This is a genomic window from Kribbella sp. WER1, assembly GCF_054189145.1.
In genome coordinates, this window is sequence record NZ_CM135186.1 from 671,850 (window position 1) to 1,576,061 (window position 904,212).

General features: G+C 69.6%; 843 protein-coding genes, 9 tRNA genes, 7 pseudogenes and 5 riboswitches (2 of these 864 running past the window's edge). Of the genes and pseudogenes, 321 read left to right on the forward strand and 538 right to left on the reverse strand.

Annotated elements, in window-relative coordinates:
* The 4 genes from ACXJJ3_RS03330 to ACXJJ3_RS03345 form a co-directional block, all read right to left on the reverse strand.
* Positions 1-122, reverse strand: partial view of an IS110 family transposase gene (locus ACXJJ3_RS03330; RefSeq protein WP_458168412.1) — the beginning only. The gene continues 322 nt to the left of window position 1, outside the view; only the first 122 of its 444 coding nucleotides appear in the window; its start codon is at positions 120-122; its stop codon lies beyond the left edge, outside the window.
* 1,370 nt (positions 123-1,492) lie between these two features.
* Entirely contained in the window at positions 1,493-2,371 is an 879-nt protein-coding gene (locus tag ACXJJ3_RS03335) for a helix-turn-helix domain-containing protein (RefSeq protein ID WP_458168413.1), read from the reverse strand.
* Positions 2,343-2,843: a DUF6879 family protein gene (locus tag ACXJJ3_RS03340; protein ID WP_458168414.1), complete on the reverse strand. Its 501-nt coding sequence runs from the start codon at positions 2,841-2,843 to the stop codon at positions 2,343-2,345. The genes ACXJJ3_RS03335 and ACXJJ3_RS03340 overlap by 29 nt, the downstream gene beginning before the upstream one ends.
* Positions 2,844-2,866: 23 nt before the next feature.
* Positions 2,867-3,109 (reverse strand): hypothetical protein, encoded by a 243-nt coding sequence (locus tag ACXJJ3_RS03345; RefSeq protein ID WP_458168415.1) that lies wholly within the window; start codon positions 3,107-3,109, stop codon positions 2,867-2,869.
* Positions 3,110-3,667: 558 nt separating this feature from the next.
* On the opposite strand from ACXJJ3_RS03345, the pseudogene ACXJJ3_RS03350 reads away from it, so the two are divergent.
* Together ACXJJ3_RS03350 and ACXJJ3_RS03355 are read left to right on the forward strand one after the other, a co-directional pair.
* Positions 3,668-3,979, forward strand: a pseudogene (locus ACXJJ3_RS03350) (tyrosine-type recombinase/integrase); the annotation flags it as partial.
* Positions 3,980-4,005: 26 nt separating this feature from the next.
* Positions 4,006-4,821 (forward strand): tyrosine-type recombinase/integrase, encoded by an 816-nt coding sequence (locus ACXJJ3_RS03355; protein WP_458168416.1) that lies wholly within the window; start codon positions 4,006-4,008, stop codon positions 4,819-4,821.
* A gap of 13 nt (positions 4,822-4,834) precedes the next feature.
* Here the strand turns inward: ACXJJ3_RS03355 and ACXJJ3_RS03360 are convergent, their stop codons facing one another.
* Positions 4,835-6,193, reverse strand: a complete 1,359-nt coding sequence (locus ACXJJ3_RS03360) for an acyl-CoA dehydrogenase family protein (protein ID WP_458168417.1) — start codon at positions 6,191-6,193, stop codon at positions 4,835-4,837.
* A gap of 95 nt (positions 6,194-6,288) precedes the next feature.
* Here ACXJJ3_RS03360 and ACXJJ3_RS03365 point away from each other — a divergent pair, with 95 nt between their 5' ends.
* The 4 genes from ACXJJ3_RS03365 to ACXJJ3_RS03380 are packed head-to-tail and all read left to right on the forward strand — an operon-like array spanning position 6,289 to position 10,512.
* Positions 6,289-7,026, forward strand: a complete 738-nt coding sequence (locus ACXJJ3_RS03365) for a TetR/AcrR family transcriptional regulator (protein ID WP_458168419.1) — start codon at positions 6,289-6,291, stop codon at positions 7,024-7,026.
* Positions 7,023-8,300: an acetyl-CoA C-acetyltransferase gene (locus tag ACXJJ3_RS03370; protein WP_458168421.1), complete on the forward strand. Its 1,278-nt coding sequence runs from the start codon at positions 7,023-7,025 to the stop codon at positions 8,298-8,300. The genes ACXJJ3_RS03365 and ACXJJ3_RS03370 overlap by 4 nt, the downstream gene beginning before the upstream one ends.
* 8 nt (positions 8,301-8,308) lie before the next feature.
* On the forward strand, positions 8,309-9,655 hold the full coding sequence (locus ACXJJ3_RS03375; RefSeq protein ID WP_458168422.1) for a 3-oxoacyl-ACP reductase: 1,347 nt from the start codon (positions 8,309-8,311) through the stop codon (positions 9,653-9,655).
* A complete protein-coding gene (locus ACXJJ3_RS03380) occupies positions 9,655-10,512 on the forward strand; it encodes a MaoC family dehydratase (protein WP_458168423.1) in 858 nt (285 codons plus the stop codon). The genes ACXJJ3_RS03375 and ACXJJ3_RS03380 overlap by 1 nt, the downstream gene beginning before the upstream one ends.
* A gap of 44 nt (positions 10,513-10,556) precedes the next feature.
* Here ACXJJ3_RS03380 and thrS (ACXJJ3_RS03385) read toward each other — a convergent pair whose 3' ends face one another.
* The 3 genes from thrS (ACXJJ3_RS03385) to ACXJJ3_RS03395 form a co-directional block, all read right to left on the reverse strand.
* Positions 10,557-11,864, reverse strand: a complete 1,308-nt coding sequence (thrS, locus tag ACXJJ3_RS03385; RefSeq protein ID WP_458168425.1) for a threonine--tRNA ligase — start codon at positions 11,862-11,864, stop codon at positions 10,557-10,559.
* A gap of 89 nt (positions 11,865-11,953) precedes the next feature.
* Complete coding sequence (locus tag ACXJJ3_RS03390; protein WP_458168426.1) at positions 11,954-12,799, reverse strand: acyl-CoA thioesterase; 846 nt, start codon at positions 12,797-12,799, stop codon at positions 11,954-11,956.
* 70 nt (positions 12,800-12,869) lie between these two features.
* On the reverse strand, positions 12,870-13,784 hold the full coding sequence (locus ACXJJ3_RS03395; protein WP_458168427.1) for a proteasome assembly chaperone family protein: 915 nt from the start codon (positions 13,782-13,784) through the stop codon (positions 12,870-12,872).
* Positions 13,785-13,924: 140 nt separating this feature from the next.
* Between ACXJJ3_RS03395 and ACXJJ3_RS03400 the strand changes: the two genes are divergently transcribed.
* Genes ACXJJ3_RS03400 through ACXJJ3_RS03410 form a run of 3 tightly spaced genes read left to right on the forward strand, consistent with a single transcriptional unit; the run spans position 13,925 to position 17,402 of the window.
* Positions 13,925-14,968, forward strand: coding sequence for a hydroxyacid dehydrogenase (locus ACXJJ3_RS03400; RefSeq protein WP_458168428.1), 1,044 nt, complete (start codon positions 13,925-13,927; stop codon positions 14,966-14,968).
* The gene (locus ACXJJ3_RS03405; protein WP_458168429.1) at positions 14,968-16,878 is read left to right on the forward strand and encodes a DUF2264 domain-containing protein; all 1,911 of its coding nucleotides are present in this window, start codon (positions 14,968-14,970) and stop codon (positions 16,876-16,878) included. The genes ACXJJ3_RS03400 and ACXJJ3_RS03405 overlap by 1 nt, the downstream gene beginning before the upstream one ends.
* Positions 16,875-17,402: a ferritin gene (locus ACXJJ3_RS03410; RefSeq protein ID WP_458168430.1), complete on the forward strand. Its 528-nt coding sequence runs from the start codon at positions 16,875-16,877 to the stop codon at positions 17,400-17,402. The genes ACXJJ3_RS03405 and ACXJJ3_RS03410 overlap by 4 nt, the downstream gene beginning before the upstream one ends.
* A gap of 11 nt (positions 17,403-17,413) precedes the next feature.
* Here ACXJJ3_RS03410 and ACXJJ3_RS03415 read toward each other — a convergent pair whose 3' ends face one another.
* Positions 17,414-19,312: a DUF2207 domain-containing protein gene (locus tag ACXJJ3_RS03415; protein WP_458168431.1), complete on the reverse strand. Its 1,899-nt coding sequence runs from the start codon at positions 19,310-19,312 to the stop codon at positions 17,414-17,416.
* Between the two features lie 32 nt (positions 19,313-19,344).
* On the reverse strand, positions 19,345-21,237 hold the full coding sequence (locus ACXJJ3_RS03420) for a DUF2207 domain-containing protein (protein ID WP_458168432.1): 1,893 nt from the start codon (positions 21,235-21,237) through the stop codon (positions 19,345-19,347).
* Between the two features lie 95 nt (positions 21,238-21,332).
* On the opposite strand from ACXJJ3_RS03420, the gene ACXJJ3_RS03425 reads away from it, so the two are divergent.
* Complete coding sequence (locus ACXJJ3_RS03425) at positions 21,333-23,471, forward strand: elongation factor G-like protein EF-G2 (protein WP_458168434.1); 2,139 nt, start codon at positions 21,333-21,335, stop codon at positions 23,469-23,471.
* Here the strand turns inward: ACXJJ3_RS03425 and ACXJJ3_RS03430 are convergent, their stop codons facing one another.
* From ACXJJ3_RS03430 to ACXJJ3_RS03440, 3 genes are read right to left on the reverse strand one after another with little or no spacing between them, the layout of a single operon-like run.
* Positions 23,472-24,722, reverse strand: a complete 1,251-nt coding sequence (locus ACXJJ3_RS03430) for a tetratricopeptide repeat protein (protein ID WP_458168436.1) — start codon at positions 24,720-24,722, stop codon at positions 23,472-23,474.
* The gene (locus tag ACXJJ3_RS03435) at positions 24,719-25,594 is read right to left on the reverse strand and encodes a tetratricopeptide repeat protein (RefSeq protein ID WP_458168437.1); all 876 of its coding nucleotides are present in this window, start codon (positions 25,592-25,594) and stop codon (positions 24,719-24,721) included. Before ACXJJ3_RS03435 ends, ACXJJ3_RS03430 begins: the two co-directional genes overlap by 4 nt.
* Positions 25,591-26,040 carry a hypothetical protein gene (locus ACXJJ3_RS03440; protein WP_458168438.1) on the reverse strand — a complete coding sequence of 150 codons (450 nt, stop codon included), beginning with the start codon at positions 26,038-26,040 and terminating at the stop codon, positions 25,591-25,593. The genes ACXJJ3_RS03435 and ACXJJ3_RS03440 overlap by 4 nt, the downstream gene beginning before the upstream one ends.
* Before the next feature lie 52 nt (positions 26,041-26,092).
* Here ACXJJ3_RS03440 and ACXJJ3_RS03445 point away from each other — a divergent pair, with 52 nt between their 5' ends.
* A complete protein-coding gene (locus tag ACXJJ3_RS03445) occupies positions 26,093-26,500 on the forward strand; it encodes an HIT family protein (RefSeq protein WP_458168439.1) in 408 nt (135 codons plus the stop codon).
* Here ACXJJ3_RS03445 and ACXJJ3_RS03450 read toward each other — a convergent pair.
* The 3 genes from ACXJJ3_RS03450 to pgsA (ACXJJ3_RS03460) are packed head-to-tail and all read right to left on the reverse strand — an operon-like array spanning position 26,493 to position 29,102.
* Positions 26,493-27,590 (reverse strand): glycosyltransferase family 4 protein, encoded by a 1,098-nt coding sequence (locus tag ACXJJ3_RS03450; protein WP_458168440.1) that lies wholly within the window; start codon positions 27,588-27,590, stop codon positions 26,493-26,495. The genes ACXJJ3_RS03445 and ACXJJ3_RS03450 overlap by 8 nt on opposite strands.
* 10 nt (positions 27,591-27,600) lie before the next feature.
* The gene (locus tag ACXJJ3_RS03455) at positions 27,601-28,467 is read right to left on the reverse strand and encodes a phosphatidylinositol mannoside acyltransferase (RefSeq protein ID WP_458168442.1); all 867 of its coding nucleotides are present in this window, start codon (positions 28,465-28,467) and stop codon (positions 27,601-27,603) included.
* On the reverse strand, positions 28,467-29,102 hold the full coding sequence (gene pgsA / locus ACXJJ3_RS03460; protein ID WP_458168443.1) for a phosphatidylinositol phosphate synthase: 636 nt from the start codon (positions 29,100-29,102) through the stop codon (positions 28,467-28,469). Before pgsA (ACXJJ3_RS03460) ends, ACXJJ3_RS03455 begins: the two co-directional genes overlap by 1 nt.
* A 109-nt stretch (positions 29,103-29,211) precedes the next feature.
* Here pgsA (ACXJJ3_RS03460) and ACXJJ3_RS03465 point away from each other — a divergent pair, with 109 nt between their 5' ends.
* The gene (locus ACXJJ3_RS03465) at positions 29,212-30,159 is read left to right on the forward strand and encodes a hypothetical protein (protein WP_458168444.1); all 948 of its coding nucleotides are present in this window, start codon (positions 29,212-29,214) and stop codon (positions 30,157-30,159) included.
* Between the two features lie 60 nt (positions 30,160-30,219).
* Entirely contained in the window at positions 30,220-31,134 is a 915-nt protein-coding gene (locus ACXJJ3_RS03470) for a hypothetical protein (RefSeq protein WP_458168445.1), read from the forward strand.
* Here the strand turns inward: ACXJJ3_RS03470 and ACXJJ3_RS03475 are convergent, their stop codons facing one another.
* Positions 31,135-31,710: an HIT family protein gene (locus ACXJJ3_RS03475; RefSeq protein WP_458168447.1), complete on the reverse strand. Its 576-nt coding sequence runs from the start codon at positions 31,708-31,710 to the stop codon at positions 31,135-31,137.
* 92 nt (positions 31,711-31,802) lie between these two features.
* Here ACXJJ3_RS03475 and ACXJJ3_RS03480 point away from each other — a divergent pair, with 92 nt between their 5' ends.
* Both ACXJJ3_RS03480 and ACXJJ3_RS03485 read left to right on the forward strand, forming a co-directional pair.
* Positions 31,803-32,198 carry a helix-turn-helix domain-containing protein gene (locus ACXJJ3_RS03480; protein ID WP_458168448.1) on the forward strand — a complete coding sequence of 132 codons (396 nt, stop codon included), beginning with the start codon at positions 31,803-31,805 and terminating at the stop codon, positions 32,196-32,198.
* A complete protein-coding gene (locus ACXJJ3_RS03485; protein WP_458168449.1) occupies positions 32,199-32,999 on the forward strand; it encodes an RNA-guided endonuclease InsQ/TnpB family protein in 801 nt (266 codons plus the stop codon). It abuts the gene before it with no gap.
* Between the two features lie 13 nt (positions 33,000-33,012).
* On the opposite strand, the gene thrS (ACXJJ3_RS03490) is transcribed toward ACXJJ3_RS03485, so the two are convergent.
* Positions 33,013-35,037 carry a threonine--tRNA ligase gene (gene thrS / locus ACXJJ3_RS03490; protein WP_458168450.1) on the reverse strand — a complete coding sequence of 675 codons (2,025 nt, stop codon included), beginning with the start codon at positions 35,035-35,037 and terminating at the stop codon, positions 33,013-33,015.
* Positions 35,038-35,134: 97 nt separating this feature from the next.
* On the opposite strand from thrS (ACXJJ3_RS03490), the gene ACXJJ3_RS03495 reads away from it, so the two are divergent.
* Positions 35,135-35,776 carry a DedA family protein gene (locus ACXJJ3_RS03495; RefSeq protein WP_458168451.1) on the forward strand — a complete coding sequence of 214 codons (642 nt, stop codon included), beginning with the start codon at positions 35,135-35,137 and terminating at the stop codon, positions 35,774-35,776.
* 27 nt (positions 35,777-35,803) lie between these two features.
* Positions 35,804-36,727, forward strand: a complete 924-nt coding sequence (locus ACXJJ3_RS03500) for a hypothetical protein (protein WP_458168452.1) — start codon at positions 35,804-35,806, stop codon at positions 36,725-36,727.
* Between the two features lie 6 nt (positions 36,728-36,733).
* Here ACXJJ3_RS03500 and ACXJJ3_RS03505 read toward each other — a convergent pair whose 3' ends face one another.
* From ACXJJ3_RS03505 to ACXJJ3_RS03525, 5 genes are all read right to left on the reverse strand, one after another.
* The gene (locus ACXJJ3_RS03505) at positions 36,734-38,284 is read right to left on the reverse strand and encodes an AAA family ATPase (protein WP_458168453.1); all 1,551 of its coding nucleotides are present in this window, start codon (positions 38,282-38,284) and stop codon (positions 36,734-36,736) included.
* A gap of 204 nt (positions 38,285-38,488) precedes the next feature.
* Complete coding sequence (locus ACXJJ3_RS03510) at positions 38,489-39,142, reverse strand: response regulator (protein WP_458168454.1); 654 nt, start codon at positions 39,140-39,142, stop codon at positions 38,489-38,491.
* The gene (locus ACXJJ3_RS03515; RefSeq protein WP_458168456.1) at positions 39,139-40,686 is read right to left on the reverse strand and encodes a sensor histidine kinase; all 1,548 of its coding nucleotides are present in this window, start codon (positions 40,684-40,686) and stop codon (positions 39,139-39,141) included. Before ACXJJ3_RS03515 ends, ACXJJ3_RS03510 begins: the two co-directional genes overlap by 4 nt.
* A gap of 33 nt (positions 40,687-40,719) precedes the next feature.
* Positions 40,720-42,495, reverse strand: a complete 1,776-nt coding sequence (locus ACXJJ3_RS03520; protein WP_458168457.1) for a hypothetical protein — start codon at positions 42,493-42,495, stop codon at positions 40,720-40,722.
* Positions 42,492-43,574: a GntR family transcriptional regulator gene (locus ACXJJ3_RS03525; RefSeq protein ID WP_458168458.1), complete on the reverse strand. Its 1,083-nt coding sequence runs from the start codon at positions 43,572-43,574 to the stop codon at positions 42,492-42,494. Before ACXJJ3_RS03525 ends, ACXJJ3_RS03520 begins: the two co-directional genes overlap by 4 nt.
* 120 nt (positions 43,575-43,694) lie before the next feature.
* Between ACXJJ3_RS03525 and ACXJJ3_RS03530 the strand changes: the two genes are divergently transcribed.
* Entirely contained in the window at positions 43,695-45,158 is a 1,464-nt protein-coding gene (locus ACXJJ3_RS03530; RefSeq protein WP_458168459.1) for an ArnT family glycosyltransferase, read from the forward strand.
* Here the strand turns inward: ACXJJ3_RS03530 and ACXJJ3_RS03535 are convergent.
* Positions 45,155-46,123: a zinc-binding dehydrogenase gene (locus ACXJJ3_RS03535; RefSeq protein ID WP_458168460.1), complete on the reverse strand. Its 969-nt coding sequence runs from the start codon at positions 46,121-46,123 to the stop codon at positions 45,155-45,157. The genes ACXJJ3_RS03530 and ACXJJ3_RS03535 overlap by 4 nt on opposite strands.
* A 97-nt stretch (positions 46,124-46,220) precedes the next feature.
* On the opposite strand from ACXJJ3_RS03535, the gene ACXJJ3_RS03540 reads away from it, so the two are divergent.
* Positions 46,221-46,718: a GNAT family N-acetyltransferase gene (locus ACXJJ3_RS03540; RefSeq protein WP_458168462.1), complete on the forward strand. Its 498-nt coding sequence runs from the start codon at positions 46,221-46,223 to the stop codon at positions 46,716-46,718.
* A gap of 441 nt (positions 46,719-47,159) precedes the next feature.
* Here the strand turns inward: ACXJJ3_RS03540 and ACXJJ3_RS03545 are convergent.
* The 3 genes from ACXJJ3_RS03545 to ACXJJ3_RS03555 all read right to left on the reverse strand — a co-directional run bounded on the left by ACXJJ3_RS03545 (position 47,160) and on the right by ACXJJ3_RS03555 (position 47,432).
* A tRNA-Val gene (locus tag ACXJJ3_RS03545) sits at positions 47,160-47,231 on the reverse strand.
* 35 nt (positions 47,232-47,266) lie between these two features.
* Positions 47,267-47,337 (reverse strand) — tRNA-Cys (locus tag ACXJJ3_RS03550).
* Between the two features lie 22 nt (positions 47,338-47,359).
* Positions 47,360-47,432 (reverse strand) — tRNA-Gly (locus ACXJJ3_RS03555).
* Positions 47,433-47,608: 176 nt separating this feature from the next.
* Here ACXJJ3_RS03555 and ACXJJ3_RS03560 point away from each other — a divergent pair.
* Positions 47,609-48,427, forward strand: coding sequence for an aminotransferase class IV (locus ACXJJ3_RS03560; RefSeq protein WP_458168463.1), 819 nt, complete (start codon positions 47,609-47,611; stop codon positions 48,425-48,427).
* 111 nt (positions 48,428-48,538) lie between these two features.
* Here ACXJJ3_RS03560 and ACXJJ3_RS03565 read toward each other — a convergent pair whose 3' ends face one another.
* On the reverse strand, positions 48,539-49,105 hold the full coding sequence (locus ACXJJ3_RS03565; RefSeq protein WP_458168464.1) for a CGNR zinc finger domain-containing protein: 567 nt from the start codon (positions 49,103-49,105) through the stop codon (positions 48,539-48,541).
* Positions 49,106-49,226: 121 nt separating this feature from the next.
* On the opposite strand from ACXJJ3_RS03565, the gene ACXJJ3_RS03570 reads away from it, so the two are divergent.
* Positions 49,227-49,298 (forward strand) — tRNA-Val (locus tag ACXJJ3_RS03570).
* 390 nt (positions 49,299-49,688) lie between these two features.
* On the opposite strand, the gene ACXJJ3_RS03575 is transcribed toward ACXJJ3_RS03570, so the two are convergent.
* Genes ACXJJ3_RS03575 through ACXJJ3_RS03585 form a run of 3 tightly spaced genes read right to left on the reverse strand, consistent with a single transcriptional unit; the run spans position 49,689 to position 51,881 of the window.
* The gene (locus ACXJJ3_RS03575; RefSeq protein WP_458168465.1) at positions 49,689-50,390 is read right to left on the reverse strand and encodes a hypothetical protein; all 702 of its coding nucleotides are present in this window, start codon (positions 50,388-50,390) and stop codon (positions 49,689-49,691) included.
* Positions 50,387-50,854 carry a hypothetical protein gene (locus ACXJJ3_RS03580; protein ID WP_458168466.1) on the reverse strand — a complete coding sequence of 156 codons (468 nt, stop codon included), beginning with the start codon at positions 50,852-50,854 and terminating at the stop codon, positions 50,387-50,389. Before ACXJJ3_RS03580 ends, ACXJJ3_RS03575 begins: the two co-directional genes overlap by 4 nt.
* A gap of 31 nt (positions 50,855-50,885) precedes the next feature.
* A complete protein-coding gene (locus ACXJJ3_RS03585; protein WP_458168467.1) occupies positions 50,886-51,881 on the reverse strand; it encodes an SDR family NAD(P)-dependent oxidoreductase in 996 nt (331 codons plus the stop codon).
* Between the two features lie 71 nt (positions 51,882-51,952).
* Between ACXJJ3_RS03585 and ACXJJ3_RS03590 the strand changes: the two genes are divergently transcribed.
* Entirely contained in the window at positions 51,953-52,876 is a 924-nt protein-coding gene (locus ACXJJ3_RS03590) for an AraC family transcriptional regulator (protein WP_458168469.1), read from the forward strand.
* On the opposite strand, the pseudogene ACXJJ3_RS03595 reads toward ACXJJ3_RS03590, so the two are convergent.
* Positions 52,858-53,683: pseudogene (locus ACXJJ3_RS03595) on the reverse strand (aldo/keto reductase). The gene ACXJJ3_RS03590 and the pseudogene ACXJJ3_RS03595 overlap by 19 nt on opposite strands.
* On the opposite strand from ACXJJ3_RS03595, the gene ACXJJ3_RS03600 reads away from it, so the two are divergent.
* Together ACXJJ3_RS03600 and ACXJJ3_RS03605 are read left to right on the forward strand one after the other, a co-directional pair.
* Positions 53,571-54,875, forward strand: coding sequence for a sensor histidine kinase (locus ACXJJ3_RS03600; RefSeq protein WP_458168470.1), 1,305 nt, complete (start codon positions 53,571-53,573; stop codon positions 54,873-54,875). The pseudogene ACXJJ3_RS03595 and the gene ACXJJ3_RS03600 overlap by 113 nt on opposite strands.
* Before the next feature lie 29 nt (positions 54,876-54,904).
* Positions 54,905-55,519 (forward strand): annotated as a pseudogene (locus ACXJJ3_RS03605) (response regulator); the annotation flags it as partial.
* 15 nt (positions 55,520-55,534) lie between these two features.
* Here ACXJJ3_RS03605 and ACXJJ3_RS03610 read toward each other — a convergent pair.
* The gene (locus ACXJJ3_RS03610; protein ID WP_458168471.1) at positions 55,535-56,926 is read right to left on the reverse strand and encodes an alpha/beta hydrolase; all 1,392 of its coding nucleotides are present in this window, start codon (positions 56,924-56,926) and stop codon (positions 55,535-55,537) included.
* Positions 56,927-57,108: 182 nt separating this feature from the next.
* Entirely contained in the window at positions 57,109-57,549 is a 441-nt protein-coding gene (locus tag ACXJJ3_RS03615; RefSeq protein ID WP_458168472.1) for a pyridoxamine 5'-phosphate oxidase family protein, read from the reverse strand.
* 93 nt (positions 57,550-57,642) lie between these two features.
* On the opposite strand from ACXJJ3_RS03615, the gene ACXJJ3_RS03620 reads away from it, so the two are divergent.
* The 5 genes from ACXJJ3_RS03620 to ACXJJ3_RS03640 all read left to right on the forward strand — a co-directional run bounded on the left by ACXJJ3_RS03620 (position 57,643) and on the right by ACXJJ3_RS03640 (position 59,670).
* Complete coding sequence (locus ACXJJ3_RS03620) at positions 57,643-58,515, forward strand: sigma-70 family RNA polymerase sigma factor (protein WP_458168473.1); 873 nt, start codon at positions 57,643-57,645, stop codon at positions 58,513-58,515.
* Between the two features lie 146 nt (positions 58,516-58,661).
* A tRNA-Gly gene (locus tag ACXJJ3_RS03625) sits at positions 58,662-58,734 on the forward strand.
* A 22-nt stretch (positions 58,735-58,756) separates the two neighbouring features.
* Positions 58,757-58,827 (forward strand) — tRNA-Cys (locus ACXJJ3_RS03630).
* Positions 58,828-58,839: 12 nt separating this feature from the next.
* Positions 58,840-58,911: transfer RNA gene (locus tag ACXJJ3_RS03635), tRNA-Val, on the forward strand.
* 81 nt (positions 58,912-58,992) lie between these two features.
* The gene (locus tag ACXJJ3_RS03640) at positions 58,993-59,670 is read left to right on the forward strand and encodes a DUF899 domain-containing protein (RefSeq protein WP_458168474.1); all 678 of its coding nucleotides are present in this window, start codon (positions 58,993-58,995) and stop codon (positions 59,668-59,670) included.
* Here the strand turns inward: ACXJJ3_RS03640 and ACXJJ3_RS03645 are convergent.
* The 4 genes from ACXJJ3_RS03645 to ACXJJ3_RS03660 form a co-directional block, all read right to left on the reverse strand.
* A complete protein-coding gene (locus ACXJJ3_RS03645) occupies positions 59,658-60,452 on the reverse strand; it encodes an EamA family transporter (protein ID WP_458168475.1) in 795 nt (264 codons plus the stop codon). The genes ACXJJ3_RS03640 and ACXJJ3_RS03645 overlap by 13 nt on opposite strands.
* Before the next feature lie 177 nt (positions 60,453-60,629).
* Positions 60,630-61,373 carry an SDR family NAD(P)-dependent oxidoreductase gene (locus ACXJJ3_RS03650; RefSeq protein WP_458168477.1) on the reverse strand — a complete coding sequence of 248 codons (744 nt, stop codon included), beginning with the start codon at positions 61,371-61,373 and terminating at the stop codon, positions 60,630-60,632.
* Positions 61,374-61,404: 31 nt separating this feature from the next.
* Positions 61,405-62,472, reverse strand: coding sequence for a ribosome small subunit-dependent GTPase A (rsgA, locus tag ACXJJ3_RS03655; RefSeq protein ID WP_458168478.1), 1,068 nt, complete (start codon positions 62,470-62,472; stop codon positions 61,405-61,407).
* A gap of 153 nt (positions 62,473-62,625) precedes the next feature.
* Complete coding sequence (locus ACXJJ3_RS03660; protein ID WP_458168479.1) at positions 62,626-63,801, reverse strand: YhjD/YihY/BrkB family envelope integrity protein; 1,176 nt, start codon at positions 63,799-63,801, stop codon at positions 62,626-62,628.
* A 63-nt stretch (positions 63,802-63,864) separates the two neighbouring features.
* On the opposite strand from ACXJJ3_RS03660, the gene ACXJJ3_RS03665 reads away from it, so the two are divergent.
* Positions 63,865-65,520: an acyl-CoA dehydrogenase family protein gene (locus tag ACXJJ3_RS03665; RefSeq protein WP_458168480.1), complete on the forward strand. Its 1,656-nt coding sequence runs from the start codon at positions 63,865-63,867 to the stop codon at positions 65,518-65,520.
* A riboswitch (ZMP/ZTP riboswitch) is annotated at positions 65,519-65,601 on the forward strand. It overlaps the preceding gene by 2 nt.
* A gap of 29 nt (positions 65,602-65,630) precedes the next feature.
* Entirely contained in the window at positions 65,631-67,079 is a 1,449-nt protein-coding gene (locus ACXJJ3_RS03670) for a glycine hydroxymethyltransferase (protein ID WP_458168481.1), read from the forward strand.
* On the opposite strand, the gene ACXJJ3_RS03675 is transcribed toward ACXJJ3_RS03670, so the two are convergent.
* Complete coding sequence (locus ACXJJ3_RS03675) at positions 67,072-68,622, reverse strand: DHA2 family efflux MFS transporter permease subunit (RefSeq protein ID WP_458168482.1); 1,551 nt, start codon at positions 68,620-68,622, stop codon at positions 67,072-67,074. The two genes, ACXJJ3_RS03670 and ACXJJ3_RS03675, sit on opposite strands and share 8 nt — an antisense overlap.
* Before the next feature lie 63 nt (positions 68,623-68,685).
* Here ACXJJ3_RS03675 and ACXJJ3_RS03680 point away from each other — a divergent pair, with 63 nt between their 5' ends.
* Positions 68,686-69,156 (forward strand): GbsR/MarR family transcriptional regulator, encoded by a 471-nt coding sequence (locus ACXJJ3_RS03680; RefSeq protein ID WP_458168484.1) that lies wholly within the window; start codon positions 68,686-68,688, stop codon positions 69,154-69,156.
* The gene (locus ACXJJ3_RS03685) at positions 69,153-70,160 is read left to right on the forward strand and encodes a hypothetical protein (RefSeq protein ID WP_458168485.1); all 1,008 of its coding nucleotides are present in this window, start codon (positions 69,153-69,155) and stop codon (positions 70,158-70,160) included. The genes ACXJJ3_RS03680 and ACXJJ3_RS03685 overlap by 4 nt, the downstream gene beginning before the upstream one ends.
* A 47-nt stretch (positions 70,161-70,207) precedes the next feature.
* On the opposite strand, the gene ACXJJ3_RS03690 is transcribed toward ACXJJ3_RS03685, so the two are convergent.
* The 4 genes from ACXJJ3_RS03690 to ACXJJ3_RS03705 are packed head-to-tail and all read right to left on the reverse strand — an operon-like array spanning position 70,208 to position 73,761.
* The gene (locus ACXJJ3_RS03690; protein ID WP_458168486.1) at positions 70,208-71,401 is read right to left on the reverse strand and encodes an amidase; all 1,194 of its coding nucleotides are present in this window, start codon (positions 71,399-71,401) and stop codon (positions 70,208-70,210) included.
* A complete protein-coding gene (locus ACXJJ3_RS03695; RefSeq protein WP_458168487.1) occupies positions 71,398-71,988 on the reverse strand; it encodes a hypothetical protein in 591 nt (196 codons plus the stop codon). Before ACXJJ3_RS03695 ends, ACXJJ3_RS03690 begins: the two co-directional genes overlap by 4 nt.
* The gene (locus tag ACXJJ3_RS03700) at positions 71,963-73,195 is read right to left on the reverse strand and encodes an MFS transporter (protein WP_458168488.1); all 1,233 of its coding nucleotides are present in this window, start codon (positions 73,193-73,195) and stop codon (positions 71,963-71,965) included. Before ACXJJ3_RS03700 ends, ACXJJ3_RS03695 begins: the two co-directional genes overlap by 26 nt.
* Positions 73,192-73,761 carry a winged helix-turn-helix domain-containing protein gene (locus ACXJJ3_RS03705; RefSeq protein WP_458168489.1) on the reverse strand — a complete coding sequence of 190 codons (570 nt, stop codon included), beginning with the start codon at positions 73,759-73,761 and terminating at the stop codon, positions 73,192-73,194. The genes ACXJJ3_RS03700 and ACXJJ3_RS03705 overlap by 4 nt, the downstream gene beginning before the upstream one ends.
* A gap of 387 nt (positions 73,762-74,148) precedes the next feature.
* On the opposite strand from ACXJJ3_RS03705, the gene ACXJJ3_RS03710 reads away from it, so the two are divergent.
* The 5 genes from ACXJJ3_RS03710 to ACXJJ3_RS03730 all read left to right on the forward strand — a co-directional run bounded on the left by ACXJJ3_RS03710 (position 74,149) and on the right by ACXJJ3_RS03730 (position 79,636).
* A complete protein-coding gene (locus tag ACXJJ3_RS03710) occupies positions 74,149-75,837 on the forward strand; it encodes a nitrite/sulfite reductase (RefSeq protein WP_458168490.1) in 1,689 nt (562 codons plus the stop codon).
* A 142-nt stretch (positions 75,838-75,979) separates the two neighbouring features.
* Positions 75,980-76,663 (forward strand): phosphoadenylyl-sulfate reductase, encoded by a 684-nt coding sequence (locus ACXJJ3_RS03715; protein ID WP_458168492.1) that lies wholly within the window; start codon positions 75,980-75,982, stop codon positions 76,661-76,663.
* The gene (gene cysD / locus ACXJJ3_RS03720) at positions 76,660-77,559 is read left to right on the forward strand and encodes a sulfate adenylyltransferase subunit CysD (RefSeq protein WP_458168493.1); all 900 of its coding nucleotides are present in this window, start codon (positions 76,660-76,662) and stop codon (positions 77,557-77,559) included. Before ACXJJ3_RS03715 ends, cysD begins: the two co-directional genes overlap by 4 nt.
* Positions 77,559-78,845 (forward strand): sulfate adenylyltransferase subunit 1, encoded by a 1,287-nt coding sequence (locus ACXJJ3_RS03725; protein ID WP_458168495.1) that lies wholly within the window; start codon positions 77,559-77,561, stop codon positions 78,843-78,845. Before cysD ends, ACXJJ3_RS03725 begins: the two co-directional genes overlap by 1 nt.
* On the forward strand, positions 78,842-79,636 hold the full coding sequence (locus tag ACXJJ3_RS03730) for a sirohydrochlorin chelatase (protein ID WP_458168496.1): 795 nt from the start codon (positions 78,842-78,844) through the stop codon (positions 79,634-79,636). The genes ACXJJ3_RS03725 and ACXJJ3_RS03730 overlap by 4 nt, the downstream gene beginning before the upstream one ends.
* On the opposite strand, the gene solA is transcribed toward ACXJJ3_RS03730, so the two are convergent.
* Positions 79,633-80,745: an N-methyl-L-tryptophan oxidase gene (solA, locus tag ACXJJ3_RS03735; protein WP_458168498.1), complete on the reverse strand. Its 1,113-nt coding sequence runs from the start codon at positions 80,743-80,745 to the stop codon at positions 79,633-79,635. The genes ACXJJ3_RS03730 and solA overlap by 4 nt on opposite strands.
* 10 nt (positions 80,746-80,755) lie before the next feature.
* Positions 80,756-81,742, reverse strand: a complete 987-nt coding sequence (locus ACXJJ3_RS03740; RefSeq protein WP_458168499.1) for an aldo/keto reductase — start codon at positions 81,740-81,742, stop codon at positions 80,756-80,758.
* Positions 81,743-81,824: 82 nt separating this feature from the next.
* On the opposite strand from ACXJJ3_RS03740, the gene ACXJJ3_RS03745 reads away from it, so the two are divergent.
* Positions 81,825-82,052 carry a ribbon-helix-helix protein, CopG family gene (locus ACXJJ3_RS03745; protein WP_427893652.1) on the forward strand — a complete coding sequence of 76 codons (228 nt, stop codon included), beginning with the start codon at positions 81,825-81,827 and terminating at the stop codon, positions 82,050-82,052.
* Complete coding sequence (locus ACXJJ3_RS03750) at positions 82,052-83,146, forward strand: Clp protease N-terminal domain-containing protein (protein ID WP_458168501.1); 1,095 nt, start codon at positions 82,052-82,054, stop codon at positions 83,144-83,146. Before ACXJJ3_RS03745 ends, ACXJJ3_RS03750 begins: the two co-directional genes overlap by 1 nt.
* Before the next feature lie 2 nt (positions 83,147-83,148).
* Here the strand turns inward: ACXJJ3_RS03750 and ACXJJ3_RS03755 are convergent, their stop codons facing one another.
* Both ACXJJ3_RS03755 and zapE read right to left on the reverse strand, forming a co-directional pair.
* Positions 83,149-84,045, reverse strand: coding sequence for a polyphosphate kinase 2 family protein (locus tag ACXJJ3_RS03755; RefSeq protein WP_458168502.1), 897 nt, complete (start codon positions 84,043-84,045; stop codon positions 83,149-83,151).
* A gap of 36 nt (positions 84,046-84,081) precedes the next feature.
* Positions 84,082-85,092 (reverse strand): cell division protein ZapE, encoded by a 1,011-nt coding sequence (zapE, locus tag ACXJJ3_RS03760; RefSeq protein WP_458168503.1) that lies wholly within the window; start codon positions 85,090-85,092, stop codon positions 84,082-84,084.
* A gap of 41 nt (positions 85,093-85,133) precedes the next feature.
* Between zapE and ACXJJ3_RS03765 the strand changes: the two genes are divergently transcribed.
* Genes ACXJJ3_RS03765 through ACXJJ3_RS03775 form a run of 3 tightly spaced genes read left to right on the forward strand, consistent with a single transcriptional unit; the run spans position 85,134 to position 88,421 of the window.
* Entirely contained in the window at positions 85,134-86,075 is a 942-nt protein-coding gene (locus ACXJJ3_RS03765) for an aldo/keto reductase (protein WP_458168504.1), read from the forward strand.
* Positions 86,072-87,412 carry a GH1 family beta-glucosidase gene (locus tag ACXJJ3_RS03770; protein WP_458168505.1) on the forward strand — a complete coding sequence of 447 codons (1,341 nt, stop codon included), beginning with the start codon at positions 86,072-86,074 and terminating at the stop codon, positions 87,410-87,412. Before ACXJJ3_RS03765 ends, ACXJJ3_RS03770 begins: the two co-directional genes overlap by 4 nt.
* Positions 87,413-87,446: 34 nt before the next feature.
* A complete protein-coding gene (locus ACXJJ3_RS03775; protein WP_458168507.1) occupies positions 87,447-88,421 on the forward strand; it encodes a zinc-binding dehydrogenase in 975 nt (324 codons plus the stop codon).
* A 1-nt stretch (position 88,422) separates the two neighbouring features.
* On the opposite strand, the gene ACXJJ3_RS03780 is transcribed toward ACXJJ3_RS03775, so the two are convergent.
* Genes ACXJJ3_RS03780 through ACXJJ3_RS03795 form a run of 4 tightly spaced genes read right to left on the reverse strand, consistent with a single transcriptional unit; the run spans position 88,423 to position 90,089 of the window.
* The gene (locus ACXJJ3_RS03780; RefSeq protein WP_458168508.1) at positions 88,423-88,755 is read right to left on the reverse strand and encodes a YnfA family protein; all 333 of its coding nucleotides are present in this window, start codon (positions 88,753-88,755) and stop codon (positions 88,423-88,425) included.
* Complete coding sequence (locus tag ACXJJ3_RS03785) at positions 88,752-89,177, reverse strand: MerR family transcriptional regulator (protein ID WP_458168509.1); 426 nt, start codon at positions 89,175-89,177, stop codon at positions 88,752-88,754. The genes ACXJJ3_RS03780 and ACXJJ3_RS03785 overlap by 4 nt, the downstream gene beginning before the upstream one ends.
* Positions 89,174-89,455: a hypothetical protein gene (locus ACXJJ3_RS03790; RefSeq protein WP_458168510.1), complete on the reverse strand. Its 282-nt coding sequence runs from the start codon at positions 89,453-89,455 to the stop codon at positions 89,174-89,176. The genes ACXJJ3_RS03785 and ACXJJ3_RS03790 overlap by 4 nt, the downstream gene beginning before the upstream one ends.
* Before the next feature lie 40 nt (positions 89,456-89,495).
* Positions 89,496-90,089: an FHA domain-containing protein gene (locus ACXJJ3_RS03795; protein ID WP_458168511.1), complete on the reverse strand. Its 594-nt coding sequence runs from the start codon at positions 90,087-90,089 to the stop codon at positions 89,496-89,498.
* 73 nt (positions 90,090-90,162) lie between these two features.
* Between ACXJJ3_RS03795 and ACXJJ3_RS03800 the strand changes: the two genes are divergently transcribed.
* From ACXJJ3_RS03800 to ACXJJ3_RS03810, 3 genes are all read left to right on the forward strand, one after another.
* A complete protein-coding gene (locus ACXJJ3_RS03800; RefSeq protein WP_458168512.1) occupies positions 90,163-91,239 on the forward strand; it encodes an ATP-dependent DNA ligase in 1,077 nt (358 codons plus the stop codon).
* Entirely contained in the window at positions 91,239-91,994 is a 756-nt protein-coding gene (gene uppS / locus ACXJJ3_RS03805; RefSeq protein WP_458168513.1) for a polyprenyl diphosphate synthase, read from the forward strand. The genes ACXJJ3_RS03800 and uppS overlap by 1 nt, the downstream gene beginning before the upstream one ends.
* Before the next feature lie 65 nt (positions 91,995-92,059).
* Entirely contained in the window at positions 92,060-92,572 is a 513-nt protein-coding gene (locus tag ACXJJ3_RS03810; RefSeq protein WP_458168514.1) for a hypothetical protein, read from the forward strand.
* Here ACXJJ3_RS03810 and ACXJJ3_RS03815 read toward each other — a convergent pair.
* Both ACXJJ3_RS03815 and ACXJJ3_RS03820 read right to left on the reverse strand, forming a co-directional pair.
* The gene (locus tag ACXJJ3_RS03815) at positions 92,544-92,720 is read right to left on the reverse strand and encodes a hypothetical protein (RefSeq protein ID WP_458168516.1); all 177 of its coding nucleotides are present in this window, start codon (positions 92,718-92,720) and stop codon (positions 92,544-92,546) included. The genes ACXJJ3_RS03810 and ACXJJ3_RS03815 overlap by 29 nt on opposite strands.
* Entirely contained in the window at positions 92,720-94,594 is a 1,875-nt protein-coding gene (locus ACXJJ3_RS03820) for an ABC transporter ATP-binding protein (RefSeq protein ID WP_458172018.1), read from the reverse strand. Before ACXJJ3_RS03820 ends, ACXJJ3_RS03815 begins: the two co-directional genes overlap by 1 nt.
* Before the next feature lie 140 nt (positions 94,595-94,734).
* On the opposite strand from ACXJJ3_RS03820, the gene ACXJJ3_RS03825 reads away from it, so the two are divergent.
* Genes ACXJJ3_RS03825 through ACXJJ3_RS03835 form a run of 3 tightly spaced genes read left to right on the forward strand, consistent with a single transcriptional unit; the run spans position 94,735 to position 95,944 of the window.
* A complete protein-coding gene (locus ACXJJ3_RS03825; protein ID WP_458168517.1) occupies positions 94,735-95,175 on the forward strand; it encodes an SRPBCC domain-containing protein in 441 nt (146 codons plus the stop codon).
* Positions 95,172-95,498, forward strand: a complete 327-nt coding sequence (locus tag ACXJJ3_RS03830) for an ArsR/SmtB family transcription factor (RefSeq protein ID WP_458168518.1) — start codon at positions 95,172-95,174, stop codon at positions 95,496-95,498. The genes ACXJJ3_RS03825 and ACXJJ3_RS03830 overlap by 4 nt, the downstream gene beginning before the upstream one ends.
* Positions 95,499-95,503: 5 nt before the next feature.
* Positions 95,504-95,944, forward strand: coding sequence for an SRPBCC family protein (locus tag ACXJJ3_RS03835; protein ID WP_458168519.1), 441 nt, complete (start codon positions 95,504-95,506; stop codon positions 95,942-95,944).
* On the opposite strand, the gene ACXJJ3_RS03840 is transcribed toward ACXJJ3_RS03835, so the two are convergent.
* On the reverse strand, positions 95,941-96,714 hold the full coding sequence (locus ACXJJ3_RS03840) for an enoyl-CoA hydratase/isomerase family protein (RefSeq protein ID WP_458168521.1): 774 nt from the start codon (positions 96,712-96,714) through the stop codon (positions 95,941-95,943). The two genes, ACXJJ3_RS03835 and ACXJJ3_RS03840, sit on opposite strands and share 4 nt — an antisense overlap.
* A gap of 109 nt (positions 96,715-96,823) precedes the next feature.
* The gene (locus ACXJJ3_RS03845) at positions 96,824-98,422 is read right to left on the reverse strand and encodes an ABC-F family ATP-binding cassette domain-containing protein (RefSeq protein WP_458168523.1); all 1,599 of its coding nucleotides are present in this window, start codon (positions 98,420-98,422) and stop codon (positions 96,824-96,826) included.
* Positions 98,423-98,648: 226 nt separating this feature from the next.
* Between ACXJJ3_RS03845 and ypfJ the strand changes: the two genes are divergently transcribed.
* The gene (ypfJ, locus tag ACXJJ3_RS03850; protein WP_458168524.1) at positions 98,649-99,554 is read left to right on the forward strand and encodes a KPN_02809 family neutral zinc metallopeptidase; all 906 of its coding nucleotides are present in this window, start codon (positions 98,649-98,651) and stop codon (positions 99,552-99,554) included.
* A 103-nt stretch (positions 99,555-99,657) separates the two neighbouring features.
* Here ypfJ and ACXJJ3_RS03855 read toward each other — a convergent pair whose 3' ends face one another.
* The 13 genes from ACXJJ3_RS03855 to ACXJJ3_RS03915 form a co-directional block, all read right to left on the reverse strand.
* Positions 99,658-102,678 (reverse strand): hypothetical protein, encoded by a 3,021-nt coding sequence (locus tag ACXJJ3_RS03855; RefSeq protein WP_458168525.1) that lies wholly within the window; start codon positions 102,676-102,678, stop codon positions 99,658-99,660.
* Between the two features lie 45 nt (positions 102,679-102,723).
* Positions 102,724-103,656, reverse strand: a complete 933-nt coding sequence (locus ACXJJ3_RS03860) for a hypothetical protein (RefSeq protein WP_458168526.1) — start codon at positions 103,654-103,656, stop codon at positions 102,724-102,726.
* Positions 103,657-103,764: 108 nt separating this feature from the next.
* On the reverse strand, positions 103,765-104,409 hold the full coding sequence (locus ACXJJ3_RS03865; protein ID WP_458168527.1) for a hypothetical protein: 645 nt from the start codon (positions 104,407-104,409) through the stop codon (positions 103,765-103,767).
* Between the two features lie 20 nt (positions 104,410-104,429).
* A complete protein-coding gene (locus ACXJJ3_RS03870) occupies positions 104,430-105,212 on the reverse strand; it encodes a TadE/TadG family type IV pilus assembly protein (RefSeq protein ID WP_458168528.1) in 783 nt (260 codons plus the stop codon).
* A complete protein-coding gene (locus ACXJJ3_RS03875; protein WP_458168530.1) occupies positions 105,199-105,630 on the reverse strand; it encodes a TadE/TadG family type IV pilus assembly protein in 432 nt (143 codons plus the stop codon). Before ACXJJ3_RS03875 ends, ACXJJ3_RS03870 begins: the two co-directional genes overlap by 14 nt.
* An 11-nt stretch (positions 105,631-105,641) precedes the next feature.
* Positions 105,642-106,070, reverse strand: a complete 429-nt coding sequence (locus ACXJJ3_RS03880; RefSeq protein ID WP_458168531.1) for a TadE family protein — start codon at positions 106,068-106,070, stop codon at positions 105,642-105,644.
* 11 nt (positions 106,071-106,081) lie between these two features.
* On the reverse strand, positions 106,082-106,300 hold the full coding sequence (locus ACXJJ3_RS03885; protein ID WP_458168532.1) for a hypothetical protein: 219 nt from the start codon (positions 106,298-106,300) through the stop codon (positions 106,082-106,084).
* 52 nt (positions 106,301-106,352) lie between these two features.
* Positions 106,353-107,273, reverse strand: coding sequence for a type II secretion system F family protein (locus tag ACXJJ3_RS03890; RefSeq protein WP_458168533.1), 921 nt, complete (start codon positions 107,271-107,273; stop codon positions 106,353-106,355).
* A complete protein-coding gene (locus tag ACXJJ3_RS03895) occupies positions 107,270-108,175 on the reverse strand; it encodes a type II secretion system F family protein (protein ID WP_458168534.1) in 906 nt (301 codons plus the stop codon). Before ACXJJ3_RS03895 ends, ACXJJ3_RS03890 begins: the two co-directional genes overlap by 4 nt.
* A 4-nt stretch (positions 108,176-108,179) precedes the next feature.
* On the reverse strand, positions 108,180-109,490 hold the full coding sequence (locus tag ACXJJ3_RS03900; RefSeq protein WP_458168535.1) for a CpaF family protein: 1,311 nt from the start codon (positions 109,488-109,490) through the stop codon (positions 108,180-108,182).
* A complete protein-coding gene (locus ACXJJ3_RS03905) occupies positions 109,487-110,287 on the reverse strand; it encodes a hypothetical protein (RefSeq protein WP_458168536.1) in 801 nt (266 codons plus the stop codon). Before ACXJJ3_RS03905 ends, ACXJJ3_RS03900 begins: the two co-directional genes overlap by 4 nt.
* Positions 110,287-111,024, reverse strand: a complete 738-nt coding sequence (locus ACXJJ3_RS03910) for a hypothetical protein (protein ID WP_458168537.1) — start codon at positions 111,022-111,024, stop codon at positions 110,287-110,289. The genes ACXJJ3_RS03905 and ACXJJ3_RS03910 overlap by 1 nt, the downstream gene beginning before the upstream one ends.
* Positions 111,025-111,088: 64 nt before the next feature.
* The gene (locus tag ACXJJ3_RS03915; protein WP_458168538.1) at positions 111,089-111,568 is read right to left on the reverse strand and encodes a hypothetical protein; all 480 of its coding nucleotides are present in this window, start codon (positions 111,566-111,568) and stop codon (positions 111,089-111,091) included.
* 148 nt (positions 111,569-111,716) lie between these two features.
* Between ACXJJ3_RS03915 and ACXJJ3_RS03920 the strand changes: the two genes are divergently transcribed.
* The 3 genes from ACXJJ3_RS03920 to ACXJJ3_RS03930 are packed head-to-tail and all read left to right on the forward strand — an operon-like array spanning position 111,717 to position 120,031.
* Entirely contained in the window at positions 111,717-118,835 is a 7,119-nt protein-coding gene (locus ACXJJ3_RS03920) for a hypothetical protein (RefSeq protein WP_458168539.1), read from the forward strand.
* 56 nt (positions 118,836-118,891) lie between these two features.
* Positions 118,892-119,410, forward strand: a complete 519-nt coding sequence (locus tag ACXJJ3_RS03925; protein ID WP_458168540.1) for a hypothetical protein — start codon at positions 118,892-118,894, stop codon at positions 119,408-119,410.
* 9 nt (positions 119,411-119,419) lie between these two features.
* Positions 119,420-120,031 (forward strand): hypothetical protein, encoded by a 612-nt coding sequence (locus tag ACXJJ3_RS03930; protein ID WP_458168541.1) that lies wholly within the window; start codon positions 119,420-119,422, stop codon positions 120,029-120,031.
* Here the strand turns inward: ACXJJ3_RS03930 and ACXJJ3_RS03935 are convergent.
* The 11 genes from ACXJJ3_RS03935 to ACXJJ3_RS03985 are packed head-to-tail and all read right to left on the reverse strand — an operon-like array spanning position 120,013 to position 127,846.
* On the reverse strand, positions 120,013-120,636 hold the full coding sequence (locus ACXJJ3_RS03935; RefSeq protein WP_458172019.1) for an acVLRF1 family peptidyl-tRNA hydrolase: 624 nt from the start codon (positions 120,634-120,636) through the stop codon (positions 120,013-120,015). The genes ACXJJ3_RS03930 and ACXJJ3_RS03935 overlap by 19 nt on opposite strands.
* Positions 120,633-121,046, reverse strand: a complete 414-nt coding sequence (locus ACXJJ3_RS03940) for a PIN domain-containing protein (protein WP_458168543.1) — start codon at positions 121,044-121,046, stop codon at positions 120,633-120,635. The genes ACXJJ3_RS03935 and ACXJJ3_RS03940 overlap by 4 nt, the downstream gene beginning before the upstream one ends.
* Positions 121,043-121,270: a FitA-like ribbon-helix-helix domain-containing protein gene (locus ACXJJ3_RS03945; RefSeq protein WP_458168544.1), complete on the reverse strand. Its 228-nt coding sequence runs from the start codon at positions 121,268-121,270 to the stop codon at positions 121,043-121,045. The genes ACXJJ3_RS03940 and ACXJJ3_RS03945 overlap by 4 nt, the downstream gene beginning before the upstream one ends.
* A 57-nt stretch (positions 121,271-121,327) precedes the next feature.
* Positions 121,328-121,711, reverse strand: a complete 384-nt coding sequence (locus ACXJJ3_RS03950) for a metal-sulfur cluster assembly factor (protein ID WP_458168546.1) — start codon at positions 121,709-121,711, stop codon at positions 121,328-121,330.
* On the reverse strand, positions 121,704-122,162 hold the full coding sequence (sufU, locus tag ACXJJ3_RS03955) for a Fe-S cluster assembly sulfur transfer protein SufU (RefSeq protein ID WP_458168548.1): 459 nt from the start codon (positions 122,160-122,162) through the stop codon (positions 121,704-121,706). Before sufU ends, ACXJJ3_RS03950 begins: the two co-directional genes overlap by 8 nt.
* 3 nt (positions 122,163-122,165) lie before the next feature.
* Positions 122,166-123,422, reverse strand: a complete 1,257-nt coding sequence (locus tag ACXJJ3_RS03960) for a cysteine desulfurase (protein ID WP_458168549.1) — start codon at positions 123,420-123,422, stop codon at positions 122,166-122,168.
* On the reverse strand, positions 123,419-124,183 hold the full coding sequence (gene sufC / locus ACXJJ3_RS03965; RefSeq protein WP_458168550.1) for a Fe-S cluster assembly ATPase SufC: 765 nt from the start codon (positions 124,181-124,183) through the stop codon (positions 123,419-123,421). Before sufC ends, ACXJJ3_RS03960 begins: the two co-directional genes overlap by 4 nt.
* A 24-nt stretch (positions 124,184-124,207) precedes the next feature.
* Complete coding sequence (locus ACXJJ3_RS03970) at positions 124,208-124,546, reverse strand: non-heme iron oxygenase ferredoxin subunit (protein WP_131461958.1); 339 nt, start codon at positions 124,544-124,546, stop codon at positions 124,208-124,210.
* Entirely contained in the window at positions 124,543-125,739 is a 1,197-nt protein-coding gene (sufD, locus tag ACXJJ3_RS03975; RefSeq protein ID WP_458168551.1) for a Fe-S cluster assembly protein SufD, read from the reverse strand. Before sufD ends, ACXJJ3_RS03970 begins: the two co-directional genes overlap by 4 nt.
* Entirely contained in the window at positions 125,739-127,151 is a 1,413-nt protein-coding gene (gene sufB / locus ACXJJ3_RS03980; RefSeq protein WP_458168553.1) for a Fe-S cluster assembly protein SufB, read from the reverse strand. Before sufB ends, sufD begins: the two co-directional genes overlap by 1 nt.
* Positions 127,148-127,846 carry a helix-turn-helix transcriptional regulator gene (locus tag ACXJJ3_RS03985; RefSeq protein WP_458168554.1) on the reverse strand — a complete coding sequence of 233 codons (699 nt, stop codon included), beginning with the start codon at positions 127,844-127,846 and terminating at the stop codon, positions 127,148-127,150. Before ACXJJ3_RS03985 ends, sufB begins: the two co-directional genes overlap by 4 nt.
* Positions 127,847-128,215: 369 nt before the next feature.
* Here ACXJJ3_RS03985 and ACXJJ3_RS03990 point away from each other — a divergent pair, with 369 nt between their 5' ends.
* From ACXJJ3_RS03990 to ACXJJ3_RS04000, 3 genes are all read left to right on the forward strand, one after another.
* Positions 128,216-128,935 carry an ABC transporter ATP-binding protein gene (locus ACXJJ3_RS03990; protein ID WP_458168555.1) on the forward strand — a complete coding sequence of 240 codons (720 nt, stop codon included), beginning with the start codon at positions 128,216-128,218 and terminating at the stop codon, positions 128,933-128,935.
* Positions 128,936-129,011: 76 nt separating this feature from the next.
* Complete coding sequence (locus ACXJJ3_RS03995; protein WP_458168557.1) at positions 129,012-129,788, forward strand: ABC transporter permease; 777 nt, start codon at positions 129,012-129,014, stop codon at positions 129,786-129,788.
* Positions 129,789-129,807: 19 nt separating this feature from the next.
* The gene (locus ACXJJ3_RS04000; protein ID WP_458172020.1) at positions 129,808-130,734 is read left to right on the forward strand and encodes a COX15/CtaA family protein; all 927 of its coding nucleotides are present in this window, start codon (positions 129,808-129,810) and stop codon (positions 130,732-130,734) included.
* A 195-nt stretch (positions 130,735-130,929) separates the two neighbouring features.
* Here ACXJJ3_RS04000 and ACXJJ3_RS04005 read toward each other — a convergent pair whose 3' ends face one another.
* Both ACXJJ3_RS04005 and ACXJJ3_RS04010 read right to left on the reverse strand, forming a co-directional pair.
* A complete protein-coding gene (locus ACXJJ3_RS04005) occupies positions 130,930-131,727 on the reverse strand; it encodes an ABC transporter permease (RefSeq protein ID WP_458168558.1) in 798 nt (265 codons plus the stop codon).
* The gene (locus ACXJJ3_RS04010; protein ID WP_458168559.1) at positions 131,724-132,437 is read right to left on the reverse strand and encodes an ABC transporter ATP-binding protein; all 714 of its coding nucleotides are present in this window, start codon (positions 132,435-132,437) and stop codon (positions 131,724-131,726) included. The genes ACXJJ3_RS04005 and ACXJJ3_RS04010 overlap by 4 nt, the downstream gene beginning before the upstream one ends.
* Positions 132,438-132,510: 73 nt before the next feature.
* On the opposite strand from ACXJJ3_RS04010, the gene ACXJJ3_RS04015 reads away from it, so the two are divergent.
* Positions 132,511-133,038, forward strand: a complete 528-nt coding sequence (locus ACXJJ3_RS04015) for a helix-turn-helix domain-containing protein (protein ID WP_458168560.1) — start codon at positions 132,511-132,513, stop codon at positions 133,036-133,038.
* A 3-nt stretch (positions 133,039-133,041) separates the two neighbouring features.
* On the opposite strand, the gene ACXJJ3_RS04020 is transcribed toward ACXJJ3_RS04015, so the two are convergent.
* Positions 133,042-134,133 carry a ScyD/ScyE family protein gene (locus ACXJJ3_RS04020; RefSeq protein ID WP_458168562.1) on the reverse strand — a complete coding sequence of 364 codons (1,092 nt, stop codon included), beginning with the start codon at positions 134,131-134,133 and terminating at the stop codon, positions 133,042-133,044.
* A 172-nt stretch (positions 134,134-134,305) separates the two neighbouring features.
* The gene (locus ACXJJ3_RS04025) at positions 134,306-135,283 is read right to left on the reverse strand and encodes a heme o synthase (RefSeq protein ID WP_458172021.1); all 978 of its coding nucleotides are present in this window, start codon (positions 135,281-135,283) and stop codon (positions 134,306-134,308) included.
* 228 nt (positions 135,284-135,511) lie between these two features.
* On the opposite strand from ACXJJ3_RS04025, the gene tkt reads away from it, so the two are divergent.
* From tkt to ACXJJ3_RS04065, 8 genes are read left to right on the forward strand one after another with little or no spacing between them, the layout of a single operon-like run.
* Complete coding sequence (gene tkt / locus ACXJJ3_RS04030; protein WP_458168563.1) at positions 135,512-137,683, forward strand: transketolase; 2,172 nt, start codon at positions 135,512-135,514, stop codon at positions 137,681-137,683.
* A gap of 29 nt (positions 137,684-137,712) precedes the next feature.
* Entirely contained in the window at positions 137,713-138,822 is a 1,110-nt protein-coding gene (gene tal, locus ACXJJ3_RS04035) for a transaldolase (RefSeq protein WP_458168564.1), read from the forward strand.
* Positions 138,819-140,399: a glucose-6-phosphate isomerase gene (locus ACXJJ3_RS04040; RefSeq protein WP_458168565.1), complete on the forward strand. Its 1,581-nt coding sequence runs from the start codon at positions 138,819-138,821 to the stop codon at positions 140,397-140,399. The genes tal and ACXJJ3_RS04040 overlap by 4 nt, the downstream gene beginning before the upstream one ends.
* Positions 140,400-140,425: 26 nt before the next feature.
* Complete coding sequence (gene zwf / locus ACXJJ3_RS04045; protein ID WP_458168566.1) at positions 140,426-141,976, forward strand: glucose-6-phosphate dehydrogenase; 1,551 nt, start codon at positions 140,426-140,428, stop codon at positions 141,974-141,976.
* Positions 141,973-143,058: a glucose-6-phosphate dehydrogenase assembly protein OpcA gene (locus tag ACXJJ3_RS04050; protein WP_458168567.1), complete on the forward strand. Its 1,086-nt coding sequence runs from the start codon at positions 141,973-141,975 to the stop codon at positions 143,056-143,058. The genes zwf and ACXJJ3_RS04050 overlap by 4 nt, the downstream gene beginning before the upstream one ends.
* Complete coding sequence (pgl, locus tag ACXJJ3_RS04055; RefSeq protein WP_458168568.1) at positions 143,055-143,774, forward strand: 6-phosphogluconolactonase; 720 nt, start codon at positions 143,055-143,057, stop codon at positions 143,772-143,774. The genes ACXJJ3_RS04050 and pgl overlap by 4 nt, the downstream gene beginning before the upstream one ends.
* A gap of 33 nt (positions 143,775-143,807) precedes the next feature.
* A complete protein-coding gene (locus ACXJJ3_RS04060; RefSeq protein WP_458168569.1) occupies positions 143,808-144,620 on the forward strand; it encodes an isocitrate lyase/PEP mutase family protein in 813 nt (270 codons plus the stop codon).
* Positions 144,610-145,131 (forward strand): hypothetical protein, encoded by a 522-nt coding sequence (locus ACXJJ3_RS04065; RefSeq protein WP_458168570.1) that lies wholly within the window; start codon positions 144,610-144,612, stop codon positions 145,129-145,131. The genes ACXJJ3_RS04060 and ACXJJ3_RS04065 overlap by 11 nt, the downstream gene beginning before the upstream one ends.
* Here the strand turns inward: ACXJJ3_RS04065 and ACXJJ3_RS04070 are convergent.
* A complete protein-coding gene (locus ACXJJ3_RS04070) occupies positions 145,096-145,704 on the reverse strand; it encodes an NADPH-dependent F420 reductase (RefSeq protein WP_458168571.1) in 609 nt (202 codons plus the stop codon). The two genes, ACXJJ3_RS04065 and ACXJJ3_RS04070, sit on opposite strands and share 36 nt — an antisense overlap.
* 65 nt (positions 145,705-145,769) lie before the next feature.
* Between ACXJJ3_RS04070 and ACXJJ3_RS04075 the strand changes: the two genes are divergently transcribed.
* Both ACXJJ3_RS04075 and ACXJJ3_RS04080 read left to right on the forward strand, forming a co-directional pair.
* Complete coding sequence (locus tag ACXJJ3_RS04075; protein ID WP_458168572.1) at positions 145,770-146,108, forward strand: winged helix-turn-helix transcriptional regulator; 339 nt, start codon at positions 145,770-145,772, stop codon at positions 146,106-146,108.
* 56 nt (positions 146,109-146,164) lie between these two features.
* Complete coding sequence (locus tag ACXJJ3_RS04080; RefSeq protein WP_458168573.1) at positions 146,165-146,563, forward strand: SRPBCC family protein; 399 nt, start codon at positions 146,165-146,167, stop codon at positions 146,561-146,563.
* Positions 146,564-146,683: 120 nt separating this feature from the next.
* Here ACXJJ3_RS04080 and ACXJJ3_RS04085 read toward each other — a convergent pair whose 3' ends face one another.
* Positions 146,684-148,138: an AAA family ATPase gene (locus ACXJJ3_RS04085; RefSeq protein WP_458168574.1), complete on the reverse strand. Its 1,455-nt coding sequence runs from the start codon at positions 148,136-148,138 to the stop codon at positions 146,684-146,686.
* 70 nt (positions 148,139-148,208) lie between these two features.
* Between ACXJJ3_RS04085 and ACXJJ3_RS04090 the strand changes: the two genes are divergently transcribed.
* Together ACXJJ3_RS04090 and def (ACXJJ3_RS04095) are read left to right on the forward strand one after the other, a co-directional pair.
* The gene (locus ACXJJ3_RS04090; protein ID WP_458168575.1) at positions 148,209-149,024 is read left to right on the forward strand and encodes an LLM class F420-dependent oxidoreductase; all 816 of its coding nucleotides are present in this window, start codon (positions 148,209-148,211) and stop codon (positions 149,022-149,024) included.
* Between the two features lie 51 nt (positions 149,025-149,075).
* Positions 149,076-149,675, forward strand: a complete 600-nt coding sequence (gene def / locus ACXJJ3_RS04095; RefSeq protein WP_458168576.1) for a peptide deformylase — start codon at positions 149,076-149,078, stop codon at positions 149,673-149,675.
* Between the two features lie 5 nt (positions 149,676-149,680).
* Here the strand turns inward: def (ACXJJ3_RS04095) and ACXJJ3_RS04100 are convergent, their stop codons facing one another.
* The 5 genes from ACXJJ3_RS04100 to cobT are packed head-to-tail and all read right to left on the reverse strand — an operon-like array spanning position 149,681 to position 153,896.
* Positions 149,681-150,229, reverse strand: coding sequence for a phosphotransferase-like protein (locus tag ACXJJ3_RS04100; protein WP_458168577.1), 549 nt, complete (start codon positions 150,227-150,229; stop codon positions 149,681-149,683).
* Positions 150,229-150,633 carry a DUF1761 domain-containing protein gene (locus tag ACXJJ3_RS04105; RefSeq protein ID WP_458168578.1) on the reverse strand — a complete coding sequence of 135 codons (405 nt, stop codon included), beginning with the start codon at positions 150,631-150,633 and terminating at the stop codon, positions 150,229-150,231. The genes ACXJJ3_RS04100 and ACXJJ3_RS04105 overlap by 1 nt, the downstream gene beginning before the upstream one ends.
* Positions 150,634-150,661: 28 nt before the next feature.
* Positions 150,662-151,465: a TrmH family RNA methyltransferase gene (locus tag ACXJJ3_RS04110; protein ID WP_458168579.1), complete on the reverse strand. Its 804-nt coding sequence runs from the start codon at positions 151,463-151,465 to the stop codon at positions 150,662-150,664.
* Complete coding sequence (gene cobA / locus ACXJJ3_RS04115) at positions 151,462-152,865, reverse strand: uroporphyrinogen-III C-methyltransferase (protein ID WP_458168580.1); 1,404 nt, start codon at positions 152,863-152,865, stop codon at positions 151,462-151,464. Before cobA ends, ACXJJ3_RS04110 begins: the two co-directional genes overlap by 4 nt.
* Positions 152,862-153,896 carry a nicotinate-nucleotide--dimethylbenzimidazole phosphoribosyltransferase gene (gene cobT / locus ACXJJ3_RS04120; RefSeq protein WP_458168581.1) on the reverse strand — a complete coding sequence of 345 codons (1,035 nt, stop codon included), beginning with the start codon at positions 153,894-153,896 and terminating at the stop codon, positions 152,862-152,864. Before cobT ends, cobA begins: the two co-directional genes overlap by 4 nt.
* 126 nt (positions 153,897-154,022) lie before the next feature.
* On the opposite strand from cobT, the gene ACXJJ3_RS04125 reads away from it, so the two are divergent.
* Positions 154,023-154,553 (forward strand): YbhB/YbcL family Raf kinase inhibitor-like protein, encoded by a 531-nt coding sequence (locus ACXJJ3_RS04125; protein ID WP_458168582.1) that lies wholly within the window; start codon positions 154,023-154,025, stop codon positions 154,551-154,553.
* On the opposite strand, the gene ACXJJ3_RS04130 is transcribed toward ACXJJ3_RS04125, so the two are convergent.
* The 4 genes from ACXJJ3_RS04130 to ACXJJ3_RS04145 form a co-directional block, all read right to left on the reverse strand.
* Positions 154,554-154,922 (reverse strand): YchJ family protein, encoded by a 369-nt coding sequence (locus tag ACXJJ3_RS04130; RefSeq protein ID WP_458168583.1) that lies wholly within the window; start codon positions 154,920-154,922, stop codon positions 154,554-154,556.
* Positions 154,923-154,939: 17 nt separating this feature from the next.
* Positions 154,940-155,905: a DNA glycosylase AlkZ-like family protein gene (locus tag ACXJJ3_RS04135; protein ID WP_458168584.1), complete on the reverse strand. Its 966-nt coding sequence runs from the start codon at positions 155,903-155,905 to the stop codon at positions 154,940-154,942.
* Between the two features lie 44 nt (positions 155,906-155,949).
* Positions 155,950-156,309, reverse strand: a complete 360-nt coding sequence (locus ACXJJ3_RS04140; RefSeq protein WP_458168585.1) for a hypothetical protein — start codon at positions 156,307-156,309, stop codon at positions 155,950-155,952.
* Positions 156,310-156,378: 69 nt separating this feature from the next.
* Positions 156,379-156,846 (reverse strand): hypothetical protein, encoded by a 468-nt coding sequence (locus ACXJJ3_RS04145; RefSeq protein ID WP_458168586.1) that lies wholly within the window; start codon positions 156,844-156,846, stop codon positions 156,379-156,381.
* A 54-nt stretch (positions 156,847-156,900) separates the two neighbouring features.
* Here ACXJJ3_RS04145 and def (ACXJJ3_RS04150) point away from each other — a divergent pair, with 54 nt between their 5' ends.
* Positions 156,901-157,539, forward strand: a complete 639-nt coding sequence (def, locus tag ACXJJ3_RS04150) for a peptide deformylase (RefSeq protein WP_458168587.1) — start codon at positions 156,901-156,903, stop codon at positions 157,537-157,539.
* Entirely contained in the window at positions 157,536-157,748 is a 213-nt protein-coding gene (locus ACXJJ3_RS04155; protein ID WP_458168588.1) for a hypothetical protein, read from the forward strand. The genes def (ACXJJ3_RS04150) and ACXJJ3_RS04155 overlap by 4 nt, the downstream gene beginning before the upstream one ends.
* 290 nt (positions 157,749-158,038) lie before the next feature.
* Here ACXJJ3_RS04155 and ACXJJ3_RS04160 read toward each other — a convergent pair whose 3' ends face one another.
* Complete coding sequence (locus ACXJJ3_RS04160) at positions 158,039-158,383, reverse strand: MerR family transcriptional regulator (RefSeq protein WP_458168589.1); 345 nt, start codon at positions 158,381-158,383, stop codon at positions 158,039-158,041.
* Between the two features lie 73 nt (positions 158,384-158,456).
* Here ACXJJ3_RS04160 and ACXJJ3_RS04165 point away from each other — a divergent pair, with 73 nt between their 5' ends.
* Positions 158,457-158,777: a DMT family transporter gene (locus tag ACXJJ3_RS04165; protein WP_458168590.1), complete on the forward strand. Its 321-nt coding sequence runs from the start codon at positions 158,457-158,459 to the stop codon at positions 158,775-158,777.
* Positions 158,774-159,118: a DMT family transporter gene (locus tag ACXJJ3_RS04170; protein WP_458168591.1), complete on the forward strand. Its 345-nt coding sequence runs from the start codon at positions 158,774-158,776 to the stop codon at positions 159,116-159,118. The genes ACXJJ3_RS04165 and ACXJJ3_RS04170 overlap by 4 nt, the downstream gene beginning before the upstream one ends.
* A 1,469-nt stretch (positions 159,119-160,587) precedes the next feature.
* On the opposite strand, the gene ACXJJ3_RS04175 is transcribed toward ACXJJ3_RS04170, so the two are convergent.
* From ACXJJ3_RS04175 to ACXJJ3_RS04195, 5 genes are all read right to left on the reverse strand, one after another.
* Positions 160,588-161,472, reverse strand: coding sequence for a carbohydrate ABC transporter permease (locus ACXJJ3_RS04175; RefSeq protein ID WP_458168592.1), 885 nt, complete (start codon positions 161,470-161,472; stop codon positions 160,588-160,590).
* Positions 161,472-162,440 (reverse strand): carbohydrate ABC transporter permease, encoded by a 969-nt coding sequence (locus ACXJJ3_RS04180; protein WP_458168593.1) that lies wholly within the window; start codon positions 162,438-162,440, stop codon positions 161,472-161,474. The genes ACXJJ3_RS04175 and ACXJJ3_RS04180 overlap by 1 nt, the downstream gene beginning before the upstream one ends.
* Positions 162,437-163,717, reverse strand: a complete 1,281-nt coding sequence (locus tag ACXJJ3_RS04185) for an ABC transporter substrate-binding protein (RefSeq protein ID WP_458168594.1) — start codon at positions 163,715-163,717, stop codon at positions 162,437-162,439. Before ACXJJ3_RS04185 ends, ACXJJ3_RS04180 begins: the two co-directional genes overlap by 4 nt.
* A 219-nt stretch (positions 163,718-163,936) precedes the next feature.
* Complete coding sequence (locus ACXJJ3_RS04190) at positions 163,937-166,072, reverse strand: 3-hydroxyacyl-CoA dehydrogenase NAD-binding domain-containing protein (RefSeq protein WP_458168595.1); 2,136 nt, start codon at positions 166,070-166,072, stop codon at positions 163,937-163,939.
* On the reverse strand, positions 166,069-167,286 hold the full coding sequence (locus tag ACXJJ3_RS04195; protein ID WP_458168596.1) for an acetyl-CoA C-acetyltransferase: 1,218 nt from the start codon (positions 167,284-167,286) through the stop codon (positions 166,069-166,071). The genes ACXJJ3_RS04190 and ACXJJ3_RS04195 overlap by 4 nt, the downstream gene beginning before the upstream one ends.
* Positions 167,287-167,347: 61 nt before the next feature.
* Between ACXJJ3_RS04195 and ACXJJ3_RS04200 the strand changes: the two genes are divergently transcribed.
* A complete protein-coding gene (locus ACXJJ3_RS04200; protein ID WP_458168597.1) occupies positions 167,348-168,079 on the forward strand; it encodes a MerR family transcriptional regulator in 732 nt (243 codons plus the stop codon).
* On the opposite strand, the gene ACXJJ3_RS04205 is transcribed toward ACXJJ3_RS04200, so the two are convergent.
* The 3 genes from ACXJJ3_RS04205 to ACXJJ3_RS04215 are packed head-to-tail and all read right to left on the reverse strand — an operon-like array spanning position 168,076 to position 169,633.
* Positions 168,076-168,330, reverse strand: a complete 255-nt coding sequence (locus ACXJJ3_RS04205; protein WP_458168598.1) for a DUF6510 family protein — start codon at positions 168,328-168,330, stop codon at positions 168,076-168,078. The two genes, ACXJJ3_RS04200 and ACXJJ3_RS04205, sit on opposite strands and share 4 nt — an antisense overlap.
* Positions 168,327-169,067 carry a ferredoxin reductase gene (locus tag ACXJJ3_RS04210; protein WP_458168599.1) on the reverse strand — a complete coding sequence of 247 codons (741 nt, stop codon included), beginning with the start codon at positions 169,065-169,067 and terminating at the stop codon, positions 168,327-168,329. The genes ACXJJ3_RS04205 and ACXJJ3_RS04210 overlap by 4 nt, the downstream gene beginning before the upstream one ends.
* Positions 169,037-169,633: a sulfite oxidase-like oxidoreductase gene (locus tag ACXJJ3_RS04215; protein WP_458168600.1), complete on the reverse strand. Its 597-nt coding sequence runs from the start codon at positions 169,631-169,633 to the stop codon at positions 169,037-169,039. The genes ACXJJ3_RS04210 and ACXJJ3_RS04215 overlap by 31 nt, the downstream gene beginning before the upstream one ends.
* A 270-nt stretch (positions 169,634-169,903) precedes the next feature.
* On the opposite strand from ACXJJ3_RS04215, the gene ACXJJ3_RS04220 reads away from it, so the two are divergent.
* Positions 169,904-170,623 carry a GAF and ANTAR domain-containing protein gene (locus tag ACXJJ3_RS04220; protein WP_458168601.1) on the forward strand — a complete coding sequence of 240 codons (720 nt, stop codon included), beginning with the start codon at positions 169,904-169,906 and terminating at the stop codon, positions 170,621-170,623.
* A gap of 197 nt (positions 170,624-170,820) precedes the next feature.
* Here ACXJJ3_RS04220 and ACXJJ3_RS04225 read toward each other — a convergent pair whose 3' ends face one another.
* Genes ACXJJ3_RS04225 through ACXJJ3_RS04260 form a run of 8 tightly spaced genes read right to left on the reverse strand, consistent with a single transcriptional unit; the run spans position 170,821 to position 178,761 of the window.
* Positions 170,821-171,963, reverse strand: coding sequence for an acyl-CoA dehydrogenase family protein (locus ACXJJ3_RS04225; RefSeq protein WP_458168602.1), 1,143 nt, complete (start codon positions 171,961-171,963; stop codon positions 170,821-170,823).
* A gap of 13 nt (positions 171,964-171,976) precedes the next feature.
* Positions 171,977-173,113 carry a CaiB/BaiF CoA transferase family protein gene (locus ACXJJ3_RS04230; protein ID WP_458168603.1) on the reverse strand — a complete coding sequence of 379 codons (1,137 nt, stop codon included), beginning with the start codon at positions 173,111-173,113 and terminating at the stop codon, positions 171,977-171,979.
* Positions 173,114-173,147: 34 nt separating this feature from the next.
* Positions 173,148-173,537 (reverse strand): hypothetical protein, encoded by a 390-nt coding sequence (locus tag ACXJJ3_RS04235; protein WP_458168604.1) that lies wholly within the window; start codon positions 173,535-173,537, stop codon positions 173,148-173,150.
* Entirely contained in the window at positions 173,534-174,271 is a 738-nt protein-coding gene (locus ACXJJ3_RS04240) for an SDR family oxidoreductase (RefSeq protein WP_458168605.1), read from the reverse strand. The genes ACXJJ3_RS04235 and ACXJJ3_RS04240 overlap by 4 nt, the downstream gene beginning before the upstream one ends.
* 18 nt (positions 174,272-174,289) lie before the next feature.
* Positions 174,290-175,192, reverse strand: a complete 903-nt coding sequence (gene sigJ / locus ACXJJ3_RS04245) for an RNA polymerase sigma factor SigJ (protein ID WP_458168606.1) — start codon at positions 175,190-175,192, stop codon at positions 174,290-174,292.
* On the reverse strand, positions 175,185-175,748 hold the full coding sequence (locus tag ACXJJ3_RS04250; RefSeq protein WP_458168607.1) for a DinB family protein: 564 nt from the start codon (positions 175,746-175,748) through the stop codon (positions 175,185-175,187). The genes sigJ (ACXJJ3_RS04245) and ACXJJ3_RS04250 overlap by 8 nt, the downstream gene beginning before the upstream one ends.
* Positions 175,745-177,196, reverse strand: coding sequence for a cobyric acid synthase (locus ACXJJ3_RS04255; RefSeq protein WP_458168608.1), 1,452 nt, complete (start codon positions 177,194-177,196; stop codon positions 175,745-175,747). The genes ACXJJ3_RS04250 and ACXJJ3_RS04255 overlap by 4 nt, the downstream gene beginning before the upstream one ends.
* A gap of 32 nt (positions 177,197-177,228) precedes the next feature.
* Positions 177,229-178,761: an MFS transporter gene (locus ACXJJ3_RS04260; RefSeq protein ID WP_458168609.1), complete on the reverse strand. Its 1,533-nt coding sequence runs from the start codon at positions 178,759-178,761 to the stop codon at positions 177,229-177,231.
* 98 nt (positions 178,762-178,859) lie between these two features.
* On the opposite strand from ACXJJ3_RS04260, the gene ACXJJ3_RS04265 reads away from it, so the two are divergent.
* From ACXJJ3_RS04265 to ACXJJ3_RS04285, 5 genes are all read left to right on the forward strand, one after another.
* Complete coding sequence (locus tag ACXJJ3_RS04265; protein ID WP_458168610.1) at positions 178,860-179,159, forward strand: GNAT family N-acetyltransferase; 300 nt, start codon at positions 178,860-178,862, stop codon at positions 179,157-179,159.
* Positions 179,156-179,686 (forward strand): YbaK/EbsC family protein, encoded by a 531-nt coding sequence (locus ACXJJ3_RS04270; RefSeq protein WP_458168611.1) that lies wholly within the window; start codon positions 179,156-179,158, stop codon positions 179,684-179,686. Before ACXJJ3_RS04265 ends, ACXJJ3_RS04270 begins: the two co-directional genes overlap by 4 nt.
* Before the next feature lie 40 nt (positions 179,687-179,726).
* Positions 179,727-182,495, forward strand: coding sequence for a hypothetical protein (locus tag ACXJJ3_RS04275; protein ID WP_458168612.1), 2,769 nt, complete (start codon positions 179,727-179,729; stop codon positions 182,493-182,495).
* 21 nt (positions 182,496-182,516) lie between these two features.
* Complete coding sequence (locus tag ACXJJ3_RS04280; protein ID WP_458168613.1) at positions 182,517-184,076, forward strand: LuxR C-terminal-related transcriptional regulator; 1,560 nt, start codon at positions 182,517-182,519, stop codon at positions 184,074-184,076.
* A gap of 102 nt (positions 184,077-184,178) precedes the next feature.
* A complete protein-coding gene (locus ACXJJ3_RS04285; protein ID WP_458168614.1) occupies positions 184,179-185,252 on the forward strand; it encodes a flavin-containing monooxygenase in 1,074 nt (357 codons plus the stop codon).
* On the opposite strand, the gene ACXJJ3_RS04290 is transcribed toward ACXJJ3_RS04285, so the two are convergent.
* Both ACXJJ3_RS04290 and ACXJJ3_RS04295 read right to left on the reverse strand, forming a co-directional pair.
* Entirely contained in the window at positions 185,239-185,673 is a 435-nt protein-coding gene (locus ACXJJ3_RS04290; protein ID WP_458168615.1) for an organic hydroperoxide resistance protein, read from the reverse strand. The two genes, ACXJJ3_RS04285 and ACXJJ3_RS04290, sit on opposite strands and share 14 nt — an antisense overlap.
* A gap of 14 nt (positions 185,674-185,687) precedes the next feature.
* The gene (locus ACXJJ3_RS04295) at positions 185,688-186,641 is read right to left on the reverse strand and encodes a quinone oxidoreductase family protein (protein WP_458168616.1); all 954 of its coding nucleotides are present in this window, start codon (positions 186,639-186,641) and stop codon (positions 185,688-185,690) included.
* Between the two features lie 50 nt (positions 186,642-186,691).
* Between ACXJJ3_RS04295 and ACXJJ3_RS04300 the strand changes: the two genes are divergently transcribed.
* Positions 186,692-187,354 (forward strand): TetR/AcrR family transcriptional regulator, encoded by a 663-nt coding sequence (locus ACXJJ3_RS04300; RefSeq protein WP_458168617.1) that lies wholly within the window; start codon positions 186,692-186,694, stop codon positions 187,352-187,354.
* Here ACXJJ3_RS04300 and ACXJJ3_RS04305 read toward each other — a convergent pair.
* The 4 genes from ACXJJ3_RS04305 to ACXJJ3_RS04320 all read right to left on the reverse strand — a co-directional run bounded on the left by ACXJJ3_RS04305 (position 187,338) and on the right by ACXJJ3_RS04320 (position 190,849).
* Positions 187,338-188,084, reverse strand: coding sequence for a sulfite exporter TauE/SafE family protein (locus tag ACXJJ3_RS04305; RefSeq protein ID WP_458168618.1), 747 nt, complete (start codon positions 188,082-188,084; stop codon positions 187,338-187,340). The two genes, ACXJJ3_RS04300 and ACXJJ3_RS04305, sit on opposite strands and share 17 nt — an antisense overlap.
* Positions 188,085-188,203: 119 nt before the next feature.
* Entirely contained in the window at positions 188,204-189,394 is a 1,191-nt protein-coding gene (locus ACXJJ3_RS04310) for an SPFH domain-containing protein (RefSeq protein WP_458168619.1), read from the reverse strand.
* A gap of 81 nt (positions 189,395-189,475) precedes the next feature.
* Positions 189,476-189,982: an NfeD family protein gene (locus ACXJJ3_RS04315; protein WP_458168620.1), complete on the reverse strand. Its 507-nt coding sequence runs from the start codon at positions 189,980-189,982 to the stop codon at positions 189,476-189,478.
* 84 nt (positions 189,983-190,066) lie between these two features.
* The gene (locus ACXJJ3_RS04320; RefSeq protein ID WP_458168621.1) at positions 190,067-190,849 is read right to left on the reverse strand and encodes an ABC transporter ATP-binding protein; all 783 of its coding nucleotides are present in this window, start codon (positions 190,847-190,849) and stop codon (positions 190,067-190,069) included.
* 61 nt (positions 190,850-190,910) lie between these two features.
* Between ACXJJ3_RS04320 and ACXJJ3_RS04325 the strand changes: the two genes are divergently transcribed.
* The 7 genes from ACXJJ3_RS04325 (at position 190,911) to cphA (ending at position 200,443) form a co-directional block, all read left to right on the forward strand.
* Positions 190,911-191,645, forward strand: a complete 735-nt coding sequence (locus ACXJJ3_RS04325) for a hypothetical protein (RefSeq protein ID WP_458168622.1) — start codon at positions 190,911-190,913, stop codon at positions 191,643-191,645.
* 266 nt (positions 191,646-191,911) lie between these two features.
* A complete protein-coding gene (gene serB / locus ACXJJ3_RS04330; protein ID WP_458168623.1) occupies positions 191,912-193,129 on the forward strand; it encodes a phosphoserine phosphatase SerB in 1,218 nt (405 codons plus the stop codon).
* Positions 193,130-193,249: 120 nt separating this feature from the next.
* On the forward strand, positions 193,250-194,131 hold the full coding sequence (locus ACXJJ3_RS04335; RefSeq protein WP_458168624.1) for a GNAT family N-acetyltransferase: 882 nt from the start codon (positions 193,250-193,252) through the stop codon (positions 194,129-194,131).
* A gap of 66 nt (positions 194,132-194,197) precedes the next feature.
* On the forward strand, positions 194,198-195,580 hold the full coding sequence (locus ACXJJ3_RS04340; protein ID WP_458168625.1) for a glycoside hydrolase family 16 protein: 1,383 nt from the start codon (positions 194,198-194,200) through the stop codon (positions 195,578-195,580).
* An 18-nt stretch (positions 195,581-195,598) separates the two neighbouring features.
* On the forward strand, positions 195,599-196,582 hold the full coding sequence (locus ACXJJ3_RS04345) for a zinc-binding dehydrogenase (protein ID WP_458168626.1): 984 nt from the start codon (positions 195,599-195,601) through the stop codon (positions 196,580-196,582).
* An 18-nt stretch (positions 196,583-196,600) separates the two neighbouring features.
* Entirely contained in the window at positions 196,601-197,647 is a 1,047-nt protein-coding gene (locus tag ACXJJ3_RS04350; protein WP_458168627.1) for a cyanophycinase, read from the forward strand.
* 6 nt (positions 197,648-197,653) lie between these two features.
* Positions 197,654-200,443 carry a cyanophycin synthetase gene (cphA, locus tag ACXJJ3_RS04355; RefSeq protein ID WP_458168628.1) on the forward strand — a complete coding sequence of 930 codons (2,790 nt, stop codon included), beginning with the start codon at positions 197,654-197,656 and terminating at the stop codon, positions 200,441-200,443.
* Here cphA and ACXJJ3_RS04360 read toward each other — a convergent pair whose 3' ends face one another.
* Genes ACXJJ3_RS04360 through ACXJJ3_RS04380 form a run of 5 tightly spaced genes read right to left on the reverse strand, consistent with a single transcriptional unit; the run spans position 200,444 to position 204,768 of the window.
* Positions 200,444-201,298 (reverse strand): hypothetical protein, encoded by an 855-nt coding sequence (locus ACXJJ3_RS04360; protein ID WP_458168629.1) that lies wholly within the window; start codon positions 201,296-201,298, stop codon positions 200,444-200,446. It abuts the gene before it with no gap.
* A 37-nt stretch (positions 201,299-201,335) separates the two neighbouring features.
* Positions 201,336-203,021: a Mur ligase family protein gene (locus ACXJJ3_RS04365; RefSeq protein WP_458168630.1), complete on the reverse strand. Its 1,686-nt coding sequence runs from the start codon at positions 203,019-203,021 to the stop codon at positions 201,336-201,338.
* Positions 203,021-203,791 (reverse strand): enoyl-ACP reductase FabI, encoded by a 771-nt coding sequence (fabI, locus tag ACXJJ3_RS04370; RefSeq protein WP_458168631.1) that lies wholly within the window; start codon positions 203,789-203,791, stop codon positions 203,021-203,023. The genes ACXJJ3_RS04365 and fabI overlap by 1 nt, the downstream gene beginning before the upstream one ends.
* Positions 203,791-204,495 (reverse strand): 3-oxoacyl-[acyl-carrier-protein] reductase, encoded by a 705-nt coding sequence (fabG, locus tag ACXJJ3_RS04375; protein WP_458168632.1) that lies wholly within the window; start codon positions 204,493-204,495, stop codon positions 203,791-203,793. Before fabG ends, fabI begins: the two co-directional genes overlap by 1 nt.
* 60 nt (positions 204,496-204,555) lie before the next feature.
* The gene (locus tag ACXJJ3_RS04380) at positions 204,556-204,768 is read right to left on the reverse strand and encodes a dodecin (protein ID WP_350863729.1); all 213 of its coding nucleotides are present in this window, start codon (positions 204,766-204,768) and stop codon (positions 204,556-204,558) included.
* A gap of 74 nt (positions 204,769-204,842) precedes the next feature.
* On the opposite strand from ACXJJ3_RS04380, the gene ACXJJ3_RS04385 reads away from it, so the two are divergent.
* On the forward strand, positions 204,843-205,226 hold the full coding sequence (locus tag ACXJJ3_RS04385; protein ID WP_458168633.1) for a DUF3099 domain-containing protein: 384 nt from the start codon (positions 204,843-204,845) through the stop codon (positions 205,224-205,226).
* 177 nt (positions 205,227-205,403) lie between these two features.
* The gene (locus ACXJJ3_RS04390) at positions 205,404-205,607 is read left to right on the forward strand and encodes a hypothetical protein (protein ID WP_458168634.1); all 204 of its coding nucleotides are present in this window, start codon (positions 205,404-205,406) and stop codon (positions 205,605-205,607) included.
* A gap of 57 nt (positions 205,608-205,664) precedes the next feature.
* Here the strand turns inward: ACXJJ3_RS04390 and moaA are convergent, their stop codons facing one another.
* The gene (gene moaA, locus ACXJJ3_RS04395) at positions 205,665-206,684 is read right to left on the reverse strand and encodes a GTP 3',8-cyclase MoaA (protein WP_458168635.1); all 1,020 of its coding nucleotides are present in this window, start codon (positions 206,682-206,684) and stop codon (positions 205,665-205,667) included.
* 57 nt (positions 206,685-206,741) lie between these two features.
* On the opposite strand from moaA, the gene ACXJJ3_RS04400 reads away from it, so the two are divergent.
* From ACXJJ3_RS04400 to ACXJJ3_RS04410, 3 genes are all read left to right on the forward strand, one after another.
* On the forward strand, positions 206,742-207,536 hold the full coding sequence (locus ACXJJ3_RS04400) for an SURF1 family cytochrome oxidase biogenesis protein (protein ID WP_458168636.1): 795 nt from the start codon (positions 206,742-206,744) through the stop codon (positions 207,534-207,536).
* Positions 207,460-209,307 carry a glycoside hydrolase family 15 protein gene (locus tag ACXJJ3_RS04405; protein ID WP_458168637.1) on the forward strand — a complete coding sequence of 616 codons (1,848 nt, stop codon included), beginning with the start codon at positions 207,460-207,462 and terminating at the stop codon, positions 209,305-209,307. The genes ACXJJ3_RS04400 and ACXJJ3_RS04405 overlap by 77 nt, the downstream gene beginning before the upstream one ends.
* A 61-nt stretch (positions 209,308-209,368) precedes the next feature.
* Positions 209,369-210,133: an SDR family oxidoreductase gene (locus tag ACXJJ3_RS04410; protein WP_458168638.1), complete on the forward strand. Its 765-nt coding sequence runs from the start codon at positions 209,369-209,371 to the stop codon at positions 210,131-210,133.
* A 204-nt stretch (positions 210,134-210,337) separates the two neighbouring features.
* On the opposite strand, the gene ACXJJ3_RS04415 is transcribed toward ACXJJ3_RS04410, so the two are convergent.
* On the reverse strand, positions 210,338-210,811 hold the full coding sequence (locus tag ACXJJ3_RS04415) for a carboxymuconolactone decarboxylase family protein (RefSeq protein WP_458168639.1): 474 nt from the start codon (positions 210,809-210,811) through the stop codon (positions 210,338-210,340).
* Between the two features lie 63 nt (positions 210,812-210,874).
* Positions 210,875-211,963, reverse strand: coding sequence for a DNA polymerase domain-containing protein (locus ACXJJ3_RS04420; protein ID WP_458168640.1), 1,089 nt, complete (start codon positions 211,961-211,963; stop codon positions 210,875-210,877).
* A 168-nt stretch (positions 211,964-212,131) separates the two neighbouring features.
* Here ACXJJ3_RS04420 and ACXJJ3_RS04425 point away from each other — a divergent pair, with 168 nt between their 5' ends.
* From ACXJJ3_RS04425 to ACXJJ3_RS04440, 4 genes are all read left to right on the forward strand, one after another.
* Positions 212,132-213,727: a M4 family metallopeptidase gene (locus ACXJJ3_RS04425; protein WP_458168641.1), complete on the forward strand. Its 1,596-nt coding sequence runs from the start codon at positions 212,132-212,134 to the stop codon at positions 213,725-213,727.
* Positions 213,728-213,859: 132 nt separating this feature from the next.
* The gene (locus ACXJJ3_RS04430) at positions 213,860-216,244 is read left to right on the forward strand and encodes a lamin tail domain-containing protein (protein ID WP_458168642.1); all 2,385 of its coding nucleotides are present in this window, start codon (positions 213,860-213,862) and stop codon (positions 216,242-216,244) included.
* A 62-nt stretch (positions 216,245-216,306) separates the two neighbouring features.
* Positions 216,307-216,723, forward strand: a complete 417-nt coding sequence (gene msrB, locus ACXJJ3_RS04435; RefSeq protein WP_458168643.1) for a peptide-methionine (R)-S-oxide reductase MsrB — start codon at positions 216,307-216,309, stop codon at positions 216,721-216,723.
* A 36-nt stretch (positions 216,724-216,759) separates the two neighbouring features.
* The gene (locus ACXJJ3_RS04440) at positions 216,760-218,796 is read left to right on the forward strand and encodes an AAA family ATPase (protein ID WP_458168644.1); all 2,037 of its coding nucleotides are present in this window, start codon (positions 216,760-216,762) and stop codon (positions 218,794-218,796) included.
* Here ACXJJ3_RS04440 and ACXJJ3_RS04445 read toward each other — a convergent pair.
* Genes ACXJJ3_RS04445 through hemE form a run of 5 tightly spaced genes read right to left on the reverse strand, consistent with a single transcriptional unit; the run spans position 218,793 to position 222,785 of the window.
* A complete protein-coding gene (locus ACXJJ3_RS04445; RefSeq protein ID WP_458168645.1) occupies positions 218,793-219,167 on the reverse strand; it encodes a VOC family protein in 375 nt (124 codons plus the stop codon). The genes ACXJJ3_RS04440 and ACXJJ3_RS04445 overlap by 4 nt on opposite strands.
* A complete protein-coding gene (gene hemQ / locus ACXJJ3_RS04450) occupies positions 219,160-219,855 on the reverse strand; it encodes a hydrogen peroxide-dependent heme synthase (protein WP_458168646.1) in 696 nt (231 codons plus the stop codon). Before hemQ ends, ACXJJ3_RS04445 begins: the two co-directional genes overlap by 8 nt.
* Positions 219,852-221,252, reverse strand: coding sequence for a protoporphyrinogen oxidase (gene hemG, locus ACXJJ3_RS04455; RefSeq protein ID WP_458168647.1), 1,401 nt, complete (start codon positions 221,250-221,252; stop codon positions 219,852-219,854). The genes hemQ and hemG overlap by 4 nt, the downstream gene beginning before the upstream one ends.
* A complete protein-coding gene (locus tag ACXJJ3_RS04460) occupies positions 221,249-221,746 on the reverse strand; it encodes a GNAT family N-acetyltransferase (RefSeq protein WP_458168648.1) in 498 nt (165 codons plus the stop codon). Before ACXJJ3_RS04460 ends, hemG begins: the two co-directional genes overlap by 4 nt.
* Positions 221,733-222,785 carry a uroporphyrinogen decarboxylase gene (gene hemE / locus ACXJJ3_RS04465; protein WP_458168649.1) on the reverse strand — a complete coding sequence of 351 codons (1,053 nt, stop codon included), beginning with the start codon at positions 222,783-222,785 and terminating at the stop codon, positions 221,733-221,735. The genes ACXJJ3_RS04460 and hemE overlap by 14 nt, the downstream gene beginning before the upstream one ends.
* 105 nt (positions 222,786-222,890) lie before the next feature.
* On the opposite strand from hemE, the gene ACXJJ3_RS04470 reads away from it, so the two are divergent.
* Together ACXJJ3_RS04470 and ACXJJ3_RS04475 are read left to right on the forward strand one after the other, a co-directional pair.
* Positions 222,891-223,493: a DUF3000 domain-containing protein gene (locus ACXJJ3_RS04470; protein ID WP_458168650.1), complete on the forward strand. Its 603-nt coding sequence runs from the start codon at positions 222,891-222,893 to the stop codon at positions 223,491-223,493.
* The gene (locus tag ACXJJ3_RS04475) at positions 223,490-224,743 is read left to right on the forward strand and encodes a ribonuclease D (protein WP_458168651.1); all 1,254 of its coding nucleotides are present in this window, start codon (positions 223,490-223,492) and stop codon (positions 224,741-224,743) included. The genes ACXJJ3_RS04470 and ACXJJ3_RS04475 overlap by 4 nt, the downstream gene beginning before the upstream one ends.
* Here the strand turns inward: ACXJJ3_RS04475 and ACXJJ3_RS04480 are convergent.
* The 6 genes from ACXJJ3_RS04480 to ACXJJ3_RS04505 all read right to left on the reverse strand — a co-directional run bounded on the left by ACXJJ3_RS04480 (position 224,740) and on the right by ACXJJ3_RS04505 (position 228,966).
* Entirely contained in the window at positions 224,740-225,222 is a 483-nt protein-coding gene (locus ACXJJ3_RS04480; RefSeq protein WP_458168652.1) for a VOC family protein, read from the reverse strand. The genes ACXJJ3_RS04475 and ACXJJ3_RS04480 overlap by 4 nt on opposite strands.
* Positions 225,161-226,477, reverse strand: coding sequence for an MFS transporter (locus tag ACXJJ3_RS04485; RefSeq protein ID WP_458168653.1), 1,317 nt, complete (start codon positions 226,475-226,477; stop codon positions 225,161-225,163). Before ACXJJ3_RS04485 ends, ACXJJ3_RS04480 begins: the two co-directional genes overlap by 62 nt.
* On the reverse strand, positions 226,474-227,064 hold the full coding sequence (locus ACXJJ3_RS04490; protein ID WP_458168654.1) for a winged helix-turn-helix domain-containing protein: 591 nt from the start codon (positions 227,062-227,064) through the stop codon (positions 226,474-226,476). The genes ACXJJ3_RS04485 and ACXJJ3_RS04490 overlap by 4 nt, the downstream gene beginning before the upstream one ends.
* A 101-nt stretch (positions 227,065-227,165) precedes the next feature.
* Positions 227,166-227,654, reverse strand: a complete 489-nt coding sequence (locus ACXJJ3_RS04495; RefSeq protein ID WP_458168655.1) for a glutathione peroxidase — start codon at positions 227,652-227,654, stop codon at positions 227,166-227,168.
* A 2-nt stretch (positions 227,655-227,656) separates the two neighbouring features.
* Complete coding sequence (locus ACXJJ3_RS04500) at positions 227,657-228,301, reverse strand: dienelactone hydrolase family protein (RefSeq protein WP_458168656.1); 645 nt, start codon at positions 228,299-228,301, stop codon at positions 227,657-227,659.
* Positions 228,298-228,966 (reverse strand): hypothetical protein, encoded by a 669-nt coding sequence (locus ACXJJ3_RS04505; RefSeq protein ID WP_458168657.1) that lies wholly within the window; start codon positions 228,964-228,966, stop codon positions 228,298-228,300. Before ACXJJ3_RS04505 ends, ACXJJ3_RS04500 begins: the two co-directional genes overlap by 4 nt.
* Positions 228,967-229,134: 168 nt before the next feature.
* Between ACXJJ3_RS04505 and ACXJJ3_RS04510 the strand changes: the two genes are divergently transcribed.
* Both ACXJJ3_RS04510 and ACXJJ3_RS04515 read left to right on the forward strand, forming a co-directional pair.
* Positions 229,135-230,331 (forward strand): thiolase family protein, encoded by a 1,197-nt coding sequence (locus ACXJJ3_RS04510; RefSeq protein ID WP_458168658.1) that lies wholly within the window; start codon positions 229,135-229,137, stop codon positions 230,329-230,331.
* Positions 230,328-232,436 carry a 3-hydroxyacyl-CoA dehydrogenase NAD-binding domain-containing protein gene (locus ACXJJ3_RS04515; protein ID WP_458168659.1) on the forward strand — a complete coding sequence of 703 codons (2,109 nt, stop codon included), beginning with the start codon at positions 230,328-230,330 and terminating at the stop codon, positions 232,434-232,436. Before ACXJJ3_RS04510 ends, ACXJJ3_RS04515 begins: the two co-directional genes overlap by 4 nt.
* A gap of 785 nt (positions 232,437-233,221) precedes the next feature.
* Here ACXJJ3_RS04515 and ACXJJ3_RS04520 read toward each other — a convergent pair.
* From ACXJJ3_RS04520 to dxs, 4 genes are all read right to left on the reverse strand, one after another.
* Positions 233,222-234,703: an amino acid permease gene (locus tag ACXJJ3_RS04520; RefSeq protein WP_458168660.1), complete on the reverse strand. Its 1,482-nt coding sequence runs from the start codon at positions 234,701-234,703 to the stop codon at positions 233,222-233,224.
* 70 nt (positions 234,704-234,773) lie between these two features.
* A complete protein-coding gene (locus tag ACXJJ3_RS04525) occupies positions 234,774-236,075 on the reverse strand; it encodes a hypothetical protein (protein WP_458168661.1) in 1,302 nt (433 codons plus the stop codon).
* Positions 236,072-237,409, reverse strand: coding sequence for a hypothetical protein (locus tag ACXJJ3_RS04530; protein ID WP_458168662.1), 1,338 nt, complete (start codon positions 237,407-237,409; stop codon positions 236,072-236,074). The genes ACXJJ3_RS04525 and ACXJJ3_RS04530 overlap by 4 nt, the downstream gene beginning before the upstream one ends.
* Positions 237,410-237,418: 9 nt before the next feature.
* Complete coding sequence (gene dxs / locus ACXJJ3_RS04535) at positions 237,419-239,305, reverse strand: 1-deoxy-D-xylulose-5-phosphate synthase (protein WP_458168663.1); 1,887 nt, start codon at positions 239,303-239,305, stop codon at positions 237,419-237,421.
* A 169-nt stretch (positions 239,306-239,474) separates the two neighbouring features.
* Here dxs and ACXJJ3_RS04540 point away from each other — a divergent pair, with 169 nt between their 5' ends.
* Positions 239,475-239,981: a DUF402 domain-containing protein gene (locus tag ACXJJ3_RS04540; RefSeq protein ID WP_458168664.1), complete on the forward strand. Its 507-nt coding sequence runs from the start codon at positions 239,475-239,477 to the stop codon at positions 239,979-239,981.
* An 18-nt stretch (positions 239,982-239,999) separates the two neighbouring features.
* Positions 240,000-240,494, forward strand: a complete 495-nt coding sequence (locus tag ACXJJ3_RS04545) for a DUF402 domain-containing protein (protein ID WP_458168665.1) — start codon at positions 240,000-240,002, stop codon at positions 240,492-240,494.
* Here ACXJJ3_RS04545 and ACXJJ3_RS04550 read toward each other — a convergent pair.
* A complete protein-coding gene (locus tag ACXJJ3_RS04550; protein ID WP_458168666.1) occupies positions 240,491-242,002 on the reverse strand; it encodes a CocE/NonD family hydrolase in 1,512 nt (503 codons plus the stop codon). The genes ACXJJ3_RS04545 and ACXJJ3_RS04550 overlap by 4 nt on opposite strands.
* Positions 242,003-242,134: 132 nt before the next feature.
* Between ACXJJ3_RS04550 and ACXJJ3_RS04555 the strand changes: the two genes are divergently transcribed.
* Positions 242,135-244,042, forward strand: a complete 1,908-nt coding sequence (locus tag ACXJJ3_RS04555) for a Na+/H+ antiporter (RefSeq protein ID WP_458168667.1) — start codon at positions 242,135-242,137, stop codon at positions 244,040-244,042.
* Positions 244,043-244,052: 10 nt separating this feature from the next.
* Positions 244,053-244,469, forward strand: a complete 417-nt coding sequence (locus ACXJJ3_RS04560) for an HIT family protein (protein WP_458168668.1) — start codon at positions 244,053-244,055, stop codon at positions 244,467-244,469.
* Here the strand turns inward: ACXJJ3_RS04560 and ACXJJ3_RS04565 are convergent.
* Both ACXJJ3_RS04565 and ACXJJ3_RS04570 read right to left on the reverse strand, forming a co-directional pair.
* The gene (locus tag ACXJJ3_RS04565) at positions 244,446-244,904 is read right to left on the reverse strand and encodes an N-acetyltransferase family protein (protein ID WP_458168669.1); all 459 of its coding nucleotides are present in this window, start codon (positions 244,902-244,904) and stop codon (positions 244,446-244,448) included. The genes ACXJJ3_RS04560 and ACXJJ3_RS04565 overlap by 24 nt on opposite strands.
* A gap of 112 nt (positions 244,905-245,016) precedes the next feature.
* Positions 245,017-245,574 carry a HEAT repeat domain-containing protein gene (locus ACXJJ3_RS04570; RefSeq protein WP_458168670.1) on the reverse strand — a complete coding sequence of 186 codons (558 nt, stop codon included), beginning with the start codon at positions 245,572-245,574 and terminating at the stop codon, positions 245,017-245,019.
* Positions 245,575-245,644: 70 nt separating this feature from the next.
* On the opposite strand from ACXJJ3_RS04570, the gene ACXJJ3_RS04575 reads away from it, so the two are divergent.
* Positions 245,645-246,697: a hypothetical protein gene (locus ACXJJ3_RS04575; protein ID WP_458168671.1), complete on the forward strand. Its 1,053-nt coding sequence runs from the start codon at positions 245,645-245,647 to the stop codon at positions 246,695-246,697.
* On the opposite strand, the gene ACXJJ3_RS04580 is transcribed toward ACXJJ3_RS04575, so the two are convergent.
* The 6 genes from ACXJJ3_RS04580 to ACXJJ3_RS04605 form a co-directional block, all read right to left on the reverse strand.
* The gene (locus ACXJJ3_RS04580; protein ID WP_458168672.1) at positions 246,694-246,915 is read right to left on the reverse strand and encodes a cold shock domain-containing protein; all 222 of its coding nucleotides are present in this window, start codon (positions 246,913-246,915) and stop codon (positions 246,694-246,696) included. The two genes, ACXJJ3_RS04575 and ACXJJ3_RS04580, sit on opposite strands and share 4 nt — an antisense overlap.
* Positions 246,916-246,931: 16 nt before the next feature.
* Complete coding sequence (gene acnA / locus ACXJJ3_RS04585; RefSeq protein WP_458168673.1) at positions 246,932-249,706, reverse strand: aconitate hydratase AcnA; 2,775 nt, start codon at positions 249,704-249,706, stop codon at positions 246,932-246,934.
* 141 nt (positions 249,707-249,847) lie between these two features.
* On the reverse strand, positions 249,848-250,774 hold the full coding sequence (locus tag ACXJJ3_RS04590; RefSeq protein WP_458168674.1) for an LLM class F420-dependent oxidoreductase: 927 nt from the start codon (positions 250,772-250,774) through the stop codon (positions 249,848-249,850).
* A 10-nt stretch (positions 250,775-250,784) separates the two neighbouring features.
* Entirely contained in the window at positions 250,785-255,113 is a 4,329-nt protein-coding gene (locus ACXJJ3_RS04595) for a hypothetical protein (protein ID WP_458168675.1), read from the reverse strand.
* 64 nt (positions 255,114-255,177) lie between these two features.
* Positions 255,178-256,353 carry a class I SAM-dependent RNA methyltransferase gene (locus ACXJJ3_RS04600; RefSeq protein ID WP_458168676.1) on the reverse strand — a complete coding sequence of 392 codons (1,176 nt, stop codon included), beginning with the start codon at positions 256,351-256,353 and terminating at the stop codon, positions 255,178-255,180.
* Complete coding sequence (locus tag ACXJJ3_RS04605) at positions 256,350-258,377, reverse strand: APC family permease (RefSeq protein ID WP_458168677.1); 2,028 nt, start codon at positions 258,375-258,377, stop codon at positions 256,350-256,352. The genes ACXJJ3_RS04600 and ACXJJ3_RS04605 overlap by 4 nt, the downstream gene beginning before the upstream one ends.
* A 92-nt stretch (positions 258,378-258,469) precedes the next feature.
* Here ACXJJ3_RS04605 and ACXJJ3_RS04610 point away from each other — a divergent pair, with 92 nt between their 5' ends.
* The 3 genes from ACXJJ3_RS04610 to ACXJJ3_RS04620 are packed head-to-tail and all read left to right on the forward strand — an operon-like array spanning position 258,470 to position 260,577.
* Positions 258,470-259,132 (forward strand): potassium channel family protein, encoded by a 663-nt coding sequence (locus ACXJJ3_RS04610; RefSeq protein WP_458168678.1) that lies wholly within the window; start codon positions 258,470-258,472, stop codon positions 259,130-259,132.
* 9 nt (positions 259,133-259,141) lie between these two features.
* Positions 259,142-259,816 (forward strand): potassium channel family protein, encoded by a 675-nt coding sequence (locus ACXJJ3_RS04615; protein WP_427893974.1) that lies wholly within the window; start codon positions 259,142-259,144, stop codon positions 259,814-259,816.
* Positions 259,817-259,833: 17 nt separating this feature from the next.
* Complete coding sequence (locus tag ACXJJ3_RS04620) at positions 259,834-260,577, forward strand: MerR family transcriptional regulator (RefSeq protein WP_458168679.1); 744 nt, start codon at positions 259,834-259,836, stop codon at positions 260,575-260,577.
* A 3-nt stretch (positions 260,578-260,580) separates the two neighbouring features.
* On the opposite strand, the gene ACXJJ3_RS04625 is transcribed toward ACXJJ3_RS04620, so the two are convergent.
* The 4 genes from ACXJJ3_RS04625 to dut form a co-directional block, all read right to left on the reverse strand.
* A complete protein-coding gene (locus ACXJJ3_RS04625) occupies positions 260,581-261,282 on the reverse strand; it encodes a DUF3159 domain-containing protein (protein WP_458168680.1) in 702 nt (233 codons plus the stop codon).
* Positions 261,275-261,664 (reverse strand): OB-fold nucleic acid binding domain-containing protein, encoded by a 390-nt coding sequence (locus tag ACXJJ3_RS04630; RefSeq protein ID WP_141861856.1) that lies wholly within the window; start codon positions 261,662-261,664, stop codon positions 261,275-261,277. The genes ACXJJ3_RS04625 and ACXJJ3_RS04630 overlap by 8 nt, the downstream gene beginning before the upstream one ends.
* Positions 261,665-261,683: 19 nt before the next feature.
* On the reverse strand, positions 261,684-262,322 hold the full coding sequence (locus ACXJJ3_RS04635) for a DUF3710 domain-containing protein (protein ID WP_458168681.1): 639 nt from the start codon (positions 262,320-262,322) through the stop codon (positions 261,684-261,686).
* Positions 262,323-262,454: 132 nt separating this feature from the next.
* On the reverse strand, positions 262,455-262,907 hold the full coding sequence (gene dut / locus ACXJJ3_RS04640; RefSeq protein ID WP_458168682.1) for a dUTP diphosphatase: 453 nt from the start codon (positions 262,905-262,907) through the stop codon (positions 262,455-262,457).
* A 24-nt stretch (positions 262,908-262,931) separates the two neighbouring features.
* On the opposite strand from dut, the gene ACXJJ3_RS04645 reads away from it, so the two are divergent.
* Complete coding sequence (locus ACXJJ3_RS04645; protein ID WP_458168683.1) at positions 262,932-263,384, forward strand: DUF3093 domain-containing protein; 453 nt, start codon at positions 262,932-262,934, stop codon at positions 263,382-263,384.
* Positions 263,385-263,463: 79 nt separating this feature from the next.
* On the forward strand, positions 263,464-263,784 hold the full coding sequence (locus tag ACXJJ3_RS04650; protein WP_458168684.1) for a DUF4235 domain-containing protein: 321 nt from the start codon (positions 263,464-263,466) through the stop codon (positions 263,782-263,784).
* Positions 263,785-263,985: 201 nt separating this feature from the next.
* On the opposite strand, the gene ACXJJ3_RS04655 is transcribed toward ACXJJ3_RS04650, so the two are convergent.
* The 3 genes from ACXJJ3_RS04655 to ACXJJ3_RS04665 all read right to left on the reverse strand — a co-directional run bounded on the left by ACXJJ3_RS04655 (position 263,986) and on the right by ACXJJ3_RS04665 (position 266,445).
* Positions 263,986-264,285: a DUF4193 domain-containing protein gene (locus ACXJJ3_RS04655; protein WP_130379292.1), complete on the reverse strand. Its 300-nt coding sequence runs from the start codon at positions 264,283-264,285 to the stop codon at positions 263,986-263,988.
* A 295-nt stretch (positions 264,286-264,580) separates the two neighbouring features.
* Positions 264,581-265,375, reverse strand: coding sequence for an inositol monophosphatase family protein (locus ACXJJ3_RS04660; protein WP_458168685.1), 795 nt, complete (start codon positions 265,373-265,375; stop codon positions 264,581-264,583).
* Positions 265,372-266,445 (reverse strand): ferrochelatase, encoded by a 1,074-nt coding sequence (locus ACXJJ3_RS04665; protein ID WP_458168686.1) that lies wholly within the window; start codon positions 266,443-266,445, stop codon positions 265,372-265,374. Before ACXJJ3_RS04665 ends, ACXJJ3_RS04660 begins: the two co-directional genes overlap by 4 nt.
* Before the next feature lie 72 nt (positions 266,446-266,517).
* Here ACXJJ3_RS04665 and ACXJJ3_RS04670 point away from each other — a divergent pair, with 72 nt between their 5' ends.
* The 4 genes from ACXJJ3_RS04670 to fdhD are packed head-to-tail and all read left to right on the forward strand — an operon-like array spanning position 266,518 to position 270,276.
* A complete protein-coding gene (locus tag ACXJJ3_RS04670; RefSeq protein WP_458168687.1) occupies positions 266,518-267,693 on the forward strand; it encodes an MFS transporter in 1,176 nt (391 codons plus the stop codon).
* A 34-nt stretch (positions 267,694-267,727) separates the two neighbouring features.
* Complete coding sequence (locus ACXJJ3_RS04675; protein WP_458172023.1) at positions 267,728-268,441, forward strand: MerR family transcriptional regulator; 714 nt, start codon at positions 267,728-267,730, stop codon at positions 268,439-268,441.
* A gap of 24 nt (positions 268,442-268,465) precedes the next feature.
* Positions 268,466-269,446, forward strand: a complete 981-nt coding sequence (locus tag ACXJJ3_RS04680) for a phosphotransferase family protein (RefSeq protein ID WP_458168688.1) — start codon at positions 268,466-268,468, stop codon at positions 269,444-269,446.
* Positions 269,443-270,276, forward strand: a complete 834-nt coding sequence (fdhD, locus tag ACXJJ3_RS04685) for a formate dehydrogenase accessory sulfurtransferase FdhD (RefSeq protein WP_458168689.1) — start codon at positions 269,443-269,445, stop codon at positions 270,274-270,276. The genes ACXJJ3_RS04680 and fdhD overlap by 4 nt, the downstream gene beginning before the upstream one ends.
* Here the strand turns inward: fdhD and ACXJJ3_RS04690 are convergent.
* Positions 270,260-272,989, reverse strand: coding sequence for an AAA family ATPase (locus tag ACXJJ3_RS04690; protein ID WP_458168690.1), 2,730 nt, complete (start codon positions 272,987-272,989; stop codon positions 270,260-270,262). The genes fdhD and ACXJJ3_RS04690 overlap by 17 nt on opposite strands.
* A gap of 11 nt (positions 272,990-273,000) precedes the next feature.
* Positions 273,001-274,122 carry a metallophosphoesterase family protein gene (locus ACXJJ3_RS04695; RefSeq protein WP_458168691.1) on the reverse strand — a complete coding sequence of 374 codons (1,122 nt, stop codon included), beginning with the start codon at positions 274,120-274,122 and terminating at the stop codon, positions 273,001-273,003.
* A gap of 169 nt (positions 274,123-274,291) precedes the next feature.
* Between ACXJJ3_RS04695 and ACXJJ3_RS04700 the strand changes: the two genes are divergently transcribed.
* Positions 274,292-274,843, forward strand: coding sequence for a GNAT family N-acetyltransferase (locus ACXJJ3_RS04700; RefSeq protein ID WP_458168692.1), 552 nt, complete (start codon positions 274,292-274,294; stop codon positions 274,841-274,843).
* A complete protein-coding gene (locus ACXJJ3_RS04705; RefSeq protein ID WP_458168693.1) occupies positions 274,836-275,327 on the forward strand; it encodes a phosphatase domain-containing protein in 492 nt (163 codons plus the stop codon). The genes ACXJJ3_RS04700 and ACXJJ3_RS04705 overlap by 8 nt, the downstream gene beginning before the upstream one ends.
* 4 nt (positions 275,328-275,331) lie before the next feature.
* On the opposite strand, the gene ACXJJ3_RS04710 is transcribed toward ACXJJ3_RS04705, so the two are convergent.
* Genes ACXJJ3_RS04710 through ACXJJ3_RS04730 form a run of 5 tightly spaced genes read right to left on the reverse strand, consistent with a single transcriptional unit; the run spans position 275,332 to position 280,921 of the window.
* Positions 275,332-276,990 (reverse strand): ABC transporter substrate-binding protein, encoded by a 1,659-nt coding sequence (locus tag ACXJJ3_RS04710; RefSeq protein ID WP_458168694.1) that lies wholly within the window; start codon positions 276,988-276,990, stop codon positions 275,332-275,334.
* 23 nt (positions 276,991-277,013) lie between these two features.
* Positions 277,014-277,991, reverse strand: a complete 978-nt coding sequence (locus tag ACXJJ3_RS04715) for an ABC transporter ATP-binding protein (protein WP_458168695.1) — start codon at positions 277,989-277,991, stop codon at positions 277,014-277,016.
* Positions 277,988-279,001 carry an ABC transporter ATP-binding protein gene (locus tag ACXJJ3_RS04720; protein ID WP_458168696.1) on the reverse strand — a complete coding sequence of 338 codons (1,014 nt, stop codon included), beginning with the start codon at positions 278,999-279,001 and terminating at the stop codon, positions 277,988-277,990. The genes ACXJJ3_RS04715 and ACXJJ3_RS04720 overlap by 4 nt, the downstream gene beginning before the upstream one ends.
* Positions 278,994-279,992, reverse strand: a complete 999-nt coding sequence (locus tag ACXJJ3_RS04725; RefSeq protein WP_458168697.1) for an ABC transporter permease — start codon at positions 279,990-279,992, stop codon at positions 278,994-278,996. Before ACXJJ3_RS04725 ends, ACXJJ3_RS04720 begins: the two co-directional genes overlap by 8 nt.
* Entirely contained in the window at positions 279,992-280,921 is a 930-nt protein-coding gene (locus ACXJJ3_RS04730) for an ABC transporter permease (RefSeq protein WP_458168698.1), read from the reverse strand. The genes ACXJJ3_RS04725 and ACXJJ3_RS04730 overlap by 1 nt, the downstream gene beginning before the upstream one ends.
* A 146-nt stretch (positions 280,922-281,067) precedes the next feature.
* On the opposite strand from ACXJJ3_RS04730, the gene ACXJJ3_RS04735 reads away from it, so the two are divergent.
* Genes ACXJJ3_RS04735 through ACXJJ3_RS04750 form a run of 4 tightly spaced genes read left to right on the forward strand, consistent with a single transcriptional unit; the run spans position 281,068 to position 285,530 of the window.
* Positions 281,068-281,919, forward strand: a complete 852-nt coding sequence (locus tag ACXJJ3_RS04735) for an alpha/beta hydrolase (RefSeq protein ID WP_458168699.1) — start codon at positions 281,068-281,070, stop codon at positions 281,917-281,919.
* Entirely contained in the window at positions 281,901-282,611 is a 711-nt protein-coding gene (locus ACXJJ3_RS04740; protein WP_458168700.1) for a nucleotidyltransferase domain-containing protein, read from the forward strand. The genes ACXJJ3_RS04735 and ACXJJ3_RS04740 overlap by 19 nt, the downstream gene beginning before the upstream one ends.
* A gap of 10 nt (positions 282,612-282,621) precedes the next feature.
* Positions 282,622-284,133, forward strand: coding sequence for a TldD/PmbA family protein (locus ACXJJ3_RS04745; protein ID WP_458168701.1), 1,512 nt, complete (start codon positions 282,622-282,624; stop codon positions 284,131-284,133).
* Positions 284,130-285,530 (forward strand): metallopeptidase TldD-related protein, encoded by a 1,401-nt coding sequence (locus ACXJJ3_RS04750; RefSeq protein WP_458168702.1) that lies wholly within the window; start codon positions 284,130-284,132, stop codon positions 285,528-285,530. The genes ACXJJ3_RS04745 and ACXJJ3_RS04750 overlap by 4 nt, the downstream gene beginning before the upstream one ends.
* Before the next feature lie 79 nt (positions 285,531-285,609).
* Here ACXJJ3_RS04750 and ACXJJ3_RS04755 read toward each other — a convergent pair whose 3' ends face one another.
* Both ACXJJ3_RS04755 and ACXJJ3_RS04760 read right to left on the reverse strand, forming a co-directional pair.
* The gene (locus ACXJJ3_RS04755) at positions 285,610-286,032 is read right to left on the reverse strand and encodes a DUF805 domain-containing protein (protein ID WP_458168703.1); all 423 of its coding nucleotides are present in this window, start codon (positions 286,030-286,032) and stop codon (positions 285,610-285,612) included.
* A 119-nt stretch (positions 286,033-286,151) separates the two neighbouring features.
* A complete protein-coding gene (locus tag ACXJJ3_RS04760; protein WP_458168704.1) occupies positions 286,152-286,838 on the reverse strand; it encodes a class I SAM-dependent methyltransferase in 687 nt (228 codons plus the stop codon).
* Positions 286,839-286,946: 108 nt separating this feature from the next.
* Here ACXJJ3_RS04760 and ACXJJ3_RS04765 point away from each other — a divergent pair, with 108 nt between their 5' ends.
* Positions 286,947-288,461: a PfkB family carbohydrate kinase gene (locus tag ACXJJ3_RS04765; protein ID WP_458168705.1), complete on the forward strand. Its 1,515-nt coding sequence runs from the start codon at positions 286,947-286,949 to the stop codon at positions 288,459-288,461.
* Between the two features lie 11 nt (positions 288,462-288,472).
* On the opposite strand, the gene ACXJJ3_RS04770 is transcribed toward ACXJJ3_RS04765, so the two are convergent.
* Positions 288,473-289,267: a Mom family adenine methylcarbamoylation protein gene (locus ACXJJ3_RS04770; RefSeq protein ID WP_458168706.1), complete on the reverse strand. Its 795-nt coding sequence runs from the start codon at positions 289,265-289,267 to the stop codon at positions 288,473-288,475.
* Positions 289,268-289,598: 331 nt separating this feature from the next.
* On the opposite strand from ACXJJ3_RS04770, the gene ACXJJ3_RS04775 reads away from it, so the two are divergent.
* A complete protein-coding gene (locus ACXJJ3_RS04775) occupies positions 289,599-289,745 on the forward strand; it encodes a hypothetical protein (RefSeq protein WP_458168707.1) in 147 nt (48 codons plus the stop codon).
* 17 nt (positions 289,746-289,762) lie between these two features.
* Here ACXJJ3_RS04775 and ACXJJ3_RS04780 read toward each other — a convergent pair whose 3' ends face one another.
* The 6 genes from ACXJJ3_RS04780 to ACXJJ3_RS04805 form a co-directional block, all read right to left on the reverse strand.
* The gene (locus ACXJJ3_RS04780) at positions 289,763-290,257 is read right to left on the reverse strand and encodes a hypothetical protein (RefSeq protein ID WP_458168708.1); all 495 of its coding nucleotides are present in this window, start codon (positions 290,255-290,257) and stop codon (positions 289,763-289,765) included.
* 81 nt (positions 290,258-290,338) lie between these two features.
* Positions 290,339-292,069, reverse strand: a complete 1,731-nt coding sequence (locus tag ACXJJ3_RS04785; protein ID WP_458168709.1) for an IucA/IucC family protein — start codon at positions 292,067-292,069, stop codon at positions 290,339-290,341.
* A complete protein-coding gene (locus ACXJJ3_RS04790) occupies positions 292,066-293,313 on the reverse strand; it encodes a lysine N(6)-hydroxylase/L-ornithine N(5)-oxygenase family protein (RefSeq protein ID WP_458168710.1) in 1,248 nt (415 codons plus the stop codon). Before ACXJJ3_RS04790 ends, ACXJJ3_RS04785 begins: the two co-directional genes overlap by 4 nt.
* Position 293,314: 1 nt before the next feature.
* The gene (locus ACXJJ3_RS04795; RefSeq protein ID WP_458168711.1) at positions 293,315-293,830 is read right to left on the reverse strand and encodes a GNAT family N-acetyltransferase; all 516 of its coding nucleotides are present in this window, start codon (positions 293,828-293,830) and stop codon (positions 293,315-293,317) included.
* Positions 293,827-295,443 carry an IucA/IucC family protein gene (locus ACXJJ3_RS04800; protein ID WP_458168712.1) on the reverse strand — a complete coding sequence of 539 codons (1,617 nt, stop codon included), beginning with the start codon at positions 295,441-295,443 and terminating at the stop codon, positions 293,827-293,829. Before ACXJJ3_RS04800 ends, ACXJJ3_RS04795 begins: the two co-directional genes overlap by 4 nt.
* Positions 295,440-296,906: a pyridoxal phosphate-dependent decarboxylase family protein gene (locus tag ACXJJ3_RS04805; RefSeq protein ID WP_458168713.1), complete on the reverse strand. Its 1,467-nt coding sequence runs from the start codon at positions 296,904-296,906 to the stop codon at positions 295,440-295,442. Before ACXJJ3_RS04805 ends, ACXJJ3_RS04800 begins: the two co-directional genes overlap by 4 nt.
* A 173-nt stretch (positions 296,907-297,079) precedes the next feature.
* On the opposite strand from ACXJJ3_RS04805, the gene ACXJJ3_RS04810 reads away from it, so the two are divergent.
* Positions 297,080-298,378 (forward strand): tetratricopeptide repeat protein, encoded by a 1,299-nt coding sequence (locus tag ACXJJ3_RS04810; protein ID WP_458168714.1) that lies wholly within the window; start codon positions 297,080-297,082, stop codon positions 298,376-298,378.
* Here ACXJJ3_RS04810 and ACXJJ3_RS04815 read toward each other — a convergent pair.
* From ACXJJ3_RS04815 to ACXJJ3_RS04885, 15 genes are all read right to left on the reverse strand, one after another.
* Positions 298,373-300,307: a hypothetical protein gene (locus ACXJJ3_RS04815; protein WP_458168715.1), complete on the reverse strand. Its 1,935-nt coding sequence runs from the start codon at positions 300,305-300,307 to the stop codon at positions 298,373-298,375. The two genes, ACXJJ3_RS04810 and ACXJJ3_RS04815, sit on opposite strands and share 6 nt — an antisense overlap.
* 31 nt (positions 300,308-300,338) lie before the next feature.
* A tRNA-OTHER gene (locus ACXJJ3_RS04820) sits at positions 300,339-300,409 on the reverse strand.
* Positions 300,410-300,465: 56 nt separating this feature from the next.
* Positions 300,466-300,873, reverse strand: coding sequence for a hypothetical protein (locus tag ACXJJ3_RS04825; protein WP_458168716.1), 408 nt, complete (start codon positions 300,871-300,873; stop codon positions 300,466-300,468).
* Positions 300,874-300,924: 51 nt separating this feature from the next.
* Positions 300,925-302,220: a serine hydrolase domain-containing protein gene (locus ACXJJ3_RS04830; protein WP_458168717.1), complete on the reverse strand. Its 1,296-nt coding sequence runs from the start codon at positions 302,218-302,220 to the stop codon at positions 300,925-300,927.
* 171 nt (positions 302,221-302,391) lie between these two features.
* Positions 302,392-305,232, reverse strand: a complete 2,841-nt coding sequence (gene gcvP / locus ACXJJ3_RS04835; RefSeq protein WP_458168718.1) for an aminomethyl-transferring glycine dehydrogenase — start codon at positions 305,230-305,232, stop codon at positions 302,392-302,394.
* Between the two features lie 71 nt (positions 305,233-305,303).
* A riboswitch (glycine riboswitch) is annotated at positions 305,304-305,393 on the reverse strand.
* Between the two features lie 37 nt (positions 305,394-305,430).
* The gene (locus ACXJJ3_RS04840; RefSeq protein ID WP_458168719.1) at positions 305,431-306,312 is read right to left on the reverse strand and encodes a dihydrodipicolinate synthase family protein; all 882 of its coding nucleotides are present in this window, start codon (positions 306,310-306,312) and stop codon (positions 305,431-305,433) included.
* A gap of 14 nt (positions 306,313-306,326) precedes the next feature.
* Positions 306,327-306,953 (reverse strand): MerR family transcriptional regulator, encoded by a 627-nt coding sequence (locus ACXJJ3_RS04845; protein WP_458168720.1) that lies wholly within the window; start codon positions 306,951-306,953, stop codon positions 306,327-306,329.
* 224 nt (positions 306,954-307,177) lie between these two features.
* Positions 307,178-307,672 carry a bifunctional nuclease family protein gene (locus ACXJJ3_RS04850; protein WP_458168721.1) on the reverse strand — a complete coding sequence of 165 codons (495 nt, stop codon included), beginning with the start codon at positions 307,670-307,672 and terminating at the stop codon, positions 307,178-307,180.
* Between the two features lie 27 nt (positions 307,673-307,699).
* The gene (ftsR, locus tag ACXJJ3_RS04855; protein WP_458168722.1) at positions 307,700-308,395 is read right to left on the reverse strand and encodes a transcriptional regulator FtsR; all 696 of its coding nucleotides are present in this window, start codon (positions 308,393-308,395) and stop codon (positions 307,700-307,702) included.
* Complete coding sequence (locus tag ACXJJ3_RS04860; protein ID WP_458168723.1) at positions 308,382-308,927, reverse strand: FHA domain-containing protein; 546 nt, start codon at positions 308,925-308,927, stop codon at positions 308,382-308,384. The genes ftsR and ACXJJ3_RS04860 overlap by 14 nt, the downstream gene beginning before the upstream one ends.
* Positions 308,928-309,066: 139 nt before the next feature.
* A complete protein-coding gene (gene gcvH, locus ACXJJ3_RS04865; RefSeq protein ID WP_458168724.1) occupies positions 309,067-309,450 on the reverse strand; it encodes a glycine cleavage system protein GcvH in 384 nt (127 codons plus the stop codon).
* A 49-nt stretch (positions 309,451-309,499) separates the two neighbouring features.
* Positions 309,500-310,384 carry a DUF881 domain-containing protein gene (locus ACXJJ3_RS04870; protein ID WP_458168725.1) on the reverse strand — a complete coding sequence of 295 codons (885 nt, stop codon included), beginning with the start codon at positions 310,382-310,384 and terminating at the stop codon, positions 309,500-309,502.
* A gap of 2 nt (positions 310,385-310,386) precedes the next feature.
* Positions 310,387-310,719: a small basic family protein gene (locus tag ACXJJ3_RS04875; RefSeq protein WP_132285273.1), complete on the reverse strand. Its 333-nt coding sequence runs from the start codon at positions 310,717-310,719 to the stop codon at positions 310,387-310,389.
* On the reverse strand, positions 310,716-311,582 hold the full coding sequence (locus tag ACXJJ3_RS04880) for a DUF881 domain-containing protein (RefSeq protein ID WP_458168726.1): 867 nt from the start codon (positions 311,580-311,582) through the stop codon (positions 310,716-310,718). The genes ACXJJ3_RS04875 and ACXJJ3_RS04880 overlap by 4 nt, the downstream gene beginning before the upstream one ends.
* A complete protein-coding gene (locus ACXJJ3_RS04885) occupies positions 311,579-312,175 on the reverse strand; it encodes a CDP-alcohol phosphatidyltransferase family protein (RefSeq protein WP_458168727.1) in 597 nt (198 codons plus the stop codon). Before ACXJJ3_RS04885 ends, ACXJJ3_RS04880 begins: the two co-directional genes overlap by 4 nt.
* A 151-nt stretch (positions 312,176-312,326) precedes the next feature.
* Between ACXJJ3_RS04885 and ACXJJ3_RS04890 the strand changes: the two genes are divergently transcribed.
* Both ACXJJ3_RS04890 and ACXJJ3_RS04895 read left to right on the forward strand, forming a co-directional pair.
* Positions 312,327-312,695, forward strand: coding sequence for a YciI family protein (locus ACXJJ3_RS04890; protein ID WP_458168728.1), 369 nt, complete (start codon positions 312,327-312,329; stop codon positions 312,693-312,695).
* Positions 312,695-313,897, forward strand: coding sequence for an RNA polymerase sigma factor (locus ACXJJ3_RS04895; RefSeq protein WP_458168729.1), 1,203 nt, complete (start codon positions 312,695-312,697; stop codon positions 313,895-313,897). The genes ACXJJ3_RS04890 and ACXJJ3_RS04895 overlap by 1 nt, the downstream gene beginning before the upstream one ends.
* Here the strand turns inward: ACXJJ3_RS04895 and ACXJJ3_RS04900 are convergent.
* Genes ACXJJ3_RS04900 through ACXJJ3_RS04910 form a run of 3 tightly spaced genes read right to left on the reverse strand, consistent with a single transcriptional unit; the run spans position 313,866 to position 315,882 of the window.
* The gene (locus ACXJJ3_RS04900; protein WP_458168730.1) at positions 313,866-314,636 is read right to left on the reverse strand and encodes a class I SAM-dependent methyltransferase; all 771 of its coding nucleotides are present in this window, start codon (positions 314,634-314,636) and stop codon (positions 313,866-313,868) included. The genes ACXJJ3_RS04895 and ACXJJ3_RS04900 overlap by 32 nt on opposite strands.
* Positions 314,633-315,499, reverse strand: a complete 867-nt coding sequence (locus ACXJJ3_RS04905) for a hypothetical protein (protein WP_458168731.1) — start codon at positions 315,497-315,499, stop codon at positions 314,633-314,635. Before ACXJJ3_RS04905 ends, ACXJJ3_RS04900 begins: the two co-directional genes overlap by 4 nt.
* Positions 315,496-315,882 (reverse strand): VOC family protein, encoded by a 387-nt coding sequence (locus ACXJJ3_RS04910; protein WP_458168732.1) that lies wholly within the window; start codon positions 315,880-315,882, stop codon positions 315,496-315,498. Before ACXJJ3_RS04910 ends, ACXJJ3_RS04905 begins: the two co-directional genes overlap by 4 nt.
* Positions 315,883-315,939: 57 nt before the next feature.
* On the opposite strand from ACXJJ3_RS04910, the gene ACXJJ3_RS04915 reads away from it, so the two are divergent.
* Positions 315,940-316,551 carry a GNAT family N-acetyltransferase gene (locus ACXJJ3_RS04915; protein WP_458168733.1) on the forward strand — a complete coding sequence of 204 codons (612 nt, stop codon included), beginning with the start codon at positions 315,940-315,942 and terminating at the stop codon, positions 316,549-316,551.
* A gap of 1,397 nt (positions 316,552-317,948) precedes the next feature.
* On the opposite strand, the gene ACXJJ3_RS04920 is transcribed toward ACXJJ3_RS04915, so the two are convergent.
* The 3 genes from ACXJJ3_RS04920 to ACXJJ3_RS04930 form a co-directional block, all read right to left on the reverse strand.
* Positions 317,949-319,784 (reverse strand): DUF222 domain-containing protein, encoded by a 1,836-nt coding sequence (locus ACXJJ3_RS04920; RefSeq protein ID WP_458168734.1) that lies wholly within the window; start codon positions 319,782-319,784, stop codon positions 317,949-317,951.
* Between the two features lie 71 nt (positions 319,785-319,855).
* Positions 319,856-321,439: a DNA polymerase Y family protein gene (locus tag ACXJJ3_RS04925; RefSeq protein ID WP_458168735.1), complete on the reverse strand. Its 1,584-nt coding sequence runs from the start codon at positions 321,437-321,439 to the stop codon at positions 319,856-319,858.
* An 88-nt stretch (positions 321,440-321,527) separates the two neighbouring features.
* Positions 321,528-322,391, reverse strand: coding sequence for a hypothetical protein (locus ACXJJ3_RS04930; RefSeq protein WP_458168736.1), 864 nt, complete (start codon positions 322,389-322,391; stop codon positions 321,528-321,530).
* A 573-nt stretch (positions 322,392-322,964) separates the two neighbouring features.
* Here ACXJJ3_RS04930 and ACXJJ3_RS04935 point away from each other — a divergent pair.
* The 3 genes from ACXJJ3_RS04935 to ACXJJ3_RS04945 are packed head-to-tail and all read left to right on the forward strand — an operon-like array spanning position 322,965 to position 324,681.
* Positions 322,965-323,486 carry a hypothetical protein gene (locus tag ACXJJ3_RS04935; RefSeq protein ID WP_458168737.1) on the forward strand — a complete coding sequence of 174 codons (522 nt, stop codon included), beginning with the start codon at positions 322,965-322,967 and terminating at the stop codon, positions 323,484-323,486.
* 5 nt (positions 323,487-323,491) lie between these two features.
* Positions 323,492-323,956, forward strand: a complete 465-nt coding sequence (locus ACXJJ3_RS04940; protein ID WP_458168738.1) for a PPOX class F420-dependent oxidoreductase — start codon at positions 323,492-323,494, stop codon at positions 323,954-323,956.
* Positions 323,956-324,681 (forward strand): PIG-L deacetylase family protein, encoded by a 726-nt coding sequence (locus ACXJJ3_RS04945; protein WP_458168739.1) that lies wholly within the window; start codon positions 323,956-323,958, stop codon positions 324,679-324,681. The genes ACXJJ3_RS04940 and ACXJJ3_RS04945 overlap by 1 nt, the downstream gene beginning before the upstream one ends.
* On the opposite strand, the gene ACXJJ3_RS04950 is transcribed toward ACXJJ3_RS04945, so the two are convergent.
* From ACXJJ3_RS04950 to ACXJJ3_RS05010, 13 genes are all read right to left on the reverse strand, one after another.
* On the reverse strand, positions 324,647-325,336 hold the full coding sequence (locus ACXJJ3_RS04950) for a GntR family transcriptional regulator (protein ID WP_458168740.1): 690 nt from the start codon (positions 325,334-325,336) through the stop codon (positions 324,647-324,649). The two genes, ACXJJ3_RS04945 and ACXJJ3_RS04950, sit on opposite strands and share 35 nt — an antisense overlap.
* A 103-nt stretch (positions 325,337-325,439) precedes the next feature.
* A complete protein-coding gene (locus ACXJJ3_RS04955; RefSeq protein ID WP_458168741.1) occupies positions 325,440-326,384 on the reverse strand; it encodes an alcohol dehydrogenase catalytic domain-containing protein in 945 nt (314 codons plus the stop codon).
* A gap of 64 nt (positions 326,385-326,448) precedes the next feature.
* A complete protein-coding gene (locus ACXJJ3_RS04960) occupies positions 326,449-327,360 on the reverse strand; it encodes an amidohydrolase family protein (RefSeq protein WP_458168742.1) in 912 nt (303 codons plus the stop codon).
* Between the two features lies 1 nt (position 327,361).
* Positions 327,362-327,751 carry a cupin domain-containing protein gene (locus ACXJJ3_RS04965; RefSeq protein WP_458168743.1) on the reverse strand — a complete coding sequence of 130 codons (390 nt, stop codon included), beginning with the start codon at positions 327,749-327,751 and terminating at the stop codon, positions 327,362-327,364.
* Between the two features lie 115 nt (positions 327,752-327,866).
* Positions 327,867-329,426 carry an FAD-dependent monooxygenase gene (locus ACXJJ3_RS04970; protein WP_458168744.1) on the reverse strand — a complete coding sequence of 520 codons (1,560 nt, stop codon included), beginning with the start codon at positions 329,424-329,426 and terminating at the stop codon, positions 327,867-327,869.
* Between the two features lie 16 nt (positions 329,427-329,442).
* Positions 329,443-330,165: an SDR family NAD(P)-dependent oxidoreductase gene (locus ACXJJ3_RS04975; protein WP_458168745.1), complete on the reverse strand. Its 723-nt coding sequence runs from the start codon at positions 330,163-330,165 to the stop codon at positions 329,443-329,445.
* On the reverse strand, positions 330,162-330,860 hold the full coding sequence (locus tag ACXJJ3_RS04980) for a GntR family transcriptional regulator (RefSeq protein WP_458168746.1): 699 nt from the start codon (positions 330,858-330,860) through the stop codon (positions 330,162-330,164). The genes ACXJJ3_RS04975 and ACXJJ3_RS04980 overlap by 4 nt, the downstream gene beginning before the upstream one ends.
* Positions 330,857-331,690: a fumarylacetoacetate hydrolase family protein gene (locus ACXJJ3_RS04985; RefSeq protein ID WP_458168747.1), complete on the reverse strand. Its 834-nt coding sequence runs from the start codon at positions 331,688-331,690 to the stop codon at positions 330,857-330,859. Before ACXJJ3_RS04985 ends, ACXJJ3_RS04980 begins: the two co-directional genes overlap by 4 nt.
* Before the next feature lie 39 nt (positions 331,691-331,729).
* The gene (locus ACXJJ3_RS04990; RefSeq protein ID WP_458168748.1) at positions 331,730-332,125 is read right to left on the reverse strand and encodes a RidA family protein; all 396 of its coding nucleotides are present in this window, start codon (positions 332,123-332,125) and stop codon (positions 331,730-331,732) included.
* Positions 332,125-333,213: an Ldh family oxidoreductase gene (locus tag ACXJJ3_RS04995; RefSeq protein WP_458168749.1), complete on the reverse strand. Its 1,089-nt coding sequence runs from the start codon at positions 333,211-333,213 to the stop codon at positions 332,125-332,127. Before ACXJJ3_RS04995 ends, ACXJJ3_RS04990 begins: the two co-directional genes overlap by 1 nt.
* Positions 333,214-333,328: 115 nt before the next feature.
* Positions 333,329-334,108, reverse strand: coding sequence for an ABC transporter permease (locus tag ACXJJ3_RS05000; RefSeq protein ID WP_458168750.1), 780 nt, complete (start codon positions 334,106-334,108; stop codon positions 333,329-333,331).
* Positions 334,105-334,908 carry an ABC transporter ATP-binding protein gene (locus tag ACXJJ3_RS05005; protein WP_458168751.1) on the reverse strand — a complete coding sequence of 268 codons (804 nt, stop codon included), beginning with the start codon at positions 334,906-334,908 and terminating at the stop codon, positions 334,105-334,107. The genes ACXJJ3_RS05000 and ACXJJ3_RS05005 overlap by 4 nt, the downstream gene beginning before the upstream one ends.
* Positions 334,909-334,929: 21 nt before the next feature.
* Positions 334,930-335,955, reverse strand: coding sequence for an ABC transporter substrate-binding protein (locus tag ACXJJ3_RS05010; protein WP_458168752.1), 1,026 nt, complete (start codon positions 335,953-335,955; stop codon positions 334,930-334,932).
* A gap of 361 nt (positions 335,956-336,316) precedes the next feature.
* Between ACXJJ3_RS05010 and ACXJJ3_RS05015 the strand changes: the two genes are divergently transcribed.
* Both ACXJJ3_RS05015 and ACXJJ3_RS05020 read left to right on the forward strand, forming a co-directional pair.
* Positions 336,317-337,609 (forward strand): sensor histidine kinase, encoded by a 1,293-nt coding sequence (locus tag ACXJJ3_RS05015; protein ID WP_458168753.1) that lies wholly within the window; start codon positions 336,317-336,319, stop codon positions 337,607-337,609.
* Position 337,610: 1 nt separating this feature from the next.
* Complete coding sequence (locus ACXJJ3_RS05020) at positions 337,611-338,261, forward strand: response regulator (protein WP_458168754.1); 651 nt, start codon at positions 337,611-337,613, stop codon at positions 338,259-338,261.
* Here the strand turns inward: ACXJJ3_RS05020 and ACXJJ3_RS05025 are convergent.
* The gene (locus ACXJJ3_RS05025; protein ID WP_458168755.1) at positions 338,258-338,806 is read right to left on the reverse strand and encodes a MarR family winged helix-turn-helix transcriptional regulator; all 549 of its coding nucleotides are present in this window, start codon (positions 338,804-338,806) and stop codon (positions 338,258-338,260) included. The two genes, ACXJJ3_RS05020 and ACXJJ3_RS05025, sit on opposite strands and share 4 nt — an antisense overlap.
* Before the next feature lie 124 nt (positions 338,807-338,930).
* On the opposite strand from ACXJJ3_RS05025, the gene ACXJJ3_RS05030 reads away from it, so the two are divergent.
* On the forward strand, positions 338,931-339,596 hold the full coding sequence (locus ACXJJ3_RS05030; RefSeq protein ID WP_458168756.1) for an FMN-dependent NADH-azoreductase: 666 nt from the start codon (positions 338,931-338,933) through the stop codon (positions 339,594-339,596).
* Positions 339,597-339,707: 111 nt separating this feature from the next.
* Here the strand turns inward: ACXJJ3_RS05030 and ACXJJ3_RS05035 are convergent, their stop codons facing one another.
* From ACXJJ3_RS05035 to ACXJJ3_RS05095, 13 genes are all read right to left on the reverse strand, one after another.
* Positions 339,708-340,541: a putative RNA methyltransferase gene (locus ACXJJ3_RS05035; RefSeq protein ID WP_458168757.1), complete on the reverse strand. Its 834-nt coding sequence runs from the start codon at positions 340,539-340,541 to the stop codon at positions 339,708-339,710.
* A gap of 5 nt (positions 340,542-340,546) precedes the next feature.
* Positions 340,547-341,386, reverse strand: a complete 840-nt coding sequence (locus ACXJJ3_RS05040) for an ABC transporter permease (RefSeq protein ID WP_458168758.1) — start codon at positions 341,384-341,386, stop codon at positions 340,547-340,549.
* A 22-nt stretch (positions 341,387-341,408) separates the two neighbouring features.
* Positions 341,409-342,344: an ATP-binding cassette domain-containing protein gene (locus ACXJJ3_RS05045; RefSeq protein WP_458168759.1), complete on the reverse strand. Its 936-nt coding sequence runs from the start codon at positions 342,342-342,344 to the stop codon at positions 341,409-341,411.
* A gap of 8 nt (positions 342,345-342,352) precedes the next feature.
* Complete coding sequence (locus ACXJJ3_RS05050) at positions 342,353-343,420, reverse strand: LolA family protein (protein WP_458168760.1); 1,068 nt, start codon at positions 343,418-343,420, stop codon at positions 342,353-342,355.
* Positions 343,421-343,597: 177 nt separating this feature from the next.
* Entirely contained in the window at positions 343,598-344,950 is a 1,353-nt protein-coding gene (gene bluB / locus ACXJJ3_RS05055) for a 5,6-dimethylbenzimidazole synthase (RefSeq protein WP_458168761.1), read from the reverse strand.
* Positions 344,947-346,287 carry a cobyrinate a,c-diamide synthase gene (locus tag ACXJJ3_RS05060; protein WP_458168762.1) on the reverse strand — a complete coding sequence of 447 codons (1,341 nt, stop codon included), beginning with the start codon at positions 346,285-346,287 and terminating at the stop codon, positions 344,947-344,949. Before ACXJJ3_RS05060 ends, bluB begins: the two co-directional genes overlap by 4 nt.
* Positions 346,281-346,895 (reverse strand): cob(I)yrinic acid a,c-diamide adenosyltransferase, encoded by a 615-nt coding sequence (cobO, locus tag ACXJJ3_RS05065; RefSeq protein WP_458168763.1) that lies wholly within the window; start codon positions 346,893-346,895, stop codon positions 346,281-346,283. The genes ACXJJ3_RS05060 and cobO overlap by 7 nt, the downstream gene beginning before the upstream one ends.
* Position 346,896: 1 nt before the next feature.
* Positions 346,897-348,897: a putative cobaltochelatase gene (locus ACXJJ3_RS05070; RefSeq protein WP_458168764.1), complete on the reverse strand. Its 2,001-nt coding sequence runs from the start codon at positions 348,895-348,897 to the stop codon at positions 346,897-346,899.
* A 69-nt stretch (positions 348,898-348,966) separates the two neighbouring features.
* Positions 348,967-349,082: riboswitch (cobalamin riboswitch) on the reverse strand.
* A gap of 150 nt (positions 349,083-349,232) precedes the next feature.
* On the reverse strand, positions 349,233-349,988 hold the full coding sequence (gene surE, locus ACXJJ3_RS05075; RefSeq protein WP_458168765.1) for a 5'/3'-nucleotidase SurE: 756 nt from the start codon (positions 349,986-349,988) through the stop codon (positions 349,233-349,235).
* Between the two features lie 13 nt (positions 349,989-350,001).
* On the reverse strand, positions 350,002-353,709 hold the full coding sequence (gene cobN / locus ACXJJ3_RS05080; RefSeq protein WP_458168766.1) for a cobaltochelatase subunit CobN: 3,708 nt from the start codon (positions 353,707-353,709) through the stop codon (positions 350,002-350,004).
* A gap of 35 nt (positions 353,710-353,744) precedes the next feature.
* Positions 353,745-353,859, reverse strand: a riboswitch (cobalamin riboswitch).
* A gap of 2 nt (positions 353,860-353,861) precedes the next feature.
* A complete protein-coding gene (locus ACXJJ3_RS05085) occupies positions 353,862-354,830 on the reverse strand; it encodes a DUF3500 domain-containing protein (protein ID WP_458168767.1) in 969 nt (322 codons plus the stop codon).
* A complete protein-coding gene (locus ACXJJ3_RS05090; protein ID WP_458168768.1) occupies positions 354,821-355,501 on the reverse strand; it encodes a phosphoglycerate mutase family protein in 681 nt (226 codons plus the stop codon). The genes ACXJJ3_RS05085 and ACXJJ3_RS05090 overlap by 10 nt, the downstream gene beginning before the upstream one ends.
* On the reverse strand, positions 355,492-356,433 hold the full coding sequence (locus ACXJJ3_RS05095) for a cobalamin biosynthesis protein (protein WP_458168769.1): 942 nt from the start codon (positions 356,431-356,433) through the stop codon (positions 355,492-355,494). Before ACXJJ3_RS05095 ends, ACXJJ3_RS05090 begins: the two co-directional genes overlap by 10 nt.
* Positions 356,434-356,476: 43 nt before the next feature.
* On the opposite strand from ACXJJ3_RS05095, the gene ACXJJ3_RS05100 reads away from it, so the two are divergent.
* The 3 genes from ACXJJ3_RS05100 to ACXJJ3_RS05110 are packed head-to-tail and all read left to right on the forward strand — an operon-like array spanning position 356,477 to position 359,228.
* A complete protein-coding gene (locus ACXJJ3_RS05100; RefSeq protein WP_458168770.1) occupies positions 356,477-357,304 on the forward strand; it encodes a serine hydrolase in 828 nt (275 codons plus the stop codon).
* Positions 357,301-358,365, forward strand: coding sequence for a mandelate racemase/muconate lactonizing enzyme family protein (locus ACXJJ3_RS05105; RefSeq protein ID WP_458168771.1), 1,065 nt, complete (start codon positions 357,301-357,303; stop codon positions 358,363-358,365). Before ACXJJ3_RS05100 ends, ACXJJ3_RS05105 begins: the two co-directional genes overlap by 4 nt.
* Complete coding sequence (locus tag ACXJJ3_RS05110) at positions 358,362-359,228, forward strand: C40 family peptidase (protein WP_458168772.1); 867 nt, start codon at positions 358,362-358,364, stop codon at positions 359,226-359,228. Before ACXJJ3_RS05105 ends, ACXJJ3_RS05110 begins: the two co-directional genes overlap by 4 nt.
* 48 nt (positions 359,229-359,276) lie before the next feature.
* On the opposite strand, the gene ACXJJ3_RS05115 is transcribed toward ACXJJ3_RS05110, so the two are convergent.
* The 3 genes from ACXJJ3_RS05115 to ACXJJ3_RS05125 all read right to left on the reverse strand — a co-directional run bounded on the left by ACXJJ3_RS05115 (position 359,277) and on the right by ACXJJ3_RS05125 (position 361,159).
* Positions 359,277-360,281, reverse strand: coding sequence for a TerC family protein (locus ACXJJ3_RS05115; RefSeq protein WP_458168773.1), 1,005 nt, complete (start codon positions 360,279-360,281; stop codon positions 359,277-359,279).
* Between the two features lie 274 nt (positions 360,282-360,555).
* Positions 360,556-360,798, reverse strand: a complete 243-nt coding sequence (locus ACXJJ3_RS05120; protein WP_458168774.1) for an MmcQ/YjbR family DNA-binding protein — start codon at positions 360,796-360,798, stop codon at positions 360,556-360,558.
* The gene (locus tag ACXJJ3_RS05125; RefSeq protein WP_458168775.1) at positions 360,791-361,159 is read right to left on the reverse strand and encodes a VOC family protein; all 369 of its coding nucleotides are present in this window, start codon (positions 361,157-361,159) and stop codon (positions 360,791-360,793) included. Before ACXJJ3_RS05125 ends, ACXJJ3_RS05120 begins: the two co-directional genes overlap by 8 nt.
* A 35-nt stretch (positions 361,160-361,194) precedes the next feature.
* Here ACXJJ3_RS05125 and ACXJJ3_RS05130 point away from each other — a divergent pair, with 35 nt between their 5' ends.
* A complete protein-coding gene (locus ACXJJ3_RS05130; RefSeq protein WP_458168776.1) occupies positions 361,195-362,727 on the forward strand; it encodes an FAD-dependent monooxygenase in 1,533 nt (510 codons plus the stop codon).
* A gap of 27 nt (positions 362,728-362,754) precedes the next feature.
* Entirely contained in the window at positions 362,755-363,360 is a 606-nt protein-coding gene (locus ACXJJ3_RS05135) for a PadR family transcriptional regulator (RefSeq protein ID WP_458168777.1), read from the forward strand.
* A 33-nt stretch (positions 363,361-363,393) separates the two neighbouring features.
* On the opposite strand, the gene uvrB is transcribed toward ACXJJ3_RS05135, so the two are convergent.
* From uvrB to ACXJJ3_RS05175, 8 genes are all read right to left on the reverse strand, one after another.
* The gene (gene uvrB, locus ACXJJ3_RS05140) at positions 363,394-365,499 is read right to left on the reverse strand and encodes an excinuclease ABC subunit UvrB (RefSeq protein WP_458168778.1); all 2,106 of its coding nucleotides are present in this window, start codon (positions 365,497-365,499) and stop codon (positions 363,394-363,396) included.
* A gap of 91 nt (positions 365,500-365,590) precedes the next feature.
* On the reverse strand, positions 365,591-366,349 hold the full coding sequence (locus ACXJJ3_RS05145; protein ID WP_458168779.1) for a hypothetical protein: 759 nt from the start codon (positions 366,347-366,349) through the stop codon (positions 365,591-365,593).
* 25 nt (positions 366,350-366,374) lie between these two features.
* On the reverse strand, positions 366,375-367,286 hold the full coding sequence (locus tag ACXJJ3_RS05150) for a hypothetical protein (protein ID WP_458168780.1): 912 nt from the start codon (positions 367,284-367,286) through the stop codon (positions 366,375-366,377).
* Positions 367,283-368,341 carry a PT domain-containing protein gene (locus ACXJJ3_RS05155; RefSeq protein WP_458168781.1) on the reverse strand — a complete coding sequence of 353 codons (1,059 nt, stop codon included), beginning with the start codon at positions 368,339-368,341 and terminating at the stop codon, positions 367,283-367,285. Before ACXJJ3_RS05155 ends, ACXJJ3_RS05150 begins: the two co-directional genes overlap by 4 nt.
* A complete protein-coding gene (locus ACXJJ3_RS05160; RefSeq protein ID WP_458168782.1) occupies positions 368,338-369,459 on the reverse strand; it encodes a PrsW family glutamic-type intramembrane protease in 1,122 nt (373 codons plus the stop codon). The genes ACXJJ3_RS05155 and ACXJJ3_RS05160 overlap by 4 nt, the downstream gene beginning before the upstream one ends.
* A 201-nt stretch (positions 369,460-369,660) precedes the next feature.
* Positions 369,661-370,278, reverse strand: coding sequence for a dephospho-CoA kinase (gene coaE, locus ACXJJ3_RS05165; RefSeq protein ID WP_458168783.1), 618 nt, complete (start codon positions 370,276-370,278; stop codon positions 369,661-369,663).
* Positions 370,279-370,369: 91 nt separating this feature from the next.
* Entirely contained in the window at positions 370,370-371,848 is a 1,479-nt protein-coding gene (gene rpsA, locus ACXJJ3_RS05170; RefSeq protein ID WP_458168784.1) for a 30S ribosomal protein S1, read from the reverse strand.
* Between the two features lie 262 nt (positions 371,849-372,110).
* Complete coding sequence (locus ACXJJ3_RS05175) at positions 372,111-372,989, reverse strand: phosphotransferase family protein (protein WP_458168785.1); 879 nt, start codon at positions 372,987-372,989, stop codon at positions 372,111-372,113.
* A gap of 82 nt (positions 372,990-373,071) precedes the next feature.
* Between ACXJJ3_RS05175 and ACXJJ3_RS05180 the strand changes: the two genes are divergently transcribed.
* The 3 genes from ACXJJ3_RS05180 (at position 373,072) to ACXJJ3_RS05190 (ending at position 375,698) form a co-directional block, all read left to right on the forward strand.
* Positions 373,072-373,815 (forward strand): MerR family transcriptional regulator, encoded by a 744-nt coding sequence (locus tag ACXJJ3_RS05180; protein WP_458168786.1) that lies wholly within the window; start codon positions 373,072-373,074, stop codon positions 373,813-373,815.
* A gap of 72 nt (positions 373,816-373,887) precedes the next feature.
* On the forward strand, positions 373,888-374,655 hold the full coding sequence (locus ACXJJ3_RS05185) for a class I SAM-dependent methyltransferase (RefSeq protein ID WP_458168787.1): 768 nt from the start codon (positions 373,888-373,890) through the stop codon (positions 374,653-374,655).
* Positions 374,652-375,698 carry an acyltransferase family protein gene (locus ACXJJ3_RS05190; RefSeq protein WP_458168788.1) on the forward strand — a complete coding sequence of 349 codons (1,047 nt, stop codon included), beginning with the start codon at positions 374,652-374,654 and terminating at the stop codon, positions 375,696-375,698. The genes ACXJJ3_RS05185 and ACXJJ3_RS05190 overlap by 4 nt, the downstream gene beginning before the upstream one ends.
* Here ACXJJ3_RS05190 and ACXJJ3_RS05195 read toward each other — a convergent pair.
* A complete protein-coding gene (locus tag ACXJJ3_RS05195; protein WP_458168789.1) occupies positions 375,602-378,295 on the reverse strand; it encodes an alpha-(1->3)-arabinofuranosyltransferase domain-containing protein in 2,694 nt (897 codons plus the stop codon). The genes ACXJJ3_RS05190 and ACXJJ3_RS05195 overlap by 97 nt on opposite strands.
* Positions 378,296-378,389: 94 nt before the next feature.
* Between ACXJJ3_RS05195 and ACXJJ3_RS05200 the strand changes: the two genes are divergently transcribed.
* Entirely contained in the window at positions 378,390-379,646 is a 1,257-nt protein-coding gene (locus ACXJJ3_RS05200) for a polysaccharide biosynthesis protein (protein ID WP_458168790.1), read from the forward strand.
* 1 nt (position 379,647) lies between these two features.
* Here ACXJJ3_RS05200 and ACXJJ3_RS05205 read toward each other — a convergent pair whose 3' ends face one another.
* From ACXJJ3_RS05205 to ACXJJ3_RS05215, 3 genes are read right to left on the reverse strand one after another with little or no spacing between them, the layout of a single operon-like run.
* Positions 379,648-380,622 (reverse strand): ABC transporter permease, encoded by a 975-nt coding sequence (locus ACXJJ3_RS05205; protein ID WP_458168791.1) that lies wholly within the window; start codon positions 380,620-380,622, stop codon positions 379,648-379,650.
* A gap of 4 nt (positions 380,623-380,626) precedes the next feature.
* On the reverse strand, positions 380,627-381,529 hold the full coding sequence (locus ACXJJ3_RS05210; protein ID WP_458168792.1) for a carbohydrate ABC transporter permease: 903 nt from the start codon (positions 381,527-381,529) through the stop codon (positions 380,627-380,629).
* On the reverse strand, positions 381,526-383,277 hold the full coding sequence (locus tag ACXJJ3_RS05215; protein WP_458168793.1) for an extracellular solute-binding protein: 1,752 nt from the start codon (positions 383,275-383,277) through the stop codon (positions 381,526-381,528). The genes ACXJJ3_RS05210 and ACXJJ3_RS05215 overlap by 4 nt, the downstream gene beginning before the upstream one ends.
* A gap of 246 nt (positions 383,278-383,523) precedes the next feature.
* On the opposite strand from ACXJJ3_RS05215, the gene ACXJJ3_RS05220 reads away from it, so the two are divergent.
* Positions 383,524-384,003: an NUDIX hydrolase gene (locus tag ACXJJ3_RS05220; RefSeq protein WP_458168794.1), complete on the forward strand. Its 480-nt coding sequence runs from the start codon at positions 383,524-383,526 to the stop codon at positions 384,001-384,003.
* Here the strand turns inward: ACXJJ3_RS05220 and ACXJJ3_RS05225 are convergent.
* Positions 383,987-384,832: a hypothetical protein gene (locus ACXJJ3_RS05225; RefSeq protein ID WP_458168795.1), complete on the reverse strand. Its 846-nt coding sequence runs from the start codon at positions 384,830-384,832 to the stop codon at positions 383,987-383,989. The two genes, ACXJJ3_RS05220 and ACXJJ3_RS05225, sit on opposite strands and share 17 nt — an antisense overlap.
* 4 nt (positions 384,833-384,836) lie before the next feature.
* Entirely contained in the window at positions 384,837-387,539 is a 2,703-nt protein-coding gene (polA, locus tag ACXJJ3_RS05230) for a DNA polymerase I (RefSeq protein ID WP_458171859.1), read from the reverse strand.
* A 74-nt stretch (positions 387,540-387,613) separates the two neighbouring features.
* On the opposite strand from polA, the gene ACXJJ3_RS05235 reads away from it, so the two are divergent.
* A complete protein-coding gene (locus ACXJJ3_RS05235; RefSeq protein ID WP_458168796.1) occupies positions 387,614-388,030 on the forward strand; it encodes a hotdog fold thioesterase in 417 nt (138 codons plus the stop codon).
* Between the two features lie 36 nt (positions 388,031-388,066).
* Here the strand turns inward: ACXJJ3_RS05235 and ACXJJ3_RS05240 are convergent, their stop codons facing one another.
* Positions 388,067-388,642, reverse strand: a complete 576-nt coding sequence (locus ACXJJ3_RS05240; RefSeq protein ID WP_458168797.1) for an N-acetyltransferase family protein — start codon at positions 388,640-388,642, stop codon at positions 388,067-388,069.
* A gap of 115 nt (positions 388,643-388,757) precedes the next feature.
* Here ACXJJ3_RS05240 and ACXJJ3_RS05245 point away from each other — a divergent pair, with 115 nt between their 5' ends.
* Positions 388,758-389,498 carry a DUF554 domain-containing protein gene (locus tag ACXJJ3_RS05245; RefSeq protein ID WP_458168798.1) on the forward strand — a complete coding sequence of 247 codons (741 nt, stop codon included), beginning with the start codon at positions 388,758-388,760 and terminating at the stop codon, positions 389,496-389,498.
* A gap of 17 nt (positions 389,499-389,515) precedes the next feature.
* On the opposite strand, the gene ACXJJ3_RS05250 is transcribed toward ACXJJ3_RS05245, so the two are convergent.
* From ACXJJ3_RS05250 to ACXJJ3_RS05280, 7 genes are all read right to left on the reverse strand, one after another.
* Positions 389,516-390,232, reverse strand: a complete 717-nt coding sequence (locus tag ACXJJ3_RS05250; protein ID WP_458168799.1) for an ABC transporter ATP-binding protein — start codon at positions 390,230-390,232, stop codon at positions 389,516-389,518.
* Positions 390,232-391,221 carry an ABC transporter ATP-binding protein gene (locus ACXJJ3_RS05255; RefSeq protein ID WP_458168800.1) on the reverse strand — a complete coding sequence of 330 codons (990 nt, stop codon included), beginning with the start codon at positions 391,219-391,221 and terminating at the stop codon, positions 390,232-390,234. The genes ACXJJ3_RS05250 and ACXJJ3_RS05255 overlap by 1 nt, the downstream gene beginning before the upstream one ends.
* Positions 391,218-392,933, reverse strand: a complete 1,716-nt coding sequence (locus tag ACXJJ3_RS05260) for a branched-chain amino acid ABC transporter permease (protein ID WP_458168801.1) — start codon at positions 392,931-392,933, stop codon at positions 391,218-391,220. The genes ACXJJ3_RS05255 and ACXJJ3_RS05260 overlap by 4 nt, the downstream gene beginning before the upstream one ends.
* Positions 392,930-394,246, reverse strand: a complete 1,317-nt coding sequence (locus ACXJJ3_RS05265) for a branched-chain amino acid ABC transporter permease (protein ID WP_458168802.1) — start codon at positions 394,244-394,246, stop codon at positions 392,930-392,932. Before ACXJJ3_RS05265 ends, ACXJJ3_RS05260 begins: the two co-directional genes overlap by 4 nt.
* Positions 394,247-394,330: 84 nt before the next feature.
* The gene (locus tag ACXJJ3_RS05270; protein ID WP_458168803.1) at positions 394,331-395,560 is read right to left on the reverse strand and encodes a branched-chain amino acid ABC transporter substrate-binding protein; all 1,230 of its coding nucleotides are present in this window, start codon (positions 395,558-395,560) and stop codon (positions 394,331-394,333) included.
* 349 nt (positions 395,561-395,909) lie between these two features.
* Entirely contained in the window at positions 395,910-396,497 is a 588-nt protein-coding gene (locus ACXJJ3_RS05275) for an ANTAR domain-containing response regulator (RefSeq protein ID WP_141862072.1), read from the reverse strand.
* A 15-nt stretch (positions 396,498-396,512) separates the two neighbouring features.
* Entirely contained in the window at positions 396,513-397,079 is a 567-nt protein-coding gene (locus ACXJJ3_RS05280; RefSeq protein WP_458168804.1) for a transcriptional regulator, read from the reverse strand.
* Between the two features lie 200 nt (positions 397,080-397,279).
* Here ACXJJ3_RS05280 and ACXJJ3_RS05285 point away from each other — a divergent pair.
* The 3 genes from ACXJJ3_RS05285 (at position 397,280) to ACXJJ3_RS05295 (ending at position 398,083) form a co-directional block, all read left to right on the forward strand.
* Positions 397,280-397,353, forward strand: a tRNA-Leu gene (locus ACXJJ3_RS05285).
* Between the two features lie 35 nt (positions 397,354-397,388).
* Positions 397,389-397,679 (forward strand): helix-turn-helix domain-containing protein, encoded by a 291-nt coding sequence (locus ACXJJ3_RS05290; RefSeq protein WP_458168805.1) that lies wholly within the window; start codon positions 397,389-397,391, stop codon positions 397,677-397,679.
* A gap of 248 nt (positions 397,680-397,927) precedes the next feature.
* Positions 397,928-398,083 carry a hypothetical protein gene (locus ACXJJ3_RS05295; protein ID WP_458168806.1) on the forward strand — a complete coding sequence of 52 codons (156 nt, stop codon included), beginning with the start codon at positions 397,928-397,930 and terminating at the stop codon, positions 398,081-398,083.
* A gap of 331 nt (positions 398,084-398,414) precedes the next feature.
* On the opposite strand, the gene pyk is transcribed toward ACXJJ3_RS05295, so the two are convergent.
* From pyk to gltB, 4 genes are all read right to left on the reverse strand, one after another.
* Positions 398,415-399,866, reverse strand: a complete 1,452-nt coding sequence (gene pyk / locus ACXJJ3_RS05300; RefSeq protein ID WP_458168807.1) for a pyruvate kinase — start codon at positions 399,864-399,866, stop codon at positions 398,415-398,417.
* Positions 399,867-399,965: 99 nt separating this feature from the next.
* Positions 399,966-401,516 (reverse strand): metallophosphoesterase family protein, encoded by a 1,551-nt coding sequence (locus tag ACXJJ3_RS05305; RefSeq protein WP_458168808.1) that lies wholly within the window; start codon positions 401,514-401,516, stop codon positions 399,966-399,968.
* A 74-nt stretch (positions 401,517-401,590) separates the two neighbouring features.
* Positions 401,591-403,057 (reverse strand): glutamate synthase subunit beta, encoded by a 1,467-nt coding sequence (locus tag ACXJJ3_RS05310; protein WP_458168809.1) that lies wholly within the window; start codon positions 403,055-403,057, stop codon positions 401,591-401,593.
* On the reverse strand, positions 403,057-407,580 hold the full coding sequence (gltB, locus tag ACXJJ3_RS05315) for a glutamate synthase large subunit (RefSeq protein WP_458168810.1): 4,524 nt from the start codon (positions 407,578-407,580) through the stop codon (positions 403,057-403,059). The genes ACXJJ3_RS05310 and gltB overlap by 1 nt, the downstream gene beginning before the upstream one ends.
* 241 nt (positions 407,581-407,821) lie before the next feature.
* On the opposite strand from gltB, the gene ACXJJ3_RS05320 reads away from it, so the two are divergent.
* Positions 407,822-408,598, forward strand: a complete 777-nt coding sequence (locus ACXJJ3_RS05320) for a phosphotransferase family protein (protein WP_458168811.1) — start codon at positions 407,822-407,824, stop codon at positions 408,596-408,598.
* On the opposite strand, the gene ACXJJ3_RS05325 is transcribed toward ACXJJ3_RS05320, so the two are convergent.
* Positions 408,535-409,287: a hypothetical protein gene (locus ACXJJ3_RS05325; RefSeq protein WP_458168812.1), complete on the reverse strand. Its 753-nt coding sequence runs from the start codon at positions 409,285-409,287 to the stop codon at positions 408,535-408,537. The two genes, ACXJJ3_RS05320 and ACXJJ3_RS05325, sit on opposite strands and share 64 nt — an antisense overlap.
* A 16-nt stretch (positions 409,288-409,303) precedes the next feature.
* Here ACXJJ3_RS05325 and ACXJJ3_RS05330 point away from each other — a divergent pair, with 16 nt between their 5' ends.
* On the forward strand, positions 409,304-410,326 hold the full coding sequence (locus tag ACXJJ3_RS05330) for a 1-aminocyclopropane-1-carboxylate deaminase (protein ID WP_458168813.1): 1,023 nt from the start codon (positions 409,304-409,306) through the stop codon (positions 410,324-410,326).
* Here ACXJJ3_RS05330 and ACXJJ3_RS05335 read toward each other — a convergent pair.
* The 13 genes from ACXJJ3_RS05335 to hisI form a co-directional block, all read right to left on the reverse strand.
* Positions 410,314-411,525 (reverse strand): competence protein CoiA family protein, encoded by a 1,212-nt coding sequence (locus ACXJJ3_RS05335; protein WP_458168814.1) that lies wholly within the window; start codon positions 411,523-411,525, stop codon positions 410,314-410,316. The genes ACXJJ3_RS05330 and ACXJJ3_RS05335 overlap by 13 nt on opposite strands.
* A 75-nt stretch (positions 411,526-411,600) precedes the next feature.
* The gene (locus ACXJJ3_RS05340; protein ID WP_458168815.1) at positions 411,601-412,269 is read right to left on the reverse strand and encodes a VIT1/CCC1 transporter family protein; all 669 of its coding nucleotides are present in this window, start codon (positions 412,267-412,269) and stop codon (positions 411,601-411,603) included.
* 53 nt (positions 412,270-412,322) lie between these two features.
* Positions 412,323-413,459 carry a prolipoprotein diacylglyceryl transferase gene (gene lgt, locus ACXJJ3_RS05345; RefSeq protein ID WP_458168816.1) on the reverse strand — a complete coding sequence of 379 codons (1,137 nt, stop codon included), beginning with the start codon at positions 413,457-413,459 and terminating at the stop codon, positions 412,323-412,325.
* A 51-nt stretch (positions 413,460-413,510) separates the two neighbouring features.
* Positions 413,511-414,221 carry a thioredoxin domain-containing protein gene (locus ACXJJ3_RS05350; RefSeq protein ID WP_458168817.1) on the reverse strand — a complete coding sequence of 237 codons (711 nt, stop codon included), beginning with the start codon at positions 414,219-414,221 and terminating at the stop codon, positions 413,511-413,513.
* The gene (locus ACXJJ3_RS05355; RefSeq protein WP_458168818.1) at positions 414,218-414,697 is read right to left on the reverse strand and encodes a MauE/DoxX family redox-associated membrane protein; all 480 of its coding nucleotides are present in this window, start codon (positions 414,695-414,697) and stop codon (positions 414,218-414,220) included. Before ACXJJ3_RS05355 ends, ACXJJ3_RS05350 begins: the two co-directional genes overlap by 4 nt.
* The gene (locus ACXJJ3_RS05360; protein WP_458168819.1) at positions 414,694-415,350 is read right to left on the reverse strand and encodes an SCO family protein; all 657 of its coding nucleotides are present in this window, start codon (positions 415,348-415,350) and stop codon (positions 414,694-414,696) included. The genes ACXJJ3_RS05355 and ACXJJ3_RS05360 overlap by 4 nt, the downstream gene beginning before the upstream one ends.
* A 7-nt stretch (positions 415,351-415,357) precedes the next feature.
* Positions 415,358-416,179, reverse strand: coding sequence for a tryptophan synthase subunit alpha (gene trpA / locus ACXJJ3_RS05365; protein ID WP_458168820.1), 822 nt, complete (start codon positions 416,177-416,179; stop codon positions 415,358-415,360).
* On the reverse strand, positions 416,176-417,384 hold the full coding sequence (gene trpB, locus ACXJJ3_RS05370; RefSeq protein WP_458168821.1) for a tryptophan synthase subunit beta: 1,209 nt from the start codon (positions 417,382-417,384) through the stop codon (positions 416,176-416,178). The genes trpA and trpB overlap by 4 nt, the downstream gene beginning before the upstream one ends.
* Before the next feature lie 79 nt (positions 417,385-417,463).
* Positions 417,464-418,270, reverse strand: a complete 807-nt coding sequence (gene trpC, locus ACXJJ3_RS05375) for an indole-3-glycerol phosphate synthase TrpC (RefSeq protein ID WP_458168822.1) — start codon at positions 418,268-418,270, stop codon at positions 417,464-417,466.
* A gap of 13 nt (positions 418,271-418,283) precedes the next feature.
* The gene (locus ACXJJ3_RS05380; RefSeq protein WP_458168823.1) at positions 418,284-418,541 is read right to left on the reverse strand and encodes an HGxxPAAW family protein; all 258 of its coding nucleotides are present in this window, start codon (positions 418,539-418,541) and stop codon (positions 418,284-418,286) included.
* A gap of 54 nt (positions 418,542-418,595) precedes the next feature.
* Positions 418,596-419,126 (reverse strand): Trp biosynthesis-associated membrane protein, encoded by a 531-nt coding sequence (locus ACXJJ3_RS05385; protein ID WP_458168824.1) that lies wholly within the window; start codon positions 419,124-419,126, stop codon positions 418,596-418,598.
* A 7-nt stretch (positions 419,127-419,133) separates the two neighbouring features.
* A complete protein-coding gene (locus tag ACXJJ3_RS05390) occupies positions 419,134-420,624 on the reverse strand; it encodes an anthranilate synthase component I (protein ID WP_458168825.1) in 1,491 nt (496 codons plus the stop codon).
* Positions 420,621-420,950, reverse strand: a complete 330-nt coding sequence (gene hisI / locus ACXJJ3_RS05395) for a phosphoribosyl-AMP cyclohydrolase (protein WP_458168826.1) — start codon at positions 420,948-420,950, stop codon at positions 420,621-420,623. Before hisI ends, ACXJJ3_RS05390 begins: the two co-directional genes overlap by 4 nt.
* Positions 420,951-421,039: 89 nt before the next feature.
* Here hisI and ACXJJ3_RS05400 point away from each other — a divergent pair, with 89 nt between their 5' ends.
* On the forward strand, positions 421,040-422,155 hold the full coding sequence (locus tag ACXJJ3_RS05400; RefSeq protein WP_458168827.1) for a dipeptidase: 1,116 nt from the start codon (positions 421,040-421,042) through the stop codon (positions 422,153-422,155).
* On the opposite strand, the gene ACXJJ3_RS05405 is transcribed toward ACXJJ3_RS05400, so the two are convergent.
* The gene (locus tag ACXJJ3_RS05405; protein WP_458168828.1) at positions 422,152-423,018 is read right to left on the reverse strand and encodes a GNAT family N-acetyltransferase; all 867 of its coding nucleotides are present in this window, start codon (positions 423,016-423,018) and stop codon (positions 422,152-422,154) included. The genes ACXJJ3_RS05400 and ACXJJ3_RS05405 overlap by 4 nt on opposite strands.
* A gap of 239 nt (positions 423,019-423,257) precedes the next feature.
* On the opposite strand from ACXJJ3_RS05405, the gene ACXJJ3_RS05410 reads away from it, so the two are divergent.
* Positions 423,258-424,196, forward strand: a complete 939-nt coding sequence (locus ACXJJ3_RS05410) for a hypothetical protein (RefSeq protein ID WP_458168829.1) — start codon at positions 423,258-423,260, stop codon at positions 424,194-424,196.
* Between the two features lie 125 nt (positions 424,197-424,321).
* On the forward strand, positions 424,322-424,630 hold the full coding sequence (locus ACXJJ3_RS05415; protein ID WP_458168830.1) for a Fe-S cluster assembly protein HesB: 309 nt from the start codon (positions 424,322-424,324) through the stop codon (positions 424,628-424,630).
* A 46-nt stretch (positions 424,631-424,676) separates the two neighbouring features.
* Here the strand turns inward: ACXJJ3_RS05415 and ACXJJ3_RS05420 are convergent, their stop codons facing one another.
* Both ACXJJ3_RS05420 and ACXJJ3_RS05425 read right to left on the reverse strand, forming a co-directional pair.
* Positions 424,677-426,473 (reverse strand): ABC transporter ATP-binding protein, encoded by a 1,797-nt coding sequence (locus tag ACXJJ3_RS05420; protein ID WP_458168831.1) that lies wholly within the window; start codon positions 426,471-426,473, stop codon positions 424,677-424,679.
* Positions 426,474-426,549: 76 nt separating this feature from the next.
* Positions 426,550-428,367: an ABC transporter ATP-binding protein gene (locus ACXJJ3_RS05425; RefSeq protein ID WP_458168832.1), complete on the reverse strand. Its 1,818-nt coding sequence runs from the start codon at positions 428,365-428,367 to the stop codon at positions 426,550-426,552.
* Between the two features lie 93 nt (positions 428,368-428,460).
* Here ACXJJ3_RS05425 and ACXJJ3_RS05430 point away from each other — a divergent pair, with 93 nt between their 5' ends.
* Positions 428,461-429,102 (forward strand): TIGR03085 family metal-binding protein, encoded by a 642-nt coding sequence (locus ACXJJ3_RS05430; RefSeq protein ID WP_458168833.1) that lies wholly within the window; start codon positions 428,461-428,463, stop codon positions 429,100-429,102.
* On the opposite strand, the gene ACXJJ3_RS05435 is transcribed toward ACXJJ3_RS05430, so the two are convergent.
* The 4 genes from ACXJJ3_RS05435 to ACXJJ3_RS05450 form a co-directional block, all read right to left on the reverse strand.
* Positions 429,088-429,681 (reverse strand): DedA family protein, encoded by a 594-nt coding sequence (locus tag ACXJJ3_RS05435; RefSeq protein WP_458168834.1) that lies wholly within the window; start codon positions 429,679-429,681, stop codon positions 429,088-429,090. The two genes, ACXJJ3_RS05430 and ACXJJ3_RS05435, sit on opposite strands and share 15 nt — an antisense overlap.
* Before the next feature lie 76 nt (positions 429,682-429,757).
* Positions 429,758-430,525: an MBL fold metallo-hydrolase gene (locus tag ACXJJ3_RS05440; RefSeq protein WP_458168835.1), complete on the reverse strand. Its 768-nt coding sequence runs from the start codon at positions 430,523-430,525 to the stop codon at positions 429,758-429,760.
* Entirely contained in the window at positions 430,526-432,628 is a 2,103-nt protein-coding gene (locus ACXJJ3_RS05445) for an alkaline phosphatase family protein (RefSeq protein WP_458168836.1), read from the reverse strand. It abuts the gene before it with no gap.
* Positions 432,629-432,694: 66 nt separating this feature from the next.
* Complete coding sequence (locus tag ACXJJ3_RS05450) at positions 432,695-433,990, reverse strand: family 43 glycosylhydrolase (protein WP_458168837.1); 1,296 nt, start codon at positions 433,988-433,990, stop codon at positions 432,695-432,697.
* A gap of 180 nt (positions 433,991-434,170) precedes the next feature.
* On the opposite strand from ACXJJ3_RS05450, the gene dacB reads away from it, so the two are divergent.
* The 3 genes from dacB to ACXJJ3_RS05465 are packed head-to-tail and all read left to right on the forward strand — an operon-like array spanning position 434,171 to position 437,648.
* The gene (dacB, locus tag ACXJJ3_RS05455) at positions 434,171-435,715 is read left to right on the forward strand and encodes a D-alanyl-D-alanine carboxypeptidase/D-alanyl-D-alanine endopeptidase (protein ID WP_458168838.1); all 1,545 of its coding nucleotides are present in this window, start codon (positions 434,171-434,173) and stop codon (positions 435,713-435,715) included.
* A 41-nt stretch (positions 435,716-435,756) separates the two neighbouring features.
* Positions 435,757-436,707: a GNAT family N-acetyltransferase gene (locus ACXJJ3_RS05460; RefSeq protein ID WP_458168839.1), complete on the forward strand. Its 951-nt coding sequence runs from the start codon at positions 435,757-435,759 to the stop codon at positions 436,705-436,707.
* The gene (locus ACXJJ3_RS05465) at positions 436,704-437,648 is read left to right on the forward strand and encodes a GNAT family N-acetyltransferase (protein WP_458168840.1); all 945 of its coding nucleotides are present in this window, start codon (positions 436,704-436,706) and stop codon (positions 437,646-437,648) included. Before ACXJJ3_RS05460 ends, ACXJJ3_RS05465 begins: the two co-directional genes overlap by 4 nt.
* Here the strand turns inward: ACXJJ3_RS05465 and ACXJJ3_RS05470 are convergent.
* Positions 437,593-438,624: an RNA polymerase sigma factor gene (locus ACXJJ3_RS05470; protein WP_458168841.1), complete on the reverse strand. Its 1,032-nt coding sequence runs from the start codon at positions 438,622-438,624 to the stop codon at positions 437,593-437,595. The two genes, ACXJJ3_RS05465 and ACXJJ3_RS05470, sit on opposite strands and share 56 nt — an antisense overlap.
* 75 nt (positions 438,625-438,699) lie before the next feature.
* Between ACXJJ3_RS05470 and ACXJJ3_RS05475 the strand changes: the two genes are divergently transcribed.
* The 3 genes from ACXJJ3_RS05475 to ACXJJ3_RS05485 are packed head-to-tail and all read left to right on the forward strand — an operon-like array spanning position 438,700 to position 441,688.
* Positions 438,700-439,290: an ArsR/SmtB family transcription factor gene (locus ACXJJ3_RS05475; protein WP_458168842.1), complete on the forward strand. Its 591-nt coding sequence runs from the start codon at positions 438,700-438,702 to the stop codon at positions 439,288-439,290.
* Positions 439,290-440,579, forward strand: coding sequence for an MFS transporter (locus tag ACXJJ3_RS05480; protein WP_458168843.1), 1,290 nt, complete (start codon positions 439,290-439,292; stop codon positions 440,577-440,579). The genes ACXJJ3_RS05475 and ACXJJ3_RS05480 overlap by 1 nt, the downstream gene beginning before the upstream one ends.
* Positions 440,576-441,688 carry a mandelate racemase/muconate lactonizing enzyme family protein gene (locus tag ACXJJ3_RS05485; RefSeq protein WP_458168844.1) on the forward strand — a complete coding sequence of 371 codons (1,113 nt, stop codon included), beginning with the start codon at positions 440,576-440,578 and terminating at the stop codon, positions 441,686-441,688. The genes ACXJJ3_RS05480 and ACXJJ3_RS05485 overlap by 4 nt, the downstream gene beginning before the upstream one ends.
* A 46-nt stretch (positions 441,689-441,734) precedes the next feature.
* Here ACXJJ3_RS05485 and ACXJJ3_RS05490 read toward each other — a convergent pair whose 3' ends face one another.
* The 11 genes from ACXJJ3_RS05490 to priA form a co-directional block, all read right to left on the reverse strand.
* Positions 441,735-443,324 (reverse strand): MDR family MFS transporter, encoded by a 1,590-nt coding sequence (locus tag ACXJJ3_RS05490; RefSeq protein ID WP_458168845.1) that lies wholly within the window; start codon positions 443,322-443,324, stop codon positions 441,735-441,737.
* Entirely contained in the window at positions 443,324-443,737 is a 414-nt protein-coding gene (locus ACXJJ3_RS05495) for a MarR family winged helix-turn-helix transcriptional regulator (protein WP_458168846.1), read from the reverse strand. Before ACXJJ3_RS05495 ends, ACXJJ3_RS05490 begins: the two co-directional genes overlap by 1 nt.
* 188 nt (positions 443,738-443,925) lie before the next feature.
* The gene (locus ACXJJ3_RS05500) at positions 443,926-444,381 is read right to left on the reverse strand and encodes a MarR family winged helix-turn-helix transcriptional regulator (protein ID WP_458168847.1); all 456 of its coding nucleotides are present in this window, start codon (positions 444,379-444,381) and stop codon (positions 443,926-443,928) included.
* Entirely contained in the window at positions 444,378-445,139 is a 762-nt protein-coding gene (hisF, locus tag ACXJJ3_RS05505; RefSeq protein ID WP_458168848.1) for an imidazole glycerol phosphate synthase subunit HisF, read from the reverse strand. The genes ACXJJ3_RS05500 and hisF overlap by 4 nt, the downstream gene beginning before the upstream one ends.
* A 20-nt stretch (positions 445,140-445,159) precedes the next feature.
* The gene (locus ACXJJ3_RS05510) at positions 445,160-445,729 is read right to left on the reverse strand and encodes a hypothetical protein (RefSeq protein ID WP_458168849.1); all 570 of its coding nucleotides are present in this window, start codon (positions 445,727-445,729) and stop codon (positions 445,160-445,162) included.
* A gap of 54 nt (positions 445,730-445,783) precedes the next feature.
* A complete protein-coding gene (locus ACXJJ3_RS05515) occupies positions 445,784-446,353 on the reverse strand; it encodes a hypothetical protein (RefSeq protein ID WP_458168850.1) in 570 nt (189 codons plus the stop codon).
* Positions 446,354-446,752: 399 nt separating this feature from the next.
* Positions 446,753-447,685 (reverse strand): lysophospholipid acyltransferase family protein, encoded by a 933-nt coding sequence (locus ACXJJ3_RS05520; protein ID WP_458168851.1) that lies wholly within the window; start codon positions 447,683-447,685, stop codon positions 446,753-446,755.
* The gene (locus ACXJJ3_RS05525; RefSeq protein WP_458168852.1) at positions 447,685-449,238 is read right to left on the reverse strand and encodes a lactate racemase domain-containing protein; all 1,554 of its coding nucleotides are present in this window, start codon (positions 449,236-449,238) and stop codon (positions 447,685-447,687) included. The genes ACXJJ3_RS05520 and ACXJJ3_RS05525 overlap by 1 nt, the downstream gene beginning before the upstream one ends.
* Before the next feature lie 61 nt (positions 449,239-449,299).
* Entirely contained in the window at positions 449,300-450,499 is a 1,200-nt protein-coding gene (locus tag ACXJJ3_RS05530) for a zinc-dependent alcohol dehydrogenase (protein ID WP_458168853.1), read from the reverse strand.
* Positions 450,496-452,784: an HAD-IB family hydrolase gene (locus ACXJJ3_RS05535; RefSeq protein WP_458168854.1), complete on the reverse strand. Its 2,289-nt coding sequence runs from the start codon at positions 452,782-452,784 to the stop codon at positions 450,496-450,498. The genes ACXJJ3_RS05530 and ACXJJ3_RS05535 overlap by 4 nt, the downstream gene beginning before the upstream one ends.
* Positions 452,781-453,518, reverse strand: coding sequence for a bifunctional 1-(5-phosphoribosyl)-5-((5-phosphoribosylamino)methylideneamino)imidazole-4-carboxamide isomerase/phosphoribosylanthranilate isomerase PriA (gene priA, locus ACXJJ3_RS05540; RefSeq protein WP_458168855.1), 738 nt, complete (start codon positions 453,516-453,518; stop codon positions 452,781-452,783). The genes ACXJJ3_RS05535 and priA overlap by 4 nt, the downstream gene beginning before the upstream one ends.
* A gap of 121 nt (positions 453,519-453,639) precedes the next feature.
* On the opposite strand from priA, the gene ACXJJ3_RS05545 reads away from it, so the two are divergent.
* The gene (locus ACXJJ3_RS05545) at positions 453,640-454,752 is read left to right on the forward strand and encodes a cytochrome P450 (protein ID WP_458168856.1); all 1,113 of its coding nucleotides are present in this window, start codon (positions 453,640-453,642) and stop codon (positions 454,750-454,752) included.
* On the opposite strand, the gene ACXJJ3_RS05550 is transcribed toward ACXJJ3_RS05545, so the two are convergent.
* Both ACXJJ3_RS05550 and ACXJJ3_RS05555 read right to left on the reverse strand, forming a co-directional pair.
* Entirely contained in the window at positions 454,736-455,488 is a 753-nt protein-coding gene (locus ACXJJ3_RS05550; RefSeq protein ID WP_458168857.1) for a class I SAM-dependent methyltransferase, read from the reverse strand. The genes ACXJJ3_RS05545 and ACXJJ3_RS05550 overlap by 17 nt on opposite strands.
* Before the next feature lie 23 nt (positions 455,489-455,511).
* Positions 455,512-456,288: a sulfite exporter TauE/SafE family protein gene (locus ACXJJ3_RS05555; RefSeq protein ID WP_458168858.1), complete on the reverse strand. Its 777-nt coding sequence runs from the start codon at positions 456,286-456,288 to the stop codon at positions 455,512-455,514.
* A gap of 90 nt (positions 456,289-456,378) precedes the next feature.
* Here ACXJJ3_RS05555 and ACXJJ3_RS05560 point away from each other — a divergent pair, with 90 nt between their 5' ends.
* A complete protein-coding gene (locus ACXJJ3_RS05560) occupies positions 456,379-456,762 on the forward strand; it encodes a YciI family protein (protein ID WP_458168859.1) in 384 nt (127 codons plus the stop codon).
* The gene (locus ACXJJ3_RS05565; protein WP_458168860.1) at positions 456,759-457,973 is read left to right on the forward strand and encodes an RNA polymerase sigma factor; all 1,215 of its coding nucleotides are present in this window, start codon (positions 456,759-456,761) and stop codon (positions 457,971-457,973) included. The genes ACXJJ3_RS05560 and ACXJJ3_RS05565 overlap by 4 nt, the downstream gene beginning before the upstream one ends.
* On the opposite strand, the gene ACXJJ3_RS05570 is transcribed toward ACXJJ3_RS05565, so the two are convergent.
* The 8 genes from ACXJJ3_RS05570 to ACXJJ3_RS05605 all read right to left on the reverse strand — a co-directional run bounded on the left by ACXJJ3_RS05570 (position 457,960) and on the right by ACXJJ3_RS05605 (position 465,268).
* Positions 457,960-459,357: an FAD-binding oxidoreductase gene (locus ACXJJ3_RS05570; RefSeq protein WP_458168861.1), complete on the reverse strand. Its 1,398-nt coding sequence runs from the start codon at positions 459,355-459,357 to the stop codon at positions 457,960-457,962. The two genes, ACXJJ3_RS05565 and ACXJJ3_RS05570, sit on opposite strands and share 14 nt — an antisense overlap.
* Before the next feature lie 273 nt (positions 459,358-459,630).
* Positions 459,631-461,394: a proline--tRNA ligase gene (locus ACXJJ3_RS05575; protein ID WP_458168862.1), complete on the reverse strand. Its 1,764-nt coding sequence runs from the start codon at positions 461,392-461,394 to the stop codon at positions 459,631-459,633.
* An 88-nt stretch (positions 461,395-461,482) separates the two neighbouring features.
* The gene (locus tag ACXJJ3_RS05580) at positions 461,483-461,839 is read right to left on the reverse strand and encodes a DoxX family protein (RefSeq protein ID WP_458168863.1); all 357 of its coding nucleotides are present in this window, start codon (positions 461,837-461,839) and stop codon (positions 461,483-461,485) included.
* Between the two features lie 10 nt (positions 461,840-461,849).
* Positions 461,850-462,674: a GNAT family N-acetyltransferase gene (locus ACXJJ3_RS05585; protein ID WP_458168864.1), complete on the reverse strand. Its 825-nt coding sequence runs from the start codon at positions 462,672-462,674 to the stop codon at positions 461,850-461,852.
* A 49-nt stretch (positions 462,675-462,723) separates the two neighbouring features.
* On the reverse strand, positions 462,724-463,983 hold the full coding sequence (locus tag ACXJJ3_RS05590) for an MFS transporter (protein WP_458168865.1): 1,260 nt from the start codon (positions 463,981-463,983) through the stop codon (positions 462,724-462,726).
* An 18-nt stretch (positions 463,984-464,001) separates the two neighbouring features.
* Positions 464,002-464,478 carry an N-acetyltransferase family protein gene (locus ACXJJ3_RS05595; RefSeq protein ID WP_458168866.1) on the reverse strand — a complete coding sequence of 159 codons (477 nt, stop codon included), beginning with the start codon at positions 464,476-464,478 and terminating at the stop codon, positions 464,002-464,004.
* On the reverse strand, positions 464,475-465,095 hold the full coding sequence (locus ACXJJ3_RS05600) for a VOC family protein (protein ID WP_458168867.1): 621 nt from the start codon (positions 465,093-465,095) through the stop codon (positions 464,475-464,477). Before ACXJJ3_RS05600 ends, ACXJJ3_RS05595 begins: the two co-directional genes overlap by 4 nt.
* An 8-nt stretch (positions 465,096-465,103) precedes the next feature.
* Positions 465,104-465,268 carry a ribbon-helix-helix domain-containing protein gene (locus ACXJJ3_RS05605; RefSeq protein WP_458168868.1) on the reverse strand — a complete coding sequence of 55 codons (165 nt, stop codon included), beginning with the start codon at positions 465,266-465,268 and terminating at the stop codon, positions 465,104-465,106.
* An 81-nt stretch (positions 465,269-465,349) separates the two neighbouring features.
* On the opposite strand from ACXJJ3_RS05605, the gene ACXJJ3_RS05610 reads away from it, so the two are divergent.
* Entirely contained in the window at positions 465,350-465,727 is a 378-nt protein-coding gene (locus ACXJJ3_RS05610; protein WP_458168869.1) for a nuclear transport factor 2 family protein, read from the forward strand.
* 476 nt (positions 465,728-466,203) lie between these two features.
* Here the strand turns inward: ACXJJ3_RS05610 and trxA are convergent, their stop codons facing one another.
* Complete coding sequence (gene trxA / locus ACXJJ3_RS05615) at positions 466,204-466,539, reverse strand: thioredoxin (protein ID WP_458168870.1); 336 nt, start codon at positions 466,537-466,539, stop codon at positions 466,204-466,206.
* On the reverse strand, positions 466,536-466,901 hold the full coding sequence (locus ACXJJ3_RS05620; RefSeq protein ID WP_458168871.1) for a MerR family transcriptional regulator: 366 nt from the start codon (positions 466,899-466,901) through the stop codon (positions 466,536-466,538). The genes trxA and ACXJJ3_RS05620 overlap by 4 nt, the downstream gene beginning before the upstream one ends.
* 64 nt (positions 466,902-466,965) lie before the next feature.
* On the opposite strand from ACXJJ3_RS05620, the gene ACXJJ3_RS05625 reads away from it, so the two are divergent.
* Positions 466,966-467,469, forward strand: coding sequence for an NUDIX domain-containing protein (locus tag ACXJJ3_RS05625; RefSeq protein ID WP_458168872.1), 504 nt, complete (start codon positions 466,966-466,968; stop codon positions 467,467-467,469).
* Here ACXJJ3_RS05625 and ACXJJ3_RS05630 read toward each other — a convergent pair.
* The 5 genes from ACXJJ3_RS05630 to ACXJJ3_RS05650 are packed head-to-tail and all read right to left on the reverse strand — an operon-like array spanning position 467,450 to position 472,534.
* Positions 467,450-467,998: a nucleosidase gene (locus ACXJJ3_RS05630; protein WP_458168873.1), complete on the reverse strand. Its 549-nt coding sequence runs from the start codon at positions 467,996-467,998 to the stop codon at positions 467,450-467,452. The two genes, ACXJJ3_RS05625 and ACXJJ3_RS05630, sit on opposite strands and share 20 nt — an antisense overlap.
* Positions 467,995-469,149 carry a flavodoxin-dependent (E)-4-hydroxy-3-methylbut-2-enyl-diphosphate synthase gene (ispG, locus tag ACXJJ3_RS05635; protein ID WP_458168874.1) on the reverse strand — a complete coding sequence of 385 codons (1,155 nt, stop codon included), beginning with the start codon at positions 469,147-469,149 and terminating at the stop codon, positions 467,995-467,997. The genes ACXJJ3_RS05630 and ispG overlap by 4 nt, the downstream gene beginning before the upstream one ends.
* A 6-nt stretch (positions 469,150-469,155) precedes the next feature.
* Positions 469,156-470,475, reverse strand: a complete 1,320-nt coding sequence (locus ACXJJ3_RS05640) for a M50 family metallopeptidase (protein WP_458168875.1) — start codon at positions 470,473-470,475, stop codon at positions 469,156-469,158.
* Complete coding sequence (gene dxr, locus ACXJJ3_RS05645) at positions 470,472-471,683, reverse strand: 1-deoxy-D-xylulose-5-phosphate reductoisomerase (protein WP_458168876.1); 1,212 nt, start codon at positions 471,681-471,683, stop codon at positions 470,472-470,474. The genes ACXJJ3_RS05640 and dxr overlap by 4 nt, the downstream gene beginning before the upstream one ends.
* 17 nt (positions 471,684-471,700) lie before the next feature.
* Positions 471,701-472,534 carry an FHA domain-containing protein gene (locus ACXJJ3_RS05650; RefSeq protein WP_458168877.1) on the reverse strand — a complete coding sequence of 278 codons (834 nt, stop codon included), beginning with the start codon at positions 472,532-472,534 and terminating at the stop codon, positions 471,701-471,703.
* A gap of 80 nt (positions 472,535-472,614) precedes the next feature.
* Here ACXJJ3_RS05650 and ACXJJ3_RS05655 point away from each other — a divergent pair, with 80 nt between their 5' ends.
* From ACXJJ3_RS05655 to ACXJJ3_RS05675, 5 genes are read left to right on the forward strand one after another with little or no spacing between them, the layout of a single operon-like run.
* Positions 472,615-473,307, forward strand: a complete 693-nt coding sequence (locus ACXJJ3_RS05655) for a type 1 glutamine amidotransferase (protein WP_458168878.1) — start codon at positions 472,615-472,617, stop codon at positions 473,305-473,307.
* Positions 473,308-473,328: 21 nt separating this feature from the next.
* On the forward strand, positions 473,329-473,904 hold the full coding sequence (locus ACXJJ3_RS05660; protein ID WP_458168879.1) for a DUF1707 domain-containing protein: 576 nt from the start codon (positions 473,329-473,331) through the stop codon (positions 473,902-473,904).
* Positions 473,901-474,377, forward strand: coding sequence for an NUDIX domain-containing protein (locus tag ACXJJ3_RS05665; RefSeq protein WP_458168880.1), 477 nt, complete (start codon positions 473,901-473,903; stop codon positions 474,375-474,377). The genes ACXJJ3_RS05660 and ACXJJ3_RS05665 overlap by 4 nt, the downstream gene beginning before the upstream one ends.
* Positions 474,378-474,432: 55 nt before the next feature.
* The gene (locus ACXJJ3_RS05670; RefSeq protein ID WP_458168881.1) at positions 474,433-475,596 is read left to right on the forward strand and encodes an acyl-CoA dehydrogenase family protein; all 1,164 of its coding nucleotides are present in this window, start codon (positions 474,433-474,435) and stop codon (positions 475,594-475,596) included.
* Between the two features lie 51 nt (positions 475,597-475,647).
* Positions 475,648-476,031 (forward strand): nuclear transport factor 2 family protein, encoded by a 384-nt coding sequence (locus ACXJJ3_RS05675; RefSeq protein ID WP_458168882.1) that lies wholly within the window; start codon positions 475,648-475,650, stop codon positions 476,029-476,031.
* Here the strand turns inward: ACXJJ3_RS05675 and rny are convergent.
* From rny to recA, 6 genes are all read right to left on the reverse strand, one after another.
* Positions 476,012-477,652, reverse strand: coding sequence for a ribonuclease Y (gene rny, locus ACXJJ3_RS05680; protein WP_458168883.1), 1,641 nt, complete (start codon positions 477,650-477,652; stop codon positions 476,012-476,014). The genes ACXJJ3_RS05675 and rny overlap by 20 nt on opposite strands.
* A gap of 594 nt (positions 477,653-478,246) precedes the next feature.
* On the reverse strand, positions 478,247-478,573 hold the full coding sequence (locus ACXJJ3_RS05685; protein ID WP_458168884.1) for an antitoxin: 327 nt from the start codon (positions 478,571-478,573) through the stop codon (positions 478,247-478,249).
* Positions 478,574-478,748: 175 nt separating this feature from the next.
* Positions 478,749-479,141 (reverse strand): MmcQ/YjbR family DNA-binding protein, encoded by a 393-nt coding sequence (locus tag ACXJJ3_RS05690; protein ID WP_458168885.1) that lies wholly within the window; start codon positions 479,139-479,141, stop codon positions 478,749-478,751.
* 124 nt (positions 479,142-479,265) lie between these two features.
* A complete protein-coding gene (locus ACXJJ3_RS05695; protein WP_458168886.1) occupies positions 479,266-479,652 on the reverse strand; it encodes a GNAT family N-acetyltransferase in 387 nt (128 codons plus the stop codon).
* Positions 479,653-480,420: 768 nt separating this feature from the next.
* Positions 480,421-480,942 carry a regulatory protein RecX gene (locus ACXJJ3_RS05700; protein ID WP_458168887.1) on the reverse strand — a complete coding sequence of 174 codons (522 nt, stop codon included), beginning with the start codon at positions 480,940-480,942 and terminating at the stop codon, positions 480,421-480,423.
* A 2,020-nt stretch (positions 480,943-482,962) separates the two neighbouring features.
* Positions 482,963-484,042 (reverse strand): recombinase RecA, encoded by a 1,080-nt coding sequence (gene recA / locus ACXJJ3_RS05705; RefSeq protein WP_344200751.1) that lies wholly within the window; start codon positions 484,040-484,042, stop codon positions 482,963-482,965.
* Positions 484,043-484,398: 356 nt separating this feature from the next.
* Here recA and ACXJJ3_RS05710 point away from each other — a divergent pair, with 356 nt between their 5' ends.
* From ACXJJ3_RS05710 to ACXJJ3_RS05720, 3 genes are read left to right on the forward strand one after another with little or no spacing between them, the layout of a single operon-like run.
* Positions 484,399-485,025, forward strand: a complete 627-nt coding sequence (locus ACXJJ3_RS05710; protein WP_458168888.1) for a glyoxalase superfamily protein — start codon at positions 484,399-484,401, stop codon at positions 485,023-485,025.
* Between the two features lie 35 nt (positions 485,026-485,060).
* Positions 485,061-485,852 (forward strand): hypothetical protein, encoded by a 792-nt coding sequence (locus ACXJJ3_RS05715; RefSeq protein WP_458168889.1) that lies wholly within the window; start codon positions 485,061-485,063, stop codon positions 485,850-485,852.
* Between the two features lie 39 nt (positions 485,853-485,891).
* Positions 485,892-486,452, forward strand: a complete 561-nt coding sequence (locus ACXJJ3_RS05720; protein WP_458168890.1) for a GrpB family protein — start codon at positions 485,892-485,894, stop codon at positions 486,450-486,452.
* Between the two features lie 16 nt (positions 486,453-486,468).
* Here ACXJJ3_RS05720 and ACXJJ3_RS05725 read toward each other — a convergent pair whose 3' ends face one another.
* Both ACXJJ3_RS05725 and ACXJJ3_RS05730 read right to left on the reverse strand, forming a co-directional pair.
* A complete protein-coding gene (locus ACXJJ3_RS05725) occupies positions 486,469-486,663 on the reverse strand; it encodes a DUF3046 domain-containing protein (protein WP_458168891.1) in 195 nt (64 codons plus the stop codon).
* Positions 486,660-487,742 (reverse strand): LppM family (lipo)protein, encoded by a 1,083-nt coding sequence (locus ACXJJ3_RS05730; protein ID WP_458168892.1) that lies wholly within the window; start codon positions 487,740-487,742, stop codon positions 486,660-486,662. The genes ACXJJ3_RS05725 and ACXJJ3_RS05730 overlap by 4 nt, the downstream gene beginning before the upstream one ends.
* A 121-nt stretch (positions 487,743-487,863) precedes the next feature.
* Here ACXJJ3_RS05730 and ACXJJ3_RS05735 point away from each other — a divergent pair, with 121 nt between their 5' ends.
* From ACXJJ3_RS05735 to ACXJJ3_RS05745, 3 genes are all read left to right on the forward strand, one after another.
* Complete coding sequence (locus ACXJJ3_RS05735) at positions 487,864-492,486, forward strand: ATP-dependent helicase (protein WP_458168893.1); 4,623 nt, start codon at positions 487,864-487,866, stop codon at positions 492,484-492,486.
* A gap of 4 nt (positions 492,487-492,490) precedes the next feature.
* A complete protein-coding gene (locus tag ACXJJ3_RS05740) occupies positions 492,491-493,276 on the forward strand; it encodes an Fpg/Nei family DNA glycosylase (protein WP_458168894.1) in 786 nt (261 codons plus the stop codon).
* A 102-nt stretch (positions 493,277-493,378) separates the two neighbouring features.
* Positions 493,379-493,840 (forward strand): DUF4262 domain-containing protein, encoded by a 462-nt coding sequence (locus ACXJJ3_RS05745; RefSeq protein ID WP_458168895.1) that lies wholly within the window; start codon positions 493,379-493,381, stop codon positions 493,838-493,840.
* Positions 493,841-493,848: 8 nt separating this feature from the next.
* On the opposite strand, the gene ACXJJ3_RS05750 is transcribed toward ACXJJ3_RS05745, so the two are convergent.
* Both ACXJJ3_RS05750 and ACXJJ3_RS05755 read right to left on the reverse strand, forming a co-directional pair.
* The gene (locus ACXJJ3_RS05750) at positions 493,849-494,139 is read right to left on the reverse strand and encodes a helix-turn-helix domain-containing protein (protein WP_458168896.1); all 291 of its coding nucleotides are present in this window, start codon (positions 494,137-494,139) and stop codon (positions 493,849-493,851) included.
* A 163-nt stretch (positions 494,140-494,302) separates the two neighbouring features.
* Positions 494,303-494,797, reverse strand: coding sequence for a CinA family protein (locus ACXJJ3_RS05755; RefSeq protein WP_458168897.1), 495 nt, complete (start codon positions 494,795-494,797; stop codon positions 494,303-494,305).
* 112 nt (positions 494,798-494,909) lie between these two features.
* Between ACXJJ3_RS05755 and ACXJJ3_RS05760 the strand changes: the two genes are divergently transcribed.
* Together ACXJJ3_RS05760 and ACXJJ3_RS05765 are read left to right on the forward strand one after the other, a co-directional pair.
* Positions 494,910-495,992 carry a DUF2332 domain-containing protein gene (locus tag ACXJJ3_RS05760; protein WP_458168898.1) on the forward strand — a complete coding sequence of 361 codons (1,083 nt, stop codon included), beginning with the start codon at positions 494,910-494,912 and terminating at the stop codon, positions 495,990-495,992.
* Between the two features lie 50 nt (positions 495,993-496,042).
* Complete coding sequence (locus ACXJJ3_RS05765; RefSeq protein WP_458168899.1) at positions 496,043-496,273, forward strand: hypothetical protein; 231 nt, start codon at positions 496,043-496,045, stop codon at positions 496,271-496,273.
* Positions 496,274-496,564: 291 nt separating this feature from the next.
* On the opposite strand, the gene pgsA (ACXJJ3_RS05770) is transcribed toward ACXJJ3_RS05765, so the two are convergent.
* The 9 genes and pseudogenes from pgsA (ACXJJ3_RS05770) to ACXJJ3_RS05810 all read right to left on the reverse strand — a co-directional run bounded on the left by pgsA (ACXJJ3_RS05770) (position 496,565) and on the right by ACXJJ3_RS05810 (position 507,028).
* Positions 496,565-497,188: a CDP-diacylglycerol--glycerol-3-phosphate 3-phosphatidyltransferase gene (pgsA, locus tag ACXJJ3_RS05770; RefSeq protein ID WP_458168900.1), complete on the reverse strand. Its 624-nt coding sequence runs from the start codon at positions 497,186-497,188 to the stop codon at positions 496,565-496,567.
* Positions 497,185-497,607 (reverse strand): hypothetical protein, encoded by a 423-nt coding sequence (locus ACXJJ3_RS05775; protein WP_458171860.1) that lies wholly within the window; start codon positions 497,605-497,607, stop codon positions 497,185-497,187. The genes pgsA (ACXJJ3_RS05770) and ACXJJ3_RS05775 overlap by 4 nt, the downstream gene beginning before the upstream one ends.
* Positions 497,590-499,335: pseudogene (locus ACXJJ3_RS05780) on the reverse strand (MiaB/RimO family radical SAM methylthiotransferase); the annotation flags it as partial. The pseudogene ACXJJ3_RS05780 and the gene ACXJJ3_RS05775, both read right to left, overlap by 18 nt.
* 97 nt (positions 499,336-499,432) lie before the next feature.
* A complete protein-coding gene (locus ACXJJ3_RS05785; RefSeq protein WP_458168901.1) occupies positions 499,433-500,188 on the reverse strand; it encodes a helix-turn-helix domain-containing protein in 756 nt (251 codons plus the stop codon).
* 109 nt (positions 500,189-500,297) lie between these two features.
* On the reverse strand, positions 500,298-500,864 hold the full coding sequence (locus ACXJJ3_RS05790; protein ID WP_458168902.1) for a hypothetical protein: 567 nt from the start codon (positions 500,862-500,864) through the stop codon (positions 500,298-500,300).
* Positions 500,865-500,867: 3 nt separating this feature from the next.
* On the reverse strand, positions 500,868-503,285 hold the full coding sequence (locus ACXJJ3_RS05795; protein WP_458168903.1) for a DNA translocase FtsK 4TM domain-containing protein: 2,418 nt from the start codon (positions 503,283-503,285) through the stop codon (positions 500,868-500,870).
* A 271-nt stretch (positions 503,286-503,556) separates the two neighbouring features.
* Positions 503,557-504,288 carry a DUF4184 family protein gene (locus tag ACXJJ3_RS05800; protein WP_458171861.1) on the reverse strand — a complete coding sequence of 244 codons (732 nt, stop codon included), beginning with the start codon at positions 504,286-504,288 and terminating at the stop codon, positions 503,557-503,559.
* Between the two features lie 56 nt (positions 504,289-504,344).
* Positions 504,345-506,438, reverse strand: a complete 2,094-nt coding sequence (locus tag ACXJJ3_RS05805) for a DUF6351 family protein (RefSeq protein ID WP_458168904.1) — start codon at positions 506,436-506,438, stop codon at positions 504,345-504,347.
* 74 nt (positions 506,439-506,512) lie between these two features.
* A complete protein-coding gene (locus ACXJJ3_RS05810; RefSeq protein ID WP_458168905.1) occupies positions 506,513-507,028 on the reverse strand; it encodes a DinB family protein in 516 nt (171 codons plus the stop codon).
* A 96-nt stretch (positions 507,029-507,124) separates the two neighbouring features.
* A riboswitch (SAM riboswitch) is annotated at positions 507,125-507,238 on the forward strand.
* Between the two features lie 16 nt (positions 507,239-507,254).
* Here ACXJJ3_RS05810 and ACXJJ3_RS05815 point away from each other — a divergent pair.
* Positions 507,255-508,619 (forward strand): aminotransferase class V-fold PLP-dependent enzyme, encoded by a 1,365-nt coding sequence (locus ACXJJ3_RS05815; RefSeq protein ID WP_458168906.1) that lies wholly within the window; start codon positions 507,255-507,257, stop codon positions 508,617-508,619.
* A gap of 6 nt (positions 508,620-508,625) precedes the next feature.
* On the opposite strand, the gene ACXJJ3_RS05820 is transcribed toward ACXJJ3_RS05815, so the two are convergent.
* Positions 508,626-510,674, reverse strand: a complete 2,049-nt coding sequence (locus ACXJJ3_RS05820; protein WP_458168907.1) for a prolyl oligopeptidase family serine peptidase — start codon at positions 510,672-510,674, stop codon at positions 508,626-508,628.
* An 88-nt stretch (positions 510,675-510,762) separates the two neighbouring features.
* Complete coding sequence (locus ACXJJ3_RS05825) at positions 510,763-512,283, reverse strand: alkaline phosphatase D family protein (protein ID WP_458168908.1); 1,521 nt, start codon at positions 512,281-512,283, stop codon at positions 510,763-510,765.
* Between the two features lie 109 nt (positions 512,284-512,392).
* Here ACXJJ3_RS05825 and ACXJJ3_RS05830 point away from each other — a divergent pair, with 109 nt between their 5' ends.
* Together ACXJJ3_RS05830 and ACXJJ3_RS05835 are read left to right on the forward strand one after the other, a co-directional pair.
* On the forward strand, positions 512,393-513,457 hold the full coding sequence (locus tag ACXJJ3_RS05830; RefSeq protein ID WP_458168909.1) for a fatty acid desaturase family protein: 1,065 nt from the start codon (positions 512,393-512,395) through the stop codon (positions 513,455-513,457).
* A 15-nt stretch (positions 513,458-513,472) separates the two neighbouring features.
* Positions 513,473-514,324, forward strand: coding sequence for a hypothetical protein (locus ACXJJ3_RS05835; protein WP_458168910.1), 852 nt, complete (start codon positions 513,473-513,475; stop codon positions 514,322-514,324).
* Here the strand turns inward: ACXJJ3_RS05835 and ACXJJ3_RS05840 are convergent.
* Genes ACXJJ3_RS05840 through dapA form a run of 3 tightly spaced genes read right to left on the reverse strand, consistent with a single transcriptional unit; the run spans position 514,278 to position 517,952 of the window.
* Positions 514,278-515,309, reverse strand: a complete 1,032-nt coding sequence (locus tag ACXJJ3_RS05840; RefSeq protein WP_458168911.1) for a LacI family DNA-binding transcriptional regulator — start codon at positions 515,307-515,309, stop codon at positions 514,278-514,280. The genes ACXJJ3_RS05835 and ACXJJ3_RS05840 overlap by 47 nt on opposite strands.
* A gap of 37 nt (positions 515,310-515,346) precedes the next feature.
* Complete coding sequence (locus ACXJJ3_RS05845; RefSeq protein WP_458168912.1) at positions 515,347-517,041, reverse strand: ribonuclease J; 1,695 nt, start codon at positions 517,039-517,041, stop codon at positions 515,347-515,349.
* A complete protein-coding gene (gene dapA / locus ACXJJ3_RS05850) occupies positions 517,038-517,952 on the reverse strand; it encodes a 4-hydroxy-tetrahydrodipicolinate synthase (protein WP_458168913.1) in 915 nt (304 codons plus the stop codon). The genes ACXJJ3_RS05845 and dapA overlap by 4 nt, the downstream gene beginning before the upstream one ends.
* Positions 517,953-518,180: 228 nt before the next feature.
* Between dapA and ACXJJ3_RS05855 the strand changes: the two genes are divergently transcribed.
* The gene (locus ACXJJ3_RS05855; protein ID WP_458168914.1) at positions 518,181-518,687 is read left to right on the forward strand and encodes a hypothetical protein; all 507 of its coding nucleotides are present in this window, start codon (positions 518,181-518,183) and stop codon (positions 518,685-518,687) included.
* Here the strand turns inward: ACXJJ3_RS05855 and ACXJJ3_RS05860 are convergent.
* Positions 518,678-519,493 carry a metal-dependent hydrolase gene (locus tag ACXJJ3_RS05860; RefSeq protein WP_458168915.1) on the reverse strand — a complete coding sequence of 272 codons (816 nt, stop codon included), beginning with the start codon at positions 519,491-519,493 and terminating at the stop codon, positions 518,678-518,680. The two genes, ACXJJ3_RS05855 and ACXJJ3_RS05860, sit on opposite strands and share 10 nt — an antisense overlap.
* 223 nt (positions 519,494-519,716) lie before the next feature.
* On the opposite strand from ACXJJ3_RS05860, the gene argG reads away from it, so the two are divergent.
* Positions 519,717-521,150: an argininosuccinate synthase gene (gene argG / locus ACXJJ3_RS05865; RefSeq protein WP_458168916.1), complete on the forward strand. Its 1,434-nt coding sequence runs from the start codon at positions 519,717-519,719 to the stop codon at positions 521,148-521,150.
* Between the two features lie 250 nt (positions 521,151-521,400).
* Here argG and paaE read toward each other — a convergent pair whose 3' ends face one another.
* The 5 genes from paaE to paaA are packed head-to-tail and all read right to left on the reverse strand — an operon-like array spanning position 521,401 to position 524,892.
* Complete coding sequence (paaE, locus tag ACXJJ3_RS05870; protein WP_458168917.1) at positions 521,401-522,486, reverse strand: 1,2-phenylacetyl-CoA epoxidase subunit PaaE; 1,086 nt, start codon at positions 522,484-522,486, stop codon at positions 521,401-521,403.
* 27 nt (positions 522,487-522,513) lie between these two features.
* Entirely contained in the window at positions 522,514-522,981 is a 468-nt protein-coding gene (gene paaD / locus ACXJJ3_RS05875) for a 1,2-phenylacetyl-CoA epoxidase subunit PaaD (protein ID WP_458168918.1), read from the reverse strand.
* Positions 522,975-523,709, reverse strand: a complete 735-nt coding sequence (gene paaC / locus ACXJJ3_RS05880; protein ID WP_458168919.1) for a 1,2-phenylacetyl-CoA epoxidase subunit PaaC — start codon at positions 523,707-523,709, stop codon at positions 522,975-522,977. The genes paaD and paaC overlap by 7 nt, the downstream gene beginning before the upstream one ends.
* The gene (gene paaB, locus ACXJJ3_RS05885) at positions 523,706-523,984 is read right to left on the reverse strand and encodes a 1,2-phenylacetyl-CoA epoxidase subunit PaaB (protein ID WP_458168920.1); all 279 of its coding nucleotides are present in this window, start codon (positions 523,982-523,984) and stop codon (positions 523,706-523,708) included. Before paaB ends, paaC begins: the two co-directional genes overlap by 4 nt.
* A complete protein-coding gene (paaA, locus tag ACXJJ3_RS05890; protein ID WP_458168921.1) occupies positions 523,981-524,892 on the reverse strand; it encodes a 1,2-phenylacetyl-CoA epoxidase subunit PaaA in 912 nt (303 codons plus the stop codon). Before paaA ends, paaB begins: the two co-directional genes overlap by 4 nt.
* 166 nt (positions 524,893-525,058) lie before the next feature.
* Here paaA and ACXJJ3_RS05895 point away from each other — a divergent pair, with 166 nt between their 5' ends.
* The 3 genes from ACXJJ3_RS05895 (at position 525,059) to ACXJJ3_RS05905 (ending at position 528,623) form a co-directional block, all read left to right on the forward strand.
* Positions 525,059-526,243, forward strand: a complete 1,185-nt coding sequence (locus tag ACXJJ3_RS05895; RefSeq protein WP_458168922.1) for a DUF418 domain-containing protein — start codon at positions 525,059-525,061, stop codon at positions 526,241-526,243.
* 18 nt (positions 526,244-526,261) lie between these two features.
* Complete coding sequence (locus ACXJJ3_RS05900) at positions 526,262-526,864, forward strand: N-acetyltransferase family protein (protein WP_458168923.1); 603 nt, start codon at positions 526,262-526,264, stop codon at positions 526,862-526,864.
* 61 nt (positions 526,865-526,925) lie between these two features.
* Complete coding sequence (locus ACXJJ3_RS05905; RefSeq protein ID WP_458168924.1) at positions 526,926-528,623, forward strand: alpha/beta hydrolase; 1,698 nt, start codon at positions 526,926-526,928, stop codon at positions 528,621-528,623.
* 355 nt (positions 528,624-528,978) lie between these two features.
* Here the strand turns inward: ACXJJ3_RS05905 and ACXJJ3_RS05910 are convergent, their stop codons facing one another.
* The 16 genes from ACXJJ3_RS05910 to ACXJJ3_RS05985 all read right to left on the reverse strand — a co-directional run bounded on the left by ACXJJ3_RS05910 (position 528,979) and on the right by ACXJJ3_RS05985 (position 551,075).
* A complete protein-coding gene (locus ACXJJ3_RS05910) occupies positions 528,979-531,444 on the reverse strand; it encodes an ATP-binding protein (RefSeq protein WP_458168925.1) in 2,466 nt (821 codons plus the stop codon).
* Positions 531,445-531,539: 95 nt separating this feature from the next.
* Positions 531,540-531,995, reverse strand: coding sequence for a hypothetical protein (locus ACXJJ3_RS05915; protein WP_458168926.1), 456 nt, complete (start codon positions 531,993-531,995; stop codon positions 531,540-531,542).
* 1 nt (position 531,996) lies between these two features.
* Positions 531,997-532,743 (reverse strand): 4-hydroxy-tetrahydrodipicolinate reductase, encoded by a 747-nt coding sequence (gene dapB, locus ACXJJ3_RS05920; RefSeq protein ID WP_458168927.1) that lies wholly within the window; start codon positions 532,741-532,743, stop codon positions 531,997-531,999.
* Between the two features lie 37 nt (positions 532,744-532,780).
* Positions 532,781-534,577 carry a hypothetical protein gene (locus ACXJJ3_RS05925; RefSeq protein ID WP_458168928.1) on the reverse strand — a complete coding sequence of 599 codons (1,797 nt, stop codon included), beginning with the start codon at positions 534,575-534,577 and terminating at the stop codon, positions 532,781-532,783.
* A 29-nt stretch (positions 534,578-534,606) separates the two neighbouring features.
* Positions 534,607-535,611, reverse strand: a complete 1,005-nt coding sequence (locus ACXJJ3_RS05930; protein WP_458168929.1) for an ABC transporter ATP-binding protein — start codon at positions 535,609-535,611, stop codon at positions 534,607-534,609.
* Positions 535,608-536,609 (reverse strand): ABC transporter ATP-binding protein, encoded by a 1,002-nt coding sequence (locus ACXJJ3_RS05935; RefSeq protein ID WP_458168930.1) that lies wholly within the window; start codon positions 536,607-536,609, stop codon positions 535,608-535,610. Before ACXJJ3_RS05935 ends, ACXJJ3_RS05930 begins: the two co-directional genes overlap by 4 nt.
* 217 nt (positions 536,610-536,826) lie before the next feature.
* Positions 536,827-537,726 carry an ABC transporter permease gene (locus tag ACXJJ3_RS05940; protein WP_458168931.1) on the reverse strand — a complete coding sequence of 300 codons (900 nt, stop codon included), beginning with the start codon at positions 537,724-537,726 and terminating at the stop codon, positions 536,827-536,829.
* Positions 537,719-538,645 carry an ABC transporter permease gene (locus ACXJJ3_RS05945; RefSeq protein ID WP_458168932.1) on the reverse strand — a complete coding sequence of 309 codons (927 nt, stop codon included), beginning with the start codon at positions 538,643-538,645 and terminating at the stop codon, positions 537,719-537,721. The genes ACXJJ3_RS05940 and ACXJJ3_RS05945 overlap by 8 nt, the downstream gene beginning before the upstream one ends.
* A complete protein-coding gene (locus ACXJJ3_RS05950) occupies positions 538,642-540,222 on the reverse strand; it encodes a peptide ABC transporter substrate-binding protein (protein ID WP_458168933.1) in 1,581 nt (526 codons plus the stop codon). The genes ACXJJ3_RS05945 and ACXJJ3_RS05950 overlap by 4 nt, the downstream gene beginning before the upstream one ends.
* Before the next feature lie 283 nt (positions 540,223-540,505).
* A complete protein-coding gene (locus ACXJJ3_RS05955) occupies positions 540,506-542,263 on the reverse strand; it encodes an ABC transporter ATP-binding protein (protein WP_458168934.1) in 1,758 nt (585 codons plus the stop codon).
* Positions 542,260-544,029, reverse strand: a complete 1,770-nt coding sequence (locus ACXJJ3_RS05960) for an ABC transporter ATP-binding protein (RefSeq protein ID WP_458168935.1) — start codon at positions 544,027-544,029, stop codon at positions 542,260-542,262. The genes ACXJJ3_RS05955 and ACXJJ3_RS05960 overlap by 4 nt, the downstream gene beginning before the upstream one ends.
* 42 nt (positions 544,030-544,071) lie before the next feature.
* Complete coding sequence (locus ACXJJ3_RS05965; protein WP_458168936.1) at positions 544,072-545,760, reverse strand: ATP-binding cassette domain-containing protein; 1,689 nt, start codon at positions 545,758-545,760, stop codon at positions 544,072-544,074.
* A 163-nt stretch (positions 545,761-545,923) separates the two neighbouring features.
* Complete coding sequence (locus ACXJJ3_RS05970; RefSeq protein ID WP_458168937.1) at positions 545,924-547,237, reverse strand: M16 family metallopeptidase; 1,314 nt, start codon at positions 547,235-547,237, stop codon at positions 545,924-545,926.
* Positions 547,234-549,441, reverse strand: coding sequence for a polyribonucleotide nucleotidyltransferase (locus tag ACXJJ3_RS05975; protein ID WP_458171862.1), 2,208 nt, complete (start codon positions 549,439-549,441; stop codon positions 547,234-547,236). The genes ACXJJ3_RS05970 and ACXJJ3_RS05975 overlap by 4 nt, the downstream gene beginning before the upstream one ends.
* 272 nt (positions 549,442-549,713) lie before the next feature.
* Positions 549,714-549,986, reverse strand: coding sequence for a 30S ribosomal protein S15 (gene rpsO / locus ACXJJ3_RS05980; RefSeq protein WP_171670133.1), 273 nt, complete (start codon positions 549,984-549,986; stop codon positions 549,714-549,716).
* Between the two features lie 120 nt (positions 549,987-550,106).
* Positions 550,107-551,075, reverse strand: coding sequence for a bifunctional riboflavin kinase/FAD synthetase (locus tag ACXJJ3_RS05985; protein WP_458168938.1), 969 nt, complete (start codon positions 551,073-551,075; stop codon positions 550,107-550,109).
* 129 nt (positions 551,076-551,204) lie between these two features.
* On the opposite strand from ACXJJ3_RS05985, the gene ACXJJ3_RS05990 reads away from it, so the two are divergent.
* The gene (locus ACXJJ3_RS05990; protein ID WP_458168939.1) at positions 551,205-552,212 is read left to right on the forward strand and encodes an SGNH/GDSL hydrolase family protein; all 1,008 of its coding nucleotides are present in this window, start codon (positions 551,205-551,207) and stop codon (positions 552,210-552,212) included.
* Positions 552,213-552,252: 40 nt separating this feature from the next.
* On the opposite strand, the gene ACXJJ3_RS05995 is transcribed toward ACXJJ3_RS05990, so the two are convergent.
* From ACXJJ3_RS05995 to rimP, 10 genes are all read right to left on the reverse strand, one after another.
* A complete protein-coding gene (locus ACXJJ3_RS05995; RefSeq protein WP_458168940.1) occupies positions 552,253-553,149 on the reverse strand; it encodes an NAD-dependent protein deacetylase in 897 nt (298 codons plus the stop codon).
* Positions 553,150-553,196: 47 nt separating this feature from the next.
* Complete coding sequence (locus ACXJJ3_RS06000; RefSeq protein WP_458168941.1) at positions 553,197-554,258, reverse strand: acyltransferase domain-containing protein; 1,062 nt, start codon at positions 554,256-554,258, stop codon at positions 553,197-553,199.
* 114 nt (positions 554,259-554,372) lie between these two features.
* Complete coding sequence (locus ACXJJ3_RS06005) at positions 554,373-554,741, reverse strand: hypothetical protein (protein ID WP_458168942.1); 369 nt, start codon at positions 554,739-554,741, stop codon at positions 554,373-554,375.
* Between the two features lie 21 nt (positions 554,742-554,762).
* Positions 554,763-555,605 carry an LLM class flavin-dependent oxidoreductase gene (locus ACXJJ3_RS06010; protein WP_458168943.1) on the reverse strand — a complete coding sequence of 281 codons (843 nt, stop codon included), beginning with the start codon at positions 555,603-555,605 and terminating at the stop codon, positions 554,763-554,765.
* A gap of 36 nt (positions 555,606-555,641) precedes the next feature.
* Entirely contained in the window at positions 555,642-556,532 is an 891-nt protein-coding gene (gene truB / locus ACXJJ3_RS06015) for a tRNA pseudouridine(55) synthase TruB (protein WP_458168944.1), read from the reverse strand.
* A gap of 1 nt (position 556,533) precedes the next feature.
* Positions 556,534-556,977: a 30S ribosome-binding factor RbfA gene (gene rbfA / locus ACXJJ3_RS06020; RefSeq protein ID WP_458168945.1), complete on the reverse strand. Its 444-nt coding sequence runs from the start codon at positions 556,975-556,977 to the stop codon at positions 556,534-556,536.
* A gap of 98 nt (positions 556,978-557,075) precedes the next feature.
* Positions 557,076-560,336, reverse strand: a complete 3,261-nt coding sequence (gene infB, locus ACXJJ3_RS06025; protein ID WP_458168946.1) for a translation initiation factor IF-2 — start codon at positions 560,334-560,336, stop codon at positions 557,076-557,078.
* A 181-nt stretch (positions 560,337-560,517) separates the two neighbouring features.
* The gene (locus tag ACXJJ3_RS06030; RefSeq protein WP_458168947.1) at positions 560,518-560,802 is read right to left on the reverse strand and encodes a YlxR family protein; all 285 of its coding nucleotides are present in this window, start codon (positions 560,800-560,802) and stop codon (positions 560,518-560,520) included.
* 45 nt (positions 560,803-560,847) lie between these two features.
* Positions 560,848-561,840: a transcription termination factor NusA gene (gene nusA / locus ACXJJ3_RS06035; RefSeq protein ID WP_458168948.1), complete on the reverse strand. Its 993-nt coding sequence runs from the start codon at positions 561,838-561,840 to the stop codon at positions 560,848-560,850.
* Position 561,841: 1 nt separating this feature from the next.
* Positions 561,842-562,369, reverse strand: a complete 528-nt coding sequence (gene rimP, locus ACXJJ3_RS06040; protein ID WP_458168949.1) for a ribosome maturation factor RimP — start codon at positions 562,367-562,369, stop codon at positions 561,842-561,844.
* 149 nt (positions 562,370-562,518) lie between these two features.
* Here rimP and ACXJJ3_RS06045 point away from each other — a divergent pair, with 149 nt between their 5' ends.
* Both ACXJJ3_RS06045 and ACXJJ3_RS06050 read left to right on the forward strand, forming a co-directional pair.
* Complete coding sequence (locus ACXJJ3_RS06045) at positions 562,519-563,079, forward strand: cell division protein FtsK (RefSeq protein WP_458168950.1); 561 nt, start codon at positions 562,519-562,521, stop codon at positions 563,077-563,079.
* A 5-nt stretch (positions 563,080-563,084) separates the two neighbouring features.
* On the forward strand, positions 563,085-563,486 hold the full coding sequence (locus tag ACXJJ3_RS06050; protein WP_458171863.1) for a ferritin-like domain-containing protein: 402 nt from the start codon (positions 563,085-563,087) through the stop codon (positions 563,484-563,486).
* Here the strand turns inward: ACXJJ3_RS06050 and hisH are convergent.
* The 4 genes from hisH to hisD are packed head-to-tail and all read right to left on the reverse strand — an operon-like array spanning position 563,483 to position 567,174.
* Positions 563,483-564,124 (reverse strand): imidazole glycerol phosphate synthase subunit HisH, encoded by a 642-nt coding sequence (gene hisH, locus ACXJJ3_RS06055; RefSeq protein WP_458168951.1) that lies wholly within the window; start codon positions 564,122-564,124, stop codon positions 563,483-563,485. The two genes, ACXJJ3_RS06050 and hisH, sit on opposite strands and share 4 nt — an antisense overlap.
* A gap of 10 nt (positions 564,125-564,134) precedes the next feature.
* The gene (gene hisB / locus ACXJJ3_RS06060) at positions 564,135-564,734 is read right to left on the reverse strand and encodes an imidazoleglycerol-phosphate dehydratase HisB (RefSeq protein WP_458168952.1); all 600 of its coding nucleotides are present in this window, start codon (positions 564,732-564,734) and stop codon (positions 564,135-564,137) included.
* Positions 564,731-565,849, reverse strand: a complete 1,119-nt coding sequence (locus ACXJJ3_RS06065; protein ID WP_458168953.1) for a histidinol-phosphate transaminase — start codon at positions 565,847-565,849, stop codon at positions 564,731-564,733. The genes hisB and ACXJJ3_RS06065 overlap by 4 nt, the downstream gene beginning before the upstream one ends.
* Positions 565,849-567,174: a histidinol dehydrogenase gene (gene hisD / locus ACXJJ3_RS06070; RefSeq protein ID WP_458168954.1), complete on the reverse strand. Its 1,326-nt coding sequence runs from the start codon at positions 567,172-567,174 to the stop codon at positions 565,849-565,851. The genes ACXJJ3_RS06065 and hisD overlap by 1 nt, the downstream gene beginning before the upstream one ends.
* Positions 567,175-567,274: 100 nt before the next feature.
* Here hisD and ACXJJ3_RS06075 point away from each other — a divergent pair, with 100 nt between their 5' ends.
* A complete protein-coding gene (locus tag ACXJJ3_RS06075; RefSeq protein WP_458168955.1) occupies positions 567,275-567,946 on the forward strand; it encodes an LON peptidase substrate-binding domain-containing protein in 672 nt (223 codons plus the stop codon).
* Here the strand turns inward: ACXJJ3_RS06075 and ACXJJ3_RS06080 are convergent.
* Positions 567,926-568,210, reverse strand: coding sequence for a hypothetical protein (locus ACXJJ3_RS06080; protein WP_458168956.1), 285 nt, complete (start codon positions 568,208-568,210; stop codon positions 567,926-567,928). The two genes, ACXJJ3_RS06075 and ACXJJ3_RS06080, sit on opposite strands and share 21 nt — an antisense overlap.
* Before the next feature lie 65 nt (positions 568,211-568,275).
* On the opposite strand from ACXJJ3_RS06080, the gene ACXJJ3_RS06085 reads away from it, so the two are divergent.
* The 3 genes from ACXJJ3_RS06085 to ACXJJ3_RS06095 are packed head-to-tail and all read left to right on the forward strand — an operon-like array spanning position 568,276 to position 569,674.
* Entirely contained in the window at positions 568,276-569,103 is an 828-nt protein-coding gene (locus ACXJJ3_RS06085; protein ID WP_458168957.1) for an SDR family NAD(P)-dependent oxidoreductase, read from the forward strand.
* 24 nt (positions 569,104-569,127) lie between these two features.
* Positions 569,128-569,361 (forward strand): ribbon-helix-helix domain-containing protein, encoded by a 234-nt coding sequence (locus ACXJJ3_RS06090; RefSeq protein ID WP_458168958.1) that lies wholly within the window; start codon positions 569,128-569,130, stop codon positions 569,359-569,361.
* A gap of 10 nt (positions 569,362-569,371) precedes the next feature.
* Complete coding sequence (locus tag ACXJJ3_RS06095; RefSeq protein WP_458168959.1) at positions 569,372-569,674, forward strand: type II toxin-antitoxin system PemK/MazF family toxin; 303 nt, start codon at positions 569,372-569,374, stop codon at positions 569,672-569,674.
* Here the strand turns inward: ACXJJ3_RS06095 and ilvD are convergent.
* Positions 569,671-571,521 carry a dihydroxy-acid dehydratase gene (gene ilvD, locus ACXJJ3_RS06100; protein ID WP_458168960.1) on the reverse strand — a complete coding sequence of 617 codons (1,851 nt, stop codon included), beginning with the start codon at positions 571,519-571,521 and terminating at the stop codon, positions 569,671-569,673. The genes ACXJJ3_RS06095 and ilvD overlap by 4 nt on opposite strands.
* A gap of 121 nt (positions 571,522-571,642) precedes the next feature.
* Between ilvD and ACXJJ3_RS06105 the strand changes: the two genes are divergently transcribed.
* The 4 genes from ACXJJ3_RS06105 (at position 571,643) to ACXJJ3_RS06120 (ending at position 575,443) form a co-directional block, all read left to right on the forward strand.
* Entirely contained in the window at positions 571,643-572,488 is an 846-nt protein-coding gene (locus tag ACXJJ3_RS06105; RefSeq protein WP_458168961.1) for a helix-turn-helix domain-containing protein, read from the forward strand.
* Positions 572,485-572,901, forward strand: coding sequence for a VOC family protein (locus tag ACXJJ3_RS06110; RefSeq protein ID WP_458168962.1), 417 nt, complete (start codon positions 572,485-572,487; stop codon positions 572,899-572,901). The genes ACXJJ3_RS06105 and ACXJJ3_RS06110 overlap by 4 nt, the downstream gene beginning before the upstream one ends.
* 58 nt (positions 572,902-572,959) lie before the next feature.
* Positions 572,960-574,792, forward strand: coding sequence for a DNA helicase RecQ (recQ, locus tag ACXJJ3_RS06115; RefSeq protein ID WP_458168963.1), 1,833 nt, complete (start codon positions 572,960-572,962; stop codon positions 574,790-574,792).
* A 96-nt stretch (positions 574,793-574,888) separates the two neighbouring features.
* On the forward strand, positions 574,889-575,443 hold the full coding sequence (locus ACXJJ3_RS06120) for a dihydrofolate reductase family protein (protein WP_458168964.1): 555 nt from the start codon (positions 574,889-574,891) through the stop codon (positions 575,441-575,443).
* On the opposite strand, the gene ACXJJ3_RS06125 is transcribed toward ACXJJ3_RS06120, so the two are convergent.
* Together ACXJJ3_RS06125 and ACXJJ3_RS06130 are read right to left on the reverse strand one after the other, a co-directional pair.
* Positions 575,432-575,803, reverse strand: coding sequence for a VOC family protein (locus ACXJJ3_RS06125; RefSeq protein ID WP_458168965.1), 372 nt, complete (start codon positions 575,801-575,803; stop codon positions 575,432-575,434). The genes ACXJJ3_RS06120 and ACXJJ3_RS06125 overlap by 12 nt on opposite strands.
* A gap of 27 nt (positions 575,804-575,830) precedes the next feature.
* On the reverse strand, positions 575,831-576,628 hold the full coding sequence (locus tag ACXJJ3_RS06130) for a helix-turn-helix transcriptional regulator (RefSeq protein ID WP_458168966.1): 798 nt from the start codon (positions 576,626-576,628) through the stop codon (positions 575,831-575,833).
* 66 nt (positions 576,629-576,694) lie between these two features.
* Between ACXJJ3_RS06130 and ACXJJ3_RS06135 the strand changes: the two genes are divergently transcribed.
* Both ACXJJ3_RS06135 and ACXJJ3_RS06140 read left to right on the forward strand, forming a co-directional pair.
* The gene (locus tag ACXJJ3_RS06135) at positions 576,695-577,828 is read left to right on the forward strand and encodes an MFS transporter (RefSeq protein ID WP_458168967.1); all 1,134 of its coding nucleotides are present in this window, start codon (positions 576,695-576,697) and stop codon (positions 577,826-577,828) included.
* On the forward strand, positions 577,825-578,529 hold the full coding sequence (locus ACXJJ3_RS06140; RefSeq protein WP_458168968.1) for an alpha/beta fold hydrolase: 705 nt from the start codon (positions 577,825-577,827) through the stop codon (positions 578,527-578,529). The genes ACXJJ3_RS06135 and ACXJJ3_RS06140 overlap by 4 nt, the downstream gene beginning before the upstream one ends.
* Here the strand turns inward: ACXJJ3_RS06140 and ACXJJ3_RS06145 are convergent, their stop codons facing one another.
* The 3 genes from ACXJJ3_RS06145 to dnaE all read right to left on the reverse strand — a co-directional run bounded on the left by ACXJJ3_RS06145 (position 578,530) and on the right by dnaE (position 584,716).
* Positions 578,530-580,476 (reverse strand): DUF3352 domain-containing protein, encoded by a 1,947-nt coding sequence (locus ACXJJ3_RS06145; protein ID WP_458168969.1) that lies wholly within the window; start codon positions 580,474-580,476, stop codon positions 578,530-578,532. It abuts the gene before it with no gap.
* A 47-nt stretch (positions 580,477-580,523) separates the two neighbouring features.
* Positions 580,524-581,054 (reverse strand): hypothetical protein, encoded by a 531-nt coding sequence (locus ACXJJ3_RS06150; protein ID WP_458168970.1) that lies wholly within the window; start codon positions 581,052-581,054, stop codon positions 580,524-580,526.
* A gap of 113 nt (positions 581,055-581,167) precedes the next feature.
* On the reverse strand, positions 581,168-584,716 hold the full coding sequence (gene dnaE / locus ACXJJ3_RS06155) for a DNA polymerase III subunit alpha (RefSeq protein ID WP_458168971.1): 3,549 nt from the start codon (positions 584,714-584,716) through the stop codon (positions 581,168-581,170).
* Between the two features lie 360 nt (positions 584,717-585,076).
* On the opposite strand from dnaE, the gene ACXJJ3_RS06160 reads away from it, so the two are divergent.
* The gene (locus ACXJJ3_RS06160; protein WP_458168972.1) at positions 585,077-585,373 is read left to right on the forward strand and encodes a hypothetical protein; all 297 of its coding nucleotides are present in this window, start codon (positions 585,077-585,079) and stop codon (positions 585,371-585,373) included.
* A 3-nt stretch (positions 585,374-585,376) separates the two neighbouring features.
* On the opposite strand, the gene ACXJJ3_RS06165 is transcribed toward ACXJJ3_RS06160, so the two are convergent.
* From ACXJJ3_RS06165 to ACXJJ3_RS06180, 4 genes are all read right to left on the reverse strand, one after another.
* The gene (locus tag ACXJJ3_RS06165) at positions 585,377-586,303 is read right to left on the reverse strand and encodes an RluA family pseudouridine synthase (RefSeq protein WP_458168973.1); all 927 of its coding nucleotides are present in this window, start codon (positions 586,301-586,303) and stop codon (positions 585,377-585,379) included.
* Positions 586,300-587,316: a signal peptidase II gene (lspA, locus tag ACXJJ3_RS06170; protein WP_458168974.1), complete on the reverse strand. Its 1,017-nt coding sequence runs from the start codon at positions 587,314-587,316 to the stop codon at positions 586,300-586,302. Before lspA ends, ACXJJ3_RS06165 begins: the two co-directional genes overlap by 4 nt.
* Positions 587,289-587,972, reverse strand: a complete 684-nt coding sequence (locus ACXJJ3_RS06175; protein WP_458168975.1) for a TraR/DksA C4-type zinc finger protein — start codon at positions 587,970-587,972, stop codon at positions 587,289-587,291. The genes lspA and ACXJJ3_RS06175 overlap by 28 nt, the downstream gene beginning before the upstream one ends.
* A gap of 187 nt (positions 587,973-588,159) precedes the next feature.
* Entirely contained in the window at positions 588,160-588,435 is a 276-nt protein-coding gene (locus tag ACXJJ3_RS06180; protein WP_458168976.1) for a DUF167 domain-containing protein, read from the reverse strand.
* Positions 588,436-588,715: 280 nt separating this feature from the next.
* On the opposite strand from ACXJJ3_RS06180, the gene ileS reads away from it, so the two are divergent.
* Complete coding sequence (gene ileS / locus ACXJJ3_RS06185) at positions 588,716-591,859, forward strand: isoleucine--tRNA ligase (protein WP_458168977.1); 3,144 nt, start codon at positions 588,716-588,718, stop codon at positions 591,857-591,859.
* A 169-nt stretch (positions 591,860-592,028) separates the two neighbouring features.
* Here the strand turns inward: ileS and ACXJJ3_RS06190 are convergent, their stop codons facing one another.
* The 6 genes from ACXJJ3_RS06190 to ACXJJ3_RS06215 form a co-directional block, all read right to left on the reverse strand.
* Positions 592,029-592,784, reverse strand: coding sequence for a DivIVA domain-containing protein (locus tag ACXJJ3_RS06190; RefSeq protein ID WP_209699510.1), 756 nt, complete (start codon positions 592,782-592,784; stop codon positions 592,029-592,031).
* A 134-nt stretch (positions 592,785-592,918) separates the two neighbouring features.
* Positions 592,919-593,224 (reverse strand): YggT family protein, encoded by a 306-nt coding sequence (locus ACXJJ3_RS06195; protein WP_458168978.1) that lies wholly within the window; start codon positions 593,222-593,224, stop codon positions 592,919-592,921.
* Between the two features lie 50 nt (positions 593,225-593,274).
* Positions 593,275-593,829: a cell division protein SepF gene (locus ACXJJ3_RS06200; protein WP_325036416.1), complete on the reverse strand. Its 555-nt coding sequence runs from the start codon at positions 593,827-593,829 to the stop codon at positions 593,275-593,277.
* A 70-nt stretch (positions 593,830-593,899) separates the two neighbouring features.
* A complete protein-coding gene (locus tag ACXJJ3_RS06205; RefSeq protein WP_458168979.1) occupies positions 593,900-594,610 on the reverse strand; it encodes a YggS family pyridoxal phosphate-dependent enzyme in 711 nt (236 codons plus the stop codon).
* On the reverse strand, positions 594,607-595,335 hold the full coding sequence (gene pgeF, locus ACXJJ3_RS06210; RefSeq protein ID WP_458168980.1) for a peptidoglycan editing factor PgeF: 729 nt from the start codon (positions 595,333-595,335) through the stop codon (positions 594,607-594,609). Before pgeF ends, ACXJJ3_RS06205 begins: the two co-directional genes overlap by 4 nt.
* Before the next feature lie 9 nt (positions 595,336-595,344).
* Positions 595,345-596,265 carry a S41 family peptidase gene (locus ACXJJ3_RS06215; RefSeq protein WP_458168981.1) on the reverse strand — a complete coding sequence of 307 codons (921 nt, stop codon included), beginning with the start codon at positions 596,263-596,265 and terminating at the stop codon, positions 595,345-595,347.
* A 56-nt stretch (positions 596,266-596,321) separates the two neighbouring features.
* Here ACXJJ3_RS06215 and ACXJJ3_RS06220 point away from each other — a divergent pair, with 56 nt between their 5' ends.
* Positions 596,322-596,825, forward strand: a complete 504-nt coding sequence (locus ACXJJ3_RS06220) for an ArsR/SmtB family transcription factor (protein WP_458168982.1) — start codon at positions 596,322-596,324, stop codon at positions 596,823-596,825.
* 557 nt (positions 596,826-597,382) lie between these two features.
* Here ACXJJ3_RS06220 and ftsZ read toward each other — a convergent pair.
* The 13 genes and pseudogenes from ftsZ to mraZ form a co-directional block, all read right to left on the reverse strand.
* Positions 597,383-598,397, reverse strand: a pseudogene (gene ftsZ / locus ACXJJ3_RS06225) (cell division protein FtsZ); the annotation flags it as partial.
* A 159-nt stretch (positions 598,398-598,556) separates the two neighbouring features.
* Entirely contained in the window at positions 598,557-599,297 is a 741-nt protein-coding gene (locus ACXJJ3_RS06230) for a cell division protein FtsQ/DivIB (RefSeq protein WP_458168983.1), read from the reverse strand.
* Positions 599,298-599,315: 18 nt separating this feature from the next.
* Positions 599,316-600,776, reverse strand: coding sequence for a UDP-N-acetylmuramate--L-alanine ligase (murC, locus tag ACXJJ3_RS06235; RefSeq protein WP_458168984.1), 1,461 nt, complete (start codon positions 600,774-600,776; stop codon positions 599,316-599,318).
* On the reverse strand, positions 600,773-601,861 hold the full coding sequence (gene murG / locus ACXJJ3_RS06240; protein WP_458168985.1) for an undecaprenyldiphospho-muramoylpentapeptide beta-N-acetylglucosaminyltransferase: 1,089 nt from the start codon (positions 601,859-601,861) through the stop codon (positions 600,773-600,775). The genes murC and murG overlap by 4 nt, the downstream gene beginning before the upstream one ends.
* A gap of 188 nt (positions 601,862-602,049) precedes the next feature.
* The gene (ftsW, locus tag ACXJJ3_RS06245) at positions 602,050-603,300 is read right to left on the reverse strand and encodes a putative lipid II flippase FtsW (RefSeq protein WP_458168986.1); all 1,251 of its coding nucleotides are present in this window, start codon (positions 603,298-603,300) and stop codon (positions 602,050-602,052) included.
* Between the two features lie 4 nt (positions 603,301-603,304).
* Positions 603,305-604,732, reverse strand: coding sequence for a UDP-N-acetylmuramoyl-L-alanine--D-glutamate ligase (gene murD / locus ACXJJ3_RS06250; protein ID WP_458168987.1), 1,428 nt, complete (start codon positions 604,730-604,732; stop codon positions 603,305-603,307).
* Positions 604,729-605,811, reverse strand: coding sequence for a phospho-N-acetylmuramoyl-pentapeptide-transferase (gene mraY, locus ACXJJ3_RS06255; protein ID WP_458168988.1), 1,083 nt, complete (start codon positions 605,809-605,811; stop codon positions 604,729-604,731). Before mraY ends, murD begins: the two co-directional genes overlap by 4 nt.
* Positions 605,808-607,199: a UDP-N-acetylmuramoyl-tripeptide--D-alanyl-D-alanine ligase gene (locus ACXJJ3_RS06260; protein WP_458168989.1), complete on the reverse strand. Its 1,392-nt coding sequence runs from the start codon at positions 607,197-607,199 to the stop codon at positions 605,808-605,810. Before ACXJJ3_RS06260 ends, mraY begins: the two co-directional genes overlap by 4 nt.
* The gene (locus ACXJJ3_RS06265; protein ID WP_458168990.1) at positions 607,196-608,722 is read right to left on the reverse strand and encodes a UDP-N-acetylmuramoyl-L-alanyl-D-glutamate--2,6-diaminopimelate ligase; all 1,527 of its coding nucleotides are present in this window, start codon (positions 608,720-608,722) and stop codon (positions 607,196-607,198) included. The genes ACXJJ3_RS06260 and ACXJJ3_RS06265 overlap by 4 nt, the downstream gene beginning before the upstream one ends.
* A gap of 233 nt (positions 608,723-608,955) precedes the next feature.
* Positions 608,956-610,869 carry a peptidoglycan D,D-transpeptidase FtsI family protein gene (locus tag ACXJJ3_RS06270; RefSeq protein ID WP_458168991.1) on the reverse strand — a complete coding sequence of 638 codons (1,914 nt, stop codon included), beginning with the start codon at positions 610,867-610,869 and terminating at the stop codon, positions 608,956-608,958.
* A 631-nt stretch (positions 610,870-611,500) separates the two neighbouring features.
* Positions 611,501-612,157: a hypothetical protein gene (locus tag ACXJJ3_RS06275; RefSeq protein WP_458168992.1), complete on the reverse strand. Its 657-nt coding sequence runs from the start codon at positions 612,155-612,157 to the stop codon at positions 611,501-611,503.
* A complete protein-coding gene (gene rsmH / locus ACXJJ3_RS06280) occupies positions 612,157-613,122 on the reverse strand; it encodes a 16S rRNA (cytosine(1402)-N(4))-methyltransferase RsmH (protein WP_458168993.1) in 966 nt (321 codons plus the stop codon). The genes ACXJJ3_RS06275 and rsmH overlap by 1 nt, the downstream gene beginning before the upstream one ends.
* A gap of 243 nt (positions 613,123-613,365) precedes the next feature.
* Complete coding sequence (gene mraZ, locus ACXJJ3_RS06285; protein ID WP_344201077.1) at positions 613,366-613,797, reverse strand: division/cell wall cluster transcriptional repressor MraZ; 432 nt, start codon at positions 613,795-613,797, stop codon at positions 613,366-613,368.
* 586 nt (positions 613,798-614,383) lie between these two features.
* Here mraZ and ACXJJ3_RS06290 point away from each other — a divergent pair.
* From ACXJJ3_RS06290 to ACXJJ3_RS06300, 3 genes are read left to right on the forward strand one after another with little or no spacing between them, the layout of a single operon-like run.
* The gene (locus ACXJJ3_RS06290; RefSeq protein WP_458171864.1) at positions 614,384-615,322 is read left to right on the forward strand and encodes an AAA family ATPase; all 939 of its coding nucleotides are present in this window, start codon (positions 614,384-614,386) and stop codon (positions 615,320-615,322) included.
* A gap of 3 nt (positions 615,323-615,325) precedes the next feature.
* Entirely contained in the window at positions 615,326-616,612 is a 1,287-nt protein-coding gene (locus ACXJJ3_RS06295) for a DUF58 domain-containing protein (RefSeq protein ID WP_458168994.1), read from the forward strand.
* Positions 616,609-618,981, forward strand: a complete 2,373-nt coding sequence (locus tag ACXJJ3_RS06300) for a transglutaminaseTgpA domain-containing protein (RefSeq protein WP_458168995.1) — start codon at positions 616,609-616,611, stop codon at positions 618,979-618,981. Before ACXJJ3_RS06295 ends, ACXJJ3_RS06300 begins: the two co-directional genes overlap by 4 nt.
* Before the next feature lie 115 nt (positions 618,982-619,096).
* Here the strand turns inward: ACXJJ3_RS06300 and ACXJJ3_RS06305 are convergent, their stop codons facing one another.
* The 6 genes from ACXJJ3_RS06305 to ACXJJ3_RS06330 form a co-directional block, all read right to left on the reverse strand.
* Positions 619,097-619,513 (reverse strand): DUF3040 domain-containing protein, encoded by a 417-nt coding sequence (locus ACXJJ3_RS06305; RefSeq protein WP_325037075.1) that lies wholly within the window; start codon positions 619,511-619,513, stop codon positions 619,097-619,099.
* Positions 619,514-619,656: 143 nt separating this feature from the next.
* Entirely contained in the window at positions 619,657-620,403 is a 747-nt protein-coding gene (locus tag ACXJJ3_RS06310; RefSeq protein WP_458168996.1) for a methyltransferase domain-containing protein, read from the reverse strand.
* A 93-nt stretch (positions 620,404-620,496) separates the two neighbouring features.
* Positions 620,497-621,708, reverse strand: coding sequence for a DUF480 domain-containing protein (locus ACXJJ3_RS06315; RefSeq protein WP_458168997.1), 1,212 nt, complete (start codon positions 621,706-621,708; stop codon positions 620,497-620,499).
* 41 nt (positions 621,709-621,749) lie between these two features.
* Positions 621,750-621,998 (reverse strand): hypothetical protein, encoded by a 249-nt coding sequence (locus tag ACXJJ3_RS06320; RefSeq protein WP_458168998.1) that lies wholly within the window; start codon positions 621,996-621,998, stop codon positions 621,750-621,752.
* Between the two features lie 30 nt (positions 621,999-622,028).
* On the reverse strand, positions 622,029-622,499 hold the full coding sequence (locus ACXJJ3_RS06325; protein ID WP_458168999.1) for an SAV_6107 family HEPN domain-containing protein: 471 nt from the start codon (positions 622,497-622,499) through the stop codon (positions 622,029-622,031).
* Positions 622,496-622,891 carry a DUF6504 family protein gene (locus tag ACXJJ3_RS06330; protein WP_458169000.1) on the reverse strand — a complete coding sequence of 132 codons (396 nt, stop codon included), beginning with the start codon at positions 622,889-622,891 and terminating at the stop codon, positions 622,496-622,498. Before ACXJJ3_RS06330 ends, ACXJJ3_RS06325 begins: the two co-directional genes overlap by 4 nt.
* Before the next feature lie 412 nt (positions 622,892-623,303).
* On the opposite strand from ACXJJ3_RS06330, the gene ACXJJ3_RS06335 reads away from it, so the two are divergent.
* Positions 623,304-623,774 (forward strand): YbaK/EbsC family protein, encoded by a 471-nt coding sequence (locus tag ACXJJ3_RS06335; protein ID WP_458169001.1) that lies wholly within the window; start codon positions 623,304-623,306, stop codon positions 623,772-623,774.
* On the opposite strand, the gene ACXJJ3_RS06340 is transcribed toward ACXJJ3_RS06335, so the two are convergent.
* Together ACXJJ3_RS06340 and ACXJJ3_RS06345 are read right to left on the reverse strand one after the other, a co-directional pair.
* A complete protein-coding gene (locus ACXJJ3_RS06340) occupies positions 623,767-624,492 on the reverse strand; it encodes a nucleotidyltransferase domain-containing protein (protein ID WP_458169002.1) in 726 nt (241 codons plus the stop codon). The genes ACXJJ3_RS06335 and ACXJJ3_RS06340 overlap by 8 nt on opposite strands.
* A gap of 10 nt (positions 624,493-624,502) precedes the next feature.
* Entirely contained in the window at positions 624,503-626,425 is a 1,923-nt protein-coding gene (locus ACXJJ3_RS06345; RefSeq protein WP_458169003.1) for an N-acetylmuramoyl-L-alanine amidase, read from the reverse strand.
* A 162-nt stretch (positions 626,426-626,587) separates the two neighbouring features.
* Here ACXJJ3_RS06345 and ACXJJ3_RS06350 point away from each other — a divergent pair, with 162 nt between their 5' ends.
* The 4 genes from ACXJJ3_RS06350 (at position 626,588) to ACXJJ3_RS06365 (ending at position 632,224) form a co-directional block, all read left to right on the forward strand.
* The gene (locus tag ACXJJ3_RS06350) at positions 626,588-627,184 is read left to right on the forward strand and encodes a DUF4126 domain-containing protein (protein ID WP_458169004.1); all 597 of its coding nucleotides are present in this window, start codon (positions 626,588-626,590) and stop codon (positions 627,182-627,184) included.
* Entirely contained in the window at positions 627,177-628,484 is a 1,308-nt protein-coding gene (locus ACXJJ3_RS06355) for a phytoene desaturase family protein (protein WP_458169005.1), read from the forward strand. Before ACXJJ3_RS06350 ends, ACXJJ3_RS06355 begins: the two co-directional genes overlap by 8 nt.
* Positions 628,485-628,617: 133 nt before the next feature.
* Complete coding sequence (locus tag ACXJJ3_RS06360) at positions 628,618-630,780, forward strand: HelD family protein (RefSeq protein ID WP_458169006.1); 2,163 nt, start codon at positions 628,618-628,620, stop codon at positions 630,778-630,780.
* Positions 630,781-630,817: 37 nt separating this feature from the next.
* Positions 630,818-632,224, forward strand: a complete 1,407-nt coding sequence (locus tag ACXJJ3_RS06365) for an alpha/beta hydrolase (RefSeq protein WP_458169007.1) — start codon at positions 630,818-630,820, stop codon at positions 632,222-632,224.
* Here ACXJJ3_RS06365 and ACXJJ3_RS06370 read toward each other — a convergent pair.
* Positions 632,221-632,760: a SixA phosphatase family protein gene (locus ACXJJ3_RS06370; RefSeq protein WP_458169008.1), complete on the reverse strand. Its 540-nt coding sequence runs from the start codon at positions 632,758-632,760 to the stop codon at positions 632,221-632,223. The genes ACXJJ3_RS06365 and ACXJJ3_RS06370 overlap by 4 nt on opposite strands.
* 4 nt (positions 632,761-632,764) lie before the next feature.
* Complete coding sequence (gene metF, locus ACXJJ3_RS06375) at positions 632,765-633,682, reverse strand: methylenetetrahydrofolate reductase [NAD(P)H] (protein WP_458169009.1); 918 nt, start codon at positions 633,680-633,682, stop codon at positions 632,765-632,767.
* Between the two features lie 58 nt (positions 633,683-633,740).
* Here metF and ACXJJ3_RS06380 point away from each other — a divergent pair, with 58 nt between their 5' ends.
* Positions 633,741-634,808 (forward strand): polyprenyl synthetase family protein, encoded by a 1,068-nt coding sequence (locus tag ACXJJ3_RS06380; RefSeq protein WP_458169010.1) that lies wholly within the window; start codon positions 633,741-633,743, stop codon positions 634,806-634,808.
* Between the two features lie 3 nt (positions 634,809-634,811).
* On the opposite strand, the gene ACXJJ3_RS06385 is transcribed toward ACXJJ3_RS06380, so the two are convergent.
* From ACXJJ3_RS06385 to thiE, 4 genes are read right to left on the reverse strand one after another with little or no spacing between them, the layout of a single operon-like run.
* Positions 634,812-635,231 (reverse strand): helix-turn-helix domain-containing protein, encoded by a 420-nt coding sequence (locus ACXJJ3_RS06385; protein WP_458169011.1) that lies wholly within the window; start codon positions 635,229-635,231, stop codon positions 634,812-634,814.
* A 55-nt stretch (positions 635,232-635,286) separates the two neighbouring features.
* The gene (locus ACXJJ3_RS06390; protein ID WP_458169012.1) at positions 635,287-635,703 is read right to left on the reverse strand and encodes a barstar family protein; all 417 of its coding nucleotides are present in this window, start codon (positions 635,701-635,703) and stop codon (positions 635,287-635,289) included.
* Complete coding sequence (locus tag ACXJJ3_RS06395) at positions 635,700-636,131, reverse strand: ribonuclease domain-containing protein (RefSeq protein WP_458169013.1); 432 nt, start codon at positions 636,129-636,131, stop codon at positions 635,700-635,702. The genes ACXJJ3_RS06390 and ACXJJ3_RS06395 overlap by 4 nt, the downstream gene beginning before the upstream one ends.
* Entirely contained in the window at positions 636,128-636,769 is a 642-nt protein-coding gene (gene thiE / locus ACXJJ3_RS06400; protein ID WP_458169014.1) for a thiamine phosphate synthase, read from the reverse strand. The genes ACXJJ3_RS06395 and thiE overlap by 4 nt, the downstream gene beginning before the upstream one ends.
* 43 nt (positions 636,770-636,812) lie before the next feature.
* On the opposite strand from thiE, the gene thiO reads away from it, so the two are divergent.
* The 5 genes from thiO (at position 636,813) to ACXJJ3_RS06425 (ending at position 643,714) form a co-directional block, all read left to right on the forward strand.
* Positions 636,813-637,940 carry a glycine oxidase ThiO gene (gene thiO / locus ACXJJ3_RS06405; RefSeq protein ID WP_458169015.1) on the forward strand — a complete coding sequence of 376 codons (1,128 nt, stop codon included), beginning with the start codon at positions 636,813-636,815 and terminating at the stop codon, positions 637,938-637,940.
* 169 nt (positions 637,941-638,109) lie between these two features.
* Complete coding sequence (locus ACXJJ3_RS06410; protein ID WP_458169016.1) at positions 638,110-639,042, forward strand: lytic transglycosylase; 933 nt, start codon at positions 638,110-638,112, stop codon at positions 639,040-639,042.
* A 73-nt stretch (positions 639,043-639,115) separates the two neighbouring features.
* On the forward strand, positions 639,116-641,086 hold the full coding sequence (gene pknB / locus ACXJJ3_RS06415; protein WP_458169017.1) for a Stk1 family PASTA domain-containing Ser/Thr kinase: 1,971 nt from the start codon (positions 639,116-639,118) through the stop codon (positions 641,084-641,086).
* Between the two features lie 513 nt (positions 641,087-641,599).
* Positions 641,600-642,490, forward strand: a complete 891-nt coding sequence (locus ACXJJ3_RS06420; protein WP_458169018.1) for a DMT family transporter — start codon at positions 641,600-641,602, stop codon at positions 642,488-642,490.
* Between the two features lie 24 nt (positions 642,491-642,514).
* Complete coding sequence (locus tag ACXJJ3_RS06425; protein WP_458169019.1) at positions 642,515-643,714, forward strand: glucoamylase; 1,200 nt, start codon at positions 642,515-642,517, stop codon at positions 643,712-643,714.
* On the opposite strand, the gene ACXJJ3_RS06430 is transcribed toward ACXJJ3_RS06425, so the two are convergent.
* Positions 643,711-644,781 carry a glycoside hydrolase family 172 protein gene (locus tag ACXJJ3_RS06430; RefSeq protein ID WP_458169020.1) on the reverse strand — a complete coding sequence of 357 codons (1,071 nt, stop codon included), beginning with the start codon at positions 644,779-644,781 and terminating at the stop codon, positions 643,711-643,713. The two genes, ACXJJ3_RS06425 and ACXJJ3_RS06430, sit on opposite strands and share 4 nt — an antisense overlap.
* Positions 644,782-644,864: 83 nt before the next feature.
* On the reverse strand, positions 644,865-645,389 hold the full coding sequence (locus ACXJJ3_RS06435) for a hypothetical protein (RefSeq protein ID WP_458169021.1): 525 nt from the start codon (positions 645,387-645,389) through the stop codon (positions 644,865-644,867).
* 61 nt (positions 645,390-645,450) lie between these two features.
* On the opposite strand from ACXJJ3_RS06435, the gene ACXJJ3_RS06440 reads away from it, so the two are divergent.
* Positions 645,451-645,891 carry a VOC family protein gene (locus ACXJJ3_RS06440; RefSeq protein ID WP_458169022.1) on the forward strand — a complete coding sequence of 147 codons (441 nt, stop codon included), beginning with the start codon at positions 645,451-645,453 and terminating at the stop codon, positions 645,889-645,891.
* On the opposite strand, the gene ACXJJ3_RS06445 is transcribed toward ACXJJ3_RS06440, so the two are convergent.
* The 10 genes from ACXJJ3_RS06445 to ACXJJ3_RS06490 form a co-directional block, all read right to left on the reverse strand.
* Complete coding sequence (locus ACXJJ3_RS06445) at positions 645,884-646,996, reverse strand: Gfo/Idh/MocA family protein (protein WP_458169023.1); 1,113 nt, start codon at positions 646,994-646,996, stop codon at positions 645,884-645,886. The genes ACXJJ3_RS06440 and ACXJJ3_RS06445 overlap by 8 nt on opposite strands.
* 55 nt (positions 646,997-647,051) lie before the next feature.
* Positions 647,052-647,720 carry an SAM-dependent methyltransferase gene (locus ACXJJ3_RS06450; RefSeq protein ID WP_458169024.1) on the reverse strand — a complete coding sequence of 223 codons (669 nt, stop codon included), beginning with the start codon at positions 647,718-647,720 and terminating at the stop codon, positions 647,052-647,054.
* A gap of 131 nt (positions 647,721-647,851) precedes the next feature.
* Positions 647,852-648,034 carry a hypothetical protein gene (locus ACXJJ3_RS06455; protein WP_458169025.1) on the reverse strand — a complete coding sequence of 61 codons (183 nt, stop codon included), beginning with the start codon at positions 648,032-648,034 and terminating at the stop codon, positions 647,852-647,854.
* A gap of 490 nt (positions 648,035-648,524) precedes the next feature.
* Positions 648,525-649,238, reverse strand: a complete 714-nt coding sequence (locus ACXJJ3_RS06460) for an alpha/beta fold hydrolase (RefSeq protein ID WP_458169026.1) — start codon at positions 649,236-649,238, stop codon at positions 648,525-648,527.
* Between the two features lie 34 nt (positions 649,239-649,272).
* A complete protein-coding gene (locus ACXJJ3_RS06465; protein ID WP_458169027.1) occupies positions 649,273-649,617 on the reverse strand; it encodes a DUF4288 domain-containing protein in 345 nt (114 codons plus the stop codon).
* A gap of 692 nt (positions 649,618-650,309) precedes the next feature.
* Entirely contained in the window at positions 650,310-651,287 is a 978-nt protein-coding gene (locus tag ACXJJ3_RS06470; RefSeq protein ID WP_458169028.1) for a ribose-phosphate diphosphokinase, read from the reverse strand.
* Between the two features lie 37 nt (positions 651,288-651,324).
* Positions 651,325-652,347, reverse strand: a complete 1,023-nt coding sequence (locus ACXJJ3_RS06475) for a threonine aldolase family protein (RefSeq protein ID WP_458169029.1) — start codon at positions 652,345-652,347, stop codon at positions 651,325-651,327.
* Positions 652,344-653,717 carry a class II 3-deoxy-7-phosphoheptulonate synthase gene (locus ACXJJ3_RS06480; RefSeq protein WP_458169030.1) on the reverse strand — a complete coding sequence of 458 codons (1,374 nt, stop codon included), beginning with the start codon at positions 653,715-653,717 and terminating at the stop codon, positions 652,344-652,346. Before ACXJJ3_RS06480 ends, ACXJJ3_RS06475 begins: the two co-directional genes overlap by 4 nt.
* Before the next feature lie 43 nt (positions 653,718-653,760).
* Positions 653,761-654,153, reverse strand: coding sequence for a DUF2237 family protein (locus ACXJJ3_RS06485; RefSeq protein WP_458169031.1), 393 nt, complete (start codon positions 654,151-654,153; stop codon positions 653,761-653,763).
* Between the two features lie 47 nt (positions 654,154-654,200).
* Positions 654,201-654,965 carry a lysophospholipid acyltransferase family protein gene (locus ACXJJ3_RS06490; RefSeq protein ID WP_458169032.1) on the reverse strand — a complete coding sequence of 255 codons (765 nt, stop codon included), beginning with the start codon at positions 654,963-654,965 and terminating at the stop codon, positions 654,201-654,203.
* Between the two features lie 299 nt (positions 654,966-655,264).
* On the opposite strand from ACXJJ3_RS06490, the gene ACXJJ3_RS06495 reads away from it, so the two are divergent.
* The 4 genes from ACXJJ3_RS06495 to ACXJJ3_RS06510 are packed head-to-tail and all read left to right on the forward strand — an operon-like array spanning position 655,265 to position 658,469.
* On the forward strand, positions 655,265-656,035 hold the full coding sequence (locus ACXJJ3_RS06495) for an alpha/beta hydrolase (protein WP_458169033.1): 771 nt from the start codon (positions 655,265-655,267) through the stop codon (positions 656,033-656,035).
* The gene (locus tag ACXJJ3_RS06500) at positions 656,028-656,744 is read left to right on the forward strand and encodes a hypothetical protein (RefSeq protein WP_458169034.1); all 717 of its coding nucleotides are present in this window, start codon (positions 656,028-656,030) and stop codon (positions 656,742-656,744) included. Before ACXJJ3_RS06495 ends, ACXJJ3_RS06500 begins: the two co-directional genes overlap by 8 nt.
* A 50-nt stretch (positions 656,745-656,794) precedes the next feature.
* Positions 656,795-658,024 (forward strand): ornithine cyclodeaminase, nickel-pincer nucleotide-dependent, encoded by a 1,230-nt coding sequence (locus tag ACXJJ3_RS06505; protein WP_458169035.1) that lies wholly within the window; start codon positions 656,795-656,797, stop codon positions 658,022-658,024.
* A 25-nt stretch (positions 658,025-658,049) separates the two neighbouring features.
* The gene (locus ACXJJ3_RS06510; protein ID WP_458169036.1) at positions 658,050-658,469 is read left to right on the forward strand and encodes a YybH family protein; all 420 of its coding nucleotides are present in this window, start codon (positions 658,050-658,052) and stop codon (positions 658,467-658,469) included.
* Here the strand turns inward: ACXJJ3_RS06510 and ACXJJ3_RS06515 are convergent, their stop codons facing one another.
* Complete coding sequence (locus tag ACXJJ3_RS06515) at positions 658,470-659,426, reverse strand: hypothetical protein (protein WP_458169037.1); 957 nt, start codon at positions 659,424-659,426, stop codon at positions 658,470-658,472.
* Between the two features lie 87 nt (positions 659,427-659,513).
* Between ACXJJ3_RS06515 and ACXJJ3_RS06520 the strand changes: the two genes are divergently transcribed.
* Together ACXJJ3_RS06520 and ACXJJ3_RS06525 are read left to right on the forward strand one after the other, a co-directional pair.
* Entirely contained in the window at positions 659,514-660,263 is a 750-nt protein-coding gene (locus tag ACXJJ3_RS06520; protein ID WP_458169038.1) for an enoyl-CoA hydratase-related protein, read from the forward strand.
* A 40-nt stretch (positions 660,264-660,303) separates the two neighbouring features.
* On the forward strand, positions 660,304-661,029 hold the full coding sequence (locus ACXJJ3_RS06525) for a phytanoyl-CoA dioxygenase family protein (RefSeq protein WP_458169039.1): 726 nt from the start codon (positions 660,304-660,306) through the stop codon (positions 661,027-661,029).
* A 19-nt stretch (positions 661,030-661,048) separates the two neighbouring features.
* Here the strand turns inward: ACXJJ3_RS06525 and ACXJJ3_RS06530 are convergent, their stop codons facing one another.
* The 7 genes from ACXJJ3_RS06530 to ACXJJ3_RS06560 are packed head-to-tail and all read right to left on the reverse strand — an operon-like array spanning position 661,049 to position 666,544.
* Positions 661,049-661,798 carry an endonuclease/exonuclease/phosphatase family protein gene (locus ACXJJ3_RS06530; RefSeq protein ID WP_458169040.1) on the reverse strand — a complete coding sequence of 250 codons (750 nt, stop codon included), beginning with the start codon at positions 661,796-661,798 and terminating at the stop codon, positions 661,049-661,051.
* Complete coding sequence (locus tag ACXJJ3_RS06535) at positions 661,795-662,922, reverse strand: ROK family glucokinase (protein ID WP_458169041.1); 1,128 nt, start codon at positions 662,920-662,922, stop codon at positions 661,795-661,797. The genes ACXJJ3_RS06530 and ACXJJ3_RS06535 overlap by 4 nt, the downstream gene beginning before the upstream one ends.
* 46 nt (positions 662,923-662,968) lie before the next feature.
* Positions 662,969-663,928, reverse strand: a complete 960-nt coding sequence (locus ACXJJ3_RS06540) for an ROK family glucokinase (RefSeq protein WP_458169042.1) — start codon at positions 663,926-663,928, stop codon at positions 662,969-662,971.
* A complete protein-coding gene (locus ACXJJ3_RS06545; RefSeq protein ID WP_458169043.1) occupies positions 663,919-664,323 on the reverse strand; it encodes a hypothetical protein in 405 nt (134 codons plus the stop codon). Before ACXJJ3_RS06545 ends, ACXJJ3_RS06540 begins: the two co-directional genes overlap by 10 nt.
* The gene (locus tag ACXJJ3_RS06550) at positions 664,320-665,636 is read right to left on the reverse strand and encodes an ArsA family ATPase (RefSeq protein WP_458169044.1); all 1,317 of its coding nucleotides are present in this window, start codon (positions 665,634-665,636) and stop codon (positions 664,320-664,322) included. The genes ACXJJ3_RS06545 and ACXJJ3_RS06550 overlap by 4 nt, the downstream gene beginning before the upstream one ends.
* A gap of 4 nt (positions 665,637-665,640) precedes the next feature.
* On the reverse strand, positions 665,641-666,072 hold the full coding sequence (locus ACXJJ3_RS06555) for an SRPBCC family protein (RefSeq protein WP_131462701.1): 432 nt from the start codon (positions 666,070-666,072) through the stop codon (positions 665,641-665,643).
* Between the two features lie 4 nt (positions 666,073-666,076).
* A complete protein-coding gene (locus ACXJJ3_RS06560; RefSeq protein WP_458169045.1) occupies positions 666,077-666,544 on the reverse strand; it encodes a hypothetical protein in 468 nt (155 codons plus the stop codon).
* 105 nt (positions 666,545-666,649) lie between these two features.
* Here ACXJJ3_RS06560 and ACXJJ3_RS06565 point away from each other — a divergent pair, with 105 nt between their 5' ends.
* Entirely contained in the window at positions 666,650-668,437 is a 1,788-nt protein-coding gene (locus ACXJJ3_RS06565; protein WP_458169046.1) for an AMP-dependent synthetase/ligase, read from the forward strand.
* A 693-nt stretch (positions 668,438-669,130) separates the two neighbouring features.
* On the opposite strand, the gene ACXJJ3_RS06570 is transcribed toward ACXJJ3_RS06565, so the two are convergent.
* From ACXJJ3_RS06570 to ACXJJ3_RS06585, 4 genes are all read right to left on the reverse strand, one after another.
* Positions 669,131-669,319, reverse strand: coding sequence for a hypothetical protein (locus ACXJJ3_RS06570; RefSeq protein WP_458169047.1), 189 nt, complete (start codon positions 669,317-669,319; stop codon positions 669,131-669,133).
* 200 nt (positions 669,320-669,519) lie between these two features.
* A complete protein-coding gene (locus ACXJJ3_RS06575; RefSeq protein WP_458169048.1) occupies positions 669,520-670,365 on the reverse strand; it encodes a helix-turn-helix domain-containing protein in 846 nt (281 codons plus the stop codon).
* Complete coding sequence (locus ACXJJ3_RS06580) at positions 670,362-670,865, reverse strand: DUF6879 family protein (protein WP_458169049.1); 504 nt, start codon at positions 670,863-670,865, stop codon at positions 670,362-670,364. Before ACXJJ3_RS06580 ends, ACXJJ3_RS06575 begins: the two co-directional genes overlap by 4 nt.
* A 360-nt stretch (positions 670,866-671,225) precedes the next feature.
* Positions 671,226-671,552 carry a hypothetical protein gene (locus tag ACXJJ3_RS06585; RefSeq protein WP_458169050.1) on the reverse strand — a complete coding sequence of 109 codons (327 nt, stop codon included), beginning with the start codon at positions 671,550-671,552 and terminating at the stop codon, positions 671,226-671,228.
* 105 nt (positions 671,553-671,657) lie between these two features.
* On the opposite strand from ACXJJ3_RS06585, the gene ACXJJ3_RS06590 reads away from it, so the two are divergent.
* From ACXJJ3_RS06590 to ACXJJ3_RS06610, 5 genes are read left to right on the forward strand one after another with little or no spacing between them, the layout of a single operon-like run.
* Positions 671,658-672,560 (forward strand): ABC transporter ATP-binding protein, encoded by a 903-nt coding sequence (locus tag ACXJJ3_RS06590; protein WP_458169051.1) that lies wholly within the window; start codon positions 671,658-671,660, stop codon positions 672,558-672,560.
* The gene (locus ACXJJ3_RS06595; RefSeq protein ID WP_458169052.1) at positions 672,557-673,330 is read left to right on the forward strand and encodes an ABC transporter permease; all 774 of its coding nucleotides are present in this window, start codon (positions 672,557-672,559) and stop codon (positions 673,328-673,330) included. The genes ACXJJ3_RS06590 and ACXJJ3_RS06595 overlap by 4 nt, the downstream gene beginning before the upstream one ends.
* Positions 673,331-673,349: 19 nt before the next feature.
* Positions 673,350-674,582 (forward strand): sensor histidine kinase, encoded by a 1,233-nt coding sequence (locus tag ACXJJ3_RS06600; protein ID WP_458169053.1) that lies wholly within the window; start codon positions 673,350-673,352, stop codon positions 674,580-674,582.
* Positions 674,575-675,207, forward strand: coding sequence for a response regulator (locus ACXJJ3_RS06605; RefSeq protein ID WP_458169054.1), 633 nt, complete (start codon positions 674,575-674,577; stop codon positions 675,205-675,207). Before ACXJJ3_RS06600 ends, ACXJJ3_RS06605 begins: the two co-directional genes overlap by 8 nt.
* A gap of 33 nt (positions 675,208-675,240) precedes the next feature.
* Positions 675,241-675,639 (forward strand): STAS domain-containing protein, encoded by a 399-nt coding sequence (locus ACXJJ3_RS06610; protein WP_458169055.1) that lies wholly within the window; start codon positions 675,241-675,243, stop codon positions 675,637-675,639.
* On the opposite strand, the gene ACXJJ3_RS06615 is transcribed toward ACXJJ3_RS06610, so the two are convergent.
* The 4 genes from ACXJJ3_RS06615 to ACXJJ3_RS06630 are packed head-to-tail and all read right to left on the reverse strand — an operon-like array spanning position 675,640 to position 679,938.
* Complete coding sequence (locus ACXJJ3_RS06615; RefSeq protein WP_458169056.1) at positions 675,640-676,452, reverse strand: carbohydrate ABC transporter permease; 813 nt, start codon at positions 676,450-676,452, stop codon at positions 675,640-675,642.
* Positions 676,449-677,483, reverse strand: a complete 1,035-nt coding sequence (locus ACXJJ3_RS06620) for a carbohydrate ABC transporter permease (protein ID WP_458169057.1) — start codon at positions 677,481-677,483, stop codon at positions 676,449-676,451. The genes ACXJJ3_RS06615 and ACXJJ3_RS06620 overlap by 4 nt, the downstream gene beginning before the upstream one ends.
* Positions 677,480-678,718 (reverse strand): extracellular solute-binding protein, encoded by a 1,239-nt coding sequence (locus tag ACXJJ3_RS06625; protein ID WP_458169058.1) that lies wholly within the window; start codon positions 678,716-678,718, stop codon positions 677,480-677,482. The genes ACXJJ3_RS06620 and ACXJJ3_RS06625 overlap by 4 nt, the downstream gene beginning before the upstream one ends.
* Positions 678,715-679,938 carry a hypothetical protein gene (locus ACXJJ3_RS06630; protein ID WP_458169059.1) on the reverse strand — a complete coding sequence of 408 codons (1,224 nt, stop codon included), beginning with the start codon at positions 679,936-679,938 and terminating at the stop codon, positions 678,715-678,717. Before ACXJJ3_RS06630 ends, ACXJJ3_RS06625 begins: the two co-directional genes overlap by 4 nt.
* A 111-nt stretch (positions 679,939-680,049) precedes the next feature.
* Between ACXJJ3_RS06630 and ACXJJ3_RS06635 the strand changes: the two genes are divergently transcribed.
* Complete coding sequence (locus ACXJJ3_RS06635; RefSeq protein WP_458169060.1) at positions 680,050-681,768, forward strand: glycoside hydrolase family 36 protein; 1,719 nt, start codon at positions 680,050-680,052, stop codon at positions 681,766-681,768.
* A 12-nt stretch (positions 681,769-681,780) separates the two neighbouring features.
* Complete coding sequence (locus tag ACXJJ3_RS06640) at positions 681,781-682,773, forward strand: LacI family DNA-binding transcriptional regulator (RefSeq protein WP_458169061.1); 993 nt, start codon at positions 681,781-681,783, stop codon at positions 682,771-682,773.
* Here the strand turns inward: ACXJJ3_RS06640 and ACXJJ3_RS06645 are convergent.
* Positions 682,762-683,658: a LysR family transcriptional regulator gene (locus ACXJJ3_RS06645; protein ID WP_458169062.1), complete on the reverse strand. Its 897-nt coding sequence runs from the start codon at positions 683,656-683,658 to the stop codon at positions 682,762-682,764. The two genes, ACXJJ3_RS06640 and ACXJJ3_RS06645, sit on opposite strands and share 12 nt — an antisense overlap.
* A gap of 70 nt (positions 683,659-683,728) precedes the next feature.
* On the opposite strand from ACXJJ3_RS06645, the gene ACXJJ3_RS06650 reads away from it, so the two are divergent.
* Positions 683,729-684,469 carry an SDR family oxidoreductase gene (locus tag ACXJJ3_RS06650; RefSeq protein ID WP_458169063.1) on the forward strand — a complete coding sequence of 247 codons (741 nt, stop codon included), beginning with the start codon at positions 683,729-683,731 and terminating at the stop codon, positions 684,467-684,469.
* On the opposite strand, the gene ACXJJ3_RS06655 is transcribed toward ACXJJ3_RS06650, so the two are convergent.
* Positions 684,429-685,631, reverse strand: coding sequence for an MFS transporter (locus ACXJJ3_RS06655; protein WP_458169064.1), 1,203 nt, complete (start codon positions 685,629-685,631; stop codon positions 684,429-684,431). The two genes, ACXJJ3_RS06650 and ACXJJ3_RS06655, sit on opposite strands and share 41 nt — an antisense overlap.
* A gap of 67 nt (positions 685,632-685,698) precedes the next feature.
* On the opposite strand from ACXJJ3_RS06655, the gene ACXJJ3_RS06660 reads away from it, so the two are divergent.
* From ACXJJ3_RS06660 to ACXJJ3_RS06670, 3 genes are read left to right on the forward strand one after another with little or no spacing between them, the layout of a single operon-like run.
* Complete coding sequence (locus ACXJJ3_RS06660) at positions 685,699-686,706, forward strand: DUF5937 family protein (RefSeq protein WP_458169065.1); 1,008 nt, start codon at positions 685,699-685,701, stop codon at positions 686,704-686,706.
* Positions 686,703-687,368, forward strand: a complete 666-nt coding sequence (locus ACXJJ3_RS06665) for a hypothetical protein (RefSeq protein ID WP_458169066.1) — start codon at positions 686,703-686,705, stop codon at positions 687,366-687,368. Before ACXJJ3_RS06660 ends, ACXJJ3_RS06665 begins: the two co-directional genes overlap by 4 nt.
* A 45-nt stretch (positions 687,369-687,413) precedes the next feature.
* A complete protein-coding gene (locus ACXJJ3_RS06670) occupies positions 687,414-688,400 on the forward strand; it encodes an EamA family transporter (RefSeq protein ID WP_458169067.1) in 987 nt (328 codons plus the stop codon).
* Between the two features lie 8 nt (positions 688,401-688,408).
* Here ACXJJ3_RS06670 and ACXJJ3_RS06675 read toward each other — a convergent pair whose 3' ends face one another.
* The 7 genes from ACXJJ3_RS06675 to ACXJJ3_RS06705 all read right to left on the reverse strand — a co-directional run bounded on the left by ACXJJ3_RS06675 (position 688,409) and on the right by ACXJJ3_RS06705 (position 696,701).
* Positions 688,409-689,560 (reverse strand): alanine--tRNA ligase-related protein, encoded by a 1,152-nt coding sequence (locus ACXJJ3_RS06675; RefSeq protein ID WP_458169068.1) that lies wholly within the window; start codon positions 689,558-689,560, stop codon positions 688,409-688,411.
* Positions 689,561-689,754: 194 nt separating this feature from the next.
* On the reverse strand, positions 689,755-690,867 hold the full coding sequence (locus tag ACXJJ3_RS06680) for a glycosyltransferase family 4 protein (RefSeq protein WP_458169069.1): 1,113 nt from the start codon (positions 690,865-690,867) through the stop codon (positions 689,755-689,757).
* Positions 690,864-692,111, reverse strand: coding sequence for a M48 family metallopeptidase (locus tag ACXJJ3_RS06685; protein WP_458169070.1), 1,248 nt, complete (start codon positions 692,109-692,111; stop codon positions 690,864-690,866). Before ACXJJ3_RS06685 ends, ACXJJ3_RS06680 begins: the two co-directional genes overlap by 4 nt.
* Positions 692,104-693,573, reverse strand: a complete 1,470-nt coding sequence (locus ACXJJ3_RS06690; RefSeq protein ID WP_458169071.1) for a hypothetical protein — start codon at positions 693,571-693,573, stop codon at positions 692,104-692,106. Before ACXJJ3_RS06690 ends, ACXJJ3_RS06685 begins: the two co-directional genes overlap by 8 nt.
* 86 nt (positions 693,574-693,659) lie before the next feature.
* A complete protein-coding gene (locus ACXJJ3_RS06695; protein WP_458169072.1) occupies positions 693,660-694,721 on the reverse strand; it encodes an NlpC/P60 family protein in 1,062 nt (353 codons plus the stop codon).
* A 313-nt stretch (positions 694,722-695,034) separates the two neighbouring features.
* Positions 695,035-695,238, reverse strand: coding sequence for a hypothetical protein (locus ACXJJ3_RS06700; RefSeq protein ID WP_458169073.1), 204 nt, complete (start codon positions 695,236-695,238; stop codon positions 695,035-695,037).
* A 155-nt stretch (positions 695,239-695,393) separates the two neighbouring features.
* Complete coding sequence (locus ACXJJ3_RS06705) at positions 695,394-696,701, reverse strand: NYN domain-containing protein (RefSeq protein ID WP_458169074.1); 1,308 nt, start codon at positions 696,699-696,701, stop codon at positions 695,394-695,396.
* A gap of 174 nt (positions 696,702-696,875) precedes the next feature.
* Between ACXJJ3_RS06705 and ACXJJ3_RS06710 the strand changes: the two genes are divergently transcribed.
* Positions 696,876-698,669 carry a DEDD exonuclease domain-containing protein gene (locus ACXJJ3_RS06710; RefSeq protein WP_458169075.1) on the forward strand — a complete coding sequence of 598 codons (1,794 nt, stop codon included), beginning with the start codon at positions 696,876-696,878 and terminating at the stop codon, positions 698,667-698,669.
* A gap of 324 nt (positions 698,670-698,993) precedes the next feature.
* Here the strand turns inward: ACXJJ3_RS06710 and ACXJJ3_RS06715 are convergent, their stop codons facing one another.
* Entirely contained in the window at positions 698,994-699,221 is a 228-nt protein-coding gene (locus tag ACXJJ3_RS06715; RefSeq protein ID WP_458169076.1) for a hypothetical protein, read from the reverse strand.
* Here ACXJJ3_RS06715 and ACXJJ3_RS06720 point away from each other — a divergent pair.
* The 4 genes from ACXJJ3_RS06720 (at position 699,214) to ACXJJ3_RS06735 (ending at position 704,039) form a co-directional block, all read left to right on the forward strand.
* Positions 699,214-699,360 (forward strand): hypothetical protein, encoded by a 147-nt coding sequence (locus ACXJJ3_RS06720; protein ID WP_458169077.1) that lies wholly within the window; start codon positions 699,214-699,216, stop codon positions 699,358-699,360. The two genes, ACXJJ3_RS06715 and ACXJJ3_RS06720, sit on opposite strands and share 8 nt — an antisense overlap.
* Positions 699,361-699,391: 31 nt before the next feature.
* Positions 699,392-699,676, forward strand: coding sequence for an Lrp/AsnC family transcriptional regulator (locus ACXJJ3_RS06725; RefSeq protein ID WP_380198338.1), 285 nt, complete (start codon positions 699,392-699,394; stop codon positions 699,674-699,676).
* Between the two features lie 122 nt (positions 699,677-699,798).
* Positions 699,799-703,455 (forward strand): hypothetical protein, encoded by a 3,657-nt coding sequence (locus ACXJJ3_RS06730; RefSeq protein ID WP_458169078.1) that lies wholly within the window; start codon positions 699,799-699,801, stop codon positions 703,453-703,455.
* A gap of 404 nt (positions 703,456-703,859) precedes the next feature.
* Positions 703,860-704,039, forward strand: coding sequence for a hypothetical protein (locus tag ACXJJ3_RS06735; RefSeq protein ID WP_458169079.1), 180 nt, complete (start codon positions 703,860-703,862; stop codon positions 704,037-704,039).
* Positions 704,040-704,251: 212 nt separating this feature from the next.
* On the opposite strand, the gene ACXJJ3_RS06740 is transcribed toward ACXJJ3_RS06735, so the two are convergent.
* Positions 704,252-704,374, reverse strand: coding sequence for a hypothetical protein (locus ACXJJ3_RS06740; protein ID WP_458169080.1), 123 nt, complete (start codon positions 704,372-704,374; stop codon positions 704,252-704,254).
* Between the two features lie 820 nt (positions 704,375-705,194).
* Here ACXJJ3_RS06740 and ACXJJ3_RS06745 point away from each other — a divergent pair.
* Positions 705,195-705,497 (forward strand): hypothetical protein, encoded by a 303-nt coding sequence (locus ACXJJ3_RS06745; RefSeq protein WP_458169081.1) that lies wholly within the window; start codon positions 705,195-705,197, stop codon positions 705,495-705,497.
* 50 nt (positions 705,498-705,547) lie between these two features.
* Positions 705,548-706,231, forward strand: a complete 684-nt coding sequence (locus ACXJJ3_RS06750; protein ID WP_458169082.1) for a hypothetical protein — start codon at positions 705,548-705,550, stop codon at positions 706,229-706,231.
* A gap of 48 nt (positions 706,232-706,279) precedes the next feature.
* Here the strand turns inward: ACXJJ3_RS06750 and trpD are convergent, their stop codons facing one another.
* Genes trpD through ACXJJ3_RS06765 form a run of 3 tightly spaced genes read right to left on the reverse strand, consistent with a single transcriptional unit; the run spans position 706,280 to position 708,712 of the window.
* A complete protein-coding gene (gene trpD / locus ACXJJ3_RS06755; RefSeq protein WP_458169083.1) occupies positions 706,280-707,323 on the reverse strand; it encodes an anthranilate phosphoribosyltransferase in 1,044 nt (347 codons plus the stop codon).
* A gap of 5 nt (positions 707,324-707,328) precedes the next feature.
* The gene (locus tag ACXJJ3_RS06760) at positions 707,329-707,748 is read right to left on the reverse strand and encodes an Rv3143 family two-component system response regulator (RefSeq protein ID WP_458169084.1); all 420 of its coding nucleotides are present in this window, start codon (positions 707,746-707,748) and stop codon (positions 707,329-707,331) included.
* Positions 707,749-707,794: 46 nt separating this feature from the next.
* Positions 707,795-708,712, reverse strand: coding sequence for a cytochrome c oxidase assembly protein (locus tag ACXJJ3_RS06765; RefSeq protein WP_458169085.1), 918 nt, complete (start codon positions 708,710-708,712; stop codon positions 707,795-707,797).
* Between the two features lie 142 nt (positions 708,713-708,854).
* Here ACXJJ3_RS06765 and ctaE point away from each other — a divergent pair, with 142 nt between their 5' ends.
* Genes ctaE through qcrB form a run of 4 tightly spaced genes read left to right on the forward strand, consistent with a single transcriptional unit; the run spans position 708,855 to position 713,039 of the window.
* Positions 708,855-709,457 (forward strand): aa3-type cytochrome oxidase subunit III, encoded by a 603-nt coding sequence (ctaE, locus tag ACXJJ3_RS06770; RefSeq protein WP_458169086.1) that lies wholly within the window; start codon positions 708,855-708,857, stop codon positions 709,455-709,457.
* Positions 709,454-710,320, forward strand: a complete 867-nt coding sequence (gene qcrC / locus ACXJJ3_RS06775) for a cytochrome bc1 complex diheme cytochrome c subunit (RefSeq protein WP_458169087.1) — start codon at positions 709,454-709,456, stop codon at positions 710,318-710,320. The genes ctaE and qcrC overlap by 4 nt, the downstream gene beginning before the upstream one ends.
* Positions 710,317-711,369 (forward strand): cytochrome bc1 complex Rieske iron-sulfur subunit, encoded by a 1,053-nt coding sequence (gene qcrA / locus ACXJJ3_RS06780; RefSeq protein ID WP_458169088.1) that lies wholly within the window; start codon positions 710,317-710,319, stop codon positions 711,367-711,369. Before qcrC ends, qcrA begins: the two co-directional genes overlap by 4 nt.
* Positions 711,366-713,039: a cytochrome bc1 complex cytochrome b subunit gene (qcrB, locus tag ACXJJ3_RS06785; protein WP_458169089.1), complete on the forward strand. Its 1,674-nt coding sequence runs from the start codon at positions 711,366-711,368 to the stop codon at positions 713,037-713,039. Before qcrA ends, qcrB begins: the two co-directional genes overlap by 4 nt.
* 57 nt (positions 713,040-713,096) lie before the next feature.
* On the opposite strand, the gene ACXJJ3_RS06790 is transcribed toward qcrB, so the two are convergent.
* Positions 713,097-713,561: a MarR family winged helix-turn-helix transcriptional regulator gene (locus ACXJJ3_RS06790; RefSeq protein ID WP_458169090.1), complete on the reverse strand. Its 465-nt coding sequence runs from the start codon at positions 713,559-713,561 to the stop codon at positions 713,097-713,099.
* 41 nt (positions 713,562-713,602) lie between these two features.
* Here ACXJJ3_RS06790 and ACXJJ3_RS06795 point away from each other — a divergent pair, with 41 nt between their 5' ends.
* Positions 713,603-714,424, forward strand: a complete 822-nt coding sequence (locus ACXJJ3_RS06795) for an alpha/beta fold hydrolase (RefSeq protein WP_458169091.1) — start codon at positions 713,603-713,605, stop codon at positions 714,422-714,424.
* Positions 714,425-714,875: 451 nt separating this feature from the next.
* A complete protein-coding gene (locus ACXJJ3_RS06800; protein WP_458169092.1) occupies positions 714,876-715,274 on the forward strand; it encodes a hypothetical protein in 399 nt (132 codons plus the stop codon).
* Between the two features lie 48 nt (positions 715,275-715,322).
* Here ACXJJ3_RS06800 and ACXJJ3_RS06805 read toward each other — a convergent pair whose 3' ends face one another.
* From ACXJJ3_RS06805 to ctaC, 4 genes are all read right to left on the reverse strand, one after another.
* Positions 715,323-716,564, reverse strand: a complete 1,242-nt coding sequence (locus ACXJJ3_RS06805) for an Ig-like domain-containing protein (RefSeq protein ID WP_458169093.1) — start codon at positions 716,562-716,564, stop codon at positions 715,323-715,325.
* Positions 716,565-716,759: 195 nt separating this feature from the next.
* On the reverse strand, positions 716,760-717,155 hold the full coding sequence (locus ACXJJ3_RS06810) for a cytochrome c oxidase subunit 4 (protein WP_458169094.1): 396 nt from the start codon (positions 717,153-717,155) through the stop codon (positions 716,760-716,762).
* A complete protein-coding gene (gene ctaD, locus ACXJJ3_RS06815; RefSeq protein WP_458171865.1) occupies positions 717,152-718,858 on the reverse strand; it encodes an aa3-type cytochrome oxidase subunit I in 1,707 nt (568 codons plus the stop codon). The genes ACXJJ3_RS06810 and ctaD overlap by 4 nt, the downstream gene beginning before the upstream one ends.
* A 71-nt stretch (positions 718,859-718,929) precedes the next feature.
* On the reverse strand, positions 718,930-719,817 hold the full coding sequence (gene ctaC, locus ACXJJ3_RS06820) for an aa3-type cytochrome oxidase subunit II (protein WP_458169095.1): 888 nt from the start codon (positions 719,815-719,817) through the stop codon (positions 718,930-718,932).
* Positions 719,818-719,911: 94 nt separating this feature from the next.
* On the opposite strand from ctaC, the gene ACXJJ3_RS06825 reads away from it, so the two are divergent.
* The 3 genes from ACXJJ3_RS06825 to ACXJJ3_RS06835 are packed head-to-tail and all read left to right on the forward strand — an operon-like array spanning position 719,912 to position 721,825.
* Positions 719,912-721,027 (forward strand): cysteine desulfurase family protein, encoded by a 1,116-nt coding sequence (locus tag ACXJJ3_RS06825; RefSeq protein WP_458169096.1) that lies wholly within the window; start codon positions 719,912-719,914, stop codon positions 721,025-721,027.
* A complete protein-coding gene (locus ACXJJ3_RS06830; RefSeq protein WP_458169097.1) occupies positions 721,024-721,236 on the forward strand; it encodes a sulfurtransferase TusA family protein in 213 nt (70 codons plus the stop codon). Before ACXJJ3_RS06825 ends, ACXJJ3_RS06830 begins: the two co-directional genes overlap by 4 nt.
* A gap of 13 nt (positions 721,237-721,249) precedes the next feature.
* Positions 721,250-721,825: a GNAT family N-acetyltransferase gene (locus tag ACXJJ3_RS06835; protein ID WP_458169098.1), complete on the forward strand. Its 576-nt coding sequence runs from the start codon at positions 721,250-721,252 to the stop codon at positions 721,823-721,825.
* Here the strand turns inward: ACXJJ3_RS06835 and ACXJJ3_RS06840 are convergent.
* Entirely contained in the window at positions 721,788-722,699 is a 912-nt protein-coding gene (locus tag ACXJJ3_RS06840) for a hypothetical protein (protein WP_458169099.1), read from the reverse strand. The two genes, ACXJJ3_RS06835 and ACXJJ3_RS06840, sit on opposite strands and share 38 nt — an antisense overlap.
* Before the next feature lie 40 nt (positions 722,700-722,739).
* On the opposite strand from ACXJJ3_RS06840, the gene ACXJJ3_RS06845 reads away from it, so the two are divergent.
* Positions 722,740-723,462: an SIR2 family NAD-dependent protein deacylase gene (locus ACXJJ3_RS06845; protein WP_458169100.1), complete on the forward strand. Its 723-nt coding sequence runs from the start codon at positions 722,740-722,742 to the stop codon at positions 723,460-723,462.
* Between the two features lie 72 nt (positions 723,463-723,534).
* Complete coding sequence (gene pulA / locus ACXJJ3_RS06850) at positions 723,535-729,177, forward strand: pullulanase-type alpha-1,6-glucosidase (protein WP_458169102.1); 5,643 nt, start codon at positions 723,535-723,537, stop codon at positions 729,175-729,177.
* On the opposite strand, the gene ACXJJ3_RS06855 is transcribed toward pulA, so the two are convergent.
* Positions 729,174-729,542: a DoxX family protein gene (locus tag ACXJJ3_RS06855; RefSeq protein ID WP_458169103.1), complete on the reverse strand. Its 369-nt coding sequence runs from the start codon at positions 729,540-729,542 to the stop codon at positions 729,174-729,176. The two genes, pulA and ACXJJ3_RS06855, sit on opposite strands and share 4 nt — an antisense overlap.
* An 88-nt stretch (positions 729,543-729,630) precedes the next feature.
* Between ACXJJ3_RS06855 and sigJ (ACXJJ3_RS06860) the strand changes: the two genes are divergently transcribed.
* On the forward strand, positions 729,631-730,488 hold the full coding sequence (gene sigJ / locus ACXJJ3_RS06860) for an RNA polymerase sigma factor SigJ (RefSeq protein ID WP_458169104.1): 858 nt from the start codon (positions 729,631-729,633) through the stop codon (positions 730,486-730,488).
* Here the strand turns inward: sigJ (ACXJJ3_RS06860) and ACXJJ3_RS06865 are convergent.
* Positions 730,462-731,358: a diacylglycerol/lipid kinase family protein gene (locus tag ACXJJ3_RS06865; RefSeq protein ID WP_458169105.1), complete on the reverse strand. Its 897-nt coding sequence runs from the start codon at positions 731,356-731,358 to the stop codon at positions 730,462-730,464. The two genes, sigJ (ACXJJ3_RS06860) and ACXJJ3_RS06865, sit on opposite strands and share 27 nt — an antisense overlap.
* 37 nt (positions 731,359-731,395) lie before the next feature.
* Between ACXJJ3_RS06865 and ACXJJ3_RS06870 the strand changes: the two genes are divergently transcribed.
* The 6 genes from ACXJJ3_RS06870 (at position 731,396) to ACXJJ3_RS06895 (ending at position 738,592) form a co-directional block, all read left to right on the forward strand.
* Positions 731,396-732,823, forward strand: coding sequence for a serine hydrolase domain-containing protein (locus tag ACXJJ3_RS06870; protein ID WP_458169106.1), 1,428 nt, complete (start codon positions 731,396-731,398; stop codon positions 732,821-732,823).
* Between the two features lie 47 nt (positions 732,824-732,870).
* The gene (locus ACXJJ3_RS06875) at positions 732,871-733,809 is read left to right on the forward strand and encodes an NAD-dependent epimerase/dehydratase family protein (protein WP_458169107.1); all 939 of its coding nucleotides are present in this window, start codon (positions 732,871-732,873) and stop codon (positions 733,807-733,809) included.
* Between the two features lie 138 nt (positions 733,810-733,947).
* Entirely contained in the window at positions 733,948-735,207 is a 1,260-nt protein-coding gene (locus ACXJJ3_RS06880) for a M20 family metallopeptidase (RefSeq protein ID WP_458169108.1), read from the forward strand.
* 68 nt (positions 735,208-735,275) lie between these two features.
* Positions 735,276-736,409 (forward strand): amidohydrolase family protein, encoded by a 1,134-nt coding sequence (locus ACXJJ3_RS06885; protein WP_458169109.1) that lies wholly within the window; start codon positions 735,276-735,278, stop codon positions 736,407-736,409.
* Between the two features lie 33 nt (positions 736,410-736,442).
* Entirely contained in the window at positions 736,443-737,765 is a 1,323-nt protein-coding gene (locus tag ACXJJ3_RS06890) for an amidase family protein (protein WP_458169110.1), read from the forward strand.
* A 20-nt stretch (positions 737,766-737,785) separates the two neighbouring features.
* Entirely contained in the window at positions 737,786-738,592 is an 807-nt protein-coding gene (locus ACXJJ3_RS06895) for a MerR family transcriptional regulator (protein WP_458169111.1), read from the forward strand.
* Here the strand turns inward: ACXJJ3_RS06895 and ACXJJ3_RS06900 are convergent.
* Genes ACXJJ3_RS06900 through ACXJJ3_RS06910 form a run of 3 tightly spaced genes read right to left on the reverse strand, consistent with a single transcriptional unit; the run spans position 738,579 to position 741,429 of the window.
* On the reverse strand, positions 738,579-739,070 hold the full coding sequence (locus ACXJJ3_RS06900) for a DUF3830 family protein (RefSeq protein WP_458169112.1): 492 nt from the start codon (positions 739,068-739,070) through the stop codon (positions 738,579-738,581). The genes ACXJJ3_RS06895 and ACXJJ3_RS06900 overlap by 14 nt on opposite strands.
* Entirely contained in the window at positions 739,067-740,452 is a 1,386-nt protein-coding gene (locus ACXJJ3_RS06905; protein WP_458169113.1) for an amidase, read from the reverse strand. Before ACXJJ3_RS06905 ends, ACXJJ3_RS06900 begins: the two co-directional genes overlap by 4 nt.
* Positions 740,449-741,429 (reverse strand): D-2-hydroxyacid dehydrogenase, encoded by a 981-nt coding sequence (locus ACXJJ3_RS06910; protein ID WP_458169114.1) that lies wholly within the window; start codon positions 741,427-741,429, stop codon positions 740,449-740,451. Before ACXJJ3_RS06910 ends, ACXJJ3_RS06905 begins: the two co-directional genes overlap by 4 nt.
* A gap of 115 nt (positions 741,430-741,544) precedes the next feature.
* On the opposite strand from ACXJJ3_RS06910, the gene ACXJJ3_RS06915 reads away from it, so the two are divergent.
* Genes ACXJJ3_RS06915 through ACXJJ3_RS06925 form a run of 3 tightly spaced genes read left to right on the forward strand, consistent with a single transcriptional unit; the run spans position 741,545 to position 744,747 of the window.
* Positions 741,545-742,333, forward strand: a complete 789-nt coding sequence (locus ACXJJ3_RS06915; protein WP_458169115.1) for a maleate cis-trans isomerase family protein — start codon at positions 741,545-741,547, stop codon at positions 742,331-742,333.
* A gap of 34 nt (positions 742,334-742,367) precedes the next feature.
* Positions 742,368-743,552 carry a M24 family metallopeptidase gene (locus tag ACXJJ3_RS06920; protein WP_458169116.1) on the forward strand — a complete coding sequence of 395 codons (1,185 nt, stop codon included), beginning with the start codon at positions 742,368-742,370 and terminating at the stop codon, positions 743,550-743,552.
* A gap of 52 nt (positions 743,553-743,604) precedes the next feature.
* Entirely contained in the window at positions 743,605-744,747 is a 1,143-nt protein-coding gene (locus ACXJJ3_RS06925) for an aminotransferase-like domain-containing protein (protein WP_458169117.1), read from the forward strand.
* A gap of 201 nt (positions 744,748-744,948) precedes the next feature.
* On the opposite strand, the gene ACXJJ3_RS06930 is transcribed toward ACXJJ3_RS06925, so the two are convergent.
* Positions 744,949-747,813: an FAD-binding and (Fe-S)-binding domain-containing protein gene (locus ACXJJ3_RS06930; RefSeq protein ID WP_458169118.1), complete on the reverse strand. Its 2,865-nt coding sequence runs from the start codon at positions 747,811-747,813 to the stop codon at positions 744,949-744,951.
* Between the two features lie 93 nt (positions 747,814-747,906).
* Here ACXJJ3_RS06930 and ACXJJ3_RS06935 point away from each other — a divergent pair, with 93 nt between their 5' ends.
* Both ACXJJ3_RS06935 and ACXJJ3_RS06940 read left to right on the forward strand, forming a co-directional pair.
* Complete coding sequence (locus ACXJJ3_RS06935) at positions 747,907-748,635, forward strand: maleate cis-trans isomerase family protein (RefSeq protein WP_458169120.1); 729 nt, start codon at positions 747,907-747,909, stop codon at positions 748,633-748,635.
* Complete coding sequence (locus ACXJJ3_RS06940; protein WP_458169121.1) at positions 748,632-749,288, forward strand: GntR family transcriptional regulator; 657 nt, start codon at positions 748,632-748,634, stop codon at positions 749,286-749,288. The genes ACXJJ3_RS06935 and ACXJJ3_RS06940 overlap by 4 nt, the downstream gene beginning before the upstream one ends.
* A 266-nt stretch (positions 749,289-749,554) precedes the next feature.
* On the opposite strand, the gene ACXJJ3_RS06945 is transcribed toward ACXJJ3_RS06940, so the two are convergent.
* Complete coding sequence (locus ACXJJ3_RS06945) at positions 749,555-751,009, reverse strand: NAD-dependent succinate-semialdehyde dehydrogenase (RefSeq protein ID WP_458169122.1); 1,455 nt, start codon at positions 751,007-751,009, stop codon at positions 749,555-749,557.
* Between the two features lie 76 nt (positions 751,010-751,085).
* On the opposite strand from ACXJJ3_RS06945, the gene ACXJJ3_RS06950 reads away from it, so the two are divergent.
* Positions 751,086-752,339 (forward strand): aspartate aminotransferase family protein, encoded by a 1,254-nt coding sequence (locus tag ACXJJ3_RS06950; protein WP_458169123.1) that lies wholly within the window; start codon positions 751,086-751,088, stop codon positions 752,337-752,339.
* Positions 752,340-752,402: 63 nt separating this feature from the next.
* Here the strand turns inward: ACXJJ3_RS06950 and ACXJJ3_RS06955 are convergent, their stop codons facing one another.
* Positions 752,403-753,800, reverse strand: coding sequence for an MFS transporter (locus tag ACXJJ3_RS06955; RefSeq protein WP_458169124.1), 1,398 nt, complete (start codon positions 753,798-753,800; stop codon positions 752,403-752,405).
* A gap of 266 nt (positions 753,801-754,066) precedes the next feature.
* Complete coding sequence (locus tag ACXJJ3_RS06960) at positions 754,067-754,774, reverse strand: TetR/AcrR family transcriptional regulator (RefSeq protein ID WP_458169125.1); 708 nt, start codon at positions 754,772-754,774, stop codon at positions 754,067-754,069.
* 100 nt (positions 754,775-754,874) lie between these two features.
* Here ACXJJ3_RS06960 and ACXJJ3_RS06965 point away from each other — a divergent pair, with 100 nt between their 5' ends.
* Positions 754,875-756,317: a DHA2 family efflux MFS transporter permease subunit gene (locus tag ACXJJ3_RS06965; protein WP_458169126.1), complete on the forward strand. Its 1,443-nt coding sequence runs from the start codon at positions 754,875-754,877 to the stop codon at positions 756,315-756,317.
* On the opposite strand, the gene ACXJJ3_RS06970 is transcribed toward ACXJJ3_RS06965, so the two are convergent.
* From ACXJJ3_RS06970 to ACXJJ3_RS06995, 6 genes are all read right to left on the reverse strand, one after another.
* A complete protein-coding gene (locus ACXJJ3_RS06970) occupies positions 756,304-757,275 on the reverse strand; it encodes a glycine betaine ABC transporter substrate-binding protein (RefSeq protein ID WP_458169127.1) in 972 nt (323 codons plus the stop codon). The genes ACXJJ3_RS06965 and ACXJJ3_RS06970 overlap by 14 nt on opposite strands.
* Entirely contained in the window at positions 757,272-758,093 is an 822-nt protein-coding gene (locus tag ACXJJ3_RS06975) for an ABC transporter permease (protein ID WP_458169128.1), read from the reverse strand. Before ACXJJ3_RS06975 ends, ACXJJ3_RS06970 begins: the two co-directional genes overlap by 4 nt.
* 40 nt (positions 758,094-758,133) lie before the next feature.
* Positions 758,134-759,300, reverse strand: coding sequence for an ABC transporter ATP-binding protein (locus tag ACXJJ3_RS06980; protein WP_458169129.1), 1,167 nt, complete (start codon positions 759,298-759,300; stop codon positions 758,134-758,136).
* Entirely contained in the window at positions 759,293-759,901 is a 609-nt protein-coding gene (locus ACXJJ3_RS06985) for an ABC transporter permease (RefSeq protein ID WP_458169131.1), read from the reverse strand. The genes ACXJJ3_RS06980 and ACXJJ3_RS06985 overlap by 8 nt, the downstream gene beginning before the upstream one ends.
* 153 nt (positions 759,902-760,054) lie before the next feature.
* Positions 760,055-760,411 (reverse strand): HesB/IscA family protein, encoded by a 357-nt coding sequence (locus tag ACXJJ3_RS06990; protein ID WP_344201431.1) that lies wholly within the window; start codon positions 760,409-760,411, stop codon positions 760,055-760,057.
* A gap of 183 nt (positions 760,412-760,594) precedes the next feature.
* Complete coding sequence (locus tag ACXJJ3_RS06995) at positions 760,595-761,770, reverse strand: glycerate kinase family protein (protein WP_458169132.1); 1,176 nt, start codon at positions 761,768-761,770, stop codon at positions 760,595-760,597.
* Positions 761,771-761,915: 145 nt separating this feature from the next.
* Here ACXJJ3_RS06995 and ACXJJ3_RS07000 point away from each other — a divergent pair, with 145 nt between their 5' ends.
* Genes ACXJJ3_RS07000 through ACXJJ3_RS07010 form a run of 3 tightly spaced genes read left to right on the forward strand, consistent with a single transcriptional unit; the run spans position 761,916 to position 763,685 of the window.
* Positions 761,916-762,311, forward strand: a complete 396-nt coding sequence (locus ACXJJ3_RS07000; protein ID WP_458169134.1) for a VOC family protein — start codon at positions 761,916-761,918, stop codon at positions 762,309-762,311.
* A complete protein-coding gene (gene nfi / locus ACXJJ3_RS07005) occupies positions 762,311-763,177 on the forward strand; it encodes a deoxyribonuclease V (RefSeq protein WP_458169135.1) in 867 nt (288 codons plus the stop codon). Before ACXJJ3_RS07000 ends, nfi begins: the two co-directional genes overlap by 1 nt.
* The gene (locus ACXJJ3_RS07010; protein WP_458169136.1) at positions 763,170-763,685 is read left to right on the forward strand and encodes an NUDIX domain-containing protein; all 516 of its coding nucleotides are present in this window, start codon (positions 763,170-763,172) and stop codon (positions 763,683-763,685) included. The genes nfi and ACXJJ3_RS07010 overlap by 8 nt, the downstream gene beginning before the upstream one ends.
* Here the strand turns inward: ACXJJ3_RS07010 and ACXJJ3_RS07015 are convergent.
* The 8 genes from ACXJJ3_RS07015 to ACXJJ3_RS07050 all read right to left on the reverse strand — a co-directional run bounded on the left by ACXJJ3_RS07015 (position 763,650) and on the right by ACXJJ3_RS07050 (position 771,903).
* The gene (locus ACXJJ3_RS07015; protein ID WP_458169137.1) at positions 763,650-764,342 is read right to left on the reverse strand and encodes an SRPBCC family protein; all 693 of its coding nucleotides are present in this window, start codon (positions 764,340-764,342) and stop codon (positions 763,650-763,652) included. The genes ACXJJ3_RS07010 and ACXJJ3_RS07015 overlap by 36 nt on opposite strands.
* Positions 764,339-765,193 carry an FAD binding domain-containing protein gene (locus ACXJJ3_RS07020; protein WP_458169138.1) on the reverse strand — a complete coding sequence of 285 codons (855 nt, stop codon included), beginning with the start codon at positions 765,191-765,193 and terminating at the stop codon, positions 764,339-764,341. The genes ACXJJ3_RS07015 and ACXJJ3_RS07020 overlap by 4 nt, the downstream gene beginning before the upstream one ends.
* Positions 765,190-767,574 (reverse strand): xanthine dehydrogenase family protein molybdopterin-binding subunit, encoded by a 2,385-nt coding sequence (locus ACXJJ3_RS07025; protein ID WP_458169139.1) that lies wholly within the window; start codon positions 767,572-767,574, stop codon positions 765,190-765,192. The genes ACXJJ3_RS07020 and ACXJJ3_RS07025 overlap by 4 nt, the downstream gene beginning before the upstream one ends.
* Positions 767,571-768,020: a (2Fe-2S)-binding protein gene (locus ACXJJ3_RS07030; RefSeq protein WP_458169140.1), complete on the reverse strand. Its 450-nt coding sequence runs from the start codon at positions 768,018-768,020 to the stop codon at positions 767,571-767,573. Before ACXJJ3_RS07030 ends, ACXJJ3_RS07025 begins: the two co-directional genes overlap by 4 nt.
* A gap of 86 nt (positions 768,021-768,106) precedes the next feature.
* Positions 768,107-769,222, reverse strand: a complete 1,116-nt coding sequence (locus ACXJJ3_RS07035) for an XdhC family protein (protein WP_458169141.1) — start codon at positions 769,220-769,222, stop codon at positions 768,107-768,109.
* Positions 769,215-770,243: a vWA domain-containing protein gene (locus tag ACXJJ3_RS07040; protein ID WP_458169142.1), complete on the reverse strand. Its 1,029-nt coding sequence runs from the start codon at positions 770,241-770,243 to the stop codon at positions 769,215-769,217. Before ACXJJ3_RS07040 ends, ACXJJ3_RS07035 begins: the two co-directional genes overlap by 8 nt.
* 132 nt (positions 770,244-770,375) lie before the next feature.
* Complete coding sequence (locus ACXJJ3_RS07045) at positions 770,376-771,266, reverse strand: AAA family ATPase (RefSeq protein ID WP_458169143.1); 891 nt, start codon at positions 771,264-771,266, stop codon at positions 770,376-770,378.
* Positions 771,267-771,312: 46 nt separating this feature from the next.
* A complete protein-coding gene (locus ACXJJ3_RS07050) occupies positions 771,313-771,903 on the reverse strand; it encodes a nucleotidyltransferase family protein (RefSeq protein WP_458169144.1) in 591 nt (196 codons plus the stop codon).
* A gap of 82 nt (positions 771,904-771,985) precedes the next feature.
* On the opposite strand from ACXJJ3_RS07050, the gene nadA reads away from it, so the two are divergent.
* Positions 771,986-773,167, forward strand: a complete 1,182-nt coding sequence (gene nadA / locus ACXJJ3_RS07055; protein ID WP_458169145.1) for a quinolinate synthase NadA — start codon at positions 771,986-771,988, stop codon at positions 773,165-773,167.
* A gap of 177 nt (positions 773,168-773,344) precedes the next feature.
* Here nadA and ACXJJ3_RS07060 read toward each other — a convergent pair whose 3' ends face one another.
* The 6 genes from ACXJJ3_RS07060 to ACXJJ3_RS07085 form a co-directional block, all read right to left on the reverse strand.
* Positions 773,345-774,286 carry a type IV toxin-antitoxin system AbiEi family antitoxin domain-containing protein gene (locus ACXJJ3_RS07060; protein WP_458169146.1) on the reverse strand — a complete coding sequence of 314 codons (942 nt, stop codon included), beginning with the start codon at positions 774,284-774,286 and terminating at the stop codon, positions 773,345-773,347.
* 210 nt (positions 774,287-774,496) lie between these two features.
* Positions 774,497-775,753 (reverse strand): glycosyltransferase, encoded by a 1,257-nt coding sequence (locus tag ACXJJ3_RS07065; RefSeq protein WP_458169147.1) that lies wholly within the window; start codon positions 775,751-775,753, stop codon positions 774,497-774,499.
* Positions 775,753-776,169 (reverse strand): adenylyltransferase/cytidyltransferase family protein, encoded by a 417-nt coding sequence (locus tag ACXJJ3_RS07070; protein ID WP_458169149.1) that lies wholly within the window; start codon positions 776,167-776,169, stop codon positions 775,753-775,755. Before ACXJJ3_RS07070 ends, ACXJJ3_RS07065 begins: the two co-directional genes overlap by 1 nt.
* Positions 776,166-776,891: a CDP-alcohol phosphatidyltransferase family protein gene (locus ACXJJ3_RS07075; protein ID WP_458169151.1), complete on the reverse strand. Its 726-nt coding sequence runs from the start codon at positions 776,889-776,891 to the stop codon at positions 776,166-776,168. The genes ACXJJ3_RS07070 and ACXJJ3_RS07075 overlap by 4 nt, the downstream gene beginning before the upstream one ends.
* Positions 776,888-777,328 carry an adenylyltransferase/cytidyltransferase family protein gene (locus tag ACXJJ3_RS07080; RefSeq protein WP_458169153.1) on the reverse strand — a complete coding sequence of 147 codons (441 nt, stop codon included), beginning with the start codon at positions 777,326-777,328 and terminating at the stop codon, positions 776,888-776,890. Before ACXJJ3_RS07080 ends, ACXJJ3_RS07075 begins: the two co-directional genes overlap by 4 nt.
* Positions 777,329-777,383: 55 nt before the next feature.
* A complete protein-coding gene (locus ACXJJ3_RS07085) occupies positions 777,384-778,607 on the reverse strand; it encodes a glycosyltransferase (RefSeq protein WP_458169155.1) in 1,224 nt (407 codons plus the stop codon).
* 61 nt (positions 778,608-778,668) lie between these two features.
* Between ACXJJ3_RS07085 and ACXJJ3_RS07090 the strand changes: the two genes are divergently transcribed.
* Positions 778,669-780,390, forward strand: coding sequence for a right-handed parallel beta-helix repeat-containing protein (locus ACXJJ3_RS07090; RefSeq protein ID WP_458169156.1), 1,722 nt, complete (start codon positions 778,669-778,671; stop codon positions 780,388-780,390).
* A 142-nt stretch (positions 780,391-780,532) separates the two neighbouring features.
* The gene (locus ACXJJ3_RS07095; protein WP_458169157.1) at positions 780,533-782,071 is read left to right on the forward strand and encodes a right-handed parallel beta-helix repeat-containing protein; all 1,539 of its coding nucleotides are present in this window, start codon (positions 780,533-780,535) and stop codon (positions 782,069-782,071) included.
* Positions 782,072-782,241: 170 nt separating this feature from the next.
* On the opposite strand, the gene ACXJJ3_RS07100 is transcribed toward ACXJJ3_RS07095, so the two are convergent.
* Together ACXJJ3_RS07100 and ACXJJ3_RS07105 are read right to left on the reverse strand one after the other, a co-directional pair.
* Positions 782,242-782,778: a class IV adenylate cyclase gene (locus ACXJJ3_RS07100; RefSeq protein ID WP_458169158.1), complete on the reverse strand. Its 537-nt coding sequence runs from the start codon at positions 782,776-782,778 to the stop codon at positions 782,242-782,244.
* A 1-nt stretch (position 782,779) separates the two neighbouring features.
* Positions 782,780-783,838, reverse strand: a complete 1,059-nt coding sequence (locus tag ACXJJ3_RS07105; RefSeq protein ID WP_458169159.1) for a radical SAM protein — start codon at positions 783,836-783,838, stop codon at positions 782,780-782,782.
* A 246-nt stretch (positions 783,839-784,084) separates the two neighbouring features.
* Between ACXJJ3_RS07105 and ACXJJ3_RS07110 the strand changes: the two genes are divergently transcribed.
* Genes ACXJJ3_RS07110 through ACXJJ3_RS07120 form a run of 3 tightly spaced genes read left to right on the forward strand, consistent with a single transcriptional unit; the run spans position 784,085 to position 786,150 of the window.
* Entirely contained in the window at positions 784,085-785,029 is a 945-nt protein-coding gene (locus ACXJJ3_RS07110) for a hypothetical protein (RefSeq protein ID WP_458169160.1), read from the forward strand.
* Positions 785,022-785,708, forward strand: a complete 687-nt coding sequence (locus ACXJJ3_RS07115; protein WP_458169161.1) for a RibD family protein — start codon at positions 785,022-785,024, stop codon at positions 785,706-785,708. The genes ACXJJ3_RS07110 and ACXJJ3_RS07115 overlap by 8 nt, the downstream gene beginning before the upstream one ends.
* The gene (locus ACXJJ3_RS07120) at positions 785,701-786,150 is read left to right on the forward strand and encodes a deaminase (RefSeq protein ID WP_458169162.1); all 450 of its coding nucleotides are present in this window, start codon (positions 785,701-785,703) and stop codon (positions 786,148-786,150) included. Before ACXJJ3_RS07115 ends, ACXJJ3_RS07120 begins: the two co-directional genes overlap by 8 nt.
* 28 nt (positions 786,151-786,178) lie before the next feature.
* On the opposite strand, the gene ACXJJ3_RS07125 is transcribed toward ACXJJ3_RS07120, so the two are convergent.
* Genes ACXJJ3_RS07125 through ACXJJ3_RS07150 form a run of 6 tightly spaced genes read right to left on the reverse strand, consistent with a single transcriptional unit; the run spans position 786,179 to position 792,625 of the window.
* Positions 786,179-787,555 (reverse strand): mannitol dehydrogenase family protein, encoded by a 1,377-nt coding sequence (locus ACXJJ3_RS07125; RefSeq protein ID WP_458169163.1) that lies wholly within the window; start codon positions 787,553-787,555, stop codon positions 786,179-786,181.
* Between the two features lie 40 nt (positions 787,556-787,595).
* Complete coding sequence (locus ACXJJ3_RS07130) at positions 787,596-788,429, reverse strand: ABC transporter permease (RefSeq protein ID WP_458169164.1); 834 nt, start codon at positions 788,427-788,429, stop codon at positions 787,596-787,598.
* A gap of 8 nt (positions 788,430-788,437) precedes the next feature.
* Entirely contained in the window at positions 788,438-789,316 is an 879-nt protein-coding gene (locus tag ACXJJ3_RS07135; RefSeq protein WP_458169165.1) for an ABC transporter permease, read from the reverse strand.
* Entirely contained in the window at positions 789,313-790,374 is a 1,062-nt protein-coding gene (locus ACXJJ3_RS07140) for an ABC transporter ATP-binding protein (RefSeq protein ID WP_458169166.1), read from the reverse strand. Before ACXJJ3_RS07140 ends, ACXJJ3_RS07135 begins: the two co-directional genes overlap by 4 nt.
* Positions 790,371-791,579, reverse strand: coding sequence for an ABC transporter substrate-binding protein (locus ACXJJ3_RS07145; RefSeq protein WP_458169167.1), 1,209 nt, complete (start codon positions 791,577-791,579; stop codon positions 790,371-790,373). The genes ACXJJ3_RS07140 and ACXJJ3_RS07145 overlap by 4 nt, the downstream gene beginning before the upstream one ends.
* Before the next feature lie 56 nt (positions 791,580-791,635).
* The gene (locus ACXJJ3_RS07150) at positions 791,636-792,625 is read right to left on the reverse strand and encodes a LacI family DNA-binding transcriptional regulator (protein ID WP_458169168.1); all 990 of its coding nucleotides are present in this window, start codon (positions 792,623-792,625) and stop codon (positions 791,636-791,638) included.
* Between the two features lie 134 nt (positions 792,626-792,759).
* On the opposite strand from ACXJJ3_RS07150, the gene uxaC reads away from it, so the two are divergent.
* Together uxaC and ACXJJ3_RS07160 are read left to right on the forward strand one after the other, a co-directional pair.
* Positions 792,760-794,172, forward strand: coding sequence for a glucuronate isomerase (gene uxaC / locus ACXJJ3_RS07155; RefSeq protein WP_458169169.1), 1,413 nt, complete (start codon positions 792,760-792,762; stop codon positions 794,170-794,172).
* A 29-nt stretch (positions 794,173-794,201) separates the two neighbouring features.
* Positions 794,202-795,713, forward strand: a complete 1,512-nt coding sequence (locus ACXJJ3_RS07160; protein WP_458169170.1) for a right-handed parallel beta-helix repeat-containing protein — start codon at positions 794,202-794,204, stop codon at positions 795,711-795,713.
* Positions 795,714-795,728: 15 nt separating this feature from the next.
* Here the strand turns inward: ACXJJ3_RS07160 and ACXJJ3_RS07165 are convergent, their stop codons facing one another.
* Both ACXJJ3_RS07165 and ACXJJ3_RS07170 read right to left on the reverse strand, forming a co-directional pair.
* Positions 795,729-797,018: an O-antigen ligase family protein gene (locus tag ACXJJ3_RS07165; RefSeq protein ID WP_458169171.1), complete on the reverse strand. Its 1,290-nt coding sequence runs from the start codon at positions 797,016-797,018 to the stop codon at positions 795,729-795,731.
* Positions 797,018-798,622, reverse strand: a complete 1,605-nt coding sequence (locus ACXJJ3_RS07170; RefSeq protein ID WP_458169172.1) for a Wzz/FepE/Etk N-terminal domain-containing protein — start codon at positions 798,620-798,622, stop codon at positions 797,018-797,020. The genes ACXJJ3_RS07165 and ACXJJ3_RS07170 overlap by 1 nt, the downstream gene beginning before the upstream one ends.
* 167 nt (positions 798,623-798,789) lie before the next feature.
* On the opposite strand from ACXJJ3_RS07170, the gene ACXJJ3_RS07175 reads away from it, so the two are divergent.
* Both ACXJJ3_RS07175 and ACXJJ3_RS07180 read left to right on the forward strand, forming a co-directional pair.
* Entirely contained in the window at positions 798,790-801,018 is a 2,229-nt protein-coding gene (locus ACXJJ3_RS07175; RefSeq protein ID WP_458169173.1) for a LamG-like jellyroll fold domain-containing protein, read from the forward strand.
* A 147-nt stretch (positions 801,019-801,165) separates the two neighbouring features.
* Positions 801,166-802,695: a fibronectin type III domain-containing protein gene (locus ACXJJ3_RS07180; RefSeq protein WP_458169174.1), complete on the forward strand. Its 1,530-nt coding sequence runs from the start codon at positions 801,166-801,168 to the stop codon at positions 802,693-802,695.
* On the opposite strand, the gene ACXJJ3_RS07185 is transcribed toward ACXJJ3_RS07180, so the two are convergent.
* From ACXJJ3_RS07185 to ACXJJ3_RS07275, 19 genes are all read right to left on the reverse strand, one after another.
* The gene (locus ACXJJ3_RS07185) at positions 802,692-803,972 is read right to left on the reverse strand and encodes a hypothetical protein (RefSeq protein WP_458169175.1); all 1,281 of its coding nucleotides are present in this window, start codon (positions 803,970-803,972) and stop codon (positions 802,692-802,694) included. The genes ACXJJ3_RS07180 and ACXJJ3_RS07185 overlap by 4 nt on opposite strands.
* A gap of 9 nt (positions 803,973-803,981) precedes the next feature.
* On the reverse strand, positions 803,982-804,728 hold the full coding sequence (locus ACXJJ3_RS07190) for a WecB/TagA/CpsF family glycosyltransferase (RefSeq protein WP_458169176.1): 747 nt from the start codon (positions 804,726-804,728) through the stop codon (positions 803,982-803,984).
* Positions 804,725-805,711 carry a GDP-mannose 4,6-dehydratase gene (gene gmd / locus ACXJJ3_RS07195; protein WP_458169177.1) on the reverse strand — a complete coding sequence of 329 codons (987 nt, stop codon included), beginning with the start codon at positions 805,709-805,711 and terminating at the stop codon, positions 804,725-804,727. The genes ACXJJ3_RS07190 and gmd overlap by 4 nt, the downstream gene beginning before the upstream one ends.
* A complete protein-coding gene (locus tag ACXJJ3_RS07200; protein ID WP_458169178.1) occupies positions 805,708-806,637 on the reverse strand; it encodes a GDP-L-fucose synthase family protein in 930 nt (309 codons plus the stop codon). Before ACXJJ3_RS07200 ends, gmd begins: the two co-directional genes overlap by 4 nt.
* Positions 806,638-808,158: a sugar transferase gene (locus ACXJJ3_RS07205; RefSeq protein ID WP_458169179.1), complete on the reverse strand. Its 1,521-nt coding sequence runs from the start codon at positions 808,156-808,158 to the stop codon at positions 806,638-806,640.
* Positions 808,159-808,319: 161 nt separating this feature from the next.
* Complete coding sequence (locus ACXJJ3_RS07210) at positions 808,320-809,489, reverse strand: glycosyltransferase family 4 protein (protein WP_458169180.1); 1,170 nt, start codon at positions 809,487-809,489, stop codon at positions 808,320-808,322.
* A gap of 13 nt (positions 809,490-809,502) precedes the next feature.
* On the reverse strand, positions 809,503-810,792 hold the full coding sequence (locus ACXJJ3_RS07215; RefSeq protein ID WP_458169181.1) for a hypothetical protein: 1,290 nt from the start codon (positions 810,790-810,792) through the stop codon (positions 809,503-809,505).
* On the reverse strand, positions 810,789-812,015 hold the full coding sequence (locus tag ACXJJ3_RS07220; protein ID WP_458169182.1) for a polysaccharide pyruvyl transferase family protein: 1,227 nt from the start codon (positions 812,013-812,015) through the stop codon (positions 810,789-810,791). Before ACXJJ3_RS07220 ends, ACXJJ3_RS07215 begins: the two co-directional genes overlap by 4 nt.
* A gap of 24 nt (positions 812,016-812,039) precedes the next feature.
* Positions 812,040-812,999 (reverse strand): glycosyltransferase family 2 protein, encoded by a 960-nt coding sequence (locus ACXJJ3_RS07225; RefSeq protein WP_458169183.1) that lies wholly within the window; start codon positions 812,997-812,999, stop codon positions 812,040-812,042.
* Entirely contained in the window at positions 812,996-813,700 is a 705-nt protein-coding gene (locus tag ACXJJ3_RS07230) for a class I SAM-dependent methyltransferase (protein ID WP_458169184.1), read from the reverse strand. The genes ACXJJ3_RS07225 and ACXJJ3_RS07230 overlap by 4 nt, the downstream gene beginning before the upstream one ends.
* Positions 813,701-813,713: 13 nt before the next feature.
* Positions 813,714-815,024 (reverse strand): glutamate-1-semialdehyde 2,1-aminomutase, encoded by a 1,311-nt coding sequence (locus ACXJJ3_RS07235; RefSeq protein WP_458169185.1) that lies wholly within the window; start codon positions 815,022-815,024, stop codon positions 813,714-813,716.
* Entirely contained in the window at positions 815,021-815,569 is a 549-nt protein-coding gene (rfbC, locus tag ACXJJ3_RS07240) for a dTDP-4-dehydrorhamnose 3,5-epimerase (protein ID WP_458169186.1), read from the reverse strand. Before rfbC ends, ACXJJ3_RS07235 begins: the two co-directional genes overlap by 4 nt.
* Before the next feature lie 4 nt (positions 815,570-815,573).
* A complete protein-coding gene (locus ACXJJ3_RS07245) occupies positions 815,574-816,692 on the reverse strand; it encodes a class I SAM-dependent methyltransferase (protein ID WP_458169187.1) in 1,119 nt (372 codons plus the stop codon).
* Positions 816,686-817,336: a PIG-L deacetylase family protein gene (locus ACXJJ3_RS07250; protein ID WP_458169188.1), complete on the reverse strand. Its 651-nt coding sequence runs from the start codon at positions 817,334-817,336 to the stop codon at positions 816,686-816,688. The genes ACXJJ3_RS07245 and ACXJJ3_RS07250 overlap by 7 nt, the downstream gene beginning before the upstream one ends.
* The gene (locus tag ACXJJ3_RS07255; protein ID WP_458169189.1) at positions 817,336-818,136 is read right to left on the reverse strand and encodes a glucose-1-phosphate cytidylyltransferase; all 801 of its coding nucleotides are present in this window, start codon (positions 818,134-818,136) and stop codon (positions 817,336-817,338) included. The genes ACXJJ3_RS07250 and ACXJJ3_RS07255 overlap by 1 nt, the downstream gene beginning before the upstream one ends.
* Before the next feature lie 28 nt (positions 818,137-818,164).
* Entirely contained in the window at positions 818,165-819,385 is a 1,221-nt protein-coding gene (locus ACXJJ3_RS07260) for a methyltransferase domain-containing protein (RefSeq protein ID WP_458169190.1), read from the reverse strand.
* A complete protein-coding gene (locus tag ACXJJ3_RS07265) occupies positions 819,382-820,446 on the reverse strand; it encodes an NAD-dependent epimerase/dehydratase family protein (protein ID WP_458169191.1) in 1,065 nt (354 codons plus the stop codon). The genes ACXJJ3_RS07260 and ACXJJ3_RS07265 overlap by 4 nt, the downstream gene beginning before the upstream one ends.
* A gap of 102 nt (positions 820,447-820,548) precedes the next feature.
* Positions 820,549-821,208: a hypothetical protein gene (locus ACXJJ3_RS07270; RefSeq protein WP_458169192.1), complete on the reverse strand. Its 660-nt coding sequence runs from the start codon at positions 821,206-821,208 to the stop codon at positions 820,549-820,551.
* A complete protein-coding gene (locus tag ACXJJ3_RS07275) occupies positions 821,205-821,543 on the reverse strand; it encodes a hypothetical protein (protein WP_458169193.1) in 339 nt (112 codons plus the stop codon). Before ACXJJ3_RS07275 ends, ACXJJ3_RS07270 begins: the two co-directional genes overlap by 4 nt.
* 166 nt (positions 821,544-821,709) lie before the next feature.
* Here ACXJJ3_RS07275 and ACXJJ3_RS07280 point away from each other — a divergent pair, with 166 nt between their 5' ends.
* The 11 genes from ACXJJ3_RS07280 to ACXJJ3_RS07330 all read left to right on the forward strand — a co-directional run bounded on the left by ACXJJ3_RS07280 (position 821,710) and on the right by ACXJJ3_RS07330 (position 837,578).
* Complete coding sequence (locus ACXJJ3_RS07280; RefSeq protein WP_458169194.1) at positions 821,710-823,032, forward strand: UDP-glucose dehydrogenase family protein; 1,323 nt, start codon at positions 821,710-821,712, stop codon at positions 823,030-823,032.
* Positions 823,029-824,261: a glycosyltransferase family 4 protein gene (locus ACXJJ3_RS07285; protein ID WP_458169195.1), complete on the forward strand. Its 1,233-nt coding sequence runs from the start codon at positions 823,029-823,031 to the stop codon at positions 824,259-824,261. Before ACXJJ3_RS07280 ends, ACXJJ3_RS07285 begins: the two co-directional genes overlap by 4 nt.
* A gap of 1 nt (position 824,262) precedes the next feature.
* On the forward strand, positions 824,263-826,194 hold the full coding sequence (gene asnB, locus ACXJJ3_RS07290; protein ID WP_458169196.1) for an asparagine synthase (glutamine-hydrolyzing): 1,932 nt from the start codon (positions 824,263-824,265) through the stop codon (positions 826,192-826,194).
* 9 nt (positions 826,195-826,203) lie between these two features.
* Positions 826,204-828,357, forward strand: a complete 2,154-nt coding sequence (locus ACXJJ3_RS07295; protein ID WP_458169197.1) for a bi-domain-containing oxidoreductase — start codon at positions 826,204-826,206, stop codon at positions 828,355-828,357.
* Positions 828,354-830,267 carry an alginate lyase family protein gene (locus ACXJJ3_RS07300; protein ID WP_458169198.1) on the forward strand — a complete coding sequence of 638 codons (1,914 nt, stop codon included), beginning with the start codon at positions 828,354-828,356 and terminating at the stop codon, positions 830,265-830,267. The genes ACXJJ3_RS07295 and ACXJJ3_RS07300 overlap by 4 nt, the downstream gene beginning before the upstream one ends.
* A gap of 61 nt (positions 830,268-830,328) precedes the next feature.
* Positions 830,329-831,546: a Wzz/FepE/Etk N-terminal domain-containing protein gene (locus tag ACXJJ3_RS07305; RefSeq protein WP_458169199.1), complete on the forward strand. Its 1,218-nt coding sequence runs from the start codon at positions 830,329-830,331 to the stop codon at positions 831,544-831,546.
* Complete coding sequence (locus ACXJJ3_RS07310; protein ID WP_458169200.1) at positions 831,543-833,165, forward strand: hypothetical protein; 1,623 nt, start codon at positions 831,543-831,545, stop codon at positions 833,163-833,165. The genes ACXJJ3_RS07305 and ACXJJ3_RS07310 overlap by 4 nt, the downstream gene beginning before the upstream one ends.
* Positions 833,162-834,394 carry an O-antigen ligase family protein gene (locus ACXJJ3_RS07315; protein ID WP_458169201.1) on the forward strand — a complete coding sequence of 411 codons (1,233 nt, stop codon included), beginning with the start codon at positions 833,162-833,164 and terminating at the stop codon, positions 834,392-834,394. Before ACXJJ3_RS07310 ends, ACXJJ3_RS07315 begins: the two co-directional genes overlap by 4 nt.
* Complete coding sequence (locus tag ACXJJ3_RS07320; protein WP_458169202.1) at positions 834,391-835,590, forward strand: glycosyltransferase; 1,200 nt, start codon at positions 834,391-834,393, stop codon at positions 835,588-835,590. The genes ACXJJ3_RS07315 and ACXJJ3_RS07320 overlap by 4 nt, the downstream gene beginning before the upstream one ends.
* 33 nt (positions 835,591-835,623) lie before the next feature.
* On the forward strand, positions 835,624-837,237 hold the full coding sequence (locus ACXJJ3_RS07325) for a right-handed parallel beta-helix repeat-containing protein (protein WP_458169203.1): 1,614 nt from the start codon (positions 835,624-835,626) through the stop codon (positions 837,235-837,237).
* Positions 837,238-837,242: 5 nt separating this feature from the next.
* On the forward strand, positions 837,243-837,578 hold the full coding sequence (locus tag ACXJJ3_RS07330) for a hypothetical protein (protein WP_458169204.1): 336 nt from the start codon (positions 837,243-837,245) through the stop codon (positions 837,576-837,578).
* Between the two features lie 26 nt (positions 837,579-837,604).
* Here ACXJJ3_RS07330 and ACXJJ3_RS07335 read toward each other — a convergent pair whose 3' ends face one another.
* From ACXJJ3_RS07335 to ACXJJ3_RS07350, 4 genes are all read right to left on the reverse strand, one after another.
* Positions 837,605-838,150 (reverse strand): RNA polymerase sigma factor, encoded by a 546-nt coding sequence (locus tag ACXJJ3_RS07335; protein ID WP_458169205.1) that lies wholly within the window; start codon positions 838,148-838,150, stop codon positions 837,605-837,607.
* Positions 838,140-839,666: a sugar transferase gene (locus ACXJJ3_RS07340; protein WP_458169206.1), complete on the reverse strand. Its 1,527-nt coding sequence runs from the start codon at positions 839,664-839,666 to the stop codon at positions 838,140-838,142. Before ACXJJ3_RS07340 ends, ACXJJ3_RS07335 begins: the two co-directional genes overlap by 11 nt.
* 280 nt (positions 839,667-839,946) lie before the next feature.
* The gene (gene pspAA / locus ACXJJ3_RS07345; protein ID WP_458169207.1) at positions 839,947-840,222 is read right to left on the reverse strand and encodes a PspA-associated protein PspAA; all 276 of its coding nucleotides are present in this window, start codon (positions 840,220-840,222) and stop codon (positions 839,947-839,949) included.
* On the reverse strand, positions 840,219-841,049 hold the full coding sequence (locus ACXJJ3_RS07350; protein WP_458169208.1) for a PspA/IM30 family protein: 831 nt from the start codon (positions 841,047-841,049) through the stop codon (positions 840,219-840,221). Before ACXJJ3_RS07350 ends, pspAA begins: the two co-directional genes overlap by 4 nt.
* A 165-nt stretch (positions 841,050-841,214) precedes the next feature.
* Between ACXJJ3_RS07350 and ACXJJ3_RS07355 the strand changes: the two genes are divergently transcribed.
* The 16 genes from ACXJJ3_RS07355 (at position 841,215) to ACXJJ3_RS07430 (ending at position 858,487) form a co-directional block, all read left to right on the forward strand.
* The gene (locus ACXJJ3_RS07355) at positions 841,215-841,802 is read left to right on the forward strand and encodes a DUF3043 domain-containing protein (protein WP_458169209.1); all 588 of its coding nucleotides are present in this window, start codon (positions 841,215-841,217) and stop codon (positions 841,800-841,802) included.
* Between the two features lie 39 nt (positions 841,803-841,841).
* Complete coding sequence (locus tag ACXJJ3_RS07360; protein WP_458169210.1) at positions 841,842-842,852, forward strand: aldo/keto reductase family protein; 1,011 nt, start codon at positions 841,842-841,844, stop codon at positions 842,850-842,852.
* Entirely contained in the window at positions 842,849-843,058 is a 210-nt protein-coding gene (locus tag ACXJJ3_RS07365; protein ID WP_458169211.1) for a hypothetical protein, read from the forward strand. Before ACXJJ3_RS07360 ends, ACXJJ3_RS07365 begins: the two co-directional genes overlap by 4 nt.
* Positions 843,059-843,283: 225 nt before the next feature.
* The gene (locus ACXJJ3_RS07370) at positions 843,284-843,988 is read left to right on the forward strand and encodes an SCO2322 family protein (RefSeq protein ID WP_458169212.1); all 705 of its coding nucleotides are present in this window, start codon (positions 843,284-843,286) and stop codon (positions 843,986-843,988) included.
* A gap of 11 nt (positions 843,989-843,999) precedes the next feature.
* Positions 844,000-845,085 carry an energy-coupling factor transporter transmembrane component T gene (locus ACXJJ3_RS07375; protein ID WP_458169213.1) on the forward strand — a complete coding sequence of 362 codons (1,086 nt, stop codon included), beginning with the start codon at positions 844,000-844,002 and terminating at the stop codon, positions 845,083-845,085.
* Entirely contained in the window at positions 845,082-846,689 is a 1,608-nt protein-coding gene (locus ACXJJ3_RS07380) for an ABC transporter ATP-binding protein (protein ID WP_458169214.1), read from the forward strand. The genes ACXJJ3_RS07375 and ACXJJ3_RS07380 overlap by 4 nt, the downstream gene beginning before the upstream one ends.
* Positions 846,686-847,495: an ECF transporter S component gene (locus ACXJJ3_RS07385; protein ID WP_458169215.1), complete on the forward strand. Its 810-nt coding sequence runs from the start codon at positions 846,686-846,688 to the stop codon at positions 847,493-847,495. Before ACXJJ3_RS07380 ends, ACXJJ3_RS07385 begins: the two co-directional genes overlap by 4 nt.
* Positions 847,488-848,015 (forward strand): bifunctional adenosylcobinamide kinase/adenosylcobinamide-phosphate guanylyltransferase, encoded by a 528-nt coding sequence (locus tag ACXJJ3_RS07390; protein WP_458169216.1) that lies wholly within the window; start codon positions 847,488-847,490, stop codon positions 848,013-848,015. The genes ACXJJ3_RS07385 and ACXJJ3_RS07390 overlap by 8 nt, the downstream gene beginning before the upstream one ends.
* Positions 848,016-848,458: 443 nt before the next feature.
* A complete protein-coding gene (locus tag ACXJJ3_RS07395; RefSeq protein WP_458169217.1) occupies positions 848,459-849,214 on the forward strand; it encodes an adenosylcobinamide-GDP ribazoletransferase in 756 nt (251 codons plus the stop codon).
* Between the two features lie 276 nt (positions 849,215-849,490).
* Entirely contained in the window at positions 849,491-850,666 is a 1,176-nt protein-coding gene (locus ACXJJ3_RS07400) for an ROK family transcriptional regulator (protein ID WP_458169218.1), read from the forward strand.
* Positions 850,667-850,746: 80 nt separating this feature from the next.
* Positions 850,747-851,817 carry an ABC transporter substrate-binding protein gene (locus ACXJJ3_RS07405; RefSeq protein ID WP_458169219.1) on the forward strand — a complete coding sequence of 357 codons (1,071 nt, stop codon included), beginning with the start codon at positions 850,747-850,749 and terminating at the stop codon, positions 851,815-851,817.
* 141 nt (positions 851,818-851,958) lie between these two features.
* Complete coding sequence (locus ACXJJ3_RS07410) at positions 851,959-852,768, forward strand: ATP-binding cassette domain-containing protein (RefSeq protein WP_458169220.1); 810 nt, start codon at positions 851,959-851,961, stop codon at positions 852,766-852,768.
* A complete protein-coding gene (locus ACXJJ3_RS07415) occupies positions 852,765-854,057 on the forward strand; it encodes a sugar ABC transporter permease (RefSeq protein ID WP_458169221.1) in 1,293 nt (430 codons plus the stop codon). The genes ACXJJ3_RS07410 and ACXJJ3_RS07415 overlap by 4 nt, the downstream gene beginning before the upstream one ends.
* A 278-nt stretch (positions 854,058-854,335) precedes the next feature.
* Positions 854,336-854,914: a hypothetical protein gene (locus ACXJJ3_RS07420; RefSeq protein ID WP_458169222.1), complete on the forward strand. Its 579-nt coding sequence runs from the start codon at positions 854,336-854,338 to the stop codon at positions 854,912-854,914.
* A gap of 1,777 nt (positions 854,915-856,691) precedes the next feature.
* On the forward strand, positions 856,692-857,291 hold the full coding sequence (locus ACXJJ3_RS07425) for an ATP-binding cassette domain-containing protein (RefSeq protein ID WP_458169223.1): 600 nt from the start codon (positions 856,692-856,694) through the stop codon (positions 857,289-857,291).
* Positions 857,291-858,487, forward strand: coding sequence for a cytochrome P450 (locus ACXJJ3_RS07430; protein ID WP_458169224.1), 1,197 nt, complete (start codon positions 857,291-857,293; stop codon positions 858,485-858,487). Before ACXJJ3_RS07425 ends, ACXJJ3_RS07430 begins: the two co-directional genes overlap by 1 nt.
* A gap of 264 nt (positions 858,488-858,751) precedes the next feature.
* Here ACXJJ3_RS07430 and ACXJJ3_RS07435 read toward each other — a convergent pair.
* From ACXJJ3_RS07435 to ACXJJ3_RS07450, 4 genes and pseudogenes are all read right to left on the reverse strand, one after another.
* A pseudogene (locus ACXJJ3_RS07435) lies at positions 858,752-859,140 on the reverse strand (ISL3 family transposase); the annotation flags it as partial.
* 522 nt (positions 859,141-859,662) lie between these two features.
* Positions 859,663-861,909 carry a non-ribosomal peptide synthetase gene (locus ACXJJ3_RS07440; RefSeq protein ID WP_458169225.1) on the reverse strand — a complete coding sequence of 749 codons (2,247 nt, stop codon included), beginning with the start codon at positions 861,907-861,909 and terminating at the stop codon, positions 859,663-859,665.
* 44 nt (positions 861,910-861,953) lie between these two features.
* Positions 861,954-865,091 carry an amino acid adenylation domain-containing protein gene (locus ACXJJ3_RS07445; RefSeq protein WP_458169226.1) on the reverse strand — a complete coding sequence of 1,046 codons (3,138 nt, stop codon included), beginning with the start codon at positions 865,089-865,091 and terminating at the stop codon, positions 861,954-861,956.
* A gap of 44 nt (positions 865,092-865,135) precedes the next feature.
* Positions 865,136-865,336, reverse strand: coding sequence for an MbtH family protein (locus ACXJJ3_RS07450; protein ID WP_458169227.1), 201 nt, complete (start codon positions 865,334-865,336; stop codon positions 865,136-865,138).
* A 740-nt stretch (positions 865,337-866,076) separates the two neighbouring features.
* On the opposite strand from ACXJJ3_RS07450, the gene ACXJJ3_RS07455 reads away from it, so the two are divergent.
* A complete protein-coding gene (locus ACXJJ3_RS07455; protein ID WP_458169228.1) occupies positions 866,077-866,250 on the forward strand; it encodes a hypothetical protein in 174 nt (57 codons plus the stop codon).
* Positions 866,251-866,828: 578 nt separating this feature from the next.
* On the opposite strand, the gene ACXJJ3_RS07460 is transcribed toward ACXJJ3_RS07455, so the two are convergent.
* From ACXJJ3_RS07460 to gcvT, 7 genes are all read right to left on the reverse strand, one after another.
* Entirely contained in the window at positions 866,829-867,896 is a 1,068-nt protein-coding gene (locus ACXJJ3_RS07460; RefSeq protein ID WP_458169229.1) for an ABC transporter ATP-binding protein, read from the reverse strand.
* A 20-nt stretch (positions 867,897-867,916) separates the two neighbouring features.
* A complete protein-coding gene (locus ACXJJ3_RS07465) occupies positions 867,917-869,041 on the reverse strand; it encodes an ABC transporter ATP-binding protein (protein ID WP_458169230.1) in 1,125 nt (374 codons plus the stop codon).
* A gap of 32 nt (positions 869,042-869,073) precedes the next feature.
* Positions 869,074-870,066 carry an ABC transporter permease gene (locus tag ACXJJ3_RS07470; protein ID WP_458169231.1) on the reverse strand — a complete coding sequence of 331 codons (993 nt, stop codon included), beginning with the start codon at positions 870,064-870,066 and terminating at the stop codon, positions 869,074-869,076.
* Between the two features lie 98 nt (positions 870,067-870,164).
* Complete coding sequence (locus ACXJJ3_RS07475; RefSeq protein WP_458169232.1) at positions 870,165-871,925, reverse strand: ABC transporter substrate-binding protein; 1,761 nt, start codon at positions 871,923-871,925, stop codon at positions 870,165-870,167.
* Positions 871,926-871,966: 41 nt separating this feature from the next.
* Positions 871,967-872,974, reverse strand: coding sequence for an ABC transporter permease (locus ACXJJ3_RS07480; protein WP_458169233.1), 1,008 nt, complete (start codon positions 872,972-872,974; stop codon positions 871,967-871,969).
* 396 nt (positions 872,975-873,370) lie between these two features.
* Positions 873,371-876,214: a BTAD domain-containing putative transcriptional regulator gene (locus tag ACXJJ3_RS07485; RefSeq protein ID WP_458169234.1), complete on the reverse strand. Its 2,844-nt coding sequence runs from the start codon at positions 876,212-876,214 to the stop codon at positions 873,371-873,373.
* Positions 876,215-876,331: 117 nt separating this feature from the next.
* Entirely contained in the window at positions 876,332-877,450 is a 1,119-nt protein-coding gene (gene gcvT, locus ACXJJ3_RS07490; protein ID WP_458169235.1) for a glycine cleavage system aminomethyltransferase GcvT, read from the reverse strand.
* A gap of 98 nt (positions 877,451-877,548) precedes the next feature.
* Between gcvT and ACXJJ3_RS07495 the strand changes: the two genes are divergently transcribed.
* Positions 877,549-879,042 carry a leucyl aminopeptidase gene (locus ACXJJ3_RS07495; RefSeq protein WP_458169236.1) on the forward strand — a complete coding sequence of 498 codons (1,494 nt, stop codon included), beginning with the start codon at positions 877,549-877,551 and terminating at the stop codon, positions 879,040-879,042.
* Here the strand turns inward: ACXJJ3_RS07495 and ACXJJ3_RS07500 are convergent.
* Both ACXJJ3_RS07500 and ACXJJ3_RS07505 read right to left on the reverse strand, forming a co-directional pair.
* Positions 879,036-879,353, reverse strand: coding sequence for a cupin domain-containing protein (locus ACXJJ3_RS07500; RefSeq protein ID WP_458169237.1), 318 nt, complete (start codon positions 879,351-879,353; stop codon positions 879,036-879,038). The two genes, ACXJJ3_RS07495 and ACXJJ3_RS07500, sit on opposite strands and share 7 nt — an antisense overlap.
* Positions 879,354-879,356: 3 nt before the next feature.
* Positions 879,357-880,022 carry a DUF2848 domain-containing protein gene (locus ACXJJ3_RS07505; protein WP_458169238.1) on the reverse strand — a complete coding sequence of 222 codons (666 nt, stop codon included), beginning with the start codon at positions 880,020-880,022 and terminating at the stop codon, positions 879,357-879,359.
* Positions 880,023-880,100: 78 nt separating this feature from the next.
* Here ACXJJ3_RS07505 and ACXJJ3_RS07510 point away from each other — a divergent pair, with 78 nt between their 5' ends.
* Entirely contained in the window at positions 880,101-881,399 is a 1,299-nt protein-coding gene (locus ACXJJ3_RS07510; protein WP_458169239.1) for an MFS transporter, read from the forward strand.
* Here ACXJJ3_RS07510 and ACXJJ3_RS07515 read toward each other — a convergent pair.
* The gene (locus tag ACXJJ3_RS07515; protein WP_458169240.1) at positions 881,386-882,024 is read right to left on the reverse strand and encodes a GntR family transcriptional regulator; all 639 of its coding nucleotides are present in this window, start codon (positions 882,022-882,024) and stop codon (positions 881,386-881,388) included. The two genes, ACXJJ3_RS07510 and ACXJJ3_RS07515, sit on opposite strands and share 14 nt — an antisense overlap.
* 29 nt (positions 882,025-882,053) lie before the next feature.
* Here ACXJJ3_RS07515 and ACXJJ3_RS07520 point away from each other — a divergent pair, with 29 nt between their 5' ends.
* A complete protein-coding gene (locus tag ACXJJ3_RS07520; protein WP_458169241.1) occupies positions 882,054-882,854 on the forward strand; it encodes a nitrilase-related carbon-nitrogen hydrolase in 801 nt (266 codons plus the stop codon).
* 24 nt (positions 882,855-882,878) lie between these two features.
* On the opposite strand, the gene ACXJJ3_RS07525 is transcribed toward ACXJJ3_RS07520, so the two are convergent.
* Entirely contained in the window at positions 882,879-883,196 is a 318-nt protein-coding gene (locus ACXJJ3_RS07525; RefSeq protein ID WP_458169242.1) for a hypothetical protein, read from the reverse strand.
* Between the two features lie 183 nt (positions 883,197-883,379).
* On the opposite strand from ACXJJ3_RS07525, the gene lpdA reads away from it, so the two are divergent.
* The 3 genes from lpdA to ACXJJ3_RS07540 all read left to right on the forward strand — a co-directional run bounded on the left by lpdA (position 883,380) and on the right by ACXJJ3_RS07540 (position 887,761).
* On the forward strand, positions 883,380-884,759 hold the full coding sequence (gene lpdA, locus ACXJJ3_RS07530; protein ID WP_458169243.1) for a dihydrolipoyl dehydrogenase: 1,380 nt from the start codon (positions 883,380-883,382) through the stop codon (positions 884,757-884,759).
* 127 nt (positions 884,760-884,886) lie between these two features.
* The gene (gene sucB / locus ACXJJ3_RS07535) at positions 884,887-886,785 is read left to right on the forward strand and encodes a 2-oxoglutarate dehydrogenase, E2 component, dihydrolipoamide succinyltransferase (protein ID WP_458169244.1); all 1,899 of its coding nucleotides are present in this window, start codon (positions 884,887-884,889) and stop codon (positions 886,783-886,785) included.
* Positions 886,786-886,873: 88 nt separating this feature from the next.
* Entirely contained in the window at positions 886,874-887,761 is an 888-nt protein-coding gene (locus ACXJJ3_RS07540; RefSeq protein ID WP_458169245.1) for a TIGR01777 family oxidoreductase, read from the forward strand.
* A 22-nt stretch (positions 887,762-887,783) separates the two neighbouring features.
* On the opposite strand, the gene ACXJJ3_RS07545 is transcribed toward ACXJJ3_RS07540, so the two are convergent.
* Both ACXJJ3_RS07545 and ACXJJ3_RS07550 read right to left on the reverse strand, forming a co-directional pair.
* Positions 887,784-888,230 carry a hypothetical protein gene (locus ACXJJ3_RS07545; protein WP_458172025.1) on the reverse strand — a complete coding sequence of 149 codons (447 nt, stop codon included), beginning with the start codon at positions 888,228-888,230 and terminating at the stop codon, positions 887,784-887,786.
* Between the two features lie 653 nt (positions 888,231-888,883).
* Positions 888,884-889,015, reverse strand: a complete 132-nt coding sequence (locus tag ACXJJ3_RS07550; protein ID WP_458169246.1) for a hypothetical protein — start codon at positions 889,013-889,015, stop codon at positions 888,884-888,886.
* Between the two features lie 599 nt (positions 889,016-889,614).
* Here ACXJJ3_RS07550 and ACXJJ3_RS07555 point away from each other — a divergent pair.
* Entirely contained in the window at positions 889,615-890,289 is a 675-nt protein-coding gene (locus tag ACXJJ3_RS07555) for a hypothetical protein (protein ID WP_458169247.1), read from the forward strand.
* Positions 890,290-890,324: 35 nt separating this feature from the next.
* Here the strand turns inward: ACXJJ3_RS07555 and ACXJJ3_RS07560 are convergent.
* Positions 890,325-890,780 (reverse strand): annotated as a pseudogene (locus ACXJJ3_RS07560) (protein kinase domain-containing protein); the annotation flags it as partial.
* Between the two features lie 80 nt (positions 890,781-890,860).
* Here ACXJJ3_RS07560 and lipB point away from each other — a divergent pair.
* Positions 890,861-891,577 carry a lipoyl(octanoyl) transferase LipB gene (gene lipB / locus ACXJJ3_RS07565; protein WP_458169248.1) on the forward strand — a complete coding sequence of 239 codons (717 nt, stop codon included), beginning with the start codon at positions 890,861-890,863 and terminating at the stop codon, positions 891,575-891,577.
* Here lipB and ACXJJ3_RS07570 read toward each other — a convergent pair.
* Both ACXJJ3_RS07570 and ACXJJ3_RS07575 read right to left on the reverse strand, forming a co-directional pair.
* Entirely contained in the window at positions 891,559-892,938 is a 1,380-nt protein-coding gene (locus tag ACXJJ3_RS07570) for a sulfatase family protein (RefSeq protein WP_458169249.1), read from the reverse strand. The genes lipB and ACXJJ3_RS07570 overlap by 19 nt on opposite strands.
* 4 nt (positions 892,939-892,942) lie before the next feature.
* Positions 892,943-894,244, reverse strand: coding sequence for a sulfatase-like hydrolase/transferase (locus ACXJJ3_RS07575; protein ID WP_458169250.1), 1,302 nt, complete (start codon positions 894,242-894,244; stop codon positions 892,943-892,945).
* 87 nt (positions 894,245-894,331) lie between these two features.
* On the opposite strand from ACXJJ3_RS07575, the gene ACXJJ3_RS07580 reads away from it, so the two are divergent.
* Entirely contained in the window at positions 894,332-895,810 is a 1,479-nt protein-coding gene (locus tag ACXJJ3_RS07580; RefSeq protein WP_458169251.1) for a hypothetical protein, read from the forward strand.
* Between the two features lie 54 nt (positions 895,811-895,864).
* Here the strand turns inward: ACXJJ3_RS07580 and ACXJJ3_RS07585 are convergent, their stop codons facing one another.
* The 5 genes from ACXJJ3_RS07585 to ACXJJ3_RS07605 all read right to left on the reverse strand — a co-directional run bounded on the left by ACXJJ3_RS07585 (position 895,865) and on the right by ACXJJ3_RS07605 (position 901,213).
* Positions 895,865-896,827: a LysR family transcriptional regulator gene (locus ACXJJ3_RS07585; RefSeq protein WP_458169252.1), complete on the reverse strand. Its 963-nt coding sequence runs from the start codon at positions 896,825-896,827 to the stop codon at positions 895,865-895,867.
* A gap of 109 nt (positions 896,828-896,936) precedes the next feature.
* A complete protein-coding gene (locus ACXJJ3_RS07590; RefSeq protein ID WP_458169253.1) occupies positions 896,937-898,103 on the reverse strand; it encodes an ABC transporter permease in 1,167 nt (388 codons plus the stop codon).
* On the reverse strand, positions 898,100-898,981 hold the full coding sequence (locus ACXJJ3_RS07595) for an ABC transporter ATP-binding protein (RefSeq protein WP_458169254.1): 882 nt from the start codon (positions 898,979-898,981) through the stop codon (positions 898,100-898,102). The genes ACXJJ3_RS07590 and ACXJJ3_RS07595 overlap by 4 nt, the downstream gene beginning before the upstream one ends.
* A 218-nt stretch (positions 898,982-899,199) precedes the next feature.
* Positions 899,200-899,859 (reverse strand): response regulator, encoded by a 660-nt coding sequence (locus ACXJJ3_RS07600; RefSeq protein WP_458171867.1) that lies wholly within the window; start codon positions 899,857-899,859, stop codon positions 899,200-899,202.
* Between the two features lie 4 nt (positions 899,860-899,863).
* The gene (locus ACXJJ3_RS07605; RefSeq protein WP_458169255.1) at positions 899,864-901,213 is read right to left on the reverse strand and encodes a sensor histidine kinase; all 1,350 of its coding nucleotides are present in this window, start codon (positions 901,211-901,213) and stop codon (positions 899,864-899,866) included.
* Positions 901,214-901,269: 56 nt separating this feature from the next.
* On the opposite strand from ACXJJ3_RS07605, the gene lipA reads away from it, so the two are divergent.
* The 3 genes from lipA to ACXJJ3_RS07620 all read left to right on the forward strand — a co-directional run.
* Positions 901,270-902,208 carry a lipoyl synthase gene (lipA, locus tag ACXJJ3_RS07610; protein ID WP_458169256.1) on the forward strand — a complete coding sequence of 313 codons (939 nt, stop codon included), beginning with the start codon at positions 901,270-901,272 and terminating at the stop codon, positions 902,206-902,208.
* A gap of 15 nt (positions 902,209-902,223) precedes the next feature.
* The gene (locus ACXJJ3_RS07615) at positions 902,224-902,919 is read left to right on the forward strand and encodes a DUF4191 domain-containing protein (protein WP_458169257.1); all 696 of its coding nucleotides are present in this window, start codon (positions 902,224-902,226) and stop codon (positions 902,917-902,919) included.
* Positions 902,920-903,032: 113 nt separating this feature from the next.
* On the forward strand, positions 903,033-904,212 hold the 5' portion of the coding sequence (locus tag ACXJJ3_RS07620; protein WP_458169258.1) for a class I SAM-dependent methyltransferase. It continues 101 nt past the right edge of the window; 1,180 of the gene's 1,281 nt are visible here — the first part of the coding sequence; its start codon is at positions 903,033-903,035; the stop codon falls past the right edge of the window.

The following is a 904,212-nucleotide window of genomic DNA, read 5'->3' on the forward strand; positions in this document are numbered from 1 at the left end:
GTCTTGAACGTCCGCGTCACCGACGAACGGCTCCCCTGCCGCCGGCCCGGAACGCGCACGCAAACCGTCACCGACGCCTTACCCGCATCCAAGCCCGCCACCCGTTCGAACAGCACCTCCATCGAGCACCCCTCCGGCCTCAACTCCGACCCGCGACACCCACGGGTACGCGCCGCCCGGAGGAACTTCTGCCAGGACACAGACCCACGTGCTCGCAGCAACAATCCACCGGCACCCGAAGACCCCGCGCCATACACATCTACGGGCTCACCCGCACCAGTGTGCTCCGACGTCGCCGGACGGCACCCACGATTCTCATCCACCGCCGCAGCGACGAAGTCGCAAACCGTTACACTTCTGGCATTCGAGGCGTTTCAGCGATCTGCAACGCGTATTTCGTCACCTTCGCGGGCCGCACGTTGAGCATTTATGGACGACCTACCACCCCCGTTCGGGCAAGATCTGACCGCGCGCCAACACGTCTGCGAGCACTGCGCCGACATCTACATCGCGGCCAGATCTGACCAACGGTTCTGCTCGGATCTGTGCCGCCTCCGCAACTGGCGAAGTCGCAAACGAGTGCGCTCGGCCGAGGAAATCGAAGCCGCAACCGTGTCGGTGCTGCTCGCGGAAGTCGATCGTCTGCAGCGCCAGGTGACCGAACTTCAGCACGCGAACGCGACCCTGCGAGAGGCCTTGGGCCGGGCGCAGACGCGTCTGTTGTCCGCTCGGAGTCCGTACGGCAGATGGTCCTAAGGCGTCACCGGCTGATCCGACTAATGCGCCAGTCCGGTTCGCGCCGAGAGGTGTCAGCGCGAACCGGACCGGCTCAGAACCTCGACATTGATCCGTCAGGAGATGCGAGTGAGGCTCTGGTGGAGGGGCGGGACGGGCGCGGAGTGCTGGGGTCGGTGAGGAGGCAACCCCTCTCAGCACACCCGCCCCGCCTGCTTGTGGATCTCCGAGAGCACGACTTCGACCTGGCCAGCTCGGAGGTGTCGGCGAAGCGCGATTGGGTTTCGTTCGGCGCGAGATGGACCGGGGTGGGCAGAATCAGGACGCCGTCGTCGACGCCCAGGTCGGCCGGATCGGGCACTTCACCTGCGCCGACGCGCGATCCTCAGCGGCCGGCTGCAGCCACCACGGGTCGGTTCAGTCGTCGAGCCACTCGGCTCCGGTAGCGTCGCGGTGGTAGCCCTTGTGGTGGCCGTGGATGCAGGCGCGTCCGGTCATCGGGTTCTCGCCGTCGCAGCGTTCGGCGGACCCTAGTTCCGGCCAGCCGGTCTCATCTCCACGGTGGTTGCTCGGACTCGCTACCCACTCGACGCCAAAGCGATCGGGAACGTCTGCTGGTCTCACGTACGACTCGTTCATGTCGCCCCCGTCGTTCGGATCTGTTGGGCGCAACAAAGTTAGGACGCGAGAGCATCGTCGCGGGGGCAGATTTCTCCGGATTTCTCGGCGTATTCCAGATGACCAGGCCGAGGCGAAATCACGTGCTCGCGCTGTCCGCGTCGGCAGCGAGGTCGGACATGACTCGGCCTATGACCTGCCGCGCGGCGTGGCCGTAGCTGGCCACCGCGGCAAGCTGCTCGAACGCGTCGCTGTACAGCTGGATCTCCTGTGGCTGGCGGAGGTCGAGCGCGGCGCTGAAGGTCTCGACCACCACGCGGCGGTCGTCGTACATCCAGAACCCATGCCACGGTGAGATCGTGTACTCGGTCGTCGCCGCGATGATCCCGAGCCGGACGTTCGGCAGATGAGAGGCGGACGCTAGCCGGTCAAGCTGGCCGAGGAGAACGTCGACCGGGCAGAGACGCAGTCGGAGCGCGGCCTCGGGCATGACGATGTGGAACTGCTTGCCCGGCCGGTAGAGGATCTCCTGCCGGCGCAGACGGGCAGCGACCGCCTCGTCTGCGTCGTTGGGTCCCTCGTGTCGGCGGACCGATTCAACGAACCGCGCACGGGCATACTCCGCGGTCTGCAGTAGTCCCGGTACGACGGTCGCCTCGAAGATCCGGAACAGCCGAGTTCGTTGCTCCCACTCGAGGAGCCGCTCCTGCGCAGGCCGGTGACCGGCGCGCAAGACCTGGCGCCATTCGGCGTACTGCAACTCCAGCGTGTGCAGAGAAGTGAGCAGCGCATCGAGCTCGGCCTCGTGGTCAGTAGCTCGCGCCCACGCACGGAGGTCGTCATCCGTGGGCGTTTGTCGGCCGTTCTCGATCTTGGACACCTTCGAGGGCGGCCAGCCCAGCGACTCCGCGAACTGCCGCCCGGTTGTTCCCGCTGACTGGCGGAGCTGGCGGAGTCGCCTGCCGAGGGCTGTACGCGCCTCGTGGACGCTAACTGCGTCCGATGTATTGGCTGGCAAAGTCGTCCCGTCGTACTGCTCGGTGCCAGGCGGTGTCCCGCCAGTAATTGTGCTGCACGATCTGCGCCGGGTCGCTGATCAGCTCGGTGCCGAGGAACGTGTCGTTGTCGTCGAAGTTCATCCGTACGACGGTTCTCGAATCGAACAACCAATAGTCGTGCTTGGGTACGCCGTCGTTGTCGGCCTGCTCGCGCGGTAGGTAGCGGATGTCCTCGCCGGCTGTGGTGGTGAACTGCGAGCACCACACACCGAAGCGGGTGTAGTCGGTCAAGGGCACGGTCACGACACGAACCCGCGCAAACCGGCGTCCGCTCGCAGTCGCGCCCCGAACCAGGTCGAGCCACTCACCCAGCCAGGCCGGTTCATCCCGATCACCTGCCAGGTACCTCGCGAGTGGTTCGGCCTCGTCGGGCTCGTTGTAGCGGTCACGGACCTCGAGCCGGAACGCGGTGTGCTCGAAGCTGTTGAGCAACTCCCAGAGCGATGGCTCGCTGCTCAGTGGTCTTGCTCCTCGATGTAGCGGAGCGCGTACATCTTCAGTACGTCCTCCGGGATCTCGATCAAGGTCTCGTGGTCCGGGACTGGAGCGACGGCGTTCACATCCGCCAGCACCTCCGGGTCCGTGACCTTCCATCCCTGCGCGATGTAGGTCACCCGATCGGTGCGGTCGGTCGCGAAGAGCGTCGGCGAGTTGCTGGTCTGGGAGTTCGGGTCCTTGCCGAGGAAACGAGCGTGCATCGACAGCCTCCTTGCTCGAAATGTGGAGAAATCTACCTCCTCATGATGATGACGCCGCTCGATCCCCGGCGCAACACTCGTCGGCGAGTGCGAGTGCGAGTGCGGAGGGCGTCGGACCTACGGCCCTGGGGTCAGTCGGACCTGCCGTACGGCGAGCTCCTGGTCGTCGACTAACGCGGGAGCCCCGCGGATCAGGAACTCGCGCGCAGTCGCGGCCGCATGGCTGCCAGCGGCTATCGAGTGCGCCGCTGGGAAAACCGCGCTGCGCTCGGGTGCGACGTGAAGGCGGCGCCTTCCCGCGCGACCGTCCGACAGAAGGCACGCCCCCTCAACCGTTGAGCCGCCGCACATCGGCGACGAGCGGGAGGCGCGGCTATGGCGTATGTGAAGGATCAGTGGACTCGGGCGGTGAGGCGGGCCGACGGCTCGATCGAGCGGGTTCGGACGGTTAAGTGGGGGCGGGGGAAGCGGTGGTTGGCGGGGTGGGTGGATCCGGAGGGGCGGGAGCGGTCTAAGGCGTTCGGGACGAAGACGGCTGCGGAGCGGCATGGGGCTGCGATGGAGACGGATCGGGAGCGCGGGGAGTACATCGATCCGGAGGCTGGGAAGGTTCGGTTTGAGGAGATTGCCGCGAGGTGGCTTGCTTCGCGGGTGGTGGATCCGGCGACAGCGATGAAGTACGAGTCGTCCCTGCGGCTGCATGTCGCGCCCGCGTTTGGGCGGCGGCAGTTGCGGACGATCAAGCCTTCTGAGATTGCGGCTTGGGTGGCGGGGCTGGATGCGCGGTTCGGGGCGTCTACGGCGCGTACGGCGTACCTCGTGTTGCACGGGACGCTGGAGGTCGCCGTCGATGACGAGGCGATCAAACGGAATCCGGCGAAGGCTCGGGGGTCAAGGTGCCGGCGGAGAAGGGCGGGAAGACCACCGCCTGGAGTGATGAGGTTGTGCTCCGGATCGTGGAGGGGCATCCGCCGCAGTACAGGCCGATCGCCTCGATCGGTGCGGCGTGCGGGCTGCGGCAAGGTGAGTTGTTCGGGCTCGCCGAGCAGGACGTCGACTTCGACGAAATGGTGATTCGAGTCCGGAGGCAGGTGAAGAAGCTCGGCAGAGAGTTCGTCTTCGCGCTGCCGAAGAACGACACCGAGCGGACTGTGCCGATGTCAGAAGGTGTAGCCGTGATGCTCACGGAGTACATCGAGAGCACGAAGCCGCGGGCCTACACGTTGCCGTGGGAGAAGGTCGACGGCAAGCCCCACACGGTCAACCTCTTGTTCCGGTGGACTGACGACAAGCACATCCGGGCGCGGACGTACGACGAGCTCGTTTGGAAGCCGGCGCTCTTCCACGCGGGCGCCATACCGGAGCCGACGAAGGACGCGCGGGGCAGGCGGCAGTACTACTCCAGCCGGGAGAATGGGATGCACGCGCTGCGGCACTACTACGCGAGCATCACCCTGGCGGACGGCGTGAACATCAAGGAGCTGGCGCAGTACCTGGGGCACGGCGACCCCGGGTTCACGCTCCGGCTGTACACCCACATGCTGCCCTCATCCCACGAGCGGGCGCGGAAGGCTGTCGACTCGCGGTTGGCTCGGTTGTTTGCGATGGAAGCTCACGGAGCTGTGACGGAGCTGGACGCCGGCCGGTCCCCCACAGCCCATTGGGAACCCGACGGCGGCCAGTCTCTCGATGACCCTGGAATCAGCCTGTGACCTGCGGAAACGTCTACCGGATGCGCATGCCGGAGATGGCTCGGGCGATCACCAGGCGCTGGATTTCGCTGGTGCCTTCGAAGATGGTGTAGATCTTGGCGTCTCGGTGCATGCGTTCTACGGGGTATTCGCGGGTGTAGCCGTTGCCGCCGAGGATTTGGATGGCTTCTTCGGTTGTTTTTACGGCTACTTCGCCGGCTTTGAGTTTGGCCATGGAGCCTTCGCCGTGGCGGTAGTCGGGGGTTTCGCCGCGCATGAGGGCGGCGGACATGTTGGCGGCTCGCCAGACCAGGAGGCGGGCGGCGTCGATTTCCATGGCCATGTCGGCGAGTTTGAAGGCGATGCCCTGGTTGTCGATGATGGGGCGGCCGAACTGTTCGCGGGTTTTGGCGTATTCGAGGGCTACTTCGTAGGCGGCGCGGGCGATGCCGATGGCTTGGGCGCCGACGATGTGGCGGGTCATTTCGAAGGTGGCCATCGAGGCGTTGCGGCCGGCGGGGCGGGCGGCCGCACCGTCAGCCGAGGATGCGGCTTCGCGGGCAGCGGCGGCCTCGCGGGCTCGGGCCAGGCGGGCGTCGAGTTTTTCTTTGCCGCCGAGGACGTTGGCGGCGGGGATGCGGACGTTGTCGAAGAAGACGTCCGCGGTGTGGGAGGCGCGGAGGCCGTGCTTGCGGAGTTTGGTGCCCTGCTGGAGGCCGTGGACTTCGGTGCGGGGTACGACGAACGCGGCCTGGCCCTTGGTGCCGAGTGCGGGGTCGACCGTGGCGACCACGACGTGGATGTCGGCGATGCCGCCGTTCGTGGCCCAGGCCTTCTGGCCGTTGATCACCCATTCGTCGGAGGCGGAGTCGTAGACCGCGCGGGTACGGATCGCGGAGACGTCGGAGCCGGCGCCGGGTTCGGAGGAGCAGAAGGCGGCGACCTGTACGTCGTCGGGCGTGCCGTAGCAGCGGGGCATCCACTGGCTCCACTGCTCCGGCGTACCGTTCGAGAAGATCGCGGAGGAGGCGAGGCCGGTGCCCTTCAGCGACATGCCGATGCCGGCGTCGCCCCAGAAGAGTTCCTCGTGGACCAGCGGCATCAGCAGGCCGGACGGGTCGATGAACAGGTTGATGTTGGCGTCGAGTCCGTACAGGCCGATCTTGGCGGCCTCCTGGATCACCGGCCAGGGGGTCTCCTCGCGCTCGTCCCACTCGGCGGCGGCCGGGCGGATGACGTCGGCGGCGAAGGTGTGGGCCCAGTCGCGGATCTCGCGCTGCTCGTCGTTCAGCTGCAGTGAGAACGGGCTCCAGCCGGGTGTGGACCGCTCGGCGCCGAGCTCACCGGCGAGCGCCATCACGTCGGCGGAGACTGCGGGCTTGGGATCGGTCATGGTCATCAACATCCTCCAGCGGCGGCACTACGATGTTACCGATGAGTGTAACTGTCGTTTGCACCATCAGGTACCACTGTGGCTAAGATCGGTGCATGAGCTCCGCGCTGCTCGCGATCGGACGCCGCCGGACCACGGCGGAGCGTCGGCGCGACCGGGAGCGGGAAATCATCCGCGCCACCCGGGAGATCTTCGACGAGCGCGGCACGATCGACGCCCAGATCGACGATATCGCCAAGCGGGTCGGGATCAACAAGGCGCTGATCTACCGGCACTTCGCCGGCAAGGAGGAGCTGTTCGCGCTCACCCTGGTCGACTACCTCCAGGAGCTCGAGGACAGCCTGCAGGGCAAGGACAGCCCGCGCAGGACCCCGCTCAACCGGCTCAGAGCGCTGAGTGAGACGTTCGTGGACTTCTGTCTCGGCTACCCGGCGTTCACGGACTGCGCGATGAGCCTGCTCCGCCGGACCGGCGAGGAGCTGTTCGGCGAGATCACCGAGCCGGTGATGGTCAAGCTCGGTACGGCGATGGCCGCGCCGCTGGACCGGATCGCCGCGATTCTCGAGGCCGGGCAGCGTACCGGCGTCTTCGCCGAGGTGGACACCGCCTACCTCGCCAACCATCTGTACACGCAGACCCTCGGGTCGTTGCACATGGCAAGGGTCGGTCTGATCGTGTCGGGCCGCCGGCCCGGTCATCCCGTAGTGCATCATGCCGATGTCGGCACCGTCCGGTCGACCGCGATCACCGCGACCCTGGCAACCGCGGTGGGACAGAAAGCCCTGACAACCAAGACCCGTTCCGCGAGAGCCAGAGCAGGAGAGACATCGTGACCGAACCACGCAAGGTGGCCGTGGTCGCCGGCAACCGGATCCCGTTCGCCCGGCAGGACAAGACCTACCGGCACGCCTCGAACTCCGACATGCTCACCGCCGCGCTGAACGGTCTGGTCGACCGGGCCGGTCTCGGCGGCCAGGAAGTCGGCGAGGTGGTTGCCGGCGCGGTCCTCAAGCACGCCCGCGACTGGAACATGGTCCGCGAGGTGGTGCTCGGGTCGAAGCTCGCGCCCACCACCCCGGCGTACGACATCCAGCAGGCCTGCGGCACCGGCCTGGAGGCGGCGATCCTGGTCGGCAACAAGATCGCGCTCGGCCAGATCGACGCGGGCATCGCCGGCGGCGTCGACACCGCCTCGGACGCGCCGCTGGCCGTCAACGACCACCTCCGCAGCGTGCTGCTCGACCTGAACCGCGCGAAGACGTACCCGGACCGCCTCAAGGTGCTCGCCCGGGTCCGGCCGAAGGACGTCGTACCGGAGATCCCGCGGAACGCCGAGCCACGGACCCGGAAGTCGATGGGCGACCACGCCGCGCTGACGGCGCTGGAGTGGGGCATCACCCGCGAGGCGCAGGACGAGCTCGCGTACCGCTCCCACGTCAACCTGGCGAAGGCGTACGACCGCGGCTTCCAGCAGGACCTGATCACGCCGTACCTCGGGCTCGAGAAGGACCAGAACCTCCGCCCGGACACCACGCTGGAGAAGCTCGCGAAGCTGAAGCCCGTCTTCGGCAACGGCGAGACCGCGACGATGACGGCCGGGAACTCGACCCCGCTGACCGACGGCGCGTCGACCGTGCTGCTGTCCACCGACGAGTGGGCCGAGCAGCACGGTCTGCGGCCCCTCGCGTACCTGACGCACTCGCAGACTGCGGCCGTCGACTACGTGAAGGGCGCCGAGGGTCTCCTGATGGCTCCTGCGTATGCGGTGCCAAGAATGCTCCAACGGGCAGGGCTGAGCCTCCAGGACTTCGACTACTACGAGATCCACGAGGCGTTCGCCTCCCAGGTGCTGGCCACGCTGAAGGCATGGGAGGATCCGATCTTCTGCAAGGAACGGCTCGGACTGGACGCTCCGCTCGGCGAGGTGGACCGGGACAAGCTGAACGTGAACGGTGGCTCGCTGGCCGCGGGGCATCCGTTCGCGGCGACCGGCGGGCGGATCGTCGCCGCGCTGGCGAAGCAACTGGACGAGAACGGTGGCGGCCGCGGGCTGATCTCGATCTGCGCCGCGGGTGGCCAGGGTGTCGTCGCCATCCTCGAGAAGTAGGAGCTGAGATGACGGATCGCTACCAGACCTTCACCCGGACGCCGCTCGGCAAGACGCTGGTGAAGAACCTGGGTCTGCCCGACCCGCTGCCGCTGCCGCGCTGGACCGAGGGTGCGCCGGTGATCGACGGGCCGGTCGTCTTCGGCGCGATCGGCGAGTCCGACGCGGGCAAGGCGATCCAGGCCCTGCTGCGCGACATCGGTGCCGGTTTCAGTACGGCGACCGAAGGCGTCGCGTCCAGCGAGATCCGCCCGAAGGCGCTGGTCTTCGACGCGACCGGCGCGACGTCGACCGCGGACCTGTCCAGCCTGCAGCGGTTCTTCTCGCCCGTCATCCGCCAGCTTGCCCCGGCCGGCCGGGTGATCGTGGTCGGCCGGACGCCGGAGCTCGCCGCCAGCACCGACCAGCACGTCGCGCAGCGCGCGCTGGAGGGCTTCACCCGCAGCCTCGGCAAGGAGGTGAAGCGCGGCGCCACGGTCAACCTGGTGTACGTCGCCCCGGACGCGCACGAGCAGCTCGACTCGACGCTCCGCTTCTTCCTCTCCCCCAAGTCGGCGTACGTCGACGGCCAGGTCGCGCGGATCGGTACCGGTCCGCTGGTCAGCAACGATCCGCACCGCCCGCTGGCCGGCCGTACGGCGCTGGTCACCGGAGCGGCCCGTGGGATCGGCGCCGCGATCGCGAACACGCTGGCCCGCGACGGCGCGACCGTGATCGGCGTCGACGTACCGCAGAACGCGGACCCGCTGCGCAAGGTGATCTCGAAGATCGGCGGCACCGAACTGCTCCTCGACGTGACCGCGGTCGACGCCGCGCAGCGGATCGCGGCGCACGCGCAGGAGCAGCACGGCGGCCTCGACGTGGTCGTGCACAACGCCGGCATCACCCGCGACCGGCGGCTGGTGAACATGCGCACCGACGCCTGGGACGCCGTCCTGGACGTGAACCTGCGCGCCCCCGAGCGGATCACCAAGCACCTGGTGGAGTCCGGCGCGCTCCGCGACGGCGGCTCGATTGTCGGCGTGTCGTCGATGGCCGGGATCGCCGGCAACAACGGCCAGACGAACTACGCGACCTCGAAGGCCGGCGTGATCGGTCTGGTCGAGGCGCTCGCGCCGGTACTCGCGGACCGGCAGATCCGGATCAACGCGGTGGCGCCGGGCTTCATCGAGACCGCGATGACCGCGAAGATCCCGTTCGCGATCCGCGAGGTCGGCCGCCGGATGAACTCGCTGCAGCAGGGCGGGCTGCCGATCGACGTGGCCGAGGCGATCGCCTGGTTCGCCGACCCGGCGTCCGCGGGCCTGACCGGCAACGTGGTCCGCGTCTGCGGCCAGAGCCTGCTGGGGGCCTGATGCCGATCCGCCGGTACGACGACTCCCCCGGCCTCGGCTCGCTGTACGCGCGGACCGTGAAGGCGACGTTGCGCCGCGCCGACTACGAGCCGACCGAGGACGGCCTCACGCTCGAGCTGCCGCGGTCGGCGGTCGACCAGGACCACCTGACGGCGTACCGCGAGGTCACCGGGTTCCAGGCCGGCCCGACGCTGCCCCCGACGTACCCGCATGTGCTGGCCTTCCCGCTGCACCTGGACCTGATGTCCGACCCCTCGTTCCCGTACAAGCCGATGGGGATCGTGCACCTGTCCAACACGATCACGCAGCAGCAGCCGATCCCGCTGCACGCGGAACCGTCGATCCGCGTGCACAGTACGCCGGAACGCCCGCACCCGAAGGGCACCGTGTTCGACGTGATCAGCGAGGTCTTCGTCGACCACGAACTGGTCTGGAGCGACCTGACCACGCTGCTCAGCCGCTCTGCCGGGACACCCGACGCCCACGCGGACCTGCTGCCCGACCCGGTGCTGGCCGGGAACGCCTGGTGGGACCTGCGCGGCAACCTCGGCCGCCGGTACGCCGCCGCGTCCGGCGACCGGAACCCGATCCACCTGTTCAAGCTCACCGCGCAGGCGTTCGGGTTCCCGCGCCAGATCGCGCACGGCATGTGGGCCAAGGCCGCCGCGCTCGCCTCCGTCCAGCGCGCCGGCGTGCTGCCGGACGCGTTCACGGTCCGCGTGGACTTCCGGAAGCCGTTGCTGCTCCCGTCGCGGACGCAGTTCGGCTACCAGCAGGACGGCAAGACGCTGGACTTCGCGCTGTACGACGATTCACACGACGTGACGCACCTGATCGGGCAGCTCCAGGAGAGCTGAACCGCCAGGCCATCACAATCACGCTCCACCGCCGGCGCTCACGCTCACACCGCCTCCTCGCCGGCAATTGCGATGGCCTGGGGCTCCGCCTCCCGCCGGATCCGGTCGAGCACCGGCCCGATCGGGGCGGGATCCCAGCGGCGGCCGTCGCGTTCGCGGATCGCCAGCGCGCCGTCGGCCGCCTCGCGGGCCCCGATGACGGCCTGGTACGGCGCCAGCCGGTTCTCCCGGATCCGCGCGCCGAGGCTGCCTTCGTCCGCGTGCGCGACCTCCACCCGGAGCCCGCGGTCCGACGCCCGCCGCGCGACCTGCACGGCGAGCTGTTCCTCGGCGTCCGAGATCGGCAGTACGACGACCTGCACCGGCGCGAGCCACGCCGGGAACGCGCCGCCGTGCACCTCGATCAGCTGCGCCATCGCCCGCTCGATGCTGCCGACGATCGCCCGGTGCACCATCACCGGCCGGTGTTTGTTGCCGTCGGCACCGATGTACTCGAGGCCGAACGCGGCCGGCTGGTGGAAGTCGATCTGGACGGTCGACAGGCTGAACTCGCGACCGGCCGAATCCATCATCTGGATGTCGATCTTCGGCCCGTAGAACGCCGCGTCGCCCGGCGCGTCCTCGTAGTCCACGCCCGCGTCCTTCAGTACGCCGCGGAGCAGTTCGGCCGCCTCCGCCCAGCTCGCCGCGTCCCCGACGTACTTGCTCGCCGGGCTGTTGAACTCCGCGTCCTCGGCCGGCAGCGCGAGCACGTACCGGGAGGCCGCGATGCCCAGGTCGGCGTACGCCTGGTTGATCAGCCGGAGCGCGTCGGCGGCTTCGGCGGCGACCTGGTCGAGGCGGCAGAAGATGTGCGCGTCGTTGAGCTGCATCGCGCGGACCCGGCTGAGTCCGCCGATCGCGCCGGACAGCTCGGCGCGGTACTGGCCGCCGAGTTCGGACATCCGCAGCGGGAGTTCGCGGTAGCTGTGCGATCGGGAGCGGTACATCAGCGCGTGGTGCGGGCAGATGCTCGGTCGGAGGACGAGTTCCTCGCCGCCCATGTCCATCGGCGGGTACATGTCGTCGTGGTACTTCGCCCAGTGGCCGGAGATCTCGTACAGCTCCTTCTTCGCGAGCACCGGCGAGTACACCTGCTGATAGCCGGCTCTGCGTTCCACTTCGGCGATGTAGCTCTCGAGGGCCCGGCGTACGGCGGCTCCGGCCGGCAGCCAGTAGGGCAGGCCCGCGCCGATCAGCGGGTCGGAATCGAACAGGCCGAGCTCGCGGCCGATCTTGCGGTGGTCGTACATGGTGGTCTCCTCATTGAGATGGGGCGAGGGACCACGGGGCACGCAAAAGCCCCGGGGCACTCGCCCCGGGGCTTGGTGTGACAGTCAGCTGTCAGCGCGCCGGGACGGACTCCGGCGTCGTCGTGACTACAGCGCGCTGCGACATGCTCCTAAGTTAGCAGATCCGAATCCAGCCCGACCGGACGAATCAGTCCCTCCTGCGCGACCGACGCGACAAGGCGGCCGTCCACGGTGTACAGCCGCCCGGTGGCGAAGCCGCGCGCGCCGGACGCGGACGGCGACGCCTGGTCGTACAGCAGCCACTCGTCCGCGCGGAACGGGCGGTGGAACCAGAGCGCGTGGTCCAGCGACGCGGGCTGGATCCGGCGGTCGCCGATCACGATGCCGTGCGGCAGCAGGCTGGCGCCGAGCAGCGTGAGGTCGCTGGCGTACGCGAGCACGCAGGCGTGCAGCGCCGGATCGTCGGGCAGCGTCCCGGCGGCCCGGATCCAGAACTGCCGGCCGCTGACCCCCGCCAGCCGGACGTCGAGCGACGCCCACTCGCGGTCCCAGTCCGCCGCGGGCCGCCCGCTCTGCGCCTCCAGGACGGTGGCGAGCCGCGGTGCCTCTTCCGGCGGTACGACGTCGTCCGGCATCGGGTCCTGGTGGTCGAGACCGGGCTCGAGGCGCTGGAACGACGCCGACATGTAGAAGATCGGCTTCCCGTTCTGGGAGGCGACGACGCGGCGGCTGCTGAACGAGCCGCCGTCGCGGGTCGGCTCCGCGCGATACACGATCGGCACCGAGGTGTCGCCGGCGCGCAGGAAGTACCCGTGCAGCGAGTGCACCACCCGCTCCGCGTCGACCGTCCGGCTCGCGGCGGCGAGCGCCTGGCCGAGCACCTGCCCGCCGAACACCCGCTGCATCGAGGTCTGGGGCTGCCGTCCACGGAACAGGTCGACGTCGATCTTCTCCAGGTCGAGCAGCTCGACCAGATCCTCCAACGACTCAGGCATGCCTCATCCTGACAGGCCCAGCCGCAGTACTAGGCGGTACGCGCTGTGGAAACCGTCACGTACGACGCGGTTACTTGTCGTCGTCCCGGTTGAGCTCGGCGAGGAACTGCTCGACCTCGGCGCCGAGCTCGTCGGCCGACGGCGTGGAGTCGGCGAGGAGGCTCTTGCGGCTCAGGGAGCCGGCGGCCGCGTCGTACTGCGTCTCGAGGGCCTTGACGACGGCCGTGGCGTCCTCGGAGGCGTCGACCTGCTCGTCGACCAGGCGGCCGGTGACCGCGGCCTCGTCGAGCAGGGCCTTGCTAGGGAGCAGCAGGCCGGTCGCGGCGGAGATCGCGTGCACGAGCGCCAGCGCCGCGCCCGGGAAGCGGTTCTCGGCCAGGTAGTGCGGGACGTGAACGGCGAAGCCCATCGCGTCCTTGCCGGACTCGCCGAGGCGGACCTGCAGCATCGTGCCGGCGCTCGCGGGCAGCTGCATCTCGCCGTCCCAGATGTTCGACCGGGTGACCAGGTCGGGCCGGGTCGCGTGCGCGGTCAGGCCGAGCGGCCGGGTGTGCGGAACCCCCATCGGGATGCCATGCACGCCGACGGTGAGCGTCACGTTGTAGAGGTCGATCAGCTGCCGGACGGCGCCCGCGAAGCGGTCCCAGTGGTTGTCGGGCTCGACGCCCTCGAGCAGCAAGAAGTCCACGCCCGCGTCGTCGGTCACCAGGTGCAGCGACAGGTGCGGCGGGGTGTAGTCGGTGAACCGGTCCTCGGCGAACGTCACCTCGGGCCGCCGCGCCCGGTAGTCGTGCAGCAGGTCGACGTCGAAGCGCGCCAGCAACCGGTGGTCCAGCACCTCGAGCAGGTGGTCGGCGGTCACCCGGCCGGCCTGGCCGGCGTCCATGAAGCCGTCCAGCGAGTGCACCATGACCTTCGGCGTCGCCGCCGGGCCGGTCGCCACCGACTCGTCGACGATCTCGTAGAGGTCGTCCGGTCGCAGCATCGTCGTCTCCTTCGCATCACCAACAGGCACGTCTATTGTCCCCAACGCCGGGGCGTCGCGGACAAATTCCGGGATCAGCAAACATTCAGGAACCGGACTCGGCGCGACAACCTTGGAAAGCGCTTGCTAGGTTGGTCGTCGTGAGTCGCGAACCGAATCCCGCCCTGACCGTCATGCTGGCGATGAACGACAGCACCCGGGCCCACGTCCTGGTCCCGTCCGTCCGGCAGCGCCTGGACGCCGTCGCCACCGTGCTGCCGGCCGGCCCCGGACAGGGCAGCACCAAGCACTCGCCGGTCCCGGGCTTCCTCGACGACCCCGCCGTCCGCGCGGCGCTCGCGGACGTCGACGTACTGCTCACCGGGTGGGGCTGCCCGCGGATCGGGCCGGAGGTACTGGACGCGGCGCCGAAGCTGCGGGCGATCCTGCACGCGGCGGGCTCGGTGAAGGCGATCGTCGACCCGAGCGCATTCGACCGCGGCATCCAGGTGTCGTCGGCGGCCACCGCGAACGCGCAACCGGTCGCGGAGTTCACCGTCGCGGCGATCGTGATGGCGGGCAAGCGGGCCTTCCGGCTCGCGGCGCAGTACCGGCTGGAGCGGAGCAAGGGCGACGCGCACGGGATGCCGGGCAACTACGGGACCACCGTCGGTCTGCTCGGGGCGTCCCGGATCGCGAAGATGGTCGCCGAGCGGCTGCGCGCGTTCGACCTGCACGTGCTGATCAGCGACCCGTACCTGACCGCCGCCGAGGCTGCCGAGCTGGGCGCGGAGCTGGTCGACAACGACACGCTGTTCCGCCGCAGCGACATCCTGAGCGTGCACGCTCCACTGCTGCCCGAGACCGTCGGCCTCGTCGACGCCCGCCTGCTCGGCCTGCTCAAGGACGGCGCGGCGCTGATCAACACCGCCCGCGGCAAGATCATCGACGCCGACGCACTGCTCGCCGAGTGCTCGTCCGGCCGGATCGACGCGATCCTCGACGTCACCGACCCGGAGCCGCTGGAACCGGACTCGCCGCTGCTCGACCTGCCGAACGTCTTCGTCACCCCGCACGTCGCCGGTGCCGTCGGCAACGAGATCGCCCGGCTCGGCGAACTCGCCGTCGGCGAACTCGAACGCCTCACCGCCGGCCAGCCCCTGCAACACGCCATCAGCCCAGCCGAACTAGGAAGGCTCGCGTAGTGACTCGCTTGATCCTGCCGGACACCGACCGTGAACTGTCGCGCCAGACCGGATGGGTGCGGGCGCACTGGGAAGCGCTCGCCGACCACTTGCTGGACTCGCTCGTCCCGTACTTCTCCCCCGGCGCCTCGCTGGTCGAGCTGCCCGGCCGCCCGAGCCGCTCCGGTACGGCGTCCGACGCGCTCGAAGGGTTCGCTCGGTCGTTCATGCTGGCCGCGTTCCGGATTGCCGGCGTCCAGGGCAAGGGCTGCGAGCAGCTGATCGAGCGGTACGCGCGCGGCGTCGCGAACGGCGCGAACCCGGACCACCCGGAGGCATGGCTGCGGCTCACCCCGCGTTCGCAGCAGATGGTCGAGGCGGCCGCGATCGCGGTGTCGCTGCACGAGACCCGCGCGTGGATCTGGGACCGGCTCGACGACAAGGCGCAGCAGCACGTCGCGGACTGGCTCGGCGGGTTCAACGGGTCCGTGACACACGACAACAACTGGCGGCTGTTCCAGGTCGTCAGCGAGCAGTTCCTCGCCTCCGTCGGCGCGCCGTACCGGCAGGAGGACATCGACGGCGGCCTCGACCGGATCGAGGACTGGTACGTCGGGAACGGCTGGTACTCCGACGGCGACGGGCAGAACTTCGACAACTACATCGGCTGGGCGATGCACCTGTACCCGGGCTTGTGGGCGCGGATGGCCGCCGCGACGCCAGGAGCGCAGTACGAGGACCGGCTGAAGCTCTACAAGGAGCGCATCAGCCTGTTCCTGCAGGACGCGCAGTACTTCGTGGGGAACGACGGCGCGCCGTTGTACCAGGGGCGGTCGCTGACGTACCGGATGGCGGCCGCGGCGCCGTACTGGATGGGGGCGCTGCTCGACTCGACCCCGCTGACGCCGGGTGAGACGCGGCGGCTGTGCTCCGGGATCGCGCGGCACTTCGTGCAGCACGGGGTGCCGGACGAGCGCGGCGTGCTGACACTTGGGTGGTACGACACGTTCCTGCCGACGACGCAGCAGTACTCCGGGCCGGGGTCGCCGTACTGGGCCTCGAAGGGGTTCGTCGGGTTGATCCTGCCGCCGGAGCATCCGGTGTGGTCGGATCCGGAGGACTCGATCCCGTTGGACGACGCGGATCAGCTGAAGGCGATGCCGGAGCCAGGGTGGATCGTGCACGCGAGCCGGCACGACCAGGTGGTGCAGCTGGTCAATCACGGCGCGGATCATGCGCCGGTGGCCGAGCCCGCGGGGGTCGAGCCGTCGGGTGACGCGCACTACAACCGGCTGGCGTACGCGAACCACGCGGGGCCGGACCTGTCCGACCAGGAGCCGGGGATCGACAACCTGATCTCGCTGGTCGGGCCGGACGGTACGGCGAGCGGGCGCGGGCGGATCCGGCGGCTCGGGGTCGACGGACGGACGGCGTCCTCGTGGCACAAGGCATGGCTGGGAGCTGAGGGCCCGTGGCCGATCGAGGTCACGTCGGTCGTGTGGAACGGCTGGGAAATCCGCTGTGCCCTGGTCGAAGGACCGGACGGTGCGACGGTCCGCAGCGGAGGGTTCGCCGTAGCCGGCGACGAGTTGCCGGAGGCAACCGTAGGGGTTCGGACGGGCTCTGCCCGCAACGCGGATGGGCTGTTGTCTGCTGTGGTTGGTTTGTACGGGTATGAGGCTGCTGGTGTGCACCGCGCTGTGGGGGTGAACCCGTTCGGGGCGCACTCCGCGACGCCGTACCTGACGGTTGCGCACCGCGGGGAGCCGCTCGTGCTGGTGAATGCTGTCCTGCTCACCCGGGATGCGCTGCGACCGGAGGCTCTTGCCGAGGGCATCGACGTGCAGGTGGACGGGACCACTGTCCGGCTCGGGCTCCCCGGTGGTAACACCCAGGTGGTCGAGCTGGGACAGAGTAGATTGACGGAATGAGTACGTACGAGAAGCTCCTGCAGGACCAGATCCGGAACGAATTCACGGCGTCGCAGCAGTACGTGGCAGTCGCTGTCTGGTACGACGACCAGGATCTGCCCCAGCTGGCCGCGCACTTCTACAAGCAGTCGCTGGAAGAGCGCAACCACGCGATGATGATGGTCCAGTACCTGCTCGACAAGGACATCCGGCCGGCGATCCCGTCGGTCGGCGAGGTCCAGTCGGACTTCAAGACCGCGATCGAGCCGCTCGAGCTCGCGCTCGCGCAGGAGATCACCGTCACCAAGCAGATCGAGACGCTCGCCCGGACCGCGCGGGACGAGAGCGACTACATCGGCGAGCAGTTCATGCAGTGGTTCCTCAAGGAGCAGGTCGAGGAGGTCGCCGCGATGAAGACGCTGGTCAACGTCGCGAAGCGGGCCGGTGACAACCTGTTCCACCTGGAGGACTTCCTGGCCCGCGAGGTGGTCGGCGACGCCGGCGCCGACCCGACCGCCCCGGCCACCGCCGGCGGCGCGGTCTGACCTACCCGCTCCTACCAGCTCCCACCGCCACCGCCACCGCCGCCACCGCCTGAGGACGACGAGGACGACGAACTGGAGGAGAAGCCGGAGGACGAGCCTCCTCCGGTGGACGGTGACGGGGGTTCGGCGAACGTGCTCGAGACCGTCGTGGAGATGCTCCCGGCGGTCCAGCCGGAGTCGTAGTACGAGCTGGAGCCGGTGTACCAGGACGGCGCCGGGGTAAGCCGGCCGGAGTCGACCAGCTGCTTGCATACCTGCTGCCAGCGGTCCGCCAGGCCCAGCACGATCGCCCACGGCAGGTATTTGCTGAAGATGTCCTCGCCGTCCTCGAACCGCAGCTGGTCCGCCTCGGCCGTGCTCAGGTACTTCCGGAACCCGACGATCTGATCCGTCACCGCGCGACCGAGCGCGTTCCGGCGGCCGCCCCGCTGCTGCAGGATCAGGTCGACGAGCGCGTTCAGTACGGCGAGCACCGGCAGCGCGATCACGATCGCCGGGCCGAGCCACGGCGGCGCGCCGAACTTGATCACGTAGACGATCAGCGAGATCAACCCGACCAGAGCCGCCAGGAACACGCCGCACCCGAGCGGCACCCAGCCGTACCCGGAGGACTCGACCACCGTCGAGCGGTGCGGCAGCCGCGCGTACCACTGCCGGTCCGCGGCCTGTTTCCAGAGCGCGTCGCCCATGCTCTCCGCGGCCCGCTGCGGCCGGGTGTCGCCGATCGCCGGCCGCAGCAGCCGGACCTGCCCGCCGGGTTGCTGCTTCGGGAACAACCCCTTGAGCAGCGCCTTCTCGTGTGGGGCGGTCGCAAGCCGCGCGTCCACGAGGACGGCGGTCTGGGCGTCGTTCTCGCCCTCGATCCGGACGGCGCCGCGCACCGCCAGGTCGATCAGCGTCGCCGCGACCTCGGTGGTGTCGACCTTGCCGTCGACGAGCAGCCCGCCCTCCGCGGCGGTGATCTCCGGCGGCGCGAACGCGACCGGGATCGCCTTCTCCGCGAGGTTGTCCGGTACGGTCCGCGCGGCCAGGCCCGCGGGCGGGACGGTGCCCGGCGGCATCCCGTCGTACCGGAGGTCGCGGCGCCGGCGGACGGTGAGCTTGCCCGCCGCGATCGCGAGGACTGTGAGTACGACGGAGACGATCGCGGCCGGCCAGTTGACGCCGTACCGGGCGAGGAAGCCCGGCGGGTCCACGACGATCGGCGTGTCGTTGCTCACGGCACCGGCTTTGATGCCTACGACAACCGTCAGCTCGGAGCCGCGGACCACGTCGGTCTCCTGCGTGAAGGTCGCCTTGCCGCCGACGATCGTCTTCTCGTCGCAGCTGGCCGTCGAGCCGGACGGGCCTTCGTTGCAGGCGACCTTCGTCACGCCCTGCGGCACGGTCACCGTCACCACGACGTGGTCGAGCGGCGCCTCCCAGCTGTTGCCGGTGGCGTCCCAGTACAGCTCGCTGTGGTCGGCGAAGTGCCGGAGCGCGCCGCGTACGTCGTAGCTGATCCTGTACGTCGCGTCCCGCCCGGAGACCGTCTGGTCCGACGAGCCGATCTTGATCCGCAGGACCTGATTGCGAGCCTTGTTCGACTTGGTCGTGGCCGTGGAGAACTCGGCCGGCGCGTTCGGCGAGGACACCTGGATGTTCGACACGTCGTACCGCTGGTCCTTCGAGCGGTTGTCGACGGACGGCTCGCGGGTCACCAGGTCGCGGAAGATCCCGTGCCGGCCGGAGTCGCCGAAGTGGTACTCGATCGTCTCGGTGACATGCAGTACGCCGTCCGCGGACACGTCGTACGCGATCGCCATCGACGTGACCCGGTCGCCGATCGCGGCCGACGCGGGAACGGCGTACCCGGCCAGCGCGATCGCGACCACGAGCAGACTGACGACAACCCCGAGCGCACGACGCATGCGCGCGACCTTACCGAGAGTGGAGGTCGCGACTACCAACTGCCGCCACCGCCACCACCGCCACCACCGCCGGAGAAGCCGCCGCCGCTGAAGCCGGACGAGCTGCCGCCGCCTCCGCCGGAGCTGGAGGGCGTGGGCGGTGCGGCGAAGCTCTGCGCGACCGTGGAGCCGACGGCGCCGGCGGTCCAGCCGGAGGTGTAGTACGACGGGCCGGAGTACCAGTACGGGTCCTGCGGGATGCGGCCCGCGGCGACGAGCTGCTCGCACACTTTCTGCCAGCGGTCGGCCAGGCCGAAGACGATGGCCCAGGGCAAGTACTTCGAGAAGATGTCCTCGCCCTCCTCGAAGCGCAGCTGCTGTGCCTCCGCGGTGGCCAGGTACTTCTGGAAGCCGGCCACCTGGTCGGTGACCGCCCGGCCCGCCGGGTTCCGTTGCCCACGGCCCCGGATCGCGATCCAGGTGCCTACCGCAACAACCACCGCGACCACCGGGATCACGACGAAGATCGCGCGGCCCGCGCCGCCGGTCACCGCGCTCGCCACCGTGCCCATGATGCCGGCGCCGAACACCCAGATCGCGATCATCGTCATGCACGCGCAGCCGAATCCGCTCTTGAACGGCGAGCCGCCGCCCGCGCGCGGCATCCGCAGGTACCAGTTCCGCGCCTTCACCTGGCCGCGGAGCGCGGTGATCATCGCGTTGTGCGCGTCGCGCATCGTGTTGTCGCCGACCGCGCCGCGCTCCAGCACCACCTCGGAGCCCGGCTGCAGGGTCGGGAACAGGCCGGACATCAGCGCCTGCTCGTGCGGGGCGGTCGCGGCCGCCGGGTTCAGCAGGACCGCCTTGCGGGTCTCGCCGTCGTTGTCGATCCGGACGCCGCCGCGGACCGCCATGTCGATCAGCGTCGCGGCCGTCTCCACCGTGGTCGCCTTCGCGTCGATCAGCAGGCCACCCTCGGCGACCGGGATCTTCGGCGGCGCGAACGCCACCGGGAGCTGGTCCTCGCGGAGGTCGTTCTTGACCGGCTCGGCGTTGGTCCCGTCCGGCGGGAAGGTGCCCGGCGGCATCCCGGCGTACCGCTGGTCCTTGTTGCCGAGTTTCGCGTACAGAGCGGCGATCACCAGGGCGAGCACGGTGACGATGCCGGAACCGATCACCTGCAGCCAGGACAGGCCGTTGCGTTCCATCCAGCTCGGCGGCTTCACGAGGATCGGCGTGTCGTTCTGGACGGCGCCCGCGGTGATGCCGGCGACGATCGTGAGCTGGTCGTCGTTCGTCAGGTTGGTCGCCTCGAAGACGCCCTTCCCGCCGACGACCGTGCTGGACGGGCAGTTCTGCTTCGAGCCGTGCGTACCGGTGAAGCACTCGACCTTCGTGACGCCCTGCGGGACGTCGACGTTGACCTGGACGTTCTCCAGGTCGGCGTCCCAGCCGCTGCCGGTCGCGTCCCAGTACAGCTCGCTGTGGTCGGCGAAGTGCCGGAGCGCGCCGCGGACGTCGTACGTGATCTTGTACGTCGCCTCGGTCCCCGGCACTGTCTCGCTGGCAGACCCGATCTTGATCTGGGTGGTCTCGTACCGTCCGTTGTTGCCCGAGGAGGTCGAGGTGCTGAACTCGTCCGGCGCGTCGGTCGACGAGACCTTGATGTTCGAGACCTGGTACTCCTGGTCCTTCGAGTCGTCGTCGACGTACGGCTCGCGGGTCACCAGGTTCCGGTAGATGCCGTGCCGGCCGGTGGACGCGAACTGGTAGTCGATCGTTTCCGTGACCTGCAGGACGCCGTCCGTGGTGACGGTGTAGTCGATCGTGAAGTTCGTGACCTTGTCGCCGTACTCCGCCGGCGCCGCGCTCGCCGGCACGGCGAATCCCGCCATCGCCAGGACGGCGAACAACGTGCTGATGACGACCCCGAGTGCCCTACGCATACCCGGGACCCTATCGATTCGCGGGGTCCGCGCGGCGAGCGGCACTTGTGCGAAGTGTCCGATAGGGGAATCGTGGGTGGACCAGGAGGAACGTCATGGCAGACAAGACGAACACTTCCCAAGGCCCCGGAGCCGCGCCCGCTGCGGACAGCCCGGCCGCCATCCGCAACGTGGTGCTGGTCGGCCCGTCGGGCGCCGGCAAGACCACCCTCGTCGAGGCCCTGCTGGTGGCCTCCGGAGTCCTGAACAGACCCGGCACCGTCGTCGACGGAACCACCGTGTGCGACTTCGACGACGCCGAGATCCGGCAGCAGCGCTCGGTCGGCCTGTCGCTCGCCTCACTCCCCCACGACGGCGTGAAGGTGAATCTCATCGACACCCCCGGGTACGCCGATTTCGTCGGCGAGCTGCGCGCCGGGCTGCGGGCCGCGGACTGCGCGCTGTTCGTGATCTCGGCCAGCGAGGGCGTCGACGAGCCGACCCGGACCGTCTGGCAGGAGTGCCAGGAGGTCGGGATGCCGCGCGCCGTGGTGATCACCAAGCTCGACCACGCCCGGGCGAACTACCAGAACGCGCTGGCCACCGCGCAGGCCGCGTTCGGCGACAAGGTGCTGCCGCTGTATCTGCCGGCCGGTGACGGGCTGATCGGCCTGCTCACCCAGTCGTACTTCGAGTACGCGGACGGCAGGCGCAGTACGGCCGCGGCGGACCCGGCGTACGCCGGACAGGTCGAGGAACTGCGCGGCACGCTGATCGAGGGCATCATCGAGGAGTCCGAGGACGAGTCGCTGATGGACCGGTACCTGGGTGGCGAGGAGATCGACCAGAAGGTACTGATCGAGGACCTCGAACGGGCGGTCGCCCGCGGCTCGTTCTTCCCGGTGATCCCGGTCTGCAGCGGGTCCGGGATCGGTACCCACGAGCTGCTCGAGGTGATCACCAGCGGGTTCCCGTCGCCGCCCGAGCACACCATCCCGGAGGCCTTCACCCCGCACGGAGTGGCCCGCAAGGGCCTGGTCTGCGCCCCGGACGGGCCACTGCTCGCCGAGGTGGTGAAGACGACGTCCGATCCGTACGTCGGGAGGGTCAGCCTGGTGCGGGTGTTCTCCGGCACCATCAGGCCCGACGCGACGGTTCACGTGTCGGGCCATTTCACGTCGTTCTTCGGCGACCACAACGGGGCCGCGCACGGGCACGAGGACCACGACGAGGACGAGCGGATCGGTACGTTGTCGTTCCCGCTCGGCAAGACCCAGCGCCCGGCCGGCGAGGTGGTCGCCGGCGACCTGTGCGCGATCGGCCGGCTGACCCGCGCGGAGACCGGCGACTCGCTGTCCGACAAGGCCGATCCGCTGCTGCTGAAGCCGTGGACGATGCCGGAGCCGCTGCTGCCGATCGCGGTCCAGGCGCACGCCAAGACCGACGAGGACAAGCTCGGCGTCGGCCTGCAGCGGCTCGCCGCGGAGGACCCGACGCTGCGGATCGAGCAGAACCCGGAGACCCACCAGATCGTGCTGTGGTGCATGGGCGAGGCGCATTCGGACGTCGTCCTGGACGCGCTCGCGAACCGGTACGGCGTGACCGTGGACACCGTCGAGCTCCGGGTTCCGCTGCGGGAGACGTTCGGCGGGTCCGCCAAGGGGCACGGGCGGCATGTGAAGCAGTCCGGCGGGCACGGGCAGTACGCGGTCTGCGACATCGAGGTCGAGCCGCTGCCGGAGGGCTCCGGGTTCGAGTTCGTCGACAAGGTGGTCGGCGGGGCGGTGCCGCGGCAGTTCATCCCGAGCGTGGAGAAGGGCGTCCGGGCGCAGATGGAGAAGGGCGTCGCGGCCGGGTACCCGATGGTCGACATCCGGGTGACGCTCACCGACGGCAAGGCGCACAGCGTCGACTCGTCCGACATGGCGTTCCAGATGGCCGGCGGGCTGGCGCTGCGGGAGGCCGCGGCCGCGTCCCGGGTGTCGATGCTGGAGCCGGTCGACCTGGTGTCGGTGCTGGTCCCGGACGACCTGGTCGGCGCGGTGATGAGCGACCTGTCCGGGCGTCGCGGGCGGCTGCTCGGCACCGACAAGGTCGGCGAGAGCCGGACGCTCGTGAAGGCCGAGGTACCGCAGGTGGAGATCACCCGGTACACGATCGACCTGCGCTCGCTGTCGCACGGCGCGGCGTCGTTCAGCCGCGAGTTCTCCCGCTACGAGGCGATGCCGGAGTCGGCGGTGTCCAAGCTCAAGTGATCACGGTTTGTTGAGGCGGCGGCGTACGTCGCGCGACTTCAGGTACGCCGCCACGTCGTCGTACCGCTCGCTCTGGTTGGCGAACTCGATGTATGAGCGGACCCGGTGCAGCCAGTCGAGCGTCGACGGCTTGACCGCGGTGAGCGCGTCGGTCAGGTGCTGCATGCCGAGCGGCGGCTCGCCACCGGTGGACAGCGCCTCGTCGATCACCTTGTCGACGCCGCGTTCGATCAGCGCCCGCAGGTCCGCGCCGCTGAACATCGGCGTCTGCGCGGCGAGCGCCTTCAGGTCGAGCCCGTCGGCCGGGACGTCCTTCGTGAGTACGCCGAGGATGTCGGCGCGCGCGGGCTCGTCCGGCGGCGGGACGAAGATCACCCGGTCGAACCGTCCCGGCCGGAGCATCGCCTCGTCCACGTCCCACGGGGCGTTGCTGGCCGCCAGCACCAGCAGGCCGTCGTTCTCGGAGCCGATCGCGTCCAGCTCCTGCAGCAGTACGTCGACCAGCCGCCGTGCCTCGGACCCGTCGTGCTTGTGCCGCGCGAAGGCCAGCGCGTCCAGCTCGTCGAGGAACAGTACGCACGGCCCGTTCGCCCGGGCGCGTTCGAACGCCTCGTGCAGGTTCCGCTCGGAGACGCCGAGGTACGGGTCCATCACGTCCTCGATCCGGACGTTGACGAACGGCAGCCCGCACTCCCCCGCGGTCGCCCGCGCCAGCAGCGTCTTGCCGCAGCCGGGCGGGCCGTAGAGCATCACGCCGCCGCCGGACTTCCGCCCGTACTTCTCGTACAGCTCCGGGCGGCTCTGCGGGAGGATCACCATCCGGTGGATCACCCGCTTGATGTCGTCCATGCCACCGACCTGGTCGAAGGTGGTGGTCTCCTTCACCAGCTCCTGCTCGGACGACGCCTCCGCCTCGGGGCCGACCTTGATCCGGACGCCGCTGCGCTCGGCGATCATCCCGTCGACGAGCTGCTGCAGCCGTCCGGTGCCCTCGACGACGCCGCGCTGGCGGGCCGCCTCGAGCAGGTTCCGCAGCAGCGCGAGCCGCCCGTTCGCCGCGGCCAGCTCCCCCACCGGGACGAACTGGTCGTCGGGAAGCCCCTGCTGGTCCAGGAGTACGACGTACTGGTCGAGCGCCTCCTCGGTCGCGCCCGCGCCGCTCAGCGACTCCGCCAGCACCAGCCGCAGCAGCACGTCGTCGGGGTTGGCCTCGACGGCCTTGCGCAGTGCGTCGATCCGGTCGTTGCTCATGATCCCCACTTCCGGTTGAGCCAGCGGCGGACGAGTGGTGGGACGACCCAGGAGTAGACGCAGAACGCGAGCCAGATCATCGCGAACGCGAACGACAGCGGGGCCAGACCGACGGCGCGGAGCCCGTAGATCACCGCGACCGCGCCGACCCAGACGACCAGCGGGTTCAGCCGGGCGAACGGCCGCAGCGGCAGCATCAGCGGGTGGTTGAACAGCTTCGCCTCCCGGGCGGCCGCGCGCAGATCCGGGTCGCCCGGCTGCGCGGCCGCGGCCGAGCGGAGCGAGTCGTACCCGGCACGCGAGTCGCCCGTCAGCATCGACGCCGTCCCGTGCAGGGCGCGGGCGTTCGGGTCTTCCGGGTCGTAGGCGAGCGCCTCGGCGCTGTGCCGGTGCATGTCGCGGTCCTTGCCGAGCGCGAACGCCACCTGCGCCCGGGCCGCCGACACCGCCACGCTCTCCGGCGCGTGTGACGCGGCCCGCTCGACCAGCGCGCCCGCCTTCTCGGCCTGCCCGGCCGCGAGGCACACGTGCGCGTAGCCGATCAGCAGGTCCGGGTCGTTCGGGTCGAGGCTCAGGCCCTGCAGGAACGCCGCCTCCGCCTCGGGCAGCCGGCCCTCCGACCGCAGCGACGACCCGAGCACGTGCAGCATCGCCGGGAACGGCCCGTGCTGCGCCAGTCCGTCCCGCAGTACCTCGATCGCCTCGGCGTTCCGCTCGAGCGCATGCAGGGCCGCGCCGCGGAACAGGTATGCGCGGTAGTCGACAGCCGCGTCGCCGGACAGGCCCTGCAGCTCGTCGAGCACACGCTCCGGGCGGGCGATCCGCAGCCAGTGCGCGGCCATCTGCAGTCGGGATTCAGTTGGATCGTTCACAGGACCACCGTCACCAGAAGGAGAATCAATGCCTCGGCGACCGCGCCACCGATCGTCGCCGCGATCCCCACGCCCCACAGCGAACCGTACTCCGCCCCACGCAACTGGAACGCCCGGTCCATCGGCCGCTGCAGCCGGATCTGCGCCATGCAGCACACCACCGCGACCACCCGGATCCCGACCCGGAGCCCCGACGTGACGCCGGAGTCGGCGTACAGCAGCAGGAACACTGCGACCACCACGAGCAGCCCGACGACCCCGGACAGCAGGATCAGCCGGCGCTTCGCCACGTCCACACCGAGCCGGCCCGCGTTCAGGTACGCGACCACCGTCGATGCGAGCACGCCGCCGAAGAACGCGACGTACGTCTGCGACATCAGCCGCCAGGGCCGCGCCGACATGTCCACGCCGGCGCCGACAGTCGGGCGCAGGAGATCGTCCGGCATCGGGCTCCTAGTACTGGGCAGGTTCGGCTCGCGCAGTGTATAGCCTGTGCGGATGAGCGAGAACTGCATCTTCTGCGGGATCGTGGCCGGAAGCATTCCCTCGACGCGGGTGGCGGAGACGGAGCGGGCGATCGCGTTCATGGACATCGCGCCGGCGACGCCGGGGCATCTGCTGGTGGTTCCGCGGGTGCACTCGACCGACCTGCGGGAGGCCGCGCCCGAGGACCTGACCGCGGCCACACTGCTCGCCCAGTCCCTGGTCGGCCGGGTGATCGACCGCCTCGACGGCGCGACCGGCGCGAACCTGCTGAGCTGTATCGGCGCCGACGCCTGGCAGAGCGTGTTCCACACCCACCTGCACGTGATCCCGCGCTATCCGGACGACCCGATGGTGCTGCCGTGGAAGCCGGAGTCCGGCGACCTGGACGAGATCAAGGCCGTGCACGAGAAGCTCATCTAGCGACCAGCTCGTACACCGACAGCAGCTCCGGGAGCAGCACCGACCAGTCGTAGCGCGGTACGGCGGCCAGGCCCGCGGAGCGGAGCTGCTCGCGTTCCTCGGGACGGCGGAGCAGCCGGAGCGCACGGGCCGCGAGTTCGGCGACGTTGCCCGGCTCGAACAGCTCCCCCAGTGCGCCGCCGTCGAGGACCTGACGGAACGCGGCCAGGTCGCTCGCCAGGACCGGCGCGCCGGCCGCCATCGCCTCCAGCAGCACGATCCCGAAGCTTTCGCCGCCGAGGTGCGGAGCGACGTACACGTCCGTCCCGGCCAGCATGTCCGCGCGCGCCTCGTCGTCGATCGCGCCGAGGAACAGCACGTTGTCCCGGTACCGCGCCGGCAGCGAACGCCGCGCCTCGTCCGCCTGCCCCGACCCGGCGACCAGGATCTTCAGCCGCGGCCGCTCGGCCAGCAGCAGCGGTACGGCGTCCAGCAGCACGCCGAGGCCCTTCCGGTGCTCGTCCAGCCGCCCGAGGAAGGTGACCGTGCCGTCCGCGCCCATCCACTCTGCCCGCGGACTGCCCTTGAAGCGGGCCGTGTAGAGGCCGTTCGGGATCACCACGGCCTCGCCGCCGATGTGCTGCACCATCATCGACCGGGCGTTCTCCGAGACCGCGATCCGCGCGTCGATCTTCTCCAGCGCCGGACGCAGCAGGCTGGACGCGACGCTCATCGCCCGGGACCGTACCTGCCAGGTGTGGAACGTCGCCACGAACGGCCCGTCCGCGGACCACAGCGCGATGATCGAAGCACTCGGCGTGGTCGGCTCGTGGACGTGCACGACGTCGAAGTTCCCGTCGGCGAGCCAGCTCTTCACCCGGGCCGCCGTCCGCGGACCGAACGTCACCCGGGCCACCGACCCGTTGTACGGCACGCCGACCGCGCGGCCGGACGAGACGACGTACGGCGCGGCGTCGTCGGCGTGGTCGACCGGGGCCAGCACCGACACGTCGTGGCCGATCGCGAGCAGCGCCTCGGCGAGGTCCCGGACATGGTTCTGCACCCCGCCGGGCGTGCCCAGCGAGTACGGGCAGACGATGCCGATCCTCACCCTTAGATTGTTACCGGTCGAGGAAGATGCGCTGCAGCATGTGCCAGTCGCTCGGGTGCTCGGCGATACCTTGGGCGAAGGCGTCCGCGCAGCGCTGGGTCATCTCGGCGGCGCTGCCGGGCTCGATCGTGTCGTGGAACGTGATCACCAGGTCGGGACCGTCGTAGTGCAGGGTCGCCGGGATCAGCGGGGCGCCCGTCTTCAGGCTCAGCGCGGCCGGACCGACCGGCATCCGCGACGGGCGGCCGAAGAACGTCACGGGTACGCCGCGCTCGGACAGGTCCCGGTCGGCGACCAGGCAGACGAACCCACCCGCCCGCAGCCGGTCCGCGAGTACGCCGGTCACGTCCTCGTCGCCGCCGGTCAGCGGCAGCACCTCCATGCCGAGCTGCTTGCGGTACGCGATGAAGCGGTCGAACAGCGACTCCGGCTGCAACCGCTCCGCGACCGTCGACACCGGCATCCCGGTCAGCCCGGCCCAGGCGCCCGCGTGGTCGTAGTTCGCCAGGTGCGGCAGCGCGCAGATGACGCCCTGCCCGGCGGCGTACGCGTCCCGCAGCAGCTTCTCGTTCACCGTCCGGACCCGGCCGACGATCTCGTCCGCGGACCACTCCGGCAGCCGGAACGCCTCCTGCCAGTAGCGCAGGTACGAGCGCATCCCGGCCTGCGTCAGCGCGTCCAGCTCGGCGTCGGTGGCGTCCGGGCGGACGGCGGCCAGGTTGCCGCGCAGGCGCCGTACGCCGCGGCCGTTCCGGGCGTAGGTGCGGTCGGCCGCCTTCGTGAACAGCCAGGTCACCGTCCGCTCGGGGAGCCGCCGTACCAGGGTCCAGGCGAGTGCGAACGCCAGGTCGACGGCCCGCTGCCGGGCGGCCTCCATCAGGACTCGAGGTCGTTCTTCGCCGGGTCGGACATGACCTGCTTGCGGACCGAGAGCGAGCGCTGGATCACCGTGATCGTGCTCGCCACCGCGACGTACCAGATCACGATCTCGAGCAGGATCGGCAGGTCGAACAGATCCGAGAAGAACGCCAGGATCAGCGTGAACACCAGCCGGTCGGCGCGCTCGGCCAGACCGCCGCTCGCCTTCAGGCCGAGGCTCTCCGCCTTGGCCCGCGCGTACGACGTGACCGCGCCCATCACCAGCGCCCACAGCGTCACGGCGGCCATCAGCGTGGAGTCGCCGGCCTTCGAGTTCGCGTAGTACATCACGAGGCCGCCGTAGATCGCGCCGTCGGCGATCCGGTCCAGCGTCGAGTCCAGGAACGAGCCCCACTTCGAGGACGTTCCCGAGGTCCGGGCCATGTAGCCGTCGATCAGGTCGGAGAACACGAACAGCGTGATCACCAGGACGCCGATCCACAGCTGCCCGCGCGGGAAGAAGATCAGCGCACCGGCGGACACCCCGATGGTGCCGACGAGCGTGACCATGTCGGCGCTCACACCGAGCTTGAGCAGGAGGGTGGCGATCGGCGTGATCACCTTGGTCCAGAACTGCCGGAATCTGTTAAGCATGGCAGCGCGATCGTAGTTCACCAGGGTCACCGTCCGGTGACGAGGCACGACTTTCGGCCTGCGACCGAGCCTTCGAGGGGCGATGCTGGGGTCTGGAGGAGGTGACCACATGCGACGTCAACTGTCCGGTGCGCTCGTCTTCCTGCTGCTGACCAGCGGTTGCGCGGTCGCCCAGCGCGCCAACGGCACCGCGCCCGCTCCCGTCCAGCCCACCGCCGTCCTCCCGACCGCGGTCGCTCCCCCACAACCCGAGGGCCTCGACGGTACGGCGGGAGCACCTGGACCACAGGTCTGTACGGCGATCACCCGAACCCTCAGCACCCGCCTGGAACACCCCGTCACCGCGAAGCCGAACGCGTGGAACGACGGCGGCCTCCCCTCGATGGACCTGTGCGCGCTGCTCGTCGACGGACGCCCGGTCACGATCGGCGTCAGCGCCCTGCCGAGCCGCCCGGACTCGCTCGTCCGGCTGATGCGCGACGCCGGCGCGGTCGACTCGCTGCCCGAACTCGGACCGGAGGCCCTGATCGGCGAGTCCCGCCTGGTCTTCCACGCCGGCGGCCACGCAGTTCGGGTCACACCCGCCGGCGGCATCGACCTCGGTACGCCGAACGGGATCAACCGCGCCACGGCCGTCGCGATCGCCGAGGCCGCGCGGGACGCCGTACCGCGGAGTCTGCGGGCCGCGCGACAGGTCGACGAGACCTGCCAGCTGTCGAACTCGGCCGCCGAGCGGTTCGTCCGGAAGCAGGTGGAACTGCGGCGCGACTACCGGATCAAGGGCGCGCTGACCTGCATCTGGGGCACCCGCGACGCCACGGTGTCGATCGTCGAGGCCTTCGGCCAGAAGACGATCCCGGAAGCCCAGCAGATCCCGCCACCGGCGTTCGCCCCACTCGGCGACCCGGGCTACTACCTTCCGCAGTCCGCCGAACTCGTCTTCCGCCAGGGCCGCCGCGTCGTCCGGGTCACCGGCCTGACCAACCCGCCGCAGCCGGTCGGCCTCGACGCGCTGACGACGTTGGTCGACCCCATGCTCCCGTTGTTCCTGCGCTGACAACTTTCCGGTCCAGACCGGCATCCAACCATCATCGATCATCAATGGGGGTGGTGGAGAATGCGCAGGTTTCTCGGGTACGGCGGGCTGATGGCCGCCGGAGTACTCACCACGGGACTGCTCACGCCGGGTACGGCGACGGCGGAGCAGAGCGGGACGACGGCGCCGTGCAGGATCTCGGTCGGTTCGGTGACGGCCGCCGGGGATCACCGGATGCAGACGTTCACCGCGACGGCGCCGGTCACGAAGGTCACCGACAAGATCGTCGCGAAGGGCGTCTACCCGCCGGGGCAGGCCAGGCTCAGCTCACAACTCCGGTACGGCATGGGAGAAGGGTCGGAGCTGCACATCGGGAACGCGGTACTGGGCTCCGTCCTGTACAACGTCTCGTACCGGACGCCGGCCGGCGGCGGTGCGCTGCTGGAGAAGTACCTCACGCGGATCGGGCCGGGCTGGCAGAACTACCGCAGCTACGACCTCACCGGGTTCGGGCTGCGGGACACGGCCTGGTCGCTCAACAACAACGGCACCATGGAACGCCGGAGCATCGAGACCGTCGAGGGCCGGCAGTACTACCACTACGACGGCGTACTCGGGAACTTCCCGAGCACCAAGGGGATCGCGCAGATCAGCCAGACGGCGACGTACGACACCTTCCTCATGTCGCGCAGCGACGGGGTGCTGACCACCGTGCGGTTCTCCGCCGTCCGCGGGCAGCCTCTGCGGACGGAGGTGAAGCCGGTCCGTACGTCGACCTGGCAGGTGTTCGAGACCCTGGTCGCGGCGCCGTGCGGGACCGGAACGATCCTGCTCGGCATCGACCGGGACACCGGCAACGGCTACCTGTACTCCGTTGGACACGCCGACGGTCCGGCGACGACCGTCCGGGGCCTCGGCAAGGTGCCCGCGACGTTCAAGGACCCGGTCTACTTCCGGTGGGCCGGGTTCGGCGAACCGCTGCTCGCCGGGGACTGATCACGGCCAGGACTTCGCCAGCAGTGCCCGGGTGTCGGAGAGCAGTTGCGGGAGGACCTTGGTGCCGCCGATCACCGGCATGAAGTTCATGTCGCCGGACCAGCGCGGCACCACGTGCTGGTGCAGGTGGGCGGCGATGCCGGCGCCGGCGATGTCGCCCTGGTTCATGCCGATGTTGAAGCCGTGCGCGCCGGAAACGGTCCGCACGGCCTGCATCGCCTGCCGGGTCAGGGCGGCGACGTCGACAACCTCCTGGTCGGTCAGCTCGGTGTAGTCGGCGACGTGCCGGTAGGGCACGACCATCAGGTGACCCGGGTTGTACGGGTACAGGTTCAGGACGGCGTACGCCGACTCGCCGCGGTGCACGATCAGCGCCTCGGCGTCCGGCAGCCCGGGGAGCCGGCAGAACGGGCAGCCGGACCCGGCCTCCGAACTGGTCGGCTTGTTCTCCCCTTCGATATACGCCATCCGGTGCGGCGTCCACAGCCGCATGAACGCGTCCGGCACCCCGACGCCGTCCTGCGGCAGCAAGCTCTCGGGCTTGTACGGCGACTCCGGCACTTCTGGATCACTCATCTCTCACCTGAGAATCCTCTTCGCCGGGAGATCCTTCGACTGAGCGGCGGGCGGTCGCAGAAACTGTCGGCGGCTGCTGGAACAGTTCCGACATGAGCAAGTTCCGTCTGCGCCCGACACCTGAGCAGGTGGACGCGCTCCTGCTCCAATGCAGACACGCTCGATACGTCTGGAATCTGGCCGTCGAGCAACACGCCTGCTGGACCCCCGACCGCCGATCGGCGCCAGGATACGTTGAACAGGCACGGCAACTGACCGAAGCCCGAGCTGCGTGCGATTGGCTTCGGGCCGGCTCTCAAATGGTTCAACAGCAAGCGCTCCGAGATTTCAGCCAGGCCATGACGAACTATTTTTCCGGCACCCATGGACGTCCGACCTGGCGAAAAGCAGGTGTGCACGAGGGCTTCCGCGTAGTGGCGTTCAAGCCGGCACATCTTCGTCGACTGAGCAAGAGCACCGGAGCCGTGCACGTGCCCAAGGTCGGCTAGGTGAAGTTTCGTTGGAGCAGGCTGCCTCCGGCAGCGAGTTCGTACAGAGTTACGCTCGATAGATCTCACCGCTGGCATGTCGCGTTCGCCGCGATACCCACAGCTGTCCCGGCGCCAGGCAACGGGCGAGTGGTCGGCCTCGATCGCGGAGTAATCGTCACCGCAGCACTCTCTACCGGCGAGCTGCTGAGTACTCCGAGGCCTCGGCCGACCGAGCTGCGTCGCCTCAAGCGTTTGCAGCGGAGACTGTCGCGAGCCAAACCGGGGTCGAGCAGGCGCAGGAGAGTGAAGCTGGGCATTGCGCGGATGCTCGCCCGTCAAGCCGATCGGACCAATGACTGGGTCGAGAAGACGACCACAACGCTCACGCGCAGGTTCGACGTCATCCGGATCGAGGCCCTCCGGGTCCGGCAGATGACGCGATCCGCGCGGGGGACGCTCGCCCGCCCCGGGCAGGGTGTACGCCGAAAAGCGCAGCTCAACCGTGCCATACGTGCGAACTGCTGGGCTAAGTTCGCCCGACGTCTCAGAGACAAAGCTCCCGGTCGAATCGAAGAAGTCCGAGCCGCATTCACCTCGCAGACCTGTCACACATGTGGCCATACCAGCCGCGAGAACCGCAAGAGCCAAGCGGTCTTCCGTTGCACAGCCTGTGGTCACGTGGATCATGCAGATGTGAATGCGGCAAAGAACATCGCGGCAGGGCCTGCCGTGACTGCGCGGGGAGGCAGACCGTCGGGTCAGCCTATGAACCGCGAACCTCACCGCTCGGCCTCCCTGTCCGTGGTGAAACCCGGCTGACGCCGGGTGGATGTCAAACCTGGACGCGCTTCTGGACCGACTCGACGATCTCCGCGACCGCATCCGCGATCGGGACGCCGTTGTGCTGCGAGCCGTCGCGGTACCGGAACGACACCGAGCCGTTCGCCATGTCCTCGTCGCCGGCGATCAGCATGTACGGCACCTTGGACTTCTGCGCGTTCCGGATCTTCTTCTGCATCCGGTCGTCGGACGCGTCGATCTCGACCCGGATGCCCTGCGCCTTCAGCTGCTTGGCGACCTCGAACAGGTAGTCGACATGCCCGTCGGTGATCGGGATACCGATCACCTGGACCGGGGCCAGCCACGGAGGGAAGGCGCCCGCGTAGTGCTCGGTGAGCACCGCGACGAACCGCTCGATCGAGCCGAACAGCGCCCGGTGGATCATCACCGGCCGCTGCCGGGAGCCGTCCGGCGCGGTGTACTCCAGGCCGAACCGCTCCGGCAGGTTGAAGTCCAGCTGGATCGTCGACATCTGCCAGGTCCGGCCGATCGCGTCCTTGGCCTGGACGGAGATCTTCGGGCCGTAGAACGCCGCGCCGCCCGGGTCCGGGACCAGCTCGAGACCGGAGCCCTCTGCAACTTCGCGGAGCGTCTCGGTGGCCTCTTCCCAGACCTCGTCGGAGCCGACGAACTTGTCCGGGTTCTTGGTGGACAGCTCGAGGTAGAAGTCGTCCAGGCCGTAGTCGGCGAGCAGCCCGAGCACGAAGGTCAGCAGGTTCCGCAGCTCGTCGCGCATCTGCTCACGGGTGCAGTAGATGTGCGCGTCGTCCTGGGTGAAACCGCGGGCCCGGGTCATGCCGTGCACGACGCCGGACTTCTCCAGCCGGTACACGGTGCCGAACTCGAACAGCCGCAGCGGCAGCTCCCGGTACGACCGGCCGCGGGCCGCGAAGATCAGGTTGTGCATCGGGCAGTTCATCGGCTTCAGGTAGTAGTCCTGGCCCTGCTTGCGGATCTGCCCGTCCGCGCCGCGCTCCTCGTCCAGGTGCATCGGCGGGTACATGCCGTCGGCGTACCAGTCGAGGTGCCCGGAGGTCTCGAACAGCTGCGCCTTGGTGATGTGCGGCGAGTACACGAACTCGTAGTCGTCCTCGACGTGCCGCTGCCGGGAGTAGTCCTCCATCACCTTGCGCAGCACGCCGCCCTTGGGGTGGAAGACCGCCAGGCCGGAGCCGATCTCGTCCGGGAAGCTGAACAGGTCGAGCTCGGTGCCGAGCTTGCGGTGGTCGCGCTTGGCGGCCTCCTCGAGCCGGGTCAGGTACGCCTTCAGCTCGTCGCGCGACTCCCACGCGGTGCCGTAGATGCGCTGCAGCTGCGGGTTCTTCTCGCTCCCCCGCCAGTACGCCGCGGCCGTCCGCATCAGCTTGAAGTTGCCGAGGTACCCCGTCGCCGGGACGTGCGGGCCACGGCAGAGGTCCTTCCAGGCGACGCTGTCGTCGCGCCGGACGTTGTCGTAGATCGTCAGCTCGCCACCGCCGACCTCGACACTCGCGCCCTCGGCGTCGTCCGCCGCGGATCCCTTGATGCCGATCAGCTCCAGCTTGTACGGCTCGTGGGAAAGCTCCGCCCGGGCGTCGTCGTCGCTGACCACCCGGCGGCTGAACCGCTGCCGCTCCTTGATGATCTGCTGCATCTTCTTCTCGAGCTTGGCCAGGTCCTCGGGCGTGAACGGCGTCTCGACGTCGAAGTCGTAGTAGAACCCGTTCTCCACCGGCGGGCCGATGCCGAGCTTGGCGTCCGGGAACACGTCCTGGACCGCCTGCGCGAGCACGTGCGCGGTCGAGTGCCGGATGATCGCCCGGCCGTCCGCGGAGGCGGCCTTCACCGGCTCGATCCGGTCACCGTCGGCGACCACCCGGGACAGGTCGCGCAGCTCACCGTTGACCCGGGCGGCGATGGCGGAGCGGTCCTGGCCGAAGATCGCGGCGAACAGCTCCCCGATCGTCGTCGTCTCGGTCACACTCCGCTCGGACTCGCCCTCGACACCGACCAGTTGGACCTTCACAGCTTCGTTCACGAAGGAGATGGTATCGACTCACCTGACGAAAGTAGGGGGCGGGACCAGCCGGTCGTCCGATGTGCGGGCAGGCCTCCGATTTCTAGGGTTCGGCGGTATGAGCGACGCCATCCTGCACTTCGCCCAAGAACTGATGTCCTCCTGGTGGATCTACCTCGCGCTGTGGGGATTCGCCGCGCTCGACGGGTTCTTCCCCGCGGTCCCCAGCGAGACGCTGGTGGTCACCGCCGGCGTCTTCGCCGCCGCCACCGGCGAGCCGAACCTGTACGCCGTGATCGCGGTCGCCGCGGTCGGCGCGTTCCTCGGCGACCATGTGTCCTACCTACTCGGCCGTGGCGCCGGCGGACGTCTGCTCGACCGGATCAAGCCTGGCACCAAACGCCACGCCGCCGTCCTGTGGGCGCGCCGCGCCCTGGAGGAACGCGGCGGCCTCGTCCTGGTCGTCGCCCGCTACATCCCCGGTGGCCGCACGGCCGTCACGGTGACGATGGGATCGGTCCGTTACCCACTCCGTCACTTCACCCCGTTCGCCGCACTGGCTGCCGTGAGCTGGGGCGTCTACTGCACGCTCGTCGGCTACATCGGCGGCAAGGCCTTCGAGGACAACCCGCTCAAGGGCGTCGTCCTCGGCATCGGCCTCGCCATGGCCGTCACCCTGATCGTCGAGTTCGTCCGGCACCGCGTGCGCCGCAGGTCTCAACCCGTGGTCGAGCCTGAAGCCGAACTCGCGGATCGCTGACCCCACGGACTGCAAGGCTTTGTGGTCATGCTCGGAACGTCCAGCAGGCCGATTGCCGTCGCCGCTCTCACGGCACTGTTCGTCCTCGCCGTCACTGCCTGCTCGCCGGATCAGGGCCCGCCGCTCGCGGAGTACGTCGTACCGGACACCGCCGGCCAGGCGACGGGTGAGGCGCAAGCGCTGACGGAGACGCTGCGGAAACGTGGGCTGGTGTGCTCGGATCTGTACCCGCGCTCGAAGCCGTTGCTTGTCCGGGACTGCTCACGCACGGACGCGACGCACGACGTACGGGCCGACTTCGCGGCAACCCCCGAGGGCAGGCTCACCTCGGCCTTGTTGGTCGTCGAGTACCGGAACGAACCCGATGCCGGCGCGGAACTCGAGGCGATCGTCGGCGCCTTCGTGGCCGCCGGCTCCGTCGGCGACATCACGGATCTGCTCGACAAGAAAGGTAGCCACTCCAGCTCTTGGGGCGAAGTCACCGTCGTCAGTGCGAAGAGCCCCAACGGCGGAAGGGTGGAGCTGAACCGGAACGGCTGGAAATGGCCGGATCTCCCGGACGCCCACTTGACCGGCACCGCCGAGCAGCTCGCGGCCGCAGCCACCACCGAAGGGTTCGGCTGTTCCGGAGGCGAGCCCGGCGGTTATCTCGAATGCGAGCGCGGGGCGGACCGCCTGAGCGCGGCCGTCGGCGCCGACGGTCTGCACACGATCGAGATCAGCGCCAGTTCCTGGACGGCGGCTCGCGCCGTCCAGGAACACGTCTTCGGTGAGCTGACCGGCGACCAGCAGCTGAAGGGCGACCGGCACCCGCTGGTCACCCAGTGGTTCGCTGCGGGCGAGCCCGTCGGCGCACGCGCCTACGTCGACGGGCTCCAGCTGTGCCAGACCAACTACGGCGACCTCACGGTCTTCAAGATCAACGCGCTGGTGCCGTTCGGGGCGTGCTGATCCCGGTCAGCGGGGAGTATTGAGCGCGATCGTGATCTGCTCGGAGACCTTCGCGGCCAGCTCCAGAGCGGCGCGGCGAGTGGCCGGCTGCAGGGCGGAGTGGTCGAGCGGGCCTTCGGCGGCGATGTGCATGTCGGTCGGGATGTCGATCACCGCGGCCGCCCGGGACTCGAAGTACGGGCGGAGCTGCTTCTCGACGTCCTTGTTCACGTCGCCGGGACCGTTCGAGACCGCGATCACCGCGCGCCGGATCAGCCGCTGCGCCTCGGGGCCCTGGTTGTCGAGCTCCTCCAGCATCTGCACGGCCGCCGCGCAGGACAGGCTCTTCCACTTGATCGGGATGACGAGGGCGTCGGCCGCCTTCATCGCCTCGCGCCAGTTGCTGGAGCCCTCGTTGTTCCCGGTGTCGATCACGAGCACCTTGTAGAACCGGCTCAGCAGCCGGTGCACCTGGTCGAAGTCCTTGGCCTCGATCTGCGCGTACGTCGTGGTCGCCGACGTCAGCACGTCGTACTGACCGGACACCTGGTGCCGCAGGTACGCCGCGACGTCGCCGAGCCGGGCGTCCGGCTGGGTCAGCATCGGCATCGCCTGCAGCATGTCGGTGACCGTGGACCGCGAGTTCGTGTCGTGGGTCCGCAGGTGCATGTTGCCGCGCAGCTCGTTGTTGTCCCACGCCACGACGCCGCCGCCGCGGGCCTGGCCGAGCGCGCCGGACAGCAGCAGCGTGGTCGGCGTCTTGCCGGAGCCGCCCTTCGGGTTCGCGATCACGATCGTCACCGGCCGGCGGAAGGCGGTCGCGGCGGTCGCACGGGCGAGCCGCTCGGAGCGCTCCGTCGTACCGGGCCGCAGCTTCAGCATGCTCCGGACGCCGCGCTCGGCGGGGGCTTCCCGCGGCAGCGGCAGCGCCTGGATCAGGTCGTCGGTCCGGAAGGACAGGTTCTGCGGCGGCTGCTGGGCCTGCTGGCCGGGGATGCCCTGCGGGAAGAAGTGCTGCGCGGCCGGCGAGAGCGGCTGGCCGCCCTGACCCTGCTGAGGGGTCTGTGGCTGGCCTTGGGGCTGGCTCTGCGGCTGGCTCTGAGGTGCCGGCGGGAACTGCTGCGGGGTCTGCTCCTGGCCGGCGGTCTGGAACGAGCCGCCGCCGAACACCGGGGCGTCCTGGTGCGGCGCGGGGTCGTCGGCCGGGGCCTCGGGCTCCGGGTCGGTCTCGTCCTGCGGGTCGGGCTGGCTCCACGACGAGGCGGCGGAATCCGGCACCGGCTGGGTCCAGGACGGCGTGCTCGGTTGCGGCTGGGTCCACGGCGCCGGCTGGTCGACCGGCTGAGCGGTCTGGGCCGACTTGGCCGCCGGTCCGGACCAGGAGTCGCCCGGGAAGTCGTCGGACAGCGCGTCCGGCTGCTTCGCGGTCTCCTCGGCGGTGCCGGTGGTCTCCTCGACGGCCTCGCCGTCGGCCGGGTCCGGCTGGGTCCAGGAGGGGGTCGGCTGCCACATTCTCCGGACCTCGGCCGCCGCCGCTTCCCGGTCCTTGTGCTGTCCGGAGTTGTGCGAGTCGGTCACGACCTGGATCCCCGATTCTGTCAGAGGGGGCGGGTGGCCCCTGGAGCTTCGCTGGGTACGTACTTCGGTGGTCCGGAGGTGAGGTCTCCGGGAGGGTCCACTATCCCACGACCGAGTGTCCTCACCACGTCACCACCCGGAGCCGTTCGATGTCGGTTCCGCAACCAGTATCCAGGCGGGCCAAGAGCATGCGTCCCGGCCCGGTCAGCGGGTGACCAGGCCGGCCTCGTACGCCACGATCGCCGCCTGCACCCGGTTCTTCACGCCGAGCCGCTGCAGGATCGCGCTGACGTACGCCTTCACGGTCCCCTCGACCAGGTACAGCCGGCCCGCGATCTCGGCGTTCGACAGCCCCGCGCCGACCAGTCCGAGCACGTCCAGCTCTCGCGGGCTGAGCGCGCTGACCTGCTCCTTCGCGGCCGCCGCCCGGGTCATCGCGCCGCCGCTCAGCTCCTGGATGATCCGGTGCGCGACCTTCGGCGCGAGGTACGCCGCGCCGTCCGCGACCGCCTTCAGCCCCGCGATCAGCTCCCGCGGGTCACCCGACTTGAGCAGGAACCCGCTGGCCCCGTCGCCGAGCGCCCGCGCGATGTACGCGTCCTCGGAGAACGTGGTCAGGACGACGACCGCCGTCTCGGGCACGGTCCGCCGGATCTCGGCGCCCGCGGCCAGGCCGTCCATCCGCGGCATCCGGATGTCCAGTACGGCGACGTCCGGCCGGTGCCGGCGTACCGCTTCCACCGCCTCGACGCCGTCGGCCGCCTCCGCGACCACCTCGATCTCGTCGTCGGTGCCGAGGATCGCGCGGACCCCGGCCCGCACCATCGCCTCGTCGTCGGCGAGCAGCACCCTGATCATCGATTGCCTTCCGGGGTCGGTGGGACGGATCCGCTCTGCACGACGGCCTTCGCGACCAGCGCGCCGTCGGCGAAGCACAGGCGGTACACGTAGTTGCTGGAGAACGGAGCGGCCGGGCGGTAGTAGTGGCAGCTCCAGCCGGCAGGCGGGACGTAGCCCTGCGCCGGTGGGTCGATCATCTGCATCCGCGGCAGCACCTTCGCGACGTCCTGCTCGGACTGCCCGAGGGTGAGGCCGTCGTACTCCGCCGGTCGCAGGATCGCGCTGTACCCGGCGACCAGGTAGTAGCCGAGGGCAACCGCGCCGACGACGGCACCGAGCAGGACGGGTGCGGCGATCGCGGTGATCAGCCCGCGGCGGGCGCTCCGACGTACCGTTGCCCGTTCGACGGCGGCGGTCGGCGGACCGGGGCGGCCGCCGGCGCGCGGCATGGTGGCGGTGACGTCGAAACCGCCGCCTGGCCGTGGACCTGCGGTCAGCGAACCGCCGGCGAGGCGTACGCGTTCCCGCAGGCCGTCGAGCCCGCGGCCGCCTGACGGCGCAGTACTTGGCCGGTCGGCGCCCGTGTCTGCGACGCGGACTGTCACCTCGTTCTCGTGTGTGGTGACGCTGACCGCCACCATTGCGCCCGGCGCGTGTTTGCTGGCGTTGGTCAGCGACTCCTGGACGACGCGGTGCACTGCACGGTCGACCATTGGTGCGAGTGCGTCGTCCACTTGTTCGATCAGCTCCACCTTGAGACCTGATGCGGCGGCACGGTCCACCAGGGCGCGGACGGTCTCGTCGTGGGGCATGGTTGGAGCGTCTTGGTCCCGCAGTACGCCGACGATGTCGCCCAGGCGCTCCGTGGCGGTGGCGGCCGACTCGCGGAGCTCACCGGCGGCCAGGCGGTGCTTCTCCGGCAGGGATGGGTCCAGCTCCAGTGCTGCCGCACGGAGGGCGATCAGGCTCAGCTCGTGGCCGACGGAGTCGTGCATGTCCTCGGCAATCCGGGAGCGTTCGCGGAGGCGTTCCTGGTCGATCTCCATCTGTTGCTCGCGTTCGATCCGCTCGGCGCGCTCCCAGCCGGCTGTCGCGAGCAGGGCCTGCTGTGCGCGGTAACGGCCGATCAGCCAGGGCAGAACGACGAGTAGGAGGGCCATCAGGAGCGTCAACAGCCACGTCAGGACGGCTTCTGTCGGCTGGCCGAGCACCAACGCCAGTGCGAGCATCCCCAACAACGACAGTATGCACAGCAGGACGAAGTGTTTGAGCTGTGTCTCCCGGCGGCCTGCCAGGTAGCTCAGCAAGCTCACGGCCGGCACCAGTGCGATCTGTACGCCGTTCATCGAACCGAAAGCGACGGCCAGGATGACGATCTCGGTCGAAGCCACGGCTGCCAGCGCCAGCAGCGGCCATCGGCGTCGGGTGGCGACAGCCAGCGCGAGTACGGCGATGCAGCCCGCGCGGAACCAATACGGGTCGTTCCGCGCACCGCTCTCGCCGAGCACGAGGAAGCTCAACGCGGCCCACAGACCCACGTCCCCCAGGAGCCGCCACTTCATGCCGTAGACGCTACACAGTCGCAAGACCGCGCCCTACTGCCGAAAGTCAGCACTCCAGGAAGCCCCTGGCCCCAACAGCACGGTCTGCGGCTCCCCCAGGTCCACCACGAAGGTACGGGACGTGTCGGCAAGGTTCTGCAACGTGAAGCCGTCCTGCTTGTACTCATACCGCAGCTGGTACGCCGCCTGCCGCAACGTCACGCTCCCGTGGTCCACGAGCCGCGGTGCGATCAGCAGGTCCGCCTGCAGCGTCGGCCGGACTCCCAGGTACTCGTGCAGCAGGACCCAGGCGAAGACACACGGGTACTCGTAGTAGTGCGCAGCGCCGTGCCAGGGCTTGTCGTCCATGTAATAGACGTGGCCCATGTCGTACCGCTCGCCCATCACGTAGCTGTCAGCGGCCCCTTGCCGCGCGACCCTGTGCAACTGGTCGCGCAACATGCCGCCGTCCTCGCGCCACGACCAGTACGCCGCGTCCCAGCACCAGTAGCGCCCGGCCGCGCACAGGTCGTACGGGCCGCCGTCGCCGATCTCGTCGGGCGTGTAGTCGGCTATCCGCGCAGCCAGGAACGTCGGGAAGCGCTGGAACTCGTCCAGCTCGCTCCTGACCAGTTCGTGCACTCTCGCGGCCTGCTCGTCGTCGGCAGCGCCGAACATGACGGGTAATACGTTCGCCAACAGGTGGATGTGGTCGTGGGACTTGCCCGAGCGGTCCACCCAGTCGACGAAGCGGCCGTGCTCCGGGTCCCAGTAGCCGAGCGGGAGCGGCTGCTTGAGCGTCTGGGCCAGCTTGCGGGCGAGAGCGTCGTACCGTGCTGCCTGCTCCGTCCGGCCGAGCAGGACCTGCAGTTCCTTGAGCAGCTCGAAGGAGCGGACGGCGAGGGCGGCGGCCATCGTTTCGCGGCCGTCCTTGATCACCTGGTCCTCGTAGTACACGTCCGACCAGAGCCGGCCGAGCGGGTCGATGCAGTCGACGACACAGGACGCGGCGCCTTCGACGTCGTCGATGTGCTCCCGGAGCCAGTCGAGGTCCCTGGTGCGGGCGACGTACAGCCAGATGGACTCCAGTACCTCGACGTTTCCGGTGACCAGGAACATCACGGCGTTCGTCGTACCGTCGAGGCTGTTGCGGCGGACGTGGTACTCGCGGTCTCCGTCGGGCTGTACGGCGCACGGGTCCCGCCAGAGCTGCTGCGGGTCCTCCCGCATCAGCCGCAGCTGCAGCTCGATCATGCGGCGCACGACGCTCTGGTCGACGCTGCTCCCCCACGCGAGCCGGCCCTTGATCTGGAACTCGTGGTCGACGTCCGGGTAGGTCCCGACGTACTTGTCGGCCAGCGTGCTGATTACATAGCCGTCAGGGTCCGGGTAATCGCGAGCCCTGGTGCGCTCGACGACGCAGGGCAGCATCGTGCCCCAGTAGAACCCGGCCAACGCGTCCGCGAGCTCTTCGGCGCCGGGGAAGTCCAGGGTGAACTCGGCGCCCTCGACGTCCGCATGTGGACGCGCTGCGTGCTTCGTGACCGTTGCTGTCTCGGCTGCCACGGTCACTCGGCAGGAGTCGTCGGTCGGAGTGACGGTGATGGCTGCGTCCGCCGTGATCTGCCAGGCCGGTGCGTCGAGGTCTTGCGGGAGCACCCAGGCGGTGCCGGATCCTTGCAGCGTCTCGCCCGTGGTGTCCGAAGGGAGGACGTACTCGCCGTCCAGTACGAAGGCAGGACCGGGCGGGAACACCAGCGTCTGTGCGCCTTTGACAACCCAGCGGCGGTCATCGAGCTGCGCGGAAGCAGCGGGCGGCGACCAGGTCACGCCTGCCTGCTTTCGGCGTCGATCAGCTCGAACGGTACATACGACAGGCTCGGGACCTGCTCTCCCCGAAGCTGCGCGAGCAGGAGGTCGACGGCCTGGCGGCCCATCTCGGTCTGGTTCTGCTTCACGTGCAGGTACGGCGGCCCGCCGATGGAGTCGCCCGGTGAGTCGAAGCAGGCGACGACACGGTCCCCGCCGAGCACCCGGTCGACCATGCGCGCCAGGTTGTACTCGCACGCGAAGTACGCCGTCACTTCCGGCCGGCTGTCGCGGAACGCGCGGATCGTGTCCAGGTCCGCCCGTACGCTCTCCGCGCTCGTCGAACCGGGCAGGGTGCTCCGGAGGTCGGTCAGCTCGTACGGCCGGCCGCGGTCGCCGAACGCCGTACGGAAACCTTCCAGCCGGTCCTCGATGGAGGACGTGTTGACGGGCGGTGGCGACACGAACGCGATGTGCTCATGACCACGGTCCAGCAGCCGGGTGGTCAATGCACGCGCCGCGGCCACGTTGTCGGTCAGTACTGCGGACACCGGAATCCCTGACAGGTGACGGTCCACCAGCACGACCGGGAAGCCGTCCAGCACCTGCCGGAGCAGGCTGGCGTTGTAGAAGTCCCCGTGCACCGGGAACACGATCAGCCCGTCCACGGCGGCCACCAGCGAGTCAACGGCCTTCTCTTCATCGGTCTGACGCCCATGGGTACGCCGTACGACCAAGTGAGCGCCGTACTCCGCGCAGCGCTCCTCGATCGCGTTGAGCAGGTCCAGCCCGTACGCCTCGGACATGTCCGGGACGATCAGCGCGACCGACCGCGCCTCCCGCCGCTGCGCCGGCCGGAGCGGCACGGTCAGATCGGTCAGGTCAGGCAGCCGCCGTACGACGAACGTGCCCTTGCCACGGATCCGCTCCACCAGACCGGCCTCCCGCAGTACCTCCAGGGCACGCTTGGAGGTGATCCGGCTGACATCGAACTGCGCCGCCAACTCCATCTCCGACGGCACCCGGTCCCCCGGCCGGAGCGCGCCACGACGCAGCTGCTCCAGCACATGAGCGCAGATCCGCTCGTACAGCAGTGTCACGAAGTCGCCACCTCACCTGTCCTCTTGACATATCCAATCATCCCGCCAGAACTGTCGGTCGGCGTCCGCACCTCGGTTTCTGGACTGGTCGCGGCCCGCTCGGGCTGAAACGATTCCGCCATGACCCGCCCATCGGTGCCTATCTTCGCGGCGCGGCCCGTCGCCGCCGTCGCGGTCCTCGTCGGCGTCGTACTGACCGCGCTGTCCGGCCGCTACGGCTACCACCGCGACGAGCTCTACTTCCTGGTCGCCGGCCACCACCTCAGCTGGGGGTACGTCGACCAGCCGCCGCTGACGCCGTTCATCGCGCGAGCCTCGACCACGGTCTTCGGCGACACCGTGATGGGCCTGCGGGTGCTGTCGACGCTGAGCAGCGTCGCGACCATCATCGTGATCGCGTTGCTGGCCCGCGAGTTCGGCAGCGGGCGCCGCGGGCAGGTGCTGGCTGCCGTCTGCGCCGCGGTGTCCGGGTTCGTCCTCGGCGTCGGGCACATGGTGTCGACGGCGACGTACGACCTGCTGGCCTGGATGCTGATCGCGCTGTTCGCGGTGAAGCTGCTGCGCACGCGGGACGGCCGCTGGTGGCTGGCCCTCGGGCTCACGGCCGGGATCGCGTTGGAGAACAAGTACCTCGTGGTGCTGCCGATCGGTGCGCTGCTGGTGGCGCTGCTGATCGTCGGGCCCCGCAGCGTCCTTCGCTCCTGGTGGGTGCCGGCCGGCGTCGCCGTCGCGGGCCTCATCGCCTTGCCGAACGTGGTGTGGCAGTTCCAGAACGACTGGCCGCAGCTCAAGGTCGCGGGCGGGATCAGCGCCGACGACGGCACCGAGAACCGGATCATGTTCATCCCGCTGCAGATCCTGCAGCTGTCACCGTTCCTGGTGCCGGTGTGGGTGGCCGGGTTCCGCCGGATCTGGCGATCGTTGCCCTGGGCCCGTGCCGTCGCGCTGGCCTATCCGGTGCTGTGCGTCGCCGTACTCGCCGTCGGCGGGAAGTCGTACTACGCGCTGCCGCTGCTGCTCGTCCTGGTCGCGGCCGGGTCCGAGCCGACGTTGCGCTGGGTCTCCGAACGGCGCCGTTCGGCCGTCGTCACGCTGGTGCTGACCGCGCTGACGTCGGCGCTGTTCACGCTGCCGGTGCTGCCCGCGTCGGCGGCCGACCTCGTCATCCCGGTGAACAAGGAACAGGGCGAGCAGATCGGCTGGCCCGCGTTCACCGACGCCGTGGCTGCCGCCTGGCAGCAGGTGCCGGCCGATCGGCGGTCCACCGCGACGATCGTCACCGGCAACTACGGAGAGGCCGGGGCGCTCGTCCGGTACGGTCCCGCCCGCGGGCTGCCGATGCCGTACTCCGTCCACATGAGCTTCTGGGAATGGGCGCGACCGCCGGAGACCAGCACCGGGCCGGTCCTGCTGGTCGAGCTCGAACGGACGCCGATCTTCGAGAAGTACTTCCGCGACTGCCGGCAGGTCGGCACCGTGCACGGCATCGTGTCGAACGACGAGGACGGGACCGCGCTGGTGCTGTGCGCGGGTCCGGCCGAGCCGTGGTCGAGCTTGTGGCCGAAGATCCGGCAGTTCTACTAGGGCTTCAGCGCCAGCTTGCCGACCGTCGCGCGCGCCTCCAACGCGGCGAGAACCTTCGGGCCGTCGGCCAGGTCGTAGACGGTCGGAGTGCCCGGCGGGTAGACCCCTGCGTCGATCAGCCGCTGCAGTTCTTCGAGCGTCTCGGCGAAGAGCTCCGGCGCCTGCTGGATCGTGGTGGTCAGGTGCTGGCCGATGACGTGCACGGGGTGCTTGAAGTTCAGTTCCCAGTTGCTGATCGACGCCTCGCCACCTGCGGCCCCGATCACGACCACCTTCCCGGTCACCCGCCGCGCGACCTCGACGCTCTCGCGGAACGTCGTACCGGCCGACTCCAGTACGACGTCCACGCCACGGCCGGCGGTCAACCGCAGTACGTCCGCCACGAGATCCTGGCCGTCGAGCACATGATCCGCACCGAGCCGCCGTACGACGTCATGCTTGGCCGCGGAGGCGGCGGCGATAACGGTTGCGCCGTAGTACTTGGCGATCCGCACCGCCGCCTGCCCGACACCACCGGCCGCCGCGTGAATCAGCACGCTGTCCCCTGCCGTCACCCGCCCGAGCGACCGCAACGAGACCAGCGCCGTGGCCCAGTTGAGAACCAGCCCAAGCGCCTCCTCGTCACTCCACCCCTCCGGCACCGCGACAACACCATCCGCCACCATCACCACGTACTCCGCAAACGCCCCCGCCCCCGTGCCAACCACGTGCTCCCCCACCGCCACGCGGGTCACGCCACTCCCCCGCGCAACCACCTCACCCGCAGCCTCAAACCCAGCGATATACGGCACCCGAGGACCACCGTCGTACGTCCCCCGGCTCTGCATCACATCCGCAAAGTTCACTCCCGCAGCCCCCACCCGCACCAAAACCTCCCCCACCCCCACCGCAGGCACCTCCACTTCCACCACCCGAACCCCCGCAGGCCCCACCAACTCCCGCACCTCCAAAGCCCGCACAACCACCCCTCCTCAATTGTTTGACTTCGATCATACATATGTTCGCCCTCCATCGAACATAAATCCGATCGCCGTGGACGCCCCGCACAGCTAACGTCCCCGGATGGAGCTCACCACCCCGAGACTCACCCTCCGCTGGCCGATCGAGTCCGACTTCCAGATGCTCTGCGGACTCTGGACCGACGCCCGGGTAGCCCGCTTCATGGACGACTACGGTCCCCGAACCATCCCCGCCGTCCGGGAATGGCTGACCCGCCACACCAACGCCGCGAGCCAGGACGGCACCCACCTCCAGCTGATCCTCACCCACAACACCACCCCCGTCGGCTGGCTGGGCCTGGGCCAAAGCGACTCCCCCATAGCCGCCTGGAGCTTCGGCTACGCCATCCACCCCACCCACCGCTCCAACGGCTACGCCACCGAGGCCCTAACCGCAGCCCTCAGCTACTGCCACACAAAGCTGTCGATCCCCACCCTCTGGGGCGAATGCCACCCACCCAACACCGCCTCAGCCCACGTAATGCTCACAGCCGGCATGCAAGAACTCCCCCCAACCCCAACAAGCCGCCGCTTCCGCTACAGCCGAACCCACACCGAGTGAGCCGACCACCCCACCCCACGCCGGGCAGACAACCACTCAACCCGACCGGCCCGCGCGGGCGAACCACCCAGCCCGCCCCACACAGGTGAACCGATCGGCCAGCCACATACGCCGGTGAGCACAACCGCCGAACCCAACTCATTCAGCTGAGCCAACCGCCCCGCGCACCCCACGCCGGTGGAGCTACCCGCTCAACCCGACCCACACAGGTGAGCCGACCAACCCCACCCAACCCAAGCCGGGGAGCTAACCGCTCAACCCGACCCGCACAGGTGAGCCGACCACCAAACCCGACCCCAGCCGCCGAGCGGAGCGATGGCGTAGGGGGTGCGGGTGGCGGAGCCCCCGCTCGCGGCGAGCGCAGCGCTGCCGCACAAATGACGAAGGCGACGTGGTCAGCGAAGCAGAACGCTTCGCGACACACGTCGCCTATCGCCTTCGTGGACGATACTGGGATCGAACCAGTGACCTCTTCCGTGTCAGGGAAGCGCGCTACCGCTGCGCCAATCGTCCAAACCGAACACCCAGAAAAAAGACTGAGGTTCTCGAGGTGGAGACGGGATTCGAACCCGTGTACACGGCTTTGCAGGCCGTTGCCTCGCCTCTCGGCCACTCCACCACTGAGAGCCGAACCCTCTCCGAGCGGACGACCGGGTTCGAACCGGCGACCTCAACCTTGGCAAGGTTGCGCTCTACCAACTGAGCTACGTCCGCGCTGCGACCGGGTTTTTGCTTCCCCCGGCGCGAGAAGAACATTAGCCCATCTCCGCCCGAGTTCAAAAACGGGGGTCCCCAGGACGTCGACGTACGGTCATCAACTGCTCACCTTCGCGGGCCTGCGCGGCGCCTGATCACCTGCGCACTAAGGTGTTCCGCGGAAGGAGCACCACATGCGTATCTGGCTCAACGGCGCCCTGCTCGACGACGCGGCGACGGTCTCGCCGCTGGACCACGGGCTGACCACCGGTGACGGCGTCTTCGAGACGATCAAGATCGAGGACGGCAGGCCGTTCGCGGTACGCCGGCACCTGGACCGGCTGGTCCGCTCCGCGGTCGGCCTGGGCCTGCCGACGCCCGACGTACCCGCGATCGAGGCCGGCATCGACGCGGTCGTCGCGGCCGATCCGGGCATCCCGTTCGGCCGCCTGCGGATCACCTACACCGGCGGCGTCTCCCCACTCTCCTCGGACCGCGGCACCGCCGGCCCGACGACCCTGGTCGCGACCCAGGAGATCAAGCGCCCGGCCGCGACGTCCGCGATCGTCACGGTCCCGTGGGTCCGCAACGAGCGCAGCGCGGTCGCCGGCCTGAAGACCACGTCGTACGCCGAGAACGTCCGCGCGCTCGCCTACGCGAAGGAGCGCGGCGGCAGCGAGGCGATCTTCGCGAACACGGTCGGCGACCTGTGCGAGGGCACCGGATCGAACATCTTCTGCGTGTACGACGGCGAGCTGGTCACGCCGACGCTCGCGTCCGGCGCACTGGCCGGGGTGACGCGGGCGCTGGTGCTGGAGTGGTTCGGCGGCGTCGAGCGCGACGTACCGCTGGCGAAGCTGTCCGAGGCCGAGGAGATCTTCCTCACATCGACAACGCGTGACGTCCAGGCGATCCAGCGTGTCGACGACCGCGACCTGCCCGCGCCCGGCGTCGTCACGGCCCAGGTCGCGAAGATCTTCGCGGAGCGATCGGCGCAGGACCTCAACCCGTGAGCTAGGGCCGTACGGCGGTCCGCCAGGCCATCACAATCGCGCAGCTCCCGCTACTCCCCGCGGAGCACAAGCCGGCCGCGCCGATTGTGATGGCGTGGGGATCCGCGACTGCTACTCCCCCGAGGCCTTGCGGCGTTCGCGGTACGCCGCGACGTGCAGGCGGTTGCCGCACGTGCGCGCGTCGCAGTACCGCTTCGAACGGTTCCGGGAGAGGTCGATCAGGGCGTCGTCGCAATCCGGGGCCTCGCAGCGGCGGAGGCGTTCGCGTTCACCCGCCGAGATCACCTGGGCCAGCGCGATCCCGCACTCCACCGTGATCCGGCAGGCCAGCGACGCGCCCGCGCGGGAGTAGTGGATGTGCCACGGATGACCGTCGTGGTTCGTGAGCCGCGGAGTCGACGTACCGCGGGCGATGATCGCGTTGATCATCGTCGCCGCCGACGCGTCGGAATCGGTCGTGAACACGGGCGCGAACAGCGGTCGCAGATCACGGACCTCGGTCAGGTCCTTGTCCGTCAACGAGTCGACCGCGCTGAACTCCCGTTCCTGGACGAACTTCTCCAACTCCTCAAGAGTCTCCAGCGAATCGACCTGGCTGTTCGGTCCGGGCAGGGTGTTGACGAGCCGGACCAGCGTCCCGAGCGCCTGCTCGGTGTCGTGCGAGAAAGTCACAATCACGTCTCCAACGCGACGGGATCTCCGTCCTGACCCAAGAGTAGCCCGGCCCGATTAGATCGGCGCCTCATCATGCGCTATGGTTTCACCCGCAACACCACATCAGAAACACCAGCACCACGCTGGGCGATTGGCGCAGTGGTAGCGCGCTTCGTTCACACCGAAGAGGTCACTGGTTCGAACCCAGTATCGCCCACGACAGTCGATAGGCGACGTGTGTCGCAAAGCGTTTCGCTTTGCTGACCGCGTCGCCTGTCGTCGTTTTGTGCGGCAGCGCTTCGCTCGCCGCGAGCGGGGGCTCCGCCACCCGCACCCCCTTGCGCCTTCGCTTCGCTCGGCGGCTTGGGCTGGGTTTCGCTGTCGGCTCACCAGCTGGGTTGGGTTTCGCTCTCAGCTCACATGTTTGGGTTGGGCTCGGCGCGTCGCTCACCAGCCGAGGTTCGGGGCAGTCCCCGCCGTCAGCACATCAGCTGAAGTTGGGCTCGGCGCGGCACTCACCAGCCGAGGCTGGGATTCGCCGTTGGTTTGCCGGCGCGTGTTGGGGCTGCGGCTCGGGTTGTGTACGACGTTCTCGTGCGTTGGTTGGTTAGGCGGTTGTGTGGTGGGTTGGGGACAGGAGGGGCTTGTCGGGTGGGAGGGCGTCTGCGGGGGCTTCTACTTGGGCTGTGCAGGTTGGGGTGCCGCATTCGCAGTCGAAGGTTAGGGCTGCGGTCGGGTTGCGGGTGCGGGCTTGGGTTGCCAGTTGGGTGTTGCCTTGGCGGATCAGGGATTGGCGGGCGGGGGTGTCGGGGGCGGGGTGGGTGAGGTAGGGGGCGAAGTGTTGTTCTACGGCGGCGAGGGTTTGGGCGACTGATTGGTTGTCTACTTGGATGGCTGTTGCGTTTGTGGCTTCGAGTTGGTCTTGGATCAGTTGCCAGCCCCAGATCATGCCGTCCAGGGGAATGTCGGGGTTTCGGTGGCGGAGTCTGGTGAGTTGTTCGGGTTTGGTGGGCATCAGCCAGAGAGCGTTGGGGCCCGTGCCGGCTACGGCGGGGGTGACGAAGGCGCCTTCCACGATGACGGAGGCTTTGGTGGGGAGCGTCTGCAGGTCTTCGAGGATCATCGGGCGGCGGTCGAAGGTGCCGGGGCCGGTGGTGGGGTCGTGGAGGCCGGCGGCGGCTGCTCGCTCTTCGTGGAGGAAGGCGTGGGCGTCGACGCTGTACCAGACGTAGCCGTGCTTGCGGGCGAACAAACGGCTGATGGTGGTCTTGCCGGAGGCGGCGGGGCCGCCGAGCCACAGGGTTGTCATCGGGCCTCCTCGGGGAAGACGTACGGGAACAGCTCGTCGGGGATCAGGACCGAACGGTTGATGCCAGTCGATTGCCACGCTGCCGGCAGTTCTGGGAAGGGCGTGCGTGGACCATTGCCGAGGTGGCCTTCCAGCGCGAAGGCGACGGGACCGGTCGCCGCGGGGCGGACGTCGGTGCCGGCGCCGTTGAGCAGCTCGACGAGGGCGGCGTACACGTCGTCCGGGAGGCTGCCGTCGACGACATCGCACCAGACCTTGGCCTGACCGCCGGGTTTCAGCCCGACGCCCAGGAACAGCCCGAGCGAGCCGAAGGCCCCGGAATAGTCACTGAAGTACTCCGTGCACGTCCACGTCAAAGTCTTGATGTACGCCGCCAACTCGGCCGTCCCGGACGGCAGGCGTTCCTCGAGTACTGCGTCGGGCTGGTAGAGCCGGGCCGAGCCCAGCTGGAAGTACGCCGTCATGCGCCGGACCATAACCGCCCGTCGGCTCAGCTCAGTGCTTGACGAGTTCCTCGCTCAACGCCCACAGCCGTACGGCGGATTCCGGGTCGACCGCGTGCGGCACCACATCGGACCGGACGTCGGGGTCGCGGAAGTCCGTGTCGCCGACGGTGTCGAGCGGCGACACCTCGTTGTCCTTCAGGTACGTCCCGCCGTGCCCCTCGAGCAGCGGGCTCGTCGCGCCGAACACCGCCGTACTCGCGCCCTGCGCCGCCGTCTTCCGTTCGCGGGCCGGGTCCACGATCTGATTGCCGTCGGCATCGGTCAGGCCCATCGCGTGGTGCGCCTCGGCCGACAGCCACGGCGTCCGGGTCTCCCCCGCCTCCAGGTACGGGCCGAGGCTCGTGGTGATGACGATGCCGGGATGCGCGGCGAACGCGTGGATCCCGTACTGCGACCACCGCCGCTCCAGCTCCACCGCGAACAGCACGTTCGCCGTCTTCGACTGCCCGTACGCGCGCAGCGGGTCGTAGTCGTGGCCGAAATGCGGGTCGTCCCAACGAATGTCGGACAGCCGGTGCCCGCCGGACGTGACGTTCACGATCCGCGCGCCGTGCGCCGCCTGCAGCGCGGGCAGCAGGCCGAGCGTCAGCTGGAAGTGCCCCAGATGGTTCGTCGCGAACTGCGACTCGTACCCGCGGGCGTCCCGGTGCAGCGGGCCCGCCATGATGCCGGCGTTGTTGATCAGGATGTGCAGCGGCTGCCCGGTCGCGAGGTACCGCTCGACGAACGCGTCGATCGACTTCGGGTCGAGCAGGTCCAGCCGGCTCGCGTCCACGCCGTCGACGGCCTCGACCGTGTCGGGGTTGCGGACGGCGACGGTGACGTGGGCGCCGGCCTTGCGCAGTGCGCGGGTCATCTCGAGGCCGAGGCCGCGGTGGCCGCCGGTGACGATCGCGTTCTTGCCGGTCAGGTCGATGCCCTGGAGTACGTCGTCGGCGGTCGAGGCGGCGCTGAATCCGGTACCGATGAGCTGTTGTCTGGTCATGCCTCCACTCTGCGACGGGAGCGGCGTACGATGAATAAGTATCCGTTCATGTTTTCTTCGCGAGAGTACAGATGACCGATCAGTTGTCCGAGGTGTTCGAGCTCGTCGAGGTGCGCGGGCTGGTCTCCGGCGGTTTCGTCGTCCAGGGGCCGTGGGTCTCGCGCGCGACGTTGCAGGAGACGTTCAAGTTCATCGCGATGGTCGGCGGGCGGGCGCGGTTGGTTGCCGACGGGGTCGACGGGCCGATCGAGCTGTTGCCGGGCGACGTCGCGATCCTCAACAACCGCACCCGGCTGGAGCTGTCCGGCGGGTCGGGCGACGGTCCGGTCCGCGAGGTCGTGCCGGTCGAGACCGGGTTCGACCTGATGGACCTCGACTGGGACCGCAACGACATCGTCATCGGCGGCCGCATCGACCTGAACGAGGCCGGGCGGACGCTCCTCGGCGAGGCACTGCCGCCGGTCGCGCACGTGCAGTCCTCCCCCAGCGCCGGCGCGAACCTCCGCGGCAGCCTGCACCGGCTGTTCGCCGAGGTCAGTAGCCGGCGGATCGGCTCGACGTTCGCGATCCGCCAGCACGCGCAGCTGGTCCTGCTCGAGGTCCTCCGCACGTACGTCGAGCAGGCCGAGCTTCCACCGGGCTGGCTGCGGGTACTGACCGACGAACGTCTCCGCCCCGCGCTGACGCTGATGCACTCCCAGCCGGACACCCTCTGGGGCCTCAACGAGCTCGCGCATGCGGCCGCCATGTCGCGTACCGCGTTCGCCGAGCGCTTCCGTGCCGTCGCAGGCATGCCGCCCCGTGCGTACCTGAACCGCTGGCGCATGATGCTCGCCCAACGCGCCCTACGCAACGGCGACGCCAGCGTTGGGTCACTCGCCACCGACCTGGGCTACGCCTCCGAGAGCGCGTTCAGCACGGCGTTCAAACGCGAGGTAGGCGAGTCGCCGCTGCGCTACCGCGTCAACGCCCGCGCTCAGGCCTTGTCCAAGTGAGCCACCAGCTCACCGTCCAGCCGAAGCTCGACCGCAGCGAGCGCCTCCTCCAGTTGGGCCACTGACGACACCCCCACGAGCGGTACGACGCCGTGGTGCAACAGCCACGCGAGTACTACCTGGTTGACGGTCACGCCCAGCTCCCCCGCGACGTGGCGGATCGCCTCGAACCGCATGTACGCCGTGGGATGTGCGTAGCCACGCTGCGCCGAGAAAGGCCGGTCAGGACGTGCGTACGACCCCGTGAGCAGCGGCTGGTACGCCACGAGCGTCACGTCCGGATTCTCCGCCAGGTAGTCGAAGTGCTCGGTTCCTGCATGCTGGAAGTGCGGTGTACCGCGTCGTAGGACTCCTTGCAGCGCGGGCGGATTCGGCCAGAGGTACGTCGAGTGCTGCTGGATCACGGAGTACTGCGCGACCCCCTGTGCGGCCGCTGTCTGCCGAGCACGGTCGAACCGCCAGGTAGCCGTGTTGCTGCAACCGATGCGCTCCACGACCCCGTCTGCCGCCAACTGCCCAAAAGCCGCGACGGTCTTGCAACGGAGTGTCTCCTGGATCGCCTGGCACGGTTGTCCGCGCGCCACACTTCGTGGCGATCACCAGGTCGTCGCGGTCGGAGCGGGTGCGGAGCCAACGCCCGAGTAGTTCCTCGCTCTCCCCGCCGTGGCCGACCCATTGGTTGTAGTTGTTCGACGTGTCGATGAACGTGCCGCCGGCGTCGACGAAGCGGTCCAGGATCGCGGTCGCGGTGGCGGGCGGTGTCGACGTGCCGAAGTTCATCGCTCCCAAGCACAAGTCAGTGACCATGCGTTCCACCTTGCCTTTTCGACCGTGCTCTAGGTCAAGAGGTGCCTATAGTTGCGGCGTGCTGGCTGAGCGGGTCGAGGGGTACTTGCGGTCGCATCGGGTGGCTGTGGACGGCGTGGCTGCTGGTTTGCTTCTTGTGGTGGTCTTTGTCGTCGGGTGGGCGGTGCGGGCGCCTGGGGTGTATTTCGCGTTCTCTGGCTTGCTGGTGGCGCCGTTGGCGGTACGGCGGCGTTGGCCGGCGGTGTGTCTTGCGGCTGTTGCTTTGGTGGGGTTGGTGCAGTGGTTGAGCGTGCGCGACAGCGTTAGCGCGGTGCCTGCTGATGTCGCGGTGCCGATCGCGGTGCATGCGGCTGCGGCGTACGGGCCGGCTTGGCTAGGGCGGGTTGGGCTTGGTGGTGGGCTGGTGGGTGCTGTTTTGGGCGGGCTGGCCTGGCCGCGGTTGTTGGACACTGCGGCGGCGCATTTGGTGATCGGGGCGTTGCTGGCGAGCACCGTGGTCGCTGCTTGGGCTGTTGGGTCGCTTCAGCGGGTACGGCGGGTGCAGGGCGAGCGGGAGCGCGAGTACGCCGTACTCGCGGAGCGCACGCGGATCGCGCGGGAGATGCACGACGTCGTCGCGCACTCCCTGGCCGTCGTCATCGCCCAGGCCGACGGTGGGCGCTATGCCGCCGGCCACCCGCCGACGGACCCGGCGATCACCGCACTCACAACCATCGGCCAGCACGCCCGCCAAGCTCTCGCCGAAACCCGCCAGACCCTCGGTATCCTCCGCTCCGCTAACCAGCCCACCGCGCCGGCGCCTGGGCTGGATGAGCTGGACGGGCTGATCGAGGAGGTTCGGGCCGGTGGTCAGAGTGTTGAGGCGACGATCGGGGCACCGTCGCGCGCGGTGGATCCTGCGCTCGGGCTGGCCGTTTACCGAATCGTCCAGGAAGGGCTCACGAATGTGATGAAGCATGCCGGACCCCAGGCACACGCGGAGGTGACGGTCCGCTGGACGCCGGACCACGTCGAGATCACCGTCGCCGACGATGGGCCGGGCCCGGCTGGGCCGCCGGGCCGCGGGCTGATCGGCGCGGGCGGGTTCGGGTTGGTTGGGATTGGCGAGCGGGTTGCGGTGTACGGCGGGACGGTTGGGCTACGGGCCCGGGACGGAGGTGGGTCGTTGCTTACGGCTACGATTCCGGCGTGATCCGGGTGGTGCTGGCCGAGGACCAGGAGATGGTCCGGGCCGGGCTGCGGATGGTGATCGACTCGCAGGCGGATCTGACCGTTGTCGGCGAGGCGGGTGACGGGCTGGCGGCGGTCGAGCAGGTGCTGCGGTTGCGGCCCGACGTCGTCGTGATGGACGTACGGATGCCGAAGCTCGACGGGATCGCGGCGACCGCGCGGATCGGGCCGGACCCCGCCGTACTGATGCTGACCACCTACGACCTCGACGAGTACGTCCTGGCCGCCGTCCGTGCCGGAGCGAGCGGATTCCTGCTGAAGGACGCGCCGCCTGAGGACATGCTGTCCGCGATCAGAACCGTCCACGCCGGCGACGCCGTACTGGCGGCGTCGACGACCCGGCGGCTGCTGGACCAACTGCTCGCACGGGTCGAGCCGGCCGTGGATCCAGCAGCCGCCGAAGCCGTCGACGGGCTGACCGCACGTGAGCGAGAGGTTCTGGTAGCGATCGCCCGCGGCTGGTCGAACGCAGAAATCGCCGAACGCCTCACCGTGTCGTCAGGAACCGTGAAAACACATGTAAGCAGCGTGCTGTCCAAGCTAGGCCTCCGCGACCGCGTACAAGCGGTCGTCTTCGCCTACGAGGCAGGACTGGTCCGCCCGGGCTTCAAGCAGGACACGTCACGCCGACGGCAGCCGCCCACTCGACAGGTAGTCGTCAGCAACGGCGTCTACGCACGCCGAGGCGCCGTACACGCCGTGCTGGTAGCTGTCCTGCAGCGTGACCATGCGGGAGCCACGAAGCGCGCGGTACATGGCCAACTGGCCGGTGTACGGCAGCACGGGGTCGCCGGAGGCGCTAAGAATGAGCGCCTGGTGGCTGTTGTCGACAACAGTCGGCTGCTCGACCGGTGTGGTCGGCCAGAACGCACATGGGTTGATATCCCGGGCCAGCGGACCGTAGAGCGGCTCAGCAGCCCGATGGCTGACGATGTCGCGGTAATAGGTCTCCGGGTCGCGCGACGTGGTCCGGTCGGCGCACTGGTTCGCGACGTTGGCGCTGAAGCTGAACTCCGGCACCACCTCGGTCAGGTCGTACAGCTGGAAGCGCTGCTCCTGCGCCGGGGTCGGCGTGACCACCTTCCCGGCGGCAGCGTCCCGCAGTACGCGCACCTGCGCGCTGAACTCGGCGTACGACGCGTCGGTGTCGTCAACCGTCAGCAACAGGCCAGGAAGCATGGCCTGCGTCACCTGGTGCGGGCCGACCCGCAAAGGTGTGGCTGCCGCGATCCGGTCGATCGTTGCGAGTACGGCGGACCTGGTTGCGCCCAGGCCGGCGTTGTGACGCGCAGCCCAGCCGGCCCAGTCCGCCAGCGCTGCTGCATCGGCAGGAGCGGTCTCCCGCGTCCAGTTCGGCCCATAGCTGTCCGGAGCGTGCGAGCTGTCCAATACGACCCGGTCCGCGTGCGGCCCGAACAACTGGAGGTACACGGCGCCCAGGTACGTCCCATACGAGACCCCGAAGTACGAGAGCCGCTGCACGCCCAGGCGCGAGCGGACCTGGTCGAGGTCACGGGCGATGTTCCGCGTCGACGCGTACGGCAACAGGTCCTTGTACGGCGCACACCGGGCGGCCAGGTCCCGCGCGATCGCCGTACTCGTCTGGAAGTCCTTCCGGGTCGGGCTGCCGTACTGCACGCTCCGCAGGTACTCGTTGGTCGGATACCCGCACTCCAACGGGGTACTGCGCCCGAAGAATCGCGGGTCGACGCCCACCACGTCGTACTTCGCCGCCAGGGCCGGGTTCTTGTCCAGGAACCATGTGATGCCCTGCCGCGACGCCTCGGGACCGCCCACGTTCACGACGAGCGTGCCCTGCTTGTGCGCGGTGTCCGTAGCGGTCCGCCGAGCGATCGCGAGCGTGATCGATCGCCCGTTGGGGTTGCGGTAGTCCAACGGGACCTGCAGTTCGGCGCACTCCGCGCCGGCCGCGTCCAAACTCGCACCGACCTCGTCGTCCGGACCCGTACTGCAGCCGTGCCACGTGAGCTGCTCGGTAGGTCCGGTCAACACACCGGAAACCATGGACAGTGCGGCAACAACCGTGCCAATGATGCGCATTCTCGCCTCCTGCGTCAGGGAATGACGCCGGAAGCGTAGGTACGACGGACTCCTCGCCTCATCGGTGCAAAGACGGAACTTCGCGCACCGATCTCTGCCGCACGACAGAGACGCGCATCAGTCGCAGGACAGAGTCAGACCAGCCAACGACCGTCCTCCATCAGCACGCGCTCCTTCAGCTCGTTCACCTCACGCCAGGCCTGGATCTTGGCCGGCGTCACCCGGAAGAACGGGTAGTTCGGCAACGGCCGCGGATCGAAGCCGGCCTTCGCCGCGAACGCCGCGCCCTCGGCGTCGGTCGCCTCCGACACCATGACCGTGCCGGTCACGTGGATCACGTCACGTACCGCGCCCAGCGTCAACTGCACTTGCGGGTTCGCCAGGAAGTTCCGGGCCGTCGGATTCGTCCGCGTCGTCGACAGCAGCAACGTCCCGTCGCTCCACAGGAACGACAGCGGCATCAGGTACGGCGCACCGTCGAGCGCCGCCGTCGACACCCAGGCGTCGACGTCCTTGTCCAGGCGGTCCAGGGTGTCCTGCTTGCGGACCGCCGCTGGGCGGGCTGCTGCCGTCATCGCGTACTCCTCTGTCACATGTCGTCCTCGGGCTCCGTCAATCGGGGTGACGGCGCTGGGCCGGACAGTGTGACAGGTGAGAGGTTGGCAGACATGACCGGGGACGACTGGCTGGCGACACGGTTCGAGGAGAACCGCGACCGGCTGCGCGCCGTCGCATACCGGATCCTCGGGTCCGAGCCGGAGGCCGAGGACGCGGTCCAGGAGACCTGGATCCGGCTCAGCCGCAGCGACACCGACGCGATCGACAACCTCGGCGGGTGGCTCACCACGGTCGTCGGGCGGATCTGCCTGGACATGCTGCGGACCCGGCGCGGTCGTCCGGAGCTCCCGGTCGGCGACCACTCCCCCGTGCTCGCGGACGACGGCGTACCGGATCCGGAGCTGGCGGCGATCCAGGCGGACTCGGTCGGGCTCGCGCTGCTCGTCGTCCTCGAAACGCTGTCGCCGGCCGAGCGGCTGGCGTTCGTCCTGCACGACCTGTTCGCCGTACCGTTCGAGGACATCGCGCCGATCATCCGGAAGTCTCCGGCCGCGGCCCGGCAGATCGCGAGCCGCGCACGCCGGCGGGTCCGCGGTACGCCGGAACCGACAGGCGTCGACGTACTGCGGCAGAAGGAAGTCGTGAACGCATTCCTGACCGCGGCGCGAGAGGCGGACTTCACCGCACTGCTCGACGTCCTGGATCCCGAGGTTGTCGTGCGTGGGGACGCGACCGCGGCATCGTACGGGTCCACGATGGCGCCGTTGTCCGGGGCGGCCGAGGTCGCGGAGGCGTTCAGCGGGCGGGCGCGGGCAGCGAAGCTCGTGCTCGTCGACGGAATGCCCGGACTGGTGTGGATGCAGCGCGGCGAACCGGTGATTGTGTTCTCTTTCACGATGGTCGACGGGCGTGTCGCGGTGATCGACCTCCGGGGCGATCCGGAGTACCTCGAAAGCGTCGATCTCGTGACCTTGCGGGCCTGAACCGACGGCGTGGCGAGTGGACAGCGCGGGCGTGAATTGTGCGCCTGCCGATGCATCGTGAAAGCGCGCGGAATCCGGTTTTTGCGGACGCGAAAAGTGCGCTACTGTTCTGCTCTCGCAGGGAGCGGAAACGCTCGAAGCGAAGCGCGGACGTAGCTCAGTTGGTAGAGCGCAACCTTGCCAAGGTTGAGGTCGCCGGTTCGAACCCGGTCGTCCGCTCGGAGAGGGTTCGGCTCTCAGTGGTGGAGTGGCCGAGAGGCGAGGCAACGGCCTGCAAAGCCGTGTACACGGGTTCGAATCCCGTCTCCACCTCGTACAGCGCTTGGACGATTGGCGCAGCGGTAGCGCGCTTCCCTGACACGGAAGAGGTCACTGGTTCGATCCCAGTATCGTCCACGAAAGACAGGCGACGTGCGTCGCGCACTCCGGTGCGCCGACCACGTCGCCTTCGTCGTTCCGAGTCTGGTGGTGAGTGAGATGGACGAGTTCCCGGTCCCGCGGATCGTCGAGCGGGCGGAGTGGGACGACGCCCGGAAAGTTCTGCTGGCGCAGGAGAAGGCGTTGACGCGGATGCGGGATGCCGTCGCGGCGCAGCGTCGGCGGATGCCGGCGGTCGAGGTGAGCGGCGACTACGAGTTCACCGGCCCGGACGGGACGGTCACGCTGCGGGAGCTGTTCGACGGGCGGCCGCAGTTGATCGTGCAGCACTTCATGTTCGGCCCGGAGTGGGACGCGGGGTGCGACGGCTGTTCGATGATGGCCGACTCCATCGGTCCGCTGTCGCACGTGCACGCGCGCCGGACGTCGTTCGTGCTGGTGTCACGCGCGCCGATCGACAAGCTCACCGCATTCCGTGCCCGGATGGGCTGGGACCTGCCGTGGGTGTCCTCCGGCGGTACGACGTTCAACGAGGACTTCGGCGCGACCGTCGACGGCGAGGAACGCCAGGCGATCAGCGTGTTCCTCCGCCACGGGGATCGCGTCGTCCACACCTGGTCGACGTTCGCCCGCGGCGAGGAACCGTTCATGCTCGTCTTCGACCTACTGGACCTCACGCCGTACGGCCGCCAGGAGGCCTGGGAGAACTCGCCACACGGCTGGCCGCAGGACCCGCCGTACGAATGGATGCGGCTCCACGACAGCTATGACCTGTGACGTCTTGCTTGGGCGGTTACGGCCAGCAGAAGTACGGCTGCTCCGGCCAGAGCTAGTGGTGCCAGGTGTTCGTGGAAGATGAGCAGGCCGATCGCTGTGGCTACAACTGGTTCCAGCAGGGCTATTACGGCTGCTGTTGAAGCTGGGAGCGTACGTAGGCCTGCGTAGAACAGCGTGTAGGCCAGGGCGGTGGGGACTAGGCCGAAGTACGCGATCAAGAGCCAGCCGGTCCAGGTAGTGGGCAGTGCGGCGAACGGCGACAGTAATAGGGCTCCGGTTGTGAAGCCTAGGAGTGCTGTTGCCAGCGGGTCCTCGCTGTTGCGGCTCACGAGAGTCGTTAAGGAGTAGCCGGCCGCAGAGGCGACGGCTGCTGCTATGCCTGGCAGGCTTGTGCTGCCGGTGGTGGCGGTCAGTAGGGCCAGGCCGGTGATCGCGATGAAGGTGGCTGAGGTCAAGCGCTCGCGGGCAGCGAGCGTAATGATGACGGGGGCGGCGCCCAGCGCGATGACCGTGGCTATTCCTACGCCAACACGTGGAATGGCGGTGAAGTAGCCGAGTTGGCAGACGGCCAGGCCGACGCCGCTCAGGACATGGCGTGGTCGCACACTGCGTAGAGGTGCTCGGCGTACGAGCACGAGCCAGATGGCTGCCGCGGCGAGGCGCCAGAACGAGGTGGCGAGCGGGGTCAGGCCTGCGTACTGCGACAGCAGGGCGCCGGTAGGGCCGCCGGTTCCCCAAGCGAGGGCCGCCAGGACGACGAAGACGAGAGCACGACGGTGCATCGGATACTCCGGGATGATGTTCGCAACGGGTGGTCGGGGCGTCTGCGAACAGGCCGAAGAAGCTCAGGTCGCGGGACCTGAGCGCAGGGGAAGCCGTCCGCTAAGCGGCGGCCGGCGGGGTGATGATGCGATGCACGGGAGGACCTTAACCAGTCCCCGGGACGGCGGGCGAGCGGTTTACATCCGCAGGTATGAGCCGCCGTTGAAGTCGAGGACGGTGCCGGTGGCGAACTCTGCCTCCGGGGATGCGAGGTACAGGATCGCGGCCGCTACCTCGGACGGGCCGGCGACGCGTTCGAGGGGGCTTTCCAGCCGGCGTCGGTCGTAGCCGTCGCCGGCCAGGTTCACCGCGGCCATGTCGGTGACCGTCCAGCCCGGTGCGATCGCGGTGACGGCGATGCCTTCCGGGCCGAGCGCCCGCGCCAGGGATTGGGTGAACGACACGATCGCCGCCTTCGACGCGCCGTACGCGGGCTGGTTCGGCTCGCCGCGGAACGCGCCGCGGGACGAGACGTTCACGATCCGCCCGCCGCGGGTCATGTGCCGTACGGCGCACCACGTGACGTTGGACGGGCCAACGAGATTCACCGCGAGCGTGTCGGCCCACACCCGCTGCCATTCGGCGTACGTCGTCTCCCGGATCCGATGCGGGTGGTAGACGCCGGCGTTGTTCACGAGTACGTCGATGCTGCCCAGCGCGGTCGCCGCGTCCGAGACCATCGCCTCGATCGCGTCCGGATCCGCGAGGTCCGCCTGGACGGCGAGATGGCCCGACCCGGGCAGCTCCTTCACCAGCTGCGCGGCTGCCTCGCCGGACGAGCTGTAGTGTACCGCCACCCGGTCCCCCGCGGCGGCGAACGCTCGCGCCGTCGCCGCGCCGATCCCCCGCGAAGCCCCTGTCACCAGCACTGATCGGTTCATGCAACCGATCCTTTCATCAAAAGACACAGCATCAAGGACGAGGCTTCCAGTCCCGGCGGTACGACTTCGCCGCCCGGACCCACTCCTTCTTCGCCTCGTTCCGCAGCCGCACGTCCGCACGCCGCGCCATGTACGCCGCCTCGCGCTGCAGCTTCACCCAGCTCTCGTACCGCCGGTACGGCAGCGTGCCGTCCTCGAGCCCCGCCCGTACCGCGCACCCAGGCTCCGACTCGTGCGAGCAGTCCTTGAACTTGCACTGCTCTGCCAGCTCCGTGATGTCCGGGAACGCCGCGGCCAGCCCTTCCCCGCTCTCCTGCAGCCCGATCCCCCGCAGCCCAGGCGTGTCAATCACGACGCCACCAGACGGCAACACGATCAGCTCGCGCCGTACAGACGTATGCCGCCCCTTGCCGTCCTCCCGGATGTCCTGCACGTCCAGCAGTTCCACACCGGCCAGTGCGTTCACCAGCGACGACTTACCCGCACCGCTGGACCCCAGCAGCGCCAGGGTCGCGTTACCGGCCAATAGCTCACGTACGCCGTCCATCCCGGCGCCCGTGCTCGCACTACACACCAGTACGTCGGCCCCGGGCGCAGCAGCGGCCACGTCCTCCGCCAACAGCTCGGCGTCGCTCACGAGGTCCGCTTTGGTCAGTACGACGACCGGCCGCGCGCCGCTCTCCCAGGCGAGCGCCATGAAGCGCTCGATCCGGACGATGTTCGGCTCCGGGACGAGGCCGACGACGATCGCGATCACGTCGACGTTGGACGCGAGCACCTGGCCGCGGGACGACCCGCCGACCTCGGCGCGAACGATCGCGGACCGGCGGGGCAGGACCGATTCGACCGTGATCCGGTCATCCGGCCAGAAGCGCAGTACGACCCAGTCACCGGTGCACGGGCCGGCCTGGGCGTCCGACGCTATGTCGGCGAGCAGTGCTCCGGACCAGCTGGCCCGGACCGGCCCGTCGGTGGTGAAGACCGTCGCCAGGCCTTTGTCGACCCGGGCGACCCGTCCCGGGACCAGGTCCTCGGGGACGTCGTGCAGAGCAGCGGCCGTGGAGCTGTCGAGTCCCAGGGCCTGGAGTGTGGCTGACATGCGGCGAACCTTTCGAAGGGTCCGGCCGCGGGTTTCAGCTCCGCGGACGGACGACAAGGAAGACAACGGGCCGTTCGGCCTGTTCGAAGCTCATGGCGGGTTGCCTCCCTTCGGGTCCTGTGCGGTCCGCCTGGACCGGCTGTCGCGATGCCGTCAGCGTAGGTCGTCGCCGTCCCCCTGCGCACCCGGTTTTCCGACCCGCGCCGGCTCGTCGGACGGCTCCTCGACAGCCTTCTTCTTTTCAGTGGCCTTTTTGCCGATGGCCGCCTTCTTCAGACCCTTGCGTACGGCGGGAGCGATCTTGCGCGGCTCCTCCGCCAACTCCTCAAGCTTGCGCGCCGCCTCGGCCTCCGGACGCTCGTCCGACTCCACCGGCGTCAGCGAGTGGTGCTGCTCCGGCTCCGCCTTCATCACCGGCTCGACCTCGTCCGCGGCGGGCTCCGGCTCGTCCTTCTTCACCTCGGCGACCTGCGCCCGGTGCGGCCACAGCCGGTCCACCACAGCGTTCAGCGCGGCACCGATCAGTACCGCGATCGCGGTCATGTAGAGCCACATCAGTACCGCGATCGGTGCCGCCAGTGGGCCGTAGATCGACGTACCGCCGACCGTGCTCTGCAGGACCCAGCGGAGCACGAAGCTGCCCAGGATCCAGATCGACAGCGCCAGGAACGAGCCCGGCAGGTCCGAGACCCACGGCGTCCGGATCGGGACCGACAGGTGGTACAGGGTGTTCAGGAAGCCCGCGGACAGGATCGTGACGACCGGCCAGTACAGCTGGTTCAGGAAGTCGAGGCGGTGCGGCAACAGTTCGTCGACCGCGCTCGGGCCGGCCAGCACCAGCGGCAGCACGATCACGCCGATCACCAGCGCGGCGCAGTACAGGCTGAACGACAGCGCGCGGGTCCGGACGATGCCGCGCTTGCCGCCCATCCCGTACATGATCGTGATGGTGTCCACGAACACGTTCAGCGCCCGGCTGCCGGACCACAGCGCCAGCACGAAACCGATCGAGATCACGTCCGGCCGGCCGCCGTTCAGCACCTGGTCCAGGGTCGGCGCGATCACGTTCTTGATCGAGTCGTCGGTGAGCGCCCGGGCGGCCAGGTCGACGATCTGCTGCTTGACGTCGTTGATCGTCTCGACCTCGAACCACCGGCTCGCGATGTAACCGAGCGAACCCGCCAGCCCGAAGATCAGCGGCGGCAGCGAGAGGATCGCGAAGAACGCCCCCTCGGCCGCGAGACCGGTGACCCGGTAACGCAAACACACCCCGACCGTCTGGGTGAGCAGCTTCCAGGTCGTCGCGGGGACTTTGCGAACCCATGCCAATGAGAGGGAGCTCCCACCAGTGGGTCCTGCCCCAGAACGTGCCATACCGCTTACCGTACTGACATGGCGGACCCATTCGCGGTAACGAACCAGGCTCCCCCACTGCGGGGCGTGAACTTCTTCACGCGCGACCCGGCGCTCGGTGACGCTCTGCGTCCGTACGCCGCCCTCGCCGGCGACCTGACCGCCGACCCCGGGCTGACCCGGATCGGCGAGCTGGCCGGCTCCGAGGAGGCCCGCGCGCACGCCCTCCCGGCGAACCAGAACCCGCCCGTCCTGCGCACCCACGACCGGTACGGGAACCGGATCGACGAGGTCGACTTCCACCCGTCGTGGCACTGGCTGATGGAGCAGGCCGTCGGGTTCGGGCTGCAGGCCGCGCCGTGGACGAGCGACCAAGCGGCGCCGCACCTGCGCCGGGCGGCCGGGTTCTACCTCTGGTCGCAGGTGGAGCCCGGGCACGGCTGCCCGATCTCGATGTCGTACGCCGCTGTCCCGGCGCTGCGGGCGGACGAGCGGCTCGCGGCGGAGTGGGTACCGCGGCTGGCGTCCACGGAGTACGACGTACGACGGCTGCCGGCCGCGGCGAAGGGCGGCGTACTGGCCGGGATGGGGATGACCGAGAAGCAGGGCGGGTCCGACGTCCGGGCGAACCTGACGACGGCGACGCCGGCCGGGGACGTGTACCAGCTGGACGGGCACAAGTGGTTCTGTTCCGCGCCGCAGGTGGACGTGTTCCTGGTGCTCGCGCAGGCGCCGGACGGGCTGAGCTGCTTCGTCGTACCGCGGGTGCTTGCCGACGGCAATCGGAACCCGTTCGCGCTGCAGCGGCTGAAGGACAAGCTCGGGAACCGGTCGAACGCGTCGTCCGAGGTGGAGTTCCACGGGACGATCGGGTACCGGCTGGGCGAGGAGGGCGCCGGGGTCCGGACGATCATCGAGATGGTCGCGGCCACCCGGCTGGACTGCGTACTCGGGTCGTCCGCCCTCCAGCGGCGGGCGCTCGTGGAGGCCGTCTGGCACACGCGGCATCGGTCGGCGTTCGGCGGACTGCTGGCGGACAAGCCCGCGATGCAGAACGTCCTCGCCGATCTCGCGATCGAGAGCGAAGCCGCGACAGCCCTCGCCATGCGCCTCGCCGCAGCCGTCGACGCATCTCGCGGTGGGGCGGGCGAGCGCCCGCGCAGCGCGGCGGCCGAAGGGGCGTTTCGGCGGATCGGGTTGCCGTTGGCGAAGTTCTGGGTATGTAAGCGGACGCCGTTCATGGTTGCCGAGGCGCTGGAATGCCTCGGCGGGAACGGGTACGTCGAGGAGTCCGGGCTGCCGCTGCTCTACCGGGAGTCGCCGTTGAACTCGATCTGGGAAGGATCAGGCAACGTCAACGCGCTCGACGTACTGCGGGCGCTCCGGCGGCCGGAGTCGCTCGACGCCTGGCTGACGGAGCTGGCGGCCGTGCAGGGTGCGGACCAGCGGCTGGATGCCGCGGTCAACGACGTGTTGCAAGCGCTTGCTGATGTCGACAACGCCGAGGCCGGTGCGCGACGGCTCGCCGCGCTGATGGCCCTGTGTCTGCAGGCTTCGCTGCTGATCCGGCACTCGACGCCGGAGGTCGCGGACGCGTTCGTCGCGTCGCGGCTGGCGGGCGACTGGGGCGGCGTCTTCGGCACGCTCCCACGGACGACGCCGTTCGAGCGGATCCTCGACCGCACGATAGGGTGAGCGGCGTCGCGACTGGCGCGCTGAAGGTGGAGAACCACCGGGGAGCGAAACCCGTCGGCACCGTGCGCCTGGGTGCCTTCGACCCACTGCAAACCGCAGGAGAGACAACGATGACTCAGACCTTCGATGCCGCCGCCGCGTCGGCCGCGTACAACAACGCGCTGCAGGTGATCGCCGCGGTCGAGCCGACCATCGCCGGCGCGATCCGGGCCGAGCTGGCCGACCAGCGCTCCTCGCTGAAGCTGATCGCGAGCGAGAACTACGCCTCCCCCGCCACGCTGCTGACGATGGGCAACTGGCTGTCGGACAAGTACGCCGAAGGCACCGTCGGGCACCGCTTCTACGCCGGCTGCCAGAACGTCGACACCGTCGAGCAGACCGCCGCGGACCACGCGCAGGCGCTGTTCAACGCCCCGCACGCCTATGTCCAGCCGCACTCCGGCATCGACGCGAACCTGGTCGCGTTCTGGGCGATCCTGGCGCAGCGGATCGAGTCTCCGGCGCTCGCCGAGGCCGGCGCGAAGCACGTCAACGACCTGACCGAGGAGGACTGGACCAAGCTCCGCAAGGCGCTCGGCGACCAGAAGATGCTCGGCATGTCGCTGGACGCCGGCGGCCACCTGACGCACGGTTTCCGGCCGAACATCTCCGGCAAGATGTTCAACCAGCACTCGTACGGGACGAACCCCGCGACCGGCCTGCTCGACTACGACGAGGTCGCCCGGGCGGCGCGTGAGTTCAAGCCGCTGATCCTGATCGCCGGCTACTCGGCGTACCCGCGCAAGGTGAACTTCGCGAAGATGCGCGAGATCGCCGACGAGGTCGGCGCGACCCTGATGGTCGACATGGCGCACTTCGCCGGCCTGGTCGCGGGCAAGGTGTTCACCGGCGACTTCGACCCGGTGCCGCACGCGCATGTCACCACCACGACCACGCACAAGTCGCTGCGCGGCCCGCGCGGCGGCATGGTGCTGTGCCAGCCGGAGTACGCCGAGTCCGTCGACCGCGGCTGCCCGATGGTGCTCGGCGGCCCGCTCAGCCAGACGATGGCGGCGAAGGCGGTCGCGCTGGCCGAGGCCCGGCAGCCCGCCTTCAAGGAGTACGCGCAGAACGTCGCGGACAACGCGGTCACGCTCGCCGAGGGCCTGATGAAGCGTGGCGTCAAGCTGGTCACGGACGGTACCGAGAATCACCTCGTCCTGCTCGACGTCTCGTCGTACGGCATCACCGGCCGGCAGGCCGAGTCGGCGCTGCTCGACGCGGGCATCGTGACCAACCGGAACGCCGTACCGCGGGACCCGAACGGCGCCTGGTACACCTCCGGAGTCCGGATCGGTACGCCGGCGCTCACCACGCGTGGGTTCGGCGCCGACGAGTTCGACCGGGTGGCCGAGCTGATCGTCGACGTCCTCTCGTCTACCACCCCGACGACGACGGCCGCGGGCGCTCCGTCGAAGGCGAAGTACGTCCTCGCCGACGGCGTCGCCGACAAGACCCGCGCCGCCTCCGCGGAGATCCTCGACAAGCACCCGCTGTACCCGGGCCTCGAGCTCAGCTGATCACGACCTGCCCGTCCTCGGCCTGCCGGGGGCGGGCAGCCTTTTTCGGCATCAGTACCGCGGCGAGAATCGCGCCGGCGACGGCGATGCCGCCGGAGACCCACATGGTGGTGTTCAGGCTGGTCAGGAACGCGTCCCGCACACTGCTCGCCAGCCCCGCTGACCCGGTCTTGGACGCCACCGCGAGCCCACCGGCCAGGCTCCGCTCCGCCGCGTCCGCCACCTGGGCCGGCAGACCGGTGGTGTCGACGTTCTGCCGGTACACCGAGTTCAGTACCGTTCCGAGCACCGCGACACCGACTGTCCCGCCGACCTGACGGAACGCCTGCAACAGCCCGGACCCGGTACCGGCGCGCTCCGGATCCAGGACCCCGAGCGCGGCGTTCATTGCCTGCGGCATCGAACACCCGAGGCCGAACCCGACCACCACGAACCAGATCGCCGTGTACCCGTACCCGGTGCCGAGGTCGGTGAACGCGCCGAGCACGAACCCGACCGCCATCACCACGAACCCGGCCATCACCACCAGCCGGGTACCGATCCGCGACTCCACCGGCTCGGCCAGCTTCGCGCCGACCGTCATCCCGCCGATGAACGGCAGCAACTTCAGCCCGGTGTGCAATGCGTCGGACCCGTTGATGCCCTGGAAGTACTGCGGCATCGTGAACAGCAACCCGAAGATCGCGAACACCGACACCGTCAGCAGTACGGCGCCGCCGGTGAACACGCGCTCGCGGAACAGCCGCAGCTCGATCAACGGCTCCGGGTTCCGCCGCTGCCAGACCAGGAACCCGCCGATCAGTACGACGGCCAGCCCGAGGAACACGATCGTGACCGCGTCCGACCAGGACGACTCGCCCGCCTTGGTCACGCCGTACACCAAGGTGGCGAGACCGGCGCTGGAAAGCACGATGCCGAGCCAGTCGATCGCCGGACGCCGCGAACTGCGGGTCTCCGGCACCAATAGCGTGACCGCGAGCGCGGCGAGGAACGCGATCGGGACGTTCATCCCGAAGATCCACTGCCAGCCGGCGTGGTCCAGCAGCAGGCCGCCGACGATCGGGCCGAGCGGCATACCGATGCTGTTGGCAACGACGAAGAAGCCGATCGCCTTCTTCCGCTCCTCCTCGGTGCGGAACAGCACGGTGATCAGCGAGAGCGCGACCGGGACGATCATCGCGGCGCCGATCCCGAGGAACGCCCGGGCGGCGATCAGCCCGCCGGCCGAGTCCGCCAGCGCGCAGGCCAGGGACGCGAGCCCGAACAGCGTGAGCGCGATCGCGATGATCTTGCGGCGCCCGTACCGGTCGCCGAGCAGGCCGGCCGGCAGCAGCAACGCGGCGAGCACCAGGTTGTAGCTGTTCGCCATCCACTGCAGCTGGCTGGTGGACGCGTCGAGGTCCTTGGCGAGGGTCGGCAACGCGACGTTGAGCACGGTGGTGTCCAGGCCGAGCACGAGGACGGCGAGACACAACGCGATGAGGACACCGAAGCGGCGGGCGCCGGTGAGCGTCGGCGCTGCGGTGGTGGCGTCTGAGGTCATGAAATTCAAGTTATCAGAAATTTGTGATAGTTGCGATAAATCCGATGACTGTAAGCTTCAACTATGGCGGAAGAACCGAGCCGGGAGGCGGTCAGCCAGTTCGTCGAGCGATTCGCCGGCGTGCTGGCGAACAGCGGCGTACCGACGATGTCGGCTCGGGTGATGGGCGCGATGCTCGTCAGCCCGGACGGGACACTGACCGCGGCCGAGCTCGCCGAGTCCCTGAAGATCAGCCAGCCGGCCGTGTCCGGCGCGGTCCGGCAACTGCTGCAGGTGTCGTTCATCTCCCGCGAGCGGGTGCCCGGGTCCCGCAAGGACCACTACCGGATCCGCGAGGACGTCTTCGCCGCGATCCTCGAGCGCCGCAACCTCGCCCTGGGCGAATGGGAGTCCACCAGCCGCGCCGGCGCGAACCTCTTTCCGGCCGGCAGCCCCGTCGCCGAGCGGCTGACCGAGGCCGCGGACTTCTTCGCGTTCATCCACGCCGACATGGACCAGATGATCAAGGCCTGGCGGGCGGACCGCCACCAGTGAAACCCCTCGGCGGTACGGCGTGGCTCGACAGCGACGAGCGGGTCGCCTGGGAGACGCGGATCATGCGCCGCCGAGTCCCGCTGTACCGCGCCGGGATCGCGGCACTCCGCGCCCTCAACACCCTTACCCGCGGCCGTCCGTCGCTGCGGGTCACCCGCTGGGAACGGGTCGGCCCGCACGGCGCGACGTACGCGATGGACAAGCTCGAGACGATGACCGGCCGGACCGACCATCCGGTCACCTCCCGGAGCGAGCTCCGCGCCCGCACGTCGTTCGCGTCCCGGCTCGCGCGGGCCGTGTCGGCGGACGAATGGCCGCAGATCATCGCCGAGTACGACCGACGCCGACGCGGGGAACGTCCGCAGTACCACTATGTCGGCCACCGACCGCTGAACGCCGCGTCGCACGCGCTGATGGACGAGGCGTGGGTCCGCGGCGAACTCCCGACGGACGAGTTCCGCGCGTGGAACGTCCTGAAACACGAGGACGACGGCGCTTTCTACAGCGAGTTCTTCACGCACGGCAACGCCCGCGGCTACCCCGGCGGCGAAACCAACCCCGGCTTCCGCCGCGGCCGCATCATGTTCGACGTCGCCTGGCGCGACAAGGCCACGCTGCCCCTCGAACGCCAGATCCTCCGCCGCAGCCGCGTCCTCCGCGCCAAGGAACTCGTCAAGTTCCTCCGCACCGAACTCCGCGAGGCCGTCCACCCGCCGGCCCCGACCACCACGACCACCACGACCACCACCGAGAAGCGCCCGGACGTCTACACCCCTGAGGTCGTAGCCGCCCTCGCCGACTTCACGAAGCCCGCCGAATCCCGCTCCCCCACCGCCCGCGGCGAAACCACCCCGAACCCGCACCGCACCGCCGCCATCGAAGCCGCCAACACGGTGGCCAAGGCCCTCCCACCGCCAGCCACCTCACGCACCCCTCCGCAACCCCCGACGACCCGGCCCAAGAACCGTCCCTCCCACACCCCAGACCGCCACCCACAGCGCTGACGGGCGTGGATGCCGCCCAACGGGCTTCGTGTTAGCTGCGGCGCAGGTCACCGCGGCCCTGGACGCGCGACGTGGATCGGAGGTGGGGGCAGGTCTACCTGGAGGTGGTGAGCGAAGGCGAGGGCTGTCGTGTCGGCATCGTGGGGAGCGACTACCTGGGCGCCTACCGGGAGGCCGGAGGCCAAGCCCGCTGGGACGCTGACGGCGGGGTGGCCGGTGACGTTGAAGGTCCAGCACGGGTCGCCGGTGACGATGCTCTGCTCGTGCTGGTCGTAGCCGTGGGCAACGGTCAGCGTGGTGGGGGTGACGAGAACGTCGGCGTCGGTGAAGAGGTCTGCCAGCGCGGTGTTGTTGTGGTCCCGGATCTCGCGGGCGCGCCGTACCTCGGCTGCTGTCACGCCGCGGCCGTTGTCGAGGGCCGAGAGGACCGGCCAGGCTTCGTCGGTCGGCTCGAGGTCCAGCTTGGTGTCGATCAGTTCCACGTCGCAGGCGGCCAGCCGGGCGCGGATCACCTGATCCACTTCCTCGTCGGCCGGATGCGCACCGAGCGTCGAGCAGTACGCGACCCGCCAGGTGCGAGCGCTGGGAGCGGTGGGGACTGGCCAGTGAGGTAGCGCGGTCGGGTCCAGGCGGTGCGGGCCGGTGGTGAGGCTCGTGGCGAGGATGACGTCGTCGAGGTCGGCGCCGACAAGGCCGGCAGTGGTGAGTTGGCCGAAGCCGCGGCCCGTGGGGCGCGGGACACGGCCGTATGTGCCTTTGAAGCCGACGATGCCGCAGAACGAGGCGGGGATCCGCAACGAGCCGCCGCTGTCCCCACCGGTCGCGAGCGGTACGACGCCTGCCGCCACCGCGGCCGCGCCGCCTGCGGTCGAGCCGCCCGGCGAGCGCGTGAGGTCCCACGGGTTGCGCGTGTACTCGCGTCCGTTCCAGCCGAACGTCAACGCCACGGCCCCGCTCCGAGCCCGCGTCGACCAGCCGATCGGGATCGCCCCGGCCGCGGTCAGCCGCTGCAGGATCGGCGACTCCGGCGGCGTCCGCGCCTTCACCAGGAACGGCACCGCGGCCAGCGCCCCCGCCACATCCACCCGCTCCGCCGCCCGCCGTGCTCCGTCGATGTCCAGCCCGTCCAGGAAATGCAGCACCGAGTCCCATCGCAGGGCCGCCCCCAGCGCCTCCTCGACCACGTCCCGCGCCGACACCGTCCCCGCCTGCACCGACTCCGCGATCCCTCGCGCCGTCATTCGGCGACCAGGCAGTAGGAGAACGGGAGGCGGCGGTCGAGCCAGTCCGCGGTGATGGTGATGTGGGTTGTGCCTTCGGTGTACATGGCGAGTTCGCGGTCGGCGCGCCATTCAAGAGTGCGGGTCTTGGCGGGTTGGTCGTCGCCGGCACCTGTGAGACCTTCCAGTACGCCGACCACCAGGCGGGTGGCTGCTTTCGCCGCCAGGCGTACCGGTGGGCCGCTCAGCCATTCGGTACGGCCGAGAAGGTCGGAGTGGCCGGGCTGATGGATCTGCCAGTTCGGGCGGAGGAGGCGGCGGGGTGGGAGGCGGGTGATCGTGCCGAGTTCTGCGCCGGCGGCGTCCTCGACGGTCCACGAGTGGCGCGAGACCTCGACCACCCGGCACAGCGGCCGCGTCAGGTCGGCGTCGAGGTAGAGGGTCCGTTCGGCGCCGACGTACGCGCAGGCGGTGAGCACACGTTCGTCCCTCGGGCCGGACGGTACGCGGATCGCGTTCGGGCCCCACTCGACGCGGTTGCGGGTGCGGGTTGCGGGCCGTTCGACGTTGCCGAGCGTGAACTCATCGACGCTCTCCCAGTCGGGCACGCGCCGAGTCTACGGGCGGCTGCACCCGCAGCGCGGCCCACAGGACGAGCGCCGCGAACAGTACGCCGACCAGCACGCACGCGCCCGCGATCCCCATCCCGGAGACCAACGCCCCGAACCCGGTCATCGCGACCGGCATCAGGGCCTCGTCGGACAGGTTCACGATGCTGTAGCTCCGCCCGAGGTACGACGGATCGACCGACTGCTGGAACGCCGCCGACAGCTGCGCCGACGCGAGGCCCGCCGTACAGCCGATCATCGCCATCGCGACGAACACCGCGAGCCGCGGCACCACCCCGATCATCGCGCACCCGGCAGCCTGGACCACCAGCGCCAGCAACCCGGACCGCGCCAGGTCCGTGGGCTTCCACCGCATCGCCAGCACAGCACCGCCGGCCGCCGCGATCCCGGAGGCCGCCTGGAACCAGCCGTACCAGGCCGAGCCCCACCCCTCGGAGTGCGTCCGCTGAACCAGGCCGACCGCGAGGATCGGCCCGACGCACAGGTTCAGCCCGGAGAACGCGATCACCAACGTCCGCGCCCGTACGTCGCGCCGCAGGTACGCGAACCCGGCCCGCAGATCGGCACGCACCGATCCACCCGACGACGCCGGCTGTGGCAACCGCGGCTTCACCAGGAACGCGAGCGCCACCGCGATCACCCCGAACGACGCCGCGTCGACGACCATCACCGTCACCAGCCCACCGTGCGCGACCAGCAACCCGCCCAACGGCGCCCCGGCGAACGCCGCCAACCGCGTCGCCAACTGCGTCCCCGCCGACAACTTCACCAGGTCCGAAGACTGCACCATCCGCCGCGGCAGCGTCCCGGACGCGGGCGTGTACAACGCGTCGACCGCCCCGAACACCACCGCCACCGAGATCAGCAACGCGAGCGACAACCCCCACACCAGCACCGCCACGGCGGCGACGGCGAGTACGACGATCCGCGCCAGGTTCGCGAGGATCATCGTCCGCCGCCCGTCGAGCCGGTCCGCGAGCGCGCCGCCGTACAGCAGGATGAGCGCCTTCGGCAGCGCGCCGATGCCCATCACCAGTCCCGCCCCGGCCGGGGTGGTCACCTGCGCGGCGCTCCAGGCGAGGCCGACGTACCACGCGGTGTCACCGGCCCACGAGATCGCGGCCGACAGGATCCAGCCGTGCACCCGGCGGTCTCTGCGGAGCGGCGGGAAGACCGGGGCGTTCACGGCCGGGCAGGTACGGCGTGCGCGAAGAAGAACACGCGCTCCGCGTCCTCCCCCTCGGCCGGGTGGTCGCCGTACTCGCGGACCAGGTCCTCGATCCGTTCGCTGAGCTCGACGAGCTGCGACGGCGTCAATGTGAGCCATCTCTCGGTCGCGTACGCCGCCCGTACCCAGGGCTCGTCGAACTCGTACCGGATGTCGAACCACTGCCGCACTTTCCCGACATGATGCGCCAGGTTCACGTCCTCGGCGGAGGCCGCGACGAGCTCCCCCGCCGGGTCGCCCTGGGCGTCCGCGATGGACCACGAGTACTCCGAGGTGTCGCCGAGCTTCCACCAGCGTTCGCGCCGGGTCTTCGCGAGCTCAGGCGCTTCGACGATCACGCCCGCGGACGCGAGAACCTTCAGGTGATGGCTGACGTTGCCGACAAGTTCTCCGGTCGCCGCGGCCAGCCGGGAGGCGGTCGCGGGGCCCTCGACGTGCAGCAGGTCGAGCAGCCGGCGGCGCAGCGGATGGTGCATCGCGGCCAGCACGGACGGGGTCACGGCACGGCGGTTCGGAGGCGTCATGGAGGCCACCGTAGCTTCCGCAAGAACTCTTGCACAAGAGTTCTTGCGGAAGACTCGAACCGCCGAAATCAATCTCCACCAGACTGCTAGACATAGCCACATCGTGAGATCGGGTCTCAGGATGTAGGAATGGGAGTTGATTTGTCAGGCGTTCGCGCTGACGCTTGTGGACATGCTCGCTGCCCTTTCCACCCACCTCGTAGGTCGCATTCATGTCGACCTCGGGCGGATGCGCAGCGCCATCTGTTGTCCTTCGATGTTCTGACAGCCCCCTGATCATTCCCCGATCACCGCTGGGTGCGCACCGCGCGGAACACATCGAACCGACGACGCTTCGATCTCCCCGCCGCTGGTGAGCACCTGTCACGAGGACAAGGACACGCCCCGATGACTGCCGGCGTCACCTCCCCCGCCCGTAAACCGGCCCGCCCCCGCAAGGGCAAGGGCGAAGGCCAGTGGGCACTCGGATACCGCGAGCCGCTGAACAAGAACGAAGAGAACAAGAAGAACGACGACGGCCTGAACGTCCGGGCCCGGATCGAGAACGTCTATGCGCACCGCGGCTTCGACTCGATCGACCCCGCCGACCTGCGCGGCCGGTTCCGCTGGTGGGGCCTCTACACGCAGCGCAAGCCCGGGATCGACGGCGGGAAGACCGCGACCCTGGAGCCGGAAGAGCTGGACGACCGCTACTTCATGATGCGGGTCCGGGTCGAGGGCGGCCAGCTCACGACCGAGCAGCTCAAGGTGATCGCCGAGGTCTCCACCGAGTACGCGCGCGACACCGCGGACATCACCGACCGGCAGAACATCCAGCTGCACTGGATCGCGATCGAGGACGTGCCGAAGATCTGGCAGCGGCTCGAGGCCGTCGGGCTCTACACCACCGAGGCGTGCGGCGACGTACCGCGGGTGGTGATCGCCAGCCCGGTCGCCGGGATCGCGGCGGACGAGATCATCGACCCGACACCGGCCATCACCGAGATCGTCGACAAGTACATCGGCTCGGACGAGTTCTCGAACCTGCCGCGGAAGTTCAAGACCGCGCTGACCGGGCACCCGTCGCACGACGTCGTCCCCGAGGTGAACGACATCGCGTTCGTCGGTGTCGTGCACCCGGAGCACGGCCCGGGCTTCGACCTGTGGGTCGGCGGCGGCCTGTCCACGAACCCGATGCTCGCGCAGCGGCTCGGCACCTGGATCCCGCGCGACGAGGTCGCCGAGGCCTGGTGGGGTGTGACCAGCATCTTCCGCGACTACGGCTACCGCCGGCTGCGGAACCGGGCACGGCTGAAGTTCCTGCTCGCGGACTGGGGCGTCGAGAAGTTCCGTGAGGTGCTGGAGACGAAGTACCTCAAGCGGAAGCTGATCGACGGCCCGGCGCCCGAGGTGCCCGCGATCCAGGGCGACCACATCGGCGTCCATAAGCAGAAGGATGGCAACTACTACGTCGGCGTCGCGCCGGTCGTCGGCCGCGTTTCCGGTACGTCGCTCGCGCAGGTCGCGGACGTCGTCGCGAAGCACGGGTCGGACCGGATCCGGACCACGCCGCAGCAGAAGCTGCTGGTGCTGGACGTCGAGGAGTCCCAGGTCGACTCGCTGGTCGCGGAGCTGGACGCGCTCGGGTTCCAGGCGAACCCGTCGGCGTGGCGGCGGAACACGATGGCCTGCACCGGCATCGAGTTCTGCAAGCTCGCGATCGTCGAGACCAAGGCGAAGGCGGCCCGCTTGATCGAGGAGCTCGAGGAGCGGATCCCCGAGCTCGACGTACCGATCACCGTGAACCTGAACGGCTGCCCGAACTCCTGCGCCCGGATCCAGACCGCGGACATCGGCCTCAAGGGCCAGCTGGTGATGGATGCCGACGGCAACCAGGTGCCCGGGTACCAGGTGCACCTCGGCGGCGGGCTCGGCCTGGACGCCGGCTTCGGCCGGAAGCTCCGCGGTCACAAGGTGACGGCGGACGACCTGACCGACTACGTGGAGCGGGTCACGCAGACGTACCTCAAGGAGCGCACCGAGGGCGAGCGATTCGCCCAGTGGGTCACCCGGGCTGACGAGGAGGCACTGACATGAGTGAGCGTGCTGCGCCTCTCTACTGCCCGTACTGCGGAGACGAGGACCTCAGGCCCTCCGAAGAAGGCCATGGCGCGTGGGAGTGCCGGCCGTGCGCACGGGTGTTCCAGCTGAAGATGATCGGGTTGCGGGTGACGGTGGAATGAGTGACTTGAAGACGCTCGCCGAGGAGGCGAACGAACGGCTGGCCGACGCCACGCCCGTCGAGGTGCTGACCTGGGCGCGGGAGACGTTCGGTGACGAGCTGGTCGTGACCGCCTCGATGGCCGACGGCGCGCTCCCGCACCTGGCGGCGCAGGCCGCGCCGGGTGTCGACGTACTGTTCCTGGACACCGGCTACCACTTCGCCGAGACGATCGGGACCCGGGACGCGGTGGCCGCGACGCTGCCGATCCACCTGGTCAACGCGCTGCCGCGGCAGACCGTCGCCGAGCAGGACGCGGAGTACGGCGAGAAGCTGCACGACCGCGACCCGAACAAGTGCTGCGCGCTCCGCAAGGTCGAGCCGCTGAACCGGTACCTGTCCGGCTACAAGGCGTGGGTCACCGGCATCCGCCGCGAGGAGGCACCGACCCGCGCGAACACTCCGGTCGTCGAGTACGACGAGAAGCGCGACATGGTGAAGCTGAACCCGATCGCGCCGTGGACGCAGGAGGACCTGGACAACTACATCCAGGACAACGGCGTACTGGTGAACCTGCTGCAGTACGACGGCTACCCGTCGATCGGCTGCGAGCCCTGCACGCAACGCGTCGCGCCGGGCGAGGACCCGCGCAGCGGCCGCTGGGCCGGCACCGGCAAGGTGGAATGCGGGTTGCACACATGAGCACAACTGTTACCGAGTTGGACGCTCTGGAGAGCGAATCGATCTTCGTGTTCCGTGAGGTGGCGGCGGAGTTCGAGCGGCCGGTGATCCTGTTCTCCGGTGGCAAGGACTCGATCGTGATGCTGCACCTGGCGCGGAAGGCGTTCGCGCCGGCGGGTGTGCCGTTCACGTTGCTGCACGTCGACACCGGACACAACTTCCCCGAGGTACTCGCGTACCGCGACGCGACCGTCGAGCAGTTGGGCCTGCGGCTCGAGGTCGCGAGCGTGGAGGACTACATCGCGGACGGGCGGCTGCGGGAGCGGACCGACGGGACGCGGAACCAGCTGCAGACGATCCCGTTGCTGGACGCGATCAACCAGCACCGGTTCGACGCGGTGTTCGGCGGCGGCCGGCGTGACGAGGAGCGGGCGCGGGCGAAGGAGCGGATCTTCAGCCTGCGTGACGAGTTCGGCCAGTGGGACCCGCGCAACCAGCGGCCCGAGTTGTGGTCGCTGTACAACGGGCGGCACCGGCCGGGCGAGCACGTGCGGGTGTTCCCGCTGTCGAACTGGACCGAGCTGGACATCTGGCACTACATCGAGCGCGAGCAGATCCCGCTGCCGACGATCTACTACGCGCACGAGCGGGACGTGTTCGAGCGCGACGGCATGTTGCTTGCCGTCGGCCCCTATTCGCAACCGCGCGACGGCGAGACCGTTGGCCGGCGCACCGTCCGCTACCGGACCGTCGGCGACATGTCCTGCACCGGCGCGGTGGCCTCCGTCGCGACGACCGCCGCGGACGTCGTCGTCGAGGTCGCGGCCAGCGAGATCACCGAACGCGGCGCGACCCGCGCCGACGACCGGGCCAGCGAGGCCGCGATGGAAGACCGTAAGCGAGAGGGGTACTTCTGATGAGCACCCTGTTGCGGCTGGCAACAGCCGGCTCTGTGGACGACGGCAAGTCGACCCTGGTCGGGCGGCTGCTGCACGACTGCAAGGCGATCCTCGCCGACCAGATCGCGCACGTGAAAACCGTCTCCGAGGCCCGCGGCGGCGATTTCGACTTCGCACTGCTCACCGACGGCTTGCGCGCCGAACGTGAGCAGGGCATCACGATCGACGTCGCCTACCGGTACTTCGCCACCGACAAGCGCTCGTTCATCCTGGCCGACTGCCCCGGACACGTGCAGTACACCCGCAACACTGTGACCGGCGCCTCGACCGCGGACGTGGTGATCATCCTGGTCGACGCCCGGCACGGCGTCCTCGAGCAGACCCGCCGGCACCTCGCGGTCGCCGGCCTGCTCCGGGTCCCGCACGTCGTCCTCGCGGTGAACAAGATCGACCTGGTCGGCTACGACGAGGCCGTGTTCACCAAGATCGCCAAGGAGGTCAACGACGTCGCCGACCAGCTCGACATCGCCGACGTCCAGGCCATCCCGGTCTCCGCCCTGGTCGGCGACAACGTCGTCGACCACTCCACGCAGACCCCCTGGTACGACGGACCGACCCTGCTGGAGTACCTCGAGAACGCCAACGGCCGCACCGACACCACGCAGCAGCCGCTGCGCTTCCCGGTGCAGTACGTGCTCCGCCCACAGACCGACGACCAGTACCGCGACTACCGCGGCTACACCGGAACCGTTGCCTCCGGCACCGTCACCGTCGGCGACCCGGTCATCGTCCTCCCGGCCGGCCGCCGTACGTCGATCGCCGGCATCGACCGCCCCGTCGTCACCACCACCGGCACCGCGGTCGCCGAACGGCCGTCCGCGATCGCCGGCGAGGCCGTCACGGTCCGGCTCGCCGACGACATCGACGTCGCCCGCGGCTCGGTCATCGTCGCCGCCGACGCCTCCCCCGGCACCCGCCGGGAACTGGCCGCCACCGTCAGCTGGCTGTCCGACCGGCCCCTCACCGTCGGGGCCCGGGTGCTGATCAAGCACACCACCACCACCGCGCAGGCGATCGTCACCAAGATCACCGGCGCGCTGGACCTCGACACCCTCGGCGTCATCGACGCCGCCGAGCTCGCCCTCAACGACATCGGCAAGGTGCAACTCAAGATCGCCGCACCACTCGCCGCCGACCCGTACTCCCGCAACACCATCACCGGATCGTTCCTGCTGATCGACGCCCACGACGGGTGGACACTCGCAGCCGGCATGATCGACGACGAAGAAGGGGAACTGCTGTGACTGCTCCAGCGCTCGTGATCCTCGCCCACGGCAGCCGCGATCCGCGTTCGGCCGCCACCGTCCACGCCCTCGTCAAGTGCCTGCGTGAGATGCGTGCCGACCTGCGGATCGAAGCCTCCTTCCTCGACCACTGCCCGCCGACGCCGTACCAGGTGCTCGGGAAGCTCGCCGCCGAGGGCGTCGAGGAGGTCGTCGTCCTGCCGCTGCTGCTGTCGGCCGCGTACCACGCGCGGATCGACGTACCGGCCGTCATCGACGAGGCGCGCAGCCGGTTCCCGGGGCTACGGGTGACCGCGTCCGACGTCCTCGGGTACGACGACACGCTGCTCGACGTGCTGGACCGCCGGATGCGCGCCGAGCTCAAGGGCGGCCGCGTGCGCGAGCTGGACGCGCTGGTGCTGGCCTGCGCCGGATCGAGCGACTCGCACGCGAACGCCAGCGTCACCCGGCTCGCGCGGCTGTGGGGTCAGCGGCACAAGCTGCCGGTCACCGCCGCGTTCGTGTGCGCCGCGTCGCCGTCGCCGGCCGAGGCCGTCCTGCAGTGGCGGCTCGAGGGCCGCCGCCACGTCGCCGTCGGCTCGCTGTTCCTCGCGCCGGGCGTGCTGCCGGACCGCGCCGAGTCCACGTCCCGCCGGGCCGGCGCCGTCGCGGTGTCCCGCCCGCTGGGCGTCAGCGCCGAGGTCGCCCGCCTGGTCATGCTCCGCTACGGCGTCGCAGGCCTCGACCTGCTGACCCTGGAGCCCGCCCCGCGCCCGATCATCGCCCGCCCCGAGCTGGTGCGTACCGCCTAGAACCTGTGGGGATCGACGAAGGAGGCGTCCGTGTAGGGCGCCTCCTTCGTCGTTTGCTGGGCGACGAGTTCGCCGATACCAGCGCAGTGCTTGAAACCGTGGCCGCTGTCGCCGCCGGCGATCAGCACGCGGTCGTCGTACCGCCCGACCAGGAACTGCCCGTCCAGCGAGTCGGTCACCATGCACGGCATGAGCTTCACCGGCTCGGGATCGAGCTCTGGGAAGTGGTCCGCGATCGCCGCGGACAGTTCGGCGATGTCCTTGCGCGGGTGGATGTAGCGGTCCAGCTCGTCCGGGTCGACGTCCCGGTCGCGCTCCGCGCCGTCCAGGCCGACCTTGACGAGGAAGTCCTCGTCGGACCCGTGTCCCCACAGCCCGCGCCCGTCCCCGAACTCCCAGATGAACGACGGGAAGTTCCGCAACTGGAAGGCCGTCGACGCGGGGTCCTTCGGCTGGAACCAGAACAGCGGCGTACGGCGCGGTGACAGCGACACGTCCGGCACGAGTTTGCTCAGCCACGCGCCGGTGCTGATCACGACCTGCTCCGCGGTGATGCTCGTCGTCGGTGTCCGGACCGTCAGCCCGTCCGCGCCGACCTCGATCGCGGTGACCATCGTGTGCGGATACACGGTCGCGCCGAGCCGTTCGGCCTCCGCGACCTGCGCGCGAACGGTCGGCTCCGCGTAGCAGATGCCCGCGTCCGGATCCCACACCGCGACGTCGTCGGCCGCCAAGTTGTACTGCGGGAACCTCTCGCGCAGCTCGTCATGGGTGAGATCAGCCGGCCGCGCACCGACCGCAGCCCGCGCCCCGGTCACCGGCTGGCTCCCCGGAGCGCCGACGTTCAGCGAGCCGGTCTGCCGGACGTACGTCGCTCCGTTCCGCTCCCCCAGCTCCGTCCACAACGCCAACGACTTCCGCGCGATCGCAGTCAGGCCGGGATGCTCCATACACGCCACCCGGAACAACCGCGTCGTCCCGTGCGAGGAGCCGAACGCGTGCCCGATCCCCTGCTGCTCGATCCCGACGACGTCCACGCCACGAGCGGCCAACCTCCACAAAGCCGCCGACCCGAACGCACCCAACCCGACCACCACGACATCCGCCACACCCGCAACCCTATAGGCCGACCATGGCCATTCCGGCTGGGTTGTAGCGGTTGCCTTGGACACCTACGCGGGCGGCGAGCGTGTTGAGATCTGCCAGCTCGTCGGCGGACAGGGCGAGCTGGGTCGACGCGTTGTTCTCGTCGACGCGTTCGCGTCGGCGCGTGCCCGGGATGGGCACGATCCACGGGTACTGGGCGAGCAACCACGCCAGCGCCACCTGCCCCGGCGTACATCCCTTCGGCTCCGCGAGCGCCCGGACGTAGTTCACCAGCGCCTCGTTCGCCGTCAGGTTGGCCGCCTCGAAGCGCGGGACCCGGTTGCGGATGTCGCCGGCGTCGAACGTGGTCGTCGTACCGACCGTGCCGGTCAGGAATCCCTTGCCCAGCGGGCTGAACGGCACGAAACCGATCCCGAGCTCCGCACACGCGGGCAGCACCTCCGGCTCCGGATCGCGCGTCCACAGCGAGTACTCGCTCTGCACGGCCGTCACCGGATGGACGGCGTGCGCCCGCCGGATCGTCGCCGCCCCCGCCTCGGACAACCCGAAGTGCCGGACCTTGCCGGCCTGGACGAGTTCGGCCACCGCCCCGGCGACGTCCTCGATCGGCACCGCGGGGTCGACCCGGTGCTGGTAGAACAGGTCGATCACGTCGATCCCGAGCCGGCGCAGCGACTCGTCCGCGACCCGGCGGATCTGCTCCGGACGGGAGTTCGTCCCGCGCATCGCGCCGTCCTCGATGTTCCAGCCGAACTTCGTCGCGATCACCACCTGGTCCCGCAGTGGCGCCAGCGCTTCACCGACGAGTTCCTCGTTGACGTACGGCCCGTACACCTCGGCGGTGTCGAAGAACGTGACGCCTTGCTCCACGGCGTACCGGATGACGCCGATCATGTCGTCGCGGTCACCGGGGTTGGGGCCGTAGCTCTGCGACATCCCCATACATCCCAGACCGATCGCCGACACCTGCAGACCTTGACCGAGCGTTCGTGTGTGCATGCCCCCGACGGTAGAGCGGGCGCGGCGGCGGGAGGGAGACACTGCGAGTACCCCTGTCGGCTAGCGTGATATCTTGATATCCATGGCGAAGGACGTGACCAAGAACATCCTGCTGCGGCTCGACCCGGAGCTGGCCGACCGGCTGCAGACGGTGGCGTCGGTGGAGGGACGGTCGGTGTCGGACGTGGCCCGCGAGGCGATCGCCGCGCTGGTGGACCAGCGCCGCCAGGACGCGCAGTTCAGCCAGTTGCTCGAGGAGAACCTGACCCGCCACGAGGAATCGCTGCGCCGGCTGCGCGGAGACGACTGATGCGCCACCTCGGCCGGTACGACGTACTCGCCGTCGCGGCGCGGGTCCTGCGCTGCGCCTCCGACGACGTCGTCCGCCGGTCGAACCTGGACGCGATCGACCAGGTGCTGACCGACGTACGGCGAACCGGCGGGCTGGCGGAGGCGGCCGGCGTACTGCTCGCGGGGCTGGTCCGTGCCCGACCGTTCGACGGGGCGAACCGGGTCGTCGCGGTCGCGGTGGTGCTGCAGTTCGTGTCGATCAACGGGGCCGAGCTCCGGCTGGAGCCGGTCGTCGACGTCGACGAGCTGCTCGACCGGATCACGGCCGGTGCCGCCGACGACGCGGAGGCCGGCGACTTCGTCCGGAGCCGGCTCGAGTACCACCCGGTCGCCGCGGAGGACCTGCAGGACGCTCTGCGGATCGAGCTGCTGCTGTCCGAGGAGTCCCTGGCCTTCGACGTCGAACAAGAGTGGTGGAGGGGAATCCGGATGTACGAACAGTTCAGCCAGGAAGCCCGGCAGGTCATCGTGCTGGCGCAGGAGGAGGCCCGCGGCCTCGACCACGTGTACGTCGGCACGGAGCACCTGCTGCTCGGCGTGATCGTGCAGGGATCGGCCGTCGCGTCGAAGGTGCTGGCCGACCTCGGCATCACCGCACCGGCAGTGCGGGACCTGGTCCTGGAGATCATCGGGCGCGGCAAGAGCGGCGCGGGCACCGCGGCGATCCCGTTCACGCCGCGGGCGAAGGGTACGTTCGAGTTCGCCTGGGGTGAAGCGCGAGCGCGCGGCGCGGAGCAGGTCGGCCCGGAGCACCTGCTGCTCGGCGTCCTGCACGACGCGGACGGTGTCGGCGGCCAGATCCTCACCAAGCTCGCCGAGGACGTCGACGCGGTACGCCGCAAGCTCGAGCAGCGGATGAACTGGCGGCAGCGGTCCGAGGCGGTCGTCGCCGAGGTCGCGGAGGAGCAGACCGCCGAGTGGACGACGTACGGCCGCCGGCACCACCTGACCGCGGAACTCAACGCCGTCCTCGACGAGAACGAACGCCTGCACGAGCAGGTCGCGCGCCTCCGCGACCTGCTCCGGCGCCACGGGATCAACCCGGACGACTGACCTCAGGTCGCGGCCAGGCGCTTCTTCTCCTTCTCGACGTCGAAGTCGGCGGCCGGCCATTCCGGGTTCAGTTCCTTGAGCGTCTCGAGCAGGATCGTGGTGACGGCCCAGTTCCGGTACCACTTGCGGTCGCTCGGGATCACGTACCACGGGGCGTCCGGCGTGCTGCAGCGCTCGATCGCGGCGTGGTACGCGTCCATGTAGTCCGGCCACAGCTGCCGCTCATCGACGTCGCCCGGGTTGTACTTCCAGTGCTTGGTCGGGTCGTCCAGGCGCGCCTCGAGCCGGTTGCGCTGCTCCTCGGGCGAAATGTGCAGGTAGCACTTGACGATCGTGACGCCGCTCGCGGTCAGCTCGGCCTCGAAGTCGTTGATCTGGTCGTAGCGCCGGGTCCACACGTTCGGCGTGACGAGCTCCCGGACCCGGGCGATCAGGACGTCCTCGTAGTGCGACCGGTCGAAGATGCCGATCATGCCGCCGCCCGGCACCGCCTGCCGGATCCGCCACAGGAACCCGCGGCGCTTCTCGGCCGGCGTTGGCGCCTTGAACGAGGTGATCTTCAGGCCCTGCGGGTCCATCAGCCCGGCGCCGTGCCGGATGACGCCACCCTTGCCAGACGTGTCCATCCCCTGCAGCACCAGCAGGACGCTCCGCTCGCCGCCGCTGCGCCCCTCGGCGAACAGCCGCTCCTGCCAGTCCGACACCTCGGCGCCGAGGCTCGCCAGCGCCTCCTTGCCGTCGTCCTTGCCGCCGCTGAACCCGGCCGTCGACCGCGTGTCGTACGTCGTCAGGTCGACCTCACCGGCCGGTACCCGCAACAGCTCCCGCAGTCCGCCGCCGGCTTCCGCCTTCTGGTCCGCTTTCCGGGCCGCCTTGTCGCCCTTCTTCTGCTTCGCCATCCACTCATCCTGCCTCATCGGCCCGCGAGATCGCGGTCACGCAGCGCGGGCCAGCGCAATCAGCCGGGACAGCGCGCGCAGGTACTTCTTCCGGTAGCCGCCCTTGAGCATGTCCTGCGAGAACAGCTCGTCCAGCGGTACGCCGCCCGCGAGCAGCGGCAGGTCACGGTCGTACATCCGGTCCGCGAGGACGACCATCCGGAGCGCGACGTTCTCGTCGGTCAGCGGCCGGATGTCCGTGATCCCCACGGCCTCGACGCCGTCCAGGAGCGCGCCGTACCTGCTCGGGTGCAGCTCCGCGAGGTGGCGGTGCAGGTCGACGAAGTGGTCGCATGACGCGTTCCGGCGGACGGCGGCCTCGTGCTCGACCTTCTCGTCCGGCCAGGGATCGGGCGCCACCGGGAGGCCACGGTGCCGGTAGTCCGGCCCGTCGACCCGGCGGACGTCGAAGCGCGCGGCGAGGCCCTGGATCTCGCGGAGGAAGTCGACCGCCTGGAACCGTCCCTCGCCGAGCTTGTCGGGCAGCGTGTTGGAGGTGGCCGCGAACTGGACGCCGGCGTCGACGAGCTGACCGAGCAGCCGGGAGATCAGCATGGTGTCGCCGGGGTCGTCGAGCTCGAACTCGTCGATGCAGATCAGCCGGTACGACGACAGCTTCTCGACCGCCGTGCGGAGACCGAGGGCGCCGACCAGGTTGGTGAGTTCGACGAACGTGCAGTACATCTTCGGCCCGGCCGCCTCGTGCCAGAGCGACGCGAGCAGGTGGGTCTTGCCGACACCGAAACCGCCGTCGAGGTAGATCCCGGGCCGGTCCGGCGACGCGGGACGGCCGCGGAACCGCGACCAGAACGACGGCTCCGTCCGCGGCTGCGCCAGGTACGACGCCCGCTCCGTCAGCGCCGCGACCGCCTCCGCCTGCGACACCTCGTCCGGATCCGGCCGGTACGTCCCGAACCGGACGTCCGCGAACCGCGGCGGCGGCACGCACTCCGAGAGCAAGCGCTCCGGGCTGACCTCGGGCCGCCGCCCACTCAACCGCACCACCATGGCCGCAACTCTACAAACCCGCCCCGTCTAGGCTCCCGCGCATGACCAACAACTGGCTCCGCCCACTCGGCTCCACCGGGCTCACCGTCTCGGCCGTCTGCGCCGGCGGCAGCGGCATCGCGGGGATGCCCGCCGTCTTCGGCTACGACGTCAGCTCGCAGCAGGCCGTCGACCTGGTACTGCGGGTCTTCGACAGCCCGCTCAGCTGGATCGACACCTCCAACGGGTACGGCGACGGCACCAGCGAGACCCGGATCGGCCAGGCGATCCGCGAGTACGGCGGGCTGCCCGACGGGTTCCTGGTGGCGACCAAGGTGGACGCGAAGGACGGCGACTACTCCGGCGCCCGGGTCCGCGCGAGTGTTGCCGAGAGCAAGGAACGGCTCGGGCTCGACGACCTGCCGCTGGTGTACCTGCACGACCCCGAGGCGCACGACTTCGCCACGATGCGCGACGCCGTCGACACGTTGATGCAACTGCGCGCGGACGGCGAGATCGGGCACGTCGGCCTGGCGGGCGGCGACACCCGGGAGCTGTCGCGGTACCTCGATCTCGGCGGGTTCGAAGTACTGCTGGTCCACAACCGGTGGAGCCTGGTCGACCACTCGGCCGACGCGATCTTCCGGCGGGCGCGCGCCGACGGGATCGCGGTCGTGAACGCGGCCGTCTACGGCGGCGGCATCCTCGCGAACCCGGCCGGCGCGACGAAGTACGCGTACCGCGAGGCGCCGGCGGCCGTCCTCGAGGCCGTGACCGCGATGGACGAGGCCTGCCGGGAGTACGGCGTCGACCTGGCGACCCTCGCGCTCCGGCACTCCGTGGACGATCCTGGAATCACGGGCACGGTCGTCGGGATCACCAAGCCGTCCCGGGTCGACGCGCTGGCCGAGGCGCTCGCGGTCGACCTCCCGGAGCAGCTGCTTAACCGGTTAGGTAATCTGCTCCCGGACAAGCAGTACTGGGTGGAGAAGGAGACGACGTGAGGAACGGCTTCCCGAGCGGGTTCACCTGGGGCGCGGCCACCGCGTCGTACCAGGTCGAGGGGGCGGTGTCGGCGGACGGGCGCGGTCCGAGCATCTGGGACACGTTCGCGAACACCCCGGGCACGATCGCCGACGGCAGCACCGGTGAGATCGCGGACGACCACTACCACCGGTTCGCCGACGACATCCGGTTGCTCGCGGACCTCGGGCTGACGGCGTACCGGTTCTCGATCGCCTGGCCGCGGATCATGCCGACGGGCGCCGTGAACCAGGCCGGGCTGGACTTCTACCGGCGGCTCGCGGAGACCTGTCTGGCGAACGGCGTCACGCCGTACGCGACGCTCTACCACTGGGACCTGCCGCAGCCGCTGGAGGACGCCGGCGGCTGGCTGGTCCGCGACACGGCCGAGCGGTTCCGCGACTACGCGGCCGTCACCCACGACGCGCTCTCGGACGTGGTCAAGCACTGGATGACGCTGAACGAGCCGTGGTGCTCGGCGTTCCTCGGGTACGGGAACGGCGAGCACGCGCCCGGCCGCACCGTGGGCGCCGACGCACTGAAGGCGGTCCACCATCTGCTGCTCGGGCACGGTCTCGCGCTGGACGCGATCCGCGCCGAGGGCGGGACGTACGGCATCGCGCTGAACCCGGCGCCGATCCACGCGGCCACCGACTCCCCTGCCGACCGCGACGCCGCGCGCCGCATCGACGGGCTGCGGAACCGGCTGTTCCTGGAGCCGCTGCTGTCCGGGCAGTACCCGGCGGACGTGCTCGCGGACACCGGCCTGACCGACTGGTTCGCGGTACAGGAGGCCGACCTGCCGCTGATCGGGGCGCCGCTGGACTTCCTCGGCGTGAACTACTACTGCCCGACCACGGTGGCCGCGCCGGAGGGGCCGATCTCGACGTCCGGTCCGAGCACGCAGCCGGGCAGCGAGAACGTCGTCACGGTCGACCCGGGGCTGCCGAAGACCCAGATGGGCTGGTCGATCCAGGCGTCCGGGCTGCGCGACATCCTGGTCGCGATCAACAAGCTCGCCCCGAAGCTGCCGTTGTACGTGACCGAGAACGGGTCGGCGTACCCGGACGAGGTCACCGCCGACGGTCAGGTCGAGGACGACGAGCGGCTCGACTACCTCCGGCAACACGTTGCCGTGTGCAAGGACCTGGTGACCGAGGGGTTCCCGTTGAAGGGGTACTTCGCGTGGTCGCTGCTGGACAACTTCGAGTGGGCGTGGGGCTACAGCCGGCGCTTCGGGATCGTGTACGTCGACTACGCGACGCAGCAACGGATCGTGAAGAAGAGCGGCCGCTGGCTGCAGGAGTTCATCGCTTGACCTCAACCATTGTTGAGGTCTTAGCGTTCCGGGTGTGAAAGCGATCAGACTGCACGCATTCGGCCCGGCGGGGAACCTCCTCTACGAGGAGGTCCCGGACCCGGTGCCGACCGCCGGGACCGTCCTCGTCGACGTCGAGGCCGCCGGGGTCCACCTCGTCGACACCATGATCCGCGCCGGGAGCACCGGCGACAGCCCGATCCCGGTACCGGACCTCCCCACCATCCCCGGCCGCGAGGTCGCCGGCCGGGTGCGGGCGGTCGGACCCGGCACCGACCCGTCCTGGACCGGCAAGCGCGTCGTGGTCCACCTCGGCATGGTCCCCGGCGGGTACGCCGAACGCGCCGTCGCGAAGGCGGAGTCGCTGTACGAACTCCCCGACCACGTCGACGCCGCCCAGGCCGTCGCCGCGATCGGCACCGGCCGCACGACCGCCGGCATCCTCCAGCAGGCCCGCCTGACGATGGAGGACGTCGTACTGATCACGTCCGCGGCCGGCGGCATCGGCAGCTACCTCGTCCAGGCCGCCCGCAACGTCGGCGCCGTCGCCATCGGCCTCGCCGGCGGCCCCGAGAAGACCGAACTGGTCCGCTCCCTCGGCGCGCAGTACGCCATCGACTACCGCAACCCCGACTGGCCCCAACTCCTCAAGGACGCCCTGGACGGCCAGGAGATCACCGTCCTGCTGGACGGCGTCGGCGGCCCCAACGGCCAGCAGGCCTTCGACCTCCTCTCCCCCGGCGCCCGGGCGCACCTCTTCGGCTGGTCCGGCGGCGGCCCCATCGAGTTCTCCCACGAAGACCTGATGGCCCGCAGCCTCACCGTCGGCTGGTCCCTCGGTCCCACGATGGCCAGGGGTCTCCGCGCCTTCGAATCCGCCGCGCTGGAAGAAACCTTCGAGGGCCGATGGCAAGCACTCACCACCACGTTCCCGCTGTCCGACGCCGCCAAGGCCCACAAAGCTCTGGAGACCCGCGGTTCCACCGGCAAGGTGGTGCTGATCCCCTGAGCTACCCGCGCGGTGCGTACATGATCACCGCCACGCCGAGGAGGCAGATGGTGGCGCCGGTGAGGTCGTACCGGTCGGGTTTGAAGTGGTCTACGAGCATGCCCCAGGCTAGGGAGCCGGCGACGAAGATGCCGCCGTAGGCGGCCAGGATGCGGCCGAAGTTGGCGTCGGGCTGGAAGGTGGCGACGAAGCCGTAGGCGCCGAGGGCAACTATTCCGGCGGCGATCCAGAGGACGCCGCGGTGTTCGCGCCAGCCTTGCCAGATCAGCCAGGCGCCGCCGATCTCGGCGATCGCGGCGAGGACGAACAGGACGATCGAGCGGACCACCGTCACCGGGCGAGCTCCGCGAACGGGAGCGGGGCGAACGGGAGCGGGCAGCGCGGGTCGGCGGCGCAGGTTTCGAGGTCGTCGCAGCCGGCGGTGATGCCCGCGCGGAGGGTCTCGGCGATGACCGTCAGGTCGGCGATCTTGGCTTCCACGTCCACCAGTTTCTCCCGGGCGCGGGCCTGGAGTCCGGCTCCCTCGCCGCGGCGGTGCCGGTGTCTCGCGGTGTCGAGCAGTTCGGAGATCTCGGCGAGGGTGAAGCCGAGGCGTTGGGCAGCCTTGATGACGCGCAGCGTGGTGACGGCGTCGGCGGAGTACACCCGGTGGCCGCCGAGGCTGCGGTCTGGTTCGTCGAGCAGTCCGCGGCGTTCGTAGTACCGGAGGGTCTGCAGGTTGACGCCGGCGGCGGCCGCGAGTTCGCCGGATCTCATTGCGGGAAGCCTTCGAGTACGGCGGTATACGCCGGCGGGACGGTGATCCGCAGATGTGTCGCGCCGGTGAGCGTGAACGTGAAGAACGAGCAGCACTCGGACTCGCGGGCGATCAGGTCGGCGGTCGCGGAGAAGGCCGCGGGATCCAGCGTGAGGTCGAGGGTCCGGGCGTCGACGCGGTCCGCGTGCCGCAGGTGGTCGGCGAACAACTGGCCGAACTCGGCGGTCCGCAGCGGCTGCTCGGCGGTCGGCAGGGTACAAGCTTCCGGAACGTCCATGGCTACGACGGTAAACCTGTACCCAAGGACCGGATGCAAGCTACGGCTGCCAGGTCAGCGTGAAACTGACCGCCCCAAAACTGACCCGATCCCCCGGCCGTACCCGCACGGTCGTGGTGATCCGCAGGTCGTTCACGCAGGTCCCGTTCATCGACCCGAGGTCCCGCAGCAACCACCCGTCGCCCATCGCCCGCAACTCGGCATGGAACCGCGACACCGTCACGTCGCCCAACCGCAGCGTCGCCCCAGGCCCGCGCCCCACCCGCACGGTCGGCGAACCGGGCGCCGGCAACGCGAGCGCCGGCGGTGCCTCCGGAACGGGCACCTTCCGGCTCACCGACAGCCGCCCCAGCACGTCCCACCGGGGAACGCGGCGCGAGGGCCGGTCGAGTGTGACCCGCGGGAGCTTCTCGCGCAGATTCCGGGTGATCGTGGTGAAGCGGGACTCCCGGCGCGGCAGGTCACGCAGTACGTCGGCCAGTTCGCCGTTGGTCTGAGCACGCAGTACGACGTTCATCCGGCGGACGAACGTGTCGTGCGAGAGCCGCCCGGAACCCGCGCCGTCGCGGAGGACCGACAGCGCGCGGTCACGCTCCGCGTCCGACGGACGCGTCCCCACCCCGAGCGAACTCATACAGAGCATTGTCCGAGGCAACTCGCGTCCCGTCCACCTGGGAACTGTCACAGGCGTGGGACAGAATGACAGGATGCGACTGCCTGTGATGCCGCCGGTCAAGCCGATGCTCGCCAAGCCGGTCAAGGAGATCCCGCGCGGAGACCTGTCCTACGAGCCGAAGTGGGACGGGTTCCGGTCGATCATCTTCCGCGACGGCGACGAGGTGGAGATCGGCAGCCGGAACGAGAAGCCGATGACGCGGTACTTCCCGGAGCTGGTCGAGGCGGTGAAGGCGAACCTCCCGGAGCGGTGCGCGATCGACGGCGAGATCATCGTGATCGGCGAGTCCGGCGACCGGCTCGACTTCGAGGTCCTGCAGCAGCGCATCCACCCGGCGGCGAGCCGGGTGAACATGCTGTCCGAGAAAACCCCGGCCCGGTTCGTCGCGTTCGACCTGCTCGCGCTCGGTGACGACGACTACACTGAGCGCCCGTTCGCGGAACGCCGTACGGCGCTGCTCGAGGCGCTCGCCGGTGCGAAGGAGCCGATCCACGTCACGCCGGCGACCGCCGACCACGACACGGCCGCGCGGTGGTTCGAGCAGTTCGAAGGCGCCGGCCTCGACGGGCTGATCGCGAAGCCCCTCGACGGCACGTACCAGCCGGACAAGCGGGTGATGTTCAAGATCAAGCCGGAGCGTACGGCGGACTGCGTCGTCGCCGGGTACCGGCTGCACAAGAGCGGCCCGGACCGGATCGGTTCGCTGCTGCTCGGGCTGTACAACGAGGACGGCACACTGGCCAGCGTCGGCGTGATCGGCGCGTTCCCGATGGAGCGCCGCAAGGAGCTGTTCACCGAGTTGCAGTCGCTGGTGACGACGTTCGACGAGCACCCGTGGGCGTGGGCGAAGCAGGAGGAAGGCGTCCGGACGCCGCGGAACGCCGAGGGCTCCCGCTGGCAGGCGGGCAAGGACCTGTCGTTCACGCCGCTGCGCCCGGAGCGGGTGGTCGAGGTGCGGTACGACCACATGGAAGGCATCCGCTTCCGGCACACCGCGCAGTTCGTCCGCTGGCGCCCGGACCGGACGCCGGAGTCCTGCACCTACGAGCAGCTGGAGGAGCCGGTGAAGTTCGACCTCGCCGACGTCCTCTCCAGCGCCCAACGCTGATGCTGTACTCCCTCTACACGCGCCGGCTACGGCGTCAGCTCAAAGGTCTTCCCAAGCCACGGCATGTCGCGATCGTGATGGACGGCAACCGCCGCTGGGCGCGCGGCGCCGGGTACGACGACGTCCGCGTCGGGCACCGGTTCGGGGCGAAGCACCTGGAGCAGTTCCTGCAGTGGTGCGCGGACGCGGGCATCACCTGCGTCACCGCCTGGGTCGCGTCGGCCGACAACATGCGCAAACGCGACTCCGCCGAGGTCGGCTATCTGATGGAGCTGACCGAGAGCGTGCTGGCCGAGCACGTCCGCCGGGACCACCGCTGGCGGCTGCACGTCGCGGGCCAGCTGGATTTGTTGCCCGACTCAACATCCCGGGCACTGAAGGAGGCCGTCGAGCTCAGCCGGGACCGGGACGCCGGCGACCTGACGCTGGCGCTCGGGTACTCCGGGCGGCTCGAGGTGGTGGACGCGGTCCGCGCCGTACTCGACGACGCCGCGGCGGCCGGGCGGACGCTCGAGGACGTCGCCGACACGCTGAGCGAGCAGGAGATCGGGCGGCACCTGTACGTCCCCGGTCTGCCGGACCCGGATCTCGTGATCCGGACCAGCGGCGAGCTACGGATGTCGGACTTCCTGCTCTGGCAGGCAACGGACTCGGAGATCGAGTTCTGCGACCTGTACTGGCCCGCGTTCCGCGAGGTCGACCTGCTGCGCGCGCTCCGAACGTACGGAAGCCGAAGACTGCAACGATTCAGGTGAATACTTTCCCCGCCGTCCGGGGCACTATGGGGCTATACCGACTGGTAAGCACCGGAGGTGGCACGATGTACGACGTCGTACTGCTTGTCGAACAGGAACTGTCCGAGCCCGACGCGAAGCGCGTCGTCGAACTCCATCAGGACATGCCCGAGCCGGTCACGTACCACGTGCTCGTGCCCTGTCACAACGCGGAGGCGGGTGTCGAGGCGTCGATCAGCGCGCTCGGGACCGCGGATCTCTACGGGCCGGGTCTCGCCGGTCAGCGCGAGGATCTCGTCGAGGCGCAACGGGCGATCGACTCCGAGGCCAAGGGCTGCAGCGGCCGCAGCGTCCAACGGCTCCGCGACCTCGGCCAGACCGCCGAGGGCGGCATCTCGCACGACCGGCCGATCGACGCACTGGTCGCGACCGTCCAGCACAGCCACGGCCAGGAGGTCATCATCCTGACCCGGCCACACATCGTCGCCGAGTTCTTCCACCTGGACTGGACCAACTCGGCCCGCCGGCACCTCGGCGTCCCCGTGCTGCACCTGCTGGAGCACGAGTCCGCTAGTGCTGGAGCAGAACCGCGTACGTGAGGCCGGCGGCGAGGCTTGCGATCAGGAGCGACAGGGTGGTCCTGATCGCGCGCTCGCCGGTGCGGCCGTAGTGCCGGCCGTCCTCGGAGTGGTACGCGACCTGGTAGCCGGCGTACCCGGCCGCGAGGACGAGCGCGAGCTTGATCATCAGACACCTGCCGCTGTGCCGGACTCCTTGAACTGGGTGTGGTACAGATCAGCGTACTCGCCGCCGGCCGCGAGCAGCTGCTCGTGCGTGCCGCGCTCGATGACGTTGCCGTGGTCAACGACCAGGATCTGGTCCGCGTTCCGGACCGTCGACAGCCGGTGCGCGATGACCAGCGACGTGCGGCCTTCGAGCGCGGTGTCCAGGGCCCGCTGAACGGCGACCTCGGACTCCGAGTCCAGGTGCGCGGTGGCCTCGTCGAGGACGACGATCTTCGGCGCCTTGAGCAACAACCGGGCGATCGCGAGCCGTTGCCGTTCACCACCGGACAGCCGGTGGCCGCGGTCGCCGACGACGGTGTCGAGCCCGTCGGGCAGCTCGGACACCAGCTCCCAGATCTGCGCCGCCTTCAACGCCGCCACCATCTCGTCCTCGGCAGCGTCCGGCTTGGCGTACAGCAGGTTCGCCCGGATCGTGTCGTGGAACATGTGCGCGTCCTGCGTGACGTACCCGATCGTGTCGTGCAGGGACTGGAGCGTGACCTCGCGTACGTCGTGCCCGCCGATCCGCACCGCTCCGCCGGTCACGTCGTACAGCCGGGCCACGAGGTTGGTGATCGTGGTCTTGCCCGCGCCCGACGGACCCACGAGGGCGATCATCTGGCCGGGCTGAACGACGAAGCTGACGTCCTCGAGCACCTGCGCCGACGCGCGCTTGTCCAGCACCGCGACGGACTCGAGGCTCGCCAGCGAAACCTGGTCGGCGGTCGGGTACGAGAACGCGACATGGTCGAACTCGACGCTCGCCGCGTCGTCGGGCAAGTCGGCGGCGTCGGGCGCGTTCTTGATCATCGGCTCCAGGTCGAGCACCTCGAAGACCCGCTCGAACGACACCAGCGCGGTCATCACGTCGACCCGTACGTTCGACAACGCGGTCAGCGGACCGTACAGCCGGCCCAGCAGCGCGACCAGGGCGAGCAGCGTCCCGACGGTCAGCGTCTGACGGACGGCCAGGTTGCCGCCCACGCCGTACACGAGAGCCGTCGCGAGCGCGGCGACCAGCGTCAGCGCGGTGAAGAACACCCGGCCGAGCATCGCGATCCGGATCCCCAGGTCGCGGACCCGCCCGGCGCGCTCGCCGAAGTCGCGCTCTTCCAGCGCCGGATGGCCGAACAGCGTCACCAGCAGGGCGCCGCCGACGCTGAACCGCTCGGTCATCGCGGACGACATCTCGGCGTTCAGGTTCATCTGCTCGCGGGTCATCGCGGCCAGCCGGCGGCCGAGGATCCGGGCCGGGACCAGGAAGACCGGCAGCAGCAGGATCGCGACCACGGTCAGCTGCCAGCTCAGCGCGAGCATGGCACCGACCACGAGGATCAGGCTGATGATGTTCGAGACCACGCCGGACAGCGTGGTGGTGAAGGCCTGCTGCGCGCCGATCACGTCGTTGTTCAGTCGCGAGACCAGCGCGCCGGTCTGGGTCCGGGTGAAGAACGCGACCGGCATCCGCTGCACATGCGCGAACACCTTGGTCCGCAGGTCGAAGATCAGCCCCTCGCCGATCCGCGCCGAGAACGAGCGCTGGACCAGGCCGAGCACCGCCTCGACGACCGCGAGCCCCGCGACCACCAGCGCGAGCGCGGTGACCAGCCCCGCGTTCCCCTTGGTGATGCCGTCGTCGACGATCTTCTTGAACAGCAGCGGCGACGCGATCACCAGGAACGCCGACCCGATCACCAGTAGCAGGAACGCCGTGATCTGCCACCGGAACGGTCTCGCGAACCGGAGGATCCGCCGGACCGTGCCCTTCGCCAGCTTGCGCCCGACGACGGACGCATCCTGCCGCCGCCAGCCGGCCGCGGCCATCCCGCCCATCATCGACATCCAGCCGCCTCCCTTTTCTCCGCATCATCTCAACAGTCCAGGCCCGGAAACGCTTCCCGCAACCATTGGTTGCGCATTTGCCGGCAGGTGGTCTACAGTCATGAGCAACCAAAGGTTGCGAAAGGATCAGGGGCATGAGCAGGAGCATCGAGCGCGAGATTCGGATCGAAGCCGCGCCGGAGGTGGTCTACGAGGTGATCAGCTCGCCGGATCACCTGCTCGAGTGGTGGCCGGACGAGGCCGACTTCAAGGCAGTACCCGGGGGCAGCGGCACGATCGGGTTCCGGCAGGCCGACGGGACCATGACCGTCGGGCTCACCGTACTGGAGGCCGAGCCGCCGCGCCGGTTCGTGTTCCGCTGGGACTACGACGGCGACACCGCGACACCGCAGAACTCGGTGCTGGTCACCTTCGACCTGGTCCCGGAGGCCGGCGGCACGCTGCTCCGGTTCGCCGAGACCGGGTTCGACGAGGCGGCCAAGTCCGACGAGCTGTTCGCCGACCACACCAGCGGCTGGGACTACTTCCTGCCCCGGATCGCGCCGTACGTCGCCCGGCTGGTCGCGAGGCCGTGATCGACGACGAGCTCTGGTCGGCGATCGGCGACCCGACCCGGCGGCGGATGCTCGACCTGCTGCTCGCGGACGGCGGCGGTACGGCGACCGGGCTCAGCGAACGGCTGCCCGTCACCCGGCAGGCGGTGGCGAAACACCTCGGCGTCCTGGACCGGGCCGGCCTGGTGCACTCCGCGCCGTACGGCCGGGAACGCCGCTACACCGTGGACGAGGCCCGCCTCGCCCACGCCGTCAACCAGCTGTCCGACGTGACCCAGGCCTGGGACCGGCGGCTGCAGCGCATCAAGACGATCGCCGAGGCGATCGAAAGGAAGGAAAGGTAGTTCCGATGAGCGATATCCTGCACCGCGTAGGCATTGTTGCCCCCAGCAAGGATGTGTATGACGCCCTGACCACGATCGACGGGCTGGCCGGGTGGTGGACCGTGGACACCACCGGCGACGTCGACGGCGTGATCGAGTTCCGGTTCGCGAGCGCCGGCGGCGACGGGTTCGACATGTTGGTCCTGGAGACGAGCCCGGAGCTGATCCGCTGGGAGGTCGTTGGCGGCCCCGACGAATGGATCGGCACCCACGTCAGCTTCGCGCTGTCCCGGGCCGACGACTTCACGATCGTGCTGTTCAAGCACGAGGGCTGGCGGGAGCCGGTCGAGTTCATGCACCACTGCAGCACCAAGTGGGCGACGTTCCTGATGAGCCTCAAGCAGTACGTCGAGACCGGCAAGGGCGAACCGGCCCCGAACGACGTCCTCGTGAGCAACTGGCACTAGTTCCCTTGGCCGAACGCGGCGATGAGCTCCTTCAGCCGGCGCTCCTGAGCCTCCCGCTCGGCCCGGAGCTGGTCGTCGTACGAGCGGTCCGCGGCGCCGAGGAGCAACGCCTTGGTCTCGCGGATCGCCCCCGGCAGCGGGCCGAGCACCGCGTCCGACAGGTCCTTGACCGTCGCCTCCAGCTCCTCGGCCGGTACGACGATGTTCGCGAGGCCGAGCTCCTTCGCCTCCGCGGCCTCGACCCAGCGGGTGGTCGCGCAGATCTCCAGCGCCCGGGAGTACCCGACCAGCTCGACGAGCGGCTTCGTACCGCCGAGGTCCGGGACCAGGCCGAGCGACGGCTCACGCATACTGAACCGGGCGTCCGGCGTCACCACCCGCAGGTCGCAGGCGAGCGCGAGCTGGAACCCGGCGCCGACCGCGTGCCCCTGGACGGCCGCGATGCTGACGATCTCCGGCCGCCGCAGCCAGGAGAACCCGGACTGGAAGTGCGCGATCAGCTCCAGCACCTGGTCGGTCGGCTTCGCCCCGAGGTTGAGCAGCGGCTCCTCGCCGAGGTCGTTCTCGCCCATGATCAGCCGCCGGTCGAGTCCCGCCGAGAACGACGGCCCCTCCCCCGCCACGATCACCACGCGGACGTCGTCCGGCAGCGACGTACCGAAGTCCGCCAGCTCGCTCCACATCCGGGGCGTCTGGGCGTTCCGCACCTCGGGCCGATCCAGCACCACCCGGGCCACGGGCCCGTCAACACTCAGTCGCAGACCAGTCATACCGCCGGATATTACTCGGAAGTAGAGGGTGTCCGGGAGATCTGCGCCGTAGCGAGCAGGTGCCCGCCGAGTGCCGCGCAGTAGGCGCAGATCTCCCGGACACCCTCCGTCAGGCAAGCGAGACCAGGTCGGCGTACTCGTTCGTCCACAGGTCCTCGACGCCGTCGGGGAGCAGGACGACGCGTTCGGGTTCCAGGGCCTCGACGGCGCCCTCGTCGTGGGTGACCAGGACGATCGCGCCGGCGTACGAGCGGATCGCGTTCAGCACCTCGGCGCGGGAGGCCGGGTCCAGGTTGTTGGTCGGCTCGTCGAGGAGCAGCACGTTCGCGGCCGAGACAACCAGGGTCGCGAGCGCCAGCCGGGTCTTCTCGCCGCCGGACAGCACACGCGCGGGCTTGTCGGCGTCGTCGCCGGTGAACAGGAACGAGCCGAGCACGCTGCGCGCCTGCGTCTCGTTCAGGTCCGGGGCGGCGGACTTCATGTTCTCCAGCACGGTCCGGTTCACGTCGAGCGTCTCGTGCTCCTGGGCGTAGTACCCCAGCTTGAGGCCGTGGCCGTCGATGATCTCGCCGGTGTCGGCCTTCTCGATCCCGCCGAGGATCCGCAGCAGCGTGGTCTTGCCGGCACCGTTCAGCCCGAGCACGACGACCCGCGAGCCCTTGTCGATCGCCAGGTCGACGTCGGTGAAGATCTCCAGCGAGCCGTACGACTTCGACAGCTCGCGCGCCATCAGCGGCGTCTTGCCGCACGGCGCCGGCGTCGGGAACGCGATCTTCGCGACCCGGTCGGCCTGACGCTCCTCCTCCAGCGAGGACATCAGCCGCTCGGCGCGGCGCAGCATCTGCTGGGCGGCCGCCGCCTTGGTCGCCTTGGCGCGCATCTTGTTCGCCTGGTCGACCAGCTGGGTGGCCTTCTTCTCGGCGTTCGCGCGCTCGCGCTTGCGGCGCCGCTCGTCGGTCTCGCGCTGGTTCAAGTACGCCTTCCAGCCGACGTTGTAGACGTCGATCTCGGCGCGGTTCGCGTCCAGGTGGAAGACCCGGGTGACGGTCTCCTCGAGCAGGTTCACGTCGTGGCTGATCATGATCACGCCGCCGGCGTACGACTTCAGGAAGTCCCGCAGCCAGATGATCGAGTCCGCGTCCAGGTGGTTGGTCGGCTCGTCCAGCAGCAGCGTCTCGGCCTGCGCGAACAGGATCCGGGCCAGCTCGACCCGGCGCCGCTGACCGCCGGACAGCGTCGACAGCGGCTGGCCGAGGACACGGTCCGGCAGGCCGAGGTTCGCCGCGATCCGGGCCGCCTCGGACTCGGCCGCGTACCCGCCGGCCGCGTGCAGGTCGGCCTCGGCGCGCTCGTACCGCCGCATCCCCTTGGCGCGGGTCTTCTCGTCCGCGCTCGCCATCTGCTTCTCGGCGCCGCGCATCCGCCGCACGACCTCGTCCAGCCCGCGGGCGGACAGGATCCGGTCCCGCGCCAGTACGTCGAGGTCGCCGGTGCGCGGGTCCTGCGGCAGGTAGCCGATCTCGCCCGACGAGGTCACCGACCCGGCGGCCGGCAGCCCTTCGCCGGCCAGGATCTTGGTCAACGTGGTCTTGCCGGCCCCGTTACGGCCGACCAGCCCGACCTTGTCCCCCGGGCCGACCCGGAACGACGCGGGCGCCAGCAGCTGCCGGGCACCGACGCGGACCTCGAGATTGGAAACAGTGATCATCGGGGTACGCAGAGGTCCTTACGCTGGGTCGGGCAGGGGTGAGCTGCTGTGGGTCTGTCGCCCGATCCCACGCCGTAGCGAGCAGGTGCTCGGCGGAGCGCCTCGGCTCGCCGGCGTGGAGGGTTCGATGTGGTTTCATCGTGCCCTTCGCGCCGGTGCGGCGAGGCGCCCGCCGAGTGCCGCGCAGTAGGCGTGGGATCGGGCGACAGGCCCTAGTGTATGTGGCGTGAAATTCAATCCGGATGCGGATCTCGACACCAGCGGTGTCGAGGACACCCGCGGTAGTGGCGGCGGGGGTGGTCGCGGCGGCCTGCCCGGCGGGGTGATCCCGGTCGGCGGCGGCATCGGCGGCCTCATCCTGCTCGTCGTGATCCTGCTGCTGAACGGCGGTCTGCCAGGCGGAGGTGGCAGCGACCAGCCGGTCACGCAGAACACGGCGGCAGGCAATCTCGGCTCCTGCAAGAAGGGCACCGACCTACAGTCGAACTCAGACTGCCGGTTCGTCTTCTACCAGAACTCGATCCAGAACTTCTGGGCGAGCGAGCTCCCCCGGCGCGGCAAGAAGTACTCGCCGGCCGCGATGCGCGTCTTCGACGGCTCGGTGAACACCGGCTGCGGCCCGGCGACCAGCGCCGTCGGCCCGTTTTACTGCCCGCCCGACCACCGCGTCTACCTCGACCTCGGGTTCTTCCAGACCCTGAAGACCGACCTCGGCGCGAAGGGCGGCGAGTTCGCCGAGGCGTACGTCATCGCCCACGAGTACGGCCACCACATCCAGAACCTGTACGGCATCCTGGACCGGATCAAGACCCGGAACGGCCCCACCTCGGACTCGGTCCGCTCCGAGCTCCAGGCCGACTGCCTGGCCGGCGTGTGGACCAACCACGCCACCACGGTCCCCGGCGCGAACGGGAAGCCGCTGATCACCGGCCTCACCCAGGACGACATCGAACGCGGCCTGGACGCCGCCGCCTCGGTCGGCGACGACCGCATCCAGCAGAAGACCCAGGGCCAGGTCACCCCCGAGTCCTTCAGCCACGGCACCGCGGCCCAGCGCATGAAGTGGTTCAAAACCGGCCTGACCTCCGGCGACATGAACGCCTGCGACACCTGGTCGGCCCGTTCGCTGTAGGGGCGTTGCCCCCTGAGCTACAGGGTTGCCCCCTCGGATTTTGAATGGGCAACCCTCCAGTTCAGGGGACATCCCCTGAACTGGAGGGTTGTGCGGGTAGGGGCTAGGCGACCTGGGCGGGGCGGTGGTAGCCCGGGAGGAGTTCGTCGACGAGGGCGTCGGTTTCGGCTTCGGGGCCGCGGGGGGCGCCGTGTTTGGTGAGGGCGGCGTACATCTGGCCGGCGACGTTGGTGACGTCGGCGGTGGTGCCGAAGTGGGACGCCAGCCGGAGGGTGGCTCGCCACAGTTCCTCGGAGGCCGGGGAGAAGCTCAGGCCGGTCTGCAGGGCGGTGCGGGCCAGGTTGCCGTCGTTGTGGCTGAGGGACGCCTCGGCGAGCCGCAGGGCGGCGTCGACGACGGCCTCGACCATCCGGCGCTCGATGCCGGACGCGGCGAGCCAGGAGTAGCGGCCGCCGGGCAGGTTCGACCAGGCGGGGCCGTGCACCAGGCTGAGCGCCGTCGAAAGCGCGCCGCGCGGGTCGTCGACCATCGACGCCTGCTTGGCGAGCGTCCGGAACACGTCCCAGTCGACCCGGACCACACTGCGGTTCAGCATCCAGCGGCCGGACTCGTCGGCGTACATCGCGTCCACGCCGACCCAGCGGCGGGTGTGCTCGAGCGCCGAGTCGCGCAGCTCCTGGCTGATGCCGCGCGGCCAGATCGCCCCGGCCAGCACGTTCGGGTGTACGCCGTAGTCCTGGCTGGCCAGGAACGCGACGATCTCGGTCGCGAGCGCCACCCGGCCCTCGTCGATGACACCGCGGGCATCCACCTCGACCGGGCCGAGCAGGTCGACCTCGACCGGAGCCGGCTGGCTCAGGTCGGTGGCGGTGAACTCGTACGCCGGCATGTCCTGCTCCGAGCGGCGCTTGTCCCGCGCATCCGCCTCGGCCGCGTCGAACAGCTGGACGAGGTCCGCGAACTGCTCCGGGTTGATGCTGTGCGCCTCGACCTCGAGGCCCAGCAACCGGCAGACCGCCTGGTTCTTCTCGTCCACGACGAACCGCCACGGCGCGTTCAGTACGTCGCCGACGACGACCACCGAGATGCTCCGCTTGGTGTCCGCGGCGAGCCGGTTCAGCTGCTCCTGCTCCTCCGGCGACGGCGGCGCCGACACGAAGATGATCTCCGCGCCCCACAGCGCCGCGTCCGGGTGCGACATCCGGGCCTCGGCGACCGAGCCGGCGTCGCGCCGCTGGCAGGCCTGGACCTGCGCGTCGGTCCGCCGGACCACCTCGCCCATCGCGTCGTCCAACCGCACCCAGTAGCTCAGCCGGCTCGGCGACAGCGACGACAGGTCGTCACCGAACCCGACCATGCTGATGTGCGCGCCCTCCGACCACAGATTGGTGGCCAGCTCGACGGCCAGCGAACCGACCACGTCGCGGGAGGCGTTCGTGACACCGCCGAACGCGACGATCCCGTTCGCGGTGTCGAGGTCGATCAGGACCGTCGCGCCGTCGGCGTTCTGGCCGACCGTGACCAGCGTCGGGTACGGCGCCGGCGCGTTCACCTCGCCGCTCGGGCCGTACCCGCGGCGCAACGTCCAGCGGGTGCCCTCGGCGATCGCCTGCCACGGGCCGGGCGGGGCGGGCTGCGCCTCGTACGGGTCCAGGACCAGGGTCAGCGCCCGGTCGGTGACCAGCGCGGCGACCACGTTCGGCATCGGGCGCCCGAGCTGGGTCATGTCCGCGCCGAGCTTGCGCAGCGAGTTGTCCACGAACTGCGCGGTCGGTACGTCGGCCGCCAGCCGCAGGTCGATCTCGGTCTGCCGCTGACCGGCCGCCTTCGGGCCCGGGCCCTGCGCCCAGCCGCGGCGGCGCTTCAGCGCGAGCGCCAGGCCGGCCGCGAGCAGCGTCGCGCCGAAGCCGAAGATGCCGGCTTCCTGCAGGCTGATACCGCTGCTGTGCGCCGCGACCGGTGTCGCGACCGGAACCTGCGTACCGCCACCGGCCGGTTCGCCCTGGGTGTTGCTGCCGGTCCCCGGGATGTGCGGCTCGGCCGTCACGTTCGGGCCGCCCGGCTTCACGTTCTTCGCGCCCGGGTCGGTCGTCGAGCTGACGATCCCCAGCGACGACCCCTTCTCCATGCCCTGCTCGGCGTAGCGGCCCGGACGGTTCGTACCGGCCTCGGTCCGGTGCTCGACCGCGGGCTTCGGCTTTGCCGTCGTCTTCGTCTCGGTGGTCTTCGTCCGGGTCTCGGTCGTGGTCGGCCGGGACTCGTTGGTCGTCGTATGGTCGCCGATGCTCACCCGGACCGTGTGCACGCCCGGGCCTTTCGCGTCCGCGGGCAGCCGCACCTGCCAGCCCGGCATGATCAGGTCCGGGTTCGTCAGCCGCCGGCCGTCGGGCTGCAGCTTGTTCTTGTTGAGGTCGTAGATCTCCTTGTAGCGGCGGCCGTCGCCGAGGTGCCGCTCCGCGATGTCCCACAGGCAGTCGTAGTTCCGGCCGTGCGGCGGACGCACCTCGGTGTACTTGATGACCTGACCCTGGTGGTCGTGGTTCGTCCGTACGCCGGTCGTGGTCTTCTTCGCCTGCTGGTTGCTGCCGCTGAGGATCTTGCTGGACGCCTCGGTCTGCCGGAACTGCGACGCCGTCGACTCCTGCGCACTGTGCCGCGAAGTGACCGCCGTCGGGGCGACCGGGCCGCTCGTCGTGACCGCACTCGCCACCGGCAGACTGACGCCCGCGCCGGCCGCGATCAGTACGACGGTGCCGATCAGCCGCCGCGCCAGCGCCTGCGAGCCGCCGCCGAGCGGGACCCGTGGCGACAGGCCGTGGCCGCGGATCTCCGCGACCGCCTCGGCGATCAGGCAGACCACGAAGTGCAGCCAGGCGATCCAGATGAAGAACGCGATGATGCCCAGCACGGTCCGGATGCTCAGCTCGCTGAACAGCATGCTCTTCGAGGGCATGCTGTCCGGCCACGGCGTACCGAAGAACCGCAGCAGCACGTACGGCACCCCGCCGACGATCGCGAGGATCGCGAGCAGCGCGAGGAAGCCCTTCAGCCGGTCCGCGCCCGGACTCGTCGACCGCCGCTGCGGCAACCGCGCCGCGCGCACCGGATCATTCGTCCTTACCATCGCTCCTCCATACCCCCACCGTCAGCCACCACGTCAGCCACCACGTCAGCCACCAATGGCCTCGACTTCCTGCACCGGCAACCGCTGCACCGCATCCACGTTCGCCTGACCGATCGGCTTCCAGCCACCGACGTCCTTGCCGATCCAGTACGACACTTCCCAGGTGATCGTCAGCTTCACCGTGTACATCCCGCCCGGCTGACTCGCGCTGGACTTCGTGTACTTGTGGAAGCACGGGTTGATCTGGTGGAACGGGTCCTTCGTCTGGTCGTACCCGGTCGGGTCGGCCAGTGGCGTCGTCCCGGCCATGCACTTGAACGTCCCGGTGCCGTCACCCGGATCGATCGTCAGCTGGATCACCATGCCGCGCATGGTCAGGTTGTGCCCCGGGCTGAAGTAGCTACTCGTCGTACCGTCGATCTCGTAGACCTCGGAGCTCTCCGGGGTCAGCGTGAAGTACGCCGGCACGTTCACCCGGGGCGTGTACGTCGGCATGATCTGCAGCGCCGGCTCCGGGTAGTTGCTCTGGAACTCGTACCAGAACTGCTTCATGTAGTCCGGGAACGGGCACTGGGCTTCCTCGGCCGCGTCGACCGGCATGTACGCGCGCTCCAGGTGCGCGTTGTCGCCGCCGTTGTACGTGTTCAGGTTGTAGTCCGTGATCGTCACCCGGAGCACCCACTTCTTGCCCTCCGGGGCCTTCGGCAGGTGCACACCGTCCGGGATGTCGAAGTTCCGGCACGGCACGAACGGCCGGCCCGCAAGCCGGTCCTTCCAGGTCGGCGGCGGCGTACCGTCGCCGAGGTACGGCTGTCCCGAGCTGCAGTAGGAGCCGAAGCCGACCGAGTTCACGTACATGCTGCAGACCGAGTTGCCGGTGACGATGGTTTCGGCGGAGGCTGTCGTGGCGGGGACTGCCACCAGTAGTGCGAGAACGGCGCTCAAGGCGAGCAGCGCGCGGCTTACCCGGTTGTGCATCCTCACTCCCCAGACTCGTCTTCCGGCAGATTATCTTCGACCAGGGGCATCATGCCCGTTGCCCGGTGCCCCGTCACCTCTTCGCAACCTGAAATCCGACATTCTGGTCTATGCCGGATAACGGACGTCGGCGCAGTTCACGCCCTTGCTCGTGACCAGGCGGTACGGCAACCAGCCCATCCCGGTCTTCACCATCTCGATCACCTCGGGCGATCCGTGCGGTGCCGCGACGGTCCAGTTCCGTGCCTTCGGGTCCCAGTACTGCGTCTTCTGCGAGCGGCACGTCTGCACCGCCACGGTGCCCTGCGGCGTACTGCGGACGCCGACGACCACGACGCTGCCCGGCGGCTTCATCACCCAGCCGTTGCGCTTGGCGTCGGCGATGCCCTGCGCGACGTCGGCGTAGAAGAACGACGGGAAGCGCTGCTTCAGGATCGTGTCGTCGCGGTCGACGAGCGCCTTGAAGTACAGCGGGTAACTGCTCACGAGGCCTACGACGGCGGGATTCGACGCGAAGTTCCCGGCCTGGACGATCACCTGCTTGGCGGCCGGTGCGGTCGGCTGCGCGCTGGTCGCGGGCGCGGTCGGCGTATCGCTGGTCTGGCTCGGTTGCGCGGACGGCGTACTCGAGGTCGTCGGACCGGAGTCGCCGCCGGCCGGGACCGGGAGGCCGCCGTCGTTCGAGTCCTTGCCGCAGGCACTCAGCAGCAGGACGCCGCAGAGCACCGCGGCCGGGATGGCAAACGTACGCACGAAGAATGATCCTCCGGTATCTAGCGCCCAGTCGGCGGCGGGGTTTTCTTGGGACGGCCGCCGCCGCCCGGCACCGATTTGGTCGTGGTCGGCGTCGTGCTCGGCGTGTCGGACGGGCCCGGCGTCGGCGTGGGCGTCACGTTCGGCTTGCAGGTGCGCGGGAACGGGAACGGCGTCAGGGTCCAGACCGGCGTCGGCGAGCCGACGGTCCAGGTCGGGCACGGTAGGTCGATGGTCGGTGGGACCGCGGTGGTGATCGGGATGTTGCCCGGGCCGTCGGGGGTCGAGTTCACCACGATCGGCGGGATCGTCGGGCTGTCGTCGGCCTTGTCGACGCCCTGCTCGGCGTGCGCCTGGCCGACACCGGAGGCCTTCAGCGACTGCTTGCCGATCAGCCCGAGGAAGGTGGTCTTGTTCAGGATGTCGACCTGGATGTCGACCTCTTTGTCGGTCAGTGTGGTCGGGCCGCACGACGTCACGGTCGGGTCGTTGCTCTGCACCTGGCCGCAGAACCCGGCGATCGCGGTGGCCGCCTTCGTGGTGTCGATCTTCGCCTCGGCCGAGTTCAGCTGGATCGCGGCCGCGCCGACCCGGGCGGCCTCCTGCGCGTACCCGACCGCGCGGGACCGGGCGCCGAGCTGCCGGCCGCCGTCGATCACCAGGCCGGCCAGCGTGAAGATCATCACCGCGAGGATCGCCACCGCGGGGCTCAGCGCGCCGCGGTGCAGCCGCCGGTGCGGGCGCGGCGCGTCGATCCGCAGGAACTCCACGAACCGGGAGCGCGACTGGTCAGGAGCCGGCACCGCGCACCCCCCGGTACGGGTCGAGCGACGACGTGAAGCGCTTGGTGATCTTGGTGTCGCCGCCCAGGCCGAGCAGGCCCAGGTCGCGGTAGTTGATCGTGCACGTGACCTCGACGGACAACGGCGACCCGGCAACGAACCCGGTGGTGATCGAGCCGCTCGCGGACTCCTTGCAGGACTTCACGGCCTGGCTCATCGTCGAGTTCACGGCCTCGTCGACACGCCCCTGCGCCTCCTGCACCGACCGCGACTGACTGGCCCCGCGGGCGCCGTCGCGGGCAGCGCTCTCCAGTAACGACGACGTCTGGAAGTACCGGCCGCAGGCGAGCAGGAACATGAACAGCGCCAGCAGCACGGGCGCCAGGATCACCATCTCCAGCGCCATCGTGCCGCGCTCCCGGCGCCGCCGAAGAAGCATCGTCCGGATCCTCACTTGTCGGCTTGGAACTGCTCGATCGGGCCGGTGGCGGTCCGGCTCACCTTCAGCTTCAGGCCGGGCACCAGCGAGACGGTGTCACCGGTGACGGTGAACGAGACCATGCCTTCCGGGCTGTTGTACGACGGGAACGGTACGGCGGTGTTCTGCAGCGTGGTCCCGCCGAGCTGCTGGGCGTACGACTGGATGTCCGACCGCACCTTCTCCCCCACCGCGTCGGTGTAGAGGGTCGGCTGCACCAGCCGGAGCCGGGACACGCCTTCCTGTGCCGCGTTCAGCGCGACGGACCGTCCGTACAGCCAGAGGGCGGTCTGGATCGAGACGAAGATCAGCGCCAGGATGGCCGGGGCGAGGATGGCCAGCTCGAGTGTGCTGACCCCCCGCTCGGACCGTCTCCGCCGCCTGCCGCGCCCCAGCCGCATCGGTGTAGCCGTCAGCCCTGGTCGATCTCGGACGTGCGCTTGCTGATCACGCGCTTCACCACCACGCCGATCGCCAGCGCGGCCGCGACCAGGATCGCCGAGATGATCGCCCACTCCAGTGCGGAGGCGCCCAGCTCGGACTGGCCCTCGCGTTGGCGGGCGCGCTGTGCCTGCGCCCGCGCCACCGCGTAGCCGGCCATCGCCCGCCAGAACATCAACTCCGAGGTCATCCGCATGCCTTCCGATTCGTGTGAGGCCGAAGCAGGCCCCAGTATGTCAACTTCAACTGCTCAGGATCGCCACGCCGGCCGGGAAGGCCAGGAACAGGAAGAAGGCCGCGATCATCACCAGCTGCGCGACCAGCATGGACTGCGAGCGTTCGCCGGCCTTGCCCTCGACGTCGGCGAGCTCCTTGCGGCGCAGCGACGCCGCCCGGGCGAGCAGCGAGGAACGGATCTTCGCGCCCTCGTCGCCGGCCAGCGCGAGCGCCGAGGCCAGGTCCCGGAGTTCCTCGACGCCGAGGTCCTCGCCGAGCCGGGCCATCGCGTCCCACGGCGTGATGCCGATCAGCCGCGCGTTCGCGAGCGCCTGCCGGATCCGGGCCATCGCCCAGTGCTCGCCGATCGTGGACGCGGTCATCAGCGCCTCCGGCAACCCGCGACCACCGGCCAGGTTCATCGCGACCAGGTCCAGGAAGCTGCCGACCACGTGCCGGAAGTCCCGGCGCCGCTTCTCCGCCTCCTGGCGCAGCGCCAGGTCGGGCAGGAAGAACGCCACCGCCATGAACGCCAGCGTGACGATCGCCGGCGTCGCGCCGGGTGCGGTGAGGCCGATCGCGGAGAACAGGAACAGCACGATCGGGATGAAGATCATCGCGCCGAGCGCGAAGAACACCTTGGTGGCGAGCATCGCGGCGAACGGCTGGTTCATCACCGCGAGGTCCCGGCGGAGCTTGCCGAACGCCCAGCCGCGGGCGTTCGCCTCCAGTTCGAGCCGGCGCCCGAGCGACTCCCGGGCCCGGTCCACGCCGCCCAGGACGCGCTCCCCCGCCGCGCTCGCCGTCGCACCGCCGGAGTAGCCGCCACGCCCGGCGTCGATCCGGGCGATCGTGGACAGCACGTTCGCCCGCGGCTTGATGAACATCCGGACCAGCACGTACACGCCGAGCCCGGCGATCGCGCCGGTGATGAAGGCCCACGTCATCCGTTCACCACCTCCATCCGCTCGTCGCCCGGCCGGTTGATCCCGTGGTCCTTGGCGACGCCGATCAGGAACCGCTCCGGTACCTCGATCTTCGCCAGCCGCCGCAGCCAGAGCAGGCCGAGCGCGTACAGGCCGATCACCACGGCCAGCACGACCTGCCCGATGAAGCTCGTGTACGGCGCCATGTACGTCGGGTTGAACAGCACCAGGCCGGCCGCCATGATCAGCGTGATCGCGACCACCACCTGCACACTGCGCCGGGTGGACCGGCGTTCCGCGGCGACCTTCCGGCGTACGTCGAGCTCCTCGCGGGCCGAGTCCGCCAGCGCGCTCAGCACCTCGCGCAGACCGGGTCCGCGGAGCCGGGCGTTCAGCACCAGGGCCGCGACGATCAGGTCCGCGGACGGGTCGTCGAGGTCGTCGGCGAACCGCATCAGGGCCGACGGCAACGGTTCGCGGATCCGCAGCCGGTCGACCAGCAGGTTCAGGCCCGGCTTGATCGCGGGCGCGGCGTTCACCGCGGTCGCCGGGATCGCCTGTTCCAGGCCGACCGCGCCGGCGATCGTGTCCCGGAGCGCCTCGGTCCAGGTGGCCAGCGCCTCCAGCCGGTCGATCGCGCGCCGTTCCTCGCCGCTGCCGCCGAAGAACCGGTCCGCCATGCCCGCAAGCAGGCCGAGCGCGACCGCGAGCACCAGCCAGCGGGTCACCACCAGCACCAGCAGGCCGACCGCGATACCGGCGCCGAGCCGGATCAGGTTCTTGCGGTTCTCGGCGCTCCGGTTCCGGAACAGCGAGGGGGTCGCGTCCTTCGGCTCGGTCCCGCGGATCGCGACGATCAGCAGCAGGACGGCGCCACCGACCACCGCGCCGCACAGCAGCGCCAGCAAGGTCTCGTTGCTCACGGCATCACGCCCAGGTTCCGTGCACGAGCGGCTGGTACCCGAAGTGCTCGAGCTCATCCATGCACGCGATCGGCGCGTGCGCCGCGGCGCGGCCGTCGGGTCCCGGTGCGAACACCTCGCCGGACAGCACCCGCCCGTCCCAGCCGGTCACCTCGCGGATGCTCTCGACGTACCGGCTGACGCCGCCGCCGCGCTGGTAGTCGTTGTGCCGCCGGACGAACAGCACGAAGTCCAGCGCGCCGGAGATCAGCATCTGGGTGGCGTCCATCGGCAGCCGCTCGCTCGCCTGGATGGCGTACGTGCTGATCCGGTTGAACACCTCCATCGAGCTGTTCGAGTGGATCGTCGACAGCGAGCCGTCGTTGCCCTGGCTCATCGCGTTCAGCATCGTGACGATCTCGTCGCCGAGCACCTCACCGACGATCACCCGGCTGGGGTTCATCCGCAGCGATCGACGGACCAGGTCGGCCATCGTCACCTCGCCGACGCCTTCGGAGTTCGGAAGCCGTTCCTCGAACGCGACCACGTTCGGGTGCAGGTCCTTGAACTCGCCGAGCCCGAGCTCCAGCGACCGCTCGACGGTGATCAGCCGCTCGTGCGGCTGGATCTCGTTGGCCAGCGCCCGCAGCAGCGTGGTCTTCCCGGAGTTCGTCGCGCCCGCGATCATGATGTTCTTGCGGGCCGCGACCGCCGCCCGCAGGAACGAGCCGACGTCGTCGGTCATGGTGCCGTTGGCAACGAGGTCCTTGAGGAACACCCGGCCGAGCCGGGCCCGGCGGATCGACACCGCGGGCCGCGAGGTCACGCCCATCACGGCCGAGAGCCGGGAGCCGTCCGGCAGCCGGAGATCCAGCTGCGGGTTCGCGGAGTCGAACGGGCGGCTGGTCAGCCCCGCGTGCGAGGCCAGCACCTGGATCAGCTCGATCAGCTCGTCGTCGCTCTCGGCCACCGGGCCGGGCGTCTCCTCGCGGCCGTCGCCGTACTGCACGAAGACCTGGTCGCAGCCGTTGATGTCGATGTTCTCGACCTCGGGGTCGTCGATCAGCGGCTGCAGCCGGCCGACCCCGAACAGCGCGGAGTGGATCGCGCCGGCGATCTGCGCGTCGTCGTCCGGCGTCGGCGGCGTCCGGCCCTCGGCCAGCTCGTACCGCGCGTGGTCCTCGAGCACCTGCACGATCAGCGACCGGGCGTACTCCCGCTCGTCCTCCGCGCTCATCGGAGGTACGCCGTTCACCTGGTCGCGACGGCGCTGCTCGTTCAGCCGCTCGGCGACCTGCACCCGCAACCGGCGAACCAGCTCCTGGTCTGCGCTCATCGATAGTCACCTGGCGGGAACGCCGCGTTCGCCATGTCGAAGTCCTGCGGCGGTGGGGACGCGACCAGCGACGCCATCTCCGCGGTGATCACGCTCGCGGACCGGATCAGCTGGGTCTTGTCGAGCCGGCCGTGGCCGCGGCCGTCGAAGAACGCCGCCCCGGCCGGGTCGTAGGCCAGGTGCCAGCGGTGCCGCACCGGCAACGACATCGCGTCCAGGACGGACCAGACCTGCTTCACGCCGTCGCGCTGCTTCGGGTCGGCGACCACGACGACGCCGAGCTGCGCGTCCACGTGGTGCACCAGCGTCGACAGCCGCTCACGCAGATGCGCCACGGACGACCCGGTCGCCGTACACACCATCACCACGAGCCGCGCGGACTGGATCACCGGGAGCTGCGGCGACGACGCGCCGATCCGGCCGCAGTCCGCGAGTACGTCGCTCTGGTGCATCTGGTTGAACGAGATGCCGAGCGGATGCCACAGCCCGCCCATCCCACCGACCTGCTCCGGCGACCGCACACCGATCAGTACGTCGAGACCCCCGTCCAGCTGCTGGCTGTGCGCGAGGATGACCTCGTCGCCCAGGCCCTTCCGGCTCGCGGCGGCCAGGCTGACCAGGCCGCGGTCGGAGTCCAGCGGAGCGCCGGCCGGGCCGGTCATCCGGATCGCCACGTCGCTGCCCGCCGGGTCGCACTCGGCCAGCAGCACCTGCCGCGGCCAGAGCGCACCGAAGACCAGGCTGGCCGTGGTCACGCCCGGGGAGCCCTTCGCGCTCGCCAGCGCCACCAGGGCCATCAGTTCGACCCGCCGCTCGCCACGTCGGTCTTGGTCCCCGGCGCCATCTTCGCCACCGACAGCGTCTTCGCGGCGGCAGCGGCCGCGACCAGGTTCACCTTGGACTGCGGCACCAGGAGGGTCACGTTCAGCGAGCTGTTCGCGCTCGTCTTGCTGTCGGTGATCGCGCCCGCGGTCGACGTCACCGTCGCGGCACCGACCAGCGTCGTCGAGTTCCCGCCGCCGTCGTTGCCGCCGGGCACCCGGACGACCTGCACGATGTCGCCGACGTTCAGTCCGTCGGACGGGGCGTGCCCTGCGTCCAGGCTGACACCGACCAGGGCGCCGTTCTGCGGGATCGGCTGCTGGCCGTCCTTGGTGAAGTTGTCCGGCGTGACGAACTGGTCCTTGTACAGCCAGCTGGTCGTGTACCGGCCGACGTACTTGCCCGCCTGCGACCACGGGACCAGGCCGCCGGTGGCACCGGCGAGGTCGCCGCGGGAGAAGTCCTTGGCCTCGATCTTGTGGCCGGGCGGCAGCGCGTCCGCGGAGATCGCGACGAAGTCGGACCGGTTGCCGCTGTTCAGCGCGATCAGCGCTGACCCGGCGGCACCGAGCAGGATCAGGATGACCGCGAGCGCGGCCAGCGCGGGACGTCGTTCCCGGCCGCTCGGGAGGCGGGTCGAGCCGCCACCCGCCGGTCGGCCCGCAGCCCGGGACCCTTGGGAAGAGGTACGCGTGGAGGACGAGAGACTCACCCGCCTACCGTAATGGCAGCGAGGTACCAATCGCGCCAGCCGCCCGGTGCTGTTCCACGCCTTGTTACCGGGCCGCGACCCGCTGCCGCTCGTGCGGCGTGAGCAGCTGGTTGAACAGTCCGGGACCGCCGTACAACTGGTCTAGATAGGCATACAGCTCGCGCAGGCAGAGGCCGACCTGTCGTTCCCAGGCCGGGCGGGTCTCCATCCACTCGCCCAGCTGCCGTCCGTCGGCCAGCGTGACCGCGGCGTTCACCGGCTGGTCCATCCGGCCGGACGCCGGGTCCCACGCGGTGTCCGGCCCGCGGACGGCCTGGACCGCGGCGGCCAGCTCGTCGAACTGCGCGCCGGTGCAGAACGCCCCGAACCCGTACCGGCCGCGGTCCCGGTCGGTGCCGTGCAGCTCGTCCAGGTACTCGCAGAGGGCGAGGAACAGCTCGATCGCGTCGTACTGCTGGTCGCCTTCCGCGGTCCGCCGCAGCTCCTGGACCATGTAGCGGGCGTCGCTGACCGTCCACTCCGACTCGCCGAACGTCTCCGTCATGCTGCGGATCCTAGGTGGACGGCCGGGCGTAAATCGTTAACAGTTCGGGTAGTACGAGTTGCTGGCGAGTAACCGATTGTTTGCTAGATTCCGGAACCAGAGGGTCCTGGTGACGACTGGTGAGCACCCGGACACTGAACGGGAGGGGGTGATTCGGCTGACCACACCCACGTTGTCCGCCGCAGACGCGACGGTTCGGGCCCGCTGGGCGGTCGGTAGCGCCCTCGGGATCCTGCACCCGTCGGCGGTACCGCTGCGTGACGGCCGGGTCCGGCTGGGCGGCCGCGACGACCTCCTCGACGCCCAGGTACTGCGCTCGCTCGAGCAGCAGCTCACCCGCCGGGCCGCCGACCGGGTCGCCGACGACCGGCTGCTGGCCGAGTCCGTCGCGATCGTCGGCGCCGAGGTCGCCCGTGCCCGCGGCCAGGAACCGGCCCGCGGCGCCACCGACGCCCTCGACCGGTACCTCAGCGGTCCGGCCCTGCGCCCGGCGCAGCGCGCCGAGGCCGAGGCGATGCTGCAGGTCGCGCTGGCGGGCTCCGCGGCGTACGACCCGGAGGCCGCCGAGCGGCTCCGCCGGATGCCCCAGCCCGGAACGGTCGTCCGGACCTCGGAGATCGTCGGTACGTCGGGCCTGATCAGCGTCGACGCGCAGTACCTCGACGCCCGCGCAGCCCGTCGTACGCCGACCTCACACCGTCGTCAGCGTGGGAATGTCGGCGGGCGGCACCGTGCGCCGAAGCGCAGCCGCCGGCAGAGCGCTCCCGGCCGTCGGCTGTGGACGTCGCAGATCCGCGGCACCGGGCTGGCCCGCCGCGAGCGGCCCGCGTCCGAAGGCCCGCTGACCTCCACCCGCGCGCTCGACGTCCTCGGGTCGATGGACCAGGGCGACGTCGCCGCGACCCTCACCGATCGCCTGCAGGCGGACGAACTCGCCGTCCTGCGGATGCCCGGCGTCGACGCACCGCAGTACGTGCGCGTCGAGGTCGGCGACGTCTCGCTCGGCGCCCTCGCGAGCAGTGTGCGGCACGCCGGTACGGCGACCGACCCGCACGTCGTCCAGCTCTCGTCGAAGCTCAGCGACGAGCAGCTCCGGGTGGTCTGGGCGAACCAGGCGTCACAGCTGTCCCAGGACGTCACCGCGTCCCGCGCCGAGCGCCCGCACGGTCTGCTCGGCAAGCTCCGGTCCGCGTTCGGCAGCGAACGCCGCGACCGCCGTATCCAGGCCGACCACGCGAGCTTCCAGCTGCTGCTCAAGGACTGGCACCAGGCGCAGGCCGACGGGCAGCCGGTCACCGACCTGCAGCGCGACCTCGAGGGCCTCGCCCGGGCGATCCGCCGGCACGGCGGCTCGGAGCCGGCCCTGCCCTGGAACGGCGGTGTCGCCGTCGACCCGCAGGCCGCGGCGTTCGGCGTCGAGGCCGGCCGCGCCGTCACGGCCGCGAACGCTGCTCCGAACACGCCGGAACACCTCCGCGGCCAGGTCGTCCAGCAGATCGAGATCCTCCGCGCCGCCGCCGACGACCTCGGCATGGACGCCGCCACCAAGCGGAACAGTGCGCTCGACGCCACCGCCGAGGCCGACCGGAACGAGTCGGAGGCCGAGGACGAGGACGGGCAGCGCGACCGCGGGGCGCCCGAACGCGCCCGCAAGCTCCGGGTCCTGGCCTCCGGCGCCCGCCGCAAGGCAGACCGGCACACGGAGATCGCCGACGGCTACGAGTCGGCCGCCGGCACCGCCCGGCAGGCGCTCGCGGAGTACGAGCAGCTGCTGGCCCAGATCGACGCCGGCGCCTCGCCGGCCCGGATCGCCGAGCTGGCCGGCGTCGCCGAGCGCCAGGTGCTGGCGTACGAACGCAGCCTCGACCGCGCGATGCCGGTCAAGGACCTGTTGATGACCGGTACGCCGGACGGGCAGCCGGTCACGTTGCCGGCCGGCGAGATCAACCGGGTGCTGGCCGCGCACGGGATCGCGCAGCAGCTCCCGACCCGCGGGCCGGCCCCGATGCCGAGTGCGGAGTACCGGCGGCTGCTGTCCCGGGACGGCATGGTGTTCCCGATCGGGCACGACCCGGACGCGGACGTCTCGACGCTCCCCCAGGTCCGGCTCCGGCTGGTGCCGCGCGATCTCACCGAGATCACCAACCGCAACTACGAGATGGCCGAGCAGATGTCCGGCACGCTCGGCGAGGGCGGTACCAGCGTCGGCACCACCGACACGCACTCGACGAGTACGAACTTCGGCCTCAGCCTGCAGCCGTTCATCGCGATGGCCGCCCCCGGTACGCCGCTGCACGCCGCTTCCCAGCTGGTGTCGCCGCGGGTCGACGTGTCCCGGGGCCGCACGCTGGCCGACAGCAGTGGGGCGACCGCGCACTACCAGTCCGGTTGGGTCGACGACAACCGCGGCGAATCGCTGCTGTACGAGTGGTCCGGCACCTGGGAGATCGAGGTCCGGAACTCCCCCACCGAGCCCTGGTCGGCGGTCGAGACCCTGGACGCCGGCCGTCAGCAGACCTGGGTGTCCAGCGCGTACACCGTGCAGCCGCCGAAGGAGACGGTCTCGCTCGACGACCTCGGCCGCGGCCAGGACGTCACCGGCGAGTTCCCGCGGCACGCCGTCACCAGCATCAGTGGTCTGCAGGACGTCACCGACCGCCTGGTCCGCCGCACCCAGCAGCAGTACGGCGGCCTCGACCGGGTCGCGTACGACCACATCTCCGGCCTGATGGTCAACGACTCGCACCGGCTGCTCCGCGAGCTGAGTCAGCCCGGCGGCATCACCCGGCGGATCCCGACCGGCGGCGAGACCGAGTACGACCTGACCTGGGAGATCGAGCCGGTCTGGGCGGACGCGGAGCTGGTCGGCGAATCCAGCGCGGAGATGTGGCAGGAAGAGGTCCTGGTCGACTTCGCCGGCGCGAACGCGAGCCAGACCGCCAGTACGTCGGCCACCGCGACCGCGGGCCTCGCGTTCCCGGGCAAGGCCGACCCGTCGAACCCGCTGGCCGCCGCGGCCGTGCTGAACGACGTCGCCGGTACCGGCGTGAACCTGTCGCCGAACGTGTCGGCCGGCCGCACTGTGTCCCGCTCCGGTGGGCAGAGCGTCAGCATGACCACGATCACCCCGGCCGTGCATCGCAACCAGGGCCCGACCCAGGGCGTGCTCGTCGGCCTGAACGTCCGCGCCACGCTGCGCAAGGTCGGCGACCCGAAGGCCGCGCCGATCGTCGAGACCGACACCTGCAAGGCGCTGCTGCGGGTGCCGGAGAACGACCTGCTCCGGGTCGGCGGCCGCGCCGACAAGGACGCCGTACTGCGCGACGCCGACGGCGCGATCACGTTCGACCCGGACGGCAAGATCCTGCTCCGCGGTGACCCGTCACCGACCACGGATCCGCAGAACGTGCCGCCGTGGATGGGGTTCGGACCGGACCAGCTCCGCGGTGTCGGCAAGGCGCTGCCGCAGAATCTCAAGGGTGCCGAAGCGGCCCAGCTGCAGGCGCTCGACGGACTCCGCAAGCTCGGCCTGGTGCCGCCGAACGGCGCGACCGGCAACGACGACATGCAGAACCGGAACTACCAGCGGATCATCCAGAACATCAACGCCCCGCGGCTCGAGGCCGGTATCAACCAGGCCTGCCAGAGCGGCCTGATCGTGATGCTCGAGGACCGCGGGTTCGCCGGTCAGCCGACCTGGCGGCCGTTCCGGCTGACGGTCACGCAGGACCACGACGAGGCCACCGGTCAGCTGACCACCAAGGGCGCCGGCGTCAGCGAGAGCGAGAACGTCGTACTGCTCGGCATCAGTTCCCGGGCCACCGGGCGGACGTCCGGCCGGTCGAAGGCGCTGCCACTGGCGGCCGGCCTCGGCGGGACCCGTAGCCCGGCGACCGGGGTCAGCGGCCTGATGGGACGCCTCGGTTTCACCGGCACCCGGACGGCCCGCGGCCGGAACTTCAGCTGGACCGGTGGCCGGCGGGTCAACCGGGTCACGCTGAGCGAGTCGACCGAGCCGCTCGACCGGCTCGCGCAGGGCCTGCGGATCCGGTTCGCCGAGATGACCGACAAGGGCGACGCCGAACCGCTCGCCGACGTCCGCGGCAGCATGGAGGTCGCGTACGACAGCTCGATGACCCGCGCGGACACGCCGGTCTACGAGAAGGACCCGAAGGCGCCGCACGACGACGCGGTCCAGCAGGCCTTCCCGGTCGCGGTCGACGCCGGCCGGTACGACCCGGCGACGGAGAAGTACATCGGTCCCGCCGACGTACTGTGCAAGGCGATCCCCGCGCTCAACACCGACTCGACCGCCCTGCCGGGGTTGCACGCGGCGCTCTCCCCGGAGAGCCTGATCGCGAACCGTGAATGGCTGAACGGCGAGTACCGGCTGCCCTTCACCGTGGTCCGCGCCCCGGGCTCCCCGGCGCAGATGCTGCACGGCAAGACGGTGCTGCCGCAGGAGTACCAGATCGTGATCCGCGGCAAGGCGCGCAGCCTGACGCACGTCGCGATGAGCCAGCAGAACACCGTCGACATCAACTTCACGATGAAGGACGTCGGCTCCACCTCCGGTACGTCGTCGTCCGGCGGAGTCGGAGCCAGCGCCGGCGGCGGCCAGGTCGGCGCCGACGGTGTCGGGCACAGCGGCGGCGTGTCGGGGTCCCGCACCGGCGGCCGGTCGCAGTCGACGACAATCAGCGAGACCTCCGGCGACGAGTCGCTGCTGATCAACCCCGGCACCCACCACGAGTTCATCGAGCGGTACGAGATGACCGCGAACATCGTGCACAACGGCCAGGTGATCGGCCAGGTCGAGCTGCCCGACGCCCGCGTCCAGAAGGCCATGGCCGAACGGCGGGCGCTGGAGCTGTACGCCGACCGCAAGCTCGACCTGCCGCTCTGGGTGGTGTCGGACGCCACCGAGCGGTACCTGAACGACAACCTGCCGATCAGCCACCGGACCGCGGCCGCCGTCCTGCAGCGCTACCAGCGGGAGAAGGCCGGGGTGACGACCGGCCTCGCCGCCGAGCACACACCCGACCGGCTGGTCGCGAAGCTCAACCAGCAGAACCGCCGCCCGGCCGCCCAGACCCCGAGCGGTCCGGCCGAGGTCCAGGAGACCACCCGGCAGATCATCGCCCGGTCCGACGAGCGTCGCGAGGTCCACACCTCCGACGCGTACGAGGACAGCCTGGGCGCGTCCGTGGTCGAGGCGGTCACCGTCGGGGACCGGATGTTCGACCCGCGAACGTTGGTGCACCCACAGATCGACGCGCTGGCCCCGGGGCTCCGGACCGCCAGCCTGCAACTGCAGAACGACATCGACGTCGACCTGGACCCGCGCAGCTACCAGGGCCATCTGAACGACATGCTCGGCGCCGGCGGCTTCTCCGGTGCCATCGAGGTCCCGGTGCAGGGGCAGTCCCGGCCGGACGTGCTGATCGTCATGGTCGAGGCGCGGTTCACCGGCCCGCGCACGATCGAGAAGGTGCCGGACAAGCCGGTCGACGAGCAGAACCCGGACGCCGGCACCGAGCCCGACATCCCCGGCGAAGCCGCCGGCGACGTCAACCAGAAGTACGACTACATGTCCGCGGACCGCTCGACCGGGCACACCACGACGTTGACCGGCGGGATCGACGGCAAGGCCGGCCTCGGCGGCGGGACCGACGCGGCCGGCGGGCTGTCCACCGACCAGACCCGGAACAACACCGCGGGCAGCGGCGAGCAGAACACCACGCTCGACCGGCTCGGCCACTTCGACCTGGTCAAGACGCACCGGGCGGCGATCTTCACCACCCGGGTCGTCCGGCTCCGGAACGCCGGTGCGGCCGCGCAGGCGAGCGTCCGCTGGCGGCTCGGCCAGATCGACCCGGCCGACATCACCACGGTCTCCGACTCGAGCTCGGTCCGCGCCGACATGGTCCAGTGGATCCCACGCGGCGACGTGCTGGACGGGCCGCCACCGGCCCGGACGCCGTCGACCGAGCCGGAGCTCGCCGACCACCGGCAGATCGAGCTGCCGGAAGGCGCGGTGACGATCCGGGTCGCCCTGCACGGCCGGGACCGCGAGCGCCGGCACGAGCTGCTCGAGAACCTCACGGCGTACGTCGAACAGCCGGGCGTCCTCGGCAAGGACGGCTCGGCGCCGTACCAGCCGATGCTGCACTCGAACCTGAGCCCGACGGCACTGACGGCCAAGACCGGGCGGCTGGTCGGCCAGGGCATCGACCTGCAGCCGATGACGAAACCCGGCAACGGCAACAAGACCGTCGACGTGCATCTGAAGGCGACCGCGATCGGCTTCGAGCTGGACGGCCCGGAGGTCGAGGGCCAGGCCGGCCGGGTCTGGCGGCGGCAGAAGACGTACCGTTCCTCCAACTCCGGCAACCGGCTGACGCCGCTGACCGCGAACGCCGGGCTCGACAACGGGTTCGTCGGCGCCGGCGGCTCGATCGGCGAGCAGGTCAAGGAGCAGGCGGCCGACGCGAACGGCACCCGGCTGGAGCTCAGCAGGTTCCTGGAGGGTCAGCTGGTCACGGTCCGGATCCCGGTCCGGTACGACGCGACCGTCCGGACGAGCACCGACAACGGCCGCGGCGAACCGGTCACCCGCAGTACCGAGAAGGTCCCCGACCTGGCGCGTGGTGAGCTGTTCGTCCGGATGCTCGGGCACCAGTACCTCGACGTGCTCAAGCAGATGGAACGCGGCGCCACCCTCGACACCGCGCTGGCCGACGCGCAGCTGCGCGCGGAGCCCGAGGACTTCGGGCGGCCGGACCTCGTCGCCGACGAACTGCAACCGGGCAAGTCCGGGCCGGTGAGCCGTCCGTACACGCCGCTGCTCGAGCTGATCCAGCAGGCGAAGGCCGAGGAACGGACCATGGTGCTGCTGGTCAACCAGGCCGACGGGCAGCAGCAGAAGTACCGGGCCACCAAGGACGGCACGCTGGAGTGCGAGGGCGACCCGCGGTTCGGGCCGGCCTTCGAGCGGCTGCACCCGACCGTGGTCCGGATGGCCGAGGGACGCGTCGACCTCCGCGAGCTGCACCACACCGCGCCGCCCGGCAACTTCAACGCGCAGGTCGCCGAGGCGCTGGTCGACAAGGGCGTACCGCGGGACGTGCTGAAGGGGCTGGACTACCAGACCACGGTGCAGCAGATGGCCTACGTGGTCAGCCATTCGGCGCGCACGCACTCGGGCGGCTCGGCCGGCCGGACCATTTCACCAACCGGCCACGGCCCGTCGCTTTCCGGGCCGTGAGCCGATGATGGATACTGCTGGACTTCAGCGGCGAGAGGGGCTTCATGGGATTCTCGGTGGTTCGCACCCGGGACGAGGCACACCTGTACCTCGAGCTGCATCCCTGCCCGGACTGCGGGACTGACGAGGCCCCCTGGCAACAGGCCCTGGTGGACGTCGACGGTGAGATGTCGATCAGCTACGCCGCGGTCTGCCCGGGGTGCGGCGCCGAGCGCGAGTACCTGTTCGGCGTACCGGAGCGGGAGACGCCGGTGCGGGGCTGGCCGACGTTCGGTGGGCCGGAGCCGTCCGACGTGATCGACGCCGGCCAGTGGCTGGAGGTCGCTGAGCGGGTGGTGTCCGCCGTACCGACGGATCCGGACGAGGCGGGCCGTGCGCTCGCGATCGCGCAGGCCGCGGTCGCCGAGGTGATCAAGTTCGTCCCGGAGGGCCTCGACGCCGTACCGGACGAGGAGTTCTGGACGCCGGAAGGACGGGCCGCCCGGGAGCTGGACCCCGGCCGGTTCCGGCTGCACCGGTTGCTGCTGACCCGAGACGCCTACGCCGAGCTGGCACGAGAAGTGGGAGCGAGATAACCGATGCTGATGGCCCGCAGTATCTGGGAGGCCCAGACCTACGTGAGCCTGCGGCTCGCGGAACGCGAACAGCCCCCGGGTGATCAGCCGGCGCTGACGCTCGGCGACGCCCCGCCGATGAAGCTCGGCACCAACCTGGCCGAAGGCCCGGACGCCTGGACCTACCAGTCGCCCGTCGGCGAGATCACGATCCCGTACGTCTCCGAGAAGACGTCGGTGCAGGTCGGCGCGCCGTTCGGCCTCGGCCGGTCCCGGCTGATCGACGCCGCGGAGTGGGTCCAGGTCGCGCGGCTGTACCACGACTGGGCGATCGGCGACATGCTCTACTACGCCGGCGAGCCCGACCCGTTCAGCTTCGACGGCCCGCACACCGAGCGGCGCGGCTACATCCGGCTCGGCTGGGACCTCGCGATCGACGCGATCCTGCAGGCGATGGCGTTCCTGCCCGAGGGCGACCAGGGCGGCGACCAGGTGCCGGACTCCGAGATCTGGTCGCAGTTCGGCGCCCGGGCCAAGGCCGAGGACCCGCACCTGGTCACCCGGGCCCGGCTGGAAGACGACCTGGAGACCTACCGCGGCATCCTCGAGGACTTCCGCAACACCTACGACGCGGTCGACTGACTCAGCTCGATCCGGACGGCGCGGGCGTCCGCCCCGGCCTGCTCGAGGACCTTCTGCTTCGGGTCCGGTACGCCGAGGAACGGCGCCCGCACCAACGGGACGAGCTCCCGCAGCCGCGGGTCCTCCAGTACGGTGTCGACGGCCCGCCGGTCTCCCCCGCAGACCAGTACGTCGAGCTTCGCCGGCGCCAGGATCCGCACCGCCACCTCGGTCGCGGCCGCGAACGCCTCCCGCGCCTGGTTGTCCCGGCGCCGGGCGTACCGCTGCTGCGACCAGCCGCCGGCCTTGGTCGTCCCCTGCACGTGCCGGGCGCCGACCTTCGAGTCCAGAAGGTTGCCGTCGGCAAACACCCCGGCACCGTACCCGCCGCGCCGGACCAGCAGTACGCCGAGCCGCCGGGGTCGCAGTACCTGCGCGACGAGCCCCTCGCGGGTCAACTCCGCAAGGGGCTCGAAGGGCACCGTGACGACGGCGGTCTCGCCGTCCTCGGCCGACACCGTGACGCTCGCCGGCGTCACGTCGTACCGGACCTCACCGTGCCGTTCGCCGAAACCTGTCAGCCACCTGTCCAACCGCTCCGGCGCGACGTGGACGATCCGGCTCATTCGCTCCACGGGTTGACGACCTCGACGCCGAAACCGGCAAAGTGCGCGACGTTCCGGGTCGCGACCGGCGCTCCGCGTGAGAGCGCGATGGCGGCGATCATCCCGTCCTCCAGCGAGGTCGGCTTCCCAGCCGTTGACCGCGTGAGGCGAAGCTGCGCGTGAGCTCTGGCCGCGCTCTCGTCGTAACTCAGTAGACGCTCATGCGCGGAGGCGATCAATCGATCGACAGCCGCCGCCAGCGCCGTCCTGCGCCGTCCCTCCGGGAGCCGAAGGACGCCGTACAACAGTTCGTGAACCGTCACCGAGGTGATCGCAAGCTCCGGACCATTGTCGGCCAGCCATCTGAGCACCGCCTTGTCCGGTTCCTTCCTGAGCGGCTCGGACAAGATGTTCGTGTCAGCAACGATCACGACAGATCGAAGTCCCGAGGCGCGGACCGCTGAGGGAGTTCCAGCTCGTCGCCCCGAAGCTCTTCCGCGGTGTCCAGCCAGTCCTCGACGAAGTTCCGCGGAACCACGGCCGCGTCCAGGATCGCCCGGGCCTCCGCCTCCATCGATCGGTTGTGCTGAGCTGCACGTCGTTTCAGTGCACGCCTGGTCTCCTCAGGCACGTTACGAAGTGTGAGTGTAGCCATCCGCGGCCCCCTTGGTGACTCTGGCGATCTGCTGTCAATGCTAGCAGATTGTCAGAGTCACACGTTGAAGCCGAGGGCACGCAGCTGGTCGCGGCCGTCGTCGGTGATCTTCTCCGGACCCCACGGCGGCATCCAGACCCAGTTGATCCGGAAGTCGTTGACCAGGCCGTCGAGCGCCATCCGGGTCTGGTCCTCGATCACGTCGGTCAGCGGGCAGGCCGCGGACGTCAGCGTCATGTCGATGATCGCCGTACTGCTGTCGTCGACCGTGATCCCGTAGATCAGGCCGAGGTCCACGACGTTGATGCCGAGCTCGGGGTCGACCACGTCCTTGAGCGCCTCGGTGACGTCCTCCACCTTCGCCGGCGCCGTGCCCGGCGCCGCGGCGGCCTCGAGGTCCACCTCGGGCAGCTCGATCTTCTCGTCGGTCTGGTCAGCCATTGCTCACTCCTTGGTCGGCTGCGAGGGCCTGGGCGGTGGCGTCACGCCACGCGGACCAGCCCAGCAGTGCACACTTCACCCGGGCCGGGAACTGCGCGACGCCCGCGAACGCCACACCGTCCTCCAGAACCTCTTCGTCGGGTTCGACATTCCCCCGGCCCTGCATCAGTTCGAGGAACTTCTCGTACGTCGCCATGCCCTCGGCGACCGGCTTGCCGATCACCAGGTCCGACATCACCGACGTCGCCGCCTGGCTGATCGAGCAGCCGACGCTGTCGTGGGTGACCGCCTTCACGACGTCGCCGTCGAGCTCGACCCGGAGCGTGACCTCGTCCCCGCAGGACGGGTTCACGTGGTGCACCTCCACGTCGTACGGCTCCGCGAGACCCGCATGGTGCGGGGCCCGGTAGTGGTCCAGGATGATCTCCTGGTAGAGGCTGTCGAGCTGCATTTATCAGTCCACCTTGAAGAAGCTACGGACGAATCCGAGGCCGTCGACGAGCGCGTCGATCTCCTCGGGAGTCGTGTACAGGTAGAAAGACGCCCTGGTCGACGATTGCATTCCGAACCGCTCGTGCACCGGCCGCGCGCAGTGGTGTCCCGCACGGACGGCGATCCCCCGGGTGTCCAGCACCGTCGACACGTCGTGCGGGTGGACGCCGTCCAGCGCGAAGCTGATCGCGCCGCCGTGGTCGGTGGCGTCGGTCGGGCCGAGCAGCTTCAGGCCGGGAACGGTCTTCAGCCCCTCGAGCGCGTACTCGACGATCGCGTGCTCGTGCGCGGCGATCTTGTCCATCCCGATCCCGGACAGGTAGTCGATCGCGGCACCGAGCCCGACCGCCTGCGCGATCGGCGGCGTACCGGCCTCGAACCGGGCCGGCGGGGCTGCGTACGTCGAGCCGGTCATCCGGACCACCTCGATCATCTCGCCGCCCCCGAGGAACGGCGGCAGCGAGGCGAGCAGGTCGTACCGTCCCCAGAGCACGCCGATGCCGGTCGGGCCGACCACCTTGTGGCCGGTGAAGACCAGCAGGTCGGCGCCGAGCGTGGACACGTCGACCGGGAACTGCGGGACGGCCTGCGAGGCGTCCACGACCACGGTCGCGCCGACGGCATGTGCCTTGGCGGCGACGTCCGCGATCGGGTTGATCGTGCCGAGCGCGTTCGAGACCCAGGTCAGCGAGACGATCTTGGTCCGCTCGGTGAGCAGCTCGTCGACGTTCGACAGGTCCAGCCGGCCGTCCTCGGTGACACCGAACCACTTCAGCGTCGCGCCGGTCCGCTCGCAGGCGAGCTGCCACGGGACAATGTTGCTGTGGTGCTCCATCTCCGAGATCACCACGACGTCGCCCGGCTTCAGCCCGGCGCCGAGCGTGTGCGCGGCCAGGTTGAGCGCCTCGGAGGCGTTCTTGGTGAAGACGATCTCGTCCCGGTTGGTGGCCCCGAGGAACGCGGCCACCTTGTCCCGGCCGCCCTCGTACGCCGCGGTCGCCTCGGCGCCGAGCTGGTGCATGGCGCGGGCCACGTTCGCGTTGTGCTTGAGGTAGTGGTCCTCGATCGCCTGCACGACCTGGCGCGGCTTCTGCGAGGAGTTCGCCGAGTCCAGGTAGACCAGCGGGAACCCGCCTGCCAGCTCACGCGACAGGATCGGGAAGTCCGCCCGGACCGACTGCAGGTCCAGTGGACTGCTGAAAGTCCGGGCGTCGGTCACTTGGACGCGCCTGCCTTCACGAAGCGCTCGTAGCCGTTGGCCTCCAGCTCCTCGGCCAGCTCCGGGCCACCCTCCTCGGCGACGCGGCCGTCGACGAACACGTGCACGAAGTCCGGCTTGATGTAGCGCAGGATCCGCGTGTAGTGGGTGATCAGCAGGATGCCCTTGTCGCCCTGGCCGGCGAACCGGTTGACGCCCTCGGAGACGATCTTCAGCGCGTCGATGTCGAGGCCGGAGTCGGTCTCGTCGAGGATCGCGATCTTCGGGTTCAGCAGCTCCAGCTGGACGATCTCGTGGCGCTTCTTCTCACCACCGGAGAAGCCCTCGTTGACGTTGCGCTGCGCGAACTCAGGGTCCATCTGCAGCTCGGCCAGCGCGGTGTTCACGTCCTTGACCCAGGTCCGCAGCTTCGGGGCCTCGCCGTCGACCGCGGTCTTCGCGGTCCGCAGGAAGTTCGCCACCGAGACGCCCGGCACCTCGACCGGGTACTGCATCGCCAGGAACAGGCCGGCCCGGGCGCGCTCGTCGACGGACATGTCCAGCACGTCCTCGCCGTCCAGCGTCACCGAACCACCGGTGATGTTGTACTTCGGGTGCCCGGCGATCGAGTACGCCAGCGTCGACTTGCCGGAGCCGTTCGGGCCCATGATCGCGTGCGTCTGACCACCGGCGATGGTCAGGTCGACGCCGCGCAGGATCTGCTTCGGTCCGGCCTCGGTGTCGACCGACACCTGCAGGTCGCGAATCTCGAGTGTCGCCATGAGTTTCTCTGTCTCCGGTTCGTTTTACAGGGACTGCTGGTTCAGGGGGTTCTTCACGTCGACGAGTACGTCGTCGCCGTCGAGGCGCACGGGGTAGATCGGCACCGGGTCGTACGCGGGCAAGCTGGTCGGCTCGCCGGTGCGCAGGTCGAAGCGGGACCCGTGCAGCCAGCACTCGATCTCGCACTCGCCGACGTCACCCTCGGACAGCTGGATCTGCGCGTGCGAGCACTCGTCCCGCACCGCGAAGTACTGTCCTTCGCTCTTCACGACCGCGACCTCGACACCGCCGACCTCGACCGGGATCACACCCTCGTCGGGGACGTCGGCCACCGCGCAGGCGCGCTCGAAGGTGTCGCTCACTTGCCTACTACCGCCTTGGCCGACTCGCTCAGCTCGGCGGCCCGGGCGAGCTTCTCCTCGATCACGTCGTGCAGGTGCTCGGAGACCTCGGGGACGCCGATCTTGCCGATGATGTCGTTGAAGAAGCCGGCCACCACCAGGCGCCGGGCGGCGTCCTCGGGGATACCGCGGGCCTGCAGGTAGAACAGCTGCTCGTCGTCGAACCGGCCGGTCGCGGACGCGTGCCCGGCGCCCTCGATCTCGCCGGTCTCGATCTCCAGGTTCGGCACCGAGTCGGCGCGGGCGCCGTCGGTGAGCACCAGGTTCCGGTTCAGCTCGAAGGTGTCGGTGCCCTCGGCCGCGGCCCGGATCAGTACGTCGCCGATCCACACCGAGCGGGCGTTGTCGCCGGCCAGCGCGCCCTTGTAGAGCACGTTGCTCTTGCAGTGCGTCGCCTCGTGGTCGACGAACAGCCGGTGCTCGTGGTGCTGGCCGCCCTCGGCGAAGTACACGCCGACGAGCTCGGCGTCGCCGCCGGGACCGGCGTACCGGACGTTGGTGTTGACGCGGACGACCTTGCCGCCGAGGGTGACCGCGACGTGGTGCAGCCGGGCGTCCCGGCCGACCAGCGCGTCGTGCTGCGCCAGGTGGATCGACTCGTGGTCGGCCTGCTGGATCGCGACCACGCGCAGGTCGGCGCCGTCGCCGACGGAGATCTCGACGTTGCCGCTCAGCTCACCGGCACCGGTGTGGTCGATGATCACGATCGACTTGCTGAACCGGCCGGCGTCGATGATCAGGTGGCTGAACCCGCGGGCGCCGAGGCTCGCGACGTTCACGTGCACCGGCTCGGTCAGCTCGGCCTCGACCGGGATCCGGACCGCGAGCGCCTCGGGCGCCTGGTTCCAGGCCACGGCGGCGGTCCGGTCCTGGGGTGTGCCGACCTTGAGCGCGTCGGCGGCGACCGTCTCGATCACCACACCCTCCGGACCGGAGGCGTCGATCTTCGGCGTCTCGGTGCCGGCCGCGTCCTCGAACAGCGCCTTCAGCTGCTTGACCGGGGTGAAGCGCCACTCCTCCTCGCGCCCGTTCGGCACCGCGAAGTCGGCCACGTCGTACGACGTCGGCCGCTCACTGCGGGCCTGGAGCGGGACGCCCGCGCCGTGGGAGTGTGCCTTGTTGCCGGTGGCAACAAGAGTTTCAGCGGCGGACATCAGCCGACGGCCCCTTCCATCTGCAGCTCGATCAAACGGTTCAGTTCCAGCGCGTACTCCATCGGGAGCTCGCGGGCGATCGGCTCGATGAAGCCGCGGACGATCATCGCCATCGCCTCGTCCTCGGCCATGCCCCGGCTCATCAGGTAGAAGAGCTGGTCGTCGCTGACCTTGGACACGGTCGCCTCGTGCCCCATCGCCACGTCGTCCTCGCGGACGTCGACGTACGGGTAGGTGTCCGAACGGCTGATGGTGTCGACCAGCAGCGCGTCACAGCGCACCGTGGACTTGCTGTGGTGCGAACCCGGCGCCACCTCGACCAGACCGCGGTACGATGTCCGGCCGCCGCCACGGGCCACCGACTTCGACACGATCGAGCTCGAGGTGTACGGCGCGTTGTGCACCATCTTCGACCCGGCGTCCTGGTGCTGGCCCTCGCCCGCGAACGCAACCGACAGGGTCTCGCCCTTGGCGTGCTCGCCCATCAGGTACACGGCCGGGTACTTCATCGTCACCTTGGAGCCGATGTTGCCGTCGATCCACTCCATCGTCGCGCCCTCTTCACAGGTGGCGCGCTTGGTGACCAGGTTGTAGACGTTGTTCGACCAGTTCTGGATCGTCGTGTAGCGGCAGCGGGCGCCCTTCTTCACGATGATCTCGACGACCGCCGAGTGCAGCGAGTCGGACTTGTAGATCGGCGCCGTGCAGCCCTCGACGTAGTGCACGTAGGCACCCTCGTCGACGATGATCAGCGTCCGCTCGAACTGGCCCATGTTCTCGGTGTTGATCCGGAAGTACGCCTGCAGCGGGATGTCCACCTTGACGCCCTTGGGGACGTAGATGAACGAGCCGCCGGACCACACCGCCGTGTTCAGCGAGGCGAACTTGTTGTCGCCGACCGGGATCACGGAGCCGAAGTACTCCTTGAAGAGCTCCGGGTGCTCCTTCAGGCCGGTGTCGGTGTCCAGGAAGATGACGCCCTGCTCCTCCAGGTCCTCGCGGATCTGGTGGTAGACGACCTCGGACTCGTACTGCGCGGCGACGCCGGCGACCAGGCGCTGCTTCTCCGCCTCCGGGATGCCGAGCTTGTCGTAGGTGTTCTTGATGTCCGGCGGCAGCTCCTCCCAGGAGGTGGCCTGCTTCTCGGTCGACCGGACGAAGTACTTGATGTTGTCGAAGTCGATCCCGGACAGGTCGGCACCCCAGGACGGCATCGGCTTGCGGCCGAAGAGCTTCAGGCCCTTCAGGCGCAGCTCGAGCATCCAGTCCGGCTCGTTCTTGAGGGTGGAGATGCCTCTCACCACGTCCTCGCTCAAGCCGCGCTGAGCGACCGCGCCGGCGGCGTCGGAGTCGGACCAGCCGTACTGGTAGTTGCCGAGGCCTTCCAGTTCGGGGTGAGCGGTTTGCGTCATCGTGCAGTCCTCGCAGATTCGCCGTCGGTTACAGGGGCCACAGGGGCAGGGCCCGGGATATGCGTCGTACAGACACCGTCGCCGTGAGCGATGGTGGCCAAACGCTGTACGTGCTTGCCGAGGAGTCTCGAGAACACCTCGGTCTCGGCCTCGCACAGCTGGGGGAACTGCTCGGCCACGTGCGCGACCGGGCAGTGGTGCTGGCAGAGCTGGGCGCCGTGGCCCGCCTCCGCCGTGGAGGCGGCGTACCCGTCGGCCGTCAGGGCCTGCGCGAGCACCTCCGCCTCCTTGCCCTCCGGAGCCTGCGCGAGCAGGTTCCGGTAGCGCTCCTCCACCTCGGCCACCCGGCGCCGGGCGAACTCGGTGACCGCGTCGTCGCCGCCGGCCTCGGCGATGAACCGCATCGCCGTCGCCGCCAGGTCGTCGTACGCCGTGTGGAACGCGTGCCGACCGGTGTCGGTCAGCACGAACACCTTCGCGGGGCGGCCGCGGCCACGGGGGCCGTAGACACGCTCCTCGCGGGACTCCACCAGGCCCTCGTCGAGCAGGTGGTCCAGGTGCCGGCGGACCGCCGCCGGGGTCAGCTCGAGCCGCTCCGCCAGCACCGCGGCGCTGGACGGCCCGTTGGTCAGGATCGAGCGGGCGACCCGGTCCCGGGTGGACTCGTCCCGCGCGCCGGCAGTGCCCTGGGGCACGGCTCGATCGGTCGCAGGAGTTTTCACAACATCAGTGTCGCGTAATTCCCCGGGGCCTTCAAATAAGGCTCACCTAACCGTTCCCGGGCACACGCGGTGCTCAGGCGGCGCTCAGGTAGGAGGCGTGAGCGAGGTCACTCCACCCCCACCCAACCCGAGCGGAGCGAGGGTTCTTCCCAACCCGAGCGGAGCGAGCGTCCTTCCCAACCCCGAGCGGAGCGAGCGTCCTCCCCCCACCCCGAGCGGAGCGAGCGTCCTCCCCCCACCCCGAGCGGAGCGAGCGTCCTCCCCCCACCCCGAGCGGAGCGAGGGTCCTCCTCCCCAACCCCGAGCGGAGCGAGGGTTCTTTTCTTCTCTATGCTGCGGTTTGTGCCAGTCGCGGTGGAGATCGACAAGCTCGTCGTGCGGTACGGCGAGAAGACCGCGGTCGACGGTCTGAGTCTCACCGTAACCGCCGGCACGGTGACGGCCGTGCTCGGCCCGAACGGTGCCGGCAAGACCACGACCGTGGAGACCTGTGAGGGCTTCCGGCGCCCGGAGTCCGGCCGTGTCCGGGTGCTCGGCCTGGACCCGCTCGCCGACCACGACGAGCTGATGCCGAAGATCGGCGTGATGCTCCAGGAGGGCGGCGCCTGGTCCGGCGTCCGGGCCGTCGAGATGCTCCGGTACGTCGCGACGCTGCACACCCACCCGCTCGACGTCCCCGCGCTCGTGGAGCGCCTCGACCTGGGCAGCTGCGGGCGGACGCCGTACCGGAGGCTGTCCGGCGGGCAGAAGCAGCGGCTGTCGTTCGCGCTGGCGATCGTCGGGCGGCCGGAGCTGGCGTTCCTCGACGAGCCGACCACCGGGCTGGACCCGCACGGCCGCCGGGAGATCTGGCAGCTGATCCGCGACCTCCGCGACGACGGCGTCACGGTCGTGCTGACGACGCACGCGATGGACGAGGCCGAACAGCTCTCGGACCAGGTGCACGTCGTCTCGGCGGGCAAGGTGATCGCCTCCGGTACACCGGACTCGCTCACCGAACACCACACCAAGTCCCTCGAGGACGTCTTCCTCGAGCTCACCACACCTAGGCACGAGACGTGAGCGAGCGAAGCGAGGTCACCATCAGGCGCAGTCGACCTCGGCCCTCATCCGCGCCCGGAGCGAAGCGAGGACGTGGATGAGCAAGTACGCACCGCAGCCGGGCAGCGCGCCCTGGGGCCAGAAGGTGCTTGCGCACACCCGGATGGAGTTCAAGCTCCTGGTCCGCAACGGCGAGCAGTTGCTGCTGGCACTGGTCATCCCGCTCGGCGTCCTGCTGCTGCTCGGCGCGACCGGCCTCGGCGACCGGCTGCCGCTCGGCTCCGGCCGGCCGATCGACGAGGCGGTCCCCCGCGTGCTCGCGCTCGCGGTCCTCTCCTCGTCCTTCACCTCACTGGCCATCGCCACCGGCTTCGAGCGCCGGTACGGCGTGATCAAACGCCTCGGCGCCTCCCCGCTCTCCCGCACCGGGCTCCTCGCGGGCAAGATCGGCGCGGTCCTGATCGTCCAGGCGATCCAGCTCGTCATCCTGATGGGCGCCGGCTTCGCCCTCGGCTGGAAACCTGTCGGCGGAGTCGCCGCCGTCGTGGGCGTCATCCTGACCGTCCTCTGCGGTACGGCGGCCTTCGCCTCGCTCGGCCTGCTGATGGCCGGCGTACTCCGGGCGGAGGCGACGCTGGCCGCGGCGAACCTGCTGTACCTGCTGCTGCTGGTCGGCGGCGCGATCATGACGCCGGTCGACGAATACCCGCACGGCATGCAGGCCGTCGTCCGGCTGCTCCCGAGCGCCGCGCTGGCGAGCGGGATCTCGAACTCGACCATCCATGGCGTGATCCCCTGGGCCGCCGCACTGTCGCTGGCGCTGTGGGCCGCGGTGCTCGGATACCTGGTCTCCCGGACGTTCACATGGGACTGAGCTTTAGAGTGTCCCGGTGATGAGCACGGATACCCCGCCCCAGGAGAGCGAGCCGGTCAGCAGGTTCTGGCGCCTGATCCCCGAGCCGAGCCTGGACGTCGTCCGGCGCTGGGGGTGGGCGTCGATCGTGGTGAACATCGGCATCGTGGTGACCGGTGGACTGGTCCGGCTGACCGGGTCCGGCCTGGGCTGCCCGACCTGGCCGTCCTGCACCGACGAGTCGTACGTCCCGCACGCCGCGCTCGGCATCCACGGCGCGATCGAGTTCACCAACCGGATGCTCGGGTTCGTGGTCGCGATCGTCGCGATCCTGACCTGGCTGGTCGTGATGCGGTACCGGCCGATCCGGCGGGATCTGCGCCGACTGGCGACCGCGGCCGCGCTCGGCGTACCGATGCAGGGCGTGATCGGCGGCATCACCGTACTCACCGGCCTGAACCCGTGGATCGTGTCGGCGCACTTCCTGGTCTCGCCGGTGATCATCACGCTGGCGGTGTCGATGATGCGCCGCTCCCGGACCAGCCCGTACCCGCACACTCCCCCGGTGGTCCGCGCGCTCGCCACCGCCGCGGTGGTCGCGGTCTGGCTGACCGTTGCCCTCGGCACCGTGACGACCGGCGCCGGGCCGCACTCCGGCGACCCGCAGACCGGGCGGAACGGGTTCGACCCCGCGCTGGTCAGCCAGCTGCACGCGGACTTCGTGTTCGGCCTGTTCGGCATCACGATCGCGCTGGTGATCGCGACCCGGGTGACCGCGACCTCGCGCACGCTCCGGAAGCTGGCCGCCTGGCTGCTCGCGATCGAGCTGCTACAGGGCGCGGTCGGCTTCACGCAGTACTTCACCGGCCTGCCGTGGGGTGTGGTGCTGGTCCACATGTTCCTGGCCGGCCTGCTGATCGCCCTGGTCACCGCCGTCTACGGCGAACGCGGCACCCCGGCAACCTGAGCCCTCCCCCGGCAGCCGCCCGCCCACCCTGCCCCGCCCCGCGCGACCCGAGGCGCCCGTTTGAGTGGTTAACCTCTGGACTGGCTGGTTGACACCCGGCATGCGGGCGGCAGACGGGCCGGCTTGGAGGTTAACCACTCAAACGGTGGCAACGTCAGCGGCTGGTGGGGCGACCTGGAGGCGGCCTTGTGCTGACTAGGTGAGGTCCCGACGTAGCGGGACTACAGCGGCGGCGGTTGCGCCGATGGCGGCGTACCCGAGCAGGACCAGGGCGGCCAGGACCGGTGGGAGCGGGGTGCCGAGGTGGCTGGAGGTCTGGTCGGCGATCGTGTCGGTGAGGAACGTGAAGCTGGTCAGCGAGGACGTCGCGCCGCCGGGCAGGTACGGGTACAGCCGGTTCACGCCGGGCAGGATCATCAGCACGTACTCGAGGAAGTAGAAGTAGCCGAGGACGATGCCGACGGCAACGAGCTGGTGCCGGGCGAGTGCGCCGACGGCGACCCCGATGACGACGTACACGGCCGCGACCACGGCGAGTTTCGTCAGCAGGAGCAGCAGATCCGCCGGGGCGATCGTCAGCGTGACACCGCGGACCAGGGCGGCGCCGAGCAGCGCGAGACCGGACGTGACGGACGCGATCAGACCGTAGCAGAGGCCGCCGAGGCCGTAGACGACGAGCTTCGCGGACAGCACCCGGCCGCGTCGCGGTGCGGCCAGGAACGTCGTACCGATCGTCCGGTGCCGGTACTCGCTGGTGACCGCGATCGTGCCGAACAGCGCCGGGACGAACAGCAACAGGCCGGTCAGGCCGACCACCATGCCCGCGCCGGCCGGGTTGTCGATACCGGGCATCGGCGGGGTCGCGTTCTCCGGGCCGGTCAGCGCGAGGATGCCGGTCAGCCCGCCGCCGGACGCCACCGCGGCGATCAGCGCCCAGAGCGGCAGCCTGGTCGAGAACAGCCGGGTGAGCTCGCCGCGGATCAGGTTCTTCATGCCGTCAGCTCCTTCGTGGTCAGCGTGAGGAACGCCTCTTCGAGCGTCGTCCCGTGGGCGGTGAAGTCCGCCAGGCCGCCGGACCAGGCGATCCGGCCGCGGTCGATCAGCACCAGGTCGTCGACGCTGTACTGCAGTTCGGTGAGCACGTGGCTGGAGATCAGGACGGTCCGCCCCTCGTCCGCGAGCGACCGCAGGAACGTCCGCAGCCAGACGATGCCGGCCGGATCGAGCCCGTTCGACGGCTCGTCGAGCACCAGTACGCCGGGGTCGCCGAGCAGCGCGGTCGCGAGCGCGAGCCGCTGCCGCATCCCGGTCGAGAACCCGCGGACCTTCCGGCCGGCGTACCCGGTCAGCTCGACGGCCTCGATCACCGCATCGACCCGCGACCGGTCGTGCCCGCTCAGGTCGCACACGGTCCGCAGGTGCGCCCGCGCGCTCGTCGCCGGATGCGCGGCCGCGAGGTCGAGGACGGCACCGACCGTCCCGGTCGGGTCCGGCAGCTCCCGGTACGCCGTGTCACCGAACAACGCGCTGCCCGCGTCCGGGCGGATCAGGCCCAGCAGCATCCGCAGCGTGGTGGACTTCCCCGCCCCGTTCGGCCCGACGAACCCGGTGACCCGGCCGGCGTCAGCGGTGAACGTCACCTCGCGCACCCCGTGCACCGCCCCGAAGGTCTTGCTCAGCCCGGCCACCCGAATCGGCACCATGGCGTCCCCTCTCCGACTATTATCAACCTGAGAGCGATAACATTATCAGACTGATAATGGTCAGGAGACCACCGTGCCGAAGGACTCACCGATCGCGGACGTCGTCATGCACCCGGCCCGGCTGCGGATCATCCAGCAGCTCGGCGGCCGGGAGCTGACCACCACCCAGCTCCGCGCGGCACTGCCCGAGATCACCCAGGCGACGCTCTACCGGCACGTCGCGGCACTGATCGACGCCGGCATCCTCGCCGTGGTGGCCGAGCGCAAGGTCCGCGGCACCACCGAACGCACACTCGCCCTCGGTGAACGGCTCGCGGTCGCCGACCTGAACGAGATCCGGGCGATGGACGCGGCCCAGCTCCGGACCAGTTTCCTGAGCTTCCTCGGCCTGCTCGGCGAGACCTTCGACAAGTTCCTGGCCGCCGAGGACGCAGAGCTGCGCGACTACCTCGGCTTCGGGATGGGCCCGCTGTACGTCGGGGACGGCGACCTGCCCGCGCTGCAGAACCAGCTCAACGACCTACTGGCGCCGTACCGGCAGGAGCGACCCGGTGCTCGCCGGGTCGCTCTCGCCAGCATCCTCATCCCGGAACCGGAGTGACGGCTACCGCACCTGGTAGACCGCGCCCGGCCCGAAGACCGGCGCCGACACGTACAGGTCTCCGCGGCGGCTGAACGCCGCGCCGCCGGGCAGGATCAGCTGCCCCTTGGCCAGCTCGGTCCGATGCCCGCGGGACTGCACGAACAACGCACCGACCTGCGGCTTGCCGGTCAGCTCGAACTGCAGCCAGCTCGCCTTCGCCAGCTCGACCACGGCGAGCTTCCCGTGCGGCCCGCCGGCCAGGTCGACGATCGACGTGTACCCGTCGGCGTACCGCTTGCAGTTACCTTTCGACGGATTCACCGGGTCGCACACCGCGCCCACCGAGCCCGGCCTGATCCGCCAGATCTCCGACGTGCCCGGCGTCGCCGGGAAGCCGCGGAGCTCGCCGACGTACCAGTAGCCGTCCGAGCCGACCGTCACCGAGGTGGCGACCGCTTCGGCCGGGATCGGCGTACCCGCCGGTGGCAGCGGGCTGCCGTCCGGACCCGTGGCGGGCAGGCCGGACGGGACCTTGACCGTGCGGGGCTTGAGCCGCGCGACGGTCTTGATGTGGCCGTTCGGCCAGACCCGGAGCAGGTCGTTGCCAGCGGCATCGGACACCAGGACGGTGCCGTCCGCGAGCGCGGCGACGCCGAACGGGTTCGAGTCCGTCGGGTTGTTCTCCAGGTCGTACGGATCCGGGTCGGTCTTCTGGTACGCCGCAATGTCCGCGACCTTGACGGCCTTGCCCTGCCACAGCCGGTACAACGTGGAACTGCCCGGCACCGGTGGTTGCCCGGGCTCACCGCCCGCCCCGGTCAGCGCGTACGTCACGCCCCGGTTGCTGGTGTCGATCGCCGGCGGGAAGCCGCCGGTGCCCGGCACGGTGGCCAGCTTCCACGTCCGGTGCCCGTCGGTCGCGTACACGGAACCGTCCGTGACGCTGTAGATGACCTGGTTCCGGTACGTCGAGACGCCGCGCGGGCCGTCCAGCCCGGTCGCGACCGGGCGCAGTCTCGAGTGGTTGCCACCGGCGTCGGCCTGTCCCGCGAACAGCAGCGACCCGGTCAGTGCGAGAACCGCGAGCGCGGCCACGCGTGTTCGTACCCCCATGTGTTGCCCCCTGACGCCCTAGGAATCCCTGTCTCCCCAGGCGTGGAATCCCCCTCCACAGACCGGACCATCGCAGCAAAAGATCACGGCGAGGTCAACGGGCGAAGGCCGAAAACCTCAGCTGAAACTCAGCGCGACCCAACAGAAACTCAGCGCAAACTCAGCGCAGAACTCAACGCAGCAGCGGGTCGATCGCGGCCGCGATGAACAGCAGCGCCAGGTAGATGTTCGAGAAGTGGAACAGCCGCATGGGCCGCAGCGCCGCGCCGTCCGCGCCGGTGTGCGCCCGGAGCAGCAGCCGACGGGCCTCGCGGAGGAACACGAAGCCGAGCACGACCGCGGCCAGCGGGTACACGTACCCGGTGTGACCGATCGGCCAGAGCGCGATCGAGGTGGCGACCATGATCACCGAGTAGGCCATGATCTGCCGTGCGGTGGCGACCGGGGTGGCGACCACGGGCAGCATCGGTACGTCGACCGACGCGTAGTCCTCGCGGTACCGCATCGCCAGCGACCAGGTGTGCGGCGGCGTCCAGAAGAACACCACCAGGAACAGCACGACCGGCGTCCAGGCCAGCTTGCCGGTGACCGCGGTCCAGCCGATCAGGGTCGGGAAGCAGCCGGCGATCCCGCCCCAGACGATGTTCTGCACGGTCCGGCGCTTGAGCACCATCGTGTAGCCGAAGACGTAGAACAGGTTCGCCGCCAGCGCCAGGCCGGAGGAGAGCCAGTTCACGAAGAAGCCGAGCTCCAGCGTGGCCAGCACGCCGAGCACGACGCCGAACGTGGTCGCCGAGCGCGGGCTGACCGCGTGCCGCGGCAGCGGGCGGCGCCGGGTCCGGCGCATCTGCTCGTCGATGTCGCGGTCGAACACGCAGTTGATCGTGTTCGCGCTGCCGGAGGCCAGGATGCCGCCGATCAGCGTCGCCACCACGATCTTGAGCCCCGGCACGCCGTCGGCGGCCAGGAACATCACCGGCACCGTGGTCACCAGCAGCAGCTCGATGATGCGCGGCTTGGTCAGACCGACATACGCCTTCACCACGTCGCGCACCGACGGACTCACGGAAGCTGGCGATGCAGCAGGAGCGTCCGGCAGCGGCGTCGGGTACGACGTCGTCGCGGCTGGACGCGGGTCGACGGCGGTCACGAACACCTCGAACAATCTGGGTTGACGCCGGTTGCCCAGCGCTGACGGTTCAGCAGTCTACGACGCCCCGTAGGAGGGTTCGCACACCCCCCTTCGGGAGCCGGGAACAGGCAGTCGAGCTGAACGGTTGACAAACAGTCGAGTGGTACCCAGCGGACGGTCCTGGTCACAGTAGGCTCATCCTGAGTGGGTACCCAGAAGACTTCCATCGAGAGGAGCGCCGCCGGCGTGACGGAGAAGACCAAGCTTGAATGGACCGAGCTCGACCAGCGCGCGGTCGACACCGTACGGGTGCTCGCGATGGACGCGGTCGAGAAGGTCGGGAACGGGCATCCCGGTACGGCGATGAGCCTGGCGCCGGCGGCGTACCTGCTGTTCCAGAAGGTGATGCGGCACAACCCGGCGGACCCGCACTGGGCCGGCCGCGACCGGTTCGTGCTGTCCGCGGGCCACTCCAGCCTGACCCTGTACATCCAGCTGTACCTGGCCGGCTTCGGCCTCGAGCTGGACGACCTGAAGTCGCTGCGGACGTGGGGCAGCAGGACCCCGGGCCACCCGGAGTACCGGCACACGCCGGGCGTCGAGACCACCACCGGCCCGCTCGGCCAGGGTGTCGGCAACGCGGTCGGGATGGCGATGGCAGCCCGCCGCGAGCGCGGCCTGCTGGACCCCGACACGCCGAAGGGCGAGAGCCTGTTCGACCACCAGGTCTACGTGATCGCGTCCGACGGCGACATCGAGGAAGGCGTCGCGTCCGAGGCGTCCTCGCTGGCCGGGCACCAGAAGCTCGGCAACCTGACCGTCATCTACGACGCGAACAAGATCTCGATCGAGGACAACACCGACATCGCGCTGTCCGAGGACGTCGCGGCCCGCTACGCGGCGTACGGCTGGCACGTCCAGGACGTCGACTGGACCAACGGCGGCACGGGCTACGAGGAGAACGTCCAGGCGCTGTACGACGCGCTCGAGGCGGCCAGGGCGGTCACCGACAAGCCGAGCTTCATCCGGCTGCACACGATCATCGGCTGGCCGGCTCCGAACAAGCAGAACACCGGCAAGATCCACGGCTCGGCGCTCGGCGCCGACGAGGTCGCGGCCACCAAGAAGGTGCTCGGCTGGGACCCGGAGCAGACGTTCCAGGTCGCCGACGACGTGATCGCGCACACCCGCAAGGCCCTCGACCGCGGCAAGGCGCTGGAAGCCGAGTGGGACAAGGGTTTCGAGACCTGGAAGGCCGCGAACGGCGAGCGTGCCGGGCTGCTGGCCCGGCTGCAGAAGCGGGAGCTGCCGGCCGGCTGGCAGGACGCGCTGCCGAGCTGGGACGCCGACGCCAAGGGTGTCGCGACCCGCGCCGCGTCCGGTGACGTGCTGTCCAAGCTCGCGCCGGAGTTGCCCGAGCTGTGGGGCGGTTCGGCCGACCTGGCCGGCTCGAACAACACCACCCCGAAGGGCCAGCCGTCCTTCATTCCGGCGGAGTACTCGACCAAGGAGTTCTCCGGCGACGAGTACGGCCGGGTGCTGCACTTCGGTATCCGCGAGCACGCGATGGGCGCGGTCCTCAACGGCATCGCCCTGCACGGCCTGACCCGTCCGTACGGCGGCACCTTCCTGGTCTTCTCCGACTACATGCGCCCGTCGGTGCGGCTCGCCGCACTGATGAAGCTGCCGGTCACGTACGTGTGGACGCACGACTCGATCGGTCTCGGCGAGGACGGTCCGACGCACCAGCCGATCGAGCACCTGTCGGCGCTGCGGGCGATCCCGGGCCTGGACGTCGTCCGCCCCGGTGACGCGAACGAGACGGCCGCCGCGTGGGCGACCATCCTCGAACACACCGACCGCCCGGCCGGCCTGGTGCTGACCCGGCAGAACGTGCCGACCTTCCCGCGCGGCGCCGAGGGTTTCGCGACCACGGAGAACGTGCACAAGGGTGGGTATGTCCTGCTCGACACCGAAGGTACGCCGGACGTGGTGCTGATCGGCACCGGCTCCGAGGTGCAGCTCGCCGTCGAGGCGCGGGCCAAGCTCGCCGAGGAGGGCATCAAGGCCCGCGTGGTCTCGATGGTCTCCCGGGAGTGGTTCGACGAGCAGGACGACGCGTACCGCGAGACCGTCATCCCGGCGGACGTGCGGGCCCGGGTCTCGGTCGAGGCCGGGATCGCGCTCAGCTGGCACGACATCGTCGGCGACTCCGGCCGCTCGGTCAGCCTCGAGCACTACGGCGCCTCCGCGGCGTACCAGACGCTGTACGACGAGTTCGGCATCACCACCGACGCCGTCGTCCAGGCCGCCAAGGACAGCATCGCCGCCGCCGCTCAGATCAGCGGTCCGGGTGTTCCGCCCGGCCGTTCCGCCGCCGGGCCGGTCGGACCGGCCGATTCCCACATGGCCAACTGACACCACATCCGGAAGAAGGCATCGGAACCATGAACGATCGCTTGAAAGCACTCGCCGACGCGGGTGTCTCCATCTGGCTCGACGACCTGTCCCGCGAGCGGCTGACCAGCGGCAGCCTGCAGGCCCTGATCGAGGACAAGCACGTCACCGGCGTGACCACGAACCCGACGATCTTCGCGAAGGCGATCTCGGACGCGGACGCGTACGCCGAGATCATCGGCAAGCTGGCCGCCCAGGGTGTGTCCACCGACGAGGCGATCCGGGTGATCACCACCAGCGACGTCCGCGACGGCGCCGACGTGTTCAAGCCGACGTACGACGACACCGAGGGCCAGGACGGCCGGGTGTCGATCGAGGTCGAGCCGACGCTCGCGCACGACACCGCCGGGACCGTCTCGCAGGCCAAGCAACTGTGGGAGATCGTCGGCCGGGAGAACGTCTTCGTGAAGATCCCGGCCACCAAGGCGGGGCTGCCGGCGATCACCCAGGCGCTGGCCGCCGGGATCAGCATCAACGTCACGCTGATCTTCTCGCTGGAGCGCTACAAGGCGGTCGCGGACGCGTTCCTGACCGGCCTCGAGCAGGCCATCGAGAACGGCCACGACGTCAGCAAGATGGCCAGCGTCGCGTCGTTCTTCGTCAGCCGGGTGGACACCGAGGTGGACAAGCGGCTGGACGCGATCGGCACCGACGAGGCGAAAGCTCTGAAGGGCAAGGCCGCGATCGCCAACGCCCGGCTCGCGTTCCAGGCGTACGAGGAGATCTTCGACACCGACCGCTGGCGCGAGATCGAGACCGCCGGCGCGAAGCCGCAGCGCCCGCTGTGGGCGTCCACGGGCACCAAGGACCCGTCGTACTCCCCCACGCTGTACGTGGACAACCTGGTCACCAAGGGCGTCGTGAACACGATGCCGGAGGCAACCATCAACGCGGCCGCCGAGCACAGCGAGTTCTCCGGTGACACGGTCCGCGGCAACTACGCGGCCGACCAGAAGGTGATCGACGACCTGGAGCGGCTGGGCATCTCGTACGACGAGGTCGTGCAGATCCTCGAGGACGAGGGCGTCGCGAAGTTCGACGCGTCCTGGTCGGAGCTGCAGGACACCGTCACCGCGGCACTCAAGGCGGCCGCCAAGTGACGACTCCGAAGGTAAGCACGCAGAACGGCGACTGGGCCGAGGTCGTCGACAAGCTCGTCGCCGAGAAGATCGCCTCCCGGATCGCCGCCAAGGACGCGACGATCTGGGGCCCGGAGGCCGAGCACGAGGCGTCGATCCGGCTGGGCTGGGTCGACCTGCACGAGACCTCGCGGCCGCTGCTGGCCGAGATCGAGGCGCTGCAGGCCGACCTGCGTGCCGAGGGCCTGGACCGGATCGTGCTGTCCGGCATGGGCGGCTCGTCGCTGGCGCCCGAGGTGATCACCCGGACGGCGGGCGTCGAGCTCGTCGTACTGGACTCCACCGACCCGAGTGTCGTGAAGCGTGCGCTCGACGGTGATCTGTCGAAGACCGTGATCGTGGTGTCCAGCAAGTCCGGCGGGACGGTCGAGACCGACAGCCACCGGCGTACGTTCGCGAAGGCGTTCACCGACGCGGGCATCGACGCCGCGTCGCGGATCGTGGTCGTGACGGACCCGGGGTCGCCGTTCGAGAAGCTGTCGAAGGACGAGGGGTACCGCAAGACGTTCCTCGCCGACCCGAACATCGGCGGCCGGTACAGCGCGCTGACCGCGTTCGGCCTGGTGCCGTCCGGTCTGGCCGGGGCGGACATCGCCGAGCTGCTCGACCAGGCGGCCGAGGCCGCTCCGGCGCTGCAGGCCGACTCGACCGACAACCCGGCGCTCTGGCTGGGCGCCGTACTGGCGGCGAGCGCGGGCCGGGACAAGGCGATCATCACGGCCGACGGGTCCGACATCGTCGGGTTCCCGGACTGGGCCGAGCAGCTGATCGCGGAGAGCACCGGCAAGAACGGCACCGGCGTACTGCCTGTTGCTGTCGAGGTCGGGGCTCCGGAGCTGCGCAGCGACGCGGCCGACCTGACCAACGCGCTCCTTGCGGAGAAGGCGACGAGTGGTGTGCCGACGGCGCTGACGTCGGGGTCGCTCGGCGGGCAGATGCTGCTGTGGGAGACGGCGACGGCGGTCGCGGGCTACCTGCTCGGGATCAACCCGTTCGACCAGCCGGACGTGGAGAGCGCGAAGAAGGCCGCGCGCGGTCTGCTCGACGCGCAGCCAACGCCGGAGGCGGCGGCCTTCACAGAAGGTGCCGTCGAGGTTCGCGGTTCCGTGGGTCTGCTGGACGGTGTCGACTCGCTGCAGGGTGCAGTGGACGCGCTGCTCGGCAAGCTCGGGGACAAGGGCTATGTCGCGGTGATGGCGTACCTCGACTCCGAGCGGGACGCCGACCTGGTCGCGATCCGCCCGGCGGTGGCGTCGACGACGGGCCGCCCGACCACGTTCGGGTGGGGACCGCGGTTCCTGCACTCGACCGGCCAGTACCACAAGGGCGGCCACCCGGAGGGCGTGTACCTGCAGGTCACCGGTGCGCACCCGACCGACGTGGAGATCCCGGACCGGCCGTTCACGTTCGGCACGCTGATCTCGGCGCAGGCCGCCGGTGACGCGAACGTACTGGCGGAGCGCGGGCGTCCGGTGCTGCGGTTGCACCTGACCGACGTCGCTGCCGGCGTACAGCAGCTCCTGTCCCTGTTCAAGTAGCCACGTATCACGGGAGGAACGCGGCCATGACCGCTGAGCTCGACGAGGAGCCGACTGGTCCGGTGAACCCGCTGCGCGATCCGCAGGATCGGCGGCTGCCGAGGATCGCCGGGCCGTGCGGCCTGGTGATCTTCGGCGTCACCGGGGACCTGGCCCGGAAGAAGCTGATGCCGGCGGTCTACGACCTGGCGAACCGGGGGCTGCTGCCCCCGGGATTCGCCCTGGTCGGGTTCGCCCGCCGGGACTACACCAACCAGGACTTCGCCCAGATCGTGCACGACTCGGTGAAGGAGCACGCCCGGACTCCGTTCCGCGAGGAGGTCTGGCAGCAGCTGTCCGAGGGCTTCCGGTTCGTGCCGGGTGACCTGACCGACGACGAGGCGTTCAAGCGGCTGCGGGAGACCGTCGACGAACTGGACGTCACCCGCGGGACCGGCGGGAACCACGCGTTCTACCTGTCGATCCCGCCGGGGCTGTTCCCGGAGGTGGTCCGGCAGCTGTCCGAGCACGGGCTGACCGACGAGAAGCCCGGCTCCTGGCGGCGGGTGGTGATCGAGAAGCCGTTCGGTCACGACCTGAAGAGCGCCCGCGAGCTGAACCACGTCGTCGAGTCGGTGTTCCCGCCCGAAGCGGTCTTCCGGATCGACCACTACCTGGGCAAGGAAACCGTCCAGAACATCCTCGCGCTGCGGTTCGCGAACGCGATGTTCGAGCCGATCTGGAACAGCAACTACGTCGACCACGTCCAGATCACGATGGCCGAGGACATCGGCATCGGCGGCCGCGCCGGGTACTACGACGGCATCGGCGCCGCCCGCGACGTGATCCAGAACCACCTGCTCCAGTTGCTCGCGCTGATCGCGATGGAGGAGCCGGTGAGCTTCGACGCGTGGTCGCTGCGGCAGGAGAAGAAGAAGGTCCTGAACGCCGTCACGCTGCCGGAGCGGCTCGACCTGCACACGGCCCGCGGGCAGTACGCCGCCGGCTGGGCCGGTGGCGTGAAGGTCAAGGGGTACCTGCAGGAGGACGGCATCCCGTCGACGTCGGCGACCGAGACGTTCGCGGCGCTCCGGGTCGACGTCGACACCCGCCGCTGGGCAGGCGTCCCGTTCTACCTGCGGACCGGCAAGCGGCTCGGCCGCCGGGTGACCGAGGTCGCGGTGATGTTCAAGCGCGCGCCGCACCTGCCGTTCACCAAGACCGAGACCGAAGAGCTCGGCCAGAACGCGCTCGTACTGCGGATCCAGCCGGACGAGGGCATCACGGTCCGGTTCGGCGCCAAGGTGCCCGGGACGTCGATGGAGATCCGCGACGTCAACATGGACTTCGCGTACGGCGGCTCGTTCACCGAGTCCTCCCCGGAGGCGTACGAGCGGCTGATCCTCGACGTACTGCTCGGTGATCCGCCGCTGTTCCCGCAGCACACCGAGGTCGAGCTCGGCTGGAAGATCCTCGACCCGGTGCTCGACTACTGGGCCCGGCACGGGAAGCCGGAGCAGTACCCGTCCGGCGACTGGGGCCCGGACTCGGCGCACGAGATGCTCGCCCGTGACGGACGTGCCTGGAGGCGGCCATGATCATCGACCTGACCGACACCACGTCGAGCGAGATCGCCTCGGCGTTGCTGAAGGCCCGCCGGAACGCCGGGTCGCCCGCGATGGGCATGGTCGGCACGATCGTGGTGGTCGTCGACGAGGCGTCCCACCACGACGCGATGAAGGCCGCGAACGAGGCCGGCCGCGAGCATCCCTCGCGGGTGCTGGTCGCGATCCTGCGGCCGGGCAAGGGCGCACCCGGGCTGGACGCCGAAGTCCGCGTGGGTGAAGGAATTCCGGGCGAGGCGGTGCTGCTGCGGCTGCACGGTGAGCTGGCGAAGGTGCCGGAGTCCGTGATCACGCCGCTGCTGCTGCCGGACTCCCCCGTCATCGTGTGGTGGCCGGGCGGCGGTCCGCGGGTTCCGGCCGAGGATCCGCTGGGCAAGCTGGGCCGGCGGCGGGTGACGGACGCGGCGGCGACGCGGCGGGCGTCGGTGGACTACAGCGCGCGGGCCGAGGGGTACGCGCCGGGCGACACCGACTTCGCGTGGACGCGGCTGACGCCGTGGCGGGCGTTGATGGCGGCCGCTCTCGACCAGTACCCGACGCGGGTGACGGGTGCGGAGGTGTCGGCGGCGCGCGGCAATCCGAGCGCGGACCTGATGGCCGCGTGGCTGCAGTCGCGGTTGAAGGTGCCGGTGGAGCAGCGGACGTCGCGCGGTCCGGGTGTGACCGCCGTACGGCTGTTCACGCCGTCGGGGGCGATCGCGCTGACCCGGCCGGACGGCGCGGTGGCGACGTTCAGCGTGCCGGGGCAGCCGGACCGTCCGGTGGCGTTGAAGCGGCGGACGACATCGGAGCTGCTGAGCGAGGAGCTGCGGCGGCTGGATCCGGACGACGTGTACGCGAAGACGCTCGCGTGCATGGTGGAGCGGGACAGCATGCCGGCCGAGAAGAAGAAGGTCGCGGAGACGGCGCGGAAGTCGGCGCCGGTCAAGGCTTCGGCCGCGGCCAAGAAGGTGGTCGCTCAAAAGGCTCCGGCGAAGAAGGCAGCCGCCAAGAAGAGCGTGGCGAAGAAGAGTGTGGCCAAGAAGACCGTTGTGAAGAAGGCTGCGAAGCGATGACTGTGGATCCGGAGCTGGTGATTCATCCCGACGCCGAGGACCTGGCGTTCTCGGTGGCGGGGCGGCTGATCACGGCGCTCGTCGACGCGCAGAGCACCGGCGGCGTCGCGCAGGTTGTGCTGACCGGCGGCCGGGTGGCCGCGAAGGTGTACCAGGCGGTCGCCGAGTCGCCGGCCCGGGTCGAGGTCGACTGGCGGCGGGTCGAGTTCTGGTGGGGCGACGAGCGGTTCCTGCCGGCCGGTGACCCGGAGCGGAACGAGACCCAGGCGCGGGACGCGTTCCTGTCGGCGCTGGACGTCGACCCGGCGCGGGTGCATCCGATGGCGGCCGACACCGGTCAGGGCGCGGAGGCGGCGGCCGCGGCGTACGGCGCCGAGCTCGCGGCGGCCGGTTCGCCGGCGTTCGACGTACTGATGCTCGGGGTCGGTCCGGACGGGCATGTCGCGTCGCTGTTCCCGGGGTACCCGCAGGTCGGGGTGACGGACGCGGACGCGGTCGCTGTGCACGATTCGCCGAAGCCGCCGCCGACCCGGGTGTCGCTGACGCTGCCGGCGCTCGGCCGGGCGCGCGAGGTCTGGTTCGTGGTGTCGGGTGCCGACAAGTCCGAGGCGGTCGCGAAGGCGCTGGCCGACGGCGACGTACCCGCGGCCCGTCCGAAGGGGCGGAACCGCACGCTGTGGCTGCTGGACGAGGCGGCGGCGCGGCAGCTTCGGTGAGCGCCGAACCGTCGCGGTGACAGACTCGGGACCATGACGTTCCGAGACTTGCATGCCGGCCAGTTCGTGATGCCGAACGCGTGGGACGCCGGGAGCGCGGTGCTGCTCGCAGCCGCCGGGTTCCCGGCGATCGCGACGACCAGCGCGGGGATCGCGTTCTCGCTGGCGAAGGGCGACCACATGCTGCCGGACGGCGCGCCGGCGGTGTCGCGGGACGAGATGTTCGCGCGCGTCCGGGAGATCACCGCCGCCGTCGACGTACCGGTGAACGGCGACCTCGAGGACGGGTACGGCGGCACGCCGGAGGCGGTCGCCGACACGATCCGGCTGGCCCGCGAGGCCGGGCTGGCCGGCGGGAACATCGAGGACTTCGACGGCCGCGAGCTGTACGACGAATCCCTCGCGGTGGAACGGATCGCGGCGGCCCGGGAGGCGGCCGGCCCATCGTTCGTGCTGACCGCCCGTACCGACGGCCAACTGCTCCGTACGCCGCCCCCGCTGGCCGACTCGATCGCCCGCGCGAACCGCTTCCGGGCGGCCGGCGCGGACTGCCTGTACGTCCCCGGCGTGAACTCCCTCGACGCGATCCGCACGCTGGTCCAGGAGCTCGACGGCCCGCTGAACGTGGTGATGGGCCTCGGCCCGTCCTCGTCCCTGAACGTCGCCGACCTCCGGGTCGCCGGCGTCGCGCGGATCAGCCTCGGCGGCTCGATCGCCCGCGCCGCGCTCGCGTTCGTCCGCCGGACCGCCGCGGAGGTCGCCACCCACGGCACGATCACCGCCGAGCAGATCCCCCAGGCGGAACTCAACGAGCTCTTTGCGCGATCATCCAAGGATGAGCACTGACCGGACCGTACGGCAGGTCGCGCTGACGCACGCGATCGTCGGGTTCGGCACGTGCCTGTGCCTGCTCGTGTTCTACACCGGGGCGGCGGCCTTCGGCCCGATCAACGACGTCGGCAACGCCTTGCTCGGCCTGCTCAGCTTCGCGCTCGCGTGGATCCTGCGGCCGCGGACCGTGCTCGCCGGATTGGCTGCCGTCGGGGCGCTGCTGACCGTCGTCGGCACGGTCCTCGTCCTCGGCGGCATCACCGGGTTCTTCCTCGCCGGTTTGTGGTCGAGCTTCGGTTTCGCGCTGATCGGCGTCTGGCTGGTCGGCGTCCGGGGGTTGCTGCCCGGGGTGGTGATGCTGCTCGGGTTCGTCGGCGTACCCGGGATCCTGATGGGGCTCGACGACCTGGGCAGCGCACCGGGCTGGACGTTCGCGGCCGGGGCCAGCTGGGCCGGGACCTACCTGCTGTTTCCGGCGTGGAGTCTGCGCCTAGCGCGGCGGGACGGTGCCGAAGGCGGCCGCTAGTGGCGGGAACAGGCCGCGGACGTCTCCCCCGCCGACCCAGATCCCGATCGCCAGCGCGGCGGTTGCCTCCAGCAACTTCGCCCGGACCAGGCCGCCCGCCGGAACCGGCACACACCCGAGATCACGCACCAGCCCCGCGACCACGTCCACGCCGTCGTCCCCACACAGCGGTACGCCGAGCCCGGCCGGCGGATTCCGCCACACGGCGTCAGCCGCGAGGTTGAACCCCTTCACCACGCTCGCGGCGGTCGCCGTACTCACCTGCTCTGCAACACCCTCCTGCGTCAGGGTGAAGTCCCGATGATCCAACGCATTCGTGCAGTCGATCAGCGTCCGCCCACCCGGCACCAGCCGGGCAACCTCCACCGCCACCTCAGCCGGTACCGCGAGCACCTCGACCTCGCCGTACTCCGCTGCCTCCTGCAGCGTCCCGGCCGTCGCGCCGACGCGCTCGGCCACCTCGGCGGCCCGTTCGACGGACCGCCCGCCGATCATCACGTCGTGCCCGGCGCGCACCCAGCCGGCCCCGAGCGCCTCGGCCATCAATCCGTTGCCCAATGTCCCAATTCGCATAGCCCAGACGCTAGACAGTTCGATGCGCACCACCAGGTGCCCAACGGGCGACGCACAATGGACCGGTGGAGCCGAGATTCTTCGCCGACTGCCAGGCGCGGGTGGCCGCCGACCTGATCAGCGGGCGCTGGCCGATGGTCGTCCTGTACTCGCTCGCCCGCGGCCCCGCCCGCCCCGGCGAACTCCGCCGTCAGATCGGCGGCATCAGCCAGAAGGTGCTCACCGAGACGCTCCGCCGCCTCGAGCACAACGGCCTGGTCGAGCGCCGCCGGTACGCCGAGGCGCCGCCGCGCGTCGAGTACTCGCTGACCACCGCGGGCACCGACCTGCTGGTCCCGATCCGCGCGCTCGGCGACTGGGCCGCGGCGTACGCCGACCGGCTCCCGACCGAAAACAAACCGTAAACGCCGCCCGGCATGCTGACGGGGTCAGCCTGATTCCGATCCGGGAGGTACCGATCATGTTCACCCTGCAGCAACTCGTCGACGCCCCACCCACCGAGGTCGTCCGCGCCTTCACCGAGCCCGAGCCGTTCGCCGCCTGGTTCGTCGCGGAGGGCTTCCGGACGCCTGCCGACCGCGTCCGGATCGACGTCCGCTCCGGCGGCCGGATCTCCGCGGTCTTCGTCGGCGACGCCGAGGTGCCGTTCAGCCTGCAGTTCGGCGACCTGGACCTGCCGCATCACCTGGTCCTGCGCTTCGACGAGCCCGCCGAGGAAATCACCGTCGACCTGACCGAACTCCCCGGCCACCGCACCCGCCTCGACTACCACAGCGTCGGCCTCACACCCGAGCAGGAGGCGCCGATCAAGCCCGGCGTCGCGACGATGCTCGACCACCTGGCGGCCTACTTCGGCTGAGGGCGGACCTCCACCACTCAACAACCTCGCCCACGAGCCGGCGAGCACGCGGGGGTCGAGCATGTGAGGAGCCCCGATCACGCAGGTTGGTGAGTGCCCCAGGTCCGCACTCTCAGCCGATCAACCCCTTGTGACCCCCAGGCACAGCGCCGCCCCGAGGCGGCATGCCCGGTTCGGAGCCGTCGGGAGGGGCGTCGTCGCCACCGTCTGAGGGTGCGGTGGCCCGAGGAGGCGGCGGGTGAGGGTGTCTCGGGAGGAGAGGAGGTCGGCGACCGCCGCTCGGAGGTGAGCCGGTCCGGGCGATTCTCCCGCCTCGGCCGCCAGCAGGACGGTCCGCCGTACCAGCTCCTTCATGAACGACGCCGTCGTACCGTCCGTTAGCTCGACGATCTCCTGCACCACCTCGTCCGGCACCTCCAGCCGCGGCCCGTACAACCCCAGCAGGCGAGCCCGACCGGCGGCGTCCGGCAACGGAACCTCGACCGCCATGTCCACCCGCCCCGGCCGCTGCATCAACGCCGGTTCGAGCAGGTCGGCGCGGTTGGTCGTCAGCAGGAACGCGACGTCCGCGTCCTGCGCCAACCCGTCCATCTCGTTCAGCACCTGGAAGAGCAGCGGGTTCTCCATCCCTCGCGAGAAGTCGCGGGCCTCGGCGACCAGGTCGCAGTCCTCGAGGACGACGAGGGCCGGCTGGAGCATCCGGGCCAGCGCGCATGCCTGGGTGATGAAGTGGATGCTCGTCCCGGCCAGCAGGACGACGGTGAAGTCGGGCAACCGCGACAGCAGGTACCGCACGGTGTGCGTCTTCCCGGTCCCCGGTGGCCCGTACAACAGCACACCGCGCCGTAGATGCTGACCGGCCGCCAGCATCCGCTCGCGATGCTCGGCTATCCCGATGACCTCACGCTCGATCCGTTCCAGCACGCCGTCCGGCAGTACGACGTCCTCCCGGGTGATCCCGGGCCGCGGATGCAGCCGGAACGGCCCGACGCCCTGCCCGAACTCGTGCCCCTCGAACGACACCACCTTGCCGCGGAAGATGTTGCGCTCCCGGATCAGCTCCGGCAACGCACCGAGGAACCGTTGCGCCGCGCCCCGGTCCTCGGCAAGCACCTCCAGCTCGACGCTCGCCCGCCCGTGCTGCGGGTTCGCGGCGCGGAGCAGGGCGACGTACCGGTCCGGGCCCTGCGTCCCGAGGTAGATCCCGAACGCGACGCAGTCCTGCTCCTCGTCGACGTCGACCGGTACGCGCTGGTAGTCAACCGCCCCGATCCCGAAGTGGCTGTAGTCCGCCAGCTCCAGCAGTTCCCCGAGCGAGTGGTGACCGCGGTTCGCGCCGGACAGCCCGACTAGGTCGTAGCCGTCGAACCACGCCTCGATCGCGCGCTGCACGTTCGGCAGGTCGTACGACGGATAGGCGGCCGCAACCACCGGTACCTGTTCGGGGTCCACCCCGAGGTGGGCGCGGAGCCGTTCCCGCAGGTTCTCCCGTGCGCTCCGCGGGCCGCCGGCCGCCTGCATCCGCTCCAGGAAGCTCGTGAACAGCCGCGCGAACTCGTCGACGTCGTCGGTCATCCCCGTCGTACCCCCTCCACGTTCCGGTCTATCCGGAGGGTCCTCCGCAATGCCGGATAGGATCTCCACCATGACAGCTTCCGAGTCCACCGACCGGCCGTACGGTGCGTTCCCCGTCCGGATCGGTCTGCAGGTGCAGCCCCAGCACGCGCAGTACGCCGACATCCGGCGGACGGCCGCCGCGGCCGAGGAGATCGGCGTCGACGTCCTGTTCAACTGGGACCACTTCTATCCGCTGAGCGGCGAGCCCGAGGGCCTGCACTTCGAGTGCTGGACCATGCTGGCCGCCTGGGCCGAGGCGACCGAGCGGGTAGAGATCGGCGCCCTGGTGACCTGCAACTCCTACCGCAACCCCGACCTGCTCGCCGACATGGCGCGCACCGTCGACCACATCAGCGACGGCCGGCTGATCTTCGGCATCGGCTCCGGCTGGTTCGAGAAGGACTACGACGAGTACGGCTACGAGTTCGGTACGGCGGGCGGCCGGCTGGACGCGCTCGGTGAGGCGCTGCCGCGGATCGAGCAGCGCTGGGCCAAGCTGAACCCGAAGCCGACCCGGGACATCCCGGTGCTGATCGGCGGCGGCGGCGAGAAGAAGACGCTGAAGCTGGTCGCCCAGCACGCGAACATCTGGCACGGCTTCGGCGACGCCGAGACGATCGCGCACAAGCACGCCGTACTGGACGAGCACTGCAAGACGATCGGCCGCGACCCGGGCGAGATCGAGCGCTCGGTCGGTGTGGGCGACAAGAAGCCGGAGGACGTCGGCAAGCAGCTGCTCGACGTCGGCACCCGGCTGTTCACCGTGCACGCCGGCGGTCCGGACTACGACCTCGGTCCGCTCCGCGACTGGGTCGCGTGGCGTGACGAGGTCAACGCCAAGTAGCACCCGAGCCGGGTGGCTGCTCCGGCAGCCGCCCGGCCTACACTTTCCCGCATGTCTACGTTGCCTGGGAACGGTTCGGTGCGGGCTATCACCCGCTGGGGTGAAGACGTCATGCATCGGGTCAATCAGCCGGTCACCGACTTCGGCGACGAGCTGCAGACGCTGGTCGCGGACATGGTCGCGACGATGAACGCGGCCGAGGGCGTCGGCCTCGCGGCGAACCAGGTCGGCGTCGACCTGCAGCTGTTCGTGTTCGACTGCCCGGACAAGGACGGCAACCACGTCCAGGGCGTCGTCTGCAACCCGAAGCTGGAGCTTCCGGAGGGCAAGGACCGCAACCTCGACGAGGGCGACGAGGGCTGCCTGTCGCTGCCCGGCGCGTTCACCAAGTGCGCCCGCCCCGACTTCGCCAAGGTCACCGGCGTCGACCAGCACAACCAGCCGGTGACGTACGAAGGCGACGGCCTGCTCGCGCGCTGCCTGCAGCACGAGACCGACCACACGCAGGGCATGGTGTTCGGGGACCGGCTCTCCCGCAAGTACCGCAAGCGCCTGTTCGCCGAGGCCGAGGAGTTCGCCCCGGACTACCCGAGCGACTGGCCGCTGTCCCCGATGGTCGACCACGACCAGGAGGAAACCCCCGCCACCTGAGGCGGCTACCAGCGGGCCTTCTCCAGGTCGATCGCGTCGACCGTCTCGGCCGGGGTCTGGTCGGTGGTGTCCAGCCACAGACCCCGCCGCGGGATGTCCGCGAGGCCCGCTTGCAGTGCCCGTACGGCGTCCGCCAGCGACCCGCCCGGCTGCTCCCAGTCGCGGTACGCGTTCCGGCCGCCGCGTTCGATCTCCCGCACGACGATCGACTCCACCGACGGCACGAGGACGACGAGGTACGGCTCGACGTCTCGGAGCCGGGAGAACCAGCGTTCGACGTGTGCGCCGAGCACGATGTCGCTGCAGACGAAGTCGAACCCGGCGTCGGCGTAGTGCTGTGCGATCAGGGTGCTGGCGTCGTACCGCAGCTCCAGCTGGCGGACCGCCGCGGGTGTCGGCTCCGGTGTCATCACCTCGGCGCCCGCGACGACGCCGCGGTAGAACACGTCCCCGTCGAGGGTTGCGGCGGGCGGTCCCATCCGGGCCGCGAGCAACGGTGCGATCGTCGACTTCCCGGCGGCCTGCATTCCGGTGACGAGGACAACTTTCGGCATCAGAGCACTCCGATCACGAGCGACATCGCAACGAACAGCACCAGCTGGTAGCTGCAGTTGATGAGGGTCAGCTTGGCCGGCTTCAGCTCGAACGCGTTGTGCTGGAGCAGGGTGCTCGCCGAGAATCCCAGCCAGGCGACCAGACCGACGAGCAGTGCCGGCCAGACCGAGTCGTTGTCGAACGCCTTCGCTGCCATCGCGCTGCCGAGCGCCAGGCCGACTGCCGTGATGCCGTTCGCGATCAGCAGCTGAATCGTGTTCTTCCGGCTGGCGTTCTTGGACTGTTCCGGGGTGATGCCAGTCAGCTTCCACCAGATGGTCGTGAAGGCCTTGCCGTACCAGATGCCCGCGACGACCATGCCGGCCACGAGCGCGAGTACGGCGCCGACCCAGTTGATGTGCATGGCGGGCAGTGTTCCATGTGATGCAGGTCTAGCGGGTCGCGTAGAAGGCGACCGCTGCCGAGGAAGCGACATTAAGGGAGTTGACGCCGCCGGCCATCGGGATCTTGACGGTGAGGTCGGCCTGGCGGAGGACGGTCGGCTTCAGGCCGTGGCCCTCGGTGCCGAAGATCAGTGCGAGCTTGTCGTCCTTGCGGTCGGCGAGGTCGTCGAGCGTGATCGACTCGTCGGTGAGCGCCATCGCGGCGGCGACGTACCCGTGCTCCTGCAGGAGTTTCAGGTCACCCGGCCAGCTCTGCAGGCGGGTCCACGGGACCTGGAAGACGGTCCCCATCGACACCTTGATCGACCGCCGGTACAGCGGGTCGGCGCAGGTCGGCGTCACCAGCACCAGCCCGACCCCGAGCGCGGCCGCGGCCCGGAAGCCGGCGCCGACGTTGGTATGGTCAACGATCTCGTCGAAGATCGCGATCCGGCGTACGCCGGGCGTCAGCAGCTCCGGCAGCGGTACGGCGGCCTGGCGCTTGTACGACGCGAGCGCGCCGCGGTGCACGTGGAACCCGGTGACCTGCTCGGCCAGCTCCTCCGAGACGACATACACGGGCTTGTCCGGCCACTGCGCGAGCACGTCCTGGAGCGAGTCGAGCCAGCGCGGGGCGAGCAGGAACGACCGCGGCTCGTACCCGGCGCCGGCGGCCCGCCGGATCACCTTGTCGCCCTCGGCGATGAACAGGCCGTGCTCCTCCTCGAGCAGCCGCCGGAGGTTCACCTCCCGCAACTGCACATAGTCCGCCAGCCGCTCGTCACCCGCCTCCACCACCGAAACCAGCGTCACCCCGCCCCCACTCCCCCAGCGCCAGCAGGTCCCGCAGCGCCAGCAGCTCCCGCAGCACCAGCAGGTCCCGCAGCGCCAGCTGCTCCCTCAGGTCCTGCAGCGCCAGCCGCTCCCGCAGGTCCAGCCGCTCCCGCAGCGGCTGGCGACCTGCCCGACCCCGCCGGGCCGGCCATGAGCTGGGCGGCTACGTCGACTACGTTGCCGATGACAACGATCGCCGGAGCGCCGACGCCCTGCTCCTTCATCGCGTCAGCGATACCGGCGAGGTCCGACGTCACCATCTGCTGGCTGGGAAGGGTGCCGTCGGCAATCGCCGCGGCAGGGGTGTCCGCCGGCCGGCCGGCCTCGATCAGCCGCGAGGTGATCGCCGGGAGGTTCTCGACCGCCATCAGCAGCACCAGCGTGCCGTGCAGCTGCGCGAGCGCGTCCCAGTTCACCAGCGAGTCCGGATGCGACGGCGGGATGTGCCCCGATACCACCGTGAACTCGTGCGTCACCCCACGATGCGTGACCGGGATCCCCGACACCGCCGGCACCGAGATCGAGCTGGTGATCCCCGGGACCACCGTCCACGGCACCCCGGCCGCGGCGCAGGCGATCGCCTCCTCGAACCCGCGGCCGAAGACGTACGGATCCCCGCCCTTCAGCCGTACGACGACCTTCCCCTGCCGCCCGCGGTCGACCAGGATCCGGTTGATCTCCTCCTGCTGCGCCGCCCGCCCGCGCGGCAGCTTCGCCGCGTCGAACAGCTCCACGTCCGGGTGCAGCTCGTCCAGCAACTGCTGCGGCGCGAGCCGGTCCGCGACCACCACGTCCGCCTCGGCGAGCAGCCGCCGCCCGCGGACCGTGATCAGGTCCGGATCGCCCGGCCCGCCGCCGACGAGGTACACGCCGGGCCGCCGCCCTGTGTCAGGCCCTGTGTCCCGCCTTGTGTCCCGCGCCGCCAGCTCACCGGTCCGCAGCCCCTCCAGGATCGAGTCCCGGACGGCGGCCGAGCGCCGGTGGTCGCCACCGCCGAGGACGCCGATCGTGATGTTCCCGTGCTGCCCGGACGCGGGCGTCCACGCGGTCGCGCGGGAGCGGTCGTCCGACCGTACGCAGAAGATCCGCCGCTCCTCCGCCTCCGCGGACACCTGGTCGTTGACGGCGTCGTCGTCGGTCGCGACCACGACGTACCAGGCGCCGTCGAGATCACCGGCCTGGTAGCCGCGCTGGATCCAGGTGAGCGACGGGTTGCCGAGCAGGCCCTCGATCGTCGGAGTGATCGACGGCGAGACGAGGTCGATGCGCGCGCCGGACTCGAGCAGCCGGGGCAGCCGCCGCTGGGCGACACCGCCGCCGCCGACGACGACCACGCGCCGCCCGTCGAGCACCAGCCCGGACAGGTACTGATGCGTCACGAACCGATCCCCGCGTCCTCGAAAGTGGCCATCTCCTCGAGCGCCCGCGCCGCGCAGGTCAGGATCGGGTACGCGAGCACCGCGCCGGTCCCCTCGCCGAGCCGCAGGTCCAGGTCGACCAGCGGTTGCAGGCCGAGCTGCTTGAGCGCGACCGCGTGCCCCGGCTCCGCGGACCGGTGACCGGCCACGCAGTAGTCGATGACGGCCGGGTGGAACGCCTGCGCGACCAGCGCGGCGGCGCCCGCGATCACGCCGTCCAGGATCACCGGGACCTTGTTCGCGGCAGCGCCGAGAACGTACCCGGCGAGCGCGGCGTGTTCGAGCCCGCCGTACGCCTGGAGGGCCTTCAACGGCTCCGTCGGCGGTACGTCGTGCCGCGCGAGCGCCTCGCGTACTACTGCCGTCTTGTGCGCGAGCGCCGCGTCGTCGATCCCGGTCCCGCGACCGGTCACCGCGTCGGCGGTGGCACCGGTGAAGGTCGCGATCAGGGCGGCCGAGGCCGTGGTGTTCGCGATGCCCATGTCGCCGGTGAGCAGGCAGCGGTACCCGTCCCGGACCAGCGAGTCCGCGAGGTCGTACCCGACCGCGATCGCCTGCCGTGCCTCGTCCTCGGTCAGCGCGCCGGTCTGGGAGAGGTCGCGGGTCCCCGGGCGGACCTTCGCGTGCACGATGTCCAGCCCGTCGACCGGAGTCGCGACGCCGACGTCGACGACCCGGACGTCGACACCGTTGTTCTTCGCGAACGCGTTCACCGCGGCGCCGCCGGCCGCGAAGTTCGCGAGCATCGCGGCGGTCACCTCCTGCGGCCACGGGGAGACGTTCTGCGCGTGCACGCCGTGGTCGGCCGCGAACACCGTCACGACCGCGGGACCGGGTACGGCGGGGGCGCCGGTCATCCCGGCGAGCTTGACGGACAGCTCCTCGAGGACGCCGAGGGAGCCGGCCGGTTTGGTCAGCCGCGCATGCCGTTCCGCGGCCGCCCGCATCGCCGCCTGATCGGCGGGAGCGATCCGCTCCAGGTACTCGTCCACCAGTCCTCCACTCGTAGCCTCCGGACGATCTTCGCATCCCTCGGCCACCGCCCCCGGCCGGACCAGCAGTCTGTGGACAGTAGTGTCGGATTCACCACACGTCACTCGCTGTTGGAGGGCTCACAGATGTCGCTCGATCGTCCCGTCGCACCGGACCCGTACAAGCTGCTCCCCGAGGTCGGTGCGTTCACCGTCACCAGTACCGACGTCACCGACGGCGAGCCGCTCGCCGACGCACACGCGTTCGGCGGCGCGAACACGTCGCCGCAGCTCAGCTGGTCCGGGTTCCCGGCGGAGACCAAGGCCTTCGTCGTGACCTGCTTCGACCCGGACGCGCCGATCGTGTCCGGCTTCTGGCACTGGGTGCTGGTCAACCTCCCGGCCACGGTCACCGACCTCCCGGCCGGCGCCGGCACCACCGAACGCCTCGACAACGGCGCCTTCCACGTCCGCAACGACTTCGGTGCCAAGGCCTTCGGCGGCGCCGCCCCACCGGCGGGCGACCAGATCCACCGCTACTACTTCGCCGTCCACGCGATCGACGTCGAGGCCCTGGACGTCGACTCCGATGCCACCCCGGCCGTCGTCGGCTTCAACCTCGCCTTCCACACGCTGGCCCGCGCGATCATCACCCCGACGTACCGGATCGCCGAGTAGTCACAGGGCCGCGACGTACACCCACTCCCCGGCTTCCCGCGTGAACGTGCTGTTCTCATGCTGTACGCCGGCGTCGTGGTAGGCGTCGAACTCGACGGTCCCTTCCGTATGGAACGGACTCCCGCCGGTGGTACCAAGAATCTTCAGCCCGGTCCACCGGCGCCCCGGGTCGAAGTCGATACTCGCGGGCCGGGTCGCCAACGCCCAGGTCCGCCGCAGATACGCCGCATCCTGCATCACGAACGCCACATACCGCGACCGCATCAGCTGCTCCGCGGTCGCCGCCGTCGCCTTCTGCTGGTGAAGCGGCCCACAACAATCGTCATACGGCACAGGCTGACCACACGGACAGTTGGGTGAGACAGGCATACTCCGATTGTGGCCGATCAGGTAATGGCGCGGACCACCAGCTCTGGATCTCGCAGCGGCAGGGCCGCGACCTCGGCGTACAGGGCGTCGTACTCGTCGGGTGTGAGTCGCTCCGAGAGCGCTAGATCCACTCGGCCGGCTTTGCGGCCCCAGGCGCCGGCTATTCGGCCGTTGCGGAGGAGGGCGTTGGGGTGGAAGGTGTCGGCGGCCGGGGTCAGGGGGCGGAGGCCGGGGGCGATGAAGCGGGCAGCTCGGTCGCGGCCGAGCAGGCGGAGGTCGGGGGCCGCGAGGAGGCGTAGGCCGGTGGGTGGGGGTGCGTCGTGGAGGTCGGGTTCGGCGGTTCGCAGGATCCAGGCTTGGGCGCCGGCCAGGTCGACCTCGGTCAGTTCGTTGGAGAGCTGGTCCCAGACGGTTCTGGCGTCGGCGGGTGACAGGCCGGACCACCAGGCGAAGACCTTGGGGGTGGTGGGGCCGAAGTACCGGAGGTGGCGGCGGCAGAGTTCGCGGCGGGCCTCGCGTACGTCGATCGTGGGGCGTGGGACCTCGCGGGCGTACAGGGAGGTCGTGTCCCAGCGGAGCGCGATCCGGCCGGTCGCGCAGGCCGCGCGGAGGCCGTGGATGTACGCGCCGCGTCGCTCCTGCCCGGCAAGGACCTCGCAGACGTGGTCGGCCAGGCCGTTGATGTGGCGTACGGCGGCCGGCTCCAGTGGCAGGCGGCCGACGGTGAAGACGCCGAAGTCGCGGGCCGGGAGGACGTACACCGCCTGGCGCGGGCTGTACGTCTGGATCAGGGTCGGGTGCTCCCAGTCGGTCGGGACGCAGTCCTGCATCCGGGCAGCCAGCCCGAGCAGCGCGTCCCGCGGTGCGGTGTCCTGGAGGCCGACGTACGCCGCCTGCTCGTGCGATCCGGGTGGGAGCCGGTCGACCAGGTGGTTCACGGAGAGCCGGTAGGCGACGGCCTGGTCCCGCGTCACGCTTCGCATGCCGACGACCGTACGCAGGAATCACGACATTGGATGGCTTGTTTTCAAGGGAACGCGATCGCCAGCGGGGTGAGGATCGCCAGGGCGAAGATGTTGATGACCAACGCGATCGCCGCGGCCGGCCTCGCACGCCGATGGCGGCCCAGACCGATGAAGGCGAACGCGAGCCCCGGCATCGCCAACAGGACCGTGCCGTATTGACGGACGCCCGTCATCTCCACCGGAGGGAGGAACGGCGCGACCAAGGCGGCAAGACCGAGGAGCAGCCCGAGCAGCCCCAAGGCCGGCGAGCCTGGTTGGGCCGTCGCCGGTGGGCAGACCTGCGCTTGCTGGGCCCGCGCTTGTGCGTAGTCCGGCCAGAGGTGTTGTGGGGCCATGTGCTCGGTCGGTCGGCCGTTCGTCATGGGTGCTCCGCCTTCGTGTCGTACCGTCCACTGCCCTGACGCGACGGCACGCCTCGCGGTTCCGCCGCGCTACTCCTCGTGGAGCGGGAAGGCGCGGATGATCACGGCGGTCGGCGTACCGGAGTCGGCGGCCGGTTCCGAGCCGACGAAGTCGTGCAGGACCCGGTGCAGGCGGGCGCGGAGTTCGGCGAGTTCGCCGTCGGCGAGCGTGACGACCGCGCTGAACGCGAAGTCCTCGTCGTCGGCCGCCTTCGCGGCCAGCCAGCTCGCGTACGCCGTGTCCTCGAGCTCACGGTTCAGCGCCGCCTGCTCGGTCCGCACCCGCCGCCACGGCTTCACCCGGCCCTGCGCGCCCGGGACCGGCTCGATCACGCCGAGCGCCGCCAGCCGGCGCAGGTGAAACGAGCACGAGCCGGTACTCTCCGCCAGCTCGCGCGCGGCGATCGTCGAGGTCGTCGCGCCGTCGCGGTCGATCAGCCGCAGCAGCTCCTCACGCAGCGGGTGCGCGCGGACGACGTCCCGGCGGTTCGTGGTCATGGCGGCATCCTAGCGGCTTTGCAAAGCTCCAACTTTGCATAGTACGGTCTTTGCATGCCGACGTACATCCAAGGGCGGCTGAGTCGTCGCCTGCCCGAGTTGCTGGACGAGGTACGACGGGGCGCGCCGCTGCGGGTCACGGAGTACGGCGAGGAGATCCTGCACCGCCCGTGCCGGCCGGTCACCGAGTTCGGGGCGGCGCGCTGGGGGCGGCTGATCGACGACATGTTCACGACGATGTGGATCGCGGAGGGCTGCGGGCTCGCCGCGAACCAGGTCGACGTCGACGCGCAGCTGTTCGTGTACGACCTGACCGACGAGAACGGCGACCGGCACGTCGGGCACGCGTTCAACCCGCGCGTCGAGACCAGCACGGCGCTGCTCGGTACCCAGGACGGCACGGAGGGCTGCCTGTCGGTGCCCGGCGCGAACGCCGAGCTCGCGCGGCCGGCGCGCGCGGTCCTGCACGCGTACGACGTCGACGGTGCCCCGTTCACCGTCGAGGCGTCCGGGTACTTCGCGCGCTGCCTGATCCACGAGACCCAGCACGTCGCCGGACAGGTGTACGTCGACCACCTGACCCCCACCGCCCGCGCCGACGCACTGGCCAAGTCCGCCGCGAACCGCTCGGACGTGTTCACGCGCCGCTCGACCCGCGAGGACCGGCTGAACGCGCTACTGTCCGTCGGGTGACCGACCCGAAGGAGATCGTCCGCCGCGGCTACGACGTACTCTCCCGCCGGTACGACGACGCGACCGGCGCGGACTCGAAGTACGCCCCGTGGATCGCCGAGCTGACCACCCGCCTGTCGCCGTCCAGCCAGATCCTCGACCTCGGCTGCGGCAGCGGCGTACCCCTCGCCCGCGCCCTCACCACCGCCGGGCATCACGTGCTCGCGTGAGATCGGAGCGCGAGCAGGTACTTCTGCTAGCTCCTATCCGACGACCATCAACTAGTTACCTCTGGAACGGATCGGCGGCTGGCTGCGGCCCGGTGGGTTCTTCTTGTGTACGACGGGAAGCACGGCGTGGACCGGCACCGAGGACGACTGGCTCGGCGGGGGTACCACGATGTGGTGGAGCCACACCGACGCGGCGACGTACCGGCGCTGGCTCACGGACGCCGGGCTGACCGTCGAATCCGAGTCGTTCGTACCGGAGGGCGCCGGCGGGCACGCGCTCTTCTGGGCGTCTAAACGCTGACGTCCTGCCGCAGGGCCTGCAGTACTTCGAGCTCCCGATCGAGCTCGCGCCGCTTCTCCTCCAACCGCTGCACCTCCTGCGCGAGCAGCACCTCGAGTACGCCGGTGCGCTCCTCGGGCGGCGCCTCCAAACACGGCAACAGCTCGCCGATCGTGCTACTGGACAGCCCCGCCGCCAGCAGATGCTGGATCATCACGACCCGCTCGACCATCACCCCGTCGAACTCCCGCCACCCACCGGGCGTCCGACTCGAGCGGATCAGCCCCTGCTCCTCGTAGTACCGCAAGGACCGCGCACTCACGCCAGCCTCGCGCGCAAGCTGTCCGATTCGCATGCGCCCAGTGTTGCATCTGACACCAGTGTGAAGTTGCACGATGAGCCAGTCGCACTTTCTTGAAAGGACTGTCATGCACTGGCTCTACCTAGGCACGTCCGTGGTCTTCGAGATCGCCGTAGCGGTCTCAGCAGGCAAGGCCCAAGGCTTCAAACACCGCGGCTGGACCGCCGCCACCCTCGTCACCGGCGCCCTCGGCACATACTTCCTCAGCCGCGCATTGCTGACCTTCGACGTCGGCGTCGGCTACGCCCTGTGGACGTCGCTCGCCGGCGTCGGCATCACCCTGCTCGGCACGCTCGTCTTCGGCCAGCAACTCACCTGGCGCAAGGCCGTAGGCATCGCCTTGGTCATCGGCGGCGTCGTCGGCCTGCAGTTGACGAGCGCGTCATGAGCACCGCCTGGCTCACACTCCTCCTAGCCGGCACCTTCGAAGTCGGCTACGCCTTGTCAGTCGGCGGCAGCCAAGCCTTCACGGTCTGGCCGTGGTCCGTCGCGGCGGCGATCTTCTTCCTCCTAACGCTCTGGACCCTCAGCCTCGCCCTCCGCACCATCGAAGTAAGCATCGGCTACGCCACCTGGGCCGGCACCGGCAGCACGGGCGCGGCCCTCCTCGGCCCGGTCTTCTTCCACGAAACCCTCACCCTCCCGAAGGCCGCCTGGCTCGCCGTAATCATCACAGGCGTCATCTGGCTTAAGCTCGCCGACCGCCCACCCACGCAAGACCGCGAATAGCCAAGCACCAACCCGCAACCGGCAACCGGCAACCAAGCCCAGCTGACGACCGCCCGCCACCCCAGCCGCGAGCCGTACCCAACCCCAGGCGCGAGCCCAAGGCGCCGTACACCCGTCGAAGCCTGTCCTCAAGCAGACTCCGCACACCTCCCGGTGACCGTGAACAGGAAATGCCATGTCCCCCGCCCCCATTTCCTGTCACCAGTCCGAGCACGTCACCGGACAACCCCCGCCCGAACCGCGAAGCCGCACACGAGCCCACTCGCGACACCCACCGGGGACTGTGAACAGGAAGTGCCGTGTCCCCCGCCCCCACTACATGTCCCCCGCCCCCATTACTTGTCGCCAGTCCCCATCGCTCATCCCCATCCAAGCCCCTCGCAGCACCCGATCCGGTGCCCGAGGCGATCAGCCGAGGACGCGAGTACCGCCGGGCGGGCGCCGACTGCGTCTACCGGATCCTGCCCACCCGGCACCACCGCCACCCGCCGAAGGCGCCAACCAGCCACCCGCCGAGCAGGGGTGTCCGCTCTGCGAGCCCGACGCGCCGCACCTGCAGCCGCCCGACAAACCCGCACGCGCCGCACGCACTGGACGCGCCGGGCAACCATCCGCCGTGAACCGGTGAGCTGTTCCCGCAACAACATGCACGCCACTGAAACACCCGCCCGCCAAAGCACCCCGCGCTCCGACGAAGCACCCCGCGCCGCCGAAGGCGGCCAGCAGGCAGCCGCCGCGAAGCGGCGACGGTCTGCAGTCCCACAAGACCTGCCCGCCGGACCGCCCGCGCTGTCGGGCGCACCCCACACGGGCAAGCACCCCGCCGGCCGGCACCCGCCCGGCACCACCAACCTGCACGCGCCGAAGGCGCCAACCAACCAGCCGCCGCGAAGCGGCGCCCGCTCCCCCGCGAGCACCTGTACTTCGCCGGGACACCCGCATGCCGGAGCAGCTCACGGCGCGCCGGAGGCGCTGGCAGGACAGCCGCCGCGAAGCGGTGTCCTTCGCCCACCACAACATGTACTTCACCGGAGCACCCGCCCGACGAAGCAGTTCGCGCGCCGCCGAAGGCGGCCAACAAACAGCCGCCGCGCAGCGGCGACCTCATCCTCCCCACAACAACATGTACTTCACCGGAGCAGCTGTCCGGCGAAGCAGCTCGCGTGCTGCTGGAGGCGGCCGACAGGCAGCCGCCGCGCAGCGGCGCCCGCTCCCCCGCGAACGCATGTACTCCGCCGGGACACCCGCATGCCGGAGCAGCTCACGGCGCGCCGGAGGCACCGGCACGACAGCCGCCGCGAAGCGGTGTCCTTCTCGCACACGACAACATGTACTTCACCGGAGCAGCTGTCCGGTGAAGCAGCTCGCGTGCTGCTGGAGGCGGCCGACAGGCGGCCTCTTCCCGCGAAGGGGCGTCCGCTCTGGGGGCCCGCATCACCCCCGGCGGGTGCCGGGGGTGTGGACGGGGGTCAGTCTTTGATGCCGGATTGGGTTACGCCTTGGATCAGGTAGCGCTGGAGGAAGGCGAAGATCAGGACCAGCGGGAGGATCGACACGGCGACGGCCATGAAGAGTTCGTGGATGTTGATGGTTTGGGCCGTGATGAACGTCGACATCGCGACCTGGATGGTCCAGGACGACGAGTCCTGGCCGATCACCAGGGGCCACAGGAAGCTGTTCCAGTTGCCGATGAAGGTGATGGCGGCGAGGGCGGCGAAGAACGGCAGGGAGTTCGGTACGACGATCCGCCAGAAGACCCCGAAGTACCCGGCCCCGTCGACCCGGGCCGCTTCCTCCAGCTCCTTGGGGAAGCCGAGGAAGTACTGCCGGAACAGGAACGCCGCGAAGCCGCTGAACAGTGTCGGGATGATCAGACCGCGCAGCGACGACACCCAGCCGAGCGACGAGACGACGATGAACGACGGGATGAAGGTCACCGCGCCGGGGATCATCAGGGTGGCGACGATCGCGTAGAAGATCTTGTCCGCGTGCTTGTACGGGATGCGGGCCAGCCCGTACCCGGCCATCGATGCCAGCAGCAACTGTCCGGCGGTGCCGAGGATGCCGACGACGGCGGAGTTGTAGAGCGCCCGCGCCATCGGGACCGTGGTGTCGTTGAAGAGTTCACCGATGTTGCCCCACTGCAGGTGGGTCGGGAACAGCGTCCACGTCGGCGCGGTGATGTCGGCCTCGGTGGACAGGGCGTTGCGCACGATCAGGTAGAACGGCAGCAGGAACAGCACCACCGCGATGAACAGCGCGATCCAGCGCAGGACGGTGCCGACGCGGCCGAGTGGGGTCTGGGTGAAGCCGATCGGCTTCGGCGTACCGCTCGTACGTTCGGCGTCGGCCATCAGTCGCCCGCCTTTCCGAAGCCGAAGATCCGGCTCTGCAGCAGGGTCACGAGCATGATGATGACGGCCAGGATCAGCGCGCCGGCCGAACCGTGCCCGAGGTCCTGGATGGAGCCGAGCGAGATGCCGTACAGGTAGACGAGCGGCGGCCGCGCGTAGTTCACGTTGCCGATCAGGTTGTAGAACTCGTCGAACGCCTGGTACGCCGCGATCAGGTTCAGGATCAGCACGGCGACCGACGTCGCCCGCAACTGGGGCAGCGTGATGTACCGGAACACCTGCCACCCGGGCTTGGCCCCGTCGACGTACGCGGCTTCGTACAGTGTCGGCGAGATCCGCTGCAGGCCGGCGATGAACAGGATCATGTAGAACCCGAGCTGCAGCCACAGCCGGACCGTGACCAGCGGCAGCCAGTACCACGGCGGGCTGACCGTCGAGAGCCACGCGATGTTGTCGATCCCGAACCAGCCGAGCACCGTGTTCGCGAGACCGAACCGGACGCCGTTGAAGATCGACAGCTTCCAGATCAGGGACGCGACGACGTACGAGCATGCGGTCGGCAGGAAGAACACCGACCGGAAGAACGCCCGCGCGATCTTGACCTGGTTGACCAGCAACGCCAGCACCAGCGAGAGCACGAACGTCAGCGGCACGATGAACACCGCGAAGATCGTGAACGTGCCCAGGCTCGACAGGAAGTTCGGGTCGGTGAGCATGTCGATGTAGTTGCGGAGCCCGACGAACTTCGACGGTGTCGCCGTGTTGTAGGCCTCGAAGAAGCTGAGGACCAGGCTCCAGATGATCGGCAGGTACGAGAAGATCAGCAGCCCGAGCACGAACGGCCCGACGAACACCCAGAACCACAGGGCGTTCCCCTTGATCCCCTTCTGCCGTTTCCGGCCCGTCCGCGTCCCCCGCCGCTCACCGGAGGTGGCGGGGTCCGTGGAGGTCTTGGCTGTTGCGCTCATCCGAACAACCGCTGGAGTTCGTCGTTGACGGTTTTCTCCGCCTTGGCGATCTCGGCGGCTGGGTCGGCTCCCTTCTTGATGATGTTGGTCAGCATGTCGCTGAACGCGGTCCCCATCTTCGGGGTCCAGGCCGGGTCGTCGGTGTGACCGTAGTCCTGGGTCAGCTTCACGGTGTCGGCCGCGACACCGCTCTGCAGCTTGGCGGCCTTCGCGGCGACACTCTTGCGCGGCGGGATGTGGAAGCCGTAGCTCAGCGCCCAGTCCTCCTGGTCCGCGGTCTGGTCGATCCACAGCCACTTCACGAACTTCTTCGCCGCGTCCACGTTGCCGCTCTTCGCGGACACGAACTGCGTCCAGCCGCCGGAGTACACGGCCGGCTTGTTCGACGCGTCGAGGGCCGGGAAGGGGATCACGCCGAGGTCGTCGCCGAGCGCCTTCTGCATACCCGGCACCGCCCACATGCCGATCCACTGCATCGCGCACAGGCCCTGGTTGATCGCGCCCGGGTCGGTCCAGTCGGTCGGCGAGCCGAGCAGGATGCTCTTGCTGGCGTAGAGCTCGTGCAGCTTGCCGAACATCTTGGCCGGGCCGTCACCGGCGAAGCCGGGCTTGTGGTCCTTGGTGAGCCGGTCGCCGCCCGCCGCCCAGAGCGCCGGGCTGCCGAGCGCGAGGCCGCCGTCGTTGCCGACGAACATGCCCTTCACCTTGTTGGTGGTGAGTTCCTTGGACGCCGAGATCAGGTCGTCGATGGTCTCCGGCGGCTTGATGCCGGCCTTGTCGAGCAGCGACTTGCGGTAGTAGATGACCTGCGGGTCGATGATCATCCGGATGCCGTAGATCTTGCCGTCCACGGAGTTCGTGGCCAGGTCGCCCGGGAGGAAGTCGTCCTTGACGTCGGCAATGATGTCGTCGAGCGCGACCACCTGGTTGCTCTTCACCATGCTGATGTTCAGCTGGCTCTCGAAGACGTCGGGGCCCTTGTTCGACAGCAGCCCCGAGGCGAGCTTGCTGCCGTAGTCGCCCGGGGTCCACTGCACGGTGACGTTCGCGTCGGTGTACGACTTCGCGTACTTCAGCGCCGCCTGCTGCGTGCCGGTCTCGCCGTACTGGTGGTACCACTGCGAGAGGCTGGGTTTCGACCCACCACCCCCACCGGACGACGGTCGGCCGGTATTGCCGCCGCAGGCCGCGGTCAACGCGGCGAGCGCAGCGAGTCCGCCGGTCCGCTTCAGCAGATCGCGCCGGGACAATCCGGCGATCGGAACATGAGCAGGCATGAATTCCACCTTCCCGAGAGGGAACGTCGCAGGGGTACGACGCACGGTTCCGAGGTACTTAACGGCGTTAAGCATCTCCGAGTTCTGGCACACGGTACTGCAAGTCAATCGTTGTAGAAGTGCCAGCACAATGTCTCAAAAGCGCGTCCGGCGCAAGACCGGACGCGCTGTTCTTTGTTCGAATGTGTGGAGTTTGCTTGAGTTGATATCGGCTCGTGATCAGCCGAAGATCTCTCCCGCCGCAGCCTTGCGGAGCAGCAGCGCCGGCGGCGCGAACCGTTCGCCGTACGCCGTGGCCAGTTCGCGCGCCCGCTCGGCGAAAACGCTGAGTCCGTACGCGTTCACGTACTGCAACGCCCCGCCGTGCAGCGGCGGGAACCCGATCCCGAAGATCGACCCGATGTTGGCGTCCGGCACCGACCGCAGCACGCCCTCGTCCAGGCACTTCACGGTCTCCAGCGCCATCGCGAACAGCATCCGCTCCTGGACGTCGATCAGCGGTACTTCGGCCCCGGCCGGGAAGTGTTCCCACAGACCGGGCCACAACCGCTTCGGGCCGTCCGCCGGGTAGTCGTAGAACCCGGCGCCCGCGGCCTTCCCGTGGCGGCCGAACTCGTTCACCAGCCGGTCCGCGACCGCCATCCCCGGGTGCTCGTCGAACGCCCCGGCGCTGTCCCCGGCCGCGCGGGCGGCGTCGCGGATCTTCTGCGGCAGCGTCAGCGTCACCTCGTCCAGCATCGCCAGCGGCGGCGCCGGGAACCCGGCCTGGGTCGCGGCCCGCTCGATCATCACCGGGTCGACACCCTCCGCGACCATCGCGGCGCCCTCCATCACGAGCGTGCCGAACACCCGCGAGGTGAAGAACCCGCGGCTGTCGTTGACCACGATCGGCGTCTTCTTGATCTGCCGTACGACGTCGTACGCCTGCGCGATCGCCCGGTCCGAGGTCTTGGCGCCGACGATCAGCTCGACCAGCGGCATCCGGTCCACCGGCGAGAAGAAGTGCATGCCGATGAAGTCATCCGGCCGATCGATGCCGTCGGCGAGCGCGGTGATCGGCAGCGTCGAGGTGTTCGAGCAGAGCAGCGCGTCCGGCTCGACCACGCCGGCGATCTCGGCGAACACCTTCTGCTTCAGCGCGCCGTCCTCGAAGACCGCCTCGATCACCAGGTCGCACCCGGCAAGATCGTTCGGGTCGGCGGTCGGGGTGATCCGGCCGAGGAATGCCTCCACGTCGGCGGCGGTGGTCCGGCCTTTCGCGACCTGCTGTGCCAGGAGTTTCTCAGAATACGCTTTCCCGCGCACGGCATCGGCCAGCGAAACGTCTTTCAGTACGACCTCGATACCGGCCTTCGCGCACACATAGGCGATTCCGGCGCCCATCATCCCGGCCCCGAGTACCCCGGCCTTCCGCGCGCGGTACGCCGGTACGCCGGCCGGCCGTGACCCGCCCGCGTTGATCGACTGCAGGTCGAAGAAGAACGCCTGGATCATGTTCTTCGCGGTCTGCCCGGTGGCCAGCGACACGAAGTACCGGGACTCGATCCGGGAGGCGGTCTCGAAGTCGACCTGGCTGCCTTCGACGGCGGCGCTCATGATCGCCCGCGGTGCCGGGTACGGGGCGCCCTTCAGCTGCTTGCGCAGGTTCGCCGGGAACGCCGGCAGGAACGCGGCCAGCTTCGGCGAGGCCGGCGTACCGCCCGGGATCTTGTAGCCGTCCCGGTCCCACGGCTGCTTGGCGTCGCCGTCGTACGTCGTGATCCACCGCCGGGCGGCGTCCAGCAGCTCGTCGGCGGCGACCACCTCGTCGACGATGCCGACCGACAACGCGTGCGCGGGCTTCATCCGCTGCCCCTGCAGCAGCACCTTCATCAGCGCGTCCTGCAGGCCGAGCATCCGGACGGTCCGGGTCACTCCCCCGCCGCCGGGTAGCAGGCCGAGCGTCACCTCGGGTACGCCGAGCTCGATGCGGTTGTCGTCGGCAACGATCCGGTGATGGCAGGCGAGCGCGATCTCCAGGCCACCACCGAGCGCCGACCCGTTGATCGCGGCAACCACTGGTACGCCGAGGGTCTCCAGCGCACGCAGTTGCCGCTTGACCTCTTCAACCGTGTCGAAGACCTGCGCGGCGTCCGACGGCTGGATCTGCGACAGCTGCCGCAGGTTCCCGCCGGCGAAGAACGTGGACTTCGCCGACGTCACGATCACGCCCTTGAGCAGCGCCTTCTCGGCCACCAGCCGCTCGACGGTCCGGCCCATCGCCTCGACGTAGGCGTCGTTCATCGTGTTGGCGGACGCTGAGGGGTCGTTCAGCGTCAGCGTGACGACACCGGCGTCGTTCTTCCACTCGATCATGCGGCAAGCCTTTCGATGATCGTCGCGACGCCCATGCCGCCGCCGACGCACAAGGTGGCCAGTCCGTACCGGAGCTCGCGGCGCTCCAGCTCGTCCAGCAGGGTTCCGATCAGCATCGCGCCGGTGGCGCCGAGCGGGTGCCCGAGGGCGATCGCGCCGCCGTTCACGTTCACCTTCTCGTGCGGTACGCCGAGGTCCTTCATGAAGTGCAGCACCGCCGCCGCGAACGCCTCGTTCATCTCGAACAGGTCGATGTCCGGCACCTCGAGCCCGGCCCGGGCCAGCGCCTTGCGGGCGGCCGGTGCCGGCCCGGTCAGCATGATCGTCGGGTCCGCACCGCTGACGCCGACCGAGACCACCCGGCCGCGCGGCGCCTGCCCGAGCGCCTCGCCGGCCTTCTCGTTGCCGATCGCGACCAGCGCGGCGCCGTCCACGATCCCGGACGAGTTGCCCGCGTGGTGCACGTGCTCGATCCGCTCGACGGTCAGGTACTTCTCCAGCGCCACCGAGTCGAACCCGCCGTGCTCGCCGATCGCCGCGAACGACAACGGCAGCCCGGCCAGCGTCTCCACCGACGTACCGGGCCGGACCAGCTGGTCGTGGTCGAGGATCCGCAGCCCGTTCCGGTCCACCACCGGTACGACCGAACGCCCGAAGTACCCGTTCGCCCAGGCCTTCGCGGCGCGGGCGTGCGACTCGGCGGCGTACGCGTCGACGTCGGTGCGGGAGAACCCGTCCACGGTCGCGATCAGGTCCGCGCTGATCCCTTGCGGGATGAACCCGGTCTGCAGCGCGGTCTCCGGGTCCATCGCCCAGGCGCCGCCGTCGGACCCCATCTTCACCCGCGACATCGACTCGACGCCGCCGGCCAGGATGAAGTCCTCCCAGCCCGACCGCACCCGCTGCGCGGCCTGGTTGACGGCCTCCAGCCCGGAGGCGCAGAACCGGTTCAGCTGCACGCCGCCGGTGGTCTCGGGGTAGCCGGCCATCAGCACCGCGGTCCGCGCGATGTCCATGCCCTGGTCGCCGATCGGCGTCACCACCCCGAGCACGACGTCGTCGATCGCCGCCGGGTCGAGGCCGGGATGCCGGGTCCGGAGCTCGTCCAGCAGCCCGGTGATCAGCTGGACGGGCTTGACCTCGTGCAGCGCGCCGCTCGGTTTCCCTTTGCCGCGTGGTGTCCGAATCGCGTCGTACAGGAAGGCTTCGGTCATGAGGCGATTGTGACAGTAACGCTGTCATGATGGTCAAGTACGGGCCGTTATGATCTCCGCCATGTCGGAGGTCTCGGGGGACGCCACACTCACGGTGGACGAGCTGTCCACGCGCGTGGGCATGACGGTGCGGACGTTGCGGTTCTACGCCGGGCGGGGCCTGATCCCGCCGCCGATCCGGCGCGGCCGGGTCGGGTACTACGGGCCCGAGCACATCGCGCGGCTCGACCTGGTGCGGGAACTGCAGGCGCACGGGTTCACCCTGCAGGCGATCGAGGGGTACCTGGACCGGATCCCGCCGAACGCCACCCCGCAGGACATCGCGCTGCACCGGACCCTGCTGACGCCGTGGATGCGCGACCTGCCGGAAACCCTCGACCGAGCGGCGCTGGTACGGCGGACCGGGCGCGACCTCAGCGACGACGACATCGAGATGCTGGTCGCACTCGGGGTCGTCGAGCCGACGCCGGACGAGGACGTGTTCCAGGTCGCGACCGCCCATCTCAGCCTGGGTGTCGAACTGCTGGACCTGGACCTCCCGGTCGAGGCGGTGCAGGACGCCGGCCGGATCTTCACCGAGCACGGCCGCGCGATCGCGGAGGAACTGACCGAGGTGTTCCGGACCAAGGTCTGGCCGCACTACCGCGACTCCGGCGGCCCGCCCGAACACATCCAGCAGCTCGTCGAACGCTTCAAGCCCGTGACAATCCAGGGCCTCGTGCTCGCGTACGAGCGCGCCGTCGGCGAGACCCAGCGGGACACGATCCGGCGTACCCAGAACAAGCCGCGCTAGTTCGGTATGCGCAGGTAGGTCAGCCCTCGGAGGTCCAGGTAGGTGTCGTTCGGGGTGGTGACCACGCGCAGCAGCACCGCGTCACAGCCCGGGCAGCGCGCGACGGTCCCGGGCGCGTCGACGTACACGCGGGCCTCCGCGAACACGTTGGTCTGCCCGCAGCCGTTGCACTGGCCGATGGCGGCCGTGAGGTCCACGGCGAACAGTTCGCTCAGTGGTCCCGCCACCACATTGCCGTCGAGATGGCTCATCCGAACCGCTCCGTTCTGACTCGCGCCGGGTCGTGGCCGGCCGCCACCAGCAGATCCGCGACCGTCTCCACGAACGGTGTCGGCCCGCACACGTACGTCGTCGCGCCGTCGCCCGGCCCGAACGCGTAGCGCTCCAGCAGCTCAGCGTCGATCCGCCCGACCCGCGACTCCCCGTCGGGCGCCTCGCGCGTGTAGACGAGATGCACGTCGACGTCGTCCGCCGCGGCCAGTTCCTTGAGGTCGTGGACGTAGATCACCGACTCCGGGCGGCGGACGGAGTACAGCAGCCGCATCGGGGTCGACGTACCGGCTGTTTGTTCTACCCGGGCCTGCAGCATCGCGCGCAGCGGTACGACGCCGGATCCGCCGCCGATCAGCTGGACAGGTCCTTCCTGCTCGGGCTTCCACACGAACCAGCCGCCGACCGGCCCGCGGAGCTCCAGCGGGTCGCCGGTCTTCAAGACGTCGACCAGGTACGGCGACACCTCACCGTCCGGCGCCTCCTCGACGGTCAGCTCGACCGTTGCGCCCGTCCACGCGGAGGCGATCGAGTACGACCGGGACGCCCGGTACCCGTCCTCGGCGGTCAGCCGGACGTCGACGTGCTGCCCCGCGAGATGCCCCGGCCAGTCCGGTACGTCGAGCACGATCGTCCGCGCCGTCGCCGTCTCCCGCCGTACATCTGCCACCGTGGCGATCTGCCACGTCAGTCGCCGGCGTATCGCTGTTCTTTCCATGGGTCTCCGTACTCGTGGTAGCCGGCGGTCTCCCAGAAGCCGAGGTCCTCGGTGTCGGAGAGCACCAGGCCGCGGATCCACTTGGCGCTCTTCCAGAAGTACAGGTGCGGGACCAGCAGCCGGGCCGGGCCGCCGTGCTCGGGGTGCAGCGGCTCGCCGTCGTACTCGTAGGCGATCCAGGACTGCCCGTCGAGCAGGTCGTCGAGCGGCACGTTCGTCGTGTAGCCGCCGTAGCTGTGCGCCATCGCGAAGTCGGCGCCGGTCTCGACGTCGGCGAGCAGCGTGTCCAGCGAGACGCCCTGCCAGCTCGTCCTGAGCTTCGACCACCGGGTGACGCAGTGGATGTCCTTGGTGATCTCCTCGGACGGCAACGCCAGCAGCGCCGCCCAGTCCCACTTGTACTTCTCACCGGTCTCGGTGGTGACCGTGAACTCCCAGTGCTCGGGCAGGATGTGCGGTGTCGGACCCGCCGACAGCACCGGAAACTCGTGCGTCAGGTACTGCCCCGGCGGCAGCTCCGACCCACCCCGCCGCCGTCCGGCGAACCCCGGCGAAACGATCCCCATGGCGGCCCTCCCTCGGTGTGCGAACTCTCCCCGCGCGCAGGACTAGACTGCTACCTCTCGCTGCCCCGGACCTCGGTAGCTCCCTAAGCTGCTACCTGCCCGGGAGGAAGCTCTGATGAGCGATGGTACGGCGCTCGCCCGCCGGTGGACGAGTGAGGATCACCGAAGCGGGTACCGAAACCGAAGGAGCGGCACCGGACCCGATCGCCGTACGACCGTTCGAAGCACGTGTCCCGATGAGCCGGCCGCCCCTCGACCGGAGGATGACTCATGAGCACATCTGACCGGAGAGTGCGGGAGGTCTTCATCGAGCTGTCCGACACGCTCGTCGCGGACTTCGACATCATCGAGTTCCTCGACCGGCTCGGGTCCCGGTGCGGCGAACTGCTCGACGTCTCGGCCTGCGGCATCCTGCTCGTCGACCACCAGGGCGCGCTGAACCTGGTCGCGGCCTCCAGCGAGCAAGTCCGGCTGATCGAACTCGTCCAGCTGCAGAACCTCCAAGGTCCCTGCCTCGACACGTTCAAGACCGGACGTCCAGTGCGGTACGCCGACCTGCGCGACGGCGGGAGCCCGTGGCCGCGGTTCGCGGAGGCGGCCGTCGACGGCGGCTACGTGTCGGTCCAGGCGCTCCCGATGCGGCTGCGGGACACCACCCTCGGCGCGGTGAACCTGTTCAGCCGGCAGACCGGTCCGCTGCCGGAGGAGACCGTCGTACTCGGTCAGGCGCTCGCGGACGCGGCGACGATCGGCATCCTGCACCAGCGGGCGCTGGCGCGCCAGGAAGTCGTGACGGAGCAGCTACAGAACGCACTGAACAGCCGGATCCTGATCGAGCAGGCGAAGGGCTACATCAGCCACAGCCTGGCGATCGGCGTCGACGAGTCGTTCGCCGTCCTGCGGACCTACGCGCGTTCGACCAACAGCCGGCTGACCGACGTCGCCGCGGACGTCGTGCACGGCCGCCTCACGCTCCCCGCTCCCGACTGATTCAGTCGACCGCTTCAAGCGCCTGCGCCCTTTCGGGACGGCATCTGCCGCGGTTACTCTGTGTTGGCCTGTCCAACAAAGCCCCAGACCCTGGCACCGGACGTGCCGCGACCGCAGGGAGGGGTGGGCGTGGCACCACGGCACCTCGGGTCCCGTCGTCTGCCGTGACGACGGGGCCCGATCTTTTCGGGCCGGGGTCAGATCCCGAGGGTTCTGCCGATGATTTCCTTCATGATCTCGGTGGTGCCGCCGTAGATGGTCTGGATCCGGGTATCGAGATATGCCTTCGCGATCGGATACTCGGTCATGAAGCCGTAGCCGCCGTGGAGTTGCAGGCAGCGGTCGACGACCTTCTTCTGGAGTTCGGTGGTCCACCACTTCGCCATCGCGGCCTCGGCGACGGTCAGCGTGCCGGTGTTCAGCTCCTGGATGCAGCGGTCCACGAACACCCGGGCGATCTGTGTCTCGGTGGCGAGTTCGGCGAGCACGAAGCGGCTGTTCTGAAAGGAGCCGATCGGCCGGCCGAACGCCTTCCGGTCCTTCACGTAACGCAGCGTGTCCGCGAGCATGTTCTCGCAGGCCGCTGCCGCGACCACCGCGATCGTCAGCCGCTCCTGAGGCAGCTTCTCCATCAGGTAGACGAAGCCCTTGCCCTCCTCGCCGAGGAGGTTCTCCACCGGCACCCGGACGTCGTCGAAGAACAGCTCCGCGGTGTCCTGCGCCTTCAGCCCGATCTTGTCGAGGTTGCGCCCGCGTTCGAACCCGGGCATGCCCCGTTCGACGACGATCAGCGAGATGCCTTGCGCACCGGCCGACGGGTCGGTCTTCGCGACCACGATCACCAGGTCCGCGAGGATCCCGTTCGAGATGAACGTCTTCTGCCCGTTCAGCACGTAGTGGTCGCCGTCGCGCCGCGCGGTGGTCTGGATCCCCTGCAGGTCGCTGCCGGCGCCGGGCTCGGTCATCGCGATCGCGGTGATCGTCTCGCCGGAACAGAACGCCGGCAGCCAGCGCTTCTTCTGCTCCTCGGTCGCACAGTCGAGCAGGTACGCCGAGTTGATGTCGGTGTGGATCGTGAACCCGACCCCGCTCGCCCGCACCCGGGTCAGCTCCTCGATCAGTACGGCGTTGAACCGGAAGTCCCGCGCGCCGCCCCCGCCGTACTCCTCCGGCATCATGAACCCGAGCAGACCCGCGGAACCGGCGGCCGTCCACAGCTCGCGCGAGACGATGCCGGCCTCCTCCCAGGCGTCGTGGTGCGGGACGATCTCCTTCTCGCAGAACGCCCGGACGGTCTCCCGGAAGGCATCCTGATCGGCGTCGAAGAGCTGACGTTCCACGGGCGGTTTCCTCTCAGTCCTGACGGCGTTCGACCTGTTGGGCGGCGCCGGACTCCAGCAGTGCGTCCACGTCGGTGATCCCCCAGTCGGCCAAGGCTTCCCGGGTGTGCTCCCCCGGCCGCGCGGGCGGCCGGTCCACGCTGGTCGGGGTCCGGTCGAAGCGCGGCGCGGGCGCCGCCTGCCGGACGCCGCCCACGTCCGTAAAGGTGCCGCGGGCAACAAGATGCGGATGGTCGGCGGCCAGCGGCAGGACCGGCGCGACACAGGCGTCCGATCCGTCGAAGACCGCGGTCCACTCGGCCTGCGCGCGTTCCCGGAACTTCGCGGTCAGTACCTTCCGCAGCTCGGGCCACTGCGCCGGATCGTTGCGGTCCGGCGGGTTCAGCCCGAGCTTGTCGATCAGTTCGGCGTAGAACCGCGGCTCGAGCGCCCCGACCGCGACGTACTCGCCGTCCGCGGTCTCGTACACGTCGTAGAACGGTGCGCCGGTGTCGAGCAGGTTCGTCCCGCGCTCCTGCCGCCACGCGCCGGCCGCGAGCGCGCCGAGCAGCATCGTGGTCAGGTGCGCCGACCCGTCCACGATCGCCGCGTCGACCACCTGCCCCTGGCCGCTGCGCTGCGCCTCGTGGAGGGCCGCGAGTACGCCGATGACCAGGTACAGCGAGCCGCCGGCGAAGTCGCCGAGCAGGTTCGCCGGGACCTGCGGCGGACCGCCCGCGCGGCCGATCAGGTGCAGCGCACCGGACACGGCCAGGTAGTCGATGTCGTGCCCAGCGGTCTGCGCGAGCGGTCCGTCCTGGCCCCAGCCGGTCATCCGCCCGTACACCAGCCGCGGGTTCAGTGCGCGGCAGTCCTCCGGCCCGAGCCCGAGCCGCTCGGCGACCCCGGGCCGGAAACCCTCCACCAGTACATCGGCCTGCGCGACCATTCGGCGTACGACGTCCACCGCGGCCGGCTGTTTCAGGTCCAGCGCGGCGCTCCGGCGGCCGCGGTTCACCAGGTCCAGCTCCGGCGGGCCCATCGAGAGCCCGCCGCCGGGCCGGTCGATCCGCAGTACGTCGGCACCGAGCTCGGCGAGCAGCATGCACGCGAACGGCGCGGGGCCGATCCCGGCCAGCTCGACCACCTTCACGCCCTCGAGTGGACCCATACCGGCCATTGTGACAGTTCTACTGTCACAGTCGTCAAGTGAGCTTCCGCACCCCCGCGAGCGCGCTGATCGGAACGAGGGCCATCAGCCCCACACCGACGCCGAGCACAGCCGACCAACCAGGCTCCTCGCCGTTGAGGTGCCCGAGATGGAAGACCATGTGCGGCACGGCGAACGCCAGATAGGCCAGCAACGCGACGGCAGTCAGATACCGGTCGAGCCGGATCGCGGCCGCGGTCAGCACGATGCCCAGGCCGAGCGACGCGGCTCCGAAGTCGTGGAACAGGTGGTCGTTGTACGGCGGATCCCAGTCGACCGTCGGCACCGTGTCGTAGAACGTCTTCGGCAGGAAGGTCAGCCACACGCCCAGGACCAGCTCCAGCGCCGCGAAGACGATCAGCACCGTGCGGACGTACGCCCTCATCGCAGGTACTCCGCGAACGTGATCTTCCCGTACGCCGGTCCGTCGACCGTCGCGTGGCCGGACGCGAACTCGCCGAACGTCCTCCCCGGCAACCGCACCGGCACCACCGCGCGCCGTACCGACCGCGCCCGTTTCCACAGCCGTGCCAGGTCGACCACGGACCGGCGTTCCGGTCCGCCGATGTCCGCGGCGCGGCCGTTCAGCGGCGGCTGTGCGGCGAGTTCGGCGAGCCGGACCGCGACCTCCTCGACCGCGATCGGCTGCAGTGTGACGGCCGGCGCGAGGACGGCGGGGACAAACCGCTGGGAGCTGAGGACCTTGTCGACGAGATCGTGGAACTGGGTCGCGCGCAGCACCGTGTACGGCACGCCCGACTCGGCGACCAGACGCTCGGCCTCGAGCTTGTACCGGTAGTACGGCAAGGGGATCCGGTCGATGCCGGCGATCGACATCACGATCAGGTGCTTGACCCCGGAGGCGGCGGCGAGGAGGTTGCGGGTCTGCTCGACGTCCTTGCGGCCGGCGCTGGTGGCCAGGTGGACGACCACGTCGAAGCCGTCGAAGCCGTCGAAGCCGTCGACGGTGAGTCCTTCTCCGGTGGTGAGGTCGCCGACGACGTGGTCGGGGCCGGGCCTCCGGCTGAGCACCCGGACCTGGTGGTCGAGTGCACGGAGCCGCGCCACGGTAGGTCGACCGAGGGTGCCGGTGCCGCCGGTGACGAGTATCGAGGTCATGCGCTGGTGTCCTTTCAGTCACCAGCCCAGACCGGACAGCCCTCCGATCTGTGACAGCTGCCCGGTCGCGAAGGCCAGTTTGTCCGGATTCATCACGAACTCCACGTGCGTGACGCCGTCCACGCCGACAGCGATGAACGCGATCGCCACCACGCCGTCCGGTCCGGCCGCCACCAGCGCGGGGCCGCCGTTCGCCTCGGTGAGGTACGCCTCGATGCCGCCGCCGAACCGCTGGACCGCGCCCGACAGGTAGCGGGCGACCTTGTCCCGGCCGGTCACGACGTTCCGCGCGGCCGACACCTGGCCGCCGCTGTCGGCGCGCGACACCACGTCCGCGGCCAGGAGCTGCTCCAGTTCCTCGATCTCACCCAGCCGGGCTGCCGCGATGAACCGCTCGACCAGCTTCCGCCAGCCCGCGCGGTCGACCGGCTGTTCACGCCGCGGTTCGGCCGCGAGCTTCTTTCCGGCCCGGGACGCGAGCTGCCGCGCGTTCGCCTCCGACGTACCGATCAGCTCGGCGACGTCGCGGTACCCGTACGCGAACGCCTCGTGCAGGACGTACGCCGCGCGCTCGGCGGGCGTCAGCCGTTCGAGCATCAGCAGCAGCGCGAACGACACCGACTCCCGCTCCGCGACCACCTCGAGCGGGCCGAGCGCGTCGAACTGCCCGGTCAGCACCGGCTCGGGCAGCCACTGACCGACGTACGTCTCGCGCCGGGCGCGGGCCGAGGTGAGCTGCTTGATCGAGAGGTTCGTGACGGTCTTCGCCAGGTACGCCTCCGCATCGCGGACCGCCGTCCGGTCGACGTCCTGCCAGCGCAGCCACGCGTCCTGGACGATCTCCTCGGCGTCGGTCGCGGTCCCGGTCATCCGGTACGCGATCCCGAACAGCCGGCCCCGCACCCGCTCGAAGTCATCCACGCCGGAACGTCTCCGCCGCCCGCTGGATCGTCGTGAAGTACGCCGACCAGCCGGCCTCGTCGAGCATCCCCGCGTCCCGTCCGCCCTGCCCGTCGATCAGCTCCCGGACGATGTCGGCGTGCCCGGCGTGGTGCGCGGTCTCGTCGACCACCCGCACCAGCAACGCGCCGAACGTCGTACCGCGCTCACCTTCGGCCCAGTGCGGCACCTCCGCCGGATGGTCCAGGTCGAGCTCGGCGATCGAGCGGTCGCTGTGCGCACAGGCCTTCCGGTACAGCCCGGTCAGGTACTCCGTCGACTCGTCCGGCCTCGCCCACATGTCGGCGCCGTCCCACACCGAGCCGTCCGCCTGCCACGGCAGCTGCTCCCGCCGCGGGCGGCCGACGCTGGTACCGAGGTAGACGTACTCGATCCCGGTCAGGTGCTTCACCAGGCCGAGCAGGTTCGTACCGGACGGGACCAGCGGCCGACGGCGGTCGTACTCGTCGAGCCCGTCGAGCTTGGCGAGCATCAGCGCGCGGGTGGCCCGGAGGTAGTCCTGCAGCACGGTCTTCACGGCGCTCCTGGGGGTACGAAGGGAACGGACGGCGCGCCGTGCTCGATCAGGTGCAGGAGCGCGGCGGTGTCGGCGTACTCGTCGATCATGTCGGCCAGCCGCTCCAGCCGGTCCTCGCGGAGCCCGGCGAACGAGACCGTGCCGTCGGGCGCGGGTCTGCCGGTCAGCTCGGCGATCTCGCGGAGGAAGTCGTGCCGCGCCGCGTCGTCGTCCAGCAACCCGTGCCAGATCGTCCCCCACACGGCGCCGGCCCGGCACCCGCCCGGGAACGCCGCGGCATCACCGGTCACCTCGACCACCCCGTGGTGGATCTCGTACGCCGTCGGCGCCGGCCGTGCCAGCACCTTCTCCGGTCCGAACACCGTTGCGACGGGCAACAACCCCAGTCCTGGGTGGTCGCCGCCCGTCTCCACCGCCTGCGGATCGGAGACGGACGCTCCGAGCATCTGGTACCCGCCGCAGATCCCCAGCACCGGACGACCGTTGGCGACCCTGGCCTGGACAGCCTCAGCGAGGCCTTGCGCACGGAGCCAGGCGAGGTCGGCGACTGTCGCACGGGAGCCGGGCAGCACGACCAGGTCGGCGTCGCGGACCTCGGCCGGGCTGGTCGTGAAGAACACGCTGTTCGTCGGCTCGGCCGCGAGCGCGTCCAGGTCCGTGAAGTTGCTGATCCGCGGGAACCGCACCACCGCGATCGTCAGCAGCTCCCCCGACGAGGTACGCCGTACCGGAATGTCCAGCGCGTCCTCCGAGTCCAGCCACAGCTCCGGCAGCCACGGCAGGACGCCGTACGTCGACCGGCCGGTGACGCGGGCGAGCATGTCGATCCCGGGCTGCAGCAGCGACACGTCGCCGCGGAACTTGTTCACCAGGAACCCGCCGATCAACGCCTGGTCCGCCGCGTCCAGCAACGCGATCGTCCCGAATATCGACGCGAACACTCCCCCGCGGTCGATGTCGCCGACCACGACCACCGGCGCGCGGGTGTGCTGCGCGAGGCCCATGTTCACGTAGTCGGACTGCCGCAGGTTGATCTCGGTCGGGCTGCCCGCGCCCTCGCTGATCACCACGTCGTACCGGGAGGCGAGGTCGTCGTACGCCGCGAACGCCGCCTTCGCCAGCTCCGCGCGTTCGGTGAGGAAGCCGCGGGCGGACAGCTCGCCCCACGGCTCCCCCATCAGCACCACGTGGCTGCGCCGGTCGCTGCCCGGTTTGAGCAGCACCGGGTTCATCGCGGCCTCGGGTTCGGCGCCCGCGGCAACGGCCTGGATCCACTGCGCGCGGCCGATCTCGGTGCCGTCGGCGCAGACCATCGAGTTGTTCGACATGTTCTGCGCCTTGTAGGGCGCCACCCGGACACCCTGCCGCGCCAGCCACCGGCATAACCCGGTGACGACGGTCGTCTTCCCGGCGTCGGACGTGGTACCGGCGATCAGCAGCGAACCCACCCGCTCATCTTAGAGGGCTCTCAGACGACCTCTTAGGGTTCGGGGTCGCGCCGCCTGTCGGTGCTCGGCATCCGCGGCGTCGGGCCCTGGAACCGGGTGGCACCGCCGGTCGACGACAGCGGCGTGGCGATGTGCTCCAGCGACTTGCCCTCGGCGTCGACGCCGAAGAACCAGGCGATCAGCCCGCCGGCCAGCATCACGGCCGCGCCGACGATGTACCCGACGGTCAGCGGACCGCGCGCCGGGTGGTCGCCGGACCCGATCAGCGACGCGAACAGGAACGGCGCAATCACGCCGCCGGTCAGCTGCGAGATCGCGAAGAAGAACGAGATCGCCTGGCCGCGCAGCTCGATCGGGAAGATCTCGCTCACCGTCAGGTACGCCGACGACGCACCGGCCGACGCGAAGAAGAACACCACGCACCACAACCCGGTCAACGTCGCGGCGTTCAGTACGTCGGCGTTGAACAGCAGCGCCGTGATGAACAGGATCACCGCCGACAGCGCGTACGTGCCGAGAATCATCTTCCGGCGGCCGATCGTGTCGAACAGGTGCCCGAGCAGCAACGGCCCGGCCAGGTTGCCGATCGCGAACGGGAAGAAGTACAGCGCCACGCTGGAGTCGTTCAGGCCGAAGTACGCCTTCAGCACGAGCGCGTAGGTGAAGAAGATCGCGTTGTACAGGAATGCCTGGGTGACCATCATCGAGAAGCCGAGGAACGAGCGGCTCGGGTACTTGCCGATCATCACCCGGGCGATCTCGCGGTACGTCACCGGCGGGTAGTCGACCAGCTCGATCGCCTCGTCGTCGCGGACCTCGCGGAGTTCGCCGCCCTGCCGGCGGACGGTCGCCTCGATGTCGTCGACGGTTCGCTCGGCCTCCTCGACCCGGCCGTGCGTCATCAGCCAGCGCGGGCTCTCCGGGATGTGCCGGCGCAGGTAGATGATGAACAGCCCCAGCACCGGGCCGATCAGGAAGCACAGCCGCCAGCCCCACTCGATCGGGACGATGCTCTTGTCCAGCAGCACCAGCGCGACCACGGACCCGATGAGCGCGCCGCCCCAGTACGTGCCGTTGACGCCGATGTCGACGCGGCCGCGGTACCGGGACGGGATCAGCTCGTCGATCGCGGAGTTGATCGCGGCGTACTCACCGCCGATGCCCATACCGGCGACGAACCGGAAGAACAGCAGCGACCCGAGGCCCCAGGACAGGCCGGCCGCGCCGGAGGCGATCAGGTAGACGAGCAGCGTGACGATGAACAGGCTCCGCCGCCCGAGCCGGTCGGTGAGCCGGCCGAACAACAACGCGCCGACGACTTCGCCGGCCAGGTAGATCGACGCCATCAACCCGACCTCGGAGGTGGTCAGGTGCAGGGTCTGCGGTTCCTTCAGCACGTTGCCGACCAGCGACACGAGCTGGATCTCCAGCCCGTCCAGGATCCAGGAGACCCCGAGGCCGACGACGATCATCCAGTGGAACCGGGTCCACGGCAGCCGGTCCATCCGGGCCGGCACCAGACTCGGTATCGCCCGGCCGTGCTCCAACGCGTGCTCGTTGCTCATCTGTGCTCCTCCCGCTGCTTCCGCTGGAAAGCCCAACAGCCGGTACCCCGGTTGTGACGATGTCAAAACCGTCGGTGAGCATGGCTAGAGTTGCCGGCATGGAGAACGAGATCACCGTCGCCGACGCCAAGGAGCGCAGCCGGTACGAGGCGCACGACGCCGACGGCACCCTGATGGGCTTCGTCGACTACCGCCTGCACCCGGGCGTGATCACCTTCGTGCACGCCGAGACGCTGCCGGAGTTCCGCGGCCGCGGCGTGGCCGGCGCGATCGCCGCCCGGTCCCTCGACGACGCCCGCGCCCTCTGCCTGCAGGTGAAGCCCGCCTGCCCGTTCTACCAGAGCTACCTCGAGGATCACCCCGAGTATGCCGACCTCGTGAAGGAGACCGCGCAGTGACCGCACCCGTGATGGGCAAGCTCGACTGGAAGCCGGCCGCCGACGTGCCCGAGCTGCTCGCGGCGCCGGTGCGGGAGGCGCTCGGCGACCTGCCGGCGTATGCGGCACCGATCGACGCGGAGCTGGCCGACACGGCGGCGTTCTGCGCGGAGTACGACGTACCGATGGCTGCCTCGGCGAACTGCGTGATCATGCTCGGCAAGCGCGCCGGCGAGGAGACGCACGCCGCGGTGCTGGTGCTGGCCACCGACCGCGCCGACGTGAACGGCGTGGTCCGCAAGCACCTCGGCGTCCGGAAGATCTCGTTCGCGGCCCAGGACGACGCGGTCGGCCGCACCGCGATGGAGTACGGCGGGATCACTCCGATCGGCCTCCCCGCCGACTGGCCGGTGCTGGTCGACGAGGCGGTCGTCGCGGCCGGGCTGGTGGTGATCGGCAGCGGGATCCGCGGCTCGAAGGTGCTGATCGACGCGGCCGCACTGGCGAAGTTGCCGACCGCAACCGTCCTGGATCTGGCGCAGCACTGAAGGACGCCGGCTGGACCCGCCGTGACCTACGGTTCCCCGGATGCACAGCACGCCCGGGGTCGCCGAGCTTCCTCCGCCCGCCGACGGTCCTGACCACTTCCTGACGGCGCTGCGGAAGGCCGACTGGTCGACGTTCGATCCCGCTCGGGACCTGCCTGCGCTGCGGACCGCGCTCGCCGAGCTCCAGGTGGAGTACGGCGTGACCGACGCGCACCGGTTCGCGACCGAGCAGCTCCGGTCGGCCGGTGCGGTACTCCGCCATCCCGACGGGCATCTGGTCGAGATCGACGCGCTGGCGCTGAGCCCGTGCGGGCGATACCTCGCGGTCGGGTCGTGGTGCGGCGACGACTACGAGCGCGGCGGCGTACTGCAGGTCTGGGAGCTCTACAGCGGGCGCTGCGTGAACAAGCTGGACGGCATTCCCGGAGGCGTCGGCTGGCCCGGGTACGCGCGCAGCATCCAGTGGTCGCCGGACGGGCAGCGCGTCGCGGTGGCGTTCAACACGAACATGGTCGGCCTGTGGGACCCGTTCGGATCCCACGGCACGGACCCGATCGGCGATGTGTCGGTGACGGACGGCGGATCGCGGCCGCCGGACTTCGCGTTCGCGCCGGACGGGCGGCATGCGTACATCGGGATGCGGGCGCCGCGCGAGGTCCACGGCTGCATCGCCCCGCTCGACCGCAGGAGCTTCTTCTACAACGCGTACGACGAGGACGGCCCGCAGCCGGCCTGGCTGGCCGAGTCGCTGCCGCCGGCCGTGAAGGCCCGCCTCGGCGAGGACGAACTGTTCTTCGAGCAGGTCTTCTGGTCCCGCGACGGATCGCGGATCTACGGGTACAGCCGGCGCAAGTGGGCGGCGTCGATCGACGTCCGCAGCGGCCAGGTCGTGTGGCTCGAAGGCGCCGAGACGCACGGCCAGGCCCCGGCCTGGACCCTGGACGAGCGCATGCTCGCGGTACATCTGGACGGGCGGCTACTGATCGCCGACGCCCTGACCGGTGCGCTGCTGGCCGAACTCCCCGGCCTGCCGGGAGCCCAACTGTGCTGGGGACCCGGTGGCCGGCTGGCGGTGGTCGTGACCGAGCACCACTTCCCGCGCGTGGTCGTGCACGACCCGGACGGCCGCAGCCATCACCTGCGCGTGGCGCCGGCGGAAGCGGACTGGGAACTGCCCGACGTCACCACCTGGTCCTGGTCGCCGGACGGCAAGTTCGCCGCTTGCCTCACCACGGACGGGCAGCTGGAGATCTGGGCGCCGGGCGAATACCCGGAGGCTGTCGAGGTCTTCGACGTACCCGAGGAGACCACCGGGGTGATCTGGGGCGCCGACGAGGTGATCGTCGCGGCCGGCCGGAAGACGCTGCGCTTCGTCGAGTCCGGTACCGGCGACGTGCTCGGCGACTTCCGCTTCCTCCAGGAGCCGTACGCCGAACGTCCGCTCGACCTCGACGGTGACGACATCGGCCTCGACCTCGAGGACGAGGAGCACGGCGATCCGTCGTTCGTACTCGACGAGGACACCTGGGCGGCGGCGTTCGCGCCGGGGCTGGTGATCGCCCCCGACGGCCGGCGCGACGACCTGGACGAAATGCTCTCCTGGGTGGTCGATCGGCGGTACTCGTGGCCGACGTGGTGGGGCGACCTGGAGATCGTCCCGGATGCGGCGACCGCGGCCGCGCGCCTCGGAGCGCCGTACGACGACTACCTGCAGCCGTTCGTCGACGCGCCCGAGCCGGCGCCCGCGGAGACCTGGCCGCCGCCGAACACGGCGACCGTCGAAGACCTGTTCCTGGTGGCGCTCCGGTCGGTCGAGCCGCTGTACGAGGGCTGGGACCACCACGTCTCCGAGAACCTCCGGCATGCTGCCCGGTTGCGGGCCCGGCGCGGCGAGGTACAGGGCGCGCTGGACCTGCTGGCCGCCGTACCGACCCCGTCCGAGCGGCTCCGGGGAACGGCCGACGTCGCGCTGATCCTGGCCGCCTCCGGCCGGTACGACGACGCGCGGGCCGTGTTCACGATCACCGACGCCGAGATCGACGCCGTCCTCGACGACTACACCGTGCCGTTCCTCGCGGCGTCGCTCGGCGGTGCGTACACCGCGCTCGGCGACACCGCCCGGGGTGACGCCTGGTTCGCCCGCGCCCGGGCCGCGATCGAGCCGGAGAACAATCCGGGTGAGCATCGCCTGGCCGTCGCGTGGGCGCTCGTCGAGTGCGGCCGCGTCGAGGAAGCCCGCACCGTCTGGCAGGGCGCGACCACGACCCCGTCGACGTTCTACAGCACGCCGTTCCTCGCGTACCTGGTACGGACCGGACGGGACGACCTCGCCCGGGAAGTGCTCGCCCTCAAGGCGACCTCGGCGACCGACTACGTCTCGTACGCCGAGGACGGCACCCAGACGTACCTCGGGCACTTGGACCAGGGCTGGTTCGACGGGTGGGACGGTGTGGAGGCGCTCGCGGCGCTGCGGCGTCCGGACCTGATCCGGGACTGGGCGCGCGTCTTCGGCGACGGGTATGCGTACGAGGAACTGCTCGCGAAGGCTGCGGCCGGCCGGACTCCGCGGCCGACGCCGGCGGACATCTCCGGACTGGTGGACGAGTACGGAACGCTCCGGAAGACGCCCCGCGCCGGCCGCGAGCATCCGACGCAGCTACTGATCCGGCAGGCCGCCGAATGTCATCACCTCGGCGCGGTGCTGGACCTGATCCAGGCGTTGCCCGAGGACGACTTCAACGGCCGCCCCACCTCGGCGTTCCGGGCGCTCTGGATCACGGCGACCGGAGCAGACGTCGAACCGTGGTGACCGCGAGTAGATTCTGATCCGATGGAGCAGCACGACTGGCCGGCCGAATACGCCGAACTGACGGCGTCCGACCGGCACGTCCCGCTGGCTCCCGCGGACCTCGACCGGCTCGCGGTCGCGGCGTTCGTCCTCGGCCACGACGACGAGGTCGCCCGCTGCCGGGAGCGTGCGTACGAGGGTCATCTGGCGGCCGGCGACCGGCGGCGCGCGGCCCGGACCGCCTTCTGGCTCGGCTTCCATTTGCAGAACCGCGGAGAGGTCGCGCACGCCGTGGGCTGGCGGGCGCGGATCGAGCGGCAGGTCGCCGACGACAGCGCGGAGTTCGCCGCGATGCGGCTGCAGGCGGACGCGGCCGCGCTGATGATGGCCGGCGACGCGGCCGCCGCGCTGCCGATGTTCGAGCAGTCGTCCGGGCTGTCCGCCGATCCGGAGCTGCTGGTGCTCGCGACGCTCGGTCGCGGCCGCTGCCTGGTGATGACCGGCCGTAGCGCCGAAGCGCTCGCCGCCCTCGACGAGGCGATGGTGCACGTGACCGGCGGCCGGATCGGTCCGGAGGTCTCGGGCCTCGCGTACTGCGCGGTCATCGACATCAGCATGCAGATGTACGACGTTCGCCGGGCGCAGGAGTGGACGCGCGCGCTGACCGGCTGGTGCGACGCGCAGTCCGGGCTGGTGCCGTACCGGGGCGCGTGTCTGGTGCACCGGGCCGAGATCCTCCAGCTGCGGGGCGCGTGGGCCGAGGCGGCCGGTGCGGCCGAAGATGCCTGCCGTCGACTGGCCGAAACGCAGGTGGGCGCTCTCGGCGGCGCCTGGTACCGGCTGGCCGAGGTGGAGCGGCAGCGCGGCCGGTACGCCGCTGCGGAACGGGCCTACCAGCAGGCCGCTGCCCACGGCGCCGAGGTACAGCCCGGGTTCGCCAGACTCCGGGCGGCGCAGGGCAACCAGGCCGCCGCCCGCGCCGGGCTGGAGCGAGCCCTGGCCGAACACCCGCAGACCCGCCCGGACCTGCTGGCGGCGCGGGTGGACCTGGCGATCGACGCTTCCGACTATGCGACCGCCCGCGCGGCGGCGACCGAACTCGGGACGCTGGCCGGCAACGACTCGCCGTACCTGCAAGCCGTCGCGGCGTACGCCGAGGGCGCGGTGCTGATCGCGTGCGGCGACCCGCGCCAGGCGATCCCGCCGCTGCGCCGCGCGTGGTCGCTGTGGCAGCAGTTGGAGACGCCGTACGAGGCCGCCCGCACGCGACTCCTGGTGGCGCGGGCCTGCCGGGCGCTCGGCGACGGCGATGCCGCGCAGATGGAGCTCGACAGCGCCCGGGCCGTGTTCGAGCGGCTCGGCGCGGTCGCGGACCTGGCCGCGCTCGACGACCCCCGCCGGGCCGGCGGGCTCAGCCCGCGGGAGCTGGAGGTACTGCGGTTGCTCGCCACCGGCGCCACCAACCGCGGCGTCGCCGACCAGCTGTTCCTCAGCGAGCGGACGGTCGCTCGGCACGTGTCGAACATCTTCGGGAAGCTCGGGGTGTCCAGCCGCGCGGCCGCGACGGCGTACGCCTATTCGCACGGGCTGATGGCTGGGTAGAAATGCCCATACCGCCGCGCCGGTGATGGCGTGGCCGGTCGATGCCGCGGCCGGGTCCGCAGTCCTACGTTGCTGGACAAGCGACGTACCGAGGGGGCTGTGATGGACAGGTTCGGGACTGTGGTGATCGGCGGCGGGCAGGCCGGTCTGGTGATGGGGTACTACCTGCGCCGGCTGGGCGAGAGCTTCGTGATCCTCGAGGCCGACGGGCGGATCGGCGACTCGTGGCGACGGCGGTACGACTCGCTGCGGCTGTTCAGCCGGCCGCGGTACGCGAGCCTGCCGGGGCTGCCGATCCCGGTGCGCGACTGCCCGACCCGCGACGAGATGGCCGACTATCTCGAGCGGTACGCGGCGCACTTCGAGCTGCCGGTGCAGACCGGCGTACGGGTGCTGCGGGTGTCGCGGGACGCGCAGCGCTTCCTCGTCGACACGGACGCCGGCGAGTACTTCGCCGACCGGGTCGTCGTCGCCTCGGGAGCACATGTCGTACCGCGACGGCCGGCGTTCGCGGCCGAGCTCGACCCGTCGATCCGCCAGCTGCATTCGCTGGAGTACCGCAGTCCCGACCAGCTCGCGGACGGCGAGGTCCTGGTCGTTGGCGCGGCCAACTCCGGCACCGACATCGCGCTGGAGGCGGTCAAGACGCATCCGACCCGGCTCGCCGGCCGGCACCCGGGGCAGGTCCCGGTCGACATCGACACCCGCGTCGGACACCTCACCACGCCGATCGTGATGTTCGTCTTCAAGCATGTGCTGACCCGGCGTACGCCGATGGGCCGCAAGGTGATGGCCTCGCTGCAGGGACACGGGATCGGCCTGGTCCGCAACAAGATCGAGCAGGTCGAGGCCGCGGGTGTCGTCCGGCACGGGCGGATCGATTCGGTCCGCGACGGCTACCCGGTGACCGCCGACGGCCGGGTGCTGACCGACGTACGGACGGTCGTGTGGTGCACCGGATCCGGGCCGGACCACAGCTGGCTGGACCTGCCCGCGACGTCGCACACCCGCGGTGTCTCGGACGACGATCCGCGGGTGATGTACCTCGGCACGGAGTTCCAGTTCGCGCTCGCGTCGGCGACGATCCAGGGGCTGGACCGGGACGCGCGGTACCTGGTCCGGCAGATCCGGGACCGCCGCGGCGCAGCGGTCCCGGTGGGGGTCACGCGACCTTGAGGTCGACCTTCAGGTTGCCGCGGGTGGCGTTCGAGTACGGGCAGACCTGGTGCGCCTGGGCGACCAGATCCTCGGCGGCCGCGCGGTCCGCGACACCCGGCAGGCTGACCACCAGCGCGACCTCGAGGCCGTACCCGGCGCCGCCGTTGATCGGGCCGATGCCGACCTCGGCGGTGACCGTCGAGCCCTCGACATCCAGCCGGGCGCGGCGGGCGACCACCTTCAGCGCGCTGTGGAAGCAGGCCGCGTACCCGGCCGCGAACAGCTGCTCCGGGTTCGTGCCGTTGCCGGTGCCGCCCATCTCGACCGGCGGCGCGACAGTGACGTCGAGCTTGCCGTCGTCGGTCGCGACCTTGCCGTCCCGGCCGCCGTCCGCGGTGGCCTTGGCGGTGTACAGAACCTTCTCGACAGCGATCGTCATAGCTGGTTTCTCCTTCAGCGGGTGGGGTCGAGCAGGAGCTTGCCCACGGTACGGCGGGCACGCATGTCTTCATGAGCAGTGGCCACGTCGGACAGCGCGTACTCGCCGCCGACGATCGGGCGCAGGATGCCGCGGGCCGTCAGGTCGAACAGTTCGGCCAGCGGGCCGCCGAGCAGTTGCGGGTTCGCGAAGCAGTCGGCCAGCCAGAAGCCGGCGATCGTCTTCGAGCCCTTCATCAACCGGCTCGGGTCGATCGGCGCGGCCTGCTGCCGGGACGCGGCCCCGAACGTGACCAGCCGGCCGAACCGGCCCAGCGCCGCGAACGACTCGTCGAACGTCGGACCGCCGACCATCTCCAGCACGATGTCGACCGGCTTCCCGCCGTTCGCCTCGAGGATCCGGTCCTTCAGGCCCTCCGGCGTACCGTCGATCGCGGCGTCGGCGCCGAGCTCCAGCACCTGCTTCCGCTTCTCCTCCGACGACGCGGTCGCGATCACGCGCCCGGCGCCCCAGTGCTTCGCGAGCTGCACGGCGAGCGAGCCGACACCGCCCGCACCGGCGTGCACGAGGACCGACTCCCCCGGCTGTAGGTGCGTGGACGTCTTCAGCAGGTGCCACGCGGTCGTGCCTTGCAGCACGAGCGCGAGCGCCTGACCGTCGGTCACACCCTCCGGCACGTCCCACGAGTACGGAGCGGCCGCGACGGCCTGCTCTGCGTACCCGCCCGAACCGACCAGCGCGACGACCCGGCGACCGTCCGCCGTCCGGCCGACGACCTCGCCGCCGGGGATCAGCGGGAGCTCGGTCTTCGACAGATAACTGTTCTCGACCTGGTGGGTGTCCGCGTAGTTGATGCCCGCGCGGTCGACCGTGATCAGCACCTGGCCGCCGCCGGCGACCGGCTCCGGGACATCGCTGATCTTCAGGACCTCGGGTCCGCCGAACTCGGTGATCTGAATAGCTCGCATACACCGTACTATACACTGTACGTTAGGAACGTCGAAGGGAGCTTGGTCACATGGCGCGGACGCCGCGGAACACGCTGAGCGCGGACCTGATCGTGCGGACGGCGCTCAAGCTGATGGAGGCCAAGGGCGCGGACGCGTTCAGCCTGCGCGGAGTCGCGGCCGAGCTGGGCGTCGGCCCGATGGCGCTCTACACCTACTTCCGGAACAAGGACGAGCTGTACGACGCCGTTCGCGACCACCTGATGTCGTTGCTGCCCGCCGTACCGGTGGACGTGCCCTGGCCGGACCAGGTGCGGTCGGTGTGCCGGTCGCTGCGGCTGCTGATGCTCCAACATCCTTGCCTCGCGCAACTACTCGCGGGGCGGCCGCTGACCGGGCACGAGACGGCGCGGGTCGCCGAGGGGCTGCTCGGCGTACTGCGGTCCGCCGGGTTCGAGCCGGAGACGGCGGCGCGGACGCATACGACGCTGTTCACGTACGTGCTCGGGTCGACGTCGTGGGAGATCCAGATGGCCGCGGAACGCCGGGATCCGGAGGCGTGGCGGCGGCTGCGGGCGTCGATGGAGTCGCTGTCGGCGCGCGAGTTCCCGTCGGTCGTCGAGCTGGCGCCGGAGCTGGCCCGGACGACGGGCGGCGACGAGCAGTTCGACTACGGCTTGGACCTGTTGCTGGCCGGGCTCGCCCAGCAGACCAACGTCAGAACAGCATCGTGACGATCGCGATCGCGCCGATGCAGACGATCAGCGCCCGCAAGGCGATCGGAGGCAGCCGGCGGCCGTAGCGGGCGCCGACGAAGCCGCCGATCGTGGAACCGACCGCGATCAGGACCGCGACCAGCCAGTCGATGTCGTGCACGATCACGAACAGGATCGCGGCGACCGTGTTCACGGCCGTCGCGAGGACGTTCTTCAACCCGTTCATCCGCTGCAGGTTCGAGTCCAGGCCGAGGCCGAGGACGGCCATCAGCAGCACGCCCTGCGCGGCACCGAAGTACCCGCCGTAGACACCGGTCGCGAAGACCGCCGGGATCACCCACCAGGCGCCGCGATGCTGGTGCGACGGCGCGCTGATCCACTTCGACAGCCACGGCTGGAACGCGACCAGCAGACACCCCAGCAGGATCAGCACCGGTACGACGGCGTGGAACGCGGAGTCCGGCGTGGTGAGCAGCAGCACTCCCCCGAGGATCCCGCCGATCACCGACGCGGGGACCAGGCGCAGCATCCGGCCACGCTGCCCTTCGAGCTCCCGGCGGTACCCGATCGCGCCGGCCGCCGCACCGGGCGCCAGGCCGACCGTGTTGCTGACGTTCGCCAGCACCGGCGGGATGCCGACGGCCAGCAGGGCGGGGAACGTGAGCAGCGTGCCCGACCCCACCACGGCGTTGATCGTTCCCGCGCCCATCCCCGCCAGCAGGACGAACACCGCCTCGTACCATGTCATCGCTAAGAGACTTTACGCACCTGTCCCGGCACCCGCAGATCTGTCCGGCGGTTGAACAGGCAAGAACCCTCCCGGACCGTGCACTTCAGGTCCAGGAGGGTTCTCGACGGTGTCGTTCGTCAGCGCTGCGGCGGTTCCTGCGCCGGCGGCTGCGCGGCCGGCGGCTGCTGGTCCGGCGTCGCCGTCGGAGTCGGCGGCGGGACAGCCGGCATCGTCGGCGCGGACTGGCTGCGGCTGCTCACGGCCGCGGACTCGGCGGCCGCGATCGCCTCCCGGACGGCGTTGTCGGCCTCGGCGACGGCAGAACCGCCGGCACCCGAACCGGCCGCGGCCGTGTCGAGCTCCGGGACCTGCCCGTTGTCGAGCTGCGGCGCCTCCCAGTTGCCCTCGGCCTGCTGGGCGATCCCGGCCACCTGGCCGACCGCGGAACCGAGACCCTTGAGGGCGTCGCCGATCTCGCTCGGCACGATCCACAGCTTGTTCGCGTCGCCCTGGGCGATCGACGGCAGCATCTGCAGGTACTGGTACGCGAGCAGACCCTGGTCCGGCTTGCCGGCGTGGATCGCGTTGAAGACCGTCGTGATGGCCTGCGCCTCACCTTGGGCCTTCAGGATCCGGGCCTGCCGCTCGGCCTCGGCGCGCAGGATCCGGGACTGCTTGTCACCTTCGGCGGTCAGGATCGCGGACTGCTTCTGACCTTCGGCCGAGAGGACCGCGGACTGCCGCATACCTTCCGCGGTGAGGATCGCGGCGCGCTTGTCGCGGTCCGCACGCATCTGCTTCTCCATCGAGTCCTGGATCGACGGCGGCGGGTCGATCGACCGGAGCTCGACCCGGTTCACCCGGATGCCCCACTTGCCGGTCGCCTCGTCGAGGACGTACCGCAGCTTCTCGTTGATCTCCTCGCGGGAGGTCAGCGTCTGCTCCAGGTCCATGCCACCGATGATGTTCCGCAGCGTGGTCATGGTCAGCTGCTCGATGGCCTGGATGTAGTTGGAGATCTCGTACGTCGCCCGCACCGGGTCGTTGACCTGGAAATAGATGACGGAGTCGATCGACACCATCAGGTTGTCCTCGGTGATGACGCCCTGCGGCGGGAACGCGACCACCTGCTCGCGCATGTCGATGGTGTAGCGGACCTTGTCGACGAACGGGGTCAGCAGGTTCAGGCCCGGCTGCAGGCCGGTCTTGAACTTGCCGAACCGTTCGACGATGCCGACGGTCTGCTGCTGCACCACCCGGACGGATTTCACCAAGGTCACGATCACCACCAGGGCGACCAGTGCCAGGACTATGAGGAACGCGGTCACTCGACCCTCCACTCGAACGCTCGGACGGACAATCTGCCGCCGTACCTCCGACACTACTGCGAGTAGGGGACCACTCAACGCTCAGGACTGCGGCGGGTCCTGCGGTTTCGGGCTCTCCACCTGCGGCAACGGCTCGCTGACCGGATACACGACCGCGGTCGCGCCGTCGATCGACATCACCTCGACCCGGGTACCGGGCGCGATCGTCGAGATCTCGTCGTACGGACGGGCCGTCCACAGCTCGCCGCCGAGCCGGATCGAACCGCCGCCGTCCGGGTGGATCTCCTTCACCACCGTGCCGGTGCGGCCGATCACATGCGCCGAACCGGTCTTCAGCTCCTGCCCGTGATGGATCTTGCGGACGATCATCGGGCGGATCGCACCGAGCATCGCGGCCGCGGTGATCAGGCCGATGACGATCTGCAGCCAGAGCAGCCCCGGGAAGAACGCGGCCACCCCCGCGGCGGTCAGTGCACCGGCGGCCAGCATCAGCAACGTGAAGTCGAGCGACGCCAACTCGGCCAGACCGAGGACGGCGGCGATCGTCAACCACGCCGCCCACATGTTGTCCCGCAGCCAATCCATCATTTCCCAAGCCTATCCAGGTCGGGGGTTTCCGGCAGGGGTTGGACGCGTCACACGCGCTGCCGGATCCGGATCAGAGCGCCCGGATCAGAGCGCACGGGCCGTGTACCGGCCGTCCTCCTGCTTCAGCGTCAGCGCCAGGTCGAAGGTGTCGCTGAGGTTCTCCGCGGTCAGCGCCTGGTCCATCGGACCGGCCGCCACGATCCTGCCCTGCTTGAGCAGCAGCGCGTGTGTGAAGCCCGGCGGGATCTCCTCGACGTGGTGCGTGACCAGCACCATCGCGGGCGCACCGGAGGCGGTCGCGATCGAGCTCAGCGAATGGACCAACTGTTCGCGACCCGTAAGGTCCAGGCCGGCCGCGGGCTCGTCCATCAGCATCAGCTCGGGGTCGGTCATCAGCGCGCGGGCGATCTGCACGCGCTTGCGTTCCCCCTCGGACAGCGTGCCGAACGTGCGGTCCGCCAGGTGCGCGATCCCGAGCTCGGCCAGCAGTGCGCCGGCGCGCTCGTGGTCGAGCTCGTCGTACTCCTCGATCCAGCGGCCGAGGACCGCGTACGACGCCGAGACGACGACGTCGGACACCCGCTCGCTCTTCGGCAGCCGGTCCGCGAGCGCAGCGCTGGTGAGCCCGATCCGCGGCCGCAACTCGAACACGTCGACCGCACCGAGCACCTCGCCGAGCAGTCCGACGACACCGGACGTCGGGTGCACCTGAGCGGCCAGGATCTGCAGCAGCGTGGTCTTGCCGGCGCCGTTCGGCCCGATCACCACCCACCGGTCGGCCTCGTCGATCGTCCAGTCGATCCCGTCGAGCAGACGCGCGTCCCCACGAACGACCGACACCCCGGCCAGCTCCACCACTGCAGTCATGCACAAAACCTAAGGGGTCGCCGTTTTCGGTGTGCTGGTGGGTGGTGGGACACTTACGGGCGTGCTGACCACCTCCGCCTCGGTCCGGTTCACCGTCTGGACGAACGCGATGCTGACCGGCGCCTGCGATCCCGACACCGCCGCGCACCAGATCCTCGGCGACGACGTCGGCCATCACGTCGCAGGCCTCGCCGGGCATCCGGAGCCGACCACGTTGCCGGTCGCGCTGAACCTGTTGCGGGCCGCCGGTACGACGCAGGCGCATCTCGCGCTGCCCGTCCCGGGCGATCCGATCGGGCTGGCCGGGCCGCCCGCGTTCAACGAGGCGGCGCTGGAGACCGGGGAGGCCGTCGTACTCACGGGGCCGGAGATCGGGCTGGTGCCGGCGTACGTCGGGCCGGCCGTGCAGTGGTCGGTGCTGCCGGCGGCTCCGCCGATCGCGGCCGACTTCGGTGAGGCGGACCGCGGGTTGCGGATGGCGCTGATCGACGCCGCCGAGTCGCTGGCGGCACTCGAGGTCGCGAAGTGGAAGCCGGAGGTCGCCGACGCCTTGATCGACATCCGCAAGATCGGCCGCGGCACCGGCGACGACCTGGCCCCCGGCTACGCCCCCCGAGCAGTCAAGACCGCCGCCACCGCCCGCCGATGCCTCGCCATCGCCGACGCCGCCCTCGAAGACGACGGAGCCGCCCTCACCGGCACCGAGGCCGACGCCCGCCGCCAAGCCCTCCTAGAACTAGCAGCAGCCGCCCGCCGAGCCCTGGTAGCAGCCTGCGCGCCACCCACCCACCCCTAACCGCATCTCCCCCACACCCGCACGAGGCGCCCCCCACCCACACCCGCACGAGGTGCGTCCCACCCACACCCGCACGAGGCGCCTCCCACGCACAACCCGCGCGAAGCGCCTCCCACGCACAACCCGCGCGAAGCGCCTCCCACGCACAACCCGCGCGAAGCGCGGTGTCTTTCTAGCTCCGCAGCCCGCGCGAAGCGCGGTTTGTTTGCTTGAGATCTGGACCGGGAGTTGGACTGTCATCTCATTTAGGTAGCGTTTGCCGCGAGATGACTGGACTGGGTGCGGTGGAGACGGCGTCGGCCGAGCGGCCGACGTTGTTGGTGACGTTGACGGGGACGGACCGGCCGGGGCTGACGTCCGCGGTGCTGTCCACGCTTGCGACGCGCGGGCTCGAGGTGATCGACGCCGAGCAGGTCGTACTGCGGGGCCGGCTGGTGCTCGGCGTACTGCTGTCGGCGCCGCGTGACCACAAGGACCTCAAGGAAGAGCTGAAGGCGCTCGCGAACGTCCTCGACGTCGACATCTCGGTGAAGAAGGGCGTCGGCGACAACGAGCCGCGCCGCAAGGGCCGCAGTCAGGTGACCGTGATCGGGCACCCGCTGACCGCGTCGGGGCTCGCCGCGGTGGCCGGCCGGATCGCCGACACCGGCGCGAACATCGACCGGATCAGCCGGATGGCGCGCTACCCGGTGACCGCGATGGAGATCGCCGTCTCCGGTGTCGAACCCGAGGCGCTGCGCACGGTGCTCGCCCAGGAAGGCGTCCGGCAGGGCCTCGACATCGCCGTCCAGGACGGCGGCCTGTACCGCCGGGCGAAACGCCTGATCGTGATGGACGTCGACTCGACCCTCATCCAGGGCGAGGTCATCGAGATGCTCGCCGCGCACGCCGGCCGGCTGGAGGAGGTGGCCGCGGTCACCGAGAAGGCGATGCGCGGCGAACTGGACTTCGCCGACTCGCTCCGGCACCGGGTGGCCGCCCTCGAAGGCCTGCCGGTCGCGGCCCTCGACGAGGTGTACGCCGCGATCGAACTCGCCCCCGGCGCCCGCACCCTGGTCCGGACACTCAAGCGGCTCGGCTACCAGTTCGCGATCGTCAGCGGCGGGTTCAGCCAGATCACCGGCCGGCTCGCCGCGGAGCTCGGCATCGACTACGCGAAGGCGAACGAGCTGGAGCTTGCCGACGGCAAGCTCACCGGCCGGGTGGTCGGGGAGATCGTCGACCGCCCGGGCAAGGCGACGGCGCTCCGCGAGTTCGCGGCCCGCTCCGGTACGCCGCTCAGCCAGACGGTCGCGATCGGTGACGGCGCCAACGATCTCGACATGCTCGCCGCGGCCGGCCTGGGCGTCGCGTTCAACGCCAAGCCCGTGGTCCGCGCCGCCGCCGACACCCACCTCAGCGTCCCGTACCTGGACACGATCCTGTACCTGCTCGGCATCACCCGCGAGGAAGTCGAAAACGCGGACGCCGACAACCCGGCCTAGGGCGTGCCTGGTAATTCCGCGCCGTCGCGAGGAGGTGCCCGGTGCGGCGAGATGCCGTGCCGAGTGCCCCGCAGTAGGCGGGGAATTGCCAGGCACGCCCTGGCTGGCAGGATCCGGGGTATGGAGTTCACGATCCGCCCCGCGACGCTCGACGACGCGCCGGCGATTCACGCGATCATCGCCGCCAACGAGCAGGCCTGGCACGGACAGGTCGAGGCGGGGCCGGACCGTGTCGCCGCCGACCTGCAGCGGCCGCTGATCACGCTCGACCTCGACACCCGCGTCGTCGCGACGCCCGACGGTGAACTGGTCGCCTGGGCCTGGGTGCACGGCGGGCGCCGCTCCCAGGTCGACGTGCATCCGTCGTACGTCGGCCGCGGTCTCGGCACCGAGCTGCTCGACTGGGCCGAGAACCGGGCGCGCGAGCACGAGAGCGACTGGCTCGCGCAGACGGTCGACGACGCGGACACGGCCGGTACGGCGTTGCTCCGGTCGCGCGGGTACGAAGTTCTCGCGACCAACTGGTTGCTCGAACGGCCCGTCGACGGCGAGGCGCCGACGATCCCGGACGGCGTGACGGTCCGGCCGTTCGCGCCGGGTGACGAGCGGGCGGCGCACAAAGTGGTGCAGGACGCCTTCGACGAGTGGCAGCCGCGCCGGCACGGGTACGAGGAGTGGGCCGGAACGAGCATCGAGCGGTCGAGCTTCGACCCGGCGCTGTCGCCGGTCGCGGTCGCGGACGGCGAGATCGTCGGCGTCGTGATCGGCCTGGAACTCCCGGACTCCCCCGACGGGTACGTCGACCAGGTCGCCGTCCGGAAGGACTTCCGCGGCCGCGGCATCGCCCGCACGCTGCTGACCGTCGCCGCGCAGGAGGCCGGGCGCCGAGGCAAGCAGACGCTGACGTTGTGGACGCATTCGGGCACCGGCGCGCTGGCGATGTACCAGCGGCTCGGCATGTCGGTGCGGCGCAGTACGACGGTCTACCGCACGCAGCTGTGACGAGCTGTTGACACCGGGCGATGAGAGCGCTCCCATAGACCTCATCCACCGCCCCTGGAGGTCGACATGCGGATCCGCCCCCTCGCACTCGCCCTGATCGTCCCGCTCCTCGCCGCCGCAGGCCTCGGCACCGGAGGCCTCACCACCGCAGGCCTCGGCGTCGCCGCCGAGGCCACTGTGCCGGCACCGCCGGCCGGCTGGTCGACGGTCTGGAGCGACGACTTCGACGGCCCGAGCGGCAGCCTGCCGTCGAGCACGAACTGGATCATCGACACCGGCCACGGCTACCCGGGCGGCCCCGGGAACTGGGGTACGGGCGAGGTCCAGAACTACACGAACAGCCCGGACAACCTGTCGCTCGACGGCAGCGGCAACCTCAAGATCACCCCGCGCCGGGACGCGGCCGGCAACTGGACGTCCGGCCGGATCGAGTCCCAGCGCGCGAACTTCAAGCCGCCGGCCGGAGGGGTGCTGGCGATCGAGAGCCGGATCCAGATGCCGAACGTCACCGGCGACGCGGCGCTCGGGTACTGGCCCGCGTTCTGGGCGCTCGGCTCGCCGTACCGCGGGAACTACTGGAACTGGCCGGGCATCGGCGAGTTCGACATCATGGAGAACGTCAACGGCATCAACTCGGTCTGGGGCGTGCTGCACTGCGGCGTCAACCCGGGCGGCGCCTGCAACGAGACCACCGGCCTCGGCGCGAACCGCGCCTGCCCCGGGTCGACCTGCCAGTCCGCCTTCCACACGTACCGTTTCGAGTGGGACACGTCCGTCTCACCGAACCAGCTCAGGTGGTACGTCGACGGGCAGCAGTTCCACTCGCTCAGCCAGAGCCAGTTCCCGACCGACACGTGGTCGAACATGACGTCGCACGCCGGGTACTTCGTCCTCCTGAACCTCGCGATCGGCGGCGCGTTCCCGGACGCGCTCAACGGCCCGACGCCGCGCGCCTCCACGGTCCCCGGCAAGCCAATGGTCGTCGACTACGTCGCGGTCTCGACGAAGGGCGGCGGTACGACGACTCCCCCGCCGAGCGCGTCGGCGTACAGCACGCTGCAGGCGGAGTCGTACGGCCAGCAGTCGGGCGTCGGCGTCGAGACCACCACCGACACCGGCGGCGGCCAGAACCTGATGCAGGTCGGCAACGGCGACTGGGCCCTGTACCGCGGCATCGACTTCGGCAGCACGCCCGCGACCCAGTTCGTCGCCCGGGTGGCCTCCGGCGCGGCCGCCGGGGTCAGCGGCCTGGTCGAAGTACGGCTGGACAGCAGATCGAATCCCCCGATCGGCAGCTTCGCGATCGCCAACACCGGCGGCTGGCAGTCCTGGCGGACCGTCCCCGCGAACATCTCCGCGGTCACCGGCACCCACGACGTCTACCTCACCTTCACCAGCGGCCAGCCCGCCGACTTCGTCAACCTGAACTGGTTCACGTTCGGCCACTGACCGACGTACCGTCGAGAAATGCAGGCGCTCACCCGGAGCGGATCGACCGTCGTACTGCGCGAGGTACCGGACCCGGTCCCGCTGTCCCACGAGGCGATCGTCCGGGTGAACACCTTCGCCGTCACGCACCGCGACGTCCTCGACCTCGCCGGCGCCTGGCCGACCGCCGGCATCGCGGAAGAGAACGTCCCCGAAGGCGCGGTCCCCGGCCGCGACTTCGCCGGCACGCTGAAGCAGTACCCGGCCGTCGTCAACCCGACAGCCACGATGGGAGCCGTCCTTGGCGCTCGCGTCGTCGGCATCCTGCCGCGCGGCGCGTGGGCCGAGTACGTCGCCGTCCCGTACACCCGCCTCGCCGGCCTGCCGGACACCGTCGGCGACGTCTTCGGCTCGACCCTGCCAACGCCCGGCCTGGCCGCGCTCCGTGCCCTCGAACTCGGGGGTTTCCTGCTCGGCAAGGAAGTCCTCGTGACCGGCGCACGCGGCGCCGTCGGCCGCCTCGCCTGCCAGTTGGCCAACCTCGCGGGTGCGCATGTGCGGGCGTTCGTACGTCCCGGCGAGCGGAAGCGGCATCCGCTCGCTCCTGTCCCCGGCGCGGAGATCGTCAGCGACAGTCTGGGCAGCCGGCCCGATCTCATCATCGACACCGTCGGCGGCGAGGTCCTCGGCGAGGCGATCGAGACGCTGGAGCCGGGCGGGCTGCTGGTCGCCGTCGCGACGCCTGCAAGGGATCAGCGGATCAGCTTCCGGACCTGGCGGCGGGATCGGTCCGCGGGTGCGCGGATCGTGTTTCTCGACGACTTCGACGAGGTCACCGCGCACGACACGCTGCATGCGGATCTCGTGCGGCTGGTGCGGCTTGTGTCGGAGACCAAGCTCGATCTCGGAGTCGAGGTAGAGCGGCCGTGGCAGGACGCGGCGGAGGTGCTGGACGGGGTGCGGGAGCGGCGGATCCGGGGGCGCGCGGTGCTGCGGGTGCAAATGCGGTCCGAGAGGGTATGAGCACCTACCATTCCGCTTATGTCTGAACTGCAGGGTGGGCCGGGTGCCCTGTTCGCGATCGGTGGCGCCGAGGACAAGCTGAAGAAGCGGACGGTGCTGCAGGAGTTCGTCGAGGCTGCCGGTGGGGCCAAGGCGCGGATCGTCGTGGTGCCTACGGCGTCCGCGCTCGGGCCGGACGTGATCGACGTGTACCGCGCGCTGTTCGCCGCGCTCGGCGCCGAGAGCGTGGTCGGCGTCCGGCCGGAGAACCGGGAGGACGCCGACGATCCGGCGTTCATCGCGCCGTTGAACGACGCGACCGGGATCTTCATGACCGGCGGCAACCAGCTCAAGCTCGCGGGGGTCGTCACGGGTACGGCGTTCGGCCGGGCGGTGACGGCTGCGCACGCGCGCGGGGCCGCGGTCGGTGGTACGTCGGCGGGCGCGAGCATCCTGGCCGAGCACATGATCGCGTTCGGGCGTTCCGGTGCGACCCCGCGGCAGCGGATGAGTCAGCTGTCCGGCGGGCTCGGTCTGGTGCAGGGCGCGATCGTCGACCAGCACTTTGCCCAGCGGAACCGGTACGGCCGGCTGCTGTCCCTGGTGGCGCAGTCCCCGGGGCTGCTCGGGATCGGCGTCGACGAGGACACCGCGGCGGTCGTCCGCGGCACCCACCTGGAGGTCGTCGGCCGCGGCGCCGTGACGATCTTCGACGGCACCCGGATCACCTCGAACGCGCACAACGCCAAGCGTTCCGAGCCGATCCTCGCGTCCGGCGTCGTCCTGCACGTGCTGCCGGCGACGGCGACGTTCGACCTGCAGAACCGGGTGCTGCTGTCGTACGGCCCGCAGCCGCCGGCCGCGGAGATCGCCGAGATGGCGGCCGCCGAGGCGGATCTGCGCAAGCTCGCGAAAGAGATTGCGGCGGAGGGCGTCTCCCCGCGGTACTACGCCGAACGCAAGCGGCGGGCGGGGCGCCGTACCAAGGCTGCTGCGGCCGCCGGGGAGTCCAGACCGGAGGCGACCGAGCCGATCAAGGCCGGCGCCGACCACGAGCTCCCCGACCGCAAGCAACCAGAACAGTGACGCCCCATGACCGACGCAACGCCCTCCCCTGACCTGAAGATCCTCGAGACCCGCGTCTACCGCGGCCCGAACGTCTGGAGCTACGACCCCGCGATCCACCTGGTCGTCGACCTCGGTTCGCTGGAGAAGTTCCCCTCGAACACGATCCCCGGCTTCACCGAGCGGCTGCTCGAGCACCTCCCCCGCCTCGACCAGCACCACTGCTCGCGTGGCCGCCGCGGCGGCTTCATCGAGCGGCTGCACGAGGGCACCTGGCTCGGCCACATCTCCGAGCACGTCGCGCTCCAGCTGCAGCAGGAGGCCGGCCACGACATGCGGCGCGGCAAGACCCGGCAGGTGAAGGGTTCGCCCGGCGTCTACAACATCACCTACGCGTACGCCGACGAGGCGGTCGGCCTGGCCGCGGGCGAACTCGCCGTACGGTTCGTCAACAACCTGGTCGAGCCGGACGATGCGTTCGACTTCACCCAGGAGCTCGAGAAGTTCATCAAGCAGGCCGAGCGGACCGCGTTCGGCCCGTCCACGCAGGCGATCGTGGACGAGGCGGTGTCCCGGGACATCCCCTGGATCCGGCTGAACAAGGCGAGCCTGGTGCAGCTCGGGCAGGGCGTGCACGCGAAGCGGATCCGGGCCACGATGACGTCCGAGACCGGCTCGATCGCGGTCGACGTCGCGAGCGACAAGGACCTCACCACCCGGCTGCTCGCGTCCGCCGGCCTGCCGGTGCCGCGTTCGGAATCCGTCCGGACGGTCGACGAGGCGGTCGCGGTCGCGCAGAAGATCGGCTACCCGGTGGTCTGCAAGCCGCTGGACGGCAACCACGGCCGCGGCGTCTGCCTGAACCTGCTGGACGCCGACGCGCTCCGCGAGGCGTTCCCGATCGCGGCCGAGCAGTCCCGGCGCGGCTGGGTGATCGTGGAGAACTTCGTCACCGGCAAGGACTACCGGTGCCTGATCATCAACGGCCGGATGGAGGCGATCGCCGAGCGGGTGCCCGCGCACGTGGTCGGCGACGGCGTCCACACGGTGGCCGAACTCGTTGACATCACCAACGCCGACCCGCGGCGCGGTGTCGGGCACGAGAAGATCCTCACCCGGATCACGATCAACAACGCGGCCCGGCAGCTGGTCCGCGACCAGGGCTTCGAGCTGGACGACGTACCGCCGGAGGACGTGATGGTGAAGCTCACGCTCACCGGCAACATGTCGACCGGTGGGATCTCCATCGACCGGACCTGGGAGGCGCACCCGGAGAACGTCGAGATCGCCGAGGAGGCGGCCCGGATGATCGGGCTCGACATCGCCGGCATCGACTTCATCTGCCCGGACATCACCCAGCCGGTCCGCGAGACCGGCGGCGCGATCTGCGAGGTGAACGCCGCGCCGGGGTTCCGGATGCACACCAACCCGACGATCGGCGAACCGCAGTACATCGCGAAGCCCGTGGTGGACATGCTGTTCCCGCCCGGCGCGACCAGCCGGATCCCGATCGTCGCGGTGACCGGGACGAACGGCAAGACCACCACCGCGCGGATGATCAGCCACGTCTTCAAGGGTCTCGGCCGCAAGGTCGGGATGACCTCGACGGACGGCATCGTGATCGACGAGCGGCTGGTGATCCGGCAGGATGCGTCCGGCCCGAAGTCGGCGCGGATGGTGCTGCAGAACCCGCGGGTCGACTTCGCGGTGTTCGAGGTGGCGCGCGGCGGGATCCTGCGCGAGGGCCTCGGGTACGAGCGGAACGACGTGGCCGTCGTACTGAACGTGCAGCCCGACCACCTCGGGATGCGCGGGATCGAGACCCTGGAGCAGCTCGCCGACGTGAAGTCGGTGCTGGTCGAGGCGGTGCCGCGGACCGGGTACGCCGTCCTGAACGCCGACGACCCGCTGGTCCGGAAGATGCGCCGCAAGTGCTCGGGCCAGGTCGTCTGGTTCAGCATGGCCGAGCCGGGCAGCGAGGTCCGCGACTACATCGAGGGGCACTGCCGGCGCGGCGGGCGGGCCGTCGTACTGGAGCGCTCGGACCTCGGCGACATGATCGTGGTCAAGCACGGCCGCCGGTCGATGCAGCTCGCCTGGACCCACTTGCTGCCGGCAACGTTCGGCGGGCGGGCGATGATGAACGTGCAGAACGCGATGGCGGCGGCCGCGGCGGCGTTCGCGGCCGGGGCGCCGCTGCACGACATCCGGCAGGGTCTGCGGACCTTCAACACGTCGTACTACCTGTCGCCGGGCCGGTTGAACGAGATCGACGTCGACGGCCGCAGCGTGATCGTGGACTACTGCCACAACGCGCCGGCGATGCGGATGCTCGGCGACTTCGTCGACCGGCTGGGCGAGAGCCTGAACGCGTCGTCGGAGCTCGGCCGGCCGTCCCGGATCGGCGTGGTCGCGACCGCGGGCGACCGGCGCGACGACGACATCCGCGAGCTCGGCGAGGTCGCGGCGCAGCACTTCGACGCGGTCGTGGTCCGCGAGGACGCCCGGTTGCGCGGCCGCAAGCGCGGCGAGTCCGCGGACCTGGTCACGGCCGGCGTCCGGGCCGCGATGGACAACGGCGCCCGCTGCCGTCGGGTGGACGTCGTACTCGACGAGCTGGACGCCGTCCGCTACGCGCTCGACCTGTCGAACCCGGGCGACCTCGTCGTCCTGTGCGTCGACCAGCACCAGTCCGTGCTGGCCGAGCTGGAGTCGGTCTCCCACCTGGCCCAGGCCGGGGCGCGCTCCGGCGACGAGGGCGGCGACCCGGACTTCGTCCAGCCGGACGAAGAGGTCGTCGAGGAAACCGTCAGCTGATCAGGACGCCGGTTGCTGTCGCTTCGGCAGCAGCCGGCGCCGCGGCTCCACCTGGTCGATCCAGTCCAGGTCGTCGGACAGTACGGCGTCGTTCGACCGGTCGGCGTACGGGTCGGGGGGCGGCGCCGCCGGGGGCAGCGCGCGGAGCTTGAGCGCGACCATCGGGATCGCCAGTAGGACGCCGACCACCATCCACGGCCAGTACGCCCGCAGCAGCGGCTCGAACGCCTGGAAGAACGCCTCGGTCGACGCGTCACCGACGGAGTCCATCGGCTTCCCGGTCGACGCGCTGACCAGCCGGACGGCCTCGACGACCGCGAAGCACACCAGGTAGAACCCGGTCAGCGGGATCCACGCGCCGACCGACCGCCAGCCACGCTTCCAGCAGGCGATGTAGAGCAGCAGTGCGAGCCCCGCGCCGACGAGCGCACCGTTCAGCTGCCAGAGCCAGCGCCAGTCGGTCAGCTGCTCGGCCGGGCGCAGCGCGTACCACGCGATCGGCAGCGCCAGCGCGAACGCCGCGACCACCGAACTGCGGGCGCCGAGCGCGCCGAAGAACCCGCCGACGGCGGTTGCCACCAGCAACGTGACCAGCAGCTTCACCTGGTCGAACGGTGTCCCGGTCGCCCACCAGAGGCCCGCGGCAACGACCAGCACCAGCGGTACGGCGATCCGGATCCGCCCGACCAGCAGCCCGGCGAGCACGCCGCCGGCGAATCCACCGAGCACCAGCAGGTCGATCCGGGGCGGCACGAAGTACGTCGTACCCTCCGGCAGCCCTTTCAGGTACGTCGCGGAGAAGCCGCCCACGAACCAGGCGACCACCGCGGCCGGGATCGACCACAGGTAGCGCATCACAAACCCCGTTCCAGCCCTACCTGGGCGGAAGGGCTCAGTGCTGGGCTTTCTCGACCTTGCTCTTCAAGGTCTCCGGTGTGTCGACAGTAGCTCCCTCGGACCGCAACCAGGCGTCAAGACGCGCCCGATCCTGCAGAGACATGACCGCCACCACATCGCCCGGCCGGGCCTGCGCGACCAGCGCCTGCGCCGCTTCCAGCTCGGTCGGGAACGCCGGGACGTCCTCGACGCCCACCGAGGCGGCGCCCTCGCGGAACACCGCTTCGAGCTCCGCCGGCGGCCGTCCGCGCAGGTAATCGCTCTTGTGACCGATCGCGACCCGGTCGGCCGCCCGCGCGCCCATCGCGCCGAGCGCCGCGACCATGTCGTCGGCCCGGTCCCCCGGCGACCCGAGCGCCAGCATCAGCCGGCCGCCCTCGGGTTTGACGCCGTTCATGATCTCGATCAGCGCCTCCAGGCCGGCCTCGTTGTGCGCGAGGTCGATCACCACGGTGAAGTCGCGCAGCGAGTACATGTTCATCCGGCCGGGGTTGTTCTCGTTCGGCGCGAACGTGCTCAGGCCCTCGATCACCGCCGCCCGCGGCAGCCCGAGGCCGAGCGCCGCCGACGCCGCGGCCAGCGTGTTCTCCACGTTGTAGTGCGAGAGCCCGGACAGCGTCATCGGTACGTCGACCACCTTGAGCAGCGGCTCCGGGTCGCGGGCGTTGTCCAGCACCGTGACGAATCCGTCGAGCACGGTCGTCGCCCGGCCGCCCTCGTCCAGCACGGTCCGGATCGACGGCGAGTCAGGGTCCCGGGAGAACACCCAGCACTTGGCCGGCGAACCGAGCCGCATCGCGAACGTCCGCGGGTCGTCGCCGTTCACCACGCACCAGCCACGCGGCCGGGTGATCTGCGTGATCACGGCCTTCACCTCGGCGAGTTGGTCGATGGTGTCGATGCCACCCAGCCCGAGGTGGTCAGCGGTGACGTTGGTGACCACCGAGACGTCGTTGTACGCGACGCCGACGCCGCGGCGCAGGATCCCGCCGCGCGCGGTCTCGACCACCGCGAGCTGGATCCCCGGTTGCGACAGCACCTGCGCGGCGCCGCTCGGGCCGGAGAAGTCGCCGTACTTGATCAGCTCGCCGTCGAAGTACACGCCGTCGGTGCTGCACCAGCCGACGTGCAGCCCGCCGGACCGGCCGATGTGCGCGATCATCCGCGACGTCGTGGTCTTGCCGTTCGTCCCGGTCACCGCGACCACCGGCACCTTGGGCCGCAGCGTCGGCGGCGGGTTCCCCGGCGGCTCGTCCCGGACGCGCTCACCGACGGCCGCGATCAGCTCGCCCAGGTCGTCCGCACCGAAGGCGTCCAGTACCTCGACAATGGCAGCACCGAGCGCCCGCGCCCGGCCCTCGTGCGCCCACGGGAATGCCACCACCAGCCGCCGTACGTCGGACTCCGGGCGCACCCGGACACCGATCCGGCCGATCCCGGCCTCGCGGGCGATCCGCCGGACGATGTGCCCGACGACCCGGATCGCGAACCGCTGCCGGAAGCCGGAGCCGATCCGCCCCGGCCGGGTGCTGCCCAGGCCGATCGCCTGCGCGTAAGCCTTCGCCGCCGGCGCGGGCGCGTCGGCGAGGGTGGTCACGTCCAGCGTCAGCTTGACGGCGGCCCGGCTGAAGTAGAGGTTGGCGCCGTCCAGGACGCGCAGCTCCACCAGGGAAGTTGCCACTACGCTCCCATCGCGTGATAGCCGCCGTCGACGTGCACGATCTCGCCGGTGGTCGAGGGGAAGAAGTCGCTGAGCAGCCCGACGATCGTGCGGCCGGTCGGCTCCAGGTCGGACGGATCCCAGCCCAGCGGAGCGCGGTCCAGCCACGGCTCCTCGAACTTCTCGAAGCCCGGGATCGCCTTCGCGGCCAGGGTCTTCAGCGGACCGGCCGACACCAGGTTGCAGCGGATGCCCTGCGCGCCGAGGTCGCGCGCGAGGTACCGATTCGTCGACTCGAGCGCCGCCTTCGCGACTCCCATCCAGTCGTACCCGGGCCAGGCCACGGTCGCGTCGAAGGTCATCCCGACCACGCTGCCGCCGCGGCTCATCAGCGGCGCGCAGGTGACCGCGAGCGCCTTCAGGCTGTACGCCGAGACGTGCACGGCCTGCGCCACGTCCTCCCACGGCCCGTCGAGGAACTTGCCGCCGAGGATCGTCTCCGGGTTCCCGTACGCGATCGAGTGCACGACGCCGTCCAGGCCGTCCACGTGCTCGCGGATCGCGGCCGGCAGCGCGGCCAGGTGCTCGGCGTTCGTGACGTCGAGCTCCAGCACCGGCGGCTCGACCGGCAGCCGCTTCGCGATCCGCTTGGTGATGCTCAGCGCGCGGCCGAAGTTCGAGATGAGGACGGTGGCGCCCTGCTCCTGCGCGACCTTGGCCGTCGCGAAGCCGATCGACGAGTCGAGGGTGACACCCGCGACCAGGATCCGCTTGCCGTCGAGGATGCCCATCAGTGGCCCATCCCGATGCCGCCGTCGACCGGGATCACCGCGCCGGTGATGTACGCGGCCTCCTCCGAGGACAGCCAGCGGACCGTGTTCGCGATCTCCGAGGTCAGCCCGAACCGCCCGAGCGGGATCTGGCCTAGGTACTGCTTCTGCGTCTCTTCCGGCAGTACGGCGGTCATGTCCGTCTCCACGAAGCCGGGCGCGACCACGTTCGCGGTGATGCCCCGGCTGCCCAGCTCGCGGGCGATCGACCGGGCCATCCCGATCAGGCCGGACTTGCTGGCCGCGTAGTTCACCTGGCCGGGCGAGCCGAGCAGGCCGACCACCGACGAGATGAACACGATCCGGCCCTTGCGCAGCCGCAGCATGCCCTTCGCGGCCCGGCGGGCGACCCGGAACGAACCGGTCAGGTTGGTCTGCACGACCTGGTCCCAGTCCTCGTCGGACATCCGCAGCAGCAGCGTGTCGCGGGTGATGCCGGCGTTCGCGACCAGCACCTCGACCGGGCCCTGCTGCTCCGCGATCGTCTCGAACGCGGCATCCACCTGCGCCTGGTCGGTGATGTCGCACTGCACCGCGAGGAAGCCCTCCGGCGGCGGGCTCGAGTTGTAGGTCACGGCGACCTGGTCACCGGCCTCCTTGAACGCGGTAGCGATCGCCAGACCGATACCCCGGCTGCCTCCGGTCACCAGCACAGACCTGCCCACAAGCCCTCCTCACGTCGTCGGTCGGAGGAACGCTATCCCACTTCGTGCCGGGCTCCGGCCTCAGGAGTCTTCGAGCCGGAAACCGACCTTCATCGTCACCTGGTAGTGGTCGATCTGGTTGTCGGACAGATGGCCGCGGATATCGGTCACCTCGAACCAGTCGAGATGCCGCAGCGTCTCCCCGGCGCGGGTGATCCCGTTGGTGATCGCCTGGTTCAGCCCCTCCTTGGAGGTGCCGACGATCTCCGTGACGCGGTACGTGCGATCGGTCATGACATACCTCTCTCCAGCCTGGCTGCGCCTGGGCGCACGGCGCGGCGTACCGTTGTTCCTGGTGAGGAGGATAGATGTCGAGACGCCATGAGCGGAGCGGCGCGGCGGTCATTTCGGTGACCAGTGCGCAGCCGGGCCATTCCGAGGATCTGGACAGCCGGATCGTGCGGTACGCCTGGATGATGTCGATCCGGGTGGTGTGCTTCATCCTCGCGGTGGTCACCCCGTCGCCCTGGCGCTGGGCCTTCGTGGTCGGCGCGATCGCACTGCCGTACTTCGCGGTGGTGCTGGCGAACGCCCACCGGTCCGCGACCAAGGACGGCGCGACCCCGTTCCTGGCCCCCGGCCGGACCGCGATCGGGGACGGCCGGACGACCGTCGTACCGGCTGCCGACGACCCGATTCAGGACCGCGTTCAGGACCCTGTTCACGACCTTCGTACCGACACCGAAAAGTGATCTGGGCCGGGACTGGAAAACTTGGACTGATTCGTGTCAGAATCTCCCGCGTGCTCTGAAGTGCAGCAGTGGAATTCAGAGACTTGATGCGGCGTCGGACGGCTCCCCCCGTGGCTGTCCGACGTCGCTTCATTTTTGCCACTTATTGATTATTGAGACATCAGGAATACCGGGAATGTGACTGAAGAACCTGCTCCGACCATCTGCTCCGCCAAGGGGTGCGGCAACGCCGCCACCTGGGCGTTGCGCTGGAACAACCCGAAGATCCACACGCCGGACCGGCGGAAGACCTGGCTCGCCTGCGACGAACACAAGGACAGCCTCTCGGACTTCCTGGACCGCCGGTCATTCCTGCGCGAGGTCGAACCATTCAGTGAATGAATGTCGAGCGCACACGCCCGGGACATACCGAAAAAGCATATTTCCGGATTAGGCCGGTCAACCGCCGATGGCTGACATCGGGCGGGACGGCTGCAGGAAGCTCGGGTCGTTGATGCCGTGGCCCGGGAGTTTGCGCAGCATCGCGCGCCGCCAGCGGTCCGCCAGGTCCGCGTCGTCGGCGCCGGACCGCAGCGCGCTCCGCAGATCGGACTCGGTGCGCGCGAACAGGCAGTCGCGGACCTGACCGTCGGCGGTCAGCCGGACCCGGTCGCAGTCCCCGCAGAACGGACGCGTCACCGACGCGATGATGCCGACGGTCTGCGGCCCGCCGTCGACCAGGAACGACTCGGCCGGCGCGCTGCCGCGCTTCGACGCGTCGTCCGGGGTCAGGTGGAACCGGTCGGTGAGCATCCCGAGGATCTCGTCCGCGGTCACCATCGTCTCCCGGTGCCAGCCGTGCTGGGCGTCCAGCGGCATCTGCTCGATGAACCGCAGTTCGTACCCGCGGTCGAGGCAGAACTCCAGCAATTGCGGCGCTTCGGTGTCGTTCACGCCGCGCATCAGGACCGCGTTCACCTTCACCGGCGTCAGGCCGGCGTCCTGCGCGGCCTCGAGTCCCGCGATCACGTCCTTGAGCCGGTCCCGACGGGTGAGCCGCTGGAAGGTGTCGGCGTTCACGGTGTCGAGGCTCACGTTCACCCGGTCCAGACCGGCGTCCTTCAACGCCTGCGCCTGCCGGGCGAGCCCGATCCCGTTGGTGGTCAGGGAGATCTCGGGGCGCGGCGCGAGTTCCGCCGTACGGGCGACGATGCCGACCAGGCCGCGGCGCAGCAGCGGCTCGCCGCCGGTGAAGCGGATCTCCTGCACGCCGAGCCGCGTGACCGCGACCGAGACCAGGCGGACGACCTCGTCGTCGGTGAGCAGCTCGGGCTTGCCGAGCCAGTCCAGGCCCTCCTCGGGCATGCAGTACGTGCAGCGCAGGTTGCACCGGTCCGTGAGCGAGACCCGGAGGTCCGTCGCGACCCGGCCGAAGCGGTCCGCCAGGCCCGTTCGCGTCGCTTCCTGGATCGCTGTCATCCCCCCAGCGTACGTGCCGGGCGTCGGGCATTTCAGGGGATGGCTTAAGTTCGAGACGTGGGTCGTGTGTTGAACATCCGCTGGATCACTGCCGCGCTGGGAGTTCTGGTGCTGGCCGCCGTGTGCGTCGCACTCGGCCGCTGGCAGCTGCACCGGCTCGACGAACGTAAGGCGCGCAACGAGGTGACCAGGTCGAACCTGGCCGCCCGGCCCGCGCCCCTGGACCAGATCGTCGGCCCGCAGGGCGTCGTCGGCGACCAGCACGCCTGGCGTACGGCGGTCGTCACCGGCCACTACGACGCGTCGAAGCAGATCGTCCTCAAGTACCGCAACGTCGAGGACAGACCCGGCTTCGAGATCGTCACGCCGCTGGTGCTGCCCGACGGCAAGGCGGTGCTGGTCGACCGCGGCTTCATCGCCCGGCAGAGCTCGGAGCTGATGCCGTTGAACGTCCCCGCCGTACCGACCGGCGAGGTCACCATCACCGGGCGCCTGCAACGCAGCGAACGCGGCGGCAGCACCACCGGCGGTACGCCGGACGACGGCACCGCGCGGCTGATCAACGGCCCGGACTTCGCGAAGGTCCTCGGGATCAACCTGTACGACGGGTACATCCAGATCACCCAGCAGCAGCCGGCGAACGACCCCTCGTTCGGCGGGTTCCCCGGCCCGGAGATCGACGACGGTCCACACTTCTTCTACGCGCTGCAGTGGTTCTTCTTCGCGCTGCTGGCGATCGGTGGGCTGGTCTACTTCACGAAAACGGGAGGCCGCAGTGACAAGTCGGGAGACGAGTCAGAAGCCGGCGACGCAGTCGAGGAGCCCGCGGCCCACGCCGGAGCGCCGGATTGAGGACTACGCGCTGATCGGTGACCTGCAGACCGCCGCGCTGGTGTCGAAGCAGGGCTCGATCGACTGGCTGTGCTTCCCGCGGTTCGACTCGCCCGCCTGCTTCGCGGCACTGCTCGGCACCGACGACAACGGCCACTGGCGGATCGCGCCGCGGGACGCCGACGCGGTCAGCAGCCGGCACTACCGCGGTGACACGCTCGTCCTGGAGACCGAGTGGTCGACGCCGACCGGTTCGGTCCGGGTGATCGACTTCATGCCGCCCCGGGACGCGGCGCCGGACGTGGTCCGGATCGTCGAGGGCATCCACGGCACGGTCGAGATGCGCTCGGAGCTGAAGCTGCGGTTCGACTACGGTCACGTGGTTCCGTGGGTACGCCGTACCGACGGGCAGATCGACGCGATCGCCGGGCCGGACGCGGTGTCGCTGCGCTCCGACGTGCACCAGTACGGCCGCGATCTCACCACGTACGGCGACTTCCGGGTCGGCAAGGGCGACCGGGCCTGGTTCGTGCTCACCTGGCACCCGTCGCACCACCCGGTCCCGCGCGCGACGGACGCGCTCGCGTCGCTGCAGCCGACCGAGGACTTCTGGACCGACTGGATCGCCCGCAGTACCAGCACCACCGAGCTCAGCGAGGAGGTGACGCGGTCGATCCTGACGCTGAAGGCACTGACGTACGCGCCGTCCGGCGGGATCGTGGCGGCACCGACCACGTCGCTGCCCGAGACGCTCGGCGGCTCCCGCAACTGGGACTACCGGTACTGCTGGTTGCGCGACGCAACGATGACGCTGTCCGCGATGCTGCGCGCCGGGTACACCGACGAGGCCGAGGCCTGGCGGAACTGGCTGCTCCGCGCGATCGCCGGCTCCCCGCAGGACGTGCAGATCATGTACGGCGTGACCGGTGAGCGCCGGCTGACCGAGTTCGAGGCCGGCTGGCTGCCCGGGTACGCCGGGTCCGCGCCGGTACGGATCGGGAACGCGGCCGCCGAACAGCTGCAGATCGACGTGTTCGGCGAGGTGATGGACGTGCTCGCGCTCGCCCGGGAGCACCAGATCGGGGCGATCGAGGAAGCCTGGGAGGTTCAGCGCGGGCTGATGCGGCACCTGGACGACGTCTGGAACCAGCCCGACGAAGGGATCTGGGAGGTCCGCGGCGGCCGCCAGCACTTCACGTACTCGAAGGTGATGGCCTGGGTCGCGTTCGACCGGGCCGCGCGGGCAGTCGAACGGTTCGGGCTGACCGGGCCGGCCAAGGAGTGGCGGGCCCGGGCGGACGAGATCCACAAGGCGGTCTGCGAGCAGGCGTACGACCCGGACCGGAACACGTTCACGCAGGCGTACGGCAGCAAGGCGCTGGACGCCGCCGTACTGCTGATCCCGCAGGTCGGGTTCCTGCCGGCCGACGACCCGCGGGTGGTCGGCACCGTCGACACGGTGCAGCGCGAGCTGGCCGCGGACGGGTTCGTCCGGCGGTACCTGACCGAGCACACCGACGACGGGCTGAGCGGCGACGAGGGTACGTTCCTGATCTGCTCGTTCTGGCTGGCCGACGCGCTGGCGATGGTCGGCCGGGTCGGCGAGGCCCGCGACCTGTACGAGAAGCTGGTTGCCCTGCGCAACGACGTCGGCCTGCTCGCCGAGGAGTACGACGTGAGCTCCGGGCGGATGCTCGGCAACTTCCCGCAGGCCTTCTCACATCTCGGCCTGGTGAACACCGCCTGGCACCTGACCACGGCCGAGTCCCCGCTGCGCCGGTCGGCGTACTAGTTTCTTTGCCGTCGGCCACCGTCGAGGTGCGCGCCGGGATGCGGTGCGGCAGGATGGTGCCGTGGACCTCGGACTGCGCGATCGCACCTACATCGTCACCGGCGCCAGCGCCGGGCTCGGCTTCGCCACCGCGAAGGCCCTTGCCGCCGAAGGCGCCCGGCTGGTGATCTCCAGCCGGAACGAGGAGTCGATCGCGCGGGCCGCCACCGAACTGTCGAAGCTCGGCGGGAACGTGGTCGGGATCCCGGTCGACAACGCCGACCCGGAGAGCGCGGAGCGGCTGGCCGCGACCGCGATCGCCAAGTGGGGCGAGCTGCACGGCGCGCTGATCAGCGTCGGCGGACCGCGCGCCGGGACCGCGCTGGACACCGACGAGGAGGACTGGCGGGCCGCGTTCGACAGCGTGTTCCTCGGCGGCCTGCGGATCGCCCGGGCGGTCGCGCGGGCCGGGGCGGAGGACACCTCGATCGCGTTCGTGCTGTCGTCGTCGGTGAAGTCCCCGATCAACGGGCTGGCGATCTCGAACGGTCTCCGCCCCGGGCTGGCGATGGTCGCGAAGACGCTCGCCGACGAGCTCGGGCCGAACGGCGTCCGGGTGAACGGCCTGATGCCCGGCCGGATCGCCACCGCCCGGCTGCAGGAGCTGGACGGCAAGTCCGGCGACCCGGACGCCGTCCGCCGCGCCTCCGAGAAGACCATCCCGCTGCGCCGGTACGGCACCCCCGACGAGTTCGGCCGGGTCGCCGCCTTCGTCCTCTCCCCCGCCGCCTCCTACCTGACCGGCGCCATCATCCCGATCGACGGCGGAGCCCTCCGCACCATCTGATCCCCACGACCCCCGGCTGTTTGAGTGGTTCACCCCTCAAACGACTCCTTCACCCACCGCCTCCAAGCGGCGAACGCACCGTCCCAGTGGTTCACCACCCAAACGCCCCCTTCACCCACCGCCTCCAAGCGGCGAAGGGACCGTTTCAGTGGTTCAGCACTCAAACGGCGTGGCGAGGGGCGGCGTGGGGTGGGTGGGGTGGGGTCAGCCCCACTGGCCGGGGACGTAGTCGCCGGCGGGTTGCTGGGTGATGATGTTTAGGCGGTTCCAGGTGTTGATGCCGGCGATGGCGGCGACCAGGGCGGCGAGTTGGTCCTCGTCGTAGTACTTCGCCGCGTTCTGCCACACGTCGTCGGGGACTCCCCCGGCGGCGTCCGCGATCCGGGTGCCGGCCTCGGCGAGGGCCAGCGCGGCGCGCTCCTCCTCGGTGAACACGGTCGCCTCGCGCCAGACCGCGACCAGGTTGATCCGGACCGCGGTCTCGCCGTGCTGCGCGGCGTCCTTCGAGTGCATGTCGACGCAGACCGCGCAGCCGTTGATCTGGCTGACCCGCAGTTCGATCAGCTCCAGCGTGCTGAGCGGCACACCGACGTCCATCACACCGCGGGCGCCGGTGTTGATGTGCTTGATGAACTTGCCCAGCACCGGGTTGGTGAACAGGTCCAGACGAGCGTTCATAACAGGTGTCTCCAGACGAGTGAACATGTTGACACCCACCCGACGAGGCAGCCCGCCGAAGTGTCAGTCGGGGATCCGGTTGCCTTGCTCGTCCCAGTGCTCGGCGACCTTCTTGCTCGGCTGCACGCGCGGCGGCTCACCCGGCATCTTCGGGTAGTCGGGCGGGAAGTTCAGCTCGCCGCCGGGCAGCTCCTCCCAGAGCCGCAGCAGCGGATCCAGCGCGTACGCCGTGTCGTCCATGTCCGCCCACGGGTCGCCGTCGGCGAGGTACTCCGGGACCGTGTGCAGGTTGAACGCCCGCGGGTCGTCGACCTCGGCGAGCCGCTCCCACGACATCGGCGTACTGACCGGGGCGCCCGGCCGGGGCCGCAGCGACCAGGCGCCGGCGACGGTCCGGTCGCGCAGGTTCTGGTTGAAGTCCAGGAAGATCGAGGCCTCGCCGCGCTCCTCCTTCCACCACGCGGTGGTGACGCCGTCGTCGCGGCGTTCGAGCTCACGGCCGAGCCCGATCGCGGCGTGCCGGACCTCGTCGAACGACCACTCGGGCCGGATCCGCACGTAGATGTGGATCCCCCGGTTGCCGCTGGTCTTCGGGTACCCGCGGAGCCCCAGCTCCTCCAGCAGCTCCCGCGCTACAGCGGCCACCCGCCGGGCGTCGGCGAACGTCGCCCCCGGTTGCGGGTCGAGGTCGATCCGCAACTCGTCGGGCTGGTCGAGGTCCGTCTTGCGGACCGCCCACGGGTGGAACGTCAGCGTGCCCATCTGGGCGGCCCAGACCGCGGCGGCCGGCTCGGACAGGCAGAGCTCGTCGATCGGGCGGCCGTTCGGCGTCAGCACCCGGCAGGTCTCCAGCCAGTCCGGCGCGCCCTTCGGCAGCCGCTTGGAGTAGAACCCGTCGCCGGTCTGCCGGCCGATCGAGTCCACCGACAGCGTCATCCCCTCGCGCCACCCGCCGGGCCAGCGCTCCAGCGCGACCGGCCGGTCCCCCGAGGCATGCATGAACGCCGGCGCGACGGCCACGAAGTACTCGCAGACCTGCAGCTTGGTGACCTCCGGGGCCCAGTCGGTCGCCTCGTAGACCACCCGCTCCGGACTGGAGACCCGCACCTCGCGCTCCCCCACGGTGAGCATCACCGCCGTGCTCTTCGCCATGACCAGACGCTATCGCCCTGGCCTGACAAATCCGGACAGATTCCGTGGAGCGCACGGGAAAGGCAACTTTTCTCGACCCCTGGCCACCGTAGGTGACTGGGCGGTAACGTTCCAGCACCTCGTTCCTGGGGCGTGAGGCCTCCGGGACACCTGACAAGGAGCGCGAGGATGAACAGATCCGCCCTGTTCGCCGCTGCGACTGCAGTGGCGACCACCACCGCCCTCGGACTGACCAGCGCATCTACTGCCACCGGTGCACCGACGGCAAGCCCTGTCCCGACCCCCGCCGCGGCCGTCGCGAAGGCCAAGGAGGCGATCAGCGGCAACCTGACCGCGCTGCGGGCCACCACGGCCGACGCGTTCGTGGTCAAGGACGTCATCGTCGACAAGGACGGCAGCAGCCACGTGCGGATGGACCGCACGATCGGCGGCCTGCCGGTCCTCGGCGGCGACGTCATCGTCCACGAGACCAAGGACGGCGCCTTCAAGGGCGCCAGCCTGACCCTCACCAAGAGCGCGAACATCGACCGTACGCCGAAGCTCGGCGCCGCCACGGCGACCGCGAAGGCCCTCACCAAGGGCCTGAAGGCCGAAGGCAAACCCAGCCTCGTGATCGAGGCCCGCAAGGGTGCGCCGCGGCTGGCCTACCTGGTCACGACGGCCGGCACCCAGAAGGACGGTACGCCGAGCCGCATCACCACCACGATCGACGCCTTGACCGGCGCGAAGCTGGTCAGCGAGCAGCACATCGAGACCGCGACCGGCGACGGCAAGAGCCTGTACTCCGGGACCGTCCCGGTCGAGACCACCGCGGTGACCGGCGGCTTCACGCTGACCGACGCCACCCGCGGCGGCGGCTGGACCGGCGACGCGAAGAACCAGACGGACTCGATCCTCTGCCAGCTCTTCCAGCTGGGCTGCCCGACGCCGACGAAGTTCACCGACGCCGACAACCACTGGGGCAACGGCACGAACTCGGACCGGACCTCGGCCGCCGTCGACGCGCACTACGGCGCCGCGATGACGTACGACTACTACAAGAACGTCCAGGGCCGGAACGGGATCTTCGGCGATGGCAAGGGCGTCCCGAGCCGCGTGCACTACGGCTCCAACTACGTGAACGCGTTCTGGGACGGCAAGCAGATGACGTACGGCGACGGCGACAACGTCGCTGCCGGTCCGCTCGTCTCGCTCGACGTCGCCGGTCACGAGATGTCCCACGGCGTCACCGAGCACACCGCGAACCTCACGTACTCCGGTGAGTCCGGCGGCCTGAACGAGGCCACCAGCGACATCCTCGGCACGATGGTCGAGTTCTACGCGAACAACCCGTCCGACCCGGGTGACTACTACATCGGCGAGAAGATCATGAAGGACCGCCCCGCATTGCGGTTCATGGACAAACCGAGCAAGGACGGCACGTCGCCGGACTGCTACTCGTCGAGTGTCGGCAACCTGGACGTGCACTACTCGTCGGCAATCGCCAACCACTTCGCGTACCTGCTCGCCGAGGGCTCGGGCGCGAAGACGATCGGCGGCCTGCCGCACAACTCGCCGACCTGCGACGGCTCGACGCTGACCGGCATCGGGCACGACAAGCTCGGCAAGATCTGGTTCCGTGCGCTGACCACGTACATGACCAGCGGTACGACGTACGCGCAGGCCCGGACCGCGACGCTGAACGCGGCCACCGACCTGTACGGCGCGAACAGCGCGGAGAAGGCCGCCGTGGCCGCCGCCTGGACCGCTGTCAGCGTGAACTGATCGACATTCGCCGGTCCTGTCCCACTGGGGCGGGCAGGACCGGCGAATGATCACCCGTGCTTTTCCCCGCCGCACCGGGTGTTCACGTGTTGGACCTTGGAAGGACCAGGTACCGGTGTGAGAATCCGGGCCATGTCTGCCCTGAACGGATCACGGCGCCGCCTCGGCGCTCTCGTGGTCACCTCTAGTCTCGTCCTGGCCGGTGCTGCGACCTTGATCGCCCGGCCCGCCGACGCCGCCTCGACCGATGTGGTCATCACCGAGGTGTACGGCGGTGGCGGCAACAGCGGTGCGCCGTACACCAACGATTTCGTCGAGCTGACCAACAACAGCTCCGCCCCGGTCGACGTGAGCGGCTGGTCGATCCAGTACGCGTCCGCGGCCGGAGCCTCCTGGCAGGTCACGAAGCTGACCGGCAGCATCGCGCCGGGCGCCGTGTACCTGGTCCAGGAAGGTGGCGGCGCCAACGGTCAGCCGCTGCCGACGCCGAACGTGACCGGGACGATCCCGATGTCCGCGACGGCCGGCAAGGTCGCGCTGGTCACCAACCAGACCGCGCTCGCCTGCGGGTCCGCCTGCCACTCCGACCCCGCGGTCCGTGACTACGTCGGCTTCGGGACCGCGAACGACTCCGAGACGACGCCCGCGCCGGGCCTGTCGAACACGACCTCGGCCGCGCGGAAGGACCCCAAGCAGGACACCGACAACAACAGCGCCGACTTCGCCGCCGGCGACCCGTCGCCGGGCACGCTGACCGGCGGCCCGGCCGAGCCGCCAGTGGACGCGAAGATCCACGACATCCAGGGCGCCGCGCACCGCTCGCCGCTGGAAGGCAAGCGGGTCAGCAACGTCACCGGCGTGGTGACCGCGAAGAGCAGCAACGGGTTCTGGTTCCAGGACACCCAGCCGGACGACAACCCGGCCACCAGCGAGGGCATCTTCGTCTTCACCAGCTCGGCGCCGACGGTTGCGGTCGGTGACGCGCTGAACGTCGAGGCCACGGTCGCCGAGTTCCGCCCGGGCGGCTCCGGCGGTACGACGAACCTCACCACCACCGAGCTCACCAACGCCGACGTCACGGTCACCGGGACCGCCGCCGTACCGGCTCCGACGATCGTCGGCCCGGGCGGGCGGGTGCCGCCGTCGACCGTGATCGACGACGACTCCACCGGTGACGTCGAGAAGACCAGTACGGCGTTCGACCCGGCCAACGACGGGCTCGACTTCTGGGAGTCGCTCGAGGGCATGTGGATCGGCATCACGCAGCCGGAGGTCACCGGTCCGACCAGCTCGTACCGTGAGCTGTCGGTGGTGCCGGCCGGTTCGGGTGTCCGGACGGTCCGCGGCGGGATCCTGCTGCAGAAGACCGACTCGAACCCGGAGCGGATCCTGCTGGACGACGTACTGACGCCGATCCCGGACGCGAAGACCGGCGACAAGCTGGCCGGTACCGTCGCGGGTGTCGTCGACTACTCGTTCGGCAACTTCAAGCTGCTGCCGACCACCACGCCGGCCGTGATCGACGGCGGCGTCAAGCGCGAGGTCACCAAGGCGTCGGGCCCGACGCAGCTGTCGGTGGCGACGTTCAACGTGGAGAACCTGGACCCGTCCGACGGTGACGCCAAGTTCGACGGGCTCGCGCAGGCCGTCGTCCACAACCTCGCCTCGCCGGACATCCTGGGGCTCGAGGAGGTCCAGGACAACGACGGCGCGGTCAACTCCGGTACGACGGCGGCCGACAAGACGCTCAACATGCTCGCCGCGGCGATCGTGAAGGCGGGCGGTCCGAAGTACGCCTGGAAGCAGATCGACCCGGTGAACAACGCCGAGGGAGGCGAGCCGGGCGGCAACATCCGGGTGGCGTTCATGTACCGGACCGACAAGCCGCTGAAGTTCGTCGACACGCCCGGCGGCGGCTCGACGACCGCGACCACGATCACCACCGACCACGCGGGGCGCCCGCACCTCAGCTCCTCGCCGGGGCGGGTCGACCCGGCCAACCCGGCCTGGGCCGCGACCCGGGTGCCGCTGGCCGGCGAGTTCACGTGGCACGGGCAGACCGTGTTCGTGGTCGTGAACCACTTCAGCTCCAAGGGCGGCGACGACCCGCTGTGGGGCCGGTTCCAGCCGCCGGTACAGTCCAGCGCGCCGAAGCGGCACCAGCAGGCCGCCGCGGTCCGCGGGTTCGTGGACCAGATCCTGGCCAAGGACAAGGGCGCGAACATCGTCGTCCTCGGTGACCTGAACGACTTCGACTGGTCGCAGACCGCGGACATCCTGGTCGGCTCCGGCAAGACCGCGCTGGTCGACCTGCCGCGGACGCTGCCGCTGAAGGAGCGGTACAGCTACGTGTTCGAGGGCAACAGCCAGATCCTGGACCAGATCCTGGTGTCGCAGAACCTGCGGCCGACCTCGCAGTACGACGTCGTGCACATGAACGCGGAGTTCCCGGACCAGATCTCCGACCACGACCCGCAGGTGGTCAAGCTGACGCCGCTGCCCTCCTGGGTGCGCTAACCGCGGTGTTACGTCGGTCGCCCGGACGGGGTTTTCGTGTCCGGGCGGCCGATACTGGTGTGGTGACAGATGACACCAAGCAGTACGCCGTCCAGAAGTCCGACGCGGAGTGGAAGGCTCAGCTCTCCCCCGCCGAGTTCCATGTCCTGCGCCAGGCCGGCACCGAGCGGCCGTTCGTCGGCGAGTACACCGACACCAAGACGGTCGGGGTGTACAAGTGCCGGGCCTGCGACGCCGAGTTGTTCCGCAGCGAGACCAAGTTCGACTCGCACTGCGGCTGGCCGTCGTTCTTCGCGCCGCTGGCCGAGGACCGGGTCCAGTACATCGAGGACTCCACCCTCGGCATGAAGCGCGTCGAGGTCCGCTGCGCGAACTGCGGCTCGCACCTCGGCCACGTCTTCGAGGGCGAGGGCTACGGCACCCCCACCGATCTTCGCTACTGCATCAACAGCATCAGCCTCACCCTCGACCCGCTGTAGATTGACCCCAACTGGTGTTCCTGGGGAAGGAAATTGGTGGCTGACGAGGTCCGTAGACCGCGGGTTCTTGATGTGCTCTCGGCGGAAGAGCCGTGGGAGGTTCCGTCGGCGTGGACGGAACGCGTCCGGGCCCAGCTGAAGCTCTGGGCGGAGGATCCGGAGGCGTTGCGGCCGCTGCGGCCGGAGGCGTTCCCGGACTTCGTGAAGGGGACGCCGGCCGCGGTCTGGTTCACCCACCAGGTGGCGCCGCTGCTGACCGGATGGATCCCGGTCCTGCACGGTGAGTACGCCGACCTGTCCACCGAGCTCACGCACGACTTCTACCGGCCCGCGTCCCGCCTGGGCGGCAACGGCCACGTGATCTACACCGCGCCGACCGACTGGCACCTGCAGGCGATCGCCGGGGCCCGCGGGTTCCGCGAGCTCGGCCGCAAGCACGCGCTGCTGGTGTCCCGCGACGTCGTCCGGCTGTTCGTCGACGCCCCGCCGATGGCGGCCCGGGCGGAGGCCCTGAGCGCCGCGTTCGACCGAGTGCTGGCCGACCGCGACGTCACCCACCTGCACGTCACCGGCGAGTACGACGAGATCGCGAAGTACTGGCGGACCGACGCGCTGCGGCCCGGCGAGCGGACCCTGCTGCCCGAGCTGGCCGGCCCGACCGCCGCGCTCAAGTACTCGCTGAACTCGATCCGCGACACCCACGCCCGGATGCTGATGGCGATCCCGGACGAGTACGCCGGCGACTTCGCCCAGGTGCTGGCCGAGCTGCTCCTGGCCGCCGGGCTGCGCGGCATCCCGCAGTCCGTGGCGAACATCCTCGGCGACGCGACCATCGACGTCCACAAGGCGCTCGAGGACCTTCGCCCGCGGTTCAACCTGCAGACCTGGCACGGGCACGTGAACCAGTGGATGTCGCGCGCGATCCGCAACGGGCAGTCCCCGCTGGCCCGGTCCTGGGGCGCCGCGGCCGCGCGGGTCGGCATCCACCTGTCCGGCGTACTGGCCAAGCAACCGTGGCCGGAGCCGGAGATCCCCGACCTGACCACGCTGTTCCGGATGCTCGACCGGGAGCGCTGGAGCGCCCTCGAGACCGCCGCGGCGGCCGAGCAGGACAACTCGCTGGCGGCTGCCTGGAGCGGCGTCAAGGACAGCGAGGGCAAGGAGCAGTCCGGCGACAGCAGCTTCGAGGACGGGGAGCTGCCGCCGAAGCCGGTCGACCTGAGCGACAACCCGCTCGCCGAGCTGGACTCGCTGATCGGCCTGGACTCGGTGAAGGACGCCGTCCGCCGGATGGTCGCCGAGGTGAAGACCAACCTGCGCCGCACCGAGCTCGGCCTGCCCAGCCACGAGCGGGCGCGGCACATGGTGTTCGTCGGCAAGCCCGGTACGGCGAAGACGACGATCGCCCGGCTGCTCAGCCGGATCTACCACCAGCTCGGCGTCCTCGAGAAGGGCCATGTGGTCGAGGTCGACCGCTCCGACCTGGTCGGCGCCGCGGTCGGTTCGACGGCACCGATGACCGCGGGCAAGTTCCGCGAGGCGCTCGGCGGCGTGCTGTTCATCGACGAGGCGTACAGCCTGACGCCGGAGAACACGCCCGGCGACTACGGTCTGGAAGCGGTCGCCACGATCCTGAAGATGATGGAAGACCACCGCAACGACTGCATCGTGATCGTCGCCGGGTATCACCGCGAGATGCAGCGCTTCATGGAGTCGAATACCGGTCTGCAGTCCCGGTTCCCGAAGCTGCTGTCGTTCAGCGAGTACGACACCGACCAGCTGGTCCAGATCTTCGAGCTGCAGGCCCGCCAGAAGGGCATGATCTACGGCGAGGAAGTGCTCGACAAGGTCCGCAGCGTGATCCCGCCGGCGCCGCGCGGGCACAGCTTCGGCAACGGTCGTTTCATCCGGAACGTGCTGGAGGAGGCCGTCTCCAACCAGGCCACCCGGCTGTCGGCCAGCGACCCGGACAAGCTCACCGAGCGCGACCTGCGCGAGCTGATCCCGTCCGACGTCCGACCCCCGACGTCAATGCGCGCCGAGGACTACCTCCTCCAGAAACCCGGCACCTAGACCGGGGTGGCGAGGGCTACCGGGTTGCCGTCGGGGTCGGCGAGGTAGGCCTGGCGTTCGCCCCAGGGCATCGTGGCCGGCTCCTGCAGGATCGGGTGGCCGGCCGCGCGAAAGCGTTCCACCTCGGCCTCGACGTCGTCGACGTACACGAACAGCTCGAAGCGTGGCGCCGTACCGACGGTGATGCCGAGCTGGGCCTCCGGCCAGCTCGCGTCGGACAGGCCGAGTGAGGACTCGCCGCGCTCGAGGCCGACGTAGTGCGGGTCGCCCTCGAGCGGGAACTGGTACGTCGGTTCGTAGCCGAGCAGCGTGTAGAACTCGATCGCGCGGCGTACGTCGGTCACGTAGAGGACCGGGAACGCCTTAGACAAGGTTCGCGATCAGGTCGGCGACATCGGTCCGCTTGCCGGTGTAGAACGGCACCTCCTCGCGGGTGTGCCGCCGGGCCGTCGCGGCGCGCAGCTCGCGCATCAGGTCGACGATCCGGTGCAGCTCGTCGGCCTCGAACGCCAGCATCCACTCGTAGTCGCCGAGCGCGAACGCCGCCACCGTGTTCGCCCGGACGTCGGGGAAGCCGCGGGCCATCTTGCCGTGCTCGGCGAGCATCGCCCGGCGCTCCTCGTCGGGCAGCAGGTACCACTCGTAGGACCGGACGAACGGATACACGCAGACGTACGCCCGCGGCTCCTCGTCGGCCAGGAACGCCGGGATGTGGCTCTTGTTGAACTCGGCCGGCCGGTGCAGCGCGAACTGCGACCAGACCGGGACCAGGTGCCGCCCGAGCCGCGACCGGCGCAGCGCGTGGTACGCCTCCTGCAACGCGTCCGAACTCGGCGCATGCCACCAGATCATGAAGTCGGCGTCCGCCCGGAAGCCCTCGACGTCGTAGATCCCGCGGATCACCACGTCGTCGGCCGCGAGCTTGCCGACCAGGTCGTTCAGCTCCGCGGTCAGCTCGTCACGGTCCACGTCGCCGAGCGGGGTCTCGACCTTGAACACCGACCACAGCGTGTAGCGGATGACGTTGTTGAGCTCACGGGCCTTCGGCTTACCAGTCACGACTTCATTGTCTCCAATGCGTTCAGGTGCTCCCGCACCCGGGTGGCCGCCTTGCCACCCGATGCCACACACGCGGGGATCCCGACTCCCCGGTACGCCGCCCCGCAGACCGCCAGGCCGGGGACGCCTTCGACCGCCTGCTGGATCCGGTCGACCCGGTCCAGGTGCCCGACGGCGTACTGCGGAAGCCCGCCGCCCCATCGCGTCACCAGCGACCCGACGACACCGTCCAGCCCGACGGCCTGCCGGAGGTCGGCGGCGGCGAGCCGGACCAGCTCCTCGTCGGAGCGCTGCAGCACGTGCTCCTCGCCGAGCCGGCCGACCGAGGTCCGCAGTACGGCGAGGTCTCCCCCGGCGTCGGCGGACCAGGCCCACTTGGCGTGCGAGTACGTCGCGGCCTTGATCGTGCGGCCCTCGACCGACGGCACCAGGAAGCCCGAGCCGGTCGCCCCGGCGGGCCAGTCGGCCTTGCGGACCGCGAGCGTGACGATCGCCATACTCGCGTACTCGATCGCGGCCAGCTCGGTCGATGCCGCGGGCACCAGTCCGGCGAGCATCCGGGCCGCGGGGGCCGCGGGGACGGCGACGACGATCGCGTCCGCGGTCAGGTACGTCGGGGCCGGCACCGGCCCGGCCTCCAGCTCGAACCCCTCGGCGGTGCGGGTGATCCGGCGTACCGCGAGCTTGGTCCGGATCTGTACGCCGCGCGCGGTCAGGTCCTTCTCGAGCGCGGCGACGACCCGGTTGATGCCGCCGGCAACACCGGCGAACACGGGCTGCCCGGCGCGCTTCTGCCCGAGCTCACGCAGTTCCGCGGTCGCGGCGAGCAGGCTCGGCGCGGTCCGCAGTTTCGCGTACAGGTCCGGGACCGCGGCGGCGAGCGAGATCTCCTCGGCCTTCCCGGCGTACACCCCGCCGAGCAGCGGGTCGACCAGCTTGTCGGTGACGGCGGACCCCATCCGCTCGGCCACGAACCGCCCGATCGCCACGTCCTCGGTCAGCACCGGAGCGGCCAGCTCCGCCTCGCGCGCGGCCTGCTCAGCAGCGGCCTCCCCCAGTACGTCGGTGGTCGCGGAGGGATCCACCGGGACACCCATCACGGTCGGCGGGATCGCCCGGATCCGGTCGCCGATCCACAGCCCGGCCGTGGTGCTGGCCGGATGCACCAGGTCGAGCCCGACCGCCCGGAACAGGTCGACGCCCTCCGGCCGCCGGGCCAGCAACGACTCGGCACCGAGGTCGACCGGTACGCCCTCGACATCGGCACCGGCCAGCTTGCCGCCGAGCCGCGGCGACCCTTCGAGGATCGTGACCTGCGGCGGATTCGGCCCGGTCGCGAGCGCGTGCGCCGCCGCCAGTCCGCTGATCCCGCCACCGACCACCACAACCCGGCTCACAACGCCTCCAAGACGTACTTCTTACCAGGCCCCAGATCCGTGCTCGAGACGCCGGCCTGACGGAACCCGACCCGGGTGAGCACCGCCTGCGACGCCGGATTCCGATCGGAGGCACCCGCGCGCAGCGAGGTCAGCCCGTAGCCGCGAGCCAGCTCGAGCATCGCCCGTACGGCGGCCGTCGCCAGCCCCTGGCCCGCCCGCTTCTCCGCGATCCGGTAGCCCAGCTCGGCCGACCCGTTCTCGAGGTCGATCAGGTTCACCCGGCCGGCCACCGCGCCGTCTTCGTCGACCAGTACGTGGAAGCGGGAGATTCCCGCCTCCTGCTCGGCGAGCAGCGCCGCATGCCGGGCCGGGAAGTCCGCGAAGTACTCGTCGCCGCGGTCCCAGATCCAGGACGCGAAGTACGCCCGGTTCTCCAGCTCGAAGGCGAGGACGGCGGCCTCGTGGTCCGCGCGCAACAGCTCCAGCGAGAGCTTGTGGTCAGGCAGATACATCAGCCGACTGCACATATTTCGTGATCCGCGCCAGCACGTCCGGGTCCGCGTTCGGCGGGACGCCGTGGCCGAGGTTGAAGATGTGGCCGGGTGCGGCCTTGCCCTCGGCAAGGATCCGGTCGATCTCCGGCTCGATCGCCTCCCAGCCCGCGAACAGCAGCGCCGGGTCGAGGTTGCCCTGCACCGGCTTCGGGGTACCGATCCGGCGCACCGCCTCGTCCAGCGGCACCCGCCAGTCGACGCCGACCACGTCCGCGCCGACCGAGCTCATCAGCCCGAGCAGCTCGCCGGTGTTCACGCCGAAGTGCACCCGGGGTACGTCGTACTGCTCGAGCGCGTCGAACACCTTCGCCGAGTGCGGCAGCACGAACCGCTCGTAGTCCCGCGGCGACAGCCCGCCCGCCCACGAGTCGAACACCTGGACCGCCGACGCGCCGGCCTCCACCTGGACCGCCAGGTACGCGATCGCGACGTCGGCCAGCCGGTCCGCGAGCGCGTGCCACAGCTTCGGGTCGCCGTGCATCATCGCCTTGGTCCTCGCGAAGTCCTTGCTCGGCCCGCCCTCGACCAGGTACGACGCGACCGTGAACGGGGCGCCCGCGAACCCGATCAGCGGCGTACCGCCGAGCTCCGACACCAGCTGCTGCACGGCCTCTGTGGTGTACGGCACATCCGCCGGGGTGACCGGCCGGACCCGGCCGACGCCCTCGGCGTCCCGGACCGGCTCCGCCACCACCGGGCCGGTGCCGGGAACGATGTCGACGTCGAAACCGGCCGACTTCAGCGGGGCCACGATGTCGGAGTAGAAGATCGCCGCGTCGACGCCGTAACGGCGGACGGGCTGCAGCGTTATCTCGACGACGAGGTCGGGCAGGGTCAGGGCCTCGAGCATCGTGGTGCCCTCGCGGGCCGCGCGGTACTCGGGCAGCGCCCGTCCGGCCTGCCGCATGAACCACACCGGAGTGTGCGGGGGCCGCTCACCCCGGGCAGCGAGCAGGTAGGCGGAACTGTCCGGCGAGGAGGGTAACGTCGAGGCCACAGACCGATGATCCCACGCGGTCACCGACGCTCCGCGGCCCGGTAGCGCACAGCTACCGGCGCGTCGTCGCACGCGCCGGTGAGTAATCAGTCGTAGGCTGCCGATATGGGTGCCCGCAAGCAGGTCGACGCGCCACCCGCGGAGTTCGCCGAGGCAGTCTCGCAGTTACGAGGTGCCCGGTTCCGGCCCGAGGTTTTCGTCGAGGAGATGCCCGCACCGCAGCGGATCGCACCGCATGCGGCGGCGGTCAGCGCCGACGTGACGGTCGACGGTGACGATGTCGCCACCGGCCGTCTGGTCGTCCTCTACGATCCCGCGGGGAACGACGCCTGGCAGTCGACCTTCCGCTGTGTCGCGTACGTGCGTGCCGCCGTCGAACCGGAGATGGTGACCGACGCGCTGCTCGGCGGCGTGGGCTGGACCTGGCTGATGGAGGCCCTCGCGGACCGCGGTGCCGACTTCCTGGCACCGAGCGGTACCGTGACCAGGGTGGTATCGGAAAGCTTCGGCGGGATGGCCGACGACGACGCGACGGCGGAGATCGAGATCCGTGCGTCCTGGAGTCCTGTGCCCGGACCCGGCGGCCTGGTCGACGTGACCGGGCATGCCGAGGCGTGGGGCGAGGTGCTCTGTACGGCGGCCGGTCTGCCGCCCGTTCCGCCGGGGGTGGTCGCGATGCCGACCCGGCGCGGACAGCGGGGCCGATGAGCCCAGCCGAGACGCAGCCGTCCGCTCAGGACGACCAGACCGCCAGCCTGCCCCTGCTCGAGCTCAGGGACGGGCTGTCCGAGGTGATCGACTCCGGCCCGGCGCTGACCGACGCCGTCGAGGCGTTCCGGTCCGGTTCCGGTCCGGTGGCCGTCGACGCCGAGCGCGCGTCCGGCTACCGGTACTCGCACCGCGCGTACCTGGTCCAGCTGCGCCGGGAAGGCTCCGGCTCCGCGTTGGTCGACCCGATCCCGTTCGGTGACCTGTCCGCGCTCGGTGACGCGATCGTCGACACCGAGTGGATCATCCACGCCGCCAACCAGGACCTGGCCTGCCTGGCCGAGGTCGGGATGGTGCCGCGCAAGGTCTTCGACACCGAACTCGCCGGCCGGCTGCTCGGCTACCCGAAGGTCGGGCTCGCGTCGCTGGTCAGCGAGGTGCTCGGCTACCGGATGCGCAAGGAGCACTCGGCGGCCGACTGGTCCACCCGGCCGCTGCCGGCGCCCTGGCTGGTGTACGCCGCGCTCGACGTCGAGATGCTGATCGAACTGCGGAACGCGATCGAGCAGGAGCTCCGCCGCGCGGGCAAGTGGGAGTGGGCCGAGCAGGAGTTCACCGCGATCCTGGACGCCCCGCCGCGGGAGCCGAAGCCGGACCCGTGGCGCCGTACGTCCGGGATGCACCGGGTCCGGAACCGCCGCAGCCTGGCGGTCGTGCGGGCGCTCTGGGAGGCCCGCGACCAGATCGCGGAGTCCGCGGACATCTCCCCCGGCCGGATCCTGCCGGACGCGGCGATCGTCGAGGCGGCGTCCGCGATGCCGACCGACCGGGAGACGCTGCAGAAGCTGACCGCGTTCAAGGGCCGCGGCGCGCACCGGCACATGCGGACCTGGTGGGAGGCGGTCGACCACGCCCGCAAACTGCCGGAGTCCCAGCTGCCCAAACAGGGCCCGCGGTACGACGGTCCCCCGCCGGCCCGCGCCTGGGCCGACCGCGACCCGGACGCGGCCGCCCGGCTCTCCACGGCCCGTACGGCGGTCGCCGAGATCGCCGAGGCACACCGCCTCCCGACCGAGAACCTGCTCGCCCCCGACACCATCCGCCGGCTCGCCTGGGCACCGCCGCGCGAGGTGACCGTGGACGTGGTCACGGCGTTCCTCCGCGACCACCACGCCCGCCCGTGGCAGATCGCGCTCACCGCCGACGTCCTCACCGACGCGATGACCTCCGAGGCCGCCTCGCTCGACTAGGGCTTGAAGACCGCGCTCTGGACGTACTCCATCGCCTTGACGAACTTCTCGTCGCTCAGCCGTCGGGTCATCTCCTCCGGCGACACGTCCTCGATCCGGGTCTGCAGCCAGTACAGGTTGCCGTACGGGTCGTGGACGCGGGCGACGATGTCGCCCCAGAACAGGTGCGTGGGCTCGGTGACCACCGTCCCGCCCGCGGCGACGGCCTGCTTCAGGGTCGCGTGCACGTCGGGGACGTACAGCCGCAGGAACGCCGGTGTCGGCGTCTCCGTCCAGTCCGGCTTGTCGAACATCATCACCACCGAGTCCCCGATCCGCATCTCGGCGTGCCCGATCTGGCCGTGCTCGTCGACCACCCGGCCGCCGAGGTCCTCGGCGTCGAACGCGGCCGCGAGGAACTCCATCAGCCCCGCGGTGTCACGCCCGATGATCCACGGCGTCACCGTGTGATACCCGTCGGGGATCGGGTGCACTGTCATCTCCTGCTCCTTCGGTTGGGTCGATCACCACCCTAGGAAGCGAAGCGGACAGGTCGTGGCCGCTACTCGCCAGGTCCGCGCGGATCTCGCGGCGCAGCGTGACCAGCGTCTGCAGCGCGCCGAGCAGGATGACCGCCGCGATGATCGCGAAGATCTGCCGGTAACTGAGCAGGCTCACCAGCAGACTGCCCAGCGCCAGCGAGACCGCCTGCGGCGTGGACACGAGTACGTCGACCGCCGTCGACACGCGCCCGATCAGGTGGTTCGGCGAGCGGCGCTGCATCAGCGTGGTGAGGGCCACGAACGTCCACGGCAGCCCGAGCCCACAGATCGCGGCCCCGGCCAGCACCACGAAGATCGTCGGCGCGACGGCACACACGATCGTGGCCGTGGCCAGCACGACCAGCCCGAGGACACAGGTCGCGATCTCGCCCAGCCGCCGGACGGCGCGACTCGCGGTCAGGCCGCCGATCACCGCGCCGACGCCCTGGCAGGTCACGAACACACCGGAGTACGTCGCGGGTTTGCCGAACGCGTCCAGCAGCGCGTAGATCGACGACTCGAAGAACCCGATCACCAGGATCGAGATCGCCATCCCGAGCAGGACGTTCCGCAGTACCCGGTCGCCGACCAGGAACCGGACGCCGCCGAGCAGGTCCTCCCGGAACGTGCTCCGCACCCGGCTCGGCTGCTCGGTGACCTTGATCGTCGCGATCAGCAGCCCGGCGATCACGAACGTGGTCGCGTCGACGACCGCAACCAGCCAGCCGCCCGCGGTCGCGAAGATCGCCGCGCCGACCAGCGGGCCGAACAGCCGGTAGCCCTCCTTGATCGTGGCCAGGCTGGAGTTCGCGTCGACGAGTTGCTCGTCCGGCAGCAGTTCCTTGAGCAGCCCGTTGACGGCCGCGGGCAGGACGACGAACGAGACGCCGTACAGGAACGCGACCACCCAGATCAGCCAGACGTCGCCCGCGTCCCGCACCAGGACGAGCGGGAGTACGGCGGCCGCGCTCGCGAAGTTGCCCCACACCAGGATCGGCTTGCGCGGCAGGCGGTCCACCCAGACACCGAGCAGCGGGGCGCCGAGCGCCGGCAGCACCATGAAGAAGAACGTCAGCCCGGCGAGCGCGTTCGAACCGGTCAGTGTCTTCACCCACATGCTCAGCACGAGCAACATCACCGAGTCGCCGAGCATCGACGTACTCAGACCGCCGAACAGCCGCCCGAACCCGGGCTGCGCGAACAGCTTCCTCATGCCGGATCGACCCCCGGGAAGTACGTCGGTACGCCCCACGTCACGAACTCGCACAGTCGCGAGCCGGCCGGCCGCTGCGCCGGATCGGTCAGCCGCTCCGCATGACGGTCGAGCACGGCGCTGATCGCCTCATTCATCTCCTTGAGCTCGGCTGCCGTCAGCCAGGACACCATCTCGGTGTTGGCCTGCGCCGCACGCCATTCCTCCGGCTCGTCCGGCATGCGCTGCTGGGACTCCCGCAACCGGTCCACCGCACGGCCCATCATCACCTCGGACAGCGCCTGCGCAGCCCGCCGCTCCTCGAGTGACGCCGATCCGTGCTCGTCGTCCCAGCGAAACCCCAGCCCGGGCACCTGCCACGGCCGCTGCCGGCCCTTGCCGCCCTCGGCCTCCACCACGAACCCGTGCTGCGCCAGCTTCCGCAGATGCCACGAGCAGTTCGCCGGCGTCTCGTCCAGCCGCTCGGCCAGCTCGGTCGCCGTCAGCGGTCCGCTGATCGACAGGATCTCGACGATCGCCATCCGCACTGGATGGGCCAGCGCGTTGAGTTCACGGGGGTCGCTCAGGCGGCGATGCGGATTCGGCATGCGTCGAAAGTACTCTTTCGAAACATCTCTTGCAATGCATCACAAGAACATCCCCACCCTCGCTTCGCTCGGGTGGGGACGGGAGTCGTGAAACGGGTGGGTCAGGCCGGCAGTTGGGCCTCGATGGCGGTGACGACCTCGTCGGACTCCGGCTCGGTGCGCGGGCGGAAGCGGGCGGCCACGGTGCCGTCGGTGCCGATCAGGAACTTCTCGAAGTTCCACTGGATGTCACCGGCCTCGCCGGCGGCGTCCGCGGTCTGCGTCAGCTCGGCGTACAGCGGGTGCCGGCCCTCGCCGTTCACCTCGAGCTTGTCCAGCATCGGGAATGTCACGCCGTACGTCGTCGAGCAGAACGTCTCGATCTCCTCGGCCGACCCGGGCTCCTGGCCGCCGAACTGGTTGCACGGAGCGCCGAGCACAGTGAACCCGCGGGACTCGTACGTCTTCTGCAGGTTCTCCAGCCCCTCGTACTGCGGGGTCAGGCCGCACTTCGACGCGACGTTGACGACCAGCACGGCCTTGCCCTTGTACTCCCCGAGCGAGGTCGGCGCACCGGACAGGGTGGTCAGCGGAATGTCGTACAGGCTCATGCTCATCCTTGAGTTGTCGGTAGATGCCGGGCGAGAAAGTCTTCGGTACGCCGCCACGCGAGCGCGGAGGCGTCGGCGTTGTGGAACATCGGCAGCGGGTTGTCGAACGCATGCCCGGCACCGTCGTACCGGTGCACCTCGGCACCGTCCAGCGCCGGCACGATCGCGTCCACGTCGAGGAACGTGTCCGTGTTGCCGAAGTGATGCAGCGCCGGTGCTTCCGGGTGCAGGTCGAGCAGTCGCGGGAGGGCCGAGCCGTAGTAGCTGATCAGCACGTCCGGCGAGGACACGGCCGACACGTTGTACCCCAGACCGCCGCCGAAGCAGAAACCCACGACCCCGATCCCGTTGCCGCGCGCCTTCAGTTGCTCGAGGACCGAGACCGCATCCGCGACTGCGTGGTCCCAGTCGAGCCGCTGGACGATGCCCATCGCCCGTGGCAGCAGGTCCGGCGCGGACTCGTCCAGCTCGGTGTCGTCGAGGCGCCAGTAGATCTCCGGCGCGATCACGTAGTACCCGAGGGCGTGCAGGTCCGCCGCACGCTGCTTGATGTAGTCGGAGACCCCGAAGATCTCCTGTAACAGCAGGATTCCGGGCGCACTGCTGCTGGCGGATCCCCACTCGTGGTACGGAATCTCCAAGGTCACACCGTGAAGCGTACGACCTCCGGTTCAACCGGGACCGGCTTGGGTGCGGGCATCCAGGCCTTCGTCTCGGCGATCGCGTCCAGCAGCAACTGGTAGAGGCGGTCGTCGGGGTTCGGGATGCAGGCCTGCGAGATGCCCTCGACGGCGCAGGAGACCGCGCGTGGCGCCGTCCGGCGGGCGAAGTCGGGGGTCACGCGGCGCGCGCGGGCCGTGAACGACTTGGCCCACTTGGTCGCCTGCGGGACCGCCTGCAGGACGGCGGCCGACTCCGGCAGGATGTCGTCCGGCGGACGGCCGTCGAGCGCGGCCAACTGCCGCTCCCCCACCAGCAGCGCGACGGCCAGGATGTACTGGCGCTCCTGCGAGACGACCGGCAGCGCATGCCGGATGCAGCGGGCGGTGACGAGCGGTACGACGTGCGGATCCTCAGGGGTCAGCCCGATCACGGACGGGATCAGCGGCGCCAGCCGGGAACGTCCCGAGTCGCTGGTGCAGTCGTTCACGTCACGGGCGACACCGGCCAGCAACGGATGCGTACAGGCCGGATGGTCGGACCACGGCTCGCCGGCCAGGTACGACGCGAACTCCATGAAGCAGGCGCCCTTGCGCGGACTGCGGTGTTTCCCCCGGCTCAGGACCGGTACGGCCAGATCAAGATTGTTCATGGAACAACTCCAGTAACGCGGACCTTGACCACCAGCATGCGCCCAAACGCGGCGCATTGCCACGGGTAACGGGTTTGTGAGCCGACGCACAGGCGTGGGTACTTTGGCTGTTCTGTTACTCATGGGTAGCATCGGGGTAGATTTCCCGACCTTCAGAGGAGGGCCCTCGTGCCCCGTGAGATCCGCGATGTCGTGTACGTCGACGGCGTTCGCACCCCGTTCGGCAAGGCCAAGGGCCAGTACGCCGAGACGCGCGCCGACGACCTGGTGATCAAGTGCATCCGGGAGCTGCTGCGGCGGAACCCGGGGCTCCCGCCCGAGCGGGTGGACGAGGTCGCGATCGCAGCCACCACCCAGATCGGCGACCAGGGCCTGACCATCGGCCGGACCGCGGCCCTGCTGGCCGGCCTGCCGAACACCACCCCGGGCTACGCCATCGACCGGATGTGCGCCGGCGCGATGACCGCCGTCACCACCACCGCCGCCGGGATCGCGTTCGGCGCGTACGACGTGGTCGTGGCCGGCGGTGTCGAGCACATGGGCCGGCACCCGATGGGCGAGGGCGTCGACCCGAACCCGCGGATCATCAGCGAGAAGCTGGTCGACACCTCCGCGCTGGTGATGGGCTCGACCGCCGAGAACCTGCACGACCGGTACCCGACCATCACCAAGGAGCGCGCCGACGCGTACGCCGTCGCCTCCCAGGAGAAGGCGGCCAAGGCCTACGCGAACGACCTGATCCAGCCGGACCTGGTACCGATCGCGACCCGCTCCGCGGAGCAGGGCTGGGGCTACGCCACCACCGACGAGCCGATGCGTCCGGGAACCACCTCCGAGGACCTTGCCGGGCTGAAGACGCCGTTCCGCCCGCACGGCCGGGTGACCGCGGGCAACTCCGCCGGCATCAACGACGGCGCCACCGCCTGCGTCCTGACGTCCGCCGAGGCGGCCGCCGAACTCGGGCTGACGCCGAAGATGAAGCTGGTCTCGTACGCGTTCGCAGGCGTCGAGCCGGAGGTGATGGGCGAAGGCCCGATCCCGGCCACCGAGAAGGCGCTGCGGCTCGCCGGGCTGACCATCGACGACATCCAGGCCTTCGAGGTGAACGAGGCGTTCGCCGTCCAGGTGCTGGCGTTCCTCGAGCACTACGGCATCGCCGACGACGACTCCCGGGTCAACCCGTACGGCGGCGCGATCGCGTTCGGGCACCCGCTGGCGTCGTCCGGCGTACGGCTGATGAACCAGCTGGCCAAGCAGTTCGAGCAGCGCCCCGAGGTCCGCTACGGCCTCACCACGATGTGCGTCGGCCTCGGCATGGGCGGGACCGTCATCTGGGAGAACCCCAACTGGGAGGGGCACAAGTGAGTTTGCAGGAACTGATCGACTCGGCGTCGGCGCTGTCGACCGACGAGGTCGTCACGCTGGCGCATTCGCGGGACGTCAAGCTCCCCGGTGACGCAGGTCTGATGGCGCTCATCACGCTCGACAACGGGCACGACCACACCAAGCCGAACACCTTCGGGCCCAAGGGTCTCGGCTCGCTGAACACTGCTCTGGACGCGGCGTTGGCGCGCGACGAGATCGTCGCGATCGGTGTCACCGGCAAGCCGTTCATCCTCGCCGCCGGCGCGGACCTGACCGGCGTACCGAAGCTGACCGACCGGGAGCAGGCGCTGGCGCTCGGCAAGATCGGGCACGGCGTGATGCGGAAGCTCCAGGACGGCGGCAAGCCGTCGTTCGCGTTCGTGAACGGCGTCGCGCTCGGCGGCGGGCTCGAGGTCGCACTGCACGCGACGTACCGGACGGTCTCGGTCGCGGCGGGCATGCTGTCGACGCCGGAGGTCTTCCTCGGGCTGGTCCCGGGCTGGGGCGGCAACTTCCTGCTGCCGAATCTGATCGGCGCGGACAACGCGGTCAAGGTCGTCGTCGAGAACGCGCTGAACCAGAACAAGATGCTCAGCGGGCCGGAGGCCGTGAAGCTCGGCATCGGCGACGTACTGCTGGAGTCGGCCGACTTCCTGGAGCAGTCGCTGCTGTGGGCTTCTCGCGTCCTCACCGGCGCCGTCAAGGTCCAGCGGCCCTCGGTCGACCGCGGGGACGCGTGGGACGCGGCCGTTGCCCGAGGCAAGGCTTTTGCCGACGTCAAGGTCAGCGGTGCGGCGCCGGCGCCGTACCGGGCGCTGGAGCTGATCGCGGCGGCGCGCGACAACGACCGGGACCGCGGATTCGCGGCCGAGGACGAGGCGCTCGCCGACCTGATCATGAGCGAGGAGCTGCGCAGCGGGCTGTACGCGTTCGACCTCGTGAACAAGCGGGCCAAGCGGCCGGCCGGCGCCCCCGACAAGTCGCTCGCGCGACCGGTGTCGAAGGTCGGCGTCGTCGGTGCCGGTCTGATGGCGGGTCAGCTCGCGCTGCTGTTCGCGCGGCGGCTCGAGGTTCCCGTCGTACTCACGGATCTCGACCAGGAGCGTGTCGACCGGGGCGTCGGATACGTGCACGGTGAGATCGACAAGCTGCTCGCGAAGGGCCGGGTCCGCCCGGACAAGGCGAACCAGCTGAAGGCGCTCGTCACCGGGTCGGTGGACAAGGGTGCGTTCGCGGACGCGGACTTCGTGATCGAGGCCGTGTTCGAGGAGCTGCAGCTGAAGAAGGCGATCTTCGCCGACCTGGAGAAGATCGTGCGGCCGGACGCGATCCTGGCGACCAACACGTCGTCGTTGTCGGTGACCGAGATGGCCGCGGACCTCGAGCACCCGGAGCGGGTCGTCGGATTCCACTTCTTCAACCCGGTCGCGATCCTGCCGCTGCTGGAGATCATCCGCGCGGACCGCACCGACGACGAGTCGCTGGCGACGGCGTTCGCGGTCGGCAAAAAGCTGAAGAAGTCGTGCGTGCTGGTGAAGGACGCGCCGGCGTTCGTCGTGAACCGGCTGCTGACCCGCTTCCTCGGGGAGGTCAGCGCGGCGGTCGACGAAGGTACGCCGATCCTCGACGCGGACCGCGCGCTGTCCGCGCTCGGCCTGCCGATGCCGCCGTTCGTCCTCCTGCAGCTCGTCGGCCTGCCGGTCGCGCTGCACGTCGCCGAGACGATGAACCGGGCGTACCCCGAGCGGTACGCCGTCTCCGAGAACCTCGCGAAGGTCGTTGCCGCCGGCAAGAGCTCGTTCTACGTCTGGCCCGAAGGCAAGCCGGTCGTCGACCCGGAGGTCGAGGCACTCGTCACGGTCGGCGACAAGCCGTCCACCGCCGACGAACTCCGCACCCGCGTCCTGACCGCCCTCGCCGAGGAAATCCGGATCATGCTCGATGAAGGCGTCGTCGCCGAGCCCCAGGACATCGACCTCTGCCTGCTACTGGGCGCCGGCTGGCCCTTCCACCTCGGCGGCATCACGCCGTACCTGGACCGCACCGGCATCTCCGAAAAGGTCAACAGCAAACGCTTCCTCCCGCGAGGCGTAGCCGGCCTCTGATGATCCGCTGGGGGTCGATGCGGCGCCGGAAGCCCGCTCCGGCCCCCAGCAACCAGGCCAGAGAAGCTAGAGAGAAGAACACCAAGAAGAGCAAGAACGAAAGACAAAAGAGATTCAGAGGGCTATTCAGAAGTCCCGGCTGAGCGTTCAGGAAAGAGATTAGTGGTGGCTGGGTCTGGCGGTCAGCCGGAGGTATGCCAGCCCTTCACCGTTCAGAGTCTGCGGCGGGAGGGTGCCGACGGACGTCCGCTCTTCGCCGAGTCGTGGCGAACGGCTCGGCACCTGTTCGTCGAGTCGTGGATTGTGGCTGGTTTCTAGCGCCTTTTCTCGCGACTCGGCGAGATTTGCTGGACGCTGGACAGAGCCGCGCGAGTCGGGTGAGGTGCGACTAGCACGACCGGTCTCCCGACCGGCGGCCGCCCGAGACCTGGAGCACATAACACCGAAGCCAGCCACCACTCTAAATCCCTCTTCTTTCCTTGCCTTTCTCTTTGATCTCTCGCTTGAACCAAACTCTGCACTTCTGAATAACCCTCTTAGAGTAGTGGTCGCCTCAGCGATCGACTGCAGGTTCGTCGATACAGCAGCTCCTAGGCGCGATCCTCTCCAACCGCGGGACAAGCTCCGCTGACGACCGTTCCCACCTGGTAGCAGCTCCGCTGACAGCACACCCTTCCCACGCAGGTGCTCACCTGTCAGCTCTTCCCCGGGTAGCTGCTCCACGTACGGCAGCTACCCGGTAGGACCTGCCCTGTCAGCTCTTTCCAGCTGGTCGGTGCTCGGTGTCAGGCCTTCTGGACTTCGCCGGTTTTTTGTTCGATGCCGACGCGGCTCTTGCGGTAGCCGTACAGCGCGTAGATGACGAAGCCGATCACCATCCACACCACGAACCGGATCCAGGTCTCGATCGACAGGTTCAGCATCAGGTAGATGCAGATCAGCGCCGCCAGGATCGGGATCACCGGGCTGCCGGGGACGCGGAACGAGCGCTTGATGTCCGGGCGGCTGCGGCGGAGCAGCGGGACGGCGATCGACACCAGCGTGAACGCGGCCAGCGTGCCGATGTTCACCATTTCCTCGAGCTTCCCGATCGGCGTGACGCCGGCGATGATCGCGACCACGATGCCGATGCCGATCGTCAGACGGTACGGCGTACCCCACTTCGGGTGCGTCTTGCCGAGCTGCTTCGGCATCAGGTGGTCGCGGCTCATCGCGAACACCACGCGGGCCGCGCCGATCATCAGCGTCAGTACGACGGTGGTGAGACCGGCGACCGCACCGGCCGAGATCAGCGTCGCGAAGCCGCCCTTGCCGACCGACTTGAACGCCTCCGCGAGCGCGGCCTCGCCGTTGATGTCGCTGTACTTCACCATGCCGGTGATCACGATGCAGACCAGCACGTACAGCACGGTGCAGATCGCCAGCGAGCCGATGATGCCGCGCGGCAGGTCGCGCTGCGGGTTCTTGGCCTCCTCGGCCGTGGTCGCGACCACGTCGAACCCGATGAACGCGAAGAACACCAGCGACGCGCCGGACACCAGCCCCATGATGCCGAACGTCGACGGCGTGAACCCGAACACCGCCTGGAACAGCGGCGTGGTCACGTCGACGCCACCGCCCGGCGCCGGAACGCTCGGCGGCACGAACGGCGTCAGGTTCGAGCCCTTGATGTAGAACAGGCCGGCGACGATCACGAACAGCACCACGAACAGCTTGATCGCGACCAGCACCAGGTTGACCCGCATCGACTCCTTGATGCCGATGGTCGCCAGTGTCGCCAGCACCAGGACCAGGATCATCGCCAGCACGTTCACGTGACTGTCGGGCCCGATCGAGGACGGCCAGCCCAACCCGATCTGGTCCAGGAACAAGGCGGCGTACGTCGACCAGCCCTGCGACACGACGCTTGCCCCGAGCATCAACTCGAGCAGCAGGTCCCAGCCGATGATCCAGGCGAAGATCTCACCGAGCGAGAAGTACGAGAACGTGTACGCCGAACCGGACACCGGCACGGTCGACGAGAACTCGGCGTAGCACAACGCGGCCAGCGCACAGCAGACCGCGGCGAGAACGAAGGACAGTGCGATCCCCGGGCCGGCGTACAGCTTGGCCGCGCGGCCGGTCAGGGTGAAGATGCCGGCACCGATGATGACACCGATACCGAAGACGGTCAGGTCGATCGCGGTGAGGCGTTTCTTGAGCTGGTACTCCGGCTCGTCCGTGTCGGCGATCGACTGCTCGATCGTCTTCTTCCGCACAAGACTCATCTGCGCCTCCTCGAGGTGGACGGAACCCTTCGAGACTGGACCCTCTCACCGGATGAGGTCAAACCGCCACTCAGCGTTGTGGCCGGTATGTTGTCAGTGACGTCCACAGCGTCGCCTCGGTCAGGCCGGTGCGGTCCTGCAGGATCCGGTCACGCGACGTCTGGTCGACACCGTTGCGCGCCATGTCCTCGTACAGCTCCTCGACCTTCTGCAGCCCGATCTGACGGACGAGGTACCGGACGGCCAGCCAGCTCACGCCGTACACGTCCGCGGAGTTCTGGTAGAAGCCGCTGTCCCCCGGCAGCGAGGCCAGCTGCGGTACGGCGGTGTCGACGACCTCCTGCTCCCACTTGGCGACCTCGCCCGGCCCGCTGATCGCCTCGATCCCCCGCCAGGACACGTATTCCGCCGCGCCCTCGGCCAGCCACAGCGGCTCGTACCCGCCGAGCGCCGCGGTCACCACGTGGGTGGTCTCGTGCGACAGCAGGATCTCGTCGACCTGGTCGCGCTGGTTCGGGTTGACCACGATGTAGCCGCCGGCAACCGATCCGTCGGCGGTGTCCTGCCCTGGCAGCGACGAGAACGTCGCGCCGGTACTGGCCGCGGACTCGATGTCCTCGTCGGCGAACCGGGCGTCCCGGACGTCGGTCTCGTCCAGCGCGATCACCAGCACCGACCCGGTCCATTTCAGCGGCCAGTACGCCGACACCTCGGCGAGGCCCTCGTTCTCCGCCCGGACGATCGCCCGGCCACGCTTCGTGTCGCCCTTCTCGACGATCACCATCACCCGGGGCGCCCGCTGTACCTCGATCCGGCCGAGGTCCCAGGCCTCGCGATGCGCGCCCGGGCCGAGGTCGGCGTCGAGCTCGTTGTCCGCGGTCAACAGCCAGTGCCCGTCCCGGGCGACGAACGTGTAGCCGAGCTCGGTCGTCACCGGCGTGAAGTCGACCTTGGGGATCTGGTACCGCATCAGCACCCGGACCAGGTACGTCGTCCGCCCGTGGGCCTTCAGCGGCGCCGGGTTGAAGCGTTCCTCGGCCTGGCTGTAGCCGATCTCCGCGAAGCCGATCTCCATCAGGTTCGCGAACAGGATCTTCTGCGCGGCGACGAGCTTCTTGTTCAGCGGGTCGACGTCGGCCAGGAACTGCTGCTCGTTGCCGGTCTGCACGGCGCCGGCGCGGCGGACCAGGATGGTGTCGATCGCGACCCGCCGGGCGGCGACGGCCGCGGCGATCCGGGACGGCTTGGACGTCCGTACCGGGGTCGGCAGAGCGGCCCGCGCCCGGAGGTCCTGTTCCCGTTGTTCAACGGTGTAGGCGACGCCGCCGGAGACCAGGAGCACGGCCAGCAGCAGACCCAGCCACCGCCTCATGCTGCTGCGGCTGCTTTCAGGGCACGGAAGAGTCCGGCCTCCGTCATTCCGAGGTGTTCGAGCATGATCCGGTCGCGATCCTTCTGCGTGACGCCGAGCGAAGCGAGCTCACGGTACAGCGTGCCCACCTCGGTCCCGCCGAACCGTGTGAACAGGTAGTCGAGCGCCAGCCAGGACAGCGGGTACGAGCTGTCGGCCTGGTCGAAGAACGTCGCGTCCGCCGGCAGCGCCGCCGCCTTCGCGAGGTACTTCGTCCGGACGTCCTGCCGGTACTGCGGGATCGCCAGCTCCTTCTGCCCGGCCATGGGCAGGAACTCGACGTACGTCGCCGCGCCCTCGACCAGCCAGCGCGGGGCGTACGGCCCGTACGGCGCGGTCGCGACGTGGGTGAACTCGTGCGCCAGCGTCCGGGTGTCGACCTTGCTCCGGTTGTACGGGTTCACCACGACGTACGAGTCGGTCCGCTCCCCCTCGCCGGTGACCTCGCCGGGCAGCGTGCGGTACACGAAGGTCGCCATCGCGAGCGCGTCCTCGGCGTTCTTCGGCTGCGAGTAGTCGGCGCCGCGGACCACTTTGTCGTCGAGCGCGATCACCACGCCGGAACCGTTCCAGCCGCCGGGCCAGTTCTTCGAGACCGCCTGGACCGCGTTCTGCGACATCGTCACGAACTTCGACGCGAGCGCGTCCTGGCCCTGCGCGACGACCACCAGCACCCGCGGTGCGCGCTTCACCAGGACCGGCCCGAAGTCCCAGGCTTCCTCGTGCGAGCCGCGCGGCAGGCGCTTGTCGAGGTCGGAGTCCGACACCAGCATCCAGGCTCCGTTCGGCTGCCGGCTGAACGTGTACCCGAGCATCGCGCGCACCGGCACCAGGTCGATGCCGCGGATCTGGTACTCCATCGCGACCGCGACCAGGTACGTCGACGGGCCGTACTTCTGCGCGATCGTGTCGTCGTACTGCTGGGCGAGCTGCTGGTAGGCGAGCTTGGCGAACCCGAACTGGCGCAGGTTCGCGAACAGCGTGCGCTGCCGGGCCACCAGCTTGGTGTCGGCCGGGTCGACGTCCGCGACGAACTCCTGCTCGTTCCCGGTCAGCACGGCCTGCGCGCGGCGCTGCAGCACCTTGTTCACGGCCGCGGACCGGGCCGCCAGGTCGATCGCCGGCGTACTCGGCCCGGCGTCGGCCGCGTCCTGGTCCTGCTGGCTCGAACGGTGCAGGTACAGCCCGCCGCCGACGGCCGCCGCGATCAGGGCCAGCGACAGCAGGATCGGCCAGCCGCGGGACCGCCGGCGGACGGCGGCATGCCTGCTGTGTCGCCCTCCCCCGTCAGACATGGCGCCTGGCTAAGCGTTCCGGCCGCCGGCCCGGTCCGGCTCGTCGAGGGAGGCGTCGACGTGTTGCGTGAGCTGCTCGGTGATCTCCCGCGCGATCTCCTGCCCGGTGAGCCCGATCTCCTGCAGTACGGCGGCCCGCTTGGCGTGCTCCAGGAACACCTGCGGTACGCCGAAGTCGCGGAACGGCGTACGGACGCCGCCGTCGCGGAGCGCCTGCGCGACCATCGACCCGCAGCCACCGGCCCGGCCGTTGTCCTCGATCGTGACGACCAGCTTGAAGTCGCCGGCCAGCTCGACGAGCTCCGGGGCGACCGGCTTCACCCAGCGCGGGTCGACCACCGTGACGCCGAAGCCGTGCGCCTCGAGGCGCTGCGCGACGTCCATCGCGGTCGCGGCCATCGCGCCGATCCCGACCAGCAGGACGTCCTGGCCGGAACGCTTCAGTACGTCGACGGACCCGACGTGGTCGATCGCCTCGATGTCCGCGAACACCTCGCCCTTCGCGAACCGCAGCGCGGTCGGGACGTCGTCCACGTCGACGGCCTCGTTCAGCAGCTCCTGGAGCCGCTTGCCGTCCCGCGGCGCCGCCAGCCGCAGCCCCGGGACGAGCTGCAGCAGCGACATGTCGTACACGCCGTTGTGGGTCGGGCCGTCGTCGCCGGTGACGCCCGCGCGGTCGAGGATGAACGTGACACCGCACTTGTGCAGCGCGACGTCCATCAGGGTCTGGTCGAAGGCCCGGTTCAGGAACGTCGAGTACAGGCAGACCACCGGGTGCAGGCCGCCGAGCGCCAGCCCGGCCGCGCTCGTCACCGCGTGCTGCTCGGCGATCCCGACGTCGAACGTGCGGCCCGGGAACTCGTCGGCGAACGGCGCCAGGCCGGTCGGGTGCAGCATCGCCGCGGTGATCGCGACGACGTCCGGGCGCCGGTGGCCGATCTTCACCAGCTCGTCGGAGAACACGTCGGTCCAGCCGCGCGGCTTGTTCGCCGGGCGGACCTGGTGCAGGTTGTCCTCCTCGTCCTGCTCGGCAGCCGGGTAGCCGAAGCCCTTCTTGGTGACCGCGTGCACGATCACCGGGCCGCCGAAGGACTTCGCGTTCTTCAGCGCGTCCTCGAGCGCCTGCCGGTCGTGGCCGTCGACGGGGCCGACGTACTTCAGGCCGAGGTCCTCGAACATGCCCTGCGGGGCGAGCATGTCCTTGAGGCCCTTCTTGACCCCGTGCAACACCTCGTACATCGGCGGGCCGACGTACGGCGTCCGGCCGAGGTTCTTCTTGACCAGGTCGAGGATCTTCTCGTACCGCGGGTTGGTGCGCAGGCTGGTCAGGTGGGTCGCCAGGCCGCCGACGGTCGGGCTGTATGAGCGGCCGTTGTCGTTGACGATGATGACCAGGTTCAGGTCCTTGGCGGCGGCGATGTTGTTCAGCGCCTCCCAGGCCATGCCGCCGGTCAGCGCGCCGTCGCCGATCACCGCGACCACGTGCCGGTTCTCGCCACGCAGCCGGTACGCCTTGGCCAGGCCGTCGGCGTACGACAGCGCGGTCGAGGCGTGGCAGTTCTCGACGATGTCGTGCTCGGACTCGGACTGGCTCGGGTACCCGGACAGGCCGCCGGCCTGGCGGAGCGAGCCGAAGTCCTTCGCACGGCCGGTGATCAGCTTGTGCACGTAGGCCTGGTGGCCGATGTCGAAGACCAGCCGGTCCCGCGGGGAGTCGAAGACCCGGTGCATGGCCAGCGTGATCTCGACCATGCCGAGGTTCGGGCCGAGGTGGCCGCCGGTACGGGTCACGGTGTCGACCAGCACGTCCCGGATCTCGGTCGCCAGATCGGTCAGCTGCTGATCCGTCAGCTTCTTGAGGTCGTCCGGACCCTCCACCCTCTCCAGCACGCGCATCGAGCTCCTCCCGCGGGTCGTCCTCGAATGCTTGAGTCTATGCACGCCACGCCCGGAATCCGAACTCGGCGACAGCGGGCCGGCCCGGGCTTGGGCTTTCTCACACTTCAAGACGCTACTCGCGGGTCGCCGGTTCGGACGTGTGCTGCGTCTCACTTAGGGTAACGGTATGGAGATGGTGAGGACGCTGTTCCGGAAGTACGACGGGCAGCCGCACCGCCTGCTGGAGGCGATCCGGCTCGGCGAGGACGAGCACGGGCTCTGGGTCGGCTCGCTGCCGGGCAGCCAGGGCCAGCGCGCGGACGGCCGCTGGCAGACCATCGACCACCACCGCGTCCGGCTGTTCCCGCGCGGCCAGTGGTGGAGCGCCCTGTTCAACGACGTACCGCACCAGACCGCGATCTACTGCGACATCACGATGCCGGCCGAGTTCGGCGTCGACTCGGTCACCGCGGTCGACCTGGACCTCGACATCCGGCTGCTCCGCGACGGCACCGTGCACGTGATGGACGAGGACGAGTTCCACGACCACCAGCTCCGCTACCACTACCCGCCCCAGGTAGTGGCCACCGCCCAGGCCGTCTGCGACCACCTGGCCGCCACCATCACGACTACGGAACCGTTCATGACCGCTTACAAGCCGTACCTGGAGTACCTCCGCTCGCTGACGCCCTGAGCCGGTAGGTTGGCGCTCATGCGCGATGTCCGGGTGGTGTACCGCAAGTACGACGAGAAGCTGCACTGGCACCAGTGGATGCGGTTTCTCGGCGAGGACGAGTACGGGGTGTGGCTGGGGGCGCCGGCCGGGTCGGTGTCGCAGCGCGGAGCCGAGCCCGAGGTGACGCAGGAGCAGGCGCATGTGCAGCTGTTCCCGCGGGACAAGTGGTTCACGGCGATCTTCAACGACGCGCCGCGGTACACCGAGATCTACGCCGACATCACCACGCCGGTCGAGTTCTCCGACGACGTGCTGACGATGATCGACCTCGACCTGGACGTGATCAAGCGCCGCGACGGCACCGTGTTCGTGGACGACGAGGACGAGTTCGCCGAGCACCAGGTGAAGTACTCGTACCCGGCAGACGTGATCGCGACCGCGCAGCAGACCTGCGACTGGCTCGTCCAGGCCGTGTCCACCGAGGAGCCGTTCCTGACGGTGTACAAGACGCACCTGGACAAGATCCGCTAACGCACCTGGTGCACGCTCAGGGTGCCGTTCTTGAGCAGCATCAGGCCCGGGAGCGGTCCGCGCTGGCCGGCATACATGTCGGCGACCGGGGCGACGGTCAGGTAGAGGTTCTGCCCCGCCGGTACGTCGACCGCGACGGCCGGGAGCTCGAACGTACGCCGGACCCCGTGCGCGGCGCGCTGTTCCCGCAGCGGCATCGTGTTGTTCTGGACGACCTTGGCCGTGAGCGGGTTCTTGCCGACGCTCAGCGCGAAGTACGCCGCCGACTGCGGGATGATCGTGTAGACGTTCGCGGTCACGGTCGGCGTACCGGCGATCGTGACCGGGCCCTTCGCGATCGGCAGGTTGACGGGTAGCCCGACGCCGGTCGGGACGACGATCTTGCCGAGCGGGTAGCGCTTGTCCGGCGTCAGGCTCCGTTGCGTGAGGCAACGACCAGCGGCGGTGGACAGGTGGTACGTGCCGAAGCCGCTCAGCCCTTCCTGCTGATGCAGCAGCTTCTCCTGCATGAAGCGGATCGACAGGGCGGCGAAGTTCGGCGAGCCGAGCGCGATCGAGCACGGGTCGCCGGGCGTCGCGTACCCCGGCGGTACGACGGCCGGCAGCGTGTGGCCGCCGTTGTACCCGACGAAGATCGACTTCGCCCGGGCGCGGGCCGTCAGCGCGTGGTCGAAGTTCATCAGGCCCTGGTTGAGGTTGAACAGGTTGTCCGAGATGCCCTGGCCGAACAGCACCGGGATGTCGAGCTTGCGGCCCTGCGCCACGTGCCAGGCCGGGCCGTTGTGCGCGAAGAACGCGTCCAGGTCCCGGCCGGCCTTGCCGCTCGGCCAGGCGCCGGTCGCGATCAGCGCGACGAACGCCTTCGAGACCGCCGGCGGCAGATGCGTACCGCCGCCCGCGAACAGGATCGACAGCCACATCGTCCGGGCGGCCTCCTGCGGTGCGAGGCTCTGCTTCAGGTCCCACCAGGTGATCTCCGGCGCCAGCGCGTCGAACCGGGTCGCGCCACGGTCCCGCAGTTCGGTGAACGCGCCGGCGAACTGGTACCCGCCGCCGTACGACCCGCCGATCGCGCCGATCAGCGGGTCACCGGGGCGTTGCTTCGTCACCCAGTCCAGGCCCGCGACCAGGTCGACGAGCTTCACCACGTCGCGGCCCTCGTAGTCCGGGTTCATCACGTGCGCGACGCCGGTGCTCTGCCCGAAACTCCGCTGGTCGAAGCTCAGTACGCCGAACCCGGCGTCCAGCCACGCCTTGAACGCGGCCGGGTCGGTGGTCCGGCTGCCGCCCCAGCCGTGGCTGTGGAAGACCAGCGGGACGGTGTGCTGCGCGGTCGCATCCGCGGGCCTGAACAGCGTGTAGCAGATCTTCACCGGCGTCGTGGTCCCGGGCTCGGACACCGAATCGACACAGCCGCTGGTCACCGTGGAGTCGGCCGCACGGGCCGGGACCACCGGCGAGAGCAGCAGGGCGACCACACCGACCAGAGCCAGCACACGACGACGCATCAGTCACTCCCAGTGATCGACGGATCCCGCTTCGCACACGCTAGAGGACGCACCAGGCGTTGACCAGATCCCACGCTCAGCCTTCGGCGAACCGATGGCCGGAAACCGTCGCGCCGCTGCGACACTGTGCCCGTGCATATCGCGATCGAGGTCGTGGCCCTCGTCGCCGTCGTCGCGGCCGGCGCCGCGCTGGCGCGGCGGATCGGCCTCTCGGCTCCCCTGCTGCTGGTGGTCATCGGGATCGCCGCGTCGTACCTGCCGTTCATCCCGCGCGTCGAACTGGAGCCCGAGGTCGTGCTGGTCGGCTTCCTGCCGCCGCTGCTGTACTCCGCGGCGATCAAGACCAGCCTGGTCGACTTCTCCAAGCACCGGCGGTCGATCGGTCTGCTGTCGGTCGGCCTGGTCGCGTTCACCGCGCTCGGTGTCGGCGTCGTCACCTGGTGGCTGCTCGGCCGGGTCGCGGCCTCGATCGGGCAGCAGCCGCTGCCGTTCTGGGCGGCGTTCGCGATCGGCGCGGTCGTCGCTCCGCCGGACGCCGTCGCCGCCACCGCGATCGCCAAACGGGTCGGACTGCCGCGCCGGATCGTCACGATCCTCGAAGGCGAGAGCCTGCTGAACGACGCGACCGCGCTGGTCTGCCTGCGGACGGCGGTCGCGGCCGCTGTCGTCGCGCCGACCGTGCTGCACGTCGGCCTGGACTTCCTGCGCGCGGCCGGTGGCGGCGTACTGATCGGGGTCGTGGTGACGCTCGTCCTGGCGAAGATCCGCCGCCGGTTCACCGATCCGGTGCTCGACACCACGCTCAGCCTGACCGCGCCGTTCGTCGCCTACATCGCGGCCGAGAACCACTACGTGCACGCATCCGGAGTACTGGCCGTCGTCGTCACCGGCCTGCTGCTCGGGCACAAGGCGCCGATCATCCAGTCGGCCAAGTCGCGGATGTCGGAGCGGACCAACTGGCGCACGTTCCAGTTCCTGCTGGAGAACACGGTCTTCCTGCTGATCGGCCTGCAGACCCGGTGGATCCTCGACGACCTGAGCGCGAGCCCGCTGCCCGCGTGGCTGATCGCGGCGACCACGATCGCGGTGTTCGTCGCGGTCGTGCTGCTGCGGCCGATCTGGGTGATCCCGACGACGTTCCTGTCCCGCCGGTTCCTCGGGCCGTCGCGACCCGGACCGGTGTCGCGGCGCGCGCTGATCGTGGTGTCCTGGGCCGGGATGCGCGGCGTGGTCACGCTGGCGGCGGTCTTCACGCTGCCGCAGAACACGCCGCACCGCGAAGTACTCGTGTTCATCGCGCTCGCCGTCACCGCCGGCACACTGCTCGTCCAGGGCTCCACGCTGCCCTGGCTGGTACGCCGGTTGCGCCTGCCCGGGCCCGACCCGGCGGAGGACGCGCTGCAGGAGGCCGCCGTACTGCAGGGAGCGCACCGCGCCGCGATCGCCAAGCTCGACGAGCTCGCTCAGCCGACCGATCCGCCCGCCGTTCTCGACGTACTGCGGCAGCGGGGTGAAGCCCGGGCGCAGGCGGCCTGGGAGCGGCTCGGGCGGCCGGAGAGCGAGTACGAGACGCCGAGCGAGGCGTACCGGCGGCTGCGGATCGCGATGCTCGAGGCCGAACGCTCGCACATCCTCAAGGTCCGCGACGCCGGCCTGGTCGCGGACGAAGTACTGCAGCGGGCGCAGAGCGCGCTCGACATCGAGGAGTCGATCCTGGACCGCGACGAGGACGACGACGTCGGCGGCCGCTCCGAGGACCTGCGGCCGAAGGTGCCGCCGGGCGGGGCCTGCGCGCACCTCGAGGAGGCGCCGCTGGTCGTCACGCCGAACACGCCGGACGGCTGCGAGGAGTGCCTGGCGACCGGCGACTCGTGGGTCCACCTGCGGCTGTGCCTGGGCTGCGGGCACGTCGGCTGCTGCGACTCGTCGGTGATGAAGCACGCCAGCAAGCACCACGACGCGACCAAGCACCCGGTGATGCGCAGCTTCGAACCGGGCGAGACGTGGCGCTGGTGCTTCGTGGACGAGAAACTGGGCTAGGTTGATCGGCGTGGCTGACTGCTTGTTCTGTTCAATCATCGCGGGGACGACAGCCGCGCAGATCGTCCTGGACACCCCCGAGGTGGTGGGCTTCCTCGACGTCCGGCCGGTGTTCAAGGGGCACACTTTGCTGGTGCCGCGCACGCATGTGGACACGCTCGTCGAGTTGCCGGACGAGCTGACGGTTCCGCTGTTCGGAGCGGCCCGGTCGGTGGCGGCCGCGGTCCGGACGGCGTTCGACGCGCAGGGGTCGTTCGTTGCCGTGAACAACGTCGTGTCGCAGTCGGTGCCGCATCTGCACGTCCACGTCGTACCGCGGACGAAAGGTGACGGGCTGCGCGGGTTCTTCTGGCCGCGGACGAAGTACGCCGACACGGCCGAGGCCGAGGAGTACGCCGGGAAGCTACGCGCCGCGCTGGCGGACTAGCTCGTACTCGACCTGCGGGAGCGGGTTGCCGTCGCCGAAGTCCCTGGTCTGGGTGGCGCCGGTCTCGGTGAAGCCGCACTTGGCGTAGAACCGGCGGGACTGCGGGGTGTCGCGGAGCGTCCAGAGGTGGACCTTGCCGGTGTCGAGCCGCTGGAGGGTCGCTTCCATCAGGGCGGCCGATACGCCGCTCCCCCAGCCGTCGGGGTGGGTGTAGAAGCTGTAGATCTCGGCGTACCCGGGGCGGGTCTCGGAGGGTTGGGTCCACGACATCGCCAACGGCCGGTCGCCGACGAACCCGAGCATGACCAGCCCGTTCCCGTCCGCGAGCCGCTGGTGCCACCGGGTCAGCCGGCTCTCGACGCCTTCCCGCGCAACCTCCGCGGAGAAGCGCGGCGCATACGCCGCACCCCAGGAAGCAGCATGGATCTCCCCCACCACCGCACCATCAGCCGGCGTCGCCGGCCGAGCGGAGATCGATCCCCTCCGCGGACCGGTCGCGGGTCGATCGGAGACCGCGCGGTCGAGGCCCTCAGCGGGCGTGGCGTGGTCAGCGGATGGGTCGGTCAAGGCGGGTCTCCAGCTTCGTGAGGGCGCGCTCGACGGCGGCACGAACGGTCTGATCGGGGTCGTCCACGAGCGGGCGGATCGCGTCAGCGTGCTCGTACTCCCCCGCGGCCCCGACCGCACGCACAGCGGCCGCCCGGACACGCGGCAGTTCGTGGTCGAGCATCGGGAGCAGGACGTCGACGAGCTGGCCGAGCTCGCGCTGCGCGGTGATCTTCGCGACGTGCTCCTGCACCCGCCAGGCGGGATCGCCCGCGGCGCCGCGCAGTACGTCGACGAGGTCGTCACGCCAGACGTACAGGAACACCCGGGCCGCCCACACCCGGATCCAGTAGTAGTTGACCGGATCAACAGGCTGCTTCCAGCCACCCGGATTCTCGGCCCCGGTGATCGCCACGAGCTTCGGCAAGGCAGCGCCGTACGCCTCCTCGCCGTCGATCTCCCCGCCGAGGAACGCGACGCACCAGTCGATCACGGCGTCCTCGCCGTACTGCGCACACGCGGCCCGGACCACCTCACGCGGAGCGTCCCTCGTCGTCATGCCCTCAGTAAATCGCCTCGCACCGACAACTCCCACAACCACTGACCCTGAGCGTGCCTATCGTGCTGGAATGGCTCGACAGCTCGACCCGACGTCGGACGAGTACCGGCTCGTCGCCGGCCTGATCCGATCCGCGCACCGCATGGTCGGCGCGACCGACAACTCCTGGTGGAACAACCGGGTCGGTGTCCTCCCGAGGCTCAGCCGGACCCGCAGCCAGGTGGACCTGGACGGCACGCTCTCGCTGCACCCGCGGTACGTCGCGGCGCTGCGCCGCAACGGCGCCGACGATGTCCAGGCGTCGCGGGACGCGTCGTACGAGGTGGTCCGCGGGGCCTTACGGCTCGTCGGAGAGGCCGAGGTGACGCCGACGCCGGGCCGGACGCTCGACCAGGCGCTGCCGGCGAACCAGCGCGATCTGGACCAGGCCCTCACCGCGCAGCGCGCCTCGGAGATCACCGAGCGGGCGATGGCCGAGAACGCGATGCCGTACTCCGGTGCGCCGTTCGAGGCGACGACGCATACGGCGGCCGTCCGCGGGCTGGGCGATCGTCTCGGCGAAGCCTGTGGGGTGCCTCGGGACGAGGCCCTCGATCAGCTCATCCGGAGTCCGAAGCACAGCCGGTGGGTGACCGCGATCGCCATGGTCGCGGAGGCCGAGGACCCCGGGCTGCTCGAGGCGATGGAGGCGAACGACGAGGACCTCGATCTGTCGGTGGAGAACCGCGATGCCGGACGCCAGTGGGCGCGGCTCGGTGCGGATCGTGCTGTGATGAGCCCCGGGGCAGACGCGGCGGCCTACCAGATCGGCCGCGACACCGGCGGCCTGCTCACCACCGCGGGGAAGGCAGCAGCCGAGGTCGGCGCAGAAGCACTCGAGGAGTCGACCGAACTCGAAGACCCAGAAGACCTGGAGGAGCTCGAAGGCTCGGCGGAGCCGGAGGGGCTCAAGGGCTTTCCGGGGGTTGAGGGATCGGCTGGGACGGGCTCTGGTGTTCGCGAGCCCAGCCCGGCCGAGGTGCTGGGCGCGCAGGCGCCGCCTGGCACCGCGTCGGGCAGCGGGGTCACCGCGGCCGCCACGACCCATCATGCTGAGCGCGGCGACAAACACCTCGGGCTTTAGGGCTTCACCCAGGAGGCGCGGTAGTCGTAGCCGTCCTGTCCCGGGTGTTCCCAGCGCAACTGGACCGTTGCTCCAGGCGTGAGCGTGCGGTAGCCCTCGGCCTCGATGACCGAGAAGTGTGTCCAGCAGCCGCCGGGCGTGCTGGGGCTGTCGAGGACGCCCCAGCCTTCCTCTTCGAACCAGGTGCGGACGACGGCGTCGTCCGCACCTGTGCTCATGCTCAACCGACTCGTGTCAGCCCGCGATCAGCGACCGCAGCACGTACTGCAGGATGCCACCGTTGCGGTAGTAGTCGGCCTCACCGGGGGTGTCGATCCGGACGACCGCGTCGAACTCCTGCACGCCGCCGTCGGGCGAGGTCGCCTTGACGTGCACCGTGCGCGGGATCGACCCGTCGTTGAGCGCGGTGACGCCGGTGATGTCGAACGTCTCCTCGCCGGTCAGGCCGAGCGACTCCGCGGTCTCACCCTCCGGGTACTGCAGCGGCAGCACGCCCATGCCGATCAGGTTCGACCGGTGGATGCGCTCGAAGGACTCGGTGATGACGGCCTTCGCACCGAGCAGCGCCGTACCCTTGGCGGCCCAGTCGCGGGACGAGCCGGAGCCGTACTCCTTGCCGGCCAGGATCACCAGCGGGGTGTTCTGCTCCGCGTAGGCCTGGGCGGCGTCGTAGATCGTGGTGACCGGCGCGTCGTCCTTGGTGAAGTCGCGGGTGAAGCCGCCCTCGGTGCCCGGCGCGATCTGGTTGCGCAGCCGGATGTTCGCGAACGTACCGCGGATCATCACCTCGTGGTTGCCCCGGCGGGAACCGTACGAGTTGAAGTCCTTCCGGTCCACGCCGTGCTCGGCGAGGTACTTGCCCGCCGGGCTGTCGGCCTTGATCGAACCGGCCGGCGAGATGTGGTCGGTGGTGACCGAGTCGCCGAGCTTCGCCAGCACCCGGGCGCCGGCGATGTCGGTGACCGGCGACGGGTCCTTCGCCATACCGTCGAAGTACGGAGGCTTCCGGACGTACGTCGACTCGGCGTCCCAGGCGAACGTCTTGCCCTCGGGCGTCGGCAGCGACTGCCAGCGCTCGTCACCGGCGAACACGTCCGCGTAGTCCTTCGCGAACATCTCCTTGTTGATCGAGTTCGCGATCGTCGCCTCGACCTCGCCGGCGCTCGGCCAGATGTCCTTCAGGAACACGTCGTTGCCGTCCGTGTCCTTGCCCAGGGCATCGTTCTCGAAGTCGAAGTCCATGGTGCCGGCCAGCGCGTATGCGATCACCAGGGGCGGGGACGCGAGGTAGTTCATCTTCACGTCCGGGTTGATCCGGCCCTCGAAGTTCCGGTTGCCGGACAGCACGCTGACGACCGCGAGGTCCGCCTCCTGGACACCGGCCGAGATCGGCTCGGGCAGCGGGCCGGAGTTGCCGATGCACGTCGTACAGCCGTAGCCGACCAGGTGGAAGCCGAGCTTCTCCAGGTACGGCGTGACGCCGGCCTTCTCGTAGTAGTCGGTGACGACCTTCGACCCGGGCGCGAGCGAGGTCTTCACCCACGGCTTCGACGCCAGGCCCTTGTCGACCGCGTTCTTCGCGAGCAGCGCGGCGGCCAGCATCACCGACGGGTTCGACGTGTTGGTGCAGGAGGTGATGCTCGCGATGACCACGTGGCCGTGGTCGAGCTCGATCTCCTGGCCCTCCAGCGTGACCTTGGTCTTCTTCGACGGGCGGTCCTTGCCCGCGGCAACGGTGTGCGGGTTGTCGTCCGGGTGGCCGTGGCCGTTCGGCGCGTCGCTGGCCGGGAAGCTCCCGGTCTCCGACGGGTCGACGTCCTTCTCCTCGGCCGCGTAGTCCGGCAGCACGCCGCGGAACGACTCCTTGGCCTTGCTCAGCTCGATCCGGTCCTGCGGACGCTTCGGGCCGGCGATCGACGGCACGACCGTCGACAGGTCGAGCTCGAGGTACTCCGAGAACCGCGGCTCGACGTCCGGGTTGTGCCAGAGGCCCTGCTCCTTGGCGTACGCCTCGACCAGCGCGACCTCGTCGTCGCCGCGGCCGGTCAACCGCAGGTAGTCCAGCGTCACGTCGTCGATCGGGAAGATCGCACAGGTGGAGCCGAACTCCGGGCTCATGTTGCCGATCGTGGCGCGGTTCGCCAGCGGCACCGCCGCCACGCCGTCGCCGTAGAACTCGACGAACTTGCCGACCACGCCGTGCTTGCGCAGCATCTGGGTGATCGTCAGCACGACGTCGGTCGCGGTCGCGCCGGCCGGAACCGACCCGGTCAGCTTGAAGCCGACGACCTTCGGGATCAGCATGCTGACCGGCTGGCCCAGCATCGCGGCCTCGGCCTCGATGCCGCCGACGCCCCAGCCGAGCACGCCGAGGCCGTTCACCATCGTGGTGTGGCTGTCGGTGCCGACGCAGGTGTCCGGGTACGCCTGGCCGTTGCGGACCATCACCGTACGGGCCAGGTGCTCGATGTTCACCTGGTGCACGATGCCGGTGCCCGGCGGGACGACCTTGAACTCGTCGAACGCGGTCTGGCCCCAGCGCAGGAACTGGTAACGCTCCTTGTTCCGCCCGTATTCGAACTCGACGTTGCGCTCGAACGCGTCCGGCGTACCGAACACGTCGATGATCACCGAGTGGTCGATGACCAGCTCGGCCGGCGCCAGCGGGTTGATCTTGGTCGGGTCGCCGCCCAGCTCGCCGACCGCCTCGCGCATCGTGGCCAGGTCGACGACACACGGCACGCCGGTGAAGTCCTGCATGATCACCCGCGCCGGGGTGAACTGGATCTCGGTGTCGGGCGCCGCGTTCTGGTCCCAGTTGCCGAGCTTGGTGATGTGCTCGGCGGTGATGTTCGCGCCGTCCTCGGTGCGCAGCAGGTTCTCCAGCAGGACCTTCAGCGAGTACGGCAGTGTGTCCGCACCCTCGATGCCCGCCAACCTGAAGATCTCGTACGACTGCCCGTTGACCTCGAGTGCCCCCTTGGCACCGAAGCTGTCGACGCTCGCCATCAACCTGCTCCTCTGTCCAGTCCGTGTCTACGCCCATCCTGCCGAGCGCTCCGCCCGGCCGCGAGGTCAGGCTCCCCTAACCTCGCGCCGCAAACTCTCTCGACATCAAGATACACGACATCGAGCCAACTTTTCGATCGTTCAGGAGACCTGTGGAAGAACTTCGGAGGCGATCAGGTCGAGATGATCGAGGTCGTGCAGGTCGAGGATCTGGACGTACTGACGGTCCGAACCTGCCGCCGCGAACTGCCCGAGCCGATCCACGACCTGCGCCGGCGTACCGGCGATGTCCTTCTCCGGGTGCGGCTCCCGCCCGATCGCCGCGGCCCGCTGCTTCACCTCGGCGTCGTCCTTGCCGACGATCACCGTGTGCGCGGTGGACAGCGCCAGCGTCTTCGGGTCGCGGCCGTCCGCGTCGCAGGCCGCGCGGACACGCTTGAACAGCGTCGCGGTCTCCTCGACGCTCTTGAACCCGGCGTTGAACTCCGCGGCGTACTTCGCGGCCAGCGCGGGCGTCCGCTTCTTGCCCGCGCCGCCGATGATGATCGGCGGGTGCGGCTGCTGCACCGGCTTCGGCAGCGCCGGCGAATCCGTGATCCGGTAGTGCTCGCCCTGGAACGCGTACTTCTCCCCCACCGGCGTGTCCCACAGCCCGGTGATCAGCTCGAGCTGCTCGGTGAGGATGTCGAAGCGGCCCGGGGTGTCCGGGAAGTCCAGCCCGTACGCCTTGTGCTCGGCCTCGTACCATCCGGCGCCCAGCCCGAGCTCGGCGCGGCCGCCGCTCATCTGGTCGACCTGCGCGACCGAGATCGCCAGTACGCCGGGGTTGCGGAAGGTGGCGGAGCTGACCAGCGTGCCGAGCTTGATCCGCTGGGTCTCACGGGCCAGCCCCGCGAGCGTGACCCACGAGTCGGTCGGCCCCGGAAGCCCGTCCCCGTCGCCCATCACGAGATAGTGGTCGGAACGGAAGAACGCGTCGAACCCGTTCTCCTCCGTCTTGCGCGCGACGGCGAGAAGGTCGTCGTACGACGCGCCCTGCTGAGGTTCGGTGAAGATCCTGAGAAGCATGGCGCCAACGCTATCTCGCGCTGGTGTACAGCTTCTCCAGGTACGACGGCTGCCACTGCGGACCGCGCCCGTACAGCCGGCGCACCAGCCCGTCCACGTCCAGCCGCTCCTCGACCGGGTTGTCCCACCAGTCCGGCACCTGGTCGTACCACCGGTCGATCCGCAGCGTCCGCCCGGCCGCGTCGATCCGCGCGAACAACCACCCACCCTGCTCACCCTGCGCCTCGGTCAGCCACAGATCCCCGAGCAGCTCACTCAACCGGTCCGCCGCGAACTCCGGATCATCCACCTCCGGCGGCTCCAGATCGAACCGGTACGACGGCGCCTTCGGATCCAGCACCTGCACCTGAATCGTGAACCCCGAAGGCACAATCGCCGTCCGGGCCCGGCACCACGCCCGCAGCTCCTCCTCCGCGACCGACCCCTCAGGCCGAGGCCGAGGCCGCTCCACCTCAGCCCGCATAGCCTCCTCGATCGACCCTGCCACCGGCACAACCCGAGGTCCTCCACCCCCCACCAACCCCAACCCCGGCACAACCATCCCAGCCGAAGCCCCCGCCGCAGCCGCCTCAACCGCGCTCGACGCGTGCGGGTCCTGCGCAGCCGGCTCAGCCACGAACGGGCTACCCACAGCAGCGTCCGGCACCTGCCGATCCTGCCCGCCCGCATCGGCCACGAACGGGTCAGCCGCAGCCGCCGAGTACCCGTTCAGCCCCCGCTCGTCACCACCGTCACCGAGCGACCACCGCGGTACATACCCGCCATCCCCCGCCACGTCGTCGTACCCACCGGCCGCACCGTCCTCAACCACCGGCAACGCCCCAGTAGGCGTGTCATCCTCCGAGTCCACTGCCCCCGGCGCACCGAGCCCGCCCTCCGCGTACACATCCCGCGCCCCGGCCCCACCATCCCCCACAAGCCCAGCGCCACCGTACGACCCACCACCCGCATACGCCGCACCGTCCACATCCTCGTACGCCGCGCCGTCGTACCCAGCACGTCCCGCACCGTCGTACCCAGCACGTCCCACGCCTTCGGGCTCAGCACGTCCCGCGCCGTCGGTTTCAGCACGTCCCGCGCCTTCGGTTTCAGCACGTCGTGCGCCGTCGTACCCAACACGTCCCGCGCCTTCGGTCTCAGCATGTCCCGCACCGTCGGACCTAGCACCTTCTGCGCCTTCGTACTCACCAGGTCGCGCGCCGTCGTACGCCCCATCCGCATCGGGGTAGTCAGCCGATCGCGTGCCGTCATACGCAGCAGCTCGCGAACTGTCGTACGAGGCGTCGAGCGCTTCGTCGTGCGACGTGCTGTCGCCGTGGGCAGCTCCGTCTCCGCCCGCATACGCCGCAGCGCCCACATCGCCTGACGCCGCATGTCGCCTGTCACCGAACGGGGCGTTCTCCGCGGCAGGCGCCGGTGCTACCTCGCGCTGGGGGTCGGGAACGCCCTCGAACCGGAGCTCCGAGTGCAGCTCACCCTCCGGCTGCGGTGCGGGATCAGGCTCCGGATCCGGGAACGGCCCCGGCAGAGGCTCCGGCCCGGGCTGCGGGACAGGATCCGGCTCAGGCTCGGGCAACGGCTCCGGCCCAGGCACAGGCTCCGGCCCCGGGACGGGCTCTGGTCCTGGGACGGGCTCTGGTCCTGGGACAGGACCCGGGACAGGGCCCGGACCGGGACCGGGAATGGGCTCTGGGCCCGGGACCGGCTCTGGGCCTGGCCCGGGAATTGGTCCTGGAGCAGGTGCCGGGTCTGGTGCCGGGCCGGGGCCGGGCGTGGGGCCGGGTGCGGGTGGGGTTGGCTCGGGCCATGGGGACGGGTGGGGTTCTGGCTGCGGCCAGGGCTCGGGGTGGGGTTGCGGCCAGGGCTGGGGGTAAGGCTCTACTTGAGATTCAAGCCCGAGCGCGTCGTCGGGTACGCCGGTCCCCTCATCGGACGTGTATGCGTGGACCCGCTCGTCCGGCTCGGGGGCATCTGTCGAGAGCGCAGGTACGGCGGGGATCTCCGCGGTCTGATCGTCCGCGTCCAACTCGCCGTCCGCGGCAGACAGCTGTCCACCGAGGTACGCGCCGTCTTGCGGCTGCCGATCGACGTCAGGCTGCTCGCGGTCCCCGGAGTACTGCCCTGAACGCTCACCGGGCAGCTGTTCCGAGTCCGCGCCGGGCGCAGGAGCGAACGGGGACGGGCCTGTGAACGAAGACAGCTCCTCGTCGCCGGCGCCGGCGAGATCGCCGTCGAGCACTGCCGCGATTTCGGCAGTTGGTGCGTCATCATCCTCGTCCACCTGGGCGTCGGCCGACCTGAACGGCGCCCCCGGAGCGTCGGCGGGTACGGCGGGTGAACCGTTCGCAGAAGCTTCCGCGAACGCCGTCGGCGCGAATGGGGAGCCGGCGGGCGCCTCATCCCCAGCATCGCTGGAGTCAACCGCCGACGAACCGCGAGTAAACGCCGACGGCACCTGCGAAGGGCCGGTCGGCACCTCATCCGCGCGGTCAGTGGGCGCACCGGACGAGGAGGCGCCGGCGAACGCCGGCGGGGCGAACGGAGAGCCGGTGGGTACGTCGTCCGCGGGGTTGGTGGGCACCCGAGGCGACGGAGAACCGGCGAATGCCGACGGGGCGAACGGAGAGCCGGTCGGCACCTCATCCGCGCGGGCAGTGGGCGCACCGGACGAGGGAGCGCCGGCAAACGCCGACGCGGCGAACGGAGAGCCGGTCGGTACGTCGTCCGCGGGGTTGGTCGGCACCCGAGACGACGGAGAACCGGCGAGCGCCGACGGGGCAAACGGAGAGCCGGTCGGCACCTCATCCGCGCGGTCGGTGGACGCATCGGAGGAGCGGGCACCGGCGTACGGGGAGCCGGTCGGTAGCTCGTCTGCGGGCGCGGCGGGCGAGGGGGCTCCGGCGAACGGGGAGTTGGTGGGGGGAGGGGTGTTGGGGGCGGGTGGTGGGGATGCGGGGGTGGATGGGGCCTGCTCGGGGTCGGCTTCTTGCCATTGGCCGTTTACCCAGCGGGGGCCGGTCCATTCGGGGGCGGGGGTGTCGTCGGTGAAGGGGGTGTAGGCGTTGGTGGCTTCCTGGTCGGGCCAGGACGGTTGTTCGGTGGTTTCCCAGTCCTGGTCGGGGGTGGGGGTGGCCGCGGCGGGGGCGTCGGCGAAGAGGCTGTTGTAGAAGTCGTCGCCTTCGTACTGGCCGCCGCCGACTCTCGGCGGCTCGGAGGACGGGAGGGTGTAGCCGGCCTCGGGGTGGGCGTGCCGGATCGGGAGGCCGGCGCTGGGGGTGTCTTCGGGGATGTACGAGCCGGGAGCCGCCGGGTCGAACTGGGTCGGCTCGAACTGGGTCGGCTCGAACTGGGTCGGCTCGAACTGGGTCGGCTCGGCTGGGGACGGTTCGGTGTCGTGTTTGCGGCGGCGGAGCCAGCTCGGCTTCTTCGCCGGTGCCTCCTCGGCAGCCGGACCAGTCGTGGGACCGGCCGGAGCGGCGGTGCGACCGGCGGCCGGTGCCGCCGCGGTGGGGCTCCCGGCAGGCCCGGCGGTGGGGCCGGCTGTGGGACCGGCTGTGGGGAGGGGTTGGCCGGTGAAGGGGCTGATGCCGGGGGGTACGACGTACGACTCCTCGTCGTCCAGCTGCGGGTTCACGGGGGGTTCAACGACCGAGACCTCGGCCGTGTCAGGGGTGGGGGTGAAACTTGCCGATTCTGCAAAGTTCCGGGTGAAGTCCTCCGCGGCGGCCACGCCGGCCGGCAGCTCGGGCTGCACCGGGGAGCGGGGGTCGATCGCGAACTGCGCGAAGAACCACCGCAACGCCTCCTCCGACACCCCGGGCCCGCGCGCGGCCTCGATCAGGGCCACGCCGTGGGGCCGGAGTTCGTCGAGGCCGCCGAGGTAGTCGGCCCATTCGGCGACCCACTCGATCATCTCGTCGGCGGCGGCCTCGTCGGAGGTGATCCATTGGCCGATCGGCGCGAAGCCGTCGTCGACGGGCTGCCAAGGATCGCCCGGGTACGACGCCCGCGCCCAGGTCGCGTTGAACGCGCCGTACACGAATCCGAGGTCGCCCGCGGTCTGCCGCTGGCGCACCTCCGGCTGCCCGATCCAGTCCGGCGAACCGGCGAGCAGGTCCTCGCCGGCCGTCTGGCTGTGCTGCGTGTGGAACCCCCACAGCACGGCCCGCCCGTCCGCGAGCCGGGTCATCCGCAGCACCGACGCGGTCTCGTCCTGATGGTGGTACCCGTCGGCGTCGGCATACCAGCGGCGGTCGAAGCCCGTGGCATGGGCGACCGCGGCGAGTGCGGTCCAGCGGGCGCGCAACTCCTCCGGGTCGTCCAGGTCAACGAGCGGCATCAGGTCTCCAAGCGCATTTGGAATCCAGGCCCAGACGCTACCCGAGCCCTCCCCGACTGGCCACTCAGCTGTCCACAGGCTCGAGTACGGCGACGCACTCGATGTGATGGGTCATCCCGAAGAGGTCGAACGCCCGCAGCGACGCGATCCCGTACCCGAGCCGCGCGAACGTCTTCAGGTCCCGCGCCAGCGCCGCCGGATCGCACGCCACGTACGCCACCCGGCGCGGCCCGAGGGCGGCGACCCGGCGTACGACGTCCTTGCCGGCACCGGTCCGCGGAGGATCGAGTACGACGAGGTCGACATGCTCCAGGCCCTGCCCGGCCGCCGCGTTCAGGACCCGGTCGACGTCGCCGTTCTCGAGCGTGACCCCGTCCAGATCGCGCAGGTTGCGCCGGGCGTTCCGTACTGCGTCCTTGTCGCCCTCAATGGCCAAAACGCCACACCCTGCCTCGGCCAGGAACGCCGCGAACAGCCCGACCCCCGAGTACAGATCAAGAGCCGTCTCACCCGCAGCAGGCTCCAGCCCACTCAGTACGGCGTCCACCAGCATCTCCGGCGCCGCCGGGTGCACCTGCCAGAACCCACCGGCCTCCACCAGGAACCGCCGGTCGCGGACGACCTCGACCAGCCGCTCCCCCGCCTCCTGGTCGGCCAGTACGGCCGTCTTGCCCTCCGACGACACCACGGCCTGCACCGACGACACACCCGGCCACCGCGTGTCCAGTACGTCGGGAGTCCCCGGATGCGCGATCAGGCACCGGTCGATCGGCACCAGGTCGTGCGACCGGTGCGCGTACATCCCGGGCCGTCCGTCCACGACGGCGTACCGCATCCGCGTCCGCCAGCCGAGCCCGTCGTCGCCCGGCGACTCCATCACGACGGTCCGCTCGATTCCGCCGATCCGGCGCAGCGTGTCCGACACGACCGTCGCCTTGAGGCGGCGTTGCTCGACGATATTCGCGTGCTGGAAGTCACAGCCGCCGCACAGCCCCGGCCCGGCATACGGGCACGGCGGCTCGATCCGTTGCGGCGACGGCGTCAGTACCGACACCGCGTCGGCCCGCAGGTACTTCGCGGTCTGTTCGGTGATCCGGGCGTGCACCAGCTCGCCCGGCAGCGCGTGCCGGACGAACACCACCTGCCCCTCGTGCCGGGCGACGCAGTGTCCCCCGTGCGCGACTGGACCTACCTCCAGCTCGACTACCGTCCCGACCAGACTGTCGTTCTCGTCTGTCACCGATCTCCTGTCGCCTTGCGGGCACCGCGCCGTACCTGGCCGGCCACCCGTTCCACCCGGTCCTGCCGCTCCTCGGCCCCCTGCGACGAGAGCAGCTGGTAAGGAACGGACGTAACCATGACACCAGGTGTGAACAAGAGCCGCCCCTTGAGACGCAGTGCGGACTGGTTGTGCAGCAGGTGCTCCCACCAGTGCCCGACGACGTACTCCGGGATGTAGACCATCACCACGTCCCGCGGCGACTGCCGGCGGATGTCGCGGACGTACTGCAGGATCGGCCGGGTGATCTCCCGGTACGGCGAGGCCAGCCGCTTCAGCGGGACCGGGATGCCGCGGCCGTCCCAGTCGGCCTGCAGCGCGTCGGACTCGTCCCGGTCGACGTCGACGGTGACGGCCTCCAGCGTGTACGGGCGGGCCGCCTTCGCGAAGGCCAGCGCCCGCAGCGTCGGCCGGTGCAGCTTGGAGACCAGCACGATCGAGTGCACCCGGGACGGCAGCATCAGCGGCTCGTCGTCCTCGGCGGACATCTGCCGGCGGACCGTCTCGTAGTGCCGGTGGATGCCCTTCATCAGCACGAACAGGCAGGCCATCGCGATGATCGCGATGTACGCGCCGTGGGTGAACTTGGTCAGCAGCACGATCACCAGCACCACGGAGGTCATCGTCAGGCCGACCGTGTTGATGACCCGGGAGCGGTACATGTGCCGGCGCCTCCCCGTGTCCGTCTCGGTCTTCAGGTGCCGCGTCCAGTGCCGGATCATCCCGAACTGGCTGAGCGTGAAGCTGACGAACACGCCGACGATGTACAGCTGGATCAGCTTGGTGACCTGGGCGTCGAACGCGATGATCAGCGCCATCGCGCAGAGCGCCAGCAGCACGATGCCGTTGCTGTACGCGAGCCGGTCGCCGCGGGTGTGCAGCTGGCGCGGCAGGTACCCGTCGCGGGCCAGGATCGAGGCCAGCACCGGGAACCCGTTGAACGCGGTGTTCGCGGCCAGGACCAGGATCAGCATGGTCGCGCCGATCACCACGTAGAAGGCCGGCGGGAAGTTCGAGAACACCGAGTCGCCGATCTGGCCGATCACGGTCTTCTGGGTGTAGCTGTCGCCGACCGGCTGCCCGTCCCGATAGAGCTGGGTGGCCGGGTTCTCGGCGTACCGGAGCTTGATCTTGCTGGCCAGGAACAGGATGCTCATCAGCATCGTGACCGCGATCGTGCCGAGCATCAGCAGCGTGGTCGCGGCGTTGCGGCTCTTCGGCTTCCGGAACGCCGGTACGCCGTTGCTGATCGCCTCGACGCCGGTCAGCGCCGCACAGCCGGACGAGAACGCCCGGGCCAGCAGGAAGACCGCCGCCACCCCGGTGAACAGTTCGCTGCCGGGTTCCGGCCGGACCTCGAAGTCGGCGCTCTCGGCCAGCGGCAGGCTGCCGGCCGCGAGCCGGATCAGCCCCCAGATCGCCATTCCGATGATCGAGAACATGAAGATGTACGTCGGGACCGCGAACACCGCCCCGGACTCCCGGACGCCGCGCAGGTTCATCGCGGTCAGCACGAGCACCAGGCCGACCGCGAGCGGCACCTCGTGCCCCTCCAGGAACGGCAGCGCCGACTTCGCGTTCTGGACGCCGGACGAGATCGACACCGCGACCGTGAGCACGTAGTCGACCATCAGCGCACTGGCCACGGTCAGGCCGGCCGACGGGCCGATGTTGACCGTCGCAACCTCGTAGTCACCGCCGCCGGACGGGTAGGCGTGCACGTTCTGCCGGTACGACGCCACCACGACGAGCATCACGAACGCGACCAGCAGGCCGATCTTCCAGGAGAAGCTGTACGCCGCCAGGCCGGCGATCGACAGCGTCAGGAAGACCTCGTCGGGAGCGTAGGCGACCGACGACAGCGCGTCGCTCGCGAACACCGGAAGGGCGATGCGCTTCGGCAGCAGGGTCTCACCCAGCTGGGTGCTGCGCAGTTTGCGACCGAGCAGCAGCCGTTTGCCGATGTCGCCTAGAGCGGGAGTCACACCGGTGATGTTAGAGGGCTCTCAGTTCCGGTGTAGCGTCTATCCCTGCCGAACGAGCCAGCGGGCCCTTCCGGGCGAGGAGTGATCAGCGAGTGCACGTTGTCATCATGGGCTGCGGCCGGGTCGGGTCGATGCTCGCGCGCGGTCTGGAGAAACGCGGCCACACGGTCGCGATCATCGACCAGTCGGCCGATGCCTTCCGGCGGCTGAGCCCCGCCTTCACCGGCCGGACCATCGTCGGGATGGGTTTCGACCGGGAGATCCTGATCGAGGCCGGGATCGAGGACGCCGAGGCGTTCGCGGCCGTCTCGAACGGCGACAACTCGAACATCCTGGCCGCCCGGGTGGCGCGCGAGACGTTCGGGATCGGGAACGTCGTCGCCCGGATCTACGACCCGGGCCGCGCCGAGGTGTACCAGCGGCTCGGCATCCCCACCGTCGGCACCGTCCGCTGGACCGTCGACCAGATGATGCGCCGGTTGCTCCCGGAGGGCTCCGAGCCCGAATGGCGAGACCCGTCCGGCACCGTCCGGCTCGCCGAGGTGCACGTCCACGCCGACTGGATCGGCCGGGTCGCCCTCGACATCGAGAAGGCCACCGGCGCCCGGGTCGCGTTCCTGACCCGGCTCGGCGAGGGCGTGCTGCCCAAGGCCGACACCGTCATCCAGGAAGGCGACCTGGTCCACGTCGTGATGCTGGAGCGGGACGCCGCGACGATCGAGTCCCAACTCGGCACCAAACCTGAAGAAGCCTGAGGAGCTGTGATGCGGGTCGCCATCGCCGGAGCCGGGAACGTCGGTCGTTCGATCGCCGGCGAACTCCTCGAGAACGGCCACGAAGTACTGCTGATCGACAAGGATCCGCGCGCGATCAAGGCCGAGTCCGTACCGCGGGCCGAATGGCTGCTGGCCGACGCCTGCGAGCTCTCCTCGCTGGAGGAGGCCGCCCTGCAGCGCTGCCAGGTCGCGATCGCCAGCACCGGCGACGACAAGGTCAACCTGGTCGTCTCGCTGCTCGCCAAGACGGAGTTCGGCGTCCCCCGGACCGTTGCCCGGGTCAACCATCCGCGCAACGAGTGGATGTTCAACGAGGCCTGGGGCGTGGACGTCTCGGTGTCCACCCCGCGGATCATGTCCGCGCTGGTCGAGGAAGCCGTCTCGGTCGGCGACCTGGTCCGGCTCTTCACGTTCCGCCAGGGCGATGCGAACCTCGTCGAGCTCACGCTGCCCGAGGACTCCCCCATGATCGGCCAGCGGGTCGGCGACGTCGACTGGCCGCTCGACACGGCCCTGGTGGTCATCCTCCGCGAAGGCCGCGTCCTCCGTCCCGACCCGGAGGGAACCTTGGAGCTGAACGACGAGCTCCTCTTCGTGGCGGCCGACGAGACCGAGGAGCAGTTGGAGGCCATGCTCTCCCCGCACCACCAACGCGGCGAGTAACGCGCCAAGCTGGTGGGATGATCACCATCGGTCAACTGGCGGAGTACGCCGGGGTTTCGATCAGGACGATCCGGGTGTACCACGCCAAGGGGCTGCTCGCGGAGCCGCCGCGGGACGCTTCGGGCTACCGGCGGTACGGCGCTCAGGACCTGCTCGAGGTGGTGAAGATCCGCGCCTTGTCCGAGGCCGGGTTGTCGCTGGCCACGATCGCGCGGATCGCCGCCGGGCCGGAGGACGAGGTCCGGGCGGCGGCCGCGACGGCAGAGGTCGATGTGACGGCCCGGATCGAGCGGCTGGTGGACGTGCGCGCCCGGCTCCAGGCGGTGGCGGGCGGGGTCAACCCGTTCTTGCCGGCGGCCGTACAGGAGCACCTGGGGCGACTCGGAGGGCTCGGGTTCTCGGAGCGGTGGATCGCGATCGAGCGGGACCTGTGGATCCTCGCGTTTGCGACCGATCCGGAGGCGGCGGCCGGGTACTTCGCCGACCAGGCCGAGTCCCAGGAGGATCCGGCGCTCGGGCAGCTGTACCTCGAGTGCGATCGCGCGTTCGACTTGGCGCCGGACGACCCGGCGCTGGCGGACCTCGCCGACCGGATCGTCACGGCGTCGGTGGAGCGGTACAGCAGCGAAGTACTGCGGGAACAGCTCGCCGAGGCGACGCTTCCACAGCTGGTGCAGTCGTCCGTCAACGCGAACTCACCGGCGTGGGAGCGGCTCGACGCACTGATCCGCAGCGGGCTCAGCCGGCGCGTGAACCCGTAAGTACTACGGAGCGGTCGGTGGGCGCTGGGTGGACTGGACCGGCTCTTCCTGCTTCGGCTCGGGGCGGGTGCCGCGGAGCAGGTGCGCGAAGTTGTCCTTGACCTCGTCCCACTTCTCGGCCGGCATCGACGCGCGCAGCACGGCGTACGCCGCCCACAGGGTGACCGCGTAGAACGGCAGGCCCAGGCCGATCTTGGCGATGCCGAGGGCGTTCACGTTGTGCGCGATGTACAGCGGCACCATGATCACCAGCCGGATCGCGACCTGGCTGGCGAAGACGATCGTCACGCGGTTCAGGCCGCGGAACAGGTCCGGGTCCTTGCGCCAGCCGAGCCACGTCTGGGTGATCACGCCGTACAGCAGGCCGAACAGCGGGTACCGGGTCACGATCGTCACGAGGTACAGCAGGCCGTAGCCGGCGTTCAGCAGGATGCCGGGGAGGAACGCGTCCTGGGCCTGGCCGGTGTGGTGCGCGGTCCAGGCGGAGATCAGTACGCCGATGAAACCGGCGATCACGCTGGCGATCGGCTTACGGCGAACCAGCCGGTACAGCGCGACGACGCCGGCGGCCGAGATCGCGACGATCAACGCGAGCTTCAGGTTGTGGTCGCTGAAGCCGTAGACGAGGGTGAACGCGATCCAGGGCAGGCCGACGTCGACCATCATGCCGACCCAGCTGCCGATGCCCTTCGGCGCCTCAGCCATGGGCTTCTTGGGGCCGGAGCTCGTAGCGCGGGTTGAACATCACCCGGTCGCCGTCGACGACGCCGATCCGGCCGGAGGCGATCAGCTCCGAGCCGGCGTGGATGCCGCCGATCTTGCGGCGGCCGAGCCAGATCAGCTTGACCGTGCCGGTTCCGTCGTACAACTCACCCTCCAGTGCCGGTACGCCGCCGCGTGGGCTGAACGTGATCGTGCGCAGTGTCCCGTACAGCGTGACGAGCTCCCGGTCGTGGCAGCCGGTGATCGAGCGCGCACCGCAGTCCTGCGCGAAGTCCTGGAGGACTTCCGCGTCCTGCTGGTCGCGGTCTCCGGCCAGGCCGCGGAAGGCGCGCTTCCACAGCCCCGCGGGTTTGTTGCTGCCCATGACGTCGAGTGTAGTCCGGTCAGGCCTGCTCGGTGTCGTTCGGCTGGGCGCCCTCGGGCAGCCGCAGCGGCAGCGACTCGCGCACCGCCATCGGCTCGTTCCCGCGGACCACGACGACGTTCCGCAGGGTCTCCTCCATCGGCGCGGCCGCGTCCGGCTCGACGGCGGCGCGGCCGAGGACGGTACCGCGGAGCAGCCAGCGCGGGCCGTCGACGCCGATCACCCGCGACGTCTGGCTGAAGACCTGTCCCTCCGGGTCCTCGACCGGGACCACCAGCACCAGCTCGGTACCGAACGGGCCGTCGGTCTCGGTCGCCGTACCACCCATCCGGGCAGCCTCGTCCATGATCTCCTGCCGGACCTCGTCCCAGATGCCACTGGTCTTCGGCGCCGCGAACGCGCGCAGCTCCAGCGCGGAGTCGTCCAGCATCAGCAGCACCGCCTGCACCACACCGCTCTGCTCGTCGACCTGCAGCCCGAGCTCCATGCCCGGCATCCCGGCGACCTTCAGCGCACCCAGGTCGATCCGGTCGTCCGACTCCAGGTCGGCGTCCTCGACCTCGGTCGAGTCGAAGGGGCCCTCGGCGCGGGGGTCCGGGGTCTCCTCGACGGTCTCGCTCGTCTCGGGCTCGTTCTTGCCCTTACGGCGGAAGATCACAGCTGTTGCCTACTTCCTTGGTTTCCTTGGTGTCGATGGTTTCCATGGTTTCCATGGTTTCCATGGTGCTGGTACGGGCGCGGACACCGCGCCGTAGTCTCGCGCATCCGACAGGTCAACGGGTGCACCTGATCAGCGTGTCACATCTCCGAAACCGCCGGTCGACCCGTGTCCCCCGGCGCCGCGGGCGGAGCCGGGCAGGGTGGTCACCTCGACGAACCGGGCCTTCTCCACCTGCTGGATCACCAGCTGGGCGATCCGGTCGCCGCGCCGTACGGTCACCTCCTCGGACGGATCCAGGTTGATCAGGTTGATCTTGATCTCCCCGCGGTACCCGGCGTCCACGGTGCCGGGCGCGTTCACGATCGAGACGCCGTGCTTGAGCGCCAGCCCGGAGCGCGGGTGCACGAACGCGGCGTACCCGTCCTGCAGGGCGATCGCGATGCCGGTGCCGACCAGGCCGCGCTCCCCCGGCTTCAGGGTCAGGTCGGCGGCTGCCACCAGGTCCGCGCCGGCGTCGCCGGGATGCGCGTAGGAGGGCAGCGGAAGGTCGGGGTCGAGTCGCTGGATCAGTACCTCGGTCACGAGAGGCGACCCTATCCTTGTTCCGTGCGTACGTATCGGGAGAGTCTGCGGGTGCCGGTGTCGTGGTGGATCATCGCCGTCGCCACCGTCATCACTTTGTTCGTCATCGTCGCCGTCCCGGCCGGAACCCCGGCCGGCGCGATCGTCGGCGGGCTCGCCGCGGTCCTGCTCCTGGGGCTGTTCCTGCGGTACGGCGGCGCCCGGGTCGAGGTCGACGGGCAGCGGCTGCGCGCCGGGCGGGCCGAGATCGACCGGACGTACCTCGGCGACGTCGAGGCGCTCACCGGGGACGCGGCGCGGAACGCCTTCGGGCGGGACTGCGACCCGAAGGCCTATCTCGTACTGCGCAGCTACCTGCCGGGCGCCGTCCGGGTACAGATCACCGATCCGGGCGACCCGGCGCCGTACTGGCTGATCGCCACGCGGCACCCCGATCGCCTTGCTGCCGCGCTGAGTAGGCACAGCCTGCCGCGCTGAGTAGGCACAGCCTGCCGCGCTGAGTAGGCACAGCGTGGGAAGATCCTGACTGTCAGCAGTCGTACGAGGAGGGTTTGCAGTGGTCGGAGCGAAGATCGGCTGGAAGCTGGTGCAGGCCGCGTTCACGATCGTGGTGGGCCTGGCCGCGAGCAAGGCGGTCAGCACGGCCTGGAAGCTGGGATCCGGCGGCAAGCCGCCGAAGAACGGCCAGGGCGGGTACGCCGAGATCGTCACATGGGCCGCCGTCAGCGCCGGAGCCGCAGCCGCTGCCCGGCTGTTCGCCGAGCGCCGCGCCGCGGCGTACTGGCTGAAGTCCACCGGCTATGCCCCGCCCGGCTATGAGGAAGACGCCGCCGACGGGACGCTGCTGAAGAGCATTGCGAAGAAGAGCGAGGACTAGAACCCGCCTCGCTCGGCGGGGTGGGGTGGCGGCAAGCGCCTCGCCGTGGGTAGGCGTGCCGGCCGGCTGGGGTCGGGCGGCGGCGGGTGTGAAAGCAGCGCAGCGGGACCGTTCCACGGATGTGGAGCGGTCCCGCTCTGTGTTGCAGACGAGAGAGTGCTGGATTGTGGTCTCGCTTCGCTCGACCACGAGGGCTGGCTGTCAGGCTGCGCAGTCGCGGCAGATCAGCTGCCCGTTCTTCGTTTCGGCGAGCTGGCTGCGGTGGTGAACCAGGAAGCAGCTCGAACAGGTGAACTCGTCGGCCTGGCGCGGGAGGACCCGGACCGCCAGCTCCTCGTGGCTCAGGTCCGCGCCGGGCAGCTCGAAGCTCTCCGCGGCCTCGGCCTCGTCCTCGTCGACCTTGCCGGAGTTCTTGTCGTGACGCCGAGTCTTCAGCTCCTCGATCGACTCTTCGGAAGCGTCCTCGTCCGTCTTGCGCGGGGCGTCGTAATCAGTCGCCATGGTGTTTCCCTGCCCTCTTCGTACCCGTGGTGTTGCCTGCTGAGCCCTGAACGGGTGGAGCGGCCGAGAAATTCCGCGTCGGAGCCACCGCGCTGAACTTTCGTCCCCCGAAACCCTTGACAGCCAGGCCGGGATCGGCAATCACCGTTCCCGAGGACGGGATTGTGCCCTATAAAGGTCCGCAATGCACGACTGGGTCCATGGTGTGACCCGCGTGTCGCAACAAATGTCAGTACCGAACACACGAATGCTCGTTAATGCGCGGTACTGCGCAGAAACGAGCACTCAGGAGACTCTAAGCGCGCAACGGGTCGGCGCCGGCCAGGACGTCGTGGAACGGGCCGAACAGCGCCGGACTGGCCGCGATCGACATCTCCGGCGACACCGGCGCCCCGTGCAGCCCGCCGACGGTGGCACCCGCCTCGGACGCGATCAGCGCACCCGCTCCGTAGTCCCACGGGTTCAGCCCGCGCTCGAACACCACGTCCAGCCGGCCGCAGGCGACGTAGCACAGGTCGATCGCGCCGACCCCGATCCGGCGGATGTCGCGGACCTTGGTGATCAGCTGCTGGATCACCTCGGCCTGGACCTGCCGGCGCGCCGGGTCGTACCCGAAGCCGGTCCCGACCAGCGCCTTCGCCAGGTCGGTCTCGCCGGACACCTCGATCGGCTTGCCGTCCGCGAACGCGCCGCCGCCGAGCGTCGCGGTGAACACCTCGCCCTTCGGCGCGTCCACCACCACCCCGGCGACCGTCTTCCCGTCCTGCTCGACCGCGATCGAGACGGCGTACGTCGGGAGGTCGTACAGGTAGTTGACCGTGCCGTCGATCGGGTCGACGACCCAGCGCACGCCGCTGGTACCGACCACGTCGTCGCCCTCCTCGCCGAGGAACGAGTCGTCCGGGCGGGCGGTCAGCACCCGGGCCCGGATCAGCTCCTCGGACTCGCGGTCGACCGCGGTCACCACGTCGGTGATCGTGCTCTTGGTGTCGGCGACCGTGATGTGGCCGCGGCGGCGCTCGACGATCAGCCGGGCCGCCTCCTCCGCCACGTCGACGGCAAGCTTCAGCAACTCTTCCGGGGAGGTCATACAGCAGCTTCCTTAGCGGGAGTGGGTCGGCGCAGCGGCGGGCAGCAGTCGTGGCGGCAGTCGTCCCAGGCCGGGCCGAGGGCGCCGAGGCAGGGCCGGTCCGGCGCTTCGCCGCGCTCGGCGGCGGCCCGCTCGACGACCAGGTCGCGCAGCATCGTGACGAACTTCGGGTCGGTCCCCGGGGTCGCGGCGCGCGCCATCGGCAGCCCGAGCTTCTGCGCGGTCTTCGCGGCCTCGGTGTCGAGGTCGTAGATGACCTCCATGTGGTCGCTCACGAACCCGATCGGTACGACGGCCACGCCGGGCACGCCCTCGGCCGCCAGCACCTCGAGGTGGTCGTTCACGTCCGGCTCCAGCCACGGCACCTGCGGCGGGCCGGACCGCGAGCAGTAGACGAGGTCGGTCCGGCGGAACTGCCCGGTCCGGCGCTCCACCTCCGCGGTGATCGAGGCGGCGACGTCGTTGTGCCAGTCGACGTACCCGTTGCCGTCCGGGCCGCTGGTCGCGTTCATCGCGGTCGGGATCGAATGCGTCACGTACGCGATCGCGGACCCTTCCGGGAGCTTGCTCAGCGCCTCGGCGGTGGATTCGACGAACGACCCGACGAAGCCCGGGTGGTTCGCGTAGTGCCGGAGCTTGTCGATCCGCGGCGCGTCCGGCACCTCGCGGGCCGCGTCCGCCAGGTTCTCCCGGTACTGCCGGCAGCCGGAGTACGACGGGTACGCGGACGTGACGATCACCACGGCCCGGCGGATCCCGTCGGCGGCCATCTCGCGCATCGTGTCGGTCAGGTACGGCGCCCAGTTGCGGTTGCCCCAGTAGATCGGCAGGTCCAGCCCGATCTCGTCGAACGACTCCCGCAGCGCCGCGAGCAGCGCCCGGTTCTGGTCGTTGATCGGGCTCTTGCCGCCGAACGAGTAGTAGTGCTCGCCGACCTCCTTCAGCCGCTCGTCCGGGATCCCGCGGCCGCGGGTCACGTTCTGCAGGAACGGGAGCACGTCCTCGGGTTTCTCGGGACCACCGAAGGAGAGCAGCAGGACAGCGTCGTACGGAGGTGTAGCCGGCGTCATATTCCAAGCTTCTCAGACGCCGATGACCTAAGCTCTTCCCGGTCTCTCATGCTCAAGCCTTATATCCATCTCATGCGCCGCCCCGGCGCCGGTGCGTTCTTCGCGGCCGGCATCCTCGGGCGGATGCCGATCTCGATGATCGGCCTCGGAATCGTCATCCTGATCGCCCAGGAGAGCGGCTCGTACGGTCTGGCCGGCGCGGTGTCCGGCGTCGCCGTGATCGCCGGGGCGCTGACCGGTCCGGTCCAGGGCCGGCTGGTCGACCGGTTCGGCCAGCGCGGGCTGATCCTGATCGGGTCGGTCGCCTGTACGGTCGGCCTGGCCGGGCTGCTGCTCGCCGTCCGGGCCGGCGCGGCCACCTGGGTGCTGTACGTCCTGTCGTTCGTTGCCGGTGGCACCCGTCCGCAGGTCGGGTCGTTCGTCCGGGCGCGCTGGACGCATCTGCTCGGGCGCGGGCGCGCGCTGCAGACCGCGTTCGCGCTCGAGGCGGTCGGTGACGAGGTCGTCTTCATCGTCGGCCCGGTCCTGGTCACCACGCTCTCCACCCAGGCCAGCCCGTACGTCGCCCTGTCCACGGCCGGCGTACTCGGACTGGCCGGTGGGATCTGGCTGGCGATGCTGCGCGCGTCCGACCCGCCCGGCCGCGGCAAGTCGAGCGGCGCCGAGCAGGCACCGCTGCCCTGGCTGTCGATCATGCTGCTCAGCCTGATCGGTCTCGGCCTGGGCGCGACGCTTGGCGGGGCTGAGGTGATCACGGTCGCGTTCACCACCGAGAAGGGCCAGGCGGGACTGGCCGGCGTCGTACTGGCGATCTGGGCCTTCGGGAGCCTGCTGGCCGGGCTCTGGTACGGATCCGTGCACTGGCGCGCGCCGGTCGAACGGCGGCTGCTGCTCGGCACGATCGCGCTCGCGATCACGCTGTCGCCACTCCCCTGGGTCAACAGCATCCCGCTGCTCGGCGTCGTGCTGTTCTGCTGCGGGATGACGATCGCGCCGACGATGGTCGCGGTCACCGCGTGCGTCGAGGAGTGGGTCCCGCCGGAGCGGCTCACCGAGGCGATCACCTGGACCGTCACCGGCATCCTGCTCGGCGTCGCGCCGGGCAACGCGGCCGCCGGGCACGCGGTCGACGTCTGGGGCCCGTCGAACGCGTACTGGGTCCCGTTCGGCGTCGGCATCGCCTGCGCGATCGTCGCGGGCGTCTCGATCACCTTCGCCCGCCCCAAGGAACGGTTCGCCCACAACTAGGCTTGCATCTCCGGTTACGGGAGGTGTTTGGGTGATGGTCATGGACCACTCGATCGGCGCGCTCGCCCGGATCGGCGGTGTCTCGGTGAAGACCGTGCGGCACTACTCGGACCTCGGTCTGCTCCCGTCCCGGCGGACGTCGGCAGGGCACCGCAGGTACGACGAGGACGCCGTCGCCCGGCTGCGCCTGATCCGGACGCTGCGGGCGCTGGACCTCGACCTGCCGACGATCAGCGCCGTACTCCGGAAGGAGCGTTCGCTCGCCGAGGTCGCGGCCACGCACGCGGACGCGCTCGCGATCCAGCTCCGCACGCTGCAACGGCAGCACGCCCTGCTGACGGTCCTGGCCAAGTACCCCGACCTGGAGGACCTTCACCTGATGACCGAGCAATCCGAGCAGGACCGCCGCGCCCTGATCGCCGACTTCCTGGACGCCACCGTCGGCGACACCACCCACGCAATCCGCCAGAACCTCACCCCCGAACTCCCTGACAACCCCACCGCCGCCCAACTGGAGGCCTGGCGCGAACTCAGCACCTTCCTCACCTCGGACGACTTCCGTACGTCGGTACGCCGGATGGCGACCGGCTACCGGGCCCTTGCCGGCGACAATCCCCTCCGGCCCGACCCCGAGTACCGAGCCCGCCTGCGAAAACTCCGCGACACCGAGGCCGGCCCGACCTGGTACCGCTACCAGGAACTACTTGCCACGATCAACGAGTGGGCGCCGCTCCGGGACGCGGGGTAACCGCGCGCCCTATCGTTGATGGGCATGAGCCGCGCCCCGGACGTCGACTATTCCGCCACTTCGGCCCGCCCGGGCTGGGACACGCTCCCGCCCGCCCTGCACGAGGCGCTTGCGGAGGCGCTCGGCAGCCGGATCGCGGACGTCGCGAGGCCGGTGTCGTCCGGCTTCACCGGCGGCTTCGCGGCGCGGGTGGAGCTGGCCGACGGGCGGCGCGTGTTCGTCAAGGCGGCGCCCGACAATCTGCATGCGTACGACGCGTACCAGCGCGAGGCCGAGGTCGTCCCACAGCTGCCGGCCGCGGTGCGCGCGCCGGCCGTCGTCGCGAGCGCGCAGACGGACGGCTGGTTCGCGATGGCGTCCGAGTGGGTGGACGGGCGGATGCCGGGTGCGCCGTGGACGGCGGCCGACTTCGAGTTGGTCACCGCCGCGTGCGAGTCGGCCGCCGGCGCGATGCATCCGAGCCCGCTGGCTGGGCTCGACAGTTTCGCGGACCTGATCGGGGACGACGCCGGCGTACCGGCGCAGGTGCTAGCGGGTGAGCGGGAGCTGCCGTCGGGATTGCCCATATGGGTGCCGGGGATCCTGCCGGAGCTGGTCGAGTTGGTGCAGCTCGCGCCGGAGGCGCTGGCCGGTGACACGGCGTCGCATTCGGACCTGCGCCCGGACAACCTGCTGATCGACGGCGCCGGCAGCTGCTGGACGGTCGACTGGAACTGGCTGACGCTCGGTCCGCGCTGGGTCGACTGGGTCGGGCTGCTCCCGCTCGCGCAGTACCAGGGCATCGACACGTTCGGCGCGCTCACCCGCAGCCCGTTGACAGCCGGCGTACCGGAGGATCACCTGGACTGCTTCGTGGCGGTGATCGCGGCGTACATGATGAAGAACACCGACGCCCCGCCGCCGCCCGGGTGCACGCCGGCGCTGCGCGAGCACCAGCGGCTGTCCGCGTGGACGTTCCTGGACTGGCTCGCCCTCCGACGGGGTTGGCATACCGTAGACGTATGACCAAGGCGCCCACCAGCAGGTTCAAGGTCGAAGTGCTCGACGGCGACCGTACGTCGCGGCGTGAGGACGTCGTCAGCACCGAGGAGCCGCTCGAGCTGCGGCTGGAATGGCCGGGCCGGCCGCCCGAGCCGCTGGTGGTCACGATGCGGACGCCGGGCTCCGACTTCGAGCTGGCCGCCGGGTTCTGCCTGGGCGAGGGGTTCGCGGTCCGCCCGGACGCGATCCGGACCGTTGCCTACTGCACCGATGTCACGCTGACCCGGGAGCAGCAGTTCAACACCGTCACGATCAGCTTCGACGGCCCCCCGGACCGCGAACCACCCCAGCGGTACGGCGTCACGTCGGCCGCCTGCGGTGTGTGCGGGCAGCAGAGCCTCGACGAACTCGCGGAACGCCAGTACGACCCGGTCGACCCCGTCGAGGTCCCGCTGGACGTCGTACGCCGATTGCCCGACCTGCTGCGCGACGGGCAGCCGATGTTCAGCCGGACGGGCGGTCTGCACGCCGCGGGACTGTTCACCGCCGACGGTCGCAAGGTCGTCGTGAAGGAGGACATCGGCCGGCACAACGCGGTCGACAAGGTGGTCGGCTGGACGGTGCTGAACCAGCACACCCGCAAGGGCCTGGTGCTCGCGGTCAGCGGCCGCGCCGGGTACGAGATCGTGCAGAAGGCGGTCGCGGCCGGGCTCGGGATGATCGTCGCGGTCGGCGCCCCGTCCAGCCTCGCCGTCGATCTGGCCCGGCAGTTCGGCATCACACTGGCCGGGTTCGCCCGCGGCGAGCGGTGCGTCGTCTACTCGGCGCCGGAGCGGATCATCCGTCCAGCGTGATGAACGTCGCCTTCGGGACGTACTCGTAGCGGTCCGGCATACAGGTCAGGACGATCACCTGGCCGTGGTCGCCGGCGCGGCCGAGCAGCGCGCCCATGTCGCGCAGCCGGGCCTTGTCCGACCAGCCGAGCGCGTCGTCGAAGATCACCGGCACGCTGCCTTCGCCGGTGCTCACCAGGTGGCTGATCGCGAGCCGGGTGATGATCGCGAGCTGCTCCTGGGCGCCGGTCGACAACGCCTCGACCGGCAGCCGTACGCCGTCGAGCTCGCGCTCCGCGACGGCCAGGTCGTCGTCCAGCCACACCCGGAACGACGGCCCGTACACGCTCCGACCGAGCGCCTCGATCCGGCTCTGCAACGGCTCGGAGTACTTCGTCTGCGCTGCCGCCCGATGCCGGCTCAGCGTCTCGTAGACCCGGCGCGCGGCGTCCGCCCGGCGCAGCAGGCTCTCGTACTCGGCCCGTAGCCCGGCCAGCTCCAGGTCCGCGACGTCACGGCGGGTGGCCAGGCCGTCGCGGCCCGACTGCTCCAGACGGCCTTCCGTCGTACGCAAGGCGTCGCGCAGGCGGTCGCGTTCGTCCTGCAGGCGTTTCGCGACGTCGAGGGCGGCAGCCAGTTCGTCGGCGACCTGGTCCGCGCCCGCTGCGTCGGCCTGCTCCTGAACGGCGGTCAGCTCGTCGAGCACCGCCTCGACCTCGGCGCTCGCCTGGGCCTCCGCCGTACCGACCGCCTCGTCGTCAAGGATCGCCCGCGCTGCGTCGAGCGACTCGAGTGCGGCGGCGAGGCGTTCGGCGGCAAGCTCCGATCGGGCTCTGGCGTTCTGCGCCTCGGAGCGGTCCTCGTCGGCGGCCTTCCGCGCTTGCGCCGCGGCGAACTCCGCGTCGGCGAGCAGCCGCTCCGACTCCCCCAGCGCCTCCCGGGCAGCCTCCAGCGCGCGCTGCGCACCCGCGAGATCGTCCGGGTCGGCCTCCTCCAGCTCGAAGCCGTCGAACAGCGTGTCGTGCGGCGAGGCGAACTCCTCGAACAGCGACATCTGCCCCGGCACACCCTCCACCGCAGGCTGCTTGTCGCCGGCCTCCTCGTCGTCAGTCCCGAGCCGCGCGGTCAGCACCGCGATCCGTTCCCCCGGGTCCCCACCGGCGGTCAGCGACTTCTCGGTGCGGCGCGCCTCGTGCAGCTCGGCCGTCGCCGTGTCCGCCTTCCGCAGCAGCTCCCGCGCCGCGGCGACGTCCTTGACGCCGGCCTTCTTCAGCAGGTCCTTCTCCCGCCGTACGGCGTCGTCGACCCGCGAACGCAGCGTCGCCGCCTCGCCACCGGCCCGCACCGTCACCTCGACCTGCCCCGGTACGCCGACCACCAGCTCGCCGGACACCAGCAGCTCGGCCGACTCGTCGAAGCCGAGGTCCGCCGGTACGTCACCGTCCAGCCCGGTCCCGGACACCTCGACCGGCTCCGCGCCGAGCCGCCGTACGGTCACCTCCGGTACGCCGGCCGCCAGCGCCGCGCGGGCCTCGACCACCGCCGCCCGGGCATCGTCGAGCGCCGCCACCAACGCTTCGTCGACCTTGATCCGGTCGAGGATCGTGCCCGCCGCGGCGATCCGCGCGCGGACGTCGACCAGCTCGGTCTGCTGCCCGATCAACCGGTCCAGCTCCGCCCGGTCCATCAGCTCCGACACCCGGCGCTCCGCGGCCTGCACCTCGGTACGCCGGACGTCCTTGAGCTCCACGACCTCGCCGAGCGCGGCCTCCGCGGCCTGCACCAGCTCGGCCGCCGTCTTCGCGACCAGCTCCGCGTCGGCCCGGCGGGCGGCGTGTTCGGCCTCGAACTTGGTGAACCGCTCGACCTCGTCGAGTAGCCGCTCCCGCTCGAGCCTGGTCCGGGTGTGGTTCTCCAGCCGGGCGCGCGCGGTCTCGGCGCGGGACCTGACCGAGTCGCGGCGGAGCAGGATCTCGTCGGTCGCCTGCTTGCGCATCCGCAGTGCCTCGACGCCGCTCAGGTGCTCGGCCAGCCGGGCCGACACGTCCTCCAGGTCGAGGTTCAGCCGCTCGGCGCGGCGGATGTCGGACTGCACCTCATCCATCGCCTGCAACGCCTGCTTGGCGGCGAGTTCGGCGGCCGCGACCGCCTTCGCGGAGCGGGCGAAGTCACCGGTCGGCTTGCCGCGCGGCGTCCAGTACCGCAGGTACTCGTGCTCCACGGCGCTCACCAGCGGCATCGACGCGCCGTCGACCGGCGTACCGGACTCGGCGGTCACCGCGGTGATCAGCGGCTCCGCGTCCGCTGGTGTTGGCAGCACCAACGACTGACCCTGGCTGACCATCAGCGTCTGCCAGAGCACCGGGTCCACGTTCTCGTGGAACAGCCGCTCGGCCTCGTTATGCGCCTCGCGCCCGGTCCACGACTGGCGGCGGCCGTCGGGCTCCACGATGGTCAGCTCGGTGGAGCGGTTCTTCAGCCAGCGTTTGGCGTACGTCAGCTCGCGGCCGCCGAGGCTCAGCTCGGCCGTCACCTCCGGGCCGACGTCCTGACCGACCGGCTGGATGTCCTTGATCCGGGTCGACTTCGAGTCGTCGGGCAGGTCGAAGATCAGCCCGAACGCCTCCACCAGGCTGGACTTCCCGACCTCGTTGTCGCCGACCACGACGGTGGTGCCGAGCGCGCGGAACCGGACAATACGGTCCTTGACGCCACGGAAGTCCCGTAGCGCCAAGCTGTGTAATCTCATCCCGCGTCCCGCGCCAATCGGTGCATCAGCGAGAGCGCCGCGCCGGCGCCCTCGTCCCCGCCGGCCAGCGCCTGGCGCAGCTCCTCCATCGCGGCCCGGGCCGGTCCGCTCAGCTGCAGCGACTCCAGGTCCGCGGCCTCCGGCGCGGGCCGGACCGTCCAGAACTTCGCCCACCGCTCGACGCTCGCGAACACCTCGCCCTGCGCGTCGATGATGCTGTCCAGCCGGGCCAGCAGCGGCAGCGACAACGAGCCGTCGCCGGCCAGCCGGACGTACGTCCGCTCCTTGTCCGGGAGCTCCGCGAACCAGTCCTCGAGCGCCGTGATCGACTCCTCGTCGAACAGCTCGACGCGGTGGTCGACCATGTGCCAGGCACCGACCCGGACCGGCTCGACCTCGATGGTCTCGCCGATGGTGACCTTCAGGACGTTGCCGGGGTCGTCCTCCTCCGGCGAGGTGACCTCCTGGGTGCCGGAGAACCAGATCCGGTCGGTCACCCGCGTCGTCGAGTGCCGGTCGCCGAGGCCGACGTACTGCAGCCGGCCGTCCGCGACCGCGGCCTCCAGGGCGGTCTGGTCGATCGGCGGCACTTCGGACATCCCGCCGGACAGGCTGGTCAGCTGGCCGTGCGCGAGCAGGATCCGGATCGTGTCCGGGTCGCCTGCCAGCTCGGCGTACGCCGGGGCGGCCGGATCGGAGAGCGGACGCCGGGAACGCCACGGGGCACCGAGCAGCTCGACGCCGGGCAAAATCCGGAACGGTGTCGTTTCGGTCAGGACTGTCACGTGCTCCGGCGCGTGCGCGAGCCACTGGCTCGACGTCCACAGCGAGCCCGGCTCCAGCGCGTCGTGGTTCCCCGGCAGCAGCACGACCGGCACCGGGATCCGCTTCAGCGCCTCACAGGCCCGCAGGATGGTCTGCCGCTCGACCTGGTTGTGCTCGAACACGTCCCCGGTGACGACCACGAACGCCGCCCCGGTCCGCTCCGCGACCGCACCGATCCGCGCGACCGCATCCAGCCGCGACTGACCCCACCGGGCCTGGCCGTCCGGCCCCAGGAACCGGCGCATCATGCCGAGCTGCCAGTCCGAGCTGTGCAGAAACGTGAGCGAGTCCATTGCGGGTAGAACGCTAACCCGACCCACCGACAGTTCGCACCCACAACACACAGAGTCGCCCACACCGCCCACACTCCGGACGCCCATGTGCGTCCTTGAGCACGCATCAACCATCTCGGCGGCCCGGAAATGGTTGGTGGGTGCTCAAGGACGGTGAAAGGGTCGGGGGGTGGAGACGTATCTGGAGACCGGGCGGCTGCGGCTGCGGCGATTCACGCCTGATGACGTCGGTTTGCTGGTGGAGCTGGACGCGGATCCGGAGGTGATGCGGTACCTCGCCGGGGAGCCGACGCCGCGGACCGAGGTCGAGGGCGTCGTACTGCCGGAGATCCTCAAGGTGTACGCCGCGCACCCGCAGCTCGGGACGTTCGCGGCCGAGGACGGCGGCGGGTTCGTCGGGTGGTTCGGGATGCAGCCGACCGCGGATCCGGCCACCGTCGGGGTCGGATACCGGCTGCTGCGGACCGCCTGGGGCAAGGGGTACGCGACCGAGGGGACCAAGGCGCTGATCGCGCACGCGTTCACGGCGCTCGGGATGACGCGCGTCGAGGCGGACACGATGGCGGTCAACCACCGGTCGCGGGCGGTGATGCGCCGCTCGGGTCTGCGGTTCGAGAAGGTGTTCCACGTGCACTTCGACGACCCGCTGCCCGGCACCGAGTTCGGCGAGGTGCTGTACTCCGTCGACCGCGCGACCTGGGAAGCTGGACACCATGGATGATCGCCCGTACGCCGTCCTCGACATCGACGCGACGCTGTCCGACACCAGCAAGCGGATCCACTTCATCGAGGCGAAGCCGAAGGACTGGGACTCGTTCTTCGAGCACGCGAAGGACGACGCGGTGCTCGAGGAAGGTCTCGCGGTCGCGACCACGCTGGCCGTGGACCACGTGATCGTGTACCTGACCGGCCGCCCGGAGCGGACCCGGCGCGTGACCGAGAAGTGGCTGAAGGACAACGGCTTCCCGGACGGCAAGGTGTACATGCGCGGCAACACCGACCGGCGCCCGTCGATGCTGATGAAGCTTGGCCGGCTCAAGCGCCTCGCCGAGCAGCGGCCGGTAGCGGTCCTGGTCGACGACGACCTGAAGGTGATCGCCGCCGCGAAGAAGGCCGGCTACACGGTGATGAGGGCCGACTGGGGACTCGATCCCGAGTCCCAGCCGACCCTCTTCGACGCCCAGGAATCCGAAGGGCGCACCTGACCTGCTACTTGCTGAGCCCGACGATCAGCACGTTCGGGTACGGCGGGTACGGCGGCAGGTAGAAGTTCTGCACCTTCGACCCGTGCAGGAACGCGTTCCGGGCGTACACCAGCGGCACGACCGGCGCGTCCTGCATGATCTGCTTGTCGATCGCGCCCCACATCCCGGCGGCCTTCGAGCGGTCCGACTCGGCCGTCGCGGCGGCGATCGCGGAGTCCACGGCCGGGTTCGAGTAGCGGGAGATGTTGTACCCGCCGTTGCCGATCTCCGAGGACGCGAACAGCGGCTGGATGTTGCCGATCGCGCTCGGGAAGTCCGGCAGCCAGCTGGACACGGTCAGGTCGAAGTCGGCCTTGTTCCCGGTGATCAGGTCGGTCAGCGGGGTGTTGTCCATCGGCTTGATCGTGACGTTGATCCCGGCCCGCTTCAGACCCTGCTGGATCGCCTGCGCGACGGAGACACCGATCACGCCGCTCGACGTGTTGTCGGCGACCAGGACCAGGTTCAGGTTGCTGACACCGGCGGCCTGCAGCATCTGCTTGGCCTTCTCGGGGTCACCGGCCGGCGGCGCCTGGAACAGGTCGAACTTGTTGTACCCGTCCATGCCCGGCGTGATCAGCGTCGACGCGATCTCGCCGCCGTACTCCGGTCCACCGACCGCGACCTGCACCGCCTGCTTGTCGACGGCGTACTGGATCGCCTTGCGGACGGCGGGGTTCGACAGCGCGGGCCGCTTCGTGTTCATCGCCAGGTACGCCAGCGCACCGGACGGCGAGGTGGCGACGCGGGCCTTGACGGCCGGGTTGCCGGTGATCGTCGGGATCAGCGCGGCCGGGACCGAGACACCGGTCGCGGCGGCGAACTTGTCGTCACCGGAGTCCGCAATCAGCCGCTGGTTGACGACGTCGGGCTGCAGGCCCATGTCGGTGACGATCGAGTCCGGCAGACCGGTCCGTGCCTCGTCGGTGGACTTGTCCCAGTTCGGGTTCCGGGTCAGCACGAGCTTCGAGCCGGGCGTGTACGACTGCACCTGGTACGGGCCGCTGGCCATCGGCTTCTCCCCGTAGTGCGCGGGGTCGGTGTCGGCCTTCTTCGGCACCGGCGAGAACGCCGGCATGCTGACGATCCACGGCCAGTCGCCGTACGGCTTGTTGAGCTTGAAGACGATCGTGCTGTCGTCGGGCGTCTCGATCGACGCCAGCTCGCCGCCCTTGTACGGGCCGGTGTACTTGTCGCCGCCGACCAGCAGCGCCTTGTGGTACCCGAGGCCGCCGGACAGCTCCGGCGCGAACGACCGCTCGACGCCGTACTTGATGTCGGCGGCAACGATCGGCGAGCCGTCGGCGTACTTCAGGCCGGACTTCAGCTTGTACGTCCAGGTCTTGCCGCCGTCGCTGACCTGCCCGGTGTCGGTGGCCAGGTCCGGGACCAGCTCGGCCGCCTTGTCCGGCGAGGTCTTCCAGGACGTCAGGCCGCGCAGCACCAGGTGGATCGTGCTGGTGCCGAGGTTCTGGCTCTTGGCCGGGTCGAGGCTGATCTCCTTCGCGGTGCTCAGCACGTGGAAGGTGCCGCCCTGCTCCGCCGCCGCGGTACTGCCACCACTGCTGGTGGACTTGTTGTTGGCGTTGCAGCCAGCCGCTGCCAGCGCCAGCGCGGCTGCCACGGCAACCGCTCGGGATATGTGTTTCATTCGGTCCTCTCAAGGGATGGGGGCTCAGGGAAGTAGCAGGCGGCCCGGTGGTCACCCTCGACGGACTCGAGCACCGGTCGTTTCGTCGCGCAGACGTCCTCGGCCTTGTAACAACGGGTCCGGAACGGGCAGCCGGACGGCGGGTCGATGGGCGTCGGTACGTCGCCGGTCAGCACGATCCGCTCCCGGACCACGCCCGGCTCCGGTACCGGTACGGCCGACAGCAACGCCTTCGTGTACGGATGCGCCGGCGACCGGTACACCTGCGCCGCGGGACCTTCCTCGACGATCGTGCCGAGGTACATCACCGCGATCCGGTCGGCGACCTGCCGTACGACGGCGAGGTCGTGGGCGACCAGCACGTACGACAGGCCGAGTTCGTCGCGCAGGTCCGCGAGCAGGTTCAGCACCTGCGCCTGCACGGAGACGTCGAGCGCGGACACCGGCTCGTCGCAGACCAGCAGGTCCGGTTTCACCGACAGCGCCCGGGCGATCCCGATCCGCTGCCGTTGCCCGCCGGAGAACTCGTGCGGATACCGCTCGAGGTGCTGCTCGGACAGCCCGACCTGCTCGAGCAGTTCGACCAGCTGGGCCCGGGACGGGCGGATGCCCTGCGCGCGGAACGGCGTACTGAGGATGGTGCCGACCGACTGCCGCGGGTTCAGCGAGGCCTGTGGGTCCTGGAAGACCATCTGGATCTGCCGGCGGATCGGGCGCAGCCGGCGGCCCTTGATCCGGGTGACGTCCTTGCCGCCGATCTCCACCCGGCCCGCGGTCGGGTCGAGCAGCCGGGTCGCGACCCGGGCCAGCGTGGACTTGCCGGAGCCGGACTCGCCGACGAGGCCGACGGTCTCGCCCTTGCGGACGACCAGGTTCACGCCGTCGACCGCGCGGACGGCCTGCGCCTTCTGCCACGGCACGCCACGCAAACCGAAGTACTTCTTGACGTCCTTGAGATTCAGCAACTCGGTCACGAGATCACCTCAGGGCGCCGGCCCAAGTGGCATGCGGCTTCGTGATCGCCCTCGCCCGGGCGCGGCGTCAGCTCGGGGCGCTCGGTGATGCAGCGCTCCCCCACCAAATGCGTGTACGCGCAGCGCGGCTGGAACGGGCACCCGGTCGCGATCGACCCGGGTGTCGGCGGCGCCCCCGGGATCGTCGTCAACCGCTCCTTCGGCGGTACGTCGACCCGCGGCATCGCGCCGAGCAACCCGAGGCTGTACGGATGCGCCGCCCGGAAGAACAGGTCCCGGACGGTCCCGCGCTCGGCGGCACGGCCGGCGTACATCACCAGCACGTCGTCGGCGACCTCCGCGACCACGCCGAGGTCGTGCGAGATCAGCACCAGCGCCGTACCGAACTCTTCCTGGACGTCGTCGAGCAGACGCATGATCTGTGCCTGCACGGTCACGTCGAGTGCGGTCGTCGGCTCGTCCGCGATCAGCACTCTCGGGTCGTTCACCAGAGCCATAGCAATCACGACCCGCTGCCGCATTCCCCCGGAGAACTCGTGCGGGTAGCTGTCCGCGCGCCGCGCCGCGTCCGGGATGCCGACCTTGTCGAGCATCTCGACCGCCCGGCGGTGCGCGGCCTTCCTCGAGACGTCGTGGTGCAGCCGGTACGCCTCGGCGACCTGCCAGCCGACCGAGTAGTACGGGTTGAGGGCCGAGAGCGCGTCCTGGAAGACCATCGCGATGTCGTTGCCGCGGATCTTGCGCAGGTCGTCGTTCGGCAGCCCGGTCAGCTCGCGCCCGTCGAGCAGCACCTCGCCGGTGACGCCCGCATTCGACGGCAGCAGGCCCATCACCGCGGCCGAGCTGACACTCTTCCCGGAGCCGGACTCCCCCACAATCGCGAGCGTCTGGCCCGGCGCGACCGCGAAGTCGATGCCGTCCACGGCAGGCACCGGACCGTTCTCGGTCGCGAACGTGACATGCAGGTCGTGAACTTCCAGCAGTGTTTCATTTTTCTGGGGCTCAGCCATGGCTCACCCTCGGGTCGAGCACACCGTGCACTATGTCCACCACCAGGTTCGCGAGGATGATCAGGAACGCCGCAAACAACGTGACGCCGACGACCACGGCCACGTCCAGCTGGCCGACGGCGCTGATCAGCAGGTCGCCGAGACCCTGCATGCTGAACACCTTCTCGGTCAGGATCGCACCGCCGAGCAGGCTGCCCAGGTCGAGGCCGAACAGCGTGATCACCGGCACCAGCACACCGCGCAGACCGTGGGTGAGCACCACCCGCCGCTCGCCGGCGCCCTTCGCGCGGGCCGTGGTGATGTAGTCGAGGTTCAGCTCCTCGATCATCTGTGAGCGGGTCAGCCGGATGTACGACGCCGAATGCAGGATCGCGAGCACGATCCACGGCGTGATCAGGTGCCACGCCCAGTCGACCGGGCTCTCGGTGAGCGGGACGTACCCGCTGACCGGGACCATGTTCAGCCAGAACCCGAACACCAGGATCGCCAGCAACCCGAGCAGGAACGACGGCGTCGAGACCCCGAGCAGCGCGACCCCGACCGCCAGCCGGTCCAGGATCCGGCCCCGGTTCAGCGCGGCGACCACACCGAGCGAGACGCCGAGCACCAGCCACAGGACGGCGGCACCGAGCGCGATCGAGGCGGTGATCGGCAGCCGGTCCAGGATCAGCGTGGTCACCGGACGGCCGAGCGGGAACGAGTACCCGAAGCAGGGCGCGTCGCAGTGCACCGCCGCCGCGCCGTCGCCGAACGTCCGGCCGGCGAAGATGCCCTTCAGGAAGTTCAGGTACTGCTGCAGGGTGCTCTGGTCGAACTGCATGAAGTGCCGCGCCTGCGCCAGCCGGTCCGGCGTACAAGGCTTGCCGCAGGCCAGATGCGCCGGGTCGGCCGGGATCGCGTAGAAGACCAGGTAGACGGCGAGGCTCAGCGCGAGCATCACCAGCAGCGCGGCGAACAGCCGGCGGACGACGAACCACAGGAGGCCGGGCATCAGTTCGTCCTCCGCAGCCGGACGTCGAACGCGTCCCGGACACCGTCGCCGAGCAACGTGAACCCGAGCACCGCGAGGAACAGCATCGCGCCCGGGAACAGCAGGAACCACGGATCCGCGCCGGTGTACACCCAGGCGATCGAGTCCGAGATCGAGCGGCCGAGACTCGGTGTCGGCGGTGGTACGCCGACGCCCAGGAAGGACAGCGCCGCCTCGGCACCGACGTACCCGGGGATGGCCAGCGTGGCGATCACCAGCACCGGGCCGAGCAGGTTCGGCAGCAGCTCGCGGGTGATCACCATCCAGCCGCTCGAGCCGACGCTGCGGGCCGCCTCGACGAACTCGCGGGTGACCAGCGAGCGCGCCTGGTTGCGGATCAGTCGTGCCAGTCCGGCCCAGCCGAAGACGCTCAGGACGCCGATCAGCAGCACCGTCCGCGGCACTTTCGCCGGGACAATGATGCCCAGGGCAATCATGAAGACGAGCTGCGGGAACCCGAACAGGAAGTCCAGCAGCCGGGACACGACCGCGTCGTACCAGCCGCCGAAGTACGCCGCGCTGATCCCGAGCAGGGTGCCGACCACGGTGGTGATCACGGTGACCGTGATCGCGATCACCAGCGACGTCCGGAGCCCGAGCACCACGATCGAGAACAGGTCCCGGCCGGTCAGCGGCTCGACCCCGAACCAGTGCGTCCCGCTCATCCCGCCGGCCGCACCGCGCGGCGCGTTCCCGCGGGCCGGATCGAGCAGGTCGATGTGGTACGTCGTCGCGTCCTGACCGGCCAGCCCGACCAGCAGCGGCGCGGCCGCGGCGACCAGGATCAGCAGCACCACCAGGGCGAACCCGACCCGCGCGCTGCGGTCGCGCCGCGCCCGGCGCATCGCCTGCCGGGTGGGCGATACGGTCCCGGCGACCGAGGAACTCACAAGCACTCCTGACGGGTCAGATGGTGACAGCCGACAAAACCTAGGCCGCATCCTTCCACCAGCGGCTTCCCATCTCGAATCCCGAGAATCTCGGGTTCATAACTCCACATTCGGATAGCTCTTGCCGTCCGGTTACGCTCCGCTGCGTGGACGGCTTCGTGCGGATCGGTGACCGGATCGTGTTCTACAACATCTACGGCACCGAGGGCGGTGTGCCCACGATCTCGTTCGGCGGTTCGCCGAGCACTCGGTGGAAGCGGCCGGACGCCGTCGCCGCCATCGACGAGTCCGGCGTACGGCTGGCGCAGGCGGACCGGCCCGGGTACGGCGGGTCGACGCGGCAGCCCGGGCGGACGGTCGCGTCCGTCGTACCGGATGCGGTCGCGCTGGCGGACGAGCTCGGGTGGGAACGGTTCGCGGTCACCGGCGGATCCGGGGGCGGTCCGCACGCACTGGCCTGCGCGGCGCTGCTGCCGGAGCGCGTCACGCGCTGTGCCGTGATCGGCAGCATCTCACCGCCGATCGTCGACGGTCCGGAGCCGACCGAGGAGGACGAAGCCGCGGATCCGCGCCGCAACCGCACCTCCTGGAAGGCGCTGCACGGCGATCTGCGGCCGGGGATGGAGGAAACCGCCCACGCGATCATGACCGCCGTCGATGCCGGCGGCCCTGAGTTGCCGCCGGATCCCGGCGCCGAACCCGGTCCGCCTGCCCGCGAGGACCCGGCCGCGATGGCCCGGCTCGCCGCGACGTTCGTGACCAGCCACCACGGCTGGGAGGACGACCTGATCGCGTTCGCGAAACCGTGGGGCTTCGACCTCGGCGCCATCCACGTCCCGGTGTCCGTCTGGCACGGCTCCGCCGACGAACGCGCCGGCAAGTACGCCGACCACCTCGCGGCCGCGATCCCGCACGCCGAACGCCGCTACTACGTCGGCGGCCACATCCCGCCGGCAAATGCGTACCGCGAACTGCTCAGGTGGCTGACACTGTCCTGATGGACCTCGCGCGGGAACTCGTACTGAAGCTGTACCCGGACGCCCGGGCCGCCTGGCTCGGCGGCAGTGTGGTGCGAGGCGACGCGAGCCCGACGTCCGACCTGGACATCACGGTCCTGCAGGACGGCCCGGTCCTGCGGAAGTCGATCGAGTACGGCGGCTGGCCGGTCGAGCTGTTCGTCCACACCGAGAAGTCGCTGCGGTACTTCGCCGACAAGGACCAGGACCGCCGGCAGCCGACTCTGATGCGGCTCGTCGGGGAGTCGGTCGTGCTGGTGGACACCGACGGCTCGGGCGCACGCCTGCAAGCGGAGTACCTGGCCGAGGTCGCCGCAGGCCCCAAGCCGTTGTCGGACGACGAACTCAACCTGCTGCGCTACACGATCACCGATCTGCTGGAGGACTTCGCCGGCGCGACCGGCGACGTACGGCTGGCGATCGCGACCTTCCTGTGGCAGGAAGCCGCCCGGCTACTCCTGACCGCCTCCGGCAACTGGTCAGGCACCGGCAAAGGCCTGCTCCGCGAGGTCGCCCGGTACGACGCGTCGCACACCACCGACCATGCCGCAGCGTTGCTGGCCGGGGTACGAGCCGACGACGACCGGCTGGTGACCGCCGTGGAGCGGATCCTGGCCACACACGGAGGCCGCCTGTTCGCCGGCTTCGAGCTGGCCGCTCCGGCCGGTGTATAGGGTCGGGTCCGTGCCTGATATCGACGTAGCATTTCTTGCTCTGCCCCGGCAGGAGCTGGCTGCGGCCGCCCTGCAGCGTGCGCGCGATCTGGGGGCGACGTTCGCCGAGTTCCGGTTGGAGCGGATCCGGTCGGAGTCCATCTCGTTGCGCGACAGTGTGCTGGAGAGCGCCAAGGACGACGAGGACCTCGGCCTGGCGGTGCGGGTGATCCACGACGGGACCTGGGGATTCGCGGCCGGGGTCGCGCTCACCGCGGACGAGGCGGTGCTGCTCGCCGAGCAGGCCGTCAACATGGCGCAGGTGTCGCGCCCGATCAACGCGGAGACGATCGAGCTCGCGGACGAGCCGGTCTACGACGACGTCACCTGGATCTCGTCGTACGAGATCGACCCGTTCAGCGTGCCGCGGGCCGAGAAGGTCGCGCTGCTCACCGACTACAGCGACCGGCTGCTGAAGGCCGACGGTGTCGCGCACGTCGGCGTGCACGTCGCCACGATCCACGAATGCAAGTACTACGCGAACTCCGCCGGGACGTCGTACACCCAGCAGCGGGTCCGGATCGGCCCGAAGATCACCGCGCACGGCGTCGCGGAGGACCGCTTCGACTCGATGTCGTCGACGGCTCCGCCGGCCGGCCGCGGCTGGGAGTACATGACCGGCACCGGCTGGAACTGGGACGAGGAACTGGCGCAGATCCCCGGCTGGCTGGCCGAGAAGCTGGCGGCGCCGAGCGTCGAGGCCGGCACGTACGACGTGGTCATCGACCCGTCCAACCTGTGGCTGACGATCCACGAGTCGATCGGCCACGCCACCGAACTCGACCGCGCGCTCGGGTACGAGGCGAACTACGCGGGCACCAGCTTCGCCACCCTCGACCAGCTCGGCACGCTGAAGTACGGCTCGCCGGTCATGCACGTCACCGGCGACCGCACCGCGGAGAACGGCCTGTCCACGGTCGGGTACGACGACGAGGGTGTCGCCGGGCAGCAGTGGGACCTGGTCAAGGACGGGATCCTGGTCGGCTACCAGGTGGACCGCCGGATGGCGAAGAAGAACGAGGACGTGCTCGGGACGCCGCGCTCCAACGGTTGCGCGTACGCCGACTCGTCCGGCCACATCCCGATCCAGCGGATGGCCAACGTCTCGCTCCAGCCTGCCGCGGACGGCCCCTCCACCGAGGAGCTGATCGGCAAGGTCCGGAACGGGATCTACATCGTCGGCGACAAGTCCTGGTCGATCGACATGCAGCGGTACAACTTCCAGTTCACCGGGCAGCGGTTCTACAAGATCACCGACGGCAAGCTCGACGGACAGCTCCGCGACGTCGCGTACCAGGCGACGACGACCGACTTCTGGGGCTCGATGGAGGCGGTCGGCGGCCCGCAGACGTACGTCCTCGGCGGCGCGCTGAACTGCGGCAAGGCCGAGCCCTCGCAGTCCGGCGCGGTCAGCCACGGCTGCCCGTCGGCGCTGTTCCGCGGAGTACGCATCCTCAACACCACCCAGGAGGCCGGCCGGTGACCGCCGTACAGCTCACCCCGCAGGACACCGTCGAGCGGGGCCTCGCCCTGGCGGCGGCCGAGGGCGCCGACGGCTGCGTCGTACTCGTCGCCGAAACCTCCAGCACCAACCTGCGCTGGGCGAACAACACCCTGACCACGAACGGCGCGATGCGCGGGTCCAGCGTGACCGTGATCGCGACCGTCGGCTCCGGCGAGGGTACGGCGGCCGGCGTCGTCGGCCGGTCGTCCGTCACCGAGGACACGCTCCGCGAGATCGTCTCCGCCGCGATCGCCACCGCGCGCGCCGCCGGGCCGGCCGAGGACGCGCGACCGCTCGTCGACGGGACCGCGTCGGCGGACTGGGCGCTCGAGCCGGAGGAGACCACGGTCGGCGTCTACGAGAAGTTCGCGCCGTCGCTCGGGGAGTCGCTCAAGCAGGCGGCCGCCGCCAAGCGCCGGCTGTACGGGTTCGCGAACCACGAGGTCGTCACGCTGTACGTCGGCTCCTCGACCGGGCTGCGGCTCCGGCAGGCGCTCCCCCGCGGGTACGTGTCCTCGACCGGCAAGAGCGACGCCCACTCGGCCTGGGTCGGTACCGCGACCCAGGACTTCACCGACGTCGACGCGCTCGCGCTGGACGCCGAGCTCACCCGGCGCCTCGGCTGGGCCGGGCGGACCGTGTCGGTCGACGCCGGCCGGCACCCGACGATCCTGCCCCCGGCCGCGGTCGCGGACCTGATGACGTACCTGTTCTGGCAGCTCGACGGCCGGGACGCGTTCGAGGGCCAGACCGTGTTCTCGAAGCCCGGCGGCGGAACCAGGCTCGGCGACACGCTCTCGTCGCAGCCCGTGTCGCTGCACTCGGATCCGGCGCTCGCGGGGCTGGAGGCGTTCGCGTTCGCGGTGGCCCGGTCGTCCGGCGGGTCGTCGAGCGTGTTCGACAACGGGCTCACGCTGACGGCCACGGACTGGATCCGCGGCGGCAAGCTCGAACACCTGATGACCAGCCGCTACACCGCGGACCTGATCGACGTACCGACGGCGACGCCGGACATCGACAACTACGTGCTCACGGTGGACGGCGCGAGCGGGACGACCGACGACCTGGTCGCGGGCCTCGACCACGGGCTGCTGCTGACCTGCCTGTGGTACATCCGGGTCGTCGAGCCGCAGACACTGCTGCTCACCGGGCTGACCCGCGACGGCGTCTACCTGGTCGAGAACGGCGAGGTCACCGGGGCCGTCAACAACTTCCGGTTCAACGAGAGCCCGGTCGACCTGCTGGCCCGCTTCACCGCGGCCGGCGCGACCGTGCCGTCGTTCTCCCGCGAGTGGGGCGACTACTTCTCCCGGACGGCGACCCCGCCGCTGCTGATCCCGGACTACAACATGTCCAGCGTCAGCCAGGCCAACTGATCAGCTGATCGACTGATCGACTGGTCGAACGCAGAACGCCCCGCCGGATGCACCGGCGGGGCGTTTCGTTCGTACTGCGTCAGACCGTCGGGTAACCCGGCTCCGCCGGACCCGCCTGCCCCGGACCGCCGAACCGCTCGCCGGCCTTCGGGTCCGGTCCGTACTGGTTCTGGCCCGCGGTGCCCTCGCCGGCCGCCAGCACGATGAACCAGATCGTCCCGATACACGGCACCAGGTTGATCAGGATCCACCAGCCGGAACGGTTGGTGTCGTGCATCCGCCGGATCGCCACACCGATCGTCGGCAGCAGCACCGCGAGCCCGTAGATGGACTGCAGGATGCCGCTGGTGCCGTTGTTGTAGGTCGTCCCGAGAACCCGGTCGATGATCGACAGGATGATCGAGGCGATGACGCTGAAGAGTACGAACATCCAGTACTCCTTGCGACGGGCGCGCCCGTCGAACACGGCGTACTTCTTGAGGACGTCGATGTACCACTGCATTGCTATCTCCGATGGTCGAAGGTGACACGCGGGTCAGAAGCCTGTCGGAACCTGCGGGGAACGTCAATCCGGCTTTTCGCTTTGGTGATCACACTGCAATCTGACACCTAGAGCCGGCTTCAGCTTTCAGGCGCGGTTTTCGTCATCGTCACGCGCAGCATCAGCCGCTGCCCCTCCTGGTACGGCGCGACCTCGTCGAGGCTCCAGTGCTCGCCGAGCTCGTCGACCAGATCCTTGCCGAAGAAGCGTCCGACGAAGCCGTCGTGCCCCGCCAGCCCGTCCGCCAGCTGCTGCCAGTGCTGCGCACACGGGTCCTCCGCGGACCAGACGGCGTACACGAAAACCCCGCCCGGCCGCAGCACCCGGTGGATCTCACCGACCAGCGACCGCAGCTCCGCGGGCGAGAACGCCATGTTCAGAAGCAGATTCGCGAACACCGCGTTCACCGTCGCGTCGGCCGGCGGCAACGGATCCCGGACGTCGTGCAGCGCCGCCGTCACCCGGTCGTCGAGCCCTTCCCGCTGCGCCGCATGCCGCAACTGGTCGAGCGCCGTCTCGCTGAAGTCGGTCGCGTGCACGCTGAACCCGTGCCTGGCCAGGAAAAGCGCGTCCCGCCCGTGCCCCGCCCCCAGCTCCAGCACGTCCACGATCCCCGCCGCCCCGAACAACTCCACCGCCCGCCGCACCGCGGCCGACGGCTCCGCCCCGTGCAATTCCGGCCGCCGCGCATACGCCGCGTCCCACCGCTCCTGCTGGGCCCTCGCCAGCTCGACGTTCCCGCCATTTCCAGAATTCCCAGTGTGCATTGTGGTGCTCCCCGTGGTCGTCACACCGATCTGGACGATCGACAGACCGCGCCAGCCTACGTCACAACCCGCATAATGGTCCCGTCGGACGGAAGTCGGTGGAGGCGCATGCTGGACGGAAGCGACAAGCAGTCGGAAAAGGTGCGGGTGCTCGCCAACGCACTCGAGAAGCTTCGGACACACGGCGGGCTGACCGCCGACCGCCTCCGCGCGGACCGCACCGGAGTGTCCGCACCGCTGCTGTCCCTGGCCGCGACCCGGCGCTATGCGAACGTGCACGAGCTCGACCTTCCCGACGCCGCGGTCGCGCTGGTCTGCGACTGCGTCCGCGAGGACCTCTACGACTCCCAGCAGATCGTCGCGGACGCCGTCCTCGCCCTCGGCGTACTCGGCCCGAACCTTGCCGGCGCAGGCATCGAAGCGCACGTCACCAGGGCGCTCTACAACCTGGCACTCGGCCGCCGCCGGGAGACGCTGCTGGATCATTGGCATCCGCTGCACGCCGCTCTCGCCGTCGACCCGATCGCGGCCCCGAGCGACCGCTACCTCCGCGGTACGACGGAACTCGCCGTCCTGCGGGAGCTCGCGTACCAGCTCACCCGGCGGGACACGTACTCCGTCGGCGCGAAGAACGTCGCGCGCACCGACGCCGTACCGGTCGCCGACCAGCCGTCGCCGGGCCGGGTCGTGGTGATCGGCGGCGCCGTCATGGACGCCACGTTCCGGACCAAGCATCTGCCGGCGCCGGAGACGTCGATCGAGGCGCTCGGCTTCAGCCTCTTCCCCGGCGGCAAAGGTCTCACCCAGGCCGTGGCGGCGGCCCGCCTCGGCCTGCGGACCTCGCTGATCGCGGCCGTCGCGACCGACCGCTTCGGCGACCAGATCGTCGACTACCTCGAGCAGGAACACGTGGACACGTCGCTCCTGAAGCGGGTGGCCAAGGCCGACACGCCGTTCACCGGGGTCTTCCAGCAACAACTCGGCGACAGCATCGCGGTGAACTGGCGCAACGAGAAGCAGATCCACCTCGACTCCGGCGACGTGTCCCGGCACCGCGACGATCTGCTGGACTGCGACGCGTTGCTGATGACCTTCGAGGTTCCCCGTGACACCCTGGAGGACACGCTCGCGCTCGTGCACGACGGCACCGCGCGCCGTCCGGTCGTGATCGTCACGCCCGGCCAGCCGTACGCCGACGACGAGGTCTCGGCGGACACGCTCGCGCAGATCGACTACCTGATCGCACATGCCTGGGAGCTGGAGTCGTTCGCCCGGCAGGACGTCCCGTTCGACCCGGACTCCGTGGCCCGCACGCTGCTCGCGTACGGCGTCAAAACGCTGTGCCTGCTGATGCGAGGCGGCTGCAACGCGTACTCCCGCCCGATGCGCGACGTACTGCGGATCGCTGCCCCGCCGGCGATCTACAAGGAGTCGTCGGTCGCCCGCGACGCCTTCTGCGCGGCGCTCGCGGCGCAGCTCATCGACACCGAGAACAAGTTCTCCGAGGAGGTCGGCCGCTGGGCGACCGCGGCGATGTCCTGCGCCGCGTCCGACTTCCCGCGCCGCAACTCGCTGCCCACCCGGCGCCGCATCGACGACCTGCTGGAAGGCATCCAGCAGTAGTCAGCACAGGATCAGCGCAGGATGCGGTGTTGCTCAGTGGGCTGCACGACTTCGGTCGCGCCGCGGATCCGGCAGCAGAAGATCAACGAGTCGCTCAGCTCCGCGAAGCTCCGGGTCGCGTTCCGGTCGGCCGCGCACAGTTCGTCGATACTGCGGATGGCCGGGAAGCTCGCGCGCATCTCGCGGATGCTCATGTACTTGCGCTTGTAGTACAGGTACGGCCGGGCCCGGACGGTCATCCACTGCTGCCAGTTCGACGCGAGGTAGCTCGATCCGGTGAACCCTAGGTTCGGGTCGACGGCCGTGGTCAGCAGCTCCACACCGCCGCGCTTCTGGAAGTACTTGCGCACCTGCGCCAACAGGTACGACACCGCGTTCGGTGGTGCGCCGTCGAAGGAGTACACCCGCGACAGGTCCCACACTGATTCCCGCGGTACGCCGAACTGCTGCAGCAGTTGGTCCGCGACCCGCTGCCACTCCAACGGCGAGGCACTACACAGGGTCAACGGCGTACCGGTGTTCTTGTCGACCAGTGCGAAGTTGAGGGATCCGCGCCGGGCGTTGCGCAGGTAGTGCATGCTGCCGAAGACCCGGTCCGCGTCCTCGCCGACCTGCCGGAACTCCAGGTCCGACAGCACGTACTCGCGGCGCGGGATCAGGTCACGCACGGCGCGCTGGTCCTTGCGCAGCCGCGCGGCGTTGCTGACGACAACGGTCACCGCGTCGCGGTAGCTGACCTGGCCGGCGGCATCGGCGTAGCACGGCAGGTGCAAGCGGGTCCGGACCGCGAGCGCGCGCCGGTCCACGCCCCACAGCCGGGCCAGGGCCAGTAGATGTCCGGTGGATTCCGCAGCGCTAATTCGAAAAGCAGCAGCTTTCTGCACGAGTCGGATGCTAGCGGATCGCGGCCACCGCGCGACAACTTTCAAACCTTCATGTTTTGGCGTGTTGGCGGCGACCGGCGTGCCAGTTGGCAGACCTCGGTGCCAACTGGCACTGTGCCGAATTCCACTACCGCCCAAATTGCCTTTGCGCAAAAGCCGTGACGCTTGTTTGGCATCCAATTCACGCATTGTCAGCCGATTGTCGTGCGATGGAATAGAGATGGGAAACTACTCGGCGAGAAGGGGATCTCCGATGCAAATCCTCGCAACCCTGGTCGCGCTCGCGGGCGCGATTCTGGTGACCTCGTTCTGGAAGCAACTACTGACACTGGTCCTGGTGGGCGCAGTCCTGGTGTTCTGTTTCGGGCTCTACAACATCGTCGTTGCGGTGGCCCACTGACCGCGGCCGGGCCAGGCTCAGTGGCCGCTCCCGAACCAGCGGGACATGCCCTGCGACAGCACCTGCGCCCGGCCCCACACCGGATCGGAGCGGAGCTGCCGCGCGGACTGCCTGCTGGTCGCCCGGTACTCGATCGACCGCTCCACAAGGCTGCTGTGCCGGTCACAGACGACGTCGTGATCGGCCAGCAGCTCGAACTGGTCGCAGGTCACGTCGACGATCCAGCGCCCGGGCCAGACCGGCACGCCGATCTCGATCCAGCAGTGGAACTCCAGCGTCCGGCCGTCGACGACGACGTCCCCGACGCAGTACCGGGCCTGGATCCGCAGGTACCACGGCAGCGCGCGGAGCAGCAGCCAGGCGGAACTCACCCCGCACTGACCGGCCGAGGCCGGCAGATCCGGCCGGGCATGGAAGTCCGGGTGCACGGTGGAGTCGGACCACTCCAGTGAGAGCGCCGCGCGGTAGACGTGCAGACGACGGCGGGCGACTGCCAAGGCGGACTGTGGCATGCGCGTCCTCCCCAATTCTCTCGTCCGTCGCGCCCCCGCGCGGCGGTAACAAGTTCACTGGGCATTGTCTGCGCATCCCGATTAGCTTGGCAAGATCGTTTCTAAATACACCGGGCCAACGGTGTGCAGTGGATTCGGAATGGTGCCGGTCACCGGTATCGGTGGACGCGTGTCCAGGTCGGTGTAACCGAGTTTCAGCCGGTATCCGTTCAGCGGATAACGCAGGAAGGTGGCACCGGTCAGTCCGGTCGCAGCCAGCCGGTCGGTGTATTCAGGGTGTTCCTCGGTGTATCGGTGTATCTCCCCGCGGACCAGGCCCCAGAAGGCTTCCTCCGGTAGGTGTTGCTGTGCGGTCAGCGGGTTGAGGACGCCGAGGAGGAGGGCGTCGACGAGGTATTGGCGCAGGACCGGCCAGGGTTTTCTGGGCAGGACGCGGGCGTGCGAGTCGGGTTCGGGGCCGCGGGCAATGATCGGGGTGGTGGAGAGGTTGATGTCGTCGACCAGGTCCTTGATCACCAGGCGGGCCGGGAGGCCTTGGGGGCTGCAGATGACGGCGAGGTTCTCGCCGTGCGGGTTGACGGTGATGCCGTAGTGGTGGAGGAGGTGCAGCAGGGGGCGGAGGAGGGTGCCGACCAGGTGCGCGAGCCAGGTGTGCGGGTCGGTGCCGGCGCGGGTGATCGCGGCCGCGGTGAAGCCGGGGTGCAGGACGGCGGCCAGGGGCCAGACGGTTTCGCCGTCGCGGAGGCGGGGGTCGACGGGGTCGCGCCAGATGACGCCGAGGGTTTCGGTCCACTGGTACGGGATGCCGGGGTGGGTGGACAGTTGCGGGTGCGGGACGGTGACCGAGGCGACCTCGCCGAGGAGTTCGGTGCCGAGGGTGCGGAACACGTCGTCGCGGGACCAGAGGCCACGCAGCCACTGGGTGATCATCGGGGCGGCGAGCGTGCAGTGCTCGGGGAGGCCGCGGTAGACGGAAGTGTTGAGGATCTTCAGCGGCAGCTTGACCTGGTAGCGGTCCGGCCGGCCGATGTTCACCATCGTGCGGATCGACTGCGTGGGCAGGTACTCGTCGGGGCTCTCCCCCAGCACGACGATCTCGCCGGCGGCCAGCTCCCGCGCCCACTGCGTGCGTACGACGTGGTCGAGCTGCCACGGGTGGCACGGCAGCCACACGTACGCGTCCGGGTCGTCCAGCCGGGCGCGGAACGTCGACACGGTCTCCGGGTCGAGCTCGCGAGCGATGACGCCGTGCTCCGAGAGGTCCGGCGTACCGCGGAACTCGGCGAGGCCGCGTCGTACGGCCAGCCAGACCAGGTGCAGCGGAGTACGCGCTTCCGGGGCGTACTGCTCGCTGTCTGCGGCGGAGAAGCCCAGCCGGCCCTTGTTGGCGACCAGGAGCGGGTGTCCGGTCAGATGCCCTTCCACCTGGCTGTGATGCAGTTCCAGCAGCTCAGTCGCGGGTACTGCGGTCTCGGCCATCCGTACGTCGGCCGCGAGCGTGCTGGTGAGCTCCGCGACGTACCCGGCCGCCGTGGACCCGTCCACGCCCAGTACGTCGGCCGCGTCGACGAAGAACTGGATCGGGTCCGTGGCGGGCTCGCTCTCGTCGTTCCCGAGGATCCCGGCGGTGGTACGGCGAATCGACGCAGGATCGACCCGCCAGCTCCCGAAACCACCACGGGTCGCCTCGAACACGTACGACACCGCACCGAACTCCAGGCGATTCTCGACCGGTTCCAGCAACCCCTCCGTGCAGAACTGGGAGATGAGCTTCGCGAGTAGCTCCGACGAGCACTGTGTCCACGTACTCATCCGGGAATCGCAAACGTCGTGTACGCGGTGGTCTTGGGCAGCCGGAACACCTCACGACCGGCAACGCTGTTCAAGATGCCCGCGTTGCGGACCGCACCGATGCCTAGGTCCGGTGCAGCAACGCCGTGACTGTGCAGGTCCGCGTTGGCGACAAAGACGCGCCCGTCCAACGCACCGCGCACACCGTGGTCGCGGTTGATCACCCAGCGACCGGCAGCGTCGTGTTCGAGCTTGTCCTGCAAAGAGTCCATGAACGGCAGCGAGCGGTTCCGGTAGCCCGTCGCAGCCACCACAGCGTCCGTAGTGTGCTGGAACGTCCTCCCGCTGTCAGCGTGCAGCATGGTGAGCTCCAACCCGTCAGCACGCGCTTCAGCCGAAACGACGGCCACACCACACAGGAGCTCAGCCGCCAGATCCCTTGTGTACAAGACGTCGTGGATGTCGTCCAAGGTCTCCGAGGAAATCCCCTTGTAGTGCCGCCACTGCTCCTTCACCAGCCGGTCGCGCGTTGGCTCGTCCAGCGCGTGGAAGTAGTCGACGTACGACGGTGTCGTCATCTCCAGGACCAGCTTGGAGTAGTCCAATGGCGCGAACGACGGCGTACGGGTCAGCCACGACACAGCGGGACCGTCGGCGCGTAGCAGGTCCAACGCGCACTCAGCACCCGACTGACCGGACCCGACCACCGTCACCCGCCCGGCCCGCAGCAGGTCCTCCCGACGGAACAGGTAGTCCGCCGAATGCAGGAACCGCTCAGCAGGCAGCCCAGCCAGGGCCGCAGGTACGAAAGGCTCGGTCCCGACGCCAACCACGAGGTGTCGCGCCTCGAAGTGCTCAGCGGCGTCACCACGCTCCACTGTCAGCTCGAACGCGGACCCGTTCCACTCGGCCGACCGTACGTGATGCCCGAAGTGCAAGGACTCCAACTGCGCCGCGCACCACCGCAGGTACGCCTCGTACTCCCGCCGTGTCGGATGGAACTTCTCCCGTACGTAGAACTGGTAAAGCCGGTCGTTGTCCTTCAAATACGACAGGAACGACAGGTGGTGTGCAGGCTCCACCAGACTGACCAGGTCCGCCAGGAACGACACCTGCAGCATCGCGTCCTCGAACATCAGCCCCCGGTGCCACGTGAACTCCGGCCGGCTGTCCAGCACGGCCAGCCGTACGTCGTCCACGCCGTCCGCCAGCGCGGCGAGCCCGAGGTTGAACGGCCCGCAGCCGATCGCGATCACGTCGTACATCTCATGCCTCCTGCACGGCCCGGGTCCGGACCATCAGTACTGCTGTCTTCTCGGGCAACTGGAGCTCCCCGGACTGGACGAACCCCGCGGCCGCGAACGCGCGGACGGAGGGCGTGTTCTCGACGTCGGGCTCAGCCACCACCCGAGGGCAGCCCGGCTCAGCCCGCAGGACCGTGTCCGCGACCTGCCGGAGCAGCTGCCGCCCAAGACCACGCCCTACCCGGGTGCCGTCGCCGATCGCGACATGCACGCCCCAGTCCTCGTCGTCGTACGGGTAATAGTCGGCGAGCCGGTCGTGCCTGACGCGGTACAGCTCGACGTACGCGAACTCCTCCGCGTCCAGCGTCACCACACACGGCTGGGAGTGCTCCCCCGCCGCCTGCTGCTCGACCTCCTGCGCCCAGCGCTCCACGGACCAGCCCTGGTGCCACCACCGACGTACATGCGGCTGGGCCATCCACAATGCGATCCGCGGCGCGTCGGACGGGACGGCCGGGCGCAGTACGAACGACGTCACCGCAGCGGGTTCGGGATGTCGAGGTACACCGACTGCGCGTCCAACGGGGCGACCACCTCGTCGATGCCGCGCAGCCGGGTCAGCATGTTCGCCTTGCAGGGCAGAGTTTCCGCTTCGAGCCAGCGCCGCGCCAGGCGGTCGCCGTCCGGCCCGGCCGCGTTCAGCAGCGGCAGCGCGTACCGCAGCCGATCGCGGACGACGGACAGCAGCGCGTCCTCGTCGGCGATCCCGTCCGCGGCCAGGCAACCAACGACCGCGAGCGCCTGGTTGTGCAGCAGGTAGTACGTCAGCCGATCGTCGACAATCGGATCGTCGACGACCGCCAGCGTCGAGTCCCGCAGGCCGGTGACCGCGAGCAGCCCGCGCACGTACGACGAGGCGAGGTAGTACCCCTGGTTGTCGCGATACGCGCCGCCCTTGATCCGCCCGGTGCCGTCCAGCCGGACCAGCGTGTTCTGCTGATGCGCCTCCAGCCCGATGCCCGTCTCGGCGTACAGGTGCAGCATCGGCACCAGGACGTTGTCGATGTACGCCGCCGTCCACCCGGCCGGGTCCTCGGCCGCGAACTCGCTCAGCCGGCTGATCCCGCCCGGACGCGGCGCGACCAGCCCGGCCAGGCAGGCGTAACTGTTGACGTCCGCCGGGACCTCCCGGACCGCGACGTCGAGTCCGGTGAGCGTCGGCCCGCCCTCGTCCAGCGCGACCCACGCTGGGTCGCGGACGATGCTGAAGCGCGGATGCGCGGTCGCCGTCCCCGCGTTGTACGCCGAGTCCAGCAGCCGGTTGATCTCGAGTCCGCGGCGCAGTTCGGTCGGCGTCGACTCGCGCCGCGAGTTCGTGATCCGCAGGCCGAGCGACAGCTTCAGCATCACCGGCAAATCCGGGTGGAACACGGTCCGCAGACTCGACGTCGGGTACCACTGCGCGCCGTGCGGCCCGAGCGCCTTCACCCGGCCGGCCGCGATCAGGTCGGCCACCCGCGGACGCTGCAGCACCGCCGCGGCCTGCCACGGGTGGGCCGGGACCAGGACCCGGCCCGGCGACGGGGTGATACCGGCCAGCGCGCCCATCAGCTGCACAGCGTCCAGTCCCTGCAGCGAGGGCGCGCCGGCCACCTGGTCCGACGACACCAGTTCGGCGTCGGCTTCGAACCAGTGCACTGCGAAACGGCCGCCGAGCTCCGGCGAGTACGCCGCCAGCTCGTCGCCGCTCAGTCCGTCCCGGCTCTTCGGCGCGGGGTGGTTCAGGTGCCCGAACAGCAACGCCTGCTCGGTCTCGAGGAAACGCCCGGGCCCGCGTTGGCCGTCGGCCTGCTCCACGAACAGCGCGACGTTCCGTACCGACTCCGCAGTACGCGCCGCCAGGTCGTCGACCTCCCCCGGATCCGCGTCCGCCGACAGCACCCGCACCAGTTCCTCCGGCGCCGGCGGCGCACCGTCCAGCAGTACGTCGGTGAACTGGTGCAACCCGGTCCGCGAGGCGTGCTCGACGCGGGCCGTCACGGTCGACCGCCCGATGTCGATTGTCAACAATCCGACGGTGACCGGCACCGACGACTCCCGCGTGTAGCAGCGCAGGATCGCGTTCAGGTGGGCGGCAACTGCAGTGCTCACGCGGCTCCTTCGCCGGTCAGGACGTCGAGACCGGTGGCGACAACCTGGTCGAGCAGGTCCTCGATGTCCGCCACGGTCGTGTTCGGGTTCAGCAACGTCAGCTTCAGCGTGACCGCTCCCGAGCCGGGCAGCTTGGTCCGGCCGATCAGCACCCGGCCCGACGTCAGCAACCGACGCCGTACCTCACCCTGGAGCTCGTCGGACGCACCGGCGACCCGGAACAGCACCGTCGTCAACGTCACCGGCGCCAGCAGCTCAAGGTTGCTGTCGGCAACAATTCGTACCGCGGCCGCCTGCGCCAGCTCGTGACACGTGTCCAGCATCGCGCCCAGCCCGGCCCGCCCGTACGCCGTCAGCGTGGTCGCGACCTTGACCGCGTCCGGCCGGCGCGTGGTCTGCAGGCTGCGGCCGAGCAGCCCGTCCAGCCCGGAGTCGATGTCGTCCGCCGGGTTCAGGTAGTCCACCGAGCGGTCGAACGCGGCGAACCGGTTCCGGTCCGCCACCAGCAGCACGCTGGTCGCGGCCGGCTGCCAGCCGATCTTGTGCAGGTCGAGCGTCACCGAGTCCGCGAGCGCGACATCCGCGAGCAACGGCGCCAGCTGATCGGAGAACAGCGCCCCGAACCCGTACGCCGCATCCACGTGCAGCCATGCGCCGTACTCCCGGGCCAGCGCGGCGATCGGCGCGATCGGGTCGACCGACCCGAAGTCCGTCGTACCGGCCGTCGCGATCACCGCGACCGGCGTCCGGCCGGGCTTGGCCAGCTCGGCGGCGAGGACGTCGGTCCGCATCCGGAAGTTCTCGTCGGCGGCGATCGTGATCGCGGCCTCCTCACCGAGCCCGAGGGCGGCACAGGCTCGCTGGACGGAGAAGTGGGCGAGTTCGGAGCAGAACACCACCGGCTGGTGGAGACCTTGCAGACCGTTCCGGCGGACGTCGACACCGGCCGCGGCGGCCGCACTGTCGCGGGCGATCAGCACCGCGAGCAGGTTCGAGATCGACCCGCCAGGCGTCAGTACTCCGTCCGCCTGCGGTCCGAAGCCGGCCAGCGTGGCGAGCGCCCGGACCACCCACTGCTCGATCGCGAGCGTCGCCGGGCCGGAGTCGTACGTGTCCAACGAGGCGTTGCTCGCGGACGCCAGCGCATCGGCGTCGACCGCAACCTGCAGGACCGGCGGCTGCAGGTGCGCCGCCGCGTGCGGGTGACTGAGGTCGATCCCGTGCGCGTCGAGCAGCCCCGCGATCAGGTCCAGCGCCGCCGACTCCCCCACGCCCGTCGACGGGACACGCGGTTCACCGAGCACCTCGGCGGCGCGCCGCAGTACCGTTCCCGGCGAGCCGTGCGGCAACGGTCCCCGCTCACGATCCACCACCGTCGAGGCCAACGGCCAACGAGCAGCGAACGGATCGCGGACTAGTGCTGTCGGTGCTGTCACGGCGGTCAGCCGCGCGGGCTGCGACATCCAGTTCTCCCGGGAAGTTGTCGAGTAAGGCAACCCTTACTAAGGCAGCCCTAACTTTTGTCGGGAGTACGCACCGTGTCAACTCACCCACCCGCAGGAGTGGCGATCGTCACCATCCACCCAACGATCCGGCCGGTTGGTGCATCTCACTCGGCAAGGGGAAGGGAGCTGAGATGGTGATCCCGGCGCACAGCGGCCGCAACACACTTCTCCGGCCGTGGGTGATCGCGGTCGGCGAGCTTCTCGTGGTCGGCGGGGTGGTCGGCTGGGCTCTCGGCCTGCCGTTCGGCCAGCCGCTGGTGATCCTCGGCCTCGTGCTGGTGCTGATCGGCATGCAGCCGGGCAAGCCCCGGCTGCAGCGAGCGCTCGGTAGCGCCCACGTCATGATGGGCCGGCGTCTCAAGGGCGAGGACGCAGTGGGCATGGGCCGTACGGCGCTTCGGCACTACCGGAAGTTCGCCGCCAAACATCCGGACCAAGGCCTCCAGACGCTGGCGTGGACGCTGGATTGGCATCGTGAGCAGCTTTCGGAGCTCGGACGATTCGAGGAAGCCGAGCCGATTGCGCGGGAGGCGGTGACGACCTGGCGGGAGGTCGTCACCGCCGACCCGAGTCGCCGGGCGGACCTGTCCAGGTCGCTCAACCACCTGACCGTCACCCTCGGCGCCTTGAAGCGCTACGACGAGCTGATCACGCTCACCGAGGAGGCGATCGTCATCCAGCGCTCCCTGATCGCGACACAGGACGTCGTACTCGCCCTGCATCTCCAGAATCTCGCCCTGGAGCGACGGCGCGCTGAGCAGTGGTCCGCGGCACTACCGGTCTCCCAGGAGGCGGCAGGGCTGTACCGGCGCTTGGTGGCGACCGACCCGGAGCAGCTGGAGAATGCCGCAGACACCGCCCGGGGGCTGGCGGAGACCTTGCGCGAGCTGTACCAGCGGCAGGAGGCGCTGGAGGTGACGAAGGAGTGGGTCGGGTACGAGCGCGCTCTGACTGCCAGGCGGCCAAGTCGCAGACCCGAGCTCGCGGGCGCGCTCAGCCTGCTCGGGAGCCGCCTGGTCAACCTGGACGAGGTCGACGACGGCATCACGCACTGGCACGAAGCTCTCGACGTATGGCGGCGCCTGGCGTCGGAGAGCGACGAGCACCGCTCCGACTACGCGGGGGCTTGCGCGCAGATCGGCCGAAACCTGGGCGTCATAGGTCGATCCGACGAGGCGCTGCCGGTGTTGCGTGAGGGCCTCGGCCTACGGCGTACGCTGGCCGCCGTCGATGCGCGCCAGTACGACGAACTCCTGGACGATCTCGCCCACGCCGCACGGGATACACGCAGGCAGGAGTTCGTCGACGAAGCGGTAGTCGTCGTCCGGGAGCACCTCGGCGCGCTGACGGGCGGTGTGGTTCTGCATGCCGTCGAGCTGCTGCGGGATGCCGGGTTCACCGACGAGGCTGATCGGTTGGAGAGGTCATGAGGCGGCCGGGAAGCGGCGGCCGCCGTTGGGGGTGCGGCCGTCGGGTGTGAATCGGTGCCCGGCGGCGATGTCGAGGAGGCCGGTGACTGCTGGGTCCGGGTGCCGGGCGTGAAGTTTGCTCAACGTCGACATGGGGTCGCAGTAGCTCAGGTAGAAGATTGCCTGGCGCCATGCCGATGCCTGCGGTTGTTCGAGTGCTGCGGCGAACGCGCGTTCGGCCAGTTCGGGGCCGACTTCGTGCAGCCAGTCGGCGAGGTCGAGGGCGTCGATCAGGACGGCGAGGTTGCTCGTGGTGAGGATCTGGCTCTGCTCCAGCGCGGTGCCGTGGGCGGCCGCGGCCCGCCGCATGCAGGCGTCCGCGAAGTCGGAGGTCGTTCGGCGGCGGCGGAGGCGTGACTCGGTGGTCGGCCAGGACGGCGGCAGGTCGTAGTACCTGGCGTAGAACGTGCCGGCGAGGACGCGGCTCGCGACGGCCGCCGCTGCACGCTGCTCCGCCAGGTCGTGCTCGGCCTCCTCCACCAACGGCAGCTGCAGCCCGGCCTGCGCCGCCAGGGCGCCGAACTCGCGGACCAGAGGATTCGGCAATACCGCCTGTGGGAACGCCCCGAGTGCCACGGTCGTTGTCTCGCGCAACGTCTGTACGGCGGCCCGGGTCGCCTGGCTGGACTGGTCGCGGTACGGGACGACGGCGTCGACCCACGGCAGGCCGCCGAAGCGTACCTGCTCCTCGAGATCCCTCAGCAGCAGGCATCGCCGCCGGAAGGCCGCGTACGTCCGGGCGTACACCGACGCCAGCGCCGGGTCCCTGATGTTTGCCGCCAGCAACTGTGCGGTGACCTGCGGAAGTACCTCGGCCAGCACCTCGCCGGAGCCGATCACGCCGCGCTCGACCAGCTCGCCGATCGGCGCCTCGAGCGCGCGCGCCGCCTTCGCCAGCAGGTGGTCCGGGATCGCCACCCCGGACGCCGCCGGTGACTCCGTACAGTCGACGGGGACCGCGATCGGCGCCAGCTCGGGGAGTCCGCCCGTCCGCGGGAACGCGTCGAGCCGCGCGCTCAGTACATGGGCCAGCGTCGCGTACGCCGGTTGCGCCGCCACCGCACGCTGCGTCGTACGCAAGGCCTCGCGGTCCGCGGATCCCGGCGCGCCGTGGGCGCTGATCGTGTTCGCGAGCGCCCGCCGGATCCAGCCGACCGCCCGTCCGTCGAGCGCAGAGCTGTCGTCGGGGCACAGCTCCAGCGCCATCCGCAGCCGGGTGAAGTTGCTCTTCCACGGCCGCGGCCGGTGCAGCTCCGTCGCCAGCTTGTAGTCGTCCATCCACCGCCGGCGCCGCTCCGCCCAGTCGTCCGGCCAGACCCGGCACGGCCAGCCGCCGGTGACGCCGCCGTCTGACAGTTCGGGGAGATCGCCGTCGACCGTGTCGCACCAGAGCGCGACCAGCTGGTCGTACAGCGGGTTCCACACCTGGAGCGTCTCGCGCATCGCGGCGATCCGCGGCCGTACGGTTGCCTGCCGCAACTGGACGCGGACGTCGTCCACCGTGTTCCGGCGTACGACCGCACCTGAAGGCGCCGGGCTGAACGACGGAGTGAACCGCAGCCGGTGCATCAACGGACGCAGCTCCGCCACCAGGTCGAGCGCCGCCGCGTGGTGGTCGTGTTCGAGCAGCCACGCGACCACCAGCAACGCACCCTGCTCCGGTACGTCGATCCGGTAGCAGCCGGTCCGCAACGCCTGCCCGAGCTCCGCGAGGCCCTCGTCGCCCAGGTACCAGAGGTTCAACCGCTCCCGGTCGGACTCCCCCGGCGCCAGCTCGTCGAGCACCCCACGCCACGCGTCCACCCGCACCGCGGCGCGCCGCCGTACCGCTGGGTCATCGGACGCCAGCACCTGCTCCAGCGCGTGCCGCAGCCGAGCCGTGTTCCCCATCCCGAACCCCCGTCCGTCGGACAGCGCTCAGACATGGAGGCAGGATTCGAACCTGCGCCCTCCCGGTAGTAGCCGGGCGATCTACCCCTGATCTACTCCATGCGGTGGATCACACACTACCCTCCGTGAGGAATGCTGGTAAGAACAAACGCCGATCCTCAGGCATCGAGGGCGTTCGTGATCTTGCGGATCATCTCGGTCATCGCGGGGCCGGTGCCGCCGCGCTCGGCCCGGGCGCCGGCGTCAACCGCGGTCAGCACGGTGCTGCGGAAGTCGTCGGCCGCCGCCTGGTCGTGGGCCTTGAGCAGGTGCATCGCCGCGGTCAGCGCCGGGAACACCTGGTCGGCGAGCTCGGCGGTCGTTTTGCCGTCGAGCTTCAGGCCCTTCTGCTTCTCGTCGAGCGCGTGCCCGACCGGTCCGGTCGCGGAGGCCAGCGCGAGCGAGCCCGCGACCGCGATCTTCCCGGCGGACTTGACGCCCGCGGCGACGACGAGCGCGATCGCGCCGTGCGCCGCGACGGCGAGCGTGGTCTTGTCGGTGTCGGTGAGAGTGATGGAGTTCGTCATGCATCCACCCTCACGGGGCGTGCTGACACCGCCCTGACAGCCTCCTGACAGCTAGTCGCGGCCGTACGGCGTCCTGGTCAGGACGAACGTGGCGATGTTCAGGTGGTTGACCGTGTCGCCGTCGCGGACGACGTGCAGCGTTTCACCCGCGAGGTATCCGTCGCGGCCCTGGTAGCGGTCCGGGCCGAGCGGCGAGAGCCGGGTGGTCAGCCCGCCGGACAGCTGCAGGATGCCGCCGCAGACCGAGATCGTCAGCGGCGTGTTGCCCCAGTACCAGTGGCCGAGCAGCTCCGCACCCTGCGCCAGCGGCGGCTCCGGCACCCACTCCTGCGTGACCGGCGGCTCGTACTTCGCCAGGATCCGGATCAGATCCGGCGCCAGCGACGCCACCCGCCCGTACGTCGCGTTGCCGAGCGTGACCGCGCCGACCCGGCGGGCCCGGTCCACGAACAGCCCGGCGAGAAAGCCCGGCATCGACCCGGTGTGCCCGATCAGCAGCTGCGGGTCGTCCGCGATCAGCCGCAACCCGAGCCCGTACGACGCGGTCAGACCCTCGCGCGGATCCGCCGCGACCGGCGTCGCCATCTCCTCGACCGAGTCCCGGCTGAGCACCTCGTGCACCGGGTCGATCCAGAACGCGGCGTACCGCGCCAGGTCCTCGATCGTGCTCCACAACTGCCCCGCCGGCGCCATCGCCCGCGAGTCGTGCGCCGGCTCCGGGTCCAGCTGCCCGCTGAACGGGTTCACCGAGAACCCGTCCGCGGCCGGCGCCTCCGGGAAGTACGTCGTACGCCGCATCTCCAGCGGCCCGAGAACGCGCTGCTGGACCAGCTCCAGCCAGGACGCCCCGCGCAGCCGGGCGACGATCTCGCCGAGCAGCCCGTACCCGAGGTTCGAGTAGTGGTGCCGCCGATCCGCCGGCCCGACCGCGTGCGCGTCACTCATCGCCGCGGTCAGCTCGTCGAACGACACCCCCGGATTCCGCTCCCACCAGGGACCTTCGGGCTCCGCGTTCATCCCGCCGCTGTGCGCCAGCAGCTGCCGGATCGTCAGGTCCCCGAACGCGACCCCCGGCAGGTGCTTGCCCACAGCATCGTTCAACGACAGCAGTCCGTCGTCCCGGCACTGCATGACCAGCACCGCGGTCAACGTCTTGGTGATCGACCCGATCCGGTACTGCACGTCCGCCCCCGGCAACCCACCATCCGCCGTCGCGAACCGCCCCCGGGCCCCCGTCCACACCAACGCCCCGTCCCGCACCACCCCCGCATTCACCGAAGGCAACTTCGACTCCCCCTGCGCCACCGCAACCTCGGCGTACAGGGCTGCGGCGGTATCAGGACGCATCCGCGTCCTCCGCGCAGTCGCGAGCAGGTGCTCGGTGCGGTGCATCGGCGTGCTGGAGTGAAGGGTTCGATGCGGAGCATCGTGCCCTTTGCTCCAGTGCGGCGAGGTGCCGTGCCGAGTGCCGCGCAGCACGCGCGGAGGACGCGGATGCGGCCTTGGGACGCAAGGACATTACTCGAAGGCCTCCGGGGAAGGGCAGGAGCAGATGAGGTTGCGGTCGCCGTAGGCGCCGTCGATGCGGCGGACCGGTGGCCAGTACTTGGAGGTGCGGTCCACCGAGCGGGGGAACGCGGCCTCCTCGCGAGTGTAGGCGTGCTCCCACTTGTCGTTGATCACCGACTCGGCGGTGTGCGGGGCGTTCACCAGCGGGTTGTCGGTGGCCGGCCACTCGTCGGCGGCGACGCGGTCGATCTCGTGCCGGATCGCGATCATCGCGTCGCAAAAACGATCCAGTTCCCCTAGATCTTCAGATTCCGTCGGCTCCACCATCAGCGTGCCGGCCACCGGGAACGACATCGTCGGCGCGTGGAAACCGTAGTCGATCAGCCGCTTCGCGACGTCGTCGACGGAGATGCCGGTCTCCTTGGTCATCGGGCGCAGATCCAGGATGCACTCGTGCGCGACCAGCCCGTTCTCGCCGGTGTAGAGCACCGGGAACGCGCCCTCGAGCCGCTTCGCCACGTAGTTCGCGGTCAGTACGGCGGCCTTGGTCGCCGCGGTCAGGCCCTCCGCACCCATCATCCGGATGTACGCCCACGAGATCGCCAGCACGCCCGCGGAGCCGAACGGCGCCGCGCTGATCGGGCCAACGCCGGACTCCGGGCCGGCCTGGTCGAGCAGCGGGTGGTTCGGCAGGTACGGCGCGAGGTGCGCCGCGACCGCGACCGGGCCGACGCCCGGACCGCCGCCGCCGTGCGGGATGCAGAACGTCTTGTGCAGGTTCAGGTGGCTGACGTCGCCGCCGAACTCGCCCGGCTTCGCGAGCCCGAGCAGGGCGTTCAGGTTGGCGCCGTCGACGTACACCTGGCCGCCGTGGTCGTGGACGACCTGGCAGACCTCGCGGACGCTCTCCTCGTACACGCCGTGCGTGGACGGGTACGTGATCATGATCGCGGCCAGCCGATCGGCGTGCTCGGCGGCCTTCGCGCGCAGGTCGCCGAGGTTGATCGTGCCGTCGTCGTTGCCCTTGACAACGACCACCTTCATGCCGGCCATCACCGCGGAGGCAGCGTTGGTCCCGTGCGCGGACGCGGGGATCAGGCAGACGTTGCGGTCCTCGGAGCCCTGGGCGCGGTGGTACCCACGGATCGCGAGCAGCCCGGCCAGTTCCCCCTGCGAGCCGGCGTTCGGCTGGATCGAGACCTTCGCGTACCCGGTGACCTCGGCCAGCCAGCGCTCCAGCTGCCCGATCAGCTTCACGTAGCCGGCCGCGTCCTCGACCGGCGCGAACGGGTGCAGGTCCGCGAACTCCGGCCAGGTCACCGGCTCCATCTCGGTGGTCGCGTTCAGCTTCATCGTGCAGGACCCGAGCGGGATCATCCCGCGGTCCAGCGCGTAGTCGTAGTCGGACAGCTTGCGCAGGTACCGCAGCATCGCCGTCTCGGACCGGTGCGTGTTGAACACCGGGTGCGTCAGGTACTCCGTGGTCCGCGGTACGGCGACCTCCGCCGCGCCGAGCGTGTCGTCGTACTGGCCGCCGAACGACTGGCAGACCCGGGTCAGCGTGGCGACGTCGGTCTTCTCGTCGCAGGAGATCCCGACGTGGTCGGCGTCGACCAGCCGCAGCCAGATCCCGTTCTGCCGGGCGGCGTCCACCACGTCGGCGGCGCGGCCCGGGACGCGAGCGAGCACGGTGTCGAAGAAGTCGTCGTGCACGACCTCGACACCGTCGGCCCGCAGCGAAGCGGCGAGCTTGCCGGCGTAGGCGTGCACCCGCTCCGCGATCGCGCGCAGACCCTCGGGCCCGTGGTAGACGGCGTACATCGACGCGACGACCGCGAGCAGGACCTGCGCGGTACAGATGTTCGACGTGGCCTTCTCGCGGCGGATGTGCTGCTCCCGCGTCTGCAGCGCCAGCCGGTACGCCGGGGCGCCGTCCGCGTCGACGGACACACCGACCAGGCGGCCGGGCAGCGACCGCTCGAGCCCGGTCCGGACGGACATGAAGCCGGCGTGCGGGCCGCCGTAGAACAGCGGGACGCCGAAGCGCTGGGAGGAACCGATGACGATGTCGGCGCCTGCCTCGCCCGGCGCCTCGAGGACCGTCAGCGCGAGCAGGTCGGACGCAACGGCGACGAGCGTGTCGCGCTCATGGGCCTGGGCGATCAGCGGCTTGAGGTCGCGGACGACGCCGTTCGAGCCCGGGTACTGCACGAGGACGCCGAAGAAGTCGCCCTCGGGCAGACCGTCGGTGGTGTCCGCGACCACGACCTCGATGCCGAGCGCCTCGGCCCGGGTCTTCACGACCGCGATCGTCTGCGCAAAGGTGTCCGCGTCGACCAGGAACCGGTCCGACTTGCTCTTCTTGTTGGAGCGATGCGCGAGCGTCATCGCCTCGGCGGCCGCGGTGCCCTCGTCGAGCAGCGACGCGTTCGCGGTCGGCAGCCCGGTCAGGTCGGAGACCACGGTCTGGAAGTTCAGCAGCGCCTCGAGCCGGCCCTGGGAGATCTCCGGCTGGTACGGCGTGTACGCGGTGTACCAGGCCGGGTTCTCGACCAGGCGGCGGACGATCACCGACGGCGTGAAGGTGCCGTAGTACCCCTGGCCGATCATCGAGGTGGCGATCGTGTTCCGGCCGGCCAGCTGGCGGAGCTCGGTGAGCGCGTCCACCTCGGAGGCGGGTTCGGGCAGCCGCAGCGCCTCGGTGGAGCGGATCGAGGCCGGGACCGCGGCGTCGACGAGCGCGTCGACGTCGTCGTACCCGAGGAGCTGGACCATCCGCGTGATCTCGTCCGGACGCGGTCCGATGTGCCGGTCCGCGAACGTCGCGGACAGCTGAGGGGTGTCGTTCACTAGAGGCTCCGATGCTGACTGTCGCTGCCGGTGGCCTCCCCCTCTGTCACGCGCGAACGCTCCAGAGTCGCCTGTGACACTCGGTCCGTGGGCCTGAGAGGTTCCGGGGAGGAATTGCCCCTTCGGCGCCCGATGACACGGGTCTCTCCCGAGTGCTGTGAACGGCAGTGTCGAGGCTACCAGGAATCCCAGGACAGTTCAGAAGAGTTCGGGCAGCAGGTCCCGGGCGGCAGGCCGCGCGGCCGCGACCTGCTCGGCGGTCGCGGCCTGCATCGGCCAGCGCACGCGGGTCCCGACGTCCGCCCAGCCGCCGACCGCGGCGAGGAACTTGTCGAGCGCGGGGTTCGACAGCCCGGCCTGCTGCAGCGGTACGACGTGCGCCGCGAAGAACTCGGCGATCCGCCGCTCGACGTCCAGGTCGTGTGCGGTCGCGACCGCACCGTTCGGGGAGAGCGCGGCCACGTTCGAGTAGCTGCCGTGCGCGCCGAGTGCCGACATACTCGCCAGGAAATGCCCCGGCACGAAGATCGCCGGCCCCGATCGCAGCGCGGCGTCGAACCACGCTCTGTCACCACCGGCCGTCTTCAGCCCGATCAGACTCGGCACCGCCTCGGCCAGCTCGCAGAGCTGCTCCGGCGTGACAGCTGTCTTCGCATGCGGCGGGTTGTACAACACCAACGGCACGCCGTCCGCCGTCTCACCCACTCGGCGCAGGAAGTCCAGCATCTCGGTGGGGTTCAACGGCAACCAGTCCGGGGCGATCACCTGGATCGCGCCGGGCGCGAGCTTCGCGGCCCGCTCGACCCGCGACAGTTGCACCTGAGCCGACGGATGTGACGCCCCGATCTGGAACGGCTTGCCAACAGCAGCGAGTACGTCGTTCACCCGGTCGAACTCGTCCTCGGTAAGGGTCTGGAACTCCCCCGCCGTCCCGTGCGCATACACGCCGGCCAGCGAAGTCTCACCCAGCACTTGAGCCTGAGACTGCAGGCGGCCCCAGTCGATCGAGTCGTCAGCGTTCAGCGGTAACAACAAAGTCGCCCACACACCGCGGAGCGAATCAGCAGTGAGTGGGCGCACAAGGAAAAGCTATGTCAGCCGGTCATCCGCGCGCGACGCCGGGCGGCGAGTTCGTCGCCGGCGTGACCGCTGTGACCATCAGCGTCCTCGTCGTCGTGGCCGTCGGCCCGCTCGGTCGGCAGCTCGGACAGCGAGCCCTCGACCTCACGCCAGACCCCGCCGAGCGCGATCCCGAACACGCCCTGGCCGCCGGCCAGCAGGTCGATGACCTCGTCGGGCGACGAACACATGTACACCGACGCGCCGTCGCTCATCAGCGTGATCTGCGTCAGGTCGTCGAAGCCGCGCTTGCTCAGGTGCGCGATCGCGGTCCGGATCTGCTGCAGCGAGATCCCGGCGTCCAGCAGCCGCTTGATCACCTTCAGCAACAGCACGTCGCGGAAGCCGTAGAGCCGTTGCGTCCCGGAGCCGGTGGCCGGCCGGACAGACGGCGAGACCAGGCCGGTACGGGCCCAGTAGTCGAGCTGCCGGTACGTGATCCCGGCCGCGGCGCAGGCCGTCGGACCGCGGAATCCGACATCCTCCGGCATCGGCCGCAGGTCGTCGTCGAACAGCAGACCCTGGACGCCGGCAGTAGCGGCTGCCTCGGCGTGCGCGTCGGAAGCCGACTGCGTCAGATCCGTGTCCCCGGTGCGTGTCACGCCTGAGCCTCCCTGGATACCGACTGGAACGAGTCATCTCCGTGGAGTGACAGCACCCCACGACTTCTTCACGGTAAGCCGCCGCCTTAACCGGGTCAACGACAACCGCGTCGAGCCGCGAGCGTGTCGCGACCGTCGTACGAATCGTTACCAAGTCGCTCTTGTCCGGCCCCGCAGCCTCCGGGGGCTGCTCCGCATCCCACCCGGCTTCGGTGCTGAGCTGGTCAGCTTTTGTCGAAGTCCTCCGGGGTCACCTGGTCCAGGAACTCCCGGAACCGCTCGACCTCCTCTTCCTCCTGTACCTCGTCGGTACCGTTGGCCTCACTGTCCGGAACCGGGATCCCGGCCTCAGCCAGGATCTCCTCGGTGCAGAACACCGGCGTCCCGGTCCGCAGCGCGATCGCGATCGAGTCCGACGGCCGCGCCGAGATCTCGGTCTGGTCGTCGAACACCAGGATCGCCTCGAAGATCCCGTCGGTCAGGTTCACGATCCGGACCTGGCTGAGGGTGTGCCCGAGGACGCGGATGGTCTCCGCGAACAGGTCGTGGGTCAGCGGCCGGGGCGGCTCCATGCCCTGCTGGGCGAAAGCGATCGCACTGGCCTCGGCCGCGCCGATCCAGATCGGCAGGTACCGCTCACCTCCGACTTCCCGGAGCAGCACGATCGGCTGACTCGAGGGCATCTCCACCCGGACTCCGACCACGTCGACTTCGCGCACGCCACCAGCCTACTCCGGACGGAAGGGTCAGGGTCGTGGCAGGCGGGACCGGACCAGTGCTGTGTGCAGACGCACAGTGAGCGCCGCCAGTTCAGCGGTCTGGTCGGTGCGCTTCGGACCCGTGACCTGCTCGATCAGGCCGACCTCCCGGTCCGCCGCGGTCCGGAACGCGCGCAGGTGCCGCGGCTCCAGCCCGTACGCCGCCAGCTCGGCCGCGACCTTCGCGATCACGATCGCGTCGCCGGAATAGTGGTTGCCGGTGGCCACCACCAGGCCGTGCCCCTCGAGCTCGTCGAGCAGCCCGGACGGTACGCCGGCCGCGGCCCGCAGCTCCTCGCGGGTCAGCCGGAGTTCGGTGCCGGCGGCATCGAAGTCGTCGGCGACCGGCTGGCCCGGGGTCTGCGGCAGCGCCGTCGGCGCGACCGGCGGACCTGCCGCGGCCGGCTGCAGGCCGCGGTCGATCGCGCCGAGATGTTCCTTGATCACCTTCAGCGGCAGGTACTGGTCCCGTTGCGCGGTCAGCACGTACCGCAGCCGGTCGACGTCCGCGGCACTGAACTTCCGGTAGCCGGACGCCGTCCGGGCCGGCGTCACCAGCCCCTCGGCCTCGAGGAAGCGGATCTTGGAGATCGTGACGTCGGCGAACTCGGCCTGCAGAAGCTGCAGCACCTCACCGATGCCGCGGCTGCCGGCAGACCGCTCAGGCGGCTCAGGCTTGGCCACTGGCGTAGTACACCAGCCGGTACTTGCCGATCTGGACCTCGTCGCCGTTGTTCAGCTGGACCTCGTCGATCCGGTCCCGGTTCACGTACGTACCGTTCAGGCTGCCGACGTCGCGGACCTTCACGCCGTACGCGTCGCGGCGGAACTCGGCGTGCCGCCGGGACACCGTCACGTCGTCGAGGAAGATGTCGCTGTCCGGGTGCCGTCCGGCGGTGACCACGTCGACGTCGAGCAGGAACCGGCTGCCCGCGTTCGGCCCGCGCTGGACGATCAGCAGGGCGGACCCGGCCGGCAGCGCACCGACGGCGGCCTGGTCGTCGGCGGTCAGCGGCTCACCGGTCTGCTCCGGTTCCGGCTCGGCACCGATCGGGGTCAGCATCGCGGTGTCGGTAACACCAGGCTGGCCGGGCTGGACAGGCTGGGACGCCGGAGCTGCCGCCGGGCGGTCCGCGCCAGGCAGCATCGCTCCGCACTGCGAGCAGAACCTGCTGCCCTCGGAGTTCTCGTGCCCGCACTGGTTGCAGAACGGCATGCTGTGATCCTCCCGATCGCCGGCGGTCCGGCGACGTCTTCGATAGACCCCGTATTGACAGTGTGACGTGCTGGAACAAGATGAGGGGACCTCAACCCTCGACCAGCAGTTGAGGTCCGGTAACGCTATCAGTCCGTGGTCAGCCCTGGTCGAGCTGGCCCTGGTACGCGTCGGCGTCCATCAGGGCGGTCACCTCGGCGGCGTCCTCGACGTCGATGTCGAGCAGCCAGCCCTCGCCGTACGGGTCGCTGTTCACCAGGTCCGGCTGGTCGGCGAGCGCCTCGTTGACGGCGGTCACGGTGCCGTTCACCGGGGCGAACAGGTCGCTGACGCTCTTGGTCGACTCCAGCTCCCCACAGGCGTCGCCGGCCCGCACCGTGCTGCCGACCTCGGGCAGCTGCACGTACACGATGTCACCGAGCTGGTCCTGCGCGAAGTCGGTGATGCCGACCCGCACGGGCCCGTTCTCGCCGGCCTTCAGCCACTCGTGCTCGGCCGTGTACTTCAGGTCTTCGGGGTACACCTTCGTTCCTCTTTCACTCAAGTACAGCTACTGATCGGCTACTGCTCGGCTATTTGGTCGGGCTGGGCGCCGGGCGAGCGTAACGATGCTCCTCCGGCGCGTGCAAGGCGGTGATCGACAGGCTGCTCAACTCGTTCACCTCGGCGGTTCCGCCGATCTGCGGACCGGTCACCTCGCTCACCAGGCCGCCCGGGAAGTTGGCCGCCTCGGCCAGGTTGTGGGACTCCCCGATCGCCTCGATGACGTACGGCGAGGTCAGCTTCTGGCCGTCCACCCGGATCCCCGGGGCGTCGTCCACGAAGTCCGTACTGGCCACCACGCGGACCGACCCGTTGATCTGGATCGCCTCGGCACCGGCGTCGCGCAGTTCCTCGATCGCGTCCAGCAGGTTGCTCGAGGTCATCTTGCCCTGCGGGTCGTTCAGCGTGATCCGGACCCCCTGCCCGACCGCGGCCATGGTGCCGGCCAGGATGCCGAGAGTACGGATCTGGGCCTCGGCCTGTTCGCGCGCGGTCTGTGCCTTGTCGGCGCTGGAGGACAGCGTGTTCTTACGCTCCTCCAGGTCGGCGATCTCGCTCTCCAGCCGGCGGGTGTTCTGGCCGAGGCCGTCGAGGATCGCGATCAGGTCCTCGCGGCGGGCGTTCTGGTACCCGTCGTCGGCCCGGTTGACCCGGACCTGGACGACCGCGACACAGCCGACCAGGGCCAGCACGATCGCCACGATCGCCTGCCCGCGGGACGGCTTGAACCCGGCCTTCAGCCGGCGCAGCGCGAGGTTCGGGGTCCGCGGCTTCGCGGCCGGCATCGGCGTCGGCGTCTCGGGAGCCTGCTTCTCCGGAGCCTGCTTCCCGGGGGCGGGCTTCTCGGGAGCCTGCTTCTCGAGGTCCGGCTGCTTGGGGTCCGGGGTCCTGGGGTCGGGGGTGTCGTCGGTCATGGTCAGGCCCGGAAGATGTGCCGGCGGATCGCGGCCATGTTGGTGAAGATCCGGATCCCGAGCACGACGACCACACCGGTCGACAGCTGCGAGCCGACGCCGAGCTGGTCGCCGAGGTACACAATCAGCGCCGCGATCAGCACGTTGGACACGAACGAGACGACGAACACCTTGTCGTCGAAGATCCCGTCCAGGAACGCCCGGAGCGCGCCGAACACCGCGTCCAGCGCGGCCACGACCGCGATCGGCAGGTACGGCTGCGCCCACTCCGGGACGTCGGGGGCGACCAGCAGGCCGACCACGACCCCGATCACCAGGCCGAGTACGGCGATCATCTCGGCCTCACCTTCGCATAGCGCAACGCGATCGTCGCATCGGCCGGGACCAGCAAGGAATCCTCCGTCGTGATCGTGCTGCGGACACCGAAGTTGCTGACCAGGTACTGCACCCACTGCCCTCCGGAACTCTGCGCGAACCGGGCCGGCATCGTCGCGGTGTCGCCGATCGCGAGCACCGTGTACGGCGGGGTCAGCGAACTGTAGTCGACCGTGATCGCACTGCCGGCGCCGCGGATCGCGGTCAGCGCCGTGAGCCGGTGGCCGTTCACCGAGATCGCCTCCGCGCCGGCCGTCCACAACCCGTTGACGAGCTGCTGCAGGTCGACGTCGAGCAGCCGGCCTTCCTTGGCGTCGGCGTTCTTCGCGTCGTCGATGACGGCCTTGATCCCGGGACCGGTGACCGCGATCGCGCCGGTCTGCAGCTCCAGGTCGTCGAGCTTCTGCTGCAGCGCCGCGCCCGTACTGTCGTTGCTCAGCCCGCTGGCCTGCAGGCCGCGGACCTCGTCGGACAGCTGGGACTGGTGGTTGCGCAGATCGGTCAGCCGGTTGTCGGCCTGGTTGATCCGGTCGATCAGTTCCTTGCGCTGCTTCTCCGCCTCGGGCGCGCTGCGGTAGTTCTGCGCGGCGGCGATCGCGAGCAGGAAGCCGAGGACCGCGGCGGCCACCACCAGCAGCACCCGGTGCCGGGACCGGGCCTGGTTGCCGCCCTGTTTCGACCGGGTCTTGGCGGCGACGGCGTACCCCTCGTCGATCGGGTGCGCCATCAGGTTGTTCAGCAGGGACATCGACGCGTCGACGCGCCGCGGAGTCGTCTGCCCAGGAGACTGGGCAGGGGGCTGCTCGGGGGCTTGCTGGGTCACCCGGCCGTGTCCTTGATCGGTTTCACCGTCTGGACCAGGTGCCGCAGCTGGGCGAAGTACAGCGCGCCGGCCCAGTAGTACAGACCGGTCCCCCAGATCGCGAACGCCCAGCCGACCACGCGGGCCAGCAGGTTGAGTGTGCTGTCGCCGTCGCCGAGCAGGAGCAGCGGGAACGCGTACAGCAGGCAGAACGTGGCGGACTTGCCGAGGAAGTGCACCGGCAGCGCGTTGAACCCGCGGCGGTGCAGCGCCGGCAGCGTCAGCGTGAGGAGGACGTCCCGCAGCGGCAGCGCGATCGCCAGCCACCACGGGATGATGTCGCGCAGCGCCAGGCCGAGCACGGTGGCGAAGATGTACAGCCGGTCCGCGACCGGGTCGAGCATCTGGCCGAGCCGGCTGGTCTGGTTCATCCGGCGGGCGATCTGGCCGTCGGCCCAGTCGGTGAACCCGGAGACCGCGAGCACCAGCAGCGCCCAGCCGTCCGCCTTCGGCCCGAGCACCAGCCACAGGAAGAGCGGCACCCCCAGCAACCGCAGGAAGCTGAGCGCGTTCGGGATCGTCCACACCCGGTCGGACACTTCCAAGTCCGGCACGCGACCCCTCCCTCTCTCCACCCTGGATACCCGTCGTAACTCTACTGGGGTGCTTCGACAGGTTTACGCCCGGCCATGCCGGGGGAAGCCCGGCCTTCCTCAAATCGATACAGTCTCAATCGATACCCTTCGTGCTGCTTACGCTGGGCAGATGAAGTTCCTGGTACTGATCTACGGCAACCCGGAGTCCCGCGCGGTCTGGGACTCGTTGACCGACGAGCAGAAGAAGGAAGGCATGGCGGGGTACGCCGCTCTGCACGCCGAGCTCGCCGTCCGTCAGGAGCTCGTCGCGTCGGAGTCGCTCGACGACCCGGCCCTCACCAAGCAGGTGCTGGTGCGCGACGGCAGGCCGCTGACCACCGACGGCCCGTTCGCCGAGGTGAAGGAGCAACTGGCCGGCTTCTACCTGCTGGACTGCGAGTCGATGGACCGCGCGGCCGAGATCGTCGCGAAGATCCCGGAGGCGCCGTTCAGCGTCGTCGAGATCCGCCCGGTGCGTGACCTCGGCGCGTACAGCTGATGCTCGAGGAGCTGCTCCGCGAGCAGGCGCCGCAGGTGCTCGGCGCGCTGGTCCGGCGGTACGGCGACTTCGACGCCTGCGAGGACGCCGTCCAGGAGGCGCTGCTCGCGGCGTCGCTGCAGTGGCCGAGCGACGGCGTACCGGAGAATCCGCGGAGCTGGCTGATCACGGTCGCGTCCCGGCGCCGGATCGAGGTACTGCGCAGCGAGGCGGCCCGGACGCGACGCGAGGAGACGGTGGCGTCGTGGACTCCCCCGGAGCCGGCGTCGGCGGCCGACGACTCGCTGACGCTGTTGATGCTGTGCTGTCATCCGGGACTGACGCCGCAGTCCCAGGTGGCGCTGACGCTGCGGGCGGTCGGCGGGCTGACGACCGGCGAGATCGCCCGTGCGTTTCTGGTGCCGGAGGCAACTATCGGGCAGCGGATCAGCCGGGCGAAGGCGAAGCTCCAGGGCGCCCGGTTCGCGCTGCCGCCGGCGGCCGAGCAGCCCGAGCGGCTGGCCGCCGTACTGCATGTGCTGTATCTGATCTTCAACGAGGGCTACACAGCGTCGTCCGGGCCGTCGCTGCACCGGGTCGAGCTGTCCGCGGAGGCGATCCGGCTGACGCGTCAGCTGCTCGCGCTGCTGCCGGCCGAAGGTGAGGTCGCGGGGCTGCTGGCGTTGATGCTGCTGACGGACGCGCGGCGGCCGGCGCGGACCACGGCGACGGGCGCGTTGGTGCCGTTGCCGGAGCAGGACCGGTCGCTGTGGGACGCGGCGTCGATTGCCGAGGGCACCGAACTGGTCGAGGCGACGCTGCGCTCGGCGCCGGTCGGGCCGTACCAACTGCAGGCGGCGATCGCGGCCGTGCACGACGCGGCCGCGGACGCCGCCGAGACCGACTGGCGGGAGATCCTGATGCTGTACGAACTCCTGGAGTCGACGGCGCCCGGGCCGATGGTGACGCTGAACCGGATCGTCGCGGTCGCGATGGTGCACGGGCCGGACGCCGGGCTGAAGCTGCTGGCCGACGTGGATCCGGCGTTGCGCGACCATCACCGGCTGGCCGCCGTCCGCGCGCACCTGCTCGAACTGGCCGGCGACCACGCGGCCGCGCGGGAGGCGTACGAGCTCGCCGCCCGGTTGACGCAGAGCACGCCCGAACAGGTCTATCTGCTCGGCCGCGCGGCTAGCTCGGGAGCTTCGGGCGACCCCAGCTGAGCTCGGCCTGCACCTTCAGCTCCAGTACGCCGTTCTGGGCGTACGGGCGGACCGCTGCCTCGACGATCGCGTCGAAGTCGGCGGCCTCCTCCGGCGGCATCAGGTCGCGGGCCAGGCTCGACGTCGAGTGGAACTGCTCGACGTAGTCCTCGACGCGCTGGCGGTACACGACCGGCTCGGTGCGCGCCGTACCGTTCACGTCGAGCAGACCGCGCTCCCGGATCGCGTCGACGACGCTGTACTTCGGGTCATGGTTCTGCTTGCGCGAATGCTTCTGGATCGCCTTGATGACACCGTCCCGCCAGGGCATGTCCACCGGCCCGTGCTCGATCACGACCAGCTGCGCCTTCGGCGTCAGGTGCGGAACGATCCGGGCGAACGTCGCCTCCCACGGCATCCAGTGGATGCTCGCGCCGGCGGTCACCAACGCGTACGGGCCGTCGAGGTCGGCGGACTCGATCGGATTCACCTGCCAGCTCAGGTGCGGGTGGTCCCCGCCGGGACGCTGCCGGCCGGTGTCGACCATCGGCTGCGAGAAGTCGATCGCGTCGACGTGATCGACCCGCGGCGCCAGCGGCCGCGCGATCGCGCCCTCACCGGCACCGATGTCGAGCACCCGGCGCGGGGCGTCGGTGATGAGGTCCACGAGCCGGTCGAACACCTCGTCCGGATACGGGGGCCGATGCTGGTACGCCTCCGCTACCGCCTCCTGCTTGAACGTCGCCGCAAGTTCAGTCATGCGTCGGAGCGTAGGCCGGGGCTACCCAACACCGACGCTTTTCTGCTGTCGGCCGACGAGTCCGTGAGCCAGGTGCGCAGTTCTTTCATGGCCCGGTCCGTGGACCATCGGGCGAGCTCGGGCCACTCGTGCTGCTCGCGCAGGTGCTGAATGAACAGCGTTCCGATGTAGTAGCCGATGCGTTGCGGGAAGGGCGAGTCGCCGCTCAGCGTGAGGAACCGGCGGATCACCTCGGCGTCCTCGGACGCGAGGTTCGCGAGGATCTCCCGGCGGGCCACCGCGTCGTGACGCCGGCAGTCGGCGAGCCATTCGTCGTACCCGGGGCCGAACCACAGGTGCTCGGCGAGCGAGTACTCCCCGAAGAGCTCGGCCGTCAGCGCGGTCGCGAACCCCTCGCTGTAGATGTCCTGCCCGAGCGGCCCGTCGTCGGCCCACGGCTGCTCCGGAAGCGGTGCCTGCAGCGCGTGGGCGATCTCGTGCGCGGCGAGGATCCTGGCGGCGCGCTCGTCCGGGATCAGCTCGACCGCCAGGTACAGCGTCCCGTCGGCGACCCAGCCGTTCGACGTCGCGAGCCCGACCATCGCGACACCGTCGACGTCCACCTCGGCGGCGTCGAGCAGCGGTACAACCCGCTCGGCCGCCTGCTCGATCCAGCGGGTGGTATGCGGCGCGTTCGCGCGGATCCGGTCGGCGTACTGCTCGTACGCCGCGAACGCCTTCTCCCGGTGGGCCGGCTGCAGCGTCCGGCCGGACCTGGCCAGATCGTTCAGCACCTCCGGATGCCGGCTGACGTACTCGTCCCAGTCCCCGCTCACCCAGAACTCCAGGAACGCCGGCACGAGGTCCCGGACCGTCACCGTCATTCGTCGCCCCAGACGGTCGCGCGCAGCTCGAACTCCTGAGGGTCGCTGTGGACCGGGATCACGCACAGCAGGTGGCCGCCCGGGGCGCGGAGCGTGTAGCAGCCCTGCCAGTCGGCGACCTGCACCGCACCGAGTCCGGTCAGGCGGGCAACCTCGGCCGGTACGTCGTCGGTCTCGATGTCGAGGTGGTACCGGGCCTCGGCGTCGACGGACTGGATCGCCGTCACGTAGCCGGGGACGGCGTTGTGCAGCGAGACGAACTGAGGCTCGCCCTCGGGCGACGACGTACGGACGCCGAGCGCTTTCGACCAGAACTCCGTGGCCGCAGCCACGTCGTCTTGGTGGGTGTCGATCAGGAACGTGGACACGCGGCTGCGATGCATACGGATCAACCTAGTTCCGGACGGCGGTCGTCCGGTACCGGGTTTACCGTGCTGATCATGCAGGTGATCGAAGAGTCGCAGGTCCACGTCGTACCGGCCAACGAGGCCCCATGGGAGGACCTCCAAGCAGTCCTCGGTACGGCGGACGCCGGGCAGTGCCAATGTCAACGGTTCAAGATCCGCGGGTGGATCTGGCGGGACTCCACCCTCGACGAACGAATGACCCGCCTCCAGAAACAAACCGCCTGCGACACCCCCGACGCCCCGACAACCAGCGGCCTCCTCGCCTACGTCGACGGCGAACCGGCCGGCTGGGCCGCCGTCGAACCACGAACGGCGTACCCGAAACTGCGCAGCTCCCGAGTGCCCTGGCCCGACCGCAACGAAGACAAGGACGACGAGACCGTCTGGTCAGTGACCTGCCTGGTAGTCCGAAAAGCCTTCCGCGGCCGAGGCCTCACCTACCACCTCGCCCGAGCCACCATCCCCCACGCCCGCACCCGCGGCGCCCGGGCCCTGGAGGCCTACCCCATGCTCACCCACCCCGGCAAAACCATCACCTGGGGCGAACTCCACGTAGGCCCCCACCAAGCCTTCGAAGCCGCCGGCTTCCACCAGGTAACCCACCCCACCCTCCGCCGCACCGTAATGCGAATCGACTTCCCCTAACCCCAGCCACAACAACCATCACCCAACTCCCCCAACCCCTCCCGCACCCACCTCCTCCCCTCCCCGCCCTGCCCCCGCCCTGCCCCCGCCCTGCCCCCGCCCTGCCCCGTCTCGCACCCCTCCCGCCCCGTCCTGCACGCCCTGCACCCGCACCCCTCCCGCACCCGTCCCGCACCCCTCCCGCACCCGTCCCGCACCCGTCCCGCACCCGTCCCGTACCCGTCCTGCACCCGTCCCGCACGCCCTACACCCGCGTACCGCCCCAGAACACCACGCCCATGCACGCCTGCCGCGCTCTCCGCCGGCGCCCCTGCCCACGCACCACTCCGAGGCCCTGCCCCACATCTCCCCACACAGCGCTCCTGGTGCACCGCCTGCTCCGTGCGCTCACCCGCACCCTCACACGCAGCACTGCACCACTCCCCGTGCACCACTCCCGCTGTGCCCCTTGCCGCCTCTGTACACCGCCGCCGCGCACCACTCCCGGGGTTCACCGCCACGATGCACACCGCCGCCTACCTGCACCACTGCCCGCACCTCACTCCCCGTCCCCCTGCCCTGTACCTCCCCGACGCACCACTCCAGGTGCACCGCCTGCCCTGCGCACTCACATGCACCACTCCCACGCACCACTCCCACGCACCGCTCCGCGTGCCCCCTGCCCCCGCACCGCCCACGCACCACTCTCGCTGTCCCGCCCCACACCACTCCAGGTGCACCGCCTGCCCTGCGCACTCACATGCACCACTCCCACGCACCACTCCCACGCACCACTCCCCGTGCCCCCTGCCCCCGCACCGCCCACGCACCACTCCCGCTGTCCCGCCCCCACACCACTCCAGGTGCACCGCCTGCCCTGCGCACGCACATGCACCACTCGCATGGCCTCCTGCCCTTCCCCCACCACCGCCTGCGTTTCACCGCTCCTCGCGCGCCCCTCGCCCGGGACCGCTCACCTGCACCGCTCCCGGCGCAGCGCTCACCTGCACCACGCCCGATCCGCTCAGGGCTCATCTCGGCACCGCTGACTGATGCAGCAGGTGTCGGCCGGTGAGCGGGAGGTTGGATCCGCCCGCCCAGGCCAACCCAGCCGACGGCACGACGAAGCAGCAGCGCACGACGCGTGGGACGCGCGGCGGGTGGACGCGTGGGATGTGTGGGACGCGCGGCGGGTGGACGCGTGGGATGTGTGGGACGCGCGGCGGGTGGACGCGTGGGATGTGTGGGACGCGCGGCGGGTGGACGCGTGGGATGTGTGGGACGCGCGGCGGGTGGACGCGTGGGATGTGTGGGACGCGCGGCGGGTGGACGCGGAGCGCAGGAGTCAATCGGCGGGCAGGTCGGACCGCCGATTGACAGGTCGATCGGCGGTTGTCCGGCGGGTCGTCCGGCGGGCCTCAGATTGTCGCGAAGGACGGTGGGCCGATGTCGGCCTCGTCGGCGGAGCTTCTGTCCCAGACCGCGAATCGGGCGGCGTCGGCGTACGTAGCAGCGTCCGCACGCCACCGGCTACGCCGGACGGGAGCGAGGTGGATCGGCACGGGCTGAACTGGCTCGCGCCCGGGAACGTCTGGTGGAGGCGTGGTCTGCGCGTCCGGGGTCTCGTCTAGTACGGGTGGAGCGCCGGTCGCCCGGTGGCCTGCAGGTGGTGGGTCGGCCCAGGTGGGGCGGGCTACGTGGACCTCGCCGTGCGTGATCGTGATCGTCCAGCGGCCGTTGTGCAGGTCGGTGTGATGCCGGCGGCACAGCAGCGCGAGATTGTCGATCGCGGTTTCGCCTCCGTCGAGCCAGGAGACGAGGTGATGCGCATCGCACATGACCGGCGGCGCGCCGCAGACGACGCAGCCGCGATCGCGGGCGTTGAGGGCTCGGCGGATCGCTTTGGTGACCAGGCGCTCGGAACGCCCCACGTCGAGCGGTTCGGAGTTCGAACCCAGCACCAGGGGAATGACGTTCGCGTCACACGCCAACCGCCGGATCGTAGCCGCAGACAGCCCGTCGCCGTAGACAGTACGACCGACCGCGTCCGCCGCAGCTGCCTTCAAGTCCTGCAGGTCGATGGTGACGGTGATGTTCGCTTTCGCGCCGTAGCCAGGCACCCGCTCGCCCCGCCCGGAGCCCACACCCGCCGTACCCCGGGGCGCACTCGACCGGGTAGCCGACAGGTCGCCGACAGCCGCCGCATCCCCGCTAGCCGGTGAGTCGCCGGCAGCCAGCGCGTTGCCCGTACCCGGTGCGTTGCCCGTACCCGGTGCGTTGGCGGTAGCCGGTGTGTTGGCGGTAGCCGGTGTGTTGGCGGTAGCCGGAGTGTTGGCGGTACCCGGTGCGTTGGCGGTACCCGGTGCGTTGCCCGTACCCGGTGCGTTGGCGCTGGCCGGTGTGTTGCGGGTGGCTGGTGGGGTGGCTGTGTTGGTGTCCCAGGCGGTGGCGGCGATGGTTAGGGCGGCTGACAGGGCGTCGGCTTGGCGTTTGTCGCGGGAGCGGGGGTCCGGTTCGCCGTCGGTGGTTTTGTGGGGGCGGGCGCCGACGTGGATGACTGCGCGGAGGAGTTCGGCGTTCTCGTTCGCCAGATAGCCCTTGAACTTCACGCCTCGGTCGGCGGAGGTCAGGGTCAGAGTTTCGCGGGCTGCGGCCTTCTCTTCTTCGGGTGCGGGGCCGTCGGAGTCGAGCAGGTCGCAGACTTCCCGGAGGGCGGAGCGCAGTTCGGCCGGCGGCAGGTGGGCGGCCAGTCCGACGAACTGTTCCTCGACCACATCCAGATCCTCGACCGGCACCCGCGAACGCACCCGCTCCAATTCGGACACGATCACCGCCGCCTGCGCAGTACGCATCAGCCGCACACCCCACCCACCAGCGCCGGTCGCGCCGGTCGCGCCGACCGGGTTGGCCGCGCCACCCGCCCTGTCCGCGCCGTCCGCGTCCGTCGGGGTGGTGTTGGTGGGGAGGGGGATGCCGTTGGTCAGGGCGGTGGTTACGGCGTTGTATTTGGGGAGGGAGCGGGTGAGGCGGACGTCGCGCCAGACTTCGGTGCGGTCTCGGCGGTAGCGTTTGGCGACCAGGTCGACGGCGTCGCGGGCGCCTAGTTCTTCGGCGTATCCGGTGGTCTCGATGCGGGCTATCAGTTGCAGGCGGAGCTCTTCGAGATGGTTGATCTCGGCATCGATCGCGTCGAAGGCAGGCAGGATCTCGGCGTCGCTCAGCGATCCCACTGGTCGCCCGTCGAGAACATCCATGCCCACCACAATACCTTTCACTTCGGATAGTTCAAAGCCAGAATCCCTTATTTTTAAGGGGATTTGATCGGTCAGTCGTACGTTGCCTGGGCGCGCCAGCTGTTCTGGGTGAGGGTGAAGAGCCATGCGCGGGTGTCCGCCGTCTGGAACTGGAAGCGGGCCTGGCGGGACTCGGTGGCCGGGTCCCACCAGCGCTCGGTGGTCAGCCATGGGCCGGCCCACGCGCTGATCGGATGGATCTTGTTGCTGTCGGCAACTTGAACGCCGGTGCCGTGGGACGGGCGCAGCGTGAACGCGGCGGGGGCGCCGGACAGTTCGCCGCGGGCGGTGACCGAGACCAGGGTGCCGTCGGCGGCGAACACCTTCGCGGGGATCGGCTCCGGGAAGATCGTCGTCGGCGCCAGGGTCGGCCAGCGCTTCGGGTCCGCGCCGGTGATCGCGCCCGGCCACGGCTGGTCCGGCGGCCGGGCCGGTACTGCCGGGTCGCCCCACGGCACCAGCGTCTGCCGTTCCGCGAACCCGCGTCCGCCGCCGATCACCACCGACACCACCGCGCCGTGCCCGAGCATGCTCTGCACCCGCGACAACGCCCGGTGGATCCGCTCGTCCGGCCCGCCGCCCCACAGCCCGTCCGCATGCGTGCCGACCGGATCTGCCTGGCCGGGAATCAGCCGCACCCGGATCACCGGTGACGTCAGCTCGCTGGTCGCCGTACCGCTGCCCTGCAGTTGCCAGCGGACCCGGTCGACCACATCGGCCGCGGTGAACCAGCGCGGATGTAGCCACTCCCGTTCGTGGACCCGCCCGGACTCGGTGCCGACCTCGACCCGCAGCGTCGTACACACCAGGCCGAGTTCGGTCAGCCGGACCACCAGTTCGTCGGCGATCGACCGGACCGCGAACGCGACCTGGTCGACCCGGTCCACGGCCGGCTCGAAGTCGAGCGTCCGGGTGAGCTCCGGCGGGATCTCCCGGCCGGTCACCGGGCGGTCGTCGGCGCCGCGCGCGAGTCGGTGCGCGAACGCGCCGTCCGGGCCGAAGCGTGTCAGTACTTCGGTCCTCGACAGCTCTGCGAACGCACCCAGTGACCGCAATCCCAGACGGCGCAGCAGATCGGTGAGCGTCGGCTGCTCGAGCAGGTCGACCGACAGCGGCGCGAGGAACTCCGGCGAACCACCCGGCGGTACTACGTGCACCCGGGTCCGCGTGGAGCTTGCCCGGGCGGCCTGCTCCGCGGCGAACGGGCCGTCTGCGATCCCGATCCGGCTGCCCTGTACGTCGTACGTCTCCAGCCGGTCGAGGAGCTTCTCCGCAGCCGCCTCCTCACCGCCGTAGAACCGCGCCGGGCCGCGCGCCTTCAACGCGCACATCCCCGGGCGGATCACCTGCACGCCGGGCGTGATCGCCTCCAGGCAGGAGATCACCGGATCGAACGCGCGGGCGTCGAGCACCGCGTCGTACTTCAGCACCACCAGCTCCGGACACCGCGACTGCGCATCCCGCGCCCGCTGCCCACGACGCACCCCCTCGGCCCGCGCGGCCGCGGACGTGGCGAGCACCTTGCCCTTCTCCAGCACGGCAATCGGCTCCTCCGGCGCCCGCCCACTCGCCCCCGCAGCCGCCACCACCGGCCAGTCCGGCACCCAAACCACCATCGATCGAGTCAGCCCTTGCCCGCTCATCGCCTACCACCGCACAGCTGCCGACCAGCCGCCATCGAACGGGGCAAGCTCTTTCTGGTCATCAGCCCACCGCCTCGATCTGGTCGGGCCACTCGGCTATGAGGGTTGGCTTTTCTCGTCGCGTGCGACGGGGTTCTGCGTGTTGGGGTGTGCGGGTTGTTTCCGGCCAGTTGGTCGTGGGGGTTTCTGCGGCGGGTTCGACGGGGCGGATCTCGCCGTTCGGGGAGGGGAGCCAGAGGTGGTGTTTGTGGGTGTGGACGGCAGCGCGTTTGCCGGAGACGGTGACGGTTGCCTGGCGGGCGGTGAGGAGGCCTTCTCCCTCGCCGAGGCCGGACCAGGTGCTGCTCTCGATCTCGAAGCGGGCCTCGCTGCCGGGCCAGGAACCGTACGCGATCAGCATCGCGCCGCGGGTCCGTAGCCGGGCTGCCAGACGGGAGGCCTCTCCTGGTGTCACTTCACCCGGTGGGCGTACGACGACGACCGTCAGCGCGTCGACGAGCGCGGCGACTACGCTGAGCCATTCACGGCCAGGGTCCGGTACTAGTACCAGCCGCTCGAGATCTACGCCGAGCCCGCGTGCTGCCTCCGCGCCGAACGACGGCACTCCGACGACACCACACCAGGCTCCGTCCGCGGACGGTCCCGCCATCAACGCCATCACCAGTGCACCGCTCCCCCGCACCGAGTACGCCGAGCCGCCGCGCAGGGCAGCACCCGCGAGCAACTCCCGCACCGCGGGATGCGTCGGCAGGTCCCGCTCCACGCCGGCCGTGTCCAACGCCTGCTGAACCCGCGCAATGTTCGACGCCCGCTGCAACCGCGACGCGTCCGACGCCTGCTGAACCCGCGGCGCGTCCGGCGTCCGCTGGAACCGCGCTACGTCCGACGCCTGCTGAACCCGCGCCGCGTCCGACGTCCGCTGCATACGCGACGCGTCCGATAGCCGCTGGACCCGTGTTGCGTCGGGCGCTTGCAGGACACGCGCTGTGTCCGGTGCGGGTTGCATGCACGCCCTGTCCGGTGCCTGCCGTATCCATGCCCTGTCCGATGCCTGCCGTACTCGTGCGGTGTCTGGTACCTGCTGGGCTCGCGTCGGCGAAAGCATCCGTCGGCCGCCGATCGTGGTGAGCGGCTCCCCCGCGCTGGGATCGGGGTGGTGGATGAGGTCTGGGTCGAAGCTTGCGACGGTTGCCAGCCGGACCGGTTCGTCGGGCAGGTGGTCGTCAGGTGGGGAGTCCTCCGGGACGCAACCGAAGGCGGAGTCGGCGGGTGATTGCTGGTGGGGCTGTTGGGGGTGGTCTGTGATGGCGGTTACATGGTTTGTGGGGCGGGCGGCGGCTTTTTGGGATTTGGCTTGGGCCAGGAGGGCGCGGGCGTGGTCGAGGGGTGTTGCTCGACTCTGTGGTGCCGCGGTCCCCGTCATACACCCATGTTCGAACACCTGTTCGAACAAGTCAATCCGGTCGTCCACAGCTCCGAAGGGCTTTATAGTCCGGGGATGCGACGTGTCGATCACCCTCGGTTCTTGGGTGCTGTGCGGCAGGTCGAGGACAGTATCGATGCTGCCTGGGACAGTTTCCGGGTCGCGGCTGGGGTGACGCCGGAGGATGCGGCGGAGCTGGCTGAGGTTGTGTTGCAGGACACGTCCGAGTTCGACTGGCGGGTGGTGGACGGGGCGTTGAAGCAGCTTGTCTGTCCCGATTGTGGGGCGCAGCTCGGGGCGGGGGTGCTTGGTTGTACGAGTTGCGATCTGGCGAACGGGTTCCGGTTCGCGGCGCGGGAGACGGATCGGCCCGGCGTACCGCCTGGGAACGAGCATGCGATCCGGGTGTCGTCGGCTGTCGCCCGCACCCGTCACCGGTATACGCCGCGGGCTCGCGCGGGCTACGAGCTGCTGTTGCCTGACCTGCTCGAGGGGCACCTGCCCAGTACTGCGCAGGCTCAGCGTGCCAAGCACCAGATCAACCAACTCACCGACGACGAGCTGGAATGCCTCCTCAGCCCGGCGGACTTAGGGTAAGAGGCATGCCTAGGACAATTGCCACCAACACGAAGGTCGAGCTGGACGGGCTGCTGGAGTTCGTTCGGCCGCGGCACCACATGTTGCTGTTGACGACGCGAGCGGACGGGAGCGTGCAGGCGTCGCCGGTGTCCGGCGGGGTGGACGAGCAGGGGCGGATCGTCATCTCGTCGTACCCGGAGCGGGCGAAGAGCACGAATGTGAAGCGGTCCGGTACGGCGAGTGTGGTCGTGCTGTCCGACGAGTGGAACGGCGCCTGGGTGCAGGTGGACGGTCGCGGCGAGGTGATCGAGCTGCCGGACGCGGTGGAGCCGCTGGTCGACTACTTCCGGGCGATCTCCGGTGAGCACCCGGACTGGGACGAGTACCGGGAGGCGATGGTGAAGCAGGGCAAGTGCCTGATCCGGATCACCCCGGAGCGCTGGAGCCCGGTCGCGACGGGCGGTTTCCCCGCCCGGCTGGCCGACTGATGCCTACTGCCCTGGTTGTCCACGCCCATCCCGACGACGAGGTGTTCGCGACCGGCGCGGCCACGTCGGTCCTGAGCGAGCAGGGCTGGAACGTCGTACTGCGGGTCGCCACGGCCGGCATGCACGGCGCGTCCGACCACGTCAGCGCGTCCTGCGAGCTGCTAGGGATCGCCGAGTGGGACTGGCTGGGCCAACAGGACCAGTGGATCGACGACGGCGGCCTCAACAGCGCACGCACCCTGGCAGCTGCCAACCAGGAGGACGTGGTCGCGGCCATCCAAGCAGCCGCCGACAAGCTCCAGCCGGAGCTCATCCTCACTGTGGGCAGTGACGGGCTGACCGGCCACCCGGACCACATCGCCATCTCGCGAGCAGTCCAACGCATCCAGTGCCATGCACTTGGAGCACGCCTCAGAGCGCAAGACGTCCGTGCAGGCGAGCAACTGGTCCAGCAGCTGGCCCCTGGCGAGCAAGTGGGCTCAGGGCACGTCAAAGGCTGCGACCTGCCACTGCAAGAGTTCAGCGGAGCATCAGAGGAGCGCAGACGGCAGGCCTTGGACGCGTACTACGACGGCCTCGGCAGCAAGCCGCTCGCGGAGCTCATCACGACCCACCGCGCCAGCAGCGACGGCCTGCTGCTGCGGGCGGTGTTCGACGCGACCGGCTGGCAGCAGGACCGGTTCGAGGTGCTCACTGCTTCGAGCGACGTTCCATCGTCTCGGTGATGCGCTGCATGGCCCCTTCGAGGTGCTGCCGCAGCGCCGCCTCGGCGCCTTCCTCGTCGTGGGCCAGGCAGGCGTCGAGGATGGCCTGGTGCTCGCGCCGGGTCTGCTCGATCCGGGCCTTGGTCCGCCGGGACCCGAACCGGTAGCGCTCGCTGTTCTGCCAAACCGGCTCGATCGCCCGCGGCAGCCACCGCGAGCCGCCGGCCCGGTAGATCGAGAAGTGGAACTCGGTGTGCGCCTGCCGGGAGGCGATGTTGTCGCCGAGCTTCGACAGCCGGACGTGCTCGGCCAGCGCCTTGCGGGCCGCGGCCGCGTCCGCGTCGGAGAACCGGGTGGCGGCCGCGCGGACCGCCAGCGACTCCAGCGACAGCCGGGTCTGATGGGTGTCGCGCAGGTCCTCCATGGACAGCTCGCGGACCCAGGCGCCCTTGTGCGGGACGATCTCGACCAGCCCGAGCGCGGCCATCCGCCGGAGCCCTTCGCGGATCGGCATCTGGCTCATGTCCAGGCGCTTGGCGAGCTCCTCGAGCCGGAGCGCCGTACCGCTGGGCAGCTCGCCGGACAGAATGAGCTCGTGCAGCTCGGCGGCGGCTTCCTCGGCGAGCGTACGGCGCCCGGTCGGTCCCCCAGGTGTGAGCTCGAGTCGTCGGATCATCAGTAGCGGGCGCCTCTCTCCTGTTCAGCTCTGGAGGTACGGTAGCCGCCGACCGGGTTTCTGGCGCCCTTCGACGGCCGATTGCCCAGCAATCACAAGTGGTCTAGCCCACCGAGAGCCCGGTCAGATCCAGCAGTACCCGGCCCGCAGACCGCTCCAGTACGTCGCTGACCCGGTCCGCCGGGACGACCTCGTAGTCCGCTCGCCACGGTACCGCCGCGATGTCCGCGAGCGCCTGACCGACCGCGTCCGGGGCCAGCGTCGTGCGCTGCAGGTTCACCGGCAGCAGTCGCAGGTCCCGGCCGATCAGCTGGTGCAGGTCGATCGTGGTGAACTCGCCGGCCTTGTACCCGAGTACGGCGATCCGCCCGCCCGGCGACACGTTGCCGAGCACCCCGCCGGTCACCGGGCCGCCCATGGTGTCGACGACCGCGTCGCACCACGGCAGCTCCCGGCCGACCTGTCCCAGCCCGTCAACGCGGACGATCTGGTCGACCAGCGCACCAACGCTGTCCGCGGCGTCGTCCAACGACACCAGCCCGATCACCTTGGCCGCTCCGGCCGCCCGTGCGATCGCGGCACACATCCGCCCGATCAGCCCGGTCACACCGGTGACCAAGACGGTCTCACCCTCCTTTACATCGGCCACCCGGCGTACGGCGGTGTGTGCCGTCAACGCGGGCGTCAGCAACGCCAACGCGGCAGCCGGCTCCAGCGACGACGGCAACGCGTGTACGGCGGCGTTGGGTACGACGGCATACCGCCCCCACACGCCCTGCCGCGTCACGCCGACACCCTCGCCGCGAACCACGACAGTCGCGCCGGCTGCCGCCACGTCCGAGCTCAGCACCACACCGGCGCCTTCCGAGCCCGGAACGAACGGCGTACCCGGTTGTTTGCCCGCCAGCGTCGACCGGTCCACCGGAGTGACCGCGGCCAGCCGCATCTCCACCAACGTCTCACCAGGACCGACGGCCAGCTCGACCTCGTCGGCCTTCAACTGCTCCCCCGGTCCATGACTGTGCAGCACAGTCCCCCGTGTACTCACGCCTCTACCCCGTTCCCCACGATTTGATATCTGATCACAACCACGACCAGACCGTAGAACTGTCTCACTCCGCGGAGACCTCCACAACGAGCGGCCGGGTGAGTACCTCGACCGCCGCGGCCTGCTCCGTCGCCCGCGGACCGGACACCTCGTCGCTGCCCATCGGGAACGGCCAGTCGCTTCCGGCCAGCACCCGCTCGGCACCGAACGTCTTCGTCAGCAGCTCCAGTACGGCGGCGTCGTGCACCAGATCGTCCACGTAGAACCGGCGCAGCGCCTCGGCCACCGGCAGGGACACCGGTTCGATCCCCGGCCGGTCCTGGTCGATCCCGCGCTGCCACCGGCCGGCAACGGCCGCCGTCACACCACCCCCATGACACAGACAGAACCGGATCCCCGGAAACCGCCCCGGCACGTCCGCGAAGACGAGCCAAGCCGCCGCCACTCCGGTTTCGTACGGATTCCCCAACAGGTTCGACAGGTAAAACGAATCAAGCCGCTGGTCGTCACTGGCACCGGGGTGAATCAGCGTGAACGCCCCGACCGCGTCCAGCACCTGCCACACCGGATCCAGCCCCGCATAGCTCGGCGTACCGAGGGCGAAGCCGCTGAACACGCCCTCGCTCGCCAGCCCGGCAGCAATGCGCGGCGCGGACGGATCGAGCAGGGGCAGGTGTGCCAGCACCCGTAGCTGCGGTGTGGCGAGCTCCCGGAGCCCCTGGTTCACCAGCTCGGCCCACTCGGCTCCTGCGTCGTACCGGAACAGAGGCGGGGGTACTGACACCACAGCGCCGTCCAGGTCCTGCTCGGTGACCCAACGCAGCAGGGCTGCCGGGTCAGCGAGCCGCCGGAGCGGCAGGCGGTGTCCGTCGACGACGAGCGAGCCGTTGTCGACGGACAGCCCGAACTCACCGCGATGCGCCGCGGCCAGCACGGTCGGCGGGATCAGGTGGGTGTGGACGTCCCAGCCGGCCATCTCAGCGGGCGTCCTCGTCGTTGTCGTAGAAGTCCGGACGCTCCGGGTAGTGCGGACCGTCGTACACCTCGAGCAGCACCGAGGTCTCCTCGGCCCGTGTCGGCCCGTGCACGACGCCTTTCGGGTTCCAGTAGAAGCTGCCCTTGGTGAGAGTGGTCCCGGTAGGCAGGTACACGTACTTGCCGGACAGGCAGAACATGAACTGGTTCGAGGCGTGCTTGTGCTCCGAAGGGATACCGGAGCCCTTCTCGAAACGCACCAGGGCGATCGACGCCTCGGTCTCCGGATCCCGCCAGAGCATCTTGTGGGACAAGCCGTCCAGCGACTTCTCCACCCACTCCAGGTCGTCCGTCTGCAGCAGGATCTCCCGCAACGGTTCGTCCATGGTCATGGGGCCTCCTGGTCTGGACTGAGGAGCGGCGGGAGCGAAGCGACTAGAGCGACGAGGGAAGACCAGGAGCAACAGCCCCATGGCTCGCGCGCCGGAGGCGCGCATCCAATACAGCTCACGGCACCTCCCGGCCGGTTACGTGCTTGTACAGGTCTTCTGCCACACCGGTACCCATCGGGGCAACAGCGGCGATGTGGCCGTCCGGGCGGATCAGTACGACGCTCTCCGCCGGTACGCCGTACCTGTTGGTGGCCACGCTTCCCGGGTCGAACAGTGCCCGGTCGCGCAGGCCGGAGTCGTGCGGCGCGTCCCAGCGGGACACCGCGTAGTGCTGCAACGCCGGCGACCCGTTCTCGGGGATAGAAGGCCGTCGCCGTACGTCGGTGAAGTACAGCGCCACGAACGAGTCCTTGCAGAGGTCGTGGATCGTCGTACGCCCCGTAGGACTCTGCAGCACCAGGTCCGGCGCCCTGTCGCCCGCACGGACCGCCGGCGGCGCCGCGGACGTGGCCACCATCGACCAGTCGCCCACACCCTCCACGTCGAGCCGTACGCTCAACAACGTCCGGTTGTACGCCGTGGCCCACGCGCCGGTGTTCTCCGTGACAGCACCGCGCTGGAACGACATGTACTTCCGGGCAGCCTCGGCCATCTCGCCCGAGCCCTCGATCGCCACCGGGCGCTGCTCCTGCTCATAGCCGTCCAACAGCGACGGCGAAGCCCAGCCGCGCAGTACCCAGGCCAGCCGCCACGGCAGGTTGGACGCGTCCAGCGCACCCGTGTTCAGCCCGAGCGCCCACATCGGCGTGATCAGGTGCGCGGCGTCGCCCATCAGGAAGACCTTGCGATCCACGGTCCACTGCTCCGCGACCCGGTGGTGCACGTTGTACACGACCGAGCCCATCAGCTCGATCCGGTCCACCTCGCCGATGAACTGCTTCACCTTCACCAGCAGGTCCTCGTCGTCCGGCGCGTCGGCGCCCGGCGTCAGCGGGAACAGGAACCGCCAGTTGTCGGGCTGCCGGATCAGCACCATCCACTCGGACTTGTCCGCGAAGTACGCGAGGTACGGGTAGTCGCGGGCGTTGTCGACGTCCAGGTCCACCACGACGTCGATCAGCATGTACCGCTCGGGCAGGGTCTCCCCTACGACCTTCACGCCGAGCGCGTCCCGGACCCGGGACCGGCCGCCGTCACAGGCCAGCAGGTGCGATGCCTCCAGCTCCTGCGGACCGTCCGGCGTCTCCAGTTGCAGTACGACGCGGTCGTCGCGGATCTCGAACGACGTCATCCGGTGCTGCGTCCGGACCGGCTCGGTCAACGCCGCCGCCAGCAAAGGCTCCATCTTCTGCTGCGGCAGGTTGATCACGAACGGGAACTGGGTGTCGTTGACCAGCTCGGCCAGCTGTACGGAGGCGCGCGGCGTGTTGGTGGCCCGGTCGATGTCGCCGATCTCGTCGATCCGCAGCGCGGCGCCGAGGATCCGGTCGACCGCGCCGTACCGGTTCCAGATCTCCAGCGTCCGGCTGAGCGTCGTACCGGCCTTGGTGTCGGAGGAGAGCGTGGCGTCCTCCTCCAGCAGCACGTACGGGATGCCGTAGTGCTGCAGACCGAGCGCGGTGGTCAGACCGATCGGTCCGGCTCCTACTACGGCGACAGGAAGCTGTTCAGTCACAGATCACTCCAGACCGTCAGAGAAAGCTCTTGAGCTTGGCAAAGGCACGTTCTCGTGTCAGTACCGACCCGGTCATCGCGGCCGCGTCGGAGAGCAGGAACAGCAACGGGCCGACCACGTCTTCGGGGCCGCCGATACCTATGGTGTCCTGCCAGTGCTCCCGGTCCGCACCGACGTTCGCTCCCCGGAACTGCTCGGTGTCGATCACGCCCGGCGAGACCACGTTCACCCGGACCCGGTCCGCGGCCACCTCGCCCGCAAGCGTCTTGGCGAACGCCACCAGCGCCGCCTTGCTCGCCGCGTACGCCGCCGCGCCCGGGTACCCGCTCGACGCCATCCCGGACGTGAAGACCACCACCGAGCCCGCCCGACGCTCGACCATGTGCGGTACGACGGCCTGACACGCCCAGACGACACCGTCCAGGTTTACCTGCAACGTCCTGGTCCATTCGGCTGCGTCCAGCTCCAGCACCGACGACCGAGGCTGTACGGCCGCACCGGCCACCAGCCCGTCGATCCGCCCGTACTGTTCCTGCACACCGGCAACAGCCGCGAAGACCGCCTCCCGGTCCGCCACGTCGACCTCAACAAAAGCCACACCCTCAGGCGGTGCGGTGACGTCCAAGACGACCGCCGTACCGCCTGCAGCGTTCACAGCCTTCGCCAGCGCTGCACCGATGCCCTGGGCGCCGCCGGTGATCAGTACGACCTCACCGGTGGCGTCGAAGCGTGCCTTCATGGCGTGTCCTTCTGCTTCGACGTCATGGTCTCGGTGATCCGCTGGAACGCCCCGGCCAGGTGGCTGCGCAGCGCCTGCTCGGCTGCGTCCGGATCACGCGCCACACACGCGTCCAGGATCGCCTGGTGCTCCTGACGGCTCTTCTCGATCAGGAACGCCGTAGGGCGACTCCCGAACCTATAACGCTCGCTGTTCTGCCACACCGGCTCGATAGCGCGCGGCAACCACTGCGAGCCGCTGGCACGGTAGATCGTGAAGTGGAAGTCCGCATGCGCGTCACGAGCCCCCGCGGAGTCCTCAGCACGCGACAACCGCAAGTGCTCCGCCAGTGCGGCCGCTGCCTTCGACAGGTCCTCTTCCGAGAACCGGGCAGCAGCCGCCCGTACGGCGAGACTCTCCAACGCCAGCCGGGTCTCGTGCGTGTCCCGCAGATCCGACAGCGACAGGTCGCGGACCCACGCGCCGCGGTGCGGGATGATCTCCACCAGCCCCAGCGCCTCCAGCCGGCGCAGCCCTTCACGTACGGGCATCTGGCTCATCTCCAGCCGGCTGGCCAGTTCCACCAGGCGCAACGGCGTACCGCTGGGCAGCTCGCCGGACAGGATCAGCTGGTGCAGCTCGGCAGCCGCGTGCTCGGCGAGCGTACGGCGACCGCCCTTGCCGCCACCGGGCAGCAGCTCCAACGGGCCGCTCATCCGCGGGACACCTTGTTGCGCAGCTCCCCCAGCTTGTCGGAACGGGTGACGACCACGTCGCCCTCCTGCAGGAACACCTGCGGCTCGCGGGCGTTGCCGATGCCGGCCGGCGTACCGGTGAGCAGCAGGTCACCCGGGCGCAGCGTCATCCCGAAGGACAGCTCGCTGATCAGCGTGGCGACGTCGAACGCCATCTGCCGCGTCGACGCGTCCTGCCGTACCTCGCCGTTCACCAGGCACTGCAAGTGGATGTCCTGCGGGTCGCCCAGCTCGTCGGCGGTGACGATCCACGGGCCGAGCGGCATCGTGTCGTCGATGCTCTTGCCCTTCAGCCACTGCCCGCCGTGCGCCCGCTGCAGGTCCCGCTGCGACACGTCGTTCGCGAGCGTGTAGCCCCAGACGTGGTCGAGCGCCTCGTCGGCAGGGATGTTCTTGCCGGTCTTCCCGATCACCAGCGCGACCTCGGCCTCGTAGTCCCACTTGGCGGAGATCGCCGGGTCCCAGGCGATGTCGTCGTACGGGCCGATCACCACGTCCGGGCCCTTGGTGAAGAACGTCGGATGCTTCGGGCGGTCGACGTCCTGGCCCTCGCGCTTGCCCTTGCTCTCCTCGAAGTGGTCCCAGTAGTTCCACCCGGTGCACAGGATGTCCCGCCGAAAACGTCGCAGCGGCGCCCGCAAATCCGCTTCCCGATAAGGGATCTCGCCGACAACAACAGGCTGGGCGCCGATCACCTCGGTCAGATCCGTTGCATCAAGCAACTTTACGGAGTCCTCCGAGAGCACGCCGGGGACAATCGCCCCGGCGTGCTCGACCATCACATATCTCATCTCAGGTCCACTCGACGCCGCGCACAACATCACCCCCGGTCATGAGACCACCGCGATCGCGCTGATCTCGATCAGATAGTCAGGATTGGCGAGCTTGTTGACCTCGACCATGGTCGAAGCCGGCAAGGGTTCCTCGAAGTACTGCGCCCGGATCTCGTGGATCTTGGCGAAGTCCTCCATGTTGCGGACATACACGTCGACCCGGCAGACGTCCGCGAGCGTGCCGCCGGCGGCCTCGACCGCCGCCTTCACGTTCTCGCACACCTGCCTGGTCTGCTCCCGGACGTCCCCGACGCCGGCGATGCTGCCGTCCGGCGTGCGTGCGGTCATCCCGGAGACGAACACCAGCCGCCCGGTCGCCTCGACCGTCGTGGCCTGCGAGAACACCCCGTTCGGGCTCCGCAGCGCAGCGGTGGAAACCTGTGTCTTCGGCATCAGTTCAGTACCCCTCCTGCCGGTACGACGGCGCCGACCGCACGCGCGGCGGCCAGCAGCCCGTCGAGTCCCGACCTCTCGATCAGTACGCCGTTGCGCCGCTGTTGCGCGGCGCGCTCGGCCTCTATCTCCCCCGGCACGTACAGCCGGTTCACGCCGGGCGCGGTCGCGCTCCCCCGGACCCGGGCGGCCAGCCCGGACGACCGGCGCTTGAAGTCCTCGACGCCGCCCATCAGTTCCGGGTCGATCGCCAGGAACAGGTGCGCGCAGTCGTTCGGCCGGTCCGGCTCGCGGTACAGCGGGCGGACCTCGTCGCCCCAGCCGCCGCCGCTGAGGACGCCGGTGAGTACGTCGATCATCAGCGCCAGCCCGAAGCCCTTGTGACCCGCGGCCGGCAGCAGCATGCCCAGGACGGCCTCGTCGGGGTCGGTGGTCGGCGTACCGTCGCGGTCGGTCGCCCAGCTGTCCGGGATCGTCCGCCCGGCCGACGCGGCCAGCCGGATCTTGCCCAGGGCAACGGCGGACAACGCCATGTCCAGCACGATCTCGACACCGGCCGTCGTCGGTACGGCGATCGCCAGCGGATTGTTGCCGACCAGTCGTTCCGCCCCGCCGGGCGCGGGCATCAGCGGGGTCGTGTTCGACATCGCGATACCGATACACCCCGCTTCGCCGGCCTGCATCGCCCAGCGGCTCGCGGCGCCGAAATGGTGGGCGTTGCGGACCGACACGATGCCGATCCCGTACCGCCCGGCGCGCTCGACCGCGTGCGCCATCGCCTGCGGGCTGGACAACTGCCCCATCCCACCGCGGGCGTCGGCCACCATCGCGGCACCGGCGTCGAACAGTACGTCGAGCTCGCGCTCCCGGGTGACCCCGCCGGCGTTCAGCCGTTCGACGTACATCGGGACCAGCATCACGCCGTGCGAGCTGACGCCGCGCAGATCCGCCTCGACCAGCGCCGACGCGATGTCGCCGGCGTCGGCGGACTCGAAGCCGAGCGCGGTGAACACCGCCACCACCGTGGCCTCGAGCCACTCCGGCCGAACCAGGACGCGACGGTCGGCGTCCGACGCCTGCGCGGTCATCGGGCCTCCCGGTCTGGACTGAGGAGCGGAGGGAGCGAAGCGACCGGAGCGACGAGGGAAGACCGGGAGCAAAAGCCCGATGACCCGTCGCGACGGAGTCGCGACATCAGTACCGTCATCGCTTCTCCTTGGCCCACGGGAGCAGGACGTGCTCGAGCAGGGCCAGGCCGTAGAAGAGCAGCACGCTCATCAGGCTGAGCAGGGTGATCGCGGCGAACGCCAGCGTGGTGTCGGCGCTCGCGCCGGACTGCTGGATGACATATCCGAGCCCCTTGGTGGCACCAACGAACTCGGAGATCACCGAACCGATCACCGCGAGCGAGATCGCGACCTTGAACCCGGTGAAGATCTGCGGCATCGCGTACCGCAGCCGGAGCTTGAAGAACTCCTGCGCGCGGCTGGCGTTCAGCGACCGCATCAGCTCGACCAGCTCGGTCGGGGTCGACTTCATCCCCTCCGCGGTCGAGATCACGATCGGGAAGAAGCACAGCAGCAGCACCATGACGACCTTCGGCCACTGCCCGAAGCCCATCCAGATCACCAGCAGCGGCGCCACCGCCACCTTCGGGATCGCGTTCACCATCAGCAGCAGCGGGTACACCAGCCGCTCGAGGATCACCGAGCGCACGATCACCAGCGCGATCGGTACGCCGATCACGATCGCCAGCAGGAAGCCCTCGACGGTCTCCAGCAGCGACGTACCGGTCTCGGACAGCAGCTGCCCGGGCTGCTCGAAGAACTTCTGCACCACGGCGCCGGGCGTCGGCAGCAGGAACGGCTCGATCGCGAACACGATCGTCGCGCCCCACCACAGCCCGATCGCGGCCAGCAGGCCGATGATCGGCAGCAGCACGGCCGCCGCCGGGGAGGTGGTCAGCCAGGACCTGCGCTTCACGATCGCACCTCGTCCACCGGGCGCGCCGGTGTGCCGGCGGCTTCCTTCTCGGCGAGCAGCGCGTGCAGCCGGCCGCTGATCTCCGCGACCTCGGTGAGGTGCGCGTTCTGACCGAGACTGCGTGGCCGCGGGATGCCGATCTCGACGACCTCCCGCATCCGGCCCGGCCGCGGCGTCAGCACGACCACCCGGTCGGCGAGCACGACGGCCTCCTCGATCGAGTGCGTGACGAACACGATCGTGGTGGACAGCTCCATCTTGATCCGCTGCAGCTCCTCGGACAGCTCGGTCCGGGTGAGCGCGTCGAGCGCGGAGAAGGGCTCGTCCATCAGCATCACCTGCGGGTCCCGGATCAGCGACCGGCACAGCGACACCCGTTGCTGCATGCCGCCGGACAGCTCGTGCGGCAACCGCCGTTCGAACCCCTGCAGGCCGACCAGCTCGAGCAGCTCGTGGGCCCGGTTCAGGTACGCCGACTTGGTGCCGGCGCCCTTGTCGATCTCGACCGGCAGCATCACGTTCGACAGCACGGACCGCCACGGCAGCAGCGCCGGCCGCTGGAACATGAACGAGACGTCCCGGCGGGGTCCGGTGACGGGTTCCCCCGCCACCTGGACCGCACCGGACGTCGGCGGCAACAGTCCCGCGATCAGCCGGAGCAGCGTGGACTTGCCACAGCCGGACCGGCCGATCAACGTGACGAACTCGCCGCCGCGAACGTGCAGGTCGATCTCCTCCAGGGCGGTCACCCGGCCCTCACGTCCGTCGAAGACCTGCCCTACACCGTCCAGGCGAATCATCCGGTTCCAGTACTCCTTACGTCAGCTCTTCGGCGCCAGGCTCATCGTGACGATGTCGTCGGGCTTGATCGAGCCCTTGCCGATCGCGCCGGCGTCCTCGAGCTGCGAGATGATCTTCTGCACCCGCTCCTGCGTGACATCGCCGAGCGGTCCGTTGAAGCCGTCCGGCTTCACGTACTTCTTCATGATCTCGAGTTCCTTGGTGGCAACGTCCAGATCGGTGTTCGGCACGTACTTCTTCAGGATCGCGGCCGCCCCGGCCGGGTCGTTCACGGTGTCCTGCAGGCCCTTCAGCAGGGCGTTGGTGAACTTCTTCACCTGGTCCGGGTGGTCCTTGGCCAGGTCCGACCGGGTGATGATCGTGTTCCCGTACAGCTCCGGAAGCTTGTCGCCGTACGGCAGCGTGATGACCTTGCGGTGCTTGCCGTCGGCCTTCGCGATCAGCGGCTCACCGACCACGAACTGGCCGATGCCCTGCACCTTGCCGGACGCCAGCAGGGCCGGCAGCCCGGGCGGCGGCGACGGCAGGAACGTGACCGACTTCGGGTCGATCCCGACCGCCTTGGCATAGACCGGGAACATCACCGTGTTGGTGGAGCCCGGCTGGTCGCCGATGGTCTTGTTCGGCAGGTCCTGCGGGCCGTTGATGCCCAGGCCCTCCAGCGACATGATCGCCGCCATCGACCGCTGGTGGATCATGCCCACCGAGGTGACCGGCAGCTTCTGCTTGGCGAGCGTGATCGCGAACGCGGTGAAGTCACCGATGCCGTAGTCGGCCTGACCGCCGGCCACCAGCTTCATCACGTCGACGGTGCCGCTGCCAGGGCTGATCTTGACGTCGAAACCGGCGTCCTTGAAGTAGCCCTTCTCCAGCGCGACATACGCGTACGCCTCGCGACCGAAGGTGTTGAACGACGTCAGGTAGCTGACTTTCTGCAGACCACCGTCGCCACCGCCCGACGCCTTGTCGTCACCGCCGCCGCACGCACTCACCACGGCGAGCCCCAGGACCGCCATCAGGGCGATGACGGAACGCCTCAACCTCATATCGACCTCTCTCGTCCCGATATTTGATCAAACATCAAATGCAGAAAGGTGGTCAATCGGTCCGCGGGGACTTCACGGGGACTTAACGTCCGTCGCACCGGGTCCTCGCATCCTGCCGGCCACCCGTTCCTGGAGCTCCCCCATGCCTTTCCGTAACCGGACGGGCACCCGCCCCGACCACAGACCGTACCTGCCTCGGCAGCAGATCGCGACGCCCGCGAGGGCCGAACCCGGTGCCATTGCGTCAAATTTGCGTAAACCCTCAACTTCCTGAGTGACCCGCCCCACGTCGGGGCCGATTTTCGCCGTGCTCACTCCGGGGAGGGAGGTGGCGCTCCCCCGGCTTTGACACGATGTCATCGTGAGAACGACGGCGCGGGCGGTCTGGCGGGCGATCGGTTGCCTGTGGCGTCCGTCGACGTACCTGCGCTGGGTCTACCTGTTGCTCGGCGCCGCGCTGGTGCTGGCGTTCATCCTGGTCGACAGCGCGCTCGGTGCCGTGGTCTCCGATCTCGGGCTGCCGAAAGTTGCCACCGGCATCCTCTACGTGGTGCTCGGACTGGTGCCGCCGTTGCTGCTCGGGCTGCTGCCCGCGGTCCGCGAGGTCGAGGGCATCGCGGTCGAGTCGTTGCTCGCGGTGCGCTTCGAGGAACGGCCACTCGGCCCGGCGCGGACCTGGGCGCAGCGTCGCCGGACGACGGCCTGGTTCTGCCTGCACCTGCTGGCCGGCGGCATGATCGGCATTCTCAGCACGATCGTGTTCGGCCTCGGCGCGGTCTGGCTGAGCGCCCCGTTCCGCTCCACCGGCCGGCACGACATCATGCCGGGCCTGTCGTACATCGTGCGCGGCAACTGGACCGATGTGTGGATGCCTGCGGCCGCGATCGGCGGGCTGGCCGGGCTGTTCCTGCTGTCCGCCGCCGTCGGCGCCTTGCTGGCGTACGTCGCGCCGCGCGTGCTCGGCCCGACCGCCGCCGAACGCATCGAGCTGCTCGAGCAACAAACCGCGACGCTTGCCGAGCGCAACCGTCTCGCGCGCGAGCTGCACGACAGTGTCGGACACGCACTCAGTCTGGTCACCATCCAGGCGGCCGCCGCGCGCCGGGTGCTGGCCAGCGACCCGGAGTTCGCCGAGACCGCGCTGGCCGCGATGGAAACGTCCGCGCGGGCCGCGCTCGCGGACCTCGACCACGTCCTCGGGCTGCTCCGCGACGACCGCCGCCCCGGGTCCCGTACGGCGCCCCAGGCAACGCTCAGCGGACTCGGCCGGCTGGTCGAGGCGACCCGGGCGGGCGGGATCACGGTCGAGGTCGAGCACCGCGGCGAGCTGGAGCGGCTGCCCGCGGCGGTCTCCCGGGAGGCGTACCGGATCGTCCAGGAGGGCCTGACCAACGCGATCCGGCACGCAGGCCGCCCGGCCGGCGAACTCACCGTCCAGCTGAGGATCTGCCTGGACGCTTCCGGGCTCGAGCTGATCGTGGCGAACCCGGTCAGCGGCCGGTCCGACCACTCCGGCGGCGGCCGCGGCCTCGCCGGGATCCGTGAAAGAGTCGCCGTACTGCGCGGCACCGTCGACGCCGGACCGGTCAGCCGCCCCGACGGCCCGGGCTGGCAACTGGCCGTCCGGCTGCCGGTGAACGTGACGAAGGGATGACATGAACCTGTCCGTGGTCGTGGTCGACGACGAGCCGCTGATCCGTAGCGGACTGCGTGCGATCATCAACGCCGAGGAGGACCTCACGGTCGTCGGCGAGGCCGGCGACGGCGCCGAGGTGCTGCCGCTGGTCCGCCGTACCGGCGCCGACGTCGTGCTGATGGACGTCCGGATGCCTGCGGTCGACGGCATCCAGGCGACCCGGCTGCTGCTGGACAGCCTCGACCCGGCGCCGCGGGTACTGGTCGTCACCACGTTCGAGAACGACGACTACGTGTACGACGCGCTGCGCGCCGGCGCCTCCGGGTTCCTGCTCAAGCGGACGCCGCCGGACGACATCATCGCGGCGATCCGGACCGTCGCGCGCAGCGAGTCGCTGCTGTTCCCGGAGGCGATCCGCGCGCTGGCGCTCGCGCACGCGGGGGCACCGGCGCCCAGCGGGCTCGACGAGTACCAGCTGACCGAGCGTGAGCAGGAGGTCCTGCGGCTGATGGCGCGCGGGCTGTCGAACGCCGAGATCGCGGCCGAGCTGATCCTCGGCTTGCAGACCGTCAAGACGCACGTCGCGAACGTGCTCTCCAAGCTCAACGCCCGGGACCGGACGCAGGCCGTGATCCGCGCCTACGAATCAGGCTTCGTCCCGCTCCACTAGGTCTGCGCGGGGTCGTCCGCCTCGGCCAGCGTGCAGGCGTTGTGCAGCGGGTCGATCGCGTTCGCCTTCATCGCAAGACGCTGCAGCAGCATCCGGAAGTTGGCGCGCTCGGCGTCGTCGAGGATGCCGAGCACGTGATCCTCGGTCGCGCGCAGCCGCCGCTCGAGGTCGCACATGACCTCGTGGCCCTGCTCGGTCGGCGCGATCAGCCGCGCTCGCCGGTCGGCCGGATCCGGGCGGCGCTGCACCAGGCCGGCCTTCTCCAGGTCGTCCAGCAGGTACGTCATCACGGTCCGGTCGACGCCTAGCTGCGCGGCCAGGTCGAGCTGCCGCTTCGGCCCCTCGGAGCTGGTCATGGCCAGCACCTGATACCCGCGCGGCCCGCCCGGCAGACCCTCCAGGGCCGCCGCGGACGCCTTCGCGTACTGCCGGAAGACCACGCCCAGCGCCCAGCCGAGATCGGCCTCCACGGGCGCACCACCGGCGCTCTGGGGCTCGATCCCGCGCGCTCCGCGGGCGGCGACGTCAGCCGGAGTACTGGACATGCCCCCATCCTACGTGGCGTACGCCACCCGGAATACGATCTGACTTGAATATGTTCTGCTTCACAGATTATCTTCGGAACAGCTCAACCGGAGCTCCCCCTCAACTCGATGGAGACAGACAGATATGAGCACCCTGCTTCGCGTCGACGCCAGCGTCCGGCTGGACGGTTCGGTGTCCCGCGCGCTGGCGGACAGCGCCGAGGCCGCGTGGAAGGCAGAGCACCCCGACGGTGTCGTCGTCCGGCGTGACCTCGGTCAGCACCCGCTCCCGTCGACCCTGTGGCCGACCCTGGTCGCCGGCCAGCTCGGCCAGGAGCCGCCCGCCGACGCCGACCGGCTGCCGCTCGCGGGCGCCCAGGCCGTCGCGGCCGACCTGTCCGCGGAGGTCCGCAACGCCGACGCGATCCTGCTCGCCGTCCCGCTGTACAACTACGGCATCGCCCAGAACCTCAAGTCCTGGATCGACGTCCTGCTGATCGACCGCGACCTGTCCGGCAGCGGTCAGCTGAACGGCCGCCCGGCGATCTTCGCGCTGGCCCGTGGCGGCGGCTACGGCCCCGGTACGCCGAAGCACGGCTGGGACCACGCCACGCCGTACCTCGAGCGCATCTTCGGTGACGTCTTCGGCATGACCATCCGCACCGCCGCCGCGGAACTCACCCTGGCCCCGGTCACGCCGGGCATGGAGGAGCTGATCGACGCCTCCAAGGTCTCCGAGTCCGAGGCCCACGTCGAGGCCGACAAGCACGGCACCGTTGTCGCCCGCGAACTGATCGGCAACGCCGCCTGAGCCGCCCCGGACCTGCACCACTCACCAACCTCATCGCGCCGGCCCCCGCGGGCAGCTGCCGAGCGGGAGTTGCCCGCTCGGCGGGTGGGTGGTGGGTGGTGGAGGTCCGCTTCACCGAGCGACATGCCAGGTCGACAGCGTGACCGACAGCGTGACGAGTGAAGGTTCCGGCAGTACTGCGATGCGCTGGAGCAGTTCGCGGTAGTTCAGGTGCCGGGCGCTCGGGGTCATCAGCACCAGCTGCTCCACGGCCGTGTGGTCGAGCGACATCGTCTCCTCGACCACCTCGTTCCCGACCCGGTCGAACTCCCCCGCCAGCGAATCCTCCAGACGGCGTTCCTTGTCCTCGTCGACACTCACCATCCCGAGGACGTCGACGAGCTCGGCGAGATGCCGCTGGTTCGGGGTGACGACGAGCAGCCGGCCGTCCGGCGCGAGGACACGCGCCATCTCCCCGGCGTTGCGGGGCGCGAACACGTTCAGCATCACCTGCGCGGAGCCGTCGACGAGCGGCAGCTCCCGCCACGCGTCGCACACCACCGACGCGATCCGCGGATCCACCTTCGCGGCCCGGCGGGCGGCGTACTTCGACACGTCCAGCGCGATGCCCCGGCGGCGCTCCGACAGGCCGAGCACGCCGGCCAGGTAGTAGCCCGTACCGGCGCCCACCTCCACGACCAGGTCGTCGTCGCCCAGCCCGGCGGCGAGGATCAGCGCATCCCGGATCGGGGCGTAGTGTCCGGTGCCGAGGAAGACCGTCCGGGCGCCGACCATCGCGGCCGAGTCGCCCTCGATCCCGTTCGACGCCGCGGGCAACAAGTTCAGGTAGCCCTGCTTGGCCAGGTCGTACGCATGCCCGCGCGGGCAGCGCGCCGTCCGCTCCGCCAGCACCAGCGAATCCGCACACACCGGGCAACGCAGGACGGCGACGAGGTCTGGTTCCACAGACACTAAGTTATGTCGCGGCTCGTGATTCTGGCCCAGGCGGCTGCGTAGAAGACGACGACGTACCCGGCCTGCAGGAGCAGGTTGCGGATGATGTCGTGGTAGTACGGCGGATCTCGGAGCAGGTCTGCGAACGACTGCCAGCGGTAGATCAGCAGCCACGGGTGGATCGCACTCAGCTGCGGGATCGCGGTCAGGATGCCGAGGATGACGAACGCCCCGAACGTCGCCGCCATCGCGGCCAGCGGGGTGGAGGTCAGCGACGAGACGAACAGGCCGATCGCGGCGAGGCCGAGCAGCGACAGTGCGATCACCACCGCGATGCCGAGCGCGCGGACCAGCCCGTCGCCGAGTGAGACGGTCGAGCCGGAGAGCAGCAGGACGTCGCCGACCGGGAACAGGATGAAGCCGACGATCAGGCCGGACAGCCAGATCACCATCGTCGCGGCCAGGCAGAAGATGCTCAGCGCGACCATCTTCGCGGCGAGCAGTCTGGAGCGGCCGGCGGGTGCGGTGAGCAGGTTGCGGAGAGTACCGAGGCTGGCCTCGCCGGCCAGGGACTCGCCGGAGACGACGGTGACCGCGGTCGGGAGGAAGAACGGCATCGAGAGGCCGAGGCTGCCGACGATCAGGAAGAGCCCGTTGCCGGCGATCTGCCCGAGGAAACCATCCGTGCCGCCGTCGGTGCCGGAGATCTTGATCGCGATCCCGATCAGCAGCGGTACGGCGGCCAGCACGCCCAGACCCACCTGAGTCCGCGCCCGCCCGAACACCAACCGCAACTCCGACCCGAACAACGCCAAGGTGTGCCGCCCAGCACTCGGCATCGTGCTGGGAACGCTCACTACTTCAGCAGCAGTTACAGGTTCACTCGGCGACATCGAAGCCCTCCCCGGTGAGTGCCACGAAAGCGTCCTCCAGGCTCGGGCGTTCCAGGCCGAAGCCGTGGATGCGAACGTCGGCGGCCACCAGCGCGGCCGCGAACTTCTCGATCGGGAGCTCGCCGGGGTCACCCTCGACGGTCTCCTCGGTAGTCTTCAGGTCCGTCACACCGAGACCCTGCAGGGTGTCCGCCGCCTGGGTGAGATCCGGCGTCCGGACCACCAGCCGCGGTCGGAGCTCGGCGCGCAGATCCGCCACGGTGGACTGCCGCAGCAGCTTCCCCCGGCTCATCACGGCCGCGTGCGTACAGACCTGCTCGACCTCGGCCAGCAGGTGCGTCGACGTGAACACCGTCGTACCGTCACCGGCCAGCTCACGGATCAGATGCCGGACCTCGCGGGTGCCCTGCGGGTCCAGCCCGTTCGTCGGCTCGTCCAGGACCAGCAGCTCCCGCCGCTGCATCAGCGCGACCGCGATCGCCAGCCGCTGCCGCATTCCGAGCGAGTACGCACGGACCTTCTTGCCGGCCGCATTCGACAGACCGACCCGCTCAAGCGCCTCCCCTGCGCGCGCCTTGCGGGTCTTCGGGTCTGCCGTCCGGTCCGCGGCGTCGAAGCGCAGCAGATTCGCCTGACCGGTCCAGAACGGATAGAACGCCGGGCCTTCGACCAGCGCGCCGACCCGGGGCAGCACCCGCAGGTGCGCCTTCGGCATCGACTCGCCGAGCAGCTCGACCGACCCGGACGTGGGGGCGATCAGGCCGAGCAGCATTCGGATCGTGGTGGTCTTCCCCGACCCGTTCGGGCCGAGGAAGCCGAACACGCTACCGGCCGGCACCTCCAGGTCCACCGCGTCCACCGCGACCTGGCCGCTGCGGAACCGTTTGGTCAACCCGTGGGTGACGACCGGCGCGCTCGCCATCTCGCTGCTCAGCGGGGGGCCTTGGCAGCGGCGGCCTGCAGGGTGTCCGGGGTGACCAGACCGGCGAACACCCGGCCGTCGTCGGTGATCAGCACGCTCACCATCTTGCTGGTCAGGATCTTGCCCTTGCCCCACGAGCCCTGCACGGTCGGCGCCTTCGCGAGCAGCTGTGCGAGCTGACCGTTCCCGGTCAGGCCGGCGGTCTGTGCGCCGCCCTTGATCTCCACGACGCTGTCCCAGCCGGTCCCGATCACGGTCGGCTTGGTGGCCGGCGTACCGGACTTGCGGGGAAGGGCCGTGCGCGGCGGCTCGACCTGCTTGGGCGCGATCTGCTTCGGGGTGGCCTTCGAGGGCACCTTCTGGTCGGTGACCTTGACACCCTTCGGCGGGGTGAACGTGAAGGTGCTCGCGGACGGTACGTCGAACGACACCGAGGTGAAGCCCAGCTCGATCGCCGGGTTACCGCCACTGCGCGGCAGCACGGTCACGTCCAGCGGGACCCAGGTCTTCGAGTCGATCGCCAGCGTCACCGAGCCGACCGTGGTCTTGTCGGTCTTCGGCACCAGGCGGAGCTTGTACGCGTCCCGGCCGGCGACCTTCTCGGTCCCGCTGACCTGGACCGTGGTGGTCGGGTCGATCGCCGCCAGGAACTGCTTCGCGACGTCCTGCGGGTTGTAGTTCTGCGGCGCGGTCTTCTCGGGCTTGGCGTTCTGGTGCGCGGGCAGGGTCAGCTTGGTCGCCTCACGCTTGGACGAGTCGTACGCCCAGGCGGACGTGCCGTCGGTCGTCCAGAGCCGCTCGGCCTGGTTGTCGAGCACCGACACCCGGGCCTTGTCCGGGCTCGCGAACGCGACCCGGGCGGTGTGCTGGCCGCTGAGCATGTCGGTGATCTGGCTGCCGGCACTGCCGCGGCCACCCATCCCCGGGATCGCCGGGAGCCCTAGGTCCGCGGTCGAGCTGACCGTGCCGCTGAGGCCGGCCACCTTCGCGGTCTGCACCTTGGTGAGCAGATCCTGCGCGGTGATGCTCGGCAGCTTCGGCGACGCGTCCGCGACCACCGGGCCGAGTGCCCCCACCCCTGCCACCACGGCTACCGCCGTGACTGGAACCAACCATCGTCTGTTGCGCTGCGCTACGCCCATGGATACAGCCTCGCACCGCGTGCCGACGGAACCAAGGCCCCTCCGGGGAGGTTCACCCGAAAGAGTGAGGCCCGTGTACGACCCAGGTAGTACATGAGCCTCAGAAACGTCTCAGCGGGACTGTTTCAGGCCGGAAGCGGCCGCGCCTTCGCTCAGGCCGAGAGCCAGGGCCTTGGCGAGCGGCGAGTCGGTTGCCACCCGTACGTCGAGGTGCCCGGCCCCCTGCAGCGCGAGGTCGCGGGCGAGCTCCACGCCGTACTCCTCGGCCTCGTCGGGGGTGCGGGCGGGGCGCCAGAGTACGCCGAAGTCGTGGTCCGGCCGGGTGGGCCGCAGATCCACCACGAGCGACTCCGGATCCCGCAGGTCGGCCGCGTCGCCGCCGACGATCACCCGGATGCGCTGGCCGGTCGCGGGTACGGCGTTCGGGACGGCCTGCTGGGCGTCGTCGCGGATCGACGTACCGCGGCGGCCCCACGCTTCCTGGTGGACCGCCCAGGACAGCGGGCGGCGGTCGGCCCAGCCGGTGGTGACGAGTTCCGGGGCGGGCGCGAACCGGTCGACGTACCCGACGCAGAGGTAGCCGATCAGCTCGACGTGCGGCGGCAGGCCGAGGACGTCCGCGACCTCCTCCGGCCCGAAGAACGACACCCAGCCGACGCCGAGCCCTTCGGCGCGGGCCGCCAGCCAGAGGTTCTGGATCGCGATCGCCGCCGAGAACCAGGTGGTCCGCGGGTCCGCGTGCCGGCCGAGGACATGCCGGCCGCCGCGGCCCGGGTCGCAGGTCACCGCGATGTTCAGCGGGGCGTCGAGGATCGCCTCGATCTTCAGCCCGTCGAACGCCTGCCGCCGCTGCTCCGGCAGCGACCGGGCGAAGACGTCCCGTTGCCGCGCGGCGAGGTCGTGCACCTTCTGCCGGGTCGCGACGTCCCGGATCAGCAGGAAGTCCCACGGCTGGCTGAGCCCCACGCTCGGCGCGCGATGCGCCGCCTCCAGCACTCTCGTCAGCAGATCCTCCTCGATCGGCACCCCCAGAAATCCCCGGCGCACGTCCCGGCGCTCCGCGATCACCCGATGCACGATCTCCCGTTCCTTCTCCTCATATCCAGGAGCAGGCAGGCGGCCGACAGCCACGGTTGCGTTGGCGGCCTTGGTTTTCGGGACGACCAGCTCGGCGCCGGCTGCCTGGACTGCTGCTTCGGCGACGCTCGGCGTTCCCTTCAGCTCGGCGACCAGGGCGCTCGGGGACGGGACGGGTTGAGTCGCCAGCTCGTCGCTCGTGAAGGTTCGTACTTCGGCGTGCAGGTGGTCGGCCAGTTGGCGCAGGGCGGGTTCGGACTCGCGGCCGGTGAGGGTGACAAGCAGGTGGACCTCGCCGGGCAGGTCGCGTACGGCGGCGTCGACCGCGGCGGCGAGTTCGGCGTACGGCGTACCGGAGCGGAGGCCGACCCCGACGACGAGCCTCATCCCGCGTACGCGCGGGCCGCCGCGACGAGCCGGGCCGGGACGTCCGGGGTGGCGGTCCAGTGCAGGTGCAGGTACGACGCGTGCACGTGCGGGAGCGTGATGCCCTCGACACCGCCGGGGAGATGCCAGGCGGGCCGTACGTCGTCCGCGAGGTGGATCGCGGTGCGGTGGAACTCGTGGCCGCGGACCCGGCGGCCCTCGTCGAAGAACGCGGTCGTGGTGGCGGCGACCGCCGTCCGGTAGCCGAGGGTGAGGCGCGAGGTCATGGTCGCGGTTGCGGGCAGGACGCCGGTCATCTCATGGCCGTCGAGGTCGCGGCAGAGGTACAGGAAGCCGGCGCATTCGGCGACGGTCGGGAGGCCGTTGGTGACCGCGGTTGCTACTTGGTCTCGCAGTGCGGTGTTGGCGGAGAGGGCCTCGGCGTGGAGTTCGGGGAAGCCGCCGCCCAGGTAGAGGGCGGCGGTGGCATCGGGGAGTTTGTCGGTGAGGGGGTCGAAGGTGACGACGTCGGCGCCCGCGGCGGTGAGGAGCTCGGTCGTTTCGGTGTAGTGGAAGGAGAAGACCGGGCCGCCCGCAACAGCAACCACCGGCCGCTTTCCCTCAACTGTGGTGGCTGTTGGGGTCCAGGGCGCTGCTTGCTGGGGTGGGGCAGCGTGGGCTGCGGCTACTACTGCGTCCAGGTCTACGCCTTGGCGGACCAGTTCGGCGGCGGCAGCTACCGCGTTCTCGGCTTGGGTTTGTTGTTCGGCGGCGGGGACGAGGCCGAGGTGGCGGCTCGGGACCGTCAGGCGGGTGTCGCGGCGCAGGACGCCCAGCACCGGTACGCCGGTCGGCGCCACGCCCGCCCGGACTTCGGTCTCGTGGCGGTCCGAGCCGACCTTGTTCAGGATCACGCCGACGATCCGTACTTCGGTGTCGTAGGCAACGAACCCCTGGACGACCGCGCCGACACTGCGACCGGCGGCGGACGCGTCGACCACCAGGACCACCGGTGCCTTCAGGAGTTTCGCGACGTGTGCCGTGGACGAGAAACCTTCCGTCCCGAGCGCCCCGTCGTACAGCCCCATCACACCTTCGACGACCGCGAGGTCCGCGCCGGTCGCGCCGTGCGCGAACAGCGGGGCGACCAGGTCCTCCCCGGACAGCATCGGGTCGAGGTTGCGGCCCGGCCGGCCGGTCGCGACTGCGTGGAAGCCGGGATCGATGTAGTCCGGCCCGACCTTGAACCCGGCGACCGTGTGCCCCGCCTGCCGGAGCGCGGCCATCAGCCCGACCGCGACCGTCGTCTTCCCGGCACCCGAGGACGGCGCCGCCACCACGACCCGCGGGATCACCACTCGATACCCTTCTGGCCCTTCTGGCCCGCGTCCATCGGATGCTTCAGCTTGGTCATCTCGGCGGCGAGGTCCGCGGCCGCGAGCAGTTTCGGATGCGCGTCCCGGCCGGTGATCACGACGTACTGATGCCCGGGCCGCCCGGTCAGCGTCTCGACGACCTCGTCGACGTCGACCCAGCCCCACTTCATCGGGTACGTGAACTCGTCCAGCACGTACAGGTCGTGCGTCTCCGCGGCCAGCCGGCGCTGGATCTCCCGCCAGCCCTCGAGCGCGTCGGCGGCGTGGTCCTCCTCGGTGCCGGCCTTGCGGGACCAGCTCCAGCCCTCGCCCATCTTGTGCCACTCGACCGGCCCGCCCTGCCCGGTCGCCTCATGCACCGCGCCGAGCGCCTTGAACGCGGTCTCCTCGCCGACCTTCCACTTCGCGCTCTTCACGAACTGGAAGACCCCGAGGTTCCAGCCCTGGTTCCAGGCCCGCAGTGCCATCCCGAACGCGGCGGTCGACTTCCCCTTCATCTCGCCGGTGTGCACCATCAGCAGCGGACGGTTGCGGCGCTGCCGGGTGGTCAGGCCGTCGTCCGGTACGGCGGCCGGCCGCCCCTTCGGCATCTCAGGCCACCTTCCGGTCCGTGACCGTCCGGATGAGGTTGCCGGCGGCAACATCCCCGAGGTCGAGGTACTCCGCGCCGAGGTCGGCGGCGAGCTCCGCGGCGAGGCCGAGCCGGACGCCGCGGCGCGGTTCGCAGTCGACCACGACGGTCGCGATCCCGCGCTGTGCGAGCTGCCCGGCGACCTGCCGGGCGCGGGCGAACGCGTTGTCGCCGTGCGTGGCGCGGCCGTCGGTGACGAGCACCAGGAGCGGCCGCCGGCGCGGGTCGCGGATCGCGGCGATCCGCAGTACCTCGGCGGCCTGCAGGAGACCTTCCGCGAGCGGGGTCCGGCCGCCGGTGGGGAGGGATTCGAGGCGCCGTACGGCGGTCTCGACGCTGCCGGTCGGCGGGAGGGCGACGGTCGCGGACTGCGCGGCGAAGGTGACGAGGCCGACGGTGTCGCGGCGCTGGTACGCGTCCAGCAGGAGCGAGACGATCGCGGTCTTCACCTCGCCCATCCGCTTCTTGGTCCCCATCGAGCCGGACGCGTCGACACAGAACAGCACGAGGTTTCCCTCACGCCCCTCACGCACAGCCAGCCGTACGTCGTCCGCCCGCACCACGAGCCCCGGCCCGGTGCGCCCCCGAACCTTCTGGAACGGCGCCGCGCTCCGCACCGTCCCCAGCACATGCGGCCGCCCAGCCTCGCGGCCGACCCGCGCCCGCTCCCCCACAACCCTTCCCACCTCGGTCAAAGCCCGAGACCGCCGCCCGGCCACCCCGGCCCCGGCAGTCTGCACACTCAACAACCGAGCCTTGTACGGCTGAGAGCTCCCGGCAACCTCCCCGCTCGGCGCGGCTCCTCCCCCGTCACGCGCGCCGTCGTCGGACTTACCAACCTGTTCCACTTCAGCTGTTCCAGAGTTGTCGGGCGGTCTCTCCGGGCTCGACCCTCCGCCGGAGCCGTCCGGTCCGTCCGGGTTGTCGTCCGGGTCTTCCGGTGGAGTGCTGTTGTTGATGGCTTCTTCCAGTTGTTCCTGGTCCAGCCCGGGTGCGTCGAACGGGTTCCGGCGGCGGCGGTGTGGGAGGGCCAGTTTGGCGGCGGCGCGGACGTCCTCGACCTCGACGACCGTCCGGCCCGACCACGCCGCATGCGCGACCGCAGTGCGTGCCGTCACCAGGTCCGCACGCATCCCGTCGACGTCGAACGACGCGCAGATCTCCGCGATCTGCCGCAGCGCCGCGTCCGTGAGGATCACCTCGGACAGCAGGTCGCGCGCCTTCACGATCCGTTCGGCCAGCTCCCGCTGCGGCCCGTCGTACCGCGCCACGAACCCGTCCGGATCCGCCTCGTACCCGAGCCGTGCGCGCATCACCTCGACCCGCACCGCCGGATCCCGGCTGGCGACCACGTCCACGGTCAGCCCGAACCGGTCGAGCAGCTGCGGCCGCAGCTCGCCCTCCTCCGGGTTCATCGTGCCGACCAGCACGAACCGCGCCGGATGCGTCACCGACACCCCGTCCCGCTCCACGGTCGCCCGGCCCATCGCGGCAGCATCCAGCAGTACGTCGACCAGGTGGTCGTGCAGCAGGTTGACCTCGTCGACGTACAGCAGCCCGCGGTGCGCGGCCGCGAGCAGCCCCGGCTCGTACGCCGTGACGCCCTCGGCGAGCGCCTTCTCCAGGTGCAGCGACCCGAGCACCCGGTCCTCCGTCGCACCGACCGGCAACTCCACCAAGCGCGCCGCCCGCGACTCCCCGTCCCCGGTATGCGGCCCGTCCGGACACGCCGGATCCGGCCGCGCCGGGTCACACGAGAAGCGGCAGCCCGGTACGACGTCCACCGGCGGCAGGATCTCGGTCAGCGCCCGCACCGCGGTCGACTTCGCCGTACCCTTCTCGCCGCGGATCAGCACCCCGCCGATCGCCGGCGAGATCGCGGCCAGGACCAGCGCGAGCTGAAGCTCGTCCATCCCGACGACCGCGGTGAACGGGAACGAGTTCGGCATTGCAGCCCGCATCGGCGGTGACCCTTTCGTCGAGCGGGTATCCACGCCCGCTACGGCACTGGTACGCCGGGACCGCACGTGCGGGTCCGGCGGACGGCTGCGGATGTCCTGGCTCCCAGAGTCACAACCCTGGTCACAGTGGCGGGACCGCCCCGGATTCGCACCGGTGTTCCTCCACAACCGTCGGCCCGATCATGGCACACCGCGTCGCGGCCGACCGCGACCAGGTTCACATCGTCCGGCGGACCCGCGCCACTCATCAACCGCGGCTCACGCGCGAGTCGGGGCCGCGGCTGAGCGTGGGCCGGTCGGCCCGGTGGCGGTTGGTGAGTGCCTGAGGTCCGCGCCTACCGCGTGAGGCGCTTGGCCAGAGCGGTGGCGGCGGCGTCGTCGGGGACCTCGCGGATGCCGACGATCGGGGTGACGGTGACGAAACCCTCCGCCAGCAGGGCTTCGTCGGTGCCGGGGGCGGCAGCCGTACCCGGGCGTTCGATGGTGACCATCGGCTCGCCGGTCGGCGCCTTGACGCCGACCAGGCGGGTGCGTTTCGGGGTCGCCAGCGAGGCGTGCCGGACACCGGCGAGCTGCTCCAGCGGGCGGTCGGGGACGTTGATCGTGAGCACCGTGCCGGCCGGCTCGGACTCGATCCACCCGAGCGCCTCGCCGGCCACCGTCGCCGCGGTCGGCCAGTGCCCGGGGTCGTCGGAGTCGATGCTGACGGCAACCGCCGACAGGCCCATCCCGGCCGCGGTCAGCGCCGCCGCGACGGTGCCGGAGTGGAAGATCGGTACGCCGATGTTCAGCCCGCGGTTGATCCCGGACAGCACCAGGTCCGGCGGCGGGCCGAACGCGCCGACGCAGGCCAGCGTCACCGCGAGCGCCGGCGTCCCCTCGATGCCGGCGAACGTGACGCCGTGCTCGTCGTCGGACACCGTCCGGATCGGCCGCCCGATCATCCCGGCGCGGGCCGAGCCGACGCCGCTCTCGTCGAGCAGCGGCGCGACCACGAGTACGTCGTACCCGAGTTCGGCGATCGCCGGTGCGAGGGCCCGGATGCCGGGCGCGAGGTAACCGTCGTCATTGGTGATCAGTACCCGTGGCATACCTCAAACCCAATCAGGCCCGGTCCTCGATGTCACCCTCCGTCTCAAGGACTGCGTTCCGCAGCGTCTCCAGCGCCTCGTCGGACGGCTCCGCCCAGAGACCGCGCTGGGCGGCCTCGAGCAGCCGTTCCGCGATCCCGTGCCGCGCCCACGGGTTCGACTTCCGGAAGAACTCGGCCATCTCCGGGTCCGCGACGTACTCGCTGGTCAGCGACTCGTACATCCAGTCGTCCACCACGCCGGCGGTCGCGTCGTACCCGAACAGGTAGTCGACGGTCGCCGCCATCTCGAACGCGCCCTTGTACCCGTGCCGGCGCATCGCGGCCATCCACCGCGGGTTCACCACCCGGGCGCGGAACACCCGCTTGGCCTCCTCCTCCAGCGTCCGCGTCTTGACCTGCGCGGGCACGGCGGAGTCGCCGACGTACGCCTTCGGGTTCGCGCCGGTCAGGTGCCGGACCATCGCGATCATGCCGCCGTGGTACTGGAAGTAGTCGTCGGAGTCCATGATGTCGTGCTCGCGGGTGTCGGCGTTCTTGGCCGCGACCTGGATCCGGGCGTACGCGCGCTCCATCGGGCCGCGGGCCTCGGCGCCGTCGAGGTCCTTGCCGTACGCGTACCCGCCCCAGACGGCGTACACCTCGGCGAGCTCCGCGTCGGTGCGCCAGTTCCGGGCGTCGACCAGCGGCAGCAGACCGGCGCCGTACGAGCCGGGCTTGGAGCCGAACACCCGGGCCGTCGCCTGCCGTACGTCGTTGCCCGCAGCAACGTCCTCGTCGACGTGTGCCTTCAGGTAGTTGCCGTCGGTGTCCTCGTCCAGAGCGGCGACGGTCCGGACCGCCTCGTCCAGCAACGCGACCACGTGCGGGAACGCGTCCCGGAAGAACCCGGAGATCCGGATCGTCACGTCGATCCGCGGCCGGCCGAGCTCCTCGAGCCCGACGACCTCGAAGCTCGTCACCCGGCGCGACGCCTCGTCCCAGACCGGACGGCAGCCGAGCAGCCAGAGCACCTCCGCCAGGTCGTCGCCCTGCGTCCGCATCGCCGACGTACCCCAGATCGTCAGGCCGACCGAACGCGGGTACTCCCCCGTCTCGGCCCGGTGCCGCGCGAGCAGCGAGTCGGCCAGCGCGACGCCGACGTCCCACGCGTTCCGGCTGGGAATCGCCTTCGGGTCGACGGCGTAGAAGTTCCGCCCGGTCGGCAGCACGTTCACGAGTCCCCGGGTCGGCGACCCCGAAGGCCCGGCCTCCACGAACCGCCCGTCCAGCGCCCGCAGTACGTTGGCCAACTCGTCGCCGGTCCGCCCCAGCCGAGGCACAACCTCCGTCGCCGCGAAGGCCAGCGACCGCTCGACCTCAGGGCACGCCCGGGCCAGCACCTCGGCGACGACGACCGGAACCTTCGTCTCGTCCCACCCGAGCGTCTCCATCCCGAGCACGAGCTTCCGCGCCAGCGCCTCCAGCAGGTCGACCCCGTCCGCCGCGCTCACGGCGGGCAGGTCGGCGAGAGCCGCCAGACCGGCAAGCTCGGCCGCCGCCCCCGGGTTCTCCAGCAGCGCGGCCTCGTCCACCCCGAACGCCTCACCCAGCGCGGTCCGCAGCCCGGGGATCGAGTACGACCCACCCCACAGCTGCCGGGCCCGCAGTACCGCGAGCACCAGATTCACCCGCGCCTCGCCGGTCGGCGCGCCGCCGAGGATGTGCAACCCGTCGCGGATCTGCACGTCCTTGATCTCGCACAGATACCCGTCCAGATGCAGCACGAACTCGTCGAAGTCCTCGTCAGACGGCTTGTCGGACGTGTGCAGGTCGTGGTGCAGCTGCGCCGCCTGGATCAGCGTCCAGATCTGCGCCCGCAGCGTCGGTACCTTCTCCGGGTCCAGCGCCGACACCGTCGCGTACTCGTCCAGCAGGTACTCGAGCTTCGCCATGTCGCCGTACGTCTCGGCCCGGGCCATCGGCGGCACCAGGTGGTCGACGACCGTCGCGTGCGCCCGGCGCTTCGCCTGCGTCCCCTCGCCCGGGTCGTTGACGATGAACGGGTACACCATCGGCAGGTTCCCGAGGACCGCGTCCGGCGCGCAGCCGGCCGCCATCCCGATCCCCTTGCCCGGCAGCCATTCCAGCGTCCCGTGCTTGCCCAGGTGGACGACGGCGTGTGCGCCGAAACCGCCCTCGTCCGGGGCGGCCTCCAGCCACCGGTACGCCGCCAGGTAGTGGTGCGACGGCGCCATGTCCGGGTCGTGGTAGATCGCCACCGGGTTCTCTCCGAACCCGCGCGGCGGCTGGATCATCAGTACGACGTTCCCGAACCGCAACGCGGCCAGCGCGATCGCCGGCTCGGCGCCCGAGTGGTCGACGTACAGCTCGCCGGGCGCCCCGCCCCACGCCTCGATCATTGCCGTCTGCAACGATTCCGGCGTACGGCCGAACCACTGCGCATAGGTGGACAGCGGCACCTTCGCGACCGCGTTCTCCAGCTGCTCGTCGGTCAGCCAGTCGACGTCGTGCCCGCCCGCGGCGATCAGCCGGTGGATCAGCCCGTCGGCGCCGTCCGCGCCCTGTAGCTCGCTGAGGTCGAGCCCGCCGAGGTCGTACCCGGCCGCTTCGAGCTGCCCGAGCAGGACGACCGCGGACGCCGGGGTGTCGAGGCCGACCGCGTTCCCGATCCGCGCATGCTTCGTCGGGTACGACGACAGCACCAGCGCGAGCCGCTTCTCGGCCGCCGGCACGTGCCGCAACCGGGCATGCGCGACCGCGATCCCCGCGAGCCGCGCGCACCGCTCCGGGTCCGGGGTGTACCGCGCGAGCCCGTCGGCGTCGTACGACTTGAACGAGAACGGCACCGAGATCAGCCGCCCGTCGAACTCCGGGATCGCGACCTGCGTCGCAGCGTCCAGCGGGCTGATCGCCGCGTCGCTGTCCAGCCACTGCTCGCGCGTCGAGGTCAGCGCGAGGCCCTGGATCAACGGGATGTCGAGCGACGCGAGCGCACCCGCGTCCCACGCGTCGTCCGCCCCGCCGGCGCTCGCGTTCGCCGCCACCGATCCGCCTGCGGCGAGCAGCGTCGTCACGAGTACGTCGCACTTGCGGAGCAGGTCGAACAGGCCCGCGTTCTCGTCGCCGGCCGGGTCGAGCCCGCGCAGCGTCCCGCAGTACACGGGCAAGGGTTGCGCGCCGGCGTCCGCGACCGCCGCGGCCAGGGTGTCGACGAACGCGGTGTTGCCGGAGATCTCGTGCGCCCGGTAGTACACGATGCCGACCACGGGCCGGTCGTCCTCGACGTACGTGCCGCGAAGCCCGTACGTCGGCAGCGCGCGCGGCGGGTCGAACTCGTCGCCGGTCAGCAGCAGCGTGTCGCGGAGGAACCCTGCCAGGTTGCGCAGGTTGTCCGCGCCGCCCTCCCGCAGGTAGGCGAGCGCCTCGGTGACCGCCCCGGCCGGCACGGTCGACAGCGCCATCAACTCAGCGTCCGGCGCCGCCTCCCCGCTGACCACCACCGCGGGCTTCCCGGCCGCCACCACGGCGTCGAGCCCGTCTTCCCAAGCACGCCGGCCACCCAACAGCCGCACCACGACGACATCAGCCGCGTCGAGCAGCGGACCGAGGGCTTCGGCGGCCAGCCGCGCGGGATTGGCGACCGCCCACCCGGCGCCCGCCTCCGCGGCAGCCAGCAGATCGGTGTCAGCAGTAGACAGCAACAGAAGATTGGCAGCCACGACAGCACAGTCCTTCCCGGGATGTCCACGTCCCGACCGGAGGTACGACGGCGGCAGTTCCTGACTCCCCCGAACACACGGGGTCACAGTGGCGGGACCGTCCCGGACTCACACCGGGTTCCTGCTGATGCCGTCGAATGACGCTGCTGACTCTATCTGTGCATCGCGTAGTGGGCGGCGAGCAGGTCGGTGCCCCAGTCGTTGCGGAGGTCGCGCCAGACGGAGTGGATGTGGTTGGCGTTGTCCTGGGTGTTGTCGTACTCCGCGAGGAAGGTGGGGCCGGCGATCGAGTAGTAGTGGCGGTGACCGATGCCGGGGGTTGTCTCGCCGGCCCAGGCGAAGGTCAGGTTGTCGATGCCGTTCTCGGTGATGTCCTGCCAGGTCTGGAGGCCGATCGGGCCGGCGGCGCGGCCGATGTACTGGCCGATCAGCAGGCTGAGGAGCTGGCGTTGCTGTTCGTTCATGTCGCCGTACGGGAGGCCTCGGTGCAGCAGGGACGCGTCGGCCACCGGGTCGTGGCGGGTGAGGATGTCGTCGGGTGCGTCAGGTGAGACCAGCGCGACCTCCAGCTGCCCAGGCTCCAGCGCGTGCAGCAAGTCGAAGCCCAGGTCCTGTTCCGCGGTCAGGAAGCGGCGCCCGGTCTCAGGACCGGTCAGTACCTGCGCCGGGTTCGACCCGATGAACTGTGGCGTGAACGCGATCGCCCCGTCGATCACGGCGACGTGCAGCGCCAGATGGTGTCCGTTGAGGCGCCAGGCCCACGGGCCGGTACCAGCCGGGTCACCGAGCACCCGTAGGAAGAACCGGCCGCCAAGAACCGAGCCCTCCCACTCTCCTGACTCCGGCAGCGCCGGAATGCCGCGCAGAATGACTTCCGCGTCCAGAACCGCCCAGGAATCAGCCGCACCACGTTCACTGCACCCAAGCTCGACCAGCCGCGTCGCCAGCAGTTGCTGAGCCGGTGTGAGCTCCGACAGCGGCAAACCGGCCCGGTCACCCGGCAGGTACGTCCACTCCTTGTGGTCAGGCGTGTCGAACGGCGCCTTGATCTTGTCGAGCTGTGCGGGCGACAGGCTCGCCAGCAGATCGAGTACGGCGTCCCGCGTCTGCGCTACAACCATGCCGATCGCTCCTGTTCCGAGGCTTGATATGTCGTCCATTGTTCGAACGGCCGGTCCAGCTTGTACCGGAAATCGGGCTGGCGCAGCAGGACGCGTGTTTCCGCGTTCCCAGGGTTGCGCAGCGACTCGAAGAACCGTACCGACCAGTGGAACCAGCGCGTGCAGAACAACCGCATGGTGAGCCCGTGCGACACCAGCAGCACGTTCTTCGGCGCGTCCGGCGTCTCGAAGTCGCGGTGCATCGTCTCCAGGAACGTGGACACCCGGTCGTACACGTCCGCACCGGACTCGCCGTGGGTGAAGCGGTAGAAGAAGTGCCCGAATTCGTTCCGCAACTGCTCCTGCTGCTCGATGTCCGCGGTGTCCTGCAGGTTCGCCCAGTCCTGCTCCCGCAACCGCGGTTCCTCCCGCGGCAGGCCGATCAAGTCGTCCAGCCCGAGCGAATCGAGCGTCTGCCGCGTCCGCAGGTACGGCGACACGTAGACGCGCACGGGCTCATTCTGGAACAGCTCACGCAACTCCCGCCCCGTTTTGGCGGCCTGCTCATGCCCCAACGCTGTCAGCGGTACTGCGTGATCCGGCGTCCGCTCGTACACGGTCTTGTCCAGATTCGCCTCAGACTCCCCATGCCGAACCAACACAATCCGCAACGGCCGATGACTCAAGCCCATCTCTTCCCCTTGCTAGGTCGAGTGAGGAGGGCTGCGACGCCAGCGGCCGCTAGGCCTACTCGTCTGGCGAGGTTGGCTGTGCGGCGGATGTCTGGGACAGCGGGTGGTGGGCCGTCGCCGAGTGTGCCGCGGTTTTCGACGTACGTACCGTAGTCGTTGGTGCCGCCCAGTGTGACGCCGAGTGCTCCGGCGAACGCCGCCTCGACCGGACCGGCGTTCGGGCTCGGGTGCTTCGGGGCGTCCCGCCGCCAGATGCGCCGCGTTTCCACCGGCCGGCCGGACACCAGCCCGGTCAACGCCGCGCACACCCGCGCGGGCAGCAGGTTGAGTACGTCGTCCAGCCGCGCCGCCGCCCAGCCGAAGTTCTCGTACTTCGGCGACCGGTACCCGACCATCGCATCCAGCGTGTTCGCCGCGCGGTACGCGAGCAGGCCGGGGATACCGAACACCCCGCCCCACAACAACGGCGCGACACACGCGTCCGAGGTGTTCTCGGCGATCGACTCCACCGTCGCCCGCGCGAGCTCGTCGGCCTCCAGGTCGGTCGCGTCCCGCGCGCACAGGTGGCTGAGCCGATCGCGGGCGCCGGGGATGTCCTTCTCCTCCAGCAACGTCGCCATCGTTTCGGCTTCACGTTCGAGGCTGCGGGCGCCGAGGACGGTCCACGTCGCGGCGGCGGTGACCGCGGTGTGGAGGAGCGGATGCTTGCGGGTGAGTCGCTCGGCGGCAACGCCCAAGACTGTCGTAGTACCGACCAGCAGCGCTGTGTGTACAGCTCCGTTGAGGCGCGAGTCGGCGTACACCCGGCGCTCCAGCGCGGACGCCGTACGGCCGAAGCCGGCGACCGGGTGGTAGCGGCGGGGGTCGCCGAGAAGGCGGTCGGCCGTGAAGCCCAGGAGGAGGCCGAGAGCCCTGGTGTTTGCGCTGGACACCCTGGGAAGTCTGCCAGGTGGGCGGCTGTGATTGGGTGACCGCATGGGAATCGCGGAGCTGCTCTCGCAGGTCGACGGGAGCGGAGAGTTCGGGGTCTGGCTGGGCCGGCTGGACGGCACACCGGTGTTCGTGCACGAGGCGGAGCGGCCGCATTACTCCGCGAGCACGATGAAGCTGCCGGTGGCGATGGCGATGATGCGCAAGGTGGAGGCCGGCGAGCTCGCGCTCGACCAGCCGGTCACCGTGCACAACGACTTCGCGTCCGCGGCCGGCGGCCGGTTCGGGGTGGACCCGGACGAGGACGAGGCGCCCGCGACCTGGTCCCGGATGGGCGAGCAGGTCCCGCTCGGCTGGCTGGCCACCGAGATGATCACCCGCTCCAGCAACCTCGCGACCGACCTCGTCCTCGAGCAGGTCGGCGCCGACGCCGCGCACGCGATCCTCGCCGAGTCGACGCTGGCGTCGTCCCCGGAGCCGGCGTCCGTGATCCGGCGCGGCATCGACGACAGCGCCGCGCAGCGGGCCGGGATCAGCAACCTGATGAGCCCGGCCGGACTCGCCGGCGTCCTCGTTGCGGTGGGCAACCAGGAAGGTCCCTCCGGCGACTACCTGCGCGACCTGCTGGCCGGCAACCAGTGGAACGGCGAGATCCCCGCGAAGCTGCAGGCCGACACCCGGGTCGAGCACAAGAACGGCTGGGACACCCGGATCCGGCACGACGGCGGCATCGTCCGCCCGGCCGACGCGGACCCGTTCGTCCTGGTGGGGTGTACGACGTCCGACCTGCCGGACAGCGAGGCGCAGCAGCTGATCGCGTCGATCGCGCTCGAGGCGTGGAACCACCGGCACGACCTGGGGGCAGTGCGGTGAAGCTCACGACGTACCTGGCATCGGCGCCGCTGCACACGCCGTTCGTCACCGCGCTCCGGACCGCGACCCACGCCGAGTCGCTGCTCGTCGAGATCAGCGACGGCGAGCACAGCGGCTGGGGCGAGGCGCCGCAGGTCTGGAAAGTGACCGGCGACTCGCTCGCCGGTTCGAAGGCGTGCATCGAAGGCCCGATCAGCGCCGCGCTCGACGGGCTCGGCCCGGACGATCTCACCGAGGCGCTCCGCCGGGTGCAGGGCGCCGTGGTCGGCAACTTCGGCGCGAAGGACGCCGTCGACGTCGCGCTGCACGACCTCGCGGCCCGGCGCCGCGGGCAGACGCTGCACGGGTTCCTCGGCTCGGCCGTGGACGTCGTACGGACCGACATGACGCTGTCGGTCGGCGATCCCGGCGCGCTGGCCGACGCCGCGAAGGCGCGGGTCGCGGACGGGTTCGACGTACTCAAGATCAAGGTCGGTACGGACGCCACCGGCGACGTCGAGCGGGTCCGCCGGGTGCGCGACGCGATCGGGCCGGACGTCCGGCTGCGGCTGGACGCGAACCAGGGCTGGACGCGGCGCGACGCGGTCACGGTGATCCGGGCGCTGGAGGACGCCGGCTGCGCGATCGAACTCGTCGAGCAGCCCGTCGCCGCGGCCGACCTCGACGGCATGGCCTGGGTGACCGACCGGGTCGGTACGCCGATCCTCGCCGACGAGTCGGTGTACGGCGTCCGGGACCTGGTCGCGGTGATCCGCCGCGGCGCGGCCGACCTGGTGAACGTGAAGCTGGCCAAGTGCGGCGGGCTGGCCCCCGCGCGGACGCTGCTCGAACTGGCCCGCGAGCACGGGCTCGGCGCGATCGTCGGCTGCATGATGGAGGGCCACGTCGGCGTCGGCGCGGCGGCCGCGCTGGTGTCGGCGTACCCGACGACCGCGGTCAACGACCTGGACGCCGCCTGGTGGCTGCGCGAACCGGCGGTGACCGGCGGGATCCGGTACGAAGGCTCGCTGATCCACCTGCCTTCTGCTCCCGGACTCGGCGTGACAGGCTTGAGGGCATGAAGTTAGCCGCCACCAAGGTCCCGGTCAGCACGGTCTGGACCGCGCCGGACGCGCCACGTGACATCGACGCCCCGGCAACCGCCGAACATCCCGACGTCGCCGCCTGGGCGAAGTCGATGGACACCGAAACCCGCCTCGGCCTGCACGGCCGGACGCTGACCCAGCTGCTGTTCGCCGAGCCCGTCCTCGTGCGGTCCGAACGCGACGGCTGGTCGGAGGTCCTCGCGCCGTGGCAGCCGTCGTCGCAGGACGAACTCGGGTACCCGGGCTGGGTCCCGTCGAGCCACCTGGGCGAGCTGCCGACGGCTGCGTCGGATCCGGTCGCGATCGCCGTACCCACGGCCGAACTGCTGGCCGAGCCCGGCGGGCAGCCGCTGGCGGAGCTGTCGTTCGCGACGGTGCTCGCGTCGGTCGAACACGCGGACGGTCACACGCGGGTCGCCACGCCTGACGGTGGTACCGGGTGGCTGCGGGACGTCGTACTGCGGTCCGTGTCGGAGCCGGCGGACATGGCCGAGCGGTTGCGGCTGGGCGAGCAGTTCCTCGGGCTGGAGTACCTGTGGGGCGGTACGTCGGCGTACGGGCTGGACTGCTCCGGCTTGGTCCACACGGTCAGCCGCGTCCTCGGCCTCCGCACCCCGCGCGACGCCCACGACCAGGCCGCGGACCTCCCCAACATCCCGCTCGACGAGGCGCACCCCGGCGACCTGTATTTCTTTGCCCGCGACAACAAGCCGATCCACCACGTCGGGTTCGTCTCCGCGGCGGGCATGCTGCACGCCTCCGAAACCGGCAAACTCCTGGAGAACGGCCCCCTCACCGACGACCGCCGAGCGACGCTGGTGACCGCGGCCCGTTTCTGAACAGGACATCACCCCGGACCTCCAGCAGGTCCGGGGTGATCGGTCTGTTCAGGACTCTTTCGGGTGGAGCTCCGGCTGGTCGGCCGGGGTCTTCCGGGACTTGGCGAGGCTCGCGGCGGTGGTGATGCCGAGGGTGATGATGATGAAGCCGAGGGAGAACCAGATCGGGATCTCGGGGGCCCAGGTGATGTGGTGGCCGCCGTTGATGAACGGGAGCTCGTTCACGTGCATCGCGTGCAGGACGAGCTTCACGCCGATGAAGGCCAGCACCACCGACAGGCCGAGCGACAGGTACACCAGCCGCTTCAGCAGGTCACCGAGCAGGAAGTACAGCTGACGCAGCCCCATCAGGGCGAACACGTTCGCGGTGAACACCAGGAACGGCTCCTGGGTCAGACCGTAGATCGCCGGGATCGAGTCCAGCGCGAACAGCAGGTCGGTCGTGCCGAGCGCGATGATCACCAGCGCCATCGGGGTGACCAGGCGCTTGCCGTTCTGTACCAGGGTCAGCTTCACGCCGTTGTACTCGTCGGTGGCGTTCAGCCGCTTCTTCGCGAACCGGATGACCGCGTTCTCCTTGAAGTCGTCCTCGTCGTTCTCACCCTGCTTCGCGAGGTGGACCGCCGTGTAGACCAGGAACGCGCCGAAGATGTAGAAGACCCACGAGAACTGGTTGATCGCCGCCGCGCCGACCGCGATGAACACCCCGCGGAACACCAGCGCCAGGATGATGCCGATCAGCAGCGCGGTCTGCTGGTACTGCCGTGGCACCTGGAACCTGGACATGATGATCAGGAAGATGAACAGGTTGTCGACGCTCAGGCTGTACTCGGTCAGCCAGCCGGCGAAGAACTCCCCGGCGTACTGCCCGCCGGAGAACCACCACACGCCGAGCCCGAACACCGCCGCGAGGCCGACGTAGAACGCGATCGCGGTCGCGGACTCGCGGGTGCTCGGCTCGTGCGGCCGGCGGCCGATGATGAAGACGTCGAAGGCCAGCAGCGCGAGCAGCAGGCCGACGGTGATGTACCAGACATAGTCAGCAACGTGCACAGAAATCCTCCGGAGCTCAGACGAAAACATCCACTCCGAAGGTCTCTTCCGCCTCACCGTCCGTAACCGGTGAGACCGGAGGCACCGGGCCCTGGGACGAACCCGGGCCGTGATGACGATGCCGCCGCGAAAGGAATACTCCCCTTCTCTGGCCCCTATTCTGACGGCTCCGCGTCCGAGATTCCAAATCCACACCCCGGGGCGTTGATCACAACCCGGTCAGAACCAGGTCACGGTCCGTGGTGACCGTCCGTTCACCCCACCGCGTCGTACGTCACACCGGTCGCAGGCGACGCGGGAGCTTGGCGACGACGGTGCCGTACGACGAGTCGATCAGCTCGTCGGCCTCCTCCCGGTTCGCGCCACACTTGAGCCCGACCCCGCTCGCGCCGAGGAACGCGAAGATCTTGTCACCGCCCTTCGCGACGGTGTCCCCGTCCCAGGGCTCGTCCGGCCAGGCTCCCGCCTTCGCCAGGCAGTACTCGCGCAGGTCGTCCGCGGTCAGCCGGTCAGGCATGCGTGACGACCTCGACGTTGTTCGAGTCGGGGTCGCGGAGGAAGACGGCGTAGTACCCCGGGTGGTACTCCGGCCACTCCCGCGGCGCATGCAGCACCTCGATCCCGGCCTCCTGCGCCGCCCGGTGCACGGCATCGACGGTCGCCCGGTCCGGGGCACCGAACGCGAGATGGATCTCCCGCTGCGCCCCGCCGGTCGTCTGCTTCCCGAGCCAGAACTTCGGCACCCCATCCGTACCCGACCAGCCGAGCACGTCTCCGAAGTCCATCGTCACCCCGACCCCGAGCGGCCCCAGCACCAACTCATAGAACCGCCGGCTCGCCGCGAGGTCGTCGCACTGCAATGACAAGTGATCGAACACGCTCCCACCCTAGAACCATCAGGTATAGTCATAATATGACTATTATTAGTGAGACTACCGAGGTGCTGGTTGTCGGCGGCGGGCTCGTCGGGCTGGCCACCGCGGTCTTCCTCGGCGAGTTCGGCGTCCGGACGGTCCTGGTCGACCGGCACGCGGGCGCCTCGATCCAGGGCCGCGCACGCGGCATCAACCAGCGGACGATGGAGCTCTACCGGGCCCTCGGACTCGAGGAGGAGATCCGCGCCGCGGGACGGCCGTTCGCGGACGACTGGGGCGTTGCGCGCTGCGAGTCGCTCGCCGGACAGTGGCACTGGCTGTTCGCGGACGACGCTCCGAAGGCGTGGCCGGACCTGAGCCCGTCCGAGTTCTGCCAGGCCGACCAGAGCGCGATCGAGCCGATCCTGATCGCGGCCGGACGCGCCCGCGGCACGTCGTACCGCTTCGGCACCGAACTGGTGTCACTGACCCAGGACGACGAACGGGCGACCGCGGTACTGCGCGACCTCGCGACCGGTGACACGGCGACGGTCGAGGCGCGGTACGTAGTGGCGGCCGACGGACATCGCAGCCCGATCCGCGAGCAGCTGGGCATCGCGCGGACCGGCCCCGGCGTCGTCCAGCACTCGGCGAGCATCGTGTTCCGGGCAGACCTCACACCGTACGTGTCCCGTCGCGCGCTGTTCTGGATCATCGCGAACGACGCGGTCGGTGCCGGACTGGTGACCACCGCGGACCCCGGGCGATGGAGTCTCAACGTCGCCTACGATCCGGCCGCCGGTCAGTCGCTCGAGGACTTCACGACCGAACGGGCGATCGCCGCGGTCCGCGCGGCGGTCGGCGTCCCGGACCTGACGGTGGAGATCGAGGACGTGGCCGGCTGGCAGCAGACGATCGGCCTGGCCGGCCGCTATCGCGACGGCCGGGTCTTCCTGGCCGGCGACGCCGCGCACACCTGGCCGCCCGCCGGTGCGATGGGCGCCAACACCGGCGTCCAGGACGGGCACAACCTGGCCTGGAAGCTGGCCGGGGTACTGCGTGCGTGGGCCGGCGAGAGGCTGCTCGACAGCTACGAGGCGGAGCGCCGGACGGTCGCCGCCGAGCTGTCGGATCTGATCGTGAACAGACAGCTGAAGCGCATCGGCACGACGGTCGAGGACGACACGACCGACGACCAGCTCTGGACGCTCGGCCAGCGCTACCGGTCCGACGCGCTCGCGGGCGCCGACCACACCACGGTCTTCGGCGACACGCTCGACCGCCTGGTCCGCCCAGGTTGCCGCGCGCCGCACGTCTGGGTCGACGACCGGATCTCGACCCACGATCTCTTCGGTCGTGGCTACGTGCTGTTCGCTCCGACGGACCCGCGGCCCTGGCTCGACGCGATCCGCCGAGTGCAGCCGAAGCTGCCTGTGGAGGCGTACCGGATCGGCGCTGGGCCCGCGTGGAGCAGCTACGGACCGGCGCCGCTCGTGAGCCTGATCCGGCCCGACGGCTACGTCGCGTGGACGGGTACCGATCCGGACGACCTCGCCGACGCGGTACCGTCGCTGCTGTCGCTCGACGGGTAGAGCGGGACTCGATGGCAGGATGACGCCATGGCACGAGCGGCGAGCAGCAACCGGCAGACAGCGGACGGCGAGCAGGACGCGGCCGTACGACGCTCGCCGCTCGCGATGGCTGTACTGGTACTGCTGACCGAGCACCCGCAGCACCCGTACGGTCTGCGGCAACGGATCCGGGAGTGGCAGAAGGACCAGGTCGTCAACGTCACCCAGGCGAACGCGATCTACCAGACGATCAGCCGGCTCGAGCGCCACGGGCTGATCGAAGCGGTCGAGACCGCTCGGCAGGAACGCCGGCCGGAGCGCACCCTCTACCTGACCACCGACCGTGGACGGCAGCTGTCCCAGCGATGGGTGCGAGACCTGCTCAGTACGCCGGTCGACGAGTACCCGAGCTTCCCAGCCGCCCTCTCCTTCGCCTCGGCACTCCCGCACGACGACATCGTCGCCGCGCTCACCCAGCGACTGGGAACCGCCGAACGGCAACTCGTCGCCTTCGACGCCGCCACCGCGGAAGGACTGGCCGCGGCCGACCGGCCGCCGACCCTTCTGGACCTGGCGGACCACGAGTACCGGCGAGCGATGGCCGAGGCCGAACTGACCTGGCTCCGCGGATTCCTGGACCGCATCACCGGTTAAGAAGATGGCTGGGCGATGCGGTCCGCGCCGGCGCTACTTCGCGCCGGCGTTGGTCATCTGGCGGAGCTCCTTCTTGAGTTCGGAGATTTCGTCGCGGAAGCGGGCGGCGACCTCGAACTGCAGCTCGGCGGCCGCGTTGTGCATCTGGTCGGTGAGCTGCTGGATCAGGTCGGCGAGGTCGGACGACGGCAGGCCGCCGGCCAGTTCCTTCGCCTTCTCCCCCGCCTTGGCCTTGCCGCCACCCGGGACCGGCGCCTTGCCGCGGGACTGGGTGCGGCCGGACCCGAGCAACTCGGCGGTGTCCGCGTCCTCGCGGGCCAGCATGTCGGTGATGTCGGCAATCTTCTTCCGCAGCGGCTGCGGGTCGACGCCGTGCTCCTCGTTGTACGCGATCTGTTTCGCGCGCCGCCGGTTCGTCTCGTCGATCGCCTGCTCCATCGACGGGGTGATCTTGTCGGCGTACATGAACACCTGGCCGGACACGTTTCGCGCGGCACGGCCGATGGTCTGGATCAGTGATCGGCCGGACCGCAGGAAGCCTTCCTTGTCGGCGTCCAGGATCGCGACCAGCGACACCTCCGGGAGGTCCAGGCCCTCGCGCAGCAGGTTGATGCCGACCAGTACGTCGAACTCGCCCATCCGCAGCTCGCGGAGCAGCTCGACCCGGCGCAGCGTGTCCACCTCGCTGTGCAGGTACCTGGTCCGGATCCCCATCTCCAGCAGGTAGTCGGTGAGGTCCTCGGACATCTTCTTGGTCAGCGTGGTGACCAGCACCCGCTCGTCGCGCTCGACCCGGACCCGGATCTCGTGGATCAGGTCGTCGATCTGCCCCTTGGTCGGCTTCACGATCACCTCGGGGTCGACCAGACCGGTCGGCCGGATGATCTGCTCGACGTACCCGTCGGACTTGTCCTGCTCGTACTGCCCCGGGGTCGCGGACAGGTAGACCGTCTGTCCGATCCGCTCCAGGAACTCCTCCCAGCGCAGCGGCCGGTTGTCCATCGCCGACGGCAGCCGGAACCCGTGCTCGACCAGCGTCCGCTTCCGGGACATGTCGCCCTCGTACATCCCGCCGATCTGCGGGACGGTCACGTGCGACTCGTCGATGACCAGCACGAAGTCCTCGGGGAAGTAGTCCAGCAGACAGTGCGGCGCGGTCCCCGGCTCGCGGCCGTCGGTGTGCCGGGAGTAGTTCTCGATCCCCGAACAGGTGCCGATCTGGCGCATCATCTCGATGTCGTACGTCGTCCGCATCCGCAGCCGCTGCGCCTCCAGCAGCTGCCCGTTGCGCTCGAGCTCCGCGAGCCGCTCCTCCAGCTCCGCCTCGATCGAGGTGATCGCCTTCTCCATCCGCTCCGGCGCGGTCACGTAGTGCGTCGCGGCGCCGATGTAGAGCTCGTCCTCCTCGCTCAGCACCTCGCCGGTCAACGGGTGCAGCGTCATCAGCCGCTCGATCTCGTCGCCGAAGAACTCCACCCGGACGGCGAGCTCCTGGTACACCGGGAACACCTCGAGCGTGTCGCCGCGGACCCGGAACGTGCCGCGGGTGCCGGCCAGGTCGTTGCGCGCGTACTGCACGCCGACCAGCTGGCGGAGCAGGCCGTCGCGGTCCATCTCGGTGCCCACCTTCACGTGGATCATCCGGTTCAGGTACTCGTCGGCGGAGCCGAGGCCGTAGATGCAGGAGACGGTGGCGACCACGACCACGTCGCGGCGGGTGAGCAGCGACCAGGTCGCGGAGTGCCGGAGCCGCTCGACCTCCTCGTTGATCGAGGAGTCCTTCTCGATGTAGGTGTCCGTCTGCGGGACGTACGCCTCGGGCTGGTAGTAGTCGTAGTACGACACGAAGTACTCGACGGCGTTGTCCGGGAAGAACTGGCGCAGCTCGTTCGCGAACTGGGCGGCGAGGGTCTTGTTCGGCTGCAGGATCAGCATCGGGCGCTGGATCCGCTCGGCCAGCCAGGCGATCGTCGCGGTCTTACCGGTACCGGTGGCGCCGAGCAGCACGACGTCCTGCTCGCCGGCGTTCACCCGGCGCTCGAGGTCCGCGATCGCGGCCGGCTGGTCACCCGCCGGCTCGAAGTCCGACACCACCTTCAGCGGGGCGACCATACGCTGGAGATCCGACACCTGTCTCATGCCCACCACCGTACGGCCCACCGCCGACAGTTTCTAAAAACGCACCCGCCTCGCAGCGCTCGGCGGGTGGTTGCAGGCGTGAAACCCCAGGTCAGAAGCTCTTGATGAGACTCGCGTTCATGTACTGGAGCTCGTTGACCCGGCGCTTGTAGACCCGGGTCTCCAGCGCTGCGTCGGTCGCCGTGACGCGCTTGAACTCGTCCTCGTACGCCGTCACGAAGCCCTGCATCGAGACGTGCCGGCCGTCCTTGGCGACCCAGTCACCCGTGTAGGTCAGCGCCCAGCACGCCTTGATGTTCGGGTTCGCCGGCTTGCACTCGGCGCCCTTGCCGATCCGGACGCCCTGCATCCCGTTCGACTCGACGTCGACCAGGTGCTCGGCGAAGCCCTTCGCGTCGTACAGCGTGGTCTGCCGGACCCAGTAGTACCCGTCGATCAGGCCCCGGGCGTTGAACTGCTGCAGGATGTAGTTCTTCCCGGCCTTGGTCTTGTCCCAGTCCGGCAGCCAGCCCTTCGATGGCGTGAACCAGACGCCGTACCCGACCTCGACGCCGACGTCGTTCGGCCCCTTGGAGTCGTTCGGCGTGGGCGTCGGCGACGGCGTGTACATGGTGCCGAGCGGCTCCGGCGACTGCTCCGCCGCGGACTTGCCGTCGTCCTTGCCGGTCACCAGCAGTACGACGCCGACCGCCACCAGCAGCACCGCGACGATCGCCCCGGCCATGATGATCCACGGCATCTTGCTCGACTTCGGCGGGTGACTCGGCCGCGTCGGCCCGGGACCCCAGCCGCCGGCGGGCGGGGCGGGGGCCGGCGGCGGGCCCGGCGGTGGACCGTACTGCTGACTCATAGTTGTTCCTCGCGGTAGTTCTGGATCACAGGCTGTCGATCACGGACTTCTTCATGATCGCGGCGTCCGCCTCGGCCTTCGGGGCGAAGTCGGCGTTGGTCCGGAAGTCCAGCGCGGTGACCACACCGTCCTTGCGCCGGTACGCCTCGACCGAGCCCTTGATCTTCGTCTCGGCACCGTTGTTCGTGAAAGTAGAGGTGTAGTCGATCGCAACGCACTCCACCAAGACGTCCTTGGGGCACGGCAGGTTCCGTACGCTGCCGAGCTGCGCGACCTCGTTGTCGGTCTCGCCCTCGACGATGCCGAGCAGGTACGCGTTCGCGGTCACGTCGCGCTTCTGCCGGACCCAGAAGAACGCCCGGGCGCCGTCGGTCTTGCCCGGCGGGTAGATCGCGAGCTCCTTGCCCGCCGTCTCCTTGGTGTAGACGGTCCAGCCCTGGGCCGGTACCACCGACACCCCGAAGCCCACCGGGATCGCGTTCGACGGCGGCTGGTACGACGACTTCGGAGCCGTCGGCGTACTGGCCGGGGTGGCCGGCGGCGGGTCGGCCTTGTCGTCGCCGCCGGACAACGCGACCAGGACGATCGCGACGATGATCACGACGAGCAGGCCGGCGCCGATCGGGATCAGCAGCGGCGGGACGTTCGGCAGCGGGAAACGCTTCTTCTTCTCCGGCGGCGGGCGGCGCAGCGACGGCGGTCCGACCTTGTCACCCCAGGACGAGGACGTCTGGGTGGCAGGCCCCGGCCCGGGACCGCCCGGGCCGTTGGGTCCGGGCGTGCCGGAGCCGCCCCACGGTGACGGGGGCGGCTGCACCTCGAGGTTCCAGGGCGACGGCGGAAGCTGCTCCTCCGGCTCGTCGCCCCGGCCCTCGTCCGGTCCTGGCTGGTTGACCCAAGGGTTACCGGCAGGACCCTTGTCGCGCTTTCCGCTCACTGACTCTGGACCACCGACTTCAGCATCGCGGTCGAGTCCGGGTCGAGCGTCGCGAGCTTGTCCTTCCGCCCGTACGCCTGCGCGACCGTGATCACGCCGTCGTTGCGCTCGATCACCGCGACGAACCCGACCACCGCGAAGCTGCCGCTCTGCGACGTCGTGACGCCGGAGTACGCCTGCGACATCAGAACCTTCACCGGCGTCTTGTCGTCCGGACCCGGCGTCGCGGTCTTGACCTGCTTGGTCTGCACCGAGGACAGCGACTTGGTGTTGGCCTTGACCACGTCGGACAGGATCGACTGGCTGGACTCGGAGGACTTCGCCGCCGCGACCATGAACAGGCCCTCGCCCTGCTTGACCAGGAACACGCCCTTGTAGCCGTCGAGGCTCTGCCGGACGTAGCCCGGCTGCGGCTTCACGTAGACGCCCTCGGCGACCGCGATGCCTTCGTCCCCGCCGGAGCTCGGCTGGGTCGTCGGGTTCGCGGTCGGCTCGGCGGTGGGCTCACCGGTCGGGTTCGCGGTCGGCTCACCCGTCGGGCCGTCGGTCGGGTTCGCGGTCGGCGCGGACGTCGACGTGGTCGGCGTCGGGTCGGCCGTGTCGTCGTTCCCGCCCTTGAAGACCAGCGCGAGGATCACGCCGATGATCGCGACGAGGGCGAACGCACCGCCGGCGATCAGCAGCGTCTTGCTGTTGCCGCCCCGGCGCGGCGGCTGCTGGCCGCCCCACTGCTGGCCGCCGTACTGCTGCTGGCCCGGGAACCCCTGCTGCTGGTACTGCTGCTGGCCGGGGTAACTCTGCTGCGGCTGCTGCGGCTGCTGAAACTGCTGCTGCCCAGGCTGACCCTGCTGCCCCGGGAACGTCTGCTGCCCCGGCTGCTGCTGGTACTGCCCCGGCTGCTGACCGTACCCCGGCTGTTGCTGATACTGCCCAGGCTGTTGCTGCCCAGGCTGCTGGCCGTACCCAGGCTGCTGCTGTCCCGGCTGCCCGCCGTACGGCTGCTGGCCGCCCTGGCCGCCCTGGCCACCGTACGGCGGCTGCTGCTGGTTGCTCATGCCTGCGTCTCTCCACTCGTCGCAGCGGTCGGTGCGGACACCCCACGGGCGGACTTCGGTACCGAACGCACCGAGTTGCCACAGGCGGAGCAGAAGTCGGACTGCGGGAGCAGCGGCATCTCGCACCGCGAGCAGAATGCCAACTCACCGGACGCGTGGTTGGAACCACCGCGCGCGGCCGACTCCAGCGCCGCCTCCAGGAGGCCCTTGTGGAGCACGGTCCGGACCCGGATGATCAGCGCACCGAGTAGCAGCAGACCCCAGACGATGCCGAGGATCGCCCCGATCGTCGAACCGCGGCCGCCGACGAACCCGAGCAGGTAGACCCCACCCTGGAACAGCGCGTTCACCGCCATCGCCTGCAGCAGGCCGGCCACCCAGCGCGGCGTGAAGCCGTCGTAGCCCTCGCCGAGGCCGGAGAACTCCGCGCCCGCGAGACCGGTCGCCGAGCCGTACACGAGCGGCTTGATGAAGCCGTGCAGCACCACGATCGAGATCCAGGTACCGGCGCTGCTGCCCGGACCGGCGAAGCCGCCGTTGATCCAGCCCCAGTGCAGCACCAGCGTCTCGAAGCACGCGTACCCGACACCGGCGACGACGCCGAACGTGAAGCCGTCCATGAGGTCGTCGTACCGCGGCCGGGAGGCCAGGTAGAGCGGGCCGATCTGCCGGATCAGCTCGGACACCACCGGCACCAGCAGGAGCAGGATCAGCAGGTCCCGGCCAGAAGGCCCGGCGCTGTTGTTGCCGATCGAGTCGAGCGACAGGCCGATCTTGTCCGACCAGATCCAGGTGAACAGCCAGGCCAGCAGTCCGGTCAGCACGAACGCCGCCGCGACCACCGGGATCGGCTCGTCCTCCCAGAGGTTCACGTCGTACAAGTAGATGATGTAGACGATCGGGATGGCGAAGGCCGCGATCATGATCGCCACCGGCAGCGCGCCGAGCGCGGCCGTCACCACGGTCAGCAGCAGGGCGATGCCGAGCGCGACCTTGTAGGTGTACGGCTGTTTGCCGGACCCCTGCGGCATGATCGTCGAGACCAGTTTGAAGGACGCCACCGGCTCGTCGGGCCTGGCGGCGTACGCTTTCTTCCGCTCGGCGTCCCCGGTGCGCATGTCGTTGCCACAGTGGTGGCAGAACGTCGACACCTCGGGGACGTCAGAGCTGCAGCGCGGACAGACCACGCCATCCTCCCAACCTCGGACGTCCGGCCCGGCGCAGGGCGCGCCGGCCGTGTCCGGCCCCGAACGGTTCGGGCCGGACCGGGACAGATTCTCGTACAGGGGGTCCCGGGAGCATCATTTCCCGCGCAGGGGTCACCTTTTCGTGTCCGGACCGTGGCTCAGTCGCTGCTCGAACGTTGCCCAGACCTCGGCCACCCGGCGATCCAGGTCGGCGAGGCTGCCGGAGTTGTCCAGTACGACGTCCGCGGCCGCCAGCCGGTCCTCGCGCGACGCCTGGCTGGCGATCCGCTGCCCGGCCTCCGCGGCGGTCATCCCGCGGTCCGCGGTGAGCCGCTCGACCTGGACCTCGACCGGTACGTCGACCACCAGCACCAGGTCGAACCGGTCCGCCTGGCCGGTCTCGACGAGCAACGGGATGTCGTGGACGACGACCGCGTCCGCCGCCGCGGCCGCCTCGATCTCCGCGGCCCGGGCCCGGACCCGCGGGTGGATGATCGCCTCGAGCGTGCGCCGCGCGGTCTCGTCGCCGAAGACGATCTTCCCGAGCACGGGCCGGTCCAGGTCGCCGTCGGTGGTCAGCACCTTCGGCCCGAACGCCGCGACCACCTCGGCCAGACCGTCCGTACCGCGGGCCACGACCTCCCGCGCCAGCACGTCGGAGTCGATCAGCACGGCTCCCCGGGCGGCCAACCGCGCCGACACCGCACTCTTGCCGGACCCGATGCCCCCGGTCAGTCCCACTCTCAGCACGCCAGCACCCTACTGAGCGCTGCGTCGCCGGACGCACGAGACCCCCGCATCCTGGTGGATGCGGGGGTCTCGAAGGCTACAGCTGAAGCGATCAGCCCTGGCCGGTCAGCTTCTCGCGGAGCGCCTGCAGCGCCTCGTCGGAAGCGAGCGCACCCTCGACGGGAGCGTCGTCCTTCGGGGCAGCGGCCGAGGAGTACGTGGACGCCTCGCCGGCCTCCACGTCGGCCGTCTTGGCCTCCTCGATCTGCTTCTTGTGGGCCTCCCAGCGCGTGTGGGCCTCGGCGTACTGCCGCTCCCACTCCTCACGCTGCGCGTCGAAGCCCTCGAGCCACTCGCCCGTCTCCGGGTCGAAGCCCTCCGGGTAGATGTAGTTGCCCTGGTCGTCGTACGTCGCCGTCATGCCGTAGAGCGTCGGGTCGAAGTCGTCCGAGACCGGGTCCACACCCTCGTTCGCCTGCTTGAGCGACAGCGAGATCCGGCGCCGCTCCAGGTCGATGTCGATGATCTTGACCATGACGTCGTCGTTGACCTGGACGACCTGCTCCGGGATCTCGACGTGCCGCTCGGCCAGCTCGGAGATGTGCACCAGACCCTCGATGCCCTCCTCCACGCGGACGAACGCACCGAACGGAACCAGCTTCGTGACCTTACCCGGCACGATCTGGCCCATCTGGTGGGTCCGGGCGAACTGCTGCCACGGGTCTTCCTGGGTCGCCTTCAGGGACAGCGAGACGCGCTCGCGGTCCATGTCGACGTCCAGCACCTCGACCGTGACCTCCTGGCCGACCTCGACGACCTCGGTCGGGTGGTCGATGTGCTTCCAGGACAGCTCCGACACGTGCACCAGACCGTCGACGCCGCCGAGGTCCACGAACGCACCGAAGTTGACGATCGAGGACACGACGCCCTTGCGGATCTGGCCCTTCTGCAGCTGGGTGAGGAAGTTCATCCGCACCTCGGACTGCGTCTGCTCCAGCCACGCCCGGCGGGACAGGACCACGTTGTTGCGGTTCTTGTCCAGCTCGATGATCTTGGCCTCGATCTCCTGGCCGACGTACGGCTGGAGGTCGCGGACCCGGCGCATCTCGACGAGCGAGGCCGGCAGGAAGCCACGGAGGCCGATGTCCAGGATGAGACCACCCTTGACGACCTCGATGACGGTACCGGTGACGACGCCGTCCTCTTCCTTGATCTTCTCGATCGTGCCCCAGGCCTTCTCGTACTGGGCGCGCTTCTTCGAGAGGATCAGGCGGCCTTCCTTGTCCTCCTTCTGGAGAACGAGGGCCTCGACGTGGTCGCCGACGTTGACGACCTCGTTCGGGTCGACGTCGTGCTTGATCGACAGCTCGCGGGAGGGGATCACGCCTTCGGTCTTGTAACCGATGTCGAGCAGGACCTCGTCCCGGTCGACCTTGACGATGGTGCCCTCGACGATGTCGCCGTCGTTGAAGTACTTGATGGTCTGATCGATCGCCGCGAGGAAGTCTTCCTCCGACCCGATGTCATTGACCGCTACCTGCGGGGTGTTGCGAACTGCGGGGTCGAGGGGAGCCTCGATGCTGGCCGTCATGTGGTGGGTTGCTCCGTGGACTGGTGGTGTCGTGCGGTTGCGCCATGTTCCTTTGGATCGCACCAAACCGCGGGATTGCCAGAAGACGACAGATTCACCACCGAGCTGCTGCGAGTCACGAGCCTGCTCCGTCCGAGGTCGCGCGGGCCCATAGCGCATCTCACAGAATACCGGTCTTGACTCGGACAGCACAACCTGGGGCACCCGGCGTCACCGGCCGCCCGCCGAGGTGTCCCGACGTGCCACTGAACTGCAGCTGATCTCAGCGTACGACGTCATGGACGACGTCGAGGTCCGGCCGGCCGCCGGCCAGCGTGCCCGTGTCCGCCATCCGGGAGACCAGACGGTGCGCGCGGGCCGCGATCTCGTGCTCCGCGGCCCGTCCGGCGAGGTCCAGCAGCGCCCACAGGTCGGCCGCCCGGCCGAGGTCCACCAGCGGCTCCCCCAGCCAGCGGAGTTCGGCCAGTACGGCGCCGGCCAGCACCGGGTCCTCGCAGAATCGCAGCAGGTTGCCGAGGTCGGCGTACGGCGATCCCACGTGCGCGAACTCCCAGTCGACCAGCCCGGTGATCCGCGCGGTGTCCGGGTCGACGAGCAGGTTCTTCGGGTTGAAGTCGCTGTGCACCAGGCAGAACCGGTCCGCACCGCCGGCCAGCAGCTCCTCCGCCTCGTCGATCACGGTCGCGAACCCGTCGGCGAGCCCCAGCCCGAGTCCGGCGACGTACTCCGCCAGGTCGCCCAGCCCGAACGGCTCGACCGTGAGCTCGTCGTCGCGGAACATCCCCGGCCGCAGGAACGGCATCCCGCTCAGCCGCGCCAGCAACTCCCCCAGCTGCCTCCCGACCGTCCGCCGCTGCTCGTCGGCCGCCGTCTCCAGGAACACCTGCAGGTTGACCCCCGGCAGCCGCTCGGTCAGCAGGTACGGCGGCTCCTCGTACGACCCGTCCCGCTTGAGCTCGAGCACTCGCGGCACCGGCAGCAGCCCCCGGACAAGCTCGAGCAACCCCGCGTCGACGGCCGCCCGCCCCGGGTCCTTCGCGTAGAACTTGATGACCGCGTCCTCACCGCCCGCGCTCACCGCGAACGTCTGCCCGCCGTACCCGCCGGCGAGCGGAACCGCCGTACCGCTGAAGTCGCTCATACGCAGATCCTGCCAAATCGGCTTGAAGTTGACGTAGCGGCAATATCTATCGTCGATCAGGTCGAGGGAAAGGAGCAGTCCGATGGCGTGGTCGATCGCCCAGGTGGCCCGGTCCTCCGGCGTCACTTCGCGGACGCTCCGGCACTACCACGCGATCGGTCTGCTGGTTCCGGCGCGGGTCGCCGCCAACGGGCGGCGGTACTACGAGCAGGAGCAGCTGTTGCGGCTGCAGCGGATTCTGTTGCTGCGGGAGCTCGGGCTGAGCCTGGACGTGGTGGGCGAGGTGCTGGCACAGCAGGACGGGCAGGACGTGATCGAGGTGCTGGCCAGGCACAAGGAGTGGCTGGTTCGGGAGCAGCTGCGTCTTGGCCGGCTGGTCCGGACCGTCGACACAACCATCGCCAGATTGAAGGAAGGAGGAGAGATGTCACCGGAGAAGGTGTTCGAAGGGTTCGAACACAACCCGTACGAGGCCGAGGCGCGCGAGCGCTGGGGCGACGCGGCCGTGGACGCGAGCTACGAGCGGATGCGTGGCTGGTCCGATGCGGACGCCGAGAAGGCCCGCACCGGGTACACGCGGGTCCACGAAGGGCTGGCCGCGCTCAAGGCGGAAGGGGTCGCAGTGACCGAGCTGAGCGTGCAGGAGCTGATCCAGCTGCACTACGAGGTCACGTGCCTGTTCTGGACGCCGACACGTGCGGCGTACGAAAGGCTCGGACAGCTGTACGTCGACGACGAACGGTTTCGTCAGAGCATCGGCGACGACGTGGTCGACTACCTGCGTGACGCGATGAAGGTCTACGCCGAGCGCAACCTCGGCAGCTGATCGCGGACCTCGGAGGCTGCAGACTCCGGGGTCCCCTAGGCTTGGGCGGTGGTCGAGCCGCACAGGGTTGAGTTGACGGAAGCGCAGACGTCGCGGGCCAGCCGTACCTATTGGAATGACGTCGCCGAGGAGTACCTCGCGGAGCACGGCGAGTTTCTCGGTGAGGACCGGTTCGTCTGGTCCCCGGAGGGCGTCGACGAGGCGGACGCGCGGTTGCTCGGTCCGGTGCGCGGCAAGCGGGTTCTGGAGGTCGGCTGCGGCGCCGCCCAGTGCGCGCGGTGGCTGGTGGCGCAGGGCGCCGACGTGGCGGCGTTCGACATCTCGATCGAGCAGTTGCGGATCGCGAAGACGCTCGACGAGCGCACCGGTACCACGGTCCGTACGGTCGCCGCGGACGCCGTCGCACTCCCCTATCGTGACGTCGAGTTCGACATCGCCTGCTCGGCGTTCGGCGCGCTCCCGTTCGTCGCCGACGTCGGTACGGCGTTCCGCGAGCTGGCCCGCGTCCTGAAGCCGGGCGGCCTGCTCGTGTTCTCGGTGACGCACCCGTTCCGCTGGACGATGCCGGACGACCCGTCGGCCGCGGGGCTGCGGATCACCCACTCGTACTTCGACCGCACGCCGTACGTCGAGGTCGACGACGCCGGTACGCCGGTGTACGCCGAGCACCACCGCACCACCGGCGACTGGATCCGGGAGCTCACCGGCGCGGGCTTCGTCGTCGACGACCTGCTCGAACCCGAATGGCCGGCCGGTCACGACCTGATCTGGGGCGGCTGGGGCCCGGTCCGCGGCCCGCTCGTCCCGGGGACGGCGATCTGGACGGCCCATAAACCATGAGAGACACGCGTTTCCCGGCAGTCGACGGCCTGCGGGTGATCGCCGCGCTCGCGGTGGTGATCTCCCAGGTCGGCCTGCACACCCACGCGCCGTTCGCCGGAGTGGTGTCGCGACTGGACGTCGGCTGGGCGATCTTCTGCGCACTCTCAGGCTTCCTTTTGTACCGCCCGCACGTGCTGGCCTGGTTCTCGGGCACCCTGCCGCCGTTGACGCTGCCGTACCTCCGCAGCCGAGCCCTGCGCATCCTCCCGCCACTCCTGGTCGCCGTAGTACTGTCCGTCGTCCTCGTCCCGCACCCCGCGACGACCTACCTGCGTTGGGCCGCCCTGACACCGCTCCCGTTCTATCTACTCCTGCCTGGCCTCGGCCGGCTGCTGACCGGGTACGAACGCCCCACGCGGCGCAGTGTCCGCTGGCGGCTGCTCGTGCTGGTCGCCCTGACCGTCCTGGGGCCGGTGTGGATGGCAGCCGTAACAGCCACCGACCACCCGGACGCAGGCCTCTGGCTGCCCGGATACCTCGGCTGGTACGCCGTCGGCATGGGAATGGCGCTCTGGCAGGTCGCCCGCGCCACCGGGCGCCTCGGCCCGTCAACACTTGACACACTGACCAGGGTCCCCGGCACGCTCTGGGGTATCGCCGCCGCACTCCTGCTGGTCGCGGCCACTCCGATCGCCGGCCCGTACGACCACTCGACGCCCACACCGGCGCAGGCGCTGTTCAAGAGCCTGCTCTACACACTGGTCGTCGCTTGTGTGCACTTCCCGGTCCTGACGCCAAGCGCGAGGACCGTCCGCATACTGGGCGGTCGACGCGCACAGATCGGCGCACACCTCTCTTACGGCGTCGTCGTGTACCAGTTCGTCGTGCTAGGACTCCTGCACGGCCCGTTCGCGGTACAGCTGCCTGTGACCTTGTTGGGCGCTGTAGCCCTCGCAGCGATCAGCTATCGCTTTCTGGAGCGGCCTGTCTTGGGAAGGAAGACGCCCGCTGCCAAGACCGAGAGCAAAGCGACCAGCCCGAGCAGCAACGCTGCTCTGTAGGTTCGGTCCGGCATGAAGCGGGCTGTCACGACCTGCTCCTGACCAGCGGGGAGCAGCCAGCCCTGCTGCCAACCGCCGACGCGGATGGGCGTGAGCTTTCGGCCGCTGCCGTCGTACGCCTCCCAGCCTTCGTTGTAGTTCTGCGCCACTACCAGCACCGACTGCTCGTCCGCACCCGGTACCTCGACCGTGAGCTCCGTCGGGTTGGGTCGCCACACGTCGACGCCCTGGATCGGCTGGGCCTGGACTGAACCGAGCCCGGCCTTGGCCAACGTCGCCTCGACCGGCACCAGCCCGCCGTTCGACTGCACCTCGATCTGATGCTGCCCGGAGCGCAGCGGGACCACCGATACCGGTCCGCACAAGCTGTACGGCACCGGTTGCCGCAGGAGCAGCTGCTGCATCGTCGCCGCGACCTGCGTCCGCATCGGTACGCCGTCCACGCGCACCGCCGGCCCATTACCGCAGTACACCGGCACGTGCCGCTTCGGATCGATTGCCTTGCGCAGGTCGTCCGCGCCGAGCACCTCGACCTCGGACACGCCGACCGGGCTGGTCCGGGCGTCCTGGAGCGGCTTGGTCGCGGTGAAGTCGATCTTGACGGTCCGCGTGTGCCGGGTCGGGAACCGGACGTACCCGGCGTCGTCGACGGTGGCGCTCACCGGCTCGCTGTTGTCGAAGTGCACGGTGACGGCAGCGGGCCGCGACCCGTTCAGGTAGGCGTCGGACTGGAATCGCAGCCCGCGCACGTCCTTCGCGGTCGGCAGCGTGAGTGTGAGGCTCGGCTTCGGGTCGTCCGATGCCGCAAGCCAGCCCGTCCCGGTGGACCGATCAACCGCGGCACCCGGCCGGCCTTCCGGCGCGGCGATCGCCCGCGACGACGCGGTCGCGGTCATCGCGCCGGGCACCGAGAGCAGTTGCTCGAGCGTGTCGCCGTCCTTCGTCAACGCGGTCCCGCGCAATTCGTACGACGCGGCCTCCGGGATGTGGATCGCCCGGGACAGCCCGTTCGGCTCGCCGGAGTCCTTCGCCTGGTCCGGGCTGCACAGCGCCCGCGCACCCAGGTGCAGGCAGGCGGAGCGCCCGATCTGCTGGTTCCGGATGACGACGGCATTGGGCACCTGGTCGAGCTGCTGGCCGTCGGCCTCGACCAACGGCAGCCCGTCGACCTTCCCGCGCGCGTCCCCACGCAGTACGGCAGCGCCTTCCCCGCCGAGCGCGGTCACCACCGTCGGTACGTCGTCCGCGCTGCCGCCGACCGCGACCAGCCGGGACCGCGGCACGAGCCGGCCGGGCGTGGTCGCGCCGACGTCGTAGATCTCCACGCTCGGGTACGGTAGCCGGGTCTCGCCGGCCGGACCGAAGTACGCGACCCGCCCGATGCCGGCGTCGGCCAGGCTCTCGTGCAGCGCGAGCGCCGGCGTACCGTCCAGGAGATCGTTGCGCACGACAACGTAACGGATACCGTCCCGGGTCAGCTCCTGCCGCAGCGTCTCGTCGCCGACCCCCGAGTCCACGCGGCGGCGAAGATCGTCGGTGAGCGCGGCCATCGGTCGCTTCACCAGAGCGGCCAGCGGCTCGGTGGAGGTCGACAGGACGACCACACTGCCGGGCGCGGACTGGTCGTCGAGCCACTGTGCTGCCTGTTCCCAGTGCTTCGGGATCGCGGCGAAGGCGCCGGCCGGCTGGGTGAGGACGACCGGTAGCGCAGCAGCCGCGGCGAGGCTGGTCACCAGGATGGGTACGACGCGCCGGTTGATGCCACGCGACACAGACAGCGTGGTCAGCCGCGGCAGGTAGTGCGCTGCGGCCAGGGCGAGCGGTAGGCCTACAACAGCACCCGCCACGGGCACCCAACGCGGCCCCGGCGGCGCAGCACCGTACCTGATCAGCATCAGCAGCGGTACGAGCCACCAGATCGACGCGGCCACGACAAAGGCGAGCCAGACGAGCGTGAGCTTCACCCAGGCTCGCAGTACCAACCACACCGCGGGCAGAACGAGCACAGCCGCGCTCCCGGCCGGGCTGGCGCCGCCGATCAGTGCGAACGCCACCGCGGACCAGCTCGCCCGCCACCAGCCGGAGCGGACACGTGGCGAGACAAGCGGCAGCAGTACCCACGGGGCCATGGCCATCGGCCACACCTCGATCGGGAGCTCACCGAACGCCCGCGGCACCAACGCGTACAAAAGACCGACGGCGAACCGCGTCCAGGGCACGCCGTACTGCAGGACGTTGCAGAGCTTCCAGATACCGAGGAAGGCGACGCAGAGCACCAACGACCACCACAGGCGCTGGACGATCCAGTCCGGCACCGACAGCGCGTCCAGCAACCAGTGGAACGGCCCCATCGGCATCAGGTAGCCGTACGCGTCGCTCTGCAGCTGGCCGAAACCCGTGTGCGGGTCCCACAGGTGCATCGCACGGGAGAGGAAGCCGCCAGGTCCGGCAGTGAGCTCCAGCTTCCGGTCGGGGACGACCAAGCCGGGAGCATGCTGGAAACAGAGGGCGATCAAGGCCAGGCAGCCCAGAACAAGCCGTGCGCGCCACACGACCTGCCCACTACTTCCCGCACTTCCTGCTGTCAGCCTCCCCACCGGCGGGACATTAACGGATCCGGCGGCTCCGCAGTGGCATCGTTGCCGTACCGTGAGGTCCGGCAAATCTCACATCAGACCCGAGGCAGCACGCATGACTTCTGGCACCACCCCGGCGCCGCAACCGCAGGCTCCCCGCAAAAGCTTCCTGCGCAGTGCCACGGTCGTCGCCGTCGCCATGGCGATCATGAACGTGGCGGCGTACGGCTTCACGCTGATCGGGTCCCGGCGGCTGATGCCGGAGCAGTTCGGTGCGATCACCGCGCTGCTCGGCCTGCTGCTGATCGGCAACGTCGCGTCGCTCGGCCTGCAGGCCACCGGCGCCCGGCAGCTCGCCACCCACACCGGGGACGGCGCGGCGACGCTGTCCGACGCGATGCTGAAGGCCGGCCGCCGGTCCGCGCTCGGGCTGACGGTGCTGTGCCTGGTGCTGACGCCGGTGTTCATGTGGCTGCTGCACGTCGACTCGGTGGTCGCGATCCTGCTGCTTGCGCCGACGCTCGGCGGCCTCACGCTGATGGGATCGCAGCTCGGCATCCTCCAGGGCAGCCACCGCTGGACGGAGCTGGCCGCCGTCTACACCGCGGCAGGCATCGGCCGGCTGGTCCTCGGCGGCGGCGCGCTGATCATCCACCCGTCGCTCGACTGGGCGATGGCCGGCCTCGCGGTCGGTGCCGCCGTACCGGCCGTCCTCGGGCAGTTCTTCCTCCGCAACTCGGACGGCGCGACCGGCAAGGACGTGAAGGACGTACTGCGCGAGACCGTGCACGGCACGCACACGCTGCTCGCGTTCTTCGCGCTCGCGAACGCCGACGTACTGTTCGCCCGGTCACTGCTCGACGAGAAGGACAGCGGGTACTACGCCGCCGGGCTGATCATCGCGAAGGCGTGCCTGTTCCTCCCGCAGTTCGTGATCGTGCTGGTGTTCCCGTCGCTGGCCAACTCCCCCGGCGACACGGTCCGGCTCCGGCGGGCGATCTTCGCGGTCGCGGGCCTCGGCGCCTGCGCGGTCGCCGGCACGCTGATCCTGCCCGGGATCGTGGTCGAGGTGATCGGCGGCAAGGCGAAGTACGCCCCGCTCGGCCCGTACACCTGGCTGTTCGCCGTCGCCGGTTCGGCGTACGCCGTTCTCCAGCTCGTCGTGTACGCCGCGATCGCCCAGCAGGAGAAGCGCGCCGCACTGGTGATCTGGCTCGGGCTGGTCGTCCTCGCGGTCGCGGCCGCGATCGTGCTCGGTACCGACACCGCCACCGGCCTGAACGGCGTGAAGGTGCTGGCCGGCATGACCAGCACCTGCGCGCTGCTGCTGTCCGGCGTTCTCGCCACCGGACTGCACCGGCAGTCCAGCTAGCTCACCACAAACTGGACTTGGCGAACCGGCGGGCGAAGGTGTTCGCCAGCACCAGCAACACGAGCCCGATCACCGATCGGAACAGCCCGATCGCGGTCGCGTAGCTGAACTGCGGCACCGCCGACGCCAGACCGATCTTGTACACGTACGTGTCGATCACCTCGGCCACATCCAGGTTCAGGTTGTTCTGCATCAGCAGCACCTTCTCGAACCCGACCGACAGGATCCGACCGACGTCGAGGATCAGCAGGATGACAGCGACCGGCACGATCGCCGGCAGATCGATGTGCCACATCCGCCGCAACCGGGACGCGCCGTCCACGATCGCCGCCTCGTGCAGCTCCGGCGGCACGCTGGTCAGCGCCGCGAGGTAGATGATCGCCGAGAAGCCCATCGTCTGCCACGCACCGGACCAGACGTACAGGTGCCGGAACAGTCCGGAATCGCCCATCAGGTCGACCGGGCCGAACCCGAACAGCCCGAGCAGCTGGTTCGTGACGCCGGTGTTCGGGTTCGTCAGCACGACCAGCAGGCCGACCACGACCACGGTCGAGATGAAGTGCGGCGCGTAGGTGATCAGCTGCGCCGACCGGCTGAACCACTTCTTCCGGACCGTGTTCAGGCAGAGCGCGAGGATGATCGGCAACGGGAACGTCGCGACCAGCTCGTACACGTGCAGGAACACGGTGTTCCGGATCAGCCGCCAGAACTGGTACGAGTCGACGAACCGCTCGAAGTGCTTCAGGCCGACCCATGGGCTGCCCCAGATCCCGGACACCACGTTGTAGTCCTTGAAGGCGATGATCACGCCGTACATCGGCCAGTAGGCGAAGACCGCCAGCCAGATCAGCGGTACCGCGAGCATCGCGTACAACTGCCAGTTCCGGCGCATCCGGAGGCCGAGGCCGACGGTCGGCTTCGCGGTCCGGTCGCGCTTGTGGGCCGCCGCGGTCCGGGCGGCATTCAGGATCGTCATGCGGTCATCCCTTCAGGGAGCCGATCATGGCTCCCTTGACGAAGTGCTTCTGCACGAACGGGTAGACGAGCAGCGGCGGAATCATCCCGATCACGATCAGCGAGTACTTCAGCTGCTGCTGCAGTTCCTTCAGCTGGACGAGCTTGCTGGTGTCCGGCATCTGCGACGGGTCGATCTTCGACTGGATCAGGATCTGCCGGAGGATCACCTGCAGCGGGAACAGGTGCTCGTTGGTCAGGTAGATCAGCGCGTTGAAGAACGAGTTCCACTGCCCGACCGCGTAGAACAGCAGGTTCACCGCGATGATCGGCTTGCTCAGCGGCAGCACGATCCGCCAGAAGAACCCGAAGTCGCTGCAGCCGTCGACCTTGCCGGCCTCCACCAGTTCCTCGGGGATCGTCACCATGAAGTACGTCCGGGTGATGATCACGTTCCAGACCGCGAGCGCGGCCGGCAAGATGATCGCCCATCGGGTGTTCAGCAGCCCGAGCTTGTCCACCACCAGGTACGTCGGGATCAGCCCGCCGCTGAACATCATCGTGAACACGAACGCCGCCATGATCAGGCCCTTGCCCGGAAGGCCCTTCCTGGACAGCGGGTACGCCGCGAGCAGCGTGAGCACCGTCGCGATCACGGCCCCGACGACCGCGTAGTACACCGAGTTGCCGAACCCGCTGACGATCGACTTGTAGTCGAAGACCGCCTTGTACGCGTCGAGGGTGAACCCGACCGGCCACAGCCAGACCTCGCCCGCGGCGACCTTCTTGGTGTCGCTGACCGACGCGCTGACGACGTACACGAGCGGGTAGAGGACGGCGACACAGAACAGCCCGAGCGCGGTGTAGATGCAGGCCGAGACGATCTTGTCCGAGCGGGTGTCCTGGACCGGCGCGGTAGGGCTGCTCATGAGTTGTACGTCTCGTACGCGGCCTGCTGGAGGTCGACGTACGGCTTGACGCCGATCTTCGCGACCCGGTCCTTGTAGTCGTTCCAGGCGCCGTCGTCGTTCGGATCGAGTTGACCGGTGACGAACCGCGACAGCGACTGCGAGACCTCGTTCTTCAGGTTGGTCTTCAGCTCCGCCTCCTGCGCCGCCTGGTCCTGGTCGAGCGTGACCGGCGGGAACTGCATCTCCTGCGGCTGCTTGTACGGGAAGTAGCTGTCCACGGTCTGCTGGTACAGCGGCTTCTCGAACGTCAGGTCCTTCGGGTTCACCTTCTCGCCGAGCCGGAAGTCCTGGGACCGGTACATCGCGTTGTCCTGGCTCCAGCTCAGGTTCTTGCCGGTGTTCCAGGTCGCGTCGAAGCCGTAGATCGCCTGCTTGCCGTTGATCCCGAGCTCGCCCTTCTTCGCCCACGCGAACTTCGGGCCGCCGTACCCGCGCAGGATCGCCTCGAGCTCCATCTGGGCGTCCGCCCACATCACCATCAGCTCCGGCTTCGCGCACTTCTTGGTGATCACGAGCTTGGCCACGTCGACGCCGACGCCGAGGTAGTTCCAGGCGGCGTACCGGACCTTGTTCGGGCCCTCCAGCGGCGGGATCGCCTGGTACTTGCGCCAGCGGGCGTTCGGGTCCTTCTGGTCGATGTCGACGAAGCCGCCCCAGTAGTACGAGCGGGCGCCGCCGATGATCGGCTTGCCCGGGGAGTTCCCGTACCGCTCCATCTGGTCTTGGTCGGCGGTGAACACGTCCTTGTTGATCAGCCCCTCGGCATACAGGCCGTGCAGGTACTTGAGGCCCTCGCGCCACTCGTCCTTGTCGAACGTGACGTCGACCTTGCCGTCGTGGACGACCAGCCACGGGTCGCCCGGGTTGTAGAGGAACGCGTTCATGAAGTAGGAGTCGAGCGCCGCGTCCTTGTAGCCGGCGAACGGGATCGTCTTGCCGTTGCCGCCGAGGTCGGCCTTCTTGAACGCGCGCAGTACCTCGCGGAACTCGTCGGTGGTCTTCGGGACGTCCAGGCCGACCTGCTGCAGCCAGTCGGTGTTCAGGAACGTCCGGCCGTTGCTCGCCCGGCAGTGGTAGCAGTCGTTGATGCTCGGGAACGAGTAGATCTTCTTGTCCGGCGCCTGCACCAGCTTGCGGGTGTCCGGGTAGTCCTTCATCGCCTGCTGCAAGTTCAGCGCGTACCCGCCGATGTGCTGGCCGACGTCGGTGAACAGGCCCTGCTGGCCGTACAGGAACAGCTGCGAGCGGGTGAACTTCACGCCCATGAACGCGTCCGGGATGTCGCCGGCCGCGATCATCGCGTTCACCTTGGTCATGATGTCGTCGTCGGTACCGCCGACCTGGTTCCACTCGATGTGGACGTTGGTCTTCTGTTCCAGCCACTTGGTGAACGCGTTGGTCTTCCAGTCCCCGATCGTGACGTCCTGCGGTACGACGATCTTGAACGTCACCTTCTCAGCCGTCAGCGGCTTCAGCTCGCGGGCGACCGGGCCGACGTACCCCTCCGGGTACTGCACCGTGGCGAGCTTCGGGCCGAGGGTGACGCTCGGGACCACGTCACCGGCGCCCGCGGTCGCGCCGCCCGGGTTGCCACCGCCGCTGCACCCGCTGAGCAGGCCGCCGGTGGCGGTCGCCGCGGTGAGCCCGAGGGCCCCGGTGAGCAAGGACCGGCGGCTCACTTCCGGGCGTGCGTGATCGTTCGACATGGTTCCTCCAAGGCGGCTGGGTCGGAACAAAGACGAAATATCCGATAGCAATATCCAATAGGATCTCGGATCTTGCCCGGGAGAATGACATAGAAAATGAGTTGACGGAAGAGGTCGCCGGGCACTGATCGGGATCGGATGATCACCGTCGGTATCTTGCGCTGTAAGCGTTTACCCCTTGCCCCCTGACGCCCAACTTTCTTGCGTCAAGAAACCCTCTCCTGGCGGGCCGCTAGGGTCGGGAACATGCCGACACCGAAGTTCATCCTGGACCTGCGCGCGAAGATCGGGCACGACCTGCTCTGGCTCACCGGGCTCAGCGCGGTGGTCCTCAACGACCGGGACGAGGTGCTGCTGGTCAAGCGCGCCGACAACGGCCGCTGGAGCCTGATCGGCGGCATCCTGGAGCCGGGCGAGGAGCCCGCGGTCGCGGTCGTCCGCGAGATCCAGGAGGAGACCGCGATCGAGGCCCAGGTCGACCGGCTGCTCAGCATCGAGGCCACTCCCCCGGCCGCCTACCCGAACGGCGACCGGGTCCAGTTCCTCGACCTCAGCTTCCGCTGCCGGCCGCTCGGCGGCGAGGCACGCGTCAACGACGACGAGTCCACCGAGGTCGGCTGGTGGCCGCTCGACGCGCTCCCCGACCTGACGGCCCGCGAACACCTGTGCATCGAGCGGGCCCTCTCCCCCGCCGACCAGCCGGTCTACGTCACCGCCGCAGACTGACCTGGAGGTCGCGTAGCCAGCGCTCGCTGACCGCCGGCTCCCGGACCAGCAGCTCCGCGAGCCGGCGCCGTACCTTCGGCGTCCGCGCGGCCGCGACCAGCTTCACCGCCTCGGCCAGCGCCATCCGCGTCTTCTCGTCCCGGCGCGGGTCCGCCACCTCCGGATCGGTCCAACGGGTCCGGCGGAACGAGGCGGCGGTCTTGTACTGGTAGTCGCCGAAGTACGACCAGAGCCGGGCGTCCAGCGACACGTTCCGGATCGCCGACGCCGGCAGCTCCGCCGCGAACCCGGCGTGCTGCTGCCAGCGCCAGGTGTTCGGGCTGGTCTTCTTCCGGGCCGTGATGCCGACGAACCGCACCTGCCGCCGGATCACGTCCCACTGCGCATGCTCGTCGTCGGCCCACCGGCGCAGCACGGCGTACAGGTTCTCGAACGTCGATCCCTCGTGGACCAGGTCGACGAACACCGTCGGCCGCCCGCGCATCAGCTTGGCCGGCGCGAGCCCGTCCGCGGCCAGGTTCGTCCGGAGCTGCCGCAGCTCACCGCCGGTGAACGCCTGCCCGTCCGACCCGAACAGCGACAACGGCAGCGGATGCAGCCGCGAGCACCACTCCGTGTCCGCCAACGCCCCGCTCAGCAGATCGAACAGGCTGTCCACCGACCGCCCGACGAAGTACAGCTCACCGTCGCCGCACTGCCCCAGCACCCGCGCCGCACAGCGGATCAGGTCGTCGAGGAAGAACAGCTCCCAGATCTGTACGTCGTCGAGCAGCGAGCCGAGGTTGTCCGGCCGGATCAGGTCCCACCGGAACGGCCGGTTCGCCTCCATCAGCTCAGTGCGCGGCCTCGTGCCAGGTGCGGCCGACGCCGACCGAGACGTCCAGCGGGACGGCCATGTCGACGGCGTGGCCCATGTCGTGGCGGACCAGCTCCTCGAGCGCCTCGCGCTCGCCCGGGGCGATCTCGAAGACGAGTTCGTCGTGGACCTGGAGCAGCATCCGCGACTTCAGGCCGGACCCGCGCAGTGACGCGTCGACCTTGAGCATCGCCATCTTGATCACGTCCGCGGCCGAGCCCTGGATCGGCGCGTTCAGCGCCATCCGCTCGGCCATCTCGCGCCGCTGCCGGTTGTCGCTGGTCAGGTCCGGCAGGTACCGCCGGCGGCCCAGGATCGTCTCGGTGTACCCGGTCTTGCCGGCGTCGATCACGATCGACCGCAGGTAGTCCCGGACCCCGCCGAAGCCCTCGAAGTACTCGTCCATCAGGCCCTTGGCCTCGTCGACGCCGATCTTCAGCTGCTGGCTCAAACCGTACGCCGACAGGCCGTAGGCGAGGCCGTAGTTCATCGCCTTGATCTTGGCCCGCTGCTCCTGCGTGACGTCGCCCGGCTCGACCGAGAACACCCGGGACGCGGTCACCGAGTGGAAGTCCATCCCGGAGTTGAACGCGTCGATCAGGCCCTGGTCCTTCGACACGTGCGCCATGATCCGCATCTCGATCTGGCTGTAGTCGGCCGACATCAGCGACTCGTTGCCCTCGCCGACCACGAACGCCTGCCGGATCCGGCGGCCCTCCTCGGTCCGGATCGGGATGTTCTGCAGGTTCGGCTCGGTGGAGCTGAGCCGGCCGGTCGCCGCGATCGTCTGGTTGAACGTGGTGTGGATCCGGCCGTCGCGCGGGCTGATCGTCTTCAGCAGGCCCTCGACGGTCTGCCGCAGCCGGGTCGCGTCCCGGTGCGCCAGCAGGTACGCCAGGAACGGGTGCTCGGTCTTCTCGTACAGCGCCTGCAGCGAGTCCGCGTCCGTGGTGTACCCGGTCTTGGTGCGCTTGGTCTTCGGCATCTGCAGCTCGTCGAACAGCACCACCTGCAGCTGCTTCGGCGACCCGAGGTTGATCTCCTTGCCGATCACCTCGTACGCCGCCGTGGCCGCCTCCCGGACGCCGGTCGCGAACCGCTCCTCGAGCTGCTCCAGGTACGGCCGGTCGACCGCGATCCCGTCCCGCTCCATCGCCGCGATCACCTGGATCAGCGGCAGCTCGACGTCGGCGAGCAGCGCCGTACCGGCCTGCTTCTCGAGCTCGGCGTCCAGCGTGTCGGCGAGGTCAGCGATCGCGCGGGCGCGCAGCATCGTGTGGTCCGCGGCCGGGCCACCCTCGACGTCGTCGAAGCTCAGCTGCCCGTTGTCGGCCTCCTCGTTGCGCAGCTCGCGCTTGAGGTACCGCACGGTCAGGTCGGCGAGGTCGTACGCGCGCTGGTCCGGGCGGACGAGGTACGCGCTCAGCTGCGTGTCGGAGCTCAGCCCGCCGAGCGTCCAGCCGCGCTCCAGGAAGCCGAGCAGCGGACCGTTCACGTCGTGCAGCGCCTTCGGCAGGGCCGGGTCCGCGAGCCAGGCCTTCCAGGCCTCCTCGTCGTCGGCGGTCAGCGCCTCCGGGTCGAACCAGGACGCGGCGCCGGTCGTGTTCGCCAGCGCGAGCCCGGTGATCTGCCCGGTGCCGCCGCCCCAGCTGCCCTGCACCGCGACGCCGACCCGCTCGCCGCCGCTGACGTGTTCCTTCAGCCAGGCCGCCAGCTCGCCGGGCTTCAGCTGCACGCCGTCCAGCTCGAAGCCGTGGTCGACGGTCGCGTCGACCTCCTCGTGCTCGGCCACCAGCCGCTCGCGCAGCACCCGGAACTCCAGGCTGTCGAACAGCGTGTGCACCTTGTCCCGGTCCCAGGCGACCCGGGCCAGGTCGTCCACCGAGACGTCCAGGGTCAGGTCCCGGACCAGTTCGTTGATCTGCCGGTTCCGGATCACGTCGGCGAGGTGCTCGCGCAGCGAGTCGCCGGCCTTGCCCTTGATCTCGTTCACCCGGTCGATCAGGTCGTTCAGCGAACCGAACTGGTTCAGCCACTTGGCAGCCGTCTTCGGGCCGACGCCCGGGACGCCGGGCAGGTTGTCGCTCTGCTCCCCCACCAGCGCGGCGAGGTCGGAGTACATCCGCGGCCCGACGCCGTACTTCTCCTCGATCGCGGCCGGGTCCATCCGGGCGATCTCGGAGACGCCACGCTTCGGGTACAGCACCGTGACGTTCTCGTTGATCAGCTGGAAGGAGTCCCGGTCGCCGCTGCTGATCAGCACCTCGAAGCCCTGCTCGTCGGCCTGCGTCGCGAGCGTGGCCAGGATGTCGTCGGCCTCCCAGCCGTCGACCTCCGTGGTCGGGATCCGGAGCGCCTCCAGCACCTCCTTGACCAGCGAGATCTGGCCCTTGAACTCGTCCGGCGACTTCGACCGGCCGGCCTTGTACTCCGCGTACTGCTCGGTGCGGAAGGTCTTGCGGGACACGTCGAACGCGACGCAGACATGGGTGGGCTGCTCGTCGCGGAGCATGTTGATCAGCATCGAGGTGAACCCGTACACCGCGTTGGTGTGCTGCCCGGTGGTGGTGGAGAAGTTCTCCACCGGGAGCGCGTAGAACGCCCGGTACGCCAGCGAGTGCCCGTCCAGCAGCAGGATCCGCGGTCGCCCGGTGCCCGGGGTCGCGGGGTCCTTGGTCATCGTCGAGGTGTTCGTTTCTGGAGCCACATACCGACTCTAGTGGGTCCCACGGACAGTTCTGACACACTGCTGCCGTGACAGATGAATCGAATCTCGGACCGGGCATGAGCCTGGAGGGCACCCTCCTCCAGACGATGGGAATCGTTGTCAGCGAGGCGACGGCCGACCGGGTGGTCGCGACCATGCCGGTCAAGGGCAACACGCAGCCGTACGGCCTGCTGCACGGCGGCGCGTCCTGCGTCCTGGCCGAAAGCCTCGGCTCGATCGGCTCCGCGCTGCACGCCGCGACGTACGGGAAGGTCGCGGTCGGCGTCGACATCAACGCCACCCACCACCGGGCGGTCCGCGACGGACTCGTCACCGGCGTGGCGACACCGGTCTACCTCGGCCGGACGACGACGTCGTACGAGGTCGTCATCACCGACGACCGGGACAAGCGGGTGTGTACGGCGCGGATCACTTGCCAGCTGATTCAGAGTCCCCGCGAGTAGGTGGCGCGCAGCAGGCGCCGCCTGCTCGCGGGGACTCTAAGGCTCCGCCCGGGAGCTGACCGCGCGACGGGCGAAGGCCGTCCGGCGCGAGGAGAGCAGGGCGAGCAGGTTCGGCGCGTGCTCGGCGGCGAGCCGGCGGCGGACGGTCAGCGTGTTCGCGAACCGCAGTACGCCGGCCTGGCCGAGACCGAGGCGGGCCAGGAACCGGTTCGCCTCGCGGGCGATCGCGGGCGCGACCACGGCCAGGTGCGCGCAGCTCTCATGCTCGGCCCAGGCGACCGCCTCGGCGATCAGCGCCCGGCCGAGACCGTGCCGGCGGGCGGCGTCGGAGACGTGCAGGTACTCGACGGTGACCGTGGTGTCGTCGTGCAGCGGGCTGATCGCGGTCCGGCGCAGGTACGCCATGCCGTGCACCTCGCCGTCCAGCTCGACCACCAACAGCCGGCCGGCCGGATCGCCGAGATGTTTGCTGACGGCAACCTCCGCGGCGGCCGTGGAGGGCGGCGCGGGCAACCGGGACGGCAGCCCGGCGGCGGTGCCGAGCTCGCGCCACAACGTGACCAGGGCACCCGCGTCCCCCGGCTGCGCGTCCCTCACCTCGACGGCTGCCACCACAGCGACCTCCCGGTCCGGTCCACCCCCGAGGTGAACAGACGGGCCGATACGCTCGTCCTCGCGCAACAGTAGGCCCTCGCGAGGCACCTGCAAAGTCGGGTAGGAGACCAGGTTGTTCATCGGAATCGGGACCGTCGTGAACGTCGCGACGGTGCTCGTCGGTTCGGTACTCGGCGTGCTCGTCGGCCACCGGCTCAGTCACCGGACCAGGGACCTGGTCACCGACGCGATCGGGCTGGTCACGCTGCTGATCGCGATCTCGTCGGCGCTCACCGTCGGTGACAAGGCGCTCAGCGACGCGGTCGGTTCCAGCGCGCCGGTGCTGATCGTGCTCGGCGCGATGCTGATCGGCGGGATCATCGGCTCGCTGCTGCGGATCGAGCAGCGGCTGGAGGGGTTCGGCGCCTGGATGCAGCACCGGTTCGACCGCGGTGAGGGCGAGGGCAAGTTCGTCGAAGGGTTCGTGTCCGCGTCGATGGTGTTCTGCGTCGGGCCGCTGACGTTCCTCGGTTCTTTGTCCGACGGCCTGGGGCGCGGCGCGGATCAGCTGTTCCTGAAGGCGGTTCTCGACGGTTTCACCAGCATCGCCTTCGCGGCGTCCTTCGGCTGGGGCGTCGCCGCGTCGGCACTCGTCGTCCTCGTGGTGCAAGGCTCGATGACCGCTGTCGGAGCGTTGCTGGGCGACGTACTGCCGGAGGCTCACGTCACCGCGCTCGGTGCCACCGGCGGCGTGATGCTCATCGGTGTGGCGCTCAGATTGCTGAAAATCAAGCAGGTCGCGGTCGCCGACCTGTTGCCCGCGCTGATCGTCGCCCCGCTGCTGGTCCAGTTGCTGATTGCCATCCGCAACTGAACCAGCAGTGACGAGCGTCAGTCCTCGCCCAGATAGGCCTTCCGGACCGAGTCGTTCACCAGCAGGTCGCGCCCGGTGCCGGACAGCACGATCTTCCCGACCTCGAGCACGTACCCGAAGTCGGCGCGCTTCAGCGCCGCCTGCGCGTTCTGCTCGACCAGCAGGATCGTCGTACCCTGCTTCTGCAGCTCGGTCACCGTGGACATGATCCGCTTCATCATCAGCGGCGACAGGCCCATCGACGGCTCGTCCAGCATCAGCAGCTTCGGCCGGCTCATCATCGCCCGGCCCATCGCCAGCATCTGCTGCTCACCGCCCGAGAACGTCCCGGCCGGCTGCTTGCGCCGCTCCCCGAGGATCGGGAACAGGTCGTACGCCGCCTGCAGATCGGTGCGCACCCCCGCCGGATCCTTGCGGGAGAACGCGCCCAGCATCAGGTTCTCCTCGACCGACAGCCGCGGAAAGATCCGCCGCCCCTCGGGCGAGTGCGCCAGGCCGCGGGTGACGATGTCGTGCGCCGCCACGTGGTCGATCCGCTCGCCGGAGAACCAGACCTCGCCGGACGTCGGCCGGAGCAGCCCCGAGATCGTCTTCAGCGTGGTGGTCTTGCCGGCGCCGTTGGTGCCGATCAGCGACACCACCTGCCCCTGCTCCACGCTGAAGCTGATCTTCTTCACCGCAACGATCTTGCCGTAGGCAACTTCCAGGTCCTTGACCTCGAGCATGGCGGCCATCAGACCTCACCTCCCGGTACGTCGTCCTGCGGCCTGGAGTCGGCCTCGTCGTCGTCCTCGCCGGTGCCGATGTAGGCCTCGATCACCCGCGGGTCGGACTGCACCTCGGCGGGCGTGCCCTCGATCAGGGCCTGGCCCTGGACCAGGCAGAGCACCCGGTCGCAGAGGTTGAAGATGAACCGCATGTCGTGCTCGATCACCACCACCGCGAGACCGGCGTCCCGGATCTTGAAGATCAGGTCGCTGGCCTGCCGGGTCTCCTGCGGGTTCATACCGGCCGTCGGCTCGTCCAGCAGGATGAGCTTCGGGTCGGTGGCCAGCGCCCGGGCGATCTCGAGCCGGCGCTGGTCGCCGTACGGCATGTTCCGGGCCAGGCTCTCGGCGGACTTGCCGAGTCCGACGAAGTCCAGCAGCTCCTGGGCCCGCAGCCGGGTGGCTGCCTCCTCGTGCCGGAACTTCGGCCCGTGGATCACCGACGTGAACGCGCCCGCGCTGGTCCGGCAGTACCGGCCGACCATCACGTTCTCCAGCGCGGTCATGTTCGCGAACAGCCGGATGTTCTGGAACGTCCGCGCCATCCCGGCCCGGACGACCGCCCGCGGCTTCGGCGGCAGCGGCGCCAGCACACCCGGCACCGGCGCGGTCAGGCCGGGGTTCTCCTCGAGCAGCGGCACATCCTCGATCTCGTGGCCGCCGATCGCGTTCCGGCGCAGCACCGGCAGGAACCGCATCGGCTTGCGCTTCTGCGGCGGCGAGGCGGCGAACCGGACCTGGCCGCTGGTCGGCTTGTAGAGGCCGGTCAGGCAGTTGAAGAACGTCGTCTTGCCGGCGCCGTTCGGGCCGATCAGACCGACGATCTCGCCCTGCCGGACGCTCAGGTTGACGTCGTTCACGGCCAGCAGACCGCCGAACCGCATCGTCACACCGGTTGCCTCGAGCACCGTTTCGCCGGTCGCCGCCGGCCGGTCCACGTCCTGCACGGTGGTCATTTCGCCTCCCCGGTGACGAGCTGTTCCTCTTCGGCCACGTCGGCCAGTTCCTCGTCCTCCTCGTGGAACTCCAGCTGCCTTCGTCTGCTCGCGACCAGCCCCTCGGGCCGGAAGCGCATCATCAGCACCAGCAGCAGGCCGAACATCAGCAGCCGGTACTCCTGGAAGAACCGCAGCTTCTCCGGCAGCAGCTTCAGGATCGTTGCGCCCAGCAACACACCGGCGATGGTGCCCATGCCGCCGAGCACGATCGCGGCCAGCAGGAACGCCGACTCGAGGAACTGGTACTGGTCCGGGCTCACCGCGGCGTCCTGGTGGGCCTTGATGGTGCCCGCCAGACCGGCCAGGAAGGCCCCGACCGCGAACGCGAGCAGCTTCAGCCCGAACACGTTCACGCCCATCGCCTCGGCGGCCTTCTCGTCCTCCCGGATCGCCACCCAGCCGCGGCCGATCCGGCTGTTGTTCAGCCGGGCGAAGACCAGGATCACGAATCCGATCAGGACCAGCAGCAGGAAGTAGTAGTTCGAGAAGCGGCCGAGATCGATCCCGGCCACGACATGGCCGTCACCGAAGTTGAACCCGCCGATCTTCAGGTCCGGAATACCCGGTACGCCGTTCGGCCCGTTGGTCAGGTTCGGGCCGTTGTTGCCGTCCAGGTTGCCCATCGAGAACCGGAAGATCTCACCGAAGCCGAGCGTGACGATCGCCAGGTAGTCGCCGGACACCCGCAGCGTCGGCGTACCGATGATGAGTCCCAGGATCATCGAGACACAGGCACCGATCAGCACCACGACCAGGAACGGCGGCTTCCAGTTGACCGTCGCGAACGCCGACTGCGACAGCACCGCGGCCGTGTACGAACCGGCGCCGAGGAACGCGATGTACCCGAGGTCCAGCAGGCCGGCCAGGCCGACCACGATGTTCAGGCCCATCGCGGTGGCGCTGAAGATCAGCACCTGGTTCGCGATCGACATGTTCGCGTCCGACCCGTTCTGGGTGAACGGGAACAGGAACGCGACCACGAACGCGGCCAGCGTCAGCACCCGCTTGCGGCGCTGCGCGACGTGCCCGATCCACGACATCGCCCCGGAGCGGAACAGCGTCACCGCGACGACCGCGACGAACACCAGGCACAGGATGAACGACCAGGCGTCCTCCAGGCCGAGCGCGTACGCCGCGGCGTACAGGATCGAACCCATCAGTACCGCGATCGACAGGATTTCGAACCAGCCCGGCAGCCGCGCCTCGCTCATGTCCCGCAGTTGCCGCAACGGCAGCATCCAGCCGGACGCCGCGAGCAGCAGCGCGCCGATCAGCGAGATCCAACCACCCGGGTTCACGTTGATCAGACCGCCGGCCTGGGTGGTGATCGCGATCACGATCAGCACCATGTAGAGCGCCAGCCCGGTACCGAGCATCCGCAGGCCGAGCGTCGCGTCCAGCCAGGAGCCCAGCTTCAGCAGCGGGCCCTTCTCCGCGAGCAGCAGGACGAGCGACAGCACCGCGCCCAGGATCGCGAGGATCTGCAGGCCGCCCGGATTGAAGTTGAGCGACAGGTTGTTCAGGATCTGGCCGTTGTAGCTCCAGGACAGGAACGAGCCGACGATCACCAGCGCCGCGCCGGCGATCCCCATCGGCCAGGCGATCGGCTTGCCGGGCTTCGCGACCGGAGCCTGCGCCGCCTCGTCCGGAGACGTCTTCACGTCGGTCATGCCCGGTCCACCACCCTCGCGCCGAGCAGGCCCTGCGGCCTGAACACCAGAACCAGAATCAGGATCACGAACGCCCAGACATCCTTCCAGGTACTACCGCCGAACTGACCCGGGATGTACTGCGTGGCCATCGCCTCGACCACGCCGAGCACCAGACCGCCGACGACCGCGCCGTACACGTTGCCGATACCGCCCAGCACCGCGGCGGTGAACGCCTTCAGACCGGCCAGGAAGCCCATCCGGAAGTCGATGTTGTTGTTCTGCAGACCCTGCGAGACACCCGCGATCGCCGCGAGCACCGCACCGAGGGCGAACGCGACCACGATGATCCGGTCCACGTTGATCCCCATCAGCCGGGCGGTGTCCGGGTCCTGCGAGACCGCCTGCATACCGCGGCCGAGCCGGGTCCGGTTGATGAAGAACCACAGCAGTACGGCGCAGACCACGAGCGCCGCGACCGTGAAGATCGCCGACCGCTGGACGGTCACCCCGCCGATCTGCAGCGCCTTGCCGGTCACCACGTCGAGCTGCGGGAACGGGATCCGTGCCTTCGCGCTCGGCCACTCGACCTTGTTGATGAGCTCCTTGAACAGCACCCACCCGAGCTCCGCGGCGACCGCGGCCACCACGGCGCTGACCGCCACGGCGCGGACGTCGACCCGGACCCGGGCGTTCGCCTTCGTGGCCTCGCCGACCGCCATGCCGATCCCCGTACCCACGACCGCACCGCCGACGACGGCCGCCGCGACGTACACCGCGGTCACGTCGGTGCTGATCAGCAGGACGACGATCCAGGCCAGCACGGCACCGGCCGCGCCACCGAGCAGCGGGGCTCGGTCGTACCACTTGCTGACCGGGTTGTCGAGATGCGCGCCGGACTGCCGGCGGCTGACCGCGTAGCCGGCCGCGATCGCGAGCCCGCCGAACACCACAACGGTCCAGCCCGGACGTTCGTAGAACAGCCGGATGAACTCCTGCAGGAACACGGAGATACCGATCGCCGTGATCAGCGGTGCGAGTCGTGGCGCGTTCCGCAGGGGACGGTACGCGACACGCTCCATCAGCACCGCGGTACTGACCGACGCGATCATCGCGCCGACGATCATCACCGGCAGGATCCACACGCTGGTCTGACCGTTGAAGAACAACAGGTACGTCGTCAGCGCGCCGAACGCGCCGATCATGAACACCTCGCCGTGGGCGAAGTTGATGAGCTGCACGATGCCGTACACGACCGTGTATCCGACCGCGATCAGGGCGTACAGCGAGCCCAAGGTCAACCCGTTGACGAGTTGCTGGAAGAACTGGTCCACGTCGACCTCCCATCTGCCTCGGTTGTGACATGCCAGGGGGGTGGGAGGATCACTCCCACCCCCCAGACATGAGGTCGACCCTGCTTACTTGTCCTCGAACGCCTTGGTCTCGACCGTCGTCCACTTGCCGGCGGCAACCTTGTAGACGGTCAGCACCTTCGAAGTGGTGTCGCCGTACTGGTCGAACGCCACCTTCCCGGTGACGCCGTCGAAGGAGACCTTGCTCATGGCATCGACCGTCGCCTGACGCGCGGACTCGACGTCCTTGGCGTCCTTCAGCGAGACCTTCAGCGCGTCGATGATCGCGTTCGCCGCGTCGTAGGAGTAGCCGCCGTACGCCGCGTACGGCTCCTTGAAGCCGGCCGCGTTGTAGTCCGAGACGAACTTCTTCGCCGAGTCCAGCGAGTCCACCGGGGCGCCGACCGAGGTGGCCAGGTCGCCGTCGCTGGTCTTACCGGCCAGCGTGATGTACTTCGGGTCGTAGATGCCGTCGCCGCCCATCAGCGGGACGTTCAGGCCGGCGGCCTTCGCCTGCTGCGACAGCGGGCCGGCCTGCGGGTACTCGCCGCCGTAGTAGATGGCCTGCGGGTTCGACGGCTTGATCGCGGTCAGCGCCGCCTGGTAGTTCGAGTCGTCCGGGTTGATGGTCTGGGCCGCGACGACCTGACCGCCGAGCTTCTTGAACTCCTCGGTGAAGGTGCCGACCAGGCCCTGGCCGTACGCCTTCTTGTCGTGGATCGTGGCGACCTTGGTGATCTTCGCGGTCTCGTACAGGTACCGGGCCGCGAACGGGCCCTGGACCGCGTCCGTGGTGCAGGTCCGGAAGTACGTCGCATACGGCCGCTTCGGGTCGGTCTGCCAGTTCGCGCCCTGGGTCAGGCCCGGGCCGGTGTTGGCCGGCGAGACCTGGACGATCTTCGCCGAGGACAGGACCGGCTGGACCTGCTGGCTGACGCTGGTGTTCAGCGTGCCGACGACGCCGATGACGTCCTTGTCGCTGGACAGCGCGGTGGCCGCGTTCTTGCCCGGGTCCGGCTTCGCCTCGTCGTCCTTCGGCACGACCTCGAGCTTCCAGCCCGGGATCGCGTTGGAGTCGTTGGCCTGCTTCACGGCCAGCTCGACGGAGTGCTGGATACCCAGACCCAGGGCCGACAAGTCTCCGGACAGCGGCGCGATCACGCCGATCTTCGCGGTCTTGGTCGAGCCTCCGGAGCTCCCCCCAGAGTCGTTGCCACTGCGTGAGCCGCAGGCGGTCAGGGCCAACGACGCAACGATCAGCGACGCGCCGACCCGTACTACGGAACGCTGGTGCACTGTTCCTCCAATGTCTGGATAGTCCCAGCAAACCCGGGACTCTCGCGCATTTGCCGCGAGCACCGGCAGGTTAGACCCGGTCATGGTTCCAAGCGAACAGCGCACCGGCTGTGTTGTGAGGTCGTTACCCCGGTAAGCATCGTCCACCCACCTGGATACTGACCCCGCAGGTGTGTCAGTGACGTAGGGTCAGCAGCCGGGTTGCCTCGGTGAGATTCGGGGCCTGTCAATCTGGGCGACCGCCACGGTTCGTCACTTTTGCGCCGCCGGGTTCACCTCACGGTCACGACACGCCGGTATTACGAGCCTCCGACGGCCCGATTGTGCTCACGCCGTCCTCAGGCCGTCCTCAGGCGTCGCCGGCCTCGTTGACCACCAGTTCGGCGACCTGGCGCATCGAGACCCGCTTGTCCATCGCGGTCTTCTGGATCCACCGGAACGAGTCCGGCTCGGACAGCCCGAACTTGGTCTGCAGGATCGACTTCGCCCGGTCCACCAGCTTCCGGGTCTCCAGCCGCTCGGCCAGATCCGCGACCTCCCGCTCCAGCTCCGCGAGCTCGACGTACCGGGAGGCGGCGATCTCGATCGCGGGCAGCAGGTCGGCCTTCGAGAACGGCTTCACCAGGTACGCCATCGCGCCCGCGTCCCGGGCCCGCTCGACCAGCTCCCGCTGCGAGAACGCGGTCAGCATCAGCACGGGCGCGATCCGCTCCCCCGCGATCTTCTCCGCCGCGCTCAACCCGTCCAGCTTCGGCATCTTCACGTCGAGAATCACCAGATCCGGCCGCTGCTCGATCGCCAGCCGAATGGCCTCCTCGCCGTCCCCCGCCTGCCCGACGACGTCGTACCCCTCTTCCGCGAGCATCTCAGCCAGATCCATCCGGATCAGCGCCTCGTCCTCGGCGATCACCACACGCTTAGCAGTCACACCCGACACCCTATCGACCCCAAGTCACGACTTCGGCCCGACAAACAGATCCAACGCCGCAACCGCCTCCCTCCGACTCACCGCGATCGTGTCGTACCGAGACTGCCGCCAAGCGATGCCGAGCAGATCGAGCGCCTCGGTGAGTATGTTCCGGATGTCGCCGGACTTGTTCGAGAACTGATACCGCAGGTAGTGGGACCGCTGCTCACTCCCCGGCCTGCTCGCCCAGTTCGTGACCCTGCACCCGTCCGAGTGGAACAACCCACGGAGCAACTGTTCGGGGTACCGGGCAACAATCTCGCGCTGCCAGTCCTCCAGCTCGATCGTCCGCAGATGCTTCCTCCCCGGCCCGTGCTGCGGAAACACACAAGGCCAGTGCTTCCACCGAGCCTCGATCCGGATCGCCCCGCGGCCACCCCGCAGGCACGGGCCGGCGTTCGGCTTCACCCGCTTGATCGTCTCCGCGATCTCCTGGTTGAGGTCGGAGTACCGCTCGTCGTTGACGATCTGCAGCGTGAAGACCCCGCGCCGCGCCCGCGCGATCGATCCGTCCCCCAGATACCACCCCAACAACAACGCGTACGCCGCCACGTCCGGATCGTCCGCAGCGCCACCCCGTGGATCTGCGCATTCACACGGTCGGGCACGCCGTCGTCGGACATCCGCAACGCGGACTCCACCGTCTCCCGCGACCTGAAGTGAGCCATGAGACATGCTCACGTGAACCACCGACAGTTTTCGGATTGAGCAGGCGGATGGGCTAGGATCTTCAAGCGCGCATCGAGCGCAAAGCCCTGGTATTCCAACCGGCAGAGAAGATGGTCTCAAACACCATACAGTGTGGGTTCGAATCCCACCCAGGGCACAAAAACTGCCGGTGACGCTCGCGAAACTCGGCTCGTGTACGACGAGCGGACGCGGGCGACCGCACTCGCGGCGATCGAGTCCGGCGAGAGTCTGAACTCGGTCAGCAAGCGGCTCGGGATCAGCCGGGCCGCGCTTCGGGAATGGCGAGACCGGCCTGCTCCTCCGGAGCGGGCGCGCGAATGCCCGCGGTGCGGGACGGGCTCCCTCGACGGGCCGGCGTACGTACATCTGCTGGGGCTGTATCTCGGGGACGGCTGCCTGTCGAAGCACCGGCGGGAGGTGTACGCGCTGCGGATCGCGTGTGACGATGCCTACCGCGGCTGATCGACGAGGCGGAGTACGTCGTACGCGCCGTCCAGTACTGGAAGCACTGGCGGTGCCTGTTCCCGCAGCACGGCCCGGGCCGGAAGCATCTCCGCAAGATCGAACTGGAGCGCTGGCAGCAAGACCTAGTTGCCCAGTACCCCGAACTGTTCCTCCGCGGCCTCTTCAACTCCGACGGCTGCCGCGTCGCGAACTGGACCACCCGAACAGTCGCCGGCCACCCCAAACGCTACGAATACCCGCGCTACATGTTCTCGAACGAGTCCCCCGACATCATGCACCTCTGCCAACAAGCCCTCGACCAACTAAACGTCCCCTGGCGAATGCCCCGTCCGAACGTGCTCTCCGTCGCCCGCCACGGAGCCGTCAAGCGCATGGACACGTTCATCGGCCCGAAGGACTAGACAACTTCTTCGACGAGCGAGGACAGACCACGGCTGACCTGCAATAGAACATCCGCCCACCGCATATCTCCGCACCTGTCCCGCTCAGCGCCCGAGGCCTCCCCTGTCGTGCGCCCCGCCGACCGGCACTCGATCGCCTGAGCCAGCAACTTCCCTCAGCCGTCCTTGTTCTTTCTTGTTCTCTGTCCTGCTGCGGCGCTTGACTGCCCGAGCCAGCCACTTCTCTGAAGTTGTCTTTGTTGTTCTTGCTCTTGTTCTTGCCGTGGAAGTGGTTGAGGCGGGCGGTCTGGTGACCGTCCGCCTCAAGTAGTACTTCTGTTGTTGGTCGTTCTTACGGGTTGGGGCTGCGGTATGCCGGGGCTATGCCTTCGATGGCGTCGCCCATGCGGTGGACTCGGAGGGCGTTGGTGGAGCCGGGGATGCTGGGTGGGGAGCCGGCGACGATGACTACCAGGTCGCCCTTTTGGAGGATGCCGAGTTCGAGGAGGCGTTGGTCTACCTGGCGGACCATTTCGTCGGTGTGTTCGACGGTGGGGACGATGTGGGTGGTGATGCCCCACACGACGCTCAGCCAGGAGCTGACCGACGGGACCGGGGTGAACGCGAGCAGCGGGACCTCGGTGCGGTAGCGGGCCAGGCGGAGGGCGGTGTCACCGGACTGGGTGAACGCGATCAGGTACTTCGCGTCCAGCCGCTCGGCCACGTCGGCGGCCGCGCGGGCGATCACGCCGCCCTTGGTCTTCGGCTCCCACTCGATCTCCTGGACGCGGCTGAGGCCGTGTTCCTCGGTGGACTCCACGATCCGGGCCATCGTCTTGACGGTCTCGATCGGGAACCGGCCGACGCTGGTCTCGCCGGACAGCATCACCGCGTCGGCGCCGTCGAGGACGGCGTTCGCGACGTCGGAGGCCTCGGCGCGGGTCGGCCGCGGGGCGGAGATCATCGACTCGAGCATCTGGGTGGCGACGATCACCGGCTTCGCGTTCAGCCGGGCCTGGTCGATGATCAGCTTCTGGACCAGCGGGACCTCTTCGAGCGGGAGCTCCACGCCGAGGTCGCCGCGGGCCACCATGAACCCGTCGAAGGCCTCGACGATCTCGTCCAGGTTGGCGACCGCCTGCGGCTTCTCGATCTTGGCGACGACCGGGAGCCGCAGCCCCTCCTCGTCCATGATCTTGTGCACCAGCTGGATGTCGGCGGCGTCCCGGACGAACGACAGCGCGATCATGTCGGCGGGCAGGTGCAGCGCCCAGCGGAGGTCCTCGGCGTCCTTCTCGGACAGCGCCGGCACGCTCACCGACACGCCCGGCAGGTTGATGCCCTTGTGGTTGGAGACCGGTCCGCCGACGGTGACCCGGCAGATCACGTCGGTCTCGGTGACCTCCTCGGCGACCAGCGCGATCCGGCCGTCGTCGATCAGCAGCTGGTCGCCGGGGTTCACGTCGCCCGGCAGGCCGTCGTACGTCGTCCCGCAGATGGTCTGGTCGCCCGGCACCTCCCGGGTGGTGATCGTGAACCGCTCGCCGTAGGTCAGCGTTGCCTTGCCCTCGGCGAACTCGGCCAGCCGGATCTTCGGGCCCTGCAGGTCGACGAGGATGCCGACGTTGTTCCCGGTCTCCGCAGCGGCGGTTCTGATCCGCTGGTAGATCCGTTCGTGCTCGGCATGGGCACCGTGGCTCAGGTTGAGCCTGGCGACGTCCATACCGGCTTGGACGAGTTCCATGATGCGCTCCGGGGCGGCCGTAGCCGGGCCGAGCGTACAAACGATCTTTGCGCGACGCACGTCACAAAACCCTACTCCTGCAAACCACTGCCCCCGCTGGTCCGCCCCCCTTACTGGCCAGTTAACAACTGGCGAACTCCTCGACGGATCGCTGAATCGTCAAGAGGACAAGGGGGTGTAGGCCCCGACGGTGACGTCGCCGGTGAGCTCGGCGGTGACCGTCTGGAGGCCGACCGGCTCGCCTTTCAGGTACGTGATCAGCGTGACCTCGCCCGGCCGCCGCAGCGTGTACCCGAGCGCGAAGGCGTACGCCGCTCCCCCGGTCGTGCCGTTCGTGTACGTCGTCACCGGCCGCCCGTCGACGACCTTGGTCTCCGGCCCGACCTGCCGGTGCAGGTGCCCGGACAGCAGCAGCGTGGCGCACCCGCGTTCGGCGGTCGCGGCGAACGAGGACGGGTCGTGCACCACCATCGTCGAGATCCGCTTGTCCTCCGGCTGCGCGCAGGCGATGTCGGCGAGCCGCTTGGACTGGTGGTCGACGGTCTCGTCACCGGGCTGGTCCGCGCTGCCGAGGCCGGTCTTGGTCGGGTCGCTGTCGCCGAGGAAGCGGATCCCGTCGACCACGACCGGCTTGCTCTCCAGCACGGTGAAGCCGCTCTTGCGGTACGCCTCCTTGACGTGCCCGCCGGCGTCGTGGTTCCCGGCCACCGCGACGACCTTGAAGTCCTTGAAGTGCTGGCGCAGCGAGTTGATGCTGAACACCTCCCACTCCTGTCCGGAGGAGGTGTCATCGCCGGCGTCGATCAGCAGCTTGGACCCGGCGACCCTGGCGACCTCGGCCGCGAACGGGTCCATCCCGATGTTGTCGTGCCGGTCGTTGACCTGGATCGCGACGGTCTCGTCCTTGCTCGGCTGGTGGATCTTGTCCGCGACCCCGCCGACCTTGTCCTTCAGCTGCCCGTAGAACTGGGTCGACCGCTGGTACGTCTCGACCGCGGTCTTGATCACCCCGACGCCGCCGGTGGTGGAGAACCCGGCCGCCACCTGGACGCCCTGGAGCTGGTCGTCGAGGTCGAGCTGCGGGAGCAGTTGCGCGAGCGAGACCCACTGGGTCGGCGGCGCCTCCACCCGGCGCATCCGGCCGGGCCCGAAGATCGACGCGATCGTGATCAGCATCGCGACCAGGACGACGATCGCGCGGTGCTCGACCCGCCGTTCGTGCCGGTGCACGAGGTGCCACAGCTCGCGGCGCCGTCGTACGCCGATCATCGTCCACAGGGTCGCGATCAGTACGACGACCAGGAAACCGGTGCCTGCTCCGGCCAGCGCGTCGTCGACCGCCATCTCCTGCACGGTCTGCTGGATCTTGGCGATCTCACCCTCGGGCTGGGCGGCGATCAGGGCGTCCCGGTTGATCAGGTCGGTGAGACTCGAGGCGTCCGTCTCCTGGACGTCGATGTAGACGCCGATCCCGAACGGGTCGCTGCTGGCGATCCGGAACCGCGGCAGCACCGCGCCGAGGTCGACGGTCGCGTGCCCGTCGAACGTCGGCGACACGACCGCCGCGTGGGCGCCGATCGTGACCCGCTCGGAGTCGTTCACGAACGCGAACAGCCCGACCACGACCGACGTCGCCACGAAGAGCACGCTCAACGCGGCCCAGGGCGCCATCGCCCGGAGCCGCGCTTTCGTCACCAGCCGCCTGACCACGGTCACCAACCTACCGAGAAGCCCCACTCCGGGTCCGGCACACCGCGCCGGACACCGGGAGTGGGACCCTGATCTCAGACTGCGAGCGGCCGTGCCGTCGGCGGGATCGGGGTAGGTAGCGTCGACGACCCGGTGAGATGGGCGTCCACGCCGCCGGCGCAGGACCGGCCCTCGGCGATCGCCCAGACGATCAGCGACTGACCGCGCCCGGCGTCGCCGCAGGCGAACACACCGTCGACCGAGGTCTGGTAGTGCTTGTCCCGCTTGACGTTGCCGCGCTCGTCGAGCTCGACGCCGAGCTGCTCGAGGAAGCCCTCGCGCTCCGGGCCGAGGAAGCCCATCGCGAGCAGTACGAGCTGCGCCGGGATGGTCCGCTCCGAGCCCTCGACCGGGGTGAACTTCCCGTCCTTGAACTCGACCTCGACCAGGTTCAGCCCGGACACGTTGCCGTCGGCATCGGCCTCGAAGTTCACCGTGGAGACGGCGTACACCCGGTCGCCGCCCTCCTCGTGCGCGGACGCGACCCGGTAGATCATCGGGTACGTCGGCCACGGCTGGTGGCCCGGGCGCTCGTCGGAGGGCCGCGGCATGATCTCCAGCTGGGTCACCGACCGGGCGCCCTGACGGTGCGCCGTACCGAGGCAGTCGGCACCGGTGTCGCCGCCGCCGACGATCACCACGTCCTTGCCGGTCGCAACGATCTGGTCCTCGACGGGCTGCCCGAGCGAGGCCCGGTTCGACTGCGGCAGGTACTCCATCGCCTGGTGGATGCCGCCGTACTCGCGGCCCGGGACCGGCAGGTCGCGCGCGGCGGTGGCGCCGGTCGCGATCACGACGGCGTCGTACCGCTGCTTGAGCTGGCTGCCGGTGACGTCGACGCCGACGTTGACGCCGGAGCGGAAGACCGTGCCCTCTTCCTTCATCTGCTGGATCCGGCGGTCGACCTGTTCCTTTTCCATCTTGAACTCGGGGATGCCGTACCGCAGCAGGCCGCCGGGCTTGTCGGCCCGTTCGTACACGGCGACCGTGTGCCCCGCGCGGGTCAGCTGCTGGGCGGCGGCCAGGCCGGCCGGGCCGGACCCGACGACCGCGATCGTCTTACCGGTCAGCCATTCGGGCGGCTGCGGCTTGACGTCGCCGGTCTCCCAGGCCTTGTCGATGATCGCGACCTCGACGTTCTTGATCGTCACCGGGTCCTGGTTGATGCCGAGCACGCAGGCGGTCTCGCAGGGCGCCGGGCACAGCCGCCCGGTGAACTCCGGGAAGTTGTTGGTCGCGTGCAGCCGCTCGATCGCGCTCGACCAGTCGTCGCGCCAGACCAGGTCGTTCCACTCCGGGATCAGGTTGCCCAGCGGGCAGCCGTTGTGGCAGAACGGGATGCCGCAGTCCATACAGCGGCCGGCCTGCTTGGTGATGATCGGCAGCAGCGCCTTGCCGGGCCCGCCGGGGTAGACCTCTTTCCAGTCCTGCACCCGCTCCGCGACCGGCCGCCGGTCGGCGACCTCGCGGCCGGTGGTCAGGAATCCCTTGGGGTCAGCCATCAGATGGCCTCCATCATCGCTCGCGTGGTCGCGTCCTCGTCCAGGCCGTCGCGCTCGGCGGCCGCCTTGGCCGCCAGCACCCGGGCGTAGTCACGCGGCAGCACTGTGGTGAATCGCGGCGCGGCGGCGGCCCAGTCGGCGAGCAGCTTGGCCGCCCGTTCCGAACCGGTCTCCTCGTGGTGCCGCCGGACCAGGTCCTGCAACAGCTCGGACTCGTCCTCGGTGAGCGGGAGCAGGTCGACCAGCTCCGGGTTCACCAGGGCGCGGTCCAGGTCGAGTACGTGGGCCACGCCGCCCGACATACCCGCCGCGAAGTTCCGGCCGACGGCGCCGAGGACGACGACGCGACCACCGGTCATGTACTCGCAGGCGTGGTCGCCGACCGCTTCGACGACCGCGGTGGCGCCGGAGTTCCGGACGCAGAACCGCTGCCCGGCGCCGCCGCTGATGAACAGTTCGCCGGACGTCGCGCCGTACGCGATCACGTTGCCGGCGATGATCTGGTCAGCGGCGTCGAACCGGGCCCGCCGGTCCGGCCGGATGACCACCCGGCCGCCGGACAGGCCCTTGCCGACGTAGTCGTTGGCGTCACCCTCGAGCCGCAGGGTGACCCCGCGCGGGACGAAGGCGGCGAACGAGTTGCCGGCCGACCCGGTGAAGGTCAGGTCGATCGTCCCGTCCGGGAGGCCGGCGGCCTTGTACCGCTTGGTGATCTCGTGGCCGAGCATGGTGCCGACGGTCCGGTTCACGTTCCGGATCGCGACCTGCGCCCGGACCGGCTCGCCGCTGTCCAGCGCCGGGGCGCAGATCCGGATCAGCTCGTTGTCGAGCGCCTTGTCCAGCCCGTGGTTCTGCTCGACGGTCTGGTGCAGCGCTGCGCCCTCCGGCAGCGCCGGCACGTGCAGGATCGGCGACAGGTCGAGCCCGTCGGCCTTCCAGTGGTCGACCGCACGCTCGATGTCGAGTACTTCGGCGTGCCCGATCGCTTCGTCCAACGTCCGGAAGCCGAGCTCCGCCAGGTACTCGCGGACCTCCTCGGCGATGAACTCGAAGAAGTTCACCACGAACTCCGGCTTGCCGCTGAACCGTTCCCGCAGCACCGGGTTCTGGGTGGCGACGCCGACCGGGCAGGTGTCCAGGTGGCAGACGCGCATCATGATGCAGCCCGACACCACCAGCGGAGCGGTCGCGAAGCCGTACTCCTCGGCGCCGAGCAGCGCCGCGATCACGACGTCCCGGCCGGTCTTCAGCTGGCCGTCGGTCTGGACCACGATCCGGTCCCGCAACCCGTTCAGCAGCAGGGTCTGCTGGGTCTCGGCGAGGCCGAGCTCCCACGGACCGCCCGCGTGCTTCAGCGAGGTCAGCGGCGCCGCGCCGGTACCGCCGTCGTGGCCGGAGATCAGGACGACGTCCGCGTGCGCCTTGGAGACACCCGCGGCGATCGTGCCGACGCCGACCTCGGAGACCAGCTTCACGTGGATCCGCGCCTGCGGGTTCGCGTTCTTCAGGTCGTGGATCAGCTGCGCCAGGTCCTCGATCGAGTAGATGTCGTGGTGCGGCGGCGGCGAGATCAGGCCGACACCCGGGGTCGAGTGCCGGGTGGAGGCCACCCACGGGTACACCTTCGGGCCGGGCAGCTGCCCGCCCTCGCCGGGCTTCGCGCCCTGCGCCATCTTGATCTGGATGTCGTCGGAGTTCGTCAGGTACTCCGCGGTGACGCCGAAGCGCCCGGACGCGACCTGCTTGATCGAGCTCCGCCGGGCCGGGTCGTACAGCCGGTCGGCGTCCTCGCCGCCCTCACCGGTGTTCGACTTGCCGCCGAGCTGGTTCATCGCGATCGCGAGCGTCTGGTGCGCCTCCATGCTGATCGAGCCGTAGCTCATCGCGCCGGTGGAGAACCGCTTGACGATCGCGCTGACCGGCTCGACCTCGTCGATCGGGATCGACCGGCGGCCGGACTTGAACCCGAACAGCCCGCGGAGCGTCATCAGCCGCTCGGACTGCTCGTCGACCCGGGACGTGTACTGCTTGAAGATGTCGTACCGCCCGGTCCGCGTGCTGTGCTGCAGGCGGAACACGGTGTCCGGGTCGAACAGGTGCGGCTCGCCCTCGCGGCGCCACTGGTACTCGCCGCCGATCTCGAGCTTGCGGTGCGCGGGCAGGATCCCGTCGGCCGGGTACGCGCGCAGGTGCCGGCGGCGGACCTCCTCGGCGAGCGTGTCCAGCCCGATCCCGCCGAGCTTGGACGCCGTACCGGTGAAGTACCGGTCGACCAGGTCCGGCGCGAGGCCGTTCGCCTCGAAGATCTGGGCACCCGTGTACGACGCGACGGTCGAGACACCCATCTTCGACATCACCTTGAGGACGCCCTTGCCGAGCGACTTCACGACGTTCCGGATCGCCTGCTCCGGCTCGATCCCGGGCAGGTACGTGCCCTGCCGGCAGAGGTCCTCGACGGACTCCAGCGCCAGGTACGGGTTGATCGCGGCCGCGCCGTACCCCATCAGCAGCGCGACGTGGTGGACCTCGCGGACGTCACCGGCCTCGATCACCAGGCCGACCTGGGTGCGGGTCTTCTCCCGGACCAGGTGGTGGTGCACCGCGGCGGTGAGCAGCAGCGACGGGATCGGCGCGCTGTCCGCGTTCGAGTGCCGGTCGGACAGCACCAGGATCCGGGCGCCGCCCTCGATCGCGGCGCTCGCCTCCGCGCACAGCTCGTCGAGCCGCTGACGAAGGGCATCGCCGCCGCCCTCGACGTCGTACACGCCACGCAGGACCGTGGTGGCCAGGCCGGGCATGTCGCCGTCGAGGTTGATGTGCCGGAGCTTGGCCAGCTCGTCGTTGGTGATCACCGGGAACGGGATCACCACCTGCCGGCAGGACGCCGGGCTCGGGCTGAGCAGGTTCGACTCCGGGCCGAGGCTGGACGACAGCGAGGTCACCAGCTCCTCGCGGATCGCGTCCAGCGGCGGGTTCGTGACCTGCGCGAACAGCTGCGCGAAGTAGTCGAACAGCAGCCGCGGCCGGTCGCTCAGCACCGCGATCGGCGTGTCGGTCCCCATCGAGCCGATCGGCTCCGCCGCGGTCTTCGCCATCGGCGTGAGGATGACCCGCAGCTCCTCCTCGGTGTACCCGAAGACCTGCTGCCGGCGGGTCACCGAGGCGTGGCTGTGGACGACGTGCTCGCGCTCGTGCAGGTCCTCGAAGCGGATCAGTCCGGCGTGCAGCCACTCGTCGTACGGGTTCTCGTTCGCGAGCGCGTTCTTCACCTCGGTGTCGGTGATGATCCGGTGCGCGTCGACGTCGACCAGGAAGATCCGGCCGGGCTCGAGCCGGCCCTTCTCGGTCACGGTCGCCGGGTCGATGTCCAGCACCCCGGCCTCGGACGCCAGGACGACGAGACCGTCGTCGGTCACCCAGTACCGCGAGGGGCGCAGGCCGTTGCGGTCCAGCACCGCGCCGACCTTCGTGCCGTCGGAGAAGACCACCGACGCCGGGCCGTCCCACGGCTCCATCAGCGTCGAGTGGAACTCGTAGAACGCGCGCCGCTTCGGGTCCATCGTGGCGGCGTTCTCCCACGCCTCCGGGATCATCATCAGCATCGCGTGCGGCAGCGAGCGGCCGCCGAGGTGCAGCAACTCGAGGACCTCGTCGAAGGACGCGGAGTCCGAGGCTCCCGGCGTACAGATCGGGTAGAGCTGCTCCAGGTCGCCGGGAATCAGGTCGCTGGCGAGCAGCGCCTCGCGGGCACGCATCCAGTTCCGGTTGCCCTGGACGGTGTTGATCTCACCGTTGTGGGCGATGTACCGGTACGGGTGGGCCAGCGGCCAGGACGGGAACGTGTTCGTCGAGAACCGGCTGTGCACGACGCCGATCGCGGACGCCAGGTCCGGGTCGGTCAGCTCCGGGAAGAACTTGTCCAGCTGGTCGGTGGTCAGCATCCCCTTGTAGGTGATGGTCCGCCCGGACAGCGACGGGAAGTACGTCGCGGTCTCCTTCTCGGCGCGCTTGCGCAGCCGGAAGGCCATCCGCTCCAGCGCCAGGCCGAGCACGCGGCCCGCCTTCGCGGCCACGAACAGCTGCTTGAACGTCGGCATCACCGAGCGCGCGGTCGCACCGAGCAGCTCGGGCGTGGTCGGGATGTCCCGCCAGCCGACGACGCTCAGCTGCTCCTCGGCGGCCAGCTCCTCGATCCGGGCGACCGCCTTCGCGGCGTCGTCCGGATCGGCCGGCAGGAACGCGATACCGGTCGCGTAGCTGTGCGGAGCGGGCAGCTCGAAGTCGCACGCCTTGCGGTAGAACGCGTCCGGCACCTGGATCAGGATGCCGGCGCCGTCGCCGGAGTCGGGCTCGGCGCCGGAGGCACCGCGGTGTTCCAGGTTCCGCAGGGCGGTCAAGGCCTTGGCCACGATGTCGTGGCTCGGTTCACCGGTCAGGGTCGCGACGAAGGCAACACCACAAGCATCATGCTCGTGCCGTCCGTCGTAGAGGCCCTCGCTCGGGAATGGGGGGACACCATACATTCAGGAGCTCCCGTCGTCCTACGGTCAAAAACTGCTGGCCGCGGGACAACACTGGCCCAAGCCGGGAGTCCCGAGACTACCTCATGACGCCCGCCAAATGGACTTCCTGTCCACCGCGCAACGACTTGATGACCCTCAGTAAGCAAGCGCTCACTAGTAGCCTCCTATCTTCCCAGCCAGGCGCCGCCACAACCACCCACGGCACCGGAAATTCACTTGCCGGGACTGATAGGCCGGAACCATGTCCTGGCACCCCTCCCCCGACTGGCAACCGCTCACCGCCGGCACCGGCCAGGCGACCGGCGGCGTCTGGCGGACACCCGGCGGCGAGGTGGTGAAACGCCTGGTCCCCGGCGTGGCCGACCCGCGTCACCACGCGTACTGGGAACGGCAGGCGCTGGTCGCCGAGTCCGGCGTCGTCGACGGTACGCCCGGGGTGCGGGCGCCGGCCTGTCACGGGGTGGAGCGGGACGCGGACGGGATCACGCTACGGATGGCCCACGTCGCGCCGTACGACTGGACTCCCGAGGCGCTGGTGGGGGCGCTGACGCGGTTTGCGGGGTGCCGGGTGGCGGAGCCGGAGTGGGGTGCCCGGAACGTACTCCGGGATCGTCTGCGGCGGGTGGAGGCTCGGGGCGGCTGGGCTGCGCTGGGTGCGTTGGCGACACCGGCGACCGAGGAGCTGTGGGTACGTCGGGAGGCGGCGCTCGACGTACTGGACGGGCTCCCGCGGGTGCCGACACACGGGGATGCGCATCCGGCGAACCTGCTCGGGCGGGACGGGGACGACGTGGTCGCGATCGACTGGGAGCAGTTCGGGATGGGGCCGGCCGGGTTCGACCTGGGCTACCTGATGCTGGCCGCGGACGTGCCGCTGGACGGTCTCGCCGACGACGTGCGGTGCGGGGCCGTGCTGGTGGCGGCGTACACCGGGATCTCGCGGGCGGCCTGGGCTCAGGCGGACCGGTTGGGCAGCGTCGCGTCGATCGTCGACGAGGCAGTCAGCCACGCCTCGTAGAAGGCCTGGTAGTTGGGGAAACGGGTCGTGGTGGCTTCGATCAGCACGTCCGCGACGGGTTGCGGCGGGTCGGGGAGCAGGATCTGGCCGGCGCGGGCCATCACGTACGCCGTGGTGCGGGTGTCGATCGGGGCGCCGAGGACGTGCTCCTCGGGAGCCATGTAGCTGCTGGATCCGAACATCTGGCCCATGTGGTTGCGGGTCGGCCCGCGGTGGTAGAGGTCCAGGTCGATCACCGTGAGGCGGCGGGCCGGGAAGTCGTACAGCATCGACGAGTTGTAGAAGTCGCACTCGACCCAGCCGGCCGCGTCCACCGCGGCGTGCAGGTCGTACAGCGCGTTGAGGGCGGCGAGGATCTCGGCGGTCGGGAGGGCCTGGAAGCGCTCGCGGCTGGTGGGGTCGCCGAGCAGGTCGCCGTCGCGCCATTCGTAGACGAGGTAGGGGCCTTCGGGCGTCTCGAGTACGTCGTGCAGCGTGGGCAGTGCGGGATGCGGGACCGCGGTCGCGAGGTCGGCGGCATTGCGGAGCAGGGCGACCCGGTCGGCGAAGGCCAGGTACGCGTTGGGCGCGGCGGGGTCGCCGGCGGTCTTGACGAAGTACCTCGCCGTCTCGGACTGGACGCCGTACGAGACGTTTCCTGAGTCCACGGGGGCGAAGCGGGTGAAGATGGTTCCCAGCTGAGCGAGCACCTGGAGGATGGTAGCCATGGCATTGAGCGATTTCCCCCGATTTCCGCTGTTGTTCGGTCCGAGCCCGGTGCATCCGCTGGAGCGGCTGTCCGCGCACCTCGGCGGCGCGAAGATCTGGGCGAAGCGCGAGGACTGCAACTCGGGCCTCGCGTACGGCGGGAACAAGACGCGGAAGCTCGAGTACCTGATCCCGGACGCGCTCGCGCAGGGCGCCGACACGCTCGTGTCGATCGGCGGGTACCAGTCGAACCACACCCGCCAGGTCGCCGCCGTCGCCGCGAAGGTCGGGCTGAAGGCCGTGCTGGTCCAGGAGAACTGGGTCGACTGGCCGGACGCGCTCAACGACCGGGTCGGCAACATCCTGCTCAGCCGGATCATGGGTGCCGAGGTCCGGCTCGACCCGGCCGGGTTCGGGATCGGCTTCAAGGACAGCTGGCGGCAGGCCCTCGCGGACGTCGAGGCCCGCGGCGGTACGCCGTACGCGATCCCGGCCGGCGCCTCCGACCACCGGCTCGGCGGGCTCGGGTTCGCCCAGTGGGCCTACGAGGTCGAGCAGCAGGAACGGGAGCTCGGCGTCTTCTTCGACACGATCGTGGTCTGCTCGGTCACCGGCTCCACCCATGCCGGCATGATCGCCGGATTCGCCGGCCAGGACCGCCCGCGCCGGGTCCTCGGCATCGACGCCAGCGCCAAACTCCAGGAGACCCGCGACCAGGTCGAACGGATCGCCCGCAACACCGCCGCCCTGATCGACCTCGGCCGCGACCTCCGCGCCGACGAGATCACCGTCCTGGACGGCTGGGCCGGCGACAAGTACGGCGTACCCGTCCAATCCACCCTCGACGCGATCCGCCTCACCGGGCAACTCGAAGGCATGATCATCGACCCGGTCTACGAAGGAAAGTCCATGGCCGGCCTGATCGACCTGATCCGCACCGGCGACATCCCACCCACCTCCACCGTCCTCTACGCCCACCTCGGCGGCCAGCCCGCCCTGAACGCCTACAGCGCGCTGTTCACCAGCAGTCAGCCGATCTGAAGCTGCGCCTCGGCGCAGACCTTGTGCATCGGGCGAGCGCGCTCGTCCCGCAGATTCGTCAGCCCACCGCACATCGTGCAGGGGCGCGCTTCCACGCTCCAATGCGATGGGTGACTCCAGTCGAGCAGTTCAGGCCGACGGATGGCGCGGGGATCCGGGCCCGGACGCAGGTGCGGGACCGGAACCGGCTCCCCGGTGTCCCGGATCGGCGTCGGCGGCGCGCGGAACCCGGTCTCCTCCCCGTACTTGCAGGATGGGTCGAGCGGCCGCTCCCGGACCTCGGGATCACCCGTCGCGGGCGTGGCCCGTTCAGATTCCTCGGCGTCGTCCGACGTGATCTCGCGGTACCTGGTCACCTCCTCACGAGGAGCCCACAGGTACCGTTCGGGCCGAAATCCGGGGATTCGCTTCAGGTGCAGCTCGCGGTACTCACCGGTGGCAGTGAACTCGACCAACTTGTTGAGGTAGATGTTGCTCGCAGCCACCCATCGGCCATGGAACTTCCCACAGCGGCCGCTCTTCGTCACCGGACATGGCAGGATCGAACTGCTGTCGCATCGCCAGACGTCCAGCCGGTTGACTCCGCCGATGATCTCGAGCGGGTCGCCTGCTGCGATCTCGCGCCATGGCGTCTCCTTGATCCGTGACCACGGCGCTCGGTTGATCAGCTCCGCCTTGTCCGACTTCGTCAGCCACATCGACGTCAGACCGTCGCGTTTCGCGAGCGCGGTACGGCGCTCTACCGCCTGACGTCCGAGCTTCGACATCTGCGGCTCCCATCCGATCCGGATGCCGTTCAGGCCGTCGACGATCACATCCGTACGACGTCGCCCGTCGCCCGACCTGGACTCGATGTCCGCGCCGAACCCGGCAGCCTCCGCGTCCTTGCAGATCCGTTCCTTCAGCGCCTTGTGCTCGTCGCTCTCCGCACGGGTGACCACGTGCTTTCCCGGATTGCGGTGCACGGCGACGAGGCCACCCTCACGCCGCTGGATGTACATGTAGGACGACTTGCCCGCTGCCTCGGCGTTGCACGGAATACCTTGCGCGCTTTGGATGCACTGCAAGAACTCAGGGTCCTGGTCGGCGTCGTCTCCGTAGATCTCGCTCCGCAGATCGGGGTAATCCGGCTGGCCCAGGTCAGGCAACGTGAGGTTCAGCTCGAGGCTGTATCTGGTGCAGAACACGCTGCTCGCCATCTTTCGATGGTAACTACGAGTGTCCGTCTCGCGACGTTCGATGAGTGTCGCGGACGGCTCGCCAAGTGTCCAGGGTCAGCCGAGGCCGGGGCCGACGAGGGTGCCGACGAAGTAGGTGAGGGCGGCGGCTGCGGCGCCGAGGAGGAGTTGGCGGAGGCCGGAGTACCACCAGGAGCGGGTGGTGACGCGGGAGACGACGGCGCCGCAGACGAACAGGGCCGTGAGAGCGAGGACGAGGGACGGGAGGACGTTGGGGGCGCCCAGCAGGTACGGGAGCAGGGGGACGAAGGCGCCCAGGGCGAAGCAGATGAAGGAGGATGCGGCGGCGACGAGCGGGTTCGGGAGGTCGGACGGGTTGATGCCGAGCTCCTCGCGGACGTGTTCCTCGAGGGCCTGGTCAGGGTTCGCGTGGAACTGTTTGGCGACCTTGCCGGCCAGGTCCGGGTCGAGGCCCTTCGCGCGGTAGGTCTCGGCGAGCTCGATCTCCTCGTCGAGCGCGTGCTTCGCGATCTCGCCGCGCTCGACCTCGATCTCGGCGTGCGCGAGTTCGCGCTGCGAGGCGACCGAGGTGTACTCCCCCGCCGCCATCGAGAACGCACCGGCGGCCAGCCCCGCGAGGCCGGCCAGCACGATGAACTTCGAGCCGGAGCTGGTGCCGCCGTCCATGCCGGCGATCAGCGCGAAGTTCGACACCAGCCCGTCCATCGCGCCGAACACAGCCGGCCGCAACCAGCCGCCGGTCACGTCCCGGTGGCTGTGATCGCCCCGGTGCTCCGCAGAAACCTGCGGGAACTCGCTCACTTCAGTCGCGGCCCGGTGTGATGCGTCGGCCCCGGTGTCTCCTCGGCAGCCGGCCCACCGGCCGGCTCCGCCGAGGAGGCCTGGTCGTGAGCACCGGCAGAGGTTGCCCGGTCAGCTCCCCCGGCCGCGGCATCCGCCGCCCGGTCAGCAGTCGACCCGGCAGCCGTCGCGCCGCCAACACTCGCGCCGCCAGCAGTCGCCCCATCGGCAGCCGCGCCGTCGGCGCTCGTGCCGTCGGCGGTCGTGCCGTCGGCGGTCGGGGCTCCGGTGGGCGGAGTGCCCGCTGCGGGGCCCGCGGTGATGGCTTCCTGGCCTGGGCGGAGGCGGGCGCTGAGGATGAAGGCGATGACGGCGAGGACGAACATGATGAGGGCGGTCCACACGTTCAGGCGGAGGCCGAAGATGTGGTTGACCGTGTCGATGCGCAGGTTCTCGATCCAGGCGCGGCCCGCGGTGTAGGCGGCGGCGTACAGGAAGAAGGCGCGGCCGTGGCCGAGCTTGAAGCGACGGTCGGCGAGCAGCACGAGCGCGACCACGCCGAGGTTCCAGACCGCCTCGTACAGGAACGTCGGGTGGAACGTCGCGAAGTCGGCGTACCCCGGCGGGCGGTGGTCCGGCGAGATCTCCAGCCCCCACGGCTTCGTGGTCGGGCGGCCGAACAGCTCCTGGTTGAAGTAGTTGCCGAACCGGCCGAAGATCTGCGCCAGCGCGATCCCGGGCGCCATCGCGTCCGCGACCGCCAGGAACGGCACCTTCGCTCGCCGGCAGGCGATCCACGCCCCAAGCGCGCCGAACCCGACGGCACCCCAGATGCCGAGCCCGCCGTGCCAGATCTTCAGCGCGTCGATCGGGTGCTTGCCGGGACCGAAGTACAGCTCGGCGTCGGTGATCACGTGGTAGATCCGCGCACCGACCAGCCCGAACGGGATCGCCCAGAACATGATGTCGGCGAGCACCGGCGCGGAGCCGCCGCGGGCGACCCAGCGGCGGCGGCCGAGCCAGTACCCGGCGAAGATGCCGGCCAGGATGCACAGCGCGTACGCGCGGATCGGCAGGCCGAGAACGTGCCAGACACCCTGGCTCGGGCTGGGGATGAACGCCGGAACCGTCACGGCAAGACTCAGACTAGACATGGCAAGTGGGAACGCTACTCGACCCGTCCGGGCACGGCCACAAACGCACGGTCACGATGCAGCCTCAGCCACAGCAGCATCCGCGGCCTTCTGCAGGCCCTCGGCGGTCAGATCGTCGGCCGGCAGCTGCTTCCCGTTCAGGTAGACGGTCGGCGTGCCGGTCACACCGCGGTCGTCTGCGGCCTTGCCGACCGACTCCAGCCAGCCCTTGTACGTGTTGTCCTGCAGCGCCTGCTGGTACTTCGCGTCGCCGACGCCGAGCTGCTTGCCGAGCTCGATCAGCTGGTCCGTGGTCCAGGACTTCGTGAAGTCGCCGTACAACTGGTCCGCGAAGCCCAGCGCCTTGCCGTTCGCGGCGGCCGCGGCGAACGCGTTCGCCAGCCGCGGGGAGGCGCTCGGGTTCACGAACTGCAGCGGCCAGTACGTGAGCGTCGCCGTACCGTCCGCGACCAGCTTGTCGATGGTCGCGCCGCTCTCCTTCTCGAAGTCCGCGCAGTGCGGGCAGCGGAAGTCGAGGTACAGGTCGATGTTCACCTTCGCGCCGGCCTTGCCGACCGTGACGCCCTTGCCGGACGTCCCCGGCCCGGTGATGACGGCGGGCTCCGGCCGCCCGGTCGAGGTCACCTCGACCTTGGAGTGGCCGCGGTAGTACTGCACGCCGACGCCGGCGGCCAGAGCCAGCACCAAGATGACGGCCACGACGATGCCTGGTGAGATCCGGCGCTTCGGCTGCTGCGCCAATGGATTCACGGGATTACTCACGACGCGGTGACTCCTTGTGGTGTTTCGGACACGACGGCGAACTTACTGGCCGGGTGGAACCACAGCCAGCCGGCCAGCACCAGCAGGCCGACGTCGCGCAGGATCTCCTGCAGGTACTTCGTTTGTCCCGGCGCGACCTGCCCGCCGCCGCCGAAACAGCCGCAGTCGATCGACAGCCCACGCGCCCAGGCCGAGGCCACCGCGACCACGAACGCCACCAGGAACACCCCGGCGGCGACCGCGGAGGCCCGGACCCCGAAGCCGACGATCAGCAGCAGCCCGATCGCGATCTCCAGGAACGGCAGCCCCCAGCCGACCGGCTGCACCAGCGACGACGGCAGCAGCTCGTACGCCCGGACCGCCTGCGCGGCGGTCTCCGGATCGGTCACCTTCATCGCGCCGGCGACCAGCATCACGCCGCCGAGCAGCAACCGCGCCCCCAGCGAGACCCACCCGAACCAGCCCCGCCGTCTCACTGGTTCTCCTCGACCAGCTTCCCGAAGTCGTGCGCCAGGTCGCCGATCGCGGCGTTCGACAGCCAGATCACGGTTGCCTTGTCGTCCTTCCCGAAGCCGATCACCTGCGCTCCGTGACCGACCTCGTACCCGCCGGACGGCAGCTTCTGCATGCCCTCGACCGGTACGCCGACCGCCTTCGCGATGTCCTTGATCGACGTCAGCGACCCGGTCAGCCCGACGAACGACGGGTCGAACCGGTCCAGGTACTTGCGCATCACCGGCCCGGTGTCGCGGGCCGGGTCCGTGGTGATGAACAGCATCTGGATCTGGTCCTGCACCGACTTGTCCAGCTTGGTGAGCGCGGACGCGACGTCGGCCATCACGGTCGGGCACACGTCCGGGCAGTTCGTGTACCCGAAGAACACCAGCGTGACCGGCTTCTTCGTCGACGTGACCAGGTTGAACGGGTCGCCGTTGGTGTCGGTCAAGGTGGCCGCGGGCATCGAGTACGGCCGGTCCAGGGTGGCACCGCGCAACCCGTTCGGGTCCTGGCTGCTGCGGATGATCGCTCCGCCCGGGTTGTCGGCCTTCTGCTGATTGCCACTGCAGCCCGCGAGGGCGAGCAGAGCCACCGCCGCCAACAGCAGCGCGGCGTTCCTGGTTCGACTCACGGCTCTACTAACGATCGACGGGCGTACGGGGTTCCCGGCGGACGCCCGCGGCCAGGTCCTCCGCGAGCGACCGGACGGCGGCCGGACCGCCGTCGCCGAGCGCCCGGACGAGGGCCGCGCCAACGATCGCCGCGTCCGCGAACGCGGTCACACCGCCCGCCTGCTCGCCGTTCGAGATGCCGAGACCGACGCCGACCGGCAGCCCGGTCGCCGCGTGCGTACGGGCCACCAGCGGCGCGGCCAGGTCGGACGGCTTGTCCCGCGCGCCGGTGACGCCCATCACGGCGGTCGCGTACACGAACCCGCGGCAGGCCGCGGTGGTCATCGCGATCCGCTCGTCGGTCGACGACGGCGACACCAGGAACACCTTGTCCAGGTCGTGCTTGTCCGCCGCGGCGATCCATTCCGCGCCCTCGTCCGGGATCAGGTCGGGCGTGATCAGCCCCGCTCCCCCGACGCCGGCGAAGTCCGCCGCGAACCGGTCCACGCCGTACCGCTCGATCGGGTTCCAGTAGGTCATCACGAGCACCGGGACGTCGGAGTACGCCGCGAGCTTCTCGACCGTGCTGAGCACGTCCCGGGTCCGCAGACCGCCCGCGAGCGCGATCTCGGTGGCCCGCTGGATCGTCACGCCGTCCATCACCGGGTCGCTGTACGGCAGGCCCAGCTCGATCACGTCGGCGCCGCCGTCGACGAGCGCCTTCAGCCCGTCGACCGCGCCGTCGTACGTCGGGTACCCGGCCGGCAGGTAGCCGATGAACGCGCCGCGGCCGGCGTCGTTCGCCTTCCGGATCGCGGCTCCGGCCTTGCCCAGGGCAAGCTCGCTCATTCCCCGGATCCCTTCTCACCCAGGCCGAACCAGGTCGCGGCCGTGTCCATGTCCTTGTCGCCGCGGCCGGACAGGTTCACCAGAATGGTTGCCTCCGGCCCCAATTCGCGAGCGATGCCGAGCGCCCCCGCGACCGCGTGCGCGGACTCGATCGCCGGGATGATGCCCTCGGTCCGCGACAGCAGCTTGAACGCCTCCATCGCCTCGGCGTCCGTGATCGGCCGGTACGTCGCGCGCCCGGTCTCGGCCAGCCACGCGTGCTCCGGGCCGACGCCCGGGTAGTCCAGCCCGGCCGAGATCGAGTGCGACTCGATCGTCTGCCCGTCCTCGTCCTGCAGCAGGAACGACCGCGCACCGTGCAGTACGCCGACCTGCCCGGCCGTGATCGTGGCCGCGTGCCGACCGGTCTCGAACCCGTCGCCGCCCGGCTCGATGCCGTACAGCTTCACGTCCTCGTCCGGGATGAACGCGGTGAACAGGCCGATCGCGTTCGAGCCGCCGCCGACCGACGCGACCGCGGCGTCCGGCAGCTTCCCGGTCAGCGCCAGCGTCTGCTCGCGGGCCTCGTCGCCGATCCCGCGGACGAAGTCGCGGACCATCGCCGGGAACGGGTGCGAACCGGCCGCCGTACCGAGGATGTAGTGCGTCTTGTCGACGCTGGCGACCCAGTCGCGGAGCGCGTCGTTGATCGCGTCCTTCAGCGTCCGGCTGCCGGTCTTGACCGAGATCACCTCGGCTCCGAGCAGCCGCATCCGGGCCACGTTCAGCGCCTGCCGCTCGGTGTCGACCTCGCCCATGTAGACCACGCACTCGAGGCCGAGGTACGCACACGCGGTCGCGGTCGCGACACCGTGCTGACCGGCGCCGGTCTCGGCGATCACCCGCGGCTTGCCCATCCGCTTGGTGAGCAGCGCCTGGCCGATCGCGTTCCGGATCTTGTGCGCGCCGGTGTGGTTGAGGTCCTCGCGCTTCAGCAGGATCCGCGCACCGGCGACGTCCGACAGCCGGGTCGCGTCGTACAGCAGGCTCGGGGCGCCGATGTACTCGCGCAGCATCCGCTCGAACTCACCGGTGAACTCCGGGTCGGCCATGGCCTCGCGCCACGCCTGCGTGAGCTCGTCGAGCGGCGCGATCAGCGCCTCCGGCATGAACCTGCCGCCGAAACGGCCGAAGTGCCCGAACTGGTCGGGCAGCACAGTACTCATCCGACAAAACCTTCCAAGCCCGGCCCAGACGGCACGGGAGAGTTTCTTTCCCGGTGCCGTTTGGACCGGCCCGGATGTACTAGTGCCGCTGCTGGATGGCGGGATGCGATCCGGCGGCGACGAGGTCGGCGACCGAGGCGCGCGGATCGCGGCCGGTCACCAGAGTCTCACCGACGAGGACGACATCGGCCCCGGCGCGCGCGAACTCGATTACATCATGCGGGCCACGGACCCCGGACTCGGCCACCCGGACCAGCTCGGTCGGGATCGTCGGCGCCACCCGGGCGAAGGTGTCCCGGTCGACCTCGAGGGTCTTCAGGTTCCGGTTGTTCACGCCGATGAGCTGGGCGCCGGCGTCCACCGCACGCCGGGTCTCCTCCTCGTCGTGCACCTCGACCAGCGGGCACAGCCCGATCGACTGGGCCCGCTCGATCAGCGAGACCAGCGCCTCCTGCTCGAGCGCGGCCGCGATCAGCAGCACCATGTCGGCGCCGGCCGCCCGGGCCTCCCAGAGCTGGTACGACGAGACCACGAAGTCCTTGCGCAGCACGGGCACGTCCACCCGGCCGCGGACCGCGCGCAGGTCGTCCAGGCTGCCGTTGAACCGGCGCTCCTCGGTGAGCACCGAGATCGCCGCGGCGCCACCGAGCTCGTACTCCCCGGCCAGCGCGGCCGGGTCGGTGATCTCGGCCAGCTCGCCCTTGGACGGGCTGGACCGCTTCACCTCGGCGATCACCGCGATCCCGTCGCCACGGAACACCGGCATCGGGTCCTTGGCGTCCGGCTTGCGCCGGGCCTCTTCCTTGAGGTCGTCCAGGCTGACCCGCGCCTGGCGCTCCGCGAGGTCCGCACGGACCCCGGCGAGAATGTCGTCAAGCACAGTCATGTCCGTCCGCCCTTCAGAGGTGGCCGTCGGTCGGAACCCCGAACCCCAGCAGCTGCAGCACCTTGCCGGCCAGCGCACCGAGCACCGCGATGCCGACGGAGATCCAGAACAGCACCCAGTTCGGCCCGAGCACCATCGCGATGGCGCCGAGCGTGAACGCGACCAGCACGATCGCCACCGCCGTCCACGCCGCGGGGCTGTTGCCGTGCAGATCGTGCGGAGCCTCCTCCTCGATCCGGTCCGCCCCTTGATTCGCCACCGTATTGTTCATCTGGCGCCACTCCTCCTCGTCGTCCCGTCCTATTGTGGCGGTAGCCCTCCGCGATCAGAGAGTCGGGTCCTCCCCGGCGTCGATCGCCTTCCACTGATCAGCCGGTGCGGCGGCCGGATCACGCTCGTACCGCTGCGTAGCGCGCCGCCATCGCTGCGCTGTCACCATGGCCAGCAGACCGGCCGCCACCAGCGCGATGCCGCCCACCAGGGCGAACCACGGCGCCGGCCCGAGCGTCTGCGTCACCTGGTCCGCGACCACATCGCTCAGCTCCGGCCGCAGCCTGCTCAGCTCCGGGCCGTCGGGGCGCACGGTCAAGGCGACGACGACCGCGCCCGCCCCGAGCAACAGCACCAGGGCGCCCAGGACTCTCCGCAGCAGCGTGCCGCCGAGCTTCATGACCACAACGGCCACCACGGCGGCCAGCGCGAAGGTCAGCGGCGCCTTGGTGATCGTGTACCCGTTGAAAACCACGTCTTTGCGCCCGTTGCCCGGGTTGGCCGACACCCAGGTCAGGTAGCCCGACAGGGCGAGCAGGGCGAGCGCCGCGACGGCGAGCAGGTCGACGATCCGCTGGAATCTCATACTTCCCTCATATGTCGCTGAACGTTCCCGCGACCGCGATCGCGTTCAGTACGGCGGCCGCCTTCGTCCGGCACTCCGCGTCCTCGGCGGCCGGGTCCGAGTCCGCGACGATCCCGGCACCGGCCTGGACGTACGCCGTCCCGCCGCGCAGCACCGCGGTCCGGATCGCGATCGCGGTGTCGGCGTCGCCGGCGAAGTCCAGATAGCCGACCACGCCGCCGTACACACCGCGCCGGGTGATCTCGAGCTTGTCGATGATCTCCATCGCCCGCGGCTTCGGCGCCCCGGACAACGTCCCGGCCGGGAACGCCGCGGTGAGCGCGTCGAACGCGGTCCGCCCGGCCGCCAGCTGACCGGTCACGGTGGACTCCAGGTGCATCACGTGGCTGTACCGCCGGACATCCATGAAGTCCACGACCTCGACGGTGCCCGGTGCGCAGACCCGGCCGACGTCGTTGCGGCCGAGGTCCACCAGCATCAGATGCTCGGCGCGTTCCTTGGCGTCCGCGCGCAGCTCCTCCTCCAGCGCGTGGTCCTCCTCCGGCGTCGCGCCGCGCCGCCGGGTGCCGGCGATCGGGTGCAGGATCACCTTGTTCTCGGTGACCTTGACCAGGGCCTCCGGGCTGGAGCCGACGATGTCGAAGCCGTCCAGCCGGACCAGATACATGTACGGACTCGGGTTCGACCGGCGGAGCACCCGGTAGATGTCCAGCGCGGACGCGGTGGTCGGCAGCTCGAACCGCTGCGAGACGACGATCTGGAACGCCTCGCCCGCCCGGATCTCCTCCTTGGCGTGCTCGACGGCCTGCCGGTACTCCGCGCTCGACCGCTGCCGGTGCGGATCCGGCTCGGCCTGCCGGTCGGCGCGCACGACGTACGACGGGGTCGGCCGCGCGAGGTCCCGCTCCATCGCGTCCAGCCGGCGGACGGCGTCCGCGTACGCCTCGTCGACGCGGTCGTCGGAGTCGTCCCAGTTGACCGCGTTCGCGATCAGCCAGATCTCGCCGGTCTCGTGGTCGAGCGCGGCCAGGTCGGTCGCGAACAGGAACGTCAGCTCGGGCAGCCCGAGGTCGTCGGTGGTTGTGTCCGGCAACCGCTCCAGCCGTCGGACGGCGTCGTACCCGAGGAAGCCGACCATGCCGCCGGTCAGCGGCGGCAGGCCCGGCAGCCGCGGGGTGTGCAGGATCTCCAGCGTCTCCCGGAGCGCCCGCAGCGGGTCGCCGGTCTCCGGCAGCCCGACCGGCGGGTTCCCGGTCCAGACGGCCTCGCCGTTGCGCTCGGTCAGCGTCGCGGCCGAGCGGACACCGATGAACGAGTACCGCGACCAGACGCCGCCGTTCTCCGCGGACTCCAGCAGGAACGTGCCCTCGCGCTCGGCGGCCAGCTTGCCGTACACCCCGATCGGGGTCTCCGCGTCGGCCAGCAGCCGGCGGGTGACCGGGATGACCCGGCGGTCCTTCGCGTACTCGCGGAAGGTCTCCAGCTCCGGGACCGTCACGCCGCCACCTCGATCTCGCCGTGCTCGAAGCAGCTGCGGGTGCCGGTGTGGCAGGCCGGGCCTTCCTGGTCGACGAGCACCAGCAGGGTGTCCGCGTCGCAGTCGACGAGGAGCTGCTTGACGTGCTGCCGATGGCCGCTGGTCTCGCCCTTGACCCAGTACTGCTGCCGGCTGCGCGACCAGAACGTGCTGCGTCCGGTCTCCGCGGTACGGCGTACTGCCTCGGCGTTCATCCAGCCCACCATCAGGACCTCGCGCGTGTCGTACTGCTGCACCACCGCCGGGATCAGCCCGGCCGCGTCGAAGGTCAACTCGTCGATGTTCACCCGTCCATTGTCGCTGATCACAAGTCGCGGCCCGACAACGGTGTGCGCCGACGAACTCCGGTGCGTGGATTGCTGACAAGATGGCCGGCATGACGACGAGTGAGGCACGGGTTCAGGCGGTGCTGGCGGACCATCCGGTGATCGACGGGCACAACGACCTGCCGATCGCGTTCTACGAGTTGTGTGGGTACGACCTGGACGCGCACGATCTGGCCGGGTCCGTCCCGCAGCTCAACACCGACCTGCCGCGGCTGCGGACCGGGCACGTCGGCGGCCAGTTCTGGTCGCTGTGGGTGCCCCAGGACGAGCACGCGGTACGCCGGACCTTCGAGCAGCTGGACTTCGTCCGGCAACTGGTGCAGCGGTTCCCCGAGGACCTGCAGCTCGCCGACACCGCCGACGACGTCGAGGCCGCGATCAAGGCCGGCCGGGTCGCGTCGCTGATGGGCATGGAGGGCGGTCACTCGATCGGCGAGTCCCTCGGCGTGCTGCGGGTGATGCGGTCGCTCGGCGTCCGGTACATGACGCTCACGCACAACGACAACGTGTCCTGGGCGGACTCCGCGACCGACGAGCCGGTGCTCGGCGGGATGAACGAGTTCGGCGAGCAGGTGGTCCGCGAGATGAACCGGATCGGCATGCTGGTCGATCTCTCGCACGTCTCCGCAGACACCATGCGGCACGCGCTCCGGGTGACCGACGCGCCGGCGATCTTCAGCCACTCGTCGGCCCGCGCGGTCTGCGACGTACCGCGGAACGCGCCGGACGACGTACTCGAGACGCTGGCCGGGAACGACGGGGTCTGCATGGTGACGTTCGTGCCGATGTTCGTGTCGCAGGCGTATGCGGAGTGGGTGAACGACGCGCAGGCCAAGGCGAAGGAGGCCGGGCTGCACGTGTACGGTCCCGAGCACCGCGCGCAGCTCGAGGAACTGGTCGGCAGGCCGCGGCCGCAGGCCTCGCTCGCGGACGTGGTCGCGCATGTCGAGCACGTCCGCGAGGTGGCCGGCATCGACCACATCGGCGTCGGCGGCGACTACGACGGCTGCCCGGACTTCCCGACCGAACTGCCGGACGTGGCGTCGTACCCGGTGCTGTTCAGCGCGCTGGCCGACCGCGGCTGGAGCGACGACGACCTCGCCAAACTTGCCGGCGGCAACATCCTCCGGGTGCTCCGGGCCGCCGACGACGTCGCGACGGCCTAGGCCTCGCGGTACTGGGCGCGGATCTCGGGCTGGGGCTCGAGGCCCGCGGCCTGGTACGTCGCGACCGCGCCGTCGTTGAAAGCCGGCGTACAGGTGTAGATGCTGGACGCGCCCAGCTCCCGCAGCGCCCGGGCGCAGGCGAGCACGATCGCGGTGCCGTAGCCGCGGCCGCGGTGCAGCCGGTGCACGCCCATCGGCTCGATGTAGCCGGGTTTGCCCGCGCCCGCGGACCAGATCGTCGCGGCCGCCACCGACTCGCCGAGCTGGTTGCGGAGCACCAGGCACTGCGCGTCGGCGTACGGCACGCCGTCGGCCATCGCGAACCAGCGGTCGTTGGTGAACGTGGACCCGTCGAACGACGCCCGCTGCACCCCGGCCCGCTCGTGCGCCTCCTCGGAACCGATCACATCCACCCGGACGCCCGGGTCCGGCACCGGATCGGTCAGGTCACGGCGCAGCGGGATCCACGGGTCGTCCCACTTCCAGCCCTCCTTGGCGAGCAGGTCCTGGGCGAGCGCCGCCATCGGCGTCTCGACGAACACCTTGCCCTCGATCAGCACCCCGGTCGCCGGGTCCGCGACGTCCGCGACGATCCGCTCCGCGAGCTCCTCGTCGCGCTGCGCGTCCGGCGCGATCGCCATCCGCACCCAGTCCGGCTCGTCGAGCATCCCGAGCGCGACGATCTGACCGTCCCGCCGCCAGATCCGGGTCGCCGCCGCGGTCCGCTCGATCCCGAACCGCCAGAACCACCCGAGATCCCCCGGATGCAGCTGCAACGGCACGTCCTCCCGGGTCCACTCCCGCAACACCGCCACCACGGTCTCCAGCTCGCCGGTCCCCGCAGTACTCAACTCGATCGCCATCCCCCGATCCCACACCATCGCACCGACAGTCCGCACATCCGTTATGCCGTCTTTGGGTCTTTGGGCCTCCACCAACCAAAACTCGCGCCGAAATCTGGTTGGTGGGGACCCGAAGACGGGTTGTCCACAGGGGTGGAGCGGCGCGCGGGCGGGGCGGGGAGGATGGGGGGATGGATCGGTTGGATGAGGTGACTTGGGGGCGGGTGCGGGTTGCGGCGCGGGAACCTGTGGCTCGGCATGTGCTTCTTGGGCTTGGGATCGGCGACGCGGATCTTCGTCGGCTGGTACGGCGACGTGACCTCTGGCACCGGCATGGTCACTACATCGACGGGCGGCTCGACGAGAGCCTCGCGGTGATCGCCTGTGCGCAGGCGGCCTATCCGGGCTCGGTCGTGAGCCACTTCAGCGCCGCCCGGCTGGCCGGACTCCCGGTGTGGACCGATCACCGGCGACGGGCCGCGCCGCCGGCCGACGCGAGTTGGCTGACGCGTCCACCGGCCGCCCCGCGCAACCAGCTCCGCGCGGACATCGTCGTACGGCGGGCCGGGCTCGCCACTCCTGACCTGTCGCAGCACGGCCGGCTGCCCGTCACCGGTATCGCGAGGACCGTCGTCGACCTCGCCCGGGAACTGCCGACGTGGGAAGCGGTCGCCACGGTCGACCATGCCTTGCGGAACGGTACGGCGATGTCCGAGCTGCTCGAGGTCTGCGCACGCCAGGAGCACTGGCCCGGGATCAGGTCGGCCCGCGCCACGATCGAGTTCGGGGATCCGATGTCCGAGTCGGTTCTCGAGTCGATCTCGCGGGCGCGGTTCGCGGCGGCGAAATTGCCGGCGCCGGTGCTCCAGGTCCAGTTCTTCGACGGCGTCTGGTGGATGCCCGAACGTGTCGACTTCTTCTGGCCGGACTTTCGGACGGTCGGGGAGGCGGACGGCCTCGCGAAGTACGACGCGGACTCGCCCGAGGAACGGCGGCGGACGATGCGCCGCAGCCACCGGCGCGACCAGCGCCTCGGCGACCGCGGTGTCGAAATTTGCCACTTCGGCTGGGAAGACGTGGTCGATCCACGCTCGGACCTGATCGCGCGTCTCCACGCCGCGTTCGCGCGCGGCACCTCCCGCACCACACCCCCACCCACCTGGCGCGTCACGCCGTCCCCGCTCGCCGACATCGCCTGACCTTGAGCCCCCACCAACCAGAATTCGTGCCGGGAAATGGTTGGTGGGGGCTCAAAGAGGGGGTTTGTGATTTGGGGAGGCGGGCACGGGGCGGGGGCTAGTGACAACCGACGGATGGAGTGGCTGTGCTGACCCTGACTGAGAACGCGACGCTGGTGATCAAGAGCATCACCGGGGTCGAGGGTGCGCCGGACGGAGCCGGGGTGCGGATCTCGCAGGAGAACCCGGCGGATCCGGCGCTCGCGGTGACCACGACCGAGGCTCCGCAGCCGGGAGACCAGGTCGTCGAGGAGGCGGGTGCCCGGGTCTTCCTCGAGCAGAACGCCGCGAACGCCCTCGACGACAAGATCCTGGACGCGGCGGTGGACGACAAGGGCGGAGTGGAGTTCCTGCTGGTCCCGCAGCCGGGGCCGGGGACCGCGCCGACCCCGTGACTGCTGTACCGAAGAACGGGTAGAGCACTACCCGTTCTTCGGTACGTCACACCGCGCTGCGCTGCGCGATCCAGCTGTCGTGCAGCCGGCTGTAGACCCCACCGGCCGCAACCAACTGAGCGTGCGGCCCCCGCTCCACCACAACACCTTCGTCGAACACCAGAACCTCGTCCGCGGCCTCCGCCGTCGACAGCCGGTGCGCGATCGTCACCGACGTACGGCCGGCCATCAGCCGCTCGAGCGCGGCGTTCACCCGGACCTCGGTCCCGGGGTCGACCGCCGACGTCGCCTCGTCCAGCACCAGCAGGTCCGGGTCCGCGATGTTCGCCCGGACCAGCGCGACCAGCTGCCGCTCCCCCGCGGACAGCGACTCCCCGCGCTGACCGACCGGCGAGTCCAGCCCGTCCGGCAGCGACTCCAGCCAGTCCGTCAGCCCCAGCGACTCGAACGCGGCCAGCAGCTCCGCGTCCGTCACCTCCGGCCTGCCGAACCGTACGTTGTCGGCCAGGGACGCGTCGAACAGGTACCCGTCCTGCGGCACCATCACGACCCGCTCCCGCAGCGAGTCGAACGAGATCTCCCGCGCGTCCACCCCGTCCAGCCGGACCGCCCCGGAGGTCGGGTCCATCAGCCGGGTGAGCAGCTTCGCGAACGTCGTCTTGCCGGACCCGGTCTCGCCGACGACCGCGACCCGGCGCCGCGGTTCGATCCGGACGTCGACGTCCCGCAGTACCAGCTCGCCTTCGGGGTACGCGAAGTCGACGTCGGCGAACTCCACCGTGATCGGCCCGCGCTGCTGCCGTACGCCGTCCTCGCCCGGGTCCGCGACGTCGGCCGGGGTCGCGATCACGCCGAGCACCCGCCGCCAGCCCGCGAACGCGCTCTGTGCGTCGGTCAGCACCTGCGTCGCGATCTGCACCGGGTCGGAGAACAGCGCGACCAGGAACATGAACGCGAGCAGCTCCCCCAGCGTCGCCTGCTTGTCCACGCCGAGCAGTACGCCGACGGTCAGTACGCCGGCATTCGCGAGACCCGCGGCCAGGCCGCCGATCGAGAACGTCACACCGGTGATCGCCTGCGCCTTCGTCGCGGTCTTGCGGTAGTCCTCGATCGAGGCGTCGATCCGGCCCTGGGTGCGCTGCTCGATCGCGTACGAGCGGACCACCTGCGCGCCGACCACCGGCTCCGCGATCGCGGACAGCATCTCGCCGACCTTCGCCCGGACCACGCCGTACGCCGCCGACATCGCGCGCTGCAGGTACTTCAGGCTGCCGAACAGCGGCACGAAGCAGATCAGCACGACGAGCGCGAGCTGCCACGAGTAGAAGAACATCACGATCGTCGCGAGGAACATCTGCCCGAGGCTGACCAGGAAGATGAACCCGCCGAACTGCAGGAACTGCGACACCGTGTCGACGTCCGAGGTGACCCGGCTGACCAGTGCGCCGCGGCGCTCGGTGCTCTGGGTCAGCACCGGCAGGTCGTGCACGTGCCGGAACGCCTTGATCCGCATCGTCGCGAGCCCGTGCTCGGAGTTGATCGCGAGCCGGACGGTGGTCAGGTACGACGCGCCCGCAGTCAGGATCACGCCGAGCGCGCAGACCAGGCACATCCAGGCGACGTACGACATGTTCGGGCCCTTCGGTCCGGACAGGCCCTTGTCGATGGTCTGCTGGACCGCGATCGGTACCACGATCCGCCCGGCCGTCATGGTCAGCGCGAGAATCCCGGTCAGCCACCACCCGCGCGCCAGCTCCGGCGAGACCTTCAGACCCTCCTTGAGGGTCTGCATCCCGCCCGCGTTGTCGCCATGGTCGAGACGACTTGCTTCGGCCGCGCTCATCCACGTCCTCGCTTCGCTCCGGGCGTGGATGAGTGCGAGGCGCTGCTCTGTTCGATGGTGAACTCGCTGCGCTCCTTCACAGTGAAACCTCTTCTTCCTCGCGCCGTTCGGCGTCCTTCTCGTACGCGTCCACCAGGTCCCGGTACGCCGGGGTCGACGCCTGCAGCTCGGTGTGCGAGCCGTGCGCCTGGATCCGGCCGTCGTTCAGGAACAGCACCTCGTCGGCGAGCGAGATCGTCGCCTTCCGGTACGCGATCACCAGCACCGTCGTCGCCGATCCCGAGTCGTCCTGGACGGCGGACCGCAGCCCGGCCAGGATCCGGGCCTCGACCTGCGGGTCGACCGCGCTGGTCGCGTCGTCGAGGATCAGCAGCCGCGGCCGCCGGACCAACGCCCGGGCGAGCGCGATCCGCTGCCGCTGCCCGCCGGACAGCGACGTACCGCGCTCGCCGACCTTGGTGTCCAGGCCCTCCGGCAGCGCCTTCACGAAGCCGTCGCCCTGGGCGATCCGGAGCGCGTCCCAGACGTCGTCGTCCGTGTACTCGCCTCCGAGGGTGATGTTCCCGCGGATGGTGTCGTCGAACAGGAACGCCGTCTGGGCGACCAGCGCGACCGATCCGGCCAGCTCGTCGCGGGCCAGCTCGCGCAGGTCGATGCCGTCGACCTTCACCGCGCCCTGCTCCGGGTCGACCAGCCGGGTCAGCAGCGTGGTCAGCGTCGACTTCCCGGACCCGGTCGGCCCGACGACCGCGACCGTCCGGCCAGGCTCGACGGTGAAGTCGACACCGGCGAGTACGTCGCGCTCCGGGAGGTACCCGAACCGGACGCCGGCCACCTGCAGCCGGGCCGCCTTCGCCGACGTCAGCCGCGCCTCGCCGTACTCCATCCCGCCCTCGGCGGTCAGCACCCGCTGCACCCGGTCCCAGCCGACGACCGAACGCGGGAGCTCGCCGAGCACCCAGCCGAGCGCGCGGATCGGGAACCCGATCAGCGTGAACAGGAACGCCACCTGCACCACGTCGCCCGCATCGGCACCGCCGGACTTCACCCGCCCGACGCCGACCAGCAGTACGGCGAGGACACCGAGCCGCGGCAGGCCGTCGATCACCGGGTCGAACATGCCGCGGGCCTTGTTCACCGCGATGTTCGCGTCCCGGAGCGCGTACGTCGGCTCCCGGAAGCGCTCGGTCTCGGCCGCCTCCCGGCCCAGCGTCTTCACCACCAGCGCGCCGTCGAACGACTCGTGCGCCACCTCGGACACGTCGGCGCGGAGCTGCTGCGCGCGGGTCGCGAGCGGCTGCAGGTACCGCTGGAAGATCACGTTCGCGACGAAGACCAGCGGGAACACCAGGCAGCCGACCAGCGCCAGCCAGACGTCCGCGGCGAACATCGCGATGGTCGCGAACACCAGCATCGCGATCACACCGATCGCCATCGGCAGCGGCGCGATCACGAACCAGGTCGACTCCACGTCGGCGTTCGCGTTCGACAGCAACATGCCGGTCGAGTGCTGGTGGTGCCACTCGAGCGGCAGCTTCAGGTACTGCCGGGTGACGCGGCGGCGGTACGTCGCCTGCAGCCGGAACTGCATCACGCCGGCCCCGAGCCGGCGCCCGACGACGCCGATCGCGTTCAGGATCGCGATCCCGATGAACAGCGAGATCAGCGCCGCGATCGCGCCGCCGCTGACGTCACCGCGCTCGAACGCCGGGCGGATCAGGTGGTCGGTGGACCAGCCGAGCGCCCATCCGCCGGCCACGGTCATCGCGCCGTACAGCATGCTGGCGAGCACGGACAGCGCGAAGATGCCCGGCTCCTCCCAGATCGCGACCCGCAGCACGCCGAACCCCCGCCGGGTGACGCTGCCCTTGTCGGGGACTTTCGGGACAGGCAAGACTCACTCCAGGCAGACAGGTGCATACGCGGGACACAGGCATGACAACGATTGACATTCTGCCACCCACTACCGACAACTACGATCGGATATGTGACCGACTACAGCCGGGTAGAACGACTCGCTTTGTGTGACCTGTTCGATGAGGTCGGGCCTGCCGCGCCGACGCTCTGTGAAGGCTGGGACGCCTACGACCTAGCGGTGCATCTGTACGTCCGGGAGGCCGATCCGATGGCTGGGCCTGGCCTGGTGATCTCGGCGTTCGCCGACACCACCGCGCGCCGGATGCAGCGGGTGAAGGACAGATACGGCTTCGCCGAGGTGGTCGACAAGGTGCGGAGCGGGCCGCCGCGGGTGTCGCTGTTCGCGGTGCCGAAGCTCGGCGCGCAGATCAACACCTCGGAGTACTTCATCCATCACGAGGACGTCCGCCGCGCGCAGCCGTCGTACGAGGTCCGGACGCTGCCGGCCGATCAGCAGGAGGGACTGTGGAAGGGCCTCCGGTTGGCGGCGCGGTCGATGGCGCGCAAGTCGCCGACCGGTCTGGTGCTGGCTCGGCCGGACGGTACGTCGGTGGTCGCGAAGCAGCCGACCGCGGACGGTTCGGTGACGGTGACGGGTGAGCCCGCGGAGCTGGTGCTGTTCTGCAGCGGGCGGCAGGCGGTGGCCGACGTACACCTGGACGGCGAGGCGGAGGCGGTGGACCAGCTCCGCCACGCGTCATTCGGTCTTTGACGCGGCCTTCGAGCGGCGGCGGGCGCGCTGGACCAGGCTGCTGACGACGGTGGTCAGGATGACCAACACGATCGCCGCCAGCACGCCCTGCCACGGCTCGTCGAAGAGCGCGTAGCCGAGCAGGCCGATCGCCATGTAGACCGCGGCCCACAGCGACGAGGCGGCCAGGTCGACGATCGCGAACCGCTCCCAGCGGTACCCGGCGAGGCCCGCCGCGAGCAGCACCGGCACCCGGCCGCCGGGGATCAGCCGGGATGTGAGCAGGACGCCGATCTCGTGCTCGGACAGCCGGTCCCGCAGTGTGTCCAGCGACGCGTTGTCGCGCAGCCACCCGATCCGCTTCGCGAGCCGCTCCCCGCCGAAGCGGCAGCCGGCGTACACGATCAGGTCGCCGAGGTACGCACCACCCGCGCCGGCGATCAGCACCCCGACCAGCCCGATCGGATTGCCGTGCGACGCGAGTACGGCGCCCGCCGACACCGCTGCCCCGGTCGGCAGCACAGGCAGCACCGCCCCGATCAGCACCGCCCCGGCCAACGCAACCAAATACCAAAGATCGAACGTGGCGTCCCCGCTCATCGACGTCCTCGCTTCGCTGCGGGCGCCGCTGCGCGGCGAGACCCGCTGTGCTGGACGGTGAACTCGCTTCGCTCGCTCACAGTGCGGGAACCTCGAGCGAGTCACCCGGGTTCAGGACCTCGACCTTCACCGCGGGGTCGACGTCGGTCATCGCGGTCTTGAACCTCTCCCCCGGTGGCAGGAACAGCTCCGGCTTGATCCAGTCGCAGCCGATCGGCCAGAACGTCCCGAAATGTACCGGCACCGCGGTCGTCGCCCCGACCCGCCGCACCGCCTCGGCAGCCCGGACCGGGTCCAGGTGACCAGGTCCGAGCGACGGACCCCAGCCGCCGACGGGCACCAGCGCGAGATCGACCGGCCCGGCCTCGGCCGCGAGACCGTCGTACAGGTCGGTGTCCCCGGCGAACCAGACACTCGGCGAGCTGTCGATCCGGTACCCGACGGCGGGCGCGGAGTACGACGACCACGGCAGCCGGCGGCCGTCGTGATGCGCGGTGACCACGCTGATCTCCAGCGACCCGACCTTCACCTGGTTGCCGGGAGCAACTTCGATGCAGCGGTCCGAGTACAGCGGCCCGCTGTCCGCGTGGATCAGCTTCGCGGCGCCGCGCGGCACCACCAGCGCGGCGTCCGGCGAGATGAACGGCAGCGACGTCAGGTGCAGGTGGTCGGCGTGCAGGTGCGACACCAGGACCGCGTCGCAGTCCCCCGCCCCGGGCAGCGGCACCGGGCCGCGGCGCCGGCGCAGGTGCGCGATCCGCGCGGTCAGCACCGGGTCGGTGAGGAGCCGGGTGCCGTTCGCCTCGATCGTGGCGGTGGCGTGACCCCACCAGGTGACGCGCATTCAGGCCTCTACCTTCGACTCGACCGGTTCCTGCTGGTCCTTGCGCTGCCCCAGCTTCTCCAGCCAGCCGATCAGCACCTCGTGTACCGCATCCGAGCCTACGGGAGGCTCGCCGAGCACCCAGCGGCTCGGGTGCACCAGCACCGCCTCGGTCTGCCAGCCGCCGATCCCGCCGTGGCACCCGACCAGTTCCTCGAACGCCGCCACCTCGTGGGTGTACTCGTCCAGCCGGCTGACCACGACCAGGTCGCCGTTGTGCGGCATCCCGGCCTGCCGGAGCATCGACGCCGCGGCGAGTTCGCCGTACGGCGTCAACGGGTCCTCGCCCTCGATCCGTCCGGAGCGCAGCACGTGCACCCCGGCGGCGCCGATCGCGACCGGGCCCTCGGCGAGCGAGTCGACCACCACGAACCCGATCCCCGGATGCGTCGCGAGGCCCGGGACCAGCTTCGGGTGCAGCAGCTCGATCTCCTCCAGCGGCACCCGGCCGGGCGTGGTCGCGAGGTAGATCAGGGCCAGGTTCCCGGAGGCGGTGACGACCATCTGCTCGTCCGCGGCGACCGGCGGCTCGCAGTCCTTCGGGCCGAGCTCGACCTCGCCGGTCTTCACGTGCAGCGCCTTCCGGGTCATCGACCCGGTGACGCTGCGGCGCATCGAGAGCTCGGTCAGGAACGCGTTCACCGGGCCCCAGCCCTCGGACTTGCCGACCGCCTGGACCGGCTCCTTGGTGGTGTCGACCAGGTCGTCGACCACCTCGGCCAGCGTCCGCCCGTAGCGCTGCAGGAACGTCGAGCCCTGGCTCTGGCCGTGGTCGGACAGTACGACGATCTCGTACGAGTGCGGCAGGATGTCGATGATCCGCTGCAGCGCGCCGAGCACCCGGTCCAGGCCCTCGAGGGTCTGCAGCGACTCGGCGCGGGTCGGCCCGGCGTGGTGCGCGACCTCGTCGTAGTCGACGAAGTCGCAGTAGATCACCGGCGTGCCCTTGACCAGCTCGTCGGTGATCAGCGAGACATTCAGGTCGCGGAGCAGGACGTTGGTGATCGCGCGCAGGAAGATGTACCCGCCGCCGCGCTTGACCCGCGGAACCAGGTGCCGGACGCGTTGCCGGCGGGCCTGGTGCAGCTCCTTGATCACCTCGGCGACGCACAGGATCAGCCCGCGCGCGGCCCCCTGCGGGCTGGAGAAGAACCGGATGTAGCCGCGGCTGCGGCTGTTCGGCAGGGCGGCCTGGCTGAAGACCAGCTCGCACTTCTCGGCGTCGCCGGACCAGTTGTTGCTGATGCTGACGCCGCCGTCCGCGAGCAGCCCGCGCCCGGTCGACATCCGCTTCTCGATCTCCGCCGCGTCCCGGGCCCGGTTGGTGACCATGACCCGGCCGGCCTCCTTCTCGTACCAGCGGAAGGCCGGGATGTGCAGCGAGCCGCCGTGCAGGATGCCCGCCTGACTCGCCGGCGTGGTCGCCGGGACGCCGGTGTGCCAGGTCTGCAACGAGTGGTTGCCGTCCCGGATCCAGCCGCCGAGGTTCGGCAGGTTGCCGGCCAGCACCATCCAGTTCAGCAGCGGGGCGGACAGGCCGTCGATCTGGACGATCAGCATCCCGGTCTTCGGCGCCGGCTGGATCCGCCGCGCGCGCCGGTGCACGACCCGCATCACCTCGGCGACGTACGCGTCGTCACTGCCGGCGTAGGCGACCCAGCCGACGAAGGCGCTGATCGACGACATCACGATCGACACCAGCACCGGCGCCTCGACCCCGCCGTGCAGGTCGACGCCGGGGTCGACGGTGATCCCGAGGTACACCACCGCGAACTGCGACAGCAGCCCGCCGACCAGGACGCCGATCGACCCGATCAGTACCGCGATCCCGGCCAGGATCCAGCGCATGATCACCGAGAACACCGCCAGCAGCACGACCAGCCGGAAGATCGGCAGCCGGCCGTCGCTGCTGATCTGCGGCAGCAGCCAGAACGTCAGCGTCAGCGTGATCAGCGACGCGAGCCCGCCGTACAGCATCGCTCCCAGACCACGTCCGGTACGGCGGAGATCCAGCCATACCGGACGTCGCCGGGTCGTGGAGACCTGTTCCGGTGGTTTCGCCATGCGATAGACAGCCTGCTTCCCCGTCGTACTTGTGCAGTACGAGACTACGGGGTCGCGCCGACGGAACTACTGCACCTCGAGGTAGTCGACCTCCGTGTACAGCGTGCCCTTGGTCAGCCGGATCGTGTTCCAGCCGGCGTTGAGCGTGACGGACACCGAACTCTCGTGCCAGTTGTCCCAGCCCGTGACCGGGTAGCTGACCGAGCCCGCGTTGTTGCCGTTGACAACGAGCCCGTGGCTGGCGGTGGACGCCGAACCGTTGGCGTACCCGACGTACAGCGTGTAACTGCCGGCCACCGGGGCGAACACCGTGTTCTCCACCCACGAGTCGGCGTAGTCGATGTACGCGACCACCTTGCCGTCCGACGCGCCGGCCGCGTTCGCCCGGACCGTGCAGTGGTTGAGCGTCCCGCGCTCAGCTTCGTACCGGACCCGGCTGCCGCGGACCACCGGGTAGTCGTTCGCGTACCCGACGTCGGCGACGTACAGGTGCCGGCCGCCGTTCACCCAGCCGTGCATGAACACCTTGCCGCCGACGAAGTCCGCGCCGCCCGGCCCGCACACGTGGCTGTCGAACGTCGCCGTCGTCATCAACGGCCGGTACGCCGTCGTCCACGGCCCGCTGAGGCTCTTCGAGGTCGCGTACGACGTGAGGTAGTTGCAGTCGTTGTACCCGCCGCCGGAGAAGTAGAGGACGTACTGCGATCCGCGCTGCACCAGGTCGGGTGCCTCGATGATGCCGCTCGACGTCAGCATCGCGGTGTTGCCGCCGACCAGGGTCTGGCCGTTGTTCGCGGTCTTGGTCAGCCAGAGCGTCGACGGCTGGCTGACCGCGTTGCCGTCGTTCTTCCAGACCAGGTAGCGGGTGCCGTCGTTGGCCACGAACGTGTTCGGGTCGATCGCGCCGCCGATGCCGAGCGGGCAGATCAACGGCGCCGTACCGACGGGCTGGAACGGGCCGAGCGGGCTGGTGGCGGTCGCGACGCCGATGCACTGCCGGCCGGACGCCTTGTGCCACGCGGTGTAGGTGAGGGTGTAGGTGCCGTCCGGGTTCGGGTAGACGTCCGGCGCCCAGGTGCGGCCGGGCTGGGCCCAGGCGCTCGACGGGCCGCCGGGCATCGCGTCGCCGCGGATCGTCCACGGGCCGTTCGCGCTCGGCGCGGTGGCCACTGGCACGGTGCCGCGGCTGCCGTTGGTCGCGTACGCGTACCAGGTGCCGTTCTGCTCGAAGACGTCCGGGTCGGGGAAGTTCTCGCCGATGATCTCGCTCGGGAAGACCGCTCCGGCGTCGGCGTGCGCCGGGACGGACAGGAACGTGGCCAAGCTCAGGGCGGCCACCAAGGCCGCCAGAAGTCGTCTCATGGGTGACTCCTCAGGTGGGGGCGGATACCTGCGGATCCACTTTTACATCGATTCACCTGAAACACCACGCCTCAATCACTGGACCCTGAAGATTCCGGGGTGGAGACTCCCGCTAGTTGATTTCCGCCTGGATCAAGGGAGTGTCTCGTGAGTCTTTTACCGAGAGTGTCGGGACGCGGGATGGTGGCCGCCGTGGCCGCGGTCGCCGCCATCACAGGCGCGGCCGGCGGCTTCGTCGGACAGTCGGCCGCGACGCCGGCCGCCGTCCAAGCAACCCCGCTGCAGCAACGCCTCGACGGCCTGCTGAACGACAGCCGGTACGACGGTTCGCAGGTCGCGCTCGTGGTCCGGGACGCGACCACCGGCGAGACGCTGTACGACAAGAACGGCGCCGAGCGGCTGCTGCCCGCGTCGAACACCAAGCTCTTCACCTCGACGGCCGCGATGCACACGCTCGGCCCGTCGTACCGCTTCCACACCGACGTGCTCGCCACCGCACCCGTCCGCGGTGGACAGCTGCTCGGCAACCTCTACCTCAAGGGGTACGGCGACCCGACCGCGCTCGAGTCGGACTACGCCGGCCTCGCGAAGCAGCTCAAGGCGGCCGGTGTCCGGCGGGTCTTCGGCGACCTGATCGCGGACGACACGTACTTCGACCACGTCCGCCTCGGCGACACCTGGTCCTGGGACGACGAACCGTACTACTACAACGCGCAGATCTCCGCGCTGACGCTGGCGCCGAACACCGACTACGACTCCGGTACGGCGATCGTCGAGACCCGTCCGGGTGCCGCCGCCGGCGCTCCGGTGAAGCTCGGCCTGGTGCCCGCGAACGGCGTACTGAAGCTGGTCAACACCGCGACCACCGGCGCGGCCGGCTCCGCGAACACGATCAGCGTCGACCGCGACCACGGCACCAACGTCGTCCGGATCACCGGGTCGATGCCGCTCGGATCGTCCGTCGAGCAGGACTGGGTGACGGTCTGGGAGCCGGAGCTGTACGCCGCCGACGTGTTCCGCCGGGCGCTCGCCGCGCAGGGCATCACGGTCAGCGGTTCGATCAAGAACGCGGCGACCCCGGCCGGTGCCGGTCGGCTTGCCCGGGACGAGTCGATGACGGTCGGCGAACTGCTCACGCCGTTCCTCAAGCTGTCCAACAACATGCACGCCGAGACCCTGGTCAAGACGATGGGCGCGGTCGCAGAAGCCGACGGCAGCTGGCCTGCTGGGCTCGACGTGGTCACGAAGTACGCGAAGACGCTCGGCGTCGACACGAGCCGGATCCGGCTGGCCGACGGCTCGGGCCTGTCGCGGAAGGTCAACGTCACGGCCGACTCGATCACCGATGTACTGATCGGCGCGCAGAAGGAGTCCTGGTGGAAGCAGTGGTACGACGCGCTGCCGATCGCCGGCAACCCGGACCGGTTCGTCGGCGGCACGCTGCGCAGCCGGATGCAGAACACGCCGGCCGCGAACAACCTGCACGGCAAGACCGGCTCGCTCACCGGGGTGACGTCGCTGTCCGGGTACGTCACCGACAAGGACGGCCGGAAGCTCGTGTTCTCGATGATCAGCAACAACTACCTGGACAGCCCGCGCTCGATCGAGGACGCGGTCGGCGTCACGCTGGCGTCGTGGTCAGACAAGGCGCCGCCCGCCGCGGTCGTCGCGCCGCTCAAGGCCGCGCCGAACCTGTGTGAGTCGGAGTGGGACAAGGCCTGTTAATCCGGTCGACAGGTACGGCGGTCATTCCCCACGATGGGCGGATGACCGCCGTACTGCCGGAGAAGTACACCGTCCGACCGCCCGCGAAAGAGGACGCGCAGGCGATCCTCGACCTGGTGTCCGCGTACAACACGTCGGTGATCGGGTTCGCCGACTGGACGCTCGACGATGCGCTGGACGGGCTGACCGACGAGTCCTTCGACGCGGCCCGCGACGGCTGGCTGGTGTTCGAGGGCGATCGGTCGGCCGGGTTCGCGTGGATCTCGGGGAAGGGCGATCGGCGGCAGCTTGACCAGGACGTCGTTGCGGCCGATCCTGAGCTGGAGCGGTGGCTGCTCGATCAGGTCGAGGAGCGGGCGGCGTCGCTGGGGCGGGAGTACGGGCAGACGGTGGTGCAGCTCGACACGGTCGTGTATCAGGTCGATGCGGCGCGGCGGGATCGGCTGGCTGGGTACGGGTACGAGCGCGGGACGGTGTTCCACCGGATGCGGATCGACCACGTCGGGGCGGTTGCTGCGCCGGAGGTTCCCGAGGGGGTGGTGGTTCGGCGCGGGGCGTTCGACGAGGCGAGCCGGCGGGCGGCGCATGCGGTGCTGAATGCGGCTTTCGACGGGCAGTTCGGGTTCACGCCGCGGCCGTTCGAGGAGTGGCAGGCGTCGCAGGAGAACCACTCGGCGTTCGACTGGTCGCAGCTGACCGTGCTGGAGGTGGACGGCGAGGCGGTCGCGATGCTGTCGGCCACCGACCAGTTCGTCGAGGACGAGGACTGCGGGTACGTCGGGCGGCTCGCCGTACTGGAGCAGGCGCGCGGGAAAGGGCTGGCGAAGTTCCTGCTGCGGGACCAGTTCGCGATCGACGCGGCGGCGGGACGGAGCGGGACGATCCTGCACGTCGACACGAACAACCCGACGCCGGCGCTCGGTGTGTACCTGTCGGTCGGGATGCAGGCCGTGCTGGTGATGGAGGTCTGGCGACTCCAGGTCGCGGCATGAGCCTGCCGGCCGGCTACACCTGGCGACCGATGCGCCTGGAGGACGCCGGGCTGATCTCGGAGCAGTCCGCGGCCTACACCTCGGCTCTGCTGGGCTTCGCGAAACACAGCCCTGAAGACGTCGCCAACTACCTCCGCGATCCCGGGACGAACCCGGCGACCGACGGCTGGGTGGCCTTCGGCCCCTCCGGCTTCGCCGGATCAGCCACGGCGGTCCCGATCACCGGCGGCTCACACGTGGTCGTCGACATCCTCAGCACCGAGCCACCCGTCCTCAACTGGCTGCTGCACCAAGCGGAAGCACGCGCAGCTGTCACCTCCGCCATTCTTCGGGTGGGGGTGGTTCGGCAGGATCAACTGCTGCCGGGTGTGCTTGCCGCGCGGGGGTATTCGATCGGGACGTCGGTGTACCGGATGCGGATCGGGTTCGACGGGGCGGTCGCGGAGCCTGCGGTGCCGGACGGGATCGTCGTACGGCGGGGTGCTCCGGACGTGGCCGGACAACGGGCCGCGCACGGCGTACTGATGGAGGCGTTCGCGGAGCAGCCGGGGACGTTGCCGCGGCCGTTCGAGGAGTGGGTGGCGTCGCGGGAGAGCCGGTCGACGTTCGACTGGTCGCAGGTGACCGTGCTCGAGCAGGCCGGCCGGGCGGTCGCGATGACCGAGTGCAACGACAACTTCGTCAGCACCGACAACTGCGGGTACGTCGGACGGATGGCCGTCGTACCGTCCGCCCGCGGGCGCGGCCTCGCGACGTACCTGCTGCGCCACGCCTTCGCCGTCCACGCGGCCGCCGGGCGCTCCGGGACGATCCTGCACGTCGACGCGAACAACCCGACCCCGGCCGTCGCGCTCTACACCGGCGTCGGCCTGCGCCCCGACCTGATCAGCGACATCTGGCAGCGAACGAGCCGGCCTGCCGCCGGCACTCCCGCCCCCTGAGCACGATGCGCTCCCCCTTCGTCCCGGCGTACACCGTGCGGTTGCCGAGCGGGCTCTGCAGATCGACCTGGAGGCTGGTCGGGGCCGGACCGGCGGCCGCGCAGCGGTGCCCGTCGCTCTGGTCCGGGCCGACGTCGTAGCGGTACGCCGCGATCCGCACCGAGCCCGCGTCCTGCGCCAGGATCCGGAGTATCAGGTCCGGCATGCACTGCCCGATCGCCGCGTTGTCCGGCTCGACACCGACGGTCAGCATCGTGAGGTGCCGCGGATCCGGCCGCGCCGACGTCACGGCGATCTCTCCACGCAGCAGGACACGCGTCGGCCCGAGCTCGTACTGCCGTGGAGCCGGTCCGTCGACCACGTACCCCGGTCGTTCGAAGCCGATCGTCGGCTCCGGATCGGCGCTCAGGTTTCCCGGCCGGGTAGCGATTCCGATCCCGATCAGAACAGCGGCAACCCCGACGACTGTGCCGACTGTGCCGAAGACGACGTACTGCCGTGCCCGCCGTTCCTTCAGCCGCCGTTCCAGCCTCTCGAACGGCGGTACGTCGTCCGCAGTCAGCTCCACCGGGGCACCAGCCGGGTGACGCCGCCGCCGAGCCTCGGCCAGGCGAGCCTTCGTCGCGCCGATCCGGAGCTGCAAGTCGTCCGCGATCTGCTCGATCGGCAACTCCAGCACGTCGTGCAGCACGGCGACCGCTCGCTGGTCCGGCGTGAGGCCGGCACGCCTACGTCCGGTGAGCAGGGCGCGCCACTTCCGGCGGCGCACCCGGCGGACCGTGCTGCGGACGGCGTGGGCGCGGACCCAGACCTCCGGGTCGTCGTACCGGGCGATGGCATGCCAGCGCCTGAGCAGCTTGAGGTAGGCGTCCTGGGCGACGGCCTCCGCCTCTGCACGTGACGCACCGATCGCCATCAGGACGCCGACCAGCTCCGGCCACGTCCGCCAGTACAGGTCAACGCCGTCGTTGCCCACGGATCCAGTGTCGCCCCGTCGTCCGAGTCGCGACAGAGCTTGCCGTGCCGAGATCTGAGAGACTACTCTCGAAACATGTCTCTCAGAAATCCGTACGGCGATTTCGAGATCACCGATCCCCAGGCGATGCGCGCGCTCGCCCACCCGGTCCGGCTCGCCGCCCTCAGCTACCTGCAACGCCACGGCCCCGCCACCGCCACCCAGCTGTCGGAACACGTCGGCGCCTCCCCCTCGGTGACGAGCTGGCATCTGCGACATCTCGCGGGCTTCGGACTGGTGAACGACGGACCGCCCCCGAGCGGCTCGGACAAGCGGCAACGCTGGTGGTACGCGGTCGCGGGCGGCTTCCGCTACGAGATGCCGGACACTCCGGACGGCGCCGAGGCCGGCCGGCTGCTGCGGACCGAGATCATGAGCCAGGCCCTGGAGGCGGCCCAGACCTGGCTGACCGACACCGAGCCGAGCCTGGACGCCGAGTGGAGCAGGCGGGCCGGGTCGGCCAACACGTTGCTGGTGATCACCCCGGACGAGGCGGACGCGATCGAGTCCGCGATCGAGCAACTGCTGGCGCCGTACGTCCAGCGCCGTGACGCGGGCGCCGTCCCGCCGGACGCGCGACCGGTCCGGCACCTGCGGATCTCCTTGCCCGAAGCAATGGAATCCTGATGAACGGGCTCGCCGCCACGAGCCTGTGGCGGGACCGGAGGTTCCGCCGGTTCTGGTCCGCGCAGGGCGTGTCCGAGTTCGGCGACCGGATCACCGAGCTCGCGCTGCCGCTGATCGCGGTGACGATGCTGGACGCCTCCCCCACCCAGGTCGGCTTCCTGACCGCCGCGGTCTGGCTGCCGAACATCGCCTCGCTGTTCATCGGCACCTGGGTCGACCACCGCCGCGACAAGCGGCCGCTGATGATCGCCGCGGACCTGACCCGGACGGTGCTGCTGCTCACGCTGCCGGTCGCCTACTGGTCCGGTTTCCTTGCCCTCGGCCACTTGTACGCGATCGCGATCCTGGCCGGTACGGCGCATGTCGTGTTCAACACGGCGAACGCGTCGTTCTTCGTCCGGCTGGTGGACCGCGAGCAGTTCCTGGAGGCGAACAGCAAGCTCTCGGCGACGCGGTCGATCTCGTTCATGGGCGGGCCGGCCGTCGCCGGTCTGCTGGCGCAGTGGCTGACCGCGCCGCTCGCGATCCTCCTCGACGCGTTCACGTTCGTGTTCTCGGCGGTGCAGCTCAGCCGGCTGAAGATCGATCCAGGCCCGGCGGAGGAGTCCGACGAGCCGATCCTGCGCCGGGCGGCGGCCGGGATGCGGTACGTGCTGAAGCATCCGTACATCAGCCGCAGCCTGGGCTGTGCGACCACGGTGAACTTCTTCAACCTGATGAGTACGGCGCTGCTCGTCCTGTTCGCGAGCCGCATCCTCGGGCTGTCCGCGGGGATGATCGGCGTGGCGTTCGGGGTCGGCGCGTCGGGCGGGCTGCTCGGCGCAGTCAGCGCCTCTCCGCTCAGCCGCCGGTTCGGCGCCGGCCCGGTGATCGCGTTCGGTGTCATCGTGTTCCCGACCTCGATCGCGATCGCCGCGCTGGCGAGTGGGCCGCTGTGGGTGAAGGCGGTCGCGCTGGCGGTGGCCGAGTTCGTCGGGGCGTTCGCTGTCATGTGCTTCGACGTACCGCTGAACGCGTTGCAGGCGGTGGTCTGCCACGACAACATGCGCAGCCGGGTAGCAGGCGCCTTCAGCAGCATCAACTACGGCATCAGGCCGCTCGGCGCGGTCGCCGGCGGGTTCCTCGGCACCTGGATCGGCGTCCGGGAAACCCTGCTCGTGTCCGCGGCCGGCGGACTGTTGTCCGTAGTGTGGTTGATCGGCTCACCGATCGTCCGCACCCGCGAACTGACCGGCCTGGAGCCACCCGACCAACTTGTCGCCGAGGCCCTCGAGGACCAGAACCCGTGAAGATCACCGCCATCGAACTGCTCCGCGCCGACCTGCCGCTCGACCCGCCGTTCGACGCGGCCTGGGATCCGGTACCGCGGACCGGGTTCGCCGCCACCCTCGTGAAGGTCAGTACGGACGAGGGCATCGTCGGCTACGGCTCCGGCGACACCATGGACGGGTTCGAGCCGTACGCGCACCTGTTCCTCGGGCAGGACCCGCTGCGGATCGGCCGGCACGTCCGTTCGCTGGAGACGATCTCGTTCCACGGCGGCCGGTACTGGCCGCTCGAGGTGGCGTTGTGGGACCTCATCGGCAAGGCCCTGGACACGCCGGTGGCGACGCTGTTCGGCGGCTGCGAGACGGCGGTCCCGGCGTACGCGTCGACCGGCCGGCTGCTCGGCCGCGAGGAGCGGGTGGAGAGCATCCTGGCGCTGCGGGAGCGCGGGTTCCGGGCGGCGAAGCTCCGGGTCGCGCCGGACGACCTGGAGAACGGGATCGGTACGGTGCTCGCGGTCCGGGAAGCGGTCGGACCGGAGTTCCGGCTGATGGTCGACCTGAACCAGGCGTGGCGGATGGCTGGTGACGTGCGGCGCGCAATGGATCCGCCGCAGGTACGGCGGGTCGCCGAGCGGCTCGCGGAGGCGGACATCTTCTGGCTGGAGGAACCGCTGCCGCTGGACGACGTCCGCGGACTGCGCGCGGTCCGGGAGCAGACCGGCGTCCGAGTGTCCGGCGGGGAGATGGTACGGACGTTCGAGGAGCTGCTGGACCTGGTGGAGCAGGATGCGCTCGACGTCTACCAGCCCGACGTGGTGCTTGCCGCGGGCATGCATCGGGTACGGACGCTCGCCGAGGTGATCCGCCGGAAGAACCGGCTGTTCACACCGCACACGTGGTCGAACGGGATCGGCCTGCTGGCGAACCTGCACGTGACCGCGGGCGTCGGCGGCGGTCCGTACCTCGAATACCCGATCGACCCGCCGACGTGGACCGAGGACCGCCGCGACTTCATGCTCACCGAACCGGTCCTGGTCGGGTCCGACGGGATGTTGCGGGTCCCCGACGCTCCCGGGCTCGGGTTCGAGGTCGACGAGGACCGGCTCCGCGCACTGGCTCCGGCGAACTGAACCGGCGGGGCACTCCTCCTCGGAGTGCCCCGCCGGTTCCGTTTGCTCAGTCCTCGACGAGTTCCTCGACGGGGTCGACCTTGGCGACGGTCTTGCGGAGCGGGACCTCCTTGATGAACACAACTGCGATCAGGCTGACGACCGCACACGCGGCGGCGATCAGGAAGATCCGCGCGGTCGCGTCGCCGTACGACTGGCGGACCAGCTGGGCCAGCTGCGGCGGGAGGTTCTTGACGTCCAGCAGGCTGGTGCCCGAACCGCCTTCCTGCAGCTTGCGCGCCGCCTCGGGACCGTTCGGCCCGGCGAGGACGCCGGCCACGATCAGGGTCTTGACCCGCGCGGCGAGCACCGCGCCGAGGGCCGAGACGCCGACCGCACCGCCGAGGCTGCGGAAGAACGCCACCGTCGCGGACGAGGCGCCGATCTGGGTGACGTCGACGGTGTTCTGGACGGCGAGTACCAGGTTCTGCATCGTCATACCCATGCCCAGGCCCATCGCCAGCATGCCGAGTCCGACGTACCAGTACGGGGTGCTGTGGTCGATGGTGCCGAGGATGACCAGGCCGACGAGCAGCAGGACGCCGCCGGAGACGAGGTACCGCTTCCACTTGCCGTAGCGGGTGATCAGCTGCCCGGAGCCGGCCGAGCCGACGAACGAGCCGAGCATCATCGGGATGGTCAGCAGCCCGGCCTCGGTCGGGCTGTACCCGCGGGCGATCTGGAAGTACTGCCCGAGGAACAGCGCGCTGCCGAACATCGCGACACCGACCGACAGGCTGGCCACGATCGCCAGCGCGGTGGTGCGCTCCCGGACGACCTTCAGCGGGACGAGCGGCTCGGCGACCCGGTTCTCGACGAGGACGGCGAGGAAGCCGACCAGCAGGGTGCCGCCGACGAACAGCGCGGACTGCCAGGACATCCAGGCGAACTTGGTACCGGCGAAGGTGACCCAGAGCAGCGGCAGGCTGGCCGCGATGCTGATCAGGACGGCGCCGAGGTAGTCGATCTGGACCTTCCGCTTGAGCACCGGAAGCCGCAGGTACTTCTGCAGGATCACCAGGCTGACCACGGCCAGCGGGACACAGACGTAGAAGCACCAGCGCCAGCCCAGCCAGGAGGTGTCGACGATGACGCCACCGATCAACGGGCCGCTGACGGTCGCGACCGCCATCACGGCACCCATGTAACCGGAGTACCGGCCCCGCGACCGGGGTGGGATCGCGGCGCCGATGATGGCCTGGGCGAGCGCCATCAGACCGCCCATCGCGAGACCCTGGAGAACCCGGGCTCCGATCAGGAACGGCACGTTGTGGGACAAACCGGCCAGCGCGGACCCGATCACGAAGACCGAGATCGCCAGCTGGACCAGCAGCTTCTTGCTCACCAGGTCCGACAGCTTGCCCCAGATCGGCGTGGACACCGTGGTGGCCAGCAGGCTCGCGGTGAGGACCCACGTGTACTGCGTCTGGGTGCCCTCGAGGTCGGCGATGATCGTCGGCAGGGCATTGCTGACGATCGTCGAGCTCAGCATCGCCGTGAACAGCGCGGCGAGCAGGCCGATCAGGATCTCGAGGATCTCCTTGTGGGTGAGTTCCGGCGCAGTGGGCGTCTGCGACCGGGTCTCGGTGACAGTCATTACTCTCCAGTCTTGGGGCTTTGCCTCACGAGTGTGTTGGCCTCGGTGATCGCGACGGCGACCCGCTGCATCGTTGCGGCGGCCGCTGTCATCGCGTCGTCGTCGAGGTCTGCCAACGCGGTTCTGAGTTGCTGGGTATAGGCGGAGTACATGGCCTCCAGCCGGGCCTTGCCCTCGGCCGACAGACTCACCAGTCCGACCCGGGCATCGGCGGGATCCGGCCGACGGCTCACCAGTCCGTCGGCCTCCAGCGCGGTCAGCTGCCGGCTCACCACCGACGCGTCGACGCCGAGCTTGCCGGCGATCTCGCCGCCGCGCTGCTCACCGTCCTTCATCAGCACCTTCAGCACACTCGCGTCCGACCGGCGCAGTGCGCCGTCGCCGCCGAGGTGCCGGTGCTCGATACAGCGCACGGCCCGAATCAGGGAGCTGACCCCCTCCAACAACTCCTGGGCCGCCGCATCCCGCTCTACCCCGGGGACAAGGGGTTGCTGAGCTAGTTGCATAACCCAACTATATACACGGATAGTTGGTTTCCACAACCATATGCGCAGGATGTGGATGGGTGGTTACTACCTGTTGCCGATCGGTGCGTGGAGCCTCAGCCGAGGTCGGTGTTCAGCCGGCTGAGGAGGCGGCCGAGGTCGGCGAGGTCGGTCGGGTTCCAGCGGTCGAGGATCGCGCGGAACTCGGTCTGGCGCTGGGTGCGCATCGCCTCGTAGCGCTCGGCGCCCGAGGTGGTGAGCCGGAGCAGGCGGGCGCGGCCGTCGTCCGGGTCGCCGACGCGTTCGATCAGGCCGAGGTTCTCCAGCTGGGTGATGCCGCGGCTGACGGTCGACTTGTCGAGGCCGAGGACGTGCGCGACGTCCGAGGCCCGGACGCCGGTGCCCGCGCCGAGCTCGATCTGCGAGATCAGCGCGTAGCCGGCCGCGTCCATGTCCGGGTGCACCCGCCGGGCCAGCCGCAGCGACGCCGACCGGGACCGCCGGAACAACGCCGAGAGCTCCAACTCGATCGCCGCGACGAGTTCCTCCGAGCGCTCCACCTTAGTGCTCACCGGACCACTATCCCGGCGTCCCGGAGGGCCTGCTTCACGGCCGCGATCCGGAAGTCGCCGAAGTGGAACACGCTGGCCGCGAGCACCGCGTCCGCGCCCGCCTGGACCGCCGGCGGGAAGTGCTCCGGCGCCCCCGCTCCCCCGCTGGCGATCAGCGGTACGTCGACGACCGCCCGGACGGCCTTGATCAGCTCCAGGTCGAAGCCCTGCTTGGTGCCGTCGGCGTCCATCGAGTTCAGCAGGATCTCGCCCGCGCCGAGTTCGCAGCCGCGCTGGGCCCATTCGATCGCGTCCAGGCCGGCGGATCGGCGGCCGCCGTGGGTCGTGACCTCGAAACCGCTCGGCTGGTCGGCGGAGCGCCGTACGTCCAGGGACAGCACGAGGACCTGGTTGCCGAAGCGGTGCGCGATCTCGCGGATGACCTCCGGTCGCGCGATCGCGCCGGTATTGATGCCGACCTTGTCGGCGCCTGCCCGGAGCAGACGGTCCACGTCGGCGGCCTCGCGGACACCGCCGCCGACGGTCAGCGGGATGAAGACCTGCTCGGCGGTCCGGCGGACCACGTCGTACGTCGTCTCGCGGGAGCCCGAGGAGGCGGTGATGTCGAGGAAGGTGAGCTCGTCGGCGCCCTCGGCGTCGTACACCTGGGCCATCTCGACCGGGTCGCCCGCGTCGCGCAGGTCGGCGAAGTTGACGCCCTTGACCACGCGGCCGGCGTCGACGTCCAGACAGGGAATCACTCGTACGGCAAGGCTCACGCGGCCAAGCGTAGCGTTGTTCAGAACGACCTCATCAGGCCGACCAGTACGGCGAACGCCGAGAGCGCGACGAAGATCTCGGCCAGGATCGTCAGCTTGCTGCCGCCGTTACGGGGCGCGTCCGGGACCGGCGGCAGGCCGAACTCGTCGGTGACGCGCTGCGGCAGTCGGACGCCGCGGGCGATCGCGGCCCGGAGCGCGTCGGTCAGTACCGGGTCGACCGCGGACGGGACCGGGACCGGGATCGACAGGTCGGTGATGTCGTCGTGGACACTGATCGACACCGAGCCGCCCTTGCTCCGGTCCCAACGGACGGCGGTCACCCGGGTCAGGTCCACCGACTGGCGGCCGATCAGGGTGCCGGCCTCGAGGTAGTGCCCGTTGATCTGGGCGTTCTGCCCGACGTTGCCGACCACCTGAGCGATCACGATCAGACCGATCAGCGCGATCACGAGCGCGACCGACGTCAGCCAGGATCGTCCGACGGTGCGGGCCAGCAGGGCGAGCGCCGCGCCGATGACCAGGACCAGACCGACGGAGAGGCCGAGCCGGGTCAGGCGTGGGATGCGGCGCGGGCGGGTCTCCTCCACGGCCGCAACGTATCGCCGAAGAGGGCTAGCGGGCGGGCCGCGCTGAGAGGGCGCTCAGGATGTGGCGATCAGGCCGAAGACGATGCCGAAGACCAGTACGCCGACGAGGATGCCGGCGAGTACGGCGGGGTTGCTGCCGCCGTTGCGCGGGGCGCCCGGGACCGGTGGGAGGTTGAAGAGGTTGGTGATCCGCTGCGGGACCCGCACGCCGCGGGCGATCGCGTCGCTGAGCGCCTGGGTCAGTGCGGGACGTACCTGGAGCGGGACCGGTACCTGGATCGACACGTCAGTGATGTCGTCGTGCAAGCGGATCCAGATCGCGCCGCCCCTGCTGCGTTCCCAGCGGGTGGTGGTGAGGCGGGTCAGGTCGATGGACTGGCGGCCGATCAGCGTGGCGACGTCGAGGTACGGTCCGTTGATCCGCGGACGCCATCCCATGTTGCCGATCAGCAACGAGATCGCCAGCAGCCCGATCGTCGTCACGACGAGCGCAACCGTGGTCAGGTGGGACCGCGTTCCAGCGCTGACGAGAACCGCGACGGTCGCCGCGACCACCAGCACCAGGCCGGCAGCAATCCCGTACCGCACCACCCGCGAGATCCGCCGCGGCCGCCGTTCATCCACCCGGCAAGGCTATCCAGGCAGCGGTCTACCGACCGACGTGCACCAACTGGCGACAAGCCCCGGGGACCGGCGACAAGACATACCTTGTCGTCAGTCCCCAACACGCAGTCCCGGTGACCGTACCCCGCGTCGCGTCCGGCGTCCCATCACCTTCGGGGGTGGGCGGGCCACCAGCTCCCCCACCCCGGCGATCACCTCCCGCCCCACCACACCTACGGCTGGGCGAGCGGGACACCACCCGCACCCCCGGCGGACACCTTCCACCCCACCACACCTACGGTTGGGTGGGCGGGACACCAACCTCCGGCCCACCCCACCGCCCCCGGCGAGAATCGCTCGCGGCGAGAATCGCTCGCGGGTGGGTGGGTTGGACGTCAAACGGACAGTTGTGGGTGGGAGCTACTTCCAGGCGCGGCGGCGGTTGTCGGTGGATTTCATGGGGCGGGTGGATTCCCAGACGCGGCGCCAGCGGGCGGCGTCGGGGCCGGTTTGGGCGGGAGATGCGCCGATGGCGGCGCGGCGGCGGGAGGCGTACCAGGTGGTGGATTCTTCGTCGAGGAGGGCGGAGACGGCGGCGGCGATGCGGGGGGCGAAGTCGCGGGCGCTTTCGCCTTGGGCGGGGCGGAGCGGGTCGCCGTACCGGACGTGGACAGCGGGGCGGCCGGGGACGGGCCAGCCGCGGCCGCGGGGCATGGCGGCGAAGGAGCCTTTGATGCCGACGGGGATGATCGGTACGTCGTGTTCGACGGCGAGGTACGCCGCCCCCATCCGGAACCGCTGGACCCAGCCGTCGGGTGAGCGGGTGCCTTCGGGGAAGACGACGACGTTCCAGCCGTCGGCGAGCAGGTCGCCGGGGGTGGAGCTCATCTTGCCGCCGCGGCGTTCGATCGGGAACGTGTTGAACACGATCGCCGACCCGGCGGCCCGCCACCACGTGTCGAAGAAGTAGTCCGCGGCGGCGGCGAACGCGGTACGGCGGCGCATCGCGTCCGGCAGCGACAGCAGCAGCAACGGAGTGTCGAGGTGCGAGGAGTGGTTCGCGACGATGATCGCCGGACCGTCCAGCTTGAGCAGCGAGTCGAGTCCGCTGACCTGCGGGCTGACCTCGAAGTTCAGTACGGCGTTCAGCGGCCCCTTCTGGAGCAGGTCGCGGACCGCGATCGCGGCCGGCGTACGGGCCCACCGCGTCGGGAAGACCGAGGTCTCCTTGGGGATCACGTACGGCTCGGCGGACCGCGGGACCTGGGGCCGCCGGCCCCAGCGCCAGCCGCGCGCGACCTGCCGGACGTCGCGCGCGGTGTCGCGGCCGAACTTCACCAGGCTGGTACCCATCAGCGCACGTCCGCGAGCAGGTGCGGCGGGTTGTGCAGGTACGTGATCGACGGCGACCGGCCGACCGAGTGGCTGACCATCTCGAGCGCGTCGGACAGCGTCGACGCGGACCGGAAGCCCATCCGTTCGACGGTCTTGCGGTTGGCGCCGACCCAGACGATGTCGCCGCAGTGGTCGAGCGCGTGCGAGATCCAGTACCACATGTAGAACGGGTGTACGCCGTGGTATGCGTTCGAGGTCCGGTACAGGTGGATGTACCACGGGTCCTCGGCGTACTGCTTCTCGAACTTCGCCTCGATCGTCGCCGGGTCGGTGCTCTCGGCAAGCACTTCCTCGAAGAAGTCGACGTACGACGGGTGGTGCAGCTGGCTGAACTCGTAGTCGACCGGGTGGTACAGGATGACGGCGCCGTCCTTGCGGACGATCGGCTGGCCGAGGTACGAGTTGAAGTAGTAGCCGAGCCCCATGCAGGCGGCGAGGATCGGGTTCATCACCGAGTTGACGTTGTACGGCCCGATGAACGGGACGCCCATGATCGCGACGTCGGCCTGGCCCTGGACCTCGACCCGGTGCTGCCGGTGCACGGCTTCGATGGTCTTCTCGTGGACCGGCTCGATCTTGCCGGCGGTGACGCCGGTCAGGCCGTAGTTGGAGCGGACGTCCTGGAAGATCTTCCGCCGGATCCTGGTCGGGGCGACGTCGAGGCCGCGCTTGGCGGCGAGGTAGGAGCCCTGGTCCTTGATCGACCATTCCCACTCGCGCTTCTGCAGGAACTCCAGCGGCCCGCCGAAGATGTCGTTGTTCAGCGTGGTCTCGATCTGGAAGACCTTGACGTGCTGGGTCAGCACCTCACCCATCCGCCAGGCGGAGTGGTGCATCTTGGAGGCCTTGTGGTCCATGAAGGACCGCGAGTGGATCATCGTGTGGCTGTTGTGGTGGTGCTTCAGCGACTTGTACGACGCCAGCCCGATCGACGTCGACTTGTGCCCGCCGTCCATCGCGACCAGGTTCACGTTGACGTAGACGAGCAGGTCGGACTCGGCGGCCCGCTTGGAGATCTCGACGTCCTCGCCGTGCCGGGTCTGGCCCAGGTGGGTGAGGTTGTCGCGGTCCTCGGCGTCGAAGTTGTAGAGCTTGCCGTCGGGGTAGAACGACCGGAAGACGCGCTCGCCGACGATGTCGCGCAGTTCGTTCGGGGTGAGCCGGCGGTGCAGCGCGTTCGCGGAGATCAGCTCGACGTCGTCGACGCCGGCCTGCGCGGCGAGCTCGAGGACCGCCTCGATGATGCGCTGCCGGATGTCCGGCTTCTTCATCGGCGGCAGCGGGATCGAGATGTCGTCGAACGCGATGGTGAGCCGCATCCCGGCGCGCAGCAGCTCGGGCAGCGGCTCGGACTCGAGCGGGTGCAGCAGCGCGTTCTGGATCGCCTCGTCGACGTCGCGGACGGGCGGCAGTGCCTCCGGCGGGTACACCACCCGGGTGCCCTGCGGGAAACGCTCCAGCAGGAAGCCCTCACCGTTGTGCACGAGCAGGGGCGGAGTACGGTCATCCACCTCAAGGACGAAACCTGGCCGAGACATGTTCAGAACCTCTCTCGTCGTACGTTCAGCGCCCTCATGAGGCCCTCACATCGAATGCGACCTTGACTGTGCCCAGCCGGCCGGCGGAGTGCGCGTGGTCGAGCGCCTCGCGCCAGCGGTAGAGCGGGTAGCGGGCCCCGACGATCCCGTCGAGCGGGGCGCGGCCGGCGAGTTCCAGCGCGGTCTCGAAGGCCGGGCGGCCGTTCGGTTCGTCCCGCGCGGACGCGTAGGTGCCGGTGACCTCGAGTTCGCGGAACCAGACCGGGGACAGGTCGGCGCCGCTGGCCGGCATCCCGGACAGTACGACGCGGCCGCCCGCCTTGGTGACCCGCAGGACGGTGTCTATCGACGCCTTGCTGCCGACCGCGTCGACGGCGACGTCGACGCCGCCGAGCAGGAACTCGGGCGAGCCGAACTCGGGCTTGAGCCGGAACGCGCCGGTGGAGCGCCGGACGCCGCGGAACACCTCGTCGGGTGCGACGACGTCGCTGGCGCCGAACGCGCGGGCGAGTTCCCGCTGCTTGGCGTGTTTGGCGACGACCGTGATCCGTCCGGCCTGCGTCAGTTCGCGGAGCGCGAGCGTCGCGAACAGCCCGACGGCGCCGGCGCCGCTGACGAGCACGGACTGCCCGGCCTGGACGTTGGCCCGCAGTGCGGCGTGCACGGCTCCGGCGAGCGGCTCGACGAGTACGGCGCGTTCGTCGGACATCCCGTCGGGTACGGCGTACAGCTGGCTGCGGTGCGCGACCATGAGGTTGCCCCAGCCGCCGCCGGTGTCCTGGCAGAACCCGGTCTGCAGGCCGGGTGCGACGTGGCCGACTGTGATCCGGTCGCAGCGGTTGGTGTTCCCGGACGCGCAGCCGGCGCACGGCTCGACGCCGCGGGCCGTGCAGGTCAGGACGCTGTCCATGACGACGCGCGTACCCTTCGGCAGGTCTTCGCAGTCGTCGAGGAGTTCGCCGACGATCTCGTGACCGGGGACGAACGGCATCGACACCAGGGCCGAGAAGTACAGCTTGGTGGAACCGGTGACCATGCCGAGGTCGGAGCCGCAGATGCCGGACAGGATCGGGCGGATCCGCGCCCAGCCGTCCCGTTCGGCCTTCGGCTCGTTGATCGTGACCAGCCGCAGCGGCGCGGCCGGGCCGGTGAGCATGCCGGGGATCCGGCCACCGACCGCCTTCGCGGCCAGGAACTTGGCCGGCGACCGGTACATCTCGAGAGCGAGCATCATCGTACGTTCACCCCAGGGAGCTCCAGACGAGAAGAGGTGGACGGGGTCTTCCAGTCGACGATCTGCCAGCGCGATGCCCGGGCGGCCCGGAACAGCGACACGTCCGGCGACACCGCGACCGGGTTGCCGACCGCGGCCAGCATCGGCAGGTCCGAGTGGCTGTCGGCGTAGGCGTAGGACTTGGACAGGTCGATGCCGGTCTGCCGCGCGTGGTGCTTGATCCAGGCGGCCCGGGACTCGCCGACCAGCGGCGGGCCGGACAGGAACCCGGTGCAGCGGCCGCGGTCGTCGACGGCCAGCTCGGCCGCGACGATCTCGTCGAACAACGGCTCCAGCGGCCGGGTCAGCGGCCGGACGGCGCCGGTGATCAGGATCGTCTTGTGCCCGGCGGCGCGGTGTTCGCGGATCCGCCGGACGGCGGCGCCGCTGAGCCGTTCGAGGACGTGCTCGGCGAGGATCTCGTCGACGATCTGGTTGAGTTCCTCGAGGTCCGCCCCGGCGTACCGGCGGTAGATGGTGCGCAGGAACGTGCCGCGGTCCTTGCGTTCGGCGGCGATCAGCTTCGGCAGCTTGCGCAGCATCGCGCCGATCTCACCGGCCCGCTGCGGACCGTCGAGCTCGGGCAGCCGCATCCACAGGTAGGTCTCGATCACGTTCGAGGACAGCAGCGTGCCGTCCATGTCGAACGCCGCGATGACCTTGGATTCGGACGGCTCGACCTTCTTCAGTACGCCGGCCGACTCGGCGAGCGCCTTGTTCCGCTTCTTCCGGACGACGTCGAGCCGGCGCATCGACTCGGTGACGCTCGGGCAGTGCAGCTCCTGCAGGTAGTACTGCCAGTCGACGACCGACGTGTCGCAGGCGAACTTCTCCTTGTCGTCACCCTCGAGCGCGTTGTGCAGGGCGAGGACGTTGTCGTCGATGAACTGCAGCTCGGCCTGCGCGTACTCCGAGTACAGGTCCATGTAGCGGCGCAGGAAGTCCAGCCGGCGCTTCTGTACGTCGAGCTCGCGGGCGTACTTGCGGGTCCGCTCGCCGCGCGGGACCCGGGTGATCACGGCGTCGGCGATCTTGTGCGCGCGTTCGCCGTACCGCAGCATCGTCTCGACCGAGTCGCCGCCGGGGAACTTCCAGACCGGCAGCCGGACCGCGCCGCGCTCGCCGAGGTCGAACGGGTGCTTGGAGAAGTACGCGCGGACGCCGGCGTACAGCTGCTCGAAGGTCAGCGGGTTCCGGGCGCCGGAGCCGATGTGGTAGTACTCCGGCTTGCTCAGCTCGGGCTCGGTCGCCATCACCGCGCAGATCGCGCCGACCACGTGGTCGACCGGGATGATCTCGATCACCGAGTCCGGCGAGGCCGGGAACTCCGGCAGCTCGCCGCGGCCGTAGGCGAGGATCAGCGGCTCGGCCATCTTGAAGCCCTCGATCCAGCCCGGGTGCGGGCTCTGGACCGCGGACTCGATGATGGCCGGCCGGACGATCGAGGTCGGCAGCGTGCCGGAGAACTCCTCGACGACGCGCTCGCCGAGCGCCTTGGTGAACGTGTAGCAGTCGGTCCAGCCAAGGCTGCGGGCGCGCTCGGTGCCGGTCTCGACGAGCCGCTTCGCGACCCACTCGATCCGGCGCCGCTCGGTGTCCGCGGCGGCGGTCAGGTGACCGGCGCGGCGGTGCAGCTTCTCGGACTCCTTGCGGAACTTCGCCAGCATCGGCGCGGACCGGGACTGCTCCTCGATCCGGGCCTTCATCGCCATCCCGGCCTCGGCCTCGGTGCGCCAGTCGACGAGGTGCTCGACCGGGGCCTCCGGGATCGCGCCGCGCCGGCGGCCCGCGGTGTACGCGGTGGAGATGTGGACGTAGTGCACCGGGCGTCCGGTTTCCACGATCCGCTCGAGCAGGCTCTTGGTGCCGAGCACGTTGGTCGTGAACGCCTCGTGGATCGGCGGGTCGAAGCTGACGTCGCCGGCGCAGTGCACGACGATGTCGAGATCCTTCGGCAGCTCCGGTACGTCGGCCAGGTCGCCGTCGATCACGTGGATCCGGGCCGCGGACAGCGCCTCGGCGTCGGCGTACTCGGTGCCTTCGCCGTAGAACGGCTTGAAGATGTCCTTCTTCAGCAGCTGCGCCATCCGGTCGGCGCCGGTCAGCGAGCCCTTCGGGCGGATGATCGCGGCCACCGTGGTGCCCGGCAGCTCACCGATGATCCGGTGCAGCAGCGCCTCACCGACGAAGCCGGTGACGCCGGTGACCAGGACCTTCTTGTCCCGGAGCTTGTCGGCCAGACTCACTTGTCGCCTCCACGCGTGAGTTCGAGTGCCTCGGTCAGGGTGAACGCGCCGGCGTACAGCGCCTTGCCGACGATGACGCCCTCGACGCCGTCCGGGACCAGCGTGCTCAGGGCCTTGAGATCGTCGAGGCTCGAGACGCCGCCGGACGCGACGATCGGCTTGTCGGTGCGCGCGCACAGGTCGCGGTACAGGTCCAGGTTCGGGCCCTGGAGCATGCCGTCCTTGGTGACGTCGGTGACGACGTACCGCTCGCAGCCGGCGGTCTCCAGCCGGGCGAGCACCTCGTACAGGTCGCCGCCTTCCTTGGTCCAGCCGCGGGCGGCCAGCGTCCGGCCCCGGACGTCCAGGCCGATCGCGACCCGGTCGCCGTACTGCTGGATGATCCGGTCGCACCACTCCGGGTCCTCGAGCGCGGCGGTCCCGATGTTTACCCGGCGGGCACCGGTGGCCAGAGCGGCCGCCAGGGACTCGTCGTCGCGGATGCCGCCGGACAGCTCGACCTGGACGTCGAGCTTGCCGGTCACGTCGGCCAGCAGCTCACGGTTGCTGCCGCGGCCGAACGCCGCGTCCAGGTCGACGAGGTGGATCCAGTCCGCCCCCGCCTCCTGCCAGGCCATCGCCGCCGCGAGTGGATCGCCGTACGACGTCTCGCTGCCGGCCTCCCCCTGCACCAGCCGAACCGCCTGCCCGTCCGCCACGTCGACGGCAGGCAGCAGCACCAAATGCTCAGACATGGGCCACACCCTAGAGGGCGTTGCTGAGAGATCCGTAACCCGGAGGCCTCCTGAGTCGTTTGAAATCGATCTGTCTCAGCAATACCAGTGAGGTCAATGGTATTACACATAGGCTGGTCCGGTGGTCACCCTGGAGCAGCTCGAACGCGACCCTCATCCCACCCTCGCCGCGATCCGCCCGATCGGCTGGATCGACGCGCTGAACTCGTGGGTCGTCACCGGGCGCACTCTCGCCGTGCAAGTCCTTCGCGACCCCGCGACCTTCACGGTCGACGACCCCCGCTTCTCCACCGCCCAGGTGGTCGGTCCGTCGATGCTGTCGCTCGACGGTAACCCGCACAAGACGCACCGGGATCCGTTCGAGTCGCCTTTCGGGCTGGCCGAGACTCGTAGACGCTTCGCGGAGCCGGTCCGGCAAACCGTGGACGACCTGATGTCCGCCCTGACCTCACCGGCTGACCTGCGGACCGGCCTGGCGGGTCCGCTGTCCGTTGCCGTGGTCGCCTACTCTCTCGGGCTGCCGCCCGCGTCGGCCCCGACCGTCCTCGACTGGTATTCGGCGATCTCCGACTCCGTGTCGGGGGTGTCCGCCGGGCGACCCGTGACCGACGCGGGAGCGGCCGCGTTCGCGGAGCTGCACAAGCACGTTGCCGCGGGCATCGACGGGCAGGACTCGCTGCTGGCCGTCGCCGCGCACGCGGGGCTCGGCGTGGACGAGGTGGTGGCGAACGCCGCGGTGCTGATGTTCGGCGGCATCGAGACCACCGAGGGCATGATCACCAACGCGCTCTGGTACCTGCTGACCAACCCGTCCCAACTCGAACTGGTGCTGGCCGACCCGACCCTCCTCGCGAACGCCGTCGAGGAATCGCTCCGCCTGGAACCGGCCGCCGCCGTGGTCGACCGCTACGCGACCCGGGACGTCGAGCTCGCCGGCCACCGGATCCGGCGCGGCGACATGGTCACCGTCTCGCTGGCCGGCGCGGGCCGGGACCCGGAGGTGTTCGAGCACCCCGATACGTTCGACGTACGGCGTACCAACGCCCGCCGGCATCTGGCCTTCGCGAGCGGGCCGCACATCTGCCTCGGCATGCACCTGACCCGCCTCGAGACCATCGTCGCGCTCGAAGCGGTCCTGAAGCTCCCGGGTCTGCGCCTGGCGCCGGGCTCTCCCCCGCCGCACGGTCTCGTCTTCCGCAAGCCGTCCGCGCTGAACGTCACCTGGGACGCGTAAGCACCAGCATCGTCGCCGGATGCGCCGGCAGTACCCGTTCCGGATCCTGCTCCGCGTCCGCCGCGAACCGCGCGAACCCGGCGGCGGTCTCCGCCTCCGGCAGCTGCTCGAACGTCGACAACGCCCGCAGACTCAACCGCTCGTACGTCGCCCGCAGCGTCCGCGGGTCCTCCGCCGCGATCCGTACGACGTCCGCGTCCGGCACCAGCCCCGCCTCGACGGCCAGCGCCCGTACCCCGGCCACCGTGCGGTACATCGCCGCGTCGACCGCCGGCGCCGACGGGAAGTACCGGTACCAGAACAGGTCCGGCATCAGGTCGGCGAACTGCGTCCGCAGCAGCGCCACTGCCCCGGGCCGCAGCACCCGCCGGACCTCCCGGAGCCCCTGCAGCGGATCCGTCCAGTGGTGCAGCGTGAGGAACATCAGCACCACGTCGACCGATGCCTCGGGCAACGGAATCGCCTCGGCGCTGCCTTTCAGGTACCGGACCCGCGGCGCCGGCTCGGCCGCCTCGCGCATCCGGTCCGCGGGCTCCACGCCGTACACCTGCCCGCCGAACTCGGCCGCCAGCCCCGGCGTGAACCGGCCCGTACCGCTGCCGAGGTCGAGCACGTCCAACGGCCGCCGGTCCGGCACGTACGCCGCGAACGCCGCCGTCCACCGGGCTACTTCCGCGGGCGAGATCCGCCGGCCCGCGACGTACACGCTGCTCATCCGACCGTCGTAGTCGACCATGCCCGTCAACCTACCCGCGGGCGTCAGGCGAAGAACACGTCGTACGCGAGTCGCAGGATCAGCGCGGAGACCACCACCAGGAAGATCACCCGGACGAACCGGCTGCCGCGGGCGACCGCCGTCCGGGCGCCGAGGAGGCCGCCGAGCATGTTGGCCGCCCCCATGATCAGGCCGAGCCGCCACAGCGGCGCGCCGTGCAGGGCGAACACCAGGATCGCGCCCAGGTTCGTGGCCACGTTGGCGATCTTCGCCTTCGCGCTGGCCTGCAGGAAGTTGTACCCGAGCAGGCCGACCAGCGCGAAGATCAGGAACGACCCGGTCCCCGGCCCGACCGCGCCGTCGTAGAACCCGATCAGTACGCCGACCCCGGCCGCGGCCAGGTAGTGGTCACGGCCGTCGAAGCGCAACGCCGTCCGGGCGCCGAGCGACGGCTTCATCGCGGTGTAGATCGCGACCACGACCAGCAGCACCAGCACGATCGGCTTGAACCAGGACATCGGGATCTTCGTGGCGACCAGCGCACCGCCCGCGGCGCCGAGGCCGGCCAGAATCGCCAACGGCAGCACGGTTCTACGGTCCGGACGCACCTTGACACCGAACGTGACCGCGCTGGTCGTCGTCCCGCACAGCGACGAGATCTTGTTCGTGGACAGGATCTGCGCCGGCGACGCGTTCGGCAGGCCGAGCAGCATCGCGGGCAGCTGCAGCAGCCCGCCGCCACCGACCACCGCGTCGATCCAGCCGGCCGCGAAGGCCGCGAGGACCAGGAACAGCAACGTCAGCAAGGAAACATCGGGCACAGGCGACGATGATCCCGTCAGGGCGTAGGACCGCTCAACCATTACACCGGCCGATGAGAGCTATGACACCCGATCCGGGAGAATGGCCGGGTGAAGTTTCTCCTGCTGATCCACAACAATGCCGAAGCGCTCGAGGGATACACCGAGCAGCAGCTGGTCGAGCTGTCCGGCGGGCGCGAGCACATCGCCCAGCTGGCCCGCGAGCTGATGGGGACGGGCGAGCTGGTGTCGGTCCTCGGGCTCGACGAACCCGGCCAGGGCGTCCAGCTGGTCGCCGGTACGCCGGTGGTCTCGGACCGGCCGCTGCTGGAGACGAAGGAGTACCTCGCCGGCGCGATGGTGCTGAACTGCGCGTCGCAGGAGCGGGCCTTGGAGATCGCGGCGCTGATCCCGCTGGCGCAGTTCCGGCGGGTCGAGTTCCGCCAGATCCGGCTCGATCAGGACGACTTCCTCGCGGAGCTCAACGGCCGGTGACCGACGTAGAGGCTGCGATCCGGGCCGCCGCGCCGCGGGCGCTGGCCGCCTTGGTCCGGCGGTACGACGCGTTCGACCAGTGCGAGGACGCCGTCCAGGAGGCGCTGCTGGAAGCGTTCGTACGGTGGCGGGAGAACGGCGTACCGGAGCAGCCGATCGGGTGGCTGATCAGCGTCGCGACGCGGCGGATGATGGACGGCTGGCGGCGCGACAACGCGCGGCGGCAACGCGAGCTCAACGACTTCCTGCGGGCGGCCGACCCCGACCCGGAGGACTACCACGAGGACACCGACGACACCGTCCGGCTGCTCGTCCTCTGCTGCCATCCGGCGCTCACGCCGGCGTCGCAGATCGCGCTGACGCTGCGGTCGGTCGGCGGCCTCACGACGGCCGAGGTCGCGGCCGCGTTGCTGGTCGGCGAGACGACCGTGGCGCAGCGGATCAGCCGGGCCAAGCGGCAGATCGCCGGCGCGCGGTTCGAACTGCCGACGGCCGAGGAGTACGACGTACGGCTCCGCGCCGTGCTGCAGGTGCTGTACCTGATCTTCAACGAAGGGCACACCGCCAGCGCGGGCGCCGCGTTGCAGCGGGTGGACCTCGCGGACGAGGCGCTCCGGATCACCCGGCTGCTACACCGGTCCGCCGGCGGATCGGGCGAGGTCGCCGGGCTGCTCGCGTTGATGATCCTCACCCACGCCCGCCGCGACGCGCGGACCGGCCCGGGCGGCAGCCTGATCCCGGCGGACCGGCAGGACCGCTCCCGGTGGTACGCCGACGAGATCGCCGAAGGCACGCAGCTGGTCGAGGACGCGCTGCGCTCCGGCACCGTAGGCCCGTACCAGCTCGAGGCCGCGATCGCCGCCGTCCACAGCGAGGCCGACTCGGTCGAGACCACCGACTGGATCCAGATCGCCGGCCTGTACCGGCTCCTCGAACGGGTCGACCCGAGCCCGATGGTGACGCTCGGCGCGGCCGTCGCGGTCGCGATGACCGAAGGCCCGGACGCCGGGATCGCGATCGTCGAACGGCTCGCCGACGACCGGTACCTCGGCGACCACCACCGCCGGCTCTCCGTCCTCGCCCACCTGCAGGAGCTCGCCGGGCGGCCGGACCGGGCGCGCGCCAACTACCTCGCGGCGCTGGAGCGCACCCGGAACGCGGCCGAACAGGACTACCTGCGCGAACGCATCGCCCACCTCATCCGGGCATAGCTCCCGGTCCCACGCCGTCGCGAGCAGGTGCTCGGTGACGGCGGCCGCCGGTCCACTCCGGGCCGGGCGGCACGGTCAGCGGGCCGCGGAACACGTGCCCGGGATCGACGGACTGCTTGAGAGCAGCCAGCCGCTTGCGGTGCGGCTCCGGGAAGCAGGCGGCGAGGTCGGCCTCGGTCGGGTCGGACAGGAAGTTCAGGTACGCACCGTCCGGCTTCAGCGACCGCCACAGCGCGTCGAAGTCCTTCGGCTGCTGCGTGCCTTGCTGCTCGGGTGATCCCAGCAGCACCGAGTTCACCAGGAGCCGCGCATCCCGATGCGCGAACGCGGTACCGTCCGCGGGCATCGCGCCGTACGCACCGCCGAGCGCGCGGATCTCGATCGCCAGCCCCGGGATGCGCGGGCGGGCCGCGAGCAGCTTCTCCGTCAGGTCGTTCGGCCAGGTGTTGTAGAAGCCGTTGCGGATCCGCGGACGCCACTCGGGCGGCATCGCCATGTCGACGAAGACCTCGGCGTACGGGACCTCGGCGACCTTGTCGGTGATCAGCGAGCCGAGATGGCGCAGGGGTTCGAGGGCGTCTACGTCGGTCGTACACACCTGGATCGCGACCGGGACCTGGCGGTCCGCCATCATCGTCGGCGCCAGTTGCAGGCTCGACGTGAGGCCTTCGGGCGCGTCCGCGGCATACTCCGCCCAGCCGTCGAGGACCTGCTGCGCCTGGGTCCACGGGTAGAGCAGCGTGCCGAAGTGGACGGTCGGTCGGCGTACGGCGGCGATGTCGTACGACGTGACCACACCGAGACCGCCCGCGGCGCCGCGGAGGCCCCAGAACAGTTCCGGCTCAGCCGACGCGTCGACCCGGCGTACCACACCGTCGGCCGTCACCACCTCGGCCGCGACCACGTTGTCGATCGCCAGACCGTGCCGGCGCACCATCCAGCCGATCCCGCCGCCGGCCATCAACCCGCCGACACCGACGCTCGCGGTATCACCCGACGAGATCGCCAGCCCGAGCTTGCCGAGCCGCTGCGCGACCTGCCCCCAGGTGGCGCCGGTGCCCACCCGTACGACGTCGTCCGGCAGCACCCGCACGTCGTCCATCGGGCGTACGTCGATCACCACACCACCGTCGCTCGTCCCGATCCCGGCGGCGTGATGCCCGCCGCTGCGGACCGCTACCGCGAGGTCCTGCGTCTCGGCGTACCGCAGCCCCGCGACCACGTCGGCCGGTCCGGTGCACCTGATGATCACCCGCGGCTTCCCCGCATTCATGATCACCCGCCCGGCGTCGGCGTACCCCACGTCCCCGTCGACGAGCACCTCCCCCGCCACGACCGCCCGCAGTTCACCCAGCCCGCCGTGGGCCAGCACAGATTCGTTCATCACCAACTCCATTCCCCGGCGCCCCCTCTGGCGCCACACCCCGGGATCGGAGCCGACCGCCCCACCTCGACATCCCTACCGCACAAACCTCAGGAAACATTCGAGGGGATATCCGTTGGTGTTGGGGGTTCTCCCCTCGCACACCAGCAGATAACCCCCAGCACCAACGGATATCCCCTCCAACACCACCCCAGTTGCTCCATGGAGCGCGGCCCCGCACGGGACGTGGGCCGGCCCCGTTCCCTTGGGGGACGGGGCCGGTGGGGTGCTGGGTCAGCTGCGGACTGCGGTGACGAGGTGGTTGACGACGTCCGCGACCGGGACGTCGGCGCGATCGCCGGAGCGGCGGTCCTTGACCTCGATCGTGCCGTCGGCGAGGCCCTTGCCGACGACGGCGATCGTGGGCACGCCGAGCAGCTCGGCGTCCTTGAACTTGACGCCCGGCGACACCTTCTCGCGGTCGTCGTACAGCACGGTCAGGCCGCGGGACTCCAGCTCGGCGGCGATCTCGGCCGCCTTGTCGAAGACCTCTTTGTCCTTGCCGGTGGCGACCAGGTGGACGTCGGCGGGGGCCAGTTCGCGCGGCCAGATCAGGCCGAGGTCGTCGTGGTTGCCCTCGGCTACGGCGGCCACCGCGCGGGTCACGCCCACGCCGTAGGAACCCATCGTGACTGTGACGAGCTTGCCGTTCTGGTCGAGGACCTTGAGGTCGAGGGCTTCGGCGTACTTGCGGCCGAGCTGGAAGATGTGGCCCATCTCGATGCCGCGCGCGGTCTCGAGCGCGCCCGAGCCGTCCGGTGCCTGGTCGCCGTCGCGGACCTCGGCGGCCTGGATCGTGCCGTCCGCGGTGAAGTCGCGGCCGTGCACCAGGTTGATCACGTGGAAGCCGGGCTTGTCGGCGCCGGTCACCCACGCGGTCCCCTGGCCGACCCGCGGGTCCAGCAGGTACCGGATGCCGGAGGTGTTGTCCGCGCCGAGCACACCGGGACCGATGTACCCCTTCGCCAGCGACGGGTACTTCTCGAAGTCCGCCTCCTCGAAGGCGACGACCTCGGCCGGCTCCACCTGCGCGCCGAGGCGCTTCTCGTCGATCGCGCGGTCGCCGGGGACGCCGATCGCCAGCGGCTCGCGGGTGCCGTCGGGGTTGAGCAGCATCACGAGCACGTTCTTCAGCGTGTCCGCGGCCGTCCACTCGCGCCCGTCGGTGCGCGGGTGCTTCGCGTTCAGCGCGTCGACGAGCGTGTCGATGGTCGGCGTGTCCGGCGTGTCGACGACCTCGGCGGCCGGTACGGCGGACGCGTCCACCGGCGCGGCCTGCGGCACCACAACCGCCTCGACGTTCGCGGCGTACCCGCCCGGCGAGCGGACGAAGGTGTCCTCACCGTTCTCCGCGATCGCCAGGAACTCCTCGGAGCGGGACCCGCCCATCGCGCCGGACATCGCCTGCACGATCACGTAGTCGAAACCGAGCCGGTCGAAGATCTTGATGTACGCCTTGCGGTGCAGCTCGTACGACGCGGCGAGGCCGTCGTCGTCGATGTCGAACGAGTACGAGTCCTTCATCACGAACTCGCGCCCGCGCAGCACCCCGGCCCGCGGCCGCGCCTCGTCGCGGTACTTGTTCTGGATCTGGTAGATCGACAGCGGCAGGTCCTTGTACGACGAGTAGAGGTCCTTCACGACCAGCGTGAACATCTCCTCGTGCGTCGGGCCGAGCAGCATGTCCGCGCCCTTGCGGTCCTTCAGGCGGAACAGGTTCGGCCCGTACTCGGTCCAGCGGCCGGTGGCCTCGTAGGGCTCGCGGGGCAGCAGCGCCGGGAACACCAGCTCCTGGGCGCCGATCGCGTCCATCTCGTCGCGGACGATCCGCTCGACGTTGCGCAGCACCCGCAGGCCGAGCGGCAGCCAGGTGTAGATGCCGGGCGCCGTCCGGCGGATGTAGCCGGCGCGGACGAGCAGCTTGTGGCTCGGGACCTCCGCGTCCGCCGGGTCCTCGCGAAGGGTGCGGAGGAACAACGACGACATACGCAAAATCACGGGAGTCTCCAAGCGTGCAAAGTCGGGTAACAGGACATCAAAGAGAATATCGGTCCGCCGGTACTGCTCGTACCACGTTATCCACAGGTCACTCGCGGGCGGCCTTCAGCGCCCACCGGATCAACGGCACCTGCAGCGGCAGCCGCGCGAAAGCAATCGCTCGGGCGAACGGCGAGGCGTTGCGCAGGTCCGCGGCCATCTGGACGTTCGCCGGGAACACCGCCACCAGCAATCCAGCGCTCGCCAGCCCGGCCAGCCGCCGGGTCCGCGGGTGCAGCAGCCCGGCCGCGCAGGCCAGCTCCGCGACCCCGGACGCGTACACGAGTTCCTTCTTCCGCGGCAGCACCTTCGGCACGATCGCCTCGAACGGCTCGGGCTTGACGAAATGCAGCGCCCCGACCACGCCGAACAGAGCGGCCAGACCCGTCGTACTCCGCGATGCCATGCGTGGGAGCTTAGAACAGGATGGTGGCGAAGGTCTCGACGGTGCGGAACCCGACACGCTCGTACGCCGCCCGCGCCGGCAGGTTGAAGGCGTTCACGTACAGCGTGACCACCGGCGCGATCTGCCGGGCCAGCTCCACCACGGCCGCCATCCCGGGCGCGGCGAGCCCGCGGCCGCGGTACTCCGGATCCACCCAGACGCCCTGGATCTGGCAGACCCCGCTGCCGACCGAGCCGACCTCGGCCTTGAACACCACCCGGCCGTCCTCGATCCGGGCGAACGCCCGCCCGGCGCGGATCAGCTCCGCGACCCGGGACCGGTAGAACGTCCCGTCCGGACCGGTCTGCGGCGGTACGCCGACCTCCTCGGTGTACATCGCCACGCACGCCGGGTACAGGATCGGCAGCTCGACCGGCTCCACCGCACGGACCAGCGGATCCGGCGCGATCGCCGGCGACCCCTCGATCACCATGAACGGCTGGTCGTCGCGCACCTCGCGGGCCGGTCCCCAGTGCGGCTCGAGGATCGTCCACAGCTGGTCGACCGCGCGGGCCGGGCCGAGGATCTGGAAGCAGTTCCGCCCACGGCGCAGCGCGTACGCCGCGAACGCCCGCAGCGCGGCGTCGTCCGCGCCGACCGGGACCATGTTCCCGCCGGCGTGGCAGAGCGCCTCGAGCGCGCCCTTCTCGACGTACCCCCAGACCTCCGCGCCGCGCCGCGGGTCGAGTCCGGACGCCTGCACGAGGCTGTCGACGAAGACGTTGACCACCGGATCGCGGGCGATGACCGCGCGCGCCGCCGCGAGGTCACGAGGACCGAGAACCCTGACACCCACGCGCAGAACCTAGCCGATGTTCAGCAGGTTCGTATGCAACGGGGCCGGGTCAGGCCACCTGCGGCTCCTGCCCGGCGGCGATCCGGCGCAGCGGCGACGTCCACGCGACCAGCACGCCGACGCACCCGAACAGCCCCATCAACACCATCCCGGTGCGCGGCCCGAACGCGTTTCCGAGCAGTCCGCCGAGCACCGATCCGAGCGTCCAGCCGACGCCCCAGGACAGCATCCGGCCGGCGGTGTTGACCCGGCCGAGCAGGTGCTCCGGCGTCACCTGCTGCCGGTACGAGACCGCGTTCACGATCACCAGCACGTACGCCGATCCCCAGACGAGCAGCGCCAGCGCGGCCACGGTCCAGTGCGGCGACAGCGGCGCGAGTACGCCGATCAGCGCCGACGCGGGCAGTGCGTACAGCGTGATCGCGGCCGGAGGCATCCGTTTCAGCAGGCGCGGGAGGCTGAGCGCGGCGATCAGTCCGCCGATCCCCCACGTCCCCCACACCAGCCCGAAGCGGAGTCCCGACGTACCGATGTGCAGGACGCGGTCGCACCACACCACGATCAGCGCCATGAAGCCGCCGCCCGCGAAGGACTGGATGCTGCCGACGATCGTCATCGTCCGGACGCCGGCGTGCCGGACCAGGTACCGCAGGCCGTCGCGGATGTCGTTCAGCACCACCCGCGGACGCAGCGGCGGGCGCCCGTCCCGGGGCTCCGACATCGCCCGGACGATCCCGCGGACCGCGAACGCGGACGCCGCGAAGCTGATCGCGTCCAGCGTCAGCAGGCTGGCCGGATCGAGGACCGCTAGCAGCAGACCGGTGAGCGGCGGGACGAACAGCTCGATCAGGCTGGACGCCGTCCACACCGCCGAGTTCGCCTGCGCGACCCGCGCCCGGCCGACGAGCACCGGCAGCGCGCCGAAGTTCGCGCCGTCGAAGAACGTGTAGACGGCCTGCACGGTGAACGCGACCACCAGCACCTGGACGACCGTCAGTACGCCGAGCAGATGCGCGACCGGGACCGACCCGACGAGGACGGCGTTCACGCAGTCCGCCGTCACCATCACGCGCCGCCGGTTCCAGCGGTCCGCGAGCGCACCGGCGAACAGGCCGGCCAGCAGGTACGGCGCCGACTCGAGCGCGCTGACCACCGCAGTGAGCACGGTCGATCCGCTGAGCCGGTAGACCAGCACCGGGAGCGCGATCGCGGTCACCATCGAGCCGGTGACGGACAGCGCCCGCGCCAGCCAGTACCGCCGGAAGTCCGGATCGTCCCGCAGCCGTTGCGGCGCCCCCGTCGTCGTCATGCCGGGCATCGTGCAACTTCAGGTGCGGTCGAGGTCAAGGCTCAGCCACATCAGGTCGTCGCCGAGTTCGCGGTCCGGGACCCGGCGCGGCGGCTCGAAACCCTGCGATCGGTAGAAGCCGATGGCCTTCTCGTTCGTCACGAGGACGTCGAGCAGGAGCTCCGGCGTACCGGCCGGGAGCGCGTCGATCGCCGCGTCGAGGAGTGCTTTGCCGATCCCCTTGCCCTGGTGGCCGGGCACGACGTACAGCTTCCACATCACCCAGAAGTCGTCCTGCCGGCCGAGGCCGGTCATGCCGACGAGGTCGCCGCCGTCCTCGGCGACCAGCGTGACGCCGTTCGTGATGCCGCGCTCGACGGCCTCGCGGGACCACCACTGGGCGAGGCCGTCGGTGATGAACTCATCCGGGACGAGGCCGGCGTACGCGACCGGCCAGGTCTGCAGGCCGATCGCGCGGACCGCGTCGACGTCCGCGACCTCGGCCCGGCGGATCATCCGTGCACCACGACGAGCTGCCCGTCCGGATCGGTCAGCTCCAGACCGTCGTCGGTGCGGATCCCCTGCACGCGGCTTCGTACCGCGTCGAGGTCCTCGGACGTGGTCAGGTCGAGCCGTACGCCGAACTCCGCGCCCGGGCCGAACCGGACCGTCGCATCGGCGCCCACCGCCGCGAGGAACGTCCGCCACGCGGGCTCGTCGGCCCCACTCAGGTACGGCGTCACCTCCAGGCGCTCGTCCGGCCGTACGTCGTGCAGCTTGTAGCCGTACATGTCCTCGCTGCGCTCGTCGACCCAGATCACCGCGCCGTCCGGGCCGCTGACCGACAGCACCCGCCCGTACGCCTCGTCGAACACCGTCGCGTCGCCGTACCCGGCCTGCTCGAGCCGCTCGACCAGCTCGTCGATCTTCTCCGCCTCGAACGTCAACGACGTCTGCCCCGCCTGCCCGCCGGTGGAACTCGACGCCGCATCGTGCAACGCGACCATGCCGCGCCCCGCCAGCAGGTCCACCCACCCACCCCGCTCGGACTCGATCCGCGGCCGCAGCCCCAGTCCTTCCAGAAACACCCGCATCGCGTCCACGTCATTCGTGAACCGCAACGGCCTGATCATCGCGCCACTCATCCCTCGGCCTCCCCATGGTTGTCGAGATACTCCGCCAACGCCTGCTCGACGAGCGCCGACAAACTCGCCCCGTCGTCGATCGCCTTGTGCTTCACCCGCCGCACCAGCCCGGGCGGCAGATACACGTTGAACTGCACCTTCTTGCCTGCTTCGTCCGCCATGGCTATATTGCTAGCATCCTAGACAGCTACCAGTCAATGCCTAGGGCCGCAGGTGTCCTCGGCGGCGGCCAGAGTGGGGGTATGTCAACGAACGAGGAGCTCTCGGACCTTGAGGATCTGTTGTGGAAGGCGAACCGGGAAGGGGACGGGGCGTTCTACCAGCGGTATCTGCGGGAGGACGCGATCGCGGTGAGCCGGTTCGGCGTGATCGACAAGGCGACCGCCGTGCCGGGCATCACCGCGAACCACAACCCGTACCTGAGGACGGAGCGCACCGGGGAGCGTGTGATCGTGGTGGACGAGCACACGGCGGTCATCACCTACCACGTCGACGTCACGGCGCTTGTCGACGGCAACGAGGTGCAGGCGCCGTCGTACGCGAGCACCGTCTGGACGAACGCCTCCGGTGAGTGGCTGGTCGCATTCCACCAGCAGACGGCGTTGGTGTCCAACGTCTGAAATTCGTTGCAGAGGTTGAAGTGTTAAGGGCTACCAATCCTCAACGTGATCGGCGGTCGCCGCGTCGGCGTGGCCGTGGGCGGTCTTATCGGAAACTTCGAGCCCGATAGCGGCAACTTTGTTCCGCAATGCGCCCGTTCCGTGGCACGCCAGGTGACGGTGGTGGGTGAGGTGCCCCCTGGCGTCACGCGCTGGCCGGCGCAGCTGCACCAGGGGTGTCGCCAGGGCGTGCGACGTGAAGCTCGATAGGACGTGTCCGTCGTCGACCGGGTCCGTGCAGGCTCAGCACCGGTCCGCGGCAGGTGTTGCGAGTGACTATCTCCTGTCGATCTGCACACCGTCTCCGGCCCCGCACGGACGCAGCACCGACCCAGTCCGTCGAGTCGCGCCGATGTGCTCCGCCCCCACCGCCCGAGTGGACTCTGCTCGGAAAGTCCGCTTTCGCTACCGCTATCCCGAACTTCCGACTCAGGACACTAAACGGCGGTCAGTAGCGCGTCGTCGAGTTCCTTCAGGAGCTTGTGCTTCGGGCGGGCGCCGACGACCGACCAGATCAGCTCGCCACGGTGGAAGAGAGCGAGCGTCGGGAGCGCCATCACCCGGTAGTTCGCGGCGATTTGCGGGTTCTCGTCGGAGTTGAGCTTCACCACGGTCAACTTGTCGGCGCGCTCGTCGGCGATCTGCCCGAGCACCGGTGCGATCTGGTGGCACGGCGGGCACCACTGCGCCCAGAAGTCCACCAGCACGGGCTTGTCGGCCCGCAGTACCTCGTCCCGGAAGCTCTTCTGGTCGACACTGCGCAGCTTGCTCATGCTTTCTTCCTCCAACTCTCGGCATCGGACAGGAGATCGGCCAGCCGCTCCCGCAGGTCGGTCAGCTCGGCGATCCGCCGATCTACCTCCGCGATCCGCGTCCGGTACGCCGTCAACGACGCCGGGCACACGTCCGCCCGCGCATTGCCGGCCCGCAGGCACTCGATGAACGGATACGTCTGCTCGGCCGTCAACCCGAGGCTCAGCAACGCCTTCACCTCGCGCACCACGACTACGTCGTCCGCGTCGTACGCCCGGTACCCGTTGGCCTCGCGACGCGGCTTCAGCAACCCTTGCGACTCGTAGTACCGCACGGCCTTGACCGTCACGCCGGCCTCAGCCGCCAGATCACCGATCCGCATCCCGCCTCCTCACACCCCACGCTAAACCTTGCCCCCAGGGTCAAGGTCAAGCCAGCATAGTCCGATGCACCTCGGCACCCTCCGCGCACCGGACCTGTGCCCCGGCCGGACGATCGAACGTACCGCGGTCCGCGGCGTGCTCGCCCGCGGCGACGAGCTGCTACTGCTCGCGTCCCGGCACGGCGACTACAAGTTCCCCGGCGGTGGTGTCGAATCCGGGGAGACCTTCGAGCAGGCGCTCCGCCGGGAGTTCCACGAGGAGTGCGGGTACGCCGGCGTACTCGTCGGTGCCGAACTCGCGACAACCCGCGAGGAGGTGCCCGCGCGCGAAGCGGAGTACGACGTCTTCGCGATGACGTCGTACTACTTCACCTGCTCCGGCGGCGTTCCTGGTCGCGCCCAGTACCTGGAGGCGTACGAGGCCGACCTCGAACTCACGCCCGTCTGGGTGACCGCGGCCGACGCGCTGGCAGCCAACCAGCGCGTGCTGGCGAGTCGGGTCGGGGTGATGCGGTGGTTGGTGCGGGAGATTGCCGTGCTGGAGTGGCTCAGCGGACGTGCGTGCTGATCCACTCCCCCAGTGCCTTGGCGCTGGCGTCGACGAGGGCGGGCCAGTCGAGCGCGGTCTCGTCGGCGGAGTCGGAGACGTGTTTCACGACGCGGACCGGTACGCCGTGGGCCTGGCAGGCGTAGACCACGCCGTACGCCTCCATGTCGACCAGGTGCGCCCGCTCCGCCAGCCGGGCCCGTACTGCGGGATCGGCCACGAACACGTCACCCGAGGCGAGCACCGTGCCGTCGCCGTCCTCGACCTGGAGTTCGTCCCGCGGGTCGAGGCCGATCGCACGGACGGCGTCCGCGTTGACGTCGTGGTTGATCACCGTGCTCGGCAGGAACAACCCCGACAGGCCGTCCCGGAGCGCCCCGGTGGTGCCGACGTTGAGCACCACCAGGTCCTTCGTGTCGCGCTCGGACAGCGCCCGGCTGACCGCGACGGCCGCCGGGGTCTTGCCGACGCCGGTGAGCAGCACGGGGATCCCGTCCGGGACGTACCGCGCCTCACCGGCGATCGCGCTGACAACCAGGTACTGCGTCATCCGCCAACGCTGACGGTGGGTTCGCCGGCCTCCCCGGCCTCGCCCATCTCCTCGGCGATCCGCATCGCCTCTTCGATCAGCGTCTCGACGATCGCCGCCTCGGGCACGGTCTTGATGACCTCGCCCTTCACGAAGATCTGCCCCTTGCCGTTCCCGGAGGCGACGCCGAGGTCGGCCTCGCGGGCCTCACCCGGACCGTTCACGACACACCCCATGACCGCGACCCGGAGCGGCACCTCCATGCCCTCGAGCCCGGCGGTCACCTGCTCGGCGAGCGTGTACACGTCCACCTGCGCACGACCGCACGACGGGCAGGAGACGATCTCGAGCTTGCGTTCCCGCAGGTTCAGCGACTGCAGGATCTGCAGGCCGACCTTGACCTCCTCGACCGGCGGCGCGGACAGCGAGACCCGGATCGTGTCGCCGATGCCCTTGGACAGTAGCGCCCCGAACGCGACCGACGACTTGATCGTGCCCTGGAACGCCGGCCCGGCCTCGGTGACGCCGAGGTGCAGCGGCCAGTCGCCGCGCTCGGCGAGCTGCTCGTAGGCCTGCACCATCACGACCGGGTCGTTGTGCTTGACCGAGATCTTGAAGTCGTGGAAGTCGTGCTCCTCGAACAGCGACGCCTCCCAGACGGCCGACTCGACCAGCGCCTCCGGCGTCGCCTTGCCGTACTTCTCCAGCAGCCGCTTGTCCAGCGAACCGGCGTTCACCCCGATCCGCAGCGACGTCCCGTGGTCCTTCGCGGCCTGCGCGATCTGCTTGACCTGGTCGTCGAACTTGCGGATGTTGCCCGGGTTCACGCGGACCGCGGCGCAGCCCGCCTCGATCGCGGCGAACACGTAGCCCGGCTGGAAGTGGATGTCCGCGATCACCGGGATCTGCGAGTGCTGCGCGATCTCCTTCAGCGCGTCGGCGTCCTCCTGCCGCGGGCAGGCGACCCGGACGATGTCGCAGCCGGCCGCGGTCAGCTCGGCGATCTGCTGCAGCGTCTTGTTGACGTCGTTCGTCGGAGTGGTCGTCATCGACTGCACCGAGACCGGCGCGTCGCCACCGACCAGCACGCTGCCGACCTTGATCTGACGGGTCTTGCGGCGCGGGGCCAGGGTCGGCGGAGGCAGCGCGGGCATGCCCAGGTTGATGCTCATGTGTCCTTATCCGTTGAACAGCTTGATGGGATTCACGATGTCGGCGATGACGAGCAGCACGCCCATCACCACGATCACACTGGCCGCGACGTACGCGATCGGCAGCAGCTTGGCGACGTCGACGTACCCGGGATCCGGCCGGCCGAACAGCTTCGCGAAGCCGCGCCGGATGCCTTCCCAGATCGCGCCGACCATGTGCCCGCCGTCGAGCGGCAGCAACGGGATGAAGTTGAACAGGGCAAGGAAGAGGTTCAGCGAGGCGAGCAGCAGGATCAGCGTCGCGGCCTTGTCACCGAAGCCCAGGTCGCTGGCCGCGATCTCGCCCGCGACCCGGCTCGCGCCGACGACGCTCATCGGGCTGTCCTGGGCGCGTTTGCCGCCGACGATCGACTGCGCGACGCCGACCAGCTTCTCCGGGAACCGGCCGAGGGCCTGCACGGTGCTGACGGTGTAGGTGCCCATCTTGTCCAGCGCGTACCCGACGCTCTGCCGCTCGAGCTTGTTGACCGGCGAGACGCCGAGGAAGCCGACCGAGACGTACTTGTCGGACGCCGGCGAGTCCAGCACCTGGTTGACGATCGTGTTGGTCTTCAGGGTCAGCTGCTGACCGTTGCGCTCGACAACGATCGTGGCGGCCTTGTCGGTGTTCGCCCGGATCAGCGGGGTGAGCTGGTCCCAGCTGCTGATCTGGGTCCCGTTGAACGAGAGGATCTTGTCGCCGACGTGGAACCCGGCGAGCTTCGCGGGCGACTCCTTGTCGCCGTCCTGGCACTTCCGGTTCGGTGTCGCCTGGTTCGCCGGGATCACGCAGTCGGTGACGGTGGAGATCGTCGTCTGCGGCACGCGGTCGCCGTACAGCGTGTAGAGACCGGTGAACAGCACCGCCGCGATCAGTACGTTGACGAGCGGCCCGGACGCCATCACGATCAGCTTCTTCCACCACACCTTCTGGTAGAACAGCCGGCCGTCGTCCTCGGGCGCGATCGTCTCGTACTCCGCGGTGCGCGCGTTCTCCACCATCGACTGGATCGCGCCGGTGTTGGCCTTGCGGACCCGTAATGGCTCAGCCGGGTCCTGTCCGTGTTTGCTCGGCGGCATCATGCCGATGATCCGGACGAAGCCGCCGGCCGGGATCGCCTTGATGCCGTACTCGGTCTCACCGCGCTGTACCGACCACAGGGTGCGTCCGAAGCCGGCGAAGAACTGCGTGACCTTCATCCCGAACGCCTTCGCAGGGAGCATGTGGCCGAGCTCGTGCAGCGCCACGGAGATCAGCACCCCGAGCACGAACACCACGATGCCGAGGATGGTGAGAAGCACGCTCATGCCTGGTGGGTCTCCTGTACTCCGGTGATCTCACGAGCCCGCGTTCGGGCCCACGCGTCCGCCGCCAGCACGTCGTCGACGGACAGTTCCTCATACGAGGGTACGTCGTGACCGGTCACCACCCGGGCGACCGTGTCGACGATCCCGGTGAACGGCAGCCGGCCGTCCCGGAACGCCTGGACGCAGACCTCGTTGGCGGCGTTGTACACGGCCGGAGCGGTACCTCCCCGGGCCCCCGCCTCGCGGGCCAGCCCGACCGACGGGAACTCCGCGTCGTCGACCGGCTGGAACGTCCAGGTACTCGCCTCCGCGAAGCTCCACGGCCGGGTCGCGTCCGGTATCCGGTCGGGCCAGCCGAGCGCGAGCGCGATCGGTACCGTCATCGTCGGGATCCCGACCTGCGCGATGGTGGCGCCGTCGGTGAACTCGACCATCGAGTGGATCGCCTGCTGCCGGTGGATGACCACGTCGATCCGGTCCATCGGGATGCCGAACAGCAGGTGCGCCTCGATCAGCTCCAGGCCCTTGTTGACCAGCGTCGCGGAGTTGATCGTCACGACCGGGCCCATCGCGAAGTTCGGGTGCTCGAGGGCCTGCTCGACCGTGACGTTCGCCAGCTCGCCGCGCGGCCGGCCGAGGAACGGGCCGCCGCTCGCGGTCAGCAGCAGCTTGCGGACCTCGTCCGGCGAGCCGCCGCGCAGGCATTGCGCGATCGCGCTGTGCTCGGAGTCGACGGCAACGATCTGGCCGGGCTTGGCCCGGCGGGTGACGATCGGGCCGCCGATCACCAGCGACTCCTTGTTGGCGAGCGCGAGCGTGTTCCCCGCGTCCAGCGCCGCCAGTGTCGCGTGCAGGCCGACCGATCCGGTGATGCCGTTGAGTACTACGTCACACGGCAGCGCCGCGAGCTCGCTCGACGCGTCCGGCCCGGTGAGGATCTTCGGGATCCGGAACTCGCCCTGCGCGTACCCCTTGCGCTGCGCTTCCGCGTAGAACGCCAGCTGCAGGTCCTGCGCGACCGTTGCCTTCGCCACCGCGACGACCTCGACGCCGAACTCCAGCGCCTGCTCCGCCAGCAGCCCGACGTTGTCCCCGCCGGCGGACAGCGCGAGCACGCGGAAGCGGTCCCGGTTGCGTCCGATCAGCTCGAGCGCCGTGGTACCGATCGAGCCGGTCGAGCCGAGGATGACGACGCTGCGCGGGTTCACAGCGCCATTGTTCCAGGTCAGGACACCAGCAGGCGGAACGGGAGCCCCCCGAGCCGGATCTCGTCGCCATGGCCCACCATTGCGGTCTGGATCGGTACGCCGTTCACCTGCGTCCCATTGGTGGACCCCAGGTCCCGGAGCTCGTAGCCGGTCGCGTCGATGCGCAGCAGCTCGGCGTGGTGCCTGCTGATCTCCTGACGGTCCAGGATGAGGTCACAGTCGGGTGCACGCCCGATACGGACGAGGTCCAGCAGCGGTACGACGTCACCGGTCTGCGTGACCAGTGCAGGCTGTGGACCGGTCTCCAGCGCGGCGGCGATCTCGGCGACGCCCGCGGTTTTGACGGAGAGCGAGACGATCACGTCGTCACCCTTGTCCACGTGCAGGTTGTGCTGAGCGCCGTACCCCTGCAGGAGGTCGCCGTACTCGTCGATGACCACTGCGGACACGTGGTAATAGCCCGGCGGCAGCTGTGCGTACGCCGAGGAACCGAGCGACGTGGTCAGTATTACTGCGTCGTACTCGCGGTGGCTGATGTCCGTGATCGTGATGAGCACCGGGTTGTTCGCCGTGAGGTGTGCTTCGGCGCCCGTGTCGCCCGGGGTGAACTCGACGGTGATCATCGGCGCCGGGCGGATCTCGTCCAGCCCGACCAGCCGCCCGATCACCGGCACTGTCCCCGTCGGGACGGACAGGGGTACGTACTGGCCATGCGAGCGCACCAGCACGTCCAACTGCGGGCGCGACCACCCGTTGCGGCGGGCGAGCAGGTACGCGCTCACCATGCCCTTGCCGAAGACGAAGGCCACGTCTCCGACAACGGCGCGCACGAATCCACTGACTGGCTCCATCGGCACCCCCAGTGCATCAGTATCCAGGAACAGGAACTCCGGTACGCCAGTCGTCGGTGTGCCGTCGTACCGTTGCCCGCGTGACGACCGCCTTGATCATCGAGAACGACGCCGAGAGTGGACCCGGGCTGCTGCTCGACTGGATGGACGCCCGTGGGATCACCCCGGTCGTCGTCCGGGCGTGGGACGGCGAGCCGGTACCCGCGGGCATCGACGGGCATGCGGCGCTGGTCCTGCTCGGCGGCGGGATGCTGCCGGACGAGGACGAGCGGTCGCCCTGGCTGCCGGCCGAACGTGCGTTGCTCCGTGACGCGCACGGGCGGGTGCCTGTGCTCGGCATCTGCCTCGGTGGGCAGATGCTGGCGCACGAGTTCGGCGGAGAGGTCCGTGGGAAGTACGGGCTGCCGGAGAAGGGCGTGACCTCGCTGACGGTGCTCCCGGCCGCGGCAGACGACGTACTGCTGGCCGGGCTTCCTTCTACGGTCTGGGCCGTGGAGAGTCATCAGGACCAGATCACGCGGCTGCCGGAAGAGGCGGTGCTGCTGATGTCGAGTGAGCGCTGCCCGAACCAGATGCTGCGGATCGGGCAGAGTTGGGGCGTGCAGTTCCACCCGGAGGTCACGGCTGCCCGCGTACGCCGGTGGGACCCGGAGCGGCTGCGTTCGCTGGGATTCGACCCTCTGCAACTGGTGGCCGACGCAGATCGGTACGCCGCGGATCTCGACAAGACGTGGTCGACGGTGGTCGGTCGTTTCCTGTCCCTCGTCGGCTGATGCGGCGCTACCTTTGGGTGCATGAGTCTGGAGCAGCCGCCACCCGGTCACCGGGCATCCGACAACGACCGTGAGCGTGCCGCCGCCGTGGTCCAGGAAGCGCACACCGACGGGCGGCTGGACTTCCAGGAACTCGACGAGCGGCTGACCCAGATCTACTCCGCCAAGACCCAACTGGAACTGCGCAACGCGACCGCCGACCTGGTCCCGGTCGCCCACGGCAGCGCCCAGGAACTCACCCTGCGAGCCCGGCACAGCGCCCAGAAACGCGAAGGCGCCTGGACGGTCCCCGAACGCCTCACCGCGATCGCGGAGCATTCCTCGGTCAAGCTCGACTTCACCGACGCGCTGGTCCATTGGGCCGAGGTGCACGTCGACGCCCACGCCGTCCACAGCTCCGTCGTGATGGTCATCCCCGAAGGCTGGAGCGTCGACATCGACCAGGTCGACATGGTCCACAGCAGCGCCAAGAACAAGGCGGTCCAGCCCCGCGCCGGCGGCGTCCGCCTCCGCGTCACCGGCGAAGCCCGGCACGGCAGCATCGTGGTCCGCCACCCCCGCAAACGCCACTGGTGGTGGCCTTGGTACCGCAAGTGAGCTACGAACAGTCGTACGCCGGCACCCTCCGCCGACACGTCGGCACCCAACGCCTCATCACCCCCGGCCCGCGCGCCGTGATCCGCAATGCGGCAGGCGACGTACTCCTCGTCCGCCGCTCCGACGACGACACCTGGGTCATGCCCGCCGGAGGTCTCGAGCTGGGCGAGTCGATCTGGGACGCGCTGGTCCGCGAGGTGCGCGAGGAGACGGGCCTGGTCGTGGAGGCGGCGACTCCGATCGCTCTCTACACGGGTCCGGAGTACTGGTTCACCAACGCGTACGACGGTGAGCACCAGATGTTCGCGGTGGTGTTCCGGGTGGATGGCTGGAGCGGCACGCTGCTCGGCGAGACCGACGAGACCCGCGACGCGCGGTTCTTCCCGCGCGACCAGCTTCCGCCGCTGCGGCCGGTGTACCAGGAGACGCTTGCCGACCTGGACGCGTTCGACGGCACGGTGATTCTGAAGTAGCGCGTGTGGTCTTCCACACCACCCTGTCACCGCTTCCACCGGCTAGCGTGAGCACATGGGTGCTTCTCTGGATCTGGTGGATGTCGACTCGTTGCTGACCGCGGAAGAGGTCGACGTGCGGGCGGCAGCGCGGCGGTTTGCCGACGAGCGGCTGCGGCCGAGCCTCCCGGACTGGTTCGAGACCGCCTCGATCCCCGCGCGGGAGCTCGCGAAAGAGCTCGGCGCCCTCGGCTTCCTCGGCATGCACCTGACCGGTTACGGCTGCGCCGGCCTCGGCCCGGTCGCGTACGGGCTCGCCTGCCTGGAGATCGAGGCGGCCGACTCCGGCATGCGCTCGCTCGTCTCCGTGCAGGGCTCGCTCGCGATGTACGCGATCTGGAAGTACGGCAGCGACGACCAGAAGAACGAGTGGCTCCCGAAGATGTCCGCCGGCGAGGCGATCGGCTGCTTCGGCCTGACCGAGCCCGACTTCGGCTCCAACCCCGGCGGCATGCGCACCAACGCCCGCCGCGACGGTGACGACTGGATCCTGAACGGCTCGAAGATGTGGATCACCAACGGTTCCGTCGCCGACGTCGCCGTCGTGTGGGCAAGGACCGACGACGGCGTCCGCGGCTTCGCCGTACCGACCTCGACGCCCGGCTTCTCCGCCCCCGAGATCAAGCAGAAGATGTCGCTGCGCGCGTCCGTCACCTCCGAGCTGGTGCTCGACGACGTACGTCTCCCGGCCTCCGCGATGTTGCCCGGGGCCCGCGGTCTGTCCGGCCCGCTCGGCTGCCTGAACGAGGCCCGCTTCGGCATCATCTTCGGCGCCATGGGCGCGGCCCGCGACTGCCTGCAGACGGCGGTCGTGTACGCCGGCGAGCGGATCGTGTTCGACAAGCCGCTCACGGCGTACCAGCTGACCCAGGCGAAGCTCGCCGACATGGCCGTCGAACTGAACAAGGGCATCCTGCTCGCCGTCCACCTCGGCCGCCTGAAGGAGAAGGGCACGCTGCGGCCCGAGCAGGTGTCGGTCGGCAAGCTCAACAACGTCCGCGAGGCCATCGCGATCGCCCGCGAGTGCCGCACGATCCTGGCCGCGAACGGGATCAGCGGCAAGTACCCGATCATGCGGCACGCCAACAATCTCGAGTCCGTGCTCACCTACGAAGGCACGTCCGAGGTCCACCAACTGGTGATCGGGCAGGCGCTGACGGGGCAGTCCGCGTTCCGCTGACAAAGACGCTGAGCGATAGGCCGAACCGCCTCTCGGGTGCACCATGACTTCATGGACCGCAACCGCGAGCTCCTCGAACGCCTCTGGCCGGCCGACGGCCGGCTCGCGCTGTCGGCCGAGGCCGAACACGATCTCCGCACGGACGACTACGTGCTGGACATGCCGCAGTCCGGCGAACGCATCGTCGGCCGGGACCTGATGCGCGCCATGCAGCAGGAGTACCCGAACCCGCCGTCGATCCAGATCCTCCGCATCAGCGGCGCCGGCGACCACTTCGTCGTCCTCGGCCGCTCGGACTACGACGGCGACATCTACTACGTCGCGAACGTCGTCGAGTTCCGGGACGGCCGCATCGCCCACGAGACCCGGATCTACGGTGCCCCGTTCGCCCCGCCGCCATGGCGGGCGAAGTACGCTACTTCGCCACCTCGGTAGCCCTGGACTCCCGTACGACGGTGACGCGGATCTGACCGGGATACGTCAGCTCCTCCTCGACCTGCTTGGCGATGTCGCGGGCCATCACCTGCGCCGCGATGTCGTCGACGGCGTCCGGCAGCACCATCACCCGGATCTCCCGGCCGGCCTGCATCGCGAACACCTTCTCGACACCATCGTGGTGCATCGCGATCTCCTCGAGCCGTTCGAGCCGCTGCACGTACGCCTCCAGCGACTCCCGCCGCGCACCGGGCCGCCCGCCGCTGACCGCGTCCGCCGCCTGCGTGAGCACCGCCTCGACGGTTCGCACCTCGACCTCGTTGTGGTGCGCCTCGATGCAGTGCACGACGTCGTCGTTCTCGCCGTACTTCTTCGCCAGCTCGGCGCCGACGATCGCGTGACTGCCCTCGGATTCGTGCGTCAGCGCCTTCCCGATGTCGTGCAGGAACGCCCCGCGCTTGCACAGCTTCGGATCCAGCCCGAGCTCGGCCGCCATCATCGCGGCGATATGCGCCGACTCGACCAGGTGCTTGAGGACGTTCTGCCCGTACGACGTGCGGTACCGCAGCAGGCCCATCGTCCGGACCAGCTCCGGGTGCAGGTCGGTGATGCCGACGTCGGCCATCGCGTCCTCGGCGGCCCGCTCGCACAGCTCCGCGACCTCGCCCTTGCTGCGTTCGTAGATTTCCTCGATCCGGCTCGGATGGATCCGGCCGTCCAGCACCAGCGAGTCCAGCGTCAGCCGCGCGGTCTCCCGGCGTACCGGATCGAAGCACGACAGCAGCACCGCCTCGGGGGTGTCGTCGATGATCAGGTTCACCCCGGTGGTCTGCTCGAACGACCGGATGTTGCGGCCCTCGCGGCCGATGATCCGGCCCTTCATGTCGTCGCTCGGCAGATGCACGACCGACACCACGGACTCGCTCGTCTGCTCGGACGCGAGCCGCTGCACCGCGCCGGTGATGATCTTGCGCGCCTTCGTCTCCCCCTCGTCCAGCGCCAGCCGCTCGATCTCGCGGACGGTCGCGTGCGCATGCCGCTTCGCCTCGTCCTCGATCGCCGCGACCAGCTCGGACTTCGCCTGCTCGGCGGTCAGGTTCGCGACCCCTTCGAGGATCCGCCGGCGCTCGTCCTCCAGGTCCTTGATCTCCTGCCCGCGGCGCGCCAGTTCGGCCAGTTGCGCCGTCAGCTCGGTCTGCCGCTCCTCGATCGCCCGGTGCTGCTCGTCGAGCCGCTCCTCGCGTTCGGTCAGCCGGTGGTCGCGGCGCTCCATCTCGAGGCGCTGCTCGCGCAGGTCGTCCCGGATCGACTGCGCCTCCGCCTCGGCCTCCCGGCGTACGTCGGACGCCCGCTGCTCCGCTTCCCGCCGTACCTCCGACGCCCGGTCCTCCGCCGTACGCCGAACCTCCTCGGCACGCTGCTCCGCCGTCTCCGCGCGGGACCGCAGTACCGCCGCGTCCTCCTCGGCCTGCCGGCGAACCTGCTCCGCCGCGGCCTCGACCTCGTGGTGGGCAGTGGCGGTGTCGACAGCCTTCCGGCGGGAGAGAGTGAGGCCGATCCAGGCCAGCAGTCCGGCGATCAGCAGTCCGATCAGGGCCAGGCCAACCGACATCGCGGTCATCGGCGTCTCCCCTCTCCTTCGAGTCCCGGCACGGGACTGTGGCCATCGGTCGAAGGGAATCCGCAGGTACGGCGGCATCACGGGTACGACTGACCCGCCGGTGGTTCGGCTCGGCTGCGGGTGGTGGGCGCTCTTCCCGATGCTGTACTCACGGTCCGCGAACCTCCGTCCGCCGACACGTTCTGGACAGCAACAGCACCGTCCGTCCCGCTCCCGGGAACGAGGACCTCCGCCCGCCGGCCCATCCAGGCCCTACGCGCGGCACTCCAGCAACACTGCCTATCCGACGGCCCACACCGGCACCGTCGCCCTTCCTTCAGCTCCGTCGAGCGTGATTGCGTTCTAGTCCGGCCGGCCGTGTCACCGGCCCACCGTCTCATGTCCGCCACCGAACCGGTGGATCATCCCTTCCTGATGCCGAGGCTAAGCGCGCCCTACCACCCGGTCAAGACGGACACTCACGCCCCACCCCTCGGATCTCCCACCGGACCACCTCACACCATGGTCTGCTCCCCGGCCGGGTGATCCCGGGGAGTGGCCGACCCGCCCGCGGCTGCGTCCGCCCAGGCGAGTCGGATCACGCTCCTGCCCTGACTAAGCCTTCGGCTCGGACGTGGTCGGATCGGCGCCGGCCGACGGCGCCTCCGGGGATTCCTGCGCGGAACTCGGGGCCTCCGGCTCCGCCTGGGAGGCCTGGGTGGTGGTGTCGGATTCCGCTGGCTGTGCGCTCGCTTCGTCGCCCTGCTGGTCTACGAAGCTGCCGACCTTCTGCTGGACCGCGTCGACCTTGTCCGCGTACTTCCCGCCGGTCTGCTTGTCGATCAGGTCGCCTGCCTTCTCGACCCCGGCCTTGATCTTGTCCGGGTTCTGCTTGACGACATTCCGGAGCCAGTTCTTCGCCTGTTCCTGGAAATCGTTCATTGCACCCTCCGCGGTGTCTGGGGCGGATCGACGGAAAATCACAGCCTACGGACCAGCCCAAATACCGGTCCTACCTCGGATAACACACCGTCACGCCGCACCCGTCAACGCCCCTCGCCGCACCCCGCTCCCCCAACCCCCATAACGCTCCGTAACCCGACCCCGCCCGAACGCTCTAACTCCGCCCCAGGTGAGCCTTCGCGACCGCCGCCGGCGCATGCACCAGCCAAGCGTCCAGCAGCGCCTCCTCCAGTACCCGCTCCGACACCTTGTCGAGCTGAACCAGCACCGCCGCGTACCCGTCGAAATGCGGAATCGTGAAGAACCCGTCCCCCGCCCGCGCCGCGAGCACAGCCTCCTTGTCCGCTAGATCCTCCACCGTCAACGCCAGAATCGGCCCCTCCGGCGGCGTCTCCTCCCCGAACCGCTTCAAGTCAGCCTTACTGAACGGCCGCACCCACGCGTACCCCTTACCCCCGACCGCCCACGTCTGCCGCCCGTACTTAACCGTCTCCTCGGTCTCCGGCAGAAGCCCAACCAGCCGCTCCACGTCCTCCAAACTCACCATCCCCACAAGCTACCCCCGCCCCACCGCCGCCCGCCCCCACAACCACGACCCAACACACCGGACAAACCCCGCCCGCTCATAGAACTCCGCCGCTACCTCCCCCACCGCCGAAACAAACACCACCTCAGCCCCCACACCCCGCCAACCACCCACGACACTCATCCAGCAACGCTGACCCGACCCCAACCCCACGCGACCCCGCCGAAACCACCAACTCCTCAACGGTCCCGTACGGCTCACGCCCGTAATCCACAAACGTCCCCACCACCACCCCGATCACCGCATCCCCCTCAACCGCCACAAACGTCCGCCCCTCCTGCCGAACCACCGGCAACGTCACCCCCTCAACCCCACCCCCATGCAACTCCCCCAACAACCCCCGAATCCCCACCCGATCCCCCTCAACCCCCACCCGAACAACAACCCGCCCATCTCCACTCACCAATCGCCCCTTCCCTCGCTCCTCCTCCACCCCAGCCACACCTCCCGAACGAGCTAGAGCCCCACACATCCAAACAACTGCCCACCAGGTACCCGAACCACCTACCCACCACCCGCCAACCTGTCCCCAACCCCAACCACACCCCGCACCGCATCCACCGCCCCCACCTCCCCGGAGCCCGCCGGACCCAACGCCCACGACTCCCTCCCACACGCAAAAGCCGAGCAACGCACGCCCGTTGCCCCACGCAAGAATCGCCACAACACCCCCGCCGCACGCACCAAGCGAGCGCAGACGCCCCCACACCCACAGTCTGCTTCCGCAGAACGCCGACGCCACCCACGCAGCACCACCTCCGGCACGCCCTCACCGCGTACTGGACCGGGCGCAACACCCTCTCAACCGCATCCGGGCAACCGGGCAACCGGGCAACCGGGCAACCGGCGCAGCATGCGCAGCATGCGCCCAACCTCCTAAGACTGACCGCGACCGACCAAGCGCACCAGACGACGCCATCGTGAAGTCCCACCAACCTCAGGAGCGACTGCAGTCAGCCCCGACGGAGCAGCAGACAACCCAGGCGTGCACGTGAACCGCCACACCGGGACGAGCCTGACCACCGCGACGTTCACGCCCCTCGCCGGCACCACACCTTCGAACTGATCTACCCGCTCGACCGCGCCGAGGAGGCGCACTACGTCCGGGTCCGCGCGGGCGACGTACACCCGCAACGGCAAGCCCTCTCGTCGACACCGATCCCAACGGGCAACACCAATCCCATGGGCGACGGCAATCCTCACAGGCGATCGCGACCACCCGCCAACCCACCGCGACCGACTACTCGGCTTCCAACCCAGACGAGTCCAGCAGCGGGAACTCCTCATGACTAGCATCAAGCTCCTGCTTCACGATGCTCATCGCCATCCCGCCCGGATACCCCTTGCGCGCAAGCATCCCCAGCAGCCGTCGCATCGCCACCTGCCGTTCCAGCGAACGCATCGACCGCAACTTCTTCCGCACCAGCTCCCGAGCCGTCTGCTCCTCCTGCTCGGAATCAAGCTCCTCAAGCGCATCCCGCGCCAACTGGTCATCCACCCCACGCCGCCAAAGCTCCTGCGCCAGCGCGCGCCTCCCCAGCCCGCGCCCACGATGCCGCGACTCCACCCAAGCATTCGCAAACGCCGCATCATCGATCAACCCGACCTCGACAAACCGATCCAGCACCTCATCGGCCACCTCGTCCGGAATCTCCCGATCCGCCAGCACATCAGCCAACTCGGCCCGCGTCCGCGGCTGCCCCGTCAACTTGTCCAGCAAGATCGTCCGAGCCACCGAATACGGATCCGCATCCTGATCCACCCCCGGATCCACCACCCCCGGCTCACCATCCCGCCGCTTCCGCGACCGCCCAAACCCCCCACCCGCACCCCGACGCCGCCGCCCCGAACCCGCCGAAGTCGCCGAAGTCGCCGAAGTCGCCGAAGTCGCCGAAGTCGCCGAAGTACGGTCGCCGCGCGAGCTGGCCTGGTCAATAGATGCCCGACGTGTGGACCCGCTCTGGTCCTCGTCACGCCCACCACGGGACGCACCCCCGGCAGCTGCAGAAGTCTCCGCCCGAGAACGGCGCACACCACCTGAGGTGGACGGACTCCCACCCACCCCGGCCGGGTCGCCCGAATCACCCCACGGGTCAAACAGCGCTCCCGCCGCATCCGACCCCACACCATCCGACACAAGATCATCCGCCGCACCGCGGCGCTGCCCCACAAGGCCTCGCGGACCGATACCCCGCGCACCACGGTCCCGCGCACCACGGTCCTGCACGTCACGGTCCTGCACGTCACGGTCCTGCTCGCGGCGGGTTTGCCGCACGTCAGCCTGGGCCGGCGACGGTTCGCTGTCGTCGCGAGGCGCGTCGGACGAACGCTTGCGGCCGCGGGCCGGCGGTTCAGCGGTGTCGGCACGATCGTCTGGATCCGCCCACGGATCAAACGAAGCAGAATCTGCCAGGCCGGCCTCGGATGTTGCCGACGACCGCTCACGTTCCACCGGCCGCCTGCGCCGACCTGCTCCAGCCGTACCAGGTAGCGCGGCCTCGTTCCCCGACACCGACCCGGTTGTAGCTAAGGGGTCGATCGCCAGCGCGGGCTCGGCCGCAGGCGCAGGCTTAGTTGAAGGCGCGAAGTCGGCCGCCAGCGCGGGTTCCGCCGCAGGCGCAGGCTTAGTTGAAGGCGCGGACCCGGTCGCCAGCTCGGACTCGGCTGCAGGCACGGGTTCGGCTGCAGACGCGGGCTTGGCTGGACGGGTGCGCTTGGTCGCCGACGCAGGCTCGGTCGCAGGCGTGGGCTCAATCGCCGACTCGGGCTCAGCCGCAGACGTCGAGCCAGCCGCAGACGTCGGCTCGGTTGCGAGCGCGCTCGTGGTCGCCGACGTGCTCGCATTCTTAGCCGTCGTCTCGGGTGCACGCGTGGCTTTGGATCTGGGCGCGGGTCGAGGCGGTGGGCTGTGCGCGGGCTCGGCTTCAGCGGAATGAACGTCTGGTGGCGTACCGCGATCGCGGCCGGCGCGCAAGGACGGGGCGGCATCGGTCGGCGTGCGGGATGCGGGGTCCGACTGCGCGGCGAGTGACTCGTCTGCCTGCAGGACGGAGGTCTCGTCGGCGTGCGGGAGGGCTGCGTCATCGGCTGACGACGAAGATGCGTCTTCGGCTGACGACGAAGATGCGTCTTCGGTTAGTGACGAGGGTGTGTGTTCGGTTGGTGACGAGGACGCGTCGTCAATGGGCGAGAACGGTTCGTCGTCGGCGAAGGCGCGGGCTTCGGCCAGGCGGTTGGCAGCCTGGGTCCTGAAGGTTCGGGCTATTTGCTCGTCTTCGTTGCCCCATGGGTCGACAACCTTTGGGGCTGGACCCTTTGTGGTGCGTCGGCTCGCCGGTTGGCCATCGGCTGGTTCCTCGCGCAGCGCCTGAGATGGGGTGTCTCGACGGCTGTCTTGGGAGCTTGTTGGCTCTGAGGGCTCGTCCCAGGGGTCGACCGTACCGATAGTTCGACGGATGGAGCCGGGGCGGCGGCGGGTTGTGGTCGAGTCGGGATCTTCTTCGAACTCGTCGCGGTCCGCACCACGACCGCGTGTGCGCGAGCGGCCCCGGCCATCGTTCGATGCGGGCGTACTGCGTTGCTCGGCTATGCGTCGTGATGTTGTACGTCGGTACGACGGGCCGTCTGCGGGCTGACCCGCAGTGGGTGTCGCGGACTCGCCTTCGGCCAGGAGTTTGCGGGCCAGGGCGAGGCGTTCGTCGTGAGGTAAGGACAGCGCCGCGGGGGCGGCGTCCTCGGCAGCGGTGGGCTGCCGGGGGACGCTGCCGCCCGCGGAGGGTCGATCAGAAGTCGACATCGACCTCGGCCGCGGCCTCGTCGGCCGGCTGGTCCAGGGTCGGACCGATGCCCATCTTCTCCTTGATCTTCTTCTCCAGCTCGTTCGCCAGGTCGGGGTTGTCGCGGAGGAAGTTCCGCGCGTTCTCCCGGCCCTGGCCGAGCTGGTCGCTCTCGTACGTGAACCAGGCGCCGGCCTTGCGGACGAAGCCCTGCTCCACGCCGAGGTCGAGCAGGCTGCCCTCGCGGCTGATGCCCTGGCCGTAGATGATGTCGAACTCAGCCTGCTTGAACGGCGGGGCCACCTTGTTCTTCACGACCTTGACGCGGGTGCGGTTACCGACCACGTCGGTACCGTCCTTGAGCGACTCGATCCGGCGCACGTCCAGCCGCACCGACGCGTAGAACTTCAGCGCGCGACCACCGGTCGTGGTCTCCGGCGAACCGAACATGACGCCGATCTTCTCGCGCAGCTGGTTGATGAAGATCGCCGTCGTCCCGGTGCCGTTGACCGCACCGGTCATCTTCCGCAGCGCCTGGCTCATCAGTCGCGCCTGCAGACCGACGTGGCTGTCGCCCATCTCGCCCTCGATCTCGGCGCGCGGCACCAGCGCGGCCACCGAGTCGATCACGACGATGTCGATCGCGCCGGAGCGGACCAGCATGTCGGCGATCTCCAGGGCCTGCTCACCGGAGTCCGGCTGCGAGACCAGCAGGGCGTCGGTGTCGACGCCGAGCTTCCGCGCGTACTCCGGGTCGAGGGCGTGCTCGGCGTCGATGAAGGCGGCGATCCCGCCGGCCCGCTGAGCGTTCGCCACCGCGTGCAGCGCGACCGTCGTCTTACCGGAGGATTCCGGGCCGTAGATCTCCACCACACGACCGCGCGGCAGACCGCCGATCCCGAGCGCGATGTCGAGCGCGATCGAACCCGTCGGAATGATCTCGATCGGCGCCTTGCCCTGCTCGCCGAGGCGCATGACCGCACCCTTGCCACACTGCCGCTCGATCTGCGTGAGCGCGGTCGCAAGCGCCTTCTCGCGATCGGCCGCCGCACGCTCCGCGCTCGTCGCGCTCGCTGCACTCGCCATGTGACTGCCACCTGACCCATCTGATAATCCAGGGCCGCCGGCCGGCCGCCCGAAGGAACTTTCGTTGTCGCCAGAGAAGGTATTCGTTGCCTCCGACAGTTTTCGTCGCCACTTCGAATCTGTGGACAACTCAGCCGCCCGAGCACCTTCCGGGGACCAAGGTATCCCGAACACGTGTTCGAATCACAACTGACACGCCGAAGCTCGGTCCTAGTGGTTGCAACGGGCACTGCGAGGCCATCCGTCGTGCTAGATTCGTCGGAACGCGCGAACTTAGTCTCTAAGTCCGGGGCGCAACGGCGCGGACGCCGAAAGGGCAAGGCCCACCCACTCCAGATCAACCTAGGAGTGACGTCATGCCCGTACTCGAAACGTACAAGAAGCAGGCCAAGCAACTCTTGCGCTGGCACCGCGACGGCAACTACGCCGTCGGCGGCCGCATCCGTCAGCTGCCGCGATACCGCGATCTGACCGATCACGAATCGCTCGCGCTGAACTTCAAGCTCACAGAAGCGCAGGAGATCATCGCGCTCGAGGCGGGCTACGACAGCTGGGCCGCGCTGCGGGCGGCCGTCGAGGACGCCTCGCCACGCCCGCCCGAGGAACCGAAGCCTGTCCTCCTCGGCGCCGCGCGGCCGGTGCTGTTCGTTCGCGATGTACAGGCGGCCGCCGAGTTCTATCGCGATCGCCTCGGTTTCCGTATCGACTTTCTGCACGGACACCCGCCGTTCTACGGCTCGGTGTCGCGCGACGACGCAACCTTGCACTTGCGGTTCGTGCATGAGCCGGTGCTCACCGCAGACGCCGCGCACGAGGAAGCGCTCATCATGGCCTTCGTCGAAGCTCGCAACATCAAGGAGTTGTACGCCGAGTACCTCGCGACGGACGTCGAGCTGACCCAGAAGCTCACCAAGCAAGCCTGGGGCGGCACGGACTTCATCGTGCGCGACCTGGACGGCAACACGGTCGCCTTCGTGGGCTGAACGTACTGACCCAGCGGATCTCTACCCTTGCGGGCGTGACAGACCGGCCCGACGTACCCGATTCCGCGCTCGTCCTGGCGATCAGCCGGGTCGAGCTCGGGATCGACTACGTCCTCGACGCGCTCCGCACCCAGGACCCGTTCGGCATCCGCAGCTACCTGACCGAGTACTCCGAGCAGGAGAAGCCGAACCTCGCCGAGAAGGGCCTGATCCTCGCGATCGACAGGCTGCTCCAGATGAAGGTCCCGGGGCACGAGGAATGGCCGACACTTCCGCTCGCCAAACGCTGCGACTGGTGGGTCGAGCGCCTCGGCGGATTCGCCGCGATCGTCGCCGGACTCCCCCGGCTCAGCGGTGCAGCGGCGGATCGGCTGCCGATGAAGGACACCCTCGGCGCGGCGGTGCAGGCGATGGTGATCGGCGCGGTCTGCCGTGAGTACGGCGTCGAGGCGCACGCCGACCGTACGGCGGTCATCATCCGGGTGCTGACCGATCGCCCGATCACACCGGACGAGGTGCTCAAGTACGACGACCCGGTGGTCGCGGGCGACGACGTCGCCGAGCAGCTCGGGCTGGACGAGGTGTCGACCGACATGGGCCTGCGCAAGGGCGTCCGGCTGGTCTGGCGGCTCAGCAAGCTGTTCGGCGGGCTCAGCGACGTGTTCGAGGAGCGGCCGCGCGGCAGCCTCGGCGCCCGGTTCATCGGCAAACTCCCGGGCGTCGGTGTCGTCGGCGGGTTCTTCGACGAACGCAAGGGCATCCGGAAGGCGGCGTACGAGGCGGCTGACCTCCTCACCAACAGCACCTTCCGGGTCAAACCACTCTGATCGCTGGGCGGCACACCGCCGTACTGAGATGATCTGCGCATGACTGGGATCGTCATCGTGAGGCCGGACGAGACCTGGCCCGCGCAGTACCAGAAGACGGCGTACGCGATCAGTGGCGTGCTCGGTGAGCTGGCGCAGCGGATCGACCACATCGGGTCCACCTCGGTGCCCGGCCTGCCCGCCAAGGACATCCTCGACATCCAGGTCACGGTCGCCGCCGAACCCGACCTCGACGACGTCGCTGAACGGATGGCCGCCGCGGACTGGGAACTTCGCCCGCCACGGCGCGACCGTCCGGTACCCGGCTTGCCCACCGACGAGGGTCAATGGGTGAAACGCATGCTGGTCGAACCGATGTACCGGCGCCGGGTCAATCTGCACATCCGGGTCGCGGGCCGGGCCAACCAGCGCTACGCGCTCCTGTTCCGCGACTATCTGCGCGCGCACCCAGAGACGGCGAAGGCGTACGGCACCTTCAAGCAGCATGCCGCGACGCTCCGGCTGGAGATCGGCGACTACAGCGACCTCAAGGACCCGGTCTGCGATCTCGTCTACCTGCCGGCAGAAGAATGGGCCGCCCACACCGGCTGGGCCGGCTAGCGGGCGGCGTACTGCGTCAGCGTTCGCTGGGCGGAAGGTTGAGGTGCGCCCACACGGCGCGCCAGACAACCTTGGCGGCCTCACCGTCATCCAGGGCCTCGACGACCGTACGGCCGCCGAGTTCCTGGACCACCTGGGTCTCCGCCCAGGTCCGTGCATACGCGGGACCGAGATGGTGATCCATCCGGGCCCAGAATTCAGTCAGTCTCATGCCTGCCCGTCATTGTCCTTCGGCGGTCCCCAACCACCCTGCTGTCCCTGCTGGGGCCCCGACTGACCACCTTGCTGGCCCCAACCGCCCTGCTGCTGCGGCGGCTGACCGTACTGCTGGCCCTGCGGCGGCTGACCAGGCTGCTGTCCCGGCTGCTGTCCGGGCTGCTGCGGACCCCACTGCCCCTGCTGAGGCTGCCCAGGGTACTGCGGCTGCTGACCACCGTACGGCGCCTGCCCAGGCTGCCCCTGCTGCGGCTGGCCCGGGTACTGCCCCGGCTGGCCACCGTACTGCCCCGGCTGACCCGGGTACTGCCCACCAGGGCCGGGCTGGCCGTACTGCTGCCCTTGGTACTGCCCCGGACCGCCGTACTGCCCCGGCTGCCCAGGCTGTCCCGGATACTGCCCCGGGAACGGCTGGCCGTAGCCTTGCTGTCCCTTGCCCTTACGGCTGCGCAGCACGAAGAACACCGCCGCGCCGATCGCCAGCAGCACAACCACGATGATCAGGATCAGCGCCCAGATCGGGAATCCGCCGCCGGCCTCGGAGGTCAGCGAGATCTTCCCCAGCTTGTCGAGGCTGTCGTACGTCGCCGTCCGGCCGCTGACCTTGGCGCCGTCGTCATGCTCGAGGATCTTGCCCGGCATGGTGATCTTGACGTTGACCTCGGGCTGGCTGCTGCCGGCCGGGAGGTTGCTGCCGACCGACCCGCCGTTCACCGCGACCTTGACCTTGTCGCCGTCCTTGCTGAACCCGATGCCGGACTGGCTGCCGCCGGCCATCTTGTCGAAGGGCACGTTCGAGAACGTGCAGTCCGAGCCGACGTACTTGCTGTCCTCGTAGGACTTGCAAGTGACGCCCTCGGTCGCGGACGACTTGATGCTCTTCTCGATCTCCTGGCGGATCTTGTCCAGGGACTGGCCGCTGGACTGGAGGAGCTGCTTGTCCACACCGATCTTCATGGAGCCCGAGACCGTCTCGTTCGACCCGACCTTGAGGTCGCCGTCGATCTTGACGCACCCGGTCAACCCGATCAGGCAGGCCACGATCACGAGGGCTGCGCGTACGCGGTTCATCATGCGGCCGATCATTCCAGACGAAGGGGACAAGTTGCGCACCGGACGGAAAGCGGCTGCTCACAGCGGGCGACCGGCGCCGAACAGAACCGCTGCGTGAAAACTGTCGGCGACACCCGGCAAGATGGTCGGCGTGAAGAAGACCAGCGCGTTGAGCCGGTTCTCGCCCGCGACGCGGGCGTGGTTCGGCGACGTCTTCGAGGCGGCCACCCCGGCCCAGCTCGAGGCGTGGGACGCCATCACCGCGGGCCGGGATGCGCTGGTGGTCGCCCCGACCGGTTCAGGGAAGACGCTGGCCGCCTTCCTGTGGGCGCTGGACCGGCTGGCCACGACTCCGCCGCCGGACGACCCGAAGCTGCGCTGCCGCGTGCTGTACGTGTCGCCGCTCAAGGCGCTCGCGGTCGACGTCGAGCGCAACCTACGCGCCCCGCTGATCGGCATCCGCGAGACTGCGCGCCGGCTGGGTGAGGCGCCGATCGAGGTCGAGGTCGCGGTGCGCTCCGGGGACACCCCTGCCGCCGAGCGCCGCCGGTTCGCGACCCGGCCCTCCGACGTACTGATCACCACGCCCGAGTCCTTGTTCCTGCTGCTCACCTCGCAAGGTCGCGAGTCGTTGCGGGGTGTCGAGACCGTCATCGTCGACGAGGTGCACGCGGTCGCCGGGACGAAGCGTGGCGCGCACCTGGCGCTGACACTCGAGCGGCTCGACGAGCTGCTGCCCAAGCCGGCCCAGCGGATCGGTCTGTCCGCGACGGTCCGTCCGGTCGAGGAGGTCGCGCGGTTCCTCGGCGGTGAGCGGGCGGTCACGGTCGTGCAGCCCAAGTTCACGAAGCAGTGGGAGCTGAGCGTCGTCGTCCCGGTCGAGGACATGGCCGAGCTGGCCGCGACCGAGGTGGAGTCATCCGGTTCGGCAGCCGGGCCGCAGCAGCATGCCTCGATCTGGCCGCATGTGGAGGAGCAGGTCTTCGACCTGATCAGTCAGCACAGCTCGACGATCGTCTTCTCGAATTCGCGCCGCCTGGCCGAGCGACTGACCGCCCGGCTGAACGAGATCGCCGCCGAGCGTGCCGAGCTGGAGCTGCAAGAGCTTGGTTCGCCGGCGCAACTGATGGCGCAGTCGGGTGGCTCGCTCGCGGCGCCGCCGTTGATCGCCCGCGCTCATCACGGATCGGTCAGCAAGGAGCAGCGGGCGCTGATCGAGGCCGACCTGAAGTCCGGTCGGCTGCCTTGCGTGGTTGCCACCAGCAGCCTCGAGCTGGGCATCGACATGGGCGCCGTGGATCTGGTGATCCAGGTCGAGGCTCCGCCTTCCGTCGCGAGCGGGCTGCAGCGTGTCGGTCGTGCCGGACACCAGGTCGGCGCGGTGTCCCGGGGCGTGCTGTTCCCGAAGTTCCGTGGCGACCTGATCGACACCGCGGTCGTCGTGCAGCGGATGCGGGAGGGCCTGATCGAGAGCCTGCACATCCCGGCGAATCCGCTCGACGTCCTCGCCCAGCAGATCGTGTCGATCGTGTCCCTCGACGCGGTCGACGTCGACGAGCTCTTTGCCCTGGTCCGCCGCTGCGCCCCGTTCGCCACGCTGCCGAGATCGGCGTACGACGGGGTGCTCGACATGCTGTCCGGCCGTTATCCGTCGGACGAGTTCGCGGAGCTGCGGCCGCGGATCGTGTTCGACCGGGTGAGCGGCGAGATCTCCGGCCGCCCTGGCGCCCAGCGGCTGGCGGTGACCAGCGGCGGGACGATTCCGGATCGCGGTCTGTTCGGGGTGTTCCTGGTCGGCGAGTCGACCAATCACCGGGTCGGCGAGCTCGACGAGGAGATGGTGTACGAGTCGCGGGTCGGCGACGTGTTCACGCTCGGTGCGTCGAGCTGGCGGATCGAGGACATCACGCACGACCGGGTGCTGGTCTCCCCCGCTCCGGGTCAGCCCGGCAGGCTGCCGTTCTGGAAGGGCGATGCGGTCGGGCGTCCGGCCGAGCTCGGCGCCGCGACCGGTGCGTTCGTCCGCAAGATGGCGTCGTTGTCGAGCGGCAAGGCGATCGAGCGGGCGCGGACCGCAGGCCTCGACGAGTACGCCGCCAACAACCTTGTGTCGTATCTCGCCGAGCAGCGCGACGCGACCGGCCGGGTTCCGGACGACGTGACGATCGTGGTGGAGCGGTTCCGCGACGAGCTCGGCGACTGGCGGGTCTGCGTGCATTCGCCGTACGGCGGTCAGGTCCACGGTCCGTGGGCGCTGGCGATCGCCGCGCGGCTCCGCGATCGGTACGGGATGGATGCGCAGTCGGTCTCGGGTGACGACGGGATCGTACTGCGATTGCCGGAGACCGACGAGGCGCCACCGGGTGCGGATCTGGTGCTGTTCGATCCGGCGGACATCGAGGATCTGGTGACGACCGAGGTCGGTGGGTCGGCGTTGTTCGCGGCCCGGTTCCGGGAGTGCGCGGCGCGGGCGTTGCTGCTGCCGCGGCGCAATCCGGGACGGCGATCACCCTTGTGGCAGCAGCGGCAGCGGGCGTCGCAACTGCTCAGTGTGGCCAGCAAGTTCGGCTCGTTCCCGATCGTGCTCGAGACGCTGCGCGAGGTCCTCCAGGACGTGTACGACCTGCCCGCGTTGAAGGATCTGCTGACCGGGATCAGCGAGCGCCGGATCTCGGTCGTCGAGGTCGAGACGACCGAAGCGTCGCCGTTCGCCAAGTCCTTGTTGTTCGGTTATGTGGGCGCGTTCATGTACGAGGGCGACAGCCCGCTCGCCGAGAAGCGCGCGGCGGCGCTGGCGCTGGATCAGAGCCTGCTGGCCGAGTTGCTCGGGCGGACCGAGCTGCGGGAGCTGCTCGACGCGGAAGTCGTGCTGCGCACCGAGGCTGAGCTGCAGCGCCTGGCCGAAGACCGCCGGGCGCGGGACGCCGAGGGTTTGTTCGACGTACTGCGGATCGTCGGGCCATTGTCGCTGCCGGAAGCGACGCAGCGCTGCGTCGACGGTTCGGATGCGGAGACGTGGCTGACGTCGCTCGCGGCGGCGCGGCGCGTCGTCCGGGTGCGTATCGCGGGCGAGCACCGATGGGCCGTCGTCGAAGACGTGGCGCGGCTGCGCGACGCTCTCGGCGTACCGCTGCCACCGGGTGTCGCGGAGGCGCATGCCGAGCCGGTCGCGGATCCGCTCGGCGACCTGGTGTCTCGGTACGCGCGGACGCACGGGCCGTTCCGGGCGATCGATCTCGCGACGCATCTCGGGATCGGTGTCGCGGTCGTGAGCGAGGCGTTGCGGCGGCTGGGCGCGGCCGGGCGGGTTGTCGAGGGCGAGTTCCTGCCGGGCGGGATCGCCCTGGAATGGTGCGACAGCGAGGTGCTCCGGCTGCTGCGTCGGCGGTCGCTGGCCGCGTTGCGGAAGGAGGTCGAGCCGGTCGATCCGTCCGCGTTGGCCCGGTTCCTGCCCGCGTGGCAAGGGATCACGAGCAGCCGCGGGCGCGGGTACGACGTACTGCTCGGTGCCGTCGAGCAGCTCGCCGGATGTGCGGTGCCGGCTTCGGCGCTCGAGTCGATCGTGCTGCCTTCGCGGGTTCCGGGGTACCAGCCGTCGATGCTGGACGAGCTGACGGCGACGGGCGAAGTGGTGTGGGCCGGCTCGGGTTCGCTGCCCGGTACGGACGGGTGGGTGTCGCTGCATCTGGCGGACAACTGCGATCTGACCTTGCCTGATCCGGATCCTGCGTTCGAGCTGGGCGACACACATCAGGCGGTGCTGGATGCCTTGTCGGGTGGTGGCGCGTTCTTCTTCCGGCAGTTGAGCGACGTGATTGGATCGACGTCCGGCGTTGTCGACGACGAGGCGCTGGTCAGCGTGCTGTGGGATCTCGTCTGGGCCGGTCATCTCACGAACGACACCTTGACGCCGGTCCGATCACTCGTCAGCGGCGGCCGTGGCAGTCATCGAGCCCGCCGTGCGACGCCACGCGCGCGGCCCGGGCGGCCGATTCGCCCCGGGCGGCCGTCGATGCCGGCGCGGGGCGGACCGCCGACGGCCGGCGGGCGGTGGTCGTTGCTTCCGGCCCGTAGTTCGGACGCGACCCGGCGGGCACATGCCGCGGCCGAGACGCTGCTGGACCGGTACGGCATCGTGACGCGGGGCTCGGTCATCACGGAGCGGACGCCTGGTGGGTTTGCGGCGGTTTACAAGGTGCTGAGCGCGTTCGAGGAGTCGGGGCGGTGCCGGCGCGGGTACTTCGTCGCGGGATTGGGCGCGGCGCAGTTCGCGTTGCCGGGCGCGGTCGACCGACTGCGTGCGCTCGCGGAGCTTCCTACCGTGGAGCCCGAGCGGAGGCCCGGACCACCAGGCCCCCGTGGATCCGGCCGGAGCCGCAAGGACGACGACGTGACCGTGCGGGCCGTCGTCCTCGCCGCCTCTGATCCTGCGAACCCGTACGGCGCGGCATTGCCGTGGCCCGAGCGCGAAAACGCGGGCGGGCATCGCCCGGGACGGAAGGCCGGCGCATTGGTCGTGATGGTCGACGGCCAGCTGATCGTGTACGTCGAACGCGGTGGACGGACCGTGCTGAGTTTCACCGAGGACTCCGATCTGCTGCAGCCCGCCGTCGATGCGTTGGCGCTGTCCATCCGGGACGGTCAGCTGGGCAAGTTGAGCGTGGAGACAGCCGACGGCGAGCAGGTTCGGCACACGGCGTTCGGGGACGCGCTGGCGAAGGCCGGCTTCCACGCGACGCCGCGCGGTCTGCGGCTCCGGGCGTGAAGAGATGCCGGAAGGAGACACGGTCTGGAGGGCGTGCAAACGGCTGAACAAGTTGCTCGCCGGGCAGGAGCTCGTCCGGACGGACTTCCGGGTGCCGTCGCTGGCCACGACCGACCTGAGCGGACGGACCGTTCTGGAGGTCGTCGCGCGCGGCAAGCACATCTTGATGCGGTTGTCCGGCGGGCTGACGCTGCACAGCCACTTCCGGATGGACGGCAGCTGGCATCTCTACCGTCCTGGTGAGCACTGGCGCGGCGGGCCGACACACGAGATCCGCGCCGTGCTCGAGACAGATCCGTGGACCGCCGTCGGGTATCGGCTCCCTGTCCTGGATCTCGTCGCCACCGTTGACGAGGACAGCGTCGTCGGGCATCTCGGGCCGGATCTGCTGTCACCGTCGTTCGACCGCGAGGTGGCGATCGCGAACGTCCAGTCGGACCCCGATCGGACCATCAGCGAGGCCTTGCTCGACCAGCGCAACCTCGCCGGGATCGGCAACTTCTACCGGACCGAGGTCAGCTTCCTGCTCGGCCTGCACCCGTGGTGCCCGGTCGCGAACGTCGACGTACCGGCCGCGGTCGATCTCAGCCGGAAGCTGCTCAAGGCCAACGTACGGAACGGCACGCAGGTGAGTACGGGCGTGGATCGCCCCGGTCAACGCACCTGGGTGTTCGAACGCGCCGGCAAACCGTGCCGCCGATGCGGTACGACGATCCGCACCGCATCCCTCGGCGAACCGACTCGGGAGCGCGTCAGCTACTGGTGCCCGACCTGCCAACCCGAAAGCTGATCCGCCGGCCGAAACTGCCCTGTGGACAACTCCCTCGCGGCGGCAGAACCCGGATACCTTCTCTGACACATCGAACAACTGTTCGATCGAAAGGAGATGGTGATGCGCAACTGCTGCGGCAACATGAGCGGCGACGACTACGCACGGTGGGTCGAGGACAACATCCGGACCTACGGCTGGACGATGACGTACATCCCCGGCGAGGGCAGCCGGAACCCTGGATTCGGGTACACGGTCGGCCTCAGCCAGTACCAGCATCCGGAGATCATCGTCTTCGAGAGCGAGCCCTGTTACGCGTACCTCAGCCTCAAGCCGCTGGCTTGGGCGGTGCTCGAGGGCACCGAGTTCGACGAGGGTGACGACCTGTCGGCGTACTTTCCGCCGCCTCACACGGCCGGGCTGTTGCGGTTCCCCGACTCGGAGATCCACCTGTATCTGGCCAACGCAATGTACCGCCGACCAGGGGATCCTCCCGTGCCCGCGCTCCAGCTTGTTTGGCCGAGCCGGATCGCGCTCATGCAGCCCGTCGGCAACGGGCAAGCTCCCGACCGGGGTGTCCGGTGAGTACCGGGTCAGGCCGCCGAGGCCACGACCTCCGGCTCGATTGTCGGGTGCGCCAGCACGAGCGCCTCTTCGCGGGCCAAGTCTTGGCTCACTTCGGCAAAGACCGTCGACAACGGCACCTCGAGTGCCGTGCAGATCGCCGCCAGCAGCTCGCTGGAGGCTTCCTTCTGACCGCGCTCGACCTCCGACAGGTAGCCGAGGCTGACGCGGGCGTCGGCGGATACCTCGCGCAGAGTGCGCCCCTGGCGCAGCCGCTTACGCCGCAGCACGTCGCCCAGCAGGCCACGAACCAGCACCATGAGGTTTCTCCCTTCCGCCTGTCCAGCCGTGTCTACCCGCACGGTAGCTCGACCGTAGGAACCAACGGTACCTGTTGCTGGGTCACTACCCCTCGCAATGTCCACCTTCGGTGCGCCGCGCAAGTCTGCCTTACCTGTCACCATGCTGGTCCCAACACCTCGATCAGTCGAGTTCTTCCGCCACAACTGCCGCTCCCAGTTCCAGGACGGCCTGGACGCTCCCCTGCCGGACGGCTGTCCGGTCCCCCGACAACTGGAGCTTCCGTACCTGCACCGACCGTGGTCCGGCCGCCGCGACGTACACCGTCCCCGCCTCGATGCCAGCCTGCGGGTCCGGTCCGGCCACACCGGTCGTCGCGAGGCCGTAGTCGGCCTCCAGACGCTCCCGCACACCGCTGGCCAATGCAGCAGCCGTGTCCGGGTGCACCGGCCCCACAGCGGCCAGCAGCTCGTCCGGCACACCGGCAAGCTTGGCCTTCAGGTCGGTCGCGTAAACCACCACGCCACCCCGATACACAGCCGACACCCCCGGCACATCCGTCAGAACCGCACCGACCATCCCACCCGTCAACGACTCAGCCGTGGCCAGCGTCACGCGCCGCTCCAGCAACAGCTCCACCAACCGCCCGACCGCCGCACCGACCCCGTCCTCAGCCACCCGCCACCTCCACGTCGCAACCTGTACCTGTACTCAACACCAGGAGCCGATCCCCGTGCACCAGCGACATCGTCAGCTCGACTCGCGTCGTCGCGTGGCTAGACTCCATGAAATGCCAGGTTCGAGTGGGACCGTGGGAGCCCGAGGGCGCGGGCGAAGGCTCGCCGAGGTCTACCGACGCTTCGGTGAGACCGAGGCAGCGAAGGGCTCGGGCCTCTACGCACACATCGCGACCGCACTGAGCGAGTCCGACAAAGCTCTCCGCGTGATCGAAACAGCCCCACCCCGCAGCCGCCATCCAAGCCTGATCCTCGCCGCCCTGCACGACACAGCCCTCGCCGGCCAGTCCCCCGCCCTCACAGCGACCGATGTCGTATCGGCTGCGGACGTGGCAGCTGAGGTGATGGCTGAGATGGGGGAACTGATACTGCAGAGGGCCGCGGGCCGGAAAGTTCGGAACGACGAGAGCGGTCGGCATGCCCTGCTGTACCCGATGCTTGCCGAGACCGCGCGACGAGTCGGCGCCGGCGCGGTTGGCATCATCGACGTCGGGCGATCGGCCGGGCTCAACCTCGTGATGGACCGGGTCGGCATCACATACGGCAACGGGCAGTCGCTGGGAGATCCAGACTCCGCGGCGCAGGTCTCCGCCTCCGTCGTTGGCGACGGTCGGCTGCCGACGACGGCGATTCCAGACGTCGCAGCTCGGATCGCCGTTGGCGATCAGCTAGTCGATGTGACCAACCCGGACGAGGCGCGGTGGCTGCGCGCTTGTGTACCGCCGGATCAGGTAGAGCGATTGGCACGCCTCGAGGCCGAGCTGGCGCTGGCGGCGGCAGATCCGCCGGAGCTGATGTCAGGCGAGGTACTCGACGTACTACCGGAAGCGATTGCACGGGTACCGGACGGCGTACTGCCTGTGGTGATGACGACCTGGGTGCTCTCCAGCATGAGCCTCGAGGAACGACTGCGCTTCCTGCAGACACTCGACGGGGCGGCGACCCACCGACCGGTGGCATGGGTGTCCGTCGAGGGAGTCGGCGTGGCGCCGGGCATCCCGACATACGGCGACCGACGAGCGTCAGGTCACAGCATCCTCGGCGTCAGCGTGTTCGACCATTCGTCCCTCCACACAACCGCCGTCGGCCGCTGCTGGCTCCGCGGCGAAATGCTCGCTTGGCTCGCCGACACGTAGTGCTTCTCCCCCGCTGACAGCCGGCGAGTAGAACAGGACCCGACGATCACATGCCGGACGGTTTGCCGAGCTCCGACGTGCTCGTAGCAGCCCCGTTGGTCGAGCGGACCGGCGTACGCCCGCACAGCTCGGTCGTCCGACCACCAACGCTCGGCGCTGATCGGCCCGGCGCTGGCCGGCTCGGCGCTGGCTCCGCGCTGATCGGCTCGGCGCTGGCCGGGTCGGCGCTGGTCGGCTCGGCGGATCGTCGGCTCGGCGACGGAGTGCGTCGAAGGGGTTGAGCGGCCCGGTGGCTACCCGCCAGCGGGTACGTCGGGTTGGCTGGAAGCGCGGGATCAGTCGCTCGGTTGCCCAGCGAGGCTGCGGCACCGATCGGCCAGCCGAGCTGAGCAGGCTAGACGCACTTGCCCCGGCTGATCGAGCGGGGCTGTGGGACTCGAACCTACAACCTGCCGGTTAAGCGTCCGCTGCTTTGCAAGTTGGGCTAGAGGCCCTCAGTTGTAAGCCGGCCCAGTGGTTCGTGCCGGCGGGTGACGCGAGGCGGGTGAGGCCAAGCGGTCGGCCGCTGTGGGTTATGGGAGGGGGCGTTTGGCGGCGGCGCGGAGGTGGAGGGCTCGGGAGAGGTAGTCGATGCCGGTGGCGACAGTTACCAGGACGGCGGCCGTCATGATGGCTACGGCGAGCCAGTGGAGGACGGCCAGGTGGTGCCATGGGAGGAGGTAGAGGCCGAGGGCGATTGCCTGAAGGACGGTTTTGAGTTTGCCGCCCCGGCTGGCGGGCATGACGCCGTGGCGGATGACCCAGAAGCGGAGGGCGGTGACGCCCCATTCGCGGACCATGACGAGGATGGTGACCCACCACGGGAGTTCGCCCAGGTAGGAGAGGCCAAGGAAGGCTGCGCCGGTGAGGGCCTTGTCCGCGATCGGGTCGGCGATCTTGCCGAAGTTCGTGACCAGGTTCCAGCGGCGGGCGATGTCGCCGTCGAAGCGGTCCGTGACGATCGCGACCACGAACGCGGCGGTGGCGAGGAGGCGGTCGCCGGTTACGTGGCCGCCGTCGCGGAGCAGGAGCCAGACGAAGAGGGGTACCAGGACCAGCCGGAGCACGGTGAGCGCGTTCGGCAGGTTCCAGGCGCTGGGCGCGTGGAGTTGGCCGCCGGTTGCGCGCGGTGCCGAGTTCGGTGGCGGGTTGGTCACGCGGTCAGGTTAACTGCCGGGCGGGTGTCCGGGGTGCTCACGAGTGCCGCGAACTCGGCGATCAGGTCGACGCCGTCGCTTGCGACCACCTTCGCGGAGACCAGATCTCCTACCCGGATTCCTTCCGGAAGGCCTGTGACCGTGGTGATGCCGTCGACCTCAGGGCCCTGGTGTGCGGCGCGGCCCTCGGCGCTGCGGGATGCGGCGGAGGCGCCGGACGCGGGGGCTGAGGCGTCGGCGTCGGCGGTGGCGTCGGTGTCGGTGTCGGTGTCGGCGGTGGCGTCGGTGTCGGCGGTGGCGTCGGCGTCGGCGGTGGCGTCGGTGTCGGCGGTGGCAGCGTCGGCAGAAACGGCGGCGGTGGCGACGGCGTCGGAGGCGTTGGCGTCGGAGGCGTCTTCGGGGTCGAGGGATTCGAGGATTACCTCGAGGAGTTCGCCGATGCGGGACTCGGCGCGGGAGGAGGTGAGGTCTTCGGCTAGGCGGGTGACTCGGTCGAGGCGGGTGGCGATGGTGTCCTCGTCGAGTTTGCCGTCGTACGTCTCGGCCTCGGTGCCGTCCTCGTCGGAGTAGCCGAAGACGCCGATCGCGTCCAGGCCGGCGCGGGAGAGGAAGTCGCAGAGGATGTCGACGTCCTCGTCGGTCTCGCCGGGGAAGCCGACGATCACATTGCTGCGGATGCCGGCGGTCGGGGCGGCGGCGCGGACCTGGGCGATGAGCTCGAGGAAGCGTTCGGCGTCGCCGAAGCGGCGCATACGGCGCAGGAGCGGGCCGGAGGCATGCTGGAACGAGAGGTCGAAGTACGGGACGACGCCGGGAGTGGCGGTCATCGCGGCGATCAGGGTGGGGCGCATCTCGGCGGGCTGGAGGTAGGAGACGCGGACGCGGGTGATGCCAGGGACCTTGGCGATCTCGCCGACGAGGGTTTCGAGGAGGCGGAGGTCGCCTAGGTCCTTGCCGTACGAGGTGGAGTTCTCGGAGACCAGGAAGAGTTCGCGGACGCCGTTGTCGGCGAGCCATTCGGCCTCGCGGAGTACTTCGGCGGGGCGGCGGGACATGAAGGCGCCGCGGAACATCGGGATGGCGCAGAAGGCGCAGCGGCGGTCACAGCCGGAGGCGAGCTTCAGCGGGGCCATCGGGCCGCCGTCGAGGCGGCGGCGCATGACGCGCGGGCCGCTGGCGGGTGCGGTGGCGAGGTCGGGGGCGTCGATCTTCAGCTCTTCGGGGGCGCCGGTGACGAAGCGGCCCTTGAGTTCCGCGGGGGCCGGCGAGCCGGCGGGGCGGAGAGCGGCGGGGATGTGGTCACCGAGGACGGCTCCGCTGGCGAGTGCTGCCGCACCCGAGGCCGCAGCACGCGCGGTCGCGGCGGAGTCGCCGGAGGTGGCGGTGGCGCGCGAGGTTGCGGTGGTGGCCGAGGTCGCGGGCGGGGCATCTGCGGGCGCCGGGTGGCCGTGCTCGGTGGAGCGCGCGGAGGCGGACGCGGAGGTCTCGTCGGTGGGGGTGGTGGACGTGCTCGTGTGGGTGGTGTCTGCGGGGGTGACGTCTGCCGTGGTCGCACCCGCTGCAGTCGCACCCGTGGCCGTGTCGCTCGTGGCCGTGTCGCTCGTGGCCGTGTCGCTCGTGGCCGTGTCGCTCGTGGCCGTGGCGCTCGTGGCCGTGGGGGTGGTTGTGGCGCCGTGGCCGGGGAGGGGGGTGGTGGGGGCGGAGTGGCGGTCGGCGGGGGCTAGCGGGAGGAGTTTGCGGCGGTCTTGGGGGACGTGGGGCTGGTGTTTGGTGCCGGCCAGGATGGAGCGGAGGCGGGCGGAGATGTCGGTGTAGTCGTCGAAGCTGAGGACGGCGTCGGTTTCGGGGAGGGCTTCGGCGAGTTGTTCGCCGTAGCGCTCGGCGAGGCAGCCGACGGCGACGACCGCCTGGGTGCGGCCGGAGTCCTTGTAGTCGGCGGCGGCCAGGAGGGTGTCGACGGAGTCCTTCTTCGCGGCCTCGACGAAGCCGCAGGTGTTCACCACCACCGTGTCCGCCTCGGCGGCGTCGTCGACGAGGCGGAAACCGCCGGCTTCGAGCCGGCCGGCCAGCTCCTCGGAGTCGACATCGTTGCGGGCACAGCCCAGCGTGACCAGGGCGACGGTGGTGGGTGGCGTAGTCATCCCCACGAGTATGACGCGCCGTGTACGTCCGCACCTAACTCGGCAGCCCCGAAACCCGGCTCGGCGACGCCCGCAGCAGCAGTGGTTACTGGGGTTACTGGGGTTACTGGGTCTTGCTGAGCGTGCCGTTCGGATGCGCGGTGAACTTGGTGAGGTTGGTGGGGACGCGTTTGCCGTTCAGGACGACGATCAGATTGCCCGGGTTGCCTACCTGGACGCGGATGTCGCCGGCGCTGGTGACGGACTGGGCGATGCCGGGGCTGAGCTTGCCCTGGAAGATCTTGCGGTCGGTTCGGTCGCGGACCGTGAGGTAGGTGCCGTCGTTCTTGGCCGTCATGGTCAGCTCGGTCCTGAGGACCGGCGGCTTCGGGGTGTGCGGCTTCTTCGTCGGCTGCACGGTCGGCTGGGGCGTCGGCTTCGGGGTGGGGGTGGTGACAGTCGCCGAGGTGGTTGCGGTCTTGGAGGCGTTGGCCTCGATGTCGCTGGGGAGCGTGAAGAGGCGGACCATCCCCCAGCCCATCAGGATGACCAGGATCGCGCCGACCACGAGGGCCCAGCGCGGGCGGGCCGGGCGGAGGGTCGGGCTCTTGACCGCGGCGCGTTCCTCGCGGCGCGACTTCTCCTCCTCGACGGCGTGTTCGGCGTCGAAGGTGGCAAGCAGCGGGGCCGGGTCGGCCTTCACCACGCGGGCGATCGCCCGGATGTGCCCACGGGCGTAGAAGTTCCCGCCGCACCGGGAGAAGTCGTCGGCCTCCATGGCGATCAGCAACCCGGTTCTGATCCGGGTCGCGGCGCTCAGCTGCTCGATCGTCATGTCGGCCCGCTCGCGGGCCGCCGTGAGCTGGCTGCCGATGCTCACGTCCCCACCGTCCTCTCCTTCTCCGCGCTGCAGGTCATCGGCAAACAGACCGTCGACGTCCCTGTGGACACCATGTCAACGGCCTTGGTACGACGGGGTCACGGGCGAGTCAGAGTTGTTCCCTCACCGGACACCTGGCGTCGGCCAGCATGTGCAGCGCCTGCACCACTTCCCCGTTCGACGGCCGCGCCGTCAACCCGAACGGTATCGCGAGTGACGATCCCGTCAGTCGGCGGTTCGCATCGGTTGTCTTGCGGGTCGAACTCGGCAGTGCACCGAGGATCGGCCCGGGATCCTGCAGATGTACGGCGATCCGCCCGTCGTCGAGCGGATGCCGGCGCTGCAGCACCGTCACCTCTTCGATGTCTTCCCACCGGGTACCCACCCACTCGTTCCGGATGCGCAGCCGGATGCCGACGTCGTCGGCCACCAGCATGTCCCCGACCGTGAGCGCGCGGGCGCACACCACGGCCAGGACGGCGAACGCGGCCGCCACGATCCAGCGCAGGATGCCGGTCGCGCTGGTCGAGCCGGATGCCGCGAAGCCGAGCGCGACCAGTCCGGCGCCGACGGCGAGGCCGCCGTGCACCTTCTGGGAGGCGCGAACGGTGAACGGCGTCGGCGCCGGGTCCCCGTCGAATCGGTCCTGCCTGGGCAGTGCGCTCGCGGCGGTCACGTCTCACTCTCCTCGGAGGGTGCTGATGAAGTCCTCTAGATCGTCGGGTTTGACCAGGACGTCCCTGGCCTTCGAACCTTCGCTGGGGCCGACGACGCCGCGGCTTTCCAGGATGTCCATCAGCCGGCCGGCCTTGGCGAAACCGACGCGGAGCTTACGCTGCAGCATCGACGTGGAGCCGAACTGGGTGGAAACGATCAGTTCGGCCGCCTGCACGACCAGGTCGAGGTCGTCGCCGATCTCGTCGTCCAGGTCCTTGCTCGGGCCCGGCGCCGCGGTGACGTCCTCGCGGTACGTCGGCTGCAGCTGCTCCTTGCAGTGCTCGACGACGACGTGGATCTCGTTCTCGGTGACCCAGGCGCCCTGGATCCGCATCGGCTTGCTCGCGCCCATCGGCAGGAACAGGCCGTCACCCTGACCGACCAGCTTCTCCGCGCCGGGCTGGTCGAGGATGACCCGGCTGTCGGCCAGCGACGAGGTCGCGAACGCCAGCCGGGACGGCACGTTGGCCTTGATCAGACCGGTGACGACGTCCACCGAGGGCCGCTGGGTGGCGAGCACCAGGTGGATACCTGCGGCCCGGGCCAGCTGGGTGATCCGGACGATCGAGTCCTCGACGTCGCGCGGCGCGACCATCATCAGGTCGGCGAGCTCGTCGACGATCACCAGCAGGTACGGGTACGGCGACAGCACGCGCTCGGACCCGGGCGGGGGCTTCACCTTGCCGGCCCGGACCGCCTTGTTGAAGTCGTCGACGTGCCGGAACCCGAACGCGGCGAGGTCGTCGTACCGCATGTCCATCTCGCGGACGACCCACTGCAGCGCCTCGGCGGCCTTCTTGGCGTTGGTGATGATCGGCGTGATCAGGTGCGGGATGCCCTCGTAGTTGTTCAGCTCGACCCGTTTCGGGTCGACGAGGATCATCCGCACCTCGTCGGGCGTGGCCCGCATCAGGATCGAGGTGATCAGCGAGTTCACGAACGACGACTTGCCGGATCCGGTCGCACCGGCGACCAGCAGGTGCGGCATCTTCGCCATGTTCGCGACCACGAAGCCGCCTTCGACGTCCTTGCCGAGGCCGGCCACCATCGGGTGGTGGTCGTTGCGCGCGGTCGCGGACCGGATCACGTCGCCGAGGCTGACGGTCTCCTTGTCGGTGTTCGGGATCTCGATGCCGATCGCGGACTTGCCCGGGATCGGCGACAGGATCCGGACGTCGGCCGACGCCACCGCGTACGCGATGTTCTTCGACAGCGCGGTGACCTTCTCGACCTTGACCGCGGCGCCGAGCTCGACCTCGTACCGGGTGACCGTCGGGCCGCGGGTGTAGCCGGTGACCTGGGCGTCGATGCCGAACTGCTCGAACACCTCGGTGAGCCGGTCGACGACCTGGTCGGACGCCTTGGTCCGGGCCTTGTGCACCGAGCCGGGGCTGAGCATCTGCCCGTCCGGCAGCGTGTACGTGATGTCGCCGGACAGGCTGAGCTGCTCGACGCGCTGCGGTAGCGGGGTGTGCGGCGGCGGCTCGAGCGCCGCCGGGGGCTCCGGGCTCGCCGCGGCCGGCGCCTCGAACACGGGCTCGGAGGGCGGCTCGAAGGCGGGGCTCTCGTCGTACGGCTCTTCCTCGGCCGGCTTGGCCTTCGTCTTGCGGCCGCGCTTCGGCTCGTCCTTCAGGATCGGCGAGTCGTACGGCTTGACCGTCGGGTCGCCGTCCTCTTCCTCGAGCTCGGCCTTCGCGCGGCGCTGCTTGCGGGTCAGCCGGACGGTGTCGTCGGTCGGCGCGGCCTGGACGGACGGCGCGTCCGCGGGCAGCTCGGTGCGGCCCATCAGTACGTCGAACGCCGCCCGGAACCGCAGCGGGATCGCGTACACCGGGGTCCCGGTGACGACCAGTGCGCCGAAGATCGACAGCAGCACCAGCAGCGGCGCGGCGACGTACTGCGTGAGCAGGTCGGACAGGAACGACGAGATGAAGTACCCGATCGCGCCGCCGGCGTCCCGGAGCGGGCCGTCGGCGGGGTTGTTCGGCCGGGGCAGGCCGTTCGCGATGTGGATCAGGCCCAGTACGCCGAGGCAGATCGCCGTCCAGCCGATCACCTGGCGGCCGGCCGGGCCGTTGCGGTCCGGGTGCCGCAGCGTGCGGACCGCGATGACGACCAGCATCAGCGGCAGGGCCCAGCCGAGCATGCCGATGCTGCCGCCGACGACCGTCCGGACGCCGTTGCCGACCGATCCGGGCAGGTCCCACCAGATCGCGGCGGCGACGACCATCGCGAGGCCGATCAGGAACAGCCCGGCGCCGTCGCGGCGGTGCTCCGGTTCCAGGTCGCGGGCGCTGTGACCGATCCCCCGCACCATGCTGCCGAGCAGGTGCGCGATGCCGATCCAGACCTTGATCACTCCACGACCGAGAGCGAGCATGGCGGCCGCGAACGGGCCCGGTCCGCTGTTCTTGGGCGTGCTGGTCCGCGCGGCAGAGGTTCCACCGCGTTTCGAACTCTGCCCACGCTTCTGGGCGCCTGACGGACGGGGGCGTCCACCAGCGGCCGAACGGGCCGTGCTCGGCCGTTTGGCTGCTGACTTCTGCGCCCGCGCCGGGGAAGACGTGCGGGTCGCCATATTCCTCAGGCTACCCCGACTACCCCACGAGTCCCACGTGTCACACGCCGATCACACGGTCCCATCCGTAGCATCACGACGGACGGGCGAGGTGGCGGAGCCGGCCCAGGTGCCACAGGACGACGTACCAGCCGAGGGCGGCCAGGCCGCCGTACACGAGGCCGGAGAGCACCACGCGGACGGCGGTCTCCCCTGCCAGGCCGCCGTCGACCCGGCTGAGCTCGACGACCGCGCCGACCACCGCGAACAGCACGAGCGCTCCGAGTACGACGTACCGCACCCAAGCCGGCAGCTTGTCACGCGCGGTGACCGTGGCAGGGGTACGCCGGTACCAGCGGTACAGCCAGATCGCGAGGATCAGGCAGCCGGCGAGCGTACTCACGTACTGCAGCGGCCGGTTGATGTCGCCGAAGACGCCCGGGTACCGGCGGACGAAGTACCCGTCGCCGTGCGTGAAGGAGTCCCACACGACATGGGTCAACGCGCCGACAACAGCGGACAGCACCGTCCAAAGCAGGACCTTGACCCCAGGAACACGCAACGAAGAGACAGGTAGCCGCGCAGCCAACGCAGGCGGCGCCAGTGCGATCAAAGGCCGCTTTAGGACGACGTTGAACACCAGGACGAGCAGCAACGCCAGCAACGGGTCCAGCCAGAACGCCGACGTGAACTTATGCGTCAGTGTCAGCGTGAAGTTCCCATTGATGTACTGCGTGGCGACCCGGTAGATCGCGCCGACGTACAGCAGGTCGGGTGCCACCGCACCGGCCACCAGCGCCGACGCCACGAAGGGCCGCCGGACCAGCGGAGGACAGCTGCGGGGTGGGCCAGAGTGAAGGGCACACCCCGCAGCCTATTGGGTCAGAACGTCGGCCAACTGCTCGCCAGTGGCTGCTGCCCGACGCCCGGCGCCTTCCAGTTGCAGACACCGTTCGGGAACGTCTGCCGCAGCGTCTTCCACTGCACAGAGGTCAACTTGACCTTGTAGTCGGATTTGTTCAGCGGTTCGAGCCGGCACTTGATGATGTCGTTGGCAACAGCCGCACCGGCAACCTGCCGCGGCGCCGGCCAGGCCGGGTAGAAGGTGTTGCACCTGGTCGTGCCGATCCCGTCCACCTGGGTCTCGACGATCTTCTGGTTCGTCGGGCTCCAGCACGCGTCGGTGAGCGCGGCGGGCTTGTTGCGCATCAGCTTCGCGTGCGGAGAGCCCGGCCCGTGGTCCGCGTCCACCGCGTCCATCCAGCGGTCCAGCGAGGCGAGTGCGTCGGTCAGCACCGGGTTCGTCGTACTGAAGCCGCCCGGGGCGTCGCCTGCCTGGACGAGCATGATCTGGTTGCCGGCGTCACCGTTCGCCTTGCGCAGCCGTTCGCGGAGCGAGAACGAGTGGAAGAGCAGGTGGATGTCGCCGTTCGGCTGCTCGTCCCAGTACTGCCGGTAGTCGATGATCGGCGTACTGGCCAGTCCCCCGCCGCCGTTGATCAGCTGCCCGGTGCGGTACGCCGTACTGATCGCCTGCGGGTCCGCGACGGTACGGGCCGGGACGAAGTTGGCGTCGGTGTCGAAACCGCCGACCGCCTTGTTCAGGTCGAGGAACTGGGCGACCGAGATCTTGCCCGCATTCAGGGCGTCCAGGCCGTACTGGATCCCCACGTTGTCGAGCGGCCGCCGGGCGGCGCCCGTACGAGGGTCCTTGCCCCAGACGTTCACCTGGTGGTCGTAGACGTCGCAGCGGACGCCGGCCGGATTCTTCACCGGGTCGTACCGGTCCGCGACCGGTAGTTGCGCAGGGCAATAGACCCGCGGGTCGATCCGGCGGCCGGCACCAGCCAGGTTCGCGATCGTGCCGACCTTGCCGAAGCCCGCGGCGGCCCGTTTCTGCTCGTCGGTCCAGCCGGTCGCGTTCTGGAAGTAGTGGTCGAGCAGCAGCGCGTCCGTGATCGTGTGCAGCGTCGCGAACCCGACCTCCGGGAACACGCACGACGCCACGATCCCGTCCAGCAGCCCCGGGTAGTCCTCGGCGATCTGGAACACCTGGTACGAGCCGCCGGAGCACCCCCATCCGATGGTCTGACGCGGTACGCCGATCGTCTCCAGGATGTGCTCCCGCGTCATCGACATGGTCTCGGCGGCGAGCACCCCGTTGCAGTTGATCCCGAACACGTTGAGGCTCGACGACGCCACGGCGTACCCCTGCCCGAGCAGTACGTCGTCGTTGATGCCGCCCGTGCCGCTCCCCTGCTGGTACCACCCGCCGGGGCAGCCGCCGCCGAACGTGTAGACCAGCCGGCCGTTCCACCCGCTCGGCGCCTTCACGACGCTCGGCTCACCGCCCGCGGGGTCGTTGAGTACGGCGTACTCGTAGATCGACCGGTTGATGACGCCGGTCTCGACGCGGACGATGTACGGCACCGTGCGGCCGTCGGACGTGGTCGTCGTCGCCAGGTCGGCCGGATGCGTCGCCGGCAGCACCTTGAGCGAGCGGTCGGCCGTGGAGCGGTACAGATAGTCGACGCGGGTCGGGACCGTGCAGTTCGCGTCGGACGGCGGGCCGAGCTTCACCTTGGCGAGCGTGACGAAGTCCGCCGTACCGCAGAAGTACGGCGTCTCGTGCGGGCCGGCCAGGAGCGGCCCGCTGCGTGGGTGGTTCGTGATCACCAGCCGCGACGCGGCGGCGGTCACCGTGTTGGAACCGTTCGTGAGGCCTTGGACGACGCCGATCAGGCGGTCCTGCTGACGGGTGAACGCGCTACTGACGTCCTTCCCGTTCAGCCGGATCTTCAGGTCGTCCAGGTGCCGCCCGGTGATCCCGAGCAGCACGTTGCCGTCGCTCACCATGTCGGCGCGCGGCGTGGACAGGACCTCGATCCGTACGTCGGAGGCCGCACTGGCGGGGGTCACCAGGACGGCGGCGAACATCGCAGTCAGAAGGGCAACGAGGGCGGCTGGTCGCTTCATGTGATGAGTCGATCACAGCAGTTCCGGTGCCGGAAGAGTTCGTGGTAATCGGTTTCCGGCCGGAGTGGACCACTTCAGGCGCCGGTGGTCCCGTCCAGCTGCTCGCGGACCAGGTCGGCGTGCCCGCAGTGCCGCGCGTACTCGCCGATCAGGTGGATGTAGATCATCCGCAGCGTCGACTCGGTCCCGCCGAACGTGAACCGGTCGTCGAGCGAGCGCCCGGCCGCGGCCTCGTCGGACAGCTTCCACTCCGCGATCAGCCCGTCGTACGCCGCCTGCGCCTCGGCCGGGTCGATCCGCTCGAAGTCCGCGTCCTTGCCGAGCTCGGGCGTGAACAGCGGCGCGGCCGGGTCGTCGGCGAAGTGGATCCGGAACCAGATCCGCTCGACCTTCGTGAGGTGCCGGATCAGCCCGAGCAGCGAGAGGTTCGACGGCGGCGAGGGCCGCTCGGCGAGCTGTACAGCGGTCAGCCCGGCGCATTTCATCAGCAAGGTGCTGCGGTAGAAGCCCAGATATCCTTGCAGCAGTTCGCGTTCCGGTGCCGTCAGCGAGCCGTCCGGCCGCTCGACCGCAGGGGCAGTCCAGGTCATCGCCATCCTCACGTCGTCCCACGATGTGTTCACGTATCTCATCACATGAGATACGTACTGGCGGCGAACGTGTCCCGTTCGTTACCGTTCTCGGCAGGTCATGAGTGTCAGCGACAAGCCCCGGCTCGCTGGCCGGCAACCCTCCTCCGCGGTGGGGTGCCCCGGGTGAAGACCAGGCCGTGCGGATACCCCGTTCGGCAAGCGCGGACTTCCTGGGAGCAGATCCATGTCGATCCTGTCGATTCTCGAGCCGGCCGGCAGCACCGCCCCGCGTCCGAGCAGCGCCCGGCGGCTCACCGGCAACATCCCTGCCACCGTCGGCTCGGACCTGCTGGTCCCGCTGGCCGACGGCCGGGTCACCGACTACGCGAACTTCGACCACGGGGCGAGCGCGCCGTGTCTGGAGTCCGTCCGGGCCAGCGTCGAGGCCGCGCTCCCGTCGTACGCCTCGGTGCACCGTGGCAACGGGTACGCCTCACGGATCACCACCCAGTGGTACGAGCGGGCCCGCGCCGAGGTGCACGCCTTCGTCGGCGCCCGGACCGACGACCAGGTGATCTTCACCCGCCAGACCACCGACGCGCTCAACCTCCTCGCACACGCCGTCCCGCAGGACGCGACCGTGATCGTGTTCGAGTCCGAGCACCACGCCGCGCTGCTCCCCTGGCCGGCCGAGCGCACCGTCCGGCTCAAGGCGCCGGCCGGTCAGGCCGAGGCCGTGTCGAACGTCGCCGACGCGCTCCGGCAGGCGCCCGAGGGACCGCGCCTGGTCGTGGTCACCGGCGCCTCGAACGTGACCGGCGAGATCTTCCCGATCGCCGAAATCGCCAAGGTGGCCAAGGCCCACGGCGCCCGGGTCTGCCTGGACGCCGCGCAGCTCGCGCCGCACCGCGTGGTCGACATCGCCGCGCTCGACGTCGACTGGGTCGTGCTGTCCGGCCACAAGCTGTACGCCCCGTACGGCGCCGGCGCCCTGATCGGCCGCTCCGACTGGCTCGACGCCGCCGACCCGTACCTCTACGGCGGCGGCGCGACCCACGCCGTCACCAGCGACACCGTCGTCTGGTCGACCGGCCCGGCGCGCCACGAGGGCGGGTCCCCGAACGTCATCGGCGCGATCGCGCTGGCGAGCGCCTGCGCCGCGCTCACCAGGCACCGCGACGCCATCGAGCAGCACGAGCGCAGCCTGCTGGCCCGGCTGCGGACCGGTCTCGCCCAGATCGAGGGCGTCACGACGTACTCGATCTTCGGCGAGGAGGCGGACCGGGTCGGCACCGTCTGCTTCACGGTCGAGGGCCTGACCTCGACGTTGGTGTCCGCGGCCCTGAGCGCGGAGTACGGCATCGGTGTCCGGGACGGCAAGTTCTGCGCGCACCCGCTGGTCGGTCACCTGCTCGCGAATTCTCCCGAGCACGGTACGGCGGTCCGCGCCAGCCTCGGCCTCGGGACCACCCGGGAGCACGTGGACCGGCTCGTCAACGCCGTCCGCACGCTGGCCACGACCGGCCCGCGCACGGAGTACGCGGAGAGCGCGCACGGCTGTCAGCCGGCCGACGATCCCCGCGACCTCCACGCACCGCGGATCTGGTAGCCCCTCCTACTGCTCAGGAGGTACGAGACCTACATGGTGAGCAGCGAACGCCAGTAGGTCCGCCCACTCCGACGCGACCATCGCGGCAGGCTTACCGAAGCCGTGGCCGGTGTTGACCTCTACGCGAGTCAACACCGGCTGCGGACCGGACTGGGCGTGCTGCACCGCGGCGATGAACTTGTGGCTGTGCAGCGGCACTACGCGGTCGTCGTGATCACCCGTGACCACCAACGTCGCCGGGTACGCCGTACCGTCGCTGACGCGGTGCAGTGGCGAGTAGGCCAGCAGGTCCTCGAACTGCTCCGGGTCGGTCGGCAGGCCGTAGTCGGACGCCCAGGCCGCCCCAACCGTGAACAGGTGGAACCGCAGCATGTCCAGCACGCCCACACCGGGCAGTGCGACCGCGAACAGGTCCGGCCGCTGGGTCATGACCGCGCCGACGAGTAGACCGCCGTTGCTGCGGCCGTGGATCGCCAGCTGCGCCGGTGTGGTCACTCCGGTGTCCCGCAGGTCCTCTGCGACCGCGATGAAGTCGTCGAACACGTTCTGCTTGTTCTTGAGCCGTCCCGCGTCGTGCCACTCGCTCCCGTACTCACCGCCGCCACGGAGGTTCGCGATGACCAGTACGCCGCCGGCCGCGAGCCATGCGGGCCAGCCGGGACGGTAGTCGGCCTGGATCGGGATGCGGAACCCGCCATACCCCCACATGAGGGTCGGGCGCGGCTCGTCGAAGCCCAGGTCCGACCTGCTGATCAGGAAGTACGGGACGGGCCCGTTGCGACGCGTCACGGTGACCTGGGGCGGCGTGTAGCCGTCAGTACCGCGCACCAGCTCCGGCAGCGCCCGTACGTCGCCTGTGCCGGTGTGCACGAGGTACGACAGCGTCGGGTCGGTCGTCGTGGACAGGCCGATGAACAGCTCGTCGTACTTCGGGCCTGCGTTGAAGCCGACCACTCCCCCGCCCGGTACGTCGACAACGCGCGCGTCGGACCCGTCCAGCGCGTACAACGTCAGCACCGACTGGGCGTCGGCCAACGTGAGTGTTGCGAGACCGTCCGCCGTAGCGCGCACCGCCTGCAGCGTGGAGTCGCTTTCCGGGATGAGGTCGGTGAACTCGCCGGCGAGGTCCGACAGCACCACCCGCCCGCGGGGCGCGTCCCGGTCGGTCCGCAGTACCAGATCGTCGCCGGACATCCGGACGAACGCGATCTCGTCGGTGAACTCGTCTACGACCTTCACCGGCTCGCCCAGCCCGTCACCGGTGATCGAGTACACCCAGAGCCGCGTGCTCGGGTCCGTGCCCTCGGTGATGTGCACGACGAGGTACCTGTCGTCGTCGGACACCTCCGGCATCAGGAAGTACCTGTCGTTGCCGGGGAAGCTCAGGACGAGCTCGTCGTCCGACTGCGGCGTACCGACGCGGTGCAGCATCAGCCGGCCGCCGGACAGGGACGTGGTCTCCGTACCTTCGCTCCGCCCGCTGGTCGGGTAATGCAGGTACAGGTACGCCGAGCTGTCCGGGAGCCAGGTCGCCTCGCTGAACTTGGCCTCCGCCACCAGGTCGTCCACGGGCGCACCGGTGGCGATGTCGAGCAGCCGGAACGTCGTCCAGTCGCTACCGCTCTCGTTGATGCCGTACGCGAAGTACTTGCCGTCAGGGCTGACCGTGAACGTCCCCAACGAGTCCGTGCCGTCCGCGGACAGCGTGTTCGGGTCGATCAGCACCCGGCCGCCGGACAGCAGCTCGTCCAGCGATTCGGCCACGTAGATCACGTCCTGCGCCTGCGTGCCGTCGTTCCGGCCGACGAAGTACCAGCCGGACTTCTTCGCGGGCACGCCGGCGCGTGGGCGCGCGAGGATCGCGGCCATCGTGCGCTGGAACCACGCACGCTCCGGGTAGCCCGACAGCTCGGCCTCCGTGAAGGCGTTCTGCCGGGTGACCCAGTCCTGGGTCTCAGGCGAGTCAGGGTCTTCCAGCCAGCGGTAAGGATCGGCGATCTGGTGCCCGTGCAACGTCTCGACCACGTCGTCGCGGCGGCTCTCCGGGTAGGTCATGGCGACCAACTTACGTCGTACTCACCGGCTCCGGTGGGCGGCATCCCGCACAGGCGCCGGAGCCCGGTGAGTACGACGGGCCCGGACCTCAGGCCGGATTGATGTCCTTGCTCCACAGCACCGTGCCGAACAGGTTCCGCAGCGACACCGAGAAGACCCCGGTCCGCGGGTCGATCCGGGTGTGGCCGAAGAACTGGTTACCGCTGGCCGGCGACTGGCTCGGGAAGTCGGCCGCCTTGACGAAGACCGCCTCCGGGCCGAACGTCGGGTCGAGCTGGTTCGGGCCGAAGACGCCCGCGTTGATCGGCCCGGCCACGATCTCCCAGAACGGGTCGAAGTCGGTGAACGCCGCCCGCGCCGGGTCGTAGTGGTGCGCGGCCGCGTAGTGCACGTCCGCGGTCAGCCAGATCGCGTTCCGTACCTTGCGCTTCTTGAACTGGCTCAGCACCCAGGCGATCTCGTGCTCGCGGCCGCCCGGCGCACCCGGCAGCCCGTTCGCGACCGCCTCGATCAGGTCGCCGTCCGGGACCAGCAGGCCGATCGGCATGTCGCTGGCGATCACCTTCCAGGTCGCGCGGGACGCCGCCACCTCACGGACCAGCCAGGCGGCCTGCTCGGCGCCGAGCATCGCGACCGGCCCGGCCGTCGACGGCACCGGGTTCGCGCCGCGGTACGTGCGCATGTCGAGGCAGAACACGTCGAGCAGCGGGCCGTGGCTCACCTTGCGGTAGATCCGGTCCCGGCCCGCGACGTGCTCCATCGGCAGGTACTCCAGGAACGCCTTCTTCGCCCGCGCCGCGAGTACGTCGACGCGCCGCTCGACGTACCGGGAGTCGTCCAGGATCTCGCCCGGGTACCAGTTGTTCAGCGTCTCGTGGTCGTCCCACTGCGCGACCAGCGGTACGTCGGCGTACAGGTCGCGGACGTTGCCGTCGAACAGGTTGTACTTGTACCGGCCGCGGTACTCGGCCAGCGTCTCGGCGACCTTCGAGACCTCCTCGGTCACCACGTTCTTCCAGACGGTGCCGTCGGCAACCTTCAGCTCGGCCTGGATCGGGCCGTCGGCGTAGATGTTGTCGCCGGAGTGCAGGAAGAAGTCAGGCCGGGTGTCGTGCATGGCCTTGTACGCGACCATCCCGCCGAGCTCGGGGTTGATGCCGTACCCCTGGCCGGCGGTGTCGCCGGTGAACACGAACGACACCGGGCGGTTGCGGCCCGGCGTACTGAACGATCCGTCGAGCGTCTCGCCGATCCGGCCGTGCGCGTCCTCGAAACCGATCCGGTAGTCGTAGCGCTGCCCCGCGCGCAGGCCGCGCAACGGCAGCCGGGCGGTGAAGTCGTCTCCTCCGTCGGTCTTCGGCCCGCGGAGGCTGATCGCCCGGTCGAACCGTCCCTGACTGGTCAGCTGCACGACCATCCGGCCGGGCCGGTCGGTGCGCGACCAGACGACCGCCGAGTTCGGCGTGACGTCGGCGCTGGCGATCCCGGAAGGCAGCGCGGCACGGTCCCGGCGGACGAGGTTCGGGGCAGCAGACGCCACACCCGGTACGGCGAGGGACGCGCCGGCGGCGGTAGTGGCGGCGAGGAGCTGGCGGCGGCTCAGTTTCATGACCCGAAGGTGCGCTCCAGGAGTGACCGCCAGGTGACAGCCTGGCTAACTCGACGGCAAATCGCCCAGCAAGGCGGTCCCGCTTGGAACACGATGCCATGATGAGCGCGTGCCAGCGCAGCAGTACGTCAGCCTCTACACCGACCTCCTCCAGACCGTCCGGGACCTCGGTCTGCTCCGGCGGCGGCAGGGCTACTACGTGACCAAGCTGAGCATCGTGCTCGGCGCGTTGCTCGTGATCGTCGCGGGCATGGTGCTGATCGGCAACTCGTGGCACCAGCTCTGGCTCGCCGGCGCGCTCGCGCTCGTGCTGGTGCAGGTCGCGTTCCTCAGCCACGACAGCGCCCATCGGCAGATCTTCGACTCCAACGCCTGGAACGACTGGGCGGCGCGGATCCTGGCCGGCGGCGTCCTCGGGATGAGCGTCAGCTGGTGGCGCACCAAGCACAACAAGCACCACGCCGCCCCGAACCAGGCCGACCGCGACCCCGACGTCCAGCTCAAGGCGGTCGCGTTCACGCCGCAGGCGGTCCTCGACCGCGGCCCGGTCGGCCGCTGGTTCGCCGCCCGGCAGGGCTGGCTGTTCTTCCCGCTGCTCACCCTCGAGGGCGTCGGCCTGCACGCGTCCAGCCTGCGGCATTTGCTCCGCCGGGACGCGACCCGCACCGACCGCTTCGACGCCGCGATCGTCCTGGCCCGGATCACGGCGTACGTCGTCGCGCTGTATCTGCTGCTTCCGCCCGGGAAGGCTACCGCGTTCCTCGGTCTGCAACTGGCGGTGTTCGGGGTCTGTCTCGGCGCCGCGTTCGCGCCGAACCACAAGGGCATGCCGATCGTGCCGGCCGGGACCAGGCTCGACTTCCTCCGCCGGCAGGTGCTGATGTCGCGCAACATCCGCGGCGGCATCCTCACCGACCTCGCGATGGGCGGGCTCAACTACCAGATCGAGCACCATCTGTTCCCGAGCATGCCGCGGCCGTCGCTGCGGCGGGTCCAGCCGATCGTGCGCGAGTACTGCGAACTCCACGGCATCGCGTACGCCGAGGTCGGCCTGTTCACGTCGTACGGGATCGTCGTCAAGTACCTGAACGACGTCGGCCTGCACGCCCGCGACCCGTTCGACTGCCCGCTGGCGGCCGAGCTCAGATCAACCCGTGGGCCGAATCTCGTCTGATCTACGCTAGCCCCCATGTGGTGGGGTCTGGCGGGCGCGTTGGCGGCGGCGGTTGCGTACGGATTGGCGTCGATCCTGCAGGCCTCGGCCGCGGACAGCTCGCGGGACGCCAGCGCCGCGAACGTCGTACTCAAGCCGCGGTTCGTGCTCGGGATGAGCCTCGACGCGGTCGGGTTCGGCGTCCAGGTCGCGGCGCTCCAGGTGCTGCCGCTGTTCGTCGTGCAGTCGGCGCTGGCGGCCAGTCTGGCCGTGACCGCGGTCGCCGCGCGGGTGCTCGGCGTACGGCTCGGACGGCGGGAGTGGCTCGCGGTCGGCGGCGTCTGCGTGGGGCTCGCCTTGCTCGGGCTGTCGGCGGGCAAAGAGGGCAACCCGGCCGTCGGGCATGGTTTCCGGCTGGCTCTGGGCCTTGCCGTCGTGGTGCTCGCGCTGGCGTGGGCGTCGATGCGGCTGGTCCCGCGGCGGCTGCACGGGCCGGCGCTCGGGCTGATCGCCGGCCTCGGGTTCGGGATCGTCGCGATCTCGGCCCGGATCATCCCCAGCCTGGCGCCGCTGCACCTGATCAAGGAACCCGCCGCCTACACAGCGGTCGCCGGTGGTGCGTTGGCGATGCTCTGCTACGCGTCGGCGCTGCAGCGCGGCGGCGTCACGACGGCCACCGCGATGCTGGTCGTCGGCGAGACGGTCTTCCCCGCGCTCGTCGGGCTCCTGCTGCTCGGCGATCACGCGCGGCACGGCTACGCGGTCGTGGCCGGTTGCGGGTTCGTCCTCGCCGTCGCCGCGGCCTTGATGCTGGCCCGGTTCGGCGAACCCGGGCAGGCGGTCAGCGCGCCGGCGGGATCTCCCCCGAGCCGCGAATCGTCAGCTTGACCGGCACCCGCACCGTCCGGCCCGGCCGGTGCGGCTCGGGCAGCCGCTCGGTCATCAGCTGGATCGCGGTCCGCGCCATCACGTCGGCCGACTGCGCGACCGCGGTCAGTCCCGGGCTGAGCAGGTCACCGAGCTGCAGGTCGTCGAACGACACCAGCGCGACCCGGTCCCGTCGGCCGGCCAGACCCCGCAGTACCTCGGCCGTCGTCATGTTGTTTGCCGACAGCAACGCCGTCGCGGGCTCGGCGCGATCCAGCACGGCGGACAGCGTGATGCCGATGCCCTCGGTGGTCGGCTCGGACAGGTGCACCAGGTCCTCGTCGACGTCGATCCGGTGCCGGGCCATCGCCGCCCGGTACGCGACCACGCGCTCGCGGGCGGTGAAGATCCGCTCGTCGTCGCCGAGGTACGCGATCCGCCGGTGGCCCTGCCGGACCAGGTGGTCGATCGCCTGGTCGATCCCGCCCGCGTTGTCGGCGAGGACAGCGTCCGCCTCGATACCGTGCGCCGGCCGGTCGATCGTGACCACGGCCATCCCGGCGTCGACGTGCGGCGCCAGGTAGTCCTGGGTCTCGCCGATCGGCGCCATGATCAGCGCATCGGGGCGCCGGGCAACGAACTCCAGGCAGACGTCCCGCTCCCGCTCCGGATCCTCGTCGGTCAGCCCGATCATCACCACCGAGCCGGACGAGCGGGCCCACAGCTCGACCGCGCGGCCGAGCGAGGCGAAGAACGGGTCGCCGATGTCGCGGATCACCACCGCGATCGTCCCGGTCCGGCCGCGGCGCAGCATCCGGGCCGACTCGTTCGGGGTGTAGTTCAGCTCCTTGATCGCCGCCTGCACCTTGGCGGTCAGCTCCGGGCTGACGTTCGGCTCCTCGTTCACCACCCGGGACACGGTCTTCAACGCGACCCCGGCCCGGGCGGCGACCTCCTTCATCGTGGGCCGGCGCTGGCCCGTCCCGTTCACCCCGCTGCCACTCATCGCCGGCCCACCCTTCGTCTAGTCCGCCCAGACGTTACTAGCTTTCGACGACGACCGGAATGATCATCGGGCGGCGGCGGTGGGTGTCACTGACCCACTTGCCGACCACCCGGCGGATCACCTGCTGCAGCTGGTACATGTCGTCCACGCCGCCGCCGATCGCCTTCTCGATCTCGGCCTCGATCCGCGGCTTCAGGTCGTCGAACACGGTGTCGTCCTCGGCGAACCCGCGGGCCTGGATCTCCGGGCCGGCGGTCAGCTTGCCGGTCACCGAGTCCATCACCGCGATCACCGAGATGAACCCCTCGTCGCCGAGGATCCGGCGGTCCTTCAGCGAGGTCTCGGTGATGTCGCCGACGGTCGAGCCGTCCACGAACACGTACCCGCACTCGACCTTGCCGGCCACCACGGCCTTCCGGTCGATCAGGTCCACCACCACGCCGTCCTCGACCACGACCACGTTCTCCCGCGGTACGCCGGTCTGGATCGCCAGGTCCGCGTTCGCGTGCAGGTGCCGGACCTCGCCGTGCACGGGCATCACGTTCCGCGGCTTCACGATGTTGTAGCAGTACAGCAACTCGCCCGCGCTCGCGTGCCCGGACACGTGCACCAGCGCGTTGCCCTTGTGGATCACGTTCGCACCGTGCCGGATCAGGCCGTTGATCACCCGGTACACCGAGTTCTCGTTGCCCGGGATCAGCGACGACGCCAGTACGACGGTGTCACCCGGCTGCAGGTGGACGACGTTGTGGTCGTTCGCGGCGATCCGGGACAGCGCCGACATCGGCTCGCCCTGCGAACCGGTCGACACCAGCACCACCTGCTCCGGCGGGTAGTCGTCCAGCTCGCGCATGTCGATCAGCGTGTCGCCGGGGACGTTCAGGAACCCGAGGTCGCGGGCGACCCCCATGTTCCGGACCATCGAGCGGCCGACGTACGCGACCTTGCGCTTGTGCTTCACCGCGGCGTCCATCACCTGCTGCACGCGGTGCACGTGGGAGGCGAAACAGGCCACGATGATGCGCTGGTTCTTCGCCTTGGTGAAGACCCGGTCCAGCACCGGCGCGATGTCGCGCTCGTGGGTGGTGAACCCGGGCACCTCGGAGTTGGTGGAGTCGACCATGAACAGGTCGACGCCCTCCTCGCCGAGCCGCGCGAACGCCCGCAGGTCGGTGATCCGGTTGTCCAGCGGCAACTGGTCCATCTTGAAGTCGCCGGTGTGCAGCACGACGCCGGCCGGCGTCTTGATCGCGACTGCGAGCGCGTCCGGGATCGAGTGGTTCACCGCGACGAACTCGCAGACGAACGGCCCGATCTGGAGCTTCTCGCCCTCGACCACGGTCTGCTGCGGCACGTTGCGGTGCCGGTGCTCCTTCAGCTTGCCCTCGAGCAGCGCGAGCGTGAGCTGCGACCCGACGACCGGGATGTCGCCCCGCTCACGCAGCAGGTAGGGCAACCCGCCGATGTGGTCCTCGTGGCCGTGCGTCAGGACGACCGCGACGATGTCGTCCAGCCGGTCCCGGATCGGCTCGAAGTCCGGCAGGATCAGGTCCACGCCGGGCTGGTTCTCGTCCGGGAAGAGTACGCCGCAGTCCACGATCAGCAGCTTGCCGTCGTACTCGAACACGGTCATATTGCGGCCGACCTCGCCGAGGCCGCCGAGCGGGGTGACCCGCAAAGCGCCCGGAGCGAGAGGTCCGGGCGCGTCGAGATCTGGGTGGGGATGGCTCATGCAATCAGTCCTGCCGTCTTGAGGTCAGTGGTGAGCCCGTCGATCTGCTCGGCGGTCGCCTCGACCAGCGGCGCGCGCAGCGTCGCGTGCTCGATGACGCCGGCCAGCTGGAGCGCGGCCTTCACCATGATGGCGCCCTGGGTTCTGGTCATGATCGCCTCGACGGCGGGCACCAGCCGTCGGTCGATCCGTTGTGCAGTGGCGAGGTCGCCGGCCACCACGGCGTCGATCAGCTGCCGGTACTCCCGGCTCGCGACATGGGCTACCACGCTCGCGATCCCGACCGCGCCGATCGCCAGGGAGGCGAGATTCAGCTCGTCGGCACCGCAGTAGTAGAACAGATCGGTGTTCGCCAGCACCTTGGTGGTCCCGGCCAGGTTGCCCTTGGCGTCCTTCACCGCGACGATCCGCGGGTGCTCGGCGAGCGCGATCAGCGTGTCGGTCGTGATCTCCACCCCGGAGCGGGCCGGGATGTCGTACAGCATGTTCGGCAGGCCGGTGGCGTCGGCGACCGCGGTGAAGTGCGCGCGCAGCCCGGCCTGCGGAGGCTTGTTGTAGTACGGCGTGACGACGAGCAGCCCGTCGGCCCCCGCGGCCTCGGCCTGCTTGGCGCACTCGACGGTGTGGGCGGTGTCGTTGGTACCGACCCCGGCGACGAGCTTCGCGCGGCCGCCGACGGCCTCGCGGACCGCCTGGATGATCTGGACCTTCTCCTGGTCCGAGGTGGTGGGCGCCTCACCGGTGGTCCCGTTGAGCACCAGGGCGTCGTTGCCGCCGTCGACGAGGTACGTCGCGACCTTCTGGACGGCGGCCAGGTCGAGGGAGCCGTCGGGCCGGAACGGAGTGATCATCGCGGTCGTCAGACGGCCGAACGGCAACGTCTGCGAGGGCGTGGATGCTGGCGAGGACATAGGCCTCAGATTACCGCTCCCGACCCTGAAGAAATGGGTAGGCCTGGTGGCTGTCCGCTCGGGGGTCCGGGCAGCCACCAGGCTCACTCGTCCTATCGGGCTCACCCCAGTAGTCGTTACAGCTTCCGGCGAAAAAGTCCGGAAAAACTTCTGTGAATACTCTGCGTGTAATTTTGGTTGCTCTCCGTCGAGATTCCGATGGCATTCGGGACCGCTACGCTCTTCCGCGTGTCGACACCTGCTGCCCCTCCCGCCGCCCGGCAGAGCCTGACGATGGTCTGCGCCGCGATCGCCGGCGCGATCCCGATGATCACGCTCGTGCTCTGGTTCGTCCTCGCCGCCGACGGGATCGGGGACTTCCCTGCCGTCTGGGCGCCGATCGCCGTACTGGCCGTCGCGGGCGCGGCGTACGCGTTCTGTGAGCTGGCCGGGTTCCGGACTCCGGCGCTCGAGTACTCCGACCGGCCGGCCGCCGACGTCGAGCGGGCGTCGTGGGCGCGGTTCACCGCGTCGACGTTCACCCGGATCGCGCTGTGCGAGGCGGCGTTCATGGTGTCGGTCGCGCTGGCGTTCGTCGTGCAGAGCTTCTGGGTGGTGCTGATCGGGGCGGTGGCCGCGCTTCCGCTCTTCTTCCTCGAGGCGTGGCCGGGCGAGCGGAACCAGCGCCGGTTCGCGGCGGCGCTGGAGTCCCGCGGGATCCCGTCGTACCTGGTCGGCGGCCGGCTTCAGGACTGACCGGCCAGCCAGACCGACGTCGCGTCGAAGAGGCGCTGCACGACCTCGATACCGCCGGGGAGGAGCAGCACGCCGGCGATCGTGAGGATCGGGACGATCACCGCGTGCTCGAACCAGTGGCCGGTGCTGAAGCGGAGCGGCTTCGGGAGGCGGATCTCGTACCAGGTCTCGCCGCGGATCGGGAGCGGCCAGAGCCACGGGCAGCCGGAACGGGTCAGGCTGTCGCCGAGGCAATGGACGAACATGCCGACCGCCACGGCCGCGCCGATCCAGCCGCCGATCTGGGTGAGGCCCGTTTGTACTGCGTCGGCCGGTCCGACGCCGACGACCGACCAGCCCGCGGCGGCGAGGGCCGCGAGGACGATCCAGTCGCCGAGCGCGTCGGCCGCGAGGACCAGTCCGGTGACGGCGACTGCCAGTACGGCCCACTTGCCGCGGTCACCCAGGCTCGCGGCGAGGAACCCGAGCAACACGGCCGCCACCAGCGTGTGCGTCGCGTGCCGGTGCTTGCCGGTGCCCTCCTCGTCCCGCGGGCCCTTCGTGAGGTTGTAGAGCACGCCGGAGAACGCCCGTACGGCACCCGAAACCAGCCGCGTCACCGGACCCAGCAGCCGGGAGGCGCTCGCACCCGGATGATCCAGGTCGGGCAGCAACGCGTACCCGGCCGTGGCCGCCGCGAACGGCACCACCTCGGCCACCGACGTCAACCCCACCAACGGCGCCACCGCCAACCCGGCACACCACCCCGACAAGGCATGCGACCGCCCCATCATCCCGCGCCTCACTCCCCTCACAGTCCCACCCATCCTCCCCCACAAGCCCCACCAACCCCACCAGCCACGCGGCCACCAGGGTGGCGATCCCCTCAACTGGAGGGTTGCCCCCTGAAAATTCGAGCGGGCAACCCTCCAGCTGAGGGGTTGCCCACCGAGTTGGAGGGTTGGGCGGATGAGCTCAGGTCGGGCTGGGTGTCGAGAGGCGGGGGCGAGGGGCTTTGCATAATCATTCAGGGTGGTGCATACTCTTCCTGTGTCCAAGGTGCTTACTTCTTTGCCGGTCGGTGAGCGGGTCGGGATTGCCTTCTCGGGTGGTCTCGACACGTCGGTTGCGGTTGCGTGGATGCGGGACAAGGGAGCCGTCCCGTGCACGTACACGGCGGATATCGGGCAGTACGACGAGCCCGACATCGCCTCCGTGCCCGAGCGAGCCACGGCGTACGGTGCGGAGATCACCCGGCTGGTCGACTGCCGGGCAGCGCTCGTCGAGGAAGGGCTCGCGGCGCTCGCCTGCGGGGCGTTCCACATCCGCTCCGGCGGCCGGACGTACTTCAACACCACCCCGATCGGCCGCGCCGTGACCGGCACCCTGCTGGTCAAGGCGATGCTCGGCGACAACGTGCAGATCTGGGGCGACGGGTCGACGTTCAAGGGCAACGACATCGAGCGGTTCTACCGCTACGGCCTGCTCGCGAATCCGCAGCTGCGGATCTACAAGCCGTGGCTCGACGCGCAGTTCGTGCACGAGCTCGGCGGCCGGAAGGAGATGTCGGAGTGGCTGGTCGCGCACGGCCTGCCGTACCGCGACTCCACCGAGAAGGCGTACTCCACCGACGCGAACATCTGGGGCGCCACCCACGAGGCGAAGACGCTCGAACACCTCGACACCGGGGTGGAGACCGTCGACCCGATCATGGGCGTGGCGCACTGGGACCCGTCGGTCGTCATCGACACCGAGGACGTCACGATCGGCTTCGACCAGGGCCGGCCGGTGTCGATCAACGGCAAGGAGTTCGGTACGGCGGTCGACCTGGTCCTGGAGGCCAACGCGATCGGCGGCCGGCACGGGCTCGGCATGTCCGACCAGATCGAGAACCGGGTCATCGAGGCGAAGTCGCGCGGCATTTACGAGGCGCCGGGGATGGCGCTGCTGCACGCGGCGTACGAGCGGCTGGTGAACGCGATCCACAACGAGGACACGCTCGCCAGCTACCACACCGAGGGGCGGAAGCTCGGCCGGCTGATGTACGAGGGTCGTTGGCTCGACCCACAGTCGCTGATGCTCCGCGAGTCGCTCCAGCGGTGGGTCGGTACGGCGGTCACCGGCACCGTCACGCTGCGGCTGCGGCGCGGTGAGGACTACTCGATCCTCGACACCACCGGTCCGGCGCTCAGCTACCACCCGGACAAGCTGTCGATGGAGCGGATCGAGGACTCGGCGTTCGGCCCGGTCGACCGGATCGGCCAGCTGACGATGCGGAACCTCGACATCGCCGACTCCCGCGCGAAGCTCGAGCAGTACGCCGGCCTCGGCATGTTCGGCTCCGCGAACGCGGCGCTCGCCTCCTCCACCGACCTGATCGGCGAACTCCCCAAGGGCGGCGCCGAAGCGATCGCCTCCCGCGGCGAGGCCACCGAGGAAGACGAACTCCTCGACCGGGCCGCCATGGAAGCCGGCACCGACTGACGAATTAGCTGACCGGCCGTTAGCCTTCACGGCCGGTCACTCGCTGTGCCCGCGGCCGAGGAGGGGTTCCTCAGCCCTCTCCCCTTCCCGCGGCCTTCCGCGCAGGTGTCCAGCACCGACTGATCTCCTCACCGAGTCCCGACGATCGACTGGGGCCGCCTTCACCGAGTCGTGCCGTTCGGCTCGGGCCGCCTTTACCGAGTCGTGGGATGTGGTCGTGTTTTGGGACCACGTCCCACGACTCGACGGATCAGGCGTCGTAGTCGAGGGTTACGGCGGGGGTGGTGGGGTGGGACTGGCAGGTGAGGACGTAGCCGGCTTGGAGTTCGTCGGGGTCCAGGGCCCAGTTGGTGTCCATGCGGACTTCGCCTTCGAGGACCTTGGCGCGGCAGGTGCCGCAGACGCCGCCCTTGCAGGCGAAGGGGGCGTCGGAGCGTACGGCGAGGGTCGCGTCGAGGACTGCCTTCGAGTGTCGGCCCAGGGAGAACGTGGAACGGCGGCCGTCGAGGATCACGGTTACCTGGGCGGCGTCCTGGTCGGTGATGGCCTCCTCGACGGGGGCTTGCGGGGCCTCGTCGCCGACGTGGAAGAGTTCGGCGTGGACGTGTTCGCGGGCGACACCCTCGGAGAGCAGGAGGTCCTGGGCGCCGACGACCATCGCGTACGGGCCGCACAGGAACCATTCGTCGACGGACCCCAGCGGCAGGATCGTCGCGAACATCCGACGCAGCCGGTCGGTGTCGATCCGGCCGCTGAACAGTTCGGCCTCGGTCGTCTCGCGGGACAGCACGTGGACGAGATGGAAACGCTCGGCGTACCGGTCCTTCAGGTCGGCGAGGTCGTCGGCGAACATCACCGATCCGGCGGTCCGGTTCCCGTACAGCAGCGTGACCCGGCTGTCCGGCTCGACGGACAGAATCGTCGCGACCAGCGACAGGACGGGCGTGATTCCGCTGCCGGCGGCAACGAACGCGTAGTGCTTGGCGTTCGCGGGATCGAGCGTGGTGCCGAACCGGCCGAGCGGGGTCATCACCTCGAGCTGGTCGCCGGGTTTCAGGTCGCGGGCGGCGTACGCCGAGAACTCGCCGCCGGGGATCCGCTTCACGCCGATCCTCAGTACGCCGGACCCGGCGGGCGAGCAGATCGAGTAGCTGCGGCGGACCTCTTCGCCGGTACGGCGGATCGTGAGGTGCTGGCCGGCCGTGAACTCGTACTCGGCGGCCAGCTCCGGCGGCACGGCGAAGGTGATCGCGACCGCGTCGTCGGTGATCGGGTCGACGGCGGCGACCTTCAGGCTGTGGAAGGTGGCGCGGCGGCGCGGGGCGATGGTCGTCATGTCAGATCGCCTTGCTGTGTTTGTTGTTCACAGGGATTTGAAGTGGTCGAAGGGTTCTTTGCAGTCGTTGCAGCGCCAAAGGCTCTTGCAGGACGTGGAGCCGAAGCGGCTGAGCTCCGTCGTGTTCGGCGAGCCACACAACGGGCAGCGGATGCTCAACCGCAGCAGGACAGGCACGGCGTGAGTGGGTGGCGCGATCCCGTAGGCCGTGAGCTTGGCTTTGCCGGATTCGGTCATCCAGTCGGTGGTCCAGGCCGGCGAGAGGACGGTCTCCACCCGGCCGTTGACGTGCAGGGACTGGAGGGTCAGCTCGACCTCGTGGCGGATCAGGTCCATCGCAGGGCAGCCGGAGTACGTCGGAGTGATGGTCACGACGACCTGGTCGGCGTCGTGGTGCAGGCCGCGGAGGACGCCGAGGTCGGCGATCGTGAGGACCGGGATCTCGGGGTCGGTGACCTCGCCGACGGCTTCCAGGATCGCGGCATCGGTCACCATGTCGCACCCGGATGGGATCGCGCGATGTGCTGCAGTTCGGCGAGCAGGTACCCCATGTGCTCGGTATGGCGTCCTTCACGACCACCGCTGTGCTGGTACGACGACGAAGGCCGCTCACAGGTGGACTCGTCGACGACGGCCAGAACCCTTTCGTTCCAGGCGTCCTGCAAACGCGACGGGTCGACGGCGACCGGCAGGCGCTGGACCAAAGGATCCGATGAGAACATCTCAGAGGTGTACGGCCACAACGCGTCCAGAGCGGCCTGCATCCGGCCATGACTCTCGTCGGTGCCGTCACCGAGACGCAGCACCCACTGGGTCGCGTGGTCGACGTGGTACGCGACCTCCTTCACCGCCTTCCCCGCGACCCCCGCCAACGTCTCGTCGGCGCAGGACCGCAGTTCGTCGTACAGCAGCTGCTGGTACGTCGCGAAGTACAGCAGCCGCGCCATCGCGAACGCGAAGTCCCCGTTCGGCAGCTCGCACAGCAGCAGGTTCCGGAACTCGCGCTCGTCCCGGAAGTACGCGAGCTCGTCCTCGGTCCGCCCGGTCAGCGACCCGGCGTACTGCAGCAGCGACCGGGCCTGGCCCAGCTGGTCCAGCCCGATGTTGCCGAGCGCAACGTCTTCCTCGAGCTGCGGCGCTGCCGCGATCCATTCGCCGGTGCGCTGCGCCGCGATCAGCGCGTCGTCACCGAGCCGGAGCGCGTAGTCGGACAGGTCGCTCACAGGTGCTCGACACCTTCCGGGACCTGGTAGAACGTCGGGTGCCGGTAGACCTTGTCGCCGGCCGGGTCGAAGAACTCGTCCTTCTCGTCCGGCGACGACGCGGTGATGTCGGACGCGCGCACGACCCAGATCGACACACCCTCTTGCCGACGTGTGTACACGTCCCGCGCGTTCCGCAATGCCATTGTCGCGTCCGGCGCGTGCAAGCTGCCGACATGCGCGTGCGACAACCCGCGGCGCGAGCGGACGAAGACCTCCCACAGTGGCTCGATCATGCGGCGCGAGCCTCCTTCTTGGCCGCATAAGCAGCAGCCGCCTCCCGAACCCACGCACCGTCCTCGTGCGCCTTCACCCGGCGGGAGAGCCGCTGCTCGTTGCACGGACCGTTGCCCTTGACAACTTCGTACAGCTCCGCGTAGTCCGGCTCGGTGAACCGGTAGTGCCCGTCCTCGTACACCAGCCCGTCGTCCGGGACGCGGAGACCGAGTACGTCGGCCTGCGGAACGGTCATGTCCACGAACCGCTGCCGCAGCTCGTCGTTGCTGTGCCGCTTGATCCCCCACGCCATCGACTGCTCCGAGTGCGTGGACGCCGAGTCCGGCGGGCCGAACATCATCAGCGACGGCCACCACCAGCGGTCCAGCGCGTCCTGCGCCATCGCCTTCTGCCCGGGCGTCCCGTTGCACAGCGTGTGCAGGATCTCGAACCCCTGCCGCTGGTGGAACGACTCCTCCTTGCAGACCCGCACCATCGCCCGCGCGTACGGCCCGTACGAGCAACGGCACAGTGGGACCTGGTTGACGATCGCGGCGCCGTCCACCAGCCAGCCGATCGCGCCGATGTCGGCCCAGGTCAGCGTCGGGTAGTTGAAGATGCTGGAGTACTTCTGCTTCCCGGCGTGCAGCAGGTCGAGCAGGTCCGCGCGGTCCACGCCGAGGGTCTCGGCGGCGGCGTACAGGTAGAGACCGTGGCCGGCCTCGTCCTGCACCTTGGCCATCAGGATCGCCTTGCGGCGCAGCGACGGCGCCCGGCTGATCCAGTTGCCCTCGGGCTGCATGCCGATGATCTCGGAGTGCGCGTGCTGCGCGATCTGCCGGATCAGGGTCTTGCGGTACCCCTCCGGCATCGCGTCCCGCGGCTCGATCCGGCCGTCGGCGTCGATGGTCGCCTGGAAGCTGTCCATACCCCCAGCATATGTGACACTTTTTCTCAGAATCAACAACGAGTGTCACAAAGGTGGTGCTGAACCCACCTCGGGAAGTGGGTTTGCCGCACTGGGGAGCCCGGTCGCGCGGAACCAGGATGGAGTCATTCCGTTCAAGGGCTAAACAGTTTCCCCGGAGGACCCCGTGACCACCACCCTTACTCCTACGGCCGACCACCGCGGCCCGGTCACCGGACGCGAGCGTGCGCTCGCACCGGACCTGATCCGCGGTGCGATGCTGCTGCTGATCGGCCTCGCGAACAGCGCGAACTTCGCGTTCGCCGGCCAGCCCGGCGTGGAGAGCGCGCCGCACGGCTTCGAGCGCATCCTCAACTTCCTCAAGCTGACCTTCGTCGACGCCCGGGCGTACCCGGTGTTCGCGGTGATGTTCGGCTACGGCCTGGTCCAGCTGGCCCGCCGCCAGCAGGCCTCCGGCGCCACCACCTCCGCCGTCCGGCGGATCCTCGTCCGGCGCAACGCCTGGCTGATCGCGTTCGGCGTCGTGCACGCGACCTTGCTGTACTTCGGTGACTTCCTCGGCGCGTACGGCATCGTCGGCATCATCTGCACGCTGTTCCTGATCAACCGCGGCGACAAGTTCCACCGGATCGTGCTCGGCATCTGGGCGTTCATGACCCTCGAGACGCTGTTCGTCGCCGCCAAGGCCATCCTCTCGATCGTCACCAGCTCGGGCCCCGCGCACGCGCTCACCAACTCCCCGAACCCGTCGCTCGGCGCCTCGTCGTACCTCGGCAGCCTGGTCGACCGCCTGCACGAGTACCCGGTACACGCGGCCAGCGTGATCCCGTTCATCATCATCGTCTGGCTCGGCATCTGGGCCGCCCGCAAGCAGCTGCTGGAGAACCCCGCCGCCCACAAGACCCTGCTGACCCGGGTCGCGGCCGGCTGCCTCGGCATCACCTTCGCCGGCGGTCTGCCGCTCGCGCTGATCGGCGCCGGCTGGCTGCACGTCGACCAGGCCGCGGTGGACTCGGCGAGCCTGCTGTCGCACGTGTCCGGGATGTTCGGCGGGCCGGGGTACGTCGCCCTGTTCGGCCTGATCGTGCTGCGGATCCGCAACCGCTCGCTGCCGGTCAGGGCGATCTCCGCGCTGGGTCAGCGCTCGCTGTCGGGCTACCTGTTCCAGTCGGTGTCGTGGATGCTCCTGCTGGCTCCGTTCACGCTGGACCTGCGGTTCGGGAGTACGGCGTACACCGCGGCGCTGGTCGCGATCGGCGTCTGGATCGTGTCGGTGATCGGGGCGTACGCGATGAGCCTCCGGTCGTACCGCGGCCCGGCCGAGACCCTGCTGCGCCGGCTCGTGTACTGACTTGCGAGGATTGCTTTCATGAGTGACTTCGGCGTTCCGGAACCCGCCAACCTCTCCGATCTGTCCGCTGCCGCACCGATCGCCGAGACCAGCGTCCGGCTCGCGTTGCCCGCGGAGGCGAACGAGATCGGCGAGATCCAGGTGGCGGCCTGGCGGGCGTCGTACGCCGGGCTGCTGCCGGCCGAGGTCCTCGCCGATCTGAACCCGGCCCAGTTCGCGGCCCAGTGGCGGGCCGCGCTGCTGGCCCCGGGCGAGGCGCGGAACCGGGTCCTGGTCGCGCTGGCCGACCGGACCCCGGTCGGCTTCGCGGCCATCACCCCGTCCGACGACCCGGACGCGGACCAGCAGCACGACGCGCTGGTCGCCGAGCTGGCGGTGAGCCCCGAGGCGACCCGCGCCGGGCACGGTTCGCGGCTGCTGAACGCGGTCGTCGACACCGCCCGCGCGGACGGCTTCAGCCGGGTGACCGCGTGGGTGAACACGACCGACGACGTCCTGCGCGCCTTCTACACCGAGGCCGGCTGGGCGCCGGACGGCGCGCACCGCGAGCTCGACCTGTACGGCGACGAGTCCGTGCGCATCAAGCAGATCCGGCTGCACACCGACCCCGGCGCGGAGTAGCTCCGGCAGGCATGACAGATTGTCACGGACCGATCACGCGTGGCCATCTGTTGGAGTCTGCATGAAGTACCTCACCCTGGCCGTCGGCCTAGGGCTTTCCGCCGTCACTGTCCTCGTCGTCCCGGGATCGGGGGCGACGGCCTCGATGCAATCCGCCACCGTCGTCGACCGGCCGCATCCGGTGGCGACCAAGTACCTGAAGCAGAAACCCGCCTGGACCAAGTGCGGCGAGGACGACCTCCGCACGTACTGCGCGAAGATCACCGTCCCGCGCGACTGGGCGAACCAGTACGCCGGCAACGACCTGCAGATCGCGGTCAGCAAGGTGGCTCCGGCCAAGGGCACGCCGAGCCGGGTCGTGTTCGGCAACCCGGGCGGACCGGGTGGCGCCGGGCTCGGGATGGCGCCGTACCTCGCGAGTCAGCCGGGGATCGCCAAGGACCACCTCGCGGTCGGGTTCGACCCGCGCGGCACCGGCGGCAGCTCGAACGTCAGCTGTGAGGGTGCGCCCGGGTACACGATGGACGCGCGCGACCGGGATCCGCAGACCCGCGCGCTGGTGAACGCGGCGTCCCAACTCACGCAGCCGTACTGCGACAGCCAGTCCCGCGGCCTGATGCCGTACATCACGACCGCGCAGACCGTGCAGGACATGGACCTGATCCGGCAGCTCCTCGGCTTCGACACGATGGACTACGTCGGGTACTCCGGCGGCACCTGGCTCGGCGCGTACTACCAGACGTACTTCCCCGACCACGTCGGCCGCTTCGTACTGGACTCGAACACCGACTTCACCGGGACCTGGCTGGACACGTTCAGCGGCCAGCCGCAGGCGTTCGAACGCCGGTTCCGCGAGGACTTCGCGCCCTGGGCGGCGAAGTACGACGCCGACCTGCACCTCGGGTCGTCGCCCGGAGCGGTGATCCGGTTGTACGAACGGTTACGGCGCGCGCTCAAGGCGGCGCCGGCGACCGAGGAGTTCCTGGACGGCGCGGTGAAGATCACGTACGACGAGAACGCCCTCGACCAGATGGTCACCGGGGATTTGTACTCGAAGCTGGACTTCCATTCCCTGGCCACCGATCTGCGTTTTCTGACCGGCCTTTCCGCGGCGCAGGCAAAAGGTGGTCCGCGGGCCGCGCAACGACAGGTCGACGCACTCCCGGCGGCCCGTCAGCAGCAGCTCGTCGAACGCGCGCACCGGGCGCCGATCGGGCTCCGGATGCTCGGCGAGGTCGACTCCGAGAACGCGACCTTCACCGCGATCACCTGCAACGACACACCGTGGCCGCAGGGCAGCGAGTACGGCGAACAGCTCGCCGCCCGGCTCGGGCCGCACTACCCGCTGACCGGCTGGACGATGGCCGAGAACCCGTGCTTCTCCTGGAAGCGCCCGAACCTCACAATGCCAACGCCTACGGGCAAAGGCTTGCCCACGACGCTGATGGTGCAGTCGGTCCACGACCCCGCGACGAACTACGGGCTCGCGGTCGCGGCTCACGAGCGGTACGCCGGCTCGCGGCTGGTGACTGTCACGGGTGAGGGCGACCACGGCGTGTACGGCGGCGTGAACCGGTGCGCGGACCGGATCGTCAACGCGTTCCTCAGCACCGGGGTCGCGCCGACGGCGGACGTCAGCTGCCGCGGCGAGGGGATCTTGGCGCCAGGGCCGGAGGTGCCGGGCGCCGAAGCGGTCGAAGGCGCTCCTTTACAAAAGATCGCCGGATTCACGAAAGCCGTTTCCGGATATCTTCGGTAACGAGCGTTTGACATTCTGCGGAATTCGCGACCGGGTGGTCACGGTGGGCGAATTCCGGGGAATGATTTCGTTGTCAGGACATAGTTGTCAGGGAGATGTCAGGGTTGCGTCCCTGTGCGACGCAGCGTGATCACGGCACGCTTGATTCAGCGCGGAGGACCGGGCGTCGACTGGGAGGGCTCGACGACGGCCTACGCCGGACGTGGCTTCGGCCGGCTGTGCGGGTGGGGGGACTGCCGACGACCCGGGGGCAGGGTCGGACAGAACACAGCCGGTCGGGTCACGCATCTCCAGATCCCTCGCGGGGCACCGTCGATCCCCCAGGTCGTGGTGCCTCGCGAGGCTCCAGCACGTTTCACAGCGTGTCTCGGGTCCGATCCTGTGGTCGTGGGCCTGGCGGGTAGCCGTCGGCTACGGCGGCTAACGGGGCGGATCGGCCGGCTGACCAGGCTGTGTGGAGGGTTTGGCGGTCGAGGGAGGATTCGACGGCTGTGCGGGTGGATTCGTAGTCGGGTTGTTCGATGCGCGGTACCGGTGCCTGGATGACCTCGCGGACCTCGTCGGCGGCTCCGAGCAGGAACGCGGCGTACTCGCTCCGCCCACGATGCTGGGCGACCGCGGCCAGTTCCTCGAGCACGCTGGCCGACCGCCACCGGTCCCCCAGATCCCGATGCTCGGCAAGGCTTTCGTCGAGCAGGTGTACGGCGCGCTCGGTCAGCCCACGCCGCCGCTCGACGATCCCGAGCTGGTTCAGCGACCACGCCACCCCCTCGCGGTACCCGAGCTGCTGCGACAACGCGAGACTCTCCTGCAGCAGCTCCTCCGCCTCGACGAGCTCCCCGCCGTACTGCGCGATCGTCCCGAGGCTGATCAGCGACCAGGCGAGCCCTTCGCCGTCCCCGACCACCCGGAAGCTGTCCCGCGCCCGCCGGCACCGCCGGGCCCCGATCTCGAGATCCCCCCGCAACCACGCGACGAACCCGAGGTGGTTGTGCGCCCACGCCATCCCCGCCCGATCGCCGAGGCTCTCGTACAGGTCGTAGCTCTCACAGTGCAGATCCTCCGCCGCGACGTAGTCCCCGCGCTCCCGCGCCACTCCCCCGAGCCGCTGCAGCACCATCGCCGTACCGGCCTTGTCGCCAAGCTCCTTGTACTGCGTCAACGCCAGCTGCAGCCGCTCCGTCGCCGCGTCGTACTCGCACTGCAGGAACGCCAACGTCCCGGACCCGAGGTTCGCCTTCGCCCGCGCGGGCGCGAGGTCCGGCGCATCGCCGAGGCCCAACGCACGCTCGAGCCACTGACTCCCCTCGGCATAATGACCGCGGAGATAGCAGAACAGCCACAACCCACCAGCAAGCCGTAAAGCCTCGGAGACCGCGCCGGTCCGCACCGACCACGCCATCGCGGCCCGCAGGTTCGCCAGCTCGGCCTCCAGCCGGTCCAGCCACTCCCGCTGCTCGGGCCCGCGCAGCCGCCCCTCGGCCTCCTCGGTCAGGCTCAGGTAGTACGTCGCATGCCGCGCGGCCGTCGCGTCGGCATCCCCCGCGGCGTCCAGCCGATCGGCCGCGAACTCCCGGATCACCGCGAGCATGTAGTACCGCGTGACCCCGTCGCGCCGCGCCACCTTGATCAGCGACTTGTCCGCCAGCCGCCCGATCAGGTCGAGCCCTTCGACCCGCGTCCGTACGCCGCTCAGCACCGCCGTCGCCGCCCCGAGCGTCCAGCCGCCCTTGAACACCGACAGCTGCGCGAACATCTCCTGCTCGGCCGATGTGAGCAGCGCATGACTCCACTCGATCGCGCCGTACATCGACTGCTGCCGCGGCGACAGCGTCCGCGATCCGCCGGCCAGGATGCCGAACGACGTCTCCAGCTCGCTCGCCAGCTCCTCGATCGTCATGACGGTCGTCCGCGCCGCCGCCAGCTCGATCGCCAACGGCATGCCTTCGAGCCGGCGCACCACGCGCGCCACCTGGTCGAGCTGCCCGGTCGGGTCGTACCCGCGGGCAGTCGCGCGCTCCACGAACAGCCGTACCGCCTCGGACGACTCCAGGTGGTCCTCGTCGTACGGCAGGCTCAGCGCCGGGACGACGTACACGCTCTCGCCGGCCACGCGCAGCAGCTCCCGGCTGGACAGCAGGATCGACAGGTTCGGGCAGTACTCGAGCAGCGTGGCGCACAGATCCTCGACGGTCGCGAGTACGTGCGAGCAGTTGTCGAGGACGAGCAGGATCGCGCTGCGGCCGATCTGCTCCGCGATGTCGCTCGCGAGCCGGCTCTGCAGACCGATGGCTTCGGCCACCGCCGGTACGACGGCCTCCGGATCGGTGAGCGGCGCGAGCGGAACCCAGCACACCCCGTCCTGGAAGGCGTCCGCGACCTGGCTCGTGACCGCCTGCATCAGCCGGGTCTTCCCGACCCCGCCGGGACCGGTCAGCGTCAGCAACCGGGTGATGCGCTGCCTGAGCAGGCGAGTCGTCGTGGTCAGCTCGGTGCTGCGGCCGACCAGTTCGCTGGTCGGGACCGGCGGCGGACGCAGCGGCATCCGGGCGGTGTCGGTCTCCTGACGGGCCGCGGCGGTGAGCCGCAACCGGTCCTGGTCGCCTAGCCGCAGGGCATCGGCGAGCAGCCGCAACGTCTGCGCCCGCGGCGCACGGCGGCGTCCTCGTTCCAGTGCCGCGATCGCGTCGACGCTCAGACCGGCAAGCTCCGCCAGCCCCTCCTGCGACAGCCCCGCCTCCCGCCGGTGCCGGCGCAGCAGGCCACCGAATCCAGCCCCCTGCACGTCGTCCGAGCCGCGGCGAGACCCGTCTGACGGCACAGGACGGCCCCACCCAGTCTCCGACCTCTACGTGGCGGCTGCCACGTACCCTCCCGAAAATAGCCCGAACCACACCGGGTTGTCAGGCATTCGTCTCAGCTCCCGGCGAGCTTGTCGCCGGCGTGCTGCCCGATCGCCTTCCGCATCGTCTCCCGGGCCCGCCGCCGGTCGCCGGCCGCGTCGTACGCCGTGGACAGCCGGAACCACACCCGCCAGTCGTCCGGCGCCGCTTCTGCCTCCGCCCGGTACCGCCCGAACGCCGCATCCGCGGCGGTACGGTCGATCCGCCCGGACGGCCGCCGCGGCAGGTCGTCGACCGGCAGCCCGCCGGCCGCCTCCAGCTCGCGGGCCAGTACCTCGGTCTGCCGCCCGAACCGGATCTCCCGCCAGACCAGGTACGCGCCGAGCAGCGGGATCACCAGGACGGCGATCCCGAGCACGACGGCGACCGGCTCCCCGGTACCGATCAGCAGCACGCCGCGCCAGCCGATCAGGACGGCGTACACCACAAACACGACCGCCAGCACGAACGCGGTCTGCTTGGCCTTCATCTCAGGACAGGTCCATGAAGTGCTCGAGGCCGACGGTGAGACCCGGCGCGGCGCCGATCCGCCGGACACCGAGCAGGACACCGGCCATGAACGACACCCGGGCCATCGAGTCGTGCCGGATCGTCAGCGTCTCGCCCTCGTCGCCGAACAGCACCTCCTGGTGCGCGATCAGCCCCCGCAGCCGGACGCCGTGCACCCGGATCCCGTCCACGTCCGCACCGCGGGCACCGTCCAGCGCCGTCGTCGTCGCGTCCGGGATCGGCGGCGCCCCGGCCTCCCGGCGCGCCTGCGCAACCAGCTCCGCGGTCCGCCGCGCCGTACCGGACGGGGCGTCGACCTTGTCGGGGTGGTGCAGCTCGATGATCTCGACGGACTCGTAGTACCGCGCGGCCTGGGCGGCGAAGCGCATCATCAGCACGGCGCCGATCGAGAAGTTCGGCGCGATCAGCACCCCGGTCGCCGGCGACTTCGCAAGCTGCTCGCGAAGGGTCGCAAGCCGGGCGTCGTCGAAGCCGGTGGTCCCGACGACCGCGTGGATCCCGTGCTCGATGCACCAGGCCAGGTTGTCCATCACGACCTCGGGCCGCGTGAAGTCGACAACCACCTCGGCCCCGGCCTTCACCAGCTCCTGCAGGTCGTCCCCCTGGTCGAGCTGCGCGACCAGCTCACAGTCGGCAGCCTCCTCGACCGCAAGGCACGTCTGAGCACCCATCCGGCCCTTGGCCCCCAGCACACCGACCTTGATCATCCGCACACACCCTCGTCCCTAGGAGGACACCAGGATCTCATCCGGCCTTCGGCACCCAGACCAGCAGGTCCATGGTCTGCCGCGGCGGCGCCAGCTGCCGGTAGTCGGCGTGGAAGTCCAGACCGCAGGACCGCAGAGCGGTGATGTCCTGGTCGGTGATCGCACGGTTCAGGATGATCAGCGGCGCCGGGACCGGGCGCTTCTTCCGGCAGACCTCCTCGATGCCGGCCACGGTCCGCGCGCGTTCGGTGGGCGCGATCCAGGCCTCGCCGAGCGGACGGCCGCCGAGCATCAGCACCAGCCCGGCCATCTTGTCGAGCGCGAGGATCGGGCGGCCTGGCTTGAGGTACGGGCGGAGGTCCTCGGTGAGCCTGCTGTACGCCTGCTCGTTCTTCGGCGTGAGCCGGAGCCCCTTGAGGGCCGGCTGGGTCGCGGCAGCGGTCAGCTCCGATGTCGGCGGCGAGCGGTACGGGTACTTCGTCAGGCCCGTGAACGCGATGGTCGTGGTCGCGACGAGTGACCCCACGAGTACGACGCCGACGATCGCCCGGGCCGTGACCGGTGTCGCCCAGATCCCCGTGAGTACGGCGATCATCAGCGCGGCCCAGGCGGCGAACGCGTTGAAGCCGATCACGTAGAGCGGGGTGTTCGTGCCGAAGGCCTGCACGAGCGGGAGCAGCAGGAGCAGGACGAGCAGCACCCACGTCCGGGTGTTCTCCCGGCACAGCCGCGAGCATTCGGTCACACCGGCCCGCCAGCCGATCACCGCGCCGGCCGCGGCCACGACGGTCACCAGGACCGCGGCGAGCAGCGTCGGCGGGTACGTCGAGACGTGGACGGTCCCGCCGGCCGCACCGCCGTACCCGATGATGCGCCAGGCCGAGACGGCGAGCCCGAGGACTGCGAGGGCGATCGCGACGCGGCGGACCGCGCGCGGACGTGCGACGACCGCGACGGCGGTGGCTACCAGTAGCAGGCCGTGATACCAGAGTGTGCGCCCGAGGAGGGTGAGGCCGGTCGTCCAGTAGTGGTGCAGGAGTTCCGTCGGCGAGTACGACGTGCCCGCGATGAACCGGTTGACGGTCAGGATCCCCGGCACGGCGACGTTCAGGCGGATCACGATCAAGTGGACGAACAGCACCGCGACCGCGAGACCGACGAGCGCGAAAAGGATGCCGCGGGCAACGGCCCGCCATCCCTGGGCGGCCAGTACGACGATCGCGGCGAGCACGATCAGCCCGATCAGCGCGACCGACGTCCACTTGGCCAGCACCATCGCGCCGATCACCAGACCGGCCACGACCGGTACCCAGAACGGCGCCGGCGTACCGCGGTCGACAGCCGTGGCCATCCACAGCACGCAGGAGATCAGCAGCAGCGCGCCGAGCAGGACGACGTCGTTGTACCCGGGCGACAACGGCAGCCAGGCGTAACAGATCCCACCGGCCGCGAGGATCACCGCCGTACCCGCCGCCTCGAACCACCGCGTCGGCGGGATCGCCGGACGCCGGCCGCGGAGCCAGCGCATGAAGGTGTACCCGAACAGGACGTGGACGACGACCACCGTGCACAGCCGGAACACGCGGAGCCCGGGGATGCTGTACCCGAGCAACTGGAAGACCGGTCCGTACAGGTATTGCACGCCGGTCAGCGCCAGCGGGTTGTTGTGCCACCACCGGTACGAGAGTAGGTAGTAGCCCTCGTCGGTGATGTCGAACCCCTTGCCGGCGGCCAGGGCCGCGGCCACGATCCACCACAGCGCGAGGCCGGTGGCGACCGCGGTCACCCCGGCGAGCAGCACGAAACGTCTGCTTGCCGGGGAAACTATCTTCACGGCCGCAACCCTAGGCCATCACTCCTGCGCTATCCCGCAGCTACGCCTGCGGAGTACTCCGCCTGCGCCTCCTCGGCGAAGTGACAGGAGACTGTTTGGCCGGAGGTGAGTTCGCGGAGTTCGGGGACGTCGGTGCTGCACTTGTCGGTGGCGCGGAGGCAGCGGGTGTGGAAGCGGCAGCCGGTGGGTGGGGAGACTGGTGACGGTGGGTCGCCGGCCAGGACGATGCGTTGCCGGCCTTGGCGGGCCAGGCCGGGTTCGGCTGACAGGAGGGCCTGCGTGTAGGGGTGGGCGGGGACGTCGTACACCTGCTGGTGCTGGCCCAGTTCGGCGACCTTGCCGAGGTACATGACCGCGACCCGGTCCGAGACGTGCCGGACGACGGACAGGTCGTGCGCGACGAAGATGATGCTCAGGCCGAGCTCGCGCTGCAGCCGCATCAACAGGTTCACCACCTGCGCCTGCACGGACAGGTCCAGCGCCGACACCGGCTCGTCGCACAGCAGTACGTCGGGGTTGAGCGCGATCGCGCGGGCGATCCCGATCCGCTGCCGCTGGCCGCCGGAGAACTGGTGCGGGAACTTCGTCTCGTCCTCGGGGCGGAGACCGACCAGTTCGAGCAGTTCGCGGACCCGCTTGCGGATGTCGACGCCCTTCGAGACGTCGGGGTGGACCTGGAGCGGCTCGCCGACGATCTCGCCGACCCGCATCCGTGGGTTCAGGGCGGAGTACGGGTCCTGGAACACGACCTGGACGTTGCGCCGCCACCGCCGCAGTTCACGGCCGCGGAGCTTGCTGACGTCGACGCCGCCGTACGCGATCTGGCCCTCGGTCGGCTTCTCCAGCGCCGCGAGGAGCCGGACCAGCGTCGACTTCCCGCAGCCGGACTCGCCGACGATGCCGAGCGACTCGCCCTTGCGCAGCGTCAGGTCGACGCCGTCGACGGCGCGGACGATGGTCTTGGTCCCGAAGCTCAGCGCCGGGCTGATGTCGTAGTGCTTCACGACATTCGTTGCCACCAGCAACTCGTTCACACGGCCTCCTTCGCGGCGAGGGTCGTACGCCGGATGCACGCCGCGTCCCGGCCGGGGGCGACCGTGAGCAGCGGCGGTACGTCGAGCGCGCAGTCGTCGACCGCGATCGGGCACCGGGGCCGGAACGCGCAGCCGGACGGAATCGCCAACAGCGACGGCGGCGTACCGGGAATGGTCGGCAGCTCGCGGCCCTTCAGGTCGGCCGACGGCATCGACCCGAGCAGGCCCTCGGTGTACGGGTGCACCGGGTTCGCCAGCGCGGCCGACGTCGCGGCCCGCTCGACGACGTGCCCGGCGTACATCACGACCACGTTGTCGGCGACGTCGGAGACCACGCCGAGGTCGTGGGTGATCAGTACGACGCCCATGTCCCGCTCGGCCTGCAGCTCCGCGATCAGTTCCAGGATCTGCGCCTGCACGGTGACGTCGAGCGCCGTCGTGGGTTCGTCGGCGATCAGTACGTCGGGGTCGAGGGCGAGCGCCATCGCCAGCATCACGCGCTGCCGCATCCCGCCGGAGAACTCGTGCGGGTAGTCCCGGACGCGCTTGGCCGCGGCCGGGATCCGGACCCGGTCGAGCATCTCGGCAGCCTTCGCCATCGCGTCCTTCTTGGACATCCCGCGGTGCACGCGGTAGCACTCGGCGATCTGGGTGCCGACCGACTGCACCGGGTTCAGCGCGGACAGCGAGTCCTGGAACACCATCGTGATCCGGTTCCCGACGATCTTGCGCCGTTCCTTCACGCTCATCGCGATCAGGTCCTCGCCGCGGTACTCCGCGGTCCCGGACACGATCCGCCCCGGCGGCATCTCCAGGATCCCGGTCAGCGCCTGGGTCGAGACGCTCTTGCCCGACCCGGACTCCCCCAGGATCGCCAGCGTCTCGCCGGCCCGCACCTGCCAGGACACGCCGTCGACGGCCCGGACGGAGCCCCGCGGCGTGTCGAACTCGACGGTCAGGTTGTCGACCTTGAGCAGTACTTCGCCAGTAGCAGTCATCGGGCCTCCCGGTCTGGACTGAGGAGTGGAGGGAGCCCGGTCCTGGGGCCTCCCGGTCTGGACTGAGGAGCGGAGCGACGAGGGAAGACCGGGAGCAACAGCCCCAGGACCCGCCGCGACGGAGTCGCGGCATTCAGCACAGCGACCGTAACGACGAGGGAAGACCGGGAGGTCAAGCCCGATGACTCACCGAGCCGGAGGCGAGGAATATGGGCAGTCATCGCAGCAACTTCGGGTCGAGGGCGTCCCGGATCGAGTCGCCGATGATCATGAACGAGATCGTCATCGTGGAGATGAAGACCGCCGGCCAGATGAACAGGTGCGGGGTGTCCCGGTACGACGCCGCGACGCCGAACTGCGAGCCCCACGAGATCGACGGCGGTTGCAGGCCGACGCCGAGGAAGGTGAGCGCCGCCTCCAGGCCGACCATGCCGCCGATGCCGAGCGTCGTCATCGCGAGCAGCGGCGCCATCGAGTTCGGGAACACGTGTTTGCGCAGGATCCGCAACGGCGGCACCCCGATCGAGCGGGCCGCCAGCACGTACTCGCGGTTCCGGACCGAGAACACCGTGGCCCGCATCAACCGCATCCCGCCCGGCCAGCTGATCACCAGGATGACGCCGACGATGATCCAGATGCTGCGGTCCTGCACCGAGTTCAGGATCACGATCAGCACCACGATGCCGGGGATCGAGAACAGCACGTCGGCGGTCCGCGAGATCAGCGCGTCGACCGCACCCGGGAAGTACCCGGCCAGCAGGCCGAGCGTCCCGGCCAGCAGGAACGCCCCGAAGCTCGCGCAGATACTGACCAGCACCGACGGGCGGGCGCCGTACACGACGTTCGCGAAGTAGTCGCAGCCCTGGATGTCGAACCCGAACGGGTGCCCCGGCCCGGGGCCCTGCCGGCTCTTGGCGAGCTCGCAGAACCGCGGGTCGACGGACGTGAACAGCTTCGGCACCGCCGCCATCGCGAAGAACAGCAGGAGCAGCAGGCTGCAGACGATGAACTGCGGCTTGCGCAGCAGCGCCCGCAGCAGCTCGCGGTTCGACAGGGTCCGGCCGTCGCCGAGTTCCTGCGCCTCGGCGCCGACGGCCGCGGAGATCTGTTCAGACATTGCGCACCCTCGGGTCCAGGACGCCGTACAGCACGTCGACCAGCAGGTTGATCAGGATGAACGAGATGAACGCGAGCGTGCACAGCAGCACCACCACGCCGCCCTCCTTCAGCTTGACCGCCTGGAACATGAACTGGCCGAGCCCGGGCAGGTTGAAGATGCTCTCGGTGATGATCGCGCCGCCGAACAGCCCGGCCAGGTCCAGGCCGATGAACGTGACGACGGGCAGCAACGCGTTCGGCAGGATGTGCCGCCAGAGCACCCGCTGCTCGCCGAGGCCCTTGGCCCGCGCGGTCTTCACGAAGTCCGCGTTCACGGTCTCCACGATCGAGGTCCGCATCAACCGGCCGAGCCCGGCGAAGCCGAGCACACCAATCACCAGCGCGGGCAGCAGGTACGACCGTGGATAGCCTTCCAGTACGCCGGACACCGGGAACCACTTGAGCCGCACCGCGAACAGGTACTGCGCGGCGAAGTACGCCACCAGACCCGGGATCGCGAGCAGCACGAGTGTTGCCAGCAGCAACGACCGGTCGACCCAGCCGTTCCGCTTGAAGCCCGCATAGATCCCGAAGATCAGCCCGAGCACCCACTGGAACACCAGGCTCATCGTGGCCAGCTTCAGCGTCACCGGGATCCGCAGCCGGAGCTGTTCGCCGATGTCGGCACCGGCGAACGTGGTGCCGAAGTGCCCGGTCAGGATGTCCTTCATGCTCAGCAGGTACTGGACGATGAACGGGTCGTCCAGGTGGTACTGCGCCCGCTTGGCGGCCAGCACCACGGCCGGGATCGGTTTGTCGCCGGCCAGTTCGCGCAGGGGGTCCCCGGGCATCGCGAACACGAGCGCGAAGACCCCCAGCGTGACGATCAGGCCGATCGGGATCGCCGCGAGGATGCGGCGGAGGACGAAACGGATCACTTGAAGGTCGCCCAGAGTGCCGAGACGCCGACGTACTTCGAGACCCGCGGCTGGATCTTCGCCGAGTGCAGGTACGCGTTCGACTTGGTGTACAGCGGGATCAGCGGCATGTCCTCGAGCGCGATGTCCTCGGCCTGCTGGTACAGCTTGATCGCCTTCTCCGGGTCCGGCTCGGCGTCACCCTTGGCCAGGACGGCGTCCAGCGCCGGGTTCGCGTAGTGGGCGAAGTTCGCGTCACCGTTGGACTTGAACATCGGCGTCAGGTAGTCCTCGATCGACGGGTAGTCGTGACCCCAGCCGCTGAACCGCAGGCCGTCGAGCTTGTGCGAGTCGGCCAGCGTGGTGATCTCCGAGCCCTGCTTGCCGGTGTACTTGACCTGCAGGCCGAGGTTCTGCCGGAGCATGTTGCCGATCGCCTCGGCGAAGATCTGCCCGGTCGCCGACGTGGTGTTGTAGTTGATGTTCAGCGGCCCGGAGAAGCCACCGGCCGCGGCCAAGTCGGCCTTCGCCTTCGAGGCGTCGAAGTCGCAGTACTTGCAGGCGTCGGCGCGGTAGCCGGCCATGTCCGGCGCGACCAGGCCCTTGGCCGGCTCGGACAGCCCGACCAGGTCGGCGAAGGCCTTCCGGTCGATCGCCTCCGAGAACGCGTGCCGCAGCTTCGGGTTCTTGAACCGCGCGTCCCAGGCCGGGATCACCAGGTAGTTCGCACCGGAGCTGATGCTGGTCACCCACTGGTCCGGGGCGTCGGTCTTGAAGCTCTTCACCTTGGTCGGCGGGACGTCGACGAAGTCCAGGTTCCCGGCCAGGAACTCGTTGTACGCCGTGTCGCCGTTCGGGATGAACTTGTACGTGATGTTGTCCGCCTGCGGGATCTGCGGACCCTTGTACCCGTCCCACTTGGTGAGCTTGATGTCGTCACCGGCGTTCCAGTCGCCCGCCATCTTGTACGGGCCGTTGCCGATCGGCTTGCGCTTGTACGCGTCCGGGTTCTTCCGGACCTCCTCGGGCAGCGGCGCCAGACCGAGGTACTGCAGCGTCAGCCCGAACTGCGAGAACGGCACCTTGAGCTTCACCGAGAAGGTCAGGTCGTCGATCTGCTTCAGGCCGCTGAGCGTCTTCACCGACGTCGGCTTCGGCGTGGCGCCGTCCGGGGTCGGCGGGTTCATCGCGTCGTAGCCCTCGACCTTGGAGAAGAAGCCGTTGTTCTTCCAGCCGTTCGAGCCCATCGCGGTCATGTTCCAGCTGTCCACGTAGTCCTTCGCGGTCAGCGGCTGGCCGTTCTGGAACGTGTTCCCGGCCTTCAGCTTGATCGTCCAGGTCTGGCTGGTCTTGTCCGGCGTGACCGAGTCGGCCATCACGTTCTGCAGCTTGCCCGTCTCCGGATCGGTCTGCACCAGCGGCGCGAAGATCGCCATCGCGATCCCGATCCCCGGGCTGCCGTTGTCGTTCAGCGGGTTGATGTACTCCAGCGGGTCGGCGACCATCGCGATGGTCTCGCTCTTGGCGCCGGAGCCGCCTCCACTGCTGCTCTTGCCGTCTCCACAGGAGGCGAGCACCAGCGCAAGGCCGAGTGCCACCCCCACAACCCCAGTCAGACGTCGCACGGTCAAACCAACTTCCTCGGCGGGAGGGCCGCTAGGCGGGCGGAACAAGCGTCATGGTGGCTGGTCGAAACTGCGCATGTCAACGTTGTCAGACGCAAAGCGGCGGCGCGTAACGTGAGCGTTACTTTGCCAAGACCTCAGATGACCAGCCCTTGGTTGTGAAGCGAACCCTCACTTAATCAGATCAGTGCGCCAGAGTCATCAGATGACAGCCCGGTTTGTGGCAAACCTCGCCTTTGCGCACAGCTGCGCATTATCAGCGGTAACCGGCCGCTTGCAGACTGTAGAGCTCCGCATACGTTCCGCCGTCCGCAAGCAACTCCGCGTGCGTACCGCGCTCGGTCACCCGGCCGTCCTCGAGGACCACGATCAGGTCCGCGGACCGGACCGTCGAGAACCGGTGCGAGATCAGCAGCGTGATCCGCCCGTCGGCCCGGCCGGCCCGCGCCTCGGCGGCCAGCCGGTCGAACAGGGCGGCCTCGGTCTGCGGGTCCAGCGACGCGCTCGGCTCGTCGAGGATCATCAGCAGCGGTGCCGGCCGGACCAGCGCCCGGGCGATCGCGAGCTTCTGCCACTGCCCGCCGGAGAGCTCGACGCCGTCGGCCCACGACGTACCGAGCTGGGTGTCGAGGCCGTTCGGCAGCTCGTCGACGAACGGCGCGTCGGCCTTGCCGATCGCGGTCCGGACCCGCGCCGGCGGCTCGTCCAGACCGCCGACACCGACCGCCTCACCCACGGTCAGCTGGTACCTGACGAAGTCCTGGAAGCCGGCGCTGATGCGTTGCCGGTACTGCGTGAGGTCGAGCGCGTCCAGGTCGACGCCGTCGACGAGGACCTCGCCGGAGCGCGGGCGGTACATACCGGTGAGCAGCTTCACCAGGGTCGACTTGCCCGCGCCGTTCTCGCCGACGATCGCGACGGTCTTCCCGGCCGGCAGGAACAGGTCCGTCCCGGGCAGCGCGAGCCGGTCGCCGTACCCGAAGGTCACGTTCTTCAGCTCGATCCCGTGCGTGAGCCGGTCCGGCGCCGGCGTCCGGCCCGGCTCGTACCGCGCCTGGTCCGCGAGCCAGAAGTAGTGCTCGGCCGAGGTGCGGACGCGGAGTACGGATCCGGCCAGGTCGAGGATTCGGTTCGCCGCGCTGACGACGGCACCGGCGAGCGCGATCGCCAGCGCCACGTCGCCGGGGGTCACGCGGCCGGCGGTCGCCTCGCGGAGGACGATCAGCAGCGCGCCGACGTACGCGATCGGGAACAGCGACCAGCCGGCCGCGCCGATCAGGACCGACCGGAAGAGCGCCGTGTGGGCGATCCGGTTCGCGTCGCCGGTCGCGCGGGCATGTTCGCGGAGGAGTTCGTCGCCGAGGGACGCGACGTGGATCTCCTGCGCCGACGAGGGCGCGACCGAGACCATGAAGAGCTGCTGGGCGAGGCGGCGGTGCGGGGCCGCCGCCAGCTCGGCACCGCGGCGGAGCTGCTCGGCGCGGCGGCTCAGCCAGAGCGCCGGAAGGGCGACGAGCGGGAGCAGGGCGAGGACGGGTTCGAGGTTCGCGAGCAGGACCGTGCTGATCACCAGCTGCGCGACGACCAGCGGGGCGATGAACGGCAGTGTGACGCTGTCGCCGAGTTCGGACGCCTCACGGCGCAACGACTGCAGGCGGTCGAGGAAGTCGGGCCGTTCGAAGTGCTCGATCCGCGGCGCGCCCGCGGCCAGTCGCAGGACCCGGCGCTCGGCGACGAAGCCGGACCGCTCACGCATCCGGATCGTCGCCCACCGGTAGCCGATCGGGGCGACCAGGACGAGGATCAGCGCGACCGCAACTCCGATGCCACCGGCAACGATCCGCCCTGGTTCGCCGGACACCACGCCGTCCACCAGCGGCCGGACCGCGAGCGCGAACAGCAGCGGGCTGACGAAGCTCGACATCGTGACGGCGGTGTACAGCAGGAACAGGCCCGGCCCGATCTCCCAGCCGAGCCCGATCAGCAGCCGGGCGGTGCTGATCCACGACTTCATGCCGGCTCCTCGAAACGTGCGGCCTGCAGGCGGAACATCCGGGCGTAGCTGCCGTCCAGCGCGAGCAGCGCGTCGTGCGAGCCCTGCTCGATCACCCGGCCGTCGTCGAGCACGACGATCGACGACGCCTGCCGGACCGTCGAGAACCGGTGCGAGATGAGGATCGTCGACAACCCCGCGGTCAGGTCGAGGAAGCGGCGGTACAGCTCGGCCTCCGAGCGGGCGTCGAGGTGCGCGGCCGGTTCGTCCAGGATCAGGACCTTGGCGCCGTGCTGTACGGCGTACAGCGCCCGGGCGAGACCGAGCCGCTGCCACTCCCCGCCCGAGAGCTCGACGCCGCCGTCGAACTCGGTGGAGAGGATCGTGTCCCAGCCGTTCGGCAGCGCGTCGACGACGCTCGTCGCTCCGGCCCGTTCGACGGCCGCGTCCGGTGACCCGTCGGCGCGACCGAAGCGCACGTTGTCGTACGCCGACAGCGGGAGCCGGAGCGGCTGCTGGAAGACGACCGCGAGCCGGCGGCGCCAGTCGTCGACGGCCAGGTCGCTCAGGTCGACGCCATCGACCGTGATCGTCCCGTCGGTCGGTTCGTACAGGCCGCAGAGGAGTTTGACCAGACTCGTCTTGCCGGCGCCGTTCGCTCCGACGATCGCGAGCGACTGTCCCGCGGGGATCGTCAGGTCGAGGTTGCGCAGTACCTGGCGATCGCCGGCCGGGTAGCCGAACGACACGTTGCGGAAGGCGATCGCGCGGGTCGGCAGGCCGGTCGCCGGGGCGGTCCCCCGGTCGGTCGGTACGACGGCGACCGCCTGCAGCGCCTCGTCGTACCGGCGGAGGGTGGCGAGGGCGAGTTCGGTCTGGAGGCCGGTCCAGGACGACTGCTGGATGCCGCCGAGCGCGATCAGGAACGTCTGCACGTACGTCGCGGTCGCGCCCGCGGACAGGCGGCCGGCCGTCGCCTCGCGGACCACCAGCACGATGCCGGTCAGCACGACGACGCCGAGCGCCGCGGTCGCGATCAGCGGGCGGCGGCCAGGGCGGTTCAGGACGCGTTCCATCGTCTGCACCCAGGTCTCGCCGTGCCGCGCGACGACGTACTCCGGGAGGCCGAACAGGCGGATCTCCTTCGCGGCGGGCGGCGTGCTGCCGAGGTCGTCGAAGTACCGCATCCGGCGGGCGGACTCGGTCGCGCCGTAGTGGTGACCGGCCTCGGTCCGGGAGGCGACCTTGTCCTCGTACGCCGCCCAGACGCCGGCGACCAGCAGACCGGCGCCGAGCCACCAGTGGAAACCGCCGAGGATGATGCCCGACGCAACGAGCACCGCCCGTCCGGTCGCCAGCCCGCCGATGGTGCTCACCAGCCGCCCCGGGCGCGCCCAGTCCGCTCGCAGCGTGTCGCGCCCGACCTCGATCAGTTGCGCGGTCGCCGGATCCTCCAGATGGCGCACACCGGCCGGCGCCGCCACCGCCCGCATCAGCTCATGCTGCAGTACGGCGTCGACCCGCTCCCCCAACGCCGTCGCCGACGCCCGCTGCAGCACCCCCGCGAGCCACTGCACCAACAGGCACCCGGCAGCAACGACAGCCCAGGCCACAGCCCGCCCGGACTCACCGTGGACGACCGCCGCGACAACCTGACCGATCGCGACCACGGTCCCCACCGGCGCGGCGGCAGACAGCACGATCGTCGCCGCGCTCGTCACGAACAACCCGCGCCCAGCCCGCCACGCCACCTCGGCGAACCGCAGAATCCCGGAGTCGGACGGCATCTTCCCCACCCTTCCGCACGAACCGGCCAACCTACCAGCGGATTACTCGTTCTGTGCGGCGAAGAGGCGGGCGAAACGGCCTTCGGGGCGGCTGATCAGGTGGTGGTAGGTGCCTTCCTCGACCACCCGGCCGTCGTCGACGACGTAGATCCGGTCCATCTCCCGCAGCGTCCACGCCCGGTGGGAGACCACGATCGTGATCCGGGCGGCGCTGGTACGGCGGAGTTCGGCGAAGATCTCCTGCTCCGCCTCCGCGTCGATCGCCGACGTCGGCTCGTCGAGGATCCAGATGCCCGCGTCCCGCAGCCGGATCCGGGCAAGCGCCAGCCGCTGCCACTGCCCGCCGGAGATCCCCGTACCGCCCCACTGCTGCCCGAGCTGCGTGTCCAGCGGCAGGTCCGCGGCGAACGTCCCCGCCAACGCCCCACGCACCTGCCGGTCCCCCACCTCCTCCGGCGCGCCGAGCGCGACCGCCTCCCGCAGCGTGAACTCGAAGCGCCCGAACTCCTGCACCAGCAGCCCGAAGTGCGCGAGCCGCTCCGCCTCGCCCATCCCGGCCGCGTCCACGCCGTCGATCAGCACCCGCCCACCGTCCGGCCGCAGGCTCCCGACCAGCAGGTTGATCGCGGTCGACTTCCCCGCCCCGTTGACGCCGACCAGCGCCACCAGCTCACCCCGCCGCGCCTCGATCCGTACCCCGCGCAGCGTCGGCTGCACCGCCCCCGGGTACCGGAACGTCACGTTGTCCAAGGCAACAGAATCCACCCGCCGCCGCACCGTACGACGCCCCGCCGCGGGCACGCTGCGCACGAACCGCCGGTAGATCGCCGCCTGCGGTGCGGCCGTCACGATGGTGCCGAACGCGTACCCGCACTGCCGGATCGCATTCAACCCGGAGACCGTCCCCGCGACCGCCGCCACCGCCCCCGCACTCGAACCGCCCAGTGCCATCAGTGTCATCAGGGCCCCGCCGAACAGCAGCACCGTCACGAACGCCGCCCCCAGCTCGTAGAACATCGCCGCCCGCACCATCCGGTCGAGGACCCCGGTCGCGGCGGTCCGGCTCTCCGCGACCAACCCGGCCACCTTCCACCCGGACCCGAGCACCGCCAGCTCGGTCCCCGGGCGCTGCTGGATCAACTGCTCGGTCGCGTACGCCGCCCTGCGCTCGTGCTCCGCGACCCGCGGCCAGCCCGTCGCCTCCATCCGTGAGATCAACGTGAACGCGAGCACCGTCGGCGCCAGCGCGGCGAGCACCAGCAGCCCCGACACCAGGTTGATCGACGCGATCGCCACGCACAGTACGACGGCCGTCGCCGCCGCGCTGAGCACCTGGACCGGCTTCCCGGCCACATCGCTCATCGGATGCGTCGCGGCCTGACTCGCCTCCAGGTCCCGCACCACCGCGGGCTCGGCCAGCCGGCTCGGACTCAGCCGCGCCGCGACCTCCGCGAGCTCCACCCGCAACGCCAGCCGGAGCCGCAACATCATCCGCTGCCCGATCGTGTTCGCCACCTGCGTCAACGGGTACATCGCCCCGACCACAACGGTCAGCCCGAGCAACGGCCCCCAGCGATCCCGCCCTTCGACCAGCTGACGGATCAGCACCACCTGCATACCCGGCAGCACCGCCAGCAGCAACTGCAGAACGGAGTACGTCGCCAGCCGTCCCGGAGTGATCCGGACGGCGTCGGTCAATGAATCACGGACAGCACGGAACGCGTCGAACACGAGGATCCCTTTGCACGCAGGCCGGAGCTGACGCCGGGTCCCCGGCGCCGCTCACGTCGGCCGCAAATTGCGTGTCATCCCAGCAAGCGGGCCCTGCCCGTGCGTCCAGGGATCCAGTAGCAGATCACGATGACGTGTTTCAGGGCACATTACCCCGCGAACGTCAGACCGTGAAGGCGCCGGTGTTCTCGTCGAAGGGGCCCATCACGGTCAGGGCCGGGGCGCCGGCGTACAGCTCGGCGGCCAGGTTCGTGACGTCGTCGAGGGTGACCGCGTCGATGCGGTGCAGGATCTCGTCGACGGTCGGGAGTTCGCCGTACACCAGCTCGGCCTTGGCGATCCGGGTCATCTTGGCGCCGGTGTCCTCCAGGCCCATCACCACCGAGCCGCGCATCTGGCCCTTGCCGCGGAGCAGCTCGTCCGGGGTGATGTTGCCCTGGGCAATCGCCTCGAGCTCGCCGCGGATCACGTCCAGCACCTCGGGGGCCTTCTTCGGCAGACAGCCCGCGTACACGCCGACCATGCCGGAGTCGGCGTACGCCGAGCCGAACGTGAACACCGAGTACGCCAGCCCGCGCTTCTCCCGCACCTCCTGGAACAGCCGCGACGACATCCCGCCGCCGACGATCCCGTGCAGCACGCCGGCGATGTAGCGCCGCTCGTCGCTGCGCACCAGCCCGGGCATCCCGAGCACCAGGTGCGCCTGCTCGACGTCGCGGTGATGCACCTGCACCCCGCCGTACGTCGGCACCCGCCGGGCCGCGCCGCGGCGGACCGCGATCGGCTCGGCCTCGGCCGTCACCCAGTGCCGCTCGAACGCCTTGCGGACCAGGCGGACGACGTCGGCGTGGTCGACGTTGCCGGCCACCGAGACGACGATGTTCGACGGCTTGTAGCGGCGGCGGTACCAGCCGGCCACCTGCTGGCGGGACAGGCCGGCGACCGATTCCGGCGTACCGGTGATCGACCGGCCGAGCGGGGACTTGCCCCACAGCTGCTCGGCGAACAGGTCGTGGATGTGGTCCGACGTCTCGTCGGCGTGCATCGCGATCTCTTCGTCGATGACGTCCCGCTCACTCTCCACGTCGGTGTCGGTGAGCGTCGCGGAGGTGATCATGTCGCAGATGACGTCGACCGCGAGCGGCAGGTCGGTGTCCAGCACCCGCGCGTAGTAGCAGGTGTACTCCTTGCCGGTGAACGCGTTCATCTCGCCGCCGACCGCGTCGATCGCGGCGGAGATCTCGAGCGCGTCGCGGCGCTCGGTGCCCTTGAACAGCAGGTGTTCGAGGAAGTGCGTCGCACCTGCCAGCTGGGCGGGCTCGTCGCGGGAACCGACGCCGACCCAGAGGCCGAAAGTGACCGAGCGGAAGCCCGGTACCGACTGGGAGAGAACCCGGAGCCCGGAGGGCAGGACGGTCCGTTTCACCGGACCGCCCGCCTCCGGGCTCAGCAGGGTACTCGTGATTGCGCGAGTCACTCGGCCGCGGACTCGTCCTTCTTCTCTTCGCCCTCGATGACCGGGATCAACGAGAGCTTGCCGCGGTCGTCGATCTCGGCGATCTCGACCTGCAGCTTCTGGCCGACCGACAGCACGTCCTCGACCGCCTCGACGCGCTTGCCACCGGCCAGCGGACGCAGCTTCGAGATGTGCAGCAGGCCGTCCTTGCCCGGCAGCAGGCTGATGAACGCACCGAAGTTGGTCGTCTTCACGACCGTGCCCAGGTAGCGCTCGCCCTTCTCCGGCATGGTCGGGTTCGCGATCGCGTTGATCGCGGCCCGGGCGGCCTCCGCCGACGGACCGTCGGTGGCGCCGATGTACACCGTGCCGTCGTCCTCGATCGAGATGTCGGCGCCGGTGTCCTCGGTGATCTGGTTGATCATCTTGCCCTTCGGGCCGATGACCTCGCCGATCTTGTCGACCGGGACCTTCACCGAGATGACCCGCGGCGCGAACTCGCTCATCTCACCCGGCGCGTCGATGGCCTTGGCCATCACGTCCAGGATCGTCAGGCGGGCGTCCTTGGCCTGGGTCAGCGCGCCGGCCAGCACGCTCGCCGGGATGCCGTCCAGCTTGGTGTCCAGCTGCAGGGCGGTGACGAAGTCCTTCGTACCGGCGACCTTGAAGTCCATGTCGCCGAACGCGTCCTCCGCGCCCAGGATGTCGGTCAGCGCGACGTACTGCGTCTCGCCGTCGACGTCACCTGAGATCAGACCCATCGCGATACCGGCGACCGGAGCCTTCAGCGGGCAGCCGGCGTTCAGCAGCGCGAGCGTCGAGGCGCAGACCGAACCCATCGAGGTGGAGCCGTTCGAGCCGAGGGCCTCGGAGACCTGACGGATCGCGTACGGGAACTCCTCGCGGCTCGGCAGCACCGGCACCAGGGCCCGCTCGGCCAGCGCGCCGTGACCGATCTCGCGGCGCTTCGGCGAACCCACCCGGCCGGTCTCACCGGTCGAGTACGGCGGGAAGTTGTAGTTGTGCATGTAGCGCTTGCGCGTCTCCGGGGAGAGCGTGTCGAGCTGCTGCTCCATCCGGAGCATGTTCAGCGTGGTGACACCCATGATCTGGGTCTCGCCGCGCTCGAACAGCGCCGAGCCGTGCACCCGCGGGAGCACGCCGATCTGCGCCTTCAGCGGCCGGATGTCGGTCAGCCCGCGGCCGTCGATCCGGACCTTGTCCTTGAGCACACGCTGCCGGACCAGCTTCTTGGTCAGCGAGCGGAAGGCTGCGGACAGCTCCTTCTCGCGGCCCTCGAAGTCGGCGGCCAGCTTCTCCACCGTGGCGGCCTTGACCGCGTCGGTGGCGTCGTCACGCTCGTGCTTGCCGGCGATGGTCAGCGCCTGGGCGAGCTCCTCGCTCGCGGAGGCCTCGACCGCGGCGAACGCGTCGTCGGCGTAGTCCGGGAACAGCGGGAACTCGCCGGTCGGCTTCGCGGCCCGCGCGGCCAGGTCGGCCTGCGCCTCGACCAGGGTCTTGATGAAGCCCTTCGAGGCCTCCAGACCCGCGGCGACGATCTCCTCGGTCGGCGCCTGCACACCGGAGGCGACCTTCTCGAAGGTGCCCGGGGTGGACTCGGCCTCGACCATCATGATCGCGACGTCACCGGTCTCGGTGACCCGGCCCGCGACCACCATGTCGAAGACCGCGTCCTCGAGCTCGGTGTGGGTCGGGAACGCCACCCACTGGCCCTCGATCAGCGCGACGCGGACGCCGCCGATCGGGCCGGAGAACGGCAGGCCGGCGAGCTGCGTCGACATCGACGCGGCGTTGATCGCGAGCACGTCGTACAGCTTGTCCGGGTTCAGCGCCAGGACCGTGATGACGACCTGGATCTCGTTCCGCAGGCCGGACACGAACGACGGCCGCAGCGGGCGGTCGATCAGCCGGCAGGTCAGGATGGCCTCTTCGGACGGCCGGCCCTCGCGACGGAAGAACGAGCCGGGGATCCGGCCCGCGGCGTACATCCGCTCCTCGACGTCCACCGTCAACGGGAAGAAGTCGAACTGGTCCTTGGGCTTCTTGCTGGCCGTGGTGGCCGAGAGCACCATCGTGTCGCCGTCGAGGTACGCCGCGGCGGAGCCGGCGGCCTGCTGGGCCAGACGGCCCGTCTCGAAGCGAATGGTGCGGGTGCCGAAGCTGCCGTTGTCGATGACGGCCTCAGCGAAGTCGGCGCCGTCCATCGGCGCACTTGTGGATCCCGACACGGGATACCCCTCTCTCACAGTGTGACGACTGCGAGGCGCGAGCTTCCGGGGTGCCGGTCTTCGATCGAGGCCCGCGGATCGCCGTTGGCCATCCGAAAGCCACTACCGAGGACCGGTCGTCCTCCCGCCACGCGCTTCGCGTCGCCTCGTTTCGTCTTTCCTACTCGATCTTCAGTTGTCCCGCACGCACCGGCATGCGGATACGCCAAGAGCGGCCACCCGGAATCGGGAGGCCGCTCCTCGCGACGTCATCGGCGCAGACCGAGCCGCTCGATCAGGGACCGGTAGCGGTTGATGTCCTTCTTCGCCAGGTAGTTCAGCAGCCGGCGGCGCTGACCGACGAGCAGCAGCAGGCCACGACGGCTGTGGTGGTCGTGCTTGTGCTCCTTGAGGTGCTCGGTCAGGTGGCTGATCCGGTGGGTCAGCAGCGCGACCTGGACCTCGGGGGATCCGGTGTCACCCTCGGTCAGGGCGTACTCGCCCATGATCTTCTTCTTCGTAGCAGCGTCAACAGCTGACACAGGTATCCTCTCGATTTCCGTTGCGCGGCGCACCGGGGCATTCTCCACCCGAGCACTCTCGATCCGCGGCCGTTCAGACGGCAGCAGCCAGCGTATCAGTCCGTGGACGGGCCGCCCTAATCAGCCCTGATCAGCCCTGAGCAGGCGGCGCGCGCCGTCGACGTCGGCCTTCATCTGGACGAGCAGCTCGTCGATGCTGCCGAACCGGATCTGGGTGCCACGCAGCCGGGCCACGAAGTCGATCGCGACCTTGGCGCCGTACAGCTCGAGGTCGTCGCGGTCCAGCACGTACGACTCCACCCGCCGGTCCAGGCCGTCGAACGTCGGGTTCGTCCCGACGCTGATCGCGGCCGGCAGCCGGTCCGGGTACGCCGGTGCCCCCGGTGCCGGGGTGAGTACGGTCAGCCACCCGGCGTACACGCCGTCCTGCGGGACCGCGGCACCCGGGTCCGCCGGGATGTTCGCGGTCGGGTACCCGAGCTCGCGCCCGCGCTTGTCGCCTTCGACGACCACGCCGGTCACCCGGAGCGGCCGGCCGAGCGCCGCCGCGGCCGCCTCGACGTCACCGTCGGCGAGCTGCTGCCGGATGTACGTCGACGACCAGGGCTGCCGCTCCCCCGCCAGGCCGAGCCCCTCGACCTGGAAGCCGTACTGCGTACCGGCCTGGACGAGCGTGTCCACGTGGCCGGCGGCCTTGTGGCCGAAGCGGAAGTTCTCGCCGACCACGATCGCCTTCGCGTGCAGGGCGTTCACCAGCGTGCGCTCGATGAACTCCTCGGGCGACCAGTTCGAGACGTCCTTGGTGAACGAGAGGATCAGCACCGCGTCCGCCCCGGCGGCCCCGAGCAGCTCGGCACGCTGCTCCGGGTCGCTGAGCATCAGCGGCGCGTGGTCCGGCCGCAGCACCCGCATCGGGTGCGGGTCGAACGTCATCGCGACCACCGGTAGTCCGCCCAGCTCGGCGGCCCGCGCGCGGGCGTGCGCGAGCACCTCCTGGTGACCGCGGTGCACCCCGTCGAAGTTGCCGATCGTGACCACCGTCGGCCCGAGATCCGGGCTCACCTGGTCCAATCCGTGCCAGACACGCATGGCAGCAGGATTCCATGCCCGGAGGCGATTGCTTCAACCAGGTCGCCGATCACCCCTTGTAATCGTGCCGTGACTCAACTTATGGTGGGCCGCGCCCGTTGTGGCACTGCTGAGTCCTGGGGAGGTCCCGTGAAGGTACGCCGTCTCATCGCGGCCTGTGCTGCACTCGCGCTGCTGGGCGGCCTGCCGGTCGCGCAGGCGGCCGCGACGCCGCGCTTCGAGCGGTACGTCGCGCTCGGCGACTCGTACACGGCCGCGCCGTTCGTGCCGCTGCCGGAGGTGCTGTCGCTCGGCTGCTTCCGGTCGTACAACAACTACCCCAAGCAGCTCGCGGCGAAGCTGCACGTCCGGCACCTGACCGACGTGAGCTGCGGCGGCGCCGACACCACGAACATGACGCAGCCGCAGAGCACACTGCTCGGGACCGCGGCGCCGCAGTTCGACGCGCTCACGCCGGACACGGACCTGGTCACGGTCGGGATCGGCGGCAACGACTTCGGCGTCTTCGGCAGCATCATCGACACCTGCCCGGGGCTGCGCGCCTCGGACCCGGCCGGCGCGCCGTGCAAGGCGCACTTCACGGTCAACGGCGTCGACACGCTGCGGCAGAAGATCGCCCAGACGCAGACCCGGATCGCGATCGTCGTCCAGGGCATCAAGGCCCGGTCGCCGAAGGCCGAGATCATCCTGCTCGGCTACCCGAAGATCGCTCCCGAGCACGGCACCTGCCCGACGAAGCTGCCGTTCGCTGACGGTGACTACACCTACCTGTACTCGATCGAGCAGGCGCTGAACACCGCCGTCTCGAACGCGGCCGCCGCCGGCGGGGCGAAGTACGTCGACACCTTCGGGCCGTCGACCGGGCACGACGCCTGCGCGCCGGACGGGCAGGCCTGGATCCAGGGCAAGGACGTCAACGTCCTGCGCGCCTGGAACTACCACCCCCGCTACGAGGGCGAGGCCGGGATGGCGTCGCTCACCTACAAGACGCTGACCGGTCAGCCGGCCGTCGTCACCGCCGCGGAGCAGGCTTCCTGGTCCCGGCAGGCGACGGCGCTGGCGAAGCAGGCGGCTGTGTCACCCCAACAGGCCCGTGTGGCCTCCTTGAACCGCGTACGGACCAGCGCGCAACGCTGACCCTTTCCAATCCGTACCGCGGACTCCGGGCCGGGCCACCTCACGCGTGGCTCGGCCCGGTGGTTTCTGTCAGCAGTTCGGTCAGCGCCTGCCCGAGGGGCAGGTTCACCCGGTACGTCGCGTACGGGTCGCCGCGAGTCAGGCCCTGGTTGATGATCAGCACCGGCGTACCGGCCTTCGCGGCATGCCGGACGAACCGGAAGCCGGACATCACGGTCAGCGACGAGCCGAGGACCAGGACGGCGTTCGCGGCGTCGACCAGGTCGTAGCAGCGCTGCACGCGGCTCCGCGGGACGTTCTCGCCGAAGAACACCACGTCGGGCTTGAGGACGCCGCCGCAGACCGTGCACGGTACGACGGTGAATGTCCGGACGACCTCGTCCGGCAGCTCGACGTCGCCGTCCGGGTTGATCCGGGTCGCCTCGGCGGTGAACGCCTGGTTGGCGGCGCGCAGCCGGCGGTCCAGGATCTCGCGGGCGGACGTCGTACCGCAGTCCAGGCAGATGATCCGGTCGAGGTTGCCGTGCAGCTCGATCACGTCGCGGGCACCGGCGGCCTGGTGCAGGCCGTCGACGTTCTGGGTGATGATCCCGCTCAGCGTGCCGTGGGCCTGGAGGGCGGCGACGGCGCGGTGGCCGTCGTTCGGGTGCGCGCGGGCGATCGTCCGCCAGCCGAGGTGGCTGCGCGCCCAGTACCGCTGCCGCGCGGCCTCGCTGCCGGTGAAGTCGCCGAACGTCATCGGGGTGTGCGTCCGCAGGCTCCCGGTCTCGCCGCGGTAGTCCGGGATCCCGGACTCGGTCGACAGGCCGGCACCGCTCAGTACGACGACTCCCCCGCCGGCCACCACCTCGGCAACCGGCCCCACCTCTGCCGCCCCCGGCTGCAACGCCAGCACCTCGGGCCCCGGGGCCCACTCCAACGTCGGACGAGAACGCACCGCTCCAGCGTACCTAGTGCCCCGGTGCGCCTGGGCCGTGGAGACAGTCAGCGGGGTCTGGGAACAGGCAATAGCTTGTTCCCAGACCCCGCGGGTTGTTCACAGTCCCGACGCAGGAGCGGGAACCAGCCGGTGCGGAACTTCCAGGAGCGGCCGGTGCGGATGTGGTCGACGACGGCGCGTTGCAGAGTCGTTGTGCGTGGCAACGTGGCGAGCTCCGTCAGGGGGCGCTTGAAGAGGAACTCGACGACGGTGGCGCCGTCGTCCTTGTCCGCCTCGGGCAACAGCGTGAAGCGTTGCTGGAAGCGGATGATGTTGGTGTCGGCGGACAGGTAGTCCGTCAGTTGCGGGTCGAGGACCCAGGAGACGCAGGTGGCGAAGCGGTACTGCTCGTCCGGATAGTGCGTGCCGAAGAAGATGCGGGCGCGGTCCAGCGCGGCGTCGACCGACTCGGGAGTGAGCCGTCCTTCCGGGATGTGCAGTCCGAGGACGGGTTCGTCGCGCGCCGGGCCGCCGGGGGCGTCGTACCAGGAGCGTTGGCGTTCGAAGTGCAGGCGGTCGAGGGCGTAGATGGCGCCGCGGAAGTGGTGGGTCACCCAGTTCTGGGTGTGCAGGCCGCCTTCGCCGAACAGTTCCCGGCGGTTCGCCATCTGGGCGCCGAGGACCGCGAGGCTCGGCCACGAGTCGGCGTCGGGAATGCCGCGGTCCGCGTGATAGCGGCGTACGGCGGGGAGGGTGGCCAGGAAGGCCCAGACGTAGAGGAACCGACCGACCGGGCCGGTCACGGGCCCGAGGTCCGGCCAGGGCGGCAACGGCCCCGTGGTTCCGAGGCGCTCGACGAGTTGGTGATGACAACGCTCGAGCAGCCACCACAGCTCAGGATCGCGGACCGGGTCGGGCCGGTTCGCGAGCGTGTCCGAGCGGTCCTCGTCGCTCAGCCCGAGCCGGGCGAGCACTCCGTCCGGGTCCGCTCCCGAGGACCATCCGGTCAGATCGATCGGCGCAGTCGGCGGGCCGAGCTCCGCGAGCACGCCGAGGTCTGCGAGGGCGTCGTCGGCGAGCCCCAGCCGGGCGACGAGCCGGGCCACCTCGGCGTCGGGTTCTGTCATGGTTATTCAACTGCACCCTTCGATATAGCGAAAATAGAATCGCTATCTCGTACATGAAAAGGTAGAGCCGAGCATGGCGGACGGCAAGATCTCAGCCGTTGCCGTTCCCGGCGGCTAGCGGAACGAGCTCCACAGCCTGACACTCGCGAACACCATGCCCACCGCCAGCGCGGTGACCACCGCCTGGCCGATCCGTGCCGAGGTCATCGCATCCTCCGGGTTGACGATGTAGACGGCGTACCCGTTCGCGAGCGCGTCCGTCACCAGCACCGCGGACCCGAGCGCCAGCCCCGCCCGCCGCCGCGCCGCGATCAGCACCGCGCTCGCGGCGTCCAACGCGATCAGCGCGGTGAAGTAACCACCCAGCCACACCGGGAAGTCCGCATAAGCATTCAGCCCGTACGTGATCAGGTCGTAGGCATGTACGGCGGTCCCGTACCCGAAGACCACCACCGCCCCGACCCGCACCGGCCCCTCCCGCACGCGCTCCAGCGTACGGCCAGATCAGTCGACGCGAGGCGGACCGGCGCGCAGGCGGCGTTCGGCGTTCTCGCGGACCACCTTCTGGTCGAGTGACGACCAGTCGGCGTCGATCCACCAGGTGGCGCCTGCCTCGGCCCACGGGCGGACGACGTCCGCGGCCTTGGGGTCGTCGTACCGGGTCGAGCCTTCGGCGGGGATCTCGTACCCGTCCATCGTCAGGCCGTGCTCGGCGCGCTCCTTCCGGATCCACTCGACGCCCTGCGCAACCACCTCCGGCGTCACCTCGCCGTCACCGACGAACGCCGGCAGCCAGCCGTCCTGGAGGGCCGCGCGGCGCATCGACTTCGGCCGCGGCCAGCCGCCGACCACCCAGGTCGGCACCCGCGGCTGCTGCACCGGTGGCGGCGGCGCGGGCGGATTCAGCTCGGCGACCTTGCGGGCGCTGAAGTGCTTCCCCGAGAAGTCGAACGGCTCGTCACGCCACAGGTACGGCAGCATCGCGAGCGACTCGTCCATCAGCTCCGCGCGCACCTTCCGGCCCGGATCCTCCTCGAACAGCCAGAATCGGTCCTCGCCCGTCACCCCGAGCCCGACCGACAGGATCACCCGGCCGTTGCTGAGGTTGTCGACGGTCGAGACCTGCCCGGCGACGTCCCAGGGTTTTCGGCGCGGCAGCGGCGTGAGCATGGTGCCCAGCCGGATCCGCTCCGTCGTCATCGCGGCCGCGCCGAGCAGCACCCAGGCGTCGATCCCCCAGATCGACTCCCAGACGAAGAACCCGTCCCAGCCGTGCTCCTCCGCGACCACGGCCAGCTCGGCCGCGTCCCGCGCATCGCCGTACGCCATCACGAACCCGTATTTCATGCCACCTCACGTTAGGCGACGCCACCGACAGTTTTGTCAGCCGACGAAGACCGCGGTGGGTTTGGCGACCGGGCCGTGCGGTTCGTACAGCGCCAGGAAGGTGCCGTCCGGCGCGAACATCGCGGTCTGCCCGGTCGTCAGTTCCAGCCCCGGCAGCGGCCGGCCGGTGCGGATCGCGTCCGCCTGCACGTCGTCGGCGTCGTACCGCGGGAACGTCCCGGCCGCGACGTCCGCGATCGGCAGCCAGTCGAACGACTCGGCCAGCGACTCCAGCGAATGCGCCACCGACAGGCCGAACGAGCCGACCCGGGTACGCCGGAGCGCGGTCAGGTGGCCGCCGACGCCGAGTTCGGCGCCGAGGTCGCGGGCCAGCGCCCGGATGTACGTCCCGCTCGAGCAGTCCACCGACACGTCGACCGAGATCCCGCCGGCGTCCGGCCGGACGCCGAGCACGTCGTACCGCGAGATCGTGACCGCGCGGGCCTTGAGCTCGACCTCCTCGCCGGCCCGCACCCGGTCGTACGCCCGGCGGCCGTCGACCTTGATCGCGGACACCTTCGACGGCACCTGCGAGATCTCCCCGCGGAACCCGGCGACGGCCGCCGCGATCGCGTCCGCGGTCACCCCGTCGACCGGCGCGGTCGTGACCACCTCGCCCTCGGCGTCGTCGGTGGTCGTGGTAGCGCCGAGCCGGATCGTCGCGTCGTACGACTTGGTGGCCAACTGCAGGTGCCCGAGCAGCCGGGTCGCCCGGTTGATGCCGACGATCAGAACGCCGGTCGCCATCGGGTCCAGCGTCCCGGCGTGCCCGACCTTCCGGGTACCGGCCAGCCGGCGGATCCGGGCGACGACCGTGTGCGAGGTCAGACCGCCCGGCTTGTCGACGACCACGATCCCGTCGGACGCCGACGTGAAATCCAGGCTCAACTCAGTCCTCGTCCTCGTCGGACTCTTCGTCGTGCGGCTTCTTGTACGGGTCGGCGTCGCCGGCCGGCTTCGCGCCCGCGGCAGCCTTGGCCACCTCGGCGTCGGCGATCCGCGCCTTCTCCAGCAGTTCCTCGATCTGCCCGGCATTCTCCGGGACGGCGTCCAGGAAGAACGCCACGCTCGGCGTGTGCCGCAGCCCGAGCGCCTTGCCGACCTCGCTGCGGATCAGGCCGCGCGCCGACTCCAGCGCGGCGGCCGTGTTCGCCCGCGCCTGCTCGTCGCCGTACACCGTGTAGAAGACGCTGGCCTCGCGCAGGTCGCCGGTCAGCCGCGCGTCGGTGACCGTGACGAACCCGAGCCGCGGGTCCTTCACCCGGCGCTCCAGCAGCTCCGCGACGAGCACCTGGATCCGGTCGGCCAGCTGCTTCGCCCTTGCTTCACCCATCAGGGCTCACTCCCTCATTCACGAGCAACGTCCGGAGAGACCGTGGTCTCCCCGGACGCTACTCCTATGGTGACCCGGCGCGGGTCACCACCTGTCTGTCAGCTGCGCGGCTTCTCGCGCAGCTCGAACGCCTCGACGACGTCGCCGATCTTGATGTCGTTGAAGTTGTTGATGGTCAGACCGCACTCGAAGCCCTCGCGGACCTCGGACGCGTCGTCCTTGAACCTCTTCAGCGACGACAGCTCGGTGTTGTCGACGACCACTGCACCGTCCCGGATCAACCGGACCTTGGCGTTCCGCTTGAGCAGGCCGCTGGTCACCCAGCAACCGGCGATGTTGCCCACCTTCGAGGAGCGGAAGATCTCCCGGATCTCGGCCTGGCCGAGGGTGACCTCCTCGTAGATCGGCTTCAGCATGCCCTTCAGGGCCGCCTCGATGTCGTCGATCGCCGAGTAGATGACCGAGTAGTACCGAACATCCACGCCCTCGCGCTCGGCCAGGTCACCGGCCTTGCCCGCCGGCCGCACGTTGAAGCCGATGATGACGGCGTTCGACGCGATGGCCAGGTTGACGTCGTTCTCGTTGATCGCACCGACACCGCGGTCGATGATCCGCAACGACACCTCGTCGCCGACCTCGATCCGGACCAGGGCGTCTTCCAGCGCCTCGACCGAACCGGACACGTCGCCCTTGAGGATCAGCAGCAGCTCCTGGCTCTCGCCCTTCTCCATCGAGGCCATGAAGTCCTCGAGGGTCCGGCGGACGCGACGCTTGGCGTTGGCCGCCGCCCGGGCGCGAGCTTCCCGTTTCTCGGCGATCTGCCGTGCGCGGCGGTCGTCGTCGACGACCAGGAACTTGTCACCCGCTCCTGGCACCGCGGTCAGACCGAGCACCAGGACCGGACGCGACGGAGTCGCCTCGTCGACGTTGTTGCCGTGCTCGTCGAGCATGGCCCGGACCCGGCCGTACGCCGGGCCGACCACCATCGAGTCGCCGACCCGCAGCGTTCCGCGCTGCACCAGCACGGTCGCCACCGGACCACGGCCCTTGTCGAGGTTCGCCTCGATCGCGATGCCCTCGGCGTGCATGTCCGGGTTGGCCCGCAGGTCCAGCGCCGCGTCCGCGGTCAGTACGACGCCCTCGAGCAGGCCGTCGATGTTGATCCGGGACTTGGCCGAGACGTCGACGAACATCGTGTCGCCGCCGTACTCCTCGGGCACCAGGCCGTACTCGGTCAGCTGACCGCGGACCTTGGTCGGGTCCGCCGCCGGGACGTCGATCTTGTTCACCGCGACCACGATCGGGACACCCGCCGCACGGGCGTGGTTCAGCGCCTCGATCGTCTGCGGCATCACGCCGTCGTCGGCCGCGACCACCAGGATCACGATGTCGGTGGCCTGCGCACCACGGGCACGCATGGCGGTGAACGCCTCGTGACCCGGGGTGTCGACGAAGGTGATCGCCCGCTGCTGGCCGTCGACCTCGGTGGTCACCTGGTACGCACCGATGTGCTGGGTGATACCGCCGGCCTCGTCGGCCACGACGTTCGCCATCCGGATCGCGTCCAGCAGCTTGGTCTTACCGTGGTCGACGTGACCCATGACGGTCACCACCGGCGGCCGCGGAGCCAGGTCGCCCTCGCCGCCCTCGTCGTTGCCGAACTCGATGTCGAAGGACTGCAGCAGCTCGCGGTCCTCGTCCTCCGGCGAGACGATCTGGACGTCGTAGTTCAGCTCGGTCCCGAGCAGCTCGAGCGTCTCCTCGTTCACCGACTGGGTCGCGGTCACCATCTCACCGAGGTGGAACAGCACCTGGACCAGCGACGCCGGGTCGACTCCGACCTTTTCGGCGAAGTCCGTCAGCGAGGCACCACGAGGCAGCTTCACGACCTCGCCGTCACCGTGCTTGACGCGGACGCCGCCGACCGCCGGGGCCTGCATGTTGTCGAATTCCTGGCGCTTGGCGCGCTTCGACTTCCGGCCACGACGCGCCGGACCGCCCGGACGCCCGAAGGCACCCTGCGTCCCGCCACGACCCCGGTTGCCCGGACCCGGACGGCCACCGCCGCCACCGGGCGGGCCGCTCGGGCCGCCGCCACCGGGACGGAAGCCGCCGCCACCGCCACCACCGCGCGGACCGGCACCCGGACCGCCGCCCGGACGGCCACCGCCGCCACCGCGGCCGCCACCCGGACCACCGGAGCCGCCACCGGGGCGACCGGTGAAGGTACCGGCCGAGGACTTCGGCATCATCGCCGGGTTCGGACGCGGAGCGCCCGGAACGCCGCCGGACGGACGCGGACGGTCGTTACCGCCGCGCTCGTTGCCGCCACCGCGACCCTGCGGCGGACGCGGAGCCATGCCGGCCGGGCTCGGAGCCCCGCCCTGCCGCTCGTTGCCGCCACCACCCGGGCCGGGGCGCGGTCCACCGCGCTGCATGCCCTGGGTCGAGCTGAACGGGTTGTTGCCCGGACGCGGTGCACCCGGACGCGGACCGCCGCCACCCTGGCCGCCACCCTGGCGGGGCGCACCGGGACGCGGGGCACCCGGACGGGGCGCACCCGGACGCGGACCGGCACCCGGTCCACCCGGACGCGGGCCCGAACCCTGACCACCCGGACGCGGGGACGCACCCGGCGCGGCCGGCCGCGGGCCGGAGCCCTGGCCACCCGGACGCGGGCCGGAACCCTGACCACCCGGGCGCGGAGCCGGGGTGTTGTCGCTCCGACGCGGCGCGGACGGCGCCGCGGTGTCCGCCGTCTTGGCGGCCGGTGCCTCGAAGGCCGGAGCAGCCGGGGACGTCGGCGCGGACTCGGCCGGAGCCTTGGCCGCCGGGGCCGCCGGAGCGGACTCGGCCGGAGCCTTCGGAGCCGGCTGGGCCGGCTTCGGGCCCGGACGCGGGCCGGGCTTGGCGCCCGGCGCCGGCACGGAGCGCACCGGCGCCTCGGCCGCCGGCGTACCGGACGTGGCCGAGGTGGAGGCCGGCGCGGAGTCGGCCGGAGCGGCCGTCTCGGTGCGCGCCTCGACCGGCGCGGGCCGCTCGGCCGGCACCGGACGGTCGGCCGGCGCGGGGCGCTCGGCCGGAGCCTTCGGGGTGGCCGGCTGAGCCGGCTTCGGCGCTGCGGAGGCGACCGGAGCGGTCGCCTGCGGCGCGGCAGACGTACTCGCAGCGGCCTTCTTGGCCGTGCGCTTCTTCGGCGGGTTCTTCTCGAACTCCTCCGCCAGCCGCCGGACGACAGGAGCCTCGATCGTCGAGGATGCCGACCGGACGAACTCGCCCATGTCGTTCAGTCTGGTCAGAACGACCTTGCTGGTAACTCCGAGCTCCTTCGCGAGCTCGTAGACCCGGACCTTTGCCACTACTCTCCCTCTGGTCCGAGCCTGGGCGCGGACCGTTAGTTGACGTACGTGCTCATCGCTTTGCACTCATCGGTAGACACTCATCGAGTGGTCATGAGTCGATGACCCGCCTTCAAGTCGTCACGACGGCACGGTCTGAACCGTCGTGGGCAGCCCGTCGGGCTGCCATTTGTGGTGCTTCTTACTTATCACGCTGCGCGACGTACTCCCGCAGCCCGGTCAGGTCGAGCGGTCCCGGGACCTTGAAGGCCCGTGGGAACGCCTTGCGCCGAACAGCGAGGTCGAAGCACTCGATCGCCGGGTGCAGGTGCGCCCCACGGCCGGGTGCCCGGCGATCGGGATCCGGAAGCACATGTCCTCCGGAAGCCGTCATCCGCAGCAGGTCAGCCGGACCGCACCGCTTCCGGCACCCGATGCAGGTACGCTCCGCAGGCTTGCCTGGGCGCGCGGCTGCAGTCACTGTCACATGATCCTCAGGGTGTGGTTGCGACTCAGTCGACCGACCGAGAAACTAGTCTACCTTCTCGCCTTCCGGAGTCACATCGGTATCCGGCCGGATGTCGATCCGCCACCCGGTGAGCCGGGCCGCGAGGCGGGCGTTCTGCCCTTCCTTGCCGATCGCGAGCGAGAGCTGGTAGTCGGGGACGACGACGCGCGCCGCACGGGCCGCGGCGTCCACCACCTCGACAGACGTAACCTGCGCCGGCGACAGCGCATTCCCGACGAACGTCGCCGGGTCGTCGCTGTGGTCGATGATGTCGATCTTCTCGCCGTGCAGCTCGTGCATGATGTTGCGCACCCGCTGCCCCATCGGCCCGATGCAGGCGCCCTTGCCGTTCACCGACGGGTTCAGCGTCCGGACGGCGATCTTGGTCCGGTGCCCGGCCTCGCGCGCGATCGCGGTGATCTCGACGGTGCCGTCGGCGATCTCCGGAACCTCCAGCGCGAACAGCTTCTTCACCAGGTTCGGGTGCGTCCGGCTGACCGTGATCTGCGGGCCCTTGAAGCCCTTGCGGACGCCGACGACGTACACCCGCAGCCGGGAGCCGTGCTCGTACTGCTCCCCCGGGACCTGCTCCGGCGCCGGCAGCACGGCCTCGATCTTGCCGAGATCGACCATCACCGACCGCGGGTCGCGGCCCTGCTGGACGACGCCGGACACGATGTCGCCCTCCTTGCCGGAGAACTCGCCGTACCGGACCTCGTCCTCGGCGTCGCGCAGGCGCTGCAGGATGATCTGCTTCGCGGTGGTGGCCGCGATCCGGCCGAAGTCGGCGGGGGTGTCGTCGTACTCGCGGGCCACGGTGCCGTCCTCGGCGAGCTCCCGCGCGTACACCGTCACGTGCCCGGTCTTGCGGTCCAGCTCGGCGCGGGCGTGCTGCTGCGCGCCCTCGGTGCGGTGGTACGCGACCAGCAGCGCCTGCTCGATCGCTTCGACGACCACGTCCAGGGAGATGTCCTTCTCCCGTTCCAGCGACCGCAGCACGGCCATGTCGATGTCCATGTCAGTTCTCCTCCACCGTGCCGTCGGCAGGTGTCTCAGTGTCGTTGCCGGCAGCCCGGTTGAACTCGATCTGGACCTTGGCCTTGGCCACGTCGGCGTACGCGACGGTCTGCCGCTTGCCGTCGACGTCCAGCTCGGCCGCCTCGTCCGAGGCAGACTTGATCCGGCCGGTGAGCTTCCCACCTGCGGTCAGCTCGACCTTCACCAGCCGGTCGAGATTGCGCCGCCAGTGCCGGGGCAGGGTGAGCGGCCGGTCGACGCCGGGGCTGGAGACCTCCAGCGTGTACGCGCCCTCGCCCATGATGTCGTCGGCGTCGAGCGCCTTGGAGATCGCCCGGGTGACCTCGGCCACGTCGTCCAGGCTGATCCCGCCGTCCCGGTCGACCAGCACGCGCAGCAACCGGCGGCGGCCGGCCGGCGCGATGTCCGCGGCCTCCAGGTCGCAGCCGAACTGCGCGACGATCGGCTGCAGGAAGTTCTCGAGGCTCGTGGTGTCCGTGTGACCCTTGTGGTCCGGCTTTCGGCTCACAGGTTGACCTGCCTCTCTCCAGTTGTGCACCCGTTGTGTTCCCGGCGGTGCCGAGAGCAGTAGCCCACCTTATCCGCCCGGTGCCCCGATCCCGGTCATCGGCCCGTCCCCGGGCCGATGGTGGGCGTGTCACCAGGTATCGTTCCGGCGTGCCTGAACGTCACCTGAGCCGACGCGCCGTCGTCGCAACCGCCGCCCTCGTTCCCGGCGCGGCCGTGCTGGCCGGCTGCAAGGACGACCCGTCGGCGTCCGGCTCGCAGGGCACCAAGGGCGCCGTGAACGGTACGACGACCACACCCGGCCCGACCACGGAGACGCCGACGGTCGACCCGGCTGTCGTCGCCGCGCTCAGTGCCGCGGCGACCCAGGTGACTCAATTGTCCCAGCTCTACGCAACCGCGAGCCGCAAGTTCCCGGCGCTCCGGGCGCAGCTGGCGGCGGGCGCGAAATACCACGTCAGCCACCTGGCGAAGCTCAAGGAGACCGCGGGCGTGGCGGCGCAGCCGGCCAAGGCCGTGGCGCCGGCGGCCTCGTCGGCGGCCGCGCTGTCCGCGATCGCCAAGCAGGAGAAGGCCGCCGCCACCGCACACGTCGCGGCCGCCGTGAAGCTGTCCGGCGCCCCGGCGCGGTTGCTCGCCGAGATCGCCGCGTCGGAGTCCCAGCTCAGCTCGACCCTCGGTCCGGCCAAGAAGAAGGAGGCGGCATCGTGAACCAGATGGATGCCCTCCAGGCCGCGCTCGCCGGTGAGCACGCGGCGATGTACGGCGTCGGTGTCGCCGGCGGCAAGCTGACCGGCGCCCGGTTCCGTGCGGCGACCGACCTGTTCGGCGCGCACCGCGACAACCGCGACCACCTGAGCGCGCTGATCGTCGCGGCCGGCCAGACCCCGATCGCGGCCGAACCGGCGTACGACCTCCCGCAGGCCGTCACGAACGCCGCCACCGCGGCCGCGCTCATCCTGCTGATCGAGCGCCGGATCGCCGCCGTCTACGGCGACCTCGTCGAGGCCGCCGAGCAGGCACCCGTCCGTTCCTTCGCGATCGACGCCCTGCAAACCGCCGCCGGCAACCAGCTCACCTGGGGCGGCGCCCCGGTCGCCTTTCCCGGCGCGGTCTAGAGGGAGCGGACCCAGTTCTCCAGGAGGGTTGCGCCGGCGTCGCCGGACTTCTCGGGGTGGAACTGGGTCGCGGTCAGCGGGCCGTTCTCGACCGCGGCGACGAACTTGTCGCCGCCGTACGTCGTCCACGTGACCAGCGGGGCAACCGAGGCGCGGGCGTCGTCGAGCTCCCAGGTGCGGACGCCGTACGAGTGCACGAAGTAGAAGCGATCCTTCTCGACGCCGTCGAACAGCGTCGTCCCGGACGGTACGTCGACCGTGTTCCAGCCCATGTGCGGCACCGGCTGGGCGTCCTCGGGCTGCAGCCGCTCGACCGTGCCGGGCCACTGCTCGCAGCCGTCCGTCTCGACGCCGTGCTCGATGCCGCGGGCAAACAGGATCTGCATGCCGACACAGATCCCGAGCACCGGACGGCCGCCGGTCAGCCGGCGATCCACGACGACGTCGCCGCGAACCGCCTTCAGCCCGGTCATACAGGCCTCGAACGCGCCCACGCCCGGCACCAGCAGGCCGTCGGCGTTGCAGGCCGCGTCGAAGTCCGCGGTCACCGTCACGTCGGCGCCGACGCGTTGCAGCGCCCGCTCCCCCGACCTGATGTTGCCGCTGCCGTAGTCCAGCAGGACGACCTTCTTGGTCACAGCGCCGACCTCACAGGGCACCCTTGGTGGACGGGATACCCGGCTGCCGCGGGTCGGTCTCGGCCGCGGCCCGCAGCGCCCGCGCGAACGCCTTGAACTGCGCCTCGACGATGTGGTGCGGGTCGCGGCCGGACAGCACCCGGATGTGGATGCAGATCGCGGCGTTGAACGCCAGCGTCTCGAACACGTGCTGGGTCAGCGATCCGGCGTAGTCGCCGCCGATGATCGCGTACACCTGACCGTCCGGCTCGCCGGTGTGCACGCAGTACGGCCGGCCGGACAGGTCGACCGTGCAGTGCACGAGCGCCTCGTCCAGCGGGACCGTCGCGTCGCCGAACCGGCGGATGCCGCGCTTGTCCCCGAGCGCTTCCTTGAGCGCCTGGCCGATGCCGATCGCGGTGTCCTCGACGGTGTGGTGCGCGTCGATCTCCAGGTCGCCGACCGTGTTCACGTGCAGGTCGAGCAGCGCGTGCTTGGCCAGCGCGTTCAGCATGTGGTCGTAGAAGCCCACACCGGTGGAGATGTCGGCCCGGCCGGTCCCGTCGAGGTCCAGCTCGACCAGGACCTTCGACTCCGACGTCTCCCGGTCGATCCGCGCCGTACGCGTCATGTCAGCCTTCCCGTGTCGGTCTTGAGGATGCGCTCCAGCGAGGCGCGGAACGCCGCCATCTCCTCGCCGGTGCCGATCGAGACCCGGAGCCAGCCGTCCGGCCCGGTCTCGCGGATCAGTACGCCGTCGTCCAGCAACGCCTGCCACACCGCGTGCCGGTCCGCGAACGTCCCGAACAGCACGAAGTTCGCGTCCGAGTCGACCGCGCGCAGGCCCAGCGAACGCAGCCAGTCGACGGTCTCGTCCCGCTCGACCCGGAGCTGCTCGACCCGCCCGAGCAGCTCGTCGGAGTGCCGCAGCGCCGCGCGGGCGGTCGCCTGCGTGACCGCGGACAGGTGGTACGGCAGCCGGACGATCCGCAACGCGTCCACGAACTGCTTGCTCGCGGCAAGGTATCCGACCCGCCCGCCGGCCATCGCGAACGCCTTCGACATCGTCCGGGATACCGCCAGGTTCGGGTACGCCGGCAGCAGCGACACCGCGCTCGGCGTCCCGGCCCGGCGGAACTCGGCGTACGCCTCGTCGACCACCACGACCGACCCGAGCGCCGCGGCCTGCGCGACGATCGCCTCGGTGACGTCGATCGGCAGCGCCGTCCCGGTCGGGTTGTTCGGCGAGGCGAGCAGCACGACCGACGGGCGGTGCCGGGAGATCGCGGCGATCGCCTTGCTCCGGTCCAGCGTGAAGTCCTCGGCCCGGCGACCGGTCACCCACTGCGTGTTGGTGTCACGGGCGTACTCCGGATACATCGAGTACGTCGGCGCGAACGACAGCGCCGTACGGCCCGGGCCGCCGAACGCTTGCAGGATGTGCAGCATCACCTCGTTGGACCCGTTCGCCGCCCACAGCTGCTCCGGCTCGAGCTGCGCACCGGACTCACGGGCCAGGTACGCCGCGAGGTCCGCGCGGAGGCCGAGGAACTCGCGGTCCGGGTACCGGTTCATCCCGCGCGCGGCCTCCGCCACCAAGGCGGCGACGTCCTGCACGGTGTCCTCGCTCGGCGGGTACGGGTTCTCGTTGACGTTGAGCAGCACCGGGACGTCGAGCTGCGGGGCGCCGTACGGCTCGAAGCTCTTCAGCTCGTCCCGGATCGGCAGCCCCTGGAAGCGGCCCATCACCGCTCCCCCGGGAACCGCGCCGACACCGCGGCACCGTGCGCGGGCAGGTCCTCGGCGTGCGCGAGCGCGAGCACGTGACCGGCGACCTCCTGCAGCGCGTCGCGGGTGTAGCTGATCACGTGCACTGCCTTTAGGAAGCTGCGCACGGACAGGCCGGACGAGTGACACGCGCAGCCGGCCGTCGGCAGCACGTGGTTGGAACCCGCGCAGTAGTCACCGAGCGAGACCGGCGACCAGCCGCCGACGAAGATCGCGCCGGCGTTGGTGATCAGCGCGGCGCGCTCCTCGGCGTCGGCGGTCTGGATCTCCAGGTGCTCGGCGGCGTACGCGTCCACGACGGCCGCGCCCTGGTCCAGGTCGTCGACCAGGACGATCGCCGACTGCTGGCCCTGCAATGCTTCGGTGACACGCTCGGCGTGCTTGGTCCGTCCGACCTGCCCGGGCAGCTCGGCCTCGACCGCTGCCGCCAGGGTTTCCGACGGCGTGACCAGGACGCTGGCCGCCATCGGGTCGTGCTCGGCCTGGCTGATCAGGTCCGCGGCGACGTGCGCCGGGTCGGCGGTGTCGTCGGCGAGGATCGCGATCTCGGTCGGGCCGGCCTCGGAGTCGATGCCGACCTCGCCGAGCAGCGCACGCTTGGCGGCAACCACGTAGATGTTGCCCGGGCCGGTGATCAGGTTCACCTTCGGGCAGCCGTCGAAGCCGTACGCGAACCCGGCGATCGCCTGCGCGCCGCCCATCGCATACACCTCCTCGATCCCGAGGAGCGCACACACCGCCAGCACGGTCGGGTGCGGCAGGCCGCCGAACTCCTTCTGTGGTGGGGATGCGACAGCCAGCGACGGGACGCCGGCCACCTGCGCGGGGACGACGTTCATCACGACGCTCGACGCCAGCGGGGCGCGGCCGCCCGGGACGTACAGCCCGACGCGCTGCACCGGCACGAACCGCTGCGTGACCCGGCCACCCGGCGCGGGCTCGGACGCGACGTCCGCGGTGAGCTCGTCCTCGCTGACCTCGCGGACCCGGCGGATCGACTCCTCGAAGGCGCTGCGCACCTGCGGGTCGAGCTCCTCCAGCGCGGTCTTCAGCGCGGCCGCGGGCACCCGGACGTCCTCGACGCGCACATGGTCGAACTTCTCGCCGTACTCCCGGATCGCCGCGAGCCCGCGATGGCGGACGTCAAGGCAGATCGGTCGGACGACGTCGAGGGCAGCCTCGACGTCGAACACGGCTCGGGGGACCAGGGCATTCACATCGGCGGAGAGGTTCTGCAACTCTCCGGCCGCCACTCGGCCCCGCAGGTCGACGCGGCGAATCATGCCGTCAGTCTAGTGGTCACCGCGGCTGCCGCTGACCCGCTATCCACAGGCCGGGCCGGTCCCGCCCTGATCACCGGGGATCGTCCACTAGGCTCGTCGCATGGACTCCCGGCTGCCGCTGCTCACTGTCGACACGGTGATCTTTCCCGGGCTGGTGGTGGCGATTCCGGTGACCGACGTGCAGGGCCGTGCGGTGGTCCGCGACCTGGTCGAGAACGGTGGCGAGCTGGTCTGCGGAGCGCTCGCCGTCCGGGACGGGTACGAGCTCGGCGAGCGGGTCTTCCGCTCGCTGTACGGGACCGGCTGCGCGGCCACGATCTCCGAGGTCGCGGTGGACGCCGACGACGACGGGCCGGTCGAGGTCACGCTGACCGGGAACCGGCGATTCAAGGTGTCCGAGCTGGACGGCAGCGGCGACTACCTGGTCGCGGACGTCGAGTGGCTGGACGACGACCTCGGCGACGACCCGTTGGGCACGGCAACGATCGCGCTCGAGCGGTTCCGCAAGTACGCCGACGCCGTCAGCGAGATCAGCCGCCCCGGCCTGCACCTCGGCGAGCTCCCCGACAACCCGAGCACCCTGTCGTACCTGATGTCCGCCGCGATGAAACTGATGACCCCCGACCGCCAGAAACTCCTCGAGGCCGCGGACGCCACCACCCGCCTCGCCCAGCTCGTCGGCCTCCTCGACAGCGAACTGGCCGCCATCACAGCCATCCCCTCCCTCCCCGCCAGCGACCTGATCACCTGGTCAACCCTCTCCCCCAACTGACCTCAAATCCCCGTCGGGTACGCCGCCAGCCGCCACGGTAACCACCCGTAGCCGCGCGACCGCATCCGGCGACCGGAACAGCCCGGGCTGGGCGTCCACGACGGCGATCTCGCTCCAGTGCAGCGTGTCCTCGATGTCCAGCTCGACGTCGACCGGCTCACCGAGCACCGGCGGTCCGTCACCGCGCCAGCCCATGACGGTTTCGCCCGCATCTGAGGTGAACTGCACCTGGTGGGAGGCGTGGGCAACGGGCAAGATGCGCATGAGGGCGAGCGTACGGCGGAGCGGGCGCTTCGGTTCTTGGGGTGGCCTGGGGAGGAGTCGGGGCGATGTACGTACTGATCACCGGTGGGACGAACGGGATCGGGCTGGCGGGTGCGCGGGAGCTGGCCGCGCGGGGTGCCCGGATCGGGCTGGTGGCGCGGGACCGGGCGAAGGCCGAGCGGGTGGCGGCCGAGCTCGGTGAGGCGGATGTGTTCGAGGCGGACCTGACGTCGCAGGCGTCGATCCGGAAGATGGTCGTCGACGTCACCGGGCGGGCGCCGGCGATCGACGTACTGGTGAACAACGCGGGCGCGATCTTCGGCACGCATCAGCTGTCGCCGGACGGGATCGAGCTGACCTGGGCGCTGAACGTGGTCGCGCCGTACCTGATCACCACCCAGCTCGCCACCCACCTGGCGCCCGGCGCGCGGGTGATCGGGACCGCGTCGGACGAACACGAGAAGGTGAAGCGGATCGACTTCGACGACCTCGGCGGCGAGCGGTACTTCTCCGGGTCGGCCCGGCTGGCCGGCGGTTCGCTGCGCCGGTACGGCGAGACCAAGCTCGCGCTGATCCTGCTGAGCGGCGAGCTGGCGCGGCGGATGCCGACGATCCACACGTACGCGTTCGAGCCGGGCCTGGTCGCGACCGGGTTCAACACGAACAACGGTCGGCTGATGAAGCTGATGATGGCGATGACCAAACCGTTCGCGCGGACCCCGGAGCAGGGCGCGGCGACGCTCGTCTGGCTGGCCACCTCGCCGGGCGTCGCGGACGAGACCGGCCTGTACTACTCCCGCGAACGCCGGACCGACCCGTCTGCCGCCGCGCAGGACCGGCAGGCGGCCGACCGGCTGTGGTCAACCCTGATCGAGCAAACACTACCGAAATGAATCCCACGTCGGTATGGTCGTGGTATGAGCAAACAGATCACCGTCCGGTTGCCGGACGACCTTGTCGACTTCATGGACGAGCTGGTGGCCACCGACAAGGCGACCAGCCGGGCGTCCGTGGTCGCCCGGGCGATGGAACGCGAACGCCGCCGGGAGCTCGCGGCCCGCGACCTGGCCGTGCTGAGCGCACACGGCGGGTACCCCGACCTCGAAGGCCTGGCCCCGGCGGCCGCCGGCACAGTCCTCGAACTCGACTGAGTACGACGTCGTGCGCCCGCTGCACATCGCCCGGCTCGACAAACCACGGCCGGTCGTGGTGCTGACCCGCGAACTCATCCGCCCCCGGCTGACCAACGTCACGGTCGCCCCGATCACCAGCACGATCCGCGGCCTGTCCACCGAGGTGCTGGTCGGCCCGGACAACGGCCTCGACCACGCCAGCGCGATCTCCTGCGACAACATCCAGACCATCCCGAAGTCGCAGCTCGGCCGCCTGATCGGCTACCTGCACCCCGACCAGGAACCCGCCCTGGCCGAGGCCGTCAACATCGCGTTCGACCTGGAGCTCTAGCCGAGCTTCGAGATGTCGCGGACCGCGCCCTTGTCGGCGCTGGTGGCCATCGCGGCGTAGGTCTTCAGGGCGCTGGACACCTTGCGGTCGCGGTTCTTCGGCGCGTACACGCCGTCGAGGGCCGCCTCGCGGGTGGCCAGTTCCTCGTCGGAGACGAGCAGCTCGATCGAGCGGTTCGGGATGTCGATCCGGATCCGGTCGCCGTCCTGGACCAGCGCGATCGTCCCGCCGGACGCCGCCTCGGGCGACACGTGGCCGATCGAGAGTCCCGACGTACCGCCGGAGAAGCGGCCGTCGGTGACCAGCGCGCAGACCTTGCCGAGACCGCGGCCCTTCAGGAACGAGGTCGGGTACAGCATCTCCTGCATGCCCGGGCCGCCCTTCGGGCCCTCGTAGCGGATCACCACGACATCGCCGGGCGTGACCTGCTTGGCGAGGATCTTCTCGACGGCCTCCTCCTGCGACTCGCAGACGACCGCGGGGCCTTCGAAGGTCCAGATCGACTCGTCGACGCCGGCCGTCTTCACGACGCAGCCGTCGACGGCCAGGTTGCCCTTCAGGACGCCGAGACCGCCGTCCTTGGAGTACGCGTGCTCGCGGTCGCGGATGCAGCCGCCGGCCGCGTCGGTGTCCAGCGTCTCCCAGCGCTCGGACTGCGAGAACGCGGTCGCGGACCGCTTGCAGCCCGGCGCCGCGTGCCACAGCTCGACGGCCTCCGGCGACGGCGATCCGCCGCGGACGTCCCAGGTCTTCAGCCAGTCGTCGATCGAGTCGCTGTGCACGGTGTGCACGTTCTCGTTCAGCAGGCCGGCGCGGTGCAGCTCGCCGAGGATCGCCGGGATGCCGCCGGCCCGGTGCACGTCCTCCATGTAGTACGTGCCGCCGGGCGCGACGTTCGGCGCGACCTTGGCCAGGCACGGCACCCGGCGGGACACCGCGTTGATGTCGTCCAGGTCGAAGCCGACCTCGGCCTCCTGCGCGGCGGCCAGCAGATGCAGGATCGTGTTGGTCGATCCGCCCATCGCGATGTCCAGGGCCATCGCGTTGCCGAAGGCCTCCTTGGACGCGATGTTCCGGGGCAGCACGGTGGCGTCGTCGTTGTCGTAGTACCGCTTGGTGATCTCGACGACGGTCTGGCCGGCCTTCTCGTACAGCGCGCGGCGGGCGGTGTGGGTGGCCAGCACCGAGCCGTTGCCGGGCAGCGACAGGCCGATCGCCTCGGTCAGGCAGTTCATCGAGTTCGCGGTGAACATGCCAGAGCAGGAGCCGCAGGTCGGGCAGGCGTTCTCCTCGATCCGCAGGATGTCGGCATCGGAGACGTTCTCGTTGACGGCCTCGGACATCGCGTCGATCAGGTCGAGCTTGCGGACGGTGCCGTCGACCAGCGTCGCCCGGCCGGCCTCCATCGGGCCGCCGGAGACGAACACGGTCGGGATGTTCAGCCGGAGCGCGGCGTTCAGCATGCCGGGGGTGATCTTGTCGCAGTTCGAGATGCAGACCAGCGCGTCCGCGCAGTGCGCCTCGACCATGTACTCGACCGAGTCCGCGATCAGGTCCCGCGACGGCAGGCTGTAGAGCATGCCGCCGTGGCCCATCGCGATCCCGTCGTCGACGGCGATCGTGTTGAACTCGCGGGCGATTCCGCCGGCCGCGTGGATCGCCTCGGAGACGATCCGGCCGACCGGGGCCAGGTGCGTGTGGCCGGGGACGAACTCGGTGAAGCTGTTCGCCACCGCGATGATCGGCTTCCCGAAGTCCTCCCGGGCTACGCCCGAGGCCTGCATGAGCGCGCGGGCGCCCGCCATGTTGCGGCCGTGGGTGACAGTGCGGGACCTCAGAGCAGGCACGACGATCTTCTCCTTACGTGTACGTACCTTCCGATACTGCCACGCTCGTCCGGATGGCGGTACGCCGGTCCCGGATTCTGGAGCCGGTGATTGTGTCCGTGGCGCGGTCTAGCCTGTGCACATGGCCGGCATGGAGCATCAGACGGGTCCGGTCCACGCTGCCCTGCGGCCGTACGTCCACGACCTCATCGGGTACGCGTACCCGGGTGCGGCGCCCGAGCTGCACCGTGGCCTGCCGTCGCGGCACCTGACGCTCGTGATCACCCTCGACGGCCCGCTCGGGGTGGCCTGGCCGGGCCGGCCGGTGCAGACGTACGACGCCGTCGTGGGCGGGCTGCACTCAACCGCCGTCCACGTCGGCGCCACGCCGAGCCGCGCGGGAGTCCAGGTCTCGCTGACGCCTGCCGCCGGGCGCGCCCTGCTCGGGCTGCCACCGGCCGAGCTCGCGTCGCTGAACGTCGGGCTCGACGAGGTGATCGGGCGGCCGGCGCGGGTGCTGACAGAGCAGCTCCGGGAGGCGCCGACCTGGGGCGAGCGGATGGCTCTGGTCGAGCGTCTCTTCCTGGACCACCTGTCCCGCCGGCGGGCTCCGGTCGGCGCGCGGCCGGAGGTCGGCTGGGCCTGGCGCCGGTTGTGCGCGACCGCCGGCTCGATCGGTGTCCAGGAGCTGGCCTCCGAGGTCGGATGGAGCCGGCGGCATCTCACCGACCGGTTCACCTCGGAGTTCGGGCTGGCGCCCAAGGTCGCGGCACGGGTGCTGCGGTTCGAGCGCACCACCCGGCGGCTGCGGGCCGAGCCCCGGCCCCGGCTCGCCGAACTCGCGGCGCTGGCGGGGTACGCGGATCAGGCCCATCTGACCCGGGAGTTCCAGGCGATCGCCGGTTGCTCGCCGCGGCAGTGGATCGCCGAGGAGCTCCCAAACCTTCAAGACGGACCGCCGCCCGCCGGGGCACAGTCGCAGGCATGAACAAGCAACCCATTACCGGCGTCTGGCCGGGACTGCACTACCGCGACGGTCAGGCCGCGCTGCGTTTCCTCACCGAGGGGCTCGGGTTCGACCTGATCGCTTCGTACCCGGGTGTCGCCGAAGGCTCGATCGCGCACGCCGAGCTGGTCTGGCCGGCCGGCGGCGGGATCATGGTCGGTTCGGCCGACGCGAAGGCCGAGCCGGACGAGTTCACCGCGCTGGCGGACCAGGCCTCGTCGGTCTATCTGGTGCACGACGACCCGGACAGTCTGTTCGAACGGGTGCTCGGCGCGGGGGCCACCGTGGTCCAGGGACTGCAGGACACCGACTACGGGTCCCGCGGATTCACGGTGCACGATCCGGAAGGCAACCTCTGGCACATCGGGACCTATGCGGGCGACACCGGCGGGTAATCCACAGGCCGGGCGGCCGGCCGCGCGCCGGCGTCGCGAGATCACTAAACTCGCACGGGTGAGCGATCCCACCGAACTTCCCGACTCCGAAGCCCTTCAGGTCCTCCGGCGGGTGTTCGGGTACGACGCCTTCCGCGGCGAGCAGGCCGACATCATCGACACCGTGGTGGCGGGCGGTGACGCGCTGGTGCTGATGCCGACCGGCGGCGGCAAGTCGCTGTGCTACCAGATCCCGTCGCTGGTGCGGTCCGGGGTCGGCGTGGTGATCTCGCCGCTGATCGCGCTGATGCAGGACCAGGTCGACGCGCTGCAGGCGCTCGGCGTCCGGGCCGGCTTCCTGAACTCCACGCAGGACTTCGAGCAGCGCCGCGAGGTCGAGCAGGCGTTCCTGGCCGGCGAGCTCGACCTGCTGTACCTGGCGCCCGAGCGGTTGCGCGTCGAGGGGACGGTGCGGCTGCTCGACCAGGGCAAGATCGCGCTGTTCGCGATCGACGAGGCGCACTGTGTGTCGCAGTGGGGCCACGACTTCCGGCCGGACTACCTGATGCTGTCCGAGCTGCACGAGCGCTGGCCCGACGTGCCGCGGATCGCGCTGACCGCGACGGCGACCGAGGCCACGCACCGGGAGATCGCGACCCGGCTGAACCTCGGGCAGGCGAAGCACTTCGTCGCGAGCTTCGACCGGCCGAACATCCAGTACCGGATCGTCCCGAAGGACAACCCGCAGCGGCAGCTGCTCGATCTGCTGCGCACCGAGCACGCGGGCGACGCCGGCATCGTGTACTGCCTGTCCCGCAACAGCGTCGAGAAGACCGCGGCCTTCCTCACCCAGAACGGGATCGAGGCGCTGCCGTACCACGCCGGCCTGGACAGCCGGATCCGTGCGCAGAACCAGTCCCGCTTCCTGCGCGAGGACGGACTGGTCGTGGTCGCGACGATCGCGTTCGGGATGGGCATCGACAAGCCGGACGTCCGGTTCGTCGCGCATCTCGATCTGCCGAAGTCGGTCGAGGGCTACTACCAGGAGACCGGCCGCGCGGGCCGGGACGGTCAGCCGTCGACGGCCTGGCTGGCGTACGGCCTGCAGGACGTCGTGCAGCAGCGGAAGATGATCGACACGTCCGAGGGCGACCTCGCGCACCGGCGCCGGCTGGGCGCGCACCTGGACGCGATGCTGGCGTTGTGCGAGACCGTCGAGTGCCGCCGTTCACAGCTGCTGGCGTACTTCGGGCAGCAGGGCGACGCCTGTGGGAACTGCGACACCTGCCTGACGCCGCCCGAGTCCTGGGACGGCACGATCGCGGCGCAGAAGCTGCTCTCGACGGTGTACCGGCTGCAGCACGAGCGCGGGCAGAAGTTCGGCGCCGGGCAGCTCGTCGACATCCTGCTCGGCAAGGAGACCGACAAGGTCAAGCAGTTCCGGCACGATCAGCTCACCGTGTTCGGGATCGGCACCGAGCTGAAGGACACCGAGTGGCGCGGCGTGGTCCGGCAGCTGCTCGCGCTCCGGCTGCTCGCGGTCGAGGGCGATTACGGGACGCTGGTGCTGACCGAGGAGAGCGCCGAGGTGCTCGGCCGCCGGCGCGAGGTGATGATGCGCCGCGAGCCCGAGCGGGTGCGGTCGAAGTCGCGGTCCTCCGGTGCGAAGAAGGCGGCCGTGGACCTGCCGCCGGAGGCCGCGCCGGTCTTCGAGCGGTTGCGCGCGTGGCGCGGTGCGGTCGCCAAGGAGCAGGGCGTCCCGGCGTACGTCATCTTCCACGACGCGACACTGCGCCAGATCGCGACCGAGCAACCGTCGTCGCTGACCGAGCTCGGCACGATCAGCGGCGTCGGCGAGAACAAGCTCGCCAAGTACGGCGACGGCGTCCTGGAGGCACTTGCCGCGGAGTGATGTCGAAACCGGCGCCGGGTGTTCGACGCGTAGCCAGAGGGTGCGGACGGGCCGCGCCCGGTCTGGAGGATGACCATGTGCGCATCGGTGCTTCTGATGTCGGTGTCCGTCGACGGGTACGTCGCGGGACCGAACGACGGGCCGGGCAATCCCGGCGGTGACGAGTTCATGCGGCTGCACGAGTGGTACCTGCAGCCCGACGGCTCGGTCGGCCGACCTGCCGGCGAGGCCGGGTCGGTCTGGGACGCGATGCACTCCACCGGGGCGGTCGTCGCGGGTCGCCGTACGGCGGAGCAGGTCGACTACTACGGCGGCGAGCACCACGGCGTACCGCTGTTCGTGGTGAGCCACGACCCGCCGTCGGTGCCGTACGAGCAGGTGCACTTCGCCCGCGACATCGAGACCGCGATGGCGCAGGCGAAGGAGGCCGCCGGAGACAAGGACGTCCTGGTGCACGGCGCGGTCACGGCGCGGACGGCGTTGCAGGCGGGCGTTCTGGACGAGCTGCAGCTGAGCTACGTCCCGGTGCTGTTCGGCGGCGGCCTGCGGTTGTTCGACGTACTCCCCCGCCGTGTCGAGTTGGAGATCGCCCGCGTGATCGACACCCCGCAGGCGACCCACATCCGCTACCGGGTCACGTCAGAACTGTGAGACGTAGAGGCGGTTGCCGTCCGGGTCGCGGAGGCTGAACATCGGCGGGACGCCCGGCCACTCGAGCAGTTCGTCGGTGTCGACGCCGGTGTCGACGAAGTGCCGGTGGGCGGCCTTCGCGTCCGGGCTGCCCATCCGGATGCCGGTGTCGACGCCGGCCGGGTTGCCGTCGCTCGCGGGCACCAGCGCGATGCTCGCGGCCGATCCGGCGGGTGCGACGACGAGCCAGCGACCGCCGAACTGCGGCAGCGGCACGTCCAACTGGATCTCGAAACCCAGCGTGCCGGTGTAGAACTCCAACGCGTCGTCCTGGTCACGGACCGGTACGCCGACGGTCCGGATCTCGGTGATGTGATTCATGGTGATTGCCTTCCGCTCTGGATGCTGTCACCCGTAGGTAGAAGCCGTGTCCGCGGTTTCGACATCGTTGCGCCCGTAGACCACGAGAAATTGATCCGGCTCGTCCAGGACGGCGACCACCTCGTAGTCCACAGTCAGCCGCCCGAGCGCCGGGTGGTCGAGGTACTTCACCCCGGTCACGTGCCGCCGGACGTCCCGCCGGGACCAGCGGGCCGCGAACTCCGGACTGTCGGCCAGCAGCTTGTCGACCAACGTCCGGAAGCACGGATCGTCGACCAGATGACCGGCGGCCGCGCGGAGATGCGCGACGGTGTCGTCGGCGACCTCGGGCCAGTTCGGGAAGATGGCGCGGGCCTGCGGGTTGCAGAACACGTAGCGCGCGTTGTTCGGCCGCGGGCCGTCGAGACGCCCGGGGAAGAGCAGCGCGGCCTCCTCGTTCCAGGCCAGGACGTCGCCGATCCGGCCGAGGACGAGCGCGGCGGTCGGCGGCTTCAGCAGGTCCATCATCCGGAGCGCGGACCGCGACACCTGCTCGGCCGGCAGCGGCGCGGACTCCCCCGCAAGCGCCCGCAGGTGCCGGGCCTCGTCGGGCGTGAGCTGCAGGATCCGGATCAGCGCCGCGAGCACGCTCCCCGACGGATGCGCGGCGTGGCCCTGCTCGAGGCGGGCGTAGTACCCGACGCTCAGACCCGCCAGCTCGGCGACCTCCTCGCGGCGGAGTCCCGGCGTACGGCGCGGCGGGCCTTCGATCAGGCCCGCGGCCGCCGGGGTCAGGCGCGCCCGTCGCTCCCGCAGGAACGCCCCGAGCTCGTGCTGCCGCTTCATGTATTCCTTCCTGACTGCACCTGACAGGTGTACCCGACCGCGTCCGCCGTCGCCCACGGTAGTCGCATGTCCGTACGTCGTTCCGCGCTGCTTCCGGCAGCGCTGTCGTTCTTTCTCGTCACCCTGAATGCCTCGATGACCACGACGGCCCTGCCCTCGATCGGGCGTGAGCTGCCCGGCGGCGGGCTGGCCTGGGTCTTGACCGGGTACTCGTTGGTGTTCGCGCTCTGCCTGCTGCCGGCCGGCGCGTGGGCGGATCGGGTCGGCGCCGGGCGAGCGTTCGTTGCCGGGGTCGTCGGGTTCGCGCTGACGTCGATCGTGTGCGCCGTTGCCGGAAGCCTCGGCGTACTGCTGGTGGCTCGGGCGTTGCAGGGCGCCGCGGCGGCGGTGGTGTTGCCGGCGGGGCTTGCGCTGGTGAACAGCGCCGTACCTGATCCGGCCGCGCGGGCGACGGCCGTCGGGCGGTGGGCTGCGGCGGGGGCGATCGCGTTGGTGGTCGGGTCGCCGCTCGGCGGGGCGCTCACGTCGGGGCTCGGGTGGCGTACGACGTTTTGGGTGAACGTGCCGATGAGCGTGCTCGTGCTCGCGGTCGGTGGGCGGGGTGCTTCGCGGCCGGCGCCGGCGTCGCTGGCGGGGGTGGTGGCGCTCGCGCGGTCGGCGCCGGTGCTGGTGAGTTCGGTGACCGGGTTCGCGCTGAACTTCGCGTCGTACGGGGCGATCTTCGTGGTCACGCTGTTGATGCAGCAGCAGTTGGGCCGGTCGGCGTGGGAGACGGGGCTGGTGTTCGTGCCGATGACGTTGCTGATCATCCCCGCGAACCTCTACGCGGGACGGCTCGGGGTGGTCGGAGCGTTGCGCGTCGGGCAAGCGCTGATGGGTGTCGGGCTGCTCGGACTGTGCTTCAGCGGTACGTCGGTATGGGAGCTGGCCGCGTGGTTGCTACCGATCGGGGTCGGCGCCGGGCTCGTCGCTCCGAGCGCGACCACGCTGATGCTCGACGGCGTACCCGCCGAACGCGCCGGCCTCGGCTCGGGTCTCCTCAACGCCGCCCGCCAACTCGGGAGCGGCGCCGCTCCCGCCATCTTCGGAGCCCTCCTCGGTGGCACCCGCTTCACCACCGGCTACCGCCTCAGCGTTCTCCTTGCCCTGGTGGTCATCGCCCTCCCCCTCGCCACCCGTACGAAAGCATCAGTCGCATGACCCATGAACACGCGATCGTCGCCCTCCACGGCACGTTCGGCACCGGCCGCACCTTCGCCCGCCTGGCCGACGCCCTCGCCCCCGGCTACCGCCTGCTGGCCCCCGATCTCCGCGGCCGGCCCCAGCCAGGCGGGACTGACTTCAGCCGGGAGGCGTTTGTGGCAGAGGTTGCTGAGCTCATCGAACGGTTGGGGTTGGGGCCGGCGCTGGTGATCGGGCACTCGGCGGGTGGGGTGACGGCGTACCAACTGGCGGCTCGGCGGCCGGAGTTGGTGCGGGCCTTGGTGGTCGAGGATGTGGGCGCGGTACCGGGTGATGCGGTGCTGGACGTGAGCGGCTGGCCGCGGCGGTTTGCTGATCGCGCCGCGGCGGAGCGGTTCTTCGCGGCGACGCCGGCGCCGGAGTACTTCCTGGAAAGCGTCGGCGACGACGGCGCGCTGCTGTTCGACCCCGACGACATGATGGCGGTGCAGCGCGGGAACGCCGGCGACTGGTGGGACGACTGGCTCGCCGTCACCCGGCCGACCTTGTTGCTGCGAGCAACCAACAGCTTCCTGCTCGGTGCCGATCACGCCGCCGAGATGGTACGCCGCCGCCCGGGCACCGAGCTGGTCACGTTCGACGGCACCGGGCACTGGATCCACAGAGAAGCCCCGGACGCCTACGCGAAGGCGGTCCGGGGCTTCTTCGAGAACTGCTGACTACTTCGCGACCACCCGGAGCGTGAACTCGGCCTCGCCGTCACCAGTCGAGCGGGACACGATCCCGGCCGACTTCAGCGCGGCCAGGTCCTTGTTGTCCGACACCCGCGAGCTCAACGAGCCGATCGCGCCGAAGTCGACGTACCCGATCATCACCGCGTTCTTGGTGTCCGGCAGCGCCTGCTTGAAGCCGTCGGTGGAGCCGAGGTTGCCGCCCTGCAGCACCTCGTCCGCGTACTCCTTGCTGGTCGCGGCCACCAGCGTGTCGCTGTTCTTGGCCGTCTCGATCGGGATGTTCGACGACGACCGCTCGCGGAGCAGCGTGGTCAGCTTCTGCACCACCGGCTCGGCCTTCGACGGGTCGGTCTGCATCCGGATCGCGATCTTCGGGCCGTTCGCGGTGTCCTTGTCCATCGCGACCGCGAGGTTCTTGCCGGCCAGCGTCTTGAGGTCGTCCGGCAGCTTCAGCCCGGTCTCCTCGGCGATCCGGTCGATCATCGGCTGCAGGTTCTCGCCGCCGGACTTCTGGATCTGCTGCCAGGCGGTGTCGATCAGCGACTCACCACCGGAGACGGCGATCGCGCCCGCGGTACCGTTCGGCAGCTTGCTGATCAGGTCACCGGCGTCGGCCGACCCGACCTTGACGCTCTTGTCGCCGTGCCCGATCGCCTTCAGCTCGACGTACGACGGGTCGAACCGCAGCGCCACGGCCGCGGTCGCGTCACCGAGACCGGCCAACTGGCTGGACTCGACCTTGCCGCTCATCGACGCGATCGCCTTCACGTCGGCCCAGCCGGACACGAAGCCCTGCTCGCCGAGCTTGTCCATGTCGGCCTTGTACTTGGCGTTCTTGCTCAGCGGGTTGTCCTTGGCGGTGGACACGGCCGCGTCGACGGTCGCCTGGTCCTCGCCGAGGATCATGTAGCCGTCGGTGAACGCCCGGCCCGGCTTCTTGTCCTCGTGCGCGAGCAGCTTGTCCATGCCCTTGGTCGCGGCGTCCTGGTCCTTCACCTGGACGGCGACCACCGGGACCGGCGAGCTCTTGCCCTCGGCCGGCGGCAGCGCGGCGAACCCGGCGCGGTCACCCAGCCACGGCTTGATGTCCTTGTCGTAGTCGACGTCGGCGAGGTCGCTGCCGGCCGACTTCTTGATCTGCTCGAACAGCTTCTGCCGCAGGTCGTCCTGCTCACCGGTGAGGCCGAGGTTGTCCTTCACCGACGGGAACTTCATCATGAACCGGACCGCGTTGACCTTCTGGCCGGCCGACGGGTTCAGGTCGATGCGGGCGTATCCGACCGCGGTGCCCGGCAGGACGTCGGCCGGCTGCTTGCCGCCGCCACCGAGCTTGCCGTAGGCAAAGATGCCGCCGCCGGCGACCACCAGCACCATCGCGAGTGCCGCGATGATCGGGATCAGCTTGCCGCGCTTCTTCTTCGGCTCCGGCTGCCACTGCTGCGGCCCGCCGTACCCCGGGCCCTGCGGCGGCTGCCCGCCGATGTGCATCTGCTCGTACGACCCCTGCGCCTGCCCGTACTGCGAGCCGCCCTGCTGGCCGTACGGCTGCCCCGGCTGCCCGTGCTGCTGGCCGTACTGCGGACCACCCGGCTGCTGGCCGCCGTGCTGCGGACCGCCGTACTGCTGGCCGCCCTGAGCGCCACCGCCCTGGGGACCACCGTGCTGAGGTCCGCCCTGCTGGGGGCCACCGTGCTGAGGTCCGCCCTGCTGCGGCGCGCCGTACTGCGGCCGCTGCTGCTGGGGACCGCTCTGGGGGCCACCCTGCTGCGGGCCGCCGTACGGCCGGCCCTGCTGCGGGTAGCCGTGCTGCCCCGGCTGCTGCGGGCCTGGACGGCCCTGCTGCGGCGGAAAGTTCTGGCCCTGCGGCGGACCGTACTGCGGCTGCTGGCCGCCGGCACCTGGGTACGTCGGTGGCTGGTTCTGGTCGGACATATGCTCCCTCGCTGGCTCCGGTGGCCTCACCGCCGGACCAGCAAAGGTTAGTGGACCGGCGGTGCAGGCTCTGACGCAGCAGGTTGCGAAGTGGTTGCAACAGGCTCCGCGCGCCACGTCGCGGCTGCGATCACCGCACACGCCAACGCCGCCCCCACCAGCCACGAAACCAACGGCGTCCAGGTGTGCAACTCCAGCGGAGCCGGCACCAGATCGCCCACCTTCGCCGCCCGCAACCGGGGGTCCAGCGGGTCGTGCCCAAGCAGCATCCCCACGCCCCACGACACCCCCGACCCGAGGCACGCGCCGAGCGTCACGATCGCCACCGACCACGGACCGTGGTTACGCAGCCACCAGAACAACGCCCCACCGAGCACCACCGCAGCCACGAACCCGATCGCGGTGAACGTCCCGTCCGGCCCGAAGATCCGCGTCATCTGCTCCTCGCCGAGCTCCCCACCGCGCTCGTCCACGGTGTACTGCGCCAACGGCGAGAACTGCTGCCAAGCCCACCCGGCCACCACCCCGGCCACCAGGAACACCACCACCGTCACCACAACCGCCTTGGCCCAAGGCATCCGCGACTCCCCCGCCGGCCCCCCTCCCAAAGGATCGACCGACGAAGGCGCCCCGTACGGCGCAGGCTGAGACGACTCCGGTTGACTCACGTGGACAGTGTGGCGCATCCCCGTCAACTGGCCAGGCAGGAGGGGCCCAGGAGGGCCTTCAGGTCGGCCATCAGGGAGGAGGTCGGGGTTACGCGGAAGCGGTCGCCGATGCGCATGACGGTGGTCTTCTGGCGGGCCTGGAGGCGGAGGTGGACCTCGGTCATGCCGGGGTGGGACTGGAGGATGTCGCGGAGCGAGTCGACGACCGGCTGGGTGCAGCGGTTCACCGGCATGGTGAGGACGACCGGGCCGCTCGGGCCCTCGGTGAGGTCGGGGACGACGACCTCGTCGCCGCTCAGCTCGACGCGGTCCTCGCGGCGGCGGATGCGGCCCTTCATCAAGATGATCGCGTCGTTGCTCAGCAGGTGCGCGTGCAGCTGGTACGCCGAGGAGAACATCATCACCTCGATCGAACCTTCGAGGTCCTCGATGGTGACGATCGCGTAGATGTCGCCGCGCTTGTTCACCTTCCGCTGGACCGCGGTGACCAGGCCGCCGATCGTGACCCGGCTGCCGTCCGGGCGGTCCTCGTCGGCGAGCAGCTGGCCGATCGTGCAGTCCGAGCCGTTGGTGAGCACGTGCTCGACGCCGAACAGCGGGTGGTCGGACACGTACAGCCCGAGCATGTCGCGCTCGTGCGCCAGCTTGGTGGCCTTGTCCCACTCCTCGATCTCCGGGACGGTGACCGTGAGCCGGCTGTTGCCCTCGCCCTCGTCCGCGTCGTCGTCGCCCATCGAGAACAGGTCGAACTGGCCGTGCGCCTCGTTCCGCTTCAGGTCGATGGCCTCGTCGACGGCCTGCTCGTGCACCGCCACGACCGCACGCCGCGCGTGGCCCATCGAGTCGAACGAGCCGGCCTTGGACAGCGACTCGATGACCCGCTTGTTGCAGACCGGCAGCGACACCTTGTCGATGAAGTCGACGAAGTCGGTGAACCGGCCCTTCTCCTCGCGGGCCGCGACGATCTCGGCGACCACGTTCACGCCGACGTTGCGGATCGCGGACAGGCCGAAGCGGATGTCGGTCCCGACCGGGGTGAAGTTCGAGTCGGACTCGTTGACGTCCGGCGGCAGCACCTTGATGCCCATCCGGCGGCACTCGTTCAGGTAGATGGCCATCTTGTCCTTGTCGTCCTTCACCGACGTCAGGACCGCGGCCATGTACTCCGCCGGGTAGTTCGCCTTCATGTACGCGGTCCAGTACGAGACCAGCCCGTACGCCGCGGAGTGCGCCTTGTTGAACGCGTAGTCGGAGAACGGCAGCAGGATGTCCCAGAGCGCCTTGATGGACTCCTCGGAGTACCCGTTCGTCTTCATGCCCTCGGAGAAGCCGACGTACTCCGCGTCGAGCACCTCGCGCTTCTTCTTGCCCATCGCCCGGCGGAGCAGGTCCGCCTTGCCGAGCGAGTAGCCGGCCAGGCGCTGGGCGATCTCCATCACCTGCTCCTGGTACACGATCAGGCCGTAGGTGATACCGAGCACCGGCTCGAGCGGCTCCGCGAGCTCCGGGTGCGGGTAGCTGATCTCCTGCTGGCCGTTCTTGCGCAGGGCGTAGTTGGTGTGGCTGTTCGCACCCATCGGGCCCGGCCGGTACAGCGCCGTACTCGCGGAGATGTCCTCGAAGTTGTCCGGCTTCATCAGCCGCAGCAGCGCCCGCATCGGACCGCCGTCGAACTGGAAGACGCCGAGCGTGTCACCGCGGGCGAGCAGGTCGTACGTCGGCTTGTCGTCGAGGTCCTTGCTGAGCTTGTCCAGGTCGATCTGGATCCCGTGCGCGGCCTCGATGTTCTTGACCGCGTCGTCCATGATCGTCAGGTTCCGCAGGCCCAGGAAGTCCATCTTGACCAGGCCGAGCGTCTCGCAGCTCGGGTAGTCGAACTGGGTGATGACCTGACCGTCCTGGTCGCGACGCATGATCGGGATCAGGTCGATCAGCGGCTCGCTGGACATGATCACGCCGGCCGCATGCACGCCCCACTGGCGCTTCAGGTTCTCCAGGCCGCGGGCGGTGTCGACGATCTTGCGGACATCCTGGTCGCCCTCGTACAGCTGGCGGAACTCGCCGGCCTCGGAGTACCGCTTGTGCTGCGGGTCGAAGATGCCGGACAGCGGCACGTCCTTGCCCATCACCGCGGGCGGCATCGCCTTGGTGATCCGGTCGCCCATCGCGAACGGGTAGTCCAGCACCCGGCCGGCGTCCTTGATCGCTTGCTTCGCCTTGATGGTTCCGTACGTGACGATCATCGCGACCCGGTCGTCGCCGTACTTCTCGGTGACGTACCGGATCACCTCGGGGCGGCGGCGGTCGTCGAAGTCGATGTCGAAGTCGGGCATCGACATCCGCTCCGGGTTCAGGAAGCGCTCGAAGAACAGACCGTGCAGCAGCGGGTCGAGGTCGGTGATCTTCATCGCGTACGCGCACATCGAGCCCGCACCGGAACCACGGCCCGGGCCGACCCGGATGCCGTTCGCCTTCGCCCAGTTGATGAAGTCGGCGACCACCAGGAAGTACCCGGCGTACCCCTTCGAGACGATGACCTCGATCTCGTAGTCGGTGCGCTTGCGGACGTCGTCCGGGACGCCGGCCGGATACCGGTGCAGCAGGCCGGTCTCGACCTCGGCGACGAACCAGGACTCCTCGTTGTGACCCTCCGGGCAGGGGAAGCGCGGCATGAACCGGCCCTCGCCCTCGGTGAAGCTGACATCGCACTGCTCGGCGATCAGCAGCGTGTTGTCACACGCCTCCGGGAACTCCTTCCAGACCTCGCGCATCTCCGCCGCGGTCTTCACGTAGAACTCGTTCGCGTCGAACTTGAACCGGTTGGGGTCGGTCATCGTCGAGCCGGACTGGACACACAGCAGCGCCGCGTGCGCCTGCGAGTCCTCGGGCTTGGTGTAGTGCAGGTCGTTGGTCGCGACCAGCGGCAGGCCGAGGTCCTTGGCCAGCTTCAGCAGGTCCTTCTGGATGTTCCGCTCGATGCCGAGGCCGTGGTCCATCAGCTCGCAGTAGAAGTTCTCCCGGCCGAAGATATCGCGGAACTCCGCGGCCGCCTCGACGGCCTCCTTGTACTGCCCGAGCCGGAGCCGGGTCTGCACCTCGCCGGACGGGCAGCCGGTGGTCGCGATCAGGCCCTGGCCGTAGGTGTTCAGCAGCTCGCGGTCCATCCGGGGCTTGAAGTAGTAGCCCTCGAGGCTGGCCAGCGAGCTCATCTTGAACAGGTTGTGCATGCCGGAGGTGTTCTTCGCCAGCAGCGTCATGTGCGTGTACGCACCCGAGCCGGAGACGTCGTCGCGGCCCGAGTTCGCATCGCCCCACTTGACCCGCTTGCGCTCGGTCCGGTGGGTGTGCGGCGTCAGGTACGCCTCGACGCCGATGATCGGTTTGACGTCGTACTTCTTCGCCGTCTTCCAGAACTCGTACGCCCCGAACACGAACCCGTGGTCGGTGGTCGCGATGGCCGGCTGGCCCATCTCCTGGGCGGTTTTGAACAACTCGTCGATCCGCGCGGCGCCGTCCAGCATCGAGTACTCGGTGTGCACGTGGAGATGCACGAAACTGTCGCTGGACGCCATATCGACGCAGACCTCCCAGGGCGCGATTCAGATGAACCGCTACAGCCTATGCGGGCCCTCGGACAGTTCCGAAAACGGCGCCCCGGGGTGTCCCGGCAGCGCCCGCTATCCGGGCGTGGACCGAACCAGATTCACACCAGTCGCCCGAGAGGCAGCTTCCGGTCACCGGCGCACCGGTAACCGATGGCCCCCTGATCATCGTGAGATGAGCAACCGCGAGGCCGAGCTGTGCTGGTACTGCCGACGACGGTACGCATCACCGGATCACGTCGAAAATGTGCGACTCGTCGGCCCGGAGGCAGAAGCAATCAGGTCGGCCGAGTACTCGATCCTGGCAAGTGCAACCATCACCGTGCCGCGATGCGTCAGCTGTACAACCTCAAGGTGCAGGTTTACGTCGAAGCGCTCCTCACGATCGCGCTGAGCGTGTTCGTCGTGGCTGTCGTGGTGGTCTTCGCCGACCACGACCCGCATACGTTCTGGAACGGCGGCATGACGTCCGCTCTGTGGTTGGCCGGTGCCGGGGCCGTCGCCGGCGGACCGCCGAGGTGCTTCATCACGCTCCGCCGACGCAGGCCGTTGGGCAGCTACCCGCCGATTGCCGAGCTTCTCGCCTGCGGGTGGACGATCAGGAAGATCTGGTTGCTCGACCTCTGACGTCTACTGCGTGTCGACGAGCAGGTCGAGGGCGTGGTCGAGGTCCTCGGGGTACTCCGAGGTGAACTCGACGTACTCGCCCGTGCCCGGGTGGGTGAAGCCGAGGCGCATCGCGTGCAGCCACTGGCGGGACAGGCCGAGGCGCTCGGCGAGCACCGGGTCGGCGCCGTACGTCAGGTCGCCGCAGCACGGGTGGCCGATCGCGGACATGTGCACGCGGATCTGGTGCGTCCGGCCGGTCTCCAGGGTGATCTCCAGGAGGGTCGCGTACCGGAACGCCTCGAGGGTCTCGTAGTGCGTGACGCTCGGCTTCCCGCCGGCCACCACGCCGAACTTGTAGTCGTGGTGCGGATGCCGGTCGATCGGGGCGTCGACCGTACCGGTGAACGGGTCGGGATGCCCCTGGACGAGCGCGTGGTAGATCTTCTTGACCGTACGTTCCTTGAAGGCGCGCTTCAGGACGGTGTAGGCGTACTCCGTCTTCGCGACCACCATCAGGCCGGACGTGCCGACGTCCAGGCGGTGCACGATGCCCTTACGCTCGGCGGCGCCGCTCGTCGAGATGCTGAAGCCGGCGCCCGCGAGATGGCCGATCACCGTCGGGCCGGTCCAGCCGGGCGACGGGTGCGCGGCGACGCCGACGGGTTTGTCCACCACGACGATCTCGTCGTCGTCGTACACGATCCGCAGGTTGTCGACGGTCTCCGGTACGACGGTGACCTCGGACGGCGGCGCGGGGAGCTCGACGTCGAGGAGTACGCCGGCCGCGACCCGGGCGGACTTCGGCGCCGGGGAGCCGTCGACCTGGACCAGGCCGGACTCGATCAGCTCGGCGGCCTTCGTACGGGAGACGCCGAAGAGCCGCGACAGCGCCGCGTCCAGCCGCTCCCCCGCGAGACCGTCGGGCACGATCACGGTGCGAGCGCTCACTTGCGTAGCTCCCGGGTGCCGTCGAGCTTGATGCCGCGCAGAGTCTGGATCACCAGCAGTACGGCGGCCGAGGTGACGGCCATGTCCGCGACGTTGAAGATCGCCCAGTGCGGGGTCTGCAGGAAGTCGACCACATGCCCGTGGAACGGGGACGGCTCGCGGAAGATCCGGTCCAGGATGTTGCCGACCGCGCCGCCGAACAGCAGCCCGAACGCAACCGCCCAGCCGGCCGAACCGAGCTTGCGGGACAGGTAGATGACGCCGACCGCGACGATGATCTGCACGGCGCTGATGTACGGCGTGTAGCCGGCGCCGAGGCTGAAGGCGGCGCCGGAGTTCCGGATCAGGTTGAACTTGAGCAGACTCCCGACCACGTTCACCGGGTCGCCGGGCGTCAGGTGCGCCAAGGCCAGGGCCTTCGTCAGCTGGTCAAGTAACAGCACCACCAGCCCAACCCCGCCAAACACCACAGTCCACTTCCACGACCGATTCCCACCTTCGCCACCTCCGGCGCCATCGGCCGGAGAAGAGGAGGTGGTGGCGGGGCCGTCATCCCCGCCCACGGCCTCGCCGCCGCCGGCGGCGAGGCCGGCCTCAGAAGAGGTGGTGGGAGGGACGGTGGCGGGTGCGCCCTCCGTTGCCGGGTCGTCCGCAGTCGCGGCGGCGGACGTACCGCCGTCGGCGGCAGGCGAGGACGCCGCGCGCTCACCGGAGGCAGCTGCGCAGCTCGCACCTGCGCTCGGGGCCTGCCCGGACGCGGCCGCTCCGCTGCCGGAGGCAGCACCTCTCGCCCCGCCGGATCCGTCAACAGCCGGGCCTCTGGAGGCAGCACCTCTGCTCGCGCCGGGTGCGTCAGCAACTGCGGCGCTGGAGGCGGCGACCGTGACAGGTTCTGCCGGGGTGGGCGACGGAGAACCGGCCGACTTGGGGTCGGCCGGTTCGGGGGTGGCTGCGTCCTCCACCTGAGGGGACGAGGTGGGGTTGTTCAGCGGCGTTCCTGGCGTTCTTTGCATGAGATACACAGTGTCGCACGCGGGAACGCCTGCAACCGACCCTTGCCGATCGCGTTCCCGCAGTTCTCGCAGACGCCGTACGTGCCGTCGTCGATGCGGTTCAGCGCGAACTCGATCTGGTTGAGCATGTCGCGGGCGTTGTTGGCCAGCGTCAGCTCGTGGTAGCGCTCCAGGGTCGTGGAGCCGACGTCGGCCTGGTCGTTGCCGGCGCCGTCGCTGCCGTCCCGGAACAGACCCACGATCTCCTGCTCGGCCTCGTGGATCTCCTCCTTGAGGTGCTCGACCTCACCCTCCAGCTCCGAGCGCAGCTCGGCGAGCTCGGCGGCGGTCCACGGATCCTCGCCCGGCTTCACCTTGAAGCTCTCGGCCGTATGTGCGGCGGACTTCGCCGGCGCCGTCGCCGGGGTCCTGTTCTCGTTGGTCTTCATGGCCACCCTCTTCGTCTGAGCTTTCTTGGCAGGGGTCTTAGCCGCTGTGCTTTTCGCCGCGGTGGTCGGAGAGGACTTCTTCACCGCGGTGGTCTTCTTGGCCGGCGAGGTCTTCGCCGGGCTTTTCCGGGCCGTTGTCTTCTGGACCGGCTCGGCCTTCTTGGCGGCACTCTTCTTGGCCGCGGCAGTGCGTTGGGGGGCGGACTTCTTCCGTGCCGATGTAGCCATGGTCAGCTACCCCCTGCCTTCGTCGGAGACTGGAGCGGACTGGTCGCAAGACAGTAGGACACGTGCCCGGCACGTGCCAGCCTGACTCGCAGACCGTGGACATAAGGTAGTCGGTTCTTCAAGTCCGCTCGATGTTCCGCACATCACAAGCGTGTTGCAGACATCACTGTCCGTAACACTTCCCAGGTCAGCCCAGTAGTCGCTCGAGCCGTTCCCGGATGTCCTTCTCCTCCCCCTCCACCTCGACCAGCTTGTCCCTGCTGGTCGCACCATGCACCAGCCGGACCGCGGACCGCCGTACCGCGAACTCCGCCGCGACCGCCCCCAGGACAGCCTTCGTCGCCTGCCCTTCCACTGCACGGGCCGTCACCGCGACCACCAGCGCCGGTCCGGACGGCCCGTCGTACCGGCCGCCGACCGCTGTCCTGGAAGCCCCCGGCCGGACCCGCAGCAGAATTCTCATGGCCGAATTCTTACCGCACCACCCATTAACGATTCGTAGTCATCTCGTACGACGCCGTACACTGACAACCGCGAACCGCAAGGCACTGATGGGGCCATCACCCCGGAGCCGCCGGAAGAACGGTCCTACAGCGACCTATTAGAACCGGCAGCGTCTCGTAAAGGAAGTGGGTGACCGTACTTAGCGTCACCAAGGAGGGTGGTACCGCGCGGTAGCCGGCACAAGATCGGGTACTTCGTCCCTCGTCCAGCTCAGCAGGACGTGACGAAGGACGCACAACATGGCGGCAAACACCCCCTGGCGGCAGGTGCCGGCCCAGGTCGACTTCCCCGCGCTCGAGCGGGAGGTGCTCACCCTCTGGGACGAGCACGACACCTTCGCCAAGAGCCTCGAACAGTCCGCCGGCGGTACGCCGTGGACGTTCTACGAAGGCCCGCCGACCGCGAACGGGATGCCCGGCACGCACCACATCGAGGCCCGCGTCTTCAAGGACGTGTTCCCGCGCTACCGGACCATGAAGGGCTTCTGGGTCGAGCGCAAGGCCGGCTGGGACTGCCACGGCCTCCCGGTGGAGGTCGCGGTCGAGAAGGAGCTCGGCTTCAACGGCAAGCCGGACATCGAGGCGTACGGGATCGCCGAGTTCAACGCGAAGTGCCGCGAGTCGGTGCTCCGGCACGTGGACGCGTTCCGCGAGCTGACCGTCCGGATGGGCTACTGGGTCGACCTCGAGCACCCGTACAAGACGATGGACCCGGAGTACGTCCAGTCGGTCTGGTGGTCGCTGAAGCAGATCCACGACAAGGGGCTGCTGGTCGAGGACTACCGGATCACGCCGTACTGCCCGCGCTGCGGGACCGGCCTGTCCGACCACGAGCTCGCCCAGGGCTACGAGACGGTCGTCGACCCGTCGGTCTACGTCCGCTTCCCGCTGACCTCGGGCCCGCTGGCCGGCAAGGCGTCGCTGCTGGTCTGGACGACCACCCCGTGGACGCTGGTCTCGAACACGGCCGTCGCCGTGCACCCGGACGTCGAGTACGTCGTCGCGACCGACGGCAACGAGTCGCTCGTGGTCGCCAAGCCGCTGCTGGACCGCCTTGGCGAGGGCTGGACGGTCACCGGTGAGTACGGCGGCCGTGAGATGGAGCGGTGGACGTACCAGCGGCCGTTCGAGCTGGTGCCGTTCGACGAGCCGGCGCACTTCGTCGTGCTCGCGGAGTACGTCACGACCGAGGACGGCACCGGCCTGGTGCACCAGTCCCCCGCGTTCGGTGCGGACGACCTCGCGGTCGGCCGGGCGTACAACCTGCCCGTGGTGAACCCGGTGGACACCACCGGCCACTTCAACGCCGACGTACCGCTCGTCGGCGGGCAGTTCTTCAAGAAGGCCGACGAGGACCTGGTCGCGGACCTGAGGACGCGCGGCCTGCTGTTCAAGCACGTCCCGTACGAGCACCCGTACCCGCACTGCTGGCGCTGCCACACCCCGGTCATGTACTACGCGCTCCCGTCCTGGTACATCCGGACCACCCAGGTCAAGGACGCCCTGCTCCGCGAGAACGAGAAGACCAACTGGTACCCGGACTCGGTGAAGTGGGGCCGGTACGGCGACTGGCTGCGCAACAACATCGACTGGGCCGTCTCCCGCTCCCGCTACTGGGGTACGCCGCTGCCGATCTGGCGCTGCGCCGAGGACCACCAGGTGTGCGTCGGCTCGCTGGCCGAACTCGGCGAGCTGGCCGGCCGGGACCTGAGCGGCACCGACCCGCACCGCCCGTACGTCGACGACATCACGTTCGACTGCCCGACCTGTGGCGCCGAGGCGCACCGGGTCCCCGAGGTGATCGACGCCTGGTACGACTCGGGCTCGATGCCGTTCGCGCAGTGGGGCTACCCGTGGGCGGAGGGCTCGAAGGAGAAGTTCGAGCAGACCTACCCGGCGGACTTCATCTCCGAGGCGATCGACCAGACGCGCGGCTGGTTCTACACGCTGATGGCGATCGGCACGCTGGTGTTCGACGAGTCGTCGTACCGCAACGTCGTCTGCCTCGGGCACATCCTGGCCGAGGACGGCCGGAAGATGTCGAAGCACCTGGGCAACATCCTGGAGCCGATCCCGCTGATGGACGACCACAGCGCGGACGCGGTGCGCTGGTTCATGGCCGCGTCCGGGTCGCCGTGGAAGGCGCGCGGCATCGGGCCGAACGTGCTGAACGAGATCACCCGGAAGGTGCTGATCACCTACTGGAACACGGTCGCGTTCCACGCGCTCTACGCCCGGCTGGCCGACTGGTCGCCCGCCGACGCGCCTGCGGTCGAGGAGCGGTCGGTCCTGGACCGGTGGCTGGTCAGTGAGACGCACCGCCTGGTCCGGGACACCGACGCGGCGTACGAGGCGTACGACACGCAGCGGCTCGGCTCGCTGATCAACTCGTTCGTCGACGTGCTGTCGAACTGGTACGTCCGCCGTTCCCGCCGCCGGTTCTGGGCGGGTGACGCCGGTGCGCTGGCGACGCTGCACGAGACGCTCGAGGTGCTCACCCGGGTGATGGCGCCGTTGATGCCGTTCGTCACCGAGCGGGTCTGGCAGGACGTGTTCCGCCCGGTCACCCCCGGCCTCGCGGAGTCCGTGCACCTGACGAGCTTCCCGACGTACGACGCGACGCTGATCGACGACGTACTGGCGCAGCACGTGTCGATGGCCCGCCGGGTCGTCGAGCTCGGCCGGTCCGCCCGCGCGGAGGCGAAGGTGAAGACCCGGCAGCCGCTGGCCCGGGCGCTGGTCGGATCCGCCGCGATCGCGGACCTGTCCCCGGAGCTGCTCCAGGAGATCGCCGACGAGCTGAACGTCGGAACCGTCGCGCCGCTGTCGTCGGCCGGCGCGGACCTCGTCGAGTTCGCTGCCAAGGGCAACTTCCGGGAGCTCGGCAAGCGGTTCGCCAAGCAGACCCCGGTGGTCGCGGCGGCGATCGCGGCGGCCGATGCCGGTGCGCTGGCGGCCGCGCTGAAGGAGTCCGGGACGGCGACCGTGGTGGTCGACGGCGAGGACGTCCAGGTCGGACCGGCCGACGTACTGGTCTCCGAGCGGCCGAAGGAAGGCTGGTCGGTGGTCAACGAGCAGGGTGAGACCGTTGCCCTCGACCTCGAGGTGACACCGGAGTTGAAGCAGGCCGGACTGGCGCGTGAGGTGGTCCGCACGCTGCAGGAGGCGCGAAAGCGCGCCGGGCTCGAGGTGTCCGACCGGATCAAGGTCTGGCTGACCTCGACCGACGCCGAGCTGTCCGATGCCCTCGGCAAGCACGCGGACGAGATCGCCCGCGAGGTGCTCGCCGTCGAGCTGCACCAGACCCCGCCGGCGGAAGCCGCCGACGTTGCCAGTGGCACCGAAGCGGACCTGCAGCTCAGCTACTGGCTGACCAAGGCCTGATCGATCACGGCTACCGACGGTTGGCTGGCTCCACCAGCCAACTGCCGGTGGAGGCCTGTCCAGCGCGGCGCTGACGTGGAGTCACCGCCGAAGGACCCTGTGTCAGCTGGGCCCGAACATGCAGAAGAGGCGGTGCCGCCGGAAAGCACCGCCCCTTCTGTGGGGTTTTTCAGACGCCGTGGCCGCCGTGCGCCTGCGCGCGGGCCTCGGGACGGAAACCGTTCCGCGGGCTGAGCGTGTCGTCGCCGTTGCCGAGCGCCTTGAGCTGCTCGGTGAAGTACGTCTTCAGGCGGCTGCGGTACTCGCGCTCGTACGCGTGCAGGTCGTCGATCGTGCGCTCGAGCTGGCCCTTCTGCTTCTCCAGGGTGCCGAGCATCTGCGCGCGCCGCTCGGCGATCTCGCCGTCGAGCTTCTCGGCGCGGGCGCGGGCCTCACCGGTCATCCGGTCGGCCTTGCCGCGAGCCTCGTTCTCCAGCCGCTCCGCCTTGGCGCGGGCCTCGCCGATGATCTTGTCGGCGGTGTCCTTCGCCTCCTGGACCAGGTCGTCGGAGTGCTTGGTGGCCATCTCCAGCAGCCGCACCGCGGAGCTGGACGCGTCACCGACCGTGCCGGCCGCCGCGGCCGCTCCGGGAGCAGGCGCCACCACCGGCGGCTTCTCCTCGGGCTTCTCGACCACGACCGGGGGCTTCGGCTGCTGCACGACGGGCGGCAGCGCGGCGGTCTGGTCGACCGGCCGCTGCTGGTCCGCGCCGGCGCGCTGGGCAGCCGCGAGCTTGGCCCGCAGCTCCTCGTTCTCGGCGAGAAGTCGCTCCAGCTCGGCTTCCACCTCGTCGAGGAAGGAGTCGACCTCTGTGACGTCGTAGCCCTCCCGTAGTCGGACGGGCGTGAACTGCTTCGAGCGGACGTCATCCGGCGTCAGCGGCATCTTTCACCTCGTTTGTCTGTGTCTTGGCGGAGTCCCCGTGGTCTCGCCTTGGCGACTCAGTAGATCACGTTATCGCTTCGTTGTCTTAGAACGGAATCCGGGCTCTATCTACCCACTCCTCGTGGTCCTCACCCTTACAACGATCGAAGGGCCGTGGAGTTGATGGCCATCGCGACCGAGACGATCACGAACAGCATCAAGGCGGACAGGTCGAGCCGCACACCACCGGCGCCGATCGGCGGCAGGATCCGCCGCAACGGCTTCAGGAACGGGTCGGTGATCGAGTAGATCAGCTCGAACAGCAGCAGCAGCGGACCCTTCGGGTGCCACTGCGGCGCGAACATCACGATCAGTCCGAGCACGAACCGCGCCACCAGCACCAGGAAGAAGGCGAGCAGCACCCAGTACAGAACGATGAGGACGAGCGCTAGAGCATTCATGTCGACAACGAGTGTAGAAGACGCCGAAAGGGCGGTCGCCAACCAGAGCCTCAGCTCTGGTTGTAGAACCCGTCCGCCGCGATCTTCTCCTTCTCTTCGGCGGCCACCGTGACGTTCGGCGGGCAGACCAGGAACACCTTGGTGGTGATCCGCTCGATCGAGCCACGGCAGCAGAAGATCAGGCCGGCGGCGAAGTCCACGAGCCGCTTCGCGTCGGAGTGATCCATCTCGGTCAGGTTCATGATGACGGGCGTGCCGTCGCGGAAGTGCTCACCGATGACGCGCGCTTCGTTGTAGCTGCGCGGGTGCACGGTGGTGATGCGGGCCAACTCGGTAACCTCCGGGGACGGCGCGACCCCGCGCCGGTCTGGGAACTTGCTGACCGTGGCACCGCTCGGCTCCGGTCGCTCCTCGCGGTGCTCCCGGGTCTCGCGGCTCTCCCGGCCGGCTGCCACCGGCACGGTTTCCTGGGAGTCCCCGTCGACTGCCTCGTCGAACTCTTCGTCGTACTCGTCGTCGTACGTGTCGTCGTACCGAGCGTTGTAGCGCTCCCCGTCCTCGACCAAGCCGAGGTACACACCCATTTTGCGCAGTGCGCCGCTCATGGCCCCTCAGCACCTCGATCCGGTTCGACGACAACAGTGAGTCGGAAGCGAAATCCGCTCGATGTCGACACTAACGCAGCGGAGACCGCGTACCGAGTAATGCGCGCCCGAGCCGAACGTGTGTCGCACCCTGCTTGATCGCGGCGTCCAGATCGCCGGTCATCCCGGCCGAGATCCAGTCCGCGCCGGGATGTTCGGAGCGTAGCCGCGACGCTACGTCGTGCAGTCCCGCAAAGGCTTTTTCTGGTTCCGCACCGAGCGGTGCGACGGCCATCACACCTCCGAGCTGGAGGCCCTCGGCCGCCGCGATCGCCGCGGCGAGTTCCGGTACGTCGGCGGGCGCGACCCCGCCGCGGCTCGCACCGGTCGCCGCGTCCGCGGACCCGTACGCCGCGAGGCTCACCTGGATCAGGCACCGCACCGACTTCTGCTCCGCGACCGCTGCCTTCGACAACGCGTCGACGAGGGCCGGACGGTCGACCGAGTGCACGACCGACGCGTACCGCACGACCGAGCGGGACTTCTTCGACTGCAGCTGCCCGACGAAGTGCCAGGTGAGATCGGGGCATTCCGGCGCCTTCTCCTTCAGCTCCTGCTCGCGGTTCTCGCCGGCGTCGGTGATCCCGAGGTCCGCCAGCGCCCGTACGTCGCTGACTGGGAAGGTTTTGGTGATCGCCACGAGGGTGACCTCGTCGCGGGCCCTCCCGGCCGCCTGACAGGCCTTCTCGATCCGCTCCTGCACGTGTTCGAGATTGGCCCGGAGCTCCTCGGCCCGGGTCATGCCGAAGCCAGCTTGATCAGGCCTGCCATCCGCCCGCTCTCCGGACCTTCGCGACGGTACGAGTACAGGTTCTCCGACTCGATCGTGCAGGCCGTGGCGTCGATCACGTCGACATCCAGTTCGGCCAGCTGCGCGCGGACCCCGGCGGCCACGTCCAGCGCGGGCGTCCCCCAGCTCGTCTCGGAGTACGACGCCGGCACCTGCTCGGCGACCTCGGCGCGCATCTCGTCGGGTACCTCGTAGCACCGGCCGCACGCGTACGGGCCGAGGACCGCGGTGATCCGGCCGGCGCCGAGGGCACGCATCGCGTCGACGGTCGCCGGGACGATGCCGACGTACATGCCCTTGCGGCCGGAGTGGGCGGCGCCGATCACGCCGTCGGCGGACAGCAGCACCGGCAGGCAGTCGGCGGCGCGGACCGCGAGGACGACGTCGGTGCGGGTGGTGACCAGGCCGTCCGCCTTCGGGGACGGGCTCAGCGGCAACTCGTCCTCGGCACGGACGACGTGCACGTCGCGGCCGTGCACCTGATGGAGGACGACGACCTTCTCGACGGGTACGCCGAACTCGGCCGCGACCTGCCGGAAGTTCGCCCGTACGCCGTCCACGTCCGGGCCGGCCGCGGTGCCGAGGTTGAACTCGCCGTACGGCGGTTTGCTGGCGCCGCCGTACCGATCGGTGAACGCGACCCGGGCGGCGGAGAGAACCTCGTCGTAGCCGAACACGAGTGAAGATTACCCAGCCGCGACCCCGACGGCGTGCTCGGCCGCGCGGCGGTACGCCTCGTCGAACGCCTGCTCGGCCGGGACCTCGACGTCAGGAGCGACGCCCGTACCTTCCCAGTTCGTCCCGGAGACCTGGTTGACCGAGCGCGCCACCGGCACCGAGGCCTCGAGCTGTTCGTGCAGCTTGAAGCCGCGGCGCGGGTGCGCACCTCCGGCGGTCCGCTCCCCGACGACGACCCCGCGCTTGAACTGCTGCAGGTTGTACGCCAGTTCCTCGCCGCCCGAGAACGTCGATGCACTGGTCAGCACCCAGATCGGCTTGCTGCCGTCGTACCGCGGACCCGGGACGTACGCCGGTGTCCAGAACTGGCGCGTCGTACCGTCGGCCCGCGTGACCAGGTCCTGCAGGTGGATCGGCTCGGCGGAGTCGAACAGGTAGCCGCAGACGAACGCGACCTGGTCGGGCGATCCGCCGAGGCAACGGCGCAGGTCGAGGATCAGCGCGTCGGTCGACGCCAGCAGCGACAGCGCGGCCGTGACCGCCGTGGCGGCGTGCTCGGGCGGATACAGCAGCGGCCGGATCTCGAGCAGTCCGATATTGCCGTCGAGCCGTTCGACGCGGGCCATGCCGCCGGCGTCGAGGGCGGCCCGGCGGCGCCAGTGCGCCTCCTCCGCCACCGGATCGGTCTCGTCCGGCAGCCCGTCGCGACGGAACACGAGCCGCAGGTGCTTGTCGCGATTGCCCAGTTGGAGGTCGGCGGTGACGCGTTCGGCGAGTGCTTCCGGGGTGCGGAGTTCGTCGTACGCGCCGTCGCCGACCGCTGCCGCGAGCCGGGCCGCGACCTCGGTGCCGACCTCCGGGAAGACGTAGTGCTCGCCGACCAACGCACCCAGGCGGCCGAGGACGGACCTGATCTCTTCGGTTTCCATGGCAGGAGTAGAGCATCCGGATTGACAAAGCGTCAAGAAATCTCGACGCTTGATTCATGGCGGAGATCATCGATCACCTGGAGGTGTCGAGCGCCGCGCAGTTCAAGGCGCTCGGGCATCCGTTGCGGCATCGGCTGCTGTTCGCGCTCGGGCAGGAGGCGGCGACGATCAGCCAGCTGGCGGCCGCGCTCGGGACGGCGAAGGGCAACGTCGCGCATCATCTGGGCGTGCTGCGCGATGCCGGAATGGTGCATGTGGCCGAGACCCGGCAGGTGCGGGGCGGGACCGAGCAGTACTACCGGCGGTCCGTTAGGCGGTTCGGGTTCACCGGTGAGGGCGCGCGGGCGAACAACACCGTCGCGCTGCAGGCGGTCGCGGCCGACCTGGAGACGGCCGACGGCGACCCGCTGTTCACAGTGCGGAACCTGCGATTGACGGCAGCCCAGGCCGAAGAACTCGGCGCGACCCTGAGCGAACTGGTCGACGGGTTGAGCGACGCCGGACCGGACGAGGCGCGGTACGGCGTCGTGGTGTCGGTGTACCGGCCGCGCCAGGCGTGAGCCCGGTTACTTGAGGAAGTCGGGGATGTCGAGGTCTTCCTCGGGCTCCTGCTTCTTCGGCTTCGGGGTCTGCGGGCTGTGCGGCGTGGAGCCGCCCGTCGCGCTGCTCGGGCCGTTGGTCGGCCAGGAGTGCTGGGTCGACGGGGAGGCCGGGGTGTGCGGGGCGTTCCCGGACTGGACCGTGCGTACTCCGTCGCCTGCTTGCGGGCGGGCGGAGTTCGTCGTACCGGTGCGGGGCTCCGTCGGGGCCGGGACCGGGACGGTGTCGTCGGTCTGCGGGGTGGCCGAAGGCGCCGCCTGCGGCTGACCGGACTGCTGGCCCGGGACTGCTTGGTGGGAGGTCGCGCCCGGGGTGGGGTTGGCGGCTTGGTCGAAGCCGCCCTGACCCGCACCCGCCTGACCCGCACCCGCCTGACCAGCACCGGTCTGACCCGCACCGGCCTGGCCTGCGCCCTGCCCGAAGCCGCCCTGACCCGCGCCAGGCTGGCCGAAGCCGCCCTGGTTGGCGGGTGGGGGTGGGGTCTGGGTCGGGTTGGAGACCGTCATCGGCTGCGAGTAGTTCTGGGTGGCCGGGCGGGAGGACTGCGGCCGGGCCTGGTTCATGGCCTGCTCGCGGCGCTTCGGCATCCCGCCGTCGAAGCCGGCCGCGATCACCGTGACCCGGACCTCGTCGCCGAGCGCGTCGTCGATCACCGCGCCGAAGATGATGTTCGCGTCCGAGTGCGCGGACTCCGACACCAGTTGCGCGGCCTCGTTGATCTCGAACAGGCCCAGGTCGGAACCACCCGCGATCGACAGCAGCACGCCGTGCGCACCCTCGATACTTGCCTCCAGCAACGGAGACGAGATGGCCGCCTCGGCGGCCGCGACCGCGCGGTCCTCGCCGCGCGACGAGCCGATGCCCATCAGCGCGGAGCCGGCGTTCGACATGACCGCCTTGACGTCCGCGAAGTCCACGTTGATCAGACCGGGCGTGGTGATCAGGTCGGTGATGCCGGAGACACCCTGCAGCAACACCTGGTCGGCCTGCTTGAACGCGTCCAGTACGGACACGGCGCGGTCGGAGATCGTCAGCAGCCGGTCGTTCGGGATCACGATCAGCGTGTCGACCTCCTCGCGGAGGGTGCTGATGCCGTCCTCGGCCTGGGTCGCGCGGCGCTTGCCCTCGAAGGAGAACGGCCGGGTCACGACACCGATGGTCAGCGCGCCCAGCGACCGGGCGATCCGCGCCACCACGGGCGCGCCGCCGGTGCCGGTGCCGCCGCCCTCGCCGGCCGTGACGAAGACCATGTCGGCGCCCTTGAGCGCCTCCTCGATCTCCTCGGCGTGGTCCTCCGCGGCCTTCTGCCCGATCGCCGGGTTCGCCCCGGCGCCGAGGCCGCGGGTCTCCTCCCGGCCGATGTCGAGCTTGACGTCCGCGTCGCTCATCAGCAACGCCTGGGCGTCGGTGTTGATGGCGATGAACTCAACGCCCTTCAGACCGTGCTCGATCATCCGGTTGACGGCGTTCACGCCGCCTCCGCCGATGCCGACGACCTTGATGAGTGCCAGGTAGTTCTGCGGTGCCGCCACGTCCGCGCCTCTCGCCTCGTTCGTTTCCCGTTGTCCAGCGAAAAGACTGAACCTCAAGTGGATGCTTAGACTTATGTCAACTTTAGATTACGCGGAACGCTACGGGACGCTTCCCGCCAAAGTCCACGCGCCTCGCCGCGCAGTGCCGCGATGTGCCGATCACCGTTTTTCCCCTTTGGTGACAGGGAGATCGGGCGCCGACACGTCGTACACCTTCGCGTCCCGCTTCATCAGTACGCTCAGTACCCCGGCCTTGCGCGCACTGTCATCGGAACTACCCCAAACGACCTTCACCCCGGAGCTCAGGTTGAGGGTGATCGAGTCCGGTGACGTCGCTGTGATGGATCCCACCTGCGCCCGCAAGCTCTCCGGGAGGGCCGCCGACACGGTCACCACCGAGTGCACCGTGACGTCGCGCCGGACCCCGGTGACCTTCGCCTCCGGCAGCCCGGCCGGCCGGTCCGGCACCGTCCGGTACGACGTACCCGTGGCGTCCACCAGCTCGAACCGCGAGCCGTCGGTGACCACCACGACCGGAACCCGTTCGGTGACCACGATCACGATCTTGCGCGGCCACGCCCGGGTCACCTGCGCGTCCGCGACCGCCGGGATGGTCCGCACCCGGTCGGCGATCGCCCGCAGGTCCACCTTCGCCAGCGGGGTGCCGATCGGGGCCGCCGCGGTCTGCTCGATCGTTGCCACCGGCACCGTGTCGGCGCCGCTGATCTTGACCCCGGAGACCGCGAACGCCGAGGAGAAGTAGAACAGCCAGACGATCAGGCCGGCCAGCGCGACCAGCCCACCGCCGATGGCCCAGGGCAACCAGCTGCGCCACCGCACCAGCCGCTGCCGGCGCGCGAAGCGCTGCTGTGCCCGAGCCAGATCGACGCTCTGGCTCATTCGACGTACCTCACGCTTTTACTTCACCACAGGCGCCACGGCCTCCGGCGCAGGCTCGCGGGTGGGGCTGCGTTCGGCCAGCAGACCAACGACTTCCGGGCCGATCAGCGTCACGTCACCGGCCCCGAGCGTGACCACCAGGTCACCCGGCTCGGCCAGGTCCGCGACCAGCTGCGGTACGGCGGACCAGGACGGCTCGAACCGGACCTGGTCCGGCTTCAGCGGCACGTGGTTCGCGATCAGCGCACCGGTGATGCCGGGCTCCGGGTCCTCGCGGGCCGCGAAGATGTCCATCACCACGACCTCGTCGGCCAGCGCCAGCGCCTCGGAGAACTCGGTCGCGAAGATCCGCGTCCGGCTGAACAGGTGCGGCTGGAAGCAGGCGATCACGCGCCCCTCCCCCGCCACCTGGCGGGCCGCGGTCAGGTCCACGGCCAGCTCGGTCGGGTGGTGCGCGTACGAGTCGAACACCCGCACGCCGTCCTCGAGGCCCTTGAACTCGAACCGCCGGCCGGTGCCGGTGAAGGCGGCCAGCCCCTCGGCCAGGTCGGCCGCGGAGAACCCGAGTCCGAGCCCGGCGCTGAGCGCGGCCGACGCGTTCAGCGCGTTGTGCCTGCCGGCCTGCTGCAGGTTCACCACCGGCAGCTTGCGGCCGCGGAGCACCGGCACGAACGACTGCGTCGCCCCGAGCGCGGTGAGCTCGGTCACCCGCAGGTCCGCGTCCTCGGACTCGCCGTACGTCCGGACGTCGATCCCACGGTCCCGCGCGTACGCCGCGAGCTCCCGGGCGCCGGCGTCGTCCTGGCAGATCACCATGAACCCGCCGGGCAGCACCCGGGCGCAGAACTCCTCGAACGCCGCGCGGTAACTGGCCTCGTCGCCGTAGTTGTCCAGGTGGTCCGGCTCGACCGACGTGACGATCGACACCTCGGGCGAGTACGTCAGGAACGACTTGTCCGACTCGTCGGCCTCGGCCACGAACAGGTCGCCGTTGCCGTCGTGGGCGTTCGACCCGGACTCGTTGAGATTCCCACCGATCGCGTACGACGGGTCCGCGCCGCAGTGCTGCAGCGCGACCGTGAGCATCGACGTCGTGGTGGTCTTGCCGTGCGTCCCGGCGACCGCGATCGTCCGGCGGCCGACCATCACCGAGGCCAGCGCGGCGGCCCGCGGCAGGATCGGGATCCCGGCGGCGCGGGCCGCGACCACCTCGGGGTTGGTCTCCCGGATCGCGGTCGACACCACCACGGTGTCGGCGTCCTTCACATGCTCGGCCTCGTGCCCGACCCAGCAGGTCGCGCCGAGTGCCCGCAGCGCGGCCAGTACCTTGCCGTCCTTGGCGTCCGAGCCGGACACCTCGATCCCGCGGGACGCCATGATCCGGGCGATCCCGGACATGCCGGCGCCGCCGATGCCTACGAAGTGCACGCGGCCCAGCTTCTCGGCCGGCAGCAGCGTGTCAGGTGCGGTGACGATCACGACGCAGACCTCACCACATCGAGGATGATGCGCGCCAATCGGTCGTCGGCGTCGGTCCGGATGACCCCGGTCGCAGCGGTGGACATGGCTGTCAGACGCTCGCGGTCGAGCAGAAGTTGCGGCACGTTCCCGCGCACCCAGTCGACGGTCAGGTCGGCGTTGTCGATCAGTACGCCGCCGCCGGCGTCGATCACCGGTTTCGCGTTCAGCCGCTGCTCACCGTTACCGATCGGCAGCGGGACGTAGATCGCCGGCAGCCCGACGCCGGACACCTCGGTCACCGTGTTCGCGCCCGAACGGCAGACCACCAGGTCGGCAGCGGCGTACGCCAGGTCCATCCGGTCGACGTAGTTCAGTACGACGTACGGCAGCGGGCCGGTCTGCCGGACCTCGAGGGTGTTCTTCGGGCCGATCGCGTGCAGCACCTGGATACCGGCCGCCTGCAGGTCCGCGGCCGCGCCGGACACCGACTCGTTGATCCGCTGCGCGCCCTGGGAACCGCCGGTCACGAACAGCGTCGGCGCATCCGGGTGCAGCCCGAAGAACTGCCGCGCCTCTGCCCGCAGCGCGGCCCGGTCCAGCGTCGAGATCGCCCGCCGGATCGGCAGCCCGACGTACTCGGCGTGCGGCAGCTCGGAGCCCGGGAACGACGTCTTCACGTTCTCGGTGCAGTACTTCGCGGCGAACTTGTTCGCGATGCCCGGCACCGCGTTGCCCTCGTGCACGACGATCGGGGTCTTCCGCCGCCAGGCGGCGACGTACGCCGGCGTCGACACGTAGCCGCCGAAGCCGACCAGGACGTCCGCCTTCGCCTCGTCGAGCGCCTTCCGGGCGGCGCTCACCGACGCGAGCATCTTGCCCGGTACGGCGAACAGCGCGGGCGTGGGCTTCCGCGGCAGCGGCACCGGCGGGATCAGCTCCAGCCGGTACCCGGCCTCGGGCACCACCCGGGTCTCCAGGCCGCGCTCGGTCCCGAGCGCGAGGATCTCGATGGTCGGGTCGATCCGGCGCAGAGCGTCCGCCGTGGCGATCAGGGGTGAGGTGTGGCCGGCGCTACCGCCACCGGCCAGAACGATGCTGGGCACAGCTTTCAACGCTCCCGCGGTTCCAGAGGGTGTCTTGAGACTCTGCGCCTACTGCGCGGTGCTCGGCGGGCACAGCGCTGCGTTGGAGGACGGGACACGGAGAAACCCACTCCGTGTCCCGTCCTCCGCCTTGCGCTGCACTCCGCCGAGCACCTGCTCGCTACGGCGCAGAGTCTCAAGACACCCTCTCATTTGTACGTTCGCCGCGAAGACAACCAGCCGAAACGAGGTCGCCGAGTTTCTTTCAGGGCGGCCTGCGCGCCGGGCTCGGCCTTCGCGAAGGACAGCAGCATGCCGATCGCGATCAGCGTCGGCAGCAGTGCGGAACCACCGTACGACAAAAGCGGGAGCGGGATACCCACGATGGGTAGCAGTCCGATCACGGCGCCCAGGTTGACGACCGCCTGCGCCATGATCCAGATCGTGATCCCGGCCGCCGCGTAGCGGACGAACGGCTGGGTGTTCCGGGTCGCGATCCGCACCCCGGCGTAGGCGAGCAGCAGGAACAGCGCGAGCACGGTCAGCGAACCGACCAGGCCGAGCTCCTCGCCGATCACCGAGAAGATGAAGTCGGTGTGCGCCTCGGGCAGGTTGCCCCACTTCTGCCGGCTGTTGCCGATCCCGACGCCCCACCAGCCGCCGGTCGAGAGCGCGTAGAACGAGTGGTACGCCTGCCAGCCGACACCGGACGGGTCGCCGAACGGGTCCAGGAACGACGTGACGCGCTGCATCCGGTACTTCTCCGCGTTCACGAAGTACGTCGCGACCAGCCCGACCACGCCGATCGTCGCGACGAACAGCCGGGTGGGTGCGCCGACGACCCAGATCATGCCGGTCATCACGGCCATCAGGACCAGCGCCGTACCGAGGTCGTGCTGGCCGACGACCAGCGCGATCACCAGGCCGCAGACCGGGACCATCGGGACCAGCAGGTGCTTCCACTGGGTGAGCAGCTTCTCCTTGCGGGCGTACAGGTCCGCGCACCACATCACCATCGCGAGCTTGGCGAACTCGCTCGGCTGGATCTGCAGCGGCCCGCCGAGGCGCAGCCAGTTCGTGTTGCCGTTCACGCCGACGCCGAGGCCCGGGATGAACGTCAGCACCAGCAGGAACGTCGAGCCGAGCAGCGCGATGTACGCGAGCATCCGGAAGTGCCGTGGCGTCATCCGGGACGCGACGTACGCCATCGGGAGGCCGACGGCGACCCAGATCAGCTGCCGGGTGAAGATCGTGTAGCTGCTCCCGTACGCCCGGAACGAGAGCACGCTGGACGCCGACAGCACCATCATCAGCCCGAGCACCAGCAGCAGCCCGGTCGCCCCGAGCACGATGTGGTACGACGTCAGCGGCCGGTCCAGCACGTCCCGGATCGCGGCGATCCACGGCCGCTCGGTGCTGTCCTGCTTCTTCTGATCCGGCTGATCCGCGACCGACGTCACACGATCACCCCAGTCGGCGTACGGCTTCGGCGAAGGCGTCGCCGCGTGCTCCGTAGTTGGCGAACATGTCCCAGGACGCGCAGCCGGGGGCGAGCAGCACGGTGTCACCCACCTGTGCGAGCTTCGCCGCCTCCCCCACCACGGTCTCCATGGCTCCAGTGTCCGTTGACTCGACGACGATCCTCGGCACATCCGGTGCGTGTCGCTCGAGAGCTTCGGCGATCACGGCCTTGTCCTGGCCCAGTAGGACGACGGCACGCAAACTCCTCCGGGCGGCGATCACGAGGTCGTCGAAGGTCGCGCCCTTGGCCTGGCCGCCGGCGATCCAGACCACGTGCTCGTAGGCCAGCAGCGAGGCCTGCGCGGCGTGCGGGTTGGTCGCCTTCGAGTCGTCGACATAGTTGACCCCGGCAACCTCCGCGACGTGCGCGATCCGGTGCTTGTCGGGACGGAAGCCGCGCAGCGCGTCCCGCACCGCGGTCGCCGGTACGCCGAAGGAACGGGCCAGTGCGGCCGCGGCCAGCGCGTTCGCCACGTTGTGCGGCGCGGGCGGGTTGACGTCGTCGATCGTCGCCAGCTCGAGCGCGGACGTCGACCGCTGCTCGATGAACGCCCGGTCGACGAGCAGGTCGTCGACGATGCCGAGCATCGAGAGTCCCGGCGTACCGAGGGTGAAGCCGATCGCGCGGCAGCCCTCGACCACGTCGGCCTCCTCGACCAGGTGCTCGGTGGCCGGGTCCGCGACGTTGTACACGCACGCGACCTGGCAGTTCTCGAAGATCCTGCCCTTGTCCGCGGCATACGCCTCGAGCGAGCCGTGCCAGTCGACGTGGTCCGGCGCGATGTTCAGCACGGCGGCCGAGTGCGCCGACATCGAATGCGTGAAGTGCAGCTGGTACGACGACAGCTCGACCGCGATCACGTCGTACGGCTCGGGGTCCATCACGGCCTCGAGCAGCGGCAGCCCGACGTTGCCCGCGGCAACGGCCCGGTGGCCGGCCGCCTGCAGCATCGCGGTCAGCATCTGCACGGTCGTGGTCTTGCCGTTGGTCCCGGTGATACACAGCCACGGCGCGGCGTTCGCCGGGTCCCGGAGCCGCCAGGCGAGCTCGATCTCGCTCCAGATCGGTACGTCGCGCTCGGCCGCCTGCGCGAGCAGCGGCGCGTGCGGCGGTACGCCGGGAGACGTGACGACGACGTCGACATCCTTCGGCAGCTCCTGCGTACTGCCCGGGCCGAGCATGATCGTGGCGCCGAGCGTCTCCAGGATCTGCGCCTTCTCGCGCAGCGCCTCGGTGTCCCGGTCGTCCAGTACGACGAGGTGCTCGGCGCCCGCCTGGAGCAGTGAGTCGGCGCAGGCGTAGCCCGCCGTACCGAACCCGAGCACGACGAACCGCGTCGTCGCCCAGCCTTCGTCGGTCCGCGTCCTCATCCGGTCACCCACTCCGCGTAGAAGATCCCCAGACCGATCACCACGCACAGCCCCTGGATGATCCAGAAGCGAATCACCACGTTCACCTGCTCCCACCCGAGCATCTCGAAGTGGTGGTGCAGTGGCGTCATCTTGAAGATCCGTTTACCGGTCCCGGTTGCGTGTCTGGTGATCTTGAAGTAGCCGACCTGCAGGATGACCGAGGCAGTGATCGCGACGAACAGCCCGCCGAGGATCAGGACCAGCAGCTCCGTCCGGGTCATCACGGCCAGACCTGCCAGCGCACCGCCGAGTGACAGGGAGCCCGTGTCTCCCATGAAGATCTTGGCCGGAGACGCGTTCCACCAGAGGAACCCGAACAGCGCACCGGTCAGGCATGCCGCGACCACCGCCAGATCACGCGGGTCCCGGACCTCGTAGCACTTGGCGCCGACGCCACGCTCGGTCGCACAGCTCTGGTTGAACTGCCAGATGCAGATCAGCGTGTAGGCGCCGAAGGCCATCATCGAGGCACCGCTCGCCAGACCGTCCAGGCCGTCGGCAAGGTTCACACCGTTCGACATGCCGGCAACCAGGAGCAGGATCCAGATGATGACGAGGATCGCCGGCAGTTGTAGCCATCCGATGTCCCGGATGAACGAGATGAACGGTGAGGCCGGCCGCTGACCGCGCTCGTCAGGGAACTGCATCGCGAGCACAGCGAAGATCACTGCGACCAGCGTCTGGCCGGCCAGTTTCGCCTTGCTGCGCAGACCGAGGCTGCGCTGCCGGAAGATCTTGATGAAGTCGTCCAGAAAGCCGACGGCTCCGGTTCCGGCGAACAGGAACAGGACCAGCAATGCCGATGCCGTCGGTGGAGTCATCGTGAACAGCTTCGCCGCGGAGTACCCAATGATGGTGGCAACGATGAACACGGCGCCGCCCATCGTCGGCGTACCGCGTCTGATCTGGTGCGCGGTCGGCATCTCGTCGCGGATCTCCTGGCCGAAACCACGGCCCGCGAGCCACCTGATGCCCCACCTAGTACCGATAAGGGTCAGCACCATCGAGACGGCGCCGCCGAACAGGATCGAGATCACTGCTGTGCCTCCACCAGGGCGTCTGCGAGGCTGCGGAGTTTGGCCGCCTTCGAGGACTTCACCAGTACGACGTCACCCGCGCGCAACTCGGCGCGCAGCAACTCCAGCGCTTCCGGGATCGTCTCGACGAACACGGACTCGTTGCCCCACGAGCCTTCCAGCGAGGCGCCCAGGTGCATCGGCTTCGCGCCCTCGCCGACCACGACCAGCCGGTTCACGTCCAGCCGGACGGCCAGCCGGCCGATCGCGTCGTGCTCGGTCTGCGAGGTGTCGCCGAGCTCGAGCATCTCGCCGAGCACCGCCCAGGTCCGCGCGCCCCGGGAACGGCCGATCGCGACCAGCGACTTGAGCGCGGCGCGGGTCGAGTCCGGGTTCGCGTTGAACGCGTCGTTGATGATCGTCACGCCGTCGGGCCGCTCGGTCAGCTCCATCCGCGCCGCGGACACCCGCTGCGCGGCGCCGAGCCCGTCGGCGATCTGCTCCGGCGTCAGCCCGACCACCAGCGCGACGGCCGCGGCGGCGAGCGCGTTCGAGACGTAGTGCTCACCGATCAGCTGCAGCTGTACGGCGCCGCTGAAATCGCCGACGTGCAGCGTGAACGCCGGGCGGCCCTCGCCGTCGACCTTCACGTCGGTGGCGCGGACGTCCGCCTCGGGCGCCTCGCCGAAGGTCAGCACCTTCTGCCCGGTCCGGCTCCGCATCGCGGCCACCCGGTGGTCGTCGGCGTTCAGCACCGCCGTACCTCCCGGCCGCACCGCCTCGATCAGCTCACCCTTCGCGATCGCGATGTTGTCCTGGGACCCGAACTCGCCGATGTGCGAGGTGCCGACGTTCAGCACCAGGCCGACCGCCGGCGGCGTGATCCCGCTCAGGTACGTGATGTCGCCGGTGTGCCGGGCCCCCATCTCGGCGACCAGGTACTTCGTGGCCGGTGTCGCCTGCAGCGCGGTCAACGGGTGGCCGAGCTCGTTGTTGAACGAGCCCTCCGGGCACACCGTCTCGCCGTACGGGCGGATCAGCTGGCCGATCAGGTCCTTCGTACTGGTCTTCCCGGTCGAACCGGTCAGCCCGATCACGGTCAGGTCCGGCAGCCGGCTGATCACCAGCCGGGCCAGGTCCCCGAGCGCGCGCTCCGCGTCGTCGACGACGATGCACGGGCTGCCCTCCACCGGGCGGGTGGTCAGCGACACCGTGACGCCGGCCGCGGTCGCCGTACCGACGAAGTCGTGGCCGTCGACGCGCTCGCCGGGCAGCGCGACGAACAGCCCGCCCGGTCCCGCCTCCCGCGAGTCGATCGTGACCGCGCCGTCGACGACTGCCGCGGGATCGACCCCGGCCAGCTCGCCGCGGACGACGTCGGCGATCTCGCCGCACCTGACAGGGATCACCGATCTGCCTCCAACAGCTCACGCACGGTTTCGCGGTCGTCGAACGGGTGGATCACACCGCTCACTTCCTGGCCTGTCTCATGACCCTTCCCGAGAACGACCACGGTGTCACCCGGTCCGGCCAGCCGGATCGCCGCCGCGATCGCCTGCCGGCGGTCCCCGATCTCGTGCAGGTCCACGTCCGGTACGGCGTCCCGGGCGCCCGCCAGCGCGGCGGCGCGGATCGCGGCCGGGTCCTCGCTGCGCGGGTTGTCGTCGGTGACGATCACCACGTCCGCCGCCTTCGCCGCCTCGGCGCCCATCGCGGGCCGCTTCCACGGGTCCCGGTCGCCGCCGCAGCCGACGACCGCGAACAACCGGCCCTTGGTCGCACCGCGCGCAGCCCGCAGCGCCAGCGCGACCGCGTCCGGCGTGTGCGCGTAGTCCACGACCACCGCCAGCCCGTCCTCGCGGGTGAACGTCTCCATCCGCCCCGGCACCGTCGCGGTCCGCAGTCCGGCCGCGACCGCCTCGGCGGGTACGTCGAGCTGCCGCAGCATCGCGGTCGCGAGCAGCGCGTTCGCCACGTTGAAGTCGCCCGGCAGGCCGATCTCGACCGTCAGCGTCTCCCCCGGGCCCCGGATGTCCAGCACGGTCGTGCCGTGCTCGGAGCGGTGCCGGCTTGCGACCGTCCAGTCCGCGTCGCCAGTCGCCGACACCGTGACCAGCGGTACGACAGTCTGCGCGGCGAGCCGGCGCCCGTACTCGTCGTCGATCGTCACGACCGCCACATCACACCGCTCCGGGGTGAACAGCGAGGCCTTCGCCTGGAAGTAGTCCTCGAACGTCTTGTGGAAGTCCAGGTGGTCCTGCGTCAGGTTCAGGAACCCCGCGACCGCGAACCGCGCGCCGTCCACCCGGCCCATCGCCAGCGCGTGGCTCGACACCTCCATCGCGCACCACTCGACGGCCTGCTCGCGCATCACCGCGAACAGCGCCTGCAGGTCGGTCGCCTCCGGAGTCGTCCGGACGCTCTTCACGACCTCGTCCCCAACGCGCGTTTGAATCGTCCCGATCAACGCCGCCGGACCGAGCCGCCGCAGGACCGAGTCCAGCAGGAAGCTCGTCGTGGTCTTGCCGTTGGTGCCGGTCACCCCGATCAGCCGCAGCGCGCTGGTCGGCTCGCCGTAGATCCGGGACGCGACCGCGCCGAGCACGTCCCGCGGCCGGTCGACGACCAGCACCGGAAGACCGGACGCCGCCGCACGCTCCGCGCCGGACGGGTCGGTCAGTACGGCGACAGCGCCCGCCTGGCGGGCGTTCCCGACGTACTCGGCACCGTGCGTGACGGCTCCGGGCAGGGCGGCGTACAGGTCACCGGGAAGGACGGAACGCGAATCGAGGGATACGCCGGTCACGCTCACCGGCGACGGTGCCGGTGCCTGCATGTGGGCGACGTTCGCGAGGTCGGCGAGGCTCACGGGCACGACGTGCCGGGGCCTGATCGCTGCGACCGCGCCGCCGGCGGCGGTAGGGGTGGACACGGGCCCTGAGGCTACCGCCACGGACCCTGTGACTCCTACCTGACCCTGCGTCACCAGGTCCTGTCTGGTGGTCCAGCGCCGTAGCGAGGAAGTGCTCGGCACGGCAGCTCGCCGCGCGGGGGCGAAGGGGTCGATGCGGAGCATCGTTTCCTTTGCACTCGTGCGGCGAGCTGCCGTGCCGAGTGCTCCGCAGTAGGCGCTGGACCACCAGACAGGACCCAACGGCGCGTTCATCACCAGGTGAGCGGGATGTTCGGCTGCGCCGCCCCGCTCGGCGGGACGACGTACTTCTGCAGTGCGTAGCTCATCACGTCTCGGAACACCGGTCCTCCCTGAAAACCTCCGCCCCGGGCACCCACGGGATCGTGCAGTACGACGTACGTAACGAACCGTGGGTTGTCGGCGGGGGCGAATCCGGCGAAAGAAGTCGCCCAGGCGCCGTACTTGCCGGTGCCGGGGACGACCTGCTGCGCCGTACCGGTCTTGCCGGCCACCAGGTAGCCGTCGATCGCGGCCATCGGTGCGGTGCCCTTCTTCGCGGTCACCGACTCCATCATCGTGGTGACCTCCTTCGCGGCGTGCTCGCTCACCACCCGGCGCGACGGCGCGGTCTGGTTCGGGGTCAGGGTGCCGTCGGCCTGGATGAAGTTCTTGACCAGCTTCGGCGGCTCGTACACCCCGCCGTTCGCGACCGCGTTCACCGCGGCGGCCTCCTGCACCGCGTTCACCGACAGGCCCTGGCCGAACGCGACGTTCGACCGGGTGATCTCCGGCCACTCGTCACCCGGCGCCAGCCGGCCGTTCGTCTCGCCGGGGAAGTTCAGCCCGGTCGGCTCGCCGAAGCCGAAGTCGTGCAGGTACTTCACGAACTGCGGGATCGGCATCCGGTGCGACAGCATGATCGTGCCGACGTTCGACGACTTCGCGATGATTCCGGAGACGGTCAGGTTCATCAGGTCGTGCGCCCAGTGGTCCTTGATGATCCGGCGCTGGACGTCGATCGTGCCCGGCACCTTGATCTTCGTGTTCAGGTTGATCAGGCCGGCGTCGGCGAGGGCGGCCATCGTGACCACCTTCTGCACACTGCCCGGCTCGAAGCTGCGCTCCAGGGCGGTGTTGTTCAGGTCCGCCGCGGTGTACGGCTTGTTCGGGTCGAACGACGGGTAGTTCGCGAGCGCAAGCAGGTCACCGGTCTTCACGTCCATCACGACCACCGTGCCGGCGCTCGCCTTGTACTGCTGGACGGCCTGCTGGATCCGCTTCTCGGCGAAGAACTGCAGGTCGGTGTCCAGCGTCAACTGCAGGCCGACACCCGGCTTCGGCTCCTGGACGGTGTGGTTCGCGTTCGGGATCTGGTTGCCCTTGGCATCCACCTCGTAGACGGCCTTGCCGTCCTGGCCGGACAGCTTGTCGTTGTAGCCGTACTCGAGCCCGGACTGGCCCTTGCCGTCCTTGCCGGTGACGCCGACCAGGGTCGCCGCGATGCTGCCGTTCGGGTGGCTGCGGATCGGCTCTTCCTGGGTGTAGAGCCCGCCGAGCACCTTGGCCTGCTGCTCCTGCGGCTTGCCCTTGTTCGCCTTGGTGATCGGCACGTTCGCGGCCTTGATCTCCGCCTGGATCGCGCTCCACGTGGTCGGGCTGACCTGGTGCGCGACGTACGCGAACCGGCCCGTGCCGGACAGCGACTTGACCAGCCCGGCGACCGTCGTACCGGGCAGCTTCGGGGCCAGGATCGCGGCCAGCTGGGACGCGACCGGCTTCGTCTGCTGCGGGTCCGCGGTGATCGCGACGGCATCCTCGGTGACCGCCAGCTCGACGCCGTTCCGGTCCTCGATGGTGCCGCGGTCGGCGTGCAGGATGAACGAGCGCGCGTTCTCCTTGGTCGCTGCGGCCGCGTAGCTGTCCGGGTCGACCCCCTGCAGCAGCACGAGCCGGCCGGCGAACAGCGACAGCACGAAAGCCATCACACCGAACGTCAACCGAAGCCGAAGCGCAGGCCGCCCGAGCCGCAACATCCGCGGCCCCTTCTTCACCTTCCGCGCCTTGGGCCGAGGCTGCGGCCGATTCTGCGGCGGCCGCTTCTTCCCAGCCGCCTTCTTCGCGGCTGCCTTCTTCCCAGCTGCCGTCGTACCAGCCGCCTTCTTCACCGGCCGCTGCGCTCCGCCGACAGCCTTCTTGGCGGCCCCTGCCCGCGAACCACCCGCCACGGACCGGCGCTCACTCCCGCCCCCGTCCGCACCCGCGCGGGACGCGCCTCCGGCGCTCGACCGGCTGTCGCCGGCTGCCTGCGAACGGCGACCAGCTCCGCGCCCGTCCGCCGCACTCCCACGCGAGGCGCCCCCGGCGCCGGCCCGGCCCGCCTTCGATCGGCTGCCGCCGCTGTCGACCGCATTCCCACGGGAGGCGCCCGAGGCGCCGGTTCGGTCAGCCTTCGCACGGCTGTCGCCGCCCGCGGCGGAGCGGCGGGTGCCGCCGTCGTCGGCCGCACCCCCACGGGATGCGCCTGCGGCGCCCGCTCGGTCCGCGGTCGATCGGCGCGTAGCGCCTCGGTCGGTGGGTGACTGCGCGCGGGGGGTGGACTTGTTGGGGGTGGCGCCCTTCTCTTCCTCGGACTTGCGGAGGAGGCGGTCGCGGGTGGACTCGGGGCGCTGGGGGGTGTTGCGGGCACTGTCTGTAGTGGATGGGCGACGGGGCTGAGCCTTGCGGGGTGGATTGCCCCGGCCTGGTTCGGTGCCACGTTTGCGTGGCGGCTCGTTTCCCCGTCGGTCCGTCATCCGATCATCCCCGTGTGGTCGTGGCGGGCTTCGTCGTCGTGGCCGGCGGCTTGGTGCCGGTCGGCGGCTTGGTGGTCGTGGTGGTGTGCGTGTTCGTGGTGGTGCTCGCACGAGTGTTCGTGGTGGTGCTCGTGTGGGTGCCGGCCGTCCCGGTCGGCGGCTTCACCGGTGTCACAGGCTTGACCGGCGTCACCGGCTTGGTGGTGGTTTTGGCGGTCGGCGTCTGCGGGCCGAACATCGCCGTACCGGCACCTGCCTTGCCCTCGGCCGGTACGCCGAGCACGCGCCCGTCGGACAGCCGCAGGAACACCGGGTTCGGGTTCGGCACCATGCCCATCTTCAGCGCCCGGTCGGACAGGTTCTGCGGCGACTCGAGCGCCCGGACCTGCTTCTCCAGCTGCTGCTGCTGATCGCGCAGGTCGTTCGCCTGGCTGTTCAGCTTGGTGATGTCGAACGTGCCGCTCTGCAGCTGCGTGTTGAGCAGCAGCAGTCCGACCAGCCCGGCGGCGAGCAGCGACACCACGAAGATCACGAACGGCATCCGCGGCGGCCGGAACGGCGCGCCGTACACCACCCGCAGCCGTGGCTGCTCCTTCTTCGCGCCTGTGCTGCCAGGGGCCGGCGTGACCCGCGCCTTCTGCGGGCTGAAGACGGTACTCATCAGGCCACCAGTCCCTTCTCCCGGATCCGCTCGGCCGCCCGCACGCGAGCGGAGGCGGCGCGCGGGTTCACCGCGACCTCCTCCTCGGTCGGCCGTTCGGCGCCCCGGGTCAGTAGCTTCAGATACGGTTCGTGCCCGGCCGGGATCACCGGCAGGTCGTCGGGTACGTCGGACTTGGTGCCCGGCGCGAACGCCTGCTTGGTGATCCGGTCCTCGAGCGAGTGGTAGCTCATCACCACGATCCGGCCGTGCAGCGCGAGCGCGTCGAGCGCGGCCGGCAGCGCCCGCCGCAGGACGTCGAGTTCGCCGTTCACCTCGATCCGCAGGGCCTGGAACGTGCGCTTGGCGGGGTGTCCTCCGGTCCGCTTGCCGGCCTGCGGGATCGCGTCCCGGACCAGCTCGGACAGCCGCGCGGTGTTCGTGAACGGCTCGACGGCGCGCTCCCGGACGATCCGGTCCGCGATCCGGCGGGAGAACTTCTCCTCGCCGTACTGGAACAGGATCCGGGCCAGGTCGGCCGCGCTGTAGGTGTTCACGATCTCGGCCGCGGTGATCCCGCGGGTCGGATCCATCCGCATGTCCAGCGGCGCGTCCTGCGCGTACGCGAACCCGCGGTCGGCCTCGTCCAGCTGCATCGACGAGACGCCCAGGTCGAACAGGATGCCGTCGATCGCCGGTACGCCGAGATCCGCGAGCGCCCGCGGCAACTCGTCGTACACCGCGTGCACGAGGGTGAGCCGCTCCTCGTACGGCGCGAGTCGTTCGCCGGCCAGCCGCAGCGCGTTCGGGTCCCGGTCGAAGCCGATCAGCCGGACCTCGGGGAACCGCTGCAGGAACGCCTCCGAGTGCCCGCCGAGGCCGAGGGTGGCGTCGACGACGACGGCGCCGGGACGCGCGAGCGCCGGTGCCAGCAGCGCGACCACGCGCTCCAGCATCACCGGCACATGCCGCTCCGCAGCGTCCATCTCGACCCTTCCCGTCACTGCCCTTGCGCTGTGGGAGCGACCCTGCCCCCGCAGGTCATGTGGTGGTGCGTGGGTAGACAGCACCGTCCGGTCAGATCGCGGGTACGCCTTCCGGGGAAGTACCTGCTCGGTCTTGGCGCCGGGGAAGTGACGCCAACACTCCAGGTCGGAAGTCGGACCCGTGATCTCACCGGACGGTCGGTGTCTCTCGGTCCACACACACTGTTCAGCTGTTGGCCAGCTCTAGAAGATGCCGGGCAGTACTTCCTCGGACAGGTCGGCGAACGCCTGCTCCTGCTCCGCGGAGTACCGGTTCCAGTTCTCCGTGTTCCAGATCTCCACCCGGTTCATCGCCCCGATGACGACGCAGTCGCGATCAAGTGCTGAATAGTCACGCAGCATCGGTGGGATGGTGACCCGGCCCTGCTTGTCCGGCATCTCGTTGGAGGCGCCGGCGAACAACATCCGTAGGTAGTCCCGCGCACCCTTGTTGGTGATCGGAGCCTGCTTCAACTGCTCGGTCAGCTGGACGAACTCACGCTCCGGCCACACGGACAGCGATCGTTCCTGCCCTCGCGTGATCACCAGACCGTCGGCCAGCTCGTCGCGGAACTTCGCCGGCAGGAACAGCCGCCCCTTGTCGTCGAGCTTGGGGAAGTGAGTTCCGAGGAACACGCTCCACCTCCCCGTTGCGGACTCTCCGACTCCAGGCGAGTGCTTTCCACCACTTCAGTTCCACTGCGCTCCACCTTACTCCACTTTCCACCACCGTCAACCAACTTCCGCCCCATTCCGCCCCCGTGGCGCCTGATTCCCCGCCTGATTCACGCCTGATTCACGCTCAGCGCCCGCGTGTCGCTGCCGCCTCAACTGCCGCTCCGGGACCGGCGTGTGGAGCGGTGTGTGGAGCGTGGTGGAGGCGTGTGGTGGGGCGAAGTGGAGTGGGTGGTGGAGCGGAGTGGAGGAACCGGTGGAGGAAAGTGGAGGACGGTCCTGAACCATTGGTCCGGCCGGCTCGTGAACCAGGTACCGGTTCGGAGCGTCGTACGCCCCGCATGCTGCTGGCGCCGCCCGTACGCTTGGAGGACGACTACCGACCCTGAGGGCGTGCGCCGTGACGATCGAACCGCCAACCGACGAAACTCTTGGCCGGACCCCTCCACCGGGTGAGAATGTGTCGGCAGTCAACGAATGGGGAGGCATCGGAGTGAGCACCACCGCGACCAGCTCGCCGCTGGCAGGAGCCGGGGACTTCGACGAGCTGTCCGAGGTGGCGGGCCGCGTCCGCCGCGCCATGGAGCAGGTGATCGAGGGCAAGCCCGACGTGGTCGAGGTCGCCGTCACGGTCCTGCTGGCCGAGGGGCACCTGCTGATCGAGGACGTGCCGGGCGTCGGCAAGACGATGCTGGCCAAGGCGCTGGCGAAGTCGATCGACTGCAGCGTGCGACGGATCCAGTTCACGCCGGACCTGCTGCCGTCGGACATCACCGGTGTCTCGGTCTTCAACCAGGAGATCCGCGACTTCGAGTTCAAGCCCGGCGCGGTGTTCGCGAACATCGTGGTCGGCGACGAAATCAACCGGGCCTCGCCGAAGACGCAGGCCGCGCTGCTGGAGTCGATGGAGGAGCGCCAGGTCACCGTCGACACCACGACGTACGGGCTGGAAGCGCCGTTCATGGTGATCGCGACGCAGAACCCGATCGAAATGGAAGGCACGTACCCGCTGCCGGAGGCCCAGCGCGACCGGTTCATGGCGCGGGTGTCGATGGGCTACCCGGAGCCGGCCGCCGAGCTGCGGATGCTGGACGGGCACGCGGCCGACGACCCGCTGGCGAACCTGCAGCCGGTGACGGACGGCCAGCAGATCCTCCGCCTGGTGAAGACCGTGCAGTCGGTGCACGTGTCGGAGTCGGTGAAGGAGTACGCCGTCGCGCTGGTCGGTGCGACCCGGCGCTCGCAGGAGCTCCGGCTGGGCGCGAGCCCGCGGTCGACGCTGCACCTGGTCCGGGCCGCCCGGGCCGCGGCGGCGCTCGACTCCCGCGAGTTCGTGCTGCCGGACGACATTCAGGAACTGGCGGTGCCGGTGCTCGCGCACCGCGTGCTGCCGGCGGCCGAGGCGCATCTCGGTGGGCGCGGTGCGGCCGACATCATCTCCGGGCTGGTGGCCAGCGTGCCGCTCCCCCGCACCCGTCGGGACTGAGACATGCGGCAGGCACTGCGCGGACTGACCACCCGAGGGCGGGCGTTCGTCGCTGCCGGGATCACCGCGTCGCTGTGCGCGCTCCTGCTCGGCCAGAAGGACCTGCTGCGGGTCGGCATCCTGCTGGCCGCGCTGCCGGTGGTCGCCGCGCTGGTCGTCGGCCGCACGCGTCTGCGGTTGCAGGTACGCCGGAGCCTCGCGCCGGACCAGGTCCCGGTCGGGACCCAGGCGACCGTCGAGCTGACGTTGAGCAACCAGGGCCGGATGCCCGCGGGGCTGCTGCTCCTCGAGGACCGGATTCCTTATGTACTGGGGCACCGGCCGCGGTTCGTCGTCGACCGGGTGAGCCCGAACTGGCGCCGTACGGTCACCTATCCGGTGAAGTCGGACGTCCGCGGGCTGTTCCAGGTCGGGCCGTTGATGCTGACGGTCGCGGATCCGTTCGGGCTGGTGGAGACGAGCCGGACCTTCACCCGCAGCCAGCACCTATTGGTGACGCCGCGCGTCTACAAGCTTCCCGAAGTACGGCTGGGCGCTGACCGGGCCGGATCCGGGGAGAACCGGCCGCGCGCGATCGCGGCCGCGGGCGAGGAGGACGCGACCGTCCGCGAGTACCGCGACGGCGACGACCTGCGCCGGGTGCACTGGCGGTCGACGGCGCGCCGCGGCGAGCTGATGGTGCGCCGCGAGGAGCAGCCGTGGCAGAGCCGGTGCGCGCTGTTCCTGGACGCGCGGATCATCTCGCACCACGGGCACGGACCGTCGTCGAGCCTGGAGTGGGCGGTCAGCGCGGTCGCGTCGATCGGCATCGACCGGCTCCGTCGCGGGTACGTCACCACGATGCTCGGCGGGCCGACCACGCTGTCCGCGATCACCCACCGGACGTCCACCGCGGTCCACCAGCCACTCAACCAGCAGCAGCTGCTGACCGAGTGCGCGACCGTCGAGGAACACAAGTACGCCGAACTCGGCCCGCTGCTGACCGTCGACCGGCACGCGCAGGAGCCGAGCCTGGTGATCGCCGTCGTGGGCGCCTGCAGTACCGATGACGTGATCGCGCTGAACCGGTGGCGGACCAGCCAGGCGACCGGTGTCGCGCTGGTACTGGACGCGGCCAGCTGGGCGGTCGGCGCCGAGGCGACCGAGAAGGCGGCCCGGCTGATCGCGGCCACGGACGCCACCGAGAACGAACTCCGCCGCAACGGCTGGCGTGTCGCCAGGGTCCGCCGCGGCGACCACCTCCCCACAGTGTGGTCCGGGCTGGGCCTCAGAAGTGGACGCATCGCATGACCGGACACGCAAGGATCTCCATCGCCGCTTGGGGCGCGACCGCGCTCGGGTCGTTGGTGCTGACGCCGGTGTTCTCCGGGCCGTTCCTGTTCGTCAGCGCGTTCCTGTGTGCGTTGATCACCGGCGTCGGCGTGCTGCTGCAGCACCTGCGCGTCCCGCGGATCGTCGTACCGATCGTCCAGCTGCTCGTGCTGGCCGAGCTGCTGTCGTTGTTCTTCCTGCACAGCACGATGAAGTTCGGGCTGTTCCCGTGGAAGGCGACGGCGGTCGAGTTCAACTCGCAGCTCGCCGACGCGATGGACTCGATCAACCGGTTCAGCGCTCCGCTGCCGCCGGACCCGCACCTGACCTTGTTCGCGGTGACCGTGATCTCGGTGACCGGGTTCCTGATCCACGTGATCGCGGTCCAGCTCCGGCAGGCCGCGTGGTCCGGGCTGTTGCTGCTGATCATGTACACGGTGCCGGCCGCGACCGTGCACGGCGGGCTGCCGTGGCTGCTGTTCATCCCGCCGGCGATCGGCTACATCGTGCTGCTGTCCTCGGAAGGACGCAGCCGGCTGAGCCGTTGGGGCCGGCGGATCTCCGGCGTCTCGCACCTGGACGCCGCCGAGCCCGTGGAGGCGTCGGCACTCGGCCAGGCCGGCCGCCGGATCGGCCTGACCGTGGTCGCGATCGCGGCGCTGCTGCCAGCATTGCTGCCGTCGCTGCCGGAAGGTGTCATCGGCAACGGTCTGGCCGGCGGTACGTCGGGGAACGGGATCGGCGCGTCGATCTCGTCGACCAACCCGATGCTCGACATGGGCCGCAACCTGAAGCGCGGCGAGAACGTGGTCGCGCTCACCTACAAGGGCGGCCCGTCCGGCGGCAGCTACCTGCGGCTGACCGCGCTCGACCTGTTCGACGGCAACACCTGGCAGATCGCGCCGCGCGGCCAGGAGAACAAGGTCACCGGCAACCTCACTCCCCCGCCCGGTTTCACCGGCGACCTGTCCAAGGTCCCGGTGACCACGATGGACATCAGCGTCACCCGGGATCTCCGCTCGCAGCTCGTCCCGGTGCCATACCCGTTGCAGTCGATCTCGCTGAAGAAGGACTGGAACTACGACTCCGGCGCGCTGGACGTGATGTCCGCGAACGGCGGCATCATCGCGGGCAAGAAGTACAAGCTGACGTCGTACGACATCGAGCCGACGCCGGAGCAGCTGCACGACGCGATCACCACCAGCGCCCCGGACCGGTACACGATGGTCGTCCCGGAGAAGACGCCGGAGCGCATCAAGCAGCTCGCGTACCAGGTGACGGCCGATGCCAAGGACAACAAGTTCGAGGCCGCCGTCCTGCTGCAGGACTGGTTCCGGACCGGCGGCGGGTTCACGTACAGCACGCAGAACGTCAAGGGCAGCGGGATGGCCGCGCTCGAGGACTTCCTGCTGACCAGCAAGTCCGGGTACTGCGAGCAGTTCGCCACCGGGATGGCGCTGATGGCGCGGATCCTCGGTATCCCGGCCCGGGTCGGGATCGGGTTCCTGCCCGGGACGGCCGGCAAGGACGGCGTGTACACGGTCCGGATGCACGACATGCACGCGTGGCCGGAGCTGTACTTCCAGGGCACCGGCTGGGTCCGGTTCGAGCCGACGCCGTCCGCGCGGGTGTCGACCACGCCCGGCTGGACCGTTCCCGCCAACGAGACGACCACGCCGACCACTCCGTCGGCGACCACCGACCCGACGACGCCGGGCGCCAAGCAGACCGGGCCGGCCGACAAGCCGCGGCACGATCCGAACCTGCCGGACCAGACCGGCGCTACCGCGGTCGGGACCGGCAACTGGTTCACCAACGGCGGCGGGCAGGCGATTGCGGCCGGGCTCGGCGTGATCCTGCTGATCTGCATCCCGTGGCTGGTCCGCACCCTCACCCGCCGGCGGCGGTACCTGCGCCCGCCGGGCCGCGCTGCGGCCGAAGGGCTGTGGGCCGAGGTCCGCGACACCGCCCGCGACCTGAACCTGGACTGGTCGGACATCGCGACGCCGCGTCAGTCCGGGCAGTGGCTGGTGTCGAAGCTCCCCGAGGAGACGCATCCGGCGGCCCGCCGGCTCGCCCGCGGTATCGAGGCCCTCCGGTACGCCGGTGACGCGGACCTCGAGCTGGACCTGCGCGCCGAGGCGGCCGCCGTACGGCAGGCGCTGTGGGCGCAGGCACCGGCCCGGCGCCGGTGGCGGGCCAGGTTGCTGCCGCCGTCGTGGCGTTGGTACCTGAGCCGCGGGACGACCGAGGCGTCGGACCTGCTGGACGAGTTCGACCTGCTGCTGGCGCGGCTGCGCTCGGCGCTGCTTCCGAAGCGGTCTACAGCGGGATCACATAGAGGATGAAGCCGCGGTTCTCGGCCACCTGGTCGTAGAGCCGGCTGAACGGATGGCCGTACTGAACGGCCACACCCGGCCCGGAGACGGGCGCGGGTGTGGCCGGAAGGTCAGGCGGGAGCCGTCAGAGGTCTTCCTCGCGGCGGCGACGCCAGCGGTCCTCCATGCGCTCCATGAACGTGCCGGACGAGTCGTGCTTGGTCCGGTGGCGCTTGGTCGGCGGAGGCGGCGGGATGTCGTCGGACTCTCCCGCGTTGCTGATCCGCTTCATACTCAGCGCCGCGACGTACAGACAGGCCACCATCATCACGAAGCCGATGACTCCGATGATGGTGTTGGGCAGGATCGCACCGGTCATCAGCACCGCGATGCCCAGCACGAATCCGACGCCGGCGAGCACTGCCCGGCGCCGGTAGTACAAGCGCACATTGGTCCCACGCATGGCGGAAACGAACTTCGGGTCTTCCGCAGCAAGGGCACGTTCGAGCTGCTCGAACTGGCGCTGCTCTTCTTCCGAGAGGGGCACCGTCGATCCCTCCATGATGAGCGCGATCTCGATAGGCCGCCTCCAGTCTAGGCCGCGCCCGCGTCACACGAAACCCTGACCGCCTGTCCAGCGCGTCACGGTCGCGCAACTGCCGCCGATGTCACCCTCTGTCGCCGGTGCCGACCAACGGGTGGCGGTCAGCGGGTGGCGAGGATGTGCAGCTGGGTGGCGAGCGCGCGGAAGGCCGGGTGCTGGCTCGCGGCCCGCTCCAGCTCGGCCAGCGAGTCGGCGGCACCCGGCTCGGAGTCGACGAACGCGGACGGCACCAGGTCGGCAAACGTCCGGACACCGTGCACCGTGTGCACCATGAACCCGGCGTCGGCCAGCTGCCCGGTGATCCCAGCCTCGTCGAACCGGCGCGGCATCGGGTCGGTGACACCCCAGCGCCCGTCCGGGTCCTGCAACGCGATCCGCGCCTCGGCCAGGTGCCCGGCCAGCGCCCGGGCCAGCACGACGGCGTTGCGCTGCGCAACGAGCAGACTCAGTACGCCGCCCTCCCGCAGGACCGACGCCATCGCCTGCAGCGCCTGCACCGGGTCGTCGACGACCTCGAGAACGCCGTGACACAGGACGGCGTCCGCGGTCGACTCGCCGGTCAGCCCGAGCAGCTCCGCGGCATCACCCTGGACGCCGCGGACGAGTTCGCTGACGCCTTCGTCGCGGGCGCGGCGCTCGAGCGAGGCGAGCGCGTCCGGGCTCGGGTCGACGACCGTCACCCGGTGTCCCTCGACCGCCAGCGGTACGGCGAATCCGCCGGTGCCGCCGCCGAGGTCGACGATGTCCAGGCCGGCGCCCGGATCGGTCCGCTCCCGCGCCGCCAACGCAACGCGCAGCGCCTCGCCGACCAACGCCGTCCGTACGCCGCGTCGCCGCCGCTCCACCATCGACCCTCCCGCCAGATCCTGTCGCGCCACACCCTACTTGCCCGGGGCCCCGGCTCCGTGCACACGCCCCGGACCGGGCCTGACCGCTCTGTGTCAGGACGGGGTGCGAGCCACCAGGTACAACCGATTGGTGGTTTCGGCGTGCGACGCGAGCGGGCCGCGCAGGTACCACTCGATGTCGGTGAGGCCGGCGGATTCGAGCAGCTGGACGATCGCGGCGGGGTTGTGCAGGACGTAGTCGAGGCTGACCTCGTGGCCCAGGAACTCGTCGACGTGACGGACCTCGTCGCCGGCGTGCAACGCGAGTACGAGCAGGCCGCCGGGATCCAGCGGGCGGGTCAGCGCGCCGATCGTCTCCGGGAGCTCCGTGGCGGCCAGGTGGATCAGCGAGTACCACGCGAGCACCGCCGCCCAGCCGGAACTGGCCGGCGGCCGGCCGAGCCGCCGCAGGTCGCCGACCTCGAACCGGAGCCGCGGGAACCGCCGGCGCGCCTCGGCGACCATCTCCGGCGACACGTCGATGCCGGTCGCATCCGCGTCCCGGTCGGCGAGGTACGCCGTCACGTGCCCGGGCCCGGCGCCGACCTCGACGATCGGGCGACCGTCGGCGTCGGCAATCACCCGGTCGAGCAGCCAGCGCTCGAACGGCAGCCCCTCGAGTTCGTCGAGCAGCTCGTCCGCGTACGCCGTCGCGACCGCGTCGTACGCCGACCGGACGCGCTCGTCGCGGGTCGCTGCTCCGTCGGCGATCACCGTGTCGCGGTCGACGGACTCGACGGCGGGTGACGCGTCGCCCTCGGGGACCGGACCGAGCAGATGGATCCAGCGGCGATCGTGCTGACCGGCGCGGCGTTCGAGTTCGCGGACGAGCGGCTCGGGGCGCGCGGCCATCCGTTGCAGGCACGCCTCGACAGCGGCCCGGTCCTCGAACGGGTGCAGCCGCTCGGTGCGGGTCCGCAACTCCCCCGGCGCCTGCCCGCCGCGCAGCAGCAGGACCGTGACCAGCGCCCGCTCGTCCTCCTCGAGGCCGAGCTTCTCGTCGAGGATCTGGTGGTACTTCAACGTCCGGCGGCCGGTGTCGGCCCAGACGATCCGCAACAGTTCACGATCCCGCAGCCCGCGGGCGACCCGCTCGACGGTGCCCTGGTCGTAGTCCACGACCGGCTCGCGATTGCTGGTCTGGTTGCACGCGGTCCGCAACGCGTTCGCCGTCAACGGGTACGACGCCGGCACCGTCAACTGCTTCTCCAGCAAGCTCCCGAGGACCCGCTGCTCCTCGCCATCCAGTACCGGAAGTCCGCTCACCCTGCCGACCCTAGTAGACGACCCGGGCCGCACGGTGGGTGTCAGCCGGGTTGGTAGGTCTCCGGGAGGGTGAGAGGCTCGAACGACGTGCCGTTGCAGGCCGGGCAGAGGGCGTCGTCGGACAGGCCGGAACCGGCGCACCGGGTGCACAGGCCGTCGTGCCACACCTCGCCGGACAGGCCTTGGTGCGGACGCGGGTAGTGCGTATCCGGCAGGTAGCACTCGGCGCCGGTGACGGCGTGGACACGACCGCACAGGTCCTTGCCCAGGCCTCGGGTGGGTTCGCTCACGGTCGGGATCTCCTCAACGACGGGGATGGTTCAGCTCGCCTGCATCCAGGACTGGGTGAGAACGGACTGCGGGTCGGTGGTCGCGGTGAGCACCGGGGTGGTGGACAGCCGCAGGCTGGCTTCCACCTGGGTGTAGAACGTGTCGACCGCGCGGATCAGATCGTCGGCCTCGCGGGTGCTGACGGCGCGCTCCAGCCCGGCCTCGGCGGCCGCGCGCTGGGCGGCACCGGCCGCGAAGAACGTGGCCCACTCGCCGAACTCCGGCGCGACCTCGGCGAGCAGCACCCAGGCGTTGCGCTGCACCCGGCGGCGGCCCGAACGGACCGGGCGGGCGCGCACCGCGAGCACGGCGGCCGCGACCCGGAGCGCCGCGACGTGCGCGCTCGAGTAGCGGATCAGATGGTCGGTGGTCTCGGTCGCCTCGGCCAGCGCGGCCCGGGCACGGAACAGCTCGCGGCTGGCCGCGCCGGCCGCGGCCGGCGACACCGGTGAAACTGTCATCGGTCGGTCACCCTCTCCAGTTGCCAACGACCCGAATGCGGGTCGTGCGCAAGTTCGAACGTCTCCTGCCGCCCCAGCCGGCCACACCCGGCTTCCACCCGGAACACCGTGCGCTCCGGTCCCCATTCCGCGTCCAGCACGCCGACGGCCGCCGAGCAGACCTCCGCGACCGTGGCCGCGTCGATCCGGGCGAGCGTGTCGGTGCGGGCCAGCGGGTCGTGGATGCTGCCGGTGCCGATGACGCCGCGCTCCCACCAGGCGGCGGTCTCGGTCCACTGGGACCGGACCGCGCGGACCCGCCAGAGGCGCCCACGCCAGAGGAACTGGTCGGGGATCTGCGCGCCGTCCACCGGCACCGAGTGCACCTCGACGGCGTCGTCGAACTCCCACATGGTCCATCGCCTCCTGACGATCCAGCGCTTCCCCGGGCCGGCGGCCCGGCGGGTGAGCTCGGGGTGGGGGTCGAGGACCACCCCGGTGCCCGGCCCGCCGGGGCCACCGGATTCCGATGCGGCCGCAACTCCGCACCGGAGTCGTCCAGCTGTCCGGTTCGCCCCGGGCCGGCCTCCCGACGAAGCCGGGTCCGAGGAAATCGAACATCTGTTCGAACACTGGAAGCGTATCGTCGCCTGCCGACAGTCGTCAACGGGAACCGTCGACGGCGCGTCGGGGAGCGGGCGGTGGGCAGCCGTGAGCGCCCGGATGGGGCCGGTGGGTGCGCTCTCGGTGTCCATGCGTTCATCTTGGTGGGTGCCACCGACAGTTTCCGGAAAGTGGCGTGACAGGGGTCCTATGCTCACCAGGGTGAGCAGTCATCCCAATGTGCAGAAGGTGGCCGACGCGCTGCAGGCGGCCGGGGCCACCGCAGAGATCGTGATCCTCGACCAGGCGGTGCCGACCGCGGCGGCCGCGGCGGCCGAGCTCGGCTGTGCGGTCGGCGCGATCGCGAACAGCCTGATCTTCGACGGCGACGGCGCCCCGGTGCTGATCCTCACCTCGGGCGCGCACCGCGTGGACACCGCGAAGGTGGCGGCCGGCCTCGGGATCGGCAAGCTGAAGCGGGCCACCCCGGAGTTCGTCAAGCAGCACACCGGCCAGTCGATCGGCGGCGTCGCCCCGGTCGGGCATCCGGGCCCGGTCCCGACGTACGTCGACACCGCGCTCGCGCAGTACCCGGTGATCTGGGCCGCGGCGGGCATCCCGCACTCCGTCTTCCCGACCAGCTACGACGAGCTGCTGAAGCTCACCGACGGCACGGAGATCGCCGTCAACTGAGGACCGCGGGTACGGCGCTCTTCACGAAGCGCCGGGTCAGCCTGGCGCGGGTGTGCCGCCAGAACGGCCCGACCCGCAGCTCCGACCCGTAGCGGCGCCGGCGGATGTCCTCGACGACGTCCGCGGGCGCCCCGAGCCGGGGCAGGATGTCGAGCGCGGCCCGCTTGGTGATCAGGTCACCGGTGGCCAGCGTGACGTGCGCCCGGGCGATCGTCAGCAGGCTCAGGTCGACCCAGATGTCGGCGTACCAGTTGCTCCGTTTGCGGGTGGCCGGCAGCCAGAACTCGCGCAGGTCCCGGCGGACGAACTCGAACAGCTCGTCGTCGGTCACCGGCGGCAGCAGCTCCGCGGGCGGCGGCCCGAAGAGCGTTCGGTTGCCGATGGCAAGTTCCCGGCGGGTCACCGGCGTCACCGGCCGGTCGAAGTACCGCTGGTGGGCGAACGTCGGATGCCGCACGTTCAGGTCCGCGAGGTCGGTCATGTAGGAGCAGTGCAGCTTGTCGGCCAGCGGGTACGACCGGATCAGCTCCTGGTGTATCTCGGCGACGAAGGGCGGCGGCGGCTCGGACACGACGACGATCGCGTCGAGGTCGCTGCGGCCGACCTGGTAGTCCCCCAGCGCCAGCGATCCGTGCAGCCACACGGCCTTGACGTCGGCGACCGCCCGTACCGACGTGACGAAGCCGTCCAGCAGCGGCTGGACGGCTTCGTCGATCACGTGCGTCAGACTAGACGGCCGGTCGGACGTCCACGTCGGCGGCCCGGACGTACGCCATCCGGTGGCCGAACCAGATCTCGTAGTACTTGTCCTTGCCGAGCACCTGGACGTGGTCCGCCGGCGCCTGGCCGTCGAACGACACGGCCCGGTAGTAGTCGGTCTCGATGCTCAGGTCGGCGACCGGGTAGGCCTGTCCCGCACCGATCGTGTACTGCAGCGGAGTCACCGTCTGGTAAGGGATTCCGGCCGGGTACGCCGACTGCTCCGGGTACGCGCGCCCGTACACCGGCACCGACGTCTTGCCCGCCTTCGGCTTCACGACCAGGCCGGGCTTGGCGAACGCGTCCGGCGCGGACACCGGGCTCTTGAACCAGCCCTTCGCCCCGAGGTACCAGACGGCCACCCAGTCGCCCTGGCGCTCGGCCACGACGTACTGCGATCCGGCTGCCGCCCGCGAACCCATGTCCGACACGTCAGTGGTGCCGTCGGAGCCGTCCTTGTGCAGGCCGATGTCCTTGACCAGCGGGGCGTTGTCGGCCGGCGCCTGGCGCAGGTACACGAAGTTGGTGCCCTGCGGCTTGCACGGCGTACCCGGGGCGTCGCAGTTGTCGACGACCTGGACGTTGCCCGCGAAGCCCGGCTTGATCGTGACGACCGACCCGGCCTTGACCGGCAGCACGGACTTGCCCCAGATCGGCGCGCCGAGCAGGTCGAAGTAGTGCTCCCAGTCCCAGTACGGTCCCGGGTCCCAGTGCATGCCGGACACCGTGGACGGGACCGTGCCCGGCACCTGGTCGTGGCCGATGATGTGCGCCCGGTCGAGCGGGATGTTGTTCTTGACGGCCAGGTAGCGCACCAGCTTGGCGGAGTTGCGGTACAGCGACTCGGTGAACCAGGTCGCGCCCTGCGGCGCGAAGCCCTCGTGCTCGATGCCGATGCTGTGCATGTTCACGTACCAGTTGCCGGCGTGCCAGGCGACGTCCTTGGCCTTCACGTGCTGCCAGGTGTGGCCGTCGGACGAGCGCATCGTGTAGTTCCAGCTGACGTACGTCGGGTCCTGCACCAGGTTCAGCACGCCCTGCCAGGTGCCCTCGGTGTCGTGGATGACGATGTAGTCGATCTTGCCGGTCTTCGGCCGGTTGGCGAGGTCGTGGTTGCCGTAGTCGCCGGCCGTCCCGAACTCGGAGTACGGCGCCGGCAGCCACTCACAGCCGAGGCTCGGCGGGCACTCCACGTTCGACGTGGACGGCTGGACGCCGGCCGGCAGCGAGAGCTTGCCCAGCTGGGCCTTGTCCGGCTTCACCGCGAGCGCCGGCATCACGATCTGCTGGCCGGTGTTCGTGGTCCGGGCGGCGCCCTTGGCCAGGATCGAGTACACGTCGTCGGCGAACCCGGCCGCGCCGACCTTGTCCCCCGCCTCGGCGTACGACGCGACCGCGCCGTACCAGTCGGCGGCGGAGGTGTTCGCGCCGGTCGGCAGCCCGAGCGACTTCTGGTACGACGCCAGCACCGCGGCACCGCCGTCGATGTTCGCGGTCGTGTTCGTGCGCAGCGTGGACTGGTCGACGCCGGTCAGCTCGGACGCCTTCTTCAGCGTCTGCAGCGACTCGGCGGTGGCCACCTTCTGCTTGCCGGACAGGTCGGCGACCTCGGAGGCGCCCAGGCCGGTGAGGTGCATCGGGCCGTAGCCACCGGTGGTACTCGGCGCGCCGGCATGGTCGTCCCACCGCGACTCGGCGTACGAGACGGCCAGCAGCACCGACTCCGGTACGCCGTACTTCGCGGCGGCCGCGCCGTACGCGGACTGGCCGGTGACACCGGGGGTGCCGGGCTGGGACGCCTCGGCCGGTGGACTTCCCAACGACACGCCGACCAGCGCGGTCGGCACAGCTACCGCAGCGAGTGCGGCAAGAATCTTCGGACGACGCAGCATGATGATCTCCTGAACCCGTGGGCGGGGTGCCGGTCACACAGACTGGCAGCCTAGTCACTGTGAGTCGAGGCGACGCGGATGTCAACGGTTAACCAAAACTCACCCCACAGGGTTCGATACTGACGAAATCATGCCGCCCGACGCAGGTTACGGAGTACCGCGATGGAAGCGCTGCCGCTGGCGGTGACGACAGGCTGGGCCAGTGGCGTGAACGCCTATGTCTGCGTGCTGATGCTCGGTCTGCTGGGCCGGTTCGCCGGTGCGGACGAGGTGCCGCACGCACTCACCACGACGCCGGTGCTGATCGCCGCGGGCGTGCTGTTCGCATTCGAGTTCGTGGCCGACAAGATCCCGTACGTCGACTCCGCGTGGGACGCGATCTCGACGGTCATCCGGCCGACCATCGGCGCGATCCTGGCCGCGTTGATGTCCGGCCAGGCGAGCACCCTGCACCAGGCGCTGATTGCGACCACCGGCGGTCTGGTGGCGCTGCTCTCGCACGCGGTGAAGTCGAGTCTGCGGCTGGCGATCAACACCTCCCCCGAGCCGGTCACCAACATCGCCGCCTCGTCGGGAGAGGATGTCGCGGTCGCCGGTGTGGTCTCGCTGGCCGCGTTCCATCCGGAGGCCGCGCTGATCATCGCCGGCGTGCTGCTGATCCTCGGGCTGATCGCGGTGTACTTCGCGTTCAGGCTGATCCGGCGGGGGTATCTCAGGTTCAAGGCGTGGCGAGAGAAACGTAGGAACAGTAGTGGCTGACGTAATTGTGGTCGGGGCCGGTCTGGCCGGTCTGGCGAGTGCCGTGCGGCTGGCGAAGCTCGGCCACCAGGTGACGGTCTGCGAACGCAACGAGCACCTAGGCGGTGTTCTCGGGCGCGTGGAGGCAGACGGCTTCACCTGGGACGCAGGAGCGGCCAGTACGACGCTCCCAGCCGCCCTGCGCGACCTGTTCCGTAAGAGCGGCCGCCCGATCGAGAGCCTCGTCCAACTGGACCCGGTGACCGAGCCGCGCCGCCACCTGTTCGCGGACGGCTCCGTACTCGACCTGCCGGTCAGTGACCGCGGCGCGCAGGAAGAGGCGTGGACCGACCTGGCCGGAGCGCCCACGGCCGCGCAATGGACCAAGCTGGTCGATGCGTACGGCGACACCTGGCAACTGCTGCGCAAGTCCTCGTTGGAGCCGCCGCTCGAGAACAAGCTGCCGATCAAGACCGTCCGCGCCCTCAAGCCCTGGCAGTCGCTGGAGAAGGTCGCCCGGCGCGAGCTGACCGACGACCGCGCCCGGGCGGTACTGCGGCACTTCGCGGCCCAGGGCGGTTCGGACGCGAGCCTGACGCCCGGGTACGTCGGTGTCTGGTCGTACCTGGAGCGGACGTTCGGCCGCTGGACCATTGCCGGCGGTTTCGGCGCGCTGGCCGACGCGTTGGCACAGCGCGCGAGCGAGCGGAAGATCGTCGTACGGACCAGCACCGAGGTCGTCGCGGTCAGCACCAGCAACGGCGCGGTCACCGGCGTACGGCTGTCGGACGGTGAGGAGATCCGCGCGGACGTCGTCGTCAGCGACGTCGACCCGCGGGTGCTGTACGAGTCGATGCTGGACGACCCGGCCGCCAAGAAGGTGCGGAAGCGGATCCTCTCGACCCACCAGGCCCAGGCGGCGTACGTCGTCCATCTGGGGCTGAAGGACCCGGTGCCGGAGCTCCCGTTCGAGACCGTGCTGCACGGTACGCCGACCGTCGTCGTCCGCACAGGTGGTACGGCGCCGGCCGGTCACCAGGCGTGGTCCGTGCTGGTCCACGGCTACCCGACCGACGACGTACTGGACCTCTTGGTCGCCCGTGGCCTGCACGTCCGCGAGAGCGTTGTCTCCCGGCAGACCTCTCCGTCCTGGTGGGCCGGGGTCGCCTGGGAGGGATACAGGACGGCCCGCCGCCGCGCGTCGAACGTGTCCCCGGTGAAGGGCCTGTACTGCGTCGGCGCAGGCGCCCACCCGGGCTCCGGTGTGCCCGCCACCACACTGGGAGCGGCGATTGTCGCGGACGCCATCGGGAAGGCCTGAGACCGCTGTCGGGTTGGACAGAGGAGCCAACTAAGATTGGTTGTTCCTGTGTTCTGAGTCCCGGCGGGAGAGGACCTCGGTGGATCACACCCCCACATCAGCCGATCACGAGACTGTCGAGCGGGCTGAGCTGGTGGCTGAACAGCAACATGTCGACCGGGTCTACGGCCGGGTCGAGGAGGCCGCCCGGTCCGCGTCCCGGATCGCGGTCGAAGGGCATCAGCGCGGCCAGGCGCAGAACGTCGGCCGTGTCCGCGACGAGGAGCAGACCGGCCTCTACGAGCGGGACGTGCTGGTGTTCGCGGCTGCCCGGCGGATCGCCGAGCTGGACGCGGAGCACGAGGGCCTGGTCTTCGGCCGGCTGGACTCCGACCACGGCGACGACCAGCCGGCCGCGGCGACCGCGGCCGACCTCGAGAAGCTGTACGTCGGGCGGATCGGCGTCCGGGACGCGGAGTACGAGCCGCTGGTGATCGACTGGCGGGCGCCCGCGGCCGAGCCGTTCTACCGGGCCACGCCGACCGACCGGCAGAAGGTCGTCCGGCGCCGCGTGCTGCGGAACAAGGGCGCCCGGATCGCGGGCCTCGAGGACGACCTGCTGGCGCCGGAGCGCGCGCCGGAGGACCTGCCGGTGATGGGCGAGGGCGCGCTGATGGCATCGTTGTCCCGGGCCCGCGGGCACACGATGCGGGACATCGTCGCCACCATCCAGGCCGAGCAGGACGAGGCGATCCGGGCCCCTGCCCGGGGCGTCACGGTGATCGGCGGCGGTCCCGGGACCGGCAAGACCGTGGTCGCGCTGCACCGCGCGGCGTACCTGCTGTACAGCGACCGCCGGCGCTTCGAGCGCGGCGGCGTCCTGGTGGTCGGGCCGTCGGCCGCGTTCATGGCCTACATCGAGCGGGTGCTGCCGAGCCTCGGTGAGAACACGGTGTCGCTGCGGGCCGTCGGCGAGCTGGTCGACGGTGTGAAGGCGACTGCCGTCGACAGCGCCGAAGTGGCGGCCGTGAAGGGGTCGCTGCGGATGCGCGGCGTGCTGTCCCGCGCGGCCCGCGACCGGGTGCCGAACGCGCCGACGACGCTGCGGGTGTTCCTCGGCGGCGCGACGGTCGAGCTCGACGCGAACCAGCTCGACAACGTCCGCCGCAACGCGCTCCGGCGTACCGTCCGGAACCGTGCGGCCGCGGAGGCGCGCAAGGGGCTGATCGCGGCGCTGTGGCAGCGGTTCCCGGAGGACCTGCGGAACGGGCCACTGGGCGACCGCGAGGCGTTCGGTGACCGCGTCACCGACACACCGGCGTTCCGGACGTTCTTCAGCCAGTGGTGGCCGGTGCTGACCGCCGAGGCGGTGCTGCGCTGGCTCGGCGACCCGCGCCGCCTGCAGCGCTGGGCCCGCAACGAGCTGACGCCACGGGAAGTCGACGCACTCGCCACGGCGATCCGGACGACCGACGAGTTCACGGTCGCGGACGTGGCGCTGCTGGACGAGCTCGGCACGCTCCTGGGCCGGCCGCCGATCGCGGAGAACACCGACGAGGAGTTCGACTGGCTGGAAGGGCTGACCGACGGCGTCAACGAAGTACTGACCAGCTCCGAGCGGCGGGCCCGGGCCGCGGCCGCGCGCGAGGCGGAGGAGCCGGAGGAGTACGCGCACGTCCTGGTCGACGAGGCGCAGGACCTCTCCCCCATGCAGTGGCGGATGGTCACCCGGCGCGGCCCGCAGGCCAGCTGGACGATCGTCGGCGACCTCGCGCAGAGCTCCTGGCGGGACCCGGCCGAGGCGCAGGCGGCGATGGACTCGATGCTGTCGCACCTGCAACGGCACTCGTTCCGGCTGTCCACCAACTACCGGAACTCCGCGGAGATCTACGCGTTCGCCGGTGAGGTGATCCGGCAGTCGATCCCGGACGCCGACCTGCCGAACGCGGTCCGCAGCACCGGCGTGGAGCCGGAGCATCGGGTCTTCGACGCGGGCAAGGTCGCGGAGGCGGCCGGCGACGCGGCCGCGGAGCTGCTGCAGCTGGTCGAGGGCACCGTCGGAGTGATCGTGCCGCCGGCCCTCCGGCCGGCCGTCGACCCGGTGCTGGCCGAGGTCGGCGATCCACGGGTCGTTGCCGTCAGCCCCTTGGACTCGAAGGGCCTGGAGTACGACGGTGTCGTGGTGGTCGAGCCGGACCGGATCGTCAGCGACACGCTCGGCGGCGTCCGCGCGCTGTACGTCGTGCTGACCCGCGCGACCCAACGGATGATTACCATCAACAGCACTACCCATTGGTTGCCCGCCCGCGACTCCTGACACCCCAGGAAGTAGCGCTTTGACCAAGGTTCTCGGCGTGGCCGTTGCTGTCGTAGCAATGGCCACGCAACTCACCGTGCCCGCTGTCGCCGCGCCGAAGCTCAAGTGGGGTGAGTGCCCACCTGACTCCGGCGCGTTCCGGCAGGTGTCCTGCGCGACCATCAAGGTCCCGCTGGACTACGCGAAGCCGGACGGGAAGCAGATCACGCTGACCATCTCCGGAGTCGGCAGCCTGTCCGCGCCGCACGCGTTGCTGGTCAACCCAGGCGGCCCCGGCGCGCCGGGGATCGGCCTGGAGCAGATGGTGAACGCGGCGCTGCCGGAGAAGGTCGCCGAGCAGTACGCCGTGTTCAGCTTCGACCCGCGCGGCGTCGGAGACAGTACGCCGGTCAGCTGCGGCAACACCAGCAAGCTCGTGAAGCACCCCGCACTCCCCTACAGGCCCGCGAACGCGCAGCAGGAACAGCAGCGCGTCCAGCAGGCCAAGCAGATCGCCCAGCAGTGCGGCCGGTACGGCAAGGACCTGCTGCCGTACATCACCACCGAGAACGCGGCCCGCGACATGGACCGGATCCGGATCGCACTCGGCCGCGACAAGCTCGACTACCTGGGCTATTCGTACGGCACCAAGCTCGGCGCGACGTACGCGACGCTGTTTCCGCAGCACACCGGGCGGATGATCCTGAACAGCGTGGTCGACCCGCTGGTGTCGACGTACAAGACGACGTACGAGCAGGATCCGGCCTTCCAGACGCGGGCCGGCCAGATGTTCGGATGGATCGCGGGGCAGAACAAGACGTATCACCTGGGTACGACGGCCAAGGCGGTCGCGGCGGTGTGGCAGAAGGCGCGGGCCGATCTGGCGAAGAAGCCGGCCGGCGGACGGGCAGGTGCGGCCGAGCTGGACGACATGCTCGCGTCCGCGCTCTACACGGACGATCTGTGGTCGTCGCTCGCCGATGCACTGGTGCAGTACCGGCACGGTGATCCGTCCGGGTTGCTGTCGATCACGGACCAGTTCGCGTTGCAGTCGGTGGATCCGGGGCTGCTCGCGTACAACTGCACGGATCCCGGCTGGCCGCGGAACTGGCACGCGTGGCACTGGGACACCGCGGTCGCGGATCGACGCGCACCGCAGTTCGCCTGGATGAACACGTGGTACAGCGCGCCGTGCGCGTTCTGGCCGGTCGCTCCGGTGAAGCAGACGCCGATCAGGTCCGACGTACCGGTCCTGCTGCTGCAGAGTCGCTACGACCCGGCCACGCCGTTGCTCGGCGCGCGGCGGATGCACGCAGTACTCAGCCGCTCGAAGCTGTTGACGGACAACGGCGGCAACCACGCGTCGTACTTGTTCTCGAACAATCCCTGCGTGGACAGCAAAGCGGAGAAGTACCTGCTGACCGGGCAGCTACCGAACGACGGCGACTGCCCGGCTCCAAATTAGGCGCGCGGTACGACGTACTCGACCAGGTCGGCCTCGTTCGCGCCGAGGTCGGCCCAGTGGGTCGTGAGGTGCAGGATCGCGAGGCCGGTGGTCGGGTACTTCTGGGTGAGCTCGACCCGCTCCGGGCTGGTGCCGTCCAGCGCGAGCTCGTCGGCCAGCCACGGGATGCCCGGCGCGTGCCCGACCACGACCACCGTGCGGGCCTCCGCCGGGGCCTCGTGGACGACGTCCAGCAGCGACTCGGTGTCGGCGTTGTAGACCCGCTTGTCGTACCAGACGTCCTTGGCCGTGACGCCCGCCTCGGCGACCAGCTTCCAGGTCTCCCGGGTGCGCTTCGACGGCGAGCACAGCACCAGGTCCGGCTCGATGCCCTGGGCAACGAGGTGCCGGCCGGCCGCGCTCGCGTCCGCGCGGCCGCGGTCGGCGAGCGGACGTTCGAGGTCCGGCAGGTCCGGCCTGGTCTCCGGCGGCACCGCCTTCGCGTGCCGGAGCAGGACGAGAGTTCGGTCGATCAACAGGTCCGACGGGTCAGCCATTGCGTCAGGATACGACGGCTGGGCGGAGGTTGCGGAAGACCTGTCGTGTTGCCGTCGATCTGTTCAAGGTAATGAAATGAATGCCGGGGGCGCCCCCGGCCAGGAGGCGTTCGCAGAGCTCGGTGGCGATCTCGATACCCACCTGCCGGACTGCCGCCGAGTCGTCCTCGACGGCGTGCAGCCGGTCGGTCACCGACGCGGGCAGCGCCATGCCGGTGAGCTCGGCCATCCGCTGGATCTGCTTGATGTTGGTCACCGGCATGATGCCCGGCAGCACCGGGATGTCGCAGCCGAGCGCCGCCGCCCGGTCGACCAGCCGGAAGTAGCCGTCGGCGCCGAAGAACATCTGGGTGATCGCGTAGTCCGCGCCGGCCTGCGCCTTCGCGGCCAGCACCTGCGCGTCCGCCTCCAGCGACACGGCCTCCGGGTGCTTGTCGGGGAAGGCAGCCACGCCGACGCAGAAGTCGCCGAGCGAACGAATCAGCTCGACCAGCTCGATCGCGTGGTTCAGCCCGTCGGGATGCGCGACCCACGGCTGGTTCGGACCGCCGGGCGGGTCGCCGCGCAGGGCGAGCATGTTCCGGACGCCGGATCCGGCGTACGCGCCGATCACCGAGCGGAGCTCGTCGCGGGAGTGCGCGACGCAGGTCAGGTGCCCGAGCGGGGTCAGCGAGGTGTCCTGGGCGACCCGTTCGGTGACCCGGATGGTGCCGTCCCGGGTGCTGCCGCCGGCGCCGTACGTGATCGAGACGAACGTCGGCCGGAGCTGCTCGATCTCGCGGATCGAACGCCACAGCACCTCCTCCGCCTCGGGCGTCTTCGGCGGGAAGAACTCGAACGAGAAGGACCGCTCCCCGGACGCGAGCAGCTCACGGATCGTCGGCGCACCGCCGGGAAGCGTCGAGGGAAGACCGTTCGCCATGCGCCTCAGGTTACCCGCGGTGAACCCTGCCGTCTGCCCACCGACTACGCTCCGAGACGTGGATGACGTGGACGTTCCGGCCGGGATCCAGCAGGCGTTGAGCGGGTTCCTCGACCGGCAGGAGGAGCGGCTCGCGGCGATCGGGCCGGAGCTGACCGAGCAGGTGCAGGCGGCGCGGGACGCGACCAGTGGCGGGAAGCGGTTGCGGCCGGCGTTCTGCTACTGGGGGTATCGGGCGGCGGGCGGCGATCCGGCGCTCCCGATCCTGCCCGCCGCGGCCAGCCTGGAGATGCTGCACGTCAGCGCGCTCGTGCACGACGACGTGATGGACTCCTCCGACGTACGGCGCGGCGCACCGGCCGCGCACCGGCGGTTCGAGGCGCTGCAGCGCGAGCGCGCCGAGAAGACCGGCCGCGGCGGTGACCCGGTCGGCTTCGGAGTGGGCGCGGCGATCCTGCTCGGCGACCTGTGCCTGATCTGGGCCGACGAACTGCTGCACACGTCCGGCTTCGACGCGGCCGCGCTGGCCCGGGCCGAGCAGTACTTCGACGCCGTCCGCGTCGAGGTCACCGCCGGGCAGTACCTCGACCTGGTCGCGCAGGCGAGCGGCGAGTCCGACATGGACCTCGCGCTGCGGGTGCTGCGGTACAAGTCCGCGTCGTACACGATCGAGCGGCCGCTGCACATCGGCGCCGCGCTGGCCGGTGGCGACGAGCGGCTGATCGCGTCGCTGTCCGGGTACGGGCGTCCGCTCGGCGAGGCGTTCCAGCTCCGCGACGACCTGCTCGGCGTGTTCGGCGACCCGGCGCTGACCGGGAAACCGGCCGGCGACGACCTGCGCGAGGGCAAGCGGACGGTGCTGATCGCGTACGCCGTCGACCACGCGTCGGAGATCCAGCTGACCGAGTTCGACCGGCTGTTCGGGCGGCCGGACCTGGACGACGACGAGATCCAGCTGCTCCGCGAGATCCTCCAGGACTCGCGCGCCGTCCAGGCCTGCGAGGAGCTGATCACCGATCGCACCGAGGACGCCCTCGACGCCCTCGACCGCGCCGCGCTGGCCGACGACACCGCCCGCAAAGCGCTGACAGATCTGGCAATCGCGGCGACCGCCCGCAATCTGTGAAGGCTACTGCCCGGCGAGGAGATTGATCAGGCGGAGCAGGTCGGCGGTGGCCGGTAGCGGTCCGAGGACGATGACCTTGAGTACGCCGCGGTCCTCGTCGTAGATCGTCTCCGTCTTCAGGCCGTCGGACTCCGGCTGGTTGAGCGCGCCGTCGATGTGGGTGCCGATCCGGTCGGCGGTGGCGCGGTCCACGGCGTCGATGCGCACGATGCTCGACGCCTCGACGTGCCGGGCGGACCGGTCCAGGTCGGCGATCGCGGTCGGCGTACCGGTGAACGCCTCCAGGTCCTCGCGGGAGATCCGGTACTGCTTCCCGATCCGGACGGCCTTCAGCCGGCCGTCGCGGACGTAGTTGCGGATCGTCCGGACGTGCAGGCCCAGGCGGTTCGCCACCTGCTCCACCGAGTACAGCTCCTGGGCCATACCTGCAGACTAAGACACTTTCCTTAGAATTCCCTATACAGGGCCGAATACAGCTTCATAGGGTAATTTTCGGCAACTCGCTCAGCAGGTCCGGCGTACTCGCCTCGGCGATCAGGACCCGGAGCTGACCGGAGTTCGTGGTGTCCTCGGTGAAGATCTGCAGCGCGACGTCGACGGTGTCGTGGTCGTGCTCGAGCAGGTTCCGGACACCGGTCCAGAGCACCACCTCGGGCGCGCCGGTGGACCGGTCGCTGAGCGAGTCGGCGAGCGCGTCCCAGTTCCGCCCGAACCAGCGCGGCAGGTCGAACGCGGTCGCGCACAGGTCCAGGAATCCGGCCTTGTCGTGGATCTCCCCGGTGTCGAGCAGCACGAACCCGAACCCGGCGGCGGCAGCCTTCCGCCGGACGTCGTCGGCGCCGGGAGCATCCGGCCACCGGTACACCCCCGGCCGTAGCGCTTTCAGCGACGTCATGACGTACCCCCGTTCTCCGCGATCCGGCGGAACGACTTGTAGTGGTCGTCGGTGTAGTACCGCTCACCGGCGTTCCCGGACACGATCCGGCGGGCGCCGCGGTCCTTCGACCCGGGCGTCTTCACCGTGTACTCGTGGTAGTAGCCGCGGTCGTGCTTGGGCAGGATCTTCTCCAGGTTGCCGAACACGACACCGTCGCGGCTGTACGGGAACGGGCCGCCCTGGTCGACCAGCTTCAGCGTGTCCTGGGCTTCCTTCGGCAGGTCCGCGACGGCGACGTACTTCAGCCCGCTGGTCGGGTCGGTGCCGCCCGACTTGCCGGTCGTGGTCTTCGCGGAGCAGCCGAACAGCGAGGCGGCCAGCGTGATCACCAGCATCGCGATCACCACGACCGCGACGATCCGCGCGGTCTTCTGGTTGTTGATCACCCGCGAAGCCTCCTGCTGAACTCGGCCGCCGCCGCGCCCGGGTCGTCCGCCTCGGTGATCGCGCGGACGACGACCACCCGGGTCGAGCCGGCCTCGACGACCTCGTCGAGCCGCTCCAGGTCGATGCCGCCGATCGCGAACCACGGCTTCGACTGCTTGCGGCCCGCGGCGTACGACACCAGCTCCAGCCCGGCCGCCTGGCGTCCCGGCTTGGTCGGCGTCGCCCAGGTCGGGCCGACGCAGAAGTAGTCCGAGCCGACCTCGTCGACAGCGGCGTTCACCTGGCTGAACGAATGCGTCGAACGCCCGACGATCGGCCCCGGCCCGACGATCGCCCGCGCCGCGTGCACCGGCAGGTCCCGCTGCCCGAGATGCAGTACGTCGGCGCCGGCCGCGAACGCGATGTCCGCACGGTCGTTGACCGCGAGCAGCTTGCCGTGCCGCTTGCAGGCGTCCGCGAACACCTCCAGCGCGGCCAGCTCGTCGGCGGCCTCCATCTCCTTCTGCCGGAGCTGCACGATGTCCACGCCACCGGCCAGCGCGGCGTCCAGGAACTGAGCGAGATCGCCCTGCTTCTCCCGCGCATCCGTGCACAGGTACAGCCGGGCATCCGCGAGACGGTCGGTGTGGTCAGTCACACCCCAAAGCCTGCCATGACCAGCCAGACGTAGGGTTTACGGCATGCCAGACGTAGTGGTGATAGGCGGCGGACTGATCGGGTTGGCCACGGCGTGGCGGCTGGCTGTGGATGGTTTGGACGTCACCGTGTGTGACCCGACGCCGGGCGCGCAGACCTCGAACGTCGCGGCCGGGATGCTGGCGCCGGTCACCGAGGTGGAGTTCGGCGAGGACGAGCTGCTCGCGCTCAACCTGGCCTCGGTCGACGCCTGGCCCACGTTCGCCGCCGAGCTGGAGGAGCTGACCGGGCAACCGGCCGGGCTGTACCAGACCGGCACCCTGTCGGTCGCGTACGACGTGGACGACATGGCAGTGCTCCGCCGGGTCGCGGAGTACCAGCGACGGCTCGGCCTCGAGGTCGAGGACCTGTCCGGCCGGGACGCGCGTCGCCGCGAACCCATGCTCGCCACAGGCGTCTCCGGCGGCGTCTGGGTCCCGGGCGATCACTCCGTCGACAACAGGCAGGCCCTTGCGACGCTGCTGAAGGCGCTCGACCGTTCCGGCGTCCAGCTCGTCCGTCAGCGCGTGACGCGGATCATCACCTCCGGTACGACGGCCACCGGCGTACAGCTCGGCAACGGGGACACCGTCGACGCAGGACAGATCGTCGTGGCGGCGGGGCCGTGGTCGTCGCAGCTGGACGGCGTACCGGAGGAGCTGCGGCCGCCCGTCCGTCCGGTGAAGGGCGAGGTACTGCGGCTGCGCGTCCCCGAGGCGTACCGCCCGGCGTTGCAGCACACCGTGCGCGCGACGGCCCGAGGCTTCTCCGTGTACCTCGTACCGCGGCCCGGCGGCGAGCTTGTCGTCGGCGCGACGAGTACCGAGCTCGGCTACGACACCCGGGTGCTGGCCGGCGGCGTGTTCACCCTGCTCCGCGACGCGCGGACGGTACTGCCCGTCATCGACGAGCTCGAGCTGGTCGAGACGATCGCGGGCCTCCGCCCGGCGACCCCGGACAACGCGCCGGTGCTCGGCCCGTCCGGACTGGATCGGTTGCTCTGGGCAACTGGTCACTACCGGAACGGCGTCCTGCTGACGCCGGTCACCGCACAGGTCGTCGCCGACACCGTCCGCACCGGAATCCTCCCGGAGCTCGCGAAACCCTTCCTGGTCAGCCGGTTCGCGCACTGACCCACGGTTGCCGACAGCAACCGCAATCATTGTGAACGACAACAATGTAGTTCAGCGTTGAATTGTAACCTTTACGTTACAGGCGTAACACTGACCCCATCAGCACCTGTTGTCACATCAGCATCAGCACATAGGGTCAGATGACGTTCACAACGGGGAGTTGGTTGCGATGCGCAACGTTGTTCGGATTCTGACCGGGATCGCGGTACCGGTGCTGACCGCGGCCGTGATCACCGCCGGTTCACCGGGGCTCGGCGCCTACAAGGTGCAGCAGGGTGACACCCTCAGCCACATCGCCGGCCGCTACGGCACCACGGTCAGCAACCTGGTCGCGCTGAACAAGCTCGGCGGCAACGGCAACGCGATCTACGCCGGCGAGGTGCTCAAGGTACCGGCGCAGACCGCAAGCACTCCGGCCAAGCGCTCCCAGCTCGGCCGGGTGACGTACGTCGTGAAGGCCGGCGACACGATCTCCGGGATCGCGAAGCGCTACAACTGCTCGCAGGCGAACCTGCTGGCCGCGAACAAGCTGAAGCCGAGCGACCCGATCTTCGCCGGCAAGTCGCTCCAGGTCCCGGTGAAGATCCGGCCGAAGGCGCGCACCGACAACACGTTCGCCGGCCGCACCTACGCGGACCACATCGTCGCCCAGGCGAACCGCAACCGGGCGATCCTGAAGAAGCGCAAGCAGCCCACCCGCTCGCAGATGCGGTCACTGATCGTGAGCACGTCGAAGCGGTACGGCGTCGACCCGCAGCTCGCGCTCGCCGTCGCGTGGCAGGAGTCCGGCTGGAAGCAGCGCGTGGTCTCCCCCGCGAACGCGATCGGCACCATGCAGGTGATCCCGTCCAGCGGCCGGTTCGCGTCCCGGATCGTCGGCCGCGAGCTCGACCTGCTGAACGCGCACGACAACGTCACGGCGGGCGTCGTCCTGCTCAGCCGGCTGACCGGGGCGGCGCAGCTGAACATCGCGGTGGCCGGCTACTACCAGGGCCTCGGCGGGGTGAAGAAGAACGGCATGTACCCCGACACGAAGGCGTACGTGACCAACGTCCTGCGGATCAAGGCGCAGCTGGAACGCGGGTGGAACCCCCTGCGGTGAGCCTGGCTCGGTAACGCTGAGACGTTATCTACACTCTCTGCAGAACGGTTTGGGGAGAGGCGGCTCACCGCAAGTGACGGACGACGTGGACACGCAGGTCAGCGACCGCCTCGTCGGGCGCGTGCTCGACGGTCGGTACCGCGTGGGCGCGCGCGTCGCCAAGGGCGGGATGGCCACCGTCTACCAGGCCCTGGACATGCGGCTGGACCGGACCGTCGCGGTCAAGGTGATGCACGACGGGCTCGGCGACGACGCCCAGTTCACCCGCCGGTTCGTGGCCGAGGCCCGGGCCGCCGCCCGGCTGTCGAACCCGAACGTGGTCGCGGTCTTCGACCAGGGCGACGACGACGGCACGCTGTTCCTGGCGATGGAGTACGTCCCCGGCCGCACGCTGCGGGACGTGATCCGCGACGAGGCGCCGCTGTCCCCCGCCCGCGCGCTGGACCTGCTGACCCCGATCCTGTCCGCGCTCTCGGCCGCCCACGACGCGGGCATCGTGCACCGCGACATCAAGCCCGAGAACGTGCTGATCTCCGACAAGGGCGCGGTGAAGGTCGCCGACTTCGGCCTGGCCCGCGCGGTCAGCGCCAGCGGCAACACCGCCACCCAGGGCCTGCTGATGGGCACGGTGTCGTACCTCGCGCCCGAGCTGGTCACCGACGGCAGCGCCGACGCCCGGTCGGACGTGTACTCGGCGGGCATCCTGCTGTACGAGATGCTCACCGGCAACAAGCCGCACTCCGGCGACACCCCGATCCAGGTCGCCTACGCGCATGTGCACAACGACGTACCGCCGCCGTCGCTCGAGCAGCCCGGGATTCCGCCGTACGTCGACGCGCTCGTGCAGCGGGCGACCGCCCGGGACCGGGACCTGCGGCCGACCGACGCGCGGGTGTTCAGCCGCCAGGTGCACCGGGTCCGCAGCGCGCTCGACGAGGGGCTGCCGGACGACCCGGAGCTGACCGGCGACCTGACCGTGCCAATCCAGCAGATCCGGCAGGACAGCGGGTACGACGACGGGTACACGCGCGGCGAGCCGATCCCCGGTAGCCAGCCGATCCGGCACGACACGATCGTCGTACCGGTGGACCACGGACGGCCGACGGGTGCGCCCGCGAAGACGCCGCCGGCGGCACCGGCCGGCAAGGCGCAGCCGCGGCGGAGGTCGCGCGGTCCGATCGCGTTGATCGTGATCCTCGCGCTCGCGATCGGCATCGGCACCGCCGCCTGGTACTACGGCATCCACCGCTACACGACCACGCCGTCGCTGGTCGGGATGTCGGTCGCGGCGGCCGAGGCCGAAGCCGGGAAGACCGGGCTGAAGACGAGCCTGGACAACCAGGACTACTCGGAGGACGTCGCCAAGGGCGCCGTGATGCGCACCGACCCGGCGCCGGGCGACCGGATCCGGAAGAACGGTGACATCGGGCTGACCGTCTCGAAGGGGCCCGAGCGGTACCGGGTGCCGCAGCTCGTCGGGCTGCAGCTGGACGCCGCGCAGCAGGCGCTGTCGCCGATCAAGCTGATCACCGGGCAGATCAACGAGCAGTACAGCGAGACCGTCCCGCAGGGGCGGGTGATCGCGATCAGCCCGAAGTTCAACACGGTCGTGAAGCCCGGGACCGCGGTGAACTTCGCGGTCAGCAAGGGCAAACGGCCGATCGCCGTCCCGGACCTGACCGGCAAGTCGTACCGGGACGCGAACAAGGCGCTGAAGAAGCTCGGGTTCGTCGTCACGAAGACCACGCAGTACGACGACAAGGTGCCCGAGGGCGACGTGATCAGCCAGAACCCGAACAACGGCACCCTGTTCGCGAAGGACAAGGTCGCGCTGGTCGTCTCGCTCGGCCCGCCGCTGGTCGAGGTACCGAACGTGAAGAAGAAGACCACCGCGGACGCGCAGCAGATCCTCACCGGGGCCGGCTTCAAGGTCACGGTCCAGAAAGCGCCGTTCAACCTCGGCCTCAACATCGTCGCCGCCCAGACCCCCGGCGCCGGCCAAAAAGTCAAACCCGGCACCACAATCGTGATCACCGTTCTTTGATCCACCCCTCCCCTCTTCTTTGAGGGTTACTCAGAAGCCGCTAGTAGGACTTAAGGAAGAGGGGAGAGAAAGAAGAGAGATTGAGAGTGGTGCTTGGGTTCGGCGTCATGGGCTCCGGGTCTCGGACGGCCACCAGTCCTTCGCCGAGTCGTGGCAAACGGCCCAGACCCCCTGCGGCGAGTCGTGAGAAAAGGCGCCAGAAACCAGCCACAATCCACGACTCGACGAACAGGCGCCGAGCCGTTCGCCACGACTCGGCAAAGAGCGGCATACCTCCGGCTGACCACCAGACCCAGCCACCACTCTCAATCTCGTCTTTTTCTCTGCTCTTGTTCATCAATCTCTTTCCCGAAAGCTCAGCCGGATCTTTCTGAATAGCCCTCTTTTTCTTTCCACCCCTCCTCTCTTCTTTTTCTTCTCACCGTCCCGTTTGCCTTGCAGGCCCCCACCTCCTCTCTTTCTCTTCACCTCCCTCGAAGCCCGTTTTGCCTTGCAGGCAAGCGTTCTGATGAGATGTCAGGCGTGAACCACCCTCGTGTTGCTGTACTGGCTCTGCTGGCTGTTGCAGCCGCCTGGGGATCGACGTTCTTCCTGACCAAGGACCTGCTCACCAGGATGGACGTCGCCGACTACCTGGCGTTGCGGTTCCTGATCGCGTCGGTCGCGCTGATCCTCGTCCACCCGCCCGCGATCGCCCGGCTCAGCCGTCTCGACCGCGGCCGGGCCGTCGCCCTCGGCATCACGTACGGCATCGCCCAACTGGTCCAGACCGAGGGCCTGCGGCACACCTCGGCGAGCGTGTCCGGCTTCGTCACCGGCATGTACGTCGTGTTCACGCCGCTGCTCGGCGCGGTCATCCTGCGGCACAAGATCGGCCGCTGGGCGTGGGTCGCCGTGATCCTCGCCACGGTCGGCCTCGGCGTACTGTCGCTGCGCGGGTTCAGCCTCGGGACCGGCGAGCTGCTCACGCTGGCCTCGGCCGGTCTGTACGCGCTGCACATCATCGGCCTCGGCGCGTGGTCCACGTCCAAGAACGCGTTCGGGCTGTCGGCGTTGCAGATGATCGTGATCACCTGCACGTGCGCGGTCGGCGCGATCCCTGGTGGGTTCTCGGTGCCGTCGACCGGCCGCGACTGGATCAGCGTGGTCTACATGGCGCTGGTCGCCGGTGCGCTCGCGCTGATCGTGCAGACCTGGGCCCAGGCGCACCTGACTCCCACCCGCGCGGCGATCGCGATGACAATGGAGCCGGTGTTCGCGTCGGCGTTCGCGGTGCTGTTCGGTTCGGACAGCCTGACGTGGCGGATGCTGGTCGGCGGCGCGCTGGTGGTGTCGGCGATGTACCTGGTCGAGCTGGCGCCACGACGTAAGTTCGAGGCGGAAGTGCAACATCTGGCGCAGTAGTTCGTTCGGGCAGCGGGAGGTGTGATGCGGGAGAACCGGCCGCGCGACCGGTGGTTCCCGTACGCCGTCATCGCCCTGCTGCTCGCGGTCCTCGCCGGCGGGACGATCAGCAACCTGGTCGAGCACCCGCAGCCGCAGCTGGTCTCCGAGGGTATCCCGCACGCCTCGGTCCGCTCGACGCTGGGCAGTGACCCGTACGACGACCTGGTCCAGCACGCGCTCGCCGACCTCGACGCGCTCACGCTCCCGAACGGCGCGACCCTCGCCGGCGAGAACGGCCCGTGGCGGTACGTGTGGCCGCGGGACGCGTCGTTCGTCGCGGTCGCCCGGTGCGCGATCGGGCAGTACGGCAAGGCGCTCGACGTACTGGCGTGGCTGAATCGTGTCCGGCCCACGAGCGGGCGGTGGGAGGCGCGGTACCAGGAGAACGGCGCGCACGTGAGCGACGGGCGGACGCCGCAGCTCGACGGGTCCGGGTGGGTCGTGTGGGCGACGTGGTTCTGCCGCGCGGGCGACAAGTACTGGGACATGGTGCGCGAGTCGGCCGACCAGATCGTGTCCGAGCTCGGGCCGGACGGCCTGCCGGACCCCTCGCCCGACTACTGGGAGCGCCCCGAGCGGGACGTCACGCTCGGCACCGTCGCGCCGCTGCTGACCGGACTGCGCGCCGCGGTCCGGATCGCCACCGCGCAGCACCACCCGGCCGAGGCAGCGCGCTGGTGGACGGCCGCGGAAAAGTTGTCCGCGGCAACGGATCGGGTGTTCGGCCCGGACTATCCGCGGATCCCGGCGGAGGCCACCAGCTTCGTCGAACCCGGCGTCCAGCCGGCGTCGCTGGAAGGCGGCCGGGACGCGATCGTCACGGTCCTCGGCCCGCCGTTCGCACCGGCCCGTCCGGTGGTCAGTACGGCGATCGACACCGCGTACGACGTACTGACCCAACCGAACGGCGGTGTCACGCCGGGCGAGGACTGGCGGGCGGACGGGGTGTCGTGGACGCCCCAGACCGCCCTGTTCGCCCTGAGCGCGGCCGCCCGCGGCAACCAGGACACCGCGAACGCGCTGCTCACCTGGCTCGACCACCACCGCACCAAGACCGGCGCCCTACCGGAGAAGATCAACCGCGACAACCGACCGGCCGGCGAGGCCCCACTGGCCTGGACCTCGGCCCTGGTCATCCTCACCGTTGCCGCCCTCCACGGGAGGTTACCGATCCCGTCCTAGCAGATCTCCATGGCGTCGTGGCTCGGGGTGGCCGGGCGGTTGGTGCTGGTTTTGCCGGAGTAGAAGAACGCGGTCGACGCGATGTCGTCCTGCAGCGGGAGGTACCGGCCGCCGGAGCGCCAGCCGAGCGCCTGGACGTCGACGCGCAGCCGCTCCTTGAAACGGATCGGGTCGGGCAGGTGGAACCGGTACATGCCGAAGCGCTGCTGGCTCTGGTACTGCCCGTCCGGGCGGATTACCTGCGGCATCCCGAGGTACGGCGTACTGAACTCGGTGTAGCCACCCAGGTGCGGTACGTCGAAGTTCCAGGCGCCGCCGAAGTAGTCCTCGGTCCCCGTCCCGCAGATCGTCGGGAACTCGTCGTCGCCGTCGACGAAGAACTTGACCTCGCCCTCACCCCACCAGCCGCTGCTGTTGACGCCCCACGCGACGTACGTGCCGACGTAGTGCCCCGGGCCTTCCACGCCGTCCAGCAGCGTGTGGACGGTCTTCGCCTCGAGCGGGTTGCTCCGCCGCCACTGCGCGTGCAGGTACGCCGCCTTGTCCGGTACGGCGCCGAGCCAGTAGTCGACCTGGAAGTACACGACCACGGGCTCGTCGTGGGTGTTCTCGATGGTGAGCTTCGCCTGCTGGTTGAACGGCATCTCCCAGTAGCAGTTGAACCCGCCGTTCGGGTTCACCGCAACCGGCAGCGAGTTGACCTGGGCGAACTTGCCCCAGCCCGAGCAGAAGAAGTCGCCGACCGGCGTCTCGACCGCGGGCGCGTCGTCGCCGTCCCAGAAGGCCCGCAGTACCAGTCGCCGCCAGTGGTCGACGTGCGTGGTCAGCCAGATGTGCGTGATGCACCCCGACCCGGCGATGTCCGCGAGCGTCGCGGTCTCCCCCGGCCCGATCTCGATCGACGGCGAGACCTTCCAGCCCTGCCCCAGGTCCCGGGCCGCATGCGCCCCGGTCCCCTCGGTCCGCCGCCCACCCTGACCGGGCTCGCCGGTCGGGTTCTCCGCACTGATGGAGCGCGTCTCGACGTCGGCGAGCGCGCTGATGCCGGTGAGGTTCCCAAGTGTCATAGCGCGACCTTAGGCTGCCCCGGGTCCGCACAGAAATCGATTGCCCATGAAGTGGACCGCGCCGGCGGTCTTCACGATCACGATCAGCAGGACGTGACCTTGGCGGTCAGGCCGGTGAAGGACAGGCAGGCCCACGGGCGACCCTGGTCGCGCTTGGCGCGGACGATCAGCGGGTAGGCGTCCGCGCCGCGGACCTCCGGGGCCTTCTCGGTCGGGAACGAGCCGACCGCTCCGCCGCGCGCCTCGGCGGCCGCCTTCACGTCCGCGACGCCGACCGTACTCCGGTTGGCCTTCTGTGCCGCGGCCTTCGCGTCGGTCGCGACCTGCAGCGCGAACTCGACCTCGGGCGGCTTCGACCACGCCGTCTGCGACACCGGGATGATGAACCCGAACATCGCCAGCCCGACCGCCGTCACGATCTGCCGCAGCCGCCGGGTCTGATCGCTCAGCAGCAACGCCGCACAACCGATCGCCAGAACCGCGGTCAGCCCGCGCAGTACCCAATGCCGGTCGAGGCGACTGTCGACCGCCAGCCCGGCCACCACGGCGATCAGCAGACAAAGCCCGGCCGCACCCAGCGCCCGGACCCGCGGAGACAGAGATTGCATGCCGCAGACAATAGACGCCCTGACGTACGGTGACTGCGCAGACCACCTCGGAGGGAACCAGATGACAGTTCTTCGGATGGACAACGTCGGCATCGTCGTCGACGACCTCGACACCGCGATCGCGTTCTTCGCGGAGCTCGGCCTCGAGCTGGACGGCCGCGACCAGGTCGAGGGCGACTGGGTCGACCGGACCGTCGGGCTCACCAGCGTCCGCTGCGACATCGCGATGCTGCGCACCCCGGACGGGCGCGGCCGGCTGGAGTTGTCGCAGTACCACTCCCCTGAGCTGATCGCCTCGACGCCGCCGAACCCGCCGCACAACACCCTCGGCATGCACCGCGTGATGTTCGCGGTCGACGACATCGACGACACGATCGAGCGGCTGCGCGCACATGGCGGGGAGCCGCTCGACGGGGTCGGCCGGTACGAGGACATCTTCCGGCTCGCCTACCTGCGCGGACCGTCCGGCATCATCATCGCCCTCGCGGAGCAGCTCAGCTGAACGTCGTCGACAGCTCCTGGGTCTGCCCGGTCGCCGCGGCGCGGTACCCCGACTCGATGATGTCGATGACGTGCCGCGCGTGCTCGGCGGTGACGATCGACGGCGTACCGTCGCGGACCCAGTCGACGAGCTGCATGACGTCCTCGTACACGTGCTGCTCCTCGATCTCCCGGTGTACGCCGGTCACGTGCGGGAGCAGCGCCTGGTTCCCGGGGCCGCGCGGCGACAGCTCCGCCGGGTCGCGGCGCGGGAAGTCGAACGGTTCGTCGTTCAGCAGCAGGCCGTCGATCGTTCCCGCCGTACCGTAGTAGGCGCCGCCGAACCCGCCGCGCATCCCGCCCGCGGCCGTCCCGGTCGCGACACAGAACAGGTTGTCGCCGAAGTCGATCAGCAGCACGGTGTTGTCGTCGGCATCGGTCCGCACGTCCCGGCGTACCGGCACACGAACACCGGACATCGCCGTCACACGCTTCGCCGGCCCGAGGATCCCGGTCACCGAGTGCAGCGCATACACGGTCATGTCGTAGACCGGCCCGCCACCGGGTTTGCGGAAGTACCACGACGGGTCGATGTTCGTCAGTACGTCGTTCCCGCCGCGCACCGGCTCGTCCTCGTGGTAGGTCCCGAACGCCGCACCACAACTCACCCACGACAACGTGCCGATCGCCCCCTCCGCGATCAGCTCCCGCGTCCGGACGTGATGCGGCCGCAGCATCTCCCCCGGCGAGGCAACGATCCGCACATCATTGGCCGCCGCCAACTCGATCAACTCGGTCGCCTCGGCCACGGTGAGCGTCATCGTCTTGTTGAAATGCACATGCTTACCCGCCTGCAACGCAAGCTTCCCCTGCGTGTAGTGCAACCCGATCGGCGACGCAATCGTCACCGCGTCGACCTCACCACGCTCGAGCAATTCCTCGTACTCGACAAAACCCCGCCGTACGCCGAACCGCGCCGCCGCAGCCTCCGCCCGCCCCTCCACCGGATCACACACCGCCGCCAATTCCACCCGCCCCACCAGATCCCCCTGGGACAGATGCGGCAACAACCCACGAACCGAAATACTCCCCGCCCCGACAACCCCGATCCGCACGGAATCCGCCATACCCACAATGCTATTCGCGGCGCTCTGTTTCAGCTGGCCTCGCCGCGTGCCTCGGTCAGCTGTTGCGGTGGGCGACGACTCGGGTGAGGCCGAGCGTCCGGCCGGCGTCGGCGTGGAGCATGCGGGCCTCTTCGCGACCGGGTTGGCCGGTGTCGAGGTCGCAGGCTTCGTTCCACTGGAGCCAGTCCTCCCAGCCGTGCGGTAGCCGGTCGGAGACCTCGACCGTGACCAGGCCGGTCTTCTCCCAGTGCCGGCGCCACCAGCCCGGGCTGTGCCAGGCGCAGAAGTCCCACTTCCAGTACTCCGCCAGATGCTCGGGCGGCAGTACGCCGTACTCCTCCTTGGACCCCGGCAGCGCGATCCCGATCTGCCCGCCGGGCTTGACGAAGCGTGAGAAGTACCCGAGGTAGAGGTCGTCCGTACCGAAGTAGTGGTACGCCCCGATGCTGACGGCCGCGTCGAAGAACCCCTCGGCGTACGGCAGCGACCGAGCATCCGAGTAGACCGGATGCACCCGCCCGTCCAGGCCGGCCTCGACCACACGCCGGAGGTTGTCGTCGGGCTTGATCCACAGATCCGTCGCCCAGACCTCGACCCCGAACTCCTTGGCGAGAAAGACCGAACTACAGGCATTCCCACACCCCAGATCAAGCACCCGCATCCCCGGCTCGAGCGACATCACCCCGGCCAGCGCCTCCGCCTGCCAGACCGGGTTGGGCCCCATCGAGGCATCAACCATCCACCGAGCCGAGTACCTGGCCGACCGCGGATACCGCTCGTTTCTCAACAGCTTCGCAAGCTCGTCATCATCCATGCGCCCGCAGTCTGCGCCCACCACCCCACCCGCGCAAACGTTTATTCACAGGACATTCGGAGCGACGCCAGCACCACCCCACCACCTTCAGGCGCCAGCACAATCTCCAACCCCCACTCCCCCGGCGGTACGGCGTACCCCAACTCGGGAACCACCGACGCCGTACCGATCAGCAGCGGGATCGACCGACTGGACCGCGCCTCGACAGCAAACCCCCGCCGCACCAACGGCACCGCCGATTCGTCACAAGCACGTCCGTCCGCGCATCCCACCCGGACCGAATCGTCAACGGAGCAAGGGCTTCCACGTCGAACCCGGCATCAGCCGCCGACCCCCAACGCAGCTCGGGTACCAACACGTTCCTGGGCAACTCGCGCGCCGGATAACGCATCGCACCCGCGTACAACTCAACGAGCTCCGGATACCTCGCCTGCAACCCGGCCGCAATCTCCGTGGCCCAAGCTGCCAACATGATCCGAACCGTCGGCTGCGTCGGCTCACTGTCCGGATCATGCAGCGCCAGCAACGCGCCCGGCTGCTCTGCCATCAGCCGCCGCAACTCGACCCGCAGGCTCTCCCACCCAGCCATAAGGCGACCATAAGCCCGTCCGGCAGAATCCCGGACAAGCGCATCTGGTGGATGACTGCCGGCGCGACCGTCGTCGTGCTCGTCATGACCGCTGCAGGTCGGACTTGCACGACAACTGCGGCACCCTATTCCGCCGTAGGCTGCTGACGCCTCTCGCCTGGTCTTCCAGCGGGCGACGGCAAGGCGTCGAGGACGGCTGCGAGGCTCTGCGGATCGCGCCTGGCGATGTTGTGCCCGACCGGGATCTCGTGCACGCGCCAGGCCGGGTCGTTGTGCAGTCGTTCTGTCAGCTCCAGGAACGGGGTGCCCGTCCAGTCGCCGCCGCTGATGTACGTGCGGCGTAGCGCAGGCCACGCCTTCCCCTCCAGCCTGATGCCCTGGACGAGGCTGGCCAGCGGATGCGCTCGTGCCCGCGGATCCATGCCGTCAGGTACGCCGACCCACCGGCCGTCGGCCCTCGCCCCCGCGACGAACATCTCGCGGAACATGTCCGTGGTCAGCGACCAGCAGGAGTCGCCGTCGTCCGGTACGTACGCGTCGATGTACACCAGGTGCTCGAGCCGATCGCCCAGCCGGTCCGCGACGCCCGCGATGACGAGGCCGGCGTAGCTGTGCCCGCACAACGCAACCGACGTACCGTCAAGCCCTTCGACGATCGCGGTCACCTGATCGATATGCGCCTCGAGATTCGCCGGCCGGTCCACGTCCGCCGGGCCCTCCGACTCGAGACCCGCCAGCGTCACCGCCTCAACCCGATGACCCCGCTGCCGCAGTTCCTCCCCCACCGAGTCGAAGACCCACCCACCCTGCCAACCACCCGGCACCAGCACAAACTCCACCACGCCATCCTATGCAGCCTCCGGACGGGCAACCTCAGGATTTCTGCCGCTCCGTGCCGGTGTCGAAGAAGCGGTCGAGGTACGACGCGGACTTGCGGTTGCTGTCGCGCACCAGGGAGAAGACTTCTGCACCGTCGGACGGGGCGTCCGGGAGACGGTATGCCTGCGCAAGTCCGAGGTACGCATCCGGAGAACCGGCGGTGGTGGACGCATACTCGCGGGCTTCAGCCTCGGCCCGCTCGATTGCATGGTCGAAGGAGCTTGCACGCCACAACGTGACCCGCTCTTCGTACGCCGAGCCGCCGACTCCTGCAGGGACTCCGAACTGGAAGATGCAGCGCACCGCGTACCAGTCGGCATCGTCGTCTCGCGCTGTCATACCCGGCATTTTGCCAGCAGGCCGGCGAGGAGAGCGCGGGAACTGGCTGGTCGGGGCTCAGGTGAAAGCGCGCGCTCCTGCTCGTGGTTGGGAACGTGCGACAACTCCTGCGGGCTGTGAACAGGTAATTGCATGTCGCATGCCACCACGGGGTGTTCACAGTCACCCCGCGAGGCAACTGATATGTGCCCGGACGGGCGGGTCGAGTTCGCGCCACGCGAACACTCACCCCGCTCAGCCTCGCGGAGCACCCGCGGGCTGACAGCCTCCGCCCGTAGCAGGCGGCCACTTACGCACCACGCCTGTATACGCACCACGCCCGCTTGCACACACCCGCTTACACACGCCCCCGCTTACACAGCACGCCTGCTGGTCACGGTGCCAGCGTCACCATTCGTCACCTGCAGCCTCACGAAGGACGCTCGCCTGGCTGTCACCCAGCGAGCGGCAGCTCGCAACTCTCCCGCGGTAGCGGGCTGCTCCCCGGCGACAGCCGGGTGCATGCCGGCGGTAGGCCGGTGGGTGGGTGGGAGCGCGCGTAGCACCTGCGGGAGGGAGTGGAGCGACCGGAGTAGGTGCGCAGCACGCGTGGGGAGATCACGCGCGCTGGTGGATCACACTCGGTAGGTGGCACCTCGGGTGGGTCACAGCCGGTAGGTCACGTCAGTTAGTGGGCGTGGAGCTTGGGTGGGTTAGAAGGGGAGTTTGGGTTGGGGTGGGGCGTGGGTGGGGTCTACGCCGTCGAAGAGGCTGCTGACCGACTCGCCATCGTGGATTCGTTTGATGGCTTGGGCGAACAGGCCTGAGACCGAGGTGGTTTCCAGCTCTGGGAAGCCGGCCGGGCGCGGCACGGTGTCGGTGCTGATGACCTCGGTGATGGAGGGATGCGAGCGGAGGCGCTCGACTGCGGCACCGGCGAAGAGGCCGTGGGTGCAGGCGACGGCGGCTGAGGTGCAGCCGTGGTCTTTGAGGCGGTCGAGGAGTTCGATGATGGAGCCGCCGGTGGCGATTTCGTCGTCGAGGATGATGGCGCGGCGGCCGGCTACCTCGCCGACGATGGCGTCGATGACGACGCGGTCGTCGGCCAGGCGTTGTTTGCTGCCGGCGGCGACCGGGACGCCGAGGAGGCGGGCGAACTGGGTGGCGGTCTTGGCGTTGCCGAGGTCGGGGCTGACGACGACGGTGTCGGACAGGTCGCGGCCGCGGAAGTGGTCGGCGAGTACGCCGATCGCGGTCAGGTGGTCGACAGGGACCGAGAAGAACCCGTGCACCTGCGGCGCGTGCAGCGCCATCGTGAGGACCCGATTGGCGCCGGCGGTGGTGAGCATGTCCGCGACGAGCCGGCCGCCGATGGAGATGCGGGAGGCGTCCTTCTTGTCGGACCGGGCGTACGCGTAGTGCGGGATGACGGCGGTGATCTGGGCTGCCGATGCGCCGCGGGCGGCGTCGATCATCAGCAGCAGCTCCATCAGGTGCTCCTGCGTCGGCGGGACGAGTGGTTGCACGATGTACACGTCTCGTTGCCGGCAGTTCGTCTGCAGTTGGACCTGCAGACAGTCGTTGCTGAAACGGTGGATCTCGACCGGAGACAGCGGTACGCCGAGATCACTACAGATCTGCTCCGCCAACTCGTTGTGGGCACTTCCGCTGAACACGACGATCTCTCGCACGGCTCTCCCCGAATGCTGCGACCCGAACAGCTGAACCCTAACCGATGAGTCGCGCCAGGCTTTCCGCGGCCGTCCGGCAGTCGGCCGCCGACGCGTCGAGGTGCGTGACGATCCGCAGCTGGGTGGCCCCGACACCTCCGACGAGTACGCCGGCGTCGCGGGCGCCGGCGACGACCGACGGCACGGTGTGGCCGGTGCCGGCGAGGTCGACGACGACGATGTTCGTCTCGACCTGCTCGGGCTTCACCGACCCCGGCGCGGCGTCCGCCAGAACCGAAGCGATGGCCCGAGCGTTCGCGTGGTCCTCGGCGAGCCGCTCGACGTTGTGCTCGACGGCGTACATCCCGGCAGCGGCGAGTACGCCGGCCTGGCGCCAGCCGGCGCCGAGGCGCTTCCGCCAGACGCGGGCCTCACGGATCAGCTCGGCCGATCCGACCAGTACCGAGCCGACCGGGGCGCCGAGGCCCTTCGACAGGCAGACGCTCGCGGCGGCGGCCCGGGAGGCGTACGACGCGACGGTACGGCCGGTCGCGACGGCGGCGTTCCACAGCCGGGCGCCGTCGAGGTGCAGCGGGAGCCCGGCCGCGTCGAGCTCGTCGGCGAGGGCGTCGTACGCGTGCTGGATCGACCCGCCGCTGAAGTTGTGCGTGTTCTCGACCGAGACGGCCGACGTGACCACGAAGTACGGGCCGAGGTCGGGCGCGATCAGGGCGCGGATCTGGTCGAGGTCGATCTGTCCGGACGGCGCGGTCCAGGTACGGGTCGTGACACCGCTGGCGGCCGCGTGCGACCCGAGCTCGGCGCGGACGATGTGCGCGCTCGACTCGCACAGCACCTCGCCGCCGCGCGGGACCAGCGCCCGTACGCCGAGCACGTTCGCGAGCGAGCCGGTCACCGTGAACAGGCCGGCCTCGTGCCCGAGCAGGCCGGCGACGTGCTCCTCGAGCGCGTTGACGGTCGGGTCCTCGCCGTACACGTCGTCGCCGACCGGAGCCGACGTCATCGCCGCCAGCATCTGCGCCGACGGGCGGGTGACGGTGTCCGAACGGAGGTCGATCACGCTTGCGCTCCGCGCAGCCGCTCCGCGACCAGGAACGCGAGCTCCAGCGACTGGTGCCGGTTCAGCCGCGGGTCGCAGGCCGTCTCGTACCGGTTCACGAGGTCCTCGGCGACCAGATCCTCACCGCCGCCCAGGCACTCGGTGACGTCGTCGCCGGTGAGCTCCATGTGCACGCCGCCCGGCCAGGTCCCGACCTGCTCGTGGGCGTCGAAGAAGCCCTGCACCTCGTCCATCACGTCGTCGAAGTTGCGGGTCTTGTACCCGTTCGGCGTCTCGAACGTGTTGCCGTGCATCGGGTCGCACACCCACGCGATCGGCGAACCGTGGTCGCGGACGGCCTCGAGCAGCGGCGGCAGCGCCGAGCGGATCTTGCCCGCGCCCATCCGGGTGATGAAGGTGAGCCGCCCCTCGATGCCCTTCGGGTTCAGCTTGTCGATCAGTTCCCGGATGTACTCCGGGGTCGTGGTCGGGCCGATCTTGACGCCGAGCGGGTTCGACAGCGAGGCCAGGAACTCGACGTGCGCGCCGTCCAGCTGCCGGGTCCGCTCCCCCACCCAGAGCAGGTGGCCGGACACGTCGTACGGCTGCTCGGTGCGGGAGTCGATCCGGGTCAGGGCGTGCTCGTACTCGAGGATCAGCGCCTCGTGGGACGCGTAGAAGTCGACGGTCTTGAACTCGTCCGCGGTCGCGCCACAGGCCCGCATGAAGGCCAGCGCCCGCTCGATCTCGGACGCCAGCTGCTCGTAGCGGCGGCCGACCGGCGAGGACTTCACGAAGTCGGTGTTCCAGGCGTGTACCTGGTGCAGGTCGGCGTACCCACCGGTGGTGAACGCGCGGGTCAGGTTCAGCGTCGCGGCGGCCGCGTTGTAGACACCGCGCAGGCGGGCAGGGTCCGGGATCCGGGACTCCGGGGTGAAGTCGAAGCCGTTCACGGCGTCACCGCGGTACGACGGCAGCGTCACGCCGTCCCGGGTCTCCTCGCCGGACGAGCGGGGCTTCGCGTACTGCCCCGCGATCCGGCCGATCTTCACCACCGGGACGCTGGCCGCGTACTGCAGCACGACGGACATCTGCAGCAGCACCCGGAGCTTGGCCCGGATGTTCTCCGCGGTCACGCCCGCGAACGTCTCGGCGCAGTCGCCGCCCTGCAGGATGAACGCCTCGCCGCGGGCAACCGCGCCGATCTTGGTGGTCAGGTCGTCGCACTCACCGGCGAACACCAGCGGCGGCAGCGTCCGGAGCTCGGCGATCACCTGCTCGAGGGCCGCGGAGTCCGGCCAATCCGGCTGCTGCAGGGGCTTCAGGGCCCGCAGCTCGTCCAGCGTCGGAACCCCTGGAACCTGCCCCGTCGTCAACGTCGCGAATTGCATGGAGCCAACTCTAGATGAGGGCATGGAACCGAGCGTGACCGTCTCAGGTCAGCGACCCCGGATCCGGCGGTACGTCGACGGCGTGTTCGCGGAGCGCGGTGAGTGGGACGGTGTCGAGGGTGCGGGCGTGGGTGGAGGCCAGCACTACGGGGGCCGCCGCGCCGTCGTGATACGCCTGCAGCCAGCGCGCCGCGACCACGCACCAGCGGTCGCCCGGTCGAAGACCCGTGAAGCTGTACTCCGGGCGCGGGGTGACCAGGTCGTTCCCGACGGAGGCCTGATGCGTCAGGAACTCCGCCGTCATCACCGCGCAGACGGTGTGGCTGCCGAGGTCCTCGGGTCCGCTCGTGCAACAGCCGTCGCGGTAGAAGCCGGTGACCGGATCGGTCCCGCACTCCTCCAGCGGCTCGCCGAGGACGTTCAGGTCGCTGTCCATGGCGGCAATCCTCGCCGGAAGCGGGGCGGAAACGGGTCAGAAACGGGTCAGCTGGCCTTCGTGTCGCCCAGCCGGACGTGCTCGTCGACGGATTCGCCGGCCTTGATCAGCTCCTTGGCCTTGTCGGCGTACATGTCGACGTACTCCTGGCCGGACAGCCCCATCAGCGCGTACATGATCTCGTCCGTGACCGAGCGCAGTACGAACCGGTCGCGCTCCATGCCCTCGTACCGGGAGAAGTCCATCGGCTCGCCGAACGCGACGCCCGGGCGGACCAGGCGCGGCAGCAGCCGGCCCTTCTCGCGGTAGAACAGCACCGGCTTCATCCGGCCCGCGGGCTGCAGCTTGTGGGTGTCGATCATCGCGACCGGGATCACCGGTACGCCGGCCACGATCGCCATCCGGGCGACACCGGTCTTGCCCTTGTACAGGCGGCCGTCGGGCGAGCGGGTGCCCTCGGGGTAGATCCCGAACAGGCCGCCCTTCTCGAGGATCTCCAGGCCGGTGTTCAGCGCGGCCAGCGAGGCGCGGCCGCCGGAGCGGTCGATCGGGATCTGGCCGACCGAGCGGAAGAAGGTGGCGACCAGCTTGCCCTTCAGGCCGGGGCCGGTGAAGTACTCCGACTTGGCCGGGAAGACGATCTGCCGCGGCACCGAGACCGGCAGGAAGATCGAGTCACAGAACGCCAGGTGGTTGCTGACCAGCAGCGCCGGGCCCTCGGTCGGCACGTGCTCGACCCCGGTCACCTTCGGCCGGAAGAGCAGTTTGACCAGTGGCGCGACAAAGAACCGTCTCAGGAACAGATACAGCATCCGTCTCGACCTCCGTCAACTCGCCCGACACACATCTACCCAGACACGACAACCGCGGCGCGTCAACCGTTCCGGTGCGGACACTACGTTCCAGCTTCCCCCTCAGGCAATGTCACCGCCAGGAATGCGGGTGTTGCTCACCGTGTTGTCACCTGGATGCAGACTGATCGCAGCCTGTTCCTCGTCGAGGCACGGCGCCGCCAGGGGTGCCAGACGTGTCTCGACGAGGAACTTAATGCGACGATTGTCACGCGCCCGGACGGCGCGACGGTGAGGACGTGAACGGCGAGGAGTCGAGCGTGCCAGTGCAAGCCCACGCGGAGGAGTTTCGCAGTCCCGGGACCGGGGGGAACGCCGCCGTCGGCGTGCTGCTGAGTCACGGATTCACCGGGTCGCCGCGCTCGATGCGCCCGTTCGGGGAACACCTGGCCGCCGCCGGGTACGGCGTGGCGGTCCCGCGGCTGCCCGGCCACGGCACCAGCTGGCAGGAGATGAACAAGACCAGCTGGCAGGAGTGGTACGCCGTCCTCGACAACGAGCTCGAGCGGCTCCGCAAGGAGCACGACCAGGTGTTCGTGATCGGCCTGTCGATGGGCGGCTGTCTCACTCTGCGGCTGGCCGAGGAACACGGTACGGACATTTCCGGCGTGGTCCTGGTCAACCCGTCGGTGCAGACCGACGACAAGCGGCTCGCGCTGCTCCCGGTGCTCGCGCGGGTGCTGCCGTCGTTCCCCGGCATCTCGAACGACATCAAGAAACCCGGGGTCGAGGAGGGCGCGTACGACCGGATGCCGCTGCGCGCGCTGCTGTCGCTGTCCCAGCTGTGGAAGGTCACCCGCGCGGATCTGGCGAAGATCACGCAGCCGGTGCTGTTGTTCCGCAGTACTGTCGATCATGTGGTGGAGCCGAGCTCGGGGCGGACGATCCTGTCCTCGATCTCGTCCCGCGATGTGACCGAGACCCTGCTCGAGGACAGCTATCACGTGGCAACCCTGGACAACGACGCACCGCGGATCTTTGCCGACTCCGCGGCCTTCATCAGCCGTTTGACCGGTCGAGACGATGCGTGACAACGGACTGACCGCGACGTCGTACACGTCGCTCGGCGGCATCGACCCGTTGGTCGCCGAGCCGGTGCTGGACGCCCTGAAGGCGGCCGGCATCGCGGCGTACTGCGAGAACCAGAGCGAGGCCCTGAGTGAGGCACGCACACCCGACGAGGCCGAGGAGCCGGTCCGGATCCCGCTCGGGTACGACGAGATCTTCGTCGACGCCGAGGCGGTGGACCGGGCCCGGCCGGTGATCGACCGCAGTACCGAGGACGCGGAGTGGCGGTCGCTCGTCGAGCAGTTCAACAAGCCGTCCGCGCCCGGGCACGATGGCGGCGAGGACCCGGTGCCGCGGTGGCCGGCCAGCGAGGACGTCGACGACAAGTACGAGCCGCTGATCGACGTACCGACCGGGCTGACCGTCGAGGCGGACACGCCGCCGGACGACGAGGACGAGAAGCCGGCCAAGCCCGTCGACGACCCGCACGACCACTTCGTCCCACCGGAGCCGCCGCGCGGCCCGCGGCTGGACTGGGTCAGCCGGCTCGCCTGGCTCGGCCTGCTCGGCGGCCCGCTGCTGCTGATCGCGGCCGCTATCTTCGACTTCGGCACCGGCCGGATCACCACGCTCGCGGTGGTCGGGTTCATCGGCGGCTTCCTCACCCTGGTGCTCCGGATGAAGGACCGCCTACCACCCGGCGGCGGTGGCGACGACGGGGCGGTCGTCTGAGTTAGAGTTCGGATCGTCGGACAATCCGACAGATCCGAGGGAGGTACCCCGTGCAGGTCACCGAGACGGTGGAGATCACCGGCCACCTGATGGACTCCGGGCTGCTGTCCCGCGTCCTCGACGACATCCGCGGGTACGGCGGTGAGTACACGCTGGACAAATTCGACCTCGGGTACGACAAGGACGACCCGTCGACCGTCCGGATGACCGTCGGTGCGGAGGACGAGGAGTCGCTGCAGCGGCTGCTGATGCGGATCCAGACCAAGGGCGCGAACCTCGTCGACCCCGGCACGCCGGAGATCACCGAGGTCACCCGGGACGGCGTGTTCCCGGACGGGTTCTACTCGACCACGAACCTGCCGACCCGGGTGCGGCTCGGCGGCCACTGGGTCGACGTACGGAACCCGGAGATGGACTGCGGCCTGCTCGTCGAGGGCGACACCGTGCGGACCATCCCGATGTCGGACGTGCGGGCCGGGATGAAGATCATCACCAGCGCGCAGGGCGTCCGCGTCACTCCCCCGATCGTGGTGAACACCGAGGACGGCTTCGGGTTCATGGAGTCCGACGTGTCCTCGGAGAAGCCGCAGCGGGTGCTGGTCAAGCAGGTCGCCGACGGGATGCGCGAGGCCAAGGCGAACGGGCAGAAGGTGCTCTGGGTCGGCGGCCCCGGCATCGTGCACACCGGCGCTGCACCGGCCATGGTCGCGATCGTCGAGGCCGGGTACGTCGACATCCTGTTCGCCGGCAATGCGCTCGCGACGCACGACATCGAGTCGTCGCTGTACGGGACGTCGCTGGGCGTCGACCTGGCCCGCGGGCGCGGTGTCGAACACGGGCACGAGCACCACATCCGCGCGATCAACACGATCCGCAAGGCCGGGTCGATCGCGGCCGCCGTGGAGCAGGGGGTGCTGACGTCGGGCGTGATGCACGCGCTGGTCCGGCAGGGCAAGTCGTTCGTGCTGGTCGGGTCGGTGCGCGACGACGGGCCGCTGCCGGACGTGTACACCGACGTACTGGAAGGCCAGCGGGCGATGCGCGCGGAGCTGGACGGCGTCGGGTACTGCCTGATGGCCGCGACCATGCTGCACTCCGTTGCTACCGGCAACATCCTGCCGGCGTCGATCCCGCTGACCTGCGTGGACATCAACCCGGCGACCGTGACCAAGCTCGCCGACCGCGGCTCGTCGCAGGCCCGCGGGATCGTCACCGACGTCGGGCTGTTCGTCGAGCACCTGGCCCGCGAACTGTCGCCGGAGTACGCGGCCGGGAAGTGACCCCGGCGGCGTAGAGGCTTGGAGTATGAACGAGGACTTCGCAACGTTCCTGCGCCGCTTCGAGGAGGCGAACACCGCGTTCGTGAACGGCGACCCGTCGTTGTGGCTGCCGCTGGTGTCGCACAGCGAGCACACCTCGATCTTCGGCGGGTTCGGCGGCCAGGAGGTCGGCTGGTCCGACATCGGGCCGCGCTACGAGTGGGCGTCGGCGCAGTTCCACGACACCGGCAACCCGGTGGAGTTCGAGTACCTGGACACCCACGTCGGGACGGACACGGCGTACACGGTCGCGATCGAGCGCTGCACGGTGCACCACGTCACCCAGGCGGCGCCGGTCCCGCACGTACTGCGCGCGACGATGATCTTCCGGGTCGAGGACGGCGAGTGGAAGATCACCCACCGGCACGCCGACCCGCTGAACCCGAACGCCGCGCCGCCGGCCTGATCAGCGCTGCAGGAACTTGCGGACCGGGTTCTGACCGCCGGTCTTGGCCTTCTCACCGGCGCCGGTCCTGGAGCCGGCGCTCGTGCCGGCGGTGGAGCCGGCAGCAGTGCTTGTGCCGGCCTCGGCACGGGTGGCCGGGCCGCGGTCCAGGCCGATGCTGGCGACGCGCTCCTGCTCGACCGCACTCCGCAGCGCGGTCGCGAAGTCCGCGACCGCCTGCGCCTTCTGCTCGGGCGAGGACGGCTCGGACACCGGGTGCGGCGACAGCCACTGGCTGGCGACGACCAGCGTGCGGTACTGCTGGTCGGTGTCGATGTACCCGCCGTCCTCCGGCAGGACCACCAGGTTCTGGTGTTCCACGACCCCGGTCAGCCCCGCCTGGCACCGGCCGCCCGCGTGGCGTTGGTACGACACGGCGCCGTCGACCGGCCGGGTCTCGCTGGCCCTGCTGATCACGCCGACGACGTCGTGCCCACTGGTCGGCCGGCCGAGGTCGATCGTCTGCCGGGGCGCCTGCTCGTCGAGGACGACCGACGGCACCAGCTCCTTGGTCGGCGGGTCGTCCCGGTCGGCCAGGTAGCGGGCCCGTTCGCGCAGGTCACCGCCGTACTGCTGGATCGACGCGACGACGGTCTCGATGTTCGCGTCGTGCCCCGGGCTGAAGGTCGGGATCGGGCCGGGCAGGTCGTGACTGACGATCACCACCTGCGTGTACGACGTGCCGGGCTCGAGGTACGGCGTGTCGCGGTCGGCGATCACCACCGCCGGGCGTTCCGGGTGCGGCGACTTCCGGCCGACGCCGTACCGCCAGCCGTCGTCGAAGCCCTTGTCCTCGTGGTACTCGTCACCGGACTCCTCGGCGAGCGCCTTGACCGCCGCGATCACCTGCGTGCCGGTAACGTGCCGGCCGAACTTGACCGTCAGCTTGGCGGCTCTGGGGGCGATGTCGTCGAACATGCGGGCTCCTCGCTGGACCGGCAGGTGCCCTCGGATTCTAGTGAGCCGAGGGGTTCGTCCGGCGGCCGTTGGGTGTTGGATGGGCTCATGACCGAACTCGTACAGCTGGCGGTGGCCGATGGCGTCGCGACGATCACGTTGGACTCGGCGCACAACAAGAACGCGTTGTCGCAGCAGTTGACCGGGGAGTTGCTCGAGCACCTGGAGACGGCCGGGGCGGACGACGACGTACGGGTGATCGTGGTCCGGTCGGCGCTGGACGTGTTCTGTTCCGGGGCCGACCTGTCCGAGGCGACGACCGTCGGGATGGGCGTCGGCGCGCAGCGGATGGTCGACGTCCAGCGGGCGATCGTCGCGAACCCGAAGCCGGTCGTGGCGCGGGTCGCCGGGCCGGTCCGCGCGGGCGGGATCGGGATCGTCGCGGCGGCCGACATCAGTGTCGCCGGCGAGAGCGCGACGTTCGCGCTGACCGAGGTACGGCTCGGGCTGGCGGCGGCGACGATCTCGCTGACGGTCCTCCCCCGGCTGACGGACCGCGCGGCGGCGTACACGTTCCTGAGCGGCAACGGCTTCGACGCCCTGGAGGCGTCCCGGCTCGGCCTGCTCACGCTGACCGTCCCCGACGCCGACCTCGACGACGCGCTCGCCACTGTGGTCACGTCCCTGCTGAAGGGCGCGCCGCAAGGTCTCCGGGAGACCAAGAAGCTCCTCAACCGCACGCTGCTGGCCGACATCGACGCTCGCGGCCAGGACCTCGCCGAACTCTCCGCTTCCCTCTTCGCCTCCCCCGCCGCCCAGGAAGCCATGCTCACCTTCCTGAACCGCAAGAAGAAGTAATCCGTTTGCCGGCCGGGGCCGGCGCTGCTGGACTGCCGGCATGCACGTGACCGACGCTCAGCTGGACCAGTTCCGCACCCAGGGGTACGTCGTCGTACCCGACGTCCTCACCGCTGCCCAGGTAGCGGCCGGCCGCCGGGTCGTTGCGGCGATGCTCGAGCGCAACCCGCCCGACGGCGTCGGCGCGCACTTCCTGTGGCCGGAGCTCGACGAGACCCACCCGCTGCTGAGGCTGTACCACGCAGCCGGAGTCGGTGACCTCGCCGCCGAGTTGGTGCGGCCGGATCTCGCCCTGCTGGAGCCGGACCAGGCGCAGGTCGCGACCACGATCCCGCCGTGGTCGCACGTTCCGGGCGGACCGCACGTGGACGGGGTCACACCGTGCCTGCCGGACGGTACGCCGGGGACGTTCACCATGCTCGCCGGTGTCTGGCTGACGTCCCAGGAGAACGTTGACTGCGGCAACCTCTATGTCTGGCCGGGCACCCACCTCGGGTTCGGTGCGTGTCTCGCCGAGCACGGCGCCGACGCCCTCACCAGACTCGACCCGCTGGCCCCGTACCCGGACATCCCGCTCGGCGACCCGGTGCAGGTCACCGGCCCGGTCGGCAGCGTCCTGTTCGCGCACTACCTGCTGGCGCACAACATCGGCGGCCACGTCGGCGACGTACGGCGGGAGACCCTGTACTACCGCCTCCGCACCACAACACACCGGGCTCGCTGGCGGGAAGTCGTCACCGATCCGCTGGTGGAGTTCCGGGGGTGAGGTGCGGATCGCCAGGCCATCACAATTGCTGGTCGGCGGCGCCGTCCCGCGTGGATCGCGTGTGGTGGTGCGATTGTGATGGCCTGGGGGTTCGCTCCACCTCGACCAGCAGTGGCAGATGGTCGGAGGCCGCGACCAGGTCGTCGTGGGTGGCCCGGATCGGGTCGAGGTGGCCGGTCAGGGGTGGGGTGAGCTGGGCGGCGTCGATGCGCTTGTGCGGGTTGGCGGAGTTGAACGTGAACGCGTCGCCGAGATCGGTGAGGCCTTCGTCGGCGAGGCGTTTCCAGATCGGGCCGTCGGGCTCCTCGTTGAGGTCGCCGGTCAGCAGGTACGGCGTATCGAACGAGCGGCAGAGCGTGAGGACCTGCTCGAGTTCGTGCTGCCGGCCACGCGGGTGCAGGCCGAGGTGGCAGACGACCACGGCCAGGCGAGTCGGGCCCAGCTGCAGTACGCCGCCGACCGCGCCGCCGGGCAGCTGGGTGGCGATGAAGTTCAGCCGCCGGCGGACGAACGGGCGCCAGATGCGGCGCGACCGGATTCCCGTCAGGTGGATGCCGTCGGCAACCAGGATCGCGTTCCGGGCGGACGCGGCGACGTACCGCATCCCGAACGTCGCCGCCATCGCCCGGCGTTTGCGGCGGGTACCGAACCAGGTCGGCGCCTCCTGCACCAGCATCACGTCCGGCGCGCACCCCCGAACCACCCGCGCGAGCGCCGTACGGTCGTCACCCCACCGGTGCACGTTGTACGACAGGACCCGCAGGGTCATGCGTCAGGGTCGCCGTTCGCGTCGGCGTGGTGCAGGTCGGCGTCGGCGCGCATTCCGGTACGCCGGGCCGCGGACTTGCGGGCCGCGCGCTCCAGGCGGGTCGACCGGGCCGCGGCCGTCTTCGCCGTCACGGCCGTCGTCTTCACCCGAACCCGCCGCAACCAGGTGGCCTCTTCACGAGCCAGATCCGCCGCGCCGACCATACCCGCCTCCGGACCGAGCACCGCGCGCACGATCCGCGCCTCGGGACGGAAGCCGCGACCGGTCAACGTCCGCTTGAACGCCTCCCGGGCCGGCGCCAGCAGCAGCTCGCCCGCGTCGGACACACCGCCACCGATCACGAACGTCCCGGGGTCCAAGGCGGCGGCGAGGTTCGCGAGGCCGATGCCGAGCCAGCGGCCGACGTCCTCGAGCAGCTCGACCGCGACCGGGTCACCGTCCTTGGCCAGCTCGGTCACCATCGGGCCGTTGATCTTGCGCGGATCGCCCGCGGCCGCCCGCAGCAGGTTGTGCGCGACCGGCGAACCGGACAGCGCGAGCTCGCGCGCCTCCCGGGTGAGCGCGTTGCCGGACGCGTACTGCTCCCAGCAGCCCCGGTTCCCGCACTCGCACCGGTGACCGCCGGGCACCACCTGCATGTGCCCGAACTCGCCAGCGATCCCGAACTTCCCGCGCTGCAGCGCGCCGTCGTTCAGGATCGCGCCGCCGATGCCGGTACCGAGCGTGACGCAGACCAGGTGGCTCTCCCCCTGGCCGCCACCGAACCGCCACTCCGACCAGGCGGCCGCGTTCGCGTCGTTCTCCACCACGACCGGCAGCCCAAGCCGGCGCTCGACCGCGTCCTGCAGCGGCTCGTGCCGCCAGGCGAGGTGCGGCGCGAACAGCACCGACGACCGGGTCCCGTCGACGAACCCGGCGGCCCCGATGCCGACGGCAATCACGTCGTGCCGGGACTCCAGATCATGGACGATGTCCGCGATCGCGTCCTCGGTCTCCTTCGGGTCCGTGGTCGGCGTGTCCCGGCGCAACCGGGCGAGGATGTTGCCCTCCGGGTCGACCACGCCGGCGGCCACTTTGGTGCCGCCGATGTCGATGCCGATCGTCAGAGCTTGTGTCAGAGCCAAGGTTCGACCTTCCTCGCGACCCCCGCCGGACTGTCTCCAGTATCCGTCATCGCGCGGGGGCGGGCTGCCGGGCCAGGTCGGCGGCGCCGATCAGGCCGGCGTCGTTGCCCAGCTCGGCCAGGCCGAAGCTCGCGTGCGGGCGGCTCGACTTGGCCGGCAGGTTCTTCTCGAAGGCCTGCTGCGCGGACTTCATCAACAGGTCCTTCGCGGCGCTGACGCCGCCGCCGATCACGATCTGGCTCGGGTCGAACATCGTCGCCAGGCTGGCCAGTCCTTCGCCGAGCCAGCGGCCGAGGTCCTCGAGCAGCTCGACCGCGCACGGGTCGCCCTTCATCGCCGCCTCGGTGATCATCGGCCCGGTCAGCTCCGCCGGGTCGGTGATCCCGCACACGCTCAGCATCTGCGCGGCCGCGAGCGACCCGGACTCGGCCCGGGCCCGGCCCTCGCGGACCAGCGCCCTACCGGATGCGTACTGCTCCAGGCAGCCGCGGGCACCACAGCCGCACCGGTGCCCACCGGGGACGACGCGCATGTGACCGAGCTCGGCCGCGACCCCGTGCGCGCCGCGCAGCAGCTGGCCGTCGATCACCACGCCGCCGCCGATGCCGGTGCCGACCGTGATGCAGATCATGTGCTCGGCGTCCTTCGCGGCGCCGAACGCGAACTCGCCCCAGGCGGCCGCGTTCGCATCGTTCTCGACCACGACCGGGACCTTCAGCTGCTTCCCGACCCGGGCGCCGAGCGGCTCGTCCCGCCAGGCCAGGTTCGGCGCGAACAGCACGGTCGAACGGTCCGAGGAGACGAAGCCGGCGGCGCCGATCCCGACCGCCTCGACCTCGTGCGTGCCGATCAGTTCGGCGGCCGCGTCGCAGATCGCCGCCGCGATCGCGTCGGTGTCGTCGGCCGGGGTGTCGCGGTGCGTGCGCGCGATGATCGCGCCGTGCTCGTCCACCACGCCGGCCGCGATCTTCGTGCCGCCGATGTCGATGCCGATCGTCAGTCCCATGGTTCGGGGTCCTCACTCACGTCGATCCGGTCCACCCGGGACCGGGTCGGTTCCTGGGCCGGGTGGGCCGGTTCCTCCTCCGGTGGCGAGGTCCGCGACGCTGCGTCCTCCCGCGCCTGCCGGGCCGCGTCCGCGGCGGCCTCCAGCAGCGACCTCAACGAGCCCAGGACGTGCGCGGCCGCGGTGGACAGCTGCTCGACCGTCTCGGGGCTGGTGTTCCGCACCCGATGGATCAGCTGACACACCGGACACCACACACAGTCCGGCCCAAGCTTGTGCTCGTGCTTCTCGTCTTCTTGTTCGGCGTCCGGTGGTGCCTCCGACGCCGCGTTCTGGAGTACGGCGAACAGCTTGGCGGCTTCCTCGGCGACCGAACCGACCGGCTCCTTGCTCACCGGCCTTCCCCGATCGCCGCTTCCCACCGCGCCAGCTGCTCGTGATACTCCGCCGTGAGCCCCTGCGCCAGCTCCTGCGCCGACTCCAACGGGCCGGACCCGCTCGGCACTTCCGACGCCGCCACCCGGGCGGACTCCTTCGGCGCGAACCGCACCTGCAACCGTCCCTCGTCCAGCCGCGCGCCGGCGACCACCCCGCGCGCGAGCGCGGCCGGCAGCGGCAGGACCCGGCGGTACGACCCGACGGTGACAATCAGCTCGTCCCCGTGCCGGGCCAGCTCCAGCTCGTCCGCGGATGCCAGCGGCAACGGCATCGTCAGCGTGTACGTCCGCCCGTCGGTGTCGATGTGCCGGTCCACCCACAGCGAGGTGTCGTCGGTGGCCCGCGAGAACGGGTCGTCCCCGCCGTACATCTCGACCGCGAAGGCCGCCAGTTCCTCGACGCCGACCGGTTCGCAGACGCGGTACGGCGACTCCCAGATCGGCAGCGGCCGGAACGAGTCCGCCACCTCCTCGAGGATCCCGCGCTGCGCCGCGACCCACTGCCGGCGCCAGGTGTCCGCGCCGGCCGCCGGGAACACCCGGTTCGCGACCACGCCGTCCACGCGGTACCCGTACAGCGAGAGCCTGGTCAGCGAACGGCGGGCCTCCGCGACCACGACCGCCTCCGGCGTCAGCACCAGCCGCACCGAGGCGTCCGGGCCGGCCAGCAGCGTCCGGATGTCCGACAGGTCGCTCTGCAGTTTGCGCAGTGCGTCGAACACGTTGTCGTCCGGCACCGGCAGGCTCGATCCGCGACTCAGGAAGGGCCGGAACGTGCGCATCATCTTGCGCTCGGCGTTGAAGATCCGGTCCAGGTACCAGTTCAGGGCCTCGGGCAGGCCGAGCAGCCGCAGCGTCTCCGCGGTCGGCGCGCAGTCGACGACGATCACGTCCCAGCGGCCGGACCGGACGTGGTCGCGCACCTCGAGCAGCGCGAGCACCTCGGCGGCACCGGGCAGCACGGTCAGCTCCTCGGCCTCGATCGGGTCGACGCCGATCATGTGCAGCACCGACCGCAGATAGCTCTGGATGTCGCCCCAGGACCGCTCGAACTTCCGCTGCGCGTCGATCTGCTGGACGAACAGCAGGTCGTCGATCTCGGTCGGCTCCTGGCCCACCTCGGAGTCGAACGCGTCAGACAGCGAGTGCGCGGCGTCCGTGGACAGCACCAGCGTGCGCAGTCCGCGGAGCGCGGCGAGCGTCGCCGTACCGGCAGCGGAGGTCGTCTTGCCTACGCCGCCCTTACCTGTGTAGAGCAGAACCCGGGTCACTGGATTACGACTCGACGCGCTTCTTCAGGCCCTTCAGGGCGGTGTCGATGATGACCTTCTCGGCCTTGCGCTTGAGCATCCCGATCATCGGGATCGCCACGTCCACGGCGAGCCGGTACGTCACCTCTGTCCCCTCCGCACCCAGGTCCCTCAGGACATAAGCGCCGTCCATCCCCTTGACCATCTTGGCCTCGACGAGCGTCCAGGTCACCTCGTTGCGGGACCAGACGTAGGCCAGCGTGTACTCGTCGGAGATCGCCCCCGCGTCGACCTTGAAGCGCACCTTGTTCGGCCGCCCCGCCTCGTCGGTGGACAGCACCTCGGTCTCCCGCATCGAGTCGGCCCACTCCGGGTAGGCCGCGAAGTCCGCGATCACCGCCATGATTTCCTTGGGGGTCGCGTTCACCTGGATGGTCGAGGTGGTCTGTTCCGCCATCGATTCACCTCTTACCTTCGCTGGGACGGGTGCTGCCTGGGACTGCCGGACCCCCCGATGGATCCGCGTCCTCCCCGGAGACTATCGCGGGATCGGATCCGGTACGGCGTTCGCCCGCCGCGCGGCCCGCCTCGACCTCGTCCTTGAACGCCCACAGTCGCTCCCGGTACGTCGCGACGTACCGCTCCTCCAAGCGCGCCGCGGCCCGCCCGCGGACCGGTTCCGCCGGGTCGACGCGCAGGAACCAGTGCACGACCACGCCGTCGCGGACCGCCTCCAGCCACCACTCCGCCGTACCGGTCGCGGCGCCCGTCACGGACCACCGCACACCCTCCAGGCCGCGGCGTTCGGAGGGGGTCAAGGTGAGGTCCGGCCACCACTCGCGCCAGAGGGTGTCCGAACCGAGCCGTTCGGCGACGTAGGCTGGATCAGCAACGACCAGGTCGTCGCAACTGATGTCGAACTGTGGCATGACTAGAACCTAGTTCCGTGGGTCACATAAACCTGGCTACTTACGGGTAGGTGACTGTAGCGTGCGCCGGAAGTCGACAATTCGTGACCGACTGAGGAGACGCGGATGCGTGAGTACACCGTTCCTGCTGTGACAGAACCGCCCACCGGCAGCCTGAGCGACCCGGTGTGGGCGAACGCGTCCTCCCATCCTGACACCGCCGTGTTCAGCCGCCGGACCGGTGCGACCTGGACCGACGTCACCGCCGCGGAGTTCGCGCAACAGGTGGCCGGCGTCGCGAAGGGCCTGATCGCGGCCGGGGTGAAGCCCGGCGAGCGGGTCGCGCTGCTCAGCCCGACGCGGTACGAGTGGACGCTGATCGACTACGCGATCTGGAGCATCGGCGCGGTCACGGTGCCGATCTACGAGACCTCCTCGGCGGCGCAGATCCAGTGGATCCTGACCGACTCCGGGGCCGTCGTCGCGATCGTCGAGAACGCCACCCACGGCGCGGTCGTCGACTCCGCGCGGGCCGAGGCGCCGGCGCTGGGCGAGGTCTGGCAGATCGAGGCCGGTGCCGTCGACCAGCTGACCGCGCTCGGCCAGGACGTCACCGACGCCGAGTTCGACAAGCGCCGTACCGCGGTCACGCCGGCCGATCTCGCGACGCTGATCTACACGTCCGGTACGACGGGACGCCCGAAGGGCTGCAAGATCAGCCACTCGAACTTCATGGACGAGCTCGGCCCGGCGGTGAAGATCCTCGACGGCCTGTTCGACACCACCGGCGCGAGCACGTTGCTGTTCCTGCCGCTGGCGCACGTGTTCGCCCGGATCATCCAGGTCGGCTGCGTGATGAAGCGGGTCAAGGTCGGGCACAGCGCCGACGTGAAGAACCTCGTGGAGGACCTCGGCGCCTTCAAGCCGACGTTCATCCTGAGCGTGCCGCGGGTGTTCGAGAAGGTGTTCAACTCCGCCGCCCAGAAGGCGCACGGGGACGGCAAGGGCAAGATCTTCGACGCCGCCGCCGAGACCGCGATCGCGTACTCGCAGGCGCAGGACAAAGGCGGCGCGGGCCTCGGGCTGAAGGCCAAGCACCTGCTGTTCGACAAGCTCGTCTACAGCAAGCTCCGCGCGGTCCTCGGCGGCCAGGTGCAGTACGCCGTGTCCGGCGGCGCCCCGCTCGGCGACCGGCTCGGCCACTTCTTCCGCGGCATCGGCGTACCGGTCCTGGAGGGGTACGGCCTGACCGAGACCACCGCCGCGGTGTCGGTGAACCTGCCCGACGACATCCGCATCGGTACGGTCGGCCGGCCGCTGCCGGGTGTGACCGTCGGGATCGCGGAGGACGGCGAGCTGCTCTTCAAGGGCGGCCAGGTGATGCAGGGCTACTGGAAGAACGACGAGGCGACCGCGGCCGCGATCGACGAGGACGGCTGGTTCCACACCGGCGACCTCGGCGAATTCGACGTCGACGGCTTCATCCGGATCACCGGCCGCAAGAAGGAGATCCTGGTAACCGCCGGCGGCAAGAACGTCGCCCCCACCCTCCTCGAAGACCAGATCCGGCTGCACCCACTGGTCAGCCAGTGCATGGTCGTCGGCGACGGCAAACCGTTCATCGCCGCCCTGATCACGATCGACCCCGAAACCATCGTCCCGTGGGCCACCGAACGCGGCAAACCCACCGACGTCGCCTCCCTCACCAAGGACCCCGACCTGATCGCCGAAGTCCAAAAAGCCATCGACGACGCCAACGCCTCGGTCTCCCACGCCGAAGCCATCAAGAAGTTCTCCATCCTCCCCATCGACTGGACCCAAGAGTCCGGCGAACTCTCCCTCAAACTCTCCCTCCGCCGCCACATCGTCATGAAGAACCACACCGACGACGTCGAGGCCCTCTACGCCAAGTAGGTAGAGGTAAGAGAATTGAAGAAAGAACAGAGAACAAGAGAAATTTAGAGTGGTGGCCGGCCTGCGCAGTCAGCCGGCAGGTTTGTTTGTGTGACACCGGTGTGGCAGAGACAGATTTTCGAGGTCCGCGAAGGCCGAGCGAGTACCGCCGGCGCCAACCGCCCATAGACCGGTCGCAGCTAGGGGCGGGTTGGGGAGGATTTCCGCCCGGATCGGCAAGAAATACTCCCCACACCGGGTGCGGGTCCGTCGACCCGGCACCCTGAGCCCAACTTCCGACTCAAGCGACCGACATGCCCGGCCGATCTCGCCCCGAGACTTCTGAATAGCCTTCAGAGTAAAAAGAAAAATAGAGTGGGAGTTGAGTGCCTGGCTGGGTCTGGCGGGCCAGTGACAGTCAGCGGTGTAAGCCTCGCGGCTTCTGAATGACCCTCACCGTTGTCGGACTTCTACAACTCGTCCTGGGGTCCATCGTCGGTCGGCGTCGGCACAGGCTCAGTCGGGTAGAGATCGCGCCATAGCCATGTGAGGAACTCTTCATCGGTGTCCCAGTCGTCATACGCGGCAGCGACGTCAATCGCCCCAGGACGCAAACCCTCATGGCGCCCTTCAGCAGTTGGGTGAGGGCGCTACTTCAGGTGGAAGGCAGGGCGGGCACGGACGCAGGGATCAACGTGCCTCGCCCCGCCGGTCTCAGCCGCCGACCTCGGAGTGCAGCCGATCATGCAGGACCCTGAGGTCACGGTTCGGGACGACGTCCGTGGCCTCCCGGAGCAAGTCCCGGAGTTCGATGACGGCCATTCGAACCCCGTCGTTCCAGCCCTCGGAGTAGCCACGGTGCCAAGGTGAGATCCTGTATACGAGTCGCCAGAACTGCTTCATCGGTCGAGCCATTCCGCTCCGGACTCGTCCCGGTGAAAGCCCTGGTGATGGCCGAGGACGCAGGGCTGATCTGTCACCGGGTTCCGCCCGTCACAGTCGATCTCCTGAGCCGACCGCAGGACAGGCCAACCGCGATGCGAGGACGAACCGCTTGTCTCCGTCTGCATGGCCACAGAATCGCCTGCCCGTGGGCATCCGCACTAGACGCTTTCTCGTCCCCGAAAATGCTCGTCGCGGATGGCGCGCAGGAACCTGCGCGCCTCGTCGTCATGCAGGGCTACGTCAGCGAACCGTTCGTGCGTCGCCAGGTACATGGCTATGTCGCGGGGATCACGCGTGCTGATCTCGGAGTGGAACGTCTCAATGACCACGAGCCGCTCGTCGTGCACACTGAAACACGTCATCGGAAGGTCCGGCATCTGCCGGCCCAGCGGCACCACATCGATGCGGACGTTCGGGAGCCGAGACAGCGACAGCAACCGATCCAGTTGGACGGCCATGATCGGCGGCGCACAGATCAGCCAGCGCAAGACGTGTTCGCAGATGACGAAATGAAAGGTCCGCTCGAGGTCGTACAACACGGCCTGTCGCTCCAGCCGGGCCGCGATCACCTTTGCCCGCGTGTCATCCGGAAGAGCGGGCGTTAGCCCGAACACCGCGGACGCGTACTCAGCGGGCTGAAGGAGTCCCGGAATGAGCTGTCCTTGGAACAGACGGAGCGTGGTCGTTCGTGCCTCGATCGCCTGGATGGCCTTCTGATGCTTCCACTGACCGATCCTGCGGATCTCCCGCCACGCGGTCTCCTCGGTGGCAGCGAGCCGTGCAGCCGCAACGAACTCGGCCTTCGCGTCGTCCGAGACGTCGAGAGCAGCCAGGATCAGCTCAGCGTCCTGGGTAGAGGGGAGGACTCTGCCGTTCTCGATCTTCGACAGCTTCGCCGCAGACATCGCAGCCCTGCGAGCAATCGCGTCGCCCGTCTTGCCGGAGGCGACTCTCAATGCTCGCAGGGCTTTGCCGAGGTCCGTACGTCGTTCGTCGTTGGTCAATCCGGCCGGTACTCCTCGACGGGTACGGCGTTCGCCTGCGCGATCTCGCGATAGCGTCGGTACTCCGGCAGCCGGTCAGCCGGCAGCAACTCCGCGCCCTCGAACTTGCCGTCAGGTGTGTAGAACATCCGATACACGTCTGTGTCATCGAAGAGCCAGAAGTCATGGTCTGGCAGACCTGGCACATCCTGATGAGCCCGATCGATGATGCCGATCGATTCGCCGGCCGCGACATTGCCGGGGTAGGCAGCCAGCTCGTACCTGAGGTAGTCGGTCAGCGGAGACCGAAGCACGTGGACCCTGGAGATCGACTTCCCGCGGTCAGTGATCGCACGCACCCAAGGGTTGTCCGCCCACTCCGGAGGCATCGGATCCCCTGCTAGGAACGCTTCGAACTCATCCTTCTCATCGTCGATGTCGTAGACCGAGAGGCATTCGAACCGGAACGCATCTCGCTCGAACGAGTCGAAGAGAGACGCGAAGTCATCACCGACGAGCACGGAAATACGCTTCCAGAACGTCAGCCGGCACGACTACCGCCCCCTCACCCTCAGGCAGGTCAAGCTGAGCCAGCCGTTCAGGCGTCAGTTCGTACCACCCTTGGACGACGTAGTGCGATCCGTCCTCAGTAGCCCACAAGGTCGGGCATTGACCGTTCCTGCATTGCGGGTCACCCGATAGCTTCTTCAGCATCGCCCTAGCCTCCTCGCACAGCGCGACCGGTTGTCAGCCCGATGCTCTCCGTAATCGACTCGCTCGGTCAAGAACCGCGGGCTTTCCAGAACAGGAAACTGGAGGCGGCCACGGAACCGACTCTCTTTCGAGAGAGTCAGCGTTCTTGCCCCTGCGCGAAGTGAGAGTCAGACAACGTCTTCGGACTTGACGAGGTAGGTCTCGAGGTCATCGGTCACCACCAGGTGCTGCGCGGCGGCAATGATCGACTCAACACCAGGTTCGCGAATGATGATTGCGTCGGTCGCGGCGAAGTATGCACCGGAGGCGTTTTCGCCGGTCTGCCTCCATCGCTCCATCAGGCGCCCGACTTCCGCCAAACTCAGGAACGTCGCAGCCCATGATCCGCGATCCGGCGTATCGATCCATCCGTCCACGTTGCAGACCGACTCAGGGGACTCGCCCTCCTCGAGCAGCAGCCGCAGCCGAAACCCGGGTCCGTCGATCGCGAACAACGCATACCTCCGTCGGTAGTACCTCTGGGATCAGCCGATCGGTTGATCGTTGGACGAGCTTGTTGGGTGATGTGGGGGTGGGGGGTGCTCGGCGAGGCTTTGGGTATGGCGATTGTTGAGGTGGACGGTCTGCGGAAGGCGTATGGCGGGCGGGCGGTGGTTGATGATGTCTCGTTCAGTGTGGACGAGGGGGAGATCTTCGGGATTCTCGGGCCCAATGGGGCTGGGAAGACGACCACTGTGGAATGTGTGGAGGGGCTGCGGGTTCCGGATGCGGGGCGGGTTCGGATTGCGGGGCTGGATCCGGTGGCGGATCACGCGGCGGTGACGCAGGTGTTGGGGGCGCAACTGCAGGAGAGTGAGTTGCAGGCGAAGCTCACCGTTCGTGAGGCGCTCGAGTTGTACTCCGCTTTCTATCCGAATCCGGCCGACTGGCGCCCGTTGGCCGAGCAGCTCGGGTTGACCGCGCAGTTGGCGTCGCGGTTCGGGGTGTTGAGTGGTGGGCAGAAGCAGCGGTTGTTCATCGCGCTCGCGTTGATCGGCAACCCGCGGGTCGTCGTGCTCGACGAGTTGACCACCGGGCTCGACCCGCGGGCCCGGCGGGACACGTGGGATGTTGTCGAGGAGATCCGTGCCAGAGGTGTCACGGTGCTGCTGGTCACGCATTTCATGGAGGAGGCGCAGCGGCTGTGTGACCGGATCGCGTTGATCGACAAGGGCCGGATCACCGCGCTCGACACCCCGCAGGGTCTGATCAGCCGGACGGCCGGCGCGACGGTCATCTCGTTCACGCCGTCCGGGCCGCTCGACGACGAGGAGCTGGCGACGTTGCCGGCGCTCGCCTCGGTCGAGGACAAGGGCGGCCGGCTCACACTCGGTGGTTCGGACGAGACCGTGACCGCGTTGCTGTCGCTGCTTGCCCGGAAGCGGATCACCGCGCACCAGTTGCGCGTCACCGACGCCACCCTCGACGACGCCTTCCTCGACCTGACCGGAGCTGCCAAATGACCACCGTCGCGACCACTGCCGCCGTACGGCGTCCTTCGCCGCGGGTCGCCGTCCTCAAGGCCGAGGCGCGGCTGTACGTCCGGGAGTTCGGGACCTTGTTCTGGGTGCTCGGGTTTCCCCCGTTGCTGCTGGTGATCCTCGGGTCGATCCCGAGCTTCCGGCGGGTCGACCACGGGCTCGGCGTCCGGCTGATCGACCTCTACGTACCGGTGCTGGTGCTGGTCGGGCAGATCGTCGTCGGTCTGCAGGCGATGCCACCGATCGTCACCGGGTACCGCGAGCGCGGCATCCTGCGGCGGATGTCCACGACCCCGATCCGGCCGTCCGCCTTGCTGACCGCGCAGATGGCTCTGCACGGCGCGACCGGGCTGGTGTCGGCCCTGCTGTGCTTGACGATCGGGCGCCTCGCGTTCCACGTCCAGCTGCCGCGTCAGCTCGGCGGTTACCTGCTGGCCCTGTTGCTCACGTCCGCCGCGGCGCTGGCGCTCGGTGCGCTCGTGTCGGCGCGCGCCCGGACCGCGCGGATCGCGACGGCGTTCGGTATGGCGGTTTTCTTCCCGAGCCTGTTCTCGGCCGGGCTGTGGCTGCCCGTCCAGTCGATGCCGCACGTACTGCGCGAGATCGTCGTACTGCTGCCGTTCGGTGCGGCGTCGCAGGCGCTCGACCAGGCCGCGGCCGGGCACTGGCCGGCGTGGTCGCACCTCGGGGTGCTGGCCGGCTGGACGGTCGTGGTGTCGGTGACGGCGGCGCGCTGGTTCCGCTGGGAGTAGGTTCGTGCAGACTGGGCAGGTGACGACGGCCGACAGTGAACTCGAGCGGCGCCAGGCGGCGTTCCAGCGCTGGGCGCCGTACTTCCTCCTCGGCCTCGGCACCCTGCTGGCGCTCGCGACGTCGGGGACGCTGACCCCCATGACCCGCGAGCGCGAGGCCGGGTTCGCGCTTGTGGGCGTCGCGCTGGTCATGCAGCTGTGGTGGTCCTGGAGACGCCGCAGCCAGCAGGAGCCGGACGCGGTCTCGGTGACGTTCTTCGCGATCCGCTGGATCATCGCCTGCCTGTTGACGTCGATGAACGGCTTCTTCGCGTTCTACGTCGTCGCCGGGTACTACGACGCCGACGAGATGATCCCGGGCCGGAAGCGGCAGCGGCTCGCGCTGTTCGCGTGCACGCTTCCGATCGCCGGCGCCCAGACCGGCCACTGGCCGCCGCACGGACCGATGTGGGTGGCGTTCGCCGGGCTCGTGATCGCGAACAACGTACTGCTGACCGTCGTGAAGCACTTCACCGAGCAGCAGGAAGCGCGGTCGCAGGCCCGCGCCGACACGATCGAGGAGCTCAAGCAGGCCCACGAGGAGAACGCCGCACTCCAGGCGCAGCTCCTCGTCCAGGCCCGCGAGGCCGGTATCGCGGACGAGCGGCGCCGGCTGGCCGCGGAGATCCACGACACGATCGCGCAGGGCCTGACCGGGATCATCGCCCAGCTGCAGGCGGTCGCGAACACCTCGGACCCGGACGTGATCCAGGACCGCGTCGGGCGCGCGAACGAGCTGGCCCGGCACAGCCTCGGCGAGGCCCGCCGCTCGGTGCAGAACCTGGCCCCGGCCGGCCTGTCGTACGACGGTCTGCCCGAGGCGATGCGCAAGACCGTCGACCAGTGGTCCGAGCGCACCGGCGTACCGGCCGAGTTCACGCTGACCGGTACGCCGCAGCACCTGCACGGCGAGTTCTCCGCGACCCTGCTGCGGATCACCCAGGAGGCGCTCGCGAACGTCTCGAAACACGCTGCCGCGACCCGCGTCGGCGTGACCCTCAGCTTCATGGACGACGAGGTGACGGTGGACATCCGCGACGACGGCAAGGGCTTCGACCCGCTGGATCTCCCGGCGCGGTCGGGCACCGGCGGGTTCGGGCTGGAGGGCATGCGCGCCCGGGCCGAACGGATCGCCGGATCACTCACCGTCGAGGCCGAGCCCGGTTTCGGTACGGCGATCTCCGCTCACGTACCGTTGGTGCTCCATGCCTGACATCACACTGCTCCTCGTCGACGACCACCCCGTCGTCCGGAACGGCCTGCGCGGGATGTTCGAGGCCGCCGACGGCTTCACCGTGCTCGCCGAGGCGCCGGACGGCGTCCGGGCGGTCGAGCTCGCCGCCGAGCTCGAGCCCGATGTGATCCTGATGGACCTGCGGATGCCGGGCGGCGGCGGGCTGGACGCGATCACCGAACTGACCCGGCGCGGCATCCGCTCGAAGGTGCTGGTGCTGACCACCTGGGACACCGACACCGACACGCTGCCCGCGATCGAGGCCGGCGCCACCGGCTACCTGCTCAAGGACGCCCCGCAGGACGAGCTGTTCAACGCGGTTCGCCAGGCGGCGGCCGGCCGGACGGTCCTCTCCCCCGCGGTCGCGTCCCGCCTCGTCACCGCGGTCCGCAACCCGGCGCCCGCCCCGCTCGCCGCCCGCGAACGGCAGGTCCTCGAACTGGTCGCGAAGGGTACGTCGAACCGCGACATCGCCCGCGAGCTGTTCATCAGCGAGGCCACCGTGAAGACCCACCTCAGTCACGTCTTCACCAAGCTCGGGGTCACCGACCGCGCGGCGGCGGTGGCCAAGGGGTACGACCAGGGCATTCTCGGCCGCAACTGACCCGCGAGGGTTGGACCGGGGTACCGGTCCGGTATGAAGGCAACCCCGAAACCACAGGTGGCCCGCTCCGTCCGTCCACCGGCGGACGCGAGCGGGCCCTTCGTCTGCAGCTGGAGCGCGGTCGGTGACTGCGCGGTCGTCCGGGTCGCCGGGGCGATCGACATCGGCACGCTGACCGCGCTGGCCGACGAGCTGCGGCACGTGATCACCACCAAGCTGCCCCGGCTCGTCGTCGACCTCCGCCGGGTCACCCGGATGGAGGCCGCCGCGCTCGATGTCCTGGCCGACGCCCACGATCTGGCCGTCGAGAACGGCGGCTGGCTGCGCACCTCCGGCGCGGGCCAGTGGCTGCCGGACCTGATGCGCCACACCCGGCCCGTCGACCACTACCCGAACCTTGCGGACGCGCTCCCGTCGTACCGGCGTCGTTGATCACTTCCCGCCGGTGAACGTGATGCCGTTGGTGATCTGTTTCTGCGCCACGAAGAAGATCACCAGGCACGGGATCGTGATCAGCACGGACGTTGCCATCAGCAACGGTGTGTCGGTGCCGTTGACCGACTGGAAGCCGGCCAGCGCGAGCGGCAGCGTCTTCCACTGGTCGGAGTTGATGTAGATCGCGGGTCCGAGAAAGTTGTTCCAGTACCCCATGAAGAGCAGGATCGACACCGCGACCACGGCCGGGCGGGCCAGCGGCAGGTACACCAGCAGGAACATCTTGAACCAGCCGCAGCCGTCGACCACCGCGGCGTCGGCGAGCTCGCCCGGCATCCGGGCGAAGAACTGCCGGAACAGGAAGATGTAGAACGGCGACCCGAAGAACGCCGGCAGGATCAGCGGGTACAGCGTGTCGACCATGCCGAGGTTGTTGAACAGCATGAACTGCGGCACCATCGTCACCTCCCCCGGCAGCAGCATCGTCGCCAGCACGACCGCGAACAGGACGCCGGAGAACCGCACCCGCAGCCGCGCGAACGCGAACCCGGCCAGCGAGCACGAGAACACCGTCCCGGCGATCGGGATCAGCGTGGTCAGCACCGAGTTCAGCGCGTACCGCCAGAACGGGAACGATGTCACCGCCCGCGCGTAGTTGTCCCACAGGAACTCGTGCGGTACGACGCTCGCGCCCGCGCTGCCGACCCCCGCGAGCGACCGCAGCGAGGTCGCGATCATCCAGAGGAACGGGTAGACGAACACCACCGAGCCGAGGACGAGCACGACGTACAGCAGGACGGTCTTCTTCATCGCTTCTTGCTCCGCAGCTCGGTCTCGTAGTAGACGGCGAACGCGCTGCCCCGCAGGGTGACCGCGGTCAGCGCGAGGATGACCGCGAACAGGATCCAGGCCAGCGCGGACGCGTAGCCCATCCGGAAGTTCTGGAACGCGTTGTCGTACAGGTAGTAGACGAAGAACAGCAGCGAGTCCTTCGGGCCGCCGTTCGCGATGAAGCCCTGGGTGAAGATCTGCAGCGAGCCGATGATCCCGGTGAGCGCGTTGAACAGGATGATCGGCGACATCTGCGGCAGCGTCACGTGCCAGAACTGCCGGACCGGCCCGGCGCCGTCCAGCGCGGCCGCCTCGTAGAGGTTCGACGGCACGTCCTTCAGGCCGGCCAGGTAGATCACCATCGCGCCGCCGACCGTCCACAGACTCATCAGGATGACTGTCGGCAGCGCCCACGACGCGTCGTTGAACCAGCCCGGTCCCTGGATCCCGAGGTGCCCGAGCACGTCGTTCATCAGCCCGTACTGCGGGTTGAACACCCACAGGAACAGCACCATCTGCGCGACCCCGGAGACCAGCGACGGCAGGTACCAGATCGTCCGGAACCAGCGCATCCCGGGCAGGTCGGTGTTCAGCAGCATCGCGACCAGGAACGCCAGCGCGGTCTGCAGCGGGACGCTGATCACGGCGTACAGCAGTGTCACCTTCAGCGCCTGGGCGACCTTCGGGTCCTGGAACGCCTCCGTGTAGTTGGACAGGCCAACGAACTTCGGCGGCGTGATCAGGTCCCAGGCGGTCAGGCTGACATAGACCGACGACGCCATCGGGCCGACCGTGAACAGGCAGAACCCGATCAGCCACGGCGACACGAACAGCCAGAACGCGATCGTCTTGTCCGCCCGCGGCCACTTCCGCCGCGCCCCGTAGGCCGCCAGTCCGATGACGGCGTACAGGGCGATCAGCAGGAGCAGGAACGGGACCAGCGGTACCAGTGCGTGCGGGACGCCCCAGGACTCCGCGAGGTTCCGGATCCAGCCGACGGTGGGGTTCACTTCTTCAGGGCCTGGGTGCACTTGTCCGCGAGCTGCGGCAGCACCTTCGCGACGTCGTCCTTGCCGGTGCCGAGCGCGGTGTAGCTGGTCATGCCCTTCTCGGCGTCACCGGAGATCTGCGCCTCCTTCGGCACCGACACGTCCACCACGCCGGCCTTGAGCGCGGTCGTGAACGCGGCCAGGTTCCGCGCGACCGGCAGTACCTTCTCCAGGGTCGGCGAGGAGGCCTCGATGATCGGTACGCCGAGCGCCGTACTGCCCTGGATCAGCTGGTCCTGGGCAACCTGCTGCGTACTCGCGAACTCGACGAACTTCTTCGCGGTCTCGAGCTGCTTGCCGCTCGCGTTCTTCGCGATGCCGAGGCCGTCGACCTCCATCGGGAATCCCTTGCCGGGCACCGGGACCAGCGTCCAGCCGGGCTTGCTGATCTTCGCGAAGTCCGCGACCGTCCACGGCCCGAAGTCGCTGAACGTCGCGAGCCGGCCGGCCGCGAACCACTGCGCCTGGTCCTGCCCCTGGATGTCGGTCGACGTCGGCGAGTACTTGTTCTGCTGCATGTCGACGACGTACTGCGCGGTCTTGACGCCGGTCGCGTCCCCGAAGGTGCACGCGGTGGCGTCGGAGTTGTAGTAGCTGCCGCCGGCCGCGGTCAGCCAGCCGCGATACCAGAGGTTGCTCGAGCCGTACACGCGGGTCTTGCCGCTGCCGTGCGAGAGCTTCGCGGAGATCGCCTTGAACTCGTCGAGGGTCAGCGGCGTCGTTGCGCTCGGCAACGGTACGCCGGCGGCCTTGAAGGCGTCGGTGTTGACCGCCATCACCTTCGGCTTGGCGGCGAACGGCATCGCGTAGTACTTGCCCTGGTACTGCATCGCCGACGAGATGTTCGGCTGCACGTACTTGCCCGGGTCGACGGTCTGCTCGGCGAAGCTCGGGGCGAACCCGGCCAGGCTGGTGTTGCTGATCTCCATCACGGTCGACTGGGTACCGGCCGCGATCGACGTCTGCAGCTTCTGCTCGTAGTCGGACTGGATCCAGTTGGTGGTCACCTTGGTGCCGGGGTTGGCCTTCTCGAACGCGGCCGCGATCGCCTTCAGCGAGGCGGCCTCGGAGTTCGTGCCCCAGAAGGAGAACGTGATCTCGGCCTTGTCGTTCGCCGTGTTGGACGCCGGCGCGTTGCCGGTCGCGCAACCGGCGGCCAGCAGGACGGCGACGGCGGCGGGGAGAAGTTTCTTCATGAACGGTCCTTGGGGTGGACGACCCGGGCGGTGCCGCCGGGTGCGAGGGAATGGGTCTCGGAACCGACGGTCACGGCGAGCGGACCCGGTCCGCTCTGCACGGTGACCTCGGTGCGGTGCGTGCCTTCCTGGTGGATCCGGAGGGTCCAGTCGCCGACCGGTAGATTGTCGACAATCAGATTGCCGACCTCGGCGGGGAGCTGCGGCGTGACGTTCAGCGCCGCGTTCGGGGCGTCCGGGCGGAGGCCGAGCAGGCCGGCGGTCAGGTGCTCGACGACCGTGAACGAGATCTCCGGGTAGTCGTCGCGGCTGTCGATCAGGTGCTTCGTCCAGCGCCATGCCGACTCGGCCCGGCCGTGGTCGAAGAGGAACTCCGGCCAGTAGCTGAACGACTCGATGTTGAGTGGTGGGGCGGACTCCATCTGCTCCTCGAGGTAATCCAGGAACCGCTCGGCGCGCTCGCCTGTCCCGCTCAGGCCGAACAACGGGACCAGGGTGTGCGACTCCAGTCCCCAGTCGAAATCGAGTCCGTCCTTGGTGATCCCGCGGGCGAAGTGGTCGCCGTTCCACCAGCCGTCGTACGTCTGCCGGATCTTCTCGGCCTCGGCGTGCCGGCCGAGTTTGCGGAGCGCGGCGTACTGCGCGGCGAGGCCGTCGCCCGCCTGCAGCAGCGGCGCCTCGCGTTCGTTGTACGTCGCCGTACCGAGGAAGATGTCCGCGGTGCCGGCGGCCTCCGGGATGCCGTCGCCGTCGGAGTCGTGCGCGGCGACGAACTCGCCGACGCTGTGCGCGTAGTACGCCGCCAGGTCCGGGTCGTCGATCCAGCGCCGGTCGCCGGTCCAGTCGTACTGTTCCAGCGCCCGGTAGGTCAGGTCGAACACCGCGGGGATCTCCCGGACGAAGTGCTCGTCGTGGTGGTAGTCGAGGCCGGCGATCCGGCCGTCGAAATGGAACGCCCAGAGCGGGTACCACTTCCGCGCCGGGGTCGCCGAACGGGCGAAGTGCCGGAACATCGCGAAGTTCTCCGCGTCCAGGCCGAGCAGGTGCGCGCCGGCCGCCTGATGGCAGACGTCCCGGGAGTAGAACATCGGCCGCGACGGGTAGCCGGCCCAGTACGACGGCAGGTTCCCGGGGCCGGTCCGAACCCAGGCCAGGGCTCGGTCGCGGGCCCAGGCGAAGGCGTCCTCGACATACGGAAGATCGGAGCTGACAACCAGCACGAGCACTCCTAGCAAAAAACGCAAAATCAGATATTAGCGGTAAAACTAGAGATCGGATCTCCTCACGTCAATACCTTCAGCGCAGCGAGTTTTACCGCTATAGTCCAGCGCGTGACGACATTCGAGATCCGCTCTCCCGACGGTCGCACCGTTCGGACGGGGAGCCTGAGCGGGCCCGGCACGCTGACCGCGCGCCCGCCCGCCGAGCCCGGCGTGCAGCGGTACGACGTGGTGGCCGACGGCCCGGTGACGCTGCGCTGGACCTGGCCGGCCGAGGACGCCGTGACCCTGTGGCGGGCCGCCCAGGACTCGCACCGGCAGCTCCCCACCGACTGGGGTTCGCACCGCGAGATCCGCTCCGTCCGCTCGGCCCCGGTCGCGGCGCTCGTCGATGCGCAGAGCTGTAGTTTGTCGACAATCTCCTTGTCGACGAGCGTGCGGGTCTGCGACTTCGCGGTGGGTGTGAACGAGGAGACCGCCGAGCAGCTGATCGAGCTGACCGTCACGGACGTGGAAGGTGCAGGTTTCACGCTGCGGATCGATCTGCGCGCCCAGCACTTCTCCGACGCGCTGCGCGCCGTCACGGCGGAGTGGACCGCGGAGCTGGGTTCTCGGATCGCGGTGGTGCCGGACGTGGCGCGGGAGGCGATGTACTCGACCTGGTACAGCGACCACCAGCACGTCTCGGCCGCGTCCGTGGAGCGGCACGCGCGGGCGGGTACGGCGTACGGGACGAAGGCGGTGATCGTCGACGACGGCTGGCAGACCTCCGACACCCGGCGCGGGTACGCGTACTGCGGCGACTGGGAGCCGACCGGCGAGACGTTTCCGGACATGGCGGCGCACGTCCGGCGGGTGCACGAGCTCGGGCAGCGGTACGTGCTGTGGCTCGCGCCGCCGCTGATCGGCGTGCACTCGAAGGCCTGGACGAGGTTGCAGGACCGGATCCTCGGGTTCGCGGACGCGGACGTCACGGCGGTCCTCGACCCGCGCTACCCCGAGGTTCGCGAGCACCTGCTCGAGTCGTGCATCCGCCCGGTCCGGGACTGGGGTGTCGACGGTCTGAAGATCGACTTCATCGACTCGTGGGCGCGGCTCACCACCCCGGTCGCGCCGGGCATGGACTGCGAGTCCGTGGACGACGGCGTCGAGCGCTTTCTGCAGGCCGTTACCGACGAGCTGCGGACGCTGCGGCCGGATGTGCTGATCGAGTTCCGGCAGGACTACGTCCATCCGCGGCTGTGGCAGTTCGGCACGTTCCTGCGAGCCGGCGACTGTGCGCTGGACCCGGTTGAGAACCGCGTGCGGACCGTCGACTGCCGGCTGCTGGCAGGCGACCGCGCGGTGCACTCGGACATGCTGATGTGGCACCCGGCCGCCTCGGTCGAGAACGTCGCGCAGCAGTTCATCGGCGCGCTGTTCAGTACGGCGCAGGTCTCGATGGAGCTCGACGAGCTGTCGCCGGAACACGAGCGGGTCGTCCGGTACTGGCTCGGCTTCCTGCGTGACCACGCCGACGCCCTGCTGCGCGGCGTACTGCGGCCCTCTCGCCCGGACGCGCGGTACCCGCAGGTCCGGGCGGTCGGCGCCGACGAAACTGTCGTTGCCGTGTTCACCGACCCGGTCGTCCGGGTAGAGGACCCCTGCACGGTCGTGGTCAACGGCGGCGCCGGGCGACGGCTGTACGTCGAGGGTGCGGCCGGCGGACCGGTGGAGCTCGTAGTCTCGGACTGCTCCGGCCACGAGGTGCACCGCACGACCACGACGCCGCCCGAGGTCTGGGTGCTCGACGTACCGGTCGGCGGGGTGGCCCGGATCGCACGAAACTAGGGGGAATCGACGGTGGTGGCACAGAAGCCGCGGCGGACGACGGTCGCGGACGTGGCGCGGCTGGCCGGGGTGTCGGCGATGACGGTGTCGAACGTCCTGAACGCACCGCACCGGGTCGCACCGCCGACCGTGCAGGCCGTGCGCGCCGCGATCGAGGAGCTCGGGTACATCCCGAACCACGCGGCCCGGGCGCTCTCCTCCGGCCGCAGCCAGGTGATCGGACTACCGCTGTACTTCGAGGACGGGGACGGCGACACGGGGCTTGGTGGGTTCCTGCACGGGTTGCTCGGCGGCCTGGTGAAGGCGGCCGCCGTGTCCGGGTACGGCGTCCACGTGACCACGCCGACGGAGGGCGCCACCGAGATCGCGTTGTACGAGAAACTGATCGCGGCGCGGCAGGTGGACGCGATCGTCGTACTGGAGACGATGCCGAACGATCCGCGGATCGAGTTCCTGAGCCGGCGGCGGTTCCCGTTCGTGGCGTTCGGGCAGACGGCGGCGGATCAGCGGCAGTGCTGGGTCGACGTGGACAACGCGACGTCGATGGCGGGGATCGCCGGCCATCTGCTGGCGACCGGGCGGGAGCGGGCCGTGTACCTCGCGACCGACAGCGCGCTGCCGTGGGTGCATCAGCGGCGGGACGGGTTCGTCGAGACGTTCGCGGACACCGAGGTGCGGTCGTTCGGTTCGCTGGAGGCGGTGGCGGAGTACGTCGCGGCCGCGGAGGTGCCGGACGCGTTCGTAGCCGACAACGACGGGTTCGCGGTGGTCGCGATGCGGGCGCTGCAGCGGCGCGGGATCGCGGTCGGTACGGACGTCGCGGTCACCGGGTTCAACGACTTCCCGTTCGCGAGCATGCTGGACACGCCGCTGACCACGGCCCGGATACCGCTTCAGGACATCGCCCGCTCGCTGTTCACCCGAGCCCTGCACGAGATCGCCGGCGACCCGGACGAACCGGGCTGCCTGGTCACGGCTCCGCTGGTGGTCCGCTCAAGCGCCTGACCGGTCGTGGGGCGGTGGTCCGCCGGAGTGCCGGACGGCGGCTTCCACGAACCTGGCGAGGTCGGCCGAGCGGCTGCCGGCCGGCCAGACCACCAGCATCCGGTACGGCTCGACGTCGGCCACCGGGCGGTACACGACGTCCGGCCGGATGTTGCGCTCGGCCATCGACCGGGGCACCAGCGCGACCGCCTGCCCGAACGCGACCACCTCCAGCAGCTGCGACGAGTCCTGCACGACCGGCCCGTCCACCGGATCGTCCGGCCGGGCCGACCAGTAGTTGCGCTCGGCAACGTCCGCCCGGTTCCAGCGCGGCGCCGGGATCCCGGCCAGGTCCTCGGCGTGCAGTACGTCGCGCCCGGCCAGCGCGTGCCCCGCCGGAAGCGCCGCCACCCGCGGCTCGGCGTACAACTCCTCCATCTCGAGTCCCGGGTCGTTGAACGGCCGGCTCACCAGCGCGACGTCGGCCCGTCCGTCGCGCACCATGTCGGCCTGCTCCCCGAACCCGCTCACCACCACGTGCAGGCCGGGCAGCTCGTCCTTCAGCCGTGCGACCAGGACGTGCAGCAGCTCGGTCGCGACACCAGGCTTCGCCGTCACCACGAGGTGTTGTGAGGACTGGCCCGCCCGCTGCGTCCGCCGTACCGCGGAGTCCAACGCGTCAAGCACCGGCCCGGACTCCTTGAACAGCGTCTCCCCCGCCGGCGTCAACGCCAGCCGCGTCCCGGACCGGTCGAACAACCCGACGCCGAGGCGGTGCTCGAGCTGCCGCATCGCCCGCGACAACGGCGGCTGCGCGATCCCCAGCCGCTCGGCGGCGCGGGTGATGTTCAGCTCCTCGGCGACCGCGCGGAAGTACCTCAGCTCACGGATCTCGGGTTCCGGCATACCTCCAGGGTATGGCGGGCCACCCGATCGGTGTTGGCCCGCACCGGCCGGTCCGCGCTGGACTGGTGCCATGAATCAGAACGAAGTCGCCCTGGTCACGGGCGGGAACAAGGGCATCGGCCACGAGATCGTCCGGCAACTCGCGAGCCGCGGGTTCACGGTCTACCTGGGCGCGCGGGACGGCTCCCGCGGTACGGCGGCCGCGGCCGGGCTGACCGGCGACGTACGGTTCGTGCAGCTCGACGTGACCGACGTGGAATCGGTCGCCGCCGCCGCGAAACACGTCGAGGAGGACTCCGGACGCCTGGACGTCCTGGTGAACAACGCCGGCATCGTCGCCGAATGGGGTACCGCGGTCGCGGACATCACCGCCGAGCAGGTACGGACGGCGTACGACGTGAACGTGTTCGGCGTGGTGTCCGCGATCAACGCGTTCGTCCCGCTGCTCCGCCGGTCGCCGAACGCCCGGATCGTCAACCTGTCGAGCGGACTCGGCTCGGTCAACCTGCTGTCGGAGCTCGACGGGCACCTCGCGACGCAGGGCCTGCTCGCGTACAGCTCCTCGAAGGCGGCGCTGAACGCGCTGACGCTCGTCTACGCGAGCGCGCTCCGCGCCGACGGCATCAAGGTCAACGCCGCGACACCGGGCCTCGTCCCCACCGACCTCAACACACAGGCCGCCGTACCGCGCGGAACCCGGACGGTCGCCGACGGCGCCGCCGTACCGGTCGCGCTGGCGACCCTCCCGGCCGACGGCCCGACCGGGGTGTTCAGAGGACCTGGGGCGCTGGACGACGTGGCGCCGTGGTGAGCGCCTGACGGGCGACCAGCAGGGTGACCGTCGTCCCGAGCACAGCGGCCAGCGCGATCGTCAGGTTCGGGGCGATGAACGAGCCGACCACACCGCCGAGCGCGATGCTCACGCCCTGGATCGCCATCAGGCCGCTGGTCTGGATTGTGAACAATCGACCGCGGTGCGCCGGCTCGACGGCGTCCAGGATCAGCGGGTCGATGCCCTGGTTGAACGCGTACCCGGCACCGGAGATCGCGAGCAGGACCGCGGCCACCGGGATCGGCGGCACGGTCAGGAACGCGACCGTCGGCAGCTGGCTCGTGATCAGGAGCGGAACGACGAGCCGTCGCCGCACGGAAGGGGTGAACCGTGCGACGACGAGCTCGCCGAACACACCGCCGACCGCGTATCCGGTGAACAAGGCACCGGCGGCCGCGGCTGCGGTGCCGACCTGGGCGGTGTACGCGACGGCGAGTCCGTCCGGCAGCGACGAGAACGCCGGCGCCACCCAGGTCAGCAGGATCAGATGCCGGAGCCTCACGTTGCCGAACACCAGTTGCAGTCCGGCCCACGAGTCCCGGACCGCGCTCCGGGTCCGCTCCCCCGGCGGCGTGGCGGGGGTCCCGGTACCGATCAGGATTGCCGACAATCCGAATGTCAACACTTCGACGATCAGCAGCGACCGGGCGCCGATCGCCGCGACCGCGATCCCACCGAGCGCGAACCCGGTCAGTACCGCGGTCTGACCGATTGCCCGGAGCAACGACCGCCCGACCGGGAACAGGTCCTGCGGCAACAGGTACGCGAGACTGGCCGCCCGGGCCCCGGCGAAGATCGGCGCGATCATCCCGAGCCCGACCAGCAGCCCGAGCAACCCGGCGACCGGCATCCCCGGCAGCAGCATGGCCAGCACACAGGTCGCGCTCAGTACGTCGCACGTCACCAGGACCCGCCGCGCCGGGAAGCGGTCCGTCATCGACGAGAACAGCACCCCGCTGACGGCGTACGGCAGGAACGAGCACACCAAGACGAGTGCCGACAGCAACGGTGAACCGGTGCGCTGGAAGATCAGGATCGACAACGCGACCTGGGCGCCGACCGTCCCGAGCATGGAGACGGTGTGCGCGGCGTACACGGCACGCATGCCCGGGACGCGGAGTACAGCACGGTAGGACCTCACGCTGCGAGCCTGCGGCAGCGGCCGCCCGCGGGCGTAGAGTTTTGGTTGTGGCCGAAAGTTCTGTCCGATGACGATCCTGCGCTTCACGCAGGCCGACACGCTCCGCTGCCGCTTCGGCGCCTCGCCGTTGTGGGAGACGATGTCGGCCGTCCGGGTCATGCACCAGTCCCACCGCCGCTCCCTGTACGACGACTGGCTGGAGACGAAGCGGGACGCCGTCGCCCGCCTCGACCTGCGCGGGCTGCGCGCCGTCCAGCCCCGGGTCGGGTTCACGCCGGATTTCCTGACCCCACCGCCGAAGGCGTCCCGGGCGAAGTTCGCGACCGAGATCGCCCGGGTCCGCAGTACGCCGCTGGAGAAGGTCCGCGCCGAGCTCGTCCAGTCCCGCGACGAGCTGAAGAACCCGGCCGCGCCCGAGATCGAGAAGATGCTCACCGACCTGCCTGGCACCCGCGAACGGCTCGCGGACGAGATCGAGCGGGCCTGGGAGGCGCTGGTCAAACCGGATTGGCCGTTGATCAGCCGCGTCCTCGAGGACGACATCGCGTACCGCGGCCGGCAGCTCACCGACGGCGGCCTGGCCGGGCTGTTCGACGACCTGCACCCGACGCTCAGCTGGGAGGACGACCGGCTGATCGCCAGCCGGTACCGCTCGGTGGACCGTGACCTGTCCGGGCAGGGTCTGCTGCTCGTGCCCGGGGTCTTCGCCTGGCCGCACCTCGTGATGGTCGTCGACCCGGCGTACCACCCGACGCTCGTCTACCCGGCCCGCGGCGCCGCCCGGCTGTGGTCGGACGCGCCCGCTCCCCCGGATGCGCTGGCCCGGCTGCTCGGCCGTACCCGCGCGACACTGCTCGTCGCCCTCGATCCGCCGGCCACCACGAGCGCCCTCGCCACGCAGTACGACCTCGCGCTCGCGACCGTCGCCGAACACCTCGCCGCCCTGTCCGACGCGGGCCTCGCGACCCGCCGGCGGACCGGGCACCAGGTGCACTACCGGCGGACCGAGGTCGGACAGGCCGTTATCGACGCCTCCGTCGGAGGAGCGGCATCCGGGGTCAGAATGTTGAAGTGAGCAAGCCGACAAAGGTCCGCCGCATCCGGCACACCAGGCGCTGGCCGGCATCGCTGGCGGTGATCTCGGTCCTGATTCTGCAGTTGCTGGTCCCGACCCAGGTGAACGCGTTGCCGCGCTGGCTGATGCCGGCGCTCGGTGCGCTGCTGCTGTTGCCGTTGATCTGGATGAACCCGTTCCACCTGCGCCGCGACGAGCCGTGGCTGCGATCGATCGCGATCACCCTGGTCGCCGTGCTGGTCGCGGTGAACGCGTACTACCTCGCCGGGATGATTTCGGTCCTGGTCAACGGCGACCCCAACCAGGGCAAGGTGCTGGTGAAGAGCGCGCTGCTGATCTGGGTGACGAACGTGGTCGCGTTCGCGGTCTGGCTGTGGGAGGTCGACCGCGGCGGGCCGTTCGCCCGCGCGCCGGAGCACGCCCGGGAGGCCGAGCGCGCCGACCTGCTGTTCCCGCAGATGACCGTCGAGCTGGACGGCTGGAAGTCCTGGATCCCCGGGTTCACCGATTATCTGTACGTCTCGTTCACCAACGCGACCGCATTCAGCCCCACCGACACGATGCCGCTGACCGCCCGGACCAAGGTGCTGATGGGCGTCGAGTCGGCGATCTCGCTCCTCACCGTGGCGGTGGTGGCGGCCCGCGCGGTCAACGTGCTCTGAGATCCCCCTCGACAGGCCTGTAATGGGCGTGAGACCGTTATGCACATGTACAGCACGAAGTCGGTGGGGTTGGGGTTCGCGGTCTTCTCCGCGGTCACGTTCGGCGGGTCCGGACCGTTCGCCAAGGCCTTGATCGAGGCCGGTTTCACGCCGCAGCAGGCGGCCTGGATCCGGATCCTCGGCGCCGCCGCGGTACTCGTACCGCTCGTGCTGGTGTTCCGCGGGCGCGCCGGGCTGCGCGCGGCGCGGGCGTCCTGGAAGGCGCTGGTGCTCTACGGCCTGACCGGGATCGCCGGGTGCCAGACGCTGTTCTTCATCGCCGCGAGCCGGCTGCCGGTGGGCGTGGCGCTGATGCTCGAGTTCTCCGGGCCGGTACTGGTGGTGCTGTGGCTGAAGTTCGGTCAGAAGGCCGCCGTACCGCGGTCGGCCGCGATCGGGGTGAGTATCGCGGTCGTCGGCCTCGCCACCGTGGCGGAGATCTGGTCCGGGTTGCGGATCGACGCGATCGGCCTGCTCGCCGGGCTCGGCGCGGCCGCCTGCCAGGCGACGTACTTCATCCTGATCGACAAGCTGACCGGTGCCGCGGACCCGCTGGTGATGACGGCGGCCGGCAGCGTGGTCGGCGCCGTCGTCCTGACCTTGATCGCGGCACCGTGGGGTACGCCGTGGCACGTGCTCGTGGACACGATCGCGATCGGGCACCGGCACGCGCCCGGATGGGTGATGGCGGCCTGGCTGATCCTGGTGAGCACGGTCGTCGCGTACCTCGCGGGCGCGGCCGCCGTCCAGCGGCTGTCGGCGCCGATCGCCGGCGCGGTCGCGTACCTCGAGGTCGTCGCGGCCTGCGTCTTCGCGCTCGTACTGCTCGGCGAAATGCTGCGGACCAACCAGATCATTGGTGGTGCCATCGTGCTCGTCGGGGCGTTCGTGGCCCAGTCGTCGGTCGGGAAGGTCGCTTCCCCGGAGATCCCGTCCCCGGAGAACCCGGACGACGCTCCCCAGACCGACGCACTGGATCCGGCAGCCATCTAGCACAAGCCTCAACGCAACGAGTCGACGAGCTCGCGGGGCAGGCCGTGGGTCTCGTGCAGGTACTCGTAGTCGGTGTCGTCGAGCGACTTGTGGAACCGCTCGTGGCTGAGGACCTTGCGACCGCGGTCGAGCAGGTTGCTGAACCGGATCTCCTCGTCGATCAGGATCCGCCGGATCAGCGTCACCGTCTCGCCCTGGTGGAAGTGGTTCAGCGTGTGCTCGAACAGCTCCACCGGCACGTCGGACAGCGAGCGCGACTCGTCGTCCTGCCAGAGGATTGTCAACAATCTGCGGATCAGCCGGCGCAGCACGTACCCCCGGCCGGTGTTCGACGGGTGCACGCCGTCGCCGACGATCACGATGCTGGAACGCAGGTGGTCGATCACGATCCGCCGAGATCGCTCGTCCAGCTTCCACAGCCGCGGAATGATCCGCATCCACGGCTCGAACAGCGACGTCTCGTACACCGACGGCTTGTCCTCGAGCAGCATCGTCAGCCGCTCCAGGCCGAGGCCGGTGTCGATGTTCTGCTGCTGCAGTTCCTCCAGCGAGCCGTCGTCGTGGCGCCGGTACCGCATCATCACGTGGTTCCACACCTCGACCCAGCGGTCGTCGGTGGTCGGCGTACCCTCCGGCTCGCCAGTACCGGTCCAGACGAAGATCTCGGAATCCGGGCCGCATGGGCCCGTCGGGCCGTTCGACCACCAGTTGTCGTCGGTGGTGAGCTCGATCGGCAGCCCGAGCTCCTGCCAGGTACGCAGCGACTCCTGGTCGAGCGGCACCTGCTCGTCGCCGCCGAACACGGTCACGTACAGGTTCTTCGGGTCCAGGCCGAAGCCGGTGGTGAGCAGCTCGTACCCCCACCGCAGCGTCTGGCTGCTCCCGTAGTCCCCGAGCGACCACGAGCCGAGCATCTCGAACACGGTCAGGTGCGTGGAGTCCCCGACCTCGTCGAGATCCGTGGTCCGGAGGCATCGCTGCACGCCGGTGAGTCTGCGCCCCAGTGGATGTGGTTCGCCTTCCAGATAAGGCGTGAGCGGATGCATCCCCGAGGTCGTGAAGAGCACCGGATCACCGAGTCGCGGGATGAGCGTGGAACCGGTCGTCGGAACGTGGTCGCGGTCGCTGAAGAAGTCGATGAAAGTCCTGCTGATGTTCATGGTTCTCGTCCTTGTCGATACAGGACCGGAACCAGACCACCGGCTACGGAAACAACAACACCGGCGAACCGTTTCCGGTCGCCGGTGGGAAGTTCAGGATGTCAGGCAGCGGCAGCCGGGGAGCAAGAAGCTCGTACGGCTGCGGCAAGTCGGAACATCCGGTGCATGTCGGCCAGAGTACACGACATCCGCCGTCAGCTGTCCAGCAGTTCTCTCAGTACGGCGCCGGACCGCTCCCAGCCCCACTCCTCCCGGACCCATGCGCGCCCCGCCGCCCCCAGCTCCGCGCGGTGCTCGGCGTTCGTCAGCAATCCGGCGATCCGGACGCCGACGGCCACCGGGTTGTACGGGTCGACCAGGTATCCCGTCGTACCGTGCCGCACCGTGTCCGGCGTACCGCCCGAATCGCCCACGACCACGGGCTTTCCGCACGCGGACGCCTCCAGCGTGACGATGCCCAACGCCTCCGGCTCCAGCCCGAACCGCCGCGTCCGGCACGGCATCGCGAACACGTCCCCCGCGTCGACGTACGGCGGGATCCCGGCCCACGGCACCGGCCCGGTGAACACCACCGCGTCCGCGACCCCGCACCGCTCGGCCAGCGCCTCCAGATGCCGTCGATCCGGCCCGCCACCGACCAGCAGCAGCCGCGCGTCCGGCACCGCCTGCTGCACCCGCGGCCACGCCCGGATCAGCGTGTCCTGCCCCTTCCGCCGGATCAGCCGCGACACGCAGACCACCACCGGTACGCCGACCAGCCCGAGCTCCCGGCGTACGCGCTCACCGCCGACGCCCGGGCGGAACCGCTCCGAGTCCACCCCCGGCGTCAGCCGCCGGATCACCGTTGCCGACGACAACGCCGGCCGGATCTGCTCCTCGCACCATCCCGACACCGTCGTGATCGTGTCGGCCGCGTCCCCGATCTGCCGCAAGGCCTGCCGCGCCCCCGGTACGCCGGCCCACCACGTCTCGTGCCCGTGCGTCATCGCGACGATCCGCCGCGCTCCGGCCGCCCGCAAGGCCGGCCCCATCAGCCCGAGCGGCGCCGCCGCCCCGAACAGCACCCGGTCGGCGCCGTACGAATGCATCAACTCCACGGCCCGCCTCGTGACGCGGGCCGTCGGCAACAACATCGACGTCCGGTCCCGGACCACCGGGAACGGCAGCCGCGCGTCGTACGCCGTGTCGCCCGGCTCCCGCGAGGTGTACACGACGACGTCCGGGACCTGGTCGCACAACGACCGCACGAACGTCTCGATCCCGCCCTGCCGCGGCGGGAAGTCGTTCGTGACGACGAGAACCGTCATCGCTTGGCCAGCGGCGGCACCGTGGAACCGTTCTGCGCGGCCCAGGCGCGGCCCATCGCGATCCGCTCCGGCGGCGTCGGGTGCGTCGCGAACATCCAGTACCGCCAGCGGCTCGGGTCCAGACCGGAGATGTTCCGCACCGCCAGATCGCGCTGCATCGCGACGAAGTCCTCCGGGTCGTTCGTCAGCCGCAGCGAGTGGTAGTCGGCGCGCGCCTCGATCTTCCGGCTGACCAGGTTCTGTACCGGGCTCGCCAGCGTGGTCGCCGCGACCACCAGCGCCACGAACAGCCCGGTCCGGCGCGGATCCGCCATCCGGGCCCCGAGCAACAAGGACAGCAACGTGATCCCGAACGCGGTCCCGAGCACACCGATCAGCGTGCCGTGCAGTACGTCGTCCTCGGCCGCGTGCCCGAGCTCGTGCGCGACGACGAGCCGCACCTGCGCGGGCGGCGTGTCCTTCAGCAGCGTGTCGTACACGACCAGCCGGCGCGTCGACCCGAAGCCCGACACGTACGCGTTCAACGCGGTCGTCCGCTTCGACGCGTCCGCGACCAGCACGTCCTTGACCGGTACGCCGTCCTGCTCCGCGAGCTTGAGGAAATCGTTGCGCAGGGCACCGGCCGGCATCGACGTGAAGTGGTTGAAGCGCGGCTCCACCAGCACCGGGTACGCGAACGACACACCGAGTACCAGCAGCGCAGAAATGATTGCTCCCGGCAACCACCAGCCGCGTTGCCAGCGTTTCGCCAAGGCGATCAGCAGGACCGCGATCACCGCGACGCCGAGGGACGTGAGCAACCAGTTGACGCCGCGGTCCCAGACCCACAGCCGCCAGTTCTGCACCGACAGCCCGTACTTCAGGCTCACCCGCTCCGCGAGTACGTCGGTCGGAACCGTGAGCAGGTTCGTGATCAGGGCGATCCCGGCGACCGTGACCGGTACGGCGAGGAACCACGGGCGGACGCGCAGCGCGTCGTACAACCGGCGGCCCAGCGGGCTGAACCCGATCACCAACGGGACCACGACCGAGATGATCCAGGACGCGGTCGACCACTTCAGGATGTCGTGCCGGAACGCGTTCTGGCGGGCGATCTGCGCACTGGTGAAGTCCAGCGCGGCGTCCGGCTTCGGCAGGTCGATCAGGTGCCACGGGGTGGTGACCGCGATCGTGAAGACCAGCGCGAGCGCGAGCACACCGCCCGTCACGCGCGGCGCCATCGCGCCGCTCGGGCGCTTAGGCACCGGCGAGCCTCTCCAGGTACTTCTGCCACTGCACCACGAACTCGGCCTCGGTCATCCCCAGCACCGACTTGAACGCGTCCGCCAGACCCGACGCACTCCCCGACCGGTCCACGGCGCGGTAGAACGCCACCAGCTTGTCCTGCCCTTCACGCTCCGCGATCAGCCGGCAGGCCAGCCACGCCGACTCGTACGCCTGCGGCAGGTCGGTCGCCGAGGCCGCGAACGCCTCCGGTGTCGGCAGCGTCGTCGGCACCTTCCCGGCCCGGACCGCCTTGAACAGCTCCTTCGCCGCCGAGTCGTCCTGGACGGGAACCGCCGTGAACGCGACATAGTCCGCGAACCCCTCGGCCAGCCACAACGGGACCGGCGAGGCGGTCGCGTTCGACGCGACGTGCGTGGTCTCGTGGGTCAGCACGATCCGGCGGCCCTGCTTGCCGAGCTCTTCGAACAGCTTCGGGTTCGCCACGATCCGCACCGGCGCGTTCGCGGCCGGCTGGTCCAGCTCGGCCATCGTGACCGCGGCGATCTGTGTGTACGTGTTCGGCTGGGCGCCGAGGATGCCCTCCATCTGCGCCTGTTTGGCGGGCAGGTAGACGATCACCTTCTGCCGCCACTTCTTGCCCCACACCTTGGACACCGACTCGACCGCCTTGTCGGCGACCGAGACGTAGCTCTTCACGTCGGTCTCCGGCCCGAGACCGATCACCAGGCTGCGCTTGCCCTTGGCCAGCTCGAGCGGACCGAGCGCCCAGATCGGCCGCCGCTGCCCGGCGGCGAACCGCTCCGAGAACGACGCGGCGTACGTCTTGCCGTCCCGGGTCACGAACGTCACCGGCAGCGTCTCACGGGCCGGCGTCAGGTCGAACCCGGACAGCTGCCAGGACACCTCCACCTGCGCGAGCCACGCCTGCGAGCCGCCGAGCTCGAGCTTCCGGTCCGGGGTCAGGCCGCTCGAGTCGTCGCTCACGTACCGCAACTGGAACGTGCTGATCGGGAGCGTGCTCAGGTTGCCGAAGATCATCCGCGCGCTCGCCTGGAACGCGGTCGCCTGCGGATCGACGGCGTTCAGGAACTCGCTGCGGTTGTCGTTCGTGACCGCGTCGGCCATCTTCTGCAGTACGGCCTCGCCCGCGACCGCCCGCTGCACACCCGCCTGCGCCTGGTCCGTGCTCGGCGTCGAGACAGGCTGGTGCGAGCCGCGCGTGTTCGGGCCGGCGGGCGCGTTGGCGACGTACTGCAGACCGGCGTACCCCGCTCCGGCGACCAGGCAGACGGCGAGCCCGAGCGCGACCTTCTTCAGGATCGGCGCGAACGGCGTACCCCCGGCGCCCGGCTGCCCCGGGTGGTGGTCCGGCTGCTCAGGGTCACCGTCGGACGGGACCACCGGCAGCGGAACCGTGTCGCCGTGCTCGTCGATCACCTCGGCCCCTCGCTGCTCACCTGCCCCAGTCAGGCGGGACACCCGGCCTCCTCCGACAGTACGGCATCACGAAACGTCATCGGCCCCGGGATCCCTCCCGGAGCCGATGAGTATGTCAACGGGGCAGGTCAGCCCGGACGGACTGCCGTGGTGTACGGGTTCTCGTCGAGGGAGGCGATCTCCACGCTCTTGCCCGGGCGCGGCGCGTGCACGATCCGGCCGTTGCCGAGGTAGATGCCGACGTGGCTGATCGGGCTGTAGAAGAACACCAGGTCGCCCGGCATCAGCTCGGACTTGCTGATGTGCCGGCCCTCGCTGGCCTGCGCCTTCGAGGAGTGCGACAGCGAGACGCCGGCCTTGCCCCAGGCGTACATGGTCAGGCCGGAGCAGTCGAAGGAGCTCGGGCCGGCCGCGCCCCACACGTACGGGTCGCCGAGCTGCGCCAGCGCCGCGTTGATCGCGATCGCCGCGCGGCCGCTGGCCGGGATGTTCGGCTGGTTCTTGTCGTCGCTGGTCCGGGTGCTGTCGCGGGTCGGGCGCTGGGCGCGCTGCTTCTCCGCTTCCTTCGCGTTCTCTTCCTGGATTCGCTTCCGGTCGGCCTCGCTGAGCTTGTCGAGGACCTTCTGCGCCTTGTCGAGGTTCGCGTTCAGCTGGTTGACGAAACCGGACTGCTTCGCCTGCACGGCCTGCAGCGCGCCGAGCTCGGTCTGCTCGCTGGCCTGCAGGTCGGTGAGCTTGCCCTGCGCGAGCTGGTAGCGCCGGAGCGCCGAGTTCTGCTGGCCGGCGAACGCCTGGGCGGTCGACGCCTGGCTGAGGAACTGGTCCGGGTTCGTCGACAGCAGCAGCTGCGCGGTCGTCGAGATGCCCGAGGTCTGGTACCCGGCCACCGCGAGGGAGCCGATCTGCCGCTTCACCGAGTCCACCTGCGCCTGCTGCTTGGCGATCCCCGCCTGCAGCGCCTTGACCCGCGCCTTCGAGGCGTCGATCTGGCCGCGCAGGTCGTTCGCCGACTCACCGGCCGTCTCGGCCTGGTGCTGGAGGGCCGCGACCTGCTTCTTCGCGTCCGCCAAGCTGGGCGTGGGGTCGGCGTCCGCCGCTCCCTGGATCAGGATCACGCCCGCAGCGACAGCCGTGCTGGTGATGGCGGCGAGAGCGATTCCCTTGGTGCGGTTGACGCGTCCGATGGACACAGCCCGGTCGGTCCCTTCCTCTGCTCGCGCCGTCCCCGTTGACCACTCCGGCCGCGAACGTCAGGTCCGCGGATCCGCCGGGTCACTCCCTCGGCTTGCCGCTGCCCGGTCGGCCGGAGCGGCCGACACCCTGAGGCAACGAGAGGTAACAGTAGTGACCGTTTCGTGACCAGTGCAATTCGCCCCTCGGGTTTGATCGAAAATTAACGAAGCGGGTTCCCGGCCAAACGGCCGTTTCGCCTTCCGTTACAGGGGTTCCGGGCACGTCCGGAGCAGGGTCAGGCGCGTCATCGTCCTGACAAACACCGGCGTGTCATCCGGTCTGCTCCTCCGGCTTGGCGTCCGGCTCGATGCTGTCCACCGCGTGCACCAGCCGCAGCGGCGGAACCAGCCCCGAGTCGGCCAGCGCGTCCAGGGCGGCCTTCTCGTCGTCGTCGATCCGCAGGCTGCCGGACCGCTCGGCCGACAACCCCAGCACCACGGTGACGACACAGTCCTGGCACCCCGGACCCCTCATCACGCAAGCGTCGCAGTCGATCAGCACAACATCCTCCAAGTGGGGAAGCACCCGGACTTGCATCCGGCTGAGAAGGACGCTAGAGAACCCCACCGACAGTTTCCGTTCAGAACAGCAACCGGGCTTCGCCCGGCAGGTGGGGCGGGGGTCGGTTGCTACGTGCGGGCGATCCGTGAGATCAGGCTGGCCGAGGAGAGGGCGCGGGCGCCGAGTTTGACGATGCTTTCGGCAACTTCGCGGTCGGTGGAGACGACCACCACCGGGCGGCCGGGCGGCTCCGCGCGGACCAGTTGCCGGATCACCTCGTCCGCGATCACCCCGGCCGGGCTGAACCGCACCCGGACGCCGCGCGGCGGGTTCAGCTGCACCGGCCCGGACAGCTCGGCGCCGTCGAACACCACCGTGACCTCGAGGCGACGCTGCGCCACCAACGCCCCGAGCGCGGTCACCAGCCGCTGCCGTTGCGAGTGCAGCGGCGAGTTCGGCCAGGCCGTCTTCGTCACGTTGTACCCGTCGACGATCAGGTGCACCTGCGGCAACGACAGCAGCTCGTCGAACAACGCCGGGTCGTCCTCAGGCGCCGTACGTCCGACCGGGGCCGCCTCAGGCTCGGAGCCGGCCACCGTGTCCGCCGGGCGGAGCTCGCCCCCGGGCGGCAGCGCCAGCTCACGGCGCAGCCCGCTCGCTGCCTCCAGCAACGTGTCCAGCAGCAGCCGGGTCCGTGTCGTCGCCAGCTCGCGTTCCTGTCCCGCCGTACGCCGGGCCGCGTGCTCGACCGCTTCGAGTTCGGTGATCCGGGCGCGGAGCTTCCGCAGCTCGCGGTCGACCTCGGCGCGCGCGGCGTCGACCCGTTCGTCGGCGGTCGCGGCCTCTTTCGTGCGTTGCTCGAGCTCGGTGTGCAGACCGGTGATCCGCTGCCGGGCCTCGTTCAGCTTGCGGCGGAGCGTGACGTTCTCGGCCTTCAGCTCGTTGACCTGATCACGAAGCCGTTCGCGGACCTGACGGGTCTCGGTGCGGGCCTGGTCGAGCTGGTCGGACAGCCGATGGACAGCTTCGGCGTCGGCGCGCGGGTTCTCCACCGGGACCTGCGCGACCGCTGCCAGATGCTGTTCCCAGTCGTCCGGCCGGAGGAGGTACGCAAGCGCCGCGACCTCGACCGGATCGGCGGCCGGGACCGGTACGCCGTCCGCGACCGCGTCGCCGAGCTCCGGGTGCTCACGCCGTACCTCGAACGCGGTCAGCTTCCGGAAGTGGTCGTCGGTCTCCAGGATCGGGCCGAGCACCGACGCCGACAGCTTCGCCCGGCGGGCCGGCGCGAAACTCGCGAACCGGCGCAACGGAGCGGGGATGTCGGTCGCGGGAAGCTGCCCGAGGGCGTGCGCAGCGAGGGTCAGGACGCGTTGCCGGACCGGTTCAGGCAGAGTCGTGGCAGCAGAGCTCGCGGCGGTGCCGGCCTCAGTCACCGGTCCGCAGTCCGGCTGGAACGGCGACCGGGAACGGCCGGTGACGCAGACCACACCGGACGGGCCGCGGGCCCTGATCCAGAGTGATCGCCTGTGTACGCATACCCAGAGCCTAGTCGACTTGCAGGCGTGTCACCTGCGGAATTGTCGGTGGCGGCTCCTAGCGTCATGTCCATGACCAGCCCTGTGCCCGCCATGGACCCGGAATCGTCGCTGCCGATCCGTGGCGTCCAGCACAGTTTCGACGACCTGGGTACGCCGCTGCGCGACATCACGTTCTGCATCGTGGACCTGGAGACCACCGGTAACCCGCCGGGCGAGGGCGGGATCACCGAGATCGGCGCGGTGAAGGTGCGGGCCGGCGAGGTGCTCGGCGAGTTCCAGACGCTGGTCAACCCGTCCGAGCCGATCCCGCCGTTCATCGCCGTGCTGACCGGCATCTCGGACCTGATGGTTGCCTCGTCACCGCGGATCGACTCGGTGCTGCCGGCCTTCCTGGAGTTCGCGCACGGGTGCGTGATGGTCGCCCACAACGCGCCGTTCGACATGGGTTTCCTGAAGCACGAGACCCAGGTGCACGGGTACGACTGGCCCGACTTCGCGGTCGTCGACACCGCGCTGCTGGCGCGCCGCGTGATCACCCCGGACGAGGCGCCGAACTGCAAACTCGGCACGCTCGCCAAGCTGTTCCGGACCACCACCACGCCGAACCACCGGGCGCTGTCCGACGCGCGCGCCACCGTCGACGTGCTGCACGGGCTGTTCGAGCGGGTCGGGTCGTTGGGCGTGCAAACATTGGAGGACCTGCAGACGTTCTCGTCCCGGGTCGCGCCCGCGGTCCGCAAGAAGCGGCACCTGGCCGAGTCGTTGCCGCACGCACCGGGTGTGTACCTGTTCACCGACGACCGCGGCGAGGTGCTGTACGTCGGCAAGTCGAAGGACCTGCGGACCCGGGTCCGGTCGTACTTCACCGCCTCCGAGACCCGGAACCGGATCGGCGAGATGGTCGGCATCGCCACCGCCGTCCGCGGCATCGAGTGCGGTACGCCGCTGGAGGCCGAGGTCCGGGAGCTCCGGCTGATCGCGGAGCACAAGCCGCGGTACAACCGGAAATCCAAGTTCCCCGAGCGGCAGCACTGGCTGAAGGTCACGGTCGAGCCGTTTCCGCGGCTCTCGCTGGTGAAACAGGTCCGCGACGACGACGCCGGGTACCTCGGCCCGTTCAGCTCCCGGAAGACCGCGGAGCGGGCGATGGCCGCGCTGCACGAGGCGTTCCCGATCCGGCAGTGCACCGCGCGGATGTCTCGTAATCCTTCGTTGTCACCGTGCGTGCTGGCCGAGATGGGCCGTTGCGTGGCGCCCTGCGACGGGCGGATCTCCGCGGATTCGTACGGCGAGTTCGTCACCGGGCTGCGGTCCGCGCTGACCGTGGACCCTACACCGGTCGTCGACGCGCTCGACCGGCGGATCGACGTACTGTCCGCGGACGAGCGGTTCGAGGACGCCGCCGTCCACCGGGACCGGTTGAGCGCGTTCGTGCGGAGTTCGGCGCGGATGCAGCGGATGGCGTCGGTGACCGGGTGCGCGGAGATCTGCGCGGCGCGGCGTACCGACGACGGCGGCTGGGAGCTGCACGTGATCCGCCGCGGCCGGCTCGCGGCGGCCGGGTTCAGCCCGCGCGGGACGGATCCGCGGCGGCACCTGGAGATGCTCCGGGCGTCGGCCGAGACGGTGCTGCCCGGGATCGGCCCGGTCGCGACCGCGTCCCCGGAGGAGATCGAGCTGATCCTGCGCTGGCTCGAGCTCCCCGGCGTCCGGCTGGTCGAGATGGACGGCACCTGGACCTGCCCGGTGAGTGGCGCCGGCCGGCACCTCACCCGCCTCGACAACGCCCACAGCGACCTCCACCAGCACCCCACCGAACGCCGTCGCCACATGCGGCCGCTGGGTCCGGCGCGGGTGAGCTAGGTGACCTCCGAGGTCGCCGTGCGGCTGCGGGCGTGGCGGACACGGCGGTGGGTCAACCAGTTGGAGCCGGCCGTGCGCGCGGGCACCACGCAGCGACACAGCAGCTTCATCGAGGGCGGTCGCTCGGTGCCGGGCCGCGAGATGGTCATCCGGCTCGCCGAGTCCCTGCAGGCGCCGCTGCGGGAGCGGTACCAGTTGCTGGTCGCCGGCGGACACGCCCCGAGCCTGGCCGCGATCCGTACGGCGCTGACCGGGATCCTCGACGGGCATCGCCCGAGTCCGGCGGTGGTGGTCGACCGTCGCGGCGACGTGGTGCTTGCGAACTTACGGGTCGTTCGGCGTACTGACGGACGGCGTCGCGCCGTACCTGCTGGAGGGGCCGGTGCCGGTGCCCTGGCTGTTTCCTGCATCCGGACGGGCTGGGATCTCGCCGCGGACGAGCTGATCGCGGAGCTCGTCGCGCTGATCCCGCCCGGCGCCGGGGCCGGAGCACGTCCGGTTCGCCGTACCGCTGCGGCTACGGACAGCGAGCGGGGAGTTGCGGTTGATCACCACGCTGACCCGGTTCGGTACGGCGATCGACGTCACCGTCGCGGAACTGCGGATGGAGGCGTTCCTGCCCGCCGACGAACCGACGGCGCGGACGCTGCGAGGCCTCGACCGCACTATGCTTCAGCGGGTCGAGGCGTGAGAAGTACCAGAGGTAGTAAGGAGAGGACGGCATGGTCACCGCGATCGTGTTCATCAAGGCCGACGTCGCACGGATCCCCGAGGTCGCCGAGGCGGTGGCCGCCATCGACGGCGTCAGCGAGGTGTACTCCGTGACCGGCGGGCTCGACCTGATCGCGCTCGTCCGCGTCGCCCGCCACGACGACCTGGCCACCGTCATCCCTGAGCACGTGAACCGCGTCTCGGGTGTGCTCAGCACCGAGACACACATCGCGTTCCGCGCGTACTCCAGCCACGACCTGGAAGCAGCCTTCAGCCTGGGCGAGGACGGTGTCTGAGGACTGGTCCGTTCCGGTCCGACTGACACGAGCTGAAGTTACGGTGAGCACATGAACGTCTGGGGTCAGTTCGTCGCCGAGCAGGTCCGCGCATGCGCGCCGGCAGTGCAGCGAGGACGCGGATGAGCAACCCACCCGCCGGCTGGTACCCCGACCCCACCGGCCAACCCAAAACCATCCGCTTCTGGAACGGCGAGAAGTGGACCAACCAAACCGACCACGAAGACCAGGCGGAAACCCTGTCCGCCACCGTGCCTGACGAACCGGCCTCGTCGTCGACCCATCAACAGCGGGACGCCGACCAGTCGCCCTCGCCCGAGCCGAACCCGGCCAACGCGGACTCCAACCAGCCCACGTGGTCAGCCGACCAACAGCCGTGGAGCGCCGACCAGTCCAGCTCCCCCGAGCAACCTGCACCGGCACAGGACAACAACCAGTGGCCGAACCAGCAGCCCAACCAGCCGGCCTGGTCCGCCAACCAGCAGCAATGGGGCGCCGACCAATTCACGTCCTACGACCAGCCGGACCAGAACTCCGAGCAAACCCAGATCCAACCCCCAGCGGCACAGGACAACCAGTGGTCGAACCAGCAATCCCCCGACCAGCCGGCTTGGTCCGCCAACCAACAACCCTGGGGCGCCGACCAGTTCACCTCGTACGACCAGCCGGACCCGAACAACGAACAGACCCAGATCCAGCCGTGGTCCGGTCAGGAACAGCCCAATCAGCCCGCGTGGTCCGCCGACCAGCAGCAGTGGGGCGCTGACCAGTTCACGTCGTACGAACAACCCGACGACCCCAACACCCAGCAAACCCAGATCCAACCGCCACAAGACAACAACCAATGGTCGAACCAGCAAACCCCCGACCAGCCGGCTTGGTCCGCCAACCAACAGCCCTGGGGTGCCGACCAGTTCACCTCCTACGACCAGCCCGACCCGAACTCCGAGCAAACCCAGATCCAGCCCTGGTCGGGCGACCAACCCTCCCCCGACGTCGAACAACCCCAGCAACAGCAGTGGTCCGGCCAGCAGTACCCGGCCCACGAGCAAACCCCCCAGCAGCCTTGGTCCGCCGACCAACAGCCCTGGGCCGCTGACCAGTTCACGTCGTACGACGAGCCGCCCACCGACGGCAACCCCCAACAGGCACCCGCCCCTCAGCAACACCCCACACCGGCCCCGGAGCACCCAACCGCCCAGCCGGAGGCAACCCCCCAACCGTCGGCACGTACGTCAGGCCTGCGCTCAGTAGGCACCCCCGACACCCCCGCCCCGCAAGACCCCACCCCCGAATCCGGCTGGTGGCAACCCTCCGCCACCCCCCAACTCTGGGGAACCCCCCAACCCACCAACGACAGCCCCCACCTCCGAGCCGTCTCCCCCGACGAGTACACCCCCGCGGCCAACGCCCACCCCGCCATACACGAGCTCGGCGCACAGCACCCTGCTGACCAGCAGCCCGGCGTACAGCACCTGGACGTCCAGAACCTCGGCGCACAACACCCTGCCGTACACGAGCCCAACCCACAGCACCCTGGTAACCAGCAGCCCGGCGCACAAAGCCCTGGTAACCAGCCCGGCGTACAGCACCTGGACGTCCAGCACCGCAGCGACCAGGAACTGGGCGTACAACGCCCGGGCGACCAGCACCCCGGCGACCAGGAGCACGGCGTACAGCACCCGGCTGTGCAGCGCCCCGGCGACCAGTCCGGCGTACCCACCCCCGAGAACGGTCCCACCCCCGCGGAGCGCGCCCGCGCCACCTGGGGCGCCCCCGTCCTCGCCCCGGCTCCCGCCGAACACTGGACCCAACGCGACCCAGCCGAAGCCGAAGCCATCGAGGCCGCCCTAGCCGGCAACGCGGCCCCCGAGGAACCATCCCCGGAACCCACCACCCCCACCCTCCGCCTCGCCCCAGTCCCGCAACCTGCGGACCCCACGCGGACGGACGCGGCCACCGCAGACATCACTGACGCGCGTTCCACAGCCGACCCATCCAATGCGGACACGGCTACCACGCCCTCCACGGCCGACACAGCCAACGCGGACACGACAACCGGAGCCCCCCGCACCGCCAACGCAGGCCCGGCTACGCCGGACGCTGGCACTGCTGCTGACACGGGCACGGGCACGGGCAACGCGAATACATCAGCAGGTACTACCGGTGCGACGATCGCAGGGGCTGCTCTCGGAGCAGGTGTTGCGGCTGCTGCATCCACCGCGCTACCGGACGCCGCACAGCCAACCGACCCGCCCCAACCGGCTACTCAAACCCCCAACACCACAACGGATCCCACCGCCGCACAAGCAGACGACCAAGCAGCACGCCTGGCAGCGGACGACTCCGAGGCGGCCGTACCGCAGCCCGACTGGGGCAGCCAAGGCGGCGACGAGCAGCCCGACGCGACAAGCGACGTACCGGCCTGGGGCGTCGAAGCCTCCGACGAGGACGACTTAACGACCCCGGAGAAGGCCGGCCCGCTCTGGACCGTCCCCGAGTCGACCGACTCCACCCCGGACCAGCCCGTCCAACTGTGGGGCGACCAGCAGTCCGGCAACCAGAACTGGCCCGACCAGCAGCCCGCGCCCCAAAACTGGTCCCAGCAACCAAACCAAAACCCCCAACAGCCCAACCAGCAGCCGACCCCCGAACAGCAGCCCGTGCAGTCCCAGCAACTCTGGGGCTCGCAGCAGGCCTCGGCGGGTACGGATGCACCGGCTGACAACGGCTGGGGCGTAGGCGACCAGCACGGCGCTCAGGAATCCGGCCCGTGGGGCCAGCAAGCCCAACAGAGCCCCAACGAGCCCTGGAGCAACGGCCAAAGCTGGCCAGTCCAGGAACCGACCAACCAGCAACCCAACAACGGCTGGGGCCCCAACCAACAAAACGGCCAGCAAAACGGCCAGCAATGGGCCAACCAGCAAACCCAGCAGCAGCCACCACAGCAGCAAGCCTGGGGCGACAACGGAAACGAGGCCTGGGGCGGCAAGGCCGACCTGAGCTCCGGCGTCGGCAAGCGCGACACCAAGGGCAAGAGCAAGAAGTCCAAGAGCCCCGGTGGCGGCGGGCCGTTCGGCGGGAAGCTGCCGTTGTTGGTCGGCGGCGGCATCGCGCTGGTACTGCTGATCGTGGCCGCGATCGTCCTGCTCACCAACCACGACGACAAGACCGCGAACCCGGACCCGAGTGGTACGCCGACGCAGAGTACGTCGCCCGGCCCGACCGGCGGCACCACGCCCGGCCAGTCCAAGAACCCGAAGCTGCACGAGGGTGCCGACCGGATCGCGTCGACGGCGATCTCGTTCCCGCGCCGCAAGCCGCCGTGGTCGGACCGGATCCGGCTCGTCCAGCAACTCCAGCACTCGAACGGCCAGCGGATCGTGCTGACCGAGAAGGCCGCGGGTTCGGACGACTGGTCCGCGGACATCTTCGTCGGCGGACTCGGTACCGGCTCCGGCTTCACCGGCGACCCGAAGGCGACCGCGCTGTCGCTGGCGGCGCAGCTGCACGACGGCGGGCTGTACGGCAGCATCCCGGTCACGTTCAAGCCGCTCGCGAACGGCGCGGTGAAACGCTCCGACAAGTCCGGCTGGTTCGTCCAGCAGACCGTGACCACCACGGCCCCGAAGGTGACCGACCGCGTCCTCACCCTGACGGTGGCCGTCTTCGATCTCGGCGACGGCACTGCGGTCGCGTACATCAGCGAGATCCCCACCAACCGCCCAGATCTGAAAACGGCCGCAGACGAGGCCTTTAAGGGAATTCAAGTTGGCTGACAACGACGACCTCAACCACCCCACCGAGGACGGCGCCAGCCCGTACTCCGGAACGCCGGCCGCTGAGGCACGCCCAGGCGACCCCTTGTCCGGCAATAACGGTTCCCTGTCCGGCACCGGGGACTCCCTGTCCGGCACGCCGGTTGCACCTCCTGTCCCGGCGCCCCGCCCCGATCAGCCGGCTCCCGCAGACGCAAGCTCGTCGGACGCTCTGTTCGGCCAGTCCCCCGCCCCGGCCCCGCCGCCCCCGCCGCCAGCCCGCCCCCAACACGCAGCCCCACCCCAGCAACCCACCTGGCCCACCCAACCGCCGGCCAACCAACCGCCTAGCGGCCAACACCTGCGCAACCAGCAGGCAGACGGCGGACCTGCAGGCGGTCAGCAAGCAGACAGCGGACCCGTGGGTGGTCAGCGAGCAGACAGTGGACCTGTGGGTGGTCAGCAAGCAGGCAACCGGCACGTGGGTGGTCAACAAGCCGACAGCTGGCAGCAGCCCGGAGCACAGGCACCTGGCCAGCGGTCGTGGGATCAACAGCAGCCGCCGGGTCAGCAGCCTGGTGCGCCGGCTGACGGACAACCACTAGCTGGCCAGCAGCCGTGGAGCGCTCAGCAGCAGCCGACAGCACAGCAGGCTGACGCTCAGCGTTCAAACGTGCAGCAGCCGACAACGCAGCAGGCTGGCGCTCAACGTTCAGACGTGCAGCGTCCGCCTGCGCAGCACCCGCTTACACAACAGCCGCCGGCACCACAACCGTCCGCACAGCAGCAGTATGCACAGCAGTCATACGCGCAGCAGTCATACGCGCAGCAGCCGCATGCGCAGCAGCCGACTCCCCAGCAGCCGGCGCGCCCGCAGCACGCGGCTCCTCCAGCGGGACCGCAGTACGCCGGTCAGCAGCAGCCACAAGCGGGCCTGCAAGACCAGTCACCCGGCCGGGCGCCGGGTGGACCTACGCGAGACGGACAGTTGCCAAGCGCACCAGCCCACGGCGGGCACGCGCCCGGCGTACCAACCCACAGCGGACCCGGCGTACCAACCCACGGCGCGCCCGCCGCACCAGCCCAAGGTGCGCCCGGTGGGCCGGCTCAAAGCAGGCCCGCTGGGCCAGTGCAAAGCGACCAGGCGCCTGGCGGGCAGGTGTGGCGTGAGCAGCAGGTGCCGCAGCAGCCGGGGCCGCAATCTGGGCAGCCAGGGTCGCCACCAGGGCAGTCAGGGCAGCAGCCATTGCAGTCTGGGCAGCAGTCTGGGCAGCCGCAGGCTGGGTGGCAGGCTCAGGCGATGGGAGCCCAGGCGGGCGGCCAACAGACCGGCCACCCGGGCGGGTCCGGCGCGTCGGCCGGCGGTTCCGATCGGTCCCAGGGCGGGCAGTGGGGCGGGTCGGCTGCGCAGCCGACCGGTTCGCAGCCGGGTGGTTCGTGGTCTGGGCAGTACGGCGGGCAGGACGTGGGAGCTCAGCCGGGGCAGCGGCCTGGTCAGTTCGGTGGTGGGCAGAGCGGACAGCAGGCAGGTGGGCAAGGTGCTCGGAACCCGGGCCAGCACGCAGCGCCGCGAGGCCCGCAGGGTGGTCAGTTCGGTGGTGCGCCGGGCGGACAGCAAGTACCAGGTGCTGAACGAGGTGCGTTTGGCGACGCGATCTCGCAAGCGGCTGGGCCCTACGCGAAGCCGGCATCTGGCGGGCCTGCCGATGGTGGCGGGCAGCCCGCGGGTAGGCAGTCCGCGGGTAGCGGGCAGTCCGCGGGTGCGCATGCGGCTGGGCCGTTGGCTGGGGATGGCGGGCAAGCATTCGGCGCGGGCGCGCAGGGTGCAGGTAGCCATGGTGCGGACGCGGCCGGGCAAGGTGCGTTCGGCGCGAGTCCCCGCGGTACGGGCGCACACGGTGCAGGCACCCACGGCGCGGGTTCGTACGGCGCGGGTTCGTACGGCGCGGGTTCGTACGGCGATCAGTCCGGCGCTGCGCGCGGTGGTGCGGCTGGGGGCGGGTCGGGTGACGTGGGAGCGCATGCGGCCGGCGCTGGCTCCGGGGGTCTGGGTGGTTGGTTGAGTGGGGGGTCTAGTGGGGGTAACGGTCGGGCGCGGGTGATTGGGGCCGTCGTGTTGGTCGTAGTCGCCTTGGCGGCTACCGGGCTGAGTGCGGGGTGGGTCTGGAACAAGGCCGACGCCCTCACCCCGGTCGCCCTCCCGTCGACCGGTAAGCCGCTCGAGACCGTCAACCCGTCGGCCAAGCCGACCAAGACGCAAACGCCGTACGGCAAGGTGATCGGGACCGAGATGGTTGCCTCGAACACCGACACGATGCCGATCATGAGTTCGGCCTGGGGTAACTCCTACGAGCGCACCGGTCTGATGGGTGGCGCGGCGATCTGGCTGACCGTGCACAAGAACTACGACGGCAAGAGCGCGTCCTGGGGCAACTACACGGCGTTCGGGCAGCTGCCGACAGACATCGCGTACAAGAACACACCGGCCGGGCTGAAGGAGGCCGGGATCCAGATCGGGGCCCGGGCGATCACCAGCCTGTACGACAAGAACGCGCAGGTGATGAAGGGCACGCAGCACAAGGCGATCACGGTCAACGGGCATCCGGGCCACGAGATCGTCGCGAAGGTGGTCGTGAAGGTGCCGAAGCTGGCGGAGACGTTCTCGACCGTGATGATCGCGGTGGTCGACCGCGGCGACGGTACCGCGGACGTGTCGATCGCGGACATCGCCGGCTCCACCCCGGCCTGGCAGAACGTCTGGCGGACCAAGGTCAGCCAGATCAAGATCAACAAGTAACGCGAAGGGCCGGCCGGAAACCCCGGCCGGCCCGATGCACACGAGAGATCAGCCGCGCACCTCGGCGCAGGCCGTGATCCACCGGTCCAGCACGTCCTTCGCGGCGCCGGAGTCGAGCGCCTCCGCGGCGCGGTCCATCCCGGTCCGGATCCGTTCGGTGACACTGCCGGCTTCCGGCGTGTACGCCGCCAGGGCCGCGCCGGCGTTCAGCAGTACGACGTCCCGCACCGGCCCGGTTTCGCCCTCGACGAGCGCCCGGACGACCTTCGCGTTGTACGTCGCGTCCGCGCCCTTCAACGCGTCCGCCGACACCGGCTCGATCCCCAGCTCCCGCGGATCCAGCGTCACCGGTCCGTCGACCTCTCCACCGCCGACGCTCCACACCTGGGACGTCGTACGCGTGGTCAGCTCGTCGAGCCCGTCGTCGCCGTGGAACACCAGCGCGTCGATCCCACGTCGCGCGAGTACGCCGGCCATCAGCCCGGCGACCCGTCCGTCTGCGACTCCGACGGCCTGCGCCGACGGGTCGCCCGGGTTGGCGAGCGGGCCGAGCAGGTTGAACGTCGTCGGTACGCCGAGCTCACGCCGCGGTACGGCGGCGTTCCGCAGCGCCGGGTGGAACGCGGACGCGAAGCAGAACGTGATCCCGGCCCGCTCCCCCACCTCGGCCACCTGCGGGCCGCTGAGGTCGAGCGGGATGCCGAGCTCCTCGAGTACGTCGGCGGCACCGCACGCGGACGAGGCCGCCCGGTTGCCGTGCTTGACGACCTTCGCACCGGCGCCGGCCGCGACGATCGCGGACATCGTGCTGATGTTCACCGTGTGGGCCTGGTCACCGCCCGTCCCGACCACGTCCAGCGTCCGGCCGGCCACACTGATCGGGGTCGCGAACTCGCGCATCGTCTGCACGAGACCCTCGACCTCGGTGACCGTCTCGCCCTTGGACCGCAGCGCGATCACGAACCCGGCCAGCTGGGCCGGGGTCGCGGCCCCGGACAGGATCTGTTCCATCGCCCACGCGGTGGCGGCGGCCTCCAGGTCCTCGTGCCGCAGCAGCGGCCCGATGACGTGGGACCAGGTGTAGGCGCCCATCGAGGTCAGGAAGTGATGGCGGGGAGCTCTGCCACCCGCTGCCGGAGCAGGTCCGCGGTGACCTCGGCGAGCTTGATCGGGTCGATCGGGTGCGACACCGCGCCCTCGGCCCGCGACCAGGTCGCCAGCCAGGCGTCCTGCGGCCGGCCGGTGATGACCAGCACCGGCGGGCACTGGAAGATCTCGTCCTTCAGCTGCCGCGCGATCCCGAGGCCACCGGCCGGGACGGCCTCGCCGTCCAGGATGGCCAGGTCGATCTTGCCCTTGTCCATGGTCTTGATCACGGCCGGCTCGGTCGCGCACTCGACGTACTCGAGCTCGGGCAGATCGGCCGTCGGCCGCTTGCCGAGGGCCAGCCGGACGGACTCCCGCGTCGTACGGTCGTCGCTGTAGACCAGGACCCTCAGCGGACGCTCTGAACTCATCGATCCATCCCAAGCTTTGTTCTGAAGAAGACTGGACACCCGAATGCTACCGGGGCACCTGTCCGACCCTGCGAGCCTGTTCCTCCAACCGGTCCAGACGGCGGTCCTCGCGGCGCGCCTCGCGCTGCGACTCGCGCACCCACTGGACGAAAAGTACGGCGAAGAACACCAGCCCGACCAGGTCGCCGGAGCCCCACAGCAGCCCGCCCGCGAGGTACTGGTCGTGCAGCGGCGACGGCGGCCAGGACCGTTCGAAGCTCGTGTACCAGTCCTCGGCGATCAGCGTGTTCGCGCCCATGATCGTGATCCCGAGGAACGCGTGGAACGGCAACGTGAGGAACGTCATCATCAGCCGGAACGGGTAGATCACCCGCCCGGGCACCGGGTCCAGGCCGAGCAGCGGCCAGAAGAACAGCGATCCGACCAGGATGAAGTGCAGGTGCAGCAGATCGTGCAGCACGGTGGACCGCAGCGTCGCGTCGTACCAGCCGCTGAAGTACAGCGCCCATGGGCTCAGTACGAACAGCGTGAACCCGATCAGCGGGAAGCAGATCACCTTCGCGAACCGCGAGTGCAACACGGAGAGCAACCATTTCCGGGGCGGTTGCGGCAGCGTCCGGAGCGCCAGCGTGACCGGAGCGCCGAGTGCCAGCGCGAGCGGCGTCAGCATCGACAGGATCATGTGCTGGACCATGTGCACGCTGATCAGCACGGTGTCGTACGTCCCGAGCGCCGACTGGGTGGCGATCACGGCGCTGCCCAGGCCGACCCCGACGAACGCGAACGTCCGGCCGCGGGACCACTTGTCGCCGCGTTTGCGGAGCTGGTGGACGCCGTACAGGTAAAGCGCCCCGAGCACCACGATCACGCCGAGTAACACCGGTTCGAAGGTCCATGCCGTCAGCAACCGGACCGCGGTCAGCGGCTCGATCCGGTCGCCCGGAGAGGCGTGAAGGGGAAGCACGGATCCACAGTAGGAACAGCTGGTTCACGACATGCACGGGGGTGGTCGTAGCGCTGAACGCAAGGACCGACATAATGACCGCGTGGCCACTGCAACCGCGCTCCCAGCGTCTCGTGAACACGGTCATGCCGACCGTCCCAGCATGGTCAGTGTCGGCACGATCGTCTGGCTCTCGAGCGAACTGATGTTCTTCGCCGCCCTGTTCGCGGCGTACTTCACCATCCGGTCGGTGACGACCGCTGCCGCCGCTCCGGGAACGGAGACCCTCTGGCAGGTCATGACGCACCACCTGAACGTCCCGTTCGCGGCCGTGAACACGACGATCCTGGTGCTGTCGTCCTTCACCTGCCAGTTCGGCGTCTTCGCGGCCGAGCACGGCCGGGTCGGCCGGACCGGCTCGGTGCTGAACGTCCGCGCCTGGGGCATGCGTGAGTGGTTCATCCTCACGTACCTGATGGGCGCGGTCTTCATCGCCGGCCAGGTCACGGAGTACGCCGAGCTGGTGCACGAGGGCATCACGATCTCGGCGAACGCCTACGGCTCGGTGTTCTACCTGGCCACCGGGTTCCACGGTCTGCACGTGACCGGCGGCCTCATCGCTTTCGTGTTCGTCCTGGCCAGGACGTACATGGCTCGTAAGTTCACCCACGAACAGGCCGTCTCGGCGATCGTCGTGTCGTACTACTGGCACTTCGTCGACGTGGTCTGGATCGCCCTGTTCGCGACCATCTACCTGCTCAAATGAGTGAGAAGAGAAATCCCTTGTCACCGGCGCGCTTTCTCTCCGCGCGACGACGGCACCGGTCCGCCGGCCTCGTCGTGCTCCTGTTCGGCCTCCTGGCAGTCGGCTCGGCGTACGCCGCCTTCGCCCCTGACAACGCCGTGGCGGACAACTCGGCCCAGTCGCAGCAGATCGAGGAGGGCAAGAAGCTCTTCGCGGTCGGCTGCTCCAGCTGCCACGGCCTCAACGCCGAGGGCGGCACGAACGGCGGGGGCAAGTTCGCCGCGCCGTCGCTGATCGGCGTCGGAGCGGCCGCGGTCGACTTCCAGGTCGGCACCGGCCGGATGCCCGCCCAGCAGCCGGGTGCGCAGATCCCGCGCAAGACGCCGGCGTACTCGCAGGCCGAGATCGAGGCGCTGGCCGCGTACGTCGCGTCGCTGGCCCCCGGCCCCGCCGTACCGTCCGCGGACTCGTACGACGTGAGCAAGGCCACCGACGAGCAGGTCACCCGGGGCGGCGAGCTGTTCCGCACCAACTGCACCGCGTGCCACAACTTCGCCGGAAGCGGCGGTGCGCTGCCGAACGGCAAGTACGCGCCGTCGCTGATGGGCGTCAGTGAGAAGCACATCTACGAGGCGATGCTGACCGGCCCGCAGCAGATGCCGGTCTTCTCCGACCAGGTCATGCAGCCGCAGGACAAGCAGGACATCATCGCCTACCTGAAGGCGCTGCAGAGCCAGAAGGACCCGGGCGGCTTCGGCCTCGGCCGGCTCGGCCCGGTCTCCGAGGGCCTGTGGGGCTGGGTCGTCGGAATCGGCCTGCTGGTCGGCGTAGCGGTCTGGATCGGCGCCAAGGGCGCCAAGGCCAAGGGAGCGAAGGCCGAATGAGCGACGAGAAGAACCTCCCCGCGAAGGCGGAGGAAGAGCACGGCTCCGCGCTCGAGGTGGCGGAGCCGATCCCGGACCCGGGTCTGGAGCCGCACGAGCCGCGGATCACCGACATCGACCCGAAGGCCGCCGACCGCGTCGAGCGTCAGGTGTCGGCGATGTTCGGCATCGCGACACTGCTGGTGCTGGGCGCCTGCGTGGCGTACTTCGCGATCCCGCGGCACTCGATCCTGGTGTTCGGCCCGCTGTCCGGCAACGCGAACAACATGGTCATCGGCCTGTGCATCGGGCTCGCGCTGTTCCTGATCGGGGCGGGCGCGATCCAGTGGGCCAAGAAGCTGATGGTCGACGAGGAGATCGCCGAGGACCGGCACGCCGCGCACTCGTCGCCGGAGCAGATCGCCGAGATCACCGAGGCGTTCAAGCAGGGCGCCGCGGAGTCCGGCTTCGGCCGCCGCAAGATGATCCGGAACTCGCTGATCGGTGCCCTCGGCGCCCTCGGCCTGCCGGCCATCGTGCTGCTCCGCGACCTCGGCCCGCTGCCCGGCCGCGCGCTGTACAACACGATCTGGGCGAAGGGCATCCGGGTCGTCAACGACGTCACGAACCGCCCGATCATGCCGTCCGACATGGTCGTCGGCCAGCTGGTCAACGGCGCGCCGGCGAACCTGGCGCCGATGCAGGAGGAGGACCCGGTCGCGTACCAGAACGCCCGGGCCAAGGCCGCGGTGATCATGGTCCGGATCAAGCCCAGCGAGATCCGCACCAAGCCCGGCCGGGAGAACTGGGGTATCGACGGGATCCTCTGTTACTCGAAGATCTGCACCCACGTCGGCTGCCCGATCTCGCTGTACGAGCAGACCACGCACCACGTGCTGTGCCCCTGTCACCAGTCGACCTTCGACCTGTCCGACGGGGCCAAGGTCGTCTTCGGCCCTGCAGCCCGGCCGCTTCCTCAGCTACCGTTGGCAGTTGACAGTGAGGGCTACCTGGTAGCGCAGAGCGGCTTCACCGAGCCGGTCGGCCCGAGCTTCTTCGAACGAGGGTGACAACAGTGTCCACAAACACAGAGTTCCCCGGACCGGTCAAATGGTTCGACGATCGCCTCGGCATCGCGAAGATCGGGAAGAAGAACCTACGGAAGATCTTCCCGGACCACTGGTCCTTCATGCTGGGTGAGATCGCGCTCTACAGCTTCATCATCCTGATCCTCACCGGCACGTTCCTGACCTTCTGGTTCAAGCCCTCGATGGCCGAGGTCACGTACAACGGCTCGTACAGCCTGCTCAAGGGCGTACACATGTCGGAGGCGATGGCCTCCACGCTGAACCTCAGCTTCGACATCCGCGGCGGCCTGCTGATCCGGCAGATCCACCACTGGGCGGCCGTGCTGTTCATCGCCGCGATGATGGTGCACCTGCTCCGGATGTTCTTCACCGGCGCGTTCCGCAAGCCGCGCGAGCTGAACTGGCTGATCGGCTTCGGGATGCTGTTCCTCGGCATCATCGAGGGCTTCATCGGCTACGGCCTCCCCGACGACCTGCTGTCCGGTACCGGTCTGCGGATCACCAACGGCATGATCCAGGCGTCCCCCGTGGTCGGCACGTACATGAACTTCTTCATCTTCGGCGGCGAGTTCCCCGGCGGCGACTTCGTCTCCCGGTTCTTCATCGCCCACGTGCTGCTGATCCCGGGCATCATCCTGGCGCTGGTCACGGTCCACCTGTTCCTGGTCGTGTACCACAAACACACGCAGTACGCCGGTCCCGGCCGGACCCAGAAGAACGTGGTCGGCTACCCGCTGTTCCCGGTGTACACGGCCAAGGCCGGCGGCTTCTTCTTCGTGGTCTTCGGCATCACCGCGCTGATGGGTGCGCTGATGCAGATCAACCCGGTCTGGCTGTACGGGCCGTACGACCCGGCCGCGGTGACCGCGGGTTCGCAGCCTGACTGGTACATGGGCTGGCTGGAAGGCTCGGTGCGTATCTTCCCCGGATTCGAGTCGACCTTCTGGGGCATCACGCTGAGCTGGAACCTGATCATCCCGGCGCTGATCGTGCCACCCGCGTTCGTCACACTGGTCGCCCTCTATCCGTTCATCGAGGGGTGGATCACCGGGGACAAGCGCGAGCACCACCTGCTGGACCGGCCGCGGGACGTGCCGACCCGGACGGGTATCGGCGTCGCGTTCATCACCTTCTACGCGATGCTGTGGGTCGGTGGTGGTAACGACCTGCTCGCCACCCACTTCCACATCTCGCTGAACAGCGTGACCTGGTTCCTGCGGTTCGCGGTGATCCTGGGGCCGATCCTGGCCTTCTGGGTGACCCGCCGCTGGGCGATCTCGCTGCAGCGGGCGGATCAGGAGCGGCTGCTGCACGGTCTCGAGACCGGAGTCATCGTGCGTGACGCGGAGGGCAAGTACACCGAGAAGCACCAGCCGATCTCGACGTACGAGGCCTACTCGCTCACCGCGCGGGACCGCGTCGTCCCGCACGAGATCGGCCCGGAGACCGACGACAACGGCGTCCGCGCCCCGCGCCGCGCGCTGCACAAGGCCCGCGCCGCCCTGTCCCGGTTCTACTACGCCGACGCGGTCCAGAAGCCGACCGCTGAGGAGATCGAGGAGGCGCACGAGCACGCTCACGACGCCGACGAGATCCACGAACTGACGGAGGACACGGAGACCTACCGCGAGGTCACCAGCGATCACTCCTGACGCTCAAACAACGAACGGCCCCGGGCACTCGCCCGGGGCCGTTCGTCTTGTCTGGGGTCAGCTGATAGCTGCGGCCATGGCTGTGAGCCAGTGTTTGGTGGACGCCTGCTCTGTAGAGCTCAGTTGGGCGGTGGCGGCTGTCATTCGGTTGAGGAGGGGGCCGAAGAACTGCCAGCCGAGTTCTACCGCGCTGTCGGAGACCTGTAGGTGGGTGCTGCGGCCGTCTGAGCGGCTTCTGACGCGTTCTACGTGCCCTGCGGACTCCAGGCGGTGGATGACGGCTGTAGTCGCCTGAGAGGTCATTCCCAGCTGTTTGGCGAGCCAGCTGGGCGTTGCGCCCACTCCGGCGCGTTCGGCGTCCAGGAGGCGCACCAACGCCCGTACGTCGGTCGCGTGCAATCCCGTCGTACGGGCGAAGTCCGCGATCGCCAGCTCCAGCTTGAGCGCGACGTCCCGCAACCGGTGCACCAACTCCAGCGCAGCGGCCTGCTCGGGGTCCGCCGGCATCACTCCCTCACGCATACCCCGCAATTTACCTCACTCAGTGAGCTATTCTCGGCAGCATGAGCTTCCAGGACGCGTACGACGCACTCCTCGCCCGGTGGAACGTCCCGGTCGAGCAGCTCGAGCTGACCGACGAGTTCGGTACGACGCACATCAACGCGTGCGGTCCCGCGGACGGCCCGCCCGTCGTACTGCTGCCGGGCCACGGCGCCACGTCACCGGTGTGGTTCACCGTGGCACCGGAGCTCGCGAAGGACCACCGGGTGTACGCCGTCGACCTGATCGTCGACGCCGGCCGCAGCGCCAACACCGGACGGAAGCCCCGGACGCCCGGCGACCTGCACAGCTGGCTGACGAACGTGCTCGACGGCCTCGGGATCGGACGAACGGCGCTGTGCGGGCACTCGTACGGCTCCTGGATCGCACTCACGTACGCGATCGCCCAGCCGTACCGGGTCGACCGACTCGCACTGATCGACCCGACCGACTGCTACATCGGCCTGCGGGTCCCCTACGTCCTCCGAGCGCTACCGGCTCTCCTACGCCCCTCACCGGCCCGCAGCGCCTCGTTCCTCCGCTGGGAGACCCAGGGGCTCCCGCTGGACCCTCAAGTCCTGGATCTGGCAGGCCTCGCCGCCGAGCAGCCGTCAACCCCGTTCGTCCGCACCAAACGCCCCACGGACGACCAGCTAGGCACGGTCGCTCCCCTGGTGTTCGTCGCCACCCGCAGCAAGAGCCACAACGCCACCCGCCTGACCCAGCGCATCACCACCCTCAGCCCCGGCGCCATCGTCGTCCCCCTCGACGCCGCGACCCACCACTCGCTCCCATCCCTCCACGCGGACGCCCTCGTGCCCGAACTACAGAAGTACTTCAACTGATCACGCACAGTGACACGCCGCAGTGGGGGCGGTCCAGACCTGAACGGCTGACCATGGGCTCATGGCGAGGTGCACAGGGATCAAACAAAACAGGCGGCGCTGCAGGAATCCGGTCGAGGAAGAGGGCATGCGCTGCTGGCGGCACCGCGCGGCGACCACACGCGGTGTCACCACTCGCAGGCGGAGGAAGTCCGCCAGTACCCGATCGGTCGGTCGACCACGTCCCACGGGCGGGCGGCGGCGCAGTTCGAAGGCTGGCGGCCGACGCTGACGTACACCACGCAAGGCGAGCCGATCGCGAGACCGCTCTTACGGCAGTCTGTCGACTGCGCAGAAACGGCGCGTCGACAGCGCAGCCGAACTCTGTGCAGACGTCGTCACGGACGGCTGGCGAGAGACGGTCGCTGCGCGTGCCGGTGAATATGCCACGTCGGAGACATTCACGAAGCTCGTGCGATCGAGACGCCGACGTCACTGCCATGCGCTCGCCGAGATTGCCAAGTCGATCCTCGCAGCCAAGGATGCAGCCCATGCGCTCGTAGGACGGCTCGGCGGAGGCCTCCTCTCCCTTCTCGGCTTCGGAGGCCTGCCGAGGCGGTTCGCCCGAGAACTGATCGAGCGCATACCGCTGCCCTTCGATACGAAAGCCGTGGCCGCGGCTCGCGGCGTCCAGGTGACCGGAGTTCTGCTGTGCGTTCTCAACGGTGACGATCTCGAACGCTGCCAATGCTTCATCGATCTGGCGCTCGAACAAGCGAAGACTGCCATCAAGAAGATCCTGACGACCGCGCTGGACGACTGGACCCAGCTGGGAGCATTCGCCGCTAGAGACCAAAGCGGCAGCAATTAGAAGCCCCCTTCCCGCCGTGGGCAGGAAGGGGGCTTTGCTCCAGAGGGGTCAGGAGAGGGCGGAGCCGGACTTGTAGGCGGCCCAGGTGGTGTTCCAGTCGGTCCAGCCGTTGCCGGGCTCCATGGTGCGGCTGGTGCCGGTGACGGTGACCGGGTCGCCGGTCAGGGTCTGGTCGAAGAACCACTTGGCGTCCGCGAGGCTCATGCCGACGCAGCCGTGGCTGACGTTGGCACTGCCCTGGCTGCCGGCCGACCACGGGGCGCCGTGGATGAACTCGCCGGAGCTGGTGACGCGCTGCGCCCACTTCACGTCCGGGATGTTGTAGTAGTTCGGGTCTCCGGGCTTGATGCCGACGGTCGCCGCGTCCATCCGCTTGGTGGTGAACTTCTCCATGATCACCTTCACGCCGCTGCGGGTGGTGAACCCGTCCTTGCCGGCGGTGATCGGGATGGTCCGGGCCAGCTTGCCGTTGATCGTGACGGTCATCACATGCTTCTTCACGTCGACATGGCTGACCACCGACTTGCCGATCGTGAACTTGATCGTCCGGCTGCTCGTACCCCAGGTGTTGTTGCCGGCGTTCACGCCCTGGGTATCGACGTTCACCGTCACCTTCGTGCCGGCCGGCCAGTAGTTCTTCGGCCGGTAGTTGACCTGCTTGCTGTTCACCCAGTGCCAGCTGCCATCGAGCGGGACCGAGGTCTTGACCGAGAGCCGCTTCTCGACCGCGGCACGGTCCTTGACCGGGTTGTTCCAGTAGATCTGGACCGGGAACGCGACGCCGACCGTCGAGGTGTTCAGCGGCGAGATCGAGGCCTTCAGGCTCCTCGACGCCTTCAGCGTCTTGAACGTCGAGCTGACCGGCACGGTACCGCCGTCGGTGCCCTCCGCGGAGCCACTCACCGTGTACGACGCGCCCGGCTTGAGCAGGTCGGTCGACGTCCACTGGGTCTTGTCGGCGTTGAAGCTGCCCGCGACCGTGTCGCCGTCGTCGTCCTTCACCGTGACGGCGGTCAGCTTGCCGCCGGTGCTGGTGACCGTGACCGGCTTGTCCGGCTGCACCGACGTGGCGCCCTTGGCCGGCACGAAGGCGATACTCGCGGCCGCGGTGGTCTCCGACGGCGTCGTCGAGTCATCAGGCGTGCTCGAAGCCCCGGGCGTATTGCTCTGCGACGTGGAGGCGCCCGGCGTCGACTGCGCGCCGTTGCCGTTGGCCTTCGTGTCGCTGCACGCCGTACCGACCAGCAGCAGGACGCAGAGTCCCACCACCGCAAGGCCGTGCTTCCTCACCGAACCGCTCACCATTCCCCAGCTCTCCCCTGTTTAGTCAAACCGCGGTAAGGGTAACCTGCCGCGGCGACATTTCCGTGCATCGCGCGCGTCCGTACCGGTACGGACCACAACCCTCCGTACCCACAACACACGTAAGACGCACGAAAACGCCGCCCGGTTCGTTCCCGGACGGCGTTTTCGTACGACTCTCAACTAGTGAGCGTGGTCACCGCGGTAGTACTCGAAGATGAACCCGCTCAGCGTGATGATGCCGATCCCGACGCCGGCGATGAACAGCCACCAGCCGAAGACGATGCCGAGCACGACCACCGACAGCGTCAGCGCGCACCACAGCGGCCACCACGAGTGCGGCGGGAAGAAGCCGAGCTCGCCGGCTCCGTCGACGACCTCCGCCTCCTTGCGGTCCTCCGGACGGGCGTCCATCCGGCGGGCGGTGACGCTCAGGTAGAAGGCCACCAGCAGCGACAGGAAGAACGTCATCACCAGCGCCGTGGTGCCGGTGGGGTCCTCCGACATCAGCCAGTAGATCGGCGTGACGACGACCAGGAACACACTCAGGATCCCGAAGACCCAGGCTTCGACCTTCACGCCTTGTCCTTCCCGTCGGTCTCCGGACCGGACTCGTCGAGCTGCTCGGTCAGGTGGTCGACCCGGCCCTGGTCCTCGCCGGCATCCAGCAGGTTGTCCTTACCGGCACCGTTCGCCGGGTACTCCGCGAGCGCGACCTCGGCGTGGTGCAGGTCGAACGCCGGCGACTCGGACCGGATCCGCGGCAGCGTCACGAAGTTGTGCCGCGGCGGCGGCGAGCTGGTCGCCCACTCGAGCGAACGGCCCCAGCCCCACGGGTCGTCGACGCCGACCGGCTGCTTCTTGCGCGACTTGTAGATGTTGTAGAAGAACGGCAGCATCGACGCGCCCAGGATGAAGGCGCCGACGCTGGAGACCTCGTTCAGCGTGGTGAAGCCTTCGTTCGGGCTGTAGTCGGCGTACCGCCGCGGCATGCCCTCGACGCCCAGCCAGTGCTGCACCAGGAACGTCGTGTGGAAGCCGATGAACAGCAGCCAGAAGTGCAGCTTGCCGAGCTTCTCGTCGAGCATCCGCCCGGTGAACTTCGGCCACCAGAAGTAGAACCCGGCGAACATCGCGAACACCACGGTGCCGAAGACGACGTAGTGGAAGTGCGCGACCACGAAGTACGAGTCGGACAGCTGGTAGTCCAGTGCCGGCGAGGCCAGGATGACGCCGGTCAAACCGCCGAAGAGGAAGGTCGTCAGGAAGCCGACCGACCAGAGCATCGGGGTGTCGAACGACACCGAGCCGCCCCAGATGGTGCCGATCCAGTTGAAGAACTTCACCCCGGTCGGGACCGCGATCAGGAACGTCATGAACGAGAAGAACGGCAGGTTCACCGCGCCGGTGACGAACATGTGGTGCGCCCACACCGCCACCGACAGCACCGCGATACCGAGCGTCGCGCTGACCAGGCCGATGTAGCCGAAGACCGGCTTGCGGCTGAAGACCGGCAGGATCTCGGTGACGATGCCGAAGAACGGCAGCGCGATGATGTACACCTCGGGATGCCCGAAGAACCAGAACAGGTGTTGCCAGAGTATTGGCCCGCCGTTGGCTGCGTCGAAGACATGGGCCCCGAGTGATCGATCCGCCTCCAGCACCAGCAGCGCCGCCGCCAGGATCGGGAACGCGATCAGCACCAGGATCGAGGTGACCAGGATGTTCCAGGTGAAGATCGGCATCCGGAACATCGTCATGCCCGGTGCGCGCATGGTGATGATCGTGGTGATGAAGTTCACCGCGCCGAGGATGGTACCGAGGCCGGCCATCCACAGGCCCATGATCCACAGGTCGCCACCGACGCCGGGCGAACGCACCGCGTTCGACAGCGGCGCATAGGCGAACCAGCCGAAGTCCGCCGCGCCGCCCGGGGTGAAGAACCCGCTGATCGTGATCAGGCCGCCGAACAGGAACAGCCAGTAGCTGAACATGTTCAGCCGCGGGAACGCGACGTCGGGGGCGCCGATCTGCAGCGGCATGATCTCGTTCGCGAAGCCGACGAACAGCGGCGTCGCGAAGAGCAGCAGCATGATCGTGCCGTGCATCGTGAAGAGCTGGTTGTAGACCTCTTCGTTCACGATCTGCAGGCCGGGCTTGGCCAGCTCGGCGCGGATCAGCAGCGCCATCACGCCGCCGATCAGGAAGAACACGAACGACGTGACCAGGTACATGTGCCCGATCAGCTTGTGGTCGGTCGTGGTCAGGTACTTGACCAGCATCTGGCCCTTGCTGCGCCGCCGGGGCAGCGCGGTGGTGCTACCGATGGCGCCGGTGCGCTCGGCGAACTCGGTCACTTCTCGCCCTCCCCTGTACCGGGAATGGTGGTGGCGTCGGCGCCACCGGTGGCGGCTCCGGTCTGGCCCTTGGCGGCCAGGTCCTTCAGGTGCTGGTCGTACTCCGCGCGGGTGACCACCTTGACGCTGAACACCATGCGGCTGTGGTAGAGCCCGCAGAGCTCGGCGCACTTACCGGCGAAGGTGCCGGTCTTGGTCGGGGTCAGCTCGAACTTGTTGGTCCGGCCCGGGATCACGTCGAGCTTGAAGTAGAACGACGGCACCCAGAACGAGTGGATGACGTCCGGCGAGGTCAGGTCGAAGTGGACCGACTCGTTCACCGGCAGCCACAGCGTCGCGGGCTTGTCGAGCGTGCCGGTCTCCCAGACGCCCTGCTGCCCGTCGACGGTGTCCTTGTAGTTGAAGGTCCACTGCCACTGCTGGCCCACCACGTTCACGGTGTGCTGCGGGTTGGCGTCCATCTTCGTCACCGTGTTGCCGTGCTCGACGGTGTAGAAGAAGAGCACACCGATGATCGCGAACGGCGCCAGGGTGTACAGGACTTCGAGCGGCAGGTTGTACCGCACCTGCCGGGGAGCGTCTTCGTTGCGCTTGCGGTACCGCACGCTGACCCAGAGGATCAGGCCCCAGACCATCACGCCGACGATCAGAGCTGCGGTCCAGGCACCGATCCAGAGGCTGCGGATCGCCTCGGTCCGGTCCGATGCGCCCTCGGGCAGACCGAGTCGCTTCCACTGCTCAGTGGTCGCCGACGAACAACCGGTCAGCAGCGTGGTGCCGAGCACCACTGCCGCACCGACCAGCAGGCGTCGCTTCGCCGGACGTGTGGCGCCGGCAGAACCTGCCGGTCGCTCCTCCACTCCGGGCGTGCCGTTCGAACCCACGGGGCGCCTTTCCCTTCCCAAGTGAGACTGACGACCAAACACTACTGGACACCATTCGCGGTCCTGCGCATAGGTAGGGCTTAGCGTTTCCCGTGTGATCGAGCGTACGTATCTGGACGCCGCGTCGGCCGAGCCGCTGCACCCCGCCGCGCGCGAAATGTTGCTGTCGGCAGTCGATTCCGGATGGGCCGATCCGGTGCGCCTGCACCACGAAGGCCGGACCGCGAGACTGCTGCTGGACAACGCCCGCGCGGTGCTCGCGGACGCGGTCGGCGTCCGGCCTGACGAGCTGTACCTGACCACCTCCGGTACGGCAGCGGTCCGGGACGGGCTGACCGCTGTACGGGCCGCCCGGCGCCGGGTGGGTCCGTCGGTCGTGCACAGCGCCGTCGAGCACTCCGCCGTACTGCACACGGCCGGGGAGGACGCGGTCGAGGTCGGCGTGGACCAACTGGGCCGGGTGGACCTGGACGCGCTCTCGGCGGCGGTAAGGCGACCCGGTGTGGCCGTGGCGGCGCTGCAGTCCGCGAACCACGAGGTGGGGACACGTCAACCCGTCGCGGAGGCGGCTGCCGCGTGTGGCGACGTACCGCTGTTTGTTGACGCGTCCGCTTCGATCGGGCACGACGCCGTACCGGACGGGTGGTCGATGCTGGCGGCAAGTGCTCACAAGTGGGGCGGCCCGGCCGGCGTTGGGTTGCTGGCGGTACGGAAGGGTACGCGGATCGCGCCGGCGTGGCCGATGGACGAGCGGGAGGACGGCCTGTCCCCCGGCTTCCCGAACGTCCCGAACGCGTTGGCCGCGGCTGCAGCGTTGCAGGCGAGGCTGGCGGAGGCCGTGGAGCTCGACAAGCAGCACCGGGCCTGGGTGGACGAAGTACGGCACCGTGTGGCCGCCGACGTACCTGACGTGGAGGTAGTAGGTGATCCGGAGGACCGGTTGCCGCACATACTCACGTTCTCGTGTCTCTATGTGGACGGTGAGGCCCTGGTGACCGCCCTGGACGCGGAAGGCTTCGCTGTCTCCAGTGGCTCCGCCTGTACGTCCAGCACGCTGCGGCCGTCGCACGTACTCGCGGCCATGGGCGTGCTGACCCACGGCAACGTCCGGCTCTCCCTGGCGCGCGACACGACACATGAGGACGTATTGCGGTTCTGTTCCGTACTGCCGGGCATCGTGCAGCGCTTACGGGCTGAGGTGGGGATGTGAACGTCGACCTGGACTGCCGGGGCCTGCTCTGCCCACTCCCCGTGATCAAGTTGGCGAAGACCCTGCCGACCGTTGGGGTCGGCGACACCGTCACTGTTCTGGCCGACGACCCAGCCGCGGCCACGGACATCCCGGCCTGGTGCCGGATGCGCTCACAGGAGCTGGTGTCGGCTGCCGAAAACCAGTACGTCGTCCGGCGGGTCAGCTGACACACTGCGCGGCGTGACCGACTTTGCGTACAAGCCGACGCTCACCGGGGACCGGGTGATCCTGCGTCCGATGGACGAGAGCGACTACGAGGCGCTGGCCGCCGCCATGGACGACCCCGAGGTGACCCGCTTCACCGGGAGCCACGCTGTGATCAGCGAGGAACGTGCCCGTGAGTGGATGCGGACCCGCAAGGACCAGACGGACCGCCTGGACCTCACGATCGTCGACAAGGCGTCCGGTGTGGCCGTCGGCGAGGCCGTGCTGAACATGTGGGACCCCGACAACCAGAGCTGCACTTTCCGTATTCTGATCGGCCCAGCCGGCCAGAACCGAGGCCTCGGCACCGAAGCGACTCGGCTGATCGTCGGCTACGGCATCGAGGAGCTGGGCCTGCACCGGATCAGCCTGGGCGTCTACACGTTCAACCCGCGCGCCCAGCGTGCCTACGAGAAGGCCGGCTTCAAGAAGGAGGGCGTACTGCGGGACGCGCTGCTCTGGGACGGCGAATGGGTCGACGAGATCGTGATGTCCGTGCTGGCGACCGAATGGGCTACAACGCCCGAGCCAGCGCCGAGTACGTCGGCTTGAGCTTGCGGACCGTTGCCGCGGCAGCAGTCGCCGAGCCAGCCGTGAGCTCGAACTGAAGGCTGCCGACGAGGCGGGCCTGCGTGTCCAGGATCGCGCTCGCCTCCGGCAGGCCGATCCGGTCCAGCGCCGCCCCGGCGTCGAGCAGCCGGCGGGTACCAACCCGGATCGCGAAGTGCGTCATCAGGCCGTGGATGCCGGGGTCCATACCCTCCTCGAGCATTTCGGCGAAACGCTCGAGTGCTGCGTCGTTGCCGACCGTTCCGGGCGCGACGTCAGCGTCTGGGCGCAGCGAGACCCAGGACTTGGCTGCTGGGACAGATGCGCGCAGGGCCTCCTCGACACCGACCTCCCGGACCTGCTGGAAGCCTGAGCGCATCCCGTAGTTGTGGCGCCGATAGCTGATCGTGTCCGCACGCCAGGCGGCCAGGAACGCGTCCACCGGCAGCATTGCGTACGGAAAGCCCTGCGGGTCGTGGAACAGCACGTCGTCGTCAACAGCCAGCACAACCAGGAAGTGATCCGCCTCGATCGGGTCACCGGCGCCAGGGTGATGCAGGAGCAGTCCCATTTCGACAGGACCGACCAGAACGGGCCCTTCACTCACCGCAGTACGCAGCTGGTCCAGGGCCTCGTCGGCTGACGCTGCACCGGTGCTGGTGCAGGTCCAGCCCAGGAGGTCGATGGCCGCGTCCAGCCCGAGGTCAGGGTCCCAGCCGTACGGGTCGAAGAGCGGTACGCGTCCCGAGATCAGCTGGACGCCGAACGGCGAGCCCGTGAGTACCTCGATGACCGCTGGGGCCGGTGCGTGGTCGCCCAGCGCCATGGCCAGGCTGTTGCTGTAGCAGTACGGTCCAGAACCGATGTAGGTGTGCATGTGTTTGACGATCAGGTCTGCCCTTGTGTCAAGGTCAAGTGTGATCAACGCCGACCGCATCGCCGTATTGACCGGAGCCGGGATCTCGACAGCCTCCGGCATCCCCGACTTCCGCGGGCCCGAGGGCGTGTGGACGAAGAACCCGGCCGCCGAGGCGATGTTCGACATCGACGAGTACGTCGCCAGCCGCGAGGTACGGGTGGCCACCTGGAAGCACAGGCTCGCCGTACCGGCCTGGAAGGTCGAGCCGAACCCGGGCCACCTCGCCCTGGTCGAACTGGAGCGCCAGGGCCGGTTGACCGGGCTGATCACCCAGAACGTCGACGGGCTGCACCAGAAGGCCGGCTCGTCCCCAGAGCTCGTCCACGAACTCCACGGGACCGTCTGGTACGTCGACTGCCTCCAGTGCGACCGGCGGCTCCCAATGGCCGACGTACTCCCCCGGCTGGAGTTCGGGGAGGAAGACCCGGCCTGTGAGGTGTGCGGCGGCATCCTGAAGTCGGCCACGGTCTCTTTCGGCCAGTCACTCGACAGGGCTGTGCTGGACCGAGCCGTCGCGGCTGCCGAAGCAGCAGACGTCTTCTTGGCGATCGGCACGTCTCTGCAGGTCTACCCGGCCGCCGGACTCTGTGACCTCGCTCTGAACTCCGGCAAGCCCTTGATGATCCTCAACGCGCAGCCCACGCCGTACGACGACCAAGCGACCACCGTGCTGCGTACGCCGATCGAGACGACACTCCCGGACCTCGTGACCTTACCGTGACGTTCGAGCCCTCCTCACGGTAAAAGCCGACCGCTACCGTCCCCGGCATCAGACGGCGGGGAGGGGTGCTTGATGCGCGGGTTCAGGCGTTGGACGGCAGGTTTCACCGCGGCCGCGGTGGTAGTACTCGGGCTGGGTACGGCGACACCGGCCCCGGCAGCAGGGCGGGCGATCACGCTCGCCGGGTCGTTGCAGAGCGAGCTGGGCTGTGCGGGTGACTGGGACCCGGGCTGCGACGCGACCAGCCTCGGTACCGGGGCGCCGTACACGAAGGTGTTCGACGTACCGGCGGGGTCGTACGAGTTCAAGGTCGCGGTCAACAAGAGCTGGGACGAGAACTACGGCGCCGGCGGCGTCCTGAACGGCCAGAACATCCCGCTGCGGATCGAAGGCCCGGCCAAGCTGCAGTTCAGCTACGACGACACCAGCCACGTCGTAACGGTCAAGCCGGTCGCCCTGGCTGGTTCCACGGTCACGGCGGCCGACAAGGCGCTCGCGACGCCCAGTCTGAGGCAGGGGCTCACCAAGGAACGCTTCTACTTCCTGATGGCGGACCGGTTCGCGAACGGCGACCCGTCGAACGACACAGGGGGACTCACCGGCGACCGGCTGCAGACAGGGCTCGACCCGACCGACAAGGGCTTCTACCACGGCGGCGACCTGGCCGGTGTGATCCAGAAGCTCGACTACATCAAGTCCTTGGGGACCACGGCGATCTGGCTGACGCCGTCGTTCAAGAACCGCCCCGTGCAGGGCTCGGGCGCCGACGTCAGCGCCGGGTACCACGGGTACTGGATCACCGACTTCACCCGGATCGACCCGCACCTCGGCACCAACGCGGACATGAAGCGGCTGATCGACCTCGCGCACCGCAAGGGCATGAAGGTCTTCTTCGACATCATCACCAACCACACCGCGGACGTGATCGACTACCAGTCCGGCAACCACGGGTACATCCCGAAGTCGGCGGCGCCGTACAAGGATGCCCAGGGCAACGTCTTCGACGACAAGCAGTACGCGGCCGGCGACACGTTCCCGGCGCTGGACCCGAACACGTCGTTCCCGAACGTACCGATCTTCCACAGCAAGGCCGACGAGACCGTGAAGGTGCCGGCCTGGCTGAACGACCCGACGCTGTACCACAACCGCGGTGACTCGACGTTCGCCGGCGAGAGCGCGGAGTACGGCGACTTCTCCGGGCTGGACGACCTGTTCACCGAGCAGCCGAAGGTCCGGGACGGGATGATCGACGTCTACAGGACGTGGGCCGAATTCGGGATCGACGGGTTCCGGATCGACACCGTCAAGCACGTCAACATCGAGTTCTGGCAGAAGTTCTCGCCGGCGATCCTGGCCGCGGCGCGTGGTGCCGGCGCGAAGAACTTCTTCATGTTCGGCGAGGTGTACGACGCGAACCCGCAGTTCATGTCGACGTACACGACCAAGGGCGACCTGCAGGCGACCCTGGACTTCGGGTTCCAGCAGAACGCGGTGGCGTACGCGAAGGGCGACCCTAGTACGAAGCTGCAGGACTTCTACGCGTCCGACGACTACTACACCGATACGGACTCCAACGCGTACGAGCTGCCGACGTTCCTCGGCAACCACGACATGGGACGGGTTGGCACGTTCTTGAAGCAGGGTGGTGCGTCAGGGCAGGAGCTGCTCGCACGGGACGAGTTGGCGCACTCCTTGATGTACCTGACGCGTGGGCAGCCGGTTGTGTACTACGGCGACGAGCAGGGCTTCACGGGTCCTGGTGGCGACAAGGACGCGCGGCAGGACATGTTTGCGACCAAGACCGCCGACTACGCGGACGACGAGGTCGTGGACGGCACAGGTACGACGACGATCGGCAGCAAGGACCGGTACGACGTCAACGCGCCCATGTACAAGCACATCGCCGCGCTGGCGCAGCTCCGGGCGAAGTACCCGGCGCTGTCGGACGGGCGGCAGGTGAACAGGTACTCGTCGAACAGCAACGGGCTGTACGCGTTCAGCCGGCTCGGCAGCGACAACGTCGAGTACCTGGTCGTCGCGAACAACTCCAAGACGGCGGCGTCCGCGACCGTACCGACGTACGGGCCGAACACGTGGCTCAGGCCGGTCTATGGCGGCCCGAAGTCGGTAAAGACCGACCGTGAGGGTCGCGTTGTCGTCAGCCAGGCGCCCCTGTCCGTGACGGTGTACCAGGCGCAGAACAAGGTCCCGCCGCGCGCTAAGGCGCCCAACGTCTACATGAGCTCGCCTGAGCTCGGTGCGACCGTCGGCGGGCGTGCAGAGGTCGCTGCTGCGGTCCCCGAGAACACACCGGCGACCGTGACGTTCGGCTACCGGCCTGTGGGTACGACGGAGTGGAAGCGGCTCGGGTCCGACGACAACGCGCCGTACCGCGTCTTCCAGGACGTCAGCGGGCTCGCCAAGGGGACGTTGCTCGAGTACCGCGCCGTGCTGCGGGACACCTCGGGCAACTACTCGGTGTCCGGCTCGTACGGCGTCGTCGGCGACGCGGCTGCGCCGGGAGGTGGCGGCGGCTCGACCGGGCCTGTCGTACAGCCGAACAACGTGTCCGTGCCGGGTGACCACAACAGCGAGATGGGCTGTGCCGCGGACTGGTCGCCGGACTGCGACCAGGCGCAGCTGAAGCTCGACCCGAAGGACAACGTGTGGAAGGGCACATATACCATCCCTGCCGGGGAGCACGCGTACAAGGCAGCCGTCAACAAGAGCTGGGACGAGAACTACGGGGCCGGTGGTATCGCGAACGGCGCCAACATCTCCTACACGGCGCCCAGCGAGCCCGTGACGTTCTACTACGAGCACGGGCGGCACTACGTCACGTCCAGCGCGGAAGGCCCGATCATCACGGTGCCTGGCTCGTTCCAGACCGCGTTGGGCTGCCCGACCGACTGGGATCCGTCCTGCATGCGACCCTGGTTGACCGACGAGGACGGTGACGGGACCTACACCTGGTCCACCAGCGAGCTGAAGGCGGGCAACTATGAGGCGAAGGTCGCGCACAACCTGTCCTGGGACGAGAGCTACCCGGCACAGAACGTACCGGTGGTTGTGCCGGGCGACGGGCTGGTCACGACGTTCTCGTACGTGCTCGCGACCCACCAGCTCACGGTGACCACGTCCAAGCCAGGCGCGCAGCCGGACCTCGGCCAGGCCAAGGCGTACTGGCTCGACCACAACACGCTCGCCGTACCGGCTGTTGATCACCCGGAGCGCTACCGCTGGCGGCTGCACTGGTCGGACAGCGGTTCGCTCAAGATCGACGCCGACGACATCGGTGGCTCGTCAGCAGCGCTCCGGTACGACCCTGCGCAGGTCAAACCTGGCTATACGACGCTGCGACTCGACCACGCCGACGTACGCAGGATCCTGACTGGGCAGCTCGGCCTGGCGCAGTACGACGACACAGGCCGCCTGCTGGACGCCACCGGCGTACAGATCCCCGGTGTGCTCGACGATGTGTACAGCAGTGCGGTCAACCGCTCCTACGGCGTCACCTGGCAGGGTGGCAAACCCACCTTCACCGTCTGGGCTCCTACAGCGCAGAACGTGCGCCTACTGGTCGGCAACTCGACTGTGCCGATGAACCGCAACTCAGATGGTTCCTGGGCCGTCAGTGGGCCTCGCTCGTGGAAGGACGCTTCGTACCGCTTCGAGGTCACGGTCTATGCGCCTAGCACTGGAAAGGTAGAGAAGAACGTCGTCACGGACCCGTACTCGGTGGCGCTCACCACAGACTCGTCCTACTCGGTGGCCGCCGACTTGAACGACCAGGCAGGCAAGCCGGCGCTCTGGACGAGCACACCGTCACCCAAGCTCGCCCGTGGCATCGACTCCACGATCTACGAGCTGCACGTGCGCGACTTCTCCATCAACGACAACACCGTGCCGGCAGCACACCGCGGTACCTACTTGGCGTTTGCTGACAACGGCAACGGCACCAAGCACCTGCGCTCGCTGGCCGCAGCCGGCCTGAACACGGTGCACCTGCTGCCAACCTTCGACATCGCATCTATCCCCGAGACCAACCAACAGACCCCTGCGTGCGACCTGAAGTCCCTGCCGGCCGACTCCGACCAGCAACAGGCCTGTGTGACCGCCCTCGCCGCTAAGGACGGCTTCAACTGGGGCTACGACCCGTTCCACTGGCTGGCACCGGAGGGCTCATACGCAACGCAGAAGGACGGGCTGCCGCGGGTGGCGGAGTTCCGCACGATGGTAGGAGCACTCCACCAGTCCGGCCTGCGCGTCGTACTGGACCAGGTCTACAACCACACACCCGCCGCCGGGCAGGCCCCGACGTCGGTGCTCGACCGGATCGTGCCCGGGTACTACCAGCGCCTGGACGCGACCGGCAAGGTCGAGAACTCGACGTGCTGCAGCAACATCGCCACCGAGCACGCGATGGCCGAGAAGATCATGGTCGACGGCACGGTGAGCTGGGCGCGCAACTACCACGTGGACGGCTTCCGGTACGACCTGATGGGCCACCACACCAAGGCGAACATGCTCAAGATCCGCGCCGCCCTGGACAAGCTGACGCTCGCGAAGGACGGCGTCGACGGCCGGTCGATCTACCTGTACGGCGAGGGCTGGAACTTCGGCGAGGTCGCGAACGACGCGCTGTTCGTCCAGGCCCGGCAGGGCAACCTCGGCGGCACCGGGATCGGCACGTTCTCGGACCGGCTGCGGGACGCGGTCCGCGGCGGCGGCCCGTTCGACGACGACCCGCGGGTCCAGGGCTTCGGCTCCGGCGCGGCCAGCGACCCGAACGGCGCGGCGGTCAACGGTACGCCGGCCGACCGCGCGAAGCGGCTCGCGCACGACACGGACCTGGTCCAGCTCGGGCTCGCCGGCAACCTCCGGTCGTTCACGTTCCGGTCGGTGGCGTCCGGCGCCGAGGTCCGCGGCGACCAGGTCGACTACAACGGCACCCCCGCCGGGTACGCCGACCAGCCGGACGAGGTGGTGACGTACGTCGATGCCCACGACAACGAAACGCTGTGGGACACGCTGACATACAAGCTGCCGGCCGATCTGCCAATGGCGGACCGGATCCGGATGAACACGTTGTCGCTGGCAACGACCGCGCTGGCGCAGACGCCGTCGTTCTGGCACGCCGGCGCCGACCTGTTGCGGAGCAAGTCGCTGGACCGCAACTCGTACGACTCCGGCGACTGGTTCAACACGCTGGACTGGACCGGCGCGGACAACGGGTTCGGGCACGGGCTGCCGCCGAAGGCCGACAACGAGGCGAAGTGGCCGTTCATGAAGCCGCTGCTCGCCGACCCGGCGCTGAAGCCGTCGGCCGCCGACGTGGCGACGGCGTCCGCGGCCGCGGCCGATCTGCTGAAGTTGCGGTTCTCCTCGCCGCTGTTCCGGCTCGGGTCCGCCGCGCTGATCGACCAGAAGCTGAGCTTCCCGATCAGCGGTACGACGCCCGGCGTGATCACGATGCGCATCGACGACACGGTCGGCCCGGATGCCGACCCGGCGCTGAAGGGCGTCGTGGTCGTGTTCAACTCCACCAAGGCCGCTGTCACGCAGCAGGTCCCGGGGTTGGCCGGGGCCAGCCTCAGCCTCTCCCCCGTCCAGGCGAACGGGTCCGATCCGGTCGTCAAGCAGACCACGTGGACGTCCGGTACGGGTACGGCGACGGTCCCGCCGCGGACTGTCGCCGTACTGGTCCAGCGCTAGAGAGCTGCGAAGCGAGCCGCTGCGACGAAGGCCGCCAATGCCAGGAGGATGGTGTTGGCGGCCGTGGACCGCGGCTCGCGCAGTGACGAGTGGGAGGTCGCGGCGCCGACCATCACGATGCACAGCCCGACGGCGGCGAGTGGGGTGAGGACGCGGGCCTTGTCGGTCAGCCAGGGCGCGAGCAGACCGGCGACGGCCAGCAGCTCGCAGACGGCGACCGCACGGACGAGCGGCATCGGGAACGGGGCGATCCCGGTCTGACCGGTGGCGATCAGGCGTGCGCGGGACATGGTGGCCTTCAGGAGGCCGGAGATCGTGAAGACCACGGCCAGCGCTCCGCTGAAGATCCAGACGATTGTGTTCATGCAGATTGCAGACGATCCTACGATCGTGTCTGTGACAGAGTTGAACACTGTCACAGGAAAGACGAGTCGATCGTCTGAGACAGGTGTGATGGAAGAACTCAGACCGCTGCTGCTGTCGATCGCGTACCGGATGCTCGGAACGTTCGGTGACGCGGAGGACGTCGTGCAGGAGGCGTACCTGCGGCTGCACCGCGAGCCCGAGGTGACCTCGCCGAAGTCGTTCCTCACCACGGTCACCACCCGCCTGGCGATCGACCAGCTCCGGTCGGCGCGGCGCCAACGTGAGCAGTACTTCGGCCCGTGGCTCCCGGAGCCGGCCGTCGACGAGTACGTCGACCTCGCGGACCGGGCGGCGTTGTCCGACTCGCTGTCGACCGCGTTCCTCGTCGTACTCGAACGTCTCTCCCCCGACCAGCGCGCGGTGTTTCTGCTCGGCGACGTGTTCGGCTACTCGTACGACGAACTGGCGGCCATCCTCGGCAAGACCCCGGCGAACTGCCGACAGCTCGCCGTCCGCGCCCGTCGTAGGATTGCCGACAATCGACCGCGCTTCGACCCGTCACCCCGCGAACGCGACGAGCTGCTCCGCCGGTTCGTCGCGGCGGCCGAGGGCGGCGACCTCGACGCCCTGGTCGCGCTCCTGGCCCCGGACGTCACGTTCACCGGCGACGGCGGCGGCAAGGGCGGTTTCCCGCGCCCGGTCCACGGCGCCGCCAACGTCGCGCGGATGCTGATCGGTGCCTTCGGCAAGTTCCGTGAGCTGCGCACGGAACCGGTGCACGTCGGTGGTCAGCCGGCACTCCGGATCCACAACCCCGGCGACCGCACGATCGCGATCTGGTCCTTCGTCGTCGCCGACGGCCGGATCAACGCCGTCCACGGCATCGTCAACCCCGACAAACTGACTCGCGCCCAGCCCTCACGGCACGCGGACGACGAGCGCTGACGGGTCGGCCTCGGCGACGAGGGACCGGCCGTCGGAGATGGTGTCGCCGTCGAGCTGGCGGCGTACCGTCCGGTCGGCGCGCACTTGGATCCGGCGCCCGGTGAACCGTTCGATGTGACGCTCCCGCCACGACGTGATCACCAGCCCGAGCACGAGACGCGGCCAATGGCTGATCCGCCTCGGCGCGAGCACCACGAGATCCACCTGTCCGTCGTCGGGCTCCGCGTCCGGCAGCAACGGGATGTTCGCCTGCAGCGTGCCGACATTGCCGATCACCACGGTCCGCGCGCGCCGACGTACCGGCGGCTGGCCGTCGACCACGATCTCCACGTGCACGAACGGATGGTTCAGGTTCTTCACGGTCGACACGACGTACGCCGCCCACCCGACGCGCTTCTTCAGGTCGTCCGGCGCATCGTCGATGATCGCCGCATCCAGTCCGAGCCCCGCCATCACGACGAACCGGTCGGCCGCGAGCTCGTCGCCCTCGACCCGCACGCTGTCGATCCGTCGTTCCGGACCGTCGAGCAACGCCGTCAACGCCTCCCCCAGTTGCAGCGGAATCCCGAGGTTGCGCGCCAGCAGGTTCCCGGTCCCACCCGGCAGTACGGCGACCGGGATCGCCGTCCCGGCCAGCTCACCGCAGACCACCCGCACGGTCCCGTCACCACCCGCGACCAGTACCAGGTCCACCCGGTCCTCGATCGCCTGCCGCGCCATCGCCACCCCGGCGTCTTCGGCCGTCGTCTCCAGCCACAGCGGTTCCGCGAACCCGCGATCGCCGAGCGCCTTCTCGACCGTGTCGCGGAACGCCTCGCCGTCGACCTTGATCGGGTTGACGATCACCGCTGCCCGCCTGACAGAACTCACCTGATATTTGTCCGTTCCGGGAGATAGCGTGCTGTCGGTGAGCAGACTTCCACGGAGTACGCCAGAAGCCCAGGGCTTGTCCGCCGCCGCGCTCGACAGTTTCGTCGGGGCGCTCGACGCCGGTCAGTCGGAGATCCAGACGGTCATGGTGGTGCGGCACGGACACGTGGTGCTGGAGGACGCGTGGGCGCCGTACCGGCTCGATGACCGCCACCTGCTGTTCTCGCTGTCGAAGAGCTTCACGTCGACGGCGATCGGTCTCGCGGTCGATGCAGGATTGTTGACAATCGACGATCCTGTCATTTCGTTCTTCACCGCGGACGAGCTGCCGGAGACGATCAGCGACAACCTCGCCGCGATGCAGGTCCGGCACCTGCTGACGATGACGACCGGCCATTCGCAGGACACCGTCGAGGCGCTCAGCCGGGACCGCCGGATGGTGCGGATCTTCCTCGGCCTCGAGGTCAAGCACGAGCCCGGCAGCGTGTTCGTCTACAACAGCGGCGCGACGTACATGCTGTCCGCGATCCTGCAGCGCGTCACCGGCGAGCGGCTCCTCGACTACCTCGGGCCGCGGCTGTTCGAGCCGCTCGGCATCACCGAGGCGACCTGGCCGGAGTCGAGGGAAGGCATCACCGTCGGCGGCTGGGGCCTGAGCATCAACACCGAGTCGATCGCCGTGTTCGGCCAGCTGATGCTGCAGAACGGCGTGTGGAACGACGAGCAGCTCGTCCCCGCCGAGTGGTTCGCGGCCGCGACCTCGAAACAGGTCCCGAACGACGACGCGGACAGCCCGGACTGGCGGCAGGGCTACGGCCACCAGTACTGGCGAGGCCGCCACAACACCTATCGGGCCGACGGCGCGTTCGGCCAGTTCTGCATCGTCGTACCGGACCACGACGCGTTCGTCGTCCTCACCTGCGCGTCCCGCACCACGCAGGAGATCCTGGACACGGTCTGGGACTACCTCCTTCCGGCGCTCGAGGGCAAGGACGTCGCGACGGTCGACCGTCCGACGCAGCTGGAGCTCCCGCCGCCGAGCGGTCCGGCGCCGGCCGCCGGTGACGGGCAGACGTACCGGTTCGCCGACGACAACCCGGCGGGCCTCGCCGCGGTCCGGATCGACCCGGACGGTACGGCGACGCTCAGCATCCGCGACATGGGCGATGCCGGCGGCACCCACGACCTGGTCTGCGCGGCCGGCGGCTGGGCGGAACGGACCGCGCCGGGGACGATGCCTGGCAAGCCCGACGACGCGAGCGCCGAGACCGGCGTCCGGGTCGTGACCAGCGCGTACGGCGACGGTGACGCGCTGGTGGCGACGATCCGCTGGGTCGAGACGCCGTTCCTCGCGGCCCTCACCTGCCGGGTCGCGGACGGGGTGATGACGGTCGACGCGAACCTCAACGTGTCGTTCGGGCCGACCGAGTTCACGATCGTTTCGGAGCCGATGTCACAAAGCTGAGCCGCCGCGTGTCCTCCGGGTCGTATTCACTGACGACGGAGGACGACATGAAGGTCTTGGTAGCAGGAGCGACCGGCGGGCTGGGCCGGTCACTGGTACCCCAGCTGGTCGCGGCCGGGCACGAGGTCACCGGGATGATCCGGTCCGAGTCCGGCGCGGCCGGCGTCCGGGCGTTCGGCGCGGACGTCGTACTCGCCGACGGTCTCGACGCGGACGCCGTCCGGGCCGCCGTACTGTCGGTCCGCCCCGAGGTGGTCGTGCACCAGATGACCGCGCTCAAGGGCGGGATCGACTTCAAGCACTTCGACGACAGCTTCGCGCTGACGAACAAGCTGCGGACGTCAGGTGTCGACAATCTGATTGTCGCCGCACAAGCTGCCGGCGTACGACGGTTCGTCGTCCAGTCGTACGCCGGCTGGAACCTGCAGCACGGCGGATCCGCGACCAAGACCGAGGCCGACCCGCTCGACCCGGACCCGGCGCCCGCGCAGCGGCAGACGATGGCCGGCATCAAGCATCTCGAGTCCGCCGTACTGAACGCCGACGGGCTCGAGGGCGTCGCGCTCCGGTACGCGAACTTCTACGGCCCGACCGCCGACCTCGGCAAGGGCGGCTCGATGGTGGAGATGATCCAGAAGCGCCGGCTCCCGGTCATCGGCGACGGCACCGGTGTCTGGTCGTTCATCCACTACGACGACGCGGCCGCGGCGACCGTGAATGCGGTCGAGAGCGACGTCACCGGCGTGTTCCAGATCGCCGACGACGACCCGGCGCAGGCGTCGGTCTGGCTGCCCGAGTTCGCCCGGATCCTCGGCGCGAAGGCGCCTCGGCGGATCCCGTCCTGGATCGGGCGGCTGGCTGTCGGTGATGTCGGCGTGGCCGCGTTTACGGAGATCCGCGGCGCCTCGAACGCGCTCGCCAAGTCGACGTTCGACTGGCAGCCCGGGTACGCGTCGTGGCGCGAAGGCTTCCGCGACGGGCTCTGACTCGGGCGGTGGCGGCCGTGAACAGGTTCCGGTGAGAGGCGACACCCGGCGGGGGCGGTGAACAGGTTATTGCTTGTTCACCGCCCCCATCGGCTGTTCCCGGGCCCGACGGCCGTCGGCGCCCTAAGGTGGGTGGGCATGAGCCTGACGCCCGCTGAACAGAAGGTGCTGGACCGCATCGACGAGGAGCTGCTGGTCCGGATCACCCAGGACCTGCTCCGCGCTCCCGGCCAGAACCCGCCCGGCGAAGAGGCCGCCACGGTGGCCGTCCTCGCCGCGGCGGCGCGCAGCCTCGAGCTGTCCGTCTCGGCCACCCCCGTCGAACCCGGCCGCGACAACCTCACCGTGTCCCTTGCCGGCGGCAACCAACCTGGTCTGCTGTTGCTCGGCCACACGGATGTCGTGCCGGTCGGCGACGGCTGGACGGTCGACCCGTACGGCGGCCTGGTTCGCGACGGGCGGATCTACGGGCGTGGGGCGTCCGACATGAAAGGCGGGCTCGCCGCCGCGCTGGCCGCCCTCGCCGCGCTCCGCGACACCACGCTCAGCGGACCGGTCGACCTCACGGCGGTCGTCGACGAAGAGGAGACCGGTAAGGGGATCCGCGCCCACATAGCTGCGGCCCAGCACGGCCCTGTGGATAACTCCGGCCCGACCGACTCGCCGACGGATAGACTTGAAGCAGATAGGACAGGGCCCGAACGACGCTACGTCGGGTGCGTCACCGCCGAGCCGACCGATCTGCAGACGATCATCGCGGCGCGAGGCGACTCGTACCTGCAGGTCGCGGTCCACGGTCGAGCCTCCCACGCCGGCAACCCGGACGGCGGCGCGAACGCGATCTACGGCGCGGCGGCTGTCGTCGCCGAGATCGAACGCCTGCACGCCGAACTCGCCCAGTCCCCGCACCCCCTGCTCGGCCCGGCGACCTGGAGCGTCGGCCAGATCAACGGCGGTACGGGCGGATCGATCGTCCCGGCCGACTGCGTCGTGGTCGCCGACCGTCGGCTCCTCCCGGGCGAGTCCCCCGCCGAGGTACTCGCCGACCTCGAGGCACGCGTCGCAGCGCTCCACCTGGAGGACCGTGGGCTGACCGTCGAGCTCTCGATGCCGATGGAGATGCCCGCATTCGAGACCCCCGAGGACCACGACCTGGTCCGGGTGACCGAGGCCGCCCGGTTCGACGCCGGCGGTCCGCCGATGCCGCTCGCCGGGTGGACGGCCGCGTGCGACGGCGGGTACATCACCCGCGATCTCGACGTACCGGTGGTTGTCCTCGGCCCTGGTTCGGTCACCACCCAGGCGCACCGCGCGGACGAGTCCGTCGCCGTGGCAGAACTCGTCGTCGCGGCCCGTGCGTACGCGCTGATCGCGCTGCGACTCCTCGGTACGGCGTGACCTCGCACGCCGGCGCAGCGCCGCGGCGTTCTGCAGCACCGCTCCGGCGGCGGGTTCTGCACTCGGGGATGGTGCTGGACGTCGCCTCGGGTGACGTACGTCGCGCGGATGTTCTGATTGTTGACAATCGGATTGCGGACGTCGGGGTCGGGTTGGACGGCGACGACGGGATCGACTGCGCCGGGTCGCTCGTAGTGCCCGGGTTCATCGATTGCCATACGCATGTGTGTTTCGGGCCGGCGGGGATGGATGCGTTGCAGGTACCGCGGTCGGCCCGCGTGTTGTCGGCGGTCCCGGCGTTGCGGACGTTGCTGCGGCTCGGTGTGACCACGGCGCGGGACGCGTGGGGCGCGGACGCGGGCGTTCGGCTTGCGATCGCGAACGGGTGGATCGAGGGACCCGACCTGCAACTGAGCCTGCGGCAGGTCGGTACGACCGGGGCGATCGGTGACCTCTGGGCGCCGCGTACCGGATCGCTCGACTTCTACGACGACCCGTCGCTGCCGGATCCGATCTTCGACGGGGCGGACGCGGGGCGGGCCGTCGTACGGCGGATGGTGCGGGCGGGGGCGGATTGGATCAAGGTGACCGCGACCGGGTCGATGGCGCTCGGGACCGGCGTACACGATGTGCAACTGACGTTCGAGGAACTGTCCGCGGTCGTCGACGAGGCGGCGCGGCGTGGTGGGCGGCGGGTGATGGTGCACGCGCACGGTGCGCGGGCGGCAGAGCTGGCGGCGCGGGCCGGGGCGGCGAGCGTGGAGCACGGGACGTACCTGGACGCTGCCGCGGTCGAGGCGATGGCCGAGAACGGGACGTGGTACGTGCCGACGTTGTCGGTGACGCAGTCCGATCCGGAGCATGCGCCGGAGGGAACAGCCGAGGCGCATCGGGAGTCGGTGCGGCTGGCGATCGAGGCGGATGTGCGGATCGCGATGGGGACGGACAATCCGGTACGCCCGTACTCCGACGCGCTGTGGGAACTGCGACACCTGGCGGCCACCGGTCTGGGAGACGCGGGCGCACTGCGGGCGGCGACGATCGATGCGGCGCGGCTGCTCGGGCTGGCGGACGATCGCGGCGAGATCGCGGTCGGCAAGCGGGCCGATCTGGTGGTGCTGGACGGTACGACGCTCGACTGCGCGGCTGTGGAGGAGCGGATCCGGCGGGTGTTCCGCGACGGGGTCGAGGCCGGGCGTTGACTCTCACACTGTGTCAGATCGTAGACAATCCGCATGTTCACAGCTGGAGAGATCGCGGAACGGATTCGTACAGGCCAGGTGACGTCGCGCGAGGTGACCGAGGAACTGCTCGGCCGGATCGCGGCTGACACCGAGGTCAACGCGGTGGTCGAGGTACGCCGCGATCACGCCCTCGCCGCCGCGGACCGTGCCGACCGCTCAACTCGGCAGGCCGGAGGTCGGCGCGCCACGGTGGGCCCATTGCACGGAGTCCCGGTCACCGTGAAGGAGTGCTTCGACGTTGCCGGCCTGCATACGACGTGGGGCAATCCAGCGTTCGCCGACTACGTTGCCAGCGAGGACGCGGTGGTCGTGGAGCGGCTGCAGCGAGCCGGAGCACACGTTGTCGGCAAGACGAATGTCCACACCATGCTGGCCGACTTCGGGCAGACGGTGAACGAGATCTACGGGCGAACCAACAACCCCGCCGACCTCACCCGTACCCCGGGCGGATCCTCCGGCGGTGCGGCGGCAGCGCTGGCCTCAGGGCTCACCTATCTTGAATACGGCTCCGACCTGGTCGGATCGATCCGGCTGCCCGCGGCGTACTGCGGTGTCTACGGACTGAAGCCCACCAACGGCCTTGTCCCGCAACGCGGATTCCAGGTCCCGGGTACGCCGTACCTCCCGAGCGAGCTGCCCACATTGTCAACAATCGGACCACTCGCCCGTTCCGCCGCGGACCTGCGGATCGCCCTCCACGCCACCGCCGGTCCCGCGGCCCCCTACGCGTATGAGCTCGCCGCACCACGCCACCACGAGCTCAAGGACTACCGCGTCGGCGTCGTCACCGATCACCCGGCGGCACCGGTGACGGCCGACGTCGGCGATGCGTTGTCCGACACGATCGACCGCCTCGCCGCGGCCGGCGCGAAGATTGTCGACGGCTGGCCGGACGGCGTCGACCCGAACGAGCAGGCCGAGGAGTTCGGCCACCAGATCGAGCTGTTCTTCGCACTCCACGGCGGCGAACCGGCCACGATGACCGTCGACGACCTCCTCACCACCGAACGCAACCGCCTCGCCGCCCGAGCGAGCTGGCAGCGGTACTTCGAGAACGTCGACGTGTTCCTGTGCCCGACAAGCTTCACGGTCGCGTTTCCGCACGGTGCAACGACCATCGAGGGACGCCCGTACGAAGCGCAGGCGTTCTGGATCGCACACGCGTCGCTGATCGGCCATCCCGCACTCAGCATGCCGATCGGCCGGACGGCGACCGGACTCCCGACCGCAGCGCAGGTGATCGGCCCCTGGCACGAGGACGACACCGCGATCACCTTCGCCGAACTCCTCGCGAAGCACCTCGAATACCGCTAACGAACTGGTTGACTGTCGACATGTTCGCCATCGGGGAGTTCGCGCGGCACGGCCGGGTATCGGTCCGGATGCTGCGGCATTACGACGCGATCGGGCTGCTCCGGCCGGCGTCCGTCGATCCCGCGACCGGGTACCGCAGCTACGCCGCCGCGCAGCTCGCCGACCTGAACCGGATCGTCGCGCTGAAGGACCTCGGCTTCTCGCTCGATCAGGTCAACAAACTGATTGCAGACAATCTGCAACCGGCCGAGCTCCGCGCGATGCTCACGATGCGCCGCGCTCAGCTCGAGACCACCGTGGCCGAGAGCAACGCTCGTCTCGCCCAGGTCGAGTCGCGGTTGCGCGGTCTGGAGGCGGCGATCCCGGCCGCGGACATCGTCGTCAAGGAACTGCCCGCGGTTCGGCTCGTCGGCCTGACGGCGACGGCGGCGAGCTTCACGCCCGACGACATCACGCCCGTCGTGCATCCGCTCTGCGCGGAACTCAGCCGCCGGTTGCCGCACGCCGACGTACGCCCGGCCGGCCGGCTCACCTGCCTGTACGAGCAGCAGGGCGACGTCGTCGTACAGGCGACCGTTCCCGCCGCGGTCGATGCCGGAGGCAACCTCAACGGACTCGAGGTGATCGATCTCCCCGCGATGCAGGCGGCAACACTCGTCCACCACGGCCCGATCGAGCAGATTCTCCCGTCCTGGCAGGCGCTCGCCCGCTGGCTGGAGGACAACGGCCGACGCGCCGCCGAGCCGGCCCGCGAGCTCTACCTCGAGACCTCGGAGAACCCGGACGACTGGGTCACCGAGCTGCAGCAACCGTTCACAGCCGGCTGAACGACAACGTCTCGCCGCGCGCCCCGCCCATCCACAGGTCCTGGCACGCCGCCGCGAACTCGTCGAGGTTCTCGGTCACGGCTCCGAACACGTTCCCGGGCACCCATCCCTGGTCGCCGTTGATCAGCAGGTTGTTCCGCCCGTAGAAGACAGCAAGGTCGACAATCGCACCGGTCGTCCCGGTCCCGGTGGTGTTCTCGTAGCCGTACGCCGGATTCCCGAGATCGTCGGAGTCGAAGGAGAACCAGCACAGATCCCCCGGAATCGGCGTGATCGTCGTGTTCTCCTTCCCCGGATCGGCCGCGAACCCGGGCAGCAACGTGTAGATCTCGTTCCGCGCGTACTTCCCGTGGAACACCGGCGCCGACAGCGGCAACGCGTCCCACACCGCGGCACAGGTCCGCGGCGCGACGTCGTCGAGCAGCTTCGCCACGCAGCTCACGCCGCGCTTGTCCAGACTGACCGTGATCTGCTTCATCGTGCCTCCAAGCTCGGGGTACGCCGGTGCCAGTCGGTCACGGCCTGGTACGCCTGGCCGACCCGCAGCGTCAGATTGTCGGCATGCCGACGGCAGACAATCTGCAATCCGACAGGCAGCCCGGCCGCCGTGAACCCGCACGGCACCGTCAGCGCCGGCTGCTGGGTGAGGTTGAACGGATACGTGTACGGCGTCCAGTCCGTCCAGTCGGGCGACCCCGATCCGTCCGGCACGTCCTGCCCGACCGGGAACGCGGTGATCGGCAGCGTCGGCGTGACGAGGACGTCGTACTGCTCGTGGAACCGCCCCATCTGGGTGCCGAGCTCCATCCGGACCGCGGTCGCGTCGAGGAAGTCCGAGGCCGTGTACGCGGCGCCCAGCTCGGCGACCCGGCGCAGACCGTCATCAACCCGATTGTCAACAATATGACCAGACAGGACCTTGGCGGCTCCCGACCACCAGAGCACGTTGAACGCGTCGATCGGGTCCGCGAACCCGGGATCGACCGCGGTCACCTCGGCGCCGAGCCCGGCGAGGACGTCGACCGCCGAACGCACCAGCGCCTCGACCTCGGGATCGTTCTGGACGAACCCGAGGTTCGCCGAGAACCCGATCCGCAGCCCGGCCACCCCGTCGTCGATGCCGTCCAGGAACGACCGCGCCGGCGTCGGCATCGCCGACCAGTCCCGCGGGTCGTAGCCGGTCACCACATCGAGCAGCGCCGCCGCGTCCCGCACCGTCCGCGTCATCGGCCCCGCGTGCGACAACGTGCCGAACGCGCTCGGCGGGAACAGCGGGATCAGCCCGTACGTCGGCTTCAACGCGACCGTCCCGGTGAACGCCGCCGGGATCCGCACCGACCCGCCGCCGTCCGTACCGAGCGACCAGACCCCCATCCCGAGCCCGACCGCGGTCGCGGACCCGCCGCTCGAACCACCCGACGTCTTCGTCGGATCCCAGGGGTTCCCGGTCGCGCCGTACGTGAAGGAATCGGTGACGCCCTTCCACGAGTACTCCGGCGTCGTGGTCTTGCCGAGGATGACCGCGCCGGTCTCGCGCAGCCGGGCGACCGACGGCGCGTCCTCGTCCCACGGCCCGGCCGGGTCGATCATCGTGCTGCCGCGCAGCGTCGGCCATCCTTTGGTCCACAACGCGTCCTTCACCGACGTCGGCACGCCGTCGCCGGGTCCGAGCGGCTCGCCGGCGCGCCAGCGGGCCTCCGACTCCTTGGCCGCGGCGAGGGCGCCTTCGGTGTCGACGAAGACGAACGCGTTCACCTGTTCGTCGTACCGCTCGATCGCGTCCAGTGCAGTTTGCGTCGCCTCGACCGGGGACAACGCGCCGGTCCGGTAGCCCTCGACCAACTCGGTTGCTTGAGTCATCGATCTCCTGTCGGAATGTAGCCGAGCTTCTTGTCGACGATGTTCAGCAGCGGTACGCCGGCCAGCCAGCGGGCGAGGTTGTCCGCGAACTGCGCCGCGAGTGTGTCCCGCCAGCCGACCACGTCACCGGACATGTGCGCGGTGACCGTCACGTTCGGGGCCGTCCACAGCGGGTGGTCCGGCGACAGCGGCTCGCGGTCGAACACGTCCAAGGTGGCGGCGACATGCCCGGAGGCCACGGCGTCCAGCAGCGCGCCTTCGTCGACAATCGGGCCGCGGGCAACGTTGACGAGATGCGATCCCGGTCGCATTGCGGCCAGTACGCCGGCATCGACGAGTCCCCGGGTCGCGGCCGTCAACGGCGCCGCGAGCACCACGTGATCGGCCCAGCCGACCTCGGCCCGCAGGTTGCTGCTGGCAACAACCTCGCCGAAGTCCGGGTCGTCCTCACGCGCGACCCGGCCGGCGCCTCGTACCTCCAACCCGGCGGCGTGAAGCAGCCGGGCCGTCGCCCGGCCGATCGCCCCGGTGCCGACGACAAGCGCCTTCGCGCCCAGCAGGCTCCGGGTCTCACGATGCTGCCAACGCCGCTCGCGCTGGAGGTCGAAACTGCGCCGGCTGTCCTTCGCGTGCGCGATCACCGCACCCAGCACGTACTCCGCGATCGGGCGGTCGAACACTCCGTGGGCGTTCGTGACCACGACGGCCGAGTCCCGCAGTTCGTCGAAGAGCAGCGTGTCGACCCCGGCGGCGGTGACGTGGATCCACTCCAGCGATCCGGCGTCCGCCCAGACGTCGCGGACCGCCGTCGAGAAGAAGTCCCAGAGGAGCAGCGCGCGGGCGCCACGCACGGCGGCGCGCAGACCGTCGGCGGCGCAGTACCGGAAGTCGACCGGCAGACCGTCGAGACCCGGCGGACGGTCGGTCGCCCGCTCGCAGAGCACCGCGACAACCGGGCGCTCCACAGAACGTTCCACAGAGCGCTCCACGGGGTGATCCACGGGGCGTTCGACGGGGGCCGGCACAGGTTCGAGGCTAGGAACTCGCTGGTAGGATTGTCAACAATCTGCTCCGGGTCGCACACTGACTCGCATGAGCACGCGTCCCATCACCAACCCGCTGCCCGCGGCGGTCCCACCGCTGCTGCAGACCGGCGTCGGTGTCGTCGCGCCGTACGACTTCGCGCTCGACCGGGAGCTGTGGCGCTGGGTCCCCGACGACGTCACCCTGCACGTCACCCGGACGCCCTACGCGCCGATGGCCGCGACCGTCGAGATGGCCGTCCACATCTCCGATCCGGGGCTGATCGCGCGCACCACCTACAACGTCCTCGCGGTCGCCCCGCTCGCGGTCGCCTACGCCTGTACCTTCGGGAGTTTCGTCGGCGGGCTCAACGGTGAACTCGCGCTCGTGGACGCGATGGTCGGCGCCGGCGCACCGGCCGCGGTGACCACCAGCGGCGCGCTGCTGCTCGCGCTCCGGCGGCTCGGGATCAACCGGATCGCGACGGTCACGCCGTACACGAACGACCTGACCGCGGGCCTGTCCGCGTACCTCGCCGAGGCCGGCATCGAGGTGGTCGCGACGGCCGGGCTCGGGCTGATCGCGCAGATCTGGGCGGTGCCCTACGAGACAACCGTTGAACTCGTGCGAACTGTCGACAATCCTACAGTCGAGGCGATTTTCATCAGCTGCACGAACCTGCCGACGTACGACGTGATCGCTGGTCTCGAGGCAACGCTCGGCAAGCCCGTGCTGACCGCGAACCAGGTCACGATGTGGGCCCTGCTGGAGCTCGCCGGCCGGACCGGCATCGGACCGGGCCAGCACCTGCTGACCGCACGACCGACCGACAACGAGCCACACATGAGCCACATGTGAGCCACACATGAGCCGACCGGGAAGAGGTGAGCCCGTGTCCGACCTGCTGGAGCAGGCGGTCGAGCCTGACGAGTACGCCATCCGCCTGGCCCGGGTGCGCGCCGTCCTGGCCGAACGCAGCCTCGGCGCGCTGGTGGTCAGCGATCCAGCGAACCTCTTCTACTTGACCGGGTACGACGCGTGGTCCTTCTACACGCCGCAGTGCCTGCTGGTCCCGGCCGACGGCGAGGTGCACCTGTTCGCGCGGGCGATGGACGCGGCCGGTGCGTCGTACACCTGCAACCTCCGGGCCGACCAGATCCACGGCTACCCGGAGCACCTGGTGCACCGGCCGGACGTCCACCCGTACGACTGGATCGCCTCCGTCTGCCGCGATCTCGTACCGGCCGGCGCCGACGTCGCGGTCGAGGCGGACGCGCACTACTTCACGCCCCGCGGGTACCTTGCCCTCGGCAACGGGCTGCCCGGCCGCCGGCTGGTCGACTCCGCGGAGCTGGTCAACTGGGTCCGCCTGGTCAAGTCCGAACACGAGCTGCGTCAGCTGCGGATCGCGGGCGGGATCGCCGAACAGGCGATGCGGATCGCCCTCGACCAGCTCCGGCCGGGACTTCGGCAGTGTGACCTGGTCGCCGAGATCCTGGCCGCGCAGGCCACCGGGACGCCGGAGCACGGCGGCGACTATCCGGCGATCGTGCCGATGCTGCCGACCGGCAACGCGGCCGGTACGCCGCACCTGACCTGGACCGACCGCCCGTTCGTCGCCGGCGAGGCGACCACGATCGAACTGGCCGGCGTGTTCGGCCGGTACCACGCCCCGCTCGCCCGGACGACGATGCTCGGCGACCCGCCGCACCGGCTCCGGGAGACCGCGAAGATTGTCGCCGACGGGATGCGCGCCGCATTGTCAACAATCCGACCAGACGTCACCGGCAGCGCCGTACACGCCGCGTTCAACGACGTGATCGCCGCGCACGGCCTGGTGAAGGAATCGCGGATCGGGTACTCGATCGGCATCGGGTACCCGCCGGACTGGGGCGAACGCACCGTCAGCCTGCGCCCCGAGGAGACCACCGTGCTGTCCGCGGGAATGGCGTTCCACGTCATCCTCGGGATGTGGATGGACGGCTGGGGCTACGAGCTGTCCGAGCCCGTGGTGGTGACCGCCGACGGAGTGGAACGACTGACCGATCTGTCCCACGAACTGACGATCAGGAGGTAAGCCCTTGTCAGCACTCCCGTATGCAGCACGCGCGACCGGACTCGTAGGTTCGGTGATCGACTCGAGTACGTCGCTCCTGCACAAGCAGACCCACGACATCGTCCGCTTCGCGATGGGTTCGCCCGCCGCCGAGGCCGTACCGTCGCAGATCCTGTCCGCGATCGCGGCCGACGAACTCGCCCGCCCGGACGCCTACGACTACGCCGCCACCGAAGGCGATCCGCCACTGCACGCCGCGCTGCTGGAGATGCTGCGCGGTACCGGCGACGAGACGACGGCGGACCGCCTCACAGTCACGGCCGGCGGTATGCAGGGCCTCGACCTGTTCTGCAAGATCTTCGTCGACCCGGGCGACCTCGTCGTCGTGGAGTCCCCGACGTACACGAACGGGAGTGCGACGGCGCTGTCGTACGGCGCGGAACTGCTCGAGGTACCGGTGGACGACGACGGGATGATTGTCGACAATCTACCGACGCTGCTGGACGGACGGCGGCCGAAGGCGATCTACACGATCCCCACGTTCCAGAACCCGTCCGGCGCGACCCTCTCGCTCGCTCGGCGGCACCAGCTGCTGGAGCTGGCTCGGTCGTGGGGCTCAATGGTGATCGACGACGACCCGTACGGGCTGCTGCGCTTCGCCGGTGATCCGCTGCCGACGTTGCGGGAACTGGGCGCGGGCGATCCGCTGGTGTTCTCGGTACGGACGTTCTCGAAGATCGTCGCGCCGGGGCTGCGGGTCGGCTGGGTCGACGCGGACCCCGAGCTGCAGCAGTTGCTGATCAATGCGAAGCAGGCGATGGACACGTGCACGAACCTGCCGGCGCAGCGGCTGCTGGCCGGGTTCCTCACCGGCGGGCATCTCGAGGATCACCTGGTGCGGCAGCGCGCGGAGTACCGCTCGCGCCAGGAGGCGATGCATGCCGCGCTGACGGAGCACTTCGGAGACATCGCGCGGTGGACGGATCCGGAGGGCGGCTTCTTCCTCTGGGTGACGCTGGAGAACGGCGTCAACACCGAGGAGCTCTTCGAGATCGCGCTGGCCGAAGGCGTGGCATTCATTCCCGGCCCGGCCTTCTCCCCCAGCGGCCGATTCTCGAACGCGTTCCGGCTCTGCTTCGCGTCGACAACACCCGCCCGCATCCACGAAGGCATCACCCGCCTCCGCCGCGCCACCGACAAACTCGCACCGAGCTGACCAGCGAGCCAGTCACCCGGCCAGACGGTACCCCGGACGGTGTCTTGCACGGGCCGCCGTGCGGTGGTCTCCGGCGGCGGTCCCCGGCGGATCCCGGGCGGGGTTCAGTCGAGAGTTCGGGTCGAACGATCGGACGGTGTCCCGTGCGGTCCCTCGGGTGGCGTCGCGAGCGGATTCCACGGGCGGTGTTCCGAGCGATGCCTAGCGCGGTGCCTCGGGCGGGGTCTCGGGTAGTGCCTTGGCCAGGAGTTCTGCGAGGTGGTGGGCGGTGCGGGGGGTGCCCTGGGCGATCTGTGTTCGGCAGCTGAAGCCGTCGGCGACGACGGATGTTGTCGACGGCAACGAGCGGACGGCGGGCAGCAGAGACCGTTCGCCCACCGCCTTGGACACGTCGTAGTGATCGCGCTCGAAGCCGAAGTTGCCCGCCAAACCGCAACAACCGGGCGCCGCGAGGTCGGCGTCCAGCCCGGCGGCGGCCATCAGCTTGCGGTCGGCATCGAACCCCAGGACCGCGTGCTGGTGGCAGTGCGGCTGAACGAACGCCTCTCCCCCGACCTGCGGCGGCGTCCAGCCGGAGCCGACGAGGAACTCGGAGAACGTCCGAATGTTCGCACTCGCCGTGCCAACAAGAGGATTGTCAACAATCAACGACGGCGCATCATGCCGGAAGGCCGCGATACAGCTCGGTTCGAGGCCGACGATCGGCGTACCGGCGTCGAGATGCTGCGCGAGGACCGCCAACGACCGGTTCAGGACGCGCCGCGCCGTGGTGAGCTGCCCGGTGGAGATCCAGGTGAGCCCACAGCACACAGGCTTGTCAGGCAGCACGACCTCGAAGCCGGCATCCTCGAGTACGGCGACCGCGGCCCGCCCAATCTCCGGCGCCAGGTAGTTCGTGAACGTATCCGGCCACAGCACAACCTTCCGCCCGGCGGCGGTTCCCGGCGTACGCGCCTTGAACCACCGGCTGAAGGACTCCGAGGCGAAACCAGGAACATCCCGCTCGGCAGCGATTCCGCCTAGGCGCTTCGTCAGCGGCAGCGCCGCGAACCGGTTAGCGAGCTTCGGAGCGCGGGAAGCGAGCCGCGACCACAACGGCAGCCACCCCATCGACCAGTGCGAAAGCGGCCGTGCCCACGGCCGGCGCGCGTAGTGATGATGCGTGAACTCGGCCTTGTACGTCGCAATGTCGACGTTCACCGGGCAGTCCGACAAACAGCCCTTGCACGACAGGCACAGATCGAGCCCGTCCCGTACTTCGGTGGATCGCCAGCCGTCCGTGATCAGGTCGCCCTGCAGCATCTCCCACAGCAGGTGCGCCCGCCCGCGGGTGGAGTGCAGCTCCTCGCGCGTCACCTGGTAGCTCGGGCACATCACGCTGCCCGACGTCTGCCGGCATTTCCCGATCCCGACACACCGCCGCTGCGCCTGGGCGAAGTCGTGCCCGTCCTCGGGATAGTCGAAGATTGTCAACAGTTGACGATCCTTCGCCGGACCGTCGTGCCGGATCGCGGCGTCCACCCGGGGTGGGTCGACGATCATCCCCGGATTCAGCACGCCTGCCGGATCCCAGATCCGCTTCAGCTCACCGAACAGCGCGACCCCGTCCGCGCCGTACATCTTCGCCAGCAGCTCACCACGCGCCCGCCCGTCGCCGTGCTCGCCGGACACCGACCCGCCGAGCCCGACCACCAGGTCCGCGGCCTCCTCGACGAACTCCCGGTACGTCGCGATCCCCCGCCGGCTCAGCAGGTCGAAGTCGATCCGCATGTGCATGCAGCCTTCGCCGAAGTGCCCGTACGACGCCCCCGACAACCCGTGCCGCCCGAGCAGTTCGTCGAGCCCGCGCAGGTACGCACCGAGACGCTCCGGCGGTACGGCGGCGTCCTCCCAACCGCCCCACGCCTCCGCCCCGTCCGCGCGCCGGGTCGCGAGACCAGCGGCGTCCGTACGGCAACGCCACAACACCGCCTGCGCCTGCGGATCCGTGACCAGCGAGGCGGTCGCACCCGAGTCGCGCAAGTCCTCCAGCATCGACCGAGCCGCAGCCGCGGCAGACGGCTCGTCCGCGCCGCCGACCTCGACCAGCAGCCACGCCTTGCCGTCCGGCATACCCGCGTGCACCGCGGCCTCACGGACTTCCTTGGGCAGCCGGTCGACCAGCTCGTTGTTGATCGACTCCATCGTCAACGGCGCATGCCGCAGCACGACAGGAACGCAGTCCGCCGAGCTGATCGAGTCCGCGAACCCCAGCACACACAGGACCCTTGCCTTGGGCAACTCAACGAGCTTGACCGTCGCCCGCAGCGTCGCCGCCAGCCCACCCTCGCTCCCGGCCAGCAGACCGGCGAGGTTGTAGTCGCCGAGCAGCCGCTGCAGCGCGTACCCGGAGATCTGCCGCGTGAACTGCCCGAACCGCCGCTCGATCACCAGCGCATGACGATCCGCGAACGCCTGCAGCGCCCGGTGCAGTTCGCCTTCCCGCCCAGGTCGCGCGGCGGCGACGGCCCGATCGGCGGCCGCGTCGACGGTCAGCCGGATCCCGTCGGCGAGTACGAGATCGAGCGATTGCAGATTGTCGGCCGTCGTACCCCAGGCCACCGAGTGGGCGCCACACGCGTTGTTCGCGATCATCCCGCCGAGCGTCGCGCGGCTGGCCGACGACGGATCCGCGCCGAACGCGAGCCCGTGCGGCTTCGCGGCGGCCAGCAGATCGGTCAGGACGACGCCCGGCTCAACCACCGCGGTCCGGGTACTCGCGTCGAGGTCGAGGATCCGGTTGACGTGCCGCGACGCGTCGATCACCACGCCGCCGATCGCGTTGCCGGCCATCGACGTACCGCCGCCGCGGAGGACTGTCGGTGCGCCCGCCGCCGCGGTCAGCGAGACGGCCGCGGCCAGGTCGTCGGCGTCGGCCGGTACGACGACGAGATCGGGGACGGCACGGTAGTTCGAACCGTCCGCGGCGTACAGCGCACGCGTCCGGCGATCGGTGTCGGCAGTGCCCCGGAGCTCTCCACGGAGCGTGGTCAGCAGGCCCTGAACGTCGTACGCAGAGTTATCCACAGGGTGCCGTGCAGCGGGCCCGGACTCCGGACGCTCTGGGGTTAACATTGTCGACAATCTACCCATTCGGTGCACATCAAGCCAGGAGGTCCGATGGTCACGGTAGGGCTGCTCTATCCCGGACACAGTGCCGAGGACGACTACTCCATGCTCGAGGAGCGACTGGGCGGCGCGGTCAAGCTGCCGGTCGTGATCACCTCGGTGGGCGAGGACGCCCATCGCGTGGACGCGCTCCTCGATCTCGGCCGGGCGGAGCGACTCGCCGAAGGCGCCGTGCAGCTCAAGCAGGCGCAACCGGACTCGGTGATGTGGGCGTGCACCTCGGGCAGTTTCGTGTTCGGCCGCGAGGGCGCGAACATCCAGGCGGGTGGTGTCGCGCAGGCGGTCGGCGTCCCGGCGTCGTCCACATCGATCGCGTTCGTGGAGGCCTGTCAGCAGATGGCGATCCACCGGGTCGCGGTCGCCGCGTCGTACCCCGAGGACGTCGCGCAGCACTTCGTCCGGTTCCTGGCCGCGGCCGGGATCGAGGTGGTGTCGATGGGCAGCAGCGGGATCGTCACCGCCGCCGAGGTCGGGACGCTCGAGCCGGAGCAGGTGATCGGTATGGCGAAGGCCGCCAACCACCGCGACGCCGACGCGGTCCTGATCCCGGACACCGCGCTGCACACGCTGGGCATCATCGACGAGTTGGAGATCGCCACCGGCGGTGCGGTGCTGACCGCGAACCAAGTGACGGTCTGGAAGGGCCTCGAGCTCGTCGGCCCGGTGCCGCCGCTGCCGGGTCTGGGAATGCTGTTCGCACAAGGAGAGATTCAGTCGTGACCAGTTATATCGGGCCGCTGGCTCAGGAGTCGACGCCGAGCATCATCGCCGACAAACTGCGCAAGGCCATCGGCCACGGGGAGTTCAAGCCCGGCGCACAGCTCGTCGAGGCCGACCTCGCCCGCAAGCTCGGCGTCAGCCGCGGGCCGCTGCGCGAGGGGATGCAGCGGCTGACCCAGGAGGGGCTGCTGGTCCCGATCCGCAACCGCGGCCTGTTCGTCATCGACATGACGCCGGCCGAGATCCGCGACATCTACTACGCCCGCGAGGCGGTCGAGCGCGCCGCGGCGATGCTGATCCTGCGCGACGGCGACTTCGAGACGGTCGGCCTGGACCTGCACGCGATCGCCGAGCGGATGAAGCCCGTGAAGCACGATCCGGCCGCGGTCGGCGAGATCGACATCGAGTTCCACGAGTTCCTGGTCCGGGCGTCCGGCAGTCCGCGGCTGGTGCGGATGCACCGGACCTCGATCATCGAGACCCGGATGTGCATCCACGCGCTGGAGTCGACGTACACCGCCGACGACAACCGCTACCTCGAGCACCGCCAGATCGCGGCCGCGATCCGCGACTGCGAGATCGAGCGCACCGACGAACTGCTGTCGGACCACATGGAGGACGCCGTCGAGCGCCTCACCAAGAAGCAGAACTGACCGCAGTCCCCAGCCGGGAAGCGGCCGGGGCCCGGCCGAGGCCGCCGCGGCGATCAGCGCCGACGCCGCCGGAGGAATCGGCGCCGAAGCCGTCGTGGAACCGGCGCCGAGACCGGCGCGAGACCGGCGCCGGGCCTGCCGCGGGACCGGAACCGAGGCTGCCGTGAGACCAGCACCGAGGCTGCCGTGAGACGAGCGCCGGGCCTGCCGTGGGACCGGAACCGAGGCTGCCGTGGGATCGGCGCCGAGGCTGACGTGGGATCGGGTCAGGTGGCGATGCCGATGTACTTGGTCTCCAGGAACTCGTCGATCCCGATCGCGCCGCCCTCGCGGCCGAGGCCGGACTGTTTGACCCCGCCGAACGGTGCGGCGGGGTTCGACACCACGCCCTGGTTCAGCCCGACCATCCCGGTCTCGATCGCCTCGGCGACCCGGAGCGCCCGCCGCAGGTCGTTCGTGAACACGTAGGCGACCAGGCCGTACTCCGTGTCGTTGGCGGCCCGCACCACCTCGTCCTCGGTGCGGAACGGCGTCAACGGCGCGACCGGTCCGAAGATCTCCTGGTCCGCCATCGCTGCTTCCCGCGGTACGCCGGTGAGCACCGTCGGCGGGTAGAAGTACCCGTTGCCCGCAGCAACTTCTCCGCCGGTCAGCACGGTGGCGCCGCGGCCGACCGCGTCCGCGACCAGCGCCCGCACCTTCTCGCGACCGGCCTCGTCGATCAGCGGGCCGACGTTCACGTCCGGCTCGGTCCCGCGGCCGACGGTCAGCGCACCCATCCGCTCCGCCAGCCGGCGGCCGAACTCGTCGATCACCGACTCGTGGACGAAGATCCGGTTGGCCGCGGTGCAGGCCTCGCCCATGTTCCGCATCTTCGCCGCGATCGCGCCGGTGACCGCCTCGTCCAGGTCCGCGTCCTCGAACACGATGAACGGGGCGTTTCCGCCGAGTTCGAGCGAGGTCCGCAGTACCTTCTCCGCGCACTGCTCCAGCAGCACCCGGCCGACCCGGGTCGAGCCGGTGAACGACAGCTTCCGCGCCAGGCCGGAACGGATCAGCGGCTCCATCACACCGCCGGCGTCCATCGCGGTGACACAGTTGACGGCGCCCGCCGGGAGGCCTGCCTCGGCCAGGATCCCCATCAGCGCGAGCATCGACAGCGGCGTCTGGTGCGCCGGCTTGATGACACTCGTACAACCGGCCGCGATCGCCGGGCCGAGCTTGCGGGTGCCCATCGCCATCGGAAAGTTCCACGGCGTGATCAGCAGGCACGGGCCGACCGGCTGCTTGGTGATCAGGAATCGCGCGTTGCCGGCCGGCGCGGTCTGGTACCCACCATCGATCCGTAGCGCCTCGCCGGCGAAGTGCCGGAAGAACTCGGCCGCGTACGCGATCTCGCCGCGCGCCTCCGCCAGCGGCTTGCCCATTTCCAGCGTCATCAGCAACGCCAGCTCGTCGGCCCGCTCCATCAACAGCCGGTACGCCGTCATCAGCAGGTCGGACCGTTCCCGGGGCGAGGTCCGGGCGAACTCGGGCTGCGCCGCAACCGCCGCATCCAGTGCCGCGCGGCCGTCGGCGGGCGACGCGTCGGCCACCGCGCACAGCACCTCGCCGGTGGACGGATCGACGACGTCGAACGTCGTGCCGCCCGTGGCGTCGACCCATTTCCCGTCGATGAACAACCGCTTCTCGACGGCCTCGACCACTGTTGACTCGTCCATCTGCACCCCTTCACCGGCCTGAACAGCTGAGGTAGGATTGTCAACAATCTACCATCCTACGGTTGGAGGGACGTCCGTGGCCGAGCTCTCGCAGATCCTGAAACAGGCGACCGGCGTGGTCGCCGCCCGCGGTTCGGGCGTGCAGCTGTTCGACGAGGACGACCGCCGGTACCTGGACTTCACCGCCGGCATCGGCGTCACGTCGACCGGACACTCGCACCCGCGCGTGGTCGCGGCCGCCCAGGAGCAGGTCGGCCGGATCATCCACGCGCAGTACACGACCGTCATGCACCGGCCGCTGCTGACACTGGTCGACCGGCTCGGCGAGGTCCTCCCCCGGCACCTCGACCGGATGTTCTTCGCGAACTCCGGCAGCGAGGCGATCGAGGCGGCACTGCGGCTCACCCGGCAGGCGACCGGGCGGCCGAACGTCATCGTGTTCCACGGCGGCTTCCACGGACGGACCGTTGCCGCGGCGTCGATGACGACGTCCGGCACCAAGTTCCGCTCCGGGTTCAGCCCGTTGATGGCGGGCGTACACGTGTCGCCGTTCCCGGACCCGGGCCACTTCGGCTGGCCGGTCGAGCAGGCGACCGAGTTCGCGCTGAAGCAGCTGGACTACGTACTGCAGACATTGAGTACTCCGGCCGACACCGCCGCGTTCTTCGTCGAGCCCGTGCTCGGTGAAGGCGGCTACGTCCCCGCGAACGAACAGTTCTTCGCCGGACTGCGCGAACGCGCCGACGCGCACGGCATCCTGCTCGTGGTGGACGAAGTACAGACCGGCTTCGGGCGGACCGGGAAGTTCTGGGGCGGCGACCACTTCGGCTCGCACCCGGACGTACTCGTCACCGCGAAGGGATTGGCGTCCGGCTTCCCGTTGTCCGGAATCGCCGCGTCCGCGGAGCTGATGGAGAAGGCCTGGCCGGGCTCGCAAGGCGGCACGTACGGCGCGAACGCGGTGGCGTGCGCGGCAGCGATCGCGACGCTCGACGTGATCCAGGACGAAGGCCTCGTGCAGAACTCGGCCGATCGCGGCGCCCAGCTGAAGCAGGCGCTGCAACTGGTCGCGGACAAGCACGAGCAGATCACCGACGTTCGCGGGCTCGGACTGATGATCGGCAACGAGTTCCGGGACGCGGACGGCAAGCCCGACGCCGCGACCGCCACCGCCGTACAGCAGGAAGCCGCGCGCCGCGGTCTGTTGCTGCTCACCTGCGGGGCCTGGGGGCAGGTCGTGCGGTTCATCCCAGCGCTGGTCGTGTCCCCCGACGAGGTCGACGAAGCGGCCGGCGTCTGGTCCGAGGCCGTCGCCGCAGTCGTCTCCTGATCCCCCACCCAACAAGGGAAACGGCCCGCCGCCTCCGAGGAGGCAGCGGGCCGTTTCGCCGGTTCAGGCCTTCGCGTGCGCCGGTTCCAGCGCCACCGGCGGCGGCGCGTCCTCGGTCCCCGGAATCTCGGTACCGTTGATCGGGCACCGCGACGTCTCCGGCACCTTCGCCAGCGCGATCGCGCCGATGACGCAGGCCGCCATCATGTAGTACGCCGGGACCAGCGAGTCGCCGGTCTTCGCCGTCAGCCAGTCGTTGACCGCGGGCGCCGTACCGCCGAACAGCGACGTCGACACGTTGTACGCGATCGCGAAGCCGGCGTACCGGACGTGCGTCGGGAACATCGCCGGGAACGTCGCGGAGATGGTCGCGAGCTGCGGCACGTACAGCAGGCCGAGGACCGCGAAGCCGACGATCGCGCCGACCATGTTCGTGCCCATCAGCAGGAACATCGGGACGCCGAACACGAACAGTCCGGCCAACGATGCCCACCACAACGGTTTTCGCCCGATCCGGTCCGACGCGCGGCCGGCGAACGGGACGAACACCATCATCGCGAGCATCCCGATGATTGGTACGACCAGCGATTTGTCCGCGCTCAGGCCGATCTGTTTCTCCAGGTACGTCGGCATGTAGGTGAGCAGCGTGTAGTTCACCACGTTCAGCGCGATCACCATGCCCCCGAGGCGCAGGATCGGCTGCCAGTAGCCGGACAGCAGGTCCTTGAACTGGGTCGCGGTCTCCTCTTCCTTCTGGCCCTTCGCCTCCAGCTCACGGAACACCGGGGTGTCCTCGAGCCGGGACCGCAGGTAGACGCCGACCAGACCGAGCGGCGCAGCCACCAGGAACGGCAGCCGCCAGCCCCACGCGTGCATCTGGTCGTCGCCGAGCACCAGCGAGAAGCCCAGCATCAGCAGCGCACCGAGCGAGAACCCGGACAGCGTGCCGAACTCCAGGAAGCTGCCGAGGAACCCGCGCTTGCGGCTCGGCGCGTACTCCGCCATGAAGGTCGCGGCACCGCCGTACTCGCCACCGGTCGAGAAGCCCTGGACCATCCGCAGCAGCACCAGCAGCACCGGCGCCCAGTACCCGATCGTGTGGAACGACGGGACGAGTCCGGCGAACAGGGTCGCGCCGGACATCATCAGGATCGTGATCGCCAAGACGTGCTTGCGGCCGAGCCGGTCGCCGAGCGGACCCCAGACCAGGCCACCGAGCGGGCGGACCAGGAACGAGACTGCGAACGTCATCAGCGCCAGCAACGTCTGGCTCTGCGTGTTACCGGGGAAGATCGCGGCCGAGATGTAGGTCACGCCGTACGCATAGATGCCGTAGTCGAACCACTCCGTGGCATTGCCGATCGCCGAGGCGGCGATCGCTTTCTTCAGTACTTCCGGGGGTTGCTCCTTCTCGGTCGTGGGTCTGGACGTATCACCCGGTGGACCACCGGGCGTGCTCACGGGCGGACGATCCTGCGGCCGCTGGTGCGGATCCACTGGCGGCGGGGTGTCGGCGTCCACGATTTCCTCCTGTCGTCATACGGCCTCACCCGAGTGCCCACCCCATACGTATTCCACACGCCCCACGGCTCAGGTCGTAGTTTTGTTGACAATCCGAAGGTTAACCATGTGCATTCGTGAATAACAAGCGTTCGACACCAGTCGAACCAGCCCCCGGTCCGAGGCCGGACCGGGGCTGGTTGATGACGCGATGGAATGGGTCGTGATCAGCCGGTAGCGAGCGCAGCCAGACCGGCGACGATGACCGAGATGCCGAATTCGAAGCGCTCGTCCCCAGTGGCACCAGAGGTCAGCGGCGCGGCCAGCGCGACGACGAACGGGAACCGCTCGGCGGACTGCCCCGCGAGGTACGCCCGCAGCCCGGTGACGAACGCTTCCACGTCCTCAGGAGTCCAGTCGGACGCGCTCTGCACACTCTCCTCGAACGCGACCGCCGTCACATAGAGCGGGATGAGGTCGACCGCCCACGCCGCGGCCTGATCCGGGAGATTGCCGGCCTTGAGCAGCGCGAGCATCCGCTCGGTGGTCTGCAAGGCCCGCTCCCCCGTCGGTACGGCGCCGATCGCGGCGCGCGCGACGCCCGGGTTGGCGCGCATCGCGCCGAGCATCCCGCGCATTAGGTCCTTCAACTGCTCCTGCCAGCGCGCCGGATCAATCGGTCCGTCGAACGACATCTGGGCGTTCGCCCGCTCCACCAGCAGCTGGTCGAGCTCGCGCTTGTTCGCGACGTGGGCGTAGAGCGACGCCGGCCCTGTCCGCAGCTCCTGGGCCACCTTGCGCATCGAGACGCCGTCGTACCCCTCCTTGCGCAGCAGCTCCATGGCGGCGTCCACGATCCGCTCCCGGGTGAGCGGCGCCTTCCGCTCGCGCGCCGGCTTCGCGGGGATGATCGGCTGCCACGGAGAGTGCGTCATGGCACCACTGTAGCGAACACCGTACTTGACGCGAACACTGTTCGCGCGTAGAACAGTGTTCGTACAACGAACAGCGTTCGCAATCACGAGGGGGCCACCGATGAGCACCACAGTTCAGAACCCAGCAGAAACAACCGGCGGGAGTACCGTCTTCCGCTGGCGATGGATCGTCCTGGCGACGATCCTGATCGCCGAGATCATGGACCTGGTCGACGCGACCATCGTCAACATCGCGGCGCCGTCGATCCGCGCCGAGCTCGGCGGGTCCGAGTCCGCGATGCAGTGGATGCTGGCCGGCTACACGCTGGCCTTCGCGATCGGCCTGATCACGTTCGGCCGCCTGGGCGACCTGGTCGGCCGACGGCGGATGTTCGTGATCGGCGCGCTCGGATTCACCGTCGCGTCCGCGGTCTGCGGGCTGGCCACCAGCCCGGAGGTACTGATCGGCAGCCGGGTCGCGCAGGGCCTGCTCGGCGCGGTGATGATCCCGCAGGGCTTCGCGATCCTGAAGTCGATCTTCCCGGCCGAGGAGCTCGGCAAGGCATTCGCGATGTTCGGCCCGGTGATGGGCCTGTCCGCGGTCGCGGGCCCGATCCTGGCCGGCGTACTGATCGACGCGAACTGGTTCGGCGCCGGCTGGCGGACCATCTTCTTCATCAACGTCCCGATCGGCGCCGCCGCCCTGTTCGGCGCGCTGCGGTTCATGCCCGAGGTCCGGACGCCCGGCGCGGCCCGGCTCGACACCGTCGGCGTGATCCTGGTCAGCCTCGCCTCGGGAATGCTGATCTACCCGCTCGTCCAGGGCCGCGAACTCGGCTGGCCATTGTGGACAATCCTATTGTTGACCGGATCATTCGTCGTGTTCGCACTGTTCGGCTACCGCGAACGCCGGTCCGGCAACCCGGTCATCGACCCGTCGCTGTTCCGCAACCGCGGGTACCTCGCCGGCCTCGGCGTGATCACCACGTTCTTCCTCGCGATGAACGGCTTCATGCTGGTGTTCAACCTGTTCACCCAGCTCGGCCTGCACTACAGCCCGCTGAAGGCCGGACTCGCGATGGTGCCGTTCTCGCTCGGCATCGCGATCGGCGCGCCGCTCTGCGCCGCACTGCTCGCGCCGAAGCTCGGCCGCAAGGCCCTCCAGCTCGGCGTCGCACTGATGACCGTCGCGATGGGCGGCGTCTGGTTCACCCTGCACACGTACGGCGACGCGACCACCGTGTGGAACCTGGTCCCGGCGACCCTCGCCACCGGGATCGGCGCCGGCATGGTGTTCGCGCCGCTGTTCGACATCATCCTGGCGTCGGTCGACGACCAGGCCGCGGGGTCGGCGTCCGGCGTACTGACCGCGATGCAGCAGTACGGCGGGGCGATCGGCGTTGCCGTGATCGGCACGATCTTCTTCCAGCTGTTGCCGACCCGCGCGTTCCTGGGCGCGACCAAGACCTCGGTCCTGGTCGCGATCGGATTGTTCGTCGTCAGTCTCGCGGTGACGTGGCTACTCCCCCGGCGGGCCAGGGAAGAGACCGTCAGTCACGGCTGATGAAGCCTTCCTTGACCAGCCAGTCCATGGCGACGTCGGCGGGCTCGCGCCCCTCGACGTCGACCTGGGCGTTCAGGTCGATCAGCACCGGGTCGGTCAGCTTGTCCGACACCGGCTGGAACAGGTCCCGCAGCTGCGGGTACTTGTCCAGCACCTTCTTGCTGATCACCGGCGCCACGTTGTACGCCGGGAAGTACTTCTTGTCGTCCTGCAGTACGACCAGGTCGAGCGACTTGATCCGGCCGTCGGTGGTGAAGATCTCGCCGAACCGGCAGTCCCCGTGGCTCGTCGCGGCGTACACCGCGCCGGTGTCCAGGGTCCGGATGTTGTTCCGCGGTACGCCGCTGCCCAACGGGATCCCGTAGTGCTTCAGCATCGGTTCGAACCCGTCGTTCCGGTTCGCGAACTCCGACTCGACGCAGAACGTGCGCTCCTTCACCGGCAGCGACTGGACCTGCGACAGCTTGGTGATGTGCAGCCGGTCCGACTCCTTGCGGGTCATCGCGAAGCCGTAGCTGTTGTTCATCGGCGCGGGCTTCAGCCAGATCAGCCCGTACTTCTCCGCGTCCTCCTTCGCGACCGCGTCGTACTGCTCCTGCTTGTCCGGGATGCCGGTGTCGTGGCCGAGGTACGAGATCCACGCCGTACCGGTGTACTCCCAAGCCATCTGGATCTGGTCCTGGATCATCGCCTGCCGGGAGGTGTCGCTGCCCGGCATGTTGGTCAGGTCCTTCACGTGGGCACCGGCGGCGCCCATCAGGATCGCCGCGATCTTGCCGAGGATCAGCTGTTCCTGGAAGCTCTTGGACCCGATCCCGATGGTCAGGCCGTCGAGGTTCTTCACCGATCGCAGCTGGCCCTGGAGCTTGCCCGACGGTACGAAACCGCCGCTGGTGCCGAGGCCGCAGCCGGACAGTACGAGAACGAGGGCGGACGCCGCCGCCACTAGCCGCTTCATCCGAGCCCTCTCGGTCGGGTGACTTCTTCCAGGACACGGCCCGCCCAGTCGATCAGCAGGGCGAGCGCCCCGACCAGCAGCGCGCCGCTGATCAGGACCGGGTACCGCAGCAGCCGGATGCCGGTGGTGATCAGGCTGCCCAGTCCCCCGGCGTCGATGAACGTCGCGAGCGTCGCGGTCCCGACGACCAGCACGAGCGCGGTCCGGATCCCGGCCATGATCACCGGTACCGCGAGCGGCAGCTCGATCCGGCCGAGGACGGCCAGCGTCGACATCCCCATCCCGCGCCCGGCCTCGACGAGCGTGCTGTCGACGCCTTGCAGGCCGACGATCGTGTTCCGCAGTACCGGCAGGATCGCGTACAGGCAGAGCGCCACGATCGCGGTCCAGAAGCCGAACCCGAGCCAGATCGCGAGCAGCACGATCAGCCCGATCACCGGCGCGGCCTGGCCGGCGTTCGCCACCGCGACCACGATCGGCGCGGCCTTGCGGGACCGCGGCCGGGTCAGCATGATGCCGAGCGGTACGGCGATCACCAGCACGATGACCGTGGCGACCGCGGTCAGCTTGAGGTGTTCGATGGTCAACTGCCCGACGAGCTTCCACTCCAGCTGCCGTTGCTCGATCGAGTCGAGCTCGGCCTGCGAGCGCCAGATCGCCCAGGCGCCGATCACGATCGCGACGAACAGCGGCTGCCCGATCAGCGTGCCCCACGACGGGCGCCGGGCCCGGCTGGTCGCGAGGCCGGCCGCGGTCGCCTTCGCGTCGGCGCGGTTCTCCGTCTGCTGACGGTCCGGTCCGGTGTCGATGGTGGTCATGCGGCCTCCCGGTCTGGGCTGAGGCGTGGCATCAGTACCGTCATCCCGCGACCTCCGCCTCCGGCTGACCGTTGCCGTCCTGGATCCGGGCGAGTACGGCCTGGAAGTCGACGACACCGAGGTACTCGTCGCGGCGGCCGGTGACCACCGCGCTGCCGTGGCTGGACATCAGCATCGTGTCGAGCGCATCGTTCAGCGTCGCACGCCGGTCGATCGTGACCAGGTCGGTGTCCTCGTGCGGCGCCGGGACGCTGTCGACGTCCGACAGGTCACTCGTCCACATCCAGTCGACCGGGCGCCGGCGGCGGTCCAGCACGACGACCGAGTCGTCGCCCGCCTCCTTCGCTGCCCGCAGTACGGCGGGTGCCGGGTCGCCGATCTCCGCGACCGTCGGCTGGTTCAGCTCGATCTCGCTGACCCGGCTCAGGGTCAGCTGCTTGAGCGCGGCACCCGCGCCGACGAAGTCCGCGACGAACCGGTTGGCCGGGTTCGCCAGGATCGCCTCGGGGGTGTCGTACTGGGCGATGTTCGCGCCCTCGGTGAGGATCAGGATCCGGTCACCGAGCTTCACGGCCTCGTCGAAGTCGTGGGTGACACAAACGATCGTCTTGCGCAGCTCCTCCTGGATGCTGAGCAGTTCGTCCTGCAGCCGCTGCCGGGTGATCGGGTCGACGGCGCCGAACGGCTCGTCCATCAGGATCACCGGCGGGTCGGCGGCCAGCCCGCGGGCCACGCCGACGCGCTGCTGCTGACCGCCGGACAGCTCCCGCGGGTAGCGGTTGCGGTACCGATCCGGGTCCAGGCCGACGAGCTCGAGCAGTTCGTCGACACGTTCGGCGGTCCGGCTCTTGCTCCAGCCGAGCAGGCCGGGGACGAGCGCGATGTTCTGCGTGACGGTCATGTGTGGGAACAGGCTGCCGCCCTGGATCACGTACCCGATCCGGCGCCGCAGGTCGTCGTCGTCCTGCTTGCTGATGTCCTCGCCGCCGATCCGGATGTTGCCGGAGGTCGGCTCGATCAGCCGGTTGATCATCTTCAGCGAGGTGGTCTTGCCGCAGCCGGACGGGCCGACGAACATCACGATCTCGCCGGCCGGGATGTGCAGGGACAGGCTTTCGACGGCCGGTTTCTTCTGGCCCGGGTACCGCTTGACGACATCGGTCAACTCGATGTCGACGCCGCTGACTTCAGGTTCGGTTTCAGGCACGGATACCCCTCGAGGTGGTCAGGCGGCCGACGAGCAGCAGCAAAGCGTCCAGGATCAGAGCGAGCAGGACCACGCCGATCGTGCCGACCAGCGCGGAGTTCAGAGCGTTGGCCCCACCGATCTGGGTGAGGCCGGTGAAGATGAAGCTGCCGAGGCCGGGGCCGAGCACGTACGCCGCGATCGCCGCGATCCCCATCGACATCTGGGCCGAGACCCGGACGCCGGCCAGGATCACCGGCCACGCGAGTGGCAGCTCGATCCGGAGCAACGTCCGGATCGCGCCCATGCCCATGCCGCGGGCCGACTCGATCAGCGTCGAGTCGACGCCGGCCAGGCCGACGACGGCGTTCCGCAGGATCGGCAGGCACGCGTAGAAGGTGACCGCGATCACCGAGGTCGCGGTACCGATGCCGGCCACCGGGATCATCAGGCCGAGCAGCGCGAACGACGGGATCGTCAGACCGACCGCGCTCACCGCGCCGGCCAGTGACGCGACCCGTGGGTTGCGGTGCACGAACACCGCCAGGCCGACCGCGATCACGGTGGCCAGCAGTACGCACTGTATGACCAGGCTCAGGTGCTGGTAGCTCTGATAGAGCAATTGTGAATGACGCTCAGTTATGTAGTCCCACACACGGCCACCGGTACCCAACAAGCGTTGGCTTACACATCGGCACGGTCGCTACCGAAGTCCGGGCATGGCAAAACCCCTGGTCACGCGCTTGATGACCAGGGGTTTTTGGGCTAGCTCAGATCAGTTGAACGAGTCGCCGCACGCGCACGAACCGGTCGCGTTCGGGTTGTCGATCGTGAAGCCCTGCTTCTCGATCGTGTCGACGAAGTCGATCGTCGCACCCTTCAGGTACGGCGCGGACATCCGGTCGGTGACGACGCTCACACCGCCGAAGTCGGCCACCACGTCACCGTCGAGCTGGCGCTCGTCGAAGAACAGCTGGTACCGCAGCCCGGAGCAACCGCCCGGCTGCACGGCGACCCGCAGCGCGAGGTCGTCGCGGCCTTCCTGGTCGAGCAGCGCCTTCACCTTCGAGGCGGCTCCGTCGGTGAGGAGAACACCCGTCGCTGCGGCCTGCTCGGTCTGCGCTTCAGTCATCCCTGACTCCAGTCATCTGCTCAAGTGCCCACGCACGAACTCCGTCGGCACGGAAGTCTCTTGTCAACACAGGACAACAGCCGCCGTCCCGCGCTCATTCCCATGGTCGCACACCAATTTCACGGATCAACCAACCCGGTCGCGGGCTGATCACCTTCGCCAGGCGCCGGGGGTCACGCTCGGTCAGCGGGCCCAGGTCCGGGCGACCCGTTCGGCGACCACGGCGAGCGAGCCGTGCGGGTCCGCGAAGGCCTGCTCCTCACCCACCGTGTCGACCAGCGCGTACGCCGACTCGACGCCCATCGAGCGCATCTCGCGGGACCCGATCAGCACCTTCCCGGCGAGTACGACGCAGGGCCGCATCGCGTCGTTCGCGATCTTCGCGACCCCGGCGATCACCTTGCCGTCGCGGGACTGGAAGTCGAACGCGCCCTCGCCGCTGATCACCAGGTCGACCTGCGACGCCTTGGTCTTCAGCCCGGTGAGCTCGGCGACCAGATCGATCCCCGAGACGCGTTCGGCGCCGAGGAGCAGCAGGGCGTACCCGAGGCCGCCCGCGGCGCCGGCACCCTTCTGGTCCGCGGTCTTCCGGTCGGCCAGCTCGGCGAAATGCGTCAGCCAGCCGTCGACCTCCGGCTTGCGCTCGTCCGCGATGCCCTTCTGCGTGCCGAACACGTTCGTCGCGCCGCGCAGCCCGAGCATCGGATTCTCGACATCACTGGCCGCGACGAACTCGATCCCTTCAACACGCTTGCGGGCCGGTTCGAGGTCGACGGACGTCAGCCCAGCAAGTCCCGCGGCACCCGCATCCAGCCGCGCCGGCGCGCCTGCCCCGGCGGCCGATTCACCCGAATCACCCGCCGAGCCCGACTCGGCGCCCGCACCCCCGGTCGCCGCGCCCGACTCGGCGGTTGCGCCGAGGGCGGCGAGTAGGCCGGCGCCGGCGTCGTTCGTGCCGGAGCCGCCGAGGCCGAGGATGATGCGCTTCGCGCCGGCGTCGACGGCAGCGGTGATCAGCTGCCCGACCCCGTACGTCGTCGCGTCCTCGGGCCGGCGCTGCTTCGGCTCGACCAGGTGCAGCCCGCACGCCTGCGCGGTCTCGACGTACGCCGTCTCCCCCGCCAGCAACACCGTCGCGGGCGTCTCCTCGCCGAGCGGCCCGCGGACCGTGACGGACAACAGCTTCCCGTCCACGACCGCCGACAGTACGTCGATGAACCCGGGCCCGCCGTCGGCCATCGGCGCCACCAGTACCTCGGCCCCGGGGTCGCGCCGCCGCCAGCCCTCCTCGATCGCCGCCGCAGCCTCCACGGCCGTCAACGTCCCCGCGAACTTGTCCGGCGCAATCAGAATCCGCATGCGCACATCCTCCCCCACGCGCGACGCCCGTCCATCCTTCGGTACGGAACGCCGGGACGTCGTCGTGCCCTCGCGCACCCCAGCACGCCACGAATTCGCCGCGCCGGCCTGTCGTGCGGTACCGCGACACGATTAGATCGTCGGCATGAAGTCGATCCTGTTCGCACTGCGCGTGAGTGATCTGGAGCGGTCGCTCGCGTTCTACGCCAAGGTCGGGTACGTCTCGCTCGGAAAGGTGCCGTTCGACGACGGGTCGAGCCTGGTCTGGTTGCGGCTGCCCGACGAGGACGCGGTCTCCCTCGAACTGGTGCATCGCCCCGCCGACGGACCGGTGGAGGTCCGCGGCTTCGAGCACTTCGCGATCGAGGTCGAGTCGCTCGGCGCCGCCGTCGAACGGCTGACCGCGGCCGGCCTGATGCCAGGTGAGCCGGAAACGCACGGGCCGGACGGGCCGAAGACGGCATGGCTCGTTGATCCGGACGGGTACCGGTTCGAGCTGGTCGAGTGGCCGGCGGGCGGTCCGCCGACGCCGGAGGGGTGATGACGCCCGAGGAGGCGGTTGCGGTCCAGGAGCGGTTGCGCGGGCTGGTCGACGTCGCGGACGTCGGTGCGCCGGCGGAGTACGTCGCGGGGCTGGATGTGGCGTACGACGGGGACCAGTTGGCGGCGGCCGTGGTCGTACTGGAGGCGGCGACGCTCGGCGAGGTCGATCGGGCGGTGGTGCTCGGGGAGACGGCCTTTCCTTATATACCGGGGCTGTTCGCGTTTCGGGAGGTGCCGGCGTTGCTGGGGGCGTTGGCGGCGTTGCGGGTGCGGCCCGGATTGCTGGTGTGTGACGGGCAGGGGCTCGCGCATCCGCGGCGGTTCGGGTTGGCGTGTCACCTCGGGGTACTGACGGGGATCCCGGCGATCGGGGTGGCGAAGACGGCGTACGTCGGGTCGCATGCCGCGTTGGGTACTGCGCGTGGGTCGACGGCTGAGCTGGTCGACGGCGGCGAGGTGGTCGGAGCGGCGGTGCGTACGCAAGACGGGGTGAAGCCGGTGTACGTGTCGGTCGGGCACCGGGCGACGCTGGCGACGGCGGTCGCGCAGGTGCTGCGGCTGGCGCCCGCGTATCGCCTCCCCGAGACGACCCGCCTCGCAGACCGAGCCTGCCGCGACGGACTGCGTGACGGGGTCCGGGACAGGGCGCACGACGGGTTCCCGGACGGGCTGCGGGACAGGGCGCGGAACGAGTCGCAGGACGGGCTGCGCGGTGGGTCGCGCGGTGGGTCGCGCGGTGGGTCGCGCGGTGGGTCGCGCGGTGGGTCGCGCGGTGGGTCGCGCGGTGGGTCGCGCGGTGGGTCGCCGGACGGGGTGCCGGGCGACGTGCGGGATGGGGTGCGGGGTGGGTTGCGCGATGGGTGAGGCTCGGGTGTCGGGGTATACGTGGCGCGAGTACGGCGAGCGGATTGGAGCGACGGCGCGGTTGCGGCTCGGAGCCGTGGCGGCGGTTGTCGACGGGGAGCGGCTGCTGCTGACGCGGCGTACGGACGACGGCGAGTGGTGTCTGCCGGGCGGCGGGGTCGAGCCGGGCGAGCGGCCCGCGGAGGCGGCCGAGCGGGAGACGTACGAGGAGACGGGGCTGAGGATCCGGGTGACCGGGCTGGTCGGCGTGTACTCGAACCCGGATGTAGTCGTGGTCTACCCGGACGGCGACCGCGTGCAGCTCGTCGGCCTGGTGTTCCGCGCGGAGGTCGTCGGCGGTACGGCGGGCACGTCGGCGGAGGTGAGTGAGAGCCGCTGGTGTACGTCGGCCGAGGCCGCCGGGCTCACGGTCGTCGCCAGCCAGCGCGCGGTGGTGCCGGCGATCTTCGCGGGTGAGCCGTACTTCGATCCGTCAGTGTCGGAGGAGGCGACGCAGGACAAGGGCTAGGACGGCACCGATCAGGTAAGGCGCCGCGCGCTTGGCGAGCATCGGGAGCACGGCGCCACCGAGATCGAGCACCGCCTCGTCAGCCGGCGGACTGTCCTCGGACCGGGACGAGCCCGCAGCCGACGCATCCCCGACTTGCGACGAACCCGCAGCCGACGCGTTCCCGACATGCGACGAACCCGGAGCCGGCTCGTCCGGGGCATCTTCAGCTGTGTCCTTCAGCTTGGATTCCAGACAGGTTGTGAACTGGTCCAGCAGCTTGTTCGACACATCCTGGATCAGCCCGCGGCCGAACTGCGCCGGCCGCCCGGTGATGGTCAGGTCGGTGTCGACAGTCACCTCGGTCGCGCTGTCGGCCGTAGCAGCCAGCCGAGCCGTCACCCGCGCGGTGGCGGTGCCGTTGCCGCGGCGGTCCTTGCCCTTGGCCTCGATGACGGCGTGGTGGTCGGACTCGTCCCGTTCGACGAACGTCCCGGTGCCGTTGTACTGCAGCGACACCGGCCCGAGCTTCACCCTGCACGTACCGGTGAACTCGTCGCCTTCGTACGCCGTCAGGGTGGCGCCGGGGAAACACGGCACCACCCGTTCGAGGTCGTTGAACGCGGCCCACGTCGTGTCCACTGGCGCCGGTACGACGAACTTGTGCTCGAGCTTCACGCCGTACCTGCCGCTGCCAGGACCGCGCGCCGGGTGAGCACCGTCGCCAGGTGCCGGCGGTACTCCTCGTCGCCGTTGCTGTCGCTGATCGGCGAGGTCCCGTCCGCGGCCCGCGCCGCCGCTGCCCGTACGGCGTCGGCCGTCGCGGGTTGCCCGACCAGCGCCGACTCGACCGCGGTCGCCCGGACCGGCGTCGAGCCCATGTTGCCGAGCCCGACCCGCGCCTCCGCGATCCGGTCGCCGTCCAGCCGGACCGCCGCCGCGACCGACACGATCGACCAGCCCTGCGCGACCCGGTTGAACTTCTCGTAGTGCGCGCCCCACCCGGTGTACTTCGGCACCCGCACCTCGAGCAGCAACTCGTCCTCGGCGAGCGCCGTGGTGAACACGCCCTGGAAGAACTCCCCCGCCGGGACCGTCCGGCGACCGTCCGCGCCGGCGATCACGAACGATGCATCCAGCGCGACCGCCACGGCCGGCAGATCCGCCGCCGGATCCGCATGCGCCAGCGACCCGCCGAACGTCCCGCGGTGCCGGATCTGTGGATCGCCGACTGTTGCGGTGGCCAACGCGATCAGCTGGGCGTGTTCGAGGACCAGCGGGTCGGACTGCACCGTGCTGTGCGGCGTCATCGCGCCGATCACCAACGCGTCGCCGTCGTCCCGGATGCCGCGCAGATTGTCAACATTCCCAATGTCGACAATCACCTCGGGCGCCGCGAGCCGCAGCCGGAGCGCCGGCATCAGGCTCTGCCCGCCGGCCAGCACCTTCGCGTCGGAGTGCTCCCGGAGCAGCCGCAACGCCTCCTCGACCGTCGTAGGCGCGTAGTAGTCGAACGCCGCGGGGATCATGAGCGGCCACCTTCCTGGATCGCTTTCCAGACCCGGTACGGCGTACACGGCATCTGCACGTCCGTGACGCCGAGTGGCCGGAGCGCGTCGACGACCGCATTGACGACAGCCGGCGTCGACGCGATCGTGCCGGCCTCGCCGACACCCTTCACGCCGAGCTGGTTCGTGGTCGCCGGCGTCTCGGTCCGCGCCGTCTCGAACGTGGGCAGATCCGGTGCCGCAGGCAACGTGTACTGGTCGAACGACCCGGTGATCAACGTCCCGGCATCGTCATGGACCGCCTCCTCGTAGAGCGCCTGCGCGATCCCCTGCGCGAGTCCGCCGTGCACCTGCCCCTCGACGATCAACGGGTTCACCACCACGCCGACGTCGTCGACGCACACGTACGAGCGCAGCTTCGTCGCGCCGGTCTCGGTGTCGACCTCGACCGCACACAGATGCGTTCCGTGCGGGAACGAGAAGTCCTCCGGGTCGAGCGTCGCGTCCGCGTCCAGCGAGCCGTCACCGGCGCCGTCCAGCTTGTGCCCCTGGAACACCGCGAACGCCAGCTCCGCCATCGTCATCCCGGCGTCCGTCCCGCGCACGCCGTACCGCCCGGCCGAGAATTCCAGGTCGTCCGCGTTTGCCTCCAGCAACTGGGCCGCGATCGGCTTCGCCTTCTCGATCACCTTGTCGGCCGCGGCCAGTACGGCCATCCCGCCGACGGCCAGCGACCGCGATCCGTACGTGTCGAGCCCGCGGACCGCGACCTGCGTGTCACCGTGCAGTACTTCGACGTCCTCGAACGCCACGCCCAGCCGGTCCGCGACGATCTGGCTCCACGCGGTCTCGTGTCCCTGCCCGTGCGGGCTGGTCCCGGTCACCACCTCGACCTTCCCGGTCGGCAGCATCCGGATCGACGCGTGTTCCCAGCCGCCTCCGACGTACCCCATCGACCCGAGCCAGCGCGACGGCGCCAGCCCGCACATCTCGGTGAACGTCGACACGCCGATGCCGAGCTGCACCGGGTCGCCGGCTTCCCGCCGCGTACGCTGCTCGGCCCGGAGCTCGTCGTACCGGAAGAGCTCGCGAGCCTTCGCGGTCGCGGCCTCGTAGTTGCCGGAGTCGTACCGCAGCCCGGACACCGTCGAGAACGGGAACTCCTCGTGCTTGATCCAGTTCTTCTCACGGATTTCGAGCGGATCGACGCCAACGCGGGCGGCTAGTTCGTCCATCAGGCGCTCGATCGCGTACGTCGCCTCGGGGCGGCCGGCGCCGCGGTACGCGTCGGTCCAGGTCTTGTTCGTGAACACGTTCGTGATGCCGAGGTGGTACGCCGGGAACTTGTAGATCCCGTTGTACATGAAGGCGCCGAGCAGCGGGATCGCCGACGTGACCAGGCCGAGGTACGCGCCCATGTCGGCGGTCAGCTCGACCTTCAGCCCGGTGACCGTACCGTCGGCGTTCGCGGCGAGCGTGAGCTGCTGCCACTGGTCGCGGCCGTGGTGCGCGGCCATCAACGACTCGGACCTGGTTTCGCTGTATTTACAGGGCTTTCCGGTCCGCCGGGCCGCGATGACTGTCAGTACTTCTTCGGGCGTGAACTGGAGCTTGCCGCCGAAGCCGCCGCCGACGTCCGGCGCGATCACCCGGATCTTGCTCTCCGGGATCCCGAGCACGAGCGCGATGAAGATCTTCACGAAGTGCGGCACCTGCGTCGACGACCAGACGGTCATCTGCTCGGTCGTAGGATCGACGACAATCGACCGTGGCTCCATGAACGCCGGGATCAGCCGCTGCTGGCGGAACTCCTCCTCGATCACGATGCCGTCGTTCCGGGCGGCCGCGATCGCCGCCTCGACGTCGCCGCCGGTGCCGGACTCGGCCGAGTCGTACGACCAGACCGCGGACACGTTCGTCCCGAGATCCGGATGCGCGAGGACCTCGTCGCGGGCCGCGGCCTTGAGTTCGAGGGCCGGTTCGAGTTCGTCGTAGTCGACGTCCACCAGGTCGGCGGCGTCGTTCGCCTCGGCAGCGGTGCGGGCGATCACCATCGCGACGATCTCGCCGGCGAACGCGACCCGGTCGACCGCCATCGACGGGTGCGGCGGGGCCTTCTGATCGGGTACGACGGCCCACGCGTTCGGCAGCGCGCCCTGTTCGTCGGCGATGTCGGCGCCGGTGATCACCGCGACGACACCGGACGCGGCCTTCGCTGCGCTGGTGTCGATCGACGTGATCCGGGCGTGTGCGAACGGGCTGCGCACCATCGCGATGTGCTGCATGCCGGGCAGCACGATGTTGTCGGTCCAGCGGGTCCGGCCGGTGATCAGCCGGGCGTCCTCCTTGCGCCGCCGCGGGGTGCCGACCTCCTTGACCGGTCGTTCCTCGGTGGCGGTCATTGCGCACCTCCGGCCGCGGCGCGAACCGCCTTCACGATGTTCTGGTAGCCGGTGCAGCGGCAGAGGTTGCCTTCCAGGCCGAGGCGGATCTGTTCGTCGTCGACATGAGGATTGTCTGCAATCAGATCGAGCGACTGCATGATCATGCCCGGCGTGCAGTAGCCGCACTGCAGGGCGTGGTTCTCGTGGAAGGCCTGCTGCATCGGGTGCAGCCGGCCGTCGGTCGCGATCCCTTCGATCGTGGTCACCTCGTGCCCGTCGGCCTGTACCGCGAGCAGCGAGCACGACTTCACGCTGCGTCCGTCCAGGTGCACGGTGCAGGCGCCGCAGTTGCTGGTGTCGCAACCGATCACGGTGCCCGTCTTCCCCAGTTGCTCGCGCAGATAGTGCACCAGCAGCGTGCGCGGCTCCACGTCGTCCGTGAAGCTGCTTCCGTCGACCTTCACCGTGATCCGGGTCATCGCCCCGCCTCCAGATGTCAGTACTCGCCGTACCTTCGATCCTGCTCCTGTTGTGTTCCCGCCCACAAGGTTCAGTGGTGGATCGGTCCCGCCGCCGCCGAAAGTCGTTGCCCCGCGCCACCCCAGCGCTGCGCGATGATCTCGGCGGCAATGCTCACCGCGGTCTCCTCCGGGGTCCGGGCGCCCAGGTCGAGGCCGATCGGGCTCGCCAGCCGGGCGACCTCGTCCTCGTTCAAACCCGCCTCCCGTAAGCGTTTCAGCCGATCGTCGTGCGTCCGCCGCGACCCCATCGCGCCGATGTACGCGACCTGCGGCAACCGCAGCGCGACCTCCAGCAGCGGTACGTCGAACTTCGGATCGTGTGTCAGTACGCAGATCACCGTACGGTCGTCGATCCGGCCGGCCGCGGCCTCGCCGGCCAGGTACCGGTGCGGCCAGTCGACGATCACCTCGTCGGCAAAGGGGAATCGGGACGCGGTCGCGAACACGCCGCGCGCATCGCAGACGGTCACCCGGTACGCGAGGAACGTGCCGAGTCGCGCAACCGCAGCTGCGAAGTCGATCGCGCCGAACACCAGCAAACGCGGCACCGGCGCATAGGAAGAGACGAAAACGCGCATCCCCTCACCACGGCGTTGCCCGTCCGGTCCGTACTCCAGCGTCTCGGTCCGCCCGTTCGCCAGCAGGCCGCGCGCATCGTCGACAATCGCATCGTCGACACGGTCCGACCCGGTGCTCCCCAGCTGCCCGTCGGGCCGGACGATCAGCCGGCGGCCGATCCGCGCCGGATCCGGATGCGCCACCACCGTCGCCACCGCGACCGGCCGGCCCTCGGTGATGTCCGCCGCCACCTCGGCCAGTTCCGGGAACGTCGTCCGGTCGACCTTCTCCACGAACACGTCGAGGATCCCGCCACACGTCAGCCCGACCGCGAACGCCGACTCGTCGCTGACGCCGTACCGCTGCAACACCGGTTCGCCGGAAGCCAGGATCTCCTCGCCGAGCTGGTACACCGCGCCCTCGACGCAGCCGCCGGACACGCTGCCGACCGCCTCCAGCCCGGGCCCGACCAGCATCACCGCACCGGGTGGCCGCGGCGCCGACTGGAACGTCGCGACAACGGTGCCGACGGCAACGGATTCGCCGGCCTTCCACCACGTCAGCAACCGATCGAGGACGTCACGCATCGGCCACCACCTCCAAGAGTTCCGCGAAGCTGGCCAGGCTGTGCCCGGCGACCAGATCGTCCAGGTGCGGCAGGACGGCGACGATCCCGGCCTGCACCGGTTCGTACCCCCGCTTGCCGCGGTGCGGGTTCAGCCAGACCACCCGGTGTGCGAGGCTCGCCAGGCGTTGCAGTTGCGCGCCGAGGAGCGCCGCGTCGCCGCGTTCCCAGCCGTCGCTGCACACCACGACCACGGCCCGGCGCGCCGTACCGCGTTGTCCCCAGCGGTCCAGGAACACCTTCAGTACCTCGCCCAGCCGGGTCCCACCCGACCAGTCCGGTACGACGTCCCCGGCGGCGCGCAGCGCGAACTCGGGGTCGCGGCGGCGGAGCGCCGGGGTGACGCGGGTCAATCGCGTACCGATGGTGAACACTTCGACGGTTCGCGGCGCCTGCTGGACCATCGTGTGCGCGAGCCGCAGCAGACTGTCGGCGTACGGGCGCATCGAGCCGGAAATGTCGATCAGTACGACGACTCGGCGTGGGCGGACGCCGCGGCGGCGGTAGTGCACACGGGCCGGTTCGCCGACCTGGCGGAGCTGGGCGCGGAGGGTACGGCGCGGGTCGATCTCGCCGCGGTGTGACGGGCGACGGCGGTTCGCGCGGCGCAGCGGAACCTGTGGGTGCAGGGTGCCGAACAGGCGGGCGAGCTCGGCACGGTCGATTGTTGACAATCCTGCGACGTCACGGTGCCGGAGTACTTCGGTGGTGCTGGCCGAGACGTTGAGGGTGTGGTCATCGCCGTCGCCGGTGGCGTCGGCAACGTCGAGGGCTGCCTGGACGGAGGACTGCGGCGTACGGCTCGGGACGACGCCGCGGGTGCGGTCGCCGGTGAACCAGGCGGCGAACACCTCGTCGTACCGGGCGGTGTCGTCGGGTCCGCTGCACAGGGCGGCGCGGCCGGCCCAGTACACGTCCGCGGTCAGCGTGGCGTCGAGCGCGGCCACCGCCTGCAGGAACAGGTGCACCCGATCAGCCGTCACCGCAAGCCCCGCAGACCGGAGCGCCGTCGCAAACCCGGCCAACGCAAGATCCGCCTCCGACGGGCGGACCTTGGACCGGCCCCCTGCTGGCTGATGGTCTTCGGGTGCGGCTGGTCGGTGGGTCATCGTCGGTCAACTCGCCAGCAGGCGGTCGAGGGATTCGCGGACGCGGTCGGTGTCCTCGCGGTACTTGAGCACCGCCCCGAGCGTCGCCGCCGCGGTCTCGATGTCGAGTACGTCGGTACCGAGCGCGTCCAGCGCCCGCGCCCAGTCGAGCGTCTCGGCCACCCCGGGCGGCTTCAGCAGATCGAGGTCGCGCATCCGCTGGACGGACCGCGTGACCTGTTCGGCGAGCCGCGCCGAGACGCCGGGCAGGCGCGTCCGGACGATCTCGATCTCGCGGGCCAGCCCTGGGTGGTCGATCCAGTGGTACAGGCAGCGCCGCTTGAGCGCGTCGTGCACCTCGCGGGTGCGGTTCGAGGTGAGCACCACGATCGGCGGGACGTCCGCCGCGATCGTTCCGAGCTCCGGGATCGTCACCTCGTACGTCGACAGCACCTCCAGCAGGAACGCCTCGAACTCGTCGTCGGCCCGGTCGATCTCGTCGACGAGCAGTACGGCGGGGCTCTCGCGCAACGCCCGCAGTACCGGACGGGACAGCAGGAAACGTTCGTCGAACAGGCTCTTCTCGACCTCCTCGACCGCAGCCTCGGAGCTGGTCGCCTCGACGGTCCGCAGGTGCAGGATCTGCCGCGGGAAGTCCCAGTCGTACAGCGCCTGCGAGGCGTCGATGCCCTCGTAGCACTGCAACCGGATCAGGTCGATGCCGAGCGCCTCGGCCAGCGCCTCCGCGAGCGCGGTCTTTCCCGTACCGGGCTCACCTTCGAGCAGCAGCGGCCGGTGCAGCGCGAGCGCGAGATAGCCGACCGTGGCTAGGCCCTCACCGGCCAAGTACCCGGTCGCCCGCAAATACCCGGCAAGCTCCCCCGCCGAGCCGACGGCACGCACTCCTTCAGCATTCACCTACACAGCCGAGTTGCCAACCCCCGCCCCGCCGACCCAGCTCGGCTCAGTGGTGACCGCTCGGCAGATCCTCCGTCGTATCGACGTCCGCACCGTCCGCGACGTCACCGCATTCCACCTGAGCGGCCCGATGCGCGCGGAGGTACGTCCGGGCCCCCTCATCCCCGCGCGCCGACGCGATCACGTCCGCCCAGTGCGCCCGCCCGATCACCACCGGATGACCCGGCGCTGCGTCGTACGTCGCCCTGGCCAGCGTGTGCGCGGCCGCGCCGGCGGCCACCCGTTCGACTGCCGCCACCGTCAGGCCCGGTACATCCACCGGCAGCACCGCGACCGCCGACGCCTCGGAGGACACGAGGTGCCTGAGACCGGCGCGGAGCGAGGCGCTCATACCTTCGGCCCAGTCGGCTGCGTCGACTACTTGGACCGCGTCGGCGGAGAGTTCCGCGCGGACGTCGGACGCGGCAGCTCCCACCACGACGACGACGGGGTCACAGCCCGCCTCGGTCAGCAGCCGAGCCGTCCGGACGACCCACGGAACGCCGGACCCGTCGCGGATCAACGCCTTCGGAGTACCCATCCGGCGGCCCGCCCCGGCGGCGAGCAGGAGGCCGGCCACAGGTGCCGATGTGTTCACACCGGCAGCGTACTGATTTCACAGTCTGGGCAGTGACGTGTACCACGCGGTGTCCGCCCGCCGGCGTGGGACGATATCTGACGTGACGACGATCGCAGACGGCTCGAAGTCCCTTCCGTTGCTGTTCCTCGGGCAGAACACCGACCCGCACTCCGAGCGCGGCGTCGAGTGCCCGGGCGCGCTCCCGCCGGCCTCGGACCCGGACCTGGTGGAGCGGGCGCTGAAGGCGAAGGCGGCGCTCGGTGACCAGGTGTTCGTGCTCGGGCACCATTACCAGCGCGACGAGGTGATCCAGTTCGCGGACGTCACCGGCGACTCGTTCAAGCTGGCCCGCGACGCGGCGGCGCGGCCGGACGCGCCGTACATCGTGTTCTGCGGTGTGCACTTCATGGCCGAGTCCGCCGACATCCTCACCAACGACGCGCAGACGGTGATCCTGCCGGACCTCGCGGCCGGGTGCTCGATGGCCGACATGGCGCGGATCCAGCAGGTCGAGGCGGCCTGGGACGCGCTCGCCGACGCGGGCGTCGCGGATGTGACCGTGCCGGTGACGTACATGAACTCGAGCGCCGACATCAAGGCGTTCTGCGGCCGCCACGGCGGTGTCGTGTGTACGTCGAGCAACGCCGAGACCGCGCTGAACTGGGCGTTCGAGCAGGGCGAGAAGGTGCTGTTCCTGCCCGACCAGCACCTCGGCCGGAACACCGCCGTACTGCAGCTCGGCATGTCGCTCGAGGACTGCGTCGTGTACGACCCGCACAAGCCAGGCGGCGGGCTGACCCGCGAGCAGCTGGCCGCGGCGAAGATGATCCTGTGGCGCGGGCACTGCTCCGTACACGGCCGCTTCACCGCCGAATCGGTCGACGACGTCCGCTCCCGGGTCCCCGGCGTCAACGTGATCGTGCACCCCGAGTGCCGCCACGAGGTCGTCACGAAGGCCGACCAGGTCGGATCCACGGAGTACATCATCAAGGCCCTGGAAACCGCCGAACCCGGTACGTCGTGGGCCGTCGGCACCGAGCTCAACCTGGTCCAGCGCCTCGCGAAGCAGCACACCGACAAGAACATCGTGTTCCTCGACAAGACGGTCTGCTACTGCGCCACGATGAACCGCATCGACCTCCCGCATTTCGTGTGGGCCCTCGAAAACCTGGTCGCCGGCCACGTCGTCAACCCCATCAAGGTCGACCCCGACACCGAGCACTACGCCAAGGTAGCCCTCAACCAAATGCTCGCCCTCCCCGGCAAAACCACCAAGGACTGACCCACCGCCCGGCCCCAAGACGAACGGATATCCCCTCGTTTTGGGGGTTCTCTGTTGGTACTCGAGGGGAGAACCCCCAACTACAAGGGATATCCCCTCGTGTACTGCGGCGGCCGGCGCCGGTGCGTCAGGCGGGTTCGGCGCGGAGGCCGTAGGCGGGGGCCGTGGGCGGGGTGGTCAGGCGGCGGGGCGGAGGAGGGCTCGGTGGAGGGTGGCGGCGAGGGCAGCGTGGTCGTCGAGGTCGGGCCAGGTGGTGCGGACGACTTTGAGGCCGAGGGCGCGGAGACGGTCCTCGCGGTACTTCTCCTGAACCAGGACCTCAGCTGATCCGCCGCGGTACTTCACGGCGCCGTCGAACTCGATCACCGTGCGGCACGCCGGGACGTAGAAGTCGACCCGCCCGATGAACCCGTGCCGATCGCGGAAATCCACCTGCAGCATCGGCTCGGGCAGCCCGTACTCCGACATCAGGACCCGAAGCCGCGACTCCCCGACCGACTCCGACAACCCGTTGCCGAACCGGAGCGCCTTCCGCGCCGCCACCGATCCCGGCCAGAACTCGATCGCGCCGGACAGGCGCCGTACCTCCTCAGCACTCAACCCGCCGACGCGCATGGCAGCGTCGACACCCACCACGGCCACCTCGAACGGCGCCGTACAGGCCGAATCCACCGCAGCCCGCGCGGCCGTGGTTACCGGCCGCCCGCCGACCAGTGTCAGGTCGTCCGCGGTCACGGCACCCAGATGATGCTGTACGCCGGCGACGCGGCCACCGGACTGACCGTCCAGCCGGGTGACGTGCACCTTGCTCAGGTCGAGGCCCCAGATCGGCAGATCGTGCACGACCAGCGCCGATTGGTGGCTGACGGCAACCGAACCCGGGCGGAGCGCGTTCAGGACCGCGTGCACCTGGCGGCGGTGCGCACTGCGGATGCGGTCCCACGGCGGTAGGTCGCTGAGGTCGACCGCCTCGGCATACTGCCCGCGCCGGACCTGCTCCCAGCTGCCGTCCCGCAGGTTGCGGACGATCTGCTCGTGAGGATGCCCGGCAGCGAGCGCCTGCCGACGGCTGAACACCCCACCCTGCCGCGCCGCGATCAACCTCAGCCCTGCATCCATCCGCCAAGCATCCCCCACCCGACCGCTCCCCGGCCCTCCCCAACCACCCACCTGTGGACAACTCACACGAGGGGATATCCGTTCCAGTTGCTGCTTCTCCCCGCTAATACCAACAGAGAACCCACAACACGAACGGATATCCCCTCGCGCGCGGGCTGCGGCGCGGGCTGCGGCGCGGGCTGCGGCGGGGGCTGCGGCGGGGGCGTGGGGTTAGTCGGCGGGGACGTGGGCGGGGGTGTACCAGGTGGCTAGTAGGGCGGGGAGGCGGTCTGGGCCCCAGCGGTCTACGGGGGTGATGCGGCCGGTGAGGGAGGAGAGGGCGCGGGCCAGTTCGCCTACTACGTCGCCGCGCCAGGGGACGGTGATGCCTTCGTCGGGGCCGACGATGACGGCGGGGCCGCCGCGGTCTACGCAGACGACGGGGCAGCCGGAGGCGAGGGCTTCGGTGACGGCCCAGCCGGCTGCTTCGCGGAAGGCGGGGGCGAGGAGGGCGTCGGCGCGGAACATCGCGGCGAGGACTTCCTCGCGCGGCAGGGCGCCCATGAACTCGACGCGGTCGCGGACGCCGAGTTGCCAGGCGAGGCTTTCGGCGCGGCCCCAGTCGGGGCCGTCGCCGATGATCCGCAGTTCCCAGCCGGACGCCTCGGGGCGGGCCAGCGCGCTGATCGCGAGCAGGACGCCCTTCCACGGGATCAGCCGGCCGACGAACAGCGCGGTCTTCACCCCGCGGCTGAACGGCTCGTACGGACCGGACGCGGTGAACCGCCGGATCGCGACGTTCGGCTGCACGACGACCTGCCGGGCGTACGGCGCGAACGCCTCCGCGACGTCGTTGTTCTGGGCAACCATCAGGTCCGCGGTCTGCGCCATCCGGCGGCCGGTCAGGCGGCGCCGGACGCCGGTGTACGCGCGTCGTACCAGCTCCCCCAGTACGCCGCGCGGGCCGAGCCAGTGCGCCATCGACAGCGGCGCGGTCGTCGAACCGCCGACCGGGCCCCAGATCACCTTGGCGGACGACTCCTCGACCACCCCGGCGCCCATCCAGTCCACCGCGAACGTCAGGTGGTGGATGACGTCGAACGAGTGCAGCGCATGCAGCTCCCGCGCCGTACGCCGGGCCAGCCCCTGCCACAGCGGGTAGTACCAGTACACGTCCGCGGGCCGTCGCCGGAGCCGGAGGATCCAGCGCGGCATCTCCAGCGGTACGACGGTCAGCCCGGGGACCGGCCGCGCCGCGAGCTCCTCGTGGATCTCGTGCACGAACTTGCCCCGGGTCAGCAGCCACACGTCGTGGTCGCGGGCGGCGGCCTTCGCCCACGCCCATCCGGCGCCCGGCTCGGACCCGCCCGACGGCCGGCAGGCGTACGCGCTCAGCAGCACCTTGGGGCGCGTCCGAGGAGCCTGCGCCGTCGCGAGCCGTGCAGCAGGCGTTGCGTCCGCGGACGCGCCCTTCGGCCGGCCGGGCATCAGTTCATCCCCTCCAGGAGCCTGCGCAGATCGGTGCTCGAGGTGGAGGCGGTGTACGGGAAGTAGTGCACCTGTGCGCCGACCTCTCCCAGCAGCCGCTCCAGTCTGGTCCCCTTTTCGGTTCCCTTCCAGTCGTCCCCTTTGAAGAGGACGTCGTACCGCAACTGCTGCCACATCTCGAACTTGTCGCTGGACCAGTCGCTGACCACCTCGTCGACCAGGTCGAGGGCCCGGATCACGTCCATCCGTTCGGCGTGCGGGACGACCGGCGGGCGGCCCTTGATCCGGGTCACCACGTCGTCCTCGACGACACCCGCGATCAGGTGGTCGCAGTGCTCGCGGGCGCGGCGCAGGATGTTCAGGTGGCCGATGTGGAACATGTCGTACACCCCGGGCGCGTAGCCGACGGTCGTCACGCGGGCACCCCCAGCACGGCCATCTCGCGGTACCACTTGCCGATCGCGGCGGCCAGGAACAGCAGGTTCAGCAGTAGCAACGCGCCGTACAGCACGACGAACACCGACGGGGTGCCGAAGGCAAGGAACACCAGGCAGAGGATGCCGTAGTCGGTCGGTGCGATGAGCAACGACTTGACCACGGAATCGCCGCGTTCGTTGGGTTTCGCGGGACCGCCGTGCCGCCGGCGCAGCTGGTCGATCAGGATCAGGCCGAAGAACAGCACCGACGACATGCACACGTACGCCAGCGGGACCAGCAGCACCAGATGATTGCTGAAGGCATCGAAGCGGTAGAACGAGATCAGTACGGCGCTGTGCAGCAGCACGATCTTGACCGCATCGATCATGTGGTCGAGCCACTCCCCCAGCGGCGAGCCGCCGCCGCGCAGCCGGGCGAGCTGCCCGTCCGCGGAGTCCAGCCCGTACCCGAGCACGAGCAGCGCGGTCACCAGCAGCGCCAGGCCGAACGACGGGCGGATCGTTGCCACCAGCACGATTCCGGCCAGCGAGCAGAACCCGGAGGCAAGGCTGACCTGGTTCGGCGTCCGGCCACCGAGGTACGCCGCGGCCGCGAACACCCGGCCGATCCGCCGGTTCACGAACCGCGAGTACGCCGGCGTACCGGCAGACGGCTTCTGCGCCTGGGACAGTCGCGCGACCGTGTCCCGTAGCGCGCTCATGCGACCGAACTGCGGGACTGCCGCTGGTCGATCGCGGCGCGCAGGATCGGGCTGCGGGACCGGCGGCCGGCCGGCAGGACGGTGATCAGCCCGGCCGGCAACCCGGCCAGCTCGCTCACCCCCAGGACGCCGTCCGCGGCGCTCGCGGCGAACACGGTCTGCACCCCCGGTACGCCGGTCAGCCGATCGGCGTGGACGCTGTCGACGGCAACGACCTCGTCGACGCAGCGCAGGTGCTCGACGATCTGCGCGCGCTCGACCTGCGGCACGAACGGCCGTGCGCCCCAGTTGTCCAGCGCCCACTCGTCGGACAGCACCGCGACCAGCAGCCGGTCGCAGAACTGCGCCGCCCGCTCGAGCACGTCGACGTGCCCGACGTGGAACAGGTCGAAAACCCCGGCGACGCATCCGATCCGCGGCAAAGTACGTTCCCCCAACACGAACTCCTGTGTTCCTTCGTCCGAGACGCCGCCCCCTGCGTCTGGCGTGACCTTATACCCGGCGGGCACGACCCGCCCAGCGTCCCGCGTCCGACCCGCCGCGGGCGGTGTGCCGGGCGATCGCATCGGTATAGATCCTTTCCGTGGCCGCCAGGTCACGCTCCGGTGTGAAGCGGTCCAGGTAGACCTCGCGGGCTCGTTCGCCGCAGGCTATCGAAGTCACGGGATCAGTCACCAACCCGATAGCCTTGCGCAGCGCCTCCGGATCGCCCGGTTCGGTCAGCGCGCCGGTCCGGCCGTCGTCGACGAGCTCCGCGAGCGCGCCGAGCCGGGACGCGACCACCGGTACTCCTTGCGCGAAAGCCTCCACGACCACGAGACCGAACGTCTCATACGAACGGGCCGGTACGACGGCGGCGCGCGCGGACCGCAGGACATCCATGCCGGCCGCCCACGGTAGTTGACCGAGTACCTGAATCGACAGGTCTGTGCGGGCCCGTTCCTCGGCCGCGGCGCGCAGCGGACCGTCGCCCACGACAACCAGCCGCCCGAGCCCGGAATCCCACGCCTGCAGGAGATCCGCGAACCCCTTGTCCTCGCTCAGCCGCCCGAGGAACACCACCGCGTCGCCCGCTCCGTCCCGGACCCCGGCAGGATGCGGTACGGCGTGCGGCTTCACCACGAACCGCTCCGCGTCGAACCCGGCCGCGACGTACCGGTCGCGGACGAACCCGGACGGTACGACGAACGTGTCGACGTACCGCTGCCAGGTGTGCAGGGTGTTGTGCACGCCGATGCTCGTGGCCAGCGGCAGCGTCTGGGCGCGCGACTCGCGGTAGCAGCCGTGCTTGACCGCGGCGAACGGCAGCTTCCCGATGCAGGACTCGCACGGGCGGCCGTCGCGCTGCAGCACCGCGTTCGCGCACAGCAGCCGGAAGTTGTGCAGGGTCGCGACGACGGGCAGGTCCAGGCGGTGGGCCGCGCGCAGTACCGAGGCGCTGAACAGCGGGAAGGTGTTGTGGACGTGCACCACGTCCGGGCGCTGCGCTTGCAATAGCTGTGTTAAATCGCGTTCCGCCGAAAATGACCAAACGGATCGAAACGGTAACAGTGTGCGATCTTTTCGGCTCATGGCCGCGATGTCGTCGCTGTTCCGGGCGTAAAGGTCGATCTCATGGCCTGAGTTCCGCAACAAATCAACCGTTTGCGCGACAACTGTGTTCTCACCACTGGGTTGACCGGTCCGGTAACGGTTGTGCAGCATGGCGACCCGCATGGCACTACCTTAAGTCCCGCGGTAACTACAGCCTGGTCTCGCCCGCTCCCAGGAGAGTGCATTGAGGAAGTCGTGGATCGCAGCGCTGCTTGCTGCGGGTGTCGCCGTGGTCGCCGTCGCCGTTCCGGTCATCGCCCACGAGCACAAGGCGTCGACGACGGCGAAGTTCCACGAGTCGGAGCAGGCCGCGTCCCGGGTCGTGCCGTCGCACCGCGCCGGTACTACGCCGACCACGCCGACGACACCGACCGCGCCGGTCAAGTCCACCAAGCCGACCGTCGCACCCGCCTCGAAGCCGGGCTCGCACCCCACCCGGAAACCGGGCAGTACGCCGACCACCGCCAAGCCGGCGAAGCCCGTCGAGCCGACCGTCCCGAAGCCGCCGGTGGTCAGCTCGGACAAGGCCGGTCCCGCGGTCGCCGGTCCGTGCAGCGGCGTGGTGATCAAGCCCGGGCAGGACGCGCAGTCGATCGTGAGCTCGAAGCCAGCCGGTACGACGTTCTGCTTCGCCGCGGGTGTGCACCGGATCAGCAGCACGATCCGGCCGAAGGCGAACCAGGTGCTCGCGAGCGCGCAGCGCGCCGTACTGACCGGGTCCGTACCGCTCACCGGCTGGGTGCGGTCGGGGTCCGCGTGGGTCGTCCGCGGCGCGCTGCCGGCGGCGTACGGCAAGAGCGGTGAGTGCGAGGACAACAAGGCGAACATTTGCTACCTGCGGGAGCAGCTGTTCCTCGACGGCACGCACCTGACGCGGGTGGCGAGCCTGTCCGCGGTGCGGGCCGGTGCGTTCTATGCCGACTACGCGGCGAACGCGATCTACCTCGGCAGCAGCCCGTCCGGGCACGACCTGGAGATGTCGAGGACCGCTACCGCGATCGAGTCGAACGCGAGCGGCGTCGTGGTCCGCGGGCTCACGATCGAGCACTTCGCCAGCGCGCCGCAGGCCGGGGCACTGGTCTCCGGTCCGGGCTGGAGGGTGACCGCGAACGACGTCTCCTGGAACCACGCGGTCGGCGTGATGCTCGTCGATGCCGACAAGACGGTCGTCGACAAGAACCTGATCCACCACAACGGCCAGCTCGGCCTCGGGCAGTACAGCTCGGCCGCGGCGAACGTGACCCGCAACGTGGTCAGCTCGAACAACACCGACGGCTTCTGGATCGCCGACTGGGAGTCCGGCGGCATCAAGTCGACCCGCTCGTCGGGAACCGTCAGCGGCAACGTGATCAAGGCCAACCGGGGCATCGGCATGTGGGCCGACGTCGCCGACGACGGTCGTCAGATCGTCGACAATCAGATCGTCGGCAATGCGGCGGACGGCATCCGGTACGAGATCAGCCGGAACGGCACCATCGAGGGCAACACGGTCACCGGCAACGGCTTCGGTACCGGCCGCGGCTCCGGTACGTCGCTGTGGGACGGCGGCGGGATCAACGTGAACACGTCGACCGGCGTCACGATCAAGGGCAACCGGGTCGCGGGCAACGTCAACGGCGTGACGATCCAGTCCCGGACCCGCGGCAGCGGCCCGTGGGGGACGTACCTGCTCCGCGACGTGCAGGTCAACGGGAACACCATCGAGATGATCAGCGGGACCCAGGCAACCGGCATGGTCCAGAACTCCGGGGCCGAAGTGCCGGCCGGCGAAGTGGTGTTCAGCGGCAACAAGTACGTGCTGGACAGCCTCGGCACCGAGCGGTTCGCCCGCTTCGGCACCAAGCTCACCCCGGCCGGCTGGCGGCAGGCCGGGCTGGACAAGGTCGGCAGCTTCCTCGCCAACTGAGCCGCGGCGCCACCGCTTGCCTTTCGCAACATAGTTGTGCGTTACGTATTGCCATGACTACGTGACGTAGGGGTAACCTGCGTAGCGAAGCCGCGCCATGGGGGGTGCGCTCAGGGCTACCTGTGCCACCGGAGGCTCCGCTATGAAGACTGCATTTCTGGCAATCGTTGTCGCCGGCACCAGTCTGGTTGCCGTCGGCCCGCTATCCGCGACCGCCGTACCGCCCGTCGACGGGTCGTTCCGGACCGGCCCGGCGCTCGCGCCCGCGTGCAGCGGCGTACCGATCGGCACCTCCGACGACGCCGCCGCGATCGTCGACAAGGCTCCGGCCGGTACGACGTTCTGCTTCGCCGCAGGCCTGCACCGGATCCGGGACACGATCCACCCGAAGGCCGATCAGGTCCTCGCGAGCGACCGCGGCGCCGTCCTCACCGGCTCGGTCCGGCTGAACCGCTGGTCGCCGTCCGGCAACGGACCGAAGGCGTGGGTGACGACCGGGGTGCTGCCATCGGCGTACGCGCAGACCGGGCAGTGCGAGGACAACCAGGCGAACATCTGCTACCTCCGCGAGCAGGTGTTCCGCGACGGCCGGCATCTGACCCGGGTGGCGTCCCGCGACAAGGTTGCCCCCGGCACCTTCTATGCGGACTACACCGCGAACGCGGTCTACCTCGGCGACAACCCGCTCGGCCGCACGATCGAGATGTCGAGTACGCCGACCGCGATCGCGCCGGGCGGGAACAACGTGGTCGTCCGCGGGCTGACGATCGAGCACTTCGCCACTCCCCCGCAGGCCGGTGCCGTCGTACTCGGGCTCGGATGGCACGTGTACGCGAACGACATCCGCTGGAACCACGCGGTCGGCGCGATGCTCGTGAACGCGGACAGCGCCGTACTCGAGCAGAACCGGATCCACGACAACGGGCAGCTCGGCGTCGGGCAGTACAGCACGCTGAAAGCCACGATCTGCGCGAACGAGGTCACCGGCAACAACACCGACGGGTTCTGGATCGCCGACTGGGAGTCCGGCGGGATCAAGACCACCTGGTCGTCCGGCGGGTCGGTGGTCGGCAATCTGATTGCCGACAATCTGGGCGTCGGGCTGTGGAGCGACGCGTACGACGACAGCCGCACGTTCAGCAACAATCAGATTGTTGACAATGCGGCGGACGGGATCCGCTACGAGATCGGCCGCAACGGGGTGATCGCGAACAACACGGTCAGCGGCAACGGCTTCGGCACCGGCCGCGGCTCCGGTACGTCGCTGTGGGACGGCGGCGGGATCAACGTGAACACCTCGTCGAACGTGCAGGTCCGCGACAACGTGGTGGCGAACAACGTGAACGGGATCTCGATCCAGTCCCGGACCCGCGGCTCCGGCCCCTGGGGCCAGAACCTGCTCCGCGGCATCGTTGTCTCCGGCAACCAGGTGACGATGCGCGGCGGCAGCACCGCGACCGGCATGGTGCAGAACTCCGGCGCGGCGATCCCGGCCGGCGCGGTCACGCTGAACGACAACGCCTACATCCTCGACAGCCTGACCGCCGACCGCTTCCAGAAGGCCGGCCAGTGGTACACCGCACAGCAATGGCGCACCACCGGCCAGGACACCTCCAGCACCTTCACCACCGGCCGGGCAGTCCTCGACATCTCAGGCCTACTGACTATCCTTCCCAACTGAACTAGTGAGTCGGAAGTCCGAGATACAAGTCCAGCTCCGGTGGGCTGGGTTACGGCAAGATCCTGCCCCGGGTACGCAGTTGATCCGCACCGCGAACGGTACAAACGCAACCAATCTGGGCTCACCGTTCCTCAGCTCGGAACGAGATCCAGGCTAATCTGAACGCCAGCTCAGTCAGGGAACCGAAGATCGGCGATCTCGGTCAGATCGATCCCATATCGCGCGTACACCTTGGTGGTGTTCTCACCGGTGAGCTCGTCGGCGGCAATCCCCAGCATGCGACCAACCTCAACCACGTGCTCATGAGAACGACCCTCGATCTCGAGGTACGGCGGAATCCGTGGCCACCAGTCGAGCTCCAGCTGAGCACCGGCGAGCTCGAAGCTGGCCCGCCGGTTCTCTTGATACGACTTCGGCTCGAATCCGATGCGCCGCAGCAACTCGTTGGTGGTCTCGAAGTCTCCGACCACCACCTCAGTCTCCGTCGTACCGTCGATACCGTCGTGTGCGATCTCCTTCACGGTCAACGTCACGTCAGCCCCGGTATCCCGCAGTCGGATCCATCGCGATTCGTCCCCCGCCTGGATGTCGTAGACATACCGCCTCATCAAGCGAGATCCGATCCGACGCCCGCCGAGCGAGAGAATCCTGTTCGCCATCCCATCCGGCTCGACGTCCAGCACCTTGGCCTCGAACTCGATCGGCATCTCATTCTCCCTCGGCGCCGTACTTCGCCGCCAGCTTTCGAAACTCGGTCTCCCGCAGCGCAAGAATTTCTTCGAGCAGCTCGGTACGAACGAACTCTTCCACAGGAAGGCAGAGGTCCATGCGTTGGATACAGACACCAACCTGAAAGGTCCCCTCACGATCTCGATAGAGCCGCACGCCGTAGTAGCCCTCCTCACAGTCTGTGCCGTTGTTGAACCGGCAACCGGCACACGTCTGAGGCAGGCGCACCGGGCGGATCTGCTTGAAGAACACGACCCGCCCCGATGGCAGACGGTACGCCGTCCTCCACCCGGACGCGCCGGCGGTCACGCTGATGCCAATCGGTCGAGCCTTCAGCTCACCCAGCAGTTCGTGGATGGCGTCGATCGACTTCTCACCGTCATCGAGCGAGTTGAGCAGCCGGACGGAGATTCCCGGCACGTACTCGGTCAGCAGCCTGTGAACTCGCGGCACATGGGTGGTGTCAGGAACGACGATGTTCGCACTCGCCCCGATGCCGTGTGCGATGGCCACTCGAATCGCGGCCTGCAGTGCTTGAATCTTTCGTTCCGCACGTCCAATGTTCGCGTACTTCTCATGCTGCACCTGCGCGAGCTCGGCTGCGGTCGTTCCGAAGATCGAGAAGTTGACGCGATCAAGCCCAGCTTCTCCGCAGGCCGGGAGTGCCCGCGCACCGTTCTCTCCGTTTGACGTCGCGCAGACTTTGTAACCTGCGCGCACGCCGAGCGCGACGACCTCGGAGAGCTTCGGGTGCAGCGTCGGTTCTCCGCCAGTGAGATGCAGTTCGTCGACGTGTAGCGCATTGCGGAGCGTGTCCAGCGTCGAGGCGAGGCTCGCGTCAGGAGCGACGGTCGCCGGCAGGAACTTGGCGCCATTGGTCCCGAGATAGATCGAGACCCGGCCAGATCGACCGGCCGCGGTCATCTCGCCGGGCGCCTTTCCCAGATTGTCTGCGAGAACCGGCGTTCCTTCGTTGTGGCAGAAGGTACAGGTCATCCCGCAGGCATCGATCACCTTCAGCCTCAGCGTGCGGTCCATCGACAAACGGACCGGGAGACCGGTTCTCGGATCAGAGCCGACGACGGTGGTCGCCGATCCTCGACTCGCTTCGGTCGGGTATGTGCTTCTCATGTCGATCGCCCCTCAGAGTCAGCGCGGGAAGTCTGCGGCTCATGCTTGAGTGGGCGGCGGCAAAGCGAAATCGATGCAACCCGTGGTACCAGTCCACGGGATGGCACCATCCCGCTACCCTCGGTATGTGAAGGTCACGAGAGGGCGAGCCAGGTGACCCGTCGAAAGGTCTTTGATCCGAACGCGGTGCCACCGTCTTTCTGGCGTGGCAATCAAGTTCAGACGGCACTCGCGCGACGCGACATCGGAGCGCTGTTCCGAAGCTACTTGGATGCATTCGACGACTGCACGCAGACGCAGCTAGCACTGCTCACCGAGCACGACCGATCAGACGTATCGAACTGGATTCGAGGCACACGCCACGGTCAGGTCTCGGACATCGGCGTACTCACTCGAATTGCCGAAGGACTCCGGCTGCCCGACAGCGCACGGATCTTGATGGGACTTGCCCCTGCAGACGCGCTGGTCTCCTCAGTTCGAGACGAGCGCGAGATGTCGAACTCGGACACCGGTGCCGTCGGCGAGCGAGATCGACGTCGACTCGATGGCTCCGACCTCACGAGTACCAGGATCGCAATCTGTGGCAGTCGAGCAGCTCACGTCAACACCCACGCGGTGGACGCCGCCGTACGCGCCCTGGCCAGGCTTGTGATGGTGAGGCGTCTGCGAGTAAATCACGGACCGATCGGCATCGGGATCGAGGTAATGACCCACATTGCCGACCATTACCAACCACCTGGCCTTCGGGGGGCTGTGGCGATCTTCGGTCGCCGCAATGTCATCGCGGATGCCGAGTACGTCGTGCTCGTCGGTGGCGGGGAAGGCACTCGGGCCGAAGCCGACCTGGCTATGGCGATGGGGAAACGCTTGCTCCCTTACGGTGGCAGCGGTGGTACAGCGCAAGTGGTACACCAGCACCTACATCGCAACCCCGCGCTGAATTCCTGGATGCCGCCGCACAGTCTGGTCACCTTGGACCAATGTTCGTACCTGGATCCTGGGGCCAGCACGATCGACGTCGAACAGATGACGGATGATTTCGTTGACATGCTCGACGAGGTCATCATCCACGCAGACCGAGGAGAATCCCGTGACTGATCGCCCGTACGTCCTGCTGTCCGTCGCGGCATCCATCGACGGCTATATAGACGACAACACCGACCAGCGACTACTCCTGTCAAACGACGAGGACTTCGACCGGGTCGACGATGTCCGGGCCGGCGTTGACGCGATCCTCGTGGGCGCCAACACCATCCGCCGGGACAATCCCCGCCTCCTGGTCCGATCTGACGACCGCCGCAAACGACGGGTGGACGCGGGCCTGACCGAGTCACCGATCAAGGTCACGATCAGTTCAGGCGGCCTCGATCCGTCGTCGAAATTCTTCTCAACTGGCGAGGTCGACAAGGTCGTTTACGTCCCAACGTCTGCAGTCGAACCGGCCACCGCTGCCGTCGGGGCCGTGAGCCAGGTCGTGGATGCCGGGCCGACAGTCGATCTCGGATTCGTCCTGAGCGACCTCGCTCAGCGCGGCGTGAGCCGACTTATGGTCGAAGGCGGCGGCACGATGCATACCCAGTTCCTCGCCGCTGGCCTCGCGGACGAGATCCACCTGGTCATTGCCCCATTCTTCGTGGGGGACAGCAACGCGCCTCGCTTCGTCGGCGATGCTCAATTCCCTCAGAGCCCGTCCAACCGCATGGCTCTGACCGAGGTCAGGCAAATCGGAGACGTCGTCCTCCTCCGCTACCTCCCGAAGGACCCCACCAATGCCTGACCGCGACGACCGCTATTGGCTCAAGCAGGCTATCGCCCTGTCCCGCTCGTGCCCACCCTCGGCCACGGCATTCTGCGTGGGGGCCGTGATCGTAAGTCCCGATGGCCAAGTCCTGGCCACCGGCTACTCCCGTGAGACCGACCCGCACGACCACGCCGAAGAAATCGCGCTCACCAAACTCGCCTCCGACGATCCCCGCCTTCGCGGAGCCACCATTTACACCAGCCTCGAACCCTGCAGCAAACGAGCCTCCCGCCCACGAACCTGCACCGAGCTGATCCTGGCTGCCGGCATACCCCGCGTCGTCCTAGCCTGGCGCGAACCTTCGATCTTCGTCGACTGCGAGGGCGTCGAGCTCTTAACAGCCGCGAACGTCGAAGTCATTGAACTCCCTGACCTCGCCGACGAGGTCAGGGCGGTCAACGCTTATTTGCTCAGATGATCCCTCAGCGGATCCTGTAATTTCGAGCCTAGTGAAGCAGGGCGGTTGTATGGGTGATCAGAAGGTCCCGGAATAGGGTCGAGTCGCGGAGGTCCGGAGTGAAGACGGTGTCGACTGCCAGCAGGGCGTCCACCAGTTTGGCCGGGTCCGTGATGCCGGCGACGGCGGACTGCAGGCGTGGAGCCTGTGGGTCGTCGAGGTCGGGCGTGCGGAGGACGTAGACCATCCAGGCGGCGACGGCGAGCGAGATCGTCTGCGGTTCGGCGCCGGCGGCCAGGCGGTCGCGGACGGTGCCGAGCATCCGGACCGGGAGCTTGACGGAGCCGTCCATCGCGACCTGCCGGGTGCGGTGCTTGAGCGCCGGGTTCTCGAAGCGCTCCAGCACGGTCTCGCCGTACGCCGGCAGGTCGAGACCGTCGGGCGGCGTGAGCGTCGGGATCACGTCGTCGGTCATCAACTGCCGGGCGAGGGCGCCGAGTTCGTCGTCGCGGACCGCCTCGGCGATCGTCTCGTACCCGCGGAGCGCGCCGAGGTACGCGAGCATCGAGTGGGTCGCGTTGAGCATCCGGAGTTTCGCCTGCTCCCATGGAGCGACGTCGGCGGTGAGCACCGCGCCGCCCTGCTCCCAGGCGGGCCGCGGCCCGGCGAAGTCGTTCTCGATCACCCACTGCAGGAACGGCTCCGCAACCACCACCGCCTCGTCGCGGACACCGAGCATCCGGGCCGCCTCGTCGCGGTCCGCGTCGGTGGTCGCCGGTACGATCCGGTCCACCATGCCGGCCGGGAAACGGCTCGCCTCGAACGCCGCCGGAACCTTGCCGAGGGCATCGAAGTAGTCCGCCACCAGCTTCCGCAGGAACGGCCCGTTGGCGACCAGGTTGTCGCAGGACAGGATGGTCAACGGCTCGTCCCGGCGGGCGAGCGCCGCGGCCAACTGGCCGACGACGGTCCGCGGCGGCCGCCCGGCCAGGTCCGCCTGGATCTCCGGGTCGTCCAGGTTGAGCCCGTCGCCCGCGGCCCGGTACCCCTTCTCGGTCACGGTCAGCGTCACCACCGCCACCGCCGGGTCGGCGATCCGGGCGACCACCGCCTCCGGGTCCTCGGGCACGGTCAGTACGTCGCGGACGCTGCCGATCACCTGGATCGACGGGTCGCCGAGACCGCGTTCGAGCACCGAGTACAGGCCGTCCTGCGGCGCGAGCTGGTCGCGGACCGTGCTGGACCGCTGGCTGACACCGGTGATCCCCCAGCGGGTCTCGCCGGTCGCGACCGCGGCGCGTTCGGTGACGACGGCCTGGTGGGCGCGGTGGAACGCGCCGATCCCGAGGTGCACGACGCCGACCGACAACGCCTTCGGGTCCACCGCGGGGGCAACGGGGAGATGGGTGAGACTCAGCCTGGACAAGCTTCACGGCCTTTCGTTCGGGTCATTCGGGTCATTCGGGTCATTCGGCGGGTTCTTCCTTCACCCGGGCCACGAGTTGGGTCGGGTTGACGAAGCGCAGCGCGACCACCAGCAGGACCAGCATCATCGCCGTGTACATGATGGCCATCGCGTCGACCGACTGCTGCGCGCGGATGCCGGCCGCGGACATCGAGTAGTACAGCGCGACCACGAGGGTCTGCGAGTCCGGCCCCGCGGTCAGGAAGGTCAGCTCGAACATCCCGACCGTCCGGACCAGCACCAGGATCCCGGACGCGAGCAGCCCGGGCACCAGCAGCGGCGCGAGGATCTTCACGAACACCGCGCGGGTCCCGGCGCCGAGCATCCGGGCGGCGTCCTCGATCCGCGGGTCGACCTGCTCGATGAACGGCGTCATCGTGAGGATCACGAACGGCACCGACGGCACCAGGTTGGCCAGCACGACCCCGGACAGGTGCCCGGCGAACCCGAACTTGTACAGCACCGTCGCGAGCGGGATGCCGTACGTGATCGGCGGCATCAGGATCGGCAGCAGGAACGTCAGGTACACCAGCCGCTTGCCCGGAAAGTTCTTCCGGGCCAGCACGTACGCCGCGGGCGCGCCGACCAGGACCGACAGTACGACGACCAGCGCGGACACGAGCAGCGTGACGACGATGACGTGGAACAACGTGAACTCGTGCCAGGCGTCGCCGTACCACTTGGTGGTGAAACCGCTCGGGAACCAGGTGTCGAACCACTTCTGGCCGAACGAGCTGACCAGCACCGACAGCACGACACCGGCCAGGTTGACGAAGAAGAACGCCACGACCGCCCAGATGATCCACCCGAGTGGGGTGGCTCGTACTTGCCTCATTCCCGGCCTCATCCCTTGCCTCCCGTCGATCCGGTGTACAACCTCGACCGCCAGATCAGCACGATCGCGACCACGATCAGCTCGACCGCACCCATCACCATCGCGATCGCCGACGCGTACGAGTAGTCGTACTGCTCGTACGCCGCCTGGTACGCCGCCAGCGAGATGACCCGGGTGGAGCCGGCCGGGTTGCCGACCAGGACCGCGGACGGGAACACCGAGAACGCCAGTACGAACGTCAACAAGAAGGTTGTCGCCAGCCCCGGGGCCAGCAGCGGCAGCGTGATCCGCCGGAAGCGCTGTGCCCGGGACGCGCCCAGCGTCGCCGCGGCGCGCTCCAGCGTCGGGTCGATGCCGGACAGGTACGACAGCACCAGCAGGAACGCGAACGGGAAGCCGGTGATCACCAGCGAGAAGAACACGCCCCAGTAGTTGTTCGTCAGTCGAATAGGATTGTCAACAATCTGCAGGGTCTGCAGCAGCCGGTTGAACCAGCCCGTCGGGCCGAGGTAGTTCAGCAGGCCTTGCGCGGTGAGCACGGTGCCGAGCGTGATCGGTACGACGAGGATCGTGGTCAGCAGCCGCTTGCCGCGGAACCGGCCGCGGAGCCGGAACGCGATCGGGACCGCGGCCAGTACGTTCAGGAGGGCTGCGGGGAGGGCGATCTTCAGCGTGGTCGCGATCGTGTCGCGCTGGTACGCGTCGCCGAAGAACTTGGTGTAGTTGGCCAGCACGCCGCCGCCGTTCATCGGCTGGAACGAGAGGCTGAGGCCGTACAGGAACGGGTAGACGAACAGCAGCAGGACGAAGATCGTGGCCGGAAGCAACAACCACAACCGCCGATCAACACCCCGCTCAGCCAGCCGATGCTGCCAGGTCGCGCTCATGACGGGTACACCAGGAGCCGGCCGGGGGTCACTGTCAGGGCTACCTGCTCCCCGGGGTCGACCCGGCGCTCGGTCCGGACGTGCAGTTTGACGTCGCCGTCCAGCGCGACCTCCAGCGCCCGTTCCCGGCCCTGGTACTCGACCACCTCGACGAGCCCCTTCACGCCCTCGTCGCCGAGCTTCACGTCCTCCGGCCGGACGGCCGCGATCACGTCGTCGCCGACCCCGAAGGCACCCTGCGCCGCACCGCGGATCGGCGTACCGCCGAGGTCGACCGTCACCTGGTCACCGTTCAGCTGCGACACCTTCAGCGGCAGCAGGTTCCGGTACCCCATGAAGTCCGCGACGTGCCACGTCGACGGCTTGGTGTGCACCTCCTCCGGCGTACCGATCTGCTGCACCTTGCCGAGCCGCATGACGACCAGGCGGTCGGCCATGCTGAGCGCTTCCTCCTGGTCGTGCGTCACATACACGGTGGTGAGCCCGAGCGACTGGTGCAGCCGGCGGATCTCGGTGCGCATCTCCAGGCGGAGCTTGGCGTCCAGGTTGCTCAGCGGTTCGTCCATCAGCACCAGCGCCGGCTCGAGCACGGTCGCCCGCGCGATCGCCACCCGCTGCTGCTGACCACCGGACAGCTGGCCCGGGAGCTTGCCGGCGTGGTCCGCCAGCTGCACCATCTCGATCGCCGCGGTCGTCCGGCGCTGGACCTCGGCTTTCGGCAGGCCGCGCATCCGCAGCCCGAAGGCGATGTTGTCCCGCACGGTCAGGTGCGGGAACAGCGCGTAGTTCTGGAACACCATGCCGAACCCGCGCTTCTCCGGCGGCAGCGTGTCGATCCGCTGGTCGTCCTGCCAGATCGCGCCCTCGGTGAGCGGCAGCAGCCCGGCCAGGCAGTTGAGCGCCGTCGACTTTCCACAACCGGACGGCCCGAGCAGGGCGATGAACTCGCCCCGCTCGATCGTCAGATCCAGCCCGGACAGTGCCGCCGGAGCTTCGGCGGACGCAGGCCCGAACCGGCGCGTCACCCCGTCCAGCTTGAGCTGCGCGAACCCGCTCACGAGCCCTTGACCTTGCTGCCGCCGACCTCGCGGTCCCACTTGTCGAAGGCGGCCACCAGCGCCTTCGCGTCCAGCGGAACCTCCGTAGGATTGTCTGCAATCAGCTTGTCGTACTCCGGACGGCCGAACTGGTTGATCGCGTCCTGACTCTCCTGCGGTGCCTGCGACAGCTGAACGCCCTTGATCGCCGGCCCCGGGTAGAAGTAGCCCTTGTCGTACGCCTTGGCCTGCTGCTCGGGCGTCAGCATGAACTGCAGCAGCTGCAGGATCGCCGCCTGCTTGTCGGCCGACACACCCTTCGGTACGACGGCGTAGTGCGCGTCGGTCACCCAGTGGAAGCCCTGCATCGTGGTGATCCCGGCCTCCTTCGGCACCGTGCCGAGGACCCGCGGGTTGATGTCCCAGCCGGTTGTCGACGCGATGATGTTGGCCGAGCCGTTGGCCAGCGCCTTCATCGTGTCCGCGGTACCGGACGGGTAGAAGTCGACGTACTGGTTGAGCTCCTTCAGGTACGCCCAGGTCTTGTCCCAGCCGTTGACCGGGTCCTTCGGGTCCTTGTCGCCGAGGATGTACGGCAGGCCCATCAGGAACGTCCGGCCGGGCCCGGAGTTCGCCGGGCGGGCGTACATGACCTTGCCCTTGTTCGCCTTCGCGTAGGCGAGCAGCTCGTCCGCGGTCTTCGGCGGGGACGCGACCTTGGACGGCATGTACTCGAGCAGCGGGCCGGACGGGTAGTACGTGACCGTCACGCCCTCGTTGCCGGCCAGCTCCTGCATCTTCGCGGCCGGCGGCAGGTAGTCCTTCATCCCGGGCAGCCGGTCCTTGTACTTCGACAACAGGTCGATCCACAGGCCCTGCTCGTGACCGGCAGCGAGCCCGTCGGTACCGGTGAGGACCAGGTCGATGTCGACCCGGTTCGCGTTCTGCTGGGCCTTGATCTTGCCGGCCAGCTCGGGCGCCGGGCCCTTCGAGTACGTGACCTTCGAGATCACGTCGGGGTGCTGCTTGACGAAGTCGTCGATCATGCCCTGTGTCAGCTGCAGGTTGCCGGCCACGTCGAGGATGTTCAGACTCACCGCCTTCGACGGCTTGTCGGGGACGTCGCCGTTACTGTCGGCGGCGGGCTTGTTCGGGGTCGGGGCGCCGCAGCCGACCAGCAAAGCCAACAGGCCGGCGGCGGCGACGAACTTCCGCTGCAGATGCATCGGATATCTCCTCGGATCAGGGCGGGCCCGGTCGGCGCGAACGCCGGCCGGGTTGATCAGTGCTGTGGTGCCGGTCCGGTGGAATCCCGGACGATCAGTTCCCCGTGCAGATCCCCGTGGGTGGTGGTCGCGGCGTCCGGGTCGTCGAGCATCGCGAGCAGCAGCTCGACCGCGAGCCGGCCCGCCTCCTGTTTCGGCAGCCGGACCGTGGTCAGCGCCGGCCGGGCCATCCGGGACATCGCGATGTCGTCGACGCCGACCACGCTCAGGTCGCCGGGCACCGAGATGCCGCGGCTGTGCAGCCGGGCGAGCAGCCCGATCGCGACCAGGTCGTTGTAGGCGATCACCGCGGTCGCGCCGGTCGCGGCGACCTGGTCCGCGGCCGCCATCCCGCCTTCGTACGTCGGCGCGAAGTTGCCGACCGGGGCGAGCTCGACGTGCAGGGCCTGGACCGCGTTCCGGAGGCCGACGCCGCGGTGCTGGGTGGACCAGGACGAGGCCGGCCCGCCGACCCAGGCGATCCGGCGGTGGCCGAGGGCAACGAGATGGGCGACGGCCTGGCGCATCCCGTCCTCGTTGTCGTAGTTGATCGCGGGCAGGCCGGCGGCGGCGCGGTTGACCAGCACGACCGCGGTGTCCTGGGCGATCGCGGCGAGCTCGTCGTCGCTGCCGCGGGGCGAGCACAGCACGACGCCGTCGACCTGCTTGGACAGCGCCCGGACCAGTCCGGACTCGGCGGCCTGGTCCTCGTCGGTGTCCGCGACGAACACCGCGACGTCGTGCCGCCGGGCGCGCGACTGCACACCCTTGGCGAGGCTGGCGAAGAACGGGTTGGCCAGGTCCGGCACCAGCAGGCCGATCGTCCCGGTGCGGCCGGTGATCAGGCCGCGGGCGGCCCGGTTCGGCTCGTACCCGAGCTGCTCGACGGCCGCGGCCACCCGCGCGCGGGTGGCTGCGTTCACCATCCCGGGCAACGACAACGCGCGCGAAACGGTCGAGGCCGACACCCCGGCCAGCCGCGCCACATCCCGGATCGTCGCCGCCACGTTCATCTCCTCACGAGTCGGTCAGGATTCTGCAATCGGTTGCAGCTTGTGTCAAGAACTGATGGCTTGTGCGGACAAGGATCGGCTGCAATCCTTTGCAGTGCCTGTTTCAGACACTGCTCATCGGAGGACAGATGCCGAAGGCTTTGCAGCCCCATCCGGACCGCGCCCTGCCGGCCGGTCCGGCGCGTGACGTCGCGCGCCGGATCCACGACTCGACGAAGGACCTGCCGCTGCTCTGCCTGCACGGCCACGTCGACATCGGGCTGTTCGCCGCGGACGCGCCGTTCGGCGACCCGGCCGAGCTGCTGGTCGTCCCGGACCATTACGTGACCCGGATGCTGGTCTCCCAGGGCGTCTCCCCCGACAAGCTCGGCCTGCCCCGCCGGGACGGCAAGCAGAGCGCCGGTCCGCGGGAGATCTGGCGCGAGTTCTGCGCGAACTGGCACCTGTTTCTCGGTACGCCGAGCCGGTACTGGCTGGAGCACGAGTTCGCCGAGGTGCTCGGCCTGACCGTGCACCCGTCCGCGGAGACCGCCGACGAGCTGTACGACCAGATCATGGCGCGGCTGGCCGAGCCGGAGTTCCGGCCGCGGGCGCTGCTCGACCGGTTCAACATCGAGCTGATCTCCACCACCGACCCGGCCACCGACGACCTCGCACAGCACGCGAGCCTGGACAAGGACCTGCCGGGCAGGGTCGTCCCGACGTTCCGCCCGGACGCGGTCGCGCACGTCGACCGGGACGGCTGGCCGGAGCTGATCGCGCAGCTCGGCAAGCTGGCCGACGTGGACACCACGACGTACGACGGGTTCCTGCAGGCGCTGCGGCAGCGGCGGCAGGCGTTCGTCGCGGCGGGTGCGCGCGCCACGGATCACGGTCACCTGACCGCGGCCGCCGTACCGCTGAGCGACACGGAGGCAGCCCGGATCTATGCGGGTGCGCTCAAGGGTGACGTGACGGCGGAGGACGCCGCGGCATTCGCGGGGCACATGCTGTACCAGTTCGCGGTGATGTCGGCCGAGGACGGGCTGGTCATGCAGCTGCACCCCGGCGTACTGCGGGACCACGACCCGGCGATCTTCGCGACGTACGGCCCGGACCAGGGGCACGACATCCCGGTCGCGGCCGAGTTCACCCGGTCGTTACGGCCGCTGCTCGAGCGGTTCGGGCACGCGGACGGGTTCCGGCTCGTGCTGTTCACGGTCGACGAGACGGTCTACAGCAGGGAGCTCGCGCCGCTGGCCGGCGTCTACCCGGCCGTCCGGCTCGGTGCGCCGTGGTGGTTCCTGGACAGCCCGGACGGCATGCGCCGGTTCCGGGAGCTGGTAACCGAGACGGCCGGCTTCTACAACATGTCCGGCTTCGTCGACGACACCCGTGCGTATCTGTCGATCCCGGCGCGGCATGACCTGGCCCGGCGGATCGACGCGGGGTACCTGGCCAATCTCGTCGTACAGCACCGGCTGGACGAGGACGACGCGCTGCAGGTCGCGAAGGCGCTCGCGTACGACCTGGCGAAGGACACGTACCTGACGAACAGGTAGTCTCTCGCAATCTTGCGGAAGGGATTGCGATGAGGCGTGAGGCCGTCGCGGCTGCTGGTGCCGCGGTGCTGTTGGTGGCGGGCTGCTCGAGCAAAGGGACCGCCCCCGAGCCGACGCAGGTCGTGACCGTGACCGTCCCCACCGCTCCCCCGGCCGCGGCCGCCGCCGTACTCGGACCGACCGGCCCGAGTACGGCGAAGCCCTGCAGCGGTACGCCGATCCCGGTCGGCACCGACCCGCAGCCGGTCATCGACGCCGCGCCGGCGAACACCACGTTCTGTTTCACGCAGGGCGTGCACCGGCTGTCGAAAGCGATCCGGCCGAGGACAGGTGACACGCTCGGCGGGCGTCCCGGCGCCGTGCTCAGTGGAGCCGTCAGTTTGACCGGCTGGAAGCGCACGGGCACGAGCTGGGCGGTGCAGGGCGTCCTGCCGCCGGCGTACAAACTCAAAGGCCAGTGCGAGGACAACAAGAGCAACCCGTGCCAACGCGGCGAGCAGGTGTACTTCGACGGCAAGCACCTGACCCGCGTGATGAGCCTCCCCCAGGTGAAGCCCGGCACGTTCTACGGTGACTACACCACGAACACCGTGTACGTCGGCGACGACCCGGCCGGGCATGCGACCGAGATGTCGCTCGCCCAGACCGCGATCGCGAACACGGCCGAGGACGTGACCGTCACCGGGCTGACGATCGAGCACTTCGCGAGCCGCCCGCAGGCCGGCGCGCTGCAGGCCGGCCCGGGCTGGAAGGTGCTGTCGAACGAGGTCCGCTGGAACCACGCGGTCGGCATCCTGGTGAGCCAGGGCGACCGGGCCGAGGTCAGCCGGAACACCGTCGCCGACAACGGGCAGCTCGGCATCGGGCAGTACAAGTCCGCGGATGTCCGGATCAGCGCGAACCTCGTCACCCGGAACAACACCGACGGGTTCTGGATCGCGGACTGGGAGTCCGGCGGGATCAAGTCCACCCGGTCCTCCGGCGAGGTCAGCGGCAACGACATCGTCGCGAACCTCGGCGTCGGGATGTGGAGCGACATCGCGGAGTACGACCGCCGGATCACCGGGAACCGGATCCGCGACAACGCCGCGGACGGCATCCGGTACGAGATCAGCTACGCGGGCGTCATCGACCAGAACGTCGTCGAGCACAACGGGTTCGGTACCGGCCGCGGCTCCGGCGGCACGCTCTGGGACGGCGGCGGCATCAACGTGAACACGTCGGCCGACGTACAGGTCCGTGGAAACCTGATCGAGAACAACCGGAACGCGCTGTCGATCCAGTCCCGGACCCGCGGCGACGGTCCGCGCGGTACGTACGTCCTGCGGAATGTGCTGATCGAGGGCAACCTGATCGTGATGACCAACCCGTCGGCGACGCTCGGCGTGGTGGAGAACAAGAAGTCGCCGACGCAACCCGGCGCGATCACCTTCCGCCGGAACAGCTACCAGGGCGCCGACCGGTTCGCGTACCGCGGCAAGACGCTGACCTGGTCGCAGTGGCAGCAGTCCGGCTTCGACAAGGACTCAGTGAGCAGCTGACAGGGCACAGGGCTCTCAGACACCCTCTGGTCGTCTTCGTTGCCGCAGCCGGTCTGCGTCACAGATCGCGGCCGCGACCAGCAGGTGCAGTGTCATCGACGACAGGTCGGACAGGCCGCTTTCGTTGAGCGAGGCGACGGTCACGTAGCCGAGCAGCACCGCGCCGGAGGCCTTGACGTACGGCGTGGGCGCGCGCAGCACCGACACCCACGCGACGATCAGGGCGACCGCGACGATCGCGACCGCGAGCAGACCGGTCTCCCAGTACAGGCTGAGCCAGCTGTTGTCGATCGCCATCACGCCGATGTTGCCCTCGCCGGTCAGCAGCAGGATCCGCTTGTTGCCCAGACCGTGGCCGATGATCATGGTCTGCGTCGACACCTTCTCGTCGATGACCGCCTGCCAGCTCGTCGTCCGGCCGCTCAACGAGGTGATCTGCTGCGTGCCCTGACCGCGGAGCAACCAGGTGTGCAACGAGCCGATCGTGAGGAACGCGAGCCCCAGCAGGCCAGGAACGACCAGGCAGGCGATCCGGCCGAGCCAGGTCTTCCGGGTCACGATCAGCGCGATCACCAGGCCGGCCGCGACCGCCGCGGCGGCCGTCCGGGTGCGGCTCGCCGCGATCAGTACGCCGCCGAGCCCGATCAGCGCCACCGCGGGCAGCGTGGCCAGTTTGCGGCAGATCAGCCCGACCAGTGCGAGCCCGAGCAGGATCGCGCCGACCTCGCCGACGCGCGGCGGCAGCATCGGGATGATGACACCCTGCAGGCGGTAGCCGGCGCCGAGCGTGCGCAGCGGCCGCCACGCCTCCGACGGCGAGTACGCCAGACTCAGGATGACCGTTGCCCCGAGCAACAGGTGTGCCCACAGGTGCGCCCGGACCAGCCGCTCCGGTACCCAGACCAGCGGCCGCCAGAGCAGGAAGATCAGCACCAGACCGATCAGGAACCGCGCCAGCCGGGTCAGCGGTCCCATCGGCTCGGCGAGCAGGAACGCCGTCGCGCACGCGAACAGCACGTACATCATGTACAGCCAGCTGGCCGGGTTCACCCGGGTCCGGAACCCGGGCTTGGTCGCCGCGACCGCGACCAGGAAGATCGCCCCCAGCAGCAGGCCTTTCGCCATGCTGTTCGTGGACCCGGTGTCGCCCTGCGGCGACGCCACCCGGGACGACCACGGCTGGACTCCGAGCACGAACAGGCACCACAGCATCAGCCAGAACCAGGCCGGTCGCTCGTTCGCGTTCTCGACCGTGCCCGGGACGGGTGCCGCCAGGGTCCCCGAATGCCCCAAGGACACAGCCATCAGTCCAGCGGCTTGTAGTTCAGCGGGATACCCAGCGTCTCGTCCTGCGTCGCCGTGCCGATCAGTACGACGCCCAGCACCGGGGCGCCGGCGAACTGCAACGCACCGGTCAGCCGGGCGACGTCCATCTCCTTGTCGAGGCCGACCTGGACGACCAGGACGGACGCGTCGACGGCGGCGGCGAGCGGCGAGATCCCGTGCCGTCCGACGGAGGCCGGGCCGTGGATGACCACGGAGTACCCCGGCGGGAGGTCCGCGACGATGCCGGGCACCAGCGACGGGCCGACCGCTTCGGCGGTCTCCTCGTGGTTCAGGCCGGGCGGCAGCACGTACAGGTCCGCGACGGTGCCGGGACGGAACAGCTTGCGGGCGCGGATCGCCCGCGTGGCGGCCGGTTCGTTGACGAGGTCGGTGAGTCCTTCGTGGCCGGTGAGGTGCGGGAGGACCGGCGTACCTTCGATGTCGGCGAGGACCAGCAGGGTCTCGCGGCCGTCGCGGGCGTTCGCCTCGGCCATCGCCAGCGCGATGCCCGCGGAGTTCGGCGTCGGGGACGCGGAAACCACCAGCAGCGCGCCGGGGCTGCCGCCGGCGATCGCGCGCGGGTTCAGCTCCCGCCGGGCCAGCGCGCCACTCGCCTCGGCACCGAGCGCGGTGATCTCGTACTGCGGAAGCTCCGGGGCGGACCGTTGCCAGAACCGGCGGCGATGCCCCTCGGAGGCCGCCATCACCGGAGCGCTCGCGGCCCGCGCCGCCTGGTCCCGGGTCAGGATGTACGGCGTCAGGTGCGAACGGAGCAGCGCGAGCCCGAAGCCGAGCACCAGGCCGAGGATGCCGCCGACGAGGATGTCGCGGGCAACCATCGGCGACGAGGTGGCCGTGTCGGTCGTGGCCGGCGCCACCAGCTGGCTCGCGGCGCCGACGGCCGAGAGCGCCTTCAGCATCGCGGCCGCGTCGTCCGCGGCCTGCCGGGCCTCGGTCGCGAGGCCGACTCGCTGGTCACGCAGCGCCGCCGCGGTCTGGTTGTCACCGCGGCCGACGGCCTCGTTGATCTGGCTGACCAGGCTGCGGGACTGCGCGGTCGCGGTCTTCGACCGGGCCTGCGCCTGCTCGGCCAGGTTCGTGAGCAGGCCCTTGGCCTCGTTGTTGCGCTGCGTCAGGTAGGCCGACGCGATCGCGTTCGCCCGGTCCACGGCCTTCTGCGCGGTCGGGCCGTCGGTGCTGATCAGGTAGGCGTTGTCGGTGACCGCCTTCACCTTGGTTGCCGCGGTCAAGGACTGGAGCGTCTTGTCGTCGCTCGGCATCCCAAGGGACTTGATCACGACTTTCAGCAGCGTCGGGCTGGCGATCAACCGGGCCTGGGTCTCGGCCGGCAGGTCCATGCCGAGCGGGCCGGTCTTGTCCGCGCCGGCGGACAGCTTCCCGACCAGCGCCGGCGGCACGGCCGGGCCGATCACGAGCTGGCTCGACGCCGTCCAGCGGGTGGTCTGCGAGAGCGCGAACACCGAGGCGCCGAACAGCCCGAGCAGCACGCAGCCCATGATCAGCCACTTCTGCCGAAGCAGTGACTGGGCGGTCTCCCGCCAGACCACAGTGCCCGGTTCCATGCAGTACCTCACTCGAATCGATCGCGGTCAGCGCCCCAGGATATCCACAGGGTCCGAGATCCCGGGCAGACGATCTCGCTCCCGTGCTCTACTCTCTGTCCGGGGGAGCTTCGGAGAAAGCTTGCGTACGGCGTCGTGAGGCGGCGCCGGATTGTCCTAGGGGGGACATGACGAAACGACGGCTGTTCACACGGCTGCGCATTCAACTGGGCATCGCCGGGACCTTGATGGCAGTTGCAGCGACGCTGCTGCTCGCGCCACCGGCGCAGAGCGTGGAGGCGTCGCTGTCGGCGGTCGACAGCTCGAGCTGGCAGACCAACGCCAGCGTGCAGGGTCTCGCGGTCGCCGGCGGCAAGGCGTATGCGGGCGGGCGCTTCACCAGCGTCCGGCCGCCCGGCGCCGCGGCCGGGACCGGCGAGGTCGCCCAGGCGTACCTGGCCGCCTTCGACGCCGACACGGGTGACCTGGTCACCGCGTTCAACCCGGTGCTGAACGGTCAGGTTTACGCGGTCGCCGCCTCGGCGGACGGCTCGCGGATCTTCGTCGGCGGCGACTTCACCACGGTCAACGGCCAGACCCGCAACCGGATCGCGGCCTTCGACACCGCCACCGGCGCCCTGGTCGCGAACTGGAAGCCCTCGGTCTCGTACCGGGTGAAGACGATTGCCGTCTCCGGGACGACCGTGTACTTCGGCGGCTCGTTCGGCCTGGTGAACAGCCAGACCCGGAACCGGCTCGCCGCGGTCACCACCGACACCGGCACGCTGCTGCCCTGGGCGCCGGATGTGAACGGCGACGTGTACGCCGTGGACGCGGCCGACGACGCGTCCAAGGTGTACGCGGGCGGCCAGTTCAGTACGGTCAACGGCACCAGCCAGAACACCGTGACCAGCCTCGACCCGGTGACGGGCGCCGTACTGCCGTTCCCCGGCGCGTCCGCCGTACCGCCGCCGAACGGGTCCTGCACGACGCGGGTGAAGACCATCGACGCCAGCGGCGACACGGTGTACTTCGGCAACGGCGGTGACGGCGGCGGGTGCTTCGACGGCACCTGGGCGGTCGACATCGCGACGAACACGCTGAAGTGGAAGAACCAGTGCCTGGGCGCGACCGAGGCCGTCAAGGTCGTGAACGGCTGGCTCTACAAGGGCTCGCACGCCCACGACTGCGCCAACCAGGGCGCGGGCGGTTTCCCGCAGGGCTTCGACTACCGGTTCCTGCTCGCGGAGAAGCTCTCCGACGGCAGCCTCGGCCCGTGGTACCCGAACACCGACGCCGACCCGAACAGCGTGACCAACGTCGGCCCGCTGGCGTTCGGGACCGGCGGCGACGACCTGTGGGTCGGCGGCGACTTCCTGAACGTGAACGGCTCCCCGCAGCAGGGCCTCACGCACTTCACGAACGCGCTCCCCGGTGCGGCTCCGGCCAAGCCGGCCAAGCTGCTGCCGTACTCCGTCCGTCCGGGCGCCGTGCAGATCAACTTCCCGACCGTGGTCGACAACGACGACAGCACGCTGACGTACCGGCTGCTCCGCGGCTTCAGCAACACCACGATCGCGACCTGGACGGTCAAGTCGACGCCGTGGGACCGGCCGTGGATCCGCTACACCGACACCGACGTGACACCTGGTGAGTCGACGAACTACCGCGTCGAGGTCACCGACGGCAGTACGACGATCCGCGGCAACTACTCCGACCCGGTCACGGTCGCCACGACCGCGTCCACGGCGTACGACCAGATCGTCAACGCGGACGGGCCGCAGACGTACTGGCGACTCGGTGAGGCGGCCGGCGCGACCACGTCGGTGGACTCCTCCGGGCAGAACAACACCGGCCCGTTCACCGGCGTCACGCTCGGTGTTCCCGGCGCGATCGCGGGCAACACCGCGATGACGACCAGCACCACGACCGGCCGGATGGTCGGCGCGAAGGCGTCCAGCATGCCGCAGCAGTTCACGGTCGAGGCCTGGGTCAAGCAGAGCGGGACGAACCGCGGCGGCCGGATCATCGGCTTCAGCAACGGAAAGACCCAGAGCACCGTGATCAACGACCGGATGCTGTACATGCGGACCAGCGGCGCGATCGTGTTCGGCGTCAACGACGGCGCGCAGCGCACGCTGACCAGCGTCTCCGGCAAGAACGACGGCAACTGGCACCACGTCGTCGGGACGTACGACAACGGCGCGATGAAGCTGTACGTCGACGGCGCGCTCAGCGGCTCCGCCCAGGTCGGCCAGGCGGCGCTGTACTACGGATGGTGGCGGGTCGGGTACGACAACAACAACTCGTGGCCCGGCGGCGGTGCGACCCAGACCGGGATGGGCATCGACGAGGCGGCCGTGTATCCGTACGCGCTGACCGCCGCGCAGATCCAGTCTCACTACTCGGCCAGGTGACCGTGCTTGATGTGAAACGGCATCTCTAGCACAAAGTCATAACGCGAGCAGGAGGCCCGCTTCCGGTGGGCCTCCTGCAGCGCTAGTGTCCGACGCTGGTGCGTGATGAGGCACGCGCTGTAGGACCCCGCCTGTGTTAGGACACAAATGAAGAAGTTAGTGCTGGCCGTTGTCACCGCAGCGGCTGTCGTAGCCGCGGCGCTGATCCCGTCGGGACCGCCTGTGCAAGCGGCGACCCCGGGCTTCGCGTCTGCGGTGTCGGCGATCAAGCAGACCTCGTGGCAGACCAACAACAGCGTCAACGCGCTCGCGATCGCCGGAGACACCGTGTTCGCCGGTGGTCTGTTCACCAGGCTCCGGCAGCCGGGGAAGGCGTCCGGCGCGGCCCCGGAGACGCAGCGCTGGTACGTCGCGGCGTTCAACCGCAAGACCGGTGCGCCGACGGCGTTCGCGCCGGTGCTGAACGGCCCCGTCTATGCGATCGCCACCAGCCCGGACGGCAAGTGGGTCGTGATCGGCGGCGACTTCACGATGGTGAACGGCATCCGGCGCAGCAAGATCGCGATGTTCTCGGTCGCCACCGGCAAGCTCGTCGCCGCCTGGGACCCGGTGGTCGCGGCCCGGGTGAAGGCGCTGGCCATCTACGGCAACAGCGTGTTCATCGGCGGCGCGTTCGGCAAGATCGACGGCGCGGTCCGCAACCGGCTCGGCGCGGTCCGGTTGATCCAGGGCGACCTGCTGCCGTGGAACCCGAACGCCAACGCCGACGTGTACGCGATCGACGTGTCCGACAACGGCACCCGGGTCTTCGTCGGCGGCCCGTTCAGCACGATCAACGGCAAGGACCACTACTCGCTGGCGATGCTGAACAACACCACCGGCGCCGCGTTCAACTTCCCGGCCGCGGCCGCGATCCCGAAGCCGACGGCGACCTGTACGACGCGGGTGAAGGACATCGACACGCTCGGCGACAACGTGTACGTGTCGAACGGCGGCGACGGCTCCGGCTGCTACGACGGCGTACTGGCCGCGCAGGTGTCGACCGGCAAGCTGCTGTGGAAGAACACCTGCCTGGGCGCCACCGAGGCGATCAAGGCGATCGGCAGCTGGCTCTACAAGGGGTCGCACGCGCACAACTGCAGCTCGTCGCCGAACGGGTTCCCGGACGGCACCGGCACGCACTACCTGCTGGTGGAGAGCACGATCAACGGCAACCTCGGGCCGTGGTTCCCGAACACCGACGCGAACCTGAAGAGCACCACGAAGGTCGGCCCGCTGGCGATGGCCGGTACCGACACCGACCTTTGGGTCGGCGGTGACTTCCTGCACGTGAACGGCCAGCTGCAGGTCGGCATCACCCGCTTCACGAACCTGCCGGGCGGCGCGGCTCCCGCCGTACCGAAGGCGCCGACGCTGACCGCGACGACGGCCGGCCGGGTGTACGTGAGCTACGCCGACTCGTACGACCTCGACAACCTGACGCTGACGTACAACGTGTTCCGCGGGTCGCTGAACGTCGGCTCGAACAAGTACACGACGTACTTCTGGCAGCCGCGTAAGACCTACCAGGTCGTCGACCGCGGGCTGAAGCGTGGCTCGACGTACTCGTACCACATCGAGGTGCACGACGGGCGGAACATCATGAAGGGCGCCGCGAAGAGCATCAAGATTCCCTAACCGGCAGCACTGGCGGCAGCGGCGCGGCGGTGGGCGGCGATCGCCCGGTGCGCCTCGTTCCACCACAGCAGCAAGGTGGCGAACGAGGCACCGGCCAGCCCCCACGCCGCGCCCTTCGGGCCCCACAGGAAGGCGCCGGAGATCCCGCAGACGATCAGGATCACCGACGAGATCAGCCGGACCCGCAGGCCGCGGGTCGCCGCGGTCAGCGCGCGGAGGATCGCGAAGGCGCCCGCGTTCGAGGCGCCGAGGGCCTGCAGCAGGATGACCGGGATCAGGACCGTGTGCGCCTGGGTCCAGACGCCCGGGCCGAGCAGTTCGCGGCCGACGACGGCCGGCAGCAGCAGGAAGACGGCGCCCCAGGCGAGCGCCCCGGCGCCGACGCCGAACGAGATCGCCAGGCCGACCAGCCACAATCGCCGGTACGAGTGCTTGAGCGCCCGCGCCGCCTCGGGGACCGAGATCATCCGGATCCCCTGGTTCAGCACGTTGACCGGGCCGAGCAGCACCTGCGCGCCGCGGATGCCCGCGGTCGCGACCAGGCCGGCGGCCGCGGTGATGCCGAGCATGTAGACCTGGATGGTGCCGGAGACCGCGAGCATTTCGCCGACGTACTTCGGGCTCAGGTCCCAGTTCCGGTGGACCCATTCGCGGATCAGCTGCCGGCGCGGGGCGACGCCCGCCTGGAAGCGGCCGGCGATCGCGGCGATCACCGCTCCGAGTCCCCAGCCGAGCGTCAGCGAGAACGCGGACGTCGTACCGGTCAGGTAGAGGGCGCCGAAGATCGCGAGCATGCCGAGCAGCCAGATGAGGTCGTTGACGAAGGCTTTCTGGCCCTCGCCGACGACGAAGAAGGCCCAGCGCCAGGCGTCCTGGAGGAGCAGGCCGGGCATGGTCAGGGCGAAGGCGAGCAGCACGCCCTTCGACGGAACGCCCGGGAACGCGGCGATCGCGAGGCCGACGAGCATCGCCAGCAGTCCGCAGAGGACGGCGGTTGCCGTACTTGCCCGGACGGCTCGTTGCCACTCCGGAGTCCTGCTGCCGGAGTGACGTACCGCGAGGGGCTCCGTGGAGACGGCGCGCGAGACGTTCAGGGCGATCGTGTAGCCGCCGAAGGCCAGGGCGTAGACGCCGAAGTCGGCGACGGTGCTGGAGCGGGCGACGACGACGCCGACGGCCAGGTTGCTCAGGCTCGACAGGCCCTGATCCGCCAACCCCCAGGTGGCGCGACCGGCCGGACCGGCCAGCCGACGCAACTTCGGCCGCCGGAACTTCACCGCCTCACCTTAGACGGGACGCGGCGGATTCCTGAGCACGCCCAGGAGGAAACGCGGGATCCCCAGCACGTAGCGCTTCCAGAGCCGCCGCGGCTCCTTGTACAGCCGGTAGCTCCACTCCAGCCCGGCGCGCTGCATCCAGCGCGGCGCGCGGTCCAGCCGGCCGGTGTGGAAGTCGAACGCCGCACCGACACCGATCAGGACCGCCGCGTCCAGCCGGTCCCGGTGGTCGGCCATCCAGCGCTCCTGCTTCGGCGCGCCGAGCCCGACCCAGACGATGTCCGGCCGCGCCTCGTTGATCCGGTCGACCGTGTCCGCGTCCTCGGCGTCGGTGAGCGCACGGTACGGCGGGCACTCGACGCCGACCACCTTCAACGCCGGGTGCCGCGCCTGGAACCGCTCGCGCAACTCCTCCGCGACACCGTCCGCGCCGCCGTAGAAGTACTGCGTCCAGCCGCGGTCCGCCGCCTCCGCGAGCACCCGCTCGAGCAGGTCCGGCCCGGCGACCCGGTCCATCTCGGCGAAGCCGGCCTTCTTCCCCGCCCACACCAGCGGGATGCCGTCCGGGACAGTCAGGCCGGACGTGTTGTAGACCTCGGTCAGCCGTGCGTCGGCGCGGGCGTGCAGCAACGCGTTCATGTCCGACACGCAGACCAGCTGCCGTTCGCCGCCGTCGATCCAGCGCGCGAAGGTCTCCACGGTCCGGTCCAGGTTCGTCACGCTGACGTGGATGCCGAGGACGTCGACCCGGCTCATGCGTCCGCGCCCGTCAGCTTGCCGAGGTCGGCGTCGACCATGATGCGGACCAGTTCCGGGACGTGCACCTGGGCCTTCCAGCCGAGTTCGCTGGTCGCCTTGGACGCGTCGCCGATCAGCGAGTCCACCTCGGTCGGGCGCTCGTACCGCTGGTCGTGGTCGACGTACTTCTCCCAGTCCAGCCCGACGTGCTCGAACGCCAGCGCCACGAAGTCGCGGACCGAGTACGACGTACCGGTCGCGATCACGTAGTCCGCGGGGGTGTCGTGCTGCAGCATCCGCCACATGCCCTCGACGTACTCCGGGGCGTAGCCCCAGTCGCGGGCCGCGTCCAGGTTGCCGAGGTACAGCCGGTCCTGCGTGCCGGTGGCGATGGCCGCGACGGCGCGGGAGATCTTCCGGGTCACGAACGTCTCGCCGCGGCGCGGCGACTCGTGGTTGAACAGGATCCCGTTCACCGCGAACATGTCGTACGCCTCGCGGTAGTTCCGGGTCATCCAGTAGCTGTAGAGCTTCGCCGCGCCGTACGGCGACCGCGGGTAGAACGGGGTGTCCTCGTTCTGCGGCGGGGGCGTCGCGCCGAACATCTCCGAGCTCGACGCCTGGTAGAACCGGCAGTCCAGGCCGATCATCCGGATCGCCTCGAGCAGCCGCGTCGTCCCCATCCCGGTGGTGTCACCGGTGTACTCCGGCTCGTCGAAGCTCACCCGGACGTGCGACTGCGCGGCCAGGTGGTACACCTCGGACGGCTGGATCGACGCCAGCAGCGTGACGAGTCGCGAGCCGTCGGTGAGGTCGCCGTAGTGCAGGAACAGCCGCTTGTCCTCGGCGTGCGGGTCCTCGTACAGGTGGTCGATCCGCTTGGTGTTGAAGGTCGACGCGCGGCGGATCAGGCCGTGCACCTCGTAACCCTTGGACAGCAGCAGTTCGGCCAGGTACGAACCGTCCTGGCCGGTGATCCCGGTGATGAAGGCTTTCTTCATGTGACATTCTCCACGTACCAGCGGTAGGTGGCGGCCACACCGTCTTCCAGCGAAACAGAGGGTTTCCAGCCGAGCGCGAGCAGCCGGCTCACGTCGAGCAGTTTGCGCGGAGTGCCGTCCGGCTTGGACAGGTCGTTGCTCAGGGCACCGGTGTAGCCGACGGTCCGGGCGACCAGTTCGGCCAGCTCGCGGATCGTCACGTCGGCACCGACGCCGACGTTGATCGGCTCCGGCTCGTCGTAGTGCTCGAGCAGGAACAGGCACGCGTCCGCGAGGTCGTCGACGTGCAGGAACTCGCGCCGCGGCGTACCGCTCCCCCACAGCACCACTTCATCGGCGGCGCTCGCCTTGGCCTCGTGAAAGCGGCGGATCAGCGCCGGCAGCACATGGGACGACGTGGGGTCGAAGTTGTCGTTCGGGCCGTACAGGTTGGTCGGCATCGCGGAGATCCAGCGCAGGCCGTACTGACGACGGACCGCCTGCACCTGCATGATGCCGGCGATCTTCGCGATCGCGTACGCGTCGTTGGTCGGCTCCAGTTCGCCGGTCAGCAGGCTCGACTCACGGATCGGCTGCTCGGCGTACTTCGGGTAGATGCACGATGAGCCGAGGAACAGCAGCCGTGGGGTGCGGACCTCGAGGCACGCGTCCATCAGGTTCACCTGGATCCGCAGGTTGTCGCTGAGGAACTCGGTCGGGTGATCCCGGTTCGCCAGGATCCCGCCGACCCGCGCCGCGGCGTCGATCACCACAGCGGGGCGGTGCTCGCGCAGGAACGCGAAGGTCGCGGCCCGGTCCCGCAGGTCCAGCTCGGCCGACGAGGCGCCGATCAAGTTGGTGTATCCGGCCGCGTCGAGCCGCCGCCACAGGGCGGATCCGACCAGGCCGCGATGGCCCGCGACGTACACGGGGGCATGCAAGTCCATTCAGTACGCTCCTGCGCCGTAGATCACCGCGCGCACGGTCTTCCAGAGAATCAGCAGGTCGAGGGTCATCGACCAGTTGTCGACGTACCGCAGGTCGAGGCGGACGGACTCGTCCCAGGACAGGTCGCTGCGGCCGCTGACCTGCCACAGGCCGGTCATCCCGGGCTTGACCAGCATCCGCCGCGAGTCGTCGGCGGCGTACAGCGCGACCTCCTCGGCCAGCGGCGGGCGCGGGCCGACCAGCGACATGTCGCCGCGCAGCACGTTGAACAGCTGCGGCAGCTCGTCCAGCGAGAACCGGCGGATCCAGCGGCCGAGCGGGGTCATCCGCGGGTCGTTGCGCATCTTGAAGATCACGCCGTTGCCGTCGCTCAACGCGTACAGGTCGGACAGCCGCTGCTCGGCGTCGACGTACATGCTGCGGAACTTCAGCATCGTGAACTCGACGCCGGCGCGACCGACCCGCTGCTGCCGGAACAGCATCGGACCGGCGCTGGTCAGCTTGACCGCGAGCGCCAGCCCGATCAGCAGCGGGGACAGCAGCAGGATGATGCCGAGGGCAACCACCCGGTCGAAGACCGCCTTCATCAGGTGCGGGCCGCCGCTGACCGACGGTCGCTCCAGGTGCAGCAGCGACAGGCCGGCCACCGGGCGGACCGAGATCCGCGGGCCGGCCACCTCGATGATGCCCGGCGAGACGATCAGCTCGACGCCGCGCTGCTCGAGCGCCCAGGACAGCCGGCGCAGCGACTGGCCGGCCAGCTCCGGGTCGGTGGCGATCGCGACCACCTCGACCGCGTGCCGGTCGGCGGCGGCGAGGATGTCTGGCTCGTCCAGCTCGTCGGGGTGCAGCGGGGCGTCCTCGGTCGTGGCGCTGCTCGCGGCGCTGTTGTCGCCACGGGGACGGCAGGTCGCGACGACCCGGAAACCGTCGGTCGGGCGGCTCTCGAGGTGCTCACACAGCGTCGCGGCCGGGCCACTGCGCCCGACCACGAGAACCCTGTGCATGCAGCGACCTCGGACCCGATGCCGGTGCAGGTCCTTCCGCAGCGCGTACCGCAGCAGCAGCGCGGCGATCACCATCACCGGGATCGCCAGCACCACGAAGCCGCGGGCGATCTCGGCCTTGGTGACGTACGACGTCATCGCGACCGCCGCGGTCAGCCCGACGCCGGCCCGCAGCAGCGAGCGGAACTCGTCCGGCCCGGCGCCGAAGAACCGCGGGTCGTACCCCTTCGACAACGCGACGACCGCGACCCAGGCGATCGGCAGCAGACTGCTCACGATCAGGTAGCTGGAGCCGACGTGGTACCCGAACCGGGTCAGCAACGCGATCGAGACGCCGAGCATCGCGGCGAGCAGGTCCCCGCCGACGGCAGCCCAGCGGTACACACCGACCCAGCGCGGCTCGGTCGACCGCGACGGCAGCGGGACGATCGCCGGGACCTCGTGCGGGACGACCCAGAGCGGACGCCGGCCTTCCAGGCTGTCCACCGCGTCCGGCGCTTCTGCTCCGCTCACAGCGGTCCTGTTCCCTCCCGCAACTGCTCAGCCACGCAGGGTGTCCGCTGCGGCGTGCAGTGTGTCCTTGTTAACCCGCGCTTAGGCGACGGGTCACCGAAGATTACTACGGGAGCGGGCCCCGGGCGACGCCTGGCGCCGAACCTTGTCAGGATCTTTCGTCACGGCGATTGGACGAGTAGGTCCGCCGGCCGACGGCGGGTGCCGTCCAGGAACGCGGCGAGCCGGCCGCCGACCGTCTCGCGGGAGAACTCGGTCTCCGCACGGCGGCGCGCGGCGACCGCCATCGCGACCCGGCGCGGCTCGTCCTGGAGGGTCTCGATCAGCAGCCCGGCGGCGGATTCGGCGTCGTCGAGCGGCCAGAACCGGCCCTCGATCCCGGGCGCGACCATCTCCGGGATACCGCCGACCGCGCCCGCGAGGACCGGCAGCCCGGCGGCCATCGCTTCGAGGATCGCGATCGGGAGGTTCTCGATCGTCGCGGTGTGGCAGTAGAGCCGGTGGCCCGGCAGCAGCGACGGCGGATCGGCCTGGTAGCCGAGGAAGCGGACCTGGTCGCCGATGCCGAGGCCGTCGGCGCGGCTCTGGAGTGCGCGGCGGTCCGGGCCGCTGCCGATGATGTCGACGGTGTAGCGGTGCCCGCGCCGGGCGGCGGCGCCGAGGACGTCGATCAGGTACGCCTGGTTCTTCCGTCCTTCGAGGAATCCGACCGTCACCAGGTCGGCCGTCTCCCCCGTGGCTGTTGCTGCCGAAGGGCTGACCGGGTTCGGTACGACGGCCGACGGGACGCGCCGGATCGCCGGGATCCGTTCCGCCAGGACCGACCGCGCGAACTCCGACATGTAGACGATCCCGTCGAGCTCCGGCAGCAGCCGTTCCTCGTACGCGCGGATCGACCGGTACAGCCGGCCGCCCTCCGGGAGCTCGCCCTTCCCGGCCCACTCGTCGGCCTGCGAGATGTTGAGGTGCGCGGCCATCACGACGGGCTGCGTCGTCCGCGCCCGCAGGGCGGCGCCCGCGGACACCGGGCACTGCGTATAGATGACGACATCAGGATTGTTGACAATCTGCCGACGGAGCGCCTGCTCGAGATAGTGCGCGTGCCAGTGCCGGTACCACCAGACGCCGGCCGGTTTGCTGAACCAGCGGAGGCCGATCCGCGCGGCGAACACCGGCGTCAGCAGCACCGACCGCGACGAGAACGGGCTCACCACAGCGGCGGCGCGATCCGCTCCCTGCAGGTACTCGTGGAACGTCCGCACGTGACTTTGCAGACCCGACGTACCAGCCGGCCGCATCGGCGTCGCGACCACGATCTCCAGCTTGTTCATACCGACGTTCTCCCTAGGCCACTGCGGTTTGCTGGGCGGCGGCGACGTGGTCGCGGCGCGCGGTCACCAGGCGGCTCCACCAGACGGCGATGCCGAGTACCGACGCGATCGCGGACCCCCACACGACGCCCTGCGCTTCCCAGAACACTCCGCCGAGGGCCGCGAGGACGACGAACATCGATGTCGCGACGAGCTGCGACTGCATGGTCTTGTCGGCACGCCCCAACGCCCGCAGCCCGGCCGACGGCCCGACGTACAGGCAGCCGGCCGCGGAGCTGATCACCACGCCGAGCACGAGCGCCCGCGCGTCCGGCCACACGCTGCCGAGGACCAGCTCGCCGATCCCGAGCGGGAACACGACCAGGATCACCACGCCCCAGGACACGGCGATTGCCGACAATCCACCGCTGAGGGCCGCGCACAACTTCCACAGCGCGTGCGGCCCGCGACTCAACGCCCGCGCCGCCTCGGGTACGGCGACCTGCCCGACGCCCATCAGCAACGCGGCCACCGGGCCGATCAGCATCTCGGCGCCGCGGATCGCACCGGCCGCGGCCAGGCCGCCGCTCGCCGCCACGATCAGCGTCCGGATCTGCCCGCCCGCGCCGAGCACGACGTTCTCGACCAGGAACCGCAGTCCGAGGTCGCTGTGACTGCGCAACCAGCCGATCGCTCCGGCGGGTCGCGGCAGGACGCCCGCCTGCCGGATCCCGTACAGGCCGGCGACCGCCGCCGTACCGCCGAAGGTGAGCAGTGCGGCGGTGATGCCGAAGTCCAGGTAGCGGCCGACGAAGAGGACGGTCAGCAGCAGGATTGTCCACAGCGTGTCGTTCACGAACGTCTTCACGCCCTGTCCGGCGGCGAAGAACGCGGACCGCCAGCTGTCCTGCAACGTGAGGCCGGGCAGGACGATGCCTAGGGCAATGAACGCGGCGCCGGGCTCGGAGCCAGGCGTGGTCGCCCTGAGGACGAGGCCGATCAGTACGCAGACCACGCCGCCGGCGATGCCGACGAGGATCGCGACGCCGCTCGCGGCCGCGACTGCCTGGCGACGGTCGGTGTCACCGGACACGCTGAACCGGACCATCAGGGCGTCGGTCGACAATGCCCGCGAGCAGTTCAGCGCCACCGAGTAGGCGAGGAACGCCAGCCCGAGCGCGCCCAGACCCGTTGCCCCGAGCAACCGTGCGACGAACACCCCGAGCAGGAAGTTGCCGATGCTGGACACCGCCTGGTCGGCGATGCCCCACCCGAGTCTGCCGGCCACCCCGCGCCGCCCCGGCCGGGCGTGCATGCCCGTCACGACGTTTCCCCCACGCGGGTCGTCCGCGGCGCGTCGAGCAGCTGCGCGGACAGCCTGTCGAACTGTTCGGACAGGCGTACCCGGTTGGCTGTCACGTGTTCGGTGAGGGTGCGGGTGATCTGTTCACGGTCGTTCTCCAGGGCGGCGACCTGCTTCTCGAGCAGGTCCGCGTCGAGGCCGGCGATCTGCTGCACCCAGGCGCCGACTCCGAGCTGGTTCATCAGCTCGGTGTGCTTGCGCCCGTACGCGATCGCGACCGTCGGCTTGCCGAGCATCAGCGCCACCAGCACGGTGTGGAACCGGGTCCCGACGACGGTGTCCGCCTGGCTGAGCTGGGCCATCACATCGTCGATTGTTGACAATCCTTCGAAAACCACCGGCGGCTCGCCCGACCCGGTCCAGCGTGCCCTCGCGTCGGCGAGGATCTCCTGGACGACCGGTTCGTCGTTGAAGTCACCGATCATCAGCCGTACCCGGCGCCCGTCGTCGACCAGCGACCGCACCAGTTGCGTCATCTTCGCGACGTAGGCCGCCCGGACCTCGTCGGCGCGGTGCCGGTCGGCCGGCGTCCCGTCGTACGCCATCACTCCGACCGCGACCACCCCGCTCGGCTCCGGAGGCGCGGGCGGGACGGGCAATGCGAAGACCAGATCCGGGTACGTCGGATCGTCGGCGCCGGCCATCCCCATCCGGCGCGCCGCGTCGAGCGACGACTGGTCACGGAACGACCGGTAGTGCGCCAGCCGGCACGCGATCTTGAGCAGCCGCCCGGTGACGGGCTGCTCGACCACGGTCGCGCCGACGCTGACGTACGCCGTCTTCGTACCGAACAGCCGACCGGCCACGGACACGAGGAACAGCGAGTACGGGAACTCCCACGGGCGCTGCGGCAGATCGGTCTCGAACAGCCCCATCCCGGGCAGGATCACCACATCGTGACCGCGGACCCACGCCCCGATCCAGATCGCGTCCGCGACCGCTCCGACAGCGATCCGCAGGATCGTCAGCACCACGTGCAGCAACCGCGACCGTGACCGCGCCGCCGGACGCAGCCAGTTCAGCCGGACGACGGGCAGCCCGTACCGCTCCCCCACCGGCTCGGGGCCGGTGAACATCGCGTCGAGAACCGCATCGGGATGATCCCTGCGCAGGTAGCGCAGGACGGCTTCGAGACTCGCGTCGTTGCCGAGGTTGCCGGCGCCGATCCGCCCGAACAACCCCACCCGAAGGCCCCCTGACCGGACCACTCAGCTCGCCTCCTGCCCGGCCACCACGGCCCGTACCGACAGCCCGTCGACGGTGCCGAACGTCGACGGCGGCTCCGCCGGGTACCAGCGCCGCAGCCGCCGCGACACCCGGCTCCCGATCCACCGGAAGATCTGGCCGTAGCAGGCGACCCGTTCCTTCCAGGACAACGGCGCCCGCCCGACCGCGCTGAACCAGCTCAGCACGTACTCCGCGACCAGCCGGACGGCGGGATTGCGGCGCCGGTCCAACCGCTTCGGGTCGAGGTTCGCGCAGGCGGTGTTGATGTCCGAGAGCGACAGCCGCCCCGCGTGGTGCCGCCGGAAGTACAGCCAGTCCGGGACCTGCACGAACGTCCCGAGCAACGCCAACTGCGCGGTGAACGTGTAGTCCGCGTGGTAATAGCTGCCGTGCGGCTTCACGCTGCGCAGCGCATCGGCGCGGATCACGCCGTAGAAGTCGTCGGCGCACAGCGCGCCCGGGGTGTCCCCGTCGAGCATCATGCTCCGGAGCCGCTCGGACGGGCGCGGCGCGTCGGTCTTCAGCGGGTACTCGAGCGCCTGCGTCACGGTCCCGTCGCCGTCGATCGCGGCGCCCCACGAGTGCGCCAGTACTGCCTCCGGATGCTGGTCGAGCAGCGCGATGCAACGCTCGAACAGGTCCCGCGCGTACAGGTCGTCGGACGAGACCCACTTGAACAGCTCGCCGCGGCTCTGCCGGAACACGTAGTCGTGGTTCGGCGCGGCTCCGATGTTCCGGTCCTGCCGGTGGAACCGGATCCGCGGGTCACGCGCGGCGTACTCCCGGCAGATGTCGTCCGTGCTGTCGGTCGACGCGTTGCTGGAGATCACCAGCTCGAAGTCGGTGTACGTCTGCCCGAGTACGGCGTCCAGCGCGGGCCGCAGGTACTCCTCGCCGTTGTAGACGGGCAGGCCGACGCTGAGTCGGGGCGTACTGGTCATCGTGGTGCTCCGTTCGGCTGGACGGCGGGCAGATCCGGGAGCTTCCAGAGCGCGAGCCGGCTCGGGTCGACGTCGCCGCCGTCGGCCATCGACTCGACCGGGTCCGGGAAGCCGAACGGCGGGAGGCCGAAGTTCAGCTGCCGCCAGTTGCTGCCGGTGAACTGGTTCCGGTTCCGCTCGACCTCCGGGTAGGTGTTCAGCAGCAGCCAGGTCGCGCCGGTCCGGCGGAAGTTCTCGAGGATCAGCGCGGCGTCGGCGTACGACACGTGCACCAGGCAGTCCCGGCAGAGGATCACGTCCGCGTGCGGCAGCTCGGCCTCGGTCAGGTCGCCGACCGCGAAGCTGCGCCGGTCGTCGGCGTACAGACGCCGATTCTCCGCGATCACGCCCTCGACGATGTCGACGCCGTAGTACTGCTCGACCGGGAGCTCGACGTGCCGCATCCAGTTGAAGTCGCCGCACGGTGCGTCGAGCAACGAGGTCGCGTGCAGCCGTTCCAGCAGATCGGGCAGCTGCGCGCGGACGTTGTCGGTGGCGCGCAGCTCCGACCCGGTCCCGGATCCCGACTCGGCGCTGCCCCACGTCGCCGAGTCGTAGATCTTGGTGAACACGGCCTGCCGGGACGTCACCCGCCACCGCAGCCCGTGGAACACGCCTTGGCCGGCCAGGGAATCACGCAACCGCCCGAGCATTCTGGACATCGGCTTCCTCCCCCTAGACGAAGCGCCGGAAGACCGGTTTGACGGGACGGCCGCCGAGGACCGCGTGCACGTTCCCGGCGTCGAGCACGTCGCGGTAGACCCGGCAGGCGCCGGCCACGACCTCGACGGTGCGGTCGATGTCGGCGTCGCTCAGCGCGCTGCTGACCACGAACGACGGGCCGATCACGCCGCCCCGGATCAGCTCCCGGAGAAACAGGGTCCGGTACGGCTGCGAGGGCTGCAGGTCCTCGTCGAGCGTCGCGAACACCAGGTTGCCCGGCCGCCCGCGGACCACCACGTGATCCTGTACGCCGGCCGCCGCCGCCACCTCCCGAACGCCCCGAGCGAGCCGCTCGCCACGTTCGTGCAGCCGCGCGGCGATGCCCTCCTCGGCGTACACGTCCATCACCGCGACGGCGGCCGCGAGCGCGTGCGTCTCGGCGCCGTGGGTGGTCGACAACAGGAAGACCCGCTCGTGGACGTCCCGCAGCCCGCCGCGTTCGAGGAACTCGCGTTTGCCCGCCAGCGCGGACACCGCGAACCCGTTGCCGAGCGCCTTGCCGAACGTCGACAGGTCGGGCGTCACGCCGTACAAGCCCTGCGCGCCCGCCTCGGAGAACCGGAAGCCGGTGATCATCTCGTCGAAGACCAGCAACGCACCGTGGCGGTGGACGAGGTCGCGCAGCCCTTCGAGGTACCCGGGCGGCGGGTCGTGCTGGGTCGCGGCCTCCAGGATCACGCAGGCGATCTCGCCGTCGTGCTGCCGGAACAGCTCCTCGGTGGCGGCCAGGTCGCCGTACGGGAAGCCGACCGTCAGGTCCGCGATCGCGTCCGGGATGCCGGCCGCCATCGGCGTCCGGGCGATGAACCAGTCGTCGATCGAGAAGAACGCGTGATCGGTGCACACGGCAACCAACGGCCGCCCGGTGACGGCCCGGGCCAGCTTGACCGCGGCGGTCGTCGCGTCCGAACCGTTCTTGCCGAACTTCACCATCTCCGCGGTCGGCACCGCGGCCAGGAAGCGTTCGGCGGCCTCCAGCTCGACGATGCTCGGCCGGACGAAGTTGCTGCCGCGGTCCAGCTCCCGGCGGACCGCCGCCAGCACCCGGGGATGCCGGTGCCCGAGGCTCACCGCGCGCAGCCCGGAGCCGTACTCGACGAACTCGTTGCCGTCGACATCCCAGACGTGCGCGCCGTCGCCACGGTCGATCACCGGCGCCATGTCCGCCGGGAACTGGTCCTCGCCCTTGGCGTAGGTGTGCGCGCCGCCGGGGATCAGGTCGTGCAGCCGCTTGTTCGCGGCGATGGACTTCTCGAAGTTCATGTCAGCCTCGCAGTGGCCAGGGCGAGTGGTGATGCGGCACGGTCGCGGTCGGACATCAACGACACCGGCAGCGGCCACGGGATCCCGAGGTCGGGATCGTCGAAACGGATCGCGACGTCCTCGGACGGGTCGTGCGCCCGGTCGATCCGGTACGAGACGTCCGCCGGTTCGGTGAGCGCCTGGAACCCGTGCGCGCAGCCGGCCGGTACGTAGACCGTCACCTGGTTGTCGCCGGTCAGGTCGAACGTCTCCCGGTTCCGGTACGTCGGCGACCCCGGCCGCAGGTCGACCACGACGTCGAACACCGCGCCGTACGAGCAGCGCACCAGCTTCGCCTCGCCCTGCCCGGAGCGGGTGTGCATGCCGCGGACGACGCCCTTGCGGGACCGGGAGATGCTGTCCTGGACGAACGCGTCCGGATCCAGCCCGGCCTTCGCGACCACGTCCCGGTCGAACGTCCGCGAGAAGAACCCGCGCTCGTCGCGATGCGGCGCGGGCCGGAACAGCAGCACGCCCGCGATGCCCGGTACCTCGATGACCTCCATGGGGTCAGAGCCCCCTCTCGTGCGGCTCCGGGAGCGGCACGAGGTACGTCGTACCCCAGCCGCCGCCGGCCTCCAACTGAGTGATGATCTCGTCGGCGATGTCCCAGGTCAGGACCAGTACGACGTCCGGCCGGGCCGCCGTCAGCTCGGCGATCGGGCGGATCGGGACCAGCCCGTTGCCGGGGATCCGCCGGCCGTGCTTGCCGGCCGCGAGGTCGACGGTGAACGGCAGCAGGTCCGTCGTCACCTTGCTCATGTCGAGCAGCAGCGGCGCCTTCGACGGCGCGCCGTACCCGAGGACCGTCCGCCCCGCGGCCTGGTGCCGGGCCAGCTCGTCGTGCAGCGCACCGGCGGCATGCCACGCGGCCTCCTGCAACGTGCCGAGCTGTACTTCGTCCGCGATGCCGGCCGCGTCCTCGTCCTCCAGCACCACGTCGACCGACGCGTCCGGACGGGCGTCCGCGGCATGCCGGAGCATCACGAGCAGGCTGCCGCCGTACATCTCGACCTGCCGGACCGACTCGACCGTGAGGCCGTGCAGCGCTGCCAGGTTCCGGAGCGCGCGCAACGACATGTACACCCAGTGGCCGTGCCGGATCGTGTCGAACTGGTTGCCGACGAACAACGGCAGCAGGTGGTGGAACTCCATCACCAGCAGCCCGCCCGGCGCCAGCCGCTCGGCCCGCAGCTTGAGCATCTCGCCGTACTGCGGCTCGTGCACGATCCCGTGCACGTCGACGACCAGATCCGCTTGCTCGTCACTGTGCGCGGGCCGGCACCCCCCGGCGTGCAGGTGCTCGAGCCACGAACCCCCGTGCGGGCTGCCGAACTCGAACACCACCTTCAGGTCCGGGTAATCGCTCAGGATCTCCTTGACCGACGCCTCCGCATGCCGGCGGCTCGTCGCCGACTCCACCGCCAGCGGCTCCTCCGGCAACTGCGGCTCCACCGGCCCGAGCTGCACCAACGTGCACCCCCGGCACAACCACAACGAGAGCGGCCACCGCGGATCCGGTCCCGGGTCGTCCGCCGGCGGGAAGTGGTCCGCACACGGCTGCTCCCCCAGATCCACCACCGGTACGACGTCCTCGCCCGCACACCCGCGACACCTGAAGCTCACCATGTCAACGTCGCCTTCGCCGTCGTGAAGGCCTCGGCGTACGGCGCCCGGCACTCCATGCCCCGCAGCCGCGCCAGCCCCGCGAACACCTCTTCGTCGAACCAGTCGTGCGGCACCTGGGACGGATACGCCTTGTGCAGCAGGGCGATCTTGTCCCGGAGCTGCTCCTCGGTGAGTTCGACGTACAGCCACGGGCGGCTGAAATCGCCGTCCCACTTGGGGATCTCGTAGTGCAGCACGAGGTGGTTGCGCCAGACCGTCGGCGCCAGCTCGGCGAGCAGCCGGTGGTCCTGGTGCGCGTCGGTCCGGCTCGGTGCCAGCACCAGGTCGGCACGCCGGCTGCTACGGGCCGTTGCCTCCAGCAACTCCTTGGTCCGGTTCCAGTACGCCGGCAGCCGGCCGTCGGGCAGCTCCGCCGACGTGACGGTGACGTCGCACTCCGGCAGGAACAGCTCCGCCGCCCGGCGCGCCTCCTCCAGGCGGACCGGCGTACCGGTCGCGATCACGAACTCCGCGGACAGCTCCGGCACCGACTCGGCCAGCTTCAGCAACGTGCCGCCGCAGCCGATCTCGATGTCGTCCGGATGGGCGCCGAGGGCAACCAGGTGGACCGGCCCGTCGATCAGGCCGAGTTGGAACGGAAGCATCAGACCGCCGCCATCGGGGACGTCTGGTGGCTCCACAACGCCCACGGCTTCTTGCCCGAGCGGTACAGGTCCTCCAGCTCGCTGCGTTCCTTGAGCGTGTCCATCGGCGCCCAGAACCCGTGGTGCGGGATCGCCTCCAGCCGACCCATCGCCGCCAGCCGCGGGAACGCGTCCCCGACCAGATCCTCGCCCTCGTGCAAGACGTCGAAGATCTCCTTCTTCAGCACGAAGTACCCGCCGTTGATCCAGACGTTCAGGTCCGCGGCCGAGCGCAGCCCGGTGATCCGGGAATCCGTCCCGAACTCGACGACGTGGAACGACGCCTGCGGCGGCACCGCGAGCAGGCTGGCCGTGATGTCGCTGGTCATCACGTGGTCGACGATCTTGTCCATCGGCGCGTCGGTCAGCACGTCGCCGTAGTTCGCCAGGAACGCGTCGTCGTCCTCCAGGTACGGGCGCACCCGGCGCAGGCGCTCACCGATACTCGTGTCGATCCCGGTGTCGACGAAGGTGATCTTCCACTCGCTGATGTCGGACTCGAGCAGCTCGATCTGCTGCCCGCCCTTCGTCATCACGAAGTCGTTCGAGACCGTCTCCTCGTAGCGCAGGAAGTACTCCTTCACCGACTTCCCGCCGAACCCCAGCGGCAGGATGAACTCGGTGTGCCCGAAGTGTGCGTAGTACCGCATCACGTGCCACAGGACCGGCCGGTCGCCGATCGTCATCATCGGCTTCGGTGCGGAATCCACGCCGCTGCGCATCCGCAGCCCGTGCCCCCCACAGAAGATCACGACCTTCATTGCGGTGTTCCCTTCCCCCCGGAACGGACTAGATCACTTCAAGTTTTGGGATCGGTACGACGAACTTGGCGCCCCAGTCCCGTGCGTAGCCGAGCTGGTGGACGATCTCCGTGCGCAGGTTCCACGGCAGGATCACGATGTAGTCGGGGCGCGTCTCGGCCAGGCGCTCCGGGGCGAAGATCGGGATGTGCGTGCCCGGCAGGTACATGCCGTGCTTGTGCGGGCTGCGGTCCACCGTGTACGGCAGCAGGTCCTCGCGGATGCCGCAGTGATTGAGCAGCGTGTTGCCCTTGCCGGGAGCGCCGTACCCGGCCACGGTCTTGCCGTCGCGGCGCGCCTGGATCAGGAACTCCAGCAGGTCGGACTTGATCGTGAACACCTCGTCGGCGAACCCCAGGTGGCCTTCGACGGTGTGCAGCCCGGCGTCCTGCTCGTCCTGCAGCACCTTGCCGACCAGCTCGGTCGGCTCGCCGCTGGGTGACGAGAACACCCGGAGCGAACCCCCGTGGCTCTGCAGCTCCTGTACGTCGACCACCGTGAGGCCGGCGCGGCTCAAGGCCTCGGCCGCCGTCTTCAGGGTCAGGTACTGGTAGTGCTCGTGGTAGATCGTGTCGTACTGCCGGTTCTCGATCAGCCGGAGCAGATGCGGGAACTCGAGCGACACCAGGCCGTCGTCCTTCACCAGCGCGCGCAGACCCTTGGCGAAGTCAACGATGTCCGGGACGTGCGCGAACACGTTGTTGCCGACGACAAGATCCGCCTTCCCGTGCCGGGCCGCCGCGTCGAGGCCGGTCGCCTCGCCGAGGAAGTAGCTCTCGGTGCGGATGCCCTTCTCGTTGGCGATCTTCGCGATGTTCGCGGCCGGCTCGATGCCGAGCACCGGGATTTTGAGGGCGACCGCGTGCTGCAGCAGGTAGCCGTCGTTGCTGGCGGCCTCGACGATCAAGCTGTTCTCGTCGAGGTCCAGCCGCTCCTGCATGTCGACGACGAACCGGCGGGCGTGCTCGACCCAGCTGGTCGAGTACGACGAGAAGTACAGGTAGTCGCTGAACACGTCGTCGGCCGCGACGTACGCCGGCAGCTGGACGAGCAGGCAGTTGCCGCAGATCCGCACATGCAACGGGTAGAACGTCTCGCCGCTGTCGAGCTGGTCCGTGCGCAGGTAGCTCTCGCACGGCGGCGACATGCCGAGGTCGACGAACGTCTGCGTCAGCGGTTCACCGCAGAGCCGGCAGGCTGGATCGGTCATCGGGCCAGCTCCTTCGGTCCGGGGAACTGCGCGTCGGTGCTGCGGCGCAGCCGGCCGTCGACCAGTCCCGCGTCGAGCAGCTGCTGGATACGGCGCAACCGGACGAAATGCGCGGAGTTGAAGTCGTCGAGCGTGAGGCCGTGCCGCCGGTAGGCGTCGTACAGCTCGTCGACGCCCTTGCGGACCGACCACTGCAGCTTCAGGTCCGGGAACGTGTCGTCGAGCTTGCCGAAGTCCACCTTGTAGTTGCGCAGATCCGGCCCGGCGCCGTCCGCGATCGACAGCGTCGACCCCGGGACCGCCTCGCGGACCATCTCGGCGATGTCGCGCACCTGCACCACGTCCTCGGCGCGGCCGACGTTGAACGCCTCGTCGTGGACCTTCTCCCGCGGCGCCGCCAGCACCGCCTGGAACGCGCGGCTGATGTCCTCGATGTGCACGAGCGGCCGCCACGGGGTGCCGTCACTCTCCAGCCGCACCTGCCCGGACGTCGCCGCGATCGCTGTCAGATTGTTGACAACAATGTCCAGCCGCAGCCGCGTCGAGGCGCCGTACGCGGTCGCGTTCCGCAGGTACGTCGGGCTGAAGTTGTCGTCGGCGAGCTTCGACAACTCCTGCTCCGCCAACGCCTTCGTCTCTCCGTACGCCGTCACCGGGAACAACTCCGCGTCCTCGGCCACCGCCTCCGACCCCGCCGCGCCGTACAAACTGCACGACGACGCGAACAGGAACCGCTGGACCCCCGCGTCCTTCGCGGCCCGGGCGAGGTTCAGCGTCCCGTCCAGGTTGACCGAGTACGTCGCCGCCTTGTCGAGATTCCCGAGCGGATCGTTCGACAACGCCGCCAGACACACGACCGCGTCGTACCCCCGAACGTCCGCCACCGTCACATCCCGCAGATCCCGCGGCGCCCGCCCCCCGATGTCCTCCGGCCCACCCAACAGGTCGCATCCCTCGTACAACCCGGAGTCCAGCCCCCCGACCTCATGCCCGAGCCCCCGCAGAAACGGCACCATCACCGCCCCGATATAACCCCGATCCCCCGCAACCAGAACCCTCATCCCGCCATCCCCTCACCCCACAAGTCCCGTCGCCCAATACAGATCAACGGAAACCCGCCCTGATACAGCCAATTTGGGGGGTGAGACAAAGACCGGAAACAGTCAGCGCTCCTGGGACCGGGAGGCACCCGGCCCCGCCGGCCGGTCGACGCTCGCCGGCGGCGCCCCGGCCGGGGGCGGCGCAGTACCAGCGGGCGGACTGTCGCGGAGAACCTGTTGCAGCACGTCCTGAGGCATCGGCAGCCGATGCGGTGTCGTCTGGACGCCGGGGCGCTGCGGTCCGACGCTCGGGCCACCGCCGCCGGTCAGGCCGTGCAGACTCGGTTCCTGCTTGCCACGGTGCCGCCCGAGACGCTCACCCGCGATCGCAGCCGGATCCATGCTGCGATGGTTGAACGCCACGATCTGCCGGACGGGTTGTGCGTTCGGATCCCGCACCACGCGGCCGTCCTCAATCTGCGGGAGCGGGTCGAACTCCCGGTAGACCATCCTGTGCGACGGACGTGGACGCGCCGCCGTACCTCCTTCGTCGAAGACGGCCACCTTGATCTCGGCCGCGTCCCGCAGGTCGTGCGACGACGGGCCGTAGCTCAGCTGCTTGCTGATGTACTCACCCTCGCGGCCGTCACGGAGCGCTGCCATACCGTCTCGGAAGGCCTCGAACTCGCGGCCGGCGTCGCTGTTGGGATCCTGCTTCCAGGCGGCGTACAGCTGGTTGACCTCCTGGCGCAGCTCGGGGTGAACGGTGAGGCGGTAGTTCACCGTTTGTCACCGCCGCCCTCGGGTTCGTCCAGTCCCCACTCCCGCAGCATTTCGTCGTACGGCACGTAGTCCTCCGGGCGTGCGTTCGCCAGGCGCGCGCGGGTGAGGTCCTCCAGCTTGCGGTCGGACTCGGCGTCTTCCCTCAGGCGCTCGTACTCGGCCCATTGTTCGAAGGTGATCACGACGCCCTCGGGCCTCGGCTCGTCACCGAAGAACACCGGCTCGTTCTCACCGGAGCGGAAGAGCTGGAGGATTCTGCCCAGGGTCCGGCCGACGGTACCGGTGTCGATGACGTGCAGGGTGTCACCGTTCGGGAGTTTGAACTGGGCTTCCATGAGTACTCCGATGTCCGCGGGCGCGTGCACATTCCGTGACCCAGGATAGTTTCCGGAGGGGATTTCCCGCGGGAAGTTTCCGTAGGGGTGTATCAGCGTGGTGGGGTGGGTGCTCTCATGGGCGCTGGGGCGTGGGGACGTCGGGATCTTGCCTGTGGGGGGCGTTATGAGAGTTGCCGTGTTCGGCTTGGGGTATGTGGGGTCGGTGACGGCGGCTTGTCTGGCTGCTGCCGGGCATGAGGTGTGGGGGGTGGACGTCGACACCGCCAAGGTGGAGCCGATTGCGCGGGGAGACAGTCCGGTTGTCGAGCCGGGGCTGGACGAGCTTGTGGCGGCCGGGGTTGCGGCGGGGCGGTTGCGGGCGACCACCGATCCGCGGGTGGCCTTGGAAGGTGCCGATGTCTCGTTGATCTGTGTCGGTACGCCGTCGACCGCGGCGGGGAGTACGGATCTCACCTACATCAAGCGGGCGGTGCGGGACATCGCCGAGGCGGCGCGGGACGTCGTACGGCCGGAGTCGGGGTTCCACAGCATCGTGGTGCGGAGCACGGTCCCGCCGGGGACGGTGGACGAGGTCGTGGCGCGGGTGCTGGCCGAGGTGCCGGCGGCGGACGGGCTGACGTTCGGTACGGCGATGTGCCCGGAGTTCCTGCGGGAGGGGTCGGGGCTGGCGGACTTCTACGCGCCGCCGTTCGTTGTCGTCGGCACCGGGGACGCACGGGTGGGTACCGCTCTGACCGACCTGTTCGCGTTCCTCGGCAAAGACGTGCAGATTGTTGACATTCGGACGGCCGAGGCGCTGAAGTACGCGTGCAACGCGTTCCACGCCACGAAGGTGTCGTTCGCGAACGAGATGGGCCGGATCTTCCGGCACTTCGCCGTGGATTCGCGCGAGGTGATGAAGATCTTCGTGCAGGACACCAGCCTGAACATCTCGCCGTACTACCTGAAGCCCGGCTTCGCGTTCGGCGGCTCGTGTCTGCCGAAGGACCTGCGCAGCGTCCTGCACCTGGCGCGGATGAACGACACCGAACTCCCGCTGCTGTCCGGCGCACTCGCCACCAACGAGCGCAGCGTCCGCGACATCGTCGACCGGGTGATCGCCGGACCGGGCCGCGAGATCGCGCTGCTCGGGCTGAGCTTCAAGCACGCCACCGACGACCTCCGCGAGAGCCCGAACGTCGAACTCGCCGAGCGCTTGATCGGCAAGGGCTACAACCTGCGGATCTACGACGCGATCGTGAACCCGACCCGCCTGGTCGGCGCGAACCTGCGCCACGTCCAGTCGAAACTGCCACACCTGCAACGGGTCCTGACCGACGATCCACACGCCGCGCTGGCCGGCGCCGACCTGGCGATCGTCTCCGCGACCGACACCGCCGCGGTCGAGGCGCTGCTCGACAACCCGCCGGCCCGGACGATCGACCTGGGCGGCCGGCTGGGTGCGGAGGTCGAGGCGCTGCCCGGATACGAAGGAGTGGGCTGGTGAGCGGTCCGCGGGTGCTGATCGTCATCCAGAACCTCTGGGTGCCGTTCGACCGCCGCGTCTGGCTGGAGTGCCAGGCGCTGGTGGCGGCCGGGTACGACGTGACCGTGGTGTGCCCGAAGGGCCCGGGCGATCCGTCGTACGACGTGATCGACGGCGTGACCGTGCACAAGTACAAGGCGTACGCACCGGGTGGCAGCAAGATCAGCTTCGTCTGGGAGTACGCGTACTCGTTCCTGATGACGCTCCGCCTGGTGTTCCGGGCCCGCAAGGCCGGCCGGTTCAAGGTCCTGCAGGCGTGCAACCCGCCGGACATCTTCTGGCCGATCGCGATGCTGCTGCGCCGCCTCGACGGCACGCGGTTCGTGTTCGACCACCACGACCTGTGCCCGGAGCTCTTCCAGTCCCGGTTCGGCGGTACGGCGAGCCTTCCGTACAAGGGACTGCGGTTCCTCGAGCGGACCACGCACCGCCAGGCCGACCACGTGATCTCGACGAACGACTCGTACCGCCGGATCGCGATCACCCGCAGCGGCAAGGCGAACCACGACGTGACCGTGGTCCGCACCGGCCCCGACCCGGACAAGCTCCGCCGCGGTACGCCGGACGACACGCTCCGCCGCGGGCACCAGCACCTGGTCACGTACATCGGCGTGATGGGTCCGCAGGACGGCGTCGACATCGTGGTCCGGGCCGCCGATCATATTGTCAACAATCTGCAACGCACCGACATCGCGTTCACGTTGATGGGCGGCGGCGACTCGTTCGACGAGGTGGTGGCGCTCCGCGACGAGCTCGGGCTCGGCGAGTACGTCGAGTTCACCGGGCGGGTGCCGGACGAGACCGTGCGCGCGGTGATGTCCACCGCGGACCTCGGGCTGTCCCCCGACCCGAAGAATCCGCTCAACGACGTGTCGACGATGAACAAGACCATGGAGTACATGGCGTTCGAGCTGCCGGTCGTCGCGTTCGACCTGGTGGAGACGAAGGTGTCGGCCGCCGACGCCGCGGTGTACGTGGAGCCGAACGACGTGGCCCAGTACGGCGAGGCGATCGTCGCGCTGCTCGACGACGAGGTCCGCCGGCGCCGGATGGCGAAGCTCGGCCGGGAACGTGTCGAGCGGGTCCTCGCGTGGCGGCACCAGCAGAAGGCGTACCTCGAGGTGTACGACCGGCTCACCGGGCATGTCAGCCGGGTCGGCACGGTCGCCGGCGTCAAGACGGGGTCCTGACGTGTGCGGCATCGCGGGCTGCTACCAGCAGCATGACGGCTTCGCGCTCGCGGAGGCGATGAGCGACCGGATCGCGCACCGCGGCCCGGACGCGGACCAGGTGTACGCGTTCGACGAGGGCGACGTGCGGGCGTACCTCGCGCATCGCAGGTTGTCGATCATCGACCTGTCGGCCGCCGCGGACCAGCCGTTCAGCAAGCGCGGGCTGACGATCTGCTACAACGGCGAGCTCTACAACTACAAGGAGATCCGGGCCGAGCTGTCGAGGTCCGGCGTGCACTTCCGCACCCAGAGCGACACCGAGGTCGTGCTCGAGGCCTGGCGCCGGTGGGGTCCGGAGTCGCTTACCCGGTTCCGCGGAATGTTCGCGTTCGCGATGCTGGACCAGGACAGCGGCAGCCTGTACCTGGCCCGCGACCCGCTCGGCATCAAGCCGCTGTACTTCCTTCGCCGCCAGGACGGCGTGATCTTCGCGTCCGAGCTGAAGGCGCTGGTGACCGCGGTCGGCAAGGAGCTCCGCACCGAACCCGGCGCGCTGATCGCGTCGATGCTGTACTACTGGCTGCCCGAGCAGCGCTGCGCGATCGACGGCGTCGAGAAGCTGCCGCCGGGATCGTGGGCGGAGTTCCGCCCGGACGGCACCAGCCGGAACGAGACGTACTGGCGGGTCGCGGACGTCGCCGCCGAGGCCGCGGCAGGTCCGCCGGCCGACCTGCGCCAGGTGATCGAGGAGTCGGTCGCCGCGCACCTGGTCGCCGATGTCGGAGTGTCGACGTTCCTCAGCGGCGGTCTCGACTCGAGCCTCGTGACGGTCCTGGCGAAGCAGCTGGATCCGGGGATCGACTCGTACACGATCACGTTCCGGGCGCAGGACCAGAAGCTCGAGGCGATGCCGGACGACGCGATCTACGCGCGCAAGGTCGCGCAGCAGTTCGGGATCGAGCTGCACGAGATCGAGATCGCGCCGGACGTCGTCGAGCTGCTTCCGCGGATTGTTGACAATCTGGACGAGCCGATCGGCGACCCGGCCGCGATCAACACGCTGCTGATGTGCGACACCGCCCGCGCCGCCGGCGTGAAGGTGCTGCTGTCCGGGATGGGCGCCGACGAGCTGTTCGGCGGGTACCGCAAGCATCTCGCCTGCGTGATGGGTGCGCAGTACCAACGACTCCCCGGCGTACTGCGGAACGGCATGGTCGGGCCTGCCGTGCGACGACTGCCGGTCACCGTCAACGGTCGGGGGCTGCGGTACGCGCGCTGGGCGAAGCGGTTCGAGACGTTCGCGAACCTGCCCGAGGAAGAGGCGTTCCGGCGCAGCTACACGATGTACGACGCGGACCAGCTCGCCGGGCTGATCAGCCCGGACCTCGACCCGTACGTCGGGAAGCTGCTCGCCGAACACAGCGACATCTACCACGACAACGCGCTCGACGATCATGTGAACCGGATGTGCCTGGCCGACTCCCGGATGTTCCTGCCCGGGCTGAACCTCACGTACACCGACCGCGCGAGCATGGCGGCGTCGACCGAGGTACGGACGCCGTTCGTCGACCCGGTCGTGGCGCGAGCCGCGTTCTCGATCCCGGGGAGCGCGAAGATCCAGTCGAAGATCCACTGGCGGGTGAGCAAACTGGCGCTGAAGCAGGCCGCCGAGGAGTGGCTGCCGAAGGAGATCATCTACCGGCCGAAGGCGTCGTTCAGCGCGCCGTTGCGGGCCTGGGTGCGGAACGACCTGCGCGAACTGGTCGACGACGTGCTGCTCCGCGGCGAGCTGGTCGGGAGCGGGTTCCTGCGGCAGTCCGCCGTTCAGCAGATTGTCGACAATGAACGATCCGGCCGCGAGGACTACTCCAAACAGATCTGGCAGCTGCTGACGCTGGAGACGTGGACGCGGCACATGCGCGCCCTGGGCGTGACCATCACCTCTGGATGAAGGACGGACATGAAGCAGGTTGCACAGAACTACAAGTCCGGCGAGCTGGCGGTCCTCGACGTACCGCCGCCGGCTTGTGCGCCGGGCGGGGTGCTGGTCCGTTCGCTGTACTCGCTGATCTCGACCGGGACCGAGCTGATGAAGGTCGGCGAGGCGAAGCTCTCGCTGGTGGGCAAGGCGAAGGCGCGGCCCGACCAGGTGCGCAAGGTGCTGGACACGGTCGCACAGCAAGGGCTGACGAGTACGTACAAGAAGGTGATGAACAAGCTCGACTCCTACACGCCACTCGGGTACTCGCTGTGCGGTGTGGTCGTGGAAGCCGGCGCGGGCGCCGAGGAGTTCAGCGTCGGGCAGCTGGTCGCCGCGGCGGGGAACGAGTTCGCGCTGCACGCGGAGTACAACTGGGTGCCGGTGAATCTGTGCGTGCCGGTGCCGGACGGCGTGCCGGCGGAGCAGGCCGCGTTCTCGACCGTCGGCGCGATCGCCATGCAGGGCGTGCGGCAGGCCGAGGTGCAGCTGGGTGACACCGCGGTGGTGATCGGGCTGGGTCTGGTCGGCCAGCTGGTGGTCCGGTTGCTGGTGGCCGCCGGCGTGCGGGTGTTCGGGATCGACACGGTCGCGGACCGTTGCCGGATGGCCGAGAAGGCGGGCGCGCTGTACTGCGCGGGCGCCGACGAGGCCGGGGTCGCCGCGCTCGAGCGGTCGTTGCTGCAGGCATCCAACGGGCTCGGCGCGGACCACATCCTGCTGGCCGCCGGTGGGCACTCGAACGGCCCGGTGGAGACGGCCGCCCGGCTGGCGCGGGACCGCGCGCGGGTGGTCGACATCGGCAAGACCAAGCTGGACCTGCCGTGGAACGCGTACTACGACAAGGAACTGGACGTCCGGTTCTCGCGGTCGTACGGACCTGGGCGGTACGACGACCGGTACGAGCTGGAGGGGATCGACTACCCGGCCGGCTACGTCCGCTGGACCGAACGCCGCAACCTGGAGTGCTTCGTCGACCTGATCGCCCGGGAGCAGATCGACGTCGGCGGCCTGATCGCGAACACCTTCCCGATCGCCGACGCGACCGACGTGTACCAGAAGCTCAGCACCGGAACGTACCCCGGTGTCGGCTTCCTGTTCGAGTACCCGAAGGAAGAGGAAGCCGTTCAGCACATCGACACCCGTCCGCGGCAGTCGACCACCAAACCGACGAGCGGCGGAGCTGTAAGGGTGGGGTTCGTCGGAGCGGGGAACTACGCGTCGAGCATGCTGCTGCCTCATCTGCAGAAGGACGAGCAGGTCGTACTCGGGCGGGTCGCGACGAACAAGTCGTTGTCGGCGGCCAACGCGCAGCGGCGGTTCGGTTTCGAGGAGGTCGGGACCGACGCGCAGGACGTACTGGCGGACGACTCGCTGGACGCGGTGTTCGTGGTGACACGGCACAGCTCCCATGCCGAGCTGGCGTGCCGGGCGCTGGAGACCGGGAAGGCCGTCTTCGTCGAGAAGCCGCTGGCGCTGACCGACGAGGAGCTGGACCGGGTCGTCGCCACCGTGGATGCCACCGGCAACGATCGGCTGATGGTCGGGTTCAACCGCCGGTTCGCGCCGCTGCTGGCCGATCTGCGGCACCGCTTCGGCGAACCCGGCGGCAACAGCTCGATCCGGTACCTCGTGAACGCCGGCAAACTCGACTCCACCAGCTGGTACCTCGACGCCGGCAAGGAAGGGACCCGGTTCGCCGGCGAGGGCGGGCACTTCGTCGACACCCTCACCTGGTGGCTGAACAGCCTCCCGACCGAGGTGTACGCCGTCCCCGGGCCCGACGCCGGCGATGTCCTCGTCACGCTCCGGTTCGCGAACGGCTCCGTCGGCACGATCACGTACGTCGCGGGCGGCAACGCGCGCTTCCCGAAGGAGACGATCGACGTCACCGGTGGCGGCCGGAACGCGCGCTTCGACAACTTCCAGCGGGCGGCGGTGTGGTCCGGGCGGAAACCCGTCACCCGCAAGTCCCGCAGTACCGACAAGGGCCAGCGCAACGAGCTGGAGCGTTTCGTCGCGGCGGTCCGCACCGGCGCCCCGATGCCGATCCCGTTCGAGCAGCTCGTCGCCACCACCCGCGCCACGATCGCCGTCGACCGCAGCCTGGCCTCCGGCAAGCCGGAGGTCGTGTGAGCCGCCAGCCTCTGGGCTGGTACGTCCGCCGCCTGCGCAGGATGTCCCCCACCGAACTCATCCAGCGCACCCGCGATGCCGGACGCCGCACTGCCTGGGCCTACCAACAGGTCCGGCCCGGGCAGGACGGAAAGCTGACCCTGCCGCTCCGACGCGAAAGACCGTTCAGTACGACGCTCCCGCCGCACATCGCCTGCGCCGTACCGGAAGATGCCCGTAAGGCGGTCATCCGTGCGGCCGACGCGATCATGGCGGGCAATCTCGAGGTGTTAGGGGTCTATCGGACCGACCTCACGGCGCCCGACTGGTTCCGTGACCCGGTCACGGGCCGCCGCTCCGACCCCACGCAGTACGTGTTCAAACTGAACCACCGCAACGAGGAAGCGGTCGGCAATATCAAGCAGGTGTGGGAGCTGTCCCGCCACCACCACCTGACCCAGCTGGCCGCCGCCTGGTACCTGACCCACGACGACCGGTACGCCGAACGTGTGGCCGACCACTTGAACGACTGGTGGCGGACGAACCCGTTCCTGTCCGGGGTGCACTGGGCCAGCGGTATCGAGGTCGGCCTGCGGCTGATCAGCTGGACCTGGATCAGACGCCTGCTCAACGACTGGCCCGAGATCACAGACCTGTTCGAGCACAACGAGCTGGCCCTGCAGCAGCTGTACTGGCACCAGCGGTACCTGGCCGCGTTCCAGAGCCACGGCTCCTCAGCCAACAACCATGTGATCGCTGAGGCAGCTGGACAGCTCATAGGTGCCTGTGCATTCCCATGGTTCACCAAGAGCGACCGCTGGCGCGCCAACGCCGCAGCCCTGCTGGAAAAGGAACTTGAAGCCAATACGTTCCCCTCTGGCCTCAACCGCGAGCTGGCCACCGACTACCACCGCTTCGTCTCAGAACTCGGCCTGTACGCCGCCGTGGAAGCCGACAATGCCGGCCGCCCGCTCAGCCAGGAAACGTGGGCCCTGCTGGCCCGAACGCTCGACGCGGCCGCAGCCATCGTCGACAACCGCCTACGCCCACCACGCCAAGGCGACGACGACGAGGGCATGGTCCTGGTCCTCGACCCGCCCGACATCAGCACGTGGTCGGCGTACCTCTCGCTGGGCACCGCCGTGGTCGGCAGAGCGCCCTGGTGGCCAGAAAGCCCAACTACTGCGACGTCGGTGATCGTCGGCGCCCTGGTGCACGGCCAGCAACCAGACAGACCCGCCGAGCGCCCAGGCCACTTCAGCGACGCCGGCCTGACAATCCTGCGCAGTAAGGACATCTGGTGCCGTGCAGACGCCGGACCGCACGGTTTTCTGTCCATCGCAGCCCACGCCCACTCCGATGCGCTCTCCTTGGAGGTCCGCGTCGACGGCGTTGATGTCCTGGCGGATCCCGGAACGTACTGCTACCACGGCGAAGCGGAATGGCGGGACTACTTCCGCTCCACGATCGCCCACAACACCGTGGAAGTCGCCGGCACCGAACAGTCCACCTGGGGCGGCCCGTTCCTCTGGTTGCGCGGGGCAACTGGCCAGGTCCTGCACCGCTCCCCCACCACGTGGGAAGCCGAACACGACGGCTACGCCCCGGTCACGCACCGACGTACTGCAACCCTTGAGAACGCAGTGCTCCGCGTAGCAGACACCTTGAACGCAACAGGCGACGTACGCATCGCCTGGCATCTGGGACCCGAGGTCAGCTTCGACCAGGACACGGGGCAACTGGAATGGCCGAACGGCTCGGCTGTGGTCGAACTGCCCGCGGAACTGGCCTGGACGACCTTCCACGGCAGCAACGATCCGTTGCTGGGCTGGTACTCACCGCGATTCGGCCACAAGGTCCCCAGCACGACCCTGCTCGGCACGGGCACCCTGCCCGCCGGCATCCCGGCAGTGACGACGTTCCGCTTCTGACGGATGTATCAGTACCTGCCTCCGCCCCTCTATTACTTCAGACGGATCCTGGAGGGGGCCTGTGAGCGCGCAGCAGTTGGACGTGAAGAAGTCGTGGCAGGCGATCCGGCGGCATCGGCTGCTGGTGGGGGCGGTTGCCGTGGTCGGACTGCTGGCGGGGATCGGGTACGCCTTCGTCCAACCGCCGATGTACAACGCGTCGTCGCTGGTCGTGCTCCCGCCGCCGCCCGAGTCCGCTTCGGGTATCAGTTCGAACGCCCAGAGCATCGACACGCAGGTGTACATCGCCGGGAGCGGACCGGTCCTGTTGAGCGCCGGCCAGAACGTGACGCCGGCGTTGTCCACCGAGCAGGCCCGGACGCGGGTGAAGGCGACAGCCGTCACCGAGGACGTCATCCGGATCGACGCACAGGGCACGACGGCCAAGCAGGCGGTCCAGCTGGCCAACGCGGTCGCCCAGGTCTACCTGGTGTTCATCACGACCGACCAGAAGCTGCCCGGCGACCTGGGCAAGCGGACCGGCGCACGCATGCTGGAGCAGGCGGTCAACGCGCAGGGCGGCAGCATGCTCGTCCACACCGGCATCTACGGTGGTCTGGGCGCGCTGCTCGGTGCCATCGCCGGTGCCGTCCTGGTCCTGGCCCGGGCCCGCGGTGACCGCCGGCTCCGGTTGCGCGACGACATCGCGGACGCCGTCGGGATCCCGGTCCTCGCGTCGGTCTCGTCGTACCGGGCGAACGATCCGTCGGACTGGGCGAACCTGCTGGAGCACTACTCGCCGACCGCGGTCGACGCGTGGGCGCTGCGCAAGGTCCTGCACAACCTCGCGCTGGACGCGAAGGGCGGCCAGCAGGTCTCGCTGACCGTGATCTCGTTCGCCGACGACGGCAAGGCGCGGCCGCTCGGGCCGCAGCTGGCCGCGTTCGCCGGGACGGTCGGCATCTCGACCTCGCTGGTGATCGACCAGCACCACGACAAGCCGTCCGGCCAGGTCGCGCTCGAGATCCACCTGGTGCTGGTGGACCGCGACGCGCCGCACCTGGACGACAGCGAGCGGACCACCCGGACGATCGTCGCGCTCTCGGCCGGCACCGTGACCGCCGAGGAACTGGCCAGGCTCGCGGTCGCGACAGCAACCGACGACCGGACCATCGACGGCCTGGTGGTCACCGATCCGGATCCGTCCGACCGGACGGTCGGCCGGGTCGCCCTGGCGCAGCGGCGGGCCGGCTCGCGGCTGCCCACGCTCCTCACCGGCACGGCAAGGCGGACCCGATGACGAACCAGCAGTTCTCCGATCAGCCCGTCACGAGTTGGGCCGAGGACGACGACGGCCTGTTCGCCGCCGAGCCGACCACGTCGAACCCGCCCGAAGGCCTGGTCACGCTGCGGTTCCTGCGCGACGCCGTGGTCCGGCACGCGCGGATCTGGATGGTGCTGGCGATCATCGGCTTCACCGGCGGGCTGGCGACGTACTTCCTGCTGCCCGCCCCCCACCAGGCGGCGGCCCGGGTACTTGTCACCACCCGCGAGGGCGACGACCCGGCGAAGGCGATGGCGACCGAGATCAGCCTGGCCACCAGCCGGACGGTGGCGGAGCGGACGATCGCGCTGCTCAAGCTGCCGGACACGCCGGACCAGCTGCTCGCCGACTACACCGCGACCATGCTGACCGACCGCGTGCTGCAGATCCAGGCGCAGGCGAAGACCGACGAGCAGGCCACCAAGCTCGCGACGATCATCGCCCAGACGTACCTGATCTTCCGCCGCGAGCAGATCGGGCTCGACGAGGGCCCGCTGGCCAAGGACCTGGCCGCGTCGCAGAACGAGCTGGCGCTCGCCCGGCAGGCGGTCGTTGCCAGCGGCGACGACCCGAACAACCCGAAGCTGCCGAACAGCCCGGAGATGGCGCGGTTCAACGCGGCCGGCGACAAGTACCGGTTCATCCAGCAGCAGCTGCTCGACCAGAGCACGCAGGCGTCGAAGATGAACTCCAGCCGGCTGCTCGACGCCCCGAGCCCGGTGCTCGTGCACGCCAAGCGCAACCTCGCGATCAAGGCCGGTACCGGACTCATCGGCGGCCTGTTCCTCGGCCTCGGGTTCGTCGTCGTACGGGCGCTGATCTCGGACCGGCTGTGGAAACGCCAGGACATCTCGAACGCGCTCGGCGCCCGGGTGCGGCTCAGTACCGGCCGACCGCCGCGCAACTGGCTGCCGTTCGGAGGAGTGCTGCGCCTGTCGCAGGCGGGGAATCCGGAGATCCAGCTGCTGTCGCAACACCTCGGCCAGCGCATCATCTGGGCGAAGCGGCCGACTCCGGCGCTCGTGGTGGTCAGCGTGGACGACGTACCGGCGTGTGCGCTCGCGGTCGCGGCGCGTGCGGTCGCGCTGGCCGAAGAGGGCAAGCACGTGCTGGTCGCGGACCTGACCGGGACCGGGGCGCTCGCGCAGAAGCTCGGGGTGAAGCAGCCGGGGACGCGGGACTCGCAGTTCAGCCAGCCCGGCCGGCGGATCGACGTGTTCCTGCCCGAGCCGGACGGCCTGCCGCCGGAGGGCTGCTACCTACGGCTCGGCGACAACAACCGGTCGAACGGGTCGGCCGACGTCCAGCTCGACGCGGCCTGGGACGCGGCCGATCTGGTCCTGACGCTCGCGACCCTGTCGCCGGCGATCGGCGCCGACCACCTAGGCACCTGGGCGTCCCGCGCCGCCGTCGTGGTGACCGCCGGCCGGTCGACGGCCGCCAAGGTCCGCGCGACCGGCGAGCTGGTTCGCCTGGCCGGGCTGGAGATCGACTCCGCGATCGTGCTGAACGCGGACCGTACCGACGAAGGCGTCGGCGTGGCGGACGCCGAGGCGTCCAGCCCGGCCGTCGACCTCGAGATGTTCTCGCGATGAGTACTGTCGCCGCGATCCGGACCCGGCTGCTGCCGAAGCCGGGGTTCCGGGCCGTCACCCCGGAACGCCGGCGTCGGCGCCGCGTCCAGCTGGTCTGGGCTCTGCTGGTGATGAACGTCCTGACGTACTTCCCGGGCTCGCTGCAGCTCATCCCGTTCCCGAGCATCGTCGGCAAGCTGATCGCGCAGGGGGCGCTGCCGCTCGCCTTACTGCTGGTACTGACCGTCAACCGTCCGGCACGGATCCGTCCGAGCGTCTACGTCTTCCTGGCCAGCCTGCTCGCCACGGAGGCGGTTGTCGCGAGCCTGCGCTCGGAGTTCCTGGTCAGTGCGCTCTACCGGTCGACACGGCTGTTCCTTTTCATCACGGTGCTGTGGCTACTGACGCCGTGGTGGACCCGCCGGGACCTATTACTGGTACGGACGCATCTTCTGGTGCTGTGGTGCATCGTCGGCTCGGTCGTGTTCGGCTTCCTGATCGCTCCTGGTGCGTCCAGGCCTGACGGGCGGCTGGTCGGCATGGTGTGGCCGATTCCGCCTACCCAGACCGGGCACTACGCAGCAATGGCTGCCGGGCTGACCGGAGTCCTCTGGATGTCAGGGCTGCTCAAACGCGGGCCCGCACTCGCCAGTGTGCTCACAGCGGTCCCTGTCCTGCTGTTGACCCACACCCGGACAGCGTTGGTCGCGTTGCTGGTCGGTTCCGTGGTTGCCGGGTTGAGCCTGTTCACCGCGCGCTCGCGGGTCCGCAAGTCGTTCGCCATCGGCATCGGTGTCTTCTCGATCGGTGCGCTGACCGCTGGATCGTTGGTAACGACTTGGTTGGCGCGTGGACAGGACACCGAGCAGGTGACCGCACTCACCGGGCGCACCTTCGTGTGGGACGCGATCCTCGCGCAACCACGGACGACCTGGCAGACGCTGTTCGGCTTCGGCCTGTCCAACAAGTCGTTCAACGGCCTCCCGATCGACAGCAACTGGCTGGGCACGTACTACGACGTCGGGCTGCTCGGGGTGTCGTTCTGCATCGCCATGGTGCTGTTCGTGTTCATCGGCGCCTGGTTCACGCCGCAGGGTCCACGGCGCGCGGCCGCGCTGTTCATCGTCGCGTACTGCGTCGTCGCGTCGTTCACGGAGAGCGGGCTCAGCGAGGCCTCGCCGTACCTGCTGGAACTCACTCTGGCCGCCTCACTCGTCTACTCGCGACCAGCGCAGGAAGGTGCCGAATGAGGATCCTGCTGGTGCACAACAGGTACCGTTCCACAGCACCGAGCGGTGAGAACCGGGTCGTCGACCAGGAACGCGAGGCACTCGCAGCACTCGGCCACGACGTCGACCTGTTCGAACGGCACAGCGACGAGCTCGAGCAGTGGCCGGCTTGGAAGAAGGCCACACTGCCCGCCCGAGTGGTCTGGAACCCTGCCAGCAAACGCGATCTGGGCGAAACACTGCGTACGTTCAAGCCCGACGTCGTCCACATCCACAACACGTTCCCCGTCCTCAGCCCGTCCGTGCTTTACGCGTGCCGGGACGCCCAGGTGCCTGTTGTCATCACGCTGCACAACTACAAGCTCCTATGCGCCAGCGGTGACTTCTACCGCGACGGTGCCGTCTGTCACGACTGTGCAGGCGGCAGCCCGATCCCCGCGGTCGCTCACAGCTGCTACCGCGGCTCCAAGCTCGCAACAGCGACCACAGTGCTCAACACACGCTCCCATCGACGCAGCTGGCGCAACCTGGTGTCGGCGTACCTGTTCGTCTCGGAGTCCCAGCGCAAACTCCTGGCCGGCCTGGACTTCGACAGCGACCGCAGCTTCGTCCGCTACAACTACGTCCCGTACGACGGTCCGTTGGGCGGCCCGCGCCGCCGCCAGGTCACGTACGTTGGCCGGCTCGACGCTCCGAAGGGGGCACCGCTGCTGATGAAAGGCTGGGACGCGTACCGCGAGATCGCCGGCGACGACGCGCTGCAGCTGGTGATCGCCGGCGGCGGCCCGCTGCTGGACGAGGTGACCGCGTGGGCCGCGGACCGGCCGTCCGTCGAGCTCCGCGGGCTGATGAGCAAGCCCGACGTGTTCCGGCTGATGCGCGAGTCCCGTGCCGTCGTCCTGCCGTCGGAGTGGGAGGAGACGTTCGGGCTGGTGGTCGTCGAGGCGATGGCGGTCGGCGTACCGCTGCTCGCCGCCGGCCACGGGTCGTTCCCCGAACTCGTGACCGACGGCGTCGACGGCGCGCTGTTCGACCCCCGGCGCCCCGACGAGCTCGCGAAACTCCTGCTCGACGTCGACACGTCCCCCGACCGGTACGACGACCTCGGCCGCAACGCGCGGTCGACGTACGAGAACCGGCACGCCCCGCAGCGGAATCTCCGGCAACTGCTCGACATCTACCGGTTCGCCCGCGCGAACCCGGTGCACGCCCGGTAGCACCCGCCCGCCCTGGCCCCCGAAGGAACAACCATGGAACAACGTGCCCCGTCCGGCCGTGGAGCCGCGTGGTACCGGCAGCGACGAACCCTCGTCGCCGGCGGCATCCTGCTGCTCGTCGGCGGACTGTCAGCGGGCGCACTGGTCGCCGACGGCCGCCCCACCCGGAAGGCGGACCAGGGGACGCCGACCGGGCCGGCCACAGTCGCAGCCGTCAAGGCACCGACCGCTCCCCCGGCCAGGATCTGCGGCAACAGCAAGGCCCTGGCCGGCCCGGCCCAGGCACCGAAGGGCGCCGTCGTGGTCAGTACGACGCAGAACCTGTCGAGCCTGACCGCGCAGTCCCCGGCCGGTACGACGTTCTGGCTGTCGCCCGGCCGGCACCGGCTGCCCGACGACGAGTTCGTCCAGGTGATCCCGAAGGACGGCAACCACTACCTCGGCGCGCCCGGAGCGATCCTGGACGGCGCGAACCGGAACCGGTACGCGTTCACCGGCTCCGCCAAGAACGTCGTGATCAGCCACCTCACCATCCAGAACTTCGGCAAGGCCCGCGGAAACAACGACGAGGGCGTGGTGAACCACGACTCCGCGACCGGCTGGACCATCGAGGCGAACACCATCCAGCACAACGCCGGCGCGGGCGTCATGATCGGCAGCCGGAACGTGATCCGCGGCAACTGCCTCGCGGACAACGGCCAGTACGGCTTCAACGCGTACAACCCGCAACGCGTCGCCAGCATCACGATCCAGGGCAACGAGGTCACCGGGAACAACACCGACGACTGGGAGACCGTCCGCCCCGGCTGCGGCTGCACAGGCGGCGGGAAGTTCTGGGCGGTCAGCGGCGCCATCGTCCGCGGCAACTGGATCCACGACAACCGCGGCGCCGGGATGTGGGCGGACACCAACAACACCGCGTTCTCGATCGAGGGCAACTACATCGCGAACAACTACGCCGAGGGCCTCATCTACGAGATCAGCTACAACGCGTCGATCCGCGGCAACACCTTCATCCGCAACGGAATCGGCAAAGGACCGACGAACGTCGGGTTCCCGACACCGGCGCTGTACATCTCGGAGTCGGGCGCGGACAAGCGCGTCCCCGGGATGTTCAACCAGACCTTCGAGGTCAGCGGGAACGTGTTCACCGACAACTGGGCCGGGGTGATCCTGTGGGAGAACGCCGACCGGTTCGCGGGCTCCGCCGCCAACACCAGCAGCGGATCCAGCCCGTTGGTGAACCAGTCCGTGGCCAACGACCAGACCTGCAACGCAACCAACATCAAGAATCCGCCGTACCTCAGCGACTGCCGGTGGAAGACGCAGAACGTCCGCGTGCACGACAACGTGTTCACCCTGGAACCCGACAACCTCGGCGACAAGTGCGCGTCCCGGACCGGCTGCGGGTACAACGGCATCTTCTCGAACTGGGGCACGTTCCCGGAGTGGTCGCCGTACAAGGCCCGCACCGTCGAGGACGCGATCACGTTCCACCAGGGCAACCGGTTCTTCTCCAACACCTACAGCGGCCCGTGGAACTTCATGGTCCACGAGCAGGGCAACTCGGTGAACTGGGCGGCCTGGCAGGGCGCGCCGTACGGGCAGGACCAGGACAGCGTGATCAAGGTCAACGGGGAGCGCTGATCGGCATGGAGCGGGCGGCCGGCGAACAGATCGCGATGCTCCGCTCGATCGGGTACGCCGCGTTCGACCGGCACGACCCCGACGTCGGCGTCCTCGACCTGGTCTTCGACAGCCTGGTCGACACGCCCGGAAGCGAGGGGGTACGCCGACTGCGGTTCACCGGGTACGGCGTCACGATGGACGTCGAACGTACCGAGGTGGGCGTGGAACTGCGGGTATTACCCGCCGGGCCGGTCGTAGTGGAAGCCTGCGGCGACGAGGCCACCCGGCTGGTCAGCTTTCTGCTCCGGTGGCCTGCCGGCACGCAACGCTCGGTCCGGACCGCCTGGGTGATGCTGTAGCGGCGGTCCGGACCGCGTCTGCTGCCTCAGGAGGCAAGCAGCAGTCGGAGCTTCTCCAGGCAGCGCCCGCGGATCGGGCCGATGCTGCCGATCGGGATCCCGATCGTCGCGGAGATCTCGGCGTACGGCGCCGGCGGGTCGGCCATCAGCATGCCGAGCAGCTGCTGCCACCGGTCCGGCAGGCTTTCGAGCGCCCGCCGTACGTCGTCGGCGCGTTCGCCCGCGAGCAGGTCGGCGTCCAGCTCCGGCTGGTCCCCGGCCACCTCCTCGAACGCCGTCGCCTCGTAGGTCAGCAGCACGCGCTTGCGGAACGCCAGTACCCGCAGGCACTCCCGGCGCGTGGTGACGACCAGCCAGGCGCCGACCCGGGCCGGGTCGACGCGGTCGATGTGTTCGAGCAGCCGCAGCCAGACCATCTGCGACACGTCGGCCGCGTCGCTGTCGGTCAGCCGGAAGCTGCGGGTCACGGCCCAGACGAGCCGCGCGTAGTGGTCGACCAGCCGGCTCCACGCCCCCTGGTCCCCGGCGGCGGCGTGGACCACCATCGTCTGATCGAAGTCCCTAGTAAGCACCGTCACTCCCCAGGACGGCGCGGGCGGTCTTCCACAGGATCAGCAGGTCCAGCGCGATCGACCAGTTGTCGGCGTACCGCAGGTCGAGCCGCATCGACTCCTCCCAGGTCAGATCGCTGCGGCCGCTGACCTGCCAGAGACCGGTCAGCCCCGGCTTCACGAGCATCCGGCGGGCGTCGTCGAGCTGGTACTGCGCCACCTCGGCGGGCAGTGGCGGCCGCGGCCCGACCAGGGACATGTCCCCGCGGAGCACGTTCACCAGCTGCGGCAGCTCGTCGATCGAGAACCGGCGCAGGTACCGCCCGATCCGGGTCACCCGCGGATCGTCACGGAGCTTGAACAGGATCCCGTTGCCCTCGTTCAGCGCGTGCAGTTCGGCCTTGCGTTCCTCGGCGTCGGCCACCATCGTGCGGAACTTCAGCATCCGGAACTGCTCGCCGCCGCGGCCGACCCGGGTCTGCCGGAACAGCACCGGGCCGCGGCTGGTGAGCTTCACCAGCAGCGCCGTGACCAGCAGCAGCGGCGTCAGCGCCAGCATCAGCAGGCAGCCGACCACCCGGTCGAAGATGTTCTTCAGCACATGCGGGCCGCCGCTCACCGACGGCCGCTCCAGGTGCAGCAGCGACAGCCCGGCGACCGGCCGGATCGAGATCCGCGGACCCGCGACCTCGACGATGCCCGGCGACACGATCAGCTCGACTCCGCGCTGTTCGAGGGCCCAGGACAACTTCCGCAGCGAGTGCCCGGCGAGCTCCGGGTCGGCGGCCACCGCGACCACCTCGACGTCCCACTCGTCGACCGCCTTCAGGATGTCCATCTCGGCGCGGCCCAGCCGCTCCGGCTCCGGCTCCTCCGGTACGTCGCCGCGCGGCAGGCAGCTCGCGACCACGACGTACCCGTCGGTCTTGCGCTCCTCCAGGTGCCGGCGCAGCGTGGTCACCTGGTCGTTGCGCCCGACAACGAGTACCCGGCGCATGCAGCGACCGGCGAACCGGCGCTTCGAGATCTGCCGGTGCAGCAGCCAGCGGGCGAACATCGCCGCGAAACAGGTCATCGGGACCGCCAGCACCACGAATCCACGAGCCACCTGACTCTTGGTCGCGTACGACGTCACGGCGACCACGGCGGTCAGCGCGACGGCGGCCCGGATGATCGACCGGAACTCCTCCGGTCCGGTGCCGAAGTAGCGGGTCTCATAACCCCGCTCCAGCGCCACACACGCCAGCCAGGCGATCGGCAGCGCGGCCCCCAGCAGCACGTAGCCGAAGTTGATCTGGGCACCGAACCGGACCACGAGCGCCAGTGACACCCCGAACAGCGCCGCCACCAGGTCCCCGCCGAGCGCCGCCCAGCGGTACTTCGCGACCCAGCGCGCCTCGGTGAACCTCGCCGCGCGTGGCACCACCGCCGGAACCTCGTCCGGAACCACCCAGACCGGCCGACGTCGTTCCCCCGACGGCGCCGGCCGTAGATCAGCCGGATCGGCCAACCCCTCGGACATGACAAATTCAGTCACGCACAGTCACCCCCCACAGGTGAAAAACCGAAACCCGTGACCAACCCACACCCCGTCACGGACCTCGTCCAACGTCGCCCCCACAACGACGTGAACCAGAGAGTACTACGAGGTCGCGGCGGAAAACAGCGTCGGACGCGAGTGTTTACCGCCGGGTCACCCGACTCCCAGGTTCCGTAAAACAAAGACCTCCGGGAACCCTAATTCGGGTTCCCGGAGGTCTCAAACGATTACTTCAAGTGACCAATCGCCGGGTCGGGGCACTGGCCGCCGAAGGCTGTCAGCCGGCGATCAGGCCGTCGCCGCTGATCAGCTCGCGCATCTCCGCGAGCGAGCTGTCCGACGGGGGCAGGATCGCGTCGGAGTCGTGCAGCTCGTTGTCCGGCACCTTCTCGCCGGAGCGGACGAAGTCCAGCAGCGCCGCGAAAGCGCTCTGGTACGCCGTCTCGTCGCCGGACGACACGGCCTTCTCCAGGTCGCCGTCGACCGCGTTGAGCGCGTCCAGCTTGTCGTCGGCCAGTCGCCACTGGCCTTCACCCATGATGCGAACGATCACCGAACATCTCCGTCCTGGGGTCGCGCCGGCTCCGTGACAGGCTGGGTGGCCGGCTGCTGCACTGGCTGGGCGGGTTGCTGAGCGGTCTGCTGGCCCTCACCGGAGAGCTCCTTGGGCGCACTGCTGCCCCCGGACAGCTGGGCCTTCATGGCCGCCAGCTCGCTCTCCACGTCCGATCCGGACGACATCCGCTCGAGCTCGAGCGTGATGTTGTCCTTGCTGGTGCCGGTGGCGTCGTCGAGCGCGCCGGAGGCGAGCAGCTCGTCGATCGCGCCGGCCCGGGCCTGCATCTGCTGGGTCCGGTCCTCGGCCCGCTGGACCGCGAGGCCGACGTCGCTCATCTCCTCGGAGATGCCGGAGAACGCCTCGTTGATCCGGGTCTGCGCCTCGGCCGCGGTGTAGGTGGCCTTGATGGTCTCCTTGCGGGTCCGGAACGACTCGACCTTCGCCTGCAGGCGCTGGGAGGCCAGCGTGAGCTTCTCCTCCTCACCCTGCAGCTGGGCGTGCTGGGTCTGCAGGTCGTCGATCTGGCCCTGCAGGCCGGACTTGCGGGTCAGGGCCTCGCGGGCCAGGTCCTCGCGGCCCATCGAGAGCGCCTTCTGCGCCTGCTCCTGCAGCTTCGCCGACTGGGACTGCAGCTGCGACGCCTGCAGCTCCACCCGCTTCCGGCTGGTGGCCACGTCGGCCACGCCACGGCGTACCTTCTGCAGCAGCTCGAGCTGCTTCTGATACGAGTAGTCAAGGGTTTCGCGAGGATCCTCGGCCTTGTCCAGGGCGGAGTTCGCCTTGGCCTTGAAGATCGTCGACATCCGCTTGAAGATGCTCATCGATATCCGTACCCCTTCTGTGCCGGCCTGACGACCCGGCGTGCGTATCGTCCACCCTATGTCCCACCGGGTCACCACACCATCGGGACAGGCCCCGATAAAGTGGTAGAAGGTCCGGGGACCACCCCGACTCGCGTCCTGCCCTGCGAATGAGGTTCTGACCCCGTGTTCCGTCGTACCAAGTCTGAGACAGCTACCACCGTACCCGCCGAGCCCCAGGGCAAGCCGGGCGGCAAGGGGCGGCCGACGCCGAGCCGCAAGGAAGCGGAGGCGGCCCGGAAGGCGGCGTTCAAGAAGCCGCGGAACCGCAAGGAGGCCTCGGCGATCCGCCGGGACAAGATGCGGACCGAGCGGGCCAAGATGCAGCAGGCCATGCAGACCGGCGACGACCGGTACCTGCCGGCCGCCGACAAGGGCCCGGTCCGGCGGTTCGCCCGCGACTACGTGGACGCCCGGTACTCGGTGATGGAGTTCGCGCTGCCGATCCTGCTGGTGGTGTCGCTGGTCGGCGTGGTGTTCTCGCCGCAGTTCCCGTGGCTGGCCGGGATGGTGAACCTGCTGTTCCTGTTCATGATCCTGCTGATCGCGGCCGACTGGTTCCTGCTGACGGCGGGGCTGAAGAAGCTGATCCGGGTCAAGTTCCCGCAGGAACCGGTCAAGGGGATCAGCTTCTACGCGGTCCGCCGGACCATGCAGATGCGCCGCTGGCGGCTGCCGAAGCCGATGGTGAAGCGCGGCGAACGGCCTCACTAAATGCTGGCGAGCTGAGCCCGGGCAAGTAGGGTCGGGGGTATGGACTTCCGCTATCTGGGCAACAGTGGTCTCAAGGTCAGCGAGATCTCGTACGGCAACTGGCTGACGCACGGCTCACAGGTGGAGAACGAGCAGGCCAAGGCCTGCGTCCGGGCCGCCCTGGAGGCCGGCATCACGACGTTCGACACCGCCGACACCTACGCCAACACCAAGGCCGAGTCGGTGCTCGGCGAGGCGCTGGCCGGCGAGCGCCGCGAGTCGCTGGAGATCTTCACCAAGGTGTACTGGCCGACCGGGCCGATGGGCCCGAACGACACCGGCCTGTCCCGCAAGCACATCCACGAGTCGATCAACGGCTCGCTCCGGCGGCTCGGCACCGACTACGTCGACCTGTACCAGGCGCACCGGTACGACACCGAGACGCCGCTCGAGGAGACGATGGAGGCGTTCGCCGACGTCGTCCGGCAGGGCAAGGCGCTGTACATCGGCGTCTCGGAGTGGACCGCGGACCAGCTCCGCGAGGGCCACCGGCTGGCCCGCGAGCTGCGGATCCCGTTCGTCTCGAACCAGCCGCAGTACAGCATGCTGTGGCGGGTCATCGAGGGCGAGGTCGTGCCGGCCGCCGAGGAGCTCGGCATCAGCCAGGTGGTGTTCTCACCGATCGCGCAGGGCGTACTCACCGGCAAGTACCTGCCCGGTCAGCAGCCGCCGGAGGGCTCCCGGGCCACCGACGCGAACGGGTCGAACTTCATCAAGCGGTTCCTCACCGACGACGTCCTGACCCGGGTCCAGGAGCTGAAGCCGCTGGCCGCCGAGGTGGACCTGTCGCTGTCCCAGCTGGCGATCGCCTGGGTGCTGCAGAACCCGAACGTCGCCTCGGCGATCATCGGCGCCTCCCGGCCCGAGCAGGTCACCGAGAACGTCAAGGCCTCCGGCGTGACGCTGGACGACGGCCTGCTGAAGCGGATCGACGAGGTACTCGGCGGCATCGTCGAGACCGACCCGGCGAAGACCGCGCAGAACTCCCCGCAGAAGCGGCCGGGCGCGTGAGCTGGAGCTGGCGGTTCGAGACCGCGTCCGGCGCGCTGGTCGACCCGGGTGAGGTCGGCGGCGCGGAGTTCTCGGCCCAGGGCGACGCCGAGAGCTGGCTGGGCGAGACCTGGCGGGACCTGGCCGACCGCGGCGTCGGCCAGGTGTACCTGCTGGAGGACGGCCGTGAGGTGTACGGGCCGATGAGCCTGTCGTCCGCCGAATAGCCGCAGAGTAGGATTCGCACGAACCAAAGCCTGCGTCACAGGGAAGCCGGTCCGAGTCCGGCGCTGACCCGCAACCGTAGGCCACCGCGAGCGGTGGCAAGCCGGAACACTGTGACGCAGGCAGTCAGGCTCGACTACCCGCCGTGGTCCGCGGGTGGAGCCCCTACCCTGCCGGTGCAGGCGGGACCTCCTCCACCGGGCTGCGGCCCGACCGAGGAACACATCATGACTGCACATCGCCGGACCCTCCGACTGGTCCTGAGCCTGCTGGCGGGTCTCCTGCTGGCCGGGACCGTTGCCACCTCGGCGCGCGCCGAGGACGGCTACCGCTTCTGGGGCTACTACCAGTGGACCAACGGCCAGTGGGCCTTCTCACAGAAGGGCGCGGACGCCTTCGTCCCGGCCGACGGTGCGGTCGAGGGCTGGCGGTTCGCCGTCGGCGGCGCCAAGCCGCGGGTCCCGCGGGCCGCGGGCGACTTCGCCGCCGTCTGCGGCAAGACCCCGGTCGAGACCGGCAAGAAGCGCGTAGCGCTGGTCGTCGACCCGGGCACGCCCGAGGACGCCCTGTCCGGTGAGACACCCGGCCCGGCCACCGGGACCTGCGTGGTCACCGCGACCACCTCGACCGGCGCACAGATCCTGGCCGCGGCCGGCCCGGACCGGATCGAGAAGGGCCTGACCTGCGGTATCAGCGGGTATCCGGCGACGGGCTGCGGCGACCAGGTCAAGAACATCAAGGTCCCGGCCACGGACACCCCGGTGACGCTGGAGATCAAGTCCGCCGTGGGCTCGAGCGCCGCCGCGCCGGCGTCGTCCACCTCCGACAACAGCAGTACGCCGTGGACGGGCATCGTCATCGCGCTGGTCGTGGTCGTGCTGCTGGCCGGCGGCGGGCTGCTCGTCAACCGCCGCCGTACCGCAGCCAAGTAAGCACACCGTAGATGCGCGCCGTCCACCACCTCACACTCCCCCGGGCTCTGCACCCGGGGGCCTGGTGGTTGTGGGCGCTCTGCATGGCTGTAGCCGCCAGCAGGACGCGCAACCCGGTCCTGCTGGTTCTTATCCTCGCGGTCACCGGTTTTGTGGTGGCTGCGCGTCGTAGCGATGCTCCCTGGGCTCACAGCTTCACGGGGTTCCTCAAGCTGGGACTGCTGGTCATCGGGATCCGTGTGGTCCTGCAGGCATTGCTGTCGACGCGTTCGCAGGGCAACACCGTGCTGTTCACGCTGCCGCAGATCCCCTTGCCTGACTGGGCGGCCGGCGTGAAGCTCGGCGGTGAGGTGACCGCGGAGGCATTGCTGAGCGCGCTGTACGACGGCGGGCAGCTGGCCGTCATGCTGTGCTGCGTGGGCGCGGCCAACGCACTGGCCAGCCCACGGCGGTTGCTGAAGTCGCTGCCAGGAGCCCTGTACGAGATGGGCGTCGCCTGCGTCGTGGCGCTGACCTTCGCGCCGCAACTGGTGACGGACGGCCGCCGGATCCGCGGTGCCCGCCGGCTACGCGGCCGTACGCGCGCTTCCTTCCGTACGACGGCCATGCCCGTGCTGGAGGGCGCTTTGGACCGTTCTGTTGAGCTGGCGGCTGCCATGGACTCCCGCGGGTACGGCCGTACGGCGCATGCCTCTCGTCGTCAGCGTCGCCTCACAGCGTTGTGCGTGATGTTGGGTCTGCTGGGGATCCTGCTCGGTGTCTACGCGTTGCTGACCGACTCCATGGCGTTTCCTTTCGCAGCAGGCGCGCTGGTGGTTGGCGTGCTGCTGGCTGTCGCGGCCATGGCTGTCGGGCGGCGGCGGGTCAGCCGGACGCGGTACCGGCCGGATCCCTGGGCGTTGCCCGAGTGGCTGGTCGTGGCCGCCGGCGCGGTGGCTGCCGGGGCGATGGTGACCGCGGCAGTCCGCGGCGTGGACGGACTCCTGCTGGCGGGGCCGCTGGTCGTCCCGCCGGTACCTGTGCTGCCGGTTGTCGGCGTACTGATCGGACTGGTGCCCGCACTCGTTGCGCCACCGTTGAAGAAGGGCGCCGCATGATCGACTTCGACCGGGTCACCGTGACGTACGACGGTGCGCGGGAGCCGGCGCTCCGGGACGTGAGCTTCATCGTGCCCGAGGGCGAGTTGGCGTTGGTGATCGGGCGGACCGGGTCCGGCAAGTCGACGTTGCTGCGGGCAATCAACGGGCTGGTGCCGCACTTCACCGGCGGCACGCTCGCCGGGCGGGTGCTGGTGGCAGGGCGGGACACCCGGACCTGCCGGCCGCGGGACCTGGCCGACGTGGTCGGGATGGTCGGGCAGGACCCGATGGCCGGGTTCGTCACCGACACGGTCGAGGACGAGCTGGCGTACAGCATGGAGTCGCTCGGCGTGGCGCCGGACGTGATGCGCCGCCGGGTCGAGGAGACGCTCGACCTGCTCGGGCTGGCCGACGTACGGGACCGGGCGCTCACGTCGCTGTCGGGCGGTCAGCGGCAACGGACCGCGATCGGCGCGGCCCTCACGGCGCACCCCGCCGTACTCGTGCTGGACGAGCCCACGTCGGCGCTCGACCCGCAGGCGGCCGAGGAGGTGCTGGCTGCGCTCCAGCGGCTCGTCCACGACCTGGGCGTCACTGTTGTGATGGCCGAGCACCGGCTGGAGCGGGTGATCCAGTACGCCGACCGGGTGATCGAAGTACCGGGTGGGGCTGCTGCTGTGTCCACCGGGCTGCCGGCGGAGCGCATGGTGGCAGCGCCGGTCGCACCGCCCGTGGTGGAGCTGGGACGGCTGGCTGGTTGGTCGCCGCTGCCCCTGTCCGTCCGGGACGCTCGGCGCGCTGCTGCAACTCTGCGGTCCCGCCTCGTTGCTCCTCCCGCGCGGAGTGCAGGACCGTTGGGGGCGGAGCTTGCGCACTGCAAGGACCTGGTGGTGAGCTACGGCACCGTTACCGCGCTGCGTGGCGTCTCCATCAGCATCAACGCCGGTGAGGTCGTCGCGTTGATGGGCCGCAACGGCGCCGGTAAGTCCACGTTGCTCAACGCATTCGTCGGCATCGTCCCTGCCCGCTCTGGTACGGCTAGCGCGGCTGGGACCGACCCGCGCCGTACCAAGCCGAAGCAGCTGGTCAAAGCGGTCGGACTGGTCCCGCAGGAGCCCGCTGACCTGCTGTACGCCGCTACCGTCGCCGAGGAGTGCGCCAGCGCCGATTCGGACTTCAAGGTGGCTGCTGGGAGCTGTCGGGCGTTGCTGGAGCGGCTGGCACCCGATGTGGCGTTGGACGTGCACCCGCGCGACCTGTCCGAGGGCCAGCGGCTGTGTCTGGCGTTGGCCGTCGTACTGTGTGGGGCTCCTCCCCTGCTGTTGCTGGACGAGCCGACGCGTGGGCTCGACTACGGCGCCAAGAGGCGGCTGGTGGCGATCCTGCGCGAGCTGGCCGCGGCTGGGCATGCTGTGGTGCTGTCGACGCACGACGTGGAGATGGTGGCCGAGGTCGCGACCCGGGTGATGGTGCTGGCCGAGGGCGAGCTGGTCAGCGACGGGCCGACCGCCGAGGTGATCGCCGGGTCGCCCGCGTTCGCTCCGCAGGTCGCGAAGATCCTTGCACCGCTGCCGTTCCTGACGGTCGGAGAAGTCGCCGACGCCTTGGATCGTGCTTCATGAACCTGATTCGGCTGAAGCCGCGGAGCACCGTCGCATTGCTGGTCGCCTCGCTCGTCGGCGTACTGGCGTTTGCCTGGCCGTTGTTCTTCCGGACCGAGCAGTCCGGCGCGTCGGCGATCGGGCACACCACGGACGCGCCGTGGCTGTTCGTGTTGCTGCTGCCGCTGCTGGTGGCCGTCGTACTCGCGGAGCTGTCCGAGTCCGGCATCGATGCGAAGGTGATCTCGCTGGTCGGCATGCTCGCGGCCGTCGGCGCGGCGCTGCGGGCACTCGGCCCCGGTACGGCGGGGCTCGAGCCGGGGTTCTTCCTGCTGGTGCTCGCCGGGCGGGCGTTCGGCGCCGGGTTCGGGTTCGTGCTCGGGGCGGTGTCGTTGCTCGGCGGGGCGCTGATCAGCGGCGGGGTCGGGCCCTGGATGCCGTTCCAGATGTTCGCGTGCGCGTGGGTCGGGTGCCTGGCCGGGCTGCTGCCGCGGGTCGGCGGGCGGCTCGAACTGCTGCTGCTCGCGGGGTACTCGCTGGTGTCCGGGGTGCTCTACGGGGTCATCATGAACCTGTGGTTCTGGCCGTACGCGACGTTCGGCAGCGACTTCTCGTTCATACCGGGCGACTCGCTGGCGGAGAACCTGCACCGGTACTTCCTGTTCGTGGTGGCGACCTCGCTCGGCTGGGACATCCCGCGCGGGATCCTCTGCGCGGTGCTGGTGCTCACCCTCGGCCGGCCGATCCTGAACGCGTTCCGGCGGACGGCCCGCAAGGCGGCGTTCGAGACGCCGGTGGTCTTCGAGCCCGGGAGGACGCATGGCTGAGCGCACGCTGCTGCTCGGCGGGGCGCGGTCCGGCAAGTCGATCGCAGCCGAGCGGCTGCTGGCCGACGTACCCGACGTCGTGTACGTCGCCACCGGCGGCGACGACGCCGGCAGCGCCGAGTGGGCCGGACGGGTGGCGAAGCACCGGTCGCGGCGGCCCGCGTCGTGGGGGTTGGCGGAGACGATCGATCTTGTCCCGCTGCTCGAGACCCCCGGTCCGCCGTTGCTGATCGACTGCCTCACGCTGTGGCTCTCGCGGACGATGGACGCCCTCGAGGTGTGGGAGAGCCTCGGCCGGGCGGACGTCGTCGAACAGCAGATCACCCGCCTGGCCCGCGCCTGGTCGGCCACTCCCCGCCGCGTAGTTGCCGTCAGCAACGACGTCGGCTCCGGCATCGTCCCCGCCGACCCCGGCACCCGCCTCTTCCGTGACCTGATGGGCTGCCTCAACACCACCATCTCCCTGTCCTCCGACCAGGTCCTCTGGACCATCGCCGGCCGCACCCTCCCCCTCACATGACGAACCCCCCACAGAAGAACCCCCACGAGCCGCCCCCCGCGCCGGCGACCGGCGACGCGGAGGACGCTCCCACGCGAAGCACACCGGGGACCGGAGGCACGGACGACCCTCCCACCCGAAGCACGTCAGCGGCCGGGAGCTCGGAGGACGCTCCCACGCGAAGCGCGCCGGGGACCGGAGGCACGGACGACCCTCCCGCGCGAAGCGCGCCGGGGACCGGAGGCACAGACGACCCTCCCACGCGAAGCACGTCAGCGGCCCGGAACGCGGAGGATGCTCCCGCGCGCAGCGCGCCGGAGGCCGGCGGCACGGACGATCCTCCCGCGCGCAGCGCGCCGCGGACCGAGGACGCTCCCGCGCGGGGCGCGGTGGTTGATGGGGTGCGGTTGGCGTTCGGCACGCTCACGGTTCTTCCCGCTGGGGTTCCGCGGCGGGTGGATCGGGTGACTGGTGGGTGGGCGATGGTGTTCGCGCCTGTTGTGGGTGTGGTGGTGGGTGGGATTGCTGCCGGAGTGGTTGCGCTGGTGCAGTTCGTGCGGCCGGAGGCGGGGTTGCTGGCGGCGGTGCTGGGGGTGCTGGTGGTGGCCGGGTTGTCCGGTGGGTTGCATTTGGACGGGCTGGCCGACTTCGCCGACGCGCTCGGGGCGCGGCGGGATCGCGAGACGATGTTGCGGATCATGAAGCAGAGCGACATCGGGCCCTTCGGGGTGGTGGCGATCGTCGGGGTGCTGTTGCTCGACGTCGCAGCGCTGACCGCGTGCATCCAGGCAGGCTTCGGCTGGCAGGCGATCCTGATCGCCACCGTCGCGAGCCGCCTCACCCTCCCTTGGTCCTGCCGTACGTCGATCCCGGCCGCCCGCCCCGACGGCCTCGGCACCGTGGTCGCCGCCACCGTCCGCCCCACCACCGCCGCCCTCGCCACAGCCCTCGCCCTCGCAGCAGCCGTCACCCTCACCTGGACCCGGCCCGCAGCAAGCACCGCCCCCGCCTCGCTCCACCCGTCCAGCATCTCACCCCTCACCAGCAGCGCCTGGCAGCTGACCGGCGCCGCAGTCGCCCTACTCCTCGCCGTCGTCACCAGCGTTCTCACCAGCCGCCAGGCGACCAAGAAGCTCGGCGGGACCACCGGCGACGTCCTCGGCGCGACCGTCGAACTGGCCCTCCCGATCACCTTGCTGACCCTCGCCCTAACCGCCTAACCCGCCGCCGAGTCCAACGTCGGCAACTGGGAAAGAAATGTCGCCCTGAGCGACCTTTCTTTCCCAGCAGACGGCCACCCCGCGGGTGGCCGACGGCCCTCCAGAGGATCGCCCCTGACCGTGTGAGCGCTCACCTCCACCACCCGGTCCACGCGGTGGTCTACTGTCGCCGATGGAACGATCAAGTGGGGTAGTGACGGCGAGGTTGCGACTGATGTTCATGGTTCACGACCAGTGGGCGACCGCGCACGCCCCGCGATCCGTTATCTTTATGTAATGAACGCAACTCGCCCAGCCCCGGGCTCGCAGGCTTCGCTGCGCGAAGCCAACCGGGCACGCGTTCTCGGTGTCGTCCGGCAGCACGGCCCGCTCACCCAGGTCGAGATCGCGGCCGCCTCCGGCCTGTCCGCGGCCACCGTGTCGAACATGGTGAAGGAGCTCGACCAGGCCGGCATGGTCGGCCTCTCCCGCAGCATCCGCAACGGCCGCCGCGCCGTCCTGGTCTCACTCGCGTCCGGCGGCGGCCTGCTGGCCGGGGTCGCGTTCGGCGAGCGCGACGTCCGGGTCGCGGTCGCGAACGGCTCCCGCGAGATCCTTGCCCAGCAACTGATGCCGCTGCAGGCCGACCACGTCGCCGACGAGGGCATGGAGCGGGCCGCCCGGCTGCTCGCGGACCTGGCCGAGACGGTCAGCTCCGGCGTCGAGGACATCTCCGCGATCGGGTTCGGGCTGCCGATGCCGGTGGACGTGATCAGCGGCGAGGCGGGGTCGGACGCCGTACTTCCCGGCTGGCGCGGCGTGAACGTGACCGACGCGATGGCGGCGTACCTGCGGGCCCCGGTCGCGCTCGACAACACCGCCAACCTGGCGGCACTTGGCGAACTCCGGGCCGGCGGGCTGCGCGGCGTCCGGAACGGCTGCTACCTGAAGTTCTCGTACGGCGTCGGCGCCGGGCTGGTGATCGACGGCGAGGTCTTCCGCGGTTCGTCCGGTACGGCGGGCGAGATCGGCCACGTCACGATCGACGAGAACGGCCCGATCTGCCGCTGCGGGAACCGCGGCTGCCTGGACACGTTCGTCGGCTCGCGGGCGCTGATCGGCAGCCTCGCCGCGTCCCACGGACCGCTGCGGCTGAAGGACATCGTGCACCGCGCCGCGGCCGGCGACACGGGCTGCCGACGAGTGATCGAGGACGCCGGCCGCCGGGTCGGGGTCGCGGTCGCCGGGGTGGTGAACCTGCTGAACCCGGAGGCGATCGTGGTCGGCGGCCTGCTCGCCGAGGCCGGCGAACTGATCCTCGGCCCGCTCCGTGAGGCGCTCGACCGGTGCGCGATCCCGAGCGCCGCGGCCACCGTCGACCTGCGGCCCGCCGAGCTCGGCGACGAGGCCGACATCGTCGGCGCGATCCACCGGGCGTCGATGCTCAGTCACACCAATATCTCCATTTCTTGAATTCAAGTCTTGACGACAAGAGCTGACCCGGCTTGACTGCGGGCAGGCCAAATCGGCCTGTCCCGTCAAGGAGCCGCCACATGTCCCACTCCGCAATCCGTCTCGTCGGCCTCGGCATCGCCGTGTCGGCCCTGGCCACTTCACTGGTGGCCTGCGGCTCCAACGACTCCGGCAGCAAGAGCGACGCGAAGAAGATCGCGCTGCTGCTGCCCGAGTCGAAGACCACCCGGTACGAGGCGCTCGACCGCCCGCTGTTCACCGAGGCGCTGAAGGCGGCCTGCGCGAAGTGCGAGCTGATCTACAGCAACGCCGACCAGGACGCGTCCAAGCAACAGCAGCAGGCCGAGGCCGCGCTCACCCAGGGCGCGAACGTGCTGGTTCTGGACCCGGTCGACGGCAAGGCCGCCGCCGCGGTCGCCGCCTCCGCGAAGGCACAGAACGTCCCGGTGGTCGCGTACGACCGGTTCATCGACAAGGCCGACTACTACGTGTCGTTCGAGAACGAGGCAGTCGGCAAGCTGCAGGCGCAGACCCTGGTCGACACGCTGAAGGCGGCCGGCAAGACGTCCGGCAACCTCGCGATGATCAACGGTTCCCCGACCGACCCGAACGCCGCCGAGTTCAAGAAGGGCGCGCACAGCGTGCTCGACTCGAGCGGCTTCAAGATCGCCGCCGAGTTCGACACTCCGGACTGGAGCCCGGACAAGGCGCAGGCCTGGATGGAAGGCCAGCTGAGCGCGATCAAGAACGGCCTGGTCGGCGTGTACGCCGCGAACGACGGCACCGCGGGCGGCGCGATCGCAGCCCTCAAGGGTGGCGGCGTGAAGCCGTTGCCGCCGGTCACCGGGCAGGACTCGGAACTGGCCGCGATCCAGCGGATCGTCGCCGGCGACCAGGCGATGACGATCTACAAGGCCGTGAAGCCCGAGGCCGAGGCCGCCGCCAAGGGAGCCGTGGCGCTGGCAGGAGGCAACAAACCCGAGTCGACCACCGACAAGAACGGTGTCCCGGCAACGATCCTCGACCCGGTCGCGGTGACCAAGGCAAACATCAAGGACACCGTGGTCAAGGACAACCTCTACAAGATCAGCGACATCTGTACGCCGTCGTTCGCCGCCGCCTGCTCCGCCGCCGGGCTGAGCACCAACTGACCCGCCCCCTCGGCGTTGCCCCGCGGTGAGGTGCGGGGCAACGCCGGGCGGGTTCCGGAACCGGCGAGGCCTGTTCGGCGGCAGCCCGCCGCCGGATCATGGCCTGACCGCCCCAAGCCCCAAGCCCAGGAGGCTGATCGTGTGACTGTCACCCCGGCTCCCCCCGGCGTCGGTACCGTGCTGACCCTGCAGGGGATCTCCAAGCGCTTCGGTGCCGTCCAGGCGCTGAAGAACATCGAGCTCGACGTCCGGGCCGGCGAAGTACTCGCACTGGTCGGCGACAACGGCGCCGGCAAGTCCACGCTGGTGAAGACCATCGCCGGCGTGTACACCGCCGACGACGGCACGATGGTCTTCGACGGCCGCCCGGTCCGGGTCGGCAGCCCGGCCGAGGCGCAGCAGCTCGGGATCGCCACCGTGTTCCAGGACCTCGCGCTCTGCGACAACCTCGACGTGGTCGCGAACCTGTACCTCGGCCGCGAACTGCGGACGGCCGGCGCCCTCGACGAGGTCGAGATGGAACGCCAGTCCTGGGAACTGCTCCGGCAACTGTCCGCGAAGATCCCGTCGGTGCGGATCCCGGTCGCCAGCCTGTCCGGCGGCCAGCGGCAGACCGTCGCGATCGCCCGCAGCCTGCTCGGCCGGCCGAAGGTCGTGATGCTCGACGAGCCGACCGCCGCACTCGGTGTCGCGCAAACCGCCGAGGTACTGAACCTGGTCGAACGGCTCCGCGAGCGCGGCCTCGCGGTGATCCTGATCAGCCACAACATGGCCGACGTGATGGCGGTCGCCGACCGGGTCGCGGTACTGCGGCTCGGCCGGAACAACGGCGTCTTCGTGGTCAGCGAGACCCGGACGCAGGACATCATCGCCGCGATCACCGGCGCCGAGGACAACGCGGTCTCCGAGCGCGCGCTGCGCCGGAACCGGGAGGAGGGCCCCACCAGATGAGCATCCAGGGATCGGGCACCCGCCCTCAGGACACCGCCGCACCCGAACCGGACGCGGCTGCTGAGCTGCCCGCCGATCTGCAGGACGAACGGCTGATCGCGAGCCACGGGATCAGCGGTGCGTTCGGTGCGTTCACCGCACGGCTGCGGTCCGGCGACCTCGGATCGGTTCCGGTGGTGATCGGGCTGATCATCATCTGGGCCGTCTTCCAGATCGCGAACAGCTCGTTCCTGTCCAGCCGGAACCTCGTCAACCTGACGCTGCAGACCACCTCGGTCGGCGTGATCGCGCTCGGCATCGTGCTGGTCCTGCTGCTCGGCGAGATCGACCTGTCGGTCGGTTCGGTCAGCGGCTTCGCGGCGGCGGTCGTCGGCGTCACGTTCGTCAACAAAGGCTGGCCGCTGGTCGTGTCGCTGCTGATCGGCATCGCGATCGGTGTGGCGGTCGGGTTGTTCTACGGCCTGCTCTACACCCGGTTCGGCGTACCGAGCTTCGTCATCACGCTCGCCGGACTGCTCGGGTTCCTCGGGCTGCAACTGCTTGTCCTGGGCAAGGACGGCACGATCAACCTGCCGTACGACTCGGCGCTGGTCGGGTTCGCGACCCGCAGCTTCCTCTCCCCCGCCGTCGCCTACGCGCTGGTCGCCGTGGTCGTCGCGGTCTACACGCTCACCCGGTTGCAGGGCCGGAAGGCTCGTCTCGCGGCCGGGCTGTCCGCGGCGCCGACGTCGTTCGTCGCCGTCCAGGCCGTCGGTCTCGCGATCGTGCTCCTGGTCCCGGTCGCGATCCTGAACGGCGACCGCGGCGTCTCCTCGATGTTCCTGCTGTTCCTGGCGCTCGTGGTGATCGCCGACTTCGCCGTACGACGGACACGCTGGGGCCGCTCGGTGTTCGCCGTCGGCGGCAACGTCGAGGCCGCGCGCCGGGCCGGTATCGACGTACGGGCGATCTACCTGTCGGTGTTCGCCGCCTGCTCCACGTTCGCGGCACTCGGCGGGATCCTGGCCGCGGCCCGGCTGGTCGCGGTCGGGCAGGCCAGCGGCGGTACGGACACCAACCTGAACGCGATCGCCGCCGCCGTGATCGGCGGTACCAGCCTGTTCGGCGGCCGCGGTTCGGCGTACTCCGCACTGCTCGGCGCGCTGGTGATCATGTCGATCTCGAACGGCCTCGCGCTGCTCAGCCTCGACTCGAGCGTCCGGTACGTCGTCACCGCCGGTGTCCTGTTGATCGCGGTCACGATCGACTCGCTGAGCCGCCGCAGCCGGCAGGCCCACGGCCGCGCCTGAGCCGAGAATCCTCTCAGGTTCGCGGCCGCCACGACCCCGGCCGCGGTTACCGTCCTGGATGGGATAGGGCGTGTCGCCTAATCCCACGTCGTAGCGAGGAGGTGCTCGGTGCGGTAGCTCGCCGCGCGGGGGCGAAGGGGTCGATGCGGAGCATCGTTCCCTTTGCGCCCGTGCGGCGAGGTGCCGTGCCGAGTGCCCCGCAGTAGGCGTGGGATTAGGCGACACGCCCTAGTTGCCTGAAGCATCTAATTCGACCAGGATCGAAAGGTTTGACAACGATGAAGTGGAAGATTCCGGGAACCCGTCGTACCCGGGCACTCGGCGCGGGTGCCGTCGTGACCACGGCCGCGCTGGTCGCGGGCGGCGTGGCGGTCGCGAACAGCGCCGGTGCGTCCACCACGGCGCAGTCGGCGGCCACGGCGACGTCGTACCGGACGCAGCTGATCGAGATGCGCACCGCCGGTGCGAAGGGGTACTTCTACACCGCGAACCAGGCCGAGTACCTGCGCGCGCAGAAGCTCGGGTTCAAGTTCACCGGACAGGTCCCCGGGTACGTCGCGAACACCGCGGTGCGCGGTACCGTCCCGGTGTACCGGCTGCGGATGAAGTCGGGGTCGTCGTACCTGCTGTCGATCTCGACCGCCGAGCGGAACAAGCTCGCGTCGTCGGGTCAGTGGGTGTACGAGGGCGTCGTCGGGCGGATCCCGCTGGCTGCCGCCGCGGACCGGACCAAGGTCTACCGGGTCTCGAAGAACGGCATCGGCTGGCGCGTCCTGCGCACCGCGCAGGCGGCCGCGTACGTGAAGGCCGGCTGGCACATGGACGGCTTCATGGGCTACGTCTGGACGCACAAGTAAGCACGACACGAGAAAGCCCTCCTCGCCGCACGCTTCGGCTCTAGGGAGCGTCGCAACGCCTCTGTTCGACGAGTGAGATGATGCTAGAGATTCCCAGGATCGTGGGTAGCTCAGGGTCGCAGGCAGGTGACTCGTGAGCGAGCTGAATACTCGCGGCTCGTGGGCCAGAGGTATGGCAGCGGCGCAGCATAGAAATCTCGCGGCTGATGGGTGTGTCTCAGCGCACAGGTCGTGACTAGCGCAAACCGACGTCCCAGGTGTCGCGTGAAGAGGTCTCAGCCGTCGGCACGCAAGGTGCTGTGAACCGAAACCGCTTCATGGCCCCGACGGTTCTTGGCCGAGGACGAGCGGATAGTGACAGCCGATCGGCGTAAGGCGAAGGTGTCGGTGCGGGCGATCGCTGCCGAGTTGGGGCGGTCGCCATCACGGTCAGCCGCGAGTCGCGTCGTAACGCGCATCCGGGCAGTGGGGACCACCCACGGCCCGGATGCGCGGCGATCTCGGTCTTCAGTGCGTTGCACCCGTCGGGTGAGGGTCTCGATGTCGGAGAGCAGACTCGCGGACGCCACCCGAAGGCGGCAACCACCCCAAGAGCCAAACACCGAGTGCTCAGGATCCAACCACCGCGCGAGTGCAGCATCGCCCTGACACTGAGACAACCTACCAATCGATCTACAGGGCCTTTGCCTTCAAGGGCGTGGCGAATTGCGCCCTGAGCTCGTTCGCGCGTAGTGCATGGGCCACACCTACCGCACCGGCGTCGTGACGAGCGCCCGCCCAGGTCTACCACTCGGCTGATCATGATCAGTGACCGGCCGGCCGAGGCCGACGGCCGCTCTGTTCCCGGGCACTGCCTGCCACGGCGCTGCTGGCTGGATTGGCTGACTGCGGGGCGGTCCGGTTCGCGCAGGAACGTGGCCCGCTGACGTTCCACATGAGAGGGGTCCTGCGCGAGAGGCGAGAGGATTGCCGACGGGACTCTTCGATTGGCCGGCAGCGAATTGGTCCGCGAGTCTCGCCGATCTGCGGCACCGCTTCAATCACAGACAGTGCGCTGGATTGCCCACAAGCAGACGTGAACCTCACGATCTCCATACAGCCGGAGCCAGCAGTACATCGCGTTTCTCCGGGTAGATCTTCTGCCCCCAGACTCATAAAGCACACCACTCGCTCATCATCCGAACTCGGGCGCGACACAGACGGTTGTGGCTTCCCATGACCAGCGAGCCTGCCGAGCAGTTCGACCTGCGGTGGGAGTCATTCCGGAGTTCGCATCTACATGGTGCCCCGCCCATCCGATGAAGCTCTGCAGACCTCACGATCTGCAAGCCCGGCCGAGACGCCACTCCACGGAGTCCACGACGCTGGCTCATCGGACGAGGTGTCGACGCGTAGGACTTAGCCGTGCTAGCTGGAGAACAGGGAGGCTGAATCCGAGTTGACAAGCGCGGCTGCTGCCCCGCCGCACCGCCGATGCGTCGTGCCCGGCTCTAGCTACTGTCGTTCCGCGAACCCATGTCGATCTGGCCGATCACTCGCGGAAGGGGCTTTGACAGGGCGAGGCCGTCAACCTATCGTTCCCGCATGGATGCGTGCCTACGCCGCAGCAACTCATCGAGCTGGTGCACCGCGAGGCAAATGGAGGCGTTCTTCGTGAGGTCTCGCGCGCAGCCACCAGCAGTCGCGGACGAAGGTCAGCCAGATCCTCGGCTTTTCCAAACAAGCAGCTCACAAGCGTTACGCAAACTCGGCTTCATCCTCGCCGTCATGTTCACGCTTGGCTGGCTGGTCGTCGGGGTCAGGAATGACGACGATCTCGTTCCTAGTGCCAAGACCCTATGAGGCGACGTTGAGGTCAGTTAGAATCGACGGCATCGACGTACACAACAATTCGCACGCAGCCCTTGCCGAGACGATCCTCCTCGTCGCCCTAGGCACACATTTCTTCCATGAATCAATCAAGGGAAATTGGCTCTGTGCGAAGCCTGACGCAACCGAAGCCGAAATCGTCAAAGCAAATAGAGCAGCACAGATTCATGACTTGATTCCCACGCTCCCGGACGGCTATGAGACCGCCGTCGGAGAGCACGGATATCGCTTGCCTGGCGGCGAAAAGCAACGTCAGGTTTTGGCTCGTGTCCTTCTTCAGGATCCAAGGATCGTTTATCCCCGACGAAGCTGCTGCGCACGTCTGTCGACAATCCAGAACGCCGATCAGATCGTAGTTCTCGATCGCGACTGCGTGGTTGGCGGCAGCAGGCACGCCGACCTCGTCGCCGCCAACCCCAACCCATGGCAAGCTGCGCCGCGCGACAGGCTGAGGAATACTTCAATAGGCAAGGGCTATCTCCAACTTTACACACTAGGAGCGACGTGATGACCGCCAATATGCACGCGATCGACCTAGCAGACACCTACCTTTACCAGCATGGGGAGCCGTCAGATGTTTGGCGTATGCTTCGCAACAGTGATCCGGTGCATTGGAACGAAAGGCCTGGAAGTCAGGGGTTCTGGTCGGTCATGACATATGCCGACAGTCTGGCAGTCCTGCAGAATCATCAGACCTACACCTCGGAAAAGGGAATGCGCATCGACGCGCATCCACGAGCTGTTGAGTCTGCGTCTGGCCGTATGCTGATCGTCACCGATCCGCCAAGGCATACGCAGTTGCGTGACGTCCTCGGATCGGCATTCAAGCGCAGCACCCTCAACAGGCTAGAGGTCAACATCAGACGTTCCGCCCGCGACCTCATATTCCGGGCACTCGAAATAGAGGACTGCGATTTCGTACGGGACATTGCTGGGCCATTCCCGCCGACCGTCATATGCGACATTCTCGGAGTTCCGCAAGCAGACTGGGGGCATCTCGGGGAACTGACCGCGACCGCGTTCGGGAACTCCGGCTCATCTGAGCGGGAACGGGCTGCAGCCCACTCGGAGATCATGCTCTACTACACCGACCTCGCTGCCCATAAGCGGCGTCACGGCGGCGACGATCTCGTGACAGCGCTCGTCAACGCTCGAATAGATGGTACGGCCCTCACCGACGCCGAAATTATCTTGAACTGCGATGGGCTACTCTCCGGTGGCAACGAGACCACGCGGCACGCATCGACTGGAGGAGTTCTCGCACTACACCAGTGCCCCGAACAGTGGCAACTCCTTCAGAAGTCGCCGGCAGCGTTGCCCAGAGCAGTCGAGGAGATCCTTCGATGGACGAGCCCAGCGCTGCACATTTTACGCGTCGCTACGACAGACACCGAGCTTCATGGAAAGTCAATCGCAGCCGGAGATATGGTAGTCGTTTGGCCTCCCTCAGCCAATCGGGATGAGTCAGTCTTCGCGAATCCCGAAAGCTTTGACGTATCCCGTACTCCCAACCGACACCTAGCATTCGGAGCCGGCGTGCATACCTGCATAGGGTCATTGCTCGGTCGCCTGGAGCTCCGCATATTGTTCGAGGAGTTGATCGCCGCTGTTCGGAGCATCGAGGTTACCCGGCCACCGAAGAGGCTCGCCTCAAATCTTTTCTGGGGGTTCGCCGAGCTGCCGGTGACACTTCATCCACACTGAGCCCGTCGCTGCCAAAGTGTCATTCCTTCTTGCGCATCGATAATGAGCAGGGAGCCCACAGCGACGCCTTTCGAATAAGACCGCAAATCGACAGAGCGGCGGTCCTGAGGCGAACATGCCCACATCATTTAGCCGCAGGCCGTCGCTTGATATGGTTGTTGGTCCATCGAGGTCCAGCACACCGACAATGGCGGTGATGATTGCCGGCGTGGTTGTCGTCGTATGTTGGCGACATTTCGCCGCTCACCGCAGATATCGGGCTCTTCACAGATGAGGGTGTAGTTGGGGTCTGAAGCCGCCGGTTTCGAGTCGGGATCTGGCGATGTAGTTGGTGAGGATGACGGTTGCGCGTTTGGTGAGGGTTCGTCCGAGGGCGATGACCTCGACCAGTGCTACCCGGGACGGCGTGGCCAGCCAAGGCGATCAGCGTCTTCATCAGTTCGCGGCCGCGGCTGCGGCTGCGCTCGGGTTCACGGTAGGCGGTGATCATGCGTTGGTAGATGCCCCAGGTGGCTTCGACTTCGACGTTTTCGTCAGCCTGTATGCGGGGTGCGTCGGCGTTGTGGAGCGGGTCGTGCCTGCCACCGCGGAGGCCGTGGAGTTCCTGCTGGACTTTGTCGGAGGCACTGGTCGAGTGCGTCACCGGCCAGGCGGCTGCCAGCTACGCCGACCGGCCAGTGGGCCCTCGCTGCGTGCGCAGCGCGACGCCGAGCTGACCGGCAAGATCGCCGCGACTCACGACGATTACCGACACACCTGCGGGTCGCCGCGTGTGCGCGTGCACCACGAACTCCAAAGGCCAAGGCGAGCGAGCGGTCCTCGAGTAGGCGGGTCGCGCGGCCGATGCGAGCCGCCGGCCCGTACGGACGGACCCCCAGGCAATGGAAGACGACAACCACCGCTGACCCGGCGCCGGACACCGCCCGGACCTGATCGGCCGGGGCTTCGCCATCGATCCCGGCCAGGCGGCCGCAGTGGGCACCCGCTTGTGCGGCGACTTTACCTACGTCCACACCCTGGGATGGCCGGCTCTTCCAGCCCACCGTGATCGATCTGGCCTCGTGCTACATCCAGGGCTGGTACAGCACCTACCGACGCCACTCCACCCTCGGGTACGCAGCCTCGCCACCTACGAATCAACCCACGCAACCACCAACAGGTTGCGTGAACCAACCTCATACCAAGCCTGTCCGTCGAACCGGGGCAATCCCGATGGTCTCTGGACCAACGTCGGCCGAATCCACCACACCGAGCGCGCCAACATCCTCACTCGCCGCGACAACCCGCAGACACGCCCCCGAGCACAACGCCACAAACAAGTCCGGAACCGAAGCATCGAAAGCTAAGGAAGGGAACTGGATCACGCTTTCACCAGGAACGACGCCGAAATCGGAAATGTGCTGAACAGCGAAGTCCGCCAGACCGCGATGCTGGACCATCACTCCCATCAGCTGGCCGGTTGAACCGGGCGTATAGATCACATATGCCAAGTTCTCCGGGCCTGACCGTCGGCCAAGGGTCACGGTCTGTTCGTCGGCCTCTTCCCCGACCGGGTCGGCGGCGGGGTCGTCGAGTAGGACGGTCATCGCATGGTGATCGGGCAGTGCGTCGACCAGGCCGGCTCGTGTCAGCACCACAGGGACCGCGGTGTCGGCCAGCATGAACTCCAACCGCGCAGCCGGATACTGCGGATCCAGCGGAACATAAGCCCCGTCGGCCTTCAGCACCGCCAGAACACCAACCACCATCTCGACCGAACGCTCCACACACAACCCAACCAGAACCTCCGGACCCACCCCACACTCCACCAACCGCCGAGCCACCCGATTCGCACGCGCATTCAACTCCGCATACGTCAACCGATCCCCACCACACACCACAGCCACCGCCTCCGGCGACCGCACCACCTGAGCCTCAAACAACCCACAAACAGTCACCTCAGGAACAACACCACCAGTGTCGTTCCACTCCACCAACACCCGACGCCGCTCATCCCGGGTCAGCGACGCGTGCTCCGACACCGGCAAATCCGGCGCCTCCACAACCGCCTCCAGTAACCTCAAATAATGATCAGCAAACCGCTCAACCGTATCCCGATCAAACAACTCGCTGCTATAAACAAGCTGCCCAACCACCCCACCATCCACTTCGAGCAGATGAAACTCAAGATCGAATTTCGACTGCCTGACCTCATCGTCACCGAACGGCTGGACCGCCAGATCCCCCAGCTGCACATCCCCGCGTGGCGTATTCAAGATCTGGAATACTACCTGCACCAGCGGATTCCGGCTCAGATCCCGCGCCGGATCCAGCTTCTCCACCAAGTACTCAAACGGCAAATCCTGATGCCCATAAGCACCCAGACAAACCTCCCGTACCCGACCAACCAACTCCCGGAAGGTCGGATCACCAGAAACATCCGTCCGCAATACCAAAGTATTCACAAAGAAGCCGATCAGCTTCTCCAACTCCGGGCGAGTCCGATTAGCGATCGGCGAACCAACGACAACATCCTCCCTCCCAGAATAGCGCGAAAGCAGCAACTGGAAGGCAGCGAGCATCGTCATGAACAACGTGGAATTCTCCTCCCGGCCAACCCCCACCAACCGCTCATACACCCCCTGCGGCACACGAACCGGGACACTCCCTCCCTCATACCTCAACATCGCCGGCCGAGGCCTATCAACAGGCAACTCCAGAGCAGGCGGCATCCCCACCAAACAATCACGCCAATAAGCCAGCTGAGACTCCAGCACCTCACCTTCCAACCAGCCCCGCTGCCACACTGAAAAATCAGCATACTGGACAGGCAACGGAACCAAGGGAGATCCACCACCCTGACTGAACGCCCCATACAACGCCGACAACTCACGCCAGAAAACTCCCAGCGACCAGCCATCAGACGCAATATGATGCATCGTCACCAGCAAGACATGATCATCAAGCCCCAGCCGCAGCAAACGCGCACGCAGTAACACTCCCAACGACAAATCAAACGCAACGCCGGCCTCCTCAGCAGCAACCCGCCGAGCAGCCTCCTCAACATCATCCTCCCCCGACAAATCCGACACACCCAGCTCAAACCCACCAAAAGGAACCACCACCTGACACGGCTCCCCGCCCTGCATCTCAATCCGCGTCCTCAAAACCTCATGCCTCTCCACCACCTCCCCCAACGCTTTCTCCAACGCCACAACATCCAACCCACCCGTCAACCGGCACCCAACCGGCACATTATAAAACGAATTCAACGGTACCAACTGGTACAAAAACCACAGCCGTTGCTGCGCAAAAGACAAAGGCAAAATCCCGCCACGGTCAACCCGCACCAAACCGTCGTGCGTTTCCTGCATGAGCAGGGCATCGAATTTCTCACGCTGCCCCGGACTTAGCGCCTCAATCTGTTCCCATGGATCAGTCACGCGCCTACCTCCAACTCACGGACGCTGAAATATTGGATCGATGCCTAGTCCAGACGTTCGGCGGCTTCCAGCATCTTGAGAATCTTCGTGGCGCGCACCGCCTGTTCCGCGTCCACAACAGCGGCCAAGCTGGCGATGGTCGTATTGTCGAACAAGGCTTGCACTTGCAAGTTGATTTTGAATGTTGCCCGGACCCTCGCGATCACCTGCGTCGCCAGCAGGGAATGCCCCCCCAAATCAAAGAAGTCGTCCTCCACACCAACACGGTCGACCCCCAAAACATCCTGCCAAATCCCACACACCTTCTCCTCCACCGGACCACGAGGAGCAACAAAACCAACCTCCAGCACCGGACGCTCACCATCCGGCACCGGCAACCCGCGCCGATCCACCTTCCCATTCGACGTCAACGGCAAAGAATCCATCACCACAAACACCGACGGAACCATGTAGTCCGGCAGCAACTCTCGCAAACCACCACGCAATACCTGCGGCAGACGACGATCACGGTCTTGTCTCCACCTCGCCTCAACAGGCGAGTTCGCCAGCACCCGATCGCCTGGCATCCGGCCGGTCGTTGTCTGATCGGTCGTTGTGAGCCATCGCCAGGATTCGCCGGCATGGGGCGCGAGTTCGGTCCGGCGACGGCTGGCGACCATGTCCACGGCGCCCGCCACCGACTGCGACCAGCACAACGTGATGTCGTACGGGACCTCGTTGCCGATCGACCACAGGTCCTCCGGGTCAACGCCCTCGGCCTGGATCCCCCGCAGATCCTGCAACGACACGGTTCCTTCTTCCGCAGCAGTATCACGGATCGCCGACCACATCTTCAGCGCCGAGCTCACCCGGGCATTCGGAATATTCCGCACCGCCAAAACATCTGGCCGGTCCGAGACCAACTCCGCAACTACCCGATCAACCGCCAAACCGTCGCCATCCCAATCCCGCCAGACACCTGGAACAACCACATCCGCAGCGTCACCAACAGAAATCAAGACGTCATAACGGAAACAAGACATCTCGTTCGCCGCACGCCCCCGTCGCGGCATCACCTGAACATGCCCAACTCCCGCCATCTCACCGACCGAAGCAGAAAAGAATTCAGGATCCAGCACTAGCTCACTCTCATCGGCAACTTCCCGACGAATCTGCCGTAAAAGATCCGTGACACCAGTCTCAGAGCCGGCCCTCGCCACGGCCACGGACGCTTGGAAGGACTCCAGCAAATCAAGCCCACGAACATCACCCACGAACACCACACCACCAGGACGCGTCACCCGAACCGCGCCGGACAACACTCGCAACAAATAGTCAGCATCGGGAAAATGTGAAACGACAGAATTCAGCACGACGGTGTCAAAATACCCAGCCTCGAACCCGGAGAAATCAACAGCCTCCCGATGCAGAACCCGCACACCTTCAAGCCCCGCCTCCTCCACACTGCCGGCAAGCCTGGCCACAGTCGACGCAGAAAAGTCAGTGCCAACATATTCAGCACACCCCTCCACCAACCGCCACAAAATCAGGCCAGTACCACAACCAATGTCGAGCACCCGGCCTGAACCACCTCCCCGAACACGATCAACAGACGCAGAAACCCACTCCGCCATCTCCTCGGCAGAAATAGCCTCACCCGTATAACTGCTGTCCCAACCCGCCACATGAAACCGCGGATCCTCCGGAACAACAGAATCCGGATGCAAATTTTCAAAAACCTCACGCCACTCCCCCACATACTGGCCCGCCACATCCCCCACCGGCGGTTCGGCACCGGAACCATCCGGAACCACATAACCCACCAGCCGCGGATCCCCCGGCACATCCTCCCGAACCACCACCACAGACTCACCAACACCAGGCAAACCCGAAAGAGCAGACTCCACCTCTCCCAACTCCACCCGGAACCCACGAACCTTCACCTGATCATCCACACGCCCCAAGAACTCCAGATTCCCATTTCCTCGCCACCGCACCACATCGCCCGTCCGATACAACCGCCCACCACCGCCACCAAACGGATCCGGAACAAACCGCTCCGCCGTCAAACCAGCACGCCCCACATACCCCCGCGCAACACCGACACCACCGACAAACAACTCACCCCGAACGCCCACCGGAACAGGGCGAAACCACTCATCCAAAACATAAACGCGCGTATTACCAATCGGACCACCAATCGGAACACCGACGGCATGAGCGCCACCCCAGCCCGACGCATCGAACATCGTCGCGCAGACCGTCACTTCTGTAGGCCCATACGCGTTGATGAATTTTGCGTCAGGGCCGACTTCTCGGACCCTCTCCAGCAAATCCGGCGTACACGCCTCGCCGGCCGACACGATCAGGCGTGGCGGATGAGGCATCGACTCAGCGAACACCCGGCGCAACACACTCGGCGGCGCAGTGATGATCTCCGGACCAGCGTCCGCCGAACCCACCACACCGACCGCAGCGACATCCTCACTCGCCGCGACAACCCGGAGGCACGCTCCCGAGCACAACGCTACAAAGAGGTCCCAAACGGACGCGTCGAAACCAAGTGGGGAGAATTGGATGAAATGGTCATCTGGTCCTGTACCCAGCCGCTCAACGACGTAGTTGGCGAGGTTGGTGAGGCCCTGATGCTGGATCATGACGCCTTTGGGCTGGCCGGTCGAGCCCGACGTGTAGATCACATATGCCAGATTGTCCGGCGCCGACGTCCAACCAAGATTGCCGGCCTCAACATTTGTCAGACCCGGATCCTCCAGCAGGACCGTGACCGCAGAATGCGTAGGCAAAACATCCACAAGCGCCTCCTGCGTCAGCACCACAGGGACCGCGGTGTCGGCCAGCATGAACTCCAACCGCGCAGCCGGATACTGCGGATCCAGCGGAACATAAGCCCCGCCGGCCTTCAGCACCGCCAGAACACCAACCACCATCTCGACCGAACGCTCCACACACAACCCAACCAGAACCTCCGGACCCACCCCACACTCCACCAACCGCCGAGCCACCCGATTCGCACGCGCATTCAACTCCGCATACGTCAACCGATCCCCACCACACACCACAGCCACCGCCTCCGGCGACCGCACCACCTGAGCCTCAAACAACCCACAAACAGTCACCTCAGGAACAACACCACCAGTGTCGTTCCACTCCACCAACACCCGACGCCGCTCATCCCGGGTCATATTCACAGCTACCACTCCCTATATTCGTCGGGCTGTTCAGTCCACTAGCCGGCTTGGTCGCGCTTCTGGTCGCTCGCTGTTCTGGGAGTGAGATCCGTCCACACCTTCTCGATATGTTGCAGGCATTCTTCTTTTGATCCCTTGAACCCTGCGCTTTCCCAGCCGTCCGGCATCGGGCGGGAGTCGAACCACGTCGAATATTGGTTGCGGTGGTTGCGAACCACGATGAACGTTGCGCTCTCCACTTGGTCTCCTCCATCTGCTTACGCTTCTGAACATGGCAATAGCTCACTACCGATGGCAGTGAGCTATGGCCGACGCTTCTTCAACAAATGTCGAGGCGAGCTTTCTCCCGGAGGCCCGACTCAGTAGACCTGCGAGTCTCACACCGACATGGACTGACACTTGGACACTGACATCTCGGCCTCACCCCCAGTGGCGCACATCCCCGACGCGGCAGCTCAGAACCCTAACAATGTCTCCATGTGCACACAACGATGTTGCAACTACCTGCAGCGCTGTTTGCGTGTCACCGCTCCCGCCAGCTCCATCTGCTATTGTCCACGAGCCGAAGGCAGATGACTGGCCTTGCGTTCGCGGCCGACGGCCTATCCCGCGCTGAAGCCGTGTGTCGCCGGTCTACGCCCATAGATTCTGGCGCGGCGCATGGTCGTCGTGTCTGCGCGGGCCACGGTGTCCGGTTTGGCGTGGTTGGCGCTGAGCGAGTCCACGTCGCTCTTCGAGACCGATGCCAGTGATGGGGCTCCGGGAGCCGAGGGTTCTGCATGCGACGCGGTCGGGAGTCGCAGATCGCGCTGGGTTTGTTGACCGACAGTTCACGGTTTTACGTGGCGGTGGTGTGGATACGGGGCTAATCTCCGAGCCTGATCCGAACGCAACCGAGGATGCGGTGCCGTCGTCATCCTCGGCACCAAGATCCCCGAGCTGCCAGAAGGGCGCCAAAGGAACCGCAGCGAGGACATCGATGATGGAGCAGGTGTTCGCGCAACTCTGGCCGGCTTCCCAAGCACAGAACGCCAAAGGCCGTCCGAACAAGGTCATCCATTACACCGCAGATCCGGCTAGGCGTACGTTGCGCGAGATTGATGAGCAGGTCGCCAAGCCGAGAGCGGTCGCATGGCAGTTGACAGTCAAGTGAAGCAGGTTCATGAAGCTCACCTGCACGACGAAATCGGTCAATCGCGACCTTGGTTCGAAGGTCCGCGACCTGGGCGACTGACGTGCAAGGTCTCCAACATCACCGACCCCACGCCCGAATTCACGGTAGGCGCCACCAGCAACCAGAGGGATAGAGATGTGGTTCCGGATGCCCAAGCATGATCCGCTGCGGCAACCATGACGAGGTTCGTCGAGGACCGCACCGGCTGGTCGATCGACAAGTTCGTCCAGTCCGCCGCCGCTGCCGCATGGTCAAATTCGCGTCGGCCAACAGTTGCTCGTTGCCGAAGCCCCACGCCCGACCCGATCTACGCGACGCCCTCGCCAAGACCGTCTGACAGAAAAGGGCACCTAGATTGATGAGGCTCGGGTCCAGTTCACGCGGGAACGGGACCTGCGGAAGAACACGGCGATCAGCACCCAGCGCGCTTCGCTCGATCCGGCAGTAGGAGGAGCTTCGCTCGTGGGTGGGGTCGGGTTCACTCGCCAAGTGCGAGTAGTGCTCGTGGCATTTGGGTATCCGAGGAGCGCCGATGCGCGCTCCTTCTCCCCCTTACGTCAGGCGGTGGCGGCGGTCAGGTCGACCTTCGGCTCCGCGAAGTGGCAGGCGGCCGTGTGCCCCTCGGAGGACTGCGGCTTGATCTCCAGCAGCGGCTCCTGGGTGGCGCAGATGTCCTCCGCCTTCCAGCAGCGGGTCCGGAACCGGCAGCCGCTCGGCGGGTCGATCGGCGAGGGTACGTCGCCGACCAGCCGGATGCGCTCCTTCGGCGGAACGCCGCGGATCGTGCCGAGGTCCGGGGCCGCGGACAGCAGCGCCTGCGTGTACGGGTGCTGCGGCGCGTTGTAGATCTGGTCCCGGCTGCCCTGCTCGACGATCTTGCCGAGGTACATCACCGCGACCTCGTCACAGAAGTGCCGGACCACGCCGAGGTCGTGCGCGATGAACACGAACGCGATGCCGAGGTCCTTGCGCAGGTCCTCGAGCAGGTTCATCACCTGGGCCTGGATCGACACGTCCAGCGCGGACACCGGCTCGTCGGCGATGATCACCTCGGGCTCCACGGCGAGCGCCCGGGCGATCCCGATCCGCTGCCGCTGGCCGCCGGAGAACTCGTTCGGGTACCGGTTGTGGTGCTCCGGGTTCAGGCCGACCCGCTCCAGCAGTTCCTGGACCCGGTCGAGCTCCTTGTTCTTCGGCACCAGGTTGTGCACCCGCAGCGGCGTACTGATGATGTTGCTGACCGTCTGCCGCGGGTTCAGCGAGCTGTACGGGTCCTGGAAGACGATCTGCAGCTGCCGGCGGAACGGGCGCAGGTCCCGCTCCTTCAGCTGCGCGATGTCGGTGCCCTTGAAGACGATCTCGCCGGCCGTCGGGGTCAGCAGCCGGGTGATCATCCGGCCGGTGGTCGACTTGCCACAGCCGGACTCGCCGACCAGGCCGAGGCTGGCGCCCGCCTTCAGGTCGAACGTGACGCCGTCGACGGCCTGCACGACCTTCTTGGTCCGGCCGAGGCCGGCGGCCTCCTTGATCGGGAAGTGCATCTTCAGGTCGCGGACCTGCAGCAGGGTCTCGCCCTTGGCGGCCGGCTTCTCCAGCGCGTCGACGGGACGGGTTTCGTCGCTCATCTGTCTCCTCAGTCCCCTCGTCAGCCCAGTCGCGGCGCGACCTCGGTCTCGTACACCGAGACCTTGTCGTGCAGGTGACAACGGGACGTGTGCGCACCGGCGCCGTCGACCGGCAGCAGTTCCGGCAGTTCCGACGTACAGAGCTCGCCCTTGACCCGGTCCTTGTACGGGCAGCGCGGGTTGAACGAGCAGCCGTCCGGCAGGTTCAGCAGGCTCGGCGGCAGCCCCTTGATCGGGCGCAGCCGCTCGTTGGCCGCCGACACTGTCGGGATCGACTCGAGCAGGCCCCACGTGTACGGCATCCGCGGGTTCGCCAGTACGTCCTCGGCGGTGCCGTACTCGACACAGCGCCCGGCGTACATCACCAGCACGTCGTCGGCCATCTCGGCGACCACACCCAGGTCGTGGGTGATCAGCACGATCGCGGAGCCGAACTCCTTCTGCAGGTTGTTCAGCAGGTCCAGGATCTGCGCCTGCACCGTGACGTCGAGCGCGGTGGTCGGCTCGTCGGCGATCACCAGCTTCGGGTCGTTGATCAGGCTCATCGCGATCATCGCCCGCTGCCGCATACCACCGGAGAACTCGTGCGGGTACTGCGCGAACCGGCGCGGCGGGTTCGGGATGCCGACCAGGTCGAGCATCTCCAGCGCCCGCTTCTTCGCGACGTCCTTGGAGACCTTGTGGTGCACCCGGTACGCCTCGACCAGCTGGTTGCCGATCGTGTACAGCGGGTGCAGCGACGACTGCGGGTCCTGGAACACCATCGACACCGCGTCGCCACGGATCTTCATCAGGTCGTTCTCGCTCAGCCCGATGATCTCGTCGCCACCGACCCGGATCGACCCGGTGATCCGGGTCCGCTTCCGGTCGTGCAACCCCATCACGGCCATACTCGACACCGACTTGCCCGACCCGGACTCACCGACGATCGCCAGCGTCCGCCCGAGTGGCACCGAGTAGCTCAACCCGTTCACCGCACTGACCAGCCCGTCAGCAGTCGGGAACCGCACCGCCAGGTCCTCGACCACCAGGTACGGCGTCTCACCACTGGGGTTGATCGACCCCTGCCGACGCTCCCGGGTAGCAACCGACGGAGCATGCTTGGTGGCCGAAGCCTCCGCCGGCGCGCCTTCGCTCTCGGGCATGGAGTCCTTCCGGTCTTCTGGGGCGGGTGACGTCATGAGAGCCTCACCCGCGGGTCGATCAGGCTGTAACCGATGTCCACCAGGAAGTTCATCACGACGATGATCACCGAGGCGACCAGCACGGTGCCCATGATCACGGGCAGGTCGTAGTTGTTCAAGCTGTCCAGCACCAACTGCCCGAGCCCGGGGAGGTCGAAGATCCGCTCGGTGAAGATCGCGCCGCCGAGGCTGCCGGCGATGTCCAGGCCGAAGATCGTCACGACCGGGATCAACCCGGACCGCAGGGCGTGCTTGTAGGTGACCACCCGGTCCGACAGGCCCTTGGCCCGCGCCGTCCGGATGAAGTCCTCGCTCAGTGTCTCGACCATGGATCCACGGGAGTATCTGGCGTAGGACGTGCAGTTGTAGATGCCGAGCACCAGCCAGGGTGTCAGCAACCCGGCTATCCATTTCCCTGGACTCTCGGTCGGCGGTGTCCAGGAACCGCGGGGCAGGATCGGGTACTGGATGGTCAGGTAGAGCGCGACCATCAGCGCCACGATGTAGTACGGCACCGAACTGATCACCAGCGTGCTGGTCATCAGGCCCCGGTCACCGAGCGTGCCTCTTCGTTTCGCGGCCATCGACCCGACGAAGACGCCGATCGTCAGGACCAGGACCGCGTACCCCAGAACCAGGGAGACGGTGACCGGGAACCTGGACGAGATCATCTCGGTCACGGGCCGGTTGTTCTTGAACGAGAACCCCAGGCAGGGGACGTCGCAGTGCTGCTTCACACCGGAGGTGGTGAAGTCCCGCCCGGCGAAGATGCCGCCGGCGTACTCCGCGAACTGCTGGACCTTGGGTTGGTCCAGGTGCAGGTTCGCCTTGATCTCGTTGTAGCGCTGCGTCGTGCAGTTGCGGTCACCGCAGATCGCACCGGCCGGGTCCGTCGGCGCGATGAAGAACAGCGCGAAGGTCGCGATGAGTGTCGCCAGCACGACGCTGAGCGCGCTGACCAGGCGACGCGCCACGAAGTAGAGCACGGAACTGTCTCCTCACCGATCGGAGTGGTGCCCGGAGGTGATCCGGGCACCACTCCACCGATTCACGGGTGATTACTACTGTTGCCGGGCGAACCCGATCAGGACTGCTTCAGGAACATCGACGTGAACTCGGGCAGACCCTGTGTCGGGTCGTTGATCGCGTGCCCGATGTTCTTGCCGACCGGCGAGTTCGTGCCGGTGTAGTAGAGCGGCAGGACCGGGAGGTAGTTCTCCAGGATGTCCTTGTCGATCTTCGACCATTCCTTCAGCTGCTCTTCCGGCGACTTCGCGGCGACCTCGTCGATCTTCGCGTCCAGCGCCTTGTCCGAGAGCTGACCGACGCTGTTGCCCAGGCCGATCGCGTCGGACTTGAACAGCACCGGGAACCAGCTGGTACCGGACGGCCAGTCGGAGCACCAGCCGGCCGGCGTCTTGCCGATGTTGACCGGAGCGTCCTGCTTGCCGACGAACGTCCGCAGCTTGGCCTTCGGGACACCGATCGCGTGCACCTTGAAGCCGGCCTTCTCGTACGTCTGCTGACGCAGCTGGCTGACCTGCGAACCGATCTTGTCGTCGATCGCGAAGTACCAGGAGAGCTCGAAGTTCGACTTGCCCAGCTTGGCCAGCTCGCTCTTGATCTCCGCCGCGACCGCCGGGTCCTCGGCACCCTTGCCGGTACCGGTCAGGCCCGGGAGCTCGTACTTCTGGAAGCCCGGAACAGCCGGCGGCAGGATCGTCGAAGCAGGCGGGCTGTCGTTCGGGTTCAGACCGGCGACCTTACGCCACGAGTCGTACGGGTAGGCCTTGGCGATGAGCTTGCGGACCTCCATCGGGATCTTCCGCGTGTCCATCGTGTACATCTGCGTGCACGGGCCCATGCCCTTGACCAGCTGCGACTGGTCCTTGACCTCGGGCAGCAGCGAGACGTCCAGGTTGCTGTAGTTCAGCGCGTTGGCGTCCGGCCCGGCGCTCGCCAGAACCTGGCGCTGCACCTTGATGGTGTCCTGGGCGAACTTGAAGTCCCAGCCGTCCACGTACTGGTGCCGCACCGGGTCGGTAGCCGGGTCCCAGTTCGGGTTCTTCGTCAGCTGCAGCTCGTTGCCCGGGTTGTAGGACGAGAGCTGGTACGGGCCGGTGGACATCGGCTTCTGCTCGTAGTTCTTCTGCGTGTCCTTCGCCTGCGGGATCGGCGTGAACATCGGGAACGCAGCGTAGTACGGCAGGTCGTCGAACTTGTGCGCCAGCTTGATGACCAGCGTGTGGTCGTCCGGCGTCTCGACGCCGCGGTAGTTCGCACCGTTCGGGCCGTACGGGCCCTTGTACTTGTCACCGTCCAGGAAGAACTGCATCTGGTAGGTGGGTCCGGAGTCGTACAGGTCGTGCGCGAAGGACCGCTTGATCGCGTACGCGAAGTCGGCCGCCTTGACCGGCGTGCCGTCCTGGTACTTGATGCCCTGCTTCAGCTTGAAGGTCCAGGTCAAGCCGTCGGCAGACTTGGTCCCGAGGTCCTCGGCAAGGTCCGGCACCAGAACCGGCTTGTGATCCGGGCCGTCCAGGCGGTACTGGGTCAGCGTCCGGAAGTACAGCTTCGTGATCTGGTTACCGTCGGTGTAGTAGACGTCCGTCGGGTCGAACGTGTCCGGCGTGACATCGGAGAGCACCGTGATGGTGCCGCCCTTCTTCGCGCCGTCGACCTCCGCGGCCGGGCCCTTCGCAGTGGGGTCAGTCGCCTTGACCTGGGCACCGCCCAGGTTGCCCTCCCCACCACTGTTGTTGCCGTTCTTCGAGGACGGGCTGCCACAGGCTGCGGCGGCGACCAACACCGTCGCCGCGACTGCGGTGATCCGTTTCCACTGCATAGTCGGGTTTCTCCTTTTCTGCCGCAGGGGCAATCGCCGAACTACCGGCGAGTCTTGGGGTCGAAGGCGTCCCGGATCGCGTCTCCGAGCAGGGCCAGCGCGAGCACCAGAGCGGTGATCCCGACCACTGGCAGCCAGAGGTAGACCGGGTCTGCCTTGAAATAGTTCGTGGCGACCGCGATGGTCTGGCCCCACGAAGGAATCGGCTCGACCAGGCCGACACCGAGGAAGGACAGTCCGGCCTCCGCGGTCACGTAGGCCGGCAGCGCCAGGGACGCCGAGATGACGATCGGGGCCACCAGGTTGGGCAGCAGTTCCTTGAACAGCACCTGGTAGGTCGGGACACCGATCGCCTTGGCGGCAAGCACGAACTCACGCTCGCGCAGCGACAGCACTTCACCACGGATGATCCGGGCCAGGCCCGCCCACCCGAAGAAGGACAGTACGAAGATCAGTACCTGGAACCGGATGGATGCCTGCGCGTCCGGGGTCAGGTTGAACGAACCGCCCCGCATCGACTCGACGATCGGCACCAGCGCGATCGCGAACAGCAGGTACGGCAGGCTCAGCACGAAGTCGATGAACCAGGAGATGACCCGGTCCACCCAGCCGCCGAGGAAGCCGGCCAGCAGACCCATCACGACACCGACCGCGGTGCCGACCACGGTGGCCAGAAAGGCGATGATCAGCGACGGGCGGGCGCCGTACACCCAGCGGGCGAAGTTGTCCCGGCCGGTCTTCGGCTCGACACCGAACCAGTGCTGACCGTTGACACCGATGGTCGGGAAGCCGTACTCGTCGACCAGGTCGGTGTTGAAGGTGCTGTAGTCCTGGCCCTCGAGCTTCGCCAGCAGGGGCGCCAGGATGGCGATCAGGATGAAGAAGAGCACGATCGACGCGCAGATCACCGCGACCCGGTCCTTGCGAAGCCGGTCGAACGCGATCCGGCTGGGGGACTTGCCGTGCGGAGTGGCGCCGGTCCGGATCGGCTCCGCCGATGCCGGGTGTTCTTCGACTCCTACGCTCGAGTCGGGCGACCCAATACTCATTCGCACTCCGTCAGTTCAGTCGGCCGGATTTCGGTCCGTTGATCCGGCACCCGTCGATGGATGGCGTGCCGAGCCTTCGCTTTCCGGTGGGTTGGCGTCAAATCCCCTTGACAGGGCGCTTCCCCCACAACCGCGCGCTAGCCTGCCTGACACTGTGACACCAAACCAGCGGTGCCCGGCACCAGTGCACAAATCGTTACCGGAACGGATACTGGAACGGAACATTTGCTCCAAAATCTCACTCTGAGCAGTCGATTCTTCGCAATTCGCATCGGCACAGCACCGACAGTGGCCAAATAGTGCCAGGTTTTCACGCAATGTAACGAAAAGACACAGACTGACACCTAGCACCACCACGTGTCGGATCTCACCCGCAGAGGCCTCGCCGGGCCCAAATCAGTCGTCGAGTCCGAGCACCCGACGATGGCCCGCCAGCTCGTGTCTCGCGACTCCGGTGGCCGGAAGGTTGCCGACGGCCCGGTCCAGCACCTGCCGCGCGTCCTCGGGCCGGCCTGCGGCCACGTGCAGCCGCGCCCAGCCGGCGGCGTTGGCAGCCTCCCCGGTGCTGTCCGGCCTGCGCTCGAGGATCTCTGCCGCGTGCCGCAACAGCGCCTCAGCGCCGGGCAGGTCGCCGAGCACCACCAGCAACTGCGCCTGCGTGTTGGCCACGTGGGCGATTCCGAGCTCGTCGCCGATCCGGTCGACGATCTCGCTCGCCTCGGTCAGGACGGCGGTCAGCTCAGGTAGATGGTCGGCGCCCAGATCCGTACCGGCCAGCAGTGTCTCGGCCAGCAGCACCAGGCGAATCGCGTGCAGCCTGGTTCCGGGAGGACTCAGCTCGACCGCAGCGCGACGAGTCGCCCGGCCCTCGTCGAGGCGACCGAGCATGGCGCACCCACCACCGATCTGGTCCAGGGCCCGGGCCCTGGACGACTCGGCCTGCGCATCGGAGTCGGCGATCGCGAGCATCTCCCGGCCGACGCGCAGCATCTTGTCGAAGTCCCCGAACTGGGCAGCCAGCCAGCCCTGCTGGCTGAGGATCGCCATCCTCAGCGTCACGTTTCCGGAGCGTTCGGCCATGTCCGCGGCCCGCTCGTTGATCGCTCGCAGCCCGGCCGGTGGCGTGCCCGCCTGAGCGAGGGCGCCGAAGAGGCAACGGCCGAGCTCTGCCTCGAGATCCGGCTGACCGGCCGAGGACACTGCGTCCAGGGCCGTCTCCAGGACGGCACGGCGTACGTCGCGGTCGTCGCGGACCGCGAGGTATCCGGCGAGGCGCAGCGCGAGCATCCCGCCGAGCCGCGGCCACTTCCGGACCGCCCGCTCGACCGCCGCGCGCACCACCGGCGCCTCCAGATCCAGCCAGTCGGCTCCGGCAACGGCCTGCGCCTCGGTCGCCGGGAGCGCGAACGAACCGCCACGGTCGAGCTCCAGCACCACGATGGCATGGTCGATCTGCTCGTCGGCGATCGTCAGCAGCCTGAGGACGGACTCCAGGTAGCGCTGTTCGACGATGTCGTCCGGTGCGAGTGCGTACCGCTCAACGGCGTACGCGCGCACCATCCCGTGCAGGCCGTAGCGTGGAGGGTTCACCCGGCGCTGCTGTACCAGCCCGAGGACGACGAGGTTGTCGAACACGGCGAGCGCCGTCTCCTCGTCCAGGCCCAGCAGCGGCGCAGCGACCCACGCTGCGAACTCGTCCGCACCGACGAGGGCGATCCGCGCGAACAGGTCCCGAGCGAGTGAGTCGGCCACCCGCAGCGTCAGGTCGAGACTGGCCCGGACGGCGCGGTCACCGGCGACCAGGTAGTCGAGTCGCAACGCCTCGTCGGCGAGCGTCTTGACGACGAGCGCGACGTCCTCGCGGATCACCGCCAGACGTGCCCCGACGATGCGCAGGGCCAGCGGCAGACCGGCACAGTGCGGGACGAGCTCGCGGACGGTGTCCGGGCCGAGGCCGGACAACCGCCCGAGGAGCTGGGCACTCGTATCGTCCGGCAGCGGTTCGAGCTCGCGGTGGACAGCGTCCTCGAGGCCGAGCAGAGGGCGCCGCGAGGTGGTGATCACCGCGCAGCCGGCGCTCGCGGGCAGCAGTGGCCTCAGCTGTCCGGCGTCGACGGCGTCGTCGAACACCAACAACACAGCCTTGTCGGCCAGCTGGCTCCGGAGCAGGGCAGAGCGGCTCTCCGGTTCGTCGGGAATACCGTCACTGTCCAACCCGAGAGAGCGCAGCAACCTGCCCAAGACGACTGCACTCGACACACGGGTTCCGCCGACGTCTTGCAGTCGGACGAACAGCTGGCCGTCCGGGTACTGGTCCGCGAGCTGATGCCCGAGCCGGACCGCCGCCGCAGATTTCCCCGTGCCTGCGGCTCCGTACAGACAGACGACCGCCGGCACCCCCTTGGCGCCGGAACCCCGCAGCACCTCGGCAGTCTCGGCCAGGACGTCGTCACGCCCGATCAACAGCCGGACGTCCGCCGGCAGCTCCCGGGGGACGTTGGCGTCGCCAGGCTGATCCAGCTGCGGGTCCTGACGGAGAATCGCCACCTGGAGATCCCGTACCTCGACGCCGGGCGCGACGCCGAGCTCTTCGTCGAGATGGCGGACGAGCTCGGTATAGACAGTCAGGGCATCCGCCTGCCGTCCGGAGCGGTACAGGGCGAGCATGTGGGCGATGGCGAGCCTCTCCCGTGCTGGCTGCATCCCGGCCAGCCGCGCCAGGTCAGGCAGGAGCTCCTGGTGGTGGCCCAGATCGAGCTCAGTTGTCAGACGGAGCTCCTCCGCTGCCCACCGCGACTCCTCCAGTCCAGCGCACAGCCGGCGCCGTACGCCTTCAGTGGTGACGTCCGCGAGGGCTGGACCGCGCCACAACGCCAGCGCCTCGGTGAGTGTCCGGCTCCGGCGCTCCAGATTCTCGTCGTGTCTCGCCTGCTCCACCAGCGTCTTGAACCGCTCGGCGTCGACCTGCTCCGGCGGGACCTGGATCGCGTATCCCTCGGCCCCACTCGGTACTTCGACGTCCAGCACCGCGCGCAGCCGGGATACGTAGACCTGCAACGCCCGGCGGGCATTCGCAGGCGGCGCGTCCGGCCACAGCAGGTCGATCAGACGCTCAGCAGCGACCGGCCGGCCCGGCTCCAGAAGAAGTACTGCCAAGAGGAACCGCTCCTGGCGGCGGCGCAATGGGACTTGTTCGCCGTCGGACCAGATCTGCACCGGACCGAGCAGGCGAAACTCCATGCTCGGGATCCTATGTGCAGATGGTAAGCGCCCGGTAACAGCCCCAGGCGACGCTGCTGCCCTCACCCCTCGATGAAAGGACAGCAGATGACTCGCGCCTGGGACTGGGGCTGATCGCTACCGCACGTGCACGGTGACGAAGGGGGGCTTGACCACGTCGAAGGTCTCCTGGCGTCCACGGACGTCGACGGTGACCTGGTCGCCCTCCTTGATCGCCGCGTCGAGCAAAGCCAGCGCCACGCCCTTCTTGAGCGTCGGTGAGAACGTGCCGGACGTCACTTCGCCGATCACCGTGCCGGACTGGTCCGAGACGGTCATGTGCGGCCGCGGAATGCCGCGGCCGGTGGCGCGGAGGCCGCGGAGGAGGCGGGCCGGGCCTTGTTCCTTCTCGGCGCGGAGGGCGGTGTCGCCCCAGAAGTGGGGCTTCTTCCAGCCGACGGCCCAGCCGGAGCGGGCCTGGACGGGGGTGATCTCCGGGGAGATGTCCTGGCCGTGCAGCGGGTAGCCCATCTCGGTGCGGAGGGTGTCACGGGCGCCGAGGCCGGCGGGGACGATGCCGTACTGCTCGCCGGCCTTCAGCAGGGCGTCGAAGACGGCGACCGCGGCGGCGTTGGGTACGACGAGTTCGTAGCCGCGCTCACCGGTGTAGCCGGTGCGGCAGACGACGACCGGCGTACCGCTGAAGTCCGCGGTGTCGAAGGCCATGTAGTTCAAAGGCTGCACAGCGTCGTGACCGGTGGGCAGGCCGATCGCGGCGACCACGGCGTCGCTGTTCGCGCCCTGGACGGCGAGGATCGCGTAGTCGTCGTGGACGTTCACGACCTCGACGCCGTCGGGGGCGTCGGCCTGCAGCAGCCGGACGACCTCGGCGGTGTTGGCCGCGTTCGGGATCAGGAACACGTCGTCGTCGGCGTGCAGGTACGCGATCAGGTCGTCGACCACTCCCCCGCGCTCGTTGCAGCACAGCGTGTACTGCGCCTGGCCCGGCGCGATCTTGCCGAGGTCGTTGGTCAGGCACGCGTTCACGTACGCCGCCGCGCCCGGGCCCTTGACCGTGGCCTTGCCGAGGTGGCTGACGTCGAAGACACCGACCGACGTACGCACCGCGGTGTGCTCGGCGACGACGCCGCTGTACTCCAGGGGCATCTCCCAGCCGCCGAACTCGGCGAACTTCGCGCCGAGGGCCAGATGGCGCTCGTGCAACGGGGACTTCTTCAAATCGGTCGACTCGGTCATGGAGCGCAAACTACCTGACGCGTAGCATGCGGTGGCAGCTTGCACGTACCGTCACGACCGGCCATCTGAGTGCCTGGTCAAGGAGGACTGAGGATTTCGTGACCACCATCACCCTGAGCAAGTCCGATGCCGCCGGCGTCAAGACCGACGCCGTGGTCATCGGCGTGGTCAAACTCGGCGGCGGCGTCACCCTGCCGGCCGGCACCGAGTCGCTGAACGCCGCGTACGGCGGGAAGCTGGTGGAGGTGCTCTCCGGACTGGGCGCCACCGGCAAGGCCGGCGAGGTGACGAAGGTGCCGGGGCCGAAGCCCGGCAAGTCGGCGACGCTGATCGCGGTCGGCCTGGGCGCCGCGCCGGACGGCGAACTGAAGACCGAGGACCTGCGGACCGCGGCCGGGGCCGGCGTCCGCGCCACGAAGACCGGGCAGACGGTCGCGTTCGCGCTGCCGACGCCGGACGCCGAGTGTGTGCGGGCCGTCGCCGAGGGCGCGCTGCTCGGCCGCTACGCGTTCACGGCGTACAAGTCCGGCGACAACGACGAGGCGCCTGGCGCGCTGACCGTGCTCACCGACCTCGCGCGGAACAAGGACGCCAAGGCCGCCCTGGAGCGCGCGCAGGTGACCGCCGAGTCGGTCACGCAGGTGCGCGACTGGGTGAACACCCCGCCGTCGGACCTGCACCCGGTCGAGTTCGCCGCGGACGCGGTCAAGCTCGGCAAGGAGTACGGCGTCAAGGTCGAGGTGCTCGACGAGAAGGCGCTCGCCAAGGGCGGGTACGGCGGCATCCTGGGCGTCGGCCAGGGCTCGGCGAACCCGCCGCGGCTGGTCCGGCTGAGCTACACCCCGAAGAAGCCGGTGACGCACCTGGCCTTCGTCGGCAAGGGCATCACGTTCGACTCCGGCGGCCTGTCGCTGAAGACGTCGACCGGCATGGTCAGCATGAAGTCCGACATGGCCGGCGCGGCCGCGGTGATCGGCGCTACGCTCGCGATCGCGCGGCTCGGTCTGCCGGTGCAGGTGACGACGTACGCCGCGATGGCCGAGAACATGCCGTCCGGTTCGGCGGCCCGGCCGTCGGACGTGCTGACGATGTACGGCGGCAAGACCGTCGAGGTGCTGAACACCGACGCCGAGGGCCGGCTGGTGCTCGGCGACGCGCTGGTCCGGGCCTCCGAGGACGCGCCCGACCTGATCGTCGACGTGGCCACCCTGACCGGAGCCTGCGTCGTTGCCCTGGGCACCAAGGTGGCCGGCGCCTTCGGGAACACCGACGGCGCCCGGGACCGGGTGGTGGACGCGGCGGTCGCCTCCGGCGAGGCGATGTGGCCGCTGCCGATCCCGGCCGAGATGCTCGACAAGCTGAAGTCGCACTCGAAGGTCGCGGACCTGGCCAACATCACCGGCGAGCCGTGGGGCGGCGCGCTCGCCGCGGCCGCGTTCCTCGGCGACTTCGTTGCTGACGGCATCGACTGGGTGCACCTGGATGTGGCGGGTCCGGCGTTCAACGACGGCGGCGCCTCCGGCTACACACCGACCGGCGGCACCGGGTACGCCGTCCGCACGCTGGTCGAGCTGGCCGCGTCAGCTCAGTAGCGGATCTCCAGCATCGTGCAGCCGGTCCTGGTGGTGTAGGGACCGTGCGGCATCCCCGGCGGCCGGCAGGCGTAGTCGCCGGCGACGAACGTCCGCTCGAGGGTGAGATCGGTCAGCTCGCCCTCGAGCAGGTACACCTCTTCGACGTACTCGTGCCGGATCACTTCACCCGTGGTGGTCTTGGGAGCCCACCGCGCGATCCTGGTCAGCATTCCGTCCGGCCCACGGCTCAGCACCTGCTCGGCGATCCCGCCGCCGGCGTCGACCCACTCGACCTGACTGCTCGCGAAGAACTCCTTCTCGTCCTTCATAGGTCAGTCCCAGGCCGGAGCTAGTTCTTCGACGGCGTAGCTGATCCGGCTGCTCACGCCCCGCGGGTCCGTCAGCTCCACCCGCCACGCGTCGCCGAACTGATCCACCCCGGCGATCATCGGGATCGTCCCGCTCAGCAGCACGGTCCCCGGCACCAGCCGGTCCCCCAGTTCCTTGATCCAGTACGCCGGCGGCAGCAGCTGCCCGAGCGTCCCGTCCTGGATCAGCTCCTCGCGCTCCCCGTGCCGCACCCACGCCCGTAGGGTGAACCGGTCGAGCTCGTCCTCGATCTCCGCGAGCCGCCACGCCACGTCGCCCAGGACGTCCGGCGCCGACTGCTTGCTCCAGGCAACACCGTGCACCTCGAGCGCCCGGTCGGTGTGGTCGCAGGCGACCGTCAGCAGGTAGTCGTCCGGCGTGACGACCAGCGCCCACTCCGCCTCGCCGGACGTCTGGCCGTGCGCGACCTGGACGTTCCCGGGGCGGCCGACGAGCGACGCGGACAGCGGGTACAGCGTCGGCACCCGGTTCGGCGCGGGTACGCCGAGCGCCGCGAGCTCGTCGACGTGGTGCCGGACCTCCGCCGTGTTGCGGCCGGCGTACCCGGCATTCAGCGCGTAGCGGACCGCGACCTCCCGTGCGGTCCCGTCCGGTAGCTCGAATCGCATCGATTCCTCCTCAGGTCTTGCGTGAACACGTCGTATACAACGAGTATGGAGCAACCCCACCCTGGAGGTCCACCCCCGATGCGCACTGCAGACCCCGACCGCCGCGGCCTCGTGAAGGCGTTCGCCGCGAGCCTGTCCGGCACCTCGCTGGAGTGGTACGACTTCGCCATCTACTCCTCGGCCGCCGCGCTCGTCTTCGGCGACCTCTTCTTCCCGGGCAGCGATCCGCTCACCGGGACACTGCAGGCGTTCGCGACGTACGCCGTCGGGTACGTCGCCCGCCCGCTCGGCGGCATCTTCTTCGGGCGGCTCGGCGACGTGATCGGCCGCAAGCGCGTACTGGTCGCGACGTTGCTGCTGATCGGTGTCGCCACCTTCGGCATCGGGATCCTGCCGACCCACGCGCAGGCCGGGGCGATCGCGCCGACGCTGCTGGTCGTACTCCGCTTCGCGCAAGGCGTCGGTGTGGGCGGCGAGTGGGGTGGTGCGGTGTTGTTGAGCAGTGAGTTCAGCAAGCCGGAGCAGCGTGGGTTCTGGGCGTCCGCCGCGCAGGTCGGGCCGCCGCTCGGGACATTGCTCGCCAACGGAGTGCTGGCGGTGCTGGCAGGAGCGTTGTCCGCGGAAGCCTTCCTGAACTGGGGCTGGCGGGTCGCGTTCCTGCTGTCCGCCGTACTGGTCGCCTTCGGGCTGCTGATCCGGACGAAGCTCGAGGAGACGCCGGTGTTCCGCGAACTGGAGGCCCGTGGCGAGCGGCCGGCGGCCCCGGTGTCCGAAGTACTGCGTAACGAGACCCGGCCGCTGATCGCCGCGATCCTGGCGCGGGTCGGCCCGGACGTGCTGTACGCGATGTTCGCGGTCTTCGTTCTCACCTATGCGACGAAGGACCTGGGCATGAGCCGCGGTGAGGCGGTTGCCGCGGTGCTGGTCGGTTCCGGTTGCCAGGTCGTGCTGATTCCGCTGTCCGGCTGGCTTTCGGACCGGTACGGCCGCCGTACCGTCTATGCGATCGGTGCTGTCGGCGGGGCGGTGTGGAGCGTGGTGTTCTTCGCGACGGCGTCGTCGTTGGCGACGTTGCTGCCCGGTGTGGTGATCGGGCTGCTGTTCCACTCGCTCATGTACGGGCCGCAGGCGGCGTTCGTGTCGGAGCAGTTCACGGCCCGGCTGCGCTACACCGGGAGTTCGCTGGCGTACACGTTCGCCGGTGTCATCGGCGGTGCGCTGGCGCCGTTGGCGTTCACGTACTTCCTGGCGACGACAGGCTCCGGCTACGCGATCGCGACGTACATCGTGGTCGCCTGTGTGATCACGTTGATCGGGCTGCGGCTCGGCCGGGCTGTGCAGGACGAGCCGCAGGACCTGGTCGTCAGCCGTGCATGAGCAGCGCGCCGGTGGAGTCGAGGTGGCTGAGGATCGCCTTCTCGGCCACGTCCGGCTTGCCGGCCGCCAGACCGTCGACGATCGCCTGATGTTCCGCGACGACCTCTTGTCTTCTGGTCGCACTCCGTTGGAGAGCAACCAGCCCCAGGACGACGTGCTTGGCGCGCAGGTTCTCGTACAGCCGGCCGAGCACCGAGTTCCCGGCCGCCGCGACGAGCAGCGCGTGGAACTGGCTGTCCAGCTCGATGAACTGCTTCGCGTCGCCGTCGCCGACGATCTCCCGTTGCTGGTCGAGCACCGCGGACATCGCCGCGACCGGGGTGTTGCCCGTCGTCAGCGCGGTGGTCGCGGCCCAGCACTCGATGACACCGCGGGCCTGCATCATCTCGGCGATCTCGCGGCCCGGCACCGGCGCCACGAACGCGCCGCGGTGCGGCACCAACTGCACCAGGTCCTCGGCGGCGAGCATCAGCAGCGCCTCCCGGACCGGCGTCCGGGAGATCCCCACCTCGGTCGCGACTGCCTGCTCGTTGATGAACGTCCCCGACACCGCCGGATCGCTCAGCACGACCGCCCGCAGATGCTGGTACGCGCGGTCCCGGCCGGAATCCCCACTCAATTGCATACCTCATGTATACAGTCTCGGAGGTCCTGATGACAGCCTTACGAGTGCCGGCCTTACGCGCGGCGCCCTTACGCGTCGCGGCCGCCCAGCTCACGGCCGGCGCCGACCCGGTCGCCAACCTTGCCACGGCGACCGCCGCGGTACGACGTGCCGCGGCCGACGGCGCCGAACTGGTGGCACTGCCCGAGGCGACGTCGGCCTGCTTCGGCACCGACCTCGCCGGCGTCGCCGAACCGCTCGACGGCCCGTTCGCGACCGGGCTGCGGACGGTTGCCGCCGACCTCGGGATCGTCGTGGTCGCGGGCCTGTTCGAGCCGGCCAGGGACGGACGCGTGTACAACACGCTGCTCGCGACCGGGCCGGGCGTCGAGGCGGCGTACCGGAAGATCCATCTGTACGACGCGTTCGGGTCGCGTGAGTCGGACACGGTTGCTCCGGGCAACAGCTTGGTGAGTTTCGGGTACCGCGGGGTGACCGTCGGGCTGGCGACCTGCTACGACCTGCGGTTCGCCGGCCAGTTCACGGAGCTGGGGCAGCTCGGGGCGGAACTGGTCGTCGTACCGGCGTCCTGGGGTGCGGGGCCGGGCAAGGAAGAGCAGTGGGACCTGCTCACCCGGGCGCGGGCCGCGGACGCGCAGGCGTACCTGCTGGCGTGCGACCAGGCGTACATACCGCCGACGGGACCCGATCCGCTCGGGATCGGACGCAGCAGCCTCACCGGGCCGCTCGGGCAGACCCACGCGCGGCTGGACGGCGCCGCGGGGATCCTGCACGCGACGGTCGACGCGGAAGTGGTCGCGTCGGTCCGCGCGCGGGTACCTATTCTCTAGGGCTTGTTCCCTAGCGCTTGCCCTCTAGGGCCTGCCGTTGCGCTTCATCCGCGCGTTGTACTCGCGCATGCGGGGCGGGTAGCCGACCACCGCGGCGTCGTACGACGGGATGCCGAGCCGGTTCGCGAAGTCGTGCGCCCACTTGACCGACGGGACCCGGCGGCGGGTCCACTCGCCGTCGATCGCGACCAGCAGCAAGGTGTAGTCGGTGACCGCGGTGCGCGGCTCGACGAACCCCTCGACCCCCTGCCGCGTCTGTGCGAACTCCCGCAGGTGCGCCTGGTCCGGGGAGTCCGCCCGGCGCATCGTTCCGGCCTTGCGCCGGCGACCGAACCACTTCATGTCGCAAGTGTCCACTATCTGTGCAAGTCGGGGCCGGAATCCTGGATAACGGTTGCGCCCGATCGCGACCGGCACGCCCGGACCGGCCCGGGGGTGGATCCGCGGGTCATCGGTGAAAGGATGGCGCCGGGCGGGGCCCGCGATCCGGGACCGCCTGCCTCGACCGGACCCACGGAGGAACCTGTGACTGACGCTGGTACGACGTACGACCTGGTGATTCTCGGCGGCGGTAGCGGCGGGTACGCCGCCGGGCTGCGGGCCGCGACCCTCGGAATGTCGGTCGCGCTGATCGAGAAGGACAAGGTCGGCGGCACCTGTCTGCACCGTGGCTGCATCCCCACCAAGGCGCTGCTGCACGCCGCCGAGGTCGCCGACTCGGCGCGCGAGGGCGAGCAGTTCGGGGTCCGGACGACGCTCGAGGGCGTCGATATGGGCGGCGTGAACAAGTACAAGGACGGCGTCGTTGACCGGCTGTTCAAGGGGCTGCAGGGGCAGTTGAAGGCCCGCGGCATCACCGTGATCGAGGGCGAAGGACGGTTGACGTCGGCGACCACCGTGCAGGTCGGCGGCACGACGTACACCGGCCGCAACGTCATCCTTGCCTCCGGCTCCTACTCGAAGTCGCTGCCCGGTCTGGAGATCGACGGCGACCGGGTGATCGCCAGCGAGCACGCTTTGACGCTCGACCGGGTGCCGGCGTCCGCGGTGGTGCTGGGCGGCGGCGTGATCGGGGTCGAGTTCGCGTCCGCGTGGACCTCTTTCGGGACCAAGGTGACGATCGTCGAGGCGCTGCCGCGGCTGGTGCCGGCCGAGGACGCGGACAGCTCGAAGGCCCTGGAGCGCGCGTTCCGGAAGCGGAAGATCGCCTTCAAGACCGGTACGCCGTTCGAATCGGTGGAGGTCGTCGACAACGGCGTCCGCGTGCACGTCGCGGGCGGCGAGGTGATCGAGGCCGAGGTACTGCTGGTCGCGGTCGGCCGCGGCCCGAACACCGCGGGTCTCGGGTACGAAGAGGCCGGCGTCGCGCTGGACCGCGGGTTCGTGACCGTCGACGCGACACTGCAGACCAGCGTGCCGGGCGTGTACGCGGTCGGCGACATCGTGCCGGGCCTGCAGCTCGCGCACCGCGGCTTCCAGCAGGGCATCTTCGTCGCGGAACACCTCGCGGGTCTCGCACCGACGCCGATCGACGAAAGCGGCATCCCGCGCGTCACGTACTCCGAGCCGGAGGTCGCGTCGGTCGGGCTGACCGAGGAGCAGGCGCGCGCGAAGTACGGCGAGGTCGACATCCTCAACTGCCCGCTCGGCGGCAACGGCAAGTCGCAGATCCTGAAGACGTCCGGCTTCGTGAAGCTGGTCCGCGCCCGCGACGGCGCGGTGGTCGGGCTGCACATGGTCGGCTCCCGCGTCGGCGAGCTGATCGGCGAGGCGCAACTGATCTACAACTGGGAGGCGTACCCGGCCGATGTCGCGCCGCTGGTGCACGCCCACCCGACACAGAACGAGGCCCTCGGCGAGGCGCACATGGCGCTGGCCGGGAAACCTTTGCACTTCCATGACTGACCCTGCTGGTCCACCCCAGTAGGTTGGGGCTGCAGGAGCGGACGGGACGGCCGTGACCCGGATCCCGCGCGCTCCGGCGGCACCGTAGGCTGACACTCGACCATCAGACGAAGGAGCAACGACCGTCATGCCGACCTCTGTATCCCTGCCGGCCCTCGGGGAGAGCGTCACCGAAGGAACCGTCACCCGCTGGCTCAAGCAGGTCGGTGACACGGTGGCCGTCGACGAGCCCCTGCTGGAGGTGTCCACCGACAAGGTCGACACCGAGATCCCGAGCCCTGTCGCCGGCACCCTGCTGGAGATCAAGGCCGCCGAAGACGAGACCGTCGAGGTCGGCGCCGAACTCGCCGTCATCGGCGACGCCGGCGAGGCCCCCGCCCCGTCTGCCCCGGCCGCTGAAGCTCCCGCCGCTGCCCCTGCCGCCGAAGCTCCCGCCGCACCCGCCGCCGCTCCGGCCGCTGCTCCCGCCGCCGCGCCGGCGCCCGCTGCTGCTCCGGCTGCTGCCGCCCCGGCTCCGGCCGCTGAGGCCGCGCCTGCTGCTGAGGCTGCTCCGGCCGGCGCGTCCGGTACGTCGGTGACCCTGCCGGCCCTGGGCGAGAGCGTCACCGAGGGCACCGTCACCCGCTGGCTGAAGCAGGTCGGCGACGACGTGGCCGTGGACGAGCCGCTGCTCGAGGTCTCCACCGACAAGGTCGACACCGAGATCCCGTCCCCGGTCGCCGGCAAGCTCCTCGAGATCAAGGTCGCCGAGGACGAAACCGTCGAGGTCGGCGCTGAACTCGCCGTCGTAGGTTCCGGCTCCCCCGCCGCCGCTCCGGCTGCCCCGGCCCCCGCCGCAGCACCTGCCGCTGCCGCCCCGGCCCCGGCTGCTGCTCCTGCTGCCCCCGCTCCTGCTGCTGCCCCCGCTCCTGCCGCCGCACCTGCTCCGGCCCCCGCTGCTGCACCCGCTCCGGCGGCCGCACCCGCGCCTGTCCCGGCCGCAGCCCCCGCCGCAGCCCCCGCCGCAGCACCTGCTCCGGCTCCGGCCGCCGCCGCTCCGGCGCCTGCTGCCGCCCCGGCTCCGGCTGCCCCGGCCGCGTCGCCGAACGGTGCTGCTTCCGACGGCCCGAACTACGTCACCCCGCTGGTACGCAAGCTCGCCGCCGAGCACGCCGTCGACCTGAACGCGGTCCAGGGCACCGGCGTCGGCGGTCGCATCCGCAAGCAGGACGTGCTCGCCGCCGCCGAGGCCAAGAAGGCCGCCGCAGCCGCCGCACCGGCTGCCCCCGCCGCCGCGGCACCCGCCGCTGCCGCGAAGGCGCCGGCGATCAGCCCGCTGCGCGGTACCACCGAGAAGATGAGCCGGATCCGCAAGGCGATCGCCGCGCACATGGTGAACAGCCTCAAGGTCTCGGCCCAGCTGACCACCGTGGTCGAGGTCGACGTCACCGAGATCGCCAAGCTGCGGAACAAGAAGAAGGCCGAGTTCGAGGCCCGCGAGGGCGTCAAGCTGTCCTTCCTGCCGTTCTTCGCACTCGCCGCTGTCGACGCGCTGAAGCAGTACCCGAAGCTGAACGCGTCGATCGACGAGGAGAAGGGCGAGATCACGTACCACGCCGCCGAGCACCTCGGCATCGCGGTGGACGTGGAGCGCGGCCTGATGGTCCCGGTCGTGCACAACGCCGGCGACCTGAACATCGCCGGCCTCGCGAAGAAGATCGCCGACCTCGCCGAGCGCACCCGCAACAACAAGGTGCTGCCGGACGAGATGGCGGGCGGCACGTTCACCATCACCAACACCGGTAGCCGGGGCGCGCTGTTCGACACCCCGATCCTGAACCAGCCGCAGGTCGGCATGCTCGGGACCGGTGCCGTGGTGAAGCGCCCCGTCGTCATCACGCACCCGGAGCTCGGCGAGACGATCGCGATCCGGCAGATGGTGTACCTGGCGCTGACCTACGACCACCGGCTGGTCGACGGCGCCGACGCGGCCCGCTACCTGACGGCCGTGAAGCAGCGCCTCGAAGAGGCCCAGTTCGACGTCTGATCCGATCGGCGATGGCGCCGGTGCCTGTCCTCCCCGCGGGGGACGGTCGCCGGCGCTTCGTCGTTTACCCGACAGGGAGTAGCGCGGGATGAAATACATACTGGCCGGCGCGTCCGGCCTCCTCGGCCGGGCACTCGCCCACGATCTGGTTGCCGACGGCCACCAAGTGCTGCGGCTGGTACGGCGCACGCCTGCCGCGCCGGACGAACTCCGCTGGGACCCGTCCCGCGGCGACCTGGATCCGTCTGCCCTCGACGACCCCGACGTCATCGTCAACCTGGCCGGCGCGAACATCGGCCGCCCGTGGACACCGACGTACCGGATGACCATCCGCGAGAGTCGCGTCAGTACGACGGCGACGCTCGCGGCCGCCGCGACGCGTCTCGACCGTCCACCGGTGCTGATCACGCAGAGCGGGATCGGCGGGTACGGCACGGACCTCGGCGACCGCATCCTGACCGAGGACTCCGACCTCGGCGACGGATTCCTCGCCGACGTCGTCCGCCTGTGGGAAGGCGCCCTCGAACCCGCCCAGGCCGCCGGCAGCCGGGTCGCCGCGCTTCGCACTGGCGTCGTACTGGATCGGAAGGCGCCGGCGTTCCAGTTGTTGTCGCTGCCGTTCCGTCTTGGGTTGGGCGGGAGGCTCGGATCCGGGACGCAGTACTTCCCCGTCGTGTCCCTGACCGACTGGATCCGCGCCGTCCGCCACGTCGCGGAGAACGACGCCGTGAACGGCCCGGTCAACATCGCTCTGCCGACTCCCGCGACGAACACGGAGTTCACGGAGGCATTGGCGACGGCGCTGCATCGGCCGTCGTTCCTTCCGATCCCGGGGAGCTTGATGAAGCTTGCGCTCGGAGAGTTCGCCTGGGAACTCCTCGGCAGCAAACGGGCTCTGCCGACGCGCCTGCAGTCCAGTGGATTCACCTTCCATCACCCCCATGTCGCGGCCGCAGTCTCCGCTGCGCTCGCCTAGCTGTTGGTCGTCGTGTTCTTGGTCAGGCTTGGGTGATTGTTGTTATGCGCCAGGGTTGAGTGCTTGGGCCGCTGGCGCTCTGCGGCGCGGTGGTCAGGGTGATGAGTCGGGTTGACGGTTTGCCTGGTGGGAGTGGGGTTCTGGTTCCGTAGCCGTCAACGGCCTCGCCCGCGCTGAGGTGGTCGACGGTGCGGAGCGTGATGGTGGTCGGCGTCCGGGAGGCGATCGTCGTGCTGTCGATGGTGATCCGGAGGCCTTGTACGCGGACGTTCTGCTTGCGGTAGGTCGCGAGGAGGGCGCGATCAGCCGTCCACGGTGAGCTGCCCGGCAGGTAGATCCCGTCGAGAGCCGTCAGGTCCAGCGTCCAGAACGCCTGGGAACGCTGCGCATCAAGCGCCTCCAAGGTCCGCAACCACGCCGCGGGATCAGCAGTCGCAAGCGTGACCCGCCCGGCTCCTCCCTCCCCCACGGAAGCTCCAGTCGGCTCACCGGCGCGAGTCGGCTGACCCGCCTGCGTCGGCCTCACCTGAGTCGGCTCACCAGCTCGAGTCGGTTCACCTGCCTGGGTTGGCTCACGTGCCTGGGTGGGCTCACCTGCCTGGGTGGGCTCGCCCGGCTGTGCGGGCTCTCTTGCCTGCGTCGGCTCACCTGCTGACGTGGGCTCGCCGGCCTGCGTAGGTTCACCGGGGCGTGTGGGTTCACCCGCGCGAGTCGGCCGGCCCTGTCGCGTTGGCTCCCCTGAATTAGACGGCTCTCCTGCTCCGGTTGGGGTTTCTGCCGGTGTCGCCTCGCCTGTTCGCGTCGGCTGGCCGCCGGGCGGCGTCCCCGCTTGGGTGGAGGTCGATCGGCCTGGGGTCGGGTGGATGGAGGTGGGTTGTGTGGACGGGTTTCTGGCGGACGTTGGTTGGGTGGACTCGGACTGTGCGGTTGTTGAGGTGTCGACTGTGCGTACGGCGGCTATGCCTAGGACGAGTACGACGACCGCGCCGGCTGCTACCGCCGCGAGGACGCCGTACGCAGGGTGGGTGAAACGGCCAAACCTCCGCCCACCGAGAACAGCAGCCCGGCGCCGCCGACGTACACGCCGAGGGCCTCTCCCACGCCGCAGCTGCGTGGCGCCGCCTAAGGCAGCACGAGGGTCCGCAGTACGCGTACCTGGACGGGCCGATCCGGCACCACCCGGCCCCGCGTCACCCGGTCCCGCGTCACCCGGTCCCGCGTCACCCGGTCCTGCGTGACCAGGTGCCACGTCACTCCGTCTCACGCCCTCGGACGCATCCTGCGCGGATGCAGCGCCCGCGTTTGCGCAATGAGCAGGTGCATCGTCTGCGGGAGTGTGGGGGTCGGCGGGGATCGCGGCCCGGCGGGAGGTGGTGGTCGGGGTGGGAGTGTCGTGGGGTGGGTGGTTCGGGTGGGTGTCGCCGCGGGATGCGGCGGGGGTTGGTATGACCGCGTGCGGCGGGTCGTCGGTGGCGGCACGGCGGATTGCATCAGTGGCTGGCGTCTCGTGGGCGAGTGTGGCGGCGTTCGCTGGCGTGGCGGCGCAGGCGGTGGTGTCTGCGGCTGTAGCAGCTGGTGTCGTCGGCTGGGTTGTGGCCCGTCGGTTGGGGTGAAGTGGGTGGGTGAGGGGCGTGCTGGGTGGGGTGCGGTGGGCGGAGCGGGTGGTGCGGATTGTGCGGCCGGTGGGGGTTTTGGTTCGGCGGCTTGCGCGGGGGCGGTTGGGGGTTGGGGTGGTGGGGATTGATTGCTGCGGTTGCGATTGGTGGGGTGGGACGGGGGTTGCTGGTCGGGGCGCGAGTGGGTTGCGGGCTCGCGACTGGGGGTCGTCATCGTCGGGTGGGGCGGTGGGTGGGATGCGGCGGTGGCTAGCGCCGACGCCAGGCGTGCTCGCGAAGGTGGACGCAGGCGTGGTCGTGGGCGTGGAGGTAGGAGCAGGCGTCGACGCGGACGCGGGCGTCGGCGCGGACGCGGGCGTCGGCGCGGGCGTCGGCGCGGGTGCGGGCGTCGGCGCGGGCGTCGGCGCGGGTGCGGGCGTTGACGTGGGCGCGGGTGCGGGCATGGGGGCGGGCGCGGACGCGGGTGCAGACGTGGACCCGGGTGCAGACGTGGACCCGGGCGTGGACCCGGGCGTGGACCCGGGCGTGGACCCAGGCGTGGACCCAGGCGTGGACCCAGGCGTGGGCGCGGGCGTGGACCCGGGTGCAGACGTGGGTGCAGACGTGGACGCGAGTGCGGACGCGGGGGTGGATGCCGTGGGGGCCGTGGGGGCCGCGGAGGTGGGGGTGGATGGGGGCTGGGGCCTGGGGGTGGAGGTCGAGGGGTTCGCGGGGTTTGGGGGGTGGGTGGGGAGGGGTGGGTGGAGGCCTTCTGGGGGGATGGCCAGTTCTATGGGGGTGGGGGCGGAGAGGGTTAGGAGGCGGGTGGGGATGGTTGTCAGGGGTGGGGTGGTGAAGAGGGGTGGGGGGAACAGGTGGGGGTCTGCGGCGGCGTGGTGGGCTATGGCGGCGAGGGCTTGGGTGTCGGCGTGAGGGGTGCTGGGGTGCAGGGTTGGGTCGGTGAGGATGGGGCGGCCGTCGGCGTCGAAGAGGATGTTGTTGGGGGTGACGGCGCCGTGGGTCAGGCCGTAGTCGTGGAGGTAGGAGAGGGCTGAGGCCAGGGGGGCCAGGAGGGTGACCAGTTCGCCTCTGGTGAGGGGCGAGCGGCGGGTCAGGAGGGCGGTCAGGGTGCCGGCGGCCAGGTGCTGGGTGATGAGGATCCAGCCGGTGTCGGTTTCGCGGAACTCGGTCAGGCGGGCGATGTGTGGGTGGCGTAGGCGGGCGAGTTTGGTGAGGTCGGCGCGGACGCGAGGACTGTCGGGGAGAGTGCCGGTGGGGATGTGCTTGAGGACGGCGTTGCGGCCGGTTGCGCGGTCCCGGACCTGCCAGACGGTGCCGGTGGGTCCGGACCCCAGCTGCCGGCGGAGGCTGTAGCCGGTGAGGTCTGCGAGGTCCATGTCCAAGAGGATGCACCGATCGCGCATTGCCCCGCGGAAGTTATCCACAGCCCCACACCGAGGCCCGCGGAGGCGGCGCCTACACTCGGGAGCGTGAGGGTTATCAGGTGAGCGGGATCAGGTACGTGGAGGCCGGGTTCGGCGCGGACGCGGTGGATTACGAGACCGCCTGGGCCGAGCAGCGGCAGCTGCATGCGCAGGTTGCCGAGGGCACCGACAGTGGCACGGTGATCCTGCTCGAGCATCCGCCCGTCTACACGGCCGGGAAACGCACCGAGCCGCACGAGCGGCCGCTGGACGGTACGCCGGTGGTGGACGTCGACCGTGGCGGGAAGATCACCTGGCACGGGCCCGGTCAGCTGGTCGGGTACCCGATCGTCAAGCTGGCCTCACATGTGTACGTCGTGGACTACGTGCGGCGGCTCGAGGAGGCGTTGATCGGGGTGTGCGCCGAGCTCGGCGTACGGACCGGTCGGGTGAAGGGGCGCAGCGGGGTCTGGGTGGCGGCGGACGAGCGTGGTCGCGAGCGGAAGATCGCCGCGATCGGCATCCGGGTCGCGCAGGGCGTGACCATGCACGGGTTCGCGCTGAACTGCAACAACGACCTGGCCTGGTTCGACCGGATCGTGCCCTGCGGGATCTCGGACGCCGATGTCACCACGTTGTCGAAGGAGCTCGGGCGCGAGGTCACGATCGCCGAGGTGCTCGAGCCGGTACGGCGGCATCTCGACGAGCTCCTCGCCTGGAACGAGTACGAGCGCAGCCCGGACATCGACCACCACGAGGAGCCGCCGACCGCGATCACCTACGGGCTGACCGTCTGAGGCTCCAGGCCGACCTCCGCGCGCCACGAACCGTGCAGCGCGCGGAGCCGGGCGGCGATCTCCGGCTGCGCTGACAGCTCGTTCTGCTGTTCGCCGATGTCGTCGGCGAGGTTCGCGAGGAACCAGCCCTCCCCCATCGGCGCGTGCTCGTAGTCGCGCAAGTGCCGGGTGTTCTCGTTGTCGTCGACCCAGCTGAGCTTCCAGTCGCCCGACCGGACCGCCCACTGGAATCCACAGTCCCAGTGCAGGTTCTCGTGCGCGGCCTCGGCCGACCCGGTCAGCACCGGGAGGATGTCGAGACCGTCCGCGCCGTCCACGGTGGCACCCGCCGCGGCCGCGAGTGTCGGGACCAGGTCGAGCGTGCTGACGAGTGCGTCCGTACGACGGCCGGCCAGGAGTTGTGCGGGCCAGCGCCACAGCATGGGGATCCGGATGCCGCCGTCCCAGAGCGTGTACTTCGTCCCGCGCAGCGGAGCGTTGTCGCCGAAGTTGCAGGTCGACCCGCCGTTGTCGGTCACGTACACGACAATCGTGTCGTCACAGGCGGCGTCGAGCAGGCGGCCGATCTCGGCGTCCATCAGCTCCAGCTGGGCCAGGTAGTACTCGCGTCCGTGCGGCAGGTTCGGCACGATCACGTCGTCGTACCACTCCATGAACGGGCCGTCCGCGTCCGGGGACCAGTCGCGGAACGTCGGTAGGCCGCGGGCCTTCAGCTCGGACTCGGGCAGCTGCCAGCAGAAGTTGTGGACGGCGTTGAACGCGACCATGCAGAAGTACGGGCGCTCGTCCTCCGCGTCCATGAACTCCGCCGCGCGCCGGCCGAACTCCGCTGTCAGGAAGCCCTCGTGTTCGACAGGCTCGTCACCTGACAGCAGCGGCTGAACGGCCATGTGATGCGCAGCCGGCTGTCCGTACGACTCCACCGCGTCGTCAGAGTGGTGCAGGTAGTTCAACCGCCCGAACGACTGCCCTGCCAGCCCGTAGAGCGTCTCCTCGAAGCCGTGGTGCGGCGGGCACGCCCTGTCCCCCACGTCTTCCTTTCCGTAGTGCACCTTGCCGAAGTACCCCGTGCGGTAGCCCTGGCCGCGTAGTACCTCCGCCAGCGTTGGTACGCCGTCCGGCGGGAACGCGGCCGAGTCGAACCATTGGCCGCCCCACCGCTGCTGGTACCGCCCGGAGATGATCGACGCCCGCGACGGGCTGCAGATCGGCGCGGTCACGTACGCATCGGTGCAGGTAACGCCCTCCGCGGCCAACCGGTCCAGGGCCGGCGTCTTCACGTCGGGGTGCACACCGAGGCCGCCGCGGTCGGCGTACCCGTGGTCGTCGGAAACGATCAGCAGAATGTTCGGAGCGGGCAACAGCTCATCCTCTCGAGAGACGGGCGGCCTGGTCGGCCTTCGCGCGCGCATCGGTCGCGTCGGGGTCCAGCAGCAATCTCAACTCAGCATCCAGCCGTTGCACCAGAGGCGTCTCAGCGGAGCGGTCGTGGAGCTCCTGCGGGTCCTCGTCGAGGTTGAAGACCTGGGGCGGGTGCGATTTGCCGTAATAACAGTACTTCCAGGGGCCGGATTTGAGCATGAATCCGCCGTTGAGCATGCCTTGGGCGTGATACTCCGACAGCACCGGACGATCCTGCGGGTCGAGGAGCGAATGGCCGGGCAAGGCTGGATCTGGAGAGAGGCCAGCGATGTCTCGGAGAGTCGGGAGGAGGTCTATGAGGCTGACGTGGGCGTCGCTGCGGGTTGGAGCGAGTGCTGGGTGGCGTAGGAGGAAAGGGATGTGTACGGCGGGCTCGTAGAAGCACTGCTTTTGCCAGATGCCTTGATGGCCGGCCATCTCGCCGTGGTCGCTGGTATAGATGATCACGGTGTCGTCCGGGACGGCAGCCAGGAGGCGGCCGATCTGGTGGTCCAGGTGGCTGATGAGGGCCCAGTAGCAGGCTGTTGCCTCCCGGAGCTGGTCTTCTGTGACCGGTTCGTCGTTGCGGAAGCCGTGGCGTAGTAACGAGATCACGGGGTGCTGTTCGTCGGGTACGACGGGCAGCTCGACGTCGGCGGCGTCGTACAGTGCCCGGAACTCCGGTGGTGCGACCAACGGGAAGTGCGGGTGCATGTAGCCGACGTACAGGAGGAAGGGCTCCTCCCCTGGGTCGCGGAGGAAGTCCAGGGCAGCGTCGGTCGCTGCTACGTCGTGCTGGGTGTGTACGTGGTCGCCGGGGCCGTGCTCGGTGACGTGGGAGTTCGTGGGGCGCTGCCAGTCCGGCATACGGCGTGGTGGGCGGCCGCTGTGGTCCAGCCAGAAGTCCAGGTCATCGGTGAGGCGACGGTCGAAGCCCAGCAACCGGTCTGGTCCGTTGAAGTGGGTACGGCCCGCCAGGACGGATTTGTAGCCCGCCTTGCGCAGGTGGTGGCCCCAGGTGCGGTACGTCGGATCCGGGATCACGCCGTTGTCCCAGGCCCCGATCTGGTGCACGTACTGGCCCGCCATGAGTGAGAGGCGGGACGGTACGCACATAGGGCTGTTCGTGTATGCGCGGTCGAACGAAACGCCCTGCGCGGCCAGGCGATCCAGGTGCGGCGTTTGGACGTGTGGGTGGCCGGACCAGCCGGCTGCGGAGGCGGTGTGTTCGTCGGACAGGACAACCAGGATGTTCGGCGGGCGCATGGGTCCACCTTAGGCAAGCGATTGCCGGTCCGGTGCGTGCCGAAGTGTCTGCAGGGTGTGACGGCTGTTCGTCGCTACCTTGGGGTTGTGTCCAAATTTCTTGGGTTCTTGCTCGGCGTAGCCGTTGCTCTGGCCGGACCGGCCGTGTTCGGGGTACTCGCGGCGCCGGGTGGTATCGAGCTGAACGCGAAGGAGATGGCGCTGGCCTTCGGCCTCGCGGCGCTGATCTTCTGGGCCGTCGTGTCGGGCTTCTCCGGCGCCGGGGCGCTCGGGGCGTTCGCCGCCTTCGGCACCCTGGTCTACTGCTGGCTCTGGATCCCGAACCGGACCACGAACTTCCTGGACGGCGTGCCGGGCGTGACCAACGGGATGATCGACGGGTCGAAGCAGTACACGCTGAACGGCGTCGTACCGATCCTCGGGGTGATCTCGCTGGTGTACTCCGTCCAGCTGATCGTCCGCGGGGTACAGCGGCGGAAGCGGGAGCGGGTCGAGGCCGAGCGGCTGCAGCGCGAGCAGGAGGCGGCGCAGGCGCAGCAGGAGGCGGACGTCGCTGCCGTGTATCCGGTTGCTGGGGGCACCTATCAGGAGCCGGTGCCGTATCAGCCGCACAGCTCGTACGACGACCTGTTCGATGAGCCGGAGGCGGCGCAGCCGCGGAACCAGGCCGATGAGCAGACCCGGCAGTTCCCGGTGGGGGCGGCAGAAGGGTACGAGCAGACGCGGCAGTTCCCGGCGGCGGATGCCGGGAGCAACCAGTCCGACGAGGAGACGGTTGTTGCTGCCGCTCCGGGTGCCGCGCGGCAGGAGCCGGTTGCCGAGGCCGAGCACAAGCCGGTTGCCGAGGCCGAGCAGGAGCCGGCTGCGGAGCCGGCGCGTGCAGTAGCCGAGGAACCGAAGGCGGAGCAGCACGAGGCGGCGGCCGAGCAGGCCGGTCCGGCGGCCGAGCAGGCCGCGTCCGCGGCGTCCGCGGAGACGGCGCAGCCGGTTGCTCCTGTGGTCGAGGAGCCGAAGGTGGCGCCGGCCGACGAGGTGACGCAGGTGGCTGAGGTGAAGGAGCCGACTGCCGAGGCCCAGCAGGAGAAGGTCGAAGAACCGGCGGCTGAGCAGGAGGCGGCGCAGGCGCAGGCGCAGGCGCCGGCGCCGGTTGAGGCCGAGGCGGCTGGACAGGCAGCTGCTGCCGGACAGGCCGTTACGGGGCAGGCAGCTGCTGGACAGGCGACCGCCGGGCAGGCTGCCGCGGGACATGTAGTTGGTGGGCCGGGCGCGGTGGAGCCGGAGGCGGGGCAGGCTGCAGGTGCAGCTCAGCAGACGGCGTCGGACGCTGAGTCGGCGGCTGAGTCGGCTGCAGGGTCGGCTGCAGGGGTGGCTGCAGGGGCTGGGAATGCGCCGGTTGGTGATGTGGGGAAGGCTGATGGGGGGCCGAAGGCGGAGCGGGTTGTTGCTCCTGTGGTCCGGCCCAAGGAGGAGATGGGGTCCCAGTATCGGGAGCGGATGGAGGACCCGGAGGACACCGGTGAGTTCTTCCTGCAGGCGTTTGAGAAGCCTGTGGTCAAGCCCGCTTAGGAGTTGAGGGCCGGTGGTTACGCCGCCGGCCCTGGCGGTGGTTGGGCAGCTGGGTTAGGCGACGTGCATGCGTTGGGGGTGTTCTCCACGGCGGGCATGTTCGGTGATGGCTTCCGCGTAGGCCGTGCTTGCCATTTCCAGGACCTCGTGGGACATCTGGGCGCGTGGGGAGTCTGTGCTCCAGGCAAGTACCAGTTTTCGGTGGATCGGGTCGCCGACCAGCGCCCGCGCGGTCACATCGGAGGACAGCATCCGATAAGACGTCGGTGAGATCAGCGCGACGCCCTGGCCGCTCGTTACGAAGCCCATGAGTACGGACGTGTCGACGGAGTGATGCTCGACCCGCGGCTGGAAGCCCGCCGCCTCGCAGGCGGCCCGGAACAGGACGTGGAAGCCGCTGTCGTCCGGTGGCTCGCCGATCCACTCTTCGTCGCGGAGCGCGGCGAGGTCGATCTCGCCGCGGGTCCGGACCGCGACCGGGTGGGCGGACGAGAGGGCGACGTACGCCGATTCCGACTCGACGACCGTGGTGGCCTCGACGCCGGCGGGCAGCCGTAGCTCGAACCCGGGGAACTCCCGGAGCAGCGCGAAGTCCAGCCGGCCGCTCTCCAGCTGCTGGAGCAGGACGCTGGAGGACCACTCGACCTCGATGCTGACCTGTTCGATCTCGCCGTGGTCGCGGAGCCGGGACGCGATCCCGGACATCGGCGCGGTCGGGAATCCGCCGAGCCGGACCGCGGACGACTCGACCGCGGTCATCGCGGACACGGTCGCGGACAGGTGATCCACGTCGACGAGGATCGCCCGCGCCCGGTCGACGGCGTACCGGCCGAGCGGAGTCGGGGTGACGCCGGTGCGGGAGCGTTCGAAGAGCTCTCCCCCGAACGCGGCCTCGATCCGCTTCAGCTGCGCGGTCAGGCTCGGCTGGCTGACCTTGAGCCAGCGGGCGGCCCGGCCGACGGACCCCGCTTCTGCCACCAGGACCACCACCCGGAGATGGCGCAGCTCGACGTTCATGCGTTGAGACCGTAGTCGAGGTGTAGGCACAGCTCACAGGCGCCCTACATTGCGGTTTCGTCTCAGCCGGGTCCGGAGGTGTAACGCCGAACCCGGCTGTGACGATGAGCTACGAAGCCTTGATCGCCAGCGCCTCTCGGTAGCCGAGCCGGCGGCCGGTCTGCAGCAGCGTCCGCTCGTACAGCCGGGCGCCGACGCGGACGATCAGGACCGTGGCCGCGAGCAACAGAGCGATCGAGACGAGCGGCTGCCAGAGCGGTACGTCCTCGGTGAGCATCCGCCCCGGCATCGACATCGACGACGCGATCGGGATGAACGACGCCACGGTCTTGGCCGACGTACCGGCGAACACCGAGAAGAAGAACGGGATCATCAGGATCATCTGCCCGGGCAGTGTGGTCGACCCGAGGTCCTCCTGCCGGGTGGCCAGCGATCCGGCGACAGCCCACAACCCGGCCAGCGCGACGAACCCGAGCACGAAGAACACCACGAACCACCCGGCGACCGGCGCGACCACCTCGAGTACGGCGGCCTGGTCGGTGGCGAGCAGCCCGATCAGCGAGGCCCCGGCGATCACCACGATCTGCGCGAGGGCGAGCACCGTGTTGCCGAGCACCTTGCCCCACAGCAGCGCCCGGATGGGTACCGCGGCGGCGAGGATCTCGACGACCCGGCTCTCCTTCTCCTGCACGACGCTCTGCGCGATCATCATGCCGAACCCGAGCGCGGTCATGTAGAACACCAGCGCCAGCCCGATGTTGACGAAGTGCGACACCAGATCGGGCAGCGGACCGGGCTTCAGCAGGCTGACCTCGACCTTCGTGCCGGCGTGCAGCTCGGCCGGGGTCAGGCCGGCCTTGGCCGCGTTCGCCGCGGTCCCGATCGTCGCCGTGGCTTCCCGCAGCGCGCTCTCGATACCGCTGTCGACCTGGTCCTTGCCGAGGACGACGTACCCGTCGGTGCCCGGCAGCAGGGCCGCCTTGACGTCGCCGTCGGTGACGGCCTTCTCGGCGGTGGGGCGATCGGCCAGCCGGACGACGTCGTACCCCTTGCCGCCGGCCGTGGTCGACGCCTGCTGCACGATCTTGGCGGCAGCGTCGTCGACCACGCCGATCTTCGACGCGCTGCCCTTGCCGACCAGTACGGCCGGCAGGATCGTCGCGGCCATCACGATCAGCAGCATCACCAGGGTGGAGCCGACGAACGTCTTGTCCCGCAGCTTCGTGCTGATCTCGCGCTCGGCGATCAGCACCCACGGCCTGTCGAGTGCGTTCATCGGGTCGCCTCCCGGAAGACGTCGCTCAACGCCACCCGCTCCGGCCCGAACTCGAGCACCCGGCCGCGGCTGATCGCCTCTTGAAGGATCTTCTGCTCCAGCTCCGCGTCCAGTACGTCGAACAGCGCCGTACCGCCGGCCACGTCCCGCACCTCGATCCCGCGCAGGTCCCGCAGCCAGCCGGCATCGCCCTCGACCACCAGCCGGTACGTCGCCGCCGACCCGGCCGACAGCTCCGCGACCGAACCGGCCGCGACCACCTTGCCGCGGGACAGTACGACGAGGTCGTCGCACAGCCGCTCCACCAGGTCGAGCTGGTGGCTGGAGAACAGCACCGGCACCTCGGGGGTGACCTCGTCGCGGAGCAGGTCGACCATCGCGTCGACGGCGAGCGGGTCCAGCCCGCTGAACGGCTCGTCGAGCACGAGCGCGATCGGCTCGTGCACCAGCGCGGCCGCGATCTGCACCCGCTGCTGGTTGCCCAGCGACAGCGTCTCGAGTACGTCGGTGGCGCGCTCGGCCAGCCCGAGCCGCTCGAGCAGCTTGTCCGTGCGCTCCAGGGCGCGCTCCGGGCCGAGCCCGTGCAGCCGGCCGAAGAACACCAACTGGTCGCGGATCTTCATCTTCGGGTACAGGCCGCGCTCCTCGGGCATGTACCCGAAGTCGCGGCGGACGGACGGCGTCAGCGGACCGTCCTGCCAGTGCACCTCGCCGCCGGTCGCCGCCAGGACACCGAGGATGATCCGCATCGTCGTCGTCTTCCCGGCGCCGTTGGCCCCGACGAACCCGGTCATCCGTCCCGGTACGACGTCGAAGGTCACGTCGTCCAGCGCCAGATGATCACCGAACCGCCGGGTGAGTCCGCTCACCCTCAGCATGTGTCACCGTTCCCATCAAGGTCAGCCCCCAGCCGGGCTGGTCTACCCGACGATCACAAAGCTAGTGAGGACTACCCTCCGTGCACGTCGCCCGCGCGACTGATCGGACGGGTCATTCGCAGGGGGGACCTGCAGGCCATCACAATCGGCGGCCGACGGCCGCGCCAGTCGGGGCAGCTCGCGGCAACCGCGCATTGTGATGGCCTGCAGGTCCCACCTCAGCTCGAGGCGTCGTCTCCGGGGGTGACGAGGCCGCATTCGTAGGCGAAGACGACGGCCTGGACGCGGTCGCGGAGGCCGAGTTTGAGCAGCACGCGGGACACGTGCGTCTTGACGGTCGCCTCGCCGACGTACAGCTGGGCGGCGATCTCGGTGTTGGTGAGGCCGCGGGCGATCAGGCCGAGCACCTCGCGTTCGCGGTCGGTGAGCTCGGCCAGCAGGTCCGGGCGGTACACCCGTTCGCCGCCGCCGGTGAACCGCTTGATCACCCGTCGGGTCACCTCCGGCGCCAGCAGCGCGTGCCCGGAGTGCACGATCTGGATCGCCTCGACCAGGTCCTCGGGCGCGGTGTTCTTGAGCAGGAAGCCGCTCGCCCCGGCGCCGAGCGACTCGAACAGGTAGTCGTCGCGGTCGAACGTGGTCAGGATGACGACCTTGCCGGCGTCCTCGGCGACGATCCGCTGGGTCGCGGTGATCCCGTCCATGCCGGGCATCTGGACGTCCATCAGGACGACGTCCGGACGCAGCGCGAGTGCCAGCTCGATCGCCTTCTCGCCGTCGGACGCCTCGCCGACCACCTCGATGTCCTGCTCGACGGACAGGATCATCCGGAATCCCGCCCGGACCAGATCCTGGTCGTCCACCAGCAAAACCCGCATCGGGTCAGTCACTTGCCACAACTCCAATCGGGATCCGCACCCGGACCCGGAATCCTCCCACGGGCCGCGGGCCGATCTCACTCTCGCCGCCGAGCAGCGCGACCCGCTCGCGGATCCCGACGTGGCCGAGCCGGCTGCCGACCGGCGCGTGCTTCGGCCGGCCGTCGTCCAGGACCTCCAGCTCCACCGCATCACCGAGGTACCGCAGCGTGAGGTGGGCGCTGCGCGCGGTCGAATGCTTGCGGACGTTCGACAGCGCCTCCTGGGCGATCCGGTACACCGACACCGAGACCGTCTTCGGCAGTTCGGCCGGCGCCCCGATCTGGTGGAACCCGACCTCCAGGCCGTGCCCGTTCGCCTCCGCGATCAGCGCCGGCAGCCGGTCCGCGCCCGCCTGCGGCGTCTTCGGGTCCGGCGTACCGACGTCGAGGTCCGGGTCGGCGGCGCGGAGCATGCCGAGCAGCTGGCGCATCTCGTTCACCGCGGTCCGGCTGGACTCCTCGATCACGTTCAGCGCGTTCTTCGCGGCGGCCGGGTCGGTGTCCATCACCCGCCGCGCTCCCCCGGCCTGGATGCCGATGCTGCTGATGTGGTGCGCGACCACGTCGTGCAGTTCGCGGGAGATCCGCAGCCGTTCGTCGATCACGGCACGCCGGGAGTTCGCCTCCTGCTGGGCGGCGAGCTCGGTGGCCTGCTGTTCGAGTTCGTGCCGCTGCCGGGCGGTCGCCCACGCCGTACGGCCCCAGAAGTACGCGCCGAAGAAGTACAGGACGTTGAGCGAGAGCGCGATGATCACGTTCGAGACGTACGGCGAGAACAGTGCGTGGTTCGGGCCCTCGAGGGCGTTCGCCCGGAGCGCGTGCACGAAGTTCATGGTCAGCCAGCCGAACATCGCGATGAACACGAGCCCGATCGCGGCCTTCATCACCCGCCTGTCGCGGGCCCACGCGACCGCGGCGTACACAGCCATGAACATCGTCGACTGGGTGACCAGGTTCCCGGTGAACGCGAACGTCGCGCGCTCGCCGTTCACGATGAACAGCACCGCGACCGCCAGCAGCACCGGGATCGGCCAGCGGCGGCGGAAGCACAGCGGCAGCGCGACCGCCGCGCTCAGCACGTACGGCTCGACGCCACCGATCCCGAGGTTGACGTGTACCGGCGACCCGCCGCGGGCCAGCTCGGTCCCGAACACGCCGGCCACCGCCATCCCGAGCCCGAGCAGTACGTCGTACCGCTGCTCGCGGGCCGTCGGCGCCGGGCGGGTCCAGCCGCGCACCCCGGCAGCGGAGCCTGTGCCGGACACCGGGGGTGTGGCAGGTTCGGCATCCGAACGCAGGTCAACGGTGGACATAGCTCATCAGCCTACGGGTGGAACGCTCCTGAACCGTGGCGCGTACCCTTGGACGCGTGACGATCGCCCCAGAAGGACGGAAACTGCTCAGGCTCGAGGTGCGCAACGCGGAGACCCCGATCGAGCGCAAACCCGAGTGGATCAAGACCCGCGCCAAGATGGGCCCGGAGTACCAGGCACTGCAGAAACTCGTGAAGTCCGAAGGACTGCACACCGTGTGCCAGGAAGCCGGCTGCCCGAACATCTTCGAGTGCTGGGAAGACCGCGAAGCGACCTTCCTGATCGGCGGTGACCAGTGCACCCGCCGCTGCGACTTCTGCCAGATCGACACCGGCAAACCCGAGGCACTGGACCGCGACGAGCCCCGCCGCGTGGCCGAGTCCGTCCGGACCATGGGCCTGCGGTACGCCACCGTGACCGGCGTCGCCCGCGACGACCTCGACGACGGCGGCGCCTGGCTGTACGCCGAGACCATCCGCCAGATCCACGAGCTCAACCCGGGCACCGGCGTCGAAATGCTCGCGCCCGACTTCAACGCGATCCCCGAACAGCTCGCCGAGGTGTTCTCCTCGCGGCCCGAGGTCTTCGCGCACAACGTCGAGACGGTGCCGCGGATCTTCCGCCGGATCCGCCCCGGCTTCCGCTACGAACGCTCGCTCGACGTCATCACCCAGGCCCGCGACTACGGCCTGGTCACCAAGTCGAACCTGATCCTCGGCATGGGCGAGACCCGCGACGAGGTCAGCCAGGCACTCAAGGACCTGCACGCGGCCGGCTGCGAGATCATCACGATCACGCAGTACCTGCGCCCCTCGGTCCGGCACCACCCGGTCGAGCGCTGGGTCAAGCCGGAAGAGTTCGTCGAGCTCGACGCCGAGGCCCAGCAGATCGGATTCGCGGGGGTCATGTCCGGTCCGCTGGTACGGTCCTCTTACCGCGCCGGTCGGCTGTACCGTCAGGCGGTCGAGTCACGCATGAACGCCGCTCAGGCATAACAGGACAGGGTAGAGATGGCCAAGAACGACGCCCCCGCGGAGAAGACCAGCAGGCTCAAGCAGATCCTGCAGGCCTACCAGATGACCAGGAAGTCCGACCCGAAGGTCGGACTGGTGCTCGCCGGGATCTTCCTCGGCATCCTCGCGGTGTTCGTCGTGCTCGCGCTGGTGGTCGGGCCGCTGCTGGTGTGGCTGCCGCTGGGCGTGGCGATCGCGTTCCTGGTCACCACGATCATCTTCGGCCGCAAGGTCGAGAAGGCGGCCTACAGCCAGATCGAGGGCCAGGCCGGTGCGGCCGCGTCCGCGCTGCAGACGCTTCGCCGCGGCTGGAACGTGACGCCCGCGATCGCGGTCACGAAGAACTCCGACATCGTCCACCGCGTCGTCGGCCGGCCGGGCATCGTGCTGGTCGGCGAGGGCCAGGCCAGCCGGGTGAAGAACCTGCTGACCGCCGAGGCGAAGAAGCACAACCGGGTGGCGGGCGGGGCCCCGGTGACGCAGATCATCGCCGGCCAGGGCGAGGGCGAGATCGACATCCGCAAGCTCACCAAGCACGTGATGAAGCTGCCGGCGGTCATGCAGCCGTCCGAGATCACCGATCTGCTGCAGCGGCTCAAGGCGCTCGACGCGGTCCGTCCGCAGGTGCCGATGCCGAAGGGTCCGGTGCCCACCAGCCTGAAGGGCGCCCGCCAGGCCATGCGCGGCCGGTGATCAAACTGTAACCAAGAGGCATGTTCGGCAGTTGAACTGTTCCGACATGCGCCGTGGGGAGGCTGGTTGCCCTTAGAGTGCGACCAGGACGGGATTACAGGGGAACAGACGAGATGACGGACCTCATGCCGGCGGTCCATCAGCCGGAAACCGACACGTGGCCGACGCTGGCCCCGCCGCGGTCCAATCCGGTACGCCGGTACGGCGCGGCGACGGCGATCCGGCTGATCGCCAAGGACCTGCCCGCCACCATCCACCTGGACAGCAACCGGTCGTACGGGTTGGGTGGTCCGGCGATGCGCGTGCACCGTACGGCGGCGTTCCTGGACCGGCTCGGGCAGGACGCCGGGTCCGGTTTCGGCGAGGCGTATCTGGCCGGCGACTGGGATCCTGAGCCGGGCACCGACCTGGCCGACCTGCTGGTGCCGTTCGCGGAGCGGTTCAGCAACGAGGAGACCCGGCACCTGCTGCCGAAGTGGGCGCAGTCGCTGCGCTGGCTGGTCACCCGGTCGCAGCCGGGCGAGCAGGAGAACGACCGGGCCGGCGCCCGGGAGAACATCAGCCGGCACTACGACCTGAGCAACGCGATGTTCTCGGAGTTCCTGGACCCGACGCTGACGTACTCCGCGGCGTACTTCGGTCCGAACGCCGCCGAGGACCTGGCGACGGCGTCGTACGACGAGCTCTCCGCGGCGCAGCTGCGCAAGCTCGACGCGATCCTGGACGCGGCCGGCGTGCAGTCCGGGTCCCGGGTGCTCGACATCGGCTGCGGCTGGGCGAGCCTGGCGATCCGGGCCGCGCAGCGCGGCGCCTGGGTGACCGCGATCACGATCGCCTCCCAGCAGGCGTTGCTCGCGCAGCGCCGGATCGCCGAGGCCGGCGTCGGCGACCGGGTGCAGGTCGCGCTGCGTGACTACCGCGACCAGATCGGCGAGTTCGACGCGGTGCTCAGCGTGGAGATGATCGAGGCGGTCGGCGAGAAGTACTGGCCGGTGTACTTCGACGCGATCGAGCGCCGGCTGGCGCCCGGCGGGGTCGGCGTCGTGCAGGCGATCGTGATGCCGCACGAGCGGATGCTGGCCACCCGGAACACGTTCACCTGGGTGCAGAAGTACATCTTCCCGGGCGGGCTGATCCCGTCGACCAAGGTGATCGAGGAGGTCACCGCGCAGCACACCGGGCTGCGCGCCGAGGTGATCCGGCACCTGGGCGCGGACTACGCGCGGACGCTGCGGATCTGGCGGAACCGGTTCATCGAGCACTGGCCGGCGATCGGCGCACTCGGGTTCGACG

What these genes read in the sequence shown, in the direction of transcription:
- ACXJJ3_RS06080 (WP_458168956.1), bottom strand. Translation starts at nt 568,210, where the DNA reads ATGCGCATCTTGCCCGTTGCCCACGCCTCCCACCAGGTGCAGTTCACC.
- ACXJJ3_RS07255 (WP_458169189.1), bottom strand. Translation starts at nt 818,136, where the DNA reads ATGAAGGTCGTGATCTTCTGTGGGGGGCACGGGCTGCGGATGCGCAGC.
- ACXJJ3_RS07175 (WP_458169173.1), top strand. Translation starts at nt 798,790, where the DNA reads ATGACGAAACGACGGCTGTTCACACGGCTGCGCATTCAACTGGGCATC.
- ACXJJ3_RS04765 (WP_458168705.1), top strand. Translation starts at nt 286,947, where the DNA reads ATGCTGGACGGAAGCGACAAGCAGTCGGAAAAGGTGCGGGTGCTCGCC.
- ACXJJ3_RS03845 (WP_458168523.1), bottom strand. Translation starts at nt 98,422, where the DNA reads ATGATCACTGTTTCCAATCTCGAGGTCCGCGTCGGTGCCCGGCAGCTG.
- ACXJJ3_RS07275 (WP_458169193.1), bottom strand. Translation starts at nt 821,543, where the DNA reads ATGGAAGCCCAGTTCAAACTCCCGAACGGTGACACCCTGCACGTCATC.
- ACXJJ3_RS07405 (WP_458169219.1), top strand. Translation starts at nt 850,747, where the DNA reads ATGTCCCACTCCGCAATCCGTCTCGTCGGCCTCGGCATCGCCGTGTCG.
- ACXJJ3_RS04780 (WP_458168708.1), bottom strand. Translation starts at nt 290,257, where the DNA reads ATGCCACAGTCCGCCTTGGCAGTCGCCCGCCGTCGTCTGCACGTCTAC.
- ACXJJ3_RS05915 (WP_458168926.1), bottom strand. Translation starts at nt 531,995, where the DNA reads ATGAAGGCCAAGCAGACCGCGTTCGTGCTGGCGGTCGTGTTTGTGGTG.
- ACXJJ3_RS04575 (WP_458168671.1), top strand. Translation starts at nt 245,645, where the DNA reads ATGGCTCGACAGCTCGACCCGACGTCGGACGAGTACCGGCTCGTCGCC.
- ACXJJ3_RS05735 (WP_458168893.1), top strand. Translation starts at nt 487,864, where the DNA reads ATGGTCGGCGTGAAGAAGACCAGCGCGTTGAGCCGGTTCTCGCCCGCG.
- ACXJJ3_RS06660 (WP_458169065.1), top strand. Translation starts at nt 685,699, where the DNA reads ATGACGATCCTGCGCTTCACGCAGGCCGACACGCTCCGCTGCCGCTTC.
- ACXJJ3_RS04545 (WP_458168665.1), top strand. Translation starts at nt 240,000, where the DNA reads ATGCGCGATGTCCGGGTGGTGTACCGCAAGTACGACGAGAAGCTGCAC.
- ACXJJ3_RS03495 (WP_458168451.1), top strand. Translation starts at nt 35,135, where the DNA reads ATGAGCGACGCCATCCTGCACTTCGCCCAAGAACTGATGTCCTCCTGG.
- moaA (WP_458168635.1), bottom strand. Translation starts at nt 206,684, where the DNA reads ATGACAGCGATCCAGGAAGCGACGCGAACGGGCCTGGCGGACCGCTTC.
- ACXJJ3_RS05595 (WP_458168866.1), bottom strand. Translation starts at nt 464,478, where the DNA reads ATGATCCGCCGGGCCGAGGTCGCGGACGTCGACGCGGTCCGCGCGATC.
- ACXJJ3_RS04200 (WP_458168597.1), top strand. Translation starts at nt 167,348, where the DNA reads ATGTCGGAGGTCTCGGGGGACGCCACACTCACGGTGGACGAGCTGTCC.
- ACXJJ3_RS03480 (WP_458168448.1), top strand. Translation starts at nt 31,803, where the DNA reads ATGAGCAAGTTCCGTCTGCGCCCGACACCTGAGCAGGTGGACGCGCTC.
- ACXJJ3_RS04665 (WP_458168686.1), bottom strand. Translation starts at nt 266,445, where the DNA reads ATGACGCCGGCTACACCTCCGTACGACGCTGTCCTGCTGCTCTCCTTC.
- ACXJJ3_RS06275 (WP_458168992.1), bottom strand. Translation starts at nt 612,157, where the DNA reads ATGAGTACCGTCTTCAGCCCGCAGAAGGCGCGGGTCACGCCGGCCCCT.
- ACXJJ3_RS06145 (WP_458168969.1), bottom strand. Translation starts at nt 580,476, where the DNA reads ATGTCCGACCAGAACCAGCCACCGACGTACCCAGGTGCCGGCGGCCAG.
- sigJ (WP_458169104.1), top strand. Translation starts at nt 729,631, where the DNA reads ATGGAAGAACTCAGACCGCTGCTGCTGTCGATCGCGTACCGGATGCTC.
- ACXJJ3_RS03950 (WP_458168546.1), bottom strand. Translation starts at nt 121,711, where the DNA reads ATGGCTGACCAGACCGACGAGAAGATCGAGCTGCCCGAGGTGGACCTC.
- ACXJJ3_RS04100 (WP_458168577.1), bottom strand. Translation starts at nt 150,229, where the DNA reads ATGCCGAAAGTTGTCCTCGTCACCGGAATGCAGGCCGCCGGGAAGTCG.
- ACXJJ3_RS05985 (WP_458168938.1), bottom strand. Translation starts at nt 551,075, where the DNA reads ATGCGTGTCTGGCACGGATTGGACCAGGTGAGCCCGGATCTCGGGCCG.
- ACXJJ3_RS05030 (WP_458168756.1), top strand. Translation starts at nt 338,931, where the DNA reads ATGAGCACCCTGCTTCGCGTCGACGCCAGCGTCCGGCTGGACGGTTCG.
- ACXJJ3_RS05630 (WP_458168873.1), bottom strand. Translation starts at nt 467,998, where the DNA reads ATGACGCAGTACCTGGTTGTCAGCGCGATCGCCGGTGAGGCGCGGTAC.
- ACXJJ3_RS03420 (WP_458168432.1), bottom strand. Translation starts at nt 21,237, where the DNA reads ATGCGTAGGGCACTCGGGGTCGTCATCAGCACGTTGTTCGCCGTCCTG.
- ACXJJ3_RS04185 (WP_458168594.1), bottom strand. Translation starts at nt 163,717, where the DNA reads ATGCCTGCTCATGTTCCGATCGCCGGATTGTCCCGGCGCGATCTGCTG.
- ACXJJ3_RS05760 (WP_458168898.1), top strand. Translation starts at nt 494,910, where the DNA reads ATGCCAGGTTCGAGTGGGACCGTGGGAGCCCGAGGGCGCGGGCGAAGG.
- ACXJJ3_RS07310 (WP_458169200.1), top strand. Translation starts at nt 831,543, where the DNA reads ATGACGAACCAGCAGTTCTCCGATCAGCCCGTCACGAGTTGGGCCGAG.
- ACXJJ3_RS05685 (WP_458168884.1), bottom strand. Translation starts at nt 478,573, where the DNA reads ATGAACGATTTCCAGGAACAGGCGAAGAACTGGCTCCGGAATGTCGTC.
- ACXJJ3_RS07600 (WP_458171867.1), bottom strand. Translation starts at nt 899,859, where the DNA reads ATGCGGGTTTTGCTGGTGGACGACCAGGATCTGGTCCGGGCGGGATTC.
- ACXJJ3_RS06760 (WP_458169084.1), bottom strand. Translation starts at nt 707,748, where the DNA reads ATGAGTTCAGAGCGTCCGCTGAGGGTCCTGGTCTACAGCGACGACCGT.
- trpA (WP_458168820.1), bottom strand. Translation starts at nt 416,179, where the DNA reads ATGAGCGAGCTTGCCCTGGGCAAGGCCGGAGCCGCGATCCGGAAGGCG.
- ACXJJ3_RS07480 (WP_458169233.1), bottom strand. Translation starts at nt 872,974, where the DNA reads ATGAGTATTGGGTCGCCCGACTCGAGCGTAGGAGTCGAAGAACACCCG.
- ACXJJ3_RS05900 (WP_458168923.1), top strand. Translation starts at nt 526,262, where the DNA reads ATGAGTGACTTCGGCGTTCCGGAACCCGCCAACCTCTCCGATCTGTCC.
- ACXJJ3_RS06935 (WP_458169120.1), top strand. Translation starts at nt 747,907, where the DNA reads ATGGTCACGGTAGGGCTGCTCTATCCCGGACACAGTGCCGAGGACGAC.
- ACXJJ3_RS07075 (WP_458169151.1), bottom strand. Translation starts at nt 776,891, where the DNA reads ATGAGCGCGCTACGGGACACGGTCGCGCGACTGTCCCAGGCGCAGAAG.
- ACXJJ3_RS03500 (WP_458168452.1), top strand. Translation starts at nt 35,804, where the DNA reads ATGCTCGGAACGTCCAGCAGGCCGATTGCCGTCGCCGCTCTCACGGCA.
- ACXJJ3_RS06130 (WP_458168966.1), bottom strand. Translation starts at nt 576,628, where the DNA reads ATGAAGCGGCAGCACGAGCTCGGGGCGTTCCTGCGGGAGCGACGGGCG.
- ACXJJ3_RS06590 (WP_458169051.1), top strand. Translation starts at nt 671,658, where the DNA reads ATGGCGATTGTTGAGGTGGACGGTCTGCGGAAGGCGTATGGCGGGCGG.
- ACXJJ3_RS05450 (WP_458168837.1), bottom strand. Translation starts at nt 433,990, where the DNA reads ATGAGACGACTTCTGGCGGCCTTGGTGGCCGCCCTGAGCTTGGCCACG.
- ACXJJ3_RS04815 (WP_458168715.1), bottom strand. Translation starts at nt 300,307, where the DNA reads ATGGGGAACACGGCTCGGCTGCGGCACGCGCTGGAGCAGGTGCTGGCG.
- ACXJJ3_RS05190 (WP_458168788.1), top strand. Translation starts at nt 374,652, where the DNA reads ATGAGAGACACGCGTTTCCCGGCAGTCGACGGCCTGCGGGTGATCGCC.
- ACXJJ3_RS04070 (WP_458168571.1), bottom strand. Translation starts at nt 145,704, where the DNA reads ATGCGAATTGGGACATTGGGCAACGGATTGATGGCCGAGGCGCTCGGG.
- ACXJJ3_RS05320 (WP_458168811.1), top strand. Translation starts at nt 407,822, where the DNA reads ATGTCCTGGCACCCCTCCCCCGACTGGCAACCGCTCACCGCCGGCACC.
- ACXJJ3_RS07250 (WP_458169188.1), bottom strand. Translation starts at nt 817,336, where the DNA reads ATGCTTCCGTTCCAACTCGGCCTGATCGACGGGCCGGTCCACCTGGTT.
- ispG (WP_458168874.1), bottom strand. Translation starts at nt 469,149, where the DNA reads ATGAGCATCAACCTGGGCATGCCCGCGCTGCCTCCGCCGACCCTGGCC.
- ACXJJ3_RS04695 (WP_458168691.1), bottom strand. Translation starts at nt 274,122, where the DNA reads ATGGACTCGCTCACGTTTCTGCACAGCTCGGACTGGCAGCTCGGCATG.
- ACXJJ3_RS05765 (WP_458168899.1), top strand. Translation starts at nt 496,043, where the DNA reads ATGCCGGACGGTTTGCCGAGCTCCGACGTGCTCGTAGCAGCCCCGTTG.
- ACXJJ3_RS04380 (WP_350863729.1), bottom strand. Translation starts at nt 204,768, where the DNA reads ATGACCGATCGCACGTACCGCGTCACGGAGATCGTCGGCACCTCCAAG.
- ACXJJ3_RS06855 (WP_458169103.1), bottom strand. Translation starts at nt 729,542, where the DNA reads ATGAACACAATCGTCTGGATCTTCAGCGGAGCGCTGGCCGTGGTCTTC.
- sufD (WP_458168551.1), bottom strand. Translation starts at nt 125,739, where the DNA reads ATGTCCGCCGCTGAAACTCTTGTTGCCACCGGCAACAAGGCACACTCC.
- ACXJJ3_RS06615 (WP_458169056.1), bottom strand. Translation starts at nt 676,452, where the DNA reads ATGAAGAAGACCGTCCTGCTGTACGTCGTGCTCGTCCTCGGCTCGGTG.
- paaB (WP_458168920.1), bottom strand. Translation starts at nt 523,984, where the DNA reads ATGATCGAGCCACTGTGGGAGGTCTTCGTCCGCTCGCGCCGCGGGTTG.
- ACXJJ3_RS03345 (WP_458168415.1), bottom strand. Translation starts at nt 3,109, where the DNA reads ATGCACGCTCGTTTCCTCGGCAAGGACCCGAACTCCCAGACCAGCAAC.
- recA (WP_344200751.1), bottom strand. Translation starts at nt 484,042, where the DNA reads ATGGCGAGTGCAGCGAGCGCGACGAGCGCGGAGCGTGCGGCGGCCGAT.
- ACXJJ3_RS07475 (WP_458169232.1), bottom strand. Translation starts at nt 871,925, where the DNA reads ATGCAGTGGAAACGGATCACCGCAGTCGCGGCGACGGTGTTGGTCGCC.
- ACXJJ3_RS07145 (WP_458169167.1), bottom strand. Translation starts at nt 791,579, where the DNA reads ATGCATCTGCAGCGGAAGTTCGTCGCCGCCGCCGGCCTGTTGGCTTTG.
- ACXJJ3_RS03640 (WP_458168474.1), top strand. Translation starts at nt 58,993, where the DNA reads ATGGACGAGTTCCCGGTCCCGCGGATCGTCGAGCGGGCGGAGTGGGAC.
- ACXJJ3_RS05730 (WP_458168892.1), bottom strand. Translation starts at nt 487,742, where the DNA reads ATGATGAACCGCGTACGCGCAGCCCTCGTGATCGTGGCCTGCCTGATC.
- ACXJJ3_RS04910 (WP_458168732.1), bottom strand. Translation starts at nt 315,882, where the DNA reads ATGCATCGCAGCCGCGTGTCCACGTTCCTGATCGACACCCACCAAGAC.
- ACXJJ3_RS04460 (WP_458168648.1), bottom strand. Translation starts at nt 221,746, where the DNA reads ATGTATCTGCCTGACCACAAGCTCTCGCTGGAGCTGTTGCGCGCGGAC.
- sufU (WP_458168548.1), bottom strand. Translation starts at nt 122,162, where the DNA reads ATGCAGCTCGACAGCCTCTACCAGGAGATCATCCTGGACCACTACCGG.
- ACXJJ3_RS04985 (WP_458168747.1), bottom strand. Translation starts at nt 331,690, where the DNA reads ATGAGATATGTGATGGTCGAGCACGCCGGGGCGATTGTCCCCGGCGTG.
- ACXJJ3_RS06205 (WP_458168979.1), bottom strand. Translation starts at nt 594,610, where the DNA reads ATGACCCGGGCCGAGGAGCTCCGGGCCAATCTCGAACACGTGCAGGAG.
- ACXJJ3_RS07390 (WP_458169216.1), top strand. Translation starts at nt 847,488, where the DNA reads ATGGCTGAGCGCACGCTGCTGCTCGGCGGGGCGCGGTCCGGCAAGTCG.
- ACXJJ3_RS07235 (WP_458169185.1), bottom strand. Translation starts at nt 815,024, where the DNA reads ATGAACTTCGAGAAGTCCATCGCCGCGAACAAGCGGCTGCACGACCTG.
- ACXJJ3_RS04670 (WP_458168687.1), top strand. Translation starts at nt 266,518, where the DNA reads ATGCGCCGCCCCGGCGCCGGTGCGTTCTTCGCGGCCGGCATCCTCGGG.
- gmd (WP_458169177.1), bottom strand. Translation starts at nt 805,711, where the DNA reads ATGAAGAAAGCCTTCATCACCGGGATCACCGGCCAGGACGGTTCGTAC.
- ACXJJ3_RS04785 (WP_458168709.1), bottom strand. Translation starts at nt 292,069, where the DNA reads ATGAGTACGTGGACACAGTGCTCGTCGGAGCTACTCGCGAAGCTCATC.
- ACXJJ3_RS04550 (WP_458168666.1), bottom strand. Translation starts at nt 242,002, where the DNA reads ATGCGTCGTCGTGTGCTGGCTCTGGTCGGTGTGGTCGCCCTGCTGCTC.
- ACXJJ3_RS05650 (WP_458168877.1), bottom strand. Translation starts at nt 472,534, where the DNA reads ATGGAGCCAGTCAGTGGATTCGTGCGCGCCGTTGTCGGAGACGTGGCC.
- ACXJJ3_RS06200 (WP_325036416.1), bottom strand. Translation starts at nt 593,829, where the DNA reads ATGAGCGGCGCACTGCGCAAAATGGGTGTGTACCTCGGCTTGGTCGAG.
- ACXJJ3_RS04965 (WP_458168743.1), bottom strand. Translation starts at nt 327,751, where the DNA reads ATGACCATGGACGAACCGTTGCGGGAGATCCTGCTGCAGACGGACGAC.
- ACXJJ3_RS07520 (WP_458169241.1), top strand. Translation starts at nt 882,054, where the DNA reads ATGACAGCCTTACGAGTGCCGGCCTTACGCGCGGCGCCCTTACGCGTC.
- ACXJJ3_RS07510 (WP_458169239.1), top strand. Translation starts at nt 880,101, where the DNA reads ATGCGCACTGCAGACCCCGACCGCCGCGGCCTCGTGAAGGCGTTCGCC.
- ACXJJ3_RS06430 (WP_458169020.1), bottom strand. Translation starts at nt 644,781, where the DNA reads ATGACACTTGGGAACCTCACCGGCATCAGCGCGCTCGCCGACGTCGAG.
- ACXJJ3_RS05310 (WP_458168809.1), bottom strand. Translation starts at nt 403,057, where the DNA reads ATGGCTGACCCCAAGGGATTCCTGACCACCGGCCGCGAGGTCGCCGAC.
- ACXJJ3_RS05845 (WP_458168912.1), bottom strand. Translation starts at nt 517,041, where the DNA reads ATGAGCCATCCCCACCCAGATCTCGACGCGCCCGGACCTCTCGCTCCG.
- ACXJJ3_RS05155 (WP_458168781.1), bottom strand. Translation starts at nt 368,341, where the DNA reads ATGAGCAACCAGCAGCAGCCGCCGTACGGTGGCCAGGGCGGCCAGGGC.
- ACXJJ3_RS04625 (WP_458168680.1), bottom strand. Translation starts at nt 261,282, where the DNA reads ATGGCTGAGGCGCCGAAGGGCATCGGCAGCTGGGTCGGCATGATGGTC.
- ACXJJ3_RS04190 (WP_458168595.1), bottom strand. Translation starts at nt 166,072, where the DNA reads ATGATCGAGTGGAAGAACGACGCCGGTGTCGTCACGCTGACGCTGAAC.
- ACXJJ3_RS04335 (WP_458168624.1), top strand. Translation starts at nt 193,250, where the DNA reads ATGGAGTTCACGATCCGCCCCGCGACGCTCGACGACGCGCCGGCGATT.
- ACXJJ3_RS05100 (WP_458168770.1), top strand. Translation starts at nt 356,477, where the DNA reads ATGGGAATCGCGGAGCTGCTCTCGCAGGTCGACGGGAGCGGAGAGTTC.
- ACXJJ3_RS05860 (WP_458168915.1), bottom strand. Translation starts at nt 519,493, where the DNA reads ATGGGTGGGACTGTGAGGGGAGTGAGGCGCGGGATGATGGGGCGGTCG.
- ACXJJ3_RS06120 (WP_458168964.1), top strand. Translation starts at nt 574,889, where the DNA reads ATGTCGGTGTCCGTCGACGGGTACGTCGCGGGACCGAACGACGGGCCG.
- ACXJJ3_RS06915 (WP_458169115.1), top strand. Translation starts at nt 741,545, where the DNA reads ATGAGCACGCGTCCCATCACCAACCCGCTGCCCGCGGCGGTCCCACCG.
- ACXJJ3_RS06220 (WP_458168982.1), top strand. Translation starts at nt 596,322, where the DNA reads ATGGCGGAGATCATCGATCACCTGGAGGTGTCGAGCGCCGCGCAGTTC.
- ACXJJ3_RS06000 (WP_458168941.1), bottom strand. Translation starts at nt 554,258, where the DNA reads ATGACAGAACCCGACGCCGAGGTGGCCCGGCTCGTCGCCCGGCTGGGG.
- ACXJJ3_RS07160 (WP_458169170.1), top strand. Translation starts at nt 794,202, where the DNA reads ATGAGGCGTGAGGCCGTCGCGGCTGCTGGTGCCGCGGTGCTGTTGGTG.
- ACXJJ3_RS06570 (WP_458169047.1), bottom strand. Translation starts at nt 669,319, where the DNA reads ATGAAGCAGTTCTGGCGACTCGTATACAGGATCTCACCTTGGCACCGT.
- ACXJJ3_RS07375 (WP_458169213.1), top strand. Translation starts at nt 844,000, where the DNA reads ATGCGCGCCGTCCACCACCTCACACTCCCCCGGGCTCTGCACCCGGGG.
- ACXJJ3_RS05215 (WP_458168793.1), bottom strand. Translation starts at nt 383,277, where the DNA reads ATGTCGAACGATCACGCACGCCCGGAAGTGAGCCGCCGGTCCTTGCTC.
- ACXJJ3_RS05110 (WP_458168772.1), top strand. Translation starts at nt 358,362, where the DNA reads ATGAAGTTAGCCGCCACCAAGGTCCCGGTCAGCACGGTCTGGACCGCG.
- ACXJJ3_RS05255 (WP_458168800.1), bottom strand. Translation starts at nt 391,221, where the DNA reads ATGACCACCGTGCAGGACGTGGACCGGCCGGCGGCGACCGGCGAAACG.
- ACXJJ3_RS04135 (WP_458168584.1), bottom strand. Translation starts at nt 155,905, where the DNA reads ATGCGAAGCGTGACGCGGGACCAGGCCGTCGCCTACCGGCTCTCCGTG.
- ACXJJ3_RS06610 (WP_458169055.1), top strand. Translation starts at nt 675,241, where the DNA reads ATGAAGGCAACCCCGAAACCACAGGTGGCCCGCTCCGTCCGTCCACCG.
- ACXJJ3_RS03510 (WP_458168454.1), bottom strand. Translation starts at nt 39,142, where the DNA reads ATGATCAGGGTGCTGCTCGCCGACGACGAGGCGATGGTGCGGGCCGGG.
- ACXJJ3_RS03750 (WP_458168501.1), top strand. Translation starts at nt 82,052, where the DNA reads ATGCGCCACCTCGGCCGGTACGACGTACTCGCCGTCGCGGCGCGGGTC.
- thiO (WP_458169015.1), top strand. Translation starts at nt 636,813, where the DNA reads ATGCCAGACGTAGTGGTGATAGGCGGCGGACTGATCGGGTTGGCCACG.
- ACXJJ3_RS04385 (WP_458168633.1), top strand. Translation starts at nt 204,843, where the DNA reads ATGTCGAGACGCCATGAGCGGAGCGGCGCGGCGGTCATTTCGGTGACC.
- ACXJJ3_RS04705 (WP_458168693.1), top strand. Translation starts at nt 274,836, where the DNA reads ATGGATGATCGCCCGTACGCCGTCCTCGACATCGACGCGACGCTGTCC.
- ACXJJ3_RS04925 (WP_458168735.1), bottom strand. Translation starts at nt 321,439, where the DNA reads ATGGTGGTTTGGGTGCCGGACTGGCCGGTGGTGGCGGCTGCGGGGGCG.
- ACXJJ3_RS06050 (WP_458171863.1), top strand. Translation starts at nt 563,085, where the DNA reads ATGGATGCCCTCCAGGCCGCGCTCGCCGGTGAGCACGCGGCGATGTAC.
- ACXJJ3_RS04530 (WP_458168662.1), bottom strand. Translation starts at nt 237,409, where the DNA reads ATGTCTGACGGGGGAGGGCGACACAGCAGGCATGCCGCCGTCCGCCGG.
- ACXJJ3_RS04890 (WP_458168728.1), top strand. Translation starts at nt 312,327, where the DNA reads ATGAAGTTCCTGGTACTGATCTACGGCAACCCGGAGTCCCGCGCGGTC.
- dapA (WP_458168913.1), bottom strand. Translation starts at nt 517,952, where the DNA reads ATGTCCTCGCCAGCATCCACGCCCTCGCAGACGTTGCCGTTCGGCCGT.
- ACXJJ3_RS06540 (WP_458169042.1), bottom strand. Translation starts at nt 663,928, where the DNA reads ATGGGACTGACGATCGGCATCGACATCGGCGGCACGAAGATCGCGGCC.
- ACXJJ3_RS04050 (WP_458168567.1), top strand. Translation starts at nt 141,973, where the DNA reads ATGATCATCGACCTGACCGACACCACGTCGAGCGAGATCGCCTCGGCG.
- ACXJJ3_RS03765 (WP_458168504.1), top strand. Translation starts at nt 85,134, where the DNA reads ATGACCAACAACTGGCTCCGCCCACTCGGCTCCACCGGGCTCACCGTC.
- ACXJJ3_RS04590 (WP_458168674.1), bottom strand. Translation starts at nt 250,774, where the DNA reads ATGCTTCTCAGGATCTTCACCGAACCTCAGCAGGGCGCGTCGTACGAC.
- ACXJJ3_RS06900 (WP_458169112.1), bottom strand. Translation starts at nt 739,070, where the DNA reads ATGAAGCAGATCACGGTCAGTCTGGACAAGCGCGGCGTGAGCTGCGTG.
- ACXJJ3_RS07100 (WP_458169158.1), bottom strand. Translation starts at nt 782,778, where the DNA reads ATGCCGATCGAGTTCGAGGCCAAGGTGCTGGACGTCGAGCCGGATGGG.
- ACXJJ3_RS07330 (WP_458169204.1), top strand. Translation starts at nt 837,243, where the DNA reads ATGGAGCGGGCGGCCGGCGAACAGATCGCGATGCTCCGCTCGATCGGG.
- ACXJJ3_RS05440 (WP_458168835.1), bottom strand. Translation starts at nt 430,525, where the DNA reads ATGCGCGTCACCTGGTGGGGTCACGCCACCGCCACGATCGAGGCGAAC.
- ACXJJ3_RS04995 (WP_458168749.1), bottom strand. Translation starts at nt 333,213, where the DNA reads ATGACCGCGCAGGCGTCGGACGCCGACCGTCGCGTCCTGGTTCGGCCG.
- ACXJJ3_RS06960 (WP_458169125.1), bottom strand. Translation starts at nt 754,774, where the DNA reads ATGACGCACTCTCCGTGGCAGCCGATCATCCCCGCGAAGCCGGCGCGC.
- ACXJJ3_RS04860 (WP_458168723.1), bottom strand. Translation starts at nt 308,927, where the DNA reads ATGCCGTTCTGCAACCAGTGCGGGCACGAGAACTCCGAGGGCAGCAGG.
- fabI (WP_458168631.1), bottom strand. Translation starts at nt 203,791, where the DNA reads ATGGGCATCCTCGACGGCAAGCGGATCCTGGTCGCGGGTGTCACCCTC.
- ACXJJ3_RS03800 (WP_458168512.1), top strand. Translation starts at nt 90,163, where the DNA reads ATGCGACTGCCTGTGATGCCGCCGGTCAAGCCGATGCTCGCCAAGCCG.
- ACXJJ3_RS03445 (WP_458168439.1), top strand. Translation starts at nt 26,093, where the DNA reads ATGAGCGAGAACTGCATCTTCTGCGGGATCGTGGCCGGAAGCATTCCC.
- ACXJJ3_RS06680 (WP_458169069.1), bottom strand. Translation starts at nt 690,867, where the DNA reads ATGACGGTTCTCGTCGTCACGAACGACTTCCCGCCGCGGCAGGGCGGG.
- tal (WP_458168564.1), top strand. Translation starts at nt 137,713, where the DNA reads ATGAACGATCGCTTGAAAGCACTCGCCGACGCGGGTGTCTCCATCTGG.
- ACXJJ3_RS03670 (WP_458168481.1), top strand. Translation starts at nt 65,631, where the DNA reads ATGACTCAGACCTTCGATGCCGCCGCCGCGTCGGCCGCGTACAACAAC.
- ACXJJ3_RS06670 (WP_458169067.1), top strand. Translation starts at nt 687,414, where the DNA reads ATGTACAGCACGAAGTCGGTGGGGTTGGGGTTCGCGGTCTTCTCCGCG.
- ACXJJ3_RS03395 (WP_458168427.1), bottom strand. Translation starts at nt 13,784, where the DNA reads ATGCTGCGACCGGACGACCTCTACGAGATCGTCGACGAGTCGGTGGCG.
- ACXJJ3_RS07120 (WP_458169162.1), top strand. Translation starts at nt 785,701, where the DNA reads ATGCCTGACCGCGACGACCGCTATTGGCTCAAGCAGGCTATCGCCCTG.
- ACXJJ3_RS03710 (WP_458168490.1), top strand. Translation starts at nt 74,149, where the DNA reads ATGACTGCCGGCGTCACCTCCCCCGCCCGTAAACCGGCCCGCCCCCGC.
- paaA (WP_458168921.1), bottom strand. Translation starts at nt 524,892, where the DNA reads ATGGACAGCTTCCAGGCGACCATCGACGCCGACGGCCGGATCGAGCCG.
- ACXJJ3_RS04905 (WP_458168731.1), bottom strand. Translation starts at nt 315,499, where the DNA reads ATGACGGTGACGGTCCGGGACCTCGTGCCGGCGTTCCTGGAGTTCTGG.
- murD (WP_458168987.1), bottom strand. Translation starts at nt 604,732, where the DNA reads ATGAGGACGCGGACCGACGAAGGCTGGGCGACGACGCGGTTCGTCGTG.
- ACXJJ3_RS04305 (WP_458168618.1), bottom strand. Translation starts at nt 188,084, where the DNA reads ATGACATGGTACGAGGCGGTGTTCGTCCTGCTGGCGGGGATGGGCGCG.
- ACXJJ3_RS04950 (WP_458168740.1), bottom strand. Translation starts at nt 325,336, where the DNA reads ATGATCCGACGACTCGAGCTCACACCTGGGGGACCGACCGGGCGCCGT.
- ACXJJ3_RS05120 (WP_458168774.1), bottom strand. Translation starts at nt 360,798, where the DNA reads ATGCCTGACCGGCTGACCGCGGACGACCTGCGCGAGTACTGCCTGGCG.
- ACXJJ3_RS07525 (WP_458169242.1), bottom strand. Translation starts at nt 883,196, where the DNA reads ATGAAGTGGTTCGGTCGCCGGCGCAAGGCCGGAACGATGCGCCGGGCG.
- ACXJJ3_RS06730 (WP_458169078.1), top strand. Translation starts at nt 699,799, where the DNA reads ATGAGCAACCCACCCGCCGGCTGGTACCCCGACCCCACCGGCCAACCC.
- ACXJJ3_RS04220 (WP_458168601.1), top strand. Translation starts at nt 169,904, where the DNA reads ATGAGCACATCTGACCGGAGAGTGCGGGAGGTCTTCATCGAGCTGTCC.
- ACXJJ3_RS07615 (WP_458169257.1), top strand. Translation starts at nt 902,224, where the DNA reads ATGGCCAAGAACGACGCCCCCGCGGAGAAGACCAGCAGGCTCAAGCAG.
- ACXJJ3_RS04165 (WP_458168590.1), top strand. Translation starts at nt 158,457, where the DNA reads ATGCACTGGCTCTACCTAGGCACGTCCGTGGTCTTCGAGATCGCCGTA.
- ACXJJ3_RS04260 (WP_458168609.1), bottom strand. Translation starts at nt 178,761, where the DNA reads ATGAGCAACGAGCACGCGTTGGAGCACGGCCGGGCGATACCGAGTCTG.
- ACXJJ3_RS05835 (WP_458168910.1), top strand. Translation starts at nt 513,473, where the DNA reads ATGTGGTGGGGTCTGGCGGGCGCGTTGGCGGCGGCGGTTGCGTACGGA.
- ACXJJ3_RS06975 (WP_458169128.1), bottom strand. Translation starts at nt 758,093, where the DNA reads ATGACCACCATCGACACCGGACCGGACCGTCAGCAGACGGAGAACCGC.
- ACXJJ3_RS03540 (WP_458168462.1), top strand. Translation starts at nt 46,221, where the DNA reads ATGGAGCTCACCACCCCGAGACTCACCCTCCGCTGGCCGATCGAGTCC.
- gltB (WP_458168810.1), bottom strand. Translation starts at nt 407,580, where the DNA reads ATGTATGGTGTCCCCCCATTCCCGAGCGAGGGCCTCTACGACGGACGG.
- ACXJJ3_RS05385 (WP_458168824.1), bottom strand. Translation starts at nt 419,126, where the DNA reads ATGAGATTCCAGCGGATCGTCGACCTGCTCGCCGTCGCGGCGCTCGCC.
- ACXJJ3_RS03915 (WP_458168538.1), bottom strand. Translation starts at nt 111,568, where the DNA reads ATGACGGAGACGTTCGGCGAGTCGGAGTGGACGGTCAGCGACGCCCGC.
- ACXJJ3_RS04315 (WP_458168620.1), bottom strand. Translation starts at nt 189,982, where the DNA reads ATGATGGATTGGCTGCGGGACAACATGTGGGCGGCGTGGTTGACGATC.
- ACXJJ3_RS06565 (WP_458169046.1), top strand. Translation starts at nt 666,650, where the DNA reads ATGCGTGAGTACACCGTTCCTGCTGTGACAGAACCGCCCACCGGCAGC.
- ACXJJ3_RS03580 (WP_458168466.1), bottom strand. Translation starts at nt 50,854, where the DNA reads ATGACGGCGTACTTCCAGCTGGGCTCGGCCCGGCTCTACCAGCCCGAC.
- ACXJJ3_RS05260 (WP_458168801.1), bottom strand. Translation starts at nt 392,933, where the DNA reads ATGACCGACGTGAAGACGTCTCCGGACGAGGCGGCGCAGGCTCCGGTC.
- ACXJJ3_RS06890 (WP_458169110.1), top strand. Translation starts at nt 736,443, where the DNA reads ATGTTCACAGCTGGAGAGATCGCGGAACGGATTCGTACAGGCCAGGTG.
- ACXJJ3_RS06350 (WP_458169004.1), top strand. Translation starts at nt 626,588, where the DNA reads ATGGAAGCGCTGCCGCTGGCGGTGACGACAGGCTGGGCCAGTGGCGTG.
- ACXJJ3_RS05465 (WP_458168840.1), top strand. Translation starts at nt 436,704, where the DNA reads ATGAGCCTGCCGGCCGGCTACACCTGGCGACCGATGCGCCTGGAGGAC.
- ACXJJ3_RS03675 (WP_458168482.1), bottom strand. Translation starts at nt 68,622, where the DNA reads ATGACCTCAGACGCCACCACCGCAGCGCCGACGCTCACCGGCGCCCGC.
- polA (WP_458171859.1), bottom strand. Translation starts at nt 387,539, where the DNA reads ATGACCAAGGACCCCGCGACCCCGGGCACCGGGCGACCGCGGATCCTG.
- paaD (WP_458168918.1), bottom strand. Translation starts at nt 522,981, where the DNA reads ATGGTGACCGATGCCGCGATCCTGGAAGCCGTCGGCGAGGTCACCGAC.
- ACXJJ3_RS03860 (WP_458168526.1), bottom strand. Translation starts at nt 103,656, where the DNA reads ATGCACAACCGGGTAAGCCGCGCGCTGCTCGCCTTGAGCGCCGTTCTC.
- ACXJJ3_RS04065 (WP_458168570.1), top strand. Translation starts at nt 144,610, where the DNA reads ATGAGCACTGACCGGACCGTACGGCAGGTCGCGCTGACGCACGCGATC.
- ACXJJ3_RS07130 (WP_458169164.1), bottom strand. Translation starts at nt 788,429, where the DNA reads ATGAGGCAAGTACGAGCCACCCCACTCGGGTGGATCATCTGGGCGGTC.
- ACXJJ3_RS05795 (WP_458168903.1), bottom strand. Translation starts at nt 503,285, where the DNA reads ATGCTCGCTCTCGGTCGTGGAGTGATCAAGGTCTGGATCGGCATCGCG.
- ACXJJ3_RS05175 (WP_458168785.1), bottom strand. Translation starts at nt 372,989, where the DNA reads ATGAGCGACTTCAGCGGTACGGCGGTTCCGCTCGCCGGCGGGTACGGC.
- ACXJJ3_RS04570 (WP_458168670.1), bottom strand. Translation starts at nt 245,574, where the DNA reads ATGACGACGAGGGACGCTCCGCGTGAGGTGGTCCGGGCCGCGTGTGCG.
- ACXJJ3_RS04105 (WP_458168578.1), bottom strand. Translation starts at nt 150,633, where the DNA reads ATGCACATCAACTGGGTCGGCGCCGTACTCGCGCTCGTGGCCGGCATG.
- ACXJJ3_RS07025 (WP_458169139.1), bottom strand. Translation starts at nt 767,574, where the DNA reads ATGACCGCCACCGAGGAACGACCGGTCAAGGAGGTCGGCACCCCGCGG.
- cobO (WP_458168763.1), bottom strand. Translation starts at nt 346,895, where the DNA reads ATGCCGAAGGGGCGGCCGGCCGCCGTACCGGACGACGGCCTGACCACC.
- ACXJJ3_RS04595 (WP_458168675.1), bottom strand. Translation starts at nt 255,113, where the DNA reads ATGCCGCTCGTTGACCTGGACGACCCGGAGGAGTTGCGCGCCCGCTGG.
- ACXJJ3_RS05490 (WP_458168845.1), bottom strand. Translation starts at nt 443,324, where the DNA reads ATGACTGTCACCGAGACCCGGTCGCAGACGCCCACTGCGCCGGAACTC.
- bluB (WP_458168761.1), bottom strand. Translation starts at nt 344,950, where the DNA reads ATGAGGCTCGTCGTCGGGGTCGGCCTCCGCTCCGGTACGCCGTACGCC.
- ACXJJ3_RS05520 (WP_458168851.1), bottom strand. Translation starts at nt 447,685, where the DNA reads ATGGGTACCAGCCTGGTGAAGTTCGGCCGCGACACCGCGCGCGACGTC.
- ACXJJ3_RS06300 (WP_458168995.1), top strand. Translation starts at nt 616,609, where the DNA reads ATGACCGGACACGCAAGGATCTCCATCGCCGCTTGGGGCGCGACCGCG.
- ACXJJ3_RS04580 (WP_458168672.1), bottom strand. Translation starts at nt 246,915, where the DNA reads ATGAGCACAGGTGCGGACGACGCCGTCGTCCGCACCTGGTTCGAAGAG.
- ACXJJ3_RS06345 (WP_458169003.1), bottom strand. Translation starts at nt 626,425, where the DNA reads ATGCTGCGTCGTCCGAAGATTCTTGCCGCACTCGCTGCGGTAGCTGTG.
- ACXJJ3_RS05590 (WP_458168865.1), bottom strand. Translation starts at nt 463,983, where the DNA reads ATGACGACGACGGGGGCGCCGCAACGGCTGCGGGACGATCCGGACTTC.
- ACXJJ3_RS05690 (WP_458168885.1), bottom strand. Translation starts at nt 479,141, where the DNA reads ATGGTGAGTTTGGAGGACGTGGAGCGGCTGGTTGGGCTTCTGCCGGAG.
- ACXJJ3_RS03745 (WP_427893652.1), top strand. Translation starts at nt 81,825, where the DNA reads ATGGCGAAGGACGTGACCAAGAACATCCTGCTGCGGCTCGACCCGGAG.
- ACXJJ3_RS04010 (WP_458168559.1), bottom strand. Translation starts at nt 132,437, where the DNA reads ATGGTGCCGATTCGGGTGGCCGGGCTGAGCAAGACCTTCGGGGCGGTG.
- ACXJJ3_RS05085 (WP_458168767.1), bottom strand. Translation starts at nt 354,830, where the DNA reads ATGGTTGTAGCGCAGACGCGGGACGCCGTACTCGATCTGCTGGCGAGC.
- surE (WP_458168765.1), bottom strand. Translation starts at nt 349,988, where the DNA reads ATGCCACGGGTACTGATCACCAATGACGACGGTTACCTCGCGCCCGGC.
- ACXJJ3_RS07280 (WP_458169194.1), top strand. Translation starts at nt 821,710, where the DNA reads ATGAGAGTTGCCGTGTTCGGCTTGGGGTATGTGGGGTCGGTGACGGCG.
- ACXJJ3_RS04145 (WP_458168586.1), bottom strand. Translation starts at nt 156,846, where the DNA reads ATGACCACGAACCGCCGGGACGTCGTCCGCGCGCACCCGCTGCGTGAG.
- hisD (WP_458168954.1), bottom strand. Translation starts at nt 567,174, where the DNA reads ATGATTCGCCGCGTCGACCTGCGGGGCCGAGTGGCGGCCGGAGAGTTG.
- ACXJJ3_RS03475 (WP_458168447.1), bottom strand. Translation starts at nt 31,710, where the DNA reads ATGAGTGATCCAGAAGTGCCGGAGTCGCCGTACAAGCCCGAGAGCTTG.
- rsmH (WP_458168993.1), bottom strand. Translation starts at nt 613,122, where the DNA reads ATGGACGCTGCGGAGCGGCATGTGCCGGTGATGCTGGAGCGCGTGGTC.
- lgt (WP_458168816.1), bottom strand. Translation starts at nt 413,459, where the DNA reads ATGTCTAGTCTGAGTCTTGCCGTGACGGTTCCGGCGTTCATCCCCAGC.
- ACXJJ3_RS06160 (WP_458168972.1), top strand. Translation starts at nt 585,077, where the DNA reads ATGCGTCAGCTGTACAACCTCAAGGTGCAGGTTTACGTCGAAGCGCTC.
- ACXJJ3_RS07350 (WP_458169208.1), bottom strand. Translation starts at nt 841,049, where the DNA reads ATGAGCATCTTCAAGCGGATGTCGACGATCTTCAAGGCCAAGGCGAAC.
- ACXJJ3_RS06330 (WP_458169000.1), bottom strand. Translation starts at nt 622,891, where the DNA reads ATGTGGGAGTTCGACGACGCCGTCGAGGTGCACTCGGTGCCGGTGGAC.
- ACXJJ3_RS05640 (WP_458168875.1), bottom strand. Translation starts at nt 470,475, where the DNA reads ATGAGCGTGCTTCTCACCATCCTCGGCATCGTGGTGTTCGTGCTCGGG.
- ACXJJ3_RS06310 (WP_458168996.1), bottom strand. Translation starts at nt 620,403, where the DNA reads ATGGTGGAGCGGCGGCGACGCGGCGTACGGACGGCGTTGGTCGGCGAG.
- ACXJJ3_RS05380 (WP_458168823.1), bottom strand. Translation starts at nt 418,541, where the DNA reads ATGAACAATACGGTGGCGAATCAAGGGGCGGACCGGATCGAGGAGGAG.
- ACXJJ3_RS07225 (WP_458169183.1), bottom strand. Translation starts at nt 812,999, where the DNA reads ATGACCAGTACGCCCCGACTCAGCGTCGGCCTGCCCGTCTACAACGGC.
- ACXJJ3_RS04430 (WP_458168642.1), top strand. Translation starts at nt 213,860, where the DNA reads ATGTCTGCCCTGAACGGATCACGGCGCCGCCTCGGCGCTCTCGTGGTC.
- ACXJJ3_RS03430 (WP_458168436.1), bottom strand. Translation starts at nt 24,722, where the DNA reads ATGAGCAACGACCGGATCGACGCACTGCGCAAGGCCGTCGAGGCCAAC.
- ACXJJ3_RS04295 (WP_458168616.1), bottom strand. Translation starts at nt 186,641, where the DNA reads ATGCGAGCTATTCAGATCACCGAGTTCGGCGGACCCGAGGTCCTGAAG.
- ACXJJ3_RS05405 (WP_458168828.1), bottom strand. Translation starts at nt 423,018, where the DNA reads ATGGCGATCGAGTTGAGTACTGCGGGGACCGGCGAGCTGGAGACCGTG.
- ACXJJ3_RS06175 (WP_458168975.1), bottom strand. Translation starts at nt 587,972, where the DNA reads ATGGCTACATCGGCACGGAAGAAGTCCGCCCCCCAACGCACTGCCGCG.
- ACXJJ3_RS05745 (WP_458168895.1), top strand. Translation starts at nt 493,379, where the DNA reads ATGCGCAACTGCTGCGGCAACATGAGCGGCGACGACTACGCACGGTGG.
- ACXJJ3_RS06140 (WP_458168968.1), top strand. Translation starts at nt 577,825, where the DNA reads ATGACCCATGAACACGCGATCGTCGCCCTCCACGGCACGTTCGGCACC.
- ACXJJ3_RS05005 (WP_458168751.1), bottom strand. Translation starts at nt 334,908, where the DNA reads ATGATTCGCCTGGACGGTGTAGGGCAGGTCTTCGACGGACGTGAGGGC.
- ACXJJ3_RS06465 (WP_458169027.1), bottom strand. Translation starts at nt 649,617, where the DNA reads ATGACAGCGCGAGACGACGATGCCGACTGGTACGCGGTGCGCTGCATC.
- ACXJJ3_RS04755 (WP_458168703.1), bottom strand. Translation starts at nt 286,032, where the DNA reads ATGCAGTGGTACATCGACGTCCTCAAGAAGTACGCCGTGTTCGACGGG.
- ACXJJ3_RS03820 (WP_458172018.1), bottom strand. Translation starts at nt 94,594, where the DNA reads ATGATGGGCGGGATGGCCGCGGCCGGCTGGCGGCGGCAGGATGCGTCC.
- cphA (WP_458168628.1), top strand. Translation starts at nt 197,654, where the DNA reads ATGACCGACGCAACGCCCTCCCCTGACCTGAAGATCCTCGAGACCCGC.
- ACXJJ3_RS06700 (WP_458169073.1), bottom strand. Translation starts at nt 695,238, where the DNA reads ATGAGGGGTCCGGGGTGCCAGGACTGTGTCGTCACCGTGGTGCTGGGG.
- trpC (WP_458168822.1), bottom strand. Translation starts at nt 418,270, where the DNA reads ATGACTGTGCTTGACGACATTCTCGCCGGGGTCCGTGCGGACCTCGCG.
- rpsA (WP_458168784.1), bottom strand. Translation starts at nt 371,848, where the DNA reads ATGACGGCCAGCATCGAGGCTCCCCTCGACCCCGCAGTTCGCAACACC.
- nfi (WP_458169135.1), top strand. Translation starts at nt 762,311, where the DNA reads ATGACGCCCGAGGAGGCGGTTGCGGTCCAGGAGCGGTTGCGCGGGCTG.
- sucB (WP_458169244.1), top strand. Translation starts at nt 884,887, where the DNA reads ATGCCGACCTCTGTATCCCTGCCGGCCCTCGGGGAGAGCGTCACCGAA.
- ACXJJ3_RS06885 (WP_458169109.1), top strand. Translation starts at nt 735,276, where the DNA reads ATGGTGCTGGACGTCGCCTCGGGTGACGTACGTCGCGCGGATGTTCTG.
- ACXJJ3_RS07555 (WP_458169247.1), top strand. Translation starts at nt 889,615, where the DNA reads ATGCGGCGGTGGCTAGCGCCGACGCCAGGCGTGCTCGCGAAGGTGGAC.
- pgl (WP_458168568.1), top strand. Translation starts at nt 143,055, where the DNA reads ATGACTGTGGATCCGGAGCTGGTGATTCATCCCGACGCCGAGGACCTG.
- ACXJJ3_RS06325 (WP_458168999.1), bottom strand. Translation starts at nt 622,499, where the DNA reads ATGACAGTTTCACCGGTGTCGCCGGCCGCGGCCGGCGCGGCCAGCCGC.
- ACXJJ3_RS04195 (WP_458168596.1), bottom strand. Translation starts at nt 167,286, where the DNA reads ATGACCGAAGCCTTCCTGTACGACGCGATTCGGACACCACGCGGCAAA.
- ACXJJ3_RS03825 (WP_458168517.1), top strand. Translation starts at nt 94,735, where the DNA reads ATGAGCAGGAGCATCGAGCGCGAGATTCGGATCGAAGCCGCGCCGGAG.
- ACXJJ3_RS07245 (WP_458169187.1), bottom strand. Translation starts at nt 816,692, where the DNA reads ATGGTGAGCTTCAGGTGTCGCGGGTGTGCGGGCGAGGACGTCGTACCG.
- ACXJJ3_RS03880 (WP_458168531.1), bottom strand. Translation starts at nt 106,070, where the DNA reads ATGCGGCTGGGGCGCGGCAGGCGGCGGAGACGGTCCGAGCGGGGGGTC.
- ACXJJ3_RS06675 (WP_458169068.1), bottom strand. Translation starts at nt 689,560, where the DNA reads ATGAACATCAGCAGGACTTTCATCGACTTCTTCAGCGACCGCGACCAC.
- trpD (WP_458169083.1), bottom strand. Translation starts at nt 707,323, where the DNA reads ATGGGCGCCTACACCTGGTCCCACGTCATCGGGCCGCTGCTGCGGCAC.
- ACXJJ3_RS04360 (WP_458168629.1), bottom strand. Translation starts at nt 201,298, where the DNA reads ATGCGCTACCTGTGGTCGATCCCGGCCGCGGTGGTCGCCTGGTTCGTG.
- ACXJJ3_RS06795 (WP_458169091.1), top strand. Translation starts at nt 713,603, where the DNA reads ATGAGCTTCCAGGACGCGTACGACGCACTCCTCGCCCGGTGGAACGTC.
- rbfA (WP_458168945.1), bottom strand. Translation starts at nt 556,977, where the DNA reads ATGGGTGAAGCAAGGGCGAAGCAGCTGGCCGACCGGATCCAGGTGCTC.
- ACXJJ3_RS04990 (WP_458168748.1), bottom strand. Translation starts at nt 332,125, where the DNA reads ATGCCGAAGACACAGGTTTCCACCGCTGCGCTGCGGAGCCCGAACGGG.
- ACXJJ3_RS04525 (WP_458168661.1), bottom strand. Translation starts at nt 236,075, where the DNA reads ATGAGGCGGTGGCTGGGTCTGCTGCTGGCCGTGCTCCTGGTCTCCGGC.
- ACXJJ3_RS05045 (WP_458168759.1), bottom strand. Translation starts at nt 342,344, where the DNA reads ATGGCGAGCGCGCCGGTCGTCACCCACGGGTTGACCAAACGGTTCCGC.
- ACXJJ3_RS05090 (WP_458168768.1), bottom strand. Translation starts at nt 355,501, where the DNA reads ATGGGCTTGAGTCATCGGCCGTTGCGGATTGTGTTGGTTCGGCATGGG.
- ACXJJ3_RS06425 (WP_458169019.1), top strand. Translation starts at nt 642,515, where the DNA reads ATGCGGGAGAACCGGCCGCGCGACCGGTGGTTCCCGTACGCCGTCATC.
- ACXJJ3_RS05600 (WP_458168867.1), bottom strand. Translation starts at nt 465,095, where the DNA reads ATGATCAGGCCGTTGCGGTTCACGAATGACGTGGACGCGATGCGGGTG.
- ACXJJ3_RS07465 (WP_458169230.1), bottom strand. Translation starts at nt 869,041, where the DNA reads ATGCCCGAGAGCGAAGGCGCGCCGGCGGAGGCTTCGGCCACCAAGCAT.
- ACXJJ3_RS06180 (WP_458168976.1), bottom strand. Translation starts at nt 588,435, where the DNA reads ATGAGAATTCTGCTGCGGGTCCGGCCGGGGGCTTCCAGGACAGCGGTC.
- ACXJJ3_RS04975 (WP_458168745.1), bottom strand. Translation starts at nt 330,165, where the DNA reads ATGAAGGCACGCTTCGACGCCACCGGTGAGGTCGTACTGATCACCGGC.
- ACXJJ3_RS04935 (WP_458168737.1), top strand. Translation starts at nt 322,965, where the DNA reads ATGCGACGTGTCGATCACCCTCGGTTCTTGGGTGCTGTGCGGCAGGTC.
- ACXJJ3_RS03890 (WP_458168533.1), bottom strand. Translation starts at nt 107,273, where the DNA reads ATGACGTGGGCCTTCATCACCGGCGCGATCGCCGGGCTCGGCGTGTAC.
- ACXJJ3_RS07595 (WP_458169254.1), bottom strand. Translation starts at nt 898,981, where the DNA reads ATGCTGAGGGTGAGCGGACTCACCCGGCGGTTCGGTGATCATCTGGCG.
- ACXJJ3_RS07315 (WP_458169201.1), top strand. Translation starts at nt 833,162, where the DNA reads ATGAGTACTGTCGCCGCGATCCGGACCCGGCTGCTGCCGAAGCCGGGG.
- ACXJJ3_RS05935 (WP_458168930.1), bottom strand. Translation starts at nt 536,609, where the DNA reads ATGACTGCTACTGGCGAAGTACTGCTCAAGGTCGACAACCTGACCGTC.
- ACXJJ3_RS06625 (WP_458169058.1), bottom strand. Translation starts at nt 678,718, where the DNA reads ATGAAGAAACTTCTCCCCGCCGCCGTCGCCGTCCTGCTGGCCGCCGGT.
- ACXJJ3_RS05720 (WP_458168890.1), top strand. Translation starts at nt 485,892, where the DNA reads ATGACTGGGATCGTCATCGTGAGGCCGGACGAGACCTGGCCCGCGCAG.
- ACXJJ3_RS04540 (WP_458168664.1), top strand. Translation starts at nt 239,475, where the DNA reads ATGGAGATGGTGAGGACGCTGTTCCGGAAGTACGACGGGCAGCCGCAC.
- ACXJJ3_RS06595 (WP_458169052.1), top strand. Translation starts at nt 672,557, where the DNA reads ATGACCACCGTCGCGACCACTGCCGCCGTACGGCGTCCTTCGCCGCGG.
- ACXJJ3_RS05960 (WP_458168935.1), bottom strand. Translation starts at nt 544,029, where the DNA reads ATGCCGTCCGACTCCGGGATTCTGCGGTTCGCCGAGGTGGCGTGGCGG.
- ACXJJ3_RS05220 (WP_458168794.1), top strand. Translation starts at nt 383,524, where the DNA reads ATGCCGACACCGAAGTTCATCCTGGACCTGCGCGCGAAGATCGGGCAC.
- ctaE (WP_458169086.1), top strand. Translation starts at nt 708,855, where the DNA reads ATGGTCAGTGTCGGCACGATCGTCTGGCTCTCGAGCGAACTGATGTTC.
- ACXJJ3_RS05330 (WP_458168813.1), top strand. Translation starts at nt 409,304, where the DNA reads ATGGCATTGAGCGATTTCCCCCGATTTCCGCTGTTGTTCGGTCCGAGC.
- ACXJJ3_RS05610 (WP_458168869.1), top strand. Translation starts at nt 465,350, where the DNA reads ATGTCAACGAACGAGGAGCTCTCGGACCTTGAGGATCTGTTGTGGAAG.
- ACXJJ3_RS04415 (WP_458168639.1), bottom strand. Translation starts at nt 210,811, where the DNA reads ATGAACGCTCGTCTGGACCTGTTCACCAACCCGGTGCTGGGCAAGTTC.
- ACXJJ3_RS04810 (WP_458168714.1), top strand. Translation starts at nt 297,080, where the DNA reads ATGGTGATCCCGGCGCACAGCGGCCGCAACACACTTCTCCGGCCGTGG.
- ACXJJ3_RS05070 (WP_458168764.1), bottom strand. Translation starts at nt 348,897, where the DNA reads ATGCGGGCTGCAATGCCGAACTCGTTCCCGTTCACCGCGGTCGTCGGG.
- ACXJJ3_RS05460 (WP_458168839.1), top strand. Translation starts at nt 435,757, where the DNA reads ATGACCGCCGTACTGCCGGAGAAGTACACCGTCCGACCGCCCGCGAAA.
- ACXJJ3_RS04475 (WP_458168651.1), top strand. Translation starts at nt 223,490, where the DNA reads ATGAGCCCAGCCGAGACGCAGCCGTCCGCTCAGGACGACCAGACCGCC.
- ACXJJ3_RS04675 (WP_458172023.1), top strand. Translation starts at nt 267,728, where the DNA reads ATGGTCATGGACCACTCGATCGGCGCGCTCGCCCGGATCGGCGGTGTC.
- serB (WP_458168623.1), top strand. Translation starts at nt 191,912, where the DNA reads ATGACTGGACTGGGTGCGGTGGAGACGGCGTCGGCCGAGCGGCCGACG.
- ACXJJ3_RS03755 (WP_458168502.1), bottom strand. Translation starts at nt 84,045, where the DNA reads ATGGCGAAGCAGAAGAAGGGCGACAAGGCGGCCCGGAAAGCGGACCAG.
- ACXJJ3_RS04945 (WP_458168739.1), top strand. Translation starts at nt 323,956, where the DNA reads ATGCCTACTGCCCTGGTTGTCCACGCCCATCCCGACGACGAGGTGTTC.
- ACXJJ3_RS03645 (WP_458168475.1), bottom strand. Translation starts at nt 60,452, where the DNA reads ATGCACCGTCGTGCTCTCGTCTTCGTCGTCCTGGCGGCCCTCGCTTGG.
- dnaE (WP_458168971.1), bottom strand. Translation starts at nt 584,716, where the DNA reads ATGGCGTCCAGCGACAGTTTCGTGCATCTCCACGTGCACACCGAGTAC.
- ACXJJ3_RS05625 (WP_458168872.1), top strand. Translation starts at nt 466,966, where the DNA reads ATGCACCTCGGCACCCTCCGCGCACCGGACCTGTGCCCCGGCCGGACG.
- ACXJJ3_RS05750 (WP_458168896.1), bottom strand. Translation starts at nt 494,139, where the DNA reads ATGGTGCTGGTTCGTGGCCTGCTGGGCGACGTGCTGCGGCGTAAGCGG.
- ACXJJ3_RS05710 (WP_458168888.1), top strand. Translation starts at nt 484,399, where the DNA reads ATGCCCGTACTCGAAACGTACAAGAAGCAGGCCAAGCAACTCTTGCGC.
- ACXJJ3_RS06385 (WP_458169011.1), bottom strand. Translation starts at nt 635,231, where the DNA reads ATGGCCCAGGAGCTGTACTCGGTGGAGCAGGTGGCGAACCGCCTGGGC.
- ACXJJ3_RS05295 (WP_458168806.1), top strand. Translation starts at nt 397,928, where the DNA reads ATGTTCTCGAACGAGTCCCCCGACATCATGCACCTCTGCCAACAAGCC.
- ACXJJ3_RS07585 (WP_458169252.1), bottom strand. Translation starts at nt 896,827, where the DNA reads ATGAACGTCGAGCTGCGCCATCTCCGGGTGGTGGTCCTGGTGGCAGAA.
- ACXJJ3_RS04080 (WP_458168573.1), top strand. Translation starts at nt 146,165, where the DNA reads ATGTTCACCCTGCAGCAACTCGTCGACGCCCCACCCACCGAGGTCGTC.
- ACXJJ3_RS06215 (WP_458168981.1), bottom strand. Translation starts at nt 596,265, where the DNA reads ATGGAAACCGAAGAGATCAGGTCCGTCCTCGGCCGCCTGGGTGCGTTG.
- ACXJJ3_RS05480 (WP_458168843.1), top strand. Translation starts at nt 439,290, where the DNA reads ATGAACGGGCTCGCCGCCACGAGCCTGTGGCGGGACCGGAGGTTCCGC.
- ACXJJ3_RS03390 (WP_458168426.1), bottom strand. Translation starts at nt 12,799, where the DNA reads ATGCCTGAGTCGTTGGAGGATCTGGTCGAGCTGCTCGACCTGGAGAAG.
- ACXJJ3_RS06420 (WP_458169018.1), top strand. Translation starts at nt 641,600, where the DNA reads ATGTCAGGCGTGAACCACCCTCGTGTTGCTGTACTGGCTCTGCTGGCT.
- ACXJJ3_RS04920 (WP_458168734.1), bottom strand. Translation starts at nt 319,784, where the DNA reads ATGGATGTTCTCGACGGGCGACCAGTGGGATCGCTGAGCGACGCCGAG.
- ACXJJ3_RS04900 (WP_458168730.1), bottom strand. Translation starts at nt 314,636, where the DNA reads ATGACTGAACTTGCGGCGACGTTCAAGCAGGAGGCGGTAGCGGAGGCG.
- ACXJJ3_RS04680 (WP_458168688.1), top strand. Translation starts at nt 268,466, where the DNA reads ATGAGCCGCGCCCCGGACGTCGACTATTCCGCCACTTCGGCCCGCCCG.
- def (WP_458168576.1), top strand. Translation starts at nt 149,076, where the DNA reads ATGTCTACGTTGCCTGGGAACGGTTCGGTGCGGGCTATCACCCGCTGG.
- ACXJJ3_RS04285 (WP_458168614.1), top strand. Translation starts at nt 184,179, where the DNA reads ATGGACAGGTTCGGGACTGTGGTGATCGGCGGCGGGCAGGCCGGTCTG.
- ACXJJ3_RS04275 (WP_458168612.1), top strand. Translation starts at nt 179,727, where the DNA reads ATGCACAGCACGCCCGGGGTCGCCGAGCTTCCTCCGCCCGCCGACGGT.
- def (WP_458168587.1), top strand. Translation starts at nt 156,901, where the DNA reads ATGCCGACGTACATCCAAGGGCGGCTGAGTCGTCGCCTGCCCGAGTTG.
- ACXJJ3_RS07500 (WP_458169237.1), bottom strand. Translation starts at nt 879,353, where the DNA reads ATGAAGGACGAGAAGGAGTTCTTCGCGAGCAGTCAGGTCGAGTGGGTC.
- ACXJJ3_RS04830 (WP_458168717.1), bottom strand. Translation starts at nt 302,220, where the DNA reads ATGCGTCCTGATACCGCCGCAGCCCTGTACGCCGAGGTTGCGGTGGCG.
- ACXJJ3_RS04505 (WP_458168657.1), bottom strand. Translation starts at nt 228,966, where the DNA reads ATGAACAATCTTGATCTGGCCGTACCGGTCCTGAGCCGGGGGAAACAC.
- ACXJJ3_RS03885 (WP_458168532.1), bottom strand. Translation starts at nt 106,300, where the DNA reads ATGACCTCGGAGTTGATGTTCTGGCGGGCGATGGCCGGCTACGCGGTG.
- ACXJJ3_RS03425 (WP_458168434.1), top strand. Translation starts at nt 21,333, where the DNA reads ATGGCAGACAAGACGAACACTTCCCAAGGCCCCGGAGCCGCGCCCGCT.
- ACXJJ3_RS07445 (WP_458169226.1), bottom strand. Translation starts at nt 865,091, where the DNA reads ATGACCCGGGATGAGCGGCGTCGGGTGTTGGTGGAGTGGAACGACACT.
- ACXJJ3_RS07455 (WP_458169228.1), top strand. Translation starts at nt 866,077, where the DNA reads ATGATGGAGCAGGTGTTCGCGCAACTCTGGCCGGCTTCCCAAGCACAG.
- ACXJJ3_RS06450 (WP_458169024.1), bottom strand. Translation starts at nt 647,720, where the DNA reads ATGGGGCCCAACCCGGTCTGGCAGGCGGAGGCGCTGGCCGGGGTGATG.
- ACXJJ3_RS06965 (WP_458169126.1), top strand. Translation starts at nt 754,875, where the DNA reads ATGAGCACCACAGTTCAGAACCCAGCAGAAACAACCGGCGGGAGTACC.
- ACXJJ3_RS07020 (WP_458169138.1), bottom strand. Translation starts at nt 765,193, where the DNA reads ATGATCCCCGCGGCGTTCGACTACTACGCGCCTACGACGGTCGAGGAG.
- ACXJJ3_RS06010 (WP_458168943.1), bottom strand. Translation starts at nt 555,605, where the DNA reads ATGAAATACGGGTTCGTGATGGCGTACGGCGATGCGCGGGACGCGGCC.
- ACXJJ3_RS05805 (WP_458168904.1), bottom strand. Translation starts at nt 506,438, where the DNA reads ATGAAGCGACCAGCCGCCCTCGTTGCCCTTCTGACTGCGATGTTCGCC.
- ACXJJ3_RS05010 (WP_458168752.1), bottom strand. Translation starts at nt 335,955, where the DNA reads ATGAGGTTGAGGCGTTCCGTCATCGCCCTGATGGCGGTCCTGGGGCTC.
- ACXJJ3_RS05550 (WP_458168857.1), bottom strand. Translation starts at nt 455,488, where the DNA reads ATGGTCGACTACGACGGTCGGATGAGCAGCGTGTACGTCGCGGGCCGG.
- ACXJJ3_RS03590 (WP_458168469.1), top strand. Translation starts at nt 51,953, where the DNA reads ATGACCGATCAGTTGTCCGAGGTGTTCGAGCTCGTCGAGGTGCGCGGG.
- ACXJJ3_RS05180 (WP_458168786.1), top strand. Translation starts at nt 373,072, where the DNA reads ATGGCGTGGTCGATCGCCCAGGTGGCCCGGTCCTCCGGCGTCACTTCG.
- ACXJJ3_RS06560 (WP_458169045.1), bottom strand. Translation starts at nt 666,544, where the DNA reads ATGCCACAGTTCGACATCAGTTGCGACGACCTGGTCGTTGCTGATCCA.
- ACXJJ3_RS04490 (WP_458168654.1), bottom strand. Translation starts at nt 227,064, where the DNA reads ATGCCGAATCCGCATCGCCGCCTGAGCGACCCCCGTGAACTCAACGCG.
- ACXJJ3_RS05445 (WP_458168836.1), bottom strand. Translation starts at nt 432,628, where the DNA reads ATGGCGAAACCACCGGAACAGGTCTCCACGACCCGGCGACGTCCGGTA.
- ACXJJ3_RS06105 (WP_458168961.1), top strand. Translation starts at nt 571,643, where the DNA reads ATGGCCGGCATGGAGCATCAGACGGGTCCGGTCCACGCTGCCCTGCGG.
- ACXJJ3_RS04980 (WP_458168746.1), bottom strand. Translation starts at nt 330,860, where the DNA reads ATGAGCGGCCCGTTGGAGCTGCTGCCCGGTGGCGGCAAGGGCGGTCGC.
- ACXJJ3_RS04470 (WP_458168650.1), top strand. Translation starts at nt 222,891, where the DNA reads ATGGGTGCCCGCAAGCAGGTCGACGCGCCACCCGCGGAGTTCGCCGAG.
- ACXJJ3_RS06190 (WP_209699510.1), bottom strand. Translation starts at nt 592,784, where the DNA reads ATGCCGCTGACGCCGGATGACGTCCGCTCGAAGCAGTTCACGCCCGTC.
- ACXJJ3_RS03455 (WP_458168442.1), bottom strand. Translation starts at nt 28,467, where the DNA reads ATGGAGGCCGCCCGGCAGCGGGCCGTCGACCTGGCGTTCGCACTCGCC.
- ACXJJ3_RS07575 (WP_458169250.1), bottom strand. Translation starts at nt 894,244, where the DNA reads ATGCGCCCGCCGAACATCCTGGTTGTCCTGTCCGACGAACACACCGCC.
- ACXJJ3_RS04480 (WP_458168652.1), bottom strand. Translation starts at nt 225,222, where the DNA reads ATGACAGTGCACCCGATCCCCGACGGGTATCACACGGTGACGCCGTGG.
- ACXJJ3_RS05725 (WP_458168891.1), bottom strand. Translation starts at nt 486,663, where the DNA reads ATGAGACTGACTGAATTCTGGGCCCGGATGGATCACCATCTCGGTCCC.
- ACXJJ3_RS04660 (WP_458168685.1), bottom strand. Translation starts at nt 265,375, where the DNA reads ATGACCTCCCCGGAAGAGTTGCTGAAGCTTGCCGTCGACGTGGCGGAG.
- ACXJJ3_RS05975 (WP_458171862.1), bottom strand. Translation starts at nt 549,441, where the DNA reads ATGGACGGCGCCGACTTCGCTGAGGCCGTCATCGACAACGGCAGCTTC.
- ACXJJ3_RS05130 (WP_458168776.1), top strand. Translation starts at nt 361,195, where the DNA reads ATGACTATTATTAGTGAGACTACCGAGGTGCTGGTTGTCGGCGGCGGG.
- ACXJJ3_RS03795 (WP_458168511.1), bottom strand. Translation starts at nt 90,089, where the DNA reads ATGAGTTCGCTCGGGGTGGGGACGCGTCCGTCGGACGCGGAGCGTGAC.
- ACXJJ3_RS05840 (WP_458168911.1), bottom strand. Translation starts at nt 515,309, where the DNA reads ATGAGTGGCAGCGGGGTGAACGGGACGGGCCAGCGCCGGCCCACGATG.
- ACXJJ3_RS06515 (WP_458169037.1), bottom strand. Translation starts at nt 659,426, where the DNA reads ATGTTCGACGACATCGCCCCCAGAGCCGCCAAGCTGACGGTCAAGTTC.
- ACXJJ3_RS04205 (WP_458168598.1), bottom strand. Translation starts at nt 168,330, where the DNA reads ATGAGCCATCTCGACGGCAATGTGGTGGCGGGACCACTGAGCGAACTG.
- ACXJJ3_RS07260 (WP_458169190.1), bottom strand. Translation starts at nt 819,385, where the DNA reads ATGACCGATCCAGCCTGCCGGCTCTGCGGTGAACCGCTGACGCAGACG.
- ACXJJ3_RS04895 (WP_458168729.1), top strand. Translation starts at nt 312,695, where the DNA reads ATGCTCGAGGAGCTGCTCCGCGAGCAGGCGCCGCAGGTGCTCGGCGCG.
- ACXJJ3_RS03835 (WP_458168519.1), top strand. Translation starts at nt 95,504, where the DNA reads ATGAGCGATATCCTGCACCGCGTAGGCATTGTTGCCCCCAGCAAGGAT.
- ACXJJ3_RS03465 (WP_458168444.1), top strand. Translation starts at nt 29,212, where the DNA reads ATGCGACGTCAACTGTCCGGTGCGCTCGTCTTCCTGCTGCTGACCAGC.
- ctaD (WP_458171865.1), bottom strand. Translation starts at nt 718,858, where the DNA reads ATGCTGGTCAAGTACCTGACCACGACCGACCACAAGCTGATCGGGCAC.
- uppS (WP_458168513.1), top strand. Translation starts at nt 91,239, where the DNA reads ATGCTGTACTCCCTCTACACGCGCCGGCTACGGCGTCAGCTCAAAGGT.
- ACXJJ3_RS04230 (WP_458168603.1), bottom strand. Translation starts at nt 173,113, where the DNA reads ATGGGTCCACTCGAGGGCGTGAAGGTGGTCGAGCTGGCCGGGATCGGC.
- ACXJJ3_RS05530 (WP_458168853.1), bottom strand. Translation starts at nt 450,499, where the DNA reads ATGATGCTCGCTCTCGAGATGTACCGGTCGCCGGCCAAGTTCCTGGCC.
- ACXJJ3_RS05475 (WP_458168842.1), top strand. Translation starts at nt 438,700, where the DNA reads ATGTCTCTCAGAAATCCGTACGGCGATTTCGAGATCACCGATCCCCAG.
- ACXJJ3_RS07325 (WP_458169203.1), top strand. Translation starts at nt 835,624, where the DNA reads ATGGAACAACGTGCCCCGTCCGGCCGTGGAGCCGCGTGGTACCGGCAG.
- ACXJJ3_RS04960 (WP_458168742.1), bottom strand. Translation starts at nt 327,360, where the DNA reads ATGGCCGGCTGGGACGTCCACACCCACCTGATCCCGCCGACCGTGCTG.
- ACXJJ3_RS06435 (WP_458169021.1), bottom strand. Translation starts at nt 645,389, where the DNA reads ATGCAATCTCTGTCTCCGCGGGTCCGGGCGCTGGGTGCGGCCGGGCTT.
- ACXJJ3_RS06725 (WP_380198338.1), top strand. Translation starts at nt 699,392, where the DNA reads ATGGTCACCGCGATCGTGTTCATCAAGGCCGACGTCGCACGGATCCCC.
- ACXJJ3_RS07010 (WP_458169136.1), top strand. Translation starts at nt 763,170, where the DNA reads ATGGGTGAGGCTCGGGTGTCGGGGTATACGTGGCGCGAGTACGGCGAG.
- ACXJJ3_RS04760 (WP_458168704.1), bottom strand. Translation starts at nt 286,838, where the DNA reads ATGCACACTGGGAATTCTGGAAATGGCGGGAACGTCGAGCTGGCGAGG.
- ACXJJ3_RS06990 (WP_344201431.1), bottom strand. Translation starts at nt 760,411, where the DNA reads ATGACTGAAGCGCAGACCGAGCAGGCCGCAGCGACGGGTGTTCTCCTC.
- gcvT (WP_458169235.1), bottom strand. Translation starts at nt 877,450, where the DNA reads ATGACCGAGTCGACCGATTTGAAGAAGTCCCCGTTGCACGAGCGCCAT.
- ACXJJ3_RS04265 (WP_458168610.1), top strand. Translation starts at nt 178,860, where the DNA reads ATGGAGAACGAGATCACCGTCGCCGACGCCAAGGAGCGCAGCCGGTAC.
- ACXJJ3_RS04125 (WP_458168582.1), top strand. Translation starts at nt 154,023, where the DNA reads ATGTCGCTCGATCGTCCCGTCGCACCGGACCCGTACAAGCTGCTCCCC.
- sufB (WP_458168553.1), bottom strand. Translation starts at nt 127,151, where the DNA reads ATGACGCAAACCGCTCACCCCGAACTGGAAGGCCTCGGCAACTACCAG.
- ACXJJ3_RS04655 (WP_130379292.1), bottom strand. Translation starts at nt 264,285, where the DNA reads ATGGCGACTGATTACGACGCCCCGCGCAAGACGGACGAGGACGCTTCC.
- ACXJJ3_RS03785 (WP_458168509.1), bottom strand. Translation starts at nt 89,177, where the DNA reads ATGAGATCCGGCGAACTCGCGGCCGCCGCCGGCGTCAACCTGCAGACC.
- ACXJJ3_RS04825 (WP_458168716.1), bottom strand. Translation starts at nt 300,873, where the DNA reads ATGACGAACTCCATCACTCTCACCGACACCGACAAGACCACGCTCGCC.
- ACXJJ3_RS04345 (WP_458168626.1), top strand. Translation starts at nt 195,599, where the DNA reads ATGCAGGCGCTCACCCGGAGCGGATCGACCGTCGTACTGCGCGAGGTA.
- ACXJJ3_RS05420 (WP_458168831.1), bottom strand. Translation starts at nt 426,473, where the DNA reads ATGAGCGCGGCCGAAGCAAGTCGTCTCGACCATGGCGACAACGCGGGC.
- ACXJJ3_RS03365 (WP_458168419.1), top strand. Translation starts at nt 6,289, where the DNA reads ATGAGCTCCGCGCTGCTCGCGATCGGACGCCGCCGGACCACGGCGGAG.
- ACXJJ3_RS06710 (WP_458169075.1), top strand. Translation starts at nt 696,876, where the DNA reads ATGACCAGCCCTGTGCCCGCCATGGACCCGGAATCGTCGCTGCCGATC.
- ACXJJ3_RS04420 (WP_458168640.1), bottom strand. Translation starts at nt 211,963, where the DNA reads ATGGCGAAGAGCACGGCGGTGATGCTCACCGTGGGGGAGCGCGAGGTG.
- ACXJJ3_RS07420 (WP_458169222.1), top strand. Translation starts at nt 854,336, where the DNA reads ATGAAGTGGAAGATTCCGGGAACCCGTCGTACCCGGGCACTCGGCGCG.
- ACXJJ3_RS03905 (WP_458168536.1), bottom strand. Translation starts at nt 110,287, where the DNA reads ATGGCCCTGGTGGCGCTGGCGAGCGCGAAGGGCTCCCCGGGCGTGACC.
- pulA (WP_458169102.1), top strand. Translation starts at nt 723,535, where the DNA reads ATGCGCGGGTTCAGGCGTTGGACGGCAGGTTTCACCGCGGCCGCGGTG.
- ACXJJ3_RS03415 (WP_458168431.1), bottom strand. Translation starts at nt 19,312, where the DNA reads ATGCGTCGTGCGCTCGGGGTTGTCGTCAGTCTGCTCGTGGTCGCGATC.
- ACXJJ3_RS06390 (WP_458169012.1), bottom strand. Translation starts at nt 635,703, where the DNA reads ATGACGTCGCTGAAAGCGCTACGGCCGGGGGTGTACCGGTGGCCGGAT.
- ACXJJ3_RS05740 (WP_458168894.1), top strand. Translation starts at nt 492,491, where the DNA reads ATGCCGGAAGGAGACACGGTCTGGAGGGCGTGCAAACGGCTGAACAAG.
- ACXJJ3_RS03530 (WP_458168459.1), top strand. Translation starts at nt 43,695, where the DNA reads ATGACCCGCCCATCGGTGCCTATCTTCGCGGCGCGGCCCGTCGCCGCC.
- ACXJJ3_RS03945 (WP_458168544.1), bottom strand. Translation starts at nt 121,270, where the DNA reads ATGGCTACACTCACACTTCGTAACGTGCCTGAGGAGACCAGGCGTGCA.
- ACXJJ3_RS06085 (WP_458168957.1), top strand. Translation starts at nt 568,276, where the DNA reads ATGTACGTACTGATCACCGGTGGGACGAACGGGATCGGGCTGGCGGGT.
- ACXJJ3_RS05820 (WP_458168907.1), bottom strand. Translation starts at nt 510,674, where the DNA reads ATGACCTACCCGGAGAGCCGCCGCGACGACGTGGTCGAGACGTTGCAC.
- uxaC (WP_458169169.1), top strand. Translation starts at nt 792,760, where the DNA reads ATGCCGAAGGCTTTGCAGCCCCATCCGGACCGCGCCCTGCCGGCCGGT.
- ACXJJ3_RS07210 (WP_458169180.1), bottom strand. Translation starts at nt 809,489, where the DNA reads ATGAACAAGCTGGAGATCGTGGTCGCGACGCCGATGCGGCCGGCTGGT.
- ACXJJ3_RS05580 (WP_458168863.1), bottom strand. Translation starts at nt 461,839, where the DNA reads ATGGCATCGCGGAGTACGACGGGTCTGGCCGCTCTGTTCGGCGTGGTC.
- ACXJJ3_RS04870 (WP_458168725.1), bottom strand. Translation starts at nt 310,384, where the DNA reads ATGACCGACGACACCCCCGACCCCAGGACCCCGGACCCCAAGCAGCCG.
- ACXJJ3_RS06880 (WP_458169108.1), top strand. Translation starts at nt 733,948, where the DNA reads ATGAGCCTGACGCCCGCTGAACAGAAGGTGCTGGACCGCATCGACGAG.
- fdhD (WP_458168689.1), top strand. Translation starts at nt 269,443, where the DNA reads ATGACCAAGGCGCCCACCAGCAGGTTCAAGGTCGAAGTGCTCGACGGC.
- ACXJJ3_RS07095 (WP_458169157.1), top strand. Translation starts at nt 780,533, where the DNA reads ATGAAGACTGCATTTCTGGCAATCGTTGTCGCCGGCACCAGTCTGGTT.
- rny (WP_458168883.1), bottom strand. Translation starts at nt 477,652, where the DNA reads ATGACCGCGATGTCGGTTGGCCTGGCCCTGATCGGACTGCTGATCGCC.
- ACXJJ3_RS06945 (WP_458169122.1), bottom strand. Translation starts at nt 751,009, where the DNA reads ATGGACGAGTCAACAGTGGTCGAGGCCGTCGAGAAGCGGTTGTTCATC.
- ACXJJ3_RS05210 (WP_458168792.1), bottom strand. Translation starts at nt 381,529, where the DNA reads ATGAGCAGCCCTACCGCGCCGGTCCAGGACACCCGCTCGGACAAGATC.
- ACXJJ3_RS04485 (WP_458168653.1), bottom strand. Translation starts at nt 226,477, where the DNA reads ATGAGGAAGCTGTTCGCGCAGCCCGGGTTCGGGCGGCTGTTCGGCGGT.
- ACXJJ3_RS03470 (WP_458168445.1), top strand. Translation starts at nt 30,220, where the DNA reads ATGCGCAGGTTTCTCGGGTACGGCGGGCTGATGGCCGCCGGAGTACTC.
- ACXJJ3_RS04790 (WP_458168710.1), bottom strand. Translation starts at nt 293,313, where the DNA reads ATGTACGACGTGATCGCGATCGGCTGCGGGCCGTTCAACCTCGGGCTC.
- ACXJJ3_RS06195 (WP_458168978.1), bottom strand. Translation starts at nt 593,224, where the DNA reads ATGAATGCTCTAGCGCTCGTCCTCATCGTTCTGTACTGGGTGCTGCTC.
- ACXJJ3_RS03410 (WP_458168430.1), top strand. Translation starts at nt 16,875, where the DNA reads ATGAGTACGTACGAGAAGCTCCTGCAGGACCAGATCCGGAACGAATTC.
- ACXJJ3_RS04180 (WP_458168593.1), bottom strand. Translation starts at nt 162,440, where the DNA reads ATGAGCGCAACAGCCAAGACCTCCACGGACCCCGCCACCTCCGGTGAG.
- ACXJJ3_RS05940 (WP_458168931.1), bottom strand. Translation starts at nt 537,726, where the DNA reads ATGTCTGAACAGATCTCCGCGGCCGTCGGCGCCGAGGCGCAGGAACTC.
- priA (WP_458168855.1), bottom strand. Translation starts at nt 453,518, where the DNA reads ATGTCTGAGCATTTGGTGCTGCTGCCTGCCGTCGACGTGGCGGACGGG.
- ACXJJ3_RS05145 (WP_458168779.1), bottom strand. Translation starts at nt 366,349, where the DNA reads ATGAGTCAGCAGTACGGTCCACCGCCGGGCCCGCCGCCGGCCCCCGCC.
- ACXJJ3_RS06090 (WP_458168958.1), top strand. Translation starts at nt 569,128, where the DNA reads ATGAGCAAACAGATCACCGTCCGGTTGCCGGACGACCTTGTCGACTTC.
- ACXJJ3_RS05825 (WP_458168908.1), bottom strand. Translation starts at nt 512,283, where the DNA reads ATGAAACTGAGCCGCCGCCAGCTCCTCGCCGCCACTACCGCCGCCGGC.
- ACXJJ3_RS04915 (WP_458168733.1), top strand. Translation starts at nt 315,940, where the DNA reads ATGCAGGTGATCGAAGAGTCGCAGGTCCACGTCGTACCGGCCAACGAG.
- ACXJJ3_RS07485 (WP_458169234.1), bottom strand. Translation starts at nt 876,214, where the DNA reads ATGGAGTTTCGCCTGCTCGGTCCGGTGCAGATCTGGTCCGACGGCGAA.
- rfbC (WP_458169186.1), bottom strand. Translation starts at nt 815,569, where the DNA reads ATGGAGGTCATCGAGGTACCGGGCATCGCGGGCGTGCTGCTGTTCCGG.
- ACXJJ3_RS04290 (WP_458168615.1), bottom strand. Translation starts at nt 185,673, where the DNA reads ATGACGATCGCTGTCGAGAAGGTTCTGTACACCGCCAAGGCCACCGCG.
- ACXJJ3_RS06790 (WP_458169090.1), bottom strand. Translation starts at nt 713,561, where the DNA reads ATGCGTGAGGGAGTGATGCCGGCGGACCCCGAGCAGGCCGCTGCGCTG.
- ACXJJ3_RS07170 (WP_458169172.1), bottom strand. Translation starts at nt 798,622, where the DNA reads ATGGAACCGGGCACTGTGGTCTGGCGGGAGACCGCCCAGTCACTGCTT.
- ACXJJ3_RS07000 (WP_458169134.1), top strand. Translation starts at nt 761,916, where the DNA reads ATGAAGTCGATCCTGTTCGCACTGCGCGTGAGTGATCTGGAGCGGTCG.
- ACXJJ3_RS04620 (WP_458168679.1), top strand. Translation starts at nt 259,834, where the DNA reads ATGATCACCATCGGTCAACTGGCGGAGTACGCCGGGGTTTCGATCAGG.
- ACXJJ3_RS03440 (WP_458168438.1), bottom strand. Translation starts at nt 26,040, where the DNA reads ATGCCGGACGATCTCCTGCGCCCGACTGTCGGCGCCGGCGTGGACATG.
- ileS (WP_458168977.1), top strand. Translation starts at nt 588,716, where the DNA reads ATGGCGGCAAACACCCCCTGGCGGCAGGTGCCGGCCCAGGTCGACTTC.
- cysD (WP_458168493.1), top strand. Translation starts at nt 76,660, where the DNA reads ATGAGCACAACTGTTACCGAGTTGGACGCTCTGGAGAGCGAATCGATC.
- ACXJJ3_RS07430 (WP_458169224.1), top strand. Translation starts at nt 857,291, where the DNA reads ATGACCGCCAATATGCACGCGATCGACCTAGCAGACACCTACCTTTAC.
- ACXJJ3_RS05435 (WP_458168834.1), bottom strand. Translation starts at nt 429,681, where the DNA reads ATGAGCGGGGACGCCACGTTCGATCTTTGGTATTTGGTTGCGTTGGCC.
- ACXJJ3_RS03680 (WP_458168484.1), top strand. Translation starts at nt 68,686, where the DNA reads ATGGCGGAAGAACCGAGCCGGGAGGCGGTCAGCCAGTTCGTCGAGCGA.
- ACXJJ3_RS05400 (WP_458168827.1), top strand. Translation starts at nt 421,040, where the DNA reads ATGACGACGAGTGAGGCACGGGTTCAGGCGGTGCTGGCGGACCATCCG.
- ACXJJ3_RS04495 (WP_458168655.1), bottom strand. Translation starts at nt 227,654, where the DNA reads ATGAGCCTGTACGACATTCCGCTGACCACCCTGTCCGGTGCGCCGACC.
- ACXJJ3_RS07165 (WP_458169171.1), bottom strand. Translation starts at nt 797,018, where the DNA reads ATGGCTGTGTCCTTGGGGCATTCGGGGACCCTGGCGGCACCCGTCCCG.
- ACXJJ3_RS03930 (WP_458168541.1), top strand. Translation starts at nt 119,420, where the DNA reads ATGGCCCGCAGTATCTGGGAGGCCCAGACCTACGTGAGCCTGCGGCTC.
- ACXJJ3_RS06370 (WP_458169008.1), bottom strand. Translation starts at nt 632,760, where the DNA reads ATGGCTGACCCGTCGGACCTGTTGATCGACCGAACTCTCGTCCTGCTC.
- ACXJJ3_RS05955 (WP_458168934.1), bottom strand. Translation starts at nt 542,263, where the DNA reads ATGAAGTCGTGGATCAGCACCGCCCGGCTGCTGATCGGGCTCGGCTGG.
- ACXJJ3_RS04775 (WP_458168707.1), top strand. Translation starts at nt 289,599, where the DNA reads ATGCAAATCCTCGCAACCCTGGTCGCGCTCGCGGGCGCGATTCTGGTG.
- ACXJJ3_RS07540 (WP_458169245.1), top strand. Translation starts at nt 886,874, where the DNA reads ATGAAATACATACTGGCCGGCGCGTCCGGCCTCCTCGGCCGGGCACTC.
- ACXJJ3_RS06065 (WP_458168953.1), bottom strand. Translation starts at nt 565,849, where the DNA reads ATGGGCCGCTTCCAGGGGCTGCCGATCCGGGACGAGCTGAAGAGCTTC.
- zwf (WP_458168566.1), top strand. Translation starts at nt 140,426, where the DNA reads ATGACCGCTGAGCTCGACGAGGAGCCGACTGGTCCGGTGAACCCGCTG.
- ACXJJ3_RS05250 (WP_458168799.1), bottom strand. Translation starts at nt 390,232, where the DNA reads ATGGCCGCCATGCTCGAGGTCAAGGACCTGGAAGTTGCCTACGGCAAG.
- ACXJJ3_RS05025 (WP_458168755.1), bottom strand. Translation starts at nt 338,806, where the DNA reads ATGTCCAGTACTCCGGCTGACGTCGCCGCCCGCGGAGCGCGCGGGATC.
- ACXJJ3_RS06905 (WP_458169113.1), bottom strand. Translation starts at nt 740,452, where the DNA reads ATGACTCAAGCAACCGAGTTGGTCGAGGGCTACCGGACCGGCGCGTTG.
- ACXJJ3_RS07230 (WP_458169184.1), bottom strand. Translation starts at nt 813,700, where the DNA reads ATGTCCAGAATGCTCGGGCGGTTGCGTGATTCCCTGGCCGGCCAAGGC.
- ACXJJ3_RS04615 (WP_427893974.1), top strand. Translation starts at nt 259,142, where the DNA reads ATGCGGGTCGCCATCGCCGGAGCCGGGAACGTCGGTCGTTCGATCGCC.
- ACXJJ3_RS04005 (WP_458168558.1), bottom strand. Translation starts at nt 131,727, where the DNA reads ATGAAGAACCTGATCCGCGGCGAGCTCACCCGGCTGTTCTCGACCAGG.
- ACXJJ3_RS06075 (WP_458168955.1), top strand. Translation starts at nt 567,275, where the DNA reads ATGGACTCCCGGCTGCCGCTGCTCACTGTCGACACGGTGATCTTTCCC.
- ACXJJ3_RS06555 (WP_131462701.1), bottom strand. Translation starts at nt 666,072, where the DNA reads ATGGCGGAACAGACCACCTCGACCATCCAGGTGAACGCGACCCCCAAG.
- ACXJJ3_RS07065 (WP_458169147.1), bottom strand. Translation starts at nt 775,753, where the DNA reads ATGCCCGGCCGGCCGAAGGGCGCGTCCGCGGACGCAACGCCTGCTGCA.
- ACXJJ3_RS06970 (WP_458169127.1), bottom strand. Translation starts at nt 757,275, where the DNA reads ATGAAGCGGCTAGTGGCGGCGGCGTCCGCCCTCGTTCTCGTACTGTCC.
- ACXJJ3_RS04020 (WP_458168562.1), bottom strand. Translation starts at nt 134,133, where the DNA reads ATGGGGGTACGAACACGCGTGGCCGCGCTCGCGGTTCTCGCACTGACC.
- ACXJJ3_RS04060 (WP_458168569.1), top strand. Translation starts at nt 143,808, where the DNA reads ATGACGTTCCGAGACTTGCATGCCGGCCAGTTCGTGATGCCGAACGCG.
- ACXJJ3_RS05620 (WP_458168871.1), bottom strand. Translation starts at nt 466,901, where the DNA reads ATGCGGATCGGTGATCTGGCGGCTGAGGCCGGCGTGACGGTCAAGGCC.
- ACXJJ3_RS04350 (WP_458168627.1), top strand. Translation starts at nt 196,601, where the DNA reads ATGTCTGAACTGCAGGGTGGGCCGGGTGCCCTGTTCGCGATCGGTGGC.
- ACXJJ3_RS04000 (WP_458172020.1), top strand. Translation starts at nt 129,808, where the DNA reads ATGAGCACGGATACCCCGCCCCAGGAGAGCGAGCCGGTCAGCAGGTTC.
- ACXJJ3_RS05160 (WP_458168782.1), bottom strand. Translation starts at nt 369,459, where the DNA reads ATGCGCACCGGGGACGCCGAGCGGAAGAAAGCGTACGCCGCCAGGCCC.
- ACXJJ3_RS07295 (WP_458169197.1), top strand. Translation starts at nt 826,204, where the DNA reads ATGAAGCAGGTTGCACAGAACTACAAGTCCGGCGAGCTGGCGGTCCTC.
- ACXJJ3_RS07135 (WP_458169165.1), bottom strand. Translation starts at nt 789,316, where the DNA reads ATGAGCGCGACCTGGCAGCATCGGCTGGCTGAGCGGGGTGTTGATCGG.
- dxs (WP_458168663.1), bottom strand. Translation starts at nt 239,305, where the DNA reads ATGCGCGTGCTGGAGAGGGTGGAGGGTCCGGACGACCTCAAGAAGCTG.
- trxA (WP_458168870.1), bottom strand. Translation starts at nt 466,539, where the DNA reads ATGAGCAAGCTGCGCAGTGTCGACCAGAAGAGCTTCCGGGACGAGGTA.
- ACXJJ3_RS03875 (WP_458168530.1), bottom strand. Translation starts at nt 105,630, where the DNA reads ATGCTTCTTCGGCGGCGCCGGGAGCGCGGCACGATGGCGCTGGAGATG.
- ACXJJ3_RS04170 (WP_458168591.1), top strand. Translation starts at nt 158,774, where the DNA reads ATGAGCACCGCCTGGCTCACACTCCTCCTAGCCGGCACCTTCGAAGTC.
- ACXJJ3_RS03515 (WP_458168456.1), bottom strand. Translation starts at nt 40,686, where the DNA reads ATGAAGTGGCGGCTCCTGGGGGACGTGGGTCTGTGGGCCGCGTTGAGC.
- paaE (WP_458168917.1), bottom strand. Translation starts at nt 522,486, where the DNA reads ATGACGACCATCGCCCCGCGCCGCCGCGCCACCTTCCACAGCCTGAAG.
- ACXJJ3_RS06895 (WP_458169111.1), top strand. Translation starts at nt 737,786, where the DNA reads ATGTTCGCCATCGGGGAGTTCGCGCGGCACGGCCGGGTATCGGTCCGG.
- ACXJJ3_RS03615 (WP_458168472.1), bottom strand. Translation starts at nt 57,549, where the DNA reads ATGACGGCAGCAGCCCGCCCAGCGGCGGTCCGCAAGCAGGACACCCTG.
- ACXJJ3_RS07400 (WP_458169218.1), top strand. Translation starts at nt 849,491, where the DNA reads ATGAACGCAACTCGCCCAGCCCCGGGCTCGCAGGCTTCGCTGCGCGAA.
- ACXJJ3_RS03375 (WP_458168422.1), top strand. Translation starts at nt 8,309, where the DNA reads ATGACGGATCGCTACCAGACCTTCACCCGGACGCCGCTCGGCAAGACG.
- ACXJJ3_RS03715 (WP_458168492.1), top strand. Translation starts at nt 75,980, where the DNA reads ATGAGTGACTTGAAGACGCTCGCCGAGGAGGCGAACGAACGGCTGGCC.
- pgsA (WP_458168443.1), bottom strand. Translation starts at nt 29,102, where the DNA reads ATGCTTAACAGATTCCGGCAGTTCTGGACCAAGGTGATCACGCCGATC.
- ACXJJ3_RS04210 (WP_458168599.1), bottom strand. Translation starts at nt 169,067, where the DNA reads ATGGAAAGAACAGCGATACGCCGGCGACTGACGTGGCAGATCGCCACG.
- ACXJJ3_RS07360 (WP_458169210.1), top strand. Translation starts at nt 841,842, where the DNA reads ATGGACTTCCGCTATCTGGGCAACAGTGGTCTCAAGGTCAGCGAGATC.
- ACXJJ3_RS06995 (WP_458169132.1), bottom strand. Translation starts at nt 761,770, where the DNA reads ATGCGGATTCTGATTGCGCCGGACAAGTTCGCGGGGACGTTGACGGCC.
- ACXJJ3_RS06440 (WP_458169022.1), top strand. Translation starts at nt 645,451, where the DNA reads ATGACAGTTCTTCGGATGGACAACGTCGGCATCGTCGTCGACGACCTC.
- qcrC (WP_458169087.1), top strand. Translation starts at nt 709,454, where the DNA reads ATGAGTGAGAAGAGAAATCCCTTGTCACCGGCGCGCTTTCTCTCCGCG.
- ACXJJ3_RS06650 (WP_458169063.1), top strand. Translation starts at nt 683,729, where the DNA reads ATGAATCAGAACGAAGTCGCCCTGGTCACGGGCGGGAACAAGGGCATC.
- ACXJJ3_RS06230 (WP_458168983.1), bottom strand. Translation starts at nt 599,297, where the DNA reads ATGAGCCAGAGCGTCGATCTGGCTCGGGCACAGCAGCGCTTCGCGCGC.
- ACXJJ3_RS03725 (WP_458168495.1), top strand. Translation starts at nt 77,559, where the DNA reads ATGAGCACCCTGTTGCGGCTGGCAACAGCCGGCTCTGTGGACGACGGC.
- ACXJJ3_RS07035 (WP_458169141.1), bottom strand. Translation starts at nt 769,222, where the DNA reads ATGCGTGACGTCCTCGATCGGTTGCTGACGTGGTGGAAGGCCGGCGAA.
- ACXJJ3_RS06480 (WP_458169030.1), bottom strand. Translation starts at nt 653,717, where the DNA reads ATGCAATTCGCGACGTTGACGACGGGGCAGGTTCCAGGGGTTCCGACG.
- ACXJJ3_RS06645 (WP_458169062.1), bottom strand. Translation starts at nt 683,658, where the DNA reads ATGCCGGAACCCGAGATCCGTGAGCTGAGGTACTTCCGCGCGGTCGCC.
- rsgA (WP_458168478.1), bottom strand. Translation starts at nt 62,472, where the DNA reads ATGTCAGCCACACTCCAGGCCCTGGGACTCGACAGCTCCACGGCCGCT.
- ACXJJ3_RS03705 (WP_458168489.1), bottom strand. Translation starts at nt 73,761, where the DNA reads ATGACGCCTCCGAACCGCCGTGCCGTGACCCCGTCCGTGCTGGCCGCG.
- ACXJJ3_RS07380 (WP_458169214.1), top strand. Translation starts at nt 845,082, where the DNA reads ATGATCGACTTCGACCGGGTCACCGTGACGTACGACGGTGCGCGGGAG.
- ACXJJ3_RS06295 (WP_458168994.1), top strand. Translation starts at nt 615,326, where the DNA reads ATGCGGCAGGCACTGCGCGGACTGACCACCCGAGGGCGGGCGTTCGTC.
- ACXJJ3_RS06410 (WP_458169016.1), top strand. Translation starts at nt 638,110, where the DNA reads ATGCGCAACGTTGTTCGGATTCTGACCGGGATCGCGGTACCGGTGCTG.
- ACXJJ3_RS05200 (WP_458168790.1), top strand. Translation starts at nt 378,390, where the DNA reads ATGACTTCTGGCACCACCCCGGCGCCGCAACCGCAGGCTCCCCGCAAA.
- ACXJJ3_RS03650 (WP_458168477.1), bottom strand. Translation starts at nt 61,373, where the DNA reads ATGAACCGATCAGTGCTGGTGACAGGGGCTTCGCGGGGGATCGGCGCG.
- ACXJJ3_RS07515 (WP_458169240.1), bottom strand. Translation starts at nt 882,024, where the DNA reads ATGCAATTGAGTGGGGATTCCGGCCGGGACCGCGCGTACCAGCATCTG.
- ACXJJ3_RS05815 (WP_458168906.1), top strand. Translation starts at nt 507,255, where the DNA reads ATGTCGATCCTGTCGATTCTCGAGCCGGCCGGCAGCACCGCCCCGCGT.
- ACXJJ3_RS03665 (WP_458168480.1), top strand. Translation starts at nt 63,865, where the DNA reads ATGGCGGACCCATTCGCGGTAACGAACCAGGCTCCCCCACTGCGGGGC.
- ACXJJ3_RS07265 (WP_458169191.1), bottom strand. Translation starts at nt 820,446, where the DNA reads ATGAGGGTTCTGGTTGCGGGGGATCGGGGTTATATCGGGGCGGTGATG.
- ACXJJ3_RS06125 (WP_458168965.1), bottom strand. Translation starts at nt 575,803, where the DNA reads ATGAATCACATCACCGAGATCCGGACCGTCGGCGTACCGGTCCGTGAC.
- metF (WP_458169009.1), bottom strand. Translation starts at nt 633,682, where the DNA reads ATGGCGAACGGTCTTCCCTCGACGCTTCCCGGCGGTGCGCCGACGATC.
- ACXJJ3_RS04805 (WP_458168713.1), bottom strand. Translation starts at nt 296,906, where the DNA reads ATGTCGCAGCCCGCGCGGCTGACCGCCGTGACAGCACCGACAGCACTA.
- ACXJJ3_RS06445 (WP_458169023.1), bottom strand. Translation starts at nt 646,996, where the DNA reads ATGGCGGATTCCGTGCGGATCGGGGTTGTCGGGGCGGGGAGTATTTCG.
- ACXJJ3_RS04630 (WP_141861856.1), bottom strand. Translation starts at nt 261,664, where the DNA reads ATGGGCAGCAACAAACCCGCGGGGCTGTGGAAGCGCGCCTTCCGCGGC.
- ACXJJ3_RS03360 (WP_458168417.1), bottom strand. Translation starts at nt 6,193, where the DNA reads ATGACCGATCCCAAGCCCGCAGTCTCCGCCGACGTGATGGCGCTCGCC.
- ACXJJ3_RS03855 (WP_458168525.1), bottom strand. Translation starts at nt 102,678, where the DNA reads ATGGTAAGGACGAATGATCCGGTGCGCGCGGCGCGGTTGCCGCAGCGG.
- ACXJJ3_RS06525 (WP_458169039.1), top strand. Translation starts at nt 660,304, where the DNA reads ATGCACGTGACCGACGCTCAGCTGGACCAGTTCCGCACCCAGGGGTAC.
- ACXJJ3_RS07180 (WP_458169174.1), top strand. Translation starts at nt 801,166, where the DNA reads ATGAAGAAGTTAGTGCTGGCCGTTGTCACCGCAGCGGCTGTCGTAGCC.
- ACXJJ3_RS04320 (WP_458168621.1), bottom strand. Translation starts at nt 190,849, where the DNA reads ATGACTGCAGTGGTGGAGCTGGCCGGGGTGTCGGTCGTTCGTGGGGAC.
- hisB (WP_458168952.1), bottom strand. Translation starts at nt 564,734, where the DNA reads ATGACGCGTACGGCGCGGATCGACCGGGAGACGTCGGAGTCGAAGGTC.
- ACXJJ3_RS05675 (WP_458168882.1), top strand. Translation starts at nt 475,648, where the DNA reads ATGGACCGCAACCGCGAGCTCCTCGAACGCCTCTGGCCGGCCGACGGC.
- ACXJJ3_RS06490 (WP_458169032.1), bottom strand. Translation starts at nt 654,965, where the DNA reads ATGCTGTATCTGTTCCTGAGACGGTTCTTTGTCGCGCCACTGGTCAAA.
- acnA (WP_458168673.1), bottom strand. Translation starts at nt 249,706, where the DNA reads ATGGCGAGCGTCGACAGCTTCGGTGCCAAGGGGGCACTCGAGGTCAAC.
- ACXJJ3_RS07085 (WP_458169155.1), bottom strand. Translation starts at nt 778,607, where the DNA reads ATGCGGGTCGCCATGCTGCACAACCGTTACCGGACCGGTCAACCCAGT.
- ACXJJ3_RS03380 (WP_458168423.1), top strand. Translation starts at nt 9,655, where the DNA reads ATGCCGATCCGCCGGTACGACGACTCCCCCGGCCTCGGCTCGCTGTAC.
- ACXJJ3_RS05810 (WP_458168905.1), bottom strand. Translation starts at nt 507,028, where the DNA reads ATGACCTGGACTGCCCCTGCGGTCGAGCGGCCGGACGGCTCGCTGACG.
- ACXJJ3_RS07370 (WP_458169212.1), top strand. Translation starts at nt 843,284, where the DNA reads ATGACTGCACATCGCCGGACCCTCCGACTGGTCCTGAGCCTGCTGGCG.
- ACXJJ3_RS04085 (WP_458168574.1), bottom strand. Translation starts at nt 148,138, where the DNA reads ATGACCGACGACGTCGACGAGTTCGCGCGGCTGTTCACGAGCTTCCTG.
- ACXJJ3_RS07415 (WP_458169221.1), top strand. Translation starts at nt 852,765, where the DNA reads ATGAGCATCCAGGGATCGGGCACCCGCCCTCAGGACACCGCCGCACCC.
- ACXJJ3_RS04160 (WP_458168589.1), bottom strand. Translation starts at nt 158,383, where the DNA reads ATGCGAATCGGACAGCTTGCGCGCGAGGCTGGCGTGAGTGCGCGGTCC.
- ACXJJ3_RS06530 (WP_458169040.1), bottom strand. Translation starts at nt 661,798, where the DNA reads ATGACCCTGCGGGTCCTGTCGTACAACGTGCACCGGTGGGGTGACGAC.
- ACXJJ3_RS04425 (WP_458168641.1), top strand. Translation starts at nt 212,132, where the DNA reads ATGAACAGATCCGCCCTGTTCGCCGCTGCGACTGCAGTGGCGACCACC.
- ACXJJ3_RS04140 (WP_458168585.1), bottom strand. Translation starts at nt 156,309, where the DNA reads ATGACGAACGGCCGACCGACCGAGCACATGGCCCCACAACACCTCTGG.
- ACXJJ3_RS05205 (WP_458168791.1), bottom strand. Translation starts at nt 380,622, where the DNA reads ATGACGATCCTGAATGCCGCCCGGACCGCGGCGGCCCACAAGCGCGAC.
- dapB (WP_458168927.1), bottom strand. Translation starts at nt 532,743, where the DNA reads ATGATCAAGGTCGGTGTGCTGGGGGCCAAGGGCCGGATGGGTGCTCAG.
- ACXJJ3_RS03810 (WP_458168514.1), top strand. Translation starts at nt 92,060, where the DNA reads ATGTACGACGTCGTACTGCTTGTCGAACAGGAACTGTCCGAGCCCGAC.
- ACXJJ3_RS04240 (WP_458168605.1), bottom strand. Translation starts at nt 174,271, where the DNA reads ATGACCTCGATACTCGTCACCGGCGGCACCGGCACCCTCGGTCGACCT.
- ACXJJ3_RS03560 (WP_458168463.1), top strand. Translation starts at nt 47,609, where the DNA reads ATGCGTATCTGGCTCAACGGCGCCCTGCTCGACGACGCGGCGACGGTC.
- ACXJJ3_RS05335 (WP_458168814.1), bottom strand. Translation starts at nt 411,525, where the DNA reads ATGGCGAGCAGCGTGTTCTGCACCAGATACAGCCTCGAGCTGAACCTC.
- ACXJJ3_RS05905 (WP_458168924.1), top strand. Translation starts at nt 526,926, where the DNA reads ATGAAGTACCTCACCCTGGCCGTCGGCCTAGGGCTTTCCGCCGTCACT.
- ACXJJ3_RS03995 (WP_458168557.1), top strand. Translation starts at nt 129,012, where the DNA reads ATGAGCAAGTACGCACCGCAGCCGGGCAGCGCGCCCTGGGGCCAGAAG.
- ACXJJ3_RS06135 (WP_458168967.1), top strand. Translation starts at nt 576,695, where the DNA reads ATGTCCGTACGTCGTTCCGCGCTGCTTCCGGCAGCGCTGTCGTTCTTT.
- ACXJJ3_RS07590 (WP_458169253.1), bottom strand. Translation starts at nt 898,103, where the DNA reads ATGAACGCACTCGACAGGCCGTGGGTGCTGATCGCCGAGCGCGAGATC.
- ACXJJ3_RS05695 (WP_458168886.1), bottom strand. Translation starts at nt 479,652, where the DNA reads ATGTGTGGGGCTCTAGCTCGTTCGGGAGGTGTGGCTGGGGTGGAGGAG.
- uvrB (WP_458168778.1), bottom strand. Translation starts at nt 365,499, where the DNA reads ATGAGACAGGTGTCGGATCTCCAGCGTATGGTCGCCCCGCTGAAGGTG.
- ACXJJ3_RS05135 (WP_458168777.1), top strand. Translation starts at nt 362,755, where the DNA reads ATGGCACGAGCGGCGAGCAGCAACCGGCAGACAGCGGACGGCGAGCAG.
- ACXJJ3_RS04720 (WP_458168696.1), bottom strand. Translation starts at nt 279,001, where the DNA reads ATGGCTGAGCCCCAGAAAAATGAAACACTGCTGGAAGTTCACGACCTG.
- ACXJJ3_RS04235 (WP_458168604.1), bottom strand. Translation starts at nt 173,537, where the DNA reads ATGAGGGCGTACGTCCGCACGGTGCTGATCGTCTTCGCGGCGCTGGAG.
- ACXJJ3_RS04340 (WP_458168625.1), top strand. Translation starts at nt 194,198, where the DNA reads ATGCGGATCCGCCCCCTCGCACTCGCCCTGATCGTCCCGCTCCTCGCC.
- ACXJJ3_RS06520 (WP_458169038.1), top strand. Translation starts at nt 659,514, where the DNA reads ATGACCGAACTCGTACAGCTGGCGGTGGCCGATGGCGTCGCGACGATC.
- ACXJJ3_RS07385 (WP_458169215.1), top strand. Translation starts at nt 846,686, where the DNA reads ATGAACCTGATTCGGCTGAAGCCGCGGAGCACCGTCGCATTGCTGGTC.
- ACXJJ3_RS06150 (WP_458168970.1), bottom strand. Translation starts at nt 581,054, where the DNA reads ATGCCTTGGGCCAAGGCGGTTGTGGTGACGGTGGTGGTGTTCCTGGTG.
- dacB (WP_458168838.1), top strand. Translation starts at nt 434,171, where the DNA reads ATGGTGGCCGCCGTGGCCGCGGTCGCCGCCATCACAGGCGCGGCCGGC.
- lspA (WP_458168974.1), bottom strand. Translation starts at nt 587,316, where the DNA reads ATGCAAAGAACGCCAGGAACGCCGCTGAACAACCCCACCTCGTCCCCT.
- ACXJJ3_RS04940 (WP_458168738.1), top strand. Translation starts at nt 323,492, where the DNA reads ATGCCTAGGACAATTGCCACCAACACGAAGGTCGAGCTGGACGGGCTG.
- ACXJJ3_RS07190 (WP_458169176.1), bottom strand. Translation starts at nt 804,728, where the DNA reads ATGAGCCGGGTCGACGTCCTCGGCATCCACGTCAGCGTGACGAACCTG.
- ACXJJ3_RS03575 (WP_458168465.1), bottom strand. Translation starts at nt 50,390, where the DNA reads ATGACAACCCTGTGGCTCGGCGGCCCCGCCGCCTCCGGCAAGACCACC.
- ACXJJ3_RS04175 (WP_458168592.1), bottom strand. Translation starts at nt 161,472, where the DNA reads ATGGCCGACGCCGAACGTACGAGCGGTACGCCGAAGCCGATCGGCTTC.
- ACXJJ3_RS06485 (WP_458169031.1), bottom strand. Translation starts at nt 654,153, where the DNA reads ATGGACAGCGACCTGAACGTCCTCGGCGAGCCGCTGGAGGAGTGCGGG.
- ACXJJ3_RS04875 (WP_132285273.1), bottom strand. Translation starts at nt 310,719, where the DNA reads ATGATCGCCGTACTCGGCCTGGTGATCGGGGTCGTGGTCGGCCTGCTG.
- ACXJJ3_RS04090 (WP_458168575.1), top strand. Translation starts at nt 148,209, where the DNA reads ATGACAGCTTCCGAGTCCACCGACCGGCCGTACGGTGCGTTCCCCGTC.
- ACXJJ3_RS03840 (WP_458168521.1), bottom strand. Translation starts at nt 96,714, where the DNA reads ATGACTGGTCTGCGACTGAGTGTTGACGGGCCCGTGGCCCGGGTGGTG.
- ACXJJ3_RS06305 (WP_325037075.1), bottom strand. Translation starts at nt 619,513, where the DNA reads ATGGAGGGATCGACGGTGCCCCTCTCGGAAGAAGAGCAGCGCCAGTTC.
- zapE (WP_458168503.1), bottom strand. Translation starts at nt 85,092, where the DNA reads ATGGTGGTGCGGTTGAGTGGGCGGCGGCCCGAGGTCAGCCCGGAGCGC.
- ACXJJ3_RS05570 (WP_458168861.1), bottom strand. Translation starts at nt 459,357, where the DNA reads ATGAACGAATCTGTGCTGGCCCACGGCGGGCTGGGTGAACTGCGGGCG.
- ACXJJ3_RS07505 (WP_458169238.1), bottom strand. Translation starts at nt 880,022, where the DNA reads ATGCGATTCGAGCTACCGGACGGGACCGCACGGGAGGTCGCGGTCCGC.
- nusA (WP_458168948.1), bottom strand. Translation starts at nt 561,840, where the DNA reads ATGGACATCGACATGGCCGTGCTGCGGTCGCTGGAACGGGAGAAGGAC.
- ACXJJ3_RS03935 (WP_458172019.1), bottom strand. Translation starts at nt 120,636, where the DNA reads ATGAGCCGGATCGTCCACGTCGCGCCGGAGCGGTTGGACAGGTGGCTG.
- ACXJJ3_RS06110 (WP_458168962.1), top strand. Translation starts at nt 572,485, where the DNA reads ATGAACAAGCAACCCATTACCGGCGTCTGGCCGGGACTGCACTACCGC.
- ACXJJ3_RS07460 (WP_458169229.1), bottom strand. Translation starts at nt 867,896, where the DNA reads ATGAGCGACGAAACCCGTCCCGTCGACGCGCTGGAGAAGCCGGCCGCC.
- trpB (WP_458168821.1), bottom strand. Translation starts at nt 417,384, where the DNA reads ATGAGTACTGTGCTGCCCGACCAGTTCGGGCACTTCGGCCGTTTCGGC.
- qcrA (WP_458169088.1), top strand. Translation starts at nt 710,317, where the DNA reads ATGAGCGACGAGAAGAACCTCCCCGCGAAGGCGGAGGAAGAGCACGGC.
- ACXJJ3_RS03900 (WP_458168535.1), bottom strand. Translation starts at nt 109,490, where the DNA reads ATGAGCGCAGACCAGGAGCTGGTTCGCCGGTTGCGGGTGCAGGTCGCC.
- ACXJJ3_RS03790 (WP_458168510.1), bottom strand. Translation starts at nt 89,455, where the DNA reads ATGGACGTTCCGGAAGCTTGTACCCTGCCGACCGCCGAGCAGCCGCTG.
- ACXJJ3_RS05225 (WP_458168795.1), bottom strand. Translation starts at nt 384,832, where the DNA reads ATGGAGGCGAACCGGCCGTTCCGGTGGGACCTGATCCGGCCGGACAAC.
- ACXJJ3_RS03620 (WP_458168473.1), top strand. Translation starts at nt 57,643, where the DNA reads ATGACCGGGGACGACTGGCTGGCGACACGGTTCGAGGAGAACCGCGAC.
- ACXJJ3_RS06875 (WP_458169107.1), top strand. Translation starts at nt 732,871, where the DNA reads ATGAAGGTCTTGGTAGCAGGAGCGACCGGCGGGCTGGGCCGGTCACTG.
- ACXJJ3_RS07200 (WP_458169178.1), bottom strand. Translation starts at nt 806,637, where the DNA reads ATGGACTTGCATGCCCCCGTGTACGTCGCGGGCCATCGCGGCCTGGTC.
- ACXJJ3_RS04280 (WP_458168613.1), top strand. Translation starts at nt 182,517, where the DNA reads ATGGAGCAGCACGACTGGCCGGCCGAATACGCCGAACTGACGGCGTCC.
- ACXJJ3_RS07320 (WP_458169202.1), top strand. Translation starts at nt 834,391, where the DNA reads ATGAGGATCCTGCTGGTGCACAACAGGTACCGTTCCACAGCACCGAGC.
- ACXJJ3_RS05660 (WP_458168879.1), top strand. Translation starts at nt 473,329, where the DNA reads ATGAGTCTGGAGCAGCCGCCACCCGGTCACCGGGCATCCGACAACGAC.
- ACXJJ3_RS07605 (WP_458169255.1), bottom strand. Translation starts at nt 901,213, where the DNA reads ATGTCCACCGTTGACCTGCGTTCGGATGCCGAACCTGCCACACCCCCG.
- ACXJJ3_RS04520 (WP_458168660.1), bottom strand. Translation starts at nt 234,703, where the DNA reads ATGAGTCTTGTGCGGAAGAAGACGATCGAGCAGTCGATCGCCGACACG.
- ACXJJ3_RS03740 (WP_458168499.1), bottom strand. Translation starts at nt 81,742, where the DNA reads ATGCACACACGAACGCTCGGTCAAGGTCTGCAGGTGTCGGCGATCGGT.
- ACXJJ3_RS06510 (WP_458169036.1), top strand. Translation starts at nt 658,050, where the DNA reads ATGAACGAGGACTTCGCAACGTTCCTGCGCCGCTTCGAGGAGGCGAAC.
- ACXJJ3_RS04930 (WP_458168736.1), bottom strand. Translation starts at nt 322,391, where the DNA reads ATGCAGCGGACGTCGGACGCGGCGCGGGTTCAGCAGGCGTCGGACGTA.
- ACXJJ3_RS05670 (WP_458168881.1), top strand. Translation starts at nt 474,433, where the DNA reads ATGGGTGCTTCTCTGGATCTGGTGGATGTCGACTCGTTGCTGACCGCG.
- ACXJJ3_RS04300 (WP_458168617.1), top strand. Translation starts at nt 186,692, where the DNA reads ATGGCGCGGACGCCGCGGAACACGCTGAGCGCGGACCTGATCGTGCGG.
- ACXJJ3_RS05605 (WP_458168868.1), bottom strand. Translation starts at nt 465,268, where the DNA reads ATGGCGGACGAAGCAGGCAAGAAGGTGCAGTTCAACGTGTATCTGCCG.
- ACXJJ3_RS04725 (WP_458168697.1), bottom strand. Translation starts at nt 279,992, where the DNA reads ATGCCCGGCCTCCTGTGGTTCGTCGTCCGCCGGCTGTTCGCCGCGCTG.
- ACXJJ3_RS07105 (WP_458169159.1), bottom strand. Translation starts at nt 783,838, where the DNA reads ATGGACCGCACGCTGAGGCTGAAGGTGATCGATGCCTGCGGGATGACC.
- ACXJJ3_RS04215 (WP_458168600.1), bottom strand. Translation starts at nt 169,633, where the DNA reads ATGGGGATCGTTTCGCCGGGGTTCGCCGGACGGCGGCGGGGTGGGTCG.
- ACXJJ3_RS03815 (WP_458168516.1), bottom strand. Translation starts at nt 92,720, where the DNA reads ATGATCAAGCTCGCGCTCGTCCTCGCGGCCGGGTACGCCGGCTACCAG.
- ACXJJ3_RS06605 (WP_458169054.1), top strand. Translation starts at nt 674,575, where the DNA reads ATGCCTGACATCACACTGCTCCTCGTCGACGACCACCCCGTCGTCCGG.
- sufC (WP_458168550.1), bottom strand. Translation starts at nt 124,183, where the DNA reads ATGGCGACACTCGAGATTCGCGACCTGCAGGTGTCGGTCGACACCGAG.
- ACXJJ3_RS03585 (WP_458168467.1), bottom strand. Translation starts at nt 51,881, where the DNA reads ATGACCAGACAACAGCTCATCGGTACCGGATTCAGCGCCGCCTCGACC.
- ACXJJ3_RS06500 (WP_458169034.1), top strand. Translation starts at nt 656,028, where the DNA reads ATGCGTGACAACGGACTGACCGCGACGTCGTACACGTCGCTCGGCGGC.
- ACXJJ3_RS04130 (WP_458168583.1), bottom strand. Translation starts at nt 154,922, where the DNA reads ATGCCTGTCTCACCCAACTGTCCGTGTGGTCAGCCTGTGCCGTATGAC.
- ACXJJ3_RS05020 (WP_458168754.1), top strand. Translation starts at nt 337,611, where the DNA reads ATGAACCTGTCCGTGGTCGTGGTCGACGACGAGCCGCTGATCCGTAGC.
- ACXJJ3_RS07060 (WP_458169146.1), bottom strand. Translation starts at nt 774,286, where the DNA reads ATGGATGCAGGGCTGAGGTTGATCGCGGCGCGGCAGGGTGGGGTGTTC.
- ACXJJ3_RS03690 (WP_458168486.1), bottom strand. Translation starts at nt 71,401, where the DNA reads ATGACGGCGCGAGGGATCGCGGAGTCGGTGCAGGCGGGGACGGTGTCG.
- ACXJJ3_RS06840 (WP_458169099.1), bottom strand. Translation starts at nt 722,699, where the DNA reads ATGCACACCTACATCGGTTCTGGACCGTACTGCTACAGCAACAGCCTG.